Genomic DNA, 922,746 nt, shown 5'->3' on the forward strand with positions numbered 1-922,746 from the left:
GATCATTTCGGCGTTGAACGCGTTGTTTTTCGACTCGCGGCTGAGCCACAGGGTGGCAACGCCCCGTGGGTCGGTGTGCAGTTCGAGGGTGTTGAAATTATCCATGGGCATTCCTCGTTTACATCCGGAACACGCCGAAGCGGCTCGGTTCGATAGGCGCGTTCAGTGACGCGGACAAGGCCAGGCCCAATACATCGCGGGTCTGGGCCGGGTCGATGACGCCGTCGTCCCACAGCCGTGCGCTGGAATAATAGGGGTGCCCCTGTTCTTCGTACTGATCGAGGATCGGTTGCTTGATCTCGGCTTCCTGCTCGGCGCTGAAGGGGTGGCCGCTGCGTTCGGCCTGTTCACGCTTGACCTGCACCAGCACGCCGGCCGCCTGCTCGGCACCCATCACGCCAATCCGCGCGTTTGGCCACATCCACAGGAATCGCGGGTCATAGGCGCGGCCGCACATGCCGTAGTTACCCGCGCCGAAACTGCCGCCGATGATCACGGTGAATTTCGACACCTTGGCGCAGGCCACCGCAGTCACCAGTTTGGCGCCATGTTTGGCGATGCCGCCGGCTTCGTATTTCTGCCCGACCATGAAACCGGTGATGTTCTGCAGGAACAGCAGCGGGATCCCGCGCTGACACGCCAGTTCGATGAAGTGCGCGCCTTTCTGCGCGGCCTCGGCGAAGAGGATGCCATTGTTGGCCAGGATCGCGACCGGGTAGCCATGCAAATGAGCGAAACCACACACCAGGGTCGTGCCGAACAGCGCCTTGAACTCATCGAACACCGAACCGTCCACCAGGCGCGCGATCACCTCCCGCACATCGAACGGCTGCTTGGCATCGGCCGACACCACACCGTACAGCTCGTCACTCGAATACAGCGGGGCGATGGGTTGGCGTTGCTGCAGCTCACCGAGTTTGCGCCAGTTGAGGTTGGCCACACTGCGTCGGGCCAGGGCCAGGGCATGTTCGTCGCTGTCGGCATAGTGATCCGCCACGCCGGAGATCTTGCAGTGCACATCGGCACCGCCCAGGTCTTCGGCACTGACCACCTCGCCGGTGGCGGCTTTCACCAAGGGTGGGCCGGCGAGGAAAATCGTCGCCTGCTGGCGGACCATGATCGCCTCGTCCGCCATGGCCGGCACATAGGCACCGCCGGCGGTGCAGGAACCCATGACCACGGCGATCTGCGGGATGCCCTGGGCACTCATGTTGGCCTGGTTGAAGAATATCCGGCCGAAGTGCTCGCGGTCCGGGAACACTTCATCCTGGCGCGGCAGGTTGGCGCCGCCGGAATCCACCAGGTAAATGCACGGCAGGCGATTCTGCTGGGCAATGGTCTGGGCGCGCAGGTGTTTTTTCACCGTCAGTGGGTAGTAGGAGCCACCTTTGACCGTCGCGTCGTTGGCGACAATCATGCATTCGACGCCTTCCACGCGGCCGATGCCGGCAATCACGCCGGCCGCCGGCACGTCTTCGCCATAGACTTCGTGGGCCGCCAATGGGCTGATTTCCAAAAACGGCGAGCCCGGATCCAGCAGCCGGTTGATGCGTTCACGGGGTAGCAACTTGCCCCGCGAGGTGTGCCGCTCCTGAGCCTTGAGGCCGCCGCCCTGGCGGATTTGCGCGAGCAGGGTGCGCAGGGCCTCGACGTGTCCGAGCATCGCCTCGCGGTTGGCGATGAACTCCGGCGAACGCGGGTTGAGCTGAGTGTGCAGCGTGGCCATGGTCAGCTCCGTTAGCGGGTTTCGTTGAACAGTTCGCGGCCGATCAACATCCGACGAATCTCACTGGTGCCGGCACCGATTTCGTACAGCTTGGCGTCACGCAGCAGACGACCCGCGGGGAATTCATTGATGTAGCCATTGCCCCCCAGGATCTGGATGGCGTCGAGGGCCATTTGCGTGGCGCGTTCGGCGCTGTAGAGGATCACCCCGGCAGCGTCCTTGCGGGTGGTTTCACCGCGCTCGCAAGCCTGGGCCACCGCATACAGGTAGGCGCGGCTAGCGTTGAGTTGGGTGTACATGTCCGCGACCTTGCCCTGGATCAGCTGGAATTCGCCGATGCTCTGGCCGAACTGTTTGCGGTCGTGGATGTAGGGCACGATCAGGTCCATGCAGGCCTGCATGATCCCGGTCGGGCCGCCGGACAGCACCACGCGTTCGTAGTCGAGGCCGCTCATCAGGACTTTTACGCCACCGTTGAGCGCGCCGAGGATGTTTTCTTCCGGCACCTCGACGTCATCGAAAAACAGCTCGCATGTGTTGGAACCGCGCATGCCGAGCTTGTCGAATTTGTTGCTGCGGCTGAAGCCTTTCCAGTCGCGCTCGACGATGAAGGCGGTGATGCCGTGAGGACCCTTTTCCAGGTCGGTCTTGGCATAGATCACGTAGGTGTTGGCATCGGGGCCGTTGGTGATCCAGGTCTTGCTGCCGTTGAGCACGTAATGGTCGCCACGCTTGTCGGCTCGCAGTTTCATCGAAACCACGTCGGAGCCGGCGTTCGGTTCGCTCATCGCCAGGGCGCCGATGTGTTCGCCGCTGATCAGCTTGGGCAGGTACTTGGTTTTCTGTTCGTGATTGCCGTTGCGGTTGATCTGGTTCACGCAGAGGTTGGAGTGGGCACCGTAGGAGAGGGCGACCGAGGCCGAGCCGCGGCTGATTTCTTCCATCGCCACCACGTGGGCCAGGTAGCCCAGGCCAGCGCCGCCGTATTCTTCCGGTACGGTGATGCCCAGCAGGCCCATGTCACCGAACTTGCGCCACATGTCGGCGGGAAACAGGTTGTCGATATCGATCTGCGCTGCCCGGGGGGCCAGCTCGGCCTTGACGAAGGCCTGCACCTGGTCGCGCAACATGTCGATGGTTTCGCCGAGGGCAAAGTTCAGGGATGGGTAGCTCATGGGACACCTTTGGCTTTTTTATCGGGTGCGGAGAGCGGGGAGTGGCTCTCACCTTTACGTTAACGTAAGCCTGCGGTGAGAAGCTGTCAATCGCCCTTTACGTTAACGTCAACTTGGGCCAGAGTAAGTGTCCACCAAGGCATGTTGTTGCATCAGGTTACCGCTACACCCACTAATAAAGACAAGAGGGGGCGTCATGGATCAACCCGGTTCGCATTCGCAGCTCAGCTACACCCGTGGTTCCGCGGCCAAGGCCTTGCTGGCCCAAACCATCGGCGAGGTTTTCGACCAGACGGTGGCCCGTTATCCGGAGGGCGAGGCGTTGGTGGTTCGCCATCAATCGCTGCGCTATACCTGGCAACAACTGGCCGAGGCCGTCGATCTGCACGCCCGAGCGTTGTTGGCGCTAGGCTTGGAAACCGGCGATCGCCTCGGCGTGTGGGCGCCCAATTGCGCCCAGTGGTGTATCAGCCAGTTCGCCAGTGCGAAGCTCGGTGTGATTCTGGTCAACATCAATCCGGCCTATCGCGTTTCCGAACTCGAATACGTACTCAAACAATCCGGATGCCAATGGCTGGTGTGCGCCGGTGCGTTCAAGACCTCGGATTATCACGCCATGCTGCAAACGCTGGCGCCAGAGCTGGCAGAGCAACCGATCGGCCAGATGCAGAGTGAGCGCCTGCCGGAGTTGCGTGGTGTGATCAGCCTCGATTCCCAGCCACCGGCAGGCTTCCTGCCCTGGTCGCAACTGGCCGCCCTGGGCGCGGCGGTGACGCCTGGACAACTGGCCGAGCGCCAATCCAGCCTGCGGTTCGATCAGCCGGTGAATATCCAGTACACCTCCGGCACCACGGGCTTTCCCAAAGGCGCAACCCTCAGCCATCACAACATTCTCAACAATGGGTACATGGTTGGTGAAAGCCTGGGCCTGACGGCCGGCGACCGGCTGGTGATCCCGGTGCCGCTCTACCATTGCTTCGGCATGGTCATGGGTAACCTGGGCTGCATGACCCATGGCAGCACCATGATCTACCCCAACGATGCCTTCGACCCGCTGCTGACGCTCAAGGCCGTGGCCGAAGAAAAAGCCACTGCGTTGTATGGCGTGCCCACGATGTTCATCGCCCTGCTGGACCAGCCGCAGCGAGGCGACTACGACCTGTCCAGCCTGCGCACGGGCATCATGGCCGGGGCCACATGCCCCATCGAAGTGATGCGACGGGTCATCAACGAAATGCACATGGCCGAAGTGCAGATTGCCTACGGCATGACGGAAACCAGCCCGGTGTCGTTGCAGACCGGTCCTTCAGACGAACTGGAACTGCGTGTAACCACCGTCGGCCGCACCCAGCCGCAACTGGAAAGCAAGATTATCGATGAGGCGGGCAATCTCGTCCCGCGTGGCGCTGTCGGCGAATTGTGTACCCGCGGCTACAGCGTGATGCTCGGCTACTGGAACAACCCCAAGGGCACATCCGATGCCATCGACCCGGAGGGCTGGATGCACACCGGCGACTTGGCGACTATGGATGAGCAGGGCTACGTCTGCATCGTCGGGCGTAACAAGGACATGATCATCCGTGGAGGGGAGAACATTTACCCCCGTGAGCTGGAGGAGTTCTTCTTCACCCACCCGGCGGTGGCGGACGTGCAAGTGATCGGCATCCCGTGTTCACGCTATGGCGAAGAAATCGTGGCGTGGATCAAGTTCCATCCTGGCCACAGCGCCAGCGAGCAAGAGCTGCAAGCCTGGTGCAAGGAGCGCATCGCCCACTTCAAGACGCCGCGTCATTTCAAATTCGTCGAAGAATTCCCCATGACCGTCACCGGCAAGATCCAGAAATTCCGCATGCGCGAGATCAGCATCGAAGAGCTGCGCGATAAGCAAAACTAGCCCCAATACTGTGGGAGCGAGCTTGCTCGCGATGGCGGTGGGATAGTTGACAGATAGGTTGGCTGTGTCGCCGTCATCGCGAGCAAGCTCGCTCCCACAGGGGGAAATGTGACATCCGGGAAAGCACAAAGGGGAGCCGAAGCTCCCCTTTAATTTTGTCGTCGCGTGCTCTTTTTTTATTATTGAGGGGCGGCCTGTTGTTGTTTTTGGTAGCCGTGGCCCTTTACCGCTGTTTTTGGCGATCCCCATCCGGGATCAAGAGCAAACGTATTTTTTTGAGCGCTGATCTGCTTTTTCGCCTGGCGATCCAACCGATTCGGGAGCTACCTGAAGGTAGTTTTATTGTTCTCTGCCCGGTTGCGGGTTGCTCCTGGAAGCACCCTGAAAAGCACATCTTCTCCAAAAAAATCTGTTAGCTGCGTCTCTGCCGTGTTGTTTTTGTTATGTCAGAGTCGTTTCGTCTTGTTTTTATTGGGTTTGCTGCGTTTTTTTATTCTTGTTATGCAAGAGATATAGCAGGTGGCGTGCCAACTTTTAAAAATCTATATAAATCAAACGTTTGTGATTTTTGTCTGAAAATTCTGACCGACCAAACCTGACAAATTGTTTCCGTGTTACTCGTTTCGCCCCTGTTACAAAGCCGGCGGTAACACCTCAGTGTGCGTTGCGGGCCTTGGCCACGCGCGAACCACTCGGGCGGCCGAGCACATCACAAATCTGTCGGCCCGCGGCGATCAGTGCGTCCAGGTCGACACCGGTTTCGATACCCAGCCCGTCGAGCAGGTACAGCACGTCTTCGGTGGCGACGTTACCGCTGGCGCCCTTGGCGTACGGGCAACCGCCAAGGCCGGCGATGGAACTGTCGAACACCGCGATGCCTTCCAGCAGGCTGGCGTAGACATTGGCCATGGCCTGGCCGTAGGTATCGTGGAAGTGTCCAGCGAGTTTGTCCCGAGGCACCTCGGCGCCTACCACTTCGAATAGCCTGCGTGTGGCGCGAGCGGTACCGGTGCCGATGGTGTCGCCCAGGGAGACCTCGTAGCAGCCCATCGCATACAGCTCCCGGGCGACCCACGCCACCTGCTCAGGCTTGACCGCCCCTTCATAGGGGCAACCCAGCACGCAGGACACGTAGCCGCGCACACTGACACCGTGCTGTTTTGCGGCCGCCATGATCGGCGCGAAGCGCTCCAGGCTGTCCTTGATGGAGCAGTTGATGTTGCGCTGGGAAAACGCTTCGGACGCGGCGGCGAACACCGCCACCTCTTTCACGCCCGCCGCCAGCGCATCTTCAAACCCCCGCAGGTTCGGCGCCAGGGCGCCATAGGTCACACCGGGCTTGCGCTGGATCTGCGCGAACACCTCGGCGGACCCGGCCATTTGCGGCACCCACTTGGGCGAGACAAAACTGCCGACTTCGATATAGCCCAGGCCGGCGGCGCTCAGGGCATCCACCAGGCGCACCTTGTCGGCGACGCTGATGGGCTGTGCTTCGTTCTGCAGCCCGTCGCGGGGGCCGACTTCGATCAAGCGTACAAAGGAGGGGAGGGACATGGGGATTGACCTGTGGTGAGTTGCCAATATGTCGAGCGCAATGATGAACCCATTGTGGGAGCGAGCTTGCTCGCGATAGCGGTGTGTCAGCCACATCAACTCCAACTGATCCGACGCTATCGCGAGCAAGCTCGCTCCCACAGGGAGAATGTTACTGGACGGTTTTCTCGCCCTCGATCGTCTGCTCTAACGCCTGGATGCAGCGTTCTTCGGCGGTGTCGAGTTCCAGTTTCATCTGTTCGATGTCCAGCAATTGCTGTTCGAGCTGTTCCCGGCGCTCGGCGATTTTCGCCAGCATGCTGTGCAGCTGTTTCTGATTGCCGCTGGAGGGGTCGTAGAGTTCGATCAGCTCGCGGCACTCGGCCAGGGAAAAGCCAATGCGCTTGCCGCGCAGGATCAGCTTCAGGCTGACCTTGTCCCGCGGCGAATAAATGCGCTCCTGGCCCCGTCGCTCCGGGCTCAACAGGCCTTGTTCTTCATAGAAACGGATGGCCCGTGTGGTGATATCCAATTCGCGGGCGAGGTCGGAGATGCTGTAGGTCTGGCTGCTCATGGAAGCGCTCGAAACGAAAGGGGCTGGCGCTAAGCTAAAGGCAGGTTGACGTTCGCGTCAAGCAGTGAGGTTCTGCACACAAAACCCTGTGGGAGCGAGCTTGCTCGCGATGGCGTCGGACCAGTCGCCATGGATATTGGCCGGTCTACCGCTATCGCGAGCAAGCTCGCTCCCACCGTTTCGATCTTTTAAACCTTATCGAGCTTCTTCTCATGGGCCGTCACCTGTTGGCACAGCTCGATCATCTGCTCGCGCATCCAGCGGTTGGCCGGGTCCTGGTCGGTGCTTTCGTGCCAGTAGAGATGGGTCTCCACCGGGGGCACGTCGTTGACCGGGAGCAGGAAGGCGTGCAAATCGTGACGCCGTGCAAAGCGCTCGGGAACGGTCATGACCATGTCGGTCTGCTGCAGCACCTGGGAGGCCATCAGGTAATGCTGGGAACGCAGGGCGATCTTGCGCTGGATGCCCATCTTGCCGAGGGCCAGGTCGACGTAACCCAGCCCGTTGCGGCGGCTGGAAATGTGCACGTGGGTCTGGGCCAGGTAATCATCGAGGGTGATCCTTTCCTTGCCCGCCAGCGGATGGCCCTTGCGCATGGCGCACACGTAGCGATCTTCCATCAACTTGACGTGGCGCACCTGTGGGTCGGTATTGAGCGGCGCGTCCACGGCGAAGTCGAGGCGGCCGGCGGCCAGTTCCTTGGTGGTTTCACGGCGCTTGGACAGGAAGCTCTCGATCGCCACGGTCGGCGCCAGGCGGCGCAGGCGCTGGAACAGCAGCGGCAGGATCACGCCTTCGGTGAGGTCGGTCATGCTGATGCGGTAGGTCTTGACCGCCTGCAGCGGGTTGAAGATCCGGCTTTCCTGCACCGACACCCGCAGCAGCGACAAGGCATTGCGCACCGGGCCGATGATGTTCTGGGCCATGGGCGTCGGCACCATCCCTTGGGCGGTGCGCACGAAGAGCGGGTCGTTGAAGGTCTCGCGAAGACGCGCCAGGGCATTGGACACCGCTGGCTGAGTGATGCCGACGATCTGCCCGGCGCGGGTCAGGTTGGCTTCGGTGTAGATCGCATCGAAGACAATGAAAAGGTTGAGGTCGACCTTGCTCAGATTCATGGCGCTGCACTCTTATTTTTGGGCTTGTTCTTAGGCTTGTTGTGAGGTGCCGGGTGGCGATGCGAATCAGTGAAACATATATCGGTGATGAATGTTAATACACGCCGAGAATAGGTTAGGTAAATTTTCGTAGCTGAACTAGCATCGATTTCATGACCTAAAACAACCTCTGCCAAGAAGGTGCTGCTCATGGATTTTGCCTATTCCCCCAAGGTTCAGGAACTGCGTGAACGCGTCACGGCGTTCATGGATGCCTACGTCTACCCGGCCGAAGCAGTGTTCGAACGACAAGTGGCCGAGGGCGACCGCTGGCAACCCACGGCCATCATGGAAGAGCTCAAGGCCAAGGCCAAGGCAGAAGGCCTGTGGAACCTGTTTCTGCCGGAGTCCGAGTTGGGCGCCGGCCTGACCAATCTGGAATATGCACCCTTGGCAGAGATCATGGGGCGCTCGCTGCTGGGGCCGGAGCCGTTCAACTGCTCGGCCCCGGACACCGGCAACATGGAAGTGCTGGTGCGCTACGCCAACGAAGAACAGAAGCAACGCTGGCTCGAGCCGCTGCTGCGCGGCGAGATTCGTTCGGCCTTCGCCATGACCGAACCGGACGTGGCCTCTTCGGACGCCACCAACATGGCTGCCCGCGCCGAGCGTGACGGCGACCAGTGGGTGATCAACGGCAAGAAATGGTGGACCTCGGGCGCCTGCGACCCGCGCTGCAAGATCCTGATCTTCATGGGCCTGAGCAACCCCGATGCGCCGCGCCATGCCCAGCACTCGATGATCCTGGTCCCGGTGGACACCCCTGGGGTCAAGATCGTCCGGCCGCTGCCGGTGTTTGGCTACGACGATGCGCCTCACGGGCATGCCGAAGTGCTGTTCGATAACGTGCGGGTGCCGTACGAAAACGTCCTGCTGGGCGAAGGCCGCGGTTTTGAAATAGCCCAGGGTCGACTGGGCCCAGGCCGGATTCACCACTGCATGCGTTCCATCGGCATGGCCGAACGCGCCTTGGAATTGATGTGCAAACGTGCCGTCAGCCGCACCGCTTTCGGCCAGCCGTTGGCGCGTCTGGGCGGTAACATCGATAAGATCGCCGACTCGCGGATGGAGATCGACATGGCGCGCCTGCTGACGTTGAAGGCGGCGTACATGATGGACACGGTGGGCAATAAGGTGGCGAAAAGTGAAATCGCCCAGATCAAGGTCGTCGCGCCGAACGTGGCCTTGAAGGTCATCGACCGGGCGATCCAGATTCACGGTGGTGCCGGGGTTTCCAACGACTTCCCGCTGGCCTACATGTACGCCATGCAACGCACCCTGCGCCTGGCCGACGGCCCGGATGAAGTCCACCGCGCCGCCATTGGCAAGTTCGAGATCGGCAAGTACGTGCCCAAGGAAATGTTGCGTAGCGGGCGCTGAAGGCCTGTTTCACCCTGGCAACGCCATCGCGCTCACCACAAATCCCCTGTGGGGGCGAGCCTGTTCGCGATGGCGTTGGCACATCCAACACTCATGCAAGCTGAACCGCCGCTATCGCGAGCAAGCTCGCTCCCACAGGGAGTGTGGGGTGTGCCCGAGATAGGCGTCGCACCGCCAACCCACTGTGGGAGCGAGCTTGCTCGCGATGGCGGCCTCCAGGACAGTGAGCCTTCTTACTCCTTGACGCTCATGTACTCCTCGGCCCAGCGGATGTAGTCCTCGGGCTGGGTGTAGGTGTGGGTCAGTTCGGTGGCGCTGAGGTCCGAGGCCTGGGTGAAGATCTGCCGTTGTTCGCGAAGGCTGTCGTAGGTGGCCTTGATCGCGGCGAAGTAGGCGCCGTGACCGTCGATGGTCACGCGGACGCCCAAGTCGGCCAGGCGCTTGTCGTCGCGCAGCAGTGGATTGCCGTAGGTGACAAGCATCAACGGCACCGTCAGGTTTTCACTGATTTTTTCCAGATGATCGAAGTCTTGCACGCCCACCATGCAAATCCCGTCGGCTCCGGCACGCTCATATTGCTGGGTCCGGCTGATGATTTCCTGGACTGGCAAGATCCCGGCGTTGGTCCGGGCGATGATCGCCATTTCCGGATCGACGCGTGCTTCCAGCGCTGCCCGAATCTTGCCGACGCCCTCGGCGACACCGATCAGGTCGGTGGATTTACGCCCGAACTGGGCCGGCAGCAGGGTGTCTTCGATGGTCAGCGCCGCGACGCCGGCCCGTTCCAGTTCAATGATGGTGCGCATCACGTTCAGGGCATTGCCGTAGCCATGATCGGCGTCGGCAATGACCGGCAACTGGGCCACGCGACCGATACGGGTGGCCTGTTCGGCAAACTCGCTGAGGGTGATCAGGGCGAAGTCCGGCGCGCCCAATACTTGCAACGACGCGACCGAGCCTCCCAGGATACCTACTTCAAAACCCAGGTCGGCGGCGATGCGCGCCGACATCGGGTCAAACACCGAGGCGGTGTGGTAGCAGGTCTTGGAAGCCAGCAGTTGACGAAAGTTACGACGCAAATCTTGATGGGAAAGCCTGGACATATGAGTTCCACCAATGGAATGGAAAGGCTTGAACAAAAGTGTCAACGCCGAAAGATCCAAAGGCTATCACGTGGCAAGCGTAAAGATGATGACGAATGTGTATGGGCGATGCGTTCGCTGCATGGGAAGAGGCCGCAGACCCGGTAAGTCTGCGGCCAGCGAAAGCGTCCTTGGTGTGTCGCTCAGTCTGAGGTTGGCACGCTCCACAGTTGCTTGATCTCGTGGATGTTTGCAACGTTGAAGCGAGTGGGGAACCCGGGGATTGTGCATTGGATTTCGTTGATCAACTGCGTAGCGGTGTCGATCACCTGAGTGCTGGCTCGCAACAAGGGCGTTTCCTCCCAGTCTTGCATCAGGTTATTCATGTTTTTCTCCTTCTTTTAAATGCCGGACAACGAAATGACTATCCGGTGTTGAGCAATGATAACGTGTCTGTGAATAGCGCGATTTCTTGCGTCGCTACACCCGGGTGAAGCGGTCGGTAGTCCTTATCGAAACACCAGGCTTCATCGAGTTTGAGCCAATGTTGCGGATGGACGAGCAGGCTCAATGAGGCCGACATTGAAATTGGCGGGATCTGTCTATGGATTTCTTTGAGTGCGGGCATGTACAGCACTTCGCCGGGTGCAAGTTTTAGTCGTCGCTCTTTACCCAGGCGCGGTCTCTTATTCTTTTGCAGCGGTAGATCGTCGAGTATCTCGCGGGTGATAGTGGTATAGCCGTCACCGCTGTAGCCGACGGCATAAATCTCGAAGTCGTGACTGTGGTTCAGGTTATAGATGAACGTTTCTTTTTCATCAGGGGTTCCTGCCGGTGCCCAGAAATTCAAGCGAAGGGTAAACGAGTCATTGCGGTGCAGAACAAACCCATAGGCGTTGTAGAGGCTGCTGCGTGTATCAAAGCCGTCTCGTTGGATCGTGGCGTACAGATGATCGCTCAACAAAGTGCGATTGTTGGCCAACTGTCGCAGGTCTTCGATAATCCGGGATCTATCTCGCTGCAGGTCATGGGTTTTCAATCGCTCGACAAAGGCTTCCAGCTTCATGCCGCCTGCTCGAACGGTTGGAGCAAATTGTCCAGGCGCGAATCCTGGTGTTTTTTCAGCAGCGCAATGTAGCTCAAGGCGTCCTGGGGATTGGCCCGATAGAGCACCTGGAAGGCTTTCCACGCCACGGCCGGGTGATAGTGGTAGATCAGCTCCCCGGCGACGCGGCTGCGTTCGGGGTCTTGAACCGTTTCGAGCAGCTCCAGGCTCACCAGGTAGCGGGCGGCGCTGTCGTCATGGGGTAGCCAGGCGACCTTGCGTAACGAGGCACGATCGAATACTCCGATGTCTGCACTCCTGTCCGGCAGATTGATCCTGCCTACCAGCCCGGTGTTCGTTTGCGCTGGGCGGCAGTAGTCAAAGAGTGTCCGGCTGCCATCGATCACCAGTGGGTTGTTTTTATCTATGCGTACGGTGTCGGCCTTTTCAAGCCGATGCCCCTCGAGGGTATATCGCTGTACGTCGAAGGGTCGATCAACGGCGAACAGAATACTTCGGCCGGGTATTGAATACAGTTGCGAAGAGACATCGACGGATGTCAGTGGCTTGATGCTGATATTGCCAATGTTCGTGCAATGTAACGTGATGGTGGCGGTGTGCAAGTTGGTAATGTTCATGATAGCTGCACGTCGAGAACGGGCATCGGTAAATGTTGGCTGGTTGTTCAGCTCGGCAATTAATTGATTGATTTGCGCGGTCATGTCCAATGTTTTTATTTGTTCTGCGATCTCTTCAGGCAGCCGGTGCGTGGAAATCAGAGTCTTGATCATGAGCGGGTTCGTTACAGTAGGGCGATGGGCACAAGTATGGTTTTGGGAGGGGGTGGAGGCAATTATGGAATTGTCGGGAAGTATTGCCGATGAACAATACTTGAGTTGTTAAAGACTCGGTAACGCTGCGCTTTTGGTAGGGCGATGAGACCGGCCGCCGGGGCGGCGGTGATCGGATATCGGTGTACGAGGCGCGAGAAAGGGCTACGCTGCCACCGCCTGTTGCCCCTGTCTGGGCAATGCCACGGCGCGCACCGTATCACCCGGTTGCACTTGCAGGCGTTTGGCGGTGAGGCGATCGACGAGCAGGCTGTTGCCATGCAGGCGTGCGCGGGCGCTGGTGACGCGGCAGTTTTCCAGGCGCCGGTTGTGAATCAGCCAGACCGGTGCTTGTTCGTCCGGAGTACCAATGGCCAGGGTCAGTGTCTGGCTGTCGCGTACGCTGCGGATTTTCGACACCGGCGCTTCGATCACCGGGCCGCCGTCGAAAATGTCGATGTAGCCCCTATGGCTGAAACCTTCGGCGCTGAGGATTTTCAGGGCCGGTTCGGTGTTCGGGTGAGCCTTGCCGATCACCGCCTGGGCCTGTTCGGTGAGCAGGCAGGTGTACAGCGGCTGGCGTGGCATCAGCTCGGCGATGAACGACTTGTTGCCCATCCCGGACAACTGGTCGGCGTAGCTGAAATCCTTCTGGAAAAAATGCCGTCCCAGGCTGTCCCAGAACGGCGAACAGCCTTGTTCGTCGGCATGGCCCCGCAGCTCGGCAATGAGTTTTTCGCCGAACAGCTGGGAAAACTCGGCCACGAACAGCAGACGCGCCAGGGACAGCAGGCGCCCGTTGTGCCCGTGGCGTTGCTCGGGGTGCAGGAACAACGAGCAGATTTCCGATTGCCCGGACATCTCGTTGTTGAGAAACAGCGTCGGGATCTGCCGCTGGATTCCCAACTCCGGCGCCGAACTGACCGTGACCCCGACCCGATAGTTGTACCAGGGCTCACGCAGCCCCACCGCCCCGGTCAGGGCGCTGATGCCCACCACCTGCCGGTCATCGTCTTCGAGCACGAACAGGTAGTCGGCGTCGGCACGTTCGACTTGGCCGGCGAAGGTCCGCTGGGCCCAGCGAACGCGGTGGGCCAGACGCTCTTCGTTGGCCGGCAGGCTGGTAAACCCAGGGCCCGCGCAACGGGCCAGGTCCAGCAAGGCAGGCAGATCGGTGAGGGCCACCGGACGGACAATCATGATGCAGCTCCTTCATCGTGTCGGTCCAAACGTCGGTGCAGGCCATGGGATCGAGTGAGGTTCATAGGGCAATCACCCGGATCCGCGCGCCATCCTGGATGTCCAGGGCCGTCAGCATGGCGGGCGACAGTGCCACAGGGCCGTCGGCGCCGACGTCCAGCTCGGCGACGATGGCCCGGTAGCTGGCAAGGTGCTCGTTGCTCACCAGGTACAGGCCCCGTGCGTCAATCTGCGGGCTCTGCCTGGCCGTAGTGGTGCGACTTTGCGTGATGGAACGGATATTGGCGATACGGGCATGCAAGGTCGGCCCGCCGTCGAAGATATCGACGTAGCTGTTGGTCTCGAAACCCTCGCGCTCGAGGATGTCGAAGGCTTCCTGGCCGTCGGGATGCACCCGGCCGATGCAGGCCTGGGCTGCGGGTGGCAGCATGGGCACGTAGATCGGGTACTGCGGCATCAGCTCGGCGAGAAAGGTCCGGCTTTGCAAGCCACACAACCGTTCGGCTTCGACGTAGGGCAGGTCGAAGAAGTGCTGGCCGATGGCGTCCCAGAAGGGCGACTGGCCGTCTTCGCTGCTGAAACCGACGATTTCGGTGATGACCGATTCGGCAAAACGCTGGGGTGGGCGGCGATGAACATCAGCCGGGCCCGGGACAGCAGCTCTGATTCCGGCGTGCGCACCCGTCCGGCGTCGATGTGGAAGCCACGCAGCAGTGTTTGCCCGTTGAGGTCCTGGCACAGTGACAACGCGGGTACGCCGTGCTGGATGTTCAACTCCCGGGATTCGCTGGAAAACGGCCGGTTGCGCAGGCTGTAGAACGGTTCGTTGCAACCGGTGCTGGAGAGGATTTCCGAACAACCGACCAGGCGTCCGGATTCCAGGTCCTGCAAGACGAAAAAGTAATTCTCGGCCCCCGGCCCCTGCGCATCGGCGGCGAACGAGGCGCACGAGTCGAGGATTTTTTCCTCCAGCCGCCGGGTATCGTCCGGCAGCGACGTGACGCCCACCAGGCTGTCACGGGCCAGTCGTTGCAGTTGCGGCAGATCGGCTAATTGAACTGGACGTAAGGCCAGCATGGATTGCACTCCTGTTCCCAGAGAACCCGGTGACCGGCACCGGGCTTGACGATCACTGTCGATGTCCACGCGTTACAACCATGGCTGGCCGAACCCTTCGACCGCCGTTTCTCATTGACCCGCCGGATCGGGCAGGGCGGTACGACTGCCGAATTTGTTGAGCAGGCACAGATAGGCCACACCCGCGGCGATCCAGATCAGGCCGAGTTTCTGCGCGGCCACGCCCATGTTGTACATGATGGCCGCGACGATCACGAAGCCGACCAGCGGGCAGATCAAGTGACGAATCAGTTGGCCGGAGCTCTGGCGGCGCCAGTAATGGTTGATGACCGTGATGTGCAGCAACATGAAGCCGCTCAGGGCACCGAAGTTGACCAGGGAGGTCAGGGTGTCCACGGCGTTGATGAACAGGTAGCAGATCAGCAACGACAGCACCGCCACCAGGTAGATGCTCATGTAGGGGGTGTTGTGTTTCGGATGGACCTTGGCCAGCACCTTGGGCAACTGGCCGTCCCGGGCCATGCCGAACAACAGGCGCGACACCGCTGCCTGGGAGGTGATCGCTACCGCTACGCCCCAGGCCAGGGCTGTGGCCACCGCGGTCAAGGTGGCCAGCCAACTGCCGGCCGCCAATTCGGCGATTTCATAGAAGGCGGTATCGGCGGACTTGAAGCCCATGCCGGCTGCCAGATCGGTGGCGATCCAGGTCTGCACCACGAAAATCGCCCCCATCACCAGCAAGGTCACCAACGCAGCCTTGCCGACGCTGCGGCCCGGGTCGCCCTTGATTTCTTCGGCCAGGGTGGAAATGGCGTCGAAGCCCAGGAACGATAGGACCGCGATGGACACGGCTTGCATCAGCAGGGCGAAGTTGAAGTGTTCCGGGCTGTACAGCGGCGCCAGGGTCAGTTGGCCGTGACCGGCCCCGCCGTGCAGGGCATTCCAGGCGTAGAACAGGAAAATCCCCAGCACCACCAGCTGTGCCAGCAGGAAAATGATGTTCATCCGTGCGGTGAACGTGATGCCCCGCAGGTTGACGAAGGTCGCGCTCACCAGGAATGCCAGGATGAAACCGACCTTGGGAATGTCCGGGTACAAATGGTTCAGCGCCATGGCGGCGTAGACATAGAGCAGCGGCGGGATCAGCAGGTAGTCCAGCAGCATCAGCCAGCCAGCGATGAACCCTACGTGTGGGTTAAGGCCTCGTTGCGCGTAGGAATAGACCGAGCCGGCCACCGGAAAGGCCCGGGCCATGCTGCCGTAGCTCAAGGCGGTAAACAGCATCGCCACCATGCCGATGATGTACGCCAGCGGCACCATTCCCGGAGCCTCGGCATTGACGTAGCCATACACGCCGAACGGTGCGATGGGGATCATGAAAATCATCCCGTATACCACCAGGTCTGTCAGCGACAGGCCGCGTTTCAATTCCTGCTTGTAGCCAAATGCCTCGATGCTCATGAGCCGTTTTCCTTTTCAGCTGTGTGGGTTGCGCTTGCTTGCTGTCTGTCGCTGGTAACTTGCCGCTGCCGCTACAGCAGGGGCGCCAGGTAGGCGCTCCAGGTCCGTACCCCCTCGGGGCTGCGCAGTTGGTCGTTGCGCACTTCGATCAGCACCGAATCCAGGCCGCGGCCATCGCCGTGCACCGGGACCGTCATGTCGGTCAGGGGGTTGATCTTGTAGGGCTGGTTGCCCGCTGCCCGCAGCGAATGCCGGCTCAGTCCGTCGACGATGCGCTGGGCGTATTCCTTGGCTTCGCCGAACAGCACGCCGGCTTCCAGGGCGCGCGGCTGGCCATAGAACACCGGGGTGAAACTGTGGATGCCCACCACGCGTACCGGCCGGTTGGCGGCCAGACGTCGGTCGATCAGCGCCCGCAAGCGATCATGGAAAGGATGGAACAGGCACTGCTGGCGATATTCGCGCGTGGCCTCGTCCAGGTCGTGGTTGCCCGGGACCTGGTAGATCTCGCTCTGGGGCGGAATGCTGTCCGGCACGTGCAGCGGGCGGTTGAGGTCGATCAACAGCCGTGAATAATTGGCCGACAGCAAGGTCGCGCCGAGGGTTTCGGACAGGCGTTCGGCCAGCAGCAGCGCGCCGATGTCCCAGGCGATGTGTTCCTGGGACGCGGTTTCATCCAGGCCCAGGTCGTTCAGCGCCGCGGGAATGAAACGGCTGGCGTGTTCGCACACCAGCAGCACCGGGTGGTCGGACTCCTCCCGGGTCAGTCGATAGGCTGGCCTGGTGTAGAGGCCCGATTCAGCACACTCAATAGATTCGTGCATAGTGCTCGCAACGCTCGGCAGGTGAGAGCGCCTGGGTCAAGGCCTGCTCCTGGGCCTTCAAGGCGAAATAGGTTTCGACCAGCGGGCCGGGCAGGGCCTCGAGCAGCGCCCCGCTGTGGCGCAGGCAGTCCAGTGCCTGGGCCAGGGTTGTCGGCAGGGCGATAATGCCACGGGCGCGACGTTGTGTTTCATCCAGCTCATCGGGTATTTCATCGGTGACAGCGTTCAATGCCCATCGGTGCTGGATGCCCAGCCGCCCGGCAATCAACAGCGCGGCCATCGCCAGGTGCGGTGAGGCGGTGGCGTCCATGGCGCGAAACTCCAGGTTGTACTGGTTCGCCAGCGGCTTGCCACCCAGGCCCACGGTCGGGCAGATGCGCAGCGCCGCTTCGCGGTTGCGCTGTCCCAGGCACGCATAGGATGCGCTCCAATGATGAGGTTGCAGGCGCTCGTAGGACAACGGCGTCGGCGCGGTCAGCGCGCACAGCGCCGGCAGATAGTGCAGCACACCCGCGGCCCAATGCTGGCCGAGGCTGGACAAGCCATTGCTGCTGGCAGCGTCATGCAGCACCGGGTCTGCGCTCAGGTCTTGCAGGCTCAGATGCAGATGCACGCCGTTGCACACGGCATTTTCCGAGGTCTTGGGGGCAAAACTCACGTCCAGGCCCATCTGCCGGGCGATCTCGCGGGTGATTTCCCGTACGTTCACTGCCCGATCGGCAGCGGCCACGCCCAGGGTCGGGCGGCAGGTGATCTCGTATTGCTGCTTGCCGTATTCCGGCAGGAACATTTCCGGTTCGACGCCGCCGGCCCGCAGGGCACTGAGCAGCCACCCGGCGAACCCGGCCTGCTGGCGCTGGGCCTGGAGGCTGAAGGCCAGGCGATCAGGCTGCGCAGGCGCGGCAGCCAGGTTGAATTCATGTTCGAACGCGGCGAAAACCTGCAGGCCCAGTTCGCTGCGATAACGCTCCACTTCGTCCTGCAGCAGCGTGCGCGGGCAGGCGCTCCAGGGGCGGCCGTCGGTCTCCCGGATATCGCAATGGATGAAGTCCAGGGCCGGCGCCTGGGCATCGGGGCCATTGTTGACGGTCACCCGGCTGGACAGGTCCGGTACCAGCCGCAGGTCGCCATAGGCGCCCCAGGGGTTGGTCGAGGCGATGACATCCTGGGGCGTCAACGCGCTGTTGGCCGGCACCCAGCCGCAACCGGCGGTGACGTAGTGGGGCAACTCATCGCTGGGAAACGAGCGCCCGCGGGTCACGCCGATCAGGTCGGTGGTCACCAGGGTCGTGACCGGCAGCGGTGCGAGGAGGGCAGCGGCATCGAGACGGCTCATGGCTGCATCTCCTGCAAACGAGCGAGTACGGTGTCGGTGTCGGTGATCCAGCAGTAGCCCTTGATCGCGTTCAGGCACGCCAGGTGCCGTTGTTCGGTGTGGGTCGCACAGGCGTCTTCCACCAGCGTGACCAGGTAGCCGCGGTCGGCGGCGTCACGCACGGCCATGTCGACGCACTGGTCGGTGACGATTCCGGCGACGATCAGGTGCCGGGTCTGCAGGTTGCGCAGCACGTAATCGATGTTGGTGGAATTGAACACCCCGGAGGAGGTCTTGGGCAGCACGATTTCGTTTTCCTGCGGCGCCAGTTCGGCAATGATCTGCGCCTCGGGGCTGCCCTTGGGCAGGTGCATGTCCGACAGCTTGTGATCCAGGGAGCGGTCGCGGCCATCGGCGGTGAGGCTTTCGATGTGGGTGTGCAACACGTTGTGCTGCGCCGCGCGCATCGCCTCGAGCAAGCGCTGCTGGTTGGGAATGACCTGCTGGCGAGCCCGCTGGAGGAAATACTCGGCCTCGGGGCTGTGCAGGTGGGCATCGAATTGCGGTTCCAGCCAGGCGCGTTGCATGTCTACCAACAGCAGGGCCGTGTGCTGGCGGGTGAACGGCAAATCCCGGGGCGAGTGGTGGGGGAGCGAGAACATCCTTACTTTTCCTCCAGCAGGTGCGTGTTGAATTCCGTGCGCAGGGCGTCGATGCCTTCCAGGCGTTCGGCCAGCTCGGGGCATTGCAGGGTCAGGCAGGCGATCAGGGCCTCGACCTGGGCCAGCGCCGGTACCAGGCTGTCGAAGGCCGACGCCGATTCCACCGGGGCGCTGATGATCAGGTCGGCCAGCTCGCGCAACGGCGAAGCATAGACGTCGCTGAACAGGACGACCCGGGCGTGCCGCGCCTTGGCCGCGCTGGCCACGCGCAGGGCCTGGGCCTGGTAGCGGCGGTAATCGAAAATCAGCACCACATCCTGGCGCTGCACGTCGAACAGGCGGTCAGGCAGTTGGGCATTGTCTTCCAGGGCAAAACAGCCGGCGCGCAGCAGCCGCAAATGGTTGAGCAGGTAATGGGCCAGGAAGCTGCTGAAGCGCCCGCCGAAGCAATGCACCTGGTGGCGGCTGTCGAGCAACCACTGCACGAGAATGCGCACGTCTTCGGGTTGGGTCAGGGCCTGGGTGTCGACGAGATTGCGTTGGCTGGCGGCCAGGTACTGGCTCCAGGTATCGCCTTGCTGCAATTTGGCCCGCGGTTGCAGCAGCGTGCGAGGGGAGCGCAGGCGATGGTCCATGTCACTGAGCAGCGCATCCTGGAATTCGGCATAACCGCCAAACCCGAGTTTTTTCACCAGCCGCACGATGGTCGGGTCGCTGACGCCGGCATGGTCTGCCAGGCGTGACATCGGACCGAGGCCGTTGCGTGGGTAGTGATCGAGCAGGGCACGTACGACCTTGCGTTCCGACGGCGTCAACACCAGGCCGGGATCGGTGATCAGGTCTCTGAGGGGCGGCATCCGTGCTCCTTGCCTGGATGAATGTTGAATTTCTTTCATAACTCCTGAAAACAGTATTTATGTAGCTGGTGCTACATGTCCAGTGGTTTTTACGTTCCGTTTAAAATGCTCCAAAGTTGTGCGAAAACCCTGTAGGAGTTGGTCTCGGCCAGGTGGAATGAGTATGTCAGGCGTTGTGTCTTGGACATGTCGGACATAACGCCTTTTTGTCTCACTTATTTGATTTCGTATAAGGTGCTGTACAACTAAACCCGTGAATATCCCGTCCACGCGACCCGTTCGATTACCCGAGAATCCAGTGTGCAAGCCACTCGCCTGACGTTGATCTGCCACGCCCGCACCGTTGCCCAGAAACAGGCGCGCTTCAGCGTGGACGAAGCGCTGGACGCCGACTGGCTGAGGCGACGCGGGCAGGTCGGGCATGGCTATCGAAACGTCCGGCAACTGCTGTGCGGGCCGGAACTGCGCACTCGCCAGACGGCCGCGCTGTTCGGCGACGAGTTTGAGGTGGACCCGGCCCTGGCCGATTGCGATCTGGGACGCTGGCGCGGGTTGTCCATCGATGAATTGCTCAAGGTGGAACCGCAGGCCCTGCAAACCTGGCTCGACGATGCCGAGGCGGCCCCCATGGCGGTGAATCCGTCGCCCGGTTGTGTCGCCGGGTCGGGGATTGGCTGGTCAGCCTGGAAACCCGACCGGGGCATCTGCTGGCCGTCACCCACCCCTTCGTGATCCGCGCAGCCTTGATGACCGTCTTGGGCTGCCCGGCCGCCACCTTCAATCGAATCGACATTGAACCGTTGTCCACCCTGGAGTTGCGTTTCAACGGCGTATGGCGATTTCGCACCCAGGAACCTGGCCAGGAGTCGCCGCGATGAAAATGCTGTCAGTCATTGGCATTGGGGCCGGCGATCCGGATCACCTGACGATGCAGGCTGTGAAAGCCTTGAACCGTTTGGACGTGGTCTTCCTCATGGACAAGGGCCCGGCCAAGGACAAACTGTTGGACCTGCGGCGCGAAATTTGTCGACGCTACATTGTTGATCGCACCTACCGTTTCGTCGAAACCTACAACCCGGAACGCCAACGCGGCGACCTGGACTACAAGGACAGCGTCGAAGCGCTGAACCGTGCGAAACAGGCCACCTTCGAACGCTTGATCGATGAAGAACTGTCCGATGGGCAGCGGGGCGGTTTTCTGGTGTGGGGCGATCCGGCGTTGTACGACAGTACCGTGCGCATCCTGCAGGCTATTCTCGACGGGGGCCGTTGCGCCTTCGAATTCGAGGTGATCCCCGGCATCACCAGTGTCCAGGCCCTGGCCGCCCGGCACAAAGTGCCGTTGAACAGTATTGGTGGTGCGCTGGAAATCACCACCGGACGCCGCTTGGCGGCAGGGCAGGTGGGCGACGCGGCGAGCGTGGTGGTGATGCTCGATGCCGAGGATGCCTACCGCCAGGTGAGTGATCCCGATACGCAGATTTACTGGGGTGCCTATGTGGGGACGCCGGATGAAATCCTGATCGCCGGCCGGCTGGGGGACGTGGCCGATGACATCGAACGCACCCGCAAGGCCGCGCGAACAGCCAATGGGTGGATCATGGATACGTATTTGTTGCGTAAGCCTCAATGATGCCGCCATCAACCTGTGGCGAGAGGTAGGTGGGAGCAAGGCTTGCCCGCGATACAGGCGATGTAGGTCTTCCAGAAATCGAGGCGCTCATATCGCGAGCAAGCTTTGCTCCCACCTTATTCCCTCGCCCTGACAGCGTTCGACAGCTTCATCGCCAGTAGGCTATTTACCCCCGCCCAAACCGCTCCCGATACACCGACGGCGCCAACCCCACGACGCTGCGAAACGCCACGCGAAAGCTTTCCACCGAGCGGTAGCCACACAGTTGCGCGATGTTGTCGGTGTTGTCGCCGGTGCTTTCCAGAAGTTCGCGAGCCCGGGCCAGGCGTTCGTGTTGCAGCCAGGCCTTGGGCGACACGCCGCAGGCCTGGGTGAAGTGGCGCAGGAAGGTGCGTTCGCTCATGGCCGCCTGGCTGGCCAGTTCGCGCACACCGAGGGGTTCGTGCAGGCGCTCACGGGCCCATTGCATGACGCTCGACAGGTCGCTGCGTGGCGTACGGCTGACCGGCGAAGGAATGAACTGCGCCTGGCCACCCGTACGTTGTGGTGACATGACCAACCGGCGCGCCACGGTGTTGGCGACCTGGACGCCATAATCCCGTGCCACCAGGTGCAGGCAGGCATCGATGCCGGCAGCGCTGCCTGCCGAAGTGATGACCTGTCCCGAGTCCACGTACAGCACATCCGGGTCGACCCGGACGGCGGGAAAGCTCTTGGCCAGTTCGTCGGTGTAGCGCCAGTGAGTCGTGGCGCCCAGGCCATCGAGCAGCCCGGCGGCGGCCAGTACGAAGGCCCCGGAGCAGATCGACAGCAGGCGCGCCCCACGGGCGTGGGCCCGGCGTAGTGCATCGAGCAACGCCTCGGAAGGTGGTTCGCTTCGGCTGCGCCAGCCTGGCACGACAATGGTCCGGGCGGTTTCGAGCAGTTCCATGCCGCCATCGGCCAATACCTGGAAGCCACCCATGGCGCGCATCGGACCGTCATCGACCGCGACGATCCGATGCTCGTACCAGGGGAAATCGAATTCCGGCCGCTCTAATCCGAAGATTTCGACGGCAACGCCGAATTCAAAGGTGCATAGGCCGTCGTAGGCAAGGATCGCGACCAGACCTGGGAGAGGCTGCATTTGTCGGAAAATTCCCACAGAGTGTCTTGTACGCCACTGTAGCCGTAAGCTTCGGGGGGATAAAGTCTCTTCACGCCTTTATCTACCCTTGGAGTACACCCCCATGACCAGCCTGGTTCGCGAAGTGCCTGCCGCCCCTTCCGATATCGCCCTACAGCATTTCAGCCGTCGTCTGTCATTCGAAACGGATTGTTCCGACGTTCACGCCAGTCAACAGGCCGGCAATGTCGATTTTGTGCTGGTGGATGTACGCGGGCCGCTGGCCTACGAACGCGGCCACGTCCCCGGGGCGATCAACCTGCCGACCCGCACGCTCACCGCCCAGGCATTGGCCGCCTATGCCAAGACCAGCCTGTTCGTGGTGTATTGCGCCGGCCCCCACTGCAATGGTGCGAACAAGGCGGCGGTGCGTCTGGCGACCTTGGGGTATCCGGTCAAGGAAATGATCGGTGGCGTCATGGGGTGGCTCGATGAAGGCTTTCGCCTGACCGGCTCGGTGGAGCGCGTGGCGGACGAGGCGATCCGCTGCGACTGCTGACTTTTTGCCCTGCGTGGCTATCCCGGCATTCATGCCGGGATGCCCGCTGCGCAAATGCCTGTGATCGGCCAGCGTGGTTTAACGGGGCGCCCCAGATCAAAATCAAACGCGAGGCGGCCATATAGCCGGCCTGGTTCAGAGTGAACGCGTTCACCCTGTGGGAGCGAGCTTGCTCGCGAAGGCGATGTAACTGTCGATGAGGATGCTGAGCAAGCTCGCTTCACAGGGAAGCTTTATTGCTCTTCGAGCCCGCGCTGTTCAATCACCCCAAAAAACATCCGCCACATCCTGGACCATGATCCGGGCGATGTTGGTGATGGTGTTGATGTCGGCCTCGGCTGAATCGCGCAGGGTCGTACAGGCCATGAGTGCGAAACCCTCCCCACTGACCAAAGCCAGCAGGTGAACCAGACTATAGAAGGGGGGTGAGGCAACAACCGACCTGTAGGACGCCCACAAACCCAGTGGCGAGGGAGCTTGCTCCCGCTCGGTGGCGCAGCTGCCGTAAACCCTGGGGCATGGGGTTGGTCTGACGAAAAGAGGGGGCTGCTTCGCAGCCCAGCGGGAGCAAGCTCCCTCGCCACGGTGAGTGAATTCCTACGAGATTTTCAGAAGGCCAGAGGAGCAATTGATTTCAGAAGCGGAACGCGGAGCGTCAAAAACTTGTGGGAGCGAGCTTGCTCGCGATGACGTCGTCACAATCGACATCACCGCAAACTGATCCTCCGCTTTCGCGAGCAAGCTCGCTCCCACAGTTGGGGCGGAGTACGACAAAGAGACAGGCCGGCTATAAGGCTGCCTCGCTTTGGCCTGTTACAAACCAAGCTATTTTTATAACTAATTGTCGCTTCTACACAATTCCCCTCCTGAGCACCCCTCTAGACTCCCGGCCACTTCGGTTCCTCGTTGACCGAACCTGCCTACGAATCTGCCAATAATTGCCAATAAAAACCCCTGCACACTCAGGAGCGAAAATGAAGAAGCTAGCCATGTTCGGTGCCCTGGCACTGTCCGTGTTGTCCCTGTCGGCCGTGGCCGAAGACGCCAAGCCGATCCGCCTCGGGATCGAAGCCGGTTACCCGCCTTTTTCGATGAAAACACCCGACGGCAAGCTGGCCGGCTTCGATGTCGATATCGGCGATGCGCTGTGTGAACAGATGAAGGTCAAGTGCGTCTGGGTCGAGCAGGAGTTCGATGGCCTGATCCCTGCGCTGAAAGTGAAGAAAATCGACGCGATCCTGTCGTCCATGACCATCACCGACGATCGCAAGAAAAACGTCGATTTCACCATCAAGTACTACCACACCCCAGCGCGCTTCGTGATGAAGGAAGGCTCCAACATCAAGGACCCACTGACCGAACTCAAGGGCAAGAAAGTCGGTGTGCTGCGCGCCAGCACCCATGACCGTTTCGCCACTGAAGTGCTGGTGCCCGCCGGCATCGACCTGGTGCGCTACGGCTCCCAGCAGGAAGCCAACCTGGACATGGTCGCCGGCCGCCTCGACGCCATGCTGGCCGACTCGGTGAACCTCGACGAAGGTTTCCTGAAAACCGACGCCGGCAAAGGTTTCGCCTTCGTCGGCCCGACCTATGAAGATGCGAAATACTTCGGCGGCGGTGCCGGCATTGCGGTGCGCAAGGGCGATAAGGCCCTGGCCGATCAATTCAACGCAGCCATCACCGAAATCCGCGCCAACGGCACGTACAAGAAAGTGCAGGACAAATACTTCGCCTTTGACGTCTATGGGCATTAATCGCTGACCCCCAAGGTGGCCCGCCGTTGACCCGGCCGGCCACCTTTTTCATGGGCGATTGTTTACCCTGCGCCTATCGTAATGCCGCCATCCGGAGTTCCTCATGCAACGCATCGACCATACCCTGCCATGGAGCCACCTGGGCACCGAGCGCCGGCTCAGTGTGTTTCGCTACGGCCATGGGCCGCGCAAGGCCTACATCCAGGCCAGCCTGCACGCCGATGAATTGCCGGGCATGCGCACCGCCTGGGAGCTGAAGCAGCGGCTCAACGATCTGGAGGCCCAGGGCTTGCTCAAGGGGGTGATCGAACTGGTGCCGGTGGCCAACCCCATCGGCCTGGATCAACACCTGCAAAGCGCCCACATGGGGCGTTTCGAACTGGGCAGCGGCAAGAATTTCAACCGTTCCTTCGTGGAGCTCAGTGCGCCGGTGGCGCAACGCATCGGTGATCGCCTGGGGGACGACCCGGCCGCCAATATCACCTTGATCCGCCAGACCATGGCCGAGGTCCTCGATGACTTGCCGCCACCCCCTTCGCAACTCGAAGCGCTGCATCGCCTGCTGCTGCGCCATGCCTGCGATGCCGACATCACCCTGGACCTGCATTGCGATTTCGAGGCAGCGATCCATTTGTATGCCTTGCCACAGCAGTGGCCGCAGTGGCGTTCTTTGGCCGCACGCTTGAAAGCCGGTGTGGCCTTGCTGTGCGAGGATTCGGGCGGCAGTTCGTTCGATGAATCCTGCTCCTCGCCCTGGTTGCGCCTGGCCAAGGCCTTTCCTGGGGCGGCGATCCCACCGGCGAACCTGGCGACGACGCTGGAATTGGGCAGCATGGGCGATACCCGGGTGGAGCAGGCCCAGGCCAATTGTGAAGCCATCCTCGGGTTTCTCGCCGAGCAGGGACTTATCGCTGGGGACTGGCCGCCCGCACCCAGCGAGTGCTGCGAAGGCTTTCCGTTCGAAGGCACGCAATACCTGTTCGCGCCGCACCACGGCGTGGTGAGTTTCCTGCGGGAGGCTGGCGAATGGGTGGAGCGGGGCGATCCGCTGTTCGAAGTGGTCGATCCGCTGAATGATCGGGTCACCATCGTGCGGGCCGGCACCAGTGGCGTGCTGTTTGCCCTGGACCGCGGGCGCTACACGCAGCCGGGGATCTGGCAGGCAAAAGTCGCTGGGCGTGAACCGATTCGTACGGGGAAATTGATCAACGACTGATAACTGCTGTCTACCTCACCGCACGGGCCTTGCCGTGCGGCTATCGAAACGATGGAGGAAGATCGATGTTCAAAGCGCTCGCCCTGTTCCTGTTGCTGGTCTCGTCCGGGTTGCAGGCCCAACCTTCGCTGCACACGGACTTGCCGCTCAACTACCTGGCCCAAGTCGATGAGCAGGCTCGGAACCGACCGCTGGTGATCTTTCTGCACGGTTCCGGCAGTAACGAGCAGGACCTGTTCGCACTCAAGGACGAGTTGCCGCGCGATTACAACTACCTCTCGGTGCGGGCGCCGAAGAGCATGGAGCAGGACCGTTACCAGTGGTTCGCCAAAAAGGGCGAGGGCGCCTACGACGGTGACACCTCCGACCTGAAGGCCAGTGGCCGGATGCTGCTGGAGTTCATCGACAAGGCCCGGGCCAAGTATTCGAACGACGCGAGCAAGGTCTACCTGGTGGGGTTCAGCCAGGGCGCGATGATGAGCTACGAAGTGGCCCTGCGACACCCCGAAGCCGTCGGGGGTATTGCCGCGATGGGCGGGCGGGTCCTGTCGGTACTGCGGGCGGAACTGACCCCCGACGAATCACGACGGACGCTGGCGGTGTTCATCGGCCATGGCACGGCAGACCCGATCATTCCCTACCACGATGGCACCGAGGCCAACACCTTCCTCAAGACCCTGGCGCTGGAACCGGAATTCCATGCCTACCCCGGCGTCGGCCACAGCATCAGTGCCCTGGAGGTGAAGGACCTGCGGGCCTGGCTGGAGCGGCTCAACCCCTGACCAAAATAGAACCCTGTGGGAGCGAGCCTGCTCGCGATGGCGGTGGGTCAGCTTGCCTCAAGGTTGGGTGTGCCGACGCCATCGCGAGCAAGCTCGCTCCCACATTTTTGATGGTGATTGTCCTCGATTCTTCGGCGAATACAGAACCCTGTGGGAGCTGAGCTGAACTGGTCAACTAATTTTGGACACCAGTTACGGTTTCATGCTGCCAGTTTCTCCATAGCTACCGGCGACCGGTAGTCGTTGTAGCTATGGAGTCTGACGTTGTTGTAACGCATCACATAACGCTGCACATCCACGCGGGCTTCATGCTCCGAGCTGTAGCCATCTTCTGGCACCCACTCTGACTTCAGGCTCCCAAAGAAACGCTCCATCGGGGCGTTGTCCCAGCACTCACCTTTGCGACTCATGCTTTGCAGGAGTCCATGCTTGCGCATTTCATTCCTGAATTTGTGGCTGGTGTATTGGCAGCCTTGATCGGAATGAAACAGCACCTCTTTTGGGCAACCTCGCAATTGCACCGCCATTCGCAACGCTTCGCAGGTCAGCGAGGCATCGGAAATCATTGAAAACGACCAGCCCACGATCCGGCGAGCAAACAGATCCAGCACCGCCGCGAAATACATCCAGCGCTTGCCGACCTTGATGTACGTCACATCGCCACACCACACCTGGTTGATCGCCGTGACATCAAACTTGCGCTTGAGCACGTGCGGCGCCACCAACGCTTCCACGCCGGAAGATTTGTACCTGTGCCGCCGGCGCTGACGACTGGCAACACCGGCTTCGCGCATCAAGCTGCGAGCCATATGCCGCCCGACACGATGTCCCTTTGCTTGCAGCTCCTTGGAAAGGGTGCGAGACCCCGCGGATGCTCTGGACTCCTTGTGATGCTCGACCAGCACGGCTTTAAGTTTCTCCCGCTCGGGCTTCACTTTGCCTTGGCGCTGACGCCAGGCGTAAAAGCTGCTGCGGTTGACTCCAAACGCCCGACAGCAATTGTTAACGCCGTACTGCTCGTCCAGCTCATTGATCAACGAGAATGATCTTTGGAGTCCAAAAGCAGGAGAGCACTGGCCTTTTTTAGGATTTCAATGTCCAGGTCTTTTTGCCTGAGCAACGCTTTGAGCTGCTGAATTTCACGCTGATCAGCGGTAATCGCCTTGGCGCCCACCGGGGTCGAACCCAAGCGTTCCTTGCGAACCTGATCGACCCAGCGGCGAAGCGCCGTGGGCCCAATATCCAGGCTGGCGCAGACTTCGGGAACCGACTGTCCCTCGTCCAGCACCATGCTGGCCGCTTTGAGTTTGAACTCACTGGAGTAAGATTTACGCATAACCAAAACACCTCAGATTTGGGCGCCATCATAGCGCCCGATTGAAGTGTCCAAAATCATTAGGCCAGTTCAAGCTTGCTCGCGATAGCGGTGGGTCAGCTTGCCTCAAGGTTGGGTGTGCCGACGCGATCGCGAGCAAGCTCGCTCCCACATTTTTGATGGTGATTGTCCTCGATTCTTCGGCGAATACAGAACCCTGTGGGAGCTGAGCTTGCTCGCGATGGCGGTGGGTCAGCTTGCCTCAAGGTTGGGTGTGCCGGCGTCATCGCGAGCAAGCTCGCTCCCACATTTTTGATGGTGATTGTCCTCGATTCTTCGGCGAAGACAGAACCCTGTGGGAGCTGAGCTGAGCTTGCTCGCGATAGCGGTGGGTCAGCTTGCCTCAAGGTTGGGTGTGCCGACGCCATCGCGAGCAAGCTCGCTCCCACATTTTTTGACGGTGATTGTCCTCGATTCTTCGGCGAAGACAGATCCCTGTGGGAGCTGAGCTGGCTCGCGATAGCGGTGGGTCAGCTTGCCTCAAGGTTGGGTGTGCCGGCGTCATCGCGAGCAAGCTCGCTCCCACATTTTTGATGGTGATTGTCCTCGATTCTTCGGCGAAGACAGATCCCTGTGGGAGCGAGCTTGCTCGCGATGGCGGTGGGTCAGCTTGCCTCAAGGTTGGGTGTGCCGACGCCATCGCGAGCAAGCTCGCTCCCACATTTTTGATGGTGATTGTCCTCGATTCTTCGGCGAAGACAGATCCCTGTGGGAGCGAGCTTGCTCGCGATGGCGGTGGGTCAGCTTGCCTCAAGGTTGGGTGTGCCGACGCCATCGCGAGCAAGCTCGGTTCCCACATGTTCCGGGGGGCTTATTGACCGCTGGCGATCTGTTTCACCAACGCTTCATGGCCGGTCTTGTCGCTGGCCCGGGAGATGATCTGCACCACCGCCATGCGCGTGCCGGAGGCACCCAGCAAGGTGGTGTCGAGGGTCGGACCGCCGCCCTGGGTCGCGCGGGTGTCGAGCTGGCGCAGGCCCAGGCCGGTGCCTTTTTGCTTCAGGCTTTTTTCGCTGAGGATCTTGGCATCCGGCAGCGACTTGAGGCGCTGGGCGGCGAAGTCGGCCATGGTGGTGTCGAGGAACGTGCCATCGTCATCCTTCACATTCGCACCGTCGATGATGATGTTTTCCGCTGCGATCACCACGGTCTTGCTGGTGGCATTGCTGTACATCGTCCCCGTCGCCCCGGCGGTGCCCTGGGCGGCTTCACCGGCGGGCAATGGCGTCGCCGTAAAACCCTTGGGCAAGGTGAAGGTGAACTTGCCGCCCAGCATCGACACCTTCTGCGCCGGTGCATCGCTGGCAGGTTTGGCCGGGGCCGCCTGGGCGGATGCCACGACCAGGCTGGCGATGGCTCCCAGCAACAGGACGGCGGCTTGTTTACTCAGCAATGACATTGAAAATCTCCACGGATGGTCGCGCTTGAAGACCGATCATCCCATGGGCGTCGTACCGGACTCCAGCAAGAGACCGTCATTTTGGCGATGCCGCTCGCACCAGCAGGCGGCGGGTCACCAGCAACATGGCCACCGACACCGCGACGCCCAAGGCAAAGGCCGGCATGCCCAGCACCGGCAGGGCAAGAGCCAGGGTCAGGCAGAAGGCGGCGAAACAATACATGCCGGTGGCCGTCGCCCGCAGCAGCGCAGCGGTGAAGGCCGGCCCGCGGGTTTGTTGGGAGAACACCGCCATCACACTGCCCAGCACCGGGAATACCGCCAGCAACCCGCTCCAGCGTTCGCCTACGGTGCTGGCCAGCAGTGTCACCGCCAGGGTCAATAGCGCGCCGGCGATCATGCGTAGCAGCAGTTTGTCGGATTTGGCCGCCGGCCCGCTCATCACCGGCCGGACCGTCGGGAACAGATACGGCGCCCCCAGCAGCGCGACCAGGGCGATCAGGCTCGACAACGGCAGCGAAGCCGGTAGCCAGGACAAGATCAACGCCACCAAGGCCCAGACGCCTAGCGCGATGCCCAACGCCCAGGGCCAGGCACGACGCTGGGCAACCTGGGCGTACACCACGCAGAAAGCGATCATTGCAAACATGGCCGCCAGTGCCGCGGTCGCCGACTGCGCGGCAAACCGCTCGCCTTGCTCCACGGCCAGGAACAACAGAATCGGCCCCACCACTACTGGCAACCCCGAGAGCCAGCCGGCCACGCTCGGTCCCCAACGCCTGCCCGCCCGGGAAATCAGCAGCAGGAAAGCGGGAATCACCAGCAGTTTGAGCAGCAGCACGCGATCATCCTTGTCGGAGGTGGGCCGTCACGTTAGCACCGCCTCGCCCAGGTCATCCACCGACAGCCGACGCGCCTTCAATGCCGCGTCGCCGATATTCAATCCGGCCCGGCCCTGAAGCGCCGAGCCAACGCCTCGCGCTCGAAGTGCTCGGTGATGAAGTCGATAAAGGCCCGGGTCTTGGCCGGCATCAGCGTGCGACTGGGGTAGTAGAGGGAAATCACCCCCAGATCGACGTACCAATCCGGTAACAGCCGCACCAGTTCGCCACGTTCCAGCCAGGGCAGGGCGTCGGGCACCACCAGCAGGGTCACGCCCAGGCCGAGCAAGGCGGCCTCTCGCATGGCGACGGGATCATTGAAGATCATGGATTCGGCCAGTTGCACGGCGCATTCGTCCCCGGCGGCGTTGCGCAGCACGGTCTGGCGCACCCGGCCGGTGCGGCTGGCCCGCAGCACGATGTTGTCCAGGCCGGCCAGGTCCTCGGGCTGTCGGGGCAGGGCGCGTTCGGCCAGGTAGGCGGGGCTGGCGACGGCAATCAGGTGCGCGGGCGCCAGGGTGCGCGATACCACCCCGGGCGTCAGTGCGAAACCGCCTCCGATGGCCGCGTCGAAACCTTCGGCGATCAGGTCCACCGGACGGTTTTCGAAATGCCAGTCCGGACGGATCAGCGGGTAGCGGGCCAGCCATTGCGGCATCAACGGCAGTACCTGGCCGATGCCGAAACTTGGCGAGAGGCTGACGCGCAAGACGCCGGCCGGTTCGCCGCGCTCCGTGGTCACCGCACCAATGGCCGACTGCAGGGCGTGCAGGTTGCCACCGATGCTGGCCAGGAAATGTTCCCCCGTTTCGGTCAGGGACAGCTTACGGGTCGAGCGCTGGAACAGCCGCACCCCCAGGTTGCGCTCCAGCATCGCCACGTTGCGGCTCACGGCAGCGGGAGTGAGGGCAAGCAGCCGCGCGGCCGCCGAGAAACTGCCAGTTTCGGCGCTGCGGACAAAGCATTCGAGGTTGGCGAGGCTTTCCATGGCATGAACCTGATAGTAATGCTTGAAAATGATTCGCCGTATTACCGGCTAATCAGAAGGTAATGGCAAGGGCACCATGCACCTCAACGGCGGACATCACCGCCAGGCTTATCCAACCTTGAGGACACAAGACATGAGCAGCATCGACACCATCGGCATCATTGGCGCTGGCGCCATCGGCAGTGCTTTCGCCCGCGCCCTGGCCCGCCAGAACATCAACGTAGTGATTGCCAACAGCCGTGGCCCGCAAAGCCTGGCCGAACTTGTGGCTGACCTCGGTCCAAGCGTGCGCGCCGGCACCGTGGAGGAGGCCGCCGCCCAGCCGATGGTGCTGGTGGCGGTCAACTGGTCGAAGTTGGCCCAGGCGCTGGGCGGTCTGCCGGATTTTGCCGGACGCATCGTGATCGACGCCAACAACGCGATCGAAGTGCCGGGGTTCAAGGCCGTGGATCTCCAGGGCCGGGCCTCGACCGAGGTGTTCAGCGAGTGGGTGCCGGGCGCACGGGTGGTCAAGGCCTTCAATCATCTGCTGGCGCGCCTGCTGGAGGCAGACCCAACGTCCGAAGGCGGCAAGCGGGTGCTGTTCCTGACCGGTGACGACGCGCAGGCACGGAGTGAAGTCGCGCAGTTGATCGAGCGCCTGGGCTTTTTCGGCGTAGACCTGGGCCCCTTGAGTGTCGGCGCACGCTTGACCCAGTTCCCAGGCGGCCCGCTGCCGGTGCTGAACCTGGTCAAGTTCGACTGAGGCCGCGCCGTGTTCAGCGATCCCAGTAGGGCACTTCGCCAAAACACTCGAGGAAGAAATCGATGACCGTGCGGACCTTCACCGACAGGCGTCGACTGCCCGGCCAGAGGATGGCGATCTGTTGCGGTTCAAGGCTGTTGGAGGCCTGGTAATCCTGCAGCACCGGGACCAGCGTGCCATGACGCACGGCTTCGCCGATCAGCCACGACGGGAACATCACCAGCCCCAGGCCTTGTTCGGCGGCCTGGGTCAAGGTGTCGGCGTGGTTGCCGGTGATCGGGCCGCTGACGCTGTAGGGTGTCCAGGCCTGGCCCGGGCGGCGGAAGAACCAGCGCTGCTGACCGGTTACGCCCTTGTAGGCCAGGCACCGGTGGTGAACCAGGTCCTGGGGCTTGAGTGGTGCGCCGTGGCGGGCCAGGTAGGTCGGGCTGGCGGCGATCTGGAAGCGATGGGGCGCGAGGATGCGCGCCTGCATGCTCGAATCGTGCAGCGGACCGATACGGAACAGCAGGTCGGCGCCTTCCTGCAGTGGGTCGACGTAGCTGTCGGTCTGCTGGATCTCCAGTTGCAGCTTCGGATAACGCTCGCATAGCTGCCCCAACCACGGTGTCAGGTGGCGCTGGCCAAACACCACCGGCGCATTGATCCGCACCAGTCCGGACGGCTCGCTGTGTTGCTCCTGCAGCGCCTGTTCGGCTTCCTCCAGTTGCACCAGCAGCAGCCGTGCATGATGCCCCAACAGGCGGCCAGCCTCGGTGGGTGAAACGGCGCGGGTGTGGCGATAGAGCAACTGTTGGTTCAGGGCCTGTTCCATCAACTGGATCTGCCGGGAAATCGAAGACGGCGCCAGGCCTTCGCGCCGTGCGACTTCCGAAAAACTGCCGTGATCGAGCACCGCGACGAACAATCGCAATGCCTTGAAACCCAGTTCATTGAGGCCGTGCATGGGGTGGGCTTCCTGTGCGTATTGCGCAAAAGTGTTGTCGGGATACTCACATTTATTGCACAGCGACACCAGCCGATAATGCCGGCCCTCTTTCAAGTGAACAGGTTCTGATCATGCAAACATCTTCACTCAGCGAGGCCGCGCCGGTATCGACGCCCGCCAGACCCCGGGCATTGCTGCGCTGGCTATTACTGCCCCTGGTGATCCTGGCCGGCATGGGCTTGTCGGTGGAAGCCGGCCTGCTCGGGCCGCTCGGGGCCCAGGTCGGGCATCTGTGGGCCACGCTGAGCATCTTCGGCGTCGGTTCGGCGATTCTTTTCCTGCTGTTGTTGCTCAGTGGCCGGCAGCGAGGCCCAGCCTTGCATGAGTTGCCACGCTGGCAATTGATCGGCGGTTTCCTCGGTCCGATCTATGTGGTCGTGCTGACACTCGCCACGCCGCACATCGGCATCGCCATGACCATGGTCGCGATTCTCTCCGGCCAGGTGGGTAAAAGTGTCCTGATCGATCATTTCGGCTGGTTCGGCACGGCCCGCAAGCGGGTCAATGGCGAACGCTGGCTGGCGTTGGCCTTGATTGTCGTTGCCCTTGTCCTGATTGCCCGAGGTTGAACATGAACCTGTTTGTTTTGTTGCTGCTGGTGGTCGCGGCCGGTGCGGTGTTGAGTGTGCAGGCGGCGATCAACGGGCGCCTGGGCCAGACGGTCGGTGTGTTGCGCAGCAGCTTGCTGACGTTCACGGTGGGCACGGTGACCACCGGGCTGCTGATCGTGTTTTTCGAACCGGCCCACGGGTTGACGCTGTTGGACATGCCGAAATGGCAACTCAGCGGGGCCTTGTTCGGTGTCGTGTACATGATGGTGATGGTGGGCGCGGTGCCCAGGGTCGGCACGGCCGTGGCCACCGTGGCGGTCATCGTCGGACAACTGGGCATGGGCATGCTGATCGACAACTTCGGCTGGCTGGGCAACCCGGCCATCGAATTGTCCGGCAGCCGAGTCTTCGCCATGGCCTGCCTGGCATTGGCGCTGGTGTTCATGTATCGCAGCAATGCCCGTCAGGCCTGAACGGTTCAGTCGGGTTCCACGTTGAGTTGCAGACTGCCATCGGCCAGGCGTTCAGTACTGCGCACGATGCCGCTCAGGCGCCGGCCCTCGGCGCTGAACACCACGATCTCGGCCTTGTCCAGGTCGTCCGGCATCGGCGGTTGAACGTGCAGCGCGAACCACACCGGCTTGTCCTCGTCGAGGCGCTGGACGGCGTATTGGCAGTCGATACTTTTGGTCTGGCGGCCGAACAGGGTGTCGAGACCGTAGTCCAGGTGAGTGCTGTCGGCGGCGGAGGGTGTGAGAGGCATCGGCGGTCTCCTGGGGCGCGCGGTTGATGTTCAAATGATCCTGCCCGGGAGGGAAAATTCCATTGGCTGAGCCGTTGGGAACAGCCCTGGTGCTCAGCTCGATAGCCCCGTGGCGAGGGAGCTTGCTCCCGCTCGGGTGCGCAGCAGCCGCAAAGAGCCAGGGGCCGCTGCGCAGCCCAGCGGGAGCAAGCTCCCTCGCCACGGAGGAGAAATCAGAGGCCAGGCACGCCGTTCTTCCACGCCGACCAGTTCTTCACAATGTCCTGCACCAGCGGGTTGCCGGTGCGGAACAGGTTTTCCAACGCAGGGACGAACGCGCCCTGGTCGGCGTACTTGAGCAGGTTATCCACTTCATTGCCACCGGGCTCGGGGCGGTCGAAGTCGGACCCGGCCCGCAGCACTGCCAGCCGGTTGATGTCCACCCGACCTTCACGGCTGGCCCGTAGCAAGGCCTCGTAAGTCGAGTTGTCTTCCTGTTGGGTCGTGCAGTAGACGCCTTTGTTGTCGGTGAGCAGGCGGGTCCAGACTTCGGCACGCTCGCTCAGGCGCGTGCCGGAGAACCAAGTGTTGCCGGCCAGGGTGTCACAGCGGGTCACCACCGGCGGCTGGTTGGCCGGGGCATACGGATACTTCAAGCGCCAGGCTGCCGACTCCTTGCTTTCGGCCAGGGTCACCTGCTGGCTGAGGGCAAAGGCCTTGGCTTGCAGGGCCGGGTTGAGTTCGAAGACTTCTGTCTTGTAGTCCAGCGGCGGCTTTTCGTTCGGCCCCTTGGTGTTGATGCCCAGGTAGCCGGTGGGCCAGTCCTTGGGCGCATCCCGCGAATCCAGCTCCCATTGAGTACCGAACTCCACCAGGTAATGGGCCCAGGCGGTTGTGCCGAGCGTGCCGTGGTGCGGGTTGATGCCGGCGACCCCGGCCACCAGGAAATAGCTCTTGCGCAGGTCGACGGTCGAGGAGAGCGCCAGGGCCAGGGTCGAGGCCGCCGCGTTGGTCTGGCCCATGCCGGTGATCAACAGACAGACCCGTTCGGCATTGCAGCGGATCGTCGGGTACTCGGCGGACAGCCCCGGTACACGGATTTCATCCTTGAGCTGCAAGCGTTCGATCCAGTTCTGCGCTTCGGGGGCGAACATGGTGATCAGCATCACTTTGGGTTGAAGTGGCGGTGCGGCTCCGGCGCTTGTCGCGAAGAGTGCAGTACTTGCCAGGCCGATTGAAGCAAACAGGCGATTGATCATGTGTTCGTGACCTCCATGGATTCGAAAGGGTGCTGCGACGATGTGCTCAGAATTGATAGCCGACCCCGGCGTAATACCCCCACCCATCGGAGCGGGCGCGGAAGTTGCCCTCGCCAAAGTTGAGTTCGCTGCCATCCTGCCAGTTGCCGCCGTTGTGGAAGTAGCGGCCCACCAGAGTGAAGCGCACGTGGGTGAACGCGTACAGCAAGACATTGGTGGCGACCGTGGCGTTGGCGGTGCGGGCCGGGTTGTCCTTGTGCAGGTCCGAACCGAAGTCGAAGTTGGTGAAGCCAATGTACGTCAGCGAGGCACCATTGCTGAACTGGCTGATCGGCACGATGTACTTGAGTTGAGCGCGGTAGCCGTCCCAGGAATATTCATTGCTGGCGCCATAGTTTTCCCATTGATAACGGCCATAGAGGTTGGCCGACAAGTTGACCCTCGAGTGAGTGTCAATGTCGGTGCCCAGGCCGCTGTACAAGGTGTTCGCGCGATTGGCGCTGTTGCTGCCGTGGTCGTAGATCCAGTCGAACGCCACATACCATTCCTTGAACGGCCCGATGGCCAGGCTGCGGCCGGCCAGGTAGTCGATGGAAACCCGCGGTTCGTGTTCCATGAACACGGGTGAGCCGTGGTCCCATGCACCTTTGTCGTGGCTGTTGCCAATGTTGAAAATCTTCGGGATGTCGACGTAGCCATAGAGCTCGAAGGGCCCCTTGCGTCCGAAGTATTCATATTCCAGATAGATATCGTCGACCGGTTGCGGGCCGAAGCTGATGTCCTTGCTGCCGATGAGCGTCAGGTCCTGGTTGTACCAGTCCGACAGGTAGGCGCCTTTTTTCGATGGGGTGGCTTCTGGACTGAGGGCTTCGCCTTGGGCGGACACCTCGGTGGGTTGGGCGTGGGTCGTGGTGCTGAGTAGTCCGGTAACGGCGGTCAGTAGCAGGGTGGTTGCCCATACGCCGGGCGTGGCGCGACACCGGGAAGTGAAGTGCATGGAAAGTCCTTGTTCGTGCGGGCCGAAGCCCGGGTTCCGTGATTGAAAAAATCGTCGATCCGCTGAGGGTGATCGAATGCGCAAACGTTTGCACATCCCATACCAATTTTGTGCAGTGGCTTGAAAAGCTTGGGTTTAAGGCGGTTTTCCTGTCCTTTTGGTCAGGCCAGGTGCGCCGAATGCTTCACGCTCGCCTGAAGCAGCACCAAAGTGTTGCACGGGCGAATGCTCGGCACGGCACTGAGTCGGCGGCGTTGCTGTTAGAATCGATCCCCTTGATTGACCGGAGAGATGCCCATGAGCGAGCCGATTCGCCTGACCCAGTACAGCCACGGCGCCGGTTGCGGCTGCAAGATTTCGCCCCAGGTTCTGGAAGTGATCCTGGCCGGCAGCGGTGCGCAGAACCTCGATCCCAAGCTGTGGGTCGGCAATGCTTCTCGCGACGACGCTGCGGTGTATGCCATCGACGAAGAGCGTGGGGTGGTCTCGACCACCGATTTTTTCATGCCGATTGTCGATGATCCCTTCGATTTCGGTCGCATCGCCGCCACCAATGCCATCAGCGACATCTACGCCATGGGCGGTGATCCGCTGATGGCCATCGCGATTCTTGGCTGGCCGGTCAACGTATTGGCCCCGGAAATTGCCCGGGAAGTGATTCGCGGCGGTCGTTCCGTGTGTGACGAGGCCGGTATTCCCCTGGCGGGCGGGCATTCGATCGACGCGCCCGAGCCGATCTTCGGCCTGGCGGTCACGGGCCTGGTGCAAAAGCGTCATATGAAACGCAACGACACGGCCACCGTCGGTTGCCGCCTGTACCTGACCAAGCCCCTGGGCATCGGCATCCTCACCACGGCGGAAAAGAAAGGCAAGCTGCGCGCCGCCGATGTTGGCCTGGCCCGTGACTGGATGTGCACCCTCAATAAACCCGGCAGCCGCTTCGGCAAGCTCGATGGCGTGACGGCGATGACTGACGTCACCGGTTTCGGCCTGCTCGGGCACCTGGTGGAAATGGCCGACGGCAGCCAGTTGACCGCGCATATCCGCTATGACGCGGTGCCGCGTCTGCCGGGCGTCGAATACTACCTCGACCTGGGCTGTGTGCCGGGCGGTACGCTGCGCAACTACGACAGCTACGCCAGCAAGGTCGGTCGGGTCCAGGAACTGCACAAGCGAGTGCTGTGCGACCCGCAGACCAGCGGCGGCCTGTTGATTGCCGTCACCCCCGAAGGCGAGGACGAGTTCCTGCGGGTGGCCACTGAACTCGGCCTTGCACTGGAGCCCATCGGCGAGTTGGTCGAGCGACAGCGTTACGCGGTCGAGGTGTCTTGATGAGCCATGACATCACCGATTACCGCGACATCTTCCTCCATGACCGACCGATGATGGACACGCGCGCGCCCGTCGAATTCATCAAGGGCGCTTTCCCCGGCGTGGTCAATTTGCCGTTGATGACCGACAACGAACGGCAACGGGTCGGGACCTGCTACAAACAACAGGGGCAACAGGCCGCCATCGTCCTGGGGCATCAATTGGTGTCCGGTGAGACCAAGGCCCAGCGCATCCAGGCTTGGGCGGCGTTCGCCAAGGCCCATCCCGACGGTCTGCTGTATTGCTTTCGCGGCGGCTTGCGTTCGCAGATCGTTCAGCAATGGCTCAAGGACGAAGCGGGCATCGACTACCCTCGGGTCGGTGGTGGCTACAAGGCCATGCGCACGTTCTTGCTGGACACCGTCGAACAGGCGGTCGCCGAGTGCGACCTGGTGCTGCTGGGCGGCATGACCGGTACCGGCAAGACCGAAGCGCTGGGCCAACTGGGCAACAGCCTGGACCTGGAAGGGTATGCCAACCATCGCGGTTCGAGCTTTGGCAAACGCGCCACCGGCCAGCCTTCCAACATCGATTTTGAAAACCGCCTGGCCGTGGATGTGCTGAAAAAACGCGCCGCCGGCATCGAGCAGTTTGTGCTGGAAGATGAGAGCCGCGCGGTCGGCAGCTGCGCCTTGCCACTGTCCTTGTACCAGCGCATGCAGCAGGTTCCGATGGTCTGGCTGGAAGACAGCCTGGAGCGCCGGGTCGAACGGATCCTGCAGGATTACGTCATCGACCTGTGTGGAGAATTTGTCGCGGTACATGGCGACGAAGGTTTTTCGCTGTTTTCCGAGCGATTGCTGACAAGCCTGGACAATATCCACAAACGCCTGGGTGGCGACCGTCATCGGCGCTTGAAGGACATCCTGGAAACAGCCCTGGCCGAGCAGGCCCGCAGCGGCGCCGTCGACGTGCATCGCGGTTGGATCGAGGGTTTGCTGCGTGAGTATTACGACCCGATGTACGTGTTCCAGCGGGAAAAGAAGGGCTTGCGGATCGAGTTCTCGGGAGAGCAGGCGGCGGTGCTGGAGTACTTGCGCGAGCGGGCGGCCTCGGTACGGTGACCTGTGGGAGCGAGCTTGCTCGCGATGGCGGCGACACAGGCACCCTTGAGGCAAGCTGACCCACCGCTATCGCGAGCAAGCTCGCTCCCACACGGATGATCAGGTCGGACAGGCTTGCTGGCCATTGTCCAAACCTTGCTTGTAGCTCTGGCTGGTGAGGCTGGCCTTGCCGTTGTGCCAGGTCAGGGTCAGCACATACAGCGAATCGAAGTCCCCGGAGGCCCAGTCTTCGGTAATGGTCTGCTCCTTGCCCACCGCCTCACCGGCGACCTTGTTGATCAGCTCCGGCAGGTAGCCATGGGACCAGGCGGTATAGATGGTGGAGTTGTGGTACTTGTCGTGCAGCAACTCGTCAGCCAGGTCGCTGGTGTCGTTGGCTGAAAAATTGATGTTTACCGGCAGCCCGAGCTTGATGGCGCTGGGGCTGATGGTCATCAGCGGGCGAATATAGCTGTAGGAGTTGTCCAGCTCACCCTCTTCGACATTGCGGGTCGGGTTGGCCGCGAACACGTAGTCGGCCTTGCCGAATTTTTCCGGCAGCAGGGTGGCCAGGTCGATGGCGCGGTTGAGGCCCTGGCAGTTGAGCTGGCCCAGGCCACCGGCGGGTTTCTCGGCGTGGCGCAGGAACACCAGGGTCTGGACGCCGTCGGCTGGCTGGGCGCGGCTGACGCTGGATTCCAGCGACAGCACCAGGCCACAGACCACAAGCAGCGTTGGCAGCATCAGCCACGAACGGTGTTTGAAGCGTCTGGCGAAATTCAGTGGGTTCATCATCGAATAATAGTCTTCAGCACGCTTGAGTCAGGCTGACAAACCCTGGCACCGCGAAGCGCTTGGCCTCGGGTGTTTTCCCTGTCGTTACGCCTCGTCGGTTCTTCGGAGGCATTGCTCAGAGTCCCTTCGAGCGCTTTGGTTCGATTCCGGTGCACTGTAGCGATCTCCGTCAGGAGATGGGACGAACGTTAACGACAGGATGTTGCTGAATTAAGAAGGGACGACGTGAATTCTGTGACGGGCAGTGGTGTCGTCCCCAACATCTTGGATTATCCTCGGGGTTTTCTTCATTTCCGAGCCGACCCCATGCCCGACTTGACGCCACACCTCATCACCCAGAAATGGCCCGCCCAATACCCGGAGTGGATCCAGCTCTACTCCCTGCCAACCCCCAACGGCGTGAAGGTTTCGATCATGCTGGAAGAGATCGGCCTGCCGTACGAGCCCCACAAAGTGGACTTCGCCAGCAACGACCAGCTGTCGCCCGAGTTCCTGTCCCTGAACCCCAACAACAAGATCCCGGCGATTCTCGATCCCCATGGGCCGGGGGACCAGCCGTTGGCGTTGTTCGAGTCGGGGGCGATCCTGATTTATCTGGCGGACAAGAGCGGACAGTTGCTGGCCCAGGAGTCGGCGGCGCGCTACGAGACGATCCAGTGGCTGATGTTCCAGATGGGTGGGATCGGGCCCATGTTCGGGCAGTTGGGGTTCTTCAACAAGTTCGCTGGCAAGGACTACGAGGACAAGCGGCCACGGGATCGTTATGTCGAGGAAAGCAGGCGCCTGCTCAAGGTGCTCGATGGCCGTCTGCAAGGGCGGGACTGGATCATGGGCGAGCGCTACACCATTGCCGATATCGCCACGTTTCCCTGGGTGCGCAACTTGATCGGTTTTTATGAAGCCGGTGATTTGGTGGGTATCCAGAACTTCCCCAATGTGACGCGGGTATTGGAGCGCTTCCTGGCGCGACCGGCGGTGGCCCGCGGGTTGAAGATTCCGGAATGAGCAAACCGACGACCCGCCGATTCGATTACAAGCAACTGGATGTATTCAGCGACGTACCGCTCAAGGGTAATCCGCTGGCGGTGGTGCTGGGGGCCGATGGGCTCAGTGACTCGCGCATGGCCGCTTTTGCCAACTGGACCAACCTCAGCGAAACCACGTTCCTGCTGGCGCCGCAGCACCCGGAAGCCGATTACCGGGTGCGTATTTTCACCACTTCCACCGAGTTGCCGTTTGCCGGGCATCCGACCCTGGGCAGTTGTCACGCCTGGCTGGAAGCCGGAGGCGTGCCGAAAGGGCAGGAGATCGTGCAGGAGTGCGGTGTCGGCCTGGTCAGGGTGCGCCGCAGCGATCATGGGTTGGCGTTCCTCGCGCCGCCCTTGCTCAAGTCCGGTCCGTTGGAGGCCGAGCTGCTGGAGCGGGTTTGCAAGGGGCTGGGGCTCGCAGCGCAGGCGATTGTCGAGGCGCAATGGGTCGATAACGGTGCCGGCTGGTTGGCGGTGATGCTCAAGGATCGCCAGCAAGTCCTGACGCTTGAGCCGGATTACCCGCAGTTGCTGGATCTGGCCGTGGGCGTGGTTGCACCCTGGGATCGGGCCGTGGATGGCGATGAGGCCCACTTCGAAGTGCGCGGCTTTATCGCCGGGGATGGCATGCCCGAGGATCCGGCCACCGGCAGCCTGAACGCCGGGCTTGCCCAATGGATGCTGGGCAAAGGGCTGGCGCCTGCGTCCTACGTGGTCAGCCAGGGGCTGACGATGGGCCGGGCCGGGCGAATTCATGTCGAGCAGTTGGGAGAAGAGGTTTGGATTGGCGGTGCAGTCGTGACGTGCATCAATGGCTCGCTGACTTTGTGAGGCGATTATTACCCGGCTGGTAACACTCTGTTTTCCAGCAGGCGTTTGTGCCCTGGCTGGCCTGGGCATAAGCTTCGCTCCCTGTGATCGAATACCATTTTTTTGCCCAGGAGTCCCATGTCCAGCCAGTTCCCCGAAGCACGTCCACGCCGCCTGCGTCGCAATGCAAGCCTGCGCAGCCTGTTCCAGGAAACCGAGTTCACCTTGAACGATCTGGTGCTGCCGATTTTCGTCGAAGAAGAAATCGATGATTTTGTACCGATCAAGAGCATGCCCGGCGTGGTGCGCATCCCGGAGTCGAAGCTGGCCGGTGAGATCGAACGCTATGCCCGTGCTGGCATCAAGTCGGTGATGACCTTTGGCGTGTCCCATCACCTGGACAACGAGGGCAGCGACACCTGGCGCGAGCGCGGCCTGGTGTCACGCATGGCCGGGATCTGCAAGGACGCGGTGCCGGAAATGATCGTGATGTCCGACACCTGCTTCTGTGAATACACCGACCATGGTCACTGCGGCGTGCTCCACGGCGATGAAGTGGACAACGACCGGACCTTGATCAACCTGGGCAAGCAAGCCGTGGCGGCGGCCCGCGCCGGTGCCGATGTGATCGCGCCGTCGGCGGCCATGGACGGCCAGGTCCAGGCGATTCGCAAGGCTTTGGATGAAGCCGGTTTCAGCCAGACGGCGATCATGGCCTATTCCACCAAATTCGCCTCGGCGCTGTATGGGCCGTTCCGCGAAGCCGGCGGCAGTGCGCTGAAAGGTGACCGCAAGAGCTACCAGATGAACCCGATGAACCGCCGCGAAGCCTTGCGTGAATCCCTGCTCGATGAGCAAGAAGGTGCCGATGCGCTGATGGTCAAGCCGGCCGGCGCCTACCTCGACATCATCCGCGATATTCGCCAGGCTTCGAACCTGCCGTTGTCGGCTTATCAGGTCAGTGGCGAATACGCGATGATCAAATTCGCCGCCCAGGCCGGCGCCATCGACGAAGCCCGTGTGGTCCGCGAGAGCCTTGGCGCAATCAAGCGGGCGGGGGCAGACCTGATCTTCACCTACTTCGCCATGGACCTGGCGCTGAGTGGGATCTGATCCTGCGTTCTTTCTACTTGCCTCAGTGGTGACTGTACCGCCGTCATCGCGAGCAAGCTCGCTCCCACATGGGTTTTTGTGTTGGACGGAAGATCCGGGTACACCGCCATTCTCCTGTGGGAGCGAGCTTGCTCGCGATAGCGGTGTGTCAGCTTGCATCGAGGGTGCCTGTGTCGCCGCTATCGCTAGCAGGCTCGCTCCCACATTGGGCATAGCCCGCATCCACTTTTGATCGTATGGTTGCTCCGGAATAACGAACGCGATGGAGCACCATGCAATTCAACCCATTGATGATCAGCCTCGCGGCGTTGCTGGCCCTGGCCGGTTGCGGCAGCCGTCAGTTGCAGGAGCCCGAGCGCCAGCCCGCTGAGGTCAAGAAGCAGATCGTGCAGTTGTTGCCGGCCAAGACGGTGGATCGTGAAGGCTGGGCGACTGATATTTACGTGGCCTTTGCGGCCCAGCAGATCCCGTCCACGACGCAGAATATCTGTGCGGTCCTGGCGGTGACCGAGCAGGAGTCGACGTTCCAGGCCGACCCGCCGGTGCCGGGGCTGGGCAAGATCGCTCGTCAGGAGATCAACCGCCGTGCGGCGAAGGTGCACATTCCGGAGCTGTTGGTCAGCGGCGCGCTCCAGGTGCGTTCGCCCAATGGCAAAAACTACAGCGATCGGCTCGACGCGGCCCGTAGCGAGAAAGAGCTGAGCGGGATTTTCGATGATTTCATCGGCATGGTGCCGCTGGGCAAGACCCTGTTCGGCGGTTTCAATCCGGTGCACACGGGTGGGCCGATGCAGGTCAGTATCGCGTTTGCCCAGGCCCATGCGCGGGATTATCCCTACACGGTGGATGGCTCGATTCGTCGCGAAGTGTTCAGTCGCCGTGGTGGGATGTATTTCGGTATCGCGCATTTGCTGGGCTATCCGGTGAACTATACCGAGCCGTTGTATCGTTTCGCCGATTTCAATGCCGGGTGGTACGCCAGTCGCAACGCGGCTTTCCAGCATGGGGTGAGTGTAGCGTCGGGCATTTCCCTGGCGCTGGATGGCGATCTGGTTGCCCATGATTCAATCATGCCGGGCAGCACGGAGCTGGCGGTACGCACGCTGGGCAAGTCGTTGGGAATGCGCAACCCGACCATTCGCGATCAATTGGAGCAGGGCGACAGCCTGGCGTTCGAGGACAGCAAGCTCTACAAGCGTGTGTTCGAACTGGCTGAGCGGGCCGAGGGCAAGCCGTTGCCGCGGGCGGTATTGCCGGGGATCGTGCTCAAGAGCCCGAAAATCACGCGCAAGCTGACCACAGCGTGGTTTGCCAAGCGGGTGGATGAGCGTTATCAGCGCTGCATGGCGCGGGCGGCGGGGCGCTAGCCAGGCGTTGAAACATGAAAAAGCCCGGCGGATGAGGCCAGGCTTTTACTGTGATGGGTTGGGTTTGGAGGTGTTCTGGAGCGGTGTGTCGGGTGAGCTGCGCGGCGGCTGCTTGAACGTTGCGGCCGCTGCGCGCCCGAGCGGGAGCAAGCTCCCTCGCCACGGGGTGTGTTGCACATGATTTGCGATATTTTCAGGCATTGCAGTCAAGCAACTCATGCGCGGTTTTCGATCAGACGATCGGAGCCACCTTCGGCGACGCGGCGTTCCAGCAGGCGATCGGAACCGCCTTCAGCGACACGGTTCTCGATCAGGCGGTCAGAGCCACCTTCGGCGACACGGCGTTCCAGCAGGCGATCGGAGCCACCTTCAGCGACACGGTTTTCGATCAGGCGATCAGAGCCACCTTCAGCGACACGGCGTTCCAGCAGGCGATCAGAGCCACCTTCAGCGACACGGCGTTCCAGCAGGCGGTCGGAGCCACCTTCAGCGACGCGACGTTCCAGCAGGCGATCGGCACCACCTTCGGCGACGCGGTTTTCGATCAGGCGATCAGAGCCACCTTCAGCGACGCGACGTTCCAGCAGGCGATCGGCACCACCTTCAGCGACGCGGTTTTCGATCAGGCGATCAGAACCGCCTTCGGCGACGACGGGTTGCGAGGAGGCGGCAAATACGTTGGCGGCCAGTACGGAGAAAGCGAGGCTGAGGATGACTTGGCGTTTCATGATGGTGTGCTCCGGGGGTGCAGTGGTTTGTGTGGGGCCATTGTTGTCCCGGGCGATCATCAAGAGAACTTCATTGGCATGATGGTGAACATCGACGGCAGTGATAGCTCGTCAGTCGCATCGATGTCGAAGCTGAGCCGCAACGTGCGCGTCGTCCTCCGGGTGGAACACAGCCAGGTTTGTGGGCTCTACCGGGTAAACCACAGGCAGGAGGCAAGTTCATGTACCAGTTATTCGGTTACAGGCAATCCGGTTCTGCGGCGGTGGAGATTGCCCTGGACCTTTGTGATGTGGCGTATCGGCGGGTCGATGCCTATTCGACCCAGGACAACGACGCCGCGAAAGCGCTCGAGGCACTCAACCCTCAGAAGCAGGTCCCGACCTTGCAGTTGCCGGACGGCTCGGTGCTGACCGAAGCGGCGGCGATCCTGATTCACCTCGGGCTGACCTTTCCGGCCTCGAAGCTGCTCCCTGATGACGCAACCCAGCGTGCCCAAGCCATACGGGGGCTGGTCTATATCGCAGCCAATTGCTACACGCCCATCGGCATCATCGATTTTCCGGAACGCTGGTTGGACGATGCGGACGAAGCGACTCGGCAGCGCTTGGTAGCGGGCACCCAGCAACGGCTGTACCGCAACTGGGCGCTGTTTGCCGATCAGTTCCCGGCCCAGCCTTTCCTTGGCGGTGCCGAGCCGGGGGCGATGGATATCCTGGCGGCCGTGATCACGAAGTGGAGAAACACGCGGGAGGCAATGCTGAACGCCCGTCCGGCGTTCCACGGATTGTTGGAGCGCATCGACCACCATCCGCGCGTTGCACCGATGCTGTCGTTGCATTGGCCTTCGTAGGCGCTGCCGAGCGAAGCGAGGCTGCGATCTTTGCGCTAACGCTGGAATCTCAAGCGAAAGATCAAAAGATCAAAAGATCAAAAGATCAAAAGATCAAAAGATCAAAAGATCAAAAGATCGCAGCCTTCGGCAGCTCCTACGGGTCAAGGACAAGCCTTGCGTACAGCCGCCTGCTCAACCAAGTCGACAAACTGCTGGACGTTCTGCTGATGCGCCGTCACCAGTTCGTCGATACTGGCCCCCGCCGGCGTTTGCAGGCTGCTGCGACAGGTGAGGGGGCGGGTATCGCCACCCAGGTTGCGCAGGCGCCATTGCACGTCCATGCGGGCATAGCGGCCGGGAATCGAGTCAAAGCGCTGCACGTCTACCCGCAGCGATGATTTCGGCGCGCCAGGGTTGCTCAGTTGTTCGTCCAGGCTGCTGTGCAGTTCATCTGCCAGGCTGGCACCCCACCATTCGGTTTCCAGGATCGCCAACCCGCTGTTGCCCTGGCGAATGACCATTTGGGTGCGATCCACCTGGGGTGGGACGCTCACCTGTTCGATCTGGATGTCCACGCCGGCGCGTGCCTGGCCTGTCGGCTGAGCCGGGCTCAGGGTGTGGTAATGAATCGGATCGCTGCGACAGGCGCCGAGCAGCAGTGCCATGGCGAGCAGGGTGAATTTCAGCGTCAGTGGCATGGGACGGGCTCCTGTACTCATTCTTTCACCGGCAATGTGAGGTTCTGTGCCGGTGCGTCCTTGGGCCGGCCGCGAAGCAGCGATTCGGGATGGCGGCTCAGGTAGTCCGACAGCTCGCGCAGCGAACGCGACATGCGCCCCAGGTCGTCCAGGGTCTGGGTCAGTTGTTCACGCTGGGGTGAATCTTCGGCCAGGGTCGAGTTGGCCGATTGCAGGGTCTTGCTGACGTCCTGCAAGGTGTTTTGCACCCCTGGCAAGGTCTTGCTGTTGAACTGGGCCAGGCCTTTGCGCAGCTCCACCAGATTGCCATCCAGGTTGCCGGCGATACTCTCCAGTGGCAGCTTGTTGATTCGCTCGACCATCGTCTGCAGTTGTTCCTGCAATTGCTGGAGGCTGCCCGGGAGGGTCGGGATACGCACGGGGCGGGCGCTGGGGTCGAAGACCACTTTTTCGGCCTTGGGGTAGAAGTCCAGCGAGATGTACAACTGCCCGGTCAGCAGGTTGCCGCTACGGGCCTGGGCGCGCAGGCCGCGCTCGACGAAGCTGCCGATCAGGCGGGCACCGGCGGCTTCGTCTTCGGGGTCGTGGTTGAGCGACTTGAGCAGTTTTTCATGGGCCTTGCCCAGGCGCTGAGGGTAGATCACTACGCCGACGTTGACCGGAAAGCTGCGTTGCTTCTCATCGAAATCAAGGTTGATGGCCACCACCCTGCCGACTTCCACGCCGAGGAACTCTACCGGCGCACCGACGCGCAACCCGCGCAGGGCCTGGTCGAAACGCAGGGCCAGGTATTGGCCCTTGCCATCGGGCGGGGCGAGGGCACTCTGCTGGTCGGCAAACAGTTCGAAGGTCTTGTCTTCGCTGGCGGCGGTATCGTTGGGGCTGTACTCCGGTGCCCGGAACGCAATGCCGCCCAACAGCAAGGCCGAGAGCGATTCGGTCTTGACGGCGAAACCGTTGGCGCCGACGTTCACGTCCACGCCGCTGACATTCCAGAACCGGGTGTTTTCGGTGACATACACATCGTTGGGCGCGTTGACGAACACGTCGATGTTGACGCCTTTGCCGTCGGCGTCCAAGGCGTAGGACACCACTTGGCCCACGGGGATCTTGCGCAGGTACACCGGCGAGCCGATGTCCAGCGAGCCGAGGTCCTGGGCGTGCAGGGTGAAGCGCTTGCCCGGTTCGCCATAAGTGATCGGCGGCGGGTTCTCCAGCCCCGTGAAGGATTTGGCGCGCACTTTCGACTGGCCGGCGTCGGCACCGATGAAATCACCGGACAGCAGCGTGTCGATCCCCGAGATCCCACCGGCCCCGATGCGCGGCCGTACGACCCAGAACACCGAGTCTTCGTGAGTGAAGGTGTCGGCGGTCTTGGCGAGCTTGACCGTGGCGGTGACGTTCTTCTGGTCGTTGCTCAGTTGCACGTCGGTGACCTGGCCGATGACCACGTTGCGGTATTTCACCTGGGTCTTGTTGGCGGTCAGGCCCTGGCCGGTCTTGAAGGTGATGGTGATGGTCGGGCCTTCCTGCAGCCAGTTGTGGACCACCAGGGAAACACCCACCAGCACCGCGATGATCGGCACGATCCACACCAGCGACACCGTCCAGCGGCGGGTGGTGACGTGGGCCCGGCCGGGGGCGGGTTGTTGCCCGTCAGTGGCTTGCGACTTCATCCATGACCTCCTCGGATGGTTGAGTGTCCCAGATCAGGCGGGGGTCGAAACTCATGGCCGAGAGCATGGTGAACAGCACCACCAGGCCGAAGAACAGGATACCCGGTCGTGGCTCGATATCGCTCAGTGCCTGGAACTTGACCAGGGCGGCCACCAGGGCCACCACCAGCACATCGAGCATCGACCAGTAGCCGATGACTTCCACCAGCCGGTACAGCTTCGCCCGCTGGACCTGGGCCCAGGTACTGCGTCGTTGTACGGTCACCAGCAGCAGGGTCAGTACCACGAACTTGATGCCGGGCACCGCGATGCTGGCGATGAAGATAATCAGCGCGATGTCCCAGGCGCCGCTTTGCCAGAACTCGATGACACCGCTGATGATGGTGCTGTCGGCACCTTCGCCGAGCATCTGGGTGTTCATGACTGGCAGCAGGTTGGCCGGGATGTAGAACACCAGCGCCGCGAGCATGTAGGCCCAGGTGCGGGTGATGGCGTCGGGTTTGCGGCGGTGCAGGGCGGCGTCGCAACGCGGGCAGGTCTGGGGGCCGCCGGCCATGTCGCAGGCCAGGCCACAACTGTGGCACAGGCACAGGTCCAGGTCGCGGGCCTCTGGCGGGGTGTCCTGCGGCTGGCCGTTCATGGGGTGTCCCACAGGTCGCGGACATCGCGCCCGGCGATACGGATCATCAGCAGGCTCAAGGCCGCCAGGGCGAACAGGCCGATACCCGGGAGCACGTCCAGCAGGCCGGCGAGCTTGATCACCGCCACCAGCGCGCCCAGCAGGCACACCTCCAGCATGCTCCAGGGCCGCAGGGTTTCCAGGCTGCGCATGCACAGGCTGAACCCTGGCGCCCGCCGCTGGAGGTAGGCATGGCCCAGTACCCAGAGCAGCAGCGCCAGTTGGAAGGCCGGTGCAATGATGATCGCCACCGCTGTCACCAGGGCGATGAAGGTAATGGGCCCCAGGCTCAGCGCCACGATGGAATCCCACAACGTCGCGCTGTTGCTCAGGCCCTGGAGACGGATACTCATCACTGGGTAGAGGTTGGCGAAAGCCCACAGCACCGCGGCCGTCACGCTCAAGGCCAGGCGCTGTTCGATGGTCAGGCCGTTGTAGCGCTGGATCACCGAGTGGCAGCGCACGCACGTGGCCTTTTGATGCGGGGCGAGCACAACCGGCTCGTACACCGCATCGCAATGTTCACAAATGATCAGTCGGTCGGTGGCGGCCATCGGGATGCTCGCAGGAACAACCCCTTCAATATAGAAGTGTGTTGGGAATGAGCAACCCGATGGAAAGGATCATTCGCCGCGAATGTATTGCTCCAGTTGTCGGATCAGGTCGGCCTGTTCGGCGATGGCTTCCTTGACCAGGTCGCCAATGGACAGCAGCCCGACGAGCTTGCCGTCTTCTACCACCGGCAAATGTCGCAAGTGCTTGTCGGTCATGATGCTCAGGCACGTCTCGACATTCTGGTGCGGGTCGATGGTGATCACGGGGGATACCATGATGTCGCTCACTTTCGTGCCCACGGATGAGCGACCGTGCAGGACCATTTTGCGTGCATAGTCGCGCTCGCTGATGATCCCCAGCACTTTTTCGTCCTTCACCACCAGCAAGGCGCCGACGTTCTTCTCGGCCATGCGCATCAGGGCCTGCAATACCATGTCGTCCGGTGAGATGGTGTGCACTTGCTGGTTCTTATCGTCTTTTAGCCGGAGCAACTGCGCGACGGTTTTCATGGGGAAGCCTCGGGTCGGGGGTGTTGTTTTTGCTGGTTGTTAAAGCATCGTAGACCCAACGGCGCAGAGCAAGCGGTAAAGCGGCGGCCAATCGTCCAAAAGCGTCATTGCCCGGGAAATTACCACCCATCCCGTGGTCGGGCGCTGTTGTGGCGAGGGGATTTATCCCCGTAGGGCTGCGCAGCAGCCCCAATAAGCTGATGACATCGACCTGACACACAGCGTTGGCAGGTTTTAGGACTGCTTCGCAGCCCAGCGGGGATAAATCCCCTCGCCACAGGTAGAATCGTCGTCTACGCAAAATTCGAGGTTTCAGCGGTGGATTTACAGCAGGGCTTCGTCCTGACCCGGCATTGGCGCGACAACCCGGCCGGCACCGAAGTCGAGTTCTGGCTGGCGACCGACGCCGGTCCCCGGCGCGTGCGCCTGCCGGTGCAGACGTCGGTGGCCTTTGTGCCGCAGATCCAGCGCGGCCAGCTCGAAGCCTTGCTGCAAGGGGAAAAGGAGGTAGAGCTACGCCCCCTGGACCTGCTGGATTTCGAGCATCGCCCGGTGCTGGGCCTGTATTGCCAGCAACACGCCCAACTGATGCGCCTGGACGGCACCTTGCGCCGCGCCGGTGTGGAGGTGTTCGAAGCGGACATCCGGCCGCCGGAGCGCTACCTGATGGAGCGCTTCATCACCGCCCCGGTGTGGTTCGGCGGTACGCCGGCCGCCGATGGCCTGCTGGTGGATGCCCAGATGAAACCGGCGCCCGACTACCGTCCACCGTTGCGCCTGGTGTCCCTGGACATCGAAACCACCGCCCAGGGCGATTTGTATTCCATTGCCCTGGAAGGCTGCGGCGAGCGCCAGGTCTATATGCTCGGGCCGCCTAATGGCGACGATAGCGGTGTGGATTTCCAGCTGGAATACTGCGATTCGCGCACGCTGCTGCTGAAGAAACTCAACGACTGGTTCGCCCGTTTCGACCCCGATGCGATCATTGGCTGGAACCTGGTGCAATTCGACCTGCGGGTGCTGCATGAACATGCCCGGCGGCTGGCGGTGCCGTTGCGCCTGGGCCGCGCTGGCGAAGAAATGCAATGGCGCGAGCACGGCGCGCGCAACAACCACTTTTTCGCCTCGGCGGCTGGTCGACTGATCATCGACGGGATCGAGTCCCTGCGCTCGGCGACCTGGAGCTTCCCGTCGTTCAGCCTGGAAAACGTCGCCCAGACGCTGCTGGGGGAGGGCAAGTCCATCGACAACCCGTACCAGCGCATGGACGAGATCAATCGCATGTTCGCCGAGGACAAGCCGGCCCTGGCCCGCTACAACCTCAAGGACTGCGAGCTGGTGACGCGGATCTTCGCCAAGACCGAGCTGCTCAAGTTCCTGCTGGAACGGGCCAGCGTCACCGGCCTGCCAGCGGACCGCAGCGGCGGTTCGGTGGCGGCCTTCACGCACCTGTACATGCCGCTGATGCACCGCCAGGGTTTTGTGGCACCCAATCTCGGCCAGCGTCCGCCCGAGGCCAGCCCGGGTGGTTTTGTCATGGATTCCCAGCCGGGGCTCTACGAGTCGGTGCTGGTGCTGGACTACAAGAGCCTGTATCCGTCGATCATCCGTACCTTCCTGATCGACCCGGTGGGCTTGATCGAAGGGCTGCGTCACCCGGATGACCGCGAGTCGGTGCCGGGCTTTCGCGGGGCGCGCTTCTCCCGAAGCCGACATTGCCTGCCGGCCATCGTCGCGCGGGTCTCCGAAGGCCGGGAGACCGCCAAGCGCGAACACAATGCGCCGCTGTCCCAAGCGTTGAAAATCATCATGAACGCCTTTTATGGCGTGCTCGGCTCCAGTGGTTGTCGCTTCTTCGATCCGCGCCTGGCCTCGTCCATCACCCTGCGTGGCCACCAGATCATGCAGCGCACCCGCCAGTTGATCGAAGCCCAGGGCCATGTGGTGATCTATGGCGATACCGACTCCACGTTCGTCTGGTTGCGTCGTGCCCATGGTCAGGAGGAAGCGGCCAGGATCGGTCGCGAGTTGGTGGCACACGTCAACCAATGGTGGCGTGAGCAAGTGCGTGCCGAGTTCGGGTTGGAAAGCGCGCTGGAACTGCAGTTCGAAACGCACTTCAAGCGCTTCCTGATGCCGACCATCCGGGGCGCCGAGGAGGGCAGCAAGAAACGCTATGCCGGGCTGGTGACCCGCGCCGACGGCAGTGATGAAATCGTCTACAAAGGCCTGGAAACCGTGCGTACCGACTGGTCGCCGCTGGCCCGGCAGTTCCAGCAGGAATTGTACGGGCGGATCTTCCACCGCAAGCCCTACCAGGAGTATGTGCGTGATTATGTGCAGCAGACCCTGGCCGGTGCGTTCGATGATCGGTTGGTCTATCGCAAGCGCCTGCGGCGGCCGCTGGAGGATTACGAGCGCAACGTCCCACCCCACGTGCGGGCCGCGCGGCTGGCCGATGAGTTCAACCAGCGCCAGGGCCGTCCGCGGCAGTACCAGAATGGCGGCTGGATCAGCTACGTCATCACTGTCGCCGGCCCCGAGCCGCTGGAAATTCGCAGTGCGCCAATCGATTACGACCACTACGTGACCAAACAACTGCAGCCGGTGGCGGATGCGATCCTGCCGTTTGTGGATGATGACTTTTCGACGTTGGTGGGGGGGCAGATGGGGTTGTTCTGACGGGAGGAGGCCCGGTTATTGGCAGGATGCCTTTGTGGCGAGGGAGCTTGCTCCCGCTGGGCTGCGCAGCAGCCTCTTTTTGCGATCGCTTCGCGATCGAGCGGGAGCGAGCTCCCTCGCCACAACAAGCGTTTTGCGCGAGGATTAAACCATCGCCAACCGCTGCTTGCCCTGGGGCTGGGGAAATATCAGGTCCAGGGCGGCCAGGTCCTGAGGCTCGAGCCTGAGATTCGCCGCTTCGGCATTCAGGCGCACATGTTCAGGTTTCACAGCCTTGGGTATGGCAATCACATTGTCTTGGCGCAGCAACCAGGCCAATGCGATCTGCGCGGGTGTTGCCCGATGGCGTTCGGCGATTTGTGCCAGGGTGTGATCCTTGAGCAGGTGCCCGCCCTGGCCGACCGGGCAGTAAGCCATGATCGGCATGCGCCGTTGCTGGCACCAGGGCAGCAGGTCGAATTCGATGCCGCGTTCCTGCAGGTTGTACAGCACTTGATTGGTGGCGCAGGCCGGCGAGGCCAGCTCCTCGAGGTCATCGACGTCAAGGTTCGACACACCCCAACGACCGATCTTGCCTTCTTCGCGCAGGCGTTCGAACGCTTCGACGGTTTCTGCCAAAGGGTACTGCCCGCGCCAGTGCAACAGATATAGGTCGATGTAATCGGTGTCGAGCCGGCGCAAGCTGCGTTCGCAGGCCAGGGGAATGCCTTTGCGACTGGCGTTGTGGGGATAGACCTTGCTCACCAGGAACACCTGGTCGCGCAGGCCGGTGATCGCTTCGCCAACGACGGTCTCGGCACCGCCTTCGGCATACATCTCCGCCGTGTCGATCAAGGTCATGCCCAGTTCGATCCCCAACCGCAGGGCTGCGACTTCTTTCTTGTGATGGGACGGTTCTTCACCCATGCGCCAGGTGCCCTGGCCGATTACCGGTACGGACACACCCGCCAATTCCAGCGTCCTCATGCCTATCTCCTGTTTTTTGCTTTGACGTGTGGCAGCAGGATAGACCAAGTGTTCCCGCATGGATCGTTCCCATGCTCTGCGCGAGCCCGCAGCATCCGAACTCAACACCAACCCGTGGGAGATTCTATGTTGCAGGGCAACCCTGCAACATAGGCGTTGGCTGGTATTCGCTCTGATTTTTCATCAAGGCAAATGCCACTCGGCAGAGCTTACGGGCTAGCACCACCAAGGCCTGAGTTTTTGAAAAGCCTCTCGCTAGGTACGACTCGTAAAATGGTTTCCATCTAGGCGAGCGGCACGCCGTCATTGCGGCGATATGAGCTAGTCGGCGTATTTCTGGATCCCCCTTCTTGGACAAGTATCGAGCGCCATTCTTTTTTCCAGAATCATCGACCCGCAAGTCCATCCCTAAAAAAGCGATAAACGCATCGCTGTCGGTAAAATCACCTCGCATAAAACTGGTTGCCAACCCAGTTGCGACCAGCTCACCGACGCCTTCGATGCCTTTACAGCGCTCAATATTGGCCTCAATTCCCGACTCCTTGCTGACCTTTCGTAGCAGCTTCTGGATAGCCTGACTCGCCTGTTCAAACGCTTTTTTCTGAGCCGTCAGCGCTTTTTTTAGCAAGGGTTCGTCAGCCCAGCTCAACATAAGGCCTGTATGGTTCTTGACCAGGGTCGCACGTCTATGAAGTAGGCTTTTTAACGTCGTGTAGGCCTTTGGTGGTGGATTCCACCGCCGCAGTTCGTGCTGTTCATTGGTTAGATAGCGCGCCAGTAAGCGGGCATCGCAAGGATCGTTCTTGGCTCGTTGGCCGATGCCGACGATAATTGCTCACCCGATAAGCATCCACGACATAGACCTGATGCCCTAGCGCATGAGCCAGCTCGACGGTATCCAGGTGGTAGATGTTGGTGGCTTCGACGGCAAGAGCGCTTTGGGCGGGTAGCGTTTTAAGCCAGCGCTTGAGGGCTGTTCGATCGTTCTTGACGGTATCAATGGTTTGCAGGTCAGAGCGATAAACAACTATTTCGGCCTTGGCGACATCAATGCCAACAACCGTTTGCGAGGTAAGGATTGTCATGACGAATCCTCGGAGCTAGGGTTTAGGTGCTTGTCGGGGTCTACCTTTGCGCTGGCTTGCCTCTATCGTCGGTCTTGCCGATGAATTCCTTATCGGCGCTTTAGGTAGAAAGGGCGGGACGAGAAGTCTCCCACGGTCCGTACTGGCTAGAGTCGGAATCGAGCTTTTAGTCCCGCCCACCCCTTCAAGTCTAAACATACAAGCGAGCTTGCTCGCGAAGGCGTCGGCCCATCCAGCATCATCACATGCAGACACACCGCTATCGCGAGCAAGCTCGCTCCCACAAGAGCATGGGAACGATTCGGCGGGGGCGTTACTTCGCGGAGAACTTCAACACCATGGTCTGGGTGTAGGTCTGGCCCGGATCAAGCCGCGTCGAAGGGAAGTTCGGCTGGTTTGGCGAGTCGGGGTAGTGCTGGGTTTCCAGGGTGAACGCGCCCCAATGCGGATAGACCTTGCCTTGCTTGCCCTTGACGGTGCCATCGAGGAAGTTGCTGGTGTAGAACTGCACGCCAGGCTCGGTGGTGTACAGCTGCAGGCGTCGTCCGGACTCCGTGTCATACACCTCGGCGGCCAGTTTTTTCACATCGCCCTTGGCGTCCAGTGCCCAGTTGAAGTCGAAGCCGCCCTGTTTCGGTTCGGCGAATTTGAGTTGTGGGTGATCAGCCTTGATATGGGTGCCAATGGCGGTGGGTTGGGTGAAATCCATCGGTGTGCCGGCCACCGGGGCCAGTTCGCCGGTGGGAATGAGTTTGCCGGTGACCGGTGTGTAGTGGGCCGCGTGCAGGGTTGCGACCTGCTCGAGTATGTCGCCGTTGCCTGCGCCGGCCAGGTTGAAATAGCTGTGGTTGGTCAGGTTCAGCACCGTGGGTTTGTCGGTGGTGGCCTGGTACTCGATGCGCAACTCGTTCTGTTCGTTGAGGCTGTAGGTGACGTCGGTTTTCAGTGCTCCGGGAAAGCCCATCTCACCGTCGGGTGACAGGTAGGTCAGGGTGACGCCCACCGAGTCCTTGGCATTGTGGGGCTGGGCCTTCCAGACACGTTTGTCGAACCCTTGCGGCCCGCCGTGCAAGGAGTTGCCATGGTCGTTCTGCGGCACTTGGTAACGCTTGCCGTCCAGCTCGAAGGCACCGTCGGCCAGGCGATTGCCGAAACGGCCGATGGTCGCGCCGAAATACACGCTGCCATTCTTCTGGTAACCCTGCACATCGTCGAAACCGAGCACGATGTCGGCGACCTTGCCGTTTTTGTCCGGCACGCTCAATGACTGGAGGATGCCGCCATAGGTGATGACCGTGGCCTCCATGCCATGACTGTTGCGCAGTACGAATTTCTCCACCGCCGTGCCGTCGTCGGTCTTGCCGAACGCAGCGCGTTCATTGGTCAGGCCGGCAGCCTGGGAAACCGAGGTGGCGATCATCAGAGACACTCCGAGGGCCGTGAGCAGTTGTCTGGATTCAAGCATGGTATGACCTTCCTTCCTGTTGTTTTGTTGTTGTTTTAACGCGGGTCGAGTCCGTTACTGGTCGGACAGCGATGAAGGCTTTTTCGTCTAGTAGTCTTTCTATTTGATGGGTGAAAAGGGATTTATAGCCATAAATTAAGATTTATCAATTAAAAAGTAAGACTAATTAGGCAAAAAAGACTTTGCCAAAGGTCGAGGATTTTCTCTGGGCACTGCACTTTTGCGATTTTTGCCGCTCTATCCATGGCCTGGAAGCGGCGACCCCCATCGCTTCCCCCTGCCCAGATTGAGACTCGATGGTCGGTGTTTTTTCTTCTGTGACGAGGTTGCGCCGTGCCTGCATGGCAGGGTGGGTCGCTGTGTCGATGCTGTTCAGCGGCGGCTGCAGCCATCAACAGGGGCAGGACATGGTCACGCAGTTCAGCAATGCCAAGCCCCAGGAGTTCTTGCAGACCAGTGTCGACCGCATGGCAACGCTGGCCATGCACGACAACCTGCAAAGCCTCTACCTGCTGATGAGCAAGCTTTACCTGCGCAACCCCGAGGAACTGCGCAAATCCGGCTTTCTTGACGCCCGCACCGCGGAAAAACAGGTGCGCATGGCCATCGAGCAGCAACAACCCTTGCCGACCCTGGGTGGCAAGAAGGACCTGGCCGCCCTGAGCTACGCCATGAGCCCGGAGTTTCTCGGTGATCGGGTCGGGGCGTTCATCTATGCCATCGGCAGCATGCTGGTCACCGCTCATGGCAATCGCCTCGAGTTCTACATGACCGACACCATCGACCCGCGTTTTGTCAGCAATGCGGCGCGCAACATCGAAAAAGCCACTTGGCTGCTTAGCCAGCGGCAGAACAAGGACGGCAAGCCGCTGCTGTTTTCCAATGAGATTTCGGAGGAGGGCAGCAATCTGAGTTTTGCCGTCGAGTTCGGGAAAATTGTCGCCCGATTGGACCTGCTGACCCAGATGCTCGACGAGCGTTACCGGCGTATCGGTTTGAATTACGCCCAGAGCCTGCTGTTCCTCAATTTTCTCCCGGTTCAGTGATTAGAGGAGAAAGGAATAAAGATAGATCATATCGATATAGGGAGTTATAAGAAAAATCGCTATGCTCGCGGCCAGATTTTTCACGCGGTCGTGCTGAGACGGGTTTAATGGATTTCGGTAATGTCGGTTTAGTCGTTGCGGGCCTGGTGGTCGGCTTCATCGTTGGAATGACCGGCGTCGGCGGTGGTTCGCTGATGACCCCGATCCTGTTGTGGTTTGGTATCAACCCGGCGACGGCGGTGGGTACGGACCTGCTGTATGCGGCCATTACCAAGTCTGGCGGCGTATTGGTTCATGCCAAGAACCGCAACATCGACTGGGCCATCACCGGCTGGTTGACGTTGGGCAGCGTGCCGGCGGTCGGCTTGACCTTGTGGTTCCTCAGCAGCTTGCACAGCTCGCCCGACGCCATGAACGCGGTGATCAAGCAAGCCTTGGGCTTCGTGTTGTTCGCCACCGCCCTGGCAATCCTGTTCAAGAAGCGTTTGCTGCAATTCGCCCACGACCGTGCCGGGGGGCACTACAACCCCTCTGGTACGCGTCTCAATGTGCTGACGGTCATCACCGGTCTCGTGCTGGGGACGATGGTCGCGTTGACGTCCATTGGCGCCGGCGCCCTGGGCACTGTCGCGCTGTTCATCCTCTACCCGTTCCTGGTCACCAAGCGCCTGGTGGGCACCGAGATCGCCCACGCCGTGCCGCTGACCCTCGTCGCTGGCCTGGGCCATGCGAGCATGGGCAACATGGACTGGCACATCCTGGGTTTCCTGCTGATCGGTTCGTTGCCGGGGATCTACCTGGGCAGTCATTTGTCGGGCCGTATCTCCGACGAGCTGCTGCGCCCCTGCCTGGCGGTGATGCTGGCGATGATCGGGTTCAAGCTGGCGTTCTAGAACGATCACCCCGATCCAGTGTGGGAGCGAGCTTGCTCGCGATGACGCAGGCACATTCAGCATCGATGCAAGCTGAACCACCGCTATCGCGAGCAAGCTCGCTCCCACAGTGATCCCCGTTCCAACTCTCGCGCCACACTCTCCCTACGGTTGCGCAATGATCCCCCTGGCCTAAGCTTCAAGGCAGGCAGGCGCAGTATTGAGCGACTCTCGCGGAACAATCGCCGCCCTGTGCAATCAGTACAGCGTAAATATCAAAAGGAGAGGCGCATGCTCATTCGGTCGTTGACCTTCGCTACCTTGCTGGCCATCGCCGGCCCCCTGTTCGCAGCCGATGGCGACTCACCCCTGGTGGCGGATGCAGGCAGGGCGCGCGCCCTGATCGTCATCGCGCCCAGTACAGTCGACCCGGCCTGGGTCAGCCTGAAAAAGGCCTTGGATGAACCGGCGGGCAAGCAGGGTTTTTCCGAGCGCAACATGGTGCTCTACACCGTGCTCAATACCATTGGGCAGCGCGATGGCAAGGACCTGGACCCGCAAAGCACCATGGCGCTGATCCGCTCCCTCAAGCTGGGCGCCGGGGCCCAGACCAAGATCATCCTGGTGGGCAAGGACGGGGAAAAGAAGCTTGAGCATTCCGGGGCGATCGAATTGAAAGACCTCTTCGACACCGTCGATAAACTCCCCGCCGCGGAAAAAGAAGCGACGCCCCCGGCGCCACCTCCCGCGCCGGAGCCCGCACCGGCCAAGGATGCGAAAGGCACCAAGCCTGGCAAGGCAACCAAGCCGACAGCGCCGCCGAAGCCGCTGGATGACTGATGCCCGTGTGGCCAATGCCAGTCAGTTAAGCCTCAAACCCGTGGGAGCAAAGCTTGCTCGCGATTGGGGTGAGCCAGTCGACAACGCCATTGACGGGTCTGCCGCCATCGCGAGCAAGCTTTGCTCCCACAGGTTGACTGACTGGCATCAGGGCTCTGACTGACTGGCATTAGGACTCATGGCCGTTTTATTGGCCATCCAGCGCCATCAGGATCCGGTGCGCCGCCTTCACCCGTTCCTCGATCGGGTAGTTCCTGTTGGCAAGCAGGACGATCCCCATGTCCTTCCCGGGCACGAACGCTGCGTACGCGCCGAAACCGTTGGTGGAGCCGGTCTTGTTGATCCAGGCGCCGTCCGGCGCCGGGCGGGGCGGGTCGAGAGATTCGACTTTTTGTGGGGCCAGGGCCATCTGCGGTGTGTTGCCAGCGAGCAGGTCGTCCAAGGTGAACGGGGCGGGGTAGAACTCCCAGCCGAGCCCCTGATTCATTCCGCCAACCTTGTAGAAACCCGTATGCGTCGTGGCGATGGCTTGCTTCAGGTCCGCGTCCAGTTTTTCAGGTCGCAGGTTGGCCTCGACGAAACGAATCAGGTCCGTTGAACTGGTCTTGACCCCGTAGGCTTCGGAATCCAGTGTGCCGGTGCCGACTCGCACGGGCTTGCCGTCCTTTGCATAGCCTTGGGCGTATCGCCCCATCTGATCCTGCGGCACCCGCACATAGCTGTGCTTGAGGCCCAGCCCTGGCATCAGCGTGCGCTCCATCACCTCGTCAAATGGCTGTCCCAGGCTGCGGGCCGCCAGGTAGCCGAACAGGCCAATGCTCGGGTTTGAATAGAGCCGCTGGGTGCCGGCCGGGTAGAGCGGTTTCCAGTTCTTGTAGTAACTGAACATCCGGTCCGGATGATCCGCCTCGTCGGGAAACTGCAAGGGCAGGCCGCCGGCGGTGTAGGTGGCAAGGTCGAGCAGGCGGGTGCCCTCCATGGCGCTGCCGCGCAGTTCGGGCGCAAAGCGACTGGCCGGATCCGCCAGGGACAGTTTGCCCTGGGCCTGGGCATAGGCGCCGAGGGTGGCGGTGAAGGTCTTGCTGACCGAGCCGATTTCGAAAAGGGTCTGGTCGGTGACCGGCTTTTTCGTGTCCTTGGAGGCCACGCCGTAGTTGAAATAATGGCGTTGACCGTTATACGTGATCGCCACGGCCATGCCGGCGATGTCCTGTTGTTTCATCAAGGGCTGGATGACGGCATTGACCGTGTCTTCAATGCGCTCCTGGGCAAAGCTTACGGACGTCCCGCAGACCAGGAAAAAAATCCCGGCGAGTATCGATCTGGCAATTGGCATGGTGCAGCGTTCTCGTTGGCCTTCCTGGAGGGGGCTCAATCTAGGGCGTTTTTGGCGGCCCGGCAATCCGAGTCTATCGGTCCGGGGGGATGTTTCTGAGTCGTCTGACGGGGCTATGGGAACCTTCCCACAAAACGCTCGGGTTGCCCGACGCGGCCGGACCTCAAGCCAAACCACACAAAGCGGCAGCCGCCGGGTAAACTCGCGGCTCTTTCTAAAGGAGTTCACATGAGTTACTACCAGCCCGGCATTCTCGCCACCCCTGTTCCGCCTCAGGCCCGTCATTTGTTTTTTGCCCTGGAATCGGTCGAGGCATTGCCGGCTGCGCTAGACAAACTCCTGTTGTTGCTCGATGGCCGGGCCGTGATCGGCTTTGGCGAATCGCTGGTCCACGCGCTGGGCGCCCAGGTCGCTGGCCTGCGGGCTTTTCCGGCGTTGGCCGGCGTAGGTGTGGACAACCCCTCGACCCAACATGCCCTGTGGTGCTGGCTGCACGGTGAAGACCGCGGCGAGCTGATGCACCGCAGCCGCGCCATCGAAGCGGCACTGGCCCCGGCGCTGCGCCTGGTGCAGATGAACGAGACTTTCCGCCACATGACCGGCCATGACCTGACCGGTTATGAAGATGGCACCGAGAACCCCCACGACGAAGCGGCCATCGCCGCCGCCCTGGCCCAGGGCGCCGACGGGGTGCGCGGTGGCAGTTTCGCCGCGATCCAGCAGTGGCAACACGACCTGGACGGTTTCGCGGCGATGCAGCCCCATGAGCGCGACAACATCATGGGCCGGCGCCTGAGCGACAACGAAGAAATCGACGACGCGCCGGAATCGGCCCACGTCAAGCGCACCGCCCAGGAAAGCTTTGCCCCGGAGGCATTCGTGGTCCGTCGGTCCATGCCCTGGATCGAAGGCGACCGTGCAGGGCTGATGTTCCTGGCGTTCGGTTTCTCCCTCGATGCCTTCGAGGCCCAATTGCGGCGCATGAGCGGCCTGGAAGACGGCATCACCGACGGCCTGTACCGCATGAGTCGACCGATCACCGGCGGCTACTACTGGTGCCCGCCGTTGTTGGACGGACGCCTGGATCTGCGCGCCTTGGCCCGGTAAGCGCAGCGGTTTGTGCAAAGCGTGACGTGAACGCTATCCTTGGGCCGGACGTCTATCCGTGGAATGGGAGAAGCAAGCGTGGATAAAGTCATCGTCATCACCGGTGGCGGCCGCGGAATCGGGGCGGCCACGGCGCTGTTGGCTGCCGAGTTGGGCTATCGGATCTGCATCAACTACCAGTCCGATGAAAGCGCCGCGCAGGAGGTGCTCGAACAGGTCCGGGCCAAGGGCGCGCAGGCGATTGCCGTGCGCGCCGACGTGAGCATCGAGGACGAAGTGATCGGCCTGTTCAACCGGGTGGATGCCGAGCTGGGGCGTGTCACGGCGTTGGTGAATAATGCCGGGACGGTTGCCCAGAAAGCCCGGCTCGATGAAATGTCCGAATTCCGCATTCTCAAGATTATGAAGACTAACGTGCTGGGTCCGATTCTCTGCGCCAAGCACGCGGTGCTGCGCATGTCGCCCCGGCATGGCGGGCAGGGCGGCAGCATCGTCAACGTTTCGTCCGTGGCCGCTCGCCTGGGCTCCCCCAACGAGTACATCGACTACGCGGCCTCCAAGGGCGCCCTGGACACGTTCACCGTCGGCCTGTCCAAAGAAGTCGCCGGCGAAGGCATTCGCGTCAACGCGGTTCGCCCGGGTTACATCTACACCGACTTCCATGCCCTGAGCGGCGACCCGGATCGGGTCAGCAAACTGGAATCGGCAATCCCGATGGCCCGGGGCGGGCGTCCGGATGAAGTCGCCGAGGCGATTATCTGGCTGCTGTCGGACAAGGCTTCGTATGCGACCGGGACGTTTGTGGACCTGGGGGGCGGGCGCTGAGCCCTGGGTTGTCTGGTCTGGCCCCATCGCGAGCAAGCTCGCTCCCACATTTGAATACAGACCGCCTATGGGAGCGGGGTTGCCTTGGATGTTATCGGTATGCAGAACGCCTGCATTGAAATGGCCGGACAGGGGTTATTCCTGGATGACGTAGATGTTATCGAACCCTACGCCGTGTGGAGGCTTTTCAACTTCTCGGAATGCTGTAATACGAACGGTAGGAAATCCGGACGTTTGAGGTGGAGGAGGGGGAAATGTCACCTTGCAAGAATGCCATTGGTCATCGCCTGCGGGGACGTCCAGTAGCTGAACATTATTATTGACTGTACAAGCCAACTCTTTCAGCGTCACCCCATCGGGGACTTTGATGTCGAACTTTACGATGACTGGAAGATTGTCCGCGAATGGCAATTTGAATATCTTGGCCAAGCTGTAATCAGTCACATACTCGTTACCTGTGATGTAATGATTGCCGCGCGGTTCCCTTACTATTTCTCCTTCACTTTGGGTAAATCTCCAGCCGTCTGGACCGCCCTCGAAATCGTGAAAATATTTCATGATCTTCTCCTTAGGGTAGATTGTTGCCAACCCGTGGCCCTCATTCGGTTGGCGATCTCTACGCTAAGTCTTTCCTGACAAGCCTACTACTGTCAGAGCTGACAGGTCTTTCTCAATTGTCTTGGCTGGTTATCAGTGAGCGAATGATCCGTCCCAGCGTCTCCATGGCCTTTTCCGATACATCCGTCCACGGGCTGCCATAGTTCAAGCGGATGCAATTTCGAAAGCGACGGGTCGCTGAGAAGATCGGTCCTGGCGCGATGCTGATGCCCTGGGCCAGGGCCATCTGGAACAGTTTCAGCGAGTCCATCTGCTCCGGCAGTTCCAGCCACAGGAAGTAACCGCCCGCCGGCTGGCTGACCCGGGTCTGGGCCGGGAAGTAACGGGCGATGGCGCTCAGCATCGCGCTTTGCTGTTCTTCCAGGGCATAGCGCAGTTTGCGCAGGTGGCGGTCGTAGCCGCCGTGTTGCAGGTAGTCGGCAATGGCGGCCTGGGCCGGCATCGAGGCGCATAGCGAGGTCATGAGCTTGAGCCGTTCGATCTTCTGCGCATAGCGCCCGGCGGCGACCCAGCCGATGCGATAGCCCGGCGCCAGGCTCTTGGCGAACGAACCGCAATGCATCACCAATCCTTCGGTGTCGAACGCCTTGGCGGGCTTGGGGGCCTGTTGGCCGTAATAGAGCTCGGCGTACACGTCGTCTTCGATCAACGGCACCTGGTGGCGGCGCAACAACTCCACCAGTGCCTGCTTCCTTTCCTCGGGCATGGTCGCCCCCATGGGGTTCTGGAAACTGGTCATGCACCAGCAGGCCTTGATCGGATGACGCTCCAGGGTCTGCGCCAATACCTCCAGGTCGATACCTTCGCGGGGGTGGACGGGGATTTCCACGGCCTTGAGCTTGAGTCGTTCCAGCACTTGCAGGCAGGCGTAGAACGCCGGTGCCTCGATCGCCACCAGGTCGCCGGGCTCGGTCACGGCTTGCAGGCACAGGTTCAAGGCTTCCAGGGCGCCGTTGGTGACCAGCAGTTCTTCCATGGGCAGCATCAACCCGCCCACCATGTAGCGCAGGGCAATTTGCCGGCGCAGGTGCGGGTTGCCCGGCGACATGTCGGTGACGACGACCCGAGGGTCCATGTCCCGTGTGGCGCTGGACAGCGAGCGCGACAAGCGCTGCAACGGAAACAGCAGCGGGCTGGGGAACGCCGAGCCGAACGGTACGGTGGCCGGGTCCTTGATCGAGTCCAGCACCGAAAACACCAGTTCGCTGACGTCCACTTCGGTGGACTCGTGCACCTGGGTGCTGATGGCCGGTTCGGAAAACGGGCTCGGCGCATGGGTGTTGACGAAATAGCCCGAGCGCGGCCGGGCGCGGATCAGGCCACGTCGCTCCAGCAGGTAATAGGCCTGGAACACGGTGGACGGGCTGACGCCGTAGGTCTGGCTGGCATAACGCACCGAGGGCACGCGCTGGCCGGGCCCCAGCATGCCGGAGCGGATCAGTTCAGCGATGTCGTCGGCGAATTTTTCATAGCGTTTCATGGCGGGCCCAGTCTTGAGTGACACATGGTTTGCGCTTTTTAAACTGTGAGGGAGCCCGTGGGAGCAAAGCTTGCTCGCGACGCAGGCGACACGGATCAACAGTAAGGTCGCGTCATCGTTCTTCGCGAGCAAGCTTTGCTCCCACAAGCTCGCTCCCACAGGACGCCCGGCATCTTAAAGCTTCAACGATTCATCGGCGCGACAAAACGGCTCTTGGCCAGGCTGTAGATGCCGGGTTCATCGCTGTCGGCCACCTTGAAGGTCATTTCCTGGGAGCCGCTGCGAGGCCGCTCGCTGAGCATCGCCACCGACACCGGCACATCGACGATTTCCCCGGGCGCCAGGCTCAGTTGGGTCTTGCCCTGGAGGACGAAGCCGTCGCCATCCACCAGGGACAGGTGATAGTCCTGGCGTTGCTGGGTCTTGTTGATGATTTTCAGGCTGTAGATGTTCTCGATCTGGCCTGCGCTGTTTTCGCGGAACAGGCCGCGGTCCTTGCTGACATCCAGCGACACCATGGGCCGTTGCACCAGGGCCAGGGCCAGCGCGCCGATCATCACCAGAAGCACGGCGGTATAGCCGATCAGCCGAGGTCTGAGCAGGTGAGTCTTGCCCCCCTGCAATTGATGTTCCGAGGTGTATTTGATCAACCCGCGGGCGTAGCCCATCTTGTCCATGATCGAGTCGCAGGCGTCGATGCACGCCGCGCAGCCGATGCATTCCATCTGCAAGCCGTCGCGGATGTCGATGCCGGTGGGGCAGACCTGCACGCACATCTGGCAGTCGATGCAGTCCCCCAGGCCAATATTGGCCGGCTTCACCTCGCGTTTACGCGGGCCGCGGATTTCGCCACGGGCCGTGTCGTAGGAGATGGTCAACGTGTCCTTGTCGAACATCACGCTCTGAAAGCGTGCATAGGGGCACATGTGCATGCACACCGCTTCCCGCAGCCAGCCGGCGTTGAGGTAGGTGGCAGCGGTGAAAAACAGTACCCAGAACAGGCTGACGCCGCCGATCTGCAGGGTCAGCAGTTCTTCGGCCAAGGGGCGGATCGGCGTGAAGTAGCCCACGAACGTCAGGCCGGTGAGCAGGCTGATGGCCAGCCACAAGGTGTGCTTGGCGCTGCGGCGCAACAGTTTGTTCAGGCCCCAGGGGGCCGCTTGCAGCTTGATCCGCTGGTTGCGTTCGCCTTCGGTGATTTTCTCGCACCACATGAACAGCCATGTCCAGGAGCTCTGCGGGCAGGTGTAGCCACACCACACGCGACCGGCAAACACGGTGATCGCAAACAGGCCGAAGGCGGCGATGATCAACAGGGCCGACAGCAGGATGAAATCCTGGGGCCAGAAGGTCGCGCCAAAAATATGGAATTTGCTTTCGGAAAGATCCCAGAGCACCGCCTGGCGGCCACCCCAGTTCAACCACACCGTGCCAAAGAACAGCAGGAACAGAACCCCCGCACCGCTGATGCGCAAGGTGCGGAACAAGCCGGTGAAGCTGCGGGTGTGGATCAGGTTGTCGGTGGTCCTGGCCTTGATCTTCGTTGGCGCAGGTTCGAACGTCTGTATCAACTGGACGGGGATTCTATCGCTCATGGTCGGTCGCTCATCAGCCTCTATCTGGCCGGCGCACTATGACCATGGAACTGTTTGCATAACAGACTCAGGTGTTTCGATAAAAACCGGATCAGATGCCGCGAAGCCCAGGCGCTGCGACACTTTGATGCATCGAGGGGCGAGCGAACAACACCTTGCTCCCGTTGGGCTCTGTAGGAGCTGGCGAAGCCTGCGATCTTTTGATCTTGATCTTTCGCTTTGGACTCAATGAGGAAAGATCGCAGCCTCGCTTCGCTCGACAGCTCCTACGCAGTTCGTACAGGTCGCAGTGGGTGGGTGGCGTCAGATCGCCGAGCCGCTGTCGCTGGCCTTCAGGTGCTTGCGCCCGTCGACTGCGCCGGCCACGGTCAGTGCATCGGCCTCGGCCTCGGTGATATAGAACCGGTCGCCATTGAGCTCCACGACTGACATGGCCTTGTCCGGGTCGGTGATGATGGTCAGCTCGCTGGCGGGGCGCTGTTCGGTGCCGTCGGGGGTTTCGAAATGGCAGGTCTGGTTCTCATCGATACGGACAGTCATGGTGTTCCTCCTTCAGGGGTCATGAACGTTAGGTCGCGCGGCCAAGCCAGGGTTCGTTGTGGCTGATCAGCGGTCGGGTGCACCTCTGGCTTCGCTTGCGGTCCATCGTTTATCCAATGAGAAAGAGGATGCTCCATGGAAGCCTGGTGGCATGAAGTCTGGATAACCCTGCAGGCGGAATTCGCCGACATCACCGATGCCCAGCAGATGACCCGGGTTACGGTGCGGCTGGTCATGGCTGCGCTGTTGGGGGGCATCCTGGGTTTCGAGCGTGAACACAAGGGCAAGGCTGCCGGCGTGCGAACCCACATGCTCGTGGCCCTGGGGGCGGCGTTGTTCGTATTGGTGCCACAGATGTCCGGGTCCCAGGCCGACGCCATGAGCCGGGTGATACAAGGGGTGGTCGCTGGCATCGGTTTTCTGGGTGCTGGCACCATCCTGAAAAACCACGACGGCGATGAAGCTCATGTCAAAGGCCTGACCACCGCCGCCGGCCTGTGGATGACCGCGGCCATTGGCGTCGCCGCCGGGCTGGGCCGGGAAGCGACTGCGTTACTCAGTACAGTGTTGGCCCTGGTGATCTTCAGTGTAATGCCGGTCATTGTTCGGGCGCTGGAGAAGGGCGACAAGCCATCAGCCTGAACATAAGACCTGTGGGAGCACGCTCGCTCCGAGCGGCGTTCCGACGATGGCGGAGGATCAGCCAGCCACTATGCTGATTGACACTCCGCTATCGCGAGCAAGCTCGCTCCCACAGGGAGTCGTTGAATCAAACTCGCTCCGGCGGCGCTTCGCTGGGCGGGTCACCCTTGGGCGGTTGTGGGGTCAGCGGCGGGTCTTGCTCCGGAATCGGTTCCGGATCAGGACCGGGTGGGGGCAAGGTGGGGTCGTCGATGTTCGGATCGGGTGTTTCGGCCGGGATGGGAATATTCATCGGGACGGATCTCCGTAACGCACATGGCTTGAGTCGTGCTTATGGTTGTTGACCATCCTGTACCGGGTTTGATCCCGGATACATCGAGGGCAAATCCCGCTGAACTTTTAGCCGTCGTCCCGGTTCGGAGTTTAAGTGAGTTTTTTCAGGGACCCGTTGGGCCTTTACCGCCACAAGCGCGTCCATGGGGCGTAAAAGGAGCGATGCTCGATGACTGCTGAACACCCGTCTGACCTGGTCTACAACCCGCATTTGCCGTTGTCTCAAGCCTTGTTGTTACCGCGTATCGCGATTGAAAACACCATGCCGGTGATCGACGGCGGGCAATTTGCCGCCAAGGCCGTGGCCGGGCAGGACGTGACGGTGACCAGTAAAGTGTTCGCCGACGGTCACGACAAGCTGGCGGTGCGCATTCGCTGGCGTTCGCTGCAGGATGAAGTGTGGAACAGCGAGGTCATGCGCGACCTGGGCAACAACGGCTGGCGCGGCCAGTTCAACGTGCCGGAGCAAGGTCGCTATGTCTTCTGCATCGAGGCCTGGATCGATCAGTTCGCCAGTTTTCGCTACGAACTGGAGAAGAAATTCGGTGCCGGAGTGCCGATCAGCCTGGAGTTGCAGGAAGGACGCAACCAAGTGCAAATGGCCGTCGAGCGCAGCACAGGGGAGCTGAGCGAGCAACTGGCGGCCTTGCACCACGAGCTTTCCGGCCTGTTGCCGACGGAGCAGGTGGCGCTGTTCCTGGCACCGCGCAGTGCCGACCTGATGTCCCTGGCCGATCATCGACCTTACTTGAGCATCAGCCCCGAATACCCGTTGGATGTGGAGCGCAAGCTGTCCGAGTTTGCCAGTTGGTATGAGCTGTTTCCCCGCTCGATCACCGACGATCCCCAACGCCATGGCACGTTCAATGACGTGCATTCGCGCCTGGCGGTGATCCAGGACATGGGGTTCGACGTGCTGTACTTCCCGCCGATCCACCCCATCGGTCGCAGTTTCCGCAAAGGCCCGAACAATTCCCTCACCGCCGGTCCCGACGACCCGGGCAGCCCCTATGCCATCGGCAGCGAGGAGGGCGGGCACGAGGCCATTCACCCGCAGTTGGGCAGCCGCGAGGATTTCCGGCGCCTGGTGGCGGCGGCCGAGCAGCACGGCCTGGAGATTGCCCTCGACTTCGCGATCCAGTGTTCCCAGGACCACCCCTGGCTCAAGCAGCACCCGGGCTGGTTCAGCTGGCGACCGGACGGCACGATCAAATACGCGGAAAACCCGCCGAAGAAATACCAGGACATCGTCAACGTCGATTTCTACGCGGCCGATGCGATTCCCAGCCTGTGGGTGGAACTGCGGGACATCGTGGTGGGCTGGGTCGAGGAAGGCGTGAAGATATTCCGCGTCGACAACCCTCACACCAAGCCACTGCCGTTCTGGCAATGGCTGATCGCCGACGTCCGCGCCCAGTATCCCGAAGTGATCTTCCTGGCAGAAGCGTTCACCACCCCGGCCATGATGGCGCGACTGGGCAAGGTCGGTTATTCCCAGAGCTACACCTATTTCACCTGGCGCAACACCAAGGCCGAGCTGGCGACCTACTTCAGCGAGCTCAACGAGTCGCCTTGGCGTGAGTGCTACCGGCCGAATTTTTTCGTCAACACGCCAGACATCAACCCGGCCTTTCTCCATGAGTCGGGGCGCCCAGGCTTCTTGATCCGCGCGGCCCTGGCAACCATGGGCTCGGGTCTGTGGGGCATGTATTCGGGCTTTGAACTGTGCGAGTCGGCCCCGGTACCGGGCAAAGAGGAATACCTCGATTCGGAGAAATACGAGATCCGTCCTCGCGACTTCACCGCGCCGGGCAACATCATTGCCGAGATCGCCCAGCTCAACCGTATCCGCCGCCAGAACCCGGCGCTGCATACCCACTTGGGCCTGAAAATCTACAACGCGTGGAACGACAACATTCTCTATTTCGGCAAGCGCACCGCCGACGGCAGCAATTTCATCCTGGTGGCGGTGAGCCTTGATCCGCACAACCCGCAGGAAGCCAGTTTCGAATTGCCGCTGTGGGAGATGGGCCTGCCCGACGACGCCCAGACCCAGGGCGAGGACCTGATGAACGGGCATCGCTGGACCTGGTACGGCAAGTACCAGTTCATGCGCATTGATCCGGCGTACCAGCCGTTCGGGATTTGGCGGATCAGCGTGGCGTGACGCGGTGGGAGCAAGGCTTGCCCGCGATGAAGAGGGCACGGTCTCCCTGAGGGATCGAGGTGCCTGCATCGCGAGCAAGCTTTGCTCCCACAAAGCGCAGGCTTCACCCCATAAAAAGACCTTTCAAGCCTGTGTCCCGCGGCTTTAATGAATTATCAGGAGTTGCAAATGGCGAAGAAACCCCGGTCTGCCACCTTCATCAAGGATCCGCTCTGGTACAAGGATGCGGTGATCTACCAGGTCCACGTTAAATCCTATTTCGACTCCAATAACGACGGGATCGGCGATTTCCCCGGCCTGATCGAGAAACTCGACTACATCGCCGACCTGGGCGTCAACACCATCTGGCTGCTGCCGTTCTATCCTTCCCCCCGGCGCGACGACGGTTATGACATCGCCGAATACCGTGGCATCAGCCCCGACTACGGCACCATGGCCGATGCGCGGCGGTTCATTGCCGAAGCCCACAAGCGCAACCTGCGGGTGATCACCGAGCTGGTCATCAACCACACGTCGGACCAGCACCCCTGGTTCCAGCGCGCGCGCAAGGCCAAGCCGGGTTCGAAGGCGCGGGACTTCTATGTCTGGTCCGATGATGACCATAAGTACGACGGCACGCGGATCATCTTCCTCGACACCGAAAAGTCCAACTGGACCTGGGACCCGGTGGCGGGCCAGTACTTCTGGCACCGGTTCTACTCCCACCAGCCCGACCTCAACTTCGACAACCCGCAGGTCATCAAGGCCGTGTTGTCGGTGATGCGCTACTGGCTGGACATGGGCATCGACGGCCTGCGCCTGGACGCCATCCCGTACCTGATCGAGCGTGACGGCACCAACAACGAAAACCTGCCCGAGACCCATGACGTCCTGAAACTGATCCGTGCCGAAATCGACGCCAACTATCCTGACCGCATGCTACTGGCCGAAGCCAACCAGTGGCCGGAAGACACCCAGTTGTACTTCGGTGATGTCGACGCCCAAGGGATGAACGGTGACGAATGCCACATGGCGTTCCACTTCCCGCTGATGCCGCGCATGTACATGGCCTTGGCCCAGGAAGACCGTTTCCCGATCACCGACATCCTGCGCCAGACCCCGGAGATTCCCGCCAATTGCCAGTGGGCGATTTTCCTGCGCAACCACGATGAGCTGACCCTGGAGATGGTCACCGACAAGGAGCGCGACTACCTGTGGAACTACTACGCGGCCGACCGTCGGGCGCGCATCAACTTGGGGATTCGCCGGCGCCTGGCGCCGTTGATGGAGCGCGACCGTCGGCGCGTGGAGTTGCTCAACAGCCTGCTGTTGTCGATGCCCGGCACGCCGACGTTGTACTACGGTGATGAAATCGGCATGGGCGACAACATCTACCTGGGCGACCGCGATGGCGTGCGTACGCCGATGCAATGGTCCATCGACCGTAACGGCGGCTTCTCCCGCGCCGACCCGGCCAGCCTGGTGCTGCCGCCGATCATGGACCCGCAGTATGGCTACCAGTCGGTGAACGTCGAGACCCAGGCCGGCGACCCACACTCACTGCTCAACTGGACCCGACGGATGCTGGCGGTGCGCAAGCAGTCCAAGGCCTTTGGTCGGGGCACGCTGAAGATGCTCTCGCCCAGCAACCGCCGGATCCTGGCCTACACCCGCGAATACACCGGCCCCGACGGCAAGCACGAAATCATCCTGTGCGTGGCCAACGTGTCCCGCAGCGCCCAGGCCGCCGAACTGGACCTGTCGGTCTACGCCGGCATGGTTCCGGTGGAGATGCTCGGTGGCAACGCGTTCCCACCCATTGGCCAGTTGAACTTCCTGCTGACCCTGGCGCCGTACGGTTTCTATTGGTTCGTCCTGGCGGCGGAAAACCAGATGCCGAGCTGGCACGTGGAACCGGCCCAGAGCCTGCCGGACTTCACCACCCTGGTGCTGAAGAAACGCCTGGAAGAATTGCTCGAAGCGCCGTCGCGCACCACGCTGGAGCAAACCATCCTGCCGAACTGGTTGCAGAACCGGCGCTGGTTCGCCGGCAAGGACAGTGCGATCGAGAAGGTCGACATTGTCTATGGTGTGCGCTTCGGCGATCCGCAGCGCCCCGTGCTCCTCAGTGAAATCGATGTCACCAGTGGCGGCCAGACCCTGCGCTATCAGTTGCCGTTCGGCTTGCTCGCCGAAGACCAGGTCGGTGCGGCATTGCCGCAGCAACTGGCCTTGTCGCGGGTACGTCGGGGGCGTCAGGTGGGCTTGATCACCGATGCATTCAGCCTGGAAAGCTTCGTGCGCGCCGTGCTGCACAGCATGCAGACCGCCACGGTGCTGCCACTTGCCGAAGGTGAGTTGCGCTTCGAACCGACCGAAGGCCTGGCTGCGTTGAACCTGGGAGACGAGCCAGAGGTACGCTACCTGTCCGCTGAACAGTCCAACAGTTCGGTGGTGGTGGGGGCGAGTCTGGTACTCAAGTTGATCCGCAAGGTGGCCTCGGGCGTGCACCCGGAACTGGAAATGAGTGCCTACCTGACCGCCGCGGGTTTCAGCAATATTTCACCGCTGCTGGGTTCGGTGGTTCGCCGCGATGCCGACGGCGAAGATGCGTTGCTGATGATCGCCCAGGGCTACCTGAGCAATCAGGGCGACGCCTGGGAATGGACCCAGAACAACCTTGAACGCGCCTTGCGCGATGAGCTGGCGGACGCCGTGTCCGAGCAGGAGCAGCATTACAACGCCTTGGGCGAACTGAAGGATTTCGCCGGCATGCTCGGCCAGCGCCTGGGAGAAATGCACCAGGTACTGGCCCAGGCCACCGACGATCCGGACTTCGCGCCGCAGGCCACCAACGCCAAGGAAGCCCAGGCCATCGGCAAGGACGTGGCCGGCCAGGTGGAAAACGCCTTGCGTCTGCTCAAGCAGAGCCAGGGCCAATTGAACCCCGCGGACCAGGCCATGGTCGCACGCTTGTTGGAGCACAAGAAAACCGTCCTGGCCCATGTCCAGGCGTTGGCCGGCAAGGCCGTCGGAGGCTTGCGTATCCGCGTCCATGGTGACCTGCATCTGGGCCAAGTGTTGGTGATCAAGGGTGACGCCTACCTGATCGACTTCGAAGGTGAGCCGGCGCGGCCATTGCATGAACGACGGGGCAAGCACAGCCCGTACAAGGACGTCAGCGGCGTGTTGCGTTCCTTCGATTATGCGGCGGCCATGGCGATCCACTTGAATACCGTCGACAGCACGGCCGATGCCGATGCGGCGCGGCAACGGGTCGCCGAGCGTTATTTGAAAGAGGCCCGCCAGGCATTTGTCGAGGCATATCGGCTGGCGGCAGCTAGTCTTGCCCATGAGTGGAAGGATGCTGAAGGCGAAGACGCCGCGCTGGCGTTGTTCGGCCTGGAGAAGGCGGCCTATGAAGTGGCCTATGAAGCCGAGAATCGCCCCACCTGGCTGCCCGTGCCGTTGCACGGTCTGGTCGGGTTGTTGAGTGGGCTGCAACCCTTTTCCGACTTAGCCGGACCGATTTAGTGGAGAGAATCATGAGCGTCTCGAACAAAGAACCCCAGGGGCAGGCCAAGGAGTCCTTGCTGCCGGCCCCCAAGACATCGACGCGCTGGTGCGCGCCGAACATCACGATCCGTTTTCCATCCTGGGTCCCCATGGCGACGGCGCCGGTGGCCAGTTCATCCGCGCCTACCTGCCGGGCGCCTTGAGCGTGCATGTGCTGGCCCGGGAGGGCGGCGAAGAGCTGGGGGAACTGCAACCCACCGAAACCCCGGGATTGTTCGTCGGCCATTTCGATCGCGCCCAAGCGTACTTGCTGCGCACCCGTTGGGCCGGCGGCGAGCAGGTTGCCGAAGACCCTTACAGCTTCGGCCCACTGCTGGGGGAGATGGACCTCTACCTGTTCGCCGAGGGCAATCACCGCGACCTCAGTGCCTGCCTCGGTGCACAGCTGACCACCGTCGACGGTGTCGAGGGCGTGCGCTTCGCCGTGTGGGCACCGAATGCACGACGCGTCTCGGTGGTGGGGGACTTCAACGTCTGGGACGGGCGTCGGCATCCGATGCGCATCCGTTATCCATCCGGCGTGTGGGAGTTGTTCATCCCGCGGCTGGGGGCGGGGGAGGCATACAAATATGAAATCCTCGGCGCCCACGGCATCCTGCCCCTCAAGGCCGACCCGGTGGCGCTGGCCACGCAAATGCCGCCGGACACGGCGTCGAAAGTCGCCTCGCCCTTGAAGATCGAGTGGCAGGACGACGAGTGGATGCAGAGTCGTCGCGAACGCCAGCTACCGGGCGCGCCATTGTCGATCTATGAGTTGCACGCCGGCTCCTGGCAGTGCGAAATCGACGAGGCGGGCGAGGTGGCCCGGCAATACAACTGGCATGAAATGGCCGAGCGGCTGATTCCGTATGTCAAGGATCTGGGCTTCACTCACATCGAGCTGATGCCGATCATGGAGCACCCGTTCGGCGGCTCCTGGGGCTATCAGCCGCTGTCGCAATTCGCGCCAACGGCACGCTTCGGATCGCCCGACGATTTCGCCGCGTTCGTCAACGCCTGCCACCAGGCCAACATCGGTGTCATCCTCGACTGGGTGCCGGCGCATTTCCCCACCGACACCCACGGCCTGGCCCAGTTCGACGGCACCGCGCTGTACGAATACGGCAACCCGCTGGAGGGTTTCCACCAGGATTGGGACACGCTGATCTACAATCTGGGCCGCACCGAAGTGCACGGCTTCATGCTGGCTTCGGCGTTGCACTGGCTCAAGCATTTCCACGTCGACGGCCTGCGGGTGGATGCCGTGGCCTCGATGTTGTACCGCGACTATTCGCGCAAGGCCGGCGAGTGGGTGCCTAACCGCCACGGCGGTCGGGAAAACCTCGAAGCCATCGATTTCCTCCGGCACCTCAACGATGTGGTGGCGCTGGAAACCCCCGGTGCGTTGGTCATCGCCGAAGAGTCCACCGCGTGGCCGGGGGTCAGCCAGAGTACCCAGCAGGGCGGCCTGGGTTTTGCCTACAAGTGGAACATGGGCTGGATGCACGATTCGCTGCACTACATCCAGCAAGACCCGGTGTACCGCGCCCATCACCATAACGAACTGAGCTTCGGCCTGGTGTATGCCTGGTCCGAGCGCTTCGTCCTGCCGATTTCCCACGACGAGGTGGTTCATGGCAAGCGCTCGCTGATCGACAAGATGCCCGGTGACCGCTGGCAGAAATTCGCCAACCTGAGGGCCTACCTCAGCTTCATGTGGGGCCATCCCGGCAAGAAGCTGTTGTTCATGGGGTGTGAGTTCGGCCAGTGGCGCGAGTGGAACCACGACCAGCAGTTGGATTGGTACCTGCTGCAATACCCTGAGCACCGGGGTGTGCAGAAGCTGGTGAGCGATCTGAACCGGCTGTACCGAGAAGAGCCGGCGCTGCACGACCAGGATGACGCGCCGCAGGGCTTCCAGTGGCTGATTGGCGACGATGCGCTCAACAGCGTCTACGCCTGGCTGCGCTGGAGCAAGGAGGGTAAGCCGGTGCTGGTGGTCGCCAACTTCACCCCGGTGCCGCGCGAGGCCTACCGGGTCGGCGTGCCGTTCGCCGGGCGTTGGGTGGAGTTGCTCAACAGCGACGCCGACACCTACGCCGGTTCCAACTACGGCAACGGCGGTGGCGCCTTTACCGAAGCAGTGCCCAGCCATGGTCAGGCCCTGTCGCTGGAACTGAACCTGCCGCCGTTGGCGGTGTTGATCATGCGGCCGGAGGGTTAGGTTCTACAAAAACCTGAAGGCGAATGATGACTGTGGCGCTCATGAATCCAGATGTGGGAGCGAGCTTGCTCGCGATAGCGGAGTGTCAGTCGACAGCAATGTGGCTGACCCACCGCCATCGCGAGCAAGCTCGCTCCCACAAGGGATATCGGTCGCTTTAACGAACCAGGCACGGCTGCTTGTTGTTGAACGTCCAGCCCGGAATCAGGAACTGCATCGCCACCGCATCGTCCCGCGCCCCCAGGCCCATGCCTTTGTACAACTCATGGGCCTTGGCCAGTTGGTCGGTGTCCAGCTCGATCCCCAACCCCGGTTTTTTCGGCACCTGTACGCAGCCGCCCTGAATCTGCAAGGGCGCCTTGGTCAGTCGCTGGCCGTCCTGCCAGATCCAGTGGGTGTCGATGGCGGTGATGTCGCCCGGTGCCGCGGCGGCCACGTGGGTGAACATTGCCAGGGAAATGTCGAAGTGGTTGTTGGAGTGCGAGCCCCAGGTCAGGCCCCACTCATTGCACATCTGCGCCACCCGCACCGAACCCTGCATGGTCCAGAAGTGCGGGTCGGCCAGGGGAATGTCCACCGACTGCAAGGTGATGGCGTGACCCATCTCGCGCCAGTCGGTGGCGATCATGTTGGTCGCCGTCTTGAGGCCCGTGGCGCGGCGGAACTCGGCCATGACCTCGCGCCCCGAATAGCCGTTCTCGGCACCGCAAGGGTCTTCGGCATAGGCCAGCACTTTGTGTTGGTCGCGACACAAACGGATCGCTTCCTTGAGTGACCAGGCGCCATTCGGGTCCAGGGTGATGCGGGCCTGGGGAAAACGTTCGGCCAATGCGGTGACCGCTTCGATTTCTGCGTCGCCCTGGAGCACGCCGCCCTTGAGCTTGAAGTCCTGGAAGCCATAGCGGGCCTGGGCCGCTTCGGCCAGGCGGACCACGGCGTCGGCGTCCAGGGCCTTTTCGTGGCGCACGCGGAACCAGTCGTTGTCGGCGTCCGGTTCGCTGCGATAGGCCAGGTCGGTCTGCTGGCGATCACCGACGTAAAACAGGTAGCCGAGCATCTTCACTTCGTCGCGCTGCTGGCCTTCGCCGAGCAGGGCGGCGACCGGTACGTCCAGGTGTTGGCCGAGTAGATCCAGCAACGCCGCTTCCAGGCCAGTGACCGCGTGGATGGTGATGCGCAGGTCGAAGGTCTGCAGGCCACGGCCGCCGGCATCGCGGTCGGCGAAGGCGTTGCGTACCGTGTTGAGGATCTTCTGGTACGTGCCGATGGGGCTGCCGACCACCAGCGAGCGGGCGTCTTCGAGGGTCTGGCGAATGCGCTCGCCGCCGGGCACTTCGCCCACGCCGGTGTGGCCGGCGTTGTCCTTGAGAATGACGATGTTGCGGGTGAAGAACGGGCCATGGGCGCCGCTGAGGTTCAGCAGCATGCCGTCATGGCCGGCCACGGGCACGACCTGCATGCTGGTGATGATCGGGGCTTTGCTGGTTTCTGGAATGCTCATCTGTACTTATCCTTGGCAATCGAATGATCAGACGTGGCTGGCGGCCGGATCGATCGGTGTTGTTGTCACGGCTTTGGGCTTGGGCGTGTTGCGTGCGGCAAACACGATGATCGCGGCAATGATCGATGTGGCCGCCAAGCCGTAGAGGCCGCCCTGGATCGAGCCGGTGTGCTCTTCCAGCAGACCGAACGTGGTCGGGGCGACGAACCCGCCGAGGTTGCCCACCGAGTTGATCAGGGCAATCACCCCGGCGGCGATCCGGGCGTCCAGGTAAGCCTGGGGAATCGGCCAGAACAGCGACGATGCCGATTTGAAACCCAGGGCCGCGAAGCAGATGGCGACGAAGGCGAAAATCGGTCCGCCGGTGGTGGACATGAACATCCCGGCTGCCGCGATCAACAGGGCGGTGGCGACCCAGGCCTGCTGGAATTTCCACTTGGCCGACAGCGAGGCGAAGGCGTACATGCCGACGATCGACAGCAACCACGGGATCGAATTGAACAGTCCGACCTGAATGTCGCTCAGTTCGCCCATTTTCTTGATGATGCTCGGCAGCCAGAACGTGGCGGCATAGATCGTCAATTGAATGAAGAAGTAGATCAGGCAAAACAGGATGATCTGGCGGTCCTTGAGCAACTGGCCGATGGACAGTTTGATCGGCGAGGCGGCTTCCCGTGCCCGCTGTTCATCGTCGATGGCCTTGACCAGCACATCCTGTTCTTCACGGCTCAGCCATTTGGCGTCATGGGGCTTGGAGTCCAGCCAGAACCAGACGAAGACGCACAGGCAGACGGAAAACATCCCTTCGATGAAGTACATCCACTGCCAGCCGTGCATGCCCAGGCCGTTGATTTGCAGCAGCAGCCCCGACAGCGGGCCGGAGATCAGCGACGCAATGGCCGAACCGCTGAGGAAGATGGCGATGGCTTTGCCACGCTCGACGCCGGGCAGCCAGCGGGTGAAATAGTAGATCACCCCAGGGAAGAATCCGGCTTCGGCCACGCCCAGCAAAAAGCGCAGGATGTAGAAGTGGGTTTCGTTCTGGATGAAGGCCATGGCCGCCGCCACCAGGCCCCAGGTGAGCATGATGCGGGTCAGCCAGATGCGGGCGCCGATGCGTTGCAGGAGGATGTTGGACGGGACTTCGAACAGCGCGTAGCCGATGAAGAACAGCCCGGCACCAAAGCCATAGGCCGCGGCACCGATACCCAGGTCGTGCTCCATGTGGGCACGCACGAAGCCGATGTTCACGCGGTCGATGTAGTTGACGATAAACATGATGACGAACAGCGGCAGGATGTGGCGCTTGACCTTGGCGATGGCCGACAGCAGCACCGGATCCGCGCCGGCATTCGCCTTGAGGCTGGATGTGTTCACTGGTTTTTCTCCCACTCGTTATTTTTATGCGGGGCATCGTGCATGTGCCGATGTTGATAGACATCATACAACTTGATTTTTTTGGATGACAAGCAGTTTTTCAGCATCATTGGATTAGGTGAATGGCGTTTTTATGCCGTATTTGTTGGGGTTTTCCGGCTATTGTGATTTTATCCAGCGTCTGTCTGGCTTGCGTGAAGCCGTTTTTTGAAGGGGTGATTTTTGCAGGGATGGGCTGATCTTGAGTGTTGTCATACAAGTTGATGGCTTGACGATGAGATTTCCGGCGTCCGCTGGTGATACGATCAGTCAGCCTGTTTTCAAGGAACCCCGGCGATGCCGCAAGACACCGACGCGCCCCTGCGCAAGCGTACCCACAACCTGGCCCATGACCTGGTGACGAAGCTGAGCCAGAGCATCTTGCTGGGGCAGTTGAAACCGGGTGAGAAGCTGCCATCGGAAGGCGCCATCGTGCAGGCCCATGGCGTCAGCCGGACGGTGGTGCGCGAGGCGATCTCCAAGTTGCAGGCTTCGGGGCTGGTGGAGACCCGCCACGGCATCGGCACCTTCGTGCTGGCGCAAACCGGCGAGCCAGGGTTGCGCCTGAATGTCGACACCGCCGCGGGAGTGCGAGCGATCCTGGAGCTGCGCCTGGGCCTGGAGACCCAGGCCGTCGCCTTGGCGGCCCAGCGCCGCAGCGAACACCAGTTGCAGCAGATGCGCCAGGCGCTGGATGACTATCAGCGGTTGTCCAACAACAACGACAGCTGTGTCGAAGCCGATCGGCGTTTCCATCTGCTCATCGCCGAAGCCACGGACAACGCCTGTTTTGTCGAAATCATGCAGCACCTGGGCAGTGCGATGATCCCCAGGACCCGCGTGAACGTGGCCGAGCGCGGCCAGGCCGATCTAAGCAAGCTGGCGCAGTTGGCCAACCTTGAGCACGAGGCGATCTTCAACGCGATCAAGCGCCAGGACCCGGACGCCGCCCGTGCCGCCATGTGGTTGCACCTGACCAACAGCCGTGATCGGTTTGGCGCGGGATCCTGACGGTTCATGGTCGCCTGATTCACCGCCATCGCGAGCAAGCTCGCTCCCACAGTTTTTCGAGGTGTTCTCAACTGTGGGAGCGAGCTTGCTCGCGATAGCGGCGGCACACCCAACATTTCCATGACTGACCCACCGCTTCCCACAAGAGGGACATGGATATTTCCGTGGCTCAGCCCGCTTTGGCCGGGCCGGTGGGGGCGTTTCCAGCCACGGGGGTGGGGGCGCTTTTCATCAGGGCGTCCAACGCCTGCCGGTAGTTTTTGCCCGCCAGGCTCATGCTGTTGTTATGTGTCGCCCCGGGCACCAGCAGCAGGCGCTTGGGTTCCCGGGCGGCGTTGAACAATTGCTCACTGAAGCGTGGCGGCACGTAGCGGTCGGCGGCGCCATGGACAATCAGCAGCGGCATGTTGATCTCGCCGATCTTGTCGATGGAGTCGAACTTCTGCGACAGCAACCAGCGCACCGGCAGGGATGTATTCGCCATCGAGGTGGCGACATCGCCCAGGGAGGTGAACGTGGATTCGATCACCAGGCCGCGGACCTGGGCTTTGCCATCTTTCGCTGCCTGCTGACCGAGCTGCGCAGCGAGATCCACCGCGACGGCGCCGCCCAGGGAATGACCATAGATCAGCCGCAGGCTCGGGTCTGGTTGAAGCGCTGCGAGACGTTCCCAGGCGATGCGCGCATCTTCATAGACACTTGCTTCCGATGGCAGATCTCCCTGGCTTTTGCCAAAGCCCCGGTAGTCGATGGCCAGCACCGAATAGCCCAGCGCCCGCAACTGCTGGATACGAAACAACTGGCCGGTCAAATTCCAGCGCACACCATGCAAATACAGGATGGCCGGCGCGTTCTTGCGTTCGGCCGGCCACCACCAGCCGTGGATGTTTTCCCCGGCCTTGAAGCTTTTTGGCTTGAGGTCGAACTCCTGCACGCTGCTGGGCAGCCCACTGAACCAGCTCGCCGTCCCCGGCTCGATGCGAAAGACCAGTTCCCGCTCCTTATGCTGCAACACAGCACAGCCCACCGGCAGGCCGACCATCAATGCGCCCATGCACAGCCAGGCCAACCAGCGGCGTTTCAGGCCAGAAAGTAAGAGTGAAGACATCGATGCCATTCGCTACTGAAACCAAAGATGCCTTGTAGCAGATTCTCCGAAAACGGCGCAGGGATTTGTGACGGTCATTCGTCTGAAGCGCGCTTTTCGGCGCTGGAAAATCCCCAAACCCTGAGCCTTGTTCCCTATGCCTTCAGGGGAGGACACCCTCCCCACAATCAAGCCTCCATGGCAGAGGGGGCATTACGCATCCTCGAGCTGAACCAGCTCGAACGTCCGCTCAATGGTGCCATACCCCACCTTCGGCACCCCCGCCAGGCGCTGATGCAGCACCTGGGTCAACGAGCAGCCAGGAGCCAGGTAGGTGTCGCCGAAATCCCCATCCAGTTGCACTGGATGAACAATCACTTCCAGCAAACCATGGTCCGGTGCTGTGGCGTGCTGCAAGTCGGTTGGCGTGCAGACATAGTCGGCCGTGGCGCCGGATAAACGACGCAGGCGGCGGTTGAGTAAGGTCTTGAAGATGCGTTTGGGTATATTCAGGTTGGCTCCCAGGTTGCGCGCCAGGCGAATGGGCACATCTTGCCGCGCGGCGAAGCGCGCTACCAATGCTCCGATGGGCCAGATGTTATGTACGTGCTGATGGGAGTCGAGGTGGCTTGGGCGCACTCCGTGGTCCAGGCAACGTTGCCATTGCGCCTGCAGTTCGTCCTGTATTGCGGCGAGGTCCTTCGAGCCCAGATGCAGGCAATAGCGTGACAGGCTGAAGCTGAACTGGCCGTCCGCATCGCAAAACGCCGGGCGCGACTTTATGGCCTGGCTCAGCGGCTGCCCATGGCTGAGATTGAAATGCAGCCCGATGCGCCCTTTGAGCCGGGGCAGTCGGGCCAGTACACACGCCTGTTCGAAGCCCGGCGTATTGGCCATGATGGTGGCGGAACTGATCAGCCCTGCTTCGAAGGCTCGAACGATTGTCGCGTTTTCGCTGAAGCACAACCCGAAGTCGTCAGCGTTGATGATCACTTGGCGGGGCATGTGAGATCTCCTGTTCCTTGGGGATAGAGGGTGAATCTGTCGCCGTGGTTTTTTGGGGAGGGTGTTTGGGAAGCCAGGGTTTAAGACTTTTCCAGAGTCGCAAGGCGAGCCCGAGGAGCAGGCCATCGGGTTGCCAGGAATAAAAACTCCAACGCCAGTGCTCCAGTTGTCCGGTCATGCGTTCGTGCAATTGATGGCTGGAATTATCGAGACTGACCCGTGACGCATCGATCCATCGCCAGTTTTCGTCCAGCCCCCAGCGAATCCACTCTTCGAGCAATACCCGGCCGCTGCCCAGGTCGGCGTGCTGCGGCAGGAACGCCAGGTTGTAGTCATACAATCGGCCTTGGTCCAGCAGGCCGAGGCGATAACTGATGCATTCACCGTTCAGCTCCAGCATCACCACCCGCACCTGGCCTTGGGCGGCGAGGGCGGTGAAGGCATGGTTCATCCATTGCCGGCGCCTGGGGTCGGCGAAAATGCCGACACCTTCCTCACCCTTCCAACTGGCGGCCTCGACGTCGGCCAGGGCTCGCAACAGCTGTCCGATGCTGATGGCGTCCGGCGTCACTCGGCGGATTTCGGCACCGCAAGCGGCGATCCGTTTGCGCGCCCGACGCAGCTTGTAGCGTGGATCGCCAGAGACTTCCCGATGATCACTGTCGCTGATCAAGTGCACCGGAACCCGGCAACTGAGCCGCCGCTCCCCGGTGGAACTCAGTGCCATCCAGGCGCTCAGGACGCTTTGCTCGCCGACCGGCTCCACCACTTCATTGAGTTGCAACATCGCGTGGGGCACCTGCTGACGGATCTGCATCAGCGCCTGGCCCATGCCTTCGGCATCCAGGCGCACCAGCAGGGCGATGCGGTCGGCCAAGGGGTAACCCAAGTGATGCACCACCCGGAACCGCAGTCCGCCGATACGCTCACGTCCCGAAACCAGGGGCAGGCATAGCGACAGATTCTGGTCCTGCCAGCCCAGTAACACATGCAATTGCTGATCAGGCAACAGGGCAAATTCCGCCGCTTGCAGCCAGGCCAGGGTGTTGAACGGTGTTGCGTCGGCCACCTGGGTTCGCAGCTGTTCATAAGCTGATACAGGAAAGTCCTCCGCGCCCAGGGAGCGACACCATTGGAACCGGATGGTCATGGACGTCAGGCCGCCGCAGTGGATGGAACCGGCTTGGCCGGTTTACGAAAAGAGTCCAGGACCGAGCCGGTGTAGAACGTGTCACGGAAGAACCGCCAGCGGCCGAACAAGCAATGCATATGGGTGATCTGGCCGCGCTCCTGATAGTCCATGCGCAGGTGCAACTTGACGGCTGGAATGTTGCTCAGCTCGAAGACGTCGACCACTCTGTTGCAACCTTGCTCGGCCATGGCTTTCCACAGATCCAGCTGCATATCCACCGATAGCTGGGTCCCCCAGTAAGTGCGGTACAACTCACCGCCGAACTCGAAGAACTCGCCCGGTTTGACCGGGAACCAGCAGCGAAAGAAATGGCGGTCGAAATAGTCCCGTGTACTGCCCCAGATGAAAGCGACAGTGTCGCCCTTGTCGTTCAGGTACATGAGCCCGGTGTGGCCTTCGGCAGCCAGTTCGCGCATGGTCTCGATGCGGTCGCCAAAGTACGTGGCGAAGGCATCGGCATTGCTGGTGGTGATGCGTTCCCGGCGCAACGGCGTATAGGGCCTGAGGTTATTGGGCGGTATCGGGCCGACCAGATCGCGCTCCATCCACACCAGTTGTTCGTGGAAGTACACGTAGTGTCTGCACAGCTGATTTAGAACAGTGCGCAGCCCTTTTTTCCGAATGCGATCACGCAATTTTTGCAGAACGTTCATGGTGCCTCCTGGCGAGGGGCGGTTTGGGGAAAGACCCCATCGCGAGCTTGCTCGCGATGGGGGGTTAGAGCGCCATGGACATCAGGCCGGTGCAGTCGATGCAAGCGGCGGGGCCGGTTTACGAAAGGCGTCCAGTGCCGAGCCGCGGTAGAACGTGTCGCGGAAAAACCGCCAGCGACCGAACAGGCGATACACGTGGGTGATCTTGCCGCGTTCCTGGAAGCCCATGCGCAGGTGCATCTTGATCGCCGGGGTGTTTTGCAAATCGCAGACATCGACCATTGTGTTGCAGCCGCTGTCCACCATGATTTTCCACATTTCCAACTGCATGTCCGCCGACATACTGGAACCCCAGTAGGCGCGGATCATCTCCCCACCGAACTGAAAGTACTCACCCGGCTTGATCGGGAAGTTGCAGCGATAGAAATGGCGGTCGAAATAGTCTCGTGTGCTGGCCCAGGCGAAACCCACGGTGTCGCCCTGCGCATCCAGGTACATCAAACCTGTGTAGCCTTCGGCTGCCAGCTCGCGCATGGTTTCGACGCGGTCGCCGAAGTGCCGGGCAAAAGCATCGGCATTGCTGACCGTGATGAACTCCAGGCGCATCGGTGGATAGGGCTTGAGGTTATGCGGGGGAGTGGGGTTCGCACATCGTGCTCCAGCCACACCAGTCGGGTGTGGAAAAACACGTAGCGCCTGAACAGCTGTTTGAGAACGGCGCGCAGGCCTTTTTTCTGAATGCCATCACGTAATGCTTGCAGAACGCTCATGGTGCCTCCTGACGGGTGGCGGGTGGGGGGAAAGAGAGGGCGGTCCAGCCGAGGGCGAACACGGTTTCTCCTGGCAGGAGAAAACCGATCTGCCCGGCCTCGCAGTTGAACGGTGCGCTGCGGCTTTGACTGTCGGGGCCGAAATACACCAGCTCTGCTTGCGCCTGGGGGCAGGACGCGCCGTCCAGGCTGACCTGTTGCGGGCGCGTGCTTTTGTTCACACCCAGCAAGCTTCGTCTCGTGTCGGTGGCCATGGCCAGCACGTCGACTTCGAAGGCGTCGTTATCCAGGCGTAGCACCTGGTTGAGCCAATGCTGTTGGATGAACTGCTGGGCCAGACCCACCGGCTTGAGTTCGAAACGCTGGCTGTCCAGCACCCGCACCATGCCTTTGGGGTACTCAGGTTCGTCGGCGAGCATGAACCAGTTGAGCATGTCCAGCCAGCCGTCGGCCGAGGCGTTGATGACCACGGACGTCCACCACAGGGCGGCGTAGTGGGTTTCCTGGTCGTAAGGGCTCAGGCTCGAGCCGCTGGACATGTTGGTCTGGTCCAGCAGCAAGGCCTTGTTCGGCCGGCCCTTGCTGTCCAGGCCCACCAGGCCGGCTGCACGGCGCACGCTGTTGCGATAGACCCGGGTCGCCAGCAGGTCGCGGATCATCCATTCATGCCAGGCCAGGGCGTCGATCTGGTCACCGTATTTGGCCAGCAAGCGCCGCGCCCAATCGATCCCGCGCCGCTCGACGGCGTTTTCCGCCAAAGGACCATTGGTGAACCGGGAGCTGGCCGGTATGGCAATGCGTACCCCGGCACGGGCATTGGCGGGGATGGCGCGAACCTGATTGGCCATGCTTTCGAACACCTGCTGGTAGCTGGCGAAATCCGGGTAGTTGAGGTTCGGCTCATCGGCGAAACTGAGGTAGTGGATGCCTTTGCCGCCCAAGGCGCGGGTCGCCATGAGCCAGGCTTGCAAACCGTTGTTGCTGACGCGGTCAGCCCGCAGGTCGGCCTTGCGCGCGCTACCGGCCAGCAGGGTGATGTCCCGGGTGATGCCGAAGCGGTCTTGGTACAGGCGCCGAAACTGATTTTCATGGTCCGGCCTGTCTGCGGTGATGTCGACCAGGCTGTAGTAGCTGGCGGCCTGGGGCTTGAGGGCTTCGATCACCGGGTAGGCCGATGGCGGAGGCATGACGTAGGGCAGGTAGACCCCCAGTTTCGGGGTTGTTCCCAGGACATCGCCATAGAGTTTCAGACGCGCCTGCCCCGGGTCCTGGCGCAGCGGTTGCAAATGCCCTGGGTCTTGGGCGAACAGGTTGGCCGTGCCATCCAGCCAGAATGCCGCCTTGCCGTTGCCCTGCAATTGCAGGCGCCAGGTTTGCTCCACATTGGCGACGGGCAATGCCACTTGATCGAACTGCCCATAGGCCGGATACGGCTTGAGGTTCAACTGCACCTGTTTGCCATCGGTGACGCGCCGGGCTTGCAGGCTGCGCACGCCGCCGTGGAACTTGCCCGCCAGTACGGCCTGTTCGCCGGGGGCGACCCTGAAATACAGCTCATCGCCGTCGTGGGTTTCGGCATTGAAATGCACCTTGGCCGGGGCGAACAGTGCCCGGGTATGGGCGTCGTGTTCGACGGTGTAGCGGCGGAAACTGTAGCCGGGAATTTCCAGGCGATAGCTGGCGGCCCCCGGCAGCAAAGGCCACTGCTGCTCGCCACGTTCCTGGGCGGCCTTGATCAGGCGTTCACCCACCAAGCGTCCTTGGCCGTCGAGCAGGTACAGGTGTTCTGTGTTGGCATTGGCCTGCCAGGCGGGCACCCAGCGCACGGTCACTTGATCCGGGCGGTCGGTCTGCAGGTACAGGCTGCCGTCGCGGATGCCGGTCCATTGCATGGCCGCGCCATGGGCCAACAAGGCCAGGCTCCAAAGGCACAGGCCTGCGGCCATTTTCCATCCATGCCGTACTGGCTCCATCGCGAGCAAGCTCGCTCCCACAGGGGATTTGTGGTGCTCATGAAAATTGTGCGCGGCCCCAGTTTTTTGTGGGAGCGAGCCTGCTCGCGAAGGCGTCGGCACATTCACCATCCCTGCAAGCTGACTCGGCGCTTTCACAAGGGCATCACCATCCCCTGTGGGAGCGAGCTTGCTCGCGATGGCAGCTTGGCGGGCAACCCTGCTCATGCCGATTTCCCCAGCAGCATCTGGCGCATCGGCAGCAAGTCGCTGGGCAGGATGATCAGTGTCTGCCACAGCGCCACGCCGCTGAGGCGGCAGTACATCGCCAGCAGCGCCAGGGTTACGCCCAGGTAGGCGATTGAGGACGCGGCGGCAGCGCCGACGATGCCGTAGAGGGGAATCAGGATCAGGTTCAGCGCCAGGTTCAACAGCGCGCCCACGCCCATCAGCAGCGACACGGTGCCGGGTCGGTCCTTGCCCAGCAGATCCAGGCGCAGGATGCTCGCATAGCACAGTCCGAACAGTCCCGGCAGCAACGCCAGCAAGGCCGGATAGGCCGGTTGATAGGCGATGCCGAACAAGGTGACGATCAGCCACTCGCCGATCAGCGCCATGGTCAGGCAGGCGCCAAGCATCACCGTCGCGGTCAGGCGCAAGGCCAAGGGGGTCAGGCGCTGCATGTCGCTGTCCTGTTGCAGCAGGCGTTTCATCAGTGGTGTGGTGACGGCTTCCGGCACGATCAGCAGCAGCTCGGCGGCGGCGCTGGCCATGGCGTAGTGCCCCAGGGCCGTGCTGCCCAGCAGGGCACCGATGAACAGGAAGTCCGAGCGCAGCAGCACTTGCTGGAACAGCAGGTCCGGATGGCTGCGGGCGCCGTAGCGCAACAGTTCGTTCTGACGGCTGCGATCCCAGCGCAGGGTGACCACATGATCGCGGCGCAACCACACCCAACCGGCCAGCACCACCAGGCTCAGGCCCGCCAGCCAACTGATCAGCGCCGCTTCCAGCGCCGTGTCTTTCCACATCCAGAACAACGCGATAAACAACAGCAGGGGCGCCAGGGATTCCAGCAGGCGCAAGGCATTGAAGGCGCCCACGCCACCGGAAGCGTTGTGCAGCGTCAGCAGGCCACTCTTGAGCACGGTCAGCGGCACGGCCAGCAACAGTAGCCAGGCGAGCAATCCCAGTTGCGTGGTGATGTCCAGTTCACCGCCGAACTCGCGCACCAGCGCCACCACCAGCAAGGTCAGCAGCCCGGCCAGCAGGCAACCGAATACCAGCACCTGGCTGAGTAACAAACCCATTGAACGCTGCTGCGCCGCCTGATAACCCACGGCGGAATTCAGGCCGCCGCTGGTGGCGGCGCTGATCAGGTCCGGCAGGGTGCTGAGCAAGGCAAACAGCCCCCGTTCGCTGGGCCCGAGAATCCGCGCCAGCAGCACATTGCGCAGCAGGCGCAGGCCGATCATCGCCAGGCGCGTGCCCATGCTCAGAGCCAGGTGCTTGAGGTAATGAGCACGGCTCATGGACGTGTCCCTCGGCGAATTCGCCAGGCCAGTAATTCGGGATGATGGGCATTGCGCTGGCTGACGCCGAAGCGTGGCAGGTTCAAGGGATCGCCGTCGTTGCGATACAGCCCCGCCTCGGTGCCCAGGGCAAAGCTAAAGCCGTGGGCCGCCACCTGTTGGCGCACGCGGGCATCGTGATCGCCGTTGGGGTAGCAATACACCGGCAAGGGTTGCGCGCAGCCGTTTTCCAGGGCCGTCCAACTGCGCGTCAGTTCTTCGTGCAGGCGCTGGTCGTCCAGCCCGGTCAGAATCGCGTGGCTGGCACCATGGGGGCCGAAGCGGATCAGGCCGGAATCTTCGAGCATGCGCACCTGGGACCAGTCCAGGGCCTGGGGCTGGGAACCCTGCGGGCAGGCGTCGGTGAGTTCGCTCAAGGTACGTGGATCGAGGCTCTTGAGGCTTTGCAGGTAATGCAGCAACGCCAGGCTGCGACGCTCGTCGTCGATGTCATCGAGCAGCACCGGCAACGGACGGCCGGCGTGCTGCAAGTGTTCGATCAACGAATGCCGGGCCACCTGGCCATGGCTGCCCCACAGGGTCTCGCCAATGCTTTCCCACCAGAAGTGCTGGCGACTGCCGATGAAATCGGTGGACAGGAAAATACTCGCCGGTACCTGGTATTGGCGCAGCAGCGGAAAGGCATTCATGGCGTTGTCGCGCCAGCCGTCGTCGAAGGTCAGGGCCACCCGCGGGCGGTTCGGGACGCTTTCAGGGTCAGCCAGCAACAAACTCATCAGCGGCACACACTCGAAATGCCTTAGCAGCCAGATCAGCAAGTGTTCAAACGCGTCGGGCCCCACGCACAGCTCGTTGCGGTGGGGCAATTCGGCGGCGCGGTCGTTGTTCAGTACGCGATGCAGCATCAGGATCACGCCGGCACCACGCAGGGGGTGGCGGCCCAGGGACGTGTTCAGGTACAGCCAGCCGCCGGTGCGCTTGAAGACTTGTTTGATCGACATCGGCTCTTCTCCTTAGCGATTCTGCTCGGGGTTCCATTGGCTGTAGCGATGACCCCGCAGGAACTGCCAGAGCCCGATGCTCATGCCCGCCAGCGTCACCAGCACGAACGCCGCCAGGCGAAAGGGCCGGGGCAAACGGTGGCCGGCATCCATCAAGCCGATCAGCGCCATGGCGTAGCCGAGCAACTGCGCCAGCAGGCTCAGGCGGTAGAACGGATGGTCGTTCCACAGCCAGGCATTGCTCAGCAACAGGGGCAACAGCAACACCGGCGCCAGGCGGCGGATCAATTTGTGGCTGATCAGCCCGATGGCGTAGAGGCCATGACGCAGCGGGTTGAGCAGCTCCCGGCGTTGGGCCAGGCTCTGCAACCCGCCAACGGTGACTCGCTGGCGCCGGCGAAACTGCTTGTCGGCCTCGTCCACGCCCTGGTCGGTCACCCGGGCCCGTGGTACGTAGACGATGGACTTGCCGGCGGCCGGCGCGCAGGTGCTGAGGAAAAAGTCATCGTTGACCTGGGCCGGGATCGGCTGGAACAGCGCCCGACGCAAAGCCAGCAGGGCACCGTCGGCCGAGACCATGCAACCGGTGCGGCTCTCCACCCGCCGCAACCAGCCTTCGTAATGGCGATACAGGCTGTCGCCCAGGCTCAGGCCCTTGCCCGGCACCGGAATTTCCATATGCCCGGCACAGGCGCCGACTTCCGGATCGCCCAGGGGCGCCAGCAGGTGGCCGAGGGTATCGGCGGCCCATTGGTTGTCGGCGTCGGTGAACACCAGGATTTCGCCGCGGCTGTGGGCGACACCGGTATTGAGGGCGGCGGCCTTGCCCTGGCGCGGCAGGTCGAGCACGGTGATGCGCGGGTCGATCACTTTGCGTGCGCACACCACCGTATCGTCGGTGGAGCCGTCGCTGGCGAGGATGATTTGCAGCGAGTGCGCCTGGTAATCCTGAGCGAGCAAGGTGCGCAGCTTCTCCTCGATATGCCGGGCCTCGTTGTGGGCGGCAATGACGATGCTCACGTCCATCGGCAACGCCTTGCCATAGCGCCGCAGCGGAAACAGCGGCGCCAGCAGGCTCAGCATCAAGGGATAACCGAGGTAGGCGTACACCGGCAGCAGCAGACACGACCAATAAATGAACTCAGCCACGGGCAGGTCTCCTGACGTTCCAATGACACAGGTTGAGCAGCAGGGCGGCGCCGGTCAGGTGCAGGCGCACCCCATGCAATGCCCACAATTGCAGGGTCAGGCGCGGGTCGCGCCGGCTCTGGCGCAGGCTCAGCAGCAGAGGCGGCAGCGCAGTGACCAGCAACAGCATCAGCGCCAGGTGCAACTGCCCCTGGAGCACCGCGAGCAGGGCCAACAGGTCCAGGCACCAAGCGCCGACGGACAGGGCCGGGAAGCGCAGCAGGCGCAGGCTCGGGCCATGGCTGCGCAGCAATTGCAGATGACTGCCCTGGCGCCACAACTCCTTGCTCATCCACTCGCGCCAACTGCCTTCGTAGCCCCAGTGCAGGGCCACGCTTTCGTTGACCAACAGCAATTGCGCGTCGGCCTGGCGCAGGCGCAGGGAAAAATCCTTGTCTTCACCGGTACGCAGGGTTTCGTCGAAGCCGCCGACCCGTTCGAACCAACTGCGGCGCATCAACAGGTTGGCGCTGGGCAGCCACTGCACCCGATGCAAGAGGCGTGACCCCGGACGTTGACTGCGGCGCTGCCAGGCTTCGGCGAACCACGGTGCCTGCCGGGGCGTGTCCAGGTCCAGGCCCAGTACATCGCCCTGGTGGCCTTCAAGCTCCAGCAACAGCTTGAGCCAGTCGGCCGGCATCTCGATGTCGGCGTCGATGAACGCCAGCCAGTCGCCGCTGGCGAGGGCGGCGCCGCGATTGCGCAGGGCGCCGATGTGCACGCCCGGGACGATCAGCACCCGGGCGCCCAGCTCGTTGGCGATGCGCGGGCCGTGGTCGTCGGAGCCGTTGTCCACCACGATCAACTCGCACGCCAAGCCTGCCTGGCGGGCCGCTTCCCGGGCCGCCTGCAGGGTCCGGCCGATGTGTCGGGCCTCGTTGTACATCGGGATCACAATGCTGACGCCACTCATGGACGAGCCTCCTGTGGCGCGGCCTGTTCGGCGTCGTAGCGCAACACGCTGGTGAGGGCGAGCATGATCCACAGCAACTTGTGGTTCGGCGCACTGAGAAACATCAGGAACAGCCCCAGCGACAGGAAACTCATGCCCAGGTGCGTCAGCAGGTCCGCCTGCGCCCAGTCGCGGCGCTGCAACCAGAGCCGACGGGCGTGCAGCAGGTTGTACAGGCCAAGGCCAAGCATGCCGACGAACATCAGCCCGCCCGGCACGCCGATTTCGCTGAAGATTTCCAGGTAGGTGTTATGGGCGCGGCGATACAGGTCCCCCAGCTTGCGGTTGGCCGAGAACGCCTTGGCATAGCCGGTGGGCGCGTAGTGCAGGGGAAAGGTTCCGGGCCCTGACCCGAGTATCGGGTTCTCGCGGATCATCTGGCTGCCGACCAGGATGTACGAGGCACGGCGACCCAGGGATTCGTCCTTGTGGGCATTGACGCCGGCGCTGAGGATGCTCAACGACTGAATGCGTGCCACGTAGCCGGCGGGCATCACCGCGACCGCCAGGGGAATCAACAATGCCAGCCCGAGCATGGCGAAGCCCAGGTGCCGCGGACGGATGCGCGGCAGTTGTGCACGATAGTGGTACAAGCCGATCACCAGGCTGAGCAACAGCACCACCAGCCCGGAACGCGACTCGGTCTTGGTCATGCCACCGAGCAACAGGATGAAACCCCCGCTCCAGAACAATCGTTGCAACAGGTTCGGACTGCGCAGCACCAGCCACAAAGCCAGCGGTACGGTGAACGCAATCAACAGCGCAAAGACGTTGGGGTCTTCCAGCAGGCCCGAAGCACGGCCCTGATCCTGATATTTGGCCGAGAACATCGCGAGTACGCATGTGGTGGAGACGCTCACCGTCATCAGGCGGGCAAACAGGTCCAGGTTCAGTTCGCGACCGATCAGCAAGGTGATCACGAATAGGACGATCCCCACGGTCAGCTCCCGCAGATGGGTCAGGGACAGGTCCATGTTTTCCGAGAGCAACAGGCTCAGGCCATACAGCACCATGAAGCCGATCAGGGGCTTCCAGATGTTGCTGCGCAAACGTGTCGCGGGAATCTGGTGCAGGGCCAGTTGCAGCATCAGGATCAGGATCAGCGCCAGGCCAAAGAACTTGCTGCCGGAAAACGCGTTGTCCTTGAACAGGCCTTCGAATGGCACCAGCGCGGCAATACCCAGCAAACCCCAGCCGGGCTTGCGGTACAGCACGGCGACGCCGACCAGGCCGAGCACCGCGCCCGGGGCGAGGAACGGATAAGGGCTGGCCAGCAACGCCAGGCACACCAGGCCCAGCAGGCTGACGATCGAGAGTGGGACTATCATGAGCGAGCCTCCCGCGCCGTGCGGATGTAAAGCTGCGACCAGCGTTCGGCCAGCGTGCGCAGGTCGTAGCGGTCTTGTTGGGTGCGGCGCGCGTTGTCGGCCAGGATCCGCGCCAGGGGCGGTTCGCTGAACAGCGTTTCGATCTGCGCCGCCAGGTCCGCACTGTCGGCCGGGGCCGCGAGCAGGCCGTTATGGCGGTCCTGCAACACGTCGGGAATGCCGCCGACGCCGAACGCCACCACTGGCACGCCGGCCTGCATGGCTTCGAGCAGAATCATCGGGGTGCCTTCGGTGCGCGAGCTGATCACCAGCGCGTCGAGGCGACTCCACCAGGCATTCATGTCGGTCTGGTAGCCGGGCAATTCGATGCGCGTGGGCAGCCCGGCGTCGGTGATGCGCTTGAGCAGCACCTGGCGTTCCGGGCCGTCGCCGAGCATCACCGCGTGCAGCGACGAATGCCGCTGGCACAGGGGGATCATGGCATCGAGGAACAGGTCCGGGCCTTTCTCGCTGCTCAGCCGGCCAACATAGCCGACCCGCCAGCGTTGCTGGTCGGTGCGGTGGGCCAGTGGCGTGCTGGCCGCTGGCAGGCCGTTGGGGATCACGTCGAGTTTCTCCGCCCGCACGCTGGCCCGACGGTGCAGCGTGGCGATGCTCTCGGCCACGCAGACCACTCGCTTGACCGAGGCGGTGCGGCACAGTTGCAGGCTCAGCCAGGTGTAGAAACGCTGCTTGGGGCTGCGCGGCGTGAAGCCATGCTGGGTGATCACCAGCGGCAGGCGCAGCAGCGTGGCCGCCGACCAGCCGAACAACAGCCCCTTGAAGTTGTGGGTGTTGATCAGCGGTCGCTCGTCCCGGCGCTGGCGCAGGTGCTGCAACAGCTCGGCCCAACTGGCGCAGTGACGGCAATCGACCCCAGCCTGGCGAAAACGCGTGATCAAAGTCGGTGGCGCCGCCAGGAACAGCACCTCGTGCTGTCCGGGCGTTGCCAGGCAATGATCGAGCAGCATCCGCTCGGCCCCATAGAAGCCACCGCTGTCGAGCAGATGAATGATCGACAGGGGGCCGCTGTGGCGGGGCGGGTCGAACGGCGCGTTCAATTTCGCACCCAATGGACAAGGCTGGGCAGGCTCCAGTTGCGGTGCGGGTTGACCTGCTCGGGGGACTGTTCGTTGATCACCAGCAGCACCGGCACTTCCAATTGCCGGGTGATTTGCGCTGGGTGCTTGAAGCGGTGATCGAAGAACTCACGCACATAGACCAGGGCGATCGCCAGCAGCAGGCCGCTGAACATGCCGAAGACAATGATCAGCATCGGCTTGGGAAAGGCCGCCGCGGTCGGTTCGAACGGCGGGCTCAGGACCCGGGCGTTGGACAGGTCGTTGTCCAGCGAGCGCGCGGTGCTGGCTTCGGCGAAGCGCTGGGCGTAGGTGGAGAAGGCCGCATGCAAGGCGTTGATCTCGGTGTCCATCTGCCGCAGCTTGCTTTGGGTTTCCTGCAACTGATGGATGCGCTCCTTGAAGGCGGCGATGCGTTCGACTTTCTGATTGATCACCGAACTGACCACCGCCAGATCGGTGGTGCGTTCCTGGATCCGGTTGTTGACCACTTTCAGGAACTGCTGGCGCGTGCGGACGATCTGTTCCCGGGCCAGCAGCATCGGTTCGCTGCTGGGCTGGAAGATCGCCAGGTCATTCATGTAGCGGCTGACCTGGCTGGTCAGTTGCTCGCCCAGTTGTTTGATCTCCCGGTCCTCGAAGGCGATGTTGTCCACGGTGGTGGTGAAGGTGAACGGGAAGGTGTAGTCGTTGAACCGGGAGCTGTTCGCCGCCGCCAGGCTGGTCTTGAGGTAATCGAGCCAGCGTTGGCTTTGCAGCAGGCGATCCTGGTACAGGTTCAGGGCCTGTTCTTCGGTGTTGATGGCGTTCAGGCGGAAGGTGATTTCTTCCTTGGGATCGGACGAGCCGATGTTTTCCAACAGCCCCAGCCGAGTACCTTCCAGGCCGTCGAGGCGGGTCTGGTATTGGGCTTTCTTCTGCTCATAGAAGGTCTGCGGCAGTTCGATCGATTGCAGGTCCTGGCGGCTGCTGAGGTAGTTCTGTAGCAGTTGCGCCACGAAGCGGGTGCCCTGGGCCGGGTCGCCGAAACTGTAGACGATGGAGATGACGTTGGAGCCGGGCAGGGTCTCGATCTTCAGGTTTTCGATGGCCTCGTCGGTCAGCGTATCGAGCACGGTGTCGCGCACCGGATCGACCTCCAGGCCCAGGCCGTCGCGCAGCGGGTTGATGACGTACTCGCGCAGGGGTTGGGTGACGTATTTCTTGAGCGGCTCGCTCACCCACTTGTTGAGAATGCCTGGGCTTGGGGTGTAGTCGCCCTGGTCGCGCAGGGCACTGATGGTCTGCCGGATCAACGCCGGTGAGCGCAGGATATTGCTCTCGGTTTCCATGTCCGCCAGGGACGGCGGGATGAAGGTGGCGTTTTCCTGGTTCAGCGACGTGGTGGCGTCGCCCTGGGAGAGTTTTTTCGACTGGACGATCACCTGGGCGGTGATGTCGAAGCTCTGCTTGAGCATCAACGGCAGCACCAGGGCGATCACGGCGAAGATCAGGAAGACGCGCTTCACCCACTGCTTGTTGGCGAAGAAGATCCTGAAGAACTCATGCAAATAATTTTCCTTGGGATTCATGATCAATTACCTGCTGCAGAAGTGTCGGTACTGGATCTGCTGCTGTTGTCGCCTTTGCTATCGAGGCGGTAGCCCAAGCTGACGCCAACACCCTGGAACAGCACCACGTCGGCCAATTGCCGAGCCATTTCACCGGCTTTGGCCAGGCCGGTCTTGGGCACGTACAGCATGTCTTCCGGCTGCAAGTAGGCGATCTGCGAGGCATCACCGCTCAGGGCTTTTTCCACGTCATAGTGGCGGGCTTCGACCTGGTTGCCGTTGCGCCGCATGATCACCACCGAATCGAGCCGGGCCTTGACGTTGGTGCCACGAGCCAGGGTCAGGGCCTCGAGGACCGAGATCGGCCGGCGGATCGGGTAGGAACCAGGCTGCGCCACCTCACCGAGGACATAGATCTCGTTGCCGGCGGTGGACTTGAGCAGCACGTCGACGGTCATGTGGCCTGGTAACTGGGCGTAGCGCTCGTTGAGGAAGGTTTCCAGTTGGGTCACGGTCATACCTTGCAGTGGCACGGAACCGATTTCCGGGAAGCTTGCGTAACCATCCCGGCCCACGATGATCTCCCGGCTCATGCCTGTGGCCGGGTGGGTCAGGGTGTTGCGCAGGTTCGTCTCGCTGCTCAGCGGGCTGGTCACCATTACCGTCAATTGGTTGCGATTGGGCTGGAACAGCATCTTCTGGTCATAGGCGCGCTGGACCGCCAGGCGGGCTTCGTCGGTGGTCAGGCCGGCGACCTTCACCGAGGTGTTGGCCCCTGGCAGTTCGATGCTGCCGTCGGGCATCACCTGTTGCGTGCCGTTGAGCTGGCTGGCGGCGGTGAAGTTCAGCGCCACCTGGTCGCCCGCCTGCACCCGATAGGCCTGGGGCCCGGTGGTGCTGATGTGGAAGATCACATCCAGCACGTCCTGGGGCCGCAGGGTCTGTTCGACCTTGGGCATGTCGGTGGCCTGGGCGTTGGCCGGTGCAGCCGTGAGGATCTGCACCGGCATCGAGCGGGTATCGCTGGTACTGGAGCAACCGGCAAGCGGCAGCAACAGCAGGACAAGCATTCTGGCGTTCATCTCGTCATCCTTTTGCAGGCTTACAGGTTGTTGTAGAGCCACTTGGGCATGTAGTACTTGCGGCGGTTGAACACGCTGCCGACCACTTTCGCGCCCGCTTGGGACAGGCGCTGGCGGGCGGCCTGGGCCACTTCCCAGCGGGTGTCTTCACCGCGCACCACCAGCACCACGCCATCGACCTGGGTGCTGAGCACCAGCGTGTCGCTGGCCGAATACACCGCGTCGGCGTCGATCACCACAAAGCGGTACTGCGCCGCCAGTTGCTTGAACAGCGGGCGCAGGCGCTCGGGGCTCAGGCGCTCGGCATTGCGACCCAGGCGACCGTGGGGCAGCACGTCGAAGGGCAGGCTGGACGCCTGCACCACGCAGTCCTGCAACAGGGGTGGGGCGAGGCTGTTGAACAGCAGGTCGGTGAAACCGCGTTCCTTGTGCAACGCCAGTTGCTGGCTGAGGTTGCGCGGTGACTGGCTGGCATCCACCAGCAGGACGCGACCGTTGCTCATCTGCGCCAGCTGAGCGGCCAGTGCCATGGCGCTGGTGCTGGTGCCGGTACCGGTGTTGGCGGACGTCAAGAGCAGGGTCCGCAGGGAAGGGTCGAGCACGGTCGAGGTCAGGTTGGTCTCGCTCGGGCTGGCTATGGTCAGGATATTCGTTGAACCGTCCATTTAACTCGCTCCGTGGCCGCTGAAAACTTTGAAGGGGGTAAGCATCAGGATCTTCAAGTCCAGCCACAGGCTTTGTTCAGCGATATAGCTGAGGTCCAATTCCACGCGCTGGTCGAAGTCGATATTGCTGCGTCCGGAGATCTGCCACAGGCCGGTCATGCCGGGGTAGATGCTCAGGCGCACAAGATGGTTGTCCTTGTAGCGATAGGCGTTGAACGAGGTCGGCCGCGGGCCCACCAGGCGCATGTCGCCGGTCACTACGTTGATCAGGTTCGGCAGTTCGTCGAGGCTGCTGCGACGCAGGAACCGGCCGATGGGCGTGATGCGCGGGTCGTTGTCGATCTTGAAGTCGATGGCATCGGCGCCGTGTTTGTTGAGGTGGCGCAGCGACTCCTTGAGGGCTTCGGCGTCGGCGACCATGGTGCGGAACTTGTACATGCCGAACACCCGACCGCGATAGCCGGTGCGTTTCTGTATGAACAGCACCGGGCCCGGGCTGGAAAACTTGACCAGCAGTGCCAGGCCCAGCAACAGCGGGCAGAAGACCACCAGGATCGCCAGTGCGCCGAGGCCGGCCACCACCCGATTGGTACGCGAGACTGTCCAGGGCCGGCCGCCGTCGCGACCGGTCAACCAACCACGACCCTGGCGGTGGATGGCCGCGTCCAGGCGCCTGCGGTGGTCGGGATCGACACGCTTATCGCGTCCGGGGGCATTGATCGCAATGATTTGTTCATGTCGGGTCATAGACTCCTCCGCTGAGATTGGGCCGCAAGCGGCGCGTGGGCAGGCACTAGGTAATACTCGAGGAACCACTGGATGAAGCGGCCCAGGCCGTCGTCCAGTTCGATGCCCGGCTTGAAGCCGGTGGCCCGCGCCAGGTCGCTGGCGTCGGCGCAGGTGTTGAGCACATCGCCCGCTTGCAGGGGCAGCAGTTCGATGCGGGCGGTGCGGCCCAGGTGTTTTTCCAGCAGCGCGACATAGGTGCGCAGCGCCACCGGGTGCTGCCCGCCGATGTTGTAGATCCGCCAGGGCGCGCGGCTGGTGGCCGGGCCCGGTTGTTCGTGATCCAGCAAGGGCGTGACCTGGGGCGCCTGTTCGATCAGGCGGGCAATGCTTTCGACGATGTCGTCGATGTAGGTGAAATCGCGCTGGTGCTCGCCGTGGTTGAACAGCTGCAGCACACGGTCTTCGGTGATGGCGCGGGCAAACTGGATCGGCGACATGTCCGGCCGGCCCCAAGGGCCGTACACCGTAAAGAACCGCAAGCCGGTGCAGGGAATACCGAACAGGTGGCTGTAGCTGTGGGCCATCAGTTCGTTGGATTTTTTGCTGGCCGCGTACAGCGACAGTGGATGATCGACATTGTCCTGCACCGAATAAGGCGTGCGCGGGTTGGCGCCGTATACCGAGCTCGAGGAGGCGTAGATCAGGTGCTTGACCGGATATCGGCGGCAGCTTTCCAGTATGTTCAGGAAGCCGGTGATGTTGCTGTCGACATAGGCCTGCGGGTTTTCCAGGGAGTAGCGCACGCCGGCTTGGGCTGCGAGGTGAATCACCACGTCCGGGCGCCGGGCCTGGAACAATTCGTCGATGGCCGGTGCGTCGGCCAGGTCGAGCCGCGCCAAGGGGAAGGTGCCGACCTGGTCGTTCACCCAGGCCACGCGGTCGTGCTTGAGCTGCGGGTCGTAGTAGTCGTTGAAATTGTCCAGCCCGCACACCCGATGGCCGTCGCGCAGCAGCCGCAACACGACATGGGCGCCGATGAAACCGGCTGCGCCGGTGACCAGGATGTTCACGCCTGTGGCCCTGGTGCCGGGGTGCCGGGCACAGTGTGGCGCAGCCCGATACCGCGATACAGCAGCCCGGCGGCGGCCAGGTGTTCGGGGTTGTACAGGTTGCGGCCGTCGATGATCACCCGGGCGCGCAACTTGTTGGCCAGCAGGTCGAAATCCACCACGCGAAAGTTCTTCCACTCGGTGCAGATCACCAGGGCGTCGGCGTCTTCCAGGGTGTCATCGCGGGTCGCACAGAGGTTCAGGTCCTTGCGATAGCCGTAGAGGCGGCGGCATTCGGACATGGCTTCCGGGTCATAGGCCTGGACCCGGGCGCCTTCGCGCCACAGCGCTTCCATCAGGTAGCGGCTGGGAGCTTCGCGCATGTCATCGGTGTTGGGCTTGAACGCCAGGCCCCAGATGGCAATCGATTTGCCGGCCAGGCCATCCGGGAATTGCTTCGCCAGTTTCTCGAAGAGGATGTGCCGCTGGCTGTCGTTGACGTCGGTGACGCTGCGCAGCAGGCGCAGCGGCATGCCGCTTTGTTCGGCGGTGTGCAGCAGGGCCCGCAGGTCCTTGGGAAAGCACGAGCCGCCGAAACCGCAGCCGGGGTAGATGAAGTGATAACCGATGCGCGGGTCCGAGCCGATGCCCTTGCGCACCGCTTCTATGTCGGCGCCCAGCCGTTCGGTGAGGTTGGCCAGTTCGTTCATGAAGCTGATGCGGGTGGCGAGCATGGCATTGGCGGCGTACTTGGTCAGTTCGGCGCTGCGGTTGTCCATGAACATCAGTTTTTCGTGGTTGCGGCAAAAGGGCGCGTAGAGCTCCGTCATCTGGTCGCGGGCAAGGGGGTCGGCGGTGCCGACGATGATCCGGTCCGGCCGCATGCAATCGGCCAGGGCGCTGCCTTCCTTGAGAAATTCGGGGTTGGACACCACGCGCACGTTCAGCTGTTTCAGGCCGCGCCGGGCCAACGCCTGGCGGGCGCATTCGGCCACCTTGTCGGCGGTGCCCACCGGCACCGTGGACTTGATGACCAGGGTGCGGTCGCTGTCCATGAAGTCGGCGATCTGCCGGGTGACGGCCAGCACATGGCTCAGGTCGGCCGAGCCGTCTTCATCGGCAGGGGTGCCGACGGCGATGAAAATCAGCTCGCCGTGATTGACCGCGTCGCTGGCCTGGGAACTGAACGACAGGCGTCCGGCCTTGATGTTGTCTTCGAGCAGATTGGACAACCCCGGTTCGCTGATGGTCGGTACGGCCTGTTGCAGTTGCCGGATCTTGTTCGGGTCGATGTCGATGCACAAAACACGGTGTCCGACGTCGGCCATTGCAGCCGCCTGGATCAACCCGACATACCCCGTACCAAATACGCTCACGTCCATTTTTGGCGCGCCTCGCAGACCGAATGATGTAACTCGGATGAAACTGTTTAGAGGGGTATAGCGCAGCTTCAGAAAAGCGTGTCAGCAAAATGACAGTTGTCAGTGTTGGCAATTCAAGTGAAATCGGGCCTTTTGATATCAAGTCATTGACTGATCTAGCAAAGTGGCTGTTTTACTGGGGATGGTTGGCATTTAACAAAGCGATAAACGGTCGTTATCCATAGATTTTTATATTTTGTTACCTATTTTCGTGTCGTTTTTGGGGTAACTTTTTTTTGACGCGTGGTTGGGGTGGGGCGTTTCTTGCGCTTTGAAAATCGGCTGCTAACGTGCAGGAACGAAGTGCTTTCGACACCGCGATCCGGTCGAGGAAAACATGGCCCGCTACCTCAAGGAATTGCTGCTGTTTTTGTACCTGCTCAAGGGGTACGCCTATTACCTCGACCGTCTCGATGCGTTGGGCCTGGGCTTGGCAACCTTGCTGTTCGGCGCCATGTTCGTGCTGTTGGTGGTGGCGCTGTGGATGTGCGCCTACATACGCCAGACGATGGTCAGGCATGTGTTTGCCTTGGCGTTGTTCGTTTCAGCGGTTTTTTTCGAGGTGTACACCCAGGTCACGGACAGTTACCTGACCTACAGCCAGTTCGTCTCGCTGGTGTACTCGGGAGGGTTCATCCAGGAAGCGGCCTATCAGTATCGCCAGGTGATCATCAACGCGGCGATCGGCGGCTTGTTGCTGTTGTTCGGCATCGCCCTCAAGCCTCGTCGGGCGCTGCGAGTGCCCGGTTATCTGCCGGTACTCGCGCCCGTACTGGGCGTGGTGTTGCTCAGTGGCGTGCTGTTCGTTCGGGCGGGCGAGGGCGCGCGCGGCCTGCCGGTGATGTACACGCCGTTGGCCTATTTGAATCTCTTCGCCTACGAGTCCTTGCACAACACCATCGGCCCCGGGAACCGGTCACCCTGGCGCGGCGATCGTCTTTGATCGAGCAGGACATCGTGCTGATCATCGATGAAAGCATTGGCGGCAATTACCTCGATATCAACACGCAGTCTGGCGTGCACAGCGGCCTGAAGACACCGCCCGAGGGCGTGGATATTTTCAATTTCGGCTACGCGGCTTCCATCGCCAATTGCAGCGCCGACACCAATGTCACCTTGCGCTACGGCGGTACTCGCGCTGACTACATGCGCATCAACAGCACCCGGCCGTCGATCTGGCAGTACGCCAAGCAGGCCGGCTTGCGCACCGTCTACATCGACGCCCAGCGCACTGGCGGCCATCTGCAGAACCTGATGACCGACTTGGAAAAACAGGACATCGACGAATTCGTCCAGTTCGACCAGGCCAGCGTGCGTGACCGCGACATGGCGGCGGCGGCGAAGTTGATCGAGCTGTTGGGCGACCACCAGGCTGAACTGGTGGTGATCAACAAGGTGGGGGCGCATTTTCCAGTGCACGACAAATACCCCGACGACTTCATGAACTACCGTCCGGCCTTGCCGCGCGGGCAGTTCCAGGAAGTGGCCGACACCGGCAGGCGCGACGGTTTCAATGGCCAGCAAGATGACTGGCTGCTGTACCGCAACGCCTACCAGAACACCTTGCTGTGGAATGTCGGCGAGTTCTTCAAGCGAATCTTCCAGCAGGCCGATTTGAGCCATGCGGTGTTGATCTACACCTCCGACCACGGCCAGGATCTGCACGAGCGCGGCAATCCCGGGCTTAACACCCATTGCGGCGGCGACCCGGTGGCCGAAGAAGGCTTGGTGCCGTTGGTGGTGATCCAGGGCCGCTCATTGCAGACCCTCGATTGGCGCAATGCCTGGGCCCGGAACAAGGACCGCTCCAGCCACTACAACATCTTCCCGACGTTGTTGCAGTTGATGGGCTACGACCCGGTCGGGGTTGAGTCGGCCTATGGAAAATCCCTGAACCAGCCGACCGATGACGACTTCACCTTCAACTACCGCTTCAACGCGCGGCTGGGGGCGAAACCGGCGTGGAAACATATCGACCTGGACAACATCGTGACACCGCATTCCGGCCAGGTTGAAATGGCAGTGGGGCATTGACTCTATACGCTGAGCTCTTTGGGAGTGGGCTTGCTCGTATGAGGCCGGCACATCCAACATCTTCATCGACTATGACGCCGCCTTCGCGAGCAAGCTCGCTCCCACATGGATTTTCGGCAGCCACAAAATGTACATACGCCGCAGAGCCCTGTGGGAGCGAGCTCGCTCGCGATGAGGCCTGCCCATCCACATCACCGCCAGCTGATACACCGCCTTCGCGAGCTCTCGCCTGGGCCGGCATTGCGGCTAATTCCGCTATCCTGAGCCTCACGTTCATTCATCGAGCCTGTTCATGCTTGAAGTCCGCGATGTCTATAAAAGCTACCCCACGCCCCAAGGCCCGTTGCCGGTGCTGCAGGGCGTCGACCTGACCCTGATGCCCGGCAGCAGCCTGGCACTGATGGGGGAGTCCGGCAGTGGCAAGAGCACCTTGCTGCACCTGGTCGCCGGGCTGGACAAGGTGGATCGCGGCAGTATCCGCAGTGGTGAATATCGGCTCGACGGCATGAGCGAAAGCCAGTTGGCGAACTGGCGACGCACGGAAATCGGCCTGGTGTTCCAGCAGTTCAACCTCATCAGCAGCTTGTCGGTGGAAGACAACCTGGCGTTCCAGGCGCGCCTGTGCGGCCGCCATGACGCGGCCTGGCAAGCCCATCTGGTGCAGCGGCTCGGGCTTGCAGCGTTGCTGCGGCGTTACCCTGAACAGCTTTCCGGCGGCCAGCAGCAACGGGTGGCGCTGGGGCGGGCGCTGGCCTCGCGGCCGCCCCTGTTGCTGGCCGACGAACCCACCGGCAGCCTCGACGAAGCCACCAGCGACGAAGTGCTGCAACTGTTGCTGGAACTGCTGGAGGGCAGCCCCACCAGTCTGCTCATGGTGACCCACAGTCCACGGGTGGCGGCTCGCCTGGCCCAACGCGTGGTGTTGCACGGCGGACGGTTGGCGCAGGTGGCCCAGGGGTGATGATTTTTCGCCAGACCCTCAAGGCCTTGCTCAGCCATTGGCGCCAACACCCGGTGCAATTCTTCAGCGTGCTGATCGGCCTTTGGCTCGCCACCAGCCTGCTCACCGGCGTGCAAGCGCTGAACAGTCAGGCCCGGGACAGCTACGCCCGGGCCAGCCAATTGATCGGCGGCGAACCCCAGGCCAGCCTCAATGCCCCGGTGGCGGCACCTTTTCTCAGCAATGGTTTATCGATTTGCGGCGCCAGGGCTGGCCGGTGTCGCCGGTGTTGCAGGCTCGGGTGCTGCTCGAGGGGCACGAGGATCAGCGCCTGCAACTGATGGGCATCGACCCGGTGTCGCTGCCACCCGGCGCGGCCCTGGCGGGGCAGGCGCGGGACATGAGCGAGGTGGTCGAGTTTTTTACCGACCCAGGTCGCACTTGGGTCGCCCCGCAAACCTTGCAGGCCTTGGGGCTGGGCGAGGGCGACCGGCCTCGTACCGTCGATGGGCAACCGCTGCCGCCGCTGCATGTCCAAGTGGACATGGCGCCGGGCGTGCTGTTGATGGACATCGGTTTTGCCCAAGCCGTACTCGGGTTGCCGGACCAGCTGTCGCGGCTGTTGTTGCCCGCCACATTCAACGCCGCGTTGCCGGAGGCCTTCCGTGATCGGCTGCAATTGACGCGTGCCGATGAAGAAAACAACCTGTCGCGCCTGACCGAAAGTTTTCACCTGAACCTCGACGCCTTGGGGTTTTTATCGTTCGTGGTGGGGCTGTTCATCGTTCACGCCGCCATCGGCCTGGCCCTCGAGCAGCGTCGCAGCCTGCTGCGAACGCTGCGGGCCTGTGGCGTCAGTGTGCGGGTGCTGGTCACCAGCCTGGCGATTGAGCTGGGTGTGCTGGCCTTGCTGGGCGGGATCGCCGGGGTACTCAGCGGCTACTGGCTGGCGGGCCTGTTGTTGCCCGATGTCGCGGCGAGCCTGCGGGGTTTGTACGGCGCCGAAGTGGCCGGGCATTTGAACCTCAGCCTGGGGTGGTGGCTCAGCGGTGTCGGCCTGAGCTTGCTCGGTGCGTTGCTGGCCGGGGCCGACAGCCTGTTGCGGGCGGCGCGTTTGCCCTTGCTGGCGTTGGCCAATCCCCAGGCCTGGCATCAGGCCCATGGGCGCTGGCTGCGACGCCAGGGTTGGGTGGCGACAGGGGCGGGGTTGATTGCCGCCTCGGCGTTGGTCTGGGGCGACAGCCTGGCCAGCGGTTTTGTCCTGATGACTGCCTTGTTGCTGGGTGCGGCGCTGGCCTTGCCGGTGTTGCTCAGCAGTGCGCTGAAGCAACTGCTGCGCCGCAACCGCTCGGTGCTCGGGCAATGGTTTCTCGCCGATTGCCGCCAGCAATTGCCGACGCTGAGCCTGGCGCTGATGGCTTTGCTGTTGGCCTTGGCGGCGAATATCGGTGCCGGCAGCATGACCGCCGGCTTCCGCCAGACCTTCAGCAACTGGCTCGAACAACGGCTGACCGCCGAGTTGTACATCAACCCGCAAACCCCGGCCCAGGCGGTGGAGTTGCACGCCTGGCTCAAGCAGCAACCGGCGATCACGGCTATCGTTCCCCTCTGGCAAGTCTCGATCCCGTTGCAGGGCTGGCCGACGGACATCCATGGCATCATCGATCACCCGCACTATCGCCAGCATTGGCCGCTACTGGAATCGGCCGGCGACAAGCCGTGGGAGCAACTGGCCGCCGCCGACACCCTGATGCTCAGCGAACAACTGGCCCGGCGCCTCAAGGTGAGGATCGGCGATCAGTTGACCCTGCCGACGCCACAGGGACCCTGGGCACTGCGCATCGTCGGTATCTACGCCGACTACGGCAATCCCAAGGGCCACGTGCTGGTCAACGCCGATCACTTGCTGGCGCATTGGCCGCAGCTGACGCCGAACCGTTTCAACCTGCGCATCGAACCGCCCGCGATCCCGGCGCTACTGACCGCGTTGCAGGGCCGGTTCAGCCTGGACGACAGCCGCATCGTCGACCAGGCCCGGCTCAAGGGCTGGTCGAGCCAGGTGTTCGAGCGCACTTTCGCCGCCACCGCCGCCCTTAACAGCCTGACCCTGGCGGTGGCTGGGGTGGCGTTGTTCATCAGCCTGCTGACCCAGAGCCAGAGTCGTCTCGGCCAGTTGGCGCCGCTGTGGGCGCTGGGGGTGACGCGTCGGCAATTGATGTTGCTCAACCTCGGCCAGACCTGGTTGCTGGCGCTGCTGACCCTGGTCCTGGCCTTGCCGCTGGGCATTGCCCTGGCCTGGTGCCTGGACGCGGTGATCAATGTGCAGGCCTTCGGCTGGCGCCTGCCGTTGCGGGTGTTCCCGTTGCAATTGGTGCAGTTGCTGGCCCTGGCGATGCTCGCCACGCTCCTGGCATCGGCCTGGCCGCTGTATGCGTTGTACCGCACGCAGCCGGCGGATTTGCTGAGGACCTTTGCCCATGAAGATTAAAATTGGCGTGTTGCTGCTGGCGTTGCTCAGCGGTTGTGATGATTCAGCGCCGCCACAAAAGGGCTTTGCCGGCCTCGGCGACCAGGCTGTCGCGTTCACGCCTGTCGTGCCTGGGCGGGCGTTCAGTTTTCCGGCCGACCACGGCATTCATGACGGTTTCCGTATCGAGTGGTGGTACGTCACCGCCAATCTCAAGGACGCCCAGGGCCGGGAATTCGGCGTGCAATGGACGCTGTTTCGCAGCGCCTTGGATGCCGCGCCCCAGGCCAGCGGCTGGCGCAACCAGACGATCTGGCTCGGCCACGCGGCGGTCACTTCCGCCACCGTGCACCATGCCGCCGAGCGTTATGCCCGAGGCGGAGTGGGGCAGGCCGGGGTGCAGGCGGTGCCTTTCGAGGCCTGGATCGACGACTGGCAATTCACCAGCCAGGCTGCTGCGGCCGAGCCGTTGGCGGACATGCAATTGAAGGCGCGCGACCGACGCTTCAGCTATGCGTTGCGGCTGACGTCGAGCCGCCCGTTGGTGTTGCAGGGCGATCAAGGTTTCAGCCAGAAATCCGCACAGGGGCAGGCGTCGTACTACTACAGCCAGCCGTTTTTCCAGGCCAGCGGTGAGTTGGAAATCGACGGTCAGCGTTACACGGTCAGCGGCCCGGCCTGGCTCGACCGCGAATGGAGCAGCCAGCCCCTGACCGCCAACCAGACCGGCTGGGACTGGTTCTCCCTGCACCTGGACAATGGCGAGCACCTGATGCTCTATCGCATGCGCCACAAGGACGGCGCGCCTTACCTCACAGGCACCTGGATCGATGCCCAGGGCCGGAAGCAAACCCTGCATGCCGCAGATATCAGTCTCGTGCCTCTGGACACCACCCAGGTTGCGGGACGCTCGATGCCGGTACGCTGGGCCATCAAGATTCCCGGCAAACAACTCGACGTGACCCTTCAGGCACTCAACCCCAAGGCCTGGATGGACCTGCGCATTCCCTATTGGGAAGGCCCGGTACGACTCAGTGGCAACCAGGGCGGCACGGGTTACCTGGAAATGACCGGCTACTGAGAATCGTCGGAACTCCCTGCGAACGTCGACCCTCATAACTGATGAATGTCTCGCAGGAGCCCGCCATGAGCGATGACCTCAAACTTCCGTCGCTGGCCGACTGGCAGCAGTTGTTCGACGACAAGGCCTATTGGCAGCAGTCCCCCGATGCCCACTTCACCGAGCTGATGCGGGTGGCCAATGACCTGTTCGGCAGGGGCACCATCGATCTGGCGCGCTGGCAGGATTTGAAGACCCAGGCTGAGCAACTGCACCGGCGCTCGCCGGATGCCAATGTCGCTGAAGAAGTCGCCGACCCCGATGCCTGAATCCCGAAAGATCCAAGGAGTTCGCCATGAAGCACAACCCCGATCGAACCCCATCCAATCCGGACGCACCGGCATTGCCCGGCGAAGTGGAACGCGATAACGATGCCTTGCGCCCCAATGATCCGGCCAAGCGCAAACAGCAACAGGGTGACCCTGAAACAGGGGACACCGATGCGCAAAAAACCGGACGGCGTGGCTGAAGTCCGGCTGGTATTAAAAAGAGTTTTTTAATGACTGTTTAATTTTCTTGTTTGGGTAACTTTCTGTATTTGTCCATGTTTTGTATAACTGTTTGCACCGCTGGCGAAGGAATCCTCCCTCACCACAGGTCCGGGTTCCGGTCCACGAATGTAACTGTACGAACATATGAGTCATGATCAGTCGTGCACAGCTACAACAAAGATAAACAATTATTTAAACAGCCTCGCGGACTTATTCTGAAAGTTCCATTATTATTGTGCCTGTTCGCCCAGTGTCAGGCTCTTTACCAGTGCATGGATTGCCGAGGCCGTCGCACTGGGCGAACACCGTCCTGAATCAATAACTGTCAATTATCAGAGTGCACATTGACCCACTGCGTTGGTCGATGGGTGAACGGCTGCCTGCGATTTCAACCGGCGGCCGGTACACGCCAGTCATCGGAACCCGAGGTGCCGCTGACTTCATGGGTCCAGGTGATCTTGCGATACGTGAAGTACACGTCTTCCAGATGGGTGAAGTGGGTGTTCTCCGGATCCTGGCAGTTGGGCATGTAGTCCTTGATATCGACGATGATCGCGTCCTCCAACGTAGTGGTGTAGTAGTGCTCCTGAGTGCCGGCGGCCGAAGTGCGGTACCACTGGATCTTGACTTCGGTCAGGCGTTCGCCGCTCGTCAGGGCAGCGAGCATCAGTGGCGAAGCCTTGTCGAATACCTTGGTGATGATCAGGGGTTTGTGTATGCGCTGGCCGGTTGGCTGACCGGACTGAGGATCGCGAGGGATGGTCACCTGGTGCTCGAAAGCCTGCACCATGACCTGGTCTTCGTGACCCTCTTGGTAGGTGTTGCCCACTGAGTCGGCGGTAAACGCACCGGCAGTGATCAGACCTTGTTTGGTGCCTGTAACGGACATGTACGCGGGGATAGCCAAGGAATGCTCTCCTTCCTGGATAACGATAAGGTCCTGGGACGGGAATCGCCCCTAGGTGGCCTGACGGTTATCAAACGCTATGCCAGATTAGAAAAAACTATAAATATCAATAGCTTGATCTGAGTAAAGGCGGCTATTCCCTTCAGTCGGGCAACAAAGCGTACAAACGCTTGCCCGGTGCATTGCAGATATTCGCGACCCATCCGGGCGTCGCTCTAGCCGGGCAGAATCACCGAGGACGGCGCGCCGTGTTGCGCGCCGGTCAGGCAACTTATTGCCGTTTTATCCTTCGGCCTGTTCCTACACGCCCAACGCAGCTCTGCACTCATCAATGGAGCGCTGTTGCGTCTGGGCGTACAGCCCCAGCTCATCGATGGTCGCTCGCCCCAGCGCCGCTTCGAAAGCCTGGCGATTGGACTGCCCGGCGTAATGGCTCTGGGCGGCATCGCCGAGGTTCGACTGGAAGATGCCGGCGGCGCTGACCGGCAGGAAGTCTTCGTACACCAAGGGCTCGGCGCGCAGGTATTGCTGTTCGAGCAAGTGTTCCAGGGACGCTGCTGGTTCGAGGGTGCCCTTGGCGGCGAGGCCCTTGGGCGTCGGGAAGTAGCGGAAATACGCCAATGCCTGTTGGCGCAACTCATCGTGGTTGTCCGGGAATGCGACAAAGTGTTCGGTCATCAACGCGTTGTAGCGTTCGGCGTTGGCTTCGTTGGGAAACGCCCCCAGCGCATCGCGTGCGGCATTCAGCAATTGGTCGTAGAGCCCGCGGCCCTTGGGCGTGAGCGCGGCGCCGCGTTGTTCGATTTCGCCGAAGCGGGCGCTGTGGCTGCCTTGGGCCTGTGGCTGGTCGGTGAAGGCGACGGGTTCGTCGAGTGCCTTGAAACTGGTCTGGCGCAGCAGGATCGGGCATTGGCGACGGGGTGGACCTTCGATCACGGCCTTGGGAGTAATGCCATGCACGGGCATCCGCGCCTGGACGATGTCGATGTCCAGGGTGCGCGGCGTCAGGTGATTGATGTGCGGGCCCTTGAACGCCACCACGTCGGCGATCAGGCGATGCTGGGCGCTCAGTTGCCGGTACTGTTCGGCGGTGACGGTGGCGCTGTGGTGCCAGCGGAAGGTTTCCAGGGCCTGCAGGACGAAGTCCTCGGCCTGGGCTTGCGTCAGGCCACCCTGGCGCTCGGCCAGGTCAATGAGCTCCAGGGCCCCGGGGGTGAAGATCTGCCGTTTGGCCAACACCGACTCGGCAAAGGCCCGCAGCTCGGAATTCTCGATCAGTTCCAATCGCAGCAGCGAGGTAAACACTCGGAACGGGCTCACCTGCAACGCGCTTTCATGCACGGCGCGAAACGCTGTGGAATGCACTGGCACCCCGGCCGGCGTGAGGTCGTAGTAGCCCACCGGCTGCATGCCCATGACCGCGAACAGTCGCCCCAGGGTCGCCAGTTCGGCGGCGGTGCCGACGCGAATCGCGCCGTGGCGTTCCAGGTCCAGGCGCTCGAGTTCGCCGGTGCTGCGCAGGTGTTCCGCCAGTGGCGGCTGTTCGCTCAGCACCTGGGCGTTGGTGTGTTCCACCAGCTTCATCAGGGCGCCATACAACGGCACCTCGTCGCGGTACATGTCGGACATCGCTCTGGAGAAGCGTTGGCGGATCAGGTCGGGGCTGACGAAGCTCATCGTGAGAATTCCTGGCGAGGGCTGTGGGAAAGTTGAACGAAAGATCGCAGCCTTCGCCGGCCCCGGCAAACGAAGAATCTTCAGGACTTCATTCTGCCAGGGACTGATCCACCAGCTCGATCCAGTGCCGCACGGGCGTGCGACCGGCGCCGTCGAGGTGGTTCTGGCAGCCGACGTTGGCCGTGACAATCATCTCCGGCTGACCGCTTTCCAGGGCATTGAGGCGGTTGTCGCGCAACTGCCGCGCCAAGGCCGGCTGGGTCAGCGAATAGGTGCCGGCCGAACCGCAACACAAATGGCCGTCAGGCACCTCGGTGAGGTTGAAGCCCAGCCGCGTCAACAGTGCTTCGATGCTGCCGCCGAGTTTCTGCGCATGCTGCAAGGTGCATGGGCAATGGACGGCGATGCGCTGGTTCCTGGCCGCGCAGATCTGTTCCAGCGGCTCGTTGCCGAGCACTTGCACCAGGTCCAGCGCTCGTTCGCTTACCTGCTTGGCCTTGGCGGCATAGGCAGGGTCATGTTCCAGCAGGTGCCCGTAGTCCTTGATGAAGGCGCCGCAACCGCTGGCGGTCTGGACGATGGCTTCGGCGCCGTGCTCCAGGTGCGGCCACCAGGCGTCGATGTTCTGTCGGGCGCGGTCCAGTCCGGTGGCCTGGGCATCGAGGTGATAATCCAGCGCACCGCAGCAGCCGGCCTGCGCACAAGGGATCACGCTGATGCCGAGTCGATCCAGCACTCGCGCTGCCGAGGTGTTGGTGTTGGGCGACAGGCCCGGTTGCACGCAGCCTTCGAGCATCAACACCCTTCGCCCATGGCGCAGTGGTGGGCGATCGCTGTGGGAGGGGGCGGGGTGGGGCAACTTGGCGCTCAGGTTCGTCGGCAGCAACGGACGGAAGACCGCTCCAAGGCGCAGCAGGGCCTTGAACCGTTCGGGACTGACGGCCAGGCTGCGCAACCCCAGGCGCAGTGCGCGTTGGCCGGCGGGGCGCGGCACGGCTTGGTCGACCACCGCCCGGCCGATATCCAGCAGGTTGTGGTAGTCCACGCCGGACGGGCAGGTGGTCTCGCAGTTGCGACACGACAGGCAGCGATCCAGGTGCAACTGGGTGCTGGCTGTCGCCGGCTGGCCTTCGAGCACTTGCTTGATCAGGTAGATCCGACCTCGCGGGCCATCCAGTTCATCGCCGAGCAATTGGTAGGTGGGGCAGGTGGCATTGCAGAAGCCGCAATGCACGCAACTGCGCAGGATCCGTTCGGCTTCTTCGGCGCGGGGCAGGTTTTTGCTTTCCTCACTGAACCGAGTCTGCATGCTAAAGCTCCGGGTACATTCGACCAGGGTTGAACAGTCCCAGGGGGTCGAGCTGGGCCTTGAGTTGCCGGTGATAACGTAGCAGCGCCGGGGCCAGTGGCTGGAACGGTGTGTCGCTGGCACCCTGGCGATAGCAGGTGGCATGGCCGCCCACTTCATCGGCCAGGGCTTGCACCGTGCCGGCCTCGGTTTTCAACCAGCGTTGCGCGCCACCCCAATCGATCAGTTGAGCGCCGGGCAGGGTGAGGGGGCCGGTGTGGTTGGGCAATGACAGGCGCCACAGCGGCAAGCCTTCGTCGAAAAATGCCAACCGATGTTCATTCAGTGCCGTCCAGTATCGATCGTCGATCACCTCGCCACCAAAACGTTGATGAGCGGCGCTGACCGAGCCTTCGCCCCCCTCCAGGCGCAGGTGCAGGCAGTCGCCGTCATGGCTGGCGGCGCTGATGGGCAGGGGCTGGCGACCCCATTCGGCGAGTGTCTCCAAGGCTTCGGCGCTGCCCAGCTCCAGACGGATGCTCAGGCTGTGACGGGGCTTGGGCAGGACCTTCAAGGACACTTCGGTGATCACCCCCAGGCAACCGAAACTGCCGGCCAGCAGGCGCGAGAGATCATAGCCGGCGACATTCTTCATCACCTCGCCGCCGAAGCGCAGCACGGTGCCGTGGCCGCTGATCAGGCGCGTACCCAGGACGAAGTCGCGCACCGAACCTGCCCAGGGGCGACGTGGCCCCGACAGCCCGGCGGCGACCATGCCGCCGACCGTGGCGTCGTCGCCGAACGCCGGCGGTTCGCAGGGCAGGCGTTGCCCGGCGGCCTCCAGGGCGGCGAGCAGTTCCCGCAACGGGGTGCCGGCCCGCGCCGTGATGACCAGCTCGGTGGGGTCGTAATGGACGATGCCACGGTGCACGCGGGTGTCCAGCACTTCGCCGGCCACTTCCCGCCCCAGGAACGCCTTGCTGTTCGAACCCTGGATGCGCAACGGCGTGGCGTTGGCCCGTGCGCGATTGACCTGTTCGAGCAACAGGTCGCTGGCGTCCTGGTCGGCTTCGCGGCTCATCAGAAACGCTCCAGTTCGGGAAACGGCAACTGCCCGCCATGGATGTGCATGGCACCGAACTCGGCGCAGCGGTGCAGGGTCGGGATGTTCTTGCCGGGGTTGAGCAGGCCTTGGGGATCGAACGCCGCTTTTACCGCGTGGAACAGGTTCAGTTCGTCGCTGTTGAACTGCGTGCACATCTGATTGATTTTTTCCCGGCCAACCCCGTGCTCGCCGGTGATGCTGCCGCCTACCTGGACACACAGTTCGAGGATTTTCCCACCCAGGGTTTCGGCGCGCTCCAGTTCGCCGGGCTGGTTGGCATCGAACAGGATCAGTGGGTGCATGTTGCCGTCGCCGGCATGAAACACATTGGCGACCCGCAGGCCATACTCGGCGCCCAGGCTGGCGATGCGTTGCAGCACTTCGGGCAGGGCACGTCGGGGGATGGTGCCGTCCATGCAGTAATAATCCGGCGCCAGGCGTCCCACCGCCGGGAAGGCGTTCTTGCGCCCGGCCCAGAACCGCAGCCGCTCGGCCTCGTCCCGCGCCTGGCGCACCTCGGTGGCCCCGGCCTGTTCCAACACCTGACGGACCCGTTCGCAGTCGTCATGGACATCGGCCTCGACCCCGTCCAGTTCGCACAGCAGGATCGCTTCGGCGTCCACCGGATAGCCGGCGTGGATGAAATCCTCGGCGGCGCGGATCGCCAGGTTGTCCATCATTTCCAGGCCACCGGGAATGATGCCGGCGGCGATGATGTCGGCCACCGCCCGCCCGGCCTTGTCCACCGAATCGAAACTGGCCAGCAGCACCTTGGCGACCTGGGGCCGGGGCAACAGCTTGACCGTCACTTCGGTGATCACCCCGAGCAAGCCTTCGGAGCCGGTGAACAGCGCCAGCAGGTCCAGGCCCGGCGAATCCAGGGCTTCGCTGCCCAGGGTCAGGCGTTCGCCTTCGACGGTGAGGATTTCCAGCTTCAGCAGGTTGTGCACCGTCAGGCCGTACTTGAGGCAGTGCACACCGCCGGCATTTTCCGCGACATTGCCACCAATGGAACAGGCGATCTGGGACGAAGGGTCCGGCGCGTAATACAGCCCGAACGGCGCCGCTGCCTGGGAGATCGCCAGGTTGCGCACACCCGGCTGAAGCCGTGCGGTGCGGGCGTCGGGGTCGATGTGCAGGATCTGGTTGAACCGCGCCATCACCAGCAACACGCCACTGGCCAGGGGCAGGGCACCGCCGGACAGACCGGTCCCGGCGCCCCTGGCGACCACCGGGACGTTCTGTTCATGGCAGAGCTTGAGCAGCGCTTGCACCTGCTCGACCCGCCTGGGCAAGACCACCAGCAGGGGCGTGGTGCGATAGGCCGACAAGCCATCGCACTCGTAGGGCTTGAGGTCTTGCTCCTGGTGCAGGATGTCCAGGTCTGGAATCTGTGCCTGGAAGGCTTGCAGCAGGGTCTGTTTGTCCACCTTCGGCAAAGGGCCGTCGAGGTGTTCGTCGTAGAGGATGTTCATGGAGTCGATACCCCTCAGTCGCCACGAATCCTTGTGGAACGAGTTTGCTCGCGATGGCGGTGGGTCAGCTTGCCTAGGTGTCGCCGCTATCGCGAGCAAGCTCGCTCCCACATTGGGTTCATGTTGTTTTACGCATCGCCGTCACTGGCCCAACCCCTTGAGAAAACCACGGTACAGCGCAGCGGTTTTCCCCGGTTGCTCGATCATCGGCAGGTGGCCGATCCCGTCCCAGATTTCCACGCGCAAGTCCGCGATGCCCTTGCTCCACACCGGCACGCTGCTGACATCGATCACCCGGTCCTGGCGGCCCCAGAGCAGCAGCGAAGGGGCGCGAATGTCGGCCAGGTGGGGCTCCATCGACGGGCTGTCGCGAAAGTCGGTGTAGATCTCCGCCAGTTCTTCGCGGTGTTGTACATAGCGCTCGGCCACGGCCGCCATCACCATGCCCGGTACCCACGGTGGCGAGGCCATGGTCATTGCGTAGAACGGCATGAACTCCTCCCGCGAATGCACCAGGGACGGGTTACGACCGGTGGCCAGTTGGCGGTCCATGTCGCTGGGCTGGGGGGAGGTGACGCCGGCCGGATTGAGCAGCGCCAGGGTCAGCACGCGATCAGGCGAAGTGGCCGCCAGCCACGCGGCGAGATGGCCCCCCATGGAATTGCCGATCACATGGACCTTGTCCAGGCCGCAGGCGTCGAGCAACTCGATGATTCGCCGGGCCTGGGTCGGGATGTCGTAGCCGCCGCCGGCCTTGAAGCCGGTTTCGCCATGGCCGGGGAGGTCAGGGATCACCACCCGGTAATCACCGACAAAATGCCGGGCGACACGCAACCAGAGGTTCTTGTCGCCGCTGTAGCCGTGCAGCATCAAGATGCTGGCGGACGCTTCATAAGGCCCGCCCTGCCAGGTCGACACGGTCATCTCGCTGATGGGCACGGTGATTTTGCGCAACCGGTAAAGGCGTGCCTCCAAGGCCATGCTCATGTCGTAGATCACATGGCCGATGCCGGGATACGTCAACCAGCTCCAGGCGATAAGTACAGCAAGAACTACCCACAACACCAGCATGTTTTGCCCTCCATGGGCTGCGACAGAATGTAATCAAACGGATCAGTCGGTAATAAGTGAAGCTTAAATCCGGGACATCGTTACTCAGGGGCCTCCTTTCGAAGGCTTACGGATTTCCTTGTCATGTATAGCCAAAATCCCATCAGAGTCTCGCATTTGAATGTGAATAAATACCCCTGCATCAGTGGTGGCTATTTGATGCCGCCCTGATAGACTCCAGACAACCCTATCCCGATGACTCGGGAACCCGCGGTGCAGAGGCGTCCATGCAAAAACCGGGAAAAAAGGGACTGACGTTGGCCAGGAGGCTCTATGTATCGCGCGCCCTGGGCCTGACGCTGGGGTTGTTGCTGGTCAGCGCCGCGCTTTATCCCCTCGACCCGGCACCCTGGGTCTGGAGCTTCATGCTGTTCAACGGCCTGCTCTGGCCGCACCTGTCTTATTGGTGGGCCCGTCGCAGCGCGGTGCCGTATCACGCCGAACACCGCAATCTGCTGATCGATGCCTTTCTTGGCGGCTTCTGGGTCGCGGCGATGCAATTCAACCCGCTGCCCACGGCCGTCACGCTGGCGATGATGGCGATGAACAACGTCGCCATCGGTGGCCTGCGTTTCCTGCTCGTCGGGGTGATGGCGCAGGTAGCAGGCATCGCCGTGGGCACGGTCATCTTCCCGCTGAGCAGCGTGCCCATGACCAGCCCGGCGCAGATCTACGCGTGTCTGCCACTGCTGTGCCTGTATCCGATGGCACTGGGCTGGATCTGCTTTCGCCAGGCCTACACCCTGGGCCGGCAAAAACGGGAATTGCTGGCCCTGAGTCGTACCGACAGCCTGACCGGGTTGCTGAACCATGGCGCCTGGAAAGATCGTCTCAACGAGGAGTTCCAGCGTTGCGTGCGCCAACCTGCGGACGGGACGCCCCGTGGCGCGATTGCATTGATCGACATCGACCATTTCAAGGTCGTCAATGACACCTACGGCCACGGGGCTGGCGACATCGTGCTGCGTCAGCTCGGCAAGCTGCTCAGGCAGAACCTGCGTACCGCCGACGTTGTCGGGCGTTATGGGGGCGACGAGTTTGGCGTGATTCTGCCGGACCTGACCCAACACAACGCGGTGCAGGCCATGGACGGTTTGCGCGAGCGCTTCGCGACCCTCAGCTACGAGCGGGACCCGGCGCTGAAAGTGAGCCTGAGTATTGGCGTCGCGGTCTTCAACCCGGCTTATGCCGACGCGACCCTCTGGCTCAACGATGCAGACCAGGCGCTGTACGAAGCCAAGACCAGCGGGCGCAACCGGGTCACTTGCCACCGCCATCGACCGGTGTTGGAAGCGTCGACCGTTTCTGTCTGAGATGGCCTCTTGCTGCCTGGAGCCTTGGTTCATTGTCGGGTAGGGTGCCCATGGCACTCTCTCGATACGGAACAAGGATGAAATCATGACGATAACCGCTGTTCGCTCCCGTCTGGCCGTCAGCCTCGGCCTGAGCCTGGCCCTTGGCGCCTTCACCCCTATGGCCTTTGCCCAACCCCATCAACAAATCCTGAGCGATGCGCAGCAGTACAAGGGCGAGGCCCTGAAGTTGCTGGAGCGCCTGGTGAATATCGACTCCGGCTCCGGGTATGTGCCGGGGCTGACCCAGGTCGGCGATATTGCCATCGACGAACTGAAAAAGTTGGGCGCGACCATTGAGAAGGTGCCGAACTCGGACGGTACCCAGCACATCCTGGCGACCCTCAAGGGCACCGGTAAAGCGAAAATCCTGCTGATGGCCCACATGGACACGGTGTTCAAGGAGGGCTCGGCCGCCGAACGCCCGTTCCATATCAAGGATGGCCGCGCCTACGGGCCGGGAGTGATGGACGACAAGGGCGGTATCGTCGCGGGGATCTACGCCTTGAAGGTGCTCAAGAACCTGGATTTCAAGAACTACGCGCAGATTACTTTCCTGCTCGACGCCAGCGAAGAAACCGGCTCGGACGCCGCCACCGACCTGATCAAGAAAACCGCCAAGGCCCATGACGTGACCCTCAACCTCGAACCGGGTCGCCCGGCCGACGGCCTGGTGGTGTGGCGCAAGGGCAGTGCGACGGCGCTGGTGGAGGTCAAGGGCAAAGCGTCCCACGCCGGCGTCGCGCCGGAACTGGGGCGCAATGCGGCGATGGAAGCCGCGCACCAGATCTTGCAACTGGGCAAGCTCGGCGACGCGGAAAAGAAAACCACCATCAACTTCACGGTGATTAACGCTGGTGACCGGACCAACGTGATTCCCGACCAGGCGAGCGCCAAGGCCGATGTACGGGCGGCGGTGCCGGAAGAATTCGACCGCATCGAAAAAGACCTGGCCCGGGTCTCGCAGGACAAGTTGATCGCCGACACCGAAGTCACCACCAGCCTAAAGCGCGGCCTGCCACCGATGCCTCAGACGGCGGAGTCGGACCGGTTGATGGCCATGGCCCAAGGCATCTATGGCGAACTGGGGCGCAAACTCACCGAGGAAGGCAGCGGCGGCGCGGCGGATGCCAGCCTCTCGGCCGGTGTCGGCACGCCGACGCTGGATGGTTTTGGCATCGTTGGCGGGAATATCCATACGCCGGAGGAGTACGCGGAAGTCGAGAGCGTGGTGCCCAGGATTTATCTGCTGTCGCGGATGATCATGGAGTTGGCGGGGCGGTAACGCACCATGCCGTAACCTCGAGCGCCTCGAAACCTTGTGGGAGCGAGCTTGCTCGCGAAAGCGATCTGTCTGTCGATCAAGTGTTGGCTGACAAACCGCCTTCGCGAGCAAGCTCGCTCCCACAGGGAAATGCGCTATGTCGACGGACGCGCTTCGACGTTGTCCAGCGCGCGGTTTGCCAGCTGTCCACTCAATTCGATCAATTGCTCGATGCCCAGGGCAATGTGGTGCCTTGAGCCTTGAAGGCCAGGCTTTTGTGGCGAGGGAGCTTGCTCCCGCTGGGTGGCGAAGCCACCCCAAAACCGGTTGGCGCGGTTTTCCAGCCACACCGCGCCAGCCGGTTTTACGACTGCTGCGCAGCCGAGCGGGAGCAAGCTCCCTCGCCACAAAAGCGGGGGCGCTTTTTGATGGCGTCGTTCTAGTACACCCATACCTCCACCCGCCGATTCCGAACCCTGCCTTCATCCTCGCTATTGGCCGCCACCGGCATCAAGGCGCCGAACCCTCGTACCTCCCGCAATGCCACGCCGTATTTGACCAGTTCACGGCGCACCGCCATGGCTCGTAGTTTGGACAGCAGGTCGGCCCGCGCCGGGTCGTCCTTGGCGTCGCCAAAACCTACCAGGGTCACGCGTCGGTCGGCTTTGCCGTGCTGCTGTATATAGTCGAGCACGCGGCTCAGGTCCTGGTGGGCCTTGTTGTCCAGGCTGGCGCTGCCTTCTTCAAAGCGAAAATTCACGGTCAAGCGTTGGGCGTGGCGGCTCAGGGCCTGGTACCCCTCGGGCATCAGTGCATTCGGCGTGACGGCCATGGCCTGGACGGTCTGGGCGATAAACCCGTTCGCCGCGACGATGGCCTGGCCTTTATCGCTTTGGGTAAACGCCACCAATGCCTCGGCCCACGGGTTGGTGCCCCAGGGGGGCAAATAGAAGAACAGGCGCCGGGAGAGTGGGTAGTCTTCGGTGGCGATCAAGTGGTTGAGCGGCAGCATGGGTTGGGAAGCGCCGTCGACAATGGCCAGCGCCTTGGCTTGGCGCACGTAGGGCAAACCGATGAAACCGATGCCTTGCGGGTCCTGGCTGACAGCGTCGGACAACTGTTCGCTCGACTCGAAGCGCCGCGCGGTAGGATCCAGCTGTTTTCCCTGTCGGCTGAGGACCAGTTCCTTGAAGGTGTCGTAGGTGCCGGACTGTTCATCCCGGGCATACAAATGAATCGGCCCGCCCGTTCCGCCGACGGCCTCCCAGGTTTTTGCCTCGCCGCTGAATATCCGCGCCAGTTGCACGGTATCGAGTTGGCGCAGCGGGTTGGAGGAATGAAGGATGATCGCTAGGCCATCAATGGCGATGACCTGCTCGGCGGCAGGACTTTTCAGGTCGCCCAGGGACGACAATTCCTTCAGTTCACTGTCCTTGATCGGCCGGGAAGAGGCCGCCAGGTCGGCGCTGGCTTGCTTGAGGGCGGTGAAACCGGTGCTGGAGCCGTGGGCCGCGATGTCGACTTCCACCCGCCGGCCATCGGCGGTCAGGCCAACGATGCGCTGCTCGTTGTCGCGCCCGGTGATTTCGCTGCTGACCCTGAGCAGGCCCTGATCTTCCATCAAGCCTCTGACCAGGGCCGGCCCCAGCGCCGCGCCGATGGTATTGGAGCCCTGGAGGCGCAAGGCAGGGCCTTGTTCGGGAATGGGCAAATTGCCGGCCCATGCTACGAACGGCAGCCAGAGGCCCATGAAAACCACAACACACAGCCGCATGCCGGCACCTTCTGAACCCGAGGAAGTGCCGGAAGATTAAGTCAGTCAGGTTACTGAAAGGTGACAGGGGTGCGACGGAGCACCGAAATCCAATGTGGGAGCGAGCTTGCTCGCGATGGCGGCGGCACATTCAAGATCAAATGTGACAGCTGGATCGCTATCGCGAGCAAGCTCGCTCCCACAGGGGGGGGACGCAATCAGCTCAACTGCAACCAGATCGGCGCGTGGTCCGACGGTTTTTCCATGCCCCGCAGCTCATAGTCCACGCCAGCGTCCTTGACCCGCGGCAGCAGGCCGTGGGAGGTGAGGATCAGGTCGATGCGCAGGCCGCGCTTGGGCTCGTCCTCGAAACCGCGGCTGCGGTAGTCGAACCAACTGAAACGGTCGGTGACGTCCGGGTTCAGGTGGCGGAAGCTGTCCACCAGGCCCCAGTTCTTCAGGCGGGCCATCCATTCGCGCTCTTCCGGCAAGAAGCTGCATTTGCCGGTTTTCAGCCAGCGCTTCATGTTGTCCGGGCCGATGCCGATGTCGCAGTCTTCCGGGGAAATGTTCACGTCGCCCATCACCACCACCGGCTGGTCGTTGCTGAAGCGGCTTTCCAGCAGTTGCTGCAAATCGCTGTAGAACCGCTCCTTGGCCGGGAATTTGGTCGGATGGTCACGGCTTTCACCCTGGGGGAAGTAACCGTTCATGATGGTCACCGGTACGCCGTTGGCATCGGCGAAGGTGCCCCAGATGAAGCGCCGCTGGGCGTCCTCGTCGTCACTTTCGAAACCTTTGTACAGGCTCAGCGGCGCCTGGCGGGAGAGCAGGGCGACGCCGTAGTGGCCTTTTTGCCCGTGGTAATGCACGTGGTAACCCAGGGCCTGCACCTCGGCCAGGGGGAATTGTTCGTCGTGAACCTTGGTTTCCTGCAGCCCGATCACATCCGGCTGGTGCTTCTCGATCAGCGCCGCCAGCTGATGGGGGCGGGCGCGCAGCCCGTTGATGTTGAAGGAGACGATCTTCATGGTCGGCTGTCCTGGCAAAACTGCGATGCTAGCTGACATGTGGGAAGGGAGCCAGCGTGGCAGTAGGACAAATGCGCTGCTAATGTCCTTTTGGCGAACGCTTTGTGGGAGCAAAGCTTGCTCGCGAAACAGACAACTCGATTCCTGAAAGACCGTATCGCTTTCATCGCGGGCAAGCCTTGCTCCCACAAGGTCTTTGCTCAGGCTTCACCGAGCCCGCCCAGGAGATCTGCCATCATGCCTGAAACCGCCGCCATCGCCGACGTCCATATGCTCGACAGTGGTTATTCCCGCGAAGCCCGTTCGTTGCTGTACCAGGCCTATCGCCATGAGCCTACCTTCAGCTACCTGTTCGAATCCGAGCGTCCCGGTTATGAACAGCGGGTCCGGGCCACGGTGCGTGAGCTGGTCAAGCAGCATTTTCTCCAGGACCTGCCGGCCATCGGCCTGCTGGTCAACGACCGCCTGATTGGTATCGCCCTGATCGCCCCGCCGCAGCGGCGCCTGGGCATCACCGAAAGCTGGGCCTGGCGCCTGCGCATGGTCTTGAGCACCGGTTTTCGCTGCACCCGGCGCTATCTGGAGTACCACGCGGCGGTGCTGGCCTGCCTGCCGTCGGACGCAGTCCATGTATTGCCGCTGCTGGGGGTGCACCCACAGTTCCAGGGCAAGCATTTCGGCGAGCAGTTGCTCGAGGCGGTCCATAACTGGTGTGCGGTGGACGAGCATTCCCAAGGGGTGGTGCTGGACACCGGAAACCCGCGCTACCTTGAGTTCTATAAACGCCAGGGATACGAGGAAATCGGTGAAGTCGCGGTAGGACCGATCCGCGAGCATGTGTTCTTCCACGCCAACCCGCAGATTCTGCAAAGCGCAACGGCATAGTCGGGCGAACTTTTAGGAAATGTCCGGCTCTATCAAGCACCTACGCTCGTGATAGCATCCGCGCCATGAATCTCCCAGGAAGAATGACCCGTGGCGCGCTCTTGCTGTCCTTCAGCTGCGCGGCACTGGCAAACAGTGAATTGGAAGTACGCGTCCAGCCGTCCAATGATGAACTCAAAGCCAACGTCGAAGGTTACATCGGTGGCGTGGGGGACCGTGACGAGGAAGCCTTGCTGCGCTTCAGTCGCGGCGCCGAGGAACAGGCGCGCAAGGCCGCCCAGGCGCTGGGCTACTACCAGCCGCAGATCGACAGCGAGGTCAAGGGCGGCAAGGATCCACGGCTGGTGCTGACCATCGACCCCGGCGAGCCGGTGCACCTGCGCAACGTCACCGTGCGCATCGATGGGCCGGCGGCTTCGCTCAAGGCTTTTCGCGTGCCCGGCAATGCCGCGCTGAAGCCCGGCGCGGTACTCAACCATGGTCGCTATGAAGACGCCAAGCGGGTGATCCAGAACCAGGCCTCGCGTTACGGTTATTTCAGCGGGCGTTTCACCCAGCAGAAACTCCTGGTGGACCCCCAGGCGGGCATCGCCGATATCGAGCTGGTCTACGACAGCGGCCCGCGCTATGCCTTGGGCCCGGTGAGTTTCGAGGGCGACACGCCGTTCGACGAAGACCTGCTGCAACGCATGGTGCCGTTCAAGGCGGGCACGGCGTACGACTCCGAGCTGATTGCCGAACTCAACCAGGCCTTGCAATCGAGCGGCTATTTCGAAGGTGTTCGGGTGGATGCGGCCCCCACCGCCGCCACCAACAATGTCATTCCGGTGGCGGTCAAGCTCGACACGCGCAAGCCACGCACCATGGGCCTGGGCCTGGGTTTTTCCACCGACGTAGGCCCCCGGGCCAAAGCCAACTGGACGCGCCACTGGGTCAACCCCCAGGGCCACAGCTATGGCTGGGAAGCGGAAGTGTCGGCGCCTCGGCAGAATGTCGGCCTGTGGTACGACGTGCCGCTGGACCCGCCGCTGACCGACAAGATGCGCTACGCCGGCGGTTATCAATATGAAGAACTGGCCGGCACCGACAGCCTCAGCAAACTGCTCACCGTGGGCCCGGAATGGCACAGCAAGTTGCCCAGCGGCTGGCAGCGGGTGGTGTCGCTCAAGTGGCAGCGCGAGGAGTACCGCCTCGGCGACGATGCGGGCCTGAGTACGCTGTTGATGCCGGGCGTGAGCTATTCCTATCTGCGCAGCGACAACCGCATCGACCCGCACAACGGCTACCGTTTGCAGTTCGATACCAAGGTCGCCAAGGAAGGGCTGGGCTCGGACAATAACCTTGTATACGGCACCGCCATGGTCAAGGGCCTGACCACGGTGTTCGACAAGCATCGCTTGCTGGCGCGGGCGCAAATCGGCGGCAGCGCCACCAATGGCTACAAATCCATTCCACCGTCCCTGCGCTTTTTTGCCGGTGGCGACCAGAGCGTGCGGGGTTACGACTACCAGAGCCTGTCGCCGGAAAACTCCGAGGGCGACCGTATCGGTGGTCGCTACATGGTCGCCGGCAGCCTCGAGTATCAGTATTCCATCGCGGAAAAATGGCGAGTGGCGACGTTCATCGACCAGGGCAACTCCTTCAACAGCCTTGAGCTGCCGAGCCTGAAGACCGGCGTGGGTGTCGGCGTGCGCTGGGTGTCGCCGGTGGGGCCGATCCGCCTCGACCTGGCCCATGCGATGGACGATGAAGGCGGCATTCGGTTGCACTTTTCCATGGGGCCTGAGCTGTGAAGCGTGGTGTGAAAATAACGCTACTGGCCCTCGTTGGGGGGCTGCTGGCGGTCGTGCTGGCCTTGAGCACGGTGCTGGGCACGGCATTTGGCAGCCGCTGGGCCCTTGGCCTGGTGCCGGGGCTGGCCGTGGAGAATTTCCAGGGCCGGCTGGGCGGGCAGTGGAGCGCCGATCACCTGCTGTGGCAGCAGGGCGACAGTCGGGTGGCGTTGGATCGAGTGATATTCGCCTGGTCGCCGTTGTGCCTGGCGCGCATGACCCTGTGCATCGAACAGCTCAAGGCCGACCAGGTCGCCTTGCAGTTGCCCGCTTCGACCGATGCGCCGAGCAGCGGCCCGATCAGCTTGCCGGACCTGGACTTGCCGCTCGCGATCGAATTGGGCGATGTGCAAGTCGGCAGCCTGTCGTTCAACGGCAGCGAGCAACTCAAGGGCCTGCAATTGGCTGCCCATTGGACCGCCGAGGGCCTGCAGATCGACTCGGTGCAGTTGCAGCGCGACGAGCTGGGTCTGAAACTGTCCGGCTTGCTCAAGCCCGGCGGCGACTGGCCGTTGAATGCCGAAGGCCGATTGACCTTGCCCGCGCCGGGGGCCACGCCCTGGGCCCTGGACCTGAAAGTCGACGGCAATCTGCTCAAGACCCTCAACCTCAAGGCCGACAGTAGCGGCTACCTGCAAGGCCAGTTGACCGGTGAGCTGCAACCGCTGGCGGACAACCTGCCCGCCAAGGTGCGCATTACCGCCGACGGTTTCAAGGCCAGCGCCGATCTGCCAGACACGCTGTTGCTCAATCAGTTGGAATTGACCGGCGAAGGCGATCTGAAAAAAGGCTATCAATTGCTTGGCAAGGCGACGTTGCCCGCCGAAAAAGGGCCAGTGGCATTGCTGCTGCAAGGCACCGTGGACGCCAATGGCGCACGGATCGCCGGCCTGGATCTGGACGCCGGCAATCAGCAGAGCCTGAAACTCAGCGGGCAAGTGGACTGGCGCGACGGCTTGAGCGCCGAGGCGAAAGTCGCCTGGCTGGATTTCCCTTGGCATCGCCTGTATCCGCTGATCGACGAGCCGCAAGTGACATTGCGCAGCTTCAATGGCGAAGTCTCGTACACCGATGGCAACTACCTGGGCAATTTCCAGGCCGCGCTGGACGGCCCCGCCGGGGCGTTCAGCCTGGACAGCCCGTTCAGCGGCAACCTGACGCAAATCCATCTGCCGCAACTCAAGCTCGCCGCGGGGCAGGGCAAGGCCGAAGGACACCTGAGCCTGCAATTTGCCGACGGCATCGCTTGGGACACGGCGCTGCAACTGTCGGCCATCAACCCGGCGTATTGGCTCGGCGAGTTGCCCGGGATCCTGGCCGGACCGTTGCGCAGCAAAGGCGCGATGAAGAACGACCGCCTCGAGCTCGACGCGGACCTGGATCTCAAGGGTAAGCTGCGGGGCCAACCGGCGCTGTTCCAGGCCAAGGCCAGTGGTGCCGGCGAGCAGTGGAACCTCAGCGCGCTGGACATCCGCCTGGGAGATAACCGCATCAATGGCACCGGCAGCCTGCAACAGAAACTCACCGGCCAGATCGACATCAAGCTCGCCCGTCTTGCCCAGCTCTGGCCGCAATTGCGCGGCCAGGTCGTTGGCCGGGTCGATGTCGCCGGCACGCTCAAGGCGCCCCAAGGCAAGCTCGGTCTGCAAGGCACGCAATTGGCGCTGCAGGACAATCGCCTGCAAAGCCTGAACCTGGACGCGACCCTCGACAGCGCCCAGCGCGGCAAGCTCGACCTCAAGGCCAGCGGCATCCGCGCCGGCGAAACGTCCCTGGGCGCGCTGACCGTCAGCGGGCAGGGTGACATCAAACGGCAAACACTCAACCTGGACTTGCAAGGGCCGCAGCTCGACACGACCCTGGCGCTCGACGGCGCCCTCGACCAGGGCAATTGGCGCGGACGACTGGCCAGCGGCGAGGTGCAGGCCGGCGGTCAAGCCTGGCGCCTGCAAGCCCCGGCAAAACTGGAACGCCTGGCCGATGGCACGCTCAACGTTGGCGCTCACTGCTGGCGTTCCTTTGATGCCAGCCTGTGCGGTGAAGACCAGCGGCTGATGCCGGAGCCGAAGCTGCGCTATCACCTCAAGCAATTCCCCATCGAAAGCCTGGCCCAGTGGATGCCCAAGGATTTTGCCTGGCAGGGCCGGCTCAATGCGGACCTGCAACTGGACCTGCCGGCGAGTGGCCCGAATGGCCGGATCCTGGTGGACGCCAGTGGCGGTACGTTGCGCATCCGTGACAAGGCCGGGGACAAGGCGCAATGGCTGGACTTCCCCTACCAGACCTTGACGCTCAATAGCCGCCTGACCCCCAAGCGCATCGACACCGACCTGAATTTCGTCGGCGCCAAGCTCGGCGAGCTGGTGCTCCAGGCGCAGATCAATCCGCTGCCGGCCAGCAAGCCCTTGAGCGGTTCGTTTCGCCTGACCGGCCTGGACTTGTCCGTGGCCCGGCCGTTCGTGCCGATGGTGGAAACCCTCACCGGTCACCTGAACGGCAGCGGGACGTTGTCGGGTGGTTTGCTCGCACCCCAGGTCAACGGCAACCTGGTGCTCAGCGACGGCGAAGTCTCCGGCCCGGAACTGCCGATCAGCCTCGAAGCCCTGCAGGTGCGGGCGATGATTGCCGGTGAAACGGTACGGCTCGACGGTGCCTGGAAAAGCGGCAAGCGCGGGCAGGGCAGCCTGACCGGGAACATCGGCTGGGGCGAAGCCCTGACCCTGAACCTGGCTCTCAAGGGCTCGCAACTGCCGGTCACCGTCGAACCGTACGCGGTGCTCGATGTCGCCCCGGACCTGAACATCACGATGCAGGGCGAGCAGCTTTCCATTGCCGGCAAGGTCCTGGTGCCCAAAGGCGAGATCACCGTCCGCGAACTGCCGCCGTCCACCGTCAAGGTGTCGGATGACACGGTGATCGTCGGCCACCAGACCGAGGAGGGCAAGGCGCCGATAGCCATGGCGATGGACATCGACGTGATCGTCGGCCAGGACAAACTCGCGTTCTCGGGTTTCGGCCTGACGGCCAACGTCCAGGGGCAAGTGCACATCGGCGACAACATGGACACCCGCGGTGAACTGTGGCTCAACGACGGCCGCTATCGGGCCTACGGGCAACGGTTGACGGTGCGTCGGGCCCGGCTGCTGTTCGCCGGGCCCATCGACCAGCCCTACCTGGACATCGAAGCGATTCGCCAGACCGACGACGTGATCGCCGGCATCCGCTTGAGCGGCAGCGCCGAGCAACCGACCACGCAAATCTTCTCGGAGCCGGCCATGAGCCAGGAGCAGGCGTTGTCCTACCTGGTACTGGGCCGGCCGCTGAGCACCACGGGCGAGGACAACAACATGCTCGCCCAGGCGGCGCTGGGCCTGGGGCTGATGGGCAGCTCGGGCGTGACCAGCAGCCTGGCCAATAACCTGGGCATCGATGACTTCCAGCTCGACACCCAAGGCAGCGGCAACACCACCAGCGTGGTCGCCAGCGGCAACCTCTCGGAAAAACTCAGCCTGCGCTACGGCGTCGGCGTGTTCGAACCGGCCAACACCATCGCCCTGCGCTACAAGCTCAGCAAGAAGGTGTACCTCGAAGCCGCCAGCGGCGTCGCCAGTTCGCTGGATATCTTCTACAAGCGCGATTTCTAAACCCCTTCCCCCAAACCCTTGTGGGAGCGAGCTTGCTCGCGATAGCGGCGTGTCAGTCAACGAAGAAGTTGAAGGTCATACCGCTATCGCGAGCAAGCTCGCTCCCACAGGGATGTCTGCATTTTGTCTGTTGGTGAATAGCAAGCTAACTATTTGTTTGACATTTGCTGCCTAAGCAGTAATATCTCGACATACATTCACTGCCTAGGCAGCAAACGGTGCTCAGATGAAGCATTTCACCCCAGACGAATTTCACAATTGCCACCTCGGCATGCTGCTCGGCCGCGCCGCGCTGCTCAAGGACCGGATCATCGACACCCACATGGAGCCCGTCGGCATTACCGCCGCCCAGTTCAAGGTGTTGATCATCATGGCCCAGCACGGCATCGACACGCCGGTCGAGCTGTGTCGCTACCTGTCCCTGGACAGCGGCTCGATGACGCGGATGCTCGATCGCCTGGAGCAGAAAGGTTTCCTGGTCCGCCAGCGCTCGGCAGAGGACCGGCGCCAGGTGCAACTGGTGCTGACCGAAGCCGGCCAGGCCCTCGCTGATCGCCTGCCGTTCATCGGTGCCGACGCCATGAACCAGTTGGCCAGCGCCATCAGCCGCGAGGAGCTGCAAACCCTCGAAGACATCCTCAAGAAAATACTGCTCGCTGCCGGTGATCCCATCACCGTGTTGCGATTGGGGGAGAAATGAAACGTCAAACCTTGCGTACCCGCTTGAGCCTGGTGCTGTTGGCCATGAGCCTCGCCGGTTGTGCCAGCTACAGCGGCCTGAAGACCGAAGGCGTCAGCCTCGAGGCCAAGAGCCTCCAGGCTGGACAGTCCCTGACCGGGGTCACGCTGTCGCCGGCCGCGTGGCCGAAAAACGACTGGTGGAAAAACCTCGGTGATCCGCAGCTCGACGGTCTGATCCGTGAAGCCCTGCGCGACAGCCCGGACATGCAGGTCGCCAGCGCCCGGGTCCACCAGGCCAGTGCAGCGGCCTATGCCGCCAACGCGGCGCGCATGCCGACCCTGGATGCCAGTGGCAGCGTCAGCCGTTCGCGTCTGGCCCGTGACCAGGATCCGCAAGGGCAGGGCGGGGCGTACAGCACCCTGCGTTCGCTGAGTGTGGACTTCAACTACAACTTCGACCTCTGGGGTGGCCAGCGTGCCGCCTGGGAAGCCGCCCTGGGCCAGGCCCGCGCCGCCGAGATCGATCGCCAGGCCGCGCAACTGACCCTGGCCGCCGACGTGGCCCGGGCCTACAGCGACCTGGGCCAGGCCCACATCATTCATGACCTGGCCGCCGAAGACCTCAAGCGCACCCGGCAGATGCTCGACCTGGGCAAGCGCCGCCTCAGCGCCGGGATCGACAGCGAGTACCAGTTCCAGCAGACCGAAAGCCTGGAAGCCAGCGCCGATGCGACCTTGATCGACGCAGAAAAACGCCTGCAAAGCGCCAAGATCGCCCTGGCGGTGCTACTGGGCAAGGGCCCGGACCGCGGCAATGAAATCGCCCGGCCCAACGTGTTGCAAGCCAGCGCGGTCGCCTTGCCGTCGAACCTGCCGGCCGAGTTGCTGGGCCGCCGTCCGGACCTGGTCGCGGCGCGCTGGCGGGTCGAGGCGGCCAGCAAGAACATCGAGGCCGGCAAGACCAACTTCTACCCCAACCTCAACTTGAGCGCGGCGGCGGGGGTGCAGTCATTGCTCGGCGATGCGATGTTCGGTTCGGCCAGCCGCTTCTTCAACGTGGCGCCCACCGTGTCGTTGCCGATCTTCGACGGTGGCCGCCTGCGGGCGGACCTGGATGCCCGGGACGCCGATTACGACCTGGCGGTGGCGCAGTACAACAAGAGCCTGGTCACGGCCCTTGGCGATGTCAGTGACACCATCAATCAGTTGCGCGACATCGCTCGCCAGATCGGTGCCCAGCAACATGCCACCGACATCGCGCAGAACTCTTACGACACCGTGGTCCAGCGCTACGGCTCGGGCATCGGTAATTACCTGGACGTGCTGAGCATCGAGCAGCAATTGCTCCAGGCCCAGCGCCAACTGGCGAACCTGAATGCCGAGCAGATCGATTTGTCGATCCAACTGATGCAGGCCCTGGGCGGTGGTTTCGAAGCCCAGACCCTGGCGGCGGCCACGCCGACCCCTGCCACGCCGACTCACTGATTCGAGGTACTTGTCATGGCGACTGCCGAAACGACTCAATCCGAACATACACAAGACAGCGGCAACCCACGCAAGCGCAAGGTCATGCTGTTGGCACTGGCGCTGATCGTCATCCTCGCGGGCCTGGGTGTGTGGGGCTGGCATGAACTGTATGGCCGCTGGAGCGAAAGCACCGACGATGCCTATGTGAACGGCAACGTGGTGGAGATCACGCCGTTGGTGACCGGCACCGTGGTGAGCATCGGTGCCGATGACGGCGACCTGGTGCGTGAAGGCCAGGTGCTGGTGCAGTTCGACCCGAACGACGCCGAAGTCGGGCTGCAAAGTGCCCAGGCCAACCTGGCCCGGACCGTGCGCCAGGTGCGTGGCTTGTACAGCAACGTCGATGGCATGCGGGCGCAGGTCAATGCCCAAGAGGCCGAAGTGCAGAAGGCCCAGGAAAACTACAGCCGACGCAAGAACCTGGCGGCCGGCGGAGCGATTTCCCAGGAGGAACTGTCCCACGCCCGGGATGACCTGACCTCGGCGCAGAATGCCCTCGCCAATGCCCGGCAACAGCTCAAGACCACCAGCGCCTTGGTGGACGATACCGTGGTCTCGTCCCATCCCGACGTGCAAGCGGCCGCCGCGCAATTGCGCCAGGCCTTCCTGACCAACGCCCGCAGCACCTTGATCGCACCGGTCACCGGCTATGTGGCCAAGCGCACCGTGCAACTGGGCCAACGGGTGCAGCCGGGCACGGCGTTGATGGCGGTGATCCCGCTGGACCAGTTGTGGATCGACGCCAACTTCAAGGAAACCCAACTGCGCGACATGCGCATCGGCCAACCGGTGGACATCGAAGCCGACCTGTACGGCAGCGATGTGAAGTTCAGCGGCACCATCGACAGCCTGGGCGCCGGGACCGGCAGTGCGTTTGCTTTGCTGCCGGCGCAGAACGCCACCGGTAACTGGATCAAGATCGTCCAGCGGGTGCCGGTGCGCATTCATGTCAACGCCGAAGAACTGGCCAAGCATCCGCTGCGAGTCGGCCTGTCGACCCAGGTCAGCGTCAACCTGCACGACCAGAGCGGCCCGGTGTTGGCCCAACAGCCACCGCAGAAAGCCTCGTTCAGTACCCAGGTCTATGACCGGCAGTTGGCCGAGGCCGACGCGATGATCACCCGCCTGATCCACGACAACAGTTCCGCGGCGAGCAAAACCGCGCAGCGCTGATCAGTTGTGGGAGCCGAGCTTGCTCGCGATAGCGGTATGACCGGCTACAGAGATATTGACTGCAAGGGCCTCATCGCGAGCAAGCTCGGCTCCACAGGTTTTGTGTCCTACCCACTGAGTTCAGGCGACCCTGGATCCAGTGGGAGCAAGGCTTGCCCGCGATAGACTCTCTTCGCTTCATAGGATTTCGCAATGAGCAATAACGCGTCCTTCACGCCGCCCAGCCTGTTGCTCAGCACCATCGGGCTGTCGCTGGCGACGTTCATGCAGGTGCTCGACACCACCATCGCCAACGTCGCCTTGCCGACCATTTCCGGCAACCTGGGCGTCAGCTCGGAGCAGGGCACCTGGGTGATCACCTCGTTCGCGGTGAGCAACGCCATCGCCCTGCCGCTCACTGGCTGGCTCAGCCGTCGGTTTGGCGAGGTGAAGTTGTTTTTGTGGGCGACGATGCTGTTCGTGCTCGCTTCATTCTTGTGTGGCATTTCCACCTCGATGCCGGAGCTGATTGGCTTTCGGGTACTCCAGGGGCTGGTGGCCGGGCCGTTGTACCCGATGACCCAGACCTTGCTGATCGCCGTCTACCCGCCGGCCAGGCGGGGCATGGCCCTGGCGTTGCTGGCGATGGTCACGGTGGTGGCGCCGATTGCCGGACCGATCCTCGGCGGCTGGATCACCGACAGCTATAGCTGGCCGTGGATCTTCTTCATCAATGTGCCCATCGGCGTCTTCGCGGCGATGGTGGTGCGCCAGCAACTCAAGGCGCGGCCGGTGGTCACCAGCCATCAGCCGATGGACTATGTGGGATTGATCACGCTGATCATCGGTGTTGGCGCGCTCCAGGTGATTCTCGACAAGGGCAACGACCTGGACTGGTTCGAATCGAACTTCATCGTCATCGGTGCGCTGATTTCAGTCATTGCCCTGGCGGTCTTCGTGATCTGGGAAATGACCGACCGCCATCCGGTGGTCAACCTCCGTCTGTTCGCCTATCGCAACTTCCGCATCGGCACCATTGTGTTGGTGGGCGGTTACGCCGGGTTCTTCGGCATCAACCTGATCCTGCCGCAGTGGTTGCAGACCCAGATGGGCTACACCGCGACCTGGGCCGGATTGGCCGTGGCACCCATCGGTATCCTGCCGGTGTTGATGTCGCCCTTCGTCGGCAAGTACGCCCACAAGTTCGACCTGCGCTTGCTGGCGGGGCTGGCGTTCCTGGCCATCGGCCTGAGCTGCTTCATGCGTGCCGGGTTCACCAACGAGGTGGATTTCCAGCACATTGCCTTGGTGCAGTTGTTCATGGGCATCGGCGTGGCGCTGTTCTTCATGCCGACCCTGAGCATCCTGATGTCGGACCTGCCGCCGCACCAGATTGCCGACGGCGCGGGGCTGGCGACGTTCCTGCGGACCCTGGGCGGCAGCTTTGCCGCATCGTTGACCACCTGGATCTGGATTCGCCGTGCCGACCAGCATCACGCCTACCTGAGCGAAAGCATCAGCACTTTCGAGCCGGCCACCCGCGAGGCGCTCAACCAGCTTGGCGGTGCCAGCACACCGGCCTATGCCCAGCTCGACCAGATTCTCAACAGCCAGGCGTACATGCTCTCCACCGTGGATTACTTCACGCTGCTGGGTTGGGCATTCATGGGGTTGATCGTGCTGGTGTGGCTGGCCAAACCGCCGTTTGCGGCGAAGGCGGGGCCGGCGTCGGCGGGGCACTGATCCAAAGGTCAATGCAATTCAATGTGGGAGCGAGCCTGTGGGAGCAAGGCTTGCCCGCGATGCAGGCGACACGGTTCAACTGCAAGACCGTGTCACCGTTCATCGCGAGCAAGCTTGCTCCCACAGGCTGCTCCCACAGGCATCTCATGGGGTCTTTAAGTGCTTGGCAACGCCAACTGCGCATTACCAAAACCAAACGGCGCCAACGCAAACCCCTGTTCATCCACCTGCAACGCCCAGCCTTGTTTGTCCCAATCCCCCAGCACGATGCGCCGGGCGGCGTGTTCGCCCAGTTGCAGCTTGTGGATGGCGGGGCGGTGGGTGTGGCCGTGGACCAGGGTCTTCACGCCGTATTGCTGCATGATCCGCGGGATCTCTTCGGGCGTGACGTCGACGATGTCATTGGCTTTCATGCGTGTCTGCGTGCGGCTTTCGCTGCGCAGTTTGCGCGCCAGTTTCTGGCGGCTGCCCAGCGGCAGGTGCCGCAGGATGAACAGCGTGACCGGGTTGCGCAGCCAGCGCCGCAGCTTCATGTAGCCTTCGTCGCGGGTGCAGAGGCTGTCGCCATGCATCAGCAGCACCGGCTCGCCATTGAGCTGCACGACACTCGGGTCCTTGAGCAGGGTGCAGCCGGCCGCTTTGCAAAAGGCTTGCCCCAGCATGAAGTCGCGATTGCCGTGCATCAGGAAGATGGCCGTGCCGCTGTCGCTCAACTCGCGCAGGGCCTGGCAGATGGAACGCTGGAACGGCGTCATGGCATCGTCGCCGATCCAGGCTTCGAAAAAGTCGCCCAGAATGTACAACGCTTGCGCCGAGCGGGCGCGTGTGGCGAGTAAATCCAGAAACGCCCGGGTGATGTCCGGGCGCTCCTCTTCCAGATGCAAGTCTGAAATCAGCAATATCACTCAATGATCTCGGCTTTCTCGATGATCACGTCGTCTGCCGGGACGTCCTGGTGGCCAGCCTTGGAAGTGGTGGCGACGCCCTTGATCTTGTCGACCACGTCGGTGCCTTCGGTCACTTCACCGAACACTGCGTAGCCCCAGCCCTGTACGGTCTTGGCGCTGTGGTTCAGGAAGCTGTTGTCGGCCACGTTGATGAAGAACTGCGCGGAAGCCGAATGCGGCTCCATGGTACGGGCCATGGCGACGCTGTACTTTTTGTTCGGCAGGCCGTTGTCGGCTTCGTTCTGGATGCTCGGGCGCTTGTCTTTCTTTTCCTTCATGCCCGGTTCGAAGCCACCGCCCTGGATCATGAAGTTGCCGATGACGCGGTGGAACACGGTGTTTTCGTAGTGGCCGGCGTTGACGTATTCGATGAAGTTGGCCACGGTCAGCGGCGCTTTCTCGGCGTTCAGTTGCAGAACGATGTCACCGAAGTTGGTGGTCAGTTTGACTTTGCTCATGGTCGGTACTCTTTCAAGGAATTCGTGGGTTTCGGGGCACAAACGCCCGCAACCGGTCTGGCTGCAATCGGCCAGGTTGGGCAGTTTAGCGTGCCGGGCACGAATTTCGAGGCTGTTTTTCATCTGGCCGTCGATTAAATTCAATCGTTTGCCGGCCTGGCCTGTCAGGTACTTGACAGCATCGGCTATGATACGGGCTTTGATTTATCAGGCCGCACCCGGCCGCGCACTTGTAAGTTCAAGGATCCTATGAGCAAGCCCACTGTCGACCCTACCTCGAATTCCAAGACCGGCCCGGCCGTGCCGGTCAATTTCCTGCGCCCGATCATCCAGGCGGACCTGGACTCGGGTAAGCACACACAGATCGTCACTCGTTTCCCGCCGGAGCCCAACGGCTACCTGCACATCGGTCATGCCAAGTCGATCTGCGTGAATTTCGGCCTGGCCCAGGAGTTCGGCGGTGTCACGCACCTGCGTTTCGACGACACCAACCCGGCCAAGGAAGACCAGGAATACATCGACGCGATCGAAAGCGACGTCAAGTGGCTGGGTTTCGAATGGTCCGGTGAGGTGCGCTACGCCTCGCAATATTTCGACCAGTTGCACGACTGGGCGGTGGAGCTGATCAAGTCCGGCAACGCCTACGTGTGCGACCTGACCCCCGAGCAGGCCAAGGAGTACCGCGGCAGCCTGATCGAGCCGGGCAAGAACAGCCCGTTCCGTGAGCGCAGCGTGGAAGAGAACCTGGACCTGTTCGCCCGCATGCGCGCCGGTGAGTTCCCGGACGGCGCACGGGTGCTGCGCGCCAAGATCGACATGGCCTCGCCGAACATGAACCTGCGCGACCCGATCATGTACCGCATCCGTCACGCCCATCACCACCAGACCGGCGACAAATGGTGCATCTACCCCAACTATGACTTCACCCATGGTCAGTCGGACGCCATCGAGGGCATCACCCACTCGATCTGCACCCTGGAGTTCGAAAGCCATCGTCCGTTGTACGAGTGGTTCCTCGAGCACCTGCCCGTGCCGGCCACCCCGCGCCAGTACGAATTCAGCCGCTTGAACCTGAACTACACCATCACCAGCAAGCGCAAGCTCAAGCAGCTTGTAGACGAGAAACACGTCAATGGCTGGGACGATCCGCGCATGTCGACGCTGTCGGGCTTCCGCCGTCGCGGCTACACGCCGGCGTCGATCCGCAACTTCTGCGAGATGATCGGCACCAACCGTTCCGATGGTGTGGTCGATTTCGGCATGCTCGAGTTCAGCATCCGTCAGGATCTGGACGCAAATGCCCCGCGCGCCATGTGCGTGTTGCGTCCGTTGAAGGTCGTGATCACCAATTACCCGCAAGACCAGGTCGAAAACCTCGAACTGCCGCGTCATCCGCAAAAAGAAGAACTCGGCGTGCGCAAACTGCCGTTCGCCCGTGAAATCTACATCGACCGCGATGACTTCATGGAAGAGCCCCCAAAGGCTACAAGCGCCTGGAGCCGAACGGCGAAGTGCGTCTGCGCGGCAGCTACGTGATCCGTGCCGACGAAGCGATCAAGGACGCCGACGGCAACATCGTCGAGCTGCGTTGCTCGTACGATCCGGACACCCTGGGCAAGAACCCTGAAGGCCGCAAGGTCAAGGGCGTGATCCACTGGGTGCCGGCCGCGGCCAGCGTCGAGTGCGAAGTGCGCCTGTACGATCGCCTGTTCCGCTCTCCGAACCCGGAGAAGGCCGAAGACAGCGCGAGTTTCCTGGACAACATCAACCCTGACTCACTGCAAGTGCTGACCGGTTGTCGTGCTGAACCCTCGCTGGGCAATGCACAGCCGGAAGACCGTTTCCAGTTCGAGCGCGAAGGCTACTTCGTCGCGGATATCAAGGACTCGAAACCAGGTCAGCCGGTATTCAACCGTACCGTGACCCTGCGTGATTCGTGGGGCCAGTGATCAAGTCTTAAGGAAACACCGTGCTTACGATCTACAACACGCTCACCAAGAGCAAAGAAGTCTTCAAGCCGCTGGATGGCAACAAGGTGCGCATGTACGTCTGCGGGATGACCGTGTACGACTACTGCCACCTCGGCCATGGTCGCAGCATGGTCGCCTTCGACCTGGTGACCCGCTGGCTGCGGTTCAGCGGTTATGACCTGACCTACGTGCGCAACATCACTGACATCGACGACAAGATCATCAACCGCGCCAATGAGAACGGCGAGTCGTTCGAAGCGTTGACCGAGCGCATGATCGCGGCGATGCACGAAGATGAAGCGCGCCTGAACATCAAGAAGCCGGACATGGAGCCGCGTGCCACCGACCATATTCCGGGCATGCATGCGATGATCCAGACCTTGATCGACAAGGGCTACGCCTACGCTCCGGGCAATGGTGACGTGTACTACCGCGTCGGCAAGTTCATGGGCTATGGCAAGCTGTCGCGCAAGAAGATCGAAGACCTGCGCATCGGTGCGCGGATCGAGGTCGACGAAGCCAAGGAAGATCCGCTGGACTTCGTTCTGTGGAAAGGCGTCAAGCCGGGCGAGCCGAGTTGGGAATCGCCATGGGGCGCCGGGCGTCCGGGCTGGCACATCGAATGCTCGGTGATGTCCACCTGCTGCCTGGGCGAGACCTTCGACATTCATGGCGGCGGCAGCGACCTGGAATTCCCCCACCACGAAAACGAAATCGCCCAGAGCGAAGCGGCCACCGGCAAGACCTACGCCAACGCGTGGATGCATTGCGGCATGATCCGGATCAACGGCGAGAAGATGTCCAAGTCCTTGAACAACTTCTTCACCATCCGCGACGTGCTCGACAAGTATCACCCGGAAGTTGTGCGTTACCTGTTGGTGTCGAGCCACTATCGCAGCGCCATCAACTACTCGGAAGATAACCTCAAGGACGCCAAGGGTGCCCTGGAGCGTTTCTATCATGCGTTGAAGGGCCTGCCCGCCGTGCCGCCTGCCGGTGGCGAAGCGTTCGTGGCGCGTTTCACCGAAGTGATGAACGACGACTTCGGCACGCCGGAAGCCTGCGCGGTGCTGTTCGAGATGGTGCGTGAGATCAACCGCCTGCGTGAGAGCGATCTCAATGCCGCGGCCGGCCTGGCGGCCCGCCTGAAAGAGCTGGCCAGCGTGCTGGGTGTGTTGCAGCTCGAAGCCGATGACTTCCTGCAGGCCGGTGCCGCAGGCCGTGTGGACGCCGCCGAGGTGGAGGCATTGATCCAGGCACGCCTGGCTGCCCGGGCCAACAAGGATTGGGCCGAATCCGACCGCATCCGCGACCAGCTCACCGCCATGGGCGTGGTGCTGGAAGACGGGAAGGGCGGGACGACCTGGCGTCTGGCGGACTGAGTCCACCCGGGTCTATGTGGGAGCGGGCAAGCCCGCTCCCACAGGGCCGGTGGTGTTCATCCAATTGTGGGAGCGAGCTTGCTCGCGATAGCGTCGGATCAGTCAACGGTAATGTTGAATGAAAGATTGCCATCGCGGGCAAGCTCGCTCCCACAGTTTTTTGAGCGGTTCCAGGCATCGCATACATTGAAGATCCCACAATTTTTTTGTGCTCAGCCTGGCAATCATTCCTTCATGAGCTAGTACTGTCTGGTCGATTCGACGTTCCCACTGTCAGGAGTCTTCCATGTTGGCTCATTGGTCGCTTGCGGCAATTCATCTGCTGGCGTTCGCCCTCGGGTTTTGGGCGGTGCTGACGCGCGGCACGGCGCTACGGCGCCTGGCGGGCGGTGTGGACGCGGTGCGGGGTGTCTTGGTTGCAGACAACCTGTGGGGCCTGTCGGCCCTGGTGCTGTTGGTGACCGGGGGGATGCGCGCTTTCGGCGGGTACGAAAAAGGCACGGATTACTACCTGCATCAGCCGCTTTTTCACTTGAAGATGACGTTGCTGCTGCTGATTCTGCTGCTAGAGATCGTGCCGATGATCGCCTTGATCAAATGGCGGATGGCACTGGGCAAAGGGAGGGCGATCGATCCTTCGAAAGCCGGCCGACTTGCACGGATCAGCCACATCGAAGCCTTGTTACTGATCTTGATGGTCGTCGCCGCCACAGGCATGGCGCGCGGCGTTGGCTTGGGCTGACCGGCCGCGAACGCCTGCTTCGTCATCATTAAAACGAAACGTCTGACAGCCATGCCAAACGCCATGCCATTAGTATCGATTCACGGGCGGGGCGAAAGAAGGCGGGGTGGGGCAGGGTGCGGCGCAGTCGGCCAGAATCTTTAGCCAGCCATTGCGATGATGCAAACGGGCTGGCTGCGGACTGCTGCAATGTTCAGGGAGTTTGCGGCTTGTCAGGGGCGGTAAGGCCGGCCTGAATACGCTGATAGATCTCTTCACGATGCACCGCAACGTTTTTCGGGGCGTTGATGCCGATCCGTACTTGTTGGCCGCTAACGCCCAGAATGGTGATCGTGATGTCGTCACCAATGTTTATGCTTTCACCGACTTTGCGGGTGAGTATCAGCATGGTGTTCTCCTTGATTGCTTTATAGGGCACCTGATTCAGACAGTGCAGATGTCGGTACTGCTTATAGATTAGTGCTAAGTGTCACAATGTGGGTGCCTCTTTCTGACGTGCAGATGCAGCATTAATTCCCAGGGTGCGACTATACAGAGACGCCGGGCAGGATTCTCGTGTTTTGAGCATTGTTTGCGGCGATCTTGAGAGGCACGGGTGCTAAAATCCATGCCTCATGTCTTCCAGGGGAAACGTTGTGCGTAAATTGGCTTGGGTTATCGCGGTATTGGTGCTGGCAGGATGCGGTGAAGGGCGTGACGTCGAAGCACCGAAGCCGAAACCCGCCGCCACCTCCGCACCGGCCGTCGCTGCCGCGCCGCAGTGGGCCGTCGAGGTTCGTGGCGAGACACCGCAGGCTGTCAGCGACCTGACCGGTTGGCTCATCGAGCACAGCTTCATGTCGAACGTGGTGCGGGAGAACGGCAAGGAGCGCGTCTTGGTCGGCCCTTTCAGCTCCGAGGCCGAAGCCCAAGCCAAGCAGGAGCAGGTCACGGCCGCCCTGGTCCGGGCGAAGAAACGCAACATCGAGACGTTGGTGGTGGATTACCCGACCGCTCAATAATCGGGCAGCCCAAAAAGTCAGAAAAGTCCCAAAACCTGTGGGAGCGAGCTTGCTCGCGATAGCGGTGGATCAGCCAACGTTGATGTTGACTGGCCTGTCCCTATCGCGAGCAAGCTCGCTCCCACAGTTGGTTTTGTGCTGTTCGCAAGTGCAAGGTCAACCGCAGGCCTTCATGTCCACCGGTCCCACGAACTCGTTCCCGCGTCCCATGACGCACGCCACGCTCTGGTTGCGCTGACGTTCCCAGCTTTCGACCGGGTAGGTCTTGTCCCAGGCTTCATACAGGCGCCGGTCCTGTTTCGACAGGCGCAGGCCATATTGCTTGCTCATGTAGAAATAGGTCCGGGCGATCATCCCCCGGATGGAAGGGCGGGGCATGACCTTCTTGGCCTTGAAATCCACCTGGGTCAGGCATGAGCCGTATTGGCCCTTTTGCTCCGGCAGCCAGCCGAAACTGAAATTGCTGCGATCGCCATTCACTTCCCCGATGCTCGGCACCAGGTTGTGCAGGTCGGCCTCGGCCCGTTGATAGACTGGATCATAGCGGGTGCAGTTCTTGCGACCGCCTTCTTGCCAGCATTGACGCTGATGGCCGATCTGCCAGGCCGGGACAATATGCTCCCACTCGATGCGGGCAGCACGGCTGGCATTCTTGCGCGGTACGTAACCGCAGGCGGCCAGGTTCACGCGATTGCCGGTGTACTTACAGCCGCAGTAGAACTCGGTGGATTGCGGAGCATAGAGCTTCCAGGCGATTTTCTTGGCTTCGTTGAAGGTGCGCGGGGCGCCGGCCTGTGCGCCCATGGCGATGAACACAAGCAAAAAAGCTAAACAGCGAACACTCATCAGGCTCAATCTTCCTTCGGCACAACCCAGAAAACCTGCACACCACCATCGTCGCGATAGGCGAGGGTCACGTTGTCGTTCTCGTCGATTTCTTCCAGGAGGCGCTCCCACTCATCCACCGGCTCGTCGGGTAGGCGGAAGATCAGGGCGGCCTTGGCTTTTTGCGCGGTGGGGGCGTTGATGATTTTCGAGACCCGGAGGCCGAGTCGTGTATAGGAATCTAAGGGGGTGGTTGCAGCGGAGGGGGTGGCCACAGGATTATCCTTATTAAGCTGTACGGGCATACAGTATTTAACCGTAGGCATTTACGCAACTACTTAAAATTCAAGAAGATCGTCTGACAGCACTTTTTTCGTTTTGGTGTGGGAAAAAGGAATTTTTTATCGGCTGATGTACACGGGTGTTGCCGCTCAGGGTGACGAAGCTATCGACGGGTTTCAGTGGGCGCTCAAGAAACGGCTTCGGCGGGCGATGACCTTCGTAGGAATCCCCCTTCATGGAGTTTTGACATGTCGTTTTCCATCGGCTTTCCCAATGCGGCAGCGGTGACCATCGGCGGAAAATCCGCCGCCACCCTGAAGGCTTTGAGCGAGGCAGAAGACCAGGCCGCCGATGAGGCCCTGGGTACAACGCAAACCTCGGGCAAGGTCCGTACGGGCATGGGCGCTGGCGCTGAAGCAACCGACCAGGCGCAGGAGGGTGGCAGCACCCAGAGCGTGGCGGTCCAGGTGCTGCTCAAGCGGATGCAAGAGCTTCAGCAGCAGCTCAGGGAGCAGCAACAGCAACTGGCCGCTGCACAGGCGCGCGACTATGCCACGGAGGAAGCCAAGACTTCGGCGGTCATGGCAGTCCAGGGGCAGATCGCCGATACCAGTGGCGCTTTGCTGGAAGTCACCGGCCACCTGGTCACGGAGTTGTCCAAGGGCAGCGGTTCGGGTTCGGTGGTCAATACGACGGTCTGAGTTTCAACGTTGCGGGTCAAACCGCAACGTTGACAAATCTGCGAAGCCTTACCATAGTTCACTTCACGCAAACGTTTGCGCGGCGTTCCGTGCATTGATTTGCTCACAATAATCATAAGATCGGAGTGAACCCATGAAGTTGCCATTCGCTGGACGCCTTCTCGCTGTTGCCATGCTCGCGGCCGCATCCGCTGCGCTGCCTATCTCCTCGGCATTCGCCCAGACCGCAGAAAAGCCCAAGGTTGCCCTGGTTATGAAATCCCTGGCCAACGAATTCTTCCTGACCATGGAAGACGGCGCCAAGGCTTATCAGAAGGAACACTCCGCCGATTTCGACCTGATCTCCAACGGGATCAAGGATGAAACCGACACCGCCAACCAGATCCGCATCGTCGAGCAGATGATCGTGTCCAAGGTCGATGCCCTGATCATCGCGCCAGCGGACTCCAAGGCCATGGTGCCGGTGATCAAGAAAGCCGTGGATGCCGGCATCACGGTCATCAACATCGATAACCAACTCGATCCGGCCGTGGTCAAGAGCAAGAACATCAACGTACCGTTCGTAGGCCCTGACAACCGCAAGGGCGCGCGGCTGGTGGGCGAGTACCTGGCCAAGCAACTCAAGGCCGGTGACGAAGTCGGCATCATCGAAGGTGTCTCCACCACCACCAACGCCCAGGCACGCACCGCGGGCTTTAAGGATGCGATGGAGGCGGCGCAGGTCAAGGTCGTGTCCCTGCAATCCGGCGACTGGGAAATCAACAAAGGCAACCAGGTTGCCGCGTCGATGCTCAGCGAATACCCGAACATCAAGGCACTGCTGGCCGGCAACGACAGCATGGCGGTCGGTGCCGTATCGGCCGTGCGCGCGGCGGGCAAGGCCGGCAAAGTGCAAGTGGTCGGCTACGACAACATCAACGCCATCAAGCCAATGCTCAAGGACGGTCGTGTCCTGGCGACTGCCGACCAGTTCGCCGCCAAGCAGGCCGTGTTTGGCATCGAAACAGCGCTGAAGATGCTCAAGGGCGAAAAAGTCGACAGCGGTACCAACGGCGTTATCGAAACTCCGGTCGAGCTGGTGACCAAGCCGTAATCCTGGCGCCACAACGGTGCTCGCCCATCCGGGCGAGCGCATTGGAGAGTTTGTTATGTCCGTTCGCGACCCGAACGCTGTCCTGTGCGTCAGCGGTATCGGCAAGACCTATGCCCAGCCGGTACTGACCGATATCAACCTGACGTTGATGCGCGGTGAAGTGCTGGCCCTGACCGGTGAAAATGGCGCCGGCAAAAGCACCCTGTCCAAGATCATCGGCGGGCTGGTGACGCCGACGACCGGGCAGATGCAGTTTCAGGGGCAGGATTATCGTCCTGGCAGCCGGACCCAGGCTGAAGAGCTGGGTGTGCGCATGGTGATGCAGGAACTCAACCTGCTGCCGACCCTGTCCGTGGCTGAAAACCTGTTCCTCGACAACCTGCCCAGCCACGGCGGCTGGATCAGTCGCAAGCAATTGCGCAAGGCGGCCATCGAGGCCATGGCCCAGGTGGGGCTCGATGCGATCGATCCCGACACGCTGGTCGGCGAGCTGGGGATCGGTCACCAGCAGATGGTCGAGATCGCCCGCAACCTGATTGGCGATTGCCATGTGCTGATTCTCGATGAGCCGACCGCCATGCTGACGGCCCGCGAAGTCGAAATGCTCTTTGAGCAGATCACCCGCTTGCAGGCGCGTGGCGTGGCGATCATCTACATTTCCCATCGTCTCGAAGAACTGGCGCGGGTCGCCCAGCGCATTGCGGTACTGCGCGATGGCAACCTGGTCTGCGTCGAGCCGATGGCCAACTACGACAGCGAGCAACTGGTGACCCTGATGGTCGGCCGGGAGCTGGGCGAGCATATCGACCTTGGCCCTCGCCAGATCGGCGCGCCGGCGTTGACCGTTAAAGGCCTGACCCGTTCCGACAAGGTCCGCGACGTGTCCTTCGAAGTCCGCAGTGGCGAGATCTTCGGCATCTCTGGCCTGATCGGGGCAGGGCGCACCGAACTGTTGCGGCTGATCTTCGGTGCCGATCCGGCCGACAGCGGCACGGTGGCGCTGGGTTCGCCGGCCCGGGTGGTGAGCATTCGCTCGCCGTCCGATGCGGTGGCCCATGGCATCGCGTTGATCACCGAAGACCGCAAGGGCGAAGGCTTGCTGCTGACGCAGTCCATCGCCGCCAACATTGCCCTGGGTAACATGCCGGAGATTTCCAGTGCCGGTCTGGTCAACGGCAGCGCCGAACTGGCCTTGGCGCAGCGCCAGGTCGATGCCATGCGCATCCGCAGTTCCAGCCCGACCCAGTTGGTGTCCGAGCTGTCGGGCGGCAACCAGCAGAAGGTCGTGATCGGTCGTTGGCTTGAACGCGATTGCGCGGTCATGCTGTTCGACGAGCCGACCCGTGGCATCGACGTCGGCGCCAAATTCGACATTTATGCGCTGCTCGGCGAGCTGACTCGCCAGGGCAAGGCGCTGGTCGTGGTGTCCAGTGACCTGCGGGAACTGATGTTGATCTGCGACCGAATCGGCGTGCTGTCCGCCGGGCGCCTGATCGACACCTTCGAGCGCGACAGCTGGACCCAGGATGACTTGCTTGCCGCCGCATTCGCCGGCTACCAGAAACGTGATGCGTTGCTCAACGAAGCAGCGCCTAGGGATTTTTCATGAAAACCGCATCTGCCGTCGGCAAATCGAGTGGCAACTTCTATGGCCTCGGGACCTACCTGGGCCTGGCCGGCGCACTGCTGGCCATGGTCGCGCTGTTCTCAACCCTGAGCAGCCATTTCCTGTCCTATGACACGTTCAGCACCTTGGCCAACCAGATTCCCGACCTGATGGTGCTGGCGGTCGGCATGACGTTCATCCTGATCATCGGCGGCATCGACCTGTCGGTGGGCTCGGTGCTGGCACTGGCGGCCTCGACGGTCAGCGTGGCCGTGCTCGGCTGGGGCTGGAGCGTCTGGCCGTCGGCCTTGCTCGGCATGGCCGTGGCGGCGCTGGCGGGTACGGTCACCGGTTCGATCACCGTTGCGTGGCGGATTCCATCGTTCATCGTCTCCCTCGGCGTGCTGGAAATGGCCCGGGGCCTGGCGTACCAGATGACCGGTTCCCGGACCGCCTACATCGGCGACTCGTTCGCCTGGCTTTCCAACCCCATCGCCTTTGGTATCTCGCCTTCGTTCATCATCGCCTTGCTGGTGATCTTCATTGCCCAGGCGGTGCTGACCCGCACAGTGTTCGGTCGCTACCTGATCGGCATCGGCACCAATGAAGAAGCCGTGCGCCTGGCCGGCATCAATCCAAAGCCCTACAAGATCCTGGTGTTCAGCCTGATGGGCTTGCTGGCCGGCGTGGCGGCGTTGTTCCAGATTTCCCGCCTGGAAGCCGCGGACCCGAACGCCGGCTCAGGGCTGGAGCTGCAGGTGATCGCTGCGGTGGTCATCGGCGGTACCAGCCTGATGGGTGGGCGAGGCTCGGTCATCAGTACCTTCTTTGGCGTGTTGATCATCTCCGTGCTGGCGGCGGGTCTGGCGCAGATCGGCGCTACCGAGCCGACCAAGCGCATCATCACCGGTGCGGTGATCGTGGTGGCGGTCGTGCTCGATACCTATCGCAGTCAGCGCGCCAGTCGGCGGGGTTGAACCATGGCGACGATCAAGGATGTAGCAGCGCTCGCGGGGATTTCCTACACCACCGTGTCCCACGTGGTGAACAAGACGCGGCCGGTCAGCGAAGAAGTGCGGCTCAAGGTCGAGGCGGCCATCGAGCGCCTGGACTATGTGCCCAGCGCCGTGGCCCGGTCGCTCAAGGCCAAGACCACGGCGACCATCGGCCTGCTGGTGCCCAACAGCCTCAACCCTTACTTTGCCGAGTTGGCCCGGGGCATCGAGGATTACTGTGAGCGCAACGGCTATTGCGTGATCCTGTGCAACTCCGACGACAACCCGGACAAGCAACGCAGCTACCTGCGGGTGCTGCTGGAAAAACGCATCGATGGCCTGATCTTCGCGTCCGCCGGAGGCGATGTCGGCCTGGCCGAGGGCCTGGCCAGCGTGCGCACGCCCATGGTGATCGTCGACCGCGGGCTCGAGGGCGTCGACGCGGACCTGGTGCGCATCGATCATGAATACGGCGCCTACCTGGCGACCCGGCACCTGCTGGAGTTGGGTCACCACGACATCGCCTTCATCGGCGGCCCGGCCGATACCAGCGTGGCGCAGATGCGCCTGGCCGGTTACTGCCGGGCGCTGAAAGAGGCCGGGATCGAGCTGCCCGTCGAGCGCATGCTCGAGAGCGATTTCACCAGTACCGGCGGTTACCGCGCCGCTGCGCAACTGCTTGAACAGCTGCCGCCCAGCGCGATCTTCGCGGCCAACGACATGATCGGCATCGGTGTGCTGCGCGCCGCGGCTGAACGCAATGTGCGCGTGCCCAGCGAACTGTCGGTCATCGGTTTCGATGACATCCAGATGAGCCGCTATGTCTACCCGGCGTTGACCACGGTGGGGCAGTCGATCCTGCAGCTCGGGGAGATGGCGGCCGAAGTGCTGCTGCTGCGTATCGCTACGCCGGGCCTTGCCACCGACCAGCGGATCGTGACGCCGAGTATTGTCTTGCGAGAGTCGACTGCACCGCTGTCCGGTACATTCGCCCAATACCGCTGAACCGAATTGATGAGTAGTGATGTATGCCAGCAAAAGTAGTGGTGATAGGCAGTCTGAACATGGATCTGGTGACCCGGGCGCCGCGCTTGCCCCGTGGCGGTGAAACACTGATCGGCGAGTCGTTCGCCACCATTCCGGGTGGCAAGGGCGCCAACCAGGCGGTAGCCGCCGCGCGCCTGGGGGCGCAGGTGTCGATGGTCGGCTGCGTGGGCGACGATGCCTATGGCGAGCAATTGCGCGGCGCATTGCTGGCCGAGGGCATCGACTGCCAGGCGGTCCGCGTGGAGGAGGGCTCCAGTGGCGTGGCGCTGATTGTCGTCGACGACAACAGCCAGAATGCGATCGTTATCGTCGCCGGTGCCAACGGTGCGCTCACCGCCGAGGTCCTGGACGGTGTCGATGACGTGCTGCAAAGCGCCGATGTCATCATCTGCCAGCTCGAAGTGCCGGATGCCACCGTCGGCCATGCCCTCAAGCGCGGGCGGGCGTTGGGCAAAATCGTCATCCTCAACCCAGCGCCGGCTTCCCATGCGTTGCCCGCCGACTGGTATGCCTGCATCGACTACTTGATTCCCAATGAAAGCGAAGCAGCGGTGCTGAGCGGGCTGGCGGTGGATTCCCTGGAAACCGCGGAGGCCGCCGCCGCGCACTTGATCGCCGCCGGTGCCGGCAAGGTGATCGTCACCCTGGGGGCCCAGGGGCTGATGTTCGCCAACGGCGCCAGCTTCGAGCATTTCCCGGCCCCGCGGGTCAAGGCCGTGGATACCACGGCCGCCGGGGATACCTTTGTCGGCGGCTTCGCGGCAGCCTTGGCCAGCGGCAAAAGCGAGGTCGATGCGATTCGTTTCGGCCAGGTCGCTGCCGCGCTGTCGGTCACCCGCGCCGGCGCGCAACCTTCAATCCCCACGTTGCTGGAAGTACAGGCTTTCAAATCATGAAAAAGACGCCGTTATTGAATGTGGCACTGTCCCGACTGATCGCTTCCCTCGGCCATGGCGACAAGGTGGTCATCGGGGATGCCGGCCTGCCCGTGCCGCCCCAGGTCGAATTGATCGACCTGGCCCTGACCCATGGCATTCCTGACTTCGTCAGCACCTTGAAGGTGGTGCTCAGCGAAATGCAGGTGGAAAGCCATGTCCTGGCCGAGGAAATCCTCGACAAACAGCCGTTGGCCCTGGCAACCCTGGAGACGCTGAATGCCGAGGGGGCGTTGGGTGAGCGGGCGTTGGTCAGCCATGAGCAATTCAAGGTCATCAGCCGACAGGCACGGGCGATCATTCGCACAGGCGAATGCTCGCCGTACTGCAATATCGTGCTGGTCGCTGGAGTGACGTTCTAACCCTGTTCAACCCTGCACAAGGAGTGCGCCATGCACCGCTATGCTGAGAAAATGCATCAACTGATCCGGAGTCTGCTGCTTTTGTCATTGATCACTGCAACGAGCGCCCAGGCGGCGGAAAAGATCGACCTGATCATCGACACCGACCCAGGCGCCGACGACGTGGTGGCGCTGCTGTTCGCCCTGGCGTCGCCCGAGGAACTGCATATTCGTGCGCTGACCACCGTCGCCGGCAACGTGCGCCTGGACAAGACCTCGCGCAACGCTCGCCTGGCCCGTGAATGGGCAGGGCGCGAAGACGTGCCGGTCTACGCCGGTGCGCCGAAACCCTTGATGCGCACGCCCATCTACGCAGAAAACATCCATGGCAAGGAAGGCCTGTCGGGTGTCACGGTGCATGAGCCGAAGAAGGGGCTCGCCGAAGGCAATGCCGTCAACTACCTGATCGACACGCTGAAGGCGGCCAAGCCCCACAGCATCACCATTGCCATGCTCGGGCCGCAGACCAACCTGGCGCTGGCGTTGGTCCAGGAACCGGACATTGTCCAGGGCATCAAGGAAGTGGTGATCATGGGCGGTGCGCACTTCAACGGCGGCAATATCACCCCGGTGGCCGAGTTCAATCTGTTCGCCGATCCGCAGGCGGCCGAGGTGGTGGCCAAGAGCGGCGTGAAGCTGACCTACCTGCCGTTGGACGTGACCCACAAGATTCTCACCAGCGAGGCGCGCCTGAAGCAGATCGCGGCGCTGAACAACAATGCCAGCAAGCTGGTGGGCGATATCCTCAACGAATACGTCAAGGGCGACATGGAGCACTACGGCATGACGGGCGGGCCGGTGCATGACGCGACCGTGATTGCCTACCTGCTCAAGCCGCAATTGTTCACTGGTCGTTCAGTCAATGTCGTGGTGGACAGTCGCGAGGGCCCGACGTTCGGGCAGACCATCGTCGACTGGTACGATGGCCTGAAAGCGCCGAAGAACGCGTTCTGGGTGGAAAACGGCGATGCCCAGGGGTTCTTTGACTTGCTGACCGAGCGCCTGGCGCGCCTGAAGTAATCTGCCTGGCATAGCGCCCCCAGGCTGGACCTGCGGGCGCGTGCCTCAATCCACGGCGTCGACGATGCTCGGGTAGCGCTCGAATGTCTGCTGGATGAAGTTGCGGGCGACTTCTATCCCCAACTCTTTCACCAACAACTCTATGCAGATGATTGCCAGTTCCTCCGGGCTTCCGGGGCTATAGGAGCTGTGGCCCTCCGACCATTTGGCATTGATGGTGGCTTCGATACTGACGGTGCTCATGGTCGGGCTCGCGAGTTGGAGGTCTGTAGGCTGAGTTAAACATTTTTGCCCGGGATTTGGCACTGCGACTTAGGCATTGGGGGAGGGCTGTGCGACACTTGTTCCTTTATTTTTCAAAGGAGCTTCGCCGTGCAGATAGATTTGAACGCTCCTGATGGCCTGACCGTCGAGGCGGTTCGTCAATTGCTGGCCTCGGCCAGTGACGACGAGCATACCCAGCTGCGCGTGACCAAGGACGGCATCGCCTATTTGTCCTCGGGTGTGGTCGGTGGCGTTGACATCGAGGGTTTGCGGTTTCGGCTCGAAACTTGGGCGAAGGGTTCGGGGTACGTCGGTCGGGTCGCTGCCAGCGACGAGGTCTGGGTCATGCAGATCTACAACGCGCTGAAGGACAACTGGCCCAATCCGCCCTTCGATTACATTGATGTTTATTGAGCCGCGTTCATATCCAGTCACGATTCAGGCCTGAACAGCGGGAACGGGCTCAGGCAAACTGCCAGCTTTCCCCAGGCTGATGCCTGCGGTGTTGAAACCAAGCGCCGTTTGGGCTGTCGCACGTTCTCTGTTTATTCATCGAAAAAAGGAGGCTTCATGCCTTGGAAGCTCGCGTCATTGAGTACTTTGCTGGCCGCCATGTTCTTGAGCGGTTGCAGCAGCACCTCTGAATCGACCCCCGAACCTGTGGCGGCCGAGACCGGTCACAGCCGCTGCGAAGCAAAGGCCGCCGAGTTCGCCATTGGCAAGAAGGCCTCGCCACAGTTGCTGGAGCAGGCCCGTACCCGTGCCGGCGCGCAGAATGCCCGGATCCTCAAGCCCAACGACATGGTCACGCTCGAGTACCGCTCCGATCGCCTGAACCTCAATACCGATGCCAACCTGGTGATCAACCGGGTGAACTGTGGCTGATTGATGGTTTTCAATCGCCCATAAAAAACCCCGTCACATGGACGGGGTTTTTTTGTGCGCCGAGAAATTACTCTGGGCGAACCTGTGCAGCTTGCATACCCTTTTGGCCTTTCTCAGCCACGAAGGAAACGGTCTGGCCTTCTTTCAGGCTTTTGAAACCGTCGCTTTCGATAGCTTTGAAGTGTACGAACAGGTCGTCACCGCCACCTTGAGGAGTGATGAAGCCGAAGCCTTTTTCATCGTTGAACCATTTAACGGTGCCGGTTTGGCGATTAGACATGGTGTATCTCCAAGAAACATATATTTTCAGTGTACTGTGCTGCTCAGGCCAACTGGGCACACCCGGGTATCATAGTCGAAATGTTCGATTTGGGAGCCCCCCGCAGGCGTTGTTTGCCAATCAGTCGTGTTTACTTTATCGCCTTTACCCGCTGAAAGGCCCGGTTTTAAAGGCTTTGAGCCGAAAGTAAAGACGATAAAAAAAGCTGTAAAACCTGAATAAATCGTCCCAAAAAGCCTGAAATCAATGTTTTTAAGCCTTGTGGCGTCTATCTGGAAGACCTGTTTCCTTACTTTTTCGGCTTGTCAGTGGCCTTGCATTTTGCAATCTGGCCCAGTGCTTTTTGTTGAAGCTCCGGGGTGGCCTTGTTGTCCATCAGCGCCTGGATGTCCGAGGCCGGGTAGGACTTGATGGCGTCGGCGCCACAGGCGCAGTGGGATTTCGCCGCCGCCGCGCCAATCTGCGGGGTAGCGGCCTGGGTGCACTGGGCCATGTATTTATCCCGCTCGCCCTTCGGCCAGTCGGCGTGGGCACTCAACGGCAGCAGCAGAACAATGGGGGCGACTACGGCGAACAGGGTATTGAGACGCATGCGGGGATGCTCCTTGTGGGTCGATGTTCTGTGATTCGAGGGCGCTAGGGCCGATCAAGTTCAGCACTCTGGCATAAAAGCAGACGATTTGCCTTCCTGCGACAGCCTTGTGCATCGACGACCGTTCATCTGTGCTAGCATGCCGGGCTCGGCTATTTCCAGGCTGCGGATGCTCGTTCGTCCCGGTGGCAAAGAGTCCGAATAACCCTGATTTGAATCCCAGTCACTCTGGTTCGGTTTTCCCGGTTGGCCGCAAGGCTCCTGCCGCTGTAAGGCAGGCGTTCGTCATTGAATGGCCTGGACTGGATCTTGTACTGGCTCATCCCAACCCACGTGACCTTTGGTAGGGGTCACCACTAGGAGAGGAGGCGCCATGCCAACTATTACTCTTCCCGACGGCAGTCAACGTTCATTCGATCACCCGGTTTCCGTAGCCGAGGTCGCCGCATCCATCGGCGCGGGCCTGGCCAAGGCCACCCTGGCCGGCAAGGTCAACGGCAAACTGGTCGACGCCAGTGACGTCATCGACAGCGACGCCACGCTGCAAATCATCACGCCCAAGGATGAAGAGGGGCTGGAGATCATTCGCCACTCCTGCGCGCACTTGGTTGGCCACGCGGTCAAGCAACTGTACCCGAGCGCGAAGATGGTCATCGGGCCGGTCATCGACGAAGGCTTCTATTACGACATCGCCTTCGAGCGTCCTTTCACGCCGGACGACATGGCCGCCATCGAACAGCGCATGCAGCAGCTGATCGAGAAAGATTACGACGTCATCAAGAAAGTCACCCCGCGCGCTGAAGTCATCGAAGTCTTCAAGGCCCGTGGCGAGGACTACAAGCTGCGTCTGGTGGAAGACATGCCGGACGAGCAGGCCATGGGCCTGTACTACCACGAAGAATACGTCGACATGTGCCGCGGTCCGCACGTGCCGAACACGCGTTTCCTCAAATCCTTCAAGCTGACCAAGCTGTCCGGCGCCTACTGGCGTGGCGATGCGAAGAACGAGCAGTTGCAGCGCGTCTACGGCACTGCCTGGGCGGACAAGAAGCAACTGGCGGCCTACATCCAGCGCATCGAAGAAGCCGAAAAGCGCGATCACCGCAAGATCGGCAAGCGCCTGGGCCTGTTCCATACCCAGGAAGAGTCCCCGGGCATGGTGTTCTGGCACCCGAACGGCTGGACCCTGTACCAGGTGCTCGAGCAGTACATGCGCCAGGTCCAGCGTGAGAACGGCTACCTGGAGATCAAGACGCCACAAGTGGTCGACCGCAGCCTGTGGGAGAAATCCGGGCACTGGGCCAACTACGCCGACAACATGTTCACCACTCAGTCGGAAAACCGCGACTACGCCATCAAGCCGATGAATTGCCCGTGCCACGTGCAGGTGTTCAACCAGGGCCTGAAAAGCTACCGCGAGCTGCCGATGCGCCTGGCCGAGTTCGGTGCCTGCCACCGCAACGAGCCGTCGGGTGCGCTGCACGGCATCATGCGCGTGCGTGCGTTTACCCAGGACGATGCGCACATCTTCTGCACCGAAGAGCAGATGCAGGCCGAATCCGCCGCTTTCATCAAGCTGACCATGGACGTCTACCGGGACTTCGGCTTCACCGAGGTCGAGATGAAGCTGTCCACTCGTCCGGAAAAACGCGTCGGCTCCGACGAGCTGTGGGATCGCGCCGAGGCGGCCCTGGCCGCCGCCCTCGATAGCGCGGGCCTTGCGTATGACCTGCAGCCGGGCGAGGGGGCCTTCTACGGTCCGAAGATCGAGTTCTCGCTGAAAGATTGCCTCGGTCGCGTCTGGCAGTGTGGTACCCTGCAGCTCGATTTTAACCTGCCGATCCGTCTGGGCGCCGAATACGTGTCCGAAGACAACAGCCGCAAGCACCCGGTCATGCTTCACCGCGCGATCCTCGGTTCGTTCGAGCGTTTCGTCGGGATTCTGATCGAACACTACGAGGGTGCGTTCCCTGCGTGGCTGGCACCGACCCAGGCAGTGATCATGAATATCACTGATAAACAGGCAGATTTTGCCGCTGAAGTCGAAAAAACTCTCAACCAAAGCGGATTTCGTGCCAAGTCCGACTTGAGAAATGAAAAGATCGGCTTTAAAATCCGCGAGCATACTTTGCTCAAGGTTCCCTTTCTCTTGGTTATTGGAGATCGGGAGGTCGAGATGCAGACTGTCGCTGTGCGTACTCGTGAAGGTGCTGACCTGGGCTCGATGCCCGTCGCCGAATTCGCTGAGTTCCTCGCGCAAGCGGTTTCCCGGCGTGGTCGCCCAGATTTGGAGTAATTATTATTAAGCGTGAAATGAGACAAGATAAACGAGCTGCACCGAAAGCCCCGATCAACGAGAATATCTCGGCACGCGAGGTTCGGTTAATTGGCGCTGACGGCGAGCAGATTGGCATCGTCTCGATTGATGAAGCGCTTCGTATTGCTGAAGAAGCAAAGCTTGATCTGGTAGAAATTTCCGCGGACGCAGTCCCACCGGTTTGCCGGGTGATGGACTACGGCAAGTCGATCTTCGAGAAGAAGAAGCAGATTGCCGCGGCGAAGAAAAACCAGAAGCAGATTCAGGTAAAAGAAATCAAGTTTCGTCCAGGGACGGAGGAAGGGGATTACCAGGTAAAACTGCGCAACCTGGTACGTTTCCTGAGTGATGGGGACAGGGCCAAGGTATCCTTGCGATTCCGCGGCCGTGAGATGGCCCACCAGGAGCTGGGGATGGAACTCCTCAAGCGGGTTGAACAAGACCTGCTCGAGTACGGTTCGGTCGAACAGCATCCTAAGATGGAAGGACGCCAGCTGATCATGGTCATCGCCCCGAAAAAGAAGAAGTAATCACCAGGGCACGGCAGGCCTTGCGATTATGTTTATCAACTGAATGCGGAGTATCCGAACATGCCAAAGATGAAAACCAAAAGTGGTGCTGCTAAGCGGTTTCTGAAAACTGCTAACGGTATCAAGCACAAGCACGCTTTCAAGAGCCACATCCTGACCAAAATGTCGACCAAGCGTAAGCGTCAACTGCGCGGTAGCAGCTTGCTGCATCCGTCTGACGTGGCAAAAGTCGAGCGCATGCTGCGCCTTCGTTAATTTTTGGATCAAGAATAGAGGAAGTAACTCATGGCTCGTGTAAAGCGTGGCGTCATTGCCCGTAAGCGTCACAAAAAAATTCTGAAACTTGCTAAAGGCTACTACGGCGCGCGCTCCCGCGTATTCCGTGTTGCCAAGCAAGCGGTAATCAAGGCAGGCCAATACGCCTACCGTGACCGTCGTCAGAAAAAACGTCAGTTCCGCGCTCTGTGGATCGCTCGTATCAACGCTGGTGCTCGTGTTAACGGTCTGTCCTACAGCCGTTTCATCGCTGGCCTGAAAAAAGCGTCCATCGAGATCGACCGTAAGGTTCTGGCTGATCTGGCAGTGAACGAAAAAGCGGCGTTTGCTGCGATTGTCGAGAAAGCTAAAGCCACCTTGGCTTAAGTACCCCCGGCAGTCACCCGGGCCCACCTCTGTGGGCCCAGGTGCCAAACGTCATAAATAGGGGAAGAGCCTTAAAGCTCTTCCCCTATTTTGTATCTGGAGTCTGTACATGGAAAACCTGGACGCGCTGGTCGCTCAAGCACTAGAGGCTGTGCAAAGCGCTGAAGATATCAATGCCCTGGAGCAAATCCGGGTTCACTACCTTGGCAAGAAGGGCGAGTTGACTCAGGTGATGAAGACCCTGGGGAACCTGCCAGCCGAAGAGCGTCCGCAGGTCGGTGCGCTGATCAACGTTGCCAAGGAGCGTGTCACAGAAGTCCTCAATGCGCGCAAGGCGTTGTTCGAGGAGGCGGATCTGGCTGCCAAGCTCGCCGCCGAGTCCATCGACGTGACCCTGCCTGGCCGTGGCCAGACTTCCGGTGGCTTGCATCCGGTGACCCGGACCCTGGAACGCATCGAGCAGTTCTTCACCCACATCGGCTACGGCATTGCCGAAGGCCCTGAGGTCGAAGACGACTACCACAACTTCGAGGCACTCAACATCCCAGGCCATCACCCGGCCCGGTCGATGCATGACACCTTCTATTTCAATGCGAACATGCTGTTGCGCACCCATACCTCGCCGGTACAGGTCCGCACCATGGAATCGCAGCAGCCGCCGATCCGCATCGTCTGCCCAGGCCGTGTGTACCGCAGCGACTCCGATATCACCCACTCGCCGATGTTCCACCAGGTCGAAGGCCTGCTGGTTGATCGCGACATCAATTTCGCCGACCTGAAAGGCACGATCGAAGAGTTCCTGCGGGTGTTCTTCGAAAAAGAACTGGCGGTGCGTTTCCGCCCTTCGTACTTCCCGTTCACCGAGCCCTCCGCTGAAGTCGACATGGAATGCGTGATGTGCAGCGGCAAAGGCTGCCGCGTCTGCAAGCAGACTGGCTGGCTGGAAGTCATGGGCTGCGGCATGGTTCACCCGAACGTGCTGCGTATGTCCGGGATCGATCCGGAAGAATTCTCGGGCTTTGCTTTCGGCATGGGCGTCGAGCGCCTGGCCATGCTGCGTTACGGTGTGAATGACTTGCGCCTGTTCTTCGACAACGACTTGCGGTTCCTTGCGCAATTTCGCTAGGTCGTGGTAACGAATTTATTAGGAGAACAGGATGAAATTCAGTGAACAATGGCTGCGCGGCTGGGTAAGCCCGCAGGTAAGTCGAGACGAGCTGGTTGCTCGCCTGTCGATGGCCGGTCTTGAGGTCGATAGCGTGACGCCGGCCGCCGGCGAATTCAGTGGCGTGGTGGTGGGCGAGGTGTTGAGCACCGAGCAACACCCGGACGCTGACAAATTGCGGGTTTGCCAGGTCAGCAATGGCGCGGAGACTTTCCAGGTGGTCTGCGGCGCACCTAACGTGCGCCCAGGCCTGAAGATCCCGTTCGCCATGATCGGTGCCGAGCTGCCGGGCGACTTCAAGATCAAGAAAGCCAAGCTGCGTGGCGTCGAGTCCAACGGCATGCTGTGTTCCCAGGCCGAACTGCAGATCGGCGAAGGCAACGATGGCCTGATGGAACTGCCGGTTGATGCGCCGGTGGGACAGGACATCCGTGAGTACCTGGGCCTGGACGATGCGAGCATCGAGGTCGACCTGACGCCGAACCGTGGCGACTGCCTGTCCCTGGCCGGTCTGGCCCGCGAAGTCGGCGCGCTGTATGCCGCCCCCGTGACGCGTCCGGTGGTCGCGGCCGTGCCGGCGGTGCATGACGAAGTGCGTTCGATTGAGGTCCTGGCGCCGGCGGCATGCCCGCGTTACCTGGGCCGTGTGATCCGTAACGTCGACCTGTCCAAGCCAACACCGCTGTGGATGGTCGAGCGCCTGCGTCGCGCTGACGTGCGCAGCATCGACGCCGCCGTCGACATCACCAACTATGTGATGCTGGAGCTGGGTCAGCCGCTGCATGCGTTCGATCTCGCCGAAATCAACGGCGGCATCCGCGTGCGCATGGCTGAAGAGGGTGAAAAGCTGGTGCTGCTCGACGGCCAGGAAGTGACCCTGCGCAGCGACACCCTGGTGATTGCTGACCATACCCGCGCCTTGGCGATTGCTGGCGTAATGGGCGGCGAACACAGTGGTGTATCCGCCACGACCCGCGATGTATTCCTGGAAAGCGCGTTCTTCGACCAGATCGCCGTCGCTGGCAAGGCGCGTTCCTATGGCCTGCACACCGACGCCTCGCATCGCTACGAGCGTGGTGTGGACTGGCAACTGGCCCGTGAAGCCATGGAGCGCGCCACCGGCCTGCTGCTGGAGATCACCGGTGGCGAAGCCGGCCCGATCATCGAGACCGTCAGCGAACAGCACCTGCCGAAGATTGCACCGGTCACCCTGCGTGCCCAGCGCATCACCCAGATGCTGGGCATGGAAATGGCCCCGGCCGAAGTCGAACGCCTGCTCAGCGCCCTCGGCCTGAACATCAGCGCCGATGGGGCAGGGCAGTGGCGCGTCGAAGTGCCAAGCCATCGCTTCGATATCAGCCTGGAAGTCGACCTGATCGAAGAACTGGCTCGCCTGTATGGCTATAACCGTCTGCCGGTTCGCTACCCGCAAGCGCGCCTGGCCCCGCAAGCCAAGGCCGAAGCCCGCAGCGATCTGCCGGAACTGCGTCGCCTGCTGGTGGCCCGTGGTTATCAGGAAGCGATCACCTACAGCTTCATCGATCCACGCCAGTTCGAGCTGTTCAGCCCCGGTGTCGAGCCGCTGTTGCTGGCCAACCCGATCTCCAACGACATGGCGGCCATGCGCTCGTCCCTATGGCCTGGTTTGGTCAAGTCGCTGCAGCACAACCTCAACCGCCAGCAGGATCGCGTGCGTCTGTTCGAAAGCGGCCTGCGCTTCGTCGGTCAACTGGACGGCTTGAAGCAAGAGCCGATGCTGGCCGGTGTCGTCTGCGGCAGTCGCTTGCCGGAAGGCTGGGCGCAAGGTCGCGATGTCGTCGATTTCTTCGACGTCAAGGCTGACGTGGAAGCGGTGCTGGGCTTCGCCGGCGCGCTCGACGCATTCACTTTCGTACCAGGCAAGCACCCGGCGCTGCATCCGGGGCAGACCGCACGCATCGAGCGAGACGGGCGTGAAGTCGGCTATGTCGGCGCCATCCACCCGGAACTGTCGAAAACCCTGGGCCTCGATCGTCCAGTCTTCGTTTTCGAGCTGGTGCTGGCCGAAGTGGCCCAAGGGAAAATGCCGAAATTCCAAGAGTTATCGCGCTTTCCTGAAGTGCGTCGTGACCTTGCGTTGCTGGCCGATCGTGACGTTGCATCCAGCGCCGTGCTGGAGGTAATCCGTGAAAATGCAGGCGAATGGCTGACGGACCTCAGGCTATTTGACGTGTATCAGGGTAAAGGCATTGATCCGCATAGAAAAAGCCTTGCAGTTGGCTTGACCTGGCAGCATCCATCGCGCACTCTTAATGACGATGAGGTGAATACCGCAACGCAGAATATCCTCACCTCGCTCGAAAACAGGTTGAACGCCACGTTAAGGAAGTGACGTATGGGGGCTCTGACGAAAGCTGAGATGGCGGAACGTCTGTATGAGGAGCTGGGCCTGAATAAACGGGAGGCCAAAGAATTGGTCGAACTGTTTTTCGAAGAAATCAGGCACGCTCTGGAAGACAACGAACAGGTCAAGTTGTCCGGTTTCGGCAATTTCGACCTTCGGGACAAACGCCAGCGGCCTGGCCGCAATCCGAAAACGGGAGAAGAAATCCCGATCACGGCTCGCCGTGTGGTCACCTTTCGTCCAGGGCAGAAGTTGAAGGCCCGAGTTGAGGCTTATGCTGGAACCAAGTCATAACGACGAACTACCCGTCATCCCGGGCAAACGCTACTTCACCATTGGTGAAGTCAGCGAGCTGTGTGCGGTAAAACCGCACGTGCTGCGCTATTGGGAGCAGGAGTTTCCTCAACTCAACCCGGTCAAGCGCCGCGGAAACCGCCGGTATTATCAGCGACAAGACGTGCTGATGATCCGGCAGATCCGTGCGCTGCTGTACGATCAAGGGTTCACCATCGGCGGCGCACGCCTGCGCCTCTCCGGTGATGAGGCCAAGGACGATACAACCCAGTACAAACAAATGATCCGCCAGATGATCGCCGAGCTTGAAGATGTGCTGGTGGTGCTCAAGAAATAAAATTTCTGCTTTAAATACTTCCAGTTTTCAAAAGCTTGCGATATATTCCTGAGCGTTCCGTTGAGAAGCGGAACAAGATTCACGCCTAGTCGGGGCGTAGCGCAGTCCGGTAGCGCACTAGCATGGGGTGCTAGGGGTCGAGTGTTCGAATCACTCCGTCCCGACCATATTTTTCAATGACTTAGCCCAATCTGAAAAGGTTGGGCTTTTTCATGTCTAAAAAATACCCCCGCATTGCCTGGGTGGCTGGGCTGAAAATCCAGAGCCGTTTCTAACGTTCCTGCTTCATCCACCAGGTTCTGTCATGGACGAAAACGGCCCCAGTGCTCATCCAACAATACGTCCGGTTATCGTGGCTCACCTTGAAGTACTGTTGCGAGAGTCGGTCATGGCCGACAAGGCCACCGAGGTCGCTGCTGTGCGTGTTTCTACACCTAACTTCACATACACATGTTCCAGATGTTTGTTCACGGTGCGTGGGCTCAGATCAAGAATGGTGCCGATGTCGCGGTTGGTCTTGCCGCAGGCCACCCAGCGCAGAACCTCGACTTCCCGACCGGTGAGCTGAAAGCGTGCCGACAGCACCCTGTGCGCCGGCTCGTCGTCCAGGCTCGGCGCGGCTGGTTGTGACGCCGCTCGGGCCGACAGCAGGATGCGCGAGGTGCGCAGGTGCGCGGCGACCCGGGCCAGCACTTCGTCGGTCTGGATCGGCTTGGTCACGTAGTCGCTGCCACCCACTTCAAAGCCCTGGACCACATGCCTGCTTTCCGTCAGCGCGGTCATGAACAGCACCGGAATATCGGCGTTGGCCGGTTGCTCCTTGATCCGCCGGCAGGTCTCGAAGCCATCCAGGCCCGGCATCATCGCATCCAGCAGAATCAGGTCTGGACGCCGGCGTTCGATGCGGTTTAGGGCGCTGAGCCCGTCGAGGGCCACCAACACCATGTAGCCGGCATCGTTGAGGGCGTCGGAGAGCATGGCGAGGTTGTCCGGGGTGTCGTCCACAATCAACACGACACCGGGTTCAGCGACTGTGGTCAGTGCATTCATCTTCTGCCTCCTTGAGGGCGCGGTTGATTTCGTCCAGGCGAAAATTTTTCAGCAGCTTGCGTAGCGAACTGATGAAAGGGGCGGTGGCCGGCGTCTCGGCCTGGATGGCGTCGAGTTTTTCGTGCAGACCGCGTACGTAGCCGATGGCGCTGAGTTCGCCGAGGGCGATGAGGTCAGGCTGTGAGGGCAATATCCCCGGTTCGGGGAATGTCGCAGGGGCTGGTTTTTCGCGGCGCAGCCAGTGCAGGTCGAGCTGTTTCTGGATCCGCTCAAGCAGCTCCGGGGTGTGTACCGGCTTGGCAAGGTAGTCGTTGCAGACACTGGCCAGGCTGCGCTCGCGCTCGTCGTTAAAGGCATTGGCCGATATCACGATGATCGGTGCCGTGGACAACGCATTGCGGCGGATCAGCCGGCTGGTTTCCCAGCCATCCATCGTCGGCATCGACAGGTCCATGAGAATCAGGTCCGGCCCCAGCAGGGCGACCTGGCGAATCGCTTCCTGGCCGTTGCTGGCCTGGACCACTTCAAAGCCCAGGGGCGTAAGCATGCCGCTGAGGACCTTGCGATGGTCCACATGGTCGTCCACTACCAGCACCAGACGCCGCGGCCCCTGGTAGCCGATGATGTCGTGTTCGACATGGATCACCGCTTGCGGCACCCGTACTTGCGAGAGAAACAGGCGCACCTGGAAACAGGTGCCCTTGTCCTGCTGACTCTTGACCTGCAACTCGCCGCCCATCAGCGAGGTGAGCATGCGGGTAATGGTCAGGCCCAGGCCAACGCCCTTGTCCTGGCGCATCAGATCACCGCGCTCGAAAGGCTGGAAGATTCGCTCGATGTGCTCGGGGTCGATGCCGATACCCGTGTCGATGATGTCGAAGGTTGCCGTCTCGCGCATGTAACTGACCCGCAGGCAGACCTCGCCGCTGTCGGTGAAGTTGACCGCATTGCCCAACAGGTTGATGAGGATCTGCCGGACGCGCTTTTCGTCACCTCGCACCACCGCCGGCATCTTGCCGATCAGCTCCAGGCGAAAGCGCAACCCTTTGTCCCGGGCTTGTGGGGTGAACATCAGCTCCAGATCGTGGATCAGTTCCGGGAAGGGGATTTCCGTCGGCTCCAGGCGCAATTTGCCAGCCTCGATCTTGGCCACATCGAGCAGGCCGTCGATCAGCGACAGCAGGTGCGAACCGCTGCGCAGGATGGTCGCCAGGGCATCCTGATGCTGCTCCGGCATGGCCGCGTCGCGCTGCAGGATCTGGGTAAAACCGAGGATGCTGTTCAACGGCGTACGCAGTTCGTGGGACAGTCCGGTGACGTAGCGACTCTTGGCCGCGTTGGCCGCCTCGGAAGCCTCCTTGGCATCTTGCAGGGCCTGGTCGGTCAAGCGGTGGGCTTCGATTTCCTGCATCAGCAGCAGGGTCTGGCGGTCCGATTCTTCCTGGGCCACGCGGCGGCTTTCCCGCGTCAGAACGACCCACCAGGCGAGGATGGCCGCCAGTACCGAGAGCGTCAGGAAGGCCTGGAAAAATGCCTGGTACAGCGTCGCCTGGGCTTGCGGCGAGTGGGGCAGTCCCTGGGAGGCCTGGCCATAGATCAGCGCCAGAGCGCCGCTGAGCATCAGGATTAGCGCGAGCAGCAGGCCCAGGTAATGCACTAGCCGGGTGTGCAGGCGTGGCACCGTTGCATTGGGCAGCAACCAATGCAACAGCGCTTCGAACTGCGCCGACAGACGCCCGTGAGGTTTGCAGCGATCTCCGCAACGCGCATCCAGCGAACAGCAAAGTGAGCAGATGGGCGTGCTGTAGGCCGGACAGAAAGCCATGTCGGCGGTTTCGAACGGGTTGCTGCACAGGCCGCAGGTGATCAGCGTGCTCGGTGCCACCGGTTGCAGCAGTAGCGGATCGCTAGTGCGGGCAATGTAATAGCGGCTGCGTGTGGCCCAGGCCAGCAGCGGGGTCATGACCAGCGAGGTGCCGAGGGCGACGAAGGGCGGGGCGGCCTGGGCCAGCGCACCAAATAGACCGAAGTGGGCGAGGACCGACAGCAGCGAGGCAATCAGCATGGAGCCGACGCCCACCGGGTTGATGTCGTAGAGGTGAGCGCGCTTGAACTCGATGTATTTCGGTGACAACCCCAAGGGTTTGTTGATCACCAGGTCGGCGACCACCGAGCCGATCCAGGCGATGGCGATGTTGGCGTAGAGACCGAGCACCTGGTCAATGACGTCGAATACCCCCAGCTCCATCAGCATCAGGGCAATCGCCACATTGAACACCAGCCAAACTACGCGGCCGGGGTGACTGTGGGTGACCCGGGCGAAAAAGTTCGACCAGGCCAGGGAGCCGGCGTAGGCGTTGGTCAGGTTGATCTTCATCTGCGAGACGAAGACGAACAGCACCATGGCCGCCAGGGCCCATTCCGGCGAGGCGAACACATAACCGAAGGCCACCAGGTACATCTGGGTCGGCTCCGTAGCGCGCTCGATGGGGATCTCGTGTTGCAGGGCGAGAAACGCCAGGAAGGCGCCAGCGAACATTTTCAGGGCGCCGGGCAGGATCCAGCCGGGGCCGGCGCAGAGCAGGGCGGCCCACCAGCGCTTGCGGTTGGACGCGGTTTTTTCCGGCAGGAAGCGCAGGTAGTCGACCTGTTCGCCGATCTGCGTCACCAGGGACAGGGCCACGGTACAGGCAGCGCAAAACGCCAGCAGATTGAAGTCGCCGCTGGCATCACGGCCCTGGAAACTGGTCCAGTCGCTGAAGGCCTCGGGGTTTTTCAGCAGCACAAACAGATAGGGCAGCACCAGCAGCACCAGCCACAACGGCTGGGTCCAGAGTTGCAGGCGGCTGATCAGGGTCACCCCATAGGCCACCAGGGGGATCACCAGCACAGAGCAGATCACATAAGCAAAGGCCAATGGGATATGGAAGTACAGCTCCAAGGCCAGGGCCATGATCGCTGCTTCCAGGGCGAAGAACAGAAAGGTGAAGCTGGCGTAGATCAGTGAGGTGATGGTCGAGCCGATGTAGCCGAAGCCGGCACCGCGGGTCAACAGGTCCATATCGACGCCGTAGCGGGCGGCGTAGTAGCTGACGGGCAGGCCGGTGAGGAAGATGATCAGGCTCACGGCGAGGATCGCCCAGAAGGTGTTGGTGAAGCCGTAGCTCAGGGCCAGCACCCCGCCAATCGCCTCCAGGGCCAGGAACGACACCGCGCCCAAGGCGGTGTTGGCGATGCGCAGCTCCGACCATCTGCGAAAGGACTTTGGTGTGTAACGCAGGGCGTAGTCTTCCATGGTTTCGTCGGCGACCCAGCTGTTGTAGTCGCGACGGATCTTGGCGATGCGCTGGGTGCCAGGTGGAAGCACGGCGAAAGACTCCTGGGGTCAAGGCGCTCCGTGCCTGGCGGGTGTGCCCGTGGCGGATAACCGAGCAATTTTCATGCCCTGCACCGCGCCGTCGTGCCGCGCCAACGGTTGCCTGCGCGCGTGTCCGCGCAGTGCCGTTCAGGCGGCGCCTGGAGCGATAGCCTGCGCCGCCTTGGTGCATTTTTCCCTACGTCAAATGACGTATGCGCTTACGTCAGGCTGCGTATACCCGTCGCCGATCCGCGCCGCCATGCTGATGCCACCACCGTTGCCGGCCGCCCCAAGGCGAGCTGTCAGCGTCATCGCAGAGGAGTAGCAGCATGGAACCACGATTGATCCGGACCAAAGGCCTGTTGCCGCGCCGCCTGGCGCTGGGGGCGGCGGCCCTGTCGCTATTGGCTGCCAGTGTGTTCAGCCAGGGTGTATGGGCCGACGAGGCCAATAGCACCGGCCTGGCGGTGACCGCCACTGAAGTCACGGTCGGCCAGTTGCACTCGGCCACCGGCACCATGGCGATTTCCGAGACCGGTTCGATCCAGGCCGAACGCCTGGCCATCGAGCAGATCAACGCTTCAGGCGGCATCCTCGGTCGGCAGATCAAGGTGATCCAAGAAGACGGCGCCTCCGACTGGCCGACCTTCGCCGAGAAGGCCAAGAAGCTTCTGGTCAACGACAAGGTGGCCACGGTGTTCGGCTGCTGGACCTCGGCGTCGCGCAAGGCTGTGCTGCCGATCTTCGAGAAAGAAAACGGCCTGCTCTACTACCCGACTTTCTACGAGGGGCTGGAGCAGTCGAAGAACGTGATCTACACGGGCCAGGAAGCCACCCAGCAAATCCTCGCCAGCCTCGACTGGATCGCCAAGACCAAAGGCGCCAAAACCTTCTACCTGGTGGGATCGGACTATATCTGGCCACGCACCTCGATGAAGATTGCCCGCAAGCACATTGAAAACGTGCTGCACGGCACCGTGGTCGGCGAAGACTATTACCCGCTCGGGAACACCCAGTTCGGTTCGCTGATCAACAAAGTCAAGTTGAAGAAGCCCGACGTGGTGTTCGCGGCAGTGGTGGGTGGCTCCAACGTGGCCTTCTACAAACAACTCAATGCGGCGGGTGTCAATTCGGCCAAGCAGACCTTGCTCACGCTCTCGGTCACCGAAGATGAGTTGCTGGGCATCGGCGGCGAGAACATGGCCGGTTTCTATGCCTCGATGAAGTACTTCCAGAGCCTGGACAACCCCAACAACAAAGCCTTCGTCGACGCTTTCAAGGCCAAGTACGGCAAGGATTCGGTGATCGGCGACGTGACCCAGGCCGCGTACCTGGGCCCATGGTTGTGGAAGGCTGCGGTGGAAAAAGCCGGCAGCTTCGATGTCGACAAAGTGGTTGCAGCCTCGCCGGGCATCGAGTTGAAAACCGCGCCTGAAGGCTACTTCAAAGTGCATGAAAACCATCACCTGTGGAGCAAGACCCGCATCGGTGAAGTGCAGCCCGATGGCCAGTTCAAAGTGGTGTACGAGTCCGATCTGATCGAGCCGAATCCGTTCCCTAAAGGCTATCAGTAAGGTCTGGGCCATCGCGGCAGGCCGACTCCAACACTCTGTGGGAGCTGGCTTGCCGGCGATGGAGCTCCAGCGTTTTTCCACATCCTTCCTCCAAGCAGGAGTCCATCATCATGGAATGGCTATCGGAATTTGGTGCCATCGCGGCGATGCAGGGGTTCAACGGCTTGTCCGTGTTCTGTGTGCTGCTGTTGATGGCATTGGGGCTGGCGATCATTTTCGGCCAGATGGGGGTCATCAACATGGCCCACGGCGAGTTCCTCACGATCGGCGCCTACACCACCTATGTCTGTTCGAGCCTGACCAGTCATTTCGCCCCGTGGTTTCAACCCTATTATTTTTTCATCGCCATCGCCCTGTCGTTTCTGGTGGCCGGGGCCATCGGCTGGCTGGTGGAGTGGGCGATGATCAGTCGGCTCTACAAGCGTCCGTTGGACACATTGCTGGCGACCTGGGGGCTGTCCCTGGTGATGCAACAGACCTTCCGTTCGGTGTTCGGCGCCCGTGAAGTCAGCGCCACGCCGCCGGAGTGGCTGATGGGTTCGTTCAACTTCACCGAGTCCATCGAGATCCCGCGCAACGGCCTGTTCGTGATGGCCCTGACCCTGCTGCTCACCGCGGCCATTTTTCTCTTGCTCTACCGCTCACGCTGGGGCCTGCAAGTGCGGGCCACGGTGCAAAACCGGCTGATGAGCCGTGCCGTGGGCATCAACACGCGCAAGGTCGACCGCATGACCTTTGCCCTCGGCTGTGGTGTCGCGGGGGTGGCCGGCGCGGCCTTTACCACCATTGGCTCCACCGGGCCCACCGCGGGCTCGCAGTACATAGTCGACACCTTCCTGGTGGTGGTCTTCGGCGGCGCACAAAGCCTGTTCGGCACTATTGCGTCGGCGTTCGTCATTGCCCAGACCCAATCGATCTCGGAGTTCTTCCTCAGTGGTTCGATGGCCAAGGTGCTGACCCTGTCCGGGGTGATTCTGATCCTGATGTTGCGCCCTCAAGGGTTGTTCTCCATCAAAGTGCGCAAGTAGAGGCGAGCCAATGAAGCTTTTAGACAAGATGCTGGCGGGCAAGCAGAACCTGCTGGGCGTGGCCCTGTTGGCGCTGCTGATTCTCGTGGTCTTCCCGCTGACCCTGGATGCCTTTCGCTTGAACATGGTGGGCAAGTACCTGACCTATGCCTTCGTCGCTGTCGGCCTGGTGCTGTGTTGGGGCTATGGCGGCATTCTCAGCCTCGGGCAAGGGGTGTTCTTCGGCGTCGGCGGCTACTGCATGGCGATGTTTCTCAAGCTCGAAGCCTCCGACCCGCAGAGCACCAAAATCCAGTCGACGCCGGGCATTCCGGATTTCATGGACTGGAACCAGATCACCGAACTGCCGTGGCTCTGGGTACCGTTCCACAGTTTCAGCTTCACCCTGTTGGCGGTGATCCTGGTGCCGGTAGTGCTGGCCTTCATCATTGGCATGGCGCTGTTCAAGCGGCGGGTGGGGGATGTTTATTTCTCTATCGTCAGCCAGGCCATCGCGCTGATTCTCACGGTGCTGATCGTCGGCCAGCAGGGCCTGACCGGCGGAGTCAACGGCATCACCGATCTCAAGACGCTGCTCGGCTGGGACCTGCGCAGTGACAGCGCCAAGCTGCTGCTGTACTTCATCAACGCGGCCTTGTTGTTCGGCTGCATTTTCATTGGCCGTTTCGTCCTTGCGTCGAAGCTCGGGCGGCTGCTGATGGCGATGCGCGATAAAGAGGAGCGGGTGCGCTTCTCCGGTTATGACGTGGCCAGTTTCAAGATTTTCGTGTTCTGCATCGCCGCTGCCTTCTCGGCCATAGGCGGCGCCATGTTCGCCTTGCAGGTGGGCTTCATGTCGCCTTCGTTCGTCGGCATCGTGCCATCCATCGAGATGGTGATCTTTGCCGCTGTCGGCGGGCGCATGTCGCTGCTCGGCGCGGTGTATGGGGCCTTGCTGGTGAACTACGGCAAGACCTATTTCTCCGAGTCCTTCCCCGAATTGTGGCTGTACCTGATGGGCGGGCTGTTCATTGCCGTGGTCATGTACTTCCCCAATGGTTTGGCCGGACTCTGGGACAGCCATGGCCGCCAGGCCCTTGGCCGTTTATTGCGGCGTACCCCGCAGCAAGCTGTCGTTGCCGCGCCTCTGCCGGAGACGTCGCGCACTGCACCGCCGACCCCAGCTTCTGAACGCCCTTCGCTGGAGACGCAGCCATGACCGCCGTAGGTTTTCAGATGAACAAGCCGGTGCTGGTTATCGAGGGGCTGACGGTGTCCTTCGACGGTTTCAAGGCCGTGGACAACCTCAACCTGTACATCGACCGCAATGAAGTGCGGGTGGTGATCGGGCCCAACGGCGCAGGCAAGACCACGGTGCTCGACCTGATCTGCGGCAAGACCCGCGCCACCAGCGGCAGCATCCAGTTCGATGGAAAGGAACTGACCAAGATGCGCGAGTACAACATCGTCCGTGCCGGTGTCGGGCGCAAATTCCAGAACCCGTCGATCTACGAAAACCTCACGGTGTTCGAGAACCTGGAGATGTCCTACCCGGCCGGGCGCAAGGTGTTTGGCGCGTTGTTCTTCAAGCGCAGTGCCGCAGTGATTGCCCGGGTTGAAGAGGTGGCGCGGGAGATCTTTCTCGGCGAGCTGTTGCAGCAACAGGCCGACCTGCTGTCCCACGGCCAGAAGCAGTGGCTGGAGATCGGCATGCTGCTGATGCAGGACCCTGACCTGTTGATGCTCGATGAACCGGTCGCAGGGATGAGCGTCAACGAGCGCGTACAGACTGCGGAACTGCTCAAGCGCATCAGCCAGGGCCGCTCGGTGCTGGTGATCGAACACGACATGGAGTTCGTCAAGAGCATCGCCCATAAGGTCACGGTGCTGCATCAGGGCAAGGTCCTGGCCGAGGGCAGCATGGAGTCGGTGCAGAACAACCCGAAAGTCATCGAAGTCTATTTAGGCCATTGAGGAAGCAGGCATGTTCAACGTAGACAAGCTGTCCTGTGGTTACGGCCAGAGTCAGATCCTTCACGACCTCGACCTGGCCGTGGCCAAACGCGAAATCGTCGCCGTGATGGGACGCAACGGCATGGGCAAGACCACGCTGTTCAAGAGCTTGATGGGCATCCTTCCGCAGTGGCGGGGGCAGGTCAGCGTCGATGGTCAGGAAGTCTCGAACCTGGAAACCCACGAGCGGGTGGAGCACGGCATCGCCTATGTGCCTCAGGGGCGGATGATTTTCCCTAGCATGACGGTGTTGGAAAACATACAGACCGGCCTGCCGGCATCGGCCCGGGGCCAGGTGCCCGAAGACCTCTATGCGTTGTTTCCGGTGCTCCACGACATGCGCTCGCGCAAGGGTGGCAACCTTTCGGGCGGGCAGCAGCAACAACTGGCGATTGCCCGGGCACTGGCGACCAATCCCAAGGTGTTGTTGCTCGATGAGCCCACCGAGGGCATCCAGCCGTCGATCATCAAGGACATCGCCCGCACTTTGAAAGAGATCCGCCACCTGCGCGACCTGACCATTGTGGTCTCCGAGCAGGTGCTGTCATTCACCCTGGAAATCGCCGACCGCTTCCTGGTGATCGAGAAGGGTCGCTTCGTGATTGAGGAGACCCGGGACAAGGTCGACGAATCCACCATCAGTCGCTACCTCTGCGTATAGGCGCGATCGGCCCCCTTGTAGCAGCTGGCAAGCCAGCTCAAAGGGGTACGTCATCCAACGTATTGGCCGATTCGTGCCGCCATTCGAGACTGGTTCCAACGCGGTACATCCCTAATGTTCAGGAGCTTCGCCATGACCGATACCTTGATCAAAGTCGACCTCAACCAGCCCGCCACCGAGAACGAACAGATCCACAACCGCTGGCATCCGGACATTCCCATGGCCTGCTGGGTCAAGCCGGGGGATGACTTTATTCTTGAGACTTACGACTGGACCGCTGGCGCGATCAAGAACAACGACGACGCCTCGGATGTGCGTGACGTCGACCTGTCCACCGTGCACTACCTGTCCGGTCCAGTGGGCGTGCATGGCGCCGAGCCGGGGGATCTGCTGGTGGTCGACCTGCTGGACATCGGCGCCAAGGCCGAATCGATGTGGGGCTTCAACGGCTTCTTCTCGCGGCAGAACGGTGGCGGATTCCTCACGGATCACTTTCCCAGCGCACAGAAAGCCATCTGGGATTTCAAAGGCATGTTTACCAGCTCGCGGCACATTCCCGGGGTCAACTTTGCCGGCCTGATCCACCCCGGATTGATCGGTTGCCTGCCCGACCCGGTAATGCTCGGCGACTGGAACCGCCGTGAGCAGGAACTGATCGACACCCACCCGACCCGCGTGCCGCCCCTGGCCAACGCGCCGCTGGCTGCCACCGCACACATGGGCAAGCTCAAGGGCCAGGCCCGGGATGATGCCGCGGCAACGGGCGCGCGCACCGTGCCACCGCGTGAACATGGTGGTAACTGCGATATCAAGGACTTGTCCCGGGGCTCGAAGATTTTCTTCCCGGTCTACGTCAAAGGCGCCGGGTTGTCGGTGGGGGATCTGCACTTCAGTCAGGGGGACGGCGAGATCACCTTTTGCGGTGCTATCGAGATGGCCGGCTGGGTTCATATGAAAGTCGAGCTGATCAAGGGCGGCATGGCCAAGTACGGGATCAAGAACCCGGTGTTCAAACCCAGCCCGATCATCCCGACCTACCAGAACTACCTGATCTTCGAAGGTATCTCGGTGGATGAAGCCGGCAAACAGCACTACCTGGACGTGAATATCGCCTATCGCCAGGCCTGCCTGAATGCGATCAACTACTTGACCAAGTTTGGTTATTCCCCCGCCCAAGGCTATGCCCTGTTGGGTTCTGCGCCGGTGCAAGGGCATATCAGCGGCGTGGTCGATATCCCCAACGCCTGCGCGACCCTCTGGTTACCCACCGAAATCTTCGAGTTCGACATCAACCCCAACGCCAACGGTCCCATCAAACACCTCGACGGCAGTATCGATCTGCCGATTGCCCCGGACCTGTGAGACACGCCCGAGCTCGATCAATATCTGGAGAGCGCCATGCCGACCTATGAGTACGAATGTCAAACCTGTGGTTCTTTCACAATGTTGCGGCCCATGGCCCAACGGCACGAGTCGTGCCAGTGCCCGTCTTGCGCGGGCCCGGGAGGGCGGTTGCTGTTGTCTGCGCCGGCACTGACGACGTTGTCGAGCAGTCAACGCCAGGCCATGGCGACCAACGAGCGAAGTGCCCACGCGCCGCAGACGCTTGGCGAGTACCAGCAGAACCGTCGTCATCCCAGTGGGTGCAGTTGTTGCGCACCGAGCAAACCGCTGGCCCCGACCAAAGAAAATCCACAGGGGCTCAAGCGTAAAACCGGCTCCAGACCTTGGATGATCAGTCATTAACAGAGGCAAATCTCATGCGTCATGGTGATATTTCCAGCTGCCCGGATACCGTGGGTGTCGCTGTCGTCAATTACAAAATGCCGCGGCTGCATACAAAAGCCGAGGTCATTGAAAACGCCCGCCAGATTGCCGACATCATCACGGGGATGAAAAGCGGTCTCCCCGGCATGGACCTGGTGGTGTTTCCTGAATACAGCACCATGGGCATCATGTACGACCACGATGAGATGATGGCGACTGCCGCCAGTATTCCAGGCGAAGAAACTGCGATCTTTTCCGCCGCGTGCCGTGCGGCTGACACGTGGGGGGTGTTTTCACTGACCGGTGAGCGGCATGAGGAACATCCCCACAAAGCCCCGTACAACACGTTGGTGTTGATCAATAACCAGGGCGAAATCGTCCAGAAGTACCGCAAGTGCATTCCCTGGTGCCCCATAGAAGGTTGGTATCCGGGTGATCGGACCTATGTCTGCGAGGGTCCCAAGGGCCTGCAAATCAGCTTGATCATTTGTGATGACGGCAACTACCCGGAGATCTGGCGCGACTGTGCAATGAAAGGGGCGGAGTTGATCGTCCGTTGCCAGGGCTATATGTACCCGGCCAAAGAGCAGCAGGTGATGATGTCCAAAAGCATGGCCTGGGCCAATAATTGCTATGTGGCAGTGGCCAATGCGGCCGGCTTCGATGGGGTTTATTCCTACTTTGGTCACTCGGCGATTATTGGCTTCGACGGTCGCACCCTGGGCGAATGCGGTGAAGAGGAAATGGGTATTCAGTACGCACAATTATCCGTTTCGCAAATCCGCGATGCGCGAGCGAACGACCAATCACAGAATCATTTGTTCAAGCTGCTGCATCGCGGTTACACCGGGGTCTATCACTCCGGGGACGGCGACAAGGGAGTGGCTGACTGCCCGTTCGACTTTTACCGCACCTGGGTACTGGACGCGCAGAAAGCCCGGGAAAACGTCGAAAAACTGACCCGTAGCACCGTCGGCGTGGCTCATTGCCCGGTGGGAGAGCTTCCCCACGACGGTAAAGAAAAACACGCAGGCTAAACCATGCCTTTGGTGAATGATCGCATCGACCCAAACCACCCCCAGCCTAGCCTGACCAGCGCATCACCGGCAGCAGAGTTGTTGACCTCACGCTTCGCCTTCAATCCCGCCCAAGTCATGGCGTTGTTGCGCAGTCGAATTGTCGGCCAAGAACACGCCATGAGCGCGGTCGAGGCGTTGCTAAACGTGGTTAAGGTCGATATTGGTGAACGTGAGAGACCGTTGACGGTGAACCTGTTCATGGGGCCGACCGGTGTCGGCAAGACCGAAATAGTACGTCTGCTGGCACTGGCCATACACGGTCGCGCCGATGCTTTTTGTCGCATCGACATGCACACCTTGGCCCAGGAGCATTACTCGGCGGCGCTCACCGGAGCGCCACCTGGTTATGTGGGGAGTAAAGAGGGCGTCAGTCTGTTCAATAGCGAATTGATTCAAGGCACCTACAGTCGCCCAGGCATCGTGCTGTTCGATGAGCTGGAAAAAGCCAGCAAGGAAGTGGTGCGCAGTTTGCTGGGCATTCTTGAGAACGGCCAACTGACCTTGGCGGGCGGTAGCCGAACACTGGATTTTCGCAATAGCCTGATCTTCATGACCAGCAACATTGGAGCCCGGCAAGCGACCACCTACAGGGAACGTTTTTCACGCGGTTGGCGGCGCTGGCTCGGTATCGCCCCACAAGGTGAGCAGGCTATGTTGGAGCTGGCGTTGCACGCGTGGTTCGAACCGGAGTTTCTAAATCGTATTGATCGCATCCTGGTTTTCCAACGCATCGAAACCCAATGGCTGGAAGCGTTGTTGCAGATCGAACTGAACAAACTCAACCAACGTCTCGGTCAGCATCGCCGTACGCTGGTCCTGGACGCTGCGGCAAGCGACTGGCTGTGCCAAAAGCATGACCCACGCTTCGGTGCTCGGGCCCTGACAAGGCGAGTGCGGGTTGAGCTGGAGCCTGCCATCGCTGAGTGTTTGCTGGCTTATCCGCAGGCAATGCAGATGGTTGGGACGGTCGAATCAAACAGGCTCAGGGTTGTTCCATTGTCGTAAGAGACGACACCGAATTGAGGTCCGCCGTGATACCCCGCTTACCGGCGATCCTGACCAGCATTCAGTGTCCCGTTGCCGAGTTCAGCAGTCGAGGATTCAGCCGGTGCAAACTTTTGGCGGCCGGGCAGTTGCCCGAGTCGGGAATAGGTCTGTGATTCGACATCGGCCACGGGGTTGCCCAGGCTGACAGTTGCCGATGGTCGAGCCGGGAGGGCCTCAGCACTCTCTATCACTGTTGCAGGCGATGCCGCGACGGCAGAGCGAGTCTGGATGGGAATGGCAGAGCTGGCGTGGTTGTTCAGGTCCTTGGCACGGGCGTATGCCGAAGCAACTGGCATGGCTGGAAAGGTCATGATCCTGATATTCAGCTGCCCCATGTGCCGCGCTCTGAATCAACGCCGACGGTCTGCCCGCCCGCCTACCATTTTGCAGAAAACCAGTATCGTGCGAGCTTCACCTGGGTTCTAAGGCCTACCTGACCTTTTACGCATAAATCCTCCAGTTCCTCGACTGACCTCAAAGGATCCTTCTTTGCGCTGGGTTTCAGGCCATCTTGATAGGTTGGGCCAAACTCAGGACTGGCCTGCGAAAGGAGTCGGATTGCTTTCGCGTAGTCGTCTTCGAGATCTTCGGGCAAGGTGCCGCACGCTGCTTTTGTATGCTGATAGACCTGCCCCCACATGAAACCCGATTTGTCGGGGGTGTTGAGGTCCGAATAGGAGTGGGCTGCTGCAGAGGTACAGTAAAAAGTCAGTGACATTGCAGCCATTAAAAGTTGTTTGTGCATCGTTTGTTGATCCCTTCCGTGGTTGTAAAAAAACGACTTATACATTGCGCATCTTCTTCAAGTCCACGTTTTGCGCGCCCGGCATGGAGCGTAAGCGCACCAACTAGGCTGGGGGTGGCTACGTTGGTGACTTGGAAGGGGTGACTCGCTTTTAGCGAAAGCGTCTATGCAGCTCTTCGCAAAGAAGTAATAAGGACATTACGTGCTACGGAAAGTGATTCTGCTGATTCTGGTCGCCAGCTTAGGCGGCTGCATGGCCACCGCGATGCGGATGGATTACGACAAGCATCGGTGCCCCTATATTGGCCTGCGTTTTGACTGGTGGCTGGTGGGCACGTCCAAAGGAAAGCTGATCCCTTTCTTGCTTATCGACGCACCGTTCTCACTGGTGGTCGATACCGTATTCTTCCCCTTCGAATATCAGTACAGCTGTAACCTATAAGTGACAGGGATTCTTACGTGTCGGGGGATTTGTGGTTACTGTTGGCGTTGGTTCACGGCAAGGTCGGTCCGCGAGCCAGGATTCAGACAGAGCGCTTTTCTAAAGTAGAGGGATTCTCATGAAAGCCGTAGTTTACGAAGCCTTTTCCCAACCCCCACGTTTGATGACAGTCGAAGACCCGAGCCCCGAGCGTCACGGTGTGGTTGTTCAAGTCCTGGGTACGGGCGTATGCCGAAGCGACTGGCATGGCTGGAAAGGTCATGACCCTGACATTCAACTGCCCCATGTACCCGGTCACGAATTGGCGGGAGTCGTGGCGGAGGTGGGGCGGGATGTCACCCGATGGAAGGTGGGCGATCGTATCACCGTGCCTTTTGTCGGTGGCTGCGGCGCGTGTCCGGAATGCAATAGCGGCAACCAGCAGGTGTGCCACAGCCAGTTTCAGCCGGGTTTCACCCATTGGGGCTCTTTCGCCGAGTATGTGGGGATTCACAAGGCGGATTTGAACCTGGTTGCGTTGCCGGAAAACATGGACTTCGCCACGGCGGCGAGCCTTGGTTGTCGGTTCGTCACTTCGTTCCGTGCGGTTGTCGATCAAGGCAAGGTCACGGCGGGCCAGTGGGTGGCGGTTCATGGCTGTGGTGGCGTGGGGCTGTCCGCCGTGATGATCGCCCACGCTATCGGAGCGAACGTCATCGCCATCGACATCTGCGACGATAAGCTCAAGCTTGCCCAGTCGCTCGGTGCCGTCGCGACAATCAACGCAAGCCGGGTGGCGGATGTCACCGAGGCGGTACTCGAGATTACGAAGGGCGGCGCTCACGTTTCGCTGGATGCCCTGGGCCATCCTACGACCTGCTTCAACTCCATCAATAATCTGAGACGGCGTGGAAGGCATGTCCAGGTCGGTTTGATGCTGGCGGACCACAGCACGCCCTCGATCCCAATGAGTAAGGTCATTGCCTACGAGCTGGAGATTTGCGGCAGCCATGGCATGCAGGCTCACCGTTACGGCGCGATGATGGAGATGATCACGTCCGGCAAGCTGGCGCCTGAAAAACTGGTGGGTAAGACCATCAGCCTTGAGCAATCGATTGATGCGCTCATGAACATGGACCGGTTTGACACTGCAGGCGTTACGGTTGTGACGCAGTTCTAAACGCTTGCCGCTGGCTGGCCGAGGGATTCCCGATACTGTGCTTCGTCGACTTCGGTCAGGGTTGCATAACCGTCGTAGTGATAGAGGCGATGTTGGTCACGGGCGTAGCGGTTATTCAGGAACTCGAGGGTGGCCAGGTCGATCCGCTTGGCGCTCAGCGGGCGTCGATGACAGAACAACTTGCGCGTGCCCAGTTGCAGGAAGTCGGGGTGGGGCACGCGCACTTCATCAGGAACGAACGCCACGTCCAGCGGCTTGCCTTCCGAGAGGATCAGCGTAGGGCTGACAGCATAGGTGCCGAGAATGCGGGTATCCGAGGGGGGTAGCTTTTTTTTCGCCTCCCCGTAGTAATACACCGTGTCCTGATCCTTGGCCCAGCCATGGCCGCAGGATTCGAACGTAGCCGCTTGGGCCCTACGAATCGGCTCTGGGGGATGGTAAAAAATCCGGTGGCAGAACACCGTCTTGCCGTCAGTCAGGTAGGGTGAGCCCAGTGAGCGAAAATGTTCCGCCGATTCCGGGGAAAAACGTTCGGGTACTTCCGTGTCGGCGTTATGGAATGGGATCAGATACAAACCGTTGGCATCACCGCACAGATGCGTGTCCAGCAATTTGAAACTCGCTGCGTCCAGCCCATTGATCACGCGTCCATGGAAATACACCTGGTCGCCTAGCTCAAAACCGAGACCGATGGCCTGTAGCGGCAGCGTTTCCGTGTATGTTTGCGCGGCTTCAGGTGGTGCCTGCAAGCGGTGCCACCAATAACCCTCCAACTGCGGATGGGCTTCGAAGTAAGGCGCCCACGCCGCTTGCATGGCCGCATCGATGATGCCGCCAGAGCCCAGCGGGCCGTGCTTGTCACCTGCCAGCACGGGTGAGTAATCCTGGTCACTACGACAGGGCTGGGACACGACGAAGCTCTCCACGTCGACATCGAGGCGTTTCTGGTGCCTGTAGACGTGTTGGTGATCCCGGTAGTAATCGAACCCCAAGTGACGAAAACTCGGGCCATGGGCATCGCGCAGGCGGGTCCCGGCGGCGTAGACGTACTGGTCGTCCACGGCAAAATACTCATCCTCGTATTCGATGGCGCTGACCACGCGGCCGCCTTCATCGAACGCTGGCTGCCAGCACTGGAGCAGGTGGAAGTCGCCCACGTAGCGAATGGTTTTTCCGGTCAGGTAATAGGCGCGTTGCTTGTCCTTGGCGTAGCGTTCGTTAAGCACGGTGAAGGTCGCCAGATCGGCATTGTCGATGCGGTAGAAGTATTCATAGGCAATGCTCGAGCCTTGCTGCGCTTGCACGATGATCGACTGCCCATCGGTGCCCCAGCGTTGGGCGAGCATCTGGAAGTCGTCCGGGTTGGCGACCGGCAGTGGTGTGCCGTCCTTCTGGTGCAGGGGCTTGAAGCCCCTATAGACTTGATCGTCGATCACTCGATACGACGGGTGGTTGCAATACCGCACCCGCGCCGTGGCGCTGGCGATAATGTGCCCCTGCAAAAAGAGATGCACACCGTCGCAGAACAGCGCGGACGCTGAAGTCACCGAGGCCGGGGACGAGGCCAACAGGGCCAGCCTGTCGGGTCGCGCTTCGTGGATTTGGGTGATCGCGTACTCGCCGAACCAATAGGCGCCAGTTGCGTCACGCCAGTACTGGTGACCGAGGCTTTCCAGGCCTTTGTCGAACCGAAACGGCAGGGGCTGCAGCGCCTGGTAGCCGTGGCGCTCCCGGTAGGCCGGAAGCAGGTAGTAATCACGCAGGGCTTCACGCAACACCCACGGGTTGCGTCGATGCCGCCAAACCGGCTGACCGGCCAGCAAGGGCGAGGGCGGATAGTGCCCAGCGCTGGCACATTGTGCCAACTCGCTGGGTCGTGTGCCTTGAGGGTTGAGCATGATGTACACATCAGGCACTTGCCCATCGCCCAGCAGCACACCGTCCAAGAATGCGAAGCCTTGATGCCATTCAAGGTTCAGCGGTTCCCAGTCAGCCTTATCCGTCCCTGTGATTGTCATTTATTGCGATCTGCTCTCCAGGTAGGTGGAACACCAAGTCAAAGATCCCCGCCGCCACGCTCAAAAAATGAACTTGAACAGCGCAATCACTACGATCAGGCCAATCAGGAAAATGATACCTACGGTACCGCCAAGGAATTTCAACATAAGAACGCTCTCATCGGATGGGCTTAATCGTCTAGACCGCCACCGATAGCGCTCGTTTCGTCGAATATTCATGCGTGATGATCAATGGACCGCAAAGGACCTTGGCACTGGCACATGTTCGAATTTGGAAATGGTCTTGATCCAGTAGCGGCGGTAGTCCGTCTGGTCCGGTGCCAGCGGCTTGTGGCTGGACCATGGGTGTTTCTCCTTCAGGCTGGCGCGGTACGCTTCCCATTCTTTCTGCTCGGCCACTTCCCGGGCTTTGCTCCGGTCGTCGAACCAGCCCAGCACGTAAGCTTCGCCCTGGTCCGTGCCGTGCGCTATCAGCAAATAAATCTCTGTCATGACTGACCTACCGTTCTGTCCTGCGCCCCAGTGGCGGGGTCTTATCCTGGGTATCGGCCGTTATTGGCGGTTTTTGAGATTGATCGCAGAAAAACGCTGAGCCCAGAGGTGCGCCTGACGAAATTGATGAACCGTCGAGCGGTCGCTTGGGCTGGCGAGTGCTTCGACGGCGGTTTTACGCAAATCGCTGTCTTCATCCACGATCCAGACGCCCGGTTCCTGGCTGCGCCGGGCCATTTCACCGAAGCGGGTGGAGATGACGGGCAGGCCGAGGGCACGGTATTCGTAGTATTTGATCGGGTCGACCGAGGCGGTCAGGCGATTGAGTTTGAACGGGATCAAACCCACCGAAAACCTTGCCATGGCCGCGATTGCGCTGGCGTGGGAGCACTCGGGGAGCAACTCGATGTTGGCAGGCAATACGCACGGCGCGGCTGTGAAGACGGGGCCGATCAGCTGGATCCGGTTTCCGGGATTGGCCTTTGCCAGGGCTATGACCAGGTCCCAGTCGAACCAACGACCCAGCGTGCCGACATAACCCAGCACCTGTTGCTTGGCTCCGAGGTCCAGGCGCTCGACCGGCGCCAGTGCGTGCATGTCACAGGCGTTGAGGGCCAGTTCAACCTGGTCGGTCATGCCCAGGAGTTTGTCGCGAAGCGGGCTGGAGGACGCCAGTACGGTGCCCACCCGTCGAATGAGCTGCGCCTGGCGACGTTCCATGGAACCGCGTGACAGGCCCTGATAAAAGGCCGGGAAATCGTCCATGGCATCGTAGACGGCAGGGCTTTGCGGGATCAGCGCCAGCAGTTGCAAGGCCAGCTCGGAAGGTTTTCCCACGCAGATCATGCAGGGCTCTTGGGCGGAAAATGCCACGGCCTCTTTGAACAGGTTGCGCCACAGTCGCTTGAGCAGCATAGCCGAGCCTCGCAGGGGCTCGATGGGTAGGCTCTGGGGTTTGCAGACCCGCAACCAGGGTGGAACGTTGACGCTTTGCTGATCGGCAACAGGCGGCTTGCGCCTGAAGTCGGTCAGCGTCGGTAAGCGTGTCGGGTAGGGATCGAGCCAGAGGACCGGCGCCCCAGTCTGCTGGTGATACCAGTTGACGAAGTGATGGGGGCGCTGGCTGAAGCTGGCCCATGGCACCGGGGACAGGTAGATCATGCGCATGACTGGAAGTACTGCCTTAGAGCGTCGACGATGCGCGCTGCGGCCTTGCCGTCGCCATAGGGGGAAACCCCACGCGCCATGCCCTGGTAAGCCTGTGGGTCATCGAGCAGACGCTGTGCTTGCTCGATGATGGTGTCCCGGTTGGTGCCCACCAGCTTGACCACGCCGAGCTCGACGGCCTCCGGGCGTTCGGTTTCTTCCCGCAATACCAACACGGGTTTGCCCAGGGCCGGGGCTTCTTCCTGCACGCCCCCGGAGTCACTGATGATCAGGTAAGAGCGCTTCATTGCCGCGATAAATGGCGCGTAATCCAGCGGTGCGCAGAGGAGGATGTTCGGCGTCTGGCCGAGCAATCGATGGGCGACATCCTTGACGTTTGGGTTGGGATGGACGGGGTAGAGAATCTGGATGCCTGGGTTGCGCTCGGCCAGGTCCTTGAGGGCCTGGCAGATATTCTGGAACGGTTCGCCGAAGTTTTCCCGTCGATGGCAGGTCACCAGCACCAGGCGTTTACTGGCGTCCAGTGGGATAGCCAAGGTTGAGTCCCGTGCCGCGGTCATCAGCAAGGCATCGATCACGGTATTGCCGGTCAGGGTGATATCGCTGGCGGCGACACCCTCGCGCAGCAAGTTGTCCACGGCATGCGGGGTGGGCGCGAAATGCCAGCGAGCCAGTTTGCCGGCGATCACCCGGTTGGCTTCCTCGGGGAACGGATTGCACAGGTCCCAGGTACGCAGGCCCGCCTCGACATGACCGAAGGGAATCCGCAGGTAGAAACACGCCAGTGCGGCGCACATGACCGTGGTCGTGTCGCCTTGAGCCAGTACGACGTCCGGTTTCTCGGCTTGCAGTACGCCGTCGAGTTCAAGCAGCAAGCGTGAGGTCAGTGCCGTCAATGACTGGTTGGGGCGCATGAGGTCCAGGTCCAGGTCGACGGTGATTGCAAACCCCTCCAGCACCTGATCCAGCAGGCCTCGGTGCTGGGCGGTGGCGAGTACCCAGCAATCGATATTGTTTTCGGCCTGGAGTGCCTTGATCACGGGGGCCATCTTGATGGCTTCCGGACGCGTACCAACGATGCAAAGTACCTTGCGGGTCATGCCTTTTGATTTCCTATCGTGATGGCAAGTGAGCGTGCTATCCGGTCCGCGTTGGCCATGAGGGTCAGCGTGTGGGATTTCTCGGTAAGACTGGGCAGACAGGCACCGTCGACAATATGCACGCCGCTAAGACCCGCGACTTCGCCAAGGCCATCAGTCTGCCCGATCCTGGGCGTCGAGTGCATGGGCAGGGTGCCGGCATAATGGATATCCGCCCCCGGCCTGCCGACGGTGAAGCTCATGGGCATCAAGAGCGCGCCCATTTTCCAATAGATCCGGCGCAGCTTTGCCTCGGCTGCCTTCATGAGCCCGGGGAGCTCCGGATGCTCGTGGCCGTTGATGCTCAACGAACCGTCAGGGCGCAAGACCACCGTGTTGTGAGACAGGTGCCCGGGCAGGAAGAGATTCCCGACGACGCAGGCGCTGAGCAGGTTTTTCAGCAGTTCGATGCTGTAGCGTTTGCTCAGGGGGATCCGGCTGACAAACTCGGTCATGGGCAAACCTGTGGTGCTGAATGTCGAACCGAACGCCGTGGCACTGGGTGTCAGCGCCAGGGCAAACGATAACTGGCCCAGACCAAATGCCGGCGCCCTTGGGGTCCCGAGCATTTTCGGCAGCCACAGCAGGAAGGCTGCCGTCGGCGATGACAGCAGCGGTATCGGGGCCGAATGGTTCAGGCCCTTGAGGGCGAGCCGGGTCGAGGCCAGGGTGCCCGCCGCCAGCAACAGGCGTGTGCCGCGCCAGCGCCGGGCGGAGCGAGGATCGATGATCGTCCATGAACCGTCCTGTTTCTGCAGCTCGTCCACCAGGAAGTCCTGGACGTGCTGGAATCCCGGGTATTGCTTGAGTTTTTGCAGCTCTTGCGATGCGCTGTACAAGGCCTGGTTGTGACAGCCCCACAAGCAGTTTCCCGCCAGGTCGCAGGCCTTGCGTTCGTCCAGGGGCTGGCTCAAGACCGCGACCCGGGAGCGGCCAAGGCGGAACCCCAGGTCGGGAAACGCTGTACGACGTCGGGTGTAGTGATCGAGCAGGCGTTGATGCAGGGCGTCCAGTGGCAGCGGCGGTTGCGACCACTCATCGAGGCCGAAATAGCTTGAAAGGTCGTCGTCGATCCGGCCACTGATGCCGATCCTGCGGGCGACCGTTTCGTAGGACGCCTGCATCTCGGAATAATCGATGGGCAGCCCGGCAAAGTCGCTGGCACCCAGCGTTGCCACGCCGCAACCCCAGGCATTGGACAGGCCTCCGGTTGCCAGTGAACCAATGCCGATAAAATTGTCGGTCTCGATGCGATTGCCGGCGCTGAACCCTTCGAAGACATGGGCATGGGTCGGTGTCTTCAGTTTGGGCGATACCGCGTCCGGTTGGTTCAAGGCGTGGAAGTTTTCGCCGATCATCCATTTCCACTGCTGCGCGTCGTTGCTCCTGGCGTTGAGGAATGGGCGGGTTGGCGGCTCCGATGAGCCGGTACTGGCCTGGGCATCGACCATGAGGACTTTCAGGCCCGCCTTGACCAGTGGATAGGCCGCCGAAGTCCCGGCCGGGCCACTGCCGACAATGATCACATCGAATTCAGGTTTCACGGTGGGCTTCACTTCCAAGCAACAGCTGGCGGGCAAAGGAGCGGCACGCCAGCGCCGCTAGCTGCCACGCCAACGCTTTGACCGCAGAGAGTCCCAACGCAACCAGCGTGGCGACAGGGCTGCGCGACTGCTGGACGCCGAGAAACACCTGGGCGCCCTGGGGACTGGCTTCGGCGATAGCGAGTGCAACCTGCAGGCGCCAGGCCAGTTCCTGGCCGTCGGGCTTGCGCAGGACGCCGGGGTTGTCCAGGAGCGTCAGGAGTATCGGCCAGCCCATCATCAAGGGCGAATGAATGACGGCGCGGGTTTTTCCCGCACGCTCCACTGCCCGGGCATAGCGACTGACCAGGCTGCTGTGCGGCGGGCGTTTGAGCAGGTAGTGCAAGAGCACCGTGGCTTCCTGGAGAAGGCCTCGACGTTGCCCATGGCCGGAGCGATGCATGCCGTGGGCAAGGGGGCGCAGTTGGATGCCGAGTTTTTGCAGGGAACGCTCGCTGTCCATGGGCGGCAGGTGGATGAGGGAGAAAATCCGCTCCAGGCCCAGTTTCGTGCTCAAGGATCGTCCGAGTGACCGGCGCAGTAACCTGAGCAATGGCACTGGCAGGGGGATTGGCAGGCGAGTGGCACGAACCCGGTGCCTCGCGATCGACTGCAGGAAGCGGCCAAAGGCAATCGGCCGCACGGCGCCCAGGTTGAGGACCTCGGCATGCAGGTCGTCGCGCTCGGCAACGGCCAGTATCGAGGCTGCGAGGTCGTCGACATGGATGGGTTGCACGCCAGGCGCGGGCATGAGGATCGGAATGAACGGGCTTCGACGAACCAGCCCTGACAACAAGCCGAAGAGCCCACGTTCGGGGCCGCCGTAGACTTGGCCGGGACGGATCACGGTGCCTCCGGCGGCCAGCACGTGCTGTTCGATACGCCACTTGGTCCGGCCATAAATGCTCGGAGCCGTGGCCTCGGCGGTTTGACTGGAGATGAAGATGAACCTGGCCGAGCCTTGTTGGGCGCACTGGATCAGCGCTTGGGCCGCGTTGACTTCGTCGTCCGCGCCGGCGTCGGTACCCGTCGAGGTGTCGGCGGCCAAATGGATCAGCGCCTGAATGCCGGCCGGGCACGCGGGGGCCTGGCCCCGCAGGTCATAAGGCAGCCAGGCAGAGGAGGCCGGACCCGGCTGGCGCGTCGCGTAAATGACCTCATGTCCCCTTGCTGCCGCGAGGGCGGACACCCGTTGTCCGATGTAGCCTGTCGCGCCGGTGATCAATAGCTTCATCGTCATGCGCCTTCGGCGCGGTCAGGGGGAACCGGCGGATGCGTCGCGGAATGAAATACGAACAGTTTGCTGATCCAGTAAGTCAGGGCCACGCAGGCCACGTCGCAGACGAATTTCACCGGAGCAGGGTTGTCGACGATAGCCAGCCCCACGCTGAACAGCGCCGACGCGACCGGGATATTGATGGCGAGCAACGAGAAATAGCGCACCGCTTGAGCCTTGCTGCTGCCATGGCTCGACTGGAACGTGAAGTGCCGATGCAAAAAGAACGCGAACACACCGGCGACGCCTTTGCCGGCAATGTTGGCCAGCACGGGTTGTTCCTCGAATAGCGCGATCAACAGCAGAAAGGCGCCCATGTCCAACGCATAGGCCACGAGTTGGATGGCGCCATACCGAATAAAGGTCAAGACGTCCTCCTGATGACCACGATGTGATGCAGCGCCAATACCCGCCGCAACGGGAGCAGCAGCTTTTCAACGATTTTGAGCGCGGGGATCAACACATCAGGCAGTAACTGGCGAAAGTTCAAGCCGCCGGAAACCAGGTAGCGCAGATAATTGCCGCAGATTTCCTGATGGACGATTTCCAGGCCTGGGTACTTGCCCTCGAACGCCTGCCTGTCGCGAACGAAGATGATGTAGCTGAGCGCCTGGTTGGCGCCGTTCATGGGGCCGGTCGAGGGTGTTTCCCAGGACGGGAAGTGCATGTCGAAGCCTTCGGACTTGAACAGGCGTTTATAGAGAAAAGCGGCAAAGGGGCCGTGGAAGGGCTCGATCAAAATGGCCCCGCCGCCCACCTTGAGCGTTCTTTCCAGTTCCGTGAAAAACCGATCGGGGTGAGGGAAGTGGTGAAAACAGTTCTGGCCATAAAAGGCCCTGACCGAGTGATCGTCCAGGCTCATTGCCTCGGCATCGAGTGCCATGTCCAGTTGTTCGGTGGAGACAATGTCCGTGGCCAGTACTTCAGGGTATGAATGACGCATGGGCGCGATGCCCGCCCCCAACTCCACCTCAAGGCCTTCGACCTTGAAGTAACGGTCTGCCAGGCGATGAAATGCGTGGTGGAACTCCACGAAGACTTCCCGGAGCATTCGCTTGCGTTCAAGCACTTTGCCGTGAAGTTCGAGGCGCTCGCCGCCATCGACATCCAATGCCTTGAGCGACGGGTCCGATAAAAAATCTCTCAGCGCTTTAATGAGTTTTCTTCCCGCAATGACGTTGTTTTAACACGCCTGGATTGCCGTGGCCGGCTGGGCACCGAGGCGATGTCGTAACCGAGGAACGCCATGATCAGTTGCAACCCCATGAGCATGGGCAGTGCACTGAGCATCACCGTGCCGGCGGGTGTCGCGATGCCGTTCTGCGCCGATTCATACCAGTGATAACTGCCGAAGAAGATGCCGAACAAGAACATGACAATCCCGATCGGCAGTTCGATCGAAGCCAGGGACATGTCGCGAAGATAATAGTTGTAGAGCACGCGCTTGGTGAAATTGCGCAGGTGTTTGAACAGGAATTCGCCAACGATCTTCGAGATCTTGAGGTGACTGACTTCGTCGCCGTATCGGGCCTCCATCGGAATATCCACCACCACGGCGCGCACGGTGTTCAGGCGGAACAGGATGTCGGTCTCGAAAAAGTAGCGCTGGCTGACCTTGTCCAGGGGTAACAGCCTGGCGACGTCACGGTGAATCGCCGTGTAGCCGTTGGTGGGGTCGAACAGATCCCAGTAACCGGTCGACAGTTTGGCCATCAACGACAGTACCGCGTTGCCAAACAGGCGCAGCCGCGGCATCGATTGGACTTCTTCCAGGTCGAAAAACCGATTGCCCTTGGTGTAGTCCGCTTCTCTGGCCAGGATCGGTTCGATGAACAGCGGGATCAGGGTCGGGTCCATCTGGCCGTCCCCGTCGACTTTGACGATGATACTCGCACCGTCGGCGAGGGCTGCTCGGTAACCGGTCATGACCGCACCGCCCACGCCTTGGTTGACCTCATGGGGCAGCACCTTGACCCGGGGTCGTTACAGGAAGCCAGGACATGCCCACCGGAACCGTCCGGGCAGGCATCGTCGATGACATAGATGCGCCAGACCTCCGGTCCTATGGCCTCGATGACCCCGACGATGTGCGCGGTGACCCGATAGCTGGGGATGACGACGGCGACGCGTTGTTCGTCCGTGAAAAGCGCTGTTTTTGAGTTCATCGATATCGCCCGCTATTGCCTGAATGAAAGTGACTTGAACTCCAGGGGTGTGTCGGTGTGCCCGGATGCATAAATGATCACGGACGTGGCATTTGCGGGGGCAACGACGCTCATCTCATGGGTCTCCCATTGCGTGGTGCAGTCAAACGTCTCGATGCTGGTGGTAATGAAGTCGCCTTGGTCGTCCATCCAATTGGCCTGGATTCTTCCGGCGGTGGTCGTCGTTGCGCAGCGTGCGGACACGCTGTTGATGTACGTCAGTCCCGGCGTCACTTCGACCCGCTGTGTGGCCGGTGTCTTGACGTTGACGGTCAGGATCTTGCGCGACGCGTCATAGGTCGAGGGTGACGTCAGGCTCCAGCCCTCGAGGCTGGACAGCTGCGGGTCGAGCAGGTGTTCGTCGTGGGTGACATTGAGTTTGCGCAGCTCCAGGTTACCCAGTCTGGCATAGGACGTGGACACCGTGAGCAGCCGATCGAGTTGCACCTGGGGAAGGGACTTGAGGTCGATCACCAGCCAGTTCACCTGGCGCCGGCGCAAGCGTTGGGCAAGCTCCGAGGGCGAGGTCACCGTGTCGAATTCGTTTTTCCACTTCAGGTTGTACCACGACGTGTAAAGGGCATCGCCATGCAAACCCGCCATCAAGGGCGATGCAAAGACTGCCACGGGCTGGTTTGCGCTATTCAAGGCGTTGACGGTGTCGACCATGTTTCGGATGGGCAGGCGTTCCAACAGGTAGGCGTCCCGACCGGCCTGGCTCAACAGTGCAGAGGGGTTGATGTCGCCATAGTAAGTCGCGGCCTGGATGAAACGGGTATTGGTCAGGACCAACACGGCCCCGGCGACGATGGCGAGGCTGCGGGGGAAGAACCTGGGGTCGGAAAAGGGCAGGGCCAGGATCACTGAGAACAGCGCGAAGGAGGGGAACACATAACGCAGGTAGGCCGTTGAGTGGAACGTCATGAACATCGCGCCGGCGCCGACCAGGAGGATGCACAGGGCTTTTTTGTTGCCGCTCAACAGCACGGCGACGGCGGCCGTGGGCAGCAACAGCCATTGAAAGCCTGCCGCGCCGACGCGCCCTTCGATGAACTGAGGCGACTTGAAGACCATTCGATAGAGGGTGTCCCAGGTCATCCCTGTACCGAAAGCGGCTGGCGGTTCGAAATTGATGTTCGGCCACAGTGGCGAATGGAAAATCGCATTGAAAAACGGAAACACCGGATTACCGGTCAAGTACCCGGCAGAGACGTAAGGGGTGGCACCGGCCAGTATCAGCCCGGCACTGCCGAGCAGGAGCGTCTTGACGATGCCTGGGACAGCCCAGGCCTTGTACTGCACCAGCAGCATCACCAACAGCACCGGCAGGACGCTCAGGGTCACCGCCTTGGTCGCCATGGCGAAGCCCAGCAGGATGCCGGCCAGCAGCAGTTGCGACAGGCGCTCCGTGGGATCCGGCGTGAAGCGTGAGACCTTCAGGATCGCCAGTGTCCCGGCCATCATGAAGGCGGTCCACGCCGACTCGATATGCAGGCTGCTGCTTTCAGCGAAGGCGAGGGGCGTCGACACAAAGATCAGGCTTGCCCAACGGGCACTTGTGGCAGAGCCTCCGGCCCAGAGGGTCATGTTGCGGATCTGCCACGCCAGCAGCAGGGTGAATGCGCTGTTGCTCAGGCGCGCTGCCGTTTCACCGCCCAGCATATAGACGATGCTATAGATCCAGTCGGCCAGCATGGGCATGACCGCCCACACATAGGTGCTGGCATCGAACGACCATTGATGCCGCTGGGCCAGGTGTGAAGGGACGAAGAGGTGCATGGCCAATGCGTCGTGCCCGACCTCTGGCATGAAGGCGACCAACACGTAAAGACAGGCGAAGCTGCAGATCAGTACGTCGAGCGCCGTTTGGACCGGTGTTTGCGTTGATCGGCTGGCCTGGATGTGGCACAGCAGTTCACGGCCCATCGACGTGACGTGTCTGTGGCCCAAGGCCAGCGGCAACAACAGCAGCGCGCCATACAGCCCGGGGTAGTTGATCGGCCAGTAGGCCGCCAGGCCTGTCAGCGTACCGAACGCGCCTGCTCCCACCAGCAGGTGGACGCTCCAGTCGGCCGAGGCTGCTTGCCTGAGCACCCACCTGCCGAGCACGGTGGCAGACAGCGCGAACACCGCTACGACAAGCACCGGCCAAATCTGTGCGCAGGCGATGGCCAGGCACGCCAGCAAACCCAGGCAAAGCAGGATCGGTGGCTTGCGCGTGAAGACGGTGAGGGCGGCCAGGGCTGCCATCGACAGCAATATCGTCCGGGTGCCGCTGTTCATTGACGCCAGTTCAAGCGTAGAAAAACCGTACACGCCGACCACTGCACTCGCCAGTAAAACCAACAATACCACGGCGTACTTCAGGCTGAATCTGGGCAAAATATCGTCTCGGCTAAAGGGATAACGCTGTCCATTAAGGCAAACCAAGATCCGTGGCGAGGGAGCTTGCTCCCGCTGGGCTGCACAGCAGCCCCAAAAAAGGCAGGATGCGACCAACCTGACACGCTGCGGAGGCTGGGTTCAGGGCCGCTTCGCAGCCCAGCGGGAGCAAGCTCCCTCGCCACGGATTCATCGGCTCCCTTGAATTTGCATGCAAAGGGGCTGCCTACACGTCTCGGTACGTGTGCGGAACCCAGGATCCCCACTTGCTCTCGTAGATCGCCCGGTTCTTTTCGAAAAGGGCCTGTTTTTTCCTGGCTCCCAAGGTGTTGAACGAGGCGGACAGGTGGTGGTGAACGAAGACGTCTTCGGCACAGGCTGCGCGCATGCCACGCCGCTGTACGCGGCGGCAGTAATCGTCATCCTCGAAGAACCCCAGGCCGTACTCTTCGCACAGGCCACCGATTTGCTCGTAGGTCGAGCGCGGGAACATCACGCAGAAAAACGCCAGGGTGTTGATTTCGAACCACTCGCCCATGCGGGCGCGGGTCATTTGCGCGGCTTCGGCGGGCATGTCTTCCAACTGCTCATAGCAGGTGCTGACTTTGGCCTCATTGCCGATGTTGTTGGTGATCGGGCCGATGATGCCGATTTCCTTGTGGTCCTGCAGGTGACGGATCAAGCCTTTGATCCAACCGGCGGTGACCACCGTATCGTTGTTCAGGATGACCAGATAGTCGCCACTGGCGGCGGCGAGGCCCAGGTTGTTGCCGGCGGCGAAGCCCTTGTTGTCCGGGTTGAGGATGACGATCCGGTCGGGGTGGCCGTCGGCCCAGGCGCTGAGGTAGGCCGGGGTCTGGTCGCTGGAGTGGTTGTCGACGACGATGATTTCAAGGTTCGGGTATTGGCTCTGGGTCAACAGGCTGTCGAGGCAGGCCTTGGTCAGTTCGAGGTTGTTGTAGGTCAGCACCACGACGCTGACTTTGGGCTGGGGCAATGCCGCGATGGCATCGCGCAGGCTGGCGGCCCGGTGCTGCCAGGTCTGGCCTCGGGCGAACGATTGACGAGCCTCCAATGCGGCGCTGGCCTCCGGCAGTGCCCCCAGGACACCGCGCAGGGTCGAGATGAACTCAGTCGGCTCTTCAACCGCCCAGACCAGTTTGCCGAACTGGCTCAACTCCGGCAGTTTCACCGACACCACCGGTTTTCCCGCGCTCAGGTATTCATAGACCTTGACCGGGTTGGTGGCGAGGGTCAACGGCATGACCTTGAACGGTAGCAGGCAAACGTCCATGGCGTGGAGGTAGTAAGGCAGGGCGGTATACGGGACTTCACCTTCCAGGATCACATTCGGGTAGGCCTTGAAGTGTTTTTTTGCCTGGACGATATCACTGCCGATCAACAGAATCAGGTGCTGCGGGAAGGATTGGGCGACCCGCTTGACCAGGTCCAGGTCGAACCATTCGGCAATAACGCCGTAGTAGCCGATGATCTTTCTGTTGGCAGGGTCCCGGTAGACCCTGTCGGGACGTCGGCTGAAGAAACTGAACTCGCAGGCGTTGCGGATCACCTCGACGTTGCGGTTTTCCCGCTTGCCGTGTTGTTCGATCCAGTCGGATGTCGCCACCAGCAGATCGGCCCTGCGCATCAGGGCGATTTCCAGGTCGAGCAGTTCCTGGGCAACGTTGCCGAAACCTTCGTGATGATCCATGCAGTCATAGACCAGGGTGGCGTTGGGGACACGCCTTGCCAGCGGAAACCAGAAGGCGTGCTGGACAATGCAATCCGCGGCATCGACGTTCGCCGCTTCCAGGAGCATGGCCAGGCCTTCGCACAACTGGCGGATCACGGCCGCTGACGGAGGGGCATGATAGATGGCCGGTGCACCGCGTACCTTGAAACGGATCTGGAACAGCCGGTGGGAGCCTTCCAAAGGTTCTGCTTGGAAGCCGGGGGCCTCGTCGTCGATGAAATTGTTCGAGATATAAAAAGTCGTTTGTCCGGCCCTGGCCAATTCCTTGGCCAGGTTTTGTGGGCGTTGGATGCGAAAGTGCCAGTCAATCACGCCGAACATCAGGATCATGGGCTGCCCGAGGCTGGACGGTACGGCAACGTTTACGGGCGGTGGCAGAGTTTGCAGCGCAAAACCAGCGTCTGGCGATGATTCGCCTGGTGTTGCCTTGCCGGGTTTCAGCCAATTTCGAAGCCGACGCGCCAGTTTGCTTTTCTGCTGTGCGGTGAGGGGCAACCAGGCATAGACCCGGCGCGATAATTTATACAATTGCTTGCGTATCGAATAACGCAGCGGTGCACGTTCGATGGCGTTGCCCCAGTCGGAAAGCTTGAACAACTCGGCTTGCTTGGCCGCCAGTTGGGCGCGCAAATCCACCGCCCAATCGGAAAACACGACAGCCTCTTTTTCCTTTGTCTGGATTAATGCCTCGGCGTCCTTGAGGTGCTGTTCGGCCAGCCGCAGTCGCTCACGCAGCCGCCCGGTCTTGCCTTCTTGAAGTGACAGGCGGGTGCGAAGCGCTTTTGAATCAAGGTTCAGTTGTTTGATAAGCCGATCTCGATTTTCGATTTCCTTGACCAACTGCAAGGCCTCAATGGATCTGGATTGTGTCGAGCGAGTCAGTTGGTCAATGCAATCAACAAGACGGTTGATCTGGTCCATGCGGTTTTCTGGTCCTTTGGTCAATACGGTAACGCACACGCGGTCTTTTTCAGGATCGATGTTGGCTTCAATCACCCGCCAGGCCTCCAGCCGTGCAATGAGTCAGCATAGCGGTTGCTGGACGGGGTGCCATGCAACAAACGTCATATGACGTCGGCGAAGCCTTTGCGTGTCCTCTGGAACCAGGCAAACCCGGCGCAGGCAATCAGCACCGAGACTGCCGAATAAGCCGCCAGGTGCTCCCAGTGCGGCGGCCGGCCCCAGAACATGACATCGCGAACCATTTCCACCGGCAGTGTCAGGGGATTTGCCTGCAAGGCAGCCTGATAGCTTTGCGGAAGCGTCGAGAGCGGATAGAAAATCGGCGAGAGAAACAGCATTGCAGTGATGATGACGCCGATGAACTGGCCGATATCGCGCAGGTAGACGCTTATCGAGGCGAGAAACCAGGAGATGCCCAGCGTCAGCAACACCAATGGAAACAGCACCAATGGCAGCAGCAGGGCGGTGATCGGTGGGGTTCCGAACAGGGCGATATAGAACATCAGCCAGGCCAGGACGCTGACCGCCATGTGGAACAGCGCTGCGCCGAGCGACACCAGGGGCAGGGTTTCCAGTGGAAAGACGATCTTCTTGACGTAGTTGGTATTGGCCAGCACCAGGCCCGGCGCACGGTTCACGCATTCGGAGAAGAGGTTGAAGACCAGCAGGCCCGCGAACAGCACCAAGGCAAATTCGCTCTTGGATTCACCGCCGCCAGACCAGCGGGCCTTGAAAACGACGCTGAACACGAATGTGTAGACCACCAGCATGAAAACCGGCGTGAAGAACGACCATAGAATACCGAGCATCGAGCCTTTGTAGCGACCGATGACTTCTCTGCGGATCAACACGTAGATCAGGATTCGATTGATCAGGACACTCTTGATCATGGCAACGGGGGACGTGCTGAACGACTGCATCGGTGCTTGATCCTCAAGGCAATAGCGGATGCTCCTTGAGTCGCATCCTCATGGAGTAGGCCCCAGTGTAGATTCATTCGAAGTTTTTTATCCCATCTGTGCTTAACTCATCCGCAGCGCCCAACGAAGGACAGGTTCAGTGGCACCGCAATAATGGCCGTGATTCATGAAAGGGTTTTGCCGATGTCGTTTGAAGTGGCCATCCGCGCCGAAAACCTGAGCAAGTGTTATCAGATCTACGATGCGCCCAAAGACCGTCTATTGCAGATGCTGGTGCGCGGCAAGAAGCGTTTCTATCGCGAGTTCTGGGCCCTGGACGATGTTTCCCTGACCATCGCAAGGGGGAGACCGTCGGTATCATCGGCCGTAATGGCAGCGGCAAATCCACCTTGTTGCAACTGATCTGCGGAACGTTGATGCCGACCCGGGGCAGTGTCCAGGGGCATGGCCGGATTGCGGCGTTGCTCGAGCTGGGGTCTGGTTTCAATCCGGAGTTCACCGGCCGGGAAAACGTCTATGTGAATGCAGCCGTGCTGGGCTTGAGTCGTGCGGAAATCGACGCTCGTTTCGATGACATCATTGCCTTCGCCAATATCGGCGACTTCATCGACCAGCCTACCAAGATCTATTCCAGCGGGATGCTGGTACGGCTGGCCTTCGCCGTTTCGGTCTGTGTCGAGCCGGAAATCCTGATCGTCGATGAGGCCCTCTCCGTCGGCGATGCCTCCTTCCAGTTCAAATGCCTGAATCGGCTGGAAGAACTGGCTGCCAGAGGCACCACGCTGCTGTTCGTCTCCCATGACATGAGCATGGTCAAGCGCTTCTGCCACCGGGTCATCTATCTGCGCGCAGGCCGGGTCGTCGCCAGCGGCTCGCCCGATGAAATGGCCGAGCTGCATTTGCTCGACATGCGTGACGAGCAACGTCGCTGGGCCAGTGGCGGGGTCACACCGGTGACGCGCAAGTCCTTCATGGGCGGGCAGGAGGGGATGGCCTTCGGGACCGAAGAGGGGCACATCAGCGCCGCCTGCTTCACCAACACCCAGCAGCTGTCCTCCAGCTACCTGTATGGTGACGATATCGAGATTCACGTCGAGGCGTTGCTGCATGAGTCGATCACTCAACCCAACATCAGCTTCACCATCCAGGAAGCCAGGCTGCTGGTGATCGGTGGAGGCAACTTCGCACTGCAACCCGGCCCGGTCGAAAATGGCTGGCGGCGCGCGGCGATCACGGTGCGCTTCCGGGCCCACCTCGCCGAGGGGCGTTATCATGTCACGCTCAAGCTGTTGCACGGCGCCACGGAAGACACCTCGCAGTTGATCGAGAAGCAAGTCGCGCCCTTGGCGTTCGACATGTTGCCAAACCACCAGGATTTTCTGGGCATGGTTGACCTGGGGTTGCAGAGGATCGACGCTCGACCGGTCGAGTCGCTTGCCAAGGCCAGCGGGACTCAAGGGGCTAAGGTTGTGACGGAACACCCGGTCGAGCGCACGTGGCAGGTCGCTATATTCGGCACCTTTGACGTAGAAAACTATGGCGATCTGCTGTTTCCGATCATCGCCGAGGCTGAGCTGATCCGGCGCTTGGGCTCAGTCAATCTGCATCGGTTTTCCTATCACGGGAAAAGCCGACCCCAATGGCCCTATGCGGTGACGTCGCTGACAGAGCTGCCCCATGTAGCGGCGAGCCTGGATGGGGTTTTGATCGGCGGCGGTTTCCTGATCCGCTTCGATAAAGTGGTTGCCCACGGCTATGGTCCGACAACCGCCGATATCCATCATCCGACCGGTTACTGGCTGACGCCTGCGCTCATCGCCCAGCAGCACGCGGTCCCGGTCATGTGGAATGCCCCCGGGATGCATTGCAACGATATTCCCGACTGGGCCAGGCCGTTATTGACGATGGCCCTTGAGCAAAGCCAGTACGTGCGCGTCCGTGATGCACTGTCGCGCGATACCCTCGGCGCGCTGACTCCACAGGCCGAGATCGAAGTGCTGCCCGATACCGCGTTTGGCTTGCCCCGCCTGATCGATGAGCAGCGACCCTCGGCCGAGCTCATTCGCCTGCGCGAGCAGGCCGGGCTGACCGGGCCCTACATCGTGATCCACGCCATTCACGTGGTGGAATCCTTTGTAAAACTGTTCGAAGACTACGCCGAGGCGTTCCAGGGCTATCAGTTTTTGGTGGTGCCGATTGGCCCTGTCCTGGGGGACGATCCGTCGGTCATTGCCGGGCGCTTGCCTGGGGCCATCACCTTGTCGTTCTGGCCGGAACCGTTGCTCATGGCGGAAATTCTCAGCCAGGCCCAAGCGGTGATCGGCCATAGTTACCACCTGGCAATCACCGCCCTGGCGTTTGGCGTCCCGGTGTTCTGCTCGGCGGACCTGACCACGGGCAAATACACGGCGTTGGCTGGGTTCGACACACTCCACGCATTGCCGGACGTGGCGACGGTCGATCCGCAATGGTTTCTCGCGCGGGTGGGCAAGACCCGCCCATCGCCCGCGGCCCTTGCGGCGGCGGATCAGTTGGTCGAGCATTGGGACCGGGTCGCGGCGATCATTCGCCAGGGCAAAACGTCGTCCCGGCCGGTGTTGGGCGCTTTTCTACAGCATCTGCCCAATCTGCTCGAAGCCGCCGCCCAAGGGGGCGACCCATTGCCGGCTGAATGTCCGGCAAGCCTCGTCGTGCCGGAGCCGGGCAGCACCGAACCGGCACAGAACCTTGCAGCACAGGAGCTTGCCCAGCAGCAACGGATTGTCCAGCTCAGCCAGCAACTGGCCCTCAGTGACGCCAGGATGCTTGAGTTGCAGAACTCCAATTCATTCCGAATGACCGCGCCACTGCGTTCCATTGCCCGTGGTATCAGAAACCTGACAGCGAACAAGAACAGACAATGCTAGATCTCTCTCGTCTCACGCCAGCGGCGCTAAAGTCCCATCCGTATACCTGGGCTGAAATCGGCAGTCTGTATTCGCCCGAGGATGCCGCCGCGTTGGCGGCGTCGTTTCCTCATGATCATTTCAAGACGGTGAGTGGTTATGGCGGTGAGAAAAATTATGACTATGAGGCGCGTGCCCTGGTGAGCATGGGCACCCAAACGATCGCGTTCCCTGAAGAACTGAGCGAGGCATGGTTGAGGCTGGCGCAGGACCTTGGCTCGGCCGGCTATCGAGAGGCCATGTCGGAGCTGACCGGGATCGACCTGCGCAGCGTGCCGATGGAGGTCAACGTCTTTCATTACGGTCCCGGTGCGAGCCTGGGGGCCCATCCGGACCTTCCAGATAAACTGGTCACCCATATCCTGTATTTCAATGAGTCCTGGGACCGCAACGACGGCGGTTGCCTGACCATCCTGCACCGCAACGATCCCAGCGCCGTGGCGGCCGAGATCGAGCCACGGGTGGGCAATTCGGCGATCCTGGTGCGCTCGGATAATTCCTGGCACGCCGTCACCCCCGTGGTGAGCGGCTGCCAATCTTCCCGCCGCAGCCTGACGGCAACGTTCTACCGGCCCGGTTCCCTCAGTTCCATGTGGCCGCCAGGTGACAGCACGCCGCTGCATGGGTACCCACGTGCTTAAGCTCGACAGCGCCTTGATCGACCGCGACGCCGCCTTGGCCCAAAGAGACGCGGCCATCAACGAGCGCGATGTTGCCTTGGCGAAAGTCGACTTCCTGCAGAACACCCGTTCGTGGCGTTTCACCCGCCCCCTGCGCTCGCTGTTCCGATGGATGCGCTATGGGTTTACCGCCGCCCAGGAGTTCCCCGACACCGCCGCTGCAATCGTCTACCCGGCCGCACCGGAACCGTTGCCGAACGTTGAGGTGGACGCAGATTTCGCCACGAAGGGACGCCTGGATATTCTCTGCTTCGCCAACATCGATTGGGCCGCACGCTTCCAGCGACCGCAGCAGTTGATGAGCCAGTTTGCGAGCAATGGTTATCGGGTGTTCTATATCGTCCCCGCCCGTGTGCCGGAACAGGGACAGCTCTATGAATTGACATCGGTGGCGCCCAATGTCTTTGAAGTGGTGCTGCAGCGCGAGGCGCAAGAGGCGTATTACGAACAAATAGTGACGCCTGAAAATCATCAGGCTTTGCTGCGTGCCCTGGCTGCATTGGTCGCCGACATGCAGATCAGAACCGCCCTCTCGGTGGTGCATATCGCTTACTGGAGCCCCGTGGCACTCAGCCTGCGCACCCTGCATGGCTGGCGTATTCACTATGACTGCATGGACGACTGGGATGGCTTTCCGAACATCGGCGAGCAGTTGCTGAGCGAGGAAAAGACCCTGATCGCCCAAGCGGATCTGGTGACCGTTTCCGCCGCGTTGCTTTACCAGAAGTGGTGCGCCCATAACCCACGCTGTGTGCTGGTGCGAAACGCGGTGGATTTCGCTTTTTTCCGGCAGCACTGTTTTACCAACGATGTGCTGAGCGGGCTTGCCGGCCCGGTGATCGGCTACTACGGTGCCCTGGCGCAATGGCTCGATTATCCCTTGCTGGCGGCGTTGGCGGACCGGCGGCCAGGGTGGAACTTCATCCTGGTGGGGGACATTTTCGTCGAGGATCTGGCAGGCCTCGAGCACAAGCCCAATGTGCAGTTGCTGGGCCACAAGCCGTACTCGCAGATGCCGCTTTACCTGGATCATTTCGATGCCTGCCTGATTCCCTTCAGGCTCTACAACGTGACGCATGCGGTCGATCCGGTGAAGTTCTACGAGTACATCAGCGCAGGCAAACCGGTGATCTCCACGCCACTGGCGGAGATGAGCATTTACAAGGACCTGCTGTACTTCGCCACCGGGGTCGATGAGTTCATCGAGCAGATCGAGCGGGCCTTGGCCGAACGCGACCTGGCCCTGTACAAGCGGCGCGTGGAGCTCGCCCGAGCGAACGACTGGAAGGATCGATTCCATAGCATGCAGCTCGCTATCGTCGGGCTGTACGAGAAAGTCTCCATCGTGCTCGTGACGTACAACAACCTCAACCTGACGATTCAATGTGTCAACAGCGTTCTGCGGAATACCACCTGGCCCAGTTACCAACTGATTGTTGTCGACAATGGCTCGGACGATGGTACGGCTGAATATCTTGAGCGCCTGCGCCAAGAAGTGCCGACCGCGAAGATCATTCTCAACCCGGACAACCGGGGTTTTGCCGCGGCGAACAACCAGGGCTTGCGAGAAGCCGACGGTGACGTGTTGCTGCTGCTCAACAACGACACGGTAGTGCCTGGCGGCTGGCTGGATCCGCTGGTCAGGCATCTGAGAGACCCGAGTATCGGCTTGGTCGGGCCGGTCACGAATGCGGTAGGCAACGAAGCGAAAGTCGCGGTTTCCTACACCGACATTCAACAGATGCAAGCATTTGCAGACCGCTACACCGAAGCCCGCAAGGGGCAGACGTTCGATATCTCGATGCTGGCGATGTTTTGTGTCGCCTTTCGCCGCAGCATCCTCGAAGAGGTGGGTTATCTGGATGAAGCATTCGGCATCGGGATGTTCGAGGACGACGACTACAGCCGTCGCGTGCAGGCGGCCGGCTACCGGACGGTCTGCGCCGAAGACGCGTTTATCCATCATTATGGGCAGGCATCGTTCAGGAAACTGATCGCCAGTGGCGAGTATCAGGCTCTCTGGGACAAAAACCAGGCGTACTTCGAAAGCAAATGGGGGGCGTGGCAGGCCCACGCTCATCGTGACGAGCCTGGCGGGGAGACGGGGGAGAAGGCTGGGTCGCGATAAGGCCATCACCTCGACGGTAACACCGCCATCGCGAGCAAGCTCGCTCCCACATGGATGATCGGCAGCCACAAAATCCATGCACGCCGCAGAACCCTGTGGGAGCGAGCTTGCTCGCGATGGCGTCGACACCGACACATCCAACATCATCGCAACAATGCCAAGGCTGTTTCAGCGCCCAGGCAAATCTTCATCCCTCAGGTGAAACGCCCGGGGAGCAAAACCAAGCCAGTCACAGGCGTGCGAATGGTCGAACACCAGGTCCTGGTTCATCCGCCCCACCAGCGCGCTTGAAAGATGTCGGTAACGTGGCAGACAGCGCAAAATCGAAACGCCTGCGCTGAGGGCCTTGGCGGGGAGGGGCAGCGTTCGTTCCGGGCGTCCCAGGGCCTGGAATATGCGCCTGACCATCGTGTGATAAGGCAAGACTTCTCCCCCCGAGAGGTTGTAGCCGCCACTGGGCAGGCCAGGTGTGCTCACGGCGGACAGGCATGCCTGGATCACGTCATCCCCATGCACTGGCTGGCGCAACCCGGTACCGCCACCGATAAGCGGGAAAAATCCGAAGCGCTGAATGAAACGCGCGATTTGTGAAATGTTCTTGTCGCGGCCAAAGCCATAGATCAGGGTCGGTCGCAGGATCACCCACTCGATTTGCCGTTCGCTCGCCCACTGCTCGAGTTGTTCTTCTGCACGTATCAAGCGTTGCGCCACGTCCCTCTCCCGAGCGTCAGGCGATGCGTGCTTGGCAAAGCGGCTCGTGGAGGAGAGCACGACAACGCGTTTGACGTGAGTGCTGGCAAGGCGCTCCAGGTAGTCGGGCAGCACCCAGAGGGGGGCGAACGACAGGAACGTGTCCAGCGCCAATCCGTGCCAGTCGTCCGCCTTTCGCCAGATCACACCGGGACAGGGCACCTTGGGCAGGCTTCGAGTGAAGGCGCTCGTCAGGTGGCCGGTTTGTGCCAGCAATGGCAGGGCACGCTCGCCCAGGAGGCTGGAGCCGCCCAATATTCCTATCCGCAATTGAGCGCTCTTATCGTAGGTTCCATGCATTCCTGAACCGGGTGGTGGCGTGGCGAAGGACCACCATGCCGAATCGAAACCAGACCCCGATCACCACGCTGACCCACAGGACGGTAGGGTACTTGCGGCGAAAGAACTTGCGATAGAAACGCAGGAATCCCAGGTGTTTGTGCCATTCGACGAAATAGGGACGATGACGACTGCAACCACCGAATACATGCATCACCCGGGCATCTGGCACGAACAGCACGCGCCAGCCGGCCTGATGAAAGCGCATGCACCAGTCCAGGTCTTCGCAATGAAGGAAATAGTCTTCGTCCCACAATCCGACGCTCTCGATCGCTTCGCGCTTGACCAGCATGCACGCCCCGGAGATGGCTTCAACGGCAATGGGCGCGCCGGGCAGGGGGTCCTTGTGCAATAAAAAATCGGACAACACCGACGGGAAAAAGGTTGAAAGCCGTGAAAGCCCGAAGGCCCGCATGAAGGCGCGCCTGGGCGTGGGGAATACCCGGCGTCCACCGGCTTGTTCACTGCCGTCCGGGTTGCACAGGAACCCTCCGACCATGCCGATCTCCGGCGCGCTGCGCAGCGCCAGCAGCAAGTGGTCTATGGCATTGGCGGCCAGCACGGTGTCCGGGTTCAGGAAAAACAAGTTGGGGGCCGCTGACAGGCGGGCACCTTGGTTGCACGCCACGGCGAAGCCGAGGTTGGCGGCATTGCGTACGATTTGAAGCGCTTCGCCGGCAGCGTGGGTTCGCTCCACCAGCATCAGGCTATCGTCATGGGAGTCGTTATCCACCACGATCACGCTGGAAGCGCCGGCGGCAAACGCCGACCTTACACACGCCAACAAAAGTTCACCGGCGTTGTAATTGACGATGATCACATCACACTCGCCACGCAGAGATGAGGTGGCCCATTCATCCATAGCGAGCAGTTCCACTGCTTCCAACTTCATCACTCCATTGCTCAAACCTGGATACGTATGGGATCGCAACTACTCAGGTCTGTATCCAAGATAGCAGGTTCGTGCCCTCCGACCAGTTCCGGCCAGCACATTCAGAACGTCTGCCCCAAGGAAAACTGGAATACCTGCGTATCAGCGTTATCCGGGGTTCGGACCGGAAAGGCGATGTTGGCGCTCAACGGGCCCAGCGGGCTATACCAGGTCACCCCGACCCCCACCGAGCTGGCCATCTGGCTGAGGTCGACCCCGTCGCATCCCTGGGTGGTGCTCAGGTAGCACTTGTCGGAATAGACGCTGCCCACGTCCCAGAACACCGAGGTACGCAGTGATTTGTTGTCTTTGATGAAGGGCAGTGGGAACAGGTACTCCACGCCGCCGGTGATCAGTATGTTGCCGCCCAGTGACTCGGTGTCCCGGTCGGAGTAGTACGCCTGGCCGGCACTGGCATAGGTGCCGGTGGCCGGTGTATCGCGCGGGCCGAGGGTGCCGCTTTCAAAGCCGCGCACCGAGCCTTCGCCACCGGCGGTGTAGTTTTCATAGAACGGCAGGCCGTCAGTGGAGCCGTAGCTGTTGCCGTAGCCGAGTTTGGTGTGCAAGCGCAGCGAGGTCGTGTCGCTGACCGGCAGGAACGTCTGCCCGGTGTAGTCGATCTTGTAGAAGCTCAGGTCGCTGCCGGGCACCGTCGCCATCAGGTTCAGGCTTTGCGAATGCCCGCGGGTGGCCAGCACGCCCTTGTTCAGGGTCGATTCGGACCAGCCGAGATTGGCCTTGAAGTTGGTGAAGTCCTTGCCTTCACGCGCGATGAAATCGTAGATCTCATCGGCGCTGTAGGTCCCCGGTTCGATGCTGTCATGTTGCACCGTCACGCCGATATTCAACCGTGAGGTTTCGTTGATCGGATAGCCGAGGGAGGTGCCGGCGCCATAGCTATTGATGGAATAGTACGAATTATCGTCATCGTAATATTCGTTGTAGTCGGTGGCGTTGTAGAACGCGTTGTAACCCAGGCTCACGCCGTCCGGTGTGAAGTAGGGGTCGGTAAAGCCGATGTTGTACTTGCTTTGGTAGGACGAGCGGGTCAGGCCCAGGCTGGCGTAGTTGCCGGTGCCGAGAAAGTTGTTCTGGGTGATCGAGCCGCCAAGGATCAGGCCGGCGCTTTGCGAGAAGCCGACGCTGGCGCTGATCGAGCCGGAAGCCTGCTCTTCGACGCTGTAGTTCACATCGACCTGGTCATCGACGCCCGGCACGGCCGGTGTCTCGACGTTGACTTCCTTGAAGAAGCCCAGGCGCTCCAGGCGGGTCTTGGACTGGTCGATCAGGTAGGTCGACGCCCAGCCACCTTCCATCTGGCGCATTTCACGGCGCAGCACTTCGTCCTCGGACTTGGTGTTGCCACGGAAGTTGATGCGGTTGACGTAGGCGCGCTTGCCCGGGTCCACGGCGAACGTGATGTCGACGGTGTGGTCTTCATCGTGCGGCTGCGGCACGCCGTTGACGTTGGCGAAGGTGTAGCCCTCGTTACCCAGGCGGCGGGTGATCAGCTCGGAGGTGGTGGTCATCAGCTTGCGCGAGAACACCTGGCCCTTCTGTACCAGCAGCAGCGACTTGACCTGGTCCTCGGGAACCTTCAGGTCACCGCTGAGCTTGACGTCGCGAACGGTGTACTTCTCGCCTTCGTTGACGTTGACGGTGATGTAGACGTGCTTCTTGTCCGGGGTGATGGACACCTGGGTCGAAGCGATGTCCATGTTGATGTAGCCACGGTCCAGGTAGTAGGAACGCAGGCGCTCCAGGTCACCGGAGAGTTTTTCACGGGCGTACTTGTCGTCGTTCTTGAAGAACGACAGCCAGTTGGTGGTCTTGAGCTCGAACAGGTCGATCAGGTCTTCATCCGGGAACACCGTGTTGCCCACCACGTTGATGTGCTGGATGGCCGCCACGGTGCCTTCGTTGATGTTGACCTTCAGGCCGACGCGGTTGCGCGGCTGCGGCACCACTTCGGTGTCGACGGTGGCCGAGTAGCGGCCCTGGGCAACGTACTGGCGCTGCAGCTCGTTACGCACGCCTTCGAGGGTGGCGCGCTGGAAGATCTCGCCTTCGGCCAGACCGGACTGCTTGAGGCCCTTCATCAGATCTTCGGTGGAGATCGCCTTGTTGCCTTCGATCTCGATACTGGCGACCGACGGGCGCTCGACTACCGTGATGACCAGGACATTGCCGTCACGGCCCAGCTGGATATCTTGAAAGAAGCCGGTCTTGAACAGCGCACGCGTGGACTCCACCAGGCGCCGCTCATCCGCGTTATCGCCGACGTTCAATGGCAAGGCACCGAAGACGCTGCCTGCGGAGATGCGCTGGAGGCCGTTGATGCGAATATCGGAAATCTTGAAACCTTGGGCGTGGGCAAGTGTGACATTGAACAGCAGTGCAGCCGAGCAGAGCAGGCGCGAAAAATTCATCAAGATCTTATCCAGAACACATCGACAGGTGGTGTAGGTGGACGCGGATATCTCACCGCAAGACGAGTCACCGCGGGAGCGAGCGGGCTGGTGGCGAGCAAGCATAAAAGTTCGCTGCGTTTGGTGCGGTTAACCCAATGTCAAGTTAGGTAAAGGTTGGCCCGTGGCGATGACGGTACGCGGCACACGGGCGATAATGGGCCGACACCTACTCAAGAGCGTCCCATGATCTCTGTATTGCTAGTCGACGATGACCAGGAACTGACGGGAATGCTCAGCCAATACCTGGAGCGCGAAGGCTTTGAGGCGACTGCCGTGCACACAGGGGAGGAGGGCGAGGTGCAAGCGCTGTCCGGTCGCTATAGCATCGTGGTGCTGGACGTGATGCTGCCGCGGTTGTCGGGTATCGAGGTGCTCAGGCGCATTCGGGCCGTGAGCCAGGTGCCAGTGGTGTTGCTGACAGCTCGTGGCGACAACATCGACAAGATCACCGGCCTGGAACTGGGCGCCGATGACTATGTGCCCAAGCCCAGTTCGCCGGGGGAGCTGGTGGCGCGTTTGCGGGCGATCATGCGCCGGGTGCAGCCAGCGGATCGGCCATCCAGCGAAGTGATCAGGACCGGGCCGCTGGTCCTGTGGCCCGGCAAGCGCCAGGCGCTCTGGCAGGGGCGCGAGCTGGGGGTGACCAGCACCGAGTTCAGTTTGCTCGAGGAACTGGCCCGCTGTGCCGGGCAAGTGGTGAGCAAACAGAACCTGTCGCTCAATGCCCTGGGTTGTCCCTTGACTCGCTATGACCGACGCATCGATGTGCACATCAGCAGCATTCGCCACAAGCTGGGACCGCGCCCCGATGCCAAGGCCTGGATCCAGAGCGTGCGGGGCCTCGGTTACCTGTTGATCGCCGAATGATGAAGCCCAGCCGGCTGTTCTGGAAACTGTTCCTGGCGTTCTGGCTCGCCACCAGCTTGACGTTTCTGGTCGGGCTGGGCTTCCTGGTCATGGGCAGTTCCAGGCCGGGTGATCCTCATCTGGAAACGGTCCTGGCCACTGAAGAGCAGCTATTGCGACAGTTTGGCATCGAGTCGGGCCGGCAACTGCTGGCGGTGTGGGAACACCCGGATGACCAGGCCGTTGGTGTCTATGACAGCGCGGGTCAGCTGTTGGCCGGCACGCCAGTGCCGCAACCGGCCTATGAGCGATCGGTCATCAGCAAGGACGGCATCGTGCTGTCGCTCAAGTCAACCCATCCCCTGGGCAAAGAAGGCGACAGGGGGCCGAGCCACTGGACGCCGTTGATCATCGGCACGGTCATGAGTGCGCTGTTCAGCGGTTACATGGCGTTCTACCTGGTATGGCCGCTGGCCTATCTTCGACGCGCCATGAGTGACGTGGCCCAGGGGCGCTTCGAGACCCGGGTCAAGCCGATCATGGGCGCGCGACGTGATGAGATCGTCGATCTGGCCGAAGACTGCGACCGAATGGCCAACCAGTTGAAACTGTTGGTAGACGCCCAGCAACACTTGTTGCACGACATCTCCCACGAATTGCGCTCACCTCTGACCCGCATGCAAGCGGCCATCGGATTGCTGCAGCAAGATCCGGCTCGCCTGGAAATGGTGGAACGCATCGACCGTGAGTCGGTGCGCATGGACACGCTGATCGAGGCGTTGTTGACCCTGGCACGCCTGCAGGGGCGACCGGAGAGTATCGAGCGCGAGCCAATCGATGTCGTCGAATTGCTGTCGGTGATCGTCGAGGACGCTCGATTCGAAGCGCAAATGAAAGGCTGCCAGGTCACCTTGCAGGCGTGCCCGGCGTTTGTCAGTCGGGTCAGCGGTGAGCTGTTGTATCGGTGTTTCGAGAACGTCATTCGAAACGCGGTGCGTCATACCCGGCCAAACACCACGGTGATGGTCGTGGCCGAGGTCAATGGCGCCGCAGATGGCCTGGTGGTACAGATCAGCGATCAGGGCACGGGTGTTGAGCATTCGCGGTTACAGAGCATCTTCAATCCGTTCGAACGTGGCTTGAACGAAGTCAGTGCCGGCTTCGGCCTGGGCCTGGCCATTGCCTCAAGGGCCGTGGAGATCCACGGTGGCTCTATCCTGGCGCGCAACGAGCCGTCCGGTGGGCTGACGGTGGAAATCAGCTTGCCTCGCAGGGCGTGATCTTTACACGATATTACATTGGCTTGACGGCCCTGTACGCCCCGCCTCAGTAGACTTTGCGCTCAAATTTACGCAGCGTTTGCTGATGCTTCAGCGTGGAGGTGCTCATGTTTCTGGTTCATAAGAAGGGTTTCGTTCCCGGCAAGAGAATGGTCGACGGTCTGGTGCCTTATGACTTCTTCTGCGAAGACAATCCGAGCCTTAACCTGTTTGTCTTCACGGGTTCCGCCACCCCGGGCAAAGTGGTCGAGGAGCCGACACTCTGGGGGTTTACCCGTCTCGAACGTTTTGAAGCGCTGAGCGGCACCCTGGTGTCGAACAAAAAGCAGGAAGGCTGGTTCCAGAAGGTCAATGTGCTCACCGGCCCCGCCCAGAACGGCACGCAAGGCGTGAAGTTCCAGCGGGTGCTGAAAATCATCAAGCACAGCGATGCATCGAGTCGGGTCGCCAGCAAGGCCGACTACGAGATCCAGACCGACGAAGGCGACACCTACTTCACCCGTCGGCCTGCTGGGGGTGACAGGGCGCAAACCGTTATCTATTCGGCAGAACAATAAGCTCGATTTCAACGCGACGCTTCAGGATTCGCCGAGCTGAAACCGATAACCCACGCCATACAACGACTCGATCGGCTGCTCTCCTGGGCAAGCCTGTTCGAGCTTGCGCCGCAGATTACGGATATGGCTATCGATGGTGCGATCAGTGACCACCCGATGATCGGAATAGATCCGGTCGAGCAATTGATCCCGGGAAAACACCCGCCCCGGGGAGCGGGCGAGGGTACTGAGCAGACGCAGTTCCAGAGGGGTAAGGTCCAGTGCGATGCCGTCGAGGGACGCTTGGTACTGTTCTTCGTCAATGTGCAGGCGCGGCGTCGCAGAGGTCAGGAAATTCGGGCTGCGCCGCAGGATCGCTTTCACCCGGGCGACCACCTCGCGGGGACTGAAGGGTTTGCAGATGTAGTCGTCAGCCCCCAGGTCCAGCCCGAGCAGGCGATCCACTTCCTCCACGCGGGCGGTGATCATGATGATCGGCACGGCGCTGAAGCTGCGCAGCTCCTGGCACACTTGCAGGCCGTCGCGTCCCGGCAGCATCAGGTCGAGCAGGATCAATCGCGGCTCGCTGGCCCGTACCGTCGGTACCACTTGAAGGCCGTTGTCCAGGCATTGGGTCGCGTAGCCAGCGGCGATCAGGTAGTCGCGCATCAACGCCGCCAGCTTGGGTTCGTCTTCGACGATCAGGATCGGGTTGTCGTTGCTCATGGTTCAGGCGTTCCGAGGCAGACGCAGGGTCAGCCAAAGGCCGCCCAAAGGCGAGTGATCGGCGCTGAGGCTGCCGCCATGGGCCAGGGCGATGCTGTGACAGATGGCCAATCCCAGGCCGGCGCCGCCACTGGCGCGATTGCGGGAGGTTTCGCCGCGGTAAAAACGCTCGAACAGTCGCGGCAATTGATCCGCATCGACCCCGGGGCCGGAGTCGAGAAAATCGATGCGCACGACATCGGCCTCGTTGGCGGCACTTATGCGCAGCACGCCACCCTCGTCGGTGTAACGCACGGCATTTTCCAACAGGTTGCTGAACAGTTGCTGCAAGCGTTTGGGGTCGGCCTCCAACCGTAGCGGCGTTGTCGGCAGCTCCAGCTTCAAACGCAGATGCCGGGCATTGCAACGCTCCAGGAACATCGTCACGCAACTGTCCAGCAGTTCGTTGAGATCGCATTCGCTCTTGCGGTAGGTCAGCGCGCCGACATCGGCCAGGGACAGTTCGTAGAGATCATCCACCAGCTTGCTGAGCATGCTGACTTCGCTTTGCAGCGATTTCATCGAGGACGGGTCGAGGGTGCGCACACCGTCTTCGATGGCTTCCAGCTCACCGCGCAATACCGACAACGGGGTGCGCAGTTCGTGGGACACATCGGCCATGAATTCCCTGCGCATTTTCTCGTTGCGTTCCAGCGTATGCGCCAGCTGGTTGAAGTCTCGGGCCAACTGACCGACTTCGTCATTGGAGGCCACCGATACGCGGTTGCTGTATTCCCCGGCGGCCAACCGGTGCGTGGCGGCGGCCACTCGCTTGACCGGGTCAAGCAGGGTACGGGCGATCCACCAGGCAATCAGCATCGCCAACAGCAACGAGAGCACGCCCACGGCCAGGCTGGTGCGCACCAGATACTGACGAAAGCGTTCACCGCCAGCCTCGGTCACGTTCTGGAACGGCGTCACCGCCAGCCAGCCGACGGTTTTGCCGGCGACCTCGATCGGGCGCATCAGGGCGTCGTCGGCAATCGCCGAGTAGCCCATGACCAACTGTTTCTGCTGATCCAGCAGAGCGATGCGAAACACCGCGCCGGTCAGGTCGGACATCGACATGGGTGGGCGCTCTGGGTGGGTGGTGTTTTCGCCCGGTTCCGGACGCAGGAGCTCGAACCAGCGATCCGGCTGGTTGCGCAGGAATTCCCAGTCGCCTTCGCGCTCGTAGGCGCTGGCCAGGCGCGGTAGTACCGGCGTCATGCGCACCAGGGCCTGTTCGTTGAGGTAGTCCAGAAAGCCTTTGCCGAAGCTCCAGCCGTTGGCCACCCCCATGCTCAGGATGACGAACAGCACGCTGGCCAGTACGGCAATAAACAGCTTGGTGGAGATGCTCAGTTTCATGGGCTCGGGCAGTTCGATGAATGGCCCGACCATTTAGGCCCTGGCGCGATGAAGATTCAAGGGCGGCGGGCAATCTTCAATTTTCCTGCACATTTGCCTCGCAGTATGGCGCCTGGCTTGAACCATCCGTCTTGCAGAGGCATTTATGTCGACCAAATTATTCGCCAAATCCCTGGTGACCGCCGCCATCCTGGTGTGCTTGATCGTTTTGTTCCTGTTGGGCGGTTGCTCCGGCGAATCGGCACCCACGCCCGAACCGCCCAAGGTGTCGGTGATCACCGTGCAGCCGCAAAGCCAGGCACTGACCACTGAGCTGGCCGGACGCACCCAGGCGTTCATGGTCGCCGAGATACGCCCGCAGGTCGGCGGTATCGTCCAGCAGCGCTTGTTTGTCGAAGGGGCCGAGGTCAAGGCCGGGCAGGCGCTGTACCAATTGGACGCAGCCTCCTACAAGGCCGCATTGGCGCAAGCCCAGGCGAACCTGGCCAAGGCCCGCGCCACGTTGAAGTCGGCCCAGGCCACGGCCAAGCGTGACGCACAGTTGGCGAAGATCGATGCCATCAGCCAGCAGGACAACGAAGATGCCCAGGCCAGCCTGCTGACTGCCGAAGCCGAATTGCAAGTGGCCCAGGCCGATGTCGACACCGCGCGCATCAACCTGGCGTATACCCGCATCGGTTCGCCCGTCAGTGGGCGCATCGAAACCTCGACGGTCACGCCTGGCGCGCTGGTGGTGGCCAACCAGGACAGCGCACTGACCACGGTGCAGCAGTTGGACCCGATGTATGTAGACGTCACCCAATCGACCACCGAGCTGTTGCGTCTCAAGCGCGACCTGGCCAGCGGTGTGCTCCGGAGCAATGGCGAAGGTGAGGCGCGGATCAGTCTCAAGCTCGATGACGGCAGCACCTACGGCCATGAAGGCCGTTTGAAGTTCAGTGGGGTAAGCGTCAATGAGGGCACTGGCACGGTGACCCTGCGGGCGCAAATCGCCAACCCGGACCGACTGTTGCTGCCGGGCATGTACGTGCGGGCGGTGCTGGAGCAGGCGCGGGATGACCAGGCCATCCTGATTCCGCAGAAGGCGGTGACCCGCAGTGCCAGCGGTGCGACTTCGGCCCTGGTGGTGGTCAATGGCAAGGTCGAGCAGCGCATGCTGACCATCGACCGCGCCGTGGATAACCAGTGGTGGGTCACGGCGGGGTTGAACGCGGGAGACCAGGTGATTGTCGAGGGCGGGCAGAAAGTCCGCGTCGGTGAAAGCGTCGTGGTACAGAACGCCGGTACCCGCAGCCGTACGCAGAAAGCAACGCCTGTTGCCATTGCGCAGGAGGGTTGAACATGGCGCGCTTCTTTATCGATCGACCGATTTTCGCCTGGGTCATCGCCATCGTCATCATGCTCGCTGGCGCCTTGTCCATCAGTCAGTTGCCCTTGGAACAGTACCCGGACATCGCGCCGCCGACGGTGCGTATTTCCGCGACCTACACCGGCGCCTCGGCCAAGACCGTCGAAGACTCGGTGACCCAGGTCATCGAACAGCAAATGAAGGGCCTGGACAACCTGACCTACATGTCGGCCTCCAGCAGCTCGGATGGCAGCGCCAGCATCAGCCTGACCTTCACCGCCGGTACCAACCCGGACGTGGCCCAGATGCAGGTGCAGAACAAGCTGCAACAGGCCGAGTCGAGGCTGCCGCAGTCGGTGCAGAGCGAGGGCCTGACCGTGACCAAGGGCGGTTCGGACTTCCTGATGATTGCCGCCCTGGCCTCCGACAATCCCAGCGTCACCGGCACGCAGATCGGCGATTACATTTCCAGCACCCTGCTCGATTCCATCAGCCGCATCGACGGCGTCGGCGACGTGCAGACATTGGGTTCCGGCTATGCCATGCGCATCTGGCTGGACCCGGCCCTGCTGGAAAAATACGCGCTGATGCCTTCGGATGTCAGCACGGCCCTGGAGGCGCAGAACACCGAGGTTTCTGCCGGTCAACTCGGCGCCATGCCGGCGGTGAAAGGTCAGCAGTTGAACGCCACCATCAGCGCCCGTAGCAAGCTGCAAACCGTCGAAGAGTTTCGCAACGTGGTGGTCAAGTCCACCAGCGACGGTGCGGTGGTGCTGCTCGGGGATGTGGCGCGGGTTGAATTGGGCAGTGAAAGCTACGATGTCAGTTCTGCCCTCAACGGCAAACCCGCTGCCGCCATGGGCGTCCAGCTCGCCGCCGGGGCCAACGCCCTGAACGTGGGCGAGGCGGTGAAGGCCAAGCTCAAGGAGCTGGAGGCGTTCTATCCGACGGAGCTGCAACTCAAGAACGTGATTGCCTACGACACCACGCCTTTTGTCAGCCTGTCCATCGAAGAGGTGGTCAAGTCACTGGGCGAGGCGATTGTCCTGGTGGTGCTGATCATGTTCCTTTTCCTGCAGAACCTGCGGGCCACGTTGATCCCCGCGATCACGGTGCCGGTGGTGCTGCTGGGTACATTCGGCGTGCTGGCGCTGTTCGGTTATTCGATCAACACCCTGACCATGTTCGCCATGGTCCTGGCCATCGGCCTGTTGGTGGACGACGCGATTGTGGTGGTGGAAAACGTCGAGCGGGTGATGGGCGAGCAGGGGCTGTCGGCCCTGGACGCCACGCGCCAGTCGATGGATGAAATCACCAGCGCCCTGGTCGGCATCGCCCTGGTGCTCAGTGCGGTGTTCATTCCCATGGCGTTTTTTGGCGGCTCCACTGGCGTTATCTACCGGCAGTTTTCGGTCACCATCGTCTCGGCCATGGTGCTCTCGGTACTCGTCGCCATGACGCTGACGCCGGCATTGTGCGCGACCCTGCTCAAGCCGTCCGATAGCCAGGGCCATGGTCCTCAACGCGGATTCTTCGGCTGGTTCAACCGCACGTTCGAGCGTGCTGCCGAGGCCTATAAACGCCAGGTGGGGGGCATTTTGCAGCGCGGGCGCGTCGGCTGGCTGGTGTATGGGCTGGTACTGTTGGCGATGGCCGCCGGTTATTTCAGCCTGCCGACTTCGTTCCTGCCTGACGAAGACCAGGGCATTCTCATGGCCCAGGTGCAGTTGCCAGTCGGGGCCACGGACAGCCGCACGCAAGCGGTGGTCAAGCAGTTCGAAAGCTACCTGCTCGAACAGCCGGAAGTCGAAGCACTGATCAGCATTTCCGGCCTGGGCATGAACGGCAACAGCCAGAACAGCGCCCGTGCATTCATTCGACTCAAGGACTGGAGCGAACGCACGGGGGCGGGGCAGGATGCGGCGTCCTTCGCCCAGCGCGCGACCATGGCACTGTCGAGCATCGGCGATGCCAATGTGTTCGTCATGCAGCCGCCGGCCGTGCGCGGCCTGGGGCAGACATCCGGCTTCGACCTGCAACTCAAGGACCTCGCCGGCCTGGGACATGACGCGCTGGTGGCGGCGCGGGAAAAACTCATCGAGCAGGCCAACCAGGACCCTCGCTTGCTGGGGGTTCGCAGCAATGGCCTGGACGATGCACCGCAACTCAAGGTCAACATCGATGATCGCAAGGCCGGGGCCTTGGGCCTGAGCACCAGCGACATCAACACCACGCTGTCCACGGCGTTGGGCGGCACTTACGTCAATGACTTTCTCAACCAGGGGCGCGTGAAGAAAGTCTACGTCCAGGGTGAGGCCGCGGCACGGATGCAGGCGGCTGACCTGGAGCACTGGTTCGTGCGCAACAGCAACGATGAGATGGTGCCGTTTTCCTCGTTCGCCAGCAGTTCGTGGAGCTACGGCTCGCCGTTGCTGGAACGCTACAACGGCAACGCCTCGATGGAGGTGGTTGGCGATCCGGCGCCCGGCATCAGTTCCGGGGACGCCATGGATGCGGTGGAAGCGCTGATCAAGCAATTGCCGGAGGGCATCGGCTACGAGTGGACCGGGCAGTCCTATCAGTTGCGCCTTTCCGGTTCGCAGGCGCCGTTGCTGTACGGGATTTCGGTGCTGTTCGTTTTCCTCTGCCTCGCTGCGCTCTATGAGAGTTGGTCGGTGCCTTTCTCGGTGATGCTGGTGGTGCCGCTGGGGGTGGTGGGCGCGGTGCTGGCTACCCGTGTCAGTGGCTTGAGTAACGATGTCTACTTTCAGGTCGGGTTATTGACCACCGTGGGGTTGGCCGCCAAGAACGCGATTCTGATCGTCGAGTTCGCCAAGCACCTGCAAGAGCAGGGCAACAGCTTGCGCGAGGCGACGCTGATCGCCGTGCGCCAACGCCTGCGGCCGATTCTCATGACGTCCCTGGCCTTCATGTTCGGTGTATTGCCCCTGGCCCTGAGTAGCGGCGCCGGTTCCGCCGGACGTCAGGCCATTGGTACCGGTGTGCTGGGCGGCATGTTGTCCGCCACGGTGTTGGGGATCTTCTTCGTTCCTTTGTTTTTCGTGCAGATTCGCCGGCGTTTCGCCCGCGTTTCCACGGCTTCGACCTCTGTCCCATCCGCCCAGTCAGGTGATGCATGATCAAGTTCCGCTGGCCATTGCTGGCCATCTTCACGCTGCTCGGTGGCTGCCTGAATCTGGCGCCGCAGTATGAACGCCCTGAGGCGCCAGTCCCCGAGCAATGGCTGCCGGCTGCCGGTACGCCCGAGGGCAAGGTGAGTGCCGACATCGAGTGGCAGCACTTTTTCACCGACAGCCGCCTGGCGCGCTTGCAGTCCCTGGCACTGAGCAACAACCGCGACCTGCGCCTGGCGGTCTTGAACGTTGAAAAGGCCCAGGCGCAATACCGCATCCAGCGCGCCGAGTCATTGCCTTCGATCGATGCCAGTGTCAGTGGCACTCACAGTCGCACGCCCGGAACGTTGTCCAGCACGGGCTCGGCGGCCACCACCCATGACTACAGTGCGCAACTGGGTTTGAGCAGTTATGAAGTGGATCTGTTCGGACGGGTGCAGAACCTTCAGGACGAAGCCCTGGAGGACTATCTGTCCCTGACCGAAACCCGCCGCAGCACGCAGATCAGCCTGGTGGCCGAAGTGGCGACGGCCTGGCTGACTCTGGCGGCCGATAACGAGCGCTTGCACCTGGCCCAGGAGACCTTGCGCAGCCAGCAGGCGACCTACGAACTGACCCAACGCAGCCACGCCCTGGGTGGCTCCTCCGGTCTGTCCGTGGCCCAGGCGCAAACCACCGTGGAGTCGGCACGGGTCGACGCAGCGGCGTATGAAAGCCAGATCCTGCAGGATCGCAACGCCCTGCGGCTGCTGGTGGGCAGCGACATTCCCGAAGAGTTGTTGCCGGGTGCGTACCTGGAATCGGCCGCGGCGCTGGTGCAGGTGCCGGCAGAGCTGCCGTCCAGCCTGTTGCAACGACGCCCCGATGTGCTGGCCGCCGAGCACACGCTCAAGTCGGCCAATATCGACATCGGTGCCGCCCGTGCGGCGTTCTTTCCCAGTATCAGCCTGACGGCCAATGCCGGTTCCTCAAGCTCGGCCCTGTCCGGCCTGTTCAAGTCCGGCAGTGGCGCCTGGACGTTTGCCCCGAGCATCAGCCTGCCGATCTTCGATGCGGGCAGTAACCGCGCGACGCTGGACTCGGCGAAGACCGAGCGCGAGATCCAGGTGCAGACCTACCAGCAAACACTGCAGAGTGCCTTCAAGGAAGTGGCCGATGCCCTGGCGGAGCGCAGCACGCTGGATCGCCGTATCGAGGCCCAACAGGCGTTGACCGACGCCAGTCGCAAGAGCTTCGAGCTCTCCGACGCTTTGTACCGTGGCGGTTCCCAGAGCTATCTCGAAGCCCTCGACGCCCAGCGTTCCCTGTACAGCGCGCAACAGGACCTGATCACCCTGCGCCTGACCGAGCAGAGCAACCGCGTGACGTTGTACAAGGTGATGGGCGGCGGCTGGAATTAAGAAGCGCTGTGGGAGGAGTACCTGTGAGAGGAGTACCTGTGAGAGGAGTGTCCTGTGAGAGCCAAGCCCCCTTGTGGGAGCCGAGCTTGCTCGCGATAGCGTCAGCACATTCACCATCCCTGCCAACTGACCCACCGCCATCGCGAGCAAGCTCAGCTCCCACAGGAGATTTGTGGTGAACACCGAATCCATGCCCCCCGAGCCGCCCTGTGGCAGTGAGCAAGCTCAGCTCCTACAGGGGATATCGTGAACCCATATGAATTGGAAACAGGCTCAAGCGGCCGTCGATTTTTCCCGGCTGTCACTCGCGGTGTCACGAAATAGCCGGGGCGACATGCCGAACGTCGATTTGAAATGCCGGCTGAAGTGGGAACTGCTGCCATAGCCCCAGGCGTAGGCGATCTCGGTGAGCGAGCGGTGGGCATGTTCCCGGTTACGCAGGTCCTCGGCACAACGTGACAGGCGCCGCTGCCAGATGTATTCGCTGACACTGCACCCCAGTTCATCCTGGAAGGCGCGGTGCAGGCTGCGTACCGAGCACTGTTCGGCGTTGGCGATGCGTTCGATGGTCAGGTCGCGGTCGGCCAGGTGGCGCTCGATGTACGCCTTGAGGCGGTTCTGCTTGAAGAAGCGGAAGTCGTGTTCGAGCTGCTTTTCTTCCTGCTTGTTCTTCAGCGCGTTATCCAGCAGCCCGGTGATGCTGTCACCGATCAGCCCGGCCGAATGGTTGTTCAGCAAGGGATATTGGTTATAGGCATCGCTGATCAGGTGCATGAGCATCCGCCCCAGTCCATTGCGACCATTGAGGTGCATGTCGGCGGTTTGCGCGAACTGCCCGGACGCCCCCTGGAACAGCAGGATGAAATGTTCGCAGCCTTGCGTGCTGGTTACGTTGAACGGTTTGCCGCAGTCGACCAGGAGCATTTCGTCAGGGGCCAGCACGCTGCTTTGCTGGCCTTGCTCGAAATGACTGACGCCAGCCACCTGCATGATCAACATGCGCGGGGTGTCGAGTGCGTCGACCGCTTTGCTCAGGTGGCGCGAATATCGATGGGCGCTGGCGGTCATTCGACAGAAACGCAACTGGCCCAGGTCCCCGTACTCCAGCCGGCCCTGGAAGTTGCTGTCATGCAATGGGTCGATGAACGTCGATTCCAGCCGTTTTATATAGTCCGGCGTACGCCCCAGGTGATCGCTCATGAACTCTTTCCATTTCATCAGGCGGTCGGAGCGAACAACCTGATCGGTGGACACGCAGGCTAAATGGTTCATTTTTCGCCTCTGTTTATTATTGTTTTCTGACGGATCGGGCAAAGGGGTCGATTTGCCCGATCCGGGTCTGATCAAGGGTGCCACAGATTCAGAACGGGTAGTGATGGCCTCCCGGCTGCCAGGTCACCCAATGGGCACGGGTAAACTCATCCAGGGCATAGTGACCGTTGAAGCGCCCGAGGCCGGAATTCTTTTCACCACCGAACGGGGCATTGGGTTGGTCATCGACGGTGATGTCGTTGATATGGGTCATGCCCGCCACAATGCCACGGGCGAAGTTCAAGCCACGGGCCATGTCCCGGGTGAACACGGCACTGGACAGGCCATACTCGCTGGCGTTCGCCAACGCCAATGCATGGGTTTGGTTTTCTGCGACCAGCAGCGGCAGCAGGGGGCCGAACGTTTCATCGCGGGCCAGTTCCTGATCGGCTCCCACTTCACCGAACACATGGGCAGGCAGCACCAGCCCGGATGCCGGGCCGCCGCACAGTTGCTTGAGGCCGGCACTCCGGGCGCCGTCGAGCTTGCGCAACAGGCCATCGAGCTGGCTCTGATTGACCACTGGCCCGATCACCGTGTCTGCCTTGGTCGGATCCCCCGTCTTGAGGTTGCGCACGCGCTCCACCACCAGCGACGCGAAATCGGCATACAGCGAGCGGTCGACGATTACTCGGTTGACGCTCATGCAGATCTGGCCCTGGTGCAGGAAACGCCCGACCACCGCCGCGTGCGCCGCAACGTCAATGTCGGCGTCATCCAGCACCACCAGCGGCGCGTTGCCGCCCAGTTCCAGGGCCACGCGCTTGATGTGTTTGCCACCGGTGGCAATACGGCCGACATTGCGTCCCACATCCGTCGAACCGGTGAAGGAAATCAGGCTCGGCACCGGGTGCTCGACAAAGGCATCGCCGATTTCCGAGCCCGCGCCGACCACCACGTTGAGCGAGCCCTCGGGGAAGCCGGCCTCTTCGAACAGGTGGGCAATCAGCAGGCCGCCGGTCACCGCTGTGTCGCTGGCGGGCTTGAGCACGATCGTGTTGCCCAGGGCGAGTGCCGGCACCACCGAGCGCATGCTCAGGTACAGCGGGAAATTCCATGGACTGATCACACCCACCACACCCAAGGGTTCACGGAAGACAAAGCTCTGTTCGCCGGGCTTGTAGCTGGTCAGGATCCGACCTTCGACCTGCATCGGCATCGTCGTGCATTCGCGCACCAGGTTCAGCGTGAACTGCCATTCCATGCTCGCCTTGATCCGGGTGCTGCCGGATTCGTGGATCAGCCAGTCGATGATTTCTTCGCGGCGGTTCTGGATGACTTGGGCGAGCTTTTCAAGTTGTGCGCCGCGCTGGGTGGGGTGCAGTTGTGCCCACGGTGCCTGCGCCTTTTGCGCCGCCTGATAGGCGTCGTCGAGATCGGCAATCGAGGCCAGGGGCATCTCCAGCAACTGTTCGCCGTTGAAGGGGTTGCGGTCGTCCAGGCGGCGTGCGGAGCGCCCTGCACGCCAGGTGCCGTTGATGTATTGGTCGCCGTTGATGGCGTAGGGCGCGAGCGGTTGAGTCGTCATGGTCTTTTACCTTTGGAGGCAGGTGATCGCCTCGTTTAGAAATTAAGGGTGCAAACGCCGATGAGGGAAACTGCTCAGCTCCTGATCCAGGCGCGGCCCCAGGAATTGAGTGTGTATTCCTCTTGTGCCCAGACACCGGGCTGGCGGCTGGCATCGGTGACTTCCAGCTCAGCCGAGAACTCCAGGCGATTGCGATCGGCATCGACCACCATGAAAAACAGGTTGTTGCCCGGCCCATGTCGGCCGGGCCCGAAGAAAATGGTGATGCGTTCCTTGGCGAAGCGATCACCCCAGTCGCGTATGTCATTCCATTCGTTGGTTTCGTAACAGTGGTGGTCCCACTCGTTTTTCGAACCGCGGAAAAACGCCAAGGTGTGGTGCTCGTCGTCCGAGCGCAGGAAGCACGTCATGAGTTGGCCGGTCTGCTCGTCCACGACGTTGTCCGAAACCGTGAAGCCCACCGTGTTGACGTAGAAATCGATCATGGCTTCCAGCACCGTGGTCTGGAACACCACGTGTTGCAAGCGGCCGGGCATGCCCTGGCCCGAGGTCTGGAGAGCGGGGTGAGCGACGCCAAATATCGTTTGCCGGCCCTGGGGATCACGGATCAGGAAAGCCCCCGTTTCGAGCAATGGCGAGTCGAGCTCTTCGATGAAACAGCCGTTGCCGAGCAGGCGAACCCGCAGTGCTTGCAGGCGAGGCTGACTGCCCAGGTCGAACGCCGCCGCGAGCAGGCCACTGTGGTCGGCGGGAGATACGAGCATGGCGCGTTGCGGGCCGCTGAGCATCCAGCTGCCATCGGCTTGCGCCTGGCTGTCCATGTCCAGCATCCGTCGATAGAAATCGATTTGCCGTTGCGCGTCCTTGCTCGCCAAGTGCAGGTAGCACAGGCGTGCAGGTGTGGAAGTCTGGAGTGTTTGCATAACCACCTCTGTGCTTGAAGGTTTAATGAAAGACGGGCGCGATGCTCGGCTCGATTGCGCTGCCGTGGGCCGCGGCGATGCCGAACAGCGACTGCAACGATTCGGCGGCCGGGGTTTCGGTGGCCTTGTCGAAAATCGCGGCGATATAGCGATCCGGGCGCAGCAGCAGGAACGGGTGTGAATCGCCCAGCAGGGTTTTGAGCTGGCCTTCACGGTCCTGGAGCACCGTGCAGCCGGGGATCGACGGCATGGCCTGGACGGACGCGGGCAGGATCAGGATGCGTCTGGCTTCAAGGTGGCTCCAGAGGCCATGCTTGAGTTCATCGATACGCTGGCGGGTCGGGTCGCCGTATTGAATCAAGGCGAAGCCGGCGCCGATGGTGTCATCGAGCAGGCGTTCTTGGCCGTGGGCGTCGGTGAGCATCGGTTGCGGGAACATCTGTCCGCAGGACAACGTGCCTGCTTGCCCTTCGGTCAGCACCAGGCCCCGGGTGAAGCGGGGTTTGGGCTTGAAGCGCATTTGCAGGAAGTAATCGCGCAACGGCGGCAACAGGCCGACCAAGGCGAATGCGCCACTGATCAGGCGAGCACGCAGGACGGTGGCCGGAGCCATGACCACGCCGAGGTTCAAGGCCAACTTGATCAAGGCCCATGCATGATCACGACGCTCGCTTTCGTAGGACAGCAGGGCGCTTTCCGCCATTTTCCCCTTCAGCACGCCGACCAGCTTCCAGCCCAGGTTGTGGGCATCGCGAACGCCGCTGTTCATGCCTTGCCCGGCATAGGGCGGGGTCAGGTGAGCGGCGTCGCCGGCGAGAAACACCCGCTGCACCTGCCACCGCTCGGCGACCCGGGCATGGAAGGTGTAGACCGTCTTGCGCACGATGGAAACCGGCGCGTCACCCTTGAAGGGGCGCAGCAATGCTTGCAGGCAGGTTTCGTCGAGCACCTGTTCGTCCGTTTCTCCAGGCTTGAGCAGGAACTCGAATCGGCGCGTACGGTGAGGGCCGGGCACTTCCACCACCGGACGCCTGGCGTCGCAATACACGCGGGTCTGCCAGAAGGGGTCGTCGTCCTGGTCGGTATCGACCACCAGCCAGCGCGAGGAGAAGCTCGAACCGACCATCTCGATCCCGAGTTGCTTGCGCACCGGGCTACGGCCACCGTCGCAGGCCACCAGGTAAGCTGCGTGGACTTCCATCAGTTGCCCTTCGGCGTCACGCACCAGCGCGCATACGCCGTGTTGGTCCTGGGTGAACTCCACCAGCTCGTGGCTGAACCGAGCCGTCAGGCTGGCAAAACGTTCGAGGCCTCGCCTGAGGGTGTTTTCAAACAGCGGTTGGCGAAACGCGTTGCGCTTGGGGAAGCCATACAGCTTGCCGGTCGGCTCGACCTTGCCGAAGCAGCGACCGCCGGGCCGGGTGAAGTAATGCACGCCGTAGCCGGGCACGACATCACGCAGCACAGCGGCATCGAGCCCGATGGCCTGCATGGTGCGCAAGGACTCGTCGTCGATTGAAACCGCCCGCGGCTCGGTCACGGTGCCCGGCTTGCGATCGATGATCAGGATGTCTACATCGGCTTGGCCGAGCAGGTTGGCCAGGGTCAGCCCGGTAGGGCCGGCACCGATGACCAGGACCTGGGTGTTGATGCGTTTGAGGGTTGTCATTGTTATTCCCTTCCGGATGGCTCAGCCCAGTGGCTTGGCGCGGTTGGCGAGCGCAGCCATGCGTTGCGACAGTTCCTGCGCCAGGGCAAGGATCTGTTGCCCTTGTGTCTCTTCCTGGGCGCTGTCGCGTTCTCGTACCGGGCGCACGCAACTGATGCTGCCGACGACCTTGCCATCGCCGTCGAAGATCGGCGCGGCCAGGCCATAGACGCCCGCGTCGACTTCACCTGCGCTGGCCACATAGCCTTGGCGACGCAGTTGCTGCAACGAGCGACGAAACGCTTCCCAGGTCTGGCCAAGTTGACTGGCGCGCACTTCATCGGGGTGGTCGAGAAACAGTTGGCTGTGTTGGCGCGAGGTCATGTTGGCGAGGATCGCCTTGGACGTCGCTCCCAGGAACAAGGGCCTGGGTGAGCCACGGGAGTAGCTGACCTCACTGAACAGGTCCCCGTGCTGGTGAATGCACACAACCTGGTCCTTGAACAGCCGGCAGATCAGCCACACCTGTTGTTCGCTCCACTGCGGGAAGCTGGGCTCAAGCGATTGCGCGGCGCGTACGAGGGGGTCGCTCAGGCGCAGTTGGCGGTCCCAGGTAATGATTCGCGCGCCCAGGGCATAACGCCCGGCTTCGACCTGGAACAACAGGTTGGCTTCGGCCAATTCGCGCACGTAGCGGTAGATCGTCGAACGGGTAAAACCCAGGGCGCCGCCCATGTCGTCCACCGCCCAGATCGGGCTCTGTTCGGTGAACAGGTCGAGTACCCGCAACATGCGCTCCAGGCTCGAACCTTTGCTGTCGCCATCCTGCTCGGGCAGGGCGTCAGGGGTGTGTAGGTTTTCCATGTTTACTGCTCATCCACGATGCTGTTGCGCAGGGTGCCGATTCGAGCAATCTCGACCTCCACCTGATCGCCTGGCTTCATCCACACCGGCGGCTCGCGGAACGCTCCGACGCCGCCGGTGGTGCCGGTGACAATCACGTCACCGGGGGCCAGTTCGGTGAAGGTGGAGCAGTACTCGATCAGCTGGCGCACATCGAAAATCATGTCGCTGGTGCGGGTGTGCTGCATCACTTCGCCATTCAGGCGGGTGGTCAATTCCAGGTCCTGCGGGTCGCCGATCTCGTCGCCGGTCACCAGCCAGGGGCCGAAACCGCCAGTGTTCGGGAAGTTCTTGCCGGGGACGAACTGAATGGTGTGCTTCTGCCAGTCGCGGACACTGCCGTCGTTGTAGCAGGCATAACCGGCGACGTAGTCCAGCGCGTCGGCAGGTTTGACGTGGCGGGCCGCTTTACCGATCACCACCGCCAGCTCGCCCTCGAAATCAAGCTTGTGGGACGCGGTCGGGCGAACGATGGGTTGCAGGTGGGCGGTCTGGCTGTCGGCGAAGCGGGTAAAGATCATCGGATAGGTCGGCATTTCCCGACCGGTTTCGCGCACGTGGGTGGCGTAGTTGATGCCGATGCACAGCACTTTGCCCGGGTTCGGGATCACCGGCAGGAACGTCACTTCAGCCAAGGGGATACGCGGCAGGCCTGCCAGGCGCGCAGGGCTCAGTTCGTTCAGGCGGTTGTGGCCGATGGCCTGTTTGAGATCGCTGCCAAGGGTTGGCTTGAGCGATTCCAGGTCGATGACTTGATCACCTTCGATCACACCGTAGCTGCGACGGCCTTGGACAATAAAGCTTGCGAGTTTCATGGGGGCTCCTGGAGAGAGGGAGGGTGCAATGAGGGTTAATCTAGTCTTGCTATAAAATCCTGTAAAGTAGGATTTATACAAAAATCCTAAAATATGGAATTTATGTATTTTTTTGGCGAGGCTGTACCTTTGGCGGACCTGGGGAGCAGAGGGAGGGGAGGCAGGCAGCCACCGCAGATGGCAGGGGCCGCGAGAGGTGCGCAAAAGGCTCTGAACGTGTGGGAGCGAGCTTGCTCGCGATGAGGCCAGCCAAGTTCAATACTCATGTAACTGAACCGCCGCCATCGCGAGCAAGCTCGCTCCCACAGGGATTGTGCTTAATTGACGGGCATCAGGGCCCGATGCCAATCAATCGCTTGGTGCCCAGCAGCCATGCAGCGACATGCGCATCCGGAAGGGAATCCTGATCCGGGCAATGGGGCCGCTGGCCATGTCACGGGTGTCCAGCACCACCAGTTCATTGCGCCCTTCGGCAATGAGGTTGAGCATGGCAACCACGTAGCCATCGGCTTCCTCTGCATCCGCCGAGCGCGGTATGAAGATGGGTTCCTGGAAGCATCCGCTGTCGCCGGGAAACCAGGCGTCGGTGCGGCCTGTCTGCAGGTCCAGGTGCGCCAGCAGGTTGAAAAACTGGAAGGGCATCGGCCCATTCGCCGGGTTGTAAGGCCGCTCAGGATCAAAGGCGAGCAGGAACCCATGCCGGTATTTTCGACCGATGTAGCGATCATCACACCGTGGAAACTCGCAGGGATATTCCGTCAGTGGTTGCGGTTGAACGTCCTCCTGCCTGCCATTCAGGTCGAAGGTCCAGCGCATCAGGCTGGCGGCCAGGGTTTCAGGCGGTGGTACGTAGCCGTCGGCCTGGGGGAAGAAGTAGAAGATATTCCCGCCGGTGACCGGCATGTCCACGTACACCTTGCCGCCCTCATCGAACGCATTGAGCGTATGCCCCTGGAAACCGTCCTTGGGCCCCTTGAACCAACGCACATCTTGCCCGCGCCCGTTGCGCGGCACGATGGCGAACAGCTGAGGCAGGTCGGGTTGCCACTGGAAATGCGGCCCGCCGTTTTTCATGCGCTCGACGTCAACCGTCAACGGAATCAATGGGAACACCACGTACCGTTCGGTCACCGCGAAATCATGCACCATCGCCGCATAAGGGGCCTGGAACCAGATCTCGTGCAGCAGCTTTCCGTCCGGCGAGATTTCGAAGTAGGCCAGGTCGGGCGTACCGTCGCCTTTGGCCTCATAACTGCAGGCCAGCAGGTTGCCTGTCACCGGATCGAGCTTGGGGTGGGCGGTGAACGTCGCGGCTTTGATCTGCCCATCAAAGGTCCATTCGCCGAGGGTCTCCAGGGTTTCGAGATCCATCGCCCAAGGCAGGGCATCTTCCTTGAGTGCCAACAGGACGCCGTTGTGAGGGATAACGGTGGTGTTGGCGGTGGTGTTGTTTTCTGCCGCTAAGGGGTCATTGGTGTAGACGTTTCGATAGACGCCGTTGAGCGAACGACCTTCACGGCGCTGGGCCAGCAGGCGATCGGTCTTCACGTAGCGGCGTCGCATCGAGACTTTGCCATTGGCAAAGTTGAAGCGGCTAACCATGCCGTCGCCGTTGAAAAAAATGTCGTTACCCAGCATGGGTGGGTACTGCGGGTCTGGCGCCACCTGATAAAACGTCCCACAGATCGAAGCAGGCAGGATGCCTTCGATCTCAAGATCGAACACCTCTGCTTCCACGCGGCTGGGCGTGTAGAGAGCACCGGAAAATTCAGGGGTTTGAGGGAATGGAATACTCATCAGGCAATCTCGTCAATGTGCGGGTTCGTTCAGGTTCAGGCCGATTGCGGGGACATCGCCGGTCCGGAAGGCTTCACGCCGCGGCGAAAGCGTGCAACTACCAGGCACGAGATCACCAAGGCTAGCAGATAGGCTGAGGCGGCCAGCCATCCGACCGCGCGGAAGTGTCCCTCGCCCACGACCAGTGCGGCGCCAAACGGGCCGAGTCCCTGGCCGATGAAAATCGCAGCGTTACCCAGGCCTGCCAATCGGCCGGAAGGGTCCAGTTCCGCCGCCATGGAAAGCAGGTAGGGCAGGCTGAAAAACCAGACCATATGGATCAGGCAGGCCGTGGTGATAAAGGCAACGGGGCTGGTGCCATAGACCATGATCAAGGTCGCCAGCAATGCCGTGCCGAAGCTCAACAGTTGCGGAAACAGCAGGCCCAGGCGCCGTCCGATCAGCCCGGCCAGCCCGGCGCCAAGGGCTCCGGCAAGGATGCTGCCGCCGAGGATGCCGCCAATCTGCTGGGGCTCCAGGCCGATGCTCTTGCCGATGCGTTCCTGGTACACCCACAGTGCCGAGTGGCCGAAGAACAGCAGGGCAAACAGCAGGATCAACAGCATGGCGGTGAGACCGAATGGCTGGATCGAGCCATTGGCCGCGCGATGTGCTTGCGGGTAGTGCTTGGGCACTCTCCAGCAACCCAGCGCTGCGAGCACGCTGGTGATCGCCAACAGGGAAAACGCGCCATTCACGCCAAATGTTTGGAGGACCCGCGGCATGGATGTCACCAGCAGCATGCCCCACAGCAGGTTGCCGATGTTGATGACCGCGAAGGTCGCATCCTTGGAGGTGCGCAGCGCTGCGGTGGCATAGACCACCGCCATGACCGCGCCGCCGCTGGCGCCGCAGATCATCCTGGAAATGACCAGTCCGGTCTGGCTGTGCAGTTGTGTGCTGGCCAGGTTACCCAATGCCAGGATCAACAAGGCCACCAGGGCGAAGCGGCGCCGGTCGACGCTCGCCATGAACAGGGCGCAGGCTCCGCAAGCGATGGCCATCGCCATGAGTTCCGCGGCGAAGATAGCGCCGATTGCATTGAGCGGCAGGCCGAGCTGGTCGATCAGGGCACCGCCCAGGATCGGCTGGATCTGTAGCGTCCCCAGGGAAATGACCATCATCAGGCAGATGGCGCCCAGTGATTTTTTGCTATCGATGGAGTCGAGTGCGTTCATGAAGCATCACCTCAGGTAAAGAGCCTGCTCATACGTGAGCCGGCCTACACGTCAATCAGAACTTGTGAACGTAGCGAACCTGCACCTGGTAATCCGCTCGGGAGCGATTCTCGACGCCGGTTTCTTTATAGGTGTTGAGCCAGAAGGCTTTGTCTTCGGTGATTTTCCAGAACAGGCCCGGGCCAAAGCCCAGCACCTTTTCCCGGGAGTCGGTCAGGGTGTTGCCGTTGACCTTGTCATCCGAAATCTGCCGGAAGTAGTAACCGTTGATGCCGACCGAGACCTTCGGAAACACTTCGTACGAGGCGGTGAAGTTGGCCCATGCCGACTGTCCTGACTGGGTGTCGTGCACCGTTTGCCCTTCAAAGAACTGCTGCGAACTGCTCGCCGGATCGTCGTTCTTGAAGTTGTACAGATAATTCAGCCTCCAACTCACTTCCCAACGGGGTGCCGGCATCCAGGTCGCTGCCCAGTAGGGGTTCAGGGAGAAGTGGTTGGAGCCAGGGTTCAGGTCTTTGTCTTTGTCGTACTTGCCTGTTGGCAGGAGGGTGTCGAAGGCCATGCGCTGCACGAAAACCGGCCGGCCGCTGGCGTCGACGATCGGATCGAACTGGATCTGTGGCCCGACCGTGACATCACCCAGGCCGGTAGCGTTGTCCTTGAGCTTGGCCCCGTTGTCGCCGAAGTCGCCATCCAGGGAAACGACGGGTACCAACAGGCTCCAACCCAGGTGTGCCCCTCCCGCGAAGGTGTCGGGTGAGTAGTAGCTCAACTGATTGATCATCGTGATGACATTGATCTTCGGGTCATCGAAAGCGCTGTTTTTCTTGCCGCCGTTGGTCCTGATGCTGCTGGCGGTGCTGAACTTCAGGTAGGTCTGGTGAGTCAGCCCGGGTGGCCCCGCAAACCCGTCGTAGAAGCTGGTGCCGCCCAGGTTGATACCGCTGGGTTGGCTTACGGAAGGTGGTGGAGGGCCATCGGCGGCATGGGCGGCAAATGACGCGAAGCTGAGTGCCAGGCACGCTGGCAGGGATTTGGTCGGGCTCATTGAAGTGGCTCTATTCTTGGAATTGTGAGCGGGGGAATGTCCCCTGGCACTTCGACTTTAAGTCCCGGTGGTGGGTGATGCTTGAGCGCAACGGCCAGAGTTGACTGGGAGCGCCATTAACCGGGAGAAACGGGAGCGAGCTGCTCAGCCGCCAGCGCCAACGGCGCGCCAGGCGGCCTCGGCCAACTGCTGCCGGTAGTCTTCAGGGCTGCGTTTGACGCGGGCCGAGAGCCAGGCGCGGCAGTAGCTCTCCGCCGAACCGATGATCAGTGACGGGATCAGTTCGAAAGGCAGGTCCTGCAAATCCTGCTGGTGGGCCGGGTCGCTGAACCATTTCTTGAGCTCGGCGTTCCTGGCCAGATTCGCCTCGGCGAGCCGTTCGTTGAAGCCGCTGCGCGCGACCGCAAAGCGCGCCTGGTACTGGAACCGCGCCCAATCGGGTTGGCTGACTACCCAATCGACGTAGCTGAACACCAGGGCATGCACCCACTCCTGGGTCGAGGTGACAGCGCCAAGGTAGCTGTCCCGCAGCCGCGCCTGATCGTCCAGGGCGGTCATGTACAACGCCGCGACCAAGCCTTCCTTGTTGTCGAAATGGTGATAAATGGCCCCACGCTCATCTGGCTTTCGGCACGGATGATATCGATGGTGGTCGCTTCTATGCCCTGTTGGTTGAACAGCGTCAGGGCACATCGAAGGATGTGCCGCTTGGACTCGGCACGACGCCCTGGGTAGCAGCGCTCGAGGAGATCGACAGGTTCCATTTTTCGGCCCAGGCAAAAAGTGGCCATGGTAATTGAAACGAAGGCTCGGCACGAGCGATTGACAGGGTGGACATTTACAGAATATTGTTCTGTAACAGAGCGATATTCTGTAAAAGAGTAATGTTCTGTTCATGACTCCAGCCCACCTGACCAGAGATACCCCATGAGCCAGACTCTCAGCATGTACCAAAGCGTTGGTCCGTCCGCTTTCAGCAATATGGCCTGCCAGATGGCACCGTACTTCGGCACCATCAACCCGGAGATTTCGCTGTTGGCCCCCGGCCGCAGTGAGGTGAAGGTGCCGTTCCGCAAGGAAATCACCAATCACCTGGCGTCCGTTCATGCGATCGCGTTGTGCAACGCGGCAGAACTGGCGGGCGGCATGATGACCGAGGTGTCCATCCCTGGCGGGGCTCGTTGGATTCCCAAAGGCATGACCGTCGAATACCTGGCCAAGGCCAAGACGTCCATCCACGCCATTGCCGACGGTAGCGACATCGACTGGCAGACCTCGGGGGACAAGGTTGTCCCGGTCGAGATCTTCGACGAGGGCGGCGTGAAAGTCTTCACGGCACGCATCACCATGAATGTAAAACTCGGTTAGGTCACCTGGCCCATCAGGCATCGACCGTTTCTGCCAGAGGCGCCATCAGCCACTGGCGGAAACGGCTGATGCTTGAGGCAAGGCTAAAGATCAAGGACCAGATCAGAAGTGGGTTTGCTGCAGCACAGCAAGCGCAGGCCTTTGTCGATTTCCCGCTGCCTGATACCGCCGTTGTGATGCATGTCCACCGTGCCCTGGAGCAGGGCCGTCTTGCAGGTGCCACAAACACCCTGGCTGCAGGAGGAGGGCACGATCGCGCCGGCTTTCCTGGCGGCAGACAGCACGGTCTGATGGCCCGGCATGCTGAACGTCTTGCCTGACCGCGACAGGGTCACGGTGAAGACGTCCTGTTGATTGAGCGAAGCCGCCTGCTCGATCAACGGTTCTTCATTCAGTGCGGCGATGTCGAAGCTTTCCTGGTGGTAGTGGGCGAAATCGAATGCTGCTTCCCTGAGCAGCGACTTGACCGCTTCCATGTAACCCTGAGGGCCGCAGGTAAAGATTTCCCGCTCCTGGTAGTCCGGCACGTGCTGGCTCAACAACGACAAGTCGAGCCGGCCTATCGGTTGCTGCCATTGAGCGGTGTCGCCGAGACCTTCGCAAACACTGATGACCCGCAACCCCGGCATGGCGGCCTGCATGCGCGTCAGTTCCGTGTGGAAGATGATGTCGGTGGGCGTGCGGGCGCTGTGCACGAAAACGATGTCGAGGTTGCCGGCCATGTCGCACGCGGCCCGGGTCATCGACATCAGCGGCGTTACGCCGGAACCGGCGGACAGGTACAACAACTTGGTCGCCGGATGGCCGACCGGTGTGAAGCTGCCCGCCGGGCCGGAGGCCTTCAGGCTGTCGCCGGGCTTGAGGTGGTCATGCAGCCAGTTCGACACTGCGCCCCCGGTACGCGCTTGACGGTAATGGAAAACGCAAACGGCCGGGTCGGGGAGGACGACAGGGTGTAGCAGCGGGCAATGGTCTGCCCGCCAATGACCGGTGAGATCGTGATGAATTGACCGGGCTCGAAGCTCAGGGCGCTGAAGTCCGCACAGCGAAAAATGAAGGTTTTGACGTCATGGGTTTCCTGGCGCACAGCGCAGCATTGCAGGGTTTTCTGTTCACCACTGTGCCATTGCGCGCCGAACGTGCCCCAGGTGGCCGGGTTGGTAAAACGCTGGAGCGCGCTGGCGTTTCCAGGGCGCGTCAGGTTTTCGTAAGTCGTCATGTTCATTCCTCACACGCCATGGGCGGCCAGACGCGCCGCGTACCAGCGAGAGAACTGGTCGACATAGGTTTCGGTGAAGGCCGAGAACGGCCCGGGCGTGTAGGCAGGATCCTGGGTACCGCTGTGGGTGATGCCGACGAGGCTGGCGTCCTGCAGGTTGGTCGCGACCCAGACTTCGGTCAGCTTATCCACCTGGTAATCGACGCCTTCGACGGCATCGGCATGGACCAGCCACTTGGTGCGCACCAGGGTTTTATCGGGCGCCAGAGGGATGATGTAGGAGACCACGGCATGGTCGCTCATGATGTGGGTCCACGAGTTGTGCGTCCAAAGATGCACGTCGCCCAAGTCGCGGCGCGTGAGCTCGCCAAACAGCCGGGTGCACGCCACGCGGGTGTCCAGGGTCTGGGATTCGCCGTTGCCGGCAATGGCCAGTCGCTGCGAGCGGAACTGGGTCACGGCGTCTTCACCCAGGTGTTCGACGGCATCGCAGATGTAGCCTTCGCTCTCCCAGTTGGCCTTGGTGTCAGCATTGCGGCGGTGATATTCGGCCAGTGCCTGAAGTGAATCCTCACCTAGGCCATCAGTGCAAAAACCGAAATCTTCAGGCAAGAAAGACGCTGTCAATTCCGGGTGGGTGGCGGCGCAGTGATAACACTCGCGATTGTTCTCGATCACCAGTTTCCAATTGCCGTTCTCGATGATTTCCGATTCGTAGGCGATCTTGGAATGGGCGAGGTCATATTGGGCGAAACGCGGTGTCATGACCTGGTCAAGGTACAGGATGTCTTCCGGCGGTTCGTCGCCCAGGCAGACGAAGACATGGGTGCCGACGACCCGAGTGTGCACCGGGATCAGGCTTTTGCATTTAGGGTCGAAGTCCTGGCCCATGTGTGCCGCATGTTTCAGGCTGCCATCCAGGTCGTAGCTCCACTGGTGATAGGGGCAGACCAGCATGCCCACCGTTGACTTGCCGGCCTGTTTCAAGCGCGCCCCACGGTGCCGGCAAACGTTGCGAAAGGCCTGCACATGCTCATCATCGTCGCGTACCAGGAGGATGGAGGATTTGCCGATATCGAGGGTGGAGACATCCCCGGGTTCGGGGACGTCGCTGGTGACCCCCACCAGAATCCAATGCTGGGTGAAGAAGATATCGACATCGGTTTCAAAAATATCCTGGCGACCAAACAAACCGCCCGGCATGCCATGGCCCGGCGTGCGGTCGGTCAGAAGTTCACGATGGGTCTTCACGGTATTGATTGTCATTATGGGTCTCGCTCAAACGCAAAGTTGATCAGGCGGCGAGTACAGTTTGGAAAGGTGGGATAAGACCGTCAACGCGCTTTATTTTCACGCTCGCATAACTTTGCGTTATGCGTAAGAGTGGTCTTTAACATCTTTGTAATCAATGGTTTAGATGGCTGTCATCGCGCAGCCAATCGATCAGTGCCTGGGTGATGGGCTCACGTTTCCGACCGCTCGGAATAACCAGGTAATAAGCGTCTTTTGGCTTGACCACGTAGGGCGTAATCCTGATCAGTTCACCACTGTTGAGTCGGTGCGCGATCAGCCGACTCCACCCCAGTGCAATGCCGTGGCCTTGAATAGCCGCCTCGATCGCATCGTTATAGGAACTGCAGCGAAAGGAATAGTTGAGCTTGGGGCGCATATCGCCCAGTTCCCGACACCAACGGTTCCAGGTCATCCAGCCTTCCAGGGTGGAGTCCGAATCAATCAGCGCCGTGTCCAGGAAATCGGTAACGGATGAAGGGGCTGCATTGGCGGCAAGCCAGACCGGCGCGCAAACGGGAAACACTTCTTCATCGAACAGGAAAACCGAACTGCCATCCTCCCATTTCCCATTGCCGAAACGGATGGCCAGGTCGACGTCATCGCGGTATGAACTGGGCGAGACCTGTTGCGTCAGCAAGCGCAACTTCAACTTCGGTTGCAGGGTGCGCAGTGCAATCAACCGGGGGAGTATTCTCAAGTGAGAAAACGCTTCCGTGCAGGCGATGGTGATCTCCTGCTCACCAATGCCCTCGGCAATTTTGTCGAAGACACTGGCCATGCGATGAATGGACTCCGCGACGACCAGATGCAGGACATAGCCTTCGTGCGTCAGCTTGATCGACCGATGAAGGCGATGGAACAGCTTGGTCTCCAGGGTATCTTCCAGCAACCGGATCTGTTTGCTGACGGCGGCCTGCGTCACGCCCAGCTCTTGGGCGGCGAGGGTGAAACTGGCCAGCCGCGCCACGGCTTCGAATTCCAGCAACGCCGTCATCGACGGTATCAACCGCCGATAGCCCTTGACCTTTTTATCGATATCGCTGGGTTGCATAGGTGTGTTCCAACGCCGTGCCGGGTGATTCAAGCCACCGAAGATGCTCTTGCGGGTTCAGCAAGCACAGGGTGCGACAGGTTGTGCCCCAACAGTGCCCGATACAGTTCACCGTCGCCCAGGATGCCCAGGACAGTATCGGCCTCATCCCGCACGATCAAGGGATGGCCCGTTTCGTAGCGAATCTGCAGGGCGTCGCGCATGGTGGTGATCGGCGGCACGCAAGTCGGTTGTCGCGCCAAGGTGTCGATTCGCTCGGTCGGATTCCATGATTGGACGTGTGCAGTGGTGGCACCTTTTCGAACGCTGGTCAGATGCCGCTGCGGGTTCACCACCATCCACAGGTTTTGAGCCGTATCCAGGCAATATTCGTCGCGGGCCAAAACGCATTGGTCCAGTGGGGTCATCAAGCTTTTCGCGCACAGCACATTCAACGGGTTGGTGTGGGCGACGAAGTTGCGCACGTAGTCGTCGGCCGGGTTGAGTACGATCTCTTCGGGCGTGCTGTACTGGATGATCTTGCCGTCCTTCATGATGGCGATCCGCGTGCCCAGTTTCAGGGCTTCGTCCAGGTCATGGCTGACGAACACGATGGTCTTGTGCAGCTTGCGCTGCAGATCAAGCAACTCATCCTGCAGGCCTTGGCGGATCAGCGGGTCGAGGGCCGAGAACGGTTCGTCCATCAGCAGGATGTCGGCGTCCATCGCCAGGGCGCGGGCCAGGCCGACCCGTTGTTGCATGCCGCCGGACAGTTCGTCGGGCTTCTTGTTACGCCATTGGGTCAGGCCCACCAGCTCGAGCTTCTCATCCACCAGCTTGCGGCATTCCTTTTCCGAGCGGCCCTGCATTTCCAGGCCGAAGCTGATGTTCTCGCGCACCGTCAGCCAAGGCATCAGGGCGAATTTCTGGAACACCATGGCGATGCGCTGGGTGCGCATCATCTTCAGTTCGGCGGGGGTGCAGGAAGCGATGTCGATCTGCCGGCCTTCGTGCTCGACGAACAACTTGCCACGGCTGACGGTGTTCAAGCCGTTGATGCAACGCAGCAGGCTGGATTTGCCAGAGCCGGACAGGCCCATGAGCACGCAGATCTCACCTTTGTTGATTTCCAGGTTGGCTTTCTCCACACCGACGATCAAACCGGTTTTCTGAAGAATCTCCGGCCGCGAAAAGCCTTGGTCGAGTAGTTCCAGGGCGGGCTTCGGACGGGCGGCGAAGATGACGTCGACGTCTTCGAAACGGATGATGCTCATACGTCACCTCTTTTCACGGTTTCCCGTTGTTTGCAGATTCGATCGAGGATGATGGCCAGCAGCACGATCGCCAGGCCGGCTTCGAAGCCCATGGCGATATCGGCGGTGTTCAGTGCATTGACCACCGGTTTGCCCAGGCCATCGGCACCCACCAGCGCGGCGATCACCACCATCGACAACGACAGCATGATGCACTGGGTGATACCGGCCGCGATGCTGGGCATCGCATGGGGCAGTTCGATACGCGACAGGAGTTGGCGACGGGAGCAGCCGAAGGCTTTGCCGGCGTCCATGAGTTCGTCCGGAACGTCGCGGATGCCCAGGTAGGTCAGGCGGATGGGCGCGGCAATCGCGAACACCACCGTGGAGATCAGGCCCGGGACCACACCCAGACCGAAAAGGGTCAGGGTAGGAATGAGGTAGACGAAGGTCGGTACGGTCTGCATCAGATCGAGCACCGGACGCATCAAGGTGTAGAACATCGGCCTGTGCGCGGCGACAATGCCCAGCGGTACGCCGATGATCACGCACACGAGTGTGGCGAACGTCACCTGGGCCAGGGTTTCCATGGTTTCCTGCCAGTAGCCGAGGTTGAATATCAGCAAGAATGAAAAGGCGACGAAAAGTGTCAGGCTGACCTTGCGTTGGATGTAATAAGCGAGGAACGCAAATATCGCGATCAAAGCCAGGGGGTTGAACCACAGAAGGGCGTGCGTCAGCGCAGTGATGGTCCCGGACAACGCCAGGGATATAGCGTCGAATACGTCTGCGCCATGCTGCGTCAACCAATCGACATACCGGGCAATGATCTCGCCCAAGGGAAGTTTCTCTTGTGTAATCCACATATCACTAATCCGGCTGATGGAAGAAATGACTCGCGAACGCAACCACCCGGGCACAGGCGTGTACGGCTGATCCAATCGCACGGCGGGGTTGAAGTTCTGTTATCGCTGGGCGATGCGTTACCTGGCGGGGGCTAGGTTCTGTCCTGGCTGGAGCATCGATGACCTCGCTTCAAATGGTTGATATCTGTGGCCCAAGCGTTCGGGCAGCACAGAGCGCCTGCGCGCTGAACTCGCGTTGGCAGTTATCTGGATTTGGGCAGTGGGTGACAGATGAAGGGTATGACGAAGGCAGTCGTTCCGGCATTCTTTGGCCGGATGGCGAAGTTCTTTCAGCGGCGTTCAGCAAAAAAATCATAATGGCGGCTCGTTGTTGTTGTTTTAGAGTCCTTGCCTCTTGGAGATACAACCAGGCGCGCCTCACGGACATGTTGTTTCATGCCTGGGCCCGGCTTGTTTGATGAGAGCGGTGGTTGGATCTCCATGATGCTGGACTTTAAGTGCTCGAGACGGTCAAGTCAACAAAATGTACTCATGTGTACATTAAGGGATCATGAGAGTACATTTCTATCACGTATTTTGAAGAAGGAGGCGCACGATGCCGCAGGTAGGGAAGGCCCGTAGCAAGGCCCAGGACGCAGGCTGGCGAGGCTCGCCGGAGGGCTGGCTGGAAGCGGCCTACGTGGCCCTGAAAGAGTCGGGCATCGATGCGGTCCGGGTCATGCCACTGGCCAAGCGCCTGGGTTTGTCACGCACCAGCTTCTACTGGTTTTTCGAGGACCGTGAGCAATTGCTGGCTGCTTTGCTGTCGCGTTGGCGGGAGACCAACACGGGGGGCTGATCCGGCAAAGTGAAAGCTATGCCGAAAGCATTTCCGAGGCGATCCTGAATGTGTTCGAGTGCTGGCTCAACCCGCAATTGTTCGACTCGCAATTCGAGTTCGCCGTGCGTAGCTGGGCGCTTCAGTCTGCTGAAGTGGCCCAAGAGGTGGCGGTGGTGGACGAGCAGCGCATGAACGCCCTGGCGAACATGTTCAAGCGCTTTGGCTACGACAGCCAGGGGGCTGATGCACGGGCCCGAACGATCTATCTGACGCAGATCGGCTACATCACCATGAACACGACAGAGTTGATCACCGTGCGCTTCCAGCGCATCCCGCATTACGTGAGCATCTTCACCGGCAAAGTCCCCAAGCAGCGTGAGCTGGATCGTTTCTACGGGAAGTTCGGTTATGCCGAAAAAGAGCCCGGGGTCTTTGTGCCCTTGACCGACACGTTCGAAGGTCACGGCGATGATCAATGAGACCCTTGGGATCATTGGCGGTACCGGTTGGTTGGGCGGCGCGATTGCCAAGGCAGTCCTGGCGAAGGAACTGGTGCCGGCGGGCAACCTGATCATTTCCAATCGCTCGGGCAATCATCCGTTGGCTCAACAAGGTGCTTGCCTGGTCACGGACAACCAGGACCTGGTGAATCGCAGCGCCGTGGTGATCATTGCGGTTCGTCCCGAGCATTTCGCCAGCCTGGGCATCAATGCGACGGGTAAGACGGTGATCTCCTTGATGGCCGGGATCACCGCGCAGGCGATTGCAGCGCAGACTTCGGCTTCAGCGGTCGTGCGGGCGATGCCCAACGCGGCGGTGGAAATCGGACAGTCATTTACGCCTTGGTATGGCTTTAGCGCGATAGCGCCGGCGACGAAAAGCCTCGTGCAGCAGTTGTTCGAGTGCGTGGGCACTGCGGCTGAGGTCGAAAAAGAAGATTTCATTGATTACCTCTCCGCGCTCTCGGGCACTGGCCCGGCCTTTCCGGCCTTGTTGATGACGGCGCTGGCCCATCAGGCGATGCTGGCCGGTATACCTGGCGACATCGCACAGTTGGCGGCGAAAAGTGTCGTGGTCGACAGCAGCCAGTTGCTGGCGAGTCGTGACGCCCAGCAGATGATCGACGCCTTGGTGGCTTACCGGGGTGTCACGGCCGCCGCCTTGCAGGTGATGAGCCGGGGGGATTTCGAAGTACAGGTGGGAAGGGCGTTGCAGGCGGGCGCTGCGGTTGCGCGCAAGGGGCTTGAGGCCTGATAAAAGTCCGGGGTACGAAAACGGCGCCTTCCCGTCTTGGGAGAAGCGCCGTTTTTCCTTGAACGAGCCTCAAGTAGCGGGTTTACCGTTACTTGCTTGGATGGGCCGCCTGGAGTTTCTTGGCTTCATCCAAGTGATGTTGCAGGTCCGGCAGCATCTTCTGGGCGAACGCCTTGAGTTCGGTGTTACCGGCTTTCTTGTCGTCGGTCACGGTATTGGCTTCTTTCTTGAACAGGGCGATGGTTTCTTCGTGGGCCTTGACCTGGTTGTTGGCGAAGGCCGCATCAAAGGACTCATCGCGCACCTCGAGAATCTTCGCCTTGGCTTTCTTCATCAACGTGGTGTCGTCGGGCACTTCGATGTCATGTTTTTTCGCCAGCGTCTTCAGCTCTTCGTTGGCCTTGGTGTGGTCGGTGATCATCTTGTTGGCGAACGCCTTGATGTCCGCCGATTGGCTTTTTTCCAAGGCCAGTTTGCTGGTTTCGATTTCCGCGATGCCACCGACCGCCGCCTCGTCGACAAAGTCGTTGGAAGTCGCGGCCCAGGCCATGCCCATGCTGGTGCTCAGGGCGACTGCCAGGCCAAGTTGACGCAGGATGAATTTGTCCATAAGTGAGTCTCCATACAGGTTGAACGAGCGATTCTTGTCGTCTCTGATCAATGGAGGGTTGTGCCCGGGCAAAGGTTTGATCGCCAAGCGATCCGGTACGACGAACGGTCACCGCTGGTCGGATTGGCGGTCGACAGAACCCCGTTCAAGAGGCCATCCTGATAATCGACGGGCGTTGAAAGGACGCCTGCCACCGATCCATCAAAGGAGGTGTTCCATGCCGGTGTCTCACGATTTGTGCCAGGATCTCAACTACACAAAAGATCAAATCCAGCAAAAACGCAGCGAGAATCCAAGGCTCGACTCGTTACTTCAACAATACTCCCAACTTGATGCCAAGGTGGTCGATGCCGAGAAGCCATCCTCCGCCGCGCTGCCCGCCGACGTTTTGGAGACGCTCAAGAAGAAGCGATTGCTGATCAAGGACGAGATCGTGGATCACATGCAGAGCGAGCCATAGAACCCGACCCTTCGTATCGCGAAGGGCTTTTGTGGCCAGGGATTGCTCCCGCTGGGTTGCGACTGTAGGAGCTGCCGAGTGCAACGAGGCTGCGATCTTTCCACTGGCGATTGAGCCGCAAGAGAAAGATCGCCGGCTTCGCCAGCGCCTGAAAAGCGGGAGCAATCCCAGGCCATGTCAGGTCCTCATCCCGGGCAAATCTTGCTTGAGCAGCCGTCAGGTCAATGGATCCCAGCGCTGTGACCAGTCGCTGCCGGTCTTGACGATCTCTCGCAGCACTTCGAATGCCTGCTGCAACGCCGCTGAGTCCCGATCGCGGGAATAGACCAGGTAAGTCGGATAATTGAATTCCGGTGCCTTGGGCACCCGTTCCAGGATTCCACTGTCCAGGTAGCTCTGCACGACTCGCGTGCGAAAGTAACCGCTGCCGCCGTTTTCCAGGATGTATTGCAGGGCCAGGGGCCGAGGTTGAAGGTCACGGCGGCCTTGGCCTTGTCTGGCAGCGCGGTGTCGTGTTGGCGCCGGAAGTCCGCGCTCCAGTCGATATACACATAGGGTTCGGGACGGGCGGCCAGGCGCACCAGGATGAGTTTTTCTTCCAGCAGTTGTTCTACCTGCAGGCGCGGCCAGTATTCGGGCTGATAGACCACCGCCGCATCCAGCAGGCCCAGTTCCAACTGTTGCAGCAGCTTCTCGCCGTCGCGGATGTCCATGCGCAGGGCGTGACCGGGGATCTTCTGGCGCAGTGCTCCGGCCCAGGCGAGCATCAAGGGGTTGCACAGGCTGACCTCGCCTCCCAGGTGCAGGACGTTTCGATAGCCCTCGGGCAGCGGCAGGTCCCGGCGGGCCGCTTCCCAGGTTTGCACCAGTTGGTTGGCGTAGACCACAAAGGCCTCGCCGTCGGCGGTCAAGCGCGCGCCGGCACGGTTGCGCACGAACAGCGCGCAGCCAAGCTGGCTTTCGAGCTTCTGGACCCGGGCGGTGATCGCCGTCTGGGTCACGTGCAGCTTTTCGGCGGCTGCGGCGAGGCTGCCGTGACGGACGATTTCCAGGAAAGTGCGGGCGAGGTCGATGTCCATGTTCAGGCCGATGCGGGGGAAGCGGGCATTGTAAGAGCTGCCAAGCCTTCCCCGATACCGGGAGTTACTGGACGGCTTGGGCCTGTCTTGTCCGCGCCCAAGGTGCAACCAGGCGTTCGGGCGTACGGCAGGTCTTGTGCTTGAAGACGAAACGACGGCATTTGTCGGCGAAGCCGTGGCGATCGTCGACCATGTCGCGGCGCATCTGTGCGAGTTCATCATCGCGACACGCCTGGATCGCCGACAGGCTCCGTTCGGCCTTGCGCATCCGGATGCTTTCATAGGTCGGATCGAGCAGCGCGCGGTTGGCTCGCTGCAGCAGCCACAGGCCGAACTCGTCGGGGCAACGCGGGCCGATCTCCTGGACCATGCCGTAGCGCAACGCCTGCAAGGCGCTGATGGGCAGGCAGTCCTGGGTGAGCTTCCAGGCCATGTCCGGACCGACCGCGCGGGGCAGGCTGTAGGTCCAGTATTCAGAGCCGTACAGACCCATGGTCGCGTAGTGCGGGTTGAGCACGATGTCACGGCGCGCCAGCACGATATCGGCGGCCAGGGCCAGCATCACACCGCCGGCCCCGGCGTTCCCTGTCAGGCCGCTGACCACCAGTTGCCGGGCGCTGAACAGCTCCAGGCAAACGTCGTCGATGGCTTGTATGTTGGCCCAGGCTTCCTGGCCCGGTTCGGCGGCGGCCTGGATCACGTTCAGGTGCACGCCGTTGGAAAAGCTGCCGCGCCCACCACGGATCAACAGCACCTGGGTGTCCCGGGACTTGGCCCAGCGCAATGCCGCCACCAGGCGCTGGCATTGCTCAGTGCTCATCGCGCCGTTATAGAACTCGAACGTCAGCTCCCCGACATGGCCGCATTCGCGGTAACGAATGGGTTGATAGGGTTCGTCGCTGAACGGCTGCCGGCCCAGGGAACTGTCGAGCACCGGGATACCTTCGAGGCGGTTCGACAGTACATGGCGCGCCGGGCGCTTGAAGGTCTGTTCGCCGGGTTGCGGTTTGCGGCGCAGTGCGCCGATCCACAGGCTGGCATCCCCTGTCGCCACCAGCACCGCATCGTCACGCACGGCCAACAGCTCGCCGGGCAGGCCGCGGCGAACGTCCGGATGGGCGTCGTACAGGTAAAACTGTTCGCCGGCCAGGCTTGCGAGCACACCGGGCTGACCGTCCGCGGCGTCGATGCAACGCTTGATGAAACCGCTGCTGTCGTGCCAGCTGAAGCTGCGATCGTCCTGGGTCATGTTCGGTTGCAGGCGCCCGATCACGTCATGGCGGCCATAGTCCAGTGGCACCGGGACGAAACCGTCATGGTATTTTTCCACGACCTCGCGGATGCAACGAATGGCCGCGTCGCTGACCGGACCGTTATACAGCTCCGATTTACGCAGGCCTTTGGGCAGGTCGAATTCCCACGTGGCCCACACGGGCCCGGCATCCATTTCCTCCACCGCCTGCAATGCGGTGACACCCCAGCGTTCGGGCTGCCGGGTGATCGCCCAGTCCAGGGCACTGGCACCGCGATCGCCGACAATCCCCGGATGAATGATCACCACCGGGCGCCGTGGGTTGCGCCACAACTGCTCGGGTACGCGGTCCTTGAGAAACGGGCAGATCACCAGATCGGCGCCGCTTTCTTCGATTTGCCGGCAGACCGAAGCCGCATCGGTGAACAGCACCACGCTGGGGCGATAACCGGCCTCGCGCAGGTCCAGCCAGGCGCGTTGGGTCAAGCCGTTGAATGCGCTGGACAGCAGAACGATCTTCAGTGGGGGCATAGGTCTCTCTTCCTTGAGATGAGCAGGCACAGGCTCCCGATGAGCCGTCCCTGGCCTTGATGGAAGCGCTACGTTAGCGGTTGAAGGACGCGCGGGAACTGACAGGGGTCAAGGTTGTGTGCGGTGGGAAATCAAGGAGGGGCAAAAACACGAATCCCGCCATGGGGGCGGGATTCGTTGGCAATCAAAAGGCTCGCGAGGAAGGCGAACTCAATCTCAGGCTGGGAACAGCTCGGACAGTTTCATGGCCAGCATCATGTCGCCTTCGGCGCGCAGCTTGCCGCCCATGAACGCTTGCATGCCGTCGGTGCTGCCGTCGACGATGCCTTGCAGGGTTTCGCCATCCATCACCAGGGTCACCTGGGCGTCCGGGTTTTCACCTTCCTGCAGTTCGCAGGTGCTGTCCTTGACGATCAGCGAGAAATGCTTGGATTCATCGATGCGGAAACCGAATACCAGGTCCAGGCCGGCAGCGGCGGCTGGGTTGAACTTGGCTTTCATGGCTTGTACGGCGTCGGCTACGGAGGTCATGGTTTCGATCCTTATTTGGGTGGTACAGCAAGGGTCTACAGTAATCCGGACTCAGCGAAAGGTGATGAGGTCCGGGGCCTTCAACAGTTGCAGGTGGGCATGGCTGTTGAAGGAAGCCAGGGCCACCTCGCGGCCCCTGAATTTCAGGTGGTTGAGCGAGGTGTTGACGATTTGCCAGTTCAGTTCGAAGGCCTGTCGGGCCGGTATCCGGGTGATCAGGTGGAGCAGGGCGGTGATGGTGCCGCCGGAGGTGAACACGGCGATCTTGTGGGTGTTGTCGGCTTGCTCCAGGATGCGCTGCAGGCCGGCCTGGACCCGCTCGACGAAACCCAGCCAGCTTTCGAGACCGGGCGGGTCATACTGGCCGCTCAGCCAGCGCTCGACGATCAGCACGAAGATACGCTGGAATTCGGCGCGGTTCTGCGCGGCGTTGCGCAGGATATGCAACGCCTCGGGTTCCTGGGGGAGCATGTCCGGCAACAGGGCGCGAATGACCGCGTCGGCATCGAACTCGTTGAACGCCGGGTCGATTTCCAATTCGGGGACCGGCATGCCGGCGGCGGACATCTGGCCCAGCGCACCGGCGGCGGTATCCTGTTGGCGCCGCAGGTCACCCGAGAGGCAGCGGTCGAATACGACACCGAGCTCGGCGAGGTGGTCGCCGAGCACTTGCGCCTGGCGTACGCCATTGGGCGAAAGGACATCGTAGTCGTCCGCACCAAAGGAGGCCTGGCCATGTCGAATTAGATAGATACTGCCCACGTCCGCGTCATCCCGGTACGTTGAAGGTTTGGCGAGGTTATGGGGATGGCGGTGAGCTGTCAATGAAAAAACATACGCTTGTTTGAAATGCCCGTTGCAGCCCTGTCCTGCCTGGCTCGCGTCAAGGTAACCATAGGTTTCTTGGCTGGTCGCGACGCAGGCGCATGGGTATGCTGGGGCTGTCACGCGCCTGCGTTCAGTGGCGCATTGCATTTAAGGAGTTGCTGTGGAGTTTTTCATCGAGTACGCCGGTTTCCTGGCCAAGACCGTGACGCTGGTGATCGCCATCCTGGTGGTGCTGGCCAGTTTTGCTGCGCTGCGCAGCAAGGGGCGGCGCAAGTCGGCCGGCCAGTTGCAGGTGAGCAAACTCAACGATTTCTACAAGGGGTTGCGCGAGCGCCTGGAACAGACGTTGCTGGACAAGGATCAGCTCAAGGCCTTGCGCAAGGCCGAAGGCAAGGCTGAAAAGGCCGGGAAGAAAAACAAGGACAAACCGGCGGCCAAGCCCCGGGTGTTCGTGCTGGACTTCGACGGTGACATCAAGGCCTCGGCCACCGAGAGCCTGCGTCATGAAATCACCGCGTTGCTGACCCTGGCAACGCCGAAGGATGAAGTGGTGCTGCGCCTGGAAAGTGGCGGCGGCATGGTCCACAGCTATGGTCTGGCCTCGTCGCAACTGGCGCGGATCCGTCAGGCCGGCGTGCCGCTGACCGTCTGCATCGATAAGGTGGCGGCCAGCGGCGGCTACATGATGGCGTGCATCGGCGAGAAGATCATCAGCGCCCCCTTTGCGATCCTGGGCTCCATCGGCGTCGTCGCGCAGTTGCCCAACGTCAACCGTCTGCTGAAGAAACATGACATCGATTTCGAAGTGTTGACGGCCGGCGAATACAAACGCACGTTGACGGTGTTCGGCGAAAATACCGAGAAGGGCCGGGAGAAGTTCCAGGAAGACCTGGACATCACCCATGAACTGTTCAAGAACTTCGTGTCCAACTATCGCCCGCAACTGGCCATCGATGAAGTGGCTACGGGTGAAGTCTGGCTGGGTGTCGCGGCGTTGGGCAAGCATCTGGTGGACGAGCTGAAAACCAGCGACGAGTACCTGGCCGAACGGGCCAAGGGGGCCGAGCTGTACCACCTGCACTACGCTGAACGCAAAAGCCTGCAGGAACGCATTGGCGTGGCGGCCAGCGGTTCGGTGGATCGCGTGCTGCTCAGTTGGTGGAGCCGCCTGACCCAGCAGCGGTTCTGGTAATCGCAGGAATAATGCCTACCCCTGTGGGAGCGAGCTTGCTCGCGATAGCGGCGGCACATTCAACATGGATGCAAGCTGACCCAGCGCTATCGCGAGCAAGCTCGCTCCCACAGGGGTTCTGAGGCGGGCTGAAGCTTCGGGTTCACCGCTATCCCTTTGTGGGAGTGAGGTGGATCAAGGCACCGAAAACAAAAAAAGTCCTGAACCGGCACACCCGGATCAGGGCTTTTTCATGGGGCTGTTTCAGCGACGACGGAACAGTGGCAGCGGTTCGTCAGTGGCAGCCTGGTAGGTCACCGAGAAGTCCTTGAGGCTTTCGAGGGCCTCAAAGGGGTCTTTGTCGGCGCGCAAGGCAAAGGCGTCGAAACCGCAGCGGCGCATGTAGAACAGCTGGTCGCGCAGCACGTCGCCAATCGCCCGCAATTCACCCTTGAAACCATAACGGTCACGCAGCAGGCGGGCGTTGGAGTAGCTGCGCCCGTCGGTGAAGGCCGGGAAGTTCAGGGCGATGACTTGCAACTGGTTGGCGTCATCACCGATTTCTTCCGCTTCCTCGTCGGCGTCCAGCCACACACCCAGGCCGCCGTCGCGGGCCTTGAGGGCATGGGCATGATCGCGCCACAGGGCCAGTGGCACGATCAGGTCGTCGCAGTTGGAGATGCCATCGAGGGTCGCGTCCTTGGGCAACAGGTGCCAGGTTTCGTCGATGACCTCGTTGTTCTTAATGATTCGCTGCATAGACGCGTTCCTTGAAGAGGTCGATGCCAATACGTTGGTAAGTGTCGATGAAGCGCTCGTCCGCGGTACGTTGTTCGATGTACACGTCGATCAGCTTCTCGATCACGTCAGGCATGTCATCCTGGGCAAACGACGGGCCGAGGATCTTGCCCAGGCTGGCGTCGCGGCTGCCGCTGCCGCCCAGGGAGACCTGGTAGAACTCTTCGCCTTTCTTGTCCACGCCCAGGATGCCGATGTGGCCGACGTGGTGGTGACCACAGGCGTTCATGCAGCCGGAAATGTTCAGGTCCAGCTCGCCGATGTCGAACAGGTAGTCCAGGTCATCGAAACGGCGCTGGATCGATTCGGCGATAGGGATCGACTTGGCGTTGGCCAGGGAGCAGAAGTCGCCGCCCGGGCAGCAGATCATGTCGGTCAGCAGGCCGATGTTCGGGGTGGCGAAACCTTGTTCGCGCAGCTCGCCCCACAGGGTGAACAACTGGCTCTGTTCAACATCCGCCAGGATGATGTTCTGCTCGTGGGAGGTGCGCAGCTGGCCGAAGCTGTAGCGCTCGGCCAGGTCGGCCACGGCGTCCAGTTGCTTGTCGGTGATGTCGCCCGGTGCCACACCGGTGGGTTTCAGGGACAGGGTCACCGCGACATAACCCGGCTTCTTGTGGGCCAGGGTGTTGCGGGTACGCCAGCGGGCGAAGCCCGGGTGTTCCTTGTCCAGGGCTGCCAGCTCGGCGTCCTGATTGCTCAGGGCCTTGTAGTCTGGATCGACGAAATGCTTGGCGACGCGATGCACTTCGGCTTCGGTCAGGGTGGTCTGGCCGCCACGCAGGTGAGCCATCTCGGCTTCGACCTTCTCGGCGAACACTTCAGGCGTCAGGGCCTTGACCAGGATCTTGATCCGCGCCTTGTACTTGTTGTCACGACGGCCGTAGCGGTTGTACACCCGCAGGATGGCGTCGAGGTAGCTCAGCAGGTCCTGCCACGGCAGGAACTCGTTGATGAACGCGCCAACCACCGGGGTACGCCCCAGGCCGCCGCCCACGAGCACACGGAAGCCCAGTTCGCCGGCTGCGTTGTAGACCGTCTCCAGGCCGATGTCGTGGACTTCGATAGCCGCACGGTCCGAACTCGAGCCGTTGATGGCGATCTTGAACTTGCGCGGCAGGTAGGCGAATTCCGGGTGGAACGTCGTCCACTGGCGAACGATTTCGCACCATGGCCGCGGGTCGATCAACTCGTCGGCCGCGACACCGGCGAACTGGTCGGTGGTGACGTTGCGCAGGCAGTTGCCGCTGGTCTGGATCGCGTGCATCTGCACGGTGGCCAGCTCGGCCAGGATCTCGGGCACATCTTCCAGGGCCGGCCAGTTGTACTGGACGTTCTGCCGCGTACTGATGTGGGCATAGCCCTTGTCATAGTCACGGGCAATTTGCGCCAGCTTGCGCACCTGACGCGAAGTCAGCTGGCCATAAGGCACAGCCACGCGCAGCATCGGGGCGAAGCGCTGGATATACAGGCCATTCTGCAAGCGCAGAGGGCGGAATTCTTCTTCGCTCAGCTCGCCTGCCAGATAGCGTCGGGTCTGATCACGGAACTGCTTGACGCGGTCCTCGATGATTCGCTGATCGTACTCGTCATATACGTACATATAAGTCTCGGTCTCAGGCTTGGGCCGATCAGAAACAGCTGCATGTTGGCTCGCTGGAATCGGGTTCTGCCTCGGCAATTCTGCGCGCACGGCCGCGCACTCCTAGAGGAGCCGGTGCAAGATACCTGTTTTGAGTTATGCGCAAAAGTGATGTTTGAGTATATGTAAAGAACCAAATCGACTAATGAGATTCATTATTGCCTAACCCACATTTGTCGTACGGGCAATCATCGTCTTAACTGTGGTCGAGTCCCTATGCAATCACCTACAAAACCGACAAGAGGCGATGCAATGAGCAATCCGACCAAAGCAAGGAAAAGCGACAGTACTGTTGATGCCTGGGCCATTTTGTTCCTGATTATCCTGGTGGTGGGCACTGCAGTGTTCTGGGTCAGTCACCAATAAACGGTTTATCCCTGGCGATGAAAAACCTGTGGGAGCGAGCTTGCTCGCGATAGCGGTGGTTCAGTCGGATTGATGTCGACTGGTGCACCGTCATCGCGAGCAAGCTCGCTCCCACAGGGTCATGTGTTGTGTTCGAGAGTGTTACAACCCCGCCAGATGCACCACCAGCTTGACGATGCCAAACAGCGTCAAGGCGAAGATCACCGTGAACGCGATCCCCAATATCACGAAGTGACTCGGCTTGCCGTGGGTGAAATCCCGGGCGCGGTTCTTGCCACTCTGCACGCCGAAGGCGGCGGCCAGCACGCTGTGCATCATCTGCAACAGGGTCGGCGGCTTGTTGTCGACTGGATCGTCCATAAATCCCTCGTCTGCCATGTGTGTGGGACAAGCATAGACAAAAAAAGATCGCAGGCTTCGCCAGCGCCTACGGGAACACACAAAACCCTGTAGGAACTGGCGAAGCCTGCGATCTTTTGAGGGCGCTTAGTTGTCGTAGCCCAGGTTCGGCGCCAGCCAACGCTCAGTCACGCTCAAATCCTGACCCTTGCGCGCGGTGTAGCTCTGGACCTGGTCCTTGTCGATCTTGCCCACGGCGAAATATTGCGCCTGGGGATGGGCGAAATACCAGCCGCTGACCGCTGCCGCCGGGAACATGGCGTAGTGTTCGGTGAGGAATACGCCACTGCGGCCGGCTTTCAGTTCGCTGGCCTCGGGATCGAGCAGGCGGAACAAGGTAGCCTTCTCGGTGTGATCCGGGCAGGCCGGGTAGCCGGGGGCAGGGCGGATGCCGGTGTACTGCTCCTTGATCAGCGCCTCGTTGTCCAGGCTCTCGTCCCGGGCATAACCCCAATGCTCCTTGCGCACCTGCTGGTGCAGCCATTCGGCGCAGGCTTCGGCCAGGCGGTCGGCCAGGGCCTTGACCATGATCGAGTTGTAGTCGTCACCGGCCTCCTGGTAGGCCTTGGCGACTTCTTCGGCGCCGATGCCGGCGGTGGTGATGAAGCCGCCCACGTAGTCGGTCACGCCGCTGTCCTTGGGCGCGACGAAGTCGGCCAGGGAAAAGTTCGGCTTGCCGTCGGTCTTGATGATCTGCTGGCGCAAGTGATGCAGGCGCGCCAGTGGCTTGCCATCGTCGCCGTAGACTTCCAGGTCGTCGTCATGCACCTGGTTGGCCGGCCAGAAGCCGAACACGGCGCGGGCGCTGATGAGTTTCTCGTCGATCAGCTTGCGCAGCATCGCCCGGGCATCGGCGTACAGCGCGGTGGCGGCTTCGCCGACCACTTCGTCGGTGAGGATGCGCGGGTATTTGCCGGCCAGGTCCCAGGAGATGAAGAACGGTGTCCAGTCGATGTATTCGGCCAGGACGTTCAAGTCGATGTTGTCCAGCACCTTGGCGCCGGTGAAGGTCGGCTTGACCGGCTGGTAGCTGCTCCAGTCGAACTGCGGCTTCTTGGCCACGGCCGCGGGGTAGCTCAGGCGCTCGGTGCGGGCGCTGCGGTTGGCCGTGCGCTCGCGTACCTCGATGTAGTCCTGGCGGGTTTTCTCGACGAACGCCGGCTTGAGTTCCTTGGACAGCAACTGGGTCGCCACGCCCACGGCGCGGGAGGCGTCGGTGACGTAGATCACCGCGTCGTTGCTGTACTTGGGCTCGATCTTCACCGCCGTGTGGGCCTTGGAGGTGGTGGCGCCACCGATCATCAGCGGCAGATGGAAGTCCTGGCGCTGCATCTCCCGCGCCACATGCACCATCTCATCCAGGGACGGGGTGATCAGGCCGGACAGGCCGATGATGTCGCATTTCTGCTCCTTGGCCACCTGCAGGATCTTCTCCGCTGGCACCATCACGCCCAGGTCGACGATGTCATAGCCGTTGCAACCGAGCACCACGCCGACGATATTCTTGCCGATGTCATGGACGTCGCCCTTGACCGTGGCCATCAGGATCTTGCCCTTGGCTTCCGGCTTGTCGCCTTTTTCCGCCTCGATGAACGGAATCAGGTGGGCCACGGCCTGCTTCATCACACGGGCGGACTTGACCACTTGGGGCAGGAACATTTTGCCGGCACCAAACAGGTCGCCGACGATGTTCATGCCAGCCATCAGCGGGCCTTCAATGACCTCGATCGGCCGGGTGAACGACAGTCGCGACTCTTCGGTGTCTTCGACGATGTGGGTGGTGATGCCCTTGACCAGCGCATGCTCCAGGCGCTTGTTCACTTCCCAGCCGCGCCATTCCTCGGTTTCCGCTTCCTTGACGCTGCCGTCGCCCTTGTACTTGTCGGCGATGGCGAGCAGGGCGTCGGTGCCTTCGGGGGTGCGGTTGAGGATCACGTCTTCCACGGCATCACGCAGTTCCGCCGGGATCTGGTCGTAGATCTCCAGTTGGCCGGCGTTGACGATGCCCATGGTCAGGCCCGCGCGGATCGCATACAGCAGGAACACCGAGTGGATCGCCTCGCGCACCGGGTTGTTGCCACGGAACGAGAACGACACGTTGGACACGCCGCCCGAGGTCAGCGCGTACGGCAGTTCGTCGCGGATGTAGGCGCAGGCGTTGATGAAGTCCACGGCATAGTTGTTGTGTTCTTCGATACCTGTGGCGACGGCGAAGATGTTCGGGTCGAAGATGATGTCTTCCGGCGGGAAGCCGACTTCATTGACCAAGATGTCGTAGGAGCGCTTGCAGATTTCCTTCTTGCGCGCCTCGGTGTCGGCCTGACCGGCTTCGTCGAATGCCATCACCACCACGGCGGCACCGTAGCGCTTGCACAGCTTGGCGTGGTGGATGAACTGCTCGACGCCTTCCTTCATGCTGATGGAGTTGACGATGCCCTTGCCCTGGATGCACTTGAGGCCGGCTTCGATCACTTCCCACTTGGAGGAGTCGATCATGATCGGCACGCGGGAAATGTCCGGTTCGCCGGCAATCAGATTGAGGAAGGTCACCATGGCCTTCTTCGAATCGAGCATGCCCTCGTCCATGTTGATGTCGATCACCTGGGCGCCGGCCTCGACCTGCTGCAGGGCCACTTCCAGCGCTTCGGTGTAGTTGTCCTCGCGGATCAACCGGGCGAACTTGGCGGAACCGGTGATGTTGGTCCGCTCGCCGACGTTGACGAACAAGGAGCTGCGATCGATGGTGAACGGTTCCAGGCCCGACAGGCGGCAAGCCCGCGGGATCTCTGGAATCGGTCGCGGCGCATAGCCGGCCACGGCCTTGGCGATGGCCTCGATGTGCGCCGGGGTGGTGCCGCAGCAACCGCCGACAATGTTCAGGAAGCCGCTCTGGGCGAACTCTTCGATGACCTTGGCCGTCTCGGCCGGCAGTTCGTCGTATTCACCGAACTCGTTGGGCAGGCCGGCGTTGGGGTGGGCCGATACGTGGGTGCTGGCCTTGTTCGACAGCTCTTCCAGGTACGGGCGCAGTTCGCTGGCGCCGAGGGCGCAGTTCAGGCCCACGGAGATCGGCTTGGCGTGGGCCACCGAGTTCCAGAAGGCTTCGGTGGTCTGGCCGGAGAGGGTGCGGCCGGAGGCGTCAGTGATGGTGCCGGAGATCATGATCGGCAGTTCGACGCCCAGTTCTTCGTAGACCCCTTGCACGGCAAAGATCGCCGCCTTGGCGTTCAGCGTGTCGAAGATGGTCTCGATCAGGATCAGGTCCGCGCCGCCTTCAATCAGGCCCTTGGTGGCTTCGGTGTAGTTCTCCACCAGTTCGTCGAAGGTCACGTTGCGGTAGCCGGGGTTGTTCACGTCCGGCGACAGCGAGCAGGTGCGGCTGGTCGGGCCGAGCACGCCGGCGACGAAGCGCGGCTTGTCCGGGGTTTCCAGGGTCTTGGCGTCAGCCACCTGGCGGGCCAGGCGTGCGCCTTCCAGGTTCAGCTCGTAGGCCAGGCCCTGCATGCCGTAGTCGGCCTGGGACACCTGGGTGGCGTTGAAAGTGTTGGTTTCCAGGATATCGGCGCCGGCATCCAGGTAGGCTTTTTCAATGGCACCGATCACGTCGGGACGGCTGAGCACCAGCAAATCGTTGTTGCCCTTGACGTCGCTCGGCCAGTCGGCAAAACGCTTGCCGCGGTAGTCCTGTTCTTCCAGCTTGTAGCTCTGGATCATCGTGCCCATGCCGCCGTCGAGGATCAGGATGCGTTCCTTGAGGGCTTGCTGGAGAAGATAAAGGCGAGCGCTGCGATCGGACATAGGACTACCTGGAAAAAAGGACCATTACGAAGGCCGGGATGATAGCAAACCTGCGCAGGATTTGATCATGAGGGGCTTTTGCATGAATATCGCTCATGTTTGCAAGGCGATGTTGGCCCGGTAGAATCGCCGGACTATCTCTTAGGGACCCGAGACATGCCGTACCGCGTCTTATTCGGCAGTCTGCTGCTGTCGTTGTCTTTTAGCGCAGCCGCCGGGGATCCCGTTCCGGCGATCTCCTACACCCGCGACATCCAGCCGATCTTCACGGAAAAATGCGTGGCCTGTCATGCCTGCTACGACTCCGCCTGCCAATTGAACCTGGGCAGCGGCGAAGGGGCGGCACGGGGGGCGAGCAAGCTGTCGGTGTATGACGGCGAGCGACGCCAGGCGGCCGAACCGACCCGTCTGTTCTACGATGCCTCCGGCCAGCGGGCCTGGCAGCGCAAAGGTTTCTATTCGGTGCTCGATGCCCAGGGCAGCCAGGCGGCGTTGATGGCGCGGATGCTGGAACTGGGGCACCGTACGCCATTGCAGCCCAACGCCAAATTGCCGGAAGACATCGTGCTTGGGCTCAACCGTGACAACACCTGCCCGGTGCCGGGGCAGTTCGACGAATACGCCGCTGCGCATCCCCGCGAAGGCATGCCGCTGGCGGTCACCGGCCTGACCGACCAGCAATACCAGACCCTGCAGCGCTGGCTGGCCGCCGGCGCCCCGATCGACCAGCAGGCCTTGGCCCCGAGCGCCGCCGAAGCCTTGCAAGTGGTGCAGTGGGAAAACCTGCTCAACGCCCCCGGCGCCCGGGAAAGCCTGGTGGGGCGCTGGTTGTTCGAACACTGGTTCCTGGCGCATATCTATTTCAAGGACGGCGAACCGGGGCATTTCTTCCAATGGGTGCGTTCGCGTACGCCCACCGGCCAGCCCATTGACCTGATCAACACCCGCCGTCCGAACGACGATCCTGGCACCCGCGTCTATTATCGGCTCTGGCCGGTGCAAGGGGTGATCGTGCACAAGACCCACATCACCTACGGCTTGAGCGCGGCGAAGATGGCGCGGATCAAGAGCCTGTTCTACAGCGGCAAGTGGCAGGTCACCGCGTTGCCGGGCTACGGTCCGGAGCGCCGGGCCAACCCGTTTTCCACCTTCGAAGCGATTCCGGCCCAGGCCCGTTACCAATTCATGCTCGATAACGCCGAGTATTTCGTGCGGACGTTCATCCGCGGGCCGGTGTGCCGGGGCCAGATCGCCACGGACGTGATCCGCGACAATTTCTGGGCGCTGTTCCAGGCCCCCGAACACGACCTGTACATCACCGATCCGAACTACCGCGGCCAGGCCACGCCGCTGTTGGCGATGCCGGGGCAGAACGACGATGTGGGCAGCGTCCTCAGCCTGTGGCTCGATTACCGTGACAAGCGCAACGAGTACGAGGCCTTGCGCCGCGACAACTATGCCGAGCTGCCGGCACCGAGCTGGTCGACGCTATGGGCCGGCAACGACAACGCGCTGCTGAGCATTTTCCGGCATTTCGACAGCGCTTCGGTCACCAAGGGGCTGATCGGGGAGGTGCCGCAGACGATGTGGCTGTTCGACTTCCCGTTGCTGGAGCGTACCTATTATCAGTTGGCGGTGAATTTCGACGTGTTCGGCAACGTCTCCCACCAGGCCCAGACCCGGTTGTATTTCGATTTGATCCGCAACGGTGCGGAGCAGAACTTCCTGCGCCTGATGCCGGCCGACTCCCGGGAAGGCTACCTCGACGACTGGTACCAGGCCGGTGGCAAATTCAAGATGTGGCTCGATTATGAGGCCATCGACGATGACAAGCCGACCGCCCTCAAGCTTGACGAACGCGACCCCAAGGGTGATTTCGCCCAGCAACTGCTGGTCCGTTATGGCGATCTGAACGCGCATCCCGATCCGATCAACCGCTGCGACGGTGCCTACTGCTCGCGCCCGAACATCGACCCGGCGCTGCAAAACGCCGAGCAGGCCCTCAGTCGGCTGGTGTCGCGCCCAGCGGCGGGGCTCAAGGTGATCGACCAACTGCCGGAAGCGACCCTGTTGCGCATCGAAACCGCCAGCGGCCAACGTGAGGTCTACAGCCTGCTGCGCAACCGGGCCCACAGCAACGTGGCGTTCCTGCTGGGCGAGGAAACGCGCTATCAGCCGGGGCTGGACACGCTGACGGTCTACCCGGGCGTGCTCAGCAGCTATCCGAACTTCATGTTCAACATTCCGGCCGGGCAAGTGCCGGCATTCGTCGAGGCCATGGAACGTGCCCAGGATGAGCCGGCGTTCGAGCGGATTGTCGAGCGCTGGGGGATTCGCCGCAGTCACCCGCAGTTCTGGTATTACTTCCATGACCTGAGCCAGTACATCCAGGAAACGGAGCCCGTGGAAAGCGGTGTGCTGGACATGAATCGCTACCAGAACCTCTGATCGGCCTGTCCGGCGGCAAACCCCGTGCCGTCGGACGCTTTCCTGACAAAAATACTAGGACTTTGTCCGGCGCGATGATTGGCGTAAACTGCCGTCAAGCCTGCGAGGAGTTTCCATGACCGCCATTACCATTACCGATGCCGCCCACGATTACCTGGCCGACCTGCTGTCCAAGCAGAACACCCCGGGGATCGGGATCCGCATCTTTATCACCCAGCCCGGCACCCAGTACGCAGAGACGTGCATTGCCTACTGCAAGCCGGGAGAAGAAAAACCCGAAGACACCGCGTTGGGGCTCAAGAGCTTCACCGCGTACATCGACTCGTTCAGCGAAGCCTTCCTGGACGATGCGGTCGTCGACTACGCCACCGACCGCATGGGCGGCCAGCTGACCATCAAGGCACCGAACGCCAAGGTGCCAATGGTCAACGCCGACAGCCCGGTCAACGAGCGCATCAATTACTACCTGCAAACCGAGATCAACCCGGGCTGGCCAGCCACGGCGGCCAGGTTTCGCTGATCGATGTGGTGGAAGACGGCATCGCCGTGCTCCAGTTCGGCGGCGGCTGCCAGGGCTGCGGCCAGGCTGACGTGACCTTGAAGGAAGGCATCGAGCGCACCTTGCTCGAGCGCATTCCAGAGCTCAAGGGCGTGCGCGACGTGACCGACCATACGCAGAAAGAAAACGCCTACTACTGATAGGTGTTCGCTGCGGAGAGTGTGTGGCGAGGGAGCTTGCTCTCTCGCCACCATCGTTTCAGTCGTCAGCCTGTATCCACCACCCCTGTGGGAGCGAGCTTGCTCGCGATAGCGGTGGGGCAGCCTGCGATGATGTTGAATGTGCCGTTGTTATCGCGAGCAAGCTCGCTCCCACAGGGATCGGGGCTGTGTCAGGGCCGGTAGAGATGCGCATGTCCGGCGCGGTACAGCGACGACTCGCTGAACACGTCATTGCCCAGCACACGCCCCACCAGGATCAGCGCCGTTCGGCGGAAACCCTTGGCCTGCACCTTCTCGGCAATATCTGCCAGCGTCCCCAGCACCCAATCCTGATCCGGCCATGTCGCCCGGTGGATCACCGCAATCGGGCAATCCGCGCCGTAGTGGGGCCGCAGTTCGTCGACGATCTTTTCCAGGTGATTGACCCCCAGGTGAATCGCCATGGTCGCCCCGTGCTGTGCCAGGTTGCCCAGTTCTTCCCCAGCGGGCATCGGGGATTTATCGGCGTAACGGGTGAGGATCAGGCTCTGGGAGATGTCCGGCAAGGTCAGTTCGGCACCCAGCAGGGCGGCGCAGGCTGAGGTCGCGGTCACGCCCGGGATGATTTCGAAAGGGATGTCCAGTTCCCGCAGGCAACGAATCTGTTCGCCGATGGCGCCGTACAGGCTCGGGTCGCCGGAGTGCACCCGGGCCACGTCCTGGCCCTTGAGATGGGCGCTGCTGATCAATTCGATGATCTGTTCCAGATGCAGCTCGGCGCTGTTGATCACCTGTTCGGCACAATGGCCTTCGAGGACGGCGGTTGGCACCAGCGAGCCGGCGTAGATGATCACCGCGCACTGGCGGATCAGTCGCTGGCCTTTGACCGTGATGAGGTCCGGGTCGCCGGGGCCGGCGCCGATGAAGTACACGGTCATGACCGGCTCCTGTGAAAGGTGGGTGAGCGTCGCCCAGATGAAGATCGCTCATGATCCTGGGCGGCGATTATCGGGATTTACGCCACGACCGCCAATGCCAACGTGCTCATGGGGCCTGTTTGACGGGGAATCAGCAGGGTTGCGGGCGTCGTGCCCAATTGATCGGCCAAGGCCAGGGCGGCGCTTTCGGCGATGCCGTAGCAACCGGTTTGCGCGAAGGCGATCTCGGAACGATGGCTGAGCCGCCGCTCGTAACCGGCCAACTGTTCGGCACTGAAGCAGGTCAGCGGCAAGGCCAGTTGCCCGGCCAGCTCCAGCAGCCCGGGCTCGTCACGCTTGAGGTCGATACTGGCCAGGGCCCGTACCTGTTGAAGTTCGATGCCGTGGGCCAGCAACGTCTGTTCGAGCAAGGCCCGCAGCGTGCTGGCGGGGCATCCGCGCTGGCAGCCCAAGCCGATCACCAGGATCGACCCGGTGCTCATGCGTCGTGGTGGGCTTGGCCGTCACGGCGAAACAGCCAGGCGCTGATCAGGCCCAGGGCCAGCCAGAAGGCGACGTTGGTCACCTGCGAGGCGATCTTGAACTGGCTTTCCAGCGCTTCGGGCGCCAGCATCGAGTGGACTTCGGGCTGCGGCGCACCGATAACGTGGGGCACCAGCAACGTCGCCACGCCCAGCAGCTTGAGCAGCCAATGCCGGCCGAAGGCAATCAGGGCAATGCCCACCGCCGTCGAGGCCGCGGTGCCGATCCACCACATCTGCCGCTGGGCCAGGTCGGCCGCTGCGGTGCCGGGCAATTCCGGGGGCAGGCCGAGGGTGGGTGCCAGGACGAAAGTGGCATAACCGGCCAGGCCCCAGAGCAGACCCTGGGAGGTGCGAGTCGGTGTGCGCAAGGTGTACAGGCCCGCGAGCATCAGGGCAAAACCCACGGCGACCACCAGGTTGCCGCCGGTGGTGGACAGCACGCGCTGCCAGCCATCTTCCGGCTCCCAGGCCTCGGCATCATGGGTGTGGGCCACACCGTCGGTGTGCTCATGGACCTCGGTCGCCGGGGCCTTCTCGAAGGTTTCCGCCTGGAGAATCAGCGGCGATACCCAGAAACTCTGCAACAGGGTCAGCAGCAGGGCGGCCAGCAAGCCGCTGAAACCGGCGGTCTGCGCGATACGCTTGATCATGTCGTCAGTTCTCAATGGCAGGGGAAGGCGGCGCTGTGGCGGGTATCGTGGGCGGCGTTGTGCACCGCTTCGATGTGGGAGAAACCGGCGAAATAGACCAGCCCCGCGCCCAGGATCGAAGCCAGGATCGCGGCGCTCAGGCGTTGGCTCAGGGTGGTGGTGCTGCTGGCGGTGCGGGCGGTGCTGCTGCTGATGGTCGACATGGCGCTTCCCTCTGTTTTTGTTCCGTGGGGATGCGAGCGCAATGAGACCCCGGGCGAAAGATCGCCAAGGTTCGAACAGCGCCCGCCCACCGCGGGTTTGTTGATGCTTGAGTCATGGGCCGGTCTCCGGGCTCGCGAGGGGCAGGGGCTGGGCCTTGCCTGCAAGCATCACCTTCCCATGCGCCCTTGTAGCAGGGCAGACACAGTGGTTCAGACGCTTCGCTCGCTTACCGTTGCGGGGGCAGCACCGGACTGACGTGGCTTTGGAGTAAAGCACACGATTCACCGGTTTCCCGTTTCACCCTGTGAAGGGCACCCGTAACTAGGCGCACAGGAGAGCATGGGTGGGGCGGGGCCGTCAATGCACAGGGGGCCGCTGCGCAGCCCATCGCGAGCAAGCTCGCTCCCACAGGGGGCTGCGGGATCCAATGTGGGAGCGAGCTTGCTCGCGATGGCGGCGGCAAAGACACCGCAGAACTCACTTGCGGAGATTGACCCGCCCCACACCCTGCGTAGCCTTGCGCCTTCGAGGTTCTTCGGCCTGTGCCGAAGCTAAGAAGGGAACGCGGTCCAAGCCGCGGCTGCCCCCGCAACTGTGAACGGTGAGGTTTCTGCAAGGCCACTGTGCATGCCCTTTTACCAAAGGCGCACGGGAAGGCGCAGCCATTGCCAGTCGAAAGACTGGCCCGCCGTCAGCCAGGAGACCTGCCTCGAGACAGATTCTCACTACAACCGGGCGGGGTGATCCGGTGGCGAAATCTTCCGTGCACACCTGTGCCCGCGGTTGTCGTCCCGTTTGCCCGCCACCTTGCCAAAGGGCATCCGATGAAAACACTGGCCAAACTCCCCGTCACCATCGTCACCGGCTTTCTCGGCTCGGGTAAGACCACTTTGCTGCGGCACATGCTCGACAACGCCCAAGGCCGGCGCATCGCCGTGATCGTCAACGAGTTTGGCGAGCTGGGTATCGACGGCGAGATCCTCAAGCAGTGCGCCATCGGTTGCACCGAAGAAGAAGCCAACGGCCGCGTCTACGAACTGGCCAACGGCTGCCTGTGCTGCACGGTGCAGGAAGAATTCTTCCCGGTGATGCGCGAGCTGGTGGCCCGGCGCGGCGACCTCGACCATATCCTGATCGAAACCTCCGGCCTGGCCTTGCCCAAGCCGCTGGTCCAGGCCTTTCAATGGCCGGAAATCCGCAGCGCTTGCACGGTCGATGCGGTGATCACTGTGGTCGACAGCCCGGCCGTTGCCGCCGGCACCTTCGCCGCCTTCCCCGACCAGGTCGATGCCCAGCGCAAACTCGATCCGAACCTGGACCACGAATCGCCGCTGCACGAACTGTTCGCCGACCAACTGGCCAGCGCTGACCTGGTGATCCTCAACAAAGCCGACCTGATCAGCCCTGAAGACCTGGCCAAGGTTCGCCTGGAAGTCGCCGAAGAGCTGCCGCCGGCGGTCAAGGTCATCGAAGCCAGCAGCGGTCGCCTGCCGCTGGACGTGTTGATCGGCCTGGGCGCCGGTTCCGAAGAACACATCGACGGCCGCCACAGCCATCACGACCATCACCACGATGGCGACGATGACGACCACGATCACGACGCCTTCGATTCCATCTCCATCGAGCTGCCCCAGGCCGACGAAAGCCTGTTGCTGGACGCGCTGACGCAACTGGTGGTCCAGCACGGTGTGCTGCGGGTCAAGGGTTTCGCGGCGATCCCGAACAAGCCGATGCGCCTGCTGATCCAGGGCGTTGGCACGCGTTTCGACAAACATTTCGACCGCCAGTGGGGCGCCGAGGAAGCGCGGGTCACCCGTCTGGTGCTGATCGGCCAGGCACTCGATGCCGCACTGCTCGAAGCGCAGTTGCGCGCCGCCCTCAGCGCCTAAGCCATGCACCTGCTCAGGACCCAGCCCGGCGGTTTCGTGTCGGATGACAACATTGCCGACCTCGGGCAAACCCCCGCCGAACTGGTGATCCTGTGCAGCGGCGACTCCAGCCTGGCGCTGCTGGCCGAAGCGGCGAAGCAATTGCCGGGCGATTATCCGGAGTTTCGCCTCGCCAACCCGATGCAGGTGCAGAACCACGCCTCGGTGGATCTGTATTTCGAAGACGTGCTGCGCCACGCCAAGGTTATCCTGTTGTCGCTGCACGGCGGCATTGGCTATTGGCGCTACGGCATCGAGCGCCTGATGGACCTGGCCGGGCGCGGGGTGAAGCTGATCCTGGTGCCGGGGGATGATCGACCGGACCCGGAGCTCAGTGACCTGAGCAACGTGGCCGTCGAGGACCGCGACCGGCTCTGGCAGTTCTTGCGCCAGGGCGGCCTGGGCAATGCCCTGGACCTGTTTCACAACCTCGGCAGTCAGTGGTTCGGCCGCGATTATCCGTGGGCCGAGCCGCAGACCCTGCCGCGCACGGCGATCTATCACCCGAAGAAAACCAGCGCCAGCCTCGGCGATTGGCAAGCCGAGTGGAACGCCGGGCAACCGGTGGCGGCGGTGCTGTTTTATCGTTCCCACTTGCAAGCGGCGAACACCGCGTTCATCGACGTGTTTTGCCAGCGCCTGCAAGCGGCGGGGCTCAATCCGTTGCCGATTGCCGTGGCGAGCCTCAAGGAGCCCGGTTGCCTGGCGCGGGTGGAGGACTGGTTGGATGAAGTGGAAGCGGGGGTGATCCTCAATACCACCGGCTTCGCTCAATCCAGCCCCGAAGCCCCGCACTTGCGACCGTTTCGCCGCAATATCCCGGTGATTCAGGCCATTTGCGCCCAGGACAACGAACCGGGCTGGCGCGCCAGCGAGCAGGGCCTGGGGCCACGGGATCTGGCGATGCACATTGCCTTGCCGGAGCTGGACGGGCGGATCATCAGCCGCCCCATCAGTTTCAAGGACCTGGCCTGGCGCAGTGAGCGCAGCCAGAGCGACGTGGTCTGCTACCGCGCCGTACCCGAACGCATGGATTTTGTCGCCGAGCTGGCCCAACGTTGGACCACCCTGGCGCGCCTGCCCAATGGGCAGAAGCGTGTGGCGCTGATCCTCGCCAACTACCCGACCCGGGACGGACGCATCGGCAATGGCGTCGGCCTGGATACGCCAGCGGCGGCCTTGAATATCCTGCGGGCCATGCAGGCCGAGGGCTATCCACTGCCGGCCGAACTGCCGGCGAGCGGCACTGCGTTGATCCAGCAATTGCTCGGCGGGGTCAGTAACGACCTGGACAGCCTCGACCTGCGTCCGTGTCACCAGAGCCTGGCCCTGGATGCCTACCTGGCCATGTTCGACGCGCTGCCCGAGGCCAATCGCCAAGCGGTGCTGGCGCGCTGGGGCTCGCCCGAGCAGGATCCGATGTTCCGCGACGGCTGCCTGATGGTCGCCGGCCTGCGCCTGGGCCTGACCTTCGTCGGCATCCAGCCGGCGCGAGGTTATCAGGTCGATCCGAGTGCGGTGTACCACGACCCGGACCTGGTGCCGCCCCACGGTTACCTGGCGTTTTATTTCTGGTTGCGCCACACCTACGGCGTCCACGGGGTGATCCACGTCGGCAAGCACGGCAACCTCGAATGGCTGCCGGGCAAAGGTGTCGGGCTCTCGGAAAATTGCTGGCCGGACGTGCTGTTGGGGCCATTGCCGAACATCTACCCGTTCATCGTCAACGACCCGGGCGAGGGCGCCCAGGCCAAGCGTCGCACCCAGGCGGTGATCATCGACCACTTGATGCCGCCGCTGACCCGGGCCGAAACCTACGGACCGCTGCGTAACCTCGAGCTGCTGGCCGACGAATACTACGAGGCGCAATTGCTCGATCCGCGCCGCGCCCGGGAACTGCAACGGGACATCCTCAACCTGGTGCGCGAGACCCACATCGACCGCGAGCTGCAACTGGATGCCGGCCTCGACAGCGATGCTGACGCCGCGATCTGGCTGCCACGCCTGGACACGTACCTGTGCGACTTGAAGGAGTCGCAGATCCGCGACGGCCTGCACATTTTTGGCGAATCGCCCAGCGGACGACTGCGCATCGACACCCTGCTGGCGTTGCTGCGCATTCCCCGGGGCGACGGCAAGGGTGCGCAGTCGAGCCTGCTGCGGGCGCTGGCGAAGGCGTTCGGGCTGGGCTTCGATCCGCTGGATTGCGCCCTGGCCGAACCCTGGATGGGCGACTGTCCCGAGGCATTGCGCCGGATCAGCGCCGAGCCCTGGCGCAGCGCCGGCGATACCCGCGAGCGCCTGGAGCTGTTCGCCGCGCAGTTGATCGAGCAGGCGTTGGACGGCGCGGTTGAGCAGCTCGACGCGCCGGGTTGGGAGGTGGTGGGCGGCATCATTGAAAACCTGCGAGCCGTCGTGGCGCCACGCCTGGACGCCTGCGGTCCGGCGGAAATGCATGGCCTGCTCGATGCCTTGAGCGGGCGCTTCGTGCCGGCCGGCCCCAGCGGTGCGCCGAGTCGCGGGCGCCTGGATGTGTTGCCCACCGGGCGCAATTTCTTCTCGGTGGACGTGCGCAACCTGCCCACCACCACGGCGTGGCGCATCGGTTTCCAGTCGGCGAACCTGATCCTTGAACGGCACTTGCAGGACCACGGCGATCACCTGCGCCAGCTCGGCCTGTCGGTGTGGGGCACTGCCACCATGCGCACCGGCGGCGACGACATCGCCCAGGCCATGGCGTTGATGGGCGTGCGTCCGGTGTGGGCCACCGGCAGCCAGCGAGTCGATGACTTCGAGATCCTGCCGCTGAGCCTGCTGGACCGGCCGCGGGTCGATGTGACGCTGCGGGTGTCCGGGTTCTTCCGGGACGCCTTCGCCAACCTGATCCGCCTGTTCGATGCCGCCGTGCAGGCTGTCGCCGCCCTCGATGAGCCGGACGACCTGAACCCCTTGGCGGCCAAGGTGCGTGGTGAGCGCGAAGCGTTGCTGGCATCGGGCCTTGAGCCTCAAGACGCGGCGCGCCAGGCCGGCTGGCGGATTTTCGGTGCCAAGCCCGGTGCCTATGGCGCGGGTGTGCAGGGTGCGATCGACGGTCGCTTGTGGCAGAGCCGCGAAGACTTGGCCGAGGTGTACCTGAACTGGGGGGGTACGCTTATGGCGGCAGCGATGAAGGCACCGCGGCCCGGGAGCAGTTCTCCCGACGCCTGAGCCAGGTGCAAGCGGTGCTGCAGAACCAGGACAACCGCGAGCACGACCTGCTCGATTCCAATGATTACTACCAGTTCCAGGGCGGCATGCTGGCAGCGGTGGAGACCCTCAGCGGGGAAGCCGCGGCCAGCTATCACGGCGATCACAGTCAGCCGGACCTGCCCAGGATCCGTACCCTGAAAGAAGAACTCAACCGCGTCATCCGTTCCCGTGCGGCCAATCCGAAGTGGATCGACGGGGTCAAGCGCCACGGCTATAAAGGCGCGTTCGAACTGGCGGCGACGGTGGACAACCTGTTCGCCTTCGACGCCACCACGCAGCTGATCGACGATCACCAGTACGCTTTGCTGGCCGATGCCTACCTGCTCGATCCGGACACCCGGGATTTCGTCCGCCAGCACAACCCCGACGCCCTGCGGGACATGACCGAGCGCCTGCTCGAAGCGCAGCAGCGGGGGATGTGGCAGGAACCGGGCGAGTATCGCGAGGCGCTGGAGAATTTGTTGTTGGACATCGAGGAGGATGGCTGAAATGAGCACAACAGACGCGCACTTGTGGCGAGGGAGCTTGCTCCCGCTCGGCTGCGCAGCAGTCGTCGTTCTGGAAGGGCACTGGGACCTCAGGTTCTGGGGGCCGCTGCGCGCCCCAGCGGGAGCAAGCTCCCTCGCCACAGGGCAACCCCGCACATCCATGAGGCCTTCAGCATGACCCATACCCCCCATTTCCCACTCTCCGCCGTGGTCGGCGCCGATGACCTGAAACTGGCCCTGTGCCTGGCCGCGATCGACCCGAAAATCGGCGGTGTGCTGATCGAAGGCCCACGGGGCATGGCCAAGTCCACCTTGGCCCGGGGCCTGGCGGACCTGCTGGCCAGCGGTCAGTTCGTCACCTTGCCCCTCGGTGCCACCGAAGAGCGGCTGGTGGGCACCCTCGATCTGGATGTGGCCCTGGGAGAGGGGCGCGCGCAATTTTCTCCCGGCGTGCTGGCCAAGGCCGACGGTGGCGTGCTGTATGTCGATGAAGTGAACCTGCTGCCCGATCACCTGGTGGACCTGCTGCTCGATGTGGCTGCCAGTGGCACCAACCTGATCGAGCGCGACGGCATTTCCCATCGGCATCCGGCGCGCTTTGTGCTGATCGGCACCATGAACCCGGAAGAGGGCGAGCTGCGCCCGCAGTTGCTCGACCGTTTCGGCCTGAACGTCGCCCTCGACGGTCACACCGCACCGGCTGAACGCGGCCAGATCATCCGGCGGCGGTTGGATTTCGACAGTGATCCGGCGGTCTTCTGCGCGGAGTGGGAGACAGCCCAGCGGCAGTTGCGCGAACGTTGCCAGCGGGCGCGCGACCGTTTGGCTGGGATCGCCTTGGATGATGCGACGCTGGCGCAGATCACCGAGCGCTGTTTTGCCGCCGGGGTCGATGGCTTGCGCGCCGACCTGGTCTGGCTGCGGACGGCCCGGGCCCATGCCGCCTGGCGTGGGGCGGATGCCATTAGCGATGAAGACATCGATGCGGTCGCCGAGTTTGCCTTGCGTCATCGACGGCGCGGGCATTCGGCCCCGTCCCAGGCGCCGACCGGGACGGGGGCGGAAAAAACCACTGAACCCAATGAAGGCCAAGGCCAATGGGGCGACCTGCCTGCCCGGGCGTTGCCAACCGGGGCCCGGCGCGATGTGCCGAACTGGCCAAAAAAGCCCTAGGCATTCGCCCTCGTTCAACGGCGGGGGCGAATGCCAGACCCCGTGCAGGAACGTTGGCGCAGGGACGCCAGGGCCGCAGTAAAGCGGCGGCCAGCGGTGCGGTGAACTGGCCGGGAACGTTGCTCAATGGCCGGCCACAGCGGCATGCAGACTTGCGCTGGCACGCTCGGCATCGGGCGCCCCATGAGCTGTGGCTGGTCATCGTCGATGCGTCGGCCTCGACCCGTCGTCATCGCGCCTTGAGTGACGGCAAAGGCTTGTTGGCGCAACTGTTCGACGACGCCTATCGGCAGCGGGCCCGCCTGGCGCTGTTGACGGCCAGCGGCACGCAGCCGAACTGGCAGGTGCAAGGGCTCAAGGCCTCGGCGGGCCTGCGCGACTGGCTCGATGGCCTGGGCGCCGGTGGCGGAACGCCGTTGCTGGCGGCGCTGAACGAGGCCGGGCGCTGGCTGGTGGCGCGGCGCAGGCGTTACCCGGCGGAGCAGCAGCGGGTGTTGGTGATGACCGATGGGCGTGTCAAGGAGGGACTGTCACTGCCCTCCCTGGATTGCCCGTGCCTGTTGATCGACATCGAAAGAGGCCCGATTCGCCTGGGCCGGGCCCGGCAGTTGGCGGGGCGGTTGGGGGCTGAGTATCGGCATATCGATGAGGCTGATTGAAAGGTTCTGTGACTGTCAGGGCCCCATCGCGAGCAAGCTCGCTCCCACACTGTTTTGTGAACACATGAATGATGAACACCCGGCCCCCTGTGGGAGCGAGCTTGCTCGCGATGGCATCCCCTCGGTTCCCATGACCTGCCCACCTGACCCGCATCACTGCACTATGCTCAAGCAGCCCCTCACAGGAGTGAACCATGCGCGTACTCGTCACCAACGCCCAGGACGATTTTCGGGTCAAGGCCTATGCCGGCACCAACGGCGTGCTGCTCGCCATGGACCTGGCCGAACCCCGGCGCAAGGGCTTGCTGGGTTTTGCCATCGAGAAACAGCAGGGGGACAAGCCCTGGCTGTTCCTGTTCAACAGCCTGACGTTCCCCGACAAGGCCCACACCTTTCCCCAGTTCCACGCCACCCCCAGCGACAAGGCGCCCCTGCAGAAATTTCGCTGGGCCGACTACGCCGTCAACCCCGGCGTGACGATCCACTATCGCGTGCACCTGGCCTATGGCAGCCCCGATTTGCCGCAATTGGGCGAATCCCTGGCCGTCACCGTCACCAGCGACGACGGGCAGCCGGTCGACCAGCGGGTCATCTTCAACCGTGCCGTGGCCGCCAGCCAGGCGTTCCAGCGCAAGTTTCCCGAAGTGGACGCGTTGCTCAATGCCAACAAGCACCTGTCCATCGATGACTGGCCCGACGCACCACGTCGCTGGTTGGAAAACGGCTTGCTGGGTCGCTTGACCGGTTTCATCGACCGGGCGCTGGATGCCCGCTGGGCCTTGGACGTCGCCATCTATGAATACGAATTGCCGGTGATCGTCGACGCGGTGACTGCCGCTCACGCTCGCGGCGCCCAGGTACGGGTGCTGTATCACGCCGAGCCGGGAGACGACACCACTGCGCGCAACGAAGCCAGCCTCGAAAGCATGCCAGCGGCCAACAAGCGTGGGCGGATTACCCACAATATTTTCCATAACAAGTTCATGGTGCTGAGCAAGGTGGAGGCCAGCGGCTCATTGCAACCTGAAGCCGTGCTGTGCGGCAGCACCAACTTCACGGCCAACGGTGTCTACCGCCAGGCCAACGTCGTGCATGTACTGGACGACCCGCGGATCAGCAGCAGCTATTCCCAGGTATTCGAGCAAATCTGGGCAACGCCCCAGGACGTCGATGCCACTCGCCAGTGGCTGACCCTGAACAATGCCATGGCCCCGCAAGAAGCGTTGTTCGCCGGGTTCTCGCCACGCACCGGGGAGGGCGACCTGGATCGCTTCGTCGACATCATCAAGGAGGCACGAAAAGACCTGTTGTTCGTCACCGCCTTTGTGTTGCCCGACCGCATCCTCGACGCCTTGCTCGGCCAGCCCAATGACGACGTGTTGCGCTACGGCCTGCAAAACACCAAGAGTCGCATCACCGGTTTTCATGCCGACCGCACCGCCGAATTTGCCGCCACCGCGTTGCTCAACACCGGTCTGGAAGGCTGGCTGCGGGAAAACATGAAAGGCCAGAAGGGCAATCTACTGGTGCACACCAAAGCCATCGTCACCGACTTCACCAGTGACACGCCGACCATCCTCAGCGGCAGCCACAACCTCAGTGCCGCCGCCAGCAGCGGCAACGACGAGAACTACCTGATCATTCAGGGCAATACCGACCTGGCCGACCGCTACGGGCTGGAACTGCTGCGTTTCTATGAGCATTACCGCTTTCGTTACTTCGCGAAAAAACTCGCCCTCAAGCAGGTCAGGCCACTGGCAGTGGATGACAGCTGGAGTGATGACTATTACCGCGAGGGCGATTTGCGGATGTTGTCCAGGGTGAGGTTTTGCGGGCGTTAGGCGCAGCAGATGATCAGGTGCTAGCATAGGGCCATCTATCAGCCAGGAAGCTGTCATGAAACGCTATCACGGAACGTCCGCTTTACTTCGCACCTGTGTCGCGATCCTGTTGTTGGCCCTGGGCACTTCGACCTTTGCTGCCAATCAACCGTGTTCCGGGCGCAAGGGCGGTATTGCCGGATGTGACGGCGATACCTTCCTCTGCAACGACGGCTCCATCAGTGCTTCGAAGAAGTCCTGTTCCGCTGTGCTGGGGCTTCGGAACGAGGCGCGCCCGCAGTCGCTGCTCAAGTCCGCCGACGGTTGCCAATGCGGCAGTGGCAATTACTGCGTCGGCCCCCGGGGCGGGGTCTATTGCCTCACACCTGGCGGCAGCAAGAGCTACAAGCGCAAATAGACCAGGCACACCGCCGAACAGTGGGAGCGAGCTTGCTCGCGATAGCGTCAGGTCAGTCAACATCAACATTGACTGATACACCGCTATCGCGAGCAAGCTCGCTCCCACGGGTATCCATTTATAACTCCAGGTGGCTCCGTTTCAGTGCGCCAGGTGCGCCGAGTACCCGGCATGGGGCCTTGTTACCCGCTCGCCGTGGCCAACGGTAGCAATCTCGGCACGGTTCCAAGCCCCCATCCATTGCCTCTGTTTTTCCCATCTCCCTGATTTCCCTGACTTTCCATTTTTCTCACCCATGCGCTCCAAGCCTGTGGCACACTTTCTGCTGTCTATTCCGTTGTTACATACCATGTTCCGGTATAGCGGAATAAACTCATTCTGGAGTGCTTGCCATGCAACGCCGACCTTCCTTGTTCAAAGCGTGTGTTTTTCTCTTCGCGGCCACGACGGCTGCCATGGGTGTCGCCCAGGCGGCCGACAGCAAGCTGGACAGCGTGCTGCAGCGGGGGAAATTGATCGTGGGCACGGGCAGTACCAATGCGCCGTGGCACTTCCAGGGAGCGGATGGCAAGTTGCAGGGCTTTGATATCGATATCGCGCGCATGGTTGCCAAGGGCCTGTTCAATGACCCGGAGAAGGTCGAGTTCGTGGTGCAGTCGTCCGATGCGCGGATTCCCAACCTGCTGACCGACAAGGTCGACATGAGCTGCCAGTTCATCACCGTCACTGCCAGTCGCGCCCAGCAAGTGGCGTTCACCCTGCCGTACTACCGCGAAGGCGTCGGCCTGCTGCTGCCGGCCAACAGCAAGTACAAGGAAATCGAAGACCTCAAGGCCGCGGGCGATGACGTCACCGTGGCGGTGCTGCAGAACGTCTACGCCGAAGAATTGGTGCACCAGGCGCTGCCCAAGGCCAAGGTCGACCAGTACGACAGCGTCGACCTGATGTATCAGGCGGTGAACTCCGGACGCGCCGATGCCGCCGCCACCGACCAATCCTCGGTCAAGTACCTGATGGTGCAGAACCCCGGGCGCTACCGCAGCCCGGCCTATGCCTGGAGCCCGCAAACCTACGCCTGTGCGGTCAAGCGCGGCGACCAGGACTGGCTGAACTTCGTCAACACCACTTTGCATGAAGCCATGACCGGCGTGGAATTCCCTACCTATGCGGCGTCGTTCAAGCAGTGGTTCGGCGTCGAGCTGCCGTCGCCGGCGATTGGTTTCCCCGTTGAATTCAAATGACCCTGTGAGCCCGGGGCGCCCCTTGCGGGCGCTTCGTCGAAGGTACTGCCAACCATGAATTATCAGTTGAACTTTGCCGCCGTCTGGCGCGATTTCGACACCTTGCTGGCGGGACTGGGCCTGGGGCTTTCCCTGGCGCTGGTGTCGATCGCCATCGGTTGCGTGATCGGCCTGGCCATGGCGTTCGCGCTGCTGAGCAAGCATCGGGTCCTGCGGGTGCTGGCGTCGGTGTATGTCACGGTGATCCGCAATACACCGATCCTGGTGTTGATCCTGTTGATCTACTTCGCTTTGCCGAGCCTGGGCATCCGCCTGGACAAGCTGCCGTCGTTCGTCATCACCCTCTCGTTGTACGCCGGGGCCTACCTGACCGAAGTGTTCCGCGGCGGGCTGTTAAGCATTCACAAGGGGCAGCGGGAAGCGGGGTTGGCCATCGGCCTGGGCGAGTGGCAGGTGAAGGCCTACGTCACCGTGCCGGTGATGCTGCGCAACGTGTTGCCGGCCTTGTCGAACAACTTCATTTCGCTGTTCAAGGACACCTCCCTGGCGGCGGCGATCGCCGTGCCGGAGCTGACCTATTACGCCCGCAAGATCAACGTGGAGAGCTACCGGGTGATCGAAACCTGGCTGGTGACCACGGCCCTGTATGTCGCGGCCTGTTACCTCATTGCCATGGTGCTGCGGTATTTCGAGCAGCGCCTGGCGATCCGCCGTTAGGAGTCTCCCATGTACGAATCACCCAGTTGGTTGCATGAGTTATGGGTCGCCCGGGACACCCTGTGGGCCGGCTTCTTGACCAGCGTGCAGTGTTCGCTGTTGGCGATTGTGTTGGGCACGCTGATCGGCCTGGTCGCCGGCCTGGTGCTGACCTATGGCCGGACCTGGATGCGCGCGCCGTTTCGCTTTTACGTCGACCTGATCCGCGGCACGCCGGTGTTCGTGCTGGTGCTGGCCTGCTTCTACATGGCCCCGGCCCTGGGCTGGCAGATCGGCGCATTCCAGGCCGGCGTGCTGGGCCTGACGCTGTTCTGCGGCTCCCATGTGGCCGAGATCGTGCGCGGTGCCTTGCAGGCGCTGCCCCGTGGGCAGATGGAAGCGAGCCAGGCCATCGGCCTGACGTTCTACCAGTCGCTGGGCTATGTGCTGTTGCCCCAGGCGTTGCGGCAGATCCTGCCGACCTGGGTCAATTCCTCTACCGAGATCGTCAAGGCTTCGACCCTGTTGTCGGTGATCGGCGTCGCCGAACTGCTGCTCAGCACCCAGCAGATCATCGCCCGGACCTTCATGACCCTGGAGTTTTACCTGTTCGCCGGGTTTCTCTTTTTCATCATCAATTACGCCATCGAATTGCTCGGGCGACACATTGAAAAGCGGGTGGCCTTGCCATGACTGACGTTTCGAATCTCTCCAATACGGAGCTATCCAACACCCAGCCGTTGCTGGACATTCGCGGCCTGCGCAAACAATACGGCCCGCTGGAAGTGCTCAAGGGCGTGGACCTGAGCATGCAGCGCGGCAACGTGGTCACGCTGATCGGTTCCAGTGGTTCGGGCAAGACCACGCTGCTGCGCTGCGTCAACATGCTCGAAGAATTCCAGGGCGGGCAGATTGTGCTCGACGGCGAGTCCATTGGCTATGACGACATCGACGGCAAGCGTGTGCGCCACCCCGAGAAGCTCATCGCCCGGCACCGTGCCATGACCGGAATGGCCTTCCAGCAATTCAACCTGTTCCCGCACCTGACCGCGTTGCAAAACGTCACCCTGGGTCTGCTCAAGGTGAAAAAACTGCCCAAGGACGAAGCGGTGGCCCTGGCCGAGAAATGGCTGGAGCGGGTCGGTCTGCTGGAACGGCGCGATCACTTTCCCGGCCAGTTGTCCGGTGGCCAGCAGCAGCGCGTGGCGATTGCCCGGGCGATTGCCATGAACCCCAGCCTGATGCTGTTCGACGAAGTGACTTCGGCCCTGGACCCGGAGCTGGTCGGCGAGGTGTTGAACGTGATCAAGGGCCTGGCCGAGGACGGCATGACCATGCTGCTGGTGACCCACGAAATGCGCTTTGCCTTCGAGGTCTCCGACAAGATCGTGTTCATGAACCAAGGGCGCATCGAAGAGCAGGGTCCACCGAAGGAACTGTTCGAGCGGCCGCAATCGCCGCGGTTGGCGGAATTCCTCAAGAACACCCGTTTTTAATTTTATTCAGTAAGGAGAAACACCCATGAGCATTACGCGCTACGGCACCGGCAGCTCCGCAGGCGGCGGCCAGCCACGGCCATTCGCCCGCGCCGTGGAGGCCGATGGCTGGCTGCATGTGTCCGGCCAGGTACCGGCGGTGAATGGCGAGATCATTGTCGGCGGGATCGTCGAGCAGACCCACCAGACCATGAAGAACCTGGTCGCCATTCTCGAAGAGGCCGGTTATGAGCTCAAGGACGTGGTGCGCTGCGGCGTGTGGTTGGATGACCCGCGGGATTTCTGGAGTTTCAACAAGGTGTTCGGCGAGTACTTCAGTCCTGAACACGCCCCGGCCAGGGCCTGCGTGCAGGCGAGCATGATGGTCGATTGCAAGGTCGAGATCGATTGTGTGGCCTACAAGAAAAAGGCCTGATTCGGTGTAGGACTGTCCTTCAAGGCCTGTTTGATTCATCTTGATGAGCACGCCTATCGTGGCGAGGGAGCTTGCTCCCGCTGGCCTGCGAAGCAGGCCCGATAAGTGACAAGCGACTGCTGCGCAGCCGAGCGGGAGCAAGCTCCCTCGCCACAAAAGCATTTTCGTCACAATGAAAAACATGCACCTACGATTGAATTCAGGAACCAGAGACATGACCGAAGACACCATCAAACGCCGGGCCCGGGGACTGGATCGGGCGTTCGATATCCTCGATTTCCTCAAGGAAATCGGCCAGCCGCTGCGCCCGAACGATATCGCCAGCGGCATCGGCAGCCCCAAGTCCACGGTCTATGAACTGGTGGCGTCGCTGCTGGAGCGCCGCATCCTCGAGCCGGTGGGCAAGGACGGTCACGTCTACCTGGGGCGCCAGTTGTATTTCCTCGGGCAGGCGCACCTGCGGCATTTCGACCTGAGCCGCGAGGCTGACCAGGCCTTGCAGGAGATCGTGCGCCAGACCCGCGAAACGGCGCAGATGTGCCTGCTCAACGGGCGTAAATACACCGTCGCGCTGATGAAGGAAGGCGAGCGGCATTTCCGCATTTCATCGGACATCGGTGAAAACGCGCCAATCCCGTGGACGGCGTCCGGGCGCCTGTTGCTGGCGCATTTGAGCGACCAACAGATCGTCGACCTGATCGACCCCGACGACTTCATTTTGCCGGACGGCGAGCGCTTGCCCCTGGAGCAATTCCTCGGGGAAATCCGCCAGGCCGGCCTCGATGGGTTCTTCTCTTTCGACAGCGTCGCCGACACCTTCACCCACTGCTTCGCCGCACCGGTCAAAGACCCCGGCGGCGTGGCCATCGCCACCCTGTGCATCGTCGCCCCTCGGGCCGACGCCAAGAACAATTACGCCGACTACCGCCGGGTGCTGATCGAAAGCGCCAACAACCTGGCCCGGCGCATCAATGAATAGATAACTGCGGCTGCGAGCGGCCGCGTGCGAGGAGTACGAACATGTCTTCTGTCATTCCCAATGCTGGCGTAGAGAAGGGTGCGGCCACCGTCGGTGCTCATCTGCTCAAGGACGTCAGCCTGCCGGCGTTGGTGCTGCACCGCGCGGCGCTGGAGCACAACATTCGCTGGATGCAAGCGTTCGTCACCGACAGTGGTGCCGAACTGGCGCCCCACGGCAAGACCAGCATGACCCCGGCGCTGTTTCGACGCCAGCTCGATGCCGGTGCCTGGGGCCTGACCCTCGCCACCGCCGTGCAGACCCGTGCCGCTTACGCCCACGGCGTTCGTCGAGTGCTGATGGCCAACCAACTGGTGGGCACGCCAAACATGGCGCTGATCGCCGATCTGCTGGCCGACCCGGCGTTCGAATTCCATTGCATGGTCGATCATCCGGACAACGTCGCGGACCTGGGGGCGTTCTTCGCCTCGCGCGGTATGAAGCTGAACGTGATGATCGAGTACGGCGTGGTCGGTGGTCGGTGCGGCTGCCGGACCGAGGCCGAGGTGTTGGCCCTGGCCGAGGCGATTCGCAGTCAACCGGCGCTGGCGTTGACCGGTATCGAAGGCTACGAAGGGGTGATCCATGGCGACCACGCCATCAGTGGCATCCGCGCATTCGCGGCATCGTTGGTACGGCTGGCGGTGCAGTTGCAGGACGACGATGCCTTTGCCATCGACAAGCCGATCATCACCGCCTCGGGTTCGGCCTGGTACGACCTGATCGCCGAATCCTTCGAAGCCCAGAATGCCCACGGGCGTTTCCTCAGCGTGCTGCGTCCCGGCAGTTACGTGGCCCATGACCATGGCATCTACAAGGAAGCCCAGTGCTGCGTGCTGGAGCGCCGCAGCGACCTGCACGAAGGCCTGCGTCCGGCCCTGGAAGTCTGGGCTCATGTGCAATCGCTGCCGGAGCCGGGCTTCGCGGTGATCGCCCTGGGCAAGCGCGACGTGGCCTACGACGCCGGATTGCCGGTGCCGCTCAAGCGCTACACGCCCGGATCGGATTCGGTACCGGGTGACGATGTCAGCGGTTGCAAGGTGACGGCGGTGATGGACCAGCATGCGTTCATGAGTGTGGCGGCCGGGGTTGAGCTGCGTGTGGGCGACATCATTGCGTTTGGTACTTCACACCCGTGCCTGACGTTCGACAAGTGGCGGGTGGGGTGCCTGGTGGATGAGCAGTTGCGGGTGGTCGAGAGCATGGAGACTTGCTTCTAGTCGTTGGACCAGGTTGTGGCCATCGCGGGCAAGCCTTGCTCCCACACGGATCGACTGTGAACACAAAGTTGGTGTTTGCCCAAGATCCCCTGTGGGAGCAAGGCTTGCCCGCGATTAGCGACCTTCCAGACACCACCAAAATATCAGGATCACCTATGAGCAATCCCACCCAGAAACCCCGCATCGCCCTGATCGGCGAATGCATGATCGAACTGCAACAACGCGCCGACGGCAGCCTGCTGCAAAGCTTCGGCGGCGATACCCTGAACACTGCGGTGTACCTGTCCCGCGCCTTGGGCAACAGAGGCGCGGTGGATTACGTCACCGCCTTGGGCGACGACAGTTTCAGCGATGCCATGTGTGAGTGCTGGGCCGAAGAAAACATCGGTCTGCAACGGGTCCAGCGCTTGCCTGGACGCCTGCCGGGTCTGTATTGCATCCAGACCGATGCGGCGGGCGAGCGGCGATTCCTCTACTGGCGCAACGAGGCGGCGGTGCGCGAGTGTTTTACCACCCCGGCCGCCGCGCCGATCCTGGCGGCATTGCCGGATTACGATGTGCTGTATTTCAGCGGCGTGACCCTGGCGGTGCTCGGTGAGCAGGGGCGCGCCAGGCTCATCGAAACCCTGGTCGAAGCCCGTCGACGCGGGGCCCAGGTGGTGTTCGACAATAATTACCGGCCAAGACTCTGGGCCTCGATCGAGGCGGCGCGGGCGGCGTATCGCAGCGTCCTGCCTTACGTGGAATTGGCGCTGTTGACGGTGGAAGACGAGCAGGCACTGTTCGGATATGCGGACACTGACGCGGTATTCGCCGCCTATGGGCAGCTCGGCACGCCCGAGGTGGTGCTCAAGCGCGGTGCCGAGGCCTGCCTGATTCGTTGCGATGGCGAGTCTTATGAGATTCCCGCCCAACGGGTCGAGCGTGTGGTGGACACCACGGCGGCGGGGGATTCATTCAGTGCCGCGTACCTGGCGAGCCGCTTGCTGGGGGGTACTCCGGCGGAGGCGGCCGAGTCGGGGCATCTGTTGGCGAGCCGGGTGATCCAGGTGCCGGGGGCGTTGATGCCAAAATAATAAGTGGGCACAAAACCTGTGGGAGCGAGCTTGCTCGCGATAGCGCTGGGTCAGCTTGCAGAAATGTTGACTGTGTCGTCGCCATCGCGAGCAAGCTCGCTCCCACAGGCTCGGTTTCAATCCCGGTAGAACACCTGCACCAGGTGATAGCCGAACTTGCTCTTGATCGGCCCATGTACCACCCGCAAAGGCTTCTTGAAGATCACCGCATCGATCGCACCGACCATCTGCCCCGGCCGCACTTCGCCCAGGTCGCCGCCGCGTTTGCCCGAGGGGCAGGTGGAGTATTTCTTGGCCAGCACATCGAAGGCTTCGCCCTTGGCGATGCGTTGCTTGAGCTGTTCGGCTTCTTCGGCGGTTTTCACCAGGATATGGCGGGCTTGGGCTTTCATTGCAGCGGTGACCTGAACGGTGCGACGGGGCGGCGATTATGCCTCAAGTCAGCTGTCATGGTTGATCATCGTCCGAATCTTGTTGGCCAGCAGATCGAGGGTGAAGGGCTTGGCGACCATGTCCATGCCCTGGTCGAGGAACCCCTGGCGCTCGGCGGCTTTCTGCGCGTAACCGGTCATGAACAGCACTTTCAGCCCTGGGCGGTGCTGGCGGGCGATTTCCGCCAGTTGCCGGCCATTCATGCCCGGCAGCCCGACGTCGGTCACCAGCAGGTCGATGCGCTGCTCCGATTCCAGCAGGGGCAGGGCCGTCATGGCGTCCTGGGCTTCCAGGGCGGTGTAGCCCAAGGTCTTCAACAGGTCGAGCACCAGCATGCGCACCGCCGGTTCATCTTCCACCAGCAACACGGTTTCCCCGGCGATGGCCGGCGGTACGTCGACCGTCTCCGCGGTGGCGGGTTGTTGGGCCGGCGCAACGTGCAAGCGCGGCAGGTACAACTGCACCCGTGTGCCCTGGCCCGGCACGCTGTCCAGGTTGAGGTGTCCACCCGACTGTTGGGCAAACCCGTAGATCATCGACAAGCCCAGGCCGGTGCCCTGGCCGATGGGCTTGGTGGTGAAGAACGGGTCGAAGGCCTTGGCCAGCACGGCGGGGGTCATGCCGCTGCCGTTGTCGCTGACCGCGATCATCACGTAGTCGCCGACCTTGACCGGTTCGAGGGTATTGATGTCAGTGCCGTCCAGATAGACGTTGGCGGTTTCGACGATCAATTCGCCGCCGTCGGGCATGGCATCCCGGGCGTTGATCACCAGGTTGAGCAGGGCGTTTTCCAACTGGCTGGCATCGGTGCTGACCGGCCACAGCTCGGGGGTCAGTTGCAGCCGCAGCACGATGTGATCGCCGGTGGTCCGGCTCAGCAGGTCTTCGAGCGAACGCACCAGCTCGTTGGCGTCCAGCGGCTTGCGGTCCAGGGACTGGCGGCGGGAAAACGCCAGCAGCCGATGGGTCAGGGCCGCGGCGCGGTTGGCCGAGGACACCGCCGCTTCGGTGAAGCGCCCGATCTCGGCGGTGCGGCCGGCGGCGATGTAGCGTTGCATCAGGTCGAGGCTGCCGAGGATGCCGGTGAGCATGTTGTTGAAGTCATGGGCAATGCCGCCGGTGAGTTGGCCCACGGCCTCCATTTTCTGCGCATGGCGCAGGGCTTCTTCGGCGCGCTCGCGTTCGAACATCTCGCTTTGCAGGCGATGGTTGGCTTCGGCCAGTTGCCGGGTCCGGGCGATGACCCGTTCCTCCAGTGTTTCGTTGAGGTTGCGCAGGGCTTCCTCGGTTTTCCGGCTCTCGGTCTCGTCGATCACGAAGATGTAGAAACCGTTCACCGCCCCGTCCGTCCCGTGGCGAGGCAAGTAGTTGATCAGTGCATGGCGCGGGCGACCGTCGCGATGGTCCATCTGCAAGGTGAAGCTGCACGGCTTGCCGGCCAGGGCATCGGCGATCTGTTGGGCGCGGGCGGCATAGGCCTCTTCGCCGAGCACTTCGCGGATGGTCTTGCCGTAGAGCTCCTGCGGGGTCAGGCCGTACCAGTCCAGGTAGGCGCTGTTGTTAAGCCGGAAGCGCTCTTCGCGGTCCGCGTAGCTGATGAGGATCGGCATGGCGTTGATGATCAACTGCAGCTCGGTCTGGCTCTGGCGCAGGGCTTGCTCGGTGCGCTTGCGTTCGGTCAGGTCCAGGGCCGCGCCCAGAAAACGCTTGGGTCGGCCGTGGCGGTCCTTGTAGCAACGGCCGCGCACGTACACCCAGCGTAATTCATCGTTGGGCTGCAACAGCCGGTACTCTTCGGCGTATTCGGTGCCATGGGTAATGCAGTGCTTGATGCTGCGGGCAACCATCGCCCGGTCTTCGGGATGCACGCCTTCGAGGTAGGCGCTGATGGGCAGCTGGCGCGACAGGTTCGGGTCGACGCCATGCAGCAGGGCGAAATGGGCGTCGGCAATGAAGCGGTCTTCGCTGATGTCCCAATCCCAGGTGCCCAGCGCGTCGGCGGCGGCCAGGGCCAGTTGCAGGCGCTCTTCGCTTTCGTGCTGGGCCTTGAGGCTGGCCTCGGAGCGCCGTTCGAATTCCATGGCCAGGCGGCGGCGTTCGCTGGTCTCGATGGCGGTGACCAGGATGCCGGCGACGCTGCCGCTTTCGTCATGCACCGGGCTGTAGGTCAGATCCAGCCAGACATCGCAGAGGCGACCAGCGAAGGGCACGTGCCAGTGCTGGTCGCGGCAGGTGTGCGTCTGGCCTTGCAACACGCGGTGGTAAATCCCTTGGGTTGCCCCTTTGAGTTCGGGCCATGCTGCATGGGTCGGCTGGCCGAACGCCCGGGGGTGCTTGTCACCGCTCAGTCGGCCGAAGGCGTCGTTGTAGAGATGGGTCAGCTGCGCGCCCCACAGCAAGGCCATCGGCATCGGCGAATGGAGCACGATGTCCACGGCGGTGCGCAGACTCTGGGGCCAGTTTCGGGCAGTGCCCAATGGGGTCTGGGCCCAGTCCACCTGGCTGACCAGGCGCTGGGCATCATTGCCGGCGGGTGTCGCGTTCATCACGCAATCCCTGGCTGTCGTGTCTGTACCACGGCGTCTACTATCCTTTGAGGAAAGTAAGTGCGGGCGGGTCTGAAGGGTTTCATGTTCGGCTCAACTTGTTTCATTGATGTCTCGCGGAAGTTTCAGTCCATGGAAATCGATCCGTTGTTGCGAATCCTGGCGAGCCAGAATGGTTCCGATCTTTACATGTCTACGGGGGCACCGCCGTGCGCGCGTTTCGAGGGCGTGCTCAAGCCCTTGGGTAACGAGGCCTTCAAGGTCGGCGACATTGCCCGGCTCGCCGAGTCTTTGATGGACGCCGAACAGCGCCTTGAGTTCGATCGGGAACTGGAAATGAACCTGGCGATCTCCCTGGCCGGCGTCGGGCGGTTCCGGGTCAATGTCTTCAAGCAGCGCAATGACGTCTCCATGGTGATCCGCAACGTCAAGCTGGACATCCCGCGCTTCGAAGACCTGAAACTGCCCCGGGTGCTGTTGGACAGCATCATGCAGAAACAGGGGTTGATGCTGTTCGTCGGCGCGACAGGTTCGGGCAAGTCGACTTCCCTGGCGGCGCTGATCGATTACCGCAATCGCAACAGCAGCGGCCACATCATCACCATCGAGGACCCGGTGGAGTATATCCATCGGCACAAGAAATCCATCATCAACCAACGGGAAGTCGGTGTCGACACCCGCAGTTTTCATGCGGCCCTGAAAAACACTTTGCGCCAGGCGCCGGACGTGGTGCTGATCGGCGAAATCCGCGATCGGGAAACCATGGAGCATGCCCTGTCGTTTGCCGACACCGGGCACTTGGTGATTTCCACCTTGCATGCCCATAACGCCAACCAGGCCCTGGACCGGGTGATCAATTTCTTTCCGGAAGAGCGCCGGCCGCAGTTGTTGAACGACCTGGGCAATAACCTCAAGGCGTTCGTTTCCCAACGCCTGGTGCGCACCCGTACCGGCCAGCGGCGGGCGGCGGTGGAAGTCATGCTGGGTTCGCCCACGGTGGCCGACCTGATCCGGCGCAACGAGCTTGGCGAGCTCAAGGGCATCATGGAAAAGTCAGAGGAACTGGGCATGCAAACCTTTGACCAGGCCCTGTTCAACCTGGTGGTTGAAGGCGCCATCGACGAGGAGGAGGCGCTGAAAAATGCCGATTCGGCGAACAACCTGCGGTTGCGTTTGAAGCTGCATACCGAGTCGGGGGCGGTGGCGCCACCGGCCGATCCGGCAGCGGGTGAGTGGGGGCTTATGGATTGAGCGGGTTATCGTTCATCACGAGCGAGCTCGCTCCCACATGGGTTCTGCCAGTCACCGGAGATCCACTGTGGGAGCGAGCTTGCTCGCGATGAGGTCCTGACGGTCAGCTCGCAAGCTCCGGCCGATCCCGAAACTGCTCCAACGCCTCGGGGTTGGCCAGGGCATCGGTGTTCTTCACCACCTCGCCATGCACCACGTTGCGCACCGCCAATTCCACCACCTTGCCGCTGATGGTCCGCGGAATATCACTGACCGCGAGGATCTTCGCCGGCACATGCCGTGGTGTGGTGTGGGTCCGGATGACCTGGCGAATCCGTTGTTCCAGGGCTTGATCCAGCGTCACGCCATCGCGCAGGCGCACGAACAGCACCACCCGGACATCGCCCTGCCATTGCTGGCCGATGGCAACGCTGTCCAGCACCTGCTCGACCTTTTCCACCTGCCGATAGATTTCTGCCGTGCCGATGCGCACGCCGCCAGGGTTGAGCACGGCGTCGGAGCGCCCATGGATCAACAGGCCACCGTGGGGCAGTTCCTCGGCGTAGTCGCCTTGGGCCCACGCCCCGGGGAACTGGGCGAAGTAGGACGCGCGAAGTTTTTCCTGCCGAGGGTCGTTCCATAAACCAATGGGCATCGCCGGGAAATGCCGAGTGCACACCAGCTCGCCTTTTTCCCCGATGACCGGGTTGCCGGCCTCGTTCCAGACCTGCACGGCCATGCCCAGGCTCTTGCCCTGCATTTCGCCCCGGCGCACCGGTGACAGTGGGTTGCCGTTGACGAAGCAGGAGACGATGTCGGTGCCGCCGGACATCGAGGCCAGGCAGACGTCGGGTTTGACATCCCGATACACGTAGTCGTAGCTATGGGGGCCAGCGCCGAACCGGTGGACAGGAGGGTTTTCAGGCTGTCCAAGCGGTGCGTCTGCCGGGGCTTGAGGCCTTCGCTTTCCAGGGCGGCGAGGAATTTGGGGCTGGTGCCGAAGACGCTGATGCGCTGCTGATCGATCAGGTCCAGCAAGCGCTCGGGGCCGGGGTGGAACGGCGAGCCATCGTAGAGCACCACCGCGCTACCCACGGCGAGGGCCGATACCAGCCAGTTCCACATCATCCAGCCGCAGGTCGTGTAGTAGAACAGCCGATCCTCGGGGCCGAGGTCGACGTGCAGGCCATGTTCCTTGACGTGTTGCAGCAACACGCCACCGGTGCCGTGGACGATGCACTTCGGCACGCCGGTGGTGCCGCTGGAGTACAGGATGTACAGCGGGTGGTCGAACGGAACGCTGACGAATGCCGGTTCGCCACCGCGTTGATAAAAGTCGTTCCACAACGCGATCGCGGCCGGGGTCTTGAAGTCTTCGAGGCGGGCGTCAGGCTGGGCATAAGGCAACACGATCAGTTGTTGCAGCGACGGCAGCCGTTCGAGGATTTCATTGACCTTGGCGCGCTGGTCGATGACCTTGCCGGCGTAGCGATAACCGGCGCAGGTGATCAGCACCTTGGGCTCGATCTGGCCGAACCGGTCGATGACGCCCTGGGTGCCGAAGTCCGGTGACGAGCATGACCAGATGGCGCCCAGGCTGGTGCTGGCGAGCATGCCCACCAACGTCTGCCAGGTGTTGGGCATGCAGGCGGCGACCCGGTCGCCCCGGGTGACGCCAGCGGCTTGCAGGCTTTTCTGCAGGCCGGCGACATGGGCGGCGAGTTCGGCCCAGGTCAGTTGTTCCTGGCCGCCGTTTTCGCCCAGTGCCACCACCGCGACGGCGTCATCGCGGCGCCGCAGCAGGTGTTCGGCGAAGTTCAGCGTGGCGCCAGGGAACCACTGGGCACTGGGCATTTGCGCACCCTCCACCAGTACCGCGTCGGGAGCGTGGTGAAAGCGGATCTCGAAGAAGTCGACGATGGCCTGCCAGAAGGCTTCGCGCTGGTCGATGCTCCAGGCGTGCAGGGCGGGGTAGTCGTTCAGTTGCAGGTGATGCCGCGCGTTGACGAACCGGCGAAAGGCGTTCATGCGCGACTGGGCGATGCGTTCGGGGCTGGGTTGCCAGAGGAGGTCGGACATGGGGGGCCTCTTGTTTTCTTATGTACACACTATAGAGCGACCCAATCCTGTGGCGAGGGGATTTATCCCCTCTCTGTGGGAGCAAGGCTTGCCCGCGATGGCCGCACCGCGGTTTAACAGCTAAACCGCGTTTTCGTTCATCGCGGGCAAGCCTTGCTCCCACAGAACGGGGATAAATCCCCTCGCCACAAGGAGTCGCAGGACCTTACTGGGCCAACCACCCACCATCGATATTCCACGCCGCGCCCCGCACCTGGCTGCCGGCTTCGCTGCACAGGAACAGCACCAGCTCCCCCAGTTGCGGCGGGGTGACGAATTCCAGGGACGGTTGTTTCTCGGCCAGCAGATCATGCTGCGCCTGTTGCGGGTCAACGCCGGCGGCGATGCGGTCGTCGATCTGTTTTTGCACCAGTGGTGTCAGCACCCAGCCCGGGCAGATGGCGTTGCAGGTCACGTTGCTGGTGGCGGTTTCCAGGCCGACCACCTTGGTCAGGCCGATCACCCCATGCTTGGCCGCGACATACGCCGCCTTGCCCACCGAGCCGACCTGGCCATGCACCGAAGCGATGTTGACGATCCGGCCCCAGCCCTTGGCCCGCATGCCTGGCAGGCTCAGGCGCGTGGCGTGGAACACCGAGGACAGGTTGATGGCAATGATCGAGTCCCAGCGCTCCACCGGGAAGTCCTCCACGGCGGCCACGTGCTGGATCCCGGCGTTGTTCACCAGGATGTCCACGCCGCCGAACTCGCGCTCGGCGTAGGCGAGCATGTCGGCGATCTGCGCCGGGTCGCTGACATCGGCCGGATGATGACCGACCTTGCCGCCGAATTGTTTGACCTCGGCGATCACCGCCGAGGCATCGCCGAAGCCGTTGAGGATCAGGTTGGCGCCGGCCTTGGCCAGGCTCAGGGCGATGCCCAGGCCTATGCCGCTGGTAGAACCGGTGACCAGGGCGGTCTTGCCCGAAAGAGCAGTTGTCATGGGAACCTCACACAATGCCAGTGGCGTAGAACACAGCGATCACGAAGAACACCGCGAGGGTCTTGATCAGCGTAATGCAGAAAATGTCTTTGTAGGCTTCGCGGTGGGTCAGCCCGGTCACCGCCAGCAGGGTAATCACCGCGCCATTGTGGGGCAGGGTGTCCATGCCGCCGCTGGCCATGGCGGCCACCCGGTGCAGCACTTCCAAGGGAATATTGGCGGCGTGGGCGGCGCTGATGAAGCTTTCGGACATCGCCGCCAAGGCGATGCTCATGCCGCCCGAGGCGGAGCCGGTGATGCCCGCCAGCAGCGTGACCGTCACCGCTTCGTTGACCAGCGGGTTGGGAATGTTCTTGAGCCAGTCGGCCAGCACCAGGAAGCCTGGCAGCGAGGCGATCACCGCGCCGAAGCCGTATTCCGAAGCGGTGTTCATCGCCGCCAGCAACGCACCGCCCACGGCACTCTTGCTGCCTTCGGCCAGTTTGCTGCGAATGGCCCGGAAGCCGAACAGCAAGACCATGATGATGCCCACCAGCAACGCCGCCTGCACTGCCCAGATCGCGGTGAGCTTGGCGATGTCGCTGGTCACCGGTGTGGCCATGCCCGGCAGCGCCAGGCTGTGGGTCTTGCCGTACCACTGTGGGATCCACTGGGTGAACAGCAGGTTCATGATGCCCACCGCCAGCAGTGGCGAAACGGCGATCCACGGGTTCGGCAGCTTGATGTCTTCGGCGGTTTCCGGCTCGTTGCGCAACTCGGTGCCGTAACCTTCGCCCACACGCTGGGCCTTGTTGCGCTGGCGTTGCAGGAACAGCATGCCGAGGCTGAACACGAAGATTGTACCGATCACCCCCAGCCACGGTGCGGCCCAGGCGGTGGTGTTGAAGAACGTGCTGGGGATGATGTTCTGGATCTGCGGCGTGCCGGGCAGGGCGTCCATGGTGAAGGAGAATGCGCCGAGGGCGATGGTGGCCGGGATCAGGCGCTTGGGGATATTGCTCTGGCGAAACATCTCGGCGGCGAACGGGTACACCGCGAACACCACGACAAACAGCGACACGCCGCCATAGGTCAGCAAGGCGCAGACCAGCACGATCACCAGCATGGCCTGGCGCGTCCCCAGCAAGCGAATCGCCGCGGCGACGATGGAGCGGGAGAACCCCGACAGCTCGATCAGCTTGCCGAACACCGCGCCGAGCAGGAACACCGGGAAATACAGTTTGATGAAGCCGACCATTTTCTCCATGAACACCCCGGTGAATGCGGGGGCGACGGCGGAAGGGTCGGTGAGCAGGACGGCACCGAGGGCGGCGATGGGGGCAAAGAGGATAACGCTGTAGCCACGGTAGGCGGCAACCATCAGCAGCGCGAGAGCTGCCAAGGCAATGATCACACTCATGGTGTGTCTCCTGGATTGTTATTGTTGTGGTGACGCTGTGGGAGAGGCTTTAGCGAGTTTTGTGCCAGGTGTGTAACTGGCTGAAATATAAGGAAATTGTTTTATTTTGTAGGGCGGGAGTGAGGGTTTTGTCTCTGTTTTGAGATTTTTAGGGGGAGGGCTGGCCTCATCGCGAGCGAGCTCGCTCCCACAGTTGACCGCGTAGCTCAAGAGAACCCCATAACCTGTGGGAGCGAGCTTGCTCGCGATGGAGCGCAAAGCGCTCCAAAACCGGCAGTCTATATTTTGAGAATGAAGTCTCTTTATTGAGACTCGGCAATCCCCAACGCCACCATCTTCTTGTACAACGTCGATCTCCCCAGCCCCAACCGCTCGGCCGCTTCCACCACTTTGCCGCCGCATTGCGCGAGGGTGGTTTCGATCAATTGTCGGTCGAAGCGCGCCCGGGCCTGGCTGAAGGTTTCATGGGGCAGGGGTTCGAAGCTCACGTCCGCTGGGCGCGTCACCGGCATGAAGGTCCCGATGGCGGCGCGGATGTCCGCTGCCGTGAGCGCCAGGTCATCGCTGAGCAGCGCGGCCCGTTCCAGCACATTGCGCAGCTCGCGGATGTTGCCCGGCCAGGCGTGTTGCCGCAGCAGGTCGAGGGCGGCGGGGTTCAGTTCGTGCTGGCTGCGCAACTCTTCCAGGATCGCTTCGCTCAGGGCTGGCAGGTCATCGAGGCGTTCGCGCAACGGTGGGACCTGGATCGGCAATACGTTGAGGCGGTAATACAGGTCGGCGCGGAACTCTCCGCGCTTGATCGCCGCTTCCAGGTCCATGGAGGTGGCGGCGATGATTCGCACGTCGCTTTGCAGCACCTCGTTGGAGCCCACCGGTTCGTACTCTTTTTCCTGGAGCACACGCAGCAGTTTGCTTTGCAGCGGCAGCGGCATGTCGCCGATCTCGTCGAGGAACAGCGTGCCGCCCTGGGCAATCTGCAGTTTGCCGGCACGGCCTTTGCGGTCGGCCCCGGTAAAGGCCCCGGGGCGGTGCCGAAGAACTCGGCCTCTAGCAGCGATTCAGGAATCGCCGCGCTGTTGATGCTGACGAACGCCTTGTGCGCTCGCGGCGAAGCGCTGTGGATGGCCTGGGCCAGCAGTTCCTTGCCGGTGCCGGTTTCGCCCAGCAGCAGCACCGGCGAATCGGCGCTGGCGCTGCGTCGGGCACGGCGCTTGACCTCAAGGCCGGCGCTGCTGGTGCCAATGAAATGGGCGAAGTTGTACTTGGTTTGCCGCGCCCGTAGCAATGAGCGGGTGGAGGCCAGTTCTTCCTGCATGCTCAGGTAGCGCTTGAGCATCGGCGACAGGCTGTGCAATTCATCGAACAAGGCAAAGCCGATGGCACCGATCACCGCGCCCGCGCTGTCGTGGATCGGCAGGCGCATCACCACCAGCGGCTCCTTGGGCGTGTCCTGCATGTCCAGCAGGATCGGGCGCCCGGTGCGCACCACTTCGCGCAACAGGCTGCTGGGAATCACGCTCTCGCACGCCCGGCCAATGGCTTCCTGGGCCGAGTTCAGGCCGAAACGGCGGGCGTAGCGTTCGTTCATCCAGACGATATTCGCGTCACGGTCGACAATCACCGTGCCTTCGCTGGACTGCTCGATGATCTCGAACAACGAACGGATCGCCAGCGTGCGCACGCGCTTGTAATCCTTGAGGCTTTCCGTGGGGTTCATGGTCGGGTCCGGATTAGGTAGTGCCTGTCAGGCCGTCATCGTCGAAATGCCGCCCGGACTCGATATTCGGCGCGATGCAGACCACTGTGGGAGCGAGCTTGCTCACGATGGGCGCGATACGGAGCCAGGTCATGCACTGCATTATGCCCACCCCGGATGCGCCGCCGCCAACAACTCCTTGGTATAGGGATGCCGGGGTGAATCGAACACGTCGTGACTGGCGCCTTGCTCGACCACCTTGCCATCCTTGATCACGATCATGTCGTGAGCCAGGGCGCGGACCACCGCCAGGTCATGGCTGATGAACAGGTAGGTCAGGCCGTGTTTTTCCTGGAGCTGACGCAGCAGCGCGACCACTTGCTTCTGCACGGTACGGTCCAAGGCCGAGGTCGGTTCGTCCAACAGGATCAGGGCCGGCTTGAGTACCAGGGCCCGGGCGATGGCGATGCGTTGGCGCTGGCCGCCGGAAAACTCATGGGGGTAGCGGTGGCGGCTCTGTGGATCGAGGCCGACTTCCTTGAGCGCCTGGATCACCTGGGCTTCGCATTCCTCAGGGCTGGACGGGCTGTGCACCTCCAGGCCTTCGCTGATGATCTGCTGCACCGACATTCGCGGGCTGAGGCTGCCGAACGGGTCCTGGAACACCACCTGCATCTTCCTGCGCCATGGCCGCAATGCCTTGTGGGATAACTGCTCGAGGGCCTGGCCCTGGAAGTGGATGCTGCCTTCGGATTCGATCAGCCGCAGGATCGCCTGGCCGAGGGTGGACTTGCCGGAGCCGGATTCGCCGACGATGCCCAGGGTCTTGCCGCGCTGGATGCTCAGGCTGATACCGTCCACGGCGCGCAGGTATTCCTTGCGCCGGAACAGCCCGCCGCCCAGGGCAAAGCTCACGCGCAGGTCCCGCACCTGCAGCACATCTTCGCGCTCGTCCCGGGGCAGGGCTTCGCCTTCCGGTTCGGCGTGCAGCAGCTCGCAGCTGTAGGGATGTTTCGGTGCGCTGAACAGGGTTTCGCAAGGCGCCTGCTCGACGATTTCCCCGGCCTTCATCACACACACCCGTTGGGCGATGCTGCGCACCAGGTTGAGGTCGTGACTGATCAGCAGCAAGGACATGCCGAGCCGTTGCTGCAAGGACTTGAGCAACAGCAGGATCTTGCGTTGCACGGTCACGTCCAGCGCCGTGGTCGGTTCGTCGGCGATCAACAGCTCCGGCTCGCAGGCCAGGGCCATGGCGATCATCACCCGTTGCCGCTGGCCCCCGGACAGTTGATGGGGGTAGGCCTTGAGCCGCTCGGCGGGTTTCTGAATGCCCACCAGGGCCAGCAGCTCCAGAATGCGCTGGCGTGCCGCCTTGCCGCCCAGGCCCCGGTGCAGCATCAGGGTTTCACCGATCTGCTTTTCGACGCTGTGCAGCGGGTTCAGCGAGGTCATCGGTTCCTGGAAGATCATGGCGATGCGGTTGCCGCGCAACTCCCGCAGGGTCTTGGCCTCGGCGCCCAGCAGTTCCTGGCCGCGATAGCGAATGCTGCCGGTGGTGCGGGTGCCGGTCTCGGGCAGCAATTGCAGGATCGAGTGGGCCGTCACCGACTTGCCGGAACCCGACTCGCCCACCAATGCCAGGCATTCGCCGGGGCGGATGTCCAGGCACAGGTTGCGCACCACCGTCTGGTCGTTGAAGGCCACGCTCAGGTCGCGGATTTCGATCAGGTTGTCGCTCATCTCAAGGTTCCGCTTCATGGTTGTTTTCAAGAGCGTGGGTCGAACGCGTCTCGCAACGCTTCGCCGATAAACACCAACAGGGAAAGAATCAGGGCCAGGGTGAAAAACGCCGTCAGCCCCAGCCATGGCGCTTGCAGGTTCTGTTTGCCCTGGGCGATCAACTCGCCCAGGGAGGCGCTGCCGGCCGGCATGCCGAAGCCAAGAAAATCCAGGGCGGTGAGGGTGGAGATCGCCCCGGTGAGGATGAAGGGCAGGTAGCTCAAGGTGGCGTTCATCGCGTTGGGCAGGATATGCCGCACGATCACCTTGCGATCACTGAGCCCCAGGGCCCTGGCCGCCTTGACGTACTCCAGGTTGCGCCCGCGCAGGAACTCGGCGCGGACCACGTCCACCAGGGCCAGCCAGGAAAACAGCGCCATGATCCCCAGCAGCCACCAGAAGTTCGGCTCGACGAAGCCGGACAGGATGATCAACAGGTAGAGCACTGGCAGGCCGGACCAGACTTCCAGCAGGCGCTGCCCGAGCAGATCCACCCAGCCGCCGTAATACCCCTGTAACGCACCGGCGGCGATACCGATCAGCGCACTGATGGCGGTCAGGGCCAGGGCGAACAGGATCGACACCCGGGCGCCGAAGATCACCCGGGCCAGCACGTCCCGAGACTGGTCATCGGTGCCCAGCCAGTTCACCGCCGAGGGAGGGCTCGGGGCCGGCTGGTTGAGGTCGTAGTTGGGGGTGTCGTCGCTGAACGGGATCGGTGGAAACCACAGCCAGCCGCCGTCCTTGTGGATCAGGTTCTGCACGTAGCTGCTGCGGTAGTCGGCCTGGAACGGCAGTTGCCCGCCAAATTCCTGCTCGGTGTGGCGCTTGAATACCGGGAAATACAGCGAGCCCTGGTAGCTCACCACCAGTGGCTTGTCATTGGCGATCAACTCGCCGCCCAGGCTCAGGATGAACAGGCCGATGAACAGCCACAACGACCACCAGCCCCGGCGGTTTTTCCTGAAGCGCTCGAAGCGTCGGCGGCCCAAGGGGGAAAGCTTGAACATCAGACGTTCCTCGCGGCGAAGTCGATGCGCGGGTCCACCAGGGTGTAGCAGAGGTCGCCGATGAGTTTGATCAGCAGGCCGAACAGCGTGAAGATGAACAACGAGCCGAACACCACCGGATAATCCCGGGACACCGCGGCCTCGTAGCTCATGCGGCCCAGCCCGTCGAGGGAAAAGATCACCTCGATCAGCAAGGAGCCGGCAAAGAACACGCTAATGAACGCCTGGGGAATACCGGAGACCACCAGCAGCATCGCATTGCGGAACACGTGACCGTAGAGCACCCGCCGTTCGCTCATGCCCTTCGCCCGCGCCGTGACCACGTACTGGCGGGTGATTTCATTGAGGAACGAGTTCTTGGTCAGGATCGTCAGGGTGGCGAAGCCGCCGATCACCAGCGAGGTGACCGGCAGCACCAGGTGCCAGAAATAATCGGCGATCTTGCCCAGCGTCGACAGCGACTCGAAGTTGTCCGACACCAGCCCGCGCACCGGAAACCAGTTCAGCGAGGTGCCGCCGGCGAACACCACGATCAGGAACATCGCGAAGAGGAACGCCGGCATGGCGTAGCCAATGATGATCGCGGTGCTGCTCCACACGTCGAATGCCGAGCCGTGGCGCACGGCCTTGCGAATGCCCAGGGGAATCGACACCAGGTAAGTGATCAAAGTCGCCCAGAGCCCGAGGGAAATGGTCACCGGCATCTTTTCCAGGATCAGGTCGGTGACCGTGGCGCCGCGGAAGAAGCTCTTGCCGAAGTCGAGGCGTGCATAGCTGCTGAGCATCAGCCACAGGCGCTCGTGGGCCGGTTTATCGAAGCCGTATTGTTTCTCGATGTCCTTGATCAGTTGCGGGTCCAGGCCGCGACTGGCGCGGGAATGGCCGCTCATCTCACTGCCCGAACCGCCGACGCTGCTGCCGCCGATGCCTTGCAGGTGGGCGATGGCCTGTTCCACCGGCCCGCCGGGTGCGGCCTGCACGATGACGAAGTTCACCAGCAGGATAATCACCAGTGTGGGAATGATCAGCAGCAGGCGCCGCGCGATATAAGCCCACATCAATGCGGCCCTCCAGGTGTGCCGCGCCTGATGCGTTCGGCGCGCATTTGTTCGTTGGTCAACGGTGTGGTGCTCACTTCCCACCAGCTTTCGATGGCTTCGTCATTGCTGGCCTGAACCTTGGGCATGCCGAAGCGGTTCCACCACACGGTCGAGCTGCCCGGCGGGTAATAGTTGGGGATCCAGTAGTAATTCCATTGCAGCACCCGGTCCAGGGCGTGGGCATGGCGCAGCATGTCGGCTTGGGTGCTGGCCTTGACCAGGCCGTCGATCAGCGCGTCCACCGCCGGGTTCTTCAAGGCCATGTAGTTGTTGGCCCCCGGATCGTTGGCGGCCGCCGAACCGAAGTAGTTGTAGAGTTCCATGCCCGGCGAGGTGCTGACGGGGTAGCCGGTGATGATCATGTCGTAGTCGCGACTCATCAGGCGATTGACGTACTGGGAGGCGTCGATGCGGCGAATGCTCATGTCGATGCCGATTTGCGCCAGGGTACGTTTGTAGGGCAGCAGCAGGCGGTCGATACCGTTCTGGCTGTTCAGGAACGTGAAGCTCAGCGGTTCGCCCTCGGCGTTCACCAGGCGGTCGCCGTCGGGTTTCCAGCCGGCCTGTTCCAACAGGGCCAGGGCTTGCAATTGTTTGTCGCGGATCACGCCGCTGCCATCGGTTTTCGGGGCCTGGAAGACCTGGGTGAAGACTTCGTGGGGAATCTGCCCGCGCAGCGGCTCCAGGATCGCCAGCTCGCCGGCATCGGGCAGTTTTCGGGCGGCGAGGTCAGTGTTGGAGAAGTAACTCTGCTGACGCACATAGACGTTGCGCATCATCTGGCGGTTGCTCCATTCGAAATCCCAGAGCATGGCCAGGGCCTGGCGCACGCGGCGGTCCTGGAACTGCGGTTTTTGCAGGTTGAAGACAAAGCCCTGGGCGCTCTGGGGCGCCTCTTTGGCCAGGTGAGCCTTTTGCAGGCGGCCGTCCTGCAGGGCCGGGCCGTCGTAGCCGATGGAATAGCCGGTGGCGGAGAATTCGCGATTGTAGTCATAGGCGCCGCCGCGCAGCACCTGGCGGGCGACGTCAGTGTCGCCAAAATACTCGATGCTGAAATGGTCGAAATTGTAGAGCCCGCGACTGACCGGCAAATCCTTGCCCCACCAATCGGCATTGCGCTCGAACGTGATGCTGCGCCCGGAATCGACTTTGCTCACCCGGTAGGGGCCACTGCCCAGCGGCGCCTCGTAGCCGCCGCCGTTGGCGAAGTCGCGCGTCTTCCACCAATGTTCGGGAAAGACCGGCAGGGTGGCGATGTCCAGGGGCAGGGTGCGGCTTTCGTTGTTCTTGAAGTTGAAGCGCACGGTGCGCTCATCCTCGACCACGACGTCCTTGACCGCCGCGAACTGGGTGCGATAGCGCAGGCTGCCTTGGGTCATCAACAGCTCGAAGCTGTAGCGCACGTCCTGGGCGGTGATGGGCTTGCCATCGGCGAAGCGGGCCTTGGGGTTGAGGTAGAAGCGCAGGGACAGGCCATCGTCGGCACGCTCCATCTTCTGCGCCACCAGGCCATAGACGGTATAGGGTTCATCCAGCGAGCGCTGGGCCAGTGGCGAGTAGAGCATCCCATCGATCTGGCTGACGCCGATGCCTTTGTCGATGTAGGGCAGGATGTGGTCGAAGTGGCCAATCTCCACGGCCGAGCGGCGCATGGTCCCACCTTTTGGAGCCTGGGGGTTGGCGTAGGCGAAGTGGCCGAAGCCTTCGGCATATTTGGCGGGTTCGCCATAGACGGTCAGGGCATGTTGCGGTGCTGCATCGACGCCGGCGGCGCCTGTCAGCAGGACCACGGCAATCAATAGCAGTGAAGGGAACGCCAGTCGCATTGTCAGCCTTAGAGCCGGGTGATCGATGACACGATTTGTACGCGAGCGGCGCCTTAATCGCCAGTCCCCTGTAGCGAGGGGATTGTTCCTGCCAGGTGGGAACAAAACCTGTGGGAAACAAGGTCTGTGGGAGCAAGGCTTGCCCGCGATGGCCGCGCCGCGGTCCAACAGCTAAACCGCGTTATCGTTTCATCGCGGGCAAGCCTTGCTCCCACAAGGGGCCATCAGTCCTGGCGGCTGGTGACTTCCAGCAGGTGGTAGCCGAACTGGGTCTTGACCGGGCCTTGGACGGTATTGATCGGTGCGCTGAACACCACGGTGTCGAATTCCTTGACCATCTGGCCCGGGCCGAACGAACCCAGGTCGCCGCCTTGACGGCTGGATGGGCAGGAGGAGTTGGCCTTGGCCACTTCGGCGAAGTCGGCACCGGCTTCGATCTGGGCCTTGAGTTCGTTGCACTTGTCTTCGGTGGCAACCAGGATGTGGCGGGCAGTGGCTTTGGCCATGGGGCAAATTCCTTTCGATGTGTTTAAAGGTGTTGAGCCTACCGGATTCACTGACGGGGTGTTGTCAAAATTGCGTCAAAACCTTGGACCTGGCGATCAAAGGCCGGCTTTGCGCAGGCGCTCGGCGTGGCGCAGGTAAAGCTCTGTGGGGTCCGTTCCCTTGCATGCCTTGCCGCCTCCCGGGCTGATCGCCTCCAGGTGGTCCATGGGGTAGTCGGAGCGGATGACCTTGCCCAGGTGCGAGCTGAAACGCCCGACCAGGCCATCGTTCTGCCCGGCTTCGGTGATGAAGTATTCGGAAAAGGCGCGGCAGAAAACCTGCAAAGGCTCCCGTTCTTTATCCGTCGCCTCTGGCAACGTGCCGCTCCATGAGTAGTAGCGCACGCCGTTGACCCGGTCCGGACCGTTCCCGCCCCAGTGCTTCGGCAGGCCCTGTGGATACTTGTCATTAAAGGCGCCCACGCCCTCAGTGGTCAGCGCCGACAGCGCGGCGACAGCGGCCGGCGATAGCTGCGCCTGGGCGTCCAGCAGCGAGATGAAATCGGCGAACAGCGTGGCGACGCCCCTTGCCACGTGCCCTGGCAGCCGTCCGGGCGTGAGGGCCTTGCGCAGGAAGTCGGCCAGTTCGGAACCATGGTTGGGGCCGCTGACCGAGGTGACCGAAGCCACGCTGTCGGGTGCCAGCGCGGCGGCATACCGGGCGGCCAGCGCACCCTGGCTGTGGCCGATCAGATTGACCCGGGTGGTGCCGGTGCCGGCCAGGACCCGATCGATCTGAACCAGCAGTTGTTCGCCCCTGGCTTCGTTGGAGTGGGTGGCCGACAAGTGCGGGATGAACACCCGGGCACCGCCTGCGCGCAGGGCCTGTTTGATGCCATGGAAAAGTTCGAAGCCGCCGATCTGGTCAAACCCGAACAACCCATGAACCAAGAGGATGGGAAATTGAGTGGTTGCATTCCGTTGCATGTTCGTACCTTTTTCGAAGAGGTTCACCTTTAATTTGCGACTTCACTCTAATGCAGGCTCATCGTGTGCGGTGTAGGAAGAAACCGCCCTGATCCAGAGAAACCGGAATAAAAAAAGTGGGAAGAATGGGAGCTAACCCGGCGGTACTTGAGGATATAGGAGGCCTCCTATAACCGCTGTCGTTTGCGGCTACAGGTTCGAGCGCCAAGGACCACTCGCGCTGTCGTGTTGTCTGGCTGCGGGGTTGGTGCGAGCGGGTTTTAATGGTTCCGCCGGGCGCCGTTATTCAAACGGTGCCTTCATCCAAGGACTGGAGCCTGTACATGATCACCTATCCATCGCTTCAACGATCCCGTTCAACCCCAGCAACAAGGCTGCCGCCACCGGTCCTGGCAGCGGCCAGGGACGGGGTGATCAACCCCGCCTGGCGCAACGCCGTGGTGACCGTCAAGCCTTATCCCATGATGACCTGTGGGGATGAAGTGGTGCTGCGTTGGCACGGCCTCAACAACGATGGCGAACCCTACCGGCATGAAGTGGCCGGGTTCGTCACGGAGCGGCAAGTGGGGCGAGACGTCGTGTTCGTCGTGCGTGAACCGCATATCGCCGAGTTGGACGGCGGCTCGCTGGAGATCTCCTATCAGGTGACGGGCAAGCGGTTGCCGGCCACACTGTTTTCGGAACACCTGCAACTGGAGATCGGCGATGCATCGCCGCAACTGCTGCCAGCCGTTGCCAACGATGCGGTGAGGGGCAGCCTCGATCCGAGTCGGGTGTCCGAAGGAACGTGGGTGAGCATTCGGCCCTACGCCAGGATGGCGGTCGGCGATCGGTTGATCCTGACGGCCAGCAAGGATTTCAAAGCGCTGTGGCGCGATGTGCTGGACATAGAAGCCCATGCGGTGGGGCGTGAGGTATCGCTCTGGATCGATCATTCGCTGATCGCCCCCCATTCTGGACACGACCTGGCCCTGACCTATGTCGTCAGGCGTGGACACTCGGTGCGTCGGGCTGAGCCCTTGTCGTTGCACATCGGCCCGTTGCAGCGCCCTGCGCTGAAGGCCCTTCAGATTCGGGAGATGAACGACGGCTGGCTGGAGGCCGACAACCTGCAAGAGGGGGTGACGATTGTCATCGATGATCCCGGGCTTGAGGCGGGCGAGTTGGTCTGGTTGCAGTGCAATGGCAACTCCGCTTATGTGCTTGAGCGCGAAATCACCGAGGCCACGGCAGGTAAACCGCTCATGTTCGTGATTCCCGCAAGTTACTGGCAGGACCAGCGCGACAGGTCGGTGAGCGTGTTCTATCAGGTCGAACGCCTGGATGACGTCAGCCAGCGCTCCGAGTGGGTGACGGTCCGGCTGCGTTCCAGTACGTCAGGCTGAGGCCAGTCCCGCGCAATCCTTGTGGGAGCGAGCTTGCTCGCGATGACAGTGTGTCAGGCAACCCAAGGCTGGCTGAACTGACGCCATCGCGAGCAAGCTCGCTCCCACAAAGGGCCCCATGCTGCCCCTGGTTCCAGGGACAGGTGGGTTCGGGACCTCAGGCGGGCAATTGCAACCGGCGATGAGCCTCGCGCAACAGCTGCTCGGTGGACTCCCAGCCCAGGCAGCCATCGGTGACCGAGACGCCGTAGCGCATCAACGGGCCCAGCGGCTGGCAGCCTTCGAACAGGTGGCTTTCGAGCATCATGCCGATCAGGGAGCGGTTCCCTTGCAGCCGTTGTTCCAGCACGTCATTGAATACCTGCGGTTGACGCAGCGGGTCCTTGCCGCTGTTGGCGTGGCTGCAGTCCACCATGATCCGGGCGGGTATCTTGAGGCGGGTCAGGTCGCTGTGTATCTGCGTGACGCTCTGGCGATCATAGTTTGGCCCGCGATGGCCGCCGCGCAGCACCAGGTGGGTGTCGGGGTTGCCTGGGGTCTGGATGATCGCCGGATGGCCCTGGCTATCGACACCGAAATGCCGATGGGGGTGGGCGGCGGAGCGCATGGCGTCGCAGGCAATGCCGACCCCGCCGTCCGTGCCGTTCTTGAACCCCACCGGCATGCCCAGCCCGCTGGCCATCTCCCGGTGGATCTGCGATTCGGTGGTGCGAGCGCCAATGGCGACCCAACTGAGCAGGTCATCGAAGTAACTGGCGGCCATGGGTTGCAGCAGTTCGGTGGCGACGGGCAGGCCCAGTTGCAGCATTTCGCGCATCAACTCCCGGGACAAGGTCAGGCCGGCGGCCATGTCGTCGCTGCCATCCAGGCCGGGATCGTAGGCCAGGCCTTTCCAACCCACAGTCGTGCGGGGCTTCTCCACGTAGGCGCGCATGACCAACAGCATGCTGTCGCTCACTTCGTGGGCCACGCGGGCCAGGTTGGCGGCGTATTCGAGGGCGGATTCGGGGTCATGGATCGAGCAGGGGCCGACGATGACCAGTAGGCGGGCATCTTCGCCGTTGAGGATCGCGCGGATGGCCTGGCGATGGGTGCTCACTTGGTGGCTCAACGCGGTGCTGAGCGGCAATTGATGCTTGAGTTGCAACGAGCTCGGCAGACGCAGGGTCAGGGCTTCGTTGGCAGGGTTGAGCGTGGACAGCGGCAAAGCAGAGACGGACGAATTCATGATCTGGCTTCCTGGACGGGCAGCGGGTTTGTTCCCGCGCCGGTCCTAGTGGGGTGTTCGACAATTGGCCGTATGGGCCCGCAATTGAGGCTTGCCACCGGTAGGTGACCGATCGGAGGCGGCAGGCTGTCCCGAGCGGTGGCTGGTAAATCGCCAGGCGGAAAAACTGTCGTAACGGTAATAAGTGGCGTAGTTCATGGCTCAATCCTCAAGTTGTCTGGTGCTGCAAATGTGTGGGGCCGGAAAAACAAAACCCCCGGTCGGGAGGCCGACCGGGGGTTTGGAAAACTCTGGAAGGCGACCCGTTTTAAGTGGGCGCCGGTTGGGTATCAGGCGCGCCAGTGGCTAAACCAATACCCAAAATAAAAGCCGACCGGAGTTTGAACGCTGTTCGCCCGGGCAGCCGCAACCGAGCGCGGGGCGCTGGCGGTGTCTAGCGGTGAGAGGGCGTTGAACATGGTCTGTCTCCGATGAATGGCCCTGAGCTTACTAGAGGGCAGGGCGGCGGTTCAATCAGAAAATTCTATCGAGGGCATGCAATTGTTCGCCTTGGCTTGAGTCCGCTGGGCTTTATGACAAACTTCAGGTTTGCAACGCTTCCCAGGGATGACCCATGACCGCTCCAGTCTTCGCCGCCGCCCAGTCGATTTCCGTCGCGGGAGACCTTCACGCCAACCTCGCGTGTCATCAGCGTTTCATGCAGGCTGCCGCTGAGCAGGGGGTGCAGTTGCTGGTATTCCCTGAACTGTCGCTCACCGGCTACGAACGCAGCCTGGCGGCGGAGCTGGCGATCCTGCCGGAGGATGCCGTACTGCAACCGCTGCGTGACCTGGCGCAAGCGCTCGGCCTGACCGCCGTGGTGGGCATGCCCATTCGGCTGTCGGCCGACGCTCCGGTGTTGATCGGCGCGTTGGTCCTCGGTGCCGACGGCTCCCTCGGGGTCTACAGCAAGCAGCATCTGCACCCTGGGGAAGAAGTCGCCTTTGCCCCAGGTCACGGTGGCTCGACGCTGACAATGGGGCAGGATCGCATCGCGCTGGCGGTGTGTGCCGATTTTTCCCATGCCAGTCATGCGGCTGCGGCAGCCGGGCAGGGCGCTACGCTCTATGCAGCAGGGGTGTTGATCACCGAGGGTGGCTACGTGCCCGATACGACGTTGCTGCAAGGCTATGCCCGGGAGCATGCCATGACCGTGCTGATGGCTAATCATGGCGGCGTCACCGGAGGCTGGGAGTCGGCTGGCCGCAGTGCCATCTGGGGCCCGGACGGTTCGCTGCTCGCGGCGGCGCCGGGTACGGGCGAGTCGTTGGTGATTGCCCGCCGCGCCGTCAACGGCTGGGCCGGGCAAGTCGTGCCGGTGACAGCGCTTCAATGAGGTCTTCATGAGCTTCGAGTGGCGTGCTGCAACGAATGGGGACATCGACTTCGCCCGGCAGCTGACCTGCGACAACATGCTTCCTTATTACCTCAGGCATGATTTGCTCTGGCAGGACGAAGCGTTCGACCTGGCCTGGATCATTCGCCAGAACTGGATAATCAGTCGTGAAGGCCAGGCGCTGGGCTTTGTCAGCCTCAGTCGGGATGCCCGGGCGTTGTATATCCGTGAGCTGCAGATAAACGAGGCGTTCCGCGGGCAGGGCGCCGGTACCTGGACGATCGGACAGGTTTGGGACCTGGTGGCGCTGGAACGGCGCCCGGCGCTGCGCCTGACGGTGTTCAAGGACAATCCCGCCAGGGCCTTGTACGAACGCATGGGCCTGCGTGTCGTGGGCGAGGACGAGGACGAGTGTTTCCTGAGGATGCAGCGAGACGCCGGTGCTTGACGCCTCGGATGTCGTGCCGATAAAGATGCGTTGTAACTTTTATCTGTCCCTTTGCGCTAGGTCTGCGGGATGCTTTTTGCTAAGGTGTTGTGCAACCCAAATAAGACCAAATCGTGAGGTGTCTGCTTGATTAGGGTGTTAGTGGTCGATGACCATGATCTCGTCCGTACGGGCATTACACGAATGCTGGCTGACATCGACGGCCTGCAGGTAGTTGGTCAGGCTGAATCCGGGGAGGAATCCCTGATCAAGGCGCGTGAATTGAAACCCGACGTGGTGTTGATGGACGTCAAGATGCCCGGCATCGGCGGCCTTGAAGCCACGCGCAAGCTGCTGCGCAGTCACCCGGACATCAAGGTGGTCGCGGTGACCGTCTGCGAAGAGGACCCATTCCCCACCCGGCTGTTGCAAGCGGGCGCGGCGGGCTACCTCACCAAGGGCGCTGGCTTGAACGAAATGGTCCAGGCCATTCGTCTGGTTTTTGCCGGGCAACGCTACATCAGCCCGCAGATCGCCCAGCAGTTGGCGATCAAGTCGTTCCAGCCGACCAACGATTCGCCTTTCGATGCGCTGTCGGAACGGGAAATCCAGATTGCCCTGATGATTGTCGGTTGCCAGAAGGTACAGATCATCTCCGACAAGCTGTGCCTGTCCCCCAAGACCGTCAACACCTACCGTTACCGTATCTTCGAGAAGCTTTCGATCAGCAGTGACGTCGAATTGACACTGTTGGCGGTGCGCCACGGCATGGTCGATGCCAGCGCCTGAAAATGACTGAATTGTTTGATCCCAGCGCGTTCCTCTCCACCTGCAGCGGTCGCCCCGGCGTGTACCGCATGTTCGACAGCGAGGCGCGCCTGCTTTATGTCGGCAAGGCCAAGAACCTCAAGAAACGCCTGGCCAGCTACTTTCGCAAGACCGGCCTGGCCCCGAAGACCTCTGCGCTGGTGGGGCGCATCGCGCAAATCGAAACGACGATCACCGCCAATGAAACCGAGGCGTTGCTGCTCGAGCAGACGCTGATCAAGGAATGGCGGCCGCCCTACAACATCCTGCTGCGCGACGACAAATCCTACCCCTACGTGTTTCTGTCCGACGGGGCGTTTCCGCGCCTGAGCATTCATCGGGGTGCCAAGAAGGCCAAGGGCAGGTATTTCGGCCCTTATCCCAGCGCCGGGGCGATTCGTGAAAGCCTCAGCCTGCTGCAGAAGACCTTCTTCGTTCGCCAGTGTGAAGACAGCTACTACAAGAACCGCACCCGGCCCTGCCTGCAGTACCAGATCAAGCGCTGCAAGGCGCCTTGCGTGGGGTTTGTCGAGCCCCAGGTCTACGCCGAGGACGTGCGTCACTCGGTGATGTTCCTGGAGGGCCGCAGCAATGCGCTGACCGATGAACTGTCGGCAGCCATGGAGGACGCGGCGGTCAACCTTGAATTCGAACGCGCCGCCGAGCTGCGCGACCAGATCGGCCTGCTGCGCCGTGTGCAGGACCAGCAAAGCATGGAAGGCGGCAGTGGCGATGTCGATGTGGTCGCCGCGTTCATCAACCCGGGCGGCGCCTGCGTGCACTTGATCAGCGTGCGCGGCGGTCGCGTGTTGGGCAGCAAGAACTTCTTTCCCCAAGTGGGTATCGAGGAAGACGTGGCCGAGGTCATGGCGGCATTCCTGGGCCAGTACTACATCAGCAGTCCGGAACGGGACTTGCCGGCCGAGTTGATCGTCAACGTGGTCCATGAAGATTTCCCGGCCCTGATCGAAGCCATCGACAAGCTCCGCGGTCGTGAACTGACCATCAGCCACCGCGTTCGCGGCACCCGTGCCCGTTGGCAGCAACTGGCCGTGACCAACGCCGAACAGGCCCTGGGCGCGCGCCTGGCCAATCGTCAGCACGTGGCGGCGCGGTTCGATGCCCTGGCCGATGTCCTCAACCTGGATGAGCCGCCGCAGCGGCTGGAATGCTACGACATCAGTCACTCCAGCGGCGAGGCGACCGTGGCCTCCTGCGTGGTGTTCGGTCCCGAAGGCCCGATCAAGTCCGACTACCGCCGTTACAACATCGAAGGCGTCACGCCGGGCGATGACTATGCGGCGATGCACCAGGCGTTGATGCGGCGCTTTGGCAAGCTGAAGGACGGGGAGGGCAAGTTGCCGGATATCCTCCTGGTGGACGGCGGCAAAGGCCAGTTGTCCATGGCCCGCGATGTGCTCAATGAGCTGATGGTTCCCGACCTGATCCTGCTCGGCGTGGCCAAGGGCGCGACGCGCAAGGCCGGCTTCGAGACCTTGTACCTGAACGATGCCGCCCATGAGTTCATCCTCAAGGGCGATTCGCCAGCGCTGCACCTGATCCAACAGATTCGCGACGAAGCCCACCGTTTCGCCATCACCGGACACCGTGCCCGCCGTGGCAAGACGCGCCGTACGTCTACACTTGAAGGTGTGGCAGGCGTCGGCCCGACCCGCCGTCGCGACTTGTTGAAACATTTTGGTGGATTGCAGGAACTGTCTCGTGCCAGCATCGAGGAGATAGCCAAAGCACCCGGTATCAGTAAAAAGCTCGCAGAGTCGATTTATGCAAACCTGCATAGCGAGTAGAATGCCCGTCAACCTCGTAGCCAGTTGTGCCGATGAATATCCCAAACCTGATTACCGTTCTACGCGTCCTGCTCATCCCGATCTTCATTTTGCTGTTCTATTTGCCGTACCACTGGAGCTACGTGGCCTCCGCCTCGGTCTTCGCCTTCGCCGCCGCGACGGACTGGCTGGATGGTTACCTGGCCCGACGCCTGGAGCAGAGCACGCCCTTCGGCGCGTTCCTCGATCCGGTGGCCGACAAGCTGATGGTCGCGGTGGCCCTGGTGCTGCTGGTGCAGGAACATGGCAACCTCTGGCTGACCTTGCCGGCGGCGGTGATCATTGGTCGCGAAATCGTCGTCTCGGCGCTCCGGGAATGGATGGCCGAGCTGGGCGCTCGTGCCCAAGTCGCCGTGTCGAACCTCGGCAAATGGAAAACCGCCGCGCAGATGCTCGCGCTGGTGATCCTGCTGGCCAACCCGTCGGATTTCAGCTTCTGGGTGCTGTTGGGCTATGCGCTGCTGCTGGTTTCCGCTGGGCTGACGTTGTGGTCGATGGTGCAATACCTGCGCGCTGCCTGGCCGCATCTGCGGACGGATGTAGAGCCGAAATAAAACTTTTTTGAATCAAAGGGTTGACGGCGGAATCTGAATCTATAGAATGCGCCACACCAAGACGCGGGAATAGCTCAGTTGGTAGAGCACGACCTTGCCAAGGTCGGGGTCGCGAGTTCGAGTCTCGTTTCCCGCTCCAATTATTTTTCTATACACTTCCATTGAAGTATGTAGAAACCAAAAAAAGAGGCTTCGGCCTCTTTTTTTATTCCAGTAAGTTCCACTCGGAAACACTACCATCTACGTTTTTCTAGTACATTTTTTAGTACATTAATCCGGCGTTTGGTAGATCACTTTCTCGTTGGGTTTGCCTCTCTGGAAAATGTACAAATCTCCCCTATTCAAACGAGACGGAGATTTTACGATGGCCCTCACCAAAATACCACGGTCCGACACGCCAAACCCCGTGCCAAGGACTATACCCTCCCTGACTGCAACGGCCTCGCTCTTTTCGTGAGTACGAAAGGTACCAAGTGCTGGCACTTCCGCTTTTCCTGGGCGGATAAGCAACCGCGTATTTCTCTCGGTACCTATCCTGAAATTGGCTTACGAGATGCTCGCGCTCTGCGTGATGTTGTGAGGGCGCTGATCGCCAGGGGTATCGATCCGCGTGTCCATCGGCGGCTGGTGCGTAATGCTAGGCGTCTGGCAACGGAAAACGCCTAAGAAGCGATCTTTCAGCATTGAAAGTGGTGCGCAAAGTTGAGCGTCGTGTTTCTGATTGTGAGTCTCGATAGCCCGGCCGGATCAGAACCTCCCGCTTCAATTGGCTGCCGAGTTGGCTGATAGCGAGGGTGCTCAGGCTGAGATGTAGTGAGATGGGGGGCGCCTTACCTTCGCTGTTGACGGTCAGTTAAGTCCGGGGGGGCAGGCCGGTGATCAGTCATTAGGCAAGTGCAATTGCACTTCCATGGCGTCATGAAGGAGTCTGACGACCTCGATCACGTCGTCGTTTGCCACACGATAGAACACGATATGGCGTGGGCTTTTGACTGTTCCATGGGTTTGTTTGGCCTGCTGGCGTGAATAGATGAGGTGGTAGCTGCGAAGGCCCGGTGCAAGCTCATCGCGGTCGTGGCTGCCAATGAGATAAGGCGTGTCGGCAATCGCTTGCAGCGCCGCGAGGATCAGTGCTTGGTAGCGCTGGCGTGCTTGATTGCCGAACTGCGTCTGGGAGAGCCTGAGGATGTCGACAATGTCGGCGCGCGCCGCGTTGGAAATCCGATACTGCGTCATGCTCAGTGTTTCTCTCTCGCGGGGAGGGTTGCCTCCACGCTCAAGCCCTCAAGGTAGTGTTCCAGATCCCCTTCGTTCAACTGAGTAAAACGCCCGCGCTCAAGATCCATGATGCCGATCGAGGTCGCCTGACGCAGGGCCTCAATTTTGGCGGTGTCTTCGGCGACGCGCTGTTCCAATAGTCGTAAACCTTCGCGCATCACTTCGCTGGCATTCTGATAACGGCCGGACTGCACCAGGTCATGGATAACCTGTTCCTGGTGAGGGGTGAGTACAACGTTTCGCGTCGCCATAATTAGCTCCAGCTCTGGACAAAAGTTTTTTTCAACTATTGGCATATTATGCCATTTTGCCTTCAAGCACATCGTTTGAGATTTGGATCTCTATTCGATGATTTTCGCTGATCACATCCAATCCCTCTAGCCAAGCGGCCTTAGGTGGTTGATTGATGATCGAAAGATTTTATTTTATTTCATGGCTCAGGATGGCAAGCCCTCAAACGACGTAGCCAGAGGAACAGGCTTCAGTGGTCGCGGAATGGACGCCTAGCAGACCTCTGTATACCAAGGCCCAGAACCGCTCATCCCTACCCAGAGGAACGCTTCGCGTCACGTACCTGAGGCAGGAGCCGTATGCGGTAGTTCCGCACGTACGGATCTGTGCGGGGGGTGGCAGGTAACTGCGATCCCTACCGCGATCGAATCTCTGAATTGTGCGGATTTCCTAAAAATTCTTCGGATCAACCTTGCGGAACAAACCCCTGTTTACTAGCCTGAAATTCGCACATGGCATGTTGCTACTAAACAACCCAATGGAAGGCCAAGGATGAGCACATTCGTACGTTCCCTTACCATCGAAATCTTCAATGCAAGCGGCGCTGACATCACCGTCAACTACGGCCTCCTGACTGGCGGAGAGTGGGCGTCGGCGCCGGTTCCCGGCACGGTGATTGAAGCAACTACCCAGCAATCCTACGTTAACGGTGTACCCAACACCCTGACGGCTCTCGGAGGCCAGCTCTTACTGACTCCAGCCGCTGGGGGCACCATCACTCCAACCTGGAACTGGCCGTCGGGCTCCCCAGTCTCCGGTAGCGTGAGCAACACGGCGACTGATCTGGCTGTCAGTAATCAGATCATCAACGCCCAGACCAATAATCCCACTCTTCAAGTGATCATCTCCAATGCAAGTACGAGCGCCAGGATCGTAGCAGCAGTCAAGAGCGGCGATTTCTGATCGTCTCTGAAGAGGAGAGGGCCGACACTGAAGTGTCGGCCCTCTCTGCGCTGTGGGGAGGATCAGGATCATGCCGATTGAGCAAGCGGACGGCGTTTATGTCGTTCAAGTCGCGATACAAAATTCAAGTGACACCGCCTTAACGCTGACCTTTGGAATGCTGACGTACGGAAGCTGGGTTCCTCAGGAGGGGAATGGCATACCTCTACCGGGCACGATTCTCGCGCCAGCAGGAGCGCTTACTTACTTCAACGCGGCAGTAAATGCCTTGTCCTCCGTGGGTGGAAGTATTTCCTTCTTGCCCGCCAATGGTGGATCGCTGGTTGTTTCTTGGGAGCGAGAGCAGGGGGCTGCCTTGACCGTAAACGTATCGATCACCAGCGATACCCTCACGGCGCAATGTAGCAGCATCAATGTCGGGACACTGAGCCCAACCGCTCAATACCTCGTCACTAATATCAGCAGTTGAGCAGGGAAAGGTACGCGAATGGCTACCAGCTCTTACAGTTTTTCGAACGCACTACCCCCCACTACATCCACTGGGACCGAGGGGCCGTTCCTGATTCCACCTATAACCGTGGGAACGCCGGATTATACCAAGCCGCTATTAATCTACGTCATCTCGGTGTGTGCACAGAACACCACGACGGCAACACCGGGCATCACCAGTTCACAGAACTCGGTGTTCACGCTCTCGTTTGTTCAATCGAGTTACTCGAGTACGACGTTTCTTGCCTTGGTCAGCGTGACCGCTGCGTCGGTATATAGCCAGGATCCAGCCACCAGAACCCAGATGCTGGCGGCCTTCAAACAGTTTCGCCAGCAAGTTGAAGTGCTTGAAGTTTCTGCTGCATCGGCAAGTGGCGGACTTCTGCCGGGCGCAGCTGTGACGCTACTCAATCGTGTGGCATTGTCCATGCCTCTAAGGATCGATGAGGTGCTCCCATACCTCTACAGTTTCGATCCGGTCAATCAGCTTGTCGACCTCGCCCCAGGAATGAACTTGCGAGTTGAATGGGCAGGGTATCAATACTGCGATCCACCTGGCGGACCAGGCTATGGATTCAACGCCTTCGCCAACACCGGTATGAGCCGGCTTCGTGTGGTCCAGAGACCCGATCTTTCTCTCTCGTTGGATGCGTTTGCTGGCGCCTTCGCCCCGGGATACGGGACTAATCCAGCGGCGACCTGCCCGATATTGGCGGCCGGTCCGCTCGATCTGTGCCTGGGTGGCAATACCCGCCGCCATCTGAGAGTGATCCTCCCGACGATAATCACCGGTTCGGCCTCACTGGATAATAGCGGCTCGCAGCAGCAGCTCAGTTCATGGTTGATCGGAGCCGACACATTTGCCGATCTCGACGCCGCCACGACCGACATTATGAAGGGGGGGACCGGCTGCGGCAGGCAAGCGAGCGGAAACCCGATTGTAAGCATCAGTTTTACCGGCAGAGTGATGCTGGTCCCCGAGATTACCGTGCTGCTGAACGGCAATCCGATGTCCGTGCCATTGGGGACCACGATAAAAAACCTGGTTGCAGAATATGCAGACCCGACATCGGCCCAGTACCGGAGCAGCAACAATATCAATTCCGACTTGAATCTTGGAATGAACCGGCGACTGCAGAATACCGGGGCGCCGAGCGCGGCGGCGACCACCAAGTATTATCAAGCCAACTTTATCTTTCTTCCGACTAATTCGGCACAGCCTCCGGTCTATTTGGGCAAAGCCGGGGATCAGTATGACTCGCCACTTCTCAAGGGCGACTCTATAAATATCACCTGAAGGGGTGGAATTATGCTTCGGCAGTTGAGCGTTTCCCTCTCGGCCTGGGTTGTTGCGCTGTTTCTGATCGCCAACGCACATGCAGCTGATCTGACGGTAGGCTCTTTGAATGCGCTGCATCTTGGATGGGGAGCGACGGCAACCACAAAGAGCAAATGCGATCAAATAAAAGTGCTAATGGCTACAGTGGATATATTGTTTTTACAGGAGACAATGCAGACGTCCGTACCCTGTACTGGGCTGGGTACCGGAGTTCAGCAAGATTGCTCTGGGATGAAGGGGGCCAGCTCTTATAAGGAGGCTTATTGCTATGTTTACAAATCCAGCAAAATAACAGTAGTAGCCTATATCAACGCGCCAAGCGCTTCGTTCAGTCGCCCTCCCTACGCGATACTCACAAAAATAAAGGTGACGGGTAAGGCAGATAAATATGCATGGTTTGCCAATATCCATTCTGTTTTCGGTAAAACGGTGAAACCACGTCAGGACGAGGCCACGGCAGCGGGTGCGTTTTTCAAGAGCCTCACCACGACGACCTACGGAACAATAACGGTTCCGCCCAAAGGCTTTCCAGTGATCATCGGCGGCGACTGGAACCTCGCGGTGACCAACAAGAAAAACGTCTATCAGACAGGCTTTAAATGGGTTGACCCAGTCGCGAATCCAACCACCGCTCCGCAGGCTTGCCCGGATAATGATCCGACCAGCCTGACCACCAAGGGGGCTCCGTCCAGTCCTTATGATCACCTCATAATCACCGGCGTCTCCCTGACGGGTGATCCCTCTTGCTACCTCACCACCAATAGCCTGTCCGGGCTCGGTTGGCGGCAAAATGTATCCGATCATATGGCGATATATTGGGGGGTGACATTCAAATGAACCGCTGCCTTGCATTATTAACCATTGTTTTCATATTTCTGTCACCTCGACTGTACGCGGATACAGACTTCATTATTCCGGAACAATGTATTCAGGGCGCAACTGGAGCAGCTTCCGACGATTTGGCAACAGGAGGGGACCAGCCGATCGTGGAAGTTTACAGGTTGTTCACGTCAACACCAGACAAATACGCGACGGTAACCAATGTATACGCAGACGGCAGTAAGAACTGGTACGTTGAATTCGACGCCCCGCAATATGACCTTTATGCCATCAAAACATCATACACCCCGTTCTTAACCACTTATCAGTCGGCTTCTTATTATCAGGGGGCGTCTGGCAAGGTCGCCCTTGCTCTGCCTGTAGGCAATGCGCTGAGTCGTATCTGGGAGTATTACAATATAAAACTCGGAAGCGCTTTGGGCGGCGCTTTTATCGAATTTGCGCCAGACGTTGTCGCGGATGATCCATTTACCATGCAGGTAGATGCTGACGGCGACATCACGGTGTATTGCTATCAAGAAGTTTTCGGCGGTCAGGCCGTAACGGTTTATGACAAAGATCACGAGTTTTATGGCACTGGAATTATACAAAGCGACGGCTCTATCCGTTGGGACCAGTCACAGCAATAGTCCTATTACGAGGCAAGAAAATGTCAGCCCTTTGTCAATATCCGTCGCAGACCAGCTTATATGTGCCAGACACCTTATCGCCAGGTGATAGCGTGTGGATGGCGTACCTGCTGCCGGCGGGTGTGACGGGGCCGCAAACGTTGAGCTTGTCCGATGCCATCTCCTCAGGGGGTTGGTTCATCGTTGTCCCTGGACTGGTACCGGCTCAAATAGACAGTTTTGTTGCAGCCGCTCAAGTCTATTTTGCCAACAGCGCCAGAGCGGGCGCGTTCGCCGCGTGGTTTCAAAACATTGAAAATCCTGCGGTCGGGCTAAGTGGAATGGTGGTCTATGCGACCCGCTCCAGCGCGCAGGCTGTCGTAATCCGGTCGGCGCAGATTCAGGGGGCGAATTTATCCATCAATATCGACAGTGGTTCCATTTTTGCCGTTTCCGAAGATGGATTGAGCTTGTCCATCTCCGGAAACGGCAATAGCTGGTCGGTGACGCCATTCGGCTCTCGCCAGCCTTATCAATTGCCCTGGCTGAGCGGCGGAGCTATCAATGTGCTTGGTCCAAGTCCCACCTCGGGTTGCTTTCAGTTCTCGGTGTCCGTCACAGAGGCCGCAGCCGAACAGTTGGATATCGGTCTGCGTTCCTATACCGCGCCGGTTGGCGGCGGTTACGCTCAAAGCGCGAGCCACAGGTTTCTGGTTTTCGGCACCTCTGGCCTCTCACTGGACATGACGCTCGACCCATTGGCACCGCTCGACCATCTGCGCAGTTTCGCAGGGTTTATCTCCAGTCAGTCGCCACTGGCCTCAACCTACCGCACAGCCGTTGGCGAAACGGTCAACCTTGCACCCGCAGCCAATGCCTCGTTGGTATTCACAGATCGCCTCCTTGCGGTTGATGCCAGCGGCAACCCTGTCGTTCTGGCAGGCAACAAGACCGTCGCCATGACGCCCAGCGGGGATTTCACGGTATCGCTGTCTGCGACCGGGAAGGCGTCGCTGCCCGGTTCCGCACCCGATCTCAGCGCAACACTGATGTGTGGCTTATCGGCGGTGGAGTACTTGGGTGTCAACGCGTCAGCGACGCTGAATTTTGTTCCGGATCAACCGGCGTTCGCAGCGACGCTCAGAGCCGCCACCGGCACCGGAGCCAGTGACACGAGGCGCGTCTTTGGGCCACTCACTGGAGCAGGCCGGACTTCATGGGCCTACCTGTCCGTAGACGATGGCTCGACCTACTTCGCGCAACCCGACAGCTCGGTGTTGCACAATGGACCGGGGGACGCGTCCTCTCCATTCTTGAACTATCTGCCAGTGGAACTCGGGGCCCTTGCACCTTCAGCGCTCCGCGCCAACGCGCTTGAAGATGAGCAGGGTAGTTATCCGCTATTGCCTTACGCCGGTGTGACGGTCGGTGTCGGCTTGACCACCGAAGACCTCTCACAGTTCGAAATGCAAGCCTGGGCGCCCAAGCGCAAGGCGCTGATCCAGCAGATGATCAATCTCAGCACGAGCGGCTTCACCGCATCCACGGCAACGCTGCCCTCACCGCCGTTTGGTACGACCCCCCAAGGTCTGCTGCTCGAGTTCAACCAGGCCGGGAGCGAATTGGGTTGGGCGCACCTGACGCTCGGTAACTCTCCTTCAGTCGTGCCGATGTATCGCAGTAACACCGTCGTGCTCAGTTCCGTCGATGGCCCATTGAAGGACGCGCTGCAAACAAACCAGTTGGCGCTCATCATGTCCGCGGGTGATCGCTTCGCGGCCTGTGGCAGCTTCCCCTATGTCCTGACGCAGGAACGCTATCTGACCCTGACAAATGTCATCACGGATTCGGCAGTGACGACGGCGATCGCCCCTTTGGTGGTGGGCGTCAGCCCCGGTTCTGGCATGTGGCCGGATGAAGCCGCGCTGAACATTTCGCTGCAAGGTGTCCTGACGGCCGCTCAGTACGACACCTGGGCCCAGACAATCCGTTCCTATACCGGCGATTTAAGCCTCTTCGTCGCGGATTGGGAGTTTGACTTGTCCCCATGGCGCTGGGCGGATCACAACTCCATCGTCATTTTTAAGTTCTGCAATAAGCAGTTGGTACAAATCGTTGCAGATACCGCCCAATGGACTGAGGGCGACGCCTTCAATACGTCGACGGCGGCGACCCAAAAGATCATCTCAGACATTTTCGATGAGGCGATAACCCGGCTGGAAGCAGGCGATACCGACCTCAGCTATTTCGTCAATACGGTGATGCTGAGCGCCAACTGGAACGGCATACTTGTGTTGAATGGAGAGGTTCCCCTTTCCGGACTGCCGCCGCAGTTGGAAGGTCTTGCCGCAGGCATCGACGCGTCAAAGTTCCAGGCCCACCATTTAGGCATCACCGTCACTCCGGTCGTCACCGGTGCCGCGGAGTACGTGACGACAGCGAGCTCAGCGTTCGGCCTTATCGACTATAACTCGCTTGAGCCTTTGACCAGCACCCAGGCCTATGACTACAAGGTGCTGTCACTGAAGGTCGGGATCGCCAATTCAGAAATCATTTCGTTTTCCAGTTCGATCGAACTGATGATCAATGAACTCTTCGGCGAACAATCGACCCAGGAAAACGCGTCCGATAACAATCTGGTCTTGTACGGTACTTACCAGAAGAGCGGTGGGGTAGGGACCTACTCCTTCACCAGCAATGGTTCCACGTCCTATAGCATGTCGAGCAGCACGCTCTACATGGTCAACATTCAGACCGCGTCCTTCATCACCGTTACCAGTGATGACGATGATCCAGGCGACACCACGGTCAACTCTCTTTTCCAGCTAAGCGGGTCGGTTTCGTTCCTGCCGCAGACCGGATTCGATCTTTTCTCCTATGGTCCAGAGCAGGCTGTCATCGATCTCGGCGGAGTAGGGGGCGGCCTGGTCTATTCGGCGTTGTCGATAGACATGACCTTCGATCAAGCGTCGCCCACTTATCGAACGTTTGTGTTCGATGCGACAAAAATCTTGCTCGACCAGGGCGCCAGCGAAGTTCGAGTACTCAGTCTGGCCGCCCATTTTCCGATGAGACTCACGGGGTTGGTTCAGGGGACAGGGCAGGCGACGCCAGACTCGATGGGCTTCATGCCTGTTGATTCTCCGATTCAGGGCAGCGTGCTCACGGCCCCATGGTTCGGCCTGGAGTTCGAGCTCGATCTCGGTTCTCTGGGCGCTCTCGCTGCGCAGGCGGGTTTTACCGCATCGCTGATGCTGGGATGGGCGCCCAATGTGAACGGCGTTAGCAACTATGTAGGCCTCAGCATGCCTGGCGTCAGCGGCGGTGATCGGGCGATCTCGCTGCAAGGTGTGCTCAAGTTGGCGTTCGGTGATGTTTCGTTCCTGGTCCAGCCACCGACCTACATTCTTCAGCTCAAAGACATCGCGTTGAAGTTCTTGAGTCTCAGTTTCCCGCCGAACGGGCAGATCAACATGCTGATGTTCGGCAATCCGGACGCCCCGACCAGCGGCGCCCTGGGCTGGTACGCCGCGTACCTGAAAAACGGCGCGGGTGGTAACGCTGGCACAGGCAACAATGCTGCCAGCCGTCTCAAGGCCACCAGGCACGGAAATACGGTGCTGATCGCGCCGCAACACGAGATCAAAAGGCAGGGAGCCAAGCAATGAACATCCAGGATCTTTGGACCAGCCTCCACACCAATGACTACCTGAACGCTTCAAATACGAGACTGGCGCTTCCGGCCAACAATGAGCTGGGATCGGCACCGGTCACAGCGCTGCTCAGTGATACCACGCTGTTTCCAGGCGCCAGTCTCGAAATGGCGCTCTCAAGTGCAACGCCGCCGGGCGAGGTCATCACACTGGCTGGCACGCTGGCCGGAACCTTCATGGGATTCGCGATGCCGGCCGCCACCGCAGTGTTCAGTGTCGACAGCAATGGCGTGGCGCAGCTATCCCTCGCGGTCACGTTGGGTGACGGGCAGGTGCTGGGTATCGCATTCCCCAAGATCGCCAATGATGTTCCGGGCCAATATGATTTCACAGGGGCCAGCCTGACTGCGGCGTCAGCCGCATCGGGCAGCACGCTGACTTTTTCAGGCGTGCCGGTTCCTCCAAAGACCTATGCCAAACTCTGGAGCGGTGCCATTTCCCCGGTGACCGGCTCCATCACAAGCTGGGCGGACCCCAGCACGGCATGTCCCGTTTTCTCGCTCTCAAACAAGCTGGCCACCACCGCCGCGCAGGCCGGGCTGCTCACTTTCAAGGCGCAAATTTCGCTGACGAGTTCGTCTTCCGGTGGCGCGGGCCAATTGGTGGGTGAGATCCCTGCCGGGCAATTGGCAGTGAGTGCCGTACCGATGTCGAGCGTCTTGCCTGTCAACGATGGGACCGGTCCGGTTTTCGGCACCTCGGATGGCTGGAAGCTCGGTATTCCGGATCTTTCGAGCCTTGCGGCGCTGTTCGTCGGTACACAGCTCGCCGCTTATGTCCCGCCACGTTTTCCCCTCGGAAGCGCACTCAACGTTACCCGCATTTCGTTGTCGCTGACCTATGGCGGAGCCACATCGTCGGTCATGACGACGAAAGTGGTCGAGGACACGTCTGTCTCGCTATTGCCCCTCAATGCGGCGAACCTCGATAGCATCGAGTTCTCGTTCTCCATGGTGCTCTCCAATGTATTGAGCTTGAGCATTGGCGTCGGAGGCAATTTCCATTTCTTCGGTAACGTGGCCCTTAGCTTCTACGCAGGTGTATCCGTCCCCTCATTGATCGGCCGGTTCTACAACAACAACGTTATCGATGTTTCCGACCTGCTTTCGGTTGTCGGTATAACGGGCATCCCGCAAAGCGGCTGTGTGTTCGAGACGCTCAGCGCTACGGTGGATGTCAACAACGGCTACTACGCGTTCAATGGTCAAGCGCTCTTTACCGGGGCTGATTGGTCAATCAATCTGGGTAGCGGGCTGACACTGATCGAGATTGACAGTCTTGGCCTGGCGATCGACAAGTCGGCGGCGAAAACAACCGCTCAACTCTCGACTTCATTTGTGTTCCTGGGCTCTGAGTTTTACGCAACGGCCTATAACAGCTCCGGTTCGGCAGGGTGGGTGCTAACCGGTACGATGTCGCCCGACACACCGATGAAGATCGCCGATGTCGCTCGTCAGCTCCTGCCCTGGATCGCCGACGCCGTACCGGACATCGCCATCAACTACCTGCAATGCCAGTTCGACACCAGCAACAACACCTACATGGTCAACGTTCAGGTGATGTGGAAACTGGATATTTTGCCAGTGTCCATCACGGCTGAATTCATGCTGCGATCCAGCCGCGTGACCTCCACTGATCCGGCACAGTATTCCGGTTATGTGCGGGGCATCGTCGATATCAATGGCATGCTCCTGGGTGTGGCATACGTCTTCGATCCCACCACCACTGACATCATCTTCAGCTACAAGAGTCTGTCGGTCACTTATCACAAAGACAACAACGTCGCCGCCAACACCTACGTTGCAGTCAGTTTGAATAACAGCACTGTCGGCGACCTGTTCAGCTTCCTGCTGGAGTTCGCCGATCCCGGTCGGAACATCTCGCTCTCTTCGCCTTGGGACGTGCTGGAAAAGATCGGCTTGCCGAACCTGACGGTCAAGGTCTATCTCCAGACCAAAAACATTGAAGTCGATATGGATCTCAGCGTTGATCTGGGCTTCATGAAACTCACTAAATTTGTCCTGAAGTACACCAAGCAGTATGGCAAGTCGAAGTTCGACCTTCAGCTCAGTGGAAACTTCCTGGGGCAGGATTACGGCCAGAACGGTGCCGCACCACTCAGTTGGGACCCCCTGAACCAGGCACCGCCGGTTGTGCCCGGCGCCGGCACCCAAAGCTTCGATCTGGAATACCTTGGCCTTGGTCAGCGCATGGCGCTGCGCGGGACACCACCGGCAACCATGGATGGCGTCATCAAGGCCCTTGAGAAAGCGTTGGTTCCCACGGGCAACCCACAGCAAAATCCGGCCACACAATTACCGGGGCTGTCGTATGACGCGGGCTCCAACTGGCTGATCGGAACCCGTTTTACCGCGATGTCGACGGTACAACTCAGCGTCGTCTTCAACGACCCCAATCTCTATGGTCTGCTGATCCAGCTTTCCGGCACCCGGGCGGGTTCATTGGCCGGCCTTCGCTTCGAAATCCTGTACCGCAAGATCAGCGACACCATCGGCGTCTACCACATCGAACTGACGCTGCCCGATGCCATGCGACACATCGAAATGGGCGAAGTCTCGATTACATTGCCCATCGTCACCCTGGATATCTATACCAACGGAAACTTCCGTGTCGACGTTGGTTTTCCGCCAAGCCTCACTGATTTTTCCAGATCCGGCTCGGTCCAGGTTTTCCCGTTCATCGGCTACGGTGGCTTTTACTTTGCCGTGCTCAACGGGACGACCTCGACCAATGTGCCGGTTATCTCGAACGGCAATTTCTCGCCGGTGCTCGAATTCGGCCTGGCACTCCAGATCGGTGTCGGAAAAACCATCTCACTGGGCATTCTGTCCGGTGGCATCAGTATTACCGTCGGTGGTCAGCTTCAGGGGGTACTTGCCTGGTTCAATCCGACCTCGCCCAGTCTGTCGCCGGAGCGTTACCTCCATCTGCGCGGAACAGTGGCGGTGGTCGGTATTGTCTATGCGACCGTCGACTTCGGAATCATCCAGGCCAGTGTCAACCTGACCGTCTATGCCTCTGTTTCTCTGAACATGGAAAGCTACAAGGCCATCCTGCTTGAGATCAGTGCGGGTGTACGCGTCAGTGTCTCGATCAAGATCGTCTTTATCCGCATTCGTTTTTCCTTCTCGGCGACAATCACCGAGAGCTTCACCCTAGGCTCAGACTCCAGCACTCCCTGGCTTATCGCCTCGAGCTCAAATCCTCAGAACGTCCTGCGTGGTTCCTACCGGCCCCAGGCGCTTGTGCCGCGCCAGCGGCCCTACGCGAAGCTTCGCAGCCGACCCGCACGCAGCCTCCAAAAGCGCGGGATGCTGCTGCGCCGCTCCGCACTCAACCTGATGGCGACAACGACGGTCAACCTGACGGCGATCCCGTTGATTTCCCAGGCATTGCCCAGCGACTTCAGTTTCCCGGGTGCACCGACTTTTCCTGGCACCAGCATGAACCCGGTCCTAGCCCTGTTGCTGGGCATGGAGACGTCGACGGATCCCCGTTCGGGTACCAACCAGTTCCTGACATTCGTCACCGAATGGATCACTGATTCTATCGGTCACACTCACGAGACCCTTTCGGCTGCGCTGATCGATGAAATTCTGGACGCTCTCTCCCTGAACGATGTGGCGTCCACGATCTTTACCTACAGCGCATTGGAGACGTTGTTCACCAGCAACAACATCCAGTTTTCGATCGCGGCCCGGCCGACCACGGATCCCGGCACAGAGATCCCCATGGCCTTGATGGCCATGATTCCCGAACTGACGATGTCGACCCCTGATTTCTCCATCAACTTCTTGTCTGACCGAGTGCCGGAAGGCGACTACGAACAGACGATCCAACAGTATTTTGCCGACCTGGCCGCTCAGTTCGCGGCCCGTGATACAGGCTCAACCCTGCGAGCCGCGGAGTTGATGGAAACGCCGGACTCCATGGCGACCATCATATTCCGCTACTACTTCCAGATGCTGACCAAGGGCCTGATGCAGCAGGCCAAGAGTCTGCTGGCCGATTTTGACCTGAAACTCGACGAGTCCCAGACCGCAACCGCCTTGCTGACATCGATCGCCAACCGCTTTACCAACAACTACACGGTACGTCCCGGCGATACGCTGGCCTCGATAGGCAACCTGTTTGGCGTGAGCGGAGCGGATCTCAGGGCAGCCAACCCGGACTACCAGAACGCTGAACCGACTGTCGGCCAGACCGTGTTCATCCCGACGACTACGGTCACGTACACCAGTCAGACCGGCGATACGCTGGCTGGGCTCGCGGCATGCTTTGGCGTCTCCGAGGCCGATCTTCAGGCCGCCAATCCTGGTGTGGATTTCAATAATCTACAGGTCGGAACCGCACTCACGATTCCGGCGATGCGCATCCTGCACACGGTCATTGCCGACGAAAGCGGGGCATCGGTCGCCGCGGATTTCGGCATCGACCTCGGCACGCTGAAAGCTGCCAACCCAGGCGTCAATTTCAATCCACTGGCCGCCGGGACAGAGTTGTTGATACCCCTTCAGGTGACTCCTTACATGGTCGCGACCAGTAATCAGTCCGCACAGAACGTCCTCAACACCGCGGTGACGCTGGCCCTCGGCGACATCACCTTCACGGCCAAATCCACGGACAGCATCACCTCGCTGGCGGCGCAATTCGGCGTCACCGCCGAGCAATTGGTGACAACAAACGCCGAGAGCCTGACCGTGATAAACCCGGGCCAGTCAATTTCGCTCGGCGATCTGACCACAGTTACCCGAGCAGGGGAGAGCTACAACTCAATCATTGGCTACTGGTACGACCGTATCGTTGATTTCGATCCAACGACGCTGACCACGGCCAACCCGGCCCTGACTTTAACAGCCGGTCAGAAGCTCTCGATCCCACAGACCACCACCCACGACACGATCTACACGGTCCAGAGTGGAGACACCTTTGCCAAAGTGGCGGCGGCCTACCCAGGCCTCACGCTCTCCCAACTGCTTGGCAACAACGCCGCAATCGGCCTTGATATCGGCCAAACCGTTAGTCTGCCGGCCGTCGCTGTCCCGACCAGCAGCAGTTTCATCCTGCCCTATGCGGCCACGACGGGCGATACACTGGCCTCTATTGCCGGAGCGTTCTTTGCGGCCGATGAGCGAACCCAGGCGGCGGCGATCCAGAGCCTGCAGCAGTGGAATGGTACCCAGGTCGCAACGGCCCCGTTGGCTGTCGGTCAGATCATCAACATCCCGTATGCCAGCAGCTTCGGGAACATCCAGCGCCAGTATAAAGTCTCCGCGAAGCGGATCGCCGATAGCACGGCCTCAGGAATGGCATCGCTCCTGGCAGCCCGGGCATCGCTGACAGCGCCAAATGTGAGCCATTCGATAGCGGCCACTGACACGCTGAGTAGCATCTCTGCAGCCTATGATCTGTCCCTCGAACAACTGACAGATTGCATTGCCTTGGTCTCCGGCCTCTTTCAGGTCGATGCCACGTCGAAGATCTTGACCTTGTCTGTCGTTGCGATCCCCGGCATGCGCCTGTCGGTACTTACCGATAACCTGGCGTCCATGGGGATGTTCACCGATGCGCTGAACATGACCAGCCGTTTCATGATGAGCGGCCTGAGAGCCCCGGCGCCGAAGCTCCCTGGGCAGCCAGCCCCCTCGGCAACATTGGCGTATCCGCTCTATGCCCTGGTTGGTCAGGAATACCCGCTGGGCGCGGTTGCCACTGGCTACGACATCGACATTGGCAGCTCAGGTGCGTCGTGGGTGTCCGTCGACGCCAGCGCTGCGGTCATGCCGCTGGTCCAGCCAGAAATCGATCAGATCAACAGCTTCAGGACGCTTATGTTCCAACCCAGCGTCTCCCAGACCATTGCGTTGCCGCAGTTTACCTACGTGGCCGATTGCCAGTCCGTGGGGACGATCAACCTCTGGGTGACCCCGCAAGTGCCGGCGCAGATCATCCCTAGTGGTCAGAAAGTGGTGCAGCCGTCGATGTGGACGCTGCCCGATGCAATGATATCGGCACTTGCCGCCAGCCCCTCGGGTACGCTGCTGTACCAGCCAAAATCCGGCACCACGACGTCCGATGGCAGCATCCTGAGCGTTGTCCTCGAAAACACCTGCTACGCGACCTCGATCAGCATCGATATCCAGACGATCCCCAACGCGCCCGACGGCATCTATATGGTCGCCGGCGCCGATCAGGCGGGGATGCAACGGCTGTTGGCGCTGTGGGAATTCCTGACCAGCAACGGCGAGACCGCAACCCTCTATATCGCCTATCCGGATCAGAGCTCGTCCAGCACGAGCGGTGTTCTGGTCTCTGACGCGCTGAGCCGGACCGACAGCTTCATGCTGAAAACGAACCTCAGTACCGAAAGCCATGGCGCACCGCAACTCACGCTGCGCAAAACGCCGATCCGCATGCTCAATACCGGTCTGCTGGAAACGCCGCTGGCCGATCTCGAACCCGATAATTCGCTCAATTTCCTGCAGCTGCTGTGGGAATGCAGTGTGGTCAAATCCGGTGGCTACTATTTGCGCTATGTTACGACGGATGGAACGGTGGGGCTGCCTCAAACCCTCTTTACCGGCGGAACCCAGGCGACCATTCAGATCATTGTGGTCGCCGACAATCAAGCAGCGGGTAGCCCGGTGGCGTACTCCTTCAACAACGTGGCGCTGATCGGTGACAACGTCGATACCGGCACGCATAACATCTTCTTCGAGGCGCTGACCCATGAGGTCACGAGCTCAGACACCCTTGCCAGTGTGGCGCAACTCTATGCCTCTTATGTCAGCCTCGATGCCGTCTCGTTGGCTGAACTTAACCAGACCGTTGTCGGAACCATGGTGCCGGGTACCACCGTTACGGGGGCGTTGGGACAAGTCACAGTGCTGGCGACTGATAGTTTCCTCAGTCTGGCGCAGCGTGCTGGCGTGACGGTTGCCGCGATTGCCACGCAGAAAGCCCAGGTGACTGGCTGGCTTCAGCCCGGCAGTGAGCTTCAGTTCTCCGGTAACCCGGTCCAGCTCGTCGCACCCGGCGAGACCCTGGCATCCATCTCGCAGGAATATGACTTCCTTGATCCGGAGGCGCTGGCCGCGCTCAATCTCAACACGGTTGACCTGCTCTTGGTCGGGGCGACACTCACGATCCCGGCGAAGGCGGACTACGTCATTCAGGCCGGTGACACGTTTGGCAGCATCGCGTCTGCCCAGGCCACCGATCTGTCCCTGATTGCCGATGCGAACCAAGATGGGCAGATCCTGACGGCCGGCCAACCCATCATTGTCGGGGGCGGTACGCTTAACCTCACCGCCACCTTGCCGCAAGGGCATATCGGTTTCGACGTTACCCGGGCGAACCCACAGCCCGTCGATCCTGCGGATGAAACCGATCAACAGGCGCTGAACACGCTCTTCAACCTGCTCGGTTTCCAGATCACGGAAACGGCGGCCCTCAAAGCCAGCAACGAGGGGCTGCCGGCCGGTCCCACGACGCAAAATGATGATGATCCGTGGGACTACCAGCAGGTCATGTCGGTGCTTGCTTTTGCGAAGGTCAACCATGCTATCGATAGCGCTCCATTGCCGCCACCGGCGTTGAACCCCTATGCCGGTATCAGCGCTAATGCGATGTCCGAGGTCGCTCTTGCGTTCCAGGACGTACTCGGCAACCGCACCAACGGCTCGGTGATGAGCCCCATCGATCAGCCGCTGGGCTACACCGACCAGATGATTCCGGTCGGGGCATGGCCCTCGGCGACGGCGGCTTATCGCTTTTCTTCCCCAGCGTCGGGGGACAACAATCTGGCGGTCACCGTTTCGATTTCGCCAACGCAGTTCCTGCCGGACAACGCTCCGCTGCAGATGGTGGGGGGCGCGCCAAGTGCCGCGCTGTCAACAGCACCGGCTGTTCGCGCCAGCGGTGCCTTGGCCACCTATCAAACCGTTTCGTACCAATTGCAGCAGCCCGATGTGACCGGTTGGCTGAGCACGACACTTGGCACGCTCGATGATGCGCAAAACGTTGGCGAAACGGCGCGCATTCGTCTCCTCGGCCTGGCGAACTCCGCCTATGTCTTCTTGACCGGTGCACAGGACCTGGTCGTCGATCCGGTTACGCTGGGACCCAATGGCTACAAGGACATTGGCGCGTTGTTGAACCTCGCACTGTCGCAGAGCTCCACCGGCTACGCGGTGTCAGTCTCCAACCTGGGACAATACAACGCGGTTGCCCGGGCCGATCTGCTGTGGGGGCAGGGGACCCAACTCGCGGTTCCGGACAATTATCTGGTGCTGTCCGGTGATACGCCTCAAGCCATCGTCACCCGCCTGGACGGCGCCATCGACCTGGCTACGCTGGCGAACAACAACGCCGCAGTAAAAGTGGCCCAGGATGCAATGGTTCACACGGCCGTACGGTCTGCCACGGTCGGTTCGGCCGGGTTGTCTCTCAGTGCGATCGGGCTTCAGGTCGGAACGCTGGTGGTCGATGGCCCGGGTAACGTCCCGGGGTTGGTGACGCCAAACGCGGCGGTACCACTTAACGCAAACCTTACGCTGACCTATTCCGACACAACGGGTCAGTACAGCTACCAGACAACGGCCAGCGTGACGCTGGAGGACGCCGCGGCCAGTTTCACCAAGCAGGTCCGCGAGAACAGCGGTGATCAGGAGGCCGTCGTCACCGTGCTTGAAGTCGCCGGGGCCAATGAGTTTCTGGATGACATCTGGCCGATCGGCACGGTGCTCACGATCTCTAGTGTGCTTGCCAACTCAAACGATACCTTGACCTCGTTGGTCACCGACTTCGGCGCGCCAAGCGGCGCAACGGGCACACCTGAAGCCCAGTTTCTTGCGGGCAACGCTGAGGTACCCGGCATTTGGGCGGTTAACACCGCGCTGTTCATCAAGACGGTGCCGGTCTCCATTGCCGAGGGCGAGACGCTGGCGGATATCGCCGGCATGTACGCCAGCGATGTGGGTTCCATACTTGATCAGAACCGCACGGTGCCATTCCTGGACTCGGCCCTGCTTGCCATCCCATACCTGGCGAACAATACCGGCATCCGCGCCAGCGTCTACGGCGCAACGGGCGCCGAGACGTTTTCCGGGATTGTCTCCAAGTACTCGGGCTGGAGCCTGAACGGGGTCGCTCAATACAACGGTGACGTGCCCGGTCTGTTCGCCGCGGTGGCGATTAACCTCAATGGTCGGACGATCACGCCGACCGTGACATCGACGATCAACGAGCTGGCGCTGGCATTCGGTCTCAGCGTCAACGACTTCATGGCCCAAGTCAGCGCGCTCGCCGGTATCATCGCGGCCGGGGCCGCCATTGTCGCTCCGGCCATGACTTCGCTCAGCGGCGACACCCTCCATGACGTGGCGTCGCGCTACAACCTCGATGAAGGCAGCCTTGCTTCGGCGTGTGCTTCGTTGCCAGGTTTGCTGCCCGCCAACCAGACGATTGTCATTGAAGGCACTCGCTACCAGACGTATGCCAACGACACCTTTGGCCTGCTGACGGCGCGTGTCAACGCCGACCGAGTGGCCCTGAACTTGACACAGCTCAGTGTGGCCGATGTCGCCGCTGCGGCTTCCGGTGTTTCGGTCAGTGCCCGTACACTGTTGGCGCCACCGCTGACCGGTTCGGTATTGGCGGCGGTTACCCCGGCCAAAACCAAGGCGATCCTTAGTCTCGGCGTGTCCCTGACGATGAGCCGCGATCCGGCCCTGCTGGCGCCGGCCTTCGCCGGGGCGCCCCATGTCGTTTCAGCCCGGACCGATATACCGGCCCAGCCGTTTGCCGGCTTGACGGCGGCAGACCAGGGCTCGCTCCAGCAGTTCGCGATTGATTTCGAGACCGCGTTCCCAGGGCTGAAGATTGCAACCGGCCCTGCATCGACCCAGACCCAGGGCATCACACAGATCAAGAAACCTTCGTTGAAGCTGGCAGCCAGTGCAAACCCCGCGTCATCGACAGGTGGAAAGACGCTGTGGGTGGTCAACTTCTCGGACTCCGGCGTAGGCATCACCTACGAGGTCAACCCATCCGGGGTTCGCTATTTTGGCGTGACGCCGCTCTCGACCGTCGCCTGGAACAACACCGTCGAGGTGCCGACCTATTCCGCCGATAAGGGGTTGCTCTGGACCGGTAAGCAGCAGGCTTTCCGTGCGGCGGATCCGGATCAATGGAACCAGCAGTTCCTGGCCGCCATCGATCTGCTTCTATCGCCGTCATATGCCGTACCGGGATCCTCGGACAGTAAGGTTGCCGCCGACATTGCCAGCGTGATTGCCGCTAAAGGTGGTATCGCCAGCGGTATGTCCAGGATCGTCGCGCCCATTATCGGGACTGACAGCACTGGGCTCGATGAAGCGCAGACCACGCTGAAGCAACAGTTGCTGACAACCTTGAGCTCTGCGTACTCGGTACAGACGCTGGTCCAGATCGATCTCGATGTCCAAGGCGTAGGGGCGGGCAATGATCCAACCACGGCGCCACAGCTCTCCGGCAATCTGGTGGCCGGGGTCATCCGGACGCCGGATGACGCGGTCGCGGTCACCGATCCGAACCAACCGTTCGCACCTCTGGCCGCCCAGACACAGGTTTCCCAGAGTTTCCTCGCGGAGACCATTTTTTATGTCCCGAACATTATTCGTCCGGGGTTGACGGTGAGCTATGCCGGCGTCCCTGATACCTACACGACCACGGGCTCCGATTCGCTCAGTACGATTGCCGCGTTCTTCAACGTCGAACTGCCCGGGAATCTACCTTCCGGGATGACGCTGGCCGCCACCGATGAACCGCTGTTCCTGGGCTCCACGGCGATCAACGTGACGTCCTATGTGGTGCCTGCCTCGCTTGCCACGATCACGGACGTGGCCGCATGGATGAGCGTCGAGATTTCGGATGTGGTCAACGCCAACTCCGAGCGCACGAGGTTCTTCGCCGTGGGCAGTACGGTGACCATCGACGGCACCGCGTACACGCCGAGCACGACAGATACGCTGGAAATGATCGCCGTCCATTTCGGTGGTCAAGATCAGTTCTCGGATAGCCTGGCCGATATTGATGCCGGGACATTGCCTGGCAGCTACACGTTGAACAGCCTGGCACCTGCGCGTGGCATTCAGAACGTACCGCAAATGAGCATCGCCACGGCAAAGGGTGCGCTTGCCACCAGCGGATCGCGAATTACCACGCTGTTCGGGGTCAAGGACCCGGCCATTCAGAAGTCGGTCGTACTCAATCTCGACTATCAGGTCAGCCAGATGGAGTTCGATCTTCATTCGGTGGACGGTATCCAGGGATACAAGAGTTCGTCCTGGCTCAACTTCATCATTCCCATCGTCAACGGTGCGAACACTGATGGGCATGTCGGCCAGATCCAGGTACCGGTACCGCTACGGGGTTACCCGGGGCCGGCGATCATCTCGGATCAGTCTGCGAGCAACGCGACGCTGACCCCGGAACCGGCCAAAGTGCTGGCCCAGTGGGACTACGGCTTCACGACGAAGCGGCAGTATGCGGCTCAAGACCAAATGACGCTGGAAGTTCGTTTCAATCAGACCAGTGACGACAGTGCGGACGCCCTGAGCTACGCGAGTGCGCCAAAATACGAGAGTGTCATTGAGGTGTTGGCGGCTTTCTCGGCGGTCTGGCCCGCTATATCGGCTGACCTTGCGCAACTGCCGGATACGGAGGCAGATACCGTCAGCCCGGCCGCAGCCAACGCGGTAGCGGCGCTCGCCGACTTGGCGGCCAGGCTCCAGAATGCGTGGAGCGGCGTGCAGGCCATGAGGCTGTTCGCAGGCCTGCCTGAAAAGACGTTCAATTACTTGATGTCGACGTTGATCCGCGGGATACCCGCCCAGATCAGCGGCGTCACGCTGGATCGCATCGGTCAGATGACGGATTTTTCGGTAGACCCTGACGATTTCCTGTTTGCGACCAATGCAGGCTATCAGGCCGATCTAAACAACGGGGTCGTTCCGGCTGCGTTAGCGGTCGAGTTCGATGGATATGGCTTCAAGCTGAGCGGCCAGCAGACGATCAAGCCTGCGGTTGCCGGGGGCGGTAATACAGACTGGCTGGTCGTCGATCCGGCGGGCACGCAAACAGTGGTCGACGGGCAACACAATTCCCAGGTCTTTACTGCACCACAGACCTACAGGTTGACGTTGTCGGGGACGGGGACATCAGCGGTGATCCAGGTATACCGCCAGATACTGTGGCCGGGCCTGAAGTACGTACCTCCCGGCAATGGGGTTGATAGAGAGGGGACTTGGCTGAATGGCTCTCAGGCAGGGACCCGTTTGGCCTTTGCGCTGGAGGAACAGCAAGCGCTGATCTCAGACCAGTTGGAACTCGATTACGACTTCTACCGGCTCAATCTGCTGTTGCTGCAGAACGCCAGCGGCGGAACGTCGATTTCGCGCAACGCCAACTTGATTGCCGGTGCCCAGATAAATCCGCTGTTCATCTACAAGACACCAGTGGTGAAATTTCCGACACGGATCACGCCGCTGCTCAGTCATGTCGAAACGGTGTCTATGACGGGGCCAGACTTGACCTCGGCACTCAGCAACTTTTTCGAGACGCTCGTCGCTTCGCAAACCCAGGCCTTGCCGGGAACGATACGCCAGATGCGCATCGGCGCCGCCTATTGGCAGTCGGTGGATGGCAAGACCGATCCGACAACGCCGGGCAGTCTTTCTATCCGTAATCCCTTGGTATTGGCACCGACCGTCCAGTTCAACGTCGACACTGACTGGAAAGCCTCGGGTCTTGTGGGAACACTGGCTTCAGCCATGACAAACAGCGCGGAGCAAATGGGCATTACGGCCGCAGCGCCAGGGCAGTGGGTACTCGATGTACTGGTCTACAGCTATGTTGAGGGTGCCGATAAACTCACCGGGATTCTGGATATTCAAAATCAGATCTACCCTGCCTGAGTTAGCGCGCGGTTCAGGTGCAGCAGCTTTGTTTCACTTGCTGGTGAGCCGTCAGGCAGTAAATGAAGGGCCTTTCAGGGCCCTCGACTGCTTGATGATCAGATGACGCAACATGCGGATCACCCATGAAAGGAAGGATCGAAAATGGCAACTTCGGACACCGTATTTGGAGTGGTATACAGCCCGACGTGGACGACCTGGTCTCCACCCTACTCCAACTCTGGGGCACAAGCGCAGTTCTCTGATTCTGACTTCTTTAACGACAGCTTCCAGGCGCTATGGAATACCGGGCAGGACACAAGCGGCAACGCCTACCGAAACGATATTGGAGTGATCGGCAGCTTCGGCTTTAACCTGGTTCGCCTCTATGATTGGGGCGCAACACGCGGTTGGAACGGAACGTATGGCACCGCGCATATCAACTTTCTGGACTATGCGCATCAAAATGGCGTCAAGGTTGTGGTGCCCATATCCAATTATTTCCTGTCTGACGACACTTATGCGTGGAACGGTAACGACCCTGACGCCTCGTACAGCTTCGACAGCGCGCCGTCCGACATACAGAGCGCACTGAAGCAATTTGTCAGTAGCGTGGTGGTCAGCGGCAATATCCATCCGGCCGTCCATAGTTTCTCCGTTGGCAACGAGATCGATATCAATACGTTTGTCGGTCAGGGAAGCAGTGGGGCGGTTGCTCCGGGATCACGCCTGGCCAGGGTGATTTGGTGGATCGTTAACCTGCAACTGCAGATCAGTACCGCGAAATATCGCTACGTGTTACTGACCAGCCCCATCTCGAACGCAGACCAGGGCAATCCATCGTCGGGTAATCCGCCGTTGAGCTACTGGTTTCAGGCTTTCCTCAATGGAGTGACGACCAACACTAATCTGCCGGAGGGCACCACGGGCGGCGATGGCGCGACTTTCTCAGCCACTTGGGCCGGCATCGGCGATATCATCGGTTATAACAACCTCTGGTACTTCAACAGCGTCAATATCTATCAAGTCGGAGAGGGCTTGACCACGACGTTGGGGCAATACGACAGCTGGGCCAGCAACGCGACGACCAACAGCCTGAACTGGCCCGGTCAGCAATTCAGTGTTCCCCTGCTGCTCAGTGAAATAGGGGTAACGCGGTCGGACAATGGAGCCAGCGGACAGCAAGCACAGTTCACCACGGTTACCCTGGACATCGTACAGACCATTGTGAGCTATCTTGCCACCAATACCGGTAGCTACCTGATGGGCTTCTGTCTCTATGAGTTCAACGACGAGGTGACACTGAGTGCCAATTGGGGGCTCTACATGGTGGAGCCGACGACTTACCCCAGTGGTAACGTGTTATTTAGCGATATGACCGGCGAGACGGCCGTCAGTTACGGAAAGTTTCCTAGCGTTAGCTATGCCGTGGACCAGCTTTTTCCCGTGCAAGATACGTCGGGTACCACGCTGATGGCGGCGCTTCAGAGCATCATTACCAAAACCAAATGATAAGACACGATGACACCTACGATTAAGCAGAGCCTAGTTGAATTTATAGAACTGGTCGCCACAGGCAGACAGGCTCGATGGGATCACCATAACTACTGTTATCTCAACTTCCAGATGTCAGTAAAAAATGCCGTTGAAATTCTCGACTCTTTCCAAAGGCTTCCAGTTGCATTTAGCTCCAAGCAAGAGCTTTTACTCTGGGCCGAGGCAAACAATCAGGGCGTGGAGACTATTGGCTTACCGACTGACCACGCGATCATCACCCATGGCGAATTGGATGGGACGCCGGCCCTGGTAGGTGCTTCTTTTATTTGGGTTCTAGCCACTTCTCTCAGGTACAGGGAGGCGATTATTTTCTGGCTGAACAAACTCCGGGATGATAGAGATCTGCGATCTGTGCAAAAGCGAGCTTCAGAGGTTTACGAGCGGGTCGCGGAGTCTTTAGAAAGTGGGGTGATTCGCAAGCGGATGACGTCTGCCCAGCGGGCCGCGCAAGTCAAAGAACTCAAGATTTTGTCCCGACGGTGCAGGGCCGCTTCTTCAACCGAAGAGAAGGCACGGCGTTACATTAGGCTACTTGAAGCACTGGATACCACGCTCGATGCAGATCACGTCATCAACAAAAAATCACTCACGATGATGCCCGATGCATGGGTAATGCTGGCTCCGGTAATCGCTAGTTCGAATCGCAGTTTCGGTCGAGTGGTCGAGAAGTATGCGACCAAGTTCACTCCGCGTACGGGCGCTATTGGTTTGGACGCAACGACTGCATTCAAACTGTTTGCGTCAACCGTCCCCGCAACGTACTCGCTAATGCCGGAGCATGTGGAACGGTTCACTCGCCAGTTTGTGGGCAAGCAGGCTGGGCTGGAGCATGAGCTGCAGGCAGTCTCGAAGATCCTGAATGGCTTCGTTAGCAGGACCAGTAAATCATTCACGCGGTGAGTCGGACATGGAAACGTACGATGAAACCTTACCCGACTCCTGATGGTGAGGTTATTCGTTCGATCTGTGCGGATTGATGACGCTTGCCAACGCAGTGCTGCGACATGAGATTGCGTCGAAACGGCTGCCTTAGGCACTTCACGTTTCCGGTGCCTAGGACATAAATTCAAGTCCAAGCTGGCGTTAGTTCCCTGTGATCCTCTCACCGCTGGCATGATGATCGTTCGTTCACGGCCCTTGATGCAACCCAAAAACAAGTCCAGAATCAAGTCTTTTCCTGCTCCGGCAAGAAAAGAAACCCCTTAGATTTCAATGGGTCGGACACCAGGTGCGAGTCTCGTTTCCCGCTCCAAGATTCAGAAAAAAGCCACTCAGATGAGTGGCTTTTTTTTGTGCCTGTGATTCTCAATGTCAGCGATTGTGTGACGATCGACTGTATTGTTTCCGCACTTACCCTGCTGCTGATGCGCCTCGAAAGCCCAAGCACACGCCGGCTCAAGGCTCGACGTCTTCGCACTGGGCGCTTTCGCGCTACACCTCCGCGTTCAATTCGCGCTGACCCAGTATCCCTAGTGGGATAACTGAGCTGCGGCTATAGGCAGGCATCATCTACTGATGATCTTGTCTATTGATGCCATCAGCGTAACCGTCCGGCCAATTTTGGGTGCGCCAGGCATGGCGCGTTGCACGGAACGCTGTGGCCTAGATCCGACATGCATAAGCAGCAAGGTCGCGCGGATTACCCTGGGAGATCTACCCGTGTTCCACTGTGCTACCGAGCGTTGAGGGGGGGACGGGGTTGAATGCGCAGAAGTCAGCTGAAGCCGTAGTAAGTGACGGTTAACCGCGCCATCAAGGGCTGAACAGATTGTGCCGCCAGCCCATCAGGTTTGGGTATTCTCCGATGTCACAATCTGCAGCGGAATATGCACCCGGTGACGCACAGGATCGAACTGCTCCGCAGTCTGCAATTCCACCAGTAGATCCACCAGCGCCGTTGCAGTCTGGCGCGGCTGAGAGTCGATCACCACGTCGACCAAACCCTGGGCCAGGGCTTGGCGTGACAGCTCGGTGGACTCCTGCAAAATGCAGCACAGCGTCGGGCGCTTGGGCAGTTGCGCCAACGCGTTGATAATCCCGTCGCCACCGCCGCCTACCACGCATAGCCCGCGCAAATCGTCATGCCGAACCAGCAGGTCGAGGGTTGCTTCTTCGGTGATGTCGCAGTTGTCCAGATTGATCAGCGGCTCCAGCGGGCGCAGCCCAGGTGCGTGTTCGGCCAAGTAACTGTGCAAGCCTTCGACCCGCGCCTGGTGGCCAAGAAAGCGATGACCTCCGAGCAGAATGCCGATGCTGCCTTTGCGCGCGCCACAGGTGCGGGCCAGCAGCCACCCCATCGTGCGCCCGACGACGTGATTGTCTTGGCCGACATAGGGCTCGGTCGCCGCCTCATGAATGCCCGACAGCAGTGCCACCACGGGCACGCCGGCCTCGCGAATCTGGGCAAGGGCGGCGTTGATCTGCGGGTGGGCGAAGCTGACCACCGCCAGGCCGTCGCACTGCACCGCCAACTGTTCGATCTGGGCGATGATGGCGCTGGGGGTGCGATCAAAAACGTATTCGAATTGGCAGGTCAGGTTGGCCCCGACCTGGCGTTGCGCGGCCTCGGTGATGGCTTGGGCCAGGTTGGCGTAGAACGCCTGGGCGGTGCCCAGCAGCAGGATGCCGAAACGGTACGTGGGGCGACGTTCGAGAATACGTTGGCCGATCAGCCGTGCGGCAAAATAGCCCACGGCTTCTGCGGCCTGAAGCACCTGTTCGGCAGTGGCTGGATTAACCGGGGCGCGAGCGTTGAGCACGCGGTCGACGGTGGCGACACTTAAGCCTGCGTGTTTGGCGACCGTGGCGATGGTGGGGCGTTTATTGTTATTCATGATGAACCTTCAAAGCGTCTTGATAGAAAACTATCAAGCCCTGCAGGAGCTGGATGATAGCTTGATAGGGAATGTATTCAAGACCTTGAGAGGGCCTTCCACGCTCTCTATATTTTCTTACGCAAAGCACCTGACATCTCACGCTTGCGGAGAACAATAACAATGTCTCAAGACAACACAGCCTCTACTCGGGACTATCGCCTGACCGGCCCTGAAGCTGCCCGCGCGGCTGAAAAAGGCCTCGTATCGGCCAGTTGGTACCAGTCGCCCATCTCCCGTCAACGTATGAAGCAACTGATGCAGCGCCGCGACGGCCCGGCCTTGCTCGACACCGCCATCTGGCTGCTGGCCCTGCTGATCACCGGCTTCGGCGGCTACTGGTTCTGGGGCACTTGGGCTTGTGTGCCGTTTTTTCTTGCGTATGGCGTTCTGTACGCCACCGCCTCCAACCCGCGCTGGCATGAAAGCGGCCACGGCACGGCTTTCAAGACTCGCTGGATGAATGATGCGCTCTACCAGGTGGCGAGCTTCATGTGCATGTTCGAGCCCCACGTGTGGCGCTGGAGCCATGCCCGGCACCATACCGACACCATCGTCGTCGGCCGTGATCCGGAAATCGTCGAACCGCGTCCACCGAGCTTGTTCATGATGCTGCTGAGCCTGTTCCAGATCCCGTTGCTGCTGAAGACGATGGGGGGCGTGTGCCGGCACGCGGTTGGCAAAATGGATGCCGAGGAACAGACGTTCATCCCTGAGTCCGAGTGGCCCAAGGTGTTCCTGGCGGCCCGTATCTGGCTCGTGATTTATGCCGTTGTCTTTGGCGCGGCACTTTACCTGCACAGCTGGTTGCCGCTGATGTATATCGGCCTGCCCATCCTGTATGGCGGCTGGTTGTCCTACCTGTTTGGCCTCACCCAACATGTAGGCCTGGCGGAAGATGTGCTGGACCACCGTAGCAACTGCCGCACCATCTATATGAACCGGGTACTGCGCTTTCTGTACATGAACATGAATTATCACCTTGAGCACCACATGTATCCGATGGTGCCGTACCACGCCCTGGCGCAACTCCATGAAGAGATCCGCCACGACTGCCCGCCGCCTTACGCCAACATAGGTGAGGCCTTCAAGGAAATCATTCCGACCCTCTTGAAGCAGCGCAAGGACCCGACGTATTTCGTGCGCCGCCCCGTCGGTAGCCCAAGGCCTGCCACCGACGCTCATCCACAGGCTGAAGCCACCCTGGGCTGACACCTTCCGGCTGTATCCCGAACAAGAGAAAACGCCATGAACGATCAATGGATCGATGTATGCGCCGTGGGCGAAATAAATGAAGAAGACGTCATTCGCTTCGACCACGGTCCACATACCTATGCCATCTACCGCTCTGCTGACAACGAGTTTTTTGCCACTGCTGGCCTGTGTACTCACGAGTCGATCCACCTGGCTGACGGCCTGGTGATGGACCATGTCATCGAGTGCCCCAAGCACAACGGGCGCTTTGACTATCGCACTGGCAAAGCCTTGGGGGCGCCAGTGTGCGTCAACCTCAAGACCTATCCGGTACGGGTCGACGCGGGGCGGGTTCTGCTCGCCATTTCGGTTTGACCGCCAGGAGTGCACGCCATGAATGCTCCACTGATTATCGTCGGCGCCGGCCATGCCGGTGGCCGCGCGGCGCTGACCTTGCGCGAGCAGGGTTATACCGGTCGGCTGATCCTGATCGGCGATGAACTCCATTTGCCGTACGAGCGTCCTCCGCTGTCCAAGGGCTTGCTGCAGGGCACGATGGACCTGGACGATTGCAGCCTGTGGAGGGGTAGCCGGCTTACTGAACTGAACATCGAACACCTGGCGGGCAACCCGGTAAAAAGCCTGGATCCGCAGCACCACCGCCTGCAATTGACCGACGGACGTTGGTTGCCCTACAGCCGATTACTGTTGGCAACCGGGGGTAGAGCGCGTCGCTTGTCCCTGGTGCCTGAACCTCTGGCCAACGTGCTTTACCTGCGTACCCATGACGAAGCCCTGGCCCTGCGCAGCGCATTGATGCCCGGCACGCGCCTGGTGATCATCGGCGGTGGCTTTATCGGCCTCGAAGTCGCGGCAACGGCCCGAACCTTAGGCTGTCAGGTGACGTTGCTGGAAGCCGGGCCACGACTGGCCGGGCGAGTCTTGCCTGAAGCCGTATCCCAGGTCTTGTTGGAGTTGCATCGGCAACAGGGCGTGGACGTGCGGCTGAACGTAGCGCTTGAAAGGGTACAAGGCATCGAACGCGCTGAGGCGGTGCAACTGGTGGACGGCCAGGTGTTGCCCTGTGACTGGGTGGTAGTCGGTATCGGCATGCAACCCAACATCGAATTGGCCGCGGCGGCGGGGCTTGAGGTGGGCCAGGGAATTCGAGTCGATGCCCAGTTGCGCACCAGCGCGCCGGACATCTTTGCTGCCGGCGATGTGTGTGAGTTTCGCCTGCACGCCGACGCGTTATTCCAGCGCCAGGAGACCTGGCGCAATGCCGAGACCCAGGGCCGTCACGCGGCATTGAATCTGTTGGGCGGCGAGCTGTCGTTCGAGGGTGTTCCCGGCTTCTGGTCTGATCAGTACGACTGGGGTTTACAGACGGTGGGCGTGATCTCACCGGCGCCACCTTCGGCCGTTCGCACCTTGGCAGGCGGTGGTCTGCTGCTGTTCTACCTGGACACCGAGCAACGTTTGCAAGGCGCCTGCGGCTGGGGGCAGGGCAACAGCGTTGCCAAGGACATCAAGTTGTGTGAACGGCTGATTGCCAACCTGACCCCACTCTCTGTGGACGCGTTGGCCGATGCCGATGTGCCTCTCAAACATCTACTGAGGCCCTGACATGCGTGAGTTCCTGGTATTTCAGTCCCTGTGGGCCATGCAAGATCACCGTGGTCAATGCGATCTTTCCCTGGAGGCGCAGGTGGAGAAGATTGCCGCTGCTGGCTTCGATGGGATCACCGACCATTTCTGGATCGCGCCACAGGCCGAGCGCCTGCATGCCGCTGCCAAGGCGCAAGGCCTGCAAATCGAAGGTCAACTGTTTCCCCGCACCGTGAATGACTTGGCGCAAGCACTTGAGGTTGCCTCCCGTTACGGCTGCCACCACCTCACGCTGCAAGCCGATGTCCGGCCGCGCACGCTGGCACAAGCGATCACTCTGGTCGAAGGCTGGCAGCGTCTGGCCGAGCAGGTGGACTTTCCGATCCTGCTGGAAACCCACCGCTATCGTCTCACCAGTGACCTGTTGTTCACCCTCGACTTGCTCGCGCAGATGCCCGACCTCAAGTTGTTGGCTGACTTGTCCCATTACGTCGTGGGCCGCGAATTGCCTGAGTCGGCCACTGCCGAAGACGACGAACAGATTCACACCATCCTACGACACAGTTGGGGTTTTCACGGGCGGGTCGCTAATAGTGAGCAGGTCCAGGTGCCCTTGACCTTCGCCCAGCATCGCCCCTGGTTGGACCGGTTTCTGGGCTGGTGGCGTTACGGAATCAAGGATTGGCTGGCGCGACCGAACACACCCGCGAGCCTGTCCTTCACCTGCGAGCTTGGCCCGCCACCCTATGCGATCACGGGGAGGGATGGGCGCGATATAACGGATCGCTGGGGCGAGGCGCTGATGCTGAAGGAACTGATGCGTGGTGTTTGGGATGAGTGTCAGGCGGGGCGCTGATCTAAGGCATGATGGGTTGTGACGGTTTGTATCAGTGGATGCGGTGTATAAATTGTCATGCTTGTCTCAATTTTATTGCGGTTTTGCCCTGGCGGGGATCTGTAGTGGTCAACTAAACTCGGACACGACGTTAAGTTTTTTCTCGGCCTGAGCCGGGGCCAGCCCATTATTGAACTGATGCGGTCTAATCCAGTTGTACGTCGTGATTCGCTTCTTGAGCTGTCATGTAGCCCACGGTCGGTATCCATTCAGTTTTCAAGCTGCGAAACACACGCTCCATCGGCGCATTATCCTAGCAGTTTCCACGACGGCTCATGCTTTGGCGCATGCGGTAACGCCAGAGCCGTTGGCGAAACTGGCGGCTGCCATATTGGGCCGACTTTGTCCCATCATGCCCCAATGGCATGGAGTACCGATGAGCGCCTATGCCATCACTGAAACACGTCTGCTGCCCGCGAAGACACAACGCTTCATTGAGTTCTTGCAGAGGCGGTTGCGGTAAAGGCGACTCGGTCAGCGGGGTGGTATGTGGCGCGGGCTCCCCTATCACGGTGTGGGAGCCCGGCTTCAAGGTACAAGCCGATGTTGCGTTCAGTCTGGTTGAGCCCCCCGAATTGCTCCAGGGCATCGAGCATGGCGCAATGGAAGTAGGCCCGTGATGCTCGGTCGCAGAGAATGTGGAACGCAGGGGTGTCAACGATTCCAGAGTAGATGATGATCACGTTGATCCGCGCCGCCGACGTTTGCGCCACCGCACCCGGGCTGAAGGCTTGCCGGCTCAGGTCGACGCCGCACAGCTTGGCCATGACCTGAGCAACGGAGCTACCGCTCAGCAAGAAGCAGGCATGGCTGTCCTGACGTGGCAGCAGGTAGTTGGCTCGGTGGTCGAGTTCCCAGCGTGCTTCTTCATCGGCGATCCGTTCGCCTTGATCGTCGGGGCTCCCCAGCAGCAGGTATTCGGTTTGCGACAGGCGTGCCACCTGACTACCGTCAGTCTGGACGGTGGCCCGATTGGGCGCGTCCGGCAGTACGAAGCCGCGTGCCTTCAGGTAATCGGCGGTTTGTGTTCCGCGAAAACCGACCCGGGGCAGGTCGGTCAGATCCACCAGCGTGCAGGTTTGCGTGTGGGCAACCGGCCGTGGTCTGATCATCTCTTGTGGATTCAGACTGGACATGACTTAAAGCTCCTGCCGTTGGTTTTCAGGATCGAAGAAGGGTAATTGCACGACTGTGGCCTGAACCACGATCCCGCCCTCGACGCGGATCGGAATCTGTTGGCCCGGCGCACTCTGGTCGATGCCGGCGTAAGCCAGGCCGATGATCGTGCCCAGGGAAGCGGAATACTCGCAGGAGGTGACGTTGCCACTGATGTCCGGGCCGTTAAGCACCAGATGGCCCTCCAGCGGTTGCAGGCTGCCTTTGGGCAGGCTGAAGCCCACCAGTTTGCGTTTCAGCGGCTGGGCTTCGAGGATGTCCACCGAGCGGCGGCCGACGAAGAACGGCTTGGTGCGACTGACCGCCCAACCCATGTCGATTTCCGCCGGGTGAGTCATTCCATCGGTGTCCTGACTGATGATCACGTGGCCTTTTTCCAGGCGCAGCAGGCGTTGGGTTTCAACGCCGAAGGGGCGGATGTCATGTGCTTTGCCGGCCTCAATCAGCGCATCCCAAAGCTTGAGTCCATGACGTGCCGGGACGTGGATTTCATAACCCAGCTCGCCGACAAAACCGACTCGCAACAGCCGTGCCTTGATGCCGGCCACGGTGCCTTGACGGACGCCCAGATAGGGGAAGGCTTCGGCGCTCAGATCGAGATCACTGCAGACTTTCTCAAGCACTTTGCGCGAGTCTGGCCCGGCGACGTTGACCGCGCAGATGGCTGCGGTGACGTTGGCGACGTCCACGTCCAGGCGCCATTGTGCATTCCACTTGAGCATCTGCTGATAGATCCGGTCGACGCCGCTGGTGGTGGCGGTGACGTAGAAATGGTTCTCGGCAAACCTCGCACAGACACCGTCGTCGATCACCACACCATGCTCATTGGTCATCAGCGCATAGCGAGAACGGCCGACCGGCTGTTTGAGGAAGGCAAAGGTGTACATCCGGTTAAGCAGCTCGGCGGCGTCCGGGCCGCGCACGTCCAGGCCGCCGAGGGTCGAGACGTCGATGAGGCCGACCTTGTTGCGCACGTGCAAGGCTTCGGCTTGCATGCAGCGTTCGCGATCCTTGGCGTTGCCGTAGTAGGCCGGGCGTTGCCAGATGCCGGCGGGCATCATCTTCGCCCCGGCTTGCAGGTGTCGGGCATGCATCGGCGTTTGCCGGTACGGGTCGAACGCGCGACCGGCCACATGCGCAAGTTTTTCAGCCACAAACGGCGGTCGCGCTGTGGTGACGCCGGTTTCGCTGATGTTGCGCTGGGTGGCCCAGGCGACCAACCGCGCGGTCGGCAGCGCCGAGTGACGACCCTGGGACGGGCCCATGCCGACGGTGGAGTAGCGCTTGACCAGTTGCACGTCGCGATAGCCGATCCGGGTGGCGTTGACGATATCGGCTACTTGCAGATCCTCGTCGAAGTCGACGAAGTCCTTGCCTTTGGGGTGCGGGAAGATTGGCCAATTAAAGTTGACCCGAGCCTCACCGCTCAATGGCGCGCGTTGCGTGCCGACGGTCAGCCCCAGCGCGAGGGCAGCTTCGGCAGCGGCATTCACACCATCGGCAATCACGTTATCGAGGTGGTGACGGCCGTTGACCGAGCCGGCGACATTCAGATTCTTTGGTAGGCCGCTGAGCGTGAACTCGGCACGCTGATCGTCGTAGGCAAGCTTGCCGCCGGCCTGGCACAGCAGTTGATAGACCGGCATGTAACCGGCGGACATGCACAGTAAATCGCACTTCAGGTGTTGCCCGATCTCGGCGACCTGGCCTTGTGCGGTGATCTGGCGCACGTCGACGCCGTTGATATGGCGCATGCCTTTCTCGTGCAGGGCTTCATAGACGGTGCTATTGCTCTGGTGGTAGATCTTGCGTTGCGCCAGTGCGCGCAGCAAGGATTCGTCCGAAGGACCCTGGCGCAGGTCCACCACGGCGACGACCTCCACGTCCTGGTCATGCAGATCCAGCGCGGCGAGGTAACCGTCATCGTTGCCTGTCAGCACCACGGCGCGTTTACCGGGTTTGACCGCATACAGTTTCATCAGTCGTTGCGCGGCGCTGGTCAGCATCACGCCTGGCAGGTCGTTGTTGCGAAAGATCACCGGCTGATCGAAGGCCCCGCTGCACACCAGGCACTGGCGGGCGCGGACCTTGTACAGGCGTTTGCCCTGAATCACCGGCAGGTAGTTGTCGGTGAACCAGGCGTTGCAAGTGGCTTCGGTCAGGATCTGGATATTGGCGTGTTGCTCGACCGCCGCGAGCAGTTCGCGGCGTAGGTTTTCAGCCTTGTTGCCTTCGATATCGAAGCGGGCATAGGTTAGCGAACCGCCGAGAACCGATTGTTGCTCGATGAGCAACACCTTGGCCCCCGCGTTGGCTGCCGTCAGCGCCGCATGGAGCCCGGCGGGGCCTGCGCCGATTACCGCGACGTCGGTAAACAAGTAGGCCTTGTCGTAATACTCAGGCTGGAACTTCAGGTCGAGTACACCGAGGCCGGCCTTCTTGCGAATGATCGGTTCCCAGACTTTCCACATGCCCTTGGGTTTGTAGAACGAGCGGTAGTAGAAACCCACCGGCATGAATTTCGAGAACTTGCCGAGGTAGGCGTCCTTGTCGTTATCCAGCGAGCCGTTGACGTTCTGCGCCGTCACCTGCAACCCAGCGGACAACACATGTGCATCGGCCAGCACGTTGGGTTCTTCGGGCAACTGCACCAGGCTGTTGGCGTCCTGGCCGGCCATGGTCAGCGGGCCACGCGGGCGATGGTATTTGAACGAACGGGAGATCAGGAAACGCCCGTTGGCCAGCAAGGCACTGGCGATGCTGTCGCCTTGCAAACCTTGGTAGCGCTGGCCGTCGAAGCTGAAATCCAGCGGCTGATCACGGTCGATCAGCAAGCCCATGGGGGCGGGGAGGCGATTCATCCTGCGATCTCCTTGGCGGCAGCGTTAAATTCGACACGGGTGCTGAAGAGCTCTTTGGGGTCGAAGGTCCGCAGGATTTCATCGGTGACGGTGTGACGCTCCGCCAGAAACCAGTAGCTGGACGGCGTGTGCATCCACCATTCGCGCACCACGCCGGCGAGGTTGTCGGTGTTGAATACGTAGTCGGCCCATTCCGCATCGCTGCAACTGATGGGATCAGGCATCGGCTTGAATTCACCGCCATAGGTGAACTCGCTGATATTGCGCGGCCCGTTGAGCGGGCAAATCATGATTTTCATCGTCTGCTCTCCGTCAGTGGCTGGCCGCCGTGGCGCCCATTTCGTTGACTTGCTGGAAGGTCGAGAAACGTTCGAGGCCGAAGGGTTTGATCAGCTCCGGCACCTTGCCGCCGCTGGCCACCAACTCGGCCATGGTCTTGCCGCAGATCGGCGTGGCCTTGAAGCCCCAGGTACCCCAGCCGGCGTCGAGGTAGTAATTCTTCACCGGCGACAAGCCCATGATCGGACTGTAATCCGGGGTCATGTCGGTGATCCCGGCCCATTGGCGCATCAGCTTGGCGTTGGCCAGGAACGGGAACATCTCGATCGCATGGGCGAGCAGGCTTTCCTTGAGGTCCAGGGTCGAACGGGTGTTGAACAGTGGATAGGGATCGGAGCCACCGCCGAATACCACCTCACCACGGCTGGTCTGCTGCACATAGCAGTGCAGTGCGGAGGAGCTCACCAGCGGATCGAGAAACGGCTTGAACGGCTGGGTGACCATCGCTTGTAGCGGGAAGGTCTGGATCGGCGAACGGATCCCGGCCTTGGCCATCAGCAACGAACTGTGCCCGGCAATCGCCTGCACCGCGCAACCGCACTTGATGGTGCCGCGGTTGGTCTTGACCGCGGTGATGGCGCCGTTCTCGATAATCAGATCCTGGACTTCGGTGAGCTGATGGATTTCCACACCGCGCTTGGCCGCCTGCTTGGCGTAACCCCAGGCCACGGCGTCGTGGCGTGCTGTGGCGCCGTCGATGTGCCACAGACCCGCAATCACCGGCAAGTGGCCGGGATCGAGGTTGAGGCTGGGCACCAGTTCGCGGATCTGCTGGCGGTCGATCATCTCGGTGCGGCCGCCAAAGTGTTTGTTGACCTCGGCTCGCTGGCGGAACGAACGCACCGTGGCATCGGTGTGGGCCAGGGTCAGTTGGCCGCGCTCGGAATACATGATGTTGAAGTCGAACTCGTTCGAAAGCCCCTGGAACATCCGCACCGACTCGGCATAAAAACGCACGCCTTCGCTGGTCAGGTAGTTGGAGCGGATCACCGCCGTGTTGCGCGCGGTATTGCCGCCGCCCAGGTAGGACTTCTCCAACACCGCGACATTAGTGATGCCGTGGTACTTGGCCAGGTAGTAAGCGGTGGCCAGGCCATGGCCGCCGGCACCGATGATCACTACGTCATAGCTCGATTTGAGTTCCTTCGGTGGCGGCAAATCCACTTCCACCGGATACTCCGAACTCAGCCCGTATTTCAATAGATTGAATGGCATAGGGCCTCCGATTGGCTGCGTTGAGCCTGGTGTTGCGCAAGGGCTGCGGTCACGGTGTTCTTCATCAGAAAGGCGATGGTCATCGGCCCGACACCACCCGGTACCGGGGTGATCGCCGCGACCTGGGGCAGGGCGCTGTCGAAGTCGACGTCGCCCACCAGGCGACTGCGGCCATCGTCTTCGATGCGGTTGATGCCGACGTCGATCACCACTGCGCCAGGTTTGAGCCAACTGGCGTCGATCAACCGTGGGCGACCCACGGCGGCGATGACGATGTCTGCCTGGCGGCACAGGGCCTGCGGATCCGGGCTGCGCGAATGCAGGACGGTCACCGAGCAGTCGGCCTGCAGCAACAACGCGGCCATGGGTTTGCCGACGATGTTCGAGCGGCCGATCACCACCGCGTGCTTGCCGCGTAGATCGCCACAGGTTTGTTCCAGCAAATACAAACAACCACTGGGGGTGCAGGGCGCGAGTACCGTGCGACCCTGGCTGAGACCGCCGACGTTCTGACTGTGGAACCCGTCCACATCCTTGTCCGGAGCGATAGCCTCCAGTGCGCGTAATTCGTCGATATGCGGAGGCAGCGGCAGTTGCAGCAGAATGCCGTGGATCGAGCGATTGGCATTCAATCGGGCGATCAGAATGAGCAACTGTTCAGTGCTGGTGTCCGTGGACAGCCGATGTTCCAGCGAGCGGATACCCACTTCTTCGGCGCGCAGGATCTTGTTTCGCACATAGACCTGGCTGGCAGGGTCGCTGCCCACGAGAATTACCGCCAAGGCCGGCTGAATGTCTTGCTCGCGCAGGCGCTCCACGTCCTCGCGAACCTGCACCAGGACGCGGGCGGCAGTGGCTTTTCCGTCGATCAGTTTGTGCGTGTTCACCGGAAGATCACCGTTCTGTCCTGGTTGAGGAAAACCCGGTGCTCCAGGTGATACTTGACCGCCTTGGACAGGGCCACGGTTTCGGTGTCGCGGCCGGTGGCGACCAGGTCGTCGGGCAAGTAGACGTGATCAACACGTTGCACTTCCTGCTCGATGATCGGTCCCTCATCGAGGTCGCTGGTGACGTAATGAGCGGTGGCGCCGATCAGTTTCACGCCACGCTGGTAGGCTTGGTGATAAGGCTTGGCGCCTTTGAAACCGGGTAAGAACGAATGGTGAATGTTGATCGCCCGCCCGGAGAGTTGCTTGCACAGGTCATCAGAGAGGATTTGCATGTAGCGCGCCAATACCACCAGTTCGGTGCCGGTGTCGTCGACGATCTTCATCAGCTCGGTTTCCTGTCGAGCCTTGGTTTCCTTGGTCACCGGCAAGTAGATGAAACGAATGCCTTCGCGTTCAGCCATGGGCCGCAGGTCGAGGTGGTTGGAGACGATGGCGGTGATGGTCATGTCCATCTCGCCCTTGTGGTAGCGATAGAGCAGGTCGGTCAAGCAGTGGTCGAATTTGCTGACCATCAGCAGCACACGCATCGGCTCGCGGGTGTCGTGCAATTCCCAGGTCATGTCGAATGCTTGGGCGACGTCGGCGAAGCCGTCCTTGATCTGTTGAATGTCGCCCTGATGGCTGTCGTTGAAGCGGAACACCGCACGCATGAAAAAACGGCCGCTGAAATCGTCATCGAATTGCGCCATCTCCCCGATGTAGCAACCGTTGTCCGCCAGGTAGGTGGTGACGGCAGCGACGATGCCGGACACCGCGGGACAGGTGATCTTGATGATGAAATGGTTTTTTTCGTGTTGCATGACACGTCCTCGGGATGATGGCGGCAGCTCATCGCATAGCGAAAAAAATCATCGACGGACAGCAGGCTCATCCATGAGCGTATTTTCTTGTTGGGAATAAATTATTCCTGGTTGTGGCTTTATAGGGGAATGGTCGCGCCGCGTCCAGAGCTTTCAAGAAAGTTTTTTAACTGGCAGGAAAATTCGTGAGGCCAACGCTGGGTCGGCCTCAAGACAGGGCAAAGCAAGGGAAGGGGGGCGTTATTCTTTGTCGTTGCCGTAATTCATGATCGACAACAGGCGGATCGGCACCTGCACCAGTTGCTCGGGGCCGTGGGGGATTTCGCCTTCGAACGTCAGGCTGTCGCCAGCTTCCATTCGGTAAAGCTGATTGCCGTGGCGATAGATCAGCTCACCTTCCAGCAAGTGGAGGAATTCGGTGCCGGGGTGGGAGAAGGTCGGAAACTCTTCACTCGCGTCATCCATGCTGACCATGTAGGCCTCAAAACTTTTCTTCGGCCCACGAGTGTGATTGAGCAGATGATAGGTATGACCCTTCTCGGTGCCTCGTCGAACCACTTCCATTCCCTGATCAGCCTTGACCAGCAACGCACTACCGTCTTGCTGGTCGTATTCGCTGAACAGCTTCGACAGTGGCAGGCCGAGCACGTCGCACAGACGGCTCAAGGTGTCGAGGCTGGTGGACACCTGGGCATTTTCGATCTTGCTCAGCATGCCCTGGCTGATATCGGCAATCTTGGCCACGTCAGATAATTTCAGATCCTGAGCCTGGCGCTGGCGCTTGATCTGCAATCCCAGGTATTGCTCAAGCTTGAGGCGCGGGGCGGTTTCGGTCGACATAGTCATCAGGTCCTGCACACTTTCCGTTCAGTAATATTAGTTTCGCACTGAGAAAGTGCAAATGGCACTGCTTGGCGCCTGGCCTGTGGGCAGTATTCTCACAGGGAAAAGAATATTCCCATATATACAGCACAAAAGCGCCTGTCACGGCGTTTCTGCGTTCACTCGCGAATCTGGCAAGGGCTTTGCATTCCTATTGGGAAAATAACTTTCTTTTTAGGAATAAAAAGACGGTCAAGGCCCATTCAAGATGTTTTGCCTTTCGCGAGGAGTGACGAGCAATGTTGCCAGCAGAAACCCAGCGCATCATCGACAAGCACGGGATCAAATACGTACTTGCGCAATTTGTGGATATTCACGGTGCGGCCAAGACCAAGTCGGTGCCGATCTGTGGGCTCAAGACCGTGGCTGAAGAGGGAGCAGGTTTTGCCGGGTTTGCGATCAGCGGCATGGGCATGGAACCCCACGGCCCTGACTTCATGGCTCGCGGCGACTTGTCCACCCTGACCCCGGTGCCCTGGCAGCCGGGTTACGGGCGGGTGGTGTGCGTTGGCCACGTCGACGGTAAGCCGCATCCGTATGACAGCCGTTATGTGCTGGGGCAACAAGTACAACGCCTGGCGGAAAAGGGTTGGACCCTCAACACCGGTCTGGAACCGGAGTTCAACCTGATGCGCCGCGATGAGAGTGGCAAGCTGCAACTGGTCGACCCCAGCGACAACCTGGACAAGCCTTGCTACGACTATAAAGGCCTGTCGCGTTCCCGGGTGTTTCTCGAGCGCCTGACCGAGGCCTTGCAGGCGGTGGATTTCGAGGTCTATCAAATCGACCACGAGGACGCCAACGGCCAGTTCGAGATCAACTACACCTACAGCGACGCCATGACCTCGGCGGATCGTTTCACCTTCTTCCGCATGGCTGCCGGTGAGATCGCCAATGACCTGGGGATGATCTGTTCCTTCATGCCCAAGCCCGACCCGAAACGCGCCGGCAACGGCATGCACTTTCACCTCTCGATCAGCAGCGCCGACAACAAGAACCTGTTCCATGACGCCAGCGATCCGAGCGGCATGGGCCTGTCGAAGCTGGCCTATCACTTCGCCGCTGGGCTGCTGGCCCATGGTCCGGCGCTGTGCGCCTTTGCCGCGCCGACGGTCAACTCCTACAAGCGTCTGGTGGTGGGCAATTCCTTGTCCGGCGCGACCTGGGCGCCGGCCTTTATCGCTTTCGGCGCCAATAACCGTTCGGCCATGGTGCGGGTACCTTACGGCCGCCTCGAATTCCGTCTGCCGGACGCAGGGTGCAATCCCTATCTGGTCAGCGCCGCGATCATCGCCGCCGGCCTGGACGGCATCGACCGTCAGCTGGAAATCGACCACGTCTGCAATGAAAACCTCTACAGCCTGAGCCTGGAGCAGATCGCCGCGCGGGGCATCAAGACCCTGCCGCAATCGCTCAAGGAAGCCTGCGACGCGCTCGAAGCCGACCCGCTGTTCGCCGAGATGCTCGGTCCGCAGATCGTAGACGAGTTCATCAAGCTCAAGCGTATGGAGTGGGTGGAATACAGCCGCCACGTCTCCGACTGGGAGATCCAGCGCTACACCGAATTTTTCTGACTGTGTGCTTTGACAACCATTCGGGCACCCGGCACGGCGTCGGGCGTTCACTGCCTCCGAAGGAGACTTGATATGTGTGGAATCGTAGGTCTTTACCTGAAAAATCCGCAGCTGGAATCCCAGCTCGGCAAGCTCTTCGAACCGATGTTGCAGGCTATGACCGATCGTGGCCCGGACAGTGCCGGCTTCGCCATTTACGGCGATGAAGTGGCGGATGGCTGGGTCAAGCTGACCTTGCAGGCGACCACCGAAGGCTTCGACTGGAAAGCCTTGATGGGCGAATTGGAAGGGCGCCTTGGCTGTTCGCTGGACTGGTTCCAGAACGCCAGCGCCGCTGTACTCAAGATCCATGCCGCAGAGGCGCCGGTGCGCCTTGTCCTCACCGAACTGGCCCCGAGCGTGCGCATCATGAGTGCCGGCCAGAGCATCGAAATCCTCAAGGGCATGGGCTTGCCCGAGGAAATTTCCCAGCGTTTCGGCCTGGCCGGCATGCAAGGCAGCCACATCATCGGTCACACGCGGATGGCCACCGAAAGCGCGGTGACCATGGAGGGCAGCCACCCGTTTTCCACCGGCGCCGACCTCTGCCTGGTGCACAACGGCTCGCTGTCCAACCACTTCCGCCTGCGTCAGGAACTCAAGCGCGAAGGCATTCACTTCGAGACCGACAACGACACCGAAGTGGCCGCTGGCTACCTGACCTGGCGCCTGCAGCAGGGCGACTCATTGAAAGAAGCGCTGGACCATTCGCTGGTGGATCTGGACGGTTTTTTCACCTTCGCCATCGGCACCCGCAACGGTTTTGCCGTGATCCGCGACCCGATTGCTTGCAAGCCGGCGATCCTCGCCGAGACCGACGACTACGTGGCCATGGCCTCCGAGTATCAGGCACTGTCGAGCCTGCCGGGCATTGAACACGCCAGGGTCTGGGAGCCGGCACCGGCCACGATGTACATCTGGGAACGCGAGTCAGCTTAAGGAGCGCACATATGAAAACTATCGATCTTTCCACTGCCACCGTGCGTGACCTCAATCAGGCGCTGCATGACCAGGTCAATAACGTGACCGATCACGAGTGGCTGGTGACTCATTCCAACGGCAAGCACAACCTCGCGGTCGGGGTGAACGAAGCCGTCTCCATCGATATCCAGGGCCACGCCGGTTACTACTGCGCCGGCATGAATCAAAAGGCCTCGATCACCGTCCACGGCAACGTTGGTGTCGGTTGCGCCGAGAACATGATGTCCGGCTACGTCCGGGTCAAAGGCAGCGCCTCCCAGGCGGCCGGTGCCACGGCACATGGTGGTTTGCTGGTGATTGAAGGCGACGCCGGGGCACGCTGCGGTATTTCCATGAAAGGCATCGACATCGTCGTTGGCGGCAGCATCGGCCACATGAGCTGTTTCATGGGCCAGGCTGGTCGCCTGGTGGTCTGCGGTGATGCCGGCGATGCGCTGGGCGATTCGTTGTACGAAACCCACATTTACGTCAAAGGAACCGTCGAGTCCCTCGGCTCGGATTGCATCGAGAAAGAGATGCGTGCCGAGCACCTGGAAGAGCTGCAAGGACTGCTCAATCGCGCCGGTTTCGAGCATAAGGCGGCTGACTTCAAGCGTTACGGTTCGGCCCGTCAGTTGTACAACTTCAAAGTCGATAACGCGTCCGCGTACTGATCCGCGCGAGGAGAACAGATATGAGCGACCCGATTAACCAAAAAGCAGCCACTCCAGTGTTGCGTGAGTCCGCGACCTTCGACCGCCTGACCATTCAGGAAATCCAACGTGCCGCCGAGACTGGCATCTACGATATTCGCGGCGGCGGTACCAAGCGCAAACTGCCGCACTTCGATGATTTGCTGCTGCTCGGTGCCAGCGTTTCGCGTTACCCGCTGGAAGGCTATCGGGAGAAATGCGGCACCGATGTGATCCTCGGCAACCGCTTTGCCAAGAAGCCGATCCACCTGAAGATTCCGGTGACCATCGCCGGCATGAGCTTCGGTGCGTTGTCGGCCAATGCCAAGGAAGCCCTCGGCCGTGGCGCGACCATCGCGGGCACGAGCACCACCACCGGTGACGGCGGCATGACCCCGGAGGAGCGCGGCCAGTCGCAGCATTTGGTCTATCAGTACTTGCCGTCGCGCTACGGCATGAACCCGGACGACCTGCGCAAGGCTGACGCCATTGAAATCGTCCTGGGGCAGGGCGCCAAACCCGGTGGCGGCGGTATGTTGCTGGGCATGAAGGTCACCGAGCGTGTGGCCGGCATGCGCACCTTGCCGATCGGTGTCGACCAGCGTAGCGCCTGCCGTCACCCGGACTGGACCGGCCCGGATGACCTGGCGATCAAGATTGCCGAACTGCGGGAAATTACTGACTGGGAAAAACCGATCTACGTGAAAATCGGCGCCAGCCGACCGTATTACGACGTCAAGTTGGCCGTGAAGGCCGGGGCGGATGTGATTGTGCTCGATGGCATGCAAGGCGGGACGGCGGCGACACAGGAAGTCTTTATCGAACACGTGGGGATTCCGATTCTGTCGGCCATTCCTCAGGCGGTACAGGCTTTGCAGGAGATGGGCATGCACCGCAAGGTTCAGTTGATCGTTTCCGGAGGGATTCGCAACGGTGCCGACGTCGCCAAGGCGATGGCGCTGGGGGCGGATGCAGTAGCAATCGGCACCGCGGCGCTGATCGCCTTGGGCGATAACCATCCACGCCTGGACGAGGAACTGAAGAAAATCGGCTCGGCCGCCGGTTTCTACGATGACTGGCAGAACGGCCGCGACCCGGCCGGTATCACCACCCAGGATCCGGAACTGTCCAAGCGACTGGATCCGGTGGAGGGGGGCCGCCGCTTGGCCAACTACCTGCGCGTCCTGGTGCTGGAAGCGCAGACGATGGCCCGGGCTTGCGGCAAATCGCACCTGCACAACCTCGATCCCGAGGATTTGGTAGCCCTGACGGTGGAGTCGGCCGCCATGGCCCGGGTGCCGCTGGCGGGGACCAACTGGGTTCCGGGTTCCGGTACCGGTTACTGACAAAAAACGGTGGGGGCGAGCTTGCTCGCGATGACGGTGGCACAGTCAAAACCGACGCAAGCTGACCCACCGCTATCGCGAGCAAGCTCGCTCCCACAAGGGATTTGTGGCGTGCGCAATGTAAGTGAACGCCCCGAAAAATTGTGGGAGCGAGCTTGCTCGCGATGAAGGTGGCACAGTCAAAACCGACGCAAGCTGACCCACCGCTATCGCGAGCAAGCTCGCTCCCACAAGGGATTTGTGGCGTGCGCAATGTAAGTGAACGCCCCGAAATTGTGGGGGCGAGCTTGCTCGCGATGAAGGTGGCACAGTCAAAACCGACGCAAGCTGACCCACCGCTATCGCGAGCAAGCTCGCTCCCACAAGGGATTTGTGGCGTGCGCAATGTAAGTGAACGCCCCGAAAAATTGTGGGAGCGAGCTTGCTCGCGATGAAGGTGGCACAGCCAAAACCGACGCAAGCTGACCCACCGCTATCGCGAGCAAGCTGAACTGGTCAACTAATTTTGGACACCAGTTACGGTTTCATGCTGCCAGTTTCTCCATAGCTACCGGCGACCGGTAGTCGTTGTAGCTATGGAGTCTGACGTTGTTGTAACGCATCACATAACGCTGCACATCCACGCGGGCTTCATGCTCCGAGCTGTAGCCATCTTCTGGCACCCACTCTGACTTCAGGCTCCCAAAGAAACGCTCCATCGGGGCGTTGTCCCAGCACTCACCTTTGCGACTCATGCTTTGCAGGAGTCCATGCTTGCGCATTTCATTCCTGAATTTGTGGCTGGTGTATTGGCAGCCTTGATCGGAATGAAACAGCACCTCTTTTGGGCAACCTCGCAATTGCACCGCCATTCGCAACGCTTCGCAGGTCAGCGAGGCATCGGAAATCATTGAAAACGACCAGCCCACGATCCGGCGAGCAAACAGATCCAGCACCGCCGCGAAATACATCCAGCGCTTGCCGACCTTGATGTACGTCACATCGCCACACCACACCTGGTTGATCGCCGTGACATCAAACTTGCGCTTGAGCACGTGCGGCGCCACCAACGCTTCCACGCCGGAAGATTTGTACCTGTGCCGCCGGCGCTGACGACTGGCAACACCGGCTTCGCGCATCAAGCTGCGAGCCATATGCCGCCCGACACGATGTCCCTTTGCTTGCAGCTCCTTGGAAAGGGTGCGAGACCCCGCGGATGCTCTGGACTCCTTGTGATGCTCGACCAGCACGGCTTTAAGTTTCTCCCGCTCGGGCTTCACTTTGCCTTGGCGCTGACGCCAGGCGTAAAAGCTGCTGCGGTTGACTCCAAACGCCCGACAGCAATTGTTAACGCCGTACTGCTCGTCCAGCTCATTGATCAACGAGAATGATCTTTGGAGTCCAAAAGCAGGAGAGCACTGGCCTTTTTTAGGATTTCAATGTCCAGGTCTTTTTGCCTGAGCAACGCTTTGAGCTGCTGAATTTCACGCTGATCAGCGGTAATCGCCTTGGCGCCCACCGGGGTCGAACCCAAGCGTTCCTTGCGAACCTGATCGACCCAGCGGCGAAGCGCCGTGGGCCCAATATCCAGGCTGGCGCAGACTTCGGGAACCGACTGTCCCTCGTCCAGCACCATGCTGGCCGCTTTGAGTTTGAACTCACTGGAGTAAGATTTACGCATAACCAAAACACCTCAGATTTGGGCGCCATCATAGCGCCCGATTGAAGTGTCCAAAATCATTAGGCCAGTTCAAGCTCGCTCCCACAAGGGATTTGTGGCGTGCGCAATGTAAGTGAACGCCCCGAAAAATTGTGGGGGCGAGCTTGCTCGCGATGAAGGTGGCACAGCCAAAACCGATGCAAGTTGACCCACCGCTATCGCGAGCAGGCTCGCTCCCACAAGTCCTGTTCATGGCATTTATATTCGAGAGGCCGAAAAGGCCCGTATCTCATTCTTTATTGCTCGCTGCCCGACACCCACCTTTCTTCGCAGGAGCTTTGAACATGGTCAATCGTCTTCTCGGCAAATCCCTTCTTGGCTTATTGGCGGTCGGTGCATTTGCGCCATTGGCCCAGGCAGCCGACGCCCCCACCTTGAACACCGGCAGCACTGCCTGGATGGTTACTGCCGCGGTGCTGGTGCTGTTTATGTGTCTACCGGGTCTCGCCTTGTTTTACGGCGGTCTGGTGCGGGCGAAAAACATGCTCTCGCTGTTTACCCAGTGCTTCGGCATCGCCGGCCTGGTCGGCGTGCTGTGGGTGATCTATGGCTACAGCATGGTGGTCGACAGCACCGGCATGATTGAGGGGCAGGTGACGTTCAACAGTTTCGTCGGTGGTTTGAACCGGGCGTTTCTGGCGGGCATGACCCCGGAAAGCCTGGTCGGCGACATCCCGGAAGGCGTGTTCGTGACCTTCCAGATGACCTTCGCGATCATCACCCCGGCGCTGATTGCCGGTGCATTCGCCGAGCGCATGAAGTTCTCGGCAGCGCTGTGGTTCATGGCGTTGTGGTTCACCCTGGTGTATGCCCCAGTGGCGCATATGGTTTGGGGTGGTGCGGGCGCTTTGATGCATAACTGGGGCGTTCTCGATTTTGCCGGTGGCACTGCGGTGCATATCAATGCCGGCGTCGCTGCATTGGCGGCGTGCCTGATTCTCGGCAAGCGCAAGGGCTATCAGAACACGCCGATGCCAGCCCACAACCTGAGCCTGACCATGGCCGGCGCGGCGATGCTCTGGGTGGGCTGGTTCGGCTTCAACATCGGTTCCGGTGGCGGTCTCAATGGCACTTCGGGCATTGTCATGCTCAATACGCAACTGGGTGCCTGCGCCGGGGTTCTCGGCTGGATGTTCACCGAGTGGTTCAAGGTCGGCAAGCCGAGTGCTTTGGGCCTGGCCAGCGGTGCCTTGGCCGGTTTGGTCGGCATTACTCCGGCGTGTGCGTATGTGGGCGTCGGCGGCGCGTTGGCCATCGGTCTGCTGTGCGGGGTGTTCTGCTACTTGAGCGTCACGGTGCTGAAGCGCCGCTTCGGGTATGACGACAGCCTTGACGTGTTCGGCTTGCACGGTATCGGCGGAATGATTGGCGCGGTGTTGACCGGCGTGTTCTGCGTGCCGTCCCTGGGCGGGTTGGTGGAAGGCGTGAGCATGGGCGCTCAGGTCGTGGCGCAGATCAAGGGCGTGTTGCTGACGACGGTGTACTGCTTCGCCATCAGTTGGATCATTCTCAAGGTCATCAACGCGGTGATCGGCTTGCGCGCCGATGAGTCGGTGGAGGAGATGGGACTGGACCTGGCCGAGCACAATGAGCGTGCCTACAACCACTGATCGTTACTGTTCAACGACACGGCCCACCTTCGAGTGGGCCGTTTTCGTGGTGCTCAAATCTCAGCCAGATGGCTGGCGGATTTCTGCTCACGGGCCTGGGCCGCACGCTGCAATTGACTGGCGATCAGGGTGTTCTTCAGCAGATACGCAATGGTCATGGGCCCCACACCTCCCGGAACCGGCGTGATCGCACGGGCGACGGTGCGCGCACTGGCGTAGTCGACATCGCCCACCAGATGGCTGCCGGATTCGTCAGTAACACGATTGATTCCGACATCGATCACCACCGCTCCAGGCTTGAGCCAACTGGCATCGATCAGCCCAGGACGGCCCACTGCCGCGACGACGATATCGGCCAGTCGACACAACGCCGGGGCATCGACGCTGCGTGAGTGCACCACACTGACCGAACAGTGAGCCTGCAGCAGCAAGGTCGCCATGGGTTTGCCGACGATGTTCGAACGCCCGACGACCACGGCGTGCAAGCCGCTCACATCACCACAGGTTTCGTGCAGCAGGCGCATGCAGCCACTGGGTGTGCAGGGTGTCAGGACGTCGATGCCTTGCACCAGGCCGCCGACGTTTTCGCGATGAAAACCGTCCACCTCCTTGATCGGATCAATGGCATGGATCACCGCGCCTTCGTCGACATGGACCGGCAATGGCAACTGCACCAGGATGCCGTTCACCGTGGCATCGGCATTGAGCTGCGCAATCAGTTCCAGTATTTGCACCTGGCTGGCGGTTTCCGGCAGACGGTATTCAAGGGAGCGGATTCCGACGTCCTTGGCCCGCAGCAGTTTGTTACGCACATAGACCTCGCTGGCCGGGTCTTCACCAACGAGCAGCACGGCCAGGGCGGGGTAAATCTGCTGTCCGGCCAGGAGCAGAACCTCTTCTCGAACTTCGTCGAGAACCTGGGCAGAGATGGCTTTGCCGTCGATAACGCGGGCAAGTGCAGGGGTGGTGCTGATCAAAAGAGTCACCGTCGTTTGATTGATAGGGGCGCGAAGTGATCATCGAGGCGTCGTTGCGCCCCGATGATCCATCAGAGACCTGCTGGCAAGGGCGCTCAGGCTACCAGTTGATGGCAACCGTACACCACCAGCACACCCGCGATCAGCGTGGCATAAGGCAACCAGCCGGCGCGTTTTTGACCGGCATCGGTCTGAATGTACAGGTCGCTGAGCATCGTCTCAGGGAAGCGTCCCTTGTCCTGCACATAGTGGCGGAAGCAGAACACCGGAAGAATCAACAACGCCAGCAGCAGGCCGGTCATCAGGGTTCCCGCGCCCCAGATATCGGCGCCCAGCCCCATACATGCCAGGTTGACGAAACTCAGTACGCCACCCGCGACCAACAGCACGGTCGGGGCCTTGTACGGGCGTATCCAGTCGGGACGGTCCAGGCGATGGATCCAGCCGGCATTGAGGTTGAGGAAGTTGAAGATGATGTAGCTGACGTTGGACGCGGCGAGCACGAAGACATAGTCGGACATCAACAACAGCAGCAGGTTGAACGACAGGTCGGTCCACATCGCGGCGGTGGGCGCGCCATGTTCATTGGTGCGGCCCAGGTACTTCGGCAGCCAGCCATCCACCGACGCTTGATATAAGGTGCGCGACGAGCCGGACATCGAAGTCATGATCGCCAGCAGGGTGGCCAGGACCAGCATGATCAGGACGATGTTGGCGACCAGTTTGCCGCCGCCGATGCTGTCCGCCATGACCTGGCCGACGCCCATGCCGCTGTAGATCGCCGGCGACAACAGTCCGCTGTAGACCGCCGGTGTAACCACCGCGCCGCTGGCATCGAGCACCGCCGGGGTCACCAGTTGCCCGAGTCCCAGACTGCCTTGAAACGCCAGGGGCACCAGGGTGAACACCAGAATGCACAGCAGGCCGGCGTAAAAAATGGCCTTGAAGGTGTCACGCTTGGGGTCCTTGAATTCCCGGGTATAGCACACTGCGGTTTCGAAGCCGTAAGTGGACCACGCGGCCATGAACAGGCCTCCGGCCATCAATGACCACCCGGAAATATCCCAAGGCCCGTCGATCACTTGCCCGGCCGCATCATGGGCCAGCGGGTACAGGGGCAGGAAGTTGGCTTGGGCTGAATCCCCGGTGAACAACGGCACCACACCCACCAGCAACAGAGGAATCAGCGAGGTCACGCCAAGCACCAGGGTCAGGCGTGCCGAGCGCAAGATACCGCCATGCTGCACGGCGAACACCGTCAGTAAAATCAACAGGCCGATGGCGAACGTCGCGTTGATCCGCAGCGACAGGCCACTCTTGATCCAGCCCAGGTCAAGCAGGGTCAGTTGCCAGGTGTTGATCAGCGCATCGGCGGGAAACAGCGCGGTGAGGATGTAACCGGCTGCCAGCCCTGAACCGATCGACAGCACCGGCGACCAGGCCAGCCAGTTGCACCACACCGAGACCGGTGCGATCAGCTTGCTGTAGCGCACCCATGCGACTGCACCGTAGACCGAGGCACCACCGGATTTGTGCGGGAACAGCCCGGCGATTTCGGCATAGGTGAAGGCCTGGATGAACCCGAACAGGATCGACACGATCCAGACGATCCAGGCCGGTTTGCCTACGGTGGCGGCAATCGCTCCGATAGAGAACAGCACCAGCGCGGGCACGCCACTGGCGACCCAGAACGCCCCGCGCCAATCGATCTTGCGGTGCAAGCTGCCCACTGAGCTGGCGGCCTGCGGTACGGCCTCGAACGTAGTCGCTTCCATCTTCGTATTCCCATGTCTGAGTAGCGTGGTAGTGGGGCAGTCAAGGTCGGGTGACGCACAGGCTCGTGTGATCGATCAACTGCGTACCCGGCTCTTGTCCGGGTCGTAGAAAATCGCTGCGGTGACCGTGGCGCTGATGCGCTTCTGAAGGCCATCGACTTTGCCGATCTCAAGCGTCGTGCCGACGTCGGCGCAGGCCACGTCGACCCGGCACAGCGCGATATTGCTGGCCAGCAGCGGCGAGCGGCAGGCACTGGTGATGACCCCGACCTGGGCTCGGCCGCGGTACACCGGGTCGCCGTGGTGGGCGCCTTCATTGCCGCTCAGTTGCAGGCCCACCAGTTTGTGAGCGGGATGGGCGCTGCGCCGCAACAGCGCATCCCGGCCGATGAAATCGTCGGTTTTGCTTTTCAGCGGCACGGAAAAGCCGATACCGGCCTCGAACGGATCGGTCTGGTCGTTGAACTCGTAGCCGGCGAAAATCAGCCCGGCTTCGATGCGCAGCATGTCCAACGCTTCCAAGCCCAGCGGCACCAGGCCCAAGGGTTGGCCCAGTTGCCAGATCCGGTCCCAGACCTGCTCGGCATCCTCGGGCTGGCACCAGACTTCGTAGCCCAACTCGCCGGTGTAGCCGGTGCGCGAGATCATCAGCGGGCAGCCGTCGTAACCGTCCAGGCGGCCCACCAGGAAACGGAACCAGCCCAGGGTCTCCAGGCTCGGTTGGGTCGGTGGGGTCCAGACCATCTGTTTGAGCAGTTCACGACTCATCGGGCCCTGGACGGCCAGGTTGTGAATCTGCTCGCTGGCGGATTTGACCCAGACCTTCATGCCGAGCTTTTGCGCCTGCTCGCGTAGCCAGACCCCGGCGTAATCCTCGCCGCAGATCCAGCGGAAATTGTCCGGGCCCAGGCGCAGCAGGGTGCCGTCGTCGAGCATGCCGCCGTGTTCGTGGCACATCGCCGAGTACACCACTTGACCGACCGCCAGGCGCCGCACATCCCGGGTCAGGCAGTACTGCAGCAGGGCTTCGGCGTCGGGGCCGATGATTTCGAATTTGCGCAGGGCGGTCAGGTCCATCACTGCGACACGTTCGCGGCAACCGAGGTATTCCTCGATGGCGCCATAGCCGTCGTAGCGCAGCGGCAGCCACCAATTGCGGTAGTCGGTAAAGCTGCCGGTCAAGGCGCTGGTGCGTGAGTGGAACGCGGACTCACGGGTCAGAATCGGGTCGGCATCGGCCGTCGTTCGAGTGCTCATGGCGATGGAAAAACGCTCCTTTTCGCTGTAGATGCGGACATGGATATCGGTCGGGTTCCAGCCGTTGGCCGGGTCGATGTCATCCGGGCACGAGGTGCTGCCACACAGCAGATCGGTCATGGCCCGCAGCAGCACGTAATCGCCGGGACGCGACCAGGGCTCGTCCAACGTCATCTGCTGGTGGGCGTCGATCCCGGTATTGAAAAAGAAATTGATCGCCGGCCAGCCATTACGGGCCTTGACCCCATGGGGCGCGAGCACTCGGTTGAGGTTGTCGCTGCAGTTGTCGTGCCCGAAGTAGCCATGGCTCTCGTAATAGCGCGCGGCGCAGGCCAGGGCGAAGGAATCGTGGCGGCCGACGGTGTCACGCACCACCTCCAGCATCGGCTGCATCTGCCGGTCGAAAAACTTCGAGAACAGCCCCGGTGCCGGGTAGGCGCTGCCGTTCAGGGTGCGGGTCACGGTTTGGTCCAGGTCCAGTTCCTGGCCGCGATCCAGTGCCCTCCGGTCCAGGGCGACGAAGTCCGAGCACTGGCGGCCGGCGACGTCCAGCACCTGCACGTACTGCCCTTTGGCGACGGTGTAACTGTGGGCGGTGCCGGCGCCAATGGTGAACTCGTCAATTAATTCGCCCAACGGTTCTGGCAACGCGGGGAGTAGCAGGGGCGAGGGATTGGCCCGTGTCACCCATGACCTGAGTTCGCTAGGCCGGTATTGCCGGTCAACGGCGGTCGGTCCGGCGGGCGCCGCGATGATCACCAGTAGCTCATCGCTGGCGACGAAGTGGCGGCTGAAGTCGGCGGGGCTGTCCTCGTCCCAGAGTGACGCGGCGCTGGGCAGATGTTGCGGATCAATCCCGCGTCGGCTCAACGCCTGGCAGATGCGCCGAGCCTGCAAGGTCGGTTCGGTGAGCTGTGCGCCGATAAATCCACAGGCCGTCGAACCATTCAGTGCCCAGGCTGCCAAGGCGCTGCGACCGAGCCTGTCCACGGCCAACAATTCGCAAGGTTGCCGGCCTTCGAGATCGATCACTTGCAGGCTGTCGCCGGGCTGTAGCGCGACAAGGGTCAGGCCGCCAGCGGCCACCCGATAGCGCTCCAGGGCCGGGGCCCGGGCAAAGAGTCCGGGCTCCCGTGGGCTGGAAACACGAGGTGCGTTCATGGTGAGGCTCCCGGGTCAACCGATCGACTTGACGGACATCGGCGGTTCAGCGAGGTACGCCGCCATGGAGTCGTCAAGGGCATGCAGCCAGGGCGTGTGGTGGGGTGGCGACTGGGTACCAGTCATCAGCGATCGGTAGGACTTGTCGCGGTAACCCATGATGTTGTGGGCCTTGTCGTGCTTCCAGTGCAGGAAGGTGTCGTTGACCGCGGCGATATCGAAGTTCGGGTAGTCGGTGGCGTCCACCAGTTGCTGGATATAGGCGCCCTGGTATTCGAACATCTGCTGATTGGTTTCAAGCTGCTGTTCACGGGCATGCCATTGCTGACTATCGGCGGCCCTTTGTGCCTGGTCGGGTAGGGCGATGCGTTGCAGGATCACGTCGCGGGCGTACCAGGCCTGGGCGTCGAACATGTTGAACGAGTACCACTGGTCCTGCATGCCGAGGTAGATCAGCTGCGGGTTGGGCTCCCAGAAAATGCCCTTGTACAGGTTCATCGGCCATAGCCGGTTGTCAGTCTTGAGGCGCAATTCGTCCGGCAGGAAGGGGAAGTGATGTTTGTAGCCGGTGCACAGGATCACCGCATCGATGTGCTTGTGGGTGCCGTCGATAAAGTACGCGCGATTTTTTTCCAGGCGCTGAAGCAGCGGTTTTTCTTCCCAGTTGGCCGGCCAGTCATAGCCCATGGGGGCGGTGCGGTAGCAACTGGTGATGCTGCGGGCGCCATATTTGTAGCACTGGGAGCCGATGTCTTCGGCAGAATAGCTGCTGCCGACGATCAGCAGATCTTTGCCCTTGAATTCCAGCGCATCGCGGAAATCATGGGCGTGCAGGATGCGCCCGCCGAACTGCTCGAATCCGGGGAAGTACGGCATCATCGGCGTCGAAAAGTGCCCGCAGGCGTTGATCACATAGTCGAACTCTTCCGAGGTCTGGGTATCGCTGCCATGGTCGTGGGCGACCACCGTGAAGCGGCGAGTCTCTTCGTCAAAGGTGACCTGGCGCACCACGTTGTTGAAACGTATGTAGTCGCGAACCCCGGCTTTTTCTACGCGGCCCTTGATGTAGTCCCAGAGCACCTCCCGTGGCGGGTAGGAGCCGATGGGACGGCCAAAATGTTCTTCGAAGGTGTAGTCGGCGAACTCCAGGCATTCCTTCGGGCCGTTCGACCACAAGTAGCGGTACATGCTGCCGTGCACCGGCTCGCCGTTTTCATCCAGACCGGTGCGCCAGGTGTAATTCCACATGCCGCCCCAGTCTTGCTGTTTTTCATAGCAGACCAGTTCCGGGATGGCCGTTCCCTGGTCCCTGGCCGATTGAAATGCCCGCAGTTGAGCCATGCCGCAAGGGCCGGCGCCGATGATTGCTACACGTGTGGTCATGGTCGTTTCTCGTGGCTGTGATTCGGAAAAAGGGCTCGCTCAGCGAAAAATCACCGTCTTGTCCTGGTTGATGAATACCCGGTGTTCCAGGTGGTATTTCAGGGCTTTGGAAAGGGCGACGGTTTCGGTGTCGCGGCCGATGGCAACCAGCGAATCAGGCAGGTGGGTGTGGTCGACGCGCTGGATTTCCTGCTCGATGATGGGGCCCTCGTCGAGGTCGCTGGTGACGTAGTGGGCGGTGGCGCCGATCAACTTCACGCCACGGTCGTAGGCCTGGTGATAGGGCTTGGCGCCCTTGAAACCGGGCAGGAACGAGTGATGGATGTTGATGGCCCGGCCGGACAGCTGCTGACACAGGCCGTCGGACAGAATCTGCATGTAGCGGGCGAGCACCACCAGATCGGTCTGAGTGTCCTCGACGATGCGCATCAACTCGGCTTCCTGGCTGGCCTTGCTGTCCTTGGTGATCGGCAGGTAGATGAAGCGAATGCCTTCGCGTTCGGCCATGGCTCGCAGGTCCAGGTGGTTGGAGACCACTGCGGTGATGTGCATGTCCATCTCGCCTTTGCGGTGGCGGTACAGCAGGTCAGTCAGGCAGTGGTCGAACTTGCTGACCATCAGCAGCACCCGGGTCGGTTGACTGCTGCAGAACAGCTGCCACTGCATGTCGAAGCCGCCGGCCAGGTTGCCCAGACCTTTGCGTAGAGCGTCGACATCGCCGGTTACGCCGGTGTTGAAACGAAACACCGCGCGCATGAAAAACTGCCCGGTGAACTCGTCGTCGAATTGCGCCAGCTCGCTGATGTAGCATTGCTGTCCGGCCAGGCAGGTGGTGATCGCGGCAACGATGCCGGACGCTGCCGGGCAGTTGATCTTGAGAATGTAATGTTCGCTGGAAGTGTCCATCGAAGGTCCCTTGGATAAAGTGTTGGAGGCTCAGCCCTTGGCCGTGCGCTTGGTTTTTTCCGGGTCGTCGAAGGGCAGGGCGTGGGTCACGGCGGCGCTTTCCTGGCTGCCGCGCACCTGCAGGGCAACGCCTGGACTCGAGCAGGCGACGCTCATCCGGGCGATGGCCATGGAGCGCTTGCTCAGGCGCGAATACATGCCGCAGGTGATCACCCCGACTTGCTGGTTGCCTTGCCACAAGGTGTCCCCGGCCTCCGCAGCGCGGACGCCTTCGAGCAACACGCCGGTGATCTTGAAGCGCTCCTGGCCGCGCAACCGGAAGTGCTCTTCGGCGCCACGGAATTCGCGCTTGTCCGGGGACACGGTGAAATCCAGGCCCATTTCCCACAGGGTGTCGCCAGCCTTCTGATCGGCGAAGGGGTACATCTGCGAGTTGTCGTAGGGGAAAAACATCAGCGAGCTTTCCACCCGCAACCAGTCCAGGGCGGTAAAGGCGCAAGGGATGATGCCCAGGCCGGCGCCTTGTTCGAGGATCGTGTCCCACAGCGCCGGGGCATCGGCGGCCTTGCAGAAGATCTCGTAGCCGCGCTCGCCGGTGTAACCGGTGCGAGAAATCATCACCGGGCGATCGAACAGGCGGGTTTGCAGGTGATGGAAATAGGGCAGCTGACGGATTCCGGGGACGTGCTCGGCGAGAAAATCCACCGCCAGCGGCCCTTGCAGTGACAGATCGTGCAAGTCGTCATCGAACAGCACCGCCACCTGGCGACCCTGAGATGAACGCACCAGCATTTCGTGGCCACTGCCGGCACCGTGGACCACCATGAAAGCGTTGGGGCCGGTGCGATAGACGATGCAGTCATCGACGAATTTTCCGTCCTCGTCGAGCATCGAGGTATACACCGACTTGCCGGGGTAGAGCTTGGCGATGTCGCGGGTGGTGGCCCACTGCAGCAGGCTCTCGGCGTGGGGGCCGACGTAGTGGACTTTTTTCAGCCCGGACACGTCCATCAGCCCGGCCCGGGTGCGGATTGCCTGATGGTGATCGGCCAGATCGCTGTCGTAGGTCCAGGCAGTGCCCATGCCGTTCCAGTCTTCCAGGTTCGAGCCGAGTGCGCGGTGCCGTTCGGCCAGCGCGGAAATACGCCATGAATGCGTCATGTGAAGATCCTTGTCGGGAAAAGTAGGTGAGGGGTCAGGCTTGCGGGTCGAAGCGGCTCAGCCACTCCACCAGGGTCTGTCGATAACGACTCATGCCCTTGTAGTCGGCGATCGGCTCGGGCAGGTCGCGCAGCACACGGTGCAGGCGGCAGCCCCAGCCGGGCTGGGTGACCAGTTCCTGCATGCTGATCAGGTAGGTGCGGATGCTGAACATCACCGCGTTGCTGCGCGGCAGACGAGCCATCACTTGCAACTCGACCCGCAGGTGAACCTGTTGCCCGACGTTTTCGGCGCTGATGCGGCCGCGGTCGGCGCCCCATTCATGGAAAGTCTCGGGGGAGGAGTCCAGGCGCGGATTGATCGTCAGTGTCCAGTTCAGGCGCCGCACCGGCTGCCCCGTTTGCAGGTTGAGCAGGTACTTCAGCGCGCGGTCGAAGATGCCCATCTGGTGGGCCATGGGCACCGGTGAATGCCATTGCTTGAAACTCATGCCGGCGTCGAAGGCCAGGGACCAGTCGGCCGGGCTGGTGACCAGGCCGGCGTCCATGTACAGATCGCCGTCGCGTTGATCGAGGAGGGCGAAGTCCCCCTGTACCTGTCGGCCAATGAACTCCAACGGTTCGCAGGGCAGGCTGGTGGCATCCCCGAACACAAAGTGCTGATCGATGTTCAGCAGCGTGTTGCGCCAATGCCAGCGATCACCGTCACGCACCAGCGAGAACCACTGCGGATAATCCGCGGCGAGATGTTCCATGAGCATCTGCAACGCATCCCAGGCTGCCACTTGCATGTGCGGCATCACCAGGTAACGGCGCGGATCCTTGTCCAGTACCAGGGCGCGTTCAGCCATTTCCGAACGGTAGTGTTCGTCGATGTCGAACCCGTGTTGGTAAACCGAGCCTGGGTCCCGCGAAATCGCCGGTTCGATGTTCACCGAGTACAGGTAGCTGTCCTCGGTGAAGGGGAAGGGAAAACGGCGGATGGCCGTAGGGCTGTTGCGAAAACTGAAGTCGTCTCGGTAACTCTGCAGGGGGCTTGATTGAATGGTCATGGTCGACTCCTAAAGATCCAGCGAAACGCAAGGGCCGCAGCCGCGGGAGACACAAGGCATGAGAAAGTCAGCCTGCTCGGCGGAGCTCAGGAAACTGTCGCGGTGTTCGATGTCGCCGGCCACATGGCGGGTGATGCATTGGCCACAGACGCCGCCACGGCACAGATTGGGGATCTGCAGTCCGGCGGACTCCAGGGCTTCGAGCAGGCTTTGTTCGGCGCCGACGCGTAAGCGCTGGCCGCTGCGCAGCAGTTCCAGGTCGAAGGGTTGGCCCGGTTGTGCGGCATTGAAGGCTTCCCAATGCACCCGGCCCGGCGGCCAGCCAAGGGCCCTGGCCTGTTGCCGAACCGCATCGAGCAACGGTTGCGGACCACAGGTGTAAACGTGGCTGCCCAGTGGTCGATCGCGCAGGATCCGGCTCAGGTCCGGGCGGCTGGCGTAGGTGTGCAGACGTGATCCCAGCCGTTGTTGCAACGCCTCGACATAGGCATCGCTCAGGCCAGGACGACAGAGGTAGTGCAATTCGAAGTGAGCCTGGCGTTGTTCAAGGGCCGCGATGTAGGTCATGAACGGCGTGATGCCGATGCCTCCGGCGATCAGGATGTGCAGGCTGGCGGTCGAGTGCAGGGCGAACAGATTGGCTGGCGGCGAAATCTGCAGCCTGTCCCCGACCTGGACCTGCCGATGCAGGTAATGCGAGCCGCCGCGGGAGGCCTCCTGCAGGCGTACAGCGATGCGGTAATGCTGGCTGTCCGCCGGGTCGCTGGTGAGTGAATAGGCATTGCGCAGCTTGCCTTCGGCCAGTGGCAGGTGGACCTGCACATGACTGCCGGGAGAGAAAGCCGGCAGCGGCCCGGCGCACGCCTGCAGGGTGAGTTCGCGCACCACTGGGGTAAGCATTCTCGCTGCGCTGACCCGCACTTCGATGGCGGCGCTCATGACCGGACTCCGCCATAAGGCTGGTCGGGGTTGGTGCAGACGCCGAGGTACGCCCCGAGGCGGCGGGAGAAATGTTCGCGGACTTCCAGCCCTACGTCGCAACCGAGGCAAGTCAGCAGCGCCTCTGGCCCGGCGACCTGCGTCAGGCCGCAGTGCACGCAATACACCCGGCGCGCACCGGCAATCGTGCGGGTGATGTCGATCTCGTCATCTTCCATTCCGGCGCTGCGGGCCTCGCCGTGGATGCGCCAGATAAAGGCCTCGTCGCCCATGATGTAGAGATGGCTGCCGACGGTCGCGCCAACCAGCACCTGATGCAGGCGCCGGGAAAAGTCGGCGCTCTCGCCATCCAGCACCAAGGGTTGTTCCAGTTCCCCGGCAAAGGGCGAGCAGGCGGCCGCCGATTGCATGACCACGATGTGCCGGGTGGCGCTTTCACGAGGCAGCGGCTGGCGATAGCGCGGGAGGCTGTGAAGTCGGTCCGGGGCGGCGCTGTGTCTATCCGTCATGAGGATTTTCCTGGCTGATCCGCGTCTGTCGAAGCGCGAGAAAGGTGGCGTTGGATTGGGCGTTTGTTTCCTGTTGGGGAAGATACTTTCCTATGGGGAAAATCTTCTCAATCCGGAAAAAGGGCTATGTCTTTGGAGATAAGCCCTGCGCAACGCTTGTTCGGGGCATGGAAGTTGCTGGTCTTTACTCATGGCTGAGCAACCGGACGGGGAGTTATCGAGAGTGCGAACACGACCGCAGTGGTGGCCGCTCTGGTTGGGGCGTATCCGCCCCGAGCAGGCGCGCAGCGTGCGCAAACTGCTGGCCGGGTTGCCCTTGTGTCAGGTGCACGCTGACGGTGCCTTGTCGGGTTTTCTGGATCGTTTCGAAGCGCTGCTGCCAACCTGCAGACTGAATCTGATCCTCGACGGCGAAGACCTGGGGCCGGCACGGCGCGGATTGCTCGAGGGCTGTCAGGACGTTGCGCGTTGCCCCTGGCGTGACTCGACACTGCCGGATGCGGCTCAGGCCTGTGGGTCTTGCCGGCAACGGGGCGTGCATCGACTGCTGTGTGCCTTGCCGCATAGCGACGATTCGAGCAAAGGGGTGTTGTTGCTCGATACCCCACATCCGGTCCACGCAAGCTGGCGCCAGTTGGTGGAGGAGGCGGCGCAGGCGGTCTGCGTCACGGTGCGCTTGCGCGGCTACACCCGTGAACAACAGCGCAAACAGGCTACATCCCGGCACGGCGCCCTGGCCCGCGAGCTGCATGATTCGGTGGCTCAGCAGTTGGGCTACCTATCGTTCCAGGCGCGTTCGCTGCAGTCGCAGTTGGGCGAGCCCGCGCAGGCCAGCGCCGTATTGCAGGAACTGTGCGGCGGCTTGAGTCAGCTGCAGCGTCAGGTGCGCGAGCTGATCACCAGCGCTCGTCTGACCATGGACGGGCGTTCGCTGCGCCAGGCGCTTGCCGATTCTATCGCCGAGTTCTCGCGACGCTGCATCATCGTTTTTGAACTGGACAATCGCCTGGCTGATGACGCTTTGAGCCCGGAAACCGAATTACAGATTCTGCAGATCATTCGCGAGGCACTGGCCAATGCGGTACGCCATTCCCATGCGCGGCATGTGCGCATCGAGTTGCGGCAGAACCAAGACGGTGATGCTTCTGTTTCGGTGGAGGATGACGGCATCGGACTGAGCCCGGCCTCAGGGGAGGAAAATCATTTCGGCCTGGCGATTATCCGCGAGCGCGCCGCGAGCATCGGCGCCCGACTGACCATTGAGGCGATCCGCCCGCACGGGGTCCGCGTACACCTTGGACTTCGCCGTCACCAAGACCTGCCACAGGGGAGTTTCGATGGACTGCACGACCTTATTACTGATCGATGATCACCCGTTGTTCCGCAAGGGACTGGCACAGCTGTTCGGTGCCAGCGACGACTTCGAAGTGGTGGGGCAGGCCGCCAGTGGCCGCGAAGGCATCAACCTGGCCGTGAGCCTGGCGCCGCAGCAGGTTTTGCTTGATCTGCACATGCCCGGTTTGAGCGGTTTGCAGGTGCTCGACGAACTGCGTCAGTTGCGCCTCGATTGCCAGGTGGTGGTGCTCACCGCATCGATGGATCGCGCCGAACTGTTGACCGCCCTGCGCCTGGGGGCCAGTGGTTATGTGCTCAAGGAAACCGAGCCTGATGCGTTGTTGGACTACATGCGCAATTGCCACAAGGGGGCGATCGTTCTGGATTCAACCCTGATTGCGCTGCTGGCCGATCAGGGCGAGTCGATGACCCGGCCTGCGTACGATTCGGCCCCGCTCGACACCGGCAACCTGACCGAGCGCGAGGGGCAGACCCTGGCCCTGATCGCCGCTGGCATGAGCAATAAACAGATCGGCCGGGAACTGGGGATCAGCGATGGCACGGTCAAAATCTATGTGAGAAATCTGTTGCAGAAGCTCAACCTGCACTCGCGCCTGGAGCTGGCGGCGTGGGTGCACAACGGCACATCGATGAGACACGAGGAGCGTCATTAGATGATGGAACAGGCCGAGGCATTTGGGCAGACACTGCCCTTGCACCTGATGGATCGCTTTCCGGCGGCGTTGCTCCAGTTGAGCGATAACGGACAGATCGTCCATTTCAATCTGGCCTGGGTCGAGCTGATGGATCTGCCGGGTACGGAACGTAACCTCATCGACTATGTGCATCACGAAGACCGTTCGTTGTGGCGCCAGGCGCTGCATGAATTGCGTCGGCGTCCTGAAACCTCGTTCAACCAGCGGTTGCGGTTTGTTCACCCTTCCGGGGAACTGCGCTGGTTCGACATCAGCCTGAAGCGCGGGTCTCAGGGTTTTTATCTGGTGGCCGGCGACATCACTGCGCACAAGCGGCGCGAGATTGCCTTGCAGGCCAGCCAGCGTAGCAGCATGAGCTTGCTCGACAGCATGCCGGGGCTGATCTATCGCGGCCGCAACAACCGCGACTGGACCATGGAATTCGTCAGTGCCGGTTGCCTGCAACTGACCGGATATCCACCGGAGCGGCTGTTGGACAACCATGAATTCACCTACAACAGCCTGATTCTGGCCCAGGATGCCGATTACGTCTGGCGCGAGGTGCAATATGCCTTGTCACGGCAGGAGCCGTTCGAACTCAATTACCGGATTCGCTGCGCTGATCAATCGATCAAGCATGTCTGGGAAAAGGGCGTCGGGATCTATGCCGATACCCGCGAAGTGCTGGGTATCGAGGGGGCGATTTTCGAGCGCAGCATGGATCGGCGAGGACGCTGAATACACCATTGCGCGAGGGAATAACGCCGGGAATCGCACCCGGCGTGACCATCACGTTGCAGCCATTGGCGACGGCGAAGTTGTGCGAGTCCGGGGCGCGGGCGGCGATCCACATCGGCGGGTGAGGTTTGCTGATCGGCTTGGGCACGCTGGTGGACGTGGGGAATTTCCAGATCTCACCGTCATGGGCGTAGTCGCCTTGCCACAGGGCGCGCACCACCGGGACCATTTCCCGCAGGGCCTGGCCACCGGAGGAGGCCGGCATGCGGTCGAACTCTACCTGATAGGCGCCACGGGCCAGACCGACTTCCGCGCAATAACAGCGGCCAGTGCCTGATCAGTCGGATGCCATGTAATATTGAAAGTTTCGTGATCCGGCAAGCGATGTCAACTTCTGGCCGATCAGATGTTTCCAGTCCTGCTCGAGCCAAATGCTGTACTGCCAGTGGAATGTCGACCTCGTGCAAGTCGACATGTACAGACTAAGGTGCCGAACACTCCTGCACAGCCCCCCTTATCAGCCGCTCGACCAGATGGGTATAAGCCTCATCAGTCAACGAGCGTTCCTCAAGCCAATCCGGCAGGCAGTTGAGAAGTCGCGTGATGATGGGCCCGGCTGCCGTAACTGTTTCGTGCGCGCTGAACGTATCGCTGAACACCGCGCGCAGAAACGCATGCTCATATCTGCCGCGTTTGAGGATGATGTGTTGCTTCTGGGCGGTATCAAGATAGGCGAAACCCTGTAACGCCAGCCGAAAATGCAGGGGCCGCTCACGGTGCAGGCGCAGGTGGGCGGCAATCAGGTTCGACAGTGGTCGAGGTCCAGCGGTGCGTTGCCGCACAGGTTGCTGGACCAACAGGTGGAGTTCTTCGTAGAACTCTTCGATCAGGTCGAACAACAGGGCTTGTTTGCTGGGGAAATGGTTGTACAGCGAGCCAGGGGCGATACCCACATGGCGAGCCAGTTCGCGCATGCTGACCTGTCCGAATCCCTTGCTGACGAAAAGCTCCAGGGCCCGTTCTCGGATCGTGTCATACCCGCCGCAAGTTTCAGTTGTAGACATGAAAGCCACGTCCGGATTTTTTGCCTAGCAATCCTGCTGCGACCATCTCTTTGAGCAGCGGGGCAGGTCGGTATTTCGGATCGCCAAAACCTGTTTGCAGGTTGTCCAGAATTCCCAGCACGGTATCCAGGCCAATGAGGTCAGCCAATGCGAGCGGCCCGATCGGTTGGTTGCAGCCCAGGCGCATGCTGGCGTCGATTGCTTGGGCATCGCCGTTTTCCTGAAGGACGAAAATCGCTTCATTGATCATCGGAATGAGGATTCGATTGACCATGAAGCCCGGGCGATTCTGTGTGTGGATCGCGGTCTTGCCCAACTGTTCGATCAGTGCCCCGGCGGTGGAACAGGTTGCGTCGCTGGTTTGTAAGCCACGGATCAGCTCCACCAGGCCCATGATCGGCACAGGGTTGAAGAAGTGAATCCCCATGAAGCGTTCCGGGTGTTTGATACTCGCCGCCAATTCGGTAATCGATAGCGATGAGGTGTTGCTGGCGATCAGGCAATCCAGGCGAGCGTGGGTGTCGACCTGCTGCAAGATCTTGCGCTTGAGTAACAAGTCCTCCGTGGCCGCTTCGATCACTACGTCCATTTGATCCAGGTCGGTGTAATGGGTCGAGGTATGGATACGTTGCAGGGTCTCAATGGCTTGCGCAGGGAGGAGTGTCCCTTTTTCAACTTGCCGGTCCAGGTTTTTTTGCACGATTTGCAGGCCCCGGCCGAGCGCCTGTTCATGGATATCGATGAGCAATAACGTATGGCCGGCTGCCGCACAGGTTTGGGCGATTCCACTGCCCATTGTGCCGGCGCCAATCACTGCAATGTGCTGCAGGGTCATGTTGAGCACCTAAGGTTCGGTGGGAGAGTGTGTGTCGACTAGTCACGCTTCGTGCCGATCATCACGAACAGCGCGCGGGCGATTTGATCGCTCTTGTTACGCCAGGCGTGCCGGGTTCCACGCTGGATGACAACCTCGCCGGGCCGGATCAGTTTTTGTTCGCCATTGTCCAGCTCCAGCCAGAGTTCGCCCTGGAGCAGGATGCCGTAGTCGATGGTCGGCGTCGTGTGCATGCCCGGATGGTCCGGTTCGAAGCATTCGAACAAGCCGGGCAGGGCGCCGCCCAATTCCTCGATCATCTGTCCGACATCCGTCGGGTTCTGCATCACGGTGTCCGGCGGAAAATCATAGATTGCCAGACTGGTTTCGCCTGGCCCAGGCACCAGGGAAGGGTGCCCCAGGGTGGGGTCCTGCTGCGCGCCGGCCGTTGAACCGGTGGACCACAGGTGCGCCATGGCATGGCCGGGAATGGACTCAAAGGCACAAGACCGCGGGGCCGAATCATCGCTGATGAATACGGATTGGCCTGTGGCATCCAGGCCGGTGACGACTCTTCGAATTTTCATGGCATTCCCTGGGTTCGTGGGCGGGCATCAGGGTGCCCGCCGTTGTGTTGAACGGGTTTCGTTAATGTCAGGGGCAGATCACGTAGTTGCTGAAGCCACCCTGGCGATTTTCGATACCGGTAATCGCGTCGTTCACCTTTTCCAGGCTGAAGGCCGTGTTTTCGAAGAATGAAAGATCCAGCGTTCCAGACTCCACCATGTCCGCCATGGCTTGTCCTTGACCTGTGGTGAACCAGGCCGAGCCGCTGATCTGGATGTCGTTGTCCATGATCCAGTGCAGATCGATGGGGACCTCACCTGCGATAGCACCGATATTGACCAGGTGACCGCCGCGGTGAATGGATTTGAGGGCTTGGGTCAGGGTCTCGTGAGGGGCGCCTGGGCCCAGGGCATCGATCACCACATCGACACCTTCACCGTGTGTCACTTCATTGACCCACTCATTGGTTGGCAGTGTGCCCAGGGTATGGATCTCAATCCGGCCTGGCGCGGCGAGGTCTTTCACGCGTTGGAAGAGCTCCGCGTTGCGAGCTGTGCCGAGGATCTTGCGAACGCCCATCGCCAGGGCCAGTGCGACAGCGCCCAGGCCGAGTGTGCCACTGATGCCGTTGATCAGCAGGACGGTGCCAGGCCCGACATTGGCCTTGAGCATCGCCTTGTAGGCGGTACCCAGGTAGCCCAGTCGCGCGGCAGTCTCGAAGCTGAGGTTATCGGGCAGTTTCACCAGGCTGTATTGCGGCGCAGGGATGTACTCGCAAAGACCGCCGTAGGGATAGTCTTCGAACATGCGCGGGCTTTTTGGCGTGAAGCCGAAATAGCCATTGAAGGTGTAGGCCGTGCAGGCGATGGTATTGCCCGCACGACAAGCTCGACACGAACCACAGTGGCGGCCCGGATTGACGTAGACCCGGTCTCCGACCTTGAAGTCGTAGACCTGTTCGCCTACGGCCTCGATGATCCCTGTGGGGTCGAGGCCAAAAGTCGCCGGCAGTTTCGGCAGGGGATTTTGCGGGAACCACTTGACCCAGTTTGTCAGGATGTTGTGGAGGTTGGGGACGATCCCGCATGCCTTGATCTTGACGAGCACTTCAGTTGGACGAATGCCCGGTACGGGCAACTGCTCGATGACCATGGGTTTGCCGCCTTCATACAGGCGTGCGGCGCGCATCGTTTTTGCAGTCATGATGTTCTCCGATACTCATATTATTTTTGTCGTAGTGCGTAATCGTGGAGCGACACTTCAAAACCTTGGCGTCAACGTAAGCCGTCTTCACCTCTCACGTCGGCGACCGCCAGGCCGCCCAGTCGCGAATGGATCCTGCCGCCTGTAGCCATGGCCAGGCCGAAAGCGATTTCCCCGCGGCGGGGGCCGTCCCATACCGTCATTTCCGCCACACCAAAATGACTGCGGACATAGGCTGCCTGGATATGCCCCAGCGGAATCATCACCCGGCAACCAGGACCACCGATAGTCTTGCCTGCTGGAACGATGGCCTTGGGGTTGCCCAGTGCCTCACGCATGGCCCAGCCACCGGCTTCGTGCCAGACCGCTCCGTGTTCCAGCTCGCCGTCTTCACCGACAATCGCGCCCTTGCCATAAGCCTGCACTTGCGCGGCGCCGCCCAGTGCCTGGATCAATTGCTCCGACAGTTGTGCGCCTAAACCCCTGAGCTCCTGCATGAATGGCAGCAGGTCTTCTTCATACCTGCCGGCGTAGGGATTGGTGACCACCGCGGTGGCGACCGCAATGCGTAACGGCGTTGATGTACGGGGGCCTCCCTCGTGGAATATTTCTTCGATGTCCAGTTTGATCTTACGAACCATCACCAGCGACATGCTTGCCTCCAGAACCAGGAGCCTCATGGGGCTCATTATTTTTTTTCGCGACCTTTTGCATTATGCATTTAATGATGTATGGTGCAAGAAATTAGTTTTTATGCACAAAAAACAGGAGAAGAACATGAAGCTGATTTCGTACCGCAAAGAAGGGAGGGCCCATTTTGGCGTCGTGTCAGGTGATGGGGTGGTCGAGCTGACACGTCGTTTTGCGCAGGTTCCGGACCTCGCCACCTTTCTGGCCAATCGACTGCTGGTACAGGAGGCACGCAAGATCGTCGAGACCGCCCAGGCCGATTATTCGTTTTCCAGCATTCAACTGGAGGCCGTCATACCGAATCCCGGCAAGGTTATCTGTGTGGGCATCAACTATGTGGCTCATGCTGAAGAGGCCGGCCGGAAGGTCGGGGAGTTTCCGGTGATATTCCAGCGATTTGCCGAAACGCTACTGCCCCACGGCGAACCACTGGTCAGGCCAAAAGTCTCGGAGCAGTTCGACTTCGAAGCTGAACTGGCCGTCGTCATTGGGAAAGGTGGCGCGCACATCGATCCGGCCGATGCCATGGACCATGTGGCGGGCTACACCTGTTTCAACGATGCTAGCGTGCGGGATTGGCAGTTCCATACGCACCAGTACGGCATGGGCAAGACGTTCAGAAAAACTGGCGCACTGGGCCCTTGGATCATTCCAGCGTCGGAAATTTCCGATTACCGTACGCTGGTGGTACGGGGCATTCTTAACGGTGAGCAACTGCAGGAAGGCAGCCTCTCGGAGCTGGCTTTCGACATTCCACATTTGATCTCCTACGTGTCCAAGGCGCTGCCATGGAACCCGGGCGACATTCTGGCAACCGGCACGCCGAGCGGGATCGGCTTCAAGCGCAAACCGCCGATTTTCTTGAAACCCGGTGATGTGTTCGAGGTGGTCATCACTGAAATCGGGACCCTATCGAACGGCGTCATTGACGAAGCCTGAGCGTTGTCCTCTACACAATCATAAAAATTGGAGGTTCCACATGCCCGCGTTACCCACTATCAATTTCACCCATTCCGGCGTGTTCTGTTCAGACCTGGATCGGATGGTCGACTTTTACTGTCGCGTCCTGGGTTTCATCGTCAGCGACAAAGGCGTGGCCTCGACCGGGCATCGCCTGTTTTTCATGACGCAGAATCCGGAGCTGCACCATCAGGTCGTGCTCTTTGACGGCAAACCTGTTGATCTGCCATTCAACCCGATCAATCAACTGTCGTTCCTGCTCAATTCGTTGGATGACCTGAAGGCCTACTACCAATTCGCCAAAAAAAGCGGCATTGAGGGCATCGCCCAAGTGGATCACGGGAATGCCTGGTCGATCTATTTCAAGGACCCTGAAGGCAACCCCGTCGAGATGTATGTGGATACACCGTTCTATACCGCTCAGCCGTGCAAGGAACCGCTGGATCTCGAGTTACCGACTGAGGTCATTCTGGCCCAGACCGAGGCGATGTGCATACGCCGTCCAGGGTTCCAGACACGGGCGCAATGGATGGACTCCATCCGCGCGAAAATCGAAGAACAGCGGGTCCGGATTGCCTGATCGTTCCGTCCGATAAAGGCGATGCCTGGTTGACGAGCAGGCGTCGCTATCGGCATCAACCAACACGCGCAATCGATAACTACAAGAAGCGGAGTAGACGATGGACTACGATGTCATCATTGTTGGAATGGGACCGGTGGGCGCGTTGTGCGCCAATCTGGCCGGTCTGTGGGGGCTCAATGCCCTGGTGGTGGACAAGTGCGAAACGGTCTACGCCAACCCTCGGGCCATGGGCTTTGACCATGAGGTGATGCGCGTCTTCGGCAATATCGGCCTGGCTGACGATATTGCCGAACATGTCATGCCTTATCGCCCCTCGGAATACCGCACGACCGGTTCACAATTGATCAAGCGCATTGACGCTGCCAAACCGCCGTTTCCACTGGGCTGGGCGCCAAATTATGTGTTTTCCCAGCCGCCGGTGGAGCGCGCCCTTCGCGACAAAATTGCCCGTTTCAAATCGGTAACCGTTGAGCTTGGCTCCGAGGTGCTGTCGGTCGACTCCGTCGAGTCCCAGGCTAATGTGCGCATCCAGGCGAAGGACGGAACCGAACGCACGGTCACGGCGACCCATGTGCTGGCCTGCGATGGCGGCACCAGCCCGATCCGCACCCGCTTGGGGTTGAAGATGGACGACCTGGCGTTCGACGAGCCGTGGCTGGTGGTCGATGTGATCCTCAACGAAGGGGCGGGGGAGGACCTGCCGAAGACGAACGTTCAGTTCTGCGAATTGGCCAGGCCGTGCACCTTTGTCGTCGGCCCCGGGCGTCATCGTCGCTGGGAGTTCATGATCAATCCGGACGAGCAGCCTTCGGAAATCTCAAAGCCTGAAACGATCAAGAAGCTGATTGCCCGCTGGTTGCCAGAGCAGGACTATCAGTTATGGCGGGCTTCGGCGTACCGATTCCATGCATTGATCCTGGAGCAGTGGAAAGCCGACCGGGTGTTCTTTCTCGGGGACGCGGCCCACATGACGCCGCCATTCCTGGCGCAAGGCATGTGCCAGGGGATTCGCGATGCCTTGAATCTGGTCTGGAAAATCGCCCTGGTGAAAGAAGGGCTGGCGGCTCCGGATTTCCTGGAGACCTATCAGATCGAGCGTATCCCTCATGTGCGCCAGACCACCCTGGCGGCCAAGGAGTTCGGCGGTGTGATCTGCGAGCGCGACAGCGAGAGAGCCGCGAACCGGGATACACGGCTGATCGAACATATGAAGGAGAACCCGGGCGGGACCATCCGGCAATCGCTGATCCCCGGTCTGTCCCAGGGGTTTATCGCGCAAGTGTCGCCGGCCGGTGAGCTGTTTCCCCAGCCAATGGTGATCAACCATGTCGGCAAGCAGGCCTTGCTTGATGAGTTTACCGGCCAGGCGTTTCGTGTGGTCATTGCCCCCGGCTTCGATGCCACTGCGTTGTTGAGATGCCTGCGCAGCAGCCAGTCGCTTAAAGGCTTGCCTATCCACGTCGTGCGGTTGGTCAACCCTGAGCAATCAGGAGCCCGCGCTGCCGATGAGTACCAGGAAGTCGATGGACTGCTGGCGCAATGGCTGGAACAGCGAGGGTGCAATGTGGTGATCGTGCGGCCCGATCACTACGTATATGGCGGGGCGGTGACGGTAGCCTGGGCGATGGAGTTGCTCGAGGGCATGGAGCTTGCGCTGTGGTGCAAGCCGCCGCAGAAACCCACGCCGACCCAAGGCGGCGTCTGCGATAAGACGATCAGGTTCGCACAGGCTTAAAGCCTGAAAGGCAACACGCCCTTCGCCTGGCACGGTCCACGAACACAGTGCCAGGCGAAGGGTTTTTTGTGATGTGTCATTAAGTCTATTGAAGCGTGGCTTGTCGGCGTTCTATGGCTTCGACAATCCGGCCCAGGGTTTCCTGGATGTGATTGCGCAGCAAGGTGACGGCTTTCTCGGTGTCGCGAGCAAGGGCCGCGTCCATCAACTTCTGGTGCTCGTTGCCCTTGTGCCGCTGGGTGACCCGCTGCTGGGCGGAAAAGCGCCGGTAGCGTTCGGCCCGATCAAACAGCGAGTCGATCATCTTCAACAACAACGGCGAGGGGCACGCCGCGAACAGGGCGAAGTGAAAGGCCTTGTGTCGGGTCGACCATTCATCATCGAGCACCAGCACACCGCTTCCGAGTTTTTTCTCGACCAGATTCAGGCGGTGAAAAGCCCCCAGCACATCGGCTTCCCAGGCATCGTCGCCATGCGTAATGGCATCGGCCAACGCCTCGCACTCCAGTAAGCAGCGCATGCGTGTGATGTCGCGAAAATCAGTGACGGAAATGGGGGCAACCCTGAAGCCCTTGTTATCGCTGGCTTCGACCACGCCATCCTGGGTCAATCGATTGAGGGCTTCACGAATCGGCGAGCTGCTGAGGCCGTAGGTCTTGGACAACTCTGCGACCTTGAGTTTTTCGCCGGGAGCCAGCTCACAACAGACGATCGCTTTTTTCATCTTCGTCAACGCGACATCGATCAGCGGAATGCTGGGGGAGGGAATCATGGTCGGAGCCGTCCTGAAATTTGCACCAAACGGATTTTATGCGCAAAACAGACTTTAGTGCAAAGGCTGATTTATCCCCTTGACTTTGAATTTGCGCAGGGATAGTTTTTGTGCACAAAATATATTTAAGTGCAGCAATGATATTTTTACGCATAAGCAGTGCCAGCGGTATTCGCGGCCAAGGCTGCGAGTGGATGACCTTTTACAAAAACAAAAAACAGGAACATCTCCATGAAAACAGCCAACCAGCGGTTCTGCCCGTTGCCGGTCTCCAGCCTTGCGTGCACCGTCAGTGCAACGGTACTGCTGAGCCTTTCAACCCAGGTGCAAGCCTTCCAGATCGATACCGGCAACCCCGACCTTTCGGCGACGTGGGATAACACCATCAAGTACAGCAATGCCTGGCGTGTGAACAAGCTCGATCACAAAGTGGCAGTGGGCCCGGGGACCTCCAACAGCAATTCCAACCTGGACGATGGCGACCGAAATTTCGACCGCGGGCTCATTTCCAATCGCCTGGACATTCTTTCCGAGTTCGACATCAAGTACAAAGACGTCGGTGCGCGCCTCAGCGCAGCGTCCTGGTACGACAATGTCTACAGCCAGGACAATGACAACGATTCGCCGGGCACCGCCAACTCGGTGAGTGTCGACCACGACGAGTTCACCAGCGACACTCGTCGGATCCACGGTCAACGCACTGAAATCCTCGATGCCTTTGTCTACGGCTCGATGGAGATCGGCACAACCTCGTTGTCCGGGCGGCTCGGGCAGTTCACGCAGATCTACGGCGAAAGCTTGTTCTTTGGTGCCAACGGCATTGCCAACGCCCAGTCCACCGTGGACCTGGTGAAGCTTCAGTCAGTCCCCGGCTCTCAGTTCAAAGAAATCCTGATGCCCACCAAGCAGGTGTCCGGCAACTGGCAACTGAACGACACCGTGAGCGTGGGGGCTACTACCAATTCGAATGGAACAAGACCCGTTTGCCCGCCGCGGGTAGCTACTTCAGCGGCGCGGACTTTGTGGGTGAAGGCGGGGAGCGAGTGTTCTTTCCAACCGGTGAACTGCGCCATGGCAAGGACAAGGATGCAAGGGATTCCGGGCAGTTCGGCGCGCAGTTGAAGTTCGCTGTGGATGACTGGGAGTTCGGTCTCTACGCCGCGAAATATCACGAAAAGACGCCGGTGTTTTACTTCCGTCCGGCCGCGCTGGTGCCGGGGGCCGATGATTCGTTTATCAATGTCTATCCCGAGGACGTGAAGGTCTTCGGCGCGAGTTTCAGCACGCTGGTGGGCGAAGCCAATATCGCCGGTGAGACCTCCATCAGGCTCGATACGCCCTTGGCAGGCGTCGGCGGCACCATCATCACTGGCATGGACGCCGACAACGATTCCAACCCCGCGTACCCCATCGGTCGGTCGTGGCATGCCCAGGTATCGATGATCAATGTCTATGGAGGATCCGCTCTGTGGGACGGCGCTTCCTTGGTGGGTGAACTGGCGTTCAACCGACGGCTGAGCGTCACCAAAAATGCCGATCAACTGGACCCCAACACCACGCGCGATGCATTCGCCATGCGCTTCACTTTTGAGCCGCAATATTTCCAGGTCTTTCCCGGCATCGATGTCCAAGCGCCGATCACCCTTGGCTACAACCCGTCCGGGCGTTCTTCCGTCACGCCGCAGGCATTTGGACCGGAACATGGCGGCGACCTGACGCTGGGTCTCAAGGCCGATTACAAGAAGCAGTGGTACGCCTCGCTGAGCTACACCAACTTCTTTGGCGAGGCCGGGCCGGTTATCAACTCAGCCAACTCCTTCACCTACCAGCAAAACATGAAAGACCGGGATTTCGTGGCGTTTTCGATCCAGCGAACCTTTTAAGCAAAGAACAGGCGGGCCCTGATAATGATAAAAATTAAACTGCTGTTGCTGTCCACTCTGTCGATCTCCCTGTCTGTCGGTACCGCGCTGGCGGCGGTCAGTCCCGATGAGGCGGCGAAGCTCAAGACGACGCTGACGCCCATGGGGGCCGAAAAAGCCGGCAACGCCGATGGCTCCATCCCGGCCTGGACCGGCGGCCTGACCAAGGATGTCGCCGGGGCCAAGTTCGGCGATGTGCCTGCCGATCCGTTCCCTGGCGAAAAACCGCTGTTGCAGATCACTGCCAAGAACGCTGCGCAGTACGCCGACAAATTGAGTGAAGGAACCAAAGCCCTGTTGGCCAAGTTTCCGGACACCTTTCACCTTGATGTCTACCCGACTCACCGCAGCGCTGCGGCGCCGGACAACGTCTATCAAAACACCTTCGCCAACGCTACTGGCTGCAAGACCACCAGCAATGGTTTGTCGGTAGAGGGCTGTTACGGCGGTATCCCGTTCCCGATCCCAAAAAACGGCAACGAGGTCATCTGGAATTTTCTGCTGCGGGTTGAAGCCGAATCCATACAGATGGGCTACGCCAACGTCATCGGCAACGCTGATGGGACTCGGACGCTGGCCAGCCGGGGCGTTGAGAACTGGCAATACCCGTACTACTACAAGGACGGCGCTGCGGATAAATGGTCCGGGCAGTATGCGCTGCTGCGTTTCCTGACCAGCGAGCCGCCGTTCAAGGCCGGGGAATCACTGGTGACCCATGACAGCATCAACGCCCAGCAGCCGCGGGAGGCCTGGCAGTACCTGGTCGGCCAACGCCGTGTGCGGCGGGCGCCTACCGTGGGTTATGACACCCCGGACTTCGTCGCTTCGGGCGCCAACTATTTTGATGAGGTGCACGGCTTCATCGGTCATCCGGATCGCTACGACTGGAAACTGGTGGGCAAGAAAGAACTGTACATCCCTTATAACAACAACAAGTTCCACGCCGAAAAACGCGACGATGCCTTTACCGCCAACCACCTCAATGCGGACAAGGTGCGCTGGGAACTGCACCGTGTCTGGGAGCTGGAAGCCACGGTGGCGCCGGGCAAGCGCCACGCCGTGCCCAAGCGCCGATTCTTCATCGACGAAGACAGCTGGACCATCTCGCTGGTGGATGGCTACGACGCCGAGGGCAAACTCTGGCGTGTCTCCCAGGTACTGCCATTCGTGGTGCCGGCCATCCCAGCGGTGGTGGTCAAACCTGTGGTGATCTACAACCTGCAGGCCAAGACCTACAGCGTCGTCCAGGGTCTGAACGGGGAAACCTACAGCGTGATACCGCGCAAACCCGAGAACTTTTTCACCGGCACCGCAGTGGCATCCGGGTCGGTTCGCTGAGCCTCGCAACGGTTGATCAATACGTTTGTTTTCTGGAAGCGGTGCACGGTCATCGCTTCCAGAGAGCGGCATCATCGAGGTTCAGACATGCCTACTTTCTATTCCGGCCCTATAAAGGCCTTCATTGCCAGCCTGTGGATGGTGACGACGTTTTATGGCTCGGTCGCCGTAGCGCAAACGCCGGGATTGTCCCAGCAACCGGCGATTCACAGCGCGATGGCAACGCAATCGGTCATGCTCAGTGTGGCCCGGGCAGGGCAGCGGTTGGTGGCCGTGGGCGAGCGGGGTTTCATCATCGTATCGGATGACAACGGGGCGACCTGGCAGCAAGTCGGCTCGCCGGTCAGCGTGACGCTGGTCAAGGTGCGTTTCATCGATGACAACCAGGGCTGGGCAGTCGGGCATGCCGGCACCGTGCTGCACAGCCAGGATGGCGGTTCGACCTGGGCTAAACAGCTCGACGGTGTCCGAGCCGCCGAAATCGAACTGGAGCAGGCCCGGCGTGACACCGATGAGCGGGCCCCGGAGCGTCTGTCCCAGGCTCAGCAACTGGTAGATGAAGGGCCTGACAAACCGCTGCTCGACCTGCTTTTCCTGGACGCGCAAAACGGTTGGGTGGTGGGGGCTTATGGCTTGGCTTTCGTCACCCATGATGGCGGGCTCAGTTGGCAGTCCATTCGTGCCCATGTCGATAATCCAGACGGATTACATCTCTATGGCATCGCGCGGATAGGAGCCGATGTCTTCATCGCTGGCGAGCAAGGGACATTGCTGCGCTCCAGCGACACCGGCCAGACCTTCGAGGCGCTGACGCCGCCTTTCGAGGGAACGATCTTCGGTCTCGCACCGGCCGCCAATCATTCGATCCTGGCGTTCGGACTGCGTGGCAAGGCCTTCGAGTCCCGGGATCGCGGCGAGACTTGGAAGCATCTGGACACCTTGCAGCCGGTGACGTTGACCAGCGGCCTGCGTCTTGATGATGAATCGGTCCTGCTGGCGGACGAGTCGGGTCGGGTGCTGCGTTTTGCCGATGGCGACACGCAAGCCGCTGTCCTTCAGATACCTCAACCTCGTTACTTCACGGGCATGACGCAAGCGGCGAACGGTGACCTGATCATCAGCAGCACGCGGGGCATGCTGTCGTCCGCCATAAAAGTGGCATCGTCGGAGTCGCCACAATGAACAGTTTTACGCACTCTGCCGAACACTCGCCTGCGTTTGCATCACCTGCCTTTGATCCTGCTTCCGGGACCCTGGTCGAGCGACTGTTGTTCAATCATCGCAGCATCGTCTTGGGCATCTGCGTGCTGCTCAGCCTGGTGCTCGGCTATCAGGCGTTGAGTCTGAAGCTCAATGCCGCCTTTGAAAAAATGATCCCGACGGATCACCCCTATGTGCAGAACTATCTGCAAAACCGCAGTCAGTTGGGGGAGGGTGGCAACACATTGCGGATTGCGATCGAGGCCAGACAGGGCAGCATTTTCAGTGCCGAGTACCTGGAAACGGTCAAGAAGATCAACGACGAAGTGTTTTTGCTCCCCGGTGTCGACCGCTCCTACATGAAGTCCTTGTGGACGCCGGCCACGCGCTGGATCGGCGTGACCGAGGAGGGTTTCGACGGCGGTCCTGTCATCCCGGACGATTACGATGGTTCGGCCAGCAGCCTGGAACAGGTGCAGCAGAACATCGAACGGTCGGGCGAGGTGGGGCGGCTCGTGGCCTCCAATTTCAAGTCCAGCATCGTGCTCCTGCCGCTTCAGGAAAGCGCCTCGGATGACGGTACCCCACTGGATTACAACGCATTGTCAAACCGACTCGAACAGATTCGGACCAAGTACGAAAACCAGAACATCCAGATTCACATCACCGGTTTCGCCAAGGTCGTGGGGGACTTGATGGACGGCATGCGGCAGATGCAGCTGTTCTTCGCCGCGACCTTGGTGATCTGCGGGCTCGTGTTGTTCTGGTACACCCGTTGTGTACGTAGCACGGTGCTGGTGCTGCTGTGCTCGATCATCGCGGTGGTCTGGTTGCTGGGTTTGCTGCCGACACTGGGGTTCGACCTGGATCCGTATTCCATCCTGGTTCCGTTCCTGGTGTTTGCCATCGGCTTGAGCCATGGCGCCCAAAAAATGAACGGCATCATGCAAGACATCGGACGCGGTGCCGACAAGCTGGTAGCGGCGCGCTTTACCTTTCGCCGGCTGTTTTTAACCGGGTTGATGGCGCTGGTGGCGGACGCCGTGGGCTTTGCAGTGTTGATGATCATCAAGATCCCGGTGATCCAGGACCTGGCCGTTACCGCGACGGTCGGTGTGCTGACGCTGATTTTTACCAACCTGATCCTGCTGCCGATCCTGTTGTCATACACCGGCGTGAGCAAAGTGGCGGCGCAACGGGAAGCGGCCAACGACCGGTTTTCCAAGCTGGACGCTCATCACGCCCGGCATCCGCTCTGGGCTTTCCTGGATCGCTTCACCGAACGCAAATGGGCCAGCGGCGCGATCTTCATCGGCGTGGTGCTGGGTGCGCTGGGCTTTGCCATCAGCCTTCACGTCAAGATTGGCGACTTGAATCCTGGAGCACCGGAGTTGCGTCCTGAGTCGCGCTACAACACCGACAACCGCTTCATGGTCAGCAACTTCTCCGCCAGCAGCGACAAGTACGTGGTGATGGTCAAGACCCCGCAGTACTTCTGCGCCAATTACCAGACGTTGGTAACGGTGGATGCTCTGGAGGCGCAGTTGCAACAGTTGCCGGGCGTGGTGTCCACCACCTCCCTGGCGGCACTGAGCAAACAGGCCGCGGCCGGGATGAACGAGGGCAGCATAACGTGGTACGAGATACCGCGTAACCAGGGGCTATTGAACGCGATCATCACTCGTGCACCGCGGGAGTTGTTCAACCAGAACTGCGATCTGCTGACCGTGTATGTCTACTTGACGGACCACAAGGCCGATACGCTCACCCGCGTGGTGCAGACGGTCGAACAGTTCGCGGCAAGCCATGACAGCGATCAGATTCAGTTCCTGAACGCGGCGGGTAATGCCGGTATCGAGGCGGCCACCAACATCGTCGTGAAACGTTCGAATGTGCAGATGTTGTTCATGGTGTACGCAGCGGTCATTGCCCTGTGTTTCATCACGTTCAGGTCCTGGCGAGCCGTGGTCTGTACGGTGTTGCCGTTGATGCTCACGTCCGTGCTGTGCGAAGCCTTGATGGTGGGGCTCAACATCGGTGTAAAAGTGGCGACCCTGCCAGTGATCGCCTTGGGGGTGGGAATCGGTGTGGATTACGCGCTCTACATCCTCAGCGTGACGCTTGCCAACCTGCGCAATGGTTCCAGCCTGTCGGATGCCTATTACCTGGCGCTGTTATCCACCGGCAAGGTGGTGGTGATGACCGGGATTACCTTGGGGGTGGCCGTGACCACTTGGGTACTGTCGCCGATCAAGTTCCAGGCCGACATGGGCATTTTGCTGGGCTTCATGTTCGTCTGGAACATGGTGGGGGCGCTGATTCTGGTGCCCGCGCTCGCGCATTTTCTCCTCAAGCCCAAGCCACAGACCGTGAGTATTTAAATGACCGCAACGATAAACCTCCTGGGCTTGTCCGGCAGTTTGCGCCAAGAGTCGGCCCATACGGCGATCCTGCGCACGGTGGCCGAACGATTGCCTGAACATGTGCAGTTGACGCTCCACGAATTGAACAATGTCCCGCCGTATAACGAGGATGACGATGGCGCCCATTCACCACCGGCCGTGATTGCCTTGCGCGCTGCTGTGGCGGCGGCCGATGGGTTAGTGATCGGCTCGCCGGAATACAACCACGGTATGTCCGGCGTGTTGAAAAATGCGCTGGATTGGTTGTCCCGTCCTCATGGGAAATCGGTACTGCAGGGCTGCCCGGTATTGAGTTTCACTGCCTCGCCAGCGTTCACGGGTGGGGTGCGCGCGCATCAACAGCTCAATGAAACGCTCTGGGCGATCCAGGCGCTGCAGGTCGTTTATCCGCAGATCGTGATCGGTAACGTGACCGGCAAAATAGATCAGGGGCAGCTACGGGACGAATCAGCCCGGGCTTTTTTATTGGATGGCGTTGGCGTGTTGATCACGCAGATCGCTAACGCACCTATGAGGGGACGTTCACGTTGCTCTTGATGCCCGCTGGAAGCGAGTCCGGAACTAGGGGGATGGTCAGTGCCCAGACCTCCGAGGGGCTGTGGCGGTGGGAGGGCTCAGGGGGTTAATCAAGGAGCTGGAGCCTGCCCACTGGACATGTCGGCTGCTTCCTTTTTGATTGGCTGAGCAGTGGGTGCCGCGCCCGGCTGCAGGCTACGCAAGGGGCCGAAGGCCAGCCCCAGGCTGGCCAGCAGCACATACAACAGGCCAGCCGCGGCAAACAGCAGGCTCAGGCCGCCCACCTTGCCCGTTCCCAACAGCGGCGCCAGCCTGGCCTGCCACTCTCCGGCTTTGCTCATCCATGTGATCGCCCAGCCGTCGGCCAATGCGCCGGCGCCCAGGGCGCCAATGGGCATTGCCAGCAGGCACACCATTTGCCGGGCCGACAAGACCCGGCCGAGGGCGTCGGCGGGCAGGCTGCGTTGCCAGAAACTTTGGTCGCTGCTGGTGCTCAGGGAAAAACAGCCGAACGCGACGAAGGCGGCCACATACAGCACCACCGGCGAAGCGCTGGCGCCGATGGTCAGGACGGCGGCGCCGAGCAGCAGGTCGGCCAGCAATACAGTGCGGATCAGCCGTGCCGGCGGCCGGGCCACCACCCACAGCGAGCCGCCGAGCATGCCCAGGCCACCGCAGGTCATCAGTGTGCCCAGTACCAGCACCGAGTGGCGCTCCAGTACCAGTGGCGACAACAGCGCCGAGGCCAGGCCGAGCATCAAGTGCTCCAGCCCGAGGTAGGCCAGCAACGCCCACAGCGCCGGACGCCCGCGCAGCACGGCCAGGACCACCGACGATCCGCCCTCGGCGCCGACGCGGACCTGGCCCGTGCCGCGTACGGCGCTGACGAACAGGCCGATCCAGACAAGGACGGTGGCGCATAACAGCACGGCGCCAAGGTCCAGCAACAGCACCCCGCGACCCCGACGCTGCCCAACAGCAGCGCCGCCAGGGTGGGGGCGATCAGCTGTGGCAAGCCCACCATCAACTGCATCAGGCCATTGGCCCGGCCGATCGCCTGGGGGCTGCGCAGAAGTCGCGGGATGGCCGCCTGACACACCAGCATGCGCACCACCAGGGTGCTGGAGTTCACCGCGGCGAAGGCGTACACCTGCCAGCGGTCCAGGGCGTTGGATTCGAACAGCCACCAGAGCGTCAGCGCTGCCGCGCCGCTACAGGCTTCCACGCCCAACAGCAAGGCACGCGCTTCACAGCGGTCCACCAGCCAGCCGGCCAGCGGCGCCAGCAGCAGTCCGGGCAAGGCTGACAGGGCGATGACCCAGGCGTAGTCGGTGACGCTGCCGTGTTGCTGCAGCAACCAGATCCCCAGGCTGAATGCCGCCAGGGCCGAGCCCAGGGTGGACGCGACCTGGGCGCCCCAGGCCCACAGCCAGGGGCGTAGCGAAGGTTCAATCGCCATGGTTTGGCAGTGCCTCGATCACGGGCCAATGGTGGCGCAGCAAACCGGCGAGGGCCGGCGCCGCGCGAGACTTGAGAATCGACAAATGATTGCAATCCTCGAGAACGTGCCGCCTGCAGTTAGGCGCGAACGCCTCCCAGCGTCGCGCCGGGTCGTCCGGTTCGGCGCTGTGCTGGCCAGCCTCGACCAGTACCACGGGCCCTGGGTAGGGCGGTGTTGGCTGGTACTGCGTCGCCAGGTTGGCCTGGAACACCCGCAGTGGCCCTTGCAACGCCTCGGCTCGGGCCTGCGCCGGCATCAGCCCGACCGCTTGCATGCTCGCCAGCAGTTGAATGCATTGCTCGTCGACTTCGAGGCTGGCGAGGCGGTCGATGTCCAGGCCCAGGTCGCGCCCGGCATCCATCTCCAGCAAGCCGACGTAACGAGCCAGGGCGTGGCGCGCGTCGCTGGCCAGACGCGGGCCGGGCGCGCGGCTGTCGAGCAGCACCACCGGCGCGACCAACGCGCCCTCGGCCAGCAGCTGACGGGCTACTTCGAACGCCAGCCAGCCGCCGAACGAATGGCCGAGCAGGTAATACGGGCCATCCGGCTGCTGTCTGCGGATCTCCTTCACATAGGCGCTAGCGGCCGCCTGCACCGTCCCGTGGGGCTCGCAGCGCCCATCGGAGCCGCGGGCTTGCAGGCCGATCACGTTCAAGCGCCCATCCAACTGCTGGATCAGCGGCACGAAGCTGGCGACGTTGGCCCCGGCACCGGGGATCATGAACAGGCAAGGCGCCTGCGCCGCGCCGGTCTGCAAGACAAAGCCGATACGGCCGCCGCGCGGTTCGTCGACATCCCGTCCGGCCTGGCTCAAGGCCTGCTCCAGCGCTTGGGCCAGGTGTCGCAGCGGCTCGGGGTCACGCATGATCGACCAGTGATCACCCTCGATGCGTTGCTCCACCAGATCGTTGCCCAGCAGAGCCTGCCAATCGGCCCCAAGCCCGTTCGGGCTGGACAATCCCGGCACAGGCGAAGTCGCGCTGAACAAGTGCACCGGCAGGCCCAGGGGCGCCGGCCTGTAGCGGACCATGGCGTTGCGCAGGGTCAGGTTGAGGCGGGCGCGACGGTCCAGTGCCTGGCGGTCAAAGCCGCCGGGCAGCCAGCCATGTTCCTGAGCCGTGGTGATCAGCGCATCAAGGTCGAGGCCTGCGTGCCAGGCGTCCCCCGGCTCCTGGCCGGCCCCATTGCGCCAGTGCTGCGTCAGATAAGCGAGCAGTTGCTGGCGCAGTGCGTCATCGTCCAAGTCCAGGGTCACCGCCGCGGCGCGCAGTGCGCCCGGCTGGCTGCTGTCGATCAGGCCAACGAACGCCACCGGACAATCCTCGCCTCGCAGTTGGCGTGCCATTTCATAGGCCAGCAGGCCGCCCGCCGACCAGCCGGCGAGCCGGTATGGGCCCTGGGGTTGGACCTTGCGCAGCAGCGCGATGTAACGGCTGGCGAGGGTCTCGTTGCAGATGCCTTGCTCCAGTTCGGCGGCGGCTTGCACCGCGTATATCCCCAGCGCCGGGTCGAGGTAGCGGGCCAGGCGAGCGTAGGGCAGCGCCTCGCCGGTGCCTTCGTGGATGAAGAACAGCGGAGCCCGTTGGTCCGTGCCGGCGCGGATGCACAGTAGCGCCTGCTGGTCGACGGCCTGGGCATCCAGAGGCCGCACTTCACGAGCCAGGGCCGCCAGGTCCGCGGCATTGAACAAGTCGCCCACGGACACGCCCAGGCCTTGTTCGCGCAGGGCGTCGAGCATTTGCACCAGCAGCAGTGAATGGCCGCCGAGGGCAAAGAAATTGTCCTCGCGACCCACCTGCTCGACCCCCAGCAACCGTGCCCAGAGTTGTGCCAGCAGGCTTTCCGTGGCGCCTTGGGGCGCAGCGTAGGGACGCTGTTGCAGGGCTTGCCGGTCAGGCGCGGGCAAGGCGCCGCGGTCGACCTTGCCATTGGCGGTCAACGGCCATCGTTCCAGTTGCACATAGGCGCCGGGCACCATGTGTGCTGGCAACTGTTCGGCCAATGCCAACCGCAGCGACGCAGGCTCCAACTGGCGGCCCGGTTCGGCGAGCAGATAGGCGACCAGCCGCGGATCACCGGGTTCGTCCTGGCGTGCCAGGACCCGTGCCGAACGCACGTCGTCCAGCGCCGTGAGGCGTGCTTCGATCTCCCCCAGCTCGATGCGGAAGCCGCGCACCTTAACCTGCTGGTCGTTGCGTCCCAGGTAGTACAGGGTGCCGTCGCTGCTCCAACGCGCCAAATCGCCGGTTCTGTAGAGACGCTCGCCCTCGCCACCGGCAAAGCGCGCCGGCAGGAATCGCTCGGCGTCCAGCGCTGGACGGTTGAGGTAGCCGCGGGCCAGGCCCGGCCCGGCGACGTGGAGTTCGCCCACCACGCCGCGGGGCACCAGTTCGCCCCGCTCATCGAGCAGATAGACCCGCAAGTCGGGGATCGGCCGGCCGATGGGGGCCAGTCCGGCGTGGCAGTGGGCGGCATCGATGGGCTGGTAGGTCACATGCACCGTAGTCTCGGTGATGCCGTACATGTTCACCAACTGCGTGCCCTGGCTGTCCGGGCGCTCGAACCAAGGCCGTAGCGCCGCGCCATCGAGGGCCTCGCCGCCGAAGATGATGCAGCGCAGGCGATGGGGTTCGGCGCGGGTCTGCTTCATCCAGGCGTAGAAGGCGCTGGGCGTCTGGTTGAGTACGGTGACGCCGGTTTCCACCAGCAGCCGGTAGAAGTCTTCGGGGCTGCGCGAGGTCAGGTAAGGCACCACCACCAGCCGGCCGCCATGCAGCAGCGCGCCCCAGAGCTCCCAGACCGAGAAGTCGAAGGCGTAGGAGTGGAACAGCGTCCAGACGTCTCGCTCATCGAAGCCGAACCAGGCATCGGTGGCGCTGAACAGCCGCACCACCGAGCGGTGCTCGATCATCACGCCCTTAGGCATGCCGGTCGAGCCGGAGGTGTAGATGATGTAGGCCAGGTCGCGGTCGCTGGCGTGCGGATCGGCTGCCGGATCGCTGCAGGGCAGGTCGCGCCAGCCGCCGCGATCCGGGTCCAGGGAAAGGACTTCGCAGCCGGCCGGTACGTGCAGTTCAACCGGCAGATCAGCCAGGGTCAACAGCACCCGCGGCTGGCTGTCGTCCAGCATGAAGTTCAGGCGCTGGGCCGGGTAGACCGGATCCAGCGGCACATAAGCGCCGCCGGCCTTGAGGGTCGCGAGAATGGCCATGGGCATGTCGAGGCTGCGCTCGACATGGATTGCCACGCGGCTGTCCGCGCCGACCCCCAGCCCACGCAAGCGATGGGCCAGGCGATTGGCGCGCTCGTTGAGCGCTCGATAACTGAGCCGTTGTTCACCGTACTCCACCGCAACGGCGTCCGGGCGGCGGACTGCCTGGGCCTCGAAGCGCTGGTGCAGACGCTCGCCATCGGTCGTGGGGAGCGCCACGGCGGGGTTGAAGCCATGGAGCAGTTGCTCGCGTTCGGTTTGGCTGAGCAGGTCGATGTCGGCGACCGATTGACGGTCGTCCGCGACCATCGCCCGTAGCACCGAGAGCAGCGCCTGCCAGTGGCGAGCCACGGTATCGGCGTCAAACAACGCGGTGGCGTAGTTGAAGCCGCCTTCGATCATGCCGTCCACCTCGTGCACATCCAGCGCCAGATCGAACTTGGCCGTGGTCACCGGCGCACCGACGCTTTCCAGATGCAAGCCGTTGCCCAGGTCCAGTTCGCCCGCCGGGGCGTTCTGCCAGGCCAGCATCAGTTGGAACACGGCGTTGTAGGCTTGGGAACGTGGCGGATTGAGTGCCTCGATGACCTGTTCGAACGGCAGGTCCTGGTGTTCCTGGGCGGCCAGCGCCAGGTCCCTGATCCGGGCCAGCAGGGTGTCCACCGTCGGGGCGTCGTCCACTTCGATGCACAGCGCCTGGAAGTTCACGAAGAAGCCGATCAGCGGCTCCAACTCGACCCGGTTGCGGTTGGCCACCGGCGAGCCGATGACCACCCGGTCCTGGCCCGAGAACCGGCTGACCACCACCGCCCAGGCCGTCAGCACGGTCATGTAGAGCGTGGTGCCGTGGCGCTGGCCGAGGGCCTTGAGGCCGTGGGTCAGCTCAGCGTCGATGCGCACCGGCAGGCTGGCTCCGGCGTAGTCCAGGCGCGCCGGCCGCGGCCGGTCGGTGGGCAGGACGACGCAGGTCGGTGCGTCCTGCAGGTGGCGGGTCCAGTAGGCGCGCTGGCGTTGCAGTTCGTCGCCTTGCAACCATTGGCGCTGCCAGAGGCTGTAATCACCGTATTGGCGGTCCAGGGCCGGCAGTGGATCGACCCGCCCCTGGCTGAACGCTTGATACAGGCGGGAGAACTCGTCGGTGAGGATGCCCATGGACCAGCCGTCCGAGACCAGGTGGTGCAGCGTGACGAGGACGACGTGGTCGTCGTGGTCCAGCCGCAGCAAGCTTGCGCGGATCGGCCATTGGCGCGTGAGGTCGAACGGCCGAGCGGCTTCCTCGGCGCAGATCGATTGCCAGTCCGGCGCGCCGGAGGCACTCAGGTCCAGGGTCGTCAGGGCCAGCGCTCGGGGCAAATCGATCACTTGGCGCGCCTGTCCCGCCACACTGACGAAGCGGGTACGCAGGCTTTCATGCCGCGCGACGATGCGGTCCAGCGACCTGCGCAGCGCGCCCAGATCCAAGTGCCCGCGCAAACGCAGGCCCGCGGGCATGTTGAAGGCTGCGGTGGAATCCGGATTGAGCTGCTGGATCAGCCAGAGGTTCTGCTGAGCGAACGACAGCGGCAGCGGCTGACTACGGTCACTGGCCAGCAGCGGCCCCAGGCGGCTGCGCCCGGCGTTGCCCAGGGCGGCGGCGAGCGCGTGCAGGCGCGGCTGGGCGAAGACCGCCGAGAGCGGCATTTCCAGGCCCAGTCGATGGCGCACCTTGGCCAGCAAGCGCAACGCCAGCAACGAGTGCCCACCCAGGGCAAAAAAGTCATCGTCACGACCCACTGCCTCGACCCCGAGCAGTTCGCGCCAGATCGCTGCCAGAGTGGTTTCCAGTTCGCCCTGGGGCGCGCTGTATTGACCCTGGGCGAACGCATCGGCGGGAGGCGCCGGCAAGCGCTGACGGTCGACCTTGCCGTTGGCAGTGATCGGCAGTGCCGGCAGTTGCACGAAGGCACTGGGCAGCATGTACTCGGGCAGGCGCTCGCTCAGTTGGCTACGCAGGGTCAGCGGCGAGAGAGTCTCGCTGGCGCTGTAATAGGCCACCAAGCGCGCCTGACCGCTGTCGCCCGGCAGAACAATCACCACCGATTCGCGCAGGCCGGGCAACTGATCGAGGCGACTTTCCACTTCGGCCAGTTCGACCCGGTAACCGCGGATCTTGACTTGGGAATCGTTGCGCCCCAGGTACTGCAGGGTGCCCTCGGCGGTCCAGCGTGCGAGGTCGCCGGTCTTGTACAGGCGCGCGCCGGGGGTGGTGTCGAAAGGGTGCTCGATGAAGCGCTCGGCGGTTAGCTGCGCCCGGTTCAGGTAACCCTGGGCCAGGGCCACGCCGGCGACATGCAGTTCGCCGGCCGCGCCCTGGGGTACCCATTGGCCGCTGCCGTCCAACAGGCACACCTGGGTATTGGCGATCGGCCGGCCGATCACCGGCAGGTCCGGCCAGAGCGCAGGATCACCGGACAGGGTGTGGGTGCAAACCACGTGGGTTTCGGTGGGGCCATAGTGGTTGTGCAGACGGGCCTGGGGATGAGCTTCGAACAGCGCGCGCAGGGCGCCGTTGATGCGCAGCGCTTCGCCGGCGACGATCACGTCCCGCAGCATCGGCAACGCCAGTGGCGCCTCGGCCCAACCGTCGGCCAGGGTCGCCAGGGCGATGTAGGGCAGGAACAGCCGTCCGATCCGCGCCTGCGCCAGCCATAGGGGCAGGCCGGCGAGGTCCAGGCGCTGGGTCTCGTCCAGCAGCACCAGGGTGCCCCCGGTGCCCAAGGTGGAGAAGATCTCCTGGAACGCCACGTCGAAGCCCAGCGCGGCGAATTGCAGGGTCCGCGCCGGACCGGGCAGCGCCTGGGCGGCCTGCCAGGCCAACAGGTTGCTCAAGGCCAGGTGGCCCATGGCTACGCCCTTGGGCGTTCCGGTGGAGCCGGAGGTGTACATGACGTAGGCCAGGTCATCCGGCCGCGGCGGCGCCAGTTCCGGCAGGACGGACGCCGGACCCACGGTGGCCGCCAGGCGAACCGACAGCGCTGGGCAGTGCTCGCCGAGCCTCAGGGCTTCGACGCGCTGGGCATCCCAGAGCAGCAGGCAGGGTTGGCAATCGTCGACGATAGCCTGCCGGCGGGCGATGGGCTGGCTGGGGTCCAGGGGCACGTAGGCCGCGCCGGTCTTGAGCGTGGCCAACAGGGCCAAAACCATCTCCAGGCTGCGGGGCAGGTGGATGGCGATCCGTTGGCCCGGGCCTGCGCCCAGTTCCAACAACTGCGCGGCGAGATGATTGGCCTGGCGATCGAGTTCGCCATAGCTCAAACCGCGTCCATGTAGCTCCACGGCAAGGGCCTCGGGCTGCTGCCGTGCTTGCCGTTCGAACGGCCGATGCACCCAGCCTGCTTCGGGGAACGGCGTCGGGACCGGATTGAGCTGGTGCCACAGGCGCTCGCGTTCCCGGTCGTCCACCAGCGACAGCCGCGCCACCGGCTGGCGGTCGTCCAGGCAGAGTTGGCGCAGCACATTGGCCAGGTAGTCCCAATGCCGTTGCACACTGGCGGGATCGAACAACGCGGTGGCGTAGTTCAGTCCTCCGATGATGCGTCCATCGGCCTCGTACAGTTCCAGGGACAGATCGAACGGCGCGGTGATCTGCTCACCGGCGACACTGGTCAGGCTCAGGCCATCGAGGTCCAAGGCTCCGCGTGGCGCGTTCTGCCAGGCGAACATGAGTTGGAACACGGGGCTGTGGGCCAAGGTGCGCGGCGGATTGAGCGCTTCCACCACGTGCTCGAACGGCACGTCCTGGTGCGCCTGGGCCCCCAAGGCGTGCTCGCGGACCTGGGCCAGCAATTGGCCGACATCCGGTTCCCCGCCCAGGTCGATGCACAGCGCCTGGGTGTTGACGAAAAAGCCGATCAGAGGCTCGACTTCAGCGCGGGTGCGGTTGGCCACGGGTGTCCCGATCACCACCTGCTCCTGGCCGGCCAGGCGTCCGACCACCACGGCCCAGGCGGCCAACAGGGTCATGTACAGCGAGGTGCCGTGGCGCCGGCCCAGTTCCTTGAGCGCGGCGCTGGTGGATTCATCGAGGGCGACCGCCAGGCGCGCGCCACTGAAGTCCTGGCGTGGCGGCCGCGGCCGGTCGCTGGGCAGGTCGATGCGTGCTGGTGCGTCACGCAGGTGCGCGAGCCAGTAGGCCAACTGTTCGGCACCGCGCTCGCCGGCCAGCCACTGGCGTTGCCAGGCGGCATAGTCGGCGTACTGAATCGCCAGGGCCGGCAGCGGGTCCGGGGTGCCCCGGCGAAAGGCCTTATAGAGGGCCGACAGTTCGTCTACCAGCACGCCGATGGACCAGCCGTCGGCGATGATGTGGTGCAGTGTCAGGTGCAGCACATGGCGCTGGTCCTGCTGTCGCACCAGCAGAGCCCGCAGCAAGGGCCCTTCGCTCAGGTTGAACGGTTGCGCCGCTTCGGTGGCCAGGGCCGCCCGCAGGCCGGCGTCGTCGTTGGCTTCCAGGGTCAGGCGCGAGGATCCCCAGCGTGGTTCTGGCTCGATGACCTGCCGGACTTCGCCGTCCTGTTCAACGAACAGGGTGCGCAGCACCCCATGGCGCTCGACGATCCGGGTCAGGGCCTGGTCCAGGGCGGCTTCGTCGAGTTCGCCATCCAGGGCCAGGGCGCCGCTGATGTGGTAGGCGGCGCTCGCCTGGGCGTCCAGGCGGCTGATGAACCACAGCCGCTGTTGGGCGAACGACAGCGGCCGTTCGGCAGTGTCCGGCAGTACCGGGATCGCCGTCAGGGCAGAGCGCGCCGCGCCCGCCATCAACGGGGCCAGGGCTGCAACGGTCGGGTTCGCGTACAGGGTCGCCAGGGGCAATTCCAGGCCCAGGCGCTGGCGCACCCGCGAGACCCATTGCACCGCCAGCAGTGAATGGCCGCCCAATTCGAAGAAATTGTCGTGCCGGCCGACCCGGGCGACCCCCAGCAGGTCACGCCAGATGGCGGCCATGAGGGTTTCCTGCTCACCCCGCGGAGCTTCGTAGGCCTGACTGCTCCAGGCCTCCTCGCCGGGCAGTGGCAGGGCGCCGCGGTCGAGTTTGCCGTTGGGTGTCAGCGGCAGGGTGTCCAGCGGCATGATGACCGCCGGCACCATATAGCCCGGCAGCCGGCTCGCCAGGGCGTCGCGCAGGGCCGCCGGCGCCAACGGCCCGTGGCCAGGACTGGCCACGGCGTAAGCCACCAGCGCCGGCTCGCGGCCATTGCGCGGGACTGCCAGGACTGTCGCCGCGGCCACTTGCGGCAGGGCCAACAGGGCGCTTTCGATCTCCCCCAGTTCGATGCGGAAGCCACGGATTTTGACCTGGAAGTCATTGCGCCCCAGGTAGTGGAGCTGGCCGTGGACGTCCCAGAAACCCAGGTCGCCGGTGCGGTACAGCCGCGCCCCGGGCTGGTCGCTGAAGGGGTCGGCGAGGAAGCGTTCACGGGTCAGGTCGGGTCGCCGGTGGTAGCCGCGTCCAACGCCAGCACCGCCGATGTACAGCTCGCCCGGTACGCCTACGGGCAAGCGTTGCATGGCGTCATCGAGGACGTGCACCTGGGTGTTGTCGATGGGCCGGCCGATGTGCGGGACGAAGCCCCCTTCGCGGTCCATCGCCGCCCAGGTCGAGTAGACCGTGGTCTCGGTCGGGCCATAGAGGTTGTTGACCTGGCGCACGCGGCTCTGCTCGAACAGGCGCTGCACCAGGATCCGGGGCAGCGCCTCGCCAGCCAGGTTGACGCTCTCCAACGAGTCCGCCAGGGCTTCTGCGCGCAACAGCGCATCGAGGGCCGAGGGCACCGTATTGAGCAGGCTCAGTTCCGGACGCTGGTCGAGCAGGGCGAGGGCATCGTCCACCAGCTCCAGGGTGCCGCCGCAGGACAGCGGCGCGAAGCATTCGAATACCGACAGATCGAAGTTGATCGAGGTGCTGAACAGGCTCTGGCTCAGCACTCGCGGGGTGAAACTGCCCAGGGCCCAGTCGAGGAAATTGCGCGCGTTGCGGTGTTCGATCATCACCCCCTTGGGTTGTCCGGTGGAGCCGGAGGTGTAGATCATGTAGGCCAGATGCTGGCTTTCCAGCCCCAGGGCCAGCGGCGTGTCGCTGGTCGCGGTTTCGCCGCCGCGCAGCACTTCATCGACGTTCACGCGGTGGCAATCGTCGGCCAGCGTCAGTTCCAGCGGCGCGTCGGCCAGGGTCAGCACCGCCAGCGGGGCGCTGTCGTCGAGCATGTAGGCCAGGCGCTGCGCCGGATAGGCCGGGTCCAGCGGCACGTAGGCACCGCCGGCCTTGAGTACGGCGAGCAGGGCGACGATCAGTTCCGGAGTGCGGCGCAGATGGATGCCGACCCGCGCGTCAGGTCCGACGCCCAGCGCTTGCAGGCGCCGCGCCAGGTGATTGGCCTGGCGGTCGAGCTCTGCGTAGCTGAGCCGGCGGCCCTTGCAATGCACTGCCAGGGCCTGCGGGGTCTGCCGGGCCTGGGCCTCGAAGCGCTCGTGGAGCAGGGCACGCTGGGGCTGGGGACGCGCCGTGGCGTTGAACCGGTCCAGCTGCGCGAGTTCCGCTGGCGGCAGCACATCCAGGGTCCGGGCCAGACGAAGCGGGCTACTGCCCAGGGCTTGCACCAGGCTGGTGAGGGCGTGTTCCAGAAACCCCAAGGCCCGTTGCGCACCCACCGAGCCGGCAATCTGCGCGGTGATGCCAAAGCCCTGACCGAGGTCGTCCACCGAGAAAGTGAAGGGGTAATTCGTGCGCTCGGCGGTGCCCAGCACCTGCATGCCCGCGACGCTCTGGTGGGGCATGTCCTCCAGGCTGTAGCGAAAATTCAGCAACGCGCAAAACAGCGGCGTCCCTGCCGGCACGCCACTGCAGCGCTGGGCCAGCGTCAGCGGCGCGTGCTCATGCTCAAGCAGGTCCAGCAGCGCCTGATGGGTGCGCTGCAGGCTGTCGATTACCGAAGTCTGGGCGAAGCCGATGCGCAGCGGCAGGGTGTTGATGAACACCCCCAAGGCCTGGTCCGCCCCCTCGATCCCCTGCAGACGACCCAGCAACACGGTGCCGAACACCACGTCGGCGCGGCCCGTGGCCTTGCCCAATACCAACGCCATGGCCAGGTGGAACAGGCTGGCGACGTTCACCTGGTGGTGGCGCGCCGTTTGCCGCAGGGCCAGCGCCAGCGTCGGGTCGAGGACGCTCCGGGCTTCGTCCAGGGTACCGGTATTCTGCACGTCCAGCAGGCCGAAGGGCGCGGTGGGTTCGCTGACATCCGCCAGCATGGCTTCGAAAAACCGTTGTTGGCGGGCGCTGTCCTGGCTGTGCCGGGCGTGGGCAACAAAGGCCCGGAACGGCACCGGCTCGCGCAGTTGCGCGGCGCGACCCTGCTGGATCAGCACGATTTCCTCGACCATCCGCTCCAAGGTGGTGTGGTCCAGCACCAGGTGATGGTGCAGCACTTGCAGCAGCCAGCGTTGCCCGGCGGCGTCAAAGGCCTTGACGACCCGCAGCAGGGGCGCCTGGCGGATATCCAGGCGGCGCTGCCGTGGATTGGTGTGCGCCTGCAACTGGGCGAGGGCGTCGGCCTCGGTGATAGGCAGCACCTCGATGGGCAGTGGCGCGTCACGCCAGACTACCTGCACTGGCTGTTCCAGCCCCTCCCAGGCCAAGGCGGTACGCAGGATGTCGTGGCGGGCGATGACCTGTTGCAGCGTCTGGCAAAAACCGTCCAAGCCGGCTTCGTCGTCGAAGGCCAGGGTGGTGTGCAGCAGGTAGGTGTCACCTTCTTCCTGCAGCAAGTAGTGGAAGAACAAGCCTTCTTGCAAAGGCGCCAGGGGGTAGATGTCCTGCACGTTGGCGGCGCCACCTTCGACCTGGGCAACAATGGCGTCGATCTGCGCCTGGGGCAGCTCCACCAAGGGCAGCAGCTCAGGGACGATACGGCTGCAGCCGGCAGGTATCGTCGCCTGCAGTGATGCAAGTTCAAGACCCGGGAGCGCAGGACGCAGTGCCAGGCAGTCGGCCAGCGCGGCGACACTGGGGGCGCCGAACAGCGTGCGTACATCCAGCGGCCAGCCCTGTACCCGCAGCTGTTCCACCAGTTGCACCGCCAGCAACGAATGCCCGCCGAGGGCGAAGAAGTTGTCCTGCCGACCGACTCGCGGCACCCCGAGGACCTCGGCCCACAACTCGGCGAGTCGGGTTTCCACTGGCCCTTGGGGCGCTTCGTAGCAGTGCAGGGCGAAATGCTGTTCGTCGGGCTCGGGCAGGGCGTGGCGGTCGAGCTTGCCGTTGGCGGTCAGCGCGAAACCGTCCACCTGGACGAAAGCCGCCGGCAGCATGTAGTCCGGCAGCACGGCTGCCAGGCGGGCGCGCAGGGCGTTGGGTTCTTGCGCCTCGGTGGCGCTGAAGTAGGCCAGCAGGCGCTGCTGGGCATCGGCCAGCACCAGCGCCTCGTCGATCCCCGGCAGGGCCTTGAGCTGGGCTTCGATTTCCCCCAACTCGATGCGAAAGCCACGGATCTTCACCTGGAAATCATTGCGGCCCAGAAACAGCAGCACGCCGTCGGCGCGCCAGCGCACCAGGTCGCCAGTGCGGTACAAGCGTGCCCTGGGCGCCTGGCTGAAGGGGTTGGCGACGAAGCGTTCTTCGCTCAGTCGGGGTTGGTTCAGGTACCCCAGGGCGAGCCCATCACCACCGACGTAGAGCTCGCCGGCCACCCCAATCGGCACTGGACGGCGCTGTTCATCCAGCACATAGACCTGGGTGTTGCCCACGGGCCGGCCGATGGGAATGTCACCGGCCAATGCATCCGCGAGGGTGATGGCGTGAGTGGTGGTGAAAGTGGTGTTTTCCGTCGGCCCGTAGCCGTTGAGCAAGTGCTGGGGTGGCGAATGGCGCAGGACCTTTTCGATGCGCCGCGGATCGAGCACGTCGCCGCCGACCATCAGGTAGCGCAGCGCGCCGAAGGCCGGCGCCAGGGCCTCGGCGTACTGATGGAACAGCCCGGCGGTGAGCCAGAGCACGCTGACTTCGTGGTGCAGCAGGTGCTCGTTGAAGCGGGCCGCGTCCAGCAGGGTTTCCCTGGGGCAGACCACCAGGCAGCCGCCGTTGAGCAGTGCGCCCCAGATCTCCAGGGTACTGGCGTCGAAGGCCGGATTGGCGGCGAGGGCGAAGCGATCCTGGGCGGTGAACTCGGCGAAGCCGTTGTTGCGCACCAGCCGGGTGATGGCGCGGTGCGGCACCTGCACACCCTTGGGGGTTCCGGTGGAGCCGGAGGTGTACATGATGTAGGCCGGTGCTTCGCTCGACACTGTCACAGGCTGACGCGGCGGGGTGGGGTCGTCCGCGGTCGCAAGGCGATCCCAGGGGCACAAGATCTGGTAGCCGGTACCTTGCACCGACGCGTCCGGGGTTTCACAGAGCAGCCAGGCGCTGGCACAGTCGTCCAGCAACGCGCGTTGACGCTGCGGCGGGGTGGCGGTGTCGATGGGCACGTAGGTCGCGCCGTTTTTCAGGATCGCCAGGACCGCCGTGACCAAGCGCGGGCCGCGCGCAAGGCTCAGGGCGACCCGGGCGCCCGGGGTGACGCCGTGCTCGGCCAACCAGTGCGCCAGCTGCTCGGCCTGTTGGTCGAGCTGGCGGTAACTGAGCAAGTGGTCGCCGTCCTGCACCGCGGTGGCGTCGGGCCGGCGCTGGGCCTGGGCCTCGAACAGACGGTGCAGGGGCTCGTCGGCAGGGTAATCGCGGGTGGTTTCATTGAATCCGTGGAGCACCTGCCGACGTTCGTCCGCGCCGAGGATCGACAGCGCCTGGAGCGGCAACTGGTCGTTCTCGGCCATCGCCTGCAACGTGGCGCACAGCGCCTGCCAGTGACGCTCCACGGTGCCGGGGTCGAACAGCGCCGTGGCGTAGGTCAGCCGACCGCCGATCGCGCCATCGCGCTCATACAGGTTCAGGGTCAGGTCGAACTTGGCGCTGTCCTCATCGGTGGGCAGCGGGGTCACTTCCAGGTCGCCCAGGGCCAGGCTCGGCTGCGGAGCATTCTGCCAGGCCAGCATGACCTGGAAGATCGGACTGTGAGCCAACGAACGCGACGGGTTCAAGGCTTCCACCAATTGCTCGAAAGCCAGCTCCTGATGGGCCTGGGCATCCAGCGCGGTGCGCCGTACCTGGGCCAGCAGCTCGCCGACCTGGCTGACCCGGTCGAGGCGCACCCGCAACGCCTGGGTGTTGACGAAGAAGCCGATCAGCGGCTCGACCTCGGCACGGGTGCGATTTGCCAGCACCGAGCCGATGACCAGGTCATCCTGACCCGACAACCGACCAAGGACCACCGACCAGGCGGCCAGCACGGTCATGAACAACGTCGTGCCGTGGCGTTCGTTCAAGTGCTTGAGGGACCGCACCAGTGCGGCGTCGATGCTCAGCTCCAGGCTGGCTCCGGTGAAGTCCTGTCGGGCCGGGCGCGGCCGGTCCAGGGCCAGGTTCAACGAAGGGGGCGCGTCGGCCAGTTGGGTGCGCCAGTAGTTCAGTTGCTCAGCGATGCGTTGCGCCTGTCGTGGGGAGCGTTGCCACAGGGCGTAGTCGGCGTACTGGATGGCCAGCGGTGGCAACGGATCGGCTTGCCCCCGGCTGAAAGCCCGGTACAGCTCGCTCAACTCTCGGGTCAGCACGCCCAGGGACCAGGCGTCGCCGACAATGTGGTGCAAGGTCACCAGCAGGACGTGTTCCTGCTCGGCCAGGCGCAACAGGCGGGTGCGAAACAGCGGGCCGCCGGCCAGATCGAAAGGCGCCTGGGCTTCAGCGGTGTAATGGGCCTGCAACTGGGCTGGCGACTGATCCCGCAGGTCGTGGCATGGCATCAGCAGCGAATGCCCAGGATCCACCACCTGACACGGCTCGCCACCGTCGGACACAAAACGGCTGCGCAAGGCTTCGTGCCGCTCGACGATGCGCGCCAGCGCGGCGCCCAGGGCCGCGTCATTCAGCTCACCGCGCAGCCGCAGGCCTCCGGCCATGTGGTAGGCCGCGCTGGCCTGGGCATCCAGGTGCGCGATGAACCATAGGCGTTGTTGGGCAAACGACAACGGCAGCCGCGCCGGCCGTGGACCGGCCGGGATCGGCGCCGCGCCGTGGAGCCCGGCCGCGCCCAGGGCTTCGATGGCCCGTGCCTGGCGTTGCAGCGTCGGGTGATCGAACACACTGGCCAAGGGCAGTTCGACGCGCAATTGCTGACGCAGTTGGGAGACCAATTGCACCGCCAGCAGAGAGTGGCCACCGGCCTGGAAAAAATGCTCGTCGCGGCCGATCCGCGGCCGGCCCAACAGGCGCCCCCAGATCGTCGCCAGTTGGTTCTCCAGCGGCCCCATGGGCGCTTCGAAGTGTCCGCTGGCGGCCTGTTCCGGTGCCGGCAGCGCGCTGCGATCGAGCTTGCCGTTGGGCGTCAGTGGCAGGGCGGGCAGGGCCACGTAGGCGCTGGGTTGCATGTACTCGGGCAGTACCGCCGCCAGGGCGTCGCGCAGTATCGCCTCGTCAGGCGCCGCTTCCGGCTGGGCCACCCAATACGCCACCAGCCGCGCATCGCCGCTTGGCTCCTGACGAGCCACGACCACCGCGTGCTGCACCCCCGGAACACGTGCCAGGGCGCTTTCGATCTCGCCCAGTTCGATACGATAGCCGCGCACCTTGACCTGGAAGTCGTTGCGCCCCAGGTAGAGCAGTTGCCCATCCCCGGTCCAGCGACCAAGGTCGCCGGTGCGGTACATCCGCGCGCCGGGCTGGGCTGCGAACGGGTCCGGGAGGAAACGTTCCTCGGTCAGCGCCGGCCGGTTCAGGTAACCCCGAGCGACACCGGCGCCGCCGATGTACAGCTCGCCCACCACGCCATGGGGCACCAGTTGCCGGTGCCCATCGAGCAGGTAGACCTGGGTGTTGTCCAGCGGCCGACCGATGCCCGGCACAAAGCCTTCGGCGCGGTCCATCGAGACCCAGGTCGAATAGGTGGTGGTTTCCGATGGTCCATACAGGTTGCACAGGCGCTGCACGTCACTGTGGTCGAAGATCCTTTGCACCAGGCCCTGCTTGAGTGGTTCGCCGGCCAGGTTGACCACTCGCGTCGAGGCCGGGATCGCCGCGGCCCCCACCAGCGCATCGAGCGCCGAGGGCACGCTGTTGATCAGGGTGACTGGCACTGGACGGTCGAGCAGGGCCAGGGCATTGGTGGCCAGGTGCAGGGTCGCACCGGCGGCCAAGGGCACGAAATACTCGAAGACCGCCAGGTCGAAGTTGATCGAGGTGGCGAACAGGCTGTCTCGCAGGCTTTCGGCATTGAAGGTGCGCAGCGCCCAGTGCAACAGGTTGCAAGCATTGCGGTGCTCGATCATCACGCCCTTGGGCAGGCCGGTGGAACCCGACGTATAGATCACGTAGGCCAGGTGCGCGCCAGTCAGGCCCAGGCGCGCCGGGTCCGGGTTGTCGGCCGGCTGCTCGGCCAGACGGGCCTGGGTCTGCGGATCATCCAGGCACAGGGCGGTGCAACCCGCCGGCGCCGTCACGCTGGCTTGCAGTGCGGTGGTCGTCAGCAACGCCTGGGGCGCGCTGTCTTCGAGCATGTGCGACAGCCGCTCGCGCGGGTACGCCGGGTCCAGCGGCACATAGGCCGCGCCGGCCTTGAGGATGCCGAGCAGGGCGACCAGCAGATGCGGGCCACGCTCCAGGCAGATCGCTACCCGGCTGTCCGGCTGCACGCCGGCGCCCAGCAACAGGTGGGCAAGGCGATTGGCCTGGGCGTTGAGCGCTCCATAGGTCAACGGACTGGCGCCATCGGCCGCGTCGAAACGTGCGGCGATGGCCTGGGGCTGGTGTTCGGCCTGACGTTCCAGGGCCAGGTGCAACAGGTCCCGCTCGGGCAGCGGCCGGGCAGTAGCGTTGAACGTGCGCAGCAGTTGCTCACGCTCCGCCGCCGGGAGTATCGAAAGATGGCAGGCCAGGCGCTGGGGTGTACCTTCCAGCGCGTCGAGCAGGTTATCCAGGGCCGTTTGCAGCCAGCCAAGCACCGGGGCCGCGCCCACCAGGGGATCGATTTGCAGGCTCAGCGAAAACCCATCGCCCAGGTCGTCGACCGACAAGTTGAAGGGATAGTTGGTGCGTTCCTCACCGCCCAGAACCTGCATGCCATCGAGCACCGCAGCAGGCCCCTGGGCCGTGCTGTGCCGGTAGTTGAGCAGCGCCGAGAACAGCGCCGTGCCGTTGGGCAGCGCGCTGCAGCGTTGGGCCAGGCCCAAGGGCGCGTGCTCATGGGCGATCAACCGGCTGAGTAACCCATGGGTGTCGCGCAGCGCCTGCCTCACCGGCACCGCCAGGCGCACCCGCAACGGCAACGTATTGATGAACAGGCCCATGGCGGTGGCTGCTTCGGCGGCGCCCAGCAGGCGACCGAACATCACCGTGCCGAACACCACGTCGTCACGGCCGCTGGTCTTGCCCAGCACCAGGGCCCAGGCCAGATGGAACAGGCTGGCGCTGCTGACTTCCAGGCGGCGCGACAGTTCGCGGATGCGCCGGCTCAGATCCAGCGCCAGCGGCGCTTCCAGGGTCTGCACCTGGCTGCCGTCGCCGCGCACATCGAGCAGCCCGCAGGGCGCGGTGGGCTCGTCGATATCGCCAAGCAGCTCGGTGAAGAATGCTGCGTGTTGCGCTTCGCTCAGGCCCTGGCGGGCGCGCACCACGAAATCACGGAACGGGCGTGGCGGTTGCAAGTCGGCCAGGCGGCCCTGCTGGATCGCCGCGACCTCGCTCACCAGCCGCTCCAGCGATGTATGGTCCATCACCGCATGGTGGTGCAGCAGTTGCAGCAGCCAGCGACCGTTTGCCGGATCCGCTGCAGCCACCGCGCGCATCAGGGGTGCCTGGCGCAGGTCCAACCGATGCTCCCTGGGATCGGTCCAGGTGCGCAACGCGGTGGCCACGTCGCCCGCGGGCGGGCTGAACAATTCCAGCGTCAGCGGGGCCTGACGCCACACCACCTGGACCGGCGCATCGAGACCTTCCCAGGCCAGCGCGGTGCGCAGGATGTCGTGGCGGGCGATGGCCTGGTTGAGGGCATCCATGAAGCGACGCAGGCGCGGTTCGTCATCGAAGGCCAGTAGCACGTGCAGCAGGTAGGTATCGCCACGCTCCTGGAGCAGGTGGTGGAAGAGGATGCCGGCCTGCAGGGGCACCAGCGGGTAGATGTCCTGGATATTGGCGGCACCGCCCGGAACGCTGGCGACGATGCCCTCGATCTGAGTCGCGTCGAGCTGGCAGAGTTCGAGAAGCGCTGGGGTGATGGCGGTGGTGCCCGCCGGCAGTCCGCTGGTGCCGGCGGGCTGCGCCGCGGGCTGGCGCAGGGCTTCGATCAGCGCCGGCTTGTGGCTGCGCAGGAGGGCGATCAACTCCTGGTCGGCCAGCACTTCATCGTCGGCCACCACCGAGAGTTGGTCGCCGCGCAACGACAGGGTCACGCCGCGGTGTTTGAGCAGAGCCAGCAATTGATCCGCAGTCACAGGAGCAGTTCCTTCAATGGAGTAGTGGCCGCGGCCAGACCGGCAAGGGTCGGTGCGGTGAACAATTGGCTGATGTCGACCCGCAGGTGGTGCTGGCGCATGCGCTCCACCAGCCCCATGGCAATCAGCGAGTGGCCGCCGAGGGCGAAGAAATTGTCGTGCCGGCTGACCCGCTCGACGTTCAGCAGCTCGCACCAGATGGCCGCCAGGGCTATCTCGATGTCGCCTTGGGGGCTTCGTAACGGGTTTGCACGTACGCCTGGGCGTCGGGTTCGGGCAGGGCATTGCGGTCGAGCTTGCCGTTGGAAGTCAACGGCAGGCTATCCAGGCGCACATAGGCGCTGGGCAGCATCGACTCGGGCAAGCGTTCGCCCAGGGCCGTCCGCGCCTGTGCCGGCGTCGGTGGCGCGTCGCCCAGCAGGTACGCGATCAGTCGGGCCACGCCATGGCGATCGGGACGACCGACCACCACCGCTTGCCGAACACCGGGCAGCGCCAACAGATGGCTTTCGATTTCCCCCAGCTCGATGCGGTGCCCATGGATCTTCACTTGGAAGTCGGTGCGGCCAAGGTAGCTGAGGCTGCCATCAAGCTCCCAGCGACCGAGGTCGCCGGTGCGGTACAGCCGCGCGCCGGGCTGGAGCGAGAACGGGTCGGCGATGAACCGCTCCCGGGTTAGCGCCTCGCGCTGCCAGTAGCCACGGGCCAGGCCTTGGCCGCCAATGTGGATTTCACCCACCACCCCCAGCGGTGCGCGCCGATCATGATGATCGAGCACGTGCACCTGAGTATTGGGCAGGGGCTGGCCAAGGCTGGGCAGCGGATGCTGATCCAGCCAGGCGCTGGTGGTGTCGACCGTGCATTCGGTCGGGCCGTAGACGTTCAGCACCCGCACGCCGGGTTCGCCGGCCAGTTGCTGCCAGAGCTCTGCGGGGACGGCCTCGCCGCCGAGCAGCAGGCGGCGGGGCAACGGCTGGGGCAGGGCCAGCGTCTGGCGATGCTTGAGCAGCGCCTGCAACTGGGTCGGGGTGCAGTCGAATAGGGTTACCTGCTGGCTCTGCAGGTAATCGAGCAGGGCCGCCGCGTCCAGGCGCACGCGTTTTGGAATCAACACCAGGCAGTGGCCGCTCAGCCACTGACACAACTGCTGGACCGAGGCGTCGAAGGCCACCGAGGCGTTGAGCGAGCAGCGCGTACCCGCCGGCAGGTCAGCCAGACGCTGGTGCAACCCGGCCCAGAGGTTGAGCACCGAGCGGTGCTCGACCATGACGCCCTTGGGCTGGCCGGTGGAGCCTGAGGTGTAGATCAGATAGGCGAGGTCGCTGGGCTGGGTGCCGATGTCCGGATCGTCGGTTGCGGCCTGCTGCCAGACGGCACCAACGGCATCCAGGCAGATCAGCGGCCCGGCGTCGAATGTCGGCAGCCCCTCGCGCACTCGCTCCTGGGTGAGCAGCGCCGCCGGAGCGCTGTCTTGCAGCATGAAGGCCAGCCGCGGAGCCGGATAATCAGGGTCCAGCGGCACATAGGCGCAGCCGGCTTTCCACACCGCCAGCAAGGCGATCGCCAGGTGCGCTTCGCGGTCCAGGCACACCGCGACCCGTTGCCCGGGCCGTACGCCCTGGTCCAGCAAGTGATGGGCCAGGCGGTTGGCCTGTTCGTCGAGCTGTCGAAAGCTCAGTTGGCGGTGCTCGTCGATCAGCGCAAGGACGTCGGGGTGGCGAGCGGCCTGCTCGGCGAAGCGCCCGTGCAGGGTGCCGTCGGGCGCTGACACGGACAGCACTGGATTGAGGCGATTCAACCGGGCCTGCTCGGCGGCGGGTAATACGTCCAATGACTGGATGTGCCCATCGTCGGTCTGTTCCAGCGCTTCAACCAGGGTGTGCAGGGCCGCCAGCATGAAGCCCAGCAGCCGTTCCGGCGCATGGTCGGGGTGGGTCTGGGCGGTCAGCTGGAAACCTTCGCCCAGATCGTCCACCGCCAGGTTGAAGGGGTAATGGGTTCGCTCCTCGCTGTGCAGCAGGGTCATGCCGGGCATGGCCTGGTGCACATTGGCCTGGCCGGCATGGCTGTAGCGGTAATTGAACAAGGCGCTGAACAACGCCGTCCCCGGCGCTACCGCGCTGCAACGCTGGGCCAGGGCCAGCGGGGTCTGCTCGTGGCAGAGCAGACCGTTGAGGGTGTCCTGGACCTGCCGCAGGATGGCGTGGACGCCGCCGTCCAGGCGTACTCGCAGTGGAAGGGTGTTGATGAACAGGCCCAAGGTCCGGTCGGCGTGGGCGCCGGCCTGCAGGCGGCCGAACAGTACCGTGCCAAAGACCACATCGTCGCGCCCACTCAGGCGCCCCAGCGTCAGGGCCCAGGCCAGGTGGCAGACACTCGCCGGGCTCACCCCGTGGGCTTCGGCCTGGCGACGCAGGCGGCGCGCCAGCTCCGGTGCCAGCGGCTGCTGGTGTTCCAGGGCCTGCCAGCGGGGATCGGTTTGCAGGTCAAGGTCGAAGGGCAGGGTGGGTTCATCCAGATCGCCCAACTGCTCGCTGAAAAAAGCGCGGGCGGCGGCCACCGCTTCTGGTCGCCGGGCCTGGGCCACCAAGGCTCGGGTGCTGGTGGGCGGCGGCAGGTCCGCCGGGCGTCCGCCCTCGATCAGGGCGATCTCTTCGATCATCAATTCCAGGGAGGTGTGATCGACCACCACGTGGTGATGCAACAGCAGCAACAGCCAGCGTTCCTGCGCCGGGTCAAAGGCCACCCGGGCCTCGATCAGTGGGGCCTGTCGCAGGTCGAGGCGGTAGTGGCGCGGGTCGGCACTGGCCTGTAGCCGCGCCGCGATATCGTCACCCTCCAGCGCCAGACGCCGAGGCGTGAACGCGACCTGCCGCAGCACCACCTGCACGGGTTCCTCCAGGTCCTCCCAGAGCACCAGGGTGCGCAGCGCGTCGTGCCGGCCGATGACCTGGCCCAGCGCCGCGCAGAAACGTTGCAGGCGCGCCTCGTCGGTAAAGGCCAGCAGGCTGCGCAGCACATAACGATCGCCCTCGCGCTGGGCGCGGTGGTGATAGAGCATGCCCTCCTGCAAGGGGCCCAATGGATAAATGTCCTGGATATTGCCGGCGCCGCCGGGCACTCGCGCCGCGATCAGGTCGATCTGTGCCTGGGGAAGGGTCACCAGATCCAGCATCTGCGGGCTGATGCGGGCGCACGGGGTTGGGATGGCGCTTACGCTTGGTGCCGGCGCCGGAACACTGGCCAGGTTTTCCAGGCGCAGGGCCTGGGCGGCCAGTGTCGAGCGTTCGAACACGCTGCGTATGTCCAGGTCCCAGCCATTGCGACGCAACTGTTCGAGTAATTGCACCGCCAGCAACGAATGCCCACCAAGGCTGAAGAAGTCGTCGTCACGGCTGATTTCCGAGACGCCCAGCACCTGGGTCCAGATGGCCGCCAGCCGCCGTTCGGTGTCCCCTTGCGGCGCCTGCCTGACGGCACTGCTGGCCTGTGCCTCGGGCAGCGGCAGGGCCTGGCGATCAAGTTTGCCGTTGGGTGTCAGTGGCAGCTGCTGCAGGGCGACGCAGGCGCTGGGCAGCATATAGTCCGGCAAGCGACTTTCCAGATAGGCGCGTACTTCAGCCAAGTCCGGAACGGGCGTGGTCGAGACCTGCGCTATCAGATAGGCCACCAACCGCGGATCACCGGCAGGGCCAGGCTGCGCCAGCACCACCGCTTCGCGCACCGCCGGCATGCCCAGCAACTGCGTTTCGATCTCCCCGAGTTCGATGCGGAACCCGCGTACCTTGACCTGGAAATCGTTGCGTCCCAGGTAATCCAGCGAACCATCGGCCCGCCAGCGCCCCAGGTCACCGGTGCGGTACATGCGCGCCTGGGGATCGTCGACGAAGGGGTCGGACAAAAAGCGCTCTTGGGTCAGCTCGGCACGATTGAGATAACCCCGCGCCACGCCTGCTCCGCCGATGTAGATCTCACCGGCCACGCCCAACGGCACCGGCTGGCGATGACGGTCGAGCAGGTAGACACGGGTGTTGTCCAAGGGCCGGCCGATGCCGGGCCGGTAGCCCCCGGCACGGTCCATCGACAGCCAGGTGGAATAGGTGGTGGTTTCCGTTGGCCCATAGAGATTGCAGACCCGTTGCGTCGCACTGCGGGCGAACAATTGTTCCACCAGTCGCGGCTTGAGCGGTTCGCCCGCCAGGTTGACCACCCGGGTGCTGTCCGGGACGGCGCCGACCCTGACCAGTTCTTCCACCGCCGAGGGTACGCTGTTGATCAGCGACACCGGGCAGGGGCGGGCCACCAACGCCAGGGCGTTCTCCACCAGGTGCAGGGTCGCGCCGGCGGCGAGAGGGACGAAGCATTCGAAGACCGCCAGGTCGAAGTTGATCGACGTGGCGAACAGGCTGCGGCGCCATTCCTCGGCGTCGAAGCTGCGTAGCGCCCAATGCAGCAAGTTGCAGGCGTTGCGGTGCTCGATCATCACGCCCTTGGGTAGGCCGGTGGAGCCCGAGGTGTAGATGACGTAGGCCAGGTGCGCTGGGCCCAGGTCCGCAACCCTGGGGTTTTCCGTGGGCAGGGTCGCCAACCGGTCCCGCAACTGCGCTGCATCCAGGCGCCAGCATTCGACCGCCGTGGCCGGTAACCCACTGGCCACGGCCTGGCTGCTCAGGACCAGCCGGGGTGCGCAGTCTTCGAGCATGTGCGCAAGACGCGCCGGCGGGTAGTTGGGGTCCAGCGGTACGTAGGCCGCGCCGGCCTTCAAGGTGGCGAGCAGGGCGACCAACAGGTCTGGACCACGTTGCAGGCTGATCGCTACCCGGTCATCGGGGCGCACCCCGGCCATCAGCAGGGCGTGGGCCAACTGGTTCGCCTGCTGGTTAAGCTGGGCATAGCTGAGCTGGGCTCCCGCGACCGTTTCGAACTGCGCCGCCACGGCGTCGGGATGCAGTGCCGCCTGCCGCTCGAAGGGCTGGTGCAGCAGGGTGTCCCGTGGATGCGCCTGCCGTGTGGCGTTGAACCCTTCCAGCAGTTGCTGGCGTTGCTCCCGAGGTAGGATGTCCAAGGCACAGGCACGGGTGGCCGGAGCGGTTTCCAGGGTCTGGGCAACTACCTCCAGGGCCCGAATCATTTGCGCAAGGACCGCGTCGACGCAGACTGAACGATGGACCTGTCCGGTCAGGGCAAAGCCTTCGCCGAGGTCATCGATGGACAGGCAGAACGGGTAGTTGCTGCGCTCCTCGCTGCCCAGCAGGCGCACCCCGGGCAGGTCGAACTCTGGGCGGGCCGAGCGTTGTGCCTGGCTGTGGCGAAAGTTCAGCAGCGCTGAGAACAACGCCGCCTGGGTGGGCAGCGCCGTGCAACGTTGGGCCAGGGCCAGCGGCGCGTGTTCATGGGCGAGCAGTTCGGTCAGTCGTCCATGGGTCTGGCGCAAGGCGCTATACAGAGGCATGTCGAGGTCGATGCGCAGGGGCAGGGTATTGATGAACAGCCCCAGGGCCTGCTCCACCTGCTGGCCGGCACTGAAGCGGCCGAACAGCACCGTGCCGAAGACCACGTCGTCGCGGCCGCTGGCCTTGCCGACCACCATGGCCCAGGCCAGGTGGAACAGGCTCGCGACGCCCACCGCCTGGGTCTTGGCCAGTTGCCGCAGGCGGCGGGCCAGGGCGGGGTCGAGTGAGCGCTGGGCCTCACGGTTGTCGCGGCCGGAACCCTGGATGTCGTGCAGCGCGTAGGGCAGGGTCGGTTCGTCGAGCGTGCCGAGCAGCCGCTGGAAATAGGCCTCGGCGCTGGCCTGGCGCCGGTGCTCGCGGGCCTGGGCGACGAACCGGCGAAACGCCACGGTCGGAGGCAGCGGATGCTCCGGATCTTGCATCAAGGTGCGGACTTCGCCGAACAACAGCACCAGGGTGGCGTGGTCGATGGCCAGGTGGTGGTGGACCAACTGCAACTGCCATTGGCCGCTGGGCATGTCGAAGCGCACGTAGGCCTGGGCCAGGGGCGCGCGGCGGATGTCCAGGGGCTGTTCGGCGAAGGCGTCGCATGCCGCCAGCCAGACCACCGGCAGGGGCGCCTCGCGCCAGACCACTTGCACCGGCTCGTCCAGGCCTTCCCAGAGCACGGCGCTGCGCAGGATGTCATGGCGGGCGATTACCTGATCGAAGGCGGCGATGAAGGCGTCCAGCAGTGGGCGGCTGTCGAAGGCCAGCGTCGCGCGTAACAGGTAGGCATCGTCAGTCGGTTGCAGCAGGTGCTGGAACAGCAAGCCTTCCTGCAGGGGCGCCAGGGGGTAGATGTCCTGCACGTTGGCGGCGCCGCCTTCCACCGCCGTCACGATCAGGTCGACCTGAGGCTGTGGCAGGTTGAGCAACGGCAGCATGGCCGGGGTGATGCGTTTGCAGTCCGGCGCGATGGCGGGTGCCTCAGGCAGCGCCTGTGATTTGGCCGGACCCAGCGGGTTCTCCAGCAGCAATGCGAGATTGAGCAGGTTCGCCGCGCTGAACAAGGTCCCCACGTCCAACTGCCAGCCTTCGGCCCGCAACTGCTCGACCATCTGCACCGCCAGTAACGAATGCCCGCCGAGGGCGAAGAAGTTGTCCTGCCGACCGACTCGCGGCACGCCGAGGACCTCGGCCCACAACTCGGCGAGTCGGGTTTCCACTGGCCCTTGGGGCGCTTCGTAGCAGTGCAGGGCGAAATGCTGTTCGTCGGGCTCGGGCAGGGCGTGGCGGTCGAGCTTGCCGTTGGCGGTCAGCGCGAAACCGTCCACCTGGACGAAAGCTGCCGGCAGCATGTAGTCCGGCAGCACGGCTGCCAGGCGGGCGCGCAGGGCGTTGGGCTCTTGCGCTTCGGTGGCGCTGAAGTAGGCCAGCAGGCGCTGCTGGGCATCGGCCAGCACCAGCGCCTCGCTCATTCCCGGCAGGGCCTTGAGCTGGGCTTCGATTTCCCCCAACTCGATGCGAAAGCCACGGATCTTCACCTGGAAATCATTACGGCCCAGAAACAGCAGCACGCCGTCTGCGCGCCAGCGCACCAGGTCGCCGGTGCGGTACAAGCGTGCCCCGGGCGCCTGGCTGAAGGGGTTGGCGACGAAGCGTTCTTCGCTCAGTCGGGGTTGGTTCAGGTACCCCAGGGCCAAGCCATCACCACCGACGTAGAGCTCGCCGGCCACCCCAATCGGCACTGGGCGGCGCTGTTCATCCAGCACATAGACCTGGGTGTTGCCCACGGGCCGGCCGATGGGAATGTCACCGGCCAATGCATCCGCGAGGGTGATGGCGTGAGTGGTGGTGAAAGTGGTGTTTTCCGTCGGCCCGTAGCCGTTGAGCAAGTGCTGGGGGGCGAATGGCGCAGGACCTTTTCGATGCGCCGCGGATCGAGCACGTCTCCGCCGACCATCAGGTAACGCAGCGCACCGAAGGCCGGCGCCAGGGCCTCGGCGTACTGATGGAACAGCCCGGCGGTGAGCCAGAGCACGCTGACTTCGTGGTGCAGCAGGTGCTCGTTGAAGCGGGCCGCGTCCAGCAGTGTTTCCCTGGGGCAGACCACCAGGCAGCCGCCGTTGAGCAGCGCGCCCCAGATCTCCAGGGTACTGGCGTCGAAGGCCGGATTGGCGGCGAGGGCGAAGCGGTCCTGGGCGGTGAACTCGGCGAAGCCGTTGTTGCGCACCAGCCGGGTGATGGCGCGGTGCGGCACCTGCACGCCCTTGGGTGTTCCGGTGGAGCCGGAGGTGTACATGATGTAGGCGACATCGCCGGCCTCGCGGGCCGGGTGGGATTCAGCCAATGCATGGTCTGGCGCTGCAACGTCAATGAAGCGGACGTTTTCCAGTGCGGGCCGATCATCACCCGCCACCAGCAGCCAGGCGCTGCCACAGTCCGCCAGTACCCGCGCCTGATGGGCCGTCGGGGCCTCTCGGTCGATGGGGACGTAGCATGCGCCGCGCTTGAGGATCGCCAGGATCGACATGATCAACGCCGCCCCCGGGCCAGGCACAGCGCCACCGCATCACCGGCGCCAATCCCGCAGCCCGCCAAATGCCCAGCCAGGTGCTCGGCCCGTTGGTCGAGCTGGCGATAGCTCAGGGTCTGCGCGCCGTCCAGCAGCGCACACGCATCGGGGCGCCGTTGCACCTGCCCGGCGAAGAGCACAGGCAGCGGTTCATCGGCCGGGTAGTCACGGCTGCTGGCATTGAAATCGTCAAGGACCTGCTGCCGTTCGGCTGTGTCCAGCAGCACCCAGTCGCCCAAGGCCCGGGTTGGCTCGGCGAGGACCTGATCGGTCAAGCACTCCAGGCGCCGCAGGTGCGTGGTCATCTGCTCGGCACTGAACAGTCGCGGGTCGTAGTTGAATTCCAGGAAGGGTTCGACCTGGGCTTCGTAATGCCGCAGATAGATCGCCAGCGGATAGCGCTCATAACCGTTGTGCCAGGTACGCAGAGCGCAGCGGGCCGAGGCAAGGTTGACGTCGCCGGGGTACTGTTCGACCGACAGCATCAGCTCGAACAACTGGCCGGGATGGCCGGCGCGAGCCCGCAACTCACGATGCAGACTTTGCAGGGGGTAGCGCTGGTGGCGGTAGCTGCGCAGGGTCTGGCTGGCTACCCTTTGCACGGTCTCGACGAAGCTGGCGGCAGGGTCGACCTCGACCGTCAGCGGCAGCACCGAGGAGAACATGCCCACGGTCCGTTTCTGCAGGGGATTGCTGCGGTTGTGCACCGGAACGCCGATGACCATTCGCTCACGCTGGTCAGTCACCCGGCTGAAGTAGCTGGCCAGCAATGCGCTCAGACAATGGCTCAACGTCGCGCCCTGGGTTTTTGCCCACTGGGTCATGAGGGCCAGGCGCTGGTGGCCCAGGGTCCAGATCGCCTGGGCACTGGGCTGCGGCTCGCTGGCGCTGGCCGGATCGTGGGACGGCGAAGCGCTCTGGAACAACGGTTCCGGCAGTGCCGGGAACTGCTCCAGCCAGAAATCCCGCGCCTTGGCGTGGCGCGCCGAATCGAGGTAATCGCGGTCGCTGGCGACAAAGCTGCGATAGCCCTGAGCTAACACCGGGTCCAGTTGGAGTGGCTCGCCGACGAACAGTTGGTTATAGGCGGCGCTGACAGCCTGGCCGACCAGGCCCACCGAAGTGCCGTCGCTGATCAGGTGGTGGTAGCGGCTGTTCCACAGCGCATGGGTGTCGGACAGTTGAAACCATTCCATGCCCCACAGAGGTTGCCCGCGGAGCGAGAACGGCGTGCGATTCAATTGCTCGATGGCGGCCATGGCCCGGCCTTCGGACTCACCGCGCCAATCGTGGAAGGTGAACGGCACCTGTAGGTGATCGGCGACCTGCTGCTGCACCTGCCCATCGCGGTCGCTGATTATCAGCCGCAACGCATCGAATTGGGCCACCACGGCTCGCAGCGCCGCGGCGAACAGGGCGTGGTCCACCGTGCCGTGGATTTCCACGGTTACGCCGATGTTGTAGGAGGGTGTGTCGGGCGATAGCAGTTGGTCGAGCCAGACGGATTGTTGCGTGGAACTCAACGAAATGCATCGCGGTTCGATCATGACACCTCCTTGTGCAGGGGTCGTGCCCCTGGGTCGACGCGGCAAGGCTTGTGGCCTGCGCGATACGGACCGGTCCTGTTTAGAAAAACAACGGCAGACAAACCTCGACGCCGCCCCCTGGCCGGATATGGCTGCGCTGGAAACGGATTTCCGGCGTCTTTCGATGGGGTGGGACGGGCTCGATGCGCATTTAAAATAACAGCGCTTTTGCAGATGGGAAGCATTTTTTAATGGTTGTACGATGTCATATCGGAATCATTTCCCCGCCCCGCCGCGGGCTAGAGCTGCCGCGCAGGCTTGAGCCCGTGCGTTGCCTGCTCGCTCACCGTGGGGCGGTCCCGCCCCTTGCAGGCGGGAGATATGGAGACATGAGCGTAGGGGCGAGCGATAGGATGGAACGGCGAACGGTGCAGGCGCTGGAGATCGTACGTCACGTGCCGAACCAGGCTGTCCCCGCGCAACGTTGCTTGTTTGGTAAGCGTCCGGCCAACATTTGAGTTCAGCTAACTCAAGGTGATAGGCAATGAAAAACCCACACTTGGCCTGACAGCTACCTGGATAGTCTGCGCATCATTTAGTCAAACCGTCACGTCGACCTTATTGGCGCCTACGGTCATCTGGGTGACTGTTTCATGCGTCATCCGCTCGCCCTTGCTCCACAACTGGGAGGAGAAGAAGCCGTTCAGGGTCTCAGCGTTTGGGGTTGTCCCTTTTTTAAGGAATAGGGCACCCAGATCGATGGTGTTGGCGAAGTTCTCCTTGTTCAGGATGTACCCACCCGTAAAGTTGCCACCCCACGTAGCGTCGGCGGCCACCAGGGCGATGGAGGCGTCGCGGTAGCTGCTCGCTGCCGATTTCAACTCACTGGAAGCATTCAGCCGCTCGTTCAGCCGATCCATGTCGGAAGCGCTGAGCTGGCTTGAACTGTTGAGAACCTTGAGGCTGCCATCCGCTTCGATGGTGAAGCCAAATTTCTTCTTGGCGAGATCCGGATCGGTGTGAGCCAACGCTGATTGGAACTCTTCGAAAGAAAGTTTCAGCGATTGATGGGCGCTTTTGTGCCCCTCGGCAATTTGCGGGTAATCCGGCGACTGGGTGCGCGCGATCATGCTCTCGATCGATGCCGTTTCCGGGCTCGGCGCGGGGGCTTCATTGATTGGATGGTAAATCGCCGCCGGATTGATGTTGACCGTGGTTTTCAGCAAGTCTTCACTGAGGGTTTTGGTGGTCAATGGCTGGCTGGTTTGGCTCAGCTGAGCGGCTGATGGCCGGATAAATACGGAATTGATAGAAAGGGTCATGTCGTCATTCCTTGAACGTCTGAAGTTAGCAGGGTATCGACGGCCTATGAGAAAACATGAGGGTGGGGGTATTCAAAGGGACCTGTCCGATCCTGAGGAAACGGGAACAACCTTGGAGCGATATGATGCTTTCCTGAACACCCAGCGCTAGGGTGATCAATCAGCAAGTGGAACAAACTAATGGCTTGGTAGTCTTCAAGAGTGCCCCTGGGCAACGGACGGTTCTTACATGGGGGCGGTCCGAAACGTTGGAGTATTTTTTTCCATAGGAGGTTTCGCGTGCCCTGGAAGTCAAATCTTGTAGTGCTCGCCTTGTCTGCCGTTGCCTTTTCGGCGCAGGCTCAATCCGATCGTCAAGTGGTCGAGGACATGGTGACTCGCTCGGCCAATGTCTGCCCAGGCCACAGCGCCGAGCGCACCACGCCCACGGTGAAGGCGGTGCCTGTCGGCGCGTTGCGGGTCATGCTTGATCGCGGCTTGGTGATGTGTCCCGATCGTCGTCTCGATGCCAGCGCGCCGGCTGTATTCTACGGTCGAGTTGGCGTATTCCAATGGAACCCCGAGGTGCCTGCAAGCTCGGAGGTGATCGCCAAGCAGATCGACGCCATGACCCGCAAGGACGAGTATCCATCGGACACCTTGGTTTGGGATGCCAAGGGTATGCCACTTGAGCAGCGCACTGTGCCGGCTTTCGAACCCAAGCCAGGGGCTGCTGTGCTGTACCAGGTACGGTAAGTCCTGTCGACGAGGCAGTTTCATCCTCAGCCGGCCGCCGATTATCGCGTCCAGCTCAGCGCCAGAAAGTTTTGCGTGCTCATCGAACACGAGCGGCGCCCACCGGTTTTGGGGATGTATCGAGGTTGAGCGTGGTCAAGGCATTGCAGACAAGGTGTATCTGCCAGGCGCTTACGTTTGATCGCGATTGACCTTCATGTTCAGGGTTTCAATCGTCTCGTCCATGGTTTCTGACGGCATGGCATCATCGAACTGACGAATTAAAGCTCACTTAAGTCGCTATCTGCCTTCCACTAGGTTCTAACTTCTAACAACGGCTTCAGGAAGGTATAAAGTAGAACGGCTGCAAGAGAGGCGGCTACTATCAATGTAAGCCACATAGTGACCAATAGAGAAAGTGTGACACTATTATTTAACTCTCGAAAAATGCCGAAGGCGAAAGCTGTGTACCAAGACACCCCCGAAACTGCACCGGATGCGAGAAACAAGGTAGCTCTCCTGCGGGAGACTCCAAAAAGCAGCGGCCGACTCATGTCGCGTAGTACCTCTGGCAATACAAACGCGTGGATGATTATTCCATTGATGGTCAGGACGCTCACCACAATGACCTTCGCCCAAAGTTTAGGGTTTTCAAACTTTTCCGGCGACTCCATCGCGTAAAGGGCAAGGAAACCAAGGCCTGAGAGCCACAGGAGGCATAGTCCAAGAGTGACTGCGCCGCTGATGAAGTGAAAAGTGCGTCCGATTTCAACGGGGAGGCTACCCTTGCGCATCCAGCGCAAGATCCAGAGATCTAGCATCGTCGCCCCGCCGAGACCGAAGCACATACCAAGCAGGTGTAAGCCTACAAGGAATGTCAGCACCTTTAGCTGTGGGAGTGGATCAGGCAACGGAACGCTAAGGGCAAGTGTGTCCGCGAGTAAGTGACCACTGCTGGAGAATGCAAGTAGGCCGCCGAAAATCAGGAGTGACGTTCGTCTGTTCATTATTACGACCTTAGGCTAGCGTTCTTATTTGAACGCGTGCACAGTTTATTTGCTGAAGAATAAGGTCCTTGAATTCTCAACGTTATGGATACAAGTGGTTGCCGCGATTAGACGTTCAAGCTCGCTTCGGTAACGTTCTAGTGCTTCGCTGCTGCAACCAAGAGGAGGAGTTTTAAACCCGCCTCGGGTTGAATGAGGCTAGCGACGATAGCGTCACATCAGCAGGTAGCACGGGTGCAGACCCTGATCAGGAAGGAACCGGTGCTTGAGCATCGATCAAACCCTGGCTCTTCAGCTCCTCCCAAAAGGCTGCTGGGATACCGACCTTCATTGCCTGCACATTGGAAACTATCTGTCCCGGTGAGCGGGCACCTGGAATGATCGCGGACACTTGCGGATGTGCTGCCGCGAACTGCAGGGCGGCAGTATGAATGTCGATGCCATGTTTTCTGGCAACCGCCATGATTCGCGCGCGCTTTTCCACCGCTCCGGCAGGCAGATCCGGGCTGAAGTTATAGCGGCTGCGCCCTCCCAGAAATCCATCGTTCAGTGGTGTTCCAACCACAGCGCTGGTGCCTTTCTTGCTCAACGCCGGAAAGGTGTTGCGCAACGCCTCGCCGTGGTCAAGGAGGGAATACTGGCAGGCCAGCAACACGATGTCGGGAGTCGGGTCATAACCGGCTACTGCCTGAACCACGGCATTTGGCGTATTGACTCCGAAGCCCCATGCCTTGATGAGGCCCTCATCACGCATCTTTTCAAGCTCGACCATCGCCCCTGAGCGCGCAATTCGATACGCCGCTTCCCAACCACCTTCCAGTTCGGTGTTATCTGGCGAGATGTCATGGATAAAGACGATATCGATATGCGGCAGCCCCAGCCGCTGCAGGCTGTCTTCCACGGAACGACGCGCGCCTGCCGCGGTGTAGTCATATCGGTAGTTGAAGGGCGCCGGCGACTTCCAGATAGCATGGTCCGCGCGCCGGCCACCAGCGGCCGTCAATACGCGACCGACCTTGGTGGACACCACATAGTCGTCTGGATTCTTGCCGCGCAGGAAGCGGCCTAGACGATATTCACTCAGGCCAAACCCGTAGAACGGCGAAGTGTCGTAAAGCCTGACACCTGCCTCCCAAGCAGCCTGCAGAACCGCGCTCGCCTGCTCGTCGCTGATCGGCGCAAAGATATTGCCGATCTGCGTCCCGCCCATGCCAAAGCGTTGAGGCGTCATGTATCGCATTGCATGCGAGGGTAAATTGACGGGCAGGTCTGCGCGCACGATCCGTCCTTCTGTACGCATCACGCTTCCGGGCTCCGTCAGCGAAGAGGGCACCGCGGCAGGCGCCAGCGAACTTGCGACACCCGATGCTGGCAGCAAAGCGGCTGCAACAGTACCCACTGCCGAATAAGTAAGAAAATCTCGTCTGTCCATCCAACTTTCCTTTCGCCACCAAGGTTTCACGGGATCATCGAAGCCGGTTCACGGACTAGAAGTTAGAGCAACGAGGGTTGGCCGAGTGACCCTAATTCGCCATATCTTTTGCACAATCCTGCCGATGCTCTTGTGCTGGTCACGCACTCTCAGCAGACTCGAACATTCCGTAAATTGGGGGGCATGTGATGACGAGCGGTTCCTTCTCGCAGTTCGGTTTCAGCCGTGTGCATTCCCTGACCTTGCGCGACCCCGTGCAGCCCACCGAACGCTCCCAGGCGCTCAAGCGGCTTGTCGAAAAAGTCACCCTGCAAATTGGCTTGAACGAGGTTTGCACGACGTCGATTCCAGGCTTGAGCTTTTATCAAGTGGCCGAGCTAGGTACGCCCACGTACTGCATTTATGAACCTTGCGTGGCCATTATCCTGCAGGGCGCGAAGGAGATTTCGTTCGGCGAGCAAGCCTGTGAGTTCGGGCAAGGGACGTTTTTCGTCACATCGGTCGATATCCCCACACTGGCTCGCGTGACCGCGGCTGACGAGCAAACCCCCTATTTATCCGTTGTGTTGAAGCTCGATTTTTCCATGCTCAATGAGGTGATCCTGACCCTCGAGCCGCCAAAACAGGAAATGGCTGCTGAGGCGCGGGGCTTCGTATCCGGTGTGGCGACGAGCGAGATGCTCGATGCGTTCGTTCGACTGGCCACGCTGATCGAACGGCCACTTGAAGCAGGCTTGATGTCAGGCCTTATCAAGCGGGAGATATACGGCAGGCTGCTGCTCAGTGAAGCGGGGCAGTTGTTGCGCAGCGTCACTCGCGATGGTTACCGGGATAGCGGCATCGTGAGAGCCGTTGAATGGCTGAAATATCACTACGATAAACCGTTGCAGGTGGCCGACCTCGCCGAACGATCCGGCATGGCCAGCTCCACGCTGCATCATCGCTTTCGCAAGCTGACAGGCACGAGCCCCATTCAGTATCAAAAATCGCTACGACTGCAAGCCGCGCGTAGCCTTATGTTGACCGAGCGGATAGACGTGAACACCGCTGCGTTGCGAGTCGGCTATGAAAGCGTCGCCCAATTCAGCCGCGAATATGCCCGGCGTTTCGGAGCGCCTCCCTCGAGAGACATCAAGCGCGCACGGGAAAAATGAAAGGAGCCCGGAGGTGACAGCCCTCCGGGCCCTTCGTCTTACAGGTTGATCGGGTACTGAGTGATGAACCTGACGTCGTCGATGTCGCCACTGAACGAGTTGCGATAGGTCGCCTGGCGCAGGCGGAATGACAGGTTTTTCAACGGTCCGTTCTGGATCACGGCATTTTTCAGCGCGGCGCGTTGGAAACCGTTCCCAGTATGCTCGGTGTTTGTAGGGAAATCCCTACGCCATCATCCTCAATTCCTAGTCTAAATAGGACTGCTCCGATTTTATGAAGGGTGGCTCATGGCTATTATTCAAAGGCCGGAGTGGCATCCTGAAACCAATCCAAGACATACCGCGCTTGGAGATTGAGTTCGGACAATTCAGGGAAGACGGTTGGGGATAGAAAGGGGATCTGCATCGTGCTGAAACATATCGGCGTGACCGATCTTTGCGTAGGAATGTATGTCCAGGAGCTATCTGGTTCCTGTGTAGAACGTCCGTTCTGGAACAACAGCTTCCTGATCCAGAATGAAGAGGTGCTGGAAAAAATCCTTGTTTCGGGCATCGTCGGTGCATGGATCGACCCTTCAAAGGGGGCGGATGTGCCGGCCTCTGCGCCTGATGAAAGCCTTGTGCAGGCGGATCATGGTGGACGGCAACCTCCTTGTGCGTCTAACCAATTTTGCGCGCAAGCCGCCGGCCCCCATCCCCGGGTGTCGATGAGTGAAGAGTTGTCGAGGGCGCTCAAGCTTTGCTCCAGGTCCAAGGCTGCGGTCATGGAGATGTTCGGCGATTTGCGAATGGGGCGTATCGTTAAGCTCGATCGCGTCACGGACATGGTGGGTGAAATATCCGACTCGCTGCTACGTCATCCTGACGCACTGCTCAGTCTGGTGCGCCTCAAGAACGCCGATGAATATACCTACATGCATTCCGTCGCGGTCTGTGGGTTGATGATTGGTTTGGCTCGTCAACTGGATCTACCGCCGCAGCTGGTGGAAGAAGCCGGGTTGGCTGGCTTGCTGCATGACGTGGGCAAGATGACGATACCCACGGCCATCCTGGCTAAGCCATTAGCCTTGAATGACAACGAATACACGACGATGCGCACCCACCCTGAGGCGGGAGCCAGGATGCTGTCCGACAGCAGGCATTTCACGGCCCGGGTGCTGGACGTTTGTCTGCATCACCATGAGAAGGTGGACGGCACTGGCTATCCCCATAAGTTGTGCGGAACCCAAATCAGCCTATTCGCGCGTATGGCCGCTGTGTGCGATGTGTATGACGCCGTGACGTCCGACCGACCTTATCGAGATCGCTGGTGCCCCGCCGAATCCATTCGAAAAATGGCCGGATGGACTGGGCATTTCGATCAGAAAGTCTTTCACGCCTTCGTCAAATGCATTGGTATCTATCCGGTGGGTGCGTTGGTGCGCCTGCAAAGCGGCAGGTTGGCGGTGGTCATGGAACAGCACACCGAATGCTTGCTCACGCCCATGGTGAAGGTTTTCTTCTCCGCGTCGAGTCGCACGCCGCTGCCGCCCGAAAGCGTTGATCTGGCCTGCGGGCAGGACAGGATTGTCAGCTTCGAGTCGGAGAAAACCTGGGGTTTCAAGAACCTTGAAGCGCTCTGGGCCGGCAAGGTGCAAGGCGGCGAGGCGCATTTTGGGTAGCGCGGTGCGAGCCTGAGTTTTCTTACCAGCGCTTGTCGCTGGTTTTTTTTGCGTTTTGGGGGGCTGTCAGTGGGGTGTAGGAATTCTCCTACGACGCAGCCGCAATCCTTAGCTGCAAATCAGGATGCTCCGATAGTTTCGCTGCCACTACTTGGCCATTATCTCTTCAGGCCAACAAAACCGGGCATCCCAAGGGTGGATGCTCTTGCGCAGGATCCCGCCGGATCCGCACTGAACTGGAGAGATGAAGGTGAAAGGACAGGTAATTTCCTCCCCCCTGATCTTGATGCTGCTGCCTGCGGGTTTGACGGGAGTGCTCGGTTGCGCCGCGATTCTGATCAACGCGGACTTCACCCTGCGCAGTGCAACCAGTTGCGCTTTTGTCCTGCTGGGCTCGCTGTTCATGGGCATGTGGAGCAAGCGTTTAGCGAGCAGCTGTTTGCACGCCCAGCAAGACGATCAGCCAGGTCACCTCCCGCTGGTCGTTTCACCCGATGACGGGCTGGGCGAAGTGTGCGCGCAGGTACTGCCGATCTGGAGCCACCAGATCGAAGCGGCGCGCATCCTCAGCGAGGAATCGATCCTCAAGCTGAGCAACCGCTTCGCGACGTTGTCGGGGGACATCAGTGCTTCTGCTTCCCATGGCGCAGGCCAGAGTTCGGGAGCTCGGTTGCTGGAAATCCTTGAAGTTGGCCAGCGGGACCTGGATTCGATCATGGTTGCCCTGCGCGACGCGCTTTTGCGCAAGGAGTCGGAGCTCAAGGAGGTCTTGCTCCTTTCCGACTTCACTTCGCAGTTGCAGGAAATGGCCAAGTTCGTCGGTGATATCGCCCAACAGACCAATTTGCTGGCGCTCAACGCTGCCATTGAAGCGGCGCGGGCAGGGGATGCCGGGCGCGGCTTCGCGGTGGTGGCGGATGAAGTGCGCAAGCTGTCCAGCTTATCCGGGGAGACGGGGCAGAAAATCAGTGAAACGGTGAACACTGTCAATGCTGCCATCTCCCGCACCGTCGAGCTTTCCCGGCATCAGGCGCAGCAGGATTCGCAAACCCTGGCTCAGTCAGAGCAACTGGTGTCCCAGGTGATCGAGCACTTCCGGCACAACGCCCAGGCCATCGTCGATACCAGCAGCAGTCTTCAGCAGCAAAGCGAAAACGTTGCCACTGAGATATCGGGGGTACTGGTCGCCCTGCAGTTCCAGGACCGGGTGGGCCAGATGCTTTCCCTGGTCAACAACGATCTTTGCAAGCTGCATGCGCATATCGCCGAACGCCAGCAACTGGCCCTCGCCGGCGGTACGCCTGCCCCGATTATCGCTGATACCTGGCTTGAGCAATTGGCAAGCACCTACACGATGCCTGAACAGCACGCGATCCATCACGGTAAGCCTGTGGTGAGCAGTCCTTCATCCGAGATCACTTTTTTCTAGGGAGTTTCCCCATGAGCAAAACCATCCTGATTGTCGATGACTCTGCTTCCATTCGCCAAGTGGTGAGCATCACCTTGAAGGGCGCCGGATACGAGGTCATCGAAGGTGTCGACGGCCGCGACGCCCTGACCAAGCTCGACGGACGCAAGATCCACTTGATTGTCAGTGACGTGAACATGCCGAACATGGATGGCCTGAGCTTCATCAAGGCAGCCAAACAGCTGCCGGCCTACAAGTTCACGCCCGTGATCATGCTGACCACCGAAACCGGTGAGGCCATGAAGCAGCAGGGCCAGGCCGTCGGTGCCAAGGCCTGGATGGTCAAGCCCTTCCAGCCGGCTCAGATGCTGGGCGCCGTCTCCAAACTGATCATGCCGTAGCGCTGCCCAGAGTCCCTGGAAAGGAGGTTGTCATGACAAACACCACGGCTTGTCTGCGTCGGATTCTGGTTCTCGAAGGGCCGCTGACCATTTACACCGCCGCTGAACGCAAAGACCTGTTGCTGGAGCTGTTTCCCTTGGCTCAGGAAGTCGAAATGGATCTGGGGGGCGTGGACGAAATGGATACCGCCGGGCTCCAGTTGCTGGTGCTGATCAAGCAGGAATCACTGCGCCACGGCTCCAGTCTGTTGCTGAGTAATCCCAGCACAGCGGTGCTCGATGCACTGGATATGAGTGGGCTGCACAACTTTTTCGACGAGTCGGCCACGCCTCGTCAGCAGAGAGGTTGAAACCATGAGCTCGCCCATGAATCTGGACGACGTGCTACAGACGTTCATCGCCGAAAGCCAGGAGCTCTTGCTCCTGATGGAAGACGCGCTGCTGCAGATCGAACAGGCGCCGGACGATGTGGACACCATCAACGCGCTGTTTCGCGTCGCCCACACCATCAAAGGTTCCGCCGGCCTGTTCGGCTTCACGCCGATCGTTGCCTTTACCCACGTGGCGGAAAGCGTACTGGATCGAGTCCGTGGACATGAACTGCGGGTGGACGAGTCGCTGAGTGCCTTGTTCCTGGAAGTGCGGGACCACCTGTGCACGCTGATTGAATTGCTTGCCAGCCACGGTGACTTGCAAGGCATGACCGCAGAGCATGAGCGGCAGGGCGCGGCGTTGGTCGAGCGTCTCAACCGTTACCTGGAAAACCGTCACGAACCGGAGCTGTCCCAGGTACCGATCGAGCCGCCGCAATCGGCTTGTGCCGCGCGTTGGCATCTGTCCCTTCGCCTGTGTCCGGACGTCCTGCGTAACGGCATGGATCCGCTTTCGTTGCTGCGCTACCTCAACAGTTTCGGCCAAATCAGTGCAGTCGTATGCATGACCGATGGCATGCCGGATATCGCGACGATGGATCCGGAAGCGTGTTACCTGGGGTTTGAACTGGGGTTTGTCAGCGATGCCGGCCAGGCCACCATTGAAGGGGCCTTCGACTTTGTTCGCGAGGGCAGCCAGATCTGCGTGTTGCCGTGCAACGGCGACTTGGCAGGTTTCCGGGCGTTGATCGGCCGTCTCGAAGCTGAGCCCGATGCCATGGTAGAGGCCTTTGTCGCCTGTGGTTCCGTGACCCGTGAGGCATGGCTGGCCGGTTCGTCTTCTGACGAGTCGACGACCGTTGCGGTTGCCCCCGTGGTGCCAGACCAGGCGACACGCGATGACGCGACCAAGAGCCGGGTGGCAAAAGAGGCCCGTCCGGCCGAAGGTAATCTGATTCGGGTCGACGCCGGAAAACTGGATCAATTGATCAACCTGGTGGGCGAGCTGATCATCGCCGGCGCTGGCGCCAACCTGGGAGCCATCCAAAGCGGTATCGGCGAGTTGATTGAAACGACGAGTTCGCTCTCGCGTCTTGTCGAGGAGGTGCGCGACTGTGCCCTGACCCTGCGAATGGTACAGATTGGCGGCACATTCAACCGGTTCCAGCGGGTGGTGCGCGATGTCTCCAAGGAACTGGGCAAGGACATTGCCTTGCAGGTCCTTGGCGCCGAGACCGAGCTGGACAAGACGGTGGTCGAGCGCATCGGCGACCCCCTGACCCACCTGGTGCGCAACGCCATGGACCACGGCATAGAAGCCTCCCAACTGCGTCGTGACCGTGGCAAGCCGGAGCAGGGCACGGTTCGCCTCAACGCCTATCACGAGGCTAACAGCATCGTCATTGAAGTCAGTGACGACGGCGGTGGCCTGAACAAGCAACGCATCCTGGCCAAGGCGATGGAGCGCGGCCTGGTTGCCGAAGGGCAACAGTTGGCCGACGGCGACATTCTCAACCTGATTTTCGAACCCGGCTTTTCCACGGCCGACCAGGTCAGCAACCTGTCCGGGCGCGGCGTGGGAATGGATGTCGTCAAACGGAACATCGTTGCCCTGCGCGGCTCGGTCAATCTGGAAAGCGAGGAGGGCGTGGGCACCACGGTGCGTATCCGCCTGCCGCTGACCCTGGCCATCATCGATGGTTTTCTGATCGGGGTCGGCAATGCCTCCTATGTCGTGCCTCTGGACCTGGTCGAGGAGTGCATCGAACTGTCGACCGACGACTACGGCAATCAAGAATTCCTCGACCTGCGGGGCTCGGTGCTTCCAGTCCTGCGCCTGCGCGAGATGTTCGCCATCGATGAGCCTAACCATGGCCGTGAAAACATCGTGGTGGTGCATTACGCGGGGATGCGGGTGGGCCTGGTCGTCGATCAATTGCTGGGTGAGTTCCAGACGGTGATCAAGCCGCTGGGCAAGATTTTCGGTACAGCTCATGGACTGGGCGGCTTCACCATCCTGGGGAACGGAGCAGTCGCGTTGATCCTGGATATTCCCAAACTACTCGGGCAAGTCGTCAGCCGACAGAAGCACGGTACGACCCTCAGCCCTGAATTGACTCAATAGTTTTCCCTGGAGTACAGCATCATGACCGTCAAAAAAAATATCTCGCTGCTGGTCGCCTCTGCTCTGTTGGGCATCCTGGTCCTGGTCAGTCTCAGTCTTTATCTGATGGGTGGGGTCAGGAGCACCGCCAGCTATGCGCAAGTCAATACCGTGCCCAGCCTGCAGTTGCTGGATCATGTGGCCCTGGCCCTTGCGGATAGCCACAGCCGCCAATGGCAGAGCCTGTCCGGACCTGCCGGTAATTCCCAGCAAAGTGACAAGGAGTCGGTACTCCAGGCACTTGATCGCTACCAGAAAGAGTTCGTCTCCGACGATCGTGATGCGACGCTGCTCAGCGCCTTGCGCAGCACGGTCAACGAATACAACCGGGGTGTGGAGCGTTTCGACAACGCCCTGCGCAATGCAGCCCCTGAAGCCCGCACCGTGCTGCTCGACCTGGACGTGACACGTGAAAAGGTCACTTCGGCCTTGAGTGATATCCGCCAGCACAACCTTGACCTGGGACGAAAAAATGCAGCGATTGCGGCATCGACCGAACAGACGGCGATCTACAGCATTGCCTTGGTCGGTGGCGCCACCTTGCTGGTGATCGGCTTGATCGGTTTCTTCCTGGTACGCCGGCTGCTGCACACCTTGGGTGGCGAGCCCGACGATGTACGCCTGCTGGCGGAGCGGTTCGTGGCCGGGCAGTTGGACGTGCAAGGCAGTAGCAATGGCCTTGAACGTACCGGACTGATGGGTTCCATGGACCGCCTGAGCGGGACCTTGAATCAGTTGATCAGCGATATGACCCAGATGTCCGCGGAGCACGACAAAGGCGACATCGACGTGCAGATCGATGCGGCACGCTTCGCTGGCAGTTATGGGCTGATGGCGCAAGGTATCAACGACATGGTTGCCGGGCATATCAACGTCAAGAAGCAAGCCATGGCCTGCATCAAGTCGATCAGCGAGGGCGATCTGCAGGCGCCCCTGCAAGCGTTCCCCGGCAAGAAGGCGTTCATTAACGTCACCATCGAGCATCTGCGCAGCACCATCATGGCGTTGATCGAAGAGATGCGTCACATGTCGGACGAGCATGAGAAAGGTGACATCGATGTGCATATCGACGTACAGCGATTCCAAGGCTCGTACCGTCAGATCGCCCAAGGCATCAACGACATGGTCGATGGCCACATCAGCGTGAAAAAACAGGCCATGGCTTGCATACGTTCTTTCGGTGAAGGCGACCTGTCGGCGCCCCTGGCCCAGTTCCCCGGCAAAAAAGCCTTTATCAACGACAACATCGAGCAACTGCGCCGCAACATCCAGGCGCTGATCGAAGACACCCAGATGCTCAGCGAGAATGCGGTGGTCGGCCGGCTCGATACCCGTGCGGACAGTACTCGCCATCAAGGGGATTTCCGCCGCATCGTGGCGGGGATCAATAGCACGCTGGACTCGATTGTTGCGCCGCTCAGCGAGGCGATGGAGGTCATGGTGGCCCTGTCCGGTGGTGACCTGACCCGCAGCGTCAAAGGTGATTACCAGGGCAGCCTGCAAGACCTGAAGAACGCGGTCAACGAAACGGTGAGCAAACTCTCGCAGATCATTGGCGAAGTTCGCAGCTCCGCCGATTCGCTGTCCAGTGCCTCGGAAGAGATCTCCGCCACGGCCCAGAGCATCAGCCAATCGGCTTCGGTACAGGCGGCGTCGGTTGAAGAGACGTCGGCGTCGATGGAGCAAATGTCGGCGTCGATTTCGCAGAACACCGAGAATGCCAAGGTGACCGATGGCATGGCCGGCAAGGCGAGCAAGGAAGCGAGCGAGGGTGGGCAGGCCGTCAAGGACACCGTCTCGGCCATGAAAACCATCGCGGAGAAGATTGGGATCGTCGACTCGATTGCCTATCAGACGAATCTGTTGGCGCTCAACGCGGCCATCGAAGCGGCCCGTGCCGGTGAACATGGCAAGGGCTTTGCGGTCGTCGCCGCTGAGGTGCGCAAACTCGCCGAGCGTAGCCAGGTCGCGGCACAGGAAATCGGCCAGGTGGCCAAAAGCAGTGTTGCCCTGGCTGAACGGGCCGGCAACCTGCTGGATGAAATCGTGCCCTCGATCACCAAGACTTCCGATTTGGTCCAGGAGATCGCCGCTGCATCTGAAGAGCAGTCCATCGGCTCCGAGCAGATCAATACCGCCATGTCGCAGATGAGTCAGATCACTCAGCAAAACGCCTCGGCTTCCGAGGAGCTGGCCGCTACCGCCGAGGAAATGAGCAGCCAGGCCGAACAGTTGCAGGAGTTGATGGGCTTTTTCACCCTGCAGGGTCGGGTGGCGGTGTCTGCCGTTCCTCGGGCCGCTTCTTCCAGTCTGGGCGGCATGCAAAGCAGTGAGCATGCCCAGGAAGGCGGTTTCATTCGCTTCGGGAGTTGAGCCATGGACGCTGCAGTCGTGAGTCATTTCGAGTATGCGCCGCAGAGTCCTTGCGACAGCGAGTTCCTGCAATTCCTGACATTCGTGTCCGCCAGGGAGGTCTATGCAATCGATACCTTGTGTGTGCGCGAGATCATCGAATACGGCCAGGTGACAAGCGTACCGATGATGCCGGACTTTATCCGCGGGGTGATCAACCTCCGCGGTTCGGTGGTCCCGGTGATCGATCTGCAGGCGCGCTTTGGCAAGGGCACCACGCAGCAAGGCAACAGGACCTGCATCGTTATCCTGGAGTTGGTCCAGGAAGGCGAACCCCACGTGCTGGGCATTGTCGTCGACTCGGTGAGCGAAGTGATCGAAATCGAGCTGGCCGACATCAAGGCCGCGCCAGCGATCGGGAACCGGATCCGTGAAGACTTCATTCGAGGGATGGTCAAGATACGAGGGGCGTTCCTGACGGTGCTTCAGCTCGACCAGGTGCTGTGTGTCCGTGAGATCGCCAGCCAGTTGCATTGAGTCGTCGCGCCCACGCGTGCGTACGTTGTCTTGAGAGGGGGCCGCCGCCTGCGGTGGGTCCCGAGGAGTGAAACATGTCCATATCCGCATCGCGTTCGCCGGCCCCAGGGACGGCAGCCCCACAGTACCTGACCTTCAGCGTGGGTCAGGAGATGTTTGCGGTAGGTACCCTGTGCGTCCGGGAGATTGTCGAATACGGCCCGATTACCCCGTTGCCGATGGCGCCGCCAAAGGTTCGCGGCATCACCAACCTGCGCGGTGCGGCCATTCCAGTGCTGGATCTCGGATTGTGTTTTGGCGGCGCCCAGACTTTGGAAAACCCACGCACCTGCATCGTCATGCTGGAAGTCCACGGCAGCGGTGGCACAGGCCTGGTGGGCATCATCGTGGACGCCGTCAGCGAGGTGCTGGAGATACCGGCCGAGCAGATCGAGCCGGCACCGGCACTCCAGGGGCGCCTTAGCCCTGAGTTCGTGGTGGGGATTGGCAAACTCAGTGATCGTTTCGTCTTGTTGCTGGACATCGAGCGCATGCTCGGAAGCGATGATTGGTCGGCGCTGTTTCCTTCGAACATCAACGAGGACGGGTTGCAAGCATGAATACCGTTCTCTCCGACAACGAGTTCCAGCAGTTCCGGTCAATGATTCATGAAATCGCCGGGATCAGCTTATCCGTCGCCAAGAAACAGCTGGTCAGTGGCCGCTTGGCCAAGCGTCTGCAGTTTTTCAACTTGACCACCTATGGCAGCTATTACCGTTTGCTGATGAAGGACCGGGCCGAGTTGCAAATGGCGGTGGACTTGCTGACCACCAACGAAACCTACTTTTTCCGCGAACCCAAGCATTTCGAGTTTCTGCGCGACGTGATTCTTCCCGGGCTTCGTGGCAATGGCCCAGTGCGTATCTGGAGTGGTGCCTGCTCCACGGGAGAGGAACCCTACACCCTGGCCATGGTGCTGGCCGACAGCCTGGGCACCCGGCCATGGGAGATCCTCGCTTCCGATATCAGTAGCCGGGTGCTGGAAAAAGCCCAGGGCGGACGCTACCCACTGGATGGTATCCGCGGTATTCCCGAGGCGCTGTTGAACAAGTACTGCCTGAAGGGTGTGGGCTGCAACAACGGTATTTTCATGGTCGACCGCGCGTTGGCGTCACGGATCACGTTCACTTCGATCAACTTGAACAATGCGCTGCCTTCGGTGGGGCAGTTCGACGTGATCTTCCTGCGCAACGTGATGATCTATTTCGATAACCAGACCAAGTCCGAAGTGGTGAAGCGCTTGAGCAAACACCTGAGGCCGGGGGGCTATTTCATCGTGAGCCATTCGGAAAGCCTGAATGGTATCAGCGATGAATTGCAGGTGGTCAAGCCTTCGATCTATCGCAAACCGGATGCTTGAGATGGCTCGGGTGGTCGAATATTTCCTGCAGCCCGGCGAGGTGGCGTTCGGAGGGCGCCAGATGCGCTTATGTACGGTGCTGGGGTCTTGTGTTGCCCTGGTGTTCTGGCATCCGCAACGCTTGTTGGGCGGCATGTGTCATTTCATGTTGCCTCGTCGAGGAGGCCACGGCGCGGGACACCTGAACGGTCGTTATGCGACGGATGCATTGATGCTGCTGTTCGAGTGCATTCATCAAGCGGGCGCCCGGCCCGAGCAGTTCGAGGTGAGCCTTTTTGGCGGGGCTGACATGTTTCCCGGAGTGGAGCGCGGTGACGCTATCGGGATTGGCCAACAGAACGTCAATGCCGCCAGGCGCCTGATCCAGGACCATGGGTTGCAATGCCGGGCCTATCACGTAGGTGGCCGGGGGTATCGTCACTTGGTGTTCGATGTGAGCACTGGACGCCTTCAGCTCAATCATGCCGATTCGGTACGCAAAGTATTCGAATCGCCCAAGAGTAATGTCTGATGACGGATATCAAGGTCTTGATCGTGGATGATTCCGCCGTGGTGCGCCAGGTGCTGAGTGCGGTTCTGAACCAGGCCAGTGGAATCCAGGTGATCGACGTCGCCGTCGATCCGGTGTACGCCATGGAGAAGATGAGCAGGCAATGGCCTGACGTCATTGTGTTGGACGTCGAGATGCCACGAATGGACGGCATTACCTTCCTGAAAAAACTGATGGCGCAAAAGCCTACGCCGGTGGTGATTTGTTCGACGCTGACAGAGAAGGGCGCCAAGACCACCTTGCAGGCGTTGGCGGCCGGTGCAGTCAGTATCGTCACCAAGCCACAGTCCAACCTGCGACAGTTCCTGACTGAAAACGCGGACGAACTGGTCCAGGCCGTCAGGGGCGCAGCGAAGGCCAACCTGCGGCGCCTGGTGGGCGCCCGGGCGCCTGTCGACGTACCGCCCCGGCTCAGTGCCGACTCGATCCTGTCCCCTGCGTCCGTAGCCATGGCCCGCACGACTGAAAGCATCGTTGCCATAGGCACTTCCACCGGAGGCACCCAGGCCCTTGAACAGGTCCTGCAAGGGTTGTCGCGGGTATGTCCCGGCATTGTCGTGGTGCAGCACATGCCGGAGAAGTTTACCGCCGCCTTCGCCGAGCGCCTCAATCACGTTTGCGAGATCGAGGTTCGCGAGGCGGTACAGGGTGATCGCATCATTCCCGGGCGGGCGCTGATCGCACCGGGAGGCACTCACATGCTGGTCAAGCGCAGTGGCGCCCAATACCAGGTGGATATTGTGCAGGGACCTCCCGTCAGCCGACATCGACCCTCGGTGGATGTATTGTTCCGTTCGGTCGCACGCAGCGCAGGCAGCAATGCCTTGGGCATCATCATGACGGGCATGGGGGATGATGGCGCTCGGGGCCTCAAGGAGATGCGTGATGCCGGCGCCAGGACCTTGGGGCAGGATGAAGAGTCGTGCGTGGTGTATGGAATGCCGCGCGAGGCGTTCAAGCTGGGCGCGGTCGAGCGTGAGCTGCCCCTGGAGCAGATTGCTTCCGCCATCCTTGGCGTTCGCGGTCATCAGCCCTGAGTCGCGGCGTCTTCAGACCAGCCCTTCATTCAAGGCGTAGCGCACCAGATCGGTACTGGTGGCAAAGCACATCTTTTCCATCAGCCGAGTCTTGTGCGTGCTGACGGTCTTGTTGCTGATCACCAGTTGTTCGGCGATCTGGTTGACGCTCAGCCCTTGGGCCAGCATGCGCAGGATCTGGAATTCACGGGAGGTCAGGCTCTGCGAGGCGTTCTCGGGTGTCACACCGCTGCTTTGCAGTGCGATTTGTTCGGCCAGTTGTGGATCGAGGTAGCGCGCGCCGGTGCTCACCTTGCGGATCGCCGCCAGCAGCGCTTCCGGGTCGCGGTCCTTGGTCATGTAGCCTGAAGCGCCGGCGCGTAGGGCTCGCTGGGCGATGTGGGCTTCATTGTGCATGCTCAGGATGAGCATCGGCAGCTTGGGGTAATGGGCGTGGATACGGCCGATCAGGTCCTCGCCACTCGAACCAGGCATGGTCATGTCGAGCAGGAGCACATCGATCTCGGTATGGCGCAACAACTCCAGGACCTGGGCGCCGTTCTCCGCTTCTGCCACCACGGCAATATCCTTGACCAGCGCGAACAATTGCTTGAGGCCTTCGCGCATGATCGTGTGATCGTCGGCCACCATTAAACGGATCATGAGTCTTGACTCCTTGAAGCGGGTACACGTAGTTGGACAGTCGTGCCGCTGCCCGGGGTGCTGGATATGGTGGTGGTTCCCCCCAAGGTCAGGCCCCGTTCGCGCATTCCCAGCAAGCCGAGGGTCCTGGATGATTGTTCGCGTTGCTCGAAGCCCTTGCCGTTGTCGGTGATTTCCAGTGACCAGTCATGCTCGCCTTGCTCAAACCTGATATCGACCCGAGTGGCTTCGGCGTGCCGGGCGATGTTGGTCAGCGACTCCTGGGCGATCCTGAATGCAGCGGTTGCGCTGGCATCGTCCAAATGGATTTTCTGCGGGTGGATCTGCAGGTTGCAGTCGATGCCTTGTTGCTGCTTGAACGTGTCGGTCAGCCATTCCAGGGACGCGGCGATACCCATGTTGAGGATGGAGGGGCGCAGGCTGGTGGAAATGTTCCTGACCACCTGCACCGTTTGGTCGATCAGTTGCAGCAGGCGTGCCACCTGTTCGCTGAGCTGGGGCAGTTGCTCGCCGTACTGGAAGCGCAGCAGCGAAGTGCCCATGCGTATGGCGGTCAGATGTTGTCCGAGCTCATCGTGGATCTCCTGCGCAATGAGTTTGCGTTCCTCTTCCCGCGCACTTTCCCGACTGGACATCAATTGGCGCAGTTGTTTGTTGAGCGAAGCCAGGCGCAGTTCAGCCAGGCGTAGCTGCGATATGTCGCGAACGACAGCCAGAACGGTGGCGATTTTCCCCTGGATGTTCTGCTCGGGAACGAGACTGATGTGATAGACGCGTTGCAATCGATGTTGCTCGGTGAGCACATATTCATGCTCCAGAGGCTGGCCTTTTTCCACCGCGTCGATGACGGCTGCATGGAATAATTGGCTCTGCAGGTTTTTCGGCAGAATCTCGAGCAGGTCCTTGTGCAGTAAATCGATTTGCGGGCGATCCAACCAGGCTTCCAATGCCGGATTGACGAACAGCAGCTCTGCCGTTCGACTCAGTCGTGCAATGCCGTCCGGAGAGTTTTCAACCAGCGTGCCGATTTCCTGCTGCCGGGCCAGTTCGTTGCGCTGGGCCTCCAGGATGTCGGTAATATTGCGAGCAATGCACACCAGGCGATGCAAGCGCCCGTTTGAATCGGCTACGGGTACCAGGTTGAAATGGACAACGAGTGAGCGCTGACCGCAGGGCAGATGTGCATCCAGTTCGATGGGGGCTCCCACGGCGATGCAGTGCAGGCAGATCGCCTCGACGATACTGGCGGCTTCTTTTTCCAGGCACTGGCCCAACGATTGGCCGATCATGTCGGAGTGACTTTTGGCGAGCATTTCGCATAGCTTTGGATTGGCCTCCAGGCAACTGAGTTGCTGGTCGGCATCCACGGCGAGCAGACAAAGCATATCTTGCGAATGGTCGAAGACTTCGCGGTAACGGCGTTCGCTTTGTGCCAGGTGGCTGTGGGCCGAGCAGCGCTCCCAGGCGATGGCACCGATATGACTGGCCATTTGTGCATGCTTGCGATCCTGCTCGCTCAGTTGGGCGTCCCCACCGACGAACAACAGGATGGCCCCCATCGCGACACCGGTCTTATTGACCACCGGTTCTACCCAACAACCTCGATAGCCTGCCTGCAAGGCGGGCTGGCTGAACGCGAGGCCCGCGGCGTCGCTTTTCAAATCAGCGATGAAGTGATGGTGTTCGAACCGCTCGGGGTGTCGATCAAGATCTTCGGCCAGACAGGTTGCAATCGAGGACGTGTCCGTAGGAGGGGCGCGATGGGAGTCGTCGCCAGGCACAGCCTTGAAGGCCATGGCGTTGTGAAGCCCGGGCGTCAGAATATCCAGGTAAGCGCCGAGCAGTGGCAGCACCTCCCGGAGGGTGTCGTGAGTGACCATCTTTTGAAAAATGGCGGAGCGCGCATTCTCGGCCCGCTCCTGTCGGCGCAACGCACTGATATCCTGGGCGGTGACCAGCACCCCGCACAGCTCGCCTGTTTCGTCATGCTCCGGCGTCAGGTTGCACAGGAAATCCACGGAGCGACGTGAGTGTGAGCCCCTGTTTTCCAACAGGAACGTATTGGCTACGCCGGTTGAAAGCGTAAGTTCTACTTGCGTGCGAAAGTATTCGTCCAGCGGATTGTGCGTCGAGGCGCGTTCGGTGATGTGAGTGTTGGGAAAACCCCGGGCGCGCTCAAGCTCGGGATTGGCATAGATTTGTTGTCCTAGCCGGTTGTAGCGAAGGATGATGTTTTGTGAGCTTTTGGCCAGTGAGAGGTACTTCTGTTCGTTATTGAACAATGCCTGACGCAAGGCGAGATGTTCACTGATGTCTTCTAGCTGCGATACGAAGTAAAGCGCTTCTGCATCAGCGTTACGGGCGATGCCCAGGGTCAGGCGTGCCCACAGCGTGCTGCCGTCCTTACGGATGTAGCGTTTTTCCAACGTCAGGCTCGTACGGTGTCCCAGGATGAGTCTGTGCAATTCATCCTTACTGATATCGGTGTCGTCCGGATGCGTCAAACGCTGGAAAGATGTGGCGCGAAGTTCTGCTTCGGTGTAGCCGAGCATCTGACACAGCATTTGATTGGCCGCGATCCATTCACCGCTCATTCGCAATAAGGCCAGGCCTGTGCCAGCAGAATCGAACGCCAGGCGATAGTCCTGTTCGGCAAGGTGGATGCGTTCGGCGTGGCGGATCTTCACCAGGAATGTGGATTGTTGTGCCCTGTAGTCGAGTGTCACTTTCAGTGTGTCGCCGTTCGCCGACGCACTTTGAAAATGCCAGTTCCCTTTGAGTCGCGCATGGGTCAGGTGCTTTTCAAAAGTCAGACGCTTGAGAGAAAACAATGCAGGCGAGGGAACAAGGGCGGCGACGCTTTCGCTCAGCCCCAGTAGCCGACTGGCGCAGTCATCCATGATGAGCAACGTTCCCTGGGCATCCAGCAACACGACACCCACGTCATCCGCATCCTGCGTGAACGGTGTTGCTACCGCTATGGCTGAATCCATTCGCCCCATCCTCTGATCACTGTTTTTGAGCATAGCTTAAGTCTTGAGGCCGAAATCGAGTGTTCGACTATGGTCATAAGGCTGCCCACACGCTTTTGATCGATGCTGGGGGACCTGCAAGGTCGTGTAGACGGCGAACGATAGAAGAGAGTCCCGTTGGACAGAAACCGAGGATGGGCTCACACTGATGTCACAGTGATATCGTTTGTGCCGCCAACGCAACGAGCGTGCTTATGCAAACAACTTCAAAGAAGAAGAGGGTGAGTTTGCGCAGATGGATCTGGCGAGCATTCGCCAGTACCAGCCTGTTGCCGCTTGTTTTGGTGGAGGGTGTGCTGATCACCACTTACTTCATCACCAACCAGTCCATTCGAAGTTCTCAGATCGAGTACCTGCATCAAAGTGCAACACGAGACATTCAGGTGTCGGTTCAGCAGAATGCATTGCTGGTGCAGGGACAACTTGAGCAGATCCACAAGGCGATCGATCTTTATGCCAAATCCACGGAGCATGAACTCACCGAGAAACAGCACCTCGTGGCAGCATCGCTATCATTAAGTGCCGACGGTGTCCGTTACAGCGCAGCAAACGATGGAGCATCCGCCTCGTTTTATTCGAATGTCACTGCGCCGCAAGATCAGGATCTCTACAAGGTATCCCTGCTGGCCAATCAGGATTTCATGATGAAGCAGTTGAAGGACGGGGATCCTCTGATTGCCAGCATCTATTTCAACAGTTGGGACAGCTATAACCGGATTTACCCCTGGTTCAATACGCTCGAGCAATACCCCCATGATATGGACATCACCCAATACAACTTCTACTACCTGGCCGATGCACAGCACAATCCTGATAAAAAAGTAGTCTGGACGGATGTCTACCTGGACCCCGCCGGCCAGGGGTGGATGATGTCTGCCATTGCGCCGGTCTATAAGGGCGACTTTCTCGAGGGTGTCGCCGGAGTTGATGTCACGGTCGACGGCATCTTGAAGCGAATCGAACAGTTGCAGATGCCGTGGGATGGCTACCTGATGCTGGTCAATGACAAGCTCGATGTCATGGCCGTACCCAAGGCGGGCCAACGTGACTTCTCCCTGCGAGTCGAGAACCAGCCCGCCGCAGAGCCTGTTGAGCGCGAGCGTCTGCAGTCCCCGGATTTAAATCTTACCCGTCATCCGGACCTCGCCAGCCTCAATCAGAACTTACCGGGCCATCCGGGGGGCATTGTTGCCCTGACGTTGAATGGACGGCCTCATCTGGTCGCCTGGAATGTGATTCCCTCCACCGGGTGGTTCTTGCTGGCGGTCGTGGACGAAGCAGCGGTCATGCAGGAAACCAATCTGCTCGCCAGTCATTACCGCGATGTGGGTTATTTGTTGGTCGCGGGGCTGGTCCTGTTCTACGCCTTGTTCTTTGCCTTCATGTGGTGGCGGACACGTAACCTCAGTCGCCAATTGAGCGCGCCGGTGCAGGGGGTTTCACGAATGATGCGAGAGATTGGCCGGGGTAACTGGCAACCGGCGGAGAGCCCCTCCGATATCTCCGAACTCTGGTCAATGTCCAACCAGGCACTGGGAATGGGCAGGCAGTTGGCCCAGGCCGAGTTTGTTCGCAGTTCCACACAGCAGCGTCTAGAGTTGGTCATGGAGAGTTTTGCCGAAGGGCTCTGGGAGTATTACCCCCAGCGGCAGCGTTTTATTCTCAAGGGCGCCCTGTGCCAGCGTTTCGGCTTTGCCGCCAATGAAGTGCCGATGGCGACACTGCTGGAGAACATACCCATTGAAGACCGGCAGACCTTCATGCGGTTTCTGGAGGAGGCCAGGGGTACTGCCAGCGTGGCGCCGGAAGCGGAGTTCCGGATCCGGGACGTGCATGGCAAGTTGATCTGGATCCTTTGCCGGGGGCGCATGCTGGAACCCTCGCGGCTTGAGGATGCCAGTGTCGTGGTCGTGGCGTGTGTCGACATCACGACGCTCAAGCAGACCCAGTTGGATCTGCGGGAGAAAACCCTGGAGGCAGAGGCCGCCAGTACAGCCAAATCCAAGTTCATCTCCAGCATGAGTCATGAGTTGCGAACGCCATTGAATGCCATTTACGGGTTTGCCCAATTGGGACTCATGCAGCCGCCTGACGACGCATCGCAGCAAACGGCCAACCTGCAGGAAATCATCGAGGCCAGCGAGCACCTCATGCAGTTGATGGACGATCTGCTCGAACTCTCCAGTTTGCAGGCTGAGAGGCCTCTGCTGGATCTCAAACCGGTGCATGTGGCGAGCCTGTTATCCAACTGCGCTGACATGGTTCGCCAGCAGATCGCAGCGCAGGGCCAGACCTTGCACACCACCGCTCCTCTGGATACATGGCATGTCTGGGCGGACAAGCGTCGCCTCAAGCAAGTCCTGATCAATCTGTTATCCAATGCAATCAAATACAACCGACCCGGTGGAGACATTACCCTGGGGGCCATGGTTGTCGAGGGGGGAACCCGGCTGCGTCTTTATGTGACGGATACCGGTGTGGGCATTCCCCCGGCGTTGCAGGACGAGCTGTTCAGGCCCTTCCAGCGCTTGGGTAAAGAGAACTCTTCCATCCAGGGCACGGGTATTGGCTTGGCGCTATGTCGGGACCTGGCACTTCTGATGCACGGCAGCATGGGCTTTGAAAGCCACGTCAATGTGGGGTCGACTTTCTGGATCGACATGTACTCGTCGGCTTTTCCCGCACCCGGGAGGGAGTCCAACCTGTCGACGATAGCGTTGCCACGCGTCCTGTTGGTAAGCAGCAACCCCAAGGATGATGAGGTGGTCCGGGAGGCACTGGCCGGTGATTTCGAGTTGCAATGGGTCAACACGTTGCCCGACGCCAGCGTTGTGCTTGATGCCACGGCAATCAGCGTATTGATCGTCGCCACCGCGGACCGTGTGCCTGTGCTGGAGACTTTTTTCCGCGGTTTACGCACGAGGATCGCAGAAACTGCCCTGTCGATCATCGTGGTGCGTGCTGCCGTCGATCACGCCTCGATTAGCCAACTGGAGTGCCAGGCCATCGTGGCTTCTCCCTTGGAGAGGCAGAGTATTCGCCATCTGGTATTGACGCTCGCCACGAAGAGGGCAGATGCATGTTCGCCAAAGTAAATGCTGAAAGCAGGGTTGTCATTATTGACGATGTGCCCACCAATCTCCGGCTTCTGGATTCATGCTTGCGAGCCGTAGGCCTGCGCAACATCACGACCTTCAGCGACTCGGTGCAAGGACTGGATTGGCTGCTTTCGAACGCCTGGGACCTGGTGTTGCTGGACCTGGATATGCCCGCGCTTGACGGCTTCGAGATCCTTGATCGGCTCAATAAACGAGACCGCACTGAGTCACCGGTCATCATCGTAACGGCTTTGAATGACCAGCAGAGCAGACGAAAAGGGCTGGAAAAGGGTGCCAACGACTTCATCTCCAAACCCATCGACCTGCCTGAAGTGCTGCTCAGAGTACGCAATTGCCTGGAGCTGGCGCAGGCGGCGAAGCAGCTGCGCGACGTTAACGTTGAGCTTGAGCGCAAAGTCGAGCTACGCACGGCTCAACTGGCTTCCAGCTACAAGGCGATCAGCAGCAGTCTGAGTCGAGCGGCCAGCTATCGCGACGATGACACGGGGCATCATATTGTTCGTATTGGCGAGTCCGCTGCGTTGTTGGCCAAGGCGATCGGCATGCCCTCTCAATGGTGCGACCTCATGAAGATGGCGGCCCCGATGCACGATATTGGAAAAATCGGCATTGAAGACGCCATTCTGCAAAAACCTGGCGCGCTGACACCGCAGGAAAGAGAGATCATGCAGGAACATGCCCGTATCGGTTATGAAATCCTGCATGACCCGGAGGGTTCTCCTTTGACGGATTTGGCAGCGGAAATTGCCCTGGCGCATCACGAACGTTGGGACGGCACCGGTTATCCCAAGGGATTGCGAGGTAAGGAGATTCCGTTATCGGCAAGGATTGTGTCGATATGCGATGTGTATGACGCCATAAGAATGCCGCGAGCCTACAAACAGGCTTGGGATGTCGAGCGTTCGAGGCGTTTCATCACCGATCAAGCCGGTACCCAGTTCGATCCTTCCCTGGTGGACGTCTTTTGTAATCTCTTTGACGAAATAGATCGCTTGCGCTTGCCCGATGCGCGAGAGGGCTGATGAGACCCGGGAGATGTCGCCGATGATCCGGGTGCCTGCTTCATCGGCGACAGGTTTCATTGCCCGCTTTTAATCCGGCTCCAGACCCGCGTGCGCAGCCGGTCGTTCTCTAATGGCATGGCCTCCAGCACAAAGAGTTTTTTCATCACGCTGTCAGGCGGGTACACCATCGGGTCGTTGCGGATGGCCTTGTCGACCAGCCCCTCGGCGGCGGTGTTGCCGTTGGCATAGTGCACATGATTGCTGATGCCAGCCATCACCTTGGGGTCCAGCAGGTAGTTGAGAAATTCGTAGCCGGCGCCTTCATTCGGCGCATCGGCGGGCATGGCGACCATGTCGAACCACATCGGTGAGCCTTCCTTGGGTATGGCGTAAGCGATCTGCTGGCCGTTCCCGGCCTCATTGGCGCGCGCTGCGGCCTGCATCACATCGCCGGAAAATCCCACGACCAGACACACGTCACCCGTCGCAAGGTCACTGGTGTACTTGGAGTTGTGGAAGTAACTCACATAGGGGCGCACCTTGAGTAGCAAGGCCTGCGCCTTCTCATAGTCGGCCTTGTCCTTGCTGTGATGCGGCAGGCCAAGGTAGTTCAAGGCGATGGGGAGGATCTCGGGACCATTATCGAGCATCGCCACGCCGCATCGGGCGAGTTTCTTCATGTTTTCCGGCTTGAACACGATGTCCCACGAGTCTATCGGTACATCGCCCAGGACCGCCTTGACCTTGGCCACGTTGTAGCCGATGCCGGTGCTGCCCCACAGGTAGGGAAAACCGTAGCGGTTGCCGGGGTCATTGGCCTCCAGGACCTTCATCAGCGTCGGGTTGAGGTTGTGCCAGTTCGGGAGCTTGCTGCGGTCCAGCGGTTTGAGTGCGCCGGCCGTGATCTGCCGGGCCATGAAGTGGTTGGACGGAAACACCACGTCATACCCTGAACGGCCGGCCATCAGTTTGGCGTCGAGCACCTCGTTGCTGTCGTACAGGTCATATTGAGTCTGGTGCCCGGTCTGGGTGGTAAAGTTTTGCAGGGTATCTGGAGCGATGTAGCTGCTCCAGTTGTAGATCCTGACGGTGTCTGCTGCCTGAGCGGTAGACGCGATCAACAGTAACGGAACGATCGACTTCAACATGCGAGACCTCAACCTTTGTTCTAGGCGTTATGGATGAAGGCAGTTCAGAAAATCAGCACGTAGCTCTTGCGAACGGTTTCTTGTACATCCCAGATTCCCGTCGTGTTCGCAGGGAACATCAACGCGTCGCCGGCCTGGATATGTAGGGTCTCGCCACCGTCCGGGGTGAAGGTGCAACGCCCCTGAATGAAATGGCAGAACTCCTGTTGCACGATCTGGCGCCGCCAGCGACCGGGGGTGCATTCCCACACGCCGGCCTCGACGCCGTCGTCGCGTTCGACGCATGCCGTGGCAACCTGTGAAAGCGGCTCGCCCAGCGGTACACCAACAGCGCCAGGCTCACCGAGCGGCAAACGGGCGGTGTCGCGAAAATGATCGATCTTCATGCAAACGGTTCCTTGGACTTCATCAGACGTTCCATGCAACCGGCCAGGCCTTCAGCCATCCGGCGACGCCAGCGTGGTGCATGGAGGTTGGCCAATACCTGATCCTCGTGAACGAAGCTCTGGATAATGGCGTTGTAACCCAGCCAGCGCAGAGGCTCAGGCTCCCATCGTGGCAACGAGGCCAGGGGACGGTCATCCAGCACCCAGGGCTGGCGAGTCAGTTCGTTGTCCTGGCCAAGAATCAACGCCGCCACGGTTCGGCCGCCCAGATTGCTGGCGCCTACACCTTCACCCCCGTAGCCACCCGCCAGCGCGATCCGTTGGCCACGGTCGGCGAGCATGTGCGGGTGAAAGGACCGGGCAACCCCCAGATTGCCGCCCCAGGCATGGGTCAGGCGCACATTGCGCAAGATCGGAAAGAGTTCACTAAACAGGTGTTGCCGCAATGCTCGTTCGGCCTGAGTGAGGTTGAAGTCACTGCGCAGGCGACCGCCAAAGCGATATCCACCGCGGGCGCCAAACACCAGGCGATCGTCTCGGCTGCGCTGACCGTAGGTGACTTGTCGGCTGTTTTCGCTGAACGCCTGGCCACGGCTCAGGCCGATTTCGGCCCATACATCGGCCGGGAGTGGCTCAGTCGCGACGATCAGGCTTTGCGCGGCCAGTTGATGTTTGTTCAACGGGGGCAGGGTGCTGGCATAACCTTCGACCGCCGGCACCACCCAATCGGCGCTCACCCGACCGTGCTCGGTTCGGACCTGGCCTGGCTTCCAGTCGAGCACCGCGCTTTGCTCGTAAATGCGTACACCCATCCGTTCGACGGCTTCGGCCAGGCCCCGTACCAACCGTGCAGGCTGGATGGTCGCGCAGTAAGGTGAGTACAGGGCGCCGTACGCCTGGGCCACATTTAACTGTTCACGCAAAGCCTGAGGGCTCAACCAGCGGTAGTCGTCTTCACCCAGGCCTTGCGCACGGACAGCATCGAGCTGTTCGCGCAGGCGCCGTTCTTGCTCGGGATAACGCGCCGCGCAGTACAGCACGCCACCTTTGCGCAGTTCGCAATCGATGCCTTCGAGCTGGCACACCCGCGCCACCTCGTCGGGGATTGCATGCAGCAGTTGGTAGCCCGCGTGGCGTTGCGCGGCAGGTAAAGGGCCCAGGAGCCGGTCTTCGCCCAGCAGGTTGCCCATCAACCAGCCGCCATTGCGGCCGGAGGCGCCGAAGCCGGCAATCTGTGCTTCAACGATGACGATGTTCAGGTGCGGTGCTTGCTGTTTAAGGTAATAGGCCGCCCAGAGGCCACTGTAACCGGCGCCGATAATCACAACGTCTGCTTGCAGATCCTGATGCAACGCCGGGCGCGGCATCAGCGCCTCGCCGAGTTGCTCCATCCACAAACTCACACCACCCCAGCCAGACATCCCATGCTCCATCGGTTGATTGCCGACAGAGATTAATGCGCTGCGACGGGGGCTGTGTTATCTGCGGGCACGCGCGCAATTGGCTTTCAACCACGCCTTGGGTGTGCAGCCGGTATGACTGCGAAAGGCCTTGTAGAACGCCGAGGTGGAATTGAATCCGGCACTCGCCGCAAGGGCATCGATGGGCGCGTTTTCACCGTGATTGACGAGGCGCTCAAGCAGGTAGGTCAACCGGGCTTGGGTCACGTAGCGATAGAAGCTTTGTCCCAGCACTTGATTCAGCAGGTAAGACAGCTGATTGCGACTGTACCCGGTGGCGCTGGCAATCCGTGCAAGGTCCAGATCCGGGTCGAGGAAGGGCTGCTGGCGCGTAAAATAGTCGGCCAAGTCTCGCGCCATGAACGTCAGCTGACGCGCCGAGAGCCCCAGTTTACTGATGGCGGGCGCGTGGCGCCCAGTCTGGGGCTCGCTGTCGCGCACCAGTGAGGCATATTCGTTTATACGAAGGATCAGGCCATCACATACCGTGATGGCTTCACTGGTGCGAAAAACCACCCGCTCGCCACTGCCTTTGAGCGCTGTCTGGTACTGGATGAATGCGGTACAGCCATCTGCACGGATGCGGTCGTTGTGTTCAAGATACTCATCGGGATGACGCGGCAACGTGCTGGTGATGTAAGCGCGCAACTCGGTCAGGCCCATGCTGCGGTTCTGGAAGAAATCGTTGTACTGCACTTGCGGGTGATACATCGCGAGAATCGCCTCCAAGTCGCGGTGTTTCCACGCCATGTGGTAACGCAGCACCACTTCGAGGGTCAGCGTTGTCTGTTCGGCGGTATCTGGCGGAAGGAGAGGCATTGGTTGACCGGCGTGACGACTGGGGCTGGCGCCAGTCTAGCCCTGCAGTGGCTCACTGAACAAATACAGTGGCCTCATACCTGAGCCCGCCAACGGTATATCTACTTTCCGAACGTTACTCGCTATGGTGAGCGGATCGTGTGGTGATTTTTGTCATATTTCCCTCACGCCCCCCGCACACCAGGCAGTCTCGCTGGGCGACTGCCTGGCACGAATACGTCATCTACTTAATCAATGAGCTGCGCTTTCGTTGAAGCGGCGAACAAACTGATCGAACCGTTCATTGACCCCTCCTGCAAAAAGTTGCTGGGGCTGCCCTTGGGCTTCGATGCGCCCTTGGTCAAGGAACAGAATCCGATTAGAAACATCGCGGGCAAAAGCCATCTCGTGCGTGACGATCAACATTGTTCGACCTTCAGTCGCGAGATCGCGCATGACCTTGAGCACCTCACCCACCAGTTCCGGGTCCAAAGCTGACGTCGGTTCATCGAACAGCAGCACGCGAGGCTTCATCACCAGAGCGCGTGCAATGGCCGCTCGTTGCTGCTGCCCACCCGATAGCTGTGCTGGGTATGCATCGGCTCGATGTGTCAGGCCAACGCGCTCCAGAATCGACAGCGCTTCGTCACGGACCTCAGCCTTTTTTCGCCCTTGGACATGAACAGGGGCTTCCATCAGATTTTCCAGAACGGTCATATGACTCCACAAGCAGAAGTTCTGGAAGACCATGGCGACCTGGGTTCTTAAACGGTCCACTTGTTTGCGGTCAGCAATATGGGCGTCCGAAGCGCCTTGTTTCAGCTTTACGCGCTCCCCAAAAACATCAAGTGATCCTGCGGAGGGAAGCTCCAGCAAATTAAGGCAGCGCAGGAACGTCGACTTACCCGATCCAGAGGCTCCAAGAATCGAAACCACTTCGCCTTCGCGAGCAGTAAAATCGATACCTTTCAACACTTCGATTTCACCATAACTTTTACGCAGCCCCTGAGTCGCGATAGCAGTGGCGCGAGCCGATGACTCGTTAACAGCAACAGACATTAAATGCTCCTTCCCAGCGCTCGGCAGGGTTAATTGCGGCGATAGGCAAGATGTTTATTGAGTCGGCTCTCGATGACCGAAAACGCCAGACTGATGAGGAAGGTCAGCGTCAGATAGAGCGCTCCCGTGACGGCGAACACTTCCATGACGCGGTAGGAGGAGGAGATCAGCTTGTAAGCAATCCCGGTCACCTCTGTCAGAGTGATGATGCTCGCGAGCGATGTGGCTTTGAGCATGAGAATCACCTCACTGCCGTAAACCGCAAGCCCTTGGCGAACCGCGATTGGCCATACGACCCTGCGCCGCAGCAACAGCCCGGACATCCCACAGGATCGGCCAGCTTCGATCTCTCCAAGGGGAACAGCCTGCAATGCCCCACGGATGATCTCTGCTGTATATGCCGAAGTGTTGAGCGCAAGCGCCAAAACCGCACACCAATAGGGTTCACGCAAAAAAGGCCAGAGAAACGACTGACGCAAACCAGGAATCTGACCTAACCCGTAATAGATCAAAAAGATCTGCACTAACAACGGGGTTCCTCGGAATAGTTCGATGTGGGCATTGCCTATCCACCGAAAGAGCCGAAAGCTGCTCCCTGCCGCAGCCGCCACCAGGATCGACAACGCAAAGCCCACTGCAAGCGCCATTGCCGAAAGCTGAAGAGTCAGCGGTAAGCCTGTCAGTAACTGCTGAAATACATCCGTTAGAAAATTCCAATCCATCATCAACGACTCCACGGTCTGGCAAGACGTTTTTCCGTGCGGCTCAGCAGTGATCCAGTTAAACGGCCAATGATGAAGAACATCGCAGCTGCCACGCCGTAAAACAGCAACGGTTCACGTGTTGACCCAGCAGCAGTAATTGATTGGCGAAGTAACTCGGTCAGACCAATTACCGATAGCAGAGCGGTCTCCTTCAATACCGACTGCCAGACGTTCCCCAATGCAGGCAATGCGAAACGCAAAGCTTGAGGGGCGATGATTCGGCGCAGCAGCAAGAAGTCGGACATACCACACGACAACCCCGCTTCTATCTGTCCGCGATCAAGTCGAAGAAAACCTGCGCGATAAGCTTCGGTCTGATAAGCGCCGGATACTATTCCCACCGCCAATACGCCGATGGCAAATGCCGGTAGGGAGAAAAAGCCAGGGAACCCACTCATGTTCATGACTTTGGTGAACGCTACGCTGCCGCCAAAATAAAAGAGGTAAACGATGAGGATCTCCGGGATGCCGCGAAAAACTGTCGTATAAAACGTACCCGCAGCACGCAGAATCCTGCTTCTCGAAAGTTTCAATGCGGCACCGATGACCCCTAGCAAACTGCCGAGGGCGAATCCGCTAACAGCAGCCGCTAGGGTGATACTAGCGGCAGTCAGTAATGGCAAACCCCACCCATGGGGGCCGAACCCAATCAATTCAAAAATACTCAGCGTCATTGTTTTTGGCCTTGTAGTTGCGCAGAGGGAGAAGAGGTAAATCGTGTCGTGCTGAAAGGTTCGATCAGCGGGTGGACTGAACCGCTGATCAACGAATGAGCGACGGTTTCACCTACAGCCGGTGCTAATTGGAAACCGTGCCCGCAGAAGCCAAACACGTGCCATAGCCCTTTGTGCGTGGCACTCGGCCCTATGTAGGGGACGCCGTCCGGCGTTGCTCCTTCGAGCCCTGTCCAGGTGCGAAGCACAGGCACACCTGCCAATACAGGAAAGGCCTCAAGCGTCGCGGCGGCGCTGGATGCCATGCGATCCATGACGGTGAAGGACGTCCCGTCGTCCAGGCAGGGCTTGCCAGATATGCCGCCACCGATGACCAATGACCCCACCGCGCTTTGCTTGAATGACAGTGGTCGATCAATGCCTATCACCACGGGTTCGATAAATGGCTTTACCCGAGCAGTCACCATCATGCTGAGCGCCAACACCCTCATGGGAAGCTCGTCCCCCAATGACGCCGCAACTTGCGAACCCCAAGCCCCTGCGCAGTTGATAACCCAATTGGCCTCAATGAGTCCTCGTTCGGTTCGCGCCGCCCAGCGCCCACTGGAACATTGATCGAGCGCCTTGACTGCACATCTCTCATGGATCACCACCCCGGCTGTTTCCGCCGCTCGCCGGAACGCCTGTGAAGCGCTGGCAGGATTGGCATGACCATCACCCCGGGAAATGAGGCCTCCCAATGCGGAGTCGGCTAAGCCAGGAAGCATCTGATGCAGTTCATGAGCGTCTATGAACTCTTCGCTGGTGTAGCCCCGACGCATCATTTTTTGATGCCGGTCACGCACCCATTTCATCTCCGCATCGTCGAGCGCAAGAGCAATCTGGGAAGAGCCGAGTTGCACCTCGCAGGCTAGTGCTTGCTCATGCCCAACGATGCTTCCGAGATCCTTCCACATCTCCATGGCACGAATGGAAAGCGGGTATTCCCGAACATCTCTCATCAAAAGGCGAAGTCCGCCCGCGTTGACACCTGAAGCATGGCGACCCGGTAAGCCCTTATCTATGAGGGTCACTTTCCAACCCGACCGGGCAAGGAACAAACCAATTGAGCACCCTTGCAGTCCACCACCGATGATCAGAACGTCATCTGTTCGCTTATTCATGGGCGTGCACCTCAACTCCGTCGACAGGCTTATCTTCCAAGGAGACGATTTGCGCTAGATCGGGATCCACACCTGTGAGATTTGCCAGTGCGACAAGGGGCAGAGGGCGCAGAGGGGGACGAGCCCTGAAAGGGCTTGGGGAGGCAGTACCGGAATCTTCAGCCAGGAGGCGGGCGACGGTCACTGCGCAACTACGTCCCTGGCATGGTCCCATCCCACAACGCATGATGCCCCGCAGATGGTTCATGTCAGTAGCACCGTTATGAATCGCTGACCGAATATCACCGGCGGTCAACTCTTCACAGCGGCAGACTATCGTGGAGTCTTCAGGAAGTTGTGCGGCGATACCGCGAGGAAAGGCTTTATCAATGAATGGGCGAGCGGAGAGTGTCCGAGCGACGTGAGAAGCTCCTTTAACCAGCTCACTTCTTAGGTTTACTCCAAGAAGCTCGGCCACGATGCAGGCAGCAACCTGTCGTCCATGGGCGATTGCCGCGTCGGCTCCGCCAATGCGTCGAGCATCACCGGAAATCCAGATGGCACAGGGACGTTCCGTCAACGAAGGGCCCGCAGCTAACTCTGCTCGACCATCTTCAGTCGTTTTAGGTTTCCAGCTCGTGTCATCGTGTAGCCATTCCATCGCCAGCCCAGCGCACTGGGCAACGTCGGTCGCGGGTACGATGCCATCGTGTACCACCAAAAGATCACAAGGCAGTTCAATAGTGCGCCCGGCGACAGACAGGCTGACCGATTCAACTTTGTCACGTCCGTAGGCCTTGAGATCAGATACCCCTGTGCGCATGGTGATACCAGCGAGCTTGAGGCGAGAGAGCCATCCAAACCCTTTGGCGAGAGGAGCCATGGCACTGAGTTTGATCGAGCCAACCGCAGCGAGCTTGTCGCGTATCGTGTCGGTACGACCAATCAAACTAGGTCTGACGCCAAGCCTGCGCAGTTGCTCGGCCAACAGCAAAATGAGTGGGCCAGTTCCGACCAATACCACTCGGCCATCTGGCTGTAACCGCCCAGCCTTGAGCAACGTTTGTACGGCGCCTGCCGTCATTACGCCTGGCAAGGTCCAACCTGGAAACGGCATCGGGCGTTCCATGGCGCCATTGGCTACGACTACTTGTCGCGCCCGCAGATACCCGGCAGAGTTACCGCGTAGCCATCCTACAGTTGCCTCCGCGCGAAGCTCCCACACCGTTGTTTCGGGTCGGTAATCGATGGCAGCTACGGAGCGGAACTCCTCTATCAGCGCTTGTCCTGCGAGATAGGTAGGACCCAAGGCATTCAGCAGCTTGTCAGTCGATGGGCGGGCGAGAAGATTGGATTCGAGAGCGCGAAAAATCTGCCCTCCAGGCGTTGGCTGCATGTCGAGCACAATGACCTTCAGGCCAGCTTTAGCGACTCCGATTGCAGCGGACATTCCCGCTGGACCTGAGCCGATAACAATGACATCCGCATCTAGAGCACGAGGGTTGTCTGCTGCTGGAGCACGAGACTCTTGCGATAAATCAGGCATCACACCCCCCACTCAATTGATGCCACACCTTGTTGGGTGGTGACTCTCATGCCGTCTTCAACGATCTGGAGACAGGCCTGCCGGTTGCCAATGCCGTTGACCTCGACCAGACAGTCGAAACAGTGACCGATCATGCAATAGGGCAGTCGAGCTGAACCTGTGACAGGGGTGGTGCGAAATGCCGATATCTCAGCCCTCAACAAACACGCCGCAAGCGTTTCGCCTGTGCGAGCGGTGATCGCCTGGTCATTAAAATAAATAGTGATTGTTGCCTCGACGGCACCCACGGGGATAAACATGCCTGTACCTGCCAGGATGAAATTGTGAAATTGCGTTTGATGGGCAAGCGGCTGAAAACCTCTCCCGTTTGCCGAGAGAGGTTTTCTGGATCAGTCTTTTGTCGAGATGTCCGTGCCGAACCATTTCTCAGTCAGCGCTTTGTTGGTGCCGTCGCTGTTGACTGCGGTGATGGCAGCATCAAATGCCTGACGAAGGGCTTCATCGCCTTGTCGCAGCGCTATGTTGGTCGTCCCTTGGCCCAAGACGCCGCCAGCGAAGGTCGGCCCGGTAGAAACCAATACGCCTTTGTTCACCTCTATGACGGGCTTAAAGGTCGTGACGTTCGCGACGCCGATATCCAGACGGCCATTAGCCAAATCCAACGCGAGTTGTTCAAATGTCGGGTAATCACGAATGTCCAAACCTTTGAAGTACTCTCGTACAAAATTCGACGCAGTCGACCCGGTCTGGACACCGATTACCTTGCCCTTGAGTTTGGCTTTTAGCGCATCAATCGCAGCTTGTGCGCTGGCTGGCGAGTCAGTCAGATCGTAGCTATTGCCCGCATCTGCCAGGCTTTTCAGCTCATTGTCTGAAGTCGTGAGAAAGCCATTAGGTGCTTTGGCGTACGATTTAGAAAACGCGATGACCTTTTTGCGTTCGGCAGTAACGCCCATCGAAGCGATAATCGCGTCATATTTACCAACTGTCAGGCCAGGAATAATTCCGTTCCATTCTTGGCTGACGATGGTGCACTTGACCTTCATTCGTTCGCATAACACGTGGGTCAGCTCGATCTCGTAACCGGTCAGCGAGCCATCGGCATTCGTATAATTCCAAGGAGGGTAGGCGCCCTCTGTTGCAACTTTGATTTCGCTTGGCAAAGCCTGAGCACTGGCTATACCTACAAACATTGGCATTAGCGCCAAAGCGAGCCACGCACGGTTTTTCAACATTTCCATCTCCCTGCTTTATTCAGGTTATTAAAAGGGCAGATAGCGAAAGGATTTGAATCAATTACTAGTCGTTGTGGATTCACTATACCCACGGATCAGGAGGTGCTACAGACGTCATCTAGTTGACCTGAGCGAAAGCTGAACTTATGCTTGGATTATGAGCAGATCACTTATTCCTTCACTGAATTGGCTTCGTGTCTTTGAGGCCGCTGCCAGACATCAAAGCTTCTCGAAGGCCGGGCAAGAGTTGAGCATGACGGGTGCTGCGGTAAGCCAGCAGGTCCAGTCACTAGAGGCCAGTCTTGGCCGTCCTTTGTTCGAGCGCTCGGCGAACCGAATTCTGCTCACACCAGAAGGCAGGGATTTTCTTCCCACCGTACAACTCTCCATCAGTGCAATGGAAAGCAAGGCGGCGGCGCTCTTTTCCCCTCAACGTATTCAACGTGTGTCGTTGCAGGCCAGCCATCTGATGTCGATGAGCTGGCTTCCTCAAGTGCTTGCGGACTTTGAGCAGGGTAACCCCGGTATTCGGGTCGAACTCTGGATGGAAGGTGCGCAACAACGGAACATGGAACCTGATCTAGCGATAAAATTCGGTGAAGATCCTGATTTAGTGCGTCATCCTGGCCGTCTGATGGGACTTTCCTACGTAGCCATGTGCCGCAAAGCCGACGTGCCTGGGCTGACATCACTGGAAGCCCTGCTGAAATATCGGCTGCTGGAAATGGTGCCGCATTCAATGGGATGGATGGGGCTGCTCAATCACAATTTTGGCCCAATGCGTGCTCACAGTCTGAAGTTGGAACCCGTAGATACGACCCCTCTAGCCTTCATGATGGTGAGCCAAGGACTAGGACTCGCTATTGGTCCCGTTCCAGTTTGTCTGCCTTTAGCGGATTCGCTTGGGTTAGAGATATGCCCGCTCATTCCCGTGACTCCCGGACCAGGGAATTACTATCTTGAACATCCCGCAAATCAACCTCGCAGCGCCGCAGTACTGAGGTTGGAGCAAGCGCTCCATGAAGCAGCCCAGCGCTCGATGAAGATGTTGACCGTCGTAGCAGCAGAGTGAGCATGGCATCACCTGGATGCATGGCCACTGTCCGCTCCTGGCCGGAGGCTGCCAAAGCCCGAGGCGTACGGTTTGGTCCAAAGCCTTCACTGACTTCGACGCAGATAGTTGGATGTGGGCCTGGAACAACCCCATGGTGCCTAATGCGCTTCGTGAAAAAGCACTGCCGCTCAAGTAACTGCAGATTCTCTCGGGCGCTGAATGCTTTGGCGCGGAAGAGGCGATCACCCTCGAAGGTGAGGGCACTGCTTGGGAACTGGCCGCTGTCGCGGTGCGCCACCTGAACGCACTGGGCTGCTATCGAGCGCCAACGTCACCTGATGGACCAACTATTTTTCTGGCCATCACTCACCTTGGGGCCGGCATACCAGTCCCGTCCCGCACCTGCATCAGCGCAAATCCCAGCAGATTCAAGCCTTTCCAGAGATTCGGATTGTTCGCATCCGCGCTGTCCTGTGCGAGCCCTATTCCCCAGATGTTATCAACCGGGCTGGCTTCGACAATAACCCGCGAACCGGTTTGTAGAAGATATTCGTTCAACTGCGGATTCTGGGAGAACTTGGCCTGGTTCGCTCGAACGACGATGTCGTATCGGTGTTGCAGCCAAACCTTATCATTGAATCCGCGCACGTTGCGGCCAAGCGCTTTGGCGGCATTTGGAGTAGGAGCGTGGAGCACCTGCGCACGAATATCCTGATCGTCGAACAAGGCCGCTTTCTCGGCCATCATGTAGTGTTCGGCTGTCGGGTAATGTTGCCCGTCGACAATGAACCCGGCCTCGAACCATTGGCTGAAGCACGAAGCCGTGACGCCAGTTTTACTGCGTTGGTGCCCCCAGAAAAACGTGAAGCTCAGACACTCTCCAGAGTTGAAACGGGCGCACAGTTGTTTCAGATGTTCAGAGTCGTTCAATTACATATCCTCGCTAACTGAAGATCGAAGCTACAGCTATTGTGCTGACCGAGGCAACCACGAAGCTTGGTAGATCGAACGTCCACAGATTGGGGAGTAATTGCATCTCTTCAACCTGATCAAGATCAACCGATGCCAAACACTTTGCGAACTTTGGCTTGCTTACCGATGCTTTGGGCCACATTAACCAGTGCAACTCAGTTTTCGAAAGGCCCGCTAGCTTCAAGCCATGATCGGTAATTCAATGAGATTGGGGCGGCCTGAGCGAATGCCATCCTCGACTGCTTCAGCAATATCGCCGGCGCGCTCGACCCTGCGCGACGCAACCCCCAGGGAGGAGGCGAGGGCCTGGAAGTCGATGGCCGGGTCCCGGATGTCCATGCCGATGAACTGGTTCGTACCGGCACTTCGGTAGTGCGCCTGGTTACGCGCGTAGTTTTTCAGGATGTTGTATTCGCCATTGTTCATGACCACAAAGGTGACGGGCAAACGCTCGTGTGCCGCTGTCCAAAGCGCTTGGGGTGAATACATCGCCGAGCCATCGCCGACCAGGCAGACCACCGGGGTGCGGTCCAGGCCAAGGGATGTACCGACAGCCGCCGGCATGCCCCAGCCGAGGATGGCGCTCCGCGTAAACAGGTACTGGCGGGCCGAATGCGAATCCAGGCAAGCACGCACATGAGCGATGGTGACCGGTGCTTCGTCGACGATCCACACATCAGGGCCGATTGCCCGGACAGCTTCATGGGCCGCAACGAAAGGCGTGGTCACGGGCGTATTGAATTCGCGCTTCGCGCGCTCGGCCACTTCGATTCGGCGAGTACTGCGCTCGTGCGCAGCGACATTTCGCAGCGTCGCGATGGCCTGGCGGTGTGGGGCCAGTGTCTGATCCAATAACGGCAGCAACAACTGCAAGGACAGCTTGATGTCGCCTATCAATCCCAACGCCGTTCCATGCACTCTGCCCAGTTGGTGGCCATCGCCGGTCAATTGAATGAGACGGCAATGAGGGGGAATCGCCGGGCCTTGCGAGTATTGGTAACTGATCAGCGAATGGCCGCCGAGAAGCAAGACCGCATCGAAGTCAGCGAACGTTTCGCGGATATCGGCAGCTTTGGGCGACAAGGCTCCGCGCCATTGAGGATGAGCGGTGGGGAAGGGGATATGCCCGGGCCAGGATGGCCCGAAGACCGGCGCGCCGAGTGCTTCGGCGAGTCTCACCGCTTCCGCTTGGGCATTCGACTGGAAGACCTCCTCCCCGACGATAATCGCCAGGCGGCCGGGGGTAACCGTCGATAAGGCGTCAGCCAACGGGTCAATCGCCGCGGTCACCGCACCTCGTTCGATTCGCGACGGCTGGCCAGCATCGGCATCGGTGTGCTGCTCCATCACGTTGATCGGCAGCGAAAGGAAAACCGGGCCGGTCGGCCCCGTGCGGCAGTCCTGAAGAGCGCGACGCAGCAGCATCGGGATATGTTCGGGATGCTGGATTTCCTCCGCCCATTTGACGCTCGGTCGGGCCAGGCTGACCAGATCGCCATGAAGCAGCGGGTCGGTCACGCCATGGCGGGTATCCTGTTGGCCCGCGGTGATCACCAGCGGCGTGTTCGCCATCTTCGCGTTCAGGATGGCGCCCATCGCATTGCCAAGGCCTCCTGCAGTATGGAGGTTGACGAAACCGGGGCGGCCGGATGCCTGGGCATAACCGTCGGCCATCGCCACGACGCAGGCCTCCTGGAGGCCGAGCACGTAGTGAATGTCGCAGACGCCCGAGAGCGCATCGAGCAACGGCAGCTCCGTTGTTCCCGGATTGCCGAAGACATGACGAACGCCTTCGCTGCGCAGTACGTCTACGAGCAGGTCCGCGCCGCGTTGCCCACGGATGCTGGACGGGACACAGGGAGTTGAAGGCATGGCGCGAAACCTCACTTATTGGAAGAGATAATTTACCCTGCTTTCGTGGCTATCGGATTGCCAAATGGCAGTGCACCACTGGTGCGGCGGCGACGCTGAAAGCCCTGGCGCCGGGTTTGATTTGAAGCCTGTCAGTGACTTAACGTCCGCCCATTCTTTCGAGCGACTGGCTTTTGCGCGGCAAATCGCTGGTACGCTTGTCCGAGGCTTTGCGAATCGCATTGCACAAGGCCCGGACGATGGGTACGTAGCTCAGCTGGCTGGGCTGGCAGGCCTGGAGCGCACCCGTTGGGTTGATCAAATGTACCGCGATGTGCCCTGGCAGCCATGAGACGAGTGGCCAGCGGGGCCGTTGGGCGATCGTCGGGCACAGATCCGCCGCCGTCACACCAAATTCAGCAGATGCCACGAATGCGACTCCCATCAGGCACGCGCCTTCAAGCTGGGCGCGTAGGCGACCGGGGTTTTCTACCGCGCCCAGGTCAGCGACAAACACCGTGTCATGCACAATCAAGCGGCCCTCGTCGCTCAGCTCGACATCGAGTACCGCGGCCATGCAAGTCTGCGCATCGCAGTGTGCGGCGATGCCCTGGGTTCGGCGACCGCCTGAAGGCTTGCCCCAATGGCTTCTCGTGGCCGCTTCGGTGATGACGCTACGCATTCGCCGGGCATCGAAACCTGAGCGTTGCGCGGCGCCGTCGGCCCGTGTTGATACCGAATCGATCAGGGAAAGCAGGTAGTCTTGTTGATCGAGCCTGCATGCAGGGTCCTGTGCGGCCATGAATCGCTGTTCGGCGCGCAGGCGAAGCAACAGGTCCTTACGGTCCAGGATACCGTCTGGCGATGGCCAGATGAATTGATCAAGCGCGCTGTCGTGCCCGTCAGGGTGGTTCATTTGCGTTTCTCCTTCCGCCTGATGACAAGAGCTCCAGCAAAAAGCAACCAAGGGTGCGGAATCTCTGGTTAAGCCAGGTTCCTGCGGGAGCCGGCAGGCTCGCTCCCGCAGGTTCATGCTGGCGCCGCAGGAGCAATCCTGGCGTTACTTTAGGCGGCGCGATCTGACGTCAAGGTGACGGGAGGCTGACAGGAACATGTCAGGCGATAAAGGGGGCCGGGCAGGTGATGCATACAGTTGAATCTGACCTTCTTCTTGTCGCCGGCTTGCATCACCCACCCACGTTCAAGCCACGATCTGCGCTGCTGCGCGAGCCCAAGGGCTCGCTGTCCTTGCTGGCATCGAAGGAGACAAGCTGCTAACGGTGTCGAGCCGATGAATCTGCTCGGCTGACAGTTCAACCGACAGGGCTGCGAGGTTGTCGGCCAACTGCTCGACCGAGCGCGGGCCGATGATGGGCAACGACCCGTGCGTGCCGGACCAGGCGATGGCGATCTGACCGGGGCTGACGCCCAGTTCGTTGGCGATGGCGATAACCGTGTCGAGGACCTGTGTACGCTGCTCGCTGTTCTCTGCCTGGAACACCTTGCCACCGAGGCCCTCGGCGCGTCCTTTCTCGCCCTTGCGGTACTTACCGGTCAGCATGCCTCCGCCGAGTGGCGACCAAGTGACGATACCCAATCCCAACGCATGCGAAGCCGGGAACAGATCAGCCTCGGGCTCGCGGTGGACCAAACTATGCTCGAATTGCGCCGCAGCGATCGGCACCGAGTGGGTGAGTTCGGCGAGGGTGACTGCGCGCGATAACCGCCAAGCAGGGAAATTGGAGAGGCCGGCATAAAGAATCTTGCCCGCGCGGGCGAGATCCTCGAACCCACGGACGATTTCTTCGGTGGGCGTGACATCATCCGGCCAATGCGCCCAGTAGAGATCGATGCGATCGGTTCCGAGTCGCTTCAGGCTTGCCTCTACCGAGGCCACCATGGCTTTACGACTATTGCCGGTGACGAGGCGATCAGCATTGGGCTGTGCGCCTCGGGTGTACTTGGTCGCCAGGACGAAACTCTCGCGTCGGCCCTTCAGAAGGGTCCCGAGCAGCTCCTCGGATTGTCCGAACTGGTAGATATCCGCCCCATCGATGAAGTTGCCGCCGGCCTCCGCGTACGCATTAAAGATTGCCGTGCTGACATCGGGATCCGCGCCGTAACCCCAGCCTGTGCCAAAGTTGCCTGTCCCGAGCACGACCTGGGACACACTCAGTCCTGTTTTGCCGAAGGATGCATATTTCATGTTTTCACCATTGATCAAGTCGGGAAGATATTGTCAGACAGTGTCGGCGCAAAGGCCTGGGCGTCGCGTGTTTTGCGGGTAACGGGTGGGCCAGGATCGGTCTCAGCCTTGGCCATGAGAGGTCCCCTGTGTGGCTGCCGGATGATCGAAGATCAGGCAGGTGGTTGTCGCGTGCGCGTACAGTTTGCCGTCGGGGCCAATGATCCGGCCCTCGGCCGTCGCCACTGTACGCCCCGCATGGATGACCTTGCCCTCGGCACGCACCAACGGGACCTGGTCGTTCAGGGGGCGCACCATGTTGACCTTCAGCTCCAGCGTGGTATAGCCCTTGCCTGCGGGCAAGGTCGAGTGCACGGCGCAACCTACTGCCGAGTCGAGCAGCGTAGCGAACCATCCGCCGTGGACGGTGCCCAGTGGGTTGTAGTGCCTGCGCTGTGGGCGACCTTGAAAGACGGCAATGCCGGGCTCCATGTGAATCGGCACGAAATCGAGCGTGTCGCCGATGGGTGGGGGAGGCAGTTCTCCAGCAAAGATCGCTTCGAACACTTCCATGCCTGTTCGACCGGCGATCTGATCCTGCGGCGCGGTATCGGCGACCAGCAAGCGCGCACGAATCGATTTTTCCTCCGCGTTCCAGTGAGCAACGACCTGATCGACTTCCATCGGCATTTCCTTCTCTTCAGATAATTGCATATGCAAATATTGCAGGTACAATATACCCCATGAAAAATACTATCAAGCCACAGGGCTGCACCAATCTGAAGCTCCGCCAGCTCAATCGCATGGTGACGCGTCATTACGACCGCTACGTCGCCGAGTCCGGCCTCAAGAACACGCAGTACGCACTGTTGTCGCATGTCGTCAGGCTGGGGCCTATTCGGCCGAGTGACCTGGCCAGGCAAATGCAGATGGATAATTCGACCCTGACTCGAAACATGCAGTCCCTGACCACTCAGGGGTGGCTGGAGATTGGTGCAGGAGGCGATGCCCGCAGTCGCCTTGTCGAAGCGACCGAGGCAGGACGCGTAAAGCAAGCCGAAGGCCAGCGGGCCTGGAAGGAGGCACAGCGCGCGCTCAATGGTCTACTCGGCGTGGAGCGCGTGGCCGTATTGCACGAATTGCTCGACGCATGCATTGCGAGCCTTGACGACGATCTTGATGAATCCCCATCAGAATGACTCGCCAGCCGCTTCGCAACGGATAACGTGAGTGTGTTTGACGGATATCCCATCTCGAGTGTCAGGACCCAATCAGACCGAGTTCAAACCCTCATGAATTTCTTGATTCTCTCGCCGCACTGATCAGCTCGGATCATCCCAGGCGCCGCATCCAGTTTGACCAGGCCGTCCTCCATGAAAACCACCCTGTCGGAAATTGACATGGCGAAGTCCATTTCATGGGTCACGATCAACATGGTCATGCCTTCTTTTGCCAGGTCGCTGATCACCTTGAGCACATCGCCGACCAGTTCCGGGTCAAGGGCTGAAGTAGGCTCATCGAACAGCATGATGTGGGGATCCATTGCCAATGCGCGGGCGATTGCCACGCGTTGTTGCTGACCGCCTGACAACTGATGCGGATACTTTTGCGCGTGGGCCAGCAGCCCGACCTTGTCCAGCAGGGCGTAGGCGCGCTGCTCGCTGATGGACTTGTCGCGGCCGTGATAGCGCGGCGCGAGGGTGACGTTGTCGAGAATGGTGCGATGAGGAAACAGGTTGAAGCTCTGGAACACCATGCCGATACGCTGTATCCCGTGGCGTACTTGTTGCGTGTTGGGGTTGTCACCGGCGTGGATATAACTTTCTCCGAATAGAATGATCTCGCCCTGGTCGATGCTTTCCAAGGCGTTGACGGTCCGAATCAGCGAAGTTTTTCCCGACCCCGACGGACCGATGATGGAAATCACCTGACCCACGTTGACATCAAGGTTGATGCCCTTGAGTACGGCGTGCTGGCCGTAGCGCTTGTGAATGTTGACCAGTTGCAGGGCGGGTGCCGAGCCAGGCCCCGGCGCTGTACGAGCGTCTGCCGGAGAGGGAGCCGCCGGTGACGCACGTAGACGCCGCAGGCTGATGTCATCCAGCGTTTGTGGTTTGCGGTTGTTGAGCTCCAGGTGTTGCTCCAGCCAATGAAACAGCCAGCCGAGCACGGTCACGATCAGCACGTAATACACCGCCACGGCCGACAGGGTTTCCATGACCAGGAAGTTTTGCGCGTAAAGGCGTTGGCCCACGGTCAACAGCTCGGTCAAGGAAATCACCGAGACCAGGGAGGTCAGTTTCACCACGGTGATGTATTCGTTGATCAGTGTCGGCAGGGAAATGCGGAACGCCTGTGGGATCACGATCAGGCGCTGCAGACCGATCAGGCCGATGCCCAGTGCACGGCCGGCTTCTTTCTGGCCTTTGGCAACGGATATCAAGCCGCCACGATGAATTTCCGCCATGTACGCCGCCTCGGTGACCACCAGTGCCAGCAGGCCGGAATAGAACGGGTTGGACAGTACGCCACGGGTGACCGGGAACATCTGCGGCAGGTTATAGACGAACACCACCAGCACGAGCAGCGGCACGCTGCGAAAGAACCAGATATAAACCGACGCCGGCACGCTGATCCAACGCGTGGCCGAAAGCTTGGCCGAGGCCAGCAGGAAGCCCAGCAGCATGCCGATGAACCAGGCCAGCGTGCTGAGTTCCACCACCGTAATGCAGGCTTTCCAGAAGTCCGAGACCGAAAACAGAGAAAAAAAGTAGGGCCATTCAAATTGCATGTGTACCTCCAACTGCTGGCGTCGACGGAGGCTTCACCTATGCCGGGCAGTCAAGCGAACGCCGCCGACTGTGGGAGCGGCCTCGCTCCCACAGGGCTGCACTGAGTCAGTTAGTCGGTTCTTCCAGGTTGTATTTCTTCAACAGGGCGGCGTATTCACCTGACGCTTTCGTCGCATCAAAGGCCTTGAGCAGCGCCTGATAGAGTGCGTCGTTGTCCTTTTTGACGTAGATACCCAGCGTTTGTTGATAGATCGAGTGCTCGGTGCTGATCACAACCCGGCCTTTGGTGCGTTCTGCGATCATGCCGGCGGCGCCGTCGATCTCCACCTGAGCCTGCACGTTGCCGGAGAGCAGCGCCTGGGTCACTTCAGGTGCGGACGGGAATTCGCTGACCATGATCGCGCCCTTGTTGTTCGGGGTGCAGTAATCGGTCGAGAGTTTGTTGAATTGCGTCACCCAAGTGGTGCCTTTTTCCAGGCCGACTTTCAGGCCGCAGAGGTCTTCCGGTACTTTCGGTTTCAGCGGGCTGTCCTTCAGTACCATGATCGCTGCGCCAGTCTTGGCGTATGCGATGGTTTGCGCTTGGGTCTGCCGTTCAGGCGTGATGTACATGCCCGAGATGATCGCGTCATAGTGACCGGCGTTCAGGCTCAGCAGCAGGTTGGAAAATTTGGTGTCAACGAAGTCAGCCTTGAGGTCCAGATGTTTGGCGAGCAATCGCGCCAGTTCGGGGTCGGAGCCGACGACATTTTTTTGTTCGTCGTATGATTCGAAGGGCGGATAGGTGATTTCCATGCCGACCTTGAGGGCGCCGGGTGTCACCGTCGTGGCTGCGTGGGCTCCTGCCGCACCGAGGATCGCGAAGGCCAGCAGGGACAAGCGGACAGCGATATTCATTGGATTGCGCATCATCGGTGACTCCACGTCGAAAAAGTAGGGTTGGGCTGGTTTTGAAACAGGGTTGTTTTGGAACGGGTCGGGGGCATCAGGACGCTTCCTGCGTCTGGTTCTTCAAGTGACCGAAGCTCGATGGCTTGCGTGCGCGCTCATACAGCTTGAGTTCGCCCCGTTCGACTTTGCGGCGCAGGTATTGATAGGTTTGCAGCGCTTGGCCAAACATGTGCTCGCCGATGGTGATTTCCTCGTAATCCTTACCGCCTTCAAGAAACTGCGGCAGCGGCTTGATTTGCGTATGGAAGTCGCACGCATAGAAGAGTGGGAACGAGTAGCGCTCTTCGCTGACGGTTCGCACTCGGTGAGCCGTCGCGACGAATGTGCCTGCGGTCATGACCTCCAGCATGTCGCCGATGTTGACCACAAACGTACCGTCCATGGGTGGCGCATCAATCCATTGCCCCAGATCGTTCATCACCTCGAGGCCTGGCTTGTCGGCAAGCAAAATGGTGAAGCATTCGTAGTCGGTATGCGCACCAATGCCGGGCGCGTCTTGAGCCGCCAGGTCAAACGGGTAATGAATCAGGCGCAGCTTCGACGGTGGGCGAGTCACCATTGCCTCGAAATAGTCCTCCTCCAGGCCCAAAGCGAGCGCGAAACCCTTGAACAAGCGACGACCTAATGCAAACACCGCGGCATAGTAGGCTTCGACGGCGGGACGGAAACCCGGCAGGTCTGGCCATTCGTTCGCCCCGATCAATGGCGTGCCGGCAATCACCAGCGGATCGTCTTCGCTCACTTCGAAACCAATATCGAAAGCCTCCTTGTGATCCGGTTTGCCTTTGGCATAGACCTCTTCACCTTCAGGCACAAAACCCTTGTGGCTGCGTGAAGTCCCGATGTAGTGCTGCATTTTGTACTCAAGCGATTGTGCGAACAGGTCCTTCGCCGCTTGACGCAAGCCGTCGATCAGTGACGATTCGATGCCGTGGTTCTTGATGTACAGGAAACCGACTGCGCGGGCGGCGTTACCCAGTTCTTCGGCCACTGCCTGGCGCTGGGTGATGTCGTCGCTGTACAGCCCGGCGATATCCACCACCGGAATGCGATTGAAGTTGGCGGTCGTGGGCGTTTTATCAGGCATGAGGGGGGCGCTCCTTATCGGGTTGAGGTGCAGGCGAAACGCCGAAAATGCTCGCGCTCGGTGTTTGCCATCCACACGTTCAGCGACCACAGATCAGCCACCGGCACGTTGGTGAAGGGCAGGTGATGCAGATAGCCGTCGGCGCCGAACTCCGGTGTCAGCGTGCTGACCTGATACCCGCGTTTTTCCTGGGATCGCCAGATGGCCTCCCAATGTTGCTGATGGAAGGCAAGCGCTTGGCTGTACTCGGGGGCGGCGGGGTGGGGAACTTGCGGTCCCTGGTCATAGCCGACTCGGGCCTGGATATGGTGAACACGTTCGACGAAGGCACTGAGGTCGTCTTCCGGATCGTTGAGCAGGCGCTCACAGGTGACGACCCAATGACTGATGTCGCTGGTGAAGCGCAGGTCCGGCAGTTGACGAATCAACTCGAGGGTGACCCAGGGGTTGAATAACGAGCGCGCGCGATGGGTCTCGAAGGCGCACACCTGGCCATGCTTGCGCGCGACGTCCATCGCGCGGCCAAAGAAGTCGACTTGCTGTGCCAGTGGCCAGCGGTCGTTGCCAGCCAGCAGGTTGACGAAGCGCGGCGCCAACTCAGCCGCCCAACCGAGTTTCTTGTCGAGGTCCAGAAGGTGTTCGTCGACGGTTGCCGACTGTTCCGGCAGAACGTCGTAGGCGCTGAAGACGGTGCTGATATAGCTGACTTTGTTGATGCGTAGAAAGGCTGCGAACTCGGCACGTTCGCTGGCGGTCATGGGCAGGCGGGCTTCCATGCCATCGAACCCGGCTTCAAGCAACTCATCGAGCGCTTGTGCCTTGCTCGCGGTGTAGCCCCACAACGTTCGGAATATTTCCAGCTTCATCGATCTGCTCCAAAGGTTCCTTCGCATGATTGACACGGCGACGTTGCGGCGCTAACCGAAACGCACAACGAACGGCAGTGACAATCAGAAAAGGCAATCTTCGGGCCGCATCTCTATGGAAAGGCTCCTTTGTTGCCGTCAATAGTAGGGAGGGTGGTTGGCGGAAAGAATAGGGAAGCGCAAAAAGATAGTTCAGAGATTTCTAAACTATTGATCACTGGCCGCGGCCCTGATCGTCAGTCATCGATCCGGTGCTCCGGACCTGGCGCGTTGATCACACCGCCGAGCCGTCTTGCAGCAAAGATGCCGCTCCATGAATCACTTTCGCACCACCGCCACCCGGCGCCCGCTCATGAAACACAGCAGCCCACCCACCGCAGTCAAGGCGCTCAAGACGTAGAACATCGTCGGTGCCGGGGTTTGTATCAGCAGGTACCCGCAGATCACCGGGCTCAGGGCGCCGCCGAGGGCGGCCAGGTTTTGGGCGCCGTAGTAGCTGCCGCGCAGTTCTTCCGGGGCCAGGGTATCGACGAAGAGAAATTCGGCCGGGTAGATGATCATTTCACCGAGCGTGAAAATGAACATCGCCACGCACCAACTCAGCATGTCGTCCGCCAGGCTGAAACCGATCAGGCCAAGCATGAACAGGCTGGTGCCCGCAGCGATCCAGTAGCGCAGCTTCTCGCGATCGAGGAACCGGCCGATCTGGTATTGCAGCAGGATCACAGTGATGGCGTTGCAGGCGAGCAGGGCGGCCATGATCTCCAGTGCACGCTTGGCGTCGTGGGTGACCAGCAGGTATTGCGACAGATACAGCGTGAAGCGTCCGTGCACCACGGTGCTGAGCAGGCAGCCGCAGGTGAACATGATCAGGGTGCGGTCGTTTTTCAGGGTCTTCAGGGTCTTGAGAAAACTAGGCGGTGGGCCAATGGCCGCTGTCGGCGTTCCATCGCTGGGGATTCCCATCATCAGAAAGATGCTGGAGAACGCGATGCCTGCGGCGATCAGGAATGGCGCGATCGGGTAGACCCCCGCAATCACCACGCCGAGCATGGGGCCGGTGGCGTAGCCGATGTTGGTCAGGGTGTAGCGCAGGGAAAACGCTTTGGCGCGCTGGCCGATGGGCAGGTTTTCGCTGAGGATCGCCTTGGAACCGATCAGAAACAGGGCCGACGCGGTCTCGGTGATCACCACGGTCAGGGTGGTCAGGTAGAGGTTTTCGGCAAAGGTCAGCAGGACGAAACCCACGGCGCTGGAGAGCATCGCCAGGATCAGCAACCGGCGCTTTTCCAGGCGATCGATGATGTAGCCGCCGTACAGGGCCAGCAGGGTGGCGATGAACACCGCGATGCCCAGCAGTAAGCCGACATCTTGTTGATTGAGGCCCAGCTTGTTGCTCAGGAACAGCGTGAGCAACGGGCTGGTGATGGCGCGGCTGACCACGATGGTCAGCGAAGCGATCATCAAGCGTCGAATAACGAGGGAGTAAGTGGCCACGGGGGGCAAATGTCCTTATTCAGATTGTTGGCGTACACCGCGATGACGCCCGAGCCGTCAATACCCTGATCAACCCAGCCACCGTTCCAGCGTACGTATCGATTCCAGGTCTTCCATGCGTCGCAATTGCTTCAGTAGTTCCGCAGCCCGTTCCTGCGGCATGACCCGCGTCGTCAAACTGAAGAACTTCTCATCCAGGGCCTCATCGGCAAGTGGATTGCCCGGCGCTCCCAAGGGCACTTCTACGCACAGGCTTGCCTGCCGGCCGTCCACGGTCCGCAGGGTCACCACAGGTTCGCCATCCTCATCCAGTCGCGGGTCCACTTCAAGATGGATGCGCGACATGCACTGAATCACCAGCGGATCGTTGCGTTGCCGATCGTCATACGCGTGCAGTCGGCAATGCCCATGCACCAACCGCGCGGCGAGGGCATACGGCAGGCTCATTTGCGCGGCTGCGAGGTGGGTGACATCCCGGCCGCCACACATGCCGTGGAGAAAACCGCTCAGCCCGACGTGCAGGCTTTCGACCTGGTCGACGGAGACCTTCAACTGCTCCAATAGCTGGCCGAGGGCATCGATGGCCGAATGGGTGCCGCGACAGGAGGCATAGGGTTTGATTGAGCAGCGGGCGAGCTTCCAGTTCACGCCGAGCTCCGCATCCAGCGCTTCGGGCCTCGAAGTCGCTGGGGCGAGGGTGTTCAGGAAGCCACCCCAGACGTCATCGAATAATTGCATCGGCCCGCTGATGCCCTGTTGGGAGAACCGCGCAGCCAACAGCCCCCCTTCTGCGGCGCGCCCGCTGTGCAGTTTCTTGCTGTGCGAGCCGTCGTGAATGAAGGCCCACAGGCCACCGCTGAAGCTGCCGGCAATGCCCAGTGCCGCCAGGGTTTGCCGGGTATCCAGGCCTAGGATGCGCGCGCTGGCGGCGGCTGCGCCGAACACCCCACAGGTCGCGGTGGAGTGCCAGCCGGCGCCATTGTGGGCGCTATAGCCGCCGCAGGCTTCGAGCACTCGACGACCAACCTCATAGCCGATCACGACGGCGCTGATGAATTCACGACCACTCACGGGCCGTGCGCGCAGCGAAACCGCCGCCATCGCCGCTGGCAGCACGACGGCCCCGGAGTGATCGCAACCACCGGTGTCGTCCAGCTCCAGCGCATGGGCGGCGATGCCGTTCAGCATCGCTGCCGGGCCCGCGCAGACCTGCAGATCGGTTCCCCAAACCGGTACCTCGCCCGCTTCACCGGCGAACACCTTGTGTGCTTGTTTGGCGATATCGCTCGCGGCGCCGGCCAACGTTGCGCCGAACGTATCGAGAATGTGCCGCTTAGCTTGGGCTACCAACCCAGGCGATAGATCTTCAAACCGCAGATCGACACAGAATTGCGCCAGCCGTTGCAAACGTTCGCTCATCAGACGTAATCCCGATAATGGCGCTCGTACACCGATGCGGGATGATCCTCAGCCGCCGGCGCCGCGTTGTTTGCCCACCATTGCGCGACCTCGGCGCCGGTGGCGATCCACACGTCATCGTGCTGTTGAATGCCCTCGATCAGCTCGCGCAACACGCCTATCCGTCCCGGCGTGGCGATGATTTCCGGGTGCAGGCGAAGCACGTAGCACAGGCCGAATCGGTGAAACCCGGCGAAATCCATTTGCAGATTGCCCAGGGTGTGGCTGTAGGAGGCGATCCGTGATTGTGCCGGTGGCACCGCCGGGCTCAAGTTGAAGGCGAAGTAAGGCTCGTCTTCCAGCTCATAATGCAGCGGCACTTCAATGACGCCGGGCGCAGTCGGGTGAGCGAATGGCAAGTCGTCGCCGCGCCATGACGAGGACCAGCGGATGCCTTGGTCCTTCAATGCGCCGATCAAGCCCGGTGCACCATTGCCCGCCGGGATTCGAAAGCCGACCGGGCGCTTGCCGGTCAACCTGGCCAGGGTCTCGCAGCCTTTGGCGACATCGTCGATCTGGGCGATCAGGTCTAGCGCGTCGTAATCTTGATGACGGTAGCCGGCGCAGGCGATCTCATGACCGTCGCCCTGGATCGCCTGGATGAGCCCCGGGTTTTCCTCGGCAACGATGCCGGGGACGAACCAACTGCTGCAGACCCCGAGTTCCTTGAACAGGCCGAGCAAGCGTGCCACGCCGCGTTGGGTACCGTAGCGCCATACCGACAAGGTTTTGTCACGCCCGGCAACTTCCGGGGCTTGCGTGAGGATGCCGTGGATGTCGTTGTAATCGACGGTCAGTACCACAGCGCAGCGATAGCCTTCCGGCCAGATGGGGGAATCAGCCATGGCGGTGCTCCTTCAACCAGAAGTGGGCGACGTCGTGGCAGGTGGCGAACCACACGTCATCGCGCCGACGCATGTGCTCGAAAAGCTGTTCCAGCAGCAGGATGCGCCCCGGTTTACCAATGATCTTTGGGTGGAAGAGCGTGGTCAGGCACAACCCTTCGTCCATCGCGCCGTCATATTCGCGGCACCAGTTGTCCAGGGTCAGCGCGTAACTGGCCGTACGGTCCAATCCGGAAGGAAAGTTCGGCGCGCGGGTATAGGCGAGGGACGCGTAATCGTCCATTTCCCATCGGCCTGGGATTTCCACCAGCGGCGTATCGAAACCCGGTACGTCCACCAGGTACGGTCGGTCATCGCCGCGCATGCTGCTGGAATAGGTCACGCCGGCTTCCACCAGCATGGCCGGGGTTTCGGCGCGCCAGTCGCCGGACGGCGTGCGAAAGCCTTCTGCGCGGATGTGCAGGTGTTTCCAGAACACCTCGCGGGAGATCTGCATCACCTCTTTTTGCCGATCCAGTGTCAGGGCATAAAAGGATTCGTGTTTGTAGCCGTGATAAGCCACTTCATGCCCGCGCTCGACAATCGCCTGGCATTGTCTCGGCCAGTTCTCCACGACCCAGGCGGGGACGAAGAATGTCGTCGGGATCCGGAACTCGTCGAGCAGATCGAGCAGGCGTGGCAGTGCCCGGTAAGGGCCATAGCCGCCGAACCCGAAGTACTCGGGTTTGCGCCAGATCGAGCCGTTGAGCATGGCATCACCGGTCGGGCCATCGAGGTCGAAGGCAAGGGCCAGGCAAGCCTTGTGCGGCGCGGGCCAGGTGGGTGAGGAGGGCATCGGTAGTGCTCCATCTTTATTCGTAGACACCAGACCCTTTTGTGGAAGCGGGCTTGCTCGCGATGGCGTCGAGTCTGGCAACATTGACGTTGAACCATTCGCAAACAAGCCCGTTGCCACATCGGAATCAGATGGCCTGTGGGATCACTTTCCGGCGTTGATGGTCACGGTTTTGATCGCGCCCAGTTCAAGGTCCCATTTCTTCAGGATCGCCTGGTAGCTGCCGTCATCGATCATGCTTTGCAGCGCGACCTTCACCGCTTCACTGAGCTCAGGTTTCTTCTTGCTCACGCCCATGCCGGTGTACTGCTCGGAGATCGGCAGGCCCACGGTCTTGTACATGTCCTTTTCCTGGGTCTTGAGGTAAGGCAGGGTTTCGCTGCCTTGCATGGCTGCATCGATGCGGCTCTGGCGCAGTTGCGCCCGGGCATCGGCCGAGCCTTCGGTGCCGACCACGTTGATCGCCGGCTTGCCGGCGGCCTCACAGTTGGCCTTGCTCCACTCGGCGATTTCCGTTGGAAAGGTGGTGCGGCGGCTGGTGCCGACTTTCTTGCCGCACAGGTCGAGGATCTCGTTGGTGTCCTTGTTTTTCTGCAAGGTGTAGAACTGTGGACCGCTGGTGAAGTAGTCGATGAAGGTTACGCTGGCCTGACGTTCGACGGTGTCGGTCATGCCCGACAGCACCATGTCCACGCGGTCGGTGGTCAGGGCGTTGATCATTTGCTCGAAGCCGGTTTCCTGCCATTTGATCTTCACACCCAGGCGCTCGGCCAGGGCATTGCCCAGGTCATAGTCAAAGCCGGTGAGGGTGTTGGTGGCCGGGTCCTTGAAATCCATCGGCGGGTAGTTCGGCATGATCGCCACGACGATTTCGCCCTTGGCCTTGATGCTGGCCGGCAATTCGGCCGCGAAGGTGAAGCCGGATGCCATGACGCCTGCGAGTACTGCGGGGATAAAAAAGTTCTTCATGGTCGTTCTCTTATGAGTGTTGTGAGCGTCAACGGACGCTTAGGTTCGAACGGCAGAAATGAAGCTTTGGGTGCGAGGGTTTTGCGGACTTATTAGTATTTCTTCGGGGCTTCCAGCCTCCACGATCTGCCCGCCGTCCATGAACACCATGCGATTGGAAACTTCGCGAGCGAAGCCCAGTTCATGGGTGACGACGATCATGGTCATGCCGGTCTGCGCAAGATCGCGCATCACCGACAGCACCTCACCGACCAGTTCCGGGTCGAGTGCCGAAGTGGGTTCATCGAACAGCATCAGCTTGGGGCGCATGGCCAATGCACGAGCGATGGCCACGCGTTGCTGCTGGCCGCCGGAAAGCTCGATCGGGTAGCTGTTGCGCTTGTCCGCCAGGCCGACACGGGCGAGCAACTCCAGGGCCTCTTCATTCGCCTCTTTGGGGGAGCGCTTGAGCACCTGGCACGGCCCTTCGATGATGTTCTGCAACACGGTCATGTGTGGGAACAGGTTGAACCGTTGAAACACCATGCCGGTGGACAGCCGCTGGCGGGCGATCTGGGTTTCGTTGAGTTCGTGCAGCTTGTTGCCGACGATCCGGTAGCCCACCAGTTCGCCGTCGACCCACAGGCCGCCCTTGTCGATTTTTTCCAACTGGTTGACGCAGCGCAGCAAGGTGCTTTTTCCCGAGCCGGACGGGCCGATGATGCACAGCACTTCGCCTTGCTCGACTTCGATGTTGATGTCCTTGAGCGCGTGGAACTGGTCGTAGTATTTATTCAGGCTCACGGCCTTGACGATGCTTCTCATGTGGAACTCCTCAAGAGCGCTTGCCGGCGCCGCGGGCGAAACGACGCTCCAGGCGACTCTGACCAAAGGACAGGACGGTGACGGTGGCCAGGTACCAGATGCCGGCGACGATCAGCAGCTCCATCACGCGGGCGTTGGCGTAGTAGATGTTCTGGGCGTTGTAGAGCAATTCCGAGTATTGGATGACGCTCGCCAGCGAGGTCATCTTCACCATGCCGATGAACTCGTTGCCTACCGGCGGAATAATGATCCGCATGGCCTGGGGCAGGATGATCCGGCGCAGCGCCTGCAGGCGTGGCATGCCGACCGATTTGGCAGCCTCGTATTGCCCGGTGTCCACCGAGAGCAGGCCGGCGCGCACCACTTCGGCGGTGTAGGCGCCCTGGTTGATGCTCAAGCCCAGCAAGGCCGCCGCGAACGGGGTCATCAGGCTCACGGTGTCCATTTCGAACAGGCCGGGAATGCCGATGGTGGGGAAGATCAGCGCCAGGTTGAACCACAGGAGCAGTTGCAGGATCAGCGGCGTGCCGCGAAACAGCCAGGTATAGGTCACGGCCACATAGCGCAGGATCGGGTTGGTCGACATGCGCATGATCGCGGTGATCACGCCGAACACGATGCCCAGCGCCATGGCCAATACGGCCATGACGATGGTGTTGAGCAAGCCCCACATGATCGCTTCGGAGGTCAGGAACTGGCCGATGTACGACCATTCGATCTTGCCTTCGGCGAAGGCACGCACCAGGCCAACAAGGGCGATGACGATCAGCGTGGCGAAGAAGATCCGCCCGTAGTAGCGCCGGGGCACATGATCGTACTGGGTAATGTCAAACTGGTTTTCCGCCAGCTTGCGCTCCGCCTGGAGTCGTTCTGCCTGTGTCTGGCTCATGTTGTTTCTCCGTACTCGGTTTCGGCGCTATCGCTGTGGGAGCAAGCTCGCTCCCACAGTTCGGTGTGTTGCTCAGAGGCGAAAGCCCTGATAGTCCTCGGTCCATTGCTGCTGGGTGGCGAGGGCGGTTTTCAAGCGTCCGATCTGTTCGCGTACCTGTTGTGGTGCGGTCCCGCCCCAGCCATTGCGTGCAGCGATGGCGGCTTCTAGGGTCAGGCTTTCGCGTACCTCTGGGGTGAGGCGCGGATCGATTTCCGCCAGCAGAGCGGGGGAGGCCTCCCACAGTTCGATGTCGTGTTTCTCGCACGCCTGGACCAACGCACCGGTGATTTCGTGAGCTTCCTTGAACGGCACGCCGCGCACCGCCAGCCAATCGGCAACTTCGGTGGCGAGGGTGAAGCCCAGCGGTGCCTGGCGGCGCAATTCCTCGACATTGACTTTCATGGTCGCCACCATTCCCGCCATGGCGGGCAGCACCAGTAGCAGCGTGTCGACGCTGTCGAGCACACCGTTCTTGTCTTCGCTCAAGTCACGGTTGTAGGACAGTGGCAAGGATTTAAGCGTGGAGAGCAGGCCGGTCAGGTTGCCGATCAGGCGACCGGCCTTGCCTCGCGCCAGTTCGGCGATGTCCGGATTCTTCTTCTGCGGCATGATCGAGCTGCCGGTGGCGTAGGCATCGTCCAGTGCGACCCAGCGAAATTGCCGCGACGACCACAGACAGAACTCTTCGGCAAGGCGCGAGATATTGATGCCGAGCATGCTGGCGATGAACAGAAACTCGGCGACGTGATCGCGGCTGGCCACGGCGTCGATGGAGTTTTCGCAAACGCCGCTGTAGCCCATTTCCTTTGCCGATTGCTGAGGTAGGCGAGCGATCGCCGAGCCCGCCATGGCCGCCGCACCGAGTGGTGACAGCGACGTCCGTGCGTCCCAGTCCACCAACCGCTGTACGTCGCGTAGCATCGACTGGGCGTGGGCCAGCAGGTGGTGAGCGAACACGATCGGTTGCGCCTGCTGCAGATGGGTGAAGCCGGGGCAGATGCTTTCGATGTGTTGCTCGGCCTGTTCCACCAGCGCCTGCTGCAGGCCCAACACTTCAACGGCCACGGTGCGTACGTGGTCACGCAGGAACAGCCGCAGGTCATTGGCGGTCTGGTCATTGCGCGAACGGCCGGCACGCAGCTTGCCACCCAGGGCGCCAAGCCGTTCGGTCAGCAGGCGCTCGATGAACGTGTGGACGTCTTCATCATCCAGGGTCGGCGCGATGCTGCCGGCGCGATAGTCCGCGCCGATGCGTTCCAGGGCGTCGAGCATGGTCTGGGTTTCTTGTTCGGTCAGCAGTCCGGCGCGCTGCAATTCCCGGGCATGGGCCTTGGAGCCGGCGAGGTCGTACGGGGTGAGCCGGAAGTAGCGCTCAGGGCAACGGGACAGGGCCGCCAAGGCTTCGGAAGGGCCGCATTTGAAGCGAGCACCCCAGAGTCGGTCGGTGGTTTGAGACATTGTTTTTTTCCTCGTCGGTTACGCGAACTGAAACGGGTACTCCAGGCCACGGCGTCGCTACGAAATCAGCGAGCAAAGTCAGGCCAGAGCAGTTTTCAAGAGGGCAGTTGCATCGGTGAAAGAGCTGATCGAACTGTCAGCTTTTGATGTTTCGCGACCAGCGTTTTGGCGCTGATGTTCGGAATTTATTGTCGGTTGCCAAGCTTGGTTTTCTGTGTTCATTATTATTGGGCCAGCTTGTTTTTGTTGTTGGGCACAGGTTGTTGAATAGAGCGCCAGAGGTAAATAAGCATTATGGAAACCCCACTTTCCAATTCCGGAAACCCGCCGCCAAGACCCCCGCAAAGGGCACCGTTGGCCCTCAGCGGGCTGGATTTCAAATTGCTCAAAGTGTTCAAGGCCGTGGTCGAGGCGGGAGGCTTTAGTGCCGCACAGAATGAGCTGAATGTGGGGCTGGCAGCCATCAGCAAACAGATTTCCGACTTGGAAATCCGTATCGGTATGCGCCTTTGCACGCGCGGGCGCGAGGGCTTTCACCTGACGGAAGAAGGGCGTCTGGTGTATCAGGCGTCGATAGACTTATTTGCCTCGGTCGACAACTTTCGTGATCGCCTTAGTTCCGCGCAAAACGAACTTGTTGGTGATCTTGGTGTGGGGGTTATTGATAATACTATCTCGGATGATAATTCCCCGTTAGTTGCTGCGCTCAGGAAGATTAATGAACAGTCGCCCAAGGTTCGGTTTCAACTTCAGGCTTCGCAACTCGATGAAGTCGAAAGAGGTGTCGTCGAAGGACGGTTGGTGGCGGGGATCGTACCGATTTATCAAAAGCGCGAAGAGTTCGATTACTACGAACTCTATGAAGAACGCTCGCAGGTCTATTGCGCACTCGGCCACCCGCTGTTCTCCATGGCGGACGCGGACATGGGGGAACATGTGCTCAAGGAGCATGAGTGCGTCAACCATCGCTACGCGATTCATCGTGACAAACTGAAATTTGCGCACTACGACAGCTTCTCCGCCTCGGCCACCCAGGTGGAAGCCGTGGCGTTGCTGATCAAGACGGGGCGTTTCCTCGGGTTCCTGCCCCAGCATTACGCCGCGTCGATGGTGGCGCGGGGAGAGTTGCGCGCAGTACGTCCGGACCTGATCAACATCGTCACGCCATTCAGTCTGATACTGCGTCACAACACTGTGCGCAGCCCCTTGGTCAAGGCTTTTGCCCAGGCGCTGGGGGTGGATCTGAAGGCTCCGGTTTGATGTTTATGGGGTAGTCACTCACGAACCTTGGCGGCAGCCGGAGTGATAGGTAAGTTACACCATCAAACCGTTGGCGCTGTTTTCGTTCAAACACCGCGACCTGTTCCGGCGTGTTCCGTTGGAAGGGCGCCCAGTTGAACTAGCCTAGGGTTCAATCACCCCATCCAGTATGTGCAGTCCCACCCTCTAAGTGACGGTGGTAATAATTGGATTTGTGCAAGGGAAACGGTGGCTGTCCACTGGGGCAATCTGCTAAAGGGTTCGTATTGACGAGCGAATCGCCCGTGCACATTCGATCACCGCGGGCGCCAGCTTGCGCTCGGCTTCCTCCAGGCTCCAGCGACTCGTTGGCACCACCACATGCACGGCTGCGACCGGCAGGCCCTGGCTGCCAATGATCGGCGCGGCAATGGACATGTCGCCAAGGAACAACTCTTCCTTGTTCGTGGCGTAGCCCCTGCGCCGTGTGGCCTCGATCTGCTCGATGATGTCGTCGACCGCGGTCAGGGTGTACTGGGTATGGCGTTTGCGCTCGCTGGCTTGCAGTGCGGCAACAAGCTCGTCGTCGGGCAGGGCGCTCAGGAAGGCCCGTCCGGAACCGGTGCAGTACATCGGGATCCGGCTGCCAATGGGCATGTGGATAGGGATGAATTTCGGCGCCACGAAGCGTGCCACGTACACCATGTCCAGCCCGTCGGGTTCGGTCAGGTTGGTCGTCTCCCCGGTAGCCTGTGCCAACTCGGCAAGGAACGGGTTGGCCACGTCCACCAGTGTGTCGGCGGCCAGGTAGTTGTAGCCGATCTCCATGACCTTCGGGGTCAACTGAAAGCGTTTGGTCTGCGGATGCTTGCGCACATAACCCAGCTCTTCGAGGGTATGGATCATGCGTTGCGCCGAGCTTTTGTTGATGTCTGCAGCTTGGGCGATATCCGCCAGGTTCATCGTGCGCCGGGCTGCGTTGAACGCCCGCAGCACCGCCAGGCCTTTTTCCAATGACTGATTGAACAGCGGATGAGGGTTATCGCTCATGGAAAATCCTTATATTCTGCGCTTTGAATATCGATATTCGATACTTATAAATCTCTTTACGATTTTTGTAAATCGCTTTACAGTCATTTTGAGCCTCCTGCCATCCATATGGGGCAACCCTTACCGGACTTAAGACAATAAAAGCGTCCAATGGGAGATACGCCATGCTTACTCGCTTTCGTGCACTCACGTTCGTTGTTGCCCTGGCTGCTGGCATCACTTCAGCCAACGCCGCCGAGCCCGTCTACAAGGTCGGTGCAACCGCAACGGGGATTCCCTTCACCTTTCTCGACGTCAAGAGCCAGAGTATCCAGGGCATGATGATCGACGCCGCGCAGGCGGTGGCCAAGGCTGGCGGCTTCGAGGTGGAGATCCAGCAGACCACCTTCGCTTCGCTGATCCCGTCACTGACGTCAAACAAGATCGACCTGATTTCTGCCGCCATGCTCCGGACGCCGGCGCGGGAAAAGGTGGTGCAGTATTCCGATCCGGTCTTCACCTATGGCGAGGGTCTGATCGTCAAGGCCGACGACCCGACCGCGTACACCCGCATGGAGGATTTTGCCGGCGAAGTTGTCGGCGCCCAGGTCGGCACCGTGTTCATCGATGAGCTGAACAAGCGTGGTGTCTTCAAGGAAGTCCGTGGCTATGACTCGATCCCCGATCTGATGCGCGACCTGGCCCTCGGCCGTATCAAGGCGGGTTTCGCCGATCGCCCGATCGTCGCCTACCAATTGGCCCAGGGCACGCAGAACAAGGTGCACCTGGTGCAGAGCTATCAGCCGGTGGTGATGGGGGACGTTTGCCTGATCGTGCGCAAGGGCGACAACGCAACACTGGAGCAGGTCAACAAAGGCATCGCTGCGATCAAGGCTGATGGTTCCCTCGAACGGATCATCGAGAAGTGGAAACTCAACTGATGGTTTTGTCGACCGCCTGCGGTAGCGGGCGGGTCCACTCATTGTTCCGTGGGTAGCTTTTATGATTCTCCAGAATGCGTTGGACTTCCTCCCTATCTTGCTCAAAGGGGCGGTGGTCACTCTTCAAGTGACGGCCGGGTCGTTTGTACTCAGCTCGCTGATCGGCCTGCTCCTGGCCCTGATGATGGTCTCGAAAATACGTGCGGTCGCGTTGTTCGCCATCAGTGTGGTGAACATCATCCGGGGGCTGCCGATCATTGTGCAGCTGTTTTATATCTATTTCGTCCTGCCGGAATTCGGCATTCAACTGACTGCGATGCAGGCCGGCGTCATTGGCCTGGGAATCGCTTATTCGGCCTATCAGGCGGAGAACTTCCGGGCCGGTATCCAGGCGATCCAGCAAGGGCAGATCGAGGCGGCGGAATCCTTGGGTATGCGCGGTGCGATGGTGATGCGGCGAGTGGTGCTGCCCCAGGCATTTCGCATCGCCTTGCCGCCTTACGGCAACACCCTGGTCATGATGCTCAAGGACTCGTCGCTGGTCTCCACCATCACCGTGGCCGAGATGACTCGCGCGGGGCAACTGATCGCCTCTTCGACCTTCGAGAACATGACGGTCTACACCCTGGTGGCATTGCTCTACCTGGCGATGAGCCTGCCGCTGTCCTTTGCGTTGCGTCGTCTGGAAGCACGCTTCAGCACCCGGAGAACGTCATGATCGAGATCAAGGGTATTCACAAGCGTTACGGCAGCGTGCCGGTCCTCGAAGGCATCGATTTGCAGGTCCAGAGCGGTGAAGTAGTGTGCCTGATTGGCCCTTCGGGGTCGGGCAAGTCCACGTTGCTGCGCTGTATCAACGGCCTGGAAAGTTATGACCAGGGCGAGGTCCTGGTCGGCGATGAACGTGTCGACCGCAATGCCAGGAACATCCACGACATTCGCACTCGGGTGGCGATGGTCTTTCAGCGCTTCAATCTGTTCCCGCACCGCACGGCCCTGGAAAATGTCATGGAAGGGCCGATCTACGTAAAGAAGGAGAACCCTCAGGCGGCCCGCAAGAATGCCGAGGCGCTGATGGAAAAGGTCGGCTTGTCCCATCGGATGAATGCCTACCCGGACGAACTGTCCGGGGGGCAGCAGCAACGTGTCGCCATAGCCCGGGCGTTGGCGATGAACCCCCAGGCGATCCTCTTCGACGAACCGACCTCGGCCCTCGATCCAGAGTTGGTCGGCGAAGTGTTGGCGGTGATGCGTAATCTGGCCAATGAGGGCATGACCATGATCGTGGTGACCCACGAAATGGCCTTCGCTCGAGACGTCGCCGACAAGGTCTGTTTTCTTCATAGCGGCAAGATCGTCGAGTCAGGACCCGCCGGGGAAGTACTGAGTACGCCGACGCATCCTCGCACACAGGATTTTCTTCGCCGACTGCTCAACCACAGCGGGGAGGTGCCGGCATGAATGCACCTTTCGCCCCGCAACTGCCGGCCTCGCTGTGGGCCGCGACTGCCACACCGGCGGTGCAAACGCCGGCCTTGGCCGAAGACAAGCAAGTGGATGTGGCCATCGTGGGGGCTGGCTATACCGGTCTGGTGACGGCTTTACGATTGGCCGAAGCGGGTGTCAGCGTCTGTGTGCTGGATACCGGGGAGCCCGGCTGGGGGGCTTCGGGGCGCAACGGCGGGCAGGTGATCCCCGGGCTGAAGTTCGACCCGGATCAATTGCTCGCCAAGTTCGGCCCAGCCCGTGCCGAAGCGATGATCGAGGCGGCCGGGTCAGCCGCTGACGAAGTGTTTGCGCTGATTCGCCAGTACGGGATCGAGTGTGATGCCACTCAGAAAGGCTGGATTCAACCGGCCTGTTCAACGACCGCTATGAAGACCATCGAGCAGCGCGCCGCGCAATGGCAACGCCGGGGCGTCAAGGTGGAGCTGTTGGACCGGGCCGCGGTCAGCCAACGTATCGGTACCGAGAATTACCTGGGGGGTGGGTCGATCCTCGGGCTGGCAGCTTGCATCCATTGAGTTACGCCCGTGGCCTGGCGAAGGCCGCAGTGGGGCAGGGCGCAATGATCCACGGCCACAGCCGCGTCACGGGGTTGCAGCGGCAGCGGTCAGGCTGGCTGTTGTCCACTGCGCAAGGCTCCAAGGTCAGTGCGCAACGGGTGTTATTGGCCACCGATGGCTATACCGACGACCTGTGGCCCGGGTTGCGCCAGACCGTCGTCGCGGCCAACAGCTTCATCATCGCGACCCGTCCGCTCCCGCCGGCGATCCGCAAGACCATCCTGCCCGGTGGCGAGGTCTGTTCGGACTCACGCCGTTTGCTGCTGTACTTCAAGCTGGATGCCCAGGGACGTTTGCTTCTGGGAGGGCGGGGGCCGTTTTCGGAGCCTTCCCGGCAGCGTGACTGGGCGCACCTGGAGCGTTCGCTGGGGGCGCTGTTTGCGCAAGTGGCGGATGTGCCTGTCGAGTACCGCTGGAGTGGTCGGGTCGCCCTGACGCAAAGCTTTCTTCCCCATGTGCATGATCCGGCACCGGGGCTGTCAGTCTTGCTCGGCTACAACGGCCGCGGCATCGCCCTGTCCACGGCGTTAGGCAAGCATCTGGCCGCGAAGCTCTCAGGGGCGACGCAGGACTTCCCGTTCCCGGTCATGCCACTGCGGCGAATTCCGTTTCATGCGTTGCAGCGGCTTTATCTTGCTGCCGGGATCAGCTATTACCGGGTATTGGATGCCTTGTTTTGAGTGCTTGTTGAAGAAGCCGCTGGCACCGGTTGGGCGTTGTCGGTGGAGTTGGGCATCTAGCGGCGCAGGTTGCCATATGGAGAGGTGCGCGTGAATGGGGTGAGCTGGGGTTTGACGAGTACCTGGAGATCAAGTCGCTGTTCGGGTATGTGAGCGACTCCAAACCCCCGGCTCATTGCCGTAGCGTGGTATTGCGCAGATAACGTGCCGGTGAGGTGCCCAAGGTCTTGCGAAACATGGTGATGAACGAGCTGACTGACTCGTAGCCGAGCGCTTCAGCGGTTCTTTGCACCGACTGCCCTTCGGCCAGGCTTTGCAACGCGACGATGATCTGCCATTGCTTGCGCCATTGACCGAAGGTCAGCCCGGTTTCGCTTTTTATCAGGCGGGCCAGCGAGCGTTCGCTCATGGCTACGTGCCGTGCCCAACTGGCCATGGTGGCGCGGTTGGAAGGCTCTTGCGCCAGCGCCCGGGCGATTGTGCGAAGCTGGTTCGAGGCGGGCAAAGGCAGGTAAAGCTGTTCCGTGGGCGCCAGTTCGAGTTCTTCGAGCAGCACGTTGGCCAGCCGTGCAATGCGCGAATTGGCGGGGTAATCCTGGACCTGGTCGCTCAGGTGAAGGATGAGTTCCAGGATCAGTGGCGATAGCGCCAGCGTACAGCAGCGATCGGGAAGCGACGCGGCGCCGGGCTCCACGAATAAAAAACAGACCTGCCCGTTGGCCGTGACGCGGTTGCTGTGGGCGACCCCCCCCGGAATCCAGACGCCGAACCCTGACGGGACCATCCACACGCCATCTTCCACCGTACACACAATGCCTCCGCAATAAGCCACGACCAGTTGCCCCTTGCGATGTTTGTGTTCGGCGGACTCACTGTCGTTGCGCTGGGTTTCCAGCATCAGTGCCACGGCAGGTTGCGACAGGTTGTCGTACTCGAATTGATCGACGTGGAAACGGTGGATTTCGGCCATGGCGTGTCGTCGGCGTCTGTCTGAATTTGATTATATTTTGGCAGTGTACTCAATATCGGCAGCGGTGGTAGTTCCTTAGCATCATCACCAAGCCCCCTTCAGTACGCGGGCGAATCCTGGACCCCCTCCGAACCCCGGTGCTTGCCATGCTTAGCGAAATCTCCATTGCCAACCTCTACGTCCCCCCCTTGTTGATCTACCTGGGTGCATCGGTCCTGGCCTACAAACTCATTGAGCGCCTGGCCCGGCGTTGGCTGGACGAGACGTGGCACCCGGCGCTGGCGCGTTTTTTTGTCTCGCTTATCGTCGTGTCGGCGATGGTCGTCAATTGCTGAGTGAGGCCGGCCATGTCTATCGTCAAAATCCTCAAACCTGCCGCCACCCTGGGGCTTGGCGTGCTGGCCCTGGTGTTCTGCCTGCAACTTTGGCGGGCCTATGTCTTGGCGCCCTGGACGCGGGACGGACGGGTGAGCGCGCAGGTCATCCGCATTGCGCCAGAGATTAGCGGCCAAATCGATCAGCTGTCGGTCAACGACAACCAATGGGTCGCCAAGGGCGATTTGCTGTATCGCATCGATGCGCGTGCTTATCGATTGGTCCTGCAACAGCGTGCGGCGGAGTTCGCCGAAGCGCGCAGTGTGTTCGAGCAGCGCAGTGCACAATTGAAGCGGCGATCCCAATTGGCCGACGCCATCGCCCGGGAAGAGATTGACAACGCGGCGCGTGACTTGGCTGTGGCCCAAGCGCGCCTGGACGCGGCACGCAGCCAGTTAGCCCAAGCGCAACTCGACCTGGACCGCACGACGATTCGTTCGCCGGTGGACGGCTACGTCACTCAACTGCGGCTGCAGCCTGGTGACTACGCGGAGGCTGGCCATACCAACCTATTCGTGGTCGATGGCCATAGTTTCTGGATCACGGGTTATTTTGAAGAGACCAAGCTGCCCGGTGTGCGTATCGGCGCGCCGGTGTCGATCAAGCTGATGGGGTTTGCCCCGCTGCTGGAAGGGCATATGGCAAGCATGGGCAGGGGCATCGCCGATGCCAATGAATTGCGCAACGACAGCGGTTTGCCTCAGGTGAGCCCGACCTTCAGTTGGATTCGGTTGGCACAGCGCGTACCCGTGCGCATCGAGTTGGACAGGGTCCCGGACGGGGTGGAGTTGGCGGCGGGCATGACCGCCAGTGTCGAAGTGACGCAGCCGAACGCCGCGCCGCGCTGGCGACTCACCCAATGGCTGCAGGCGTTCATGTGATGACTCGCCTGGCGACACGCCTGTTCGCGCTCATCCCCTTGCCCTGGACGCCCGCCAGTTTCTTCTACGTGATGCGTAGTGTCTCGGCGGCGGGGCTGGCGCTGTGGCTCGGCTTCCAACTGCATCTGGAATCGCCGTTCTCGGGGGCATCCACTGTGTTGCTGCTGGTGCAGCCCATCCAAGGGGCGGTGCTGGGAAAAGGCTTCTACCGGATGTTGGGAACCCTGGTAGGCCTGGTCGCGGCTTTCGTGCTGACAGGGCTGTTCGCTCAACAGATGCTGCTGTTCATACTCGGCATCGGTATGTGGCTGGGCCTGTGCGTCAGTGCAATGAGTGTCTTGCGCCATTACCAAGCTACCGCGGCAGTGGTGGCGGGTTATACGGTCTGCCTGGCATTGGGGCCTGCCATCGTCGCGCCTGAACAGGCCTTCGATCACATCATCACTCGCGGCACGGCGGTAGCGCTCGGGGTGCTGAGCTTGAGCCTGGTGGTAACGCTGTTCAGCTCCAAGACGATGGAGAAGAAGCTTCGAAACTCGCTGGTCGATGTCTGCGTCCGCAGTGCCCGGTTGCTCGCCGCGAGGCTCTCAGGCGAGCAGTCCGCGGAGCTGGCGACGCAACGCCACCCGCTCGTCATGGATATCGGTAAGGTAGACGATCAATTGGGAATAGGGCGGGGCGAATCGTCGCGGATTCGCTCCCGGCAGCTGGCGATTCAGGCGGGCCTGGCGCATTTGCAATCCGCTGTACTCGATGTGCACAGCGACGATCCATACCCCGGGATCGACCCCACGTTGCTCGCGCGGATAAGCGCGGCATTGCGGCAACTGGGTGAACGGATGAACGACACCCACTGCGACTTTCTCGCCGCCGCCGATACGGTGGGGCAACTGCGTAGCCTGGTGAATGATTTCGCTGACTCAAACCACCACTCGCGGTTGCTCAGCGAACGCTTGGACGAACAACTGACGGATCTGGGCGAGGCCTTGCTGAACTTCTCCAGCCTCGACCATGCTCGCCCCGAGCAGGTACGTGCCGTGGTGTATCCGCACAATTACGCTGATGCGGCGCGAAACGGCATCAGGGCACTGCTCGCCACCTTGGCCGCGGGTGCGGTCTGGTATCTCAGCGGTTGGGATCAAGGGCCCGCGCTACTGGCGGTCCTGGGCCCGTGCTGCACATTGCTGGCGCCGGCCCCCGCGCCTGCCCAAGGCCTCGCCAGCTTTATTCGGGGCACGCTCTACGCCATTCTGGCGGCAGCACTGTGCAAATTCCTGCTGATGCCACAGATCAACGGCTTCCCTTTGTTGTTCCTGTTACTGGCTGCGTTCTGGTCATTCGGGATCCATGCGACGAGCCAACCGCGCTACGCCCTGCAAGGGATTGCCTACCTGATCGGGTTCAATACCTTGGTGAGTACCGGCGATACCGCCCTCTACAATTTCGTCGATTTCGCCAACCAAGCGCTGGCCTGGATCGTTGCAATGCTTGTCTGCCTATTAGCGTTCCAGGTCTTGCCGAAGGATCCGGCTAAACATGTTCGGGCATTGAAACACTCGCTCCATAAGGACATACGCCGGCTACTTCGCCGTGCAAGCCATATCGATCACTCAAAATGGCAAGCGAAACAACAATCCCGGCTCGTCGCGTTGAAAAGTTTGCTTGGCGCTGATAACACGCAGGATTACCACACGGGTTATTTGTCGCTGCAGCTGAGTAAACAATTGAGCCGGCTACAGCGTAACGCGAGTGGTATCGATCCTGAATCGCCCGTCGGCCAATGCTCACAAACCGGCGCCCGGCGGATCGCTCGATATGCTCATCATCCGGCGATCAGCGCCGCCCAGGCCCGGCGCACATCAAGGTCGATGAGCAGACTCGGGGCACATCATCTAGCGATCTGTTACCAGGACTTGGCTTGGCTGTTGGAGCAATACGCGAACGTGGCACGCTCCCCTTATTGACTCGCAGAAATTCGATTTCAAAGCGCAAGTCGGGAATGTCCTGATAGTTCGCCTCCCGCAGGCTTCGGCAATTCCACTCGCACACGAAGCGCAATCATCAGGGCGGCCAGCAGCATCACTGCGCCTGCGATGATGAAGACGCCCATTACGCCGCCGAAGCCGAAGACCAACCCACCGAGTGCTGCGCCCGCGGCGATTGACGACTGCACCGCAGCGACGACCATCCCACCTGCGGTTTCGGCTTGATCCGGAACCGCACGTGCCACCCAGTTTGACCAGGCAACCGGCACCCCGCCGAAAGCCAGGCCCCAGAGGGCGACTGCGAGCGCGAGTCCCGGCGCCTGGAGCGGAAGCGAGATCATGGCAAACGCGGCCACGGCCACCAAGGCAGGCATAAGGATCAATGTCAGGCGCAAGCTACGCTCCATCAGCCAACCCGCCACGAGCGTGCCAACGAAATTGGCGGCGCCGAAGCCCAATAGCATTAAAGCCAGGCCATCGGTGTCGATGGGTACAACGCTTTCAAGTGCGGGGCGGATGTAGGTGAACAATGCGTATTGACCTGTGTGTGCAAGCACGCATCCGACCATGCCGATGGCAATGCCAGGACGGCGGAGCAATTCCAGCACGGAGGCTGTGCGTGCCATTTTCCGAGGCGCCATGCGGGGTAGGGTGAACCATTGGAAAATCAACGTCAGCACGCCGACCGCCGCGGCTGCGTAAAAGGCACTGCGCCAGCCGAAGAGGCCGCCCAAGTAGCTGCCCAGCGGAACGGAAACCACTGTTCCCACGGCAATGCCGCTGAAGATGATAGACAGCGCACGAGGTACGAACTTGGCCGGTACCAGCCGCATGGCCACGGCAGCCGCCATGCTCCAGAACCCACCCAACGCAATGCCAAGCAGCACTCGCATCAACAACAGGACCACCAGGCTCGACGACAGGGCCACCAGCAAGTTGGAGGCAATCATCAGCGCGGAAAAACCGAGCAAGACGGTGCGCCGGTCAAGCGTGCGGGTCAGACCTGGCACCAATAGTCCAGCAAACAACGCAACCACAGCGGTGACGGTCACGGCCTGTCCGGCCAGCGCTTCGGACACGTTCAAATCAGAGGCCATGGGGGTTAGCAAGCTGGCAGGAAGGTATTCGGCCGTCAGCAGGCCGAAGACCCCCATGGTCAGGGAGAAAACCGCCGTCCAGGCCGGGGTGGCCGGCTCTACTCCAGCAACGCTGCCAGGTGCAGCGTCAAGAACATCGCTACTCATCTCAAGAATCCTTGGAAAGTGATTGTGAGACACACTCTAGGGCTGAGCTTCAGGATGATCTATGATGCTAAGTCTTAGTCTTTTGATCGAAACACCTAACATGACGGAATCAGGACAATTCGCTCTGTCTTCTGAGCTGATTAGCGAACTGCTCACGGGGATGCGGCTGCGCGGTGTTCAGTACCGCCGTATTCAAACGGGCCCGAGTTTTGGCTTGGGTTTCGAACACAAATCGGCCCATGCCTACTTTCATTATCTGGCGGTGGGTACGGCCATCCTGCGTACAGGCGATGGCGCGATACATTACCTCTCGGCAGGTGACGCGGTACTGGTGCCGCAAGGGCATGGGCACGAACTGCTATCCGCCCTGGATGTCACGGTCCAGCCTATCGACCAACTTGATGCCGCCCCCTTGGGCGAGGCTGTCAGCGGTGTGAACACTTGTCCGAGCACACTTTCCACGCCCAGTACGATCCTGTTCTATGGCTGCATGGAGTTCGACCTGGGGGGCATGGGGGCGTTAGGCAAGCTGATGCCGAATGTCATGGTGGCGGACACCGGTGGTCAACGTTATCCAGGGCTGGGAGCGATACTCGACTCAATCAAGCGTGAGATCTGCGCCGGACGCATCGGGTATGCCGGGATCATGGCTCGGCTTGCGGAAGTCGCTGCCTCCTTGTTCGTACGGGGTTGGGTCGAGCATGGCTCGGAAAGTGCGCAAGGGCTCATGGCTGCGCTGCGAGATCCGCGCCTGGCACGCTCTATCCTTGCGTTGCATCGCCAACCCGGGCGCGAGTGGACGGTGGCCGAGCTGGCGGCCGAATCCCACGTTTCGCGCTCCGTGTTCGCCCAACGGTTCCAAGCCACCATTGGCGTACCTCCATTGCGATACGCCACCGAACTGCGGATGCGGATCGCCAGCCAATGGCTGACGCAGGACAACCTGTCGATCGATGCTGTCGCACAACGCTTGGGCTATACCTCACAAGCGGCATTCAGCCGTGCATTCAAGCGCATCAATGGCCAGCCACCAGGGGCCAGTCGACAGGCACGTCGAAGCAGTGAGCCTGTGGAGTGAACGGCACCTGGTAGGCCCGGCCGAACTGCAACGGCATCTAGGATGAGCCCGCCAAGATCAAGCCTTTGCTGGTAAGAAACGATCCAACACATTACGGGTGATGGTCACGGTGGAGTACTCGTCAAGCTTGAGTCCGTTTACCCATTCGCAGGACGCAGCGGTGAACACCTCACCTTTGCCTTTTTGGAAATGCACGAGCATGCCAGTCCCCCGGCTGTGCTGGCTTACGCTGGCATCACTCATGTCGGGCGCCAGCAGTGACGCCCGAAACCTGGCGTCTGCATCCCCCAGCATGAATGAGTACGCATCCTGCGGCCGGCCGTGCTCGGCGATGGTCGCCCAGCCCATGGCAAGGATCTGTAGCCCTGGCGGTGCGCCATCCGTGCCGAGAGGTTCTGGAAGGCCGTCGATGAAGGTGTAGTCCAAGCCATCCACCTCGTAACCGAAGATGTTAGCCGTATCGCCGAACAGATCAGCGTAGCCCAGCCCGGTATCGGCCAGAGCCCAATGCTGTGGCCGGAACACGGTAAAGCCCCTCGGGCCGCGCGGAGCCATGCCCCCAAAGCTACCGTATATCCCGCGCAGTGCATTGACGCCAAAGGTGCTGGCCCCAGGCCGACCCACTCGTGGATCCTCCCAGGCGCTCGTGAGCGTGATGTCATTACTTGCCGCGACGGGATCCAGCTCAGCGGCGTCGTATTTGTAGGCCACTTGGCGTTCACCGCGATTCTCCAGACGAATCTGCCACATGAAGTTACCGGCGAAACGCGCAACATTTCCCCCTGCTTCAACAAATGCCTCGACGTTGTCGCGCATTTCACGCGTCCAGTACTCATCGTGACCGACAAAGACTGCGCAGGCGTACCCGTCCAAGGCCTCGGGGTCGTTATGCAGATCATCCTGAGTCAGGATGTCGACCGTATAGCCCTGTTCTTCGGCCCACACTACGAACGGACGTTCATAGGATGCCCAGCCGGCCAGGGCGTAGTACTTGCTGAAGCCGTACAGAGAGGCCCACTCGATGAATTCATAGCGCGCCGGCCCCGGTTTGCCCGGCCTCGAAGCATTGATCGAGCGCGGCGCGTCTTCAGGTAGCCAGACTTGCCCGCGCGCCCAAGGGCGTTGCGCTGACAGCAGAGGCGAGCGGCCGCGGGGTGTGCCGGGATGGATGCCGAAGTAATGGTTGGCACCCCCCCAGTCGTTGTAGGCGGCCCATGTGGAGGTCGCAGCGACCAGCACCAGTGCGTCGGGGCATTTGCGCATCGCCCTCACGATGAACAGGTGATGACCGAGTACGGCATCAGCACCGTCCCGCACTTCCACCACATAGGCACCTGGCTTGGCGTCCAAGGGTATTGGCCATAGCGCGAACACTGGCCATTGGCAGCCGACCTCGTAGACGCGTTCGGGCAATGGATGAAAGCTAGCCGCGAGGGGGGCGGTTTGGTGAACGGTATGAGGCAGCGCGCCGTCACGATAGATTTTCAACGTAACCCAGGGGCTGTTCGAGGACAGGTGCAGGTTGACTGTTTCGCCTGGGCTGTAGGCGCGGCGGTCGGAATAGCACCATGCGGCTGCCGAGCCTTTCTCACTGGGAACTTCAACCCAGATCTCCCGCGCGCCCTGGCGTGGGCCTGAGGTCACGGCGGCGGTTAAATCCGCACCGGGTCGTTCGCCGCGAGCGGTCGTTGGCTTGGAATCATTGGCGTTCATAAAGTGCCCTTATGCATGGGGTGGGTTCCTCTAGAGCGCCGCTGAGCCGGCGCCAGGTGCCTGGATTTCAGCGAGATCGATCCCTGCGGTTTCTTCGATGAAATAACCTGCCGCGACCGTGACCAGGCCCAGGCTTATCAGGTAGCCGATGTACAGATACTCAAGGTGGGCGCCCACCAGATAGCTGTGCAGATAGGGCGCGGTGCCGCCGAAAATGGCCACCGAAACCGATGAGACAAACCCGACACTTTGTGCACGCGCTTGGGTCGGCACTTGTTCCGAAAGCACGGCGGGAAAGATCGCTGCAATCGAAGCCCAGGCGAGCAGCGCCAGCGCTTGTGCGAGAAACAAGGTGTAAGGTTCGGTGGTGACGATGATGGAGATGGGGTAGGTCAGCACGACCACTCCAATCCCCCAGGCGATCACCATGGGTTTGCGACCCACCCGATCAGAGAGCATTCCGCAAACCGGCAACCAGCACACGCAGATGACTTGGGCGAGCAGGCTGGCGAGATAGGCGCCGGTCGCATCCATGCCCTGGGCGATGGCCGAGGCAGCACCAAACGTCACCCAGGCGTAATAGGTCACGTTAGCGGCCGCAGCCAGCATCACGATGTTGCGAGTCATCCGCAGGACTTCGCCCTTGGACAACTTGCGGGGTGGCTGAGCCTGCTGTCGTTGCTGCTCGAATACATGCGACTCCTGGGCGCTGCGGCGCAGGAACAGCGCATAAATACCCAGTACCCCGCCGATGGCGAAACCGATACGCCAGCCATAGTCTCCCATGGCCTGTGTACCCAGTAGCCAGGTCAGGGCGGCGGCGACTGCCGTCGCACCCATGACGCCCAACGTGACGCCTACGTACACCGAACTTGACCACAGACCACGGTGCTTGGCAGGGGCAATCTCCGCGACATAAGTGTAGGAAACGCCCGTTTCGCCCCCGTGGGCAAGGCCTTGTATGAGTCTAAAGACGAGCAGGGCCGACGAAGCGTAGAGGCCAATGTCCTGATAGTTCGGAATGAGGGCGATACCCAGGCTACTGGCCGCCAGCAGCATCATGGTGATGACCATGATGGCCCGGCGTCCAAGGACATCGCTGAGGCGTCCAAAGAAAAAACCGCCCAGAGGCCGGGCTATGAATCCAGCCGCGAACACTGCAAGAGTGGCGAGCATCGCGGAGCGGGGATCGGTCTTGTCGAACAGATTGCGGGCCAGGTAAACAGAGAAAGTTGCATAGAGCGTCCAGTCGAACCACTCGAGGGCATTTCCCACGGCGGCCGCGCGCAAGGATCTAAGGCGTCCTTGATGGGACGTCGAATTATTCATGTCATTCTCCAATGATGGGTATCGGGCGCAGAGAGGAGGGGCTGCATCAGGGAGACAGCACATCGTCAAATCCCATGTCCTGTAGCGGAACGTCTATCGCACGCTTGACGAGGCGATCAATCCCGCCGACATGGGAGACGTGGCTCCGCATCCGCTGCGCAGGGATAAAAGAGGTTGCAGTGGAATCACACACGACAAAGCATCCCTTGGACGCGTTGTTGTTCAATTCGAACCGGAGTCTATGCGGGTGAATCCTGGCTATCTATGATCCTTCGTCTCGATGTTTTGTCCGAAACCCCGCTGCTGGTTTTGCAGCCGATTGTGCTTCGCAGGCTTTCTCCTGATTCGATGCAACGAATGTCGCGTGGTGGCCTCATATGAAAACGAGCGGCGCTTCGGTTGGAGAGGGGCGACTGCGGTTTTTCATGACGGAGGTGATTGTGTCCATGACGGCAGCTGAGAAAAATCATGTCGACTGGCTGGTCGAACAATCGATGCTCAATGCTGCGAGGAAGCGCGCCAAGCTCTACTCGGGCCAGGGGCGATTGTGGCAGCAGCCCTATGCGCATACTCGGCCTCGCGACGCCTCGGCATTGGCTTCGGTGTGGTTCACCGCGTATCCGGCCTCCATCGTTACCCGCGAAAATGGCACTGTGCTTGAAGCGCTGGGGGATGAAACCTTATGGCATGCGCTGTCGAGAATCGGTATCCAGGGCATCCACAATGGCCCTTTGAAAAGGTCCGGTGGCCTTTCGGGCACTGACTACACACCAACGATCGATGGCAATTTTGACCGCATCAGTTTCGAGCTCGACCCGCAATTGGGCACCGAGGCGCAGCTGCAAGCGTTGACCCGAATGGCCGCCGCGCACAATGCGGTCGTCATCGAGGATGTCATCCCGTCTCATACCGGCAAAGGCGCGGATTTTCGTTTGGCCGAGATGGCGTATGAAGATTATCCGGGGCTTTACCACATGGTGGAAATCCGCGAGGAGGATTGGCCGCTGCTGCCCGACATTGCCGAGGGCCGTGATGCGCAGAACCTCACCCCGCAGCAGGTCGACGTTCTGCGGGACAAGCATTACATCGTCGGACAGTTGCAGCGAGTGATCTTCTTCGAACCAGGCGTCAAGGAAACCGACTGGAGTGCGACACCGGTGGTGATGGGGGTTGACGGCAAGCCGCGTCGTTGGGTCTACCTGCATTACTTCAAGGAAGGGCAACCTTCGCTGAACTGGCTGGACCCGACCTTTGCCGCTCAACAGATGATCATCGGGGACGCACTGCATGCCATCGATGTCTCGGGGGCGAAAATCCTGCGTCTGGACGCCAACGGATTTCTTGGCGTCGAGCGCAAGCTCGAGGGTACCGCCTGGTCCGAAAGCCATCCGCTATCGATCACCGCAAACCAGTTGCTCGCTGGAGCGATTCGCAAGGCCGGCGGCTTCAGTTTCCAGGAGCTGAACCTGACCGTAGACGATATCGCCGCCATGTCCCACGGAGGGGCGGATCTCTCCTACGACTTCATCACCCGACCCGCCTACCAGCATGCCTTGCTGATGGGCGATGCCGAATTCCTGCGCTTGATGCTGCGCCAGATGCACACCCTCGGCATCGATCCGGGCTCGCTGATCCATGCGTTGCAGAATCATGATGAGTTGACCCTGGAATTGGTGCACTTCTGGACCCTGCACGCCCACGATACTTACCTCTATCAGGGGCAGACCTTTCCCGGCAGCATCCTGCGCGAGCACATCCGCGAGCAGATGTACGAGCGCCTCACTGGCGAGCATGCGCCCTACAATCTGAAATTCGTCACCAACGGCGTGTCCTGCACCACCGCGAGCATCATCACGGCGGCATTGGGGATTCGCGATCTCGAAACCATTACGACGGCAGATATCCAGCAGATTCGCCAGGTTCATCTGCTGTTGGTGATGTACAACGCGATGCAACCCGGCGTCTTCGCATTGTCTGGCTGGGACCTGGTCGGCGCGTTGCCGTTGCCGGCCGAACAGGTCGAGCATCTGATGGGCGACGGCGACACACGCTGGATTCATCGCGGTGCCTACGATCTGGTGGACCTCAACCCAGAGGCGGCATTGTCGGCCGGCCAGATGCCGCGTCCGAAGACCCTGTACGGCAGCTTGCCAAGCCAGTTGAAAGACCCGGATTCGTTCGTCTCGCAGTTGCGCAAGATCCTCGCTGCGCGCCGTGCCTATGACATCGCCGCCAGTCGCCAGATACTGATTCCGGATGTCGAGCATCCGGGGCTGCTGATCATGGTTCACGAATTGCCGGCTGGCAAAGGTACGCAAATCACGGCGCTGAACTTCGGTTCGACGCCGATCACTGAAACCCTGCACCTGCCCAATATCGCACCGGGGCCGGTGGTCGACATCATCAATGAGCGGGTCGAAGGCGACCTTACGCCTGAGGGCGAATTCACCATTACGCTGGATGCGTTCGAGGGGTTGGCGTTGCGGGTGGTGAGTACCTCACCCATGATCTAGGGCTAGGGAGATCGAGGTGGTTGATCGCTCAATCATCCACCCATGCCATAAGTTCTGGTCAGGCTCAGTCAAGGCTTTGTCTATGCTCTGCTCCGTCACCCATGGGGAAGAGCTGGCCTGAATAACCTGCAACCTTGAGGCATTCGCTACGCTGATCGGAGCTGAGCTTCGATCGCTTCCTTGTCGATGACCGACCAGACCTCGCGGATCCTGCCGTCCTCGAACGCGTAGAAGACGTTTTCGGCGAAGGAGATGGGTGTCCCATTCACCGCCAGGCCCAGGAACTCCCCAACCGGCGTGCAATTGAAGGCCAGGCGGGCTGCCAACTTCGGTGGGTCGATCACCAGGAATTCAATGGCGAAGCGCAAGTCGGGGATCGCCCGATAATCCGCTTCCAGCATGCTTCGATAGCCGTGCAACCCCAATGGTCTCGCGTTGTGAACCACATCTGGGTGCACAAAATGGCCTAGGTTTTCCCAGTCCTGTGCATTCAGGCAGGCGATGTAGTCGCTATAAAGATCTGCGAGGTTAGAGGTCATGGGGGTGATTCTCCTCTGCATGTCTGTTCCCGTCTTTGCGATCCTAGGCCCTATTGTCACGTCTCATCAAGGCAGTGGGCAGAACGGAAAGTCACTGGCGCAGGCATTGACAGCGGTCATCACGTCGCTGAGGAGCCGTCGGCACGGGAGGCCTTTTTCTCCGAGCGATGAGCGTTGCCACCAGGCTGGCGAAAAACTCAATTCACGGACAACGGAAAAAGGCCCGCATGCGCGGGCCTCGTGTTGCCAATTGCATTTATTGCGCAGCTTTTTCGATCAGGTTTGCCACCACTTTCGGGTTGGAAACCATCACGACATGGGAGGCGCCTTTGACCACGACGGTCTGCTTGGAATGTGCACGCTCGGCCATGAACGCCATGGCCTGAGGGGGAATGTTCTTATCCTTGTCGCCGTATACGAACCAGGACGGAATGGTTTTCCAGGCAGGATCCGTGGCGGCTTCGTTCAGCGCGGCGACGGTGATGGGGCGTTGGCCGGCCGCCATCAGGCGAGCTTCAGCCTCAGGCACATCGGCTGCGAACTGGTCGTGGAATTTATCCTGCTGGATGTAGAGATCCTTGCCGCCATCGGCCAGTTCGACCGGGGTCGACAAGGCCGAGGCCAGGGTGCCCCCCGGAATCGTCCAGACAATTCTGCCGCAGTCTCGCCAGTTTCCGGAGTGAAAGCCGCGACATACACCAGGCCTTTCACGTTCTGATTGCCATACGCCGCCTCGCTGATCACCGCACCGCCATAGGAGTGGCCGACCAGTACTACCGGAGTCTTGATGCTCTTGACAATGCTTGCCACCGATTGTGCATCACTGCTGACGCCCCGCAGCGGGTTCGCCGCCGCAATGACCGGATAGCCGTCTTTTTCCAGAATCTTGACTACGCCGTTCCAGCTCGACGAGTCGGCGAAAGCACCATGGACCAAGATCACCGTGGGTTTGACGTCAGCAGCGTTTGCTAAACCGGTGGCTGCGAGAGCGGTGGCGAGGGCCAGGCCAGAAAGAATCTTTTTCATGAGTGACTACCTGTAAGAGAAGAAAGGACGGTTGCAAAGTGCTTTTGATGAGCGATAAATACTTGTGCGCTAATCAGTTGCGATAAAGTTATCGCCTAAAATGTTTGCGCGCAAGATATTTTTGTAAAATAAATCGATATTGATGTAAGTGATTGTATTTAAATGAATTAATTGTAGATGGGTGGTGGGTTTCGATCGAATCCCCCGAACTGCGAGGGAAAAGGGGAAAGGTGATCAACCCTCTGGAGCACACCGTTGCGGTGACTTCATCGGGTGTTTTGGTGCTGACGTTGCTTCCAGATGGGCTGGGAGGGGGCCGCGGCGCTTCGTCCATGGCCACACAGGCGTTGCGACGGTGATCGGAGAAAGAGGGTGCGCCCCTTGGCTGCCTGTTGTTCCAAGGCTGCTTACGTTCTGCCTTTTCGATGACCGGCTACGAGGCTACGCGGTTTTTCCCCTCGCGCTTGGCCTTATACAGCGCGGCGTCCGCTGCTTGCAGCAATAAGGTTTGATCGGTCCCGCTACGCGTCGTCGAGGCCACGCCAAAGGATGCGGTAACGCTGAACGTCTGCATTCCATCCGTAGGGCTCATGCTTTCCAGCGAGTCCCGGATGGATTCGGCTCGCAGGAGAGCGTCTTCAATGGAGCAATCCGGCAATATGATGATCAGCTCTTCTCCACCAAACCGGCAGGCGACATCGGTGGCTCTGATTGACTTCATGATCAAGGATGCCGTGCTTCGCAACACCGCGTCACCCGCAGAATGACCATGGATGTCGTTCAGTTTCTTGAAGTTGTCCAGGTCGAGCATGATGACGCTCAGGTCCACTGCGTCTCGAGTGGCTTTGGAGAGTTCGCGCTTGAGTGTTTCCTCCATGAAGCGACGGTTGTACAGACCCGTCAGCGGGTCTTTGATCGACTGGACTTGCAGGACCTGGCGCATCCTGCCGTTCGCCAGTGCTAGCGCGGTTTGCTCCGCGGCAGCTTCCGCAAACTGGCGGCTGACTTCCTTATCGTCAGTTCCGCCAGCATGCTGGATATGCAAGAGTCCCAATGTTTCTCCGTAGGCTATCAGCGGCAGGCACCAGTGAATGTCACCATCGTCGAACTCTGATTTTTCTGAGTAGTGGGCGCAGCGCAGCTCATGGCGATGTTCAACCACATGGGAATGGCCTCGACGTATGGCCCAACAGTCTTTGGGACCGATAAGGGCATCTGATTGAGCCTCGACGTGGCCCCAGCTTGCGGCCGGTTGCAAAGCATCAGCCGAATTGCGGTACAGGTACAGTGTTCCGCTACTGCCCTCCAGTAACTTTTGGCAATAAGTGCTGACCAGCTGGAGCGTTTCCTCTTGGCTCATCTCGGTCTGTAGCAGGCGAGCCATTTCTGCGAGCAAACCTATTTCTGCATTGCGCCGCTCAAGGTTTTTCAGGCTTTTGCTCAGTTGGGTGCTTGAAGAAAGCGCGCTAGCCGTCGATTCGGCTTGGCGTTTTATGGTCTGGCGCATGGACACGTAGATGAAACGGCCCAGCACAAGCGTAAGCAGGAAGCTTGCAATGGAAACGGCGACGGCCCAACGCAGGTTGGCGTTAAGCTGGTTGTCCAGAACAGCCACCTCCTCGATTTCTGCTTGAATCAGCTCGCTCCCCAGGTCGCGGACCTGGTCCATGAGGTGCTTGCCGTTACCTGTAGCGATTTCGGCCACCGTCGCTGCGGAACCTTGGGTGCTGCGCAGCTTGATCACCATGTCCAGGTGGTCCAGCTTCAGTGCGGACTTCTCGATGAAGTCCTCCACCTTGGCAATTTCAGCGGACGAATCGTTTCGATAGTTTTCACGAAGCAGCTTGATCGCGTCGGGAAGCTGCGACGTGGCGATGTAATAAGGGCGAAGAAATGTCTCCATCCCCGTTAATGCATACCCGCGTTCGCCTGTCTCCGCATCCACGAGCAAACCTTGTACCGTGCGGATACCGTCCAGCTGCTTTTCTACCAGGTTGCGGTCGTTACGCGTTTCGTTCGTCCAGAACAGGGTAAACGGACCTACTGCGGCCGTGACGGACATGACCAATGTGGCAGTAGCTGCTGCGAGGAGAAGTCTGGGTGTGCGATGGGGCATCGTCAGCTCCAATGGGATTCACATCTTATCGGCGAGTAAGGTTAATGGCGTAGGTGTATCACGCTAAAACCGTTAGACGGTCAAAAGATTGTATATCCGCTGATCAGAAACTTCGGCCCGCGCCGATTCAGGTGGTGTCGGCTACAGTTCCTTGTATCCGCAGGGAAGTATCACGACCGCCACGGAATATTGATCATGACGAAACGCCCTCCATTCCAATCGCTCGGCTGCGCCGAATGCCGCAACCATGAGGCGTTGGGGTTTGATTTCACCATGGCCTTCCAGCCTATTTTCAACGTCCGGACACACGCTGCGTTTGCTTATGAGGCGTTGGTCAGAGGCATCAATGGCGAATCGGCTGGCTACATCCTGGGGCTCGTGAACGACAGCAACCGCTACCGATTCGACCAGGCTTGCCGGGTGAAGGCCATCGAAGAAGCCGCAAGGCTGGGGCTGCTGGACATTCCCGATTGCTTGCTGAGCATCAATTTCCTGCCCAACGCCGTATACCGGCCAGAGACGTGTATCCGGGCCACCCTGGAAGCGGCGCGCCTGACCCATTTCCCGCCAGAAAGGCTCATGTTCGAAGTGACCGAAGGCGAGAAGGTGGTAGACCCTGAGCACCTCAAATCGATTTTCATGGAGTACGAGCGCCAGGGTTTCATTACCGCCGTCGACGATTTTGGCGCGGGCTATTCGGGCCTTAACCTGCTGGCCATGTTCCAGCCGCAGGTGCTGAAGATTGACATGGCACTGACCCGAAACATTGATCGGGACTCGGTCAAACAAGCGATCGTCGAAGGCATCATCCTGGTCGCCAGGCGCTTGGATATCCTGGTCATCGCCGAAGGTGTCGAGACCCGTGAAGAAAGCTCGACGCTGCTAGGCATGGGTATCGAACTGATGCAGGGATATTTGTATGCAAGGCCCGCGGTCGGTCATCTGCCGGCTGGATGCTTCGATGACGGTGTGCGGTAAAGTGTGCGGTAAAGGCGGGCTCGAATCCATAGGTTCGCTACGGCAGGCGTGCTTCACGATCCCATGCAGTTATCCAAGAAATCCGTGAGTATGTCTGTGGATAACCGCGCTGATGCCAAGTGGGCAGGGGGTTTGAACGGGCGCTCAAAAAATGTACAGGCAGGTTGGCATCACCTCCCGCCGTAGGCCATTGAGTTCAGGGCTGTCAGCGGAGGCAGGCGACTAGTAGCCCTCAATCGCTTGAGTCACGAAGTGGCCGGACAGCGGTGATCTTCGCTGCGATCAAATACGAGCAGGCCCCGCGAAGTGCGGAGACTGTCCGAATGACTCGATCAGCAGCTCTGTGAGCATCCGTATCTTCCGTGCCGGATGCTGGCCTGGCGGACGGACCACGTATACACCTGCCGGGGGTGGTGGATACCGGGTCATGATCGGCACGAGCGCCCCTGAGTTCACATGTTCATAAGTCAGGCAATCCGGCAGGTACGCGATGCCGAGTCCCGCGGTTGCGGCCGCCACGAGCGCAATGCCGTTGTCCGCCTTGAAGCGGCCCTGCGGACGCACCGTGATGACCTTGTCACCCTCCATGAATTGCCACGCCTCGGTACCCTGCAGGAGAGCCTCATGGGCCATGAGCTCGTCCGGTGTCTCTGGTGCCCCATGGGCTTTTATGTAGCCTGGGCTCGCGACGAGCTTCGTGTAGATCGGGCCGATTTTCCTCGCGATCAAATTGGAGTCGGGGAGGTACCCGACGCGTATTGCACAATCGAACCCCTCGGCAATGAGATCAACGAAGCGATCGCTGTAGCAGGTCTGGATATGAAGCTCGGGGTGACGGTGTGCCATTTGCGCGAGCATGGGCGCGAAATGGGTAGGGCCAAAAGACAGCGGCGCCGCGACGCGTAAGCGACCACGAAGGGCGCCTGTCGGCAGGATCGTTTCTCTGGCTGTCTCGATTTCGGCGCAGACCCTGGCCGCGTAATCTCGGAACGTGGCCCCGGCTTCAGTGAGGGCGGCCCCGCGGGTGGTTCGTGCGAGCAACTGGATGCCAAGTTCCGCCTCAAGCCGGGCGAGCCTGCGGCTGACGATCGACTTGGATACCCCAAGGCGGAGCGCCGCAGGCGAAACGCCCCCTGCGTCAGCCACTTCCACGAATGTTTGCAGCTCTTCTATATCCAAGTCAGCGTTCCTCTTTGTGCGACACAGCTAGCCTCGCGTTGCGACTACTGCGTCGAAAATGGGAACAGCATAATCCTTGCTTCCGGGCAATGTCGCCAGTGGCGCAGGTTGCCTGGAAACCCAAATCCACTGACAACATCAGTAGACACTTCGTCAGGGCCATGCCCGTCTATCCGAGTGCGCGCTGGCTCTCTGGCACCGTGTATTACAACTGAGAACAGGACCAGACAATGACAAGCGAGACTATTCGCAACCCCCATACCGACCACCTCTTATCGCCTGAGAATTGCGCGCTGATCATCATCGATTATCAGCCGATCCAGGTCTCCTCGATTCGCTCGATGCCCCGTGACGAGCTCGTGTTCAACATCACGAGCGTTGCCAAGGCGGCCGTCAACTACAACCTTCCTGTCATTCATTCGACGGTCAACGTCGCGACCGGTCGCAACAAACCGCCGATCCAAGCGTTGCAGGACGTGCTCGGCCATCTGCCGACTTATGACCGCACCTCGATCAATAGCTGGGAGGACACTGAGTTCAAGCAGGCGGTCAAGGGCATCGGCCGTCGCAAGCTCATCATGACCGCGCTCTGGACCGAAGCCTGCCTGACGTTCCCAGTACTGGACGCGATCCAGGAAGGCTATGAGGTGTATGTGCCGGTCGATGCGGTCGGAGGCACGTCAGTCGCCGCGCACGAGGCCGCTCTTCGTCGAATCGAACAGGCGGGCGCGAAACTCATCAGCCGCGTGCAGATGTACTGCGAGCTCCAGCGCGACTGGGCACGGGAGTCGACTGTCCCGGGCTTTATGGGGGTCTTCGAAAACTTCGACGGTTTTAACGCCGAGAAGGCGCTCTAGCAGGCGCCCTGGCACAACTCACAACGCTGCAGATGGGATGGGGGTGGCGCTTGCGAAAGCCGCCACCTTCAGACCGCGTAGAGTTTTTTAGGTTGGACATTCAATCCGGCTGAAACGGCGATGCGCTGAGCACCACGCCAGTTTCGTCGACGTACTGCTGCCAATGGCCAATCAAAGTGGCCAGTTTGTCCGGCTGACTCAGCGCCAGGTCATGGATTTCGCCCGGGTCCTGGCCCAAATCATACAGCTGCCAGGTCGCCGGCCCCACGGGACCGGGGATGTACACGGCTTTCCACTGGCCCTGGCGAATCGCGCGGCGGCCAAACAGCTCCCAGCCGGTGACCGTGTGTTCGTCGTGCACCTCGCAGGTCTCGCCCGACAGGAAGCCCAGCCACGATTTGCCGCGCAATGACGCCACGAGCTTGCCGCGCCACTGTGTGCCGGGATGGCGTACGCCGGCCAGGTCCAGAATGGTCGGTGTGATGTCCATCACTGTGCCGAACCCATGGCTGATGCGCCCCTTGAGCGACAACTGGGGGTAATGCACCAGCGCCGGCACACGAATCCCACCCTCGGTGGTAAATGCCTTGAACAAGCGCGACGGCGCCGTTGTCACTTGGGCCCACGACGGCCCGTACCAGACGTAGGAGTTGGCGCGGCCGATGTTGTCCAGGCTGTTGTCGTAATGCTGGTTGAGGTAGGTCAGCAACTGCGGCCCGAACTTGGGGAAGGCCTCCAGCAGCGCACCTTCGGCACCGTTGTCGGACATGAACACAATGAACGTATTGTCCAATTGCCCTTGCTGGCGCAGGTACTCCACCACCCGACCGATGTTCCAATCCATGCGCTCGACCATCGCCGCATACACTTCCATGGCACGGGCCGACACCTGGCGCTGCTCTTCGGTCAGGGCGGCCCACTGGGTGTTCAATTCGATCAGCGGGTGGGGCTCGACATCGGCGTCGATTAACCCCAGGGCCTTGAGTTTTGCCAGGCGCTCCAGGCGCAATGCTTCGGGGCCGGCGTCGTAGCGGCCACGGTATTTTTCAACGATGTCGGCGGGTGCCTGTAACGGCCAATGCGGTGCGGAAAACGGCAGGTAGGCAAAGAATGGCCGGGCCTGGTCGCGCTCCTTGAGGTACTGCAATAGCTTGTCGCCAAAGGCATCGGAGGAATAGAAGTCCTTGGGCAGTTGCTCGATGAAGGTATCGTCCTCGATATACAGCGCCGGCGTGGATTTGAGCAGGCCCGGCGTGTGCTCGTCATAGGTCGGTTCGAAACCGTAGTGGTTGGCCGCCCCTGGCAACAACGAGAACGAACGCTCGAAACCACGAGCGTGAGGCGCCAGTTCGGCGGTCAGGCCCAGGTGCCATTTGCCGCTCATCAGCGTCTGGTAACCGGCTTCGCGCAGCAGCTCTGGAAGCGCCACCACCTTATCGTTCAGGTAGCCTTCGTAGCCGGGCTTGCCGATCAGCTCGGGGGTGAGCGCCTCGGCCATAGTGCCGATGCCGGCGATATGGTGGTCGGTGCCGGTGAGCAGCATCGAGCGCGTTGGCGAACAGGTGGGCGCGGTGTGGAAATCGGTCAAACGCAGGCCATTCAGCGCCAGGGCGTCCAGGTGCGGCGTGGCAATTTCCCCACCAAACGCACCCAGGTCGGAGAAACCCATGTCATCGGCCAGGATCACTAGAAAATTGGGACGTTGCGGCATCAAGGTGCTCCTCGTTGGCAGGCAGTCTTTTTAGCAGGCGATAAAGGCCAGGGGCAGGTCGCGGATCTGTTCGCGCACCGGCGGCTGGTAATGGTCATCGCTGGTCAACTCGTGCAGCAGCTCTTCACGCAACTGGTGGAATTCGAAGCTGCTGCGTTGGCGTGGATGGGGCAGGGCAACGTCGACGACTTGCTTGATTCGCCCAGGCCTCGGCTCCATCACCACCACGCGGTCGGCGAGAAAAATCGCTTCTTCCACATCGTGGGTCACCAGCACTGTAGTGATCTTGGCGCGGTCACGAATCGCCAGGAGTTCGTCCTGCATCTGTTGGCGGGTCAGGGCGTCGAGGGCACCGAAGGGTTCGTCCAGCAGCAGGATGCGCGGGCTGGCCACCAGGCCCCGGGCAATCGCCACCCGTTGCGCCATGCCGCCGGATAACTGGTGAGGATAGGCACGGGTGAAGTCGCTGAGGCCCACCAGCTCGATAAAATCGCTGATACGCCGGTTACGTTCAGCCTGGCCGATGGGCTCGTTGACCAGCCCCAGGCCGATATTCTCCGCGACGGTCAGCCAAGGAAACAGACGGTGCTCCTGGAACACGATGCCGCGCTCGCCGCCGATGCCGCTGACCGTTTGGCCGTCGACGCGAATCTCGCCGCTAAACTGGGTGTCGAGCCCCACCAGCAGGCGCAACAGGGTGGATTTGCCGCAGCCGCTGGAGCCGACGATCGCGACGAATTCGCCTTCGGCGATGTCCAGGTTGAATTCACGAATAGCCTCCAACTCGAAGCCGTCGACGTCGAAGGACTTGCCCACATGGTTGAAGCTGACAATCGGTGCGTTCATGCGTGTCTCCAGCGGGTAGCACGGGTTTCGATGCGTTGGCCGATCAAGTTGAGGGCTGCGCCGGTGAGGCCGACCAGGAGCATGCCGCTCATGATCAGGTCCATGCGCAGCAGTTGTTGGGCGCCGATCATCAGGCTGCCAATACCGCCGTTGGACGGCATGAAATATTCCGCACCGATGGTGCCCAGCCAGGCGTAGATCAGGCTCAGGCGCAGGCCGGCGAAAATCCCCGCGGCAGCGCCTGGCAAGATCAGCCGGCGCAGCCGCTGGGGCAGGCTCAGGCGCAGCACTTGAGCGGCCTCGCTGAGCTGTGGCGAGAGGTTCAGCACGCTGCGTTGGGTGGCGATGAGCAGCGGGAAAAACGCCGCGAGGGCGATGAACACCCACTTGGCCAATTCACCCAGACCAAACCAGGCGGTGAGCAGCGGCACCCAGGCGAAAATCGCGATCTGACGCAGGGCTGCCAGGGTCGGTCCCAGCACTCGTTCGCTGCGTCGCGACAGCCCAAGCCACAGGCCCATGGCAAAGCCCAGGCCGCCGCCGAGCAGCAACCCGCCCAGGGTGCGTTTCAGGCTTGTGCCCAAGGCGCCGCTCAGGCTGCCGTCCAGTGCGCCGGCGACGGTGGTGTGCAGCACGAGCCAGGGGCTGACCAGAATGTTTGCGTCTACCCAAGCCTGTTGCGTCGCCACCTGCCACAGACTCAACAGCAGCAGGGGCAGCAGCCACGGTTGCAGGCGCTGCCAGCCTTGATAGCGCGGGCCGCGTCGAATCTGCGCGGTGGCCGGGTGCGGCCAGTGCACCCATTTTTGGTCCAGCCAGCCAATGCCGCGATCCATCACCACGCCGAGTACGCCGATGATCACTATGCACACGAAGACGATATCGAGCATGAACAGTTGGCGCGCCCAGACCATCAGGTAGCCGATGCCTTCGCTGGAGGCCAGCAACTCCACCGCCAGCAATGAGGTCCAGCCGGCCGCCAGGGCCAGGCGTACGCCGGCCATGAATGCCGGCAGTGCGGCGGGCAGGATCAGGCGGCGGATCAACAGGTGGGTGGGCAGGCGCAGTACGCGGGCGGCTTCACGTAAATGGGGCTGGGCGTCGCGTACGCCCACCAGGGTATGCAGGGTCACGGGCACCACGATCGCCTTCACCAGCACCACCAGTTTCAGGGTTTCGCCGATGCCGAAAAACACCATGAACAACGGGATCCAGGCCAGCGTCGGCACTTGCGACAACGCGCTGAACGTCGGAAACACCAGGCGCTCGGCGCGCGCACTGAAGCCGAGTAGTGCCCCCAGCAACGCCCCACTGCCAACGCCCGCCAGCAGCCCCCAGAACAGGCGTTGCAAGCTGATTGCCAGATGGCTCCACAGCTCGCCGCCGGCCAGTTCCACCGCGCTGCTCCATACCAGCGATGGCGGTGGCAGAATCTGTTCGCTCATCCAGTGATGGCGGCTGCCCAGCCACCACAGCGCGAAAAGCGCCAAAGGCAGCAGCCATGGCAGCAGGCGTTCATTGATTAACGGCCAGTGCGGCTTGGCGCTGGGGGCCGCGAGCGGTAGGCTCAAAAGTGAGATTCGGGCCATGGAAGACCTCCGTTGTCGCCAATGGCGTTATGTGATTTTGATCTTATAAAAATGCAATCAAGATGATTGAGGGATAAGAAAAATCATTTAAAGCCTCTGCCCTGCACGCATCCAATGCATTCGAAGAATATTTTCGATGCTGTTCATGCATAGTCCTCTGGGGCCAGCGTTTTAACTTGCATAGGTCTAAAAGCTATTAAAGTGTGAATTTATAGTATTTAAAGTTTTGCTCTGCGTGTGCCTACTTTCAGCTCCCCAGGCGACCCTCGCCCACAAGGAGCTGCGCTTATGAAATTGCCTTTTAAACGTCTGATCACTCTGTTCGCGGGCACTGCGTTGGCCGGGCTGGTGCATGCTGCCGAACTCAAGGAAATCCGCATTGCCGTGCCCGACCTCAGTGCTGGCAGCCAGCACAGTGGCGGTGGCATAACGGATGTGTTGCGCGAGCAGCAGATCTTCGAGAAAGCCTTTGCCGACCAAGGCATCAAGATTCAGTGGAATTACTTCAAGGGCGCGGGCCCGGTGATCAACGAAGCCTTCGCCAATGGCCAGGTGGACCTGGCCTACCTGGGCGATCTGGCCGCGATCATCGGTCGCTCCAATGGCCTGGATACCCGTCTGCTCAGTGCCACCGCACGGGACATCAAGCAGTACCTCGGCGTGGTGCCGGGCTCGGGTATCAAGACCTTGCAGGATCTCAAAGGCAAGCGTGTCGCAGTGTTTCGCGGCACGGCCAGCCAGTTGTCGTTCGACGCCGCGTTGGCCAGCCAGGGCTTGAGTGAAAAGGATCTGAAAATCATCAACCTGGATTACAACGCAGCCGGTGCCGCCTTGGCCGCCAAGCAAATTGACGCCACCTGGGGCGGCTCGAACTTGACCGCATTGCAAGCCAAGGGGCTGGCGGAAATAGCGTTGACCACCAAGGACCTCGGTGGCGCCGGCAGCGTGCAGGCGGTGCTGGTGGGCAGCAAACAGTTCGTCGACGAGCACCCCGACGCGGTGGCCAAGCTGCTCAAGGCCCAGCAGCAAGCGGTGCAATGGCTGACCGATGACAACAACAAGCAGGCCTACATCCAACTGGTGTCGGGGCGGGCCAGTTACCCACCGCTGATCCTGACCAATGACTTGAAAGACCAGGCCCTCAGCGAGATCTTCCCGTCGACCCTGGACCCGGTGTTCCTGGGCAAATTACAGGGGGCGGTCGACCTGGCGTCGAAGGAAAAGCTGATTCGCAGGCCGTTCCAGGTGAGTGATTGGGTGGCGCCGAACCTGGCCTCGGCAGGGCTCTGAGTCTGGTGGTGTCCGGGGTGTCGCTTTCGCGAGCCAGCTCGCTCCCACATTCGACTACATTCATCCTGACGAAACGCGGTCGGAGGTGGGAGCGAGCTGGCTCGCGAAGAGGCCGGTCAGACCGCCACGCCGATGGCCTGCTGATCCACCTCCAGCAACGTCTCGATCATCGCCTTCGCCGCTGGCGACAAGCGTGAGCCGGTGCGGCTGACGATGCCGCAGCGGGCGCTCAGGGTGTCCATGTTCTGTGGCAGGTTGCGCCAGTGCAGCAGCACCAGCGTGCCTTGGGCGATGTCGTCGGCGAAGGCTTCCTCGGTGCCCACGCCGATGGCATTGGACTGCAGCACGATCTTGACCAGCGCCGGGAAATGTTCGGTCTGGATGCTCGGTGAGAAATCCATGCGCCCGCTGAGGTTCGCCAGCAGTTTGCGAATGCCCTGGGAGATCAGCGGCGCCGCCAGTGGGTAATCGAACATGTCGTTGGTCGACAGGCTGTCCTTGGCCAAAAGCGGGTGCCCAGGCCGGCAGAAGAACACCCCACGCTTGGGCGTCAGCGCGCGGGTCTGGAAATTCGGGTCGGTTTCGAACTGACGAATGTCGGCGATAAAAAATTCAATCTCTTCGCGGCTCAGGGCGCGGCTGAGTTTTTCCCAGTTATCCACCTGGAAACCGGTGCGGATTTTCGGGTGGGCGGTGATAAAGCGCGCCACGGCGTCGGGCACCAGCTTCACGGCGGGTGCCGGGCCACAGCCGAAGCGCAGGTCGCCGGCGTCGAGCTTGGTCATGCGTGTCACTTCACTGCTGAGCAAGGCTGCGCCATGCACCAGGGTCAGTGCGTGTTGTAGCACCACCTGCCCCTCGGGAGTAGGGCGCAGATCCTTGTGACCACGGTCCACCAGTACGCAGCCGAATTCCTGTTCCAGCCCCTGGATACTGCGGCTGAACGCTGGCTGGGTGATGCCCATGGCGTCGGCCGCGCGTACGAAACTGCGGTGTTCGTTAAGGGCGATGAAATAGCGCAGTTGGCGAAGATCCATATGCTTTCCCTGCATTTTAAAAATAGGTCGAAGGCATTTGCGACCAAGGGAGCAGAGGTTTTAAATGCAAGCTCTTATTCCGTCAACGATGCATCCGTTAATTTGCTAGATCAAAATTGCATATTGATAGAGCGTTGCCGGGAAACGTTCCCACCATCAGCAGGCACATGAGGGTCACCACAATGAGCAACGCCGCATTAGCTGTTCAACCCATTGCCCAGGCACTGGACATTCACCCGGTCGCTGGCCGCATCGGTGCCGAGATCCGCGGCATCAGATTGTCCGGTGACTTGGATGCCGCCACCGTCGAAGCCATCCAGCAGGCGCTGGTGCAGCACAAGGTGATCTTCTTCCGCGACCAGACCCACCTCGATGACCAGAGCCAGGAAGCCTTCGCCCATCTGCTCGGCGAGCCTATTGCCCACCCGACGGTGCCGGTACGCGACGGTACGCGGTTCCTGATGGAACTGGACGGTACACGCGGCCAGCGCGCCAATTCCTGGCACACCGACGTGACCTTCGTCGACGCCTACCCAAAAGCCTCGGTGCTGCGTTCGGTGCTGGCGCCCAAGTCCGGTGGTGACACCGTGTGGGCCAACACTTCCAGTGCCTATAACGACCTCAGCGTGGAGTTGCGCGCACTGGCCGATACCCTGTGGGCAGTGCACAGCAACGAATACGACTACGCCGCGATCAAGCCGGATGTGTCAGTAGAGCGGCTCGAGGAATACCGCAAGGTGTTCACGTCTACGGTGTACGAAACCGAACACCCGGTGGTGCGCGTGCACCCGGTCAGCGGCGAGAAAACCCTGTTGCTGGGGCATTTCGTCAAACGCCTCAAAGGGTATTCGCAGGCGGATTCGACCCAACTGTTCAACCTGTTGCAAAGCCACGTCACGCGTCTGGAAAACACCGTGCGCTGGCGCTGGAGGAGCGGTGACGTGGCGATCTGGGACAACCGCGCCACCCAGCATTACGCCGTGGACGACTACGGTACCCAGGAGCGTATCGTGCGCCGGGTCACCCTCAAGGGCGATGTGCCGGTGGGCGTGCAAGGGCAGTCGAGCAAGACCACCAAGGGTCTCTAAGCCGGCGCAGACTCGACTGTGTGGGCAATGTGGCCCTCGCCACAGGAGTCTCACCCCATTGATTCGCGTCGTTTACCAGACGCCGATTTGCACCACTTTCTCCGCCTCCGGCTCACCATAACGAAACCGTTGGCCACGCAGATCGATCTCTGTGTGGCTGATGGTGGTGCGCCGCTTCAGCCCGCGCAGCCACTCGAACAGATACCCCAGATGGGTTTCGCGGACCTCGGCATAGGTCGGGTCGCTGCCCAGGTCGTGCAGCTCCTGCGGGTCGTTGTCCAGGTCGAACAGCTGTGGACGAAAGCCGTCATAGGCCAGGTACTTCCAGCGTTCGCTGCGCACCATGGTCATGCGGCAACGGTCGATGGGTTGTGCCAGGCGCTCGCGGGCCGGGGCCTGGAAGGCGTAGTCGTATTCGGCGATGGCGTAGCGGCGCCAAGTGATGTCGTGAGCGTGCAGCAGCGGGATCAGCGAACGGCCTTCCAGGCGGTGGTCGGCAGCGGGCAGGCCCAAGGCGTCGAGGAAAGTCGGCAGGGCGTCGATGGTTTCGACTAGGCGTGCGTCCACCGTGCCACGGCTGATATCGGCAGCGGCCCGCGGGTCACGCACGATCAGCGGCACGCCCACCGCAGGCTCCAGCAAAAACTCTTTCTCGCCCAGGAAGTGATCGCCGAGGAAGTCGCCATGGTCGCTGGTGAACACGATCAACGTGTCGTCCCAGCGGCCATTGCTTTGCAGAAAATCGAACAAGCGCCCGAGTTGATCGTCGATCTGTTTGATCAGCCCCATGTAGGTGGGAATCACCGTGAGCCGCACCTCGTCACGGGAAAAATTCAGGCTCTCCTGATGCTGGCGGAACGCTTGATACACCGGGTGATCGCTGGTTTGTCCAGGCTGTATGGGCGCCTGGATATGCTCGGCGCCGTACAACGCGTGATAGGGCGCCGGGGCGATGTAGGGCCAGTGCGGCTTGATGTAGGACAGGTGCAGGCACCACGGTCGCTCGGCTTGTTCGTGGATAAAGTCGATGGCGCGGTCGGTGGTGTAGACGGTTTCCGAGTGCTGCTCGGCGACTCGCGCGGGTCGCCCGGCGTTGCGCATGTGCCAGCCGCTGAGCACCTCGCCGTTTTCACCTTCTGCCGCGTTCGCCCATTCGTGCCACGGGTTGGTGCCGCTGTAGCCCTGCTCGCGCAGGTAATGGGTATAGGGCGCGGACTCGCGTTTGTCGTCGAACAGCGGGCTGTCGGGGTAAATGCCATCGTGACGAAAGTAGGCGTCGAAGCCGACTTCATTCAGCTGCTCGGCCTGCGCGCTGTCCGGGTCGATGTTCAGCCGCTGCAAGGCCTCCAGGTTGGGCGTGGCGTGGGTCTTGCCCACCAGCGCCGTGCGGATGCCGTGGGGGCGCAGGTAGTCGCCGATGGTCAGTTCTTCCAGGGGCAACGGCACCGCGTTCCACGCCACCTGATGGCTGCTGACGTAGCGCCCGGTATAGGCCGACATGCGCGAGGGGCCGCAGATGGTGCCCTGGGTATAGGCGCGGCTGAAACGCACACCAGTGGCGGCCAGGCGGTCGATGTTCGGTGTATGCAGATGGGCGTGACCGTAGCACGACAGGTAATCGCGGCGCAGTTGGTCGCACATGATGTACAGCACGTTGCGGACGGTTTGGGGGGCAGGCATAGGGCTTCACCAAGCGGAGGAGAGGTGAGGTTTTTCGCCGTTCGGAGGGTGGGCTGGCAAGTGCATTTGGGGACTGGGTTTGATGCAGTCAATGCATCGGTGTTGCTGCCGGCGCTTTCGCGAGCAAGCTCGCTCCCACATTTGTACGCATTCCAAATGTGGGAGCGAGCTTGCTCGCGAAAGCGCCGGTTCACACAGCGAGGTTCTCCAGTGCGCACACATCCTCATCCAGCTCATCGATCTGCTTGATCTGCTCGATCATCGCCTCCGCCAACGGCGACAAGCGATACCCCGCACGGCTGACGATACCGTAGCGGGTGTAGCGCTCCTCCAGGTCTTCGGCCAGGCCATCGATCGTCAGGCACACCAAATCGCCGCGAGCCATGTGCAGCACATCACTGTTGGCGCTGACGATGCCGATGGCGTCGGAACGCAGCACCACGCCCATCAGGCTGTAGCCGTTCTCGCATTCGACGTTGGGCAGGTAATCGGGCCGCCCACTGAGGTCGACGATGACCTTGCGCAGGTTCGGCGGGCGGATGGTCACGGCCAGTGGGTAACTCATCAGTTGCGCGGCCGTCACGCTGGGTTGCTGTGCCAGCGGGTGGCCGGCGCGGCAGCAGAAATACCACTTGCGCGGCCGCAAGCGGTAGGTGTGGTAGTCCGGGTGGGCTTCAAAGTGGCGGGTGTCGGCGACGAAGAATTCGAATTCTTCGCTGAGCAGGCGCTTGCCCAGGCTTTGCCAGTCATCCACCTGGAACTGCACGCGGGCCTTGGGGTAGCGCCCGATAAAACTGCCAATGGCCCGTGGTATCAACCCCGCCGCCGGCGCCGGACCGCAACCGAAGCGCAATTCGCCGGCTTCCAGACCATTGAATTGGCTGATCTCGTTGGCCAGTTGCTGCGCGCCACTGACCAGCCGCCGGGCATGTTCGAGCATTACCTGGCCTTGTTTGGTGGGCGCCAGGTCTTTGCGGCCGCGATCCACCAGTTGGCATCCGGCGCTGTGCTCCAGGGCCTGGATGCTGCGACTGAACGCCGACTGCGACAGGTTCACCGTCAATGCCGCAGCGACAAAACTGCGTTGTTCGGCAAGGGCGATGAAGTGGCGGAGTTGGCGCAGATCGATATGCATTTTTCACATCAAAAATATCGGGGAAATGCATTGGCTATGCATTAGGTCGACTCCTTATAAAGGCTATCTCTTATGCAGTAAATGTTCGTAAAAACATAAATAAATAACCTTATGGAATATCTGATGATGGATATTTCCGGGTTCCGGAGCCGCTTATGAGTCTGTTGAAGCCCGCTGTACCTTGCTCTCCCTGGAAGCTCAAACGCCTGCCCCTGGCCATGTTGCTGGCCGGCAGTGCCAGTTGGACACCCAGCCACGCGGCCGAACCGGCACCCTCGGGTGAAAGCGCCAGCGGCCAACTGGAAACCGTCACGGTGACCGCCCGGCGGCGGACGGAAAGCGCCCAGGAGGTGCCCACGCCGATGAGTGTGATCGGCGGCCAGGCCCTGGAAAGCCAGCGGGTCTATCGGATTCAGGATTTGCAGCAACTGGTGCCCAGTGTCAACGTGGCCTACATGCACGCGCGGCAGTCCAGCGTGTCGATTCGCGGCCTGGGCAACAACCCGGCCAGCGACGGCCTGGAAGGCAGCGTGGGCTTGTATATCGACAACGTGTACCTTGGCCGGCCGGGGATGGCGGTGTTCGACCTCATGGACATCGAACAGCTCGAGGTGCTGCGTGGCCCCCAGGGCACGTTGTTCGGCAAGAACACCACGGCCGGCGTGATCAATATCAGCACCCGTGCGCCGAGTTTCACTCCGGAGCGCAGCATCGAAACGTCGCTGGGCGAGGACGGTTACTTCCAGACCAAGGGCACGATCTCCGGCCCGCTGACCGATGAACTGGCGGGGCGTTTCTCGGCCTATCGCACGCGCAGCGACGGCGACATCAAGAACGAATACGACGGCCATGACCTCAACGGCGGCTCGCGCCAGGGCTTTCGCGGGCAACTGCTGTACAAGCCCAACGAAGCGTTCAACCTGCGCTGGATCGGCGACTACAACGAAGAGGACTCCAGCGCCGGGACTCGCGTGCTGTACAGCACCGGGCCGACCATCAATGGCACCAACCTCTACCAGTCGCGGGCGGCCGCTGCGGGGGCAACCCTGGTCGACGGCACCCATCGCAAGGTCAACCTGGACAGCGACCAGCACGTCACCGTGTTCCAGGGCGGCACCTCCCTGGAAGCCAACTGGACGTTGCCCAGCGATTTCACCCTGACTTCGGTCAGTTCCTATCGCTTCTGGAATTTCACCCCGCGCAACGATGACGGCCTTAACGTGCCGGCATCGTATAACGGCGGCGTGTCGGTGGAAGACAAGCAGTGGTCCCAGGAATTTCGCCTGGCATCGCCCACCGGTGGCTTCTTCGACTACGTGCTGGGTGCCTACTACTTCGGCAACTCGCTGGACAACAAATCCTTCGTCTCCTACGGACCCCAGGCGGATATCTGGAACGGCACGCCTGCAGGCGCATTGGCCAACGTCAGCACCGTGGGTAACGGGCACATCCGCACCGACAGTTTCGCCCTGTTCGCCCAAGGCACCTGGCACCTTACCGAACGCCTGGATTTCACCGCAGGCTTGCGCGGTACTTATGAAGAAAAAAGCGCCTGGGTGACGCGTAACAGCCCAGTGGGCGGTGCGGCCGTCACGGGGGCTGCCGCGACGGCTCGACGTAACCGCACCGGCGCCTATGACTCCGGCGACCTCACGCAATACAGCGCCAGCCCTTCGGGCTTGCTCAACTTGAGCTACCGCTTGAACGACAACCTGCTGGGCTACGCGACCTTGTCCCACGGCGAGAAGTCCGGTGGGGTCAACCTCGTGGTCGGCTCCGCCCCGACTGCCGGGGCGGACTCGCTGCTGGTCGGCACCGAGCGCGCCAACAACGCCGAGCTGGGTTTCAAAAGCACATTGTGGGACCGGCGCCTGCAGCTCAATGCCAACCTGTTCTGGACCCAGGTCAACGGTTACCAGACCAACGCCTATGATCCGGACAATCGTGTGCAGTACCTGACCAACGCAGGTTCCGTGCGCTCGCGCGGTGTGGAAGTGGAAAGTACCTGGCTGCCGATCAAGGGCCTGACGCTGAACCTCAACGGCTCGTTCAACGATGTGCGTTACCTGAGCTACAAGGACGCGCCGTGCCCACCGGAAGTCAGTCTGCGCCCAGGGGCGCCGGCTTCCTGCGACCTGAGCGGGCACCAAGTGGTGGGGGCGTCGAAGTGGATCGCCAATGCCAACGGCGAGTACAAGTGGAACCTGGATAACGGTTTCGAACCCTACGTCACCGGCAGCTATGCGTTCCGCTCCAAGGCCGTGGGCACGGTGGAGGATTCCGACTACGGACAGATTCCTGCCTACGCCGTGGTCAACCTGTCCACCGGTTTGCGCGGCAACTATGAGCAGGGGCAGTGGGACGTGTCGCTGTGGCTGAAAAACGCCTTCGACAAAACCTATTACACCACCCTGTGGACCGGCGGTAACGGCGGCTACGAAGGCCTGCTGGGGAGCCCGCGCACGCTAGGGGTGACCGGACGCTATGACTTCTAGCCCATGGGATAGGTGGCCGGGTTCAACACCCGCGTCACCCGCAGCATCGTCAGCGCCGTCGCCTTGCCGCGAACCGTCCTGCCAAGCCATGCCTTTAATGAATATTTTGCATGCCTGAAAAAGCATCGAAAAACCTTGTTATGGCGCCAGGCCACGCGGGCCGCGGCTTTAGCGTATGCGTGAATTTCAATTATTCATTTTTGATCTATGTATAACTTCAAAGATTACTTTAAGGGATAAGCGTCTAGCCCCGATCATTTAGCCCTCGACGGCCTTCCATGCAGGCCTGTCGATTTCTGTTTCAAAAACCGTAGGGAGTGAATCAATGGGCAATGTCCAGGCCGCCGCCAGTGCACACGAGGCGCAACGGCGCCACGCACCGGGTGGTGAGTTGGTCGACCTTGGCCGGCCGCACCGTGCGCCGTTGGGGCAACTGCGCTTGCAGCGTTCCCCCAAGCGCTTTTCGAGTCGGCGTGAAGGGATTCTGCTGGGGTTGCTGGTATTGGCCCTGCACGGTGCGGTGATTTATTGGGTGAGTCAGAAGCCCACCCCGGTGCTGCCGATTGTGCCGCCGGAAATCCCACCGATGACCATCGAATTTTCCCAGCCCGCGCCGCCGGTGGTCGAACCGCCGCCGCCCGTGCCGCCACCGCCGCCGCCACCTGTGGTCGAGCCACCGCCGCCAGTCGTGGATGAGTTGGCCGCCAAGCCGGCGCCGAAAAAGATTCCTAAACCCAAGCCGGTACCCAAGCCGGTACCCAAGCCTGTGCCTAAGCCGGTCGCCAAACCGGTGGAGCAACCGCCTGCGCCTCCCACGCCTGCGCCACCGGTTCCCGCGCCAGTCGCAGCCCCTGCACCGGCTCCGGTAACGCCCGCTTCGGCCAACGCCGCGTACCTGAAGAACCCGGCGCCCGAATACCCATCATTGGCCCAGCGCCGGGGTTGGGAAGGCACGGTGTTGTTGCGGGTGCAGGTACTGGCCAGCGGCAAACCGGGTGAGATCCAGATCCAGAAAAGCAGCGGTCGCCAGCAACTCGACGACGCTGCACTGGCCGCCGTGAAGCGTTGGAGCTTTGTGCCGGCCAAGCAGGGCGATGTGGCCCAGAACGGCTGGGTCAGCGTACCTATCGATTTCAAGATTCACTAACTATTGCTGCGGGGGTGTTGCACACACACCGCGGTCTGTTCAGAGGGAAAACATCATGGCATTAGCATCTCCACTTGAATCCATCGAAAGCGCGGTGATCTGGCTGCTGGTGGCCTTTTCGGTCGCAACCTGGGGCCTGGCGTTGCTCAAGGGCGTGCAGTTCGGTCGTCTCAAGGTCCAGGATCGCAAGTTCCACAAACAGTTCTGGGCGGCGTCGAGCCTTGACTCGGCCGCTGAACTGGCCGAAACCCAACCCGGCGCCGCTGCCCGTGTGGCCCAGGCCGGTTATGCCGCGATCCAGGTTGGTGATTCCCCCAAGCTGCCGATCTGAGCCAGGCCATCAACCACCAGGACCGCCTCGAACGCGCCCTGCGCCAACAGATCGTACGGGAGCGCCGCTCTCTGGAAACCGGCCTGGCCGTGGTCGCCAGTATCGGCAGCACCTCGCCGTTCATAGGCCTGTTCGGCACCGTTTGGGGAATCATGGAAGCGCTCAAGGGCATCAGCGCTGCCGGTTCTGCCAGCCTGGAAACCGTAGCAGGGCCGATTGGTGCGGCGCTGGTCGCCACGGGCGTGGGTATCGCCGTCGCGGTTCCTGCGGTGTTGGTCTACAACTATTTCCTGCGTCGCCTGAAGCTCACGGCCGCCGACCTCGACGATTTTGCCCACGACTTCTATAGCCTCGCGCAGAAAAATTCATTCCGCGTGCTGCTGCACCCAGCGCTGAACAAAGCCCGTGCCGGCAACCCGCAAAAAGTGAAGGAGGCGTCCTGAGATGGCTTTCTCTACACAAGACAATGATGAGGTGCTGAGCGAGATCAACGTCACGCCACTGGTGGACGTGATGCTGGTGCTGCTGGTGGTGTTTATCGTCACCGCGCCGCTGCTGACCAACGCCATTCCCATCAACTTGCCAAAGACCGAGTCAGTGGCACCCGTGGAACAGAAAGACCCGCTGGTGGTGAGCATCGACGACAAGGGCAAAGTGTTCATCAACAAGGACGAGATCCAGGCGGATTTGCTGGAGTCGAACCTGCAAGCCGCCAAGGCGAAAAACCCGGATGTACGCGTACAACTGCAGGCGGACAACGGGGTGAATTATGGCGAGGTTGCCCGGGCCATGGCGTCCATCGAGCGTGCGGGGATCAGCAAGTTGTCGGTGATAACGGCGAAATAGGATCGGGCTCATGCCTTGGGTGTGAGCGGTGAATGATGGAAGGCTGCCTCCATGAGTCGCGAACATATGGTTTAAGTAATTGAAGGCAGCAACGCACCTCGACTAAAGGAGGTACCCCTCTGACCTTTGTATGGGGGAGGTTGGAGGAGGGGAGTCCAGCTACGTCGGGCCTGCCCCCCCTCGACTGAGGATTTACTGGATTCCTGAACGTGTTGAGCTAATGCTGGCGGTGCTGTTCGAATCAGCATTTTCGCCAGTGGAAAATGCTGCCCCCTCAATGTGGTAGACCCTCGGTTCTTCCGAAAAAAATTCCTCCAAACCCATCATGAACAGCCGATGGTCGTCACTCTCTTCGAAACCCGGTGTGTGATCCTCGAGTGATTGCCATCGTACGATCAGGTTGAATTGCTCGGGGGTTTCGATCCCTTGCGCCAGCATGTGGCCGCGGTAACCCTTGGCCCGTGTGAGCAATGGAGCGACCTCGGCAAATGCGCGCCGGAACGTTTCAATGCGTTCTTTGTGAACAGGAAGCACAGCGATTTCGTAAACCATGACGCACCTCTGAATTGGTTAAAGTCTGCACTTACGGAATGAGCGATGGCTCGACGGCAATAGCGATTTTTCCTCGAAGACCGTTGTTGGCGCTTTCCAACCGGGCATGGGCCAAGGGAATGTCGGCCAGCGAATAGACGGCGCCGACGTGAGGGCGCAGCTGACCGCGGGCTATCAATGCACTCAGTTCATCGAGCTTGCCGCGGTTTTGTCGGGTGAACACGAAGTGATAGCTCGCATTCTTGCCCCAGGCCTGGACGAGGTTTTGTGGCTGGGCGATGTCCACGATCGAGACGACGCGGCCCAGTTGCGCGAGGACGTCGGGGCTGCGGGACAGTGTGTTGCCGCCGATGGTGTCGAATACGACATCCACGCCGTGGCCAGCGGTTTCCCGAAGAACAGCGTCGACATAATCTTCTTTCTCGTAGTCGATGATCACGTCGGCACCCAAGTTGCGGGCGAACTCCGCGTTTGCTTCGCGCACGGTGGTGAACACCCGGGCGCCCATGGCTTTCGCCACTTGGATCGCGACGTGCCCGACGCCTCCAGCGCCGCCGTGGACAAGAATGCTCTCCCCGACCCTGAGCACCGCGCGCACCACCAGCGCTTCCCACACCGTCCCGCCCACCAGGGTCAGGCTTGCGGCCTCAAGATGGCTCAGCTCGGGCGGCTTCTTCCCGACGATGCTTTCGGCCGCGACGTGGTACTCGGCATAGCTGCCTGCCCCTTCAAATATTTGCGGGGTGTACCAGACTTCGTCTCCTGGCGCGAAGGAAGTCACGCCAGGCCCTACGGCTTCGACCACGCCGGAGACGTCGTGGCCGGTGATGGCCGGCAGTGGCACCAGGTCGGGATAGTCGCCGCGTCGAACCTGGTAATCCAGCGGGTTGATGGAAGTGGCATGCACCCGGACCAGGACTTGCCCCGCTTGCGGAACGGGCATGGGCACGTCGCGGAGTTCGAACGATTCAGGACCGCCGAATGATTTAAGAATCATCGCTTTCATAGTAACTCCTCGTATCGATAAAAAGGGATATCGGGATATCTCGATATACTATGGTAAAAAAACGCTACAGGTCTTTCCCAATGATCTCGGCGAGAGCACTGATGGTTGCTTCATTGCGTTTGTAATAGGTCCACTGGCCGATGCGCCTGACGTCGACCAGACCCACCCGTTGCAACGTGGCCAGATAACCGGACACCGTTGACTGCGACAGGCCGATCCCTTCCTGGATACTGCTGACGCAGACGCCGACCGTGTGAACGTCACCCTCATCCTGCGGGGGGAAGTTCTTTGCCGGATCCTTCAAACCTTTCAGGATTTGGAGACGTGTCGGGTTTGAGAGGGCTTTGAATATTTCGAGTAGGTCCATGTGGCGAGGATATCGAGATTTTTCGATATGTCAATGCGAGAGCTTAGAACAATCTTGAGCCTCTAATAGCCAACGGTTCTGTAGGCTAGGCCGAATGTCGGCTTCTGGCTGAGAGCTACCATTTTCCGAAGGTTTCACTCGGCTGACAACGCTCACATCCGATGATGCTCCAGCAGAAAGTCTACGAACACTCGTACCCGCGCCGGCATTGCCGAGCCCCCTGCGAATACCACGTGGATCGGCTCCCGGTCTCCGGGATTCCAGGCTTCCAGCAGCGGTACCAGATCGCCGCGCAGCAGGTCCTCGGCCACGGTGAAATCACCGATACGCGCGATGCCAGCGCCTACCCGTGCGAGTTGTGCCAGTGCTTCACCACTGCTGCATTCGATATTGCCGCTGACCTTCAGGGAAAACGCTCTGCCGTCGCGGGTGAATGGCCAGTTGGGTTCGGCGCGACGGAAATTGAAGCGCAGGCAGTTGTGCCGTAGCAGGTCTTCCGGTTCCTGGGGCGTGCCATGGCGCTCTAAATACTCGGGCGAAGCCACCACCACCTGGCCGGTGTCGCCGATCCTGCGCGCGGTCAGCGGGCTGTCGGGCAGATGGCCAAAGCGTACCGCCACATCGGCCTGGCCGCCGAGAATGTCAACCACTTCGTCGCCGAGGGTGAGGTCGACGACGATGTTCGGGTAGCGGGCACTGAATGCTGCCACCAAAGGAACGATGGCCTGCCGCCCATGGCCAAGGGCGGCACTGACCCGCAAACGGCCCTTGGGCACGCCCTGGTCGGCGATGGCTTCTTCGACCTCGGCCATGTCGGCCAGGATACGCCGGGCGCCACGCAGGTAAGCCTCGCCCTCGGCGGTGAAGGTGATCGATCGAGTGGTACGCAACAGCAGGCGGGTCCCCAGGCGTTGTTCGGCACGCGCGATGATTCGACTGACCGCCGAGGGGGTCAGCCCCAATGCACGTGCGGCGGCTGACAGGCTGCCTTCCTGCGCCACGGTGGCGAACACGCTCATTTCACCTGACCTGCCGTTGAAGTCCATTTGTGCCTCTTGCGCAAAGGTGATTGCCAAAAATGCTATCTACCGCCTGGAAAGACTGGATCGTAGCATTCGCAGCATAGATGAGGAGGCTTCCATGCGTATCAATCCACCACTTGTTGCACTCGCCATCGGTGCCTTTGGCATCGGCGTTACCGAGTTCGCCCCATGGGCATGTTGCCGGGCATCGCTGCGGATCTCGGTGTTTCCATTCCTGCCGCCGGACTGTTGGTCAGTGCCTACGCCCTGGGCGTACTGCTCGGCGCGCCGCTGATGACCCTGACCACCGGCAGGATCCCCCGGCGCTATCTGCTGATCGGGCTCATGGCGATTTTCACCCTGGGTAATCTGATGTCAGCCCTGGCGACCGATTACTACAGCCTCATGATCGCCAGGGTGGTGACTTCACTGAACCACGGTGCGTTCTTCGGCGTTGGCTCCATCGTCGCCGCCAGCGTGGTCGCCCCGGACAAACGTGCCGGGGCGGTTGCGGCAATGTTCATGGGCCTGACCCTGGCGACCATCGGCGGCGTGCCGCTGGCCACCTGGTTTGGCGAACTGTTCGGCTGGCGCACGGCATTCTGGGGTATCACCGGCCTCGGCGGGCTGACCATGGCCGCGCTGTGGTTCGCCTTGCCCAACCTGCAAATGTCGCAAGGCGTCGGTGTGCTGGCTGAAATTCGAGTACTGGGCCGTGGCCCGGTGCTGGGGGCGTTGGCCCTGACCGTCGTCGGCTCGGGTGCAATGTTTACCGTCTTCACTTACATCGCGCCGATCCTCAGCAACGAGACCCACGGGTCTACCGCTTACATCACCGCCATGCTGGTGCTGTTCGGTGTGGGGTTGACGTTGGGCAACATGTGGGGTGGCAAGGCCGCGGATCGCTCGATAGACCGCACTCTGATCGTTTCGCTGAGCGTGCTGATTCTCGTGTTGCTGGCGTTCACCGTCCTGATGCGCTGGCCGCTGCCGGCTGCGGTTGCCATCCTGATATGGGGGATCGCCAGCTTCGCCCTGGTGCCGCCACTACAGATGCGCGTCATGGAAGCCGCCAAGGACGCGCCCAACCTGGCCTCGGCAGTGAACATCGGAGCCTTCAACCTCGGCAACGCGATAGGTGCGGCGCTGGGCGGAGCGGTGATCAATGCCGGGCTGGGTTATCCGGCGATTGCCTTGGCCGGCGCGGCCATGGCGGGTCTGGGGCTGCTGATGGTGCTGGCTTTTGCCTGGCGTTCCAGAGTCGTTGCGGCCGCGGCGCTGTGACGGTGGCGGCGACACAGAACGTTTGACCGAACGCCAAGTGGCTAATTAGAGTGGATAACCGTACGGCTGCCGACTGCCATGGACATCCAAATGAGCGATTTATCCCTGCTGCTTGCCTTCATCGCTGCTGCGTCAGTGCTCACTGTGACCCCCGGCGTGGACACAGCCATGGTGCTTCGCGCTACAGCGACCGGCGGTCGACGTTCGGCGGCGATGGCTGCTATCGGTATCGTGCTCGGGTGCCTGGTGTGGGGAGCCGCGGTGTCACTGGGGCTAGGTGCCCTGTTGCAAGCTTCGGAGTGGGCTTACCTTGCGCTGAAAATTGTCGGTGCCGCGTACCTTGTCTGGCTGGGTGTAAAACTGCTGCTGCGACCCAGGACGACGCTGCAAGGGCAGGGGAACGAGAACATGGCGGCCTCTGCCCGTGGCGCCTTTATTCGCGGTTTATTGACGAACCTGCTGAACCCCAAGATAGGTGTCTTCTACATCACGTTCCTCCCCCAGTTTGTCCCGAGTGGCGCGAGCGTGGCCAGTTACTCCTTCTTCCTTGCGGTGTTACACGTGCTGTTGACGCTGGCCTGGTTTGGCATTCTGGTAGCGGCTACGGTGCCGTTGAGCAATTTCCTGAAACGCCCGGCGGCCCTGAAGGCGCTTGACCGACTCACGGGCGGTGTTTTTGTCGCGTTTGGGCTCAAGTTGGCTGTTTCCAATCCGGCTTGAGCCGAATGCCGCACTGCATGTCGATGGGTTCTTAGATGTCATCGACAGCTTGGGCGCGGGAATCGGCCCGCCACGGTGGAAGAGCCCCTTCGAAAAGTGAAAAGGCTCGATGCAGGAAACCGTTGAAGCGAGCGGCATCACGCCGCAGCCCTGCCTGTTGACCACCGATCAGGCACAGATGGGCTAGCTGGCCAATGACTTCTGCTTCACCTGGCATAGGGGCCAAGCGGCGGCACGACCGTATCGCGAAGTCCAGTCGTCTTGTGTCGACACGCTGCTGAAACTCGCTTACCAACGGGTCGTGCAGCGACCAGGCTCGGATGGAAATTTCCCGCCCCGGTTGTTTCTCTGTGGCAATACTCAAGTAGCGTTTCAAGATTTCGCCCGCGCTGCGACCCTGGGCCGCATAGGCGAGCATACGCTCCGTGTAGTCTTCTTCCCAAGCGGCCAGCAAGGTGCGGACAAAATCTTCGCGATTGCGGAAATGGTGATAGAACGATCCCCGGGTCACACCCAATCGGCGCGATAGACTCTCGGCCGAAACGCCAACATGCCCTATTTGGTCGAGGGCCTCAAAACCAGCCGCGATCCAATGGTGACGAGTCAGTTTTTTCACCCGTTATTTCGCTCCAGAGTGAGTGCCATACAGACTGTGTATGGTGCGCAACCGATTGATACGCTGCGAACACCCGCAAAGATGGCCGTTGCGTTTTGCACGCCAGCACTTTTCATGGAGTTCGCCTTGAAGAAAATCGTTCTGGTTGCTTTCGACCAATTCACGGATATCGACCTGTTCCTGATGTGGGACATTCTAGGCCGCAACACTGAAGACTGGCACGTCCGCATATTGGCTTCCAGTGCTGTCGTGCGTTCGGCGCACGGTCTGCCTGTTTCGGTGCACGGTCCACTTTCCGAGGCCAATAGTGCCGACGCGGTATTGTTCGTCAGCGGCAGGGAAGGGGTACCCGCTGCACTTGCCGATCCAGATTTCCTGCCGTCGTTTGAACTTGACGCCAGGCGCCAGCGAATCGGCTCTATATGCGCCGGCGCTTTCATTCTCGAACGGCTTGGGCTGCTCAATGGCCAGGCAACTACACACCCGGATGCACGATCGGGCTTGCAAGCGCTGGGACTCGAGCCCGTGGACCAGCCTCTTGTATGCCAGGGGAACGTTGCAACCGCGGGCGGATGCCTTTCGGCGCTCTATCTGGTGGGATGGTTGGTTGAATCCTGGTTCGATGTCGACAAGCGCCGTGCGATGTTGGGCCCTGTTCTGCCCGCTGGGCAGCAAGCGCTCTATGATGCCTTGATCGAGCTCAGTATCCGGCAAGGAAAAGTGGGCGCCTCAACAACATCCAGCCACTTCTGAACCAGACACGCACCACAGGGCGACAAGGAACGTTTTACGACAAGCCATCGCAACCAGAAACGCGACATGGCATGTCGTCCAATCAGTCGTTAGGCCCAGGAGAGATCCCCGATGCCCCGAGAATTCGAGCTCATTGTGTCAGTACCGGTCCCCTTGAGGTCCGGCGTCACCCACCTTTACACGTCGATGGACCTGGCGGACGCTTTTGCGATTCGGCTCCCGGCGGGCACATCCCGCGATCCGGATTTGCTGGCTCGCTTCATCCTTTCTCACCAGCCATCCTGGATCGGATGGCTCATGAGCGTCCGAGACGCTATCGTTGCTTGTTTTGGTCTCAAGACAGCCAGGCATTTGGCATCACTTGCCAATCGGGTTGGCATCTTCAAGGTCTACAGCACGAACCAGACTGAAATCGTCTTGGGAGAGGACGACAAGCACCTCGACTTCCGGATATCGATCCTCTGTTCTGAAGAGGCAGAGCCAGCAGGCAGTCGCCAACTCGTTTTTTCAACCGTGGTCCAGTGCCACAACCGGCTAGGCCGGGCCTACATCTTCATCATTGCCCCCTTTCACCGCCTGGTTGTCAAGGCCAGCCTCCTGCGTGCAGCGCGCGTCGGTTGGCCTCTGGCTACTTGCTCCTCAGGTTGATCAAACCCGGACCTCTCTCGGTGCCTATCCGCAATTAACTTACGGGATGTTCGCGCTCTGCGTGATGTTGCGCGGGGGAGGCGCATTACCTTCGCTGTTGCCAGGCGCGAATTTCGGCTTCCTGGCATCGGTCAGTTGATAAGCGATCGCCAACCAAATGAACCACCCTGGCATGACCAGCAAGGCAATACGAGTGTCAGGTCTCAATGCCAGCAGACAAAGAACAAAGCCCAGAAACGCCAGGGAAAACCAGGCCATTGGCACGCCGCCAGGCATTTTGTAGGCCGATTTGGCATGCAGCTCAGGTCGCTTTTTGCGGTAGGCGATATACGAGGCCAGGATGGTCGACCAAGTAAAAATCACCAGGATGGCCGATACAGTAGAAACAATGGTGAATGCGGTCATCACTTCAGGAACGATGAAAAGCAACAACACGCCCACCAGCATTAGCAGTGTGGTGAACGCCAGGCTCAGCAGAGGCACGCTATTGCCCGACAGACGTCGGAAAATCCCTGGGGCGTTGTCCTGATTGGCCAGGCCAAACAGCATGCGGCTAGACGAAAATACGCCACTGTTGGCCGAGGAAGCGGCAGACGTCAGCACCACAAAGTTGACGATGCCTGCTGCTGCGGGAAACCCGGCCACCAGGAACAGCTCGACGAAAGGGCTTTTGCTGGGCGAAACCTGTTGCCAGGAAGTCACTGCAATGATGCAGGCCAGTGCCAGCACATAAAACAGGATGATTCTCAGCGGAATCGAGTTGATGGCTTTCGGCAGGGTCTTCTCAGGGTTACGGGTTTCGGCGGCTGCGGTACCAATCAGTTCGGTACCGGCAAAGGAGAAGATTGCCATCTGGAAACCGGCAAAGAAACCGAACAAGCCGTTGGGAAAGGCGGCTTGTTTATCCAGCAAATGGTTCAGAGAGGCAGTGACACCGCTGGGTGAGACAAAGGAGCTGGCAATCAGCACCAGGCTGACGCCAATCAGGGTGACGACGGCAATGATCTTGATGATCGCGAACCAGAACTCTATCTCGCCAAAAAGCCTGACCGTCAGTACATTCAATGCGAACAGTGTCATCAGCATACCGATGGCCGGTATCCAGGCGGGTACATCGGGGAACCAATACTGGAAAAATCCGCCGACAACGACGGCATCGCCTATCACCGCAACGCTCCAGCTCAGCCAATACGACCAGCCAAGAAAGAATGCCGCGCGTGGGCCAAGGTAGGCACCGGCAAAGTCTGCGAAGGTTTTGAAGTTCAAGTTGGAGAGCAGCATTTCGCCCATGGCACGCATGACGAAATAAACAAACAGACCGATGATCATGTAGATGAGGATGATCGACGTGCCAGAGAGGGCGATGATCTTCCCGGAACCCATGAACAGGCCCGTACCGATTGCACCTCCCATGGCCATTAATTGAATGTGACGGTTGCTGAGCGTGCGCTGCAGCGCGGGCTGTTCAGTCAGCCCTGATGGGATTGATTTCATTACAAAACCTCTTGATTTTATGTTTTTGAGTTTTGGCAGAAAGGTGGATGTCTTGCGTACTTGTTAGGGATGCAACGGCTATTGACGGTGGTGGTTTGCGGACAGCGAGATTTGCCGCGTACTCGCAGGGGTGAGTTGCCCCTTGGCACTTTGCCCAGGGGCATCACCTATGGCTTTCAACTCACTGCGCGCGGGCGTGAGGGGGCGATTGCCGGTTGCCGATCGAGGATTTGGTAGAGGTCTTTTATGTTGGCGGGTGTCGGAACCAGATGGATGCGCTCACCGATTGCATGCTCTTGCGCCAGGTCCAGCATGTAGCGCAGCGACGAAAAGTCTTCGAGGGCAAAACCCACGGAATCGAACACGGTGACCTGTGCGTCGTTCTCGCGGCCCTGGATTGCGCCCTGAACAATCCGGAAAAACTCGACGACAGGGAAGTCGGCTTCCAATTGCTGGATGTCACCCTCGATCCGGGTCTGCGGTTCAAACTCAACGATGACCCGGGCATTGCGCAAGATCTCGGCGTGCAGTTCGGTTTTCCCCGGACAGTCCCCACCTACGGCATTGATATGCATGCCGGGTTCGATCATCTCGGGCGTCAGAATCGTTGCATAGGCTTTATCGGCGGTGACCGTGGTGACGATGTCTGCGCCCTTGACCGCTTCTTGCGCAGAGCTGGCCAGAATCACCTCGAGATCCGGGAATGCGGACAGGTTGCGCTTGAGCTTGAGCGAGGCGTCACGATCGATATCGAATATCCGCAGTTCCTTGATAGCGAGCATTTCATGGAAGGCGAGGGCCTGGAATTCGCTCTGGGCGCCATTGCCGATGATTGCCATGCTGCTTGCATCTGGACGCGCGAGGGACTTCGCGACCAGGGCCGAGGTCGCTGCAGTGCGCACCGCGGTGGTCAGCGTCAGTTCACTGAGCAGGGTTGGATAACCACTGTGGACATCGGCCAGGACACCGAAGGCCATGACTGTCAGCAGGTTGCTTCGACCGTTGTCCGGATGACCGTTGACGTATTTGAACGAGTACTGCTGGCCATCGTCGGTCGGCATCAACTCGATCACACCGTTGGCCGAATGATTGGCGGTGCGGGGCGACTTATCAAACTGCGCCCAACGTGAATAGTCAGCTTCGATGTAATCGGCCATTTCGCGGATTGCCCGGCGGATGCCCACCTTGGCGAACAGGCGTGCGGCATGATCGACGTCTATAAAAAGAGTCATGTTTTTATTCTCCGGTTCAGTAGTAGAAACATTGCGGGGCAGGGGACGGTTCAGGTGCGCTTGCTCTCGAAACCATGCAGCACATTGACCGCATTGATTCCGATTTCATCGACCATATAGCCGCCCTCCATCACGAACAGAGTGGGGCAGCCCACACCCGCTATCAGCTCGCCGATGCCGATGAAATCTTCGCTTTCCAGCAGGAAGTGGCTGATGGGGTCGTCCTTGAACGTGTCGACGCCGAGTGAAATGACCAGCACTTCAGGGGCGAATTGCTGGAGTTTCTTGCAGGCGTGGAGCAGGGCATTGCGATAGCTTTCCCAGGTGGTGTTTTTCGGCAACGGGTAATTGAGGTTGTAACCTTCGCCCTGGCCGGCGCCGACTTCGTGACTGAAGCCTGAGTAGTACGGATAAGACACCGTGGGTTCGCCGTGCAGCGACACGAACATGACGTCACTGCGCCCGTAGAAGATGTTTTGAGTGCCGTTGCCATGATGGAAATCGACGTCCAGTACCGCGACACGTTTCGCGCCTTGAGTGATGGCCTGTTGTGCGGCAATGGCCGCGTTGTTGAGATAGCAATAGCCGCCCATGTATTCACGTGCTGCGTGATGGCCGGGCGGGCGGCACAGGGCGAAGGCGCTGTCGTGGCCTTCATCGATCAGCGCCAGGCCGGTGAGGGCGATGTCTGCGCTGGTCTTTACCGCTTGCCATGTGGTCGCGGTAATCGGGGACCCGGCATCCATGGCGAAGAAACCGAGTTTTCCGTCGATGAAAGTCGGGACTTGATCGTTGGACAAGTCGCGCACTGGCCATACCAGCGGCAAGGCATCGTGAGTACGCCCGGTCGCACACCATTGTGACCATGCGCTTTCAAGGAAGCTGACGTAGCGCTCGCTGTGTGCATTGACGTAGCACGCCCGGTCAAATGCTCGTGGTTCGACGATCTGGCCAAGGCCTACCTGCTTGACCCGATCATGGACGGTATCGGCCCGGCTGGGTTGTTCGAACGACGGCTTGAGTACGCCGTCTTTCAATTCGGTGCCATGGTGCAAACGATGGGAATCACTGAAAACTGTAAACATTCTGCGCATCCGTCAATTCGAAACAGTGCAAATATTCTGTTCCGCTACGGAGGCGCTTTCTTTGCTTTATATTCGCAGTCTGCTAGATTTTTCGGGTGTTTTTACTCAGGAATTGCGAAATGCAGAAAAAATCATCCAAACGCATCAGTCTCGACGAGACTGACTTGGCGATACTCAAGTTGCTGCAAGATGATGCGAGCATTTCCAACGCCGAGCTCAGTGAGCGCCTGTCGTTAAGCCTCACGCCTTGCTGGCGACGGCGCAAGAGAATGGAGGAAGCGGGCGTGATCAAGGGCTATCAGGCCAACCTTGATCGACGAATGCTGGGGTTGGATATCATGGCGTTCGTGCACATCCGTTTTTCCACCCACGCCGATCATGCGCCTGACGCCTTCGAGGCGGTGATTGCGCAATTGCCTGAAGTGTTGTCTTGTCACAAGATCACCGGGGATGCCGATTACGTGCTGCAAGTGCTGGCAGAGGATCTTGATAGCTACAGTGACTTTATCGAGCAGGTACTACGGCGCCAGGTGGGAATTGCCTCGATCCAGTCCAGCCTGGCCTTGCGCGAGGTCAAGACCAGCAACCGCATAGCGATACCCAAGTCCGGCAGGGACTAAAGCCTGATGCCGCGCTCGCCCATCCAGGTGTCGTAGCCGGTGTGATCGTGTGGGGCGCTCGGTTGGCTGAAATCCTCCACGGCCACGAGCGAAGCGGGCACGTTGCGACTATGCTCATTGCCACTGCAGGCAATGTATTGGTTTCAATGATCGGCCGCCAAGGGAAGGAGTCTGTATGTGTCTGGTTCTACATGTCCGGTTCTATTGTTGGAATGACCGAATGAGCAATCTGGCAACGGGTGTCCATCGGCGCATTTTGATCCCTGGGCGACCCATCCTCAGTTCGTGAGCATTTGCTTGAGGCTTTTGGTCTGGCCGCTAGAGGCCGCCCGACTACGAGCTCATGTTGAATGCCTGCTCCAATTTCACAGGGCCGATGATCTCCAATCTGCAGGCCGACTTCTCCAAACCAGATCAAGCAGTCGATCCAGGTTGTCGACAGGTGCAGGTGGATGACTTTTGGTAAATCCCAAGGACGATGGAGAACAACATGAACACCAAACCCATCCACAACATCTTGTGGCGCTTCGCTGGCTGCGTGACCGGGCTGGCGATGGTTGCCGCCAATCCAGTCCAAGCTGCCGACGGCGGCATCGCCGGCGCCCCTACCGCAAGCCATAGCATTGCTTTCAGCAATTCCTACGCGGGCAGCGATTTCCGCAAGGTGATGGTGCGCAACTGGCAGGAGATTGCAGTCCAGGCGCAGAAGGATGGCCTCATCCGCGAGGCTCCGGTGGTCAGCGCGAACAACTCGGCGTCGGAACAAGCAGCCCATATCCAGGACATGGTCGTCAAGGGCGTGAACGCCATCGTCATCCTGGCCGCGTCCGACACGGCCCTCAACGGGGTCATCCGCGACGCCTGCAACGCCGGCATCGTGGTGGTGGTCATGGCCAGCCTCGTCACCGAAAGCTGCGTCTATACCGTGGATTACAACTGGTCCGCCATGGGCCGCGTGGAAATGGATTACATCGCCGAGCGTCTCAAGGGGAACGGAACGCTGCTGGAGATCCGCGGCATTGCCGGCGATGCCACCGATAAAAACATCAGCGACGGCATTCGCAAGGCCGCCAGCGACTATCCGGGCCTGAAGTTCGCCAAGACCGTCTACGGCAACTGGACCGCTTCCGTCGCACGCAAGGAGGTGGCGCTGGCGCTGCCGTCGCTGCCCAGCATCGACGCCGTCGCGACTCAAGGGGGCGACGGTTATGGCGCGGCCATGGCGTTCAAGGCAGCAGGACGCCCTTTGCCGATCATCGTGATGGGAAATCGCCAGGACGAACTGGCCCTGTGGAAACAGGAGCGCGATGCCAATGGCTACGAGACCGTCTCGGTCTCCGCCTCCCCAAGCGTCTCCCAGGTGGGGTTCTGGGTGGCCCAGCAGATTCTGGCGGGCAAGCAGGTGCCGAAGTTCGTCGAAGTGCCGCTGGTGCGTATCGATGGGAAAGACCTGGACGCCTGGCTCGCCACCATGCCGGTGGGCGGCGCCGCCAATCCTTCCTATGACCAGGCTTCCGTGGTGGCGATGATCGACGCGGCCATCAACCATACGGCGGCGCCGACGCCGTTGCCGGAGGTGACGAAGCCGTAGTGGCGGACGGGGGGCGAGGCGCCATGTCGACATTCAAACCCGCCACTGACAGGCCCATTGCCGTCAGGATTGGCCTGGCGGTCGCCGCGCTGGTGTTCCTGATGCTGGCGGTGTCGCTGGTGAACCTCTACGGCCTGCGCGGCATGGTACGTGCGGTGGATTCCGCCAGCCATTCCGCGGAAATTCTGGCCTCGGTCAACGGGGCTACCGGACGGGTGGAAAACTTCATTGCCACCCGCGACCAAGAAAGCCTGTCCCAGGCCGAAGGCATGGTGGCGACGGCAATCGCCGGCCTCTCCGCCATTGCGGTGGCGGAGGCGCAATCGCTCAAGGGCAGTCTGGAAAGGCTCGCGACGGCGATCGCCGCCTTGCGGGCGGCGAGCCTGGCCATGGATGGCGAAACGGAGAACATGACAGCCCACTACGGCCGGATGCGAGAGGCGACGATCCTCGTCGAACAGGGCATCGCCAATGGGTTGAAGGGACTTGAGTCCCGCACCGCTGAGCACGAGGCGCGGGTGAGCGACATCGAAAGCGCCCATCGCATCCTGGATATCCTGCGCAACGGCGAACGGATCATCACTGCCAATGTGGCCAGGATGCTGGTGACCGGTGACGGGGCGACCGCCACTGCGGCGCGCAACGCCAGCGCGGCACTCCGCCCCGTGGTCGAGCAATTGCGCGAGCTGATGGCGGCACCGCAGGAGAGGGAGGCCCTGGACCAGCTGGCCGCGGCGCTCGACGCTGCCAGCTTAGCGGTCGAGCATCTTGGCGAGTCGCCCAGGCTCCGGGGAGGCGAGGCCTTGCGGTATCTCGCTGCCGTCGGGGATACGGTTGAGCGCCTCGAGGCCATGTTGGGGGAAGTGGAAGGGCACGTTGTCCATGACGCCAGCGACATTCAGGCAGCAACCGGTTTGCTGCAAAATGCCGCCGCGTTGTCCAAGCGTTTCGCCGAGCGTGTTGCCACCCTGGAGGCGCAGACCTTGTCGTTTCGCCTGTCACCGTCGGCCGAGGTCGCCGGCTCTGTCGGCCACATCCTGGACGAACTCTCCCGACTCTCTCGGGTTCTCCCTGCGTCCGTGGGGCTGCGGGCCAAGGCTATGCCCCTGACGGTCAGCGATCAGATCGCCGGCTACCGGGCGGCATTCGTCAGGTTCCGTCAAGCGAGCGACGCCTTGAGCGACGCGCGCGACCAGGTTCGCAACGAGGCCCGGAGCGCCGGCCTGTTGGTGGCGCGCTTCGCCGGTCAAGCGCGCTCCGACGCCTTGGTCCACAATGATCGCGGCATGCTTGCGACGATCGTTGCTGGGACCGTCGCCATCCTGCTGGCTGGCGCCATCGCCTGGAGCACATCGCGATTTGTCGCGCAGCCCATCGTGGCCCTGGCCTCGGTCATGCGCCGGCTTGCGGCTGGCGACCTGAACGCCGAGATCGCCAGCGCCGGACGCGGCGACGAGATTGGAATCATGACCCGCGCCGTACGGGTGTTCCAGGAGAATGCCCTGCGCATCCGGGTATTGGAGGCCGAGGCCGACGCCGAACGACAGCAAGTCCAGGCGTCTTTGGAAAGAATGGTCGCCGAACGGACCGACACGCTGCACCACCAGACCGAGGTGCTGGAGGCGCAGGCCATCGAACTCATTCAGGCGCGCAACCAGGCCGAGACGGCTAACCAGGCAAAGAGCGATTTCGTAGCCACGGTCAGCCACGAACTGCGCACCCCCTTGACCCTCATTCTCGCCCCCTTGGAACAACTCTCGGCGGCGACCACCCCGCCAGCGGACTGGCATGTGCAAATCGACCGCGCCCAACGCAACGCGTTGCGCTTGATGAACCGGGTGAACGACATCCTCGATTTCTCCAAGGCCGAAGCGGGCAAGTTCGAGTTGTGCCCAACGCCCATTGATTTGAACAAGGTGGTGGGTGTGCTGGCCGAGGACGCCGCCATGGTGGCCGAGGGCAAAGGCTGCACCTTGACCTGCAGCATCGATCCCGCGCTCGGCACGGTGTTCCTGGACCCCCAGCACTTCGAGAAGATTCTTCTCAACCTGGTGAGCAATGCCATCAAGTTCACACCGGCTGGCGGCACCGTGCACCTGGCCGTCACGCCGCTCGATGGCGAGCGATTTGAACTCGCGGTGCAGGACTCGGGGATTGGCATCGCGCCTGACAAACTGCCGCTGCTGTTCCAGCGTTTTTCCCAGATCGACAATTCCGCCACGCGTCACTACAGCGGCACAGGCATCGGTCTCGCCCTGGTCAAGGATCTGGTCGAATTGATGGGGGGTGAAGTCGGTGTCAACAGCGAGCCCGGACGGGGTTCGTGCTTTTTTGTTCGACTGCCGCTGGGGACCGAGCCAAACACCGTACCCACCGAAGCCGGCACGATGCACGAGCGATCGTCATCGAGCACGACAAGTACAGCCGAGCAGCGTCACCTGCGTTTCGATGACGGTCGCCTTGGCAGTCGCAACGACCGGGTTTCGATCCAAGACGCAGACGACGAGCAGCCCCCGGGACATGCCTCGCGATCCAGAGTGCTGGTGGTCGACGACAGCCCGGAAATGCTGGGCTATCTCAGCGAGCTTTTGCGAGCCGATTATATTGTCGCCACCGCGACTGATGGAGAGCAGGCCTGGGCGCTGCTGCAGCTTCGACCCATCGATGTCGTGGTTTCGGATGTGATGATGCCGAAGCTCGACGGTTTTGGCCTGACCGCCAGGATCAAAGCCAGCGCCGGTTTTGCTCATTTACCCGTGATCCTGGTGACCGCCCGTGGCGGTAGCGAGGCCTGCGTCTCCGGGTTGGAGAGTGGCGCCGATGACTACATCGCCAAACCCTTTTCGCCGCTGGAACTCAAGGCTCGCGTACGTGCTGCGCTGCGCATGAGCCAGGTGCAAACCGAACTGCACGCAAAATCCCGTCAGGCGGGCATGGCCGAAATCGCTACGACAGTGCTGCACAACGTCGGCAACGTCCTCAACAGCGTGAACGTATCGGCAGAATTGGTCAGCAGCCAGATGCGCACCTCCAAGGCCCAAGGGCTGGGCAAGGTGGCTCAACTGATGAACGAACACGTCCATGACCTGAGCGATTTTCTCACCAACGACCACAAGGGAAAGATGCTGCCCGACTACCTGCTCAAGCTGGCGGGGGTGGTGGCGGCGGAGCAACAGAGCATCATTGAAGAACTCGGGCAACTCACCAAGGGCATTGACCACATCAAAACCATTGTCGCTGCCCAGCAGTCCTATGCCGTTGCCGTCAGTATTGTCGAGACCGTGCCGGTCGCAGAGTTGATCGACGATGCCTTGCGCATGAGTGCTGGATTACTGGCGCGCCAGGAGGTGACGATGGTCAAGGACATTGCCGACTTGCCCCTGCTGCCGTTGGACCGGCACCGGGTTCTACTGATTCTGGTGAACTTGATTGGCAATGCCAAGCAGGCGTTGGACGGTGTGATCGATCGCAGCCCATGCGTCACGTTCAGCGCGTCCCTCGTTGACGGGGCCGTATTGCGCATCACGGTGGCTGATAACGGCAATGGGATTGCCCCTGAGCACCTGAAACGTATTTTTTCCCACGGTTTCACGACGCGCAAAGACGGTCACGGTTTTGGCCTGCACAGCTGTGCGCTGGCCGCGCAGGAAATGGGGGGCAGCTTGTCCGTGCACAGCGACGGGGTTGGACAGGGCGCAACCTTTACCCTTGATATTCCTCTTGGTGCTTCGCTGAGTAAGCGATGAATACCGAACCGATGCCTGCTCGGTCTGATTGGAGCCTCAAAGGGGAATGTGGGTGGTCGACAAGACCTGGCGCAACCCCATGAACGAGCGAATCTGGCGAACCCCGGGCAGGTAAAGCAGTTGCTCCGCGTGGAGCCGGTTGAAGCTGTTGCTGTCCTTGGTTCGTATCAACATGAAGTAGTCGAACTCCCCCGTCACCACATGGCATTCCATGCAGCCGGACACTTTTTGTGCGGCCGCCTCGAATGCGGCGAAGGATTCCGGTGTGGAACGGTCCAGCACCACGCCGATCAAGACCACCATCCCCGCATCCAGCGCTTCATTGTCCAGCAGTGCGACGATGTCCTTGATCAGGCCGACCTGCTTGAGTCGTTCGACACGCCTGAGGCAAGCCGGGGCACTCAGTTTCACCTTCTCTGCCAGCGCCACGTTGGAGATGGAGGCATCTCGTTGCAGGACCTTGAGAATCGCGCGGTCGGTTCGATCCAGTGGCTGCGGCACCGGGGCCGTAGTGGCCGACTTCTTGTGAGTGTTTGTTGCTTTCATGTCGAATTCCACGCATTAAAAATATGTTTTATGTGCTTTCATGGAAATTATGTTTTTCCAAGTGGTAGAAACTTGCAACACATATTTTTCGAATTCTTCTTAATATTGAACTCATCGAAGCCCCTCCTGAAAGAGCCTGGAATGTGGCCTTTCACTTTCGGTCCGGCGCTTGGATATCCAATATCGAGGAGCAGAGTCATGAACCTGAATCGTTTTAAACGTTATCCGTTGACCTTCGGTCCTTCTCCCATCACGCCCTTGAAGCGTCTCAGTGAACATCTGGGTGGCAAGGTCGAGTTGTATGCCAAACGTGAAGACTGCAACAGTGGCCTGGCCTTCGGTGGGAACAAGACACGCAAGCTCGAATACCTGATTCCCGAAGCGATCGAGCAAGGCTGCGATACCCTGGTCTCCATTGGTGGCATTCAGTCGAACCAGACCCGCCAGGTCGCTGCAGTCGCTGCCCACTTGGGCATGAAGTGCGTGCTGGTGCAGGAAAACTGGGTGAACTATTCCGACGCGGTGTATGACCGGGTGGGCAACATCGAGATGTCGCGCATCATGGGGGCTGACGTACGACTGGACGCAGCAGGTTTCGATATTGGTATCCGGCCAAGTTGGGAAAAGGCCATGAGCGATGTCGTGGAGCAGGGTGGCAAACCGTTTCCGATTCCGGCGGGTTGTTCCGAGCATCCCTATGGCGGCCTCGGGTTCGTCGGCTTTGCCGAGGAAGTGCGGGAGCAGGAAAAACAACTGGGCTTCAAGTTCGACTACATCGTGGTCTGTTCCGTGACTGGCAGTACCCAGGCCGGCATGGTCGTCGGTTTCGCTGCGGACGGCCGTTCGAAGAACGTGATCGGCATTGATGCCTCGGCCAAGCCAGAGAAAACCAAGGCACAGATTCTGCGTATCGCCCGGCATACCGCAGAGCTGGTGGAGTTGGGTCGCGAAATTACTGAAGAGGACGTGGTGCTCGATACGCGGTTTGCCTATCCGGAATACGGTTTGCCTAACGACGGTACGCTGGAAGCCATTCGCCTGTGCGGCAGCCTGGAAGGTGTGCTGACCGATCCGGTGTACGAAGGAAAATCCATGCACGGGATGATTGAAATGGTCCGTCGTGGCGAGTTCCCCGAAGGCTCGAAAGTGCTTTACGCGCACTTGGGCGGGGCGCCTGCGCTGAATGCCTACAGCTTCCTGTTCCGCAACGGCTGATTCGCGGCAATGACCTGTAGGCGGCGCCTGCTCACGAAGCGGTGGGGCAGTTGGCATTCATATTGAATGTCACGGCCTCATCCTCGGATCGCCGCTCGGAGCGAGCGTTGCAACCCAACCGCTGGGAGTACCGCCATGCATGCGATATCGCAATCCGCAGTCTGGATCAAGGAACCTTCGGCGGACGCCGGGGTGGTCATCGTGACCAGCGCCGCATTGCCCAAATACATGATCGACAAGCTGCACGTGACGATAGATGACTGGGACCAGGTGGCTTATCTGGCCGTCAAGCAATCCGAGGCGTTGCTGGTCGACTGGCTGCGGGTCGGCTCCAGCCCGGAGCCGTCCGCCGGGGGCGACGCGTGTTATGCCAGCCAACTGTTGCGCTGCGTCCCCCACGGCAGCTTTCTGCTGGAAGTCGGCACGGTGCCTGGCCTGACCTGGCTGGGATCCGTCTGCGGCCACCCGCTGCGCGTCGTCGAACTGGGAACGATCGCCTCATCCACTGCGGCGATGGATCGACAGGTGGAAGAGGTGCTATCGGCGACCCGGAGTCTGGCCAAAAGCGTGCTGCAGGCGCGCGGCGTCATTTAAACCAGTCCTCGTCAATTCGCCTGTTGAAACCAGAAAGGCAACGCTTATGAGCCGAACCGCCGAGGGGCGTATCCACGCAATGAAGTGGATGCGCGAGCCTTCCAGTTGTACGCGTATCGTGGTCATCGTGAGCGGACTCGATAGCGATCATATTGATTTGATCCATCAGGGGTTCAGCTGTTTTGACAATGTTGCGCTGATCCATGTCGATACAGTGAACACCGTGAATGGCAAGCTGGTTGGCGTGCAAATGGCCAAGAGTGACTACTGTTTTGTGGTGCTCGGTGAACTGGATGAGCACGTCTTGCACGACCTTTCCATTGGCCAGCCATGCCTCTACCCGGTCGCACCAGACGAGGCAGCCGAGCGCTCCGTCATTGCCGCGGTAGAGCAAGTCAAAAGCCTCGCCCGAGGAAGCCATTCGCGCCATCTCGAAGCGATACCCGACACCTGCAGGAGTTGCCTATGAACCTGTCCAATCCCCATGCCCAATGGCCGGTCCAGGCTGTTGAGGATGAAGAAATGGCCGAGTGGCGCGAGGCCTTGCTGTCGGTCGCAGCCCACGGTGGCACGGACCGGGCCAAACAGATCCTCGACATGCTGCTGGCCGTGGCAAGCACTTCGGCCATCGGCTGGCGGCCCAGCCATGGCACCCCTTACATCAATACCATCAGCGTTGAGCGGCAACCGGTGTTTCCCGGGACCTGGCCATCGAAGAGCGTCTGGCATCGATCATGCGCTGGAATGCGCTGGCGATGGTCGCCCGGGCCAATCACGCCTATGGGGAGTTGGGCGGACACATCGCCAGTTATGCCAGCGCGGCGGATCTGTTTGAAGTGGGCTTCAATCACTTCTTCAAGGCGCGCACCCCAACCGGCGGCGGTGATCTGGTGTTCTACCAGCCGCATTCGGCGCCAGGCGTCTATGCCCGGGCGTTCCTCGAGGGACGCCTGGAAGAAAAGGATCTGCAGCACTATCGACAAGAGATCGGCGCGCGCGCCAATGGCGCCCGGGGGTTGTCGAGTTATCCGCATCCCTGGTTGATGCCGGACTTCTGGCAGTTCCCGACGGGCTCCATGGGGATCGGTCCGATCAGCTCGATCTACCAGGCGCGTTTCATGCGTTACCTGGAGCACCGCGGCCTGCAAAAGACCTCGGGGCGAACCGTCTGGGGGGTGTTTGGCGACGGTGAAATGGATGAGCCGGAAAGCATGTCGGCGCTGACCCTGGCGGCGCGCGAAGGGCTGGATAACCTGGTCTGGGTGGTCAACTGCAACCTCCAGCGCCTGGACGGCCCGGTGCGTGGCAACGGTCGCATCATCGATGAGCTCGAGGCGTTGTTCGGCGGCGCGGGCTGGAACGTGATCAAACTGGTGTGGGGTTCCGACTGGGACAGATTGTTTGCCCGGGATAAAGACGGTGCGTTGGTCCGGGCATTGTCGGCCACGGTCGATGGCCAGTTCCAGACGTTCGCGGCCAAGGATGGGCGCTTCAACCGTGAGCATTTCTTCGGCCAGGACGAAGCCCTGGCGGATTTGGCCCACGGCCTGACCGACGAGCAGATCGACCGGCTCAAGCGCGGTGGTCATGACCTGGTGAAAATCTTTGCCGCGTATCAAAGCGCAATGCTCGAGGGCAAGAGACCTACGGTCATCCTGGCCCAGACCAAGAAGGGCTTCGGCATGGGTGACGCCGGGCAGGGCAAGATGACCGTGCACCAGCAGAAGAAGCTCGATAATGAGGCGTTGATCGCGTTCCGCAACCGTTTCAACCTGCCGTTGACCGATGAACAGGCCACCTCCCTGAGCTTCTTCAAGCCGAGCGACGACAGCGCGGAAATGCGCTACCTGCATGCACGTCGCCGGGCGTTGGGCGGCTACATGCCGGCGCGACCTTCGGCCAGCGAGTCATTGGCCGTACCTGATGTAGACAGCTATGCCGGGTTCGCCGTCGCCGCCCAAGGCAAGGAAATGTCCACCACCATGGCCTTCGTGCGGATGCTCAGCGGTTTGCTCCGGGACAAGCAACTGGGCCCGCGCATCGTGCCGATCGTGGCGGATGAAGCGCGTACGTTCGGCATGGCCAGCCTGTTCAAGCAGATCGGCATCTACTCCAGCGTGGGGCAGCGTTATGAGCCGGAGGACATTGGTTCGATCCTCAGTTATCGGGAAGCCCTGGACGGGCAGATTCTCGAAGAGGGCATCAGCGAGGCAGGGGCGATCAGTTCCTGGGTTGCAGCGGCGACCAGCTATTCGGTGCATGGTTTGCCGATGCTGCCGTTCTACATCTATTACTCGATGTTCGGCTTCCAGCGCATCGGCGACCTGATCTGGGCGGCGGCGGATCAACGGGCCCGCGGTTTTCTGCTCGGTGCCACCGCAGGCCGCACGACATTGGGTGGCGAAGGCCTGCAGCATCAGGACGGCAACAGTCATCTGATGGCGGCGATGGTCCCCAATTGTCGGGCTTACGATCCGGCATTCGCCGGCGAGTTCGCGGTGATCCTGGATCACGGCATGCGCCAGATGCTGGAGCGCCAGGTCGACGAGTTTTACTACGTCACCCTGATGAACGAGAACTACCCGCAGCCCACTCTTCCTGAAGGCGTCGAACAGGCCATTATCAAGGGCATGTATCTGTTTGCCCGGCATGAAGTCGAGGATGCCCGTGGACGTGTTCAGCTGTTGGGTTCCGGCGCGATCCTGCGCGAAGTGATTGCCGCCGCCGGGTTGCTGGCGAGCGATTGGAGGATCGACAGTCAGGTCTGGAGCGTTACCAGCTTTACCGAGTTGGCCCGGGAGGCACGGGAAGTGGAGCGCTGGAATCGATTGCATCCTGGACAACCTTCGCACCGCAGCCATGTCCAGGCGTCGCTCAACGACTCGGTACCGATCATTGCGTGCACGGACTACGTGCGCGCCTTGCCGCAATTGATCGCCAGTTATCTCGATGCCCGTTACACGGTACTCGGCACCGATGGATTTGGCCGCAGCGATACCCGCGGCCAACTGCGCAGGTTCTTCGAAGTGGACCGCCACCAGATCGTCCTGAGTGCGCTGACCTCCCTGGTGCATGAGGGGCGTCTGGATGCCAGTGTCTGTGCCGAGGCCATCGAACGTTACGCCATTGACGTTGACGCCGTGGCCCCTTGGGACGCTTGAGGCCGCCGGCTTCATCCTGCTCGCGAAGGCGGTGGTTCAGTCACAGGGATGTTGGGCTTGCTGGCCTCATCGCGAGCAAGCTCGCTCCCACAGGTTTTTGTGGCGTGTGCAGATGCTGTGACCACCCGCGAATCCATGTGGGAGCGAGCTTGCTCGCGAAGGCGGTGGTTCAGTTACAGGGATGTTGGCTGGCTGGCCTCATCGCGAGCAAGCTCGCTCCCACAGGTTTTTGTGGCGTGTGCGGATGCTGTGACCACCCGCGAATCCATGTGGGAGCGAGCTTGCTCGCGATGGCGGTGGTTCGGTCACAGGGATGTCGAGCTTGCTCGCGAAGGCGGTGGTTCAGTTACAGGGATGTTGGCTGGCTGGCCTCATCGCGAGCAAGCTCGCTCCCACAGGTTTTTGTGGCGTGTGCAGATGCTGTGGGCACCCGCAACCCCCTGTGGGAGCGAGCTTGCTCGCGATAGCGGTGGTCCGGCTACATAGAGGCTGGACGTGTATCCTGCTCGTGTTCTTGCTTTGGACTTTGATCTCGACGCCCCGTTATCTCAACTGCTCTCGCCAACAGCCAGGATGGTCGCTACCAACGCCTGGGCGCGTGGCACCAGCGTGTCCAGTTCCAGGTATTCGCGATCGGTATGGACCTTGCCACCCACCGGCCCGAGGCCACACAGGGTTGGAATGCCCAGGCTGGCGGTGAACCCGGAGTCGGCACAACCGCCGGTGAACTCGCCTTCGACGCTGAAACCCAGTGCCAGGGCTTTTTGTTGGTAGATGTGCAGCAATCGTTCGCTGTGACGGGCTTCCATCGGTAGAAAGGTGGTCGCTTCCTTGAGGATGGCATGGGTGCCGATCAGTTCTTCTTCGGCGACGATGGCCAGGATTGCCGTAAGGATTTGATCCCAGTGCTTGAGTTCGATGAAGCGCACGTCCAGCCGGGCCGAGGCGCTCGGTGCGACGGTGTTGCTGGACGTGCCCCCGGATATCAGGCCCACATTAGTCGTGATGCCTGCCGAGTAATCGGTCAAGGCATGGAGCTTGACGATTTTGCGTGCCAGGGCCTCGATGGCGCTGGCGCCGTCGGCATGGTTGACCCCGGCATGCGCCGCGCGGCCGCTGACTTCGATGATCAGCGTGGCGCCGCCTTTGCGTGCTCTGACCACGTTGCCACTGGCCCGGCCGGGTTCGGTATTGAGCACGGCGCGGGCGGCACGGGCTGCCTGTTCGATATGGGTCCTGGCGCTGCCGGAGCCGATTTCTTCGTCACCGGTGTACAGGACCTGCACCGGATAGGGCAACTGGCCGGCGCGCTTGAGTGCCTTGAGGGCGAAGCAATTGAGCACCAGGCCGCCTTTCATGTCGGCGACGCCGGGGCCAAAGGCGAGGTCGCCATCGCGGCTGTAGCCGCGCGTCGTGGTGGTGCCTTTGGGGAACACCGTGTCGCGATGGCCCAGCAGCAACACCGGCTTTCCAGGTTCGCCTGGCACTTCGGCGAGCATCACGTCGCCAAAACCATCGACCAGCATGCGCTTGAGCAGGATGCCGTCGGCTTCCAGTTCCGCCGCGAGCAGCGCCCCCACCGCGTCGACGCCGGCCTTGTCATAGCTGTTGGAGTCGGTGTCGACGATACGCTGCAGCAACGCTTCCATAGCGGGGCGCTGGTCAGCAAGCCAGTCCAGCGCCTGTTGTGGCGTGGCATTCATTGCGCCTGCTCCCGCAACTGATGTTCCTGGGTCAGGCGTGCCGCGTCGTTGCCCAGGTCCCAGAACAGCCCGGCCATGATTTGCAGGCTTTCCTTGACCACCGGTGCCAGCAAGTGCTCGTTCGGCGCATGTTGCGAGCAGGCCGGGTACGAGTGCGGCACCCACAAGGTTGGCAGGCCGAGTACGTCGGCGAACACATCGTTGGGCAGCGAGCCACCGAGGTTCGGCAGCAGCGCGGGTTTTTTGCCGGTGGTCTGGGCCAAGGAGCCGAGCGCCCAATTGACCCACGGGCTTTGCGGGTCCAGCCGAGTGGCATGCATCACCTCGACGTGGCTTTGCTTGACCTCGACATTGCTGAAACCATGAGCATCCAGGTGGGCACGCACGGCCGGGATAAAGGTCGTGTAGTCGCTGTTCACCACGAAACGGATATGGCAGTGGGCATTGGCCTTGCCGGGGATCGCATGCACGGGGGCGTCCGGGTTGCCGGTCTTGAAGGCGATGACGTCGAGGGTGTTCCAGCCGAACACCTTTTCGCTCAGGGAGAGCTCGGGGTTACCCCAGTTGGCGTCGATTTCCGGATCGCCCGGTCCGCCACCCACCTCAATATCGGCCAGTGCCTGGCGAACCGGTTCAGGCAGTGTCTCGGGCATCAGGCCCGCCACTTTCACCCGACCGTGCTCATCGACCATGCTCGCGATGGCATTGGCCAGAATGATCCCGGGGTTGGCCAGCAACCCGCCCCAGTTGCCAGAGTGATGGGCGCCTTCGCGCAGATTGACCACCAGCTCGAAGTTGAACACCCCCGTGAGCCGAGAAAAATCGTCGGTCGCGATGCCGCCAGGCGTGGGCCGTCCGAGGCGATGAAAATATCCGCCGCGAGCTCTTCACTGTGGGCGGCACAGAACGCGTTCAAGCCCGGCGAGCCTTCTTCTTCGCCCATTTCCAGCAGCAGCTTGACGTTGAACCCCAGCTTGCCGTCGCGAGCCTTGAGCGTTTGCTCCAGCGCGGTCAGGTTGATCAGGTGCTGGCCTTTGTTATCCGCCGTGCCGCGGCCGTACCAGCGATCGCCCTCGGCAATGACTTGCCACGGCGACAGGCCTTCACGCCATTGGGCTTCATAGCCGCGCACCACATCACCGTGGCCGTAGCTGAGCACGGTCGGCAGTTCCGGATGCTCGATGCGGGTGGCGATCATGAAAGGACCGCGCTCTGCCACCGGGTTGTCATAGATCTTGACGCTGAAGCCCATCGCCTCGACATGCGGGGTGATGAAGTCATGGAGGTAGCGAAACAACTCGGGCTGGCTGTCCGTTGCCTGGCTTTCGGTGTGCAAGGCGACGCTGCGTTCGAGCAGATTGAAAAATGCGCCGTTGTCAAATTGCGCTGTGGTGTTGCTGATGGCCAGTGAACGACTCATGAGTGGACAAGCTCCAGTGTGTGGGCGGGACTGTCGTGAAGGTGGCAACGCACGTTGCCGCCGATAATTGAATCATTGGCCGGGTAGGCCGTTTTGCAGGGGGCGAAGCAGCTCGGGCAGCGCGGGTGGAAAGCGCAGCCGGACGGTGGTGACATCGGATTGGGAAAGGTGCCGTGCAGGCCGATTTCGGGAATGCCCAGGCGCGGATCGGGCGTGAGCACCGAATCCAGCAAGGCGCGGGTATACGGGTGGCCGGGTTCAGCGAACAACGATTCGCGAGTCCGTTCTTCGACGATGCGCCCCAGGTACATCACCGCGACCCGGTCGGCGAGGTGTTCGATGACCGCCAGGTTGTGGCTGATCAGCAGATAGGTCAGGCCGAATTCGCGCTTGAGGTCTTGCAGCAGGTTGAGAATCTGCGCCTGCACCGACACGTCCAGCGCCGAGGTGGGTTCGTCGCAGATCAACACGTCAGGGCGCATGATCAACGCCCGGGCAATGGCCACCCGTTGCCGCTGGCCGCCGGACAATTGGCTCGGATAGCTGTCGATGACTCGTTTGGGCAGGCCGACCACATCGAGCATCGCTTCGGTCTTCTTGCGTCGCTCGGCGGGGCTGCCGATGTCATGCACGATCAGCGGCAGGGTAATGATTTCCCGCAGTGTCTTGCGTGGGTTCAGCGAGGAATATGGATCCTGGAATATCGGCTGGATGTGCCGGGCCATTTCCTTGCGATCTGTCGCCGCCAGATGTTTGCCATTGACCAGCACATCGCCGCTGGTAGGCGCCAACAGACCGAGCAGTAGCTTTGCCAGGGTACTTTTTCCGCAACCGGACTCACCCACCAGGCCGAGGGTCTCGCCACGCATCAGGCGCAGGGAAACACCATCCACGGCTTTCAGGATGGCGGCGGGTTTGAAAAAGCCCTTGTTGATCCGAAACTCGCGACGGATGTCACACAGCTCCAACGTGATGTCTCTTTTCATGACCTTGCGCGCTCCAGAAGGCGAATCGGTGCCGGAGCCGGTGCGGCGAACAGGCAGCGCGCCATGTGTCCGTCCTGCTCGACTTCGGGGATGTCTTGCGCACAGGCCGCTATCGCCTGAGCGCAACGATTGCGGAACGCGCAACCTTGCTGTTCGCCTACCAGGCTTGGCACCAGGCCTGGAATCGAACCCAGGGCCTCGCCCGGTTTGGTCCGGCCAGGGATTGGAATACTGGCCAGCAGACCACGGGTGTACGGATGCTGCGGGTTCTCGAACAGTTGCAGGGCAGGGGCGGTTTCGACGATTTCCCCGGCATACATCACCGCGACCCGATCGGCGATCCGTGCCACCAGCCCAAGGTCGTGGGTGATGAAAATCACCGCCAGGCCGAGCTCTTTCTGAATGTCGCGGATCAAGCGCAGGATCTGCGCCTGGATGGTCACGTCCAGGGCCGTGGTGGGCTCATCGGCGATGATCAGGTCCGGTTCGCACATCAACGCCATGGCGATGATCACCCGCTGGCGCAAACCGCCAGACAGTTGATGCGGATACTGACGCAAGCGCTCGGTGGCATTGCTGATACCGACTTTCTCCAGCATCCGCCCGGCGCGAACCAAGGCATCCTTGCGCGACACCTTGCGATGCTGGGTCAGCACTTCGCTGAGCTGATCGCCAATGCTGTAGGCCGGGTTCAGCGAGGTCATCGGTTCCTGGAAGATCATCGCCAGACGGTTTCCGCGCAGGTCGCACATGTGCCGTTCGCTCTGGCCGATCATGTCGATTCCGTCCAGTGTCAGCCGGGACGCGGTGCGTTTGGCCTTGCGTGGCAACAGGTCCATCAGCGCCAGCGACGTCAAGGATTTACCGCAGCCGGATTCGCCGACGATGCACAACATTTCACCGCGTTCGACTTCAAAGCTCAGACCGCGCACGGCATGCAGCATGTCATCCGGCGTCGGGCTGTTGCCCATGGGGATGTCCACGCGCAGGTTTTCAACATGGAGTAGTGCCATGTTCGGTACCCTCTATTAGTAAGGCCGTCTATCAGTTGCGACCGTCGGGCAGGATCAGATCGCGCAGGCCATCGCCGACCAGGTTGATGCCCAGCACCAGAATCATCAGGGCGACGCCAGGAATGGCGATGACCCACGGGGAAAAGAACATGTAGGGTTTGCCTTCGGCGATCATCAAGCCCCAGGACGGCGTCGGCGGCTGCACGCCAACCCCAAGGAATGACAGGGCCGACTCCAGCAGGATCGCGTGGGCCATTTCCAGCGTTGCGACGACGATCAGTGCGCCGACCAGGTTGGGCAGGATTTCACTGACCAGAATGCGCAGGGTCGAGCAGCCCAGCGCCTGGGCCGACGCCACATATTCAGCATCGCGAATCTGTTGCACCGAAGCCCTGACTACCACCGCGAAGCGATCCCATAACAGGCAACCCAGCAGCACGATCACTACTTTCAGCGAACCGCCCATCAACGAGGCCGAGGCCAGCGCGACCATCACGACCGGCATCGCCAGCCGAGTGGTGATCAGGTAGCTGATGAACGCATCGACCTTGCCGCCGTAGTAACCCGCCAACAGCCCCATCACAGTGCCGATAAAGCCGGAAATCAACGCCGCCGCAATGCCGATGAACAGTGAGATACGTGCGCCGTAGAGCAGTCGTGACAGGTAATCACGGCCCAGCTTGTCGGTTCCCAGCACGTATTCCCACGTGCCGTTGGCCATCCATGCCGGCGGTTTCATGCGCAGCATCACGTCTTGCGCATAAGGGTCATGAGGCGCCAGCCACGGGGCGAAGAGTGCGCCGGTGAAGATGATCAGCAACAGCACCGTGCCAATGGCGAAACCACGATGGCGAAAGCTCTTGCCAAGCATTCGGCTCAGGCTGCTGGGGGGTGGCAGGTAGTCATTGATCGCGAGGGTAGTGGGGTGCTCATGTAAGCCTCCTAGCGCACGCGAATGCGCGGGTCGAGCAGTGCGTTGAGCACATCGGCCAGCAAGGTGAGGATGATGTAGATCACCGCAATCAGCAGGACCACGGCCTGTACCACCGGAAAGTCATCACGGGCGATGGCGTCCCAGGCGAGTTGTCCGATGCCTTGCAGGGAGAACACGGTTTCGATCACCACCGAACCGCCGAGCATGAAGCCGAACTCCACCGCTGCCAGCGCGACGACCGGAATCAGGGCGTTGCGCAGAGCGTGCTTGAACAACACGCGGGCAGGGCGCAGGCCCTTGGCGCGGGCGGTGCGGATGTAATCGGAACTGAGCACATCAAGCATGCCTGCACGGGTCAGGCGCATGATTGCCGGCGTTGCGTAGTAGCCCAAGGCAATGGCCGGCATGACGAAGTGCAGCAGGGTCGAATTGCCGGACACCGGCAGCCACTTGAGCGTCACGGCGAACACCACGATCAACATCAACGCAAACCAGAAACTGGGCATGGCCTGGCCCAGTACCGCGATGCTCAAGGCCAGTCGGTCGACCCAGGTGTCGCGCTTGACCGCGGCCAGCACGCCCAGTGGAATCGCCACCAGCAAGGCGATGCCCAGCGCCATGGCTCCTAACCCGAGGGTGATCGGCAAGCGGCTGGCGACGAGGTTGTAGACCGATTCCTGGAAGAAAAACGAGTTGCCCAAGTCCAGCCGCAGCAGATCGCCCAGCCAGTTGAAGTACTGGGTCGGTAGCGGTTTGTTCAAACCGTATTGCACGCGAATCTGTTCGATCTGTTCGCTGGTGGCTTCCGGTCCGCCAATGGCCGTGGCCAGGTCGCCGGACAGATGCAACAGGGAAAAGCTGATCACCGACACGGTAATGGCGACGCATATAGCGATGCCCAGCCGGCGCAGAAGGAATCCAAGCATGGCGAGCTTCCTCATATCCAATGGATGGCGTGTGTGAGGAGGTGTCCGTGGTGCGGTTGGTCCGCAAGCCACGGCACCTCTCGATCAATCCGCTCGGTTGCGGATCACTTCCAGCTGGACTGAACGAAACGCGGCAGCTCGTCCGGGTACGACGTGAACGCCAGTTCGGAGGTGTAGGCGTAGTTCATCGAGTAGTTGAACAGCGGCGCCCAGTACGCCTGTTCGCTGATGCGCTGCAACGCCTTGCGGTAGTTGTCCTTGCGCAATTGCGGGTCGAGGGCGTTGTCAGCGGTCTGCAGCCAGCCCTGGACTTGCGGATCCTTGATGTTGTCGTCCGGGTTGCCCTTGAACCAGGTGCCGGCCGACGCCGAGGTGTCGAGGATCGAGAACGAGCCCCAGGCCTGAAACGACATGGGCACCTTGCCGCCACGTTGCTGATCGCGCAGGGCGGCGTACTTCAAGAAGCGCAGCTTGGCGTTGATGCCCACGGCGCGCAGGTTGCCGATGATGGCTTCGACGTAATCGCGGTCGCGATAAGCGAAGATTTCGGTCTCGAAGCCATTGGGGTAACCGGCTTCGGCGAGCAGCGCCTTGGCCTTGGCCGGGTCGTAGTCGTAGACCGTGGCCGCGGTGGTATCGCAGCCGAACTGGCCTGGATAGCAGGCAACCTGCAGGGGTTTGGCTTCGCCCCCCACCAATTGCGTGGCCAGCGCATTGCGGTTGATCGCATGGTTGATGGCCTGACGCACCTTGAGGTTTTTCATCGGCGAGTTTTCAGTGGAGGTGCCTCGAGCATCAAGAATCAGGAAGCCGATGCGCATGGTTTCGCCGCTGGTCACGGTCAGGTTCGACATACCTTTGAGATCGACTGCCTGATCCGAGGTCACACGCCAGGTCCAGTCGACACCATCGGTCATCAACTCGGCCAGGCGGGTTTCGGCATCCGGGATCACCCGGAACTTGAGGTGGCCGATATGGGGCTTGCCTTGCGGGCTGTCCGGGAAGTAGTCCTTGTTGATCTCCATGGTCACGCCTTCGCCAGCCACCACCGACACGGCTTTATAGGGTCCGGTACCGATTGGCTTGCGGCTGAATTCGGCCAGGCCGACCTTTTCGAAATACTGCTTGGGGAACATCGGAACGGCGTTGGACAGGTATTCCAGTGCCGGAGGGAAGGGCTTCTTCAAATGCAGGCGGACGCTGTAGTCACCGGTTTTTTCGGCGCTCTTGATCCAGTCCACGTTTTGCACGGTCACGACTTTCGCTTCGGGCGACACCACGTAGTTGAGGGTGAACACCACGTCGTCGGCGGTGAAGCTATCGCCGTTGTGAAATTTGACGCCTTTGCGCAGCTCGAAGTCGATGGTGGTGTCATCGACCTGTGTCCAGCGGGTGGCCAACATGGGCTGGTATTCGCCGCTGTTGGGATCGCGGTAGATCAGGTTGTCCCAGATCAGCCGGCCGAGAATCACGCCTTCGCGTAGATCGTTGTGATAGGGGCTGATGTTTTCAGGCTCGCTGTCGGAAGCGTAAACCAGGGTGTCGTTGGCTTTACCGGCATGAGCCGGAAAACTGCTGATGAGGCCCATCAGCGCGATAGTGCAGGCGAAACCTTTGATGCCCATGCCGTCGTCTCCGTTGGCGAGAGTGGTTGAATCAAAGGGCAGCGAATCGCAAACGCGGAAAGGAGGGTAAAAAGACCAGGTCATGTTTTTTTTGATCTGGACACGAATGTAGGGAAAGGCTATCAATGCCACAAGAATAATATTTCGATACTTCCTTTGCCGAAAAGGCAAACCTTGGGGGCGCCGATGCAGCTGTATGGTGTGCAGTCCACGGCACTGCGCTATTTTCTTGAAGTGGCGCGATGCGGATCGATCAGCGAAGCCTCGGTACGGCTGAACGTCGCGGCGTCAGCGGTGAGCCGGCAGATTGCCAAGCTTGAATTGGCCCTGGATGCCAGCCTGTTCGAGCGTCGTGCCCGGGGCATGGTGCTGAGCGAGGCGGGGGTACGACTGGCGGCTTATGCGCGCAAGTCGCAGCTTGAGGCCGAGCAGGTGGTGCTGGAAATTACCGAGCTGCATGGCTTGCAACGAGGTCATGTGCATGTGGCCTGCTCGGAAGGCTTTGCGCTGGAGTACATGCCCAGGACCATCAGCGCGTTCCGGCGTGAGTATCAGGGCATTCATTTCACGTTGGAGGTCTGTGCGCCTGCCGAAGCGACCGAGAAGGTTCGTTCCGGCGAAGCCGATCTGGCGATGACCTTCAGCCTGACGCCGCAAAAGGAAATCAAGGTCGAACATGTCCTGAGCGGGGCGATTTTTGCCGTGGTCTCCAACGCTCATCCTTTGGCCGGACGTGAAGCGGTCAGCCTCGCTGAGTTGCAACCCTGGCCCATTGCGTTACCCAAGGCCGACACCACGATACGGCAACTGTTCGACATCTGTTGCGGTGTACAGGGCTTGTTGTTCGACCCGGTGTTGACCACCAATTACGTTGCTTCGCTCTACAGCTTCGTCCGCGAAGAGGGGGTATCAGCCTGGCCAGCGAAATGACCTTGCACAAGCAGGTGGCGGACAAGGCACTGCAATGCTTGCCGATCCTCGATGAAGGCATGCATGCGCGGCGCATCGAACTGCAAAGCATGGCTGGACGCAATCTACCGGCAGCGGTTTGTGCATTCAGGGATTTTCTGATTGCGGATCTGGCGAAAGCCAGGCTCTGAGCCGGGTGAGTGTGTTTTCAATGCTTGCATGACGTCATTCGATTTTCTTGACCATCAGCCGCCGCGCTGTATTTGCTCCAGGATCAGGCTATCGGTGATGTTCATGTCATCCAGCAACAGAAACATCTTGCTCAGCACCTCGGCCATTTTCTTGTCGGTGTCGGCGAACGGCAGGTAGAAGTCCGTGACGTGGCTGCCTGCGGGCACGATGCACAGGTAATTGCCGGGTTCGATATGGATGGCGGCGCTGCCCAGATGAATGCGGTAGTTCGCACGCTGACCGGTAATGTGCAGAAAATGCCCTTCGCATTTAACGTTTCGCAGCCCTAGCCCTTGAATCAGCTCGCCGACCAGTTCGGCACGTCGTTGCACGGTTTCGTGGCTGGTGCTGTAGTCGTCTGCGGCGTGGGCCACGGAGACCAGCAGGTCGGCGTCACGCATGACTTCCGAGAACAGCAGCGGCGGCACTTGCTCAAGAGGGATGGCTTTGTGGTCGCGGTGGAACGCAATCGTGTCGAAGGTAAAGTGTTCTGTTTCCGAGAGGTAATGACCGGTATCCAGAAAGTTGAACAAGGCATAAATGCCGTGCTCTTTGCTCTCGTAATAGATGTCCTCGACGCTGGAGGTCGACCAGTTGCGGACCTGTAGCAACCGGGCGGCGACGTTGGCTTTCAGGCGGTGGCCGGCAAAGCGGTTGGACCACAGGCCGGTGTCTCGCTCGGCCGGTGTGAGCAGGTACAACTCGCGAAAGGCCTGTTTGAACGGCTGCACGCGGCGATGGATCACCACGTCTTTCTGCCAGGCCGACAGTTGCCCTGCCGTGAACAGATGAAAAGGGTGAGCGATACGCAGGGTCTTTTCAGCGACGTGTTGGCGGCCTTCTAGGTCCGTCACCGTCAGCGTTGCGACATCGAGCCAGCCCAGCGCAGCCTCGTCGGCCTGCACGATCAGTTGTTCCAGCAGCAGGCGAACGGCGGGCATTTTCAACAGCGGCTTCAGGTCGTCCAGGGCCAGGGTTTCGCCGCTGCTCATCATCGCTTCCAGGGTGCGGCAGAAGCGGCCGATCTGCTCCTTGAGCTGGGTCTGCTGCGTTTTGAGGGCGATGAAGTCTGCGTTCTTGCGAATCGCTGGCGGTGCGGTCTTGAGCGTCTTTGCGGCCTTGCAGATGTGCAACGTGGGTGACAAACCGTCGATGACGAGGGTGACGTCATAGCCATCGATGGTGGCGGCGGTCAGGGCGGACTCGGCGATCTCCGATTCCATGGCCCATTCCAGGCGAATCGCCGAGGGGTAGCCGGCGACACGCGCCAGGTTTTCCAGGCCTGCCTGCACCGCTGCGTGGGAGTTGGCCTGGCGTTCAGCGCCGTACTTGCGCACCTCTTTGTGCAGTTTCTTGAGTGTCAGATAGCGTTGGCGTACGTCGTCCGCATCCTTGACGGGCAGTACACCATAGATGCGCATGGCCGCCTGTGCATGGCGGGTCAACTTCTTTTCCAGCGCCGCTCGACCGATGCCCTGGTAGGCGTCGAGCAGCACACGGGTCTCGGGAAATGCCCAATGCGAGGGTTCGAGCGCCGCGAGGTACTCGCGCAGGTGGTCTGGGTCGGCCTCGGCCAGCGCCTTGTCCAGCAGATAGCGGTCCACCACACCCACGGTTTCATCCAGCGTATTGGGCAGGTCGGTGCCCCAGCCGGATCGAGGTGCCAGGGCAATGTTCAGGTATTCACGCTGGAAAGCGTGCAGATCGCTCCAGCCGAGCGCATCGAGCACCACCCGGCTGGCTTGTCCGGCGTAGGGCAGGGCGGTCAGCAGGGTATTTCTTGAAAAGCCGGACAACGCCGCGAGCAGCGCTGCCGATTGGTCTTTGGGCAAATCCTGAAGCAGCAGGAAGCATTGGAGCACCGCGGCCGTATCGCCGAAGCTGTCAAAGTCGTCCGGCGTCATGCCCAGTCGTTCGATGACCGCCAAGGCCTGCAGCAACCAGCGGGTCTGATACACCTCGACCGAGCGGAAGGTGTCAGCCAGCCTCTCGGCGTCATCGGGCAATCCAGCCAGGGCGTCCTCGACGTAACGAACGGTGAAGTTCGCCAGTTCCGAGGGCACTTCGGTGGGGGCGTCGTCAGGCTGAGATGACTCATTATCGCTGTCTTGCGGGTCATCGTCGTTTGAGTCGTCTTCGTCGAAATCTTCATCGACGTACCGGTTCAGGTCCACATCGTCGCTGTCCAGTCCGCTGTCGTCTGAGTAGAACATCATGGCGCGGCCCCAGGTATTGGCCGCCCGGACGAAGCGCGGGTAATCGAGGCGACCCGCTTCCATCAGGCCCAGGGCGATGCGCCTGATTTCCTTGTGCCCGTAGATGTATGCATCGGCGATTTTCCTTTGTTCACCGCCCGGCGTCGAAGGGGGCTGCTCGCGGTTCCAGCTGCCGTCCAGCAACCATTCGGCGAAGGTCTGCCAGGCCGGGGTGGACGGGTAATCGCTCAGGCGCTGGATGCAGGCCTGAACATCGGGGAAGGCCCAGGCCTGGTCCGGACTTCTTCGGTAATAGGCGGGGCCATCTTCGTCAGTGGGCAGTGGATAGTCACTGTCCTCGAAGGCAAATTGCAGCATGTGCTGCAGTCGCGCGCAGATCTGCTCCAGCGCATAGGCATCCGGGTGAGCCGTGACCCAGGCATCGCAGAGTCGATATTGCAGACCGTAGCGCTGTTGATCGCGGCGGTCCTCCAGATCGTCCCAAACGGTCGGGAACACAAAACCATCAGCCAGTGCCTTGGGTCCATCCTCGGGATGCTGCCTGACCCAGTCATCGGCCAGGCGCAGGAAGTCGATATCGTCCCAGAAATCGGGCTCGAATTCGTCATGCTGGCTGAGCTCGGGATAGTCATCCAGCGCTCTATCACAGAATGCTCGCAGTGCTGCGAGGCGTGTGGCTTGTTCAGGCACAGGACGGCGTGACGGCATGATGTTGTCCGAAGAAGTGAGTGACGAGGATCAACCGCCAAGCAGCGGCACCAAGCGGATAAACGCGAGGGTGGAAGGGGGACTCAGTTCGATTGTCTCATCGAGCCTTTGCAGCATGACGCCGTTGTGCAGGACGCGGAACGCACGGCTTTCAAAACCCTTCAAGGCTCGTTCGACCTCAACGTCGACATCCAGGTCTGCAGGCGCGCAGGCCTGGGGCATGACCACCGCGCCTTCACTGGCTTGCCGAAGAATGTCCCGTTCGCTCAGGTATTGGCGGTCGAGCACTTCACGCACTGACATCTGTTCCAGCCAGTGCTGGACCGACAGCGCGGCGATCTGTTCGGCTACGGTCAGGCGAATGAGCTCGGCGACCGTCAAGGTCGACGCAGTCGGTGTCAGGGTGACAGGGGGCAGCAAAGGCTCTTGGCGTGCGCCTTTCAGGCAATAGCTATGAACCACGAACTCCATGACGCATTCCTTGCAAACCAGGCCAGCCGGGCGGATGGCACCGTAGCATAGCCCTGTGTGCAGTCAATTTCATCGCGCCGCGGTCTCTTTTCATCTTGACGATATTCGCCAGTCAGCCTCCCGGTGCCGAGCGGCCGATGAACCTCTGTTGTTGGCGAAAAAAACGTAGTGCTAAGGCTGGACTGTGCTCTTGGTGGAGACGATTTTGCCGTAACCTTCTATCGGCGACGTCTCGACCACCACCGTACGCTCGCTGCGACATTTGAACTTCACACCTTTGCGCGGCGCCATGACCCGGGCCGTCTCCATGCACATTGCCCTGGTCGCGAAGGTAGGCCCTGGTTTTCGCTCCTCGACACAACCTTCGATGCCACTGCAGATCGTCATCACAACAAAATAAACAGTCATCATCTCCGTATTGCTCCCTTGCGCGATGCGAGTGAACACATCCTGTAGTCCAGGTCGGCTGGCCTAAACGTTTAGCGGGGTTGCCTTCGGATAATGAGCTTCGATTTAAATCGCCAGCAATGGCACGTTGGTACCGCGCGTCGGGAAACTGTCGCTGTATTAATATATTTTTATTTCATCGATTTTTATGCCAATAACTTGGCGTCATCCGCGTGCCGGGGGAGGGTGAACGTGGGGTCCATGAACACCCGGGAACCCCTGTGGGAGCCGAGCTTGCTCGCGATAGCGTCGGTACATCCAACATCACTACAAGCTGACCCCGCGCCAGCAAGCCCGTCGTTGCACAGCTTGCCTACAACGACAGAGGCAAAGGCGCTAGCATGAGCGTTTACTCATAGAAGGGAACATCATGCGAAACCTTCCTCCTTCTTCGAGCCTGCGCGCCTTTGAAGCCGCTACGCGGCACGCCACGTTCACCGCGGCAGCAGAGGAGTTGCATGTCACACAGAGCGCAGTGAGCCACCAGCTCAAGCATTTGGAACAGCTCTGGGGATTGCAACTGTTTCATCGCGGTAACTCGCTGCACCTGACCTCGGCAGGCGCAGCGCTTGCGCCCATCGTGCGGGAGTTCTTCATGAAGCTCGAGGCCACCCTGGCCGATTTGCGCGAGCAAAACGGGCGGCAGCGGCTGAGCGTGAGCACGACCTATTCTTTCGCCTTGAAGTGGTTGCTGCCCAGGCTTCCTGATTTGGCGCAAGCGCATCCGGAAATCCTGCTTACCCTGGACAGCACCGATAGCCCCATCAACTTCTCGACGACAGACCCGGACGTGGCTATCCGCCTGGGCAACGGGCATTTCCCTTCGCTGTTTTCAGAATTCCTGTTCCGCGAGCAGATTTTCCCAGTCGCCAGCCCAGCGTTGCTTGCCCGCTTTGGTACACCTCAAACGGCCGCCGAATTGCTGCGCTATCCACTGCTTACGCGCGATGGCGCAGCGTTGGTGCCGAAATGGGAGCAGTGGTTTGCCCAGGTGGGCGTCGAGGTCACGACCTTGAAGGAAAGCATTCGCTACGCAGATACCAATATGACCATCGAGGCGGCGCTCTTGGGACACGGTATCGCGCTGGCACGCAGCGGGCATGTCGAAGCCGAGCTCAATGACGGCCGTCTTGAAAGGCTTTTCGAACTGCCGTGCGCGTCGCCCCTGGCGTATTACTTTGTATGCCCCAAGGGGATCGAGACTCAGCCTCATATCACCGGCTTTCGTCGTTGGCTGGTTACTCAGGCCCTGGACGCTCAGCACGCTTATACATGAGGTTTTCCTCATGCCGGGATGAAGAGACTTTGCTTTTTTAGCGCGACTCGATCGGTCTAGGATGATGCATGCCCTTACACATCATCTGCCTCGTCTTGTTCGCCGCGCTGCTACACGCCAGTTGGAATGCCATGCTGCGTGGGGGGGCCGACCGTTTGTGGTCCATGACCATCATGTGCATGGCGATAGCCTTGGCGAGCGTCATCGTGGCGGTGCTGCTGGCGCCGCCCGCCCGTGCCAGCTGGTTTTGCGTCGGACTCTCCGCGGTATTGCACGTGGGTTACAACCTGTTCCTGGTGCGCAGTTACAAGTCCGGCGACCTGAGCCAGACCTATCCAATCGCCCGTGGTGTATCCCCGATCCTGATTGTCCTGGCCGCTTCGCTGTTCGCGGACGAGCGCGTGGCGCCGAGTGGACTGCTGGGTATTGCGTTGGTGTCGACCGGAATCCTCTCGCTCGCTTATACCGGGCGCCGGCGGACGTTGCCTGACTTGCCCTATGCACTGGGGACTGGTTTTTTCATTGCCGCCTACAGCGTTGTCGATGGCATAGGTGTTCGCCTCTCCGGGGCGCCAATGGCCTACACCGCCTGGATGTGCCTGTTGTGGGGCGTGATGATGCCCCTGGTTTATATCGGACTGCGAGATGCCAGGAGCCTCTTTGCCTTGCGACCAGGTATCACCGTGGCCTTCGCTGGCGGGCTGGTTTCATTGCTGGCCTACGGCGTCGTGATCTATGCCATGGCCCATGCCCCGATGGGGGCGGTGTCCGCCCTGCGCGAAACCAGTGTCATGTTCGCCGCTTTGATCGGGTACGCATTTCTTGGCGAAGCATTGACCTTGCGCAAGCTGTTGGCCTGCGCCGTCATTGCCCTCGGTACGCTGGTGATCGGCTGACGCTGCTTTTTTCATTGGGCTGTGAGGATTGACCATGAATGACCGTTCGCAAAACCCCGTGATCCTGATCACCGGAGGCGGGCGCGGGATCGGGGCGGCGACCGCCCTGCTGGCCGCTGAGCAAGGTTACGACGTCGTGCTGACCTACATCGCCGATGAGGCGTCGGCGTTGTCGGTGGCAGCGCAAGTCGAGGCCAAGGGGGGCCGCGCCTTGGCGGTGCGTGCCGATAACGCCGACCCAGCACAGGTCGCCGAACTCTTCGCCACCCTCGACCTGCGCTTCGGACGAATCGATGTGCTGGTCAACAACGCTTCGATATTGGCCCGCCAATCTCGCTTGGAGGATCTTGGCTTCGAGCGCATGCAGCGAATCTTTGCGGTCAACACCTTGGGCCCGATGCTCTGCGCGCAACATGCGACCCGGCGCATGGCCTACCGTTATGGCGGGCGTGGCGGTGCGGTCATCAATATCTCTTCGGCGTCAGCCCGCCTCGGTAGCCCGAATGAATACGTGGACTACGCAGCGTCCAAGGGGGCGGTTGAAACGTTCACGACCGGTTATGCCAAGGAAGTGGCCCGGGAGGGCATTCGTGTCAACTGCGTTCGACCCGGGCATATCTATACCCAGATGCATGCGAGTGGGGGAGAGCCGGGCAGAGTCGACCGGGTGAAGGAGACGATCCCCATGGGCCGTGGCGGCCAGCCGGAGGAGGTGGCGCGGGCCATTCTCTGGTTGGCGGGGCCGCAGGCTTCGTTTGTGACGGGTACCTTCTTGGATGTGACCGGAGGGAAGTAGACCGGTTATCGAGTTCTTCTTTCAAAAGGCGTGGTCTGGCACCGTGTCAAGGTGCCCAGATTCCCACATCGCGGGCATCCACCGACTTGGGCAACAGCCCGGCGGCGAAAAAGGCATCGGCGATTTTCTGCTGTTCATCCAGTTGGTCGGCTTTTACCGGTTGTACCTGGTAACTGCGGTGGGCGTTGGCCGCTTCGACCGTCTCCACATCGAGATTGCCCCACAACGGGCCCAGGACCTGCGCCGCGTCGCGGGGATGGTTCTTGATCCAGTTGCCAGCGTCCTGCAGTTGCTCGTATACCACCTTCAGCACTTCAGGGTGCGCCTTCGCGAAGGGGGTGCTGGTCAGGTAATAACGCTTGTAGCTGGCCAGCCCGCTGCCGTCAGCCAGGGTTCGCGTTGGTAGCTGCCGCTGCACACCGCTGAGGAACGGTTCCCATGTGACCCAGGCATCGACTTTATGATTCTCGAATGCCGCCCGGCCATCCGCGGGGGACAGGTAGGCTGGTTGGATGTCCGAGAACTTCAGGCCTGCCTTGTTCAGGGCCGCGATCAACAGGTAGTGGGCGCCCGCCGCCTTGGTGACAGCGACTTTCTTGCCTTTCAGATCCGCCAGTTGCTGCAAGGGGGAATCCTTGGCCACGACAATGGCCTGGGCCGAGGGCGAGGGGGCTTCCTGTGCGAAGTAAGTCAGCTTGGCCTGCGCGGCCTGAGCGAATATCGGCACGGTATCGGCCACGTCGGCACTGACGTCGACATTACCGACATTCAATGCTTCCAGCAGTGGCAGGCCGCTGGGGAACTCGTGCCAGCTCACTTCGATGTCTGCCTGGGCGAGCGCCTTGTCCAGTTTGCCTTGGGTTTTCAGCAGCGTAATCAGGGTCGATGATTTCTGGTAACCGATGCGCAGGGTTTCCCGAGCCTGGGCCGGGAGCGCAAGAGTGGAGAGGACCAGTGCAACGACCAGGCCGGTCAGAGCGGGGTGATGCAATATCGCCCGGGGATGGTTGATGAGTCTTGACATGGCATGCTCGATATTGACTAAGGGGTGGATGAACACCACGGAATCCTATGGTTATAAAAACCAATTTATAAATACTTTTTGTGCATTAGCTTAGGCGTCTTTGCACTCGTCAAAACGGCCGCTGCTGCCCCATTGCGCCGGGCCTCAGAGGTCGTAGCGCACCGACAACAAAAGGGTTCGCGGATCGTTGACGGAGTAGTAGCGAGCACCGCTTGCGGGCACATAACCGACCGCTTGCGGGTAGGCGCGGTCGAGCAGGTTTTTCACCGACAGTGTGGTCGTCCAGTGCCCGTCGCCGGAGATGTAGCGGGTGTTGGCGTTCCAGAAGGTCTGCTGGGGGATTTCCTGGACGTCGTCGTTCAGCGCATTGGCATAGGACTTGGTCTGGAACTGCGCATCGGTGCCAGCCAACCAGGTGCCGGGCAAACCCGCCGGGATGGTGTAGTTGAGGCCGACACTGGTGTTCCAGCGCGGCGAGTACACCAGTTGCTTGCCGTTGGCATCGATCCCGGCGCCGCTGGCGTTTTCGAAGTCGTCGTATTGGCTTTGCAGGTAGCCAAGGTTGAACGTCAGTTGCAGGTCGTTGGTCAGCGCGCTGAGGGTTTCCAATTCGACGCCGTAGGTGTGGGCCTGGCCCACGTTGGTCCGCAGGCTGACGCCCAGGGCCGGGTCATAAGCGTTGGTTTGCAGGTCCTTGTAGTCGTTGTAGAACAGCGCGAGGTTGGCGCGCAGGCGACGGTCGAAGAAGTCGCCCTTGAAGCCGGTTTCCCAGGTGGTCACGTCTTCGGGAGAGAATGCTTGCTCGGCGGCGGCCTGGGTCGGCGCGCGGTTGTCGTAGCCGCCGGCCTTGAAGCCTTTGGCGACGTAGGCGTACTGGTTGAGGTGTGGCGTCCAGGCGTATTCGAAGCCGAGTTTCGGGCTGGTGGATTGCCAGGATTTGCTTGAGTTGGCGCTGAAATTGGTGCCGGTGATCTGCCGGTCGGTGTTGACCACGTAGTTGGTGTAGTCGAAGTTCTTGTGTTCGCGGGTGAACCGTAGGCCGGCGATCAGCGACAGTTGTTGCGTGACTTTGTAACTGCCCTGGCCATACAACGCATAACTTTCGGTATTGGTCGTGCTGTATTGACCCTGACCGATCACTCGGTTGCGCGCAATCGAGTAAGTCAGGCTGTCTCGCTCGGCATCGAATTTTTCCCGGTACAGGTACAGGCCGGTGCTGAAGCTGAAAGCGTCGTAGTCGCCGTTGAGCTGGAACTCCTGGGTGGCATAGTCCTGTTTGTAGGTGATCAGGCTGTTCTGAATGAGGGCCGCCTGCCCGGAATTGTCATAGTCCACCGGTTGGTTGAAGGCTGAGTAGGCGGTCACCGATTTGAAACTCAGATGATCGTCGAGGGTGTAGATCGCCCGCAGCACCGAGCTGCCCTGATCGAGGCGGTTCTTCGGATTGAGGCTGCTGTAGCTCTTGAACTTGTCGAAGTGGCCATCGGCATCGAAGGGGGTATAGCTGGTGGTGTCGCCGCGGTCGAAAGTGCCGGCCAGCGTCAGTTGCACATCCCAGGGCGAATCGATGGGGTTGAAACGCAACTTGCCGCGGTAGGACTGCAGGTCGACGTTATTCACGTCCTCGCCGCGGGTGGGGTTGGAGACGGTGCCGTCACGGGTCAGGCGAATCGCCGAAAAGCTGCCGAACAGAGCGTTGTCTACCAGTGGGCCGCTGATCAGCAGTCGACCGTTCCGGGCGTTGTAGTTGCCGGCGCCAAGCTCGAAGAAACCACGGGTTTCCTGGGTCGGGTCGCGGGTGATCACGCGGATCGCGCCGGCGCTGCTGTTGCGCCCGTAAAGCGTGCCTTGGGGGCCACGCAGGACCTCGACGCGCTCGACGTCGTTGAAGTCGAGCATCGAGGAAATCGCCCGGGGGATGTACAGGTCATCGGCGTAGACCGCCACGGCGGCTTCCTGGATCGGATCGGTCTCGCCGATGCCACGAATCCCGTAAGTCTGCGCGCTGTAGGAGATCGACTGGCGGCTGAGGGTCAGGTTCGGAACCTGCCCGGAAAGGTCGCGGATGCTCTTGATCTGCTTGTCCTCGAGGGCGTTTTCATCGAACGCGGAAATCGCCAGCGGGGCTTTCTGCAAGTCCTCGCTGCGGTGTTCTGCGGTAACGGTGACAACGGGGAGGGCACCCTCCTGGGTGTTTTCTTCGGCGTGGGCCGACAGCCCGAACAAGGCCAGCGATACGGCCAGTGCCAAGCGGTTTGCAGTGAAGGTGTCGTGCATGGTGAACCCCTGGTGTGTAGATGCTGCGTGGGTGTGGTCTTTTTTTTGGGCAAAGCGTTGCCGTGGTCATGGCGGTGAACGCCATGGGGGCGGTGGCTTCGGGCCGGTTTCAGGTTTGGGTGTGCAATTGACCGTGGAGTGGTGTCGGCCGGAAAAACATAGCGTTCCGAGAGCCTCCACCTGGTCAGGGGTCGGTGATGGTTGTAACAGTATTTGTATAATAGAGTGCTGTAAAAGTCCGATTTGTTATAAGTTAATTATAAAAAATAAACATTAAGTTTTTGGATTAAATGCGTAAATCTGATGTTTTGTCTTTGGCTGACATGACGCAATCGCGGGCAAGCCTCGCTCCCACAGGTTATGTACATGACCTGTGGGAGCGAGGCTTGCCCGCGATGACGATGGTTCTGCTGGAATCAATACCCGCGTTGTACGTTCGCCTGATTCTCCAACGCCAACCCGTTCACGAAGCGCTCAAGATTGGCCAGGAAGCTGTCGGCTATTTCATGGCGGCTGTTGCTGGAGATCGCCGAAGTGTGGGGCGACAGGTGCACCCTGGGGTGGGCGTAGAGCGGATGGCCGTCGGGCAGCGGTTCGGGGTCGGTGACGTCCAGTGAGGCCAGGCCGAGGGTGCCATCGTCCAGGGCCGCGAGCAACGCCCCATGGTCCAGCAGGCCGCCGCGGGCGATGTTGATCAGGTGCAAGCCCGGCTTGGCACTGGCGAGCACCGCACGGTTGACGATATGCCGCGTTGCATCGGTCAGCGGCGCGGCCAGTACCAAGTGATCGGAGCGTGAAAACAGCTGGTGGATGTCCTGCGCGGCCTCGACGCCTTCCACTTCGAACGGCGCCTGGCTTTGCCGCAACGCCAGCACGTGGATGCCCAGGGCACGGGCCTTGGCCGCCAGGCTGCGGCCAATCGCACCAAAGCCGAGAATGCCCAGGGTGCTGCCCTTGAGTGGCGTCAGGGCGCTGAACTGCCATTGCGAGTCGTGCACCCAGATGTCCGGCAGGCGTTTGGCCGCCGCGAAGATCGACGCCAGGGCAAATTCGGCAATGTTGTCGGCGGCGCTGCCCCGGGAGGTACTCACCGGCGGGCCATCGAACAGCCACTTGGGGTAAAAGTCGATGCCTGAAGACACCACCTGGACCCATTTCAGGCCGTAGGGCCAGCCCGGCGGCGGCGTGTCCGGCGCCAGGTAGCCGCGCACGTTGATGGGCCGGGCCAGCAACACACTGACTTCGGCCGGCAGGTCGCTTGGCACGCCGGCCGGCGCGTCGAGCACTTGTGCGCCGGGGTACGTCTGTTCGAGGCGTTGGCGGATCACATCGTTGAAGTCTTTATCCAGCTGGCTGGCGATCACGAGCGTGCTCATGCAAGGTCCTTTTTCTGGCGTTGGGCAAACACCGCTTTGCCGACGCCTTGCAGCACGGCATCGTTTTGCGGGGTGTGGACGCGACTGCACAGCACGTCGCGGTAATGCCGTTGCAGCGGGCTGTGCCGCGACAGGCCGGGGTTGCCGGAGGCTTCGATGGCCAGTTCGACAGCGCGGATGGCGTTACCGGTCACCAGGTATTTCAATTGCGCGGCATGAGCCGCCGGGGTGCGCCCTTCGGCGGCGGCATCCAGCAGGCTGCGATTGGCGAACAGCAAGGTGTCGATGTGCCCGACGGTTTCCTGGAAGCGTGGCAGGGTCGCCAATGCAGCGCCGAGGTTGGACGGTTTGCGCTGTTCCAGCCAATCCACGAACCAGTCCCGCGCGGCCTGGGCGACGCCGTCGTAGACCGCCGAAAGCAACACCGACATCCACAGGAAACCATCGCCGTCCAGTTCGGGCTGCGGCGCACTCCAGCGACTGACACTGACCGCGTGATCCAGTGGCACCAGCACGTTGTCGAACCGCACTTCATGGCTGCAGGTGGCACGCATGCCCAGGTGGTCCCAGTCGTCGACGATGCTGATCCCGGGTGTGTCCTTGTGGATCAGCCAGGCACCCACCAGCGGATCTTCATCGGTGCTGCGCGCCCAGACGCTGAACCAGGTCAGGCCGTGACTGCCGGTGGAGTAGATCTTGCGCCCGCTGATGCGCCAGCCTTCGGAGGTACGCCTGGCGATGGTCGCCGGCAGCCCGCCACGGGCCGGGGTGCCCAGGTCGGGCTCGACACGCAAGGCATTGATCAGCGCGCCTTCGCTCACGGCATCCTGGGCCACTCGCAAGCGCAATGCCTCGGGCCAGTTCCGATTGTCCTGCAGGCGCGAATGCTGGAGGTACTGCATCACCAGAATCAACGCCGTGGAAGGCTCGCCCTTGGCGACCGCACTGATCGCCTTGCGTGCCTGCACCAGGCTGGCGCCGCCACCGCCCAATGCCTTGGGCACCGTCAGGGCCAACAGGCCATGCTCGTGCAGCAACGTGAAATTGTCCCGGGGAAAGGCGCCGCTCTCGTCATAGACGTGGGCCGTGGCTGCCAGTTGCCTGCCGATGCGTTCGAGCAACGTGTCGAAGTCGGCGACATCGACCGATTGCAGCGAGGGTGGGCGTGGAGAAGAAAGACTCATGGTGCGTTCACTCGATCAAAAAGGTGAGGCCCGGATGCGACCCTTATGGCGAGGGAACAAGCTCCCCCGTCACAGGCGTTCAAAGCGGCAGCAGGCGGAAGTTCCTGTCCCACAGCGGACTCACGTCGAGTCGTTCGTTCAACACGCCGGCGTTGAAGAACAGGTCGGCGACTTCTTGTTGCGAAGCAATGGCCTGGTCGCTGACTTCGACGACTTTCGACGGCTGGCTGCGGTTGTTGTACATGTCCAGGAACACGGCTTTATCGACGCCCAGCAACTGTGCCGACTTGGCGGCCCAGGGCTCGGGGTTGTTGTTGATCCATTCCAGGGTGCGCGCCTGCCGTTGGATATAGTCCTGGATCGCCTGCTTGCGCAGCGGGTCTTCCAGGGCTGCGGGGCGCGCGGCGACCAGGTAGTTGCCCGACAAGTAGCCCAGGGCGGTTTTCAACACCCGGGCACCACTGCGGAACTTCGCCAACTGGATGAATACGCCATAGATCACCCAGGCATCGAGCTGACCGCTCTGAAACGCCGTGAAACCATCCTGGGGCGTGAGCGCCACCGCCGTGATGTCGTTCATGGTCAGGCCCTGTTCCTTCAAGGCCTTGATCAGAAAGTAGTGGGACGTGGTGGAGCGCACATAGCCGACCCGCTTGCCACGCAGTTGTCCGATCGATTCGAGGGAGGAATCCTTGGGAATCAAAATCACCTGGTTGTTCACATCGCCTTGCAGCACCGCGATCAGGCGCGGCTGGCGGTGGCTTTGGATGGAAAAGATCGGTGGGATTTCGCTCATGCTGCCCACGTCCAGGCTGCCCGAGGCCAGCGCTTCGACGATCAGGTTGCCACCGGCGAACTCGGCGTATTCGATCTTGTAGGGGGTATTGCCGGTGCCGGCATCGTCGACGAAATAGGAATCCTGGCCCCGGTAGGTGGCGACACCCAGCGTCAGGTCAGAAAGCCCTTTGCCTTGGGCGCAGGCACGTGGGGCAAACCCCAGGGCGGATAGCCCCAACGCACCCAGGGCGATGGAACTGGCCGTGAGGAAATCGCGACGATTGAATTGCCCTGGCGTGAGGTTTTTCATCATGGTCGGGCCCTTGCTCATGCTACGGCCTCGCGGGCCGCGTCTGTCGCCAGGGGCCGTGCGTATCGGTTGGCGGGCACCGGCAGGCCTAGGTTGTCCCGCAAGGTGTCGCCGTTGTATTCGCTGCGAAACAACCCGCGCTGCTGCAGGACCGGTACCACGAGTTCGGTGAAATATTGCAGGCCGTCCGGCAGCAGTGAATTGATGATGAATCCATCGGCCGCGCCGTTTTCGAACCAGTGTTCAATGGCATCGGCCACCTGTTCGGGGGTGCCGACAAAGTCTCGCCGTGGCTGGGAGAAACGCAGGGCGACTTCGCGCAACGTCAGGCCTTCGTCCCGGGCCAACTGCTTGATCCGCTCCGAGCCGCCTTTCTGGCTATTGGCGCCCAGGTCGCCCAGTTCGGGGAAGGGCGCGTCCAGGGGGTACTGGCTGAAATCATGGTCATTGAAGGGGCGGCCAAGGGCGACGATGGCATCTTCGATGCTCACCAGTGCCACGGCTTGCTGGTAGCGGTCTTCGACTTCCGCTGCATCGCGCCCGACAATCGGGCGGATGCCGGGCAGGATCGACAGTTCTCGAGCGTCGCGCCCGAAGCCCTGGGCACGTTTTTTCAGGTCCTGATAATAGGCGCGCGCTTCGTCGAAGCCCTCGGCGCCGACGAAAATGGCGTCGGCATTGCCGGCGGCAAAGTTGCGCCCGTCCTCGGACGTGCCGGCCTGGAAAATCACCGGCTGACCCTGGCGGGAGCGAGCGATATTGAGCGGGCCTTTCACCGAGAAGAATTCGCCCTTGTGCTCCAGGGCATGCAGCTTGCCGGGGGTGAAGAACTCGCCCGTTCGCTTGTTGTAGGCGAAGGCGTCGTCTTCCCAGGAATCCCACAGGCCCTTGACCACCGCCACATGCTCCTGGGCGATCCGATAACGCACGGCGTGCGGCGGGTGCTCGGCCTTGCCGAAGTTATCGGCGGTGCCACTGAGCCACGACGTCACCACGTTCCAGCCCGCTCGCCCATCGCTGATATGGTCCAGCGAAGCGAACTGGCGCGCCACCTGGTAGGGCTCGGTGTAGCTGACGGTCACCGTCGCCACCAGGCCGATGTTCGACGTCAGTGCCGCCAGCGCCGAAAGGATGGTCAGTGGCTCGAAGCGGTTGAGGTAATGGGGACTGGATTTTTCGTGAATGTGCAGGCTATCGGCGATGAACACGAAATCGAATTTGGCGCCTTCGGCCAGTTGCGTCTGCTGCTTGTAGAAACCGAAATCGGTGCTGGCATTGGGTCGCGCCTGCGGGTGGCGCCATTCGCCCCAGCCGTGGCCGACGCCATGGACCATTGCACCGAGTTTGAGTTGGCGTTGTCTGCTCATGGTTCTGCTCCTTTAGCGCGAGGCCTGGGTGAGGGGGGCACGCAGGGTGTTGAAGCTCTTGTCGAAACCTTGGGAGACGTCGATGCGGTGGGTCAGCAAGCCTTCTTGCTGATAGATGTCGGCGGTCGCCTGCAAGCCGCTGACAACGGCGTCGTCAATCACCACCGGCTGCATGTAGGTGGCATTGGCCACGCTCAGGTGAACCGCCAGGGGCAGGCCGGTGATCCTGGCCTGGGCGGCGGCGTATTCATTGGGGTGCTCGTTGCTCCAGCGGTAGGCCCGGTCTACGCGGGCGACAAAGTCGTCCAGTTGCTGGCGCTTCTCAGCGATGGCCTGGCTGGTGGCGGCGAGGTAGAGGTGATTGCTCAACAAGCTACTGCCGCTGACCAGGACCCGCGCCTGGCTCTGGGCGGTCACGACCGTGGTGAAGGGATCCCAGGTGGACCAGGCGTCTGCGGTGCCGTTGTCCAGCACCAGCCGGGATTCACTGGGCAGCAGGAACACGAATTGCACGTCCTGGGTGCTCAGGCCTACGCTGCGCAGGGCCTTGATCGCCAGGTAATGCCCGATGGAGCCGCGCGTGGTGACGATGCGCTTGCCCTTGAGGTCGGCGACTTGCTTGATGGGGGAGTCCTTGGGCACCAGGATGGCCGTGGTGTTACGTCCCTCGGCATGAATGATGCTGACCACCTTGAGCGACGCACCCGCGCCCAGGGCGAATACGTAGGGCGCATCGCCCAGGGCGCCGATATCCACGGCGCCGGCATTCAGCGCCTCGCCCAGCGGCGCGGCGGCGGGGAACTCGGAAAACTGGATCTCGTAGGGCACCTCCTTGAGCTCGCCGGAAACTTCCAGCAAGGCCTTGATGGTGGATTTCTGATTGGCGACCCGCAGCGGCTGCAAGTCGGCGGCATGGACCGGGCCAAAGGCGAGGGTGATCAACAGCAGGGGTAGGGTCAGGCGCATCGGAGGCTCCAGGCTGAGTGTTGCGTTCAGCGCCTCCGCCTGGAGAAGGGGTCGGCTGGTGTGGACAGGGGCCGGTCAACCGACCCCTTACGGGTTCAGATCACGAAAAAACCATGGGTGCCGTCGCGGGCCAGTTGGTCCACCAGGCCATACTCCCAATCCAGGTAGGCCTGCATGGCCTCCCGTGGGTTGTCGGTGCCCTCGTACGGTCGGCGATAGCGGTCGATGCGCGGCGAGGCCAGGCGGGTTTCGCCGTGCTCCAGTGGTCGTTGCTCGGCGATCCAGGCTGCCGTGCCGCTGCGCAGCAGAAACACGTCCTTGCCGGTCAGCGCCTCGACTTCGGGGACCGCCAGCCGGGCCAATTGGCTGCTGCCACACGTCAGCACATAGCGTTGGGCCGGTGGCACCTTGGCCAAGGCGTCGCTCAACCGAGCGCGCAATACCCACCAGGCGCCGGGGATGTGGCGCTTGACGTAGTTGGCGCTGCCGGTGAAATCCAGCACCACGGTGTCACCTTCGGTCAGCCATTGTTCAAGGGTTCCGGGGCTGATTTCCTCGGCTTGCGGCGGTGCAGGCACCGGCGCTTTCCAGGTGCCCTGTTCACTGAAGTGCGGCGGTTGCAGGTCATCCAGCACGTGCACCTCCCAACCCAGTTGCGCGAGCCAGGAGGCTGACATATTGGCGCGTACGCCGTCGTCATCCACCAGCACCAGGCGCGCGCCGCGCACACTGGCGAAGTGATCGGTTTCCTGCACCAGTTGCCCACCGGGGGTGGAGCGCGAGGCGGGCAGGTGGCCGGCTTCGAATTCTTCCGGAGTACGCACATCGAACAGGTAGGTGCTGCGTGTCGGTTCCTGCTGCCAGCGATGCAGGTCGGCGAGGGTAGCGCGCCCGACCAGTGCCTGGTCGGCGACACGGCGGGCATCGCGAGCGGCGACGTCTCGATGTTCTTCGCCGGTGACGGCAAAGCGGCGTGCCTGGCCGTGCTCCAGGGTTTGACCGGCCAGGGTCCAGCCGATGGTGCCGTTGCGCAGGGCGGCCACCGGGTTGTCGATGCCCGCGTTGATCAGCGACTGGGTGCCGATGATGCTACGGGTACGCCCGGCGCAATTGACGATGATGCGGGTCGTCGGGTCTGGCGCGAGTTCGCGAGCACGCAACACCAGTTCCGCCCCCGGCACGCTGATGCCACCGGGAATGCTCATGGTCTGGTATTCGTCGAACCGCCGGGCGTCGAGCACCACCACGTCGGCTTCGCTGTCGAGCAACGACTGGACCTCTTCCGCCGCCAACGAAGGTGTATGACGCTGGTTTTCCACCAGCTCACCGAAGGCCTTGCTCGGCACATTGACGTCGATGAACAACTCGCCGCCGGCCTTGCGCCAACCCTCGAGGCCGCCCTCGAGCACGCTGACATCGATGTAGCCCAGGTCCTGCAAACGCTGCACCGCGATGCCCGCCAGACCCTCGCCGTTGTCATAGACCGTCACCGAGGTATCGCGCCTCGGGATGCGCGAATACACCTCCAGCTCAAGCTTGGACAGCGAAATATTGGCGGCGAACAACGGATGCCCTTCGGCGAACGGGGCCTCTTCGCGGACATCGACAAGGGCCAGTTCTTCACGGTTCAGCAACGCCTGGCGAATCTCGGCGTAGGAGCGGGTAGGTGCGGTGCTCATAGGGCTTGGCTCTCTTTGGACAGGTCCCAGATATTGGGGAGGAAGGCGTTGGAATAACCGGAAATGAACAACTTCTCGCTGCCGTCGGGCTGATACACCGCACGGCGAACGGCGCCGATGTTGGCGCCGTACACGTGAATGCTGATGGACACCTGGTTATCGAAGGCGTTGCTGACTTGGTGGATGTCGCCGATCTTGGGAGACACCGCTTCGACCTGGCCCGGCACCAGCCGTGTGGGCGTGCCCTCGGGCACCAGGGTGCCATCGGGATGACGGGCGAAGCCTTGGGAATGCTCGGCGCCACGCAGCATGCCAATCAGCCCCCAGACCCGATGATCGTGGATCGGCGTACGTTGCCCCGGTCCCCAGACAAAACTGACCACGCTGAAACGCTGCCGCGAATCGGCATGCAGCAAGTACTGCTGATAGCGCTCGGGGTCTGCCTGGGCAAAATCCTCGGGCAGCCAATCGTCGTGGCTGACCAACTGAGCGAGCAGCTTGCCACCGCGATGCAGCAGGTCGCCTTCGCGAGGATTGCCATCGATCAGCTCCGCCAGGGCGCCGATGAATGCTCTGAGTCTCTCCGGGTGTCGGGCCTGGGTCATGGCGATTCCGTCGTTGTGTTGAATATCTGTTGCCATGATTTAAGCATAATGATTTTTCTTAATATGCTATTTTTTAATGATTAGGTTATAGCTGAAAAGAATTTAGAACAGTTGTGAATAGACTTAGAGGTTATCGATCGGTGCGCCGGGCTATCCAGGCATGCGCAATGGCACTATGATTTTTTACAGCGCATTATGCTTTTCAAACATTTTATTGACTGTTCTCTATGTGCGGGCCAAATGAAAATTGACGATATTGACGCCTTTGTCGAAGTGATTCGTTGCCAGTCCATCAGCCATGCCGCCGAGACCTTGCAGCTGACGCAACCGGCTATCACACGCCGCGTGCAGAACTTCGAGCAAGCGTTGGGCGTGGAATTGTTCGACCGCAACACCAAGCCGCTCAAGCCCACGTTGATCGGTACGCGAGTCTACGAGCAGTGTCGTCTGATCCTGCGGGAGATGGATGCCCTGCGCGAGCTGGTCGCCACCGATGCGCCGCCTACCGGCCTGTTGCGCCTGGGCGTTCCGCAAACGATCGGGGATGTGGTACTGCTCGATGCGCTCAAGCATTTGCGCGTGGAGTACCCCGAGCTACGTGCCCAGGTCGTCACCGGTTGGGGCAGCCAGTTGGTCGGCAAGATCGAGCGTGGCGAATTGGATGCAGCGGCGGCGTTGTTTCCCGCGGGCAAGATTTTTCCAGACAACATTGTCGGTGAGTCGATCGGCAAGATGGAACTGGTGGTGGTGTGCGCCAACGCGCAGTTGCCCAAGCGTCCCTGCAAACTGGCCGACGTCTACCAGAATGGCTGGATCCTCAATCCGGACGGCTGCGGTTTCCGTGCCGGGTTGCAGAGAACCCTGTCGGACCAGGGCCTGGCTTTGCGGGTCAACCTGGAAACCTTCGGTACCGAATTGCAACTGGGCCTGGTCGCCGATGGCCTGGGCCTCGGCCTGGTGCCGCGTCCGCTGCTGGAACGCAGTGTTCATCGCGAACACCTGGCGGTCATGCCGCTGAAGGATTTCAAGCCGGTGATGGACCTATGGCTGATCTACCCGCACTTCCTGGGCAACCTTCAAGGGCCGGTGGATGCCTTCGGCAAACGGGTGGCTGGATCGTTGCAGAAGGTCAAGCATGCCGCATGAGTGGGAGAAGGGGCGGCGTATCATAAAAAATAATAATAATTAGCTTAGATTAAAATGTGCTTTTTATTATTTTTTGCCTTCCCCTAGGCTTCCTGGAGATCCTTAAGGCCATCCAGGAAGTTTTGCCATGAGCAGCGTCAGTCCGTTATCCAGCGTTTCGAAAAATGTTCGCCAGCGTGTCAGTCCCGAGGAATGGGAGGTGCGGGTAAAACTGGCCGCCGCCTATCGGCTGGCGGCCCTGTTCAAGTGGACCGATCACATCTACACGCACTTTTCCGCGCGGGTGCCGGGGCCTGAGGAGCATTTCCTGATCAATGCCTTCGGGCTGTTGTTCGATGAAATTACCGCGTCCAACCTGGTCAAGGTCGACATTGACGGAACCATCGTCGACGACCCGACCGGCCTGGGCATCAACTACGCCGGGTACGTGATCCACAGCGCTATCCACGGTGCGCGTCCCGACCTGCAAGCGGTCCTGCATACCCATACCCGCGATGGCATCGCGGTATCGGCCCAGCGCGATGGGCTGTTACCGATCTCGCAGCACTCCATCGGCTTTTCCGGGCGGGTGGCCTACCACGGTTACGAAGGTATCGCCCTGGATCTGGACGAGCGTGAACGGTTGGTGGCGGACCTGGGGGACAAGAGTGTGCTGATTCTGCGTAACCACGGTTTGCTGACGGCGGGGATCAGCGTCGAGCACGCATTCCAGCAACTGCAAGGGCTGGAGCGCGCCTGCAACATCCAGATCGCGGCACAGGCTGGCGGCAATGCCGACTTGATCTTTCCTCCGGCCGAAGTGGTGGCCAAGGTCGAGAAACAGGCCGAAGTGTTCAAAAGTGGTGACGGGCCGGGTGTTGCGCGGCACTGGGATGCGCTGATCCGGCAGTTGGAACGGACCGACATCGACTACAAGAACTGAGTTTTCAAGCGGTGTGCCAGGCGGCTCTGTCTTTGCCTGACTCACCGCTTTCGCGAGCAAGCTCGCTCCCACAGTGATGAGTGGGCGGGGCACGAATCGCCCATCCAACCACAACCCAATGTGGGAGCGAGCTTGCTCGCGATAGGGGACTGACATTCAACATTGATGCTGACTGTGATGGCCTAATCGCGAGCAGGCTCGCTCCCACATTAGATACTCAGTGCTTTACGCGACTTTTTCCGCCGCTTGCCGTTCGCGTTCGGCGACGAGTTGACGGGTCAGCGGGATCAGGCGCTTGCCATAATCGATGGCGTCATCAAGTGGGTCAAAACCGCGGATCAGGAACGTGGTGATGCCCAGGTCGTAATAGTCGAGCAGGGCTTCGGCCACTTGTTCCGGGGTGCCGACCAGCGAAGTCGAATTGCCTTGTGCGCCGAGCAGACCGGCGATCCCGGTCCACAGGCGTTTATCCAGGCGCGAGCCCTGGGCCGCGGCCGCCAGCAAGCGTCGGGACCCTTCGTTCGGCGGTTCGCGACGCACAAAGCCGTTCTGTTCGGCCAACGCTGTGGCCTGTTGCAGGATGCGCTCGGCACGGTCCCAGGCTTGCGCTTCGGTGTCGGCCAGGATCGGTCGCAACGACAGGCTGAAACGAATGCTGCGCCCGTGCCTGGCCGCCTCGGCGCGCACCTGATTCACCACTTCGCGCACCTGTTCGTAGGTTTCACCCCACAATGCGTAAACGTCTGCATGCTTGCCGGCTACAGCGATGGCCGCCGCCGATGAGCCACCAAAATACAGCGGTATGTGTGGCTGTTGCGGCGACTTGACTTGCGAGTGCGCACCCTCGACCTGGTAGTACTTGCCCTGATAGTCGAAGGGCTTTTCGCGGGTCCATTCCTGACGCAGCACATCAAGGTATTCATCGGTACGGGCGTAGCGCTCGTCTTTGCCGATGTAGCTTCCATCGGCGCGCAATTCACGATCATCGCCGCCGGTGATGATGTGCACGGCGGTGCGCCCACCATTGAACACATCGAGGGTGGTGAACTGTCGTGCGGCCAGGGTCGGGGCGGCGAATCCCGGTCGATGGGCAATCAGGAACTTCAGCTTTTTCGTCACGCTGGCGGCATGGGAGGCAATCAGCGTGCTGTCCGGACTGTTGGAGTGGAACGCGACCAGGGCGCGGTCGAAACCGGCTTCCTCATGGGCGCGGGCGACGGTCTCTACATATTCGGGCTGCAACACCGGGCCGCTGCGCGGCTGGGTTTCCGAGGATTGATGGCCACCGATGTAACCGATGAATTCGATGCTCATGCTGGGTTCCTTGTCTTTGGATAGGCGTGATTTCAAGCCTCCACCGGGCAGGGGGTCGGTCTGTGACGTCGAAAGTAGGCGCAGCGGGCAGGGCTGTGAAATGCCGTTTTGTTCTAAGTTAATTATTAATTAAATGAATCATATGAAATCGTAAATATCAGCAATGCGCATTTTAAGGTGTGTCAGGGATGCATCCGCCGCGGGACGTGGGCTGCGAGCTTTTATTATGCAAATAATTTATCTGGATTATTTTATATCTGATTTTTAATCATATTAGGTTATTCCCAAAAAGAATTTCACTGGCGTTTTTTATGCGAATAGCATGAATTCGAAGCCGTATTCTTGATGAGGAAGGAAGCCTGATGACCGAAAAGACCTTCGATACGCGGAGCACGAGTAGCTCGTTTTCTGTCAGCAAGGCTGTTGAGAGCCGGGGTGCGTCGAAGCTGATTCCCGGCTGGCTACACAACTGGCGAACCCCGGAAGTCCTTCTGCGCCTGCTCAGCCCGGTTGCGTTGCTGCTCTTGTGGGAACTGGCGTCGCAGCTCGGCCTGATCCCCCAACGGATTATCGCCGCCCCCTCGCAAATAGGCGGCACCCTCTGGGCGATGATTGTGTCCGGGGAGCTGGGCAAGCATTTGCTGGTGTCGCTGCAGCGCGCGTTGCTGGGGTTGAGCATCGGGGTCAGCGTCGGCGTCATTGCGGCGCTGATCACTGGTTTGTCCAAGCTTGGTGAGGTCATCCTCGACTCGCCGATGCAGATGTTGCGCACCATTCCTTCCCTGGCGCTGGTGCCGTTGTTCATCCTCTGGTTCGGCATCGGCGAGTTCACCAAGATCGCGCTGATCGTCACCGGTACGACCTTTCCGGTGTACCTGAATCTGTTCGCCGGGATTCGCAACATCGACCCCAAGCTGATCGAGGCCGCCAACACCCTGGGCCTGAACCGTCGCGAGTTGATCTGGCATGTGATCTTGCCAGGTTCCTTGCCTTCGTTTTTTGTCGGCTTGCGCTATTCCCTGGGAATTTCCTGGCTGGCCCTGGTGTTCGTCGAACAGATCAACACCACCGCCGGTATCGGTTTTCTGGCCAGTGATGCGCGGGATTTCATGCGCACCGACGTGATCGTGATCTGCCTGCTTATCTACAGCGTCCTCGGTTTATTGATCGACGGACTGATTCGCACGCTCGAGCGTTTTGCCCTGGCCTGGCGCCCATCTTTTGTGAGGAACTGACATGTCGACTATCGCGGCAAAAAACCTGCAGTCAGAAGCACCGGTACAACTGCGTAATGTGGTACGCCAATTCGGCGAGCAACGGGTCATCGATGGCTTGGACCTGGACATCGCACCAGGCGAATTCGTCGCGCTGCTCGGGGCCAGCGGTTCGGGCAAGACCACCTTGCTGCGCAGCCTGGCCGGCCTGGACAGTATCGACAGCGGTCAGTTGCTGGTGCCCAAGGCACGGGCCGCGGTGTTTCAGGAGCCGCGGTTGATGCCGTGGAAGCGCGCCTGGAAGAATGTGGTTCTCGGTCTGCACACCCCGGACGCCAAGGCGCGAGCGGTGCAAGCGCTGACGGAGGTCGGCTTGGCCCATCGTCTGGAGGCCTATCCGGCGACGCTCTCCGGCGGTGAAGCGCAACGCGTGGCGCTGGCCCGTGGCCTGGTGCGCGAACCCAAGCTGTTGCTGCTCGACGAACCCTTCGCCGCGCTCGATGCACTGACCCGGATTCGCATGCATCGGCTGATCATCGAGTTGTGGCGCAAGCACACCCCGGCGGTGTTGCTGGTCACCCATGACGTGGATGAAGCCATCCTGCTGGCCGATCGGGTGATCGTGTTGGCCAATGGCAAGATCGCCGAGCAATTGTCGATCGATCTGCCGCGGGCTAGAGATACCGGGCAGCAGGGTTTCCAAGCGATCCGTGCGCGCTTGCTGGGGTTGTTGGGGGTCGAGGTGGAGACCGTTGCCGTGGCTGAACGACCGCTCACGAACAAGGCTGTCCGGCGTTTTGCCCATGGCTGACGCTGCTTTCAATTCATTGATACAGGGATGTGCTGTCATGCCGATACACGTTCGCAAATCTGCGCTGGTGTTGTTGTCCTGCGTCGCGTTGCTACTCAGCGGTTGCGGTGACACGGTCGAGTCCCAATCTCCATCTGCTGCCAAGTCAGACTTGTCCGGCGTCAAGTTGATTTTGGGCGATCAAGCCAAGGGCTTGCGCACTGTGGTCGAGGCGGCACATGCATTGGAAGGGATCGACTACACAATTGAATGGGCGAACTTCCAGGGGGCCGCGCCCTTGTTCGAAGCCTTGCGTGCTGGTGCCGTCGATTTGGCACCGGCTGGCGATACGCCGGTGCTCGCCGCCGCGACCGGTGGTACGCCACTGCGCATCGTCGCGGTACGACGTAGTCAATCAAGGGGCATTGCGATCCTGGTTCCAGCTGATTCGCAGATCCGCACCGTTGCCGACTTGAAAGGCCGCAACGTCGTGGTGTCTTCGGCTCGCGGCAGCATTTCCCAATACCTGTTGATTCGCGCACTGGCCAATGCCGGTGTCGAGGACAAGGAGGTCAATGTCGGATTTGTCCTGCCGACCGATGCCTTGTCCGCATTCAACGCTGGCAAGATCGAAGCCTGGGCCACCTTCGGGATTTATCAGGCGTTTGCCGAGCAGCAGGGCGCGCGGGTGCTGATCAGCGGCGAGGGCATCAATACCGGCCTGACCTTCATCACCGCCTCCGATGACGTCCTGGCCGATCCCCTCAAGCGCAAGGCACTTAGCGACGTATTGCAACGCTTTGCCAAGGCCTTCGAATGGGCCCGGCAGAATCCTGACGAGTACGCACGGGTCTTCGCCAAGGTCAACGATATTCCCCTGGAAGTCTCGCAACGACTACGCAGTTGGGGGGATGAGGCGCTGTTGCCGCTCGAACCGCAGGATGTCCAGGCACTGCAGCAAGTCGATGACTTGTTCGTGGAAAAAAACATTTTCCCCCATCGTGTCGATGTGCAAAAACTGACGGATGACCAGGTGTTTTCCCTGAAGCCTTTGACATTGACGCAGTCGGAGCCGGCACGTTAGTCCGGGGCCAGGCACGTGTTCGTTTTGAATGTTTACGAATGGACAATGTTCGGAGCGTCACAAGGGCCCTAGCTTCTGCGGAGTATTAACACCGTGATCTCATACGCGAGGACAGCTTTTCCCGTTGTCGTAGCAACTTCCACATCGAACACAACCCAGCCTCGGTTTGGGTTTCTGGTGTGAATGAGTAATCGGAGGACTTGGGCGCTAAGTTTGAGCTTGTCTCCTGGCACTACAGGAGCAATCAACCTGAACGCATCGATCTTCCCTCCCGCCACGAGGCTTGTTTGAAGAAACAACGCCTCGCACATCAAGCGCTGCGCAAAACCGAAGGTTTGCACCGCGCTGGCACAGTGCACCCCTAACGGGCTCGAGTGGGCCAGGTCCGGATCGATATGCATGTCCAGAGGATCGTACTCGGTCGCAAAGGCAATAATTTGCCCCTCTGTGATGGCGGCAGGCTGCGTGGCAGCCCATGTTCTGCCAGGCGTAAAGTCTTCCCAAAACAGCGCCTTTTCCATCGCGATGTCTCCATTTTTTGTGTCATGACCATTGAGGTTCTGGAATGGATAGTGGCGGTGACCAGGGCTCACGGCAATGTTCAACCACCTCAGCCTGGCTGAACGCTTTGGACAATGGGGCTTGGCATCGAGGTCCTGACGGCGCTGTTACCCAATTGATCTCAACCTGCCCCACCTTCGGGTTGACACGCGTTGCGTTGGCGCGAGAACTTATTGACGCAACCTCGACCGCGAGGCCACCCGCAGAGAGAAATACGCGTGCTCGCCCAAGACAAAGGGACTACTTCAATCAGCTTGGTGCATGAAGCCCTCGAGGGCGCATTGCGGCGCCAGTTGGATACCGCTGGCGTCCTGCAGCAAGCACGCATCGATCCTGAGCTCCTCACCTCGCCCCAGGCGCGCGTTTCGGCAGCTGCATTTTCTCGTTTGTGGGTTGCGCTTTCAGACCTTCTCGATGATGAGTTTTTCGGCATCGATAGTCACCCAATGCGAAGAGGCAGCTTCCGACTGATGTGCCAGGCGTCGATTGGTTCCACGTCGCTAGAACAGGCGTTGCATCGGATTTTGAAGTTTCTTCGGCTCGTACTCGACGACATCTACGGTGAACTGATGTTTGACGGCGACTGCGCCGTCATCGTCATTCATGATCGCGGCGTTGAGCGACGCCTGTTCAGCTATGGAACCTGGCTGATCCTGGTCCATGGCCTGCTGTGCTGGCTGGGTAACAGGCGCATTCCAATTCAGACGCTCTGCTTCAGGCCCTCCCGGCCCGCTGACGATAGCGACTACCGCATGCGTTTTTGCGAAGACATTCAGTTCGACGCCCCAACCAGCAGGGTGCGATTTGATCGCAGTTATCTGAACCTGAGGGTGGTGCAGACCCAGGCTACCCTGTCGACCTTCATGAAGGAGTCGCCTGCCAGCCTGTTAGTCAAATATCGCAACGAAGACAGTATCAGCGTCCAGGTCCGAATGAGATTAAGGGGGCTTGACCCGGAACAATGGCCAGAGCTCGACAAGCTGGCGAAGGTTCTTGGCATGTCCTATTCGACCCTTCAGCGAAGGCTGCAGGCCGAAGGCATCAGTTACCAGCGCCTGAAGGACAACTTGCGGCGGGATATGGCAATCAATCTGCTCTGTCAGCCAGACATGACGGTCATGGAGGTGGCGGCGCTCACAGGCTTCCAGGAAAGCAGCGCCTTTCACCGGGCCTTCAAGAAATGGACTGGCGTCAGCCCAGGCGCCTATCGTCGATCTAACGCCGACGACTCGAGCGAGGGCTGAACAGCCCTGCATGTGTTCGCGCGCAAGAGTTTCCTTGAAAACCGCAACTCGTTTCCCGACCTGAACCCTCGGTTCTTCCACGCCAGCACCGCCCCGACGTGTCAGGCGGCCACGACTGTCCAAAACGGTCACGCAAAACGATGCCGTAGGGCATAGGCCACAGCCAACCCAACTCCTACGATGCGAACCAGGTAATCCCTGGGTGCGCGTCGATCAAGCAAGCCGCCGATTGTCGAACCGGTGTGTCTTCTCCCCGACCGCAACCACGACCATGCGCCTCGTGACGCAGGGACATGTGCACTTCACCCAACAAAAACAAGATCGAAGGAGACACACTATGCAGCCGGTAAATGTTTATGCACTTGCGGTGGACTCAACGTTCAACCGCTTCCATGGGCTCATACTTTTTTGGTGTGTGCTCATTCTGATCATCGATGGCTATGACCTCGCCGTCGTCGGCGCTGCTCTTCCGGCAATCATGAAAGACATGAATATCGATCCGACCAGCGCCGGTGTCATGGCCGGTGCTGCTCTCTTTGGAACGATGCTTGGCGCAATTTTTCTTGGCACGCTGGCGGACCGCATTGGCCGGCCGAAAATGATCGCCATCTGCGTAGCGCTGTTCAGCATTTTTACCGCCGCGGCAGGGCTGACCAGCGACCCTATCAGTTTCAGCATCTCTCGCTTTATCGCCGGCCTTGGTATTGGCGGTGTACTGCCCATTTGTACAGCGCAGATGGGTGAGTTTTCCCCGCTCAAACTTCGCACGCGCCTGGTGACCCTGGTTTTCGCGGGCTACTCCGTAGGCGGTATTCTGGTGGCGCTCACTGGCAAGCAGCTCATTGAGAGCTACGGTTGGCAGTGGGTGTTTTATGTAGCGCTGCTGCCTGTACTGCTGATCCCCCTGATTCTGAAGACCATGCCAGAGTCCATCGGTTATCTGCTCAAAACCGGCCGTCAGGAGGAACTGCGGGCTATCGCGGGCAAAATAGACCCGACGCTCCAGATCGACGAGAACACCGTGATGGTGGGCAACGCTGCGGTCCTGGATAAACAGCAGGCACCCGTTCGGCACCTGTTCAAGGAGGGCCGGGGTTTCAGCACGGTGATGATCTGGGCGGCGTTCATGACTGGCTTGTTTATGGTCTACGCCCTTAACTCGTGGCTGACCAAGCTGATGGCGATGGCTGGTTTCAGCCTGGGCTCGGCGTTGAATTTTGTGATCGTGTTCAACGTGGGCGCCATCGTGGGTGCTATTGGTGGTGGCTGGCTGAGCGACAAGCTCAACATCAAGCACGTGCTGGTTGGTTTCTACATCGTGGGCGCCATTGCGCTGACTGTCTTGGGCTATACGCGCTCGACGACACTACTGTTTCCGGTGGTATTCGTTGTCGGGGCGTCCACCTTGGGTACCCAGTTGCTGGCCTATGCCTATGCGGGTGATTTCTACCCCTCAACGATTCGTTCGACTGGCGTGGGTTTTGCGTCGGGAGTCGGTCGAATCGGCGCCATCGTTGCCCCTGTTCTTATCGGCTGGCTGGTGTCATTGAACCTGCCGCTCGAGAAAAACTTCATGGCCATCAGCCTGGCGGGCCTGATCGGCGCGGCCGCGGTCACCCTGATCAATCAGTCGCGCGCTGACTCTACACACGTTCGAAAGGCAACGGCCCTCACGCACTGACAAGCGTTGCGTATCCCCTGTACCCGAATCTGTAAGCCATAAGGCATGAAAATGAACCGCTTATCCCAGCCGCCAGTACCAGCTGAGCTACTTAGCCAGACGATTGATTGGGCGATCGCTTCACGACGCAGCATTCGGGCGTACCTGCCCACGCCTGTGCCGCGGGAAGAAATCGAGGCGATCCTGGATGTCGCCCGTTTTTGCGCGACAGGCGTGAATATGCAGCCTTGGCGTGTCCACGTAATCACCGGTGCCGCCAAGACTCAGGTTTCACGGGCTATCGCTGAACTGGACAACGATCCGTCGCTCAGCGGTGACCTTGAAGACGCCTATGAGTACTACCCACGAGAATGGACATCGCCGTACGTGGACCGGCGCAGGAAAGTGGGTTGGGACCTCTATGGCCTGCTGGGCATCACCAAAGGTGACAAGCAGCGCATGCACGCTCAGCACGGACGCAACTACCGTTTCTTCGATGCGCCTGTCGGTTTGCTGTTCACCATTGACCGGGTGCTCAAGGAGGGGAGCCTGCTGGACTACGGCATGTTTTTGCAGGCGGTGATGGTGGCGGCGCGAGGAAGGGGGTTGCATACCTGCCCACAGGCAGCCTTTTTGAAGTACCACGAGGTTATTTCCAACGCGCTCGAGATTCCCGCCGAACAGATGCTGGTATGCGGAATGAGCCTTGGCTACGCCGACGAAAACAGCATTGAAAATACGTTGGTGACTGATCGTGAGCCAGTGAGCGCGTTCACTACGTTTCATCACAATAATAAGGAGTCAACACCATGAAGCCTGGTGCCTACGAGAATGGGTTGGAGCAATCCAAGGCCAACTATCTGCCCCTGACGCCCCTTGGTTTTCTGGATCGCGCGGCTCTTGTCCACCCGGACCGGGTCGCCGTGGTACATGGTGACCTGCGCAGAACGTGGCGCCAAACGCGCGAACGCTGCTATCGGCTCGCCAGTGCGCTTTCCAACGAGGGCATGGGGGCAGGGGACACGGTTTCGATCCTGTCCCCCAACACTCCAGCCATGCTCGAAGCCCATTTTGGCGTGCCGCTTTGTGGCGCGGTGCTCAATACCGTCAACTACCGCCTCGATGCGGAAGGCGTTGCATTCATCCTGCGTCATGGGGAATGCAAGCTTTTGTTGGTGGATCGCGAATTTGCGGCGCTCGCCGTTGCCGCCCTTGAACGCCTCGAGCACCCACCCGTAGTCATCGACATCAATGATCACTTGGCGCCCCTGGGCAGCAGCATTGGCGATGTCGACTACGAAACCTTTATCGGCCGCGGCAGCCCGGATTTCCAAGGCGTGTGGCCCAGTGATGAGTGGCAGCCCATCGCACTCAATTACACGTCCGGCACCACAGGCGATCCGAAGGGGGTCGTGGCCAGCCATCGCGGTACCTATCTCATGAGCATGCTGCAGATGACCAACTGGCCCCTTTCCCGGGCGCCACGGTACCTGTGGACATTGCCTATGTTCCACGCCAACGGCTGGTGTTTTACCTGGGCTATCACTGCCGCTGCTGGCACCCACGTGTGTTTGAGAAAGGTCTCGGCAGAAGCGGTGTTCGATGCGATAGATACCCAGGGTGTCGATCACTTCTGCGCGGCACCGATTGTCATGGCCATGATCGCCAACTCAGCCGATCGTCCCCCGCTTGAAACGCCGGTTCGCGTGCTGACGGCGGGCTCTCCGCCTCCGGCAACCGTACTTGATGCCGTCGTCTCCTTAGGCTTCGATGTTGACCACGTGTACGGCATTACCGAAGTATCCGGCACACCGATCAGTTGTGTCTGGCAGGACGGTTGGAATGCGCTCGCGCAAAGTGACCAAGGCGCCTTGCGCGTACGCCAGGGCGCTCGCGCGGCTGGATTTGAGGGCCTGATGGTGGCTGACGTTGACACCCTGCAGCCGGTTCCAAAAGACGGCCACACCACCGGAGAACTGCTGCTCAAAGGCAACACCGTGATGATGGGTTATCTGAAAAACGAAAACGCGACGCGCAAAGCCTTTGAAGGTGGCTGGTTCCACACCGGTGATGTCGCAGTGGTACACCCTAACGGTTACATACAAATCACCGACCGCTGCAAGGACGTCATCATTTCCGGAGGAGAGAATATCTCGTCCGTCGAAATTGAAGAGGCCATCCACTGTCACCCGGCTGTTTTGCATGCGGCCGTCGTCGCGCAGCCTGATGACATATGGGGCGAGGTTCCGTGCGCGTTTATCGAACTCAAAGGCGGGGTTGAGCGGCCTACCGAAGCCGACATGATCGCGTTCTGCCAAGCGCGCCTTGCCCGCTTCAAATGTCCTCGCAGAGTGATCTTCATGGAGTTGCCCAAGACCGCGACCGGGAAAATCCAGAAGTTTCTTCTGCGAGAACAAGCCGGCAGTCGCGATGCAATTGTGCGTTTAGCATCGAGTGGTTGAGCCGAGTTCATTTCGCCCAAGGCGGTAGGGCTCAATCGTTGATATTTCCACCGCATCGTCATCGAGCGTTTCGCATCCAACTCACACGCTGCCACCCATCAAGCAGTGAGCACTCATGCACACTACAAAAACTAAGGGCGCCCACAATGTCGAACAAAAACAATAAACTGTGGTTGGTTTTAGCTATTGCTTCCCCTGCATCCGTCGCATACGCCGATATCGTAAAGGATGCAAAAGGAAGTCTGGAACTCCGTAATTTTTACTACAACCGCGATTACCGAAACGACGGGGCAACTCAATCGAAGCGGGATGAATGGGCTCAAGGTTTCATTCTTAATCTGCAGTCAGGCTTCACTGAAGGCAGGGTTGGCTTCGGTATCGATGCCCAAGGCCTTCTAGGTGTGAAGCTGGACTCGAGTTCGGATCGAACGGGTTCTGGACTCCTCGCCTACGATTCCCAGCGGAACGTCGAAGACGAATACGCAAAGATGACCTTGACCGCGAAAGCGCGTATGGGGCGAAGTGAATTGAAAATAGGCGGGCTCAGCCCGCTGATGCCCCTGCTATGGAGCAACAACAGCAGGCTGCTGCCGCAAGTGTTTCGCGGCGGCATGCTGGTATCCAATGACCTGGATCCACTCTCCATTACGGCGATAAGAGTCAATGCCGTCAGGCAGCGTAACTCCACAGACTTCGAGTCTCTAACTACATTTGGCTATCGGGCTATTGAAGCCGATCACTTCAACTATCTTGCGTTCGACTATAAGGCTCTACCCACGCTGACGCTCAGTGCGCATGCCGCACAGCTTGAGGATCTATATCGGTCGAACTTCTTTGGCATGAAGCTGAACCAACCCATCACTCACGGTAGTGTTATCGCAGACATTCGCCTGTTCGATGCGAAAGAAACCGGAGATAAGAATTTAGGGGAGGTGGACAATCGGACACTGAGTAGCTACTTCGCTTACAGCCTTCAAGGTCATACCTTAGGTGGTGGATATCAGAAAGCATGGGGCGACACCCCGTTCGCCTTTGTTAATGGAACGGACACCTATCTGTTCGCTGAGTCGCTCGCGAGCACATTTACAGCGCCCAATGAACGTATCTGGTTCGCGCGCTATGACTTCGACTTCGTAGCCGTTGGCGTTCCCGGACTTACCCTCGGCCTCAAGTATGTGAGTGGTCAAGACGTTGACCCAACGGTGCTGACGACACGCCAAGCGGCTGCGTTGAGAGCGGAAGACGAAGAGGGGAAAGAGTGGGAGCGTGTGACTGACCTTACTTACGTTGTGCAAAGCGGCCCGGCGAAAGGTGTCGCCGTGCAGTGGAGAAACTCGACCAATCGCTCGACCTACGCCGACAGCGCAAACGAAAACCGCCTCATCGTTCGTTATACGCTGAACTTCTAGTCGAGCATCGGGCGCTTTTCTCAGTCGGCTTCTTCAATGGTTCTTTCTGAGAGGGCTGGCTTTTATCGTCGCATTCAGCAGCTTTGATGCGCACAACAAGAGGTTCATCCCGCAGCTGTTGCAATCGGTTCATACAACGACAAACGCCGCTGATCCCTGGAGGGACAGCGGCGTTATTGTTTAACGCCTGAGGCTATTTGTAATGTTGCTCAAACACCGCCAATTGCTCAGGCTTGATCAACTGAAAGGGCACCCAGACGTCCGTTTCCACCGGCTCTCCCTTGATCATCTTGAGTGCTGCCTGTACCGCGCTGGTCGCCTGGGCCTTGGGGTCCTGGAACACCGAGGCGACCAGCATCCCGCGCTTGATCGCCGCCAGGCCGTCGGGCAGGCCGTCGATGCCGACGATGGCGACCTCGCCCTTGGCTTTGCCGGCCTGCTGCAAGGCCATGGCCGCACCGATGGCCATCTCGTCGTTGTTGGCGACGATGGCGTCAAACCGACTGCCGGCCAGCAACCAGTTGCTGGTCAGGTCCATCCCTTTGTTGCGCTGCCACTCGGCACTTTGCTGCTCGACGATCTTGATCCCGGGATAGTCCTTGAGCACCTGTTTGACGCCTTCGGTGCGGTCGTGGGTGGCGTTTTGCGCCAGGTCGCCCATGATGATCGCCAGATTGCCCTTGCCTCCGAGCTTTTCGGCCAGGTAGCGCATCTGCAGTTGGCCGGCCTCAATGTCATTGGACGCCACCGTAACGACGCCTTTGGGCAAGGTGCGCTCGTCCGGGTGACGGTTGACGTAGACCAGTGGCGTCTTCGCTTCGACCGCGGCGCGGGTGATGTTGGCCGTGGCGGAGGTGTCCACCGGCAGGACAATGACCGCATCCACTTTCTGGTTGATAAAGCCTTGGACCTGGTTGAGTTGGCGCACCACATCGCCTTGGGCGTCCTCGAACTGGATCTGCACGTTTTCCTTTTTCGCGGCCTCGTCCAGGCCGTTACGTACATAGGTCATGAAGTTGTCGTCGACCCTGGCGATGCTGACGCCGATGCGGTAATCGGCGGCGGCCCATTGGCTGAACAGCAACAGCAGGGTGGCGAAAAGCAGTGTGCAACGACGCATGATGGTTTTCCTTTTGTTGTTATGGGTTGTACGTCACCAAGAGATGAAAATCTGCCGCACGTTTTGAATTCGGCGCGGCTTTATCCATCAAGCGTGAAGGCCTGCCGGAAACGCTCAAGCGCGACCTCGCTGTCACCGCTGGCCCAACCTTCGAGGCCGACGACACCGCTGTATCCCATGCCGAACAGGGCCCTGGCAATGGCGGGATAGTGGATTTCACCGGTGCCGGGCTCCATGCGCCCCGGGACGTCGGCGACCTGGATTTCGCCGATGGCGTTGCCGGCGCGTTGGATCAGTTCGATCAGGTTTCCTTCACCGATCTGCGCGTGATAGAGGTCCAGGTTCATTTTCAGGTGGGGGCTGCCCACGGCTTCGATCAGCGCCAGGGTATCGTCAGCGCGGGCGAACGGCGTGCCGGGGTGGTCGACTTCGGTATTGAGGTTTTCCAGCAGGAATACCCGACCTGCGTCTTCGCCCAGGCGGGCGATTTTTTCCAGTGTCTTGCAGGCGCTCAACCACATGCGGCCGGTGGCCTGGGCCACGGGTTTGACCGGCAAGCCCTGGGCGTCCAGACCGGTGCCGTGCAGGTTCAGGCTCGGGCAACCCAATTGAGCGGCGACGGCCAAGGACTCCTGGGCGCTGTCGAGCAGCTGCCGGATCGCCTCGGGATCGGTCAGGTTGCCCGAGAGGTAGCCGGTCATGGAGGTGAAGTCCGCGCCGGTCGCGGCGAGGGCTTGGATGTCTTTGCTCGCCCAGTTCCATATCTCGACGCTGAAGCCCAACGCATGGATGCGTTTGACCCGTTCGATGAAGGGCAGGTCGATGAAAACCATCTCGGCGCTGATCGCCAGTTTGAACGGTATGAAGCTCATGAAAGCGCTCCTTGCACACGCACCGTCTTGCCCTGTTGGAAGGACTCGATACAGGCGCGGGCGATGGCCAGTGCCGCCCGCGCGTCTTCACCGCTGGCCAAGGGTTTTTCTCCACTGCGCACGCAGTTGGCGAAGTGGTTGAGCTCGGCCACATAGGCATCCCGCAGCAAGTCGGTGTCCATGCGCTGGGTGTCGGCCTGGACCCCATTGGCCAGATACCGCAGCAAGTCAGAGTCGTTGACGTTGCCCATGGTCAGCATGCCAGCGCTGCCGAACACTTCGCCGCGGACATCGTAGCCATACACGGCCTGGAAGTTGGCCTCGGCCGTGGCGATGGCACCATTGTCGAAACGGATGGTGGCCACCGCGGTGTCGAGAAAACCTTTGTCCTTGTAGGCGGGGGCGATCAGGGCATCGGCCATCACAAAGACCTCAACCGCCTCGGCACCCGGATTCAGGTAGCGCAGGGTATCGAAGTCATGGATCAGGGTTTCCAGGAAGATCACCCATTGCGGCGACGCGGCCGGGTTGTTCAGCGCCGGGTCGCGGGTCAGCGAGCGCAGCAGCTGTGGCGTACCGATCCGGCCGGCAACGACGTCCAGGTGAGCGGTGCGGAAACTTCTGGCAAAACGGCGGTTGAAGCCGACTTGGAGCGTCACTCGTGCATCGGCAGCGGCGGCGATGGCGCGGTCAGCTTCGTCCAGGGTGATGGCCATCGGTTTTTCACAGAACACCCCTTTGCCGGCCCGGGCCGCACTGATCACCAGTTCGGCATGGCTGCGTGCCGGGGCGGCAATCAGCACGGCGTCGATGTCCGGGTCATCCAGCAATTGCTGTGGATCGGCATAGACCTTCTGCACGTCCAGTTCTGCTGCCAGGCGTGCGGCCTGGCCAGGGGTAGGATCGGCGATGGCGGCGAGGCACGCGCCGGGGATGTGCCGGGCGGCGGTCAGGCCGTGAAAACTGCCCATGCGACCAGCGCCGATAAGGCCCAGGCGGAGGATCTTGGATGTGCTCATGAACATGACTCCCTTTATTGTTTTTACGACTCGGCGATAAGAATGTCCTCGTCTGTTCATCCAGGGAGCAAGCGCTGTGCCAATAGCTATCTTATTGATATTTAACGGTTTTAATTTTAATGACTGTTCAGTTGAATGACATGTCTATACTGGCATGTCGAAAATATGAACATGTGGCCGGACAATGGATCAGCAACCTGCAGCATTGAGCGCCGAAGACCGCGATTACCTCACCACCCTGGGCCCTGCGTCGTTGAACGAAGGACCCAGCACGGCGCTGGATGAGGCCTGGCGAGCGTGCTTGCGGGGGAGGTTGATCCTCCTGCCGGGATCCGCCGGGTGATTTGGGCGTCCTGGTTGCGCAGCGTCAATGCCGGCCTCGATCCGGAAGACGGCGAGTACCGTTTTGTCGCGCCTGCCGACCTGACCGCAACACTGGCCGCCAACCGGCTGCTGATCGCCGCGGCGGCGCAAGTCATGCGCGGTTTGCTCGCTTATAACCCCAGGGGCCATATCAACCTGACCGATGCCGAAGGCACGACGTTGTACTTCTGTGGCCTGGACCTCACCCCCATAGGCAGTCGACTGCTGGAATCGATACAGGGCACCAATTGCACCGGTCTGGCGATCGTCGAAGACCGTTTGGTGTATGTGCTGGCCGAGGAGAACTTCGGGCTTGGCCTGCGCCAGCGCCGCATGCATTGTGCCGCCGCGCCAATCCGCGATGCCCAGGGCCGGACGCTGGGTATGTTGACCTTGACGGCGGAGCCGGGCTGGTTTCATTTCCATACGCTGGGCACCGTCCAGGCTGCGGCCGAGGCCGTCTCCAGGCAGATGACACTGCAAGCCTTGCTCGAGGAGCAACAAACCGTCCTTGAAGTGCTCAACGAGGGGTTGGTGGTATTGGATGAGCGCGGCTGCATCAAGGCGCTCAACCATTACGCCCGACAATTGTTTCGCGTGGGGCATGACCTGCTCGGCAGTCCGTTCAAGAGCCTGGGCAAGAGCGAATTGACCGATACGGTCCTGTTCGGGGGCGGGGAAGGGGTACGGGACCTGGATTGCACCTTTGAACTGCACGACCGCAGCCATCTGGCCTGTCTGGTGTCGGTCTGCCCGCTGGAGCAAGGTGGACGGATTGTTTCGTTGCGCGAGAACCGACGCATCCGGGAAATCACCCGGCGGATCATTGGCACCCAGGCCAGCTACACCTTCGAAACCATCCTGGGCCGCTCACAGGCGATTCAGGATGCACTGCACCTGGCCCGGATCGCCAGTCGCAGTGATTCCACCACGCTGATCCTCGGTGAGAGCGGCACGGGCAAGGAACTGTTCGCCCAGGCCATCCATAATGCCAGCGACCGTAGTGGCGGGCCTTTCGTGGCGGTCAATTGCGGAGCCATTCCCCGTGACCTGGTGCAGAGTGAGTTGTTCGGTCATGTCGAAGGCGCCTTCACCGGATCGGCTCGCGGTGGGTCGGCAGGCAAGTTCGAATTGGCCGATGGCGGGACAATCTTCCTCGACGAAATCGGCGACATGTCCTTCGATGCGCAGGTCAGCTTGCTGCGTGTCTTGCAGGAAGGCGAGGTGACACGGGTGGGGGCGAAGAAATCGCTGCGGGTCAACGTCCGCATCATCGCCGCCACCCATCGCAACCTGAGCCAGGCGGTGGCCGAGGGCGCCTTTCGTGAGGACCTTTACTACCGGCTCAACGTGCTGAACCTGACGGTGCCGCCGCTGCGGATGCGCCGCGAAGATGTGCCGTTGCTGGCTCGACATTTTCTCGCGCGGTGTGCCCGGTCGCTACGCAAGACGATGCAGGACCTTTCGCCAGGGGCGCTGGAGATGCTTGGCGGCTATCACTGGCCGGGTAATGTCCGTGAGCTGGAAAACGTCATTGAGCGAGCGACCAACCTGGCGCTGACCGAACTGATCGAACCGAGCGACCTTGCGCTGGAAATCAGGCAGCGAGGACGGCCATCGCCGTGGGTAGGTGTGCCTGAGCCGCGGACGGCTCCGGACCTGGGCACTCATGAGATGAATGCCATCATCGCCGCCCTCAAGGACACGCGCGGAAATATCCGCCTGGCTGCTCAACGGTTGAATGTGTCACGTGGCGGGCTGTACAACAAAATGAGTCGATTTGGGCTCAAGGTCGATGCGTTTCGTTCGTAGCGGGTGGCGCAATGCTGACGGTGAAACGGGCGGTCAGTTTGCCGCCCGATCAACGCATTGCCTGGCCAAGTGGGGTCAGAAAACGGTTTTCTTGAAGGGGCGAACGGAGACGCCCCGATAGAACGACAAAATGGCCAGCACCTGCACGAAGACGGCTGCTGTCACGACAGCGACGATGGCGTGATTCGGATCGGTGAAGGCGGCGCGCAACAGGCCAAAAAAGGCCGGGGCGAAGGCGTAGGTGGCCTGGCTGATCGCAACCATCAGGGCGATCACCCTGGCGGTGTGTTCACGACTGAACTCAGCCTGTGCTATCAGCGGCGGCAAGGAGGTGGCATTGCCAATGCCCGAACCGATCAGCACCACGGCTATCCAGGCCACTGTCGGGTGAAGGTCCAGGCCCAGAAGCATCAGCGTGCCCAGCATCTGGACGGTATAACCAAGGCAAGCCAGCTGTCGGCGATTCATACCTTGGGTCATCAAGCGTGCGGCGACATATCGCCCGCCTATCGCACTGGCGGTGGCCAGCCCCATGGCGAATGAGGCGTCATGCGCCCCCATGCGTCCCACCAGGATCGAGTACAGGTGCGCGATCAAGCCGATCTGGGCGAACAGCCCCAAGGACATGCCGGCTGCCAGGGTGCGGAAACTGGCCGACCTGAGCGTCTGCATGACGGTCCACGGCGCGGCGCTGGCGCTGATTGGCACGGGGGCCGGCGGGGCTGAATTGTCGGGATGTTGTCCCTGGCTTTGTGGGGTTTTGTTGAAAACCAGAAAGGCGAAAGCGCCTATGAGCAGCACCGCGATGACGCTGATCAGCGCCGCCGCCGGGGCAAAGCCGAAACGCTCGATCAGCCACACCCACAGCGGCGAAAAGATCACGCCTCCCAGGCTGGCGCCGTTATAGGCCTTGCCCAAGGCCTTGGGTCTTTCCTTGACGTACCACGGCGCGATGAGGGTGTTAACGGCCGCGGCCCCCAATGTCACCCAGCCGATACCCGAGCATACGGCGCCGGCATACAGCACCCAGGGCTGGTTGGCCTGCGCCCAGAGGTTCACGCCGATGCCCAGGACGATGCTGCCAAGCAAGGTGATGGCGGGGATGCCGAAGCGTGCATAAAGGCGTGGCAGGTTGGCGATGACCATCGTGCCGCTGAGAAAGTGCAAGGTCACGGCAGCCGAGACTTGGGCGATTGGCCAACCCGTGCGCTCAATGACCGCCTGCATGTAAATCGGCGGGCCATAGAAGCCGATTCCCCAACCGATCATCGCCAGGATGAACGTGCAGGCCAGTACGGTTTTGCCAAAAAAACGGGTGTGTGTCATCGCCATCTCCTCCAGGGTGGCTCACAGACTATGCGCGCGACAGGTTCCTCACTTCGTGGTGCGTCGAACAATGGATGTCGAGCACGATTGCTTGTCCAGATCCAGGCCGGGCGCGACAAGGGTGGGTTTTCAGCGATCCGGAACCGATCAGGGGGCCGGGGCAGAAAGGATGTTACAAACTTGCTATTTCCCTTTCGGGCCGATGACAGCAGAGCCGACTATCCTTGCGGACACTGAACGTAAACACTGCATCCATAAAAAAAGAGACGCCATGTCACATTATGATCGCGCCATAGGCTCCAGGCCCGGCATCTCACGCGGTGATCGAAGCTGTTTGACCAGGTCCCGGTTGCTCCGGATAGTTTCAATGACGATGCTCTGTCTTTTCACGGCAACGCCTGGGTATGCCCAGGACCTGCCCGCCGCGACGGACACGACGGTGACGGTGGCTCAAGCGCAGGAAATGGTGGCCAGGGCCACCCTCGGCGCCGTTCCCTGGAGCGGCCCCGAGTCCGGTCCGCCCGCCCAGCGCGGCAAGAGCATCGCCATTGTCGCGGAAGATATGCGCAACGGCGGCATTGTCGGCGTGGCCCAGGGCGCCCGCGAGGCCGCCAAGGCGATGGGCTGGACGCTGAGGGTATTCGATGGCGCTGGATCCTCGGCCGGGCGTGCAAAGGCCTTTGCCGACGCCCTGGCGGCGAACCCCGATGGGCTCATTCTGTGTGGCGCCGATGCCCTTGAAAACAAGACGGCGCTGGCTGTCTTCGCCGACAAGGGCGTGCCGGTGGTGGGCTGGCACGCCGGGGAGCGCCCCGGACCGATTGTTGGCACGCCGATGGCCATGAATGTCACGACCGACCCGCTCGAAGTGGCTCGCATCACGGCCATGGCGGCAGTGGCACAGTCGAACGGAAAGGCCGGCGTGGTGATACTGACCGACTCCAGGTACAGCATCGCCATGGCGAAGGCCAAGGCCATGGAAAGCGTCATTCGGGCCTGTCGGGAATGCTCGTTGCTGGAGATGCGCGATGTCGCGATCTCCGAAAGTCGCGAGAAGATGCCGGCGATCACCACGGAACTGCTTCAGCGCCATGGCAAGCGTTGGACCCACACACTGGCCATCAACGACATCTATTTCGACTATGCGGTTGCCACCTTGGCCAGCGCCGCGATACCCCGCGACGGCATCAGTCTGTTGTCTGCCGGTGACGGTAGCGCTTCGGCGTTCTTGCGCATACAGGAAAAAAACTACCAGACCGTCACCGTGGCCGAACCGCTCAATGTGCATGGCTGGCAAGTGATCGATGAATTGAACCGACTGATGGCAGGCCAGCCGGTGAGCGGCTTCGTGGCACCGGTTCACTTGGTCAATGCCGACAATATCGCTTTGGACGGCGGGACGAAGCTGCTGTACGACCCAAGCAATGGTTATCGAGACATCTATCGATTCCAGTGGAATCCCTGAGCGTTGCACATGGTTTCACGGCAGGGGGGCCTGGGGCTTCCAGGCTGCCAACGCTCCGTCGAAAAATAATCTCGTCGACCTGTCGATTTGGACCATTGCCATTCGATTAGCCCGTAGAGCCGCCACAAGGGTGGCCATTCTCAGGAGATACGAGCATGCGATTTATGGTGATCGTCAAGGCCAGTCCGGAATCGGAAGCCGGAGAAATGCCCAGCGAAGAACTGCTGGCCGCCATGGGCGCCTACAACGAAGAGTTGGTCAAGGCCGGGGTGATGCTCGCCGGTGAAGGCCTGCATCCCAGTGCCGAAGGCGTGCGTGTGCAGTTTTCCGGCAATAACCGGACTGTCGTCGATGGGCCCTTTGCTGAGACCAAGGAGCTGATCGCCGGCTTCTGGATCTTCAAGGTCCAGTCATTGCAGGAGGCCATCGATTGGGTCAAGCGTTGCCCGAATCCGATGGTCAGCGACAGCGAAATCGAAATCCGCCAGATCTTCGAACTCGAGGAGTTCGGCGAGTCCTTTACCCCCGAATTGCGCGAGCAGGAAGAACGCTTGCGGGCGCAGATGGCCGGTCAATCGTGACGCCGACGACAGGAGAACCCAGCATGAGAATCATCCCGTACCTGACCTTCAACGGCCGCTGCAAGGAAGCCTTTGCATTTTACAAGGACGTGCTTGGCGGCGATCTGTTTTCCATGTCCTATGCCGAGGCGCCCGAGGACGTCGGCATGCCCAAGGACGCGAACCTGATCATGCACGCCTGCCTGACCGTGGGCAATTTCAGCCTGATGGCGTCCGACTGCCCACCGGGCCAGCCGTATAGCAAACCACAAGGCGTATCGATTTCCCTCAATGTCGACAGCGTGAAGGAGGCCGAGCGGCTGTTCGAGCGCTTGAGTGAGGACGGACACGTACAGATGCCCTTGGACAAGACCTTCTGGGCGGAACGCTTCGCCATGTTCGAGGACCGTTTCGGAATCGCCTGGATGGTCAATTGCGAGGGCCAGCCATAAGTCGAACGCTGCCTGGTCGCGATGCGCCGCCTGGCCCTTGGCAGCGCTCGCGACATGCCTTACTTCCTGCCCATGGATTGACGATTCTGGCGAGTACGCTTGCCAGGTTTTCCCTCCATCGTGTGAACCTTGCGCCAATACTGCGTTCACTTATTGAGTTGCCGCTTTACATGACCCTGTGGGAGCGAGCTTGCTCGCGATGACGGAGCGTCAGTCTCTATCCCTGTCACTGATCCACCGTCATCGCGAGCAAGCTCGCTCCCACAGGGGGCAGTCTGAATCTGACGGTGGCCCCAGTGCCGATAAGGACTTCGCATGCACCCAACCTCATCCACATTCCCCTTGAACGCCACAGTCGAACGCGAGCTCAGCCCGCGCGCGGTCAGCACGGGGATCGTCCTCGGTATCCTGCTGACACCTTCCAATGTCTACGCCGGGTTGAAGATCGGTTGGTCGTTCAACATGTCGATCATTGCCTTGCTGATCGGCTATGGCATCTGGCAAGGCTTGGCCAGTCGATCAGTGGGGCGACTGCCCTGGACCCTGCACGAAAGCAACATCAACCAGACGGTGGCTTCTGCCGCGGCGTCGATCATTTCCGGTGGGCTGGTCGCGCCCATCCCGGCCTACACCCTGCTGACCGGCCAGCAGTTGGATGCCATTCCCATGGTGGCCTGGGTTTTTTCGGTGAGTTTCCTGGGGATCTGGATCGCCTGGTACCTGCGACCCTCACTGCTCAATGACAAGGCGCTGAAATTTCCCGAAGGCATGGCGACCCTGGAAACGCTGCTGCACATCTACAACCACGGCCACGAGGCCGCGACGCGTTTGAAGGTGCTGCTCGGCGCCGCGTTGCTGTCCGGGCTGGTCAAGGCGGTCGACACCTTCATGTGGGCCATCCCGCGCTGGTCTCCGAGTGCTCAACTGGAGCGCCTGACCTTTACCGCGGACCCTTCGCTGCTATTGGTGGGGTTCGGCGGGATCATCGGTATTCGCGTGGGCCTGACCCTGCTGCTCGGTGCTGTGCTGGCGTGGGGCGGGTTGGCGCCGTGGCTGTTGGACCAGGGCCTGGTGCAGTTGCCGCACGGCAGCAGCGGCCCGCAGTTCGCGGCGCTGGTGGAGTGGTTACTGTGGCCGGGGGTGAGCCTGATGGTCTGTTCGACCCTGGCCTCACTGGCGATTCGCTTGTGGGCATTGCACCGGTCCACCAAGGCGGGCGGCGGGGCGATCTGGACGATACCCAAGCCTGGGCCTGCCGCCGGTTTCGCACTGTCGATCCTCCTGGTGGTCAGCCTGCAAGTGCTGTTGTTCGGTATCAACCCGTGGATGGCCTTGTTGACCATTCCCCTGGCGATCTGCCTGGCGGCGGTGGCGGCCCGGGTGGTCGGCGCCACGGGTATTCCGCCAATCGGGGCCATCGGGCAATTGTCCCAACTGAGTTTCGGCATCGTCGCCCCGGGCCAGGTGCCGATCAACCTGATGAGCGCCAATACCGCTGGTGGTTCGGCCGGGCAGTGCACCGACTTGATGAACGACTTCAAGGTCGGCCGGGCGATTGGCGCCACGCCGCGCAAGCAATTGATCGCCCAGACCCTGGGTATTTTCATCGGTAGCATCGTCGGCGTGCTGGCCTATCTGGCCCTGATCCCGGATCCGCAAACCATGCTGCTCACCGAAGAGTGGCCGGCCCCGGCGGTCGCCACCTGGAAGGCCGTGGCGCAAACCCTGACCCTGGGTCTGGATTCATTGTCAGCGAGCATTCGCTGGGCGATTTTCATCGGCGGCCTGGTGGGTTTGTTGTTGGGGATCCTCGACAGCCTGCTGCCAGCGCATCGGGCCCGCTACCTGCCGAGCACGGCGGCCCTGGGCCTGGCCTTCGTCCTGCCGGCCTCCGTGTCCTTGATGATGGCGCTCGGTGCGGTGCTGACGTGGCTGGTGAGCTGTCGCTGGCCGAGCCTCACCGAACGCTTCGCCATTACCGCGGCGGCGGGGTTGATTGCCGGGGAGAGCATTACCGGAGTGGGGGCGTCGTTGTGGCAGATGCTTGGGGATGGGTGAGTAGACACCCATCGCCCAATCGTGCCGTCGCCCCGAAGGTTCAAGCCCTGGCCGCGTACCGGAGCCTGGATTTCACCCCTGTCATGCAGTGCGACCGCCGAGCACTTCAGCCACCCAGTCGGCGATGTACTGGCCGGCATTGATACTGTTGTCGAAACTCGAATGCTGCACGCCACCCTCACGTTCGGTGAAGACTTTCAGCTCGCGCTTCGGACTGTTGACCAACTGCTCGTAGGTGCGGTGTGCCCATTTCAGTGGAATCTGCGAATCCTTTTCACCGTGGGTGACCAGGAAAGGCACCTTGATGCGATCCAGAATACCGTCCAGATGGACATTCTCGGCAATGGCCATGAACTCGTCGGTGTCCTTGGCGCCCCAGACCCAAGCCACGTGCGACCAGTAATGCGGCACCGGGAAGCTGCCTTCTTTCTCCAGGCGGCGTTTCTGTACTTCGCGCCAGTCGTGGTTGGCGCCCCACACCACACCGCACGCGAAGCGTGGCTCGAAGGCGACCGCGCGCGGACAGTAATAGCCGCCAAGCGACACACCTTCCAGGCCAATGCGTTTGGCGTCGACATCGTCGCGGGTCTCCAGCCAATCCACCACACGACTGGCCCAGTGCTCGCTGTCAAAACGCGCCGTCAGGTGATGCAGGCGCAGCGCCTCGCCCGTGCCGGGCTGGTCGATGATCAATGACGACACGCCACGTTTGGCCAGCCAGGCGGGCAGGCCGACGCGGTATTTCATTTCTTTGGTGGAATCCAGTCCATTGACCTGCACCAAAATCGGCGCTGGGCCGCTGACGCCTTCGGCACGGACCAGCAGACCGGATATGTGTTTGCCTTCGTAAGGGATTTCAACGCGCTCGCAGTTTTCTCGTGCCAGCTCGATGCCGCGTTGGAAGGTGTGCAGAAAGCGTTGGTACAGCTGCGTACGGCCAGGGGCACCATGGGCCTGCAGGCGTTCGCAGCTCAGGTAGTAGGTGGCGGCGCGGTTGTATTTTTCACCGGCAGACAACATTCGACCCTTGCCTTCGTCTTCTTCTGCCAGGCCGCACAGCTTGTCGGCCATGTTCGCCCAGGTCTCACGAAAGGCTTTGCTGCCGGCGGCGTCCGGTTGCTTGGCGGCCTCTTGCAGCGGCGCGCACATTTCCTCGATTTCGCCGATGCGGGCGCCCATTTCAATGGCCAGGTCGACGGAAAGATTCCACACGTAGTTGGTCGGGAAGTAGCGAAACATGATGGTGATTGTCCTTGTGCAAGCAAAGGCAGGCGGCCAGGTCCGGGCGGAGATCGCCAGCCCTGGCGGTTCGAAGCAGGCTAAGGGGAGGACCATTGTTTGGCCAATCGCGAGTCGGGATGGGAGGTATTGCGAACGGAGATAGAGCGTATGTGCGCCGTCGACCCAGGAGGTTTTTCCTCTCCGATCAAGCCGCGAATCCGGATACCTACCATCGTACTTTGCGATTGCTCATAACGCAGGATGCGATTGGTGTCATTGGGGGACGACTCACTAGAGTTGGCGCTGCACCGCGCCGTTGGTTGGCGCCTCGGGCGTACAAAACAACAAGAAAAAGGATTGGCAGATGAGTGAGTCCCATTGCGGCACAACGATCAGCCCGGGCGCCAAGGGCAGGCTGTTTTTCCACGACCGTGCGAGGAGTCGGGCATGCTCGTACTGAATCGCGTGCTCGCGAATCTGTCGGTGGGGGCCAAGCTGTCGCTGGGGTTCGGCCTGGTGCTGCTGGTGACTCTGGGGGTAGCGCTCACGGCTTTTCGTTCCCTGGGTGTGCTGCAGCAGCGCGGTGAGCAATCGCGTCAGGAGTCATCGATCCAGGCACTGATCCTGCGTGCGCGTATCGCCGAGAAGGCATTTGCCCTGGATCTCGCTCCGCAGCGCCTGGACCAGGTCCGCGAGACGATCGGCAAACTGAATCAACAACTCGATGATGATCCGGCCAACAGCGCAGCGCGCGCCAGCGTACGCACGGCCGTCAGCGCCTATCTGGAGCAGTTCCTCGGCTATGCCGATTCGTTGCGCCGGGCTCGCGAAGCGCGATTGCGCATGCAGGCACTGGCGCAGACCGCTGGTGACAGTTTTACCCTGCTGTTTCTCGACCAACTGGATGCGCTTAACACTCGGTTGGGGCAGGGGGCGCCACCGAGCAGCGAGCAGATGGTGTTGCTCGAACAGACGGTCGCGTTGCGGGACAAGCTCGCCAAGCTGCGTGACAGCGAGCTGTACTACTCGCTCGATGGCGAGGAGCGTTACCGCAGCGACTGGGAAATGAGCATGAGTGACCTGCTCGCCGCCATGCAGGCGCTGGATCTTGGCGAGCAGCAAAGTGAGTCGCTGCAGGAGGCGAGCAGGGCCTTGGGCGACTATCGCAAGGCCTTCGTCGAGTTCGTCGACAGCCGCAAGCAAAGCGCGCAAAGCAGCGCGGCGATGAACGCACAGACCGACCAGGTGAGCAGGTTGCTGGCCGAGGCCGATGAACAGCAAAGGCAGGCGGTGCTGGACGATAACCGCGATGCCGATCGCCACTTGGGGTTGATCACTGTTTTGGCACTGGCCTTGGGCATGGGTGCCAGTCTGCTGATTCGCCAGTTGATTGTGCAGCCACTGCGCCAGGCCGTGCAGTTGGTCCAACGCGTGGCTGCGGGGGACTTGAGTGATCCGCCGTCAGACAGTGGTCGTCGAGATGAGCTGGGCCAACTGTTGGGCACCGTGGGCAGCATGCTGGGCAGCCTGCGTGGATTGGTCGGGCGCATCGACCTTGGTGTCGGCTCGCTCAACGGCATGGCCGGCAGCCTGGCTGAAGTGACCCTGAGCAACAGTCGCGGTGTCGAACACCAACGCCAGGAAACCGAGTTGGCCGCCACCGCGATGCAACAGATGGCCGCCACGGCGCAGGAGGTCGCCCGCAACGCGGGTGAGGCCAGCGAAGCGGTGGCGCATGCCGATCAACAAGCACGCGAGGGCGATGAGTTGGTGCGCCAGGCGGGTGGCAAGATCGACCATCTGGCCAGGGAAATGAGTGGCTGCGCGCAAGCCATGCGCAACCTGCTGGTGGAGAGCGCGGCGATTGGCGGCGTGCTCGATGTCATCAAGGCGGTGGCCGAGCAGACCAACCTGCTGGCGCTGAATGCCGCCATCGAGGCCGCGCGGGCGGGCGAGCAGGGGCGTGGCTTCGCGGTGGTTGCCGATGAGGTGCGTGGCCTGGCACGGCGCACTCAGCGTTCGACCACGGAAATCGAAGGGTTGATCGTTCGTTTGAGCGGTGTGGCCCAACAGGCCGCCGAGCGCTTGCAAGGCAGTCATGCGCTAAGCGATGAAACGGTAGTGCTTGCCGCGCAAGCTTCCCAGGCGCTGGCGCGGATCACCCGGGCGGTGTCCCGCATCGAGCAGATGAACCAGCAGATCGCCGCGGCCGCCGAGCAGCAGAGCGTGGTGGCCGAGCAAGTCAGCCAGAGCATGACGCGGGTGCGCGAAGTGGCGGAGGGTAGCGCCAGGGAAAGCCTGCAACTGCAAGTCTCAACGAACGACTTGCAACGGGTTGGCGGCGAGCTCAAGACGGCCGTCGGGCACTTCCGTACCTGACTCGTCTCCAGGCTACGGCAGCAACTACTGCTCCAGCTCGTTGATGATCTGACTGATTTTCGCCCGCAGCCAACGGTGCATCGGATCCCCCTCCATGGTCCGGTGCCAGAGCATGAACTCACGCATCACCGGGATTTTCACCGGTGGTTGCAGGATGCGCAGCGGCAGGTAGTTGGCGTAGAGCCTGGCCATGCGCTGGAGCATGGTGGCGACGCGTTGAGTGCCGACGATCAACTGCGGGAGGGTGTTGAAGTCGTGGGTCACCACTTCCATGCGACGGGTGAAACCGTACTGGCTCATCAGCCATTCTTCGACGCTCAACTGCCGGTTGCGGCCAAAAATCACGGAGACATGGCCCATCTCGATGTATTGATCGAGGGTGATGCTGTCGCCCACTTGGGTGTTGCCGTCCCACACCACGCAAACGTGCTCTTCTTCGAATAGCAGCTGCGATGGATGGCCTTCGATGAGATAGCGCTCAGGCACGATCATCATGTCGGCCTCGCCGCGCATCAGCATTTCGGTGGACGTGTCGCCGGGGCCGAGCAGTTCGAAGGTGATGTGCGGGGCTTCCAGGGAGATCTTCTGGATCACCCGGGCAAACAGGACGCTGATCAGATAGTCCGAAGTGATCAGGCGAAAATGACGCTTGCTGGTGGCGGGGTCGAACACCGGTTTGGCGGTGATCGAGGACTGGATCGTCAGCAGCACCTGGCGCACGGGTGCCGCCAGTTCGCGGGCGTAGGGCGTGGGCTGCATCTTGCGCCCGACCTGTGCCAGCAGTTCGTCTTCGAAGTAGAGGCGCAGCCTGCCCAGCACGCCGCTGGTGGCGGATTGGGTCATGTGCAGGCGTTCGGCGGCGCGGGTGATGTTCTGCTCTTCCAGTAGCACATCCAGCGCCACCAGGAGATTGAGATCCAGGTGGTTAAAGCGCATGGCGGTCTCGATTCTTGTATTTATTTTGTAAATACCTTCCGGCCTTCCTATCGCGGCGTCAAGTCCCGAGCGTGGGTGAATCGAACGATGCCTGTTCGATTTTCCAGACCCTTTGCGCTGTGCAGCCAGGTATCGCATTTGCCGATAGGTCGCATCCTGACAAGCGATTAGTCAGTGGGTTTGTACCCCTTCAGTATCGGCCCACAGTCGGTTGGCGTGACGCTTGATCGACTCCAAGACCAGCCTCGGCAGCGCTGCGCCTGGCACGGCTCCCGTAAGCGGGGTGCCGGCCTGCGCTGAATAATTACAATGGAGTGGTAACTCAATGAACATCATTGGCCTTGATGCCTTGATTTTTGGCGTCGACGACATTCAAGCCTGTACCCATTGCCTGCGCGACTATGGCCTGCATCCTGTCGATGTCGACAGCGAGGGCGGACGTTTTGAAGCGCTCGACGGTACGGCGGTGATCATCCGTCGTGCTGACGACGCCCGTCTGCCGGCAGCCATCGGGCCTGCCCCCTCGATTCGTGAAACCGTTTATGGCGTGGCAAGCGTGGCTGATCTCGAGGCCATCGCCGATGAATTGGGGCACGACCGCCTGGTGACCCGCGGTGCCGATGGCTCCGTGCACAGCGTGGACGATATGGGGTTTGCCATTGGGTTCCAGATCAGTGTGCGGCGTCCCTACAGCGCACCAGCCGACCTGACCAATGCACCCGGCCATGCCCCCCAGCGACCGGTCAACCAGCCGGGTATCAACCCTGATATGCAGGCCTTGCCGCGGACGCTGTCCCACGTGGTGTACTTCGTGCCGGATGCGGCCAAGGCCGAAGCTTTTTACAAGCGCCTGGGCTTCGTGACCACCGACACCTTTGTCGGTGCCGGTCCGTTCATGCGCCCGGCCGGCTCCGATGATCATCACTGCCTGTTCATGATCCAGACGCCACCGCACATGAAGGGTTGCGAGCACTTCACCTTTCACATGGGCAGCGGCACGGAGGTGCTGTTGGCCGGGCGTCGCTTCGAGCAACAAGGCTGGACCAGCTTCTGGGGGCCGGGGCGGCACCTCTTTGGCTCCAACTGGTTCTGGTACTTCAACAGTCCGTTGGGCTGCCACATCGAATACGACGCAGACATGGACAAGCACGATGACGCCTGGCAAGCGCGCCAGGCGCCGTTGTCGGCGGATAACTCGCAGCTGTTCCTGTTCACCTCCCGGGAAAAATGGTTCCCGAGCGGTCCGCCGCCCAAGCAGGCCTGAGTGCGGATGTCGTCCATGAGTCACGACGCTCATGTTCTCTGTCGCCTGGAAGAGTTGGTCGAAGGGCACGCACGCGGGTTCGATCCCCTGGGCACGGGGAAGGACAGTGTGTTCGCCCTGCGCCATGGCGGCGAGGTGCGGGTTTATCGCAACAGCTGCCCGCACCTGGAGGTGCGGCTGGAGTATCGCAAGGATCGTTTTCTCAGCGTCGATGGCCGCCAGATCGTCTGTTACGCCCATGGTGCCCGCTTCCTTCCGGACAGTGGCCTGTGTGTCTACGGGCCGTGCCTGGGGGAAAGCCTGAGTGCGCTGCAATGGCATGCAGAGGCCGATTGGCTGGTGCTCGAAGCCGGTCAATTGGAGGCGTGAGCACCTTAGCTAACGTATCGCGGTAGCTGATACATCGTATCCCTACATGCGATTAGTCAAACGCCTGCTTTGCCGAGAAAGTGAACACAACGCGGTAGCGAATGCGTGCAGAAACAGCCGGCAGTGCAGCCTGGGATCGCTCCGGCGGAGCGCTTGCGTGAATAACAAGAATAAGAGTGAGACGAGCATGAACGCAGTGAAAAAGGTGCTTATCGTCGGTGGTGGTATCGGTGGTCTATGCGCCGCAATCGCTCTGCGTCGCCAGGGCATCGAAGTCGATCTTGTCGAGCTCAAGACGCAGTGGACAGTCTACGGCGTTGGCATCATCCAGCAGAGTAATGTCGTCCGTGAGATGGCCAAGTTGGGTGTGCTGGACGGCTACCTGGATGCCGCCTACGCGTTCGAGGATGTGACCATCAATACCACCGCCGGTGAACAGCTGGCGCGAATCCCCGGCCAGCGCCTGGCGGGCCCCGAGTATCCAGCCAACGTCGGCATCTCGCGCCTGGCCCTGCATCAAGTCCTCAGCGAAACCGTGGCTGCCCTTGGCGTCTCGGTTCGTCTGGGCCTGAGCGTCGAATCGCTGGAGCAGGTGGGCGAGGGCGTTGATGTGCTATTCACCGATACCCGTCGTGGTCGCTACGACCTGGTCGTAGGCGCCGATGGGCTGTACTCCCAGATGCGCGGCTTGCTGTTCGGCGAGCAGTATTCGCCGCGTTTCACCGGCCAGGCGGTGTGGCGCTACAACTTTCCACGCGCCGCCGGAATCGATCATCTGGCCACCTTCCAGGGAGCCGCCGGCAATGCCGGGCTGGTACCGCTGGGCCGCGACCAGATGTACCTGTTCGTGACCTCCCATGAGCCTGCCAACCCCAGGATGGAGGCCGCCACGCTGGCGACCCAGATGCGCCAGCGCCTGAGTGGTTTCACCGGGCTGATCGGCGAACTGCGCGAGCAAATAATCGACAGCGACCGAGTCGTCTACAAGCCGCTGGAGGTGGTGTTCGTCAGCGAGCCCTGGTTCCGCGGCCGTGTCGTGTTGATTGGCGATGCGGTGCACGCCACGACGCCGCACTTGGGCCAGGGCGCCGGCATGGCCATTGAGGATGCCGTCGTGCTTGGCGAAGAGTTGGTCGCCGGCGGCAGCGTCGCACAGCAGCTCGAACGCTTTATGGCGCGCCGTTATGAGCGCTGCAAATTCATCAGCGACAGCTCGGTGCTGGCCGGTGACAAGGAAATGGCCCACGACAGCAGCTTCGACCGGATCGGCCTGGTCAGGCGGATGCTCGACGTCACGGCGGCGCCCATCTGAGGCACCGGCAAAAACTGAATTCGCTCTCCCATGGATGCTTCATGCCTGTACAGGCTTGGCCCGGTTGGACTGCGGGCGCTGTTTCACCAGAAGAGCTGACATACAACAACAATAAAGAGGGTTACTTCGATGGCTACTCGCAAGATCGCTGCGTCACGGCGCGTCCCCTTCACCCTGACCCTTGCGGCCAGCCTGGGGCTTGGCGCCTCGGCTGCCCAGGCTTTTCAGATCGATACCGGCAATCCCGATCTCAGCTTGCGCTGGGACAACACGCTGAAGTACAGCGCCGCCTGGCGCCTGAAGGACCCCAGCAGCAAACTCAGCGAGGGCCAGACGGCGCTGAACCAGAATGACGGCGATCACAACTTCGGCAAGGGGCTGATCTCCAATCGCCTGGATATTCTTTCCGAACTGGATATCGGTTTTCACAACTTCGGGGCCCGTCTCAGCGGTGCGGCCTGGTACGACACCGTCTACCAGGACCGTAACGACAACAACGATGCGGCCAGTGCCAACCAGCGCTCGGTGGGCTTCGACGAATTCACCAGCGACACCCGCCAGTTGCACGGCGGTGACGGTGAACTGCTGGATGCCTTTGTCTACTGGAACGGTGAGCTGGCCGACCGTACCTTGTCGGTTCGCGCGGGGCGCCATGGCCTGATCTGGGGCGAGAGCCTGTTCTTCGGCGGCAACGGCATTGCCGGGGCCATGGCGCCGGTGGACGTGGTCAAGGCGCAATCGGTGCCCAACACCCAATTCAAGGAAATCACCCGGCCGGTCAACCAGCTCTCGACCGCCTACCAACTGACCGATGACGTGTCATTGGGGGCCTTCTACCAGTTGGAGTGGGAAGCCACTCGCTTGCCGGGCGCCGGCAGCTACTTCTCCACCAGCGATACCATCGGCGACGGCAATGAACGGCTGATCACTGGCGGGCCGTTTCCGGATTTTCTTGACGGTAATGCCAACAGCCCGGCCGCGTTTTTCCATGGCAAGGACAAGAAAGCCAGGAGTTCCGGCCAGGGCGGCCTGCAGCTCAAGTACAACACCGGGACGATGGATTACGGCCTCTACGCGCTGCAATATCACGAGAAAACGCCGACGTTGTATTTGAAACCGAATGCCACCGGGCCGAACTTCAGTACCGGGCAAGTCGGCGAATATTCCTGGGTCTACCCGGAAGATATCCGTGTCCTGGGCGCCAGTTTCGCGACCTCCGTGGACGAGTACAGCTTTGCCGGCGAGGCATCGATGCGCTGGAACATGCCGCTGGTGTCCAACGCCCAGACCGTCCTGCCGGGCGTCGAGGCGGACAACAACGATGACGCCCTCTATGCCGTCGGCCGTACGGCCCACGTCAACCTCAACGTCCTGGCATCGCTGGGCCCTTCCTTCGTCGCCAATGAAGCCAGCCTGTTAGGGGAAATCGCCTGGAACCGCCTGCTCGCCGTGACCAGGAACCGCGCCGCCCTGGACCCTAACGCCACCGATGACGGCCTGGGCTTGAAGTTGGTGTACACGCCCACCTATCGCCAGTTCTTCCCGGGCGTGGATATCAGCGTGCCGCTGGGCATCAGCTATTTCCCCATGGGCAAGTCGGCTGTGATCAGCGGGTTCGGCCCCGACAGAGGAGGGGACATGAACATCGGCGTCTCCGCCACCTACCTGGACCAAGTGACCGTGGGGCTGACCTACACCCACTTCTACGGTCCCGAGGACACCAGCCTCAACGCCGCCAACCAGTTCAATTACAAGCAGTCGCTGAAGGACCGGGATTACCTGGCTTTCTCCGTCAAGACCACGTTCTAAGAGGATTTGCGCATGACCATTCAGTTCACTCTAAAGGCCTTGTGCTTAACCCTGCTGGCCGCCGCCGCGCCGATGACCTTGGCCGCCAGCGCTGAACAAGCGGCCGCGCTGGGCAAGACCCTGACACCCTTCGGTGCCGAGAAAGCCGGCAATGCCGATGGCAGCATCCCGGCCTGGGACGGTGGCTACACCAAGGTCGATCCGAGCTACGTCCCGGGTGGTAAGCGGGGTGATCCGTTTGCCGCGGACAAACCCTTGTACAGCATCACCAGCCAGAACCTGGCCAAGTACGCCGACAAGCTCAGTGACGGCACCAAGGAGTTGTTCAAGCGCTTCCCGGAGACCTATCGCATCGACGTCTATCCGACCCGGCGCACGGCGGCCGCGCCGCAGTGGGTCTATGACAACACGCTCAAGAATGCGACCCGCGCCAAACTGGTCAACAGCAGCGCCGGCCTGATCCCCGACGGTGCCTATGGCGGGATCCCGTTTCCGATTCCCCAGAACGGTACCGAAGCCATCTGGAACCACCTGCTGAACTGGCGCGGTACCTCGGTCGCGGCGCATTTTCGCCACTATCTGATGACGGCCGACGGCAACCAGGTGATGACGAGCGACGGCCTGTTGACTCAGGAAATGCCCTACTACTTCGAGGAGGGCGGTCCTGAAAACTACTCGGGTGACTACTGGCTGGTGCACTTTGTCAATCTTGGCCCGGCGATTCGTGCTGGCGAGCAGATCCTGGGGCGCGAGAACATCAATGGCGACAAATCCCAGGCCCATGTCTATCTGAGCGGCCAGCGTCGGGTGCGCACGCTGCCCAACGCCTGCTGCGATACACCGACGCCGTCCACCGCCGGGGTCATGTCCTTCGACGAGCTGAGCGTATGGGGCGGTCGCACGGATCGGTTCGACTGGAAACTGGTGGGCAAGCAGGAGATGTACGTCCCCTACAACACCAACAAGGCGCAGAACGCTGCACAGCCGCAGGACCTGCTAGGCAAGCATCATCTGAACCCGGATTACGTGCGCTGGGAGCTACACCGCGTCTGGGTGGTCGAGTCGACGCTGGCCGCCGGCAAGCGCCACCAGTTGCCCAAGGGCCGTTACTACCTCGACGAGGACACTTGGCAGGCCCTGCTCGGTGACCGTTGGGATGCCAGCGGTCAACTGGCCAAGACCCTCTGGTCGCTGCCTTCCGTATTGCCCGACCTGCCAGGCCTGGTGCAACTGTCTGCCGGTTTTTATGACCTGACCTCCGGCGCGTGGTTTATCCAGAACCTCTACGCCGGCTTGCCGGAACAGTATCACGCGGTTGATCGCTACAAGGCCTCGGAGTTCTCGCCGGCGGCGATGGCGGGGCGCGGCGTGCGTTAACTGAGCTGAGAGTCAAGGGCATGCCTGTCGGCGTGTCCTTGGGGTACGAGTGTTTGTCCGAGGTAGGTTATGAACAGAATCAGTCAGGCGGCCGCTTTGCTCTTGGCCCTGTATTTGCCCTTCGCCGCGAGCGTGTGCCTGGCCGGGCCGGTTGCGGTGGGCGTGCCGCTCAATACCCCGGCCATGCGGGTACCGGCTGCGCAGAATGGCGTATTGATCGACCTGGCGCGTGCCGGCACGCGTCTGGTGGCCGTGGGCGAGCGCGGCCTGGTGCTGTTCTCCGACGACAATGGGCAAAGCTGGCATCAGGCTTCGGTACCGGTTTCGGTCAGCCTGACGGCGGTGCGCTTCGTGGATGCGCAAAGGGGGTGGGCTGTCGGCCACGCGGGTGTGGTGCTGGCGACGCTGGATGGTGGTGAACACTGGACGCTGCAGCTCGACGGTGCGCGCGTGGCACAGCTGGAGCTGGACGCCGCCAGGGCGGACCAGGCCACGGCTGCCGACCTGGATGCCGCCCAGGTACGGGTACAAAATGCCGAGCGTCTTGTCGCCGATGGTCCAGACAAACCGTTCCTGGCGCTGGAATTCGTCGATGCGCGCCGCGGGTTGATCGTCGGTGCCTACGGTTTGGCGCTGCTGACCACCGATGGTGGCGCCACCTGGCAGTCGCTGATGGGGCATGTCGCCAACCCGAACGGCTTGCACTTATACGCCATCAGTCGCCAGGGCACACGTTGGTTCCTGGCTGGCGAACAGGGTTACCTGGCGCGCTCGGACGACGACGCGGCGTCGTTCAGCCAGTTGGACAGCCCCTACGAAGGCAGTTTCTTCACCTTGCAGAATCGCGCGGATGGCGCGCTGGTGGTCGCAGGTCTCAAGGGCAATGCCTTTATCTCCCACGACGCTGGTGCCAGTTTCCAGCGTCTGTCGGTACCCGTACCCATCTCTTTCAACGACGCCACCCGCCTGGCCGACGGCCAGCTGCTGCTGGTCAATCAGGGCGGCACGTTGTTTCGCAACAGCGAGCAGACCGGGGCGGCGCTTCTGCCACTGCGCAACCCCTTGGGCAAGCCTGTTTCAAGTGTGATCGAGGCCGCCGATGGCAGCCTGATCGTTGCCGGTTTCACCGGGCTGCAGCGTCTTGCGCAGCCAGCCACTGCCGCTTCGGAGTGAGGTTATGACGTCCCCTGGTAATTTTTCCCAGTCCCCTGCGAATGCGTTCGAAGACTTCGATCCGCGTTCCGGTTCGGTGCTCGAGCGAGCCCTGTTCAACCATCGCTTGTGGGTGTTGCTGCTGTGCCTGGCGACCACGCTGGTGCTGGGTTGGCAATCCAGTCGTGTCGAGCTCAATGCCAGTTTCGAAAAAATGATCCCCACCCATCAGCCCTATATCGCCAACTACCTTGAGCACCAAAAGGAACTGAGCGGGCTGGGTAATGCAGTGCGCATAGCGGTGGTCAACAAGCGGGGCGATATCTACGACAGCACCTACCTCAAGACCCTGCAGGCGTTGAGCGACAAGATCTACCTGCTGCCCGGTGTCGACCGTGCATACATGAAATCGCTCTGGACACCGGCCACGCGCTGGGTGGCGGTGACCGAGGCGGGCCTGGAGGGTGGGCCGGTCATTCCGGATAACTACGATGGCGGCGCCGCGAGCCTTGCAGCATTGCGGCGCAATGTGCAGCTGTCCAACGAAATCGGCCAATTGGTGGCGCTCGACCAGACCTCGAGCATCATCCAGGTACCGCTGTTGCAGCGGACCCCCGATGGCCGGCCATTGGACTACACCCAGCTGTCGCAACAACTGGAGTCGTTGCGCAGCCAATACCAGAGCGACGGCATCGACATTCGCATCACCGGTTTCGCCAAGAAAGTCGGTGACCTGATCGCCGGCCTGCAGCAGATCCTGATCTTCTTCGCCGTGGCGATCCTGATCACCACGGTTGTGCTGTATTGGTACACCCGCTGCATACGCAGCACCTTGCTGGTGGTGTTCTGCTCATTGGTGGCGGTGGTCTGGCAGCTCGGCCTGCTGCCGCTCCTGAATTATCAACTGGACCCCTATTCGGTGTTGGTGCCGTTCCTGGTGTTTGCCATTGGCATGAGCCATGGCGCACAGAAGATGAACGGCATCATGCAGGACATCGGGCGCGGCATGCACCGGGTGGTCGCCGCGCGCTTCACTTTCCGTCGCCTGTTCCTTGCCGGTCTCACCGCGCTGCTGTGCGATGCGGTCGGCTTCGCGGTGCTGATGATCATCAAGATCCAGGTGATCCAGGACCTGGCGATGATCGCCAGTATCGGCGTGGCCGTGCTGATCTTCACCAACTTGATCTTGCTACCCATATTGCTTTCATACGTTGGGGTCAGCGGCCGCGCGGCGCGACTGAGCCTGAAAAGCGAGCATGCCGAACAAGCGGGCCAGCATCGCCATGGGTTCTGGCGTTTCCTGGATCTGTTCACTCAGCGCCGCTGGGCGGCGTTGTGCATCGCCCTGAGCCTGGCGCTGGCGACGCTCGGCTTCGTGGTCAGCCTGCAATTGAAAGTCGGGGATCTGGATGCGGGTGCGCCCGAGCTGCGGGCCGACTCGCGCTACAACCAGGATGATGCATTCCTCACCCGGCATTACGGCGCCAGCAGCGATCTGTTCGCGGTGATGATCAAGACCCCCGCCAGCGCCTGTTCGCGCTATGACATCCTGAACAAGGTCGATGCCCTCGACTGGCAGTTGCGCACCTTGCCGGGTGTCGATTCGACCAACTCCCTGGCGTTGCTCAACCGCCGCATGCTGGTGGGCCTCAGCGAAGGCAGCCCGAAGTGGTATGAGCTGCAGAACAACCAGGCGATGCTCAACATGGTCACCGCCGGCGCGCCGCGCGGCCTGTACAACGAAGACTGCAGCCTGCTGACGCTGTACGTCTACCTCTCCGACCACAAGGCGCAAACCCTGAGCCGCCTGGTCGATCACGTCGAGCAATTCGCCGCGGCGAACAATACCGACGATGTCCAGTTCCTCCTGGCCGCTGGCAATGCCGGGATCGAGGCAGCGACCAACATTGTCGTCAAGCAGGCCAACCGCGAAATGCTGTTCTGGATCTACGGCGCGGTGATCCTGCTGTGCCTGATCACCTTCCGCTCCTGGCGCGCCACGATTTGCGCGGTGATCCCGCTGATGCTCACGTCGATCCTCTGTGAGGCGCTGATGGTCTGGCTGAACATCGGCGTCAAGGTCGCGACCCTGCCGGTGATCGCCCTCGGCGTGGGCATCGGCGTCGACTACGCGTTGTACGTGATGAGCATCCTGCTCGGTCATATGCGCCAGGGCACAAGCCTGTCGCAGGCGTATTACCGGGCACTGCTGTCCACCGGCAAGGTGGTGATGCTGACCGGTGTGACCCTGGCGATCGGCGTGGCCACCTGGATGTTTTCGCCGATCAAGTTCCAGGCCGATATGGGCGTGCTGCTGGCTTTCATGTTCGTCTGGAACATGGTCGGCGCGCTGGTTCTGTTGCCGGCCCTGGCTCACTTCCTGTTGCCGAGCAAACGGGTGAGCACGGGGCAAGCCGAGGCTAAGCCCAACCATTCGACGAGCCTGCCGCTGATGCCTGCCGCAGCCGAGGAGGGGGCCTGCGCGAAGCACTCACTGCGCCTGCCGTCGGGACACGATCAAACGACCACGGCGGCTGCTAATTCCGTCGCGTCATAACAACAAGAAAGGACTTTCCCATGCCTCGTGTGTATCTGTTCCAGCAGTCTCTATGGCTTGACCTTATCGCCGGCCTGAGCGCCTTCGGCATGGCGTTCTGCGCGACCCAACCAGCGGAGGTGCGTGATGAGCGTTGAACGTCAGGCGCGGCTGCCGCAATCCTTGTTGCTCTTGCTCGGCAGTTGTCTGCCGGTACTTGGCGCGGTGCTGCTTGCGCCCATCCTGCCGCGTATGCAGGAGCACTTCGCCGACACGCCGGGTGTGGCGGTGCTGGTGCCCATTGCCCTGACGCTACCGGCGTTGATGATTGCGTTGTTGGCCCCCGTGGCCGGGATCATCGCCGACCGACTGGGGCGCAAACCGTTGCTGATCGGTGCGATGGTGCTCTACACCGTCTGTGGCGTGCTGCCGCTCTGGCTGGAGTCGCTGCAGGTCATCGTGATCAGCCGCGCCGGCATCGGTGTGGCCGAGGCGGCGATCATGACCTGCTGCACCACGATGATGGGTGACTACTACAGCGGTGCGCGGCGTGAACGCATGTTCGCCCTGCAGATGGTTGCGACCTCGTTGTCGGCGGCGATTTTCATTGCCGTCGGTGGCGTGCTCGGCGAGCACGGCTGGCGCACCCCGTTTGCCCTGTATGGGTTGGGGCTGCTGTTCCTGCCGCTGATGGCTTGGTTGCTGTGGGAGCCGCGTGGGCAGGTCGTCACTGCGACGACGATGAGCCGGGCATTCCCCTGGCGTCCCCTGGCACCGTTGTATGCCCTGGCATTCCTGGCTGGCTTGAGCTTGTTCATCGTGCCGGTACAAGTGGGCTATCTGCTCAACCTGCTGCATGTCGAAGGGTCGCAGCAGATCGGCATGACCATGGGCGCCAGTCAGTTCGGCGTACTGGTCGGCGCTCTGGGTTTCCGGTTGTTCCGTGGTGTCCCGGCGCACCGGCAGATGCTCCTGGCCTTTGTCGCGGCCGGTATCGGTGGCGGGCTGCTGGCGGTGGCCGGCAGTCATGGGCTGGTGGTGATCGCCGTCCTGATCAACGGCCTGGGCATCGGCCTGATGATGCCGACCCTGCTCACCTGGATCATGGCCCAGGTCGACTTCCAGCAGCGTGGCCGCGCCGCCGGCGGCTTCACGGCGATGTTCTTCGCCGGTGAGTTCGCCAGCCCGCTGGTGGTGCTGGCGATCACGGGTGGGGTGATCAGCGCTTTGCCGGCCGCCCTGGGAATCGTCGCGGGCGTTCAACTGTTAGTGGCCTTGGCCTGCATTCGTTTGCGGGGCAGCGGGTCTGCTTTTCCCACAGCGGTTGCCGCAGACCCTGAGCGCTGACCTGCCCATTCGCCGTTTCATCAAAATAAGAACAATGAGGAGAACATCATGAGTTATTTGCTCGACACCTGGTACATCGCTGGATGGGCAGACGAGCTGGCGCAAGGTGGGATGCTTGGCAGAACCATCGTCGAGCAACCCATCGTGTTCTTTCGCGATAGCCAGGGTGTGATCCAGGCACTCGCCGATCGTTGTCCGCACCGTTTTGCCCCGCTGCACATGGGCAAGATTGTCGGCGACAGCGTGCAGTGCCCGTACCACGGCTTGCGTTTCGATGGCAGTGGCCAATGTACGCACAACCCCCATGGCGATGGCACCGTCCCCAAGGCTGCCTGTGTTCGCGCGTTCGCGGTCGTCGAGCGCCATGGGGCGATCTGGGTCTGGCCAGGCGATTCGAGCCAGGCCAACGATGGGCTGATCCCTGATTTTTCCTTCCTCGAACAGGCTCCAACCCACGCCAAGGGGCATGGGTATTTACCAACCCGTGCGCACTACGAGTTGCTGTCCGACAACATCATGGACCTGAGCCACGTTGATTTCCTGCACCCCGATACGCTTGGTGGCGGGGCGTTGTCACGCACGCGCGCCACCATCGAGGAGTTGCCCAACGATCGCGTGCGCATCAGTTGGTGGGCGCCCGATGACGTTCCCCCGCCGGCTTTCGGCGCTCACCTTGAAGACCCGACCCGGGCAGACGTCTGGGCCGAAGTCATCTGGCACGCACCCGGCCTGATGCTGCTGGGCAGTGGCGCCACGCCTCCAGGATGCCCCAGGGAAGAGGGTCCCGTGACATGGAACCTGCACCTGATGACACCGCAGGACGCGACGAACACCCATTACTTCTTTGCCAATACACGCAGTTTCGAGCAGGACAATGCTCAGTTGAATGCCTTCGTCCAGGACATGTTGATCGGTATTTTCGCCGGTGAAGACAAACCCATGGTCGAGGCTCAACAGCGCCAGATTGGCGAAGTTGATCTGCTCGGCCTTAACCCAGTGTTGCTGCCAGTCGATGCCGGCGCCGTACGTTGCCGACGTGTTCTGCGTCGGTTGATTGAAGCCGAGCGGGCAAGGACACAAGCCAGCCTGTGACCCACCTGTCGTTTTGAAAAGAGGAATTGCGATGAGTTTTCTACGCAACGTCTGGTATGCGGCCGCCTGGGGCGTCGAGGTCAAGGCCGGGGCGCTGTTCCAACGAACCCTGCTCAATGAGCCCGTGGTGTTTTTCCGTGATACCCAAGGCACCGCTCAAGCCATTGCCGATCGGTGCCCACACCGTTTTGCGCCCTTGGGCATGGGCGTGCTCAAGGGCGATGCGGTGCAGTGTCCGTACCACGGCCTGACGTTTGATGGCCATGGCACCTGCGTGCACAACCCTCACGGCGATGGTGCTATTCCCCGGGCCGCCAAGGTCAAGGCCTATCCCCTGGTTGAACGGCATAGCTTGTTGTGGATCTGGATGGGCGATACGCCCCAGGCCGATGCGGCGCTGATCCCGGATTTCAGTTGCATGGACGATGACAATTGGTATGTCGGCAAACGCTACCTGCACGCCAAGGCCAACTACGTGCTGGAAGCCGACAACATCATGGACCTGAGTCATATCGAGTTTCTGCACCCGGCTACGTTGGGTGGCGAAGGTGTCAAGAGCGCGCTGACGAGCGTCCGGGAGGACGGCGACACCGTCTGGTCCAATCGCCAAACTGTTGCGGAAATCATGCCTGAGTTTCTCTACAAGGCCTGGAACATCCCCCAAGGCACTCCGGTGGATCGTTGGATCGACGTGCGTTGGGATGCCCCTGCGAATATGTTGCTGTTCTCCGGTGCAGTGGCGACAGGGCGCCCCAGGGAGCAGGGCGTTTCCACGCCGATCCCCCATCTGTTCACCCCAGAGACCGAAACCACGACGCACTACTGGTTCTCAGTCTGTTTTCCCAAGGCGATGGGCGAGTTCGCCGAGAGACTCGCTGATGAGCAGGTGGCCGCGATCAGCCAGCCTTTTGCCGATGAAGATTTGCCAATGCTGGAGGCTCAGCAGCGGATGATGGGAGATGCGGGCTTCTGGGACCTTAAACCGGTCTTGCTGATCGGAGATGCCGGAGCCATTCGCGCGCGGCGCGTGCTCGATCGGCTGATTGCCGCTGAACATTCAGTGGGTGCCCAGTGATGATCGATGTCGTTGTGACCCGCAAGCATCGCGAAGCCGAAGGCATCTACAGCTTCGAACTGGTCCCGGCCGACGATTCCACGCTGCCTGCTTTCAGTGCCGGCTCGCATATCGACGTGCATCTGCCCAATGGCCTGGTGCGCCAGTACTCACTGTGCAATCACCCGCAAGAGCACCACCGCTACCTGCTGGGCGTGTTGCTCGACCCGGCGTCTCGCGGCGGCTCGCAGGCCATGCACGAGCAAGTGCACGAAGGCACCCGGCTGCGGATCAGCGAGCCACGCAACCTGTTCCCGTTGGAGCATGGGGCGGAGTACAGCGTGCTGTTCGCGGGCGGTATCGGCATCACGCCGATCCTCTGCATGGCCGAGCGCCTGGCGCGGATCGGCGCGCCTTTCGAGTTGCACTACTGCGGTCGCTCGGCCCAGCGCATGGCCTTTATCGAGCACATCCGCCATTCGGCGTTTGCCGATTGCGTGCACGTTCATGTGGACGATGGTGAGGATGCTCAGCGTCTGGACAGTGCTCGGGTCTTGTCCGCGCCGGCGAGTGACCACCACCTGTACGTCTGTGGCCCTACTGGCTTCATGGAGCACGTGCTCGGCACGGCGCGCGAGCAGGGCTGGGCCGAGGCGCAATTGCACCGTGAGTACTTTAGCGCCGCCGCTGTCCCGACGGGTGAGGCGGGCAGCTTCGAGGTGCAACTGGCTAGCACGGGACAGTGTTTCCACGTGCCGGCCGCGCTCAGCGTTGCCCAGGTGCTGCTGGAGGCGGGTATCGATATTCCCTTGTCCTGCGAGCAGGGCATCTGTGGCACCTGCATCACGCGCGTGCTGGAAGGTGAGCCGGAGCATCGCGACATGTTCTTGACCGATGCCGAACGGGCCCGCAACGACCAGTTCACGCCGTGTTGCTCGCGTGCCAGGAGCGCCCGGCTGGTGCTCGATCTTTAAGGTTTTTTCATGCATCCATCTTTACCCGCTGCCGTGTTTCGCCAATTGATTGAGGAGTCGAACATGCAACAACTTCCTGGTTTCAAACGCGTGGTCACCGGGCACGACGCCCAGGGCCAGGCGGTGGTCGCGCTCAGCGGACCGACGCCCAATAGCTTCCCGCTCAAGTCCGTACCCGGCACGGTCTTCCATGAGATCTGGAACAGTGGCGCCAGCCCGGCCGTGCTGGATAACGGCGACGACCCCACTCGTAAGCCGCTCCAGTTGAGTCCGGCACCGCTGGGCAGTGTGATCCGGGTGGTGGATATTCCGCCCGACAGCATGCAGAACCAAATCAGCGCCGAGGACGCCTTGGCCGCCTTCGCCGAAATTGGCCAGGTCCATGCCGGCACGGGACAGGCGGATTCGAGACACAAGCTGATGCACCGCACCGAAACGCTCGATTACGGCGTGGTCACGGAGGGTGAGGTGTGGTTGGTGCTCGATGGCGAGGAAGTGCATCTCAAGCGCGGTGACATCGTCGTGCAGCGAGGCACCAACCACGCCTGGAGCAATCGCACCGAGCAGATGGCCCGCATGCTCTTCGTCCTGCTCGATGGCCGCTTCGCCCCCGAGCTGCAAGGAGAACCGTCATGAAGCTCAGTACCCTCAAGCATCCCAGCCGCGACGGTCGCCTGCTGGTGGTGTCGCGCGACCTGGCCTGGGCGGTGGAGGCCAGCGATATTGCCGCGACGCTGCAGGATGCCATCGAGCGTTGGCCGAGCGTCGAAGCGGCCTTGCGCTTGCGGTATGACGCCTTGAACGAAGGCATGCTGACCGGTGCCTTCCCCTTTGATCCGCAGCAAGCCGCCGCACCCTTGCCACGTGCCTGGCAGTGGCTGGACGCCTCGTCTTTCCTCAGTCATGGCGAGCGCATGCAGAAAGCGTTCGCACTGGACCCGATCGAAGGTGTTGAACACACGCCGCTGATGTATCAAGGCTGTGGCGATGATTTTCTGGGAGCCCACGACGACATCGTGCTACCCAGTGAAAGCCACGGTATCGATTTCGAAGGTGAATTCGCGGTGTTGGTCGATGAAGTCCCCATGGGCTGCTCGGCGCAAGATGCTGTCGACCATATTCGGCTCATCGTGCAAGTCAACGATGTCAGCTTGCGTGCGCTCGCCCCCCGTGAAATGAAGACCGGCTTCGGTTTTATCCAGGCCAAATCCTCGTCGAGTTTTGCTCCAGTGGCGATCACCCCCGACGAGTTGGGCGAGGCCTGGCGCGACGGGCGCGTGCACCTGCCGCTGAGGGTCGAATGGAATGGCCAGTGGTTTGGTCATGCCCATGGCGGTGCCATGCATTTCGGCTTTCATCAGTTGATCGCTCATGCGGCCATGACCCGGCGACTCCGGGCCGGCTGCGTGATCGGTTCTGGCACGGTTTCCAATGCCGACCCCACGGTTGGTGCGGCCTGCATCGCCGAACGTCGTGCCGTTGAGATGATCGAGCAAGGGGCGCCACAGACACCCTTCATGCGCTTCGGTGACCGCGTGCGCATGGAAGTCTTCGACCTGCAAGGGCAGTCGGTTTTCGGGGCGATAGACCAGTGTGTCGTGCGCGGAGGCCTCCCATGCGCGTGATGATTACCGGGGCCAATGGTTTTGTCGGCCGGGCGCTGGTGAACCGATTGCTCCAAACCAATGAACTGCAAGGCCGGTCGATCAGCGCGTTGATACTGCTGGATAAAGAGTTGGCAGGGTTTGCCGACGATAAGCGCCTGCGTCGGCATTGCGGCAGTGTGACCGATGCCGCGTTACTGCGCCGCGCGCTGGCCGATGGCATCGATGTGGTTTTTCACTTGGTCAGCATCCCCGGTGGAGCGGCCGAGCAGCACTATTCACTGGGCTATCAGGTCAACCTGCTGGCAAGCCTGGAGCTGCTTGACCAGTTGCGCCAGCAGCCTGGTGCGCCGGTGCTGGTGTATGCCAGCAGCGTGGCGGTGTACGGCGGAGAACTGCCGGCGCGCATCGATGAGCGTGCCGTGCCACGCCCGCAGTTGAGCTACGGTGCGCACAAGGCGATGGTGGAAATGGCCCTCAACGACCTTGCCCGACGAGGCGAGGTGGACGGTCGTGCCGTGCGCCTGCCCGGCATTGTCGCCCGTCCACGTGAACCCAATGGACTGCGTTCGGCGTTCATGAGCGATCTGCTGCACGCCTTCGCCGAAGGCCAGCCGTATTGCTGCCCGGTTTCGCCGCAGGCGCAGGCCTGGTGGATGTCCGTACGGTGTTGCGTGGATAACCTGTTACGGGCCGCCGAACTGCCCGCCGCCGAACTTGGCGAGTCACGTGCCTGGCAATTGCCGTTGTTGCACCTGTCCATTGCCCAGGTCATCGATGCCCTGGCCGCTGCCTACGGCCAGGAACGCCGCGCGCTGATCAGCTTCGCACCGGATGCCGGGCTGCAAGCGTTGTTCGGCAACTTTCCTGCAATGAAAACCCCTCTGGCCCGTGCCCTTGGCTTTCGCCATGACGGCTCGGCTGCCGCCTTGATACGAAACAGTTTGAACGCTGCTGCCCCGGCGCGTCGTGTGCGTGGACGGGTGGCGCTTGGAGTGACTGATCATGCAATCAACTAAACGCCGCCTGGTGGACCTGTCCGTTACCCTGGACAACAACCCCTACACCGACCCACCGCCGTTGCTGCCGAAAATCGACTACATGGACCATCAGCAAGGCTGGCCGGAGATGGCCGCGATGTTCCCCGGCCTGTCCAAGGCGCAACTGCCCGGCGACGAATCCTGGGCGGCTGAGCGCCTGCAGATCACGACACACAGCGGTACGCATATGGACGCCCCTTGGCACTACGCCTCGACCACGGACGGTGGCAAGCCGGCGTTTGGCATCGACGAGTTGCCGTTGGAATGGTGCCTGCAACCCGGCGTGAAGCTGGACTTTCGTTATTTGCCGGATGGCCATGTGGTCAGCGCCGCCGAAGTGCAAGCCGAGCTGGCGCGCATCGACCACGTGCTGCAGCCGTTGGACATTGTCCTGGTCAACACTCGCGCCGGTGCGCTGTTCGGTCAGCCAGGGTATCTGGATGCCGGGGTCGGCATCGGCCGCGAGGCTACGTTGTACATGCTCGAGCGCGGCGTGCGCGTGGTCGGCACCGATGCCTGGAGCTGGGACGCGCCGTTCAAGTACACACGCGAACGCTTCGCCGCCACGGGCGACGCCTCGATCATCTGGGAAGGGCACAAGGCCGGACGCGACATCGGCTACGGTCAGATGGAGAAACTGGCCAACCTGGAATGCCTGCCGGCCCATGGTTTCCAGGTGTCCTGCTTCCCCTACAAAATCAGGCACGCTTCGGCCGGCTTTGTCCGCGCCGTCGCGATTTTCGAGGTGTGAACGTGCCGGCGGCCGGTGGAAAAAAACGCGGCAGCCTGTCCCAGGGGCTCGAGGCGCTGCTGTCAGGGCTCATTCTTGAGGGACGACTGCGTGGTGGTGAACAGTTGCCCACCGAATCGGTCCTCATGCTTGAGCATGGGGTCAGCAGAACCGTGGTGCGCGAGGCCATGTCGCGTCTGCAGGCTGCTGGAATGGTCGAGACACGCCACGGTATCGGGACGTTTGTGCGCGGTAGCACCCTGTCGCTGGGGGCCTTCATCGACCCGGCGACCCTCGGCATCATCACAGATTCGCTGGCGATCATGGAGTTTCGGATCGGTCTTGAGGTAGAAGCCGCCGGGCTCGCCGCCTTGCGACGCAGCCCGGATCAGTTGGCGGGGTTGCGGGCGCTCCTCGATCAGCTCGGGCAGCCTGCGGTCAGCGTCAATGATCGGGCCGCGTTGGATTTTCAGTTCCATTTGAGCATTGCCCAGGCGACAGGCAACCACTACATCGCGAGTACACTGCTCAACCTGGGCGTGGTCATCATCCCGCGCAGCCGACTGGATTGCGCGCGTCTGTTTCACGATGAGCCTTCGCACTACGAACAGCGCATGCAAAGCGAGCACGAACAGATTTACCAGGCGATCTTCAATCAGGACGCTGAATGTGCGCGCGCTGCCATGCGCCTGCACCTTCACGACAGTCGCGAGTATCTGCATCAGGCCCGCCAAGAGCTGCTGATATGACGAATAACCAGAACTCCCAAGTGCCAGCCACGGCCACGCAGCATCCTGCCACGGCGCTCACCATCATCGATCCTCGCTGGACCTTGTTCGTACGTGTCGTGGCGGCTGGCAGCCTCAGCAAAGCGGCCGTACTGCTGGATATGCCGCAGTCCATGGTGAGTCGCAATATTGCCGTGCTCGAGTCGCAATGTGGCGAGCGCCTGTTTCATCGTACGGGGCGCGGGGTGGTCCTGACCGAATTTGGCGAGCAGTTGTTGCCGTGTATATCGGGCCTTCTCGCGGACGCTGAAGGGCTTGCCGATGACATTCGCAACCTGCGTGGCAAACCGGTGGGCGAGGTGGTCGTAGGCATGTTGCCCTCCGCGGTGCGTCGGTTTGCGGGAACGCTTTTTTCTGCGGTGCGCGCCCAGATGCCGGGGGTGAGGTTGCACCTGATCGAGGGCGCGAGCGCTCAACTCGAAGAGCAACTGCACGATGGTCGCCTGGATATGGCACTGGTGCTGCGCGAGAGCGAGGCCAGCATCGGGCAAGCCCACTTGCTGGCCAGGCTACCGCTGCATCTGGTGGGGCCCGCCGTCGATCCTCTGTTCGGCAATCGAGATATTGCGCTGAAAAATCTATCGGGGTTGCCATTGGTCGTGCCCGGGCGACCGCATTTGCTGAGGGCCAGGCTCGATCATCTGGCCGCCGAGCATGGCGTGGCGTTGTGCGTAGCCGTCGAAGCCGACTCCGTCCAACTTCAGTACGAAGTCGTGGCGGCCGGTGGCGGTTATGCGATTGCTTCTGTACTACCGGGCTCGCTGGATCAACGGCTGATGTCATCGCGTATCGTCGAGCCACTTCTCGAGCGCTTTGTCGTGCTGGTCGAGTCGCCCCGTCGTCCCTTGACCCGTGCCTCCCGTGAAGTGCGCCGGCTGATCTGCAGTCTGGCCATGCCATCGATTTGAGCGATAGCTGCTTTCGATCCCCAGCAGTATTCGGTGGGGTGTGGGCCTCGTAGGGTGTCAGTCAATCACCGATTGATACCCGATTGCGAGGTTAGCGCTATGCATCACCCCCAAGAGTCCCAAGCCATTGCCCCGACGCTTTTTCTCAGCGACGCCGATGTTGCCTCGCTCGCCGACTGGAGCACCGCCGTTGCCGCGCTCGCCGAGGCGTACGCACACCCTGCATCGGATGCCATGGTACCGCCTCGTTCCATGGCCCGGGGCGATGGCATCTGGCTGCGCAGTTTGACCGCTGTACCCCCGGCTGGCGGCCATATGGGCTGCAAGTTGATCGCGGCCTCGATGCGGGCGCGTTGCGCAAGCTACCTGATCGCATTGTTCAACCAGCAAACCATGGCACTCAGCGCCTTGATCGATGGCAATCGGGTGACGGGGTTGCGCACCGCGGCAACCGCTGCGTTGGCGGTCGATTTGCTGGCGCCCAAGCGCGCGCTGCGGGTGGGTGTGATTGGCTCGGGATTTGAGGCCCGTGGCGCGTTGGACTGCCTTAAGTCCGTGCGCGATGTGGCCCATGTCCGGGTCTTCAGTCCGACGCCCGCGAGCCGCGAGCGGTTTGCCGAAAGTTTCAGGCCCGGGCTGGATATCCAAGCGGTGAGCAGCGCGCAAGAGGCCGTACGGGATTGTGACGTGGTGATTTGTGCCGCACGCAGCCGTGACGAGTCTCCGGTACTGCAAGGCGCCTGGCTTTGCCCGGGCGCTACGGTCGTGTCGCTGGGGTCCACCTTGCCTGAGCAACGGGAGGTTGACCCGGTCACGATGGAGCGAGCCGTCTGCATCGTCGCGGATATGCCGCAAGAGGTGCTTCACGATACGGGTGACGCCATTGCTGCGATCAGTGCCGGCGTTTATGTCGCCGACAAGTTGGTCGCGCTGTCGGACCTGGTGGCGGGTCGTGTCAACCCTCGCCAGAACGCCAACGACATCGTCCTCTACAAATCGGTGGGCTCGGCGCTGCAGGATGTCGTCATCGCACAAGCGCTGTACGAGCGCGCCAGGCAACAAGGCCTCGGCATCGAGCTGCCTGCCAGCATTATCCCTGTCTCGAAATAACCCCTCACTGTTCAAAGGAAATCACCATGGCCACTTACAAGAAAGCGGATGCCCGTGCCTGGGCGCGGGAATACCTGGTGGGCTGCTCGGCGGTCACCATCCCGAGTTTTAGCGCCGACCTGAAGCGTCTCAATGAACGGGGCATACGCCACGACATCGAACAGGCGGCAGGACTGGGTTACAGCAGCACGTTGCTGTGCAGCGAACTGGCGATCTCTGCCCAGGAAAACGCTCAGTTCACGGCCTGGGCCCGTGAGTCGGGGAAAAACCTGATCCTGTTCTTCCATGCGGCTTTTGGCACGCTGGCGGAGAACATCGAGGCGGTGAAGCTCGCCGAGAATGCCGGTGCAGACATCGTCCTGCTCTCCTATCCGCCGCAGTTCTGGCCGACCAGCGAGCAGGAAATCTACGACTACACCAAGTCGTTCTGCGACGCGACGGACCTCGCCGTCATGCTGTTCCCGATTCCGCTCTGGGGCTTTGAGCGCGTGCATCCGGCAGGGATGTCGTTGGAGTTGGTTCGTCGGCTGTTGGCCGATTGCCCGAACATCGCGGCCATCAAGTCGGAGCAAGGGTTCCCGCTGCCGGCGGGTATTTGCGAAATGTACTACCACTTTCGTGATCAGGTGGTGATCAGTTGCCCGATCGAAGCTGACGCGATCCCCCTGATGAGCCTGATGAAACTGCAGTTTTCCGGCACCAGCAACACGGCCTGGATGAGCGACTACTACCCGAAAGCTTTCGAACTGGCCCGCACGGGCCGCTTCGAGGAGGCGATGGAGCTGTATTGGAAGGTCAATCCGGCCCGCAGCGCCAACGGCGCCGCCGCGCAAAGCTATGCCGGCGGCACCGGGGTACTCAACCGCACGATGTGGAAATACCAGGATTGGCTCGCCGGCTTCAACGGTGGCCCACTGCGTGCCCCGGCGATGCGCGTGCCGGATCGCCTCATGAAGTCCCTGCGTCAAGGGTTGGTTGCGGCGGGGCTGCCGGTGACTGCGGACCCTGACAGCGCCTTCATGATCGGACGTCACCCGTGCTGATTGAGAGGATTGAAAAGTGAAGCATTTACTTAAGGATCCCACGCTGTGGCGTACCGGTGCCTACATCGCTGGAGAGTGGCTGACCGAGACGCCGAACGGCCAGTACACGCTGCGTAATCCGGTGGATCAATCGGTGTTGGCCGAGTTGCCACGCTGCGGTGAAGCTGAGGTTCGGCACGCCATCGACGCGGCGCATGAGGCCTTCGGCCCGTGGCGCCGCCTGACGGCTAAACGCCGTGGCGAGGTATTGCGCCGTTGGTACGAGTTGATGGTTGAACATCGTGAGGACATTGCCACGTTGATTACCCTGGAGGAGGGCAAGCCACTGGAGGAGGCGCGGGGTGAAGTCGATTACGCGGCGTCTTTCGTACGCTGGTTTGGCGAGGAAGCCACACGGGTGCGCGGTGATCTGATTCCAGGCGTAAAGGACACACAGCGCATTGTGGTACTGCGCGAGCCCATCGGGGTTTGCGCGGCGATAACGCCCTGGAATTTCCCCGCTGCCATGATCACGCGCAAGGCCGCTCCAGCGCTTGCGGCCGGTTGCACGATGGTCGTGAAACCGGCCAGCCAGACACCCCTGACCGCCCTGGCGCTGGCTGAACTCGCCCTGCGTGCGGGTGTGCCGGCCGGTGTTTTCAGTGTGATCACCGGCAATGACACCCGTGACATTGCCGGTGAACTCACGGCCAACCCGCTGGTGCGCAAACTCACCTTCACCGGGTCCACGGAAGTGGGCCGGCTGCTGCTGGCGCAAGCGGCACAGACGGTCAAGAAATGCTCCATGGAACTGGGCGGCAATGCCCCGTTCATTGTCTTCGACGATGCTGATCTTGATGCGGCGGCTGACGGTGTGATGTTGGCCAAGTTTCGCAATGGTGGACAGTCCTGTATCGGCGCGAATCGGGTGCTGGTGCAGGCAGGGGTCTATGACGCATTGGCCGAGCGCATCGTCGAGCGCATGGCACGCCTGAAAGTGGGCAATGGCCTGGAGCCGGGTGTACAGGTTGGGCCGTTGATCGATGACGCGGCGGTACGAAAATCCCAGGCGCTTGTCGATGATGCGCTGGCGCAAGGCGCTCGACTGCTGTCCGGCGGCAAGCCCCATGCCCTGGGCGGGTGTTTCTTCCAACCCACCTTGTTGGCCGATGTGACTCATGGGATGCGGGTCGCCCGCGAAGAGATCTTCGGCCCGGTCATGCCACTGGTGCGTTTCGACAGGGACGACGAAGCCATTGCGATGGCCAACGACAGCGAGTTCGGCTTGGCGGCATATCTGTTCAGCCGCGACGCGGCCCGTATCTGGCGCAACGCCGCCCGCATCGAATCGGGCATGGTGGGCATCAACTGTGGCTTGATTTCAAATGAGGTCGCACCCTTCGGTGGGGTCAAGCAGAGCGGTCTTGGGCGAGAAGGATCTCACCTTGGGATCGATGAGTTCCTTGAGGTGAAATACCTCTGCTGGGATGGCTTGGAAAACGTGTGAACCCACGTCTGCGGTTCATATGAACCGCAGTTCGCTTCATATGCGCGAGGCAAGTCAACCTCACTGCAAACTGCCCACCGCCATCGCGAGCAAGCTCGCTCCCACAGGTTTTTGTGTTGTGTCCAGATACCGTGAACACGCGCTGCCCCTGTGGGAGCGAGCTCGCTCGCGATGACGCCGGCACATCGAGCATCACTGCAAACTGACTCTCCGCCATCGCGAGCGGGCTCGCTCCCACAGGCGGACTGCGGGTGTTCAGCAATCGAACAAGCCTTCCCTCCGACACCCATCACCTCCTGCGATACCTCTGATTGTGGAAAGCGATTTCAGCGCTGATAGCCGATTCGATAGTCTCGTTGTCGATCCGGCATTGTCAGTCGGAACTTCATGAGTTTGCGGCATTGAGTCGATAGCGCTGCAGAGCTTGTCGGTGCGCCATGCAATGTCAGCCCGATTGAAATAAGAATAATTAGGAGAGCGTGATGATTGCAGCAGTCAGTAAGGTCCTGGTGATCGGAGGCGGGTTTTCCGGTATGACCGCAGCTATCCAGCTCGCCTCTCAGGGCGTCGAAGTGGACCTGGTGGAGATAGACCCTCTGTGGTGTCCCCTGGGGGCGGGTATTACGCTCAGTGGGCCCACGTTGCGGGCGCTGGATACGGTCGGGATTCTTGAGCGGGTGGCTGGGGAAGGGTATCTGTCGACCAATTTCGATGTGTTTTCACCGGCAGGCGACCTGATCGTGCAGTTGGCGCTTCGACCTCCGGTCAGCGATAAGCCGATACCCTGTGGCGGCGGCATCCTGCGCCCGGTGCTGGCTCGGATCTTTGCCGACAAGACGCGGGAGGTGGGCACTCATGTGCGCCTCGGCATCACGTTCGACAGCATCATCGAGCACGAGAATGGCGTTGAAGTGTCTTTCACCGACGGCACCGCTGGGCGCTATGACCTGGTCATCGCTGCCGATGGCGTGCACTCGCGGATGCGCAAGGAGTTTTTCCCGGAGGCGCCCTCGCCAAAGCCCATTCACCAGAGTGTCTGGCGCGCGGTGCTGAAGCGTCCGCCGGAAATCGTACGCCCCACGCATTGGCTGGGCCGCACCAAGGTCGGCGTCAATCCCATCTCCGAAACGCATATGTACATGTTCCTCATGGAAAACCGCGAATTTTCCGAGTGGATCGATCCGGCCAGTTGGCCAGGTGAAATGGCGCGTCTGCTGGGTGAGTTCCCCGCGCCGGTCCTGCAAGGGCTGGTGCCGCAACTGTACGAGGCGGGCGCCAATATCGACTATCGTCCGCTGGCCAATTTGCTGGTGCCGTTGCCATGGCATAAAGGTCGCATCGTGCTGATTGGAGACACGGTGCATGCCACCACGCCACATCTGGCGTCCGGGGCTGGCATTGGCATCGAGAGCGCCATCGTGCTGGCCGAAGAACTGCTCGCCGATAGCGATCTACAGGCTGCCCTGACGCGGTTCGAAGCGCGGCGTTGGGCGCGCTGCCAACTGGTGGTGGAGAACTCCGCGCGTCTGTGCGAGATAGAAAAGAGTGGGGGTGACAAGGAAGAGCATGCCCAGATCATGCGCGAGTCCACTGCGACGTTGGCCGAGCCTATCTGAGTCATCGGGACTCTTCGGCTGGATGCACCCTGCAAAAGAAGGTGTAGAGAGCGACCTTGAATCGCTTCAGCATCCAGTTCGAAGAGGGGGGAGGTCATCAATCTCTACTGGCACAAATCCAGGATGACGACTTCATTGACATAGACGAAAAAAGATTCAGACGACAGCACGACGCCCTCGTCTGAAAGCTGTTGGAACAGCGATCGCTGATACTGACGAAAAACAGAAAGATCGGCTTCATGTTCAAACCACAGGCTGGAAGTGCCTTCGTATACCGCTATGTCCGGCCCGAAATAAGACGTCACTCGGTCACCCTCGGGCAGGTATCTGGCGCGAACGTGCCTGCGCAGCGCTTTCTGGAAATCCGGGTATCGATTGGCAACAGCGTCGTGAGCTGAATCCCAAGCGGTGAAGAAGGTATCCAGTTGCACCGTTGGATTTTTTTTCAGGAAGACGATCGCTTTCCATGTGTGGGGGGCTGAACCGGTATTGGAGATCTCTACTTCATCCATCAACTGAGCGGCCTGTTTGGACAGGTCGGCGAAATTTTTTGCATCGGGTCCGACGGTTTGTTGGGTATAGGGATCGCTGAAGGTGTGGATCAAGCCTGACATATCGTCAAAAAATAATTCCGTGACGGAGTCTCGGTGAAATGTTTGTGTGTAGGCGCTATCGGAGTCCACCCCGAACGCCGAGTCGATGACATGGTTCTGCACGTATCGTTTGACACCTAGAGGTTTGACCCGGGCGATTTCTCCATGCTGGTGTTCTATATAGCTCAAGAACTCGGCATGAGTCATGCCGGGTTTCCGGCGTACGGCAGCTAGCATTTTAATCATGAGGGCACTCGCGTCTGGTCGGGGTTGATCACATCGAATACGGTTTTGGCGGGCTGCACTCACCGTAATTTTTTAGAAATAAAAGATAAGACCAAGACCGCCCTCGAAACCAATCAGTGTTTCTGCTGGCAGGTATCGCGCAAAAACATGCTTGACGGAGGGCCACAGACCACGAGGCTGTTTCCGGTCAGCCACATCGTCTGCGCAGTGCAGAGCTCACGTTCCCTCGGTCCGGCGAAGGACCTCCAGGCCTCAGTTGTCAGGAAAGGGCAACGACAGAAGCCAGGCGCTGAAGGCCTTCAACGCCGGCAGGTGTTGGTATCGGCTCGCATAGACAAGGTAATAGCTGCGTCCACTTTCCATCGGTTCAAACAGCGCAACCAGGTCGCCGCTCTTCAGTTCATCCTGGACCAGGATTTGTGGAACCAGCCCAATCCCGATCCCCGCCGACACGGCTTGGATCAGGTGGGCCGTGAGTTCGAAGCTCGGGCCGGATCGCATGTTGCGGTGGTCGACGTTGTGCTTGTCGAACCAGTCCGACCAGGCCCCGGACCTTGATACGACGTTCAACAAGGCATGCTCGGCAACGTTCGCCGGCGACATTGTCCGGTACTCGGGCAGTGCGGTCGGGCTGGCGATCACCACCAGCTTTTCCGTGAGCAACTGATGTGCAATGTAGCCAGGCCACTCCCCCGAGCCTGCGCAGATGATTGCATTCATGTCGTGGGTGGAGGATTGAACGTCTTCGCGGATGATCCTCGAATGTATGTGCACCAGCAGGTCCGGGTGCCTGGCATAGAATTCATGCATCCGCGGCAGCAGCCATTTGGAACCGAGGGTTGGCAGCACGGCCAGGTTCAATGGGCCGCTGTCGCTCTTGTAGGCGATGGCCTGCAACGTTGCGCTTCGAATACGCCCCAACGCGGCCGCCAGCTCGTGCTGATACAGCGCGCCGGCGGCGGTCAGTTCAATCTTTCGCCCTTCGCGGCGGAAGAGTTCGATTTCAAGTTGCGCCTCCAGGGTCTGCACCTGTCGGCTGACGGCGCTTTGGGTCAGTGCCAACTCTTCCGCGGCCTTGGTGAAGCTGCAATGGCGTGCGGCGGCCTCAAAGGCAACCAGCAGCGACATCGAGGGCGTCAGTCGTCTAGGGTTCATTCATAAAGCTCATGCAAAAACAGCAGGAATTACGTTTGCTCCGACCGTATAGGCAGGCAAGAATCATGAAACCTTATGCAGCTGCTCGATACGTTCTGTACTGAGCATACGTAATGTGAATGCATAGATTAGCTTTTCAGCCTGTAGGAATACATCATGATTGCCCGGTTATCGCCTCCTGAACCCCAGAAAGCGACCTATGACGCTTTTCTGAATGCGCTCCAAGTGGCGGGGTTCCAAGGCGAGATTGCCCGCGACCATGGCGACCGGACGGTATTGGCCACTGACAATTCCATCTACCAGCGCCTGCCTCAAGCGGCGGTATTCCCCCTGGATGAACAGGACGTGATGATCCTGGCACGCCTGGCCGCCGAACCCGCGCACCGTGCGGTCGTGCTCACGCCGCGCGGTGGCGGCACCGGCACCAACGGGCAATCGCTCACCGATGGTGTGGTGGTCGACCTTTCCCGCCATCTGAACAACATCCTGGAAATCAACGTCGAGGAACGCTGGGCCAGGGTACAGAGCGGTGTGGTCAAGGATCAACTGAACGCAGCGCTCAAGCCCTACGGTTTGTTCTTCGCCCCCGAGCTCTCGACGTCTAACCGCGCGACTATTGGCGGCATGATCAATACGGACGCGAGTGGCCAGGGGAGCTGCACCTACGGCAAGACGCGCGATCACGTGCTCGAACTTTCGACGGTGTTGCTGGGCGGTGATCGTCTCACCAGTTCAGCTGTCGACGCCGCGCTGCTATCGGCGCTGGTTGAACGCCAGGATCGGGTGGGGGAGGTCTACCAGTGCGCGTTGGACATTGCCGATACCCACGCCGAGCTGATCAGGGACACCTTCCCGAAACTCAACCGTTGCCTGACCGGTTATGACTTGGCCCATTTGCGTGAACCCGATGGGCGCTTCAATCTGAACAGCGTTCTTTGCGGCTCCGAAGGGTCCCTGGGCTTCATCGTCGAAGCCAAACTGAACGTCCTGCCTATCCCGACATACTCCATCCTGGTAAACGTGCGTTACGCCGGGTTCATGGATGCCTTGCGTGATGCAAAGGCGTTGATGGCAATGAAGCCGTTGTCGATCGAGACCGTGGACTCGAAAGTGCTGATGCTGGCGATGAAGGACATTGTCTGGCACGGCGTCGCCGAGTATTTCCCTGAAGACCCTGATAGGCCGACCCTCGGGATCAATCTCATTGAGTTCAGCGGGGATGACGAAGCGGCGGTTCAGCAGCAGGTTCATGAGTTCGTCCTGCACCTGCAGCGCGATACTTCCGTGGTCCGCTTGGGCCACACACTGGCCATCGGCGCCGATGCGCTCAAGCGTGTCTATGCGATGCGCAAGCGCGCCGTGGGGTTGTTGGGTAACGTCAAGGGCGAGGCCAGGCCCCAGCCGTTTGTCGAAGACACCGCTGTTCCACCCGAACACCTGGCGGACTTCATCCAGGCGTTCCGTGCGCTGCTCGATCGCCATGACCTGCAGTACGGCATGTTCGGTCACGTCGACGCCGGAGTCTTGCATGTGCGGCCGATCCTCGACATGAAGGACCCGACCCAGGCCGCCTTGATCCGGCCGATTTCCGATGCGGTCGCGGCCTTGACGCAACAGTACGGCGGACTGTTGTGGGGCGAACATGGCAAGGGCTTGAGGTCGCAATATGTGCCCGATTACTTCGGGGATCTGTACCCCGCGCTGCAAGCGCTCAAGGCGGCTTTCGATCCATTCAACCAACTCAACCCCGGCAAGATCGCCACCCCGAACACGCTGCCGGGCGCTCGATTGACCCGCGTCGATGAAGTGCAAATGCGCGGTGCCCTGGATCGCACCATCGATGAACGTGTCTGGCAAAGCTATGACACGGCGGTTCATTGCAATGGCAATGGCGCGTGCTACAACTTCGACCCGGACGACGCCATGTGCCCGTCCTGGAAGGCGACGCGCAATCGCATTCACTCGCCCAAGGGGCGGGCCTCGTTGATCCGGGAATGGCTGAGGTTGCAGGGCGAGCAGGGTGTCGATGTACTAGCGGCCAGCGAGCGGGTTCGAGGGGCTGGCGGGGCGCCGGGCGTTGCGCGCCGGGCCGTGAATAGCCTGGCCCGGAAGATGGGGCAGCCGGACTTTTCCCATCAGGTCTACGAAGCGATGAGTGGTTGCCTGGCTTGCAAATCCTGCGCGGGCCAATGCCCTGTCAAAGTGAATGTGCCGGAGTTCCGCTCGCGTTTCCTTGAGCTTTACCACAGTCGCTACCTGCGTCCCCTCAAGGACTACCTGATTGGCTCACTGGAATACACGGTTCCGTATCTCGCCAAGATGCCGCGGCTGTACAACTTCGTGATGAGTGCCCGGCCGATCCGCTGGGGGCTCGAACGAGTCGCCGGGATGGTCGATAGCCCGCTGCTCAGCCTGGTGGATTTTGCCGCCGTGTGCCGGCGCTGGAACGTGGAGGTGGCAACTCCGGAACGCCTGGAAGCGCTTAGTGCTGAGCAGCGTGAGAAAAGTGTCATCCTCGTTCAGGACGCTTTTACCCGGTTTTTTGAAACGCCATTGCTCGTTGATTGGGTGGAGCTGATCTCGAGGCTGGGCTACCGAGTCTTCCTGGCCCCGTACGCGCCCAACGGCAAACCGCTTCAGGTGCAGGGTTTCCTGAAAGCGTTCGAGAAGGCCGCCAGCTTCAACGGCCAGGCCTTGCTCAGCCTCCAGCAGCATCGAGTGCCATTGGTGGGCCTCGATCCGGCGATGACTCTGGTCTATCGACAGGAGTATGCCAAGACACTGGATAGCGGCAACGCTCCCCAGGTGATGCTTGCGCAGGAGTGGCTGATGGATGCGCTGCCGGAAGATGCAGCAGTGGAAGAGCGAGAGCCTTACCACTTCCTGCCCCATTGCACGGAAAAGACCAATGAGCCGGGTAGCATCGGGCAATGGCAGAAGATTTTCCAGCGCATGGGCCTGACGCTTCAAGTGCAGGCCAGCGGCTGTTGCGGGATGTCGGGCACCTACGGGCATGAAACGCGAAATGCTGGAACGTCCGACACGATTTACGGGCAGTCTTGGAAACCGCTCCTGCAGAAACTCAATCGGTCGGGCAGGGTGGTCGCCGATGGGTACTCTTGCCGCAGCCAGGTGAAGCGACAAGAGGGTGTCGCAGTGCTTCATCCACTGCAGGTTCTGTTGGCGCGGGTGAAAGGCGTGTAGGCCGGGCTCGGATAGTCACAGATCCCCTGTGGGAGCGAGCTTGCTCGCGAAGGCGGTGGGTCAGGCGATGAAATGTCGGCAGGGCGGGCCTCATCGCGAGCAGGCTCGCTCCCACATGGGTCTGGGCATGGCCCGAGCCTTTCGACAGGCACAGATCTTTCTGTGGGAGCGAGCTTGCTCGCGAAGGCGGTTGATCAGGCAATGAAGTGTCGGCAGGGCGGGCCTCATCGCGAGCAAGCTCGCTCCCACATGGGTCTGGGTAAGGCCCGAGCCTTTCGACAGGCACAGATCTTTCTGTGGGAGCGAGCTTGCTCGCGAAGGCGGTGGGTCAGGCGATGAAATGTCGGCAGGGCGGGCCTCATCGCGAGCAGGCTCGCTCCCACATGGGGCTGGGTAAGGCCCGAGCCTTTCGACAGGCACAGATCTTCCTGTGGGAGCGAGCTTGCTCGCGAAGGCGGTTGATCAGGCAATGAAGTGTCGGCAGGGCGGGCCTCATCGCGAGCAAGCTCGCTCCCACATGGGGTTGGGCACGGCCCGGCCTTGCGACTGGGTGAAGGCGTTGTCGAGGTCGCCTGGTCTCAGGACGCGTCCTGCTGATAGGTGCAACCCACGTAGAGATCGCTGTCCTTGTTTTCGGTGGAGACCACGCGCAGGGTCGCGCCGTTGTCGAGGTTGCGCTGGTAATCCACGTAGCCGTCGGTATCCAGCGTCTTTTCCAGTTTCAGGGCGCTGGCGAGCTTCTCTGCGTCGGCCTTCGGGTTGCCGCTTTTGGCCTGGAGAAAGAAGCTGAAGCGGTCGGTCATCACCAGGGTGGTCGATGACACGCCGTGCACCGTCAGCGCCGGGGAAGCTTGCCAGGCGCCACCGCCCCACGGGGTGTGCGCTTCATCCTTGGCTAGCGACACTTGCTCCGCGTCAACCAGGCCGTTGAACTCGCTCACCTGTTGCGCACTGGCCTGGCACTGCGCCAGGGCCTTGAACAGATCGCTGTGGCTCGGGCCGGCAGCCAAGACAGGGACGCTGGCCAGGCAGCCAGCCAGGGCGACGACACCAAGAGAGATTTTCATGAGGACATCCTTGTTCAGTTGGATAACAGGTGATGAGTGCCCGAGGTGAATGGCAACGGGCATCGGATAGGGACGACTTGCCCGGCTGCATACGGGGCTGGGCTGCGGTCGCAAGCTTGCCATCGCGGACGTGAATATGTCATCAGGATATTTTGGAAAAACTGGCGCTAAGAGCAGGCCATGGACGGATCGAGCCAGTTGCAGCCACTCACCCTGGAGGGCAGGTCTTCTGGACATCGGCAAAGCATGGCCGCCAAAGCCCCCTTTCTGGCCTCCCATAACCTCAACGCTGGAGTAGCGCTGCCGTAACGTGCACCTGACTGCGCGCGAAGGAGCGTCCTGATGAACCGTAGAACCTTTATGCTCGGCACCGCAGGAGTGGGTGCATTGATGGTCGGGGCGGGGGCGCTGTTGCGTCCGAGCGACCGGGGCAGTCCCTACACCGAGTACTTCCACGCGCTGAATCAGGAACTGAAGCTCCATGGGCCGATGCGGCCGGTGATGCTGATCGACCTCGATGGGCTCGATCACAACATCGATGTGGTCATGCAATCGGTCAAACGTACCGGCAAGCACTTGCGCCTGGTGGAGAAGTCCCTGCCGTCACCGGGGTTGTTGGCGTATATCGCCAAACGAACTGATAGCCAGCGGCTGATGTCGTTTCACCAGCCGTTCCTCAATCAAGATGCAGTGACCTTTCCCGAGGCCGACCTCTTGCTCGGCAAGCCTTTGCCGGTACGCTCGGCCGAGCTGTTCTACCAAGCCCACAAGGGCACCTTTGACCCTTCCAGGCAATTGCAATGGCTGCTCGACACCCCGCAGCGGCTGATGGATTACCTGGTGTTGGCGCAGGGGCTGGGCATCCGGATGCGGGTCAATATCGAGCTGGATGTCGGCCTGCATCGCGGCGGAGTCGCTGACCATGCGGTGCTCGGCGAGATGCTGAGGCTGATCAGTGCCCATCCTCAGCATCTCGAATTCTCAGGCTTCATGGGTTATGACCCGTTTGTCGGCATGGGCGTGCCCCGGCTCCTCGGTTCGTCCCAGGCGTTGTTCGACCAGGTGATGGTCATTTACAACGGCCATGTGAACTACGTACGTGAGCATTTTCCGGCGCTTTGGCACGACGGGCTCACGCTCAATACCGCCGGCAGCCCCAGCTACCGCATACATGAACAGGAGCGCTTGAGCAGCGAGGTCTCGGTGGGGACGGCGTTTCTCAAGCCGACCCATTACGACTTGCCGTCGCTGGCCGAGCATGTGCCGGCGGCCTTTATCGCAACGCCGGTGTTGAAGAGCACCGGGGCCGTCAATTTTCCCGCTTTGGATGACAAGTCCCGATTGTTCTCCTGGTGGAACCCGAATCAGCGCGGAACCTTCTTCATCTATGGCGGCAACTGGATGGCCGAGTTCGAGTCCCCTTCGGGGCTGCAAAGTAACGAACTCTATGGCCGCAGTTCCAACCAGGAAATGGTCAACGGCTCACCGGCCGTGGGGCTGAACGTGGAGGACCAGGTGTTTTTACGGCCGACTCAGACTGAGTCCGTGCTGCTGCAGTTTGGCGACTTGCTGGCCGTGCGCGGGGGAAAGATTGTCGAAACCTGGCCGGTGTATTGACTGGCGCTTCACCGGCGCAACCCTCCATCATGCTTGGCCGGCAAAGCGGTTTGCTCAAAGCTTGCCCCGCAACAGAAACAGCACCAGCGCGAGCAGGCAGGCCGTCGCCTGAATCCCACCCAGCGTCGTGACCGGTGCGAAGCTCAAGACCGAGGCCAGCCAGGTGGTCAGCGCAGCCGTGCCCATGGAGAGAAAACCCAGCAGTGCGGAGGCCATCCCGGCTTCTTTGCCGAAAGGGCCCATGGTGATTGCCGTGCCCAGTGGGTTGGCCAAACCCATGCCCCAAAGGAAGGTGACCATCGAAAGGGCATACCACCACAGCCCAGGCACGGCCGGACCTACCAGAAGCAGGCCTCCGCCGATCATGGCGCAGGCGATGCCCAGGAGCGTGATGACTCGAGTGCCATGACGATGGGCCAGGCGCGGGGCCGCCATGCCGGCTGCGAACACGACGAATACCGTAGAGGCGAAATACAGGCCGGTCTGCACCGACGTCAGGCCGATACCTTGCATCAGGATGGCGGGCGCCGCCGCGAACGAGGCGAACAGGCCGCTCATCAGCAGGCTCATTGAGAGGGCTGGAAGGATGAAGCGCTTATCCAGTACCAATCGGCGATAGGCGAGCACCACGCTCTTGGCCGAGTGGGGCGCCCGGCGATCGGCGGGATGGGTTTCTCCGAGGTCGCGCACGTAGAAAAACGCCAGTACCACGGCGGCCAGTCCCACCAGGATGAAGATGGCACGCCAGCCGAGCGTGACGGCCAGTACGCTGCCGGCCAACGGCGAAAATCCCGGTGCCGCGGCGGTGGCGATCATCGTCAGCGACAGGGCGCGGGCGAGCGTCTCGCCTTCGAACAGATCCCGCGCGATGGCGCGGGACAGCACCGAGGCCGCGCACACGCCCAGCGCCTGCACGATGCGCCCGGCGATCAGCACATCGAGGGTGCTGGCAAGGCCAGCGATGACGGTGCCGACCACGAACACCGACAAGCCGCCCAGCACCAGTTTCTGGCGCCCGTAGCGGTCGGCCAGTGGCCCGACCACCAGTTGGCCCAAGGCGAAGGTGATGAAGAAACTGGACAGCGTCAGGCCGAGTTCGCGAGCGGTTACGCCCAAGTCTTCACCGATCGCCGCAAACGCCGGGAGGATGATGTTGGTAGAGAGCATGCTGATCGCCGCCAGGCCTGCAAGCAGCGCCACGACTTTGCCGGTCAATGGTTGTGTGGAGGCGTGCGGTTGGCTAGCGGTAATCGCCAATGAAGTTCTGGCTTCCATACGTCATCTCCTGCGCGGGTGGAGGGCGTGCCTCAACCTGAGTCTGCGGCCCGTGGTGGTTCACATGATGGTCATAATATTCTGGCTAAATATGATGATCATCATCTCAGGCGTCAAGATAAATATTGGCGGTTCGAGTTTCGTCACAGGAATCACCTGCGCACTGTCTGCCACCGGACAGTTGATCAACACGGTTGTCACCATGCAGGCATTCCTGTTGATCGAATGCACATCTAACTTGTTGTAAGTAAAAGAATTATTACTTGGCACGAATTGTGTTGATAGAGCAGTGAGAAGCACTCGGAAGGGGTGCTGAATCTATCGAGCAGGAGTTCCCATGCCACGTGAAATTCGATTGAATGCCTTTGAGATGAACTGTGTCGGTCACCAGTCGCCCGGTCTCTGGAGGCATCCCAAGGATCGCGCCTGGCAGTACAAGGACCTGGATTACTGGACCGACCTGGCCAAGCTGTTGGAGCGCGGCAAGTTCGACGGCATCTTCATCGCCGATGTGATTGGTATCTACGATGTGCTCGGTGGCAATGGCGATGCGGCCATCCGCCAGGCGACGCAGGTGCCGGTCAACGATCCCTTGGCGTTGATCACGCCGATGGCGCTGGTGACCGAACACCTGGGCTTTGGCCTCACCGCCTCGTTGACCTTCGAGCACCCTTATCCCTTCGCCCGTCGCCTGTCCACGCTGGACCACCTGACCAAGGGGCGCATCGGTTGGAACATCGTCACCTCTTACCTCGACAGCGGGGCGCGCAACCTCGGGCAGAAGGCCCTGAGCGATCACGATGCGCGCTACGACTACGCCGACGAATACCTGGAGGTGCTCTACAAGTTGTTCGAAGGCAGTTGGGAGGAGGGCGCGGTGGTGCGCGACCGTGAGCGCGGCATCTTCAGCGACCCGAGCAAGGTCCACGAGATCCGCCACCAGGGCAAGCACTTCCAGGTGCCGGGCATCCACCTCTGCGAGCCGTCGCCACAGCGCACGCCGGTGCTCTATCAAGCGGGAGCGTCGAGTCGTGGCAAGGACTTCGCCGCCGGGCACGCGGAATGTGTGTTCGTTGCAGCGCCGTCCAAGGTGATCCTGAAGAAGACCGTGGCCGATATACGCCGGCGTGCTGCCGAAGCCGGGCGCGATCCGCGCAAGGTGCTGATCTTCAACTTGCAGACGGTGATCGTCGACGAGACCGACGCCAAGGCCCAGGCCAAGTGGCGGGAACTGAAATCCTACAGCAGCTACGAGGGCGCGCTGGCGCTGATCTCCGGTTGGACCGGTATCGATTTCGGTCAGTACCGGCCCGACCAGGTGCTCAAGCACATCCATACCAACGCCATCCAGTCGGCCGTGGAAACCTTCTCTACCGCTGACCCGGACAAGCAGTGGACCGTCCAGGAGCTGGCCGACTGGGTCGGTATCGGCGGCTTCGGCCCGTTGATTGTCGGCAGTGCGCAAACCGTGGCCGACGAGCTGCAGGCCTGGGTCGAGGACACCGATGTAGACGGTTTCAACCTGGCCTACGCCTTGGCCCATGAAACCTTCCGCGATGTGGTCGAGCTGCTGGTGCCCGAGTTGCAACAGCGCGGTGCGTACAAGACCGAATACCGCCCCGGCACCTTGCGCGACAAGCTGTTCGGCGACGGTCCGCGACTGCCCGCTAACCATCCTGGCGCCGGCTATCGGGACTTGAAGCGCCTCGCCCCGCGCAGCCACCTCGCTGAACCGGCCTTGGCCGCTGAGGAGTAAGCGCATGAGTGTCTACGAACTCAATTCGCCACTGCCCGACCGAGTCACGGACAACGCCCTGGCGGCCTTGCAACGCTGGGCCAGGGAACGACCGACGCAGATCGCCCTGCGCCATCGGCGCCTCGGTCTCTGGAAGGCCTGGCGTTGGATCGATGTGCAGCGCGAGGTCGAGCGTGTGTGCGATGGCTTGCGCCAGCAGGGCTTTGCCCCCGGCGCGCGGCTGGCACTCAGTGGTGCCTTCGAGCCGAGCCTGCTGATCCTGGCACTGGCCGCACGCCAACTGGGTGGGCACAGCGTGGTGATCGACCGCGACAGCCGGGGTGAGGATCTACAACGTCAGTTACGCCTGACCCGTCCGGCGTTCGCCTTTGTCCAGCGCCGCGAAAGCGTGTCGCACTGGCTGCAGTGCGGCCTGGATGAGGAGTGGCCGCTGCGGCTGTATTCGGCCCAGGTCAACGTAGCGAATCGTGGTCTGTGGCAGGTGCAGTCGCTGTCGGTGCTGTTCGTCACCGAGGCGCCGACCGCGCAACGCCAGGGCTGGGCCCAGGTCGCCGAGGACGCGGTGGTGTGGGTCGATGAAGGCACCGAGTGGCGCGATGGCCTGGCCCATTTGTTCAGTCGCTGGCTGGAGGGCGGTGAAGGCTTGGCGTTTCCGGAAACGCGCGAGTCAGCCAGTCGCGATCGTCGCGAGATCGCCCCCACAGCCTTGCTGCTGTCCGCCGTGCGAGTCGAATCCCTGGCGGCGGAAATCGAAGCTCGCCTGCCACTTCCAGGCAGTTGGCGCCGACGCCTGTGCGAATGGACCCTGGACGATCCGCGGCGTGGCCTGCGACGCTGGCTCAAGGCGCGGGTGCGGCACCTGCTCGGCTTCCAGCGGCTGCGCCGGATCGAAGTGCCGAGCGCGCCCGCAGACGCGGTGCTGCAAGGCCCAGCACGCCAATCGTGGTTGCAGGAGTACCTGGAGCGAGCGGCATGAGTGCACTGCTGGAGGTGCGCAACGTGTCGCTGTCGTTCCAGGGCGTGAAAGCGATTTCCGACCTTTCGTTCAGCGTCAAGCTTGGCGAGATCTGCGCGCTGATCGGGCCGAACGGCGCGGGCAAGAGTTCGCTGCTGAACATCCTCAACGGCGTCTACCGGGCCGACGCCGGCCAGTTGTTCTTCGCCGCCGAACCGTTGCGCCGCCCGCATCCGCTGAAGGCGGCGCGACTCGGTATCGGTCGGACGTTCCAGAACAATGCGCTGTTCAAGAAAATGAGCGTGGTGGACAACCTGCTCACCGGCCTGTCGCGCTTCCAGCGGACGTTTTTTCTCGAGCAGGCCTTGGGTTTGCCGCGTGCCCGGCGCGAGGCGCGGGCCTTCGCCGAGCGTGCCGAGCGGGTGCTGGAATTTCTCGAGTTGCAGGCTTGGCGCGACGTCGCCGTGGGCAGCCTGGCCTACGGCCTGCAGAAACGCGTGGAGCTGGGCCGGGCATTGATCGCGCAGCCGACGCTGCTGTTGCTCGACGAGCCGATGGCCGGCATGAACGCCGAGGAGAAACAGGACATGAGCCGCTTCATCGCCGATATCAATCGTGATCTTGGCACCACGGTGATTCTCATCGAGCACGACATCCAGGTGGTCATGGGCTTGTCCAGCCACGTGGTGGTGCTGGACTACGGACGCAAGGTCGGCGACGGCACGCCGGCCGAAGTCCAGGCCAATCCCGATGTGATCGCTGCCTACCTGGGGACGCCTCGCTCATGAACTTCTTTCTGGAAACCCTGATCGGCGGGCTGCTGGCCGGCACCTTGTATTCGCTGGTAGCCATCGGTTTCGTGCTGATCTACAAGGCCAGCGGCGTGTTCAATTTCGCCCAGGGCGCCATGCTGTTGTTCGCCGCGCTGACCTTCGTCAGTTTGCGCGAACAGGGCCTGTCCTTTGCCCTGGCGTTGCTCCTGACGGTGTTGGTGATGGTCGTCGGCGCGCTGTTGATCGAGCGCCTGGTATTGCGGCCGTTGGTCAACCGTTCGCAGATTACCCTGTTCATGGCCACCCTCGGCCTGTCGTTCATCATCGAAGGCCTGGCCCAAGGCTTGATGGGCGCCCAGGTGCGCGCACTGGACCTGGGCATCGAGGACGTCCCGCTGTTCGTCGGCGAGATCATGATCAGCCAGTTCGACCTGATCGCCGCCGGGGTGTCCGCGCTGACGGTGGCGGTGCTGGCCCTGCTGTTCAACAAGACTCGCATCGGTGTTGCCCTGCGCGCCGTGGCCGACGACACCCGTGCAGCGCTGTCGTTGGGCATCAACCTCAACCGCATCTGGCAGATCGTCTGGGCCGTGGCCGGGGTGGTCGGGCTGGTCGCCGGGCTGCTCTGGGGCGCGCGCCAGGGCGTGCAGTTCTCGCTTTCGCTGGTGGTGCTCAAGGCGCTGCCGGTACTGATCATCGGGGGCTTCACCTCGATTGGCGGGGCCATCGTCGGCGGGCTGATCGTCGGTGCCGCCGAGAACCTCGCCGAGGCCTATATCGGCCCGCTGATCGGCGGCGGCATCACGCCCTGGTTCGCCTATTTCCTCGCCTTGATCTTCCTCTACATCCGACCGGCCGGCCTGTTCGGCGACCGGATCATTGAACGGGTATGACGCCATGACCGCTACTGTTCCGCGCCTGACTGCCAGCTTCGACGAGGCGCCGCTGACCCTGGTGCGCCGGCGTTGGCGGCCGGGCCTGCTGCTGTTGCTGCTGGTGGCCTTTGTCGGCCTGCCGTGGCTGGGCAACGACTATTGGCTCAACGCGATCCTGATTCCGTTCCTGGTGCTGTCGCTGGCCGGCCTGGGGTTGAACCTGCTGACCGGCTACACCGGCCAGACGTCGGTCGGTGCCGCCGGCTTCATGGCGGTGGGCGCGTTCGCCGCCTACGGCCTGCTGCTGCGCGTACCCGGATTGCCGTTGCCACTGGCGCTGATCGGCGGTGGTTTGATCGCCGGGCTGGTGGGGTTGCTGTTCGGCATCCCCAGCTCGCGGATCAAGGGCTTCTACCTGATGGTCACGACGCTGGCCGCGCAGTTCTTCCTGGAGTGGGTGTTCGCCAAGTTCCCCTGGTTCTACAACTACGCCTCGTCCGGCACCATCAGCGCGCCACGCCTGGAGCTGTTGGGCCATAACCTGACCACCCCCGTCGGTCGCTACCTGTTGACCCTCAGTTGCGTGGTGCTGCTGACCTGGATAGCGGCCAACCTGGTGCGCAGCCAGGTCGGCCGTAACTGGATGGCGATCCGTGACATGGACACCGCTGCCGCCGTGATTGGCATTCCAGTGGAACGCTACAAGCGCCTGGCCTTCGCGGTCAGTTCGTTCTACCTGGGCATCGCCGGGGCGCTCTGGGCGTTCGCCTACCTGGGCACGGCCAGTGCCGGCAGCTTCGACATCAACCGCTCGTTCCAGATTCTGTTCATCATCATTATCGGCGGCATGGGCAGCATCGCCGGCAGCTTCATCGGCGCGGCCTTCATCAGCCTTGTGCCAATCCTGCTCAGCCATGCCGGGCTATGGCTGTTCAACGGCAACGTCGACGCCGGGCAATTGCAGAACCTGCAGAAGGTGCTCTTCGGCGGTCTGATCATCTGGTTCCTGATCAAGGAACCGGAAGGGCTGGCCCGCCTGCTTGGCGACTTGCGCGAACGCATCAGGGTCTGGCCGCTGCGGTTCTGAGCGCCGACCCACGACCCAACAGACCTTGACCCGACCCAGGGAAAGGAGGTTTCCAACACTGCACAAGAAGTACAGACCATGCGTAGAACCTTGCCTCGCCTCCTGTTCGCCAGTCTCTTCGTGGCTGGCGTCCAGGCCCTGCTGCCGACCATTACCCAGGCCGCCAGCAACCAGCAATTCATCCCCATGGCCACTTACCGGGTCGGCGCCTACGCCTCCAGCGGCATCCCCTGGTGGGCGGGGGAAATCGACTATTTCCGTTACATCAACGAGGTCGAAGGTGGCATCAATGGCGTCAAGCTGGTCTGGCAGGAGTGCGAGACGGAGTGGAACGTCGACCGTATCGTCGAGTGCTATGAACGCTACAAGGGAGGGCTCGACGGCGCGCCGACAGCGTTCTTCTTCACCCACAGCACGCCGGGTTCCTACGCGCTGATGGAGAAGGGCGCGGCCGACCGGATCCCGCTGATCGACGGTGCCGGCGGGCGTACCGAATCCACCGACGGCAGCGTGTTTCCCTACGCCTTCCCGTTGCTGCTCAATTACTACGGCCAGGCCTCGGTGGGCATCAACTACATCGCCGAGCGCGAGGGCGGTTTCGACAAGCTCAAGGGCAAGAAGATCGTCACCGTCTACCACGACTCCGCCTATGGCCGCGAAACCCAGGCGCCGATGACGTTGCTGGCGCAGAAGTACGGTTTCGAGAACATCCAGATTCCGGTGGCCGATCCAGGCAACGAACAGTCCGCGCAATGGCGCCAGGTGCGGCAGATCAAGCCGGATTGGGTGTTCCTGCGGACCTGGGGCGTGTCCACGCCGGTGGGGATCAAGACGGCGGCGCGGTTCGGCATCCCGGTCGATCGCATCATCGGTGATGTCTGGGCCGGTTCCGAGGCCGACGTGATCCCGGCGGGCCCTGCCGCCAAGGGCTACCAGGCGCTCGCGCCGTTCCCGGGTGGCGATGGTTTCGAGATCCACAAGCGCTTGCGCCAGTCCATCCTCGACACCGGCAAGAGCGACCTCAAGGACCGCAGCTATTTTGGCAAGGTCTACTACAACATCGGCCTGATCAATGCGGCCATCGCGGTCGAGGCGCTGCGCACGGCCCAGGCGAAGTTCGGCAATCGCCCGCTCAACGGCGAGGAAGCGCGCTGGGGCTTCGAACACCTGGACATCGATGCCGCACGACTCAAGGCCAGTGGTTTCGAAGGGCTGTTGCCGCCGCTGAAACTGTCCTGTTCCGACCATGAGGGCGGCGGTGCGGCGCGTGTGCAGCAGTGGGATGGCGAGAAGTGGGTGTTGGTGACCGACTGGGTTCAGGCCGACCGAGCCACGCTGCGCCCATTGATCGAAGCCAAGTCTGCCGCCTACGCCAAGGAAAAGGGTATTACCGCGCGTGATTGCGCCAGCGAACAGTGAGCCGCCGTCGATAACTGTCGCTCGGCCGCCTTCGCGCGGTCGGGCACTCAAGCCGAGAAGATAATCATGCATGCAACCCTCAAACGTCGCCTCGCCGCCATCGGCCTGGCACTCGGCGCCTATACGGCGCTGGTACCGGCTGCCCAGGCGGCCAACGAACAGTTCTTCCCGCTGGCCACCTACCGGGTCGGCGCCTATGCCTCCAGCGGTATTCCGGTCTGGGCCGGAATGATCGACTACCTGCGCTACATCAACGAGGTGGAAGGTGGCATCAACGGCGTCAAGCTGGTCTGGCAGGAGTGCGAGACCGAATGGACGGCGGAGAAGGGCATCGAATGCTACGAGCGCTTCAAGAACGGTCTCAATGGCGCGCCGGTGGCGGTCTATCAGCCCAACGGCGCCCCGGCTGCCTACGCCCTCGCGGACAAGGCCGAGGCCGACAAGATTCCCTTGATCACCCTTGGCTATGGCCGTACCGAAGCCACCGACGGCAGGGTGTTTCCCTATAACTTCCCGGCCATGCTGACGTTCTACAGCGAGGCCTCGGCGTTCATCAACTACGTGGCCGAGCGCGAGGGCGGGCTGGACAAGCTCAAGGGCAAGAAAATCGCCACCGTCTACCACGACTCCGCCTACGGCCGGGAAACCCAGGGGCCGCTGGCGTTGCTGGCGCAGAAGTACGGCTTCGAGAACATCCAGATCGCGGTGGCCGACCCGGGTAACGAGCAGGCCGGGCAGTGGCGCCAGGTGCGGCAACTCAAGCCGGACTGGGTATTCCTGCGGACCTGGGGCGTGTCCACGCCGGTGGCGATCAAGACCGCGGCACGTTTCGGCTACCCGGTGGAACGCATCGTCGGCGACATCTGGGCCAGCTCCAACGAAGACGTGCTACCGGCCGGTGAGGCGGGCAAGGGGTATCTGGCATTGACACCCTACCCGGGCGGCGCCGACTTTGACATCCACCAGCGCATCCGCCAGCACATCCTCGATACCGGCAAGAGCGACCTCAAGGATCCGAAGAGTTTTGGCAGCGTCTACTACAACTCCGGCCTGGTGAATGCCGCCATTGCCGTCGAAGCGATCCGCACCGGGCAGAAGCATTTCGGCAACCGGCCGCTCAACGGTGAGGAAGGTCGCTGGGGCCTTGAGCATCTCGATCTCAACGATGCGCGCCTCAAGGAAATCGGTTTTCTTGGGCTGATGCAGCCGCTGCGGTTGTCCTGCAGCGACCACGAGGGCGGCGGGGCGGCCAAGGTGCAGCAGTGGGACGGCCAGCAGTGGAACCTGATCACCGACTGGGTCCAGGCCGACCGCGCCACGTTGCGCCCGTTGATCGATGCCAAGGCCGCCGAGTACGCGAAAGAGAAGGGCGTGACCCCTCGCGATTGCGCGGCGCAGTGACCCTGCACACGGCTCGGCAAATCGAAACGCAACCGGGTGCGACTGCGCCCAAGGAGTAAACCATGACCATTGCGGCCCTTGCGGGCACCGAAAGCAGTGAGTTGCTGGCGGTGCAAGACATCGAAGTGATCTACGACGGCGCGATCCTCGCCGTGGCCGGGGTTTCCCTGCGGGTCGGGCAGGGCGATATCGTTGCCCTGCTCGGTGCCAACGGTGCGGGCAAGAGCACTACGCTCAAGGCCATTTCCGGGCTGGTCCAGGCCGATCGGGCGCAGGTCAGTCGTGGGCGGATTGTCTTCCAGGGACAGGACACCGCGGGGGTTGCGGCCAATCTGCTGGCACGCCAGGGCATTGTTCATGTGCTGGAGGGGCGGCATGTGTTCGCCCACCTGACGGTCGAGGATAACCTGCGCAGTGGCGGTTTCCTGCGCAAGCCGACGCGCCGGGAGCTGGACCACGATCTGGAGCGGATCTACGCCTGGTTCCCACGGTTGAAGACCAAGCGCAAGACCCAGGCCGGGCTGACCTCGGGCGGCGAGCAGCAGATGCTTGCCATCGGCCGGGCCTTGATGACCCAGCCTCGACTGGTGCTGCTCGACGAACCCTCGATGGGGCTGGCGCCGATTCTCGTCGAAGAGATTTTCGCCATCGTCGCGCAGCTCAATGCCCAGGAGGGCGTGAGCTTTCTGGTGGCCGAGCAGAACATCAATGTCGCCCTGCGCCATGCCAGCTACGCCTACATCCTGGAGAACGGGCGGGTAGTGGGCGAGGGCGACGCCACTGAGCTGGCGGCGCGGGAAGACCTCCAGCATTTTTACCTGGGTGGCAAGGCTCGCTGAGAGAGGCGCAACGCAACTGTTCGCTGGGCAACAGTTCATCGACAGTTTGCCGCTCACGGGGCTTTCAAACGTACTTGGATTTATCTTCAAGGCATTGAATATAAAGCGTTTTTAATGTTGGTACGGGCTGTGCTTTAGCGCTGGATGAACCCGTTATGCATGGAGTAGCACATGACCGACTCACCGTCTTTCGATCTGCCTGGACAGGCCCATCCGGCGCCGCGCAGTCCGGCCCACATCATCCGTAGCGACGCCGAGGCCATCGAGGTGGCGCAGCGCCTGGCCGAGGATTTCGCCCGCGAGGCGGCCTTGCGCGACCGCGAGCGACGGCTGCCCTGGGAAGAGCTCGAACGTTTTTCCGCGAGCGGGCTGTGGGCGATCCGCGTGCCGAAGGCCTACGGTGGCGCCGAGGTGTCCTATGCGACCCTCAGCGAAGTGATCGCGATCATTTCCGCTGCCGATCCGTCCCTCGGCCAGTTGCCGCAGAACCATTTCGGTGTGCTCAGCAACCTCAGCCTGACCGGCAGCGAGGAGCAGAAGCGCCGCTACTACGCCAAGGTTCTGCAAGGCTATCGTTTCGGCAACGCCTTTTCCGAAGCGCGCAGCCAGTACGTCACCACCTTCCAGACGCAGATCCGCTTCGACGGCGACACGGCCGTACTCGACGGCGAGAAGGCCTACTGCACCGGTGCGTTGTTCGCCCACATCGTGCCGGTCGCCGGGGTGGACGAGGCGGGGCACGTTCATATCGCCCTCGTTCCACGGGATGCCGCGGGCCTGACGGTGATCGACAGTTGGGACGGTTTCGGTCAGCGCATCACCGCCAGCGGCCAGGTGCGCATCGAAGGTGTACGGGTACCGGCGAGCGACGTGGTGCCGGCCTGGAAGGCCTATGACCAACCCACCTCCGACGGCCCGATCTCGCAAATCATTCAGGCTGCGGTGGACACCGGCATTGCCCGTGGCGCCTTCGCCGAGACCTTGCGCGTAGCACGCCAGGCGCGCCCGTGGGTAGACAGCGGGCTGCAACACGGCTGGCAGGACCCGCTTGGCCAGGCGCTGATCGGTGAGTTGGCCTGGCGCCTGCAAGCGGCCGACGCGATTCTGCGTCGCGCGGCGCACGCGGTCGACCGGGCTGTCGCCGAGCCCAGTGAGGAACGGGTTGCTGAAGCTTCGGTGATTGTCGGCCAGGCCAAGGTGCTGTCCACCGAAATTTCCCTGGAGGCTTCCAGCCGTCTGTTGGAGTTGGGCGGCACCCGCAGCGTCTCGGCCAGCCAGGGGCTGGACCGGTTCTGGCGCAATGCGCGGACCCACACCCTGCACGATCCGGTGCGCTGGAAGTATCACTTGGTCGGCAATCAACTGCTCAACGGCATCAAGCCACAACGTCATTCCTGGAACTGAGGATCGCCCATGTCCAACTTACATTCCCAAGGCCGTAGCGACCTGGCCCATGCTCGGCATGTCGAGGTGGCGCTGATCGACTATCTGCGTGCGCAAAGTGCCCGCCACGAAGCGCTGGTGATTGCCGCCGTCGGCGAACTGCGCATCCGCATCGACGCTGCTGACGCCTTGCTGGAGTACGCCGATGAGTCCCAGTCGGCTGCCATTGCCTTTCGCTTGGCTGCCGCCGAGGCGGCGCGCCTGGCGGGTGACGTGTACTTTGAACTGGCCGGCCGAAGCCTGCCGCGGCCCCTGCCAGACAGCGCCGAACCGGCCTTGCTGACCCAGCGCCGGTTGCTGGGCGACCACTACCTCAACGGCGCCGCGTTGGCCGACGAGCAAGAAGGGCGCCTGGCTGCGGGATAGGCAATGGATCGTGATGAAATCGGGGAGTGCCGGAGTGCTCCCCGGGTTGTTCGCTGAAGATCACCTGGCGTTTCCTGCGGTTCGGTTTGAATTGCAGGAAACGCTCCCCGGGGAACAGAACCGACGCCGGCTCAGGCCAGCCCGAATACCCTGCGCGCGTTACCGTGGAAGAACTTCTCCAGCACCTCGTCTTTCAGCCCCAGTTGCAGGGCGTCTTCGATGCTTTGACGGATCGGTCGGAAGGTGTAGGACGAGCCGAATAGCAACTGGTCGGCCAGGTAGCCGTTGGCCGCTTGCACGTAACCCTCGCTGCCCGGCTGGAACAGGTACATGTCCGGTACCAGATGAATGTTTTCAAAGCGGAAAGCAACGCCGAGGGCCTGCTGAACGTTGGGCCAGTAGCCGTGGTAGACGACGATCGTCAGATCCGGGAACGCACGGGCCACGGCTGCCAGGCGTGCCGGGTCGTTGTAGCTCGGGTCCGGGGTGGTCGGCCCGCTCATCAGGAACAGCGGGATACCACGCTTTTGCAAGTGCTCGTAGAGCGGCCAGTACAGCGCATCGTCAGGGTGCCGGGCCGGCTCGGCGAAGCCCGGTTCCAGGTCGATGCCGGCCAGGCCCAGGTGATCGATCGCCCGGTCTATTTCCGCCAGGGCGCCTTCGATTCCTTGTAGCACCGGCTCTACCGAGCCGATGCCGATCAGCTCGTCGTGACCCCGAACGATTTCGTGGATGCGCTCATTCGGCAGGTGCTGGCTCGGTGTGTGGCGGCCCACCACCACGGCTTTGTCCAGCCCGGCGTCACGCACCTCGGCGAGAAAACCCTCCGGTGTCAGCGAACGTTCGAAGTGATCGTCCGGGCCGCGAGTGCCGACGCGCCGGTTGAGCCAGCGCGTCACGGCGTGTTCGGGCGAGCCCGGGACCCCGCCGAAGAATGGGTGCAGGTAGGCTGGGCGACAACGCAGGTCGATGACGTTCATGCGACTTTCTCCTTGCCGGCGCGGACGTCGAAGGCGCCGCCAGTGAAGGCGCCTTCCACGGTGACCTTGCCCTTGCCCGGCAAGAGCGGGAACACCAGTTCGGCGAAGCGATAGGCTTCTTCCAGGTGCGGGTAACCCGAGAGGACGAAGCTGTCGACGCCCAGGTCGGCGTATTCGAGCAGACGTGCGGCGACGGTTTCCGGATCACCGACCAGTGCAGTGCCGGCGCCACCGCGAACCAGGCCGACACCGGCCCAGAGATTGGGCGCCACTTCCAGCTTGTTGCGGTCGCCGCCGTGCAACGCGGCCATGCGCCGCTGGCCTTCGGAATCCATCTTGACGTAGTTGGCCTGGGCGGCGGCAATAGTGGCGTCGTCGAGGTGGCTGATCAACTCGTCGGCAGCGGCCCAGGCGGCTTCGCTGGTTTCCCGCACGATCACGTGCAGGCGCACGCCGAAGCGCACGCTGCGGCCATGCCTGGCGGCACGAGCGCGCACATCGGCGATTTTCTCGGCCACGGCCGCCGGCGGTTCGCCCCAGGTCAGGTAGGCATCGACATGCTTGGCTGCCAATTCATGGGCGGCCTCTGATGAACCGCCGAAGTACAGCGGCGGGTGGGGGTGTTGTACGGGCGGGAAGAAGTTCTGGGCGCCACGCACTTTCAGGTGCTTGCCGTCGAAGTCGACGGTTTCGCCCTGAAGCAGGCGGCGCCAGATGGTCAGGAACTCATCGGAGGCGTCATAGCGCTCGTCGTGCGTGAGGAACACACCGTCGGCTTCCAGTTCGGTGGCGTCGCCGCCGGGTACGACGTTGAGCAGCAGGCGGCCACCGCTGGCCTGGTCCAGGCTGGCGGCCTGGCGCGCCGACGCCGTGGGGTTGCCCAGCGAGGTGCGCAGCGCCACCAGCAGCTTGATGCGCTGGGTCACCGGAACCAGGCTGGCGGCGGTCACCCAGGGATCCAGGCAACTGGCCCCGGTGGGGATCAGCAAGCCATCGTAGCCGAGTTGATCGGCGGCCACGGCGATCTGGCGCATGTAGGCATTGGTCGCCGGTCGGCCACTGTCGGAGTGTCCCAGGTAACGAGTGTCGCCGGAGGTGGGAAGGAACCAGAAAATATCCAGGCTCATGAGGTTCGGTCCTTGTGCGGTTGGGCGTATGGAAGGGCGCATGGGCCCTTCCGGCATCGCAACGCTTGGCGTATTGGGGCGTTGTCGGTCGCCCACGGGGGCGCCGCATCGCCTGGTTTTAGTTTGATCAGATCGACAGTTGCAGCGCCCGATCCGGGCGTGTGTGGATGTCCGGGCGACGTCGGTTGACCACCAGCTCGCCAATGGCGATCAGTCGTGCTCGCGTGACGTTGCGACTCAAGCCCAGCAAGCTGGCGGTGCGCACCTGGTTGCAGTGGCAGAAGCGGTAGGCGGCGCGCAGCAGGCTGTCTTCGACTTTCTCGTGGAGGCCGCCAGCCTGTTCTTCGAACAACCGGTGGAACGTGCGCAGCAGTTGTTCGTCGGCGCTCTCGCCGAGGGCGGCCTGCGCTGGCTCCTGGCGCTCGATGCGCAGGGACGACAAGCGCAAGTCGTCTTCCTGCACCAGACCGTTGCGGCACACCAGCAAGGTGTGGTGGATGACGTTCTCCAGTTCGCGGATGTTGCCCGGCCAACTGTAGTCCGCCAGTTTGCGCTCGGCTCCGGAGGTCAGGCGCACTTCGCCGTAGCCCAGGCGGTTGCAGTAGGTCTTGATGAAGTGCCGGGTCAGCGGCAGGATGTCGCCTGGCCGCTCACGCAGCGGAGAGAGTTGCAGGCTGACCACGTCGAGGCGGTAATACAGGTCCTCGCGGAAGTGGCCGGCGCCGATGGCCTTGTCCAGCTGCACGTTGGTGGCAGCGACCACGCGCACGTTGATCGGGATGCTCTTGCGCGAGCCCAGGCGCACCACCTCGCGCTCTTGCAGCACACGCAGCAGCTTGACCTGGATGGCCATTGGCAGGTCGCCGATCTCGTCGAGAAACAATGTGCCGCCGTTGGCTTCCTCGAACCAGCCGGCCTTGGCGGCGAGGGCGCCGGTGAAGGCACCTTTCTCGTGGCCGAACAGCTCCGCCTCCACCAGCGATTCGGAAAAAGCCCCACAGTTGACGGCGACGAAGGGCCCGGCGCGACGGCCGCTGAGGTTGTGGATGTGGCGTGCGACCAGCTCCTTGCCCGTGCCGGTTTCACCAATGATCAGGACGCTGGCCTCGCTGGGGGCGACCTGTTGTACGTGGGCGAGCAGCGCCTGCGATCTAGGGTCTTCGAAGACCTGTGCGGTCGCCCGGATCGAGGTAGCCAGTGTCGGCGAAGGGGGGAGGGTCAGCAGTTGCATGGGCATCCCTATGAGTAGAAGGAGGGGGTGGGCCGCGTCTGGTTCAGCGCCCATTCACCCAGTTCGTGGAGTTTGTAATCCACGGGGTCGTGCAGGCTCTGGGTGCGCAGGTTGCGCCAATGGCGGTCCAGGCGCAGCGAAGCATGGGTGGCGCGGGCGCCGGTGACTTCGAACAGGCGGCTACAGATATCCAGGCCGGTGCGTACGGCGGCGACTTTGGCGGTGGCGATGGACAGCGCCAGCTGAGCGCGTTCCTCGGCACCCAGGGCGTGGCCCTTGTGCCAGGCCTCATCCAACTGGTCGGCAGCGCGTTCCACCAGCAGTCGCACACTTTCCAGGCCAACCCAGAATTCGCCGAAGTGGCGCAACACATAAGGGTCTTCGCTGACATGCTGGGCCTTGGAACGGAACCACGGACGGCCCTCCTTGAGGGTGTAGTGCCGGGCTTCTTCCAGGGCGCCTTCGGCAATACCGAGGAAGATGTGGGAGAAATGCAATTGCGCGATCAACGGGCGCAGGCAAGCGAAAGGCGTACTCAGGGGGCCGGGGTCGAGCAGCAATTCGTTCTCTTCTACCCGCACCCGTTCGAAGGTGGCACTGCCACTGTCGGTCTGGCGTTGGCCCATATTGTCCCAGTCGCCGTGCAGGGTGATGCCGGTGCGGCCACTGGGGATCGCGGCGATCAGCAGTTTGCCGCCAGCGCTTTCATCGATGGCCGAGGCGATCAGCATTTCCGAGTCGCTGGCACCGGAGCAGAAGCTCTTCTTGCCGGAGAATTCGCGCCAGCCGTCGAAGGTCTTGACCACGGTACGGGTGTCCAGTGGGTTCAGCGCGTTGCCCCAGAACCAGTTCTTGCGGGCGGTCTGTTCGAACCAGGGTTGCCACTGATCGGGGCGCGAGAACAGGCGCACGGTGGCCAGCATCAGGTGCTGAAAACCGAAGACGTGGGCGATGGAACTGTCCACCTTGGCGAACTCGCGCACCACGCCAAGGGTTTCGCTCCAACTGGCCCCGAGGCCACCGAACTGGGTGGGAATGCTCAAGGCCAGCAAACCGCTCTGGCGTATGGCATCGCGTTGCAGCTTGGGTGTGCCGCCGGCCTCGTCGCGCTCGACGGCGGTTTCGGCGAACTCCGCAGCCAGGCGGCGGGCGGTCTGCAGCGGGGTTAGCACGGTGGGTTGTGGTTGGATTCTCATGCGATGTCCCTCGCAAAAACGCCTTCCAGGCAGATGCAATCGTGATTCATGCGGGCTCCTCAGGCGATCTTGCGCAGGGCGTGCGCCTGGCCGGCAAACAGGCGAGCGGCGCGTGCGGCCGCCAGCTCGATGCGCGACTGCAAGGCCGCGCTGACGATGCGGTAGTCGGCGAAATCGGTCTCGCTGGCGTACACGCCGATGGGCAGGGTGAGTGACTGGAAGAAGCTGAACAGCGGGCGCAACTGGTGATCGAGGACCAGGGCATGGCGTTCGCTGCCACCGGTGGCGGCCAGCAGTACCGGCGTGTTGATCAGGGCGTCCTGGCCGACCAGATCGAACAAATGCTTGAACAGGCCCGGATAGGTGCCGCGATAGACCGGCGCGGCCACCACCAGCAAATCGGCAGACTCGATCAGGCGCAGTTCGTGCTCGACGGTTTCCGGCAACTCCTTGCGCCACAGCGCACCGCCCAGCGGACGGGCGATGTTGCCCAGTTCGATCAGGTGGGTATCGATGACCAAGTGCTGGCCGAGCTCGCCCAGGATGGCTTCGGTCAGTGCCAGGGTGCGCGAGGGGCGGGCGGTACCGCCGGAGACGGCGACGACTTTCAAGGGAGTGCTCATCCTAGGTGTTCCTGTTGGACTGTTGATCGAGGTACATAGGCTTGAGCAAGGGCCGTACCAACGCGAAAAGCCCAGCGTTTACTGGGCTTCGCGGGGATGGGAGGGGGCGGAACTGTTGGTCTGGCGGATGAATTGTTGAATGGCTGTTGCCCAGGCAACAACCGAGCCGCTGTTTCTGGGGCAACAGTCTTCAGTGGCAACAGTCGTCACCCCTATAGGTCGTCCGCCATCGATGCTACAGTCCCGTCTTTCCAGGGGAGAGAGCGTCATGCGGATCGTGGTATTGGCTTTGACGATGGCGCTGCTCGGGGGATGCGCGACGGCCAACGAAACCTTTGGCATGGGGCAGCTTTGCGGCCGGCAGCCTTATTGCGGTGCGGCGACCGATATCGAGATCATCAAGGGCTCGATGAACGACAACGATGTGTATTCACGCGCGCTGGCACCGTTTGCAATCATTGACCTGCCTTTCAGTGTCGTGGCCGATACGTTGATTCTGCCCTATACGATTTTTCATATGAGGCCTGCCGAGGAGTAGGCCTCTCTGAATGATTCGAACCCGCTCCCTCGCCCTGGGGATTCAACCCCCGGCGGAGGAGGAATCCAACGCCGCTGCGCTCTCACCGAATACCTGATCCATCCTTCAGGATGAATGCACACGCACTTGAAGGTGTTCTCCAAGGTACTGGATAAATTCTCGTGCCAACTGTGATGACTCTTCCTGTGTGGGAAGCAGCAGCGCAATTTCGTATCTGATCGCTGGTAAAAAGGGTTTCAGGACAAGATGCCGAGTGAAGGACTTACTGACCACTGGATCGACGATCCCCACACCCAGGCCGGCGCCGACCAGTTCGCATGCTGTCGAGAAAAACTCTGTCTCGGCCACCACGTTCCAGGATGATCCATAGGTCGAAAAAGCCATGGCCAACTGCTGATAGACAGGATCGCCCTTGAACAGCGAAACGAACGGTACACCATGCAGGTCTGCCGGGGTAATCACGTCCAACGCTGCGAGAGGGTGACCCATCGGCATCATGCATTGGCACTCATACGAAATCACCTCCATGTTGGAGGTGGGGTAATCGAGCGGCAGTTCGGCGATGGCCAGGTCGAATTGCTGCGTCGTCATCAGCTCCCGGACGGACTGGGAGTTTCGGGTGATAATCTTGAGTTCCAGCCCTGGACGTTCTTTCGTGAACTCGGCCATCAATCGTGGCAGCAGATTGATCGAGATGCTTGCATAGGCAGCCACTGCCAGGTGGCCGCGTTTTCCTGTTCTGATTTCCTTGGCGATGCGATGGGTTTTTTCCACCGCTTCCAGCGCACGCTCAGCCTCGACGAAAAACAGTCGGGCTTCAGGTGTGGGTTGCAGGCGACCGCCCTTGCGCACGAACAGCTTGAGGCCAGTCTCATGCTCCAGATTGGCGATGGTGCTGCTTATGGCCGGCTGGGAGATGTTCAAAAGCTCTGCGGCACGGGTCATCGTGCCGTGGATCATCAAGGTCCTGAAGCACTCAAGCTGACGGATTCGCATGGCTTGCCCTATAAATTCAACTTATACCGAGGCCACTTTATATTATTGGTTTGCGGTTTTGTGCTGTGTTTTCCTTGATGGCAAGTACTCGGCCGTCGGCCTTTAGTCTTGCGAGGAAACAAGAACATGAATGCAGTAGATTCCATCCACGGCACAGAGCTGGTCCGTTTGCCTGCCCGGCGAGGTGTTGCGCTCCGGTTGCATCAAGGGCGAACCCTCAAGCTCATCAACACACATGGCAAGCAGGTCGTTGATACTTGGGCGTTCAACCCGGATGATCTTTGCGAAGTCATGTCGATGGAGCACAGTCGACCTTTTTGGTTGAAGCTCAATCCGTGCAAGGGGGACAGCCTGGTGACCAACAAACGCCGAAAAATCCTCACGCTTACGCAAGACAGTTCACCCGGTGTGCATGACACGCTGGTGGCCGCTTGCGACCCGACGCGTTACGTGCAGTTGGGCGTAGTGGGTCATCACGATAGCTGTAATGAAAATCTCTTTCTGGCTCTGGACGTCCTCGGCCTGGTGGTGACTGAAACCCCGAGTCCCTTGAACCTGTTCATGAACGTGCCGGTTCATCAGGACGGGCGTATCGAGTTCGCCCCGCCGGTCAGTGAGCCTGGGCAGTATGTGTGCCTTACGGCGGAAATGGACGCGATTGTGGTGCTCTCTGCTTGTCCCCAGGACATTACTGCCGTAAATGGAATGGAGCCCCGGGACGTTCACTATTGCATTCTCTGAATCCGCTGCACGTCATACCGTCCAGGTGCCAGGAGACCATCATGCGCAAGATACCCCCTCTGAATTCGGTGCGAGCATTCGAAGCGGTTGCACGCCACCAGAGTTTTTCCGTGGCAGCGAACGAGCTCTCCGTGACAGTCGCCGCGGTCAGTCATCAAGTCCGGCAATTGGAGGACGGGTTGGGACAAAAGCTCCTTGAGCGGGGGCGGACGGTGACCCTCACACCTGCGGGCAAAGCCATCTATCCGCTGTTGCGGGACGGCTTCGATCAGATTGCCCAGGCCTTTGCCCTGTTAAATGGGGCGAAGGAGGGCGATGCGATCCAGGTGTCCACCACGCGTGCATTTGCGGAGCGATGGCTCATGCCGCGCCTGGTGAAGTTCAATGAGATCTATCCGAACATCGTGGTGTCGATCCACGCCTCGGAGAAACTGGTGGATCTGCGTTCCGAGACGATTGATCTGGCGATTCGATATGGTCCAGTCGAGGCCGATGTGCGAGGTCCGGTGCTGTTCGAGGATCGGTACATTGCGGTCGCGGATAAAAGCATCTGTCCAGTCGAACGCATGGCAACGATCGACGACTTCCATAATCGACCACTGCTGGCGTTCAAATGGAAGAATCAGGCTCTCGAAGCTCCCGCGTGGTCAGCCTGGCTGGCCCGGGCCGAGCACGGTGCCTCCCGGGACTTGCGCACCTCCTGGTACAGCGAGGAAACGCTTGCGCTGCATGCGATGGAGCGGGGATTAGGCCCTTTGCTGTGCAGCAACGTATTGATTGACGATGAGCTTCGCTCGGGTCGGATTCGACGGGTGGTGGGGCCGACCTTGGCCGGTTTTACCTACCACCTGATAGAAGATAACCATTGCAATCCTCGCCATAGCCTTTCGTTGTTCAGGGAATGGCTGCTGGGCGAGGCAAAGTCGTTCAGGGAGCACACGCTTGATGAGGTGGCAGGGCATCAAATGGCGCTGACGTCCTGACAACTGAGGCAGATAAGCTCGACTCCATCGTCAGGGCTGCATCGAGCCGTTGATCGTCGTGACCCCGGGTTGTCGAAAACAGGGTCGAGGTGGCAAACCCGGTACTTTCCTTTCCGGATGGGATTGCCACGCCCGACATGTTCAGCCGGCTTCCCCATCGTTGGTTTTGGCGGGGATACGCGGCATCAAGCCGGAGAGAGCTGGCTTTGCCGTGCCTCGATCATTTGCCTGACCAGGACCGGAACGGCATCGAACGCATTCGCGATGGAGGCTTCATGGCGAGCGTCGCCAAATTCCTGGTAGTCGATAGAGATGACATGGGTTTCATTCACGCCCAGGTAATGCGCACAGGTCTGAATGTGCGTGTCCAGATGGTTCATGGCTTCACGAACGCCACCTGGGCCAAATCCAAACTCGCCACGGGAGGATAAAATGACCAGCTTCTTGCCGCTCATGATGGGTTCCAGTGGGTAGTCGCCGCGCTCGAGATCGAAGGTAAAAGTCTTGCCGACCCGAATCACCTTGTCGAACCAGGACTTAAGGGCCGCCGGCATCCCATAGTTGTACATCGGCGTACCGATCACAATGATGTCGGCCCGGTCGATCTCGTCGATCAGTTCATCCGAGAGGCGGATTTCCTCGCGTTTTTCCGGCGTCATGTGTTCTTCGGGGGTAAAAACTGCGGCGATCCAAGCTTCGGTCACGAATGGAGGAGGGTTGCGCCCGACGTCACGGGCGATGATTTGCGCCTTGCCATCACGTTCGACCCAGGCTTGGACAAAAGCCTGGGACAGTTTACGGCTTAGGGAACGGTCGGATCGCGCACTGGCATCAATATGAAGAAGGGTGGTCATTTCATCATTCCTGTTAACCCTGAAGTGGAGTTACTTCAGCGACTGCAACAAATTGGCACGTCCCTCGCCGCTTCGGCTATTGATGTTTGTTTGAAGAGCGTTAAGTAAAACTCAATAAGCGATTTTTATTTGTCGGGTTGGGTTGAAATGCTTTCTGTTTTTGACATGGCGTGGGTATTTCATGTCTGGATGAATGATGGGCTTGAGAAAAGCTTTACCCGGCAATTTTTCTAAAGGGTAGTTTAGTTATGGTCAATTACATAAAGATACAGACCTCGCTTTAATGACCTGGGGCGATTCATGTGTCGCCGGTCAGCGAGGAAAATAATAATGTCAATGCGTGGCGAATCTATAAGAAACTTAACGAACGAGGCCAACTACGATGCGCTGGGCATTGAGCCGGTGCCCGATAGCCATCGTACTTCAACGCCGTTGGACCAGTTCTGGATCTGGGCTGGAGCGAATGTCGCGCCGATCAACTGGGTGCTGGGGGCAATCGGTATCCAGTTGGGTTTGAGCCTGATTGAAACTCTGCTGGTGATTATCGTCGGCAACCTGTTGGGCGCCGCCTTGTTCGGTGCCATCTGCATCATGGGCCACCGCACGGGCGTGCCGCAAATGGTGCTTTCCCGGCTGGCCTTCGGCAGACGCGGCGCCTACCTGCCAACCATAATGCAAATACTGATGCCGATGGGCTGGGTCGCCACCAACACCTGGATAGTCCTGGACCTGGCGATGGCGGCCCTGGAAAAGGTCGGTATCAGCGGAGGCATGGAGCTCAAGTACGGCATCGCCTTGGGCGTCATGGTCATCCAGGTGGGTATCGCAGCCTGGGGCTTCAATGCTATCAAGTGCTTCGAGCGCTACACCATGCCGGTGATCCTACTGATCATGGTCGTGATGACCGGGCTCGCCTTCACTCATGTGGACATCCAATGGCAGGCCTCGACCACCGAGGGCATTGGCAAACTGTCGGCCATGAGCAGCCTGATGACGGCGATCGGGATCGGCTGGGGTATTTCCTGGCTGGTATATGCCTCGGATTACACCCGCTTCACCCAGCGCAATCTCTCCGATGGCCAGGTGTTCCGCTCGACATTCCTCGGCATGTTCCTGCCCACGGTATGGCTGGCCTTTCTTGGCGCTGCCATTGCTTCTGCGGGCGCAGGCTCGGACCCGGCGCAGCTCATCATTGCGGTGTTCGGAACCATGGCGTTGCCGGTGCTTCTGGTGCTGCTGCATGGTCCGGTGGCCACTAACATCGTGGTCATTTATTCGGCGGCACTGGCAACGTTGTCGCTGGATCTGCGAGTGCCACGCTGGGTAGTTTCAACCGTCTCGGGCGTGGTCGCGCTGTTCATCCTCTATCTGTTCCTGCAATCAGGTGAATTCGTGCATACCTTTGAGAACCTGATGGTTTTCTTCGTGGTGTGGATCAGTCCCTGGGCCGGTATCACATTGGTTGATTTCTTCCTGATTCGCCGTGGTCAGCTCGATCTTCAATCGCTTTATTGTCATCACTTGGAAAGTGCCTGCACGGACGTGAATTGGAAAGGCCTGTTTGCACTTGCAGCTGGCGTACTGGCGGCTTGGTTATTCCAAGTAGGCACCATTAAATCACTGCAAGGTCCCCTGGCGATGGCATTGGGCGGCATTGATCTGTCTTGGTTGGCAGGGTTTGCTGTCAGCGGCGGTATTTATTATGTGTTGCACCGATCCCGGCAGGCGGAGGTTGCTAAGTCGTCGGCCATGGCTAAGTAAAAACAATGTTGTTATTCATTAAGCGAGGTTATGCAAATGTCTCATCTTGAACAAACCAATGTATTGGCGGCGTTGAATGGCGGTGCCGAGATCGATGCGTTTCTGGGCAATGTCGTGGAAATCGCGATCGTGACGCGTGACCACAGACGCACCATGGATGGCTTGCTCAAGCTGGGGATCGGCCCGTGGCGGGTCTACACCTTCAGCCCGGAAAACACCCAGAACCAGACTTACCACGGTGAGCCGGCCGACTTTGTACTGAAAGTCTGTTTCGCACAGTCCGGAAACATGGTCTGGGAATTGATGGAGCCTATTTCCGGGCCGACAATCTTCGCCGATTTCCTGGACAAGCATGGCGAAGGCATCCAACACGTCGCGTATGACTGCAACAACATTCCGTTCGAAGATCGCCTCGCTGAACTGGAGCGACGTGGTTTCAAATGTGTTCAGTCAGGTTCTTGGATGGGCGTGAATCATTTCGCGTTCTTTGGTACCGAGGCCGATACCACCACCGTATTTGAAACCTATGCATTTCCTTCCGATTGGGATTATCCGGAACCAGAGTCGTGGTACCCGCCGCGCGCATAAGCCCACGCGGCATCACCTCGGCGCTGATGGCTGTCATGCGCCGAGGTGCTCGCCACCTTGAAATGACATCAGGAGGACAACCTCATGAACAGTGTTCGGATGGATAACATCAGTTGGGTCGAGTACAAGCATCGGGTGCAATCAGGTGTCGTGGTGTTTCTTCCCATCGGCGCAACGGAGCAGCATGGACCTCACTTGCCTTTGGGAACCGACGCCTTACTGGCCAGCGCTATCAGCGAGGATGTGGCCCGGGCAATCGACGGCATCGTCGCCCCGACGTTGTCCTATGGCTATAAATCCCAGCCCAAGTGTGGCGGCGGGCAGCACTTCTGTGGCACAACCAGCGTGGACGGTGCAACCTTGATCGCCATGGTTCGGGATGCCATTCGTGAGTTTCATCGTCACGGTGTGAAGCGGCTGGTGCTGGTGATCGGGCACTATGAAAACCAGTGGTTCGTGACCGAGGGCATAGAGCTGGCAATGCGCGACATTGGCCCGGACAGCGGGCTGGAAGTCATGCGCCTGGAACACTGGGAGTTCGTCAACCCACGGACACTCGACAAGATTTTTGTGGACGGCTTTCCGGGAATCGCCCTGGAACATGCAGCGGTCATCGAAACCTCGATGATGTTGCATTACTACCCAGCGATGGTTGCCCTGGACAAGATTCCTGACCACGGGCCGGCCGAGTTCCCGGTCTATGATATGTACCCCACGCGGATCGAATGGGTGCCTGCCAGCGGGGTTCTGTCCTCTGCGCTGGGGTCCAGCGCCAACAAGGGAAAGCTGTTGGTGACCGATGTCATCAGCGGCATTGTCCAGGCGGTCCAGTCAGAGTTCAGGCTCGATATCCAGCGGCCCGTTGGCCTAGTATGTTGAGCGTTGTTCCATGTTCTCCTCCTGCAGACAGCAGCCGCCCCAGGCGGCTGGCCGACGCATTTTCTTCAGTTCGATTTCCCTTGGGACGATGACGGGGCGGTCGGATGGTGGGCGGTGTGGTGGTTACTCAAACCCCGGCGACAGCCTCGCGAACGAAGTCTTCATAGGTGCGCAGCGGGCGTCCCAGAATCGCCTGGAGCCGTTCCACGGTGCCTTCAGCGGCCTGCATGCCAAACTTCTGGATACCGGACATCATCAGGCGCATGTCATAAGCCAGCCAGGCAGGGCCGTACGCAGCCAATTGTGCTTCGAAGGCGACCACATCGTCACCGCCGTAGGCGACCTCGCGACCCAGGGCGGCGCCCCAGATTTTCGCCACGGCGGTACCGGTCAGTGCGTGCGGGCCGACCAACTCCAGGGTGACCCGATCCAGGGCCGAAGGTGCCTTGTCGCGACGCAGCAACTCGGCAGCGGCGATATCGGCAATGTCCCGGGTATCGATCATCGACACGCCCGCCGAGCCGATCGGCATCGGGTATACCGAGTAATCCTGAATCGTCTGCTGGACCATGAATTCGTTTTGCATGAAGTAAGCCGGGCGCAAGATCGTCGCCGGGATGTCGAGGCTTTCGATCATGCGCTCCACCGTATGCTTGCCGGTGAAGTGCGGCACGTAGGTGAACTTGTCGGCATGGATCACTGACAGGTAGACGATGCGCTCGATGCCGGCTTCGCGAGCGAGGTTCAAGGCGATGAGGGCTTGTGTTACCTCGTCGGGCGTCACGGCGTTGAGCAGGAACAGCGTACGCACCGATGCCAGTGCGTTGCGCAGCGAAGGGGCGTCGGTGAGGTCGGCAACGACTTCAGTGACGCCCACCGGGAAAGTGCCCTTGCCCGGCTGGCGCACCAGGGCTTTGACCTCGGCGCCTGCGCTGGCGAGGCGTTGAATGATGAGTGAACCGAGGGTGCCCGTGGCGCCGGTAACGAGAATGCTCATTTTGAATCTCCTGCAAAGGGTGGGTGAGTCAGAAAGTCCGCCACGACCTTGTCGGCCCGTTGCGATGGACAAACGATAGGGTGTTGCAGGAATAAATCGAAGACACCAGGATGTAGACACTCCGTTGCAAAAGTGGAACACCATGAACCTGAACGCACTGATCGATTTCACCCTCGTGGCCACGAACGAGGGGTTGGGCAAGGCAAGCCGTGCCAGCGGAATATCCAAGGCAACCTTGTCGCGCCGCATCGCCGACCTTGAGGAGCAATTGGGGGTCAGGCTGATCGAGCGCAGCGCCCGTGGCCTGAAGCTCACCGAGGCCGGTGCGCTGCTGATGGCCAGGGCCGAAGGGCCGCTGGCCGAGGTGGCCGAAGCCATGGCAGCGGCGAAGGAGGGCGTATCGACGCCGCGCGGACGCTTGCGTGTCGCTGCCCCGGTCCTGTTCTCGCAGCTGGCGATGGGACGCATCGGCGCAGAGTTTTGCGCGGCTTACCCTGACGTCACGATCGACGTCGTTGCGGAGGATCGCGTGGTGGATCTCGTCGAGGAACAATTTGATGTCGCCATCCGGATCAACCCCGGCCCGGACAGCGATTTAGTCGGTCGCTGTTTCGCCAAGGACCGGCTGGTGGTGGTGGCCGCACCTGGACTGCCAATGCCTGCACCCGGGGCCATCCGCTCGGTTCCCGGCATTGTGGCGTCCGGTTTCGAGCCCACCCAATGGGCACTCGATGGCGGCCACTTGGTTCTGGAACCGGTCCCCAGGCTGCGGTTCTCTTCGTTCCTGATGATCCGCGATGCGGCCATCGCCGGTGGTGGGGCGGCCCTTATCCCGCAGTCGATGGCATGGAACCAACTGGCCAGTGGCGAGTTGGTCCAGTGGGGCACGGTATCGGGGAAAGAAGCCGAACTCTGGGTCCTGCACACGTCCCGACGACTTGCTGCGCCGAAGGTGCGGGCGTTTGTCGATTTCATGTGTGCCAGGTACCCGGACATGTCCCTGGTCTTGCAGGGATAAAAACGCTCACGTCAGGTTGTCGGTCATGAGCCTCACTCTGTGGCAATCAGTCGGCCCGAGTTTCTGACCGCTTGCCGAGCGCACTTCCATCGGCATGAGGGCCTGGCCGGTGGCGTTGTCCAACAGTACGGAACGAGTTTCCCCCGGCTCGAACAGGAAACGTTCGCCCCACTGTCGCAGGCTGACCACCACCGGAAAGATCTCCCGGCCTTTCTCTGTCAGGACGTACTCCTTGTAGGCGCTCCCATCCGAGGCGGGTCGAACGTCGAATACGCCGGCCTCGACCAAGGCTTTGAGTCGCGAAGCCAGAATGTTCTTGGCCACGCCCAGGCTCTTTTGAAATTCGCTGAATCGACGGATGTCGTCGAATGCGTCGCGGATGATCATCAGTGACCAGCGATCACCCATCACATCCAGTGTCCTGGCGACCGGGCATTCGTTGTTTTGCGATGAAGCGGTTTCCATTTGATTGACCCTCTGGAAAGCATTGCCAAGTTGGTCGGAATTATGTGGTTGCAAATTGAAACCTGATCAAGCAACAATTCAGACAGGTTTTTAATTGAAACCAGTTTAGCGCCAAGGAGACGTGCATGACAGCAGAGGCCGACTGTTTCACCCAGCAGCCTTCGGAAAGTCAGGGTGACGAGGGAGCAAGCGCCCTCACCACGGGCTCTTTGAATGAACAGCAGTGCCCGGGGCTTTCGCCGTCGCTCACGTTATTGTTTTCCGTGACCTGCGCCCTGGCCGTCGCCAATGTCTACTTTGCCCAACCCTTGCTCGCCTCGATGGCCGAGAGCCTGGGTGTCGCTTCCGGATTGATCGGGGGAGTGGTGACGGCCACCCAGGTGGGGTACGCGCTGGGGTTGCTGTTCATCGTCCCGCTGGGGGACAGGGTCGACCGTAAACGGCTGGTTTTCGCGCAATTGGTGTTGTCAGCCATCGCGCTGGCGGCCGTCGGCGCAGCCCAGCATTGGTTGGCTTTGCTGGGCGCCATGGTCGTGATGGGGTTGCTGGCGGTGGTCGTCCAGGTGCTGGTGGCCTATGCCGCCGTGCTGTCCTCGCCATCCCAACGGGGACAGACCGTGGGTACCGTCACCAGTGGCATTGTCCTGGGGATTCTCCTGGCGCGGTTCACCTCCGGGGTGATCGCCGACCTGGCGGGCTGGCGCGGGGTTTATTTTGTGTCCTCGGGCTTGATGCTGGCCATCGCGGCAGTGTTCTGGGTCGTGGTGCCCGCCGCTGCGTCGCCCCGTCACCGGCAGCCCTACCTGGCGCTTATCCGCTCGCTGTTCATGCTGTTCGTGACCGAGCCGATGCTACGGACCAGAGGCCTGCTGGCCTTGCTGATCTTTGCCGCTTTTTCGGTGCTGTGGACTGCGATGGTGCTGCCGTTGAGCGCCGCACAGCTGTCACTTTCACACACGGCCATCGGCCTGTTTGGGCTGGCGGGTGTCGCCGGTGCCCTGGCGGCCAGAAGCGCCGGTCGCTGGGCCGATCAAGGCTGGGGGCAACGGGTTACCGGCTGGTCGCTGGGGCTCCTGACGTTTTCCTGGCTGCCCATCGCGTTTACCGAGAGCTCCCTGATTGCACTGGTCTGCGGCGTGGTGCTACTCGACTTCGCGGTACAAGCCGTGCACGTCACCAACCAGAGCCTGATTTTCGCCGCGCGGCCCGACGCCCAGAGTCGCATGGTCGGCGCCTACATGTGTTTCTACTCGGTGGGCAGCGCATTGGGCGCGACCGCCGCGACCCAGGTCTATGCGCTGTGGGGCTGGATGGCGGTCAGCCTGCTGGGCGCCTCGATCAGCCTCGCCGCGCTGGTGGTGTGGAGACGCTCGCTTCATTGCGGCCACTGCTCAAGCAGGATCGAGACGAATTTCTCCGCAGCCGGGGAGAGCGATGCGCCCCGGCGGTAGACCAGGCCCAGGGAGCGGTTTACCACCGGCTCGATCAGCGGCACGCTGACCAGGGTTGGATGATCCCCGGCCGGCATGGCCAGGCTGGGCATCGCCGACACGCCCAGGCCGGCCTCGACCAGTCCCAGCGACGTAGACAAGTGCTGAACTTCGTAGAACCACTGCGGGCGCCAGCTCAGGCCCGACAGCGCGTGGTCCAGCAGCATGCGGTTGCCGCTCAGGCGCCCGACCCCGATCAGCCGATAGTCGCTGAGTTCCGACCAGGTGACCGCACTGCGTTCAGCCAATTCATGGTCGCGTCGGCAGGCCAGCACAAAGGGTTCGTTGACCAGGGGCACGAACTCGATGTCCGGGTGCTGGCCGCTCATCATGTTGATGCCGAAGTCGGCTTCGCCGCGCAGCACGGCTTCGAGCCCTTCGTTGGCGCTGAGGTCGAGCAGGCGGATGCGGATTTTCGGGTAGCGCTCGTTGTAGAGGCGGATCACCGAAGGCAGGAAATAGAACGCCGCCGTGGGGATGCACGCCAAGGTCACCCGGCCGATCTGCCGCTCCGCCAGCTCGCGGATGTTGAGAATCGAGTCGTCGAAATCATCCAGCAGGCGCCGCGCCTTGGGCAGGAAGTCACGGCCGACACTCGTCAGGCTGACCTTGCGGGTCGTGCGGTCGAGCAAAGCGGTTCCCAGGCCTTCCTCGAGTTTTTTCATCCGTCGGCTCAGGGCCGGTTGTGACAGATGCAGCGCATTGGCGGCTTCGTGGAAACTGCCCAGTTCGGCGATTTTCACGAAAGATCGTATGTCCTGAAGCTCATATTCCATGTTCTACCTCACCGGAGAGGGGGATGCGCGGTGCAAATCATCGTAAATTAATTCATTTGTGAAACGCAATAATCTCTCTGATCTTTGCATTGGAAACACTTTTCAAATTTTGCCACTCTTGTGTCCAGAGCATCAATTATCCAGATTGATCAACAAGAGTTAGTGAACATGCAGCGAATTCCTTGTGTGCTAATGCGCGGCGGTACGTCCAAAGGCCCGGTGTTTCTCGCCTGGGATCTGCCGGTCGCCATCGCCGAACGTGACGAGCTGCTGCTCAACCTGATGGGCTCCGGCCACGAGCTGGAAATCGACGGCATCGGTGGCGGCAGCCCACAAACCAGCAAAGTGGCGATCGTCAGCCCATCGCTGCACCCTGACGCGGATGTCGATTATCTGTTCGTCCAGGTCATGGTTTCCCAGCGTCGGGTCGATACCGCCCCCAACTGCGGCAACATGCTCTGCGCCGTCGGCCCGTTCGCCATCGAGCAGGGGCTGGTCAAGCCTTCTGGCGATCTGACCCGGGTGCGTATTCGCAACCTCAACACCGGGACTTTCGTGAATGCCGAAGTGCAAACCCCGCAAGGCAAGGTCAGCTATGAAGGCGACACCGCCATCGACGGCGTGCCTGGCACAGCCGCTCCGGTACAACTGACGTTTCTCGATGCGGCGGGTAGCAAGACGGGGAAACTCTTCCCGACCGGGCAGACCCAGGACCAGATCGACGGCATCCCGGTGACCTGCATCGACATGGCGATGCCGATGATGATTGTCGAGGCCAGCCAGCTCGGCAAACGCGGTGACGAAAGCCCTGCCGAACTGGACGCCGATAAAGCCTTCCTGCAGCGGCTGGAGTCCTTGCGGCTGAAAGCCGGCCTGGCGATGGGCCTGGGTGATGTCAGCGACAAGGTCATTCCCAAGCCGGTGCTGGTGTCTCCGGCCAAGTGCGGCGGGACGATCCAGGTGCGCTACTTCATGCCGCACAACTGTCACCGCGCCCTGGCGATCACCGGCTCCATCGGCCTGGCCACGGCGTGCGTAACCGAAGGCAGCGTCGTTGCACAGTTGCTCGGCAACGTCAGCGAACCGCGCTTGCAACAGGTTCGGATCGAACACCCAAGCGGCGGTATTGATGTCGTACTGTCCTACACCGGTGAAAAGGGTGAGACCATTCGGGCTTCGGTAGTACGTACCGCGCGCCGGCTTTTCTCGGGTTACGTCTACGCCACGGCGTCCCAACGGCTGGCCGGATAACCCTGGTTGCCAGGGTCTTTTGCATCAGAACAATTCTAAAAATGGGTGATGCCATGAAAGTTGTTAAATCGCTCTACTTCCAGATCATCTGCGCCGTGCTGCTGGGCGTGGTCGTCGGGCACTTCTGGTCGCAACAGGCAATTGCCTTGAAGCCGCTGGGCGATGCCTTCATCAAGCTGATCAAGATGATGATCGCGCCGGTGGTGTTCTGCACCATTGTCACTGGCATCGCCGGTATGAGCGACAAGCGCTCGCTGGGGCGTTTGTTGAGCAAGACCATGCTGTTGTTCCTGGCGCTGACGGTGATCAGCCTGATCATCGGCCTGGTGTCGGTCTACCTGTTCAAGCCCGGCGCAGGCATGAACATCGACCCGACGCAGTTGAGTACCCAGGGGCTGTCGCAGTACACCGAATCCGCCGCGAAACTGAGCGTGGTGGACTTCTTCATGCACATCATTCCCGACACCTTCATCGGCGCCTTCAATAAAGGCGAGGTGCTGCCGGTGCTGTTTATCGCGGTGCTCTGCGGTTTTGCCCTATCGTCCCTGGGCGAGCGCGGCAAGCCTGTGCTGGAGGTCCTGGAGTCGGCTTCGCACATGGTGTTCAAGATTTTCTCCTACCTGATGCGTTTCGCTCCGATTGGCGCTTTCGGGGCCTTGGCCTTCACGGTGGGGCAGTACGGCATCACGTCGCTGGGCTCGCTGGCCAAGTTGATCATGACCTTGTACATCGCCTGCGCTTTCTTCGTCTTTGTGGTGTTGGGCAGCCTTTGCCGCGCCCACGGTTTCAGCCTGTGGAAGCTGTTGCGTTACCTGCGTGAAGAGTTCCTGGTGGTGCTCGGCACGTCCTCGACCGAACCGGTAATGCCGCGGATGTTGGAAAAACTCCAGGCCCTGGGTTGCAAGAAAGGGGTCGTGGGGCTGGTGCTGCCGACCGGCTACTCGTTCAACCTCGACGGCACGGCGATCTATCTGTCGCTGGCGGCGATCTTCATTGCCCAGGCCTGCAACATCGACCTGACGCTGACCCAGGTCATCACCATGCTGGCGATCATGCTGCTGTCGTCAAAGGGGGCCGCGGGTGTGACCGGCAGCGGGTTTGTCGCCCTGGCCTCGACCTTGACGGTCATCCACGACATTCCCCTGGCGGGCCTGGCCCTATTGATCGGGATCGACCGGTTCATGTCCGAAGCGCGGGCGTTGACCAGCCTGGCGAGCAACGCCGTTGCGACCGTGGTGATCTCCCTCTCGGAGAATGCCTGTGACCGCGAAGTGCTGTTGCAGACCCTGGATGGCAAACCCGCCCTGACACAGACCCCGGCAACGGACTCGAGCTGGGACGGCGCGAAGGTCGCCAAACACATCTAGCCGCTCACGGCTGACTCGACAGCACCGCGCAAGCTCACTCGATACCTCTCGCCAGGCACACTTCAGCGTGTTGCCTGGCGGGTGGGAGGGCGTGTGCCTGGGTGTCTGCCAAGCTACTCATAACAACAAGAGATCTGACATATGCTCGCTTTACTTGGCTTGGCCATGGTGGTGGTCTTCACTTTCCTGATAATGACCAAACGGTTGTCCCCGATTGTCGCCCTGACGGTAGTGCCCATCGTCTTTGCCGTGCTCGGCGGCTTTGGCGGGACCACCGGCAAGATGATGCTGGACGGCCTGAAAATGGTCGCGCCCTCGGCGGCACTGCTGTTGTTCGCGATCCTGTTTTTCGGCCTGATGATCGACGCTGGGCTGTTCGACCCGCTGATCCGCAAGATCCTCAAGCGGGTCAATGGCGACCCGATGAAAATCGCCGTGGGCACCGCACTGCTGTCGCTGTTGGTGGCGCTGGACGGTGACGGCACGACGACCTACATGATCACCTGTGCCGCGATGCTGCCGCTGTATAAGCGCATCGGCATGAACCCGATGATCCTGGCGACCATTTCCATGCTCTCCCTGAGCATCATGAGCGGCATGACCCCTTGGGGCGGCCCGGCGACCCGTGCGATCGCAGCGCTGGGCCTGGATGCCGGTGAGTATTTCGTGCCGTTGCTGCCGACCATGATCGGTGGTGCGATGTGGGTGGTGTTCACGGCCTTCCTGCTGGGCCGTGCCGAGCGCAAGCGCATTGGTAACGTCCAGCTGCAAAGCGGTGGCGGTGACTGCTACATCAACGCGATCATCGAGGACACGCCACACAAGCGCCCGAAACTGGCCTACGTCAACCTGCTGCTGGTGGTCGCGGTGATGGTCGCGCTGGTGATGGGGCTCATGCACTCGGCGATTCTGTTCCTGATCGGTTTCGTCCTGGCGCTGATGATCAACTATCCGCAACTGGATATTCAGAAGGAGCGCATTCTCGCCCATTCGGGCAACGCCATGACCGTGGTCCTGCTGGTGTTTGCCGCGGGCATCTTCGCCGGCATCTTCTCCGGAACGAAAATGGTCGATGCCCTGGCGCAAACCCTGGTCGATTGGATTCCGCCTTCCTGGGGCCATCTGTTCCCGCTGGTGGTGGCGATTACCAGCATGCCGCTGACCTTCGTATTGTCCAACGATGCCTACTACTTCGGGGTCGTGCCGATCCTGGCCAACGCCGCCGCTGCCTACGGGATCGATCCGGTGGAAATTGCCCGGGCCTCCATTCTCGGCCAGCCGGTGCACCTGATGAGCCCGCTGGTGGCCTCGACCCTGTTGCTGGTGGGCATGGTCGATCGCGACCTGGGCGACTTCCAGAAAGCCACCGTCAAATGGGCGGTGCTCACGTCCCTGGTGATTACCGCGCTGGCCCTGCTGACCGGGGCACTGACGCTGTTTTCCTGATTCACCCGACAACCTTGTTTTCCTGCCTGACACGCCCCCTGCAAATGGGGGTGAGAAGGCCTGCACGCCCAATAACAACAACGAGTAGCCAGACATGACCATTTTGCTGACCCGCGGGGCTTTGTTTCCAATCCTTGGCCTGTTGCCCCTGGCCACGGCCAGCGCCGAAGGTTTCATCGATGACAGCAAGCTGAAGCTGCAATTGCGCAACGTCTACTTCAACGAAAATTTTCGCGACGAGCACGGTATGAGCGCCCGGGCGGCGAGGACCGCCAAGAGTGAGCGCACCGAATGGGCCCAGGGCTTCCTGCTGGATTACCAGTCAGGCTTTACGCCGGGCACCCTCGGCTTCGGGGTCGATGCCCTGGGCCTGCTCGGGGTCAAGCTCGATTCCGGGCGTGGTCGCAGTGGCACTGGCCTGCTGCCGGTGCATGACGACGGTCGCGCCGCCGACGAGTTCGCCAGTGCGGGCATGACCGCCAAGGCCCGGCTGGCCAAAACCACACTCAAATACGGCACCTTGCTGCCCAAGACCCCGGTGCTGGTCTACAACGATGCGCGGCTGTTGCCCCAGACTTACCAAGGCACCCAGATCAGCAGCAACGACATTGACAACCTCACCGTCACCGGCGGGCACCTGGAGCGTTTCAAGCTGCGGGATTCGAGCGACAGCATGCCCATCGTGCCGGACGGCTACGGCGGCGATAAGTCCGGTGACTTCAGCTATGCCGGCGCCGACTACAAGCTGGGCAAGCACATCCGCCTGAGCTACTTCTATGGCGAGCTGGAGAATTTCTATCGACAGAACTTCGTTGGCATCCAGCATGATCTGCCCCTGGGCGCCGGGGTATTGACCAGCGACCTGCGCTACTTCAACAGCGTCGACTCGGGGTCGGCCTACGGCGGCAAGATCGACAACGACATGCTCAGCGGGTCGCTGTCCTACGCCGTTGTCGGCCACACACTGAGCGCCGGTTACCAGACCCTCAGCGGCGAGGCGGGCCTGCCTTACGTCAGCGGCGCCACGGTGTACTCCTTCAGCAACGTCGGGATCGGCAAGTTCATCGAGGAAGACGAGAAGACCTGGATGCTCGGTTACGGCTACGACTTCGCGCGCCTCGGTGTGTCCGGCCTGACGTTCTCCACCCGCTACCTGAGCGGTAACGACGGTAAGTCCGACACCGCGGTCAAAGAGTGGGAACGTGACGCAGAGATCGCCTATGTGGTGCAGCAGGGTACGTTCAAGGGGCTGGGGGTGAAGTTGCGAAACTACGTCTATCGCTCGGACTTTTCCCGTGGTCGTGACAGCAACCGGGTCTACTTTACCTACGACATCGCGCTTTGGTAGGGCATGCAGTTCACCTAAGAAACAACGATGGATTTGGTAGGTCATGCAGTTCACCTAAGAAACAACGATGGACCTGTGGCGAGGGAGCTTGCTCCCGCTCGGCTGCGAAGCAGTCGTGAACCGGCGGGTGCGGTGTGTCTGTGTTACGCGTTCGGCAGGTTTTGGGGTCGCTTCGCGACCCAGCGGGAGCAAGCTCCCTCGCCACGGTTTTCTCAGTGGCCCCGCGCTCATCACGGTGGCCCGGTTCGATTCTTTGCGACATCATTGCGTCAATTTTCTTTGGGGCAATGCCCGTCGAGGCCGCTGTGGATCGAAACCGAGACCGACGCAACAACCTTTCCCTGGATGGCCTGAATTTTTTCCTCGCGGATGTGCGCGATGGCTTGGGCCCTTACCTGGCGATCTACCTGCTGGCGGTGCATCGCTGGGACCCGGCCAGCATTGGCGTGGTGATGACGGTGGCGGCCATGGCCGGGCTCGTCGCCCAGGCGCCCGCCGGCGCGTTGATCGACCGGGTGCGCAGTAAGCGTGCCGTGGTGGCCGTGGCGGCCTTGGCGGTGACGCTGGGGTGCCTGGTGCTTCCGTTCACGTCGTCCTTTGGCCTGGTGGCATTGACTCAGGCCATCGGCGCCGTGGCAGCGTCAGTCTTTGCGCCGGCCATCGCGGCGATTTCCCTGGGCATTACCGGCGCCAAGGCCTTTACACGGCGCACGGGGCGCAACGAAACATTCAATCACGCGGGCAATGCCTGCGCCGCGCTGCTGGCGGGTGGGTTCGCCTGGTTGTTCGGTCCCATCGCGGTGTTCTACCTGATGGCCGCCATGGCATTGGCCAGCATCGTGGCGGTCAATTGCGTGTCCGCCGAGGCCATCGACCATGACGTGGCACGGGGCCTGGAGGCGGGGCAACTGGTTCACGGTCCTGTACCCTCGACGCTACGGGTCCTGCTGGATAACCGTACGCTGCTGTTGTTCGCCATTTGCTGCGGGCTGTTCCACCTGGCAAACGCGGCGATGCTCCCGCTGGTCAGCCAGAAGCTCGCCCAGGCCAATGTGCACCTGGCCACGCCGTTGACATCGGCTTGTATCGTTGCGGCGCAACTGGTCATGGTGCCCATGGCGTGGCTGGTGGGCGTCAAGGCCGATGCCTGGGGCCGCAAGCCGTTGCTGCTGGCCGGCTTCCTGATCCTGCCAATCCGCGGTGTGTTGTACGTGCTCTCGGACGACCCCTACTGGTTGGTGGCGGTGCAACTGCTGGACGGTATCGGTGCCGGGCTGTTCGGCGCGCTGTTTCCTCTGGTGGTCAAGGACCTGACCCAGGGCACCGGGCGCTTCAACGTCAGCCTCGGGGTGTTGTCGACGGTGTTCGGGCTCGGCGCCGCGTTGAGCAACAGCCTGGCCGGCTTCGTGGTGCAAGGGGCTGGCTACAGCGCGGCGTTCCTGACCCTGGCGGCGATTGCCGCGCTGGCATTCGGCCTGTTGCTGGCGATGCCCGAGACCTTCAGGCCAAGCCGCGTGTCCCAGGCCGACCCCCTTGCGGTGCCCGACGGCGGGGTCGCCTGAGGCCGCGTACCCGGTTCGACCCCGCGCTGTTCAAGCCCGGGCGGGGTCGCTGGGGTGTTCCCGGCGAGACAACTGAAGCAGCAGTCCTGGTTCCGCTCTTGTGGCTGAAAGCGTCCAGCCATGGGCCTGGGCGATTTCCTGGCAGATCGTCAGGCCCAGGCCGGCGCCATGGTCGCGGCGATGGGGCCCGCGCCAGAAGCGCACGAATAGCTGGGGCAGTTGCTCCCGATCAACCCCAGGGCCCCAATCGCGTACGCTCAAGTGATCCCTGGCGATGTCCACTCGCACCTCGGTGCCTCGAGGGGCGTGTTGGAGGGCGTTCTCCAGCAGGTTTTTCAGCAAGGTGAAGAGGGCGCTGCGATCAGCCTGCCAGGGGGCAACGCCCGTGCAATCGTCGGCCAGCACCAGGCGTACGTCGACGGCTTCGGCCATGCGCTGTAGATAGTCGGCGGCTTCCTTCGCGACATCGGCCAGTTCGACCGCGGCAAACCTATAGTTCTGCGCCTCGCTGGCTTCGGTCAACAGCAGCAGTTGCTGGGCTTGGCGGGTCATGTGGGCGACGTCGTTGAGGAGCGCGCTGCGATCGGGACTGTCTGCCATCAATTCGATCTGCGCGCGTATCAGCGCCAGCGGTGTCTTCAACTCGTGCGCCGCGGTCGCCAGAAATTCCTGCTGGATCCGGTAGCCATTTTCCAGGCGCTGGAGGCCCCGATTGAAACTGTCCACCAGTGGCAAGACTTCGGAAGGTACGCGGCTGACCTGCAAGCGCGAATGCAGCGAGCGAGGCGAGATGGCCGCAGCCGACTCGGACACTTCGCGCAAGGGCTTGAGCGTGTAACCCAGGATGACATAGGCGCAGGCACCAAAGACGAAGAGCAGTACCAGGCTGAACAGGACGATGCCGGCCCCATGAAGGGCAGCGCGAAGGCGCCGTGAAAGAGGTCCATCAACCGTTCGCTGACGGCAAGCTGCAGGAACCAGGTCTGGCCGTCGTGTTCGACTGGCGCGGTGGCACCGTACATCAAGATGCCCTGGCGCTCGAACTTGAACGGTTCGTGCTCCAAAGGGCGCAGCGAGGCACTCGCCGGCCAGAAGGTCGCATCGGTGGACGCCAGGGCCACGTTTGCCGAGGCGTCCAGCACGCGGTAACCGATCTCCTGTCCCATGCTGTCATAGGTCCAGATTCGATCCGCCTCGCTGGGGTCGAATCCGACCGGGCTCCCGCCAGCATCGAACTGGAGTTTCTCCGCCAGCTCCTGGGTGCGTTCGGCCATGTTCATGACCGACAGGATGTCGCTCTGTGAGCTGACCAGGGCCAACGCCGCCGACACGATCAACAGAATGCTCAGCGCCACGCCGGCGATATAGGCCAGCAGCACCTTGAACCGGAGGCTACTCAACCACGTCGACCTGGCGGAGCGCATAACCGAGACCTCGCAGGTTGACAATGCGTTGGCGGGAGCCGATGGCAAGCAGCTTGCGGCGGATACGGTGCAGGGCCACGTCCAGGGCGTTCGGCGTGACCGCCTCGCTCAAGCCCCAGCCCGCCGCCTCTATGCTGGCGCGGCGGACGATTTCCCCAGGCTTGCGCAACAGCAGCAACATGATCTGCATTTCCGCCGGCGCCAGGGTAATGCTTTCATTCGCACAGCACAGAGTGCCGGTCTCGGGTTGCAGGCTCAGGTCACCGTGGCTGGGCGCCAGTGGGCGACAGTCCACGGGGCGCCGCAGCAAAGCCCGCACCCGGGCAACCATTTCATCCATGGCAAACGGCTTGGGCAGATAGTCATCGGCACCGGCATCGAGCCCCTGTACCCGATCATGCAGGGCATCCCGTGCCGTGAGCACCAGGCACGGCAGGCCAAGCCCGGCGCTGCGCAGGCGCTTCAACAAGACAAGCCCATCGCCGTCCGGCAAGCCGCGATCGAGGATCAGCGCCTGGTAGGGCACCCGCAGGATGGCCGCCCATGCACCGTCCATGCGGTTGATCACATCGACGGCGATCCCGGCGTTCGTCAATCCCGTGCTGACCAGTTGGGCCAAGCGTTCGTGGTCCTCGACCAACAGAATGCGGCTCATCAGAAGCGGTACAGGTAGCCGAACAGCGCGCTGTCGGTAGAACGATCTACCAGCGGGCTGTCCTTGATCTCACTGGCGAAGCGGGTCGCCTTGATATCGAGGAACACAGAGTGGTGCTTATCGAACATGTAGTTTCCCCGGACGCCAAACTCGGTATTGAGGGCGGACTTGCCATCATAGGCCGCGCGATCGATGCGGGCTTCACTGTCGCGCACGCCAAAATAATAATCGACGTATTTCTTGTCCTGCCACATCGCCGTCACGTGGGGCGTGAGGGTCATGTGGTCGTCGAGTCGCCAGGTCCGCTCCAGGCCCAGGTTGAAGCGCTGCCCCTTGCTGTTGCCCGATACATCCGCCAGCCACTCGGCGTGGGCGTCCACCCAGTCGGTGTGCCACTGCACTTTCGCTCCGGCCCAGAAGCTGCTTTTACGGTCGCTCATGCCATCGAAAACCCGCGAGTCATCGGCATCATAGCCACTGAAGTCGTACTGGCCCACGAGGCTGAAATCGATGTGCTGGGTGTCGTTGATCTCGACCTGCGACAGCTTGACCTCGGCGTTCGGGCCGAACACCCGCAGGTATTCGTTCTCGAAGTAGATCAGCGGTATCGCCTTGTTGCCACGATCGATGCCGGTATAGGGCTGCTGGCTGCTGATGGCGCCGACCCCCAGCCCCCAGGACGAAGACGGTTTGGCGGTTTCAGGTTCGGCGGCCTGTGCGGCCAGCGCTGAAGGGGGCGCAGTCAGTAGGATCAGGCTCGGGATGGTGGAAACGGCTAAGCGCAGCAAATGCATGGGGTGCTCCAACGGGACAGGATGAAATGCGCGCCTATCGTTGAGCGTCTTCCCTTACCGGATACTTACGGTTATTTGTCGAAAGCTTGACCTCGATCAAGGCAAATACATATTCCCGCTTCATGGCCGTTATATGTGCCAAGCGGTGCAATATCAGGGGTGATGGCTATTTGGTATTGCGCTAAGATCACGTCAAGTCAGCGTGTATAACAGCCTTCTTACAATAAGTTCACGCGTCACTAATTCATTTTTAAATGAGGCTTGAACGGAAATGCTCAGGAATGCACCGCTGCGTCTGAAACTTTTATTGATCCTGCTCCTTCCCTTGTTGGGATTCCTGATTTTGGCCGGCGTCTTTGTCGTGGATAACTACAAGACACTGCGCGATATGGACGCCACGGTCACCGCCAGCGCCACGGCGCAGAAGTTGAGCCAACTGATTACGGTATTGCAGCGTGAACGCGGCGCCAGCGGGGTGTTCCTGGGCAGCGCGGGCAAGTCCATGGGCGAGCGGATGGCCCAGGCGCGCCAGGATTCCAATGCTTCTGTCGAGGTGGTGAGCCGGTTGTCTGCGTCGGGGAGCGCACAATTGGACAACGTCCTCCAGGCCTTGGCGCAACTGCCCGCCATCCGTGGGCAAGTGGATAAGTTGGGTATCAGCAGCACCGAATCGGGTGTTCGTTATACCGAGATCATTCAAGCGCTCGTGGGCTATACCCACTCTTTGGAAGCGACGATCAACAACGCCACCATTGTTCATGCACTCGGTGCGCTCAATCAGTTTATCGAGATGAAAGAGCGGGCTGGACGCGAGCGGGTCGTGCTGGGCCTGGTATTCAGTCAGGACCGTTTCGACGAGACATTGTTGTCGCGCTTTAGCCGTAATCTCGGCGAGTTCTCGGCTTATTCCGACGCATTCCGTCGCCAGGCCCAGCCAGCCTTGCTTCAACAGTTTACCGAGCAGATGCTCAAACCCGCTGCGGTCGAAGTGGGCAAGTTGCAGCGCCTGGCTTTCGAAGTGCCATTGGGGCAGTCGCTGGGCATCAAGCCAGAGGCCTGGTTTGAACTCTCCACTCAGCGCATCGACATGATGGGCCAAGTGGAGGAAGCCCTCGGTCAAAACGTCAGCCGCCTGGCGGTACACGGGCGCGATGAAGCCAGCCGTGCGTTGTGGTTGACCCTCGGTGCGGTCGTCGTGGCGCTGCTGGCGGTGACGGTGCTGTCGTATGTGATCATCCGTATGATCGATTTGGCGGTACGCGATGTGAACCGGGCCCTGAACGGCCTGGCACAACGTGATCTCACTGCCAGGGCCACGTACGAGGGTCGGGATGAATTCGGCCAGATCTCGCGCAACCTCAATCGCATGGCGCAGGAGATCAGCGAAGTCGTGCAGGAAATCGGCAATGCCACGGCGCAGGTGGCCACCGCCGCGCAAGAGTCTTCCACGGTGACGGTCCAGACCAGTGCGAGTGTCGAGCAACAGCGCCAAGGCACCGAGCAGGTGGCCACCGCGATCAATCAGATGAGCGCCACGGTGCGCGAGGTGGCGCAAAGTACCAACGATGCGGCGCACATGTCGCAACAGGTCAACCTCAGCACGGCGCAAGGGCGCGTGGAAATCGAAAGTACCATCGGGCTGATTCGTCAATTGTCCGGGCAGGCCGAGGAGACCGCGGGGATCATTGGTGATCTCAAGCTGGAAAGCGATGCGATCTCTTCCGTGCTCGACGTGATTCGCGGCATTGCCGAACAGACCAATCTGCTGGCGCTCAATGCGGCGATTGAAGCGGCGCGGGCCGGTGATCATGGGCGCGGGTTTGCGGTGGTCGCCTCCGAGGTGCGCACCCTGGCACAAAAGACGCAGGAGTCCACGGGCAACATTCAACAGATGATCAGCAACCTGCAAGCCGGGTCGGATCGTGCGGCGCTGTCCATGCAACAGACCCTGGACAAGGCTCAGGACGGGGCGAGCAAAGTCGAGCGCGCGGGGACGTTGTTGGTGGAGATCGCCGAGGGCGTGGCGACGATCAGCGACCGTAACATCCAGATCGCCTCCGCAGCCGAAGAGCAGAACGCGGTGTCCGAGGACATCAATCGTAACGTGAACGAGATCAATGACCTGGTGATCCAGGTGAGTGCCGGTGCCGAGCAGACGGCCATCACCAGCCAGGAACTGGCGCGCCTGGCCGAGTACCAGCAACAGTTGGTCAATCGCTTCAAGGTCGCCTAGTTCCTGCGGCCCCGGGCCTTTGGCGCAAGGCCCGGCTGTGCGTTCAAACGATATCGTCGATCAGGATGTGGCGCTCGCCGCGGCTGCACTGCTCGATCCGCGCTTCGACCTTGTAGACCTGGCGCAGCATCGACTCGGTAATCACCTCGGCGCTCGGGCCGCTGCCCTGGGCGGTGCTGTCGGCGATGACCAGCACTTGGTCGGCAAAGCGCAGCGCCTGGTTCAGGTCATGGATGGCGATGAACACAATGACCTGGCGTTTGCGCGCCAGGGCCCGCATGAAATTCAGCACCTGGACTTGCCGATGCATGTCCAGGGCGCTGGTCGGCTCATCCATCAACAGGATTTCCGGTTCGCGCACCAGGGTCTGGGCGATCGACACCAGTTGCTGCTGTCCGCCGCTAAGCTCTCCGAGATTACGGAACGACAACTCAGTGATGCCCAGCGCGGCGAGAATGTCATCCACCCGCTTCAGTTCGTCATCGTGGACGACCCAGCCCGGCGTGAGCTGCTTGCGCGCCAGCAGCACCGACTCGTACACCGTCAACCGGGCGCTGGCGTTCAAGCCCTGGGGCATGTAGCTGATACCCTGCGGTCCTTTTTTCGAGCCCTCCAGGATCACCTGCCCGGGGCCGTCGATCAACCCGGCCATGCGCTTGAACAAGGTGGATTTGCCCGCCGCGTTGGGGCCGACTACCGCCACCACCTGGCCGCCGACAAAAGCTGCCGTGGTCACGCCGTGAATGACCGTGCGCTGGCCATAGCGGGCCCCGAGATTCTCCAGCCGGATCGTTACCATGAGTTTTTCTTCCCGCCGAGAATCAAGGATATGAAGAAGGGCACGCCGATCAGCGATGTCACCACACCGATGGGGAAAATGGCCCCAGGGATCAGGGTTTTGCTGATCACCGAACTGGCGGACAGAATCAGGGCACCGGTCAGCAACGACGCCGGCAGGAAGAACCGTTGGTCTTCACCGATCAGCATCCGCGCGATGTGCGGGCCGACCAGGCCGATGAAGCCGATCGTGCCGACAAACGCCACCGGGAACGAGGCGAGCAGGCTGACCATGATCAGCGTCTGAAAGCGCAGGCTGCGCACGTTGATGCCGAAACTCGCGGCCTTGTCGTCCCCCAACCGCAGCGCGGTCAAGGCCCAGGCGCGCCGGGCGAAAACCGGCAGGGTGACGAGGATCACCAGGCAGATCACCCCGAGTTTGGGCCAGGTGGCTTTGGTCAGGCTGCCCATCGTCCAGAACACCACGGCGGCCACGGCTTGCTCGGTGGCGAAGAATTGCACCAGCGCCAGCAACGCATTGAAGGTGAACACCAGGGCGATGCCAAGCAGCACGATGGTCTCGGCGGTGACACCGCGGCGCAGGCTCAGGAAGTGGATCAACAATGCCGACAACATGGCCATGATGAACGCGTTCACCGGCACCATGTACTGCGCCGCCAATGGGAACAAGGCCACGCCAAACGCCAGTCCCATGGCAGCACCAAAACTGGCGGCAGCGGAAATGCCCAGGGTGAACGGGCTGGCCAGCGGGTTGTTGAGGATCGTCTGCATCTGCGCGCCGGCCAGCGACAACGCGGCGCCGACCGCAACGGCCATCAGCGCCACAGGCAGGCGGATGTCCCACATCACCACGCGGACCTGGGGCGAAGCGCTGTCCGGCGAGAACAGTGCGCCGAGCACTTCGTCGAGGCTGTAGCGTGCCGGTCCGAGGGCCAGGTCGAGCAGGACGCTGCAGATCAGCAACAGCGTGAGCCCGCCGAGAATGAGCCGCTTGCGCAGCACCAGGCGCCGGTAGGTGTCACGTTGCATCACCAGGGTTTCGTTCAACGACGTCATGGCTTGTCCTCGGTCTGGTCCAGGCTGACGGCGTAACCCGGCTCATAAGGAACTGGCAGGAACTGCTCGTGCAATTGACGGAACGAGGCGTCCGGGTCCAGGTCGGTGAACAACGTCGGGTGAAACCACTTGGCCAATTGCTGGATGGCCACGAACTGATAGGGGCTGTTGTAGAACTGGTGCCAAATGGCGTGGAACGCCTGGTCGTCCTGGGCCTTGATGCCGGCGTAGGCCGGTCGCCGGGTGTACCACGCCAGTTTTTTCCTGGCTTGGGCCATGTCCGCCCCGGGGCCGACGCCGACCCAATGGCCACCGGGTGCAAAGGCTTCCCAGTTGGCACTGGTGACCACCACCTGTGCCGGGTTGGCGACCACCACTTGTTCGGCATTCAACTGGCCGAACGTGGTGGGGATGATGCCTTTGGCGATGTTGTCGCCACCGGCCATTTCGACGAACAGGCCGAAATTCTCGTTGCCGAAGCTCAGGCAGCAATCATCGGTGTAGCCACCGATGCGCTCGATGAAGACCTTGGGCCGGGCAGGGTGGCGCGCTTCAATGACGTCGGTGACCCGTCGAATCTGTTGGTTGCGAAAATCGATGAAGGCTTCGGCACGGGCTTGCTTGCCGAACAGTTGGCCGAACAGGCGCATGGTCGGCTCGGTGTTCTGCATCGGGTTGTTGCGAAAGTCCACGTAGACCACCGGGATGCCCAAGGCGTCGAGCTTCTCGATGTAGCGCGCATCCTCGGTGGCGTGCTGGGCTTCGATATTGAGGATGATCACATCCGGACGCTGGGAGATAGCCTGTTCGATGTCAAAGGTGCCGTCCTCGAACCCGCCGAAGGTCGGGATCTTGGCAATCTCGGGAAATTTGCGCAGGTAGGCGCCGTAGGTGTCCGGATCCGACTGGATCAGGTCCTTGCGCCAACCGACGATGCGTTCGATGGGGTTTTGCGTGTCCAGTGCCGCCACCAGGTACAACTGGCGGCCTTCGCCGAGGATCACTCGCCTGACCGGGAGATGGACCTTGACCTGGCGCCCGAGCAGGTCGGTCACGCTGCCCAGGGCAGGGTCCGCCTCGGCGGCCAGGGCGTTGCGGGAGGTCAGCGAAAGAAACGACACACCGAGCAGCCCGGTGAACAGCAGGGCGGCAAGGGTGTGAGGGCGGCGAAAAACGGTAACCATGGTTCATGCCTTTACAAAAGCCGGACCGGACAACGGCGCAAGTCGCCGCCCCGGCCCGCAGGTTTCAGAAATCAACGGTGGCGGATAACAACAGCGTGCGCGGTGCGCCTTGGGAAAACGCGCCATAGGACGCGACCCCCGACCAATAGGCGCGGTCAAAGACGTTCTGCACCGTGGCGCGAAATGTCGTGGGCCGTTCGGCAATGCGCGTGGCATAGCGGGCACCGACGTCGAAGCGGGTCCAGGCATCCAGTTCCTGGGTGTTGGCCTGGTCGACGTACTGGCTGGCGGTGTAGATCGCGCCGCTGGTCAGTGTCAGCCCGTCGATGCCCGGGGTGTCCCACTCGGCCCAGAGGTTGGCCTGGACCTTGGGCACGCCCACCGGTGTATTGCCACGGTTGGCGGCCACGCTGGTGCGGGTCAGTTCCCCGTCGAGTAGCGTCACGCCACCGAGCAGGCGCGTGCCCTTGGCAATCTCGCCGGACAGGTTCAGTTCCACGCCACGGTTGCGTTGCTGGGCCTGGACCGAAAACACCCTGGACGACAATTCGCCGCTGGGTTTCTTGATCTGGAACAGCGCCAGCGTGGCCATGAAACGCTCGTAGTCGAGCTTGAGCCCGATCTCCTGCTGGCGGGAAATGTAGGGTGAAAAAACTTCGTCGGCGTTCGTGGCGGCAGCCGGTGCGATGTCGCCCTTGCTCAGGCCTTCGATGTAGTTGTAGTACAGCGCGACATGGTCCCAGGGCTTGGCGACGATACCGAGCAGTGGGGTGGTCTTGCTTTTGTCGTAGGACGGGGTGGCAACGGTGGTGTTGTAGTTGTCCGACTGGATGTTTTGCCGGCGCAATCCGAGGGTGAGTTGCAGGCGCTCATCGAGCACCGACAAGGTGTCGGCCAGGGCGACGCCCGACAGTTCGCTCTCGGAGATTTTTGGCGTGTGAGGTTCGGCGATGTTGGGCCTGGGTCGATCGACCGGGTGATAGATGTTCGAGAGGATAACGGGGCCGGAAACAATGCCCCGGGACAATTCATCGCGATAACGGCTGACTTGCAGCACCGCGCGGTGGCTGACCGGCCCGGTGTCGAAGCCCAGGCGTGCGCCGGCATCGACGGTGTAGCGTTGGACGTTGAATTTGTAATAGCCGGGAACCGATGACGTGTCGCCGGCGGCGTTGATGATGGTCGGGGTCTGGTCGGACATGCGCTCGACCTCGGATTTTCCACCGCCAGCGTGGGCAAACAGGGTCAGTTGGTCGCTGAGGTCGTACTCGCCACTCAGCAACGCCGATTTGTCCCGGGCCCGGGAGCGCCCCCAGTCCTGGCTGACACTGGTGCGGCCGTTGGCGGCGGAGGGGATTTGCACGCCAGAGTCGATCAGGAAAGGGCGGGAGGCGGCGTCGAATTTTTCATCCTGGCTGATCAGGTCCAGGGTCATGCGCAGGCGATCCCCTTGGTAATCCAGGGACATGGCGCCGGTACCGACGTCTCGGGACTGCTTGTCGATGGCCGTGTCACCCTGCTGCAGGCTACCGTTGAGCCTGATTCCGAACCGGCGTTCCTCGCCAAAGCGCCGACTGACGTCGAGGTGGCCGCCCAGTTGCGAGTTCGTGGCGTAGCGGCTGGTGAAGCGGGTCAGGTCCTCGTCGAGGGCGCGCTTGGGGACCACGTTGATCACTCCACCCACCGCGCTGTTGGGCGACATGCCATACAGCAGTGCGGCGGGCCCCTTGACCAGTTCGATGCGCTCGGCGTAATCGGTGAACACCCGGTAATTGGACGCCACGCCATACACGCCGTCGAAAGCCAACTCCCCGAGGTTGCCTTCCCCCAACGGAAAACCGCGGATGAAGAACGAATCGACGATGCCGCCCGCCTGGCCAGTGGAGCGCACCGAAGCGTCGCGTTCCAGCAAGTCGCCCACGGTGGTTGCCTGTTGATCCCTGATCATCGTCGAGGTGTAGCTGCTGACGCTGAACGGTGCATCCATCACATCGGCGTTGCCCAGCAGGCCGAGGCGTGCGCCGCGAGCGACCTGGCCGTTGGCGTCGGTAGGTGGCAGGTCGCTGCTGCGTCTGCCGGCGGCGTCGACGCTGATCTGCGGCAGGGACACCTGGCGCAGCACCAGTGTGTAGCTGCCATCGTCGCGGGCAACCATTTCCACGCCGCTGTCGGCCAGCAGCTGGGTGAGTGCTTGCGTGGCCGGATAAGTGCCGGAAAGCCCCGGGCTGACCAGGCCCTCAGTGATCGAGGGCTGGAACGACAAGGCAATGCCGGCGGTCACCGCAAAGCTCGACAGGGCAGGGCCGAGCGGCCCCGGGGCGATGTCATAGGCGCGGGGGGCGACGGCTTCCAGTTGTGCGGGCACGGCGGCGAAGGCGAACGGCCCGGTGACCGTGCTCAACGCAAGGCTCAACAGCACACTGCGCATGACGGGCTTGGACGGACGATCCGGACGCAGGGGCCGCGCAACGAGCATGGATGGATGACCCTATGGACGAGATGAAATGGTTATTCCTTTCTTTGCCAGTTGAGATCAAAAAAAGTATCACCCGAGCAGCAAATAATTTTTGTGGGGTCAGGCCGGGGAAAGCGTCACCCAGTAACCGCTCAAATGACCGGTGACCAGGACCGGGTAGGTTTGCACCAGCATGTTGAGCGTGCGCTGGGTATCGCTGATGGGAAACGCGCCGGACACCCGCAGCTCGGCAATGGCCGGGTCGCAACGCACGAAGCCGCGGCGATAGCGCGCCAGTTCGGCGACGAAATCCGCCAGGCGCATCCTGTCGGCCATCAGCATGCCTTGGGTCCAGGCGCTGGCGTTACGATCTGTCGGGGTCAACGGGCCGAAGGCCTGGGACGAGAAGTCGGTACGCTGTCCGGCGTTGACGATGAGCGGCGCGGCCTGGCGAGCCTCGGTCAATTCAATCCGCACTGCGCCTTCGAGTACCGCCAGATGGGTGCGCGATGGCAGTTGGCGCACGATGAACCGCGTACCCAGGGCCTGCATCCGGCCCTCGCGGGTGCTGACCAGGAACGGTCGGGCCTGGGGTGAGGCATCCGGCGCGGTCTGCACCAGGACTTCCCCTTCGCGCACATGGAGGAGCCGCTGGCGGGTGTCGAACAGTACGTCGATGGCCGTGCCGGTATTGAGGGTGAGGTGAGAGCCGTCGGCCAGGGTCAACTCGCGGCGCTCGCCGATGGCGGTGCGGTAGTCGGCGGACCATTGCTGCGATTGCGCCAGTTTCCAACTGCCCCAACCGACAGGCACCGCTGCCAGCAGCAACGCCAGTTTGCCGAGGGCCGCGCGTCGTTCGGGGCTGCTTGGGCGATCCAGCGCCGACATCGCCAATGCGCGTGGCAAGCCGCCGAGCTTGCTTTGCAGCAATTGCGCACGAGACCAGGCCCGGCCGCGCTCGGGGCTGCTGGCCCGCCAGCATTCCCATTCGGCGCGCTCGGTGTCACTGAGGTCGCTTTCGCTCAAGCGCCTCAGCCATTCGGCGGCTTCTTCGAGGACCTTGGGGTCGAGCGGCGGCTCACGGCGACGAGTGAGCATTCATTCCACCAACATCAAGCACTGCACGAATGCCTGCTTCATGTAGCGCTTGACCGTGATCAGCGAGACGTTCAGCTGTTGGGCGATGTCGTCGTATTTCAGGCCGCCGATTTGCGACAGCAGGAACGCCCGCTTGACCGGCGCCGGGAGGGTGTCGAGCATGGCGTCGATTTCGTGCAGGGTTTCCAGCACCAGAAAGCGCAATTCAGGGGACGGCACTTCTTGGGCCGGCAAATGCGCGAGCGCCTCCAGGTAGGCACGTTCCAGGGCCTTGCGCTGATACCAATTGATGAGAATGCCCTTGGCCACGCAGCTCAGGTAGGCCCGGGGCTGGTCAATGGCCGTGACTTGGGAGGCGAGAATGCGCGCGAAGGTGTCTTGCGCCAGGTCCGCCGCATCCATGGCGTTGCCCAGCTTCTTCTTCAGCGTGTTGTACAGCCAGCTGTGATGGCCGGCGTACAGGTCTTCGATCACGCGCAGATGCTGGTCGTTGTTCGCGGGCAGGGTTTCGCTCATGGCTGCGACTTTTTTGCAATTGAGAAGTATTCCCAATGCTAAAGGACAACTTGCTCGCGACGCAAGCGGCATCGACTGGGAGCGAGCTTGCTCGCGATAGCGGTGTGTCAGTTTGCGGGGATGTTGGCTGTGCCGGCGCCATCGCGAGCAAGCTCGCTCCCACCGTTTTTGAGCAAAGCCCTGAACCATCCCTCAGGTGCGCGGCAGGTGCGCCAGCGCGGCCGCCAGGGTGTCGATTTCAGCTTCGGTATTGTAGGCGTGTACGGAGGCGCGGCTGACTTCCAGCAAGTCGCGTTGCTGCATGTCGAGCATCGTCGAGCGGAACGTCGATGTGCTGACGTTGATCCGTTTGGCCTGGCCCGCCAGCCATTGCTGGACCTGGGTCGCGCTGCCGTGTCGGTGAGTGAATGTGACGATGCCGGATTGGAGCGTGCCCTGGTCTTGAAGCGTCACTGTCGAAATCGCCGTCAGGCGTTCGCGCAAATGGCTGGCCAGGTGTTGGATGCGCTGCCACATCGGCTCGATGCCTTGGGCCAGAGCATATTCCACCGCCGCGCCGAGCCCCAGCTTGGCCGCCACGTTGCATTCCCAATTCTCGAAACGCTTGGCATCGCCACGCAGGCTGAACGTGTCAGGTGTTTGCAGCGAGGCGGCATGCAGGTCGAGAAAAACCGGCTCAAGGTTCTGGCACAGGGCCTTTTCGACATAGAGAAAACCCATGCCCCTGGGGCCGCGCAGGTACTTGCGGCTGGTCGCGGCGAGCATGTGGCAGCCGATGCGTTTCACATCGATCGGCATTTGCCCGACCCCTTGGCAGGCATCGAGCATAAACAGCACCCCGGCGGCCCGTGCCAGGGCGCCGATCTGTTCGACGGGTTGGACCGGTCCGCCGTTGGTGGCAATCACCGGCAAGGACACCAAGGCGACGCGATCATCCTCCAGCAGCGTCTTGAGGGCCGGCAGCGACACCTGGCCGTGTTCATCGTTGGGAATGATCCGCAGCTCGATACCGCGGAGTTTCTTCAGTTGCAGGTAGGGGATGTAGTTGCCGGCGTATTCGGTGGTGGACGTCAGCACCACATCGCCGGGCCGCAGCGGCAATGAATAGAAGGCCATGTCCCAGGCGCGGGTGGCGTTTTCGATTACCGCGATTTCGTCGGGCTGGGCGTTGATCAGGCGGCCAATGGCGTTGTAGACATTGTCCAGCGCCGCGGCCTGTTGCCCGGCGGCCTCGTAACCACCGAGGCGCGCCTCCCGTTGCAGGTGGTTGGTCACGGCCTCGATCACCGGTTCAGGCATCAGTGCCGCACCGGCGTTGTTGAAATGGACCAGATGCGCGACACCGGGCGTATCGGCGCGCAGTTGTTCAACGTTCAAAGGGAAACTCCTTGATCAGTCCCCGGGTGGGGCGGGGCTGGCTTGCAGGCTCGCGGGCCAGTACCGCAAGGCAACGATGGGAATCAGGGCCAACACATAGGCCAGGCAAACGAACAGGTAGGTGTACTGCAGACCGTAGACCTGGCTGAGCAACCCACCGGCCGAGATGCCCGCGATCGAGGCGAATTGCGCGGTGCCCTGGGCAATGCCCAGCACCTGGCCTTGGCGTGCGCTGTCGGCGGATTTCGAGATCAGCGCCATCAGCACCGGTGTGGTAGCCCCCAGCAGCACGCCCCAGATGAAGTAGACGACGACAAAGACGATGGCATTGCGCGTGACCCCCGCCAGGGCAGTCAGGGCGATGCAACCGAGCACTATGTAGATGATGCGGTGCAAGGTGTCCTGCTGGGTACGGTGCTCGAAATAGCGCGACCAGGCGGTGGCCGAGAGGATGAAACCCAGCGCCAGCAAGCCGTAGCATAGGCCGACCACCGAGTTGCTGACGTCGAATACCGAGCTCACATACAAGGAAAATGAGGTCTGTGGCAGCATCCGGGCCAACAGCAGGATGCCCATGACCCACAGCAATGACAGCAATGGCGATCCTTGCCAGACACTGTCGGTACGGCTCGCTGTCGTCGGGGTCTGGCTGGTCGCGGGTTTTTTCACCGGTGGCACGTCCGGCAAGGTCACGGCGGCCACCACCGTGCACACCGCGCACAAGGCCGAGGCTATGATGTTGATCCAGAAGAAGGTGGCGTAGTCGAGGATCAGGCCCCCGACCACCGCGCCGAGCAATGAGCCGACGTTGGTGGATATTTGCAGGATCGCGAACAGCCGCGCCCGTCGCGAGGGGGCTTCGATGCTGACGCCATAGGCCTGGGCCGGGGCGATGTACCCGGCAAAGGCGCCCTGCAGGAAGCGCAGCACCAGGATGATCCAGATATCGCTGCACAGCGCCAGCCCGAGCTGCGTCAATGACAGGCCCGCCAGGGCGCGGATCATCATCAACTTGTGACCGTAGCGATCACCGATACGGCCCCAGAAGGCGCTGGTCAGAATGATGCCCAGCATCGGCCCGACATACACGGCGATGCTGGCGAAGCTGAAGACCGACTCCGAGGACGTCAGCCCGCGCAGGTGGACCGGCCAGAACGGCCCGCTCATTTCCATCGCGCCCATGGAGATCAGTTGGATCGCGAATAGAAGGTAAATCAGGATTCTGACGTTCGAACCCTGGATGGCACCTGCGTGGGACATGACTCAGCCTCGGTGGTTAAACGCTCGCAAGCGGGTTGGTCAGCGTGTGCTGTAAACGATAGTTGGAGTACTGCAACAGGTGCATGCGCAACAACGATCGGGTCGGCCACGGGTCCTGGATGAACGCCTGGCGTTCGGTTTCCCACAATGGCGCGGCGACACGCTCGCGCACGGCTTCGAACGCCGCCTCGGTTTCCTCCCGCAGCACCCTCCACAGTCGCGTGTCGTCCAACCCGTATTCCCGTGTCAGCCACAAGGCGATCTCGTGCAGGTGGGTGAGGAACGCCGCGTCGAGCACGAACATGCGCACCGGTTCGATATCTTCCACGAACACGGTCGGCAAGATGCCCGGCTGCACATGAGGTTGCAAGGTGTACCCGCGTTCCTCCAGCAGGGGCGCGTAGGTCCTGCCATCGCCGAAATCGCGGATCAGCAGGCTACGCGCTGTGCCATCGGGGGCAAAGAGCACCATGGTGTTTTGCTGATGGGCTTCGAGGCCGATGCCGTACATCAGGTAGATCGCGACCACTGGGCGGGTGACCACGGCGGCGTACTGCCGGAACCAGTCTTCAACGCCCTGGGCCTCGGCCCGAACCCCATCGCGCTCGATCAGGTCGGTAAACAGCGGACGGCCGCCGGGCAGGCGGGTGAACAACGAGGCCACGGTGATGGGCAGGCAGTCGTCGTTGCGTTCGAACGCCGCTCGGCTGGCGCGATAGACCACTGACAGGTGTCGTCCGGGAGCATCGTCCTGGGTGATCGCGTTGCGGTACCGCACGCCGATCTCTTCCGGGAAGATCTCGAGGCGCTGGTCGAAGCCGTTTTCGGCGGCGAGGATTTTCGTGATCACCGTGCTGATCCGCGGGCCCATGTGGATCGACTTGGCTTGCAGGCTGCGCAGCTCGCTGGTCATCCACACGGCGATGGGCAACTTGATCAGCGGCGCGGTCTCGTCCAGCACCGGCATCATGGTCCGATAGGACATGGTCGGCAGGGTCTGGAGGTCGGGGCCCTCGGTGATCAGGATGCCAGCTTCGATTTCCGCGGCAAAGGTCTTGAGTACGTAGGCCTGCAGATGCCAGGCATGGATGGGCAGCGGCAGCCATTGGTTTTCGTCCAGGCCCTTGGCATTGAGGGCGGCGGTCCACTGTGCCCATTGCGCCGGGAAGTTACTGGCGAACCAACGGTGGTAGCTGGTGACGTGGGGCATGCTTTCACTTTTGGCCATGTCGGCGCGCAATGCGGCGATGCGCAAGGGGACCTGGGCGTTGAACTCGGGGGACAGTTGTTCGACTTCCGCATCGCTGAGACCTGGACGGGATTTCCAGGTCGGATAATACGGATGGCCTTCCAGCGACCCCCATTGGTCCAACAGGATCGCGGCGTCCTTGGTGCTGGTGTGTTGGCGCAGGTAGTCGGTCAGGCTGGCGAGCCCGTGGCTTTCGGCGGCCTGGGCCAGGCGCGCGTTCCATTGCTGGCGATGCTGGCGGGCGTGGGCATCGTTCATCAGGCTGTTTTCCATGTCCGACTTGAGGCCGGCCACGCCTTCGTCGCTGGGTTCGAAGTCGAAGCTGTCGCGCAGCACGTCCAGCAAGTCCTGATGGCTGTGAATGACTTGGCGTACGCCTTCGTCGGTCAGTAGGGCCACGTCACCGTCACTGATCAAGGTGTCGGCGGGGGCCAGGGTAATCTGCGAGAAAAACAGCTGGGCCCGTGCATTTTTCAACGGGTAGGTCGCCTCGCTGCCGTCCGCGGAAAAGCTCAGGGCCGAACGGTCCAGGATGTTCTCGGCAAACAGGCAGCGAACCAAGCGTCGCATGGCGTTTTTGCGTGAATAAGTGACCAGTGTCTTGAAGTCATCCATATCGGTATCTGCTCGTCGATGAATAAGGAAGAGGGTGAAGCCCGGTTCAGGCCGAACGCGGCCAGTGGGTCGGGAAGTAGTCCAGCGCCGAGTCGCGCAAGCCTTCCATGTAGGCGATGCTCCACTGCAGGACTTCCTCGATGTAGGGGACTTTCAGTTCGAAACGCTTGGCCATTTCCACCAGCAGGACCAGGCCATAGGCGACGTCTTCATTGAAGGCTCGGCTCTGGCGCTCGATGACATAGCCGGGGCGGTTGCCGTCGGCCGGTACCATGGGCGCCAGGATGTCGTTGTAGGCGCGGTTGGTGCGTAGGATCGATAGCATGCTGCTGCGGTCGCGGATCTGCTCGCCGTAGGCCTCGACGATCTCCTGTTTCAAGGACTTGACCGAGGACAGGTCCACGCCCATGCGCTGGCTGATGACTGCGCACAGGTTCTGGCTTTCTTCATCCATGCGTTCGAGGAAATAGGCGCCCAATTCCGGACACTCGGTCCACCAGCACAGGCGTTGCGGGAAGATCTTGCGGTGCCACTGGCCGTAAGGGCCGATCAAGCCGTAGATCACCGAGCTGTGCATGATCGGATTGCCCGGGGTCAGGGTGATCTCCAGGTAATGGTCGAGCAGGGTCACGCAAGGGCCGTACAGCCTGCTGAGCATTTGCTGGAGCTGCTGGCGCGACGCCTGGGTTTCCCGGGCGTGGGTGGCGACATACAACTGGCTTTTGCCGCCGCCCATCTTCACCGAGCGTCCGGGTTTCAGGTCGAACGCCGTGTGCGGGACGTCCTTCATGCCCCAGATCACCAGGTTCGGTTTATCCGCCAGTGTGGCTTGGGCCAGCCAGTCGAAACCGCAGAAGCCTGGAATGGCACCGACGTACACCGGCTTGGTCGTGCTCAGGTACGGTGCGATGTCCTGCAGGACCTGCGGCCGGGCATGGGCCGGCACCGTGATGATGACGATGTCGGCGTCCTCGACGGCGACTTTTGCCTCGGTGGTCACCCGGTCCGGCCGCGCGCTCAGCGTCGAACCATCGGGCATCAACGCCTGAATGGGGGTTTGGCGGGCGTGGAGGTCGACGATGTCCTGATTGCTGGTGAGCAGCGACACCTGGACATCAGGCAATTGCTTGAACAGGACGGCATTGAGATGGCCGGTTCTGCCACCGCCGCAAATGGCGACTTTCAGCACGTTCATGAAGAGGCGTTCCTGTGTGGGTGGAGGGTCATGCGACGCTCAATTGCAGCGGCGCAGAACTGGATTCCAGCCATTGGGTCTTGCCCAGCCAGCCGTCCAGTTGCACGGCGACGCCTGGGTCGAGCAAGTCTCGCTCTTGCAGCCATTGATCGTCGAACACGGTGTGCAGGTACTTCTCGCCGCCGTCGGCGATCGGGACCACGACATTGCCGGTCAGCACACCTTTGTGAATGAATTCCAGGGCCTTGAAAATCGCCCCGCCGGTAGAGCCGCCCACCAGCAGCCCCAGGTTGCGAGCGATATAACGGGCGGTTTCGAAGGCTTGGGAATCGGTGACCTGGACGCCCAGGTCGATGCAGCTGTAGTCGAGCACCAGGCCCACGGTGTCGCCGGCCGGGGTACCGGTGCCGGATTGATAGTACGGGTAGCCGGGATGACCGAAGACAATGGAGCCGGCGGGTTCCACGGCGACGGTCACGGTGTCGGGGTTGTGCAGTTTCAGCCCGCGGGCGATGCCGGTCATCGAGCCGCCGGTGCCGACGCAACCGACGTAGGCGCCGACCTTGCCTTCCACCTGGGCAATGGTTTCGCGGACGAAGTCGCTGTAGCCGCCGGCATTGGCGGCGTTGTCCGACTGGTTCATGAACACCGCTCCCGGGATCTGTTGCGCGAGTTCGGCGGCCATCCGTTGGCGCTCGACTACCGCGACTTCATCCTCGCGATAATGGCCGGCGACAAATCGAACGTCGGCGCCCAGCGCTTTCATGACGGCGATCTTGTCCTGGGCGGCATGGTGGTCGACCACGGCGATAAAATGCAGGCCGAATTCGACAGCGGCCATGGCCAGGCCGATGCCGGTGTTGCCGGAAGAGGACTCCACGACCACGCCGCCGGGCTTCAAGCGTCCGGACTTGAGCGCGGCCAGTACCATGTTCCGCGCCATGCGGTCCTTGATGCTGCCGCCGGGGTTGTTCTTTTCAATCTTGAGCAACAGCCTGGCATGAGTGTCGGGTATATCAATGCCCAGCATGGGGGTATTACCGATCAGGTCGGAAACTTTATTAAGTATCATGTGAAGTACTCCCTTTAGCAGTCAGGTGAAAACGCGTAGTGGCCTTGTGTACAACAAGTCGCCATTAATCGACGGGGTAGGGGGTGACGATGGAATTCATTTTCCAGCAAATCCATCTGATAGCCGGCGGTATTGGCGTAGATCAATAAGTCGCCGGGCTGGGGTAAATATTCGAAGTTGATAAGGCGATAACTGATGACGTCATCATCCAGGCAACTATGGCCGGCGATGTATGCTTGAGTCGGGTTATGGGGCGATTGCGTTGCGCTTATCAAGATGGGATCGACCAGATATTCAGACGCGAACCAGGTTTCACACGCGCTGAAACTACTGCCCTCGACGAAGATCACGGTTTTATTGTCGGCCAGCTTTTTGGTGCGGGTCACTCGAAATACCGAGATGGCGGCTTGATCCACCAGGCTTCGACCGGGTTGCAACGACAAGGTGATATTGCGTGACTTTAAGTAATTCGCTATCGAACGACCGGGTGAATGATCGGATTCCAGAAAAAGTTCCAACCACTGGCTGGCTGTCAAACTGCCGCCATAGGGATAAAACGACTCGGGCACTGAATGGTTGTAGTAATGACCGGGTTTATTGTCGTTCTGCAGAAAACTGTTATAGATCTCGGGATCGACATAACGAATAGGCAGCCCTCCACCCATGTCGATCATGCTCGGAGCCAAGCCCATCTCGTGCGCCGCCTCGACAAAGGCGGTCACCTCTCGGAAGGCCTGTACCCGGGTTTCGTACCCGTAGCCGCCCAGATGGAAATGGAAGCCTTCGAAGTGAAAATGTTCGCCTTCTTCGGTCAATTGTCGCAGGCACTCCAGCAAGTCATCGGTGCCCATTCCGAAACGGCTCGCCAGGCAGCTCTGCGGCCGGTAACGCAGTAAAACCCTGGCCTGTAAGGGAGGGCGCGTGGCTTTTACCAGCGCTTTGAGATGAGCGAATTCTTCCAGCGAATCCACACAGATCAGTGAGCCAGCCTCTACCAGTGCCCGGTGGAAAACAGCCGTTTTGGCCGGCCCCGTTGCGCACAAAAGCGCTCCCGGCGTGCCGGCGCGCCGGGCCGCATTCAGTTCGTGAATGCTCGATACATCGACGCCGATACCCAAATCTTCTGCCGCGCGAAGCAGACATTGGGACTTGTTGGCTTTGGCACCATAGAAGATGACGTGATTCACGTCGTATTTCTTCAACACGCTCTTCAGCGCCGTTGTATTGGCTTTAAATGCATGGGGCCACATCAGGTTCAGGGGTGATCCATGTTGTGAAACAAGTTCTATAAGTCTTTGTGAATGATCATGAATAAATTGTCCGATCGCCGGGTCGAGTAGGGGTGTCAACAGTGTGGGTTGATGCACTTTGGTTCGGTTGTTGGATATTGGCGTGGAAACATTAGGCATAGTTAACCCCTGGCGTCGAACATGCCATTTTTCATAGTTCGACAACCGCTGTTGTCGAGGCGGATATAAAACGTCCGTTTCAGGCTTAAGAAATTTCCGTATTTGGCGGTGTAAGCCAAACGAAGCCTGAAGATAAAATCATCAGGCCGGACGTAATAAATATTTCACAAAGCACGGCATAAGAAACCCATTCCCTAAGGTTTATCCGAAGAGCGGAGCAGCCGCCATCGACGGATGGCGCGTCCATGTTAAATAGCCAATGAATGGCATTCAAATGACATCACCGCTATGCACTTCCTGTGATGACAAAGACTTCCTTTGATGATTGGCTTGCATCAGCTCGATGGCGAGAACCATATTGCTAACGCGAACGATTATCAAGTAAGGTTTTCAAAAATTTTAAATAATTACTCGCTGAACGAGCGTGCATAAGCGCTTGTTTGCAGGTGCTTGTAAGCGTTCTTGCGCAGTTGAAGAAGTACCTTAATGCCTTGATGGAAAAGGAATTAAGGAGCGCTGGAACAGGCCGCAGCCGAGACCGGGATTTCCCTGCCTGAGGTACATGAAATTTTCGCTGATCACCACTGACGCATACCCAGGAGAGCTCCATGACAACTGAACGCCCCCATACCGTCGCCACGCTTCCCATCAGCTACCTGTTCGTTCCCGGCAACCGCCCCGAACGGTTCGCCAAGGCGGTCGACGCGACGCCGGATGCGATCATTCTCGACCTCGAGGATGCCGTTCATCCCGACAGCAAAGCCGCGGCTCGAGCGGCCATTTGGGCTTGGCAGGAAAGCGTGCCGAGTGTTGCTTGCCAGCGCTACATCCGCCTGAACAGCGTTGACAGCACCTTCCTGCGCCAAGACCTGACATGGCTGGGAGACATGCGCTATCCCGAGCGTTGCGCGGGGATTTTCTTGCCCAAGGCGCAGTACGGCGAGGCCTTGTGCCAAGTGGTCGAGCAGTTGTTGGCGTGGCAGCCCGAGTTGCAGATCGTCGCCATCATCGAGACGGCCAAGGGCCTGCAGCAGGTCGAGGCGATTGCCGGCATTGCCGGGCTGTCGCGCCTGGCGTTCGGTTCGTTGGATTTTTCCCTCGACATCAACTGCAGCCAGGTGCCCGAGGCGTTTCTGTTCGCCCGCAATCGGATCGTGCTGGCATCGCGCACGGCCGGTTTGCCTGCGCCGATCGATGGTGTGACACCGGCCATCAGCGACCTGGCGATGGTCAATCACGATGCGCATTACGCAAGGTCCCTGGGCTTTGGCGCCAAGCTGTGTATCCATCCTGCGCAATTGAACACGGTCCAGCGGGCCTTCCTGCCCAATGCGGGTCAGCTGGCCTGGGCCGATCGCGTGATGCGTGCCGTGGCCAGCGGCTCCCATGCGGTGCAGGTGGACGGCGAGATGGTGGATCTGCCGCTCATCGAACATGCCCAGCGCCTGCTGGACGTGGCCAGCCTCTACGCGGTGCCCGCCAAGGCGGACGCCTGCTGAACCCGCTGCCGACCAGGAGATTCGCCATGGAACACCAGGGTTATCAGATTGCGCTGCGACCGCTGTGCGAAGTGCTGCAATCGGAGCACGTCGATCCGGCCAATGTGCAATGGCTGCGGGAGTCGATCATCCGTGCCGGGCATTGGCTGGAGCCGATCATCGTCGAGCGTTCGCGAGGCATCGTGATGGACGGCAATCATCGCTTCAACGCGGCGTTGCAATTGGGCTTGAAGCGGGTCCCGTGCATCCAGCTCGACTACGCGGATCCGCGGGTGTGTGTGCGGCATTGGCAGACCGGCAAGGCGTTCGAGGTGGCGCGGATTTTCAGCACCATCGCCCGGGGCGAGCTGTTCCCCTACAAGACCACGCGGCACGCGTTCGACCCGGCCCTGCCCGTCGTCGCGATACCGCTGGAGCGCCTGTACGCCTGAGGGATCCGGCGCAGTCTGAAAAATAATCCCCAGGAGGTGATACTTTTCCGCAGGTCGACTGGCAATAGGAGTGATTACCATTTTCTCTCGTTGGAAAGGATCCTTAAGCCATGTCTGTTGCACGTCGACCTTGTGGTGAGTCTGCGTTATCCCTCGCGATTCGTAGCGCCACGCTGAGTTTTATTCTGGTCGCAGGAAGCGCCACCGCCTGGGCGGCAACCCCCGGACAGGCGCCTGCCGCCGATACAACCCAGGACGCCTCCAAGGGCAACGGGCAAGGCTTGACCCTTGACGCCACCACCATCAGCGGCACCCACAACGACCCAGGCGCACTGCCGCCCGTGCTGGCCGGCGGTCAGGTGGCGCGCGGTGCACGCTTGGGGATGATGGGCAACAAGGACGTGATGGACACGCCGTTCAGCGTGACCAGCTACACCGAAAAGACCCTGGCCGACCTGCAAACCGTGACCGTGGCCGACGCCCTGCAACGAGACCCTTCGGTGCGCTCGACGGGGCAGGTGGGCGGCATCGTCGATTCGTTTTTCATCCGTGGTTTTCCCATCGGCGAGGGCAACCTCGGTGAGTTGGCCTACGACGGCGTATACGGCGTGGCACCCAACTACCGGGTGTTCACCGACTACGCCGAACGGGTCGAAGTGCTCAAGGGGCCGGGGGCGCTGATGTACGGCATTTCTCCGAACAGCGGGGTGGGTGGGGTGATCAATATCGTTCCCAAGCGTCCGTTGGACGAAGACCTGACGCGCTTTACCGGCAGCTACGCGTCCGATTCCCACGTGGGCGGGCACCTGGATGTCAGCCGTCGATTCGGCCCGGAAAACCAGTTCGGTGTGCGCTTCAACGGCAGCCTCCAGGGTGGCGACACGGCTATCGACGACCAGGAACGCGAGCTCGGCATCGGTGCCATTGCTCTGGATTATCGGGGCGAGCGTTTGCGCTTGAACCTCGACTTCATCAGCCAGAAAGAAAGCTTTGACGGCGCCTCGCGGCCCTTCACCGTCGCGCCTGGCGTTGAAATTCCATCGGCCCCCAACGGTCGTACCAATGCGTCACAGAAATGGGGTTGGTCCGACACCAAGGAGCAGTCGGCCTTGCTGGGTGGCGAATACGACCTGACGGACGCGGTCACGGTGTTTGCCCACGCCGGCGGTGGTCGCTCGGACGTCAAGCGGATGTCCGACCAGGTACCAAGAATCCTCAACAACGCCGGCGATATCAGCAACACGCCGGGGTATTACAAATTCAACGTAGACCGTTCGACAGCCGATGTGGGGGTTCGTGGGGTGTTCGACACCGGCCCTGTCAGCCACACGACCACGCTGATGGCGACCACTTACCAGGATGAACTGTCCCGGGGGATCAACAATGGGCCGGAGGTCCGCTCGAACATCTATCACCCGGTGGACGTGCCCAAGCCGGCCATCAATGCGCCCAAGGTGCTGCGGGTTTCCGAGTCGCAGCTGTCCGGCTTCGCCTTGACCGACACCTTGTCGGTACTGGATGACCGTCTGCAACTGACCCTGGGGCTGCGTCGGCAAAATATCGAGTCGCGCAACTACAATGCCAGCGGCTCGGTCAGTTCCCGTTATGACGACAGCGCAACGACCCCGCTGGTCGGCGTGGTGGTCAAGCCCTGGGAGGACGTGTCGCTGTACTACAACTATGTCGAGGGGCTGAGTAAAGGTGACGTCGCGCCAGGCAACGCGAGCAATGCTGGCGAAACGTTTGCACCTTATGAATCCAAGCAGCATGAGATTGGGGTCAAGTACGAGCACGGCACGTTCATGACCACCCTGGCGCTGTTCCAGATCGAGAAGCCCAGTGGCGAAATCGGTGCGAACAGCGTTTTCTCTGTGCAGGCTGAACAGCGCAACCGTGGCCTGGAGTTGAGCGTGTTCGGCGAAGTGGCCCCCGGCACACGCTTGATGGGTGGCGTGACATTGCTCGACGGTGAGCTGACGGATTCCGCCACCGCAGCCAACCGTGGCAATAAGCCGGTGGGTGTGCCAGACGTACAAGCCAACCTGTGGGCCGAATGGGACACCCCGTGGGTGGAAGGCTTTACCCTCACCAGTGGCGCGATCTACACCAGCAGCCAATACGTGAACCAGGCCAACACCCAGGAGCTGGATGCCTGGACCCGCTTCGATGCGGGCGCTCGCTACGCCACCAAGATCGAAGGTCGACCGACGACTTTCCGAGCCACGGTCCAGAACGTCTTTGACCGCGAGTACTGGTCGGGGGTCGCCTCGTACGGCGCCTTCTCCCCAGGTTCTCCACGCACATTGCAATTGTCGGCCACGGTGGATTTCTGAGGCATGGCGAGGGGTGGCTCTAGCACAGGGTCACCCCTCTCACTTTTCTTTCCCGATCTCTTCTATATAAGGTAATGCTGTTCACTTAGGAAAAACGATGAACCTGTAGCCAGACAAACCTTAAGCGAACAGCATTATTGGCCTTTGGCAGGCAGCCCCATCTTCGCCAGCGTCAGCGTTTCATCGGCGCGCCCCCAGCCACCGTCTGCCACCTCTTCGACCAGGACCATGGTGAATGGACGGACCCCTTCGCCGAAGTATTCGACGAACATTTCCGTGGTGCGATGGATGATCTCTTCCTTGCGGGCGTGGTCCAGGATTCCTTCGGGAAATTTGTAGTTGGCAAATGGCATGGATCGACTCCGTAGGTGTGAAAGATTCGCCAGGGGCGATGGCCCCTGGCGCGCATCTTTCTCCTTTATGCCCGTGGAATAAATCCTTCTGGATTGGCATCTGAATTCAACGTACGTGAACAATCGGCCGCTTGGACTCAGTGCGAATGACGCGGCTCGCCACTGCGGGCGATCACGCGCAGATGCAACGTGGCAGGCTCCAGGCAGCCCCCGGTGGACAATTGCCCGACCAGTTGCCGGTACAGTTCCTGCCAAGGCGTTTGCGACGGTGGGATGTTCGGTGTCCATTCGAGTCGGCGCCGGGCCATCTCTTCGTCGTCGATCAGCAGGTTCACGGTGCGTGTATTCAGGTCCACTTTCAGCCGGTCGTTGGTTTGCAGCAACGCCAGGCCGCCGCCCACGGCTGCTTCAGGGGACATGTTGAGGATCGATGGGCTCGCCGAGGTGCCGCTCTGGCGACCGTCGCCCAGGCAGGGCAGGGAGTCGATGCCCTGTTTGATCAGCGCGGCCGGTGGGGCCATGTTCACCACCTCGGCACTGCCGGGGTAGCCCACGGTGCCGACACCGCGAATGACGAGGATGCAGCGCTCGTCGATGTCCAGCGCCGGATCGTCGATGCGGGCGTGGTAATCCTCCGGTCCTTCGAACACGATGGCCCGGGCTTCGAAACTGTTCTCGGCACCGGGCTCGGAGAGGTAGGTCTTGCGAAACGCTTCGCCCACCACCGACATCTTCATGATCGCGCTGTCGAAGAAATTGCCGCTGAGCACGATGAAGCCGGCCCGGTGCTTGAGCGGGGTGTCGAAGGGATGGATCACGTCGGCGTTGCTGGTCAGGCTGCTGCTGACGATTTCGCCGATGGTCCTGCCGCTGACCGTGGCGCAGTCTTCGTGCAGGCGTCCGGCTTTTTGCAGTTCGTGCATGACCGAGGGCACACCGCCGGCCCGATGGAAACCTTCACCCAGGTACTTGCCGGCTGGCATGCAATTGACCAGCAGCGGCACGTCCTCGCCAATTCGTTGCCAATCATCCAGGCTCAGTTCGACGCCCATGTGCCGGGCGATGGCGATCAGGTGCGGCGGGCAGTTACTCGAAGCACCCAGGGCCGAGGCGACGGCGATGGCGTTCTCGAAGGCCTGGCGGGTCATGATCTGTGACGGACGAATGTCTTGCAGCACCAGCTCGCAGATGCGCTTGCCGGTGGCATAGGCCATTTGCCCGCGCTCGCGATAGGGCGCCGGAATGCTCGCGCAACCGGGCAGCGACATGCCCAGGGCTTCGGCCAGGGCGTTCATCGACAAGGCGGTGCCCATGGTGTTGCAGTGACCCACCGATGGCGATGCCGCAGTGGTCATTTCCATGAAGCCTTCGTAATCGATCTCGCCGGCGGCCATCAGGTTGCGCGCATGCCAGAGCACGGTGCCCGAGCCGATCAACTCGCCCTTGTGATGGCCGTCGAGCATCGGCCCGCCGGACAAGACAATGGCGGGCAAGTCGGTGGTCGCCGCCGCCATCAGGCAGGCGGGCGTGGTCTTGTCGCAACCGGTGGTGAGCACCACGCCGTCCAACGGGTAGCCGTGGAGGATTTCCACCAGCCCCAGGTAGGCCAGGTTGCGGTCCAGGGCAGCGGTGGGGCGCCGTGACTGTTCGGCGATCGGGTGCACCGGGAATTCCATGGGGATGCCACCGGCGTCACGGATGCCGGCCTTGACCCGTTGGGCCAGTTCCAGGTGATGACGGTTGCAGGGGGTCAGGTCGCTGCCGGTCTGGGCGATGCCGATGATCGGGCGTCCCGATTGCAGCTCTTCGCGGGTCATGCCGTAGTTCATGTAGCGTTCGACATACAGGGCGGTCATGTCCGCGTGAGCCGGGTCATTGAACCATTGCTCGCTGCGCAGGCGGCGTTCAGGCGTGTCACTCATGATTCATGTCTCTCTTGTAATTGGATGAATCGGTCACGGTCGTAGCGTCAGCGGCCCAGCAGTCCGCGGGCAGCGAGGTTGCGCAACAAGGCGCTGACGCCAAAGGTCCAGGGGGCGGCGTCGCAGCTGTGGGTCACCTCATTATGCAGGCTGCCGAGCAAGGGGCTGCTGATGCTGACCCGGTCCCCGCGCTTGTGGGTGAAACCGCTGCCGGGATGGTCGCGGTCTTCGGTGGGGGCGAACAGGGTACCGAGAAACAGCACAAAGCCATCCGGATATTGGTGGTTGGCGTTGAGTGTCTGGCTTGCCAGGTCCTGTGGGTCACGGCTGATCTGGCTCATGGAGCTCGAACCGTGCAGGCGGTAGCCATCTTCGCCTTGTACCTGGAGGTCGACCACGCAGGCGCGTACGTCATCCAGGCTGAAGTGTTCGTCGAACAGGCGAATGAACGGCCCGATGGCGCAGGACGCATTGTTGTCCTTGGCCTTGCTCAGCAACAGCGCGCTGCGACCTTCGATGTCTCGCAGGTTGACATCGTTGCCCAGGGTGGCGCCGTGGATCTGGCCACGGCTGTTTACCGCCAGCACCACTTCCGGTTCCGGGTTGTTCCATTGCGATACCGGATGAATGCCAATTTGGCTGCCGCTGCCCACGGCGGACAGGATCGGTGCCTTGGTGAAGATCTCCGCATCCGGGCCGATGCCGACTTCCAGGTACTGCGACCACATGCCCTGTTCGATGAGCAAGGCTTTCAGGCGCATGGCTTGCTCGGAACCCGGCACGATCGCCCGCAGGTTATCGCCGATCACGCTGTGCACGGTGGCGCGTACCGCCTCGGCCCTTGCCGCGTCGCCGCCGGCCTGTTCCTCGATCACTCGCTCGATCATGCTGGCGGCGAAGGTCACGCCGGCGGCCTTGATCACTTGCAAGTCCAGCGGCGGCAACAGAAATGGCTTGGCCGGGTCGGCATGAATGCCGGTGTTGGCCAGCAGCGCTTCGACGCTGGCGATGAAAATGCCGGGCGTTTGCCTGACTTCCGCCAACGGTGAGGACGTTTCCAGCAAATCGCTCAAGGTCGCGAAACGGTCCGACAGGTCGAACACCCCATCGCTGCGCAACACGACGGGTGAAGGTCCGGCGACACGGCCAGGCACCCAGGCACGACCGATGAGGGTGCCGGCGACGCCATCGACGGGCAGGGTGTTCTCGGGAGTAAGCATCAGTGACATGGGCAGTCTTCCGGGTTCGTAAAGCTTTCAAGCTAGGGCCCGCGGTTGATGAACTCCAATGAGATATATTCAGTATCTGATAACGTCCGGTTATTGCATCGTCGAGGATTGCCCATGTCCGATCTGTCTTTCTCCAGCTTCTGCGGCTGGCTCAAATTCCGCCATCTGCTGTTGATCGATACCTTGGGGCGAACCTGCAACATGCATCTGGCGGCCGAGCAGATGAACCTCAGCCAGCCCGCCGTGAGCAAGATGCTCAAGGAAATCGAAAGCCTGCTCGGCTTCGCCCTGTTCGAGCGCCGCTCCCGGAGCATGCCGCCCACCGCATTGGGTGAGCACGTACTGCGTTACGCGCAGATCGCCTTGAACGATGCCCGTTCGTTCGTCGAGCAAATCAGCAGCCTGCGCGAAGGTGGCCATGGCTACCTCAAGGTCGGCGGTATCTTTGCCGCGACGGCGGTGGCCTTGCCTGAGGCGATCCTGCAGATCAAGCAACGCTGGCCCTTGCTGTCCATCGAGGTGGTGGAGCAGACCAGCAACCATCTGATGAAGATGCTTGAAGAGAAAAAACTCGATCTGGCGGTAGCCAGGTTTACCGAGCAAAGCCAGCAACAGCGCTACGACTTCCAGCCCCTGGCCCCGGAACCGTTCTGCATCGTGGTCAATGACCGCCATCCCCTGGCGAACGCCGGGCCGACCTCCCTGCAGCAACTGGTGGACCTGCCGTGGATTCTCTACCCGGTCGGCACGCCGATCCGTGCACGCATGGAACTGGCCTTCGCCGAGGCCGGGGTGGGAATGCCGCGCAATACCATCGACACCATTTCCATGCAGACCTTCCTCCAGGTGCTGCAACGCGGGCCCATGATCGGCATGCTGCCCAATGCCATGGTCGATCCGCTGCTCGACAGCGGCCAGCTCAAGACCCTCGATACCCCGCTGCACCTGGTGCCCCAGGACTACGGCATCCTCACGCGAAAGGACGAACCGCTGGTGGGCGCGGCGCTGGAGTTCGCCGAGATTCTCAAGGACAACGCCCGTCTGAGCGGTTGAGTGTGCCGCCGCCATCGCGAGCAAGCTCGCTCCCACCGTTGTTTCGTGTTGACTGAAAGATCCGCGACACTCCCGCCTCCTGTGGGAGCGAGCTTGCTCGCGATGGCGGCGGATCAGCCTGCACTGAACCCTGTGGCGAGGGAGCTTGCTCCCGCTGGGCTACGCAGTAGCCCCCTTGCCAAACCCAAGCCTCGATAACAATACGTTATCGACTAATCCAAAAATGCCATTGGGAAAGAATCGATTCCCGACAGTAGAGTCCTCGTTCAATCGCCGGATGAGTCACTCATTCGACGTGACCCAATAAAAACAATCAGGGGTTACCTCATGCAAACCATCTCCGAGCCGTTGCCCGCCCAGGCACAAGCCGGCCAGCTGGATTTCGAAGACCGGACCTACCGCAAGGTGATCTGGCGGATCCTGCCCGTGTTGCTGTTGTGCTACATGGCGGCGTACCTCGATCGTGTGAACATCGGGTTCGCCAAGCTCGACATGCTCAACGAGCTGCAATTCAGCAACACGGTGTATGCCTTGGGCGCCAGTATGTTTTTCTGGGGCTATTTCCTCTTCGAAGTGCCCAGCAACCTGTTGCTGCATCGCTTTGGCGCACGGTTCTGGATCGCCCGGATCATGCTCAGTTGGGCGGTGATCTCCATGGCCGTGGCCTACACCGTACCGCTGGCGGCTTTCTTCCACATCGAATCGAGCACGATGTTCTATGTGCTGCGCTTCCTGTTGGGCATCTGCGAAGCGGGCTTTTTCCCTGGCGTGATCCTCTACCTCAACTACTGGTTTCCGACCCACCGGCAGAGCCGGGTGATGTCCGGGTTCCTGCTGGCGCTGCCCGTCAGCCTGACCCTGGGCGGCATACTTTCCGGCTGGCTGATGAACAGCATGCAAGGGGTGCATGGCCTGTCCGGCTGGCAATGGATGCTGCTCATCGAAGGCATTCCATCGATCATCATGGCGTTCGTGGTGATCGTCTGCCTGGCCGACAACATCGACAAAGCCAAATGGCTGACGGTCGCGGAAAAAGCCCTGCTCAAGGCCAATCTGCAAACCGACAACCAGGGCAAGGCCACGCGCTTGAGCGAAGTGTTCTTCAACCCGCGGGTGTGGTTGCTGGTATTGATCCTGCTGACCTTCAACACCGGTTTCTATGGCCTGGCGTTCTGGATGCCTTCGATCATCAAGAGCACCGGCATCACCAACAGCTTGCACATCGGTTTGCTCACCGCCATCCCTTATTCGGTGGCGGTGGTGGCGATGCTGCTCAACGCTCGGCACTCCAACCGCACCGGTGAGCGGCGCTTGCACGCGGCGATCCCGGCGTTCATTGGCGGCGTCGGCCTGATCCTCAGTGCCTTCTTCGCTGACAACCTGGTGTTGTCCGTGCTCTTTCTCAGCGTCTCCGCTTCGGGGATCCTCAGCCTGATGCCGATTTTCTGGACCCTGCCGGGCACCGTGCTGTCGGGGGTCGCTGCCGCAGCCGGCATCGGCATGATCAACGCCATCGGCAACTTGTCGGGCTTTACCGGCTCGATGATCACTGCCGTGGCCGAAACCCTCACGGGCAACATCAACAACGGCACTTATGTACTGGCCTTGTGTCTTTTGGTCAGCGGCGGGCTGATCCTGGCCATCCCCGCTTCGATGCTCGGCAGGACCCCCAAGCACGCCGCCACGGCAGCGCAACTGGAGGCCGCATGAACCTGCAGAACAAGCGCGTGCTGGTGACGGCAGCGGGGCAGGGCATTGGCTTGGCCAGCGCCATTGCCTTCGCCCGGGCTGGGGCCGAGGTGATCGCCACGGACATCGATATCTATGCACTGGCGGGGATCGAAGAGGTCACCGCCATGTCCCTGGATGTCACCTCGACCGCTGCCATTAGCGCCGCCTGCGAGCGCATCGGCGGGCTCGACGTGCTGTTCAACTGCGCAGGCTACGTGCACAGCGGCAACATACTGCAATGCGACGAAGCGGCCTGGGCGCGTTCGATGGACCTCAATGTCACGGCCATGTATCGGATGATCCACGCGTTTTTGCCGGGCATGCTGGCCCGTGGCGGCGGCTCGATCATCAACATGTCGTCGGTGGCCTCCAGCGTCAAGGGTGTGCCCAATCGCTTCGCCTATGCCACCAGCAAGGCGGCGGTGGTGGGCCTGACCAAGGCTGTCGCCATCGACTTCGTCAACCAGGGCATCCGTTGCAACGCGATCTGCCCGGGCACCGTGGACTCGCCTTCGCTGCGCCAGCGCATCGCCGAGCAGGCCGTGCAACAGGGCGTCGATGAGGCGCAGGTCTACCGGCAATTCCTCGACCGTCAGCCCATGGGACGCATCGGCAGCACTGAAGAGATCGCCCAGTTGGCGGTGTACCTGGGCAGCGATGCATCGGCCTACACCACGGGTGCCATTCACGTCATCGACGGTGGCATGAGCATCTGAACCCCGGTCTTCACTTGAGCAGGAGCACGACATGAAACTATTGCGCTACGGCGAAAAAGGCTCGGAAAAACCCGGGCTGTTGGATACCGACAATCAGCTGCGCGATCTCTCCGGCCATGTGCCGGACATCACCGGGCAGGTCCTGGGCGCGGACAGCCTGGCAGCGCTCGCCGCCCTCGACCCGCGCAGCCTGCCGCTCGTTGCCGGCCAGCCGCGTATCGGTGCCTGCGTCGGCCAGGTCGGCAAATTCATCTGCATCGGCCTGAACTACGCCGACCATGCGGCCGAGTCGAACATGGAGGTGCCGAAAGAGCCGATCATCTTCAACAAATGGACCAGTGCCATCTGCGGGCCGAACGACGATATCCAGATCCCGCGCGGCTCCCTCAAGACTGATTGGGAAGTCGAGCTGGGCGTGGTCATCGGTAAAGGCGGGCGCTACATCGACGAAGCCAATGCCATGGAACATGTCGCCGGCTACTGCGTCATCAACGATGTGTCCGAGCGCGAGTGGCAACTGGAGCGCGGCGGCACCTGGGACAAGGGCAAGGGCTTCGACACCTTCGGCCCTCTTGGCCCCTGGCTGGTGACCCGGGATGAAATCGCCGACCCGCATACGCTGGATCTGTGGCTGGAGGTTGACGGACACCGCTATCAGAACGGCAATACCCGAACGCTGATCTTCAGCGTGCCGCAACTGATTGCCTACCTGAGCCGCTGCATGAGCCTGCAACCGGGGGATGTGATCTCCACCGGCACGCCACCCGGCGTCGGCTTGGGCATCAAGCCCGCCCCGGTGTTCCTGCGGCCGGGCCAGACCATCCGCCTGGGGATCGAGGGCTTGGGCGAACAGCGTCAGGTCACGGTGCAGGCGGACTGATCGCAGGGCTCGCTGCCCCCTCAGGCCCCTGTGGGAGCGGGCTTGCTCGCGATAGCGGTGTGTCTGCCGGCATCCATTCAACTGACCAGACGCCATCGCGAGCAAGCTCGCTCCCACACTGTTCCGAGGCGCTACACATATTGATGCCTTACCAATCCCCCTGTGGGAGCGAGCTTGCTCGCGATAGCGGTGTGTCTGCCGGCATCCATTCAACTGACCAGACGCCATCGCGAGCAGGCTCGCTCCCACACTGTTCCGAGGCGCTACACATATTGATGCCTTACCAATCCCCCTGTGGGAGCGAGCTTGAACTGGCCTAATGATTTTGGACACTTCAATCGGGCGCTATGATGGCGCCCAAATCTGAGGTGTTTTGGTTATGCGTAAATCTTACTCCAGTGAGTTCAAACTCAAAGCGGCCAGCATGGTGCTGGACGAGGGACAGTCGGTTCCCGAAGTCTGCGCCAGCCTGGATATTGGGCCCACGGCGCTTCGCCGCTGGGTCGATCAGGTTCGCAAGGAACGCTTGGGTTCGACCCCGGTGGGCGCCAAGGCGATTACCGCTGATCAGCGTGAAATTCAGCAGCTCAAAGCGTTGCTCAGGCAAAAAGACCTGGACATTGAAATCCTAAAAAAGGCCAGTGCTCTCCTGCTTTTGGACTCCAAAGATCATTCTCGTTGATCAATGAGCTGGACGAGCAGTACGGCGTTAACAATTGCTGTCGGGCGTTTGGAGTCAACCGCAGCAGCTTTTACGCCTGGCGTCAGCGCCAAGGCAAAGTGAAGCCCGAGCGGGAGAAACTTAAAGCCGTGCTGGTCGAGCATCACAAGGAGTCCAGAGCATCCGCGGGGTCTCGCACCCTTTCCAAGGAGCTGCAAGCAAAGGGACATCGTGTCGGGCGGCATATGGCTCGCAGCTTGATGCGCGAAGCCGGTGTTGCCAGTCGTCAGCGCCGGCGGCACAGGTACAAATCTTCCGGCGTGGAAGCGTTGGTGGCGCCGCACGTGCTCAAGCGCAAGTTTGATGTCACGGCGATCAACCAGGTGTGGTGTGGCGATGTGACGTACATCAAGGTCGGCAAGCGCTGGATGTATTTCGCGGCGGTGCTGGATCTGTTTGCTCGCCGGATCGTGGGCTGGTCGTTTTCAATGATTTCCGATGCCTCGCTGACCTGCGAAGCGTTGCGAATGGCGGTGCAATTGCGAGGTTGCCCAAAAGAGGTGCTGTTTCATTCCGATCAAGGCTGCCAATACACCAGCCACAAATTCAGGAATGAAATGCGCAAGCATGGACTCCTGCAAAGCATGAGTCGCAAAGGTGAGTGCTGGGACAACGCCCCGATGGAGCGTTTCTTTGGGAGCCTGAAGTCAGAGTGGGTGCCAGAAGATGGCTACAGCTCGGAGCATGAAGCCCGCGTGGATGTGCAGCGTTATGTGATGCGTTACAACAACGTCAGACTCCATAGCTACAACGACTACCGGTCGCCGGTAGCTATGGAGAAACTGGCAGCATGAAACCGTAACTGGTGTCCAAAATTAGTTGACCAGTTCAGCTTGCTCGCGATAGCGCTGGCCCGGCCGGGCCTCACTTTGGATCAACCCGCCTGACACGCTTCATCACCACCACGAAAAACACCGGCACGAACACCACCGCCAGCGTGGCGGTGATCATCCCGCCGATCACCCCGGTGCCGATGGCCTGCTGGCTCGCCGAGCTGGCACCGGTGGCAATCGCCAGCGGTACCACCCCGAGGATGAATGCCAGCGAGGTCATGATGATCGGTCGCAGGCGCAGGCGTGCGGCCTGGAGTGTGGCGTCGATCAAGTCGTGGCCTTCGTCGTACAGGCTCTTGGCGAACTCGATGATCAGGATCGCGTTCTTCGCCGACAGGCCGATGATGGTGATCAACCCGATCTTGAAGAACACGTCGTTGGGCATGCCGCGCAACGACACGGCCAGTACCGCGCCAAGCACACCCAGTGGCACCACCAGCAGCACCGAGGTCGGGATCGACCAGCTCTCGTACAGCGCCGCCAGGCACAGGAACACCACGAGCAACGACAGGCCCAACAGGATCGGTGCCTGGCTGCCGGACAAGCGTTCCTGCAAGGACAACCCGGTCCATTCCTGGCCCAGGCCTGTCGGCCCCAGGGCCACCAGCCGTTCGATTTCGGCCATGGCTTGTCCGGTGCTGTAGCCCGGTGCCGGTTCGCCGGAAATGCTCACCGCCGGATAACCGTTATAGCGGGTCAATTGCGCCGGCCCCTGGGTCCAGCGGGCCTGGACGAATGCCGACAACGGGACCATTTTCCCGCTGTTGTTGCGCACGTGGATCTTCAGCAGATCCTCGACCTGGCTGCGCTGGTCGCCCTCGGCCTGGACCACCACCCGCTGCATCCGCCCCTGGTTGGGGAAGTCGTTGATGTAGGCCGAACCCACCGCCGTGGACAACACGCTGCCGACATCGGCAAAGGAAATGCCCAGGGCATTGGCCTGCTTGCGGTCGACCTCCAGTTGCACCTGCGGCGCTTCCGCCAGGGCGCTTTCGCGCACATTCATCAGCATCGGGCTTTTTTCGGCGGCGGCGAGCAATTCGCTGCGGGCCTGCATCAAGGTGGCATGGCCGAGTCCGCCACGGTCCTGCAAACGGAACTCGAAACCGCTGGAGGTGCCCAGGCCATCCACGGGCGGCGGCAGCACCGAGAACGCCATGGCATCCTTGATTTGACCCAGGGCCAGGTTGGCGCGGTCGGCAATCGACGCCGCCGAATCCTCGGCGCCGCGTTGCGACCAGTCCTTGAGGGTGGTGAAGGCCAGGGCTGCGTTCTGCCCGCTGCCGGAAAAGCTGAAACCGAGAATGATCGTGCTGTCGCCGACCCCCGGCTCGCCGGCGTTGTGGGCTTCGATCTGCTCCACCACCTGCACCGTCCGGTTTTTGCTCGCACCCGGTGGCAGCTGGATGTCGGTGATGGTGTAGCCCTGGTCTTCCACCGGCAGGAACGAGGAGGGCAGGCGACTGAACAACAGGCCCATGCCCACCAGCAGCACGCCGTAGATCAGCAGATAACGGCCGCTGCGTTTCACCGCATAGGCCACCCACCCCTGATAGTGGTCGCCGAAGCGGTCGAAGCCACGGTTGAACCAGCCGAAGAAGCCGCTTTTGGCGTGGTGATCACCTTGGGCGATCGGTTTGAGCAAGGTCGCGCAAAGCGCCGGGGTCAAGGTCAGGGCGAGAAAGGCCGAGAACAGGATCGAGGTAGCCATCGACAGCGAGAATTGCTGGTAGATCACCCCCACCGAGCCCTGCATGAACGCCATCGGAATGAACACCGCCACCAGCACCAGCGTGATGCCGATGATCGCACCGGTGATCTGCCCCATGGCCTTGCGCGTGGCCTCCTTGGGCGACAAGCCTTCCTGGGCCATGATCCGCTCGACGTTCTCCACCACGACGATGGCATCGTCCACCAGGATACCGATGGCCAGCACCATGCCGAACATGGTCAGCACGTTGATCGAGAACCCCAGCGCGAGCATCGTCGCGAAGGTACCCATCAATGCCACCGGCACCACCAGGGTCGGGATCAGGGTGTAGCGGATGTTCTGCAGGAACAGGAACATCACCGCGAACACCAGCAACATCGCCTCGCCGAGGGTGTAGATCACCTTGGTGATCGAGACCTTGACGAACGGCGAGGTGTCGTAGGGAATCTTGTACGCCACGCCGGCCGGGAAGTAGCGCGACAGCTCGTCCATTTTGTTGCGTACCAGGGTCGCGGTGTTCAAGGCATTGGCGCCCGGCGACAGTTGCACCGCCACCGCGGTGGACGGCTTGCCGTTCAGGCGTGTGGAAAACTGGTATTCCTGGCTGCCGATCTCCACCCGTGCCACGTCGGCGATGCGCACCGTCGAGCCATCGGGATTGGCCTTGAGCACAATGTCGGCGAACTCTTGCGGCGTGTTGAGCTGGCCTTTGACGACGATGGTCGCGGTGATTTCCTGGGTGCTGCGGCTCGGCAATTCCCCCAGGCTGCCTGCCGACACCTGGGCGTTCTGCGCCACGATGGCGGCATTGACATCGGCCGGGGTCAGGTTGAAGCCGACGAGTTTCTGCGGGTCGATCCAGATCCGCATGGCGCGCTCGGCCCCGTACAGCTGGGCCTTGCCGACACCGTCCAGGCGCTTGATCTCGTTCATCACGTTGCGCGCCAGGTAATCGCTGAGGGCCACGTCGTCGAGCTTGCCGTCGCTGGAGGTAAGGGTGATCAGCAGCAGGAAGCCGGCGGAGACTTTGTCCACTTGCAGGCCCTGCTGCGTGACCGCTTGCGGCAGGCGCGACTCCACCGCCTTGAGGCGGTTCTGCACGTCGACCTGGGCCAGTTCCGGGTTGGTCCCGGGTTGGAAGGTCGCGGTGATGGTGGCGCTGCCCAGGCTGCTCTGGGATTCGAAATACAGCAGGTTGTCGGCGCCGTTGAGTTCTGCCTCGATCAGGCTGACCACGCTTTCGTCCACGGTTTGCGCCGAGGCGCCCGGGTAGACGGTGTAGATCTCGATTTGTGGCGGCGCCACCACCGGGTATTGCGCCACCGGCAGTTGTGGGATGGCCAGGACACCGGACAACAAGATGAACAAGGCGACGACCCAGGCGAATACCGGACGGTCGATGAAAAATTGCGGCATGGCTTAGTGTCCTGCCTGTGGCCCGGGAACCTGGGCGAGGGGGAGTGGAGAGTCGTCGATCCGGACGTGCTCGCCGGGACGGGCGTGTTGCAGGCCTTCGATGACGATGCGGTCGCCGGGTTTCAAACCGTGGGTGACGACCCAGCGATCGTTTTGCGCGGCGCCCAGTTGCACTGGTTGCTGGCTGACCTTCTGCTCGGCGTCCAGCAGCAACACCTGGGCGATGCCGGCGCTGTCGCGCAAGATGGCCCGTTGCGGCACGGTGATGCCCTGGCTGTTGACCGCCTGTTCCAGGCGCACGCGGATGAAACTGCCCGGCAGCAGGTCCAGGTCGGGGTTGGGGAACTCGCTGCGCAGGGTGATCTGGCCGGTGCTCGGGTCGACGCTGAGGTCGGTGAACAGCAACTTGCCGGGCAGCGGATAAGGGCTGCCGTCGTCCTGGATCAAGGTGGCCTTGGCCTGACCCTGGCCGACCGCTTGCAGTTGCCCTGCGCGAAAGGCGCGGCGCAGGTCATTGAGTTCGCGGGTCGATTGCGTGAGGTCGGCGTGGATCGGGTCCAGTTGCTGGATCAACGCCAACGGCGTGCTTTCGTTCTGCCCCACCAAAGCACCTTCCGTCACCAGGGCGCGGCCGATGCGCCCGGATATCGGCGCGGTCACCGTGGCATACCCGAGGTTCAGTTTCGCCCGTTCCACCGCGGCCTTGTTGGCGGCGACGTCCGCGGCCGTCTGGCGCACGTTGGCCCTGGCGTTGTCGTAGTCCTGGCCACTGATCGCCTTGTCATCGATCAACTGGGCATAACGTTGTGCCTGCAAGCGGGCCTGGAACGCATTGGCCTCGGCCTTGCGCAACGCCGCCTCGGCACTGTCCAGGTCGGCCTTGAACGGTGCCGGATCGATGCGAAACAGCACCTCGCCCTGTTTGACGTCGCGGCCTTCGTGAAACACCCGCTGCAAGACCACGCCGGCGACCCGTGCCCGGACTTCGGCGACCCGTGGCGCGGCGATCCGGCCGCTCAACTCGTTGCTGATCGACAGCGGCCGGGCCTGGACCGTTTCGACACGCACGCTTGCCAGGGGGGCGGAGGCTTGCGGGTTCGAAGCGCTATCACAGCCACTGAGCAGCAGCGCGCCGACCAACAAGCCCAGTGTGACGAAAGGAATCTTGGACATGGTGCTTCCCCAATATTGAGCCGCCCATGGTAGGGATCGAGGCCAATGCCAGGGGTGAAGCTTTGTAGGTGCTCTGTGAAATTGTGTAAGCGCACAGGCCACTAGATCCGAAAATGCCCCACCAACTGCTGTTGATGGTTGGCCATGGCATGCAACGAGTGGCTCGCCTGCGACGCTTCTTGCATCCGGCTGGTCAAGGTTTCGCTGATTGCCCGAATGTCGCTGACGCGATGGCTGATGTCTTCCACGACAGTGCTTTGCTCCAGGGCGGCACTGGCGATCTGTTGGTTCATGTGTTCGATCACTTCCACGGCGTCGGTGATGTGTTGCAACGCCACATGGGTCTTTTCGACTTGGGCGACGCTGTCCTTGGCCTGTTCGCGGCTCAGTTGGGTGCTGTGCACGACCTCCTGGCTCAACTGTTGCAACGCTTCGATCACTGTGCGTATCTGCTCGACCGAGTTCTGGGTGTTGCTGGCCAGATGGCGAACTTCGTCGGCCACCACGGCGAAGCCGCGCCCCTGTTCACCGGCCCTGGCCGCTTCGATGGCGGCATTCAAGGCCAGCAGGTTGGTCTGTTGGGCAATGGCACAAATCACGTCCAGCACCTGGCCAATGTGTTGGCTGTTGCCGGCCAGCGCCTGCACTTGCACGAGTGTGGTTTCCAGGCGCCGGTCGAGACTGTCGATGCTGGTGACTGCGTTGGCGAACAATTCCCGCCCCGATCGGCTTGCGTTTTCGGCGACGGTGGCGGCATCGGCCGCCTGGTGGGAATGGCGAGCCACTTCCTGGGCGCTGGTGCTCATTTCATGCAAGGCGGTCGCTGCCAGCTCGACTTCCCGGTACTGCGTGTGCATGCCGGCGCTGACTTCCCGGGCCACCCGCGCCGACGTATCGGCGGTGTTGCGGGTGTCCAGGGAGGCTTGCTGGATATCGCGGATAATGGGCTGCAACTTGTCGAGAAAGCGGTTGAAACCCCTGGCCAGATGGCCCAACTCATCATGGCGGTCGTTGGGCAGGCGCTGGGTGAGATCGCCGTCGCCTTCGACAATCGCATCGAGCATATGCGCCACCCTCAGCAGTGGCCGGGTGACGCCGTAAGCGGTGAGCCAGATGAGCAACAGTCCCAAGCCGGCAGCCAGCAAGCCGAGGCTGAGGTTGAGCCAGTTGGCCTGGCGATACTTGTCGTCCAACTGCGCTTGCATGTGCAGGGCTGGCGCTTGCACAAGCGCTTCAGGTACGCGTATCTGCAATTGCCAGGGGCTATTGTCGGGAGCGGTTTGCACGGCTTGCCGAACGTCGACCGAGGTGCCGTCAACCGTGCCGCTATGGCCGGCAACTTGCCCTGATGGGGAAAGAATGTTGATCTCGCTGTGGCCGGGATACAGGTCGTTGGCCAGGCTGGCGGCCAGTTGCTGGAGGGTATCGAGGCTGATGTCCATGCCCACTACGCCGATGACGTTGCCCTGGTCCAGCAGCGGTATGGAGATGCTGCTCATCAACGTCTTCTGGCCTTCGACCTCGATCGCGTAGGGCTCTGTCACGCAGGTGCGTCCCAGGGTCTGCGGGCAGACGTACCAGGCGTTGGCCGGCTCGCTGCCCGGTGGTGCGGTGTTGGCGCTGATCTGGGCTTCGCTGAGCACCTCCTGCACCAAGTGGCCGGGTTGGCTTTGCGACCAGTACAAGGCGAAGCGACCCTTTTCGTTGCCGGCCAGATCGCGCTGGCCAATGAAACCGGCATCTTCACCGACCAGCGCGTCGGGAAGCAGCACCACGTAGAAGCCGAGGACTTTTTCGCGGTTCTGGAGGGCTTGGCGGGTCGCGGCGATCAGGTCCTGGCGCAGTTGCCCCGGTGTCAGTCGCCCGTTCCACGCCTGGGCGCGCAGTTGCAGGACCTGCTGGGCAAAACCTTCCCCATAGATCGCGGTTTCGCTGAAAAAGCGCTCCACCCGCTGACCGTGTGCCAGGCCCTGCGCCTGCAGGCCTTCCAGGGCCGAGCGCCCGAGCAGTTGACTGCTTTGCTGCTTGAGCAGCGTTGCGCCTTGCTGGTTCTGATACAGGGAGGTACCGGTCAATGCCCCGACGACGGCCAGCAGGCACAGCCCACTCAGGAGCGTGATCCGCCATTGGATAGAGAGACGAGCGAAGAACATGCTGAGATTTTCCTGCGCTTAGGGATTTTTATTGTTCTGTGCCCCGCACTGTTTGAACGGCGGGCGAGGCTATCTTGCGGCAGGAAGCGCTTGCCGGTTATCCCGAATCGGCAGCCGTTGTGCCCAGGCGTTGGGCAATGCGGTTCCGCCAAGAAAACACAAAACCTGTGGCGAGGGAGCAAGCTCCCTCGCCACAGGTTGTCGTTTGGTCCAGGGACATGGTCAGCGTTACAGCATTGGGCTGACCTGTTTTGGGGCGCCGCCTCGGATGCTGCCGTTTTGGGATAGCGAAGGGTTTTGGCAAGGGCCTAGCATCGAATCCAGCGTGCAAGCAGAACAATAAGCTTTTGGACGTCGGCGAAACTGGCCGTCTCCGATCCAGCAACAACTGCCTCATACAATAAGGTCAAGAACAATGAGTGTATCTTTCCCGATCAGCAACTCGACGGAGTTGAAGCGCGGCGCCCTGGGCGTCGGCTTCATCATCTTCTTTGTGATTTCGGCGGCGAGCCCCTTGAGCGTCATCGCCGGCGGTTTCCCCATCGGCATCATGCTGGGCAACGGCGCGGGTACGCCGGCGTTGCTGCTCCTGGCGCTGTTGGTGTTGCTGGCCTTCTCGGCGGGCTACACGGCCATGTCCCGGCACATGACCAACGCCGGTGGTTTCTATGCGTTCACCTCTCGCGGTTTGGGTGGCCTGGCCGGTGGCGCGGCGGGGGTGCTGGCGATGTTCGCCTACAACATTCTCCAGGTCGGGCTGTACGGCATGTTCGGTGGCGTGGTCAGCGGCACGATGGCCAGTGTCTTTGGCCTGGATTTGCCGTGGTGGACGTATTCGCTCCTGGCGATGGCGAGCATTGCGATTCTCGGTTATCGCAAGATCGACCTGTCGGCCCGGGTGCTGTCGGTGGTGGTCATTGCCGAGTACCTGGCGATCCTGACGCTGGATTTCGCCATCCTCAAGACCGGTGGCGACAGTGGCATCAATCTCGATTCGTTCGATCGCAGCCATGTGTTCAGCGGCACGCCGTCCATCGGCTTGCTGTTCTGCTTCGCGGCGTTCATCGGCTTCGAGGCCACCACCATCTACGGCGAGGAGGCCAGGAACCCGCACCGTACGATTCCCATCGCCACCTACAGCTCGGTGCTGTTGATCGGCGGTTTCTATGCCCTGTCGGTTTGGGCCATGGTGGTTGGCGTAGGCGCGGACAAGATCGTACCGACCTTGCAGGCGCTCCAGGATCCCACCACGTTCATCTACGGCATGTCCGATCACTTTGTCGGCCCACACCTGACCCAGATCATCCGAGTGCTGTTCATGGTCAGCATCTACGCCGGCCTGCTGGCGTTCCACAACGCTGCGGCGCGTTATTTCTATGCCATCGGGCGTGACGGTTTGCTGCACAGCCGGTTGGGCACCACCCATCGCGTGCACCAGAGTCCGCACATGGGCTCGGTCCTGCAGAGCCTGATCGCAGCGGTGGTGGTGCTGATCTTCGCCGCGCTGGACGCCGATCCGATCCTGCAATTGTTCGCCTGGTTCTCCAACCTGGCCACGTTGTGCGTGATCCTGCTCATGGCCCTGACCTCGGCGGCGGTATGGGTCTATTTCCGCTCGCATCCGGAGTTGAAGCTGGGGCTCTGGCGTGGACGGATTCTTCCGGGCTTTTCGTGCCTGGCATTGCTGGCGGTCCTGGCCCTTGCGGTGATGCATTTCGACGTGCTGACCGGCGCCAGCCAACTGTTGTCCTACGGCCTTTGCGCCGTCATTCCCGCCGCGCTGATTGTCGGCGTATTCCTCGCCGCCCGATTGCGCAAGTCCTCGCCCGAGCGGTTCATGGCGTTGGGCAGCCACAAGCTCTAGGGCGCCACGCGACCACGTCAAACCACACAAAAAATTGCGCTGTCGTTCGGGACGGTCCGGCCGCGCGTGAAAGGAAGATGTTATGCACGATTATCAAATGCTCATCAATGGGGCCCGGGTCGACGGCGAAAACGGCCACTTCGATGTGATCAATCCGGCGACCGGCAGCGTGTTCGCCCGTTGCGCGGCCGGTTCCCTGGCCCAGCTGGACCTCGCCGTCGAAGCGGCGCAGTCGGCCTTTATCGAATGGCGATACAGCAGCCATGAAGATCGCCGCCAGCGCCTGCTGAGCATCGCGGCGGACATCGAACAGGACGCCGAGTCGTTGGCCCGGCTGATTGTCCTGGAGCAGGGCAAGCCGCTGGAACTGGCGTTTTCCGAGGTGATGGGCGCGGTGGCCTGGACGCGTTACGCCGCCGAACAACAGATCCACGTGGAGTTGGTGGAGCAGACCCCGAGCCAGCGCATTGAACTGCACCGCAAGCCGTTGGGCGTCGTCGCATCGATCACGCCCTGGAACTGGCCATTTATGATCGCCGTCTGGCACATCATGCCGGCGTTGCGGGCCGGCAATTGCGTGATCAGCAAACCGTCGAGCCTGACCCCGCTGAGCACTTTGCGCCTGGTGGAGATCATTGCGCGCCATGTCCCTCGGGGCGTGATCAATAGCGTGACCGGCGAACAGGGTTTCGGCAGCGCGATCACTGCCCACGCCGGCATCCAGAAGATCGTCTTCACTGGCTCGACCGCCACCGGCCAAAGCGTGATGCGCGGCGCCGCGGGCAACCTCAAGCGCCTGACCCTGGAACTGGGCGGTAACGATGCCGCCATCGTGCTGCCCGGCACGCCGGTCGAGGCAGTGGCCGAAGACATTTTCCAGGCGGCCTTCCTGAACATGGGGCAGACCTGCGCCGCCCTCAAGCGTTTGTACATCCACCAATCCCAGTACGAGGCCTTTGCCGAGGCCCTGACCGTTATCGCCAGGCGTCAGGTGGTGGGTGACGGCCTGGCGCCTGGGGTCACGTTTGGCCCGGTGCAGAACCTCGAACAACTGACACTGGTTGAGGAACTGGTGGCGGACGCCCGTGCCCAGGGGGCGCGGGTGTTGTGCGGCGGTGCCCGTCTGGACCGCCCGGGCTTTTTCTATCCGCCGACGCTGGTCGCCGATGTGACCGACGGACAGCGCCTGGTGGACGAAGAACAGTTCGGTCCGGTGTTGCCCCTGATCGCCTATCAGGATGTCGAGGATGTCCTGCGCCGCGCCAATGCCGGCGACATGGGCCTGGGAGGGTCGGTCTGGGGCCGCGACAGCGAGCAGGCACAGGCATTGGCCAGTCGCCTGGAATGTGGCATGGCCTGGGTCAATTGCCATGCGCAGATCCAGCCGAATACGCCGTTTGGCGGCAGCAAGATGTCCGGGTTCGGCGTCGAGTTCGGCCTTGAAGGGCTGCTGGAGTTTACCGGCCAGCAGCTGCTGTACGTACGCAAGCGTGAAACAGAGTAAGGACTGCAACCATGTACGAGCACTACAAGACAGCGCAGAAGAAGTTCTGGCACCCGATGAGTTCTTCGGCGCCAGCCAACCGCTCCAAGACGTTGATCATCGCCCGTGGCGACGGCAACTACATCACCGATATCGAGGGCCATCGCATGCTCGATGGTGTGGGTGGCCTCTGGAACGTGAACGTGGGCCATAACCGGCCTTCGGTGAAGGCGGCCATCGCCGCGCAACTGGACGAATTGGCCTATTACCAGACCTTCGACGGCATCGCCCATCCGCGGGTGTTCGACCTGGCCGAGCGGCTGACGTCGATGTTCGCCCAGGAAAACATGGCGCGGGTGCTGTTCAGTTCCGGCGGTTCCGATGCGGTCGAGACGGCCCTGAAAATGGCCCGTCAATACTGGATCGCCAGCGGCGAGCCAGGGCGCACGCGCTTCCTGTCGTTGCGCAATGGCTACCATGGCGTGCACGTGGGCGGCACCTCCGTGGGCGGCAACGGGGTCTATCACTACAACCACGGGCCGCTGTTGGCCGGCTGTCATCTGCTCGATACGCCGTGGCTGTACCGCAATCCCTGGGACTGCCGCGATCCGGAGGAGTTGACGGCTCACTGCATTCGCCAGTTGGAAGACCAGATCGCGCTGCTGGGGCCGCAGACCATTGCCGCGTTGATCGCCGAGCCGGTGCAAGGTGCCGGTGGCGTAATCGTGCCGCCGGCGCATTACTGGAAGAGGCTGCGTGAAGTCTGTGATCGCCACGGCATCTTGTTGATCGCCGATGAAGTGGTCACAGGGTTCGGCCGCACCGGCTGCATGCTCGGCAGTCGAGGTTGGGGCGTCGCGCCCGACGTGCTGTGCCTGGCCAAGGGCATCACCGCCGGCTACATCCCCATGGGGGCGACGGTGTTCAACCAGCGTATCGCCGATGCCATCGAGAACGGTCCGGGTTTCAGCAGTGTGATCATGCACGGTTACACCTACAGCGGACACCCGACGGCATGTGCGGCGGCCCTGGCGGTGCTGGACATCGTCGAAGCCGAGGACTTGCCGGGCAATGCCGGGAAAGTCGGGGCCCAATTGCTGGAGCAACTGCAGCCGCTGACCGAACGTTATGCGGTGGTGGGCGAAGTGCGCGGCAAGGGTTTGATGATCGCCGTGGACCTGGTGGCGGACAAGGTCACCCGCGAACCGCTGGACCCGGCCAATGGCCTGGCCTCGCGCATCGCCGAGCAGGCGCGCCGCGCCGGCGTACTGGTGCGCCCGATAGGCAACAAAATCGTGATGTCGCCACCGCTGACCCTGACCTCCGACGAGGCCGCCATGATGGTCGGTGCGTTGGACGGCGCGCTCGCAGATTGCCGCTAGCCCGACCCGCCGGCGCAGCGTGCTGCGCCGGCTCCTGAATATTAAGACAGCCTTTGAAGGCGCACCACAAGGAGCTCCCGCCATGCGGAACCTATCGCGTATGGAATTTTTCGGCAGTGGCCTTGCCTGTACGCTGGCGCTCTGCGCCGCGAGTCAGGTCCAGGCCTATGCGTTGTATGCCGATGACGACACTCACCTCAACGCCGACATGCTGGCGGTGTTCGGCCATTTCAACAGTCGCAAGAACTACGACGGCAGGGCCGGCGGTTCAACCTGGCGCGAAGGCTTTATCAAGTATGGCGTCAGCGGCGACCAGGGCCTGGCCGGTCGTGGCAGCGCCTACGGTGCGTTCAGCCTGGTCAGCTCCGCCACCTGGGGCGATGGCGACGCGGCCGGCAATACACTGGGCAGCGAGCGCACGACGAAGATCGAAGACGCTTACCTGGGCTGGCGCTCCGCCGATCTGTTCCCTGTGTTGGGGCAGGACGGTGTCGATATCTCCGGCGGTCGCCAGGTGGTCAAGCTGGGCAGGGGATTCTTGATCAACGATGATGGGCCGAACCTGGGTAAAGGGCCTGCCGATGGGCGCTTGAATCGCGGGGGTGCCTATTACCTGGCCGCCCGGCATGCGTTCGATCAGACCGCTGTATTGCGTCTGGGCGGGCAGGAGGGGCTGCATGGCAGTGCGGTCTGGCTCAAGTCCGACAACCGTGCCCAGGCCGAAACCGAACTGGCCGCTGGCACGCTGGACTACACCGCCAAGGCCGGGACATTGGGCTTGACCTGGATCCATGGCCTGGATGTGAGCGACCAGTGGGCCAGTGACTTCCAGAAGCAACGCAAGGGCATGGATGTCTACAGCATTCGTGGTGAAGGCGACGCGGGCATCGAGAACGCCAGCCTGGCATTCGAATACGCCTGGCAGGACAAGGACGCCGGCCCGCAGAACGCCTGGTACGCCGAGGCCGGTTATAGATTTGCCGATCTCGCTTGGGCGCCCAAGCTGACGTACCGCTACAGCCGCTATTCGCAGAAGTGGGATTCGCTGTTCACCGGGCAGAGCACGGGTTATGGCACGTGGTTCCAGGGTGAAGTCGCGGGCAATTATGCCGGGCCCTTCAACAGCAACACGGGCATTCATCATGTCGGCCTGACAGCCACGCCGCTGGAGAACCTGACCCTCGGTGCGTTGTACTTCGATTACAACACCGTACGTAAAGACAACGCCCTGAACCTGGATGCCCGTGAGCTGGATGTGTATGCCGAGTGGGCCGTCAACGAGCATTTGATCGTCACCCCGCTGATCGGTCTCTACAAGCCGGATCGGGATGCGACGACGGGAGGCAATCAAGTGACGGGCAATGGCACCAACGTGTACAGCCAGGTGACGGTGGCCGTGCCGTTCTGAGGCCGGAGTTGTTCGATAAAACCTTGTGGGAGCGAGCTTGCTCGCGATGACGGCGGCCCCATCAACATCCATCTCAACTGACCCACCGCAATCGCGAGCAAGCTCGCTCCCACAGGGAATTTGGGGGGAATTCAAATCCTGCAGTCATCCCGAAACTCGGCCCAGAGCGGTTAGCTCCCTCGCCACAGGGCACTGGTATGGCTGCACCTCCGGTTTCTAGCCGACGGCAGGCTGGGTATGCATACGCTCGGCAATCCGCCGGGTGGTGTCCATCACCATTTCAACCACGGTTTCCTGGCGCAGCAGTTTGAAGCTGTGGGTGCTGCCCACGGCCGAAAGGCTGCCCACGACCTCGTCGAGCTCCGGGTTGACGATCGGCGCCGCGATACCGGTGAGGCCCAGGTTGAGTTCGTCGTGGGTCATGCAATAGCCATCCTTGCGGATTTTTTTCGTGGCCTTGGAAAAGCTTGCCCAGTCATGGCCGCTGTCGGGGTCGTTGGCCAGGTGTTCTTCGAACAGGCGTTGCAGGCGCCGACCCTTTTGGAAGGCGATCAATACCTTGGATTGCGCACCGCGAAAAAACGGCAGTGGTTGGCCGCGGCCGAATGAGAACTGGTAGGTGTCACTGGGTTCGGCGATGTAGGTGTTGATGATGCGGCCGTCGTAGAAAACGCTGGCGAACACCGCCAGGCCAGTGGCGTCGGACAGCTCGTGCATCAACTCGCGGCCTGCCACGAGGATCGGGTCGTACTGCCGCATCATCCAGTCCAGCTCAATGATGCGTGGCCCCAGGCCGTAGCTGCCGGCATCCACGCGCACCAGCAGGCCGGCATCGCACAAGTCCTTGACGTAGCGGTACACGGTCGCCCGTGAGAGGCCCATGCGCTCGGCGATGGTCTCGGGGTCGATCTTCAATGTGGCCGGGCCGAAAAGGTCCAGCACACTCAGCATTTTGCTCAGACTGCTCATTTCGCTCCTAAAGGGGGGAATGGCGCGTAGGGGGTCGTTGGGTGAGCACTATAGGTAGCCGCGGCGCTGATGAAAAGCCCGCGCACTCGCTCAGGAGCGCGTCGCCACGGTAATCCAATGCTTGAGAAATACAAGCGGATTTTCAGTCGTTTGCCTTCATAAAATATGCATTAGTCTCAAAATATGATTTTAATGCAGAAAAATAGCTTGTTTTGTCGATTGTGCTGTGTGATAAATCTCAGCCACTGCAAACGCTCGATGAAGAGGGCTGGAAATGAATGGTGCGCAACTGATAGTGAAGGCGGCGGTGGCAAGCGGTATCGAATACTGCTTCGCCAATCCCGGAACGACTGAAATTCCCCTGGTGGCAGCCATGGCCAGCGCGCCAGCCCTCAAACCGGTGTTGTCCTTGTTCGAAGGGGTATGCACCGGTGCGGCGGACGGCTACGGCCGGATTGCCGGCAAGCCGGCGATGACCCTGACTCACCTCGGCCCAGGCTTTGCCAATGGCATTGCCAACCTGCACAACGCGCGTCGCGCCAACACTCCGATCGTCAACGTCATCGGCGATCACGCGTCCTGGCACGTCAATTACGATCCACCGCTGGCCAGTGACATCCAGGCCTTGGCCGGCAGCGTTTCCAAGTGGGTACGGACCTCGCGCACGGCGTCGGGCGTCGGTGAGGATTTCCAGGAGGCGGTGCGTGCCGCCTGGCAAGCCAACGGCCAGATCGCCAGCCTGATTCTGCCGATGGACCTGCAAGCCAACACCGTGCAGCACGAGAAAGCCTTCACGGCATTGCAGGCTCCGGTCCGGCGTTTTGCCGGTGACCGGGTCGAGGCGGTCGCCCAGGCATTGCGTGATGGTCGGCGCCTGGTGTTTATCGTCGGCGACCAAGGCTTGTCCGTCGCCGGCCTGGAAGCGGCGGGGCGCCTGGCGCAACTGCCAGGCGTGCGCCTGTTCGCCGAAACCTTTCCGCGCTTGAGTTATCGCGGTGGTGGCCTGCCAGACCTGGATCGCCTGCCTTACTTCCCGGAAGTGGCCATCGAGATCCTTGACCAATACGACGCGGTGGTCTGTGCCGGCGTCCCCGAGCCCATCAGCTACTTCGGCTACGAAGGCATTGCCTCCCGGCTGGCAGAGCGTGAACGCCTGCTGTGTCTGGCCGAGGTGGGGGACGACGTTGCCGGGGCACTCACTGCGCTGGCCGATGCGCTTGAGGCGCCGGCTTACGTGCCTACGCCAACCGGTATCGAACTGCCGCCCGGCGAAGCCACGTTGACACCGCAGTCGGTGGGCCAGGTGCTGGCCGCATCGTTGCCGGACGACTGCATCGTTTCGGTGGAAGGCGGCACGTGCGGTTATCCGTTCTTCACCGCTTCGGCCCATGCCGCACGGCATCGGGTCCTGACCAACACCGGTGGAGCCATCGGCCAGGGCATCCCGGTGGGCTTTGGCGCCGCCATGGCCGAGCGTGGCAACAAGGTGTTCTGCCTGCAGTCGGACGGCAGTGCCCAGTACACCATTCAGACCTTATGGAGCATCGCCCGCGAGCAACTGCCGGTGGTGATCCTGATCGCGGCCAACCACCGCTACGCCATCCTGCAGAACGAGCTGCGCCGCTTCGGCATGACCGAGCTGGGCCCCGAGGCCCTGAGCCTGACGGTGCTGGACCGTCCACGTATCGATTGGAAGGCCCTGGCCAAGGGCTACGGCTTGCCGGCCAGCACTGTGCACACCAACGGTGAGTTGCAACGCGCCTTGGCCAACGCCAAGGCCGACGGTGGTCCTTGCCTGATCGAAATGGCGCTGTGAAGGAGCGGATATGAACCCGATTCAATTGTTACCTGCAGTCGAGAAGTTCCTATCGCAACCGGGGCGTCTGTTTATCGGCGGCACTTGGCAGGACGCCGCCAATGGCCGCCGGTTTGCCGTGGAAAACCCGGCCACTGAACACCCCCTGGCTGAAGTCGCCGAAGGTGGCGAACGTGACGTGGATGCCGCCGTCGCTGCCGCCCGCGCGGCCTTCACGGGTACCTGGGCACAGCAGTCCCCGGCCCAGCGCGGGTTGCTGCTGTTTCGCCTGGCGGAACTGCTCGACCAGCATCGCGAAGAGCTGGCGCAACTGATCACCCTGGAAAACGGCAAGCCAATCGGCGCGGCCCGGGGTGAAGCGGCCAGCGCGGCCAACATCATTCGTTACTTCGCCGGTTGGCCGACCAAGATCGAAGGCAGCACGCTGCCGGTGTCGCCCTCCAGTGGCGCGCCGATGCTCAATTACACCTTGCGCGAGCCGGTGGGCGTCTGCGCGTTGATCGTACCGTGGAACTTCCCGCTGACGATGTGCGTGTGGAAACTCGGCCCGGTGCTGGCGACCGGTTGTGTCGCGGTGCTCAAGCCCGCCGAGCAGACGCCCCTGGTTGCCATTCGCCTGGTGCAGTTGATCGAGGCCGCCGGTTTCCCGGCCGGGGTGGTCAACCTGCTCACTGGCCTGGGTGCGCAGACCGGTGCACCGCTGGCCCAGCACCCGGACGTGGACAAGATCGCCTTCACCGGCTCGACCCAGGTGGGACGACTGATTGCCCAGGCGGCCACTGGCAACATGAAGAAGGTCTCCCTGGAACTGGGGGCAAGTCCCCCAACATCATCCTGCCGGACGCCGACATTGTCCGGGCCGCCAAAGGCGCCGCCGATGGCATTTTCTACAACCAGGGCCAGGTTTGCACCGCTGGATCGCGTCTGTACGTGCACGCCAGCGTCCTCGATCAGGTGCTTGAAGAACTCCAGCGCCACGCGGCCGCCCATGTGTTGGGGCCGGGCCTGGATCCGGCCAGCAGCATGGGCCCGCTGGTTTCGGCCCGGCAATTGGGCACGGTGCGTGGCTACCTGCAACGGGGCCAGGAAGAGGGCGCCGAACTGATCTGCGGCGGTGATCGGCCGGCCCACCTGGAGCGTGGTCATTTCATCCGCCCCAGCGTGTTTCTCGACCGCGCCGAGCGCGCCTGTGTCGCCCGGGAAGAAATCTTCGGCCCGGTACTGACCGTCATGAGCTGGACCGAAATCGATGAATTGGTGCTGCGTGCCAACGACTCGCCTTACGGCCTGGCGGCGGGTCTCTGGACCCGTGACTTGCGCTCCGCCCATCGCGTGGCGGCGCAGTTGAAGGCCGGGTCGGTGTGGATCAACTGCTGGAACGTCGTCGACCCGGCCTCGCCATTTGGCGGCTACAAGCAATCCGGCTGGGGTCGGGAAATGGGTAAGAACGTGATCGATGCCTACACCGAAACCAAAAGTGTCTACGTCGATCTGGCCTGAACCGAATAATCACAAGAGGAACTGTTATGGATCTGGAATTGCAAGGCCGCGTGGCGATCGTCACCGGCGGCGGTATGGGCATCGGCAAGGAAGTCGCGCGCTTTTTGTCCCAGGAGGGTTGCAAGGTGGTGATCTGTGCGCGGCGCATGGAGTTTCTCCAGCAAGCCGCCGAGGAAATCACCGCCGAGACCGGCAACGAAGTGCTGCCGCTGTACTGTGACACCAACCAGATGTCGGCGGTGTCCGACATGGTCGAGGCAGCCCACAAGCACTTCGGCCGCATCGACATCCTGGTCAACGGCGCCGCGGCACCGTCCGGCGTGGTGCGCAACGACATCGAACATGCCGGCGACGACGAATTGCTTTCGGACCTCAACACCAAGGTGATCGGCTATTTCCGTTGCGCCAAGGCGGTGACCCCGCACATGAAGGCCGGTGGCTTCGGTCGCATCATCAACATCGGTGGCTTGACCGGGCGTGGCAGCAAGGTCCTCTCGGGCATGCGCAACCTGGCCATCGCCCACATGACCAAGACGCTCTCCGACCAACTGGGCCCTTCCGGCATCACCGTCAACCTGATCCACCCCGGTGTGGTCGACACCCCGCACATCCAGGAGCTGTACGAGCGCGAAGGGGTCAAGCAGGGCAAGACGCCTGAGCAGGTGGAGCAGGGCTACATCGACGCGACGCCGATCCGGCGCACCCTGGCGCCCATCGAAATGGGCTGGCTGATCGGTTTCCTCGCATCCCCCAAGGCGGGCGCCGTGACCGGGGAATCCATTGGCATCGACGGCGGTTTGACCCGTGGCATCTTCATTTGAGGAGCAGCAGTGATGAGTAACGGAACCCTTTTGGTCGCCACCGTAGGGCAAGCGGTGATCCGCAGCGCCGACGATGGCCGTACCTGGCATCGCCTGGGCTTGGGCCAGGACCTGGAATTCGATGCGATCACCCGATCCCTGAGTTTCCACCCGGCTACGCCCGAGGTGATCTACGCTGGCACCGACGTCGGCCTGTGCATCAGCCGTGATACCGGCGGCCATTGGCAGCAGGTGGATTCGCCGTTCAACGGGCAGACCGTCTGGAAGGTGGCGGTGGATCCCCAGGATGCACAGCGTATTTTCGTGGGCACCGGTGCGCCGTCGCGCGCCGTGCTGTGGCGCACCCTCGACGGTGGCCAGCACTGGGACCGTGCCCCCGTGGAGATCCCGGAGTTCTGCGACGGCGTCAGTCGTCCACGCCTGCTGGCTTTCGCCTACGATCCGACGGACCGCAACCAGCTCTGGTTCGGCCTGGAAGAGGGCGGGTTGTTCCACAGTCGCGACGGGGGCGAGAGCTGGACCCGTGTCGATGATCGCTTGTTGTGGGACTTCAACTCGGACGTGCACAACATCGTGGTCCTGCCCAACCATGGGCAGAAGGTCATCGTCGTGGTGTGCGTCAACGCCGTTTACCGCAGCCTCGACGAGGGGCAGACCTGGACCGGCATCGTCGCCCGGGAAGCTTTCGGTCTGTATTACGTGCGCGCCATGAATGCACCGTTGGGCGGCGAGGATACGCTCTACCTGAGCATCTCCGACGGCACCCCAGGCACCACCAGCAAGGTCCTGGTTTCCCGGGATGCCGCCCTCAGTTGGGAAGTGCTGCCGCTGCCGCAACAACCCAACTCCTGTGTCTGGGCGATTGCCTTGAACCCTGCCGACCCTCGCCAGATCGTCGCCGGCACCAAGTACGGGCATCTGTTCACCTCCGAAAATGGCGGTGACGGCTGGCAGAAGCAGTGGCGTGAGTTCAGTGAAATCGCTGATGTGCTCTGGACCCCCGCCGTGGCGCAAATCAAGTCCGGGCATCAATCCATCATCAAGAAAAACTGAGGTATCGCGCGATGAAAGTCGAAGTCGTTCGTACTCACCTGTCGTTGTTCGTGAGCGACCCGGAAGTGTCGGCCCGTTGGTACGCCGATGTGCTGGGCATGCATGAAAGCGCCCGGGGTGAAAGCTGGATCATGATGGCGTTTGGTGCCAAGCATCACGACATCGCGTTGCTCCGCGCAGAGCCCGGGCTCACCAGGGCGGCCTGGGGTTGCAGCACTACGGGCTGGAGATCGCGGGCGACATGACCACCCTGCGCAAGCTCTACGGCATGTTGCTGAACAAGGGCGTCGAGGTGGTGAAGATCACTGACCACGAGATCGGCAACGGCGTGTACTTCAACGACCCCGATGGCAATCGCATGGAGTTTTTCCTCGAGTCCGAACACGACGACGAGCGCGGCAAGGCCCGCTTCAAGGCCGCTGGGGCCCCCAGCCGGCATTTCGATCTCGACCCACTTTAAAGAGGCAAGTCTGATGAAGACCGCAAATTTCGCCAGTTATCACATCCGCAAATGGTACAGCTTCGTCGAGGAAACCCTGGCCAACGAAACCGGCCAGTTGGCCGATGGCGAGCCGCTGTTCAAGTACGCCATTGGGGCGGTGATCGCCAACCCTTATGCCGGACGTTTCAGCGAAAGCCTGGCCGAGTTGATAGAGCCGTCACCCTTGCTGGGCCAGGAGTTTGGTCGGCGTATCCAGGCCCTGGCCGGCGAGCGTGAGATTGTCAGTTACGGCAAGGCGTGCCTGGTGGGCAGCCAGGGCGAGTACGAGCACGGCAATGCGTTGCTGACCAATCCGGCGGCGGATCCGATCCGTGTCGCATTGGGCGGTGGCAAGTCCTGGGTGCCCTCCACCGGCAAGCGTGGCGGGCCTGGCGTGACCATCGACGTACCGCTGGCTCACAAGGACGCGCTGTATGTCCGCTCCCATTACGACAGCATTTCCCTGTCGTTCGGCGATGGTCCCTCGGCCGACGAGTTGATCATCATCTGGGCCTTCGCCACGCGTGGGCGTTTGCATGCACGTCTGGGTGGTCTGCAGGCCGCTGACGTCAAGGGCAATGACGGCCTGTATTGAGGTGCGCTGACGTGGGAAGCCAACGAATGTCTGCAAACAGCCGGTTCTTCACCAATCGTTCGGGGATGCGCCTGCACTACTTGTCGTGGGGCAATGCGTCAGGCATTCCCGTGTTGCTGCTGCATGGGCTGCGGGCCTATGCCCAGACCTGGGCGTCCCTGGCCAATGCCTTGGGCGAGCAATTCTGTTGCCATGCCCTGGACCAGCGCGGCCGTGGCGACAGCGACTGGGCAGAGGCTTCCAGCTACCGGACCGAAGCCTATGTCAGCGATCTGGAAGATTGGGTCACGCACCTGGGGCTGGAGCGTTTCGTCCTGGTGGGGCATTCCCTCGGCGGCACCAATGCGCTGGAATATGCCCGGCTCAATCCTCGACGCCTGCAAGCCCTGGTGATCGAAGACATTGGCCCCGGCTCGTCGATCAGCGGCGACGGTGCCGAGCGCATCCGTCGCGAGATGAGCCAGACGCCCCTGTTGTTTCCCGACTGGGAAAGTGCCGCGCAATTCTGGCGCCGCTCACGTCCCGGTCTGTCCGCCCAGGGGCTGGCGTCCAGGTTGACCCATTCGATGAAGGAAACCCCGGCAGGCATCGGCTGGCGTCATGATCAGGCCGGCATTGCCCAGGCGCGCCTGAGCATCACCCCGACCGATCTTTGGCCGGCGGTCCGGGCACTGGATTGCCCGACGCTGTTCATCCGTGGTGCGCGTTCCGATTTTCTGCCCGAGGCGACCCTGGAGGCCATGAAGGAGGCCAATCCACGCGTGCATACAGCGCAAATCGCCGACGCCAGCCATTATGTCCATGACGACCAGGAGGACACGTTCAACCGTGTCGTCATGGATTACTTGCACGACCAATGCCTACAACCACAACAACAAAGCGGTGAATAACGATGAAGCAGGAGAAGACCCAGGTTGTCATCGTGGGCGGCGGCCCGAACGGGATCACGGCCGCTCATTACATGGGGCTGTACGGTATCGACTGCATCGTCCTGGAATTGGCTGACGGCGTCTTGCCGTATCCCCGCGCGGTGGGCATGGATGACGAGGCGCTGCGGGTGTTGCAGGGCATCGGCATCGCTGAACTGGCCGCGCGCGACATGATCTGCAACGTGCCCCTGCGTTACTACAATGCGCGAGGCGTCTGTTTTGCCGAGGTCAAGCCGAGCACGGCGAACTATGGCTGGCCGATGCGCAACATCTTCATGCAACAGTTGCTTGAAACGACATTGCGCGAGCAGTTGGGCAAACACACCACTGTCGAGTTGCGCCAGGGCCATGAAATGCTCGACCTGGAGCAGGATGCCGAGGGCGTGACCTTGCAGGTGCGCGATGCCCGGGGCGAGCTCTATCAACTGCAGGCGCAGTACGTGATCGGTGCCGATGGCGGACGCTCCAGCGTGCGCAAGAAACTCGGTATCGAACTGCTGGGGCTGACCCATCCGCGCAAATGGGTGGTGATCGATACGGCCAACGACAGCCTGGATGCACCCTATACGGCGTTGCATGCCGACCCCCAGCGACCTTTCGTCTGTATCTACCTGCCGTATCAGCAGCGACGCTGGGAGTTCATGCTCCTGGAGGGCGAAGACGAAACCCGGATGTGCGAAGAAGCGACGATCCGGGACTTGATCCGTGGGCATATCGGCGACGCGGTCGACCAACTGGAAATCATCCGGATCCGCGCCTACACCCACAACTCCCGGGTCGCGGCGCGCTTTGTCCAGGGCCGTGTGGCATTGGTGGGGGACGCGGCGCATATTTCCCCGCCCTGGGCCGGGCAGGGGCTCAATTCGGGCTTGCGTGATGTGGCCAACGTCAGCTGGAAGCTCGCCGCGATTCTCCAAGGGCGGGCGTCGCCGACGATCCTGGCCAGCTACGACCAGGAGCGCCGTGGGCATGCGACCGATCTCATCGCGTTGGCCGACAACATGGGCGCCGTCCTGGGGCTGACCAACCCGTTGATGGCGGGTGTACGGGACTGGTTGTTCCAGGCCGTCAACAGCGTCGACAACCTGCGTTCGCATTTGCTGGAATTCAAGTTCAAACCCAAGGCGACCATCACCAAGGGCCTGGTGTATCACGAGCGCGCCGAGCTGCATGAGGATGATCTGGTCGGGCAGTTGTTCATCCAACCGTCCATCGAAGATGCCCAGGGCCAGCGCCGACGCCTGGACGAGGTGCTGGGGCATTCCTATGCGGTGCTGGGGTATCGGGTCGACCCGAGCGAACAGCTCAGCGAAGAAACCGCCGCCTGGTGGGCGCGCTGGGAGACGCGCTTCATCCAGATCAATCGCTCGCGCAGTGGCGTGGGGCGCAACCAACCCTTGTCGGCCAGCGGGGCCATTTGCGTCGAGGACGTCGACAACCGCCTCGGCGAATGGTTTTCCAAAGTGCGTGATTGTGTCGTGGTGGTGCGGCCGGATCGGTTCGTTGCCGCGATCACCACACCCGAGCGGCTCGAGGGCGTGTTGCGCAAACTGGCGGAGCAACTCTCATGAGGCGCGAAGATCATCTGTTGGTTCGGCTTCACGATGCCGCGCAGACCGTGCACGCCTTGCCTTCGTTGGAACCACAGGCCGTAGACCTGCCGACGGGCTACACCTTGCAGCGCGAGGCACTGCGTCGGCGCCAGGCCGGTGGTGAGCGCTTGACCGGATGGAAAGTGGCCTTCGCCGGCCGCGCCGCCCAGGACCGTTTCGGTATTGATGAGCCGGTATTGGGCGCACTGACCGATGCCATGGTCGTGGAACCCGGCCATGGGGTGTCGCTTGCGCGGCTGATCCAGCCGAAGTTGGAAATCGAGCTGGCGTTTGTCCTGGGGCGTACGCTGGCGCCCGGTTTCTACAGCGACGAGGACATCCTCGCCGCCATCTCCGAAGTCGCGCCGGCATTCGAAATTGCCGATTGTCGCTGGCAGGGCTGGCGTTTCGGCGTCGGCGCGTTTCTTGCCGACAATGCCGCCGCGGGGCTGTATTGCCTGGGCGCGCGGGTCAGGTTCCATCCCGAGCAATTGGCCCATCTGAACTATCGCTTGGCGTGCGATGGGGTGCCCTGTGGCGAGGGCAATGCCCAGGCGCGCGAAGACACGCCCCAGGCCAACCTGTGCTGGCTGGTCCGGCGCTTGCTGGCCGACGGGCAGTGCGTTGAAGCGGGGCAGGTGGTGCTGTCCGGCGCTTTGTTGGCACCGTTGGAGATCAAGGCCGCCGAGTACCGGGTGTACATGCTTGGCATGGAACTGGCTTTGGTTTTCCGGCAGTAAGCACCGTTCACCCAAAGGAGCCCGTGGCGAGGGAGCTTGCTCCCGCTTGAGTGCGAAGCGCTCACAAAAATGGGTCTGCTGCGCAGCCCAGCGGGAGCAAGCTCCCTCGCCACGGGTTTTAGAGGTCCTTGAATAACCGTACCAGGCAATAAACGCAGGGCCACCGAGGAACAATGATCATGTTCGCCGAAGTCCGTACCTTCAATGATCCTCAGCAACACGCCGGTTCGATCCTGGGCTGGCAACAAGTCTATGACCAGCTCGGGCGTGGATGTCTTTCCAGCGAGCTGCGCCAGGTGTGCGCCGAACGTTTCCAGATTTTCCAGGAGGTGCTGGATAAACGCGTGGTGCAGCACGGTTGCGCGCCAAAAGGGCGCTTGTGCATTGCCATGTCGCTGGGCGGTGCGCCGGTGGTCCAGGGGCACCAGGTGGGCGCTCAGAGCGTGGTGTTGTTGCGCGATGGCGAGGACTTCGTCTTGCACGCCCCGGAGGGCATGCATTTCTTCGCGGCCAATGTCGACACGGTGCGGTTCGCCAAGCTGGCGGCCTACGAACTGTCGAGCGAACAGCTCAAGCGTTTGAAAAACGTGTCCCAGGTCAGCGTGGATGAAGTGGTACTGCGCCGCGTGCAACAACGCATCCACCCACTGTTTCGTCGTCTTTTGGAACAGGCGGATGCCGTCAATCCCGCTTCGGAAAAAATCCTCGAAGACGTTCTGCTCAATGCCTTTCTCGACCTGTTCAGCCACGCCTCGGACGAGGTGCGTGGCCGACGCGGCAATTTTGCCGTCAGTGCCTACCTGGTCAAGCGTTGCCAGGAGCTGGTCGTCGCCAGTGCCGATGTGCCCTTGAGCATTCTCGACTTGTGCGAGCAATTGCGGGTCAGCCGCAGGACCCTGCAAAACAGTTTCCAGGCGGTGACCGGGATGCGCCCGGTGGAGTACCTGCGCAACCTGCGGCTCAATGCCGTGCGCCGCCGTTTGATCACGACCCGTGCGGCGGCGCAGAACGTCAGTGAGATCGCCGTGGAGATGGGGTTTTTCCACCTGAGCCATTTTGCGTTCCATTATCGGGCGCTGTTTGGCGAGTCACCTTCGGATACGCCCAGGGCGCCGGCGTGATGAGCCGCCGTTTGCGGTGTTACCGAAGCACCATCGCGCACCTGTAAAGGGCAGCCACTGAGCTGTTTGGTAGCACACGGCTACAGCCTCGCCAGTGGCAGGGCTCACGGCAGCCAGTCACTTTTCCTCGGTAAATTCCTTCAAATCAAACGCTTGCACGATTGCGTGAGAAGTTGGCACGCATTCTGCTTTTTTGAATCCATGGATAATTGGATACAAAAATGCAGAAGGTGCTGCCATGCAATTTGCTCCGACATACGCTGAACGCCCGCCCATGACCGCCGAGGAGGAGGCCTACAACTTCCTGCTCGATGCCATTTGTGGCGGTCGGTTACGCAAGGGTGACCGGTTGATTGCCGAGGACATTGCCAACGAGATCGGCATGAGCCGGATGCCGGTGCGCGAGGCCTTTCGCCGTCTGGATGCCCAGGGCCTGGTGACCCTGCGGCCCAATCGCGGGGCGGTTGTCAGCGGCTTGGACATTGATGAGCTGCACGAAGTCTTCGAAATGCGCAGCGCCCTGGAAGGCCTGGCGGTCCGTGTCGCGACAGCAAGAATTGGCGAGCGCCAGTTGGCCGCCTTGGAGCGCTTGCTGGACGAGATGGACGACTACCGCGAGGAAAGTGCCGAGTGGGTCAGCCGCCATCGCGCCTTCCATGAATACCTGTGCAGCCTTAGCGGTCGCCCACGATTGCTCAAGCAGATCAGCGCGCTTTACTCCCTGATCGAAGCGCCCATGCGCCTATGGCTGCAGCATGTGGAAAAACCCCTGAGTGCGCGTCAGGAGCACATGTTGATCCTCGATGCCCTGCGTGCGGGCGATGCCGAGAAGGCCGAGGCGGTGGTACGTGGGCACATTGAAGGCACCGTTCCTGAATTGATCGAGTTCCTGCAATCGAAAAAATAACGAGAGCAGGCCCCGAGCCTGCCCGTGTTCTGACTTTGAGTACTGCCCGTTACCTACTGAACTGGAGTGTCTGGTCATGCATAAGCCTCGCCTGTTGGTTGCCGTTTTATCCTTGGGTTTCTGTGCGCAGTGGGCGGTTGCCGCGCCCGTTGTCCCGGAGCGTTTGCTCAAGGTCGACAAACTCGTCTACTGCTCAGGCATGGATTCGCCGCCGCTGGTGTCTTTTGATGAAGCGCAGAAACCCAAGGGATTGACCGTGGACCTGGGGCTGGAAATCGCCAAGCGCCTGGGTGACAAGAAGGTGGAGTGGCGGGTCATTCCCTTTTCCGGATTGCTCCCCGCGTTGCTGGCCCGCCAGTGCGACATGATCGTCGATCAGCTGTTTGACAAGCCCGAGCGCCGCGAGGTGATCGACATCGTCAACTACATGTATTCCAGCCAGGCGGTGGTGGTGCCCAAGGGCAATCCGAAGGGCCTCAAGACACTGCCGGATCTCTCCGGGCACAAGGTCGCGGTGCTCAACGGTTCCACCATCAAGACCCTGCTCGACGCCGAGAACGAAACCCTGGCCAAGGCCGGCAAGCCGGCGATGAAGCTGGTGGTCTACAACACCGACACCGATGCCTTCCAGGCCCTGCGCATCAGCCAGGTCGACGCCTACGGCACCACCGTGGAAACCGCCGGTTACTACGCGGCCATGGCGCCCGACCTGTTCGAGGAAGGCGTGCCGGCCTTCAGCCGGATCCTCACCGGCCTGGGCATCCGCAAAGACGATCCGCAACTGACCGCCGCCGTGCAGCAGGTGATCGGCGATATGCGCAGCGATGGCAGCTACAGCCAACTGCTTGGCAAATGGCATGTCGCCAGTGACACACTTGATTGAGGTGAACCATCGATGAATTTCAATTGGGATGTGTTCTGGCAGTACCTGCTGCAGCCCAGTGGGGTTTACCTCACCGGGCTTTGGCTGACCTGCCTGATCAGTGTGCTGGCGATGCTGCTGGGCTGTGCCCTGGGGCTGGCCGCCGCGTTGCTGCGGTTGTCGAGCAACCCCTTGCTGCATTTGCCGGTGCGCTTTTACGTGTGGCTGATGCGCGGCACGCCGTTGCTGGTGCAGATCGTCTTTCTCTACACCGCGCTGGCCGCCGGCGGAATTTTCCGCTTCGAAGACATCGACCTGTTCGGCCTGGTGATCCCCGGCAATATCCAGGCGGCGATCATCGCCCTGGGCCTCAACGAGGGGGCCTACATGGCCGAGATTATCCGCGCCGGCATCGGCGCGGTGGACAAGGGCCAATACGAGGCCGGGCGTTCCCTGGGCATGACCTTCGCCAAATTGATGCGCCGCATTGTCCTGCCCCAGGCGTTCCGGGTCATCGTTCCGCCGCTGGGCAACGAGTTCAACGTGATGCTCAAGAACACCACGCTGGTCAGTGTGATCGGCGTCCAGGAACTGTTGCTCAGTACCCAGATGGTCACGTCGGCGACGTTCCGGGTGTTCGAGCTGTACCTGGTGGTGGCGATCTACTTCCTGTTGCTGACCACGTTGTGGGGCTTTTTCCAGCGCTGGCTGGAGACCCGTTTCGGCCAATCGGATCGGCCTTCGTCGCCACCGCCGGCGTCGACGCGAATGTTCGGTCGCAGCACCTTGAATCTGCTGAGGGCACGTTAACCATGGCGCATAAAAGCGAAGAGCTGATCATCGAGGCGCTGGACGTTCACAAGTCCTTCGGCGAGCTGCAGATTCTCAAGGGCATTTCCCTGCAAGTGCGGCGTGGCGAAGTGGTGGTGCTGATCGGTGCGTCGGGCTCCGGCAAGACCACTTTCATTCGTTGCATCAATCTGTTGGAAGACATCCAGGGCGGACGCATCCGCGTCAATGGCCGGGCCATGGGGTATCGCGAGCGCGCCGACGGCAGCCTGGTGCGTGAGTCGGAGCGCAACATCGCCCGGCAGCGGCGGGACATTGGCATGGTGTTCCAACGCTTCAACCTGTTCCCCCACATGACCGCCCTGGAGAACATCATCGAGGCGCCCATCCAGGTGCTCGGGGTGTCGCGTGCCGCTGCATTGGAACAGGCCCGCGGGTTGCTGGAGCGGGTCGGCCTGGCGGACAAGGCCGATCACTACCCGTCGATGCTCTCCGGCGGCCAGCAACAGCGGGTGGCGATTGCCCGGGCCCTGGCCATGAAACCCCAGGCCATGCTGTTCGACGAGCCCACCAGCGCCCTCGACCCGGAGACCGTCGGCGAGGTGCTGCAAGTGATGAAGGAGCTGGCCGAGGAGGGGATGACCATGGTCGTGGTGACCCACGAGATGGGCTTCGCCCGGGAAGTGGCCGACCGTGTGGTGGTCCTGGACCAGGGCGAGCTTATCGAGCAAGGGCCGCCGGAGCAGATCTTCTGTCACCCCATTCATCCGCGGACCCGGGCTTTCCTCAGCCGGGTGCTATGACCCCTGCAAAGTTGTTTACCCCCTTGAGTCCGGTCAATCAATTCCCGTATTGAAGAGTCTTCGCCATGCTGACATTTTCTGCCCACGAATACCCTTATCCATCCCAGCGCCAGAGCGTTTTCGCCCGTCGGGGCATGGTCGCCGCGTCCCAGCCCCTGGCGGCCCAGGCGGGCATCGAGATCATGCAAAAAGGCGGCAATGCCATCGACGCCGCCATCGCCACGGCAGCAGCGCTGACGGTGGTGGAGCCCACTGGCTGCGGCATCGGCGGTGACGCTTTCGCCCTGGTCTGGTGCAAGGGCCAGTTACACGGCCTCAACGGCAACGGGCATGCGCCGGCGGCCTTGAGCATCGAGGCGGTCAAGGCCGCCGGTCATGGGCAGATGCCGATCCATGGCTGGACACCGGTGACCGTCCCGGGCTGCCCATCGGCTTGGGCGCAGTTGTCGCAGCGCTTTGGCAAGCTGCCCTTTGCCGAGCTGCTGCAACCGGCCATCAGCCTGGCCCGGGACGGCTTTGCGCTGTCGCCGGTGGTTGCCCATCAATGGCAGATCGCGCTGAACGAGTTCACGCCCCATCGCGATGCCGTCCTGGAAGCCTGGTTCGAGACTTTCCTGATCGAAGGCCGGGCGCCCCGGGCCGGGGAGATTTTTCGCAACCCGGCCCAGGCGCGCACGCTCCAGGAATTGGCCGACACCGGCTGTGAAAGCCTCTATCGCGGGGCGTTGGCCGAACGCCTGGACGCCCACTCCCGGGCCAGCGGCGGCTACCTGCGCGCCTCGGACCTCAGGGATTATCGCGCCGAGTGGGTCGACCCGATCCACGTCAATTACCGAGGCGTGGATGTCTGGGAAATCCCGCCGAGCGGGCAGGGCCTGGTGGCCTTGATGGCGCTGAAGATTCTGGAAGGTTTCGACTTCGATCAGCGTGACAGCCAACAGACCTGGCATCGTCAACTGGAAGCGATGAAGTTGGCCTACAGCGACGGCCTGCACTACATCACCGACCCCCTGCACATGCGTGTGGCGGTGGCTGACCTGCTCAGCGATGACTACAGCGCCCGTCGGCGCGGGCAGATCGGCGAACAGGCCCAACCGCCCGCGCCCGGCGACCCCCACGCCAGCGGCACGGTGTACCTGGCCACCGCGGATGGGGAGGGCAACATGGTCTCGTTCATCCAGAGCAACTACCACGGGTTCGGCTCCGGCGTGGTGCTGCCCGACAGCGGAATCGCCCTGCAGAATCGCGGGCAGGAGTTCAGCCTCGATCCGAGCCACGCCAACTGCCTGGCCCCGGGCAAGAAAACCTTCCACACCATCATTCCCGGGTTCCTTACCCGTAATGGCGAGGCCCTCGGCCCCTTCGGCGTGATGGGCGGCTACATGCAGCCCCAGGGGCATGTGCAGATGGTCATGAACCTGGTGGATTTCGGCCTGAACCCGCAAGCGGCCTTGGACGCACCGCGTTGGCAATGGCTGGGAGACATGAAGGTCGGGATCGAACACGGGGCTTCACGGGACCTGGCCAATGCCCTGGCGCGACGGGGGCATGAGGTGCAGATCGCCAGCGACCTGACCGACTATGGGCGCGGCCAGATCATCCTGCGTGACCCGGTCAGTGGTGTGCTGTGCGGCGGGACCGAACCCCGGGCGGATTCGCATATTGCCGTTTGGTGATGAGCGCAGGCAAATGGGTTTCACTCATCGGCCATTCCCGAGTGGATCTTGATGACGACCTTGCCCTTGGACCGTCCTTGCTCGACATAATCCAGGGCATCCGCCGTCGCGTCGAAGGCGAAGGATCGGTCAACCACCGGCTTGATGCTGCCGGACTCGACGAGCGTGGCGATCTCACGCAGTTGAGGACCACTGGCGCGCATGAACACGAAGGCGTAGCTCACCCCCTTTCGGCGGGCCTTGCGGCGTATGCCACTGCTCAGCAGGCCCATGATCAGCCGCAGCGGCCAGGAAAATCCCTGGGCCTGGGCGAACTGTGGGGTGGGTGGCCCCGAGATGGAAATGAGTTGGCCACCGGGTTTGAGGATCTTCAGCGACTTCTCCAGTTCATCGGCGCCCAAGCTGTTCAACACGACGTCATAGTCCTGCAGCACGCTTGAGAAATCCTGCTGTTTGTAATCGATGACAACGTCCGCTCCCAGCGCCTTGACCCAAGGTACATTGGCGGTGCTGGTGGTGGTCGCAACGAAGGCGCCGAGGTGTTTGGCCAGTTGGATGGCGAGGGTGCCGACGCCACCTGAACCGGCGTGGATGAACACCTTTTGGCCTTTCTTTACCTGGGCGGTTTCAACCAGCACCTGCCAGGCCGTCAGGGCGACCAAGGGCAGGGCGGCGGCTTCCTCCTGGCTGACGTTTGTGGGTTTCAGGGCCAGGGCATTTTCGTTTACTGCAATCTGCTCGGCGAAGGTGCCGATGTGCCCATCCGGGACGCGGGCATAGACTTCATCCCCCGGTTTGAAATGCTCGACACGGGATCCCACCCGCATCACGACCCCGGCCACGTCATGCCCCAATACCAAGGGAAACGAGTAGGGCAGGATCAGCTTGAATTCGCCTTTGCGGATCTTTGAGTCCAGGAGGTTGACGCTGGCGGCATGCACGCGGACCAGCACGTCGTGGTCAGCCACTTCTGGGGCCGGTATGTCGCCCATACGGCCGCTGTGCTTGGCGTAGCGGTCGATTAAAAATGCCTTCATGGTGCTTTGCTCTCATAAGGGATGCTGCGGACTGGTCACCCGGCCAGGCATCCAGGAATGCCAGCGCTGTCCTTCGCGCCGGCGCCCGCTGAACGATGATTACGCCAGGTCTTGATAGCGCTCGGCAACCTGGGACTGCTTGATTTGCCCGAGCAGGCCTTGGCGCGCCGCCTGCAAGGCATCCCAGCGTGCCTCTTCCTGCAGCGGCGGGATGGTCACCGGCTCGCGACGGTCAAAACCGACCAGCGCGGCGTCGACCAGGTCACCGACTTCCATGACTTCATTCAAGGTGTTGATGTCGATGCCCGCGCGCTCCCAGATCTCGGTACGGGTCGCGGCCGGCAGGACGGCTTGCACGTAGACACCTTTAGGCGACAGTTCCAGGCTGAGTCCCTGGGAGAGGAACAACACGAACGCCTTGGTCGCGCCGTAGACCGACATGCCGAATTCCGGTGCCAGGCCGACCACGGAGCCGATGTTGATGATCGCACCGTCACCCGCCTTGACCAGGCGGGGGGCGATGGCGCTGGCCAATCGGACCAGCGCGGTGGTGTTGAGCGACACGAGGTTCGCGACGCTGTCGGTCGACTGCTCGATGAAGGTGCCGGACTGGGCGGCGCCGGCGTTGTTGACCAGGATACCGATGCTGGCGTCGTCCCGCAGGCGGGCTTCGACGCTCGTCAGGTCGCTGATCTGGGTCAGGTCGGCCTGGAGAATGTCGATGGCAACAGTGTGTTCGCTGCGCAGCTTGGCGGCCAGGGCTTGCAGGCGCGCGCCGTCGCGGGCCACCAGGACGAGATTGTGGCCGCGTTGCGCAAAGCGCTGGGCATAGACTGCGCCGATGCCGGTGGAAGCGCCAGTGATGAGAACGGTTGTGCGAGTGTCCATGGGTGATTCTCTTCTTCAGGGATTGATGAGCGAATCGCGCGCTGTTGTCCAGGCGCTCGGTTGGGGTCGGGGCAGTGTTACCGCGCGCTGGATTGCGCGAGCGTTGGGTAGTCGATGTAGCCCGCCGCACCGCCGCCGTAGAGGGTGGCGGGATTGAACGCCGACAGCGGCGAGCCGGTTCTGAGTCGTTCCACCAGGTCTGGGTTGCCAATGAACGGCCGGCCAAAGGCGATCAGGTCAGCCTGGTCTTCGGCGAGTCGCGAAGTGGCCAGGTCCAGGTCGTAGCCGTTGTTGGCGATGTAGGTGTTATTGAAGCGCTGGCGCAACGCGGCGAAGTCGAAGGGCGCAACATCGCGCGGCCCGCCCGTCGCACCTTCGACCACGTGCAGGTAAACGATGTCCAGGGCGTTGAGCTGGTCGACCAGGTAGTCGAACTGGGCTTGTGGCGCGCTGCTGGACACACCATTGGCCGGCGACACAGGCGAAATGCGCAGGCCGGTGCGTTCGGCGCCGACTTCTTTCACGACGGCCGCGGTCACTTCCAGCAGCAGGCGAGCACGGTTTTCAATCGAGCCACCGTAGGCGTCGGTGCGCACGTTGGCGCCGTCCTTGAGGAACTGGTCCAGCAGATAGCCGTTCGCGCCGTGGATCTCTACGCCGTCAAATCCTGCCGCGATGGCGTTCGCTGCCGCCTGGCGAAAATCGTTGACGATTCCGGGCAACTCGCTGATGTCCAGCGCTCGTGGTTCGGAAACGTCTTGGAAACTGTTGTTGACGAATACCTTGGTCGCCGCACGCAAGGCGGAGGGGGCCACGGGCGCCGCGCCGTTCGCTTGCAGGTCAACGTGGGAAACCCGCCCGACATGCCACAGTTGCAGGAAGATCCGCCCGCCTTTGGCATGCACGGCATCGGTCACCTTGCGCCAGCCGTCGATCTGCGCCGGTGTGTAGATCCCGGGGGTGTCCTGGTAACCCTGGCCCTGCTGGGAAATCTGTGAGGCTTCGGAGATCAGCAGGCCGGCGGACGCTCGCTGGCTGTAGTAAGTGGCCGCGAACTCGCTCGGTACAAAACCTTGCCCCGCACGGTTGCGTGTCAGCGGTGCCAGGACCACGCGGTTGGAAAGCGTGAGATTACCCAGCTTATGAGGTGTGAACAGATTCTGGTCGGTCATGGCGTCTTGTTTCCGTGGGTTGGATAAGAATTGCGTGCAACCTGCCGAGGTGAGCGCGGCTTTTCATTAGGATGATGACCGAAATCTAAACTGTCAACGAATTTGATTATGCTCGACATCTATGTATGATGTGAGCGTGATTTTCGAGCAGCACGAGGAGTTAAAAAATGCGGGTGACCAAGGCCCAGGCCCAGGCAAATCGGGAGCACATCGTCGAGACGGCGTCTGTCTTGTTCCGTGAGCGAGGCTTTGACGGCGTGGGTGTGGCGGATCTGATGGCGGCCGCCGGGTTCACCCACGGCGGTTTCTACAAACATTTCGGCTCCAAGGCCGACCTGATGGCCGAAGCGGCCGCGCGCAGCCTTGCGCAATCGCTGACCAACAACGCGGGTCTCGACGTGCCCGGGTTCGTCAATCTCTACGTGTCCCGGGATCACCGTGACGCCCCGGGTGGCGGTTGCACCATGGCGGCACTGTGCGGGGACGCTGCCCGTCAATCGCCCGAGCTGAAGGCGACTTTTTCCAGCGGTATCGAAAACATGCTGGCGGCGCTCGCGAGCCGGTACGAGACCGGGCAAGACGCGCCGCAGGCAGAGGTCAGGGCGAAAATGCTCGACATGTTGGCCCATGTCGTCGGCGCGGTCATGTTGTCGCGGGCCTGCCCGGACGATTCCGCCCTGGCTGATGAAATCCTCGAGGTCTGCCGCACCCGGATCATCGCATCACTGCCGCCATCGCCCGCGCAGCAGCCCTGACGGATACCGGTTGGCCTTACAGCGACGCCCTGACCACCAGTGGGCAATCCACCGGCTGGGCGCCCGTCAGTTCGAGGGTCTCGATCAGGTGCCGGGCCGCCTGGCGACCGATCTCGTAGTAGGGCAGTTGGACCGTGGTCAGCGGCGGCATGAACAGTTCGGCGATGCCGATCATGTTGTCATAGCCCAGCACTGCGACATCGTCAGGAATTTTCAAGCCGCGACCCAACAGCAGTTGATAGGCGCAGAAGGCGATGCGGTCGTTGCCACAGACCAGGATGTCGAATTGCGGACGGCCGTCGACGATATGCCGGTCGAGAATGGCGGCGGTTTCACCGTAGGCATCGTGATCGGAAAGGTCGTATTGCAGGAGTGCTTCAGGCGCCAGCCCGAATGCCTGGCAGGCGCGTTGCAGACCTTGTTGGCGCAGATTCCAGGCGACACTCTTCCTGGGCAAGTTGATACACAGCGGGCGCCGATAGCCTTGGCTCAAGGCATGATGCACGGCGCGGTACTGCCCGGCTTCATCATCCGGCACGTAGCTGACCAGTTGGCTGTCATCGGCCAGGCAATTGGCGAGTACCAGCGGCTTGCTCTTGAGTCGCTCGGGAATGCTCACCTGGCGCAACCCCATGGCACTGAAGATCAACCCGTCGGGGCGATGCGACAGCATCAGGTCGATGTTCTGGTCGGTGGGCGGGTTGCTCAGCAGGTTGAGGATGAAGACGTTCCAGCCAGCCTGCTGCGCGGTCTGTTCGATGGACAGCAGCAACTCGACGGCGAACGGCGTGGTCGCGGTGTCCAGGGCGAACACACCGATGGTGCGCGCCTGCAAGTTGTCGCCGCGCATCCTGCGCGCCGACAGGCTCGGTACGAATTGCAGTTCATCGATGGCGCGGCGTACCCGCTGAAGGGTCTCGGGGCTCAGTTTTTCCGGCGTGTTGAGCGCGCGCGAAACCGTCATCAGGGATACGCCGGCCAGCTGTGCAACGTCTTTCACGGAAGTCATGCGAAGTGCGGCCAGTCAGGTTGACGCAGAATCATGACACAGCGCCCGGGCTTCTCGCGACTCGAATGACGCGACTCACAGCCAACCCGAGGCCAGGGGCCAGGCGTTGGAAATGGCGACGTGCCCGCCCGTCCCGCTCGCCAACAGCTTCACCCCGAGGCTGTCGGGCCGCGGATAGAGGCGACTGCTGAGGCTGAAGCGGCCGCTTTGCTCAAACACCTCGATGGATGAACGATCGAGAAACACCCGCAGATGCAGTTGCGTTTGCGCCGGCTCTATCGGCACGCTGCGCTGGCCGCTCACTTGCGCACCCGAGCGACTGCGATCGAGCACCAGGCGTCGCAGTGACGCGTCGTAGTACAGCAGGGTCTGTTCCTGCTCATCGGCACTGCAGCGCAAGGCGATGCCCAACTGACCTTCGGTGCAATCGAGCAGGTCCAGATGCACATGGATCTCCAGTCGGTCGCCACTTACTTGCGGCACCCAGCGGCTGCCCGACTCGCCCCACGGCGCAATGCTCGGCAACGGCGCCTGGCGCAGCGCAACCAGTTCCCGCGCCGGAAACACGCCGAGGCGATCGCCCTGCAGTTCCAGCTCCCGTGGCAAACCGAGCATGCCGCACCAGTGATGGGCCTGGCTCGGCATCGGGCTTTCCCACATGTCCAGCCAGGCCCACACCAGGCGCCGGCCATCAGCGGCCACCAAGGTTTGCGCGGCATAGAAATCGTGGCCGTTATCCAGCTCGATGAACGGCCCGCCGCTGAAGTGCCATTCGCTGTCGAGGTGGCCAATGCGATAACCGGTCTGATACTTGTTGAGCCGTTCGTACCCCGCCGGTTGCATGCCTTGGGGGGAGTACAGCAGTACGTCGCGTCCGTTGAGGCGAAACAGGTCTGGGCATTCCCACATGTAGCCGTCGCCGTCAGTACCCCTGGACACGTAATCGAGAAACTCCCAGGCGCGCAGGTCCGTGGAGCGATACAGCGGCAGCAGCGGCGTGTCGCCCAGGCGCGCCCCGGCAATCAGGTACCAATAACCATCCTCCTGCCAGACCTTGGGGTCGCGAAAGTGCATGATCGCCGCTTGCGGCGCGTCCTCGATAACGGCGCCATGCTTGACGAAGCGGACGCCGTCGACACTGGTGGCCAGGCACTGGACCTGGCGGATCAGGCGTTCGTCGCCCACTTCTCCCAGCCAGGTGTGTCCGGTGTAGATCAGCGCCAGGGTGTCGCCACACACCACCGCGCTACCGGAAAAACAGCCGTCGCGGTCGAAATCGTCGCCCGGTGCCAGGGCAATGGGCAGATGTTGCCAATGAACCAGGTCGGCGCTCTTGGCGTGGCCCCAGTACATCGGGCCCCATTTGGCGTCGAAGGGGTGGTGTTGGTAGAACACGTGGTACTCGCCCCGAAAAAACACCACCCCGTTAGGGTCGTTCATCCAGCCCGTTGGCGGGGCCAGATGATAGTCGGGTCGATAGTCGTGGATCAGGCGAGACAGGCCATCACGCAGGGCCTGCTGCGCATGTTCAAGAGAGGCGGGCATCGGATTGCTCAGGCTATTCAAGGATAAAGTCATAGGGCGCCCGCATGGGCCGGGCGCAGGGCGACGTCATCGGGCAGGCGGTCGATGGCGTGGCGCTGCAACGCCGTGCCGTGTGTGTCGAACACATGCAGATTGTCGATATCCAGTTGCAGTTCGACCCGATCGCCCACTCGCCATCCGGCGTTGACCTCACAACGACAGACCATGGGGTCGTCCTGGCCGGTGTCGAGGTGCACATAGGTTTCACTTCCCAGGTATTCGACCCCGCTCACCGCGATGCCGGCCGTTCCCTGGGCCGCCTTGAGGGCGATATGTTCCGGACGAATCCCCAGGCTCAGTTGCGTATTCGCCGCCAGCCCCGAGCTGTCGAAGGGCAGGGACGTCATGCCCAGCACCAGGCTTTCAACCTGGCTGGTTTCGCCTGGCGTATGCAGGAACGCGGCAAGGAAATTCATCCTGGGTGAGCCCAGGAAACCGGCGACAAAGCGGCTGGCCGGACGCTCATAGAGTTCCCGTGGCGAGCCGACCTGCTCGATGCGGCCGCCATTGAGCACGACAATCTTGTCGGCCAGGGTCATCGCTTCAACCTGGTCGTGGGTCACGTAGATCATGGTCGAGCCCAGTCGTCCATGCAGCCGGGCGATTTCGTTGCGCATCTGCACGCGCAGGGACGCGTCGAGGTTGGACAGTGGCTCGTCGAACAACAGAATGTCCGGCTCCCGCGCCATGGCCCGGCCCATGGCCACGCGCTGGCGCTGGCCGCCCGACAGTTCCCGTGGCTTGCGTTGCAGCAGTTTGTCCAATTGCAGGATCTGCGCGGTTTTCAGCACCCGCTCGCGCAGGCTGGTCTTTTCGGTCTTGGCCAGCTTGAGGCCAAAGCTGATGTTGTCGTAGACGCTCATGTGCGGGTACAGCGCATAGGACTGGAACACCATGCCGACGCCACGCTCGCGCGGCTCCAGGTCGTTGACCCGGCGTCCGTCGATCAGCAGGTCGCCGCCACAGATCGAATCCAGCCCGGCGATCAGCCGCAGCAGGGTCGACTTCCCACAGCCCGAAGGGCCGACGAAGACCACGAATTCGCCTGCCGAGATTTCCAGGCTGACGTCGCGAAGAATGCGTGCGCCGCCCAATTGTTTGTTCACGTTGTCCAGCTTCAACTTGATCACGATGCTGTTCCTTTTTTTGTCTGTGTTGGGCCTCAACCCTTTAACGCACCGGCAGTGAGGCCGGAAACAATGCGGCGCTGGAAGATCAGCACCAGAATCACCAAGGGCACCGTGACCAGCACCGACGCCGCCATCAACAGGCCCCAAGGCAGCTCATGGGGACTGCCGCCGGAAATCAGCGCGATGGCGACTGGGACCGTGCGTTGCGAGTCGGTCAGGGTGAAGGTCAGGGCAAAGAGGAACTCGTTCCATGCGGCGATGAAGGCCAGAAGGCCGGTGGTGACCAGTGCCGGCCAGAGCAGCGGCAACAGCACGCGGGTCAGCGTGACCCAAGGTGACGCACCGTCCATGATGGCGGCCTCTTCCAGCTCATGAGGCAGTTGCCCCATGAAGGTGGTCAGCACCCAGACGGTGAAGGGCAGGGTGAAAATCGTGTAGCTCAGGATCAACGCCCAGGAGGTGTTGTACAGGCCCAGGGCACGGATCACTTCGAACAACCCCGACAGCACCGCGACTTGGGGAAACATCGAGACGCCCAGGACCATCATCAACACCGGACCGCGCCCGCGAAACTTCACCCGGCCCAAGGCATAGGCGGCGGTCAGGCTGAGGAACAGCGCCAGCGCGACCACGCACAGCGCAACCACTAACGAGTTGCCGATAGCCCTCAGGAACGAGGCCTGGTTGAGTACGGCGGCGTAGTTGGAGAAGTCGGGCTGGTCGATCCAGTAGCTCACCTGGAACAAGGCGCTGGACGGTTTCAGCGACGTTACGATGGCGTAGTAGAAAGGGAAGACCGCATACACCAGCAAGATAGCGATCAGGCACCAGAACCCGAGGCGCAACAGGGCTTTTTTCAGTAGGCGCGGGCTCATGAGCGGACCTCCAACTGACGGCGTCCGAGGTACAGATAAACCATGGCGATCACCGCGACGACCAGGAACAGCAAGGTCGAGGCGGCGCTGCCATAACCCACGTCCTGGAATTCCACCAAGTGCTGGCGGGCATAGACCGACATGCTCATGGTGCTCGACGAGTTCGAGGTCAACACATAGATCACGTCGAAGACCCGCAGGGAATCGAGGATCCGGAAGATCGCCGCCACCAGCAAGGCCGGCATCAGCAGTGGCAGGGTGACCCGCCAGAACACTTTCACTGGGTGAATGCCATCGACCCTGGCGGCTTCGTAGCAATCGCTGGGCAGCATCTGCAAGGCTGCCAGCATCAGCAGGGTGACGAAAGGCACGGTCTTCCAGACGTCGACGATGATCACCGCCCACATCGACAGGTCCGCGTCGGCGGTCCAGGCCAGGGGCGCGTCGATCAGGCCGAGGCCGAGCATCAGGTGATTGATGATGCCGAACTGGTCGTTGAGCATCCATGACCAGATTTTCGCCGAGACGATGGTCGGGATCGCCCAGGGAATCAGGATCAACGCCCGCACCAGGGCGCGTCCGCTGAACCGGACGTTGAGCAGCAACGCCACCAGCAGCCCCAGGACGATTTCCAGCCCCACCGACACCACGGTGAAATGCAAGGTGTTGCGCACCGCATTCCACCACTGTGGATCGACGAGCAGGCCTGACCAACCGGCACTGCTGTGGAACAGATAATTGCTCGAGCCGACAAAGGTTGCATCCCCCGTATCGGCGAGGCTGGCGTCGGTCAGGCTGAACCAGAATGTACGCAACAGCGGCCAGGCCGCCACCAGCGCCAGGCACAGCAGCATCGGGGTCAGGAACAGCCAGGCGGCGCGAACGCGACGGCGTTGTACCGGCGTTTCCCGGGCGGGCAGGTACTCGTCGTCGGGGACGAGTGTGGTGGAGACAGACATGGTGATTTCCTTCCTTGTGGCTTACCAGTTCCGGCGTTTGATCCGCGTGAGTTCGCTTTCCAGCTCGGCCAGGGCCTGATCCACCGGCCGCTCGCCCGCCAGCACGCCGTGCACTTGATCGAAGAAGGCATTGGAGACCCGTGGATAGCGGTCGGCAGTGATCGAGGCGGGGCGCATGACCCCATCGTTGAGAATGCTGTGCAGTTGGCTGTAGTAAGGCATGGCCGCGAGCAATTCGGGATCTTGGTAGAGCGATTCGATCACCGGGTTGTAGGCGCCGACCAGGGCCCGATGTTTCTGTTGTTGGGCGCTGCTCAAGTAGCTCACCAGTTCCGCGGCAAGCTTGGGGTTGGCGCTGTAGCGCGACACCGCCAGGCCCCAGCCGCCGAGGGTGGACGCGTGAGTACCCGTCGCGCCGCCACGGGGCAGGGGCGCGACGCCGACCTTGTCTTTGACGGCGCTGTCCTGGCTTTGCACCAGGGCCCAGACATAAGGCCAGTTACGCATGAACAGCGCATTGCCCGACTGGAAGACGCCGCGTCCTTCTTCCTCGGTGTAATTGAGCACGCCACGGGGGGCGATGTCTCCGACCCAGCTTTTGGCCAGGGTCAACGCCGCCCGTGACGCCTGGCTGTTGACCACGATATCGCCTTGGGCGTTGACCAGCCCGCCTTGCGGTTGGCTGCTGATCCACTCCAGGGCATTGCACGTCAGGCCTTCGTAGGCGCGTCCCTGGAATATATAACCCCAGGCATTGGCGTTCCCGGCAGCGCGCTCCGCCTGCTGGACAGTCCTGGCGGTGGTCGTCATTTCTTCCCAGGTCTGGGGCACGGGCTTGTTGTATTTCTCGAGCAAGTCCTTGCGGTAATACAGCAACCCCGAATCGGTGAACCACGGCATGGTCACCAGGCGCCCGTTCACCGTGGCGTTATCCACCTGGGCCTGGAAATACCCCTGGGTGGCGTCGGCCGCAAGCACCTGGCGCAAGTCCAGCAAGTGTTTGGCCAACATTCCCGGCCACACCATGTCGATCTGGATGATGTCGATGTCGCTGGATTGCGCACTGAGGATCTGCTGGTAGAACGACAACCGCTCGGTCGCCGAGTTAGGTGTGGAAACCACTTCGACACTGTTGCCGGTCTGCTTCGACCACGCTTCGACGGCCTCTTTGCACAGTTGCAATTCGGCACCCACGGCACCACAGGAAATCGTCAGGTTGGCGGCAGTCGACAGGGCTGGAAACCCGACGCAAAGGCCGAGCAGCGCCGCTGGAAGGAGCGATTTGAGCTGTTTCATAAAGCCCTCTTTATTTTTGTTTTTAGAAAAGTTAACGTTAACATCGCCAAATGTAGCAGCGTATTTGCGATGAGGCATCCTTTTTTTCCTCTGTTTTGACAATTCAGAACCTGGGTGGAAAAGGCGGGTCGCGGCAACAGAACAATAAAAACAAAACAGGGAAAATCCACATGCAGAAAGCATCAAGCTGGCTACTCGCAAGCGTGCTCGGCGCCTCGGCGGCCACCTCTCAGGCCGCGACTCTGGAAGAGCGCATGGCGGCGTTCGAAGCCCGTGCCAGCGCAGCGGAAAAGCGTGCAGCCGCCGCCGAACAACAAACCCAGGCACTCGCCAGGGAGCTGCAGCAAATCAAACTCGCCACCCCCGCCGCGCAACCGACCGTGTCCGCCGTTACGACACCCACGCTCGATGCCCGCCTGGCAAAACTCGAAGCCCGCCAGCAAAGCACGGAAAAGCAGGGCGGTAGCGCCCACCTCACTGACGGCTTCAGTTTCAAGGGCTACGCCCGCTCCGGGTTGCTGATCAATGATGGGTTGGGTGGCGGGCGTGGCGGTCCGTACACCACCCCGGCCGGTTCTGTCGGTGGCGCCGTGGGGCGACTCGGTAACGAGGACGACACCTACATGCGCATCGACCTGTCGAAAGAGCTGTACGCGCAGAACGGCACCCGCTCCAAATTCACGGTGTCCATCGCCGATGGCGTAGAAAGCTCCAACGACTGGACTGCCGAGGAAAGCAATCTGAACGTGCGCCAGGTGTTCACCGAACTCGATCACCTCGCGGCATTCAAGGGCAACTCGATGTTCGAACATTCCACCTTGTGGGCTGGCAAGCGCTTCGACAGGGACAATTTCGACATCCACTGGCTGGACTCCGACGTGGTCTATCTGGCCGGCACCGGGGGTGGCATCTACGACATGCAGATGACCAAGGACTGGCGCTCGAACTACTCGTTGATCGGGCGTAACTACGGGGATTTCAGCGAGGGCGGGGTCAATGCCGATGTGGAAAGCTACATCCTGACGTCCAACCAGTTTTTCGACGGCGGGCAGTGGCAGTGGATGTTCAACGCCATAGGCTCGAAGAAAAACGACTTCGGCACTCGCACCAATGAAGCGGGCCTGGCGCCGGCCGACTCCGGTTTGCACAGCATGGTCGCCAATCACCAGAAAACCTTTTTCGGTCGCGAAGGCTTCTTCAAGACAGCGCTGCTTTATGGGCAGGGGTTGGGGGCTGAGGTCAAGAACGTCGGCGCCGATGGCGAATTGATCGACGATGCCCGGGCTCTGCGTGTGGCGCTGTACGGCGAAACGCCCCTGGCCTCCGACTGGCGCATCGGCCCGAGCCTGCTGGCCGAGCGAAGCAAGGATCGCTACGTCAAGGGCGACGACTACCGTTGGATGACTCTGAACGTGCGCTTGGCCAACGAAATCAACAGCAATTTCGAGATGGCCTACGAGATGAGTTGGCAAACCATGCAGCTCGACCCCAAGGGCTACCTGCAACGCAATGCGGTCGACGGTAACTTCTGGAAGTTCACGGTGGCCCCGACCTTCAAGCCCGACTTGGGCGATCTGCTTACGCGCCCTGAACTGCGTCTGTTCGCCAGCGTCATGAATTGGTCGTCGGACCTGGACAGGTACAGCTCCACAGACGCCTTCGGCAAGACGGACTTCAACGCCGGTGGCACCTGGCAGTATGGCCTCCAGATGGAAACCTGGTTCTGACACCAGTCAGTCGAGACCTGTGGGAGCGGGCTTGCTCGCGATAGCGGAGGATCAGCCTGGACAGGTGTTGGATGTGCCGCTGTCATCGCGAGCAAGCTCGCTCCCACAGTTTTGCCGGGCGTTCACAGACTTCGCAGTCACCACCCATCCTCTGTGGGAGCGAGCTTGCTCGCGATAGCGGAGGACCAGTTTGCAGCGATGTTGGATGTGATGACGTCATCGCGAGCAAGCTCGCTCCCACAGTTTTGCCGGGTCGTTCACAGACTTCGCAGTCACTACCCATCCTCTGTGGGAGCGAGCTTGCTCGCGATAGCGGAGGATCAGTTTGCAGCGATGTTGGATGGGTTGACGTCATCGCGAGCAAGCTCGCTCCCACAGTTTTGCCCACGGCTTTTGCGATTAACGTGTATGCCAGCCCAACTGGCTTGAGATCTGTTGGGTGGCTTGCATCAGTTGCTTGACGTAGTCCTGCTTCAACTCTTCCCTGAAGCGAAAGCACGGAAATGAAACACTCATTCCGCCGATCACATGGCCGAAACGGTCGCGGATCGGTGCCGCCAGGCAACGCATGTTGTCTTCGAACTCTTCATGGTCCTCGGCATAGCCTTGCTGGCGAACGGTCTCCAGTTCCTGCAGATACGCCTCGGCGCTGGTCAGGGTATTGGCCGTGCGACGCTCGAAGCTTTCCTGTGCCAGGTGGGCGAGCAACTCGTCTTCTTCGAGCCAGGCCATCAGCACCTTGCCGATGCCGGTGCAGTACAACGGCGCCCGTCGACCGATCCGCGAGTACATGCGCAGGTTGTACTTGGAGTCGATCTTGTGCACGTAGACGATGCTGCCTTCGTCGAGAATCCCCAGGTGGACGGTCTCGCCGGTCAGCTCGTTGATCCTGCGCATCCCGGGCTCCGCTTCCCGGACGATGTCCAGGTGGGGCAGGGCCTGGGCGCCCAGTTCGAACAGCCGGACGCTGAGGCGATAGCGATCCTCGGCATCCTGCACCACATACCCTCGGGCCTTGAGCGACTGCAGGAAGCGATAGACCGTGGCCTTGGACATGTCCAGTTTGGTGGCGATTTCCGACACGCCGCTTTCTTCCGGATGTTCGGCCAGTGCCTCGAGCACGGCCATGGTCCGGCCCACCGCCGACACCAGATCGTTGTTGGGAATGACGCTGTTGTCCATGAAGGCTCCAACGTGAAAGTAAAACCCAAGGATATACGCAAGCAGAACAAAACGCTGTTTCATTTTTGCTTGACGAGGCCGGAAATCTGACTAGACTCGGGCCTTGAGATAAAAATGAAACGCCGTTTTAAAAACAAGAAAGGCGCGTTGATTATGGATTTAACGCTCAACCATGGCCCGCAGGCCCGCTTCGCCCGCCCGCTGAAAGTGGCGCTGGTGGGAGAGTGCATGATCGAGATGCGCGGTGAGCCGGGTACCGCGATCACGCAGACCTTCGGTGGCGATACGCTCAACACCGCGGTCTACCTGGCCCGATTGAATCCCCATGGCGCAGTGGCCGTGGACTACATGACGGCCGTGGGCAGCGATGCGTTCAGCGTCGCCATGCGCCGGTCCTGGCTGGAAGAGGGGATTGGTGATGCTCATGTCCGCGTGATCGAAGACGCGCTGCCGGGGCTGTATTTCATCCAGACCGATCCACACGGCGAGCGGCGTTTCCTCTACTGGCGCGGGGAAGCGGCGGCGCGGCGCATGTTCGAGGGCCCCGAGGCCGACGTCATGCTCGATGCACTGGCCGATTACGACTACGTCTACCTGAGCGGCATCAGCCTGGCGATCCTCACACCGGAAGGGCGCCAACGCTTGATCCAGGCCCTGCCCAGGGCTCGTCGAGCGGGCACGCGCATCGTCTTCGACAACAACTACCGTCCCCACCTCTGGCCCGATCCTGAATCGGCCCGGCAGGTCTACCGCGACCTGTTGCAGCTGACCGACCTGGCCCTGCTCACCTGGGAAGATGACGTGGCCCTGTTCGGCTATCGCGACCCGGACGCCTTGTTCAGTGCCTACGCCCAGGTGGGAGTACGCGAAGTCGCCCTCAAGCGTGGCGCCGCCAGCTGCTTGATCCAGTGCCCGACAGGGCGTTTCGAGGTGCCCGCGCAAACCGTTTCCCATGTCGTCGACACCACCGCTGCCGGTGATTCGTTCAGCGCCGCCTACCTGGCCTGTCGCCTGCGCGGCGGCGATCCCCAACAGGCCGCCCGCTGGGGGCATCGCCTGGCGGCCCAGGTCGTCCAATACCGGGGCGCGCTGATTCCCCAGGCGGCCATGCCGAACATGGGCGCGTCCTCACTTCCTTCTGTTGCACAGGTCTGATTTTATGAAAATCGTTGAAGCGCGCGTCATCGTTACCTGCCCGGGGCGCAACCTGGTCACGTTGAAAATCGTCACCGATGAGGGCCTCTACGGCATTGGCGATGCAACCTTGAATGGCCGCGAACTGGCGGTCGTCGCCTACCTGGAGGAACACGTCCTGCCCGCGCTGATCGGCCGCGATGCCCACCGTATCGAGGACATCTGGCAGTACCTGTATCGCGGCGCGTACTGGCGCCGGGGACCGGTGACCATGACGGCCATCGCCGCCGTCGACGTGGCGCTCTGGGACATCAAGGCCAAGGCCGCGAACATGCCCTTGTACCAATTGCTTGGCGGCAAGAGCCGCGAGCGGGTGATGGTCTATGGGCATGCCACCGGCAAGGACATCGAAGGGTGCCTGGACGAAGTCGCCCGTCACGTCGAGCTGGGCTATAAGGCCGTGCGTGTGCAATGCGGCGTGCCCGGCATTGCCACCACCTACGGTGTCGCCAAGCGCAGCGGCGAGCGTTATGAACCGGCCGACAGCGACCTGCCCGCCGAACACGTCTGGGACACCGCCAAATACCTCAACTACGTCCCCAAGCTGTTCGCCGCCGTGCGCGAACGTTTTGGTGATGACCTGCATATCCTCCACGACGTGCACCACCGCCTGACGCCCATCGAAGCCGGACGCCTGGGTAAGGCCGTGGAACCGTACAACCTGTTCTGGCTGGAAGACTGCACACCGGCGGAAAACCAGCAGAGCTTCCGCCTGATTCGCCAGCACACCACCACGCCGTTGGCCGTGGGCGAGGTGTTCAACTCCATCCATGACTGCCGCGAGTTGATCCAGGAACAGTTGATCGACTACATCCGCACGACGCTGGTGCATGCCGGCGGCATTACCCATGTGCGGCGCATTGCCGATTTCGCCGCGCTGTTCCAGGTGCGCACGGGTTTTCACGGCGCCACCGACCTGTCGCCGGTGTGCATGGGCGCGGCCCTGCATTTCGATACGTGGGTGCCCAACTTCGGTATCCAGGAACACATGCCTCACGAAGACCGCATCGATGAAGTCTTCCCCCATGCCTATCGCTTCGAGGACGGCCACTTCACGCCGGGCGAAACCCCGGGGCATGGCGTCGACATCGATGAAGACCTTGCCCGCCAATACCCCTACAAGCGCGCCAGCCTGCCGGTCAACCGTCTCGAAGACGGCACGCTCTGGCATTGGTGAAGCGGTTTCAACCCTTTGAGGAAACGGGGCGAGTGCCCCGTCAGGAGTGACTGATGAAAGCGTTCCAGGTAAGAGCACCCTTCGAGTTCGGGCTGGCCCAGGTCGACCAACCCCAGGTCGCCCACGGCGAGGTCCAGGTCGATGTGGCGTATGCCGGCATCTGTGGCTCGGACATGCACATCATTCATGGGCAGAACGCATTCGTGCGTTTTCCCCGTGTCACCGGCCATGAGTTTTCCGGGGTGATCCGGCAAGTCGGTGAAGGCGTCGAGCACCTGCAGGTGGGCGACCGGGTGTGCATCGATCCGGTGATCAGTTGCGGTACCTGCTATCCCTGCCGCATTGGCCGGCCCAATGTCTGCACGCGGCTGCAAGTGATCGGCGTGCACCGCGACGGTGGCTTCAGCGAGCAGGTCTGCGTACCGGCCGAAAACGCCCACCGCCTGCCCGACGCGATGTCCCTCAGCCACGGCGCTCTGGTCGAGCCTTATTCCATTGCCCTGAACGTGCTCGATCGCATGCAGCCGCACCCTGGTGACAGCGTGCTGATCTACGGCGCCGGGGTGATCGGCCTGACCCTGGTGCAAATGGCCCGGGCGTTGGGATTGACCGACATTACCGTCACCGATGTCATCGACAGCCGCCTGGAGACGGCCCGGGCGCTGGGCGCCAGCCGGACCCTCAACGGCCAGCAAGTCGATGTCGAAGCCGTCATGCGTGAGCTGACCCAAGGCGAGGGCGTGCCGTTGATTGTCGATGCCGCCTGCATTCCGGCACTGATGCCGCAGATGGTGCGCCTGGCCTCGCCGGCCGGGCGTATCGGGTTGCTGGGCTTCAATGCCACGCCCAGTGATCTGGTGCAGCTGGAAATGATCAAGAAGGAACTGACCCTGGTGGGGTCGCGGCTCAACAACCGCAAATTCCCCCGGGTGATCGAATTGATCGCCAGCGGCAAGTTGCAAGTCCAGGACCTGATCAGTCATCGCGTCAGCTTCGACGAAATGCCCGGCGCCATCGACCTGATCGAAAAGCACCCCGAGCAAACCCGAAAAGTGCTGGTGGAGCTGACGAACGCCCATCACTGAGCCGTCGGTACCACCGGTTTCACCGTGCCTGTCATGGGCACCCTCACCGAATAAACACAACAAGCGGGAGGTTCCACCATGTTTGGTCAAGGACGTAGCTTAATCATCATCATGCTGTTCCTGGCTGGGGTCATCAATTACCTCGACCGGTCGGCATTGTCTGTGGCGGCACCTTTCATCCAGAAGGACTACGGTCTGAGTACGGGTGAGATGGGCATGATCTTCAGCAGCTTTTTCGTCGGCTATGCGGCCTTCAACTTCATCGGTGGCTGGGCCGCCGACCGTTACGGCGCCAAGACCACCTTGCTGCTGGCCATGGTCTTGTGGTCATTGTTCAGCGGCCTCACGGTGCTGACAGTGGGCTTCGCTTCGCTGGTGCTCATCCGGATCCTGTTCGGCATGGGCGAAGGACCGCTGAGCGTCACCACCAGCAAGATGGTGAACAACTGGTACACCCCAAGCGCAGGGCGCGGGCGATTGGCGCATCAATGTCCGGCACGCCGCTGGGTGGGGCGATTTCCGGTCCGGTGGTGGGTTTTATCGCCGTCACCTACGGCTGGAAGATCTCGTTCATTATCATCATGCTGATCGGCCTGGTCTGGGCGGCGGTGTGGTTCAAGTTCGTCAAGGAACGGCCCGAAGGCGAGGGTGCCGAGGATATTCTCCGAGCCGAGGGGCAGGGCGAGCTGGCGGCACAACCGGTGTTCCCTTTGCGGTTCTACCTCAAGCAGCCGACGGTGCTGTTCACCTCCCTGGCGTTCTTTTCCTATAACTACACCTTGTTCTTCTTCCTGACCTGGTTCCCCAGCTACCTGACCATGGCCCACGGCTTGAACGTCAAGGACATGAGCATCGCCACGGTCATTCCCTGGGTCCTGGGTTTCCTCGGCCTGGCCCTGGGCGGCTTCATCTCCGACTTCGTGTTCAAGAAAACCGGGCGGATGATGTTCTCCCGTAAAGTGGTGCTGGTGACGTGCCTGCTGGCCTGTGCTGTCTGCATCGCCTGTGCCGGGATGGTGACTACCTTGTATCCAGCGGTGATCCTCGTCGCCTTGGCGGTGTTTTTCCTTTACCTCACCGGTGCCATCTATTGGGCGATCATCCAGGACACCGTTCCGGCGGCGCGGGTGGGCGGCGTCAGTGGTTTCATGCACTTTCTGGCGAATACCTCGGGCATTGTCGGCCCGACCCTGACGGGGTTTTTGGTGCAGTTCACCGGTTCGTTCACCAGTGCTTTCCTGCTGGCGGGGCTGTTGACCGTGATCGGTGCCGTGTGTGTCGCGCGCTACGTTAAACCGCTGTCGGTGGCGGATACCGGCAACACGGCGGCACAAAGCCCGCAGCCGGTTTCGGCCCTGGGCCGTTCCTGAACAGAAGGAGTGAGTCGATGCCTGTTGTGAAACGTGTACCTTGCACCGGCACTGCAGCGCAGATCGGTATCGTGCACCTGGGCCTGGGCGCGTTCCATCGCGCGCACCAGGCGGTCTACCTGCAACGCCATCTCAATCGCCACGGTGAAAGCGACTGGGGCGTGTGCAGCGCCAACCTGCGTTCCAATCGCACCCTGGTCGAGCAATTGCGCGAGCAGGACGGTCGCTACCATGTGGCCGAATACCGCGACTGCGAACAAGTGACGCTGCGCGAGATCGGGGTGCTGCGCCAGGCCTTGTATGTGGGCGAGGGCGGTCCTGACCTGGAGCAGTTGCTGATGCGCATGGCGGCGCCGCAGACGCGGATCGTCACGCTCACGGTCACTGAAAAGGGTTATTGCCTGAGCCCGTCCTCGGGCCAACTGCGCAGCGAAGATCCGGCGATTGCCCATGACCTCGCTCATCCGCAAGCGCCGCGCTCGGCCCCCGGGATCGTTCTGGAAGCCCTGCGCCGGCGCCGCGCCGCGGGTGTCCCGGCCTTCACTGTGTTGTGCTGTGACAACATGCCCGACAACGGCCAGCGCACCCGCCAGGCAGTCAGCGCGCTGGCGGCGTTGCAGGATGAGGCGCTGGCGCAGTGGGTCGAGCAACAGGTGGCGTTTCCCAGCTGCATGGTCGACCGCATCGTGCCTGCGATGGACGGCGAGTCCTTCCGCCGGCTGGAGCAACTGGACTGTCATGACCCGGCGGCAGTGGTCTGTGAAAGTTTCAGCCAGTGGGTGATCGAAGATCACTTCCCCCTTGGCCGCCCGGACTGGGAAGTGGAGGGGGTGCAGATGGTGGACGACGTGGGCCCGTTCGAAACGATGAAGTTGCGCATGCTCAATGGCAGCCATTCGTTGCTGGCCTATGTGGGGCTGCTGGTCGGTCACGACACGGTGTTCGAGGCCGTCAGTGACGCGAACCTGCTGCACCTGATCGGACGCTACATGGCCGACGAGGCGGCGCCCACGCTGGACATGCCTGCGGGTATCGACCTTTCGGTCTATGCCCACGATCTAAAGGCACGGTTTGCCAATGACAGCCTGCAACATCGGCTGCGGCAGATTGCCATGGACGGTTCGCAGAAACTGCCGCAACGCTGGTTGCTCGGCGCGCAGCAATTGCTCGACCAGGGGCGCGGCATTGATTGTACGGCGCTGGGCATCGCGGCATGGATCCACTACTGCACGCAGCCGTTGCCCGGTCGTCCGGCGCACGTGGTCGACGACCCACTGAGCGCAACCTTTGCCGATCTTGCCGGACGATTCGAGGGCGCATCGCGGGTGGACGCGGTTCTCGACCTGCACGAAGTCTTCCCGCCGCGGCTCTCGGCTCGCGCAGTATTTCGCGACGCCGTGCACCACGCCTACAGCGCCCTGACGCGCGATGGCGTGGATAGCCTGTTGCACACCCTTGCCGCATCCAAACGATAAAAAGGAGAAGAACATGGAACAGACATGGCGTTGGTTTGGCCCCAAAGACCCGATTTCCCTGGCGGACATTCGCCAGACCGGTGCGACCGGCATCGTCACCGCGCTGCACGAGATTCCCAATGGCGAAGTATGGCCGTTAGATGCCATCGCGGCGCGCAAACAACTGATCGAAGCGGCCGGCCTGAGCTGGTCGGTGGTGGAAAGCATTCCGGTGCACGAAGACATCAAGCGCGGCTGCGGGCGGCGCGACGAGTACATCGCCAACTACCAGCAAAGTGTGCGCAACCTGGCGAGCTGCGGCATCGATATCGTCTGCTACAACTTCATGCCGGTGCTGGACTGGACCCGAACCGATTTGTCTTTCGAGCTGGCGGATGGCGGCTGGGCCTTGCGTTTCGATCAAACCGCGTTCGCCGCCTTCGACCTGTTCATCCTCCAGCGCCCGGGAGCGCAGGCCGAATACAGCGCCGAGGACATCCGGCAGGCCAAGGCCTACTTCGAACAACTGACGCCAGCCCGGCGCGAAACCCTGGTCAATACCCTGATTGCTGGCTTGCCCGGCGCCGAGGAACACTACAGCCTGGACAACTTCCGTGACTTGCTGCGCACCTACGCCGACATCGACGAGGCCAAGTTGCGCGAACACCTGGGGTACTTCCTGCGTGCGGTGATCCCGGTTGCCGAGGCGGTGGGTGTGCGCATGGCAATCCACCCGGACGACCCGCCCCGGGCACTGCTCGGCTTGCCACGCATCCTGTCCACCGCCGAAGACGCCCAATGGCTGCTGGATGCCGCGCCAAGCCCGGCCAATGGCCTGACGTTCTGCACCGGTTCCTATGGTGTGCGCGAAGACAACGACCTGGTGGCGATGGCCAAGCACTTTGCGCCGTTCATCTACTTCACTCACCTGCGTTCAACCCGCCGGGAAACCGACCCACGCAGCTTCCATGAAGCCCATCACCTGGACGGCGACGTCGACATGGTCGGAGTCATCGGCGCCTTGGTGGCTGAAGAGCGCCGACGTGAACGCGAAGGCGGCCCGCGCTTGCCGCTGCGTCCAGACCATGGGCATCAACTGCTTGACGATCAGCATCGCAAGAGCAATCCCGGCTACTCACTGATCGGCCGCCTCAAGGGCCTGGCGGAAATCCGCGGCGTGGAACTGGCCGTGCGCCGACAACTGGGCTAGATAAGCCCTGTTTGGGTGGGGGCGGTTAACACCTGTGGCGAGGGAGCTTGCTCCCGCTGGGCTGCGCAGCAGCCCTAAAACCCGGCACCTCGGTGCATCAGATCGATCCCATTCAATCAGCTTGGGGTCGCTACGCAACCCAGCGGGAGCAAGCTCCCTCGCCACGGGAGGTAAACGCCTGAGAAATTCTCGGGCTAACGCCATTCCCTGTGGGAGCGAGCTTGAACTGGCCTAATGATTTTGGACACTTCAATCGGGCGCTATGATGGCGCCCAAATCTGAGGTGTTTTGGTTATGCGTAAATCTTACTCCAGTGAGTTCAAACTCAAAGCGGCCAGCATGGTGCTGGACGAGGGACAGTCGGTTCCCGAAGTCTGCGCCAGCCTGGATATTGGGCCCACGGCGCTTCGCCGCTGGGTCGATCAGGTTCGCAAGGAACGCTTGGGTTCGACCCCGGTGGGCGCCAAGGCGATTACCGCTGATCAGCGTGAAATTCAGCAGCTCAAAGCGTTGCTCAGGCAAAAAGACCTGGACATTGAAATCCTAAAAAAGGCCAGTGCTCTCCTGCTTTTGGACTCCAAAGATCATTCTCGTTGATCAATGAGCTGGACGAGCAGTACGGCGTTAACAATTGCTGTCGGGCGTTTGGAGTCAACCGCAGCAGCTTTTACGCCTGGCGTCAGCGCCAAGGCAAAGTGAAGCCCGAGCGGGAGAAACTTAAAGCCGTGCTGGTCGAGCATCACAAGGAGTCCAGAGCATCCGCGGGGTCTCGCACCCTTTCCAAGGAGCTGCAAGCAAAGGGACATCGTGTCGGGCGGCATATGGCTCGCAGCTTGATGCGCGAAGCCGGTGTTGCCAGTCGTCAGCGCCGGCGGCACAGGTACAAATCTTCCGGCGTGGAAGCGTTGGTGGCGCCGCACGTGCTCAAGCGCAAGTTTGATGTCACGGCGATCAACCAGGTGTGGTGTGGCGATGTGACGTACATCAAGGTCGGCAAGCGCTGGATGTATTTCGCGGCGGTGCTGGATCTGTTTGCTCGCCGGATCGTGGGCTGGTCGTTTTCAATGATTTCCGATGCCTCGCTGACCTGCGAAGCGTTGCGAATGGCGGTGCAATTGCGAGGTTGCCCAAAAGAGGTGCTGTTTCATTCCGATCAAGGCTGCCAATACACCAGCCACAAATTCAGGAATGAAATGCGCAAGCATGGACTCCTGCAAAGCATGAGTCGCAAAGGTGAGTGCTGGGACAACGCCCCGATGGAGCGTTTCTTTGGGAGCCTGAAGTCAGAGTGGGTGCCAGAAGATGGCTACAGCTCGGAGCATGAAGCCCGCGTGGATGTGCAGCGTTATGTGATGCGTTACAACAACGTCAGACTCCATAGCTACAACGACTACCGGTCGCCGGTAGCTATGGAGAAACTGGCAGCATGAAACCGTAACTGGTGTCCAAAATTAGTTGACCAGTTCAGCTTGCTCGCGAAGCGATATGTCAGCCTGCAAAGATATTGACTGTGCCACCGCCATCGCGAGCAAGCTCGCTCCCACAATGGCTCAGCCTTCGAGCCCGCGCCGCTCGATCACGCCGAACACATCCGCCACATCCTGCACCAGGATCCGAGCGACATTGGTGAGGGTGTTGATGTCGTTCGTTGCCGAATCACGCAGGCTGCTGCACGCCACCAAGGTCAGGTAGTCGAGCGTGGCGTGCAGGCGTTCGCTGGCACAGGCATGGAGTTCGGGCAGTGGGGCGTGGGTGTCGATCAGCAGGACGGGGTGGGTGGTGGCGGTTTGGGTGAGAGGTGTGAAGCGTTGATCGCGTTGATTCATGGCAATAGTTACTCATTCTTCGTATCAAGAAAAAGCTACTTCGATCCGCTGCGAAACGAATGGGTGGTAGCTGCGCGTGGGTTCGCAGACCGAGGATACGAAGGAACCCGGCAGACCCGAAGATCTCCCACACACAGCCACCATAAGATGACGTCGAACGCCAAAGGCGCTCATTGTCACTTTTATGATGCTTGGTTGCTACCGTATCTGTCGGGCTGCGAAACCCAGCCACTGACCAAAGCCAGCGACGAACCCAACGATAGAAGTCGATCCCGGTACCCACAACCGGCCTGTAGGACGCCCCGCACCCCGTGGCGAGGGAGCTTGCTCCCGCTCGGCTGCGCAGCAGTCGCAAAACCGGCGCCTGCGCAGTACCTGGAGAAAAGAGGCGCCTGTTTTGGGGCCGCTTCGCGCCCCAGCGGGAGCAAGCTCCCTCGCCACAGGGTGTAAATTCCTACGGGATTTTCGGACCGCCTCTTGCCGCTAGCACTGATGTGCGCGGATTTCTGTGGGAGCAAAGCTTGCTCGCGATGCAGGCGCCTCGTTTCCCCGGAAGACCGCGTCATCTTCATCGCGGGCAAGCCTTGCTCCCACAGGAGGCTTGAGGTGAGTTTTTTCGGACTTTTCTAGCGACAGTCCCGGAAAAACGCCCTGATATCCTCCGCCAACAACGCCGGCTGTTCCAACGCGGCAAAGTGACCACCCCGAGGCATCTCGGTCCAGCGTTTCACCTCGCAGCAACGCTCCACCCAGCTCCGTGGTGGCATGGGCAGCTCCCTAGGAAACAGCGCCACTCCAACCGGCGGCTTCAAACGTTCGCCGCTGTTGAACTGCAACGGCCGCTTGCTGCCCTCCACGTATTGGCGAAACGACGAGCCGATACAGTGCGTCAGCCAGTACAGCGTCACATTGGTCAGTAACCAATCTCGGTCAATCGCGGGGCTGTCATCACACCAGGACAGGATCTTTTCCCCCATCCACGCCAATAGCCCAGCCGGGGAGTCATTCAGGCCTACCGCCAGGCTCTGGGGTTTGGTTCGCTGAATGTGCCCGTAGGCGCCTTCGGCATCGGCAAATGCCGCCGCGCGTTGCAGGAAGGCCGTTTCTACCTCGGTCAGCGCTGGCGCGTTTTCGCCCAGGGGAGGGCGATAGGAACCCGGAATATAGTTGAGGTGAATGCCTGTCACCCGCTCGGGATAACGCACGCCCAACCACATCGAAACGCCCGCGCCAATGTCCCCGCCCTGGGCGCCGAACCGTTCATAACCCAGCCCGCTCATCAACTCACTCCACAAGCCCGCCACTTCATAGGGCCCCATGCCGGATTGCTGGAACGGTGCGGAAAAGGTGTAGCCGGGCAGCGACGGCACCACCACATCGAAAGTGTCCGCAGGATCACCCCCATGGCGGGCCGGGTCCGTCAGCAGCGGGATGATGCGCTGCATTTCGATGAACGAGCCGGGCCAGCCATGGGTAAGGATCAACGGTCTCGGACTCGGCCCGACGCCACGTTGATGAATGAAGTGCACCCTTTGCCCACCGATGTCGGCGACAAATTGCGGCAAGCGATTCAACGCTGCTTCCTGAGCGCGCCAATCGAACGCGGTCGACCAATGTGCGAGAAGCGCCCGAAGCACATCCAGGTCTATGCCTTCGCTCCAGCCTTGGTCGGCCAAGGGCTCAGGCAACCTTGTGTTCAACAGACGGTGCCGAAGGTCTTCAAGGGCGCCTTCAGGGATATCGATGGCGAACGGTTCGATGATCATGCTTGCTGTCCCCTGATTATTAACGCCGCCCCGTCCGCGTACTCACATCCACCCACACCGCCAGCACCAGAATGCTGCCTTTGACGATCATCTGCCAATAACTGTCGACGTCGAGCATCGACATGCCGTTGTCCAGGCTGGTGATCACCAGCGCGCCGAGGAGGGCGCCGTAGACGGTGCCGGAACCGCCGCGCATGGAGGTGCCGCCGATGAAGCAGGCGGCGATGGCGTCGAGTTCGCCCATGTTGCCGGCCGAGGGTGAGCCGGCGGCCAGGCGTGCGGTGTTGACCACGCCGGCGAGGGCGCACATCACGCCCATGATGCCGAAGATCCACAGCTTTACCGCTTGCACGTTGATGCCGGACAGGCGCGTGGCTTCCATGTTGCTGCCCACCGAGTAGACCCGTCGGCCGAACACGGTCTGGCTGGTGACGTAGCTGAACACGCCCAGCAGGATCAGCAGGAGCAGCACCGGTACCGGGATGCCGTCGTAGCTGTTGAGGGTATAGACGAACCCGGCCAGCACCGCGCCGATCACCACCACGCGCAACACGTCACGCACCAGGGAGTGAGCCGCCAGGCCATGGAGGGCGCGGTTGCGCCGCTGTTTCCAGGTCAGGAACAAGGTCAGGGCGAAGAGCAGGATGCCTAGCCCGGTCCCGACCGTGTGCGGCAAATAACCTTGGCCGATGTAGACCAGTTCCGGTGACACCGGGGCAATGGTGGTGCCGCCGGTCACCCCCAGCAGGACGCCGCGAAACGCGAGCATGCCCCCCAGCCCGACAATGAACGATGGAATACGCAGGTAGGCGGTCATGTAGCCGTTGCCCAAGCCGATCACCAGACCGCACAAGGCCACCAGGCTCAAGTTCGCCAGCAGCGGGATGTGATAAACCACATCGAGGATCGCCGCCAGGCCCCCCAGCAGCCCAAGCAGCGAGCCCACCGACAGGTCGATCTCGCCGCTGATGATCACCAGCACCATGCCACAGGCGAGAATCCCGGTGATGGACATCTGCCGCAGCAGGTTGGAGAGGTTGCGCGGGGTCACGAACCCACCCTCGGTCTGCCAACTGAAGAACAGCCAGATCAGCGCCACGGCGATCACCAGCGCGAGCATTTTGTAGCGGGAAAACAGCTGTTTGACCTGATTCATCTACGCGGACTTCCGATCATTATTGTTATGGCCATCGGGATGGCTGAGCGCGGCGGCGAGCACCTGTTCCTGGGTGAGTTCGTGGTTGATGAAGTCGCCGCGCAACTGGCCGTCGCCGATCACCAGGACGCGGTCGGAGACCCCCAGCACCTCGGCCAGCTCCGAGGACACCATGATGATCGACACGCCTTCGGCCGCCAGGGCGCCCATCAGCTTGTAGATCTCATACTTGGCGCCGACGTCCACGCCGCGGGTCGGTTCGTCGAGGATCAGCACGCGGGGTTTGGTCAGGAGCATTTTCGCCAACACGGCTTTTTGCTGGTTGCCGCCGGAGAGGCTGGTGATCGGCAGGAACGGGCTCGCGGTCTTGAGGTGCATGCGCGCGATTTCTTTGTCGATGCTGCCCAGTTCAGCTTCGGCGTCGATGCGGGTCAGTTTCGAGTAGTTGTCCAGCACCGCCAGGGTGATGTTCTGGCCCACTCCGAGGTCTGGAATGATGCCTTGGCGCTTGCGGTCTTCGGGGACCATGCACAGGCCGGCGCGGATCGACTTGAGCGGCGTGCGCGTGTCGATTTGCTGGCCGTTGAGCCAGACTTCGCCTTCGTAGCGGCCGGGGTAGGCGCCGAACAGCGCCGAGACCAGTTCCGTACGCCCGGCGCCGACCAGTCCGGCGATGCCAAGGATTTCCCCGCGCTTGAGGACGAAGGAAATATCGTCGACCCGTTTGCGCCTGGGGTTGTCGACGTCGTAGCAGGTGACGTGGCGCGCCTCGAAAATCACCTCGCCGATGTCATGGGGTTCGGTGGGGTAGAGGTTGCTCATTTCCCGTCCGACCATCTGGGTGATGATCTTCGGAATGTCCATGTCGGTCATGGCGGTGGTGGCGATGTGTTTGCCGTCGCGGATCACCGAAATGGTGTCGCACACGGCGGCCACTTCATCGAGCTTGTGGGAGATGTACACGCAGGCAACGCCCTTGGCCTTGAGGTCGCGGATGATGTCCAGCAGCACCTCGATTTCCGAGCGGGTCAGGGCCGAGGAGGGCTCGTCGAGGATTAGCAGCCGTGCCTGCTTGTTCAGTGCCTTGGCGATCTCCACCAATTGCTGGTAGCCACCGCCGTACTGGGAAACCGGCAGCGACACGTTCATGTCCGGGACCTTGAGTTCACGCATCAAGGCTTCGGCGCGGTGGATCATCGCCGGGTAGTTCATGCGCCCGCCGGGCAGCGTCAGCTCGTGGCCCATGAAAATGTTTTCCGCCACCGACAGGTCGGGGACGAGGGTCAGTTCCTGGTGAATGATGACGATCCCGGCGGCTTCGGTTTCGCTGATGGACTGCGCCTTGAGCGGCTGGCCGTCCCAAATGATCTCGCCTTCCCAGGTGCCGTGGGGATAGACCGCCGACAACACTTTCATCAGCGTGGATTTGCCCGCGCCGTTTTCACCGCACAGGCCGACGCATTCCCCGGGCCTGACCTTGATATCGATGCCGTTCAGGGCTTTGACACCACCAAAGGTTTTGACGATGCCGTTCATTTGCAGCAGGTAGTCGGACATGGCAGGACTCATGAGAGTGGGCTCACACATACGCAGGAACCCTGAAGTCAATCAGCCCCCTGTGGGAGCGAGCTTGCTCGCGATAGCGGTGTTTCAGCTTGCACCCATATTGGATGGGCTGCCGCCATCGCGAACAAGCTCGCTCCCACAGGGACTTTGCTTAACCCAGGATGTGCACCCAGGTCACTGCCCGGCGATCTGCGCCTTGGTATAGAACCCGTCCTTTTCCAGCAGGTCGATGTTGTCCTTGGTCAACGGCGTAGGGGTGAGCAGGATGGTGTCGACTTTCTTGCTGCCATTGTCGTATTGCGAGCTGAAGGTCGGTTTCTCGTTACGCGCCAGTTGCACCGAGAGCTTGGCGGCTTCGGAGGCAATCAGTTTCAGTGGCTTGTAGACGGTCATGGTCTGGGTGCCATCGATCACGCGCTTGACCGCCGCGAGGTCGGCGTCCTGGCCCGAGATCGGCACCTTGCCGGCCATTTTCTGTGCGGCCAGGGCCTGGATGGCGCCGCCGGCGGTGGCGTCGTTGGAGGCGACGATGCCATCGATCTTGTTGTTGTTCCGGGTCAGGGCGTTTTCCACGATGCTCAAGGCTTCGGTGGGGTTCCATTCCTTCACCCACTGCTGGCCGACAATTTTGATGTCACCCTTGTCGATGGCCGGTTGCAGGACTTTCATCTGGCCTTCGCGCAGGACCTTGGCGTTATTGTCCGTGGGCGCGCCACCGAGCAGGAAGTAATTGCCCTTGGGCGCGGCTTTCAGCACGCCACTGGCCTGCATCTCGCCGACCTTTTCGTTATCGAAGGAAATGTAGGCGTCGATATCGGCATTGAGGATCAGTCGATCGTAGGACACGACCTTGATCCCGACCTTCTTGGCTTCGGCGACGGCGTTGGTCAGCACGGTGGCGTTGAACGGCACGATGACGATCACATCGACGCCACGGGAGATCAGGTTTTCGATCTGCGAGATCTGCTTCTGCTCGTTGGCATCGGCAGACTGGACGAAGACCTTGGCGTCGAGTTTTTCCGCCGCCGCGACGAAGTAGTCACGGTCCCGCGACCAGCGTTCCAGGCGCAGGTCATCGATGGAGAAACCGATTTTCGGATGGGCCGCATCGGCCATGACCGGAAGCGAGAGCAGGGCGAGGGCGCCGGCGAGCAGGGTACGTTTGAATGTTTTCATGTAGTGCGTCCTTTTATTGTTGTTTGAAAGACACTGCCTGACGATGAGCGTGATACCGGGTAGAACTGTAGAGCGTTGCAGGACACCGTGGGCACAGATTTGTCGCGAGAATGTAACGGCCTCTTTGATGGGGCAGACAAATCAGTTTGTTCTTCCGGGGGCTGCTTCGCAGCCCAGCGGGGATAAATCCCCTCGCCACATTTGTCAGGGGTAGATAAACCGATTGACCACGTTCTCGAGCATTTCCTGGCGACCGCTGACAGCCTGGGGATTGAGCTCGTTGGTAAAGGCGTGCTCGGCCAACGATTCCAGGCTGAAGTCGCCGGCCAGCACCGCCTTGCCAAACGGTTGCTGCCAGCCCGCGTAGCGCTGGTCCTTGAACTGTTGCAACTGATCGTTCTGGACCATGGCTGCCGCGCGCTCCAGGGCGAGGGCGAGGACGTCCATGGCGGCGACATGGCCGTGGAACAGGTCTATATCGTCCACGCTCTGGCGCCGGACCTTGGAGTCGAAGTTGAACCCGCCATTGCCGAACCCGCCAGCCTTGAGGATTTCGTAGGTGGCCAGGGTCATTTCTTCGACGCTGTTGGGGAACTGGTCGGTGTCCCAGCCGTTTTGCGGATCGCCGCGGTTGGCGTCGATGCTGCCGAAGATCCCCAGGGAGACGGCTGTGGCGATCTCGTGGTGGAAGCTGTGCCCGGCGAGGGTGGCGTGGTTGGCTTCGATGTTGACCTTGATCTCGTTTTCCAGGCCGAACTGCTGCAGGAAGCCGAACACCGTGGCACTGTCGTAATCGTACTGGTGCTTGGTCGGCTCCTGGGGCTTGGGTTCGATCAGCAGGTCGCCTTTGAAGCCGATCTTGTGCTTGTGCTCGACCACCATGCGCATGAACCGGCCCAGTTGCTCGCGCTCGTGTTTCAAATCGGTATTGAGCAGGGTTTCGTAGCCTTCGCGACCGCCCCACAATACGTAGTTGGCGCCTTTGAGGCGTTGGGTGGCGTTCATGGCGCTGAACACCTGGGCGGCGGCGCAGGCGAACACTTCCGGATCGGGGTTGCTGGCGGCGCCTGCGGCAAAGCGTGGGTTGCTGAAGCAGTTGGCGGTGCCCCACAGCAGCTTGATCCCGGTCTGCTCCTGATGGCGTTCCAGGTGGTCGATCATCTGGGCGAAGTGGTTGCGGTACTCCTTGAGCGAGCCACCTTCCGGGGCGACATCGGTGTCGTGGAAGCAGTAGTAGTCGATGCCCAGCTTGGAGAAGAACTCGAAGGCCGCTTCGGCCTTGCCGATGGCCACTTCCATCGGATCCCCGGCGTGCTGCCACGGGCGCTTGAACGTGCCGGCACCGAACACATCCGACCCCGGCCAGACGAAGGTATGCCAATAGCAGACCGCCATGCGCAGGTGTTCGCGCATGGGTTTGCCGAGCACCAGTCTGTTGGCGTCGTAGTGACGGAAGGCAAGCGGCGAATCGCTGGCGGGGCCCTCGTAGCGAATCTTGTCGACACCGGGGAAGTACGGCATGTGCGGGTTTCCTTTTTATTCTTGGCGGTGTCTCGATACTAACGCCGGCCCCGTGGCTGCTGATTATGAAAATCACCAACGGGCAGTTCGATTTTGAGTATTGAGATTCGCCGGCCGCGCGCCTAGTCTGTGTCCACCGGCACAGGGTTAAACCAATGAAAACCGTCCCGCCCGTTCACCGCATCGCGCTGTTGTTCAACGGCAGCAAGATCTACGACCGCGGCATCATCAGCGGTATCGGCAACTACTTGAGCAGCACGCGTGCGTCCTGGGACTTGTTTCTCGAGGAGGATTTTCTCTGCCGCTTGAAAGGCATCGAGCGCTGGCAGGGCGACGGGATCATTGCCGACTTCGACGACCCGCTGATCGGCGAGGCGCTGGCCGGGATCAAGCTGCCGGTGGTGGCGGTGGGCGGTTCCTATCAGGATGAACGCGCCTACCCGAAGGGCATCCCCTATGTCGCCACCGACAATGACGCGTTGATGAGGTTGGCCTACGAGCACCTGATCGAGGCCGGGCTGACCCGCTTCGCCTGTTTCAGCCTGCCTGAAGCACAAGCCAATCGCTGGGCCCAGGAACGGGAGAAAGCCTTTCGCCGGCTGGTGCAGCGCGACGGCCTGCAGGCCGAAGTCTATCGCGGCATGGGCACCAGCGCACCGCTCTGGGACAGCGCCGTCGAACAGCAGATCGCCTGGTTGCAAAGCCTGCCCAAGCCCATCGGCATCATCGCCGTCAGCGACGCCCGCGCCCGGCAACTGCTGCAAGCCTGCCTGACCGCCGGGATCGCCGTGCCGGAGCAAGTGGCGTTGATCGGCATCGACAACGACCCGCTGACCCGCAGCCTGACGCGGGTGCCGTTGAGCTCGGTGATCCAGGGCACCGAGACCATGGGTCGGACCGCCGCACGCCTGCTCCACCAAATGCTGCACGGCATGCCGTCCACGGGCACACAGATTCTGATCCCACCAGATGCGATCAATGTGCAGGTGTCGAGCCTGCATCAACCGTTGGGCAACCCTTATGTCATGCAGGCACTGCTCTTCATCCGCCAATACGCCTGCCAGGGCATCAAGACGGCCCAGGTGGCGGCTTATGTAGGGATATCGCGCTCATCGCTGGAAGCGCATTTTCGCAAGGAGCGGGGCTGCAGCGTCCACGATGAAATCCTGCGCTTCAAACTGACCGCCGCCGCCAACGGGCTGGAAAACACCGACGCACCGATTGCCGACATCGCCCAGAATTGCGGCTTCAAATCGGCGCAATACCTGCACACGGTGTTTCGCCGCGAATTCGGCTGCACGCCCCGGGAGTATCAGCAGGGGGCTAGTGCGGGAACTCAATGATCTGCCACAAGGGCTACACCACCGCGTCGTCCTTGTGGCAAGGTTGCGGGCTTCATCGAATATTTAGGGACGGATGGAATGACGCTCAGGGTCATGGTGGTCGGTGGGTATGGAAATTTCGGCAGTATCGTTTCCAGGCACCTGGTGGTGATGCCAGGCGTACAGTTGGTGATTTCGGGGCGCGACGCCCAAAAACTGCAGCGCAAAGTCGATGAGTTGAACGCCCGATCGGGCATGGCATGTGAAAGCTGGTGCGGCGACGCCATGGGCCCAGGCTTCAAATCTGTCCTTGGCTTGATGAACATCCAATGGGTCATTCATACCGGCGGCCCCTTTCAAGGGCAATCCTATGCCGTCGCCGAGAGCTGCATCGACGCCGGCGTGAATTACTGCGACCTGTCGGACAGCAGAGCCTTCGTCACCGGCATTAGCGCACTCGACACCCGGGCAAAACAGGCAGGCGTGGCGATCCTCAGTGGTTGCAGCTCAGTGCCAACGCTCTCGGCCGCCCTCATTGATCAGCAGCGGCATCGGTTTAAACGCATCGACACGATCGAGCATGGTATTTCTTCTTCGGCCAAAATGCCGGGCTTGTCTACCGTCGAAGGCGTTCTCGCCTATGCGGGCAAGCCGATCAAGCAACTCAGGAATGGCCGGGTGCATGAGGTTCTGGGATGGCAGGATCTGACGCTTCGCAGAATGCGCTACATGGGCACCCGGGTACTGGCCAATGTCGACGTGCCGGACATGGATATCTTCGCCAGCCGCTATGGCGCCCTGAACCTGAGCTTCAAGGCCGGCGCAGGCCTGAAGCTCGGCGGCATTGCCAACTACCTGCTGGCCCAGGCAATGAGGATGGGGCTGGTGCGCGACCATCTCCCTTGGGCGGCCAGGCTTCATCGGTGTGGGCTCTGGTTCGAACGACTTGGCGATGGAAAAAGCGCAATGTACATCGATGTCCATGGTATCGGTGCCGACGGCGAGCCGCTGTCGTTGAACGTGCAGCTCACCGCCATGAACGACAAAGGGCCGGAAATTCCCAGCTGTGCAGCCGTTGCCTTGGCGGCGAAAATCGCCCAAGGGTATCTGCCCGAACCCGGAGCTCGGGCCTGTGTGGGTGAAATCACCGTCGACGAATACATGGCCGCCATCAACGATCCGCAAAACCTCAGCCTGTCTGTGCATTTCTCTGACGGGCAGGGTTGACCATGCTCTATCTGTGCTTGAAGTACATCCATGTGATCGCTGCCATTTTCCTGTTCGGCTTCGGCATGGGATCCTACCTCTACCTGATCGCCGCCAGCCGCACCGCCAATCCGCAGGTCATTGCCTATGTGGCCAGGACGGTTGTCCGGTTCGATACCTGGATTACCACGCCGGCGGGTTTCATTCAGATAGTGACGGGTTACCTGCTAACGAGACTGGCCGGACTTCCCCTGACTACGGAATGGATCATGACGTCGTTGATCATTTTCCTGTGCGTGGGGGCGTTGTGGCTGCCTGTGCTGGTGTTCCAGAAGCGGTTATACGTGATGGCGTCGAGCGCGCTAGGGGATGGGCGCACGCTCGATGATCGATACTCAACCGTGTATCAGAAGTGGTTCTGGATGGGGGTTCTGGGCTTTTTGGGGATGTTTGTCATTGTGTCGATCATGGTGACGAAGATGACGCCACAGCAGTGGATCGAGCGACTACTGGTCTAAATATCGATCCGTTCCGCCGGGTTGTTCCCAGGCGTGGATATCTTCAAGAAACGTCGTTCGTGATCCGGATGCTCGAACAGGACCACTGTCTAGCCTGGCTTGAGCAAGGGGCGGGTGAAGCGAGTTTGGGCGATGGGCATGAACGTGTGTCTAACACGATGACTTCAAGGACAAGATCCGATCCATGAACGATGACACCTACACCCAGTACATGCGTTTCCAGACGCCCGATCCTGACATCGGCCCTCGGGAGCGGGCGCCGATGCTTGCTCAGGAGCTGGCCTGGGCGCGTGAGCGTGCGACCATGCATCGCTTCAGCTGGGTCATGGTGCTGGTGCCGCCGTTGTGCCTGGGCCCGGTGTTGCCGGGCATCGCGTTTTTGCTGGGGCTGCTGGTCTATCAGGGGTTATCCGCCCCAGGCGTCGACCTTGACCGGATCGTGGGGGATTCCCTTGGCTGGCTTGTGCTCGTCACCTTGCTGTTCATGGCTGCCTGGGGCCTGCATAATTACTTGCGCGATAAGCGCGACCCGACCAAGCGATATTGGCAATCGATGCCCGATCAAGGGCTGGTCGAGCTCGAACACCACACCCTCATCCGCGGCATCAGCCTGTGGTCCAACGACTATGACCCGGACTGCAACACCCTCATGCAATGGACCGACGGCAAGCTGAAATGCGTGCAGGACAGCGGTGTGTCGCAATGGATTCTGGCCAAGACCGCGGCGGGGTACTGGCTGGTGCTCAAGGAGCAGTTCTCAGGGGACTTCAGCTACGGGCGAGTAGGGCAAATGCCGGCGCCGGACAAGCTGCTGCAACCCCAGCAGCAACTGGCGATGGCTTTCGCCCCCGGCACGAACCTGCAGTTGGGCCGGCGTTTCGACGGTGCGCCGATGCCATTGGTGGATACGCCGTACTGGATGTCTGCCGATGAACTCAAGCGTCTGGAGGAGGCCGCCCATCACTGGAAGTTTTTACCGCCGAACCGCTATGGGGTGGTCAATGACCAGGACGCCGCCTGGGTGCAACGGCTGGTGGACAGGGCGCAAGCCAGTGTCGGGCCGCAGCCGGCGAGCGATCGCAGCCCAGCCCGGCGGGAGCAATCGCCCTCGACACCCTGAATCGAACACATTCCCGGAATGTCCGGCCGGTCACTGAAGCCAGGTGTCCACCACCCGCCGATCCAGCTCCTCCCAATCCGCCATGCCCAATACCCGAGTGGTATTCAATCCACGCAGATAACCGCGCAGTTGATTGGCCGTGGCCCGCTTGAGCTCCGGGTCGGGTTCTGTGTTGCTCAACAGCACGCTTTCGTACTGGATCAAGTAGTCAGCCACTCGTTCACGGAAGTCGGGCAATACCGAGTCGCGAATCAGATCAAACGTTCTCATGGATAGTCCTCATCAATCTTTCTCGGCTTGCAACTATTGCTAGGAGTAATAGTGACCATTACGAAATGCAAGTTCTGCTTTGCCGGCAATCATTGGAAAATCAGCGCCATCGAACACGCAGCCCCGTATTTTTATTTTCAGGACCTCAACCCATGCGCCGTTTATTTCTGCTTTCCCTGGCGTTTTCCCCATTGTTGCTGGCCGGTTGTGCCTCGGCACCGAACGATCCGACCCTGACCTTGCAGACCAGCAAGACGCCGGCCCAATACGCCGAATGCGTCGTACCGAAATTGCAGGGCAATGCCTTGAACCCGATGGTCTCGCAGACCCAGCGCAGCTACCGCATCGTGGTGCCGAGCAAAGTCTCGGCGGACAACGTGCTGGAAGCCTACAAGGCCGGCGACGGCGGCAAGGTATTCATCTACGAGCGGCACTTGCTGGCCTCCAACCTCCTGCCTTCGAGTTTCGAACGCGCCGCACAGGAATGCATCTGACCGGCCCGTAAACGCTTTTCACCGTGCTCCTTTGGTTGGCCGCAACCAACCAATTCCCTTGCCCCGCACCGTCCTCGGTCGCGGGGCTTTTTTTTTGTTTGACGATGACTCCAGCCCGGTATTTCGGCCCGGTCAGCGTAGCCTTAGGCAAGAGCGTCAGGGGGCACGTTTTGTCGTCTTGTCTTATAGCGTCGGCAAAGGGGTGCTGCCGTTCAAGGCTGGAATCTTTGAAAACACGTCAGCCATGAAGTCCATGAACACGATAGCCCGCGTGGGGAGCAGTCTATTGGCGACATAAACCATCTGCACGGGGACAGGGGGAGCCGCATGGTCGGTGAGAATGAACTGTAATCTCCCGCTGTTCAGCCCACCCTCAAACAGCCACGCAGGTCCATGCGCCACACCCAGGCCTGCCACGACTGCCGCACTGACAGCGTCGGGCGAGTTGACCCTGAGCCTGCCGGCAATCGGAATGTCCGCGTCACGGAATCGCCAGGTCGCCCCGGACGACAGTAAGGTGTAGATGATGCAGTCGTGGTCGCGCAGATCATCCGGGGTCTGCGGAACTCCGCGTTTAGCCAAGTAGTCCTTGCTGGCGACGAAGACCCGGTCGTACCACCCAAGACGCCGGGCGCGCAAGGAGCTGTCCTCCAGTTGTCCTATGCGAATGGCGAGTTCGGTACCTTCATTGACCAGGTCTACGTATCGATCGTTGAGTTGGAGATCCAAGATCAATTGAGGGTAGCGCTCCAAAAAGGCCGGCACATGCGGCAGCACAAACGCGTGTGCGAGAGCTGTCGGACAGGCTACGCGCAAGAGCCCCGATGGCTCGACGCTGTTCCTGAAGGACGATTCGGATTCATCCACCGCATCCAGGATGCGCCGGATGTCCGCATAGTAGCGTTCGCCCTCCGGCGTCAAGGATAGCTTGCGCGTAGACCGGTGGAGCAAGCGCGTCTGCAAATGATCCTCCAGAGCCGCTACATAGCGGCTTACATTGGGTTGCCCCAACCCTAGATCGCGCCCTGCCGCCGAAAAGCTCCCGGTTTCTACAGCACGCGCGAAGCATGTCATCAAAAGAAATCGGTCCACTTCTCCACCTCGATTCATGCTTGATTTGCATGAATCATATACGAATAGGCAGTCTTATCCGATTCGGAGCATGAGCGCATATTTCTCCATGTCGACCGCAGTGGTCATTCACCGGAGAATTCAAATGTCCCGCTTGCAAGGTAAACGTACACTCATCACTGGCGGCACCAGTGGCATCGGGCTGGAAACGGCAAAGCAGTTCCTGGCGGAGGGTGCTCGCGTGATCGTCACGGGCGTCAACCCCGATTCGATTGCAAAGGCCCAGGCAGAATTGGGCCCGGAAGTGCCGGTGTTGCGCGCCGACTCGGCCAGCGTTGCAGCACAAAAGGAGTTGGCACAAGTCATCAAGGAACACTACGGCCAACTCGACGTTGCCTTCCTCAATGCCGGCGTATCCGTCTGGCGGCCCATTGAGGAATGGACGGAAGACATGTTCGACCGCATTTTCGACATCAACGTCAAAGGGCCATACTTCCTGATGCAGGCGCTGTTGCCGGTCTTCGCAAATCCTGCTTCCGTAGTGTTGACCACTTCCGTAAGCGCGCATGCAGGGGCAGATCGCTCGTCCGTGTATGCCGCAACGAAGGCCGCATTGCTGAACATGTCGAAGACGCTCTCGACCGAATTGCTAGGCCGTGGCATCCGTGTCAATGCAGTGAGCCCTGGCCCCGTCGAGACTCCGCTTTACGACAAGGCAGGTATTCCGGACGCTTACCGCGAGCAGATTAACCAAGCGATCACGGCAACCATTCCGCTTGGCCGCTTCGGTACCTCCGACGAGGTGGCCAAAGCAGTGCTGTATCTGGCATCCGACGAATCGCGCTGGACGGTCGGCTCTGAAATCGTCCTTGACGGCGGCCGCCTGCTGAATGGCTAAGCGCGCGGCTCAAGAGTTGCGCGAATGCAACATCGCCTGGGCCGAGTTAATCAGGTACTGAACGCCCGTCTCAGCACTTGGCGACGAACGAGTCCAATCCAGACTGTGCAAACAGCGGTACGCGGGAAACTTCTGCCGCTGTTTCCTCAGGTTAGCCAATCGTCCGCCCGGATGAACTCGATGAGCGCTTTCAGGGCCGGCGGTACATGGCGTCGGCTGGGGTAATAGAGAAAAAACCGGCTTGGCGGCGCTTTCCATTGCGCGAGCAGTTCCGTGAGATGCCCATTGCGGAGGTCGTCGCGTGCCAGCTCCTCGTAGACGTAGGCAATCCCGGCGCCATCTTTCGCCGCCTGGATCATCAGCGCATCGTCTTCAAGAATGAGCGGGCCGGTGACGGACAACCGGATCGGTTGTCCCTCTGCCTGATACTCCCAAGCGTAGAGTTTGCCGCTGGGGAAGCGCCGGGCGATGCAGGCATGCTCGAGCAAGTCCCGTGGAGCCTGGGCGATTCCCTTCGTGGCCAGGTAGGTTGGCGCGGCTACGGTCACGAACGATTGAGGGGGGCCGACAGGGACGGCGATCATGTCGCCGGCCAGGCTTTCGCCAAAGCGCACGCCGGCGTCAAAGCCGCCGTTGACGATATCGGTCAAGCCATCATCGCTGACCAGGTCCAGTTGAATGCGGGGATACCTGGCCACGAACGGCGCGAGCACCTCGGCAAATACTGCACGCGCCGCCGGACGCGCCACGTTGAGGCGAAGCTTGCCGGCGGGCACATCCTGCAACGAGGTCAATTGGGCCAAGGCATCGGCAACCTGCTGCAGGGTAGGGGCCAGTGTTGCCAATAGCTGGTGGCCGGCCTCGGTCGGGGTAACGCTGCGCGTGGTGCGGTTGAGTAGCCTGACACCCAGGCGTGCTTCCAGGGCTCGCATGGCGTGGCTCAATGCCGAGGCCGAAACGCCACGCTCGTCGGCGGCCTTGCGAAAGCTGCGATGGCGAGCGACGGCGGCAAAGGCATCCAGTTCGGAAAGATCGGGGTGCTGACTCATGAATAAAGTTCAGTAGTTCAAATAAGATTACCCATCTTATCGTCATGAGATCCCTCGCGGATACTGCCCACATCATCTGTGGAGAACTCGCTATGCAAAAGAATCGTCTTGGATCATCGGACTTGCTGATTTCGCCCATTGGCCTGGGAACCTGGGCCATTGCTGGCACCGGCTGGGAATACAGCTGGGGTGCACAGGACGACGAGGACAGCCTCGGTGCCCTTGAATATGCCGTTGAACGCGGGGTGAACTGGATCGATACGGCGGCGGTTTATGGTTTGGGCCATGCCGAGCAACTGGTCGGGCAGCTGTTGCGGCGGCTGCCGGCTTCGCAGCGCCCGTTGGTGTTCACCAAGGGCAGTCTGGTCTGGGACCCGGTCACCAAGGCGATCTCACACTCGCTGGCGCCTCGATCGTTGCTCGCCGAGGTCGAGGCAAGCTTGCGCCGACTGCAAGTCGAAACCATCGACCTTTATCAGATTCACTGGCCGGCCTTTCCTGCCGACGGCAGCAGTGAAGGGCTCGAGAAGGCGCTTTCGGCGTTGGCCACCGCCCGCGAACAGGGGAAAATTCGCGCCATCGGCGTCTCCAATTTCGATGTCGCGCAACTCAAGCGGGCCCAGGCGGTAACCGAGATCGTTTCACTTCAGCCGCCTTATTCCGCCTTGATGCGGGACATCGAGCAAGACGTCCTGCCATTTTGCGAGCAGGCGGGAATGGGTGTCTTGGCCTATTCCACTCTCCAATCGGGGCTGCTTTCCGGCAGCATGACGCGCGAACGCATCGCCCAGTTGCCCGACGACGATTGGCGCAAGGCGCGAAGCGCCGACTTCCAGGAGCCTCGCTTGAGCGCGAACCTGGCGCTGGTCGAGGTCTTGGCCGGTATTGGCGAACGGCACGGGGTCAGTGCGGCGGCAGTCGCCATCGCTTGGGTGCTGCGCAAGCCGGTGGTGACCGGTGCCATCGTCGGAGCCCGTCGCCGCGGGCAGGTCGACGGGCTGATTGCCGGCGCGCAGTTGCGCCTCAGTGCCGAGGAGATCGAAGAAATTCGACCCTTCCTGCCAGTGGGCATGGGCACGAATGTCCCAGGGAGCGCTTGACCGTTTATCGTGCAGGCGCTCGCTGGAATGAGCGGGTTTGACGCTTTGCTGCATAACCGGCACTATCTGCTCGTTGATGATCATTAGTGCTCGTTTATGCAGGTTGTATCTCATGACTTCTCCCCACGAAGCGTTCCCCGGCGAACGCCAGCAATTGATCAGCCAGCGTCTCGCCCGGTATGGCCGGGTGATCGCGGCGGACCTGGCCAGCGAATTCAATGTGTCCGAACACTCGATCCGGCGTGACCTGGGGGTATTGGCAGCGGCGGGGTTATGCAAGCGTGTTTATGGCGGCGCGATACTTGTGCCGGCTGCCGAAGGGTCGCTGGATGTACGCGTGCGTAAAGACCCGGCACGCAAGGGCAGCCTCGGCCAAGCGGCCGCTGCATTGCTGCGCGCGGGCCAGCACGTGTTCATCGATGCCGGGTCGACCAACCTGGCGATTGCTGGCGCCATCGATCCGAGCCTTCAGTTGACCCTCTCCACCAATTCGCCGTTGATTGCGGTGCAGTTGATGAAATTGCCCCGTGCCGAAGTCATTCTCCTGGGAGGGCGCTTGAATCCAATCGCCGGTGGTGTGATCGGGCTGACGGCGGTGGAGCAACTGCGCCAGTTCAGTTATGACGTGTGTTTTCTGGGTGCCTGCGCCATCGATCCAGACAATGGGGTCACGGCATTCGGCCTGGAGGACGCAGAGTTCAAGCGCGCAGTGGTGGCGGCGAGTGGGCAAGTGATTACCGCAGTGACCAACGAAAAGTTGTCCAGCGTCGCTCATTATCAGGTGGTTTCTTGTGAGGAGGTCGCCGCCCTGGTGGTGGAGCACGATGCGCCACGTGAGCGGCTGGAGCCCTTCTACGGGCGGGTGACCAACGTCGTGACGAGTGTCCGTGAACAGCGGCGTAGCTGATGCCTTTGCGGCGCCGGGCTGGGCAATCAGGTAGATACTGCGCGGCCCCCATTGTCCGCCAGGCGATTTGCGTCTAGTTTGCTGGCCGATCACAAGTACAAAAAATCAGGAGTCATCGATGCAACCGATTCGTCTCGGCCTGGTGGGCTACGGCAAGATTGCCCAGGATCAACACGTTCCAGCCATCCTCGCCAACCCCGCGTTCCAACTGGTGGCAGTCGCCACGCAAGGGCAGCCCTGCGCCGGGGTGGAGAACTTCCGATCCCTGGGCGAGCTGCTCGAAAACGGCCCGCACGTCGATGCGATTGCGTTTTGCACACCGCCGCAAGGCCGATTCGCCCTAGTGCAACAGGCGCTGGCGGCCGGTAAACACGTTCTGGTGGAAAAGCCGCCGTGCGCCACGTTGGGTGAAGCCATGGCCTTGGTGGAGCAGGTTCGCGAGCAAGGCGTCAGCGGCCTGTTCGCCTGGCATTCCCGTTACGCCCCGGGCATCGCGGCTGCCCGTGACTGGCTGGCCAGTCGCACCTTGCACAGCGTGCAGATCGATTGGAAAGAAGACGTGCGCAAGTGGCACCCCGGCCAGGCGTGGATCTGGCAACCCGGCGGCCTGGGGGTTTTCGATCCCGGCATCAACGCGTTGTCGATTGCGACTCATCTGTTGGCGCTGCCGTTGTTCGTGGAGTCCGCCGAGTTGCGCGTGCCGGACAACTGCCAGTCGCCGATTGCCGCCAGCATCAAGATGGCTGATGCGCGTCACCTCGATATCCGGGCGGAGTTCGATTTCGACCATGGCCATGACGAGCTCTGGAGCATCGAGATTCGCTGCGCCGAAGGCGTCCTGCGCCTGGACAACGGCGGCGCGCTGTTGAGCATCGACGGTGTGCGCCAGGCCGTCTCCGAGGAAGGCGAGTACGCCGCAGTGTATCGACATTTTCAGCAACTGATCAACGACAAGGCCAGCGACATGGACCTGCAGCCACTGCGGTTGGTCGCGGACAGCTTCTTTGTCGGCAGTCGGACGGCGGTCGAGCCGTTCTACGATTAACCCAAGGAACTGCAGTTGAACGAACAGACATTGTCCATGCGCCTGGAGCGCGTGGCGGCGCATATGCCGGCGGGGGCGCACCTGGCCGATATCGGCTCGGATCACGCGTACCTTCCGGTGGCCTTGTTGCGTCGTGGCGTCATTGCGACGGCGGTGGCCGGCGAGGTGGCGTTGACGCCGTTGCGCGCCGCCGAACGCACCGTGGGCGAGAATGGCCTGGAGCAGAGGATCAGTGTGCGTCTGGCCAACGGCCTGGCGGCAATCGAGCCGGAAGACGGGATCACCGCGATCAGCCTCTGCGGCATGGGCGGCGAGACGATCCGCGACATCCTCGACAGCGGCAAGGCACGGCTGAGCGGGCACGAGCGGCTGATTCTGCAACCCAACGGTGGCGAACAACCGCTGCGTCAATGGCTGATGGAAAACGGCTACCGCATCCTTTGCGAGGAAGTGCTGCGGGAAAACCGCTTCTACTACGAGATCATCGTCGCCGAGCGCGCCGGGCCAGTGACGTACACCACCGAGGAGCTGTACTTCGGCCCGCTGCAGATGCAAGCGCGAACCCCGACTTTCCTGGCCAAGTGGCAGCGCCTGCTGCGCCAGAAACAAAAGACCCTCTCCAGCTTCGCCAAGGCACACCAAGCCGTGCCCGAAGAGAAGCGGCAAGACATTGCCCGGCAAATCCGGTGGATCAGCGCGCTGTTGGCTTGAGTTGCATTGAGGTTGGATGTGCGGACGTCATCGCGAGCAAGCTCGCTCCCACAGGGCGTTGCGCAAGTCCCTTTTGTGGGAGCGAGCTTGCTCGCGATGAGGCCATCAGTGACTTCACTGATTCGAGAACTGCCGCCTTCTCCGGCTGCCGACTATCGTCCCATCAGGGGGTAGTGCTTGATACGACACGGATGCGAGTTACCGTCGCCTTTACAGATGCCATCCAGGTAGCGGTAGTCCACCCGTACCGACTGCCCTTTGCCGGGCCATTGCCGGCGGGGGAGCGTGGCTTGGTAGTCCGGGGTTTCCGGGGTGAAGGTCAACAGTGAGCCTTGCGCAGGACACTCCACCGAGGCGGATTTCGGCCTGGCTTTCACGATCTGCGCCTGAAGTTGCGGGTAGGGTTGTTTCAGGACCTCGACGATACGCAGCTCCATCTGGCAGATCTGCCACGTCGAGGCCTGAAGGGACTCCCAGGGGAGTGGGAGTGTCAGGGCAAACAGTCCGAGGCAGGTTGCGTGAATTTTCATTATTGCTCTTGTTTGAGGTGCTGACGTTTGCGAAATCATAGCCTGGCATTGTAGCCATCAGGAGGGTGATGGCACTATGCCGAAAACCCCCAGAGCGATACAAGGAAGTGCCCCATGCCCGGAATTCCTGACGTCGCGTCAGCGTTTCACGATTTCATGCAATCGTGGGAAGAGGACCGCAAATACCTGCCGTCATCCATCAGTGCCCTGGCCAACGGTTTCGAGGGCTGGTTGAAGTTCGAGTTTTATTTCTGGCTGATCCAGGCCCGTGGGCTTCGTGGCCCCGACCGCGAACTGGCGGATGTTGGCGTCGAGTACAAGGTGAAGCTCGATCAGCGTTGGTCGCTGATGGACATTGCTTCCAAGCAATGCGATTTGTGGATTCGCGACCAGGATGAAAAGCGCTTTCACTTCATTGAACTCAAGACCCCTTTCGCCAATGCCAACCAGGGCAAGATGTTTGAAAGCGCGGCCAAGGACTATTGGTACATGACCCGCTTGAAAGCCCAGGCGGAAAAGGTGGCAACGGGCAGTGTCATCATCTTTGGCGTGAACTTTGATTCGGTGCGCTGGGAAAAACATCTCCAATACGTCGAGAAAAATGCCGGCTACGTCGAGCATTCGTCCAAGGCATCCGGCACGGTGCCAGGCGTGGAGGGACTGAGGTGGGCGGTCCTGACCATGCATTACTCGCCGCTGGGCGAGATCCCTCTGCCGCAAGTCGAGGTTCAGGCGCCGTGAAGTCGTGGAGGGCCGCTGGCCTGGCACCGCTGGCTCAACCGTAAAGCCCCATCAGCGAGAAAGACTGGTCAGCGCTCAGTGCGACAATCTCGGTCAGCGAATGCAGGAGCACCGGCACCAGCAGCCCACCGCTGACCACCCTGGCGATGGCGAACACGCCTCCACAGGCGAAGATCAGCACGATCGTCATCCAATTTCCGTATTGGATGTGCATGCCGGCGAAGACGGCCGACGTCACGATGATCGCGATCCATGTCCAGGCACGGCTGTTCTCGTAGGGAAACAGCCGGAACATGTAATGGCGGAAGAACAGCTCTTCGGCGATGGGCGGCAGCACGATCAGCGAGGCAATCTTGATCGCGGCCTGCCAACGGTTGAGCCCGTCCAGAAGCTCGGCCATGAACACCTCACGGGGTAACCCGAGCACGAAGACGGCAACCCCGAAAAGCAGGTAGGTCCCGACAATGCCGACCGCCCCCCACCGCAGGGGGTTGCCAATGGCATGACCGCGCCACTGGGGGCGCGAATCGGCACGGTATTGCAGGGCGAAGAGGCCGAGGAGGATGAGCGCGGTGAGCCCCGAGGTGGTCGTGAACATCAGATAGGCCTGCATGTCCGCGGGTACGAAAAGGACCTCGGGTATCGCGGCCAGGAAGACGACCACAGTGGCCAGCACCAACATTCCGAGCCGGGGAAAGAAGCGGTAGGGCGATAAAGTGGAGGCGGGTGCAAACTCAGGGGCGGCACTTAGATTCGTCACAGTCACTCCATGAGTGCAAGGAAAAAGGCATGATGCCAGTGTTTTGATCGTCTGGGATGAGTTCCTGTCGGCTTTGTGGAGAGGAAGGCAGCTTGCCCTGCGACTCGGTACTTGCCCGGGGGCTTTACCAGTGGCGACAAAAATGATTCAGGGTCATCGACGGCCGCAATGGAATATCTCGACTAGAGGACGCGACATTCATGGAAATTCCCTTTTCTCCAATCAGCGATCGTTTGCACAATCGCCGGTTTACGGTGGCGGACAACGCCCAAGGACTCTCTGGCGCAGGCACGGTGTTTCATTACCACGTCGAGGACGGTGCCATTTCGAGCACTTACCAAGGCGGCCGGATTCGCCTGGGCAATCAAGTCGGACGTATAACGGGTCCCGATACCATTGAACTTCTCTTCCAATGCTTGACTACGGAGGGTGAGATTCTTTCCGGCTGGTCTCGAGGGACGGTGAGTGTCGATCAAGCAGGGCGTACGACGTTGAGCTTCGTATGGGGTTGGTTATCGGGCGCGACTGGAGGTGGGGAATCCCACTACGTCGAACGTGTGGCGTAAGGAACAGGCATCCATGTAACTGAACCACCGCCATCGCGAGCAGGCTCGCTCCCACACTCGATCTCCAGTGGACACGAACCCCATGTTCAACCCAGACCCCCTGTGGGAGCGAGCTTGCTCGCGATGAGGCCAGCCAGCCCGACATCCATGCAGATGAACCACCGCTATCGCGAGCCAGCTCGCTCCCACACTCGATCTCCAGTGGACACGAAACCCATGTGCAACCCAGAACCCGTATGGGAGCAAGCTTGCTCGCGATGAGGCCAGCCAGCCCGACATCCATGCAGATGAACCACCGCCATCGCGAGCAGGCTCGCTCCCACACTCGATCTCCAGTGGACACGAACCCCATGTTCAACCCAGACCCCCTGTGGGAGCGAGCTTGCTCGCGATGAGGCCAGCCAGCCCGACATCCATGTAGCTGAACCACCGCCATCGCGAGCCAGCTCGCTCCCACACTCGATCTCCAGTGGACACGAAACCCATGTTCAACCCAGCCCCCCTGTGGGAGCGAGCTTGCTCGCGATGAGGCCAGCCAGCCCAACATCCATGTAGCTGAACCACCGCAATCGCGAGCAAGCCTGCTCAAAGCTGCTTCGAGCCCCCGCCAATCTGCCAGACATACGGCGGTTCCGTACCGTTGATTTCCCAATCACCAATAATGCGCTCCTTGTAGATCAACGGATTGTGCGAGGCCGCGGTGCGGGCATTGCGCCAGTGACGGTCGAGGGCCTTGCTGGTGCTGGTGGCCGAAGCACCGAGGGCATTGAACAGGTCGCTGGTGGCGCGCAGCACCAGGTCGGAAATCACCACCTGGGCCTGGGCCGACTCCAGTTCGGCGGCGATGTTGGCGGTGTGCTCGGTCTCGGCGTCCTGGCTGAAGCGACTTTCGTAAGCGCGCTGGGAGGCGCTCGCGGCGCGCAGGGTGGTGGCTTCGGCGGCATAGACCTGGGCCGATGCCCTGCCGACCACTTGTTGCACTTGCACGTCCTGGCTCACTTCGCTGGCATTGCCGGTGCTGAAGACCCGCGTGCGTTTGCGCACTTGCTCAGTGATGTCATGAACCGCCGCGCGGCCGGCGCCGGTCAGCACGGCCAGCAACACCAGTTGATAAAACGCGGTCTGGTATTTGAAACGGGTAGAGAAGTCGATGAGGTTTTCTGCCTCGACCAGTGCATTCTCGAACAGCGATGTCCCGCTGCCGGTGGTGCGTTGGCCAAAACCGTCCCAGTCATCGCTTTGCTTGACGCCCGGCTGGTGCACACGGACGGCGGCAATCACGTCGGCGCCGTTGTCGTCGCGCTGGGCATACACGTCGATCCAGTCGGCGAAGATACTGCCGGTGCTGTAGTACTTGGTGCCGTTGACGACCCACTGATCACCCTGGCGGGAAACCCGGGTGACGACTTCGCCGATTTTCACCGCGCCGACTTCCGTCCAGGCATTGCCCACCAACTCACCCTCGACAAAGCGCTTGAACCAGGTGTCCTGTGGGCTACTGGCGTGGGCATTGAGGCGGTCCTCGACGAATGCTAAGTGCCCGCGCAAGGCCTGGGGCAGGTTGGAGTCGGCTTCAGCCAGTTCGATCAGCAATTGCAACAGCTGCGGCAGCGAGGCCCCGGCGCCGCCATATTCGACCGGTACGCGGACGGCGCCAAAGCCGGCTTCCTTCAGCCATTTCACCTGTTCAAAGGGCAGGCTGCGTGTTTGCTCACGCTCCAGGGCGCCGGCCTGGATGCGTGCAAAGATCGGCCGGAAGCGTTCGGCCAGGGGCTCATAGTCGGTGCCCGTGGAAAGGATCGGCGGCAGGTGGTGTTGCTGTGCGGTCATGTTGATATTCCTTCTTGGTGGCGAGTCGGCGGGCAGGGGAAAAATCTGCCGGTGCCAAAAGCCATTGCACAGTCCATGCCCGAGGCCCAACGCCCGTAAATGCGGGGGCCATACGGCGTTCATCAGCGCAAGGGCTGTCCTGGCCCCGGACAATCTGTTGCGCAACTGTGTGCCGGGCAACAGTTGCCGCGACGGACATCGACATGCCAGGTGTTCGCCAGGCAACAGTGGACCAACAGCTTGTCCGTCGGGCGACAGTGCAGTGATTGGGATTTTCATGTAATTAATTGATTAGTAAGGAAATATTTAACTGGCACGGTTGCTGCTCTACACCTTGTGCAGACGCTGAGGTGGCGTCTCCAGGCATGGGGTAAGCGATGAGCAAGCAATTCAAAGTGGTGGCGGTGTCAGGCAGCGTGCAGCACCCGTCACGCACCCTGGCACTGCTCCAGGCGTTGGTGGATCGGCTCGGGCAGCAACTGCCGATCGAGGTGCGCTTGATCGAATTGGCCAAGGTCGGTCCACAGTTCGCCGGGGTGTTGCGTCGCGAGGCGTTGCCGGCTGCCGTGCAGGAGGATCTGAACGCCATTGAATCGGCCGATCTGTTGATCGCCGCCAGCCCGGTGTATCGAGCCTCGTACACCGGCCTGTTCAAGCACCTGTTCGATTTCGTTCATCACGAAGCCCTCAAGAACGTACCGGTGCTGTTGGCCGCGACAGGTGGCTCGGATCGCCATGCCTTGATGATCGACCACCAGTTGCGACCCCTGTTCGGCTTCTTCCAGGCCCTCAGCCTGCCAGTGGGGGTCTATGCCAGCGAAACCGATTTCAGCCAATACCGGATCTCCAGTGCACAGGTGCTGGAGCGTATCGAGCGCGCCGTCGAGTCGGCGTTGCTGAGCCTGGTCCCGGGCGCCCGGCGTGACGCCAGTGCTGCCTGATCCATTTTTCCTTTCAAAACGAGCCGTGGAGTACATGCAATGAGCCAGGACACGATCAAATTTGCCTACTGGGTGCCCAACGTCAGTGGCGGTCTGGTGGTCAGCAAAATCGAACAACGCACCGACTGGGGCATCGACTACAACCGCAAGCTGGCCCAGATCGCTGAAGCGGCCGGCTTCGACTACGCCCTGTCCCAAGTGCGCTTTACCGCCGGCTACGGTGCTGAATACCAGCACGAGTCCGTCGCGTTCAGTCATGCCTTGCTGGCCGCCACCACGCGCCTGAAAGTCATCGCCGCGGTACTGCCGGGGCCGTGGACGCCGTCGGTGTTGGCCAAGCAGATCGCAACCATCGATCACCTGACCGGCGGCCGTGTGGCGGTCAACATCGTGTCGGGCTGGTTCAAGGGCGAGTTCACCGCCATTGGCGAGCCGTGGCTGGAGCACGATGAGCGCTATCGCCGTTCCGAAGAATTCATCACCGCGCTCAAGGGTATCTGGACCACCGACAACTTCACCTTGCGCGGTGATTTCTACCGCTTCCACGACTACACCCTCAAGCCAAAACCACTGCAGCAGCACCCGGAGATCTTCCAGGGCGGCAGTTCACGTGCGGCTCGGGACATGGCCGCCCGGGTATCAGACTGGTACTTCACCAACGGCAATACCGTGGAAGGCGTCAAGGCGCAGATCGATGACCTCCAGGCGAAAGCCGCGGCCAACAACCACAAGGTCAAGGTCGGTGTTAACGCCTTTGTCATTGCCCGCGACACGGAAGAAGAGGCGCGTGCGGTCCTCGCCCAGATCATCGACCAGGCCGATCCTGAAGCCGTCAATGCCTTCGGCGATGCGGCGAAGCAGGCCGGCAAGTCCAGCCCGGAAGGCGAGGGCAACTGGGCCAAGTCCAGCTTCGAGGACCTGGTGCAATACAACGATGGCTTCAAGACCAACTTGATCGGCACGCCGCAGCAGATCGCCGAACGCATCGTCGCGCTCAAGGCGGTAGGCGTGGATCTGGTGCTCGCCGGTTTCCTGCACTTCCAAGAAGAAGTCGAGTATTTCGGCCGTAAGGTCCTGCCGCTGGTGCGTGAGCTTGAGCAACGCAAAGCGGCAGCCCAAACGGCGGCGGTCGCTTAGGCGCGGGAGGCAGCATGGGCACGTTCACCGACACCCTCGACCCGGTCCCGGCCAGCTTGCCCCAGTGGTTGCAGCGCCAGGCGCTGGAGCATGGCACGGACGTCGCGCTGCGCCACAAGCACCTGGGTGTCTGGCAGGAGCGGACCTGGGCGCACGTGGCCGACGAGGTGCGCCATTTCGCCAGTGCCCTGCAAGCCCGCGGTTTTGCGGCGGGCGCGACCCTGACGATCATCAGTCGACCCAGGCCGCAGGCGCTGCTTGCCGCCTTGGCCGCGCAATGGCTGGGTGGCGTGGCGAGTCTGTTCGACCCGCTGGAGACGGCGGCCGAACAGGTGCAACGGCTCGCCACGCTGCAGCCGGATTTCGTCCTGGTCGAAGGCGTGGAAGAAATGCTGCGTCTGCGTGCGGCGCAGGTGGCCGTGGGGGTGTGGGTCTACCTCGATAAGCGTGGCCTGTCGGATTCGGCGCCATTTGCGCAAGCGCTGGATTACGCCGCGTTGGTTGCCGAGCGGCCAATCGTTGACCTGGCCCCGCAAGGGCAAGTGTTGCAGACGGCCTTTGTTTTTTATCGCGGAAGTGGACGGACGATGGAGGAGCAACGCGTCAGCCACGCCGAACTGTTGCAGGAGGGGCAGCGGTTGTTGGCGCGCGAAGGGCTGGGCCGGCAGGAAGAGGCATTGGCCGCCCGGGCGTTCGCCTCGGGCGGGCAAGCTCGCTATCTGCTGGCGCCCTGGTTGATGGCCGGTTTTCGCCTGAACTTTCCTGAGAACCTGGCGACCCGTGATCGCGATCGTCGCGAGCTGGGCCCGACGCTGGTGGCCGGGACGCGGGAAACCTACGAGCGTTTGCACCGCTATGCGCTCGAACGTTTGCCGGAGCCGGGCAGTTGGTCCCGCGGGCTGGTGGACTGGGCCTTGGCAGCGCAGCCGGGGCTGTTGCAACGGCATCTGGGGGACTGGCTGGTTCGCCGGCCGTTGCGCGACGTGCTGGGGTTTTCCCGGACCCGCGCGCCGCTGCTGGTGGGCGATGCCTTGCCGCCCGAAACCCAGGCATTTTTCCAGGCATTGGGTATCGAGGTTCGCCAGTGGGACGACGGGGCTCACTGGCAAGCGCCGCCGAACCTGGTGCAGCACACCACCGATGACTGGACGGGTCTCCAGTCGCAACTGGCCTGAGAGGAGACGCCCCATGACCCAGACGGCCATCACGCATTTGCTGGAGCTGGAGCATATTTCGCTGTCATTCAAAGGCGTCAAGGCGGTCACGGACATCAGCTTTCGCGTCGTCGCCGGTGAAATCTGTGCCTTGATCGGCCCCAACGGCGCCGGCAAGAGTTCGCTGCTGAACGTCATCAGCGGCGTGTACCAGGCCCAGGACGGGCACATCCGTTTTGATCGACAGGAGCGGCGCCGGATGCGCCCACATGACGTGGCGGTCCGCGGCATTGCCCGGACATTCCAGAATATCGCGCTGTTCAAGGGCATGAGCGTGCTCGACAACGTGCTCACCGGACGCAACCTCAAGCGCCGCAGTACCTGGATCGAACAGGCGCTGCGCATCGGTCGCGCCCGGGCCGAAGATGACCGTCAGCGCGAAGCGGCCGAGCGTGTCATCGCGTTCCTGCATTTGCAGCCTTGGCGCGACGTCCTAGTGGGCACGCTGCCCTATGGCTTGCAGAAACGGGTGGAGTTGGCCCGCGCGCTGGCGGCGGAGCCTCGGCTGTTGCTGCTGGACGAGCCCATGGCCGGGATGAACGCCGACGAGAAGCAGCAGATGAGCCGCTTTATCGTCGACATCAACCGTGAGTTGGGCACGACGGTGGTGTTGATCGAGCACGATATCGGCGTGGTCATGGACATCAGCGACCACGTGGTGGTGCTCGATTACGGTCGCAAGATCGGCGACGGCTCGCCTGAAGACGTACGGCAGAACCCCGAGGTCATTTCGGCCTACCTGGGCACTCGCCACTGATACCGGATATTCGACACCTTCCCACCAGGGAGGGCAGGCAAGTTGCGTCCGCAGAATAGGAGCGGCGATGGAATTTTTCTTTGAAGTATTGATTGGCGGGTTGTTGGCAGGGGTGATGTACGCCTTGGTGGCCATCGGTTTCGTGCTGATCTACAAGGCCTCCGGGGTGTTCAATTTTGCCCAGGGCGCGATGGTGCTGTTCTCGGCGCTGACCTTCGTCAGCCTGCTGGAGCGCGGTGTGCCGTTCTGGCTGGCGTTCGTCATCAGCCTGGCGGCCATGGTGCTGATCGCGGTGGCGGTGGAGCGGGTGGTGCTGCGGCCCTTGGTCAACCGTTCGCCGATCACGCTGTTCATGGCCACCCTCGGGCTGTCCTACGTCATCGAAGGTTTCGCCCAGGCGCTGTGGGGCGCCCAGGTGCATGGCCTGGAACTGGGTATCAGTGATGAGCCGCTGGAGTTGGGCGGGATGTTGTTGTCGCAGTTCGACATTTTTGCCGCAGTGACCGCGGCGTTCCTGGTGCTGCTGTTGTCCTGGCTGTTCAACAAGACCCGGCTCGGATTGTCGTTGCGGGCGGTGGCCGATGACCCACTGGCGGCGTTGGCCGTGGGCATTCGTTTGCAGCGGGTCTGGGTGGTGGTGTGGGCGGTGGCGGGGTTTGTCGGGTTGGTCGCCGGCCTGCTCTGGGGCGCTCGCCTGGGCGTGCAGTTCTCGCTCTCGCTGGTGGTGCTCAAGGCCTTGCCGGTGCTGATCATCGGTGGGTTCACCTCCATCAGTGGGGCGATTGTCGGTGGCCTGATCATCGGGGCTTCGGAGAAGCTGGCGGAGGTTTACCTCGGGCCCTTCATCGGCAGTGGCATCGAGAACTGGTTTCCCTACGTGCTGGCGCTGTTGTTTCTGCTGGTACGTCCGGCGGGGTTGTTTGGCGAACGGGCCATCGAACGGGTTTAGGGAGAACACTCATGTTTTATCGAGAAACAGGTCAGTTCAACACCCGCTATGCCCAGGACCGCCGGGTCTTCGCCCTGCGCCAGGATCGTCACGGGCTGGCCGCCTTGCTGCTGTTCGCCTTCGTCGTGGTGCCCTGGCTGGGCAATGACTATTGGTTCAGCGCGATCCTGATTCCTTTCCTGGTGCTGTCCCTGGCCGGGTTGGGGCTCAATTTGCTCACCGGTTATGCCGGGCAACTGTCCCTCGGTTCGGCGGCGTTCATGGCGGTGGGAGCCTTTGCCACCTACAACCTTGAAATACGGGTCGCCGGCTTGCCGTTGTTGGTCAGTATCGCCCTGGGTGGGTTGACGGCAGCGCTGGTGGCGGTGCTGTTCGGCCTGCCGAGCCTGCGCATCAAAGGCTTCTACCTGCTGGTCTCGACCCTGGCGGCGCAGTTCTTCGTGACCTGGGCGTTGACCCGGTTCAGTTGGTTTTCCAACAACAGCGCCTCGGGCGTGATCAGTGCGCCGCGCCTGGACGTATTCGGGGTGAACCTCGACGCGCCGGCCGGCCGCTATCTGTTGACCCTGAGCGTGGTGGTAGCGCTGTTCTGGCTGGGCAAGAACCTGGTGCGCAGCGAGTTGGGGCGCAACTGGATGGCGGTGCGCGACATGGACACTGCCGCTGCGGTCATCGGCATTGCGTTGGCGAAAACCAAGCTGCTGGCGTTCGCCATCAGTGGGTTTTTCCTCGGAGTGGCGGGTGCCCTGTGGGCCTTCGCTTACCTGGGCACCGTGGAGCCCCACGGCTTCGATCTGAACCGCTCGTTCCAGATCCTGTTCATCATCATTATCGGCGGCCTCGGCAGTCTGCTGGGCAACTTTCTCGGTGCGGCCTTCATCGTGCTGTTTCCGGTGTTGCTTTCGAACCTGGTGTCGCTGCTGCCCGGCGGGCTGGTGGACGCCGGCCAGGTGGAGAACCTGCAGAAGATGATATTCGGCGCCCTGATCATCCTGTTCCTGATCAAGGAGCCAGAGGGCCTTGCGCGCCTCTGGCAGAGATTTCGCCAGCGCGCACGGCTGTGGCCGTTGCGCTACTGAGCGAACCGCACAACGCGGGTTTGCAGTTCCATTTTGTTGGCTTATCCATGGCTTCATAACAAGGAAAATTCGATGTTCAAACGATCATTCGCCAGCAGCCTGGCACTGGCCCTGAGCCTCACCGCCGCGGCGTTCACCGTCCAGGCGGACAACGAGCAATACTTCCCGCTGCAAAGCTATCGCGTCGGCCCTTATGCCGCCGGCGGCACCGGTTTTTTCGGCGGTTTCATCGACTACCTCAAGTACGTCAACGCCAATGGCGGCGTGAACGGCGTCAAGCTGACCTGGAGTGAGTGCGAGACCGAATACGTGGTCGAGAAAGGCGTGGAGTGCTACGAACGCCTGAAGAAAGGCTTGAACGGCGCGCCGGCGGCTGCCACCAACCCGCTGTCGGTGGGCATCGCCTACGCCACGCTGGAGCGCTCGACGGCCGACAAACTGCCGCTGATCACCATCAACCACGGGCGTACGGATTCCACCGATGGCAGCGTGTTCCCCTACGTTTTCCCGTTGCAGTTGAACCCGTATTCCGAGGTCTCGGCGATCATCAATTACATCGGCCAGCGCGCCGGCGGGTTGGACAAGCTCAAGGGCTTGAAGATCGTCACCCTGTATCACGGTTCGCCCTATGGCAAGGAAACCAATGAGGTCCTGCAAACCCTGGCCGACAAGTACGGTTTTGCGCTGACCTTGCTGGAGGTGCCGCACCCAGGCAACGAACAGCAGTCGCAGTGGCTGAATATCCGCCGGGAAAAACCCGATTGGGTGATCCTGCGTGGTTGGGGGGTGATGAACCCGGTGGCGCTGAAAACCGCGCAGAAAGTCGGTTTCCCGGCCGACCACATCATCGGCAACATCTGGAGCAACTCCGAAGATGACGCCGCGCCGGCCGGTGCCGCGGCCAAGGGCTTCATCGCCATCACCACGCACCCTTCAGGTACTGATTTCCCGGTGTTGCAGGGCATCAAGCAGCAAGTGGTCGACGCCGGCCATGGCGACCTGGCCGATCCCAAGCGGTTCGGCACCGTGTACTACAACCTCGGCGTGGTCAACGGCATCCTCAACGTAGAAGCGCTGCGCATTGCCCAGCAGAAATTCGGCAAGCAACCCCTGACGGGTGAGCAGGTGCGTTGGGGCTTCGAGAACCTCAAGCTCGACGACGCCCGGCTCAAGGAACTGGGGGCGTTGGGCCTGGTGCAGCCGTTGCAGTTGTCGTGCTCGGACCATGAAGGCGGCGGTGCGGTGCGTTTCCAGCAATGGGACGGTACCCAGTGGAAGCTGATCAGTGACTGGGTGCAGGCCGACCGCGCCCTGTTGCGGCCGATCATCGAAGCGTCTTCGCACCAGTACGCCCGGGAAAAAGGCATTACCCCGCGTGATTGCAGCAAGGAATCCTGAGGCATCGCGGCAACCGGGCGCACGCGTCCGGTCGCTGTCTGAAAAGGCGAAACAGCATGGCGACGAACGTGCCGATCCTGCAGATCGACGATATTGAAGTGCTCTACGAACAGACCATCCTGGCGGTGCGCAGTGTGTCGCTGGAGGTGGAAAAAGGCCAGGTCGTGGTGCTGCTGGGCGCCAACGGCGCGGGTAAAAGCACCACGCTGAAGGCGGCCTCCAACCTGGTGCGCGCCGAGCGGGGCGAGGTGGTACGGGGGCGGATCGTCTACCAAGGGCAAGACGTGACCCGCAGCGCCCCTCACACCTTGGCGGCGAGCGGCTTGGTGCAAGTGCTGGAAGGTCGGCATTGCTTTGCCCAGTTGACCGTGGAGGAAAACCTGCTGGCCGGCGCCCTGGCGCGCCAGGTACCGCGACGCCAGTTGCTGGCTGACCTGGAATTGGTCTATGGCCATTTCCCTCGGCTGAAACTGCGGCGCAAAAGCCTGGCCGGCTACACCTCGGGCGGCGAGCAACAGATGATCGCGATAGGCCGCGCGCTGATGGCCAGGCCGCAACTGGTCTTGCTGGACGAACCGTCGATGGGCCTGGCGCCGCAGATCGTCGAGGAAATCTTCGAGATCGTCCGGCAACTCAATCAGCGTGATGGTGTGAGCTTCTTGATCGCCGAGCAGAACATCAATGTCGCCCTGCGTTACGCCCACCACGGCTACGTGTTGGAAAGCGGTCGGGTGGTCAGTGAAGGCAGCGCCGAACAACTGGCGGCCCGCAGCGATCTCCAGGACTTCTACCTGGGCGCGCGGGCCGGGGCGAGGGCTGAGGAACCCTTGGGCGTCGGGGCACGATCAAGTTGAAAGATTGACCACCTGGCCGTCCCGCGTACTGAGCGTGGGACGGCGTTTGTTGACCACCAGTTCGCCAATCCTGATCAGCAACGTGCGGGTGACATTGCGACTCAGGCCCAGCAGGCTGGCGGTATGGACCTGATTGCAATTGGCGTATCGGTAGGCGGTGCGCAACAACTCGGCCTCGACCTTTTCATACACATCGCCATGCTCCTGCTCGAGCAGCTTCTCGAAGGCTTTCTGCAAGAGCTCCTCTGCACTTTGAGGGGCTGCTTGCGGTGGGTTGTCCTGGCGCTCGATACGAAAGTTCGACAGGTGCAGGTCCTGCACACCAATTACTTTGCTGCGGCAAATCAGCAGCGTGTGGTGAATGACGTTTTCCAGTTCGCGGATATTCCCCGGCCAGGAATAGTCGAGCAACTTGCGCTGCGCCTGGGCATCCAGCGTCACCTCGCCGTGACCGAGCCTGTGGCTGTACTGCGCGATGAAGTGGCGTATCAACGGCAGGATGTCGCCGGGACGTTCGCGCAGCGGCTTGAGCGCCAGGCTGACCACGTTCAGGCGGTAATAGAGGTCTTCGCGAAAGTGCCCGGCATTGATGGCTTTTTCCAGCTGTACGTTGGTGGCCGCCAATACACGCACATCGATCTTGATGCTCTTGCGCGAACCCAGTCGAACCACTTCGCGCTCCTGCAATACCCGGAGCAACTTGACCTGGATCGGCAGCGGCAAATCACCGATTTCATCGAGGAACAGGGTGCCGCCATCCGCTTCCTCGAACCAGCCGGCCTTGGCCGTCAACGCACCGGTAAAGGCGCCTTTTTCATGGCCGAACAACTCGGCCTCCACCAGGGTCTCGGAAAACGCCCCGCAGTTGACCGCAACGAACGGCTTGTGGCGACGGGCGCTGAGGTTGTGCACGTGGCGCGCCACCAGTTCCTTGCCGGTGCCGGTCTGGCCGATGATCAACACGCTGGCATCACTGGGCGCCACTTGTTGCAGGTGTTCCAGCAAGGCGCGGGAGGTGGGGTCTTCGAAGACCTGGGCCGTGGCACGAATCGAGGTGGCCAGGCCGGGGGAGGGAGGTAGCGTTAGAAGCTGCATGACGGTGGCCCGTTAATGAGATTGCCGTGACGGAAGGTGGGTGAGTGCCAACGTTCCTTGATGGCATCACCGCGGGAAGCCTTTGGGCTTAAGACTTAATCTAAATGATCTAAAAAAATGATAATAAATAACTTTAAGTTATTTGCTTAGGACTGGGCCGACGGTGAGAGCGAGGCTTGCTCCCTCGGGCACGGTGGTCACGGGACCCAGATAGGTAAGCAATGACGGTAAAAAGTTTTATTGACTAAAAAATTACATCGGGTAATTATTCTCCTGCATCTGCTTTCACGCAGAGTCATTTCGCAGGGGCAACCCAATGAATCAGAACACCGTGCCTTCACTGGCCAGTCTCTACGTCGAGACTCACGAATCGCCTTCTGACGCACGTCTGGCGCCTTCGCTCATGCAAGGCTTTCCCGCCGAACCCCACCGCCGCGTCACCTGGCACAACTGGATGAGCCCGCCGTACAGCCAATGGGGCTTTCGCAACCTGGCGCGCTTGCGTCCTTCCATTGATGTGCGGGCCGGCACCGGGCCGGTCAGCGCGTTCAAGCAGGCGCTCCAGCCGCTGGATGAGCTGCACTTCGACAGCGAGTGTGGCTTGAGCATCAGCGTGATCGACCACTTGATCGCCAGCCAGACCGATGGGTTCCTGGTCCTCAAGGGCGACACCGTGCTGTTCGAGCGCTACTTCAATGGCCAGTGCCCCCAGGACCGGCACATCATGTTTTCGGTGACCAAGTCGCTGATCGGTGCCCTGGGCGAGCAACTGGTCTGCGAAGGCCTGTTGGACCCGACGCTGACGGCCGCCCATTACGTACCGGAACTGACGGGCAGCGCGTTCGGCGATGCGACCGTGCGCCAGCTGTTCGACATGGCCGTGGCCGTCGATTACAGCGAGGTCTATGAGGACCCGGATTCAGAGAGCTCCCAATACGGCTACGCCTGCGGTTTCCAGCCGGCGCCAGCGCAGTACGCGACGTTCGAATCCCTGTACCAGTACTTGCCGTCATTGAGAAAGCGCGGCAATCACGGCGGTTTTTTCCATTACGTGACGGCCACCACCGAGGCATTGGCCTGGGTCATGGAGCGGGCGTCTGGCAAGGCCTGTCATCAGTTGCTGCAGGAGGTCTGGAGCCAGTTGGGCTGTGAACGTGACGGCTACTTTCTGGCGGATCCCTGGGGCCGCAGCGTGGCCGGTGCCGGGTTCAGCGCGACCTTGCGTGACATGGCGCGCTTCGGCCGCCTGCTGGCCAACGATGGCCGCCAGCAGGGGCGACAATTGCTCTCGGCCGAGGCGCTCGCTGGTATCGCCGCTGGCGCCGACCCCGCCATCTATGCCGCCTGCGCCGACTTTTCGAGCTGGACCCCCGGCGCGTCCTACCGCAGCCAGTGGTATGTCTTCAACGACCACAGCCAGGCGCTCATGGCCGGTGGCATCCATGGCCAATACCTGTTCATCGACAAACCGTCCGGCGTGGTGATCGTCAAGCAGTCGTCCCTGGGCGACGCCGTCAGTCCCTTCGACGGCGACAGCGTGCGCATGCTGCGTGCCATCGCGGCGCAACTGACGCCCTGAGTTCATCCGATAAACACAAGAGTTTCGTTCCGCTCACCCGGCCCAGCCAGGTGTTGGCGCGGGTTTGCGCCGCCATTCACTGCCCTGTAACAACAATAATCAACAGGAGCTCCATATGGTTTCCATGATGCGTTTGTCCCGAACGTTCCTCGTGCTCGGGTTACCCTTGACCGCCCAGGTTGCCTGGGCGGGCTACACCTTCGAGGAGGGCAACCTCAAGGGCGAGGTCAACTTAACGGCTGGTGGCGCGGTCCTGTCCACCCGCAACGTCAACTTTGGCGGCGGTGTGGTGGACATGCGCAGCGGCAAGAATGGCGGCACGAAAATCGACTGGCAGGAGTTCTACGTCAAGCCGGGCGTCAAGTTGGAGTATGCCGTGCAGCCGGATTTCAGCCTGCTGGCCGGCGGCTCCCTGGTGGGGGCGACCACCTTCGGGGATGGCGATGCCGGTGGCTTCACCCGCAGTTCCGACGGCAAGGTCTCGACCGAAGAGTTCTATGGCGGTTTCCGCGCCGGGGAGTGGACGGTCACGGGCGGTCGCCAGAACTACATGATCGGCAACGGTTTCATCGTGATGGATGGCAACCTCGACCAGTTGAACGACGGCGCCTATTGGCTCGCGCCACGCACCGCCTTCAAGGATTCGGCGGTGGTCGCCTGGGACCATGGCGCATTGAAGGTCCAGGGCTTCAGTCTGGGGACGGACAGCGACCTGGGGGACTTTCGCATGAGCGGCGTGAACCTGGACTACAACCTCGACGACCAGGTGACGCTGGGCGCCACCGCGTTGAAGGTCAAGGCCATGGGGCCCAAGGGCAGTACCTTGCCGCGTCGCCGCGATGGCATGCTGGTGTACAACGTCAGGGCCTTGAGCGCCAGGCTCCCGGGTATCCCGGACCTGACCCTCAACGCCGAATATGCCCTGGAGCGGGGCAGCGGCGAAGGCGTGGACTACGACGCCAAGGCCTGGTACGGCCAGGCGGATTACACCTTCAGCACGCTGCCGTTGACCCCGGTGATCGGCTACCGCTACGCGAGTTTTTCCGGCGACGACAACCTCACGGACAACCGACAGAAAGCCTGGGATCCGTTGAGCAAGGGCTTCGTCGACTGGAGCACCTGGCTGATCGGCGATGTCGTCGGCAACTACCTGATGTTCAACAGCAACGAAAACGTCCAGCAGTTCTCACTCAAGACCCACCTCAACGAAACCCTCACCCTCGGTGCGATCCACTACCAGTTCTGGCTCGACGAAAAAAACTACATGGGCACCGCCGTCAGCGACCGGCGTTTTGCCGACGAGAGTGTAGTCTTCCTGGATTGGGCGCCGTCGAAGTCATTGTCCACCTCGCTGTCGTATAACTGGGTCAAACCCATGGCGGCGGCCAAACAGGTCTTCGGCGACGACCGGAAATTCAGCGCACTGGAACTCTATTTCACCTACCGCTATTAAGTGCCGCGAGCCTTCGCGGCCGCGCTGGAGTGTTTGATCATGAACATGCTGTTGCGCAACACCTTGCTGGGCGCTGTCGTTTCGATGCTGGTCAGTGGCGCGAGCCTGGCCGAAGAGCGGACGGTGCGGATCTACAATTGGATCGAGTACCTGCCGCCTGAAATCCTCAAGAGTTTCGAAGAGGAAACCGGCATCCGTCCCATCTACGACGTCTTCGACAGTGTCGAGACATTGGAGTCCAAGCTCCTGACCGGCAACTCCGGATATGACGTGGTCTACCCGAGCAGCTCCAACGTCAGTCACCTGATCGCCGCCGGCGCCGTCCAGCCCCTGGACCGCAGCCAGTTGCCGAACTGGCAGCATCTGGACCCCGAGTTCATGAAGTCCCTGGAGGCGGTGGGCGATCCGGGCAACCGCTATGCGGCACCGTACCTGTGGGGCACGACCCTGATCGGCTACAACGTCGACAAGGTACGCCAGGTATTGGGTGCCGATGTGCAAATGAACACCTGGGACATCCTTTTCAAGGAAGAGAACATGGCCAAGCTGGCCAGTTGTGGCGTCGGTCTGCTGGACGCCGCCAACGAGATCGTGCCCATTGCCTTGCACTATGAAGGGCTGGACCCCAACAGCCAGAAACGTGAGGACTATGCAAAGGCGCAGGCGGCCATGCTCAAGGTCCGGCCTTACATCACCTACTTCAACTCATCGCGCTATGGCATGGACCTGGCCAATGGCGAGATCTGCGTAGGGGTGGGTTGGTCCGGTGGGGTGGCCCTGGCCAAGCGACTGGCCGAAGACGCAGGGAAGGGGGTCAAGGTAGAGATGGCGCTGCCCAAGGAAGGTGCGCCGATGTGGTCGGACGTCATGATGGTCCCCACCAACGCCCCTCATGCCAAGGAGGCCTACGCGTTCATCAATTACATCTTGCGTCCTGATGTCATCGCGCGGATCAGCAACAAGATCGGTTACCCCAACCCGAACAAGGAAGCCACGGCGTTGGTCAATGCCGACATTCGCAACAACCCCGCCATGTATGTGCCGGACGAGGCGCGCAAGACCCTGTTCGCCCTGGAGCCGGTGCCGGCCGCCGTGGAGCGGATCCGCACCCGCACCTGGATCGGCATCAAGACCCATCGCTGATCAGCGTGACCCGGCGTTGCGGCGCCGGGTCCGTATTGGTGGGTGACGCCCTCAGGCGCGCATGCCCAGGAAGAGCAATTCGGTGATCCGCCGGACCTGGGTGGAGTGTGCCTCGATGTCTGGTTGTTCCTGGTTGACCAGCCTGAACAGCTGTAAGTGCGAATAGTCGTTCAACAGGAACGCGGCGAGGTCGACGTCCAGGTCGGCGCGTAATTTGCCGGCCTGTTGCAATTCCCTGATCAGCCCACTGATCTCGGCCCTGAGCGCATCGTTCATGGCGCGGTACCCCTCGGGCAGCCCGTTATCGCCACCAAACAGGATCAGCGGCAGCAACTCGCGCCACAGGCTCGGGTGCATGACCTCCAGTGCGTAACCGGTCAACAGCCGCTCCAGATAACACAGCGCTTCAACCGGGTCCTCGATTTCAGGCATCTGGCTGCGGGTGTCCGTGAGCGCGCGCTGGTCGGCGTCGTGCAGGATTTCCAGGATGATCTCCTGCTTGTTGCCGAAGTACTTGAACACCGTGGGAGCCGATACGCCGGCCTGGTTGGCGATCTGTTCGATGGTGGTGTTCTGGAAACCCTGGCGCTCGAACAGTTCGACCGCCGCCTTGCTGATGGCTTGCCGGCGTTCGGCTTTTTGACGTTCACGCAGTCCGCTCACGGGAGGGTCCTTGTCGTAAGGAAGAGGTTAAAGGCCTTGGCGTACCAGCCCTGTGGGAGCGAGCTTGCTCGCGATAGCGCTGGATCAGCCGCATTCAAGTCGACTGAAACACCGCCATCGCGAGCAAGCTCGCTCCCACAGGGTTTGCGGTTAGCAACAGGCCGGGCATAGGCATGCAAAATACTTAACCCAGTAAAGTTTTTAAAGGGTTTATTTCGTTGCCGCCCCTCGACGACGTAGCTGGATGCCGCGGTCCAGACGCCTGGCAAGAGGCAAAACGCCATGCCCCAGGTGGCGAAATCAGGCACAGAGATGGCGCGTTCAGGTAACTGACGCGAGAGGGAAGGCAGGTAACGTGGCGCGACTTTTCACCGCAAGTGCGCACGTTCGCCCAGGGTGGATCAACACAACCAAACGGTGCCGCCTCCAGGAGGGGCGGGAAAACCAGCAACACCGACTGTCCCTGCGCGCGTCTCAATGTTCGATCACAAGAGAATAAGAAAATGACCAGCCCCAGCTTCAAGGACTCGAACGGCCATCTGGCACAGGGCTTCAAGCCTCGTCACGTCACCATGCTGTCCATCGCCGGAATCATCGGTGCGGGTCTGTTCGTGGGATCGGGCCATGCCATCGCCGCCGCCGGTCCGGCCGTCATGCTGGCCTATCTGTTTTCCGGGCTGTTGGTGGTCCTGGTCATGCGCATGCTGGGCGAGATGGCCGTCGCCAATCCGGACACCGGCTCCTTCTCCACCTATGCCGACCAGGCCATCGGACGCTGGGCAGGCTTCACCATCGGTTGGCTCTACTGGTGGTTCTGGGTGCTGGTGATTCCCATCGAAGCGTTGGCCGCCGGTCATGTACTCAACCAGTGGTTTCCCGCCGTCGATGCCTGGCTGTTCGCCTCGGTGTCGATCGTGCTGCTGGCCGTGACGAATCTGTTCAGCGTGTCGAAGTACGGTGAGTTCGAGTTCTGGTTCGCCATGGCCAAGGTCGTGGCGATCATCGGCTTCATCTCCCTGGGTTTCGCGGTGCTGATGGGCTGGATTCCCGAGCGCGAGGCCAGCGGCCTGAGTCGGTTGATGGAGGAGCATGGCGGGTTCGCCCCCAATGGCCTGTCGGCGGTGGTGGGCGCGTTCATCACCATCATGTTCAGCTTCATCGGTACAGAGGCGGTAACGATCGCCGCCGCCGAATCCGATAACCCTGCGCAGAACATTGCCAAGGCCACTCGTTCGGTGATCTGGCGTATCGGTGTGTTCTACCTGCTGTCGATCTTCGTGGTCATTTCCGTGGTGCCCTGGAACGATCCGCTCCTGGCTTCAGTCGGTTCCTACCAGCGGGCCCTGGAGCTGATGAACATTCCCCACGCCAAATTCCTGGTGGATATGGTGGTGCTGATCGCCGTGGCCAGTTGCATGAACTCTTCGATCTATATCGCCTCGCGGATGTTGTACTCCTTGGGGCGCCGTGGCGATGCGCCAAAGGCCTTGAAGGTCACGTCCTCGGCCGGCGTGCCACGGTCCGCGGTGATTGCCAGTACCGTGTTGGGCGCGGGTGTCACGTTGTTCAGCTACTTCATGCCCGCCGGCCTGTTCCAGTTCCTGCTCGCCAGCTCCGGCGCCATCGCCTTGCTGGTGTACCTGGTGATCGCCATCTCGCAACTGCGCATGCGCCGGATGATGCAACGGCAGAACATCGAGCTGCCTTTTCGCATGTGGCTGTTCCCTTGGCTGACCTGGTTGGTCATCGTGTTCATCTCGGCGGCGCTGGCGGTCATGATGATCACCCCCGAGCACCGCAGCGAGGTGAGTACCACCCTGGGCCTGGCGCTGATCATTTCCTTTATCGGCCTGGCGACGTCGCGGCATTCGCCCCAGCCTGAGCGTGTCGCTTCCCTCGGTTAGCCCCGTATTTTTGCCCTGTTGACGCCACGTTACTGGCGTCAACAAAACCGCCTTTCAAGCCCATTCAAGGCACAAAAACCTCAGTCTTGAAGCGCGGCCCTTCCGCCTGTCACCCACTTGCAAACCCAGCCTTGCGAACCGGCACTAACCCGCAGCCGCGTTGTCAGTAATTGGCGCCTGTAGGGATGAGGAGCGTCCCTGGTATCGGCACATCAGCTGGATAGTTTTTTCTCGAGCTCCCTCGGTGAAAAGAGCCTCGCGATGGATTGCGTCCTGGACCGACAATTTCTTTTGCAGGCGATTTCCCATGGGGTTTCTACTCGATCCGCGTCATGACATCGATGCTGCCTTATTGAGCTACCGCCGGGTGTTCTGGGCCCTGGCGTTGTTCAGTGGCGTGATCAATCTGCTGGTGCTGGTGCCGTCGCTGTACATGATGCAGGTCTACGACCGGGTCCTGACCAGCCGCAACGAAACCACCTTGTTCATGCTCACCTTGATGGCCCTGGGACTGTTCATGTTCAGTGCCCTGATCGAGTGGGTGCGCGGCGAGGTGATGATCCGTATGAGCGCGGGGCTGGACGATGCCTTGGGCGAGCGGGTCTTCGACGCGGCTTTCGCCCGCAGCCTGCGCGAACACAACGCCAACCCGGCGCAGGTGCTCAGCGACCTGGCGACGTTGCGCCAGTTGATCACTGGGCAGGGCTTGATCGCGTTGCTCGACGCACCCTGGCTGCCGATCTTCCTGCTGGTGGCGTTCATCTTTCATCCCTGGTTCGGCGTGCTGACGCTGGTGCTCGCCCTGGTGCTGATCGGCTTGGCACTGTGGGGCGAACTGGCGACGCGCGCGCGCCTGGGCGAAGCCAATCGCTTGGGGGTGCAGTCGTCGATTTACGTCAACAGCACGCTGCACAACGCCGAAGTCATCCAGGCCCTGGGCATGCTCGGGCCGTTGCGTCAGCGCTGGAGCCTGCTGCAGCAACGCATCATTGCCGCCCAGGCCCATGCCAGCGACCGCGGCGCGCGCATCACTTCGGCGACGCGTTTCGTGCGGATCTCCGGGCAGTCGCTGGCCTTGGGGTTGGGGGCCTTGCTGGTGCTCGAAGGGCAACTGTCGGCGGGCATGATGATTGCGATGTCGCTGTTGCTGGGGCGAGCCCTGGCGCCCGTGGAAATCGCCATCGGCTCGTGGAAACAATTCAACGCCGGGCGCCAAAGCTATCAGCGCCTGAGCCAATTGCTGGCCCAGCACCCGCGTGAGCGCCTGCGCATGCCGTTGCCACCGCCCACCGGCGCGGTGCGCCTGGAACAGCTGTATGTCGGCCCGCCGGGGGCTTCGCAGCCGATCCTGCGCGGGATCAATTTCAGCCTCGCCAAGGGCGACGTGCTGGCCGTGGTCGGGCCCAGCGCCAGCGGCAAATCGACACTGGCCCGGGCCCTGGTCGGGGTCTGGCCGGCCATGGGCGGGTCGGTGCGCCTGGACGATGCCGAGATCAGCCAGTGGTCCCACGACGCCCTGGGGCCGCACCTTGGCTACCTGCCCCAGGACATCGAGTTGTTCGACGGCACGGTCGCCGACAACATCGCCCGTTTCGGTGAGCAGGACGCCGACAAAATCATCGCCGCCGGACGGCATGCCGGCATCCACGAAATGATCCTGAGGTTTCCCAAGGGCTACGACACGCCGCTGGGCCCCGGCGGACTTGGCTTGTCCGGTGGGCAAAAGCAACGCCTGGGCCTGGCTCGCGCACTCTACGGGCGGCCGTCGCTGATCGTGCTCGATGAGCCCAACTCCAATCTCGATGACGCCGGTGAGCTGGCGCTGGTCCAGGCGATCAGTGCGCTCAAGGCGGCCGGCAGCACCGTGGTGTTGATCACTCACCGGCCCAGTGTGCTGGCGGTGGTCGATCACATCCTGGTGCTCAAGGACGGTACTCAACAGGCGTTCGGCCCTCGGGACCGGGTGCTCAAGGCATTGATGCCGGGGCCGCGACCGGCCACGGTCAGGGAGGCTGGCAAAGATGCGTGATCTGATTCCGGAGGCACACGCTTACAGCGAGCAGGGGCTGAGCGTGCGCAACACCCTGGCGCTGCCCAGCGCCAGGACCGATGCCGGGCATGCAGCGCGTTATGGCGTGGGGTTCCTGGTCCTGACGCTGGGTGGTTTCCTGCTCTGGGCCTGCCTGGCGCCACTCGACCAGGGCGTGGTGGGCAGCGGCACCGTGGTGGTGGCGGGGGAGCGCAAGGCGGTGCAGTCGTTGGTCGGCGGGGTGGTGGAAAAGCTGCTGGTCAGCGATGGCGACCGCGTCACCCAGGGGCAATTGCTCGTGCAACTCAACACGGTGCAGGCGCAGTCGCAACTGGACGTGACCCTGGGCAAGCTGCTCAATGATCGCAGCGTCGAGGCGCGCTTGATTGCCGAGCGCCTGGGCAGCGCCGAGATCCAATGGCCCGCGGAACTGCTGGCCCACGCCGACGAGCCACGGGTCAAGGCGGCCATGGCGTTGCAGAGCCAGTTGTTCATCACCCGTCGTGCGGAGCTGGGCAGCCGCTTGCAGATCATCGAGCACGAAGCCGCGGCATTGCAGCAACAACTGCTTGGCTACGAAGGCGTCAAGCGCAACTACGACGCGCAGATGCGCTTCCAGCAGCAAGAGCTTGAAGGCCTGCGTGACCTGGCCCGGGAAGGCTACGTTCCGCGCAACAAACTGTTCGAGGCCGAGCGTAACGCGGCCCAGTTGGCGGGGCAGATCGCTTCTGGGGTGGGCGATGTCGGCAGGACCCGGCAGGCGATCAACGAAAGCCGGCTCAAGGCCTTGCAGGCGCAGCAGGAGTTCCGCCGCGATGCCGAAACCCAGCTCAGCGAAGTCTCGGCCGAGGCGGCCGGTTATGCCGATCAGATCCGGGCCTTGCAGTTTGAAGTCGACAACGGTGCGATCCGCGCGCCAGTGGCCGGGCAGGTCATGGACGTGAGCATTCATACGGTCGGTGGCGTTGCGCAGGCCGGCCAGACCCTGATGCAGGTGGTGCCGCTGGATGCGCCGATGGCGATCACCGCCCGCTTCGAGCCGCTGATGGCCAACAAACTGCGCCCGGGCCTGCCGGTGCATGTGCATTTCACCGCGCTGCAACGGGTGGATACACCCACGGTGACCGGCACGGTGACGACGGTGTCGGCGGACCAGTTGATCAATGAGCAGACGCACCAACCGTACTTCTCCGCCAAGGTCGAGATTCCCGCCGACACTGTGGTCGCGTTGCAGAGCGCCGGCCTGCTGGTGCGCCCCGGCATGCTCGCCGATGTCACGGTGGTGACGGGCGAACGCACCTTGATGAATTACCTGATGAAGCCTTTGCGTGAACGCTTGCTGGCAGCCTTCAAGGAGGAATGAGCATGGTCTACCGTTGGCGTGTATTGCTGGGCCTGTATACCGGTTGGGCGTTGATCGATCCGCTGTGGGCCGCCGAGGGTGGCCTGAGCCTCACCGCCGCCTACGATGCTTCTCGCCTCAACGATCCGACCGTGCAGTCGGCGGCTCACGCTTTTGAAGCTTCGCGGCATGAAGAGGACATCGGCCGTGGAGGCCTCTACCCGCAAGTGTCGCTGACCTCGCGCTACGGCTACGGCGGACGTACCGACGGCGGTGACGACAGCACTTACGTCAACAGCAACGATTACCAGGCGAACAACGTCACCCTGGCGGCGCAGCAGCCGCTCTACGACAAGGCCCGCTGGGCGGCGTACCAGGAAGGCAAGGCGCGAGGGCAACTGGGTACCCAGGTGTTCGACGTGGCCGGTCAGACCTTGTATGACCGGGTGGCAAAGGGGTATTTCGACGTTGCCCGTGCCGAGAACGAGATCAAGCTGATCCAGCAGCAAAAGGCGGCCATCCAAGGCTTGGTCATCCAGAGCAAAAAACTGTACGAGGGCGGCCAGGGCGCGATCACCGATATCGATGAGGCCCAGGCGCGGCTCGACCTGGTGCAAGCCCAGGAGGCTGAAGCCCAGGCGCGCCGCGTGGCCGCCTTGCGAGCTTTGTCCGGGCGGGCCAGCGTGCCCATCGATGACATCCAGCCGATGCGCGAAGAACTGGCCGCCGGTAGCCCGATCCCGCCGGAGCAGGACTTGCCGTACTGGACGGCGATTGCCCGCCAGGCCAGTCCCGAGCTGGCCGCCCGGCTGGCGGCGGTGAAAGTCGCCGAAGCCCAGGCCGACAGTCAGCGCGCCGGGCATTATCCGACCCTGTCGTTGACCACTCAATTGACCCGCCGGGAAACCCGTCAATACCAGGAACTCGATCCGCGCCAGGACACCTATTACGTGGGCGTGCAGCTGGACATTCCGCTGTATCGCGGCGGGGCGGTACGGGCCTCGGTGGCCAAGGCCGAAGCACAACTGGCCGGGGCCCAGTCCGACTACGACGTGCAGCGCCAACAACTGGCCGAAGACATCGAGGCTGATTACCTGGGCGTCGTCGCCGGGTTCACCAAGAGCAAGGCCATGCAGCGGGCGGTAGAGTCCAACCAGCGAGCACTGGCGTCGACGGAAAAAGGTTTCCAGGGTGGCGTGCGTTCCACGGTAGATATTCTTGATGCGCAGCAGCGGTTGTTCCAGGCCCGCCGGGACCTGCTCAATACCAAGCTCGACATGCTGCAAAGCTATGTGAGCCTGCACACCCACACTGGCCAGATGAACCGCGCGGTGCTCGAACAGGTGCAAAGCTTGTTCTAGACAATCCAGGGTTCAAGTTCGCCACAAAAACTGTCCAGGCGCTGTGCTTGCCTTCAATCTTTCAGGCACAGCACGACCCCCTGTGGGAGCGAGCTTGCTCGCGATAGCGGTGGGGCAGTCAGCATCCATGCTGGATGTGCTGCCGTCATCGCGAGCAAGCTCGCTCCCACATCTGGGGGCTTGCTTCAGGCGGTGAAGTCGCTGGCGTGCAGCTCCTTGACGCCCACCAGTTCGAATTCGAACTCGGGGTGGCGTCGGCGTTGGTACTGCCGGAGAGGATGCCATCGACGAAGCGCAACTGGCCGGTGGCGTTGGTGGCGTCGAAGGCATTGCTGCCGATGAACGTGAAGGCATCGACGGTGGCGGTCAGCGGGTTGGCGTCCAGGCCGGTGAGGTCCAACTTGTCGAACTCCGCGCTCTTGAAACCGCTGATCACATCGCGCAAAGCCCCGACGCCCATGTCTGACAGCGCACCAAACGCGTAGGTGTCCGCGCCCGTGCCACCGGTGAGGTTGTCGGTGCCCGCGCCACCGATCAACCGGTCATCGCCCGAACCGCCCACCAGCGTATCGTTGCCTGCACCGCCATTCAGGATGTTCCCCGCGCTGTTACCGGACAGACTGTCGGCATAGGCGCTTCCCGTCAGGTTCTCGATGAATTTCAAGGTATCGAGCCCGGAACCCACGGTGTTTTGTTGCGCAGACGTCGAGAGGTTCACCGTAACACCGGACAGGGCTCGTTCGAACGACACCGTATCGTTGCCATCGCGCCCGTCCAGGATGTTGTTGCCGGCGCCGGCGAACAGCGTGTTGTCCAGCGCGTTGCCCGTGCCATTGGCGGCGCCAGTGCTGTCGATGTACAGGTTTTCGACATTGTTACCCAAGGTATAGGCGGCCAGGCTGCTGTGTACGCTGTCGATCCCGCCCGTCACCGCATTGCCGTTGGTCTCGATCACGCTGTCGTCGGCATTGTCGACAAAGTAACTGTCGTTGCCGTCACCACCGCTCATGCTGTCGGCCCCGGCGGCGCCATCGAGCACGTTATGGGCGGCGTTGCCGGTGATGAAGTTTCGCCGCTCGTTACCGGTGCCGTCGATCTCCGATATGCCGGTGAGTACCAGGTTTTCGAGGTTGGCGCCCAGGGTCCAACTGACCGAAGCCTGCACGGTGTCGATCTGCGAGGCCGAGGTGTTGGTTTCCACCACACTGTCGAACGCGTTGTCGACCACGTAGATGTCGTTGCCATCGCCGCCGGTCATGGTGTCGGCGCCCAGGTCGCCATTGATCGTGTCGTTGCCCGAGCTGCCCACCAGGGTATCGTCCTGGTCGGTGCCGGAGATCATCCCGCCCTGGTTCTGGGCGTTGTCGAAAATGTCCTGCACGCTGTTGTTGTCGTTGGGGTTGCCCTGGAAGCCCAGGTCATCGGCAATGTAATCCGCCAGGCGCTGGCCGACGATTTCCGCCGATTCCTCGTGCAGGTGCCAGACGTCATCGGGATACACCAGCGGATCGACTTCGTAGCGCAAGGGCAGGTCGGTGTAGTCCACCGCCAGCTTGACGTCGGCGCGTTCGGCGGCCATGGCCTCCTGGGCGGCGCGGACATAACCGACGCCTTCGACGATGGAGGCAATCTTCTCTTCCGAATAACCCCGGGCCCGCGCCGCATCCTGTTCGTAGTGCCCGGTTTCCATCAGGTACACACTGAAATTGCCGAACTGGGCGTGCAGGTAATCGAAGACTTTCAGGGTCGCGGCTTTATACGCCGCCGCAGCCGCGGCCTTGTCCGTGGCGCGGGCGATTTCCTGGGCGGCTTCCTCGCCCTGGCCCCAGATGATGCCCATGGTGACGTTGTCGATCGACTGCAGCTCGGTGCGCTGGTCACGCAGTAGCGTCACTGCCCGCAACAGTGCCGGCCCGGGTTGGTTGGTGTCTGTCAACCACCAGCACAGCTGGAGTTCCTCGGGGCTGAGTGTGGACAAGCCGTTGACCGTACTGCCGCCGACCGCGATGTCGATACCGTTGCCATCGGCATCGGTGAACTGGCTGCGCACGTCGTAGGTGGTGTAGCGGTTCAGGTCATTGACCAGCATCGAAGTGCCGGACTGGTCGTCGTCCTCGGTCATGCGCAGCAGGCGCGCATTGGATTGGCCGAGGGTGGGCAGGTAGAGAATGTCCTGCTGGGCACGCTCGCCGAAGACGAAGTCGTTGGCGGTGAGGGTGTTGAGGTAGTTGCCGTTGAGGGCGATCTCGAAGCGATTGCCATCGGCGTCGGCTTCGGCGGACTTGATGTAGGTCTTGTCACCGGCCGCGTTCAGGGTCATGTACAACGTGCCGTTGCTGCCATCGCCGAGGCCGAGAAAGCCCAGCCCCGAGACGTCGATTTTGTCGACGCCAACGGTGAAGTCATAAATCGTGTCGGTGGCGGTGACACCACCGGTGTCGTAGTCGCGGTAGCTGTCGGACAGGTTGCTGTAGCGAAACGTGTCGGCGCCATCGCCACCGTACAACGAGTCCCGTCCGGCACCGCCGTCGACGATGTCCGCGCCGGTGCCGGCCTTGATCGTATCGTTGCCGCCGAGGCCGAGGATCAGGTCCGCGCCTGTCGTGCCGTTGAGGGTTTCGCCGTTGTTGGTGCCGGTAATGGTGTTGGCGGGCGCATCGGCCACCACCAGGGTGAAGTTGTCGCTGACCGAGGCGCCCGAGGGATCGGTGGCCTTGACCAGGACGTCGTAGTTGCCCGCAGCGGTGCTGGTCGGCGTGCCGCTGAAGGTCAGGCTGGTGGCATTGAAACTCAGCCAGGCGGGCAGGGCGTTGCCGTTGGCGAGGGTCGCGGTGTAGGTCAGCACATCCTGGTTGGCGTCGGTGAAGCTGTTGCTTGCCACGGTGTATTTGAAGGGCGTGCTTTCACTGGCGTTCTGGTCCAGGAGTGGGGTGGCCACGACCGGGGCCACATTGGTGGGGTTGGTCTGGTCGGCGAAGACGAAGTGATTGGCCGTCAGGCTGCTGACGAAGTTGCCTGCCATCGAGATCTCGAACCGGTTGCCGTTGGCGTCGACCGTGAGGTCCTTGAGGTAGGTGCGGTTGGTCGACGAACTGTAAGTGACCTGCAGAGTACCGTTGAGCCCGTTGCCCAGGCCGGTATAGCCGAGGGCCGACACGTCGATCTTGTCGGCGGCCACGTCGAAGTCGAGGATCTGGTCACTGGCGCTGGTGGAACTGGTGCGGTAGCTGTCGAGTTTCGAGGTGTAGCGGAACACATCAGCGCCGGTGCCGCCGGTGAGTTTGTCGACCCCGGTGCCGCCGACCAGGATGTCGTTGCCGGCGCCGCCATTGAGGGTGTCGTTGCCCGCGCCACCGAACAGTTGTTCATTGGCCGCGGTGCCGGTCAGTGTGTCGTTGTTCGGCGTGCCATTGATCACAATGGTGGCGGGGACGTCCTGCACGGCGAGGGTAAAACTGTCACTGACGGTGGCGTTGCTGCCATCGGTGGCCGTGACCTGGATCGAGTAGGTGCCCGACGCGGTGTCGGGAGGCGTGCCGTTGAAGGTGCGAGTGGCGGCATCGAAGGTCAGCCAGCTGGGCAGGGCGCTGCCATTGGCGAGCTTGGCGGTGTAGCTCAGGCTGTCGTTATCCGGATCGGTGAAGCTGGTGGCCGGCACCACGTAGCTGAACGGGGTGTTTTCGGTGGCGTTCTGATCCACCAGCGGCGTCGCCAGCACGGGCGCCTGGTTGGTTGGCGACGTGGTGGCGAACACGAAGTTGGCGCTGGTCAGGGTGTTGAGGTAATTACCGTCCAGTGCCACTTCGAAGCGGTTGCCATTGGCGTCGGCCTCCAGGGATTTGATGTAGGTCTTGGTGCCGGCGCTGTTGAGCACCAGGTACACGGTGTTGTTCTTGCCATCCCCCAGGCCGGTGAAACCCATGGCCGAGAGGTCGATCTTGTCGGCGCTGACGTTGAAGTCGGTGATCAGGTCGCCCAGGTTGGCGCCGCCGGTGTTGTAGTTGCGATAGCTGTCCAGGCGATTGGCGAACACAAAGGTATCCGCCCCAGTGCCGCCGGTGAGGGTATCCATCCCGGCACCGCCGTCGAGCTTGTCGTCGCCGGCGCCGCCACTGAGGCTGTCATTGCCCGCCAGGCCGAGCAAGGTGTCGGCCGCATCGCTCCCCAGCAGTGAGTCGCTGCCACTGGTGCCCGTGATCACGCGATTGAAAATGAAATTGCTCGCCGTCAGGGTGCTGGCCAGGTTCCCCGAGAGGATCAGCTCGAAGCGATTGCCACTGGCATCGGCGTCGAAGTCCTTGATGTAGGTGCGGTTGTTGCTGGCGCTGTAGCTGACCTGCAGGGTGCCGCCACGGCCATTTCCCAGCCCGGTGAAGCCGAGGCCGGCGAGGTCGATCTTGTCCTGGGTGACATCGAAGTCGGTGATGGTGTCATCGAAGCTGGTGGTTGCGTTGCGGTAACTGTCCGACTGAGCGACGAACCGGAATGTATCGGCGCCGGTGCCGCCGGTGAGTTTGTCGACGCCTGCGCCCCCGACGAGGATGTCGCCCCCGGCCGCGCCATTGATGGTGTCGTTGCCCGCGCCACCATAGAAAATCTCGCTGGCGGCGCTGCCGAGCAGGGTGTCGTTGCCCGGAGTGCCTTGTACGGTGGTCATCGGTACCGTGGCGCTGACGTAGCTGCCGTCGCCATAGACCAGCGTGGCGCCCTTGCTGGTGTGGCTGATGGTGTTGGCGATGATGGCGTTGCGGTCGGTGCCGTCTTCATTGCGCTCTGCAACACCGTAGGTCGACAGGTCGCTGCCGCTGATGATGTTGCCCTGGATGAGGTTATCGCTGCCGTTGAAGTACTTGCCAGACACGCCCAGGGTGTCGTCGTAGGACTGGATGATGATTTCCGGTACGGCACTGCCCAGGGAGTTGTTGTTGAGGGTGTTGTCGATGACCTCGACGTGGTTGCTGCCGTAGATGCGGATCCCGGCACTGGTGTTGTCATGGATGTCGACGCCCGTGACGGTCACTTCGCTGGAGAGTTTGATCAGCACCCCTTCGGCGCCGTTGCCGTACACCTCGCCGCCGGTGATGGTGATGTTGCTGGGCGAGGGAATGTCCTCGCTGCCGCGCTGCACCACGATGCCATTGCCGCCGTTGTCGTAGGCGACGTTATTGGTCAGGGTGAAATCGTGGGTGCTGGTGACGACGTTGAAACCGTGGCGGTCGTTGTTGTAGGCGACGTTGTTTTCGAAGGTGCTGTCGCTGAGGAAGTCGGCGACGAAACCGTCCAGGCCGTTGCCGTGGGACACGCTGTTCTTGATGACCATGTTGACGGTTTGCTCGTGGGGGTCGAAACCGTACCCGGAGCAATCCTTGATCTCGACGCTGTCGAGGGTGACGTTGGAGTCGTAGCCTTCTTCGCCGGGAATGTAGCCGTTGAACCAGCCGTCGACCTTGCCGGTGGTGCTGTCGCGGTTGCCGTCGATGGTGAGGTTGCTCACGCCGAAATCGTGGGTTTCCTCGCCATAGGCCGAGCGAATGATGCCGGTGATCTTGGTGTCGGAGCCATCGGCCAGCTTGACCGTGGTGTCGCCCATGCCGTCGCCGTACAGATAGACGTTGCTCTTGAGCATCAGGCAGCCGTCGGAAGGTTCCTCACCCCCCGAAACGATGTAGGTGCCGGTGGGCATGTACACCTGCCCACCGCCGGCCGCGGCCGCCGCATCGATCGCACTCTGGATGGCTGCTGTGTCGTCTGTGATGCCATCTCCTTTGGCGCCAAAATTTTGTACGTTGAAAATCATGAGCTTATCTCCGTATCAGGCTTAAACCTAGGTAGACGTCAACATTCCATCGACGACCTTCGTGTTATGACCCAACGGAGCGCAAAAGTTGTGACCGCATATCGGGGAAAGTGTCAAAAAGCCGGACTAACTGATCAGCGGTTGTGTGGAATGTGCGCAAGAGCAACGTTCTGTTGACGCTTTCCCGCGCCTGACGACGCCGACTGTGGGAGCGAGCTTGCTCGCGATAGCGTCGGATCAGCTGCATCGATGTGGACTGACACATCGCTATCGCGAGCAAGCTCGCTCCCACAGGGTTCGTTGATATGGCTGGCATGCGGTTTCCTTGATTGGCATCAACCCCACTTCCGGGCCCGCGGGATAACCTCGAATAAACCAGCGCCCTGCTGAAAGGGGCGACCGAGGCCCCCATGAGTTATCCGCTGTTCCTGACCTTGCACCTGTTTGCCGCGCTGGTGTTCATCGGCACGGTGTTCTTCGAGGTCCTGTTCCTGGAAAGCATCCGCAAGCAACTGCCCGCCAAGGTCATGGTGTTGCTGGAGCAGGGCATCAGCCGGCGCGCCCGGCAGTTGATGCCATGGGTGCTGCTGGTGCTGTTCGGCGCGGGCGGCGGCATGGTCTGGCTGCGCTATTGGCCGGCATTGTCGTCGCCGTTGCAGTCGTCCTTCGGCGTGCTGCTGGGGCTGAAGATCCTGTTGGCGGGCAGTGTGCTGGGGCATTTCCTCTGGGCCATGTGGCTGTTCAAGCGCGCCCGCATGAACGCCCGCTACGTGCACATCATCCATGTCAGCGTGTTCCTGCACATGGTGGCGATCGTGCTGCTGGCCAAGGGCATGTTCTACATCACCTGGTAAGCGCTGGCGGCGGGGGCCAAGGCGCTTGATACAGGTCAAGGTGGCCCGGCGGGTTAGCGCGCAAACTGCCCCTGCACAGTCACTCGGAGATTGTCATGTTCGACCCGTTCCATACCCTCGTTGAGCGCCCCTCGGGACGTGCCCCACGGGTGGCTGATTTCGATTGCCCAGTCGGTACACGAAGATTCCACACCGGCATCGGGTCCCTCGACCTGCTTCGGGGGTTGCGCACCAGCCGCCAGAAACGACGGCCCCTATCCGTGGCGGTGCACCTGCCGTCGCGTTTGCGGCTGGCGTCGTGTTCGCCCCTTGCCAGTGACTGCCGATGCGGCGAGATCGAGGGCTATCTGCAGCGCCTGGCGTATGAAATGGGTTTGGTCGGTTGCCACCTGGGGGCAGGGCGGCGCGTCGAGCAGTTTTGCCTGACCGGTGGCACACCGGTGATCGCTCATTTGCAGAAACTGATGAGCGATCTGCGCAAGCGCTTCGACTTCAGCGAGTACGACGGTGCCGATCACAGCATCGAAGTGGACCTGCATCACACCGACTGGTCGACCATGGGCCTGATCCGTGACCAGGGTTTCACCCATGTCAGCATCGGCGTGCCCGACATTGGCGTCGACAGCGCGCTGTCGGTCGATTGCTACCAGAACCCGGCGCCGATCCATTCGCTGATCGATGCAGCGCGCACGTTTGGTTTTCGCTCCATCAACATTGACTTGGGCTACGGCCACGCCTGGCAGACGCCCAACAGTTTCGCCCTGAAACTGGCGACGCTGATCGAACTGGAACCGGACCGGCTGCACGTTTTCGACTATGCCCGCGCGCCTTATCGTTATCGCTCGAAGAACGCCGGAGTGGCTGGCGCCTTTTGCTGCACGGCCGACAAGGACGCCATGCGGCGCATCTGTTGTGAACAGTTGATCGGTGCCGGTTATCACTACATCGGCCTGGGCCAGTTCGTCAGGGCCGACGATGACCTGGCGGTAGCCCAGGAGCACGGACGCCTGCATCGCAATTGCCAGGGTTTTACCCGTCACGGTTGCTGTGACCACGTGGGTTTCGGTTTGTCGGCCATCACTCAGATCGAGCACCTGTACGTACAAAACACCGACGATCTGCTTCGCTATTGCCAGCAACTGGATGCCGGGCAATTGCCGGTGTGTCGTGGCTGGCGTTGCGAAGCGCAGGACCAGGTCAGCGCGAGCGTGACCGAGCAGCTTTCCTGTGACCTGGAGCTGGACATACCAGCCATCGAAGCACGTTTCGGCCTGGTGTTTCGCGAGCACTTCGCGTCTGTCTGGCCGTTGCTGGAAGTGTTGCATGACCAGGGATTGATCGAACTGACGAGCCGGTTTATCGGCATCTTGCCCGCCGGGCGCTTGAACGTGGATGCGATCTGCAACCTGTTCGACCCGGCACCGGATGAGGCAAGCCCACACGCTTTTGAAAAGTTGAACCCTTCATGACGACTGCCTCCGGTTTCAATCGTGCCCTGGTGGAGAAATACGACCGCCCGGGCCCGCGCTACACCTCCTATCCGACGGCCCCGCAGTTCCACCAGGCCTTTGCCATGGACGAGTACCGCCAGGCCGCCCAGCGCAGTCACGAGGCTGCGCAGCCCAAGTCGTTGTCGGTGTACATCCATATCCCGTTCTGCCAGAGCCTTTGCTATTACTGCGCGTGCCACAAGATCATCACCCGCAAGACCCATCGCGCCGCCGAATACCTGACCTACCTCAAGCGCGAAATAGCCCTGCAAGCGGCCTTGTTCGATCGCTCGCGCAAACTGACCCAGTTGCATTTGGGCGGGGGCACGCCGACTTACCTGACCCATGGGCAACTGGCCGACCTGATGGATTGCCTGCACCAGTCGTTCGACATGGATGACAGCGACGCCCATGAGTTTTCCATCGAGGTCGATCCGCGGACCATCGATGCACAACAGATCCAAGGCCTGCGCCAACTGGGATTCAATCGCCTGAGCTTTGGCGTCCAGGATTTCGATGCCCAGGTGCAGATTGCCGTCAACCGGGTGCAAAGCGAGGCCCAGGTCGTCGAGCTGGTGGAGGCCGCGCGCCGGGCGCGCTTCAAATCCGTCAGCGTCGATCTGATCTATGGCCTGCCGTTGCAGACCATCGCCAGTTTCGATACCACTTTGAGCAAGATCATCGCCCTGCGTCCGGACCGGATCGCGGCCTACAGCTACGCCCACCTGCCGCAACGGGTACGGGCGCAGCGGATGATTCGCCCCGAAGACATGCCGCCGCCCGAGCGCAAGCTGCAATTGCTGGAACTGACCATCAATCGCCTGACCGAAGCCGGCTACGTCTACATCGGCATGGACCATTTCGCTTTGCCGGATGACGAACTGGTGCGCGCCCGCGCCCAGGGCACCTTGCAGCGCAATTTCCAAGGCTATTCCACCCACGCCGATTGCGACCTGATTGGCCTGGGGGTGTCGTCGATCGGCAAGGTGGGTGACAGCTACAACCAGAACGTCAAGGAGCTTTCCCAGTATTACGCCTGGCTGGATCAAGGCCTGCTACCGGTGCAGCGCGGCTATCGGCTGAGCGACGATGACCGCCTGCGGCGTGAGGTCATCAGCGAGCTGATGTGCCATGGGCGCATCGACTTCGACCGGATAGACAATGCCTTCGGCATTCGATTTGGCGAATACTTCGCCGATGCCCTGGAACGACTCCAGGAGCTGGTGCGCGACGGGTTGCTGGACATTCGCGCCGATGAGTTGGTGCTGTTGCCCCAGGGCCAATTAATGATGCGCAACGTGGCCATGGCGTTCGACGCATACCTGGAGGCAGGCCAGACAGTCCAGTATTCGCGTACGGTCTGACGACGCTCAAGGCGCATCGGACTGCTTTTGTGGCGAGGGAGCTTGCTCCCGCTGGGGGCGAAGCAGCCCCGAAACCTGCCACTGAGGAGTGTCAGGTTGATTGCGTTCAGCTTCTTTGGGGCTGCTGCGCAGCCCAGCGGGAGCAAGCTCCCTCGCCACAAGGGCCGGTTGACCGGGGTCGCTATGAACTTTCAGTGCCCGGGTTTCCGGAAGCTGGGATCAGGTCGCGTATCGCATAGAAACCCTGCACCAAGCGATTCTTGGCTCGGTACTCACACAAGAGCAGCAAGGTATCCGGCATCTGGGAGATGGACGAGGCCTGTTTGACCACCATCGTCTTGCCTCCCGAACGTAAGCGCACCAGTGTCCCGGGTTCGAATGTGCCCATTTGCAGTCACCTCACAGTCACGTTGCTTGTGCGTTCTACCCAACCCCCGCCCAGGGCCTTGTACAGATTGACTTCGGCGAGCAGCTGCGACAGCCGGTCGACGATCAGGGTTTGCTGGGCGTTGAACAGCGAGCGTTGGGCATCGAGGAAGGTCAGGCTGCTATCCACGCCGATGCGATAACGTCGCTCCGCCAGGCGGTAGTAATCCTGGTTGGCTTGCACCAGATCGCGCTGGGCGATCAATTGGTCTTTATAGGTCTTGCGTGCCGCCAGGCCATCGGACACTTCCTGGAAGGCGGTCTGGATGGCTTTCTCGTATTGCGACACGCGGATGTCTTTCTGGATTTTCGAGTAGTTCAGGCTCGCCCGAAGGCTGCCCGCGTTGAAAATCGGCAGGTTGATCTGCGGTTGAAATGTCCAGCTGCCCGACCCGCCCTTGAACAGCCCGGACAGTTCCGTACTGGAACTGCCCGCGTTGGCGGTCAGGCTGATGCTCGGGAAAAAGGCGGCACGGGCCGCGCCGATGTTGGCGTTGGCCGATTGCAGCAGGTACTCGGCCTCCAGGATGTCCGGCCGGCGTTGCAGCAAGTCCGAAGGCAGGCCCGCCGGTACTTCGCTGAGCAGGTCCGATGCCAGTGGACGGCCGGGCAGGTCATCGGCGACCGACGTGCCCACCAGCAACGTGAGGTTGTTGAGGTCCTGGGCGACCTGGCGCTGGAACTTCGCCAGGCTGGCCCTGGCGCTTTCCACCGAGGTTCGCGATTGGCTCAGGTTCAAGGCCGAGGCGGTGCCGACCTGGTTACTGCGTTCGGTCAGGCGCAGGCTTTGATCATAGGACTGGAGCGTGTCCTGGGTCAGCGCCAGCAGTTCCTGGTCGGCACGCCAGGTCAGGTAGGCACTGGCCACGCTGGCCACCAGGCTCAATTGGCTGCTGCGGCGGGCCTCTTCGCTGGACAGATAGATCAGCGACGCCTGGTCGCTGAGGCTGCGTATGCGCCCGAACAGGTCCAGTTCATAAGCGCTGATCCCCAGGGTTGCCGAATACGAACTGCTGATGGCGGCGTTACCGGTTCCGGTGAGGCTGGCCGGCAGGCGCTGGCGCGAACCGGTGCCGTTGGCGCTGATCGCCGGGAAGAGGTCCGCCCGCTGGATCCGATACTGCGCCTGGTAAGCCTCGACGTTCAGCGCCGCTACCCGCAAGTCGCGGTTGTTGGCCAGCGCGCTTTCGATCAGTTGCGCCAGCACCGGATCCTGGAACAGATCACGCCAACCCTGTTCGGCCGCCAGGGGCCCCGACAAGGCCGGGGCATAGGCCGAGGTTTGCGGATACTGCCCGGCGACCGGTGCGTCGGGCCGTTGATAGTCCGGGATCAGCGAACAACCGCCCAGCATGAATGCCGCGGCCGCCAGGGGGCTCAAGAGTTTATGCATCGACCTGTTATCTCATTGTGGTGCCTGCCCAGACCCCGCGGGCGCAGGCAGGCGGGTTCTGGCGGGCCGTGCGCGGCGAGCCGTCATGATCCGATCATCCATTTCGCCAGCCCATGCCGCCCACTCACGCCCAGCTTGGCGGCGGCACGCTTGAGGTAGGTTTCGATGGAGCTGTTCTTGACCTGTAGCTTTTCCGCAATCTCCGGCACGGTACCCCCGGCCAGCAGGCCCAGGCAGACTTCTTTTTCCCGCACGGAAAGGGTGACGTCGCAGGGGCTCAATCGATCATTGAAATCCCGTTGCAACTGGGTCTGTTCGGCGGCATCGAGTGGATGGCCCGTAGCGCTGCCAGAGGCTTTGAAAGATTGGCGATTGAGGTGCGCATGACGCTCGGCCAGGGGCAACAGCGTTTCGGAAAGGTATTTCAGAAAGGACAGTTCCTGAAGGGAAAAGTCGCGCTGTACCTGAGGGCGTTGCAATGAGATCACACAGCGGCGGTTGGCCTTGCGTGAAATCAGAATGCACTGGTGGGAAGTGCCGAGGCAGTCATTGCCTCTTTCATCTTTCATTCGTGCGTTCAGATGGATCAGCAGGGCGTCATCCACTTCCAGCACTCTTTTCACTAAGGGGTGATCGTTGCGCTGTATCGCCGTGGTGGGGCAGGGGGACTGCATGTGCACGTTTTTTTCCGCACCCGCATACCCCAACAGCTGTACATCGAGGACGTTCGACTGGGTGTCGTCGGCTGTCCATTCACTCAATTCGAGTCGACTGACAGGCACCGTTGTTTCGATCATCTGGTGCACGTTGGTCAAGAAACTCTCGTGTCCGACACTTGAAATCAGCTTTCCTAGCTCTACGTAGAGGTGCGATTTTTCTGCACCCTCAATACACGCATGTCGATTCATAGTCCTTATTCCTGCTTACTCGAAAAAACTCCGCATCCGTGATGTTGACGGAAGAAAATCCGACCGCTTCCAAAATGCTTGAGCCTCTTCTGGAGTTGATACTTGGAGTCAATAACGTCTTGTGGACCTATTGACTTAAACGGTTTAGCCGGTAGGGCTATTAGGCGTTTCCATGTGGGAAAAGTCTGTAAGGGAAAACAGGGACATTCCGGGTCAGTCAGTGGGGTGTGGGTTCTTGGATACCTCCGGGCAAAAAACACGTTGGGTCACAGTTTTTTTCCTTTACGAGGATCGCCGCGGGGGACGGATTTCAGCGCGGTTTAATGAAAATATTCAGCTAAATCAAGTGGTTGTATTCTAGGTTCGATTCTCGAGAGGTTGCTTTTTTCATGATTGTCAACGTGGGAATTGTCTTGCAGTAGTGTCCCAATTCCGGAATCCCAGTATGGTGAAGAATTCTCGTTTATCGATTTTCCTCCCGGTGCATGTCGTTTTTTGTCTATATGGGAGTCGCTTTTTGTCATTGACGCTTTAGTGTCATCGGTAGCCGGTCGGGTTTCACGCCGTCCCGTCCAGTTCGCTCAGTGACCGTTTCGCCAAGTCATGCGCAGGGCTTGAACGAGAGGAGGTCGATGTTCTTTTTCCGCAAGCTGCTCTGTGGCGTCAGGCGCATGTACCATTCTCGCAGCCAGCAGGCGAGGGTCGATTCGCTTTGCTCGATACCGCTCATGAAGCGCGCGGCATTGACGATCCCGTTGGCCCGCGGGTGACGATGGGCCTGGTAGTGCAGTAGCGCGGTGCGCAGGTCCGGCGTTTGCGTCAGTCGATCGGCCAGTACCACGGCATCCTCGATCGCCTGTGCGGCACCTTGGCCCAGGCTGGGCAGCATGGGATGAGCCGCATCGCCCAAGAGCACCACGTGTCCATCGCAGAATTGCTCGACGGGATGGCGGTCCCGGGCATGCATTTTCAGTATGACGCTCTCAGGGGTGGCCTCGATGGCGGCCACGACTTCCGGCGCCCAGTCGGCGTAGGCTGCGAGCACTTCCTGCTTGCTGATGTTCAAGGCGGCATCCGCCGCGTTTTCGTGATTGCAGGTGCCCCACCAATACGCCTGGCCGTCCCCGACATCGCAGAGCCCGAAGCGCTTGCCGCGTCCCCAGTAATGCGCCACGTAGCCTTCGGTCATGACCGGATGGCTGAAGGGCACCACCGCCAGCCAGGCGACATAACCCGATGGGCGGGTTGGGGTTTCGCCGAGCATCTGCTGGCGAATCACCGAGTTCAGGCCATCGGCGCCAATCAACAGATCCGCTTCCTGGAGGCTGCCGTCTTCGAACCGCACCACCACACCATCGGGGCGAGGGTCATACCCCGTGCAGCGCAGCCCGGTCGTCAAGGTGTCGGGGGCGAGCTGCTGCGCCAACGCGCGCAGCAACAGCGGGCGCTGGATATTCACACTGGGATGACCCAACTGTTCGCCGATCTCGTGGATCGGCATGCGGGTGATGGCATCGCCCTGGTGTTTCTTGAAGAAGAAGTCGCGGATCACCTGGCCGGCCTGTTCCACCGGAACATGGGCGTCAATCGAGTGCAACGCCGCCATGGCATTGGCCATGACGGACAAGCCGGTGCCACCGGTGCGCAGTGTCTGGGCCGCTTCGAAGACCTTGACCTGCCAGCCCGCGCGCTGCAGCGCGATGGCGGCGGTCAGCCCGCCGATCCCGGCGCCGGCGACAATGGCTTTTTTGGGTGCTGTCATGCTGTTTTACCTGTATCGGGCCCGGAACGACCGGGCGATGGAGTCAAGCGGGGCCGTCAATCCGGCCCCGTGATCGGCGATCATGGTCAAGCCAGTGCGTTCATGGATTCGGCGTTCCTGGCCCGGGCCAGGTCCATCCGCGACCGGATGCATTGGCCCACTCGCTCGATGTGCGGCTCGCGCATCATGGTCAGATGGTCACCCTCCACGGCGACTCGCTGCACGTGGGGCGCAATCGAGCGCCAGCCGCGGTACGGGTCGCGGAAGGCGGTACCCACCAGTTCATGGGGAGCTTGCAGTACATCGGGCAGCTCGACGTCCGCGGCGAACAGCGTGATGGGCAGGTCCAGTGGCGGGAAGCGATAGTCCAGCAGCCCTTGCCAGTTGGCATGGAACACCCGGAACAACTGATCGAGTGTCACCAGGGTGATGGTCTCGTCGAAAAGGCCCAGGTCGATGCCGTGCTGCCGGATCGCCGCGAAGGCCTGCGGGTCGTCCTGGGAGGAGAAGTCCAGGGCGTGGTAGGCGTACTCCTTCTGGCCGTCGCCGCTGAGCAGTTCCCACATGAACCAGTTCATGAACTCGCTGCGTTCTATCCGCACCTCGCCCTGCCTGACACGCACGATGGTGTCCAGCAGGAACACGTTGTGCAGGCGCCGTCCGCGCCGCTGCAACTCGCTGGCCAGTTCATACGCCACGACGCCGCCATAGGACCAGCCGCCTATATTCAGGGGGCCTTCAGGGGCGACCCGCTCGATGGCGTCCGCATAGTTCACCGCCTGGGCCTGCACCGATTGCAGCGGTTCACGGCCATCCCATGTGCCTGGCGCTTGCAGGGCATACAGGTGGACCTGGTCCTTGAGCACCCGCGCCAGTGCCGCATAGCACAGCACGTGTCCGCCGATGGGGTGGACCAGGAACAACGTCGGCTTGCGCGTGGCATTCTTGAAGTCCACCAGCGCGCCGGCGCCGGGGTGTCCGGTTTCGGTCTGTTGCAGCACCTGGGCGAATTCGGCGATGGTCGGCGCCTGGATAAAGTCGGACAGCGAAGGTTCCAGGCCTTGATGTCTGGCGAGCATGGCCACCAGTCGCACCGCCTTGAGCGAATTGCCCCCCAGCTCGAAGAAGTTGTCGTGGACGCTGATGTTGTCCAGGTCCAAGGTTTCCTGCCAGTAGGCGTGCAGCAGATCCTCCATGGCATTGCGCGGGCCAATGAAGGACCGCTGCAAGGTGGTCTGGACTTCTATCTTTTGCAAGCGCTGCCGGTCGATCTTGCCCGTGGGCCCGAGCGGTAGCTGCGCGATCCTGACCAGCGTGTTCGGCACCATGTAGTCGGGCAGCGCCAGGCGCATTTCCGCCTTGAACTGGTCCAGGTCCGGCTCGCGCCCCGGCAGGGCCTGGACGAAGCCCACCAGATAACGGCTGCCATCGGTTGCCGTCTTGTCGATGACCGCCACCTGCTCGATGTCGGCCCTGAACCGGGCGGAGCCGAGCATGGCCACTTCGATCTCGCCGAGCTCGACGCGGTAACCGCGAATCTTGACTTGAGCGTCGCTGCGGCCCTGGTACACGAGATCGCCGCCAGGCAAGTAGAAGCCAATATCGCCGGTTTCATACAAGCGTCGTGTCTGGCCCTCGAGCTGGCGATAGATGAAGCGCTCGTCGGTCAGGTCGGGGCGATTCCAGTAGCCATTGGCGAGACAGGCCCCTTCGATGAACAGGTCGCCCGTCACGCCGACCGGGCAGGGGTTGCCGGCCGCGTCCAGGACATGCAGGCGTACCCCGTCGATGGGCCTGCCGATCGGCGGCATGCTTGGCCAGGTCGCCGTCGCGCCTTCAAGTCGCAGGCTCGTGACCACATGAGCCTCGGTCGGGCCATAGTGGTTCTCCACCCGGCAGTCGCCGAGGTGATCGATCAGGTCGCGGATTTCGGCAGTGATTTTCAACTGCTCGCCGGCGACGTTGATCTGACGCAGCGAGGAGGGGTAAATACCCAGTTGTGTGGCGACTTCGGCCAAGCCCTGGAACGCGACGTAGGGCAGGAACAGGCGATTCACCGCTTGCGTGCCAATAAACTTCAGCAAGCGGATGAAGTCATAGCGCAACCCTTCGTCAATCATCACCAGTTCATGACCGCTGGACAGGGTCGAGAAAATTTCCTGGAACGAAACGTCGAACGAAATGGGCGCGTATTGCAGCGTCTTCAGCGCTTGTGTCCCATGGCCGTCCTGCGCCTGCTGGCGGTTCTGCCAGAGGATCATATTGGTCAAGGCCTGGTGCGGCATGGCCACGCCCTTGGGGCGGCCGGTCGAGCCCGAGGTGTAGAGCAAGTAGGCGTTGTCTTCAGCCATGATGCCAGCGGCAATGGCGGCTACCCGTTGGTGACTGCCGGCCAGATCGTCGTCGAAGCCAGCGACCACGCTGTCCCAGTGGCGCGTATCGGCCTGGCCTGCCAGGGCCATCGCCAGGTTCGCAGAGGCATCGGCGAACAGCACCAGGCGTGGCTGCGAGTCTTCGAGAATCAGCTGGATACGCTCCTGCGGATAGCTCAGGTCGATCGGAACGTAGGCGGCGCCGGCCTGTACGACACCGAGCAAGGCGACGATCAGGTCGGGCGAGCGGGGCATCATGATCGCGACCCGATCCCCCTGGCCGATACCGTGGCGGTGCAGCCAGCTCACCAGTTGGGCGCAAGTATCGTGCAGTTGGCGGTAGGAAAGACGGGCCTGGCCAAAGCTCACGGCGGTCTGCTCGCCATGGCGCGCGAAACTGTCCAGTAACACGCTCGACAGGTTGTCGTGGGGCAAGGCCCTGGCGGCCTCCGGTGTGGTTCGGGCGACGGGCGGCAGCCAGGCCGGAATGGCCGGCTTGGCCTCAGGTGCGGCGATCATCAGTTCCAGCGTGCGCAGCAGGTAATCGGCATAGGCTTCGGCCTGGCTCGTGGCGACACGCGCGGTGCGGTAGTCCATCTTCAACATCAGCGAACCGTTGGCGGGGTGACGGCCGAGGGTGGTCAGCAAGTCGTAGTTGCTCGCTTCCGTGGTTTCCCAGTCGGTGAGGATCTCTTCGCCTTGGGCCAGCAGGTCCTTGAGCACGTAGAAATCGACGTAATTGAACACCACGTTCAAGGCGACATCGGTCTCGCGATGAATCAATGCGAACGGATAGCGCCGATGGGCGAATACCTGTTGTTCCTGGGCAATTGTTGCCCGGATCAGCTCCAACCAGCTCTGGCCCTGGCTGCTGAAGCGTACCGGCAGGGTATTGAGGAACAGACCCAGGACCGAGGCGGCATCTTCGAACGCCGGTCGGCCATGGCTGATCACGCCGCACAGCACGTCCTTTTGATTGGACATGATCGCCTGGGCGAAACCGTGGGCCGTCAGCAGGACCGCGCGCAGGGGCAGGTCATGGGCCTGGCAGAAGGCTTCGAGCCGGGCCAGGTCCGCGGCGGGCAGTTCACGGTAGGCCGAGCGGTGCGGCGTCGGGTCCGGTGCCACTCCATGGATCCAGCTGGTCATGGCCGCGGCGGGCGCCTCGTGCAGGTATTCGCGCCAGAACCGGCGGTGGGTCTGCGTCGCCATGGCTTGTTGCTCCAGGGCCACGAAGTCGGCTGGCGTGGTGGTCAGGGCCGGCAGGGCGTCGGTGCCAGGTGCCGAGGTGTAGAGCGTGATCAGGTCGCGCATCAAGGTGGCGACGCTCCAGCCGTCGAGGATCGCATGGTGGAAGCTGAAGACCAGGTCGATTTCAGTCTCCGCGACGAACACGCAGAACTGATACAACGGCGCCCGATGCCAGTCTTCGCGGTAACGCTTGCGTTCCTCCACGTAGGCGGCAATGGCCTGGGCCCGGGTGTCGGGGCTCATTGAGCAGACATCGATGATTTGCACCGGGGACTCGACGTTCGAGTGAACCCGGGCCATGGGCACCTCGGCGTGCCCGATATCGAACGACATGCGCAAGGCCGGATGACGCCGGATCAATGCGGCACAGGCCCGCTCCCATGCCGGCGCATCCCACTGCAGGCGCAAGCGGTAGCGGAAGATGTCGTGATAGATCGCCGAGTCCGGGTGCATCATCGAGTGATAAATCATCCCGACTTGCAGTTGCGAAGCGGCAAACACGTCATCGAACACACCTTCGCTGGCCAGGCGGATCGCCGCCGGAACCTGGGCGAAAGGCTCTACGTGGGCCAAGGGTTCGAACTCGGTGGCCGGGGTTTGCCCGGACTCCAGGGCCTCGGCCAACTGGGCGATGGTGGGGTACTGGTAGACCTGCGCCAGGGTCAGTGCAATCCCCTGTTCACGGGCATGGATCTGCAAGTGGATGACTTTCAGGGAGTCGCCACCGAGCATGAAGTAGTTGTCATGGATGCCCGGCGTCGAGCGCTTGAGGTTGTCCCGCCACAGCTCGGCGAGGGCCTGTTCCAACGCCGTGCGTGGGGCTGTCGTATCGCTACCCAGGTTGGCTGTCGGCTCGGGCAGGGCCTTGCGATCCAGCTTGCCGTTGACATTCAACGGGAACTGATCGAGCTCGACCAGGTGCCTGGGCACCATGTAGTCAGGCACCTGCTGGCGCAAGGTTTCCTGCAGCGCTTGCGGGGATGGCGAGCAGCCGGGCTCGCTCACCCAATAGGCGTTGAGGTACGCATCACCGGCTTCCTGGCGGGCGATCACGACCACGTCCTTGACACCTTCACAGGCGAGCAGGTGGGCTTCGATCTCGCCCAGCTCGATGCGCAGGCCGCGGATTTTCACCTGGAAATCGTTGCGTCCCAGGTATTCGAGGCTGCCATCGGGCAGCCAACGCCCGAGGTCGCCGGTCTTGTACAGCCGCGCCTGGGGCTCGCTGCCCAAGGGGTCGTGGATAAACCGTTCGGCCGTCAATTCGGGACGGTTCAGGTAACCCCGCGCGACCCCGATGCCACCGATGTGCAGCTCACCGGCCACACCCGGTGGCAGCAGTTGCAGGTTCGCGTCGAGGACATGCATGTGGATATTCGCGATCGGTCGACCGATCGGTACGATGCCGTCGTGCGCATCGGGCCGGCAATGCCAGGCCGTCACGTCGACGGCCGCTTCGGTGGGGCCGTAAAGGTTGTGCAACTGCACCGTTGGCAAACATTCGAAAAAACGCTTCTGCAAGGCATGGGGCAAGGCCTCGCCGCTGCACAAGACCTGCTGGAGCGCGGGCAGGCGCTGTGGCTCCACCTGGTCGAGAAAGACCTGCAACATCGATGGGACGAAATGCAGCAGCGTGATGCCGGCGCTCGCCATGATGTCCATCAGGTAGCGCGGGTCCTTGTGCCCGTCGGGGGCGGCGACGATCAGTTGCGCGCCACTGAGTAACGGCAGGAAAAATTCCCAGACCGACACATCAAAACTGAACGGCGTCTTTTGCAGGATCCGGCTGTGTTCATCGACCCCATAGGCATCGCGCGCCCAGAGCAAGCGATTGACGACCCCGTCATGCTGGTTCATCACGCCCTTGGGCAAGCCGGTGGAACCGGAGGTGTAGATCACGTAGGCCAGGTCTCGCGGCGTCAGCCCGAGCGCGGCGGGGTCCGGGTTGTGCGTCGGTTTTCGAGACAGCGCTTCAGAGCCGGCATCCAGGCACAGCACGGGCATCGTCACGGCGGGCAGGTTCGCCAATAACCCCTGGGTGGTGATCAGGGCACTGGGGGCGCTGTCGCTGAGCATATGGCTCAAGCGGTCGGCCGGATAACCCGGGTCCAGCGGCACGTAGGCGGCACCCGCTTTGAGAATGCCCAACAGGCCGACCACCATCTCCAGGCTGCGGTCCAGGCAGATGGCAACGCGATCGTCGCGGCCAAGCCCGGTTTCCAGCAGGGCATGGGCCAGGCGGTTGGCCTGACGGTTCAGCGCGTCGTAAGTCAGCGCCTGGTCTGCGAAGCGCACCGCGATGGCGTCGGGGCGAGCGGCGACCTGGGCTTCGATCAATTGATGGAGCAGCATATCCCTGGGGTAGTCGACGCCGGTGCGATTCCAGTCCCGCAGCAGTTGGCGCTCGGAGGGCGCCAACGGGTCGAGGGCCGCAACCGACACGTCGAAATCAGCGGCCACGCACGCCAGGATGTTCATGAAGCGCTGTTGCAAGGCCTCGATCTGCGGCGCATCGAAATAGGCCTCGTTGTAGATGAAGTGCATCCACACATCGTCTTGCGGCGCGGACTCACGAACGTGCATCGCCAGTGGCATTTGTTCGTAGCCATTGCTGAGCTTGACCGGCTGTGCCGGCGCAGGCCCGTACCAGGTGTCCTGGTCCTGTTCGTAGGACACCACCACGTCGAACAACTGCCGCCGACCCAGGTTCTGCAAGCCGAGTTCGCGGTTCAATTCGCTCAGCGGGAAGCGCTGGTAGCGATAATCCTGCTTGAGCGTCAGGGCAATCTTGCCGACCAGGTCGCTGAAACTCAGGTCGGTGCCCAGGCTCAGGCGTACCGGGCTCATGCCGACGAACAAGCCCATCGTGGCCTTGTGTGCGGCATTGGCGCGGTTGAGGATGGGCAGGCCGATGACGATTTCATCCCGTTGCTCGGTGCGCGCAAAGTAGCTGTACAGCACCCCGAGCATGACGTGGAAGACCGTCGCCTGGCCCGCGGCCTTCGCGTTTTCGCCAAGACGGTTGTAAAGCGCCCGGGGCAAGCGCCAGGCATGGTTCTGGCTGGGCGCCAGGCGTTGGTCGAGTCGACCCAGGTGACGGGGCGCGAGCAGGGGCTCGGGCAGTGTGCGGTACTTCTCCAGCCAGTACTGGCGTTGGCGCTGGAACGAAGCCGAGTCTTTGCTGGCGACTTGCTGCTCGACATACGCTTGATAGGTCGGTGCTGTCGCCGCGTTTTGCGCCTGGTCATGCAGGGCGGTATAGGCCTGGCTGAGTGTTCGGCCAATCATGGCGAAGGACCAGCCATCGATGATCAGGTGATGGCAATTGACGAAGCAGTAGTGGAGGTCTTCCCGGACCTTGACCAGGTCCGCGCGCACCAGCAGCCCATCGTCAAAGGAAAACGGGGTTTGCAGCTTGGCCTGCAGCAAGGCCAATGCGCTGGCTTCCGGATCGGCATGGCCCGACACGTCGTGCACCGCCAGCGGGGCGTCGACCGGCCCCAGGAAGCGTTGGCGCGGCAGCGGGTGCTCGCTGGAGCCGGGCACCAGCTGGATCCGCAGGGCATCGTGGCCGTTGACGATCTGGTTGAAGGCCGCCTGCAGCAGCGTGGCGTCGACCGTGCCGTTGATGCGGGCATAGCCGCCGATGTTGTACAACGGACTGTCAGCGTGCAGCACCTGGTCCAGCCAGATGTCCAGTTGCGGGGTGGTGAGGGGATAAAGCACGCACTCTGCGCTCGATGCGGGCAGGGTCTGGGTCATGGTGTTCTCCGTGGGCCGATCCGCTGGCCCGATGAAACGAATGAAAAGAGTGATGCCTTCTGGCCGGGCCAATGGCAGCGCTGTGTCAGTCGCCAATCAATCCGTGATTACGCAACGCGATACGTCGCGGCTCTGTGGGCGATGGCCTCGATTTGCAGCGCTGCCGCTTCGCGGGCGCTGTCACCACTGGCCATCGCCTTGCTGTAGTGGTCACAACTGGCGCGCACGTCAGCGCTGTTCAGCACCGTGTCCAGGGCCGAGGCCAGCGACTCGGCGGAGGCCGGCGTGAATACCTGCAAGCCGCAGCCCAGGCGTTGCATTCGCGCGGCGTTGTCGAAATGGTCGTGGGCAAATGGGGTGACGATCTGTGGCACCCCGGCGGCGATTGCCAGGGCCGTGGTCCCGACGCCTCCGTGATGCACCAGGGCCGAGGTATGGGGCAGGATGCGGCTCATGGGAACGTAAGGCCTGACCAGGATCCTGCCGTCGCTGGACAACGACGGGTCGACCGGCTGGCTGGTCAGGAACACGCCGCGGCGGTCGATCAACTTCAGTGCTTTCGCCGCAGCGGCGAAATACTGTTCGGCATTGACCGTCGTCGAACCCGGGGTGAACACCACCGGTGGGGCTGCATTCAAAAAGTCCTCCAGCTCGGCGTCTGGCGCCTCGAAGCCGGATTCATCGAATAACGGGAACCCGGTCAGTACCGTCTGGGCAGGCCAGTCCTGTTGGATCGGGGCGAACCAGTCCGGAAACAGCCCCAATACCCGGTCGGGCGAGGAGATCCACTGACTGATGATGCGTTTGACCGCAGGCAAGCCCAATTCACGGCGAAAACCGTTGAGCTCAGGCTTCATGAGCCGATCGAGGAAGGTGTGCTCGATGACCCCCAGCAGCAGGCGTCGCAAGGGATACGGTACGAAGGCCGGCAGGTTCGTTCCAGGTGGATGGACGGGGCGCGCGAGGGGCGACCAGATGGCGAAGGGGGTGACCTGGCCAGTGACCAGTGGAATGCCGTGTCTTTCCTGTAGCAGCCGCGCGGAAAATGCCCACAACGAGCCCAGCAGGACGGTGTCGTCGTCACACGCTTGTTCCAGCAGCCGATACTGTTCACGCAACGTGCCACCGACGGTTTTCCATAGGGTGGGCAGTGACGTGCGCGGATGCCACAACGCCGGGTCAGCCATGACTGCTTGATATTCCTCGCGGGTACCCAAGGGCAGGAACTTGAAGCCACAGCGCTCGATCACCGGAGCGAATGCCGCGCTGGCGCAAAAGGTTATCCGATGCCCGCGTGCGGCGAGGGTGCGGCCGATCCCGATAAATGGGTGAACGTCACCGGCTGAGCCGATGGCCGTAATGATCACATGCATAAGGCTCCCTTTTTAGAGTGATCGTGCGGTGGGTAACAGTCCTGATCGGCGGGCGACCGGACATCGCCTGTGGACTCCATCCACAAAAAACGATTCAGCTCGAGGGGGTATTTAAGCGGTTGCAGGTAGGAAACGTCTGTAGCGGAAAACGGGGACATTCCGGCCCGCGGATCAGGGATGAAACCTGTGGGGCTTGCTCGCGAAGCGGTGGGGCAGCGTGTGCCGATGTCGGCTGTGCCGCCGTCATCGCGAGCAAGCTCGCTCCCACAAGGGGGCCTGTGGTGAATGCAAGCTTCATGAACACCTTGGATCCCCTGTGGGAGCGAGCTTGCTCGCGATGACGATGGATCAGCCTCCACACCTCGGGCTGCCCAGCGAATCGCTCGCGGGACAGCCCGGGGCTGTCATGACACCGTGGCGGTTTTCAAGGCCTGGGAAATCGCCTCGCCCAGCCGGGCCACATGGGGCGCCTTGACCAGTGTGTTGTGGGTGCCGGGCAGGGCCGTCACGTTCACCTGATCCTGCAGCAACGCACGCCAGCCCAGGGTCGGGTCGCTGCGTTGCTGATCTTTCGCGGTGAACAACGACACCGTGAGCGGGCTGGCCGGACTGACGTAGCTGCCGATAGCCAGCCGCGTGGCATAGGCAACGCCCAAGTGCGTGCGCAGCAGGGCAGCGTCGATGTCATCGGGCAACTCCTCCGGTAGCAGGCGATGGGTCATGCACAGTGTCAGCATCGCCTCGATGGCAGAGTCTTCCGCCAGCGCCGTCAGTTGCCGGAGCAGATCAGGGTCGATCCCCTCGGGTAGCCAGGCCATCAGGAACTGCGCTTCACTGATCGATGGCTCGGGCAGCGGATCCGGACGGGTCGACGTATCGATGATGCCGAGGAACTCTATGGCCTCACCGCCGGCCTGCAGTTGACGGGCCATTTCATAGGCGATCAGGCCACCGGCCGACCAACCGGCGATCCGGTACGGACCTTGCGGCTGGACCTGGCGGATGGCCGTCAGGTAACGCGTTGCAATGGCCGGCACATCGGAGAGCGGGGCCTCGCCCGCCACCAAGCCACTGGCGGCCAAGCCATAGACCGGTATCTGGGGATCGAGCGTTGGCGCCAGGTCCCGCGCATATTGCACTTCACCGCCCAGGGGATGGACCAGATACAGCGGTCGCTGGGAGCCGGTGCGGCGGATCGGCACCAGATTGCGCTGGACGCCGGGCCGGGACTGGCCATCCAGGGTCCTGGCGAAACCGGCAATGGTCGGCTCGACGAACAGGTCCCGCACGGCGATCGGTTTACCGAGGACTTTGCGCAGGCGAGAGGCCATTTGCACCGCCATCAGCGAAATACCACCGAGGCTGAAGAAGTCGTCGTGGCGGCTGATCCGTTCCTGTTTGAACAGGTCCTGCCAGAGAGCCGCGATGGCGATCTCGGTATCCCCTTGAGGCGCTTCATAAGGCAACGGCACGGGACCGTCTTCAGCGATGACGGGCTGGACGACGGCAGTGGCCGAGCGCTCCAGCGGCGGCGTGTCCTGCAACAACTGGCCGATGGATTGCTGTGCGTCGGTCACCAGGTTTTCCAGGACCTTGGCAAACAATCCGGCGATGTTCTGCACGGTGTGCAGGTCGAACAGGTCGTTGGCGTATTGCAGGCTGCCAGCGATGCGTTCGCCATTGTCGATCAGGGACAGCGACAGGTCGAACTGCGTGGTGTTGTGGGGGCTTGCCAGGGTTTGCACCTCAAGCCCGGGCAACTGCAACGGTGCCGGTGGCGTGTTGTCCAGGCTCAGCATCACCTGGAACAACGGGCTGTGACTCATGCTGCGAGTCGGTTGCAGGGCGCTCACCACCTGTTCGAAGGGCAGGTCCTGGTGATTGTAGGCGGCCAGGGTCAGGTCCTTGATTTTCCCCAGCAGCTCGTCGATGCGGGTATCACGCTCGGTGGCGACTCTCAATGCCAGGGTGTTGGCGAAGAAACCGATCAACGCTTCCAGCTCCGGACGCTGACGGTTGGCCACCGGCGTGCCGACCACTACATCTGCCTGGCCGCTCAGATGGCTCATCAACACTGACCAGCCCGCCAGCAGCACCATGAACAACGTGGTGCCCCGGGCCTGGCTGAATGCACGCAGATCGGCGCTGAGGGTGGGCGAAAAGCTGCACTCGATGATGCCACCGGTATACCGCTGTATCGCCGGGCGCGGACGATCCAGCGGCAGGTTCAGCAGCACGGGCGCACCTTCCAGGTGTTGCCGCCAGAAGTCGATCTGGGTTTGCAGCGCCGGGCCTTCAAGGGATTGTCGTTGCCAGGCGGCGTAGTCCACGTATTGCAGCGCCAGGGGCGGCAACGGGTCTTTCTGGCCTTGAGTGAAGGCGTTGTAGAGCACGCTGACCTCGCGAGCCAGGACGCTGTTGGACCAGCCATCGGAAACGATGTGATGCAAGGTGATGAACAGCACATGTTCGTCATCGGTCACTTGCACCAGGTGGCCGCGCATCAGTGGCCCGCTGTGCAAGTCGAACAACTGCGTGGCGTTGATCTGGCCGAGATGCTCGAGCGTGGCCTGGCGTTCAGCGGGGGCCATTGCACGCAGGTCCTGCTGCTCCAGGCGGAAACCGTAGTCGGCCGGGGCGATTTTTTGCAATGGCTCGTCGTCAACCAATTCGAATCGCGTGCGCAAGGTTTCGTGGCGCGCCACCAGGCGGTCGAGGGTCGCTTGCAGCGCAGCCTTGTCCAACACCCCCTTCAGGCTCAGGGCCAGGGGCAGGTGATAGGCCGCACCGGCCGCGTGGTCCAGATGATCGAGGAACCACAACCGCTGTTGCGAAAAGGACAACGGCAGTCGTCCCGCGCGATTGGCCAAGGGAATCGACACGGCCTCGGTGGGCGACGCCCCGTGCACCAGGGCGGCGAGGCCACGCACGGTCGGCGCGTCGAACAGTTCGCGCAAGGTCACCCGTGCACCCAGCTTGCGTCGCAGCCGCGAGAGCAACTGCACGGCGAGCAGCGAATGGCCGCCCAGCTCGAGGAAGCCGTCGTGACGGCCAACCTGATCCAGGTGCAGCAATCCTTTCCAGATCTCGGCAATGGCGATTTCAGTGTCGCCCTGGGGCGCCTCATAGGTTTTGCTCGCCAGGGATTCCTGGCCGGGCGCCGGCAGGGCGCGACGGTCGAGCTTGCCGTTGGCGTTCAGGGGCAGGGCATCGAGGTGTACGAACGCGCTGGGCACCATGTATTCGGGCAGGCCGCTCAACAACGCGCTGCGCAGTTGCTCGGCCGGGACCGGGTCGCCGCAGACATAGGCGACCAGGCGCTTGCTGTCCGAGTCGCCCGGGCTGTCTTCCCGCGCAATGACCACGGCCTCGCGGATACCTGGATAGGCCACCAGGACATTCTCAATCTCGCCCAACTCGATACGGAATCCACGGATCTTCACCTGGAAGTCATTGCGCCCCAGGTATTCCAGCGTACCGTCGGCCAGCCAGCGGCCGAGGTCGCCGGTCTTGTACAGGCGTGCGTCCGGTTCGCTGCTGAACGGATCGGTGATAAAACGCTCGGTGCTCAGCTCCGGCCGGTTCAGGTAACCCCGGGCCACCCCAGCGCCGCCAATATGAATCTCGCCAGCTACGCCCAACGGCGCCGGTTGGCCGTGGGTGTCAAGCACGTGCACCTGGACGTTGGCAATCGGCCGACCAATGCTCGGGCGTTCGCCCAGGTCACGGATCAGGTCGATGGTGGCGTCCACCGTGCATTCGGTCGGGCCGTACATGTTGTAGAAGTGGATGCTCGGGCAGTCGCGCAACTTCGTCCAGGTCGCGGCGTTGATGGCCTCGCCACCGAGCAGCACGCTCACCGGCTGGTAGCTGCTGCGTTCCAGCAGGCCGGCGGCGAGCAGGGTGTCGAGTTGCGATGGCGTGGAATCGAAGGCGTGCACCTGGTGCTGTTCGAGGAAGTCCAGCAGTTCATGGCCGCTGGCGCGGATCAGTTGCGGGATGATCACCAGCCGATGGCCGGAGAACAGCTGGGAGATGCCCTTGATCGACATGTCGAAGAAGAACCCGGCATTCAGGGCCACGGTGGCTGGGCTTGGGCAATGCTGATGGGTGGTGCGGGTGAGCACTTGCCAGAAGTTGAACACCGAACGGTGCTCGACCATCACGCCCTTGGACTGGCCGGTGGAGCCGGAGGTGTAGATCACATAGGCCAGGTGCTCGGGCGTCAGGCCGGGCACTTGCGGGTTGGCATCAAAAGCCGCGTCATTCGCCGATCGCAGCGAATCGCTCGTGTCGAGCAACAACCGCGGCAGCTCGCCGGACGGCAGGGTAAGGGCCGCTTGGGTCAATAGCGCCCGAGGCTGGCTGTCTTGCAGCATGAAGGCCATGCGCTCGGCGGGATGGGCCGGGTCAATCGGCACGTAGGCAGCGCCGGCCTTGAGCACGCCGAGCAGGCCGACGATCATGTCCAGGCTGCGTTCGGCACAGATCGCCACGCGCTGATCGGGTTCGACGCCCAGTTCGAGCAACTGCCGAGCCAGGTGGTTGGCGCGACGGTTGAGCTGGCGGTAGGTCAGTTGTTGGTTTTCGCAGACCAGGGCCACGGCGTCGGGGCTGGCCTGGACCTGGGCTTCGAACAGGTGATGGATCGGTTGCGCCGTGCCGAAATCCGTGGCGGTGTGGTTGAAGTCCGCCAGCAGCAATTGCCGCTCGGTGTCGGGGAGCACGTCCAGATCGCTGGCGAGGCGCTCGGGGGCTTGTTCAAGGGCTTCGACCAGCGCGGCCACGGCCTGGGCGAGGTAGGCGGCGATGCGTTGCGGGTCGATGCCGGTGATGGATTGGGCGGTCAGGGAGAAGCCGCTGCCCACATTCGCCACGGCAATTTCAATGGGGTAGTTGGTACGGGTTTCGGAGGCGATGAAATGCATGCCTTCGTGGCTGCCCATGTCGGCGACGTTTTCCCCGGACGCGTTTACCAGGTCGCCATGGCGGCAGTTGAGGATCACGGTGAACAGTGGCAGCGACGTATCCACGGCACTGCAACGCTGGGCCAGGGCCAGGGACGCCTGTTCGTGGGTCAGTAGCTCACTGAGCTGCTGGTAGGCGTCGCGGACAATGTCGCTGACGGTGTTCTGCTGCAAGCGAATGCGCATCGGCAAGGTGTTGATGAACATCCCCAGTGCATGGTCGGCCCCGGCGGTACCTTGGGAACGCCCCGACAACACCGTGCCGAAAATCCCGTCGTCGCGCCCGCTGGTGGCCGCGACGACCAGGCCCCAGGCCGCATGGAACAGCACCGAGGTCGGGACCCCTTGAGTGCGTGCGGTTCGATACACCTGGGCACTGAGATCGTCGCTCAAGTGTTTCACCGCACGCTTGATCCCCGCACCGTTGCCTCGTACATCGAGCACACCATAAGGCGCGGTGGTGGCATCCACATCGGCCAGCAAGTGACGGAAGTAGGTTTCGTGGTCGGCCTGGGGCACGCTGGCGGCCCGGGCGATGAAGTTACGGTACGGCTGGGACGGCGGCAGGCTCTCGGCCTGGCCGGCCATCACGGCCTGGATCTCCAGCATGATCAGGCGCAAGGTCACGTTATCGCTGATCAGGTGATGGTCGAGCAATGCCAGCAGCCATTGTGCCCGGGGTTCGTCGTAGATGACGTACGCTGCGATCAACGGGGCCCGTTGCAGGTCCAGTCGCAGATGATGCGTGTCCGTATGGTCCCGGAGCATCTGCAAGGCGTCTTCGCCGGGCAAGCAGTCCAAGGTCATGACGGGCAGTTGCGCCTGGCGATGAACGACCTGCACCGGCTGCGACAAGCCGTGCCAGCGCAACGCGGTACGCAGGATGTCGTGGCGGTCGATCACCACCTGTACGGCGGCCAGGAAGTCGTCGAGCACCTGGCGGCGATCGAACGTCACCACGGTACGCATCAGGTAGGCGTCGCCTTCGGCCTGCAACAAGTGGTGGAACAGAATGCCTTCCTGCAACGATGACAGGGGGTAGATGTCTTGCACATTGCCGGCGCCACCGGGGACGTCGGCGACGATTTGCTCGATTTCCTGTTGGCTCAGGGTCACCAGCGGCAACATCTGTGGGACGATCGCCGTGCAATCGGCGGGGATCAGGTTCGCGGGGACCTCCTGTTGGGTGGTGCCGCCACCGGCGAGGACGGCCGCCATGGCTTTGAGTGTCGGCGCAGAGAAGACCGTGCGCACATCCAGTTGCAGACCCGCCTGACGCAGGTGCTCGATCAGGCTGATGACCAGGAACGAGTGGCCGCCGAGTTCGAAAAAGTGATCCTGGCGGCCCACTCGTTCAACCCCGAGCAACGTCTGCCAGGCGCTGGCCAGCGTCACTTCGATCTCCCCCAGCGGTGCTTCGTAGTGCTGGTTCGCGGTGGCAGACAAGTCCGGTGTCGGCAGGGCTGCGCGGTCGAGCTTACCGTTGGTGGTCAGCGGCCAGGCCTCCAGGGTCACGAAAGCACTGGGCACCATATGTTCGGCCAGTACGCTGGCCAGCTGGCTGCGCAAGGCCGAGGAGTCCGGGGCGGTCCCTTCATGGGCGATCAGGTAGGCCACCAGGCGTTTGTCGCCGGGACGGTCTTCACGCACGATCACCAGCGCCTCGCGGACATCGGCGCAATCGAGCAGTTGCGCTTCGATTTCCCCCAGCTCGATACGGAAGCCGCGGATCTTGATCTGCGAGTCGTTGCGGCCCACGTAGACCACGCCGCCATCGGCGCGGTAGCGGGCGATGTCGCCGGTGCGATACAACCTTGCGCCAGGCTCCACGGCGAACGGATCGCCGATGAACCGCTCGGCATTCAGCACGTCGCGATTGAGGTAATGCCGGGCCACACCGGCACCGCCGATGTAGATCTCGCCATTGACCCCCACCGGCACCGGTTGCCGGTACTCGTCGAGAATACGCAGGCACAGGTCCGGCAGTGGCGGGCCGATCAGGCTTGGCGCGCCGGTGTCGATTTCCACCTGGCTGATCGGGTAGTAAGTGGCGTGCACGGTGATTTCGGTGATCCCGTACATGTTGACCAGACGGGTACGGGCCAACGTAGTGCGTGCGGTCCAGGGGCGCAGGCTGCGGAAGTCCAGAGCCTCGCCGCCGAAGATCACTTCGCGCAGGGTATGTTCCTGGTCGCTGCGCTCGCGGGCCTCGATGAACTGGCGGAAGGCGCTCGGCGTCTGGTTCAGGATCGTGACGCGCTGCTGGCAGACCAGGGCATAGAAATCATCGGGGGAACGGGCCACGTCGCTCGGGACGATCACCAACTTGCCGCCGTAACTCAATGCGCCCCAGATTTCCCAGACCGAGAAGTCAAAGGCAAAGGAGTGGAACAGCGTCCACACGTCGTTTTGGTCGAAGTCGAACAACCCGGCGGTGGCATCGAACAGCCGTGCGACATTGCCGTGCTCCACCAGCACGCCCTTGGGCAGCCCGGTGGACCCCGAGGTGTAGATGACGTAGGCCAGGTGCCGCGGCGTCAGGCCCAGCGCCCTGGCTTCAAGGTTGTGGTCCAGGGACACGTCTGTCAGGTCGTCTGTGGCGACGTAATCCTTGAGGTGCACCACCGGCACGGCATGCTCGGGCAGCACGGCGAGGCAGTCAGGCTGGGCCAGCAAGGCCACCGGGGTGCTGTCGTCGAGCAGGTAGCCGAGGCGTTCGCTGGGGTAGGCCGGATCCAGTGGCACGTAGGCGGCACCGGCCTTGAGCACGGCCAGCACCGCGCAGACCATTTCCACCCCGCGGCGGGCCAGGATCGCTACCCGGTCATCGGGCCGTACGCCTTGGGCGAGCAGTTCACGGGCGATGCGGTTGGCGCGGCGGTTGAGTGCCTGATAGCTCAGTTCGCGTTCGCCCAGGACCAGGGCGGTGGCGTGGGGCTGGGCGGCGGCGACCTGTTCGAAGCGTTGATGAATCAGCAGTTGCGCCGCGAACACGGCTTTGGGCGGCAGCGTCGCCGGTGAGGCCTGGCGCTGTGCCGGGGTGAGCAGCGGCAGGGCGAGCACCGGCTGTGCGGGGTCCTCGATCATGGCCTCAAGCAGGGTCTGGAAGTGCTGGGCGAAGCGTTCCACGGTGCGATGGTCGAACAGGTCGCTGGCGTATTCGATCACGCCGCCCAGCGTGCCACCGTCATCGTCCAGTGTCAGCATCAGGTCGAACTGCGAGGTTTCATGGGCCTGGGCCACGGGGACCAGGGTCAGGCCGGGCAGGCTCAGTTCAACGCCGCCAGGGGTATTGTTGAGCGACAGGGCGACCTGGCACAGCGGGTTGTGGCTCAGGGAGCGCGGTGGTTGCAAGGCTTCGATGACTTGCTCGAAAGGAATGTCCTGATGTTCGTGGGCCGCCAGGGTGGTTTGTTTGATCTGCTCCAGCAACTGCGCCACGCTCGGGTTTTGCCCAAGGTCTACCCGCAAGGCCAGGGTGTTGACGAAGAAGCCGATCAGGTTTTCGGTTTCGGTGCGGCCACGGTTGGCCGTCGGTACGCCGATCACGACGTCTGGTTCGTTGCCCAGGCGTGCCATGAGGACCGACCAGGCACTGAGCAACGCCATGAACAGGGTGACGTTGTGTGCCTGGCAAAAACGTTCCAGGCGTTCGCGCAACGGCGCAGCGATGTTCACCCTGACGTCGCCACCCCGGTAGCTTTGTACCGCCGGGCGCGGGCGATCGGTGGGCAAGGACAACAGCGCCGGCGCGCCGCCAAGCTGCTCACGCCAGAAGTCGGCCTGGTGGCTCAGGCGCTCGCTGTCGAGAACCTGGCGCTGCCAGGCGGCGTAATCGGCATATTGAACCGACAGCGCGGGCAGCGGATCGGCCTGGTGTTGACTGAAGGCCCGATAAAGAGTGGCGAATTCCTTGACCAGGACACCCACCGACCAACCGTCGGAGATGATGTGATGCTGGGTGATGAGCAGAATGTGTTCGTCGTCGGCCAGGCGCAGCAGCCGCCCACGAATCAGCGGTCCCTGGCGCAGATCGAACGGCGCCGCGGCCTCGCTGTCGGCCATGCGAGAGGCGCTGATGCTGGCCTGCTCATAAGGCAGGCTGCGCAAATCCTGCTCGGCCAAGGCAAAGCCGCAGTCTGCCGGGGCAATGATCTGCACCGGTTGTTCGCCATGACGATCGAAGGTGGTCCGCAGGCTTTCGTGACGCGCCACCAAGCGGTCGAGGACAGCCTTGAGCACGGCGTGGTCGAGATCGCCGCGCAGCAGCAAGGACGCGGGCATGTGGTAAGCGGTGCTGGCGTTTGCATCGAGTTGGTCGAGAAACCACAGGCGTTGCTGGGCAAACGACAGCGCCAACGGTGCGGTGCGGTCGGCGATGCCGATGGTCTCGGTGCTGACGGTTTGCAGGTTGCCGACGACCCGCGCCAGTTCCTCCACGGTGGGATGACTGAACAGTTCGCGCAGCATCAGTTCGCCGCCCAACTGTTGCCGCACTCGGGAAACCAGTTGCGCGGCCAGCAGCGAGTGCCCGCCCAATTCAAAGAAGCTGTCACTGCGGCCCACGCGTTCCAGACCCAGCAATTCCTGGAAAATCTGCGCCAGGGCCACTTCGACGGCACCTTCGGGCGCGGCATAACCGCGCTCGGACATGGCGTCCAGGTCCGGTGCCGGCAGTGCGTCCTGGTCCAGCTTGCCGTTGGCGGTGAGCGGGTAGGCCTGCAGACTGACAAAGGCACTCGGAATCATGTAGTCGGGCAGGGTCGCCCCCAACTGCTTGCGCAATGCCGCCACTTGCAGCACCGCGCCCGTCTCAGGGATCAGGTAGGCGATCAGGCGCTTGCCCTGGCTCGCGTCTTCGCGGGCCAACACCCGCGCTTCACGCACGCCGTTACAGGCCAGCAGCTTGGCTTCGATCTCCCCCAGTTCGATGCGGAAACCGCGAATCTTCACTTGGGCGTCGATCCGGCCCAGGTGAACGATTTCACCATTGTCCAGCAGCTTGCCCAGGTCTCCTGAGCGATACAGTCGTTCGCCAGGTCGGAACGGGTCGGTAATGAAACGTTCGGCGCTCAAGGCCGGACGGTTCAGGTAGCCGCGCCCCACACCCAGCCCGCCGACGCAGATTTCACCGGCCACACCCACCGGCAGCAGCCGTTGACGGGCGTCGAGCACGTAGGCCACGGTGGTCGGAATCGGCCGCCCGACATTGGAGACGCCGGCGGCGATGTCCGCCGCACCAATGGCCTTGTAGGTCACGTGCACGCAGGTTTCGGTGATGCCGTACATGTTCACCAGCGCCACATGCCCGAAGGCACGGTGGAAGGCGTCGAGCTTGCCCAGTTCCAGGCTTTCCCCGCCGAAAATCACATAGCGCAAATGTTCCAGGCCCACCTGCGGCGTCGCCAGGGCTGCGGCGCTCAGTTGCAGGAACGCCGACGGTGTCTGGTTCAGCACCGTCACCTGTTCGCTTTCAAGGAAACCCAGCAGTTCCACCGGATCGCGGCGCAGGGCCTCGGGCACCAGGCTCAGGCGCGCACCGTAGAGCAGGGCGCCGAAGATTTCCCAGACCGAGAAATCGAAGGCATTGGAGTGGAACAGCGACCAGACATCGTCGGCGCTGAACTGGAAGTCCAGTCGATTGTTGTGCAGCAGGCGCACGACGTTGCGGTGTTCGAGCAACGCACCCTTGGGTTCCCCGGTGGAGCCCGAGGTGTAGATCACGTAGCAGAGGTGGTCCGCGGCACTGAAGTTGGGCAGGTTGGCGGCGCTGACGCTGCTGTCCGTGGCGGCATCGAATACTTCGATGCCGAGGGCCTGCAGCGCCGGATTCATGTCCTGGCGGGCGATGGCCTTGCGGGCGCCACTGTCGCGCAGCACATAGGCGATGCGCTCCTGGGGCGAACTCGGATCGATGGGCACATAGGCACCGCCGGCCTTGAGCACCGCCAGGGTGGCGACGATCATCTGTACCGAGCGATCCAGGGCGATGGCCACCAGTTCCTGGGGCTGCACGCCGGCCGCTCGCAGGCGGTGGGCGAGGCGGTTGGCCTGTTCGTTGAGCTGTCGATAGCTCAGGCGCTCCAGGCCCAGATTGACCGCGATGCGGTCCGGGTAATGACGCACCTGTTCTTCGAAGAGCTGATGCAGGGTCAGGGTCTCGGGCCAGGCTGCTTCGCTGTCGTTGAAGTCGAGGATCTGTCGCTGGCGTTCGGCGGCATCCAGCAGGGGGACGTCGTCGACCCGCTGCTGCGAATCCTCGACAAAAGCTTCCAGCAGGCGCACGTAGTGGCGCATCAGCTGCTGGATAAATTCGGCGTCGAAGAATTCCGCGTTGTACGCCAGGTGTCCGGCCCAGTGTGATTCATCGGCCGTGATCAGCAGGTGCAGGTCGTTCTTGCCATAACCCAGGTTGGTTTCCAGCGTATTGACCGCCAGGCCCGCCACCAGCGTGTCGTGGTCGGTGGTGCGCTGGAAATTGAAGAGCACGTCGAACAGCGCGGTGCGGCTCATGTCCTTGGCCGGGTTGAGGGCCAGCACCAATTGGTCGAACTGCATGTGCCGGTGGCGCAGGCCCTCGGTCAGGTTGTTGGCGGTCTGCTCCCAAAGCTGTTGCAAAGTGGTGTCGCTGTCGCACAGGCCACGCATGACCAGCAGATTATCCAGCGGCCCGACGACATCCCGCAGGGCCGGTTCACGGCAGGCAGCCGTGGTGCCGATCACCAGTTCATCGTGGCCGGCGTAGCGGCGCAACAGCGCGGTGAATGCGCTCAGGGCCAGGCTGTCGCTGCTTACGCCGACTTCCCGGGCCAATGCTTCGAGGCGCCGCGCCAGCGCCGGTTCGAGGGTGAAACCGTGGGTGGCTTCGGCAAACACATGCACCGCCGCCCGGGGTCGATTCAGGGGCAGCTCCAGGGCTTGCAGTTTGCCGCGCAGTTGATAGGCCCAATAGGCCCGCAGGTTTTCCAGCGCGGTGGCCGGCAGGTTGCGTTGCCAGGCGGCAAAGTCGCCATAGCCCAGCGGCAATGCCGGCAGGTCGGCGCTGCGGTCGGCGCAGGCGGCTTCGTAGAGGGCCAGCAGGTCGCGCTTGAGCAACTGCATGGCGCTGCGGTCGGCCAGCAGATGGTGCACGGTGATGGCCAGGATCCCATGCTGATCGCTTGCCCGTACCAGGCTGGCCCGTACCAGGCTGCCGCCGTCCATGTGCAACGGGCGACGGGTCGCGGCCAGGGCCTGGCCCGGCAAGTCGTCGGGGTTGCCCTGGATCAGTTCGAGCGTCAGGCTGGCCGGGCCGTCGAAGTGTTGCCAGGCCCGGCTACCGTCGCTCAATACCCGGCAGCGCAGAATGTCGTGGCGGGCCAGCAAGCCGTCGAGGGCGGTTTGCAGGGCCGGTTGATTGATCTCACCGGTCAACTCCAGCAGCAACGCAATGTTGTGATAGACCGGATTGGCGTCGTACAGGTAGCCGGTTTCGAAGGTATCGACGAACCACAGCCGCTCCTGGTGATAGGACAGCGGGGTCTGTCCTGGCCCGGAGACTTGTGCGGTGACCTCGGGCAAGGCTTGGGGCGGGTCCAGTTCCAGGGCTCCGATACGGGTGTCGGGGGCGTCGGTAAAGCAGTGCAACAGGCGCTCGAAGCGCGCGGCGAGGCGTTCGATGGTGGCGGCGTCGAACAGCGCGGTGGAATACGACAGGCTGCAGGACAGGCTCGGGCCGCCTTCGTCGATGTGCAGGGACAGGTCGTGCTGGGTGTTGTCCTTGCGCGAGGGCAGGAACTCCAGGTTCAGCCCCGGCAACTGCAACTGGCCCCCGGCACCTGCGGCATTGGTGTAGAGCATGGTCTGGAACACGGGGCTGTAGCTGGCGCTGCGCGCAGGCTTGAGGGCCTCGACCACCAGTTCGAATGGGGTGTCCTGCTGGGTGGAGGATTCCAGCATCAATTGCTTGACCTGCTGCAGTACCTGGTCAAGGGTCGGGTTGGCTTCCAGGCGCACGCGCAGGGCCAGGGTGTTGACGAAGAACCCGATCAGCGCCTGTACGTCGTGGCGGTCGCGGTTGGCGGCGACGGTGCCGATCACCAGGTCCTGTTGACCGCTGATGCGGGCCAGCAAGACCGCCCAGGCAGCCATCAAGGTCATGAACGGCGTCGCGGCGCGGGACTGGGCGAACTGGACGATGGCGGCGGACAACGACGCCGGCAGGTCGAAGCCCAGGGTTTCGCCGCGGTAGCTCTGGACCGCCGGACGCGCCCGGTCGGTCGGCAATGAAAGCAGCGCCGGGGCGCCGGCCAGGTGGGCGCGCCAGAATTCCACTTGTCGCTCCAGGCGCTCGCCTTCCAGGTGCTGGCGCTGCCAGGCTGCGTAGTCGGCGTACTGCCGGGTCAGCGGCGGCAGCGGGTCGGGCTGCCCCGCGCTGAATGCCTGATACAAGCTCGCGAATTCCTTGACCAGGATGCCAATGGACCAGCCGTCGGAGATGATGTGGTGCTGGGTGATCAGCAGCCGGTGTTCATCGTCCGCCAGGCGGAGCAGGGTGCCGCGGATCAGCGGCCCGTGCAGCAGGTCGAACGGCGCCGCGGCGGCGTTTTCGCTCAGGTGTGCGGCCTCGGTTGCGGCCTGCTCCCGGGGCAGGTGTCGCAGGTCATGGGTCACGAGGCTGAAGCCGCAATCGGCCGGGGCGATGACTTGTACCGGCTGTTCGCCCTCGCGGCGGAAAGTGGTGCGCAGGCTTTCATGCCGTGCCACCAGGCGATCGAGGGCTGCCGTGAGGGCCGCCTGGTCGAGGGCACCTTGCAGCAACAACGAGGCGGGTATGTGGTAGGCGGCGCTGGCGGTCGGGTCCAACTGGTCGAGAAACCACAGCCGCTGCTGGGCGAACGACAGTGCCAGCGGTGCGGCGCGGTCGACGCAGGGCATGTCGTCGGCAACGGTTTCGATGACACGCGTCGCGCCACGTTGCTTGAGCAGTCGCAGCAGGGCGGCACGTTTCAACTGGTCGAGACTATCGTTATGTTCGTTCAATTTATTAAGCATCCTTGGAGACGATAGCGAGCAGTTCGCTTTCAGACAGCGAAGCCATTTCTTGTTGCAGGTCGAGCAATTCATCCGACTCGTACTGCGCCAGTTGCAGGGTGTTGATCAGGTCGGCCAGGGCCAGCAGCGAGGGGTGTTCGAACACGCCCCTGAGCGGCACTTCGACGCCGAAGATTTCCCGCGCCCGGAGCGTGACTTGCACCGCCAGCAGCGAGTGACCGCCGAGTTCGAAGAAGTCGTCGTGCCGGCCGATCCGTTCCAGGCCCAGCAAGTCGGCCCAGAGCTGTGCCAGCAGCGTCTCGGTTTCACCGTTGGGCGCTTCGTACTGGCGACGGGCAAAGTCTTCATTGCCGGGCGCGGGCAGGGCACGCCGGTCCAGCTTGCCATTGGGGCTCAACGGCAGCCGCTCGACCACCACGAACGCCGCCGGGACCATGTAGTCCGGCAACTGCGAAGTCAGGTAAGGCCGTAGCGTGCTGCTGGCATTACGGCCAGCCAGGTGCGGCTCGACGCTCAGGTAAGCCACCAGGCGCGTCGCCCCCGGGGTGTCTTCGCGAGCGATAACCGCGGCCTCGCGCACCCCCGGCAGGGTCAGCATCAGCGCCTCGATTTCACCGGGCTCGATACGGAAACCGCGGATCTTGACCTGCTGGTCGTTACGCCCGAGGAATTCGATTACCCCATCGGCGCGCAGGCGCACCAGGTCGCCGGTGCGGTACATCCGTGGCTCGTCGCCCGGGGCGAACGGGTCGCTGAGGAAGTGTTCGGCGTTCAGTGCCGCCCGGTCCAGGTAGCCGCGGGCAACCCCTGCGCCGCCCACGTAGAGTTCGCCCGGCACGCCGAACGGTACCGGCTGGCGCTGTTCATCGAGCACGTACAGGCGGCTGTTGGGAATCGCCCGCCCGATGGGCACCGTGCCCAGGTCCGCGGCGGTGCAGCGATGCACCGTGGTCCAGACGGTGGCTTCGGTGGGGCCGTACTCGTTGTACAAAGTGATCGCCGGCTCCAGGGCGGTACATGCCTGCACCAACTGCGCGGGACAGGCTTCGCCGGCGACGATCATCTCTTGCAGGCTGCCGTGCCCGTTACCGCTGGCAAGGCTTGCCAGCACCAGGCGGCCCAGGGACGGCACACACAGCAGCGAAGTGACGGCCTGTTCGCCAATGAAGCGGGCGATGGCCTCGGGGTCGCGGGCGGTTTCGGCATCCGGGATGCACAAGGTGCCGCCACTGACCATCGTGCCGAAGATCCCGGCCACGGAACTGTCGAAGGCAATCGACGACAAGAGCAGGAAGCGCTTGCCGGTCGCCGGTCCATACACCGTGCCCCGGGCCAGTGTCGAGGTCACCAGGTTGCGGTGCTCGATCATCACGCCCTTGGGCTTGCCGGTGGAGCCGGACGTGTAGATCACATAGGCCAGGTGCTCTGGCGTCAGGCCGACGCTATCGGGTTGAGGATCGCGGCTGTTCGACGGTGTCGCCAGCGCCCGTTCGATGGCCAGGTAGCGAGTGCCTTCCTGCAATGTGCCCACGGCCGCGCGACCGACCGGGTCGGCCAGCAACAGGCGCGGCCTGGCGTCCTCGATAATCGAGGCCAGGCGCTCGGCGGGGTAGGTAGGGTCCAGCGGCACGTAGGCGCCCCCGGCCTTCAGGATTCCTAGCAGGCCACTGATCATCGCCACGCCGCGCTCGACGCAGATGGCCACCAGATCCCCCGGCAGGACGCCAGCCGCGATCAACTGCTGGGCGAGGCCGTTGGCCTGGGCGTTGAGCTCGGCATAACTGAGGGATTGGCGGCCGTCGAGGGATGCACAGGCGTTTGGCGTGCGGCGAACCTGTTCTTCGAACAGCTGTTGAATGCACAGGCCAGTCGGGTAATCCACCTCGGTCTGGTTAAGGGTGTCCAGCAGCAGGGTGCGCTCCTGGGCAGGCAGCACGTCCAGCTGCGTGAGTGGAACCCGAGGCGTGTACATCAAGGCCTGGGCCAGTTGCTCCAGCGCCCGTTGCATCAGGGCGCAGATGCGCTGCGGGTCCACTGCCTGCACGCTTTGCACGGTCAGGCCCAGGGAGTCGCCGTAGTCGTTGACCGACAGGGTCAACGGGTAATTGGTCCGCTCGGCGCTGTCCAGGATGCGCATGCCGGGCCATTGCAGTTGGCTGTCGTCGCGCTGGTGCCGATAGTTGAGCAAGGTGGTGAACAGCGGCAAGGCACTGGGCACGCCACTGCAACGTTGCGCCAGGGCCAGGGAGGCCTGTTCGTGGGTCAGCAGTTCGACCAGGTCTCGATGAGTGGCCAGCACCTGTTCGTGGGCGCCGGCGGTCAGTGGCACGCGCACGGGCAGCGTGTTGATGAACACGCCCAAGGCCCGTTCGGCCCCGGCCGAGCCTTGCAGGCGCCCGGCGACCACGGTCCCGAACACCACATCATCGCGGCCGGTGCAGCGGGCCAGTACCTGCGCCCAGGCGACATGGAACAGCGTCGCCGGGGTGATGCCCCGCTCCCGGGCCAGGGCCCGCAGACGCAGGTTGAGCTCGACGCTCAAGGTCACATTGGCTTCCTCGATGTGACGGCCGTCGCCTTGTACCTCCAGCAGATCGAAGGGCGCGGTGGGTGCATCCACATCGGCCAGGCGGCGACTGAAATAGGCTTCGTGGATGTCGGCGGGGACGGCCTGGGCCTGGGCAATGAAGTCACGATAGGGTTGCGGTGCCGCCAGGCCCTCGGCTTGGTCATGGAGGATCGCGTGGATTTCTTCCAGGACGATTTCCAAGGTCACGTGGTCGCTGGCCATGTGGTGGTTGAGCAGCGCCAGCATCCAGCGCTCGGAATGCGGGTCCTGGGCGATGCAGGCACGCATCAGCGGCGCCTGGCGCAGATCCAGTCGCAGTTGCCGCGGATCGCTCAGGGCTTCGAGCTGGCTGAGGGGGGCCTTGTGGCTGTCGAGGGAAACACTGTGCACCGGCAAGCGCGCCTGGCGCTGTACGACCTGCACCGGTTGAGGCAAACCGTCCCAATGCACGCAGGTGCGCAGGATGTCGTGGCGATCGATCACCTGCTGCAAGGCGGCGGTGAAGGCATCGAGGCGCTGGCGGTTGTCGAACTGCAGCATCGAGCGCACCAGGTAGGCGTCGCCTTCGTGCCCCAGCAGGTGATGGAACAGGATGCCCTGTTGCAGCGGTGCCAGGGGGTAGATGTCCTGGATGTTCGCGGCACCGCCAGGTACGGCGCCGACGATACGTTCGAGTTGGTCCGCGGTCAGCTCCACCAGCGGCAACATGTCCGGGGTCAGGGCGGTGCACGCGGGCGGAATGCGGTTGGCCGGTGCCTGGAACGCCGGTTGTGGGGCGTTCGTCAGGGCTTGGGCGAGTTCGGCCAGGGACGTGCTGCTGAAGATCGCCCGGACATCCGCGTGCAAGCCTTGTTCGCGCAGGCGTTCGATCAGGCTGACCGCCAGCAGCGAATGGCCGCCCAGCTCGAAGAAGCCGTCATGACGCCCGATGCGCTCGACACCCAGCAGGGCTTGCCAGATCCCGGCAATGATCAGTTCGACGCGACCCGCAGGCGCCTCGAAGGCCCGGCTGGCGTAGGCGTCCTGGTCCGGTTCGGGCAGGGCGCGGCGGTCGAGCTTGCCATTGGGCGTGAGCGGCAAGGTGTCGAGCACGACGAAGGCGCTGGGCACCATGTGCTCGGGCAGGCGCTTGAGCAGTTCGGCGCGCAATTGCCCGGCGGCGGCCGGTTCGCCACACAGGTAGGCAACCAGACGCTGGCCGGACGAATGCTCGCGAGCGATGACGGCGGCTTCGCGTACACCCGCCAGTGCGGCGAGGGCGGCTTCGATTTCCCCCAGTTCGACCCGCAGGCCGCGGATCTTCACCTGATCGTCATTGCGCCCCAGGTACTGCAAGGTGCCGTCAGGCAGCCAGCGGCCGAGGTCGCCGGTCTTGTACAGGCGTGCGTCGGCCTTGCCGTAGAACGGGTCGGCGATGAAGCGTTCGGCGCTGAGTTGCGGCAGGTTGAGGTAACCGCGGGCTACACCGACACCGCCGATATGGATCTCGCCGGGCACGCCCACTGGCAGCAGTTGCCCGTGGGCGTCCAGCACGTGCAATTGCATGTTTCGGACTGGCCGGCCAATGGGGATCGACTGGTGCCGGTAGGTCTCAAGGTCGCTGTCGGCGGTGTACCAGGCGACCACGTCGCTGCACTCGGTCGGTCCGTAGCTGTTGATCACCGTCGGCCGTGGCTGGGCGAGTTTTTCCAACATGGCGACCTGGATCGGCTCGCCCCCCAGGACTACCCGTTTCAGGCAGGCCAGGGCTTGCCCGTGGTCGGCGTCCACCAGTGCGTGGAAGGCGCTGGGCGACATATTGAGGTGGGTAATCCCGGCCTCGGCGACCTGGGCGACGATGGCGCCGGGGTTGAAGGGTTCGGCGGCCAGGTGCAGGGTGGCCCCGACCATCAGCGGTGCGAGGATGTTCTTCTGGGTCAGGTCGAAGTTGTAGGAGGACGCCAGCAGCACCGCGTCGCCGGCGTGGAACGCCAGGTCTTCGAGGTACCAGTCCAGCAGGTTGCGCAAGCCGCGATGCTCGACCATCACCCCTTTGGGCAAGCCGGTGGAGCCGGAGGTGTAGATCACGTAGGCCAGGTGACTGAACCCCAGTCCCTTCACCTGAGGGTTGTGGGTCGGGGCCTGGGCCAGGGGCGCGCTGCCCAGTTCCAGCGTCGCCAGGCCTTGTGGCACCGGTAACTCGTCCAGGCCGGGTTGGTGGACCAGGGCCCGCGGCTTGCTGTCGGCCAGCATGTGGGCCAGCCGTTGCGCCGGGTACTGCGGATCGAGCGGCACATAGGCCGCGCCGGCTTTCAGGATACCCAGCAGGCCGATCAGCATGTGCGGGCTGCGGCGCGCGCACAGGCCGACGGTGTCGTCGGGCTGCACACCCAGTGCGATCAAACCGTGGGCGACGCGGTTGGCCTGGGCGTTGAGTTCGGCATAGCTCAGGGTCTCCCCGGCGCAGACCAGCGCCACGGCGTCCGGGGTGAGGCTCGCCTGGGCCTCGAACACGACGTGAGGGAAGCGGCTCGGGCTTTCGTCCAGGGCAGCACCGGCCGGGTTGAAGGTTTCCAACAGTTGCTGGCGCTGCGCGTCATCCAGCAACGGCAGGCTCGCCAGCGGCTGCGTCGCATCGTCGAGCAGGGCGTCGAGCAGGTGCAGCAAGTGCTGGCCCCAGCGGGCGATGGTGCTTGCATCGAACAGGTCGGTGGCGTATTCGAACTGGCCGCTGATGCAGTCGCCGTCATCGTTGAGGGACAGGCTCACGTCGAACTGGGTGGTGCCGGTGGGCTGGGGCAGTGGGGCCAGGCTCAGGCCCGGCAGTTCCAAGGCCTGGTCGCGGGGGGTGTTACCCAGCACCAGCATGGCCTGGAACAGCGGGCTGTGGCCGAGGCTGCGCTCCGGTTGCAAGGCTTCGACGACCTGTTCGAATGGCAGGTCCTGGTGACTGTAGGCGTCGAGGGTGGTGGCCTTGATCTGTTCCAGTAGCTGGTCGACGCGGCTGTGGGCCTGGACGTCGATGCGCAGGGCCAGGGTGTTGACGAAGAAGCCGATCAACGCCTCGGTTTCCCGGCGTGGGCGGTTGGCGACCGGTGTGCCGACCACCACCTGCGGCTGGTTGCTCAGGCGCGAAAGCAGAATCGACCAGGCGCCGAGCAGGGTCATGAACGGGGTCAGGCCCTGTTGCTGGCTGAAGCGGCGCAAGCGGCTGCTCAGCGGCGCGGGCAGTTGCAGGGCCAGCGCGGCGCCTTGGTAGCTTTGCACCTGGGGACGCGGGTGGTCGCTGGGCAGCTCCAGCAGCGCCGGGGCGCCGTCCAGGTGCGCTTTCCAGAAATCGACCTGGGCGTGCAGGCGTTCGCCTTGCAGGTGCTGCTGTTGCCAGTTGGCGTAGTCGGCGTATTGCAGGGCCAGGGGTGGCAGCGGATCGTCAAGGCCCCGGCTGAACGCGGCGTAGAGCGCGTTGAACTCGCCGATCAACACCGCCACCGACCAACCGTCGGAGACGATGTGGTGCTGGGTCACCAGCAGGATGTGTTCGTCCTCGGCCAGGCGCAGCAGGCGGCCGCGAATCAGCGGTCCCTGGCTCAGGTCGAAGGCGTCCCGGGCTTCGGCCTGGGTGAGCTGCGCTACGGCGGTTTGCCGGGCTTCGGCGTCCAGGCCTTGCAGGTCGTGTTCCTGCAAGGCGAAGCCGCTGTCGGTGGCGGCGAAGCGCTGGTGGACCTCGCCGTCACGGCGTTCGAAGGTGGTGCGCAGGCTTTCGTGACGGGCGACGATGCGGTCCAGGGCACGTTGCAAGGCATTGCGATCCAGGCTGCCGCGCAGGTGCAGGGCGGCGGGCATGTGATAGGCCACGCTGGCGGCGTGGTCCAGTTGATCGAGGAACCACAGGCGTTGCTGGGCCAGGGACAGCGGCAACGCTTGCTCGCGGGACACCACGTCGATGGGCTGGACGTGGGAGTGACCGGCCTGTTCCACCCGTTGGGCCAGTTCGCTCAACGAGGTTTGGCTGAAGAGGGTGCGTAGGTCGATCTCGACGCCGAGGTCCTGGTGCAGGCGGGCCTGCAACTGCACGGTCAGCAGGGAATGGCCACCGAGTTCGAGGAAGCCGTCGTGACGGCCGACCTGATCCAGTTGCAGCAGGTCTTTCCAGATCTCGGCGAGGGCGATTTCAGTGTCGCCCTGGGGCGCCTCGTAGGTTTTGCTCGCCAGGGCTTCCAGGCCGGGGGCCGGCAGGGCGCGGCGGTCGAGTTTGCCGTTGGCGGTCAGGGGCAAGGCATCGAGGTGCACGAAAGCACTGGGTACCATGTATTCGGGCAGGTGCTTGAGCAGGGTGCTGCGCAGTTGTTCGGCGTTGGCCGGTTCGCCGCACAGGTACGCCACCAAGCGATTGTCTTCCCGGGCAATCACGACGGCATCGGTGACACCGGCACAGCCGAGCAAGACGTTTTCGATTTCCCCCAACTCGATGCGGAAACCACGGATCTTCACCTGGAAGTCATTGCGCCCCAGGTATTCCAGCGTACCGTCGGCCAGCCAGCGGCCGAGGTCGCCGGTCTTGTACAGGCGTGCGTCCGGTTCGCTGCTGAACGGATCGGTGATAAAACGCTCGGCGCTCAGCTCCGGCCGGTTCAGGTAACCCCGGGCCACCCCAGCGCCGCCAATATGAATCTCGCCAGCTACGCCCAACGGCGCCGGTTCGCCACGGGCGTCAAGTACGTGCACCTGGACGTTGGCAATCGGCCGACCAATGCTCGGGCGTTCGCCCAGGTCACGGATCAGGTCGATGGTGGCGTCCACCGTGCATTCGGTCGGGCCGTACATGTTGTAGAAGCGGATGCTCGGGCAGTTGCGCAGTTTCTCCCAGGTCGCGGCGTTGATGGCCTCGCCACCGAGCAGCACGCTCACCGGCTGGTAGCTGCTACGTTCCAGCAAGCCGGCGGCGAGCAGGGTGTCGAGCTGCGACGGCGTGGAATCGAAGGCGTGCACCTGGTGCTGTTCGAGGAAGTCCAGCAGTTCATGGCCGCTGGCGCGGATCAGTTGCGGGATGATCACCAGCCGATGGCCGGAGAACAGCTGGGAGATGCCCTTGATCGACATGTCGAAGAAGAACCCGGCATTCAGGGCCACGGTGGCTGGGCTTGGGCAATGCTGGTGGGTGGTGCGGGTCAGCACTTGCCAGAAGTTGAACACCGAACGGTGCTCGACCATCACGCCCTTGGACTGGCCGGTGGAGCCGGAGGTGTAGATCACATAGGCCAGATGTTCGGCCGTAAGGCCCGATACCAGCGGGTTCATATCGAGCGTCGCATCGTCCGCCGCTCGCAGCGATTCGCTGGTATCGAGCAAGAACACCGGTAGATCCCCGGATGGCAAGGTGAGCGCCGCTTGGGTCAACAGTGCCCGAGGCTGACTGTCCTGCAGCATGAACGCCATGCGCTCGGCCGGATGGGCCGGATCGATGGGCACGTAGGCCGCGCCAGCTTTGAGCACGCCCAACAGGCCGACGATCATGTCCAGGCTGCGTTCGGCACAGATTGCTACGCGCTGATCGGGTTCGACGCCCAGTTCGAGCAACTGCCGAGCCAGGTGGTTGGCGCGACGGTTGAGCTGGCGGTAGGTCAGTTGTTGGTTTTCGCAGACCAGGGCCACGGCGTCGGGTTGGCCTGGACCTGGGCTTCGAACAGGTGATGGATCGGTTGCGCCGTGCCGAAATCCGTGGCGGTGTGGTTGAAGTCCGCCAGCAGCAATTGCCGCTCGGTGTCGGGGAGCACGTCCAGATCGCTGGCGAGGCGTTCGGGGGCTTGTTCAAGGGCTTCGACCAGCGCGGCCACGGCCTGGGCGAGGTAGGCGGCGATGCGTTGCGGGTCGATGCCGGTGATGGATTGGGCGGTCACGGAGAAGTCGTCCCCTTCATCCGCCACGGCCACTTCGATCGGGTAGTTGGTGCGCGCTTCGTTGCTCAGGAACCGCACGCCGTCCCAGGCCAGGACCTGGTCTTCGTTGGCCAGCGAGCCGCCGTCGGTCTGGTGGCGGTAGTTGAGCAGCGTGGTGAACAGCGGCAGGCCCGCGCCAACACCGCTGCAACGTTGGGCCAGGGCCAGGGAGGCCTGTTCGTGGGCGAGCAGTTCGCTGAGGTCGCGATAGGTTTCGTCCACCAGCGCACTGGCGCTGAACCCGGCCAGTTGCACCCGGACCGGCAAGGTGTTGATGAACACCCCAAGGGCTCGATCGGCGCCCAGTGAACCTTGCAGGCGTCCGGCGACCACGCTGCCGAACACCACGTCGTCGCGGCCGGTGCAGCGCGCGAGCACCTGGGCCCAGGCAATATGAAACAGCACGGCCGGCGTCACCCCGGCCAGGCGCGATTGAGCGCGGATCCGCAGGTTCAGGGCCCGGTCGAGGCGCACGCTGGTCTCCACCACCTGGGCACCGTCGCCCTGGACATCCAGCACACCGAACGGAGCGGTGGGCTCCTCGATGCTGGCCAGGCGTCGGGTGAAATAGGCTTCATGGGCCTGGGGCGGCGTGGCGAGTACCTGGGCGACAAACTCCCGATAAGGCATGGGCGTCGGCAGATTGGCGCCCTGGCCCTGCATCAACAGCTGGATTTCTTCGAGGACGATGCCCAGGGACACGTGGTCGCTGATCATGTGGTGGTCCAGCAAGGCCAGCCACCAGCGTTCGGACTGCGGGTCCTGGGCGATGCAGGCGCGCATCAAGGGGGCCTGTTGCAAATCCAGGCGCAGGTGGCGCGGATCGCTCAAGCGCTCCAGTTGGACGCGTGGATCCTCATCGGCCGCCAGGGTGATGGGATGGATCGGCAGCCCGGCCTGGCGCTGCACCACTTGGACCGCTTGCGGCTGTCCGACCCAATGCACGGCACTGCGCAGGATGTCGTGGCGGTCGATCACCTGTTGCAGGGCGGCGATGAAGGCATCGAGGCGCTGGCGATCGTCGAACTCGATCATCGAGCGCACCAGATAGGCGTCGCCTTCGTGCCCCAGCAGATGATGGAACAGGATGCCCTGTTGCAAGGGGGCCAGGGGGTAGATGTCCTGGATGTTCGCGGCACCGCCAGGTACAGCGCTGACGATTCGTTCCAACTGCGCCGGAGTCAGTTCCACCAGGGGCAACATGTCTGGTGTCAGTGCCGTGCAATCGGCCGGGATACGATTGGCCGGGGCCAGGAACAAGGCTTCATCGCTGCGACTCAGGGCCTGGGCCATTTCCCGCAGGCTGGGTGCGGTGAACACGGTGCGCACCGTGGCGCTCAGGCCATGCTGGCGCAGGCGATCGATCAGGCTCACGGCCAGCAGCGAATGCCCGCCGAGTTCGAAGAAGCGGTCATGGCGGCCGACTTTCTCGATGCCCAGCAGGTCTTGCCAGACCGTCGCGACGATCTGTTCGATCTCGCCCCGTGGGGCCTCGTAGGCTCGGCTGGCGAACGCTTCCTGGCCCGGTGCGGGCAGGGCGCGGCGGTCGAGCTTGCCGTTGGGCGTCAGTGGCAGGGCCTCGAGTTGGACGAAGGCGCTGGGCACCATGTATTCGGGCAGGGCCGCCAGCAAGACGCTGCGCAAGTGCTCCACCGGCACCGGTTCACCGCACAGGTAAGCGATCAGCCGCTTGCTGTCCGATTGGCCGGGTTGGCTTTCCTGGGCCACTACCACTGCTTCACGTACACCGGCACAGCCCGCGAGGACGGCTTCGATCTCGCCCAGTTCTACACGGAAACCGCGGATTTTCACCTGGTCGTCGTTGCGTCCCAGGTACTGCAGGGTGCCGTCTGCCAACCAGCGGCCGAGGTCGCCGGTCTTGTACAGGCGCGCATCCGGGTCGGTGCTGAACGGGTCGCCGATGAAGCGCTCGGCCGTCAACGCCTGGCGGTTGAGGTAACCGCGCGCGACCCCGACGCCGCCAATGTGGATCTCGCCGGCGACCCCGAGCGGGACGAGGTTGCCGTTGGCATCGAGGACATGCAGTTGGGCGTTGCGCACCGGTTTGCCGATGGAGCGGAAATCGTCGTGGTCGCTTTCCATCAGGCGGATCGAGGCATTCACGGTGGCCTCGGTCGGGCCGTAGGCGTTGAACAGCGCCGGGCGATGGCCGGCGCGGGCGAACCATTGGCTCACGGCCTGTTTGCCCACCGCTTCGCCACCGATCATGAACTGGCGCAACGAAGTCGGCAGCGGCACATGTTGGTCGCGGCTGACCTGTTGCCAGAACACCGTTGGCAGGTTCGCAACGGTGATCCCATGGTGTTCGCACAGCGAGGCGAAGGCCGCGGTGCCGGCAATCCAGGCATCGCTGCGCAGTACCAGGGTGGCGCCGGAGAGCAATGCACCAAAAATCTCCTCCACCGACATGTCGAACGTCATGGTGGCGAATTGCAGGATGCGATCACGAGGGTTGAGGCCATAGCGCTCTTGCAGGGCACCGATCTGGTTGCAGACCGAGCGGTGTTCGAGCATCACCCCTTTCGGTTTGCCTGTGGAGCCGGAGGTGTACATGACGTAGGCCAGGTGCCGGGAGGTCAAGCCTTCGACCCGTGGGTTGTGATCATCGCCTTCGCTCGTGTCGTCCAGCAACAGCTGCGTAATCTGCAATGGCGGCAGTTGTTCAGCCAGCAGACCCTGGCTGAGCAGGACCCGAGGCGAGCTGTCGCTGAGCATGTGCTGCAAGCGATCCTGCGGATAATTCGGGTCCAGCGGCACATAGGCACCGCCGGCCTTGAGGATGGCCAGGATGCCGATGATCATCTCGGGGCTGCGTTCCACCAGCAGCGCCACACGCTCATCCGGGCGCAGGCCGGCGGCGATCAAGCGGTGGGCGATACGGTTGGCCCGGGCATTGAGTTCGGCGTAGCTGAGTCGGGTGCCCTCGGCCTGGACCGCGATGGCCTGTGGTTGGGCCTGGGCATGCTGTTCGAACCACTCATGCACCAGCCTGCCCTCGGGGAAGGGGGCATGGGTCTGGTTGAAACCGCCGAGCAGTTGCCGGCGCTGGGCATTGTCCAGCAACGGCAGGGTCGCCAGCGGCTGCGTCGCATCGTCGAGCAGGGCGTCGAGCAGGTGCAGCAGGTGCTGACCCCAACGGGCGATGGTGCTTGCGTCGAACAGGTCGGTGGCGTATTCGAACTGGCCGCTGATGCAGTCGCCGTCATCGTTGAGGGACAGGCTCACGTCGAACTGGGTGGTGCCGGTGGGCTGGGGCAGTGGGGCCAAGCTCAGGCCCGGCAATTCCAGGGCCTGGTCGCGCGGGGTGTTACCCAGCACCAGCATGGCCTGGAACAGCGGGCTGTGGCCGAGGCTGCGCTCCGGTTGCAAGGCTTCGACGACCTGTTCGAATGGCAGGTCCTGGTGGCTGTAGGCGTCGAGGGTGGTGGCCTTGATCTGTTCCAGCAACTGGTCGACGCGGCTGTGGGCCTGGACGTCGATGCGCAGGGCCAAGGTGTTGACGAAGAAGCCGATCAACGCCTCGGTTTCCCGGCGTGGGCGATTGGCGACCGGTGTGCCGACCACCACCTGCGGCTGGTTGCTCAGGCGCGAAAGCAGAATCGACCAGGCGCCGAGCAGGGTCATGAACGGGGTCAGGCCCTGTTGCTGGCTGAAGCGGCGCAAGCGGCTGCTCAGCGGCGCGGGCAGTTGCAAGGCCAGGGCGGCGCCTTGGTAGCTTTGCACCTGGGGACGCGGGTGGTCGCTGGGCAGTTCCAGCAGCGCCGGGGCGCCGTCCAGGTGCGCTTTCCAGAAGTCGATCTGGGCGTGCAGGCGTTCACCTTGCAGGTGCTGCTGTTGCCAGTTGGCGTAGTCGGCGTATTGCAGGGCCAGGGGTGGCAGCGGATCGTCAAGGCCCTGGCTGAACGCGGCGTAGAGCGCGTTGAACTCGCCGATCAACACCGCCACCGACCAACCGTCGGAGACGATGTGGTGCTGGGTCACCAGCAGGATGTGTTCGTCCTCGGCCAGGCGCAGCAGGCGGCCGCGAATCAGCGGTCCCTGGCTCAGGTCGAAGGCGTCCCGGGCTTCGGCCTGGGTGAGTTGGGTGACGGCGGTTTGCCGGGCTTCGGCGTCCAGGCCTTGCAGGTCGTGTTCCTGCAAGGCAAAGCCGCTGTCGGTGGCGGCGAAGCGCTGGCGGACCTCGCCGTCACGGCGTTCGAAGGTGGTGCGCAGGCTTTCGTGACGGGCGACGATGCGGTCCAGGGCGCGTTGCAAGGCGTTGCGATCCAGGCTGCCGCGCAGGTGCAGGGCGGCGGGCATGTGATAGGCCACGCTGGCGGCGTGGTCCAGTTGATCGAGGAACCACAGGCGTTGCTGGGCCAGGGACAGCGGCAACGCTTGCTCGCGGGACACCACGTCGATGGGCTGGACGCGGGAGTGACCGGCCTGTTCTACCCGCAGGGCCAGTTCGCTCAGCGAGGTCTGGGCGAAGAGGGTGCGCAGGTCGATCTCGACGCCGAGGTCCTGGTGCAGGCGGGCCTGCAACTGCACGGTCAGCAGGGAATGGCCACCGAGTTCGAGGAAGCCGTCGTGACGGCCGACCTGATCCAGTTGCAGCAGGTCTTTCCAGATCTCGGCGAGGGCGATTTCGGTGGTGCCCTGGGGCGCCTCGTAGGTTTTGCTCGCCAGGGCTTCCAGGCCGGGGGCCGGCAGGGCGCGGCGGTCGAGCTTGCCGTTGGCGGTCAGGGGCAAGGCATCGAGGTGCACGAAGGCGCTGGGTACCATGTATTCGGGCAGGTGCTTGAGCAGGGTGCTGCGCAGTTGTTCGGCCGGGATCGGCTCGCCGCAGACGTAGGCGACCAGGCGCTTGCTTTCCGACTGCCCGGGGTGGTCTTCCCGGGCAATGACCACCACTTCACGAACACCCGGGCACAACGCCAGGGCCGCTTCGACTTCACCGATTTCGATGCGCAAACCTCGGATCTTCACTTGGAAGTCGTTGCGGCCCAAGTACTCCAGGGCGCCGTTGGCGAGCCAGCGGCCGAGGTCGCCGGTCTTGTACAGGCGCGCGTTCGGCTCGGTGCTGAACGGGTCGGCGATAAAGCGCTCGGCGCTCAATTGCGGTTGGTTCAGGTAACCCCGGGCCACGCCGATACCACCAATGTGGATTTCCCCGGCGACACCCAACGGTTGTGGTGCGCCACGGCCATCGAGCACGTACATCTGGATATTGGCGATCGGCCGGCCGATGGGCACGCTTTCGCCAGGATCACTGGCGCGGCACTGCCAGGCCGTCACGTCGATGGCCGCTTCGGTCGGGCCATAGAGGTTATGCAGCTCGATCTCTGGCAACTGCCGTTCGAAACGCCTTTGCAGGCTGCGGGGCAGGGCTTCGCCGCTGCACAACACGCGTCGCAGGTCAGGGAAGGCCTGCCCGTCATGGTGTTCGAGGAACAAGTCGAGCATCGACGGCACGAAGTGCAACATCGTGACGCTGGCCTGGCGCATCAGCCGGGCCAGGTAGTCCGGTTCCTGATGGCCGCCCGGGCGCGCCATGACCAGTTCGGCCCCGGCCAGCAGTGGCAGGAAGAATTCCCAGACCGACACGTCGAAACCGAACGGGGTCTTTTGCAGCACGCGGTCGGTGGCATCGACGCCGTATTCATCCCTGGCCCACAGCAGACGGTTGACCACGCCGAGGTGTTCATTCATTACCCCCTTGGGGGTGCCGGTGGAGCCGGAGGTGTAGAGCACGTAGGCCAGGTGAGTGGGGCTCAGGCCGAGGACTTGCGGGTCCGGGTTGTGTTCGGGTTGAGCGGCCAGTTGTGCGTGATCATCGAGGGCCAGCAGCGGCGCACTCGAGGCTGGCAGCAGGCCTTGCAACGCCTGGCTGGTCAGTACGGCCCGCGGGCTGCTGTCGTCGAGCATGAATGCCTGGCGTGCATTCGGCAGGTCCGGGTCGATGGGCACGTAGGCCGCCCCGGCCTTGAGAATCCCCAGCAGGGCGACGACCATTTCCGGCCCCCGCCTCAGGCTCACGGCCACTCGGTCATCGGGTTTCACGCCCAGCTCGATCAGGCGATGGGCCAACCGATTGGCCTGGCGGTTGAGTTGTTCATAGCTGAGCAACGGCCCGGTATCGCCGCGCACGGCACAGGCGTGCGGACGCTGCCGGGCTTGCTGTTCGAACAATTGGTGGATCAACACATCCCGCGGATAGTCGTGGGCCGTGGCGTTGAATTCGCCTTGCACGCATTGCCACTCGGCGTGGCTCATGAGCGGGTACTGCCCCACGGGCGTTGCATGCTGCTCCAGCACGGCCTCTAGCATCGAGACGATGCGTTGTTGCAGGTGCCGGGCCTCTTCCAGGCTGAAGTAGGCGGTGTTGAAGTTGAAATCCAGGTGGACGTCTTCGAACGGATGATAGTCGCGCACGAAAATCGCCATGGGTGTCTGCTCGTAGCCGTTGTCCATGGTGATGACCGTGGACGAGGTGCCGCCGAACTGATCGTCGCCGTCCAGGCTTTCGAACGACAGTGACACGTCGAACAGCTGGCGACGCCCGGTCTGTGCCAGGCGCAGGGTGCGGTTGAGCTCGGCGATGGGGAAGCGCTGATGGCGGTAGCAGCGGCGCAGTTGCCCGCCGGCAGTGTGCATCAAGTCCAGCAGCGAGGCGTCGAAGTCGACGGGCAGGCGGATCGGACTGACCGAGGAAAACATGCCTGCGGTTTCTTTCGCCCGGGCAGTGGTGCGGTTATGCACCGGCATGCCGATGACGATTTCATCGACGCCCACGGTGCGGCAGAAATAGGTGGCGACCACGCTGATCAGCACATGGGCGACCGACAGGCTGCGTTCGCTGGAAAATTGCGTCAACGCGTTGTACAGCGCCCGGGGCAGCATCGCCTGGACCTGGGCGCTGGGGGCCAGCTCATTGGCCTGGCCTGTCTTGAAATCGGCCCGACGCTGCAGCAGCGACGGCGGCATCTGTGCGTAGGTTTCCTGCCAGAACTGGCGGTCGCGCTCATAGCGGGACGAGGCCAGGTAAGCCCGGTCATCTTCCAGGAACGACAGGTAGGAATGCCCTTGGGCGACTTCGTCGTTGCCGGCCAGCAGCGCATTGTAGGCCGTCCCCACGGCATGGCCGATCAGGGCCACGCCAATGCCGTCGGTGACCAGGTGGTGGTAGCGGGCGAGCCAGTAATGGCGGTTCGGGCCGCAGCGGACCATGCGTGCCTCCCAGAGCCGGCCCGTCAATGATTCAAAGGGCTGGCGAAAGGCATTGCGCAGATAGTCCATGGCCAGGCCGGCCTCGGCGTCGGCCTCGGAGAACTCCACTACCTCCATGTTCACCTTGACCTCGGGCAGCACGCGCTGGCGGCCGGTGCCGCCTTCATGACTGAAGCTCAGGCGCAGGGTGTCGTGCCGGTTGGCGACCAGCTCGATGGCTTTCTCGAACAATGCAATGTCGATCTGGCCCTTGATCTCCAGGGACATGCCGATGTTGTAGTAGGGCAGGTCCGGGTGTGCGAGCTGATCCAGCCAGATGCCCTGCTGGACGGACGCCAACTCGTGGGACGCGGAGTCTTGGGTAGGCAACATATCGGTCGACGAATCCATTTCGGAGCACCTGCTTGCAGAATCGATTGAGGTTTTTCTCCGTTCGAATGGCAGTGGTGAAGGCCTGGACGACTGCCAGTCGGCGGAATCAATAGCCGTGGAGAAGGACATCGGGGGCGGCGCAAGGCGCTGGGGGCGACGGGGCGGCGAGGGCTGCGTTGCGAGCCGTCGAGGGTCCCGTCCTGCCGTTCGGCTGCGCCTGATATCCCTTCACAAAGTGAGAAAAAATTAGAGCATCCGCCTTGGGATGTCTGTCATGGGAAGCAGGGACAACGGCGCGGAACGTGGCTTTGCGGCGCTTGGGCGTGGTCGCGCGAGTCTGTTATACCAGCGGCCCTGAGTGTGCTTGCGAGGGTCGAACATGCCATTAACCGCCGAATCGGACCGCCCAGCGACGAAGTTCTGGAGCTTGTCCCGCTTTCCCAATCACCCACGGGCAGGCGCGGTCGACGTGATCGATGCGCTGGCGATTTCCAAAGAGGAATTCACCCGCCGCTACGTCAACCGCAACCGTCCCTGCCTGGTCAAGAATGCAGTACGGCATTGGCCGGCTTTCCAGAAATGGCAACGCCTGGACTACCTCAAGGCGCACTCGCGCAACAGTGCGGTGGTGGTGCGCTCGCAGATCGTTTCCGAGGTCATCGGTTGGTCCAACCCGAAGGTCAAGGCCGAGCTGACCGAGTATGCCAACACGGTGTATCGGGAAATGCCGTTCCACCAGTTTCTCGACGACCTGAGCGTGGGTGATTCGCCGTTGGTGGCCGACAGCTGCCGGTTCTCCGAAGGCTCGGCCATCGAGCCGATGAAGGAGGATGTCGGTGGGTTGCCTTTCATGCCGCAGTTGGGCAAGTCCCGGCACTACCCGCCCCATCGCAGTTTCCTGTACCGCAACTCCTATACCGATTGGCACTTCCATGTCGTCGACGAAACGTTCATGGCCCAGGTCGTCGGTGCCAAGGAAGTGTTGCTGTTACCGCCGGACGAAGCCAGTTGGCGGGCCTTGCGCCCGGTGATCGAGGAGGCGGGCTACCTGTACGACATCGACACCGGGCGTTTCCCTGGCACTCGAGCGTTGCGGGCGCTGCGTACGGTGGTGGAGCCGGGGGATGCGCTGTACATCCCGGTCTACTGGTGGCACGCCGTGCAATCGATGGACGATGAATTCGGTGCGACCGTCGCGGCGACATTCCCAACGCCCTTGCACGTCAGCGGCAACATCAGCTCGCCCATCGCCAGGCGGGTGTTGCGGACCTATCTGTTTTCCCGTTTTGCGCCGTTGATATTGGGCGCGGTGTTTTACTCCCTGGCCTATCGGCTGCTGGACAAGTTGATCGGTGTGGTCACGCCTCGCGATGTGCGCCCATGAGCGTGGGGAGCGGCCGCCGGGGTTTTGACCTGGGGCGCGGTTTCTATTTCCTCTGGTGCGGCGAGTCGCTGGCGGTGGTGGGCACGGCGCTGATGGAATTCGCCCTGGGGGTCTGGGTGTACAACCATACCGGTTCGGCGGTGGCCTTCGCCAACGTGGTACTGGCGGCGACATTGCCGGCGGTGTTGTTCTTGCCCTTGGCGGGTGGGCTGGCCGACCGGATCAGCCACCGGGTAATCATTGTCTGTTGCGATGTGACCCTGGCGGTGCTGCTCCTTGGGGTCATGGCGCTGCTCTGGTTCGAACGCCTGGAGCCGTTGCACCTGTACATTTTCAATTGCCTGGCGTCGATTGTCGGCGCCTTTCGCAAACCGGCCTATCAGGCTGCTGTCAGTACGATTGTCGCCCCTGACAAGTTCACCCGGGCCTCGGGGTTGATCAGTATCAGCAAGAACGCGTCGGCCCTGGTGGCACCGTTGTTGGCGGGGGCGATCATGGCCAGTGCCGGGCTGGTGACGATCCTGGCGGTGGACCTGATGACCTTCTGCTCCGGCACCTTGCTGGTGATCAAGGCGTTCTCCCATGTGCGAGGGGCGCCGGGTCGTCAGGACGGCGGGCCCAAAGGCACGGTGTTTGGCGGGGCGCTGGGGAATGTCGCCGCGGCGCTGAAGTTCTTTGTCGCCGAGCGGCTGATGGCCGGGTTGCTGGTCTACACCATGATGCGCACGGCGCTGTTGTCACTGGCCACCTTGATGATGACGCCATTGCTGCTGTCGACCCTGGGCAGCCAGGCCTTGGGCATGGCCTACACCTGGGCGGCCCTGGGTGGGCTGGCGGGCGCGGGGTTGCTGATCTCGATGGGCAATCCACGCCGGTTGATGGCGCTGGTGGCGGTGGCCGATCTGTTGTTGGCGGCCTGCGTCGTTGCCTTGGGGCTGGTCTCGCAGACCTTCGCCTACTGCGCACTGGCCTTTGTCGCGATCACCATGGCGAGCATCGCCGATGCCAGCGTGAACTCGCTGTGGATGCGCAGGATCCCCGCCGGCAGCCGTGCCAGTGTGTTTGCGTTGATCAGCATGTTGACCATCGCCACCACCAGCCTGGCGGTGATCGTCGGCGGTTTCCTGGTGGATCACTGGTTCCAGCCAGCGCTGATGCCCGGCGGTCTTTATGCCGACTCGATCGGACGCTGGCTGGGCGTGGGGCCGGGGCGTGGTGTGGGGTTGCTGTTCGTGGTGGCCGGCGGGTTGTTCGCGTTCCTGCCATTGAGCGTCTTGCTGTATGGACCGATGCGTCGACTGGACGAGACCCCGGCGCCGGTGGCGGGGGCGCGGATGATCGAAACACCCCAGGTCGAGCCCCTGTAATGCCGGTCGGCCCCGGTGTACCTGATTCCCGTGACAGACAGGCCAAGCCCGGTGGGTCAACCTTGGCAGGCTCTCCTGCCGCGCCCCTTTCACCCGGCGGACAGGACTATCTGGCATCGCCAGCGGAATCGACAACCTCAATAAAAGGAGTACCTATGCGCCCGTCGTTTTATGATCCCAGCCGTTTTCCGCAACTGAAGAACCTGGCCGACAATTGGGAAGTGATCCGCGAGGAGTTTCTGGCCCTCGATGCGCCAACCCTGACGATCAACCGCGTGGGCAAGCAGATTGCCGAGATAGTCGAGGAGATCGACGCTCACATGGCGGCTGGGGGAGAGTATGGCTGGCTCTGGGGATGGGGTGACGACATGGATATCATGCCGGAGTGGACCCAATACGGCCTGGTGGCCTACGACACCCCGATCCCCTACGCCCGCGACGCCATGCCCGGGACCATCGAGCTGCTGAGCAAGATTCCCGGCATCAAGCTTTGCGCCCTATTGCGCATGGAACCCAACGTGTTCCTTGGTACGCATTCTCATACCGGCACTTGGGAAGAAGGTCTGCTGCACATGCAATTGACCATCGACGCGCCTACCACACAGAACTATGCCTACCTTAATGTCAACGGCAGCTTCAACCAGAGCACCAACGGTAACCTGGTGATTTTCGATGGCTCCCTGGACCACTTTGCAGTCAATGCGTCCAGGGCTCACCGTACTGTGCTGTACCTTGAGTTTCATCGTGAGAAGCACATGGTGGCTTGATGTGGAACCCTGTCACCGGAAAGATTGTGGACGGACGCTGAATCTGTGGGTCCCCAAGACCCCATGTGGGTGGATGCTGAATCTGTGGGTACCGAAGAACCCATGTGGGAGCCGAGCTTGCTCGCGATGACGTCAGCACATTCAATCCCGATGCAAGCTGACCCACTGCTATCGCGAGCAAGCTCAGCTCCCACAAGGGATTGTGGGCAGATGCTGAATCTGTGGGGCCCCAAGACCCCATGTGGGTGGATGCTGAATCTGTGGGTACCGAAGAACCCAGGTGGGAGCCGAGCTTGCTCGCGATGAGGGCGGTACATTCAATCCCGATGCCAGCTGACCCACTGCTATCGCGAGCAAGCTCAGCTCCCACAAGGGATTGTGGGCAGATGCTGAATCTGTGGGGCCCCAAGACCCCATGTGGGAGCGAGCTCGCTCGCGATGACGTCGGCACATTCAATCCCGATGCAAGCTGACCCACTGCTATCGCGAGCAAGCTCGCTCCCACAGTGGATTGTGGGTGGATGCTGAATCTGTGGGTACCGAAGAACCCATGTGGGAGCCGAGCTTGCTCGCGATGACGTCAGCACATTCATCCCGATGCAAGCTGACCCACCGCTATCGCGAGCAAGCTCAGCTCCCACAAGGAATTGTGGGTGGATGCTGAATCTGTGGGTCCCCAAGACCCCATGTGGGAGCCGAGCTTGCTCGCGATGACGTCAGCACATTCAATCCCGATGCAAGCTGACCCACCGCTATCGCGAGCAAGCTCAGCTCCCACAGGTTTTGCACCGCGCCACGGCTGGTAAGTCAGACCACCGTCGATTCGAGGGTCGATTCCAGGAAGCGGAAGGCGGTGTGCTTTGAGCGATGGGTCGACTCGAAGAACGCCAGATGGCTGCCATTGCGCTCCACATGCAGCAAGGCGTCACTGATGGACTCGGCAATGTGCTTGGAACCACCAAGGTGGGTGGTTTCATCGGCGTCGCCGGCGACGACCAGGGTGGGCGCCGTGATCTGCTCCAGCCGCGACTTCAACTCAGTCTTGTTCAGCGCATCGTTGAGTCGCGCATAGCGATAGAACAGCTCTTCGTTGACATAAGGGTAGAGCGCCGCATGGGCGATGGAGTCCGGAATGGTCGCCAGGGTCGCCTGGTCCAGGAACAACGCCTGCAGGTCGCTGGCTTCGTTGCGGTCCACGGCGGCCGATTCCATCAGCCACTCGAAGTTCTGCTGGTGGGTGGTGCGCAGGCTGTCGTCGCCCAGGTTGTAATCACCGTGCCACAGGCTCAGGGAGTTGACCCGGTCGGTGTGGATGGCCGCCGCGCTGAGGGCGATCACCGCGCCACCGCAGATACCCATCAAGTGCGCGCTTTGCAGGCCATAGTGGTTCATCACATTGATCAGGTCGCCCACCTGGGCATCGGTGTCCACGGACAACTGATCGAAGGAGGTGCAGGAACCGAACAGCCCGCGGGTTTCCCAGGTGACCACGAAGAACCTTTCGCTCAGCGCATTGAACCAGTCGCGACACAAGTCGAACGGCATGCCGCAGGGCAGGGCGAGGACGATGGCTGGGCGGTTTCGATCGGTGCTGGCATGCACCGACAGCGCCACATTGTCGCGGGTAATCAGGTGCAGTGTCTCGACCTCGGGCACGGCACCGCTGAAATCGAAGTGTCTGACCAGGCGCCCGAAGTCCTTGGCACTGTCGACATCGTCGAAGTGGTCATAGGCAAACTCGAGCGCCTGGCAGATTTTCTTGCTGATGAACATCTCGAAAGACGACAGCTGCGCCTCGCCGTCATGCACGTACTGCACGGCTTTGACGCCGATCCTGGCGAACGCGGTGCTGACCGCGCGTTCCGTGGCTCTCACGCTGGAGGAAGCCTGGTCGGGCGCCACATCACTGCCCTGGGACAAAAAGCTCAGGCAGATAGGATCGGGCAAATGGATGGCAAGGTGCCTAAGCATCCTCACGGTCTCACACAGGCGCGTCGCTGCGTCGGTGGAAATAGTCATGGATTGGGGACTCCTGTCAGGCACGTTGCGCATGCCAACTGTCATATGGCATTGAAAAGATCAGACGGCTTCGAACTTCTTGCCTCGGGTCGTGTGGGTGACAAGGCGATTGTATTCAGGGGTCGTCTCGCCGATGACCTGCACCGCGCCGTACTTTTCAAGGCTGATACGTCCACCGTATTCCTCGATGTGGTCGGAGTCCGGGTAGATCTTCACGAACGACGGTACATAACGCGAGGCGAAGCCCATGCGCATGTCCTGGGACTCGCCGCTGTGGGGGTAAGAGGCGTGCATCAGGGTCGACCAGAAAATGATGAACTGGCCGGCTTTCATCTGCATGGGCACGGCGGAGGCTTCGTCGGGCTTCCAGTTTTCGTCGATCTGCAGCTGGCGATAGTCGTAGCCGAAGAAACCGCGCCGCACACCATCCTTGACCACCGAGCTGTTGTTGGCATCGGGATCGTAGGCCATGCGCTTGGTTTCGTCGTAGTTCATGCTGTTCTGGGTGCCGGGAATGAACTGCAGGCAACCGTTGGCGATGTTGGCGTCGGTGAAGGCGGTCCAGACGGTGATGGTGCCGCCGAAGTCTTCGTTTTCCGGCCAGAGAATCTGCGGCTTGCCCGAGGCGTTGGCGAAGGTGTCGGCCTGGTGCCAGTCGGTGCCTTCGTCGCCCGGGTATTTAGGGAAAAACTCGGTGCGCCAGCACAACACGTCCGGGCCGAGGATGCTCTCGACGCGGTCGCAGATCTGCGGACGGCAGATATGGCTGGCGAGGAATTCGTCGTCCAGGTGGCGATCGTAGTTGGCAATGTTGGTGCCGCCGGAGATCGCATCCAGGTCCTGGTAGGCCGCGGCACTGCGGTCGAGCAGGCGCAGGCGGGTGCGCTTCCAGGTCTCTTTCATTTCTTCTGGCGAATAGGCGTCGAACGGTCCGATGAAGCCGTTCTTTTCAAAGGACGCACGTTCTTCCGGGGTCAGGGCGAATTTTTTGCTCATGAGCTTTTCCTTTTCGATCAATGGGCTTGAACAAGGGAGCGCTGGATACAGCCGGCCAACACTTTGGCGGTCGCGCCATCTGCCAGCACACCTGGGTCGAGGTTGACCCGGTAATGGGCCTTGAACGTGCTCAACGAGCGGATCAGGGCCAGGGAGGTGCCGCCGAAGTCGAAGAAATCATCGTTCAGGCCGATGTTCTTCAGGCCCATGTCGTCCGACCAGACCTTGAGCACGAACTGCTCCTGTTCGGTGAGGCCCGTTTCGCTGGCGTGGTCCACGGTCGAGGTGGCGGAATCGGGCGAGGGCAGGCGGCTCTTGTCGATCTTGCCGTGGTCAGTGACCGGCAACGCGGCCAGTGGGATGTAGGCCGAGGGGCGCATGTAGTCCGGCAGGTTCGCGGCCACCTGTGCGGCCACTTCGCTGCGCAGCTGTTCGGTCCAGGCCGCCACGCCATGGGTCGGCACCACGTAGGTGACCAGGCGCCAGTCGCCATCGCCGTAATCGTGACCGGCCACGTGGGCGGCGGCTACGGCGGGGCTGGCTTGCAGGCACGCTTCGACTTCGCCCGGCTCGATGCGGAACCCACGGATCTTCAGCTGTTCATCGCAACGACCGGCGTAGCGGTACTCGCCATCGTCTCCCAGCACCAGCAGGTCGCCGGTGCGATAGGCACGGCTCGAGGTGCCCGGCAACTGGACGAAGCGCTCGGCGTTCAGGGCGGGACGATTCAGGTAGCCCAGGGCGACCCCGGCGCCTTCGATGTACAGCTCACCGGCGTTGTCTTGGGACACTGGTTGTTGATCGGCGTCGAGCAGGTGCAGGCGCCAGCCGTCCAGCGGCGCGCCGATGGACACCATGGCGGCGCTTTCCAGATCCTGGCCACGCACGCGTTTGAAGGTGGTGTGGACGGTGGCTTCGGTGATGCCGTACATGTTGATCAAGGCCGGCTTCTGATCGCCATGGCGCTCAACCCACGGCCGCAGTACGGTGGCGGGCAGTGCCTCGCCGCCGAACACCACGTAGCGCAGGGCCAGTGGCGCACTGGCAGAGCGGTCCGCCTCATCCAGGCCGCGGAACGCCGATGGCGTCTGGCTCAGGACAGTCACGCCCTGGTCGGCCAGCCATTGACGCGTGCCACTTGGCGAGCGCGAAACATCGTAGGGCACCACGGCGACGTGGCCGCCGTGGGCGAGGGCGCCCCAGATTTCCCACACCGAAAAGTCGAAACCGATGGAGTGGAACATCGACCAGACGTCGTTTTCGGTGAAGGCGAACGAGCGCTGGGTACTTTCCAACAGGCGGCTGACGTTACCGTGCGCCACCAATACGCCCTTGGGCTCACCGGTGGAACCGGAGGTATAGATGACATAGGCCGTGGCCTCGTCGGGGTTGCGTTGGTCGTTGGCGGGCAGCGGTTGCAGGGCCGGCCCGGCCAGCAGCTCGGCCAGGGACAGGACGCGTACGGACGCGCTCGGCGGCAGGTCGGCGAGTTCACCGATCATCAGGCCCAGGCCGCTGTCGCGCACGATGTGTTCGACACGTTTACCGGGGTATTGCGGGTCGACCGGGACGTAGGCGCCGCCGGCCTTGAGGATACCCAGCAGGCTGATGACCAGGTCGACGCCACGTGGCAGGCACATCCCCACCAACATGCCGTCCTGGACGCCTTCCTGGCGAAGCCTGGCCGCCAGCTGCGACGAAGCCGTGTCGAGTTGTGCGTAGCTCAATGAGCGAGAGGCGTCGGAAACCGCGGTTCGCTCAGGGAATTCACGGGCCCGGGCGACGAATGTTTCATGCAGGAATGCACCGGGCGTGAGAGGGGCTGGCGCGGGATTGACCGATCCGCCAGTGTTCTTAATCGGCATGACTAACGCTCCTGTTAAATGCCAGGCACAGCGTGTTTGCATGTTGCGCAAACCGATGTGCTCGAGACGTCACTGCGACCCACGGCATCGTTTGCGGTACCTGTGCAATTCGCAGCTGACGCATTTCAGCACCGACTTCGTGTCGGCGTCTGTCGCGGGAAATGGGGACAAGAATTTGCCGCTCCGCAAACGGCTCAAGTAGACACCATGACCCCCTCTGTCCCGGTTTGCGGTGCCAGACATCACCGCGGATCAGTGTTTTTATCCTTGCCCGATGGTGGGGCGCATTGGTCCGGCCCTGCGACGTGGATCCGATGATCCGTGGTTCAGGAGTTATTCATGAGTCTTCAAACTGACGCATCGCCCGTCATGCCCGCTGACGGGATGGCGGATTCGCTTGTCTGGCCAGGTCACGGGGCCGGTGAATCGGTCAGGCTGTCATTGCTCGCCGACGGTTTGAGTTTGCCGGTGGTGATCGAACCGATCGAACCGGGGCTGGATCCTTCGCTGTGGGCCAACACCCATCGCGAGGCTATCGAGGCGTTGCTGTGTCGTCACGGCGCGGTGCTGTTTCGTGGTTTTGACCTCGGCTCGGTGCCGGCCTTCGAGGCGTTCGCCGAAGCCTTGTCGCCCGGGTTGCACGGCAGCTACGGCGACCTGCCGAAGAAGGAGGGCGGACGCAACGTCTACCGCTCCACGCCGTATCCCGAGCGCGAGATGATCCTGTATCACAACGAGAGCTCGCACCTGGAAAGCTGGCCGCGCAAGCAATGGTTCTATTGCGAGCAGCCGTCACGGGTTGGCGGTGCGACGCCGCTGGCCGACATCCGCCAAGTGCTGCAAAGCCTGCCGCCGCAGGTGGTGGCTCGGTTCGAACAAAAAGGCCTGATGTACAGCCGCACCTTTACCGCTGGCGTCGAGCCGAGCTGGGCATCGTTCTTCGGCACCAGCGACCGCGCGGCCATCGAACAGCGATGCCGGGAACAGGGCACCGATTTCGAATGGCTCGACGACGAAACCCTGCAGGTGCGCACCCTCTGTCCAGCGGTTATCCAACATCCGGTGACCGGGGAGCGGGCTTTTTTCAACCAGGTGCAGCTGCACCATCCGTTCTGTCTCGGCGAGGAAATGCGCGAAGACCTGCTCGATATGTTCGGCGCCGATCGTCTGCCGCGCATGGTCAGTTACGGCGATGGAACGCCGATTGAAGACGACGTCATGGCGTTGCTCGGCGAGGCCTATGAGGCCTGTGCGGTCAGGTTCGCCTGGCGCAAGGGCGATGTGGTGATGCTCGACAACATGTTGGCCGCCCACGCTCGCGATCCTTACGAGGAACCACGCCTTATCGTTGTGGCGATGGGCGAAATGACCGCCCGGGGCGATGTATGGCGACCGGCGTGAGCCCTTTCGCGACTCCATTGAAGGATAGCAACCCATGAAAAAAGAGAAGAAAGCGAAGAAGCCCAAAGCGGGCTCGGTCATGCGCCTGTTGTGGCGTAACCATCCCTGGCTGACGCTCTTTACGTTGATCTGCGGTGTCATCAGCGGGGTGGCGTCCATCGCGGTGGTGAGCGTGATCAACGACGCTCTCTACAATGACGGCTCGCGCCTGCAGGCGCTGTACTGGTTCATCGGGCTCAGTGCCACGGCGCTGATCCTGCGCAACGGTGCGGCGTTGTTCCCGGCCTACGCCAGCATGCGGATCATGACGCGCTTGCGCATTGCGCTTTGTCGCAAGATTCTCGCCACGCCACTGGAAGAAGTGGACCGGCGCGGCCCGCCCAATGTGCTGACGATGTTGACTAACGACATCCCGCAATTGAATACGACATTGATCATCATGCCTACCATCCTGGTGGAGACGACGGTCTTTCTGTTCGGCATCGGCTACCTGGCCTACCTGTCGTGGGTCGTGCTGGCCTTGACGGTGTCACTGATGATCCTGGGGGTGGGGATGTATCTGTTCTTCTTTTCCTGTGGCGTGCGGAACACCTCTCGTGTGCGGGACGAATACACCGCGTTCAATGAATACACCCACGCCCTGGTGTTCGGCCTCAAGGAACTCAAGCTCAATGGCGTGCGGCGTCGTTGGTTCGGTCGCTCGGCCATCGAGGCGTCTTCGACCCGTGTGGCGCGCTACAACTTCGTCGAGCGCCTGTGGTACACCGCTGCCGACAACGTTGGGCAATTCACGCTGTCGCTGCTGATCGGTTGCCTGCTGTTCGCCGCGCCCCTGGTCGGTGCCATCGAGCCGAAAATCATGACCGCCAGCGTCCTGGCGGTGTTGTACATCATGGGCCCGCTGTCGTTGCTGGTCGGGGCGATGCCCTTGCTGGCGGCGGGACGGGTGGCGTGTACGCGTCTTTCGGAATTCGGTTTCTCGATCAACGATCCGCACCCGGAGCCTATCGAGACCGACGTGCCCAAGGTTCATCTGCTGGAGCACAAGAAGTCCTGGAATCGCATCGAATTGAAAGCCGTGCGCATGCATTACCAGGAGCTGCACGCCGAGACCGGCTTCTCCCTGGGGCCCATCGACCTGACGGTGCAGGCCGGCGAGTTGATCTACATCGTCGGTGGCAACGGTTGCGGTAAAAGCACCTTGGCCAAGCTCCTCTGCGGGCTCTACATCCCCCAGGAGGGTGAGGTCCAGCTCGATGGCAAGCCTGTCACGGATGAAAATCGCAACGACTATCGCGATCTGTTCTCCGCGGTATTTTCCGATTTCCATCTGTTCAATCGCCTCATTGGCCCCGACGAAGAGGACGGCAGCCCGACACTGGCGAGCAAGTACTTGGAAACCCTGGGGCTGGCCGACAAGATCAAGATCGAAGGGCAGGGGTATTCAACCCTGAAGGCGTTGTCCTATGGCCAGCAAAAACGCCTGGCACTGGTGTGCGCCTACATGGAAGATCGGTCGGTCTACGTGCTGGACGAATGGGCCGCGGACCAGGATCCGCCATTCAAGAAGTTCTTCTACGAGGAGCTGCTGCCCGACCTCAAGCGTCGTGGCAAGACGGTGCTGATCATTACCCATGACGACCAGTATTTCCAACTGGCCGATCGCATCATCAAGTTGTCGGATGGCCAGATCGTTTCCGACATCAACTGCGCCCTGCGCGACAAGCGAGCCTGATGCCCATTCAGGCTCCATCGTCCGGCTTGCGATGTCGCGACAGGGCTGCTGAACACCCGTGATAAACGCTTGGCATCCCCCGGCAGACGTGTACCCGCCGCCGGGTGGCGATGCCATGCAAGAACGCTCCGATCGTTCGACCGACCCCATGCCGCGCTGGCTAGCCGCGCGGATTTGCATCAACTCCAGGCGTGCCTGTTGCATTCAACCCGGGCAGCACTGACAAATCTCTGAGAAGGAACGTATGGAATTTATCTTTGCGCGTGCTGTGGATGGCGTTGTTGCAACAGGCCTGTCGGCTGACCGGTGTCATGAAAAACGCCGGGCCCCCAGGGCTTCGGGCAGTGCGTTGTGGGTGTGCGTGCGTGTGTCGGAGGGGCAGGTATGAATCAGTTTCTCCAGCTCTCGACAAGCTACCCTCTGACGACAGCACAGCGGGACATCTGGCTGGACCAGATGACCAAGGGCGATTCCCCCCTGTACAACATTGGTGGCTATCTCCATATCCAGGGCGCCGTCGACCCTGAGCGTTTTCAGCGGGCGGTCGACCTGTTGATTGAAAAATACGATGCCCTGCGTACGGTATTGCACTACGGCGCCGACGGCGTGCCCATGCAGACAATGGCCGAGACATTGGAGGCGCGGGTTCCCGTGCTGGATTTTTCCGATCGGCCCGACCCAGAGGCAGCGGTCCATGCCTGGATGCAACAACGGATGGCGGTCGCCATCAGGTTGGATGAAAGCCCGTTGTTCCGGTTCTATCTGGCTAAACTCGGTGACGCATCGTTTTATTTTGTGATGCACCTTCACCACATCATCCTGGACGGGTGGGGCGTCGGTTTGGTGCTGACTTCGCTGGGCGAACTCTATGACGCCCTGGAGAACGACCAGCCGCCTGACTTGTCGGCACCGTCCTATGTCGGATTCATCGACGAGGATGCCCGCTATCGTGATTCCCCTCGTTTCAAGCTCGATGAGGCGTACTGGCTGGACAAATACCAGGACGTTCCGGATCCACTGTTCATCGCGCGTCACCACGACCAACCACCCGGGGTCCTGGCTCCCAGTGCTCAAGCCTTGTATCGCTTCGCCCACACCTTGAGCGATCGAATCGATGTCCTGGCGCAAGCGCATCAGGCGTCACGTTTTTCGGTGCTGCTGGCTGCACTGTATGTCTTTTTCATACGGACCACCCAGCGTGATGAGTTGGTGATCGGCCTGCCGATCCTCAACCGCCCCAATGCAACCTTCAAGAAAACGGCGGGGTTGTTCACGCAGGTCAGTGCCGTGCGCTTCAAGTTCGCCAGCGACTTGTCATTTGGTGAGTTGATACGTGGCGTGACCCGCACACTCAAACAGGACTATCGCAACCAGCGGTTCCCCCTGAGCGAGATGAACCGTTCGCTAGAGTTGCGGCGCGATAACCGCGCGCAACTGTTCGACGTTTCGTTTTCCTATGAGCAGGAAGATCGTCGGTTCATGTTCGGACAGGCGCCGGCTCATTTTGTGATGGGCTCGAACGGCCAGGAACAGATGCCGCTGTCCATCCATATCCGAAGCAACCCGCACGACGACAATGCCTGGCTGCACTGGATCTACAACGAAAGCTATTTCCAGGCCGATGAAATCGAGTCGATGGCCGACCGATTCATGCATGTGCTGGAGCAGGGCTTGCGTGACGATACATTGCCGATCGAAGGCTTCGTTCTGCCGACTGCGGCCGAAGCGGACATGCTCCAGGCCTGGAACGCGAGCGATGCGCGCACGTATGAGCATGACCACACGATCCATGGGCTGTTCGAAGCGCAGGTGCGGGCGCGACCTGACGCGGTAGCGGTGCTGCATGAAGACCGTTGCCTGACTTATGGCGAACTCAACGCCCGGGCGAATCAGGTGGCGCACCGGTTGTTGATTCTCGGAGTCCACCCGGACGACCGCGTGGCGATCTGTGTTGAGCGCGGTCTGGACATGATCATCGGCCTGCTGGGCATTCTGAAGTCCGGTGCCGGCTATGTGCCGCTGGATCCGGCCTATCCCCAGGAACGCCTGGCATTCATGCTCGACGACAGTGCGCCGGTTGCTTTGCTCACTCAATCGACGCTGCAGGTTCAACTGCCGGCGTTGCAAGTCCCGGTGTTGTTGCTTGACCAGGCCGAAGCGGCGGGTATCACCGCCCAGTCACGCTACAACCCTGATGTGCGCACCCTGGCCTCACACCACTTGGCCTACGTGATCTATACCTCGGGTTCGACCGGATTGCCCAAGGGGGTGATGGTCGAGCACCGCAACGTCGCACGGCTGTTTTCGGCGACCCAGCCTTGGTTCGAATTTGGCCCGCAAGATGTGTGGGCGCTGTTCCATTCCTTCGCCTTCGATTTCTCGGTCTGGGAAATCTGGGGCGCGTTGACCCACGGCGGCCGCTTGCTGGTGGTGCCGCAACTGGTCAGCCGTTCTCCGCAAGACTGCTATGCGCTGTTGTGCGAGGCCGGGGTCACGGTGCTGAACCAGACGCCAAGTGCTTTCCGGCAGTTGATCGCGGCCCAGGGTGACAGCGACCTGTGCCACAGCCTGCGCCAGGTGATCTTTGGCGGTGAAGCGCTGGAAACCAGCATGCTCAAGCCGTGGTATGCCCGTGCGACCAATGCCGGGACACAACTGGTGAACATGTACGGCATCACCGAAACGACAGTGCATGTGACTTATCGTGCGTTGTGTGCCGCGGATGCGCAGTTGACCGGCGTCAGCCCGATCGGTAAGCGGATTCCCGATCTGCGCCTGTACCTGCTCGACAAGTACGGCCAACCGGTGCCAGTAGGCGTGGAGGGCGAGTTGTATGTGGGGGGCGCTGGCGTGGCGCGGGGTTACTTGAACCGGCCCCAGCTTGACGAAACGCGATTCCTGGCCGACCCGTTCGACGGTGGGGCTCATGCGCGAATGTACCGTACCGGAGACCTTGGCCGCTGGCTGAAAAATGGTGAACTGGAATACCTGGGGCGCAACGATGAACAGGTAAAGATCCGTGGTTTCCGCATTGAACTGGGCGAGATCGAAGCGAAGCTGGCGGTATGCGCGCAGGTGCGCGAAGCGGTGGTGATCGCCCGGGAAGACAACCCGGGGGACAAGCGCCTGGTGGCTTATGTGGTGGCCGACGCAGGTCGGCAACTCTCGGTGGCTGACCTGCGAGACCAATTGCTGGGCTTGTTGGCGGACTACATGGTGCCGAGTGCATTCGTGTTGCTGGATGCGCTCCCATTGACGACCAACGGCAAGCTGGACCGCAAAGCCCTGCCGGCGCCCGATTCACAGGCCTATGCCCGGCGCAGCTACGAAGCCCCGGAAGGCGAAGTGGAAACTGTCCTGGCCAGGCTTTGGGCCGAACTGCTTGGTGTGGAACAGGTGGGTCGACACGATCGGTTCTTCGAACTGGGCGGCCACTCCTTGCTGGCGGTCAAGCTGATCGAACGCATGCGCCAGGTCAAGCTGCACGCCGATGTGGGGGTTCTCTTTGGCCAGCCGACGTTGGCATCGCTGGCCGCCGCCACGGGTGTCAGCAAGGGCATCGTGGTGCCGGACAACATGATTGCCCACGGGGTCGAATGCATCACACCGGACATGCTGCCACTGGCAACGCTGACCCAGGACGAGATCGATCGAGTGGTCGCGGCAGTGCCGGGCGGGGTGGACAATGTCCAGGATATCTACGGGCTCGTGCCGTTGCAGGAAGGCATCCTGTATCACCACCTGGCGACCGAGGAAGGCGATCCGTACCTGTTGCAGATTCTGTTGCGCATCGACAGTCGCGAACAGCTCGATGCTATTGTGCAGGCTTTGCAAGTGGCGATCGAGCGCCATGACATTCTGCGTACCTCGGTGGCGTGGGAGGGCTTGGGCGAGCCGGTCCAAGTGGTCTGGCGCCAGGCACAACTGATGGTCGAAGAGCTCGGGCTGGGCGTGGCTGAAGGTGATATCGCTGGCCAGATGCAGCGCCGTTTCGATCCACGTCACACCCGCTTCGATCTGCGCCAGGCGCCGATGATGCGCCTTCATTTCACCGAAGATGTCGCCCACGGCAACTGGGTCGCGGTGTTGTTGTTCCATCACCTGATTGACGACGCCACCTCCCTGGGGATGCTGGGCAAGGAGATCGAGGCGCATCTGGAGGGCCGTTCGGCCGAACTTCCGGTATCGGTGCCTTACCGCAACTATGTGGCGCAGGTGCGGCTGGCAGGCAATCAGGAACACCATGAGGCGTTCTTCAGCGAGATGCTGGGGGACATAGACGAGCCGACATTACCGTTCGGTCTGCGGGATGTGCAGGGCGACGGCGTCGGTGTCGAAGAGACGGTGTTGCCGCTGGCCGCCGATCTGGCCCAGCGGTTGCGTACCCAGGCGCGGCGCCTGGGAGTGAGTACGGCCAGCCTGCATCACCTGGCTTGGGGTCAGGTGGTGGGGCGTTTGTCCGGTCGCCAGGATGTGGTGTTCGGCACGGTGCTGATGGGCCGCCTGCACAGTGGGCAGGAAGCCGGCCATGCCCTGGGCATGTTCGTCAACACACTGCCCTTGCGCGTCGAAGCGGGGGGGCAGGGGGTATTGGCCGCGCTGAAAGCGACCCACGCACGGTTGGCGACCCTGCTGAGGCATGAACACGCGCCATTGTCCCTGGCGCAGCGTTGCAGCGGTGTCGCGGCGCCGACCCCCTTGTTCAGCGCGCTGATGAATTACCGGCAGACTGCCGTGGCGGCGCAGGCACCCAAGGCGGTCGGTGAAGGGCGTCGCTGGGCCGGGGCGCAAATTCTGAGTGGCGAAGAACGCACCAACTATCCGCTGACGCTGTCCGTGGACGATCTCGGTGACGGCTTCAGCCTGACCGTTCAAGCGGTGGTCGAAATCGGCGCGCGGCGTATCGGCGCCTATATGGAAGCGGCATTGACGAGTCTGGCGGCGGCGTTGGAGCGTGCGGTTGAATCGCCCCTGGCGGATTTGACGATTTTGCCGGCATTGGAACGCGAGCAACTGCTGGTGGCATTCAACGCCACCGAGGCGGATTATCCGCAGCAGCAGACGGTTCATGGTTTGTTCGAAGAACAGGCCCAGCGTACGCCGGATGCGGTGGCGGTGATCCGGGGTGAGCAGCGCCTGACTTATCACGAGTTGAACGAGCGGGCCAACCGCCTGGCCCATTACCTGCGCAAGCAGGGTGTGGAGCCCGATTCGCGAGTGGCGATCTGCGTTGAACGCGGCATCGACATGGTCGTGGGGCTGCTGGCGATCCTCAAGGCAGGCGGCGGTTATGTACCGCTGGACCCGGCGTACCCGCTGGACCGGATTGCCTACATGCTGGACGACAGCGCGCCGGCTGCGGTGTTGGCGCAGACAGCGACCCTTGAGTTGCTGGCGGAAGCATCGATGCCAGTGATCAATCTCGACAGCGGCGATTGGCAGGACGAATCCGTCCAGAATCCCGAGGTCACTGAGCTGACGTCCTCGCACCTGGCCTATGTCATCTACACCTCGGGTTCGACCGGTCTGCCTAAAGGTGTGATGATCGAACACCGCAACACGGTGAACTTCCTGACCTGGGCCCATCGCTCATTTGACGCTCAAACCCTGTCAAAAACCCTGTTCTCGACGTCGCTGAACTTCGACCTGGCGGTCTACGAGTGCTTCGCGCCGCTGACCTCGGGCGGCAGCATCGAAGTGGTCACTAATGTGCTGGAACTGCAGCAGGGCGAGCACGACATCACGCTGATCAACACCGTGCCGTCGGCGCTCAAGGCCTTGCTGGAATCGGGTGGGCTGGGCGAGGGCGTCGACACGGTCAACGTCGCCGGTGAAGCGCTCAAGCGCAGCCTGGTTGAAACCTTGTTCGAACAGACCCAGGTCAAGCGCCTGTGCAACCTCTACGGCCCTTCGGAAACCACGACCTATTCAAGTTGGGTGTCGATGGCTCGCGAAGACGGGTTTGCCGCGCACATCGGCAAACCGGTGGCGAACACCCAGTTCTATCTGCTGGACGAGCACAAACAACCCGTGCCGCTGGGCGTGCCGGGCGAAATCTACATCGGTGGTGCCGGGGTCGCTCGTGGTTATCTGAACCGCGACGACCTGACGGCCGAACGCTTCCTGAAAGATCCATTCAGCAATGCTCCAAACGCCCGCATGTATCGCACGGGCGACCTGGGCCGGTATCTGCCGGATGGCAACATCGAATATCTGGGCCGTAACGATGACCAGGTGAAGATCCGTGGTTTCCGCATTGAACTGGGGGAGATCGAAGCCAAGCTCGCCCAGGCTCCGAACATCAAGGAAACCGTGGTCGTGGCCCGGGAAGATGTGCCGGGCGACAAGCGCCTGGTGGCGTATTTCACCCAACACTCGCCGGACGAAACAGTAGAGATCGAAGCCCTGCGCACGCACCTGCAAGCGCAACTGCCGGCCTACATGGTGCCGGTGGCCTACGTGCGCCTGGATGCGTTGCCACTGACGCCGAACGGCAAGCTCGACCGCAAGGCCCTGCCGGCACCGGATCTCGATGCGCTGATCACCCGTGGCTACGAAGCCCCGCAAGGCGAAACCGAAACCACCCTGGCGCAGATCTGGCAAGACGTGCTCAAGGTCGAACGCGTCGGCCGGCACGACCATTTCTTCGAACTGGGCGGGCATTCCCTGCTGGCCGTCAGCCTGATCGAGCGGATGCGCCAGGCCGGCTTGAGCGCCGATGTGCGCATACTATTCAATCAACCGACCTTGGCCGCGCTGGCTGCCGCAGTGGGCACTGGCAACGAGGTGACTGTCCCGGCAAACCTGATTCCTTTGGGTTGCGAACACATCACCCCAGCCATGCTGCCGCTGGCGAAGTTGAGTCAGGAGGCCATCGACCGTATCGTATCGACGGTGCCAGGCGGTGCGCGCAACGTGCAGGACATCTATCCGCTGGCGCCGCTGCAGGAAGGCATTCTTTACCATCACCTGGCCGCCGAACAAGGCGATCCTTATGTGCTGCAAGCGCAGTTCACCTTCGATAGCCGCGAACGCCTGGACGATTTCACCCAGGCCTTGCAGGGTGTGATCGACCGCCACGACATCTTGAGGTCATCCATGGCCTGGGAAGGGCTGGACGAGCCGGTGCAAGTGGTCTGGCGCAAGGCGGTACTGGGTGTTGAACACGTCATCCCGCACGATGAGGAGGGTGACATTCTCGCTCAGTTGAAGGCGAGCTTCGACGTCAGTCACCACCGCCTGGATATCCGTCAGGCGCCGTTGATGCGCGTTCGGTTCGCTCAGGACGCCGTCAACCAGCGTTGGTTGGCGACCTTGCTGGTCCATCACATGGCGCTCGACCACACGGCGCTGGAAGTGATGCGCCACGAGATACAGATGCACTTGCAGGGCCACGCTGGTCAGTTGGGCGACGCGGTGCCTTATCGCAACTATGTGGCCCAGGTGTGCCTGGGTGTGAGTCGTGAAGAGCACGAAACGTTTTTCCGCGCGATGCTCGGCGACATCGACGAGCCGACGCTGCCGTTCGGCTTGCAGGATGTCCGTGGCGATGGCAGCAGTATCGAAGAAGCCCAGCAGGCCATCTCGACGGAGCTGAGCCGCCGTCTGCGCCTGCAGGCGCGCCAATTGGGCGTGAGTGCCGCGAGCCTGTATCACCTGGCCTGGGCCCAGGTGCTGGGCCGGGTTTCGGGTCGCGAGGACGTGGTGTTCGGCACCGTGTTGATGGGGCGGATGCAGGGCGGCGAAGGGGCCGACCGGGCCTTGGGAATGTTCATCAATACCTTGCCGATCAGTGTGCAAGTCGGTGCACAAAGCGTGCGCGACGGCGTGCTGACGACCCATGCGCGGCTGAGCGGGCTGTTGGGCCATGAGCATGCTTCCCTGGCGTTGGCCCAACGTTGCAGTGGCGTGGTTGCACCGACGCCATTGTTCAGTGCATTGCTCAACTACCGTCATTCGGTCGCCGAGCCTAATGCGTTACAAGCGTCGTCGACCTGGGAAGGGATCGAGGAAGTGGGCGGCGAAGAACGCACCAACTATCCACTGGTGCTGTCCGTGGATGATCTCGGCGAAGGCTTCAGCCTGACCGTTCAGGCAGTGGCCGAAATCGGCGCACGGCGGATCGGCGCCTACATGGAAGCGGCATTGACGAGCCTGGTCGTGGCGTTGGAGTGTGCGGCTGGAACGTCATTGTCTGATTTGACGATCTTGCCAGCGCAGGAGCGTGATCGGTTGCTGGTGACATTCAACGCCACCGAGATCGACTATCCGCAGCAGCAGACGATTCATGGCCTGTTCGAAGAACAGGTCCAGCGTACGCCGGATGCCGTGGCGGTGATCCGTGGCGAGCAACGCCTGACGTATCACGAGTTGAACGAGCGGGCCAACCGCCTGGCCCATTACCTGCGCAAACAGGGCGTAGAGCCCGATTCGCGGGTGGCGATTTGCGTCGAGCGTGGTATCGACATGGTCGTGGGGTTGTTGGCGATTCTCAAGGCCGGCGGCGGTTATGTGCCGCTGGACCCGGCGTATCCGCTGGACCGGATTGCCTACATGCTGGACGACAGTGCGCCGGCGGTGGTGTTGGCGCAGACGGCGACCCTTGAATTGCTGGCAGCAGCCTCGATGCCAGTGATCGATCTCGACAGTGGTTTGTGGCAGGACGAGTCCGTCCAGAATCCGGAGGTGGCCGAGCTGACGTCCTCACACCTGGCCTATGTCATCTACACCTCAGGTTCGACTGGTCTGCCCAAGGGCGTGATGATCGAACACCGCAATACGGTGAACTTCCTGACCTGGGCCCATCGTTCTTTCGATTCGCAGACCTTGGCGAAGACCCTGTTCTCGACGTCGTTGAACTTCGACCTGGCGGTCTACGAGTGCTTTGCGCCGCTGACCTCGGGCGGCAGCATCGAAGTGGTCACTAATGTGCTGGAACTGCAGCAGGGCGAGCACGACATCACCCTGATCAACACCGTGCCCTCGGCGCTCAAGGCCTTGCTGGAGTCCGGTGGGCTGGGCGAGGGCGTCGATACGGTGAACGTGGCCGGTGAAGCGCTCAAGCGCAGTCTGGTTGAAACCTTGTTCGAACAGACCCAGGTCAAACGCCTGTGCAACCTCTACGGCCCTTCGGAAACCACGACCTACTCAAGCTGGGTGTCGATGGCCCGCGAAGACGGGTTTGCCGCGCATATCGGCAAACCGGTGGCGAACACCCAGTTCTATCTGTTGGATGAACACGGGCAACCGGTGCCGCTGGGCGTGCCGGGTGAAATCTACATCGGTGGTGCCGGGGTCGCTCGCGGTTATCTCAACCGTGAAGACCTGACGGCTGAACGTTTCCTCAAGGATCCGTTCAGCGCCGTTCCAAACGCCCGTATGTACAAAACCGGCGACTTGGGCCGCTACCTGCCGGACGGCAACATCGAATACCTGGGCCGTAACGACGACCAGGTGAAGATCCGCGGTTTCCGCATCGAGTTGGGCGAGATCGAAGCCAAGCTCGCGCAACACGCTGCCTTGAACGAAACCGTAGTCCTGGCCCGTGAGGACGTACCGGGCGACAAACGCCTGGTGGCTTATTTCACCCAGCATTCGCCAGACGAGTCGGTAGACATCGAAGCCTTGCGCGCCTATCTGCAGGCATTGTTGCCGAGCTACATGGTGCCGGTGGCTTACGTGCGCCTGGATGCGTTACCACTGACGCCGAACGGCAAGCTCGACCGCAAGGCGCTGCCGGCGCCGGATCTGGATGCCGTCATCAGCCGCGGCTACGAAGCCCCGCAAGGCGAAACCGAAACCACCCTGGCGCAGATCTGGCAAGACTTGCTGGGCCTGCAACAGGTCGGTCGCCATGATCACTTCTTCGAACTGGGGGGGCATTCCCTACTGGCGGTCACGCTGATCGAGCGCATGCGCCAGGCCGGCTTGAGCGCCGACGTGCGCATATTGTTCGGCCAGCCAACCCTCGCGGCGTTGGCGGCGGCAGTGGGAGGCAGCAACGAAATCGTGGTGCCAGTCAACCGGATCGCGCTCGACTGCGAGCGGATCACGCCTGACATGCTGACGCTGACCAGCCTCGACCAGGATGCCATCGACCGCATCGTGTCCACCGTACCGGGTGGTGCGCGCAACGTGCAGGACATCTATCCGTTGGCCCCCTTGCAGGAAGGCATCCTTTACCATCACCTCGCATCCGAACAAGGCGACCCTTACGTGCTGCAAACGCAGTTCGCCTTCGACAACCGCGAACGCCTCGACGCTTTCATCCAGGCCCTGCAAAGCGTCGTTGACCGCCACGACATCTTGAGGTCATCCATGGCCTGGGAAGGGCTGGACGAGCCGGTGCAAGTGGTCTGGCGCAAGGCGGTGCTGGGTGTTGAGCACGTCATCCCGCACGATGAGGAGGGTGATATTCTCGCCCAGTTGAAGGCGAGCTTCGACGTCAGTCACCACCGTCTGGATATCCGCCAGGCGCCGTTGATGTGCGTCCGATTCGCAGAGGACGCCGTCAACCAGCGTTGGCTGGCGACCTTGCTGTTCCATCACATGGCGCTCGACCACACGGCGCTGGAAGTGGTGCGTCACGAGATGCAGGCGCACCTCTCGGGCCAAGCCGGTCAGTTGGGCGATGCGGTGCCTTACCGTAACTATGTGGCCCAGGTATGCCTGGGTGTGAGTCGTGAAGAGCACGAAGCGTTTTTCCGCGCGATGCTCGGCGACATCGACGAACCGACGCTGCCGTTCGGCCTGCAGGATGTTCGTGGCGATGGCAGCGGTATCGAAGAAGCCCGACAGGCTATCGCGACCGACTTGAGTCGACGCCTGCGGACCCAGGCCCGTCGCCTGGGGGTGAGTGCGGCAGCCTTGCATCACCTGGCCTGGGCCCAGGTGCTGGGCCGGGTTTCGGGGCGCGAAGACGTGGTGTTCGGCACCGTGCTGATGGGGCGGATGCAGGGCGGCGAAGGCGCCGACCGTGCCTTGGGAATGTTCATCAACACCTTGCCGATTGGCGTGCAGGTCGGTGCGCAAAGCGTCCGCGACGCTGTACTGGCGACCCATACGCGGTTGAGCGGCTTGTTGGGCCATGAACATGCCTCCCTGGCGCTGGCCCAACGTTGCAGTGGCGTGGTTGCACCGACGCCACTGTTCAGTGCATTGCTCAACTACCGTCATTCGGTCGCCGAGCCTATTGCGCTGCAAACCTCGTCAGCCTGGCAGGGTATCGAGATACTGGGGAGCGAAGAACGCACCAATTATCCGTTGACGATGAGTGTCGATGACCTGGGTAAAGACTTCAGCCTGACGGTGCTGGTCGAGTCTCGGGTGGGTGCCCAACGTATCTGCGGCTATATGCAAGTGGCGCTGGAAAGTCTGGTCGAGGCGTTGGAGCATGCGCCACAGACGCCGATGTGCAGCCTGGCAATATTGCCGCTGGCCGAACGTAAGCAACTCCTTGAAACCTGGAACGCGACAGCGGCGATCTATGCCCATGACCCGCTGATCCATCGGCAGTTCGAGGCCCAGGCCGCGGCACACCCGCAAGCGGTGGCAGTGGTGCATGCAGGCCAGACACTGACTTACTGTGAGCTCAACGCCCGGGCGAACCAGGTCGCGCATCGCCTGTTGGCCTTGGGCGTCTGCCCCGATGATCGAGTGGCGATCTGTGTCGAACGCAGCCTGGAAATGGTTGTCGGCCTGTTGGGCGTGCTGAAGGCCGGGGCCGGCTATGTCCCTGTGGACCCGGCCTACCCGGCGGAACGTATTGCCTACCTGTTGCAGGACAGCGCACCGGTTGCGGTGTTGGTGCAGGCCGTCACCCAGGGTTTGCTGGCCGCTGGCGCGGTGCCGGTCATCAATCTCGATAACGCCGGTTGGCAGGACGAGTCCGTCTCCAACCCCGCGGTGCCAGGGCTCGAAGCCCGTCACCTGGCATACGTGATCTACACGTCCGGCTCGACCGGTCTGCCCAAGGGCGTGATGGTCGAGCATCGCAACCTCAGCAACCTGGTGGGCTGGCATTGCCAGGCCTTTAATGTGAAACGCGGTAGCCGCACCTCCAGTGTCGCCGGTTTCGGTTTCGATGCGGCGGCCTGGGAGATCTGGCCTTCGTTGTGTGCGGGGGCGACGTTGCTGTTGCCACCGGCCCATGCGGGCAGCGAGGACGTCGGCGCGCTACTCGACTGGTGGCAGGCCCAGGCGCTGGATGTGTGTTTCCTGCCCACGCCCATTGCCGAATACGCGTTTGGCCGCAACCTGGGACACGATCAACTGCGCACCTTGCTGATTGGTGGCGACCGCCTGCGCAAGCTACCTGCCGATCTGCCCTTCGAACTGATCAACAACTACGGCCCCACGGAAACGACGGTGGTGGCTACCTCGGGGCGGATCGATGCCTCGCAGGCGGTGTTGCATATCGGTAAGCCGGTGGCCAACACCCAGGTCTACCTGCTCGATGCCCACCTGCAACCGGTTCCGGTCGGCGTGGCAGGTGAGCTGTACATTGGTGGCGCCGGGGTTGCCCGGGGTTATTTGAACCGTGGGCAATTGACCGCCGAGCGCTTTGTGAAGGACCCGTTCAGCCCTGTGCAGGACGCGCGGATGTACCGCACCGGTGACCTGGGGCGCTACTTGCCGGACGGCAACATCGACTACCTGGGGCGCAACGACAGCCAACTGAAGATCCGTGGCTTGCGTATCGAGCTGGGTGAAATAGAAGCCAGGCTCGGCGCTTGCGCCGGAGTCCGGGAGGCCGTTGTCGTCGCGGTGGGAGAGGCCCCGGATGACCAGCGCCTGGTGGCGTATTACACGGCGCACGACACCCTGGATCAAGCGCTGACAGCCGATAGCCTGCGCGAACAATTGCAGGTGCACCTGCCCAGCCACATGGTGCCGGCGGCCTACATGTGCCTGGACGCCTTGCCTTTGACCCCGAACGGTAAACTCGACCATCGGGCCTTGCCTGTCCCGGACAGCGAGGCCTATTCGGGACGCGGCTACGCAGCCCCGCAAGGCGAAGTCGAAACGGCATTGGCGCGGATCTGGTCCGAGCTGCTCAAGGTCGAGCAGGTGGGTCGTTACGACAATTTCTTTGAGCTGGGCGGGCATTCGCTCATGGCCGTCAGCCTGATCGAGCGGATGCGCCAGGTCGGCTTGAGCGCCGACGTGCGCGTGCTGTTCAGTCAACCGACCCTGGCCGCGCTGGCCGCCGCCGTCGGTAGTGGCAGTGAGGTCAGTGTCCCGGCGAACTTGATTCCCTTGGACTGTGAACACATTACCCCGGCGATGCTGCCGCTGGTCGCTCTGGACCCGCACGCCATCGAGCGCATCGTATCGACAGTACCGGGGGGGCGCGCAATGTGCAGGACATCTATCCGCTGGCCCCGCTACAGGAAGGTATTCTCTACCATCACCTCTCGGCCGAGCAGGGCGATCCCTACCTGCTCCAGACGCTGTTCGCTTTCGAGACCCAGGACCGTCTGGAGGACTTCGCGCGCGCGTTGCAACAGGTTATCGATCGTCACGACATTCTCAGGACGTCGATACGTTGGGAGGGATTCGAGCAACCCTTGCAGATCGTCTGGCGCAAAGCGCTGCTGAGACGGCAAGAGGTCGCCCTGGACCCGGTCGACGGCGATGCCGCGGCGCAACTGTATGAACGCTTCGATTCCAGGCATCACCGTCTGGATATTACCCAGGCACCGATGCTGCGTCTTGTGCATGCCCACGACACGGATAATGACCGTTGGCTGGCGATGCTGCTGTTCCACCACATGACGCTGGACCACACCGCGCTGGACGTGATGCAACACGAAATACAGGCCTGTCTCTCGGGAGAGGCGGCGCAGTTGGGCGCCGCGATGCCGTATCGCAACTATGTGGCCCAGGCCCGTCTGGGTGTGAGTGGCGAAGCCCACGAACGTTTTTTCCGCGACATGCTCGGCGACGTCGACGAGCCGACGCTACCGTTCGGCTTGCAGGATGTGCAAGGCGATGGCAGCGACATCGAGGAGGTCCGCCAGGACGTCGCGGCCGACCTGAGTCGCCGGTTACGGGTCCAGGCGCGTCAGCTCGGGGTGAGCGCGGCGAGCCTGTATCACCTGGTTTGGGCGCAAGTCCTGGGTCAGGTGTCGGGCAAGGACGATGTGGTGTTCGGCACGGTGCTGATGGGCCGGATGCAGGGCGGCGAGGGCGCCGATCGGGCGTTGGGCATGTTCATCAATACGCTGCCCTTGCGGGTGAGCGTGGCGCAAGCCGGCGTCCGTGCCGGCGTCAAGGAGACCCATGCCCGCCTGACCGCGTTGCTGGCCCATGAACACGCTTCCTTGGCGTTGGCGCAACGTAGCAGTGGCGTGCAAGCGCCAACACCATTGTTCAGTGCCTTGCTCAACTACCGTCATACCGGAGCGACAACCGCGATCGAGCTGTTGCCGGCCTGGGACGGTATCCAGATACTCAGTAGCGAGGAGCGGACCAACTACCCGTTGACGTTGTCGGTGGATGATCAGGGCGAGGCTTTCAGCTTTACCGTCATGACCCCGGCGCGCATTGGTGCGCAGCGGCTGTGTGATTATGTGCAGCACACGTTGGAAAACCTGGTCCGCATGCTCGAACAGCAGCCAGACATGCCCTTGCAGCAATTGTCGATCCTGCCGGCCTCGGAACGTGAGCAACTGCTGGTGGCATTCAACGCCACCGAGGCGGATTATCCGCAGCAGCAAACGATTCATGGTCTGTTCGAAGCCCAGGTCCAGCGTACGCCGGAGGCGGTGGCGGTGATCCGGGGCGAGCAGCGCCTGAGCTATGGGGAACTGAACAAGCGGGCCAACCGCCTGGCCCATTACCTGCGCAAACAGGGCGTGCAGCCGGATTCGCGGGTGGCGATCTGTGTCGAGCGCGGCATCGACATGGTCGTGGGGCTGCTGGCGATCCTCAAGGCCGGCGGCGGTTATGTACCGCTGGACCCGGCGTACCCGCTGGACCGGATTGCCTACATGCTGGACGACAGCGCGCCGGCTGCGGTGTTGGCGCAGACAGCGACCCTTGAGTTGCTGGCGGAAGCATCGATGCCAGTGATCAATCTCGACAGCGGCGATTGGCAGGACGAATCCGTCCAGAATCCCGAGGTCACTGAGCTGACGTCCTCGCACCTGGCTTATGTCATCTACACCTCCGGTTCGACCGGTCTGCCCAAGGGTGTGATGATCGAACACCGCAACACGGTGAACTTCCTGACCTGGGCCCATCGCTCGTTCGATTCGCAGACCTTGGCGAAAACCCTGTTCTCGACGTCGCTGAACTTCGACCTGGCCGTCTATGAATGCTTCGCGCCGCTGACCTCGGGCGGCAGCATCGAAGTGGTCACTAATGTGCTGGAACTGCAACAGGGCGAGCACGACATCACGCTGATCAACACCGTGCCGTCGGCGCTCAAGGCCTTGCTGGAGTCCGGTGGGCTGGGCGAGGGTGTCGACACGGTCAACGTCGCCGGTGAAGCGCTCAAGCGCAGCCTGGTTGAAACCTTGTTCGAACAGACCCAGGTCAAACGCCTGTGCAACCTCTACGGCCCATCGGAAACCACGACCTACTCAAGCTGGGTGTCGATGGCCCGCGAAGACGGATTTTCCGCACACATCGGCAAACCCGTGGCGAACACCCAGTTCTATCTGCTGGATGAGCACAAACAACCCGTGCCGCTGGGCGTGCCGGGCGAAATCTACATCGGTGGTGCCGGGGTCGCTCGCGGTTATCTCAACCGTGATGACCTGACGGCCGAGCGTTTCCTGAAAGATCCATTCAGCACGGCTCCAAACGCCCGTATGTACAAAACCGGTGACCTGGGCCGCTACCTGCCGGACGGGAACATCGAGTACCTGGGCCGCAATGACGACCAGGTGAAGATCCGCGGTTTCCGCATCGAACTGGGGGAGATCGAAGCCAAGCTCGCCCAGGCTCCAAACATCAAGGAAACCGTGGTCCTGGCCCGGGAAGACGTGCCGGGCGACAAACGCCTGGTGGCGTATTTCACCCAACACTCGCCGGACGAAACAGTAGAGATCGAAGCCCTGCGCACGCACCTGCAAGCGCAATTGCCGGCCTACATGGTGCCGGTGGCCTACGTGCGCCTGGATGCGTTGCCACTGACGCCGAACGGCAAGCTCGACCGCAAGGCCTTGCCGGCACCGGATCTCGATGCGCTGATCACCCGTGGCTACGAAGCCCCGCAAGGCGAAACCGAAATCACCCTGGCGCAGATCTGGCAAGACGTGCTCAAGGTCGAACGCGTCGGCCGGCACGACCATTTCTTCGAACTGGGCGGCCATTCGCTGTTGGCGGTCACGCTGATCGAGCGCATGCGCCAGGCCGGCTTGAGCGCCGACGTGCGCGTACTGTTCGGCCAGCCCACCCTGGCCGCGCTGGCGGCGGCAGTGGGGGCGGCAGTGAAATCGACGTGCCGGTCAACGGCATCCCGTTCGGCTGCGAGCGGATCACACCTGACATGCTGACGCTCACCAGCCTCGACCAGGACGCCATCGACCGCATCGTGTCGACCGTTCCAGGTGGGGCGCGCAACGTGCAAGAGATTTATCCAGTGGCACCGTTGCAGGAAGGCATTCTTTACCATCACCTGTCGGCCGAGCAGGGCGATCCCTATGTCTTGCACGCGCAATTTGCCTTTGACAGCCGCGAACGCCTCGACGGGTTCACCCAGGCCCTGCAAAGTGTCATTGACCGCCACGACATCTTGCGCACCGCGATTCTCTGGGAAGGTCTCGACGGGCCTCGACAAGTGGTCTGGCGCGAAGCGCGGCTGGGGCTTGAAGAATTGGTGCTGGACCCGCAGGCCGGAGCGATCGCCCAACAGCTGCAGCACCGCTTCGACGTCCGGCACTATGCCCTGGACATGACCCAGGCACCGCTGATGCGCCTGGCCTTTGCCCAAGACAAGCCGAACCAGCGCTGGGTAGCGATGCTGTTGTTCCATCACATCGCCCTCGATCACGCGGCGCTGAAAGTCGTACAGAGCGAGATGCAGGCCTACCTGCTGGGGCAGGCCGGTCAATTGGACGTTCCGGTACCGTATCGCAACTACGTGGCCCAGGCGTGCTTGGGTGTGGATCGTGAAGCGCAGGAAGGGTTCTTCCGTGAGATGCTGGGTGATGTCGACGAACCCACGCTGCCGTTCGGTTTGCAGCAGGTGCAGGGTGACAGCCATGACATCGAGGATGCGAGCCTGGTGCTCGACGGCGACTTGAGTCGTCGGTTGCGGCGCCTGGCACGCCAGTCGGGCGTGGGCGTTGCCAGTTTGCATCACTTGGCCTGGGCCCAGGTGCTGGGGCAAGCGTCCGGCAAGCAGGACGTGGTGTTTGGCACCGTATTGATGGGGCGGATGCAGGGCGGCCAGGGTGCTGACCGTGCGTTGGGCATGTTCATCAACACCTTGCCCCTTCGTGTGAGCGTGGGCGATCAGGCCGTCAAGGCCGGCGTCAAGGCGGTCCATGGGCAATTGACCGCACTGTTGGGCCACGAGCACGCCTCGCTGGCAGTGGCCCAGCGTTGCAGCGGCGTGGCGGCACCACTGCCGCTGTTCAGCGCCTTGTTGAACTACCGCAACTCCAGCGAACAGGCCGATACAGAAGCGGCGCAGTTGGCCTGGCACGGCATTGAGACACTGGGTGGCGAAGCACGTACCAACTATCCATTGACGCTGTGTATCGACGACTTGGGTGAAGATTTCGCCCTGACCGTCCTGGCCACGAGCGGTGTCGGTGCGCAGCGAGTCTGTGCCTACATGGCGACCGCGCTGCAAAGCTTGGCAACGGCGTTGGAATCCGACCCGACATCACGCTTGCAAACGCTGGCGGTACTGCCGCAAGCCGAGCGTCATCAGGTACTGACCGGCTTCAATACCACTGCCCGACGCTATCCTCAGGACAGGACCGTCCATGGCCTGTTCGAGGCGCAAGCCAACGAGCGTCCGCAAGCCGTTGCCGCCGTGCACAACGAGCACAGCCTGACCTACGCGGAGTTGAACCACCGGGCCAATCGCCTGGCCCGTCATCTGGTCGGTCTCGGCGTGCGACCGGGGGATCGGGTGGCGATTGCGCTGGAGCGTTCGCTCGAGCTGCTGGTCAACCAACTGGCGATCCTCAAATGCGCCGCCGTCTATGTCCCACTGGATGTCAGCGCGCCTCTGGAGCGTCAGCAGTTCATGGTGCAGGACAGCGGGGCACAGGTCGTGCTGACGTCGGGCACGGCGGTAGCGCCTGAAGCCTCGCAACGGGTCGATCTGGATACGCTGGTCTTCAATGAAGCCGCCGATAACCTCCACCTGACGCAAAGCGGCGAATCGGTGGCCTACATCATGTACACCTCCGGTTCCACCGGCACCCCGAAAGGTGTACTGGTGCCGCACCGGGCGATCAACCGACTGGTGATCAACAACGGCTACGCCGAGTTCAACGCCCAGGACCGGGTGGCCTTTGCCTCCAACCCGGCCTTCGATGCCAGCACCCTCGACGTCTGGGCACCGTTGCTCAACGGCGGTTGTGTGGTGGTGGTCGACCAGGACGTGCTGCTGACACAGGAACGTTTTGCGGCGCTGCTGCAAGAGCAATCGGTCAGCGTGCTGTGGATGACCGCCGGCCTGTTCCATCAATACGCCGCGGGGCTGATGTCGGTGTTCGCCCAGCTGCGCTACCTGATCGTCGGTGGTGATGTACTCGACCCAGCGGTGATCGGCCGAGTCCTGAAGGAAGGTGCGCCGCAGCACCTGCTCAACGGCTACGGTCCGACCGAAGCCACCACGTTTACCACCACCCATGAGATCAAGACCGTGGGCGAGGGCGGTATTCCCATCGGTCGCCCGATTGGCAACACCCGTGTCTACGTGCTGGATGCCAACCAACAGCCAGTGCCCATCGGCGTGGCCGGCGAGTTGTACATCGGTGGCGATGGCGTGGCGAAAGGGTACTTGAATCGTCCCGAGCTGACCGCCGAGAAGTTCGTCGCCGACCCGTTCAATGCCGATCCCGGTGCCTTGCTCTACCGCACCGGCGACCTGGCGCGCTGGCGGGCGGACGGCACGGTGGATTACCTGGGGCGTAACGACGACCAGGTGAAGATCCGTGGTTTCCGTATCGAACTGGGCGAGATCGAAGCCCGGTTAGGCCAGCATGACGAGGTCAAGGATGTCGTGGTGCTGGTGCGCGAAGACGTCCCGGGTGAGAAGCGCCTGGTGGCGTACTTCACGCCGCGGGACCTGGACGTTGCGCCGCACATCGAGACCCTGCGTACTCATTTGCAGGGGCAATTGCCGGACTACATGATTCCGGTGGCCTACGTTCGCCTCGACACATTGCCATTGACCGCCAACGGCAAGCTCGACCGCCGTGCACTGCCGGCGCCGGACAGCGAAGCCTACGTCAGCCGTGAATATGAAGCGCCGCAGGGCGAGGTCGAGCAGCTCTTGGCACAACTCTGGGCCGAGCTGCTCAGGGTTGAGCAAGTGGGTCGCCATGACAATTTCTTCGAACTGGGCGGCCATTCGCTGTTGGCCGTCACGCTGATCGAACGCATGCGCCAGGTCGGCTTGAGCGCCGACGTGCGAGTGTTGTTCGGTCAGCCGACCCTGGCCGCACTGGCCGCGGCGATTGGCAGCGGCAGGGAAGTCAGCGTTCCGGCGAACGTGATTCCTTTGCATTGCGAACACATCACCCCGGACTTGTTGCCCTTGATCAACCTGTCCCAGGCCGCCATCGACCGACTCGTCGCCACGGTGCCGGGTGGTGCGCGCAACGTGCAGGACATCTACCCGCTGGCGCCGCTGCAGGACGGCATTCTCTACCATCACCTGGCCGCCGAGCAGGGCGACCCCTATGTGCTGAAAACCGTGTTCGAACTGCAGAGTCGCGACCGCTTGGCGGCGTTTGTGGACGCGCTGCAATACGTCATCGATCGCCACGACATCCTGCGCACCAGTGTGGTGTGGCAAGGCTTCGACGCACCGATCCAAGTGGTGTGGCGCGAAGCGAAGCTGCACCTGGAAGAGATCGCCCTGGACATTGCCAAGGGCGAGATCACGGCGCAGTTGCAGGAGCGTTTCGACCCGCAACGCTACCGGCTGGACATCACCCAGGCCCCGCTGATGCGTCTGGTCTTTGCCGAAGACGCGCTCAACCAGCGTTGGGTCGCGGTGTTGTTGTTCCACCATATGGCCCTCGACCACACGGCGTTGGAAGTGGTGCAGCAGGAAATGCAGGCGCACCTGCTGGGCCAAACCGACCAACTGCCCGTGGCGATGCCGTACCGCGCCTATGTGGCGCAAGCGCGCCTGGGGGTGAGTCAACAAGAGCACGAAGGGTTCTTCCGCGAGATGCTCGCCGATGTCGACGAGCCGACCTTGCCGTTCGGCTTGCAGGACGTGAGCGGCGACGGACAGGCCATCGAGCAGGCCCGGCAGGTTGTCGAGGCGACCTTGAGCCTGCGTCTGCGGGCGCAAGCCCGGCAGTTGGGCGTGAGTGCCGCCAGCTTGGTCCACTTGGCCTGGGCGCAGGTACTGGGGCGTGTGTCAGGCAAGGACGATGTGGTGTTCGGTACGGTCCTGTTGGGCCGGATGCAGAGCGGCGAGGGTGCTGACCGGGCGCTGGGCATGTTTATCAATACCTTGCCGCTGCGGATCGACGTGAGCAGCCAAGGCGTGCGCGAGGGGGTGAAAGCCACTCACGCACGGCTGACCGGGTTGTTGGGCCATGAACACGCCTCGCTGGCCTTGGCCCAGCGTTGCAGCGGCGTGGTTGCGCCGCTGCCGCTGTTCAGCGCGCTGCTCAATTATCGGCACAGCGCCAGCGCAGCGGCCGAGGTCTCGAATGAAACCCAGGCCGCGTGGCAGGGCATCGAGTTCCTGAGCAACGAAGAGCGGACCAATTACCCGCTGACCCTATCGGTGGATGACCTGGGCGATGGCTTCATGCTGAGCGCCCTGGTAGTGCAGGGCATCGGTGCGGCACGCATCTGCGCCTACATGCACACGGCCCTGGAAAGTCTGGTGCAGGCCCTCGAACACGCGCCCCAGACGCCACTCAACCGACTGGAGATCCTGCCGCAAAGCGAGCGCAATCAGTTGCTGGAGGACTTCAACGCCACCCAGCGCACCTATCCACATGAGCAGACCGTTCTGGCGCTGTTCGAGGCTCAGGCCACGTACCTGCCGCAGGCGATTGCAGCGGTGCATGGACAGCGGCAAGTGAGCTACGCGCAGTTGAACGAGCAGGCCAACCACCTGGCCCATCACCTGATCGGCCTTGGCGTGCAACCGGACGACTGCGTGGCCATCCTGCTGCCACGCTCCATCGAGCTGCTGGCCAGTCAACTGGCGATCCTCAAGTGCGCGGCGGCCTACGTGCCGCTGGACCGCAACGCCTCCCTGGAGCGCCAGGGCTTCATGCTCGACGACTGCCAGGCCAAGTGCCTGCTGACGTTCAGTACCGAGACCGTGCCCGAGGGTGCATCGCGCATCGACCTGGACACGCTGGACAGCCAGGGCCCGGCGCACAACCCGGCATTGGCGCAGTCCAGCGAGTCGATCGCCTACATCATGTACACCTCGGGTTCCACCGGGCAGCCCAAGGGCGTGCTGGTGCCACATCGAGCCATCAACCGTTTGGTGATCAACAACGGTTACGCCGACTTCAACGCGCAGGACCGCATCGCCTTCGCCTCGAATCCGGCGTTCGACGCCAGCACCATGGACGTCTGGGGTGCGTTGCTCAATGGCGGGCAGGTGGTGGTGATCGACCACGAAACCCTGCTTGAGCCGTCAAGGTTCGCCCAGGTCTTGCAGGACTCGGGCGTTACGGTGCTGTTCGTGACCACGGCAATCTTCAACCAATACGTGCAACTGATTCCCCAGGCCCTCGGCGGCCTGCGGATCCTGCTGTGCGGCGGTGAACGGGCCGATGTGGCGTCGTTCCGGCGCTTGCTGGACCTGGCGCCCGGTTTGCGCCTGGTGCACTGCTATGGCCCGACCGAAACCACCACCTACGCCACCACCCTCGAGGTGAAGGCCGTGGCGGTGGATGCCGAATGCGTGCCCATTGGCGGACCGATCGGCAATACCCAGGTGTACGTGCTCGATGCACGCCAGCAATTGGCGCCGTTGGGTGTCGTCGGCGAGATGTACATCGGCGGCCAGGGCGTGGCCAAGGGGTATCTGAATCGACCAGACCTGACCGCGGAAAAATTCATCGCCGACCCGTTCAGCCATGAACCCGACGCGCTGCTGTACCGCACTGGTGACCTCGGTCGCTGGTTGCCGGAAGGCAGCCTGGAATGCCTGGGGCGCAACGATGATCAAGTGAAGATCCGCGGTTTCCGCATCGAGCTGGGCGAGATCGAAGCCAAGCTGGTGGCCTGTGACGGCGTGAAGGACGCGGTGGTGCTGGTGCGAGCCGATGAAACCGGCGAGAAACGCCTGGTGGCCTATGTCATTGCCCAACCGCAAGTCACGCTGAGCGTGGCCGGGTTGCGCGAGCAATTGTCCGCGACCCTGTCTGAGTACATGGTGCCTGCGGCGTTCGTGATGTTGTCGGCGTTCCCGTTGACGCTCAACGGCAAGGTGGACCGCAAGGCGCTGCCGGCGCCGGACGCCGAGGCTTACGCGAGCCAGGCCTACGCGGCGCCCCAGGGCGAGATCGAACAGCTCTTGGCCGGTATGTGGGCCGAGTTGTTGAAAGTGGAGCGGATCGGTCGCCACGATCACTTCTTCGAGCTGGGTGGCCACTCGCTGCTGGCGGTGACGCTGATCGAACGCATGCGCCAGGCCGGCTTGAGCGCCGACGTGAGGGTGCTGTTCAGCCAGCCAACCTTGGCCGCACTGGCCGCGGCGATTGGCAGCGGCAGGGAAGTCCGCGTGCCGGCGAACCTGATTCCTTTGGACTGTGAACACATCACCCCGGACTTGTTGCCCTTGATCAACCTGTCCCAGGAGGCCATCGACCGCCTCGTCGCCACCGTTCCCGGTGGTGCGCGCAACGTGCAGGACATCTACCCGTTGGCGCCATTGCAGGAAGGCATCCTCTATCACCACCTGGCCGCCGAGCAGGGCGACCCCTATGTGTTGCAATCGCAATTCGCCTTCGACAACCGTGAGCGCCTCGATGCCTTCATCGGCGCACTGCAAGTGGTGATCGATCGCCACGACATCTTGCGCACCAGTGTGGTCTGGGAAGGCTTGGATGAGCCGGTGCAAGTGGTCTGGCGCCAGGTGGTGCTGGCGCCGCAGTGCATCGTTCTCGATGCCACGGCCGGCGACATCGCCACGCAATTGGCCAGCCGTTTCGATGCGCGTCACAGTCGCCTGGATTTGGGCCGGGCACCGTTGTTGCACCTGGCTTACGCCCGGGACGAGGCCCAGGATCGCTGGGTCGCGATCCTGTTGTTCCATCACATGGCCCTGGACCACACCGCCCTGGACGTGATGCAGCATGAAATGCAAATGCACCTGCTGGGCCAGGACGAACACCTGGTCGCATCGGTGCCGTACCGCAACTACGTGGCCCAGGCCCGCCTGGGGACGAGTGAACAGGAGCACGAAGCGTTTTTCCGCGACATGCTTGGCGATATCGACGAGCCGACGCTGCCATTCGGCCTGGCCCAGGTTCAAGGCGACGGGCACGGCATCGAAGAAACGAAGGTGTTTGTCGATGACGCCCTGAGCCAGCGCCTGCGCACGCAAGCCCGCCAGCTGGGTGTCAGTGCCGCCAGCCTGGTCCATTTGGCTTGGGCCCAAGTCCTGGCCGTGGCGTCGGGCCAGGAGAACGTGGTGTTCGGCACGGTCCTGCTGGGCCGGATGCAAGGCGGCGACGGCGCCGATCGGGCCCTGGGCATGTTCATCAACACCTTGCCGATCTGCGTGCCGGTGAATGAGCAAAACGTGCGGGACGCGGTGAAGACCACCCACGCGCGGCTGACCGGGTTGCTGGGGCATGAGCATGCTTCCCTGGCCTTGGCCCAGCGCTGCAGTGAGGTGGCCTCGCCAGCGCCGCTGTTCAGTGCGCTGCTGAACTTCCGCCACAGTTCGCTGCAGGTGACGGATGAGGGTTTGTCGGCCTGGAACGGCATGCAAATGTTGTCCAGCGAGGAACGTACCAACTATCCGCTGACGCTGAACGTCGATGACCTGGGCGAAGGCTTCAGCCTGACGGTGCAGGTCGAGTCCCGGATCGGGGCGCAACGTATCTGTGACTATGTGCAGGCGGCCCTGCACAGCCTGGTTGATTCCTTGGAGCACGCGCCGCAAACGGCGGTGCACAACCTCGCGGTATTGCCATCGGCCGAACGCAAGCACCTGTTGGAAACCTGGAATGCGCCAGAGGCGACGTATGCCCACGACGCGCTGATCCATCGCCAGTTCGAGGCCCAGGTCGCGACGCAATCCGACGCGGTGGCGGTGGTGTTCGAGGATCAGGTTCTGACCTACGGCGAACTCAACGCCCAGGCCAACCAGCTCGCCCATCGCTTGTTGTCGCTGGGCATTCGCCCGGATGACCGGGTCGCGATCTGTGTCGAACGCGGCTTGGACATGCTCGTCGGCCTGTTGGGGATCTTGAAGTCGGGTGCCGGCTACGTACCGCTGGATCCGGCTTCCCCGGCGGAACGCATCGCCTACATGCTCGAGGACAGTGCCCCCGTGGCGATCGTGGTGCATGCCGCCACCCAGGCGCTGCTGGCCGAAGAGTCGGTACGGCTGATCGAACTCGATAGCCCGGCGTTGCGCAGCCAGTCCACTGCCAACCCGCAAGTACCGGGCCAGACCTCGTCGCAGTTGGCCTACGTGATCTACACCTCCGGCTCCACCGGGTTGCCCAAGGGCGTGATGGTCGAGCACCGCAACGTCGCACGATTGTTTTCGGCGACCCAGCCCTGGTTCGAGTTCGGCCAGCAAGACGTCTGGGCACTGTTCCATTCCTTCGCTTTCGATTTCTCGGTCTGGGAAATCTGGGGTGCGTTGATCCATGGCGGACGCCTGCTGGTGGTGCCACAGCTGGTCAGCCGCTCCCCGCAAGAGTGCTACGCGCTGCTGTGCCAGGCCGGTGTGACCGTGCTCAACCAGACGCCAAGCGCCTTCCGGCAACTGATCGTGGCCCAGGGCGAAAGCGATCTGCGTCACAGCTTGCGCCAGGTGATCTTTGGCGGTGAAGCGCTGGAAACCGCGATGCTCAAGCCCTGGTACGCCCGTGTAGCCAATGCTGGGACACAGTTGGTGAACATGTACGGCATTACTGAGACGACGGTGCACGTGACCTACCGTCCCCTCGAAGCGGCCGACGCGCAGTTGACGGGCGTCAGCCCCATCGGCAAGCGCATTCCCGACCTGCAACTGTATGTGCTCGACGCCCGGCGCGAGCCGGTGCCGGTAGGCGTGGTGGGTGAGATGTACGTGGGTGGCGCGGGCGTGGCGCGGGGTTACCTGAACCGGCCCGAGTTGACCCAGGAACGCTTTATTGCCGACACCTTCAGCGGGAGGGAAGGGGCACGCCTGTACAGGACCGGCGACCTCGGCCGCTGGCTGGCCGACGGCAGCATCGAATACCTGGGCCGCAACGACGACCAGGTGAAGATCCGCGGTTTCCGCATCGAACTGGGCGAGATCGAAGCGACCTTGGCCGCCTGCGAGGGGGTCAGCGACGCGCTGGTGATAGCCCGTGAAGACGCGCCGGGGGACAAGCGCCTGGTGGGCTATGTCATTGCCGCAGACGGCGCGCAATTGTTAGCCGCTGAGCTGCGTGCGCAATTGCTGGCTTCGCTGGCGGACTACATGGTGCCCAGCGCGTTTGTGGTCCTCGAGGCGTTCCCGCTGACCACCAACGGCAAGCTCGACCGCAAGGCCTTGCCGGCGCCGGATCAGTCGGCAGTGGCGACCCGCGAATACGAAGCGCCGCAAGGCGAGGCTGAGACGGTCATTGCCGCGATCTGGCAAGACCTGCTGGACCTCGAGCGGATCGGCCGTCACGACAACTTCTTCGAACTGGGCGGCCATTCGCTGCTGGCGGTGAAGCTGCTCGAACGCATGCGCCATGTCGGCTTGAGCGCCGACGTGCGGGTGCTGTTCGGCCAACCGACGCTGGCGGCCCTGGCTGCCGCGGTGGGCGGGCACACGGAAGTCGTGGTGCCGGGCAACGCTATCCCGGACGGTTGCACGCGGATCACCCCGCAGATGTTGCCCCTGGCCGACCTGGACCAGGACGCCATCGACCAGATCGTGGCCATGGTCCCGGGTGGCGTGGCAAATGTGCAGGATATCTACGCCCTGGCGCCGTTGCAGGAAGGGATCCTGTATCACCACATCGCCGCCGCCCAAGGCGATCCCTACTTGCAGTACGTGATGTTCGCGTTCGACAGCTTCGCCCATGTGGAACACTTCACCCAGGCGCTGCAAGCCGTCGTCTGCCGTCACGATATCCTGCGCACCGGGGTGCTCTGGGAAGGCCTGGCCGAGCCCGTGCAGGTGGTCTGGCGTGAGGCGCGGCTGGTGGTCGAGTCGGTTGACCTGGATCCGGCGGCCGGGGAGGTTGCCACGCAGCTGCATCAGCGTTTCGACCCTCGGCACTATCGCCTGGACATCCGCCAGGCGCCGCTGATGCGAGTCGCTTATGCGCAAGACCCGGCCAACCAGCGCTGGGTGGGCATGCTGTTGTTCCATCACTTGGTGGACGACGCCACCTCGCTGGCCGTGCTGTCGGCGGAGATCGAGGCGCACATGCTCGGCCAGGCACAACGCCTGCCGGCATCGGTGCCGTATCGCAACTACGTGGCCCAGGCTCGGTTGGGCGTGAGTCGCGAAGCCCATGAACGGTTCTTCCGCGACATGCTCGCCGATGTCGACGAGCCGACGTTGCCGTTCGATTTGCAGGATGTGCAAGGCGACGGCAGCGGCATCGAAGAGGTGCGCCAGGAGGTCGAGGCCGACCTCAGCCGTCGGCTGCGGCTCCAGGCACGTCAGCTCGGAGTGAGCGCGGCGAGCCTGTATCACTTGGTCTGGGCCCAGGTACTGGGCACGGTGTCGGGTCGCGACGACGTGGTGTTCGGCACCGTGTTGGTAGGGCGGATGCAGGGCGGCGAGGGCGCCGACCGTGCACTGGGGATGTTCATCAATACCTTGCCGTTGCGAGTGAGCCTGGGGCAGACCGGTGTCCGTGCCGGTGTGAAAGCGACCCATGCGCGCCTGAGCGCGTTGCTCGGCCATGAGCACGCCTCGCTGGTGCTGGCGCAACGTTGCAGCGGCGTGGAGGCGCCGACGCCGTTGTTCAGTGCCTTGCTCAACTATCGCCATACCGGCGCGGCGGCTTCAGCCGAAGCGCTGTCGGCCTGGGACGGTATCCGGGTGCTCAGTGGTGAGGAGCGGACCAACTACCCGCTGACGTTGTCGGTGGATGACCAGGGCGAGGCGTTCAGCTTCAGCGTCATGACCCCGGCGCGCATTGGTGCGCAGCGGCTTTGCGGTTATGTGCAAGTGGCGCTGGAAGGCCTGATCCAGATGCTTGAGCAGACGCCAGAGGCGCCGTTGCACCAACTGTCGATCCTGCCGCCGAGCGAGCGTTTGAAACTGTTGGCCGAGTTCAATACCGGTGGTGCCGAAGACCCGCAGGAGCAGACCGTTCTCGGGCTGTTCGAAGCCCAGGCCCAACGCACGCCAGACAGCGTGGCCGTCCTGCATGGCGAGCACGCGTTGAGCTATCGCCAGTTGGACGCGCGAGCCAACCAGTTGGCGCATTACCTGCGCAAGCAGGGCGTGCAACCGGATTCGCGCGTGGCGATCTGTGTCCAGCGCAGCGCCGAGATGGTGATCGGCTTGCTCGCGATTCTCAAGGCGGGCGGTGGTTATGTGCCGTTGGATCCGGCTTATCCCGCCGAGCGGATTGCCTACATGCTGGCCGACAGCGAGCCGGCTGCGGTACTGGCCCAGGTAGCGACCCGAGGGCTCTTGTCGCAGGTTCAGGTGCCACTGATCGACCTGGACGACGGTCCATGGCAAGACGAGCCGGAGCATACCCCGCAGGTCACCGGCTTGACGCCGGCCCACCTGGCCTACGTGATCTACACCTCCGGCTCCACTGGCTTGCCCAAAGGGGTGATGGTCGAACATCGCGGCTTGCGCAACCTGCTGGACTGGTACCTCGAAGACCTGGCTTTCCACGCCGGCGACGCAGTGCTGCTGGCGTCCTCCTACAACTTCGACCTGACCCAGAAAAACATCCTCGCACCGCTGATGGTCGGGGCCACCCTGCACCTGGCCGCCGAACCCTTCAACCCCGGCGCCATCGTCGCCCAGGTCGCCGAGGCCGGGATTACCCACCTCAATATGTCGCCCAGCGCCTTCCACGCACTGGTGGACGCCGACCACGGGCAAGCCCTGGCCTGCCTGAAACGGGTGGTCCTGGGGGGCGAGCCGATTCAGGTCGCCATGCTGGAAAAACTCGCCCAGCCACGGCCCACGGTGATCAACAGCTACGGGCCGACCGAGTGCAGCGATGTGGTCGCCTGGTACACCGCCGACAGCGACCTTGAGACCTACCGGCACCAGTCGATCCCCATTGGCCGGCCAGTCCGAAACATGCAATTGCATGTGCTGGACGCCCACGGGCAACTGCTGCCAGTGGGTGTACCCGGCGAGATCCATATCGGCGGTGTCGGTGTGGCTCGCGGTTACCTCAACCTGCCGCAACTCAGCGCCGAACGCTTCATCGCCGACCCGTTCTACGGCAAGGCCGACGCGCGCCTGTACAAGACCGGCGACCTCGGTCGCTGGTTGCCTGACGGCACCCTGCAGTATCTGGGACGCAATGACGATCAGGTGAAGATCCGTGGGTTCCGTATCGAACTGGGCGAGATCGAAGCCAAGCTCGCCCAGCACGACGCGGTGAAGGAGGCTGCGGTGCTGGTCCGTGAGGACGTACCGGGGGAACAACGCCTGGTGGCCTATTTCACCCAATACGCGCCGGGCGAAGCGGCGGACATCGACGCGCTGCGTACCTGGCTGTTGGCCCAACTACCGACCTTCATGGTGCCGGTGGCCTATGTAGGCCTCGACGCCATGCCGCTGACCCCCAACGGCAAGCTCAACCGCAAGGTACTGCCGGCGCCGGACCTGGAGGCTTTCATCACCCGGGGCTACGAAGCCCCCATTGGCGAAACCGAAATCACACTGGCCCAGTTGTGGGCTGAAGTGCTCAACGTAGAGCGCGTAGGGCGTCACGATCACTTCTTTGAACTGGGCGGGCATTCCTTGCTTGCCGTCAGCCTGATGGAGCGGATGCGCCAAGAGGGTCTGGAAGCGGATGTGCGGACGTTGTTCGAGCAGCCCACGCTCTCGGAATACGCGGCAACGACAGAAAAAATGGAGATTGTCCTGTGAGTGTGATCGAACTGTTGGCGACACTAAAAGAAAAAGACGTACAGCTTTCAGTCAAGGGCGATCAGCTCGTGGTACGGGGCCGCAAACAGTCTCTTAGCGAGCCGGCGGTGCTGGCCTTGCTGCGCGAGCACAAAGCCGCGTTGATCGAGTTGATCCAGGCCGGGGAATACGATGACAGCAAGGCTGGCGAAATCGACATCCCAGCCAATGCCATCGCGCCCGGTTGCAGGCATATCACGCCGCAGATGCTGCCACTGGTGACCCTCGACCAGCCGGCCATCGACCGCATCGTGGCCACTGTGCCGGGCGGTGCGGCCAACGTGCAGGACATCTACCCGCTGGCGCCGTTGCAGGAGGGGATTCTTTATCACCACCTGACCGCCACCCAGGGCGATCCCTACTTATTGCAGGCGCACTTCAGCATCTCCCGGCAGGAGCGCCTGACGGATTTTGTCGACGCCTTGCAAAGCGTGATCGACCGCCACGATATCCTGCGCACTGCCATCGTCCGCGAGGGGTTGCAAGAAGCGGTGCAGGTGGTCTGGCGCGAGGCCCGGTTGGGCGTCAAGGACATCAGTGCCGACCTCGCCGAGGGTGACGTCATGGCGCAATTGCAGGCGCGCTTCGATCCTCGTCACTATCGCCTGGACGTCAGCCAGGCGCCGCTGTTGCTGCTGGTGGTCGCCGAAGACCCAGCCAAGCAGCGCTGGGCCGCCATGCTGCTGTTCCATCACATGGCCCTCGACCACGCAGCCCTGACGGTTGTGCAGAGTGAAATGCAAGCCTACCTGATGGGGCAGGCCGGGCAATTGCAGCCTGCCGCTCCTTACCGCGACTATGTCGTTCGGACCCGACAGGCCGGCCAGCGCCAGGCTGACGAGAGGTTCTTCCGCCAGATGCTGGGCGACGTCGAGGAGCCGACCTTACCCTTTGGCCAGCAGGATGTGCTGGGCGACGGCAGTGCCATCGAAGAAAGCCATCTGGCACTGGCCCCAGACCTCAGTCGCCGCCTGCGCACGCAGGCACGTCAGCTTGGCGTGAGCGCGGCGAGCATTTTTCACCTGGCCTGGGCGCAGGTGCTCGGCGGTGTATCGGGCCGTGACGACGTGGTGTTCGGCACGGTGATGCTCGGTCGCATGCAGGCCGGTGAAAGCATGACCCGGGCCCTGGGCATGTTTATCAATACCTTGCCGCTGCGCGTGGGTGTAGGTGCACAGAGCGTGCGCGATGGGGTGAAAAGCACCCACGCCGGGTTGAGCAGCCTGCTCAGTCACGAATACGCCTCCCTGGCCCTGGCGCAACGTTGCAGCGGCGTGGCGGCGCCGGCGCCGCTGTTCAGCGCGCTGCTGAACTACCGTCACAGCGCCAGCGCGGCGCATACCCCCGCGGCTGACGTCAGCCTGGCCTGGGACGGGATGGAGGCCCTGGGCGCGGAAGAACGCACCAACTACCCACTGATCCTCTCGGTGGACGATTTCTCCGATGACTTCGCCTTGTCGGTGCAAGCCACTGCGCTGATCGGCGCGCAACGCATCGGCGATTACATGCAGGCAGCCGTTGAAAACCTGGTCACCGCCTTGGAGTCTGCGCCCGGAGCGATGCTCAACAGCCTGTCGTTCCTGCCAGAATCGGAGCGTGAACGGGTGCTGCTGTCGTTCAACGACACCGACCGTGATTTTCCGCGGGAACAACCGATTCATGCCTTGTTCGAGGCCCAGGCCGAGGCGCGCCCGGACGCGCCGGCAGCGGTACAGGGTGGGCAAGTCCTGACTTACCGCGAACTGGACAGCCAAGCCGGGCGTCTGGCCAGGCATCTGCTCGACCTTGGCCTGCAAGCGGGTCAAACCGTGGCGATCCTGCTGCCGCGCTCGCTCGATTTACTGGTCAGCCAGTTGGCCGTCCTCAAGTGCGCGGCGGTGTACTTGCCACTGGACATCAACGCGCCCGGCGAGCGCCAGCAGTTCATGATCGAGGACAGTCACGCCGTACTGGCCTTGACCCACAGCCGCGAAGCCTTGGCGGCGGATGTGCGTCGGGTGGACCTGGACAGTGTCGACCTTCCCGAGCCGGCGGCCCATTACAGCCAGCAACCCGCATCGAGCGAAGCGCCGGCCTACATCATGTACACCTCAGGTTCCACGGGGACGCCCAAGGGCGTGTTGGTGCCACATCGGGCCATCAGCCGGCTGGTGATCAATAACGGTTATGCCGACTTCAACCAGCAGGACCGGGTGGCCTTCGCCTCCAATCCGGCCTTCGACGCCAGCACACTGGAAGTCTGGGCACCGTTGCTCAACGGCGGTTGCGTCGTTGTGGTCGACCAGGACGTGCTGTTGTCCCAGGAACGCTTGCACAGGCTGTTGCTCGAGCAAGCGGTGAATGTGTTGTGGATGACGGCGGGGCTGTTTCACCAATATGCCGACCGCCTGATGGACGTGTTCGCCCAGTTGCGCTACTTGATTGTCGGGGGCGATGTGCTGGACCCCGCGGTGATCGCCCGCGTCCTGCAGGACGGCGCGCCGGCCCATCTGCTCAACGGCTACGGCCCGACGGAAGCGACGACGTTCTCGACCACCTACGAAATCCAGGCCATTGGCGACGGCAGCGTCCCGATTGGCCGGCCCTTGGGCAATACCCGGGTCTACATCCTCGATGCGCAGCAGCGACCCGTGCCCCAAGGCGTGGCCGGCGAGCTGTACATCGGCGGCCTTGGGGTCGCCAAAGGTTACTTGAACCGACCGGACCTGACCGCCGAGAAATTCCTTCTCGACCCGTTCAGCCAGAACGCCCAGGCCCTGATGTACCGCACCGGCGATCTCGGACGCTTCCGGGAGGACGGCAATATCGAGTACCTGGGCCGCAACGACGGCCAGGTGAAGATCCGCGGCTTCCGCATCGAACCGGGGGAGATCGAAGCCCGCCTGGGGCAACACGCTGCGGTGAAAGAGGCGACGGTGCTGGTGCGTGAAGACGTTCCCGGCGAAAAACGCCTGGTGGCTTATTTCACCTTGCATTCAACGGATGACAGCGCGGACATCGAAGCCCTGCGCGCGCACCTGCAAAGCCGCTTGCCGGACTATATGGTGCCGGCCGCCTACGTGCGGCTCGATGCCCTGCCGCTGACCCCCAACGGCAAGCTCGACCGCAAGGCCCTGCCGGTGCCGGATCAGGCGTCGATCGTTACCCGGGGCTACGAAGCCCCACTGGGCGACACCGAAATCACCCTGGCTCGCCTCTGGCAGCAAGTCCTTAACGTCGAGCGGGTGGGACGCCACGATCATTTCTTCGAACTGGGCGGCCATTCCTTGCTCGCCGTCAATCTGATCGAGCAGATGCGCCAGGTCGGCTTGAGTGCCGATGTCCGTGTGCTGTTCGGCCAGCCGACCCTTGCGGCACTGGCCGCGGCGGTGGGGGGCGGCAATGAGGTCGAGGTGCCGGCCAACGGCATCACCCCCGATTGTGAACGGATTACCCCCCAGATGCTGCCGCTGGCGACATTGACCCAGGAGGCGATCGACCGGATCGTTGCCGCGGTGCCGGGTGGTGTGCCCAACGTGCAGGACATCTACCCGCTGGCACCGTTGCAGGAAGGTATTCTCTATCACCATGTCTCGGCACAGCAGGGCGATCCCTACGTGTTGCAGGCGCTGTTCGCCTTCCAGGACAAGGCACGCCTCGACGATTTCGCCCAGGCCCTGCAAGGGGTCATCGACCGGCACGACATCCTGCGCACCTCGATCATGTGGGAGGGGCTGGAGCAGCCGATACAGGTGGTCTGGCGCAAGGCGCTGTTGAGCGTCGAGCAACTGCAGCTGGACGCGTCGGACGCCGATGCCGTGACCCAGCTGCATGCACGTTACGACTCTCGTCATCATCGCCTGGACATTCGCCAGGCCCCGCTGATGTGCCTGCGTTATGCCCATGACCCGGTCAACCAGCGCTGGGTGGCGATGTTGCTGTTCCACCACATTGCCCTGGACCATACCGCGCTGGAGGTGGTGCAGCAGGAAATGCAGGCGCACCTGCTCGGCCAGGCCGGACAATTGGCCGCCGCGCTGCCGTACCGCAACTATGTGGCCCAGGCGCGCCTGGGTGTCAGCGAGGCAGAACACGAGGCGTTTTTCCGCGAGATGCTCGGTGATGTCGACGAGCCGACCCTGCCCCTGGGGTTGCAACAGGTGCAGGGTGACGGTCGCGGCATCGAGGAGGCCAAGCTGGAAGTGGACGCCGTTTTGAGCCACCGCTTGCGGGCGCAGGCGCGGCAGCTCGGGGTGAGTGCGGCGAGCCTGCATCATTTGGCTTGGGCGCAGGTGCTGGGGCGCCTGTCCGCACGGGAGGACGTGGTGTTCGGCACGGTCCTGATGGGGCGGATGCAGGGCGGCGAGGGCGCTGACCGGGTCCTTGGCATGTTCATCAACACCTTGCCGCTGCGGGTCAACCTGGATGAGCAGGGTGCCCGCGCGGGAGTCAAGACCACCCATGGGCGACTGACTGCATTGCTCGGTCACGAACACGCTTCGTTGGCCCTGGCGCAACGTTGCAGCCGCGTCGCCGCACCGGCCCCGTTGTTCAGTGCGCTGCTGAACTACCGACACAGCGCGACCGGTTCGGCTTCAGCCGAGGCCATGAGCGCCTGGCAGGGCATGGAAATCCTGAGCAACGAAGAGCGGACCAATTACCCGCTGACCCTATCGGTGGATGACCTGGGCGATGGCTTCATGCTGAGCGCCCTGGTAGTGCAGGGCATCGGTGCTGCACGCATCTGCGCCTACATGCACACGGCCCTGGAAAGTCTGGTGCAGGCCCTCGAACACGCGCCCCAGACGCCACTCAACCGACTGGAGATCCTGCCGCAAAGCGAGCGCAATCAGTTGCTGGAGGACTTCAACGCCACCCAGCGCACCTATCCACATGAGCAAACCGTCCTGGCGCTGTTCGAGGCTCAGGCCACGTACCTGCCGCAGGCGATTGCAGCGGTGCATGGACAGCGGCAAGTGAGCTACGCGCAGTTGAACGAGCAGGCCAACCACCTGGCCCATCACCTGATCGGCCTTGGCGTGCAACCGGACGACTGCGTGGCCATCCTGCTGCCACGCTCCATCGAGCTGCTGGCCAGTCAACTGGCGATCCTCAAGTGCGCGGCGGCCTACGTGCCGCTGGACCGCAACGCCTCCCTGGAGCGCCAGGGCTTCATGCTCGACGACTGCCAGGCCAAGTGCCTGCTGACGTTCAGTACCGAGACCGTGCCCGAGGGTGCATCGCGCATCGACCTGGACACGCTGGACAGCCAGGGCCCGGCGCACAACCCGGCATTGGCGCAGTCCAGCGAGTCGATCGCCTACATCATGTACACCTCGGGTTCCACCGGGCAGCCCAAGGGCGTGCTGGTGCCACATCGAGCCATCAACCGTTTGGTGATCAACAACGGTTACGCCGACTTCAACGCGCAGGACCGCATCGCCTTCGCCTCGAATCCGGCGTTCGACGCCAGCACCATGGACGTCTGGGGTGCGTTGCTCAATGGCGGGCAGGTGGTGGTGATCGACCACGAAACCCTGCTTGAGCCGTCAAGGTTCGCCCAGGTCTTGCAGGACTCGGGCGTTACGGTGCTGTTCGTGACCACGGCAATCTTCAACCAATACGTGCAACTGATTCCCCAGGCCCTCGGCGGCCTGCGGATCCTGCTGTGCGGCGGTGAACGGGCCGATGTGGCGTCGTTCCGGCGCTTGCTGGACCTGGCGCCCGGTTTGCGCCTGGTGCACTGCTATGGCCCGACCGAAACCACCACCTACGCCACCACCCTCGAGGTGAAGGCCGTGGCGGTGGATGCCGAATGCGTGCCCATTGGCGGACCGATCGGCAATACCCAGGTGTACGTGCTCGATGCACGCCAGCAATTGGCGCCGTTGGGTGTCGTCGGCGAGATGTACATCGGCGGCCAGGGCGTGGCCAAGGGGTATCTGAATCGACCAGACCTGACCGCGGAAAAATTCATCGCCGACCCGTTCAGCCATGAACCCGACGCGCTGCTGTACCGCACTGGTGACCTCGGTCGCTGGTTGCCGGAAGGCAGCCTGGAATGCCTGGGGCGCAACGATGATCAAGTGAAGATCCGCGGTTTCCGCATCGAGCTGGGCGAGATCGAAGCCAAGCTGGTGGCCTGTGACGGCGTGAAGGACGCGGTGGTGCTGGTGCGAGCCGATGAAACCGGCGAGAAACGCCTGGTGGCCTATGTCATTGCCCAACCGCAAGTCACGCTGAGCGTGGCCGGGTTGCGCGAGCAATTGTCCGCGACCCTGTCTGAGTACATGGTGCCTGCGGCGTTCGTGATGTTGTCGGCGTTCCCGTTGACGCTCAACGGCAAGGTGGACCGCAAGGCGCTGCCGGCGCCGGACGCCGAGGCTTACGCGAGCCAGGCCTACGCGGCGCCCCAGGGCGAGACCGAACAGGTCTTGGCCGGTATGTGGGCCGAGCTGCTGAAAGTGGAACGGGTCGGTCGCCACGACAATTTCTTCGAATTGGGCGGGCATTCGTTGCTGGCGATGAGGCTGATCGAGCGCATGCGCCAGGTCGAACTGTCGGTGGATGTGCGTGTGCTGTTCAGCCAGCCAACGCTGCAGGCGCTGGCCGCTGCGGTGGGCGGGCATCGTGAAGTGGTGGTGCCGGCCTGCGCCATCGTCGAAGGCTGTGAGCGCATCACACCGGCCATGTTGCCGCTGGCTGTATTGAGCCAGGAGGCCATCGATCGGATCGTGGCGAGCGTGCCGGGTGGGGCGCGTAACGTGCAGGACATCTATCCGCTGGCACCGTTGCAGGAAGGCATCCTTTATCACCATTTGACGGCGAAAATGGGTGATCCGTACGTGCTGCAGACGCTGTTCGGGTTTGACAGCCGGGCCCGCCTGGATGACTTTGCCCAGGCATTGCAGGGGGTGGTCGACCGGCACGACATTCTCAGGACCTCGATGGTCTGGGAAAACCTCGACGAACCGATGCAGGTGGTGTGGCGACAGGCTCGGCTCAGCGTCGATGAGTTGGAGGCGGACCCAAGTGCCGGCGATGCCGTTGCCCGGCTGTATGAGCGTTTCGATGCCCGGCATTACCGGTTGGACGTGCGTCAGGCCCCGATGCTGCGCCTGGCCATTGCCGAGGATGTCGCCAACCAGCGTTGGGTCGCCATGCTGCTGTTCCACCACATGGTCCTGGACCATACCGGCCTGGAAGTGCTGGAGCGTGAAATGCAGGCCCAGTTGCTGGGCAAGGTGCATGAACTGGGCGAATCGGTGCCTTATCGCAACTATGTGGCCCAGGCGCGCCTGGGTGTCGATCAACAGGCACATGAAGCGTTTTTCCGCGACATGCTTGGCGACATCGACGAGCCAACGCTGCCATTCGGCCTGCGGGACGTGCAAGGCGATGGCAATGGCGTGGAAGAGGTGAAGCTGGCCGTGGAGACGGGCCTGTGCCGTCGTCTTCGCGCCCAGGCCCGCCAGTTGGGCATCAGCGCGGCCAGCCTGATGCACTTGGCCTGGGCGCAAGTCCTGGGCCGTGTCAGCGGTCGCGACGACGTGGTCTTCGGCACCGTGCTGTTGGGGCGCATGCAGGCCGGCGATGGGGCTGATCGGGCGCTGGGCATGTTCATCAACACCCTGCCATTGCGGGTGAGCCTGGCTGGACAAAGTGTATACGCAGCGGTGAAGGCGACCCACAAGCGACTCACCGGCCTGCTGGGCCATGAGCATGCTCCGTTGGCACTGGCCCAGCGTTGCAGTGGCGTGGTTGCGCCAACGCCGTTGTTCAGTTCGATGCTCAACTATCGTCATTGCGGGGTCGAGGTGACCGCGCAGGCGCTGACGGCGTGGCAAGGCATCGAGTCGATTGGCGGTGAAGAACGTACCAATTACCCCGTGACGCTGGCCGTGGATGATGAAGGCGAGGGCTTCAGCCTGGTGGTGCAGGCGCTGGTCGGGACCGGTGCGCGGCGTATCGGCGAATACGTGCAGACCACACTCGAAAGCCTGGTCACCGCTCTTGAGCAGGCTCCGGATACGCCATTGCAGGCCCTCGCGAGCCTGCCGGCGGCCGAACGCCAGCACCTGTTGGAAACGTTCAATGCCACTGCGGTCGACTACCCGCAGGGCCTGACCCTGCACGGCCTGTTCGAGGCGCGGGTTGTGGCCAGTCCCGACGCGGTCGCCGTGGTCTCCGGCGAGGCGCAACTGAGTTACGCGCAACTCAATGAGCGGGCCAACCAGATTGCCCATCGCCTGCTGGAACTGGGCATTCGCCCGGATGACCGCGTGGCGATCTGTGCCGATCGCAGCCTGGACATGGTCGCGGGCCTGCTGGGGATTCTCAAGGCCGGTGCGGCGTATGTGCCGCTGGACCCGGATTATCCCCACGAGCGCCTGGCCTACATGCTGGAGAACAGCGCGCCCATGGTGGTGCTGACCCAACGTGCGTTGCAGGCGAGCCTGCCGGCGACGCAGGCGCGAACCCTGCTGCTGGATGAGGCGCAAGGGTTCTCGACGCAGCCCACCGACAATCCGCAGGTCGAAGGCTTGCATGCCCATCACCTGGCCTATGTCATCTACACCTCGGGCTCCACCGGCCTGCCCAAGGGCGTGATGAACGAGCATGGCGCGGTGGTCAACCGCCTGCTGTGGATGCAGGACGAATACGGCTTGACCGCCGCCGACGCGGTGCTGCAAAAGACCCCGTTCAGCTTCGACGTGTCGGTGTGGGAGTTCTTCTGGCCGCTGTTCAGTGGTGCGCGGCTGGTGATGGCGCGTCCGGGTGGGCATCGCGACCCGGCGTACCTGCGCGAAGCCATCCAGCGGCACGGCATCACCACGCTGCACTTCGTACCGTCGATGCTCGATGTGTTCCTGGCCCATGGCGAGGCAAGTCAATGCGAAGGTCTGGTGCGGGTGATGTGCAGCGGCGAAGCGTTGCCGGGGCATCTGGTGCGGCGCTTCAAGGCGCAATTGCCGCACACTGGCCTGTACAACCTGTACGGTCCGACCGAAGCGGCGGTGGACGTGACCGCGTGGGATTGCGCGGGGACGGACACCCCGGACAGCACGCCGATCGGCAAGCCGATTGCCAACACCCGGATCTACCTGCTCGATAGCCATCAACAACCGGTGCCCATGGGCGTGGCCGGGGAAATATACATCGGCGGTGTGCAGGTGGCGCGGGGTTACCTGAACCGTCCGGAACTGACCGTCGAGCGTTTCCTGCGGGATCCGTTCAGCCGTGCGGCGAATGCCCGGATGTACCGCACCGGCGACCTGGGTCGCTACCTGCCGGATGGCAACATCGAGTACTTAGGGCGTAACGACGATCAGGTGAAGATCCGTGGTTTCCGCATTGAGTTGGGCGAGATCGAAGCGCGGCTGGCGCAACACGAGACGGTGAAGGAAGCCGTGGTGCTGGCCCGTGAAGATGCACCGGGCGAAAAACGCCTGGTGGCCTATTTCACCCCGCACTCAGTGGATGAAATGGCGGATATCGAGGCCCTGCGTACCCATCTGTCAGGGCAACTGCCGGAATACATGGTGCCGAGCGCCTACGTGCGGCTCGATACGCTGCCGCTGACCCCCAACGGCAAGCTTGACCGCAAGGCGCTGCCGGCACCGGACCTGGACGCGGTGATCACCCGCGAATACGAGGCCCCACAAGGCGAAGTGGAAGCCCGCATTGCCCGGATCTGGGAAGACTTGCTCAAGCTCGAACAAGTCGGTCGCCACGACAATTTCTTTGAGCTGGGCGGGCACTCGCTATTGGCGGTGAAAATGATCGAGCGCATGCGCCAGGTCGACCTGAGCGTCGATGTGCGGGTCTTGTTCGGTCAGCCCACGTTGGCCGCATTGGCCGCCGCCGTCGGTGGCTATCGGGAAGTCGTGGTGCCGGCCAACGGTATCCCGGCCGGTTGCACACGCATCACACCGGACATGCTACCGCTGGCCGAACTGTTTCAAGAGGAGATCGAGCGAATTATCGCGACGGTGCCGGGCGGCGTGACCAATGTCCAGGACATCTATGCCCTGGCGCCGCTGCAGGAAGGGATTCTGTATCACCACCTCACCGCCGCCGAAGGTGACCCCTATCTGCAGCAAGTGATATTCGGTTTCGACAATTTCACCCGCCTGGAAGATTTCGCCCACGCGTTGCAAGCCGTCATTACCCGACACGATATCCTGCGCACCGGTGTGCTCTGGGAGGGGCTGTCCGAGCCCATGCAGGTGGTCTGGCGTGACGCGCCATTGAGTTTCGAGTCGGTTGCGCTGGATCCGGCCCAGGGCGATATCGCCACACAGTTGCACCAGCGTTTCGACCCCAGGTTCTACCGCCTGGACATTCGCCAGGCGCCGATGATGCGGATTGTCTATGCGCAGGACCCGGCGAACCAACGCTGGGTGGGCATGCTGTTGTTTCACCATCTGGTGGACGACGTCACGTCACTGGCGGTGCTGTCCGCGGAAATCGAGGCGCACATGCTCGGCCAGGCGCAGCGGCTGTCGGCGTCGGTGCCGTACCGCAATTACGTGGCCCAGGCCCGCTTGGGCGTGAGCCGTGAGGAGCACGAAACCTTCTTCCGCGACATGCTCGGCGATATCGACGAGCCGACGTTGCCGTTCGATTTGCAGGATGTGCAAGGCGATGGCAGCGGCCTCGAGGAGGTGCGCCAGGATGTCTCGACCGACCTGAGTCGCCGGTTGCGGGCCCAGGCCCGTCAGCTCGGGGTGAGCGCGGCGAGTTTGTATCACCTGGTCTGGGCGCAAGTCCTGGGCCAGGTGTCGGGCAAGGACGATGTGGTGTTCGGCACGGTGCTGGTGGGCCGGATGCAGGGCGGCGAGGGGGCCGACCGCGCGCTGGGGATGTTCATCAATACCTTGCCGTTGAGGGTAGGCCTGGGGGCGCAAAGTGTGCTCGTAGGGGTCAAGGCGACCCATGCCCGCCTGACCGCGTTGCTGGGCCATGAACATGCCTCCTTGGCGTTGGCGCAACGCTGCAGTGGCGTGCAGGCGCCGACGCCGTTGTTCAGTGCCTTGCTCAATTACCGTCACACCGCCACGGCGGTGTCGAGCGAGGCATTGTCGGCCTGGAACGGTATTCAGGTGCTGGGTGGCGAAGAACGGACCAACTACCCGCTGATGTTGTCGGTGGACGACCAGGGCGAAGCGTTCAGCTTTACCGTCATGACCCCGGCGCGCATTGGTGCGCAGCGGCTGTGTGGTTATGTGCAGCACACGCTGGAAAACCTGGTGGGCATGCTCGAACGGCAGCCAGACATGCCCTTGCAGCAGTTGTCGATCCTGCCGGCCTCTGAACGTGAGCAACTGCTGGTGACATTTAATGCCACCGAGGCCGACTATCCGCAACAGCAGACGATTCATGGTCTGTTCGAAGCCCAGGTCCAGCGTACGCCGGATGCCGTGGCAGTGATCCGTGGCGAGCAGCGCCTGAGCTATGGGGAACTGAACGAGCGGGCCAACCGCCTGGCCCACTACCTGCGCAAGCAGGGGGTGAAGCCCGATTCGCGGGTGGCGATCTGCGTCGAGCGTGGCATCGACATGGTCGTGGGGTTGTTGGCGATTCTCAAGGCCGGCGGCGGTTATGTGCCGCTGGACCCGGCGTATCCGCTGGACCGGATTGCCTACATGCTGGACGACAGTGCGCCGGCGGTGGTGTTGGCGCAGACGGCGACCCTTGAATTGCTGGCAGCAGCCTCGATGCCAGTGATCGATCTCGACAGTGGTTTGTGGCAGGACGAGTCCGTCCAGAATCCGGAGGTGGCCGAGCTGACGTCCTCACACCTGGCCTATGTCATCTACACCTCAGGTTCGACTGGTCTGCCCAAGGGCGTGATGATCGAACACCGCAATACGGTGAACTTCCTGACCTGGGCCCATCGTTCTTTCGATTCGCAGACCTTGGCGAAGACCCTGTTCTCGACGTCGTTGAACTTCGACCTGGCGGTCTACGAGTGCTTTGCGCCGCTGACCTCGGGCGGCAGCATCGAAGTGGTCACTAATGTGCTGGAACTGCAGCAGGGCGAGCACGACATCACCCTGATCAACACCGTGCCCTCGGCGCTCAAGGCCTTGCTGGAGTCCGGTGGGCTGGGCGAGGGCGTCGATACGGTGAACGTGGCCGGTGAAGCGCTCAAGCGCAGTCTGGTTGAAACCTTGTTCGAACAGACCCAGGTCAAACGCCTGTGCAACCTCTACGGCCCTTCGGAAACCACGACCTACTCAAGCTGGGTGTCGATGGCCCGCGAAGACGGGTTTGCCGCGCATATCGGCAAACCGGTGGCGAACACCCAGTTCTATCTGTTGGATGAACACGGGCAACCGGTGCCGCTGGGCGTGCCGGGTGAAATCTACATCGGTGGTGCCGGGGTCGCTCGCGGTTATCTCAACCGTGAAGACCTGACGGCTGAACGTTTCCTCAAGGATCCGTTCAGCGCCGTTCCAAACGCCCGTATGTACCGCACTGGCGACCTGGGCCGCTACCTGCCGGACGGCAACATCGAATACCTGGGCCGCAATGACGACCAGGTGAAGATCCGTGGTTTCCGCATCGAACTGGGCGAGATCGAAGCCAAACTCGCCCAGGCTCCAAACATCAAGGAAACCGTAGTCCTGGCCCGGGAAGACGTGCCGGGGGACAAGCGCCTGGTGGCCTATTTCACCCAACACTCGCCGGACGAAGCAGCAGAGATCGAAACCCTGCGCATGCACCTGCAAGCGCAGCTGCCGGCCTACATGGTGCCCGCTGCCTACGTGCGCCTGGATGCCTTGCCACTGACGCCGAACGGCAAGCTCGACCGCAAGGCGCTACCGGCCCCCGACAGCAATGCGTACACCACGCGTCTGTATGAAGCTCCCGTGGGTGACATGGAGATCAAGCTTGCCGCGCTGTGGGCAGAGTTGCTCAAGGTCGAACGTGTGGGGCGGCATGACCACTTCTTCGAACTGGGTGGTCACTCGTTGCTCGCTGTGACGCTGATCGAACGCATGCGCAAGGACGACATGGAGGCCGATATCCGTGTGCTGTTCGGCCAGCCGACGCTGGCTCTGGTGGCTGCCGCCGTGGGCGAGGTACGGCATATCGATGTGCCGATGACGAAAATTCCCGCGTTGACGCGCAAACGCAGCATCTGAGTCGGCAACCTCCAACCGAAGGGTGAATGCCCTGTCCCGGGCTTTCCGGGCAGGGCGCTCGCCCTGAATCCTGCCCATCTGTATGTCCTGTCTGGCCGCCGTTGGGGCTTGTCCCTGCTTCCCATGACAGACATCACCTACCGAATGCTCTAATTTTTTTTGGCCTGTAAGGCAGCGGTTCGCAAACCGCCACCTTCGGTTGAACGTGACGATTATCCATCGCTCTGGCTCATGCGCCGAGGTCGGCCCCACCGCCGTCCAGGCGCTGCGCCGTACCTGAAAAACACATTTTTATCGTCAACCACTCCGAATTAGAAAAGCAGGTTCTTCGATGCAATTCAGCGAATTGATGGCAGCTCTTTCCCAGCATCCGATCCGTCTGCAACAAGATGGCGACAACCTCGTGATCCTAGGCGACGACGAAAGAATGGACCACGCGCTATGGGAGAGCCTTACCGTCCATAAGCAGGAACTGCTCGACCTGGTGGAGAGAAATGGTGGCGACTGGCTGAGTCCGGCATTCCGGATCACGCCGGACATGCTGCCCCTGGCTGACCTGACGCAGGAAGAGATCGACCGGATTGTCGATACGGTGCCCGGCGGCGCGGGCAATGTGCAGGACATCTACCCGCTGGCACCGTTGCAGGAAGGCATTCTTTACCATCACCTGGCGGCGGAGCAGGGCGACCCCTACGTGCTGCAATCCTTGTTCGGTGCCGATCGCAGGACACGCCTGGACGACTTTGCCCAGGCGTTGCAGGGCGTCATCGATCGCCATGACATTCTGCGTACCTCGGTGGTTTGGGAGGGACTGGACGAGCCGGTGCAAGTGGTCTGGCACGAGGCCACGCTGGTGTTGGAGGAAGTCGTGCTTGACCCGGCCGCCGGTGATGCCGTGTGGCAACTGCAACAGCGTTTCGACACCCGCCATCATCGTCTGGATGTGGGGCAGGCGCCGCTGATGCGGCTGATTTGCGCGCAGGATCGTGACAACGACCGTTGGGTGGCGATCCTGCTGTTCCACCACATGGCGATAGACCATACGGCACTGGAACTGGTGCAGGGTGAAATGCAAGCGTTCCTGCTTGGGCAGGCCCACCAATTGCCCGACCCCGTGCCTTATCGCAACTACGTGGCACAGGTCCGCCTGGGTGTGGGCGGTGATTCCCATGAAGCGTTTTTCCGCGAAATGCTGGCCGATGTCGATGAGCCGACCTTGCCACTGGGTTTTGCCGAGGTACCTGAGGGCCAGTCGGTGATCGAGGAAGCCCATTTGCCGATCGATGCCTCGTTGAGCCGTCGCTTGCGGGCACAGGCCCGCCAATTGGGTGTCAGCGCCGCCAGTCTGCATCACTTGGCCTGGGCGCGGGTGGTGGGCGGTCTCTCGGGCAAACAGGACGTGGTGTTCGGCACGGTACTGATGGGGCGGATGCAGGGCGGCGACGGCGCCGACCGCGCCCTGGGCATGTTCATCAACACGCTGCCGCTGCGCGTGAAACTGGCCGGGCACGGTGCGCGCGAAGGCGTAAAAAATACCCATGCAAGCCTGACGGCGTTGCTCGGTCACGAGCATGCCTCGTTGGCCTTGGCCCAACGTTGCAGCGGCGTGGCTGCACCCGCTCCGCTGTTCGGTGCCTTGCTCAACTATCGGCATAGCAGCACAGCCCAAGCACTTTCGTCCCAGACCCTTGAAGCATGGGAAGGTTTGCATGCGCTGGGAGGCGCAGAGGGCACGAACTATCCGTTGACCTTGTCGGTGGATGATTTGGGTGAAGGCTTCAGTCTCAGCGTATTGGCTCTGGCCGGAATGGGCGCTCAGCGCATTGCTGGGTACATGCGTCAGGCATTGGAGAATCTGGTCTGGATGCTCGAGCAGCAGCCAGACATGCCCTTGCAGCGATTGTCGATCCTGCCGGCCTCGGAACGTGAGCAACTGTTGGTGACATTTAATGCCACCGAGGCCGACTATCCGCGGCAGCAGACGGTTCATGGGTTGTTCGAAGAGCAAGTCCAGCGTACGCCGGATGCCGTGGCGGTGATCCGTGGCGAGCAGCGCCTGAGCTACCGCGAGTTGAATGAGCGGGCCAACCGCCTGGCCCATTACCTGCGCAAACAGGGCGTAGAGCCCGATTCGCGGGTGGCGATTTGCGTCGAACGCAGTATCGACATGGTTGTTGGGTTGCTGGCGATTCTCAAGGCTGGCGGCGGTTATGTGCCGTTGGATCCGGCGTATCCGCTGGACCGCATCGCCTACATGCTGGAAGACAGTGCGCCGGCGGCGGTGTTGGCCCAGGACGCTACAGTCGGCTTGTTGAGCGATGCCTCGATGGCAGTGATCAATCTCGACAGCGGTTTGTGGCAGGACGAATCCGTCCAGAATCCGGAGGTCGTCGAGCTGACGTCCTCACACCTGGCCTATGTCATCTACACCTCGGGTTCGACCGGTTTGCCTAAAGGCGTGATGATCGAACACCGCAACACGGTGAACTTCCTGACCTGGGCCCATCGCTCGTTCGATTCGCAAACCTTGGCGAAAACCCTGTTCTCGACGTCGCTGAACTTCGACCTGGCGGTCTACGAGTGCTTCGCGCCGTTGACCTCGGGCGGCAGCATCGAAGTGGTCACTAATGTGCTGGAACTGCAACAGGGCGAGCACGACATCACGCTGATCAACACCGTGCCGTCGGCGCTCAAGGCCTTGCTGGAGTCCGGTGGATTGGGCGAGGGCGTCGACACGGTCAACGTCGCCGGTGAAGCGCTCAAGCGCAGCCTGGTGGAGACGTTGTTCGAGCAGACCCAGGTCAAGCGCCTGTGCAACCTCTACGGCCCGTCGGAAACCACGACCTATTCAAGCTGGGTGTCGATGGCCCGCGAAGACGGATTTGCCGCACACATCGGCAAACCGGTGGCGAACACCCAGTTCTATCTGCTGGATGAGCACAAACAACCCGTGCCGCTGGGCGTGCCGGGCGAAATCTACATCGGTGGTGCCGGGGTCGCTCGTGGTTATTTGAACCGCGACGACCTGACGGCCGAGCGCTTCCTGAAAGATCCATTCAGCACGGCTCCAAACGCCCGCATGTACCGCACGGGCGACCTGGGCCGGTATCTGCCGGATGGCAACATCGAATACCTGGGCCGTAACGATGACCAGGTGAAGATCCGCGGTTTCCGCATCGAGTTGGGCGAGATCGAAGCCAAGCTCGCGCAACACGATGCGCTGAAAGAAGCCGTGGTCGTGGCCCGTGAAGACGTGCCGGGCGACAAGCGCCTGGTGGCCTATTTCACCCAGCATTCGCCAGACGAAACAGTAGAGATCGAAACCCTGCGCACGCACCTGCAAGCGCAGTTGCCGGCCTACATGGTGCCGGTCGCCTACGTGCGCCTGGAGGCACTGCCACTGACACCGAACGGCAAGCTCGACCGCAAGGCGCTGCCGGCGCCGGATCTGGATGCCGTCATCAGCCGTGGCTACGAAGCCCCGCAAGGCGAAACCGAAACCACCCTGGCGCAGATCTGGCAGGACTTGCTCAAGGTCGAACGCGTGGGCCGGCACGACCATTTCTTCGAACTGGGGGGGCATTCCCTACTGGCGGTCACGCTGATCGAGCGCATGCGCCAGGCCGGCTTGAGCGCCGACGTGCGCGTACTGTTCGGCCAACCCACCCTGGCCGCGCTGGCGGCCGCTGTCGGCAGCGGGAAGGAGATCAGCGTTCCGGCGAACCTGATTGCGCTGGACTGCGAACGCATCACCCCCGAGCTGCTGCCGCTGGCCAACCTGTCCCAGACGACCATCGACCGTCTCGTGGCGACAGTGCCGGGCGGTGTGCGCAACGTGCAGGACATCTACCCGTTGGCGCCGCTGCAGGAAGGCATTCTTTACCACCACCTGGCCGCGGAGCAGGGCGACCCGTACGTGCTCCAGTCACAGTTCGCCTTCGACAACCGTGAGCACCTGGATGCCTTCATCGGGGCGCTGCAGGTGGTGATCGATCGCCACGACATCTTGCGCACCAGTATTGTATGGGAAGGTCTGGACGAGCCCATGCAAGTGGTCCGTCGTGAGGCCAGGCTGCACCTCGAAACGCTCGATCTTGACCCGGTCGCTGGTGATGTCGCAGAGCAACTGCGCCAGCGTTTCGACTCGCGGCATTACCGCCTGGACATCGCTCAGGCACCACTGATGCGCTTGGCTTATGGACGGGACGAGGCCAATCATCGGCTGGTCGCGACATTGTTGTTCCATCACCTCGCCCTGGACCATACGGCGCTGGAAGTGGTGCAACACGAGATGCAAGCGTACCTGCTGGGTGAAGCTGGGCAACTGGCCGAAGCGGTGCCCTATCGCAATTACGTGGCACAGGCACGGCTGGGTGTGAATCGCGAAGAGCATGAAGCGTTTTTCCGCGACATGCTCGGCGACATCGATGAGCCGACGCTGCCATTCAATTTGCAGGATGTGCAGGCTGGCGGACACGATATCGAAGAGGCCCACCAGGCGCTGGATGACGCCTTGGACCAGCGCCTGCGGGCCCAGGCGCGTCAACTGGGGGTGAGTGCCGCCAGCCTGGTGCACTTGGCGTGGGCGCAAGTGCTGGCCAAGGTCTCCGGCAAGCAGGAGGTGGTGTTCGGTACGGTGCTGATGGGCCGGATGCAGGGCGGCGAGGGCGCCGATCGGGCGCTGGGGATGTTCATCAATACCCTGCCGCTTCGCGTGAGCCTGGGCGAGCAAGGCGTCAAGGCTGGCGTCAAGGCTGTCCATGGGCAACTGACTGCCTTGCTGGGGCACGAACATGCCTCGCTGGCGCTGGCCCAACGTTGCAGTGGCGTGGCGGCACCGTTGCCGTTGTTCAGTGCCTTGCTCAACTACCGCCATGCCGCCACGACGACGTCGAACGAAGTATCGTCGGCCTGGAGCGGTATGCAGGCGCTGGGTGGTGAAGAACGGACCAACTACCCGCTGACATTGAACGTCGATGACCTGGGTACCGGTTTCAACCTGACGGTGCTGGTCGGGCAGGAGATTGGCGCCCAACGGATTTGCGCTTATATGCACGCAGCGTTGCAAACGCTCGTGCTGGCGCTGGAACAGACGCCACAGGCGGCACTGCATCGTCTGTCGATCTTGCCCGCAGCGGAAATCGAGCAATTGCTGGTGACGTTCAACGCCACCGAGGCGGATTATCCGCAGCAGCAGACGATTCATGGCCTGTTCGAAGAACAGGTCCAGCGTACGCCGGAGGCCGTCGCGGTCATCCGTGGCGAGCAACGCCTGACGTATCAAGAGTTGAACGAACGGGCCAACCGCCTGGCCCATTACCTGCGCAAGCAGGGGGTGAAGCCCGATTCGCGGGTGGCGATCTGCGTCGAACGCGGTATCGACATGGTCGTGGGGCTGCTGGCGATCCTGAAGGCAGGGGGCGGTTATGTGCCGTTGGATCCGGCGTACCCGCTGGATCGCATTGCCTACATGCTGGAAGACAGTGCGCCGGCGGCGGTGTTGGCCCAGGACGCTACAGTCGGCTTGTTGAGCGATGCCTCGATGGCAGTGATCAATCTCGACAGCGGTTTGTGGCAGGACGAATCCGTCCAGAATCCGGAGGTCGTCGAGCTGACGTCCTCACACCTGGCCTATGTCATCTACACCTCGGGTTCGACCGGTTTGCCTAAAGGCGTGATGATCGAACACCGCAACACGGTGAACTTCCTGACCTGGGCCCATCGCTCGTTCGATTCGCAAACCTTGGCGAAAACCCTGTTCTCGACGTCGCTGAACTTCGACCTGGCGGTCTACGAGTGCTTCGCGCCGCTGACCTCGGGCGGCAGCATCGAAGTGGTCACTAATGTGCTGGAACTGCAACAGGGCGAGCACGACATCACGCTGATCAACACCGTGCCGTCGGCGCTCAAGGCCTTGCTGGAGTCCGGTGGATTGGGCGAGGGCGTCGACACGGTCAACGTCGCCGGTGAAGCGCTCAAGCGCAGCCTGGTGGAGACGTTGTTCGAGCAGACCCAGGTCAAGCGCCTGTGCAACCTCTACGGCCCGTCGGAAACCACGACCTATTCAAGCTGGGTGTCGATGGCCCGCGAAGACGGATTTGCCGCACACATCGGCAAACCGGTGGCGAACACCCAGTTCTATCTGCTGGATGAGCACAAACAACCCGTGCCGCTGGGCGTGCCGGGCGAAATCTACATCGGTGGTGCCGGGGTCGCTCGTGGTTATTTGAACCGCGACGACCTGACGGCCGAGCGTTTCCTGAAAGATCCATTCAGCACGGCTCCAAACGCCCGCATGTACCGTACGGGCGACCTGGGCCGGTATCTGCCGGATGGCAACATCGAATACCTGGGCCGTAACGATGACCAGGTGAAGATCCGTGGTTTCCGCATTGAACTGGGCGAGATCGAAGCCAAGCTCGCGCAACACGATGCCTTGAGCGAAGCCGTGGTTGTGGCCCGTGAAGACGTGCCGGGCGACAAACGCCTGGTCGCCTATTTCACCCAGCATTCGCCAGTAGACATTGAAGCCCTGCGCACGCACCTGCAGGCGCAACTGCCGGCTTATATGGTGCCGGTGGCTTATGTGCGCCTGGAGGCCTTGCCACTGACGCCGAACGGCAAGCTCGACCGCAAGGCCCTGCCGGCACCGGATCTGGATGCCGTCATCACCCGTGGCTACGAAGCCCCGCAAGGCGAGGTCGAGATCAGCCTGGCGCAGATCTGGCAGGACTTGCTCAAGGTCGAACGTGTGGGGCGGCATGACCATTTCTTCGAGCTGGGTGGACACTCGCTGTTGGCCGTCAGCCTGATTGGCCGGATGCGCCAGCTCGGTTTGTCGGCGGATGTGCGGGTGCTGTTCAGCCAGCCAACGCTCGCGGCGCTGGCCGCCGCAGTCGGCAGTGGTGGCGAGGTTGTGGTGCCGGACAACGGCATCCTGCTGGGGTGCACCCGGATCACGCCGTCGATGCTGCCCTTGGTGGCGTTGGATCAGCAGGACATCGATCGTCTTGTGGAGACGGTGCCCGGTGGTGCGCGCAACGTGCAGGACATCTACCCCTTGGCGCCGTTGCAGGAAGGTATTCTCTATCACCACATCGCTGCGCACACGGGGGATCCCTATGTGTTGCAGGCCACGTTCACCGTCGCGGATCGCGAGCGGCTGGAGGCGTTTGCCCAGGCCCTGCAGGGCGTCATCGATCGCCACGACATCCTGCGTACTTCGGTGGTCTGGGAAGGCCTGGACGAGCCGGTGCAGGTGGTCTGGCGCAAAGCGCAACTGGCGGTGGAAGAGCTTGTGCTGAGTGCGGAGGCGGGCGATATCGCCGGGCAGTTGCGCGAGCGCTTCGACACGCTGCATTACCGCCTGGACATGCAGCAGGCGCCGCTGATGCGCATTGCATTCGCCCACGACCCGGCCAATCAACGCTGGGTGGCGATGTTGTTGTTCCATCACATGGTCCTCGACCACACGGCGCTGGAAGTGGTGCAACACGAGATGCAGGCGCACCTGCTGGGCCAGGCCGACCAGTTGGGCCAAGCCGTGCCGTTCCGCAATTACGTGGCGCAGGCCCGCTTGGGCGTGAGCCGTGAGGAGCACGAAGGGTTCTTCCGCGACATGTTGAGTGATGTCGACGAGCCGACATTGCCGTTCGGCTTGCTGGACGTACGTGGCGATGGCAGCGATATCGAAGAGGCCGGACTGAGCCTGCCTGCCGACCTGAGCCGCCGTCTGCGGGCCCAGGCCCGTCAGTTGGGCGTGAGCGCCGCGAGCCTGCATCACTTGGCGTGGGCGCAAGTGCTGGGGCAGGTGTCCGGCAAGCAGGACGTTGTGTTTGGCACCGTGCTGATGGGGCGGATGCAGGGCGGCGACGGCGCTGAGCATGCTCTGGGCATGTTCATCAATACCTTGCCATTGCGGGTGGGCGTCGGCGCCCAAGGTGTGCGTGACGGCGTAAAAGCCACCCACGCTCGCCTGACCGGCCTGCTGGGGCACGAGCACGCCTCGCTGGCGTTGGCCCAGCGTTGCAGCGGCGTGGTCGCGCCGATGCCGCTGTTCAATGCCTTGCTCAATTATCGACACAGTGCCGCAGGCGTTGCCTCAAACGAAGCCTTGGTGGCCTGGGACGGTATTCAACTGCTGAGCAACGAAGAGCGTACCAACTACCCGCTGACCTTGTCGGTGGATGACCTGGGCGAAGCTTTCCAATTGTCGGCGCTGGCAGTGCCGCAGGTCGGTGCGCAGCGGATATGTGCCTACATGAACATTGCCCTGGAGCATCTGGTCGAAGCGCTGGAACAGGCTCCGCAGACGCCGTTGCACAGCCTGTCGATCCTGCCGCCGGCCGAGCGTCGGCAATTGCTGGTGGACTTCAACGCCACCACCCGTAGCTATCCCCAGGACAGGACCGTCCATGGCCTGTTCGAGGCACGGGCCAAGGAGCTTCCGGAGGCAACCGCGGTCGTGCACAACGGCCACAGCCTGACGTACGCCGAGTTGAATCGCAGGGCCAATTGCCTGACCCGTCATTTGATTGGCCTGGGGGTGCAACCGGGTGATCGCGTGGCGATTCTGCTGGAACGCTCAGTCGGGCTGCTGGTCAGCCAATTGGCGATCCTCAAGTGCGCCGCGGTCTACGTGCCGCTGGACGTCAGCGCACCACTCGAACGTCAGGATTTCATGGTGCGTGACAGCGGTGCCCGGACGCTCCTGACCCTGAGCGCGATGGCGGTGCCTGAGGGGGTTGCCCGTGTGGATCTGGATAGCGTGGTCCTGGAAACCGAGGCGGACCATGACTTGCGGCTGATACAAAGCACCGAATCGGTGGCCTACATCATGTACACCTCCGGTTCCACCGGCACCCCGAAAGGTGTACTGGTGCCGCACCGGGCGATCAACCGACTGGTGATCAACAACGGCTACGCCGACTTCAACGCCCAGGACCGGGTGGCCTTTGCCTCCAACCCGGCCTTCGACGCCAGCACCCTCGACGTCTGGGCACCGTTGCTCAACGGCGGTTGTGTGGTGGTGGTCGACCAGGACGTGCTGCTGACACAGGAACGTTTTGCGGCGCTGCTGCAAGAGCAATCGGTCAGCGTGCTGTGGATGACCGCCGGCCTGTTCCATCAATACGCCGCGGGGCTGATGTCGGTGTTCGCCCAGCTGCGCTACCTGATCGTCGGTGGTGATGTACTCGACCCAGCGGTGATCGGCCGAGTCCTGAAGGAAGGTGCGCCGCAGCACCTGCTCAACGGCTACGGTCCGACCGAAGCCACCACGTTTACCACCACCCATGAGATCAAGACCGTGGGCGAGGGTGGTATTCCCATCGGTCGTCCGATTGGCAACACCCGTGTCTATGTGCTGGATGCCAATCGTCAGCCAGTGCCCATCGGCGTGGCCGGCGAGTTGTACATCGGTGGCGATGGCGTGGCGAAAGGGTACTTGAATCGTCCCGAGCTGAGCGCCGAGAAGTTCGTCGCCGACCCGTTCAATGCCGATCCCGGTGCCTTGCTCTACCGCACCGGCGACCTGGCGCGCTGGCGGGCGGACGGCACGGTGGATTACCTGGGGCGCAACGACGACCAGGTGAAGATCCGTGGTTTCCGCATTGAGCTGGGCGAGATCGAAGCCCGCTTGGGCCAATGCCCTGGTGTGAAAGACGCGGTCGTGCTGGCGCGACAAGACGATGCCGGTCCCAAGCGCCTGGTGGGTTATGTGATCCCTGAGCCGGGCGTGACCTTGTCGGTACATGCCTTGCGCGAGCAATTGTCGAGTGTGCTGGCCGACTACATGCTGCCCAGCGCGTTCGTGGTACTGCCAGCCTTCCCGCTGACCGCCAACGGCAAACTGGATCGTCGTGAACTCCCGGCGCCGGATGCCGAGGCCTATGCCTCTCGTGAATATGAAGCGCCGCTGGGCAAGGTGGAACAGACCCTGGCGCAAATCTGGGCGGACGTGCTGAAGGTCGAGCAGGTGGGGCGCCACGATCACTTCTTCGAACTCGGCGGGCACTCGTTGCTGGCGGTCACGCTGATCGAACGCATGCGCCAGGCCGGCTTGAGCGCCGACGTGCGCGTGCTGTTCAGCCAACCGACCCTGGCCGCACTGGCCGCGGCGATTGGCAGCGGCAGGGAAGTCAGCGTTCCGCCGAACCTGATTCCTTTGCACTGCGAACACATCACCCCGGACTTGTTGCCCTTGATCAACCTGTCCCAGGACGCCATCGACCGTCTCGTCGCCACCGTTCCCGGTGGTGCGCGCAACGTGCAGGACATCTACCCACTGGCACCGTTGCAGGAAGGGATTCTTTACCATCACCTGGCCGCCGAGCAGGGCGACCCCTATGTGTTGCAATCGCAATTCGCCTTCGACAACCGTGAACGCCTGGATGCCTTCATCGGGGCGCTGCAGATGGTGATTGATCGTCACGACATCTTGCGCACCAGTGTGCTCTGGGAAGGGCTGGATGAGCCGGTGCAAGTGGTTTGGCGCCAGGTGCTGCTTGAATCACAGTGCATTGTGCCGGACGCCACGGCTGGCGACGTTGCCACGCAACTGGCCAACCGCTTCGATGCGCGGCACTATCGCCTGGACCTGGGCCGGGCACCGTTGTTGCAGCTGGCTTATGCGCGGGACGAGGCCCAGGACCGCTGGGTCGCGATCCTGTTGTTCCATCACATGGCGCTGGACCACACCGCCCTGGACGTGATGCAACATGAAATGCAAATGCATTTGCTGGGGCAGGGCGAGCAGTTGGGCGACGCGATGCCTTATCGCAACTACGTGGCCCAGGCCCGCCTGGGCACGAGTGAACAAGAGCACGAAACGTTTTTCCGCGAGATGCTCGGCGATATCGACGAGCCGACGTTGCCTTTTGGCTTGCAGGACGTGCAGGGTGAGGGGCATGGCATCGATGAGGATCGCCAGCCTGTCGATCTTGCGCTGTCCAGGCGCCTGCGGGTGCAGGCACGCCACTTGGGGGTGAGTGCTGCCAGCCTGGTGCACCTGGCCTGGGCACAGGTGCTGGGCAAGGTATCGGGCAAGCAGGAGGTGGTGTTCGGTACGGTCTTGTTGGGCCGGATGCAGGGCGGCGACGGGGCCGACCGTGCCCTGGGGATGTTCATCAACACCTTGCCGTTGCGGGTGGATGTGGGCACCCAGGACGTGCGCAGCGGCGTCAAGGCCACTCACGGGCGCTTGACCGCCTTGCTCGGCCACGAACATGCCTCGTTGGCACTGGCGCAACGTTGCAGTGGTGTGGTGGCGCCGACGCCGCTGTTCAGCGCCTTGCTCAACTACCGCCACAGCGCGGTCCAGGTGACCCAGGACGCTCTGTCGGCCTGGAGCGGGATCAATGCACTGGGCGGTGATGAGCGGACCAATTATCCCTTGACCCTCAACGTGGATGACCTGGGTGACGGGTTCTTCCTCACGGTGATGGTCGATACGGCCATTGGTGCGCAGCGTATTTGCGGTTATATGCAGGTGGCTCTGGAAAACCTGGTCATGGCCCTGGAGCAGGCACCGCAAACCCCGCTCCACGCCTTGGCGATCCTGCCATCGGCCGAGCGCCGGCAATTGCTCGAAAGCTGGAACACGACCGACGTCACCTATGCCGACGATGCCCTGATCCATCGGCAATTCGAGGGCTGGGCCGCATCTCAACCCGACACCGTGGCCGTTGTGCATGAAGAGCAGGCACTGACCTACGGCGAGCTCAATGCCCGCGCCAACCAACTGGCCCACAGCCTCGTGGCCCTGGGTGTTCGTCCGGATGATCGGGTCGCCATCTGTGTCGAGCGCGGCCTGGACATGATCATTGGCCTGCTGGGCATCCTCAAAGCCGGCGCGGGGTATGTGCCGCTGGACCCGACTTATCCACCCGAGCGCATCGCCTACATGCTGCATGACAGCAGCCCCGTGGCGGTGGTGACCCAGTCGCAATGGCGCGACAGCCTGCCGGTATTGCCGGTGCCCACTCTGGTGCTTGATCCGACCGATGCCGGCGAAATGAACCAGCAGCCGCGGCACAATCCCGATGTGGCGGACCTGAATGCCAGCCACCTGGCCTACGTGATCTACACCTCCGGCTCCACCGGCCTGCCCAAGGGCGTGATGGTCGAGCACCGCAACGTCGCCCGGCTGTTTTCGGCGACCCAGCCCTGGTTCGAATTTGGCCCGCAGGATGTGTGGGCGCTGTTCCATTCCTTTGCCTTCGATTTCTCGGTCTGGGAAATCTGGGGCGCCTTGACCCACGGTGGCCGCTTGCTGGTGGTGCCGCAACTGGTCAGCCGTTCACCGCAATACTGCTATGCCTTGTTGTGCGAAGCGGGTGTGACCATTCTCAACCAGACGCCGAGTGCCTTTCGCCAGTTGATTGCGGCCCAGGGTGACAGCGACCTGAGTCACAGCCTGCGGCAAGTGATCTTCGGTGGCGAGGCCCTGGAAACCGGGATTCTCAAACCGTGGTACGCCCGCCAGGCCAATGCCCGGACGCAGTTGGTCAACATGTACGGCATCACCGAAACGACGGTGCACGTGACGTATCGTCCCCTTGACGCAGCCGACGCGCAGTTGGCCGGCGTCAGCCCGATTGGCAAGCGCATTCCCGACCTGCAACTGTACGTGCTCGACACCCAGCGCGAGCCGGTGCCGGTGGGGGTGACAGGTGAGATGTACGTGGGCGGCGGCGGGGTCAGTCGTGGTTATTTGAACCGTGACGAGCTGACCGCCGAGCGTTTCCTCGACAACCCGTTCAGCCCCGAGCCGAATGCGCGGATGTACCGGACTGGCGACCTGGGTCGCTGGCTGGCGGACGGCAGCATCGAGTACCTGGGCCGCAATGACGACCAAGTGAAGATCCGCGGTTTCCGTATCGAATTGGGCGAGATCGAAGCCAAGCTGGCCGCGTGCAATGGTGTACGGGAGGCCGTGGTGGTGGCGCGCCAGGATACGCCGGGCGATCAGCGCCTGGTGGCCTATGTGATTGCCGAGGAAGGCGAGCCGCCATCGGCTGCCGAGCTGCGCGATGAGCTGCTGGGTTCGTTGGCCGAATACATGGTGCCCAGCGCATTCGTGATGTTGACGGTGTTCCCGTTGACCACCAACGGCAAGCTGGACCGCAAGGCATTGCCGGTGCCGGACCAGTCGTCGGTGGTGACCCGTGAATACGAGGCCCCTCAAGGCGAGGTCGAGATCGCCATTGCCAGGATCTGGCAAGACCTGCTGCATGTCGAGCGGGTCGGCCGCCACGACCACTTCTTTGAAATGGGCGGCCACTCGTTGCTGGCGGTGAAGTTGGTCGAGCGCATGCGCCAGATCGACCTGGCGGCCGATGTACGCGTGCTGTTCGGCCAGCCGACGTTGGCGGCGTTGGCGGCTGCGGTGGGCGGTTGCCAGGAAGTCCAGGTGCCGGCCAACCTCATCCCGGACGACTGTTCGCGGATCACACCGGACCTGTTGCCGCTGGCCACGTTGAGCCAGGACGAGATCGACCGCGTCGTGGCGACGGTGCCCGGTGGCGTGGGTAATGTGCAGGACATCTATGCCTTGACGCCGCTGCAGGAGGGCATTCTGTATCACCACGTCGCGGCGGCCAAAGGTGATCCTTATCTGCAATACATACTGTTCGCTTTTGACAGCCGTGCCCGCTTGGATCTTTTCGCCAAGGCACTGCAAAGCACGGTATCCAGGCACGACATCCTGCGCACCGGCGTGGTCTGGGAAGGCATTGACGAACCGGTTCAAGTGGTCTGGCGCGAGGCGCGGCTGGGGTTCGATGAGATCATGTTGGACCCGGCGGCGGGGGATATCGCCCGGCAACTGCGCGAACGTCTGGATCCGCGCCACTATCGCCTGGATATTCGTCAGGCGCCGATGATGCGCATTGGTTACGCACAAGACGTGGCGAACGACCGCTGGGTGGGCATGCTGTTGTTCCACCATATGGTCGATGATGCGACCTCGCTGGCCATGCTCGCGGCGGAAATTGGCGCGCACATGTCCGGCGGCGAACAGGCACTGGCGGCGTCGGTGCCGTATCGCAACTTCGTGGCACAGGCGCGGCTCGGCGTCAGCCGCGAGGAACATGAAGCATTTTTCCACGAGATGCTGGGTGATGTGGCTGAACCGACGCTGCCCTTCGGTTTGCAGGATGTACAGGGTGACGGGCACGATATCGAGGAGGTCCGCCAGAGAGTCGATGCCGAGCTTGGCCAGCGTCTGCGGGTGCAGGCGCGTCAGCTTGGCGTGAGCGCGGCAAGTTTGTATCACCTGGCCTGGGCGCTGGTGCTGGGCAAAGTGTCGGGCAAGGAAGACGTGGTCTTCGGCACCGTACTGCTGGGGCGCATGCAAGGCGGTGAGGGCGCCGACCGTGCGTTGGGGATGTTCATCAACACCTTGCCGTTGCGGGTGAGCCTGGGCGCGCAAGGTGTGCGTGCCGCCGTCAAGTCGACCCATGCACGCTTGACGGCGCTGCTGGGGCACGAGCACGCCTCGTTGGTCCTGGCGCAACGCTGCAGTGGCGTGGCGGCACCGACGCCGTTGTTCAGCGCGCTGCTCAACTATCGCCATCTCGGTGCGCAGGCGCCATCCAGCGAAGTCATTGCGGCCTGGGAGGGTATCCAGACACTGGAAGGTGAGGAGCGCACCAACTATCCGTTGACGTTGTCGGTGGATGACTTGGGTGAAGGTTTCAACCTGACCGTCATGGCTCAGGCACCCATTGGCGCCGAGCGTGTTTGCAATTATGTGCAATGCGTTGTGGAGAATCTGGTTCAGGCGCTGGAGCAATCGCCGCTGGCCCCCTTGAGCGGGTTGAAGATCCTGCCGCCGGCCGAGCGTCGGCAATTGCTCGAGAGCTGGAACGGCACGGGCGTCGCATTTGCCCAGGACGCGCTGATCCATGCTCAGTTTGAAGTCTGGGCTGCAGCACAGCCCGAGGCCATGGCGGTGATGTTCGAAGAGCGGACGCTGACCTACAGCGAGCTCAACGCCCGGGCCAACCAGGTCGCTCATCGCCTGCTGGCGCAGGGTATTCGCCCGGATGATCGGGTCGCGATCTGTGTCGAGCGTGGTTTGGACATGATCGTCGGCTTGTTGGGGATCCTGAAGGCCGGCGCCGGTTATGTGCCGGTGGACCCGGCCTACCCGACGGAACGCATTGCCTACATGCTGCGTGACAGCATGCCGGTTGCGCTGTTGGCCCACGCCGCCACGCATCGTCTGTTGGCGGGCGTCTCGATGCCGGTGCTGCAACTCGATGACGGTAGCTGGCAGGACGAATCCGTCGCCAACCCGCAAGTGCCGGGCCTGGACTCCAGCCACTTGGCCTATGTGATCTACACCTCGGGTTCGACCGGATTGCCCAAGGGCGTGATGGTCGAGCACCGCAACGTCGCGCGGCTGTTCTCGGCGACCCAGCCTTGGTTCGACTTTGGCCAGCAGGACGTGTGGGCACTGTTCCATTCCTTTGCCTTCGATTTCTCGGTCTGGGAAATCTGGGGTGCGTTGACCCATGGCGGCCGCTTGCTGGTGGTGCCGCAATTGGTCAGCCGTTCTCCTCAAGATTGCTATGCGTTGTTATGCGAGACCGGTGTCACGGTGCTGAACCAGACCCCAAGCGCTTTCCGGCAACTGATCGTGGCCCAGGGCGAAAGCGATCTGCGCCACAGCCTGCGCCAGGTGATCTTTGGCGGCGAAGCGCTGGAAACCGGCATGCTCAAGCCGTGGTATGCCCGTGTAGGCAATGCAGGGACACAACTGGTGAACATGTATGGCATCACCGAAACGACGGTGCACGTGACGTATCGAGCGCTTGAAGCGGCTGATGCACAGTCGACGGGTGTCAGCCCCATCGGCAAGCGCATTCCCGACCTGCAACTGTACGTGCTCGATGCTCAGCGCGAGCCGGCGCCGGTGGGTGTGGTGGGTGAGATGTACGTGGGGGGCGCGGGTGTCAGCCGCGGTTATTTGAACCGCGACGAACTGACCGCCGAGCGCTTCCTCGACAACCCGTTCAGCCCCGAGCCGAATGCGCGGATGTACCGGACTGGCGACCTGGGTCGCTGGCTGGCGGACGGCAGCATCGAGTACCTGGGCCGCAATGACGACCAGGTGAAGATCCGCGGTTTCCGGATCGAGCTGGGCGAGATCGAAGCGACCTTGGCCGCCTGCGAGGGGGTCAGCGAGGCAGTGGTCATCGCTCGCGAGGACGAGCCGGGCGACAAGCGCCTGGTGGCTTATGTGATTGCCACAGAGGGTGCGCAACCGTCGGCGGTCGACTTGCGTACACAGTTGTTGCGGTCGCTGGCGGAGCACATGGTCCCCAGCGCCTTCGTGATCCTTGACGCGTTCCCATTGACCACTAACGGCAAGCTCGATCGCAAGGCCTTGCCAGCGCCGGATCAATCGGCAGTGATCAGCCGTGAATACGAAGCCCCGCAAGGCGAGGTCGAGACGACCATCGCGCGGATCTGGCAGGACTTGCTCAAGCTTGGACGGGTCGGTCGTCACGACAATTTCTTCGAGCTGGGCGGCCATTCGTTGCTGGCCGTGAAACTGATCGAACGTATGCGCCAGGTCGACCTGGCCGCCGATGTGCGGGTGCTGTTCGGCCAGCCGACGCTGGCCGCGTTGGCCGCCGCGGTGGGCGGTGTCAGGGAGGTCGTGGTACCGGGCAATGCGATTGCGGACGGTTGCACGCGGATCACCCCGGACATGTTGCCCCTGGCTGATCTGGACCAGGACGCCATCGACCGAATCGTGGCCACGGTGCCGGGTGGCGTGACGAACGTGCAGGATATCTACGCCCTGGCGCCATTGCAGGAGGGGATTCTCTACCACCACCTTGCCGCGGAGCAGGGCGATCCCTACGTGTTGCAGGTGCTGTTCGGCTTTGACAACCGCGAACGGTTGCAAGCCTTTGCCCAGGCCTTGCAGAGCGTGGTGTCGCGTAATGACATCTTGCGCACCAGCATGGTCTGGCAAGGTCTGGAAGCACCGGTGCAAGTGGTATGGCGCCATGCGACCCTGGGTCTTGAAGAGATCGAGGTGGATCCGGCGGGGGGCGAGGTGGTGCAGCAACTGCACGGGCGTTTCGATCCGCGTCATTACCGTCTCGACATCGCCCAGGCACCGCTGATGCACTTTGCCTTTGCCCAGGATGTGGCGAATCAGCGCTGGGTCGGCATGCTGTTGTTCCATCACATGGCGTTGGACCACACGGCGCTTGAGGTCGTGGTGCACGAGATGCAGGCCAGTCTCTTGGGCCAGGCGCACTTGCTTTCGCCCGCGGTGCCGTATCGTAATCATGTGGCCCAGGCGCGACTGGGGGTCAGTCGTGAGCAGCACGAAGCGTTTTTCCGTGAGATGCTCGGCGATATCGATGAGCCAACGTTGCCGTTCGGCTTGCAGGATGTGCAGGGTGATGGCAGCGGTATCGAAGAAGCACATCAGGACGTGGACGCTGCGCTGGCGCAGCGCCTGCGGGCCCAGGCCCGTCAGCTCGGTGTGAGCGCGGCAAGCCTGGTTCACTTGGCCTGGGGGCATGTGGTCGGGCGGGTTTCGGGCCGTGAAGAGGTGGTGTTCGGCACCGTGCTGATGGGGCGGATGCAGGGCGGTGACGGGGCCGATCGGGCCCTGGGCATGTTCATCAATACGTTGCCATTGCGCGTCAGTGTCGGCGCTCAAGGCGCCCGCGCCGGAGTCAAGGCGACCCATGGCCGGTTGTCGGCCTTGCTGGGGCACGAGCACGCCTCGTTGTCCCTGGCGCAGCGTTGCAGTGGCGTACCGACCTCGCTGCCATTGTTCAGCACCTTGCTCAATTATCGACACAGCGCGGCTGAAGCGGTGTCCGACCAGGCCATCTCGGCCTGGCAGGGGATGCAAACCCTGCACATGGAAGAACGCACCAACTATCCTTTGTGCTTGAACGTGGACGACCTGGGCGAAGGCTTCCGGTTCACCGCTCAAGCAGTGGTCGAAGTGGGTGCCCAACGTGTCTGCGGTTACATGCATACAGCGCTGGAAAGCCTGGTGGCAGCATTGGAGCAGACGCCTGAACGGGCGTTGCGTGAACTGCCGATTGTGCCGGCAGCCGAGCGCGAACAGTTGCTGGTGGACTTCAACGCCACCCACGCTGACTATCCGCAAGAGCAGACCATTCATGGCCTGTTCGAGGCTCAGGTACTGCGCACGCCGGACGCCGTGGCGGTGCGCCATGGCCGGCATCAGCTCAATTATCGTGAGCTCAATGGGCTCTCCAACCGCTTGGCCCATTACCTGCGCAAACAGGGCGTGGAGCCCGATTCGCGAGTGGCGATCTGCGTCGAGCGCGGTATCGACATGGTCGTGGGGCTGTTGGCGATCCTCAAGGCCGGCGGCGGTTATGTGCCGCTGGATCCGGCGTACCCACTGGACCGCATCGCCTACATGTTGGAAGACAGCGCCCCGGCGGCGATCCTGGTTCAGGGGACTACGCGTAACTTGCTGGGCGAAACGGCGATACCGGTGATCGACCTCGACAAAGGCATCTGGCAAGACGAGGCGGCGCCCAATCCGCAGGTGCCGGGCCTGAGCTCGTCGCACCTGGCCTATGTCATCTACACCTCGGGTTCAACCGGTTTGCCTAAAGGCGTGATGATCGAACACCGCAACACGGTGAACTTCCTGACCTGGGCCCATCGCTCATTTGACGCTCAAACCCTGTCGAAAACCCTGTTCTCGACGTCGCTGAACTTCGACTTGGCCGTCTATGAATGCTTCGCGCCGCTGACCTCGGGCGGCAGCATCGAAGTGGTCACTAATGTGCTGGAACTGCAACAGGGTGAGCGCGACATCACCCTGATCAACACCGTGCCGTCGGCGCTCAAGGCCTTGCTGGAGTCCGGTGGGCTGGGCGAGGGTGTCGACACGGTCAACGTCGCCGGTGAAGCCTTGAAGCGCAGCCTGGTTGAAACCTTGTTCGAACAGACCCAGGTCAAGCGCCTGTGCAACCTCTACGGCCCTTCGGAAACCACGACCTACTCAAGTTGGGTATCGATGGCCCGCGAAGACGGGTTTGCCGCACATATCGGCAAACCGGTGGCGAACACTCAGTTCTATCTGCTGGACGAGCACAAACAACCCGTGCCGCTGGGCGTGCCGGGTGAAATCTACATCGGTGGTGCCGGGGTCGCTCGTGGTTACTTGAACCGCGACGACCTGACGGCTGAACGTTTCCTCAAGGATCCGTTCAGTACGGCTCCGAACGCCCGCATGTACCGCACGGGTGACCTGGGCCGCTACCTGCCGGACGGGAACATCGAGTACCTGGGCCGTAACGATGACCAGGTGAAGATCCGTGGTTTCCGCATCGAGTTGGGCGAGATCGAAGCCAAGCTCGCGCAACACGATGCCTTGAACGAAACCGTAGTCCTGGCCCGTGAGGACGTACCGGGCGACAAGCGCCTGGTCGCCTATTTCACCCAACATTCGCCTTACGAAGCAGTAGAAATCGAAACCCTGCGCACGCACCTGCAAACGCAACTGCCGGCCTATATGGTGCCCGCCGTCTACGTACGCCTGGACGCGTTGCCACTGACGCCGAACGGCAAGCTCGACCGCAAGGCGCTGCCAGCGCCGGATCTGGATGCCGTCATTTCCCGTGGCTACGAAGCCCCGCAAGGCGAGGTCGAAACCACCTTGGCGCAGATCTGGCAAGATTTGCTGGGCCTGCAACAGGTCGGTCGTCATGACCAGTTCTTCGAACTGGGTGGCCACTCGTTGCTGGCGATTCAATTGATTTCCCAGGTGCGTCTGCGCCTGGGTGTGGAGTTGGGCCTGACCGAACTGTTCGCCCAGCCCCAGCTCATGGGGTTGGCGCAGGCAGTGGCCGTTGCCGGGCGCAGCACGTTGCCGGAAATCGTCCGGGTTTCTCGAAAGGACGACTTGCCCTTGTCGTTCGCCCAACAGCGCCTATGGTTCCTGGCACAGATGGAAGGGGCGAGCGCGGCCTACCACATACCCGCGGGGCTGCGCTTGCGCGGTGTGCTGGACCGCCTCGCCTTGCAGCGGGCTCTGGACCGTATTGTCGCTCGCCATGAGGCCCTGCGTACCACCTTCGTGCAGGTGCGGGGACAGGAGGCTCGGCAGTGTATCGCGCCCGTCGATGTCGGGTTTGCGCTACTGCACCATGACTTCTGCGGCCTGGCCGATGCCGAGGGCCAACTGCACGCACTGGCGGCGCAGGAAGCCACAGATACCTTTAGCCTGGAGCAGGGGCCATTGATCCGGGGCCGGCTGGTCCGCCTCGGCAGCGAAGACCATGTGTTGCTGCTGACCATGCACCACATCGTCTCGGACGGCTGGTCCATTGGCGTGTTGATCAAGGAATTGACGGCGCTTTATGAAGCGTTTCGTCATGACCTGGACGATCCACTGCCGGCGTTGACGGTGCAGTACAGCGACTACGCTGTCTGGCAACGTCGCTGGTTGAGCGGCGAGGTGCTGCAAACCCAAAGCGATTACTGGCGACAGGCCCTGGCCGATGCGCCAGCCTTGTTGATGCTGCCCACCGACCGTGCGCGTCCTGCGCAACAGGACTATGCCGGGGCGACATTGCCGGTGGTCTTCGACGCCGATTTGACCGCGAGCCTCAAGGCCCTGAGCCAGCGCCACGGCGTCACCTTGTACATGACCATGATGGCGGCCTGGGGGGCGTTGTTGAGCCGGCTTTCGGGCCAGGATGAAGTGGTGATCGGCTCGCCGGTGGCCAACCGCACGCGGTCGGAAGTCGAAGGATTGATTGGTTTCTTCGTCAACACCTTGGCCGTGCGCATCGATCTCTCGGGGGCGCCGACGGTAGAAACCTTGCTGGCCCGGGTCAAGGCCCAGGCCCTTGGCGCCCAGGCGCATCAGGACCTGCCATTCGAACAAGTGGTGGAGGTGCTCAAACCGGTGCGCAGCCTGGCCCACAGTCCGCTGTTCCAGGCCATGCTGTCGTGGCAGACCCATGACAGCACCGAACTGGTGCTGGGGGACTTGAAACTCGAAGGCCTGGGTGCGGCAAGCAACGTTGCCAAATTCGACGTGTCCCTGGAACTGAGCGAGATCCAAGGGCAGATGTTTGGTGCCCTTGAATACGCCACGGCGTTGTTCGACGAGGGCACGGTGCAGCGTTACCTCGGCTACTTCCAACGCCTGCTGCGGGCCATGGTCGCCAGTGACCAGACCCGGATCGAACGGATCGCGCTGCTGGACAACGCCGAACGTGAGCATTTGCTGGCAGGCCTCAACGCGACCCAGGTCGCGTACCCACGTGAACAGACCATCCACCAGTTGTTCGAAGCCCAGGTCGAGGCTCGACCGGACGCCATCGCTGTCGCGTTCGGTGATGAGCGACTGAGTTACGCCGAACTGAACCGCCAGGCTAACCAGATGGCTCATCACCTGATCGGCCTGGGCATCCGCCCGGATGATCGGGTGGCGATCTGCGTTGAACGCGGTGCCGACATGCTCATCGGCCTGTTGGCCATTCTCAAGGCCGGTGCCGGTTACGTACCGCTTGACCCGGCGTTTCCAGCCGAACGCTTGGCCTACATGCTCGCCGACAGTGCCCCGGTGGCGCTGCTGAGCCAAGGTGAGTTGCTAGATCATCTGCCCGCGTTGACGGTGCCGGTGGTGCTGCTCGACCGCGCCGAGCGCGTGCGTTGCGGCATTGCCGCCGGTTGCGACGACAATCCGCGCGTTGCGTCCCTGGGCGTGCGTCACCTGGCCTACGTCATCTACACCTCGGGCTCCACCGGCAACCCCAAAGGGGTGATGATCGAACACCGGGGCCTGGTCAACTACTGCGTCGATGCGGTCCGCTTGTTTGGCCTGACACCGGACGACACGGTGTTGCAGCAGAACACCTTGAACTTCGACTTGTCGGTGGAAGAGATCTTCCCGGCGCTGCTGGCCGGTGCCACCCTGGCGCCGACCCGACAGCTGTTTGGCAGTGCCGAGTTGCAACAAAACGGCGATATTCGCCCGACCTTCCTGCACCTGACAGCGGCCCATTGGCATACCCTCGCGGCCGAATGGCACAACTCGCCGGCCCAGGCTCGGGACTATTTGCGCGACGTGCGGTTGATCAACGTCACCGGTGACGCCTTGTCGACGCAGAAACTGCAGATGTGGGACGCGGTTCGTCCGGCGCATACCCGATTGGTCAACACCTATGGCCCGACCGAGGCCACGGTGTCCTGCACCGCCGCCTACATGGAGCACGACGCGGTCGATGGCATCCTCGGCAATGCCAGCATCGGCAGGCCGATGGCCAACACCCGTATCTACCTGCTCGATGCGTACCGCCAGCCGGTGCCGTTCGGGGTCGCGGGGGAAATCTTCATCGGGGGCGACGGTGTGGCCCGCGGTTACCTGAACCTTGACGCCATCAACGCCGAACGCTTCCTGGCCGACCCGTTCAGCGACCAGCCCGATGCGCGCCTGTACAAGACCGGCGACCTGGCCCGTTATCGTCCGGACGGACGCCTCGAATACCTGGGGCGCAACGACTTCCAGGTCAAGGTCCGTGGCTTCCGTATCGAACTGGGCGAGATCGAGGCCCGGCTGGGTGACTGTGCCGGGGTCAAGGAAGCGGCGGTGATCGTGCGTGAAGACACGCCGGGCGACAAACGCCTGGTGGCCTATGTGGTGCCGCAGGCTGGAGTGAACCTGAACGCGGCGAGCCTGCGCGCGCAGTTGTCGGTGCAACTGGCCGAGTACATGCTGCCAGGTGCGTTCGTCAGCCTGGCCGCGCTGCCGCTGACGCCGAACCGCAAGCTCGACCGCCAGGCGTTGCCGGCACCCGATGCCGAGGCGTACGCCAGCCGCACCCATGAAGCGCCCCAGGGCCACACGGAAATCGTTCTGGCGCAGATCTGGCAAACCCTGCTCAAGGTCGAGTCGGTGGGCCGCCACGATCACTTCTTCGAACTGGGTGGGCATTCCTTGCTGGTGATGCGCTTGATCGCCCAGGTGCGCGAACAATTGGGCGTGGAGCTGAACCTGAGGGATGTCTTTGCCCAACCGCAATTGAGTGCGCTGGCCCAGGTGCTCTCCCAGGCGGCGCACAGCACCCGGCCCGGTATCGTGCCGGTGTCCCGCGAACAGGCGTTGCCGTTGTCTTTCGCCCAGCAGCGTCTCTGGTTCCTGGCGCAATTGGATGGGACCAGTGCGGCGTACCACATCCCCACGGGCCTGCGCCTGCGAGGCGCGCTGGATACTTCGGCGCTCACGCGTGCACTGGACCGTATCGTGGCCCGCCACGAGGCCTTGCGTACCACTTTTGTGCAGGCGCAGGGGCAGGAAGTGGAACAGCGCATTGCCCCGGTCGATGTCGGCTTCGCGTTGCGGTTGCAGGCCCTGGCAGGGCGAGCGGACGCCGAAACCGAACTGATGGCCCTGGCCGAGGAAGAGGCTCGCCAGGCTTTCGACCTGGCCCACGGCCCGTTGGTACGTGGCCGACTGGTGCGGATGGCGGACGATGATCACGTGCTGTTGGTGACCCTGCACCATATCGTCTCGGATGGTTGGTCCGCCGATCTGCTGACCCATGAGTTGGGCGTGCTGTATGAGGCGTTCCGTCAGGGGCAGGACGATCCATTGCCGGCGTTGCCGATTCAGTACGCGGACTATGCCCTCTGGCAGCGGCGCTGGCTCACCGGGGAGGTCTTGGACCAACAGGAACGCTTCTGGCGGCAAACCCTGGCCGACGCACCGGCCCTGTTGACGTTGCCCACCGATCGGCCACGGCCTGCGCAGCAGGATCACGCCGGCGCTGCGGTGGGGATTGTCCTCGACGAAACCCTGACCCAAGGCCTCAAGGCGTTGAGCCAGCGCCATGGTGCCACTTTGTTCATGACGGTCACGGCCGCCTGGGCCACGGTGCTCAGTCGTCTCTCCGGCCAGCACGACGTTGTCATCGGCACGCCGGTGGCGAACCGCATGCAGGCGGAAGTCGAGGGCTTGATCGGCCTGTTCGTCAACACGCTGGCGCTGCGCGTCGATGTGGCGGATGAACTGACGGTGCAAGCCTTGTTGCAACAAGTGAAGGTTCGGACCCTGGATGCCCAGGCGCACCAGGACCTGCCTTTCGAACAGGTGGTGGAGGTGGTCCGGCCATTGCGCAGCCTGTCCCATAGCCCGGTGTTCCAGGCCATGCTGTCATGGCAGAACAACGAAGCCACGGGATTGGAACTGGGCGATATGTCGCTGCAAGGGCTGGGTGTGACCAGCCGCACCGCGAAATTCGACGTGTTGCTGGACATGGCCCTGATCGACGGGCGCCTGTTCGGGGCACTGGAATACGCCACGGCGTTGTTCGACCCCGCCACGATGGAGCGTTACCTCGGCTACCTGGAGAGTGTCCTGAGGGCCATGGTTGCTGATGAACAGACCCTCGTGGCGCAGATTCCGCTGCTGGGTGACAACGAGCGTCAGAACCTGTTGGAAACGCTCAATGCCACTGCGGTCGACTACCCGCAGGGCCTGACCCTGCACGGCCTGTTCGAGGCGCGGGTTGTGGCCAGTCCCGACGCGGTCGCCGTGGTCTCCGGCGAGGCGCAACTGAGTTACGCGCAACTCAATGAGCGGGCCAACCAGATTGCCCATCGCCTGCTGGAACTGGGCATTCGCCCGGATGACCGCGTGGCGATCTGTGCCGATCGCAGCCTGGACATGGTCGCGGGCCTGCTGGGGATTCTCAAGGCCGGTGCGGCGTATGTGCCGTTGGACCCGGATTATCCCCACGAGCGCCTGGCCTACATGCTGGAGAACAGCGCGCCCATGGTGGTGCTGACCCAACGTGCGTTGCAGGCGAGCCTGCCGGCGACGCAGGCGCGAACCCTGCTGCTGGATGAGGCGCAAGGGTTCTCGACGCAGCCCACCGACAATCCGCAGGTCGAAGGCCTGCATGCCCATCACCTGGCCTATGTCATCTACACCTCGGGCTCCACCGGCCTGCCCAAGGGCGTGATGAACGAGCATGGCGCGGTGGTCAACCGCCTGCTGTGGATGCAGGACGAATACGGCTTGACCGCCGCCGACGCGGTGCTGCAAAAGACCCCGTTCAGCTTCGACGTGTCGGTGTGGGAGTTCTTCTGGCCGCTGTTCAGCGGTGCGCGCCTGGTGATGGCCCGTCCGGGTGGGCATCGCGACCCGGCGTACCTGCGCGAAGCCATCCAGCGGCACGGCATCACCACGCTGCACTTCGTGCCGTCGATGCTCGATGTGTTCCTGGCCCATGGCGAGGCAAGTCAATGCGAAGGTCTGGTGCGGGTGATGTGCAGCGGCGAAGCGTTGCCGGGGCATCTGGTGCGGCGCTTCAAGGCGCAATTGCCGCACACTGGCCTGTACAACCTGTACGGTCCGACCGAAGCGGCGGTGGACGTGACCGCGTGGGATTGCGCGGGGACGGACACCCCGGACAGCACGCCGATCGGCAAGCCGATTGCCAACACCCGGATCTACCTGCTCGATAGCCATCAACAACCGGTGCCCATGGGCGTGGCCGGGGAAATATACATCGGCGGTGTGCAGGTGGCGCGGGGTTACCTGAACCGTCCGGAACTGACCGTCGAGCGTTTCCTGCGGGATCCGTTCAGCCGTGCGGCGAATGCGCGGATGTACCGCACCGGCGACCTGGGTCGCTACCTGCCGGATGGCAACATCGAGTACTTAGGGCGTAACGACGATCAGGTGAAGATCCGTGGGTTCCGTATCGAACTCGGCGAGATCGAGGCCAAGCTTGCCCAGCATGAGGCGATCAAGGAAGCCGTGGTGCTGGCTCGCGAAGACGTGCCGGGGGCCAAGCGCCTGGTGGCTTACTTCACCGTGCACGGTGACGAGCACAGTGTCGAGATCGAAAACCTGCGAACACAGTTGCAAGCCCAACTGCCGGAATACATGGTGCCGAGCGCCTACGTGCGGCTCGATACGCTGCCGCTGACCCCCAACGGCAAGCTTGACCGCAAGGCGCTGCCGGCACCGGACCTGGCGTCGGTGATTACCCGTGAGTACGAAGCGCCGCAGGGCGCTGTGGAAACGACACTGGCACAACTGTGGGCCGAGCTGCTCAAGGTCGAAAAGGTGGGGCGTCATGACCACTTCTTCGAATTGGGTGGGCACTCGTTGTTGGCGGTCACGTTGATCGAGCGCATGCGCCAGGCCGGCTTGAGCGCCGATGTGCGCGTGCTGTTCGGCCAGCCGACCCTGGCCGCGTTGGCGGCAGCCGTGGGCGGTACGACGGAAATCGTGGTGCCGGACAACGGCATCGTGCCGGGTTGTGAGCGGATCACCCCGCAGATGTTGCCGCTTGCCGACCTGACGCAGAAGGAAGTCGACGCCATCGTGGCCTGGGTGCCCGGTGGCGTGAGCAATGTTCAGGACATCTACGCCCTGGCGCCATTGCAGGAAGGGATCCTGTATCACCACCTGGTTTCGTCGCAGGGCGATCTCTATGTGCAGCAGGCCATGTTCAACCTGGAGGACCGTGCCCGGTTGGATGCGTTCGTGAGTGCGCTGCAAGGCGTGATCGACCGCCACGATATCCTGCGCACGGCTGTGCTTTGGGAGGGCTTGCGCGAGCCGGTGCAGGTGGTGCTGCGGGAAGCGCCGCTGGCGGTGCAGACCTGTACGGTCGAGCCGGGCGAGGACGTGGCGACGCAGCTTCGTGAGCGTTTCGACCCTCGGCACTCTCGGCTCGATGTGCGCCAGGCGCCCATGATGCGGCTTGCCTGTGCCTATGACGACGAGCACCAGCGCTGGATCGCGCTGCTGCTGTTTCATCACATTGCACTCGATCACACCGCGCTGGAGGTGATCCAGCACGATATGCAAGCGTACTTGCTCGGGCAGCAGGCTCAGTTGGGCGATGCCGTGCCGTATCGCAACTACGTGGCCCAGGCGCGGCTTGGCGTGACGCAAAGCGCCCACGAGGCGTTCTTCAGGGACATGCTCCAGGATATCCAGGAGCCGACCCTGCCATTCGGTCTGCAGGACGTGCAGGGCGACAGCCATGTCATCGAACAGGCCCGGTTGGGCGTGGACGACAGTTTGAATCGTCGTCTGCGGACACAATCGCGACTACTTGGCGTCAGCGCGGCGAGCCTGCATCACCTGGCCTGGGCGCGGGTGGTGGGCGCCGTGTCCGGGCGCGAAGACGTGGTGTTCGGTACCGTACTGATGGGTCGGATGCAGGGCGGTGAGGGGGCCGATCGGGCGCTAGGGTTGTTCATCAACACCTTGCCGCTGCGGGTTGACGTCGGCGTCGACGGGGCCCGGGCAGGCGTCAAGGCAACGCATGCGCGTCTCACCGCGCTGCTGGGACACGAACATGCGTCGCTGGCGCTGGCACAGCGTTGCAGCGGTGTCGCTACGTCGACGCCGTTGTTCAGTGCACTGCTGAACTACCGGCACACTGCAACGCAGGTCACCGAGGAGGCCCAGTCGGCCTGGAACGGGATCGAGGGGCTCGGCGGCGAGGAGTGGAGCAACTATCCACTGTCACTGAACATCGACGACCTCGGCGAGGCCTTTGTGCTGACCACCCTGGCGGAGTCGCGCATCGGGGCAGAACGCATCTGCGGCTACATGCACACGGCGCTGGAAAGCCTGGTCGATGCGCTTGAGCGCACGCCCGAGGCACCCGTGCGTGAGCTGGCGATATTGCCAGCGGCGGAACGCCGGCAACTGCTGGTCGACTTCAATGCGACCGACACGGTCTATCCCCGCGAAGAGACGGTCCACGGCTTGTTCGAGGCCCAGGTCAGGGCCCGGCCTGACGCGATTGCACTCCAGCATGGGGCGCAGCAACTCACCTACCGGGAGCTGCACGAGCGAGCCAATTACCTGGCGCATTGCTTGCTTGAACGGGGCGTCCAGCCTGGGTCTCGAGTCGCGATCATGCTGAACCGTTCGTTCGAGCTCATCATCAGCGAACTGGCGATCCTCAAGTGCGCCGCCGTCTATGTACCGCTGGACCACCATGCGCCCGAGGAGCGGCAGCGTTTCATGTTGCAAGACAGTGCCGCGGTGCTGGTGTTGACGACCCGTGACAGGGCCTTGCCGGAAGACATGCCGCGATTGGACCTGGACACACTGCAATTGATCCAGGCTGTACGGCCGGCGGTATTCCCCGGTCAAACCAGCGATACACCGGCGTACATCATGTACACCTCGGGCTCCACGGGCCACCCGAAAGGGGTGATCGTGCCGCACTTGGCCATAGGCCGATTGGCGATCAATAACGGCTACGCGGATTTCGGTGTACAGGATCGCGTGGCGTTCGCCTCGAACCCGGCGTTCGACGCCAGTACGATGGAAGTGTGGGGGGCATTGCTCAACGGCGGGCGCGTTGTGATCATTGATCACGAAACGTTGCTCAGCCCGACGCAATTCGCCCAGGCGCTGACAGAGGCCGAGGTGTCGGTGCTGTTCGTCACCACCGCCATGTTCAATCAGTACCTGGTCTTGATCCCGGATGCTCTGGCAGGCTTGCGGATCCTGCTGTGCGGTGGCGAACGCGGTGATCCGGCTTCCTTCCGGCGGCTGTTGGCCCGTGCTCCTTCGCTGCGGCTGGTGCATTGCTACGGTCCCACCGAGACCACCACCTTTGCGACGACCCATATGGTCTCTGCCGTGCCACATGGCGCAACGAGTGTTCCGATCGGCCGTCCTATTGCCAACACCCGGGTGTATATCCTCGATGCCGCGCGCCAACCAGTACCTGTGGGTGTCGCGGGGGAGATCCATATCGGGGGTGTCGGGGTGGCCCTTGGTTACCTGAACCGGCCGGACCTGACCGAGGAACGCTTCATTGCCGATCCGTTCAGCGATTCGGGGAGCGCACGCCTGTACCGCAGTGGCGATCTTGGCCGCTGGCTGCCCGACGGCACCATCGAATACCTGGATCGCAATGACGGTCAGGTCAAAATACGTGGCTTCCGTATTGAACTCGGTGAGATCGAGGCCCGTTTGCACGAGTGCCATGGGGTGCGCGAGGCCCTGGTGGTAGCGCGGGAAGACAGTCCGGGCGACAAGCGCCTGATCGCGTATTACACCGAGCACGAGAACGGTGGGGACCTCGATGCGGACGTCCTGCGCGCCCAACTGCGCTCCGTGCTGCCGGAATACATGATCCCGGCGGCCTACGTGAGATTGACGGCGTTGCCGCTGACACTGAACGGCAAGGTCAACACCGGGGCGTTGCCGGTACCGGAAATGCACGCTTATGGGAGCCAGGACTACGAGGCGCCGCAAGGCGACCTGGAAGTCACGCTGGCAGGCTTGTGGGCCGACGTCCTGAAGCTGGAGCAGATCGGTCGTCACGACAACTTCTTTGAGCTGGGCGGTCATTCACTGCTGGCGATCCGGCTGGTCGGATTGCTGGCACAGGCCAACCTGACCGTCTCGCTGGCCGAGCTGTTCCAGCACGAAAGCGTCGCGTCGATGGCATCGATGCTGCTGGCCCGCACCGAGGATGCCCAGGTCAAGGAGGCCATCGTACCGGTGCGCACCACTGGCCAGCAGAATCCGCTGTTCCTGGTGCACGAGTTCAGTGGCCTGGACCTGTACTTCCCGATGCTGGGCAAGCACATCGATCCGGATATCCCGGTGTATGGCCTGCCTGCCGTCGAATGGGGTGAGCCGCAGTTGCAAACGATGGAGTGCATGGCCTCGCGCCTGGTGGGGATCATTCGTTCGGTACAACCCAAAGGGCCTTATCGCCTGGCCGGCTGGTCGTTCGGTGGTGTGCTGGCCTACGAGACCGCGATCCAGCTGATCGGCCTGGACGAGGAGGTCGAGTTCGTCGGTCTCATCGACAGCTATCTGCCCCGGCTGGTGGATCAGGGCCGGTCGCGCTGGGCATTGGACGAAGCCCACAAGCTGCATCTGCTGGACCGCTGCGATGTTTTCTGGAGGGCTGCGTTGCCTGGCGAAGAAGTACTTGCAGTGATGCTGGAGAATCTGGCCGATCTGCAAGGACAATTGGATCGATTCGATTTCACAGGCCTGGTGCAGCATTGCCGCGACGAGGCGTTGCTGCCTGCCGAGCTGGCCGTCTATAGCGCGGAGCAGCTCTGGCAGTACCTCGATCGCGAAGTGGCCCATGGTCACGCGTTGGCCCATTACGCGGTGTATCCGATTTCCGTACCGGTGCATCTGCTGGTGGCCGAAGAACGCAAGGACGACGCGCCCGAGCACTCCGGCTACCTGGGCTGGGACGCTGTCCTGCCCACGTCTAAGTTGCATTGCGTCAAGGTTCCGGGTAACCACCAGAGCATGATGCAAGCGCCCCATGTCAAGGCATTGGGCCAGGCCATCACTGCTGCACTCCACACCGCCGCATCGCGTCCGGCCCCCTCACCGAAGAGCGGTTACCAGCCGCTGCTGACGATCCAGGGCGGGCGTACCGATCGAGCGCCGATCTTCTGCGTGCCGGGAGCTGGCGACAGCGTGACCGGTTTTATCGGGTTGACCGATGCCTTCGGTCCTGACTGGCCTATCCATGGGCTGCAGCACCGCGGGCTGGATGGCAGCACGGAGCCTTTCAGCCTCGTGGAGACGGCCGCCCAGGTGTACCTCGACGCGATCGACAAGGTCCAACCGGAGGGGCCGGTGCATCTGCTCGGCCATTCCTTCGGCGGCTGGATCGTGTTCGAAATGGCGGCCCGCCTGCATGCCCGGGGTCGCAAGGTGGCTTCGTTGACGCTGATCGACAGTGAGTCGCCTGGCGGCAATGGCGTGGTGGGCAAGCCCTATACCGCGACGGGGGTTCTGAATCGGCTGATCGAGGCGATGCAGTTGGCTTCTGGCAAGTCGTTGGGGATCGATGCCACGGTCTTCGGTACCCAGGACGATACCGCGCAGATGCGTTTGCTGCATGCGGGCATGGTACGGGCTGGCATGCTGCCGCAGCGTTCGGCGGTGGATTCGATGCGCGGTCCGGCGCGGGCCTTCGGTACGGCCCTGCGTACGGTGTATCAACCGCAACATCGCTACACCGGGCCGGTGCGCTTGGTGCTGGCCGATGATCCAACCCTGGACACGGCCGGTAACAAACGCGAACAGGAACAAATGATCGAAGGATGGCGCAAGCATATCCCCGACCTCAGTATCTGGTACGGTCCGGGCAACCACTTCACGATCCTCAAGGCCCCTCACGTACACAACCTGGCAGCCTGGTGGCAGGACGGCCTTCCCATGCTCGACGAGGAGGCCGCCAGTGACTACGTATGACTGTCTCTCCTTGACGCGCATCCATGGAGCCCGGCGCCACGTTGGCCGGGTCTGAAATCAACGCACTCATGGTTATTTATGGAAAAGTCGAAGTTTCGCAAAATCGCTATCGTGCTCGTACTGGTCGTGGTGGCCGGTCTGATTTTCTACAGCGCGCAATCGCCGGGCAAACCGCCGGAGTACCTGACCGCCACGGTCGAGCGGGCTGACATCGAGAACTCGGTGTTGGCGAGCGGGACGCTCCAGGGGGTCAAGCAGGTCGACGTCGGTGCCCAGGTATCGGGCCAGCTTAAATCGCTCAAGGTCAAGTTGGGCGACAAGGTCAAGAAGGGCCAGTGGCTGGCGGAAATCGACCCCATGCTGGCACAGAACTCATTGCGCCAGACCCAGGTCAACGAAGAGAACCTGATGGCCAAGCGGCAGGCCACGGCGGCGCAACTCAAGGACGCCAAGGCCACCTATGACCGCTACAAAAAACTGCAGCCGGACGACGCGATCTCCAAGCAGGAGTACGAGACTGCCGAGTCGAACTACAAAGTGGAAGCGGCGAACCTGCTCTCTCTCGATGCGCAGATAAAGGACGCCCGTATCCAGGTGGAAACCGCACGGGTCAACCTGGCCTACACCCACATCGTCGCGCCGATAGACGGCTATGTCGTGGGAATCGTGACGCAGGAAGGCCAGACGGTGATCGCCGAGCAACTGGCGCCGGTCCTGCTCAAGCTCGCCGACCTGGACACCATGACGGTCAAGGCGCAGGTATCGGAGGCCGATGTGATTCACATCGTTCCCGGCCAAGAGGTGTATTTCACCATCCTGGGGGAGTCGGAAAGGCGCTACTACGCCACACTGCGAGGCACCGAGCCTGCGCCGCAGAACTTCCTCGAAACCCAGGCAGCCGGGGCGCCCAAACAGAACACTGCGGTGTTCTATAACAGCCTCTTCGATGTGCCGAACCCCGATCATCGCCTGCGTATCTCCATGACTGCCCAGGTTCGTATCGTCTTGGACAAAGCCAAGGATGTGTTGACGGTTCCCGTCGCCGCGCTGGGGGCGAAAAACCAGGATGGCAGCTTCGTGGTCCGCGTGCTCGATGCCGAAGGCAAGGCTCAGCCGCGCAACGTGCAGACGGGCATCAACAATAACGTCAGGGCTGAGATCAAGGATGGCCTGGCTGAAGGTGACAAGGTTGTCATCGGCGAGCCGACCCCCGCCGTGGCAGGAGCCTGACCATGACGCGACCACTGTTGGAACTCGAGGGCATCACCCGCAGTTTCCTTGCGGGCGAAAAGGCGTTCATCGCGCTCAAGAACATCAACTTGACGATCAATGCGGGCGAGGTGGTCGCGATCACCGGTGCTTCCGGTTCCGGCAAGTCGACCTTGATGAATGTACTCGGCTGCCTCGATCATCCGGACGCCGGAAGCTATAAGGTGGACGGGCGCGAAACCGGTTCGATGGACGACCGTGAACTGGCCAGGTTGCGTCGCGACCACTTCGGTTTCATTTTCCAGCGCTACCATTTGCTGCCGCACCTGAGCGCCTTGCACAACGTCGAGATGCCGGCTATTTACGCCGGTGCCGCAGAGTCGCAGCGCCACAACCGTGCCGGGGACCTGTTGAAGCGCCTGGGGTTGGTGGGGCACCTGAGCAATCGGCCGAGTCAACTCTCGGGTGGCCAGCAGCAGCGGGTGAGTATCGCTCGGGCACTGATGAATGGTGGCGAGATCATTCTGGCGGACGAACCCACCGGTGCGCTGGACACCACCAGTGGCAAGGAAGTCATGAAGATCCTGCTGGAGCTCAATGCGGCGGGGCATACGGTCATCATCGTGACTCACGATGAGAAAGTGGCGGCTCACGCCCAGCGCATCATCGAGATCCGCGATGGTGAAATCGTCAGTGATCGTCCCAATCCGCAGAGGCCGCTGCAAGATCCGTCGGCACAAGACACGCGCCCGGCCAAGGTCAAGCCCACGAACGGCCTGCTCGCCAGCTTCGGCCTGTTCAGCGAGGCGTTCAACATGGCCTGGGTGGCGCTGGTCTCGCATCGAATGCGAACCCTGCTGACCATGTTGGGCATCATTATCGGTATCACCTCGGTGGTATCGATCGTGGCGATTGGCGAAGGGGTCAAGCAATATGTCCTCAAGGACATCCAGGCGATCGGCAGCAACACGATCGAAATCATGCCTGGGTCCGACTGGGGGGACAGTCGCTCGACGGCTATCGAAACGTTGGTGCTGTCCGATGTGACCGCCCTGGGCGACCAGTATTACATCGACAGTGCGACGCCCAACCTGGGTCGCAACCTGCTATTGCGTTATGAAAACATCGATGTCAATGCGACCGTCAACGGTGTGAGCGCGAGTTATTTCCAGGTTCGCGGAATCAAGATCGGCTCGGGTGTGGCATTCAGCAAGGACGATGCCCGGCGGCAATCGCAAGTGGTAGTCATCGACCACAACACAAGCCACAGACTGTTCGGCTCGCACACAGACCCGCTGGGTAAGGTGATTCTCGTCGACAACCTGCCTTGCACGGTCATCGGCGTGACCGAAGACCGCAAAAGCGTCTTCAACACCAGCAAGAACCTGAACATCTGGATGCCCTATGAAACCGCGGCCGGTCGGTTGCTGGGCCAGCGTTTCCTGGACAGCATCACGGTGCGGATAAAGGACGGGCAACCGAGCAAATTAGTGGAGGACAACGTAGTCAAGCTCCTGACCCAACGCCATGGCATCAAGGATTTCTTCACCTACAACCTCGACAGTGTGATGCAAACGGTGCAGAAGACCAGCCAATCGCTGGCGCTTTTGCTCTCGTTGATTGCGATCATCTCGCTGGTGGTGGGGGGCATCGGAGTGATGAACATCATGCTCGTCTCGGTGACCGAACGTACCCGTGAGATCGGTATCCGCATGGCCGTCGGTGCACGCCAGTCCGATATCCGCCAGCAGTTCCTGGTGGAGGCGGTGATGGTGTGCCTGATGGGGGGCACGATTGGCATCGCCTTGTCGTTTGGTATCGGCTACGTCTTTTCGATCTTCGTCAAGGAGTGGCAGATGGTGTTCTCGGTGGGATCGATCGTCACCGCTGTCGTCTGTTCGACCCTGATCGGCATCGTGTTCGGCTTCGTGCCCGCGCGCAATGCCGCGCGACTCGATCCGATCAATGCACTGGCTCGGGACTGACCCGGGCTACCCAGGCTTGAAGCCAGGTAGGGAACCCTGCGGCGAGGGAGCAAGCTCCCTCGCCACATAAGGTGTGCCTGGCGCCTTATACCGCTACGCGTGCCGCATGCGGACGAGTCTCGCCGACCTTCCTCACCGCCTGTTCGAAGCGGTCCAGCACCATGCCGACCTCGGTCTCGGTGATGGTCAGGGGCGGCAGGAACCTGAGCACTGCGCCATGGCGCCCACCGGTTTCCATCATCAAGCCGTTGTCGAAACAGTTGAGCTTGATGGCGTGTGCCCGGGCGCCGTCAGCCTGGCCGGCGCGCTGGTTGTCGGCCGGCTTGGTGATTTCCACGCCGATCATCAGTCCGCGACCGCGGATATCGCCGATGAATGGAAAACGCTGCGCGATGTCCCGCAGGCCACTTTCCAGTCGTTCGCCCATCCGGGCGGCATGGGCGACGAGATGGTCCTTGCGGATTTGCTGCATGGTGGCAGCGCCGGCAACCATCGCCACCTGATTGCCGCGGAAGGTCCCCGCATGCATGCCGGGGCCCCAGGTATCCAGATGTTCGGCGTAGACGATCACCGCCAGTGGGTAGCCACCGCCGATGGCTTTGGACAGCACCAGGATGTCGGGGACGATGCCGGCGTGCTCGATGGCGAATGTGCTGCCGGTACGACCCAGGCCGGTCTGGACTTCATCGACGATCAGCAAGATGTCCTGCTCGAGGGTGATTTCCCGTAGCGCCCGCAGCCAGTTGGCCGAGGCCGGGATGCAGCCGCCTTCGCCTTGCACCACCTCGACGATGACCGCCGCCGGTTTGGCGATGCCGCCCTCCGGGTCCGAGAGGACGGTACGGATGTAGTCGATGGACAGTTGATCGGTATGCTCGCCATTGGTGCCGAACGGGCATCGAAACCGATAGGGGAAGGGCAGAAAGTGCGTGCCTTGGGCGATCAGGCCATCGCCGGTCTTGGGGGACAGCTTGCCCATCGCCGACAGTGCGCCGGCCGTCATCCCGTGGTAGCCGCCGTGGAACGCCATCAATGGCGAGCGCTTGGTGTAGTGGCGGGCCAATTTGATGGCGGCCTCGACGGCATCCGAACCGCTGGGCCCGCAGAAGAGAATCTTGCTGGTGTCGCGCATTTGCGCAGGCAGCATCGAGAACAGCTCCTGCACGAACGCATGCTTGGCCGGTGTGGCCAGGTCCAGTGCCTGCTGCAGGTGATCGCTGTCGAGGAAGCGCATCACCGCATCCCGGACCTCGGGCGGATTGTGCCCCAGGGCCAGTGTCCCGGCGTTCGACAGGCAATCGAGGAACTCCTGGCCGCTGGCATCCTTGATACGCATGCCCTTGCCGCTGACGAACAGGCGCTGGAAAGTCTGTGCATAGGTACGTGCGTTCGACTCGACGTTTTCGAGGTAAGTGAGTGCTTCCATATTCGATCATCCATTGGCTATGGAACGTGAACCGAGCGGGGCCATTCATGCTCGACAGCAAGTGCAGCCATTACTGGGCAGGTCGGGCTCATTTCAACAGGCCCCCGTCTTTATCGCGAGTTTTCCTGCCGACACCTGTCCCCAATTTCCACGCCAGACATTGGAGCGGGCGCAAGGTTAAATAACTGCCATACGAGCCTCATCAAGCCATCGTTAATAATCCGCCATCTCCCTGAGTTGTGCCGGTGCCGGGTGCTTGCTGTTTTCACCTTTGACACCCCTAGAGAACCCTATGCATGTCTTCAAGCCTCCAGAGAGCATATTGCTGGTGACACTGTGTGCGGTGGCCTTGAGTGGCTGCGTATTGGGCCCTGACTATCGGGTGCCAGACGTCCCGATCGCCGCCAAATGGCAGGCACCGGTGCCCCATGGCGCGTCCGTGGCCGCGTTGGCCGACTGGTGGCGGCAATTCGATGACCCGGCATTGACCGAGCTGTTGCGCCTGGCCGAAGCCGATAGCCCGTCCATGGACCAGGCTTGGGCGAATATCTCGCTGGCCCGTGCGACCGCCGACAGTGACGCCGCCGATGCCTTGCCCAAGTTCGACGCCAGGCTGTCCGGTGGCCGAGGCGGGCAGCAGACCGGTTCGCAGCGCCTGGGGGGCTCAGGTTCCTCTGCAACGATGGATGCCGCCTGGGAGCTCGATCTGTTCGGCAAGTTGCGCCGCAACAATGAAGCCGCCAACTCCCGCGTCGAAGCACGGGTGGATGACTGGCATGACGCGAGGGTTTCCCTGGCGGCCCAGGTGGGTGATTACTACGTGCAGTACCGGGGCTGCCAGAAGTTGGTATTGGCTTACCGTGACCAGGCCCAGTCACAGCAAGACACCGCGCGCGTGACGCGCCAGTCGTTCGGGGCGGGCTTCACGTCCTCCGCCGACGCCGCGTTGGCCGATGCCAGTGCCGCCAGCAGCGCTGCGGCCCTGGTCCAGCAGCAGAGTGAATGCCAGGTGCTGCTCAAGAGCCTGGTGGCACTGACAGGCAGTGATGAAGGGCGACTGCTGGACGTGCTGGGCCACACGCCGGCGCAACTGCCGCATCCGGCCGAACTCAACGTGCAACAGGTTCCGGTCGACTTGCTGCGCCAGCGCCCGGACATTGCCTCCGACGAGCGCGAGCTGGCAGCGGCGAATGCCGAGATCGGCGTGGCCCAGGCTGATCGCCTGCCGAGCCTGAGTCTTTCCGGGACGATTTCCGTGGGAACCATGGTGGGCCAGCGCAACCGTTCCTGGTCGCTGGGCCCGGTGCTGTCGGTTCCGCTGTTCGACGGTGGCAAGCGGCGCGCCGCGGCGCAGGGTGCCAAGGCCTCGTATGACGCAGCCCTGGCGGTCTATCGCCAAACGCTGCGCACCGGTGTGATGGAAGTGGAGCAGGCCCTGGTGCGTCTCGATGCGGCACGTCGCCGAGAGTCGGATGTGGAGCGCTCCACCGCAGGTTTCCGGGAGTCTTTCGAGGCCATCGATCGCGGTTGGCAGGCCGGCAATGTCAGCCTGCTGGACCGGGAAACCGCACGCCGCCAGGCGCTGACAGCCGAGATTGAATTGATCACCTTGCAGCAGAATCAAGTGCGCTACTGGATCGCCCTGTACAAGGCACTGGGGGGCGGCTGGCAAGCCGATCAGCCCCTGGCGCGGAGTCGGGCATCGGGCGGGGACGGCGCGTGAGGTCGCGACCAGGCAAGTTCGCGTTGGCGATCGCGGTGTGCGCGATCGTGGTGGCGCTGATCTATTTTCGCCGGGGCGCTGAGCCAGTCGAGGCCGCCCCCGGGTCAGCAGCTTGAGCGTAGAAGTCGTCCAGGCGCAACGCCAGGTCTGGCCACAGTTACTGTTTGCCAACGGCGCGCTCGCCCCCTGGCAGGAAGCGGTCATCAATGCCGAGACCAGCAACCTGCGCATCGCCAGTATCGAGGCCGATGTGGGCAGCCGGGTGAAGAAAGGCCAATTGCTGGCCACGCTGGCCAGCGAAACGGTGGTTGCCGAAGAGCACAAACAGAAGGCGCTCGTCGCCCAGGCCGGCGCGAACCTGGAGCAGGCCCGTTCCAATGATCGTCGGGCCCGGGTCGTCGGGCAGGGCGGGGCCCTGTCGGAGCAACAGCGTGAAGACTACCGGATCAAGGTCGCGCTGGCCGAGGCTGACCTTGCCGGTGCTCGTGCCGAATTGCAGAGCACGCGGATCAGGCTCGGACAAACCCGCATCCTCGCCGTGGACGATGGCATCATTTCGGCGCGCACGGCGCTGCTTGGCAAGGTGCTCTCCGCCGGCGACGAGCTGTTTCGCATGGTGCGCGACGGCCGCATCGAATGGCAGGCCGAGCTGGATGCCCGCCAACTGGCCCAGGTTCAGCCAGGCCAGGTCGCCCGTATGACGTTGCCCGACGGCCAGAGCCTGGAAGGGCGCGTGCGGCTGGTATCGCCCACGTTGAATACCAAGACCAGCCGGGGATTGATCTACGTCTCCCTGCCCACCGACAGCGCCGCCCAGGCCGGTATGTATGCCAGCGGCCAGATCGAGCTGGCGCCCCGCGAGGCCGTCACGGTGCCAGACACTGCCGTCATCCTGCGGGACGGGCGTTCCTATGTGTTCACGCTCAATGATGACATGCGCGTAGTCCAGCGACCGGTGGTGGTCGGCCGACGCTTGCATCAGGCCGTGGAGATTCTCAGCGGCCTCGATGAGCCTGCCCGAATCGTGCGTGCTGGCGGTGCGTTCCTCAACGATGGTGCGAGTGTGACCCTCGTTCAATCCCAGGTCGCCCAGCCATGAACATTTCAGCCCTGTCGATCCGCCATCCGGTGCCGGCCGTCATGCTGTTCATTCTGCTGACGCTCTTTGGCCTGTCGGGTTTCGAGAAGCTCGCCATCCAGGATTTTCCGGACATGGACCTGCCAGTGGTGGTGATCAGCGCCTCGCTGGAAGGTGCTGCCCCGGAGCAACTGGAAACGGAAGTGGCGCGCAAGATCGAGGACAAGCTGACGTCCCTGCGCCTGCTCAAGCACGTGACGACGACCATCACCGATGGTGCCGTCAACATCAGCATCAGCTTTGACATCGACAAGGATGGCAACGAGGCGCTCAACGAAGTGCGTAACGCGGTCGACAGTGCCATGGCGCAGTTGCCGGCGAGCCTGGACACACCCTCGGTTTCCCGGCTGACCACCAGCGCCTCGGCATTGCTCACCTATGTCATCGACTCCGATAACCTGGATGAAGAAGCGTTGTCGTGGTTCGTCGACAATGAGTTGAGCAAACAGCTGCTGGCGGTGCCCGGGGTGGCAATGATCGCGCGCATGGGCGGTGTCGACCGGGAAGTCCAGGTCAATCTCGATCCGGCCCTGATGGCGGGCCTGGGTATTCGTGTCACGGACATCGCCAACCAGTTACGGGCGATGCAAAAGGACAACTCCGGTGGCCAGGGCAATCTGGGCAGTGGCCAGCAAGCCATGCGGACCCTGGGTGCCATTGACGATCCGGCGGCCCTCGGTGCCATCGACATTCCCAGCGGCGACGGTCGCCTGCTCGCCCTGGGGCAGTTGGCCGACATTCGCGACACCCACGCCGAACGCAGCACCCGGGCGTTTCGCGATGGCAGGCCCGTGATCGGTTTCCAGGTCACCCGTTCCCTGGGGTTCTCCGATGTCGGCGTCGCCAATGACGTACGCAAGGCCATGATCGCGTTTGAAAAACAGCATCCCAACGTGCAGATCGTTGAAGCCAGTGACACGGTCAAGGCCGTGCTCGCCAACTATCACGATTCGATGAATTTGCTGTACGAAGGCATGCTGTTGGCGGTGCTGGTGGTCTGGTGGTTCCTGCGGGACTGGCGCGCCACGCTCATCGTCGCCACGGCACTGCCGCTGTCGATCATCCCCACCTTTGGCGTGATGTACCTGGCCGGGTTCACCCTCAACGCCGTCTCCCTGCTGGCCCTGGCGCTGGTCATCGGTGTGCTGGTGGACGATGCCATCGTCGAGATCGAGAACATCGCGCGACACTTGCGCATGGGCAAAACCCCGCTTCAGGCCGCCACCGAAGCCGCGGATGAAATCGGTCTGGCGGTGCTCGCCACCACGGCCACCCTGGTCGCAGTGTTCCTGCCCACGGCGTTCATGGGGGGGATCGCCGGAAAGCTGTTCCGCCAGTTCGGCGTGACGGCGTCGGCGGCGCTGCTGTTTTCACTGCTGGTGGCACGGCTGCTGACGCCGATGATGGCGGCTTATTTCCTCAAGGCAAGGCATGAAGCCGACCATGACAGCCCGTTGATGACTCGCTACCTGGGCTGGATCCATGCCAGCCTGACTTGGCGCAAGACGACGATGGGCCTGGCCGGCCTGTGCTTCGTCGGGGCTCTGGCGCTGGTCCCGTTGCTGCCCACCAGCTTCCTGCCAGCGCAGGACACCGGCCGCAGCAAGATAACATTGGAGATGCCGCCAGGAACGACACTGGAACACACCACCGCGATGGCCTTGCAGGCCAGCGAGCGGCTGCGCGAACTCCCCGACGTCACGCATGTGTTCAGCTCGGTGGGGACCGCCAGCAGTTCGGGCGCCGGGCCTGGCGATATCACTGGCGCCGGCGATGCGATCCTGACGGTGGAGCTGGCGCCTCGGAATGTACGCGATCGCAAGCAGGTGGAGGTCGAAGCGCAGATGCGCCAGGTGTTGCGCACGCTTGCGGGAGTACGCATCAATGTTGGCGGCGATGGCAGCGGAGAGAAGCTCAATATCGTGCTTGCCAGTGATGACGGCGATCTGCTGGAACGCACGGCAAGCGCCCTTGAGCCCCAGTTGCGTGAGTTGCGCGGGATCGGCAATGTCTCGTCCAGCAGCGCCTTGCAACGACCGGAAATCCAGATGCGGCCGGATTTTGCCCGGGCAGCGGAATTGGGCATCACCAGCCAGGACATCGCCGATACCTTGCGCATGGCGACTTACGGCGAATACTCCTCGCAACTGGGAAAGATCAATTTGTCCCAGCGCCAGGTGGACGTGCGAGTGCGCATGGATTCGCTGTTGCGCGACGACTTGCAGGCGATCAGCCAATTGCGGGTAACCGGTCGAGACGGCCAGGTCGCACTGGCCTCGTTGGGGGACATCAGCATGGGCAGTGGGCCGGCGCAAATCAGCCGACTGGACCGTCTGCGCAATGTCACCCTGTCTATCGAACTCAACGGTCGCAACCTGGGTGAGGTCATGGCCGAGGCCCGCCAACTGCCGGTGATGCGCAACTTGCCAGCCGAAGTGAAACTGGTGGAGCAGGGCGAATTGCAGTTGATGACGGAGTTGTTCGCCAGCTTCGGCCTGGCCATGGCCATCGGCGTGTTTTGTATTTATTCAGTCCTGGTGTTGCTGTTTCACGACTTCTTGCAACCAGCCACGATTCTTTCGGCCCTGCCGCTCTCGCTGGGTGGCGCGTTGTTGGCCTTGCTGGTGTGCAATTTCAGTTTTTCCCTGTCGTCGGTCATCGGCTTGTTGATGTTGATGGGCATCGTGACCAAAAACTCCATTCTGTTGGTGGAGTACGCCATCATGGCTCGCCGCGATTATGGCCTGGGTCGATACGATGCGTTGGTGGATGCTTGCCACAAGCGTGCCCGTCCGATCCTGATGACCACCATTGCGATGGGGGCCGGGATGTTGCCGACGGCGATGGGAATGGGCGAAGACCCGAGCTTCAGGCAACCGATGGCGGTGGTGGTCATGGGTGGTTTGCTGACGTCGACGTTGTTGAGCTTGCTGGTGGTGCCGGTGATTTTCACTTACGTGGACGATGCGCTTGAATGGCTGAAGCGTCGCACTCGATCGCCAATGGAAGAGGGGGCGCTAGAGGAAGTTTGAGGGGGAAAACAATATTCCCCCAACAAGTACTCGATTCGGTCAGTGAGCGAGCAATCGTTGGGGGTGGGTTTAAACGGCTTGTTGGATCGGGCTATTGCCATTCCATTCCATGTGAGCCGGTGTGGCATCCATCGAATGCATCCAGCGGATCAGCGAACGACGCCCACCAATCCCCATCTTTATGGCGGCGCGCTTCAAATAGCTTTCGACTGTATTGACCTTCAGGTTCAGTTGCTCGGCAAGTTCGGGGGCAGTGCGTCCGGCCAGCAAACCTACGCACACTTCCGTTTCGCGAGAGGACAGACTCAATCCTGACTGTAGCAATCGATCGGCGAACCTTTGGCGCAGCGCTTCCATGCCGCCGTTTTCCGAAGCGTCCAAAGCCAGAAGAGGGTCCTGCTGAGTGGATTCCGGTGGAACAAGGGCTGCCACGTGCTCCTCGACCATGGGCAACAAAAGACAGGAAAAGTCTTTCAATAAGGCATGTTCTTGTGCGGTAAATCCCTTCGAAAGAGGCGATCGATAGATGGACAGTACATAACGACGACCATTCTTTCGGGTCGACAGGTGTAATTGCGTCGTCGTGCTGTAACCGGGAGCTTTTTCTGATCGCTCGGATTTAAGCAGGCACCGGGAAAAATTGGGTATTTTCTGCGGTGCTGCATCTTCAAAGAGTATGTCGTCGGCCAGGAAAAATGGCTTGGCGGTGTGGGTGTCCATGAGTGCACCGACGCAAGCGTTGTCGAGGCCGACGCAACCTATGCTGGAGGTGCTGGGTTCAGACATATTACTTGTGCCGATCCGTTGTTCGGTAATATGTGTTGCATCCACGGGTATTTCCGTGAGTATCAGGTCGTGCAACATACGCGGGAAATTGCGACTGCCAGTACTGGCAATGACTTTGCCAACGTGCGGGAATAATCGTTGTAGGTTCATCCTTTCTCCAAAATCATCCAATTATTTGATTAAAGTTGCAGTTCAGTGTGCATGGGTATCTTTGCCGGAATGTTTCGATTGGGCATTATCTGGGTAGTACCCAAGGATTTATGGAGTGTATCTGACGAACGGTGTGTCATGAGGGGGGTGGTAAGTACCGTTGTTCTGTTGATGGCATTCTTGTTGAGGACCTCGTCGTAAGTTTTAAAGGTGCATGGCAAAGTGCCGTAGATGATGTGTTCTCCCTTCGAGCCTAATGCCGTATTGAGTCTTTCAATTGGCCAGCCAGACCGTTTCAGGATTTTTTCCATCAAGGTATCTACGACGATTTCATAGGCGTGAATTTTTTGTTGTTGAGCGAACTTAATCATTGACAGGAAAAGTGCCGCTGTGCGAATGTCTACATTAGCTCGGGTGAGTTTTCCCGTGGAGAAATTATTGGTTGAAAGTGCAAATCTTGTGGCTTCCCAACAGTGACCCAAGTGCGGTCTGTTTTTTTCGGTTGGAAGGATAAAGCTCAGGGGGCCGCTCATCAATGTGGGTTTGCTGGAAGGACGTAGTCGAACACAGCCGGTAACGCGGTCGTTTTCATGGGCATAGATATAGACCGCGTCGGGGTCGTCGTATTCATCCCACTCATAATCGCTGCCTTGATAACTTTCAATGTCCCACTTCTTTCTATCGATGAAGGCGAGTTTGCGAATGGACAGTATTTGTTCGAGGGTTTTAAGAGGGATTTTTGAGTAGCTTACGATGCTGGTGGATACGCCGGAAAATCCATAGGTGCATGGGGAGTAGTTCATGGATGCGACTTCTTGGCTGCAGGTGTAGCTACTGTTGACTTTGCACTACGGTATTTCAACTGTCCTAAAGTACAGTCTTTGATTTATAGAGTGTGCAGCCTATTTAGTAGGTGCGGCTTTGTGAGCGGATTATAATTTTTGATTTGCTTGTTAGTTGTGGATTTGTATCGTCGAGAATCCAAAAAAGTATAGGTGAGGCCTGGTGGCAAACGGGTGTTGGTCGAGGGGAATTGCATGAGTTAAAATAGGCTCGATCTATTGTTTTTTTGACGATCATGAAAATACCACTCGTAACCAATTGATATGGGCTTGTTCAAAAAATTGACGCGCACAGATAGAGCCTGGCGTCTGTAAATAAACGGTCATCTGGCAATGGGTAGGGTGACTTTCTTTCGCGGGTTGATCCCCGACTGTGCGTCCAAGGAATATCGATTGACGAGTGGATTTTAGTATGTGGCACATTGATGGTGGTCTAGTGTGTTTGCTCTATTTAAGTTGGTTGTCTGACCTCGTATGACTGAAATGGCTGACTTCATGGCACTGTGCTTGAAGTCATGCGGAAAGATGATGGATTGATCTGACCCTGAAAATAAGCCGTACAGGCTTCTGAATATGGATGGATGCTATGAATTATATTGCGTTTTCGTTGTTGACCGTATTGTTGGTTCCGGGACCGACGAATTCATTGTTGTTGCAGGCGGGTGTCAGTAGAGGGTTCAACACGCGTTCGATGCGCTTCGTTGCAGCTGAATGGTTGGCATACGTTATTCAGATGACGATGTGGGGAGTGTTCATTGACTTGCTGATGACCGATCACTCGTGGGTGGTGATCGCTACCAAGATCTTTGCTGTGTGTTTTCTATTTTATATTTCCTTGAAGCTTTGGTTCTCGGTCAAAGAGCATGCGCCTGGTGCAAGGGCGGGTATTACCGTTCCGGATTTGTTTGTGGCAACACTGACAAATCCCAAGGGGTTGTTTTTTGTTTCCTTCGTTGCGCCGGCGGGCACATTCCTGTCGCTGGAGAATTGGCTGTCATTCATTCTGCTATTTACAGCCATTATTTTTCCGGTAGGGCTTGTGTGGATCGCAGCGGGCGCTTTTTGTGGTCGAAAATTTCACGCGATTGTATCTGGACGATTTTTAAATCGAGCCATTTCCCTGGTGATTGGGTTGTTCGCCTGTGGCATGCTTTTCAATATCGCATCCCAGGTGAATTTCGTCTGATTGTGCTCTGATGGCGTCGAATGCGGGCGGTGCCAGGGCGGTGCAGTAAGTAAGATTTAATAACACAAAGCGTTATTTAGATGAGGTTCAACTGCGCCGCTTTGAACATGGCTTGCTTGACATTGGTGCAGTCCATTTTTTCAGTCATTTGCTTGGCATGAAATTTCACTGTTCGCTCGGTGATATTCATGATCAAACCGATCTCCTTATAGTTTTTGCCAAGCGCAAGCCAACGCAGGAATTCAATTTCCCTGGGTGATAGCTTGAGTGTACTCTCGACAACGGTCTCAACCGGGCGGTGCTGGTTGGCGATGAAGCTGAGCGTTTGAATAATGAATATGTTCTCCCTGATAATAGTTGGGAAATCGGGATCGTTTTCTTCCGAAGATAGGTGAACGGAGCCGAACGATCTGCCGGGCTCATGAATCGGAACAGTGAATCCTTGCTTGATGCCATAGGATGCGGATTGATCGAATATTTCCGGATTATTGTCGATTTCTTGTGGGATTTCATCCCAGAAAAAAGGCATGGCGGTAATGGCTGTGTTGGCCATCACAGGGTCTGATTTGTGCAGTGAGTTCTTGCGGTAGGTGTCCACCCATTCGGCGGGATAGTTGCTGTGGATGGAGACTTTTGAAT

643 protein-coding genes, 2 tRNA genes, 55 pseudogenes and 2 riboswitches (2 of these 702 cut by a window edge) are annotated in these 922,746 nt (G+C 61.7%); of the genes and pseudogenes, 356 read left to right on the forward strand and 344 right to left on the reverse strand.

Going from position 1 to position 922,746, the window contains the following annotated elements:
• The 3 genes in view from ACZ5M5_RS10375 to ACZ5M5_RS10385 are tightly spaced (at most 13 nt apart) and all read right to left on the reverse strand, a layout consistent with a single transcriptional unit that may run on beyond the window.
• A protein-coding gene (locus ACZ5M5_RS10375; RefSeq protein WP_464738977.1) for a gamma-carboxygeranoyl-CoA hydratase crosses the window boundary here: on the reverse strand, nucleotides 1-105 show its 5' end (the start). The gene continues 717 nt to the left of window position 1, outside the view; the window shows 105 of its 822 coding nt (coding positions 1-105); its start codon is at nucleotides 103-105; its stop codon lies beyond the left edge, outside the window.
• A gap of 13 nt (nucleotides 106-118) precedes the next feature.
• Nucleotides 119-1,726 (reverse strand): carboxyl transferase domain-containing protein, encoded by a 1,608-nt coding sequence (locus ACZ5M5_RS10380; RefSeq protein ID WP_464738978.1) that lies wholly within the window; start codon nucleotides 1,724-1,726, stop codon nucleotides 119-121.
• An 11-nt stretch (nucleotides 1,727-1,737) separates the two neighbouring features.
• On the reverse strand, nucleotides 1,738-2,901 hold the full coding sequence (locus ACZ5M5_RS10385; RefSeq protein ID WP_060738296.1) for an isovaleryl-CoA dehydrogenase: 1,164 nt from the start codon (nucleotides 2,899-2,901) through the stop codon (nucleotides 1,738-1,740).
• 196 nt (nucleotides 2,902-3,097) lie between these two features.
• Between ACZ5M5_RS10385 and ACZ5M5_RS10390 the strand changes: the two genes are divergently transcribed.
• Nucleotides 3,098-4,795, forward strand: a complete 1,698-nt coding sequence (locus ACZ5M5_RS10390; protein ID WP_464738979.1) for an AMP-binding protein — start codon at nucleotides 3,098-3,100, stop codon at nucleotides 4,793-4,795.
• A gap of 654 nt (nucleotides 4,796-5,449) precedes the next feature.
• Here the strand turns inward: ACZ5M5_RS10390 and ACZ5M5_RS10395 are convergent.
• The 3 genes from ACZ5M5_RS10395 to ACZ5M5_RS10405 form a co-directional block, all read right to left on the reverse strand.
• On the reverse strand, nucleotides 5,450-6,349 hold the full coding sequence (locus ACZ5M5_RS10395) for a hydroxymethylglutaryl-CoA lyase (protein WP_103310413.1): 900 nt from the start codon (nucleotides 6,347-6,349) through the stop codon (nucleotides 5,450-5,452).
• A 151-nt stretch (nucleotides 6,350-6,500) separates the two neighbouring features.
• Nucleotides 6,501-6,902, reverse strand: a complete 402-nt coding sequence (locus ACZ5M5_RS10400; RefSeq protein WP_103310415.1) for a MerR family transcriptional regulator — start codon at nucleotides 6,900-6,902, stop codon at nucleotides 6,501-6,503.
• A gap of 188 nt (nucleotides 6,903-7,090) precedes the next feature.
• Nucleotides 7,091-8,020, reverse strand: a complete 930-nt coding sequence (locus ACZ5M5_RS10405; RefSeq protein WP_464738980.1) for a LysR family transcriptional regulator — start codon at nucleotides 8,018-8,020, stop codon at nucleotides 7,091-7,093.
• 189 nt (nucleotides 8,021-8,209) lie between these two features.
• On the opposite strand from ACZ5M5_RS10405, the gene ACZ5M5_RS10410 reads away from it, so the two are divergent.
• Entirely contained in the window at nucleotides 8,210-9,439 is a 1,230-nt protein-coding gene (locus ACZ5M5_RS10410; RefSeq protein WP_053120907.1) for an acyl-CoA dehydrogenase, read from the forward strand.
• Between the two features lie 233 nt (nucleotides 9,440-9,672).
• On the opposite strand, the gene ACZ5M5_RS10415 is transcribed toward ACZ5M5_RS10410, so the two are convergent.
• The 11 genes and pseudogenes from ACZ5M5_RS10415 to ACZ5M5_RS10465 form a co-directional block, all read right to left on the reverse strand.
• A complete protein-coding gene (locus ACZ5M5_RS10415) occupies nucleotides 9,673-10,542 on the reverse strand; it encodes an isocitrate lyase/PEP mutase family protein (protein ID WP_060738292.1) in 870 nt (289 codons plus the stop codon).
• Between the two features lie 182 nt (nucleotides 10,543-10,724).
• Nucleotides 10,725-10,907, reverse strand: coding sequence for a hypothetical protein (locus ACZ5M5_RS10420; protein WP_060738291.1), 183 nt, complete (start codon nucleotides 10,905-10,907; stop codon nucleotides 10,725-10,727).
• A gap of 38 nt (nucleotides 10,908-10,945) precedes the next feature.
• Nucleotides 10,946-11,587 carry a cupin domain-containing protein gene (locus tag ACZ5M5_RS10425; RefSeq protein ID WP_464738981.1) on the reverse strand — a complete coding sequence of 214 codons (642 nt, stop codon included), beginning with the start codon at nucleotides 11,585-11,587 and terminating at the stop codon, nucleotides 10,946-10,948.
• Nucleotides 11,584-12,357 (reverse strand): hypothetical protein, encoded by a 774-nt coding sequence (locus ACZ5M5_RS10430; RefSeq protein ID WP_060738289.1) that lies wholly within the window; start codon nucleotides 12,355-12,357, stop codon nucleotides 11,584-11,586. Before ACZ5M5_RS10430 ends, ACZ5M5_RS10425 begins: the two co-directional genes overlap by 4 nt.
• Before the next feature lie 204 nt (nucleotides 12,358-12,561).
• Nucleotides 12,562-13,596, reverse strand: coding sequence for an arginine N-succinyltransferase (gene astA, locus ACZ5M5_RS10435; RefSeq protein WP_103310420.1), 1,035 nt, complete (start codon nucleotides 13,594-13,596; stop codon nucleotides 12,562-12,564).
• 61 nt (nucleotides 13,597-13,657) lie between these two features.
• Nucleotides 13,658-14,673: pseudogene (locus tag ACZ5M5_RS10440) on the reverse strand (arginine N-succinyltransferase).
• Between the two features lie 111 nt (nucleotides 14,674-14,784).
• Nucleotides 14,785-16,134: an APC family permease gene (locus ACZ5M5_RS10445; RefSeq protein WP_103310422.1), complete on the reverse strand. Its 1,350-nt coding sequence runs from the start codon at nucleotides 16,132-16,134 to the stop codon at nucleotides 14,785-14,787.
• A gap of 71 nt (nucleotides 16,135-16,205) precedes the next feature.
• Nucleotides 16,206-16,958: an N-formylglutamate amidohydrolase gene (locus tag ACZ5M5_RS10450; protein WP_464738982.1), complete on the reverse strand. Its 753-nt coding sequence runs from the start codon at nucleotides 16,956-16,958 to the stop codon at nucleotides 16,206-16,208.
• Nucleotides 16,942-18,294 carry a type I glutamate--ammonia ligase gene (locus ACZ5M5_RS10455; RefSeq protein ID WP_464738983.1) on the reverse strand — a complete coding sequence of 451 codons (1,353 nt, stop codon included), beginning with the start codon at nucleotides 18,292-18,294 and terminating at the stop codon, nucleotides 16,942-16,944. The genes ACZ5M5_RS10450 and ACZ5M5_RS10455 overlap by 17 nt, the downstream gene beginning before the upstream one ends.
• Nucleotides 18,291-18,935 (reverse strand): cysteine hydrolase family protein, encoded by a 645-nt coding sequence (locus ACZ5M5_RS10460; RefSeq protein ID WP_060738283.1) that lies wholly within the window; start codon nucleotides 18,933-18,935, stop codon nucleotides 18,291-18,293. The genes ACZ5M5_RS10455 and ACZ5M5_RS10460 overlap by 4 nt, the downstream gene beginning before the upstream one ends.
• A 2-nt stretch (nucleotides 18,936-18,937) precedes the next feature.
• Nucleotides 18,938-19,792 carry a MurR/RpiR family transcriptional regulator gene (locus ACZ5M5_RS10465; protein ID WP_060738282.1) on the reverse strand — a complete coding sequence of 285 codons (855 nt, stop codon included), beginning with the start codon at nucleotides 19,790-19,792 and terminating at the stop codon, nucleotides 18,938-18,940.
• A 300-nt stretch (nucleotides 19,793-20,092) separates the two neighbouring features.
• Between ACZ5M5_RS10465 and ACZ5M5_RS10470 the strand changes: the two are divergent.
• Both ACZ5M5_RS10470 and cobF read left to right on the forward strand, forming a co-directional pair.
• Nucleotides 20,093-20,670: pseudogene (locus tag ACZ5M5_RS10470) on the forward strand (histidine phosphatase family protein).
• The gene (cobF, locus tag ACZ5M5_RS10475) at nucleotides 20,667-21,425 is read left to right on the forward strand and encodes a precorrin-6A synthase (deacetylating) (RefSeq protein WP_464738984.1); all 759 of its coding nucleotides are present in this window, start codon (nucleotides 20,667-20,669) and stop codon (nucleotides 21,423-21,425) included. Before ACZ5M5_RS10470 ends, cobF begins: the two are co-directional and overlap by 4 nt.
• 166 nt (nucleotides 21,426-21,591) lie before the next feature.
• Here the strand turns inward: cobF and ftrA are convergent, their stop codons facing one another.
• Nucleotides 21,592-22,551, reverse strand: a complete 960-nt coding sequence (ftrA, locus tag ACZ5M5_RS10480; RefSeq protein WP_060738279.1) for a transcriptional regulator FtrA — start codon at nucleotides 22,549-22,551, stop codon at nucleotides 21,592-21,594.
• 103 nt (nucleotides 22,552-22,654) lie between these two features.
• Between ftrA and ACZ5M5_RS10485 the strand changes: the two genes are divergently transcribed.
• A complete protein-coding gene (locus tag ACZ5M5_RS10485; protein ID WP_464738985.1) occupies nucleotides 22,655-23,089 on the forward strand; it encodes a rhodanese-like domain-containing protein in 435 nt (144 codons plus the stop codon).
• Nucleotides 23,090-23,322: 233 nt separating this feature from the next.
• Here the strand turns inward: ACZ5M5_RS10485 and ACZ5M5_RS10490 are convergent.
• Nucleotides 23,323-23,458 (reverse strand): annotated as a pseudogene (locus ACZ5M5_RS10490) (fructose-bisphosphate aldolase); the annotation flags it as partial.
• A 605-nt stretch (nucleotides 23,459-24,063) separates the two neighbouring features.
• Between ACZ5M5_RS10490 and ACZ5M5_RS10495 the strand changes: the two are divergent.
• The 3 genes from ACZ5M5_RS10495 to ACZ5M5_RS10505 all read left to right on the forward strand — a co-directional run bounded on the left by ACZ5M5_RS10495 (nucleotide 24,064) and on the right by ACZ5M5_RS10505 (nucleotide 26,841).
• Entirely contained in the window at nucleotides 24,064-24,843 is a 780-nt protein-coding gene (locus tag ACZ5M5_RS10495) for an ABC transporter substrate-binding protein (RefSeq protein WP_092472664.1), read from the forward strand.
• A gap of 103 nt (nucleotides 24,844-24,946) precedes the next feature.
• The gene (locus ACZ5M5_RS10500) at nucleotides 24,947-26,059 is read left to right on the forward strand and encodes a succinylglutamate desuccinylase/aspartoacylase family protein (protein WP_464738986.1); all 1,113 of its coding nucleotides are present in this window, start codon (nucleotides 24,947-24,949) and stop codon (nucleotides 26,057-26,059) included.
• Nucleotides 26,060-26,124: 65 nt separating this feature from the next.
• The gene (locus ACZ5M5_RS10505) at nucleotides 26,125-26,841 is read left to right on the forward strand and encodes an alpha/beta hydrolase (protein ID WP_464738987.1); all 717 of its coding nucleotides are present in this window, start codon (nucleotides 26,125-26,127) and stop codon (nucleotides 26,839-26,841) included.
• Between the two features lie 200 nt (nucleotides 26,842-27,041).
• Here the strand turns inward: ACZ5M5_RS10505 and ACZ5M5_RS10510 are convergent, their stop codons facing one another.
• From ACZ5M5_RS10510 to ACZ5M5_RS10530, 5 genes are all read right to left on the reverse strand, one after another.
• Nucleotides 27,042-27,878 (reverse strand): IS3 family transposase, encoded by an 837-nt coding sequence (locus tag ACZ5M5_RS10510; protein ID WP_464737817.1) that lies wholly within the window; start codon nucleotides 27,876-27,878, stop codon nucleotides 27,042-27,044.
• Complete coding sequence (locus ACZ5M5_RS10515; RefSeq protein ID WP_237140769.1) at nucleotides 27,875-28,132, reverse strand: transposase; 258 nt, start codon at nucleotides 28,130-28,132, stop codon at nucleotides 27,875-27,877. Before ACZ5M5_RS10515 ends, ACZ5M5_RS10510 begins: the two co-directional genes overlap by 4 nt.
• A gap of 895 nt (nucleotides 28,133-29,027) precedes the next feature.
• Nucleotides 29,028-29,615, reverse strand: a complete 588-nt coding sequence (locus ACZ5M5_RS10520) for a DcrB/PsbP domain-containing protein (protein ID WP_060738272.1) — start codon at nucleotides 29,613-29,615, stop codon at nucleotides 29,028-29,030.
• A 76-nt stretch (nucleotides 29,616-29,691) separates the two neighbouring features.
• Nucleotides 29,692-30,456 (reverse strand): hypothetical protein, encoded by a 765-nt coding sequence (locus tag ACZ5M5_RS10525; protein WP_464738988.1) that lies wholly within the window; start codon nucleotides 30,454-30,456, stop codon nucleotides 29,692-29,694.
• 98 nt (nucleotides 30,457-30,554) lie between these two features.
• Nucleotides 30,555-31,484: a LysR family transcriptional regulator gene (locus tag ACZ5M5_RS10530; RefSeq protein ID WP_060738270.1), complete on the reverse strand. Its 930-nt coding sequence runs from the start codon at nucleotides 31,482-31,484 to the stop codon at nucleotides 30,555-30,557.
• Nucleotides 31,485-31,626: 142 nt separating this feature from the next.
• Between ACZ5M5_RS10530 and ACZ5M5_RS10535 the strand changes: the two genes are divergently transcribed.
• Nucleotides 31,627-32,229: an NADPH-dependent F420 reductase gene (locus tag ACZ5M5_RS10535; RefSeq protein ID WP_060743050.1), complete on the forward strand. Its 603-nt coding sequence runs from the start codon at nucleotides 31,627-31,629 to the stop codon at nucleotides 32,227-32,229.
• Nucleotides 32,230-32,242: 13 nt separating this feature from the next.
• Here ACZ5M5_RS10535 and ACZ5M5_RS10540 read toward each other — a convergent pair whose 3' ends face one another.
• Nucleotides 32,243-33,175: a LysR family transcriptional regulator gene (locus ACZ5M5_RS10540; protein ID WP_060738269.1), complete on the reverse strand. Its 933-nt coding sequence runs from the start codon at nucleotides 33,173-33,175 to the stop codon at nucleotides 32,243-32,245.
• 113 nt (nucleotides 33,176-33,288) lie between these two features.
• Here ACZ5M5_RS10540 and ACZ5M5_RS10545 point away from each other — a divergent pair, with 113 nt between their 5' ends.
• Together ACZ5M5_RS10545 and ACZ5M5_RS10550 are read left to right on the forward strand one after the other, a co-directional pair.
• Nucleotides 33,289-33,786 (forward strand): DMT family transporter, encoded by a 498-nt coding sequence (locus tag ACZ5M5_RS10545; protein WP_060738268.1) that lies wholly within the window; start codon nucleotides 33,289-33,291, stop codon nucleotides 33,784-33,786.
• Nucleotides 33,787-33,788: 2 nt separating this feature from the next.
• Nucleotides 33,789-34,241: a DMT family transporter gene (locus ACZ5M5_RS10550; protein WP_103309726.1), complete on the forward strand. Its 453-nt coding sequence runs from the start codon at nucleotides 33,789-33,791 to the stop codon at nucleotides 34,239-34,241.
• Between the two features lie 5 nt (nucleotides 34,242-34,246).
• On the opposite strand, the gene ACZ5M5_RS10555 is transcribed toward ACZ5M5_RS10550, so the two are convergent.
• From ACZ5M5_RS10555 to ACZ5M5_RS10565, 3 genes are all read right to left on the reverse strand, one after another.
• On the reverse strand, nucleotides 34,247-34,531 hold the full coding sequence (locus tag ACZ5M5_RS10555; RefSeq protein WP_060738266.1) for a hypothetical protein: 285 nt from the start codon (nucleotides 34,529-34,531) through the stop codon (nucleotides 34,247-34,249).
• 212 nt (nucleotides 34,532-34,743) lie between these two features.
• Entirely contained in the window at nucleotides 34,744-35,769 is a 1,026-nt protein-coding gene (locus ACZ5M5_RS10560) for a purine-nucleoside phosphorylase (protein WP_464738989.1), read from the reverse strand.
• Nucleotides 35,770-35,815: 46 nt separating this feature from the next.
• The gene (locus ACZ5M5_RS10565) at nucleotides 35,816-36,766 is read right to left on the reverse strand and encodes a nucleoside-specific channel-forming protein Tsx (protein WP_464738990.1); all 951 of its coding nucleotides are present in this window, start codon (nucleotides 36,764-36,766) and stop codon (nucleotides 35,816-35,818) included.
• Between the two features lie 297 nt (nucleotides 36,767-37,063).
• Here ACZ5M5_RS10565 and selD point away from each other — a divergent pair, with 297 nt between their 5' ends.
• Nucleotides 37,064-38,098 (forward strand): selenide, water dikinase SelD, encoded by a 1,035-nt coding sequence (selD, locus tag ACZ5M5_RS10570; RefSeq protein ID WP_060738263.1) that lies wholly within the window; start codon nucleotides 37,064-37,066, stop codon nucleotides 38,096-38,098.
• Nucleotides 38,098-39,201 carry a tRNA 2-selenouridine(34) synthase MnmH gene (gene mnmH, locus ACZ5M5_RS10575; protein ID WP_464738991.1) on the forward strand — a complete coding sequence of 368 codons (1,104 nt, stop codon included), beginning with the start codon at nucleotides 38,098-38,100 and terminating at the stop codon, nucleotides 39,199-39,201. Before selD ends, mnmH begins: the two co-directional genes overlap by 1 nt.
• Before the next feature lie 99 nt (nucleotides 39,202-39,300).
• On the opposite strand, the gene ACZ5M5_RS10580 is transcribed toward mnmH, so the two are convergent.
• A complete protein-coding gene (locus ACZ5M5_RS10580; RefSeq protein ID WP_092174955.1) occupies nucleotides 39,301-39,975 on the reverse strand; it encodes a histidine phosphatase family protein in 675 nt (224 codons plus the stop codon).
• A gap of 306 nt (nucleotides 39,976-40,281) precedes the next feature.
• Here ACZ5M5_RS10580 and ACZ5M5_RS10585 point away from each other — a divergent pair, with 306 nt between their 5' ends.
• The 4 genes from ACZ5M5_RS10585 (at nucleotide 40,282) to ACZ5M5_RS10600 (ending at nucleotide 44,293) form a co-directional block, all read left to right on the forward strand.
• A complete protein-coding gene (locus tag ACZ5M5_RS10585; RefSeq protein WP_060738260.1) occupies nucleotides 40,282-40,980 on the forward strand; it encodes a glutathione S-transferase family protein in 699 nt (232 codons plus the stop codon).
• Nucleotides 40,977-41,834: a PhzF family phenazine biosynthesis protein gene (locus tag ACZ5M5_RS10590; protein ID WP_464738992.1), complete on the forward strand. Its 858-nt coding sequence runs from the start codon at nucleotides 40,977-40,979 to the stop codon at nucleotides 41,832-41,834. Before ACZ5M5_RS10585 ends, ACZ5M5_RS10590 begins: the two co-directional genes overlap by 4 nt.
• A 117-nt stretch (nucleotides 41,835-41,951) precedes the next feature.
• Nucleotides 41,952-42,926, forward strand: a complete 975-nt coding sequence (gene hemB / locus ACZ5M5_RS10595; RefSeq protein ID WP_060738258.1) for a porphobilinogen synthase — start codon at nucleotides 41,952-41,954, stop codon at nucleotides 42,924-42,926.
• Nucleotides 42,927-43,198: 272 nt separating this feature from the next.
• The gene (locus ACZ5M5_RS10600; RefSeq protein ID WP_060738257.1) at nucleotides 43,199-44,293 is read left to right on the forward strand and encodes a DUF1615 domain-containing protein; all 1,095 of its coding nucleotides are present in this window, start codon (nucleotides 43,199-43,201) and stop codon (nucleotides 44,291-44,293) included.
• Nucleotides 44,294-44,508: 215 nt separating this feature from the next.
• On the opposite strand, the gene ACZ5M5_RS10605 is transcribed toward ACZ5M5_RS10600, so the two are convergent.
• On the reverse strand, nucleotides 44,509-45,021 hold the full coding sequence (locus ACZ5M5_RS10605; protein WP_464738993.1) for a phage infection protein: 513 nt from the start codon (nucleotides 45,019-45,021) through the stop codon (nucleotides 44,509-44,511).
• Between the two features lie 221 nt (nucleotides 45,022-45,242).
• On the opposite strand from ACZ5M5_RS10605, the gene ACZ5M5_RS10610 reads away from it, so the two are divergent.
• The gene (locus ACZ5M5_RS10610; RefSeq protein WP_103309731.1) at nucleotides 45,243-45,872 is read left to right on the forward strand and encodes a glutathione S-transferase family protein; all 630 of its coding nucleotides are present in this window, start codon (nucleotides 45,243-45,245) and stop codon (nucleotides 45,870-45,872) included.
• Nucleotides 45,873-46,015: 143 nt separating this feature from the next.
• On the opposite strand, the gene ACZ5M5_RS10615 is transcribed toward ACZ5M5_RS10610, so the two are convergent.
• From ACZ5M5_RS10615 to ACZ5M5_RS10635, 5 genes are all read right to left on the reverse strand, one after another.
• Nucleotides 46,016-46,552 carry a PqiC family protein gene (locus ACZ5M5_RS10615; protein ID WP_060738255.1) on the reverse strand — a complete coding sequence of 179 codons (537 nt, stop codon included), beginning with the start codon at nucleotides 46,550-46,552 and terminating at the stop codon, nucleotides 46,016-46,018.
• A 17-nt stretch (nucleotides 46,553-46,569) separates the two neighbouring features.
• Nucleotides 46,570-48,228, reverse strand: coding sequence for a PqiB family protein (locus tag ACZ5M5_RS10620; RefSeq protein WP_060738254.1), 1,659 nt, complete (start codon nucleotides 48,226-48,228; stop codon nucleotides 46,570-46,572).
• The gene (locus ACZ5M5_RS10625; protein WP_060738253.1) at nucleotides 48,209-48,868 is read right to left on the reverse strand and encodes a paraquat-inducible protein A; all 660 of its coding nucleotides are present in this window, start codon (nucleotides 48,866-48,868) and stop codon (nucleotides 48,209-48,211) included. Before ACZ5M5_RS10625 ends, ACZ5M5_RS10620 begins: the two co-directional genes overlap by 20 nt.
• Entirely contained in the window at nucleotides 48,865-49,461 is a 597-nt protein-coding gene (locus ACZ5M5_RS10630; RefSeq protein ID WP_464738994.1) for a paraquat-inducible protein A, read from the reverse strand. The genes ACZ5M5_RS10625 and ACZ5M5_RS10630 overlap by 4 nt, the downstream gene beginning before the upstream one ends.
• 69 nt (nucleotides 49,462-49,530) lie before the next feature.
• Entirely contained in the window at nucleotides 49,531-49,971 is a 441-nt protein-coding gene (locus ACZ5M5_RS10635; RefSeq protein ID WP_060738251.1) for a CBS domain-containing protein, read from the reverse strand.
• A gap of 318 nt (nucleotides 49,972-50,289) precedes the next feature.
• On the opposite strand from ACZ5M5_RS10635, the gene ACZ5M5_RS10640 reads away from it, so the two are divergent.
• The gene (locus ACZ5M5_RS10640; RefSeq protein ID WP_464738995.1) at nucleotides 50,290-52,653 is read left to right on the forward strand and encodes a DNA polymerase II; all 2,364 of its coding nucleotides are present in this window, start codon (nucleotides 50,290-50,292) and stop codon (nucleotides 52,651-52,653) included.
• A 144-nt stretch (nucleotides 52,654-52,797) separates the two neighbouring features.
• On the opposite strand, the gene ACZ5M5_RS10645 is transcribed toward ACZ5M5_RS10640, so the two are convergent.
• The 3 genes and pseudogenes from ACZ5M5_RS10645 to ACZ5M5_RS10655 all read right to left on the reverse strand — a co-directional run bounded on the left by ACZ5M5_RS10645 (nucleotide 52,798) and on the right by ACZ5M5_RS10655 (nucleotide 56,169).
• The gene (locus ACZ5M5_RS10645; protein WP_060738249.1) at nucleotides 52,798-53,619 is read right to left on the reverse strand and encodes an aldo/keto reductase; all 822 of its coding nucleotides are present in this window, start codon (nucleotides 53,617-53,619) and stop codon (nucleotides 52,798-52,800) included.
• Nucleotides 53,620-53,743: 124 nt separating this feature from the next.
• Nucleotides 53,744-54,704: pseudogene (locus ACZ5M5_RS10650) on the reverse strand (IS110 family transposase).
• A 313-nt stretch (nucleotides 54,705-55,017) separates the two neighbouring features.
• A complete protein-coding gene (locus ACZ5M5_RS10655) occupies nucleotides 55,018-56,169 on the reverse strand; it encodes an aldose epimerase family protein (RefSeq protein WP_464738996.1) in 1,152 nt (383 codons plus the stop codon).
• 341 nt (nucleotides 56,170-56,510) lie between these two features.
• On the opposite strand from ACZ5M5_RS10655, the gene ACZ5M5_RS10660 reads away from it, so the two are divergent.
• From ACZ5M5_RS10660 to ACZ5M5_RS10670, 3 genes are all read left to right on the forward strand, one after another.
• Nucleotides 56,511-57,215: a hypothetical protein gene (locus ACZ5M5_RS10660; protein ID WP_060743048.1), complete on the forward strand. Its 705-nt coding sequence runs from the start codon at nucleotides 56,511-56,513 to the stop codon at nucleotides 57,213-57,215.
• A gap of 107 nt (nucleotides 57,216-57,322) precedes the next feature.
• A complete protein-coding gene (locus ACZ5M5_RS10665; protein WP_122568104.1) occupies nucleotides 57,323-58,108 on the forward strand; it encodes a sulfite exporter TauE/SafE family protein in 786 nt (261 codons plus the stop codon).
• A 270-nt stretch (nucleotides 58,109-58,378) separates the two neighbouring features.
• Nucleotides 58,379-58,927: a DUF4174 domain-containing protein gene (locus ACZ5M5_RS10670; RefSeq protein WP_103309740.1), complete on the forward strand. Its 549-nt coding sequence runs from the start codon at nucleotides 58,379-58,381 to the stop codon at nucleotides 58,925-58,927.
• 187 nt (nucleotides 58,928-59,114) lie between these two features.
• On the opposite strand, the gene ampC is transcribed toward ACZ5M5_RS10670, so the two are convergent.
• Nucleotides 59,115-60,263: a class C beta-lactamase gene (gene ampC / locus ACZ5M5_RS10675; protein WP_464738997.1), complete on the reverse strand. Its 1,149-nt coding sequence runs from the start codon at nucleotides 60,261-60,263 to the stop codon at nucleotides 59,115-59,117.
• A gap of 228 nt (nucleotides 60,264-60,491) precedes the next feature.
• Here ampC and ACZ5M5_RS10680 point away from each other — a divergent pair, with 228 nt between their 5' ends.
• Both ACZ5M5_RS10680 and ACZ5M5_RS10685 read left to right on the forward strand, forming a co-directional pair.
• The gene (locus tag ACZ5M5_RS10680) at nucleotides 60,492-61,370 is read left to right on the forward strand and encodes a Dyp-type peroxidase (protein WP_060738245.1); all 879 of its coding nucleotides are present in this window, start codon (nucleotides 60,492-60,494) and stop codon (nucleotides 61,368-61,370) included.
• Between the two features lie 78 nt (nucleotides 61,371-61,448).
• The gene (locus ACZ5M5_RS10685) at nucleotides 61,449-62,195 is read left to right on the forward strand and encodes an SDR family oxidoreductase (RefSeq protein WP_092199200.1); all 747 of its coding nucleotides are present in this window, start codon (nucleotides 61,449-61,451) and stop codon (nucleotides 62,193-62,195) included.
• Between the two features lie 135 nt (nucleotides 62,196-62,330).
• Here ACZ5M5_RS10685 and ACZ5M5_RS10690 read toward each other — a convergent pair whose 3' ends face one another.
• The 4 genes from ACZ5M5_RS10690 to ACZ5M5_RS10705 form a co-directional block, all read right to left on the reverse strand.
• A complete protein-coding gene (locus tag ACZ5M5_RS10690; protein ID WP_103310301.1) occupies nucleotides 62,331-62,753 on the reverse strand; it encodes a hypothetical protein in 423 nt (140 codons plus the stop codon).
• Nucleotides 62,754-62,865: 112 nt separating this feature from the next.
• Nucleotides 62,866-64,293 carry a GntR family transcriptional regulator MpaR gene (gene mapR, locus ACZ5M5_RS10695; protein ID WP_060738242.1) on the reverse strand — a complete coding sequence of 476 codons (1,428 nt, stop codon included), beginning with the start codon at nucleotides 64,291-64,293 and terminating at the stop codon, nucleotides 62,866-62,868.
• A gap of 182 nt (nucleotides 64,294-64,475) precedes the next feature.
• Complete coding sequence (gene ccoG, locus ACZ5M5_RS10700) at nucleotides 64,476-65,888, reverse strand: cytochrome c oxidase accessory protein CcoG (RefSeq protein WP_464738998.1); 1,413 nt, start codon at nucleotides 65,886-65,888, stop codon at nucleotides 64,476-64,478.
• Nucleotides 65,889-66,191: 303 nt separating this feature from the next.
• Entirely contained in the window at nucleotides 66,192-66,428 is a 237-nt protein-coding gene (locus ACZ5M5_RS10705) for a DUF3203 family protein (protein WP_060738240.1), read from the reverse strand.
• A 135-nt stretch (nucleotides 66,429-66,563) separates the two neighbouring features.
• On the opposite strand from ACZ5M5_RS10705, the gene ACZ5M5_RS10710 reads away from it, so the two are divergent.
• Nucleotides 66,564-67,070, forward strand: a complete 507-nt coding sequence (locus ACZ5M5_RS10710; protein WP_060738239.1) for an MgtC/SapB family protein — start codon at nucleotides 66,564-66,566, stop codon at nucleotides 67,068-67,070.
• A 127-nt stretch (nucleotides 67,071-67,197) separates the two neighbouring features.
• Here the strand turns inward: ACZ5M5_RS10710 and ACZ5M5_RS10715 are convergent, their stop codons facing one another.
• Nucleotides 67,198-67,362: a hypothetical protein gene (locus tag ACZ5M5_RS10715; protein WP_177431735.1), complete on the reverse strand. Its 165-nt coding sequence runs from the start codon at nucleotides 67,360-67,362 to the stop codon at nucleotides 67,198-67,200.
• Between the two features lie 210 nt (nucleotides 67,363-67,572).
• On the opposite strand from ACZ5M5_RS10715, the gene ACZ5M5_RS10720 reads away from it, so the two are divergent.
• The 3 genes and pseudogenes from ACZ5M5_RS10720 (at nucleotide 67,573) to glgB (ending at nucleotide 75,328) form a co-directional block, all read left to right on the forward strand.
• On the forward strand, nucleotides 67,573-69,570 hold the full coding sequence (locus tag ACZ5M5_RS10720; protein WP_464738999.1) for an alpha-1,4-glucan--maltose-1-phosphate maltosyltransferase: 1,998 nt from the start codon (nucleotides 67,573-67,575) through the stop codon (nucleotides 69,568-69,570).
• 168 nt (nucleotides 69,571-69,738) lie between these two features.
• Nucleotides 69,739-73,083 (forward strand): maltose alpha-D-glucosyltransferase, encoded by a 3,345-nt coding sequence (gene treS, locus ACZ5M5_RS10725; RefSeq protein WP_060738237.1) that lies wholly within the window; start codon nucleotides 69,739-69,741, stop codon nucleotides 73,081-73,083.
• An 11-nt stretch (nucleotides 73,084-73,094) separates the two neighbouring features.
• A pseudogene (gene glgB / locus ACZ5M5_RS10730) lies at nucleotides 73,095-75,328 on the forward strand (1,4-alpha-glucan branching protein GlgB).
• Between the two features lie 157 nt (nucleotides 75,329-75,485).
• On the opposite strand, the gene gudD reads toward glgB, so the two are convergent.
• Entirely contained in the window at nucleotides 75,486-76,829 is a 1,344-nt protein-coding gene (gudD, locus tag ACZ5M5_RS10735; protein ID WP_192259994.1) for a glucarate dehydratase, read from the reverse strand.
• Nucleotides 76,830-76,856: 27 nt separating this feature from the next.
• Nucleotides 76,857-78,206: an MFS transporter gene (locus tag ACZ5M5_RS10740; RefSeq protein ID WP_103310308.1), complete on the reverse strand. Its 1,350-nt coding sequence runs from the start codon at nucleotides 78,204-78,206 to the stop codon at nucleotides 76,857-76,859.
• Between the two features lie 336 nt (nucleotides 78,207-78,542).
• Here ACZ5M5_RS10740 and ACZ5M5_RS10745 point away from each other — a divergent pair, with 336 nt between their 5' ends.
• Entirely contained in the window at nucleotides 78,543-79,256 is a 714-nt protein-coding gene (locus ACZ5M5_RS10745; protein ID WP_060738233.1) for a FadR/GntR family transcriptional regulator, read from the forward strand.
• 169 nt (nucleotides 79,257-79,425) lie between these two features.
• On the opposite strand, the gene ACZ5M5_RS10750 is transcribed toward ACZ5M5_RS10745, so the two are convergent.
• The 18 genes and pseudogenes from ACZ5M5_RS10750 to ACZ5M5_RS10835 form a co-directional block, all read right to left on the reverse strand.
• The gene (locus ACZ5M5_RS10750) at nucleotides 79,426-80,364 is read right to left on the reverse strand and encodes an alpha/beta hydrolase (RefSeq protein ID WP_464739000.1); all 939 of its coding nucleotides are present in this window, start codon (nucleotides 80,362-80,364) and stop codon (nucleotides 79,426-79,428) included.
• A 192-nt stretch (nucleotides 80,365-80,556) separates the two neighbouring features.
• Nucleotides 80,557-81,348 (reverse strand): carbohydrate deacetylase, encoded by a 792-nt coding sequence (locus tag ACZ5M5_RS10755; RefSeq protein ID WP_060738231.1) that lies wholly within the window; start codon nucleotides 81,346-81,348, stop codon nucleotides 80,557-80,559.
• Nucleotides 81,320-82,498, reverse strand: a complete 1,179-nt coding sequence (locus ACZ5M5_RS10760; protein ID WP_464739001.1) for a GNAT family N-acetyltransferase — start codon at nucleotides 82,496-82,498, stop codon at nucleotides 81,320-81,322. Before ACZ5M5_RS10760 ends, ACZ5M5_RS10755 begins: the two co-directional genes overlap by 29 nt.
• A gap of 5 nt (nucleotides 82,499-82,503) precedes the next feature.
• Nucleotides 82,504-83,193, reverse strand: a complete 690-nt coding sequence (locus tag ACZ5M5_RS10765; protein WP_464739002.1) for an N-acetyltransferase — start codon at nucleotides 83,191-83,193, stop codon at nucleotides 82,504-82,506.
• An 81-nt stretch (nucleotides 83,194-83,274) separates the two neighbouring features.
• Nucleotides 83,275-83,963: pseudogene (locus ACZ5M5_RS10770) on the reverse strand (N-acetyltransferase family protein).
• The gene (locus tag ACZ5M5_RS10775) at nucleotides 83,960-85,909 is read right to left on the reverse strand and encodes a hypothetical protein (protein WP_464739003.1); all 1,950 of its coding nucleotides are present in this window, start codon (nucleotides 85,907-85,909) and stop codon (nucleotides 83,960-83,962) included. Before ACZ5M5_RS10775 ends, ACZ5M5_RS10770 begins: the two are co-directional and overlap by 4 nt.
• Before the next feature lie 230 nt (nucleotides 85,910-86,139).
• Nucleotides 86,140-87,444: a lipopolysaccharide biosynthesis protein gene (locus tag ACZ5M5_RS10780; protein ID WP_464739004.1), complete on the reverse strand. Its 1,305-nt coding sequence runs from the start codon at nucleotides 87,442-87,444 to the stop codon at nucleotides 86,140-86,142.
• Complete coding sequence (locus ACZ5M5_RS10785; protein WP_060738225.1) at nucleotides 87,441-88,445, reverse strand: polysaccharide deacetylase family protein; 1,005 nt, start codon at nucleotides 88,443-88,445, stop codon at nucleotides 87,441-87,443. The genes ACZ5M5_RS10780 and ACZ5M5_RS10785 overlap by 4 nt, the downstream gene beginning before the upstream one ends.
• Before the next feature lie 12 nt (nucleotides 88,446-88,457).
• Complete coding sequence (locus ACZ5M5_RS10790) at nucleotides 88,458-89,594, reverse strand: glycosyltransferase family 2 protein (RefSeq protein WP_103309925.1); 1,137 nt, start codon at nucleotides 89,592-89,594, stop codon at nucleotides 88,458-88,460.
• On the reverse strand, nucleotides 89,587-90,546 hold the full coding sequence (locus ACZ5M5_RS10795) for a glycosyltransferase (protein ID WP_060738223.1): 960 nt from the start codon (nucleotides 90,544-90,546) through the stop codon (nucleotides 89,587-89,589). Before ACZ5M5_RS10795 ends, ACZ5M5_RS10790 begins: the two co-directional genes overlap by 8 nt.
• Nucleotides 90,543-91,913: an O-antigen ligase family protein gene (locus ACZ5M5_RS10800; RefSeq protein WP_464739005.1), complete on the reverse strand. Its 1,371-nt coding sequence runs from the start codon at nucleotides 91,911-91,913 to the stop codon at nucleotides 90,543-90,545. The genes ACZ5M5_RS10795 and ACZ5M5_RS10800 overlap by 4 nt, the downstream gene beginning before the upstream one ends.
• Nucleotides 91,910-93,013 carry a glycosyltransferase family 4 protein gene (locus ACZ5M5_RS10805; RefSeq protein ID WP_103309930.1) on the reverse strand — a complete coding sequence of 368 codons (1,104 nt, stop codon included), beginning with the start codon at nucleotides 93,011-93,013 and terminating at the stop codon, nucleotides 91,910-91,912. Before ACZ5M5_RS10805 ends, ACZ5M5_RS10800 begins: the two co-directional genes overlap by 4 nt.
• Nucleotides 93,010-94,602: a GumC family protein gene (locus tag ACZ5M5_RS10810; protein WP_060738220.1), complete on the reverse strand. Its 1,593-nt coding sequence runs from the start codon at nucleotides 94,600-94,602 to the stop codon at nucleotides 93,010-93,012. Before ACZ5M5_RS10810 ends, ACZ5M5_RS10805 begins: the two co-directional genes overlap by 4 nt.
• Nucleotides 94,603-94,604: 2 nt before the next feature.
• The gene (locus ACZ5M5_RS10815; protein WP_060738219.1) at nucleotides 94,605-95,663 is read right to left on the reverse strand and encodes a polysaccharide biosynthesis/export family protein; all 1,059 of its coding nucleotides are present in this window, start codon (nucleotides 95,661-95,663) and stop codon (nucleotides 94,605-94,607) included.
• 20 nt (nucleotides 95,664-95,683) lie between these two features.
• Nucleotides 95,684-96,328 carry a CpsD/CapB family tyrosine-protein kinase gene (locus ACZ5M5_RS10820; RefSeq protein ID WP_060738218.1) on the reverse strand — a complete coding sequence of 215 codons (645 nt, stop codon included), beginning with the start codon at nucleotides 96,326-96,328 and terminating at the stop codon, nucleotides 95,684-95,686.
• On the reverse strand, nucleotides 96,329-97,075 hold the full coding sequence (locus ACZ5M5_RS10825; protein ID WP_060738217.1) for a sugar transferase: 747 nt from the start codon (nucleotides 97,073-97,075) through the stop codon (nucleotides 96,329-96,331).
• Nucleotides 97,072-98,127, reverse strand: a complete 1,056-nt coding sequence (locus ACZ5M5_RS10830) for an NAD-dependent epimerase (protein WP_464739006.1) — start codon at nucleotides 98,125-98,127, stop codon at nucleotides 97,072-97,074. Before ACZ5M5_RS10830 ends, ACZ5M5_RS10825 begins: the two co-directional genes overlap by 4 nt.
• Nucleotides 98,124-99,488 (reverse strand): UDP-glucose dehydrogenase family protein, encoded by a 1,365-nt coding sequence (locus ACZ5M5_RS10835; protein WP_103309933.1) that lies wholly within the window; start codon nucleotides 99,486-99,488, stop codon nucleotides 98,124-98,126. Before ACZ5M5_RS10835 ends, ACZ5M5_RS10830 begins: the two co-directional genes overlap by 4 nt.
• Before the next feature lie 376 nt (nucleotides 99,489-99,864).
• On the opposite strand from ACZ5M5_RS10835, the pseudogene ACZ5M5_RS10840 reads away from it, so the two are divergent.
• The 6 genes and pseudogenes from ACZ5M5_RS10840 (at nucleotide 99,865) to ACZ5M5_RS10865 (ending at nucleotide 106,557) form a co-directional block, all read left to right on the forward strand.
• A pseudogene (locus tag ACZ5M5_RS10840) lies at nucleotides 99,865-101,561 on the forward strand (sulfatase-like hydrolase/transferase).
• A 292-nt stretch (nucleotides 101,562-101,853) separates the two neighbouring features.
• Nucleotides 101,854-102,522 (forward strand): ABC transporter ATP-binding protein, encoded by a 669-nt coding sequence (locus tag ACZ5M5_RS10845; RefSeq protein ID WP_060738213.1) that lies wholly within the window; start codon nucleotides 101,854-101,856, stop codon nucleotides 102,520-102,522.
• Nucleotides 102,519-104,989 (forward strand): annotated as a pseudogene (locus ACZ5M5_RS10850) (ABC transporter permease). The gene ACZ5M5_RS10845 and the pseudogene ACZ5M5_RS10850 overlap by 4 nt, the downstream one beginning before the upstream one ends.
• Nucleotides 104,979-106,049, forward strand: a complete 1,071-nt coding sequence (locus ACZ5M5_RS10855) for a lipocalin-like domain-containing protein (protein ID WP_060738211.1) — start codon at nucleotides 104,979-104,981, stop codon at nucleotides 106,047-106,049. Before ACZ5M5_RS10850 ends, ACZ5M5_RS10855 begins: the two are co-directional and overlap by 11 nt.
• 65 nt (nucleotides 106,050-106,114) lie before the next feature.
• Entirely contained in the window at nucleotides 106,115-106,357 is a 243-nt protein-coding gene (locus ACZ5M5_RS10860) for a hypothetical protein (protein ID WP_060738210.1), read from the forward strand.
• 26 nt (nucleotides 106,358-106,383) lie between these two features.
• Entirely contained in the window at nucleotides 106,384-106,557 is a 174-nt protein-coding gene (locus tag ACZ5M5_RS10865; protein ID WP_177431725.1) for a hypothetical protein, read from the forward strand.
• 410 nt (nucleotides 106,558-106,967) lie between these two features.
• Here the strand turns inward: ACZ5M5_RS10865 and ACZ5M5_RS10870 are convergent, their stop codons facing one another.
• The 6 genes from ACZ5M5_RS10870 to ACZ5M5_RS10895 all read right to left on the reverse strand — a co-directional run bounded on the left by ACZ5M5_RS10870 (nucleotide 106,968) and on the right by ACZ5M5_RS10895 (nucleotide 114,102).
• On the reverse strand, nucleotides 106,968-107,486 hold the full coding sequence (locus ACZ5M5_RS10870; protein ID WP_060738209.1) for an Hcp family type VI secretion system effector: 519 nt from the start codon (nucleotides 107,484-107,486) through the stop codon (nucleotides 106,968-106,970).
• Between the two features lie 300 nt (nucleotides 107,487-107,786).
• The gene (hglS, locus tag ACZ5M5_RS10875) at nucleotides 107,787-109,163 is read right to left on the reverse strand and encodes a 2-oxoadipate dioxygenase/decarboxylase HglS (RefSeq protein ID WP_464739007.1); all 1,377 of its coding nucleotides are present in this window, start codon (nucleotides 109,161-109,163) and stop codon (nucleotides 107,787-107,789) included.
• 88 nt (nucleotides 109,164-109,251) lie between these two features.
• Nucleotides 109,252-110,472 carry a glycolate oxidase subunit GlcF gene (gene glcF / locus ACZ5M5_RS10880; RefSeq protein ID WP_464739008.1) on the reverse strand — a complete coding sequence of 407 codons (1,221 nt, stop codon included), beginning with the start codon at nucleotides 110,470-110,472 and terminating at the stop codon, nucleotides 109,252-109,254.
• A gap of 1 nt (nucleotide 110,473) precedes the next feature.
• Nucleotides 110,474-111,532 carry a glycolate oxidase subunit GlcE gene (gene glcE, locus ACZ5M5_RS10885; protein WP_103311232.1) on the reverse strand — a complete coding sequence of 353 codons (1,059 nt, stop codon included), beginning with the start codon at nucleotides 111,530-111,532 and terminating at the stop codon, nucleotides 110,474-110,476.
• Nucleotides 111,532-113,031: a glycolate oxidase subunit GlcD gene (gene glcD, locus ACZ5M5_RS10890; protein WP_464739009.1), complete on the reverse strand. Its 1,500-nt coding sequence runs from the start codon at nucleotides 113,029-113,031 to the stop codon at nucleotides 111,532-111,534. Before glcD ends, glcE begins: the two co-directional genes overlap by 1 nt.
• Before the next feature lie 141 nt (nucleotides 113,032-113,172).
• Complete coding sequence (locus ACZ5M5_RS10895; RefSeq protein WP_464739010.1) at nucleotides 113,173-114,102, reverse strand: alpha/beta fold hydrolase; 930 nt, start codon at nucleotides 114,100-114,102, stop codon at nucleotides 113,173-113,175.
• A 266-nt stretch (nucleotides 114,103-114,368) separates the two neighbouring features.
• Here ACZ5M5_RS10895 and ACZ5M5_RS10900 point away from each other — a divergent pair, with 266 nt between their 5' ends.
• Both ACZ5M5_RS10900 and ACZ5M5_RS10905 read left to right on the forward strand, forming a co-directional pair.
• On the forward strand, nucleotides 114,369-115,454 hold the full coding sequence (locus tag ACZ5M5_RS10900) for a diguanylate cyclase (protein WP_060738203.1): 1,086 nt from the start codon (nucleotides 114,369-114,371) through the stop codon (nucleotides 115,452-115,454).
• 85 nt (nucleotides 115,455-115,539) lie between these two features.
• Complete coding sequence (locus ACZ5M5_RS10905) at nucleotides 115,540-116,778, forward strand: M20/M25/M40 family metallo-hydrolase (protein WP_464739011.1); 1,239 nt, start codon at nucleotides 115,540-115,542, stop codon at nucleotides 116,776-116,778.
• Nucleotides 116,779-116,912: 134 nt separating this feature from the next.
• Here the strand turns inward: ACZ5M5_RS10905 and ACZ5M5_RS10910 are convergent.
• The 3 genes and pseudogenes from ACZ5M5_RS10910 to xthA all read right to left on the reverse strand — a co-directional run.
• Nucleotides 116,913-117,023 (reverse strand): annotated as a pseudogene (locus ACZ5M5_RS10910) (DUF6124 family protein); the annotation flags it as partial.
• A gap of 173 nt (nucleotides 117,024-117,196) precedes the next feature.
• Nucleotides 117,197-118,531 (reverse strand): substrate-binding domain-containing protein, encoded by a 1,335-nt coding sequence (locus tag ACZ5M5_RS10915; RefSeq protein ID WP_464739012.1) that lies wholly within the window; start codon nucleotides 118,529-118,531, stop codon nucleotides 117,197-117,199.
• A 197-nt stretch (nucleotides 118,532-118,728) separates the two neighbouring features.
• On the reverse strand, nucleotides 118,729-119,541 hold the full coding sequence (gene xthA, locus ACZ5M5_RS10920) for an exodeoxyribonuclease III (RefSeq protein WP_092175732.1): 813 nt from the start codon (nucleotides 119,539-119,541) through the stop codon (nucleotides 118,729-118,731).
• Nucleotides 119,542-119,778: 237 nt separating this feature from the next.
• Between xthA and ACZ5M5_RS10925 the strand changes: the two genes are divergently transcribed.
• From ACZ5M5_RS10925 to ACZ5M5_RS10955, 7 genes are all read left to right on the forward strand, one after another.
• The gene (locus ACZ5M5_RS10925; protein ID WP_060738199.1) at nucleotides 119,779-120,426 is read left to right on the forward strand and encodes a GNAT family N-acetyltransferase; all 648 of its coding nucleotides are present in this window, start codon (nucleotides 119,779-119,781) and stop codon (nucleotides 120,424-120,426) included.
• A gap of 65 nt (nucleotides 120,427-120,491) precedes the next feature.
• Nucleotides 120,492-122,219, forward strand: a complete 1,728-nt coding sequence (locus tag ACZ5M5_RS10930; protein ID WP_207281593.1) for an autotransporter assembly complex protein TamA — start codon at nucleotides 120,492-120,494, stop codon at nucleotides 122,217-122,219.
• The gene (locus ACZ5M5_RS10935; protein WP_464739013.1) at nucleotides 122,216-125,902 is read left to right on the forward strand and encodes a translocation/assembly module TamB domain-containing protein; all 3,687 of its coding nucleotides are present in this window, start codon (nucleotides 122,216-122,218) and stop codon (nucleotides 125,900-125,902) included. Before ACZ5M5_RS10930 ends, ACZ5M5_RS10935 begins: the two co-directional genes overlap by 4 nt.
• 226 nt (nucleotides 125,903-126,128) lie before the next feature.
• Nucleotides 126,129-126,602, forward strand: coding sequence for a MarR family winged helix-turn-helix transcriptional regulator (locus ACZ5M5_RS10940; RefSeq protein ID WP_053183538.1), 474 nt, complete (start codon nucleotides 126,129-126,131; stop codon nucleotides 126,600-126,602).
• Entirely contained in the window at nucleotides 126,599-128,068 is a 1,470-nt protein-coding gene (locus ACZ5M5_RS10945; RefSeq protein WP_464739014.1) for an efflux transporter outer membrane subunit, read from the forward strand. Before ACZ5M5_RS10940 ends, ACZ5M5_RS10945 begins: the two co-directional genes overlap by 4 nt.
• 15 nt (nucleotides 128,069-128,083) lie before the next feature.
• Nucleotides 128,084-129,283 carry an HlyD/EmrA/EmrK family protein gene (locus tag ACZ5M5_RS10950; RefSeq protein ID WP_103311025.1) on the forward strand — a complete coding sequence of 400 codons (1,200 nt, stop codon included), beginning with the start codon at nucleotides 128,084-128,086 and terminating at the stop codon, nucleotides 129,281-129,283.
• Between the two features lie 192 nt (nucleotides 129,284-129,475).
• Nucleotides 129,476-131,005: a DHA2 family efflux MFS transporter permease subunit gene (locus ACZ5M5_RS10955; RefSeq protein WP_060738194.1), complete on the forward strand. Its 1,530-nt coding sequence runs from the start codon at nucleotides 129,476-129,478 to the stop codon at nucleotides 131,003-131,005.
• A gap of 155 nt (nucleotides 131,006-131,160) precedes the next feature.
• Here ACZ5M5_RS10955 and ACZ5M5_RS10960 read toward each other — a convergent pair whose 3' ends face one another.
• Nucleotides 131,161-131,910 (reverse strand): UDP-2,3-diacylglucosamine diphosphatase, encoded by a 750-nt coding sequence (locus ACZ5M5_RS10960; RefSeq protein ID WP_060738193.1) that lies wholly within the window; start codon nucleotides 131,908-131,910, stop codon nucleotides 131,161-131,163.
• Nucleotides 131,907-132,410 carry a peptidylprolyl isomerase gene (locus tag ACZ5M5_RS10965; protein ID WP_060743046.1) on the reverse strand — a complete coding sequence of 168 codons (504 nt, stop codon included), beginning with the start codon at nucleotides 132,408-132,410 and terminating at the stop codon, nucleotides 131,907-131,909. Before ACZ5M5_RS10965 ends, ACZ5M5_RS10960 begins: the two co-directional genes overlap by 4 nt.
• Before the next feature lie 249 nt (nucleotides 132,411-132,659).
• On the opposite strand from ACZ5M5_RS10965, the pseudogene ACZ5M5_RS10970 reads away from it, so the two are divergent.
• From ACZ5M5_RS10970 to ACZ5M5_RS10980, 3 genes and pseudogenes are all read left to right on the forward strand, one after another.
• A pseudogene (locus tag ACZ5M5_RS10970) lies at nucleotides 132,660-134,359 on the forward strand (glutamine--tRNA ligase/YqeY domain fusion protein).
• Between the two features lie 20 nt (nucleotides 134,360-134,379).
• Nucleotides 134,380-135,762: a cysteine--tRNA ligase gene (gene cysS / locus ACZ5M5_RS10975; protein ID WP_103311022.1), complete on the forward strand. Its 1,383-nt coding sequence runs from the start codon at nucleotides 134,380-134,382 to the stop codon at nucleotides 135,760-135,762.
• A gap of 286 nt (nucleotides 135,763-136,048) precedes the next feature.
• Nucleotides 136,049-136,504 carry a DUF2214 family protein gene (locus ACZ5M5_RS10980; protein ID WP_060738190.1) on the forward strand — a complete coding sequence of 152 codons (456 nt, stop codon included), beginning with the start codon at nucleotides 136,049-136,051 and terminating at the stop codon, nucleotides 136,502-136,504.
• A 193-nt stretch (nucleotides 136,505-136,697) separates the two neighbouring features.
• Here ACZ5M5_RS10980 and csrA read toward each other — a convergent pair whose 3' ends face one another.
• Nucleotides 136,698-136,892 (reverse strand): carbon storage regulator CsrA, encoded by a 195-nt coding sequence (gene csrA, locus ACZ5M5_RS10985; RefSeq protein ID WP_003179932.1) that lies wholly within the window; start codon nucleotides 136,890-136,892, stop codon nucleotides 136,698-136,700.
• Between the two features lie 247 nt (nucleotides 136,893-137,139).
• Between csrA and ACZ5M5_RS10990 the strand changes: the two genes are divergently transcribed.
• Nucleotides 137,140-137,505, forward strand: coding sequence for a penicillin-binding protein activator LpoB (locus tag ACZ5M5_RS10990; protein WP_092199037.1), 366 nt, complete (start codon nucleotides 137,140-137,142; stop codon nucleotides 137,503-137,505).
• Nucleotides 137,506-137,661: 156 nt separating this feature from the next.
• Here ACZ5M5_RS10990 and ACZ5M5_RS10995 read toward each other — a convergent pair whose 3' ends face one another.
• A complete protein-coding gene (locus ACZ5M5_RS10995; protein WP_060738188.1) occupies nucleotides 137,662-138,351 on the reverse strand; it encodes an endonuclease in 690 nt (229 codons plus the stop codon).
• A 5-nt stretch (nucleotides 138,352-138,356) separates the two neighbouring features.
• Nucleotides 138,357-138,656, reverse strand: coding sequence for a DUF1654 domain-containing protein (locus ACZ5M5_RS11000; RefSeq protein WP_053121397.1), 300 nt, complete (start codon nucleotides 138,654-138,656; stop codon nucleotides 138,357-138,359).
• A gap of 204 nt (nucleotides 138,657-138,860) precedes the next feature.
• On the opposite strand from ACZ5M5_RS11000, the gene ACZ5M5_RS11005 reads away from it, so the two are divergent.
• The 8 genes from ACZ5M5_RS11005 to ACZ5M5_RS11040 all read left to right on the forward strand — a co-directional run bounded on the left by ACZ5M5_RS11005 (nucleotide 138,861) and on the right by ACZ5M5_RS11040 (nucleotide 146,410).
• The gene (locus ACZ5M5_RS11005; protein ID WP_103308405.1) at nucleotides 138,861-139,313 is read left to right on the forward strand and encodes a hypothetical protein; all 453 of its coding nucleotides are present in this window, start codon (nucleotides 138,861-138,863) and stop codon (nucleotides 139,311-139,313) included.
• A 133-nt stretch (nucleotides 139,314-139,446) separates the two neighbouring features.
• Nucleotides 139,447-140,406 (forward strand): sugar ABC transporter substrate-binding protein, encoded by a 960-nt coding sequence (locus ACZ5M5_RS11010; protein ID WP_060738186.1) that lies wholly within the window; start codon nucleotides 139,447-139,449, stop codon nucleotides 140,404-140,406.
• A 55-nt stretch (nucleotides 140,407-140,461) separates the two neighbouring features.
• Nucleotides 140,462-142,015 carry a sugar ABC transporter ATP-binding protein gene (locus ACZ5M5_RS11015; RefSeq protein ID WP_092199022.1) on the forward strand — a complete coding sequence of 518 codons (1,554 nt, stop codon included), beginning with the start codon at nucleotides 140,462-140,464 and terminating at the stop codon, nucleotides 142,013-142,015.
• Complete coding sequence (locus tag ACZ5M5_RS11020; protein ID WP_060738184.1) at nucleotides 142,012-142,989, forward strand: ABC transporter permease; 978 nt, start codon at nucleotides 142,012-142,014, stop codon at nucleotides 142,987-142,989. The genes ACZ5M5_RS11015 and ACZ5M5_RS11020 overlap by 4 nt, the downstream gene beginning before the upstream one ends.
• A gap of 3 nt (nucleotides 142,990-142,992) precedes the next feature.
• Complete coding sequence (locus ACZ5M5_RS11025; RefSeq protein WP_464739015.1) at nucleotides 142,993-144,012, forward strand: LacI family DNA-binding transcriptional regulator; 1,020 nt, start codon at nucleotides 142,993-142,995, stop codon at nucleotides 144,010-144,012.
• Nucleotides 144,013-144,035: 23 nt separating this feature from the next.
• Complete coding sequence (rbsK, locus tag ACZ5M5_RS11030; protein WP_464739016.1) at nucleotides 144,036-144,950, forward strand: ribokinase; 915 nt, start codon at nucleotides 144,036-144,038, stop codon at nucleotides 144,948-144,950.
• Nucleotides 144,947-145,351 (forward strand): D-ribose pyranase, encoded by a 405-nt coding sequence (gene rbsD / locus ACZ5M5_RS11035; RefSeq protein WP_060738181.1) that lies wholly within the window; start codon nucleotides 144,947-144,949, stop codon nucleotides 145,349-145,351. Before rbsK ends, rbsD begins: the two co-directional genes overlap by 4 nt.
• Before the next feature lie 30 nt (nucleotides 145,352-145,381).
• Nucleotides 145,382-146,410, forward strand: coding sequence for a nucleoside hydrolase (locus tag ACZ5M5_RS11040; RefSeq protein WP_072339745.1), 1,029 nt, complete (start codon nucleotides 145,382-145,384; stop codon nucleotides 146,408-146,410).
• Between the two features lie 45 nt (nucleotides 146,411-146,455).
• Here the strand turns inward: ACZ5M5_RS11040 and ACZ5M5_RS11045 are convergent, their stop codons facing one another.
• Nucleotides 146,456-146,653: a hypothetical protein gene (locus ACZ5M5_RS11045; protein ID WP_072405216.1), complete on the reverse strand. Its 198-nt coding sequence runs from the start codon at nucleotides 146,651-146,653 to the stop codon at nucleotides 146,456-146,458.
• Nucleotides 146,654-146,782: 129 nt separating this feature from the next.
• Between ACZ5M5_RS11045 and ACZ5M5_RS11050 the strand changes: the two genes are divergently transcribed.
• Complete coding sequence (locus tag ACZ5M5_RS11050) at nucleotides 146,783-147,088, forward strand: hypothetical protein (protein ID WP_060738178.1); 306 nt, start codon at nucleotides 146,783-146,785, stop codon at nucleotides 147,086-147,088.
• Nucleotides 147,089-147,244: 156 nt separating this feature from the next.
• Entirely contained in the window at nucleotides 147,245-147,559 is a 315-nt protein-coding gene (locus tag ACZ5M5_RS11055; protein ID WP_060738177.1) for an I78 family peptidase inhibitor, read from the forward strand.
• Nucleotides 147,560-147,626: 67 nt separating this feature from the next.
• On the opposite strand, the gene ACZ5M5_RS11060 is transcribed toward ACZ5M5_RS11055, so the two are convergent.
• Together ACZ5M5_RS11060 and ACZ5M5_RS11065 are read right to left on the reverse strand one after the other, a co-directional pair.
• The gene (locus ACZ5M5_RS11060) at nucleotides 147,627-147,839 is read right to left on the reverse strand and encodes a cold-shock protein (RefSeq protein ID WP_003179963.1); all 213 of its coding nucleotides are present in this window, start codon (nucleotides 147,837-147,839) and stop codon (nucleotides 147,627-147,629) included.
• A gap of 289 nt (nucleotides 147,840-148,128) precedes the next feature.
• Nucleotides 148,129-148,431 carry a hypothetical protein gene (locus tag ACZ5M5_RS11065; protein ID WP_103308401.1) on the reverse strand — a complete coding sequence of 101 codons (303 nt, stop codon included), beginning with the start codon at nucleotides 148,429-148,431 and terminating at the stop codon, nucleotides 148,129-148,131.
• A gap of 373 nt (nucleotides 148,432-148,804) precedes the next feature.
• Here ACZ5M5_RS11065 and thrS point away from each other — a divergent pair, with 373 nt between their 5' ends.
• The 9 genes from thrS (at nucleotide 148,805) to ACZ5M5_RS11110 (ending at nucleotide 156,266) form a co-directional block, all read left to right on the forward strand.
• The gene (thrS, locus tag ACZ5M5_RS11070) at nucleotides 148,805-150,727 is read left to right on the forward strand and encodes a threonine--tRNA ligase (protein ID WP_014337550.1); all 1,923 of its coding nucleotides are present in this window, start codon (nucleotides 148,805-148,807) and stop codon (nucleotides 150,725-150,727) included.
• Entirely contained in the window at nucleotides 150,727-151,278 is a 552-nt protein-coding gene (infC, locus tag ACZ5M5_RS11075; RefSeq protein WP_169432615.1) for a translation initiation factor IF-3, read from the forward strand. Before thrS ends, infC begins: the two co-directional genes overlap by 1 nt.
• Nucleotides 151,279-151,338: 60 nt before the next feature.
• Complete coding sequence (gene rpmI, locus ACZ5M5_RS11080; RefSeq protein WP_002553160.1) at nucleotides 151,339-151,533, forward strand: 50S ribosomal protein L35; 195 nt, start codon at nucleotides 151,339-151,341, stop codon at nucleotides 151,531-151,533.
• Nucleotides 151,534-151,563: 30 nt separating this feature from the next.
• Nucleotides 151,564-151,920 (forward strand): 50S ribosomal protein L20, encoded by a 357-nt coding sequence (gene rplT, locus ACZ5M5_RS11085; RefSeq protein WP_002553161.1) that lies wholly within the window; start codon nucleotides 151,564-151,566, stop codon nucleotides 151,918-151,920.
• 109 nt (nucleotides 151,921-152,029) lie between these two features.
• Nucleotides 152,030-153,046 carry a phenylalanine--tRNA ligase subunit alpha gene (gene pheS, locus ACZ5M5_RS11090; RefSeq protein ID WP_003203624.1) on the forward strand — a complete coding sequence of 339 codons (1,017 nt, stop codon included), beginning with the start codon at nucleotides 152,030-152,032 and terminating at the stop codon, nucleotides 153,044-153,046.
• A 31-nt stretch (nucleotides 153,047-153,077) separates the two neighbouring features.
• Nucleotides 153,078-155,456 carry a phenylalanine--tRNA ligase subunit beta gene (gene pheT, locus ACZ5M5_RS11095; RefSeq protein ID WP_464739017.1) on the forward strand — a complete coding sequence of 793 codons (2,379 nt, stop codon included), beginning with the start codon at nucleotides 153,078-153,080 and terminating at the stop codon, nucleotides 155,454-155,456.
• A 3-nt stretch (nucleotides 155,457-155,459) separates the two neighbouring features.
• The gene (gene ihfA / locus ACZ5M5_RS11100; RefSeq protein WP_002553164.1) at nucleotides 155,460-155,762 is read left to right on the forward strand and encodes an integration host factor subunit alpha; all 303 of its coding nucleotides are present in this window, start codon (nucleotides 155,460-155,462) and stop codon (nucleotides 155,760-155,762) included.
• Entirely contained in the window at nucleotides 155,743-156,099 is a 357-nt protein-coding gene (locus ACZ5M5_RS11105; RefSeq protein ID WP_003179985.1) for a MerR family transcriptional regulator, read from the forward strand. Before ihfA ends, ACZ5M5_RS11105 begins: the two co-directional genes overlap by 20 nt.
• 90 nt (nucleotides 156,100-156,189) lie before the next feature.
• A tRNA-Pro gene (locus ACZ5M5_RS11110) sits at nucleotides 156,190-156,266 on the forward strand.
• 190 nt (nucleotides 156,267-156,456) lie between these two features.
• Here the strand turns inward: ACZ5M5_RS11110 and ACZ5M5_RS11115 are convergent.
• The gene (locus tag ACZ5M5_RS11115) at nucleotides 156,457-157,149 is read right to left on the reverse strand and encodes a response regulator (RefSeq protein WP_103308400.1); all 693 of its coding nucleotides are present in this window, start codon (nucleotides 157,147-157,149) and stop codon (nucleotides 156,457-156,459) included.
• Complete coding sequence (locus tag ACZ5M5_RS11120; protein ID WP_092144401.1) at nucleotides 157,124-160,516, reverse strand: ATP-binding protein; 3,393 nt, start codon at nucleotides 160,514-160,516, stop codon at nucleotides 157,124-157,126. Before ACZ5M5_RS11120 ends, ACZ5M5_RS11115 begins: the two co-directional genes overlap by 26 nt.
• A gap of 320 nt (nucleotides 160,517-160,836) precedes the next feature.
• On the opposite strand from ACZ5M5_RS11120, the gene urtA reads away from it, so the two are divergent.
• The 10 genes and pseudogenes from urtA to ACZ5M5_RS11170 form a co-directional block, all read left to right on the forward strand.
• A complete protein-coding gene (urtA, locus tag ACZ5M5_RS11125; protein ID WP_464739018.1) occupies nucleotides 160,837-162,081 on the forward strand; it encodes an urea ABC transporter substrate-binding protein in 1,245 nt (414 codons plus the stop codon).
• Nucleotides 162,082-162,191: 110 nt separating this feature from the next.
• Entirely contained in the window at nucleotides 162,192-163,109 is a 918-nt protein-coding gene (gene urtB, locus ACZ5M5_RS11130) for an urea ABC transporter permease subunit UrtB (protein WP_464739019.1), read from the forward strand.
• Between the two features lie 10 nt (nucleotides 163,110-163,119).
• On the forward strand, nucleotides 163,120-164,307 hold the full coding sequence (gene urtC, locus ACZ5M5_RS11135) for an urea ABC transporter permease subunit UrtC (protein WP_207281614.1): 1,188 nt from the start codon (nucleotides 163,120-163,122) through the stop codon (nucleotides 164,305-164,307).
• Entirely contained in the window at nucleotides 164,304-165,062 is a 759-nt protein-coding gene (urtD, locus tag ACZ5M5_RS11140; RefSeq protein WP_464739020.1) for an urea ABC transporter ATP-binding protein UrtD, read from the forward strand. The genes urtC and urtD overlap by 4 nt, the downstream gene beginning before the upstream one ends.
• Nucleotides 165,063-165,072: 10 nt before the next feature.
• Complete coding sequence (gene urtE / locus ACZ5M5_RS11145; RefSeq protein WP_063320404.1) at nucleotides 165,073-165,762, forward strand: urea ABC transporter ATP-binding subunit UrtE; 690 nt, start codon at nucleotides 165,073-165,075, stop codon at nucleotides 165,760-165,762.
• Nucleotides 165,763-165,894: 132 nt separating this feature from the next.
• A complete protein-coding gene (gene fmdA / locus ACZ5M5_RS11150) occupies nucleotides 165,895-167,124 on the forward strand; it encodes a formamidase (RefSeq protein WP_003203578.1) in 1,230 nt (409 codons plus the stop codon).
• 36 nt (nucleotides 167,125-167,160) lie between these two features.
• The gene (locus ACZ5M5_RS11155) at nucleotides 167,161-167,508 is read left to right on the forward strand and encodes an FmdB family zinc ribbon protein (RefSeq protein ID WP_082534334.1); all 348 of its coding nucleotides are present in this window, start codon (nucleotides 167,161-167,163) and stop codon (nucleotides 167,506-167,508) included.
• A 14-nt stretch (nucleotides 167,509-167,522) separates the two neighbouring features.
• On the forward strand, nucleotides 167,523-168,566 hold the full coding sequence (locus ACZ5M5_RS11160) for an aliphatic amidase (protein WP_464739021.1): 1,044 nt from the start codon (nucleotides 167,523-167,525) through the stop codon (nucleotides 168,564-168,566).
• Between the two features lie 3 nt (nucleotides 168,567-168,569).
• Complete coding sequence (locus ACZ5M5_RS11165) at nucleotides 168,570-169,613, forward strand: AAA family ATPase (protein WP_464739022.1); 1,044 nt, start codon at nucleotides 168,570-168,572, stop codon at nucleotides 169,611-169,613.
• A gap of 281 nt (nucleotides 169,614-169,894) precedes the next feature.
• Nucleotides 169,895-170,005 (forward strand): annotated as a pseudogene (locus tag ACZ5M5_RS11170) (alcohol dehydrogenase); the annotation flags it as partial.
• 26 nt (nucleotides 170,006-170,031) lie between these two features.
• Here the strand turns inward: ACZ5M5_RS11170 and ACZ5M5_RS11175 are convergent.
• Nucleotides 170,032-170,445: a hypothetical protein gene (locus ACZ5M5_RS11175; protein ID WP_146042607.1), complete on the reverse strand. Its 414-nt coding sequence runs from the start codon at nucleotides 170,443-170,445 to the stop codon at nucleotides 170,032-170,034.
• A gap of 157 nt (nucleotides 170,446-170,602) precedes the next feature.
• Here ACZ5M5_RS11175 and ACZ5M5_RS11180 point away from each other — a divergent pair, with 157 nt between their 5' ends.
• Nucleotides 170,603-170,842 carry a YceK/YidQ family lipoprotein gene (locus tag ACZ5M5_RS11180; RefSeq protein WP_103308392.1) on the forward strand — a complete coding sequence of 80 codons (240 nt, stop codon included), beginning with the start codon at nucleotides 170,603-170,605 and terminating at the stop codon, nucleotides 170,840-170,842.
• 118 nt (nucleotides 170,843-170,960) lie between these two features.
• Nucleotides 170,961-172,001 (forward strand): zinc-dependent alcohol dehydrogenase family protein, encoded by a 1,041-nt coding sequence (locus tag ACZ5M5_RS11185; protein ID WP_464739023.1) that lies wholly within the window; start codon nucleotides 170,961-170,963, stop codon nucleotides 171,999-172,001.
• Here ACZ5M5_RS11185 and ACZ5M5_RS11190 read toward each other — a convergent pair.
• The 13 genes and pseudogenes from ACZ5M5_RS11190 to ACZ5M5_RS11250 form a co-directional block, all read right to left on the reverse strand.
• On the reverse strand, nucleotides 171,998-174,019 hold the full coding sequence (locus ACZ5M5_RS11190) for a DKNYY domain-containing protein (RefSeq protein ID WP_464739024.1): 2,022 nt from the start codon (nucleotides 174,017-174,019) through the stop codon (nucleotides 171,998-172,000). The two genes, ACZ5M5_RS11185 and ACZ5M5_RS11190, sit on opposite strands and share 4 nt — an antisense overlap.
• A gap of 60 nt (nucleotides 174,020-174,079) precedes the next feature.
• The gene (locus ACZ5M5_RS11195; protein WP_454250394.1) at nucleotides 174,080-174,238 is read right to left on the reverse strand and encodes a small membrane protein YohP; all 159 of its coding nucleotides are present in this window, start codon (nucleotides 174,236-174,238) and stop codon (nucleotides 174,080-174,082) included.
• A gap of 9 nt (nucleotides 174,239-174,247) precedes the next feature.
• Nucleotides 174,248-174,511 (reverse strand): hypothetical protein, encoded by a 264-nt coding sequence (locus ACZ5M5_RS11200; protein ID WP_003203536.1) that lies wholly within the window; start codon nucleotides 174,509-174,511, stop codon nucleotides 174,248-174,250.
• A gap of 60 nt (nucleotides 174,512-174,571) precedes the next feature.
• On the reverse strand, nucleotides 174,572-175,678 hold the full coding sequence (locus ACZ5M5_RS11205) for a glycosyltransferase family protein (protein ID WP_464739025.1): 1,107 nt from the start codon (nucleotides 175,676-175,678) through the stop codon (nucleotides 174,572-174,574).
• Entirely contained in the window at nucleotides 175,669-176,778 is a 1,110-nt protein-coding gene (gene wecB, locus ACZ5M5_RS11210; protein ID WP_060738162.1) for a non-hydrolyzing UDP-N-acetylglucosamine 2-epimerase, read from the reverse strand. The genes ACZ5M5_RS11205 and wecB overlap by 10 nt, the downstream gene beginning before the upstream one ends.
• On the reverse strand, nucleotides 176,775-178,361 hold the full coding sequence (locus ACZ5M5_RS11215; RefSeq protein WP_464739026.1) for an FAD-dependent oxidoreductase: 1,587 nt from the start codon (nucleotides 178,359-178,361) through the stop codon (nucleotides 176,775-176,777). The genes wecB and ACZ5M5_RS11215 overlap by 4 nt, the downstream gene beginning before the upstream one ends.
• Nucleotides 178,351-179,634 carry an NAD-dependent epimerase/dehydratase family protein gene (locus ACZ5M5_RS11220; protein ID WP_464739027.1) on the reverse strand — a complete coding sequence of 428 codons (1,284 nt, stop codon included), beginning with the start codon at nucleotides 179,632-179,634 and terminating at the stop codon, nucleotides 178,351-178,353. Before ACZ5M5_RS11220 ends, ACZ5M5_RS11215 begins: the two co-directional genes overlap by 11 nt.
• Nucleotides 179,635-179,636: 2 nt before the next feature.
• On the reverse strand, nucleotides 179,637-180,044 hold the full coding sequence (locus tag ACZ5M5_RS11225) for a GtrA family protein (protein ID WP_060738160.1): 408 nt from the start codon (nucleotides 180,042-180,044) through the stop codon (nucleotides 179,637-179,639).
• Nucleotides 180,041-180,727, reverse strand: a complete 687-nt coding sequence (locus ACZ5M5_RS11230) for a class I SAM-dependent methyltransferase (protein WP_237140794.1) — start codon at nucleotides 180,725-180,727, stop codon at nucleotides 180,041-180,043. The genes ACZ5M5_RS11225 and ACZ5M5_RS11230 overlap by 4 nt, the downstream gene beginning before the upstream one ends.
• A 92-nt stretch (nucleotides 180,728-180,819) precedes the next feature.
• Nucleotides 180,820-181,841 (reverse strand): annotated as a pseudogene (locus tag ACZ5M5_RS11235) (glycosyltransferase family 2 protein).
• Nucleotides 181,842-181,853: 12 nt separating this feature from the next.
• Nucleotides 181,854-184,262 carry a phospholipid carrier-dependent glycosyltransferase gene (locus tag ACZ5M5_RS11240; protein WP_464739028.1) on the reverse strand — a complete coding sequence of 803 codons (2,409 nt, stop codon included), beginning with the start codon at nucleotides 184,260-184,262 and terminating at the stop codon, nucleotides 181,854-181,856.
• 226 nt (nucleotides 184,263-184,488) lie between these two features.
• Nucleotides 184,489-187,011, reverse strand: a complete 2,523-nt coding sequence (locus ACZ5M5_RS11245; RefSeq protein ID WP_464739029.1) for a glycosyltransferase — start codon at nucleotides 187,009-187,011, stop codon at nucleotides 184,489-184,491.
• Nucleotides 187,012-187,079: 68 nt separating this feature from the next.
• Nucleotides 187,080-187,898 (reverse strand): ABC transporter permease, encoded by an 819-nt coding sequence (locus ACZ5M5_RS11250; RefSeq protein ID WP_060738156.1) that lies wholly within the window; start codon nucleotides 187,896-187,898, stop codon nucleotides 187,080-187,082.
• A gap of 183 nt (nucleotides 187,899-188,081) precedes the next feature.
• On the opposite strand from ACZ5M5_RS11250, the pseudogene ACZ5M5_RS11255 reads away from it, so the two are divergent.
• From ACZ5M5_RS11255 to ACZ5M5_RS11270, 4 genes and pseudogenes are all read left to right on the forward strand, one after another.
• Nucleotides 188,082-189,334: pseudogene (locus ACZ5M5_RS11255) on the forward strand (ABC transporter ATP-binding protein); the annotation flags it as partial.
• A 108-nt stretch (nucleotides 189,335-189,442) separates the two neighbouring features.
• Nucleotides 189,443-190,804 (forward strand): annotated as a pseudogene (locus ACZ5M5_RS11260) (polysaccharide pyruvyl transferase family protein); the annotation flags it as partial.
• Nucleotides 190,798-191,484: a 2OG-Fe(II) oxygenase gene (locus ACZ5M5_RS11265; RefSeq protein WP_060738155.1), complete on the forward strand. Its 687-nt coding sequence runs from the start codon at nucleotides 190,798-190,800 to the stop codon at nucleotides 191,482-191,484. The pseudogene ACZ5M5_RS11260 and the gene ACZ5M5_RS11265, both read left to right, overlap by 7 nt.
• Nucleotides 191,477-193,651 carry a glycosyltransferase gene (locus ACZ5M5_RS11270; protein ID WP_464739030.1) on the forward strand — a complete coding sequence of 725 codons (2,175 nt, stop codon included), beginning with the start codon at nucleotides 191,477-191,479 and terminating at the stop codon, nucleotides 193,649-193,651. The genes ACZ5M5_RS11265 and ACZ5M5_RS11270 overlap by 8 nt, the downstream gene beginning before the upstream one ends.
• A gap of 168 nt (nucleotides 193,652-193,819) precedes the next feature.
• Here ACZ5M5_RS11270 and ACZ5M5_RS11275 read toward each other — a convergent pair whose 3' ends face one another.
• From ACZ5M5_RS11275 to bamA, 3 genes are all read right to left on the reverse strand, one after another.
• Nucleotides 193,820-194,617, reverse strand: coding sequence for an NAD-dependent epimerase/dehydratase family protein (locus ACZ5M5_RS11275; protein ID WP_464739031.1), 798 nt, complete (start codon nucleotides 194,615-194,617; stop codon nucleotides 193,820-193,822).
• 64 nt (nucleotides 194,618-194,681) lie between these two features.
• Entirely contained in the window at nucleotides 194,682-195,626 is a 945-nt protein-coding gene (locus ACZ5M5_RS11280; protein ID WP_464739347.1) for a glycosyltransferase family 2 protein, read from the reverse strand.
• Nucleotides 195,627-195,733: 107 nt separating this feature from the next.
• Nucleotides 195,734-198,100: an outer membrane protein assembly factor BamA gene (gene bamA, locus ACZ5M5_RS11285; RefSeq protein WP_464739032.1), complete on the reverse strand. Its 2,367-nt coding sequence runs from the start codon at nucleotides 198,098-198,100 to the stop codon at nucleotides 195,734-195,736.
• Between the two features lie 225 nt (nucleotides 198,101-198,325).
• Between bamA and ACZ5M5_RS11290 the strand changes: the two genes are divergently transcribed.
• From ACZ5M5_RS11290 to ACZ5M5_RS11300, 3 genes are all read left to right on the forward strand, one after another.
• A complete protein-coding gene (locus tag ACZ5M5_RS11290) occupies nucleotides 198,326-199,009 on the forward strand; it encodes a response regulator transcription factor (protein ID WP_060738151.1) in 684 nt (227 codons plus the stop codon).
• On the forward strand, nucleotides 199,006-200,268 hold the full coding sequence (locus ACZ5M5_RS11295) for a HAMP domain-containing sensor histidine kinase (protein WP_464739033.1): 1,263 nt from the start codon (nucleotides 199,006-199,008) through the stop codon (nucleotides 200,266-200,268). Before ACZ5M5_RS11290 ends, ACZ5M5_RS11295 begins: the two co-directional genes overlap by 4 nt.
• Before the next feature lie 107 nt (nucleotides 200,269-200,375).
• On the forward strand, nucleotides 200,376-200,825 hold the full coding sequence (locus tag ACZ5M5_RS11300; RefSeq protein ID WP_060738149.1) for a hypothetical protein: 450 nt from the start codon (nucleotides 200,376-200,378) through the stop codon (nucleotides 200,823-200,825).
• Nucleotides 200,826-200,846: 21 nt separating this feature from the next.
• On the opposite strand, the gene ACZ5M5_RS11305 is transcribed toward ACZ5M5_RS11300, so the two are convergent.
• Both ACZ5M5_RS11305 and baeS read right to left on the reverse strand, forming a co-directional pair.
• On the reverse strand, nucleotides 200,847-201,530 hold the full coding sequence (locus ACZ5M5_RS11305; RefSeq protein ID WP_103311321.1) for a response regulator: 684 nt from the start codon (nucleotides 201,528-201,530) through the stop codon (nucleotides 200,847-200,849).
• A gap of 3 nt (nucleotides 201,531-201,533) precedes the next feature.
• Nucleotides 201,534-202,952, reverse strand: a complete 1,419-nt coding sequence (gene baeS / locus ACZ5M5_RS11310) for a sensor histidine kinase efflux regulator BaeS (RefSeq protein ID WP_464739034.1) — start codon at nucleotides 202,950-202,952, stop codon at nucleotides 201,534-201,536.
• Between the two features lie 112 nt (nucleotides 202,953-203,064).
• Between baeS and ACZ5M5_RS11315 the strand changes: the two genes are divergently transcribed.
• From ACZ5M5_RS11315 to ACZ5M5_RS11325, 3 genes are read left to right on the forward strand one after another with little or no spacing between them, the layout of a single operon-like run.
• On the forward strand, nucleotides 203,065-204,258 hold the full coding sequence (locus ACZ5M5_RS11315; protein WP_060738146.1) for an efflux RND transporter periplasmic adaptor subunit: 1,194 nt from the start codon (nucleotides 203,065-203,067) through the stop codon (nucleotides 204,256-204,258).
• 2 nt (nucleotides 204,259-204,260) lie between these two features.
• Nucleotides 204,261-207,407, forward strand: coding sequence for an efflux RND transporter permease subunit (locus ACZ5M5_RS11320; RefSeq protein ID WP_464739035.1), 3,147 nt, complete (start codon nucleotides 204,261-204,263; stop codon nucleotides 207,405-207,407).
• On the forward strand, nucleotides 207,404-208,801 hold the full coding sequence (locus tag ACZ5M5_RS11325) for an efflux transporter outer membrane subunit (protein WP_060738144.1): 1,398 nt from the start codon (nucleotides 207,404-207,406) through the stop codon (nucleotides 208,799-208,801). The genes ACZ5M5_RS11320 and ACZ5M5_RS11325 overlap by 4 nt, the downstream gene beginning before the upstream one ends.
• A 273-nt stretch (nucleotides 208,802-209,074) precedes the next feature.
• Here ACZ5M5_RS11325 and ACZ5M5_RS11330 read toward each other — a convergent pair whose 3' ends face one another.
• The 10 genes and pseudogenes from ACZ5M5_RS11330 to ACZ5M5_RS11375 form a co-directional block, all read right to left on the reverse strand.
• A complete protein-coding gene (locus tag ACZ5M5_RS11330; RefSeq protein WP_060738143.1) occupies nucleotides 209,075-210,073 on the reverse strand; it encodes a helix-turn-helix domain-containing protein in 999 nt (332 codons plus the stop codon).
• 88 nt (nucleotides 210,074-210,161) lie between these two features.
• Nucleotides 210,162-211,640 carry an aldehyde dehydrogenase family protein gene (locus tag ACZ5M5_RS11335; protein ID WP_192263263.1) on the reverse strand — a complete coding sequence of 493 codons (1,479 nt, stop codon included), beginning with the start codon at nucleotides 211,638-211,640 and terminating at the stop codon, nucleotides 210,162-210,164.
• Nucleotides 211,641-211,714: 74 nt separating this feature from the next.
• On the reverse strand, nucleotides 211,715-212,563 hold the full coding sequence (locus tag ACZ5M5_RS11340) for a VOC family protein (protein WP_464739036.1): 849 nt from the start codon (nucleotides 212,561-212,563) through the stop codon (nucleotides 211,715-211,717).
• 22 nt (nucleotides 212,564-212,585) lie between these two features.
• Nucleotides 212,586-214,232, reverse strand: coding sequence for a bifunctional 3-(3-hydroxy-phenyl)propionate/3-hydroxycinnamic acid hydroxylase (locus ACZ5M5_RS11345; RefSeq protein WP_464739037.1), 1,647 nt, complete (start codon nucleotides 214,230-214,232; stop codon nucleotides 212,586-212,588).
• Between the two features lie 21 nt (nucleotides 214,233-214,253).
• Nucleotides 214,254-215,075: an IclR family transcriptional regulator gene (locus tag ACZ5M5_RS11350; protein WP_060738139.1), complete on the reverse strand. Its 822-nt coding sequence runs from the start codon at nucleotides 215,073-215,075 to the stop codon at nucleotides 214,254-214,256.
• Between the two features lie 2 nt (nucleotides 215,076-215,077).
• On the reverse strand, nucleotides 215,078-215,929 hold the full coding sequence (locus ACZ5M5_RS11355; protein WP_060738138.1) for a fumarylacetoacetate hydrolase family protein: 852 nt from the start codon (nucleotides 215,927-215,929) through the stop codon (nucleotides 215,078-215,080).
• 348 nt (nucleotides 215,930-216,277) lie between these two features.
• Nucleotides 216,278-217,726 (reverse strand): carotenoid oxygenase family protein, encoded by a 1,449-nt coding sequence (locus tag ACZ5M5_RS11360; protein WP_464739038.1) that lies wholly within the window; start codon nucleotides 217,724-217,726, stop codon nucleotides 216,278-216,280.
• Between the two features lie 35 nt (nucleotides 217,727-217,761).
• Complete coding sequence (locus ACZ5M5_RS11365) at nucleotides 217,762-218,943, reverse strand: MFS transporter (RefSeq protein WP_103309501.1); 1,182 nt, start codon at nucleotides 218,941-218,943, stop codon at nucleotides 217,762-217,764.
• Nucleotides 218,944-218,998: 55 nt separating this feature from the next.
• Nucleotides 218,999-219,991, reverse strand: a complete 993-nt coding sequence (locus ACZ5M5_RS11370) for a SphA family protein (protein WP_464739039.1) — start codon at nucleotides 219,989-219,991, stop codon at nucleotides 218,999-219,001.
• A gap of 144 nt (nucleotides 219,992-220,135) precedes the next feature.
• Nucleotides 220,136-220,755 (reverse strand): annotated as a pseudogene (locus ACZ5M5_RS11375) (TetR/AcrR family transcriptional regulator).
• A 163-nt stretch (nucleotides 220,756-220,918) separates the two neighbouring features.
• Here ACZ5M5_RS11375 and ACZ5M5_RS11380 point away from each other — a divergent pair.
• Nucleotides 220,919-221,359 carry a hotdog fold domain-containing protein gene (locus ACZ5M5_RS11380; RefSeq protein ID WP_103309499.1) on the forward strand — a complete coding sequence of 147 codons (441 nt, stop codon included), beginning with the start codon at nucleotides 220,919-220,921 and terminating at the stop codon, nucleotides 221,357-221,359.
• Between the two features lie 83 nt (nucleotides 221,360-221,442).
• Here the strand turns inward: ACZ5M5_RS11380 and ACZ5M5_RS11385 are convergent.
• The 5 genes and pseudogenes from ACZ5M5_RS11385 to choW form a co-directional block, all read right to left on the reverse strand.
• Nucleotides 221,443-222,578, reverse strand: a pseudogene (locus tag ACZ5M5_RS11385) (FAD-binding oxidoreductase).
• A gap of 9 nt (nucleotides 222,579-222,587) precedes the next feature.
• A complete protein-coding gene (locus ACZ5M5_RS11390; RefSeq protein WP_464739040.1) occupies nucleotides 222,588-223,844 on the reverse strand; it encodes an aromatic ring-hydroxylating oxygenase subunit alpha in 1,257 nt (418 codons plus the stop codon).
• A 139-nt stretch (nucleotides 223,845-223,983) separates the two neighbouring features.
• The gene (locus tag ACZ5M5_RS11395) at nucleotides 223,984-224,922 is read right to left on the reverse strand and encodes a LysR substrate-binding domain-containing protein (protein WP_060738131.1); all 939 of its coding nucleotides are present in this window, start codon (nucleotides 224,920-224,922) and stop codon (nucleotides 223,984-223,986) included.
• Nucleotides 224,923-224,951: 29 nt separating this feature from the next.
• Nucleotides 224,952-226,175, reverse strand: a complete 1,224-nt coding sequence (gene choV / locus ACZ5M5_RS11400) for a choline ABC transporter ATP-binding protein (RefSeq protein ID WP_060738130.1) — start codon at nucleotides 226,173-226,175, stop codon at nucleotides 224,952-224,954.
• Nucleotides 226,172-227,020 (reverse strand): choline ABC transporter permease subunit, encoded by an 849-nt coding sequence (gene choW, locus ACZ5M5_RS11405; RefSeq protein ID WP_060738129.1) that lies wholly within the window; start codon nucleotides 227,018-227,020, stop codon nucleotides 226,172-226,174. Before choW ends, choV begins: the two co-directional genes overlap by 4 nt.
• Nucleotides 227,021-227,178: 158 nt before the next feature.
• On the opposite strand from choW, the gene ACZ5M5_RS11410 reads away from it, so the two are divergent.
• The 3 genes and pseudogenes from ACZ5M5_RS11410 to ACZ5M5_RS11420 all read left to right on the forward strand — a co-directional run bounded on the left by ACZ5M5_RS11410 (nucleotide 227,179) and on the right by ACZ5M5_RS11420 (nucleotide 229,094).
• A complete protein-coding gene (locus ACZ5M5_RS11410) occupies nucleotides 227,179-227,478 on the forward strand; it encodes a hypothetical protein (protein ID WP_146042640.1) in 300 nt (99 codons plus the stop codon).
• A gap of 137 nt (nucleotides 227,479-227,615) precedes the next feature.
• Nucleotides 227,616-228,319 (forward strand): annotated as a pseudogene (locus tag ACZ5M5_RS11415) (TetR/AcrR family transcriptional regulator).
• Nucleotides 228,309-229,094 carry a pyrroline-5-carboxylate reductase family protein gene (locus ACZ5M5_RS11420; RefSeq protein ID WP_103309495.1) on the forward strand — a complete coding sequence of 262 codons (786 nt, stop codon included), beginning with the start codon at nucleotides 228,309-228,311 and terminating at the stop codon, nucleotides 229,092-229,094. Before ACZ5M5_RS11415 ends, ACZ5M5_RS11420 begins: the two are co-directional and overlap by 11 nt.
• Before the next feature lie 88 nt (nucleotides 229,095-229,182).
• Here ACZ5M5_RS11420 and ACZ5M5_RS11425 read toward each other — a convergent pair whose 3' ends face one another.
• On the reverse strand, nucleotides 229,183-229,704 hold the full coding sequence (locus ACZ5M5_RS11425; protein WP_060738126.1) for a DUF4142 domain-containing protein: 522 nt from the start codon (nucleotides 229,702-229,704) through the stop codon (nucleotides 229,183-229,185).
• Nucleotides 229,705-229,921: 217 nt separating this feature from the next.
• On the opposite strand from ACZ5M5_RS11425, the gene ACZ5M5_RS11430 reads away from it, so the two are divergent.
• Nucleotides 229,922-230,164 carry a YdcH family protein gene (locus tag ACZ5M5_RS11430; RefSeq protein WP_060738125.1) on the forward strand — a complete coding sequence of 81 codons (243 nt, stop codon included), beginning with the start codon at nucleotides 229,922-229,924 and terminating at the stop codon, nucleotides 230,162-230,164.
• Between the two features lie 216 nt (nucleotides 230,165-230,380).
• Here ACZ5M5_RS11430 and ACZ5M5_RS11435 read toward each other — a convergent pair.
• The 4 genes and pseudogenes from ACZ5M5_RS11435 to ACZ5M5_RS11450 form a co-directional block, all read right to left on the reverse strand.
• A pseudogene (locus tag ACZ5M5_RS11435) lies at nucleotides 230,381-231,243 on the reverse strand (LysR family transcriptional regulator).
• 64 nt (nucleotides 231,244-231,307) lie between these two features.
• Nucleotides 231,308-233,026: a hydrogenase maturation protein gene (locus ACZ5M5_RS11440; RefSeq protein WP_464739041.1), complete on the reverse strand. Its 1,719-nt coding sequence runs from the start codon at nucleotides 233,024-233,026 to the stop codon at nucleotides 231,308-231,310.
• Between the two features lie 216 nt (nucleotides 233,027-233,242).
• A complete protein-coding gene (locus tag ACZ5M5_RS11445; RefSeq protein ID WP_060738123.1) occupies nucleotides 233,243-233,557 on the reverse strand; it encodes an SCP2 sterol-binding domain-containing protein in 315 nt (104 codons plus the stop codon).
• A gap of 51 nt (nucleotides 233,558-233,608) precedes the next feature.
• Entirely contained in the window at nucleotides 233,609-234,319 is a 711-nt protein-coding gene (locus ACZ5M5_RS11450) for a histidine phosphatase family protein (RefSeq protein WP_060738122.1), read from the reverse strand.
• Between the two features lie 226 nt (nucleotides 234,320-234,545).
• On the opposite strand from ACZ5M5_RS11450, the gene sohB reads away from it, so the two are divergent.
• Entirely contained in the window at nucleotides 234,546-235,577 is a 1,032-nt protein-coding gene (sohB, locus tag ACZ5M5_RS11455; RefSeq protein ID WP_103309487.1) for a protease SohB, read from the forward strand.
• Nucleotides 235,578-235,820: 243 nt separating this feature from the next.
• Here sohB and ACZ5M5_RS11460 read toward each other — a convergent pair whose 3' ends face one another.
• From ACZ5M5_RS11460 to metH, 4 genes are all read right to left on the reverse strand, one after another.
• Entirely contained in the window at nucleotides 235,821-236,315 is a 495-nt protein-coding gene (locus ACZ5M5_RS11460) for a DUF934 domain-containing protein (RefSeq protein WP_103309485.1), read from the reverse strand.
• Nucleotides 236,299-237,957, reverse strand: coding sequence for a nitrite/sulfite reductase (locus ACZ5M5_RS11465; protein WP_060738120.1), 1,659 nt, complete (start codon nucleotides 237,955-237,957; stop codon nucleotides 236,299-236,301). The genes ACZ5M5_RS11460 and ACZ5M5_RS11465 overlap by 17 nt, the downstream gene beginning before the upstream one ends.
• Before the next feature lie 546 nt (nucleotides 237,958-238,503).
• A complete protein-coding gene (locus ACZ5M5_RS11470) occupies nucleotides 238,504-238,722 on the reverse strand; it encodes a DUF2970 domain-containing protein (RefSeq protein ID WP_024781254.1) in 219 nt (72 codons plus the stop codon).
• Between the two features lie 126 nt (nucleotides 238,723-238,848).
• Nucleotides 238,849-242,559 carry a methionine synthase gene (gene metH, locus ACZ5M5_RS11475; protein WP_060738119.1) on the reverse strand — a complete coding sequence of 1,237 codons (3,711 nt, stop codon included), beginning with the start codon at nucleotides 242,557-242,559 and terminating at the stop codon, nucleotides 238,849-238,851.
• Nucleotides 242,560-242,715: 156 nt separating this feature from the next.
• Here metH and ACZ5M5_RS11480 point away from each other — a divergent pair, with 156 nt between their 5' ends.
• Together ACZ5M5_RS11480 and nfuA are read left to right on the forward strand one after the other, a co-directional pair.
• On the forward strand, nucleotides 242,716-245,007 hold the full coding sequence (locus tag ACZ5M5_RS11480) for a fatty acid cis/trans isomerase (protein WP_464739042.1): 2,292 nt from the start codon (nucleotides 242,716-242,718) through the stop codon (nucleotides 245,005-245,007).
• 115 nt (nucleotides 245,008-245,122) lie between these two features.
• Nucleotides 245,123-245,706, forward strand: a pseudogene (gene nfuA / locus ACZ5M5_RS11485) (Fe-S biogenesis protein NfuA).
• Nucleotides 245,707-245,897: 191 nt separating this feature from the next.
• On the opposite strand, the gene cobM reads toward nfuA, so the two are convergent.
• The 4 genes from cobM to ACZ5M5_RS11505 form a co-directional block, all read right to left on the reverse strand.
• On the reverse strand, nucleotides 245,898-246,644 hold the full coding sequence (gene cobM / locus ACZ5M5_RS11490; RefSeq protein WP_464739043.1) for a precorrin-4 C(11)-methyltransferase: 747 nt from the start codon (nucleotides 246,642-246,644) through the stop codon (nucleotides 245,898-245,900).
• A 77-nt stretch (nucleotides 246,645-246,721) separates the two neighbouring features.
• The gene (locus tag ACZ5M5_RS11495; RefSeq protein WP_060738116.1) at nucleotides 246,722-247,126 is read right to left on the reverse strand and encodes a cobalamin biosynthesis protein; all 405 of its coding nucleotides are present in this window, start codon (nucleotides 247,124-247,126) and stop codon (nucleotides 246,722-246,724) included.
• On the reverse strand, nucleotides 247,123-247,818 hold the full coding sequence (locus ACZ5M5_RS11500; RefSeq protein ID WP_060738115.1) for a CbtA family protein: 696 nt from the start codon (nucleotides 247,816-247,818) through the stop codon (nucleotides 247,123-247,125). The genes ACZ5M5_RS11495 and ACZ5M5_RS11500 overlap by 4 nt, the downstream gene beginning before the upstream one ends.
• An 11-nt stretch (nucleotides 247,819-247,829) precedes the next feature.
• Nucleotides 247,830-248,021 carry a CbtB domain-containing protein gene (locus ACZ5M5_RS11505; RefSeq protein WP_464739044.1) on the reverse strand — a complete coding sequence of 64 codons (192 nt, stop codon included), beginning with the start codon at nucleotides 248,019-248,021 and terminating at the stop codon, nucleotides 247,830-247,832.
• A gap of 100 nt (nucleotides 248,022-248,121) precedes the next feature.
• Nucleotides 248,122-248,356: riboswitch (cobalamin riboswitch) on the reverse strand.
• A 177-nt stretch (nucleotides 248,357-248,533) separates the two neighbouring features.
• Nucleotides 248,534-248,748, forward strand: a riboswitch (cobalamin riboswitch).
• A 98-nt stretch (nucleotides 248,749-248,846) separates the two neighbouring features.
• On the opposite strand from ACZ5M5_RS11505, the gene cobW reads away from it, so the two are divergent.
• The 14 genes and pseudogenes from cobW to ACZ5M5_RS11575 all read left to right on the forward strand — a co-directional run bounded on the left by cobW (nucleotide 248,847) and on the right by ACZ5M5_RS11575 (nucleotide 264,919).
• A complete protein-coding gene (gene cobW / locus ACZ5M5_RS11510; protein WP_060738114.1) occupies nucleotides 248,847-249,911 on the forward strand; it encodes a cobalamin biosynthesis protein CobW in 1,065 nt (354 codons plus the stop codon).
• Nucleotides 249,912-249,914: 3 nt separating this feature from the next.
• Nucleotides 249,915-253,687: pseudogene (gene cobN, locus ACZ5M5_RS11515) on the forward strand (cobaltochelatase subunit CobN).
• Nucleotides 253,688-253,861: 174 nt separating this feature from the next.
• Nucleotides 253,862-254,860, forward strand: a complete 999-nt coding sequence (locus tag ACZ5M5_RS11520) for an ATP-binding protein (protein ID WP_464739045.1) — start codon at nucleotides 253,862-253,864, stop codon at nucleotides 254,858-254,860.
• Between the two features lie 53 nt (nucleotides 254,861-254,913).
• Nucleotides 254,914-255,519 (forward strand): vWA domain-containing protein, encoded by a 606-nt coding sequence (locus ACZ5M5_RS11525; RefSeq protein WP_219734524.1) that lies wholly within the window; start codon nucleotides 254,914-254,916, stop codon nucleotides 255,517-255,519.
• 194 nt (nucleotides 255,520-255,713) lie between these two features.
• A complete protein-coding gene (locus tag ACZ5M5_RS11530; protein WP_464739046.1) occupies nucleotides 255,714-257,360 on the forward strand; it encodes a phospholipase D-like domain-containing protein in 1,647 nt (548 codons plus the stop codon).
• A gap of 55 nt (nucleotides 257,361-257,415) precedes the next feature.
• On the forward strand, nucleotides 257,416-257,757 hold the full coding sequence (locus ACZ5M5_RS11535) for a YdcA family protein (RefSeq protein WP_060738110.1): 342 nt from the start codon (nucleotides 257,416-257,418) through the stop codon (nucleotides 257,755-257,757).
• A gap of 392 nt (nucleotides 257,758-258,149) precedes the next feature.
• Nucleotides 258,150-258,998, forward strand: coding sequence for a transporter substrate-binding domain-containing protein (locus tag ACZ5M5_RS11540; protein WP_060738109.1), 849 nt, complete (start codon nucleotides 258,150-258,152; stop codon nucleotides 258,996-258,998).
• 54 nt (nucleotides 258,999-259,052) lie between these two features.
• On the forward strand, nucleotides 259,053-259,715 hold the full coding sequence (locus ACZ5M5_RS11545) for an amino acid ABC transporter permease (protein ID WP_018608019.1): 663 nt from the start codon (nucleotides 259,053-259,055) through the stop codon (nucleotides 259,713-259,715).
• 9 nt (nucleotides 259,716-259,724) lie between these two features.
• Nucleotides 259,725-260,387: an amino acid ABC transporter permease gene (locus tag ACZ5M5_RS11550; protein WP_028236639.1), complete on the forward strand. Its 663-nt coding sequence runs from the start codon at nucleotides 259,725-259,727 to the stop codon at nucleotides 260,385-260,387.
• A complete protein-coding gene (locus ACZ5M5_RS11555) occupies nucleotides 260,384-261,190 on the forward strand; it encodes an amino acid ABC transporter ATP-binding protein (RefSeq protein ID WP_207281650.1) in 807 nt (268 codons plus the stop codon). Before ACZ5M5_RS11550 ends, ACZ5M5_RS11555 begins: the two co-directional genes overlap by 4 nt.
• Nucleotides 261,191-261,215: 25 nt before the next feature.
• The gene (locus ACZ5M5_RS11560; RefSeq protein WP_060738107.1) at nucleotides 261,216-261,605 is read left to right on the forward strand and encodes a RidA family protein; all 390 of its coding nucleotides are present in this window, start codon (nucleotides 261,216-261,218) and stop codon (nucleotides 261,603-261,605) included.
• Nucleotides 261,606-261,819: 214 nt separating this feature from the next.
• Nucleotides 261,820-262,584, forward strand: a complete 765-nt coding sequence (locus tag ACZ5M5_RS11565; protein WP_060738106.1) for an IclR family transcriptional regulator — start codon at nucleotides 261,820-261,822, stop codon at nucleotides 262,582-262,584.
• Nucleotides 262,585-262,625: 41 nt separating this feature from the next.
• Complete coding sequence (locus ACZ5M5_RS11570) at nucleotides 262,626-263,843, forward strand: amino acid deaminase (protein ID WP_060738105.1); 1,218 nt, start codon at nucleotides 262,626-262,628, stop codon at nucleotides 263,841-263,843.
• Nucleotides 263,844-263,998: 155 nt separating this feature from the next.
• The gene (locus ACZ5M5_RS11575; protein WP_060738104.1) at nucleotides 263,999-264,919 is read left to right on the forward strand and encodes a sugar kinase; all 921 of its coding nucleotides are present in this window, start codon (nucleotides 263,999-264,001) and stop codon (nucleotides 264,917-264,919) included.
• A 116-nt stretch (nucleotides 264,920-265,035) separates the two neighbouring features.
• Here ACZ5M5_RS11575 and ACZ5M5_RS11580 read toward each other — a convergent pair whose 3' ends face one another.
• Both ACZ5M5_RS11580 and ACZ5M5_RS11585 read right to left on the reverse strand, forming a co-directional pair.
• A complete protein-coding gene (locus ACZ5M5_RS11580) occupies nucleotides 265,036-265,311 on the reverse strand; it encodes a peptidylprolyl isomerase (RefSeq protein WP_019690952.1) in 276 nt (91 codons plus the stop codon).
• A 48-nt stretch (nucleotides 265,312-265,359) separates the two neighbouring features.
• Complete coding sequence (locus tag ACZ5M5_RS11585; RefSeq protein ID WP_060738103.1) at nucleotides 265,360-267,897, reverse strand: hybrid sensor histidine kinase/response regulator; 2,538 nt, start codon at nucleotides 267,895-267,897, stop codon at nucleotides 265,360-265,362.
• A 132-nt stretch (nucleotides 267,898-268,029) separates the two neighbouring features.
• Between ACZ5M5_RS11585 and ACZ5M5_RS11590 the strand changes: the two genes are divergently transcribed.
• Nucleotides 268,030-269,148 carry a PilT/PilU family type 4a pilus ATPase gene (locus ACZ5M5_RS11590; protein ID WP_060738102.1) on the forward strand — a complete coding sequence of 373 codons (1,119 nt, stop codon included), beginning with the start codon at nucleotides 268,030-268,032 and terminating at the stop codon, nucleotides 269,146-269,148.
• Between the two features lie 103 nt (nucleotides 269,149-269,251).
• Here the strand turns inward: ACZ5M5_RS11590 and ACZ5M5_RS11595 are convergent.
• From ACZ5M5_RS11595 to ACZ5M5_RS11645, 11 genes and pseudogenes are all read right to left on the reverse strand, one after another.
• Nucleotides 269,252-271,206 (reverse strand): annotated as a pseudogene (locus ACZ5M5_RS11595) (acetoacetate--CoA ligase).
• A gap of 205 nt (nucleotides 271,207-271,411) precedes the next feature.
• Complete coding sequence (locus tag ACZ5M5_RS11600; RefSeq protein WP_060738100.1) at nucleotides 271,412-272,188, reverse strand: 3-hydroxybutyrate dehydrogenase; 777 nt, start codon at nucleotides 272,186-272,188, stop codon at nucleotides 271,412-271,414.
• Nucleotides 272,189-272,195: 7 nt separating this feature from the next.
• A complete protein-coding gene (locus tag ACZ5M5_RS11605) occupies nucleotides 272,196-273,587 on the reverse strand; it encodes a GntP family permease (RefSeq protein WP_092170288.1) in 1,392 nt (463 codons plus the stop codon).
• 302 nt (nucleotides 273,588-273,889) lie between these two features.
• Nucleotides 273,890-274,318: an AAA-type ATPase lid domain-containing protein gene (locus tag ACZ5M5_RS11610; RefSeq protein ID WP_464739349.1), complete on the reverse strand. Its 429-nt coding sequence runs from the start codon at nucleotides 274,316-274,318 to the stop codon at nucleotides 273,890-273,892.
• A 57-nt stretch (nucleotides 274,319-274,375) separates the two neighbouring features.
• Nucleotides 274,376-275,304 (reverse strand): annotated as a pseudogene (locus ACZ5M5_RS11615) (sigma 54-interacting transcriptional regulator); the annotation flags it as partial.
• Nucleotides 275,305-275,445: 141 nt separating this feature from the next.
• Nucleotides 275,446-277,026: an ABC transporter ATP-binding protein gene (locus ACZ5M5_RS11620; protein ID WP_464739351.1), complete on the reverse strand. Its 1,581-nt coding sequence runs from the start codon at nucleotides 277,024-277,026 to the stop codon at nucleotides 275,446-275,448.
• A 26-nt stretch (nucleotides 277,027-277,052) separates the two neighbouring features.
• Complete coding sequence (locus ACZ5M5_RS11625) at nucleotides 277,053-278,075, reverse strand: ABC transporter permease (RefSeq protein WP_060738097.1); 1,023 nt, start codon at nucleotides 278,073-278,075, stop codon at nucleotides 277,053-277,055.
• Nucleotides 278,075-279,133 carry a microcin C ABC transporter permease YejB gene (locus tag ACZ5M5_RS11630; RefSeq protein WP_464739047.1) on the reverse strand — a complete coding sequence of 353 codons (1,059 nt, stop codon included), beginning with the start codon at nucleotides 279,131-279,133 and terminating at the stop codon, nucleotides 278,075-278,077. The genes ACZ5M5_RS11625 and ACZ5M5_RS11630 overlap by 1 nt, the downstream gene beginning before the upstream one ends.
• Nucleotides 279,133-281,001, reverse strand: a complete 1,869-nt coding sequence (locus ACZ5M5_RS11635; protein ID WP_464739048.1) for an extracellular solute-binding protein — start codon at nucleotides 280,999-281,001, stop codon at nucleotides 279,133-279,135. The genes ACZ5M5_RS11630 and ACZ5M5_RS11635 overlap by 1 nt, the downstream gene beginning before the upstream one ends.
• Nucleotides 281,002-281,225: 224 nt before the next feature.
• Nucleotides 281,226-281,507: a peptidylprolyl isomerase gene (locus ACZ5M5_RS11640; RefSeq protein ID WP_060738094.1), complete on the reverse strand. Its 282-nt coding sequence runs from the start codon at nucleotides 281,505-281,507 to the stop codon at nucleotides 281,226-281,228.
• A 96-nt stretch (nucleotides 281,508-281,603) separates the two neighbouring features.
• Entirely contained in the window at nucleotides 281,604-282,473 is an 870-nt protein-coding gene (locus ACZ5M5_RS11645) for a lipase family alpha/beta hydrolase (protein ID WP_060738093.1), read from the reverse strand.
• A gap of 323 nt (nucleotides 282,474-282,796) precedes the next feature.
• On the opposite strand from ACZ5M5_RS11645, the gene ACZ5M5_RS11650 reads away from it, so the two are divergent.
• Nucleotides 282,797-283,858, forward strand: a complete 1,062-nt coding sequence (locus ACZ5M5_RS11650; protein ID WP_464739049.1) for a hypothetical protein — start codon at nucleotides 282,797-282,799, stop codon at nucleotides 283,856-283,858.
• A gap of 157 nt (nucleotides 283,859-284,015) precedes the next feature.
• On the opposite strand, the gene ACZ5M5_RS11655 is transcribed toward ACZ5M5_RS11650, so the two are convergent.
• The gene (locus tag ACZ5M5_RS11655; protein ID WP_464739050.1) at nucleotides 284,016-285,086 is read right to left on the reverse strand and encodes a 3-deoxy-7-phosphoheptulonate synthase; all 1,071 of its coding nucleotides are present in this window, start codon (nucleotides 285,084-285,086) and stop codon (nucleotides 284,016-284,018) included.
• 613 nt (nucleotides 285,087-285,699) lie between these two features.
• Here ACZ5M5_RS11655 and ACZ5M5_RS11660 point away from each other — a divergent pair.
• The 7 genes from ACZ5M5_RS11660 to ACZ5M5_RS11690 all read left to right on the forward strand — a co-directional run bounded on the left by ACZ5M5_RS11660 (nucleotide 285,700) and on the right by ACZ5M5_RS11690 (nucleotide 290,762).
• Nucleotides 285,700-286,461: a carbon-nitrogen hydrolase family protein gene (locus ACZ5M5_RS11660; protein WP_464739051.1), complete on the forward strand. Its 762-nt coding sequence runs from the start codon at nucleotides 285,700-285,702 to the stop codon at nucleotides 286,459-286,461.
• A 7-nt stretch (nucleotides 286,462-286,468) separates the two neighbouring features.
• Entirely contained in the window at nucleotides 286,469-286,909 is a 441-nt protein-coding gene (locus ACZ5M5_RS11665; RefSeq protein WP_464739052.1) for a GNAT family N-acetyltransferase, read from the forward strand.
• 126 nt (nucleotides 286,910-287,035) lie between these two features.
• Nucleotides 287,036-287,677, forward strand: a complete 642-nt coding sequence (gacA, locus tag ACZ5M5_RS11670) for a response regulator transcription factor GacA (RefSeq protein ID WP_003200277.1) — start codon at nucleotides 287,036-287,038, stop codon at nucleotides 287,675-287,677.
• A gap of 2 nt (nucleotides 287,678-287,679) precedes the next feature.
• Nucleotides 287,680-289,503: an excinuclease ABC subunit UvrC gene (uvrC, locus tag ACZ5M5_RS11675; RefSeq protein WP_464739053.1), complete on the forward strand. Its 1,824-nt coding sequence runs from the start codon at nucleotides 287,680-287,682 to the stop codon at nucleotides 289,501-289,503.
• A gap of 32 nt (nucleotides 289,504-289,535) precedes the next feature.
• A complete protein-coding gene (gene pgsA / locus ACZ5M5_RS11680) occupies nucleotides 289,536-290,096 on the forward strand; it encodes a CDP-diacylglycerol--glycerol-3-phosphate 3-phosphatidyltransferase (protein WP_018608070.1) in 561 nt (186 codons plus the stop codon).
• Nucleotides 290,097-290,159: 63 nt separating this feature from the next.
• Nucleotides 290,160-290,235, forward strand: a tRNA-Gly gene (locus tag ACZ5M5_RS11685).
• Between the two features lie 143 nt (nucleotides 290,236-290,378).
• A complete protein-coding gene (locus tag ACZ5M5_RS11690; RefSeq protein WP_464739054.1) occupies nucleotides 290,379-290,762 on the forward strand; it encodes an Arm DNA-binding domain-containing protein in 384 nt (127 codons plus the stop codon).
• Between the two features lie 213 nt (nucleotides 290,763-290,975).
• Here ACZ5M5_RS11690 and ACZ5M5_RS11695 read toward each other — a convergent pair whose 3' ends face one another.
• Both ACZ5M5_RS11695 and ACZ5M5_RS11700 read right to left on the reverse strand, forming a co-directional pair.
• Nucleotides 290,976-291,332, reverse strand: a complete 357-nt coding sequence (locus ACZ5M5_RS11695; RefSeq protein WP_464739055.1) for a type II toxin-antitoxin system RelE/ParE family toxin — start codon at nucleotides 291,330-291,332, stop codon at nucleotides 290,976-290,978.
• A 2-nt stretch (nucleotides 291,333-291,334) separates the two neighbouring features.
• On the reverse strand, nucleotides 291,335-291,625 hold the full coding sequence (locus ACZ5M5_RS11700; RefSeq protein ID WP_257109965.1) for a type II toxin-antitoxin system ParD family antitoxin: 291 nt from the start codon (nucleotides 291,623-291,625) through the stop codon (nucleotides 291,335-291,337).
• 532 nt (nucleotides 291,626-292,157) lie between these two features.
• On the opposite strand from ACZ5M5_RS11700, the gene ACZ5M5_RS11705 reads away from it, so the two are divergent.
• The 9 genes from ACZ5M5_RS11705 (at nucleotide 292,158) to ACZ5M5_RS11745 (ending at nucleotide 314,970) form a co-directional block, all read left to right on the forward strand.
• A complete protein-coding gene (locus ACZ5M5_RS11705; protein ID WP_231662144.1) occupies nucleotides 292,158-292,568 on the forward strand; it encodes a hypothetical protein in 411 nt (136 codons plus the stop codon).
• 70 nt (nucleotides 292,569-292,638) lie between these two features.
• Nucleotides 292,639-293,037, forward strand: coding sequence for a hypothetical protein (locus ACZ5M5_RS11710; protein ID WP_231662145.1), 399 nt, complete (start codon nucleotides 292,639-292,641; stop codon nucleotides 293,035-293,037).
• An 18-nt stretch (nucleotides 293,038-293,055) separates the two neighbouring features.
• A complete protein-coding gene (locus ACZ5M5_RS11715) occupies nucleotides 293,056-294,354 on the forward strand; it encodes a hypothetical protein (RefSeq protein ID WP_464739056.1) in 1,299 nt (432 codons plus the stop codon).
• 12 nt (nucleotides 294,355-294,366) lie between these two features.
• Entirely contained in the window at nucleotides 294,367-295,233 is an 867-nt protein-coding gene (locus tag ACZ5M5_RS11720; RefSeq protein ID WP_464739057.1) for an exonuclease/endonuclease/phosphatase family protein, read from the forward strand.
• Complete coding sequence (locus ACZ5M5_RS11725; protein WP_257109576.1) at nucleotides 295,230-295,865, forward strand: hypothetical protein; 636 nt, start codon at nucleotides 295,230-295,232, stop codon at nucleotides 295,863-295,865. The genes ACZ5M5_RS11720 and ACZ5M5_RS11725 overlap by 4 nt, the downstream gene beginning before the upstream one ends.
• 98 nt (nucleotides 295,866-295,963) lie before the next feature.
• On the forward strand, nucleotides 295,964-299,512 hold the full coding sequence (locus tag ACZ5M5_RS11730) for a hemagglutinin (protein ID WP_231662149.1): 3,549 nt from the start codon (nucleotides 295,964-295,966) through the stop codon (nucleotides 299,510-299,512).
• Nucleotides 299,509-312,534, forward strand: coding sequence for a LysM peptidoglycan-binding domain-containing protein (locus ACZ5M5_RS11735; RefSeq protein WP_464739058.1), 13,026 nt, complete (start codon nucleotides 299,509-299,511; stop codon nucleotides 312,532-312,534). The genes ACZ5M5_RS11730 and ACZ5M5_RS11735 overlap by 4 nt, the downstream gene beginning before the upstream one ends.
• A gap of 144 nt (nucleotides 312,535-312,678) precedes the next feature.
• Nucleotides 312,679-314,025, forward strand: a complete 1,347-nt coding sequence (locus ACZ5M5_RS11740; RefSeq protein ID WP_231662151.1) for a hypothetical protein — start codon at nucleotides 312,679-312,681, stop codon at nucleotides 314,023-314,025.
• Between the two features lie 9 nt (nucleotides 314,026-314,034).
• On the forward strand, nucleotides 314,035-314,970 hold the full coding sequence (locus tag ACZ5M5_RS11745; protein ID WP_231662152.1) for a hypothetical protein: 936 nt from the start codon (nucleotides 314,035-314,037) through the stop codon (nucleotides 314,968-314,970).
• A gap of 884 nt (nucleotides 314,971-315,854) precedes the next feature.
• On the opposite strand, the gene ACZ5M5_RS11750 is transcribed toward ACZ5M5_RS11745, so the two are convergent.
• The gene (locus ACZ5M5_RS11750) at nucleotides 315,855-316,904 is read right to left on the reverse strand and encodes a LacI family DNA-binding transcriptional regulator (RefSeq protein WP_103307850.1); all 1,050 of its coding nucleotides are present in this window, start codon (nucleotides 316,902-316,904) and stop codon (nucleotides 315,855-315,857) included.
• Nucleotides 316,905-317,066: 162 nt separating this feature from the next.
• On the opposite strand from ACZ5M5_RS11750, the gene ACZ5M5_RS11755 reads away from it, so the two are divergent.
• The 4 genes from ACZ5M5_RS11755 to ACZ5M5_RS11770 are packed head-to-tail and all read left to right on the forward strand — an operon-like array spanning nucleotide 317,067 to nucleotide 320,601.
• Nucleotides 317,067-318,155, forward strand: a complete 1,089-nt coding sequence (locus ACZ5M5_RS11755; protein WP_464739059.1) for a fatty acid desaturase family protein — start codon at nucleotides 317,067-317,069, stop codon at nucleotides 318,153-318,155.
• A gap of 36 nt (nucleotides 318,156-318,191) precedes the next feature.
• On the forward strand, nucleotides 318,192-318,512 hold the full coding sequence (locus tag ACZ5M5_RS11760) for a MocE family 2Fe-2S type ferredoxin (RefSeq protein WP_060742985.1): 321 nt from the start codon (nucleotides 318,192-318,194) through the stop codon (nucleotides 318,510-318,512).
• A 9-nt stretch (nucleotides 318,513-318,521) separates the two neighbouring features.
• Entirely contained in the window at nucleotides 318,522-319,763 is a 1,242-nt protein-coding gene (locus ACZ5M5_RS11765) for an NAD(P)/FAD-dependent oxidoreductase (RefSeq protein ID WP_464739060.1), read from the forward strand.
• Between the two features lies 1 nt (nucleotide 319,764).
• Nucleotides 319,765-320,601, forward strand: a complete 837-nt coding sequence (locus tag ACZ5M5_RS11770; protein WP_464739061.1) for a sugar phosphate isomerase/epimerase family protein — start codon at nucleotides 319,765-319,767, stop codon at nucleotides 320,599-320,601.
• A 108-nt stretch (nucleotides 320,602-320,709) separates the two neighbouring features.
• Here the strand turns inward: ACZ5M5_RS11770 and ACZ5M5_RS11775 are convergent.
• Nucleotides 320,710-320,983, reverse strand: a pseudogene (locus ACZ5M5_RS11775) (integrase core domain-containing protein); the annotation flags it as partial.
• Between ACZ5M5_RS11775 and ACZ5M5_RS11780 the strand changes: the two are divergent.
• Nucleotides 320,975-321,103, forward strand: a pseudogene (locus ACZ5M5_RS11780) (LysR family transcriptional regulator); the annotation flags it as partial. The pseudogenes ACZ5M5_RS11775 and ACZ5M5_RS11780 sit on opposite strands and share 9 nt — an antisense overlap.
• Nucleotides 321,104-321,206: 103 nt before the next feature.
• Here the strand turns inward: ACZ5M5_RS11780 and ACZ5M5_RS11785 are convergent.
• The 7 genes and pseudogenes from ACZ5M5_RS11785 to ACZ5M5_RS11815 form a co-directional block, all read right to left on the reverse strand.
• Nucleotides 321,207-321,776, reverse strand: a pseudogene (locus ACZ5M5_RS11785) (sarcosine oxidase subunit gamma); the annotation flags it as partial.
• A 3-nt stretch (nucleotides 321,777-321,779) separates the two neighbouring features.
• Nucleotides 321,780-324,677 (reverse strand): 2Fe-2S iron-sulfur cluster-binding protein, encoded by a 2,898-nt coding sequence (locus ACZ5M5_RS11790; protein ID WP_464739062.1) that lies wholly within the window; start codon nucleotides 324,675-324,677, stop codon nucleotides 321,780-321,782.
• The gene (locus tag ACZ5M5_RS11795) at nucleotides 324,674-324,976 is read right to left on the reverse strand and encodes a sarcosine oxidase subunit delta (RefSeq protein ID WP_060742980.1); all 303 of its coding nucleotides are present in this window, start codon (nucleotides 324,974-324,976) and stop codon (nucleotides 324,674-324,676) included. The genes ACZ5M5_RS11790 and ACZ5M5_RS11795 overlap by 4 nt, the downstream gene beginning before the upstream one ends.
• 13 nt (nucleotides 324,977-324,989) lie before the next feature.
• On the reverse strand, nucleotides 324,990-326,231 hold the full coding sequence (locus tag ACZ5M5_RS11800; RefSeq protein WP_464739063.1) for an FAD-dependent oxidoreductase: 1,242 nt from the start codon (nucleotides 326,229-326,231) through the stop codon (nucleotides 324,990-324,992).
• On the reverse strand, nucleotides 326,213-327,118 hold the full coding sequence (gene folD / locus ACZ5M5_RS11805; protein ID WP_464739064.1) for a bifunctional methylenetetrahydrofolate dehydrogenase/methenyltetrahydrofolate cyclohydrolase FolD: 906 nt from the start codon (nucleotides 327,116-327,118) through the stop codon (nucleotides 326,213-326,215). Before folD ends, ACZ5M5_RS11800 begins: the two co-directional genes overlap by 19 nt.
• On the reverse strand, nucleotides 327,115-327,981 hold the full coding sequence (gene purU / locus ACZ5M5_RS11810; protein ID WP_060742977.1) for a formyltetrahydrofolate deformylase: 867 nt from the start codon (nucleotides 327,979-327,981) through the stop codon (nucleotides 327,115-327,117). The genes folD and purU (ACZ5M5_RS11810) overlap by 4 nt, the downstream gene beginning before the upstream one ends.
• 240 nt (nucleotides 327,982-328,221) lie before the next feature.
• Nucleotides 328,222-328,821: a helix-turn-helix domain-containing protein gene (locus tag ACZ5M5_RS11815; protein ID WP_003200568.1), complete on the reverse strand. Its 600-nt coding sequence runs from the start codon at nucleotides 328,819-328,821 to the stop codon at nucleotides 328,222-328,224.
• Between the two features lie 281 nt (nucleotides 328,822-329,102).
• Between ACZ5M5_RS11815 and glnT the strand changes: the two genes are divergently transcribed.
• The 4 genes from glnT (at nucleotide 329,103) to ACZ5M5_RS11835 (ending at nucleotide 333,474) form a co-directional block, all read left to right on the forward strand.
• A complete protein-coding gene (gene glnT / locus ACZ5M5_RS11820; RefSeq protein WP_060742976.1) occupies nucleotides 329,103-330,437 on the forward strand; it encodes a type III glutamate--ammonia ligase in 1,335 nt (444 codons plus the stop codon).
• A gap of 72 nt (nucleotides 330,438-330,509) precedes the next feature.
• On the forward strand, nucleotides 330,510-331,415 hold the full coding sequence (locus ACZ5M5_RS11825) for a class II glutamine amidotransferase (RefSeq protein WP_060742975.1): 906 nt from the start codon (nucleotides 330,510-330,512) through the stop codon (nucleotides 331,413-331,415).
• Between the two features lie 11 nt (nucleotides 331,416-331,426).
• Nucleotides 331,427-332,110 (forward strand): GltB/FmdC/FwdC-like GXGXG domain-containing protein, encoded by a 684-nt coding sequence (locus ACZ5M5_RS11830; RefSeq protein WP_060742974.1) that lies wholly within the window; start codon nucleotides 331,427-331,429, stop codon nucleotides 332,108-332,110.
• A 20-nt stretch (nucleotides 332,111-332,130) separates the two neighbouring features.
• Nucleotides 332,131-333,474, forward strand: coding sequence for an FMN-binding glutamate synthase family protein (locus tag ACZ5M5_RS11835; protein WP_060742973.1), 1,344 nt, complete (start codon nucleotides 332,131-332,133; stop codon nucleotides 333,472-333,474).
• A 524-nt stretch (nucleotides 333,475-333,998) separates the two neighbouring features.
• Here ACZ5M5_RS11835 and ACZ5M5_RS11840 read toward each other — a convergent pair.
• Both ACZ5M5_RS11840 and ACZ5M5_RS11845 read right to left on the reverse strand, forming a co-directional pair.
• The gene (locus ACZ5M5_RS11840; RefSeq protein ID WP_464737817.1) at nucleotides 333,999-334,835 is read right to left on the reverse strand and encodes an IS3 family transposase; all 837 of its coding nucleotides are present in this window, start codon (nucleotides 334,833-334,835) and stop codon (nucleotides 333,999-334,001) included.
• On the reverse strand, nucleotides 334,832-335,089 hold the full coding sequence (locus tag ACZ5M5_RS11845) for a transposase (protein WP_237140769.1): 258 nt from the start codon (nucleotides 335,087-335,089) through the stop codon (nucleotides 334,832-334,834). The genes ACZ5M5_RS11840 and ACZ5M5_RS11845 overlap by 4 nt, the downstream gene beginning before the upstream one ends.
• A gap of 368 nt (nucleotides 335,090-335,457) precedes the next feature.
• Here ACZ5M5_RS11845 and ACZ5M5_RS11850 point away from each other — a divergent pair, with 368 nt between their 5' ends.
• Complete coding sequence (locus ACZ5M5_RS11850; protein ID WP_464739065.1) at nucleotides 335,458-336,783, forward strand: ammonium transporter; 1,326 nt, start codon at nucleotides 335,458-335,460, stop codon at nucleotides 336,781-336,783.
• 53 nt (nucleotides 336,784-336,836) lie between these two features.
• Here the strand turns inward: ACZ5M5_RS11850 and ACZ5M5_RS11855 are convergent, their stop codons facing one another.
• The 9 genes from ACZ5M5_RS11855 to ACZ5M5_RS11895 form a co-directional block, all read right to left on the reverse strand.
• Nucleotides 336,837-337,760 (reverse strand): bifunctional 5,10-methylenetetrahydrofolate dehydrogenase/5,10-methenyltetrahydrofolate cyclohydrolase, encoded by a 924-nt coding sequence (locus tag ACZ5M5_RS11855; protein ID WP_464739066.1) that lies wholly within the window; start codon nucleotides 337,758-337,760, stop codon nucleotides 336,837-336,839.
• Nucleotides 337,761-337,855: 95 nt separating this feature from the next.
• A complete protein-coding gene (locus ACZ5M5_RS11860) occupies nucleotides 337,856-339,535 on the reverse strand; it encodes an APC family permease (protein ID WP_464739067.1) in 1,680 nt (559 codons plus the stop codon).
• A gap of 75 nt (nucleotides 339,536-339,610) precedes the next feature.
• Nucleotides 339,611-341,953 (reverse strand): DUF1989 domain-containing protein, encoded by a 2,343-nt coding sequence (locus ACZ5M5_RS11865; RefSeq protein ID WP_464739068.1) that lies wholly within the window; start codon nucleotides 341,951-341,953, stop codon nucleotides 339,611-339,613.
• A gap of 15 nt (nucleotides 341,954-341,968) precedes the next feature.
• On the reverse strand, nucleotides 341,969-343,336 hold the full coding sequence (locus tag ACZ5M5_RS11870; RefSeq protein WP_464739069.1) for an NAD(P)-binding domain-containing protein: 1,368 nt from the start codon (nucleotides 343,334-343,336) through the stop codon (nucleotides 341,969-341,971).
• Between the two features lie 39 nt (nucleotides 343,337-343,375).
• Nucleotides 343,376-344,242, reverse strand: coding sequence for a formyltetrahydrofolate deformylase (gene purU, locus ACZ5M5_RS11875; RefSeq protein ID WP_060742967.1), 867 nt, complete (start codon nucleotides 344,240-344,242; stop codon nucleotides 343,376-343,378).
• Nucleotides 344,243-344,272: 30 nt separating this feature from the next.
• Complete coding sequence (locus ACZ5M5_RS11880; RefSeq protein ID WP_464739070.1) at nucleotides 344,273-345,403, reverse strand: aminomethyltransferase family protein; 1,131 nt, start codon at nucleotides 345,401-345,403, stop codon at nucleotides 344,273-344,275.
• A gap of 34 nt (nucleotides 345,404-345,437) precedes the next feature.
• On the reverse strand, nucleotides 345,438-346,454 hold the full coding sequence (locus tag ACZ5M5_RS11885) for a heme-dependent oxidative N-demethylase family protein (RefSeq protein ID WP_060742965.1): 1,017 nt from the start codon (nucleotides 346,452-346,454) through the stop codon (nucleotides 345,438-345,440).
• Nucleotides 346,455-346,463: 9 nt separating this feature from the next.
• Nucleotides 346,464-347,393 carry a PDR/VanB family oxidoreductase gene (locus ACZ5M5_RS11890; RefSeq protein WP_103307836.1) on the reverse strand — a complete coding sequence of 310 codons (930 nt, stop codon included), beginning with the start codon at nucleotides 347,391-347,393 and terminating at the stop codon, nucleotides 346,464-346,466.
• The gene (locus ACZ5M5_RS11895) at nucleotides 347,390-347,902 is read right to left on the reverse strand and encodes a dimethylamine monooxygenase subunit DmmA family protein (protein WP_060742963.1); all 513 of its coding nucleotides are present in this window, start codon (nucleotides 347,900-347,902) and stop codon (nucleotides 347,390-347,392) included. The genes ACZ5M5_RS11890 and ACZ5M5_RS11895 overlap by 4 nt, the downstream gene beginning before the upstream one ends.
• A 223-nt stretch (nucleotides 347,903-348,125) precedes the next feature.
• Between ACZ5M5_RS11895 and ACZ5M5_RS11900 the strand changes: the two genes are divergently transcribed.
• The 3 genes from ACZ5M5_RS11900 to ACZ5M5_RS11910 are packed head-to-tail and all read left to right on the forward strand — an operon-like array spanning nucleotide 348,126 to nucleotide 350,670.
• Nucleotides 348,126-349,271, forward strand: coding sequence for an ATP-binding protein (locus tag ACZ5M5_RS11900; protein WP_371919200.1), 1,146 nt, complete (start codon nucleotides 348,126-348,128; stop codon nucleotides 349,269-349,271).
• Nucleotides 349,240-349,911, forward strand: a complete 672-nt coding sequence (locus tag ACZ5M5_RS11905) for a response regulator (RefSeq protein ID WP_103307833.1) — start codon at nucleotides 349,240-349,242, stop codon at nucleotides 349,909-349,911. The genes ACZ5M5_RS11900 and ACZ5M5_RS11905 overlap by 32 nt, the downstream gene beginning before the upstream one ends.
• Nucleotides 349,912-350,670 (forward strand): PAS domain-containing protein, encoded by a 759-nt coding sequence (locus tag ACZ5M5_RS11910; RefSeq protein ID WP_060742960.1) that lies wholly within the window; start codon nucleotides 349,912-349,914, stop codon nucleotides 350,668-350,670.
• Nucleotides 350,671-350,710: 40 nt separating this feature from the next.
• Here ACZ5M5_RS11910 and ACZ5M5_RS11915 read toward each other — a convergent pair.
• From ACZ5M5_RS11915 to ACZ5M5_RS11940, 6 genes and pseudogenes are all read right to left on the reverse strand, one after another.
• Nucleotides 350,711-350,980: pseudogene (locus ACZ5M5_RS11915) on the reverse strand (LLM class flavin-dependent oxidoreductase); the annotation flags it as partial.
• 172 nt (nucleotides 350,981-351,152) lie between these two features.
• Nucleotides 351,153-351,734: a TetR/AcrR family transcriptional regulator gene (locus ACZ5M5_RS11920; RefSeq protein WP_060742959.1), complete on the reverse strand. Its 582-nt coding sequence runs from the start codon at nucleotides 351,732-351,734 to the stop codon at nucleotides 351,153-351,155.
• Nucleotides 351,721-352,569 (reverse strand): 3-hydroxyacyl-CoA dehydrogenase NAD-binding domain-containing protein, encoded by an 849-nt coding sequence (locus ACZ5M5_RS11925; protein ID WP_207281760.1) that lies wholly within the window; start codon nucleotides 352,567-352,569, stop codon nucleotides 351,721-351,723. Before ACZ5M5_RS11925 ends, ACZ5M5_RS11920 begins: the two co-directional genes overlap by 14 nt.
• Nucleotides 352,570-352,607: 38 nt before the next feature.
• Nucleotides 352,608-353,135, reverse strand: a complete 528-nt coding sequence (locus tag ACZ5M5_RS11930; RefSeq protein ID WP_060742957.1) for a cupin domain-containing protein — start codon at nucleotides 353,133-353,135, stop codon at nucleotides 352,608-352,610.
• Nucleotides 353,136-353,202: 67 nt separating this feature from the next.
• Nucleotides 353,203-354,318: an alcohol dehydrogenase catalytic domain-containing protein gene (locus tag ACZ5M5_RS11935; protein ID WP_060742956.1), complete on the reverse strand. Its 1,116-nt coding sequence runs from the start codon at nucleotides 354,316-354,318 to the stop codon at nucleotides 353,203-353,205.
• 71 nt (nucleotides 354,319-354,389) lie between these two features.
• Entirely contained in the window at nucleotides 354,390-354,971 is a 582-nt protein-coding gene (locus ACZ5M5_RS11940; RefSeq protein WP_060742955.1) for an amino acid synthesis family protein, read from the reverse strand.
• 25 nt (nucleotides 354,972-354,996) lie between these two features.
• Here ACZ5M5_RS11940 and ACZ5M5_RS11945 point away from each other — a divergent pair, with 25 nt between their 5' ends.
• The 3 genes from ACZ5M5_RS11945 to ACZ5M5_RS11955 all read left to right on the forward strand — a co-directional run bounded on the left by ACZ5M5_RS11945 (nucleotide 354,997) and on the right by ACZ5M5_RS11955 (nucleotide 358,286).
• A complete protein-coding gene (locus ACZ5M5_RS11945; protein ID WP_237140785.1) occupies nucleotides 354,997-355,947 on the forward strand; it encodes a fumarylacetoacetate hydrolase family protein in 951 nt (316 codons plus the stop codon).
• Between the two features lie 40 nt (nucleotides 355,948-355,987).
• Nucleotides 355,988-356,548, forward strand: a complete 561-nt coding sequence (locus tag ACZ5M5_RS11950) for a VOC family protein (RefSeq protein ID WP_060742953.1) — start codon at nucleotides 355,988-355,990, stop codon at nucleotides 356,546-356,548.
• 100 nt (nucleotides 356,549-356,648) lie between these two features.
• On the forward strand, nucleotides 356,649-358,286 hold the full coding sequence (locus ACZ5M5_RS11955) for a bifunctional 3-(3-hydroxy-phenyl)propionate/3-hydroxycinnamic acid hydroxylase (RefSeq protein ID WP_464739071.1): 1,638 nt from the start codon (nucleotides 356,649-356,651) through the stop codon (nucleotides 358,284-358,286).
• An 85-nt stretch (nucleotides 358,287-358,371) separates the two neighbouring features.
• On the opposite strand, the gene ACZ5M5_RS11960 is transcribed toward ACZ5M5_RS11955, so the two are convergent.
• Nucleotides 358,372-359,058 (reverse strand): GntR family transcriptional regulator, encoded by a 687-nt coding sequence (locus ACZ5M5_RS11960; protein WP_060742951.1) that lies wholly within the window; start codon nucleotides 359,056-359,058, stop codon nucleotides 358,372-358,374.
• Between the two features lie 231 nt (nucleotides 359,059-359,289).
• Here ACZ5M5_RS11960 and ACZ5M5_RS11965 point away from each other — a divergent pair.
• The 5 genes and pseudogenes from ACZ5M5_RS11965 (at nucleotide 359,290) to ACZ5M5_RS11985 (ending at nucleotide 366,478) form a co-directional block, all read left to right on the forward strand.
• Nucleotides 359,290-360,941, forward strand: a pseudogene (locus ACZ5M5_RS11965) (DUF1302 domain-containing protein).
• 24 nt (nucleotides 360,942-360,965) lie between these two features.
• Nucleotides 360,966-362,318, forward strand: a complete 1,353-nt coding sequence (locus ACZ5M5_RS11970; RefSeq protein ID WP_103307826.1) for a DUF1329 domain-containing protein — start codon at nucleotides 360,966-360,968, stop codon at nucleotides 362,316-362,318.
• 87 nt (nucleotides 362,319-362,405) lie between these two features.
• The gene (locus ACZ5M5_RS11975; protein WP_464739072.1) at nucleotides 362,406-363,500 is read left to right on the forward strand and encodes a WD40/YVTN/BNR-like repeat-containing protein; all 1,095 of its coding nucleotides are present in this window, start codon (nucleotides 362,406-362,408) and stop codon (nucleotides 363,498-363,500) included.
• The gene (locus ACZ5M5_RS11980) at nucleotides 363,497-365,899 is read left to right on the forward strand and encodes an efflux RND transporter permease subunit (RefSeq protein WP_464739073.1); all 2,403 of its coding nucleotides are present in this window, start codon (nucleotides 363,497-363,499) and stop codon (nucleotides 365,897-365,899) included. The genes ACZ5M5_RS11975 and ACZ5M5_RS11980 overlap by 4 nt, the downstream gene beginning before the upstream one ends.
• Entirely contained in the window at nucleotides 365,900-366,478 is a 579-nt protein-coding gene (locus ACZ5M5_RS11985) for an NADPH-dependent FMN reductase (RefSeq protein ID WP_207281770.1), read from the forward strand.
• A 736-nt stretch (nucleotides 366,479-367,214) separates the two neighbouring features.
• On the opposite strand, the gene ACZ5M5_RS11990 is transcribed toward ACZ5M5_RS11985, so the two are convergent.
• From ACZ5M5_RS11990 to ACZ5M5_RS12015, 6 genes and pseudogenes are all read right to left on the reverse strand, one after another.
• On the reverse strand, nucleotides 367,215-367,916 hold the full coding sequence (locus tag ACZ5M5_RS11990; RefSeq protein WP_464739074.1) for an MFS transporter: 702 nt from the start codon (nucleotides 367,914-367,916) through the stop codon (nucleotides 367,215-367,217).
• Nucleotides 367,906-385,719 (reverse strand): amino acid adenylation domain-containing protein, encoded by a 17,814-nt coding sequence (locus ACZ5M5_RS11995; RefSeq protein WP_464739075.1) that lies wholly within the window; start codon nucleotides 385,717-385,719, stop codon nucleotides 367,906-367,908. The genes ACZ5M5_RS11990 and ACZ5M5_RS11995 overlap by 11 nt, the downstream gene beginning before the upstream one ends.
• Nucleotides 385,716-385,940, reverse strand: coding sequence for a phosphopantetheine-binding protein (locus ACZ5M5_RS12000; protein WP_464739353.1), 225 nt, complete (start codon nucleotides 385,938-385,940; stop codon nucleotides 385,716-385,718). Before ACZ5M5_RS12000 ends, ACZ5M5_RS11995 begins: the two co-directional genes overlap by 4 nt.
• Nucleotides 385,931-393,049, reverse strand: a complete 7,119-nt coding sequence (locus ACZ5M5_RS12005; protein WP_464739076.1) for a non-ribosomal peptide synthetase — start codon at nucleotides 393,047-393,049, stop codon at nucleotides 385,931-385,933. The genes ACZ5M5_RS12000 and ACZ5M5_RS12005 overlap by 10 nt, the downstream gene beginning before the upstream one ends.
• A gap of 71 nt (nucleotides 393,050-393,120) precedes the next feature.
• Nucleotides 393,121-393,687, reverse strand: a pseudogene (locus ACZ5M5_RS12010) (AMP-binding protein); the annotation flags it as partial.
• 2 nt (nucleotides 393,688-393,689) lie between these two features.
• Complete coding sequence (locus ACZ5M5_RS12015; protein WP_464739077.1) at nucleotides 393,690-395,276, reverse strand: condensation domain-containing protein; 1,587 nt, start codon at nucleotides 395,274-395,276, stop codon at nucleotides 393,690-393,692.
• Between ACZ5M5_RS12015 and ACZ5M5_RS12020 the strand changes: the two genes are divergently transcribed.
• Nucleotides 395,242-395,475 carry a hypothetical protein gene (locus ACZ5M5_RS12020; protein WP_146042590.1) on the forward strand — a complete coding sequence of 78 codons (234 nt, stop codon included), beginning with the start codon at nucleotides 395,242-395,244 and terminating at the stop codon, nucleotides 395,473-395,475. The two genes, ACZ5M5_RS12015 and ACZ5M5_RS12020, sit on opposite strands and share 35 nt — an antisense overlap.
• A gap of 379 nt (nucleotides 395,476-395,854) precedes the next feature.
• Here the strand turns inward: ACZ5M5_RS12020 and ACZ5M5_RS12025 are convergent, their stop codons facing one another.
• Complete coding sequence (locus ACZ5M5_RS12025) at nucleotides 395,855-396,577, reverse strand: hypothetical protein (protein ID WP_103307821.1); 723 nt, start codon at nucleotides 396,575-396,577, stop codon at nucleotides 395,855-395,857.
• Nucleotides 396,578-396,856: 279 nt separating this feature from the next.
• Between ACZ5M5_RS12025 and ACZ5M5_RS12030 the strand changes: the two genes are divergently transcribed.
• A complete protein-coding gene (locus ACZ5M5_RS12030) occupies nucleotides 396,857-397,312 on the forward strand; it encodes a hypothetical protein (protein ID WP_060742941.1) in 456 nt (151 codons plus the stop codon).
• Nucleotides 397,313-397,605: 293 nt separating this feature from the next.
• Here the strand turns inward: ACZ5M5_RS12030 and ACZ5M5_RS12035 are convergent, their stop codons facing one another.
• Together ACZ5M5_RS12035 and ACZ5M5_RS12040 are read right to left on the reverse strand one after the other, a co-directional pair.
• Nucleotides 397,606-398,298 (reverse strand): hypothetical protein, encoded by a 693-nt coding sequence (locus ACZ5M5_RS12035; protein WP_177431663.1) that lies wholly within the window; start codon nucleotides 398,296-398,298, stop codon nucleotides 397,606-397,608.
• A 247-nt stretch (nucleotides 398,299-398,545) separates the two neighbouring features.
• Complete coding sequence (locus ACZ5M5_RS12040; protein WP_464739078.1) at nucleotides 398,546-399,730, reverse strand: aldo/keto reductase; 1,185 nt, start codon at nucleotides 399,728-399,730, stop codon at nucleotides 398,546-398,548.
• A gap of 188 nt (nucleotides 399,731-399,918) precedes the next feature.
• Here ACZ5M5_RS12040 and ACZ5M5_RS12045 point away from each other — a divergent pair, with 188 nt between their 5' ends.
• Complete coding sequence (locus ACZ5M5_RS12045) at nucleotides 399,919-400,884, forward strand: AraC family transcriptional regulator (protein ID WP_464739079.1); 966 nt, start codon at nucleotides 399,919-399,921, stop codon at nucleotides 400,882-400,884.
• A 38-nt stretch (nucleotides 400,885-400,922) separates the two neighbouring features.
• Here ACZ5M5_RS12045 and ACZ5M5_RS12050 read toward each other — a convergent pair.
• Nucleotides 400,923-401,066: pseudogene (locus tag ACZ5M5_RS12050) on the reverse strand (OprD family outer membrane porin); the annotation flags it as partial.
• Between the two features lie 225 nt (nucleotides 401,067-401,291).
• Between ACZ5M5_RS12050 and ACZ5M5_RS12055 the strand changes: the two are divergent.
• The 11 genes and pseudogenes from ACZ5M5_RS12055 to ACZ5M5_RS12105 all read left to right on the forward strand — a co-directional run bounded on the left by ACZ5M5_RS12055 (nucleotide 401,292) and on the right by ACZ5M5_RS12105 (nucleotide 412,764).
• Nucleotides 401,292-402,545, forward strand: a complete 1,254-nt coding sequence (locus tag ACZ5M5_RS12055) for an HD-GYP domain-containing protein (protein ID WP_464739080.1) — start codon at nucleotides 401,292-401,294, stop codon at nucleotides 402,543-402,545.
• A gap of 826 nt (nucleotides 402,546-403,371) precedes the next feature.
• Nucleotides 403,372-403,974: pseudogene (locus tag ACZ5M5_RS12060) on the forward strand (methyl-accepting chemotaxis protein); the annotation flags it as partial.
• Nucleotides 403,975-403,985: 11 nt separating this feature from the next.
• Nucleotides 403,986-404,354, forward strand: a complete 369-nt coding sequence (locus tag ACZ5M5_RS12065) for a response regulator (RefSeq protein ID WP_013692986.1) — start codon at nucleotides 403,986-403,988, stop codon at nucleotides 404,352-404,354.
• Nucleotides 404,355-404,386: 32 nt separating this feature from the next.
• Complete coding sequence (locus ACZ5M5_RS12070) at nucleotides 404,387-404,704, forward strand: STAS domain-containing protein (protein WP_060742938.1); 318 nt, start codon at nucleotides 404,387-404,389, stop codon at nucleotides 404,702-404,704.
• Between the two features lie 16 nt (nucleotides 404,705-404,720).
• Entirely contained in the window at nucleotides 404,721-406,850 is a 2,130-nt protein-coding gene (locus ACZ5M5_RS12075) for a chemotaxis protein CheA (protein ID WP_207281828.1), read from the forward strand.
• Between the two features lie 21 nt (nucleotides 406,851-406,871).
• Entirely contained in the window at nucleotides 406,872-409,262 is a 2,391-nt protein-coding gene (locus ACZ5M5_RS12080) for a methyl-accepting chemotaxis protein (RefSeq protein WP_060742936.1), read from the forward strand.
• A gap of 3 nt (nucleotides 409,263-409,265) precedes the next feature.
• Nucleotides 409,266-409,778 (forward strand): chemotaxis protein CheW, encoded by a 513-nt coding sequence (locus tag ACZ5M5_RS12085; protein ID WP_464739081.1) that lies wholly within the window; start codon nucleotides 409,266-409,268, stop codon nucleotides 409,776-409,778.
• A gap of 74 nt (nucleotides 409,779-409,852) precedes the next feature.
• Nucleotides 409,853-410,377: a chemotaxis protein CheW gene (locus ACZ5M5_RS12090; RefSeq protein ID WP_060742934.1), complete on the forward strand. Its 525-nt coding sequence runs from the start codon at nucleotides 409,853-409,855 to the stop codon at nucleotides 410,375-410,377.
• On the forward strand, nucleotides 410,374-411,177 hold the full coding sequence (locus ACZ5M5_RS12095; RefSeq protein ID WP_207281832.1) for a CheR family methyltransferase: 804 nt from the start codon (nucleotides 410,374-410,376) through the stop codon (nucleotides 411,175-411,177). The genes ACZ5M5_RS12090 and ACZ5M5_RS12095 overlap by 4 nt, the downstream gene beginning before the upstream one ends.
• A 1-nt stretch (nucleotide 411,178) precedes the next feature.
• Nucleotides 411,179-411,688: a chemotaxis protein CheD gene (locus ACZ5M5_RS12100; protein WP_060742932.1), complete on the forward strand. Its 510-nt coding sequence runs from the start codon at nucleotides 411,179-411,181 to the stop codon at nucleotides 411,686-411,688.
• Entirely contained in the window at nucleotides 411,688-412,764 is a 1,077-nt protein-coding gene (locus tag ACZ5M5_RS12105; RefSeq protein ID WP_060742931.1) for a protein-glutamate methylesterase/protein-glutamine glutaminase, read from the forward strand. The genes ACZ5M5_RS12100 and ACZ5M5_RS12105 overlap by 1 nt, the downstream gene beginning before the upstream one ends.
• A 12-nt stretch (nucleotides 412,765-412,776) precedes the next feature.
• Here the strand turns inward: ACZ5M5_RS12105 and ACZ5M5_RS12110 are convergent, their stop codons facing one another.
• The gene (locus tag ACZ5M5_RS12110; RefSeq protein ID WP_060742930.1) at nucleotides 412,777-413,406 is read right to left on the reverse strand and encodes a response regulator; all 630 of its coding nucleotides are present in this window, start codon (nucleotides 413,404-413,406) and stop codon (nucleotides 412,777-412,779) included.
• Entirely contained in the window at nucleotides 413,403-416,399 is a 2,997-nt protein-coding gene (locus ACZ5M5_RS12115) for a sensor histidine kinase (RefSeq protein ID WP_464739082.1), read from the reverse strand. Before ACZ5M5_RS12115 ends, ACZ5M5_RS12110 begins: the two co-directional genes overlap by 4 nt.
• A 233-nt stretch (nucleotides 416,400-416,632) precedes the next feature.
• On the opposite strand from ACZ5M5_RS12115, the gene ACZ5M5_RS12120 reads away from it, so the two are divergent.
• Both ACZ5M5_RS12120 and ACZ5M5_RS12125 read left to right on the forward strand, forming a co-directional pair.
• Nucleotides 416,633-419,533: a sensor histidine kinase gene (locus tag ACZ5M5_RS12120; RefSeq protein ID WP_464739083.1), complete on the forward strand. Its 2,901-nt coding sequence runs from the start codon at nucleotides 416,633-416,635 to the stop codon at nucleotides 419,531-419,533.
• Nucleotides 419,518-420,579, forward strand: a complete 1,062-nt coding sequence (locus ACZ5M5_RS12125; protein WP_464739084.1) for an HD-GYP domain-containing protein — start codon at nucleotides 419,518-419,520, stop codon at nucleotides 420,577-420,579. Before ACZ5M5_RS12120 ends, ACZ5M5_RS12125 begins: the two co-directional genes overlap by 16 nt.
• Before the next feature lie 56 nt (nucleotides 420,580-420,635).
• On the opposite strand, the gene ACZ5M5_RS12130 is transcribed toward ACZ5M5_RS12125, so the two are convergent.
• From ACZ5M5_RS12130 to ACZ5M5_RS12180, 11 genes are all read right to left on the reverse strand, one after another.
• Nucleotides 420,636-421,709 (reverse strand): polyamine ABC transporter substrate-binding protein, encoded by a 1,074-nt coding sequence (locus ACZ5M5_RS12130; protein ID WP_464739085.1) that lies wholly within the window; start codon nucleotides 421,707-421,709, stop codon nucleotides 420,636-420,638.
• Between the two features lie 44 nt (nucleotides 421,710-421,753).
• Nucleotides 421,754-422,095 (reverse strand): cupin domain-containing protein, encoded by a 342-nt coding sequence (locus tag ACZ5M5_RS12135; RefSeq protein ID WP_047738985.1) that lies wholly within the window; start codon nucleotides 422,093-422,095, stop codon nucleotides 421,754-421,756.
• A complete protein-coding gene (locus tag ACZ5M5_RS12140) occupies nucleotides 422,092-423,516 on the reverse strand; it encodes an NAD(P)/FAD-dependent oxidoreductase (protein ID WP_464739086.1) in 1,425 nt (474 codons plus the stop codon). The genes ACZ5M5_RS12135 and ACZ5M5_RS12140 overlap by 4 nt, the downstream gene beginning before the upstream one ends.
• 57 nt (nucleotides 423,517-423,573) lie before the next feature.
• On the reverse strand, nucleotides 423,574-424,374 hold the full coding sequence (locus tag ACZ5M5_RS12145; protein WP_464739087.1) for a helix-turn-helix domain-containing protein: 801 nt from the start codon (nucleotides 424,372-424,374) through the stop codon (nucleotides 423,574-423,576).
• A gap of 231 nt (nucleotides 424,375-424,605) precedes the next feature.
• Nucleotides 424,606-425,412 carry an ABC transporter ATP-binding protein gene (locus ACZ5M5_RS12150; protein WP_060742922.1) on the reverse strand — a complete coding sequence of 269 codons (807 nt, stop codon included), beginning with the start codon at nucleotides 425,410-425,412 and terminating at the stop codon, nucleotides 424,606-424,608.
• A gap of 29 nt (nucleotides 425,413-425,441) precedes the next feature.
• A complete protein-coding gene (locus ACZ5M5_RS12155) occupies nucleotides 425,442-426,137 on the reverse strand; it encodes an ABC transporter permease (RefSeq protein WP_207282921.1) in 696 nt (231 codons plus the stop codon).
• The gene (locus tag ACZ5M5_RS12160; RefSeq protein ID WP_103307809.1) at nucleotides 426,137-426,850 is read right to left on the reverse strand and encodes an ABC transporter permease; all 714 of its coding nucleotides are present in this window, start codon (nucleotides 426,848-426,850) and stop codon (nucleotides 426,137-426,139) included. The genes ACZ5M5_RS12155 and ACZ5M5_RS12160 overlap by 1 nt, the downstream gene beginning before the upstream one ends.
• A complete protein-coding gene (locus tag ACZ5M5_RS12165; protein ID WP_464739088.1) occupies nucleotides 426,847-428,013 on the reverse strand; it encodes an NAD(P)/FAD-dependent oxidoreductase in 1,167 nt (388 codons plus the stop codon). The genes ACZ5M5_RS12160 and ACZ5M5_RS12165 overlap by 4 nt, the downstream gene beginning before the upstream one ends.
• Entirely contained in the window at nucleotides 428,006-429,538 is a 1,533-nt protein-coding gene (locus ACZ5M5_RS12170; RefSeq protein WP_464739089.1) for an FAD-dependent oxidoreductase, read from the reverse strand. Before ACZ5M5_RS12170 ends, ACZ5M5_RS12165 begins: the two co-directional genes overlap by 8 nt.
• On the reverse strand, nucleotides 429,538-429,837 hold the full coding sequence (locus tag ACZ5M5_RS12175) for a (2Fe-2S)-binding protein (protein ID WP_192260579.1): 300 nt from the start codon (nucleotides 429,835-429,837) through the stop codon (nucleotides 429,538-429,540). Before ACZ5M5_RS12175 ends, ACZ5M5_RS12170 begins: the two co-directional genes overlap by 1 nt.
• Nucleotides 429,838-429,927: 90 nt before the next feature.
• Entirely contained in the window at nucleotides 429,928-430,773 is an 846-nt protein-coding gene (locus ACZ5M5_RS12180; protein ID WP_464739090.1) for a transporter substrate-binding domain-containing protein, read from the reverse strand.
• Nucleotides 430,774-430,930: 157 nt separating this feature from the next.
• On the opposite strand from ACZ5M5_RS12180, the gene ACZ5M5_RS12185 reads away from it, so the two are divergent.
• Nucleotides 430,931-431,845: a LysR family transcriptional regulator gene (locus ACZ5M5_RS12185; RefSeq protein ID WP_081015451.1), complete on the forward strand. Its 915-nt coding sequence runs from the start codon at nucleotides 430,931-430,933 to the stop codon at nucleotides 431,843-431,845.
• 348 nt (nucleotides 431,846-432,193) lie between these two features.
• Here ACZ5M5_RS12185 and ACZ5M5_RS12190 read toward each other — a convergent pair whose 3' ends face one another.
• The 5 genes from ACZ5M5_RS12190 to ACZ5M5_RS12210 form a co-directional block, all read right to left on the reverse strand.
• Nucleotides 432,194-432,757 carry an NADAR family protein gene (locus ACZ5M5_RS12190; RefSeq protein ID WP_464739091.1) on the reverse strand — a complete coding sequence of 188 codons (564 nt, stop codon included), beginning with the start codon at nucleotides 432,755-432,757 and terminating at the stop codon, nucleotides 432,194-432,196.
• 222 nt (nucleotides 432,758-432,979) lie between these two features.
• Complete coding sequence (locus ACZ5M5_RS12195) at nucleotides 432,980-434,671, reverse strand: thiamine pyrophosphate-binding protein (protein ID WP_464739092.1); 1,692 nt, start codon at nucleotides 434,669-434,671, stop codon at nucleotides 432,980-432,982.
• Nucleotides 434,672-434,810: 139 nt separating this feature from the next.
• Nucleotides 434,811-435,566, reverse strand: a complete 756-nt coding sequence (locus tag ACZ5M5_RS12200) for a hypothetical protein (RefSeq protein ID WP_060742913.1) — start codon at nucleotides 435,564-435,566, stop codon at nucleotides 434,811-434,813.
• A 285-nt stretch (nucleotides 435,567-435,851) separates the two neighbouring features.
• Nucleotides 435,852-436,856, reverse strand: a complete 1,005-nt coding sequence (locus ACZ5M5_RS12205) for an aldo/keto reductase (protein ID WP_060742912.1) — start codon at nucleotides 436,854-436,856, stop codon at nucleotides 435,852-435,854.
• A 102-nt stretch (nucleotides 436,857-436,958) separates the two neighbouring features.
• Nucleotides 436,959-437,519, reverse strand: a complete 561-nt coding sequence (locus ACZ5M5_RS12210; protein ID WP_060742911.1) for a PaaI family thioesterase — start codon at nucleotides 437,517-437,519, stop codon at nucleotides 436,959-436,961.
• A 59-nt stretch (nucleotides 437,520-437,578) separates the two neighbouring features.
• Here ACZ5M5_RS12210 and ACZ5M5_RS12215 point away from each other — a divergent pair, with 59 nt between their 5' ends.
• Nucleotides 437,579-438,034: a MarR family winged helix-turn-helix transcriptional regulator gene (locus ACZ5M5_RS12215; protein ID WP_060742910.1), complete on the forward strand. Its 456-nt coding sequence runs from the start codon at nucleotides 437,579-437,581 to the stop codon at nucleotides 438,032-438,034.
• An 83-nt stretch (nucleotides 438,035-438,117) separates the two neighbouring features.
• On the opposite strand, the gene ACZ5M5_RS12220 is transcribed toward ACZ5M5_RS12215, so the two are convergent.
• The 12 genes from ACZ5M5_RS12220 to argH all read right to left on the reverse strand — a co-directional run bounded on the left by ACZ5M5_RS12220 (nucleotide 438,118) and on the right by argH (nucleotide 451,328).
• Complete coding sequence (locus ACZ5M5_RS12220; protein WP_464739093.1) at nucleotides 438,118-439,626, reverse strand: amino acid ABC transporter permease/ATP-binding protein; 1,509 nt, start codon at nucleotides 439,624-439,626, stop codon at nucleotides 438,118-438,120.
• 106 nt (nucleotides 439,627-439,732) lie between these two features.
• Nucleotides 439,733-440,539: an ABC transporter substrate-binding protein gene (locus tag ACZ5M5_RS12225; RefSeq protein ID WP_404942914.1), complete on the reverse strand. Its 807-nt coding sequence runs from the start codon at nucleotides 440,537-440,539 to the stop codon at nucleotides 439,733-439,735.
• A 73-nt stretch (nucleotides 440,540-440,612) separates the two neighbouring features.
• On the reverse strand, nucleotides 440,613-441,665 hold the full coding sequence (locus ACZ5M5_RS12230) for an isopenicillin N synthase family dioxygenase (protein ID WP_464739094.1): 1,053 nt from the start codon (nucleotides 441,663-441,665) through the stop codon (nucleotides 440,613-440,615).
• 14 nt (nucleotides 441,666-441,679) lie between these two features.
• The gene (locus ACZ5M5_RS12235) at nucleotides 441,680-442,531 is read right to left on the reverse strand and encodes a sugar phosphate isomerase/epimerase family protein (RefSeq protein ID WP_092142267.1); all 852 of its coding nucleotides are present in this window, start codon (nucleotides 442,529-442,531) and stop codon (nucleotides 441,680-441,682) included.
• A gap of 318 nt (nucleotides 442,532-442,849) precedes the next feature.
• Complete coding sequence (locus tag ACZ5M5_RS12240) at nucleotides 442,850-444,028, reverse strand: MFS transporter (RefSeq protein ID WP_060742906.1); 1,179 nt, start codon at nucleotides 444,026-444,028, stop codon at nucleotides 442,850-442,852.
• Between the two features lie 69 nt (nucleotides 444,029-444,097).
• Nucleotides 444,098-445,447, reverse strand: coding sequence for an MmgE/PrpD family protein (locus tag ACZ5M5_RS12245; RefSeq protein ID WP_464739095.1), 1,350 nt, complete (start codon nucleotides 445,445-445,447; stop codon nucleotides 444,098-444,100).
• Entirely contained in the window at nucleotides 445,447-446,331 is an 885-nt protein-coding gene (locus ACZ5M5_RS12250; RefSeq protein WP_060742904.1) for a polysaccharide deacetylase family protein, read from the reverse strand. Before ACZ5M5_RS12250 ends, ACZ5M5_RS12245 begins: the two co-directional genes overlap by 1 nt.
• On the reverse strand, nucleotides 446,324-447,166 hold the full coding sequence (locus ACZ5M5_RS12255) for a polysaccharide deacetylase family protein (protein ID WP_464739096.1): 843 nt from the start codon (nucleotides 447,164-447,166) through the stop codon (nucleotides 446,324-446,326). The genes ACZ5M5_RS12250 and ACZ5M5_RS12255 overlap by 8 nt, the downstream gene beginning before the upstream one ends.
• Before the next feature lie 144 nt (nucleotides 447,167-447,310).
• The gene (locus tag ACZ5M5_RS12260; RefSeq protein ID WP_103307799.1) at nucleotides 447,311-448,135 is read right to left on the reverse strand and encodes an ABC transporter substrate-binding protein; all 825 of its coding nucleotides are present in this window, start codon (nucleotides 448,133-448,135) and stop codon (nucleotides 447,311-447,313) included.
• Nucleotides 448,136-448,174: 39 nt separating this feature from the next.
• Nucleotides 448,175-448,939, reverse strand: coding sequence for an amino acid ABC transporter ATP-binding protein (locus tag ACZ5M5_RS12265; RefSeq protein WP_008001408.1), 765 nt, complete (start codon nucleotides 448,937-448,939; stop codon nucleotides 448,175-448,177).
• Between the two features lie 10 nt (nucleotides 448,940-448,949).
• On the reverse strand, nucleotides 448,950-449,828 hold the full coding sequence (locus ACZ5M5_RS12270; protein WP_464739097.1) for an amino acid ABC transporter permease: 879 nt from the start codon (nucleotides 449,826-449,828) through the stop codon (nucleotides 448,950-448,952).
• Between the two features lie 72 nt (nucleotides 449,829-449,900).
• Nucleotides 449,901-451,328: an argininosuccinate lyase gene (gene argH, locus ACZ5M5_RS12275; RefSeq protein ID WP_060742900.1), complete on the reverse strand. Its 1,428-nt coding sequence runs from the start codon at nucleotides 451,326-451,328 to the stop codon at nucleotides 449,901-449,903.
• 294 nt (nucleotides 451,329-451,622) lie between these two features.
• Between argH and ACZ5M5_RS12280 the strand changes: the two genes are divergently transcribed.
• Entirely contained in the window at nucleotides 451,623-452,588 is a 966-nt protein-coding gene (locus ACZ5M5_RS12280) for a LysR family transcriptional regulator (RefSeq protein WP_464739098.1), read from the forward strand.
• A gap of 252 nt (nucleotides 452,589-452,840) precedes the next feature.
• On the opposite strand, the gene ACZ5M5_RS12285 is transcribed toward ACZ5M5_RS12280, so the two are convergent.
• Nucleotides 452,841-453,617 carry an IclR family transcriptional regulator gene (locus ACZ5M5_RS12285; protein WP_103307796.1) on the reverse strand — a complete coding sequence of 259 codons (777 nt, stop codon included), beginning with the start codon at nucleotides 453,615-453,617 and terminating at the stop codon, nucleotides 452,841-452,843.
• Nucleotides 453,618-453,781: 164 nt separating this feature from the next.
• Here ACZ5M5_RS12285 and ACZ5M5_RS12290 point away from each other — a divergent pair, with 164 nt between their 5' ends.
• From ACZ5M5_RS12290 to ACZ5M5_RS12305, 4 genes and pseudogenes are all read left to right on the forward strand, one after another.
• Nucleotides 453,782-454,537 carry an ABC transporter substrate-binding protein gene (locus ACZ5M5_RS12290; RefSeq protein WP_464739099.1) on the forward strand — a complete coding sequence of 252 codons (756 nt, stop codon included), beginning with the start codon at nucleotides 453,782-453,784 and terminating at the stop codon, nucleotides 454,535-454,537.
• Between the two features lie 61 nt (nucleotides 454,538-454,598).
• Nucleotides 454,599-455,255 (forward strand): amino acid ABC transporter permease, encoded by a 657-nt coding sequence (locus tag ACZ5M5_RS12295; RefSeq protein WP_060742896.1) that lies wholly within the window; start codon nucleotides 454,599-454,601, stop codon nucleotides 455,253-455,255.
• The gene (locus ACZ5M5_RS12300) at nucleotides 455,252-455,998 is read left to right on the forward strand and encodes an amino acid ABC transporter ATP-binding protein (protein WP_103307794.1); all 747 of its coding nucleotides are present in this window, start codon (nucleotides 455,252-455,254) and stop codon (nucleotides 455,996-455,998) included. The genes ACZ5M5_RS12295 and ACZ5M5_RS12300 overlap by 4 nt, the downstream gene beginning before the upstream one ends.
• Nucleotides 455,995-457,283, forward strand: a pseudogene (locus ACZ5M5_RS12305) (NAD(P)/FAD-dependent oxidoreductase). Before ACZ5M5_RS12300 ends, ACZ5M5_RS12305 begins: the two are co-directional and overlap by 4 nt.
• Nucleotides 457,284-457,455: 172 nt before the next feature.
• Here the strand turns inward: ACZ5M5_RS12305 and ACZ5M5_RS12310 are convergent.
• Nucleotides 457,456-458,253: an AraC family transcriptional regulator gene (locus ACZ5M5_RS12310; RefSeq protein ID WP_060742893.1), complete on the reverse strand. Its 798-nt coding sequence runs from the start codon at nucleotides 458,251-458,253 to the stop codon at nucleotides 457,456-457,458.
• 146 nt (nucleotides 458,254-458,399) lie between these two features.
• On the opposite strand from ACZ5M5_RS12310, the gene ACZ5M5_RS12315 reads away from it, so the two are divergent.
• Genes ACZ5M5_RS12315 through ACZ5M5_RS12325 form a run of 3 tightly spaced genes read left to right on the forward strand, consistent with a single transcriptional unit; the run spans nucleotide 458,400 to nucleotide 461,473 of the window.
• A complete protein-coding gene (locus ACZ5M5_RS12315; RefSeq protein ID WP_060742892.1) occupies nucleotides 458,400-458,588 on the forward strand; it encodes a DUF1656 domain-containing protein in 189 nt (62 codons plus the stop codon).
• A gap of 12 nt (nucleotides 458,589-458,600) precedes the next feature.
• Nucleotides 458,601-459,509 carry an efflux RND transporter periplasmic adaptor subunit gene (locus ACZ5M5_RS12320; protein WP_464739100.1) on the forward strand — a complete coding sequence of 303 codons (909 nt, stop codon included), beginning with the start codon at nucleotides 458,601-458,603 and terminating at the stop codon, nucleotides 459,507-459,509.
• Nucleotides 459,509-461,473: an FUSC family protein gene (locus ACZ5M5_RS12325; RefSeq protein ID WP_464739101.1), complete on the forward strand. Its 1,965-nt coding sequence runs from the start codon at nucleotides 459,509-459,511 to the stop codon at nucleotides 461,471-461,473. Before ACZ5M5_RS12320 ends, ACZ5M5_RS12325 begins: the two co-directional genes overlap by 1 nt.
• 17 nt (nucleotides 461,474-461,490) lie before the next feature.
• On the opposite strand, the gene ACZ5M5_RS12330 is transcribed toward ACZ5M5_RS12325, so the two are convergent.
• Nucleotides 461,491-462,738: an MFS transporter gene (locus tag ACZ5M5_RS12330; protein WP_060742889.1), complete on the reverse strand. Its 1,248-nt coding sequence runs from the start codon at nucleotides 462,736-462,738 to the stop codon at nucleotides 461,491-461,493.
• Nucleotides 462,739-462,838: 100 nt separating this feature from the next.
• Here ACZ5M5_RS12330 and ACZ5M5_RS12335 point away from each other — a divergent pair, with 100 nt between their 5' ends.
• Nucleotides 462,839-463,816: an AraC family transcriptional regulator gene (locus ACZ5M5_RS12335; protein ID WP_464739102.1), complete on the forward strand. Its 978-nt coding sequence runs from the start codon at nucleotides 462,839-462,841 to the stop codon at nucleotides 463,814-463,816.
• 57 nt (nucleotides 463,817-463,873) lie between these two features.
• On the opposite strand, the gene ACZ5M5_RS12340 is transcribed toward ACZ5M5_RS12335, so the two are convergent.
• Nucleotides 463,874-465,529 (reverse strand): N,N-dimethylformamidase beta subunit family domain-containing protein, encoded by a 1,656-nt coding sequence (locus ACZ5M5_RS12340; protein ID WP_464739103.1) that lies wholly within the window; start codon nucleotides 465,527-465,529, stop codon nucleotides 463,874-463,876.
• 30 nt (nucleotides 465,530-465,559) lie between these two features.
• Nucleotides 465,560-466,858 carry an MFS transporter gene (locus tag ACZ5M5_RS12345; protein WP_103307791.1) on the reverse strand — a complete coding sequence of 433 codons (1,299 nt, stop codon included), beginning with the start codon at nucleotides 466,856-466,858 and terminating at the stop codon, nucleotides 465,560-465,562.
• 446 nt (nucleotides 466,859-467,304) lie between these two features.
• Here ACZ5M5_RS12345 and treS (ACZ5M5_RS12350) point away from each other — a divergent pair, with 446 nt between their 5' ends.
• Nucleotides 467,305-469,371, forward strand: a complete 2,067-nt coding sequence (treS, locus tag ACZ5M5_RS12350; protein ID WP_464739104.1) for a maltose alpha-D-glucosyltransferase — start codon at nucleotides 467,305-467,307, stop codon at nucleotides 469,369-469,371.
• Nucleotides 469,372-469,517: 146 nt separating this feature from the next.
• Here the strand turns inward: treS (ACZ5M5_RS12350) and ACZ5M5_RS12355 are convergent, their stop codons facing one another.
• From ACZ5M5_RS12355 to ACZ5M5_RS12365, 3 genes and pseudogenes are all read right to left on the reverse strand, one after another.
• Nucleotides 469,518-469,910 carry an ester cyclase gene (locus ACZ5M5_RS12355; protein ID WP_103307854.1) on the reverse strand — a complete coding sequence of 131 codons (393 nt, stop codon included), beginning with the start codon at nucleotides 469,908-469,910 and terminating at the stop codon, nucleotides 469,518-469,520.
• Nucleotides 469,911-470,166: 256 nt separating this feature from the next.
• A pseudogene (locus ACZ5M5_RS12360) lies at nucleotides 470,167-470,936 on the reverse strand (alpha/beta fold hydrolase).
• A gap of 433 nt (nucleotides 470,937-471,369) precedes the next feature.
• Nucleotides 471,370-472,998, reverse strand: a complete 1,629-nt coding sequence (locus tag ACZ5M5_RS12365) for a diguanylate cyclase (RefSeq protein WP_464739105.1) — start codon at nucleotides 472,996-472,998, stop codon at nucleotides 471,370-471,372.
• A gap of 249 nt (nucleotides 472,999-473,247) precedes the next feature.
• Here ACZ5M5_RS12365 and ACZ5M5_RS12370 point away from each other — a divergent pair, with 249 nt between their 5' ends.
• A complete protein-coding gene (locus ACZ5M5_RS12370) occupies nucleotides 473,248-474,030 on the forward strand; it encodes an EAL domain-containing protein (protein ID WP_060742884.1) in 783 nt (260 codons plus the stop codon).
• Nucleotides 474,031-474,312: 282 nt separating this feature from the next.
• Here ACZ5M5_RS12370 and ACZ5M5_RS12375 read toward each other — a convergent pair whose 3' ends face one another.
• Entirely contained in the window at nucleotides 474,313-475,209 is an 897-nt protein-coding gene (locus ACZ5M5_RS12375) for a LysR family transcriptional regulator (RefSeq protein WP_464739106.1), read from the reverse strand.
• 230 nt (nucleotides 475,210-475,439) lie between these two features.
• Here ACZ5M5_RS12375 and ACZ5M5_RS12380 point away from each other — a divergent pair, with 230 nt between their 5' ends.
• Nucleotides 475,440-476,066: a hydrolase gene (locus ACZ5M5_RS12380; protein WP_060742882.1), complete on the forward strand. Its 627-nt coding sequence runs from the start codon at nucleotides 475,440-475,442 to the stop codon at nucleotides 476,064-476,066.
• 100 nt (nucleotides 476,067-476,166) lie between these two features.
• Here the strand turns inward: ACZ5M5_RS12380 and ACZ5M5_RS12385 are convergent, their stop codons facing one another.
• The 3 genes from ACZ5M5_RS12385 to ACZ5M5_RS12395 are packed head-to-tail and all read right to left on the reverse strand — an operon-like array spanning nucleotide 476,167 to nucleotide 480,212.
• Nucleotides 476,167-477,777, reverse strand: coding sequence for an arylsulfatase (locus tag ACZ5M5_RS12385; RefSeq protein WP_464739107.1), 1,611 nt, complete (start codon nucleotides 477,775-477,777; stop codon nucleotides 476,167-476,169).
• A gap of 30 nt (nucleotides 477,778-477,807) precedes the next feature.
• Nucleotides 477,808-478,623, reverse strand: coding sequence for an ABC transporter ATP-binding protein (locus ACZ5M5_RS12390; RefSeq protein ID WP_060742880.1), 816 nt, complete (start codon nucleotides 478,621-478,623; stop codon nucleotides 477,808-477,810).
• Complete coding sequence (locus tag ACZ5M5_RS12395) at nucleotides 478,620-480,212, reverse strand: ABC transporter permease (protein ID WP_464739108.1); 1,593 nt, start codon at nucleotides 480,210-480,212, stop codon at nucleotides 478,620-478,622. Before ACZ5M5_RS12395 ends, ACZ5M5_RS12390 begins: the two co-directional genes overlap by 4 nt.
• Before the next feature lie 288 nt (nucleotides 480,213-480,500).
• Here ACZ5M5_RS12395 and ACZ5M5_RS12400 point away from each other — a divergent pair, with 288 nt between their 5' ends.
• On the forward strand, nucleotides 480,501-481,502 hold the full coding sequence (locus ACZ5M5_RS12400; protein ID WP_464739109.1) for an ABC transporter substrate-binding protein: 1,002 nt from the start codon (nucleotides 480,501-480,503) through the stop codon (nucleotides 481,500-481,502).
• A gap of 116 nt (nucleotides 481,503-481,618) precedes the next feature.
• Here the strand turns inward: ACZ5M5_RS12400 and ACZ5M5_RS12405 are convergent, their stop codons facing one another.
• Nucleotides 481,619-482,539 (reverse strand): LysR family transcriptional regulator, encoded by a 921-nt coding sequence (locus ACZ5M5_RS12405; RefSeq protein WP_060742877.1) that lies wholly within the window; start codon nucleotides 482,537-482,539, stop codon nucleotides 481,619-481,621.
• A 182-nt stretch (nucleotides 482,540-482,721) separates the two neighbouring features.
• On the opposite strand from ACZ5M5_RS12405, the gene ACZ5M5_RS12410 reads away from it, so the two are divergent.
• Entirely contained in the window at nucleotides 482,722-483,627 is a 906-nt protein-coding gene (locus ACZ5M5_RS12410; protein WP_464739110.1) for a TauD/TfdA dioxygenase family protein, read from the forward strand.
• A 72-nt stretch (nucleotides 483,628-483,699) separates the two neighbouring features.
• On the opposite strand, the gene ACZ5M5_RS12415 is transcribed toward ACZ5M5_RS12410, so the two are convergent.
• Nucleotides 483,700-485,307 carry an alkaline phosphatase family protein gene (locus ACZ5M5_RS12415; protein WP_464739111.1) on the reverse strand — a complete coding sequence of 536 codons (1,608 nt, stop codon included), beginning with the start codon at nucleotides 485,305-485,307 and terminating at the stop codon, nucleotides 483,700-483,702.
• A gap of 190 nt (nucleotides 485,308-485,497) precedes the next feature.
• The gene (locus tag ACZ5M5_RS12420; RefSeq protein ID WP_464739112.1) at nucleotides 485,498-486,442 is read right to left on the reverse strand and encodes a LysR family transcriptional regulator; all 945 of its coding nucleotides are present in this window, start codon (nucleotides 486,440-486,442) and stop codon (nucleotides 485,498-485,500) included.
• 155 nt (nucleotides 486,443-486,597) lie between these two features.
• On the opposite strand from ACZ5M5_RS12420, the gene ACZ5M5_RS12425 reads away from it, so the two are divergent.
• The 4 genes and pseudogenes from ACZ5M5_RS12425 to ACZ5M5_RS12440 all read left to right on the forward strand — a co-directional run bounded on the left by ACZ5M5_RS12425 (nucleotide 486,598) and on the right by ACZ5M5_RS12440 (nucleotide 491,261).
• Nucleotides 486,598-488,937 (forward strand): TonB-dependent receptor, encoded by a 2,340-nt coding sequence (locus ACZ5M5_RS12425; RefSeq protein ID WP_060742873.1) that lies wholly within the window; start codon nucleotides 486,598-486,600, stop codon nucleotides 488,935-488,937.
• A gap of 325 nt (nucleotides 488,938-489,262) precedes the next feature.
• Nucleotides 489,263-490,084, forward strand: coding sequence for an energy transducer TonB (locus ACZ5M5_RS12430; protein ID WP_464739113.1), 822 nt, complete (start codon nucleotides 489,263-489,265; stop codon nucleotides 490,082-490,084).
• A 55-nt stretch (nucleotides 490,085-490,139) separates the two neighbouring features.
• Nucleotides 490,140-490,858: pseudogene (locus tag ACZ5M5_RS12435) on the forward strand (MotA/TolQ/ExbB proton channel family protein).
• A 1-nt stretch (nucleotide 490,859) separates the two neighbouring features.
• Nucleotides 490,860-491,261 (forward strand): ExbD/TolR family protein, encoded by a 402-nt coding sequence (locus tag ACZ5M5_RS12440; protein ID WP_092203032.1) that lies wholly within the window; start codon nucleotides 490,860-490,862, stop codon nucleotides 491,259-491,261.
• A gap of 192 nt (nucleotides 491,262-491,453) precedes the next feature.
• Here ACZ5M5_RS12440 and ACZ5M5_RS12445 read toward each other — a convergent pair whose 3' ends face one another.
• The 4 genes from ACZ5M5_RS12445 to ACZ5M5_RS12460 all read right to left on the reverse strand — a co-directional run bounded on the left by ACZ5M5_RS12445 (nucleotide 491,454) and on the right by ACZ5M5_RS12460 (nucleotide 494,232).
• Nucleotides 491,454-491,813 carry an antibiotic biosynthesis monooxygenase family protein gene (locus tag ACZ5M5_RS12445; RefSeq protein ID WP_464739114.1) on the reverse strand — a complete coding sequence of 120 codons (360 nt, stop codon included), beginning with the start codon at nucleotides 491,811-491,813 and terminating at the stop codon, nucleotides 491,454-491,456.
• A 31-nt stretch (nucleotides 491,814-491,844) separates the two neighbouring features.
• Nucleotides 491,845-492,819: a zinc-dependent alcohol dehydrogenase family protein gene (locus ACZ5M5_RS12450; RefSeq protein WP_464739115.1), complete on the reverse strand. Its 975-nt coding sequence runs from the start codon at nucleotides 492,817-492,819 to the stop codon at nucleotides 491,845-491,847.
• Nucleotides 492,820-492,883: 64 nt separating this feature from the next.
• Nucleotides 492,884-493,186, reverse strand: a complete 303-nt coding sequence (locus ACZ5M5_RS12455) for an ArsR/SmtB family transcription factor (protein WP_060742867.1) — start codon at nucleotides 493,184-493,186, stop codon at nucleotides 492,884-492,886.
• A gap of 152 nt (nucleotides 493,187-493,338) precedes the next feature.
• Entirely contained in the window at nucleotides 493,339-494,232 is an 894-nt protein-coding gene (locus tag ACZ5M5_RS12460) for a LysR family transcriptional regulator (protein WP_060742866.1), read from the reverse strand.
• 94 nt (nucleotides 494,233-494,326) lie between these two features.
• Here ACZ5M5_RS12460 and ACZ5M5_RS12465 point away from each other — a divergent pair.
• A pseudogene (locus ACZ5M5_RS12465) lies at nucleotides 494,327-495,492 on the forward strand (MFS transporter).
• A 90-nt stretch (nucleotides 495,493-495,582) separates the two neighbouring features.
• A complete protein-coding gene (locus ACZ5M5_RS12470) occupies nucleotides 495,583-496,212 on the forward strand; it encodes a LysE family translocator (RefSeq protein WP_060742864.1) in 630 nt (209 codons plus the stop codon).
• 31 nt (nucleotides 496,213-496,243) lie between these two features.
• On the opposite strand, the gene ACZ5M5_RS12475 is transcribed toward ACZ5M5_RS12470, so the two are convergent.
• Nucleotides 496,244-496,828: a TetR/AcrR family transcriptional regulator gene (locus tag ACZ5M5_RS12475; RefSeq protein WP_103310110.1), complete on the reverse strand. Its 585-nt coding sequence runs from the start codon at nucleotides 496,826-496,828 to the stop codon at nucleotides 496,244-496,246.
• Nucleotides 496,829-496,954: 126 nt separating this feature from the next.
• Between ACZ5M5_RS12475 and ACZ5M5_RS12480 the strand changes: the two genes are divergently transcribed.
• Together ACZ5M5_RS12480 and ACZ5M5_RS12485 are read left to right on the forward strand one after the other, a co-directional pair.
• The gene (locus ACZ5M5_RS12480; RefSeq protein WP_060743241.1) at nucleotides 496,955-497,581 is read left to right on the forward strand and encodes a DJ-1/PfpI family protein; all 627 of its coding nucleotides are present in this window, start codon (nucleotides 496,955-496,957) and stop codon (nucleotides 497,579-497,581) included.
• Between the two features lie 111 nt (nucleotides 497,582-497,692).
• Nucleotides 497,693-498,229, forward strand: a complete 537-nt coding sequence (locus ACZ5M5_RS12485) for a DUF2867 domain-containing protein (RefSeq protein ID WP_103310108.1) — start codon at nucleotides 497,693-497,695, stop codon at nucleotides 498,227-498,229.
• 39 nt (nucleotides 498,230-498,268) lie between these two features.
• On the opposite strand, the gene ACZ5M5_RS12490 is transcribed toward ACZ5M5_RS12485, so the two are convergent.
• The 3 genes from ACZ5M5_RS12490 to ACZ5M5_RS12500 all read right to left on the reverse strand — a co-directional run bounded on the left by ACZ5M5_RS12490 (nucleotide 498,269) and on the right by ACZ5M5_RS12500 (nucleotide 502,040).
• Nucleotides 498,269-499,723 (reverse strand): amino acid permease, encoded by a 1,455-nt coding sequence (locus ACZ5M5_RS12490; protein WP_464739116.1) that lies wholly within the window; start codon nucleotides 499,721-499,723, stop codon nucleotides 498,269-498,271.
• Between the two features lie 176 nt (nucleotides 499,724-499,899).
• Nucleotides 499,900-500,955, reverse strand: a complete 1,056-nt coding sequence (locus ACZ5M5_RS12495; protein WP_060742860.1) for an ornithine cyclodeaminase — start codon at nucleotides 500,953-500,955, stop codon at nucleotides 499,900-499,902.
• Nucleotides 500,956-501,005: 50 nt separating this feature from the next.
• A complete protein-coding gene (locus ACZ5M5_RS12500; protein ID WP_060742859.1) occupies nucleotides 501,006-502,040 on the reverse strand; it encodes a histone deacetylase family protein in 1,035 nt (344 codons plus the stop codon).
• 119 nt (nucleotides 502,041-502,159) lie between these two features.
• Between ACZ5M5_RS12500 and ACZ5M5_RS12505 the strand changes: the two genes are divergently transcribed.
• The 5 genes and pseudogenes from ACZ5M5_RS12505 to ACZ5M5_RS12525 all read left to right on the forward strand — a co-directional run.
• A complete protein-coding gene (locus ACZ5M5_RS12505; RefSeq protein WP_060742858.1) occupies nucleotides 502,160-502,660 on the forward strand; it encodes an Lrp/AsnC family transcriptional regulator in 501 nt (166 codons plus the stop codon).
• A gap of 490 nt (nucleotides 502,661-503,150) precedes the next feature.
• Nucleotides 503,151-504,251, forward strand: a complete 1,101-nt coding sequence (locus ACZ5M5_RS12510; RefSeq protein WP_103310102.1) for an ABC transporter substrate-binding protein — start codon at nucleotides 503,151-503,153, stop codon at nucleotides 504,249-504,251.
• Nucleotides 504,252-505,537: 1,286 nt separating this feature from the next.
• Nucleotides 505,538-506,590, forward strand: a pseudogene (locus tag ACZ5M5_RS12515) (sensor histidine kinase); the annotation flags it as partial.
• Between the two features lie 210 nt (nucleotides 506,591-506,800).
• Nucleotides 506,801-507,136, forward strand: a pseudogene (locus ACZ5M5_RS12520) (response regulator transcription factor); the annotation flags it as partial.
• A 519-nt stretch (nucleotides 507,137-507,655) separates the two neighbouring features.
• A pseudogene (locus ACZ5M5_RS12525) lies at nucleotides 507,656-507,997 on the forward strand (ATP-binding protein); the annotation flags it as partial.
• Nucleotides 507,998-508,033: 36 nt separating this feature from the next.
• Here the strand turns inward: ACZ5M5_RS12525 and ACZ5M5_RS12530 are convergent.
• Nucleotides 508,034-508,543 (reverse strand): Lrp/AsnC family transcriptional regulator, encoded by a 510-nt coding sequence (locus tag ACZ5M5_RS12530; RefSeq protein ID WP_060742855.1) that lies wholly within the window; start codon nucleotides 508,541-508,543, stop codon nucleotides 508,034-508,036.
• Between the two features lie 198 nt (nucleotides 508,544-508,741).
• Between ACZ5M5_RS12530 and ACZ5M5_RS12535 the strand changes: the two genes are divergently transcribed.
• The 4 genes and pseudogenes from ACZ5M5_RS12535 (at nucleotide 508,742) to mdeB (ending at nucleotide 513,513) form a co-directional block, all read left to right on the forward strand.
• Nucleotides 508,742-509,758 carry a 1-aminocyclopropane-1-carboxylate deaminase gene (locus ACZ5M5_RS12535; RefSeq protein WP_060742854.1) on the forward strand — a complete coding sequence of 339 codons (1,017 nt, stop codon included), beginning with the start codon at nucleotides 508,742-508,744 and terminating at the stop codon, nucleotides 509,756-509,758.
• 135 nt (nucleotides 509,759-509,893) lie between these two features.
• Nucleotides 509,894-510,352: a hypothetical protein gene (locus tag ACZ5M5_RS12540; RefSeq protein WP_060742853.1), complete on the forward strand. Its 459-nt coding sequence runs from the start codon at nucleotides 509,894-509,896 to the stop codon at nucleotides 510,350-510,352.
• Between the two features lie 46 nt (nucleotides 510,353-510,398).
• Nucleotides 510,399-510,821 (forward strand): hypothetical protein, encoded by a 423-nt coding sequence (locus ACZ5M5_RS12545; protein WP_081015449.1) that lies wholly within the window; start codon nucleotides 510,399-510,401, stop codon nucleotides 510,819-510,821.
• A pseudogene (mdeB, locus tag ACZ5M5_RS12550) lies at nucleotides 510,818-513,513 on the forward strand (alpha-ketoglutarate dehydrogenase). The gene ACZ5M5_RS12545 and the pseudogene mdeB overlap by 4 nt, the downstream one beginning before the upstream one ends.
• A 548-nt stretch (nucleotides 513,514-514,061) precedes the next feature.
• Here mdeB and ACZ5M5_RS12555 read toward each other — a convergent pair.
• The 7 genes and pseudogenes from ACZ5M5_RS12555 to ACZ5M5_RS12585 all read right to left on the reverse strand — a co-directional run bounded on the left by ACZ5M5_RS12555 (nucleotide 514,062) and on the right by ACZ5M5_RS12585 (nucleotide 522,120).
• On the reverse strand, nucleotides 514,062-515,216 hold the full coding sequence (locus ACZ5M5_RS12555; protein ID WP_464739117.1) for a M20 family metallopeptidase: 1,155 nt from the start codon (nucleotides 515,214-515,216) through the stop codon (nucleotides 514,062-514,064).
• Nucleotides 515,213-516,636: pseudogene (locus tag ACZ5M5_RS12560) on the reverse strand (M20 family metallopeptidase). The gene ACZ5M5_RS12555 and the pseudogene ACZ5M5_RS12560 overlap by 4 nt, the downstream one beginning before the upstream one ends.
• Nucleotides 516,633-517,622, reverse strand: coding sequence for an ABC transporter ATP-binding protein (locus ACZ5M5_RS12565; RefSeq protein WP_464739118.1), 990 nt, complete (start codon nucleotides 517,620-517,622; stop codon nucleotides 516,633-516,635). Before ACZ5M5_RS12565 ends, ACZ5M5_RS12560 begins: the two are co-directional and overlap by 4 nt.
• Nucleotides 517,619-518,635, reverse strand: coding sequence for an ABC transporter ATP-binding protein (locus tag ACZ5M5_RS12570; RefSeq protein ID WP_060742848.1), 1,017 nt, complete (start codon nucleotides 518,633-518,635; stop codon nucleotides 517,619-517,621). The genes ACZ5M5_RS12565 and ACZ5M5_RS12570 overlap by 4 nt, the downstream gene beginning before the upstream one ends.
• Nucleotides 518,636-518,666: 31 nt before the next feature.
• A complete protein-coding gene (locus ACZ5M5_RS12575) occupies nucleotides 518,667-519,545 on the reverse strand; it encodes an ABC transporter permease (RefSeq protein ID WP_464739355.1) in 879 nt (292 codons plus the stop codon).
• Between the two features lie 32 nt (nucleotides 519,546-519,577).
• Complete coding sequence (locus ACZ5M5_RS12580; protein WP_024077467.1) at nucleotides 519,578-520,495, reverse strand: ABC transporter permease; 918 nt, start codon at nucleotides 520,493-520,495, stop codon at nucleotides 519,578-519,580.
• A gap of 104 nt (nucleotides 520,496-520,599) precedes the next feature.
• A complete protein-coding gene (locus ACZ5M5_RS12585) occupies nucleotides 520,600-522,120 on the reverse strand; it encodes an ABC transporter substrate-binding protein (protein WP_060742846.1) in 1,521 nt (506 codons plus the stop codon).
• Between the two features lie 186 nt (nucleotides 522,121-522,306).
• On the opposite strand from ACZ5M5_RS12585, the pseudogene ACZ5M5_RS12590 reads away from it, so the two are divergent.
• Nucleotides 522,307-523,220, forward strand: a pseudogene (locus ACZ5M5_RS12590) (LysR substrate-binding domain-containing protein).
• Nucleotides 523,221-523,274: 54 nt separating this feature from the next.
• Here the strand turns inward: ACZ5M5_RS12590 and ACZ5M5_RS12595 are convergent.
• From ACZ5M5_RS12595 to ACZ5M5_RS12605, 3 genes are all read right to left on the reverse strand, one after another.
• Nucleotides 523,275-526,184 (reverse strand): DUF4132 domain-containing protein, encoded by a 2,910-nt coding sequence (locus tag ACZ5M5_RS12595; protein WP_464739119.1) that lies wholly within the window; start codon nucleotides 526,182-526,184, stop codon nucleotides 523,275-523,277.
• A gap of 30 nt (nucleotides 526,185-526,214) precedes the next feature.
• Nucleotides 526,215-526,655 carry a hypothetical protein gene (locus ACZ5M5_RS12600; RefSeq protein WP_060742843.1) on the reverse strand — a complete coding sequence of 147 codons (441 nt, stop codon included), beginning with the start codon at nucleotides 526,653-526,655 and terminating at the stop codon, nucleotides 526,215-526,217.
• Nucleotides 526,656-526,826: 171 nt separating this feature from the next.
• Nucleotides 526,827-527,102, reverse strand: coding sequence for a hypothetical protein (locus ACZ5M5_RS12605; RefSeq protein WP_060742842.1), 276 nt, complete (start codon nucleotides 527,100-527,102; stop codon nucleotides 526,827-526,829).
• 370 nt (nucleotides 527,103-527,472) lie between these two features.
• Between ACZ5M5_RS12605 and gcvA the strand changes: the two genes are divergently transcribed.
• From gcvA to ACZ5M5_RS12620, 3 genes are all read left to right on the forward strand, one after another.
• A complete protein-coding gene (gene gcvA, locus ACZ5M5_RS12610; RefSeq protein ID WP_060742841.1) occupies nucleotides 527,473-528,378 on the forward strand; it encodes a transcriptional regulator GcvA in 906 nt (301 codons plus the stop codon).
• A gap of 68 nt (nucleotides 528,379-528,446) precedes the next feature.
• On the forward strand, nucleotides 528,447-529,274 hold the full coding sequence (locus tag ACZ5M5_RS12615; RefSeq protein WP_464739120.1) for an EamA family transporter: 828 nt from the start codon (nucleotides 528,447-528,449) through the stop codon (nucleotides 529,272-529,274).
• A gap of 34 nt (nucleotides 529,275-529,308) precedes the next feature.
• On the forward strand, nucleotides 529,309-530,070 hold the full coding sequence (locus ACZ5M5_RS12620; RefSeq protein ID WP_464739121.1) for an SDR family oxidoreductase: 762 nt from the start codon (nucleotides 529,309-529,311) through the stop codon (nucleotides 530,068-530,070).
• 46 nt (nucleotides 530,071-530,116) lie between these two features.
• Here the strand turns inward: ACZ5M5_RS12620 and ACZ5M5_RS12625 are convergent, their stop codons facing one another.
• From ACZ5M5_RS12625 to ACZ5M5_RS12665, 9 genes are all read right to left on the reverse strand, one after another.
• Complete coding sequence (locus ACZ5M5_RS12625) at nucleotides 530,117-531,094, reverse strand: aliphatic sulfonate ABC transporter substrate-binding protein (RefSeq protein WP_464739122.1); 978 nt, start codon at nucleotides 531,092-531,094, stop codon at nucleotides 530,117-530,119.
• A 144-nt stretch (nucleotides 531,095-531,238) separates the two neighbouring features.
• Nucleotides 531,239-533,371: a TonB-dependent receptor gene (locus ACZ5M5_RS12630; protein ID WP_464739123.1), complete on the reverse strand. Its 2,133-nt coding sequence runs from the start codon at nucleotides 533,369-533,371 to the stop codon at nucleotides 531,239-531,241.
• Nucleotides 533,372-533,787: 416 nt separating this feature from the next.
• The gene (locus ACZ5M5_RS12635) at nucleotides 533,788-534,747 is read right to left on the reverse strand and encodes a D-isomer specific 2-hydroxyacid dehydrogenase family protein (RefSeq protein ID WP_103308116.1); all 960 of its coding nucleotides are present in this window, start codon (nucleotides 534,745-534,747) and stop codon (nucleotides 533,788-533,790) included.
• Nucleotides 534,744-535,931: an acyl-CoA dehydrogenase family protein gene (locus ACZ5M5_RS12640; protein WP_103308117.1), complete on the reverse strand. Its 1,188-nt coding sequence runs from the start codon at nucleotides 535,929-535,931 to the stop codon at nucleotides 534,744-534,746. Before ACZ5M5_RS12640 ends, ACZ5M5_RS12635 begins: the two co-directional genes overlap by 4 nt.
• 79 nt (nucleotides 535,932-536,010) lie before the next feature.
• Nucleotides 536,011-537,021, reverse strand: coding sequence for an ABC transporter substrate-binding protein (locus tag ACZ5M5_RS12645; RefSeq protein ID WP_060743239.1), 1,011 nt, complete (start codon nucleotides 537,019-537,021; stop codon nucleotides 536,011-536,013).
• A gap of 14 nt (nucleotides 537,022-537,035) precedes the next feature.
• Nucleotides 537,036-538,385, reverse strand: a complete 1,350-nt coding sequence (locus ACZ5M5_RS12650) for an LLM class flavin-dependent oxidoreductase (RefSeq protein ID WP_464739124.1) — start codon at nucleotides 538,383-538,385, stop codon at nucleotides 537,036-537,038.
• 12 nt (nucleotides 538,386-538,397) lie between these two features.
• The gene (locus ACZ5M5_RS12655; RefSeq protein ID WP_464739125.1) at nucleotides 538,398-539,351 is read right to left on the reverse strand and encodes an ABC transporter substrate-binding protein; all 954 of its coding nucleotides are present in this window, start codon (nucleotides 539,349-539,351) and stop codon (nucleotides 538,398-538,400) included.
• Between the two features lie 95 nt (nucleotides 539,352-539,446).
• Nucleotides 539,447-541,030 carry a rhodanese-related sulfurtransferase gene (locus ACZ5M5_RS12660; protein ID WP_464739126.1) on the reverse strand — a complete coding sequence of 528 codons (1,584 nt, stop codon included), beginning with the start codon at nucleotides 541,028-541,030 and terminating at the stop codon, nucleotides 539,447-539,449.
• Nucleotides 541,027-541,635 carry a cysteine dioxygenase family protein gene (locus ACZ5M5_RS12665; protein WP_103308121.1) on the reverse strand — a complete coding sequence of 203 codons (609 nt, stop codon included), beginning with the start codon at nucleotides 541,633-541,635 and terminating at the stop codon, nucleotides 541,027-541,029. The genes ACZ5M5_RS12660 and ACZ5M5_RS12665 overlap by 4 nt, the downstream gene beginning before the upstream one ends.
• Before the next feature lie 240 nt (nucleotides 541,636-541,875).
• Here ACZ5M5_RS12665 and ACZ5M5_RS12670 point away from each other — a divergent pair, with 240 nt between their 5' ends.
• Both ACZ5M5_RS12670 and ACZ5M5_RS12675 read left to right on the forward strand, forming a co-directional pair.
• Nucleotides 541,876-542,781 carry a LysR family transcriptional regulator gene (locus ACZ5M5_RS12670; protein ID WP_060742830.1) on the forward strand — a complete coding sequence of 302 codons (906 nt, stop codon included), beginning with the start codon at nucleotides 541,876-541,878 and terminating at the stop codon, nucleotides 542,779-542,781.
• Between the two features lie 127 nt (nucleotides 542,782-542,908).
• Nucleotides 542,909-543,703 (forward strand): class II aldolase/adducin family protein, encoded by a 795-nt coding sequence (locus ACZ5M5_RS12675; protein ID WP_103308123.1) that lies wholly within the window; start codon nucleotides 542,909-542,911, stop codon nucleotides 543,701-543,703.
• Nucleotides 543,704-543,928: 225 nt separating this feature from the next.
• Here ACZ5M5_RS12675 and ACZ5M5_RS12680 read toward each other — a convergent pair whose 3' ends face one another.
• Nucleotides 543,929-545,017 carry an LLM class flavin-dependent oxidoreductase gene (locus ACZ5M5_RS12680; RefSeq protein WP_464739127.1) on the reverse strand — a complete coding sequence of 363 codons (1,089 nt, stop codon included), beginning with the start codon at nucleotides 545,015-545,017 and terminating at the stop codon, nucleotides 543,929-543,931.
• Nucleotides 545,018-545,379: 362 nt separating this feature from the next.
• Between ACZ5M5_RS12680 and ACZ5M5_RS12685 the strand changes: the two genes are divergently transcribed.
• The 3 genes from ACZ5M5_RS12685 to ACZ5M5_RS12695 are packed head-to-tail and all read left to right on the forward strand — an operon-like array spanning nucleotide 545,380 to nucleotide 548,105.
• A complete protein-coding gene (locus tag ACZ5M5_RS12685) occupies nucleotides 545,380-546,252 on the forward strand; it encodes an ABC transporter permease (RefSeq protein ID WP_464739128.1) in 873 nt (290 codons plus the stop codon).
• A gap of 1 nt (nucleotide 546,253) precedes the next feature.
• On the forward strand, nucleotides 546,254-547,042 hold the full coding sequence (locus ACZ5M5_RS12690) for an ABC transporter ATP-binding protein (protein ID WP_060742826.1): 789 nt from the start codon (nucleotides 546,254-546,256) through the stop codon (nucleotides 547,040-547,042).
• A gap of 37 nt (nucleotides 547,043-547,079) precedes the next feature.
• Nucleotides 547,080-548,105: an ABC transporter substrate-binding protein gene (locus tag ACZ5M5_RS12695; RefSeq protein WP_464739129.1), complete on the forward strand. Its 1,026-nt coding sequence runs from the start codon at nucleotides 547,080-547,082 to the stop codon at nucleotides 548,103-548,105.
• Nucleotides 548,106-548,173: 68 nt separating this feature from the next.
• On the opposite strand, the gene ACZ5M5_RS12700 is transcribed toward ACZ5M5_RS12695, so the two are convergent.
• On the reverse strand, nucleotides 548,174-548,710 hold the full coding sequence (locus ACZ5M5_RS12700) for a MaoC/PaaZ C-terminal domain-containing protein (RefSeq protein ID WP_146042596.1): 537 nt from the start codon (nucleotides 548,708-548,710) through the stop codon (nucleotides 548,174-548,176).
• A gap of 174 nt (nucleotides 548,711-548,884) precedes the next feature.
• On the opposite strand from ACZ5M5_RS12700, the gene ACZ5M5_RS12705 reads away from it, so the two are divergent.
• From ACZ5M5_RS12705 to ACZ5M5_RS12725, 5 genes are all read left to right on the forward strand, one after another.
• Nucleotides 548,885-549,910 carry an AraC family transcriptional regulator gene (locus ACZ5M5_RS12705; RefSeq protein WP_060742823.1) on the forward strand — a complete coding sequence of 342 codons (1,026 nt, stop codon included), beginning with the start codon at nucleotides 548,885-548,887 and terminating at the stop codon, nucleotides 549,908-549,910.
• Nucleotides 549,911-550,247: 337 nt separating this feature from the next.
• A complete protein-coding gene (locus ACZ5M5_RS12710; RefSeq protein WP_464739130.1) occupies nucleotides 550,248-551,591 on the forward strand; it encodes an MFS transporter in 1,344 nt (447 codons plus the stop codon).
• 51 nt (nucleotides 551,592-551,642) lie between these two features.
• Nucleotides 551,643-552,383, forward strand: a complete 741-nt coding sequence (locus ACZ5M5_RS12715) for a nitroreductase (protein ID WP_464739131.1) — start codon at nucleotides 551,643-551,645, stop codon at nucleotides 552,381-552,383.
• Nucleotides 552,380-554,032 (forward strand): AMP-binding protein, encoded by a 1,653-nt coding sequence (locus ACZ5M5_RS12720; protein WP_464739132.1) that lies wholly within the window; start codon nucleotides 552,380-552,382, stop codon nucleotides 554,030-554,032. Before ACZ5M5_RS12715 ends, ACZ5M5_RS12720 begins: the two co-directional genes overlap by 4 nt.
• A gap of 146 nt (nucleotides 554,033-554,178) precedes the next feature.
• Nucleotides 554,179-555,441, forward strand: a complete 1,263-nt coding sequence (locus ACZ5M5_RS12725) for an OprD family porin (protein ID WP_464739133.1) — start codon at nucleotides 554,179-554,181, stop codon at nucleotides 555,439-555,441.
• Between the two features lie 193 nt (nucleotides 555,442-555,634).
• On the opposite strand, the gene ACZ5M5_RS12730 is transcribed toward ACZ5M5_RS12725, so the two are convergent.
• From ACZ5M5_RS12730 to ACZ5M5_RS12740, 3 genes are all read right to left on the reverse strand, one after another.
• Nucleotides 555,635-556,561: a sugar ABC transporter substrate-binding protein gene (locus ACZ5M5_RS12730; protein WP_092142343.1), complete on the reverse strand. Its 927-nt coding sequence runs from the start codon at nucleotides 556,559-556,561 to the stop codon at nucleotides 555,635-555,637.
• Between the two features lie 80 nt (nucleotides 556,562-556,641).
• Nucleotides 556,642-557,433 carry a TIM barrel protein gene (locus ACZ5M5_RS12735; RefSeq protein ID WP_103308128.1) on the reverse strand — a complete coding sequence of 264 codons (792 nt, stop codon included), beginning with the start codon at nucleotides 557,431-557,433 and terminating at the stop codon, nucleotides 556,642-556,644.
• On the reverse strand, nucleotides 557,430-558,452 hold the full coding sequence (locus ACZ5M5_RS12740; RefSeq protein ID WP_464739134.1) for a Gfo/Idh/MocA family oxidoreductase: 1,023 nt from the start codon (nucleotides 558,450-558,452) through the stop codon (nucleotides 557,430-557,432). The genes ACZ5M5_RS12735 and ACZ5M5_RS12740 overlap by 4 nt, the downstream gene beginning before the upstream one ends.
• A gap of 184 nt (nucleotides 558,453-558,636) precedes the next feature.
• On the opposite strand from ACZ5M5_RS12740, the pseudogene ACZ5M5_RS12745 reads away from it, so the two are divergent.
• Nucleotides 558,637-560,627 (forward strand): annotated as a pseudogene (locus ACZ5M5_RS12745) (sigma-54-dependent Fis family transcriptional regulator).
• Nucleotides 560,628-560,702: 75 nt separating this feature from the next.
• Here ACZ5M5_RS12745 and ACZ5M5_RS12750 read toward each other — a convergent pair.
• The gene (locus ACZ5M5_RS12750) at nucleotides 560,703-561,953 is read right to left on the reverse strand and encodes an MFS transporter (protein ID WP_464739135.1); all 1,251 of its coding nucleotides are present in this window, start codon (nucleotides 561,951-561,953) and stop codon (nucleotides 560,703-560,705) included.
• Nucleotides 561,954-562,398: 445 nt separating this feature from the next.
• On the opposite strand from ACZ5M5_RS12750, the gene ACZ5M5_RS12755 reads away from it, so the two are divergent.
• The 4 genes from ACZ5M5_RS12755 to ACZ5M5_RS12770 all read left to right on the forward strand — a co-directional run bounded on the left by ACZ5M5_RS12755 (nucleotide 562,399) and on the right by ACZ5M5_RS12770 (nucleotide 566,488).
• Entirely contained in the window at nucleotides 562,399-563,418 is a 1,020-nt protein-coding gene (locus tag ACZ5M5_RS12755; protein ID WP_464739357.1) for a substrate-binding domain-containing protein, read from the forward strand.
• A gap of 155 nt (nucleotides 563,419-563,573) precedes the next feature.
• Nucleotides 563,574-563,999, forward strand: a complete 426-nt coding sequence (locus tag ACZ5M5_RS12760; protein WP_464739136.1) for a YciI family protein — start codon at nucleotides 563,574-563,576, stop codon at nucleotides 563,997-563,999.
• 23 nt (nucleotides 564,000-564,022) lie between these two features.
• Nucleotides 564,023-564,430, forward strand: coding sequence for a VOC family protein (locus tag ACZ5M5_RS12765; RefSeq protein ID WP_464739137.1), 408 nt, complete (start codon nucleotides 564,023-564,025; stop codon nucleotides 564,428-564,430).
• Between the two features lie 315 nt (nucleotides 564,431-564,745).
• Nucleotides 564,746-566,488, forward strand: coding sequence for an OPT family oligopeptide transporter (locus ACZ5M5_RS12770; RefSeq protein ID WP_464739138.1), 1,743 nt, complete (start codon nucleotides 564,746-564,748; stop codon nucleotides 566,486-566,488).
• A gap of 81 nt (nucleotides 566,489-566,569) precedes the next feature.
• On the opposite strand, the gene ACZ5M5_RS12775 is transcribed toward ACZ5M5_RS12770, so the two are convergent.
• Nucleotides 566,570-567,727: an alpha/beta hydrolase family protein gene (locus ACZ5M5_RS12775; RefSeq protein WP_464739139.1), complete on the reverse strand. Its 1,158-nt coding sequence runs from the start codon at nucleotides 567,725-567,727 to the stop codon at nucleotides 566,570-566,572.
• Nucleotides 567,728-569,068: 1,341 nt separating this feature from the next.
• Here ACZ5M5_RS12775 and ACZ5M5_RS12780 point away from each other — a divergent pair.
• Together ACZ5M5_RS12780 and ACZ5M5_RS12785 are read left to right on the forward strand one after the other, a co-directional pair.
• Nucleotides 569,069-569,230: pseudogene (locus ACZ5M5_RS12780) on the forward strand (HAMP domain-containing protein); the annotation flags it as partial.
• 57 nt (nucleotides 569,231-569,287) lie between these two features.
• Entirely contained in the window at nucleotides 569,288-570,088 is an 801-nt protein-coding gene (locus ACZ5M5_RS12785) for a methyl-accepting chemotaxis protein (RefSeq protein ID WP_371919206.1), read from the forward strand.
• Between the two features lie 24 nt (nucleotides 570,089-570,112).
• On the opposite strand, the gene ACZ5M5_RS12790 is transcribed toward ACZ5M5_RS12785, so the two are convergent.
• Nucleotides 570,113-571,024, reverse strand: coding sequence for a LysR family transcriptional regulator (locus ACZ5M5_RS12790; RefSeq protein ID WP_053178948.1), 912 nt, complete (start codon nucleotides 571,022-571,024; stop codon nucleotides 570,113-570,115).
• A 325-nt stretch (nucleotides 571,025-571,349) separates the two neighbouring features.
• On the opposite strand from ACZ5M5_RS12790, the gene ACZ5M5_RS12795 reads away from it, so the two are divergent.
• From ACZ5M5_RS12795 to ACZ5M5_RS12895, 21 genes are all read left to right on the forward strand, one after another.
• The gene (locus ACZ5M5_RS12795; RefSeq protein ID WP_060742808.1) at nucleotides 571,350-572,288 is read left to right on the forward strand and encodes a VOC family protein; all 939 of its coding nucleotides are present in this window, start codon (nucleotides 571,350-571,352) and stop codon (nucleotides 572,286-572,288) included.
• A gap of 15 nt (nucleotides 572,289-572,303) precedes the next feature.
• Entirely contained in the window at nucleotides 572,304-572,657 is a 354-nt protein-coding gene (locus ACZ5M5_RS12800) for a Rieske (2Fe-2S) protein (protein WP_464739140.1), read from the forward strand.
• Between the two features lie 187 nt (nucleotides 572,658-572,844).
• Nucleotides 572,845-573,969 (forward strand): FAD-dependent oxidoreductase, encoded by a 1,125-nt coding sequence (locus ACZ5M5_RS12805; protein ID WP_464739141.1) that lies wholly within the window; start codon nucleotides 572,845-572,847, stop codon nucleotides 573,967-573,969.
• Between the two features lie 129 nt (nucleotides 573,970-574,098).
• Entirely contained in the window at nucleotides 574,099-575,778 is a 1,680-nt protein-coding gene (locus tag ACZ5M5_RS12810) for a DUF1302 domain-containing protein (protein WP_464739142.1), read from the forward strand.
• A gap of 12 nt (nucleotides 575,779-575,790) precedes the next feature.
• The gene (locus tag ACZ5M5_RS12815; RefSeq protein ID WP_060742805.1) at nucleotides 575,791-577,155 is read left to right on the forward strand and encodes a DUF1329 domain-containing protein; all 1,365 of its coding nucleotides are present in this window, start codon (nucleotides 575,791-575,793) and stop codon (nucleotides 577,153-577,155) included.
• A 69-nt stretch (nucleotides 577,156-577,224) separates the two neighbouring features.
• Nucleotides 577,225-578,328 carry a YCF48-related protein gene (locus tag ACZ5M5_RS12820; protein WP_464739143.1) on the forward strand — a complete coding sequence of 368 codons (1,104 nt, stop codon included), beginning with the start codon at nucleotides 577,225-577,227 and terminating at the stop codon, nucleotides 578,326-578,328.
• 4 nt (nucleotides 578,329-578,332) lie between these two features.
• Nucleotides 578,333-580,864, forward strand: coding sequence for an efflux RND transporter permease subunit (locus tag ACZ5M5_RS12825; RefSeq protein WP_464739144.1), 2,532 nt, complete (start codon nucleotides 578,333-578,335; stop codon nucleotides 580,862-580,864).
• A 126-nt stretch (nucleotides 580,865-580,990) separates the two neighbouring features.
• Nucleotides 580,991-582,190 (forward strand): MFS transporter, encoded by a 1,200-nt coding sequence (locus tag ACZ5M5_RS12830; RefSeq protein WP_103308136.1) that lies wholly within the window; start codon nucleotides 580,991-580,993, stop codon nucleotides 582,188-582,190.
• Between the two features lie 48 nt (nucleotides 582,191-582,238).
• The gene (locus ACZ5M5_RS12835) at nucleotides 582,239-583,282 is read left to right on the forward strand and encodes an aromatic ring-hydroxylating dioxygenase subunit alpha (RefSeq protein ID WP_060742801.1); all 1,044 of its coding nucleotides are present in this window, start codon (nucleotides 582,239-582,241) and stop codon (nucleotides 583,280-583,282) included.
• 31 nt (nucleotides 583,283-583,313) lie between these two features.
• Nucleotides 583,314-584,357, forward strand: a complete 1,044-nt coding sequence (locus ACZ5M5_RS12840; RefSeq protein WP_103308138.1) for an aromatic ring-hydroxylating dioxygenase subunit alpha — start codon at nucleotides 583,314-583,316, stop codon at nucleotides 584,355-584,357.
• On the forward strand, nucleotides 584,357-585,310 hold the full coding sequence (locus ACZ5M5_RS12845; protein WP_464739145.1) for a PDR/VanB family oxidoreductase: 954 nt from the start codon (nucleotides 584,357-584,359) through the stop codon (nucleotides 585,308-585,310). Before ACZ5M5_RS12840 ends, ACZ5M5_RS12845 begins: the two co-directional genes overlap by 1 nt.
• Before the next feature lie 63 nt (nucleotides 585,311-585,373).
• Entirely contained in the window at nucleotides 585,374-585,946 is a 573-nt protein-coding gene (locus ACZ5M5_RS12850; RefSeq protein ID WP_464739146.1) for a cupin domain-containing protein, read from the forward strand.
• Complete coding sequence (locus ACZ5M5_RS12855) at nucleotides 585,943-586,935, forward strand: fumarylacetoacetate hydrolase family protein (RefSeq protein WP_464739147.1); 993 nt, start codon at nucleotides 585,943-585,945, stop codon at nucleotides 586,933-586,935. Before ACZ5M5_RS12850 ends, ACZ5M5_RS12855 begins: the two co-directional genes overlap by 4 nt.
• Complete coding sequence (locus ACZ5M5_RS12860; RefSeq protein ID WP_464739148.1) at nucleotides 586,926-587,933, forward strand: NAD-dependent epimerase/dehydratase family protein; 1,008 nt, start codon at nucleotides 586,926-586,928, stop codon at nucleotides 587,931-587,933. The genes ACZ5M5_RS12855 and ACZ5M5_RS12860 overlap by 10 nt, the downstream gene beginning before the upstream one ends.
• Nucleotides 587,920-588,705, forward strand: coding sequence for a cyclase family protein (locus ACZ5M5_RS12865; protein WP_464739149.1), 786 nt, complete (start codon nucleotides 587,920-587,922; stop codon nucleotides 588,703-588,705). Before ACZ5M5_RS12860 ends, ACZ5M5_RS12865 begins: the two co-directional genes overlap by 14 nt.
• Nucleotides 588,702-589,433: a FadR/GntR family transcriptional regulator gene (locus ACZ5M5_RS12870; protein ID WP_464739359.1), complete on the forward strand. Its 732-nt coding sequence runs from the start codon at nucleotides 588,702-588,704 to the stop codon at nucleotides 589,431-589,433. Before ACZ5M5_RS12865 ends, ACZ5M5_RS12870 begins: the two co-directional genes overlap by 4 nt.
• The gene (locus ACZ5M5_RS12875; protein WP_103308143.1) at nucleotides 589,430-590,380 is read left to right on the forward strand and encodes a LysR family transcriptional regulator; all 951 of its coding nucleotides are present in this window, start codon (nucleotides 589,430-589,432) and stop codon (nucleotides 590,378-590,380) included. The genes ACZ5M5_RS12870 and ACZ5M5_RS12875 overlap by 4 nt, the downstream gene beginning before the upstream one ends.
• Before the next feature lie 99 nt (nucleotides 590,381-590,479).
• Nucleotides 590,480-591,490 (forward strand): ornithine cyclodeaminase family protein, encoded by a 1,011-nt coding sequence (locus tag ACZ5M5_RS12880; protein ID WP_464739150.1) that lies wholly within the window; start codon nucleotides 590,480-590,482, stop codon nucleotides 591,488-591,490.
• Between the two features lie 26 nt (nucleotides 591,491-591,516).
• Nucleotides 591,517-592,533, forward strand: coding sequence for a dihydrodipicolinate synthase family protein (locus ACZ5M5_RS12885; RefSeq protein ID WP_192260682.1), 1,017 nt, complete (start codon nucleotides 591,517-591,519; stop codon nucleotides 592,531-592,533).
• Between the two features lie 16 nt (nucleotides 592,534-592,549).
• The gene (locus tag ACZ5M5_RS12890) at nucleotides 592,550-594,019 is read left to right on the forward strand and encodes an NAD-dependent succinate-semialdehyde dehydrogenase (RefSeq protein WP_464739151.1); all 1,470 of its coding nucleotides are present in this window, start codon (nucleotides 592,550-592,552) and stop codon (nucleotides 594,017-594,019) included.
• Nucleotides 594,020-594,501: 482 nt separating this feature from the next.
• Nucleotides 594,502-595,635: an FAD-dependent oxidoreductase gene (locus ACZ5M5_RS12895; protein WP_464739152.1), complete on the forward strand. Its 1,134-nt coding sequence runs from the start codon at nucleotides 594,502-594,504 to the stop codon at nucleotides 595,633-595,635.
• Between the two features lie 104 nt (nucleotides 595,636-595,739).
• Here the strand turns inward: ACZ5M5_RS12895 and ACZ5M5_RS12900 are convergent, their stop codons facing one another.
• Both ACZ5M5_RS12900 and ACZ5M5_RS12905 read right to left on the reverse strand, forming a co-directional pair.
• On the reverse strand, nucleotides 595,740-596,435 hold the full coding sequence (locus ACZ5M5_RS12900; RefSeq protein WP_464739153.1) for an EthD domain-containing protein: 696 nt from the start codon (nucleotides 596,433-596,435) through the stop codon (nucleotides 595,740-595,742).
• A 291-nt stretch (nucleotides 596,436-596,726) separates the two neighbouring features.
• Complete coding sequence (locus tag ACZ5M5_RS12905; protein WP_464739154.1) at nucleotides 596,727-597,629, reverse strand: LysR substrate-binding domain-containing protein; 903 nt, start codon at nucleotides 597,627-597,629, stop codon at nucleotides 596,727-596,729.
• Between the two features lie 156 nt (nucleotides 597,630-597,785).
• Here ACZ5M5_RS12905 and ydiJ point away from each other — a divergent pair, with 156 nt between their 5' ends.
• Nucleotides 597,786-600,833: a D-2-hydroxyglutarate dehydrogenase YdiJ gene (ydiJ, locus tag ACZ5M5_RS12910; protein ID WP_464739155.1), complete on the forward strand. Its 3,048-nt coding sequence runs from the start codon at nucleotides 597,786-597,788 to the stop codon at nucleotides 600,831-600,833.
• 578 nt (nucleotides 600,834-601,411) lie between these two features.
• Here the strand turns inward: ydiJ and ACZ5M5_RS12915 are convergent.
• Nucleotides 601,412-601,900: a hypothetical protein gene (locus ACZ5M5_RS12915; protein WP_060742787.1), complete on the reverse strand. Its 489-nt coding sequence runs from the start codon at nucleotides 601,898-601,900 to the stop codon at nucleotides 601,412-601,414.
• 411 nt (nucleotides 601,901-602,311) lie between these two features.
• Between ACZ5M5_RS12915 and ACZ5M5_RS12920 the strand changes: the two genes are divergently transcribed.
• Nucleotides 602,312-603,517: a DSD1 family PLP-dependent enzyme gene (locus ACZ5M5_RS12920; protein WP_464739361.1), complete on the forward strand. Its 1,206-nt coding sequence runs from the start codon at nucleotides 602,312-602,314 to the stop codon at nucleotides 603,515-603,517.
• 54 nt (nucleotides 603,518-603,571) lie between these two features.
• On the opposite strand, the gene ACZ5M5_RS12925 is transcribed toward ACZ5M5_RS12920, so the two are convergent.
• Nucleotides 603,572-604,792: a multidrug effflux MFS transporter gene (locus ACZ5M5_RS12925; protein WP_464739156.1), complete on the reverse strand. Its 1,221-nt coding sequence runs from the start codon at nucleotides 604,790-604,792 to the stop codon at nucleotides 603,572-603,574.
• A gap of 60 nt (nucleotides 604,793-604,852) precedes the next feature.
• Nucleotides 604,853-604,996 (reverse strand): hypothetical protein, encoded by a 144-nt coding sequence (locus tag ACZ5M5_RS12930; RefSeq protein ID WP_464739157.1) that lies wholly within the window; start codon nucleotides 604,994-604,996, stop codon nucleotides 604,853-604,855.
• Nucleotides 604,997-605,129: 133 nt separating this feature from the next.
• On the opposite strand from ACZ5M5_RS12930, the gene ACZ5M5_RS12935 reads away from it, so the two are divergent.
• The 10 genes from ACZ5M5_RS12935 to ACZ5M5_RS12980 all read left to right on the forward strand — a co-directional run bounded on the left by ACZ5M5_RS12935 (nucleotide 605,130) and on the right by ACZ5M5_RS12980 (nucleotide 615,706).
• Nucleotides 605,130-606,548, forward strand: a complete 1,419-nt coding sequence (locus tag ACZ5M5_RS12935) for an LLM class flavin-dependent oxidoreductase (protein ID WP_060742784.1) — start codon at nucleotides 605,130-605,132, stop codon at nucleotides 606,546-606,548.
• Nucleotides 606,549-606,552: 4 nt separating this feature from the next.
• Nucleotides 606,553-607,524, forward strand: a complete 972-nt coding sequence (locus tag ACZ5M5_RS12940) for an AMP-binding protein (RefSeq protein WP_060742783.1) — start codon at nucleotides 606,553-606,555, stop codon at nucleotides 607,522-607,524.
• Nucleotides 607,521-608,291, forward strand: a complete 771-nt coding sequence (locus tag ACZ5M5_RS12945; protein WP_060742782.1) for an ABC transporter ATP-binding protein — start codon at nucleotides 607,521-607,523, stop codon at nucleotides 608,289-608,291. The genes ACZ5M5_RS12940 and ACZ5M5_RS12945 overlap by 4 nt, the downstream gene beginning before the upstream one ends.
• Nucleotides 608,288-609,169 carry a branched-chain amino acid ABC transporter permease gene (locus ACZ5M5_RS12950; RefSeq protein WP_060742781.1) on the forward strand — a complete coding sequence of 294 codons (882 nt, stop codon included), beginning with the start codon at nucleotides 608,288-608,290 and terminating at the stop codon, nucleotides 609,167-609,169. The genes ACZ5M5_RS12945 and ACZ5M5_RS12950 overlap by 4 nt, the downstream gene beginning before the upstream one ends.
• Before the next feature lie 4 nt (nucleotides 609,170-609,173).
• Nucleotides 609,174-610,238 (forward strand): branched-chain amino acid ABC transporter permease, encoded by a 1,065-nt coding sequence (locus ACZ5M5_RS12955; protein WP_103308156.1) that lies wholly within the window; start codon nucleotides 609,174-609,176, stop codon nucleotides 610,236-610,238.
• Nucleotides 610,239-610,316: 78 nt separating this feature from the next.
• On the forward strand, nucleotides 610,317-611,657 hold the full coding sequence (locus ACZ5M5_RS12960; RefSeq protein WP_060742779.1) for an ABC transporter substrate-binding protein: 1,341 nt from the start codon (nucleotides 610,317-610,319) through the stop codon (nucleotides 611,655-611,657).
• A 66-nt stretch (nucleotides 611,658-611,723) separates the two neighbouring features.
• Nucleotides 611,724-613,058 (forward strand): ABC transporter substrate-binding protein, encoded by a 1,335-nt coding sequence (locus ACZ5M5_RS12965; protein ID WP_060742778.1) that lies wholly within the window; start codon nucleotides 611,724-611,726, stop codon nucleotides 613,056-613,058.
• Nucleotides 613,059-613,120: 62 nt separating this feature from the next.
• A complete protein-coding gene (locus ACZ5M5_RS12970) occupies nucleotides 613,121-613,897 on the forward strand; it encodes an ABC transporter ATP-binding protein (RefSeq protein ID WP_464739158.1) in 777 nt (258 codons plus the stop codon).
• A gap of 171 nt (nucleotides 613,898-614,068) precedes the next feature.
• Entirely contained in the window at nucleotides 614,069-615,301 is a 1,233-nt protein-coding gene (locus ACZ5M5_RS12975) for an SfnB family sulfur acquisition oxidoreductase (protein ID WP_464739159.1), read from the forward strand.
• Between the two features lie 9 nt (nucleotides 615,302-615,310).
• Nucleotides 615,311-615,706, forward strand: a complete 396-nt coding sequence (locus ACZ5M5_RS12980) for a hypothetical protein (RefSeq protein WP_060742775.1) — start codon at nucleotides 615,311-615,313, stop codon at nucleotides 615,704-615,706.
• A 131-nt stretch (nucleotides 615,707-615,837) separates the two neighbouring features.
• On the opposite strand, the gene ACZ5M5_RS12985 is transcribed toward ACZ5M5_RS12980, so the two are convergent.
• The 5 genes from ACZ5M5_RS12985 to msuE (ACZ5M5_RS13005) form a co-directional block, all read right to left on the reverse strand.
• Nucleotides 615,838-616,686: an amidohydrolase family protein gene (locus tag ACZ5M5_RS12985; protein WP_464739160.1), complete on the reverse strand. Its 849-nt coding sequence runs from the start codon at nucleotides 616,684-616,686 to the stop codon at nucleotides 615,838-615,840.
• On the reverse strand, nucleotides 616,683-617,813 hold the full coding sequence (gene ssuD, locus ACZ5M5_RS12990) for an FMNH2-dependent alkanesulfonate monooxygenase (RefSeq protein ID WP_060742773.1): 1,131 nt from the start codon (nucleotides 617,811-617,813) through the stop codon (nucleotides 616,683-616,685). The genes ACZ5M5_RS12985 and ssuD overlap by 4 nt, the downstream gene beginning before the upstream one ends.
• Before the next feature lie 127 nt (nucleotides 617,814-617,940).
• Nucleotides 617,941-619,044 (reverse strand): sigma-54 interaction domain-containing protein, encoded by a 1,104-nt coding sequence (locus ACZ5M5_RS12995; RefSeq protein WP_060742772.1) that lies wholly within the window; start codon nucleotides 619,042-619,044, stop codon nucleotides 617,941-617,943.
• Nucleotides 619,045-619,052: 8 nt separating this feature from the next.
• Nucleotides 619,053-620,240 carry an acyl-CoA dehydrogenase family protein gene (locus ACZ5M5_RS13000; RefSeq protein ID WP_060742771.1) on the reverse strand — a complete coding sequence of 396 codons (1,188 nt, stop codon included), beginning with the start codon at nucleotides 620,238-620,240 and terminating at the stop codon, nucleotides 619,053-619,055.
• Nucleotides 620,241-620,299: 59 nt separating this feature from the next.
• Nucleotides 620,300-620,863, reverse strand: a complete 564-nt coding sequence (gene msuE / locus ACZ5M5_RS13005) for an FMN reductase (protein ID WP_464739161.1) — start codon at nucleotides 620,861-620,863, stop codon at nucleotides 620,300-620,302.
• Nucleotides 620,864-621,002: 139 nt separating this feature from the next.
• Between msuE (ACZ5M5_RS13005) and ACZ5M5_RS13010 the strand changes: the two genes are divergently transcribed.
• Entirely contained in the window at nucleotides 621,003-621,401 is a 399-nt protein-coding gene (locus tag ACZ5M5_RS13010; RefSeq protein WP_464739162.1) for a YceK/YidQ family lipoprotein, read from the forward strand.
• Between the two features lie 105 nt (nucleotides 621,402-621,506).
• On the opposite strand, the gene ACZ5M5_RS13015 is transcribed toward ACZ5M5_RS13010, so the two are convergent.
• Nucleotides 621,507-622,397: a LysR substrate-binding domain-containing protein gene (locus tag ACZ5M5_RS13015; protein ID WP_464739163.1), complete on the reverse strand. Its 891-nt coding sequence runs from the start codon at nucleotides 622,395-622,397 to the stop codon at nucleotides 621,507-621,509.
• Nucleotides 622,398-622,523: 126 nt separating this feature from the next.
• Here ACZ5M5_RS13015 and ACZ5M5_RS13020 point away from each other — a divergent pair, with 126 nt between their 5' ends.
• A complete protein-coding gene (locus ACZ5M5_RS13020) occupies nucleotides 622,524-623,138 on the forward strand; it encodes a DUF1989 domain-containing protein (protein WP_464739164.1) in 615 nt (204 codons plus the stop codon).
• A gap of 41 nt (nucleotides 623,139-623,179) precedes the next feature.
• A complete protein-coding gene (locus ACZ5M5_RS13025; protein WP_060742766.1) occupies nucleotides 623,180-624,121 on the forward strand; it encodes a LysR family transcriptional regulator in 942 nt (313 codons plus the stop codon).
• A gap of 185 nt (nucleotides 624,122-624,306) precedes the next feature.
• Here ACZ5M5_RS13025 and ACZ5M5_RS13030 read toward each other — a convergent pair whose 3' ends face one another.
• Entirely contained in the window at nucleotides 624,307-624,975 is a 669-nt protein-coding gene (locus ACZ5M5_RS13030; RefSeq protein WP_060742765.1) for an FMN-dependent NADH-azoreductase, read from the reverse strand.
• 330 nt (nucleotides 624,976-625,305) lie between these two features.
• Between ACZ5M5_RS13030 and ACZ5M5_RS13035 the strand changes: the two genes are divergently transcribed.
• The 3 genes from ACZ5M5_RS13035 to ACZ5M5_RS13045 all read left to right on the forward strand — a co-directional run bounded on the left by ACZ5M5_RS13035 (nucleotide 625,306) and on the right by ACZ5M5_RS13045 (nucleotide 628,203).
• Nucleotides 625,306-626,736 (forward strand): purine-cytosine permease family protein, encoded by a 1,431-nt coding sequence (locus tag ACZ5M5_RS13035; protein ID WP_464739165.1) that lies wholly within the window; start codon nucleotides 625,306-625,308, stop codon nucleotides 626,734-626,736.
• Between the two features lie 36 nt (nucleotides 626,737-626,772).
• Nucleotides 626,773-627,324, forward strand: coding sequence for a VOC family protein (locus tag ACZ5M5_RS13040; RefSeq protein WP_464739166.1), 552 nt, complete (start codon nucleotides 626,773-626,775; stop codon nucleotides 627,322-627,324).
• A gap of 84 nt (nucleotides 627,325-627,408) precedes the next feature.
• Nucleotides 627,409-628,203 (forward strand): creatininase, encoded by a 795-nt coding sequence (locus tag ACZ5M5_RS13045; RefSeq protein ID WP_464739167.1) that lies wholly within the window; start codon nucleotides 627,409-627,411, stop codon nucleotides 628,201-628,203.
• A 127-nt stretch (nucleotides 628,204-628,330) separates the two neighbouring features.
• On the opposite strand, the gene ACZ5M5_RS13050 is transcribed toward ACZ5M5_RS13045, so the two are convergent.
• Nucleotides 628,331-629,200 (reverse strand): NmrA/HSCARG family protein, encoded by an 870-nt coding sequence (locus tag ACZ5M5_RS13050; protein WP_464739168.1) that lies wholly within the window; start codon nucleotides 629,198-629,200, stop codon nucleotides 628,331-628,333.
• 142 nt (nucleotides 629,201-629,342) lie between these two features.
• Between ACZ5M5_RS13050 and ACZ5M5_RS13055 the strand changes: the two genes are divergently transcribed.
• Nucleotides 629,343-630,218 (forward strand): LysR family transcriptional regulator, encoded by an 876-nt coding sequence (locus ACZ5M5_RS13055; RefSeq protein ID WP_464739169.1) that lies wholly within the window; start codon nucleotides 629,343-629,345, stop codon nucleotides 630,216-630,218.
• A gap of 6 nt (nucleotides 630,219-630,224) precedes the next feature.
• Here ACZ5M5_RS13055 and ACZ5M5_RS13060 read toward each other — a convergent pair whose 3' ends face one another.
• Entirely contained in the window at nucleotides 630,225-630,683 is a 459-nt protein-coding gene (locus ACZ5M5_RS13060; RefSeq protein ID WP_464739170.1) for a winged helix-turn-helix transcriptional regulator, read from the reverse strand.
• A gap of 125 nt (nucleotides 630,684-630,808) precedes the next feature.
• On the opposite strand from ACZ5M5_RS13060, the gene ACZ5M5_RS13065 reads away from it, so the two are divergent.
• Nucleotides 630,809-632,134, forward strand: coding sequence for an MFS transporter (locus ACZ5M5_RS13065; RefSeq protein WP_464739171.1), 1,326 nt, complete (start codon nucleotides 630,809-630,811; stop codon nucleotides 632,132-632,134).
• Here ACZ5M5_RS13065 and ACZ5M5_RS13070 read toward each other — a convergent pair.
• Complete coding sequence (locus ACZ5M5_RS13070; protein ID WP_464739172.1) at nucleotides 632,059-632,949, reverse strand: LysR family transcriptional regulator; 891 nt, start codon at nucleotides 632,947-632,949, stop codon at nucleotides 632,059-632,061. The two genes, ACZ5M5_RS13065 and ACZ5M5_RS13070, sit on opposite strands and share 76 nt — an antisense overlap.
• A 168-nt stretch (nucleotides 632,950-633,117) precedes the next feature.
• Between ACZ5M5_RS13070 and ACZ5M5_RS13075 the strand changes: the two genes are divergently transcribed.
• The 5 genes from ACZ5M5_RS13075 (at nucleotide 633,118) to ACZ5M5_RS13095 (ending at nucleotide 639,923) form a co-directional block, all read left to right on the forward strand.
• Nucleotides 633,118-634,200, forward strand: a complete 1,083-nt coding sequence (locus tag ACZ5M5_RS13075) for a 4-oxalomesaconate tautomerase (RefSeq protein WP_103308548.1) — start codon at nucleotides 633,118-633,120, stop codon at nucleotides 634,198-634,200.
• Between the two features lie 41 nt (nucleotides 634,201-634,241).
• Nucleotides 634,242-635,567 (forward strand): dicarboxylate/amino acid:cation symporter, encoded by a 1,326-nt coding sequence (locus ACZ5M5_RS13080; protein ID WP_060742758.1) that lies wholly within the window; start codon nucleotides 634,242-634,244, stop codon nucleotides 635,565-635,567.
• Between the two features lie 141 nt (nucleotides 635,568-635,708).
• Complete coding sequence (locus ACZ5M5_RS13085) at nucleotides 635,709-637,013, forward strand: CitMHS family transporter (protein WP_060742757.1); 1,305 nt, start codon at nucleotides 635,709-635,711, stop codon at nucleotides 637,011-637,013.
• A gap of 94 nt (nucleotides 637,014-637,107) precedes the next feature.
• Nucleotides 637,108-638,361: an OprD family porin gene (locus ACZ5M5_RS13090; protein WP_464739173.1), complete on the forward strand. Its 1,254-nt coding sequence runs from the start codon at nucleotides 637,108-637,110 to the stop codon at nucleotides 638,359-638,361.
• Nucleotides 638,362-638,648: 287 nt separating this feature from the next.
• Entirely contained in the window at nucleotides 638,649-639,923 is a 1,275-nt protein-coding gene (locus ACZ5M5_RS13095; protein ID WP_464739174.1) for an MFS transporter, read from the forward strand.
• A gap of 30 nt (nucleotides 639,924-639,953) precedes the next feature.
• On the opposite strand, the gene ACZ5M5_RS13100 is transcribed toward ACZ5M5_RS13095, so the two are convergent.
• From ACZ5M5_RS13100 to ACZ5M5_RS13115, 4 genes and pseudogenes are all read right to left on the reverse strand, one after another.
• Nucleotides 639,954-640,565, reverse strand: coding sequence for a sensor histidine kinase (locus ACZ5M5_RS13100; RefSeq protein ID WP_464739363.1), 612 nt, complete (start codon nucleotides 640,563-640,565; stop codon nucleotides 639,954-639,956).
• 108 nt (nucleotides 640,566-640,673) lie between these two features.
• Nucleotides 640,674-640,736 (reverse strand): annotated as a pseudogene (locus tag ACZ5M5_RS13105) (hypothetical protein); the annotation flags it as partial.
• 579 nt (nucleotides 640,737-641,315) lie between these two features.
• Nucleotides 641,316-642,002: a response regulator transcription factor gene (locus tag ACZ5M5_RS13110; protein WP_464739175.1), complete on the reverse strand. Its 687-nt coding sequence runs from the start codon at nucleotides 642,000-642,002 to the stop codon at nucleotides 641,316-641,318.
• The gene (locus ACZ5M5_RS13115) at nucleotides 642,002-642,796 is read right to left on the reverse strand and encodes a MipA/OmpV family protein (RefSeq protein WP_464739176.1); all 795 of its coding nucleotides are present in this window, start codon (nucleotides 642,794-642,796) and stop codon (nucleotides 642,002-642,004) included. The genes ACZ5M5_RS13110 and ACZ5M5_RS13115 overlap by 1 nt, the downstream gene beginning before the upstream one ends.
• A gap of 271 nt (nucleotides 642,797-643,067) precedes the next feature.
• Here ACZ5M5_RS13115 and ACZ5M5_RS13120 point away from each other — a divergent pair, with 271 nt between their 5' ends.
• Nucleotides 643,068-645,029: a methyl-accepting chemotaxis protein gene (locus tag ACZ5M5_RS13120; RefSeq protein WP_060742751.1), complete on the forward strand. Its 1,962-nt coding sequence runs from the start codon at nucleotides 643,068-643,070 to the stop codon at nucleotides 645,027-645,029.
• A 43-nt stretch (nucleotides 645,030-645,072) separates the two neighbouring features.
• On the opposite strand, the gene ACZ5M5_RS13125 is transcribed toward ACZ5M5_RS13120, so the two are convergent.
• From ACZ5M5_RS13125 to ACZ5M5_RS13180, 12 genes are all read right to left on the reverse strand, one after another.
• The gene (locus ACZ5M5_RS13125) at nucleotides 645,073-645,828 is read right to left on the reverse strand and encodes an ABC transporter ATP-binding protein (RefSeq protein ID WP_103308545.1); all 756 of its coding nucleotides are present in this window, start codon (nucleotides 645,826-645,828) and stop codon (nucleotides 645,073-645,075) included.
• Complete coding sequence (locus tag ACZ5M5_RS13130) at nucleotides 645,822-646,883, reverse strand: FecCD family ABC transporter permease (RefSeq protein ID WP_103308544.1); 1,062 nt, start codon at nucleotides 646,881-646,883, stop codon at nucleotides 645,822-645,824. The genes ACZ5M5_RS13125 and ACZ5M5_RS13130 overlap by 7 nt, the downstream gene beginning before the upstream one ends.
• Complete coding sequence (locus ACZ5M5_RS13135; RefSeq protein ID WP_464739177.1) at nucleotides 646,880-648,067, reverse strand: ABC transporter substrate-binding protein; 1,188 nt, start codon at nucleotides 648,065-648,067, stop codon at nucleotides 646,880-646,882. Before ACZ5M5_RS13135 ends, ACZ5M5_RS13130 begins: the two co-directional genes overlap by 4 nt.
• Before the next feature lie 64 nt (nucleotides 648,068-648,131).
• The gene (locus tag ACZ5M5_RS13140) at nucleotides 648,132-650,543 is read right to left on the reverse strand and encodes a TonB-dependent receptor (RefSeq protein WP_060742747.1); all 2,412 of its coding nucleotides are present in this window, start codon (nucleotides 650,541-650,543) and stop codon (nucleotides 648,132-648,134) included.
• Nucleotides 650,544-650,642: 99 nt separating this feature from the next.
• A complete protein-coding gene (locus ACZ5M5_RS13145; RefSeq protein WP_464739178.1) occupies nucleotides 650,643-651,620 on the reverse strand; it encodes a FecR domain-containing protein in 978 nt (325 codons plus the stop codon).
• On the reverse strand, nucleotides 651,621-652,136 hold the full coding sequence (locus ACZ5M5_RS13150; protein ID WP_060742745.1) for a sigma-70 family RNA polymerase sigma factor: 516 nt from the start codon (nucleotides 652,134-652,136) through the stop codon (nucleotides 651,621-651,623).
• A gap of 192 nt (nucleotides 652,137-652,328) precedes the next feature.
• Nucleotides 652,329-653,513 carry an aminotransferase class V-fold PLP-dependent enzyme gene (locus tag ACZ5M5_RS13155; protein WP_060742743.1) on the reverse strand — a complete coding sequence of 395 codons (1,185 nt, stop codon included), beginning with the start codon at nucleotides 653,511-653,513 and terminating at the stop codon, nucleotides 652,329-652,331.
• Nucleotides 653,514-653,528: 15 nt separating this feature from the next.
• Nucleotides 653,529-654,773 carry an MFS transporter gene (locus ACZ5M5_RS13160; protein ID WP_464739179.1) on the reverse strand — a complete coding sequence of 415 codons (1,245 nt, stop codon included), beginning with the start codon at nucleotides 654,771-654,773 and terminating at the stop codon, nucleotides 653,529-653,531.
• Nucleotides 654,774-654,789: 16 nt separating this feature from the next.
• Nucleotides 654,790-656,637 (reverse strand): IucA/IucC family protein, encoded by a 1,848-nt coding sequence (locus ACZ5M5_RS13165; RefSeq protein ID WP_103308539.1) that lies wholly within the window; start codon nucleotides 656,635-656,637, stop codon nucleotides 654,790-654,792.
• A 46-nt stretch (nucleotides 656,638-656,683) separates the two neighbouring features.
• A complete protein-coding gene (locus ACZ5M5_RS13170) occupies nucleotides 656,684-657,832 on the reverse strand; it encodes an NAD/NADP octopine/nopaline dehydrogenase family protein (RefSeq protein ID WP_060742740.1) in 1,149 nt (382 codons plus the stop codon).
• 28 nt (nucleotides 657,833-657,860) lie between these two features.
• Nucleotides 657,861-658,904 (reverse strand): PLP-dependent cysteine synthase family protein, encoded by a 1,044-nt coding sequence (locus ACZ5M5_RS13175; RefSeq protein WP_060742739.1) that lies wholly within the window; start codon nucleotides 658,902-658,904, stop codon nucleotides 657,861-657,863.
• Between the two features lie 14 nt (nucleotides 658,905-658,918).
• A complete protein-coding gene (locus ACZ5M5_RS13180; RefSeq protein ID WP_464739180.1) occupies nucleotides 658,919-660,313 on the reverse strand; it encodes an alanine racemase in 1,395 nt (464 codons plus the stop codon).
• Nucleotides 660,314-660,921: 608 nt separating this feature from the next.
• Between ACZ5M5_RS13180 and ACZ5M5_RS13185 the strand changes: the two genes are divergently transcribed.
• From ACZ5M5_RS13185 to ACZ5M5_RS13195, 3 genes are all read left to right on the forward strand, one after another.
• A complete protein-coding gene (locus ACZ5M5_RS13185) occupies nucleotides 660,922-661,812 on the forward strand; it encodes an HpcH/HpaI aldolase/citrate lyase family protein (RefSeq protein WP_060742737.1) in 891 nt (296 codons plus the stop codon).
• A gap of 26 nt (nucleotides 661,813-661,838) precedes the next feature.
• Complete coding sequence (locus ACZ5M5_RS13190; protein ID WP_060742736.1) at nucleotides 661,839-662,243, forward strand: ParB N-terminal domain-containing protein; 405 nt, start codon at nucleotides 661,839-661,841, stop codon at nucleotides 662,241-662,243.
• Nucleotides 662,244-662,353: 110 nt separating this feature from the next.
• Nucleotides 662,354-664,576 (forward strand): TonB-dependent receptor, encoded by a 2,223-nt coding sequence (locus tag ACZ5M5_RS13195; RefSeq protein WP_464739181.1) that lies wholly within the window; start codon nucleotides 662,354-662,356, stop codon nucleotides 664,574-664,576.
• 134 nt (nucleotides 664,577-664,710) lie between these two features.
• Here the strand turns inward: ACZ5M5_RS13195 and ACZ5M5_RS13200 are convergent, their stop codons facing one another.
• The 3 genes from ACZ5M5_RS13200 to ACZ5M5_RS13210 form a co-directional block, all read right to left on the reverse strand.
• The gene (locus tag ACZ5M5_RS13200; protein ID WP_003200762.1) at nucleotides 664,711-664,929 is read right to left on the reverse strand and encodes a tautomerase family protein; all 219 of its coding nucleotides are present in this window, start codon (nucleotides 664,927-664,929) and stop codon (nucleotides 664,711-664,713) included.
• A 137-nt stretch (nucleotides 664,930-665,066) separates the two neighbouring features.
• Nucleotides 665,067-666,851, reverse strand: coding sequence for an IlvD/Edd family dehydratase (locus ACZ5M5_RS13205; protein ID WP_060742734.1), 1,785 nt, complete (start codon nucleotides 666,849-666,851; stop codon nucleotides 665,067-665,069).
• A 47-nt stretch (nucleotides 666,852-666,898) separates the two neighbouring features.
• Nucleotides 666,899-668,080, reverse strand: coding sequence for a fumarylacetoacetate hydrolase family protein (locus ACZ5M5_RS13210; RefSeq protein ID WP_464739182.1), 1,182 nt, complete (start codon nucleotides 668,078-668,080; stop codon nucleotides 666,899-666,901).
• 114 nt (nucleotides 668,081-668,194) lie between these two features.
• Between ACZ5M5_RS13210 and ACZ5M5_RS13215 the strand changes: the two genes are divergently transcribed.
• From ACZ5M5_RS13215 to ACZ5M5_RS13240, 6 genes are all read left to right on the forward strand, one after another.
• Nucleotides 668,195-669,133, forward strand: a complete 939-nt coding sequence (locus ACZ5M5_RS13215) for a LysR family transcriptional regulator (protein WP_060742732.1) — start codon at nucleotides 668,195-668,197, stop codon at nucleotides 669,131-669,133.
• Nucleotides 669,134-669,460: 327 nt separating this feature from the next.
• Complete coding sequence (locus ACZ5M5_RS13220; protein ID WP_103308359.1) at nucleotides 669,461-670,843, forward strand: MFS transporter; 1,383 nt, start codon at nucleotides 669,461-669,463, stop codon at nucleotides 670,841-670,843.
• The gene (locus tag ACZ5M5_RS13225; protein ID WP_464739183.1) at nucleotides 670,840-671,580 is read left to right on the forward strand and encodes an SDR family oxidoreductase; all 741 of its coding nucleotides are present in this window, start codon (nucleotides 670,840-670,842) and stop codon (nucleotides 671,578-671,580) included. Before ACZ5M5_RS13220 ends, ACZ5M5_RS13225 begins: the two co-directional genes overlap by 4 nt.
• 31 nt (nucleotides 671,581-671,611) lie before the next feature.
• The gene (locus tag ACZ5M5_RS13230; protein WP_103308357.1) at nucleotides 671,612-672,460 is read left to right on the forward strand and encodes an ureidoglycolate lyase; all 849 of its coding nucleotides are present in this window, start codon (nucleotides 671,612-671,614) and stop codon (nucleotides 672,458-672,460) included.
• 424 nt (nucleotides 672,461-672,884) lie between these two features.
• The gene (locus tag ACZ5M5_RS13235) at nucleotides 672,885-673,142 is read left to right on the forward strand and encodes a transposase (RefSeq protein ID WP_237140769.1); all 258 of its coding nucleotides are present in this window, start codon (nucleotides 672,885-672,887) and stop codon (nucleotides 673,140-673,142) included.
• Nucleotides 673,139-673,975, forward strand: a complete 837-nt coding sequence (locus ACZ5M5_RS13240) for an IS3 family transposase (protein ID WP_464737817.1) — start codon at nucleotides 673,139-673,141, stop codon at nucleotides 673,973-673,975. The genes ACZ5M5_RS13235 and ACZ5M5_RS13240 overlap by 4 nt, the downstream gene beginning before the upstream one ends.
• 70 nt (nucleotides 673,976-674,045) lie before the next feature.
• Here ACZ5M5_RS13240 and ACZ5M5_RS13245 read toward each other — a convergent pair whose 3' ends face one another.
• The 4 genes and pseudogenes from ACZ5M5_RS13245 to ACZ5M5_RS13260 all read right to left on the reverse strand — a co-directional run.
• Nucleotides 674,046-677,141: an efflux RND transporter permease subunit gene (locus ACZ5M5_RS13245; protein ID WP_060742728.1), complete on the reverse strand. Its 3,096-nt coding sequence runs from the start codon at nucleotides 677,139-677,141 to the stop codon at nucleotides 674,046-674,048.
• A 3-nt stretch (nucleotides 677,142-677,144) separates the two neighbouring features.
• Nucleotides 677,145-678,314, reverse strand: coding sequence for an efflux RND transporter periplasmic adaptor subunit (locus ACZ5M5_RS13250; protein WP_060742727.1), 1,170 nt, complete (start codon nucleotides 678,312-678,314; stop codon nucleotides 677,145-677,147).
• Nucleotides 678,315-678,415: 101 nt separating this feature from the next.
• A complete protein-coding gene (locus tag ACZ5M5_RS13255) occupies nucleotides 678,416-679,171 on the reverse strand; it encodes a methyl-accepting chemotaxis protein (protein ID WP_464739365.1) in 756 nt (251 codons plus the stop codon).
• A gap of 102 nt (nucleotides 679,172-679,273) precedes the next feature.
• A pseudogene (locus ACZ5M5_RS13260) lies at nucleotides 679,274-680,467 on the reverse strand (PDC sensor domain-containing protein); the annotation flags it as partial.
• 415 nt (nucleotides 680,468-680,882) lie between these two features.
• Here ACZ5M5_RS13260 and ACZ5M5_RS13265 point away from each other — a divergent pair.
• From ACZ5M5_RS13265 to ACZ5M5_RS13280, 4 genes are all read left to right on the forward strand, one after another.
• Entirely contained in the window at nucleotides 680,883-682,331 is a 1,449-nt protein-coding gene (locus ACZ5M5_RS13265) for an APC family permease (RefSeq protein WP_464739184.1), read from the forward strand.
• A gap of 82 nt (nucleotides 682,332-682,413) precedes the next feature.
• Nucleotides 682,414-683,835 carry an aldehyde dehydrogenase family protein gene (locus tag ACZ5M5_RS13270; protein WP_464739185.1) on the forward strand — a complete coding sequence of 474 codons (1,422 nt, stop codon included), beginning with the start codon at nucleotides 682,414-682,416 and terminating at the stop codon, nucleotides 683,833-683,835.
• Nucleotides 683,836-683,846: 11 nt separating this feature from the next.
• Complete coding sequence (locus tag ACZ5M5_RS13275) at nucleotides 683,847-685,196, forward strand: aminotransferase class III-fold pyridoxal phosphate-dependent enzyme (protein WP_060742723.1); 1,350 nt, start codon at nucleotides 683,847-683,849, stop codon at nucleotides 685,194-685,196.
• An 82-nt stretch (nucleotides 685,197-685,278) separates the two neighbouring features.
• A complete protein-coding gene (locus ACZ5M5_RS13280; RefSeq protein WP_464739186.1) occupies nucleotides 685,279-686,604 on the forward strand; it encodes an alginate export family protein in 1,326 nt (441 codons plus the stop codon).
• Nucleotides 686,605-686,820: 216 nt separating this feature from the next.
• Here ACZ5M5_RS13280 and ACZ5M5_RS13285 read toward each other — a convergent pair whose 3' ends face one another.
• Nucleotides 686,821-687,573 (reverse strand): IclR family transcriptional regulator, encoded by a 753-nt coding sequence (locus ACZ5M5_RS13285; RefSeq protein WP_060742721.1) that lies wholly within the window; start codon nucleotides 687,571-687,573, stop codon nucleotides 686,821-686,823.
• Between the two features lie 274 nt (nucleotides 687,574-687,847).
• Here ACZ5M5_RS13285 and ACZ5M5_RS13290 point away from each other — a divergent pair, with 274 nt between their 5' ends.
• From ACZ5M5_RS13290 to ACZ5M5_RS13335, 10 genes and pseudogenes are all read left to right on the forward strand, one after another.
• A complete protein-coding gene (locus ACZ5M5_RS13290; RefSeq protein ID WP_060742720.1) occupies nucleotides 687,848-689,389 on the forward strand; it encodes an acetolactate synthase large subunit in 1,542 nt (513 codons plus the stop codon).
• A gap of 10 nt (nucleotides 689,390-689,399) precedes the next feature.
• Nucleotides 689,400-690,889: pseudogene (locus ACZ5M5_RS13295) on the forward strand (aldehyde dehydrogenase family protein).
• A 26-nt stretch (nucleotides 690,890-690,915) separates the two neighbouring features.
• Nucleotides 690,916-691,710 (forward strand): SDR family NAD(P)-dependent oxidoreductase, encoded by a 795-nt coding sequence (locus ACZ5M5_RS13300; RefSeq protein WP_060742718.1) that lies wholly within the window; start codon nucleotides 690,916-690,918, stop codon nucleotides 691,708-691,710.
• A gap of 12 nt (nucleotides 691,711-691,722) precedes the next feature.
• Nucleotides 691,723-692,763, forward strand: a complete 1,041-nt coding sequence (locus tag ACZ5M5_RS13305) for a VPS10 domain-containing protein (RefSeq protein ID WP_464739187.1) — start codon at nucleotides 691,723-691,725, stop codon at nucleotides 692,761-692,763.
• 11 nt (nucleotides 692,764-692,774) lie between these two features.
• Nucleotides 692,775-693,223, forward strand: a pseudogene (locus tag ACZ5M5_RS13310) (VOC family protein).
• Between the two features lie 13 nt (nucleotides 693,224-693,236).
• A complete protein-coding gene (locus ACZ5M5_RS13315; RefSeq protein WP_060742715.1) occupies nucleotides 693,237-693,839 on the forward strand; it encodes an amino acid synthesis family protein in 603 nt (200 codons plus the stop codon).
• A gap of 26 nt (nucleotides 693,840-693,865) precedes the next feature.
• Nucleotides 693,866-694,729: an alpha/beta fold hydrolase gene (locus tag ACZ5M5_RS13320; RefSeq protein ID WP_464739188.1), complete on the forward strand. Its 864-nt coding sequence runs from the start codon at nucleotides 693,866-693,868 to the stop codon at nucleotides 694,727-694,729.
• Nucleotides 694,730-694,731: 2 nt separating this feature from the next.
• A complete protein-coding gene (locus tag ACZ5M5_RS13325) occupies nucleotides 694,732-696,339 on the forward strand; it encodes a bifunctional 3-(3-hydroxy-phenyl)propionate/3-hydroxycinnamic acid hydroxylase (RefSeq protein ID WP_464739189.1) in 1,608 nt (535 codons plus the stop codon).
• Nucleotides 696,336-697,100 (forward strand): 2-keto-4-pentenoate hydratase, encoded by a 765-nt coding sequence (locus tag ACZ5M5_RS13330; protein ID WP_464739190.1) that lies wholly within the window; start codon nucleotides 696,336-696,338, stop codon nucleotides 697,098-697,100. The genes ACZ5M5_RS13325 and ACZ5M5_RS13330 overlap by 4 nt, the downstream gene beginning before the upstream one ends.
• Nucleotides 697,101-697,279: 179 nt before the next feature.
• The gene (locus ACZ5M5_RS13335) at nucleotides 697,280-698,221 is read left to right on the forward strand and encodes a helix-turn-helix domain-containing protein (protein WP_464739191.1); all 942 of its coding nucleotides are present in this window, start codon (nucleotides 697,280-697,282) and stop codon (nucleotides 698,219-698,221) included.
• A gap of 117 nt (nucleotides 698,222-698,338) precedes the next feature.
• On the opposite strand, the gene ACZ5M5_RS13340 is transcribed toward ACZ5M5_RS13335, so the two are convergent.
• Nucleotides 698,339-698,461, reverse strand: coding sequence for a hypothetical protein (locus tag ACZ5M5_RS13340; RefSeq protein WP_257720542.1), 123 nt, complete (start codon nucleotides 698,459-698,461; stop codon nucleotides 698,339-698,341).
• On the opposite strand from ACZ5M5_RS13340, the gene ACZ5M5_RS13345 reads away from it, so the two are divergent.
• The 5 genes from ACZ5M5_RS13345 (at nucleotide 698,460) to ACZ5M5_RS13365 (ending at nucleotide 703,258) form a co-directional block, all read left to right on the forward strand.
• Nucleotides 698,460-699,128: a GntR family transcriptional regulator gene (locus ACZ5M5_RS13345; RefSeq protein WP_060742710.1), complete on the forward strand. Its 669-nt coding sequence runs from the start codon at nucleotides 698,460-698,462 to the stop codon at nucleotides 699,126-699,128. The genes ACZ5M5_RS13340 and ACZ5M5_RS13345 overlap by 2 nt on opposite strands.
• A gap of 76 nt (nucleotides 699,129-699,204) precedes the next feature.
• On the forward strand, nucleotides 699,205-700,011 hold the full coding sequence (locus ACZ5M5_RS13350; protein WP_060742709.1) for an ABC transporter substrate-binding protein: 807 nt from the start codon (nucleotides 699,205-699,207) through the stop codon (nucleotides 700,009-700,011).
• 12 nt (nucleotides 700,012-700,023) lie between these two features.
• Nucleotides 700,024-700,800, forward strand: coding sequence for an amino acid ABC transporter permease (locus tag ACZ5M5_RS13355; protein WP_060742708.1), 777 nt, complete (start codon nucleotides 700,024-700,026; stop codon nucleotides 700,798-700,800).
• Between the two features lie 2 nt (nucleotides 700,801-700,802).
• Nucleotides 700,803-701,582: an amino acid ABC transporter ATP-binding protein gene (locus ACZ5M5_RS13360; RefSeq protein WP_192260755.1), complete on the forward strand. Its 780-nt coding sequence runs from the start codon at nucleotides 700,803-700,805 to the stop codon at nucleotides 701,580-701,582.
• Between the two features lie 65 nt (nucleotides 701,583-701,647).
• Nucleotides 701,648-703,258, forward strand: a complete 1,611-nt coding sequence (locus ACZ5M5_RS13365) for a gamma-glutamyltransferase family protein (protein WP_464739192.1) — start codon at nucleotides 701,648-701,650, stop codon at nucleotides 703,256-703,258.
• 20 nt (nucleotides 703,259-703,278) lie between these two features.
• On the opposite strand, the gene ACZ5M5_RS13370 is transcribed toward ACZ5M5_RS13365, so the two are convergent.
• The 3 genes from ACZ5M5_RS13370 to ACZ5M5_RS13380 all read right to left on the reverse strand — a co-directional run bounded on the left by ACZ5M5_RS13370 (nucleotide 703,279) and on the right by ACZ5M5_RS13380 (nucleotide 706,355).
• Complete coding sequence (locus tag ACZ5M5_RS13370; protein ID WP_464739193.1) at nucleotides 703,279-704,295, reverse strand: NADP-dependent oxidoreductase; 1,017 nt, start codon at nucleotides 704,293-704,295, stop codon at nucleotides 703,279-703,281.
• A 99-nt stretch (nucleotides 704,296-704,394) separates the two neighbouring features.
• On the reverse strand, nucleotides 704,395-705,183 hold the full coding sequence (locus ACZ5M5_RS13375; RefSeq protein ID WP_060742704.1) for an SDR family NAD(P)-dependent oxidoreductase: 789 nt from the start codon (nucleotides 705,181-705,183) through the stop codon (nucleotides 704,395-704,397).
• Nucleotides 705,184-705,260: 77 nt separating this feature from the next.
• Entirely contained in the window at nucleotides 705,261-706,355 is a 1,095-nt protein-coding gene (locus ACZ5M5_RS13380) for an alkene reductase (RefSeq protein ID WP_103308338.1), read from the reverse strand.
• Nucleotides 706,356-706,522: 167 nt separating this feature from the next.
• Between ACZ5M5_RS13380 and ACZ5M5_RS13385 the strand changes: the two genes are divergently transcribed.
• Nucleotides 706,523-707,110, forward strand: coding sequence for a TetR/AcrR family transcriptional regulator (locus ACZ5M5_RS13385; RefSeq protein WP_060743234.1), 588 nt, complete (start codon nucleotides 706,523-706,525; stop codon nucleotides 707,108-707,110).
• Nucleotides 707,111-707,126: 16 nt separating this feature from the next.
• On the opposite strand, the gene ACZ5M5_RS13390 is transcribed toward ACZ5M5_RS13385, so the two are convergent.
• The 6 genes from ACZ5M5_RS13390 to ACZ5M5_RS13415 form a co-directional block, all read right to left on the reverse strand.
• Nucleotides 707,127-708,119 (reverse strand): LacI family DNA-binding transcriptional regulator, encoded by a 993-nt coding sequence (locus ACZ5M5_RS13390; RefSeq protein ID WP_103308337.1) that lies wholly within the window; start codon nucleotides 708,117-708,119, stop codon nucleotides 707,127-707,129.
• A gap of 75 nt (nucleotides 708,120-708,194) precedes the next feature.
• On the reverse strand, nucleotides 708,195-709,697 hold the full coding sequence (locus tag ACZ5M5_RS13395) for a glycoside hydrolase family 32 protein (protein ID WP_464739194.1): 1,503 nt from the start codon (nucleotides 709,695-709,697) through the stop codon (nucleotides 708,195-708,197).
• Nucleotides 709,694-710,833: an ABC transporter ATP-binding protein gene (locus ACZ5M5_RS13400; RefSeq protein ID WP_060742700.1), complete on the reverse strand. Its 1,140-nt coding sequence runs from the start codon at nucleotides 710,831-710,833 to the stop codon at nucleotides 709,694-709,696. Before ACZ5M5_RS13400 ends, ACZ5M5_RS13395 begins: the two co-directional genes overlap by 4 nt.
• A gap of 32 nt (nucleotides 710,834-710,865) precedes the next feature.
• Nucleotides 710,866-711,708, reverse strand: coding sequence for a carbohydrate ABC transporter permease (locus ACZ5M5_RS13405; protein WP_060742699.1), 843 nt, complete (start codon nucleotides 711,706-711,708; stop codon nucleotides 710,866-710,868).
• Entirely contained in the window at nucleotides 711,705-712,667 is a 963-nt protein-coding gene (locus ACZ5M5_RS13410) for a carbohydrate ABC transporter permease (protein ID WP_464739195.1), read from the reverse strand. The genes ACZ5M5_RS13405 and ACZ5M5_RS13410 overlap by 4 nt, the downstream gene beginning before the upstream one ends.
• A 21-nt stretch (nucleotides 712,668-712,688) precedes the next feature.
• Entirely contained in the window at nucleotides 712,689-713,963 is a 1,275-nt protein-coding gene (locus ACZ5M5_RS13415) for an ABC transporter substrate-binding protein (protein ID WP_060742697.1), read from the reverse strand.
• 170 nt (nucleotides 713,964-714,133) lie between these two features.
• On the opposite strand from ACZ5M5_RS13415, the gene ACZ5M5_RS13420 reads away from it, so the two are divergent.
• A complete protein-coding gene (locus tag ACZ5M5_RS13420; RefSeq protein WP_464739196.1) occupies nucleotides 714,134-715,690 on the forward strand; it encodes a carbohydrate porin in 1,557 nt (518 codons plus the stop codon).
• 399 nt (nucleotides 715,691-716,089) lie between these two features.
• Here the strand turns inward: ACZ5M5_RS13420 and kdgR are convergent, their stop codons facing one another.
• The gene (kdgR, locus tag ACZ5M5_RS13425) at nucleotides 716,090-716,872 is read right to left on the reverse strand and encodes a DNA-binding transcriptional regulator KdgR (RefSeq protein WP_060742695.1); all 783 of its coding nucleotides are present in this window, start codon (nucleotides 716,870-716,872) and stop codon (nucleotides 716,090-716,092) included.
• Nucleotides 716,873-717,025: 153 nt separating this feature from the next.
• Here kdgR and ACZ5M5_RS13430 point away from each other — a divergent pair, with 153 nt between their 5' ends.
• The 8 genes and pseudogenes from ACZ5M5_RS13430 (at nucleotide 717,026) to ACZ5M5_RS13465 (ending at nucleotide 725,792) form a co-directional block, all read left to right on the forward strand.
• Complete coding sequence (locus ACZ5M5_RS13430; RefSeq protein ID WP_464739367.1) at nucleotides 717,026-718,027, forward strand: sugar kinase; 1,002 nt, start codon at nucleotides 717,026-717,028, stop codon at nucleotides 718,025-718,027.
• 4 nt (nucleotides 718,028-718,031) lie between these two features.
• The gene (gene manD, locus ACZ5M5_RS13435; RefSeq protein ID WP_060742694.1) at nucleotides 718,032-719,243 is read left to right on the forward strand and encodes a D-mannonate dehydratase ManD; all 1,212 of its coding nucleotides are present in this window, start codon (nucleotides 718,032-718,034) and stop codon (nucleotides 719,241-719,243) included.
• 53 nt (nucleotides 719,244-719,296) lie between these two features.
• Nucleotides 719,297-720,328 (forward strand): Zn-dependent oxidoreductase, encoded by a 1,032-nt coding sequence (locus ACZ5M5_RS13440; RefSeq protein WP_060742693.1) that lies wholly within the window; start codon nucleotides 719,297-719,299, stop codon nucleotides 720,326-720,328.
• Nucleotides 720,329-720,406: 78 nt separating this feature from the next.
• Nucleotides 720,407-721,698: pseudogene (locus ACZ5M5_RS13445) on the forward strand (MFS transporter).
• A 17-nt stretch (nucleotides 721,699-721,715) separates the two neighbouring features.
• Nucleotides 721,716-723,173, forward strand: a complete 1,458-nt coding sequence (locus ACZ5M5_RS13450; RefSeq protein WP_060742691.1) for a mannitol dehydrogenase family protein — start codon at nucleotides 721,716-721,718, stop codon at nucleotides 723,171-723,173.
• 13 nt (nucleotides 723,174-723,186) lie between these two features.
• Complete coding sequence (gene uxuA, locus ACZ5M5_RS13455; protein WP_464739197.1) at nucleotides 723,187-724,362, forward strand: mannonate dehydratase; 1,176 nt, start codon at nucleotides 723,187-723,189, stop codon at nucleotides 724,360-724,362.
• 339 nt (nucleotides 724,363-724,701) lie between these two features.
• Entirely contained in the window at nucleotides 724,702-724,959 is a 258-nt protein-coding gene (locus ACZ5M5_RS13460) for a transposase (protein WP_237140769.1), read from the forward strand.
• Nucleotides 724,956-725,792 carry an IS3 family transposase gene (locus ACZ5M5_RS13465; RefSeq protein WP_464737817.1) on the forward strand — a complete coding sequence of 279 codons (837 nt, stop codon included), beginning with the start codon at nucleotides 724,956-724,958 and terminating at the stop codon, nucleotides 725,790-725,792. Before ACZ5M5_RS13460 ends, ACZ5M5_RS13465 begins: the two co-directional genes overlap by 4 nt.
• A gap of 120 nt (nucleotides 725,793-725,912) precedes the next feature.
• On the opposite strand, the gene ACZ5M5_RS13470 is transcribed toward ACZ5M5_RS13465, so the two are convergent.
• From ACZ5M5_RS13470 to xylA, 6 genes are all read right to left on the reverse strand, one after another.
• Nucleotides 725,913-726,188: a hypothetical protein gene (locus ACZ5M5_RS13470; RefSeq protein ID WP_060742689.1), complete on the reverse strand. Its 276-nt coding sequence runs from the start codon at nucleotides 726,186-726,188 to the stop codon at nucleotides 725,913-725,915.
• A gap of 626 nt (nucleotides 726,189-726,814) precedes the next feature.
• Complete coding sequence (locus tag ACZ5M5_RS13475; protein WP_464739198.1) at nucleotides 726,815-727,954, reverse strand: epoxide hydrolase family protein; 1,140 nt, start codon at nucleotides 727,952-727,954, stop codon at nucleotides 726,815-726,817.
• 19 nt (nucleotides 727,955-727,973) lie between these two features.
• Nucleotides 727,974-729,110, reverse strand: a complete 1,137-nt coding sequence (locus ACZ5M5_RS13480) for a sugar ABC transporter permease (RefSeq protein ID WP_192260771.1) — start codon at nucleotides 729,108-729,110, stop codon at nucleotides 727,974-727,976.
• Complete coding sequence (xylG, locus tag ACZ5M5_RS13485) at nucleotides 729,111-730,667, reverse strand: D-xylose ABC transporter ATP-binding protein (protein WP_060742686.1); 1,557 nt, start codon at nucleotides 730,665-730,667, stop codon at nucleotides 729,111-729,113. It abuts the gene before it with no gap.
• Between the two features lie 183 nt (nucleotides 730,668-730,850).
• Nucleotides 730,851-731,852, reverse strand: coding sequence for a D-xylose ABC transporter substrate-binding protein (xylF, locus tag ACZ5M5_RS13490; protein WP_464739199.1), 1,002 nt, complete (start codon nucleotides 731,850-731,852; stop codon nucleotides 730,851-730,853).
• Between the two features lie 204 nt (nucleotides 731,853-732,056).
• Nucleotides 732,057-733,373, reverse strand: a complete 1,317-nt coding sequence (xylA, locus tag ACZ5M5_RS13495; RefSeq protein ID WP_060742685.1) for a xylose isomerase — start codon at nucleotides 733,371-733,373, stop codon at nucleotides 732,057-732,059.
• 155 nt (nucleotides 733,374-733,528) lie between these two features.
• Between xylA and ACZ5M5_RS13500 the strand changes: the two genes are divergently transcribed.
• The 4 genes from ACZ5M5_RS13500 (at nucleotide 733,529) to ACZ5M5_RS13515 (ending at nucleotide 737,539) form a co-directional block, all read left to right on the forward strand.
• Nucleotides 733,529-734,716 (forward strand): XylR family transcriptional regulator, encoded by a 1,188-nt coding sequence (locus ACZ5M5_RS13500; RefSeq protein ID WP_464739200.1) that lies wholly within the window; start codon nucleotides 733,529-733,531, stop codon nucleotides 734,714-734,716.
• A gap of 78 nt (nucleotides 734,717-734,794) precedes the next feature.
• Entirely contained in the window at nucleotides 734,795-735,922 is a 1,128-nt protein-coding gene (locus tag ACZ5M5_RS13505; RefSeq protein ID WP_464739201.1) for a saccharopine dehydrogenase NADP-binding domain-containing protein, read from the forward strand.
• A gap of 2 nt (nucleotides 735,923-735,924) precedes the next feature.
• Complete coding sequence (locus tag ACZ5M5_RS13510) at nucleotides 735,925-736,419, forward strand: DUF2269 family protein (RefSeq protein ID WP_464739202.1); 495 nt, start codon at nucleotides 735,925-735,927, stop codon at nucleotides 736,417-736,419.
• A gap of 184 nt (nucleotides 736,420-736,603) precedes the next feature.
• Nucleotides 736,604-737,539 carry a hypothetical protein gene (locus ACZ5M5_RS13515; protein WP_103309814.1) on the forward strand — a complete coding sequence of 312 codons (936 nt, stop codon included), beginning with the start codon at nucleotides 736,604-736,606 and terminating at the stop codon, nucleotides 737,537-737,539.
• A 30-nt stretch (nucleotides 737,540-737,569) separates the two neighbouring features.
• Here ACZ5M5_RS13515 and ACZ5M5_RS13520 read toward each other — a convergent pair whose 3' ends face one another.
• Nucleotides 737,570-737,809 (reverse strand): hypothetical protein, encoded by a 240-nt coding sequence (locus tag ACZ5M5_RS13520; protein WP_060742680.1) that lies wholly within the window; start codon nucleotides 737,807-737,809, stop codon nucleotides 737,570-737,572.
• Nucleotides 737,810-737,961: 152 nt separating this feature from the next.
• Between ACZ5M5_RS13520 and ACZ5M5_RS13525 the strand changes: the two genes are divergently transcribed.
• Entirely contained in the window at nucleotides 737,962-738,303 is a 342-nt protein-coding gene (locus ACZ5M5_RS13525; protein ID WP_060742679.1) for a hypothetical protein, read from the forward strand.
• A 183-nt stretch (nucleotides 738,304-738,486) separates the two neighbouring features.
• Here ACZ5M5_RS13525 and ACZ5M5_RS13530 read toward each other — a convergent pair whose 3' ends face one another.
• Nucleotides 738,487-739,395: a LysR family transcriptional regulator gene (locus tag ACZ5M5_RS13530; RefSeq protein ID WP_060742678.1), complete on the reverse strand. Its 909-nt coding sequence runs from the start codon at nucleotides 739,393-739,395 to the stop codon at nucleotides 738,487-738,489.
• A gap of 124 nt (nucleotides 739,396-739,519) precedes the next feature.
• Between ACZ5M5_RS13530 and ACZ5M5_RS13535 the strand changes: the two genes are divergently transcribed.
• A complete protein-coding gene (locus ACZ5M5_RS13535; protein WP_060742677.1) occupies nucleotides 739,520-740,272 on the forward strand; it encodes an SDR family oxidoreductase in 753 nt (250 codons plus the stop codon).
• 146 nt (nucleotides 740,273-740,418) lie between these two features.
• Here the strand turns inward: ACZ5M5_RS13535 and ACZ5M5_RS13540 are convergent, their stop codons facing one another.
• Complete coding sequence (locus tag ACZ5M5_RS13540; RefSeq protein WP_464739203.1) at nucleotides 740,419-741,321, reverse strand: LysR family transcriptional regulator; 903 nt, start codon at nucleotides 741,319-741,321, stop codon at nucleotides 740,419-740,421.
• A 92-nt stretch (nucleotides 741,322-741,413) separates the two neighbouring features.
• On the opposite strand from ACZ5M5_RS13540, the gene ACZ5M5_RS13545 reads away from it, so the two are divergent.
• The 4 genes from ACZ5M5_RS13545 to ACZ5M5_RS13560 all read left to right on the forward strand — a co-directional run bounded on the left by ACZ5M5_RS13545 (nucleotide 741,414) and on the right by ACZ5M5_RS13560 (nucleotide 745,084).
• Nucleotides 741,414-742,421, forward strand: coding sequence for an aldo/keto reductase (locus tag ACZ5M5_RS13545; RefSeq protein WP_464739204.1), 1,008 nt, complete (start codon nucleotides 741,414-741,416; stop codon nucleotides 742,419-742,421).
• A 112-nt stretch (nucleotides 742,422-742,533) separates the two neighbouring features.
• Nucleotides 742,534-743,328, forward strand: coding sequence for a DeoR/GlpR family DNA-binding transcription regulator (locus ACZ5M5_RS13550; RefSeq protein ID WP_092165566.1), 795 nt, complete (start codon nucleotides 742,534-742,536; stop codon nucleotides 743,326-743,328).
• Nucleotides 743,329-743,446: 118 nt separating this feature from the next.
• Entirely contained in the window at nucleotides 743,447-744,373 is a 927-nt protein-coding gene (locus tag ACZ5M5_RS13555) for a Gfo/Idh/MocA family protein (protein WP_454250637.1), read from the forward strand.
• Between the two features lie 15 nt (nucleotides 744,374-744,388).
• Nucleotides 744,389-745,084, forward strand: coding sequence for a tRNA (adenine(22)-N(1))-methyltransferase (locus ACZ5M5_RS13560; RefSeq protein WP_464739205.1), 696 nt, complete (start codon nucleotides 744,389-744,391; stop codon nucleotides 745,082-745,084).
• A 152-nt stretch (nucleotides 745,085-745,236) separates the two neighbouring features.
• Here the strand turns inward: ACZ5M5_RS13560 and ACZ5M5_RS13565 are convergent, their stop codons facing one another.
• Entirely contained in the window at nucleotides 745,237-745,614 is a 378-nt protein-coding gene (locus ACZ5M5_RS13565) for a hypothetical protein (RefSeq protein WP_060742671.1), read from the reverse strand.
• Nucleotides 745,615-745,728: 114 nt separating this feature from the next.
• Between ACZ5M5_RS13565 and ACZ5M5_RS13570 the strand changes: the two genes are divergently transcribed.
• Complete coding sequence (locus tag ACZ5M5_RS13570) at nucleotides 745,729-746,355, forward strand: hypothetical protein (RefSeq protein ID WP_464739206.1); 627 nt, start codon at nucleotides 745,729-745,731, stop codon at nucleotides 746,353-746,355.
• A gap of 34 nt (nucleotides 746,356-746,389) precedes the next feature.
• Here ACZ5M5_RS13570 and ACZ5M5_RS13575 read toward each other — a convergent pair whose 3' ends face one another.
• On the reverse strand, nucleotides 746,390-747,115 hold the full coding sequence (locus ACZ5M5_RS13575) for a lysostaphin resistance A-like protein (protein WP_464739207.1): 726 nt from the start codon (nucleotides 747,113-747,115) through the stop codon (nucleotides 746,390-746,392).
• Nucleotides 747,116-747,315: 200 nt separating this feature from the next.
• Here ACZ5M5_RS13575 and ACZ5M5_RS13580 point away from each other — a divergent pair, with 200 nt between their 5' ends.
• Entirely contained in the window at nucleotides 747,316-747,681 is a 366-nt protein-coding gene (locus ACZ5M5_RS13580; protein WP_464739208.1) for a hypothetical protein, read from the forward strand.
• Nucleotides 747,682-748,266: 585 nt separating this feature from the next.
• Here the strand turns inward: ACZ5M5_RS13580 and ACZ5M5_RS13585 are convergent.
• Nucleotides 748,267-749,511, reverse strand: coding sequence for an acyl-CoA dehydrogenase family protein (locus ACZ5M5_RS13585; protein ID WP_464739209.1), 1,245 nt, complete (start codon nucleotides 749,509-749,511; stop codon nucleotides 748,267-748,269).
• Nucleotides 749,512-749,888: 377 nt separating this feature from the next.
• Here ACZ5M5_RS13585 and msuE (ACZ5M5_RS13590) point away from each other — a divergent pair, with 377 nt between their 5' ends.
• The 8 genes from msuE (ACZ5M5_RS13590) (at nucleotide 749,889) to ACZ5M5_RS13625 (ending at nucleotide 757,840) form a co-directional block, all read left to right on the forward strand.
• Entirely contained in the window at nucleotides 749,889-750,452 is a 564-nt protein-coding gene (gene msuE / locus ACZ5M5_RS13590) for an FMN reductase (protein ID WP_060742666.1), read from the forward strand.
• 39 nt (nucleotides 750,453-750,491) lie between these two features.
• Entirely contained in the window at nucleotides 750,492-751,589 is a 1,098-nt protein-coding gene (gene sfnG / locus ACZ5M5_RS13595) for a dimethylsulfone monooxygenase SfnG (protein ID WP_192260786.1), read from the forward strand.
• A 14-nt stretch (nucleotides 751,590-751,603) separates the two neighbouring features.
• Nucleotides 751,604-752,764, forward strand: coding sequence for an AMP-binding protein (locus ACZ5M5_RS13600; protein ID WP_464739210.1), 1,161 nt, complete (start codon nucleotides 751,604-751,606; stop codon nucleotides 752,762-752,764).
• Between the two features lie 13 nt (nucleotides 752,765-752,777).
• On the forward strand, nucleotides 752,778-753,560 hold the full coding sequence (locus ACZ5M5_RS13605) for an ABC transporter ATP-binding protein (protein WP_060742663.1): 783 nt from the start codon (nucleotides 752,778-752,780) through the stop codon (nucleotides 753,558-753,560).
• 67 nt (nucleotides 753,561-753,627) lie between these two features.
• A complete protein-coding gene (locus ACZ5M5_RS13610; protein WP_060742662.1) occupies nucleotides 753,628-754,509 on the forward strand; it encodes a branched-chain amino acid ABC transporter permease in 882 nt (293 codons plus the stop codon).
• Nucleotides 754,510-754,520: 11 nt separating this feature from the next.
• A complete protein-coding gene (locus ACZ5M5_RS13615; RefSeq protein ID WP_060742661.1) occupies nucleotides 754,521-755,588 on the forward strand; it encodes a branched-chain amino acid ABC transporter permease in 1,068 nt (355 codons plus the stop codon).
• A gap of 72 nt (nucleotides 755,589-755,660) precedes the next feature.
• Nucleotides 755,661-756,986, forward strand: coding sequence for an ABC transporter substrate-binding protein (locus ACZ5M5_RS13620; RefSeq protein WP_060742660.1), 1,326 nt, complete (start codon nucleotides 755,661-755,663; stop codon nucleotides 756,984-756,986).
• Nucleotides 756,987-757,042: 56 nt separating this feature from the next.
• Entirely contained in the window at nucleotides 757,043-757,840 is a 798-nt protein-coding gene (locus tag ACZ5M5_RS13625; protein ID WP_464739211.1) for an ABC transporter ATP-binding protein, read from the forward strand.
• Here the strand turns inward: ACZ5M5_RS13625 and ACZ5M5_RS13630 are convergent.
• Nucleotides 757,832-758,935, reverse strand: coding sequence for a sigma-54 interaction domain-containing protein (locus ACZ5M5_RS13630; protein WP_060742658.1), 1,104 nt, complete (start codon nucleotides 758,933-758,935; stop codon nucleotides 757,832-757,834). The genes ACZ5M5_RS13625 and ACZ5M5_RS13630 overlap by 9 nt on opposite strands.
• A gap of 316 nt (nucleotides 758,936-759,251) precedes the next feature.
• Between ACZ5M5_RS13630 and ACZ5M5_RS13635 the strand changes: the two genes are divergently transcribed.
• The 3 genes from ACZ5M5_RS13635 to ACZ5M5_RS13645 all read left to right on the forward strand — a co-directional run bounded on the left by ACZ5M5_RS13635 (nucleotide 759,252) and on the right by ACZ5M5_RS13645 (nucleotide 763,110).
• A complete protein-coding gene (locus ACZ5M5_RS13635; RefSeq protein ID WP_060742657.1) occupies nucleotides 759,252-760,514 on the forward strand; it encodes a serine hydrolase domain-containing protein in 1,263 nt (420 codons plus the stop codon).
• Between the two features lie 115 nt (nucleotides 760,515-760,629).
• Nucleotides 760,630-761,967: an alginate export family protein gene (locus tag ACZ5M5_RS13640; protein ID WP_060742656.1), complete on the forward strand. Its 1,338-nt coding sequence runs from the start codon at nucleotides 760,630-760,632 to the stop codon at nucleotides 761,965-761,967.
• Between the two features lie 39 nt (nucleotides 761,968-762,006).
• Nucleotides 762,007-763,110 carry a polyamine ABC transporter substrate-binding protein gene (locus ACZ5M5_RS13645; RefSeq protein WP_060742655.1) on the forward strand — a complete coding sequence of 368 codons (1,104 nt, stop codon included), beginning with the start codon at nucleotides 762,007-762,009 and terminating at the stop codon, nucleotides 763,108-763,110.
• 51 nt (nucleotides 763,111-763,161) lie between these two features.
• Here the strand turns inward: ACZ5M5_RS13645 and ACZ5M5_RS13650 are convergent, their stop codons facing one another.
• Entirely contained in the window at nucleotides 763,162-763,773 is a 612-nt protein-coding gene (locus ACZ5M5_RS13650) for a TetR/AcrR family transcriptional regulator (protein WP_464739212.1), read from the reverse strand.
• A gap of 503 nt (nucleotides 763,774-764,276) precedes the next feature.
• Between ACZ5M5_RS13650 and gabP the strand changes: the two genes are divergently transcribed.
• The 4 genes from gabP (at nucleotide 764,277) to ACZ5M5_RS13670 (ending at nucleotide 770,409) form a co-directional block, all read left to right on the forward strand.
• Nucleotides 764,277-765,677 (forward strand): GABA permease, encoded by a 1,401-nt coding sequence (gabP, locus tag ACZ5M5_RS13655; RefSeq protein ID WP_192260795.1) that lies wholly within the window; start codon nucleotides 764,277-764,279, stop codon nucleotides 765,675-765,677.
• A gap of 307 nt (nucleotides 765,678-765,984) precedes the next feature.
• Nucleotides 765,985-767,706 carry a type I secretion system permease/ATPase gene (locus ACZ5M5_RS13660; protein ID WP_192260796.1) on the forward strand — a complete coding sequence of 574 codons (1,722 nt, stop codon included), beginning with the start codon at nucleotides 765,985-765,987 and terminating at the stop codon, nucleotides 767,704-767,706.
• On the forward strand, nucleotides 767,699-769,069 hold the full coding sequence (locus tag ACZ5M5_RS13665; protein ID WP_464739213.1) for an HlyD family type I secretion periplasmic adaptor subunit: 1,371 nt from the start codon (nucleotides 767,699-767,701) through the stop codon (nucleotides 769,067-769,069). Before ACZ5M5_RS13660 ends, ACZ5M5_RS13665 begins: the two co-directional genes overlap by 8 nt.
• A gap of 2 nt (nucleotides 769,070-769,071) precedes the next feature.
• Nucleotides 769,072-770,409: a TolC family outer membrane protein gene (locus tag ACZ5M5_RS13670; protein WP_464739214.1), complete on the forward strand. Its 1,338-nt coding sequence runs from the start codon at nucleotides 769,072-769,074 to the stop codon at nucleotides 770,407-770,409.
• A 145-nt stretch (nucleotides 770,410-770,554) separates the two neighbouring features.
• On the opposite strand, the gene ACZ5M5_RS13675 is transcribed toward ACZ5M5_RS13670, so the two are convergent.
• Nucleotides 770,555-776,206, reverse strand: a complete 5,652-nt coding sequence (locus ACZ5M5_RS13675) for a putative Ig domain-containing protein (RefSeq protein ID WP_464739215.1) — start codon at nucleotides 776,204-776,206, stop codon at nucleotides 770,555-770,557.
• 410 nt (nucleotides 776,207-776,616) lie between these two features.
• On the opposite strand from ACZ5M5_RS13675, the gene ACZ5M5_RS13680 reads away from it, so the two are divergent.
• From ACZ5M5_RS13680 to hemN, 3 genes are all read left to right on the forward strand, one after another.
• A complete protein-coding gene (locus tag ACZ5M5_RS13680; protein WP_092165611.1) occupies nucleotides 776,617-777,060 on the forward strand; it encodes a CopD family copper resistance protein in 444 nt (147 codons plus the stop codon).
• A 95-nt stretch (nucleotides 777,061-777,155) separates the two neighbouring features.
• Nucleotides 777,156-778,529, forward strand: a complete 1,374-nt coding sequence (locus tag ACZ5M5_RS13685; RefSeq protein WP_464739216.1) for an oxygen-independent coproporphyrinogen III oxidase — start codon at nucleotides 777,156-777,158, stop codon at nucleotides 778,527-778,529.
• The gene (gene hemN / locus ACZ5M5_RS13690; protein ID WP_464739217.1) at nucleotides 778,526-779,914 is read left to right on the forward strand and encodes an oxygen-independent coproporphyrinogen III oxidase; all 1,389 of its coding nucleotides are present in this window, start codon (nucleotides 778,526-778,528) and stop codon (nucleotides 779,912-779,914) included. Before ACZ5M5_RS13685 ends, hemN begins: the two co-directional genes overlap by 4 nt.
• Before the next feature lie 394 nt (nucleotides 779,915-780,308).
• Here hemN and adeC read toward each other — a convergent pair whose 3' ends face one another.
• From adeC to ACZ5M5_RS13730, 8 genes are all read right to left on the reverse strand, one after another.
• The gene (adeC, locus tag ACZ5M5_RS13695) at nucleotides 780,309-781,733 is read right to left on the reverse strand and encodes an AdeC/AdeK/OprM family multidrug efflux complex outer membrane factor (protein ID WP_464739218.1); all 1,425 of its coding nucleotides are present in this window, start codon (nucleotides 781,731-781,733) and stop codon (nucleotides 780,309-780,311) included.
• Between the two features lie 83 nt (nucleotides 781,734-781,816).
• Complete coding sequence (locus ACZ5M5_RS13700) at nucleotides 781,817-782,641, reverse strand: helix-turn-helix transcriptional regulator (protein ID WP_060742643.1); 825 nt, start codon at nucleotides 782,639-782,641, stop codon at nucleotides 781,817-781,819.
• Nucleotides 782,642-783,242: 601 nt separating this feature from the next.
• On the reverse strand, nucleotides 783,243-784,403 hold the full coding sequence (locus ACZ5M5_RS13705; protein WP_464739219.1) for an FAD-dependent monooxygenase: 1,161 nt from the start codon (nucleotides 784,401-784,403) through the stop codon (nucleotides 783,243-783,245).
• A gap of 86 nt (nucleotides 784,404-784,489) precedes the next feature.
• Nucleotides 784,490-791,788, reverse strand: coding sequence for an amino acid adenylation domain-containing protein (locus ACZ5M5_RS13710; RefSeq protein WP_464739220.1), 7,299 nt, complete (start codon nucleotides 791,786-791,788; stop codon nucleotides 784,490-784,492).
• A 107-nt stretch (nucleotides 791,789-791,895) separates the two neighbouring features.
• Nucleotides 791,896-793,161, reverse strand: coding sequence for a glycosyltransferase (locus ACZ5M5_RS13715; protein ID WP_158249666.1), 1,266 nt, complete (start codon nucleotides 793,159-793,161; stop codon nucleotides 791,896-791,898).
• A gap of 404 nt (nucleotides 793,162-793,565) precedes the next feature.
• Nucleotides 793,566-807,149: an amino acid adenylation domain-containing protein gene (locus tag ACZ5M5_RS13720; protein WP_464739221.1), complete on the reverse strand. Its 13,584-nt coding sequence runs from the start codon at nucleotides 807,147-807,149 to the stop codon at nucleotides 793,566-793,568.
• Between the two features lie 4 nt (nucleotides 807,150-807,153).
• The gene (locus ACZ5M5_RS13725; RefSeq protein WP_464739222.1) at nucleotides 807,154-815,361 is read right to left on the reverse strand and encodes a non-ribosomal peptide synthetase; all 8,208 of its coding nucleotides are present in this window, start codon (nucleotides 815,359-815,361) and stop codon (nucleotides 807,154-807,156) included.
• Nucleotides 815,331-823,265 (reverse strand): amino acid adenylation domain-containing protein, encoded by a 7,935-nt coding sequence (locus ACZ5M5_RS13730; RefSeq protein ID WP_464739223.1) that lies wholly within the window; start codon nucleotides 823,263-823,265, stop codon nucleotides 815,331-815,333. Before ACZ5M5_RS13730 ends, ACZ5M5_RS13725 begins: the two co-directional genes overlap by 31 nt.
• A gap of 361 nt (nucleotides 823,266-823,626) precedes the next feature.
• Here ACZ5M5_RS13730 and ACZ5M5_RS13735 point away from each other — a divergent pair, with 361 nt between their 5' ends.
• The 3 genes from ACZ5M5_RS13735 to ACZ5M5_RS13745 all read left to right on the forward strand — a co-directional run bounded on the left by ACZ5M5_RS13735 (nucleotide 823,627) and on the right by ACZ5M5_RS13745 (nucleotide 826,765).
• Nucleotides 823,627-824,631, forward strand: a complete 1,005-nt coding sequence (locus ACZ5M5_RS13735; protein WP_464739224.1) for a cupin-like domain-containing protein — start codon at nucleotides 823,627-823,629, stop codon at nucleotides 824,629-824,631.
• Nucleotides 824,628-825,998: an MFS transporter gene (locus ACZ5M5_RS13740; RefSeq protein WP_060742636.1), complete on the forward strand. Its 1,371-nt coding sequence runs from the start codon at nucleotides 824,628-824,630 to the stop codon at nucleotides 825,996-825,998. The genes ACZ5M5_RS13735 and ACZ5M5_RS13740 overlap by 4 nt, the downstream gene beginning before the upstream one ends.
• A gap of 155 nt (nucleotides 825,999-826,153) precedes the next feature.
• Nucleotides 826,154-826,765 carry an aspartyl/asparaginyl beta-hydroxylase domain-containing protein gene (locus ACZ5M5_RS13745; protein ID WP_060742635.1) on the forward strand — a complete coding sequence of 204 codons (612 nt, stop codon included), beginning with the start codon at nucleotides 826,154-826,156 and terminating at the stop codon, nucleotides 826,763-826,765.
• 807 nt (nucleotides 826,766-827,572) lie between these two features.
• Here the strand turns inward: ACZ5M5_RS13745 and ACZ5M5_RS13750 are convergent.
• The 3 genes from ACZ5M5_RS13750 to syrB1 are packed head-to-tail and all read right to left on the reverse strand — an operon-like array spanning nucleotide 827,573 to nucleotide 831,645.
• Nucleotides 827,573-828,784 carry an alpha/beta fold hydrolase gene (locus ACZ5M5_RS13750; protein WP_060742634.1) on the reverse strand — a complete coding sequence of 404 codons (1,212 nt, stop codon included), beginning with the start codon at nucleotides 828,782-828,784 and terminating at the stop codon, nucleotides 827,573-827,575.
• 60 nt (nucleotides 828,785-828,844) lie between these two features.
• Entirely contained in the window at nucleotides 828,845-829,780 is a 936-nt protein-coding gene (gene syrB2 / locus ACZ5M5_RS13755) for a syringomycin E biosynthesis L-threonyl-[L-threonyl-carrier protein] 4-chlorinase SyrB2 (protein ID WP_060742633.1), read from the reverse strand.
• A gap of 17 nt (nucleotides 829,781-829,797) precedes the next feature.
• Nucleotides 829,798-831,645, reverse strand: coding sequence for a syringomycin E biosynthesis L-threonine--[L-threonyl-carrier protein] ligase SyrB1 (gene syrB1 / locus ACZ5M5_RS13760; RefSeq protein WP_464739225.1), 1,848 nt, complete (start codon nucleotides 831,643-831,645; stop codon nucleotides 829,798-829,800).
• Nucleotides 831,646-831,984: 339 nt separating this feature from the next.
• Between syrB1 and ACZ5M5_RS13765 the strand changes: the two genes are divergently transcribed.
• From ACZ5M5_RS13765 to ACZ5M5_RS13830, 14 genes and pseudogenes are all read left to right on the forward strand, one after another.
• Nucleotides 831,985-833,046 carry a TauD/TfdA family dioxygenase gene (locus ACZ5M5_RS13765; protein ID WP_464739226.1) on the forward strand — a complete coding sequence of 354 codons (1,062 nt, stop codon included), beginning with the start codon at nucleotides 831,985-831,987 and terminating at the stop codon, nucleotides 833,044-833,046.
• Between the two features lie 34 nt (nucleotides 833,047-833,080).
• On the forward strand, nucleotides 833,081-834,781 hold the full coding sequence (locus tag ACZ5M5_RS13770; protein ID WP_464739227.1) for a cyclic peptide export ABC transporter: 1,701 nt from the start codon (nucleotides 833,081-833,083) through the stop codon (nucleotides 834,779-834,781).
• Between the two features lie 384 nt (nucleotides 834,782-835,165).
• Nucleotides 835,166-847,936 (forward strand): annotated as a pseudogene (locus ACZ5M5_RS13775) (amino acid adenylation domain-containing protein); the annotation flags it as partial.
• Nucleotides 847,937-848,139: 203 nt separating this feature from the next.
• The gene (locus ACZ5M5_RS13780) at nucleotides 848,140-851,286 is read left to right on the forward strand and encodes a non-ribosomal peptide synthetase (RefSeq protein WP_464739228.1); all 3,147 of its coding nucleotides are present in this window, start codon (nucleotides 848,140-848,142) and stop codon (nucleotides 851,284-851,286) included.
• Nucleotides 851,232-864,194, forward strand: coding sequence for a non-ribosomal peptide synthetase (locus tag ACZ5M5_RS13785; RefSeq protein WP_464739229.1), 12,963 nt, complete (start codon nucleotides 851,232-851,234; stop codon nucleotides 864,192-864,194). Before ACZ5M5_RS13780 ends, ACZ5M5_RS13785 begins: the two co-directional genes overlap by 55 nt.
• The gene (locus ACZ5M5_RS13790; RefSeq protein ID WP_464739230.1) at nucleotides 864,191-877,366 is read left to right on the forward strand and encodes an amino acid adenylation domain-containing protein; all 13,176 of its coding nucleotides are present in this window, start codon (nucleotides 864,191-864,193) and stop codon (nucleotides 877,364-877,366) included. The genes ACZ5M5_RS13785 and ACZ5M5_RS13790 overlap by 4 nt, the downstream gene beginning before the upstream one ends.
• A gap of 538 nt (nucleotides 877,367-877,904) precedes the next feature.
• Nucleotides 877,905-884,258 (forward strand): annotated as a pseudogene (locus tag ACZ5M5_RS13795) (amino acid adenylation domain-containing protein); the annotation flags it as partial.
• Between the two features lie 120 nt (nucleotides 884,259-884,378).
• A pseudogene (locus tag ACZ5M5_RS13800) lies at nucleotides 884,379-890,744 on the forward strand (amino acid adenylation domain-containing protein); the annotation flags it as partial.
• A 60-nt stretch (nucleotides 890,745-890,804) separates the two neighbouring features.
• Nucleotides 890,805-894,005, forward strand: a pseudogene (locus tag ACZ5M5_RS13805) (non-ribosomal peptide synthetase); the annotation flags it as partial.
• A gap of 57 nt (nucleotides 894,006-894,062) precedes the next feature.
• Nucleotides 894,063-895,547: pseudogene (locus ACZ5M5_RS13810) on the forward strand (condensation domain-containing protein); the annotation flags it as partial.
• Complete coding sequence (locus ACZ5M5_RS13815; protein WP_464739369.1) at nucleotides 895,539-908,630, forward strand: amino acid adenylation domain-containing protein; 13,092 nt, start codon at nucleotides 895,539-895,541, stop codon at nucleotides 908,628-908,630. The pseudogene ACZ5M5_RS13810 and the gene ACZ5M5_RS13815, both read left to right, overlap by 9 nt.
• Nucleotides 908,631-908,708: 78 nt before the next feature.
• Complete coding sequence (macA, locus tag ACZ5M5_RS13820) at nucleotides 908,709-909,860, forward strand: macrolide transporter subunit MacA (RefSeq protein WP_060742627.1); 1,152 nt, start codon at nucleotides 908,709-908,711, stop codon at nucleotides 909,858-909,860.
• 2 nt (nucleotides 909,861-909,862) lie between these two features.
• Nucleotides 909,863-910,550 (forward strand): annotated as a pseudogene (locus ACZ5M5_RS13825) (ABC transporter ATP-binding protein); the annotation flags it as partial.
• 65 nt (nucleotides 910,551-910,615) lie between these two features.
• Nucleotides 910,616-911,824 (forward strand): annotated as a pseudogene (locus ACZ5M5_RS13830) (ABC transporter permease); the annotation flags it as partial.
• An 85-nt stretch (nucleotides 911,825-911,909) separates the two neighbouring features.
• Here ACZ5M5_RS13830 and ACZ5M5_RS13835 read toward each other — a convergent pair.
• Nucleotides 911,910-913,250 (reverse strand): diaminobutyrate--2-oxoglutarate transaminase family protein, encoded by a 1,341-nt coding sequence (locus ACZ5M5_RS13835; RefSeq protein WP_060742625.1) that lies wholly within the window; start codon nucleotides 913,248-913,250, stop codon nucleotides 911,910-911,912.
• A gap of 292 nt (nucleotides 913,251-913,542) precedes the next feature.
• Here ACZ5M5_RS13835 and ACZ5M5_RS13840 point away from each other — a divergent pair, with 292 nt between their 5' ends.
• The 3 genes and pseudogenes from ACZ5M5_RS13840 to ACZ5M5_RS13850 all read left to right on the forward strand — a co-directional run bounded on the left by ACZ5M5_RS13840 (nucleotide 913,543) and on the right by ACZ5M5_RS13850 (nucleotide 919,143).
• Nucleotides 913,543-914,973: an efflux transporter outer membrane subunit gene (locus ACZ5M5_RS13840; protein WP_464739231.1), complete on the forward strand. Its 1,431-nt coding sequence runs from the start codon at nucleotides 913,543-913,545 to the stop codon at nucleotides 914,971-914,973.
• A 47-nt stretch (nucleotides 914,974-915,020) separates the two neighbouring features.
• Nucleotides 915,021-916,072: pseudogene (locus ACZ5M5_RS13845) on the forward strand (efflux RND transporter periplasmic adaptor subunit).
• The gene (locus ACZ5M5_RS13850) at nucleotides 916,069-919,143 is read left to right on the forward strand and encodes an efflux RND transporter permease subunit (protein ID WP_464739232.1); all 3,075 of its coding nucleotides are present in this window, start codon (nucleotides 916,069-916,071) and stop codon (nucleotides 919,141-919,143) included. Before ACZ5M5_RS13845 ends, ACZ5M5_RS13850 begins: the two are co-directional and overlap by 4 nt.
• A gap of 69 nt (nucleotides 919,144-919,212) precedes the next feature.
• Here ACZ5M5_RS13850 and ACZ5M5_RS13855 read toward each other — a convergent pair whose 3' ends face one another.
• Both ACZ5M5_RS13855 and ACZ5M5_RS13860 read right to left on the reverse strand, forming a co-directional pair.
• The gene (locus tag ACZ5M5_RS13855; RefSeq protein ID WP_103310068.1) at nucleotides 919,213-920,079 is read right to left on the reverse strand and encodes a helix-turn-helix transcriptional regulator; all 867 of its coding nucleotides are present in this window, start codon (nucleotides 920,077-920,079) and stop codon (nucleotides 919,213-919,215) included.
• Between the two features lie 29 nt (nucleotides 920,080-920,108).
• Entirely contained in the window at nucleotides 920,109-920,882 is a 774-nt protein-coding gene (locus ACZ5M5_RS13860; protein WP_464739233.1) for an acyl-homoserine-lactone synthase, read from the reverse strand.
• Nucleotides 920,883-921,507: 625 nt separating this feature from the next.
• On the opposite strand from ACZ5M5_RS13860, the gene ACZ5M5_RS13865 reads away from it, so the two are divergent.
• A complete protein-coding gene (locus tag ACZ5M5_RS13865; RefSeq protein ID WP_060742619.1) occupies nucleotides 921,508-922,107 on the forward strand; it encodes a LysE family translocator in 600 nt (199 codons plus the stop codon).
• Between the two features lie 76 nt (nucleotides 922,108-922,183).
• Here ACZ5M5_RS13865 and ACZ5M5_RS13870 read toward each other — a convergent pair whose 3' ends face one another.
• On the reverse strand, nucleotides 922,184-922,746 hold the 3' portion of the coding sequence (locus ACZ5M5_RS13870; RefSeq protein WP_464739234.1) for a helix-turn-helix transcriptional regulator. The gene runs 166 nt beyond the window's last position; 563 of the gene's 729 nt are visible here — the last part of the coding sequence; the start codon falls outside the window, past its right edge — the gene reads right to left on this strand; its stop codon occupies nucleotides 922,184-922,186.

This window comes from Pseudomonas sp. Van50 (genome assembly GCF_055390755.1).

Bases quoted from the DNA above. Each gene is read 5' to 3' on its own strand.
- ACZ5M5_RS11390 (WP_464739040.1), bottom strand. From the start codon at position 223,844: ATGACAATCAATACCGTGAAGACCCATCGTGAACTTCTGACCGACCGC.
- urtC (WP_207281614.1), top strand. From the start codon at position 163,120: ATGAAGCTTTTAGACAAGATGCTGGCGGGCAAGCAGAACCTGCTGGGC.
- ACZ5M5_RS12185 (WP_081015451.1), top strand. From the start codon at position 430,931: ATGAGCAGATCACTTATTCCTTCACTGAATTGGCTTCGTGTCTTTGAG.
- ACZ5M5_RS12660 (WP_464739126.1), bottom strand. From the start codon at position 541,030: ATGAGCACCGCACCTACCCGCTCCTACGCCGAGATTCGCCAGGCGTTG.
- ACZ5M5_RS12155 (WP_207282921.1), bottom strand. From the start codon at position 426,137: ATGATGGATTGGAATTTTCTAACGGATGTATTTCAGCAGTTACTGACA.
- ydiJ (WP_464739155.1), top strand. From the start codon at position 597,786: ATGATTGCCCGGTTATCGCCTCCTGAACCCCAGAAAGCGACCTATGAC.
- ACZ5M5_RS11350 (WP_060738139.1), bottom strand. From the start codon at position 215,075: ATGGAAAACCTACACACCCCTGACGCCCTGCCCGAGCAGGATGGCGAC.
- ACZ5M5_RS12820 (WP_464739143.1), top strand. From the start codon at position 577,225: ATGAACAGAATCAGTCAGGCGGCCGCTTTGCTCTTGGCCCTGTATTTG.
- ACZ5M5_RS13680 (WP_092165611.1), top strand. From the start codon at position 776,617: ATGAGTTATCCGCTGTTCCTGACCTTGCACCTGTTTGCCGCGCTGGTG.
- ACZ5M5_RS12665 (WP_103308121.1), bottom strand. From the start codon at position 541,635: ATGACCCAGGCCCGACACCCGGAGAGACTCAGAGCATTCATCGGCGCC.
- mapR (WP_060738242.1), bottom strand. From the start codon at position 64,293: ATGAAACGCTATGAAAAATTCGCCGACGACATCGCTGAACTGATCCGC.
- ACZ5M5_RS12285 (WP_103307796.1), bottom strand. From the start codon at position 453,617: ATGAGCGATAACCCTCATCCGCTGTTCAATCAGTCATTGGAAAAAGGC.
- ACZ5M5_RS12250 (WP_060742904.1), bottom strand. From the start codon at position 446,331: ATGGCTGATTCCCCCATCTGGCCGGAAGGCTATCGCTGCGCTGTGGTA.
- ACZ5M5_RS13365 (WP_464739192.1), top strand. From the start codon at position 701,648: ATGCTGACATTTTCTGCCCACGAATACCCTTATCCATCCCAGCGCCAG.
- ACZ5M5_RS12950 (WP_060742781.1), top strand. From the start codon at position 608,288: ATGAACTTCTTTCTGGAAACCCTGATCGGCGGGCTGCTGGCCGGCACC.
- ACZ5M5_RS11585 (WP_060738103.1), bottom strand. From the start codon at position 267,897: ATGAACGCGACACCCGCCGGCAATGATGCCCAGCGCCTGGTCAGCCAG.
- macA (WP_060742627.1), top strand. From the start codon at position 908,709: ATGGAAAAGTCGAAGTTTCGCAAAATCGCTATCGTGCTCGTACTGGTC.
- ACZ5M5_RS13420 (WP_464739196.1), top strand. From the start codon at position 714,134: ATGCAGAAAGCATCAAGCTGGCTACTCGCAAGCGTGCTCGGCGCCTCG.
- ACZ5M5_RS11345 (WP_464739037.1), bottom strand. From the start codon at position 214,232: ATGACAACCCTCAAACGCATCAACACCCAGGTCCTGGTCATCGGTGCC.
- ACZ5M5_RS12080 (WP_060742936.1), top strand. From the start codon at position 406,872: ATGACCGTCAAAAAAAATATCTCGCTGCTGGTCGCCTCTGCTCTGTTG.
- ACZ5M5_RS11650 (WP_464739049.1), top strand. From the start codon at position 282,797: ATGATCACCTATCCATCGCTTCAACGATCCCGTTCAACCCCAGCAACA.
- ACZ5M5_RS12940 (WP_060742783.1), top strand. From the start codon at position 606,553: ATGAGTGTCTACGAACTCAATTCGCCACTGCCCGACCGAGTCACGGAC.
- ACZ5M5_RS11115 (WP_103308400.1), bottom strand. From the start codon at position 157,149: ATGAATGCACTGACCACAGTCGCTGAACCCGGTGTCGTGTTGATTGTG.
- ACZ5M5_RS13275 (WP_060742723.1), top strand. From the start codon at position 683,847: ATGTACGAGCACTACAAGACAGCGCAGAAGAAGTTCTGGCACCCGATG.
- ACZ5M5_RS11440 (WP_464739041.1), bottom strand. From the start codon at position 233,026: ATGCCCCCACTGAAGATCGTTCTGCTGTCCAGCGCATTCAACGGCTTG.
- ACZ5M5_RS12835 (WP_060742801.1), top strand. From the start codon at position 582,239: ATGAGTTATTTGCTCGACACCTGGTACATCGCTGGATGGGCAGACGAG.
- ACZ5M5_RS12600 (WP_060742843.1), bottom strand. From the start codon at position 526,655: ATGGAGTTCGTGGTTCATAGCTATTGCCTGAAAGGCGCACGCCAAGAG.
- hemN (WP_464739217.1), top strand. From the start codon at position 778,526: ATGACGACTGCCTCCGGTTTCAATCGTGCCCTGGTGGAGAAATACGAC.
- ACZ5M5_RS13025 (WP_060742766.1), top strand. From the start codon at position 623,180: ATGCGCAAGATACCCCCTCTGAATTCGGTGCGAGCATTCGAAGCGGTT.
- ACZ5M5_RS10390 (WP_464738979.1), top strand. From the start codon at position 3,098: ATGGATCAACCCGGTTCGCATTCGCAGCTCAGCTACACCCGTGGTTCC.
- ACZ5M5_RS12975 (WP_464739159.1), top strand. From the start codon at position 614,069: ATGACCGACTCACCGTCTTTCGATCTGCCTGGACAGGCCCATCCGGCG.
- ACZ5M5_RS13705 (WP_464739219.1), bottom strand. From the start codon at position 784,403: ATGACAGCACCCAAAAAAGCCATTGTCGCCGGCGCCGGGATCGGCGGG.
- ACZ5M5_RS13055 (WP_464739169.1), top strand. From the start codon at position 629,343: ATGAACCTGAACGCACTGATCGATTTCACCCTCGTGGCCACGAACGAG.
- ACZ5M5_RS11530 (WP_464739046.1), top strand. From the start codon at position 255,714: ATGCGCGTACTCGTCACCAACGCCCAGGACGATTTTCGGGTCAAGGCC.
- ACZ5M5_RS11990 (WP_464739074.1), bottom strand. From the start codon at position 367,916: ATGGCGATTGAACCTTCGCTACGCCCCTGGCTGTGGGCCTGGGGCGCC.
- ACZ5M5_RS13545 (WP_464739204.1), top strand. From the start codon at position 741,414: ATGCAAAAGAATCGTCTTGGATCATCGGACTTGCTGATTTCGCCCATT.
- ACZ5M5_RS12650 (WP_464739124.1), bottom strand. From the start codon at position 538,385: ATGAGCAGACAACGCCAACTCAAACTCGGTGCAATGGTCCATGGCGTC.
- ACZ5M5_RS12850 (WP_464739146.1), top strand. From the start codon at position 585,374: ATGCAACAACTTCCTGGTTTCAAACGCGTGGTCACCGGGCACGACGCC.
- treS (WP_060738237.1), top strand. From the start codon at position 69,739: ATGGCGAAGAAACCCCGGTCTGCCACCTTCATCAAGGATCCGCTCTGG.
- ACZ5M5_RS13765 (WP_464739226.1), top strand. From the start codon at position 831,985: ATGAGTCTTCAAACTGACGCATCGCCCGTCATGCCCGCTGACGGGATG.
- ACZ5M5_RS13015 (WP_464739163.1), bottom strand. From the start codon at position 622,397: ATGCGAATCCGTCAGCTTGAGTGCTTCAGGACCTTGATGATCCACGGC.
- ACZ5M5_RS13330 (WP_464739190.1), top strand. From the start codon at position 696,336: ATGAGGCGCGAAGATCATCTGTTGGTTCGGCTTCACGATGCCGCGCAG.
- ACZ5M5_RS13580 (WP_464739208.1), top strand. From the start codon at position 747,316: ATGGAAATTCCCTTTTCTCCAATCAGCGATCGTTTGCACAATCGCCGG.
- choV (WP_060738130.1), bottom strand. From the start codon at position 226,175: ATGAGCATCATCCGTTTCGAAGACGTCGACGTCATCTTCGCCGCCCGT.
- ACZ5M5_RS13535 (WP_060742677.1), top strand. From the start codon at position 739,520: ATGTCCCGCTTGCAAGGTAAACGTACACTCATCACTGGCGGCACCAGT.
- ACZ5M5_RS10955 (WP_060738194.1), top strand. From the start codon at position 129,476: ATGAGCAATAACGCGTCCTTCACGCCGCCCAGCCTGTTGCTCAGCACC.
- ACZ5M5_RS10635 (WP_060738251.1), bottom strand. From the start codon at position 49,971: ATGAAAACCGTCGCGCAGTTGCTCCGGCTAAAAGACGATAAGAACCAG.
- ACZ5M5_RS13555 (WP_454250637.1), top strand. From the start codon at position 743,447: ATGCAACCGATTCGTCTCGGCCTGGTGGGCTACGGCAAGATTGCCCAG.
- ACZ5M5_RS12150 (WP_060742922.1), bottom strand. From the start codon at position 425,412: ATGTCTGTTGCTGTTAACGAGTCATCGGCTCGCGCCACTGCTATCGCG.
- ACZ5M5_RS11335 (WP_192263263.1), bottom strand. From the start codon at position 211,640: ATGACGACTCAACCGCTCGCGCCCTACGCCATCAACGGCGACCAATAC.
- ACZ5M5_RS11520 (WP_464739045.1), top strand. From the start codon at position 253,862: ATGACCCATACCCCCCATTTCCCACTCTCCGCCGTGGTCGGCGCCGAT.
- xylG (WP_060742686.1), bottom strand. From the start codon at position 730,667: ATGTCCGACTACCTGCTGCAAATGAACGGCATCGTCAAAACCTTTGGT.
- ACZ5M5_RS11040 (WP_072339745.1), top strand. From the start codon at position 145,382: ATGCACCGCTATGCTGAGAAAATGCATCAACTGATCCGGAGTCTGCTG.
- ACZ5M5_RS12260 (WP_103307799.1), bottom strand. From the start codon at position 448,135: ATGAAGAACTTTTTTATCCCCGCAGTACTCGCAGGCGTCATGGCATCC.
- ACZ5M5_RS12825 (WP_464739144.1), top strand. From the start codon at position 578,333: ATGACGTCCCCTGGTAATTTTTCCCAGTCCCCTGCGAATGCGTTCGAA.
- ACZ5M5_RS13860 (WP_464739233.1), bottom strand. From the start codon at position 920,882: ATGAACTACTCCCCATGCACCTATGGATTTTCCGGCGTATCCACCAGC.
- ACZ5M5_RS10415 (WP_060738292.1), bottom strand. From the start codon at position 10,542: ATGTCCAGGCTTTCCCATCAAGATTTGCGTCGTAACTTTCGTCAACTG.
- ACZ5M5_RS10750 (WP_464739000.1), bottom strand. From the start codon at position 80,364: ATGTCTTCACTCTTACTTTCTGGCCTGAAACGCCGCTGGTTGGCCTGG.
- ACZ5M5_RS10520 (WP_060738272.1), bottom strand. From the start codon at position 29,615: ATGTCATTGCTGAGTAAACAAGCCGCCGTCCTGTTGCTGGGAGCCATC.
- ACZ5M5_RS12935 (WP_060742784.1), top strand. From the start codon at position 605,130: ATGCCACGTGAAATTCGATTGAATGCCTTTGAGATGAACTGTGTCGGT.
- ACZ5M5_RS12430 (WP_464739113.1), top strand. From the start codon at position 489,263: ATGGGCAATGTCCAGGCCGCCGCCAGTGCACACGAGGCGCAACGGCGC.
- ACZ5M5_RS12200 (WP_060742913.1), bottom strand. From the start codon at position 435,566: ATGAACCACCCTGACGGGCACGACAGCGCGCTTGATCAATTCATCTGG.
- ACZ5M5_RS13395 (WP_464739194.1), bottom strand. From the start codon at position 709,697: ATGACTTTATCCTTGAATAGCCTGAGCAATCCGATGCCCGCCTCTCTT.
- ACZ5M5_RS10680 (WP_060738245.1), top strand. From the start codon at position 60,492: ATGAGTTACTACCAGCCCGGCATTCTCGCCACCCCTGTTCCGCCTCAG.
- ACZ5M5_RS12280 (WP_464739098.1), top strand. From the start codon at position 451,623: ATGGAAACCCCACTTTCCAATTCCGGAAACCCGCCGCCAAGACCCCCG.
- ACZ5M5_RS10400 (WP_103310415.1), bottom strand. From the start codon at position 6,902: ATGAGCAGCCAGACCTACAGCATCTCCGACCTCGCCCGCGAATTGGAT.
- urtA (WP_464739018.1), top strand. From the start codon at position 160,837: ATGGAACCACGATTGATCCGGACCAAAGGCCTGTTGCCGCGCCGCCTG.
- ACZ5M5_RS11870 (WP_464739069.1), bottom strand. From the start codon at position 343,336: ATGACCACACGTGTAGCAATCATCGGCGCCGGCCCTTGCGGCATGGCT.
- ACZ5M5_RS11000 (WP_053121397.1), bottom strand. From the start codon at position 138,656: ATGCCTACGGTTAAATACTGTATGCCCGTACAGCTTAATAAGGATAAT.
- ACZ5M5_RS13450 (WP_060742691.1), top strand. From the start codon at position 721,716: ATGCCTGTTGTGAAACGTGTACCTTGCACCGGCACTGCAGCGCAGATC.
- ACZ5M5_RS10715 (WP_177431735.1), bottom strand. From the start codon at position 67,362: ATGAATATTCCCATCCCGGCCGAAACACCCGATCCGAACATCGACGAC.
- gudD (WP_192259994.1), bottom strand. From the start codon at position 76,829: ATGAGCATTCCAGAAACCAGCAAAGCCCCGATCATCACCAGCATGCAG.
- ACZ5M5_RS10655 (WP_464738996.1), bottom strand. From the start codon at position 56,169: ATGCTTGAATCCAGACAACTGCTCACGGCCCTCGGAGTGTCTCTGATG.
- rbsK (WP_464739016.1), top strand. From the start codon at position 144,036: ATGCCAGCAAAAGTAGTGGTGATAGGCAGTCTGAACATGGATCTGGTG.
- ACZ5M5_RS12725 (WP_464739133.1), top strand. From the start codon at position 554,179: ATGTCGAACAAAAACAATAAACTGTGGTTGGTTTTAGCTATTGCTTCC.
- ACZ5M5_RS11565 (WP_060738106.1), top strand. From the start codon at position 261,820: ATGACCGAAGACACCATCAAACGCCGGGCCCGGGGACTGGATCGGGCG.
- ACZ5M5_RS10690 (WP_103310301.1), bottom strand. From the start codon at position 62,753: ATGAAATATTTTCACGATTTCGAGGGCGGTCCAGACGGCTGGAGATTT.
- ACZ5M5_RS12805 (WP_464739141.1), top strand. From the start codon at position 572,845: ATGAACGCAGTGAAAAAGGTGCTTATCGTCGGTGGTGGTATCGGTGGT.
- metH (WP_060738119.1), bottom strand. From the start codon at position 242,559: ATGTCCGATCGCAGCGCTCGCCTTTATCTTCTCCAGCAAGCCCTCAAG.
- ACZ5M5_RS10630 (WP_464738994.1), bottom strand. From the start codon at position 49,461: ATGGCCGCCACCGACCGACTGATCATTTGTGAACATTGCGATGCGGTG.
- ACZ5M5_RS12675 (WP_103308123.1), top strand. From the start codon at position 542,909: ATGAGCAGCGTCAGTCCGTTATCCAGCGTTTCGAAAAATGTTCGCCAG.
- ACZ5M5_RS11370 (WP_464739039.1), bottom strand. From the start codon at position 219,991: ATGAGCCCGACCAAATCCCTGCCAGCGTGCCTGGCACTCAGCTTCGCG.
- ACZ5M5_RS11480 (WP_464739042.1), top strand. From the start codon at position 242,716: ATGCCGTACCGCGTCTTATTCGGCAGTCTGCTGCTGTCGTTGTCTTTT.
- ACZ5M5_RS12715 (WP_464739131.1), top strand. From the start codon at position 551,643: ATGAACCGCTTATCCCAGCCGCCAGTACCAGCTGAGCTACTTAGCCAG.
- ACZ5M5_RS11850 (WP_464739065.1), top strand. From the start codon at position 335,458: ATGGTCAATCGTCTTCTCGGCAAATCCCTTCTTGGCTTATTGGCGGTC.
- ACZ5M5_RS10815 (WP_060738219.1), bottom strand. From the start codon at position 95,663: ATGAACGCCAGAATGCTTGTCCTGCTGTTGCTGCCGCTTGCCGGTTGC.
- ACZ5M5_RS10530 (WP_060738270.1), bottom strand. From the start codon at position 31,484: ATGGAAAGCCTCGCCAACCTCGAATGCTTTGTCCGCAGCGCCGAAACT.
- ACZ5M5_RS11025 (WP_464739015.1), top strand. From the start codon at position 142,993: ATGGCGACGATCAAGGATGTAGCAGCGCTCGCGGGGATTTCCTACACC.
- ACZ5M5_RS11620 (WP_464739351.1), bottom strand. From the start codon at position 277,026: ATGAGCGACAACCTGATCGAAATCCGCGACCTGAGCGTGGCCTTCAAC.
- ACZ5M5_RS12320 (WP_464739100.1), top strand. From the start codon at position 458,601: ATGTCTATCGTCAAAATCCTCAAACCTGCCGCCACCCTGGGGCTTGGC.
- ACZ5M5_RS11160 (WP_464739021.1), top strand. From the start codon at position 167,523: ATGCGTCATGGTGATATTTCCAGCTGCCCGGATACCGTGGGTGTCGCT.
- ACZ5M5_RS12930 (WP_464739157.1), bottom strand. From the start codon at position 604,996: ATGGTGACAACCGTGTTGATCAACTGTCCGGTGGCAGACAGTGCGCAG.
- ACZ5M5_RS10945 (WP_464739014.1), top strand. From the start codon at position 126,599: ATGAAACGTCAAACCTTGCGTACCCGCTTGAGCCTGGTGCTGTTGGCC.
- ACZ5M5_RS13140 (WP_060742747.1), bottom strand. From the start codon at position 650,543: ATGCTCGTTGCGCGGCCCCTGCGTCCGGATCGTCCGTCCAAGCCCGTC.
- ACZ5M5_RS12720 (WP_464739132.1), top strand. From the start codon at position 552,380: ATGAAGCCTGGTGCCTACGAGAATGGGTTGGAGCAATCCAAGGCCAAC.
- ACZ5M5_RS12565 (WP_464739118.1), bottom strand. From the start codon at position 517,622: ATGAAAAGAGACATCACGTTGGAGCTGTGTGACATCCGTCGCGAGTTT.
- ACZ5M5_RS11725 (WP_257109576.1), top strand. From the start codon at position 295,230: ATGAACCGCTGCCTTGCATTATTAACCATTGTTTTCATATTTCTGTCA.
- ACZ5M5_RS13515 (WP_103309814.1), top strand. From the start codon at position 736,604: ATGAACGATGACACCTACACCCAGTACATGCGTTTCCAGACGCCCGAT.
- ACZ5M5_RS12505 (WP_060742858.1), top strand. From the start codon at position 502,160: ATGCAGAAAAAATCATCCAAACGCATCAGTCTCGACGAGACTGACTTG.
- ACZ5M5_RS13700 (WP_060742643.1), bottom strand. From the start codon at position 782,641: ATGAATCGACATGCGTGTATTGAGGGTGCAGAAAAATCGCACCTCTAC.
- ACZ5M5_RS13385 (WP_060743234.1), top strand. From the start codon at position 706,523: ATGCGGGTGACCAAGGCCCAGGCCCAGGCAAATCGGGAGCACATCGTC.
- ACZ5M5_RS11955 (WP_464739071.1), top strand. From the start codon at position 356,649: ATGGACTACGATGTCATCATTGTTGGAATGGGACCGGTGGGCGCGTTG.
- ACZ5M5_RS13090 (WP_464739173.1), top strand. From the start codon at position 637,108: ATGACCATTTTGCTGACCCGCGGGGCTTTGTTTCCAATCCTTGGCCTG.
- ACZ5M5_RS13020 (WP_464739164.1), top strand. From the start codon at position 622,524: ATGAATGCAGTAGATTCCATCCACGGCACAGAGCTGGTCCGTTTGCCT.
- ACZ5M5_RS13135 (WP_464739177.1), bottom strand. From the start codon at position 648,067: ATGGTTACCGTTTTTCGCCGCCCTCACACCCTTGCCGCCCTGCTGTTC.
- ACZ5M5_RS12405 (WP_060742877.1), bottom strand. From the start codon at position 482,539: ATGGATCTTCGCCAACTGCGCTATTTCATCGCCCTTAACGAACACCGC.
- ACZ5M5_RS13525 (WP_060742679.1), top strand. From the start codon at position 737,962: ATGCGCCGTTTATTTCTGCTTTCCCTGGCGTTTTCCCCATTGTTGCTG.
- ACZ5M5_RS12220 (WP_464739093.1), bottom strand. From the start codon at position 439,626: ATGCAATTTGAATGGCCCTACTTTTTTTCTCTGTTTTCGGTCTCGGAC.
- ACZ5M5_RS12370 (WP_060742884.1), top strand. From the start codon at position 473,248: ATGACGAAACGCCCTCCATTCCAATCGCTCGGCTGCGCCGAATGCCGC.
- ACZ5M5_RS11500 (WP_060738115.1), bottom strand. From the start codon at position 247,818: ATGATCAAGCGTATCGCGCAGACCGCCGGTTTCAGCGGCTTGCTGGCC.
- ACZ5M5_RS12485 (WP_103310108.1), top strand. From the start codon at position 497,693: ATGCCCCGAGAATTCGAGCTCATTGTGTCAGTACCGGTCCCCTTGAGG.
- ihfA (WP_002553164.1), top strand. From the start codon at position 155,460: ATGGGGGCTCTGACGAAAGCTGAGATGGCGGAACGTCTGTATGAGGAG.
- ACZ5M5_RS13750 (WP_060742634.1), bottom strand. From the start codon at position 828,784: ATGACTATTTCCACCGACGCAGCGACGCGCCTGTGTGAGACCGTGAGG.
- ACZ5M5_RS13120 (WP_060742751.1), top strand. From the start codon at position 643,068: ATGCTCAGGAATGCACCGCTGCGTCTGAAACTTTTATTGATCCTGCTC.
- ACZ5M5_RS10930 (WP_207281593.1), top strand. From the start codon at position 120,492: ATGAATCTCCCAGGAAGAATGACCCGTGGCGCGCTCTTGCTGTCCTTC.
- ACZ5M5_RS10765 (WP_464739002.1), bottom strand. From the start codon at position 83,193: ATGAACGTTCTGCAAAAATTGCGTGATCGCATTCGGAAAAAAGGGCTG.
- ACZ5M5_RS13125 (WP_103308545.1), bottom strand. From the start codon at position 645,828: ATGGTAACGATCCGGCTGGAGAATCTCGGGGCCCGCTATGGCCAGCGC.
- ACZ5M5_RS11015 (WP_092199022.1), top strand. From the start codon at position 140,462: ATGTCCGTTCGCGACCCGAACGCTGTCCTGTGCGTCAGCGGTATCGGC.
- ACZ5M5_RS13585 (WP_464739209.1), bottom strand. From the start codon at position 749,511: ATGACCGCACAGCAACACCACCTGCCGCCGATCCTTTCCACGGGCACC.
- selD (WP_060738263.1), top strand. From the start codon at position 37,064: ATGAGCGAGCCGATTCGCCTGACCCAGTACAGCCACGGCGCCGGTTGC.
- ACZ5M5_RS12230 (WP_464739094.1), bottom strand. From the start codon at position 441,665: ATGCCTGATAAAACGCCCACGACCGCCAACTTCAATCGCATTCCGGTG.
- ACZ5M5_RS10485 (WP_464738985.1), top strand. From the start codon at position 22,655: ATGACCAGCCTGGTTCGCGAAGTGCCTGCCGCCCCTTCCGATATCGCC.
- ACZ5M5_RS12885 (WP_192260682.1), top strand. From the start codon at position 591,517: ATGGCCACTTACAAGAAAGCGGATGCCCGTGCCTGGGCGCGGGAATAC.
- ACZ5M5_RS11460 (WP_103309485.1), bottom strand. From the start codon at position 236,315: ATGCAGCGAATCATTAAGAACAACGAGGTCATCGACGAAACCTGGCAC.
- ACZ5M5_RS13660 (WP_192260796.1), top strand. From the start codon at position 765,985: ATGGGGTTTCTACTCGATCCGCGTCATGACATCGATGCTGCCTTATTG.
- ACZ5M5_RS13320 (WP_464739188.1), top strand. From the start codon at position 693,866: ATGTCTGCAAACAGCCGGTTCTTCACCAATCGTTCGGGGATGCGCCTG.
- ACZ5M5_RS12595 (WP_464739119.1), bottom strand. From the start codon at position 526,184: ATGCCGTCACGCCGTCCTGTGCCTGAACAAGCCACACGCCTCGCAGCA.
- ACZ5M5_RS10410 (WP_053120907.1), top strand. From the start codon at position 8,210: ATGGATTTTGCCTATTCCCCCAAGGTTCAGGAACTGCGTGAACGCGTC.
- purU (WP_060742967.1), bottom strand. From the start codon at position 344,242: ATGGACACTTCCAGCGAACATTACATTCTCAAGATCAACTGCCCGGCA.
- ACZ5M5_RS13150 (WP_060742745.1), bottom strand. From the start codon at position 652,136: ATGAGCGAAACCCTGCCCGCGAACAACGACCAGCATCTGCGCGTGATC.
- ACZ5M5_RS10515 (WP_237140769.1), bottom strand. From the start codon at position 28,132: ATGGTGCTGGACGAGGGACAGTCGGTTCCCGAAGTCTGCGCCAGCCTG.
- ACZ5M5_RS11330 (WP_060738143.1), bottom strand. From the start codon at position 210,073: ATGAACCATTTAGCCTGCGTGTCCACCGATCAGGTTGTTCGCTCCGAC.
- xylF (WP_464739199.1), bottom strand. From the start codon at position 731,852: ATGAAAACATTCAAACGTACCCTGCTCGCCGGCGCCCTCGCCCTGCTC.
- ACZ5M5_RS12620 (WP_464739121.1), top strand. From the start codon at position 529,309: ATGAATGACCGTTCGCAAAACCCCGTGATCCTGATCACCGGAGGCGGG.
- ACZ5M5_RS13850 (WP_464739232.1), top strand. From the start codon at position 916,069: ATGAACATTTCAGCCCTGTCGATCCGCCATCCGGTGCCGGCCGTCATG.
- ACZ5M5_RS11655 (WP_464739050.1), bottom strand. From the start codon at position 285,086: ATGAATTCGTCCGTCTCTGCTTTGCCGCTGTCCACGCTCAACCCTGCC.
- ACZ5M5_RS13185 (WP_060742737.1), top strand. From the start codon at position 660,922: ATGACAACTGAACGCCCCCATACCGTCGCCACGCTTCCCATCAGCTAC.
- ACZ5M5_RS11720 (WP_464739057.1), top strand. From the start codon at position 294,367: ATGCTTCGGCAGTTGAGCGTTTCCCTCTCGGCCTGGGTTGTTGCGCTG.
- ACZ5M5_RS12810 (WP_464739142.1), top strand. From the start codon at position 574,099: ATGGCTACTCGCAAGATCGCTGCGTCACGGCGCGTCCCCTTCACCCTG.
- ACZ5M5_RS13040 (WP_464739166.1), top strand. From the start codon at position 626,773: ATGTCTCATCTTGAACAAACCAATGTATTGGCGGCGTTGAATGGCGGT.
- ACZ5M5_RS12210 (WP_060742911.1), bottom strand. From the start codon at position 437,519: ATGGAAGTCGATCAGGTCGTTGCTCACTGGAACGCGGAGGAAAAATCG.
- ACZ5M5_RS13070 (WP_464739172.1), bottom strand. From the start codon at position 632,949: ATGGAATATGAGCTTCAGGACATACGATCTTTCGTGAAAATCGCCGAA.
- ACZ5M5_RS11950 (WP_060742953.1), top strand. From the start codon at position 355,988: ATGCCCGCGTTACCCACTATCAATTTCACCCATTCCGGCGTGTTCTGT.
- cobF (WP_464738984.1), top strand. From the start codon at position 20,667: ATGAAAATGCTGTCAGTCATTGGCATTGGGGCCGGCGATCCGGATCAC.
- ACZ5M5_RS12070 (WP_060742938.1), top strand. From the start codon at position 404,387: ATGACAAACACCACGGCTTGTCTGCGTCGGATTCTGGTTCTCGAAGGG.
- ACZ5M5_RS11935 (WP_060742956.1), bottom strand. From the start codon at position 354,318: ATGACTGCAAAAACGATGCGCGCCGCACGCCTGTATGAAGGCGGCAAA.
- gabP (WP_192260795.1), top strand. From the start codon at position 764,277: ATGACCAGCCCCAGCTTCAAGGACTCGAACGGCCATCTGGCACAGGGC.
- ACZ5M5_RS12100 (WP_060742932.1), top strand. From the start codon at position 411,179: ATGGCTCGGGTGGTCGAATATTTCCTGCAGCCCGGCGAGGTGGCGTTC.
- ACZ5M5_RS10385 (WP_060738296.1), bottom strand. From the start codon at position 2,901: ATGAGCTACCCATCCCTGAACTTTGCCCTCGGCGAAACCATCGACATG.
- ACZ5M5_RS10795 (WP_060738223.1), bottom strand. From the start codon at position 90,546: ATGAGTGGCGTCAGCATTGTGATCCCGATGTACAACGAGGCCCGACAC.
- ACZ5M5_RS10540 (WP_060738269.1), bottom strand. From the start codon at position 33,175: ATGCACGGCCTCAATGAACTGGGTTTCAAGGCATTGCGATTGTTCGTC.
- ACZ5M5_RS13335 (WP_464739191.1), top strand. From the start codon at position 697,280: ATGTTCGCCGAAGTCCGTACCTTCAATGATCCTCAGCAACACGCCGGT.
- pgsA (WP_018608070.1), top strand. From the start codon at position 289,536: ATGAATATCCCAAACCTGATTACCGTTCTACGCGTCCTGCTCATCCCG.
- ACZ5M5_RS12785 (WP_371919206.1), top strand. From the start codon at position 569,288: ATGGCCGGCAGCCTGGCTGAAGTGACCCTGAGCAACAGTCGCGGTGTC.
- ACZ5M5_RS12750 (WP_464739135.1), bottom strand. From the start codon at position 561,953: ATGACACACACCCGTTTTTTTGGCAAAACCGTACTGGCCTGCACGTTC.
- ACZ5M5_RS12295 (WP_060742896.1), top strand. From the start codon at position 454,599: ATGATTCTCCAGAATGCGTTGGACTTCCTCCCTATCTTGCTCAAAGGG.
- ACZ5M5_RS11755 (WP_464739059.1), top strand. From the start codon at position 317,067: ATGTCTCAAGACAACACAGCCTCTACTCGGGACTATCGCCTGACCGGC.
- ACZ5M5_RS13200 (WP_003200762.1), bottom strand. From the start codon at position 664,929: ATGCCATTTGCCAACTACAAATTTCCCGAAGGAATCCTGGACCACGCC.
- ACZ5M5_RS12170 (WP_464739089.1), bottom strand. From the start codon at position 429,538: ATGCCTGATTTATCGCAAGAGTCTCGTGCTCCAGCAGCAGACAACCCT.
- ACZ5M5_RS11410 (WP_146042640.1), top strand. From the start codon at position 227,179: ATGACCTCGCTTCAAATGGTTGATATCTGTGGCCCAAGCGTTCGGGCA.
- syrB1 (WP_464739225.1), bottom strand. From the start codon at position 831,645: ATGCCGATTAAGAACACTGGCGGATCGGTCAATCCCGCGCCAGCCCCT.
- ACZ5M5_RS11925 (WP_207281760.1), bottom strand. From the start codon at position 352,569: ATGACCCTGCAGCACATTGCAGTGATTGGCGCCGGCACAATGGGCAGT.
- ACZ5M5_RS11865 (WP_464739068.1), bottom strand. From the start codon at position 341,953: ATGAACGCACCTCGTGTTTCCAGCCCACGGGAGCCCGGACTCTTTGCC.
- ACZ5M5_RS10940 (WP_053183538.1), top strand. From the start codon at position 126,129: ATGAAGCATTTCACCCCAGACGAATTTCACAATTGCCACCTCGGCATG.
- ACZ5M5_RS10995 (WP_060738188.1), bottom strand. From the start codon at position 138,351: ATGAGTGTTCGCTGTTTAGCTTTTTTGCTTGTGTTCATCGCCATGGGC.
- ACZ5M5_RS10580 (WP_092174955.1), bottom strand. From the start codon at position 39,975: ATGATGAACCCACTGAATTTCGCCAGACGCTTCAAACACCGTTCGTGG.
- ACZ5M5_RS12340 (WP_464739103.1), bottom strand. From the start codon at position 465,529: ATGAACGCCAATGATTCCAAGCCAACGACCGCTCGCGGCGAACGACCC.
- ACZ5M5_RS13540 (WP_464739203.1), bottom strand. From the start codon at position 741,321: ATGAGTCAGCACCCCGATCTTTCCGAACTGGATGCCTTTGCCGCCGTC.
- ACZ5M5_RS13000 (WP_060742771.1), bottom strand. From the start codon at position 620,240: ATGAGAATCCAACCACAACCCACCGTGCTAACCCCGCTGCAGACCGCC.
- ACZ5M5_RS13685 (WP_464739216.1), top strand. From the start codon at position 777,156: ATGTTCGACCCGTTCCATACCCTCGTTGAGCGCCCCTCGGGACGTGCC.
- ACZ5M5_RS12580 (WP_024077467.1), bottom strand. From the start codon at position 520,495: ATGCTTGGATTCCTTCTGCGCCGGCTGGGCATCGCTATATGCGTCGCC.
- ACZ5M5_RS12795 (WP_060742808.1), top strand. From the start codon at position 571,350: ATGAACATCATTGGCCTTGATGCCTTGATTTTTGGCGTCGACGACATT.
- ACZ5M5_RS11730 (WP_231662149.1), top strand. From the start codon at position 295,964: ATGGCGTACCTGCTGCCGGCGGGTGTGACGGGGCCGCAAACGTTGAGC.
- ACZ5M5_RS13370 (WP_464739193.1), bottom strand. From the start codon at position 704,295: ATGAAGGCATTTTTAATCGACCGCTACGCCAAGCACAGCGGCCGTATG.
- ACZ5M5_RS11705 (WP_231662144.1), top strand. From the start codon at position 292,158: ATGAGCACATTCGTACGTTCCCTTACCATCGAAATCTTCAATGCAAGC.
- ACZ5M5_RS13480 (WP_192260771.1), bottom strand. From the start codon at position 729,110: ATGAATCAGGTCAAACAGCTGTTTTCCCGCTACAAAATGCTCGCGCTG.
- ACZ5M5_RS13855 (WP_103310068.1), bottom strand. From the start codon at position 920,079: ATGAACCTACAACGATTATTCCCGCACGTTGGCAAAGTCATTGCCAGT.
- ACZ5M5_RS11155 (WP_082534334.1), top strand. From the start codon at position 167,161: ATGCCGACCTATGAGTACGAATGTCAAACCTGTGGTTCTTTCACAATG.
- ACZ5M5_RS12690 (WP_060742826.1), top strand. From the start codon at position 546,254: ATGTCGACTATCGCGGCAAAAAACCTGCAGTCAGAAGCACCGGTACAA.
- glcF (WP_464739008.1), bottom strand. From the start codon at position 110,472: ATGCAGACTCGGTTCAGTGAGGAAAGCAAAAACCTGCCCCGCGCCGAA.
- ACZ5M5_RS13235 (WP_237140769.1), top strand. From the start codon at position 672,885: ATGGTGCTGGACGAGGGACAGTCGGTTCCCGAAGTCTGCGCCAGCCTG.
- ACZ5M5_RS12875 (WP_103308143.1), top strand. From the start codon at position 589,430: ATGACGAATAACCAGAACTCCCAAGTGCCAGCCACGGCCACGCAGCAT.
- ccoG (WP_464738998.1), bottom strand. From the start codon at position 65,888: ATGAGCGATAGAATCCCCGTCCAGTTGATACAGACGTTCGAACCTGCG.
- ACZ5M5_RS12845 (WP_464739145.1), top strand. From the start codon at position 584,357: ATGATCGATGTCGTTGTGACCCGCAAGCATCGCGAAGCCGAAGGCATC.
- ACZ5M5_RS11185 (WP_464739023.1), top strand. From the start codon at position 170,961: ATGAAAGCCGTAGTTTACGAAGCCTTTTCCCAACCCCCACGTTTGATG.
- ACZ5M5_RS13215 (WP_060742732.1), top strand. From the start codon at position 668,195: ATGTCCGATCTGTCTTTCTCCAGCTTCTGCGGCTGGCTCAAATTCCGC.
- ACZ5M5_RS12615 (WP_464739120.1), top strand. From the start codon at position 528,447: ATGCCCTTACACATCATCTGCCTCGTCTTGTTCGCCGCGCTGCTACAC.
- ACZ5M5_RS13375 (WP_060742704.1), bottom strand. From the start codon at position 705,183: ATGGACACTCGCACAACCGTTCTCATCACTGGCGCTTCCACCGGCATC.
- ACZ5M5_RS13180 (WP_464739180.1), bottom strand. From the start codon at position 660,313: ATGCCTAATGTTTCCACGCCAATATCCAACAACCGAACCAAAGTGCAT.
- ACZ5M5_RS12255 (WP_464739096.1), bottom strand. From the start codon at position 447,166: ATGCCCTCCTCACCCACCTGGCCCGCGCCGCACAAGGCTTGCCTGGCC.
- ACZ5M5_RS10665 (WP_122568104.1), top strand. From the start codon at position 57,323: ATGGATTTCGGTAATGTCGGTTTAGTCGTTGCGGGCCTGGTGGTCGGC.
- ACZ5M5_RS10465 (WP_060738282.1), bottom strand. From the start codon at position 19,792: ATGCCGCCCCTCAGAGACCTGATCACCGATCCCGGCCTGGTGTTGACG.
- ACZ5M5_RS10380 (WP_464738978.1), bottom strand. From the start codon at position 1,726: ATGGCCACGCTGCACACTCAGCTCAACCCGCGTTCGCCGGAGTTCATC.
- ACZ5M5_RS12235 (WP_092142267.1), bottom strand. From the start codon at position 442,531: ATGAAGCTGGAAATATTCCGAACGTTGTGGGGCTACACCGCGAGCAAG.
- ACZ5M5_RS13715 (WP_158249666.1), bottom strand. From the start codon at position 793,161: ATGCATGTGATCATTACGGCCATCGGCTCAGCCGGTGACGTTCACCCA.
- ACZ5M5_RS11295 (WP_464739033.1), top strand. From the start codon at position 199,006: ATGATGAAGCCCAGCCGGCTGTTCTGGAAACTGTTCCTGGCGTTCTGG.
- ACZ5M5_RS11580 (WP_019690952.1), bottom strand. From the start codon at position 265,311: ATGAAAGCCCAAGCCCGCCATATCCTGGTGAAAACCGCCGAAGAAGCC.
- ACZ5M5_RS12045 (WP_464739079.1), top strand. From the start codon at position 399,919: ATGACGAGCGGTTCCTTCTCGCAGTTCGGTTTCAGCCGTGTGCATTCC.
- urtB (WP_464739019.1), top strand. From the start codon at position 162,192: ATGGAATGGCTATCGGAATTTGGTGCCATCGCGGCGATGCAGGGGTTC.
- ACZ5M5_RS11975 (WP_464739072.1), top strand. From the start codon at position 362,406: ATGCCTACTTTCTATTCCGGCCCTATAAAGGCCTTCATTGCCAGCCTG.
- ACZ5M5_RS13065 (WP_464739171.1), top strand. From the start codon at position 630,809: ATGACAGCAGAGGCCGACTGTTTCACCCAGCAGCCTTCGGAAAGTCAG.
- ACZ5M5_RS12085 (WP_464739081.1), top strand. From the start codon at position 409,266: ATGGACGCTGCAGTCGTGAGTCATTTCGAGTATGCGCCGCAGAGTCCT.
- ACZ5M5_RS12265 (WP_008001408.1), bottom strand. From the start codon at position 448,939: ATGAGAAGCATCGTCAAGGCCGTGAGCCTGAATAAATACTACGACCAG.
- ACZ5M5_RS10645 (WP_060738249.1), bottom strand. From the start codon at position 53,619: ATGAGGACGCTGGAATTGGCGGGTGTGTCCGTACCGGTAATCGGCCAG.
- ACZ5M5_RS11920 (WP_060742959.1), bottom strand. From the start codon at position 351,734: ATGTCTACAACTGAAACTTGCGGCGGGTATGACACGATCCGAGAACGG.
- ACZ5M5_RS13470 (WP_060742689.1), bottom strand. From the start codon at position 726,188: ATGAATCAACGCGATCAACGCTTCACACCTCTCACCCAAACCGCCACC.
- ACZ5M5_RS12735 (WP_103308128.1), bottom strand. From the start codon at position 557,433: ATGAGCTTCATACCGTTCAAACTGGCGATCAGCGCCGAGATGGTTTTC.
- ACZ5M5_RS11265 (WP_060738155.1), top strand. From the start codon at position 190,798: ATGCTAGATCTCTCTCGTCTCACGCCAGCGGCGCTAAAGTCCCATCCG.
- ACZ5M5_RS10670 (WP_103309740.1), top strand. From the start codon at position 58,379: ATGCTCATTCGGTCGTTGACCTTCGCTACCTTGCTGGCCATCGCCGGC.
- ACZ5M5_RS13095 (WP_464739174.1), top strand. From the start codon at position 638,649: ATGCCCGTCGAGGCCGCTGTGGATCGAAACCGAGACCGACGCAACAAC.
- ACZ5M5_RS13745 (WP_060742635.1), top strand. From the start codon at position 826,154: ATGCGCCCGTCGTTTTATGATCCCAGCCGTTTTCCGCAACTGAAGAAC.
- ACZ5M5_RS13130 (WP_103308544.1), bottom strand. From the start codon at position 646,883: ATGACGTCGTTGAACGAAACCCTGGTGATGCAACGTGACACCTACCGG.
- ACZ5M5_RS12160 (WP_103307809.1), bottom strand. From the start codon at position 426,850: ATGACGCTGAGTATTTTTGAATTGATTGGGTTCGGCCCCCATGGGTGG.
- ACZ5M5_RS13600 (WP_464739210.1), top strand. From the start codon at position 751,604: ATGGGCACGTTCACCGACACCCTCGACCCGGTCCCGGCCAGCTTGCCC.
- ACZ5M5_RS11545 (WP_018608019.1), top strand. From the start codon at position 259,053: ATGAATTATCAGTTGAACTTTGCCGCCGTCTGGCGCGATTTCGACACC.
- ACZ5M5_RS13350 (WP_060742709.1), top strand. From the start codon at position 699,205: ATGCATAAGCCTCGCCTGTTGGTTGCCGTTTTATCCTTGGGTTTCTGT.
- xthA (WP_092175732.1), bottom strand. From the start codon at position 119,541: ATGAAGATCGTCTCCTTCAACATCAACGGGCTGCGCGCCCGCCCCCAT.
- fmdA (WP_003203578.1), top strand. From the start codon at position 165,895: ATGACCGATACCTTGATCAAAGTCGACCTCAACCAGCCCGCCACCGAG.
- ACZ5M5_RS12075 (WP_207281828.1), top strand. From the start codon at position 404,721: ATGAATCTGGACGACGTGCTACAGACGTTCATCGCCGAAAGCCAGGAG.
- ACZ5M5_RS12420 (WP_464739112.1), bottom strand. From the start codon at position 486,442: ATGCATATCGATCTGCGCCAACTCCGCCACTTCATCGCCCTTGCCGAA.
- ACZ5M5_RS13300 (WP_060742718.1), top strand. From the start codon at position 690,916: ATGGATCTGGAATTGCAAGGCCGCGTGGCGATCGTCACCGGCGGCGGT.
- ACZ5M5_RS12655 (WP_464739125.1), bottom strand. From the start codon at position 539,351: ATGCGCCTGACCCTACCCCTGCTGTTGATCACCCTCGCCTTTGGCCCG.
- ACZ5M5_RS13410 (WP_464739195.1), bottom strand. From the start codon at position 712,667: ATGTCTGTCTCCACCACACTCGTCCCCGACGACGAGTACCTGCCCGCC.
- ACZ5M5_RS12290 (WP_464739099.1), top strand. From the start codon at position 453,782: ATGCTTACTCGCTTTCGTGCACTCACGTTCGTTGTTGCCCTGGCTGCT.
- glcD (WP_464739009.1), bottom strand. From the start codon at position 113,031: ATGAACATCCTCTACGACGAACACCTCGACGGCCCTTTGCCGAAGGTG.
- ACZ5M5_RS11045 (WP_072405216.1), bottom strand. From the start codon at position 146,653: ATGAGCACCGTCAGTATCGAAGCCACCATCAATGCCAAATGGTCGGAG.
- ACZ5M5_RS12040 (WP_464739078.1), bottom strand. From the start codon at position 399,730: ATGGACAGACGAGATTTTCTTACTTATTCGGCAGTGGGTACTGTTGCA.
- ACZ5M5_RS12470 (WP_060742864.1), top strand. From the start codon at position 495,583: ATGAGCGATTTATCCCTGCTGCTTGCCTTCATCGCTGCTGCGTCAGTG.
- ACZ5M5_RS11665 (WP_464739052.1), top strand. From the start codon at position 286,469: ATGAGCTTCGAGTGGCGTGCTGCAACGAATGGGGACATCGACTTCGCC.
- ACZ5M5_RS11495 (WP_060738116.1), bottom strand. From the start codon at position 247,126: ATGAGCACCGGGTCGATCCTGGTGATCGGCTTGGGCTGCCAGCGCGGA.
- ACZ5M5_RS10965 (WP_060743046.1), bottom strand. From the start codon at position 132,410: ATGAGCAAAGTCAAACTGACCACCAACTTCGGTGACATCGTTCTGCAA.
- ACZ5M5_RS13250 (WP_060742727.1), bottom strand. From the start codon at position 678,314: ATGTCCAAGATTCCTTTCGTCACACTGGGCTTGTTGGTCGGCGCGCTG.
- ACZ5M5_RS11695 (WP_464739055.1), bottom strand. From the start codon at position 291,332: ATGACGCAGTATCGGATTTCCAACGCGGCGCGCGCCGACATTGTCGAC.
- ACZ5M5_RS10430 (WP_060738289.1), bottom strand. From the start codon at position 12,357: ATGATCAAGACTCTGATTTCCACGCACCGGCTGCCTGAAGAGATCGCA.
- ampC (WP_464738997.1), bottom strand. From the start codon at position 60,263: ATGCCAATTGCCAGATCGATACTCGCCGGGATTTTTTTCCTGGTCTGC.
- ACZ5M5_RS13010 (WP_464739162.1), top strand. From the start codon at position 621,003: ATGGCTGTTGCCCAGGCAACAACCGAGCCGCTGTTTCTGGGGCAACAG.
- ACZ5M5_RS10565 (WP_464738990.1), bottom strand. From the start codon at position 36,766: ATGCACTTCACTTCCCGGTGTCGCGCCACGCCCGGCGTATGGGCAACC.
- ACZ5M5_RS13085 (WP_060742757.1), top strand. From the start codon at position 635,709: ATGCTCGCTTTACTTGGCTTGGCCATGGTGGTGGTCTTCACTTTCCTG.
- ACZ5M5_RS13610 (WP_060742662.1), top strand. From the start codon at position 753,628: ATGGAATTTTTCTTTGAAGTATTGATTGGCGGGTTGTTGGCAGGGGTG.
- ACZ5M5_RS12760 (WP_464739136.1), top strand. From the start codon at position 563,574: ATGCGATTTATGGTGATCGTCAAGGCCAGTCCGGAATCGGAAGCCGGA.
- ACZ5M5_RS10855 (WP_060738211.1), top strand. From the start codon at position 104,979: ATGAAGATTAAAATTGGCGTGTTGCTGCTGGCGTTGCTCAGCGGTTGT.
- ACZ5M5_RS13195 (WP_464739181.1), top strand. From the start codon at position 662,354: ATGTCTGTTGCACGTCGACCTTGTGGTGAGTCTGCGTTATCCCTCGCG.
- ACZ5M5_RS12965 (WP_060742778.1), top strand. From the start codon at position 611,724: ATGCATGCAACCCTCAAACGTCGCCTCGCCGCCATCGGCCTGGCACTC.
- ACZ5M5_RS11885 (WP_060742965.1), bottom strand. From the start codon at position 346,454: ATGACCATTCAATCAAGCCCCCTGCAGAGTTACCGAGACGACTTCAGT.
- ACZ5M5_RS12540 (WP_060742853.1), top strand. From the start codon at position 509,894: ATGCATGCGATATCGCAATCCGCAGTCTGGATCAAGGAACCTTCGGCG.
- ACZ5M5_RS12345 (WP_103307791.1), bottom strand. From the start codon at position 466,858: ATGAATAATTCGACGTCCCATCAAGGACGCCTTAGATCCTTGCGCGCG.
- ACZ5M5_RS10835 (WP_103309933.1), bottom strand. From the start codon at position 99,488: ATGGACGTGAGCGTATTTGGTACGGGGTATGTCGGGTTGATCCAGGCG.
- ACZ5M5_RS13405 (WP_060742699.1), bottom strand. From the start codon at position 711,708: ATGAGCCCGCGCCTACTGAAAAAAGCCCTGTTGCGCCTCGGGTTCTGG.
- ACZ5M5_RS12165 (WP_464739088.1), bottom strand. From the start codon at position 428,013: ATGAATAAGCGAACAGATGACGTTCTGATCATCGGTGGTGGACTGCAA.
- glcE (WP_103311232.1), bottom strand. From the start codon at position 111,532: ATGAGCCGCGAAGCCGACCAGGACGCCAGCGACCTGTTGCTCGAACAG.
- ACZ5M5_RS10420 (WP_060738291.1), bottom strand. From the start codon at position 10,907: ATGAATAACCTGATGCAAGACTGGGAGGAAACGCCCTTGTTGCGAGCC.
- ACZ5M5_RS12335 (WP_464739102.1), top strand. From the start codon at position 462,839: ATGACGGAATCAGGACAATTCGCTCTGTCTTCTGAGCTGATTAGCGAA.
- ACZ5M5_RS13280 (WP_464739186.1), top strand. From the start codon at position 685,279: ATGCGGAACCTATCGCGTATGGAATTTTTCGGCAGTGGCCTTGCCTGT.
- ACZ5M5_RS12670 (WP_060742830.1), top strand. From the start codon at position 541,876: ATGAAAATTGACGATATTGACGCCTTTGTCGAAGTGATTCGTTGCCAG.
- astA (WP_103310420.1), bottom strand. From the start codon at position 13,596: ATGATTGTCCGTCCGGTGGCCCTCACCGATCTGCCTGCCTTGCTGGAC.
- ACZ5M5_RS12905 (WP_464739154.1), bottom strand. From the start codon at position 597,629: ATGAACCCTAGACGACTGACGCCCTCGATGTCGCTGCTGGTTGCCTTT.
- thrS (WP_014337550.1), top strand. From the start codon at position 148,805: ATGCCAACTATTACTCTTCCCGACGGCAGTCAACGTTCATTCGATCAC.
- ACZ5M5_RS11020 (WP_060738184.1), top strand. From the start codon at position 142,012: ATGAAAACCGCATCTGCCGTCGGCAAATCGAGTGGCAACTTCTATGGC.
- ACZ5M5_RS10455 (WP_464738983.1), bottom strand. From the start codon at position 18,294: ATGAGCCGTCTCGATGCCGCTGCCCTCCTCGCACCGCTGCCGGTCACG.
- ACZ5M5_RS10720 (WP_464738999.1), top strand. From the start codon at position 67,573: ATGACTGCTGAACACCCGTCTGACCTGGTCTACAACCCGCATTTGCCG.
- ACZ5M5_RS11535 (WP_060738110.1), top strand. From the start codon at position 257,416: ATGAAACGCTATCACGGAACGTCCGCTTTACTTCGCACCTGTGTCGCG.
- ACZ5M5_RS10610 (WP_103309731.1), top strand. From the start codon at position 45,243: ATGTACCAGTTATTCGGTTACAGGCAATCCGGTTCTGCGGCGGTGGAG.
- ACZ5M5_RS12065 (WP_013692986.1), top strand. From the start codon at position 403,986: ATGAGCAAAACCATCCTGATTGTCGATGACTCTGCTTCCATTCGCCAA.
- ACZ5M5_RS11305 (WP_103311321.1), bottom strand. From the start codon at position 201,530: ATGAGCAACGACAACCCGATCCTGATCGTCGAAGACGAACCCAAGCTG.
- ACZ5M5_RS13645 (WP_060742655.1), top strand. From the start codon at position 762,007: ATGAACATGCTGTTGCGCAACACCTTGCTGGGCGCTGTCGTTTCGATG.
- ACZ5M5_RS11835 (WP_060742973.1), top strand. From the start codon at position 332,131: ATGAGCGACCCGATTAACCAAAAAGCAGCCACTCCAGTGTTGCGTGAG.
- ACZ5M5_RS11425 (WP_060738126.1), bottom strand. From the start codon at position 229,704: ATGGACAAATTCATCCTGCGTCAACTTGGCCTGGCAGTCGCCCTGAGC.
- ACZ5M5_RS13165 (WP_103308539.1), bottom strand. From the start codon at position 656,637: ATGGATGACTTCAAGACACTGGTCACTTATTCACGCAAAAACGCCATG.
- ACZ5M5_RS13170 (WP_060742740.1), bottom strand. From the start codon at position 657,832: ATGAACGTGCTGAAAGTCGCCATTTGCGGCGGTGGCAGAACCGGCCAT.
- choW (WP_060738129.1), bottom strand. From the start codon at position 227,020: ATGTGGATTACACAAGAGAAACTTCCCTTGGGCGAGATCATTGCCCGG.
- ACZ5M5_RS10550 (WP_103309726.1), top strand. From the start codon at position 33,789: ATGAACCTGTTTGTTTTGTTGCTGCTGGTGGTCGCGGCCGGTGCGGTG.
- ACZ5M5_RS13210 (WP_464739182.1), bottom strand. From the start codon at position 668,080: ATGTCACTGATGCTTACTCCCGAGAACACCCTGCCCGTCGATGGCGTC.
- ACZ5M5_RS12865 (WP_464739149.1), top strand. From the start codon at position 587,920: ATGCAATCAACTAAACGCCGCCTGGTGGACCTGTCCGTTACCCTGGAC.
- ACZ5M5_RS10895 (WP_464739010.1), bottom strand. From the start codon at position 114,102: ATGCTGGTGTTGTGGGTAGTTCTTGCTGTACTTATCGCCTGGAGCTGG.
- ACZ5M5_RS11890 (WP_103307836.1), bottom strand. From the start codon at position 347,393: ATGAGCGCCGCCATCGAAGTGCGGGTCAGCGCAGCGAGAATGCTTACC.
- syrB2 (WP_060742633.1), bottom strand. From the start codon at position 829,780: ATGAGCAAAAAATTCGCCCTGACCCCGGAAGAACGTGCGTCCTTTGAA.
- ACZ5M5_RS12245 (WP_464739095.1), bottom strand. From the start codon at position 445,447: ATGAGCGAACGTTTGCAACGGCTGGCGCAATTCTGTGTCGATCTGCGG.
- ACZ5M5_RS12995 (WP_060742772.1), bottom strand. From the start codon at position 619,044: ATGCAACTGCTGACCCTCCCCCCTTCGCCGACACTGGCTACCTCGATC.
- ACZ5M5_RS13505 (WP_464739201.1), top strand. From the start codon at position 734,795: ATGACGCTCAGGGTCATGGTGGTCGGTGGGTATGGAAATTTCGGCAGT.
- ACZ5M5_RS12110 (WP_060742930.1), bottom strand. From the start codon at position 413,406: ATGATCCGTTTAATGGTGGCCGACGATCACACGATCATGCGCGAAGGC.
- ACZ5M5_RS13230 (WP_103308357.1), top strand. From the start codon at position 671,612: ATGAAACTATTGCGCTACGGCGAAAAAGGCTCGGAAAAACCCGGGCTG.
- ACZ5M5_RS12985 (WP_464739160.1), bottom strand. From the start codon at position 616,686: ATGAACGTCATCGACCTGCGTTGTCGCCCAGCCTACCTGCACCCATTC.
- ACZ5M5_RS13345 (WP_060742710.1), top strand. From the start codon at position 698,460: ATGCAATTTGCTCCGACATACGCTGAACGCCCGCCCATGACCGCCGAG.
- ACZ5M5_RS10845 (WP_060738213.1), top strand. From the start codon at position 101,854: ATGCTTGAAGTCCGCGATGTCTATAAAAGCTACCCCACGCCCCAAGGC.
- ACZ5M5_RS13340 (WP_257720542.1), bottom strand. From the start codon at position 698,461: ATGGCAGCACCTTCTGCATTTTTGTATCCAATTATCCATGGATTCAAA.
- ACZ5M5_RS10445 (WP_103310422.1), bottom strand. From the start codon at position 16,134: ATGAGCATCGAGGCATTTGGCTACAAGCAGGAATTGAAACGCGGCCTG.
- ACZ5M5_RS13285 (WP_060742721.1), bottom strand. From the start codon at position 687,573: ATGAGCAGTCTGAGCAAAATGCTGAGTGTGCTGGACCTTTTCGGCCCG.
- ACZ5M5_RS12740 (WP_464739134.1), bottom strand. From the start codon at position 558,452: ATGAGCACATCCAAGATCCTCCGCCTGGGCCTTATCGGCGCTGGTCGC.
- ACZ5M5_RS11315 (WP_060738146.1), top strand. From the start codon at position 203,065: ATGTCGACCAAATTATTCGCCAAATCCCTGGTGACCGCCGCCATCCTG.
- pheT (WP_464739017.1), top strand. From the start codon at position 153,078: ATGAAATTCAGTGAACAATGGCTGCGCGGCTGGGTAAGCCCGCAGGTA.
- ACZ5M5_RS11395 (WP_060738131.1), bottom strand. From the start codon at position 224,922: ATGCAACCCAGCGATATCGATAAAAAGGTCAAGGGCTATCGGCGGTTG.
- ACZ5M5_RS12310 (WP_060742893.1), bottom strand. From the start codon at position 458,253: ATGGCCGAAATCCACCGTTTCCACGTCGATCAATTCGAGTACGACAAC.
- ACZ5M5_RS13625 (WP_464739211.1), top strand. From the start codon at position 757,043: ATGGCGACGAACGTGCCGATCCTGCAGATCGACGATATTGAAGTGCTC.
- ACZ5M5_RS11465 (WP_060738120.1), bottom strand. From the start codon at position 237,957: ATGTACGTATATGACGAGTACGATCAGCGAATCATCGAGGACCGCGTC.
- ACZ5M5_RS10825 (WP_060738217.1), bottom strand. From the start codon at position 97,075: ATGACCCGACATGAACAAATCATTGCGATCAATGCCCCCGGACGCGAT.
- ACZ5M5_RS13160 (WP_464739179.1), bottom strand. From the start codon at position 654,773: ATGTCCCACGCAGGTGCCATCCAGGGTTCGAACGTCAGAATCCTGATT.
- ACZ5M5_RS12440 (WP_092203032.1), top strand. From the start codon at position 490,860: ATGGCTTTCTCTACACAAGACAATGATGAGGTGCTGAGCGAGATCAAC.
- ACZ5M5_RS11165 (WP_464739022.1), top strand. From the start codon at position 168,570: ATGCCTTTGGTGAATGATCGCATCGACCCAAACCACCCCCAGCCTAGC.
- ACZ5M5_RS13460 (WP_237140769.1), top strand. From the start codon at position 724,702: ATGGTGCTGGACGAGGGACAGTCGGTTCCCGAAGTCTGCGCCAGCCTG.
- ACZ5M5_RS11540 (WP_060738109.1), top strand. From the start codon at position 258,150: ATGCAACGCCGACCTTCCTTGTTCAAAGCGTGTGTTTTTCTCTTCGCG.
- mnmH (WP_464738991.1), top strand. From the start codon at position 38,098: ATGAGCCATGACATCACCGATTACCGCGACATCTTCCTCCATGACCGA.
- ACZ5M5_RS10620 (WP_060738254.1), bottom strand. From the start codon at position 48,228: ATGAAGTCGCAAGCCACTGACGGGCAACAACCCGCCCCCGGCCGGGCC.
- ftrA (WP_060738279.1), bottom strand. From the start codon at position 22,551: ATGCAGCCTCTCCCAGGTCTGGTCGCGATCCTTGCCTACGACGGCCTA.
- kdgR (WP_060742695.1), bottom strand. From the start codon at position 716,872: ATGGACAACAGCGTCATTCCCAACAACGATCTGGTGTCGGCGGTGGGC.
- rplT (WP_002553161.1), top strand. From the start codon at position 151,564: ATGGCTCGTGTAAAGCGTGGCGTCATTGCCCGTAAGCGTCACAAAAAA.
- manD (WP_060742694.1), top strand. From the start codon at position 718,032: ATGAAAATCGTTGAAGCGCGCGTCATCGTTACCTGCCCGGGGCGCAAC.
- ACZ5M5_RS10555 (WP_060738266.1), bottom strand. From the start codon at position 34,531: ATGCCTCTCACACCCTCCGCCGCCGACAGCACTCACCTGGACTACGGT.
- ACZ5M5_RS13665 (WP_464739213.1), top strand. From the start codon at position 767,699: ATGCGTGATCTGATTCCGGAGGCACACGCTTACAGCGAGCAGGGGCTG.
- ACZ5M5_RS11470 (WP_024781254.1), bottom strand. From the start codon at position 238,722: ATGGACGATCCAGTCGACAACAAGCCGCCGACCCTGTTGCAGATGATG.
- ACZ5M5_RS13520 (WP_060742680.1), bottom strand. From the start codon at position 737,809: ATGAGAACGTTTGATCTGATTCGCGACTCGGTATTGCCCGACTTCCGT.
- ACZ5M5_RS11740 (WP_231662151.1), top strand. From the start codon at position 312,679: ATGGCAACTTCGGACACCGTATTTGGAGTGGTATACAGCCCGACGTGG.
- ACZ5M5_RS10780 (WP_464739004.1), bottom strand. From the start codon at position 87,444: ATGAGCCGTGCTCATTACCTCAAGCACCTGGCTCTGAGCATGGGCACG.
- ACZ5M5_RS11880 (WP_464739070.1), bottom strand. From the start codon at position 345,403: ATGACGCATTCATGGCGTATTTCCGCGCTGGCCGAACGGCACCGCGCA.
- ACZ5M5_RS12115 (WP_464739082.1), bottom strand. From the start codon at position 416,399: ATGGATTCAGCCATAGCGGTAGCAACACCGTTCACGCAGGATGCGGAT.
- ACZ5M5_RS11005 (WP_103308405.1), top strand. From the start codon at position 138,861: ATGTCGTTTTCCATCGGCTTTCCCAATGCGGCAGCGGTGACCATCGGC.
- ACZ5M5_RS12315 (WP_060742892.1), top strand. From the start codon at position 458,400: ATGCTTAGCGAAATCTCCATTGCCAACCTCTACGTCCCCCCCTTGTTG.
- ACZ5M5_RS12460 (WP_060742866.1), bottom strand. From the start codon at position 494,232: ATGGACTTCAACGGCAGGTCAGGTGAAATGAGCGTGTTCGCCACCGTG.
- ACZ5M5_RS13565 (WP_060742671.1), bottom strand. From the start codon at position 745,614: ATGAAAATTCACGCAACCTGCCTCGGACTGTTTGCCCTGACACTCCCA.
- ACZ5M5_RS12645 (WP_060743239.1), bottom strand. From the start codon at position 537,021: ATGATGAAAAACCTCACGCCAGGGCAATTCAATCGTCGCGATTTCCTC.
- xylA (WP_060742685.1), bottom strand. From the start codon at position 733,373: ATGCCGTACTTCCCCGGTGTCGACAAGATTCGCTACGAGGGCCCCGCC.
- ACZ5M5_RS11230 (WP_237140794.1), bottom strand. From the start codon at position 180,727: ATGCTCCGGGAAGTCTTCGTGGAGTTCCACCACGCATTTCATCGCCTG.
- ACZ5M5_RS12385 (WP_464739107.1), bottom strand. From the start codon at position 477,777: ATGCCGCAACGTCCCAATTTTCTAGTGATCCTGGCCGATGACATGGGT.
- ACZ5M5_RS10590 (WP_464738992.1), top strand. From the start codon at position 40,977: ATGAGCAAACCGACGACCCGCCGATTCGATTACAAGCAACTGGATGTA.
- ACZ5M5_RS11590 (WP_060738102.1), top strand. From the start codon at position 268,030: ATGGAAATCGATCCGTTGTTGCGAATCCTGGCGAGCCAGAATGGTTCC.
- ACZ5M5_RS11795 (WP_060742980.1), bottom strand. From the start codon at position 324,976: ATGAAAATCATGATTTGCCCGCTCAACGGGCCGCGCAATATCAGCGAG.
- ACZ5M5_RS12135 (WP_047738985.1), bottom strand. From the start codon at position 422,095: ATGAAGATCGATCATTTTCGCGACACCGCCCGTTTGCCGCTCGGTGAG.
- adeC (WP_464739218.1), bottom strand. From the start codon at position 781,733: ATGCATAAACTCTTGAGCCCCCTGGCGGCCGCGGCATTCATGCTGGGC.
- ACZ5M5_RS11735 (WP_464739058.1), top strand. From the start codon at position 299,509: ATGAACATCCAGGATCTTTGGACCAGCCTCCACACCAATGACTACCTG.
- ACZ5M5_RS11420 (WP_103309495.1), top strand. From the start codon at position 228,309: ATGATCAATGAGACCCTTGGGATCATTGGCGGTACCGGTTGGTTGGGC.
- ACZ5M5_RS13390 (WP_103308337.1), bottom strand. From the start codon at position 708,119: ATGACTTCCGTGAAAGACGTTGCACAGCTGGCCGGCGTATCCCTGATG.
- ACZ5M5_RS12765 (WP_464739137.1), top strand. From the start codon at position 564,023: ATGAGAATCATCCCGTACCTGACCTTCAACGGCCGCTGCAAGGAAGCC.
- ACZ5M5_RS13710 (WP_464739220.1), bottom strand. From the start codon at position 791,788: ATGACCCAGACCCTGCCCGCATCGAGCGCAGAGTGCGTGCTTTATCCC.
- ACZ5M5_RS13360 (WP_192260755.1), top strand. From the start codon at position 700,803: ATGGCGCATAAAAGCGAAGAGCTGATCATCGAGGCGCTGGACGTTCAC.
- ACZ5M5_RS10915 (WP_464739012.1), bottom strand. From the start codon at position 118,531: ATGCGGCTGTGTGTTGTGGTTTTCATGGGCCTCTGGCTGCCGTTCGTA.
- ACZ5M5_RS12855 (WP_464739147.1), top strand. From the start codon at position 585,943: ATGAAGCTCAGTACCCTCAAGCATCCCAGCCGCGACGGTCGCCTGCTG.
- ACZ5M5_RS12970 (WP_464739158.1), top strand. From the start codon at position 613,121: ATGACCATTGCGGCCCTTGCGGGCACCGAAAGCAGTGAGTTGCTGGCG.
- ACZ5M5_RS12455 (WP_060742867.1), bottom strand. From the start codon at position 493,186: ATGGACCTACTCGAAATATTCAAAGCCCTCTCAAACCCGACACGTCTC.
- ACZ5M5_RS11760 (WP_060742985.1), top strand. From the start codon at position 318,192: ATGAACGATCAATGGATCGATGTATGCGCCGTGGGCGAAATAAATGAA.
- ACZ5M5_RS10860 (WP_060738210.1), top strand. From the start codon at position 106,115: ATGAGCGATGACCTCAAACTTCCGTCGCTGGCCGACTGGCAGCAGTTG.
- ACZ5M5_RS12530 (WP_060742855.1), bottom strand. From the start codon at position 508,543: ATGAAAGCAACAAACACTCACAAGAAGTCGGCCACTACGGCCCCGGTG.
- ACZ5M5_RS12860 (WP_464739148.1), top strand. From the start codon at position 586,926: ATGCGCGTGATGATTACCGGGGCCAATGGTTTTGTCGGCCGGGCGCTG.
- ACZ5M5_RS11710 (WP_231662145.1), top strand. From the start codon at position 292,639: ATGCCGATTGAGCAAGCGGACGGCGTTTATGTCGTTCAAGTCGCGATA.
- ACZ5M5_RS13145 (WP_464739178.1), bottom strand. From the start codon at position 651,620: ATGCTCACTCGTCGCCGTGAGCCGCCGCTCGACCCCAAGGTCCTCGAA.
- ACZ5M5_RS10980 (WP_060738190.1), top strand. From the start codon at position 136,049: ATGTTGGCTCATTGGTCGCTTGCGGCAATTCATCTGCTGGCGTTCGCC.
- ACZ5M5_RS13220 (WP_103308359.1), top strand. From the start codon at position 669,461: ATGCAAACCATCTCCGAGCCGTTGCCCGCCCAGGCACAAGCCGGCCAG.
- ACZ5M5_RS11190 (WP_464739024.1), bottom strand. From the start codon at position 174,019: ATGACAATCACAGGGACGGATAAGGCTGACTGGGAACCGCTGAACCTT.
- ACZ5M5_RS10800 (WP_464739005.1), bottom strand. From the start codon at position 91,913: ATGATAGTCCCACTCTCGATCGTCAGCCTGCTGGGCCTGGTGTGCCTG.
- ACZ5M5_RS13735 (WP_464739224.1), top strand. From the start codon at position 823,627: ATGCCATTAACCGCCGAATCGGACCGCCCAGCGACGAAGTTCTGGAGC.
- ACZ5M5_RS13670 (WP_464739214.1), top strand. From the start codon at position 769,072: ATGGTCTACCGTTGGCGTGTATTGCTGGGCCTGTATACCGGTTGGGCG.
- ACZ5M5_RS11845 (WP_237140769.1), bottom strand. From the start codon at position 335,089: ATGGTGCTGGACGAGGGACAGTCGGTTCCCGAAGTCTGCGCCAGCCTG.
- ACZ5M5_RS11105 (WP_003179985.1), top strand. From the start codon at position 155,743: ATGCTGGAACCAAGTCATAACGACGAACTACCCGTCATCCCGGGCAAA.
- ACZ5M5_RS13635 (WP_060742657.1), top strand. From the start codon at position 759,252: ATGAATCAGAACACCGTGCCTTCACTGGCCAGTCTCTACGTCGAGACT.
- ACZ5M5_RS13640 (WP_060742656.1), top strand. From the start codon at position 760,630: ATGGTTTCCATGATGCGTTTGTCCCGAACGTTCCTCGTGCTCGGGTTA.
- ACZ5M5_RS11060 (WP_003179963.1), bottom strand. From the start codon at position 147,839: ATGTCTAATCGCCAAACCGGCACCGTTAAATGGTTCAACGATGAAAAA.
- ACZ5M5_RS12895 (WP_464739152.1), top strand. From the start codon at position 594,502: ATGATTGCAGCAGTCAGTAAGGTCCTGGTGATCGGAGGCGGGTTTTCC.
- ACZ5M5_RS13430 (WP_464739367.1), top strand. From the start codon at position 717,026: ATGGATTTAACGCTCAACCATGGCCCGCAGGCCCGCTTCGCCCGCCCG.
- ACZ5M5_RS13060 (WP_464739170.1), bottom strand. From the start codon at position 630,683: ATGGAAACCGCTTCATCGCAAAACAACGAATGCCCGGTCGCCAGGACA.
- ACZ5M5_RS13615 (WP_060742661.1), top strand. From the start codon at position 754,521: ATGTTTTATCGAGAAACAGGTCAGTTCAACACCCGCTATGCCCAGGAC.
- ACZ5M5_RS11555 (WP_207281650.1), top strand. From the start codon at position 260,384: ATGACTGACGTTTCGAATCTCTCCAATACGGAGCTATCCAACACCCAG.
- ACZ5M5_RS13865 (WP_060742619.1), top strand. From the start codon at position 921,508: ATGAATTATATTGCGTTTTCGTTGTTGACCGTATTGTTGGTTCCGGGA.
- gcvA (WP_060742841.1), top strand. From the start codon at position 527,473: ATGCGAAACCTTCCTCCTTCTTCGAGCCTGCGCGCCTTTGAAGCCGCT.
- ACZ5M5_RS13290 (WP_060742720.1), top strand. From the start codon at position 687,848: ATGAATGGTGCGCAACTGATAGTGAAGGCGGCGGTGGCAAGCGGTATC.
- ACZ5M5_RS10710 (WP_060738239.1), top strand. From the start codon at position 66,564: ATGGAAGCCTGGTGGCATGAAGTCTGGATAACCCTGCAGGCGGAATTC.
- ACZ5M5_RS10625 (WP_060738253.1), bottom strand. From the start codon at position 48,868: ATGAACGGCCAGCCGCAGGACACCCCGCCAGAGGCCCGCGACCTGGAC.
- ACZ5M5_RS13075 (WP_103308548.1), top strand. From the start codon at position 633,118: ATGCAGCGAATTCCTTGTGTGCTAATGCGCGGCGGTACGTCCAAAGGC.
- ACZ5M5_RS12180 (WP_464739090.1), bottom strand. From the start codon at position 430,773: ATGTTGAAAAACCGTGCGTGGCTCGCTTTGGCGCTAATGCCAATGTTT.
- ACZ5M5_RS12195 (WP_464739092.1), bottom strand. From the start codon at position 434,671: ATGCCTTCAACTCCCTGTGTCCCGTCCAGCATCCGTGGGCAACGCGGC.
- ACZ5M5_RS12630 (WP_464739123.1), bottom strand. From the start codon at position 533,371: ATGCACGACACCTTCACTGCAAACCGCTTGGCACTGGCCGTATCGCTG.
- ACZ5M5_RS12960 (WP_060742779.1), top strand. From the start codon at position 610,317: ATGCGTAGAACCTTGCCTCGCCTCCTGTTCGCCAGTCTCTTCGTGGCT.
- ACZ5M5_RS12925 (WP_464739156.1), bottom strand. From the start codon at position 604,792: ATGGAAGCCAGAACTTCATTGGCGATTACCGCTAGCCAACCGCACGCC.
- ACZ5M5_RS11800 (WP_464739063.1), bottom strand. From the start codon at position 326,231: ATGCCATTCAATCTATTGAAATACGGGCTGAGTTCGGAGTATCCGGTG.
- ACZ5M5_RS12775 (WP_464739139.1), bottom strand. From the start codon at position 567,727: ATGTTTCGCTACTTCCCGACCAACTACGTGTGGAATCTTTCCGTCGAC.
- rbsD (WP_060738181.1), top strand. From the start codon at position 144,947: ATGAAAAAGACGCCGTTATTGAATGTGGCACTGTCCCGACTGATCGCT.
- ACZ5M5_RS12035 (WP_177431663.1), bottom strand. From the start codon at position 398,298: ATGAACAGACGAACGTCACTCCTGATTTTCGGCGGCCTACTTGCATTC.
- ACZ5M5_RS12380 (WP_060742882.1), top strand. From the start codon at position 475,440: ATGACAAGCGAGACTATTCGCAACCCCCATACCGACCACCTCTTATCG.
- msuE (WP_060742666.1), top strand. From the start codon at position 749,889: ATGAGCAAGCAATTCAAAGTGGTGGCGGTGTCAGGCAGCGTGCAGCAC.
- ACZ5M5_RS11945 (WP_237140785.1), top strand. From the start codon at position 354,997: ATGGGGCTCATTATTTTTTTTCGCGACCTTTTGCATTATGCATTTAAT.
- ACZ5M5_RS12555 (WP_464739117.1), bottom strand. From the start codon at position 515,216: ATGAATGCCACGCCACAACAGGCGCTGGACTGGCTTGCTGACCAGCGC.
- ACZ5M5_RS13500 (WP_464739200.1), top strand. From the start codon at position 733,529: ATGAAAACCGTCCCGCCCGTTCACCGCATCGCGCTGTTGTTCAACGGC.
- ACZ5M5_RS12175 (WP_192260579.1), bottom strand. From the start codon at position 429,837: ATGTTTATCCCCGTGGGTGCCGTCGAGGCAACAATCACTATTTATTTT.
- ACZ5M5_RS12790 (WP_053178948.1), bottom strand. From the start codon at position 571,024: ATGCGCTTTAACCACCTGGATCTCAATCTCCTGGTGGCGCTGGATGTG.
- ACZ5M5_RS12330 (WP_060742889.1), bottom strand. From the start codon at position 462,738: ATGAGTAGCGATGTTCTTGACGCTGCACCTGGCAGCGTTGCTGGAGTA.
- ACZ5M5_RS11010 (WP_060738186.1), top strand. From the start codon at position 139,447: ATGAAGTTGCCATTCGCTGGACGCCTTCTCGCTGTTGCCATGCTCGCG.
- ACZ5M5_RS13225 (WP_464739183.1), top strand. From the start codon at position 670,840: ATGAACCTGCAGAACAAGCGCGTGCTGGTGACGGCAGCGGGGCAGGGC.
- ACZ5M5_RS13770 (WP_464739227.1), top strand. From the start codon at position 833,081: ATGAAAAAAGAGAAGAAAGCGAAGAAGCCCAAAGCGGGCTCGGTCATG.
- pheS (WP_003203624.1), top strand. From the start codon at position 152,030: ATGGAAAACCTGGACGCGCTGGTCGCTCAAGCACTAGAGGCTGTGCAA.
- ACZ5M5_RS13110 (WP_464739175.1), bottom strand. From the start codon at position 642,002: ATGAGCCGCATTCTGTTGGTCGAGGACCACGAACGCTTGGCCCAACTG.
- ACZ5M5_RS12425 (WP_060742873.1), top strand. From the start codon at position 486,598: ATGAGTCTGTTGAAGCCCGCTGTACCTTGCTCTCCCTGGAAGCTCAAA.
- ACZ5M5_RS12840 (WP_103308138.1), top strand. From the start codon at position 583,314: ATGAGTTTTCTACGCAACGTCTGGTATGCGGCCGCCTGGGGCGTCGAG.
- msuE (WP_464739161.1), bottom strand. From the start codon at position 620,863: ATGAGCACTCCCTTGAAAGTCGTCGCCGTCTCCGGCGGTACCGCCCGC.
- ACZ5M5_RS11550 (WP_028236639.1), top strand. From the start codon at position 259,725: ATGTACGAATCACCCAGTTGGTTGCATGAGTTATGGGTCGCCCGGGAC.
- ACZ5M5_RS10460 (WP_060738283.1), bottom strand. From the start codon at position 18,935: ATGTTCTCGCTCCCCCACCACTCGCCCCGGGATTTGCCGTTCACCCGC.
- ACZ5M5_RS10905 (WP_464739011.1), top strand. From the start codon at position 115,540: ATGACGATAACCGCTGTTCGCTCCCGTCTGGCCGTCAGCCTCGGCCTG.
- ACZ5M5_RS11575 (WP_060738104.1), top strand. From the start codon at position 263,999: ATGAGCAATCCCACCCAGAAACCCCGCATCGCCCTGATCGGCGAATGC.
- ACZ5M5_RS11815 (WP_003200568.1), bottom strand. From the start codon at position 328,821: ATGTCGACCGAAACCGCCCCGCGCCTCAAGCTTGAGCAATACCTGGGA.
- ACZ5M5_RS11570 (WP_060738105.1), top strand. From the start codon at position 262,626: ATGTCTTCTGTCATTCCCAATGCTGGCGTAGAGAAGGGTGCGGCCACC.
- ACZ5M5_RS13380 (WP_103308338.1), bottom strand. From the start codon at position 706,355: ATGACCGACCAGAATCTGTTCACACCTCATAAGCTGGGTAATCTCACG.
- ACZ5M5_RS11770 (WP_464739061.1), top strand. From the start codon at position 319,765: ATGCGTGAGTTCCTGGTATTTCAGTCCCTGTGGGCCATGCAAGATCAC.
- ACZ5M5_RS10405 (WP_464738980.1), bottom strand. From the start codon at position 8,020: ATGAATCTGAGCAAGGTCGACCTCAACCTTTTCATTGTCTTCGATGCG.
- ACZ5M5_RS12395 (WP_464739108.1), bottom strand. From the start codon at position 480,212: ATGGCCCGAATCTCACTTTTGAGCCTACCGCTCGCGGCCCCCAGCGCC.
- ACZ5M5_RS11895 (WP_060742963.1), bottom strand. From the start codon at position 347,902: ATGACGGATAGACACAGCGCCGCCCCGGACCGACTTCACAGCCTCCCG.
- ACZ5M5_RS12450 (WP_464739115.1), bottom strand. From the start codon at position 492,819: ATGAAAGCGATGATTCTTAAATCATTCGGCGGTCCTGAATCGTTCGAA.
- ACZ5M5_RS13050 (WP_464739168.1), bottom strand. From the start codon at position 629,200: ATGAGCATTCTCGTTACCGGCGCCACGGGCACCCTCGGTTCACTCATC.
- ACZ5M5_RS13245 (WP_060742728.1), bottom strand. From the start codon at position 677,141: ATGCCGCAATTTTTCATCGACCGTCCGGTATTCGCCTGGGTCGTCGCC.
- ACZ5M5_RS10810 (WP_060738220.1), bottom strand. From the start codon at position 94,602: ATGAATCCCAAGGAAAATTATTTGCATGAGTTCTTCAGGATCTTCTTC.
- ACZ5M5_RS12955 (WP_103308156.1), top strand. From the start codon at position 609,174: ATGACCGCTACTGTTCCGCGCCTGACTGCCAGCTTCGACGAGGCGCCG.
- ACZ5M5_RS12215 (WP_060742910.1), top strand. From the start codon at position 437,579: ATGAAAAATACTATCAAGCCACAGGGCTGCACCAATCTGAAGCTCCGC.
- ACZ5M5_RS12635 (WP_103308116.1), bottom strand. From the start codon at position 534,747: ATGAGCACGCTCGTGATCGCCAGCCAGCTGGATAAAGACTTCAACGAT.
- ACZ5M5_RS10900 (WP_060738203.1), top strand. From the start codon at position 114,369: ATGCAAAAACCGGGAAAAAAGGGACTGACGTTGGCCAGGAGGCTCTAT.
- ACZ5M5_RS12400 (WP_464739109.1), top strand. From the start codon at position 480,501: ATGAAATTGCCTTTTAAACGTCTGATCACTCTGTTCGCGGGCACTGCG.
- ACZ5M5_RS12145 (WP_464739087.1), bottom strand. From the start codon at position 424,374: ATGCCTCTCCTTCCGCCAGATACCGCCGAACAGACAACGCTGACCCTC.
- ACZ5M5_RS10495 (WP_092472664.1), top strand. From the start codon at position 24,064: ATGAAGAAGCTAGCCATGTTCGGTGCCCTGGCACTGTCCGTGTTGTCC.
- ACZ5M5_RS13840 (WP_464739231.1), top strand. From the start codon at position 913,543: ATGCATGTCTTCAAGCCTCCAGAGAGCATATTGCTGGTGACACTGTGT.
- ACZ5M5_RS11220 (WP_464739027.1), bottom strand. From the start codon at position 179,634: ATGAAGCTATTGATCACCGGCGCGACAGGCTACATCGGACAACGGGTG.
- bamA (WP_464739032.1), bottom strand. From the start codon at position 198,100: ATGAATTTTTCGCGCCTGCTCTGCTCGGCTGCACTGCTGTTCAATGTC.
- ACZ5M5_RS12095 (WP_207281832.1), top strand. From the start codon at position 410,374: ATGAATACCGTTCTCTCCGACAACGAGTTCCAGCAGTTCCGGTCAATG.
- ACZ5M5_RS10545 (WP_060738268.1), top strand. From the start codon at position 33,289: ATGCAAACATCTTCACTCAGCGAGGCCGCGCCGGTATCGACGCCCGCC.
- ACZ5M5_RS13740 (WP_060742636.1), top strand. From the start codon at position 824,628: ATGAGCGTGGGGAGCGGCCGCCGGGGTTTTGACCTGGGGCGCGGTTTC.
- ACZ5M5_RS13315 (WP_060742715.1), top strand. From the start codon at position 693,237: ATGAAGACCGCAAATTTCGCCAGTTATCACATCCGCAAATGGTACAGC.
- ACZ5M5_RS12770 (WP_464739138.1), top strand. From the start codon at position 564,746: ATGCACCCAACCTCATCCACATTCCCCTTGAACGCCACAGTCGAACGC.
- ACZ5M5_RS11360 (WP_464739038.1), bottom strand. From the start codon at position 217,726: ATGAGTATTCCATTCCCTCAAACCCCTGAATTTTCCGGTGCTCTCTAC.
- ACZ5M5_RS12125 (WP_464739084.1), top strand. From the start codon at position 419,518: ATGTTCGCCAAAGTAAATGCTGAAAGCAGGGTTGTCATTATTGACGAT.
- ACZ5M5_RS10925 (WP_060738199.1), top strand. From the start codon at position 119,779: ATGCCTGAAACCGCCGCCATCGCCGACGTCCATATGCTCGACAGTGGT.
- ACZ5M5_RS12915 (WP_060742787.1), bottom strand. From the start codon at position 601,900: ATGAAAATCTCTCTTGGTGTCGTCGCCCTGGCTGGCTGCCTGGCCAGC.
- ACZ5M5_RS12325 (WP_464739101.1), top strand. From the start codon at position 459,509: ATGACTCGCCTGGCGACACGCCTGTTCGCGCTCATCCCCTTGCCCTGG.
- ACZ5M5_RS12090 (WP_060742934.1), top strand. From the start codon at position 409,853: ATGTCCATATCCGCATCGCGTTCGCCGGCCCCAGGGACGGCAGCCCCA.
- ACZ5M5_RS12015 (WP_464739077.1), bottom strand. From the start codon at position 395,276: ATGATCGAACCGCGATGCATTTCGTTGAGTTCCACGCAACAATCCGTC.
- ACZ5M5_RS10450 (WP_464738982.1), bottom strand. From the start codon at position 16,958: ATGCACGAATCTATTGAGTGTGCTGAATCGGGCCTCTACACCAGGCCA.
- purU (WP_060742977.1), bottom strand. From the start codon at position 327,981: ATGCAACACGAAAAAAACCATTTCATCATCAAGATCACCTGTCCCGCG.
- ACZ5M5_RS10660 (WP_060743048.1), top strand. From the start codon at position 56,511: ATGGCAGGGTGGGTCGCTGTGTCGATGCTGTTCAGCGGCGGCTGCAGC.
- ACZ5M5_RS10425 (WP_464738981.1), bottom strand. From the start codon at position 11,587: ATGAAGCTGGAAGCCTTTGTCGAGCGATTGAAAACCCATGACCTGCAG.
- ACZ5M5_RS12730 (WP_092142343.1), bottom strand. From the start codon at position 556,561: ATGCGTCGTTGCACACTGCTTTTCGCCACCCTGCTGTTGCTGTTCAGC.
- ACZ5M5_RS12390 (WP_060742880.1), bottom strand. From the start codon at position 478,623: ATGAACGCACCGATTGTCAGCTTCAACCATGTGGGCAAGTCCTTCGAC.
- ACZ5M5_RS12365 (WP_464739105.1), bottom strand. From the start codon at position 472,998: ATGTCCGTCACGGCCGCAGTAGGTCCGTTTACCCTGTTCTGGACGAAC.
- uxuA (WP_464739197.1), top strand. From the start codon at position 723,187: ATGGAACAGACATGGCGTTGGTTTGGCCCCAAAGACCCGATTTCCCTG.
- ACZ5M5_RS13080 (WP_060742758.1), top strand. From the start codon at position 634,242: ATGGGTGATGCCATGAAAGTTGTTAAATCGCTCTACTTCCAGATCATC.
- ACZ5M5_RS12830 (WP_103308136.1), top strand. From the start codon at position 580,991: ATGAGCGTTGAACGTCAGGCGCGGCTGCCGCAATCCTTGTTGCTCTTG.
- ACZ5M5_RS12625 (WP_464739122.1), bottom strand. From the start codon at position 531,094: ATGTCAAGACTCATCAACCATCCCCGGGCGATATTGCATCACCCCGCT.
- ACZ5M5_RS12415 (WP_464739111.1), bottom strand. From the start codon at position 485,307: ATGCCTGCCCCCCAAACCGTCCGCAACGTGCTGTACATCATGTGCGAC.
- ACZ5M5_RS11940 (WP_060742955.1), bottom strand. From the start codon at position 354,971: ATGTCGCTGGTGATGGTTCGTAAGATCAAACTGGACATCGAAGAAATA.
- ACZ5M5_RS11985 (WP_207281770.1), top strand. From the start codon at position 365,900: ATGACCGCAACGATAAACCTCCTGGGCTTGTCCGGCAGTTTGCGCCAA.
- ACZ5M5_RS13045 (WP_464739167.1), top strand. From the start codon at position 627,409: ATGAACAGTGTTCGGATGGATAACATCAGTTGGGTCGAGTACAAGCAT.
- ACZ5M5_RS11250 (WP_060738156.1), bottom strand. From the start codon at position 187,898: ATGCAGTCGTTCAGCACGTCCCCCGTTGCCATGATCAAGAGTGTCCTG.
- ACZ5M5_RS11640 (WP_060738094.1), bottom strand. From the start codon at position 281,507: ATGGCCAAAGCCACTGCCCGCCACATCCTGGTTGCCACCGAAGACAAG.
- ACZ5M5_RS13415 (WP_060742697.1), bottom strand. From the start codon at position 713,963: ATGAAACAGCTCAAATCGCTCCTTCCAGCGGCGCTGCTCGGCCTTTGC.
- ACZ5M5_RS11700 (WP_257109965.1), bottom strand. From the start codon at position 291,625: ATGGCGACGCGAAACGTTGTACTCACCCCTCACCAGGAACAGGTTATC.
- ACZ5M5_RS13190 (WP_060742736.1), top strand. From the start codon at position 661,839: ATGGAACACCAGGGTTATCAGATTGCGCTGCGACCGCTGTGCGAAGTG.
- urtE (WP_063320404.1), top strand. From the start codon at position 165,073: ATGTTCAACGTAGACAAGCTGTCCTGTGGTTACGGCCAGAGTCAGATC.
- ACZ5M5_RS11830 (WP_060742974.1), top strand. From the start codon at position 331,427: ATGAAAACTATCGATCTTTCCACTGCCACCGTGCGTGACCTCAATCAG.
- ACZ5M5_RS11910 (WP_060742960.1), top strand. From the start codon at position 349,912: ATGATGGAACAGGCCGAGGCATTTGGGCAGACACTGCCCTTGCACCTG.
- ACZ5M5_RS12535 (WP_060742854.1), top strand. From the start codon at position 508,742: ATGAACCTGAATCGTTTTAAACGTTATCCGTTGACCTTCGGTCCTTCT.
- ACZ5M5_RS13030 (WP_060742765.1), bottom strand. From the start codon at position 624,975: ATGACCACCCTTCTTCATATTGATGCCAGTGCGCGATCCGACCGTTCC.
- ACZ5M5_RS11200 (WP_003203536.1), bottom strand. From the start codon at position 174,511: ATGACAGAGATTTATTTGCTGATAGCGCACGGCACGGACCAGGGCGAA.
- ACZ5M5_RS11660 (WP_464739051.1), top strand. From the start codon at position 285,700: ATGACCGCTCCAGTCTTCGCCGCCGCCCAGTCGATTTCCGTCGCGGGA.
- ACZ5M5_RS12800 (WP_464739140.1), top strand. From the start codon at position 572,304: ATGAGTCACGACGCTCATGTTCTCTGTCGCCTGGAAGAGTTGGTCGAA.
- uvrC (WP_464739053.1), top strand. From the start codon at position 287,680: ATGACTGAATTGTTTGATCCCAGCGCGTTCCTCTCCACCTGCAGCGGT.
- ACZ5M5_RS11905 (WP_103307833.1), top strand. From the start codon at position 349,240: ATGGACTGCACGACCTTATTACTGATCGATGATCACCCGTTGTTCCGC.
- ACZ5M5_RS13475 (WP_464739198.1), bottom strand. From the start codon at position 727,954: ATGATCATCGAACCGTTCGCCATCGATATCCCTGAAGGCGCCCTTGAA.
- ACZ5M5_RS11980 (WP_464739073.1), top strand. From the start codon at position 363,497: ATGAACAGTTTTACGCACTCTGCCGAACACTCGCCTGCGTTTGCATCA.
- ACZ5M5_RS11365 (WP_103309501.1), bottom strand. From the start codon at position 218,943: ATGAACGCACTCGACTCCATCGATAGCAAAAAATCACTGGGCGCCATC.
- ACZ5M5_RS11600 (WP_060738100.1), bottom strand. From the start codon at position 272,188: ATGACAACTGCTCTTTCGGGCAAGACCGCCCTGGTCACCGGTTCTACC.
- ACZ5M5_RS13305 (WP_464739187.1), top strand. From the start codon at position 691,723: ATGAGTAACGGAACCCTTTTGGTCGCCACCGTAGGGCAAGCGGTGATC.
- ACZ5M5_RS13175 (WP_060742739.1), bottom strand. From the start codon at position 658,904: ATGATACTTAATAAAGTTTCCGACCTGATCGGTAATACCCCCATGCTG.
- csrA (WP_003179932.1), bottom strand. From the start codon at position 136,892: ATGCTGATACTCACCCGCAAAGTCGGTGAAAGCATAAACATTGGTGAC.
- ssuD (WP_060742773.1), bottom strand. From the start codon at position 617,813: ATGAGCCTGGATATTTTCTGGTTCCTTCCCACCTCCGGCGACACTCGT.
- ACZ5M5_RS13440 (WP_060742693.1), top strand. From the start codon at position 719,297: ATGAAAGCGTTCCAGGTAAGAGCACCCTTCGAGTTCGGGCTGGCCCAG.
- ACZ5M5_RS11430 (WP_060738125.1), top strand. From the start codon at position 229,922: ATGCCGGTGTCTCACGATTTGTGCCAGGATCTCAACTACACAAAAGAT.
- ACZ5M5_RS13630 (WP_060742658.1), bottom strand. From the start codon at position 758,935: ATGCAGCTTCTAACGCTACCTCCCTCCCCCGGCCTGGCCACCTCGATT.
- ACZ5M5_RS11970 (WP_103307826.1), top strand. From the start codon at position 360,966: ATGATAAAAATTAAACTGCTGTTGCTGTCCACTCTGTCGATCTCCCTG.
- ACZ5M5_RS11340 (WP_464739036.1), bottom strand. From the start codon at position 212,563: ATGCAAACACTCCAGACTTCCACACCTGCACGCCTGTGCTACCTGCAC.
- ACZ5M5_RS12900 (WP_464739153.1), bottom strand. From the start codon at position 596,435: ATGACTCATGCCGAGTTCTTGAGCTATATAGAACACCAGCATGGAGAA.
- ACZ5M5_RS11605 (WP_092170288.1), bottom strand. From the start codon at position 273,587: ATGAGTGTGATCATTGCCTTGGCAGCTCTCGCGCTGCTGATGGTTGCC.
- ACZ5M5_RS11560 (WP_060738107.1), top strand. From the start codon at position 261,216: ATGAGCATTACGCGCTACGGCACCGGCAGCTCCGCAGGCGGCGGCCAG.
- ACZ5M5_RS12445 (WP_464739114.1), bottom strand. From the start codon at position 491,813: ATGGTTTACGAAATCGCTGTGCTTCCTGTTCACAAAGAACGCATTGAA.
- ACZ5M5_RS11355 (WP_060738138.1), bottom strand. From the start codon at position 215,929: ATGAAACTCGCAAGCTTTATTGTCCAAGGCCGTCGCAGCTACGGTGTG.
- ACZ5M5_RS10745 (WP_060738233.1), top strand. From the start codon at position 78,543: ATGCCGCAAGACACCGACGCGCCCCTGCGCAAGCGTACCCACAACCTG.
- ACZ5M5_RS12570 (WP_060742848.1), bottom strand. From the start codon at position 518,635: ATGGCACTACTCCATGTTGAAAACCTGCGCGTGGACATCCCCATGGGC.
- ACZ5M5_RS12980 (WP_060742775.1), top strand. From the start codon at position 615,311: ATGTCCAACTTACATTCCCAAGGCCGTAGCGACCTGGCCCATGCTCGG.
- ACZ5M5_RS12945 (WP_060742782.1), top strand. From the start codon at position 607,521: ATGAGTGCACTGCTGGAGGTGCGCAACGTGTCGCTGTCGTTCCAGGGC.
- ACZ5M5_RS13570 (WP_464739206.1), top strand. From the start codon at position 745,729: ATGCCCGGAATTCCTGACGTCGCGTCAGCGTTTCACGATTTCATGCAA.
- glnT (WP_060742976.1), top strand. From the start codon at position 329,103: ATGTTGCCAGCAGAAACCCAGCGCATCATCGACAAGCACGGGATCAAA.
- ACZ5M5_RS12205 (WP_060742912.1), bottom strand. From the start codon at position 436,856: ATGAAATATGCATCCTTCGGCAAAACAGGACTGAGTGTGTCCCAGGTC.
- ACZ5M5_RS11195 (WP_454250394.1), bottom strand. From the start codon at position 174,238: ATGAATATTCGACGAAACGAGCGCTATCGGTGGCGGTCTAGACGATTA.
- ACZ5M5_RS13355 (WP_060742708.1), top strand. From the start codon at position 700,024: ATGAATTTCAATTGGGATGTGTTCTGGCAGTACCTGCTGCAGCCCAGT.
- ACZ5M5_RS12410 (WP_464739110.1), top strand. From the start codon at position 482,722: ATGAGCAACGCCGCATTAGCTGTTCAACCCATTGCCCAGGCACTGGAC.
- ACZ5M5_RS11635 (WP_464739048.1), bottom strand. From the start codon at position 281,001: ATGCGACTGGCGTTCCCTTCACTGCTATTGATTGCCGTGGTCCTGCTG.
- ACZ5M5_RS12545 (WP_081015449.1), top strand. From the start codon at position 510,399: ATGAGCCGAACCGCCGAGGGGCGTATCCACGCAATGAAGTGGATGCGC.
- ACZ5M5_RS10615 (WP_060738255.1), bottom strand. From the start codon at position 46,552: ATGCCACTGACGCTGAAATTCACCCTGCTCGCCATGGCACTGCTGCTC.
- ACZ5M5_RS11790 (WP_464739062.1), bottom strand. From the start codon at position 324,677: ATGAATCGCCTCCCCGCCCCCATGGGCTTGCTGATCGACCGTGATCAG.
- ACZ5M5_RS13325 (WP_464739189.1), top strand. From the start codon at position 694,732: ATGAAGCAGGAGAAGACCCAGGTTGTCATCGTGGGCGGCGGCCCGAAC.
- ACZ5M5_RS12510 (WP_103310102.1), top strand. From the start codon at position 503,151: ATGAACACCAAACCCATCCACAACATCTTGTGGCGCTTCGCTGGCTGC.
- ACZ5M5_RS13115 (WP_464739176.1), bottom strand. From the start codon at position 642,796: ATGCATTTGCTGCGCTTAGCCGTTTCCACCATCCCGAGCCTGATCCTA.
- ACZ5M5_RS13035 (WP_464739165.1), top strand. From the start codon at position 625,306: ATGTCAATGCGTGGCGAATCTATAAGAAACTTAACGAACGAGGCCAAC.
- ACZ5M5_RS12640 (WP_103308117.1), bottom strand. From the start codon at position 535,931: ATGAGTCTTTCTTCTCCACGCCCACCCTCGCTGCAATCGGTCGATGTC.
- ACZ5M5_RS10760 (WP_464739001.1), bottom strand. From the start codon at position 82,498: ATGACCATCCGGTTCCAATGGTGTCGCTCCCTGGGCGCGGAGGACTTT.
- sfnG (WP_192260786.1), top strand. From the start codon at position 750,492: ATGAGCCAGGACACGATCAAATTTGCCTACTGGGTGCCCAACGTCAGT.
- ACZ5M5_RS12130 (WP_464739085.1), bottom strand. From the start codon at position 421,709: ATGTTGAAGTCGATCGTTCCGTTACTGTTGATCGCGTCTACCGCTCAG.
- baeS (WP_464739034.1), bottom strand. From the start codon at position 202,952: ATGGTCGGGCCATTCATCGAACTGCCCGAGCCCATGAAACTGAGCATC.
- ACZ5M5_RS12495 (WP_060742860.1), bottom strand. From the start codon at position 500,955: ATGACTCTTTTTATAGACGTCGATCATGCCGCACGCCTGTTCGCCAAG.
- ACZ5M5_RS12680 (WP_464739127.1), bottom strand. From the start codon at position 545,017: ATGAGCATCGAATTCATCGGTTACATCGGTGGCCATCAATCCTCGGAA.
- ACZ5M5_RS12815 (WP_060742805.1), top strand. From the start codon at position 575,791: ATGACCATTCAGTTCACTCTAAAGGCCTTGTGCTTAACCCTGCTGGCC.
- ACZ5M5_RS13730 (WP_464739223.1), bottom strand. From the start codon at position 823,265: ATGGATTCGTCGACCGATATGTTGCCTACCCAAGACTCCGCGTCCCAC.
- argH (WP_060742900.1), bottom strand. From the start codon at position 451,328: ATGTCTCAAACCACCGACCGACTCTGGGGTGCTCGCTTCAAATGCGGC.
- ACZ5M5_RS12695 (WP_464739129.1), top strand. From the start codon at position 547,080: ATGCCGATACACGTTCGCAAATCTGCGCTGGTGTTGTTGTCCTGCGTC.
- ACZ5M5_RS12585 (WP_060742846.1), bottom strand. From the start codon at position 522,120: ATGGGCATCAAAGGTTTCGCCTGCACTATCGCGCTGATGGGCCTCATC.
- ACZ5M5_RS10505 (WP_464738987.1), top strand. From the start codon at position 26,125: ATGTTCAAAGCGCTCGCCCTGTTCCTGTTGCTGGTCTCGTCCGGGTTG.
- ACZ5M5_RS13620 (WP_060742660.1), top strand. From the start codon at position 755,661: ATGTTCAAACGATCATTCGCCAGCAGCCTGGCACTGGCCCTGAGCCTC.
- ACZ5M5_RS10950 (WP_103311025.1), top strand. From the start codon at position 128,084: ATGGCGACTGCCGAAACGACTCAATCCGAACATACACAAGACAGCGGC.
- ACZ5M5_RS10785 (WP_060738225.1), bottom strand. From the start codon at position 88,445: ATGTCGATCAAACAAGTCTTCAAGCGCACCGGCGGCTGGCTGTACCTG.
- wecB (WP_060738162.1), bottom strand. From the start codon at position 176,778: ATGACCCGCAAGGTACTTTGCATCGTTGGTACGCGTCCGGAAGCCATC.
- hemB (WP_060738258.1), top strand. From the start codon at position 41,952: ATGTCCAGCCAGTTCCCCGAAGCACGTCCACGCCGCCTGCGTCGCAAT.
- ACZ5M5_RS11930 (WP_060742957.1), bottom strand. From the start codon at position 353,135: ATGAAAATTCGAAGAGTCGTCACCGGCCTGGATGCCACAGGCCAATCC.
- hglS (WP_464739007.1), bottom strand. From the start codon at position 109,163: ATGAGCTTCGTCAGCCCCGACCTGATCCGCCAACGCTTCTCCAGAGCG.
- ACZ5M5_RS13550 (WP_092165566.1), top strand. From the start codon at position 742,534: ATGACTTCTCCCCACGAAGCGTTCCCCGGCGAACGCCAGCAATTGATC.
- ACZ5M5_RS12685 (WP_464739128.1), top strand. From the start codon at position 545,380: ATGACCGAAAAGACCTTCGATACGCGGAGCACGAGTAGCTCGTTTTCT.
- ACZ5M5_RS12300 (WP_103307794.1), top strand. From the start codon at position 455,252: ATGATCGAGATCAAGGGTATTCACAAGCGTTACGGCAGCGTGCCGGTC.
- ACZ5M5_RS12880 (WP_464739150.1), top strand. From the start codon at position 590,480: ATGCATCACCCCCAAGAGTCCCAAGCCATTGCCCCGACGCTTTTTCTC.
- cobW (WP_060738114.1), top strand. From the start codon at position 248,847: ATGAAAACACTGGCCAAACTCCCCGTCACCATCGTCACCGGCTTTCTC.
- ACZ5M5_RS11205 (WP_464739025.1), bottom strand. From the start codon at position 175,678: ATGCGCATGATCTACCTGTCCCCGGTGCCATGGGCCAGCTTCAGCCAG.
- ACZ5M5_RS11325 (WP_060738144.1), top strand. From the start codon at position 207,404: ATGATCAAGTTCCGCTGGCCATTGCTGGCCATCTTCACGCTGCTCGGT.
- ACZ5M5_RS13605 (WP_060742663.1), top strand. From the start codon at position 752,778: ATGACCCAGACGGCCATCACGCATTTGCTGGAGCTGGAGCATATTTCG.
- ACZ5M5_RS11380 (WP_103309499.1), top strand. From the start codon at position 220,919: ATGAGCCAGACTCTCAGCATGTACCAAAGCGTTGGTCCGTCCGCTTTC.
- ACZ5M5_RS13835 (WP_060742625.1), bottom strand. From the start codon at position 913,250: ATGGAAGCACTCACTTACCTCGAAAACGTCGAGTCGAACGCACGTACC.
- ACZ5M5_RS12025 (WP_103307821.1), bottom strand. From the start codon at position 396,577: ATGACCCTTTCTATCAATTCCGTATTTATCCGGCCATCAGCCGCTCAG.
- ACZ5M5_RS10705 (WP_060738240.1), bottom strand. From the start codon at position 66,428: ATGACTGTCCGTATCGATGAGAACCAGACCTGCCATTTCGAAACCCCC.
- ACZ5M5_RS13270 (WP_464739185.1), top strand. From the start codon at position 682,414: ATGCACGATTATCAAATGCTCATCAATGGGGCCCGGGTCGACGGCGAA.
- ACZ5M5_RS10560 (WP_464738989.1), bottom strand. From the start codon at position 35,769: ATGATCAATCGCCTGTTTGCTTCAATCGGCCTGGCAAGTACTGCACTC.
- ACZ5M5_RS12105 (WP_060742931.1), top strand. From the start codon at position 411,688: ATGACGGATATCAAGGTCTTGATCGTGGATGATTCCGCCGTGGTGCGC.
- ACZ5M5_RS11750 (WP_103307850.1), bottom strand. From the start codon at position 316,904: ATGAATAACAATAAACGCCCCACCATCGCCACGGTCGCCAAACACGCA.
- ACZ5M5_RS12140 (WP_464739086.1), bottom strand. From the start codon at position 423,516: ATGTCTGGCTGGGGTGGTGTGAGTTTGTGGATGGAGCAACTCGGCGAG.
- ACZ5M5_RS13675 (WP_464739215.1), bottom strand. From the start codon at position 776,206: ATGATTTTCAACGTACAAAATTTTGGCGCCAAAGGAGATGGCATCACA.
- ACZ5M5_RS11860 (WP_464739067.1), bottom strand. From the start codon at position 339,535: ATGGAAGCGACTACGTTCGAGGCCGTACCGCAGGCCGCCAGCTCAGTG.
- ACZ5M5_RS11630 (WP_464739047.1), bottom strand. From the start codon at position 279,133: ATGTGGGCTTATATCGCGCGGCGCCTGCTGCTGATCATTCCCACACTG.
- ACZ5M5_RS11175 (WP_146042607.1), bottom strand. From the start codon at position 170,445: ATGTATAAGTCGTTTTTTTACAACCACGGAAGGGATCAACAAACGATG.
- cobM (WP_464739043.1), bottom strand. From the start codon at position 246,644: ATGACCGTGTACTTCATCGGCGCCGGCCCCGGCGACCCGGACCTCATC.
- rpmI (WP_002553160.1), top strand. From the start codon at position 151,339: ATGCCAAAGATGAAAACCAAAAGTGGTGCTGCTAAGCGGTTTCTGAAA.
- ACZ5M5_RS12355 (WP_103307854.1), bottom strand. From the start codon at position 469,910: ATGACCTCTAACCTCGCAGATCTTTATAGCGACTACATCGCCTGCCTG.
- ACZ5M5_RS11065 (WP_103308401.1), bottom strand. From the start codon at position 148,431: ATGCGTCTCAATACCCTGTTCGCCGTAGTCGCCCCCATTGTTCTGCTG.
- ACZ5M5_RS11625 (WP_060738097.1), bottom strand. From the start codon at position 278,075: ATGTTCAAGCTTTCCCCCTTGGGCCGCCGACGCTTCGAGCGCTTCAGG.
- ACZ5M5_RS13510 (WP_464739202.1), top strand. From the start codon at position 735,925: ATGCTCTATCTGTGCTTGAAGTACATCCATGTGATCGCTGCCATTTTC.
- ACZ5M5_RS11645 (WP_060738093.1), bottom strand. From the start codon at position 282,473: ATGCAACGGAATGCAACCACTCAATTTCCCATCCTCTTGGTTCATGGG.
- ACZ5M5_RS10500 (WP_464738986.1), top strand. From the start codon at position 24,947: ATGCAACGCATCGACCATACCCTGCCATGGAGCCACCTGGGCACCGAG.
- ACZ5M5_RS11445 (WP_060738123.1), bottom strand. From the start codon at position 233,557: ATGACCTCCGTAGCCGACGCCGTACAAGCCATGAAAGCCAAGTTCAAC.
- ACZ5M5_RS12710 (WP_464739130.1), top strand. From the start codon at position 550,248: ATGCAGCCGGTAAATGTTTATGCACTTGCGGTGGACTCAACGTTCAAC.
- ACZ5M5_RS10585 (WP_060738260.1), top strand. From the start codon at position 40,282: ATGCCCGACTTGACGCCACACCTCATCACCCAGAAATGGCCCGCCCAA.
- ACZ5M5_RS11960 (WP_060742951.1), bottom strand. From the start codon at position 359,058: ATGATTCCCTCCCCCAGCATTCCGCTGATCGATGTCGCGTTGACGAAG.
- ACZ5M5_RS10395 (WP_103310413.1), bottom strand. From the start codon at position 6,349: ATGTCCCTCCCCTCCTTTGTACGCTTGATCGAAGTCGGCCCCCGCGAC.
- ACZ5M5_RS11290 (WP_060738151.1), top strand. From the start codon at position 198,326: ATGATCTCTGTATTGCTAGTCGACGATGACCAGGAACTGACGGGAATG.
- ACZ5M5_RS12500 (WP_060742859.1), bottom strand. From the start codon at position 502,040: ATGTTTACAGTTTTCAGTGATTCCCATCGTTTGCACCATGGCACCGAA.
- ACZ5M5_RS10755 (WP_060738231.1), bottom strand. From the start codon at position 81,348: ATGCCCCGCCAAGTGATCATCAACGCTGACGACTTCGGGTTGTGCTTC.
- ACZ5M5_RS13265 (WP_464739184.1), top strand. From the start codon at position 680,883: ATGAGTGTATCTTTCCCGATCAGCAACTCGACGGAGTTGAAGCGCGGC.
- ACZ5M5_RS10865 (WP_177431725.1), top strand. From the start codon at position 106,384: ATGAAGCACAACCCCGATCGAACCCCATCCAATCCGGACGCACCGGCA.
- ACZ5M5_RS12225 (WP_404942914.1), bottom strand. From the start codon at position 440,539: ATGATGCGCAATCCAATGAATATCGCTGTCCGCTTGTCCCTGCTGGCC.
- ACZ5M5_RS11320 (WP_464739035.1), top strand. From the start codon at position 204,261: ATGGCGCGCTTCTTTATCGATCGACCGATTTTCGCCTGGGTCATCGCC.
- ACZ5M5_RS13255 (WP_464739365.1), bottom strand. From the start codon at position 679,171: ATGCACACGCAGTACCGGGAAGTCGAGCTGGCAGCGACCGCCTTGCAT.
- ACZ5M5_RS11300 (WP_060738149.1), top strand. From the start codon at position 200,376: ATGTTTCTGGTTCATAAGAAGGGTTTCGTTCCCGGCAAGAGAATGGTC.
- urtD (WP_464739020.1), top strand. From the start codon at position 164,304: ATGACCGCCGTAGGTTTTCAGATGAACAAGCCGGTGCTGGTTATCGAG.
- ACZ5M5_RS10775 (WP_464739003.1), bottom strand. From the start codon at position 85,909: ATGGCCGCAGGCCTGTGCCTTTGGAGCCTGGCCTTGTTGGCCCATGGC.
- ACZ5M5_RS10605 (WP_464738993.1), bottom strand. From the start codon at position 45,021: ATGAAACGCCAAGTCATCCTCAGCCTCGCTTTCTCCGTACTGGCCGCC.
- ACZ5M5_RS12270 (WP_464739097.1), bottom strand. From the start codon at position 449,828: ATGAGCCAGACACAGGCAGAACGACTCCAGGCGGAGCGCAAGCTGGCG.
- ACZ5M5_RS12490 (WP_464739116.1), bottom strand. From the start codon at position 499,723: ATGAAATCAATCCCATCAGGGCTGACTGAACAGCCCGCGCTGCAGCGC.
- ACZ5M5_RS11825 (WP_060742975.1), top strand. From the start codon at position 330,510: ATGTGTGGAATCGTAGGTCTTTACCTGAAAAATCCGCAGCTGGAATCC.
- ACZ5M5_RS11055 (WP_060738177.1), top strand. From the start codon at position 147,245: ATGCCTTGGAAGCTCGCGTCATTGAGTACTTTGCTGGCCGCCATGTTC.
- ACZ5M5_RS11745 (WP_231662152.1), top strand. From the start codon at position 314,035: ATGACACCTACGATTAAGCAGAGCCTAGTTGAATTTATAGAACTGGTC.
- ACZ5M5_RS13205 (WP_060742734.1), bottom strand. From the start codon at position 666,851: ATGAGTGACACGCCTGAACGCCGCCTGCGCAGCGAGCAATGGTTCAAT.
- ACZ5M5_RS11505 (WP_464739044.1), bottom strand. From the start codon at position 248,021: ATGTCGACCATCAGCAGCAGCACCGCCCGCACCGCCAGCAGCACCACC.
- ACZ5M5_RS12120 (WP_464739083.1), top strand. From the start codon at position 416,633: ATGCAAACAACTTCAAAGAAGAAGAGGGTGAGTTTGCGCAGATGGATC.
- ACZ5M5_RS10600 (WP_060738257.1), top strand. From the start codon at position 43,199: ATGCAATTCAACCCATTGATGATCAGCCTCGCGGCGTTGCTGGCCCTG.
- treS (WP_464739104.1), top strand. From the start codon at position 467,305: ATGACGGCAGCTGAGAAAAATCATGTCGACTGGCTGGTCGAACAATCG.
- ACZ5M5_RS10820 (WP_060738218.1), bottom strand. From the start codon at position 96,328: ATGGACGGTTCAACGAATATCCTGACCATAGCCAGCCCGAGCGAGACC.
- ACZ5M5_RS11715 (WP_464739056.1), top strand. From the start codon at position 293,056: ATGGCTACCAGCTCTTACAGTTTTTCGAACGCACTACCCCCCACTACA.